Annotated in this window: 795 protein-coding genes, 27 tRNA genes, 3 rRNA genes, 2 other RNA genes, 3 pseudogenes, 3 riboswitches and 2 other annotated features (1 of these 835 only partly in view); of the genes and pseudogenes, 287 read left to right on the top strand and 543 right to left on the bottom strand. The window is 46.2% G+C overall.

Annotation, left to right across the window (positions count from 1 at the left end):
* From J4N39_RS06220 to J4N39_RS06195, 6 genes are all read right to left on the bottom strand, one after another.
* A protein-coding gene (locus J4N39_RS06220) for a response regulator (protein WP_252023133.1) crosses the window boundary here: on the bottom strand, window positions 1-307 show its 5' end (the start). 332 nt of this gene lie to the left of the window's left edge; 307 of the gene's 639 nt are visible here — the first part of the coding sequence; it begins with the start codon at window positions 305-307; its stop codon lies off the left edge, out of view.
* Window positions 304-1,659, bottom strand: a complete 1,356-nt coding sequence (locus tag J4N39_RS06215) for a cache domain-containing protein (protein WP_252023131.1) — start codon at window positions 1,657-1,659, stop codon at window positions 304-306. Before J4N39_RS06215 ends, J4N39_RS06220 begins: the two co-directional genes overlap by 4 nt.
* A 100-nt stretch (window positions 1,660-1,759) precedes the next feature.
* Window positions 1,760-3,043, bottom strand: a complete 1,284-nt coding sequence (locus tag J4N39_RS06210; RefSeq protein ID WP_252023129.1) for a TRAP transporter large permease — start codon at window positions 3,041-3,043, stop codon at window positions 1,760-1,762.
* 11 nt (window positions 3,044-3,054) lie between these two features.
* Entirely contained in the window at window positions 3,055-3,585 is a 531-nt protein-coding gene (locus tag J4N39_RS06205) for a TRAP transporter small permease subunit (RefSeq protein ID WP_252023127.1), read from the bottom strand.
* A 238-nt stretch (window positions 3,586-3,823) separates the two neighbouring features.
* Entirely contained in the window at window positions 3,824-4,918 is a 1,095-nt protein-coding gene (locus J4N39_RS06200; RefSeq protein WP_252023125.1) for a TRAP transporter substrate-binding protein, read from the bottom strand.
* 382 nt (window positions 4,919-5,300) lie between these two features.
* On the bottom strand, window positions 5,301-5,681 hold the full coding sequence (locus J4N39_RS06195; protein WP_252023123.1) for a MarR family transcriptional regulator: 381 nt from the start codon (window positions 5,679-5,681) through the stop codon (window positions 5,301-5,303).
* A 167-nt stretch (window positions 5,682-5,848) separates the two neighbouring features.
* On the opposite strand from J4N39_RS06195, the gene J4N39_RS06190 reads away from it, so the two are divergent.
* Window positions 5,849-6,520 carry a DUF2982 domain-containing protein gene (locus J4N39_RS06190; protein WP_252023121.1) on the top strand — a complete coding sequence of 224 codons (672 nt, stop codon included), beginning with the start codon at window positions 5,849-5,851 and terminating at the stop codon, window positions 6,518-6,520.
* Window positions 6,521-6,526: 6 nt separating this feature from the next.
* Here J4N39_RS06190 and J4N39_RS06185 read toward each other — a convergent pair whose 3' ends face one another.
* The 15 genes from J4N39_RS06185 to nrfB all read right to left on the bottom strand — a co-directional run bounded on the left by J4N39_RS06185 (window position 6,527) and on the right by nrfB (window position 21,285).
* The gene (locus tag J4N39_RS06185; protein ID WP_252023119.1) at window positions 6,527-7,180 is read right to left on the bottom strand and encodes an MBL fold metallo-hydrolase; all 654 of its coding nucleotides are present in this window, start codon (window positions 7,178-7,180) and stop codon (window positions 6,527-6,529) included.
* 82 nt (window positions 7,181-7,262) lie between these two features.
* The gene (mepK, locus tag J4N39_RS06180; RefSeq protein WP_252023117.1) at window positions 7,263-7,817 is read right to left on the bottom strand and encodes a peptidoglycan L,D-endopeptidase MepK; all 555 of its coding nucleotides are present in this window, start codon (window positions 7,815-7,817) and stop codon (window positions 7,263-7,265) included.
* A 120-nt stretch (window positions 7,818-7,937) separates the two neighbouring features.
* A complete protein-coding gene (locus J4N39_RS06175; RefSeq protein WP_252023115.1) occupies window positions 7,938-9,545 on the bottom strand; it encodes a L,D-transpeptidase family protein in 1,608 nt (535 codons plus the stop codon).
* Window positions 9,546-9,627: 82 nt separating this feature from the next.
* Window positions 9,628-10,752 (bottom strand): DUF1513 domain-containing protein, encoded by a 1,125-nt coding sequence (locus tag J4N39_RS06170; protein WP_252023113.1) that lies wholly within the window; start codon window positions 10,750-10,752, stop codon window positions 9,628-9,630.
* Window positions 10,742-11,740, bottom strand: a complete 999-nt coding sequence (locus J4N39_RS06165; RefSeq protein ID WP_252023111.1) for an imelysin family protein — start codon at window positions 11,738-11,740, stop codon at window positions 10,742-10,744. The genes J4N39_RS06170 and J4N39_RS06165 overlap by 11 nt, the downstream gene beginning before the upstream one ends.
* A 9-nt stretch (window positions 11,741-11,749) precedes the next feature.
* Window positions 11,750-13,129, bottom strand: coding sequence for a di-heme oxidoreductase family protein (locus tag J4N39_RS06160; protein ID WP_252023109.1), 1,380 nt, complete (start codon window positions 13,127-13,129; stop codon window positions 11,750-11,752).
* 97 nt (window positions 13,130-13,226) lie between these two features.
* Window positions 13,227-14,480 carry an imelysin family protein gene (locus tag J4N39_RS06155; protein WP_252023641.1) on the bottom strand — a complete coding sequence of 418 codons (1,254 nt, stop codon included), beginning with the start codon at window positions 14,478-14,480 and terminating at the stop codon, window positions 13,227-13,229.
* 269 nt (window positions 14,481-14,749) lie between these two features.
* Complete coding sequence (locus J4N39_RS06150) at window positions 14,750-15,343, bottom strand: GTP cyclohydrolase II (protein ID WP_252023107.1); 594 nt, start codon at window positions 15,341-15,343, stop codon at window positions 14,750-14,752.
* Window positions 15,344-15,781: 438 nt separating this feature from the next.
* Window positions 15,782-15,952 (bottom strand): hypothetical protein, encoded by a 171-nt coding sequence (locus J4N39_RS06145; RefSeq protein ID WP_252023785.1) that lies wholly within the window; start codon window positions 15,950-15,952, stop codon window positions 15,782-15,784.
* 203 nt (window positions 15,953-16,155) lie between these two features.
* On the bottom strand, window positions 16,156-16,581 hold the full coding sequence (locus J4N39_RS06140; RefSeq protein WP_252023105.1) for a cytochrome c-type biogenesis protein CcmH: 426 nt from the start codon (window positions 16,579-16,581) through the stop codon (window positions 16,156-16,158).
* A 1-nt stretch (window position 16,582) separates the two neighbouring features.
* The gene (locus J4N39_RS06135; protein ID WP_252023103.1) at window positions 16,583-17,116 is read right to left on the bottom strand and encodes a DsbE family thiol:disulfide interchange protein; all 534 of its coding nucleotides are present in this window, start codon (window positions 17,114-17,116) and stop codon (window positions 16,583-16,585) included.
* Window positions 17,109-18,986, bottom strand: coding sequence for a heme lyase CcmF/NrfE family subunit (locus J4N39_RS06130; protein WP_252023101.1), 1,878 nt, complete (start codon window positions 18,984-18,986; stop codon window positions 17,109-17,111). Before J4N39_RS06130 ends, J4N39_RS06135 begins: the two co-directional genes overlap by 8 nt.
* A gap of 46 nt (window positions 18,987-19,032) precedes the next feature.
* On the bottom strand, window positions 19,033-19,986 hold the full coding sequence (gene nrfD, locus J4N39_RS06125; RefSeq protein ID WP_252023099.1) for a cytochrome c nitrite reductase subunit NrfD: 954 nt from the start codon (window positions 19,984-19,986) through the stop codon (window positions 19,033-19,035).
* Window positions 19,983-20,684: a cytochrome c nitrite reductase Fe-S protein gene (nrfC, locus tag J4N39_RS06120; protein WP_252023097.1), complete on the bottom strand. Its 702-nt coding sequence runs from the start codon at window positions 20,682-20,684 to the stop codon at window positions 19,983-19,985. The genes nrfD and nrfC overlap by 4 nt, the downstream gene beginning before the upstream one ends.
* Window position 20,685: 1 nt before the next feature.
* Entirely contained in the window at window positions 20,686-21,285 is a 600-nt protein-coding gene (nrfB, locus tag J4N39_RS06115; RefSeq protein WP_252023096.1) for a cytochrome c nitrite reductase pentaheme subunit, read from the bottom strand.
* A 425-nt stretch (window positions 21,286-21,710) separates the two neighbouring features.
* Between nrfB and nrfA the strand changes: the two genes are divergently transcribed.
* Both nrfA and J4N39_RS06105 read left to right on the top strand, forming a co-directional pair.
* Window positions 21,711-23,135, top strand: a complete 1,425-nt coding sequence (gene nrfA, locus J4N39_RS06110) for an ammonia-forming nitrite reductase cytochrome c552 subunit (protein WP_503063858.1) — start codon at window positions 21,711-21,713, stop codon at window positions 23,133-23,135.
* 218 nt (window positions 23,136-23,353) lie between these two features.
* Window positions 23,354-23,650, top strand: coding sequence for a hypothetical protein (locus J4N39_RS06105; RefSeq protein WP_252023095.1), 297 nt, complete (start codon window positions 23,354-23,356; stop codon window positions 23,648-23,650).
* 30 nt (window positions 23,651-23,680) lie between these two features.
* Here the strand turns inward: J4N39_RS06105 and J4N39_RS06100 are convergent, their stop codons facing one another.
* The 3 genes from J4N39_RS06100 to gyrA form a co-directional block, all read right to left on the bottom strand.
* Window positions 23,681-23,926: a hypothetical protein gene (locus tag J4N39_RS06100; RefSeq protein ID WP_252023094.1), complete on the bottom strand. Its 246-nt coding sequence runs from the start codon at window positions 23,924-23,926 to the stop codon at window positions 23,681-23,683.
* Between the two features lie 87 nt (window positions 23,927-24,013).
* On the bottom strand, window positions 24,014-24,682 hold the full coding sequence (locus J4N39_RS06095; RefSeq protein ID WP_252023093.1) for a TPR domain-containing protein: 669 nt from the start codon (window positions 24,680-24,682) through the stop codon (window positions 24,014-24,016).
* Between the two features lie 119 nt (window positions 24,683-24,801).
* Entirely contained in the window at window positions 24,802-27,423 is a 2,622-nt protein-coding gene (gene gyrA, locus J4N39_RS06090; protein WP_252023092.1) for a DNA topoisomerase (ATP-hydrolyzing) subunit A, read from the bottom strand.
* Between the two features lie 271 nt (window positions 27,424-27,694).
* Between gyrA and ubiG the strand changes: the two genes are divergently transcribed.
* The 5 genes from ubiG (at window position 27,695) to J4N39_RS06065 (ending at window position 35,183) form a co-directional block, all read left to right on the top strand.
* Entirely contained in the window at window positions 27,695-28,408 is a 714-nt protein-coding gene (ubiG, locus tag J4N39_RS06085) for a bifunctional 2-polyprenyl-6-hydroxyphenol methylase/3-demethylubiquinol 3-O-methyltransferase UbiG (protein ID WP_252023091.1), read from the top strand.
* 456 nt (window positions 28,409-28,864) lie between these two features.
* Window positions 28,865-31,147: a class 1a ribonucleoside-diphosphate reductase subunit alpha gene (nrdA, locus tag J4N39_RS06080; RefSeq protein WP_252023090.1), complete on the top strand. Its 2,283-nt coding sequence runs from the start codon at window positions 28,865-28,867 to the stop codon at window positions 31,145-31,147.
* A gap of 74 nt (window positions 31,148-31,221) precedes the next feature.
* The gene (gene nrdB, locus J4N39_RS06075; RefSeq protein WP_252023089.1) at window positions 31,222-32,355 is read left to right on the top strand and encodes a class Ia ribonucleoside-diphosphate reductase subunit beta; all 1,134 of its coding nucleotides are present in this window, start codon (window positions 31,222-31,224) and stop codon (window positions 32,353-32,355) included.
* The gene (yfaE, locus tag J4N39_RS06070) at window positions 32,355-32,633 is read left to right on the top strand and encodes a class I ribonucleotide reductase maintenance protein YfaE (RefSeq protein ID WP_252023088.1); all 279 of its coding nucleotides are present in this window, start codon (window positions 32,355-32,357) and stop codon (window positions 32,631-32,633) included. Before nrdB ends, yfaE begins: the two co-directional genes overlap by 1 nt.
* A 231-nt stretch (window positions 32,634-32,864) precedes the next feature.
* Window positions 32,865-35,183, top strand: a complete 2,319-nt coding sequence (locus J4N39_RS06065) for a glycoside hydrolase family 3 protein (RefSeq protein WP_252023087.1) — start codon at window positions 32,865-32,867, stop codon at window positions 35,181-35,183.
* 96 nt (window positions 35,184-35,279) lie between these two features.
* Here the strand turns inward: J4N39_RS06065 and J4N39_RS06060 are convergent, their stop codons facing one another.
* Window positions 35,280-35,561 (bottom strand): hypothetical protein, encoded by a 282-nt coding sequence (locus J4N39_RS06060; protein WP_252023085.1) that lies wholly within the window; start codon window positions 35,559-35,561, stop codon window positions 35,280-35,282.
* Window positions 35,562-35,842: 281 nt separating this feature from the next.
* On the bottom strand, window positions 35,843-37,078 hold the full coding sequence (locus J4N39_RS06055; protein WP_252023083.1) for a CinA family nicotinamide mononucleotide deamidase-related protein: 1,236 nt from the start codon (window positions 37,076-37,078) through the stop codon (window positions 35,843-35,845).
* Between the two features lie 168 nt (window positions 37,079-37,246).
* Between J4N39_RS06055 and J4N39_RS06050 the strand changes: the two genes are divergently transcribed.
* The 3 genes from J4N39_RS06050 (at window position 37,247) to J4N39_RS06040 (ending at window position 40,760) form a co-directional block, all read left to right on the top strand.
* Window positions 37,247-38,191, top strand: a complete 945-nt coding sequence (locus tag J4N39_RS06050; RefSeq protein ID WP_252023081.1) for a DUF3943 domain-containing protein — start codon at window positions 37,247-37,249, stop codon at window positions 38,189-38,191.
* Between the two features lie 209 nt (window positions 38,192-38,400).
* A complete protein-coding gene (locus J4N39_RS06045) occupies window positions 38,401-38,913 on the top strand; it encodes a glycine cleavage system transcriptional repressor (protein WP_252023079.1) in 513 nt (170 codons plus the stop codon).
* Window positions 38,914-39,149: 236 nt separating this feature from the next.
* On the top strand, window positions 39,150-40,760 hold the full coding sequence (locus tag J4N39_RS06040; protein WP_252023077.1) for a methyl-accepting chemotaxis protein: 1,611 nt from the start codon (window positions 39,150-39,152) through the stop codon (window positions 40,758-40,760).
* A 54-nt stretch (window positions 40,761-40,814) separates the two neighbouring features.
* On the opposite strand, the gene nspC is transcribed toward J4N39_RS06040, so the two are convergent.
* From nspC to J4N39_RS05980, 12 genes are all read right to left on the bottom strand, one after another.
* Entirely contained in the window at window positions 40,815-41,954 is a 1,140-nt protein-coding gene (gene nspC, locus J4N39_RS06035) for a carboxynorspermidine decarboxylase (RefSeq protein ID WP_252023075.1), read from the bottom strand.
* Window positions 41,955-42,141: 187 nt separating this feature from the next.
* A complete protein-coding gene (locus tag J4N39_RS06030) occupies window positions 42,142-43,386 on the bottom strand; it encodes a carboxynorspermidine synthase (protein WP_252023073.1) in 1,245 nt (414 codons plus the stop codon).
* Window positions 43,387-43,397: 11 nt separating this feature from the next.
* Window positions 43,398-46,274, bottom strand: a complete 2,877-nt coding sequence (locus tag J4N39_RS06025; RefSeq protein ID WP_252023071.1) for a pyridoxal phosphate-dependent class III aminotransferase — start codon at window positions 46,272-46,274, stop codon at window positions 43,398-43,400.
* Window positions 46,275-46,720: 446 nt separating this feature from the next.
* Window positions 46,721-47,254 (bottom strand): hypothetical protein, encoded by a 534-nt coding sequence (locus J4N39_RS06020; protein ID WP_252023069.1) that lies wholly within the window; start codon window positions 47,252-47,254, stop codon window positions 46,721-46,723.
* 17 nt (window positions 47,255-47,271) lie between these two features.
* On the bottom strand, window positions 47,272-48,447 hold the full coding sequence (locus J4N39_RS06015) for an HD domain-containing phosphohydrolase (RefSeq protein WP_252023067.1): 1,176 nt from the start codon (window positions 48,445-48,447) through the stop codon (window positions 47,272-47,274).
* A 104-nt stretch (window positions 48,448-48,551) separates the two neighbouring features.
* The gene (locus tag J4N39_RS06010; protein WP_252023066.1) at window positions 48,552-48,836 is read right to left on the bottom strand and encodes a hypothetical protein; all 285 of its coding nucleotides are present in this window, start codon (window positions 48,834-48,836) and stop codon (window positions 48,552-48,554) included.
* Window positions 48,837-48,967: 131 nt separating this feature from the next.
* The gene (locus J4N39_RS06005) at window positions 48,968-49,861 is read right to left on the bottom strand and encodes a DMT family transporter (RefSeq protein WP_252023065.1); all 894 of its coding nucleotides are present in this window, start codon (window positions 49,859-49,861) and stop codon (window positions 48,968-48,970) included.
* Between the two features lie 243 nt (window positions 49,862-50,104).
* Window positions 50,105-51,556: a DUF3360 family protein gene (locus J4N39_RS06000; RefSeq protein ID WP_252023064.1), complete on the bottom strand. Its 1,452-nt coding sequence runs from the start codon at window positions 51,554-51,556 to the stop codon at window positions 50,105-50,107.
* A 419-nt stretch (window positions 51,557-51,975) separates the two neighbouring features.
* Window positions 51,976-52,051: transfer RNA gene (locus tag J4N39_RS05995), tRNA-Gly, on the bottom strand.
* Window positions 52,052-52,167: 116 nt separating this feature from the next.
* Window positions 52,168-52,254 (bottom strand) — tRNA-Leu (locus J4N39_RS05990).
* 75 nt (window positions 52,255-52,329) lie between these two features.
* Window positions 52,330-52,405 (bottom strand) — tRNA-Gly (locus tag J4N39_RS05985).
* A 3-nt stretch (window positions 52,406-52,408) separates the two neighbouring features.
* Window positions 52,409-52,482, bottom strand: a tRNA-Cys gene (locus J4N39_RS05980).
* A gap of 282 nt (window positions 52,483-52,764) precedes the next feature.
* Here J4N39_RS05980 and J4N39_RS05975 point away from each other — a divergent pair.
* The gene (locus J4N39_RS05975) at window positions 52,765-54,843 is read left to right on the top strand and encodes a diguanylate cyclase domain-containing protein (protein ID WP_252023063.1); all 2,079 of its coding nucleotides are present in this window, start codon (window positions 52,765-52,767) and stop codon (window positions 54,841-54,843) included.
* A 29-nt stretch (window positions 54,844-54,872) separates the two neighbouring features.
* Here the strand turns inward: J4N39_RS05975 and pgsA are convergent, their stop codons facing one another.
* The 3 genes from pgsA to uvrY are packed head-to-tail and all read right to left on the bottom strand — an operon-like array spanning window position 54,873 to window position 57,950.
* Window positions 54,873-55,430, bottom strand: a complete 558-nt coding sequence (gene pgsA, locus J4N39_RS05970) for a CDP-diacylglycerol--glycerol-3-phosphate 3-phosphatidyltransferase (RefSeq protein ID WP_252023062.1) — start codon at window positions 55,428-55,430, stop codon at window positions 54,873-54,875.
* A 47-nt stretch (window positions 55,431-55,477) separates the two neighbouring features.
* Window positions 55,478-57,301: an excinuclease ABC subunit UvrC gene (gene uvrC, locus J4N39_RS05965; RefSeq protein ID WP_252023061.1), complete on the bottom strand. Its 1,824-nt coding sequence runs from the start codon at window positions 57,299-57,301 to the stop codon at window positions 55,478-55,480.
* Between the two features lie 4 nt (window positions 57,302-57,305).
* A complete protein-coding gene (uvrY, locus tag J4N39_RS05960; protein ID WP_252023060.1) occupies window positions 57,306-57,950 on the bottom strand; it encodes a UvrY/SirA/GacA family response regulator transcription factor in 645 nt (214 codons plus the stop codon).
* Between the two features lie 399 nt (window positions 57,951-58,349).
* Between uvrY and J4N39_RS05955 the strand changes: the two genes are divergently transcribed.
* Entirely contained in the window at window positions 58,350-60,713 is a 2,364-nt protein-coding gene (locus tag J4N39_RS05955) for a DNA polymerase II (RefSeq protein WP_252023059.1), read from the top strand.
* Here the strand turns inward: J4N39_RS05955 and J4N39_RS05950 are convergent.
* The 25 genes from J4N39_RS05950 to J4N39_RS05830 all read right to left on the bottom strand — a co-directional run bounded on the left by J4N39_RS05950 (window position 60,710) and on the right by J4N39_RS05830 (window position 91,557).
* Window positions 60,710-62,773, bottom strand: a complete 2,064-nt coding sequence (locus tag J4N39_RS05950; protein ID WP_252023058.1) for a PTS sugar transporter subunit IIC/EAL domain-containing protein — start codon at window positions 62,771-62,773, stop codon at window positions 60,710-60,712. The genes J4N39_RS05955 and J4N39_RS05950 overlap by 4 nt on opposite strands.
* A 135-nt stretch (window positions 62,774-62,908) precedes the next feature.
* The gene (locus J4N39_RS05945; protein ID WP_252023056.1) at window positions 62,909-63,673 is read right to left on the bottom strand and encodes a nucleotidyltransferase domain-containing protein; all 765 of its coding nucleotides are present in this window, start codon (window positions 63,671-63,673) and stop codon (window positions 62,909-62,911) included.
* Between the two features lie 75 nt (window positions 63,674-63,748).
* Entirely contained in the window at window positions 63,749-64,438 is a 690-nt protein-coding gene (locus tag J4N39_RS05940) for a protein kinase domain-containing protein (protein ID WP_252023054.1), read from the bottom strand.
* Window positions 64,438-67,821, bottom strand: coding sequence for a type VI secretion protein IcmF/TssM N-terminal domain-containing protein (locus tag J4N39_RS05935; RefSeq protein ID WP_252023052.1), 3,384 nt, complete (start codon window positions 67,819-67,821; stop codon window positions 64,438-64,440). The genes J4N39_RS05940 and J4N39_RS05935 overlap by 1 nt, the downstream gene beginning before the upstream one ends.
* Entirely contained in the window at window positions 67,821-68,990 is a 1,170-nt protein-coding gene (gene icmH / locus J4N39_RS05930; RefSeq protein WP_252023050.1) for a type IVB secretion system protein IcmH/DotU, read from the bottom strand. Before icmH ends, J4N39_RS05935 begins: the two co-directional genes overlap by 1 nt.
* 4 nt (window positions 68,991-68,994) lie before the next feature.
* Window positions 68,995-70,320 (bottom strand): type VI secretion system baseplate subunit TssK, encoded by a 1,326-nt coding sequence (tssK, locus tag J4N39_RS05925; RefSeq protein ID WP_252023048.1) that lies wholly within the window; start codon window positions 70,318-70,320, stop codon window positions 68,995-68,997.
* Between the two features lie 10 nt (window positions 70,321-70,330).
* On the bottom strand, window positions 70,331-70,831 hold the full coding sequence (tssJ, locus tag J4N39_RS05920) for a type VI secretion system lipoprotein TssJ (protein ID WP_252023046.1): 501 nt from the start codon (window positions 70,829-70,831) through the stop codon (window positions 70,331-70,333).
* Window positions 70,828-71,772 (bottom strand): FHA domain-containing protein, encoded by a 945-nt coding sequence (locus J4N39_RS05915; RefSeq protein ID WP_252023044.1) that lies wholly within the window; start codon window positions 71,770-71,772, stop codon window positions 70,828-70,830. The genes tssJ and J4N39_RS05915 overlap by 4 nt, the downstream gene beginning before the upstream one ends.
* 18 nt (window positions 71,773-71,790) lie before the next feature.
* Window positions 71,791-72,498, bottom strand: coding sequence for a substrate-binding periplasmic protein (locus tag J4N39_RS05910; protein ID WP_252023042.1), 708 nt, complete (start codon window positions 72,496-72,498; stop codon window positions 71,791-71,793).
* Window positions 72,499-72,512: 14 nt separating this feature from the next.
* Window positions 72,513-75,125, bottom strand: a complete 2,613-nt coding sequence (gene tssH / locus J4N39_RS05905) for a type VI secretion system ATPase TssH (protein ID WP_252023039.1) — start codon at window positions 75,123-75,125, stop codon at window positions 72,513-72,515.
* Entirely contained in the window at window positions 75,103-76,089 is a 987-nt protein-coding gene (locus tag J4N39_RS05900; RefSeq protein WP_252023038.1) for a type VI secretion system baseplate subunit TssG, read from the bottom strand. The genes tssH and J4N39_RS05900 overlap by 23 nt, the downstream gene beginning before the upstream one ends.
* On the bottom strand, window positions 76,080-77,846 hold the full coding sequence (gene tssF / locus J4N39_RS05895) for a type VI secretion system baseplate subunit TssF (protein WP_252023037.1): 1,767 nt from the start codon (window positions 77,844-77,846) through the stop codon (window positions 76,080-76,082). Before tssF ends, J4N39_RS05900 begins: the two co-directional genes overlap by 10 nt.
* A complete protein-coding gene (gene tssE / locus J4N39_RS05890; protein WP_252023036.1) occupies window positions 77,839-78,258 on the bottom strand; it encodes a type VI secretion system baseplate subunit TssE in 420 nt (139 codons plus the stop codon). The genes tssF and tssE overlap by 8 nt, the downstream gene beginning before the upstream one ends.
* Entirely contained in the window at window positions 78,255-79,682 is a 1,428-nt protein-coding gene (locus J4N39_RS05885; RefSeq protein WP_252023035.1) for a type VI secretion system contractile sheath domain-containing protein, read from the bottom strand. The genes tssE and J4N39_RS05885 overlap by 4 nt, the downstream gene beginning before the upstream one ends.
* A 39-nt stretch (window positions 79,683-79,721) precedes the next feature.
* Complete coding sequence (gene tssC, locus J4N39_RS05880) at window positions 79,722-81,200, bottom strand: type VI secretion system contractile sheath large subunit (RefSeq protein WP_252023034.1); 1,479 nt, start codon at window positions 81,198-81,200, stop codon at window positions 79,722-79,724.
* Window positions 81,197-81,703: a type VI secretion system contractile sheath small subunit gene (gene tssB / locus J4N39_RS05875; RefSeq protein ID WP_252023033.1), complete on the bottom strand. Its 507-nt coding sequence runs from the start codon at window positions 81,701-81,703 to the stop codon at window positions 81,197-81,199. The genes tssC and tssB overlap by 4 nt, the downstream gene beginning before the upstream one ends.
* Window positions 81,704-81,726: 23 nt before the next feature.
* Complete coding sequence (locus J4N39_RS05870) at window positions 81,727-82,251, bottom strand: type VI secretion system tube protein Hcp (protein ID WP_252023032.1); 525 nt, start codon at window positions 82,249-82,251, stop codon at window positions 81,727-81,729.
* Window positions 82,252-82,296: 45 nt separating this feature from the next.
* Entirely contained in the window at window positions 82,297-83,628 is a 1,332-nt protein-coding gene (locus tag J4N39_RS05865; RefSeq protein WP_252023031.1) for a type VI secretion system protein TssA, read from the bottom strand.
* 14 nt (window positions 83,629-83,642) lie between these two features.
* The gene (locus J4N39_RS05860) at window positions 83,643-84,683 is read right to left on the bottom strand and encodes a hypothetical protein (RefSeq protein WP_252023029.1); all 1,041 of its coding nucleotides are present in this window, start codon (window positions 84,681-84,683) and stop codon (window positions 83,643-83,645) included.
* Window positions 84,684-84,709: 26 nt separating this feature from the next.
* On the bottom strand, window positions 84,710-85,009 hold the full coding sequence (locus tag J4N39_RS05855; RefSeq protein ID WP_252023027.1) for a PAAR domain-containing protein: 300 nt from the start codon (window positions 85,007-85,009) through the stop codon (window positions 84,710-84,712).
* Entirely contained in the window at window positions 85,009-85,587 is a 579-nt protein-coding gene (locus J4N39_RS05850) for a DUF6931 family protein (protein WP_252023025.1), read from the bottom strand. Before J4N39_RS05850 ends, J4N39_RS05855 begins: the two co-directional genes overlap by 1 nt.
* Window positions 85,587-87,650 (bottom strand): type VI secretion system Vgr family protein, encoded by a 2,064-nt coding sequence (locus tag J4N39_RS05845; RefSeq protein WP_252023023.1) that lies wholly within the window; start codon window positions 87,648-87,650, stop codon window positions 85,587-85,589. The genes J4N39_RS05850 and J4N39_RS05845 overlap by 1 nt, the downstream gene beginning before the upstream one ends.
* Window positions 87,651-87,656: 6 nt before the next feature.
* Complete coding sequence (locus J4N39_RS05840; protein WP_252023020.1) at window positions 87,657-88,673, bottom strand: ABC transporter substrate-binding protein; 1,017 nt, start codon at window positions 88,671-88,673, stop codon at window positions 87,657-87,659.
* The gene (locus J4N39_RS05835) at window positions 88,670-90,772 is read right to left on the bottom strand and encodes an MFS transporter (RefSeq protein WP_252023018.1); all 2,103 of its coding nucleotides are present in this window, start codon (window positions 90,770-90,772) and stop codon (window positions 88,670-88,672) included. Before J4N39_RS05835 ends, J4N39_RS05840 begins: the two co-directional genes overlap by 4 nt.
* Window positions 90,760-91,557, bottom strand: coding sequence for a hypothetical protein (locus J4N39_RS05830; protein ID WP_252023016.1), 798 nt, complete (start codon window positions 91,555-91,557; stop codon window positions 90,760-90,762). The genes J4N39_RS05835 and J4N39_RS05830 overlap by 13 nt, the downstream gene beginning before the upstream one ends.
* Before the next feature lie 514 nt (window positions 91,558-92,071).
* On the opposite strand from J4N39_RS05830, the gene efpL reads away from it, so the two are divergent.
* From efpL to J4N39_RS05795, 7 genes are all read left to right on the top strand, one after another.
* Window positions 92,072-92,638, top strand: a complete 567-nt coding sequence (efpL, locus tag J4N39_RS05825; RefSeq protein ID WP_252023014.1) for an elongation factor P-like protein EfpL — start codon at window positions 92,072-92,074, stop codon at window positions 92,636-92,638.
* A 2-nt stretch (window positions 92,639-92,640) separates the two neighbouring features.
* A complete protein-coding gene (locus tag J4N39_RS05820; protein WP_252023012.1) occupies window positions 92,641-92,961 on the top strand; it encodes an HI1450 family dsDNA-mimic protein in 321 nt (106 codons plus the stop codon).
* Between the two features lie 69 nt (window positions 92,962-93,030).
* Window positions 93,031-93,486, top strand: a complete 456-nt coding sequence (locus tag J4N39_RS05815) for a hypothetical protein (RefSeq protein ID WP_252023010.1) — start codon at window positions 93,031-93,033, stop codon at window positions 93,484-93,486.
* A gap of 214 nt (window positions 93,487-93,700) precedes the next feature.
* Window positions 93,701-94,096: a hypothetical protein gene (locus tag J4N39_RS05810; protein ID WP_252023008.1), complete on the top strand. Its 396-nt coding sequence runs from the start codon at window positions 93,701-93,703 to the stop codon at window positions 94,094-94,096.
* A gap of 67 nt (window positions 94,097-94,163) precedes the next feature.
* A complete protein-coding gene (locus J4N39_RS05805) occupies window positions 94,164-94,589 on the top strand; it encodes a tetratricopeptide repeat protein (RefSeq protein WP_252023005.1) in 426 nt (141 codons plus the stop codon).
* A 297-nt stretch (window positions 94,590-94,886) separates the two neighbouring features.
* Complete coding sequence (locus tag J4N39_RS05800; RefSeq protein ID WP_252023003.1) at window positions 94,887-95,180, top strand: type II toxin-antitoxin system Phd/YefM family antitoxin; 294 nt, start codon at window positions 94,887-94,889, stop codon at window positions 95,178-95,180.
* Complete coding sequence (locus J4N39_RS05795; protein WP_252023001.1) at window positions 95,177-95,590, top strand: type II toxin-antitoxin system YafO family toxin; 414 nt, start codon at window positions 95,177-95,179, stop codon at window positions 95,588-95,590. Before J4N39_RS05800 ends, J4N39_RS05795 begins: the two co-directional genes overlap by 4 nt.
* A gap of 372 nt (window positions 95,591-95,962) precedes the next feature.
* Here the strand turns inward: J4N39_RS05795 and J4N39_RS05790 are convergent, their stop codons facing one another.
* From J4N39_RS05790 to rnm, 5 genes are all read right to left on the bottom strand, one after another.
* Window positions 95,963-97,771 carry an ATP-binding protein gene (locus tag J4N39_RS05790; RefSeq protein WP_252022999.1) on the bottom strand — a complete coding sequence of 603 codons (1,809 nt, stop codon included), beginning with the start codon at window positions 97,769-97,771 and terminating at the stop codon, window positions 95,963-95,965.
* Complete coding sequence (locus J4N39_RS05785) at window positions 97,768-98,907, bottom strand: SIR2 family protein (RefSeq protein WP_252022996.1); 1,140 nt, start codon at window positions 98,905-98,907, stop codon at window positions 97,768-97,770. The genes J4N39_RS05790 and J4N39_RS05785 overlap by 4 nt, the downstream gene beginning before the upstream one ends.
* Window positions 98,908-99,146: 239 nt before the next feature.
* Window positions 99,147-100,070: a 23S rRNA pseudouridine(2605) synthase RluB gene (gene rluB, locus J4N39_RS05780; protein ID WP_252022995.1), complete on the bottom strand. Its 924-nt coding sequence runs from the start codon at window positions 100,068-100,070 to the stop codon at window positions 99,147-99,149.
* A 109-nt stretch (window positions 100,071-100,179) separates the two neighbouring features.
* On the bottom strand, window positions 100,180-100,800 hold the full coding sequence (locus J4N39_RS05775) for an L-threonylcarbamoyladenylate synthase (protein WP_252022994.1): 621 nt from the start codon (window positions 100,798-100,800) through the stop codon (window positions 100,180-100,182).
* A gap of 44 nt (window positions 100,801-100,844) precedes the next feature.
* Window positions 100,845-101,711 (bottom strand): RNase RNM, encoded by an 867-nt coding sequence (gene rnm / locus J4N39_RS05770; protein WP_252022993.1) that lies wholly within the window; start codon window positions 101,709-101,711, stop codon window positions 100,845-100,847.
* 332 nt (window positions 101,712-102,043) lie between these two features.
* Between rnm and J4N39_RS05765 the strand changes: the two genes are divergently transcribed.
* The 10 genes from J4N39_RS05765 (at window position 102,044) to J4N39_RS05720 (ending at window position 110,817) form a co-directional block, all read left to right on the top strand.
* Window positions 102,044-103,633: an anthranilate synthase component 1 gene (locus tag J4N39_RS05765; protein ID WP_503063854.1), complete on the top strand. Its 1,590-nt coding sequence runs from the start codon at window positions 102,044-102,046 to the stop codon at window positions 103,631-103,633.
* Window positions 103,634-103,638: 5 nt separating this feature from the next.
* Window positions 103,639-104,238, top strand: a complete 600-nt coding sequence (locus J4N39_RS05760) for an aminodeoxychorismate/anthranilate synthase component II (protein ID WP_252022991.1) — start codon at window positions 103,639-103,641, stop codon at window positions 104,236-104,238.
* 20 nt (window positions 104,239-104,258) lie between these two features.
* The gene (gene trpD, locus J4N39_RS05755; protein WP_252022990.1) at window positions 104,259-105,257 is read left to right on the top strand and encodes an anthranilate phosphoribosyltransferase; all 999 of its coding nucleotides are present in this window, start codon (window positions 104,259-104,261) and stop codon (window positions 105,255-105,257) included.
* 4 nt (window positions 105,258-105,261) lie between these two features.
* Complete coding sequence (gene trpCF, locus J4N39_RS05750; RefSeq protein WP_252022989.1) at window positions 105,262-106,662, top strand: bifunctional indole-3-glycerol-phosphate synthase TrpC/phosphoribosylanthranilate isomerase TrpF; 1,401 nt, start codon at window positions 105,262-105,264, stop codon at window positions 106,660-106,662.
* Between the two features lie 13 nt (window positions 106,663-106,675).
* Window positions 106,676-107,866: a tryptophan synthase subunit beta gene (trpB, locus tag J4N39_RS05745; protein ID WP_252022988.1), complete on the top strand. Its 1,191-nt coding sequence runs from the start codon at window positions 106,676-106,678 to the stop codon at window positions 107,864-107,866.
* The gene (trpA, locus tag J4N39_RS05740) at window positions 107,866-108,672 is read left to right on the top strand and encodes a tryptophan synthase subunit alpha (protein WP_252022987.1); all 807 of its coding nucleotides are present in this window, start codon (window positions 107,866-107,868) and stop codon (window positions 108,670-108,672) included. The genes trpB and trpA overlap by 1 nt, the downstream gene beginning before the upstream one ends.
* 322 nt (window positions 108,673-108,994) lie before the next feature.
* Window positions 108,995-109,543, top strand: a complete 549-nt coding sequence (locus tag J4N39_RS05735; protein WP_252022985.1) for a septation protein A — start codon at window positions 108,995-108,997, stop codon at window positions 109,541-109,543.
* 66 nt (window positions 109,544-109,609) lie between these two features.
* Window positions 109,610-110,005 (top strand): acyl-CoA thioester hydrolase YciA, encoded by a 396-nt coding sequence (yciA, locus tag J4N39_RS05730; protein WP_252022983.1) that lies wholly within the window; start codon window positions 109,610-109,612, stop codon window positions 110,003-110,005.
* 86 nt (window positions 110,006-110,091) lie between these two features.
* A complete protein-coding gene (locus J4N39_RS05725; protein WP_252022981.1) occupies window positions 110,092-110,388 on the top strand; it encodes a YciI family protein in 297 nt (98 codons plus the stop codon).
* Window positions 110,389-110,391: 3 nt separating this feature from the next.
* Complete coding sequence (locus tag J4N39_RS05720) at window positions 110,392-110,817, top strand: GspS/AspS pilotin family protein (RefSeq protein ID WP_252022905.1); 426 nt, start codon at window positions 110,392-110,394, stop codon at window positions 110,815-110,817.
* Between the two features lie 29 nt (window positions 110,818-110,846).
* On the opposite strand, the gene J4N39_RS05715 is transcribed toward J4N39_RS05720, so the two are convergent.
* From J4N39_RS05715 to J4N39_RS05695, 5 genes are all read right to left on the bottom strand, one after another.
* Window positions 110,847-111,149, bottom strand: a complete 303-nt coding sequence (locus J4N39_RS05715; RefSeq protein WP_252022904.1) for a type II toxin-antitoxin system RelE/ParE family toxin — start codon at window positions 111,147-111,149, stop codon at window positions 110,847-110,849.
* Entirely contained in the window at window positions 111,137-111,394 is a 258-nt protein-coding gene (locus J4N39_RS05710) for a type II toxin-antitoxin system Phd/YefM family antitoxin (RefSeq protein WP_252022903.1), read from the bottom strand. Before J4N39_RS05710 ends, J4N39_RS05715 begins: the two co-directional genes overlap by 13 nt.
* Before the next feature lie 62 nt (window positions 111,395-111,456).
* Window positions 111,457-112,398 carry a class I SAM-dependent methyltransferase gene (locus J4N39_RS05705; protein WP_252022902.1) on the bottom strand — a complete coding sequence of 314 codons (942 nt, stop codon included), beginning with the start codon at window positions 112,396-112,398 and terminating at the stop codon, window positions 111,457-111,459.
* A gap of 11 nt (window positions 112,399-112,409) precedes the next feature.
* Entirely contained in the window at window positions 112,410-113,108 is a 699-nt protein-coding gene (locus J4N39_RS05700) for a TIGR01621 family pseudouridine synthase (protein ID WP_252022901.1), read from the bottom strand.
* Window positions 113,109-113,173: 65 nt separating this feature from the next.
* A complete protein-coding gene (locus tag J4N39_RS05695; protein ID WP_252022900.1) occupies window positions 113,174-114,508 on the bottom strand; it encodes a sodium-dependent transporter in 1,335 nt (444 codons plus the stop codon).
* A gap of 328 nt (window positions 114,509-114,836) precedes the next feature.
* Between J4N39_RS05695 and cls the strand changes: the two genes are divergently transcribed.
* A complete protein-coding gene (cls, locus tag J4N39_RS05690) occupies window positions 114,837-116,294 on the top strand; it encodes a cardiolipin synthase (protein ID WP_252022899.1) in 1,458 nt (485 codons plus the stop codon).
* A gap of 96 nt (window positions 116,295-116,390) precedes the next feature.
* Complete coding sequence (locus J4N39_RS05685; protein ID WP_252022898.1) at window positions 116,391-117,578, top strand: cystathionine beta-lyase; 1,188 nt, start codon at window positions 116,391-116,393, stop codon at window positions 117,576-117,578.
* 74 nt (window positions 117,579-117,652) lie between these two features.
* Here J4N39_RS05685 and J4N39_RS05680 read toward each other — a convergent pair whose 3' ends face one another.
* The 6 genes from J4N39_RS05680 to pspA form a co-directional block, all read right to left on the bottom strand.
* Complete coding sequence (locus tag J4N39_RS05680) at window positions 117,653-120,742, bottom strand: efflux RND transporter permease subunit (protein WP_252022896.1); 3,090 nt, start codon at window positions 120,740-120,742, stop codon at window positions 117,653-117,655.
* Window positions 120,735-121,808, bottom strand: a complete 1,074-nt coding sequence (locus J4N39_RS05675; RefSeq protein WP_252022894.1) for an efflux RND transporter periplasmic adaptor subunit — start codon at window positions 121,806-121,808, stop codon at window positions 120,735-120,737. The genes J4N39_RS05680 and J4N39_RS05675 overlap by 8 nt, the downstream gene beginning before the upstream one ends.
* 1 nt (window position 121,809) lies before the next feature.
* A complete protein-coding gene (locus tag J4N39_RS05670; RefSeq protein WP_252022892.1) occupies window positions 121,810-122,844 on the bottom strand; it encodes an efflux RND transporter periplasmic adaptor subunit in 1,035 nt (344 codons plus the stop codon).
* Between the two features lie 163 nt (window positions 122,845-123,007).
* A complete protein-coding gene (gene pspC / locus J4N39_RS05665) occupies window positions 123,008-123,403 on the bottom strand; it encodes an envelope stress response membrane protein PspC (RefSeq protein WP_252022890.1) in 396 nt (131 codons plus the stop codon).
* Window positions 123,400-123,630, bottom strand: coding sequence for an envelope stress response membrane protein PspB (gene pspB / locus J4N39_RS05660; RefSeq protein WP_252022888.1), 231 nt, complete (start codon window positions 123,628-123,630; stop codon window positions 123,400-123,402). Before pspB ends, pspC begins: the two co-directional genes overlap by 4 nt.
* Window positions 123,631-123,652: 22 nt before the next feature.
* Complete coding sequence (gene pspA, locus J4N39_RS05655) at window positions 123,653-124,315, bottom strand: phage shock protein PspA (protein ID WP_252022886.1); 663 nt, start codon at window positions 124,313-124,315, stop codon at window positions 123,653-123,655.
* A 188-nt stretch (window positions 124,316-124,503) separates the two neighbouring features.
* On the opposite strand from pspA, the gene pspF reads away from it, so the two are divergent.
* The 7 genes from pspF to J4N39_RS05620 all read left to right on the top strand — a co-directional run bounded on the left by pspF (window position 124,504) and on the right by J4N39_RS05620 (window position 131,627).
* A complete protein-coding gene (gene pspF, locus J4N39_RS05650; RefSeq protein ID WP_252022883.1) occupies window positions 124,504-125,502 on the top strand; it encodes a phage shock protein operon transcriptional activator in 999 nt (332 codons plus the stop codon).
* A 104-nt stretch (window positions 125,503-125,606) separates the two neighbouring features.
* Window positions 125,607-127,226, top strand: a complete 1,620-nt coding sequence (gene sapA, locus J4N39_RS05645; RefSeq protein ID WP_252023637.1) for an ABC transporter substrate-binding protein SapA — start codon at window positions 125,607-125,609, stop codon at window positions 127,224-127,226.
* Window positions 127,226-128,188 carry an ABC transporter permease gene (locus J4N39_RS05640; protein ID WP_252022882.1) on the top strand — a complete coding sequence of 321 codons (963 nt, stop codon included), beginning with the start codon at window positions 127,226-127,228 and terminating at the stop codon, window positions 128,186-128,188. The genes sapA and J4N39_RS05640 overlap by 1 nt, the downstream gene beginning before the upstream one ends.
* Complete coding sequence (gene sapC / locus J4N39_RS05635; RefSeq protein ID WP_252022880.1) at window positions 128,175-129,062, top strand: putrescine export ABC transporter permease SapC; 888 nt, start codon at window positions 128,175-128,177, stop codon at window positions 129,060-129,062. Before J4N39_RS05640 ends, sapC begins: the two co-directional genes overlap by 14 nt.
* Entirely contained in the window at window positions 129,062-130,057 is a 996-nt protein-coding gene (locus tag J4N39_RS05630) for a peptide ABC transporter ATP-binding protein (protein ID WP_252022878.1), read from the top strand. The genes sapC and J4N39_RS05630 overlap by 1 nt, the downstream gene beginning before the upstream one ends.
* Window positions 130,054-130,842, top strand: a complete 789-nt coding sequence (locus J4N39_RS05625) for a peptide ABC transporter ATP-binding protein (protein WP_252022877.1) — start codon at window positions 130,054-130,056, stop codon at window positions 130,840-130,842. The genes J4N39_RS05630 and J4N39_RS05625 overlap by 4 nt, the downstream gene beginning before the upstream one ends.
* 8 nt (window positions 130,843-130,850) lie before the next feature.
* Window positions 130,851-131,627 carry a DUF2927 domain-containing protein gene (locus J4N39_RS05620; protein ID WP_252022875.1) on the top strand — a complete coding sequence of 259 codons (777 nt, stop codon included), beginning with the start codon at window positions 130,851-130,853 and terminating at the stop codon, window positions 131,625-131,627.
* Between the two features lie 60 nt (window positions 131,628-131,687).
* On the opposite strand, the gene J4N39_RS05615 is transcribed toward J4N39_RS05620, so the two are convergent.
* The gene (locus tag J4N39_RS05615) at window positions 131,688-133,067 is read right to left on the bottom strand and encodes an endonuclease/exonuclease/phosphatase family protein (RefSeq protein ID WP_252022874.1); all 1,380 of its coding nucleotides are present in this window, start codon (window positions 133,065-133,067) and stop codon (window positions 131,688-131,690) included.
* Window positions 133,068-133,237: 170 nt separating this feature from the next.
* A complete protein-coding gene (locus J4N39_RS05610) occupies window positions 133,238-133,858 on the bottom strand; it encodes a DUF1353 domain-containing protein (protein WP_252022873.1) in 621 nt (206 codons plus the stop codon).
* A gap of 199 nt (window positions 133,859-134,057) precedes the next feature.
* On the opposite strand from J4N39_RS05610, the gene J4N39_RS05605 reads away from it, so the two are divergent.
* Window positions 134,058-134,732, top strand: coding sequence for a YoaK family protein (locus J4N39_RS05605; protein ID WP_252022872.1), 675 nt, complete (start codon window positions 134,058-134,060; stop codon window positions 134,730-134,732).
* Window positions 134,733-134,923: 191 nt separating this feature from the next.
* Here J4N39_RS05605 and J4N39_RS05600 read toward each other — a convergent pair whose 3' ends face one another.
* The 4 genes from J4N39_RS05600 to J4N39_RS05585 form a co-directional block, all read right to left on the bottom strand.
* Complete coding sequence (locus J4N39_RS05600; protein ID WP_252022871.1) at window positions 134,924-135,262, bottom strand: AzlD domain-containing protein; 339 nt, start codon at window positions 135,260-135,262, stop codon at window positions 134,924-134,926.
* Window positions 135,255-135,986, bottom strand: coding sequence for an AzlC family ABC transporter permease (locus tag J4N39_RS05595; RefSeq protein WP_252022870.1), 732 nt, complete (start codon window positions 135,984-135,986; stop codon window positions 135,255-135,257). Before J4N39_RS05595 ends, J4N39_RS05600 begins: the two co-directional genes overlap by 8 nt.
* Entirely contained in the window at window positions 135,976-136,512 is a 537-nt protein-coding gene (locus J4N39_RS05590; RefSeq protein WP_252022869.1) for a helix-turn-helix domain-containing protein, read from the bottom strand. The genes J4N39_RS05595 and J4N39_RS05590 overlap by 11 nt, the downstream gene beginning before the upstream one ends.
* Window positions 136,513-136,802: 290 nt before the next feature.
* Window positions 136,803-137,168, bottom strand: coding sequence for a VOC family protein (locus J4N39_RS05585; RefSeq protein WP_252022868.1), 366 nt, complete (start codon window positions 137,166-137,168; stop codon window positions 136,803-136,805).
* Window positions 137,169-137,425: 257 nt separating this feature from the next.
* Between J4N39_RS05585 and J4N39_RS05580 the strand changes: the two genes are divergently transcribed.
* Window positions 137,426-138,385, top strand: a complete 960-nt coding sequence (locus J4N39_RS05580) for a transposase (RefSeq protein WP_252022867.1) — start codon at window positions 137,426-137,428, stop codon at window positions 138,383-138,385.
* Between the two features lie 314 nt (window positions 138,386-138,699).
* On the opposite strand, the gene J4N39_RS05575 is transcribed toward J4N39_RS05580, so the two are convergent.
* The 5 genes from J4N39_RS05575 to torE form a co-directional block, all read right to left on the bottom strand.
* Window positions 138,700-139,605 (bottom strand): manganese-dependent inorganic pyrophosphatase, encoded by a 906-nt coding sequence (locus tag J4N39_RS05575; protein WP_252022866.1) that lies wholly within the window; start codon window positions 139,603-139,605, stop codon window positions 138,700-138,702.
* A 151-nt stretch (window positions 139,606-139,756) separates the two neighbouring features.
* The gene (locus tag J4N39_RS05570; RefSeq protein ID WP_252022864.1) at window positions 139,757-140,962 is read right to left on the bottom strand and encodes a methyl-accepting chemotaxis protein; all 1,206 of its coding nucleotides are present in this window, start codon (window positions 140,960-140,962) and stop codon (window positions 139,757-139,759) included.
* Window positions 140,963-141,221: 259 nt separating this feature from the next.
* Window positions 141,222-143,690: a trimethylamine-N-oxide reductase TorA gene (torA, locus tag J4N39_RS05565; RefSeq protein ID WP_252022863.1), complete on the bottom strand. Its 2,469-nt coding sequence runs from the start codon at window positions 143,688-143,690 to the stop codon at window positions 141,222-141,224.
* A 25-nt stretch (window positions 143,691-143,715) separates the two neighbouring features.
* Window positions 143,716-144,900 carry a pentaheme c-type cytochrome TorC gene (torC, locus tag J4N39_RS05560; protein ID WP_252022861.1) on the bottom strand — a complete coding sequence of 395 codons (1,185 nt, stop codon included), beginning with the start codon at window positions 144,898-144,900 and terminating at the stop codon, window positions 143,716-143,718.
* Window positions 144,901-144,946: 46 nt separating this feature from the next.
* The gene (gene torE / locus J4N39_RS05555; protein WP_252022860.1) at window positions 144,947-145,123 is read right to left on the bottom strand and encodes a trimethylamine N-oxide reductase system protein TorE; all 177 of its coding nucleotides are present in this window, start codon (window positions 145,121-145,123) and stop codon (window positions 144,947-144,949) included.
* A 576-nt stretch (window positions 145,124-145,699) separates the two neighbouring features.
* Here torE and J4N39_RS05550 point away from each other — a divergent pair.
* The 4 genes from J4N39_RS05550 (at window position 145,700) to J4N39_RS05535 (ending at window position 148,384) form a co-directional block, all read left to right on the top strand.
* Window positions 145,700-146,263, top strand: coding sequence for a nuclear transport factor 2 family protein (locus tag J4N39_RS05550; protein WP_252022858.1), 564 nt, complete (start codon window positions 145,700-145,702; stop codon window positions 146,261-146,263).
* A 371-nt stretch (window positions 146,264-146,634) separates the two neighbouring features.
* The gene (locus J4N39_RS05545; RefSeq protein ID WP_252022857.1) at window positions 146,635-146,877 is read left to right on the top strand and encodes a hypothetical protein; all 243 of its coding nucleotides are present in this window, start codon (window positions 146,635-146,637) and stop codon (window positions 146,875-146,877) included.
* Window positions 146,878-147,037: 160 nt separating this feature from the next.
* Window positions 147,038-147,829, top strand: a complete 792-nt coding sequence (locus J4N39_RS05540; protein ID WP_252022855.1) for an ABC transporter permease — start codon at window positions 147,038-147,040, stop codon at window positions 147,827-147,829.
* Between the two features lie 393 nt (window positions 147,830-148,222).
* Window positions 148,223-148,384 carry a hypothetical protein gene (locus J4N39_RS05535; protein WP_252022853.1) on the top strand — a complete coding sequence of 54 codons (162 nt, stop codon included), beginning with the start codon at window positions 148,223-148,225 and terminating at the stop codon, window positions 148,382-148,384.
* A 51-nt stretch (window positions 148,385-148,435) separates the two neighbouring features.
* Here the strand turns inward: J4N39_RS05535 and focA are convergent, their stop codons facing one another.
* Window positions 148,436-149,287 carry a formate transporter FocA gene (focA, locus tag J4N39_RS05530; protein ID WP_252022851.1) on the bottom strand — a complete coding sequence of 284 codons (852 nt, stop codon included), beginning with the start codon at window positions 149,285-149,287 and terminating at the stop codon, window positions 148,436-148,438.
* Between the two features lie 278 nt (window positions 149,288-149,565).
* Here focA and J4N39_RS05525 point away from each other — a divergent pair, with 278 nt between their 5' ends.
* The 3 genes from J4N39_RS05525 (at window position 149,566) to J4N39_RS05515 (ending at window position 151,566) form a co-directional block, all read left to right on the top strand.
* A complete protein-coding gene (locus J4N39_RS05525; RefSeq protein WP_252022849.1) occupies window positions 149,566-149,799 on the top strand; it encodes a TIGR02647 family protein in 234 nt (77 codons plus the stop codon).
* A 3-nt stretch (window positions 149,800-149,802) separates the two neighbouring features.
* Window positions 149,803-150,642 carry an NAD(P)H-binding protein gene (locus tag J4N39_RS05520; RefSeq protein ID WP_252022847.1) on the top strand — a complete coding sequence of 280 codons (840 nt, stop codon included), beginning with the start codon at window positions 149,803-149,805 and terminating at the stop codon, window positions 150,640-150,642.
* Window positions 150,643-150,720: 78 nt separating this feature from the next.
* Window positions 150,721-151,566, top strand: coding sequence for a mechanosensitive ion channel family protein (locus J4N39_RS05515; protein WP_252022845.1), 846 nt, complete (start codon window positions 150,721-150,723; stop codon window positions 151,564-151,566).
* A 47-nt stretch (window positions 151,567-151,613) separates the two neighbouring features.
* Here J4N39_RS05515 and J4N39_RS05510 read toward each other — a convergent pair whose 3' ends face one another.
* From J4N39_RS05510 to cmoM, 5 genes are all read right to left on the bottom strand, one after another.
* Entirely contained in the window at window positions 151,614-152,147 is a 534-nt protein-coding gene (locus J4N39_RS05510) for an outer membrane beta-barrel protein (RefSeq protein WP_252022843.1), read from the bottom strand.
* Window positions 152,148-152,380: 233 nt separating this feature from the next.
* Complete coding sequence (gene mukB, locus J4N39_RS05505) at window positions 152,381-156,835, bottom strand: chromosome partition protein MukB (protein WP_252022841.1); 4,455 nt, start codon at window positions 156,833-156,835, stop codon at window positions 152,381-152,383.
* Window positions 156,832-157,539, bottom strand: coding sequence for a chromosome partition protein MukE (gene mukE / locus J4N39_RS05500; RefSeq protein ID WP_252022839.1), 708 nt, complete (start codon window positions 157,537-157,539; stop codon window positions 156,832-156,834). Before mukE ends, mukB begins: the two co-directional genes overlap by 4 nt.
* Window positions 157,520-158,857, bottom strand: a complete 1,338-nt coding sequence (gene mukF, locus J4N39_RS05495; protein ID WP_252022837.1) for a chromosome partition protein MukF — start codon at window positions 158,855-158,857, stop codon at window positions 157,520-157,522. Before mukF ends, mukE begins: the two co-directional genes overlap by 20 nt.
* An 11-nt stretch (window positions 158,858-158,868) precedes the next feature.
* Window positions 158,869-159,672 (bottom strand): tRNA uridine 5-oxyacetic acid(34) methyltransferase CmoM, encoded by an 804-nt coding sequence (gene cmoM / locus J4N39_RS05490; protein WP_252022834.1) that lies wholly within the window; start codon window positions 159,670-159,672, stop codon window positions 158,869-158,871.
* 97 nt (window positions 159,673-159,769) lie between these two features.
* On the opposite strand from cmoM, the gene elyC reads away from it, so the two are divergent.
* Entirely contained in the window at window positions 159,770-160,585 is an 816-nt protein-coding gene (gene elyC / locus J4N39_RS05485) for an envelope biogenesis factor ElyC (RefSeq protein ID WP_252022832.1), read from the top strand.
* 95 nt (window positions 160,586-160,680) lie between these two features.
* Here the strand turns inward: elyC and torR are convergent, their stop codons facing one another.
* Window positions 160,681-161,394: a two-component system response regulator TorR gene (gene torR / locus J4N39_RS05480; protein ID WP_252022830.1), complete on the bottom strand. Its 714-nt coding sequence runs from the start codon at window positions 161,392-161,394 to the stop codon at window positions 160,681-160,683.
* A 233-nt stretch (window positions 161,395-161,627) separates the two neighbouring features.
* Here torR and torD point away from each other — a divergent pair, with 233 nt between their 5' ends.
* From torD to J4N39_RS05455, 5 genes are all read left to right on the top strand, one after another.
* Window positions 161,628-162,275: a molecular chaperone TorD gene (torD, locus tag J4N39_RS05475; RefSeq protein WP_252022828.1), complete on the top strand. Its 648-nt coding sequence runs from the start codon at window positions 161,628-161,630 to the stop codon at window positions 162,273-162,275.
* A gap of 288 nt (window positions 162,276-162,563) precedes the next feature.
* On the top strand, window positions 162,564-163,571 hold the full coding sequence (gene purR / locus J4N39_RS05470) for an HTH-type transcriptional repressor PurR (protein ID WP_252022826.1): 1,008 nt from the start codon (window positions 162,564-162,566) through the stop codon (window positions 163,569-163,571).
* Between the two features lie 163 nt (window positions 163,572-163,734).
* Window positions 163,735-163,827: riboswitch (cyclic di-GMP riboswitch) on the top strand.
* A gap of 117 nt (window positions 163,828-163,944) precedes the next feature.
* Window positions 163,945-164,535, top strand: a complete 591-nt coding sequence (locus J4N39_RS05465; RefSeq protein WP_252022824.1) for a TfoX/Sxy family DNA transformation protein — start codon at window positions 163,945-163,947, stop codon at window positions 164,533-164,535.
* A 158-nt stretch (window positions 164,536-164,693) separates the two neighbouring features.
* The gene (locus J4N39_RS05460; RefSeq protein ID WP_252023635.1) at window positions 164,694-165,383 is read left to right on the top strand and encodes a TVP38/TMEM64 family protein; all 690 of its coding nucleotides are present in this window, start codon (window positions 164,694-164,696) and stop codon (window positions 165,381-165,383) included.
* A gap of 3 nt (window positions 165,384-165,386) precedes the next feature.
* Window positions 165,387-165,698, top strand: a complete 312-nt coding sequence (locus tag J4N39_RS05455; protein WP_252022822.1) for a putative signal transducing protein — start codon at window positions 165,387-165,389, stop codon at window positions 165,696-165,698.
* A 30-nt stretch (window positions 165,699-165,728) separates the two neighbouring features.
* On the opposite strand, the gene J4N39_RS05450 is transcribed toward J4N39_RS05455, so the two are convergent.
* From J4N39_RS05450 to topA, 5 genes are all read right to left on the bottom strand, one after another.
* Window positions 165,729-166,523 carry an alpha/beta fold hydrolase gene (locus J4N39_RS05450; protein WP_252023633.1) on the bottom strand — a complete coding sequence of 265 codons (795 nt, stop codon included), beginning with the start codon at window positions 166,521-166,523 and terminating at the stop codon, window positions 165,729-165,731.
* A 156-nt stretch (window positions 166,524-166,679) separates the two neighbouring features.
* Window positions 166,680-168,140, bottom strand: coding sequence for a glycogen synthase GlgA (gene glgA / locus J4N39_RS05445; protein WP_252022820.1), 1,461 nt, complete (start codon window positions 168,138-168,140; stop codon window positions 166,680-166,682).
* Complete coding sequence (gene glgC, locus J4N39_RS05440) at window positions 168,130-169,347, bottom strand: glucose-1-phosphate adenylyltransferase (protein WP_252022818.1); 1,218 nt, start codon at window positions 169,345-169,347, stop codon at window positions 168,130-168,132. Before glgC ends, glgA begins: the two co-directional genes overlap by 11 nt.
* Before the next feature lie 396 nt (window positions 169,348-169,743).
* Window positions 169,744-172,494, bottom strand: coding sequence for an EAL domain-containing protein (locus J4N39_RS05435; RefSeq protein ID WP_252022815.1), 2,751 nt, complete (start codon window positions 172,492-172,494; stop codon window positions 169,744-169,746).
* Window positions 172,495-172,642: 148 nt separating this feature from the next.
* A complete protein-coding gene (topA, locus tag J4N39_RS05430) occupies window positions 172,643-175,282 on the bottom strand; it encodes a type I DNA topoisomerase (protein ID WP_252022813.1) in 2,640 nt (879 codons plus the stop codon).
* A gap of 424 nt (window positions 175,283-175,706) precedes the next feature.
* On the opposite strand from topA, the gene J4N39_RS05425 reads away from it, so the two are divergent.
* Window positions 175,707-175,958 carry a YciN family protein gene (locus J4N39_RS05425; protein ID WP_252022812.1) on the top strand — a complete coding sequence of 84 codons (252 nt, stop codon included), beginning with the start codon at window positions 175,707-175,709 and terminating at the stop codon, window positions 175,956-175,958.
* A gap of 82 nt (window positions 175,959-176,040) precedes the next feature.
* On the opposite strand, the gene aroA is transcribed toward J4N39_RS05425, so the two are convergent.
* Window positions 176,041-177,342: a 3-phosphoshikimate 1-carboxyvinyltransferase gene (gene aroA, locus J4N39_RS05420; protein ID WP_252022810.1), complete on the bottom strand. Its 1,302-nt coding sequence runs from the start codon at window positions 177,340-177,342 to the stop codon at window positions 176,041-176,043.
* A gap of 194 nt (window positions 177,343-177,536) precedes the next feature.
* On the bottom strand, window positions 177,537-177,992 hold the full coding sequence (locus tag J4N39_RS05415; protein WP_252022808.1) for an outer membrane lipoprotein: 456 nt from the start codon (window positions 177,990-177,992) through the stop codon (window positions 177,537-177,539).
* A 33-nt stretch (window positions 177,993-178,025) separates the two neighbouring features.
* On the opposite strand from J4N39_RS05415, the gene aat reads away from it, so the two are divergent.
* From aat to infA, 3 genes are all read left to right on the top strand, one after another.
* Window positions 178,026-178,748, top strand: a complete 723-nt coding sequence (aat, locus tag J4N39_RS05410) for a leucyl/phenylalanyl-tRNA--protein transferase (RefSeq protein WP_252022806.1) — start codon at window positions 178,026-178,028, stop codon at window positions 178,746-178,748.
* Window positions 178,748-179,449, top strand: a complete 702-nt coding sequence (locus J4N39_RS05405) for an arginyltransferase (protein WP_252022804.1) — start codon at window positions 178,748-178,750, stop codon at window positions 179,447-179,449. The genes aat and J4N39_RS05405 overlap by 1 nt, the downstream gene beginning before the upstream one ends.
* Before the next feature lie 81 nt (window positions 179,450-179,530).
* Window positions 179,531-179,749, top strand: coding sequence for a translation initiation factor IF-1 (gene infA / locus J4N39_RS05400; protein WP_001040192.1), 219 nt, complete (start codon window positions 179,531-179,533; stop codon window positions 179,747-179,749).
* Between the two features lie 131 nt (window positions 179,750-179,880).
* Here the strand turns inward: infA and clpA are convergent, their stop codons facing one another.
* Window positions 179,881-182,160 (bottom strand): ATP-dependent Clp protease ATP-binding subunit ClpA, encoded by a 2,280-nt coding sequence (gene clpA, locus J4N39_RS05395; protein WP_252022803.1) that lies wholly within the window; start codon window positions 182,158-182,160, stop codon window positions 179,881-179,883.
* A gap of 41 nt (window positions 182,161-182,201) precedes the next feature.
* Window positions 182,202-182,522: an ATP-dependent Clp protease adapter ClpS gene (clpS, locus tag J4N39_RS05390; RefSeq protein ID WP_252022801.1), complete on the bottom strand. Its 321-nt coding sequence runs from the start codon at window positions 182,520-182,522 to the stop codon at window positions 182,202-182,204.
* A gap of 428 nt (window positions 182,523-182,950) precedes the next feature.
* Here clpS and cspD point away from each other — a divergent pair, with 428 nt between their 5' ends.
* Window positions 182,951-183,172, top strand: a complete 222-nt coding sequence (cspD, locus tag J4N39_RS05385; protein WP_252022799.1) for a cold shock domain-containing protein CspD — start codon at window positions 182,951-182,953, stop codon at window positions 183,170-183,172.
* 187 nt (window positions 183,173-183,359) lie between these two features.
* On the opposite strand, the gene J4N39_RS05380 is transcribed toward cspD, so the two are convergent.
* Window positions 183,360-185,588 carry an NADP-dependent isocitrate dehydrogenase gene (locus tag J4N39_RS05380; protein WP_252022797.1) on the bottom strand — a complete coding sequence of 743 codons (2,229 nt, stop codon included), beginning with the start codon at window positions 185,586-185,588 and terminating at the stop codon, window positions 183,360-183,362.
* A gap of 361 nt (window positions 185,589-185,949) precedes the next feature.
* Here J4N39_RS05380 and J4N39_RS05375 point away from each other — a divergent pair, with 361 nt between their 5' ends.
* The 4 genes from J4N39_RS05375 (at window position 185,950) to purB (ending at window position 190,195) form a co-directional block, all read left to right on the top strand.
* Complete coding sequence (locus J4N39_RS05375) at window positions 185,950-186,642, top strand: pseudouridine synthase (protein ID WP_252022795.1); 693 nt, start codon at window positions 185,950-185,952, stop codon at window positions 186,640-186,642.
* 387 nt (window positions 186,643-187,029) lie between these two features.
* Complete coding sequence (gene mnmA / locus J4N39_RS05370; RefSeq protein WP_252022794.1) at window positions 187,030-188,142, top strand: tRNA 2-thiouridine(34) synthase MnmA; 1,113 nt, start codon at window positions 187,030-187,032, stop codon at window positions 188,140-188,142.
* Window positions 188,143-188,170: 28 nt separating this feature from the next.
* Entirely contained in the window at window positions 188,171-188,788 is a 618-nt protein-coding gene (gene hflD, locus J4N39_RS05365) for a high frequency lysogenization protein HflD (protein ID WP_252022792.1), read from the top strand.
* A 30-nt stretch (window positions 188,789-188,818) separates the two neighbouring features.
* Window positions 188,819-190,195 (top strand): adenylosuccinate lyase, encoded by a 1,377-nt coding sequence (gene purB, locus J4N39_RS05360; RefSeq protein ID WP_252022790.1) that lies wholly within the window; start codon window positions 188,819-188,821, stop codon window positions 190,193-190,195.
* A gap of 168 nt (window positions 190,196-190,363) precedes the next feature.
* On the opposite strand, the gene J4N39_RS05355 is transcribed toward purB, so the two are convergent.
* The 5 genes from J4N39_RS05355 to J4N39_RS05335 form a co-directional block, all read right to left on the bottom strand.
* On the bottom strand, window positions 190,364-192,238 hold the full coding sequence (locus J4N39_RS05355) for an endonuclease/exonuclease/phosphatase family protein (RefSeq protein ID WP_252022789.1): 1,875 nt from the start codon (window positions 192,236-192,238) through the stop codon (window positions 190,364-190,366).
* 192 nt (window positions 192,239-192,430) lie between these two features.
* On the bottom strand, window positions 192,431-194,554 hold the full coding sequence (locus J4N39_RS05350) for a methyl-accepting chemotaxis protein (RefSeq protein ID WP_252022787.1): 2,124 nt from the start codon (window positions 194,552-194,554) through the stop codon (window positions 192,431-192,433).
* Between the two features lie 226 nt (window positions 194,555-194,780).
* Window positions 194,781-195,692: a LysR substrate-binding domain-containing protein gene (locus J4N39_RS05345; RefSeq protein WP_252022785.1), complete on the bottom strand. Its 912-nt coding sequence runs from the start codon at window positions 195,690-195,692 to the stop codon at window positions 194,781-194,783.
* Window positions 195,693-195,843: 151 nt separating this feature from the next.
* Window positions 195,844-196,188 (bottom strand): DMT family transporter, encoded by a 345-nt coding sequence (locus J4N39_RS05340; protein WP_252022783.1) that lies wholly within the window; start codon window positions 196,186-196,188, stop codon window positions 195,844-195,846.
* Window positions 196,189-196,283: 95 nt separating this feature from the next.
* Window positions 196,284-196,700, bottom strand: coding sequence for a GNAT family N-acetyltransferase (locus J4N39_RS05335; RefSeq protein ID WP_252022781.1), 417 nt, complete (start codon window positions 196,698-196,700; stop codon window positions 196,284-196,286).
* Window positions 196,701-196,807: 107 nt separating this feature from the next.
* On the opposite strand from J4N39_RS05335, the gene xthA reads away from it, so the two are divergent.
* Window positions 196,808-197,614: an exodeoxyribonuclease III gene (gene xthA, locus J4N39_RS05330; RefSeq protein WP_252022779.1), complete on the top strand. Its 807-nt coding sequence runs from the start codon at window positions 196,808-196,810 to the stop codon at window positions 197,612-197,614.
* A gap of 97 nt (window positions 197,615-197,711) precedes the next feature.
* Here the strand turns inward: xthA and J4N39_RS05325 are convergent, their stop codons facing one another.
* The 5 genes from J4N39_RS05325 to J4N39_RS05305 form a co-directional block, all read right to left on the bottom strand.
* Window positions 197,712-198,389: an ABC transporter permease gene (locus J4N39_RS05325; RefSeq protein WP_252022777.1), complete on the bottom strand. Its 678-nt coding sequence runs from the start codon at window positions 198,387-198,389 to the stop codon at window positions 197,712-197,714.
* Between the two features lie 5 nt (window positions 198,390-198,394).
* Window positions 198,395-199,135 carry an ABC transporter permease gene (locus tag J4N39_RS05320; protein ID WP_252022776.1) on the bottom strand — a complete coding sequence of 247 codons (741 nt, stop codon included), beginning with the start codon at window positions 199,133-199,135 and terminating at the stop codon, window positions 198,395-198,397.
* A gap of 93 nt (window positions 199,136-199,228) precedes the next feature.
* On the bottom strand, window positions 199,229-199,996 hold the full coding sequence (gene aotJ, locus J4N39_RS05315; RefSeq protein WP_353505605.1) for an L-arginine-binding protein AotJ: 768 nt from the start codon (window positions 199,994-199,996) through the stop codon (window positions 199,229-199,231).
* Between the two features lie 76 nt (window positions 199,997-200,072).
* Window positions 200,073-200,843, bottom strand: coding sequence for an ABC transporter ATP-binding protein (locus tag J4N39_RS05310; protein WP_252022771.1), 771 nt, complete (start codon window positions 200,841-200,843; stop codon window positions 200,073-200,075).
* A 235-nt stretch (window positions 200,844-201,078) separates the two neighbouring features.
* Complete coding sequence (locus tag J4N39_RS05305) at window positions 201,079-202,572, bottom strand: hypothetical protein (RefSeq protein ID WP_252022769.1); 1,494 nt, start codon at window positions 202,570-202,572, stop codon at window positions 201,079-201,081.
* A 411-nt stretch (window positions 202,573-202,983) separates the two neighbouring features.
* Here J4N39_RS05305 and J4N39_RS05300 point away from each other — a divergent pair, with 411 nt between their 5' ends.
* Both J4N39_RS05300 and pflB read left to right on the top strand, forming a co-directional pair.
* Complete coding sequence (locus J4N39_RS05300) at window positions 202,984-204,525, top strand: DUF3360 family protein (protein WP_252022767.1); 1,542 nt, start codon at window positions 202,984-202,986, stop codon at window positions 204,523-204,525.
* A gap of 276 nt (window positions 204,526-204,801) precedes the next feature.
* Window positions 204,802-207,078: a formate C-acetyltransferase gene (gene pflB / locus J4N39_RS05295; protein WP_252022765.1), complete on the top strand. Its 2,277-nt coding sequence runs from the start codon at window positions 204,802-204,804 to the stop codon at window positions 207,076-207,078.
* A 64-nt stretch (window positions 207,079-207,142) separates the two neighbouring features.
* Here pflB and J4N39_RS05290 read toward each other — a convergent pair whose 3' ends face one another.
* Entirely contained in the window at window positions 207,143-209,023 is a 1,881-nt protein-coding gene (locus J4N39_RS05290) for a methyl-accepting chemotaxis protein (protein ID WP_252022763.1), read from the bottom strand.
* Between the two features lie 490 nt (window positions 209,024-209,513).
* On the opposite strand from J4N39_RS05290, the gene pflA reads away from it, so the two are divergent.
* The 9 genes from pflA (at window position 209,514) to J4N39_RS05245 (ending at window position 219,644) form a co-directional block, all read left to right on the top strand.
* Window positions 209,514-210,254 (top strand): pyruvate formate lyase 1-activating protein, encoded by a 741-nt coding sequence (pflA, locus tag J4N39_RS05285; protein ID WP_252022761.1) that lies wholly within the window; start codon window positions 209,514-209,516, stop codon window positions 210,252-210,254.
* A gap of 89 nt (window positions 210,255-210,343) precedes the next feature.
* Entirely contained in the window at window positions 210,344-211,003 is a 660-nt protein-coding gene (locus J4N39_RS05280; RefSeq protein WP_252022759.1) for an energy-coupling factor ABC transporter permease, read from the top strand.
* Window positions 211,004-211,136: 133 nt separating this feature from the next.
* A complete protein-coding gene (locus J4N39_RS05275) occupies window positions 211,137-211,637 on the top strand; it encodes a YfbU family protein (RefSeq protein ID WP_252022757.1) in 501 nt (166 codons plus the stop codon).
* Between the two features lie 161 nt (window positions 211,638-211,798).
* The gene (locus J4N39_RS05270; protein ID WP_252022754.1) at window positions 211,799-212,536 is read left to right on the top strand and encodes a hypothetical protein; all 738 of its coding nucleotides are present in this window, start codon (window positions 211,799-211,801) and stop codon (window positions 212,534-212,536) included.
* Between the two features lie 367 nt (window positions 212,537-212,903).
* The gene (locus tag J4N39_RS05265) at window positions 212,904-214,838 is read left to right on the top strand and encodes a PrkA family serine protein kinase (protein ID WP_252022742.1); all 1,935 of its coding nucleotides are present in this window, start codon (window positions 212,904-212,906) and stop codon (window positions 214,836-214,838) included.
* A gap of 78 nt (window positions 214,839-214,916) precedes the next feature.
* On the top strand, window positions 214,917-216,188 hold the full coding sequence (locus J4N39_RS05260; RefSeq protein ID WP_252022740.1) for a YeaH/YhbH family protein: 1,272 nt from the start codon (window positions 214,917-214,919) through the stop codon (window positions 216,186-216,188).
* 11 nt (window positions 216,189-216,199) lie between these two features.
* Window positions 216,200-217,735, top strand: coding sequence for a SpoVR family protein (locus J4N39_RS05255; protein ID WP_252022738.1), 1,536 nt, complete (start codon window positions 216,200-216,202; stop codon window positions 217,733-217,735).
* 155 nt (window positions 217,736-217,890) lie between these two features.
* A complete protein-coding gene (locus tag J4N39_RS05250) occupies window positions 217,891-218,880 on the top strand; it encodes a glycosyltransferase family 2 protein (protein ID WP_252022735.1) in 990 nt (329 codons plus the stop codon).
* On the top strand, window positions 218,880-219,644 hold the full coding sequence (locus J4N39_RS05245) for a ChbG/HpnK family deacetylase (RefSeq protein WP_252022733.1): 765 nt from the start codon (window positions 218,880-218,882) through the stop codon (window positions 219,642-219,644). The genes J4N39_RS05250 and J4N39_RS05245 overlap by 1 nt, the downstream gene beginning before the upstream one ends.
* 97 nt (window positions 219,645-219,741) lie before the next feature.
* Here the strand turns inward: J4N39_RS05245 and J4N39_RS05240 are convergent, their stop codons facing one another.
* Window positions 219,742-220,782, bottom strand: coding sequence for a phosphotransferase enzyme family protein (locus J4N39_RS05240; protein WP_252022730.1), 1,041 nt, complete (start codon window positions 220,780-220,782; stop codon window positions 219,742-219,744).
* 223 nt (window positions 220,783-221,005) lie between these two features.
* Between J4N39_RS05240 and J4N39_RS05235 the strand changes: the two genes are divergently transcribed.
* The 8 genes from J4N39_RS05235 to J4N39_RS05200 all read left to right on the top strand — a co-directional run bounded on the left by J4N39_RS05235 (window position 221,006) and on the right by J4N39_RS05200 (window position 226,618).
* Window positions 221,006-222,292, top strand: a complete 1,287-nt coding sequence (locus J4N39_RS05235) for a class-III pyridoxal-phosphate-dependent aminotransferase (RefSeq protein ID WP_252022728.1) — start codon at window positions 221,006-221,008, stop codon at window positions 222,290-222,292.
* The gene (locus J4N39_RS05230) at window positions 222,292-223,854 is read left to right on the top strand and encodes an aldehyde dehydrogenase family protein (protein WP_252022726.1); all 1,563 of its coding nucleotides are present in this window, start codon (window positions 222,292-222,294) and stop codon (window positions 223,852-223,854) included. Before J4N39_RS05235 ends, J4N39_RS05230 begins: the two co-directional genes overlap by 1 nt.
* Window positions 223,851-224,423, top strand: coding sequence for a hypothetical protein (locus tag J4N39_RS05225; RefSeq protein ID WP_252022723.1), 573 nt, complete (start codon window positions 223,851-223,853; stop codon window positions 224,421-224,423). Before J4N39_RS05230 ends, J4N39_RS05225 begins: the two co-directional genes overlap by 4 nt.
* Before the next feature lie 8 nt (window positions 224,424-224,431).
* Entirely contained in the window at window positions 224,432-224,689 is a 258-nt protein-coding gene (locus J4N39_RS05220) for a hypothetical protein (RefSeq protein ID WP_252022721.1), read from the top strand.
* The gene (locus J4N39_RS05215) at window positions 224,686-224,931 is read left to right on the top strand and encodes a EutN/CcmL family microcompartment protein (protein ID WP_252022718.1); all 246 of its coding nucleotides are present in this window, start codon (window positions 224,686-224,688) and stop codon (window positions 224,929-224,931) included. Before J4N39_RS05220 ends, J4N39_RS05215 begins: the two co-directional genes overlap by 4 nt.
* A 12-nt stretch (window positions 224,932-224,943) precedes the next feature.
* The gene (locus tag J4N39_RS05210; protein ID WP_252022716.1) at window positions 224,944-225,219 is read left to right on the top strand and encodes a BMC domain-containing protein; all 276 of its coding nucleotides are present in this window, start codon (window positions 224,944-224,946) and stop codon (window positions 225,217-225,219) included.
* 56 nt (window positions 225,220-225,275) lie between these two features.
* Window positions 225,276-225,863, top strand: coding sequence for a hypothetical protein (locus tag J4N39_RS05205; RefSeq protein WP_252022714.1), 588 nt, complete (start codon window positions 225,276-225,278; stop codon window positions 225,861-225,863).
* A gap of 155 nt (window positions 225,864-226,018) precedes the next feature.
* Window positions 226,019-226,618, top strand: coding sequence for a TetR/AcrR family transcriptional regulator (locus J4N39_RS05200; RefSeq protein WP_252022711.1), 600 nt, complete (start codon window positions 226,019-226,021; stop codon window positions 226,616-226,618).
* Between the two features lie 139 nt (window positions 226,619-226,757).
* Here the strand turns inward: J4N39_RS05200 and J4N39_RS05195 are convergent, their stop codons facing one another.
* From J4N39_RS05195 to J4N39_RS05170, 6 genes are all read right to left on the bottom strand, one after another.
* Entirely contained in the window at window positions 226,758-230,255 is a 3,498-nt protein-coding gene (locus J4N39_RS05195) for a DUF5050 domain-containing protein (RefSeq protein WP_252022708.1), read from the bottom strand.
* Window positions 230,256-230,551: 296 nt separating this feature from the next.
* Window positions 230,552-231,304: a 3-deoxy-manno-octulosonate cytidylyltransferase gene (gene kdsB, locus J4N39_RS05190; RefSeq protein WP_252022693.1), complete on the bottom strand. Its 753-nt coding sequence runs from the start codon at window positions 231,302-231,304 to the stop codon at window positions 230,552-230,554.
* 2 nt (window positions 231,305-231,306) lie between these two features.
* Window positions 231,307-231,486, bottom strand: coding sequence for a Trm112 family protein (locus J4N39_RS05185; RefSeq protein ID WP_252022691.1), 180 nt, complete (start codon window positions 231,484-231,486; stop codon window positions 231,307-231,309).
* A complete protein-coding gene (gene lpxK, locus J4N39_RS05180; protein ID WP_252022689.1) occupies window positions 231,467-232,471 on the bottom strand; it encodes a tetraacyldisaccharide 4'-kinase in 1,005 nt (334 codons plus the stop codon). The genes J4N39_RS05185 and lpxK overlap by 20 nt, the downstream gene beginning before the upstream one ends.
* 5 nt (window positions 232,472-232,476) lie before the next feature.
* On the bottom strand, window positions 232,477-234,225 hold the full coding sequence (gene msbA, locus J4N39_RS05175) for a lipid A ABC transporter ATP-binding protein/permease MsbA (RefSeq protein WP_252022687.1): 1,749 nt from the start codon (window positions 234,223-234,225) through the stop codon (window positions 232,477-232,479).
* A gap of 43 nt (window positions 234,226-234,268) precedes the next feature.
* Window positions 234,269-236,464, bottom strand: coding sequence for a DNA internalization-related competence protein ComEC/Rec2 (locus J4N39_RS05170; protein WP_286036834.1), 2,196 nt, complete (start codon window positions 236,462-236,464; stop codon window positions 234,269-234,271).
* An 80-nt stretch (window positions 236,465-236,544) separates the two neighbouring features.
* Here J4N39_RS05170 and J4N39_RS05165 point away from each other — a divergent pair, with 80 nt between their 5' ends.
* Window positions 236,545-237,069, top strand: coding sequence for a DUF2062 domain-containing protein (locus tag J4N39_RS05165; protein ID WP_252022683.1), 525 nt, complete (start codon window positions 236,545-236,547; stop codon window positions 237,067-237,069).
* A 140-nt stretch (window positions 237,070-237,209) separates the two neighbouring features.
* Here the strand turns inward: J4N39_RS05165 and lolE are convergent, their stop codons facing one another.
* Genes lolE through lolC form a run of 3 tightly spaced genes read right to left on the bottom strand, consistent with a single transcriptional unit; the run spans window position 237,210 to window position 240,347 of the window.
* Window positions 237,210-238,451 carry a lipoprotein-releasing ABC transporter permease subunit LolE gene (gene lolE, locus J4N39_RS05160; protein WP_252022680.1) on the bottom strand — a complete coding sequence of 414 codons (1,242 nt, stop codon included), beginning with the start codon at window positions 238,449-238,451 and terminating at the stop codon, window positions 237,210-237,212.
* On the bottom strand, window positions 238,448-239,149 hold the full coding sequence (gene lolD / locus J4N39_RS05155) for a lipoprotein-releasing ABC transporter ATP-binding protein LolD (RefSeq protein WP_252022677.1): 702 nt from the start codon (window positions 239,147-239,149) through the stop codon (window positions 238,448-238,450). Before lolD ends, lolE begins: the two co-directional genes overlap by 4 nt.
* Window positions 239,142-240,347, bottom strand: coding sequence for a lipoprotein-releasing ABC transporter permease subunit LolC (gene lolC, locus J4N39_RS05150; RefSeq protein WP_252022675.1), 1,206 nt, complete (start codon window positions 240,345-240,347; stop codon window positions 239,142-239,144). The genes lolD and lolC overlap by 8 nt, the downstream gene beginning before the upstream one ends.
* A gap of 199 nt (window positions 240,348-240,546) precedes the next feature.
* Between lolC and J4N39_RS05145 the strand changes: the two genes are divergently transcribed.
* From J4N39_RS05145 to J4N39_RS05130, 4 genes are all read left to right on the top strand, one after another.
* On the top strand, window positions 240,547-241,116 hold the full coding sequence (locus J4N39_RS05145; protein ID WP_252022673.1) for a PilZ domain-containing protein: 570 nt from the start codon (window positions 240,547-240,549) through the stop codon (window positions 241,114-241,116).
* 9 nt (window positions 241,117-241,125) lie between these two features.
* Complete coding sequence (mfd, locus tag J4N39_RS05140) at window positions 241,126-244,584, top strand: transcription-repair coupling factor (RefSeq protein WP_252022671.1); 3,459 nt, start codon at window positions 241,126-241,128, stop codon at window positions 244,582-244,584.
* A 48-nt stretch (window positions 244,585-244,632) separates the two neighbouring features.
* The gene (locus J4N39_RS05135) at window positions 244,633-245,403 is read left to right on the top strand and encodes a peptidoglycan binding protein CsiV (RefSeq protein WP_252022669.1); all 771 of its coding nucleotides are present in this window, start codon (window positions 244,633-244,635) and stop codon (window positions 245,401-245,403) included.
* A gap of 61 nt (window positions 245,404-245,464) precedes the next feature.
* On the top strand, window positions 245,465-246,019 hold the full coding sequence (locus J4N39_RS05130) for a GNAT family N-acetyltransferase (protein ID WP_252022666.1): 555 nt from the start codon (window positions 245,465-245,467) through the stop codon (window positions 246,017-246,019).
* 50 nt (window positions 246,020-246,069) lie between these two features.
* On the opposite strand, the gene J4N39_RS05125 is transcribed toward J4N39_RS05130, so the two are convergent.
* The 7 genes from J4N39_RS05125 to hinT form a co-directional block, all read right to left on the bottom strand.
* The gene (locus J4N39_RS05125; protein ID WP_252022664.1) at window positions 246,070-247,359 is read right to left on the bottom strand and encodes an NAD(P)/FAD-dependent oxidoreductase; all 1,290 of its coding nucleotides are present in this window, start codon (window positions 247,357-247,359) and stop codon (window positions 246,070-246,072) included.
* A gap of 375 nt (window positions 247,360-247,734) precedes the next feature.
* On the bottom strand, window positions 247,735-248,274 hold the full coding sequence (gene ycfP, locus J4N39_RS05120) for an alpha/beta hydrolase YcfP (protein WP_252022661.1): 540 nt from the start codon (window positions 248,272-248,274) through the stop codon (window positions 247,735-247,737).
* Between the two features lie 172 nt (window positions 248,275-248,446).
* Window positions 248,447-249,310 carry a phosphotransferase gene (locus J4N39_RS05115; protein WP_252022659.1) on the bottom strand — a complete coding sequence of 288 codons (864 nt, stop codon included), beginning with the start codon at window positions 249,308-249,310 and terminating at the stop codon, window positions 248,447-248,449.
* A gap of 32 nt (window positions 249,311-249,342) precedes the next feature.
* Window positions 249,343-249,933 carry a penicillin-binding protein activator LpoB gene (gene lpoB, locus J4N39_RS05110; RefSeq protein WP_252022657.1) on the bottom strand — a complete coding sequence of 197 codons (591 nt, stop codon included), beginning with the start codon at window positions 249,931-249,933 and terminating at the stop codon, window positions 249,343-249,345.
* A 13-nt stretch (window positions 249,934-249,946) separates the two neighbouring features.
* The gene (locus J4N39_RS05105) at window positions 249,947-250,330 is read right to left on the bottom strand and encodes a YcfL family putative periplasmic lipoprotein (RefSeq protein WP_252022655.1); all 384 of its coding nucleotides are present in this window, start codon (window positions 250,328-250,330) and stop codon (window positions 249,947-249,949) included.
* Complete coding sequence (locus J4N39_RS05100; RefSeq protein ID WP_503063898.1) at window positions 250,330-251,667, bottom strand: COG3014 family protein; 1,338 nt, start codon at window positions 251,665-251,667, stop codon at window positions 250,330-250,332. Before J4N39_RS05100 ends, J4N39_RS05105 begins: the two co-directional genes overlap by 1 nt.
* A 102-nt stretch (window positions 251,668-251,769) precedes the next feature.
* On the bottom strand, window positions 251,770-252,120 hold the full coding sequence (gene hinT, locus J4N39_RS05095) for a purine nucleoside phosphoramidase (protein WP_252022650.1): 351 nt from the start codon (window positions 252,118-252,120) through the stop codon (window positions 251,770-251,772).
* A 302-nt stretch (window positions 252,121-252,422) separates the two neighbouring features.
* Between hinT and J4N39_RS05090 the strand changes: the two genes are divergently transcribed.
* Entirely contained in the window at window positions 252,423-254,414 is a 1,992-nt protein-coding gene (locus J4N39_RS05090) for a methyl-accepting chemotaxis protein (protein ID WP_252022647.1), read from the top strand.
* Between the two features lie 172 nt (window positions 254,415-254,586).
* On the top strand, window positions 254,587-255,750 hold the full coding sequence (locus J4N39_RS05085; RefSeq protein ID WP_252022644.1) for a DUF1887 family protein: 1,164 nt from the start codon (window positions 254,587-254,589) through the stop codon (window positions 255,748-255,750).
* Between the two features lie 174 nt (window positions 255,751-255,924).
* Here the strand turns inward: J4N39_RS05085 and J4N39_RS05080 are convergent, their stop codons facing one another.
* From J4N39_RS05080 to J4N39_RS05050, 7 genes are all read right to left on the bottom strand, one after another.
* The gene (locus tag J4N39_RS05080; protein WP_252022642.1) at window positions 255,925-256,989 is read right to left on the bottom strand and encodes a porin; all 1,065 of its coding nucleotides are present in this window, start codon (window positions 256,987-256,989) and stop codon (window positions 255,925-255,927) included.
* A gap of 460 nt (window positions 256,990-257,449) precedes the next feature.
* A complete protein-coding gene (gene udp / locus J4N39_RS05075; RefSeq protein ID WP_252022640.1) occupies window positions 257,450-258,208 on the bottom strand; it encodes a uridine phosphorylase in 759 nt (252 codons plus the stop codon).
* A 285-nt stretch (window positions 258,209-258,493) separates the two neighbouring features.
* Window positions 258,494-260,770 (bottom strand): zinc/cadmium/mercury/lead-transporting ATPase, encoded by a 2,277-nt coding sequence (locus tag J4N39_RS05070; RefSeq protein ID WP_252022638.1) that lies wholly within the window; start codon window positions 260,768-260,770, stop codon window positions 258,494-258,496.
* A gap of 78 nt (window positions 260,771-260,848) precedes the next feature.
* Entirely contained in the window at window positions 260,849-261,322 is a 474-nt protein-coding gene (locus J4N39_RS05065) for a response regulator (protein ID WP_252022635.1), read from the bottom strand.
* 10 nt (window positions 261,323-261,332) lie between these two features.
* Entirely contained in the window at window positions 261,333-262,751 is a 1,419-nt protein-coding gene (locus J4N39_RS05060; protein WP_252022632.1) for an SLC13 family permease, read from the bottom strand.
* Window positions 262,752-262,864: 113 nt separating this feature from the next.
* The gene (locus J4N39_RS05055) at window positions 262,865-264,352 is read right to left on the bottom strand and encodes an MATE family efflux transporter (RefSeq protein ID WP_252022629.1); all 1,488 of its coding nucleotides are present in this window, start codon (window positions 264,350-264,352) and stop codon (window positions 262,865-262,867) included.
* A 74-nt stretch (window positions 264,353-264,426) separates the two neighbouring features.
* A complete protein-coding gene (locus J4N39_RS05050) occupies window positions 264,427-264,846 on the bottom strand; it encodes a CBS domain-containing protein (protein WP_252022594.1) in 420 nt (139 codons plus the stop codon).
* 359 nt (window positions 264,847-265,205) lie between these two features.
* On the opposite strand from J4N39_RS05050, the gene J4N39_RS05045 reads away from it, so the two are divergent.
* The gene (locus tag J4N39_RS05045) at window positions 265,206-267,203 is read left to right on the top strand and encodes a putative bifunctional diguanylate cyclase/phosphodiesterase (protein WP_252022591.1); all 1,998 of its coding nucleotides are present in this window, start codon (window positions 265,206-265,208) and stop codon (window positions 267,201-267,203) included.
* An 82-nt stretch (window positions 267,204-267,285) separates the two neighbouring features.
* Window positions 267,286-268,266 (top strand): chemotaxis protein CheV, encoded by a 981-nt coding sequence (locus J4N39_RS05040; protein WP_252022589.1) that lies wholly within the window; start codon window positions 267,286-267,288, stop codon window positions 268,264-268,266.
* 47 nt (window positions 268,267-268,313) lie between these two features.
* Here the strand turns inward: J4N39_RS05040 and J4N39_RS05035 are convergent, their stop codons facing one another.
* The gene (locus J4N39_RS05035; RefSeq protein WP_252022586.1) at window positions 268,314-269,945 is read right to left on the bottom strand and encodes a methyl-accepting chemotaxis protein; all 1,632 of its coding nucleotides are present in this window, start codon (window positions 269,943-269,945) and stop codon (window positions 268,314-268,316) included.
* A 235-nt stretch (window positions 269,946-270,180) separates the two neighbouring features.
* Here J4N39_RS05035 and imuA point away from each other — a divergent pair, with 235 nt between their 5' ends.
* From imuA to J4N39_RS05020, 3 genes are read left to right on the top strand one after another with little or no spacing between them, the layout of a single operon-like run.
* Window positions 270,181-270,858, top strand: coding sequence for a translesion DNA synthesis-associated protein ImuA (imuA, locus tag J4N39_RS05030; RefSeq protein ID WP_252022583.1), 678 nt, complete (start codon window positions 270,181-270,183; stop codon window positions 270,856-270,858).
* 1 nt (window position 270,859) lies between these two features.
* The gene (locus J4N39_RS05025) at window positions 270,860-272,266 is read left to right on the top strand and encodes a Y-family DNA polymerase (RefSeq protein ID WP_252022581.1); all 1,407 of its coding nucleotides are present in this window, start codon (window positions 270,860-270,862) and stop codon (window positions 272,264-272,266) included.
* 8 nt (window positions 272,267-272,274) lie between these two features.
* Window positions 272,275-275,346 carry an error-prone DNA polymerase gene (locus tag J4N39_RS05020; RefSeq protein WP_252022580.1) on the top strand — a complete coding sequence of 1,024 codons (3,072 nt, stop codon included), beginning with the start codon at window positions 272,275-272,277 and terminating at the stop codon, window positions 275,344-275,346.
* A 20-nt stretch (window positions 275,347-275,366) separates the two neighbouring features.
* On the opposite strand, the gene J4N39_RS05015 is transcribed toward J4N39_RS05020, so the two are convergent.
* Window positions 275,367-276,326, bottom strand: a complete 960-nt coding sequence (locus tag J4N39_RS05015) for a TAXI family TRAP transporter solute-binding subunit (RefSeq protein ID WP_252022579.1) — start codon at window positions 276,324-276,326, stop codon at window positions 275,367-275,369.
* Window positions 276,327-276,551: 225 nt separating this feature from the next.
* Between J4N39_RS05015 and J4N39_RS05010 the strand changes: the two genes are divergently transcribed.
* From J4N39_RS05010 to J4N39_RS04985, 6 genes are all read left to right on the top strand, one after another.
* Complete coding sequence (locus J4N39_RS05010) at window positions 276,552-277,274, top strand: amino acid ABC transporter ATP-binding protein (RefSeq protein ID WP_252022578.1); 723 nt, start codon at window positions 276,552-276,554, stop codon at window positions 277,272-277,274.
* Window positions 277,274-278,071: an amino acid ABC transporter permease gene (locus tag J4N39_RS05005; RefSeq protein ID WP_252022576.1), complete on the top strand. Its 798-nt coding sequence runs from the start codon at window positions 277,274-277,276 to the stop codon at window positions 278,069-278,071. Before J4N39_RS05010 ends, J4N39_RS05005 begins: the two co-directional genes overlap by 1 nt.
* A gap of 16 nt (window positions 278,072-278,087) precedes the next feature.
* The gene (locus J4N39_RS05000) at window positions 278,088-278,897 is read left to right on the top strand and encodes a transporter substrate-binding domain-containing protein (RefSeq protein WP_252022574.1); all 810 of its coding nucleotides are present in this window, start codon (window positions 278,088-278,090) and stop codon (window positions 278,895-278,897) included.
* Between the two features lie 40 nt (window positions 278,898-278,937).
* The gene (locus tag J4N39_RS04995; protein ID WP_252022572.1) at window positions 278,938-279,846 is read left to right on the top strand and encodes an amino acid ABC transporter permease; all 909 of its coding nucleotides are present in this window, start codon (window positions 278,938-278,940) and stop codon (window positions 279,844-279,846) included.
* Window positions 279,847-279,909: 63 nt separating this feature from the next.
* Complete coding sequence (locus J4N39_RS04990) at window positions 279,910-280,869, top strand: sensor domain-containing diguanylate cyclase (protein ID WP_252022570.1); 960 nt, start codon at window positions 279,910-279,912, stop codon at window positions 280,867-280,869.
* 236 nt (window positions 280,870-281,105) lie between these two features.
* Window positions 281,106-282,041 carry an ABC transporter substrate-binding protein gene (locus J4N39_RS04985; protein ID WP_252022567.1) on the top strand — a complete coding sequence of 312 codons (936 nt, stop codon included), beginning with the start codon at window positions 281,106-281,108 and terminating at the stop codon, window positions 282,039-282,041.
* A gap of 6 nt (window positions 282,042-282,047) precedes the next feature.
* Here J4N39_RS04985 and J4N39_RS04980 read toward each other — a convergent pair whose 3' ends face one another.
* Together J4N39_RS04980 and J4N39_RS04975 are read right to left on the bottom strand one after the other, a co-directional pair.
* On the bottom strand, window positions 282,048-284,018 hold the full coding sequence (locus tag J4N39_RS04980; protein ID WP_252022563.1) for an ATP-binding protein: 1,971 nt from the start codon (window positions 284,016-284,018) through the stop codon (window positions 282,048-282,050).
* Complete coding sequence (locus J4N39_RS04975) at window positions 284,005-284,955, bottom strand: cytochrome-c peroxidase (RefSeq protein WP_252022560.1); 951 nt, start codon at window positions 284,953-284,955, stop codon at window positions 284,005-284,007. The genes J4N39_RS04980 and J4N39_RS04975 overlap by 14 nt, the downstream gene beginning before the upstream one ends.
* A 302-nt stretch (window positions 284,956-285,257) precedes the next feature.
* Between J4N39_RS04975 and J4N39_RS04970 the strand changes: the two genes are divergently transcribed.
* The 3 genes from J4N39_RS04970 to J4N39_RS04960 all read left to right on the top strand — a co-directional run bounded on the left by J4N39_RS04970 (window position 285,258) and on the right by J4N39_RS04960 (window position 288,540).
* A complete protein-coding gene (locus tag J4N39_RS04970; RefSeq protein WP_252022557.1) occupies window positions 285,258-286,247 on the top strand; it encodes an ABC transporter substrate-binding protein in 990 nt (329 codons plus the stop codon).
* Between the two features lie 138 nt (window positions 286,248-286,385).
* Window positions 286,386-287,285 carry an ABC transporter permease gene (locus J4N39_RS04965; RefSeq protein WP_252022555.1) on the top strand — a complete coding sequence of 300 codons (900 nt, stop codon included), beginning with the start codon at window positions 286,386-286,388 and terminating at the stop codon, window positions 287,283-287,285.
* Entirely contained in the window at window positions 287,278-288,540 is a 1,263-nt protein-coding gene (locus J4N39_RS04960; protein WP_252022552.1) for a quaternary amine ABC transporter ATP-binding protein, read from the top strand. Before J4N39_RS04965 ends, J4N39_RS04960 begins: the two co-directional genes overlap by 8 nt.
* Before the next feature lie 73 nt (window positions 288,541-288,613).
* Here J4N39_RS04960 and J4N39_RS04955 read toward each other — a convergent pair whose 3' ends face one another.
* The 4 genes from J4N39_RS04955 to J4N39_RS04940 all read right to left on the bottom strand — a co-directional run bounded on the left by J4N39_RS04955 (window position 288,614) and on the right by J4N39_RS04940 (window position 294,574).
* Window positions 288,614-290,731 carry a methyl-accepting chemotaxis protein gene (locus J4N39_RS04955; protein ID WP_252022550.1) on the bottom strand — a complete coding sequence of 706 codons (2,118 nt, stop codon included), beginning with the start codon at window positions 290,729-290,731 and terminating at the stop codon, window positions 288,614-288,616.
* Window positions 290,732-290,959: 228 nt separating this feature from the next.
* A complete protein-coding gene (locus J4N39_RS04950; RefSeq protein ID WP_252022548.1) occupies window positions 290,960-291,919 on the bottom strand; it encodes a LysR family transcriptional regulator in 960 nt (319 codons plus the stop codon).
* A gap of 120 nt (window positions 291,920-292,039) precedes the next feature.
* Window positions 292,040-292,699 carry a hypothetical protein gene (locus tag J4N39_RS04945; RefSeq protein WP_252022546.1) on the bottom strand — a complete coding sequence of 220 codons (660 nt, stop codon included), beginning with the start codon at window positions 292,697-292,699 and terminating at the stop codon, window positions 292,040-292,042.
* A 168-nt stretch (window positions 292,700-292,867) separates the two neighbouring features.
* Entirely contained in the window at window positions 292,868-294,574 is a 1,707-nt protein-coding gene (locus J4N39_RS04940; RefSeq protein ID WP_252022544.1) for a diguanylate cyclase, read from the bottom strand.
* Window positions 294,575-295,124: 550 nt separating this feature from the next.
* Between J4N39_RS04940 and J4N39_RS04935 the strand changes: the two genes are divergently transcribed.
* Both J4N39_RS04935 and J4N39_RS04930 read left to right on the top strand, forming a co-directional pair.
* On the top strand, window positions 295,125-297,026 hold the full coding sequence (locus tag J4N39_RS04935; protein WP_252022526.1) for an alkaline phosphatase D family protein: 1,902 nt from the start codon (window positions 295,125-295,127) through the stop codon (window positions 297,024-297,026).
* Window positions 297,027-297,152: 126 nt separating this feature from the next.
* On the top strand, window positions 297,153-297,809 hold the full coding sequence (locus J4N39_RS04930; protein WP_252022523.1) for a DsbA family oxidoreductase: 657 nt from the start codon (window positions 297,153-297,155) through the stop codon (window positions 297,807-297,809).
* A 106-nt stretch (window positions 297,810-297,915) separates the two neighbouring features.
* On the opposite strand, the gene J4N39_RS04925 is transcribed toward J4N39_RS04930, so the two are convergent.
* Window positions 297,916-299,286: an L-serine ammonia-lyase gene (locus J4N39_RS04925; protein ID WP_252022520.1), complete on the bottom strand. Its 1,371-nt coding sequence runs from the start codon at window positions 299,284-299,286 to the stop codon at window positions 297,916-297,918.
* Between the two features lie 12 nt (window positions 299,287-299,298).
* On the bottom strand, window positions 299,299-300,840 hold the full coding sequence (locus J4N39_RS04920) for a sodium:solute symporter family transporter (protein WP_252022517.1): 1,542 nt from the start codon (window positions 300,838-300,840) through the stop codon (window positions 299,299-299,301).
* 337 nt (window positions 300,841-301,177) lie between these two features.
* Between J4N39_RS04920 and J4N39_RS04915 the strand changes: the two genes are divergently transcribed.
* The 5 genes from J4N39_RS04915 (at window position 301,178) to J4N39_RS04895 (ending at window position 306,116) form a co-directional block, all read left to right on the top strand.
* Window positions 301,178-302,479: an MFS transporter gene (locus tag J4N39_RS04915; protein ID WP_252022514.1), complete on the top strand. Its 1,302-nt coding sequence runs from the start codon at window positions 301,178-301,180 to the stop codon at window positions 302,477-302,479.
* Between the two features lie 101 nt (window positions 302,480-302,580).
* Window positions 302,581-303,597, top strand: a complete 1,017-nt coding sequence (locus tag J4N39_RS04910; protein ID WP_252022511.1) for a nuclear transport factor 2 family protein — start codon at window positions 302,581-302,583, stop codon at window positions 303,595-303,597.
* Window positions 303,598-303,615: 18 nt separating this feature from the next.
* On the top strand, window positions 303,616-303,753 hold the full coding sequence (locus J4N39_RS04905) for a hypothetical protein (protein WP_252022509.1): 138 nt from the start codon (window positions 303,616-303,618) through the stop codon (window positions 303,751-303,753).
* A 16-nt stretch (window positions 303,754-303,769) separates the two neighbouring features.
* On the top strand, window positions 303,770-304,855 hold the full coding sequence (locus tag J4N39_RS04900; RefSeq protein ID WP_252022507.1) for a porin: 1,086 nt from the start codon (window positions 303,770-303,772) through the stop codon (window positions 304,853-304,855).
* A 253-nt stretch (window positions 304,856-305,108) separates the two neighbouring features.
* Window positions 305,109-306,116 carry a LacI family DNA-binding transcriptional regulator gene (locus tag J4N39_RS04895; protein WP_252022505.1) on the top strand — a complete coding sequence of 336 codons (1,008 nt, stop codon included), beginning with the start codon at window positions 305,109-305,111 and terminating at the stop codon, window positions 306,114-306,116.
* Window positions 306,117-306,239: 123 nt separating this feature from the next.
* On the opposite strand, the gene ggt is transcribed toward J4N39_RS04895, so the two are convergent.
* The 10 genes from ggt to J4N39_RS04845 form a co-directional block, all read right to left on the bottom strand.
* A complete protein-coding gene (gene ggt, locus J4N39_RS04890; protein ID WP_252022502.1) occupies window positions 306,240-307,973 on the bottom strand; it encodes a gamma-glutamyltransferase in 1,734 nt (577 codons plus the stop codon).
* 107 nt (window positions 307,974-308,080) lie between these two features.
* Window positions 308,081-309,055, bottom strand: a complete 975-nt coding sequence (locus tag J4N39_RS04885; RefSeq protein ID WP_252022500.1) for an aldo/keto reductase — start codon at window positions 309,053-309,055, stop codon at window positions 308,081-308,083.
* 25 nt (window positions 309,056-309,080) lie between these two features.
* Window positions 309,081-310,259 carry a maltose/maltodextrin ABC transporter substrate-binding protein MalE gene (gene malE, locus J4N39_RS04880; RefSeq protein ID WP_252022498.1) on the bottom strand — a complete coding sequence of 393 codons (1,179 nt, stop codon included), beginning with the start codon at window positions 310,257-310,259 and terminating at the stop codon, window positions 309,081-309,083.
* A gap of 29 nt (window positions 310,260-310,288) precedes the next feature.
* Window positions 310,289-311,530: an alpha-amylase family glycosyl hydrolase gene (locus tag J4N39_RS04875; RefSeq protein ID WP_252022496.1), complete on the bottom strand. Its 1,242-nt coding sequence runs from the start codon at window positions 311,528-311,530 to the stop codon at window positions 310,289-310,291.
* Between the two features lie 16 nt (window positions 311,531-311,546).
* Window positions 311,547-312,572, bottom strand: a complete 1,026-nt coding sequence (locus tag J4N39_RS04870; RefSeq protein ID WP_252022494.1) for a substrate-binding domain-containing protein — start codon at window positions 312,570-312,572, stop codon at window positions 311,547-311,549.
* A gap of 215 nt (window positions 312,573-312,787) precedes the next feature.
* Window positions 312,788-313,432, bottom strand: a complete 645-nt coding sequence (locus tag J4N39_RS04865; protein WP_252022492.1) for a M23 family metallopeptidase — start codon at window positions 313,430-313,432, stop codon at window positions 312,788-312,790.
* A gap of 102 nt (window positions 313,433-313,534) precedes the next feature.
* Complete coding sequence (locus tag J4N39_RS04860) at window positions 313,535-314,359, bottom strand: nucleotidyltransferase family protein (RefSeq protein ID WP_252022491.1); 825 nt, start codon at window positions 314,357-314,359, stop codon at window positions 313,535-313,537.
* Between the two features lie 175 nt (window positions 314,360-314,534).
* Window positions 314,535-314,930 carry a DUF3574 domain-containing protein gene (locus tag J4N39_RS04855; protein ID WP_252022490.1) on the bottom strand — a complete coding sequence of 132 codons (396 nt, stop codon included), beginning with the start codon at window positions 314,928-314,930 and terminating at the stop codon, window positions 314,535-314,537.
* A 64-nt stretch (window positions 314,931-314,994) separates the two neighbouring features.
* Window positions 314,995-317,193, bottom strand: a complete 2,199-nt coding sequence (locus J4N39_RS04850; RefSeq protein WP_252022488.1) for a nucleoside hydrolase — start codon at window positions 317,191-317,193, stop codon at window positions 314,995-314,997.
* Between the two features lie 33 nt (window positions 317,194-317,226).
* Complete coding sequence (locus J4N39_RS04845) at window positions 317,227-322,284, bottom strand: diguanylate cyclase (RefSeq protein ID WP_252022487.1); 5,058 nt, start codon at window positions 322,282-322,284, stop codon at window positions 317,227-317,229.
* Window positions 322,285-322,633: 349 nt separating this feature from the next.
* Between J4N39_RS04845 and J4N39_RS04840 the strand changes: the two genes are divergently transcribed.
* On the top strand, window positions 322,634-322,972 hold the full coding sequence (locus tag J4N39_RS04840) for a cytosolic protein (RefSeq protein WP_252022486.1): 339 nt from the start codon (window positions 322,634-322,636) through the stop codon (window positions 322,970-322,972).
* A gap of 118 nt (window positions 322,973-323,090) precedes the next feature.
* On the opposite strand, the gene J4N39_RS04835 is transcribed toward J4N39_RS04840, so the two are convergent.
* A complete protein-coding gene (locus J4N39_RS04835) occupies window positions 323,091-323,399 on the bottom strand; it encodes a hypothetical protein (protein WP_252022485.1) in 309 nt (102 codons plus the stop codon).
* Window positions 323,400-323,820: 421 nt separating this feature from the next.
* Entirely contained in the window at window positions 323,821-325,113 is a 1,293-nt protein-coding gene (locus J4N39_RS04830; RefSeq protein ID WP_252022483.1) for a glycoside hydrolase family 18 protein, read from the bottom strand.
* A gap of 600 nt (window positions 325,114-325,713) precedes the next feature.
* Here J4N39_RS04830 and J4N39_RS04825 point away from each other — a divergent pair.
* The gene (locus J4N39_RS04825) at window positions 325,714-326,958 is read left to right on the top strand and encodes a hypothetical protein (protein WP_252022481.1); all 1,245 of its coding nucleotides are present in this window, start codon (window positions 325,714-325,716) and stop codon (window positions 326,956-326,958) included.
* Window positions 326,959-327,071: 113 nt separating this feature from the next.
* On the opposite strand, the gene J4N39_RS04820 is transcribed toward J4N39_RS04825, so the two are convergent.
* From J4N39_RS04820 to J4N39_RS04805, 4 genes are all read right to left on the bottom strand, one after another.
* Complete coding sequence (locus tag J4N39_RS04820; RefSeq protein ID WP_252022479.1) at window positions 327,072-327,710, bottom strand: LysE family translocator; 639 nt, start codon at window positions 327,708-327,710, stop codon at window positions 327,072-327,074.
* A 46-nt stretch (window positions 327,711-327,756) separates the two neighbouring features.
* Window positions 327,757-328,593, bottom strand: coding sequence for an AraC family transcriptional regulator (locus tag J4N39_RS04815; RefSeq protein WP_252022463.1), 837 nt, complete (start codon window positions 328,591-328,593; stop codon window positions 327,757-327,759).
* A 256-nt stretch (window positions 328,594-328,849) separates the two neighbouring features.
* An RNA gene (ffs, locus tag J4N39_RS04810) (signal recognition particle sRNA small type) lies at window positions 328,850-328,946 on the bottom strand.
* A gap of 149 nt (window positions 328,947-329,095) precedes the next feature.
* Window positions 329,096-329,839 (bottom strand): VP0952 family biofilm-associated protein, encoded by a 744-nt coding sequence (locus J4N39_RS04805; protein ID WP_252022460.1) that lies wholly within the window; start codon window positions 329,837-329,839, stop codon window positions 329,096-329,098.
* A gap of 83 nt (window positions 329,840-329,922) precedes the next feature.
* On the opposite strand from J4N39_RS04805, the gene J4N39_RS04800 reads away from it, so the two are divergent.
* Window positions 329,923-330,225, top strand: a complete 303-nt coding sequence (locus J4N39_RS04800; RefSeq protein ID WP_252022456.1) for an MGMT family protein — start codon at window positions 329,923-329,925, stop codon at window positions 330,223-330,225.
* A gap of 24 nt (window positions 330,226-330,249) precedes the next feature.
* On the opposite strand, the gene J4N39_RS04795 is transcribed toward J4N39_RS04800, so the two are convergent.
* Window positions 330,250-330,693, bottom strand: coding sequence for a YbaY family lipoprotein (locus tag J4N39_RS04795; protein ID WP_252022453.1), 444 nt, complete (start codon window positions 330,691-330,693; stop codon window positions 330,250-330,252).
* A gap of 101 nt (window positions 330,694-330,794) precedes the next feature.
* Between J4N39_RS04795 and tesB the strand changes: the two genes are divergently transcribed.
* Window positions 330,795-331,664: an acyl-CoA thioesterase II gene (gene tesB / locus J4N39_RS04790; RefSeq protein ID WP_252022450.1), complete on the top strand. Its 870-nt coding sequence runs from the start codon at window positions 330,795-330,797 to the stop codon at window positions 331,662-331,664.
* Window positions 331,665-331,730: 66 nt separating this feature from the next.
* On the opposite strand, the gene J4N39_RS04785 is transcribed toward tesB, so the two are convergent.
* Entirely contained in the window at window positions 331,731-332,198 is a 468-nt protein-coding gene (locus tag J4N39_RS04785) for an Lrp/AsnC family transcriptional regulator (RefSeq protein ID WP_286036832.1), read from the bottom strand.
* 225 nt (window positions 332,199-332,423) lie between these two features.
* On the opposite strand from J4N39_RS04785, the gene J4N39_RS04780 reads away from it, so the two are divergent.
* Both J4N39_RS04780 and J4N39_RS04775 read left to right on the top strand, forming a co-directional pair.
* Entirely contained in the window at window positions 332,424-333,722 is a 1,299-nt protein-coding gene (locus J4N39_RS04780) for an L-cysteine desulfidase family protein (RefSeq protein ID WP_252022448.1), read from the top strand.
* A gap of 208 nt (window positions 333,723-333,930) precedes the next feature.
* On the top strand, window positions 333,931-337,623 hold the full coding sequence (locus tag J4N39_RS04775; RefSeq protein WP_252022445.1) for a hypothetical protein: 3,693 nt from the start codon (window positions 333,931-333,933) through the stop codon (window positions 337,621-337,623).
* A 54-nt stretch (window positions 337,624-337,677) separates the two neighbouring features.
* On the opposite strand, the gene J4N39_RS04770 is transcribed toward J4N39_RS04775, so the two are convergent.
* The 3 genes from J4N39_RS04770 to J4N39_RS04760 are packed head-to-tail and all read right to left on the bottom strand — an operon-like array spanning window position 337,678 to window position 342,189.
* A complete protein-coding gene (locus J4N39_RS04770) occupies window positions 337,678-337,998 on the bottom strand; it encodes a DUF1244 domain-containing protein (protein ID WP_252022442.1) in 321 nt (106 codons plus the stop codon).
* Window positions 337,991-341,143: a vibriobactin export RND transporter permease subunit VexH gene (gene vexH / locus J4N39_RS04765; RefSeq protein WP_252022439.1), complete on the bottom strand. Its 3,153-nt coding sequence runs from the start codon at window positions 341,141-341,143 to the stop codon at window positions 337,991-337,993. Before vexH ends, J4N39_RS04770 begins: the two co-directional genes overlap by 8 nt.
* 2 nt (window positions 341,144-341,145) lie before the next feature.
* On the bottom strand, window positions 341,146-342,189 hold the full coding sequence (locus tag J4N39_RS04760; RefSeq protein ID WP_252022436.1) for an efflux RND transporter periplasmic adaptor subunit: 1,044 nt from the start codon (window positions 342,187-342,189) through the stop codon (window positions 341,146-341,148).
* Between the two features lie 283 nt (window positions 342,190-342,472).
* Between J4N39_RS04760 and J4N39_RS04755 the strand changes: the two genes are divergently transcribed.
* The 9 genes from J4N39_RS04755 to J4N39_RS04715 all read left to right on the top strand — a co-directional run bounded on the left by J4N39_RS04755 (window position 342,473) and on the right by J4N39_RS04715 (window position 345,656).
* A tRNA-Tyr gene (locus tag J4N39_RS04755) sits at window positions 342,473-342,557 on the top strand.
* A gap of 82 nt (window positions 342,558-342,639) precedes the next feature.
* Window positions 342,640-342,724: transfer RNA gene (locus tag J4N39_RS04750), tRNA-Tyr, on the top strand.
* A 79-nt stretch (window positions 342,725-342,803) separates the two neighbouring features.
* Window positions 342,804-342,888 (top strand) — tRNA-Tyr (locus tag J4N39_RS04745).
* An 81-nt stretch (window positions 342,889-342,969) separates the two neighbouring features.
* Window positions 342,970-343,054 (top strand) — tRNA-Tyr (locus tag J4N39_RS04740).
* Window positions 343,055-343,135: 81 nt separating this feature from the next.
* Window positions 343,136-343,220: transfer RNA gene (locus J4N39_RS04735), tRNA-Tyr, on the top strand.
* Between the two features lie 81 nt (window positions 343,221-343,301).
* A tRNA-Tyr gene (locus tag J4N39_RS04730) sits at window positions 343,302-343,386 on the top strand.
* Between the two features lie 81 nt (window positions 343,387-343,467).
* Window positions 343,468-343,552 (top strand) — tRNA-Tyr (locus J4N39_RS04725).
* A gap of 178 nt (window positions 343,553-343,730) precedes the next feature.
* Window positions 343,731-344,360, top strand: coding sequence for a LysE family translocator (locus J4N39_RS04720; RefSeq protein WP_252022433.1), 630 nt, complete (start codon window positions 343,731-343,733; stop codon window positions 344,358-344,360).
* 162 nt (window positions 344,361-344,522) lie between these two features.
* A complete protein-coding gene (locus tag J4N39_RS04715; protein ID WP_252018132.1) occupies window positions 344,523-345,656 on the top strand; it encodes an ISAs1 family transposase in 1,134 nt (377 codons plus the stop codon).
* On the opposite strand, the gene J4N39_RS04710 is transcribed toward J4N39_RS04715, so the two are convergent.
* From J4N39_RS04710 to J4N39_RS04680, 7 genes are all read right to left on the bottom strand, one after another.
* Window positions 345,609-346,553: a glutathione S-transferase family protein gene (locus J4N39_RS04710; RefSeq protein ID WP_252022430.1), complete on the bottom strand. Its 945-nt coding sequence runs from the start codon at window positions 346,551-346,553 to the stop codon at window positions 345,609-345,611. The genes J4N39_RS04715 and J4N39_RS04710 overlap by 48 nt on opposite strands.
* A gap of 105 nt (window positions 346,554-346,658) precedes the next feature.
* A complete protein-coding gene (locus J4N39_RS04705; protein WP_252022427.1) occupies window positions 346,659-347,966 on the bottom strand; it encodes an MATE family efflux transporter in 1,308 nt (435 codons plus the stop codon).
* Window positions 347,967-348,166: 200 nt separating this feature from the next.
* Complete coding sequence (gene oppF, locus J4N39_RS04700; RefSeq protein ID WP_252022425.1) at window positions 348,167-349,156, bottom strand: murein tripeptide/oligopeptide ABC transporter ATP binding protein OppF; 990 nt, start codon at window positions 349,154-349,156, stop codon at window positions 348,167-348,169.
* Window positions 349,157-349,158: 2 nt separating this feature from the next.
* Window positions 349,159-350,124: an ABC transporter ATP-binding protein gene (locus J4N39_RS04695; protein WP_252023629.1), complete on the bottom strand. Its 966-nt coding sequence runs from the start codon at window positions 350,122-350,124 to the stop codon at window positions 349,159-349,161.
* A gap of 49 nt (window positions 350,125-350,173) precedes the next feature.
* Complete coding sequence (gene oppC, locus J4N39_RS04690; protein WP_252022423.1) at window positions 350,174-351,076, bottom strand: oligopeptide ABC transporter permease OppC; 903 nt, start codon at window positions 351,074-351,076, stop codon at window positions 350,174-350,176.
* A gap of 14 nt (window positions 351,077-351,090) precedes the next feature.
* Complete coding sequence (gene oppB / locus J4N39_RS04685) at window positions 351,091-352,011, bottom strand: oligopeptide ABC transporter permease OppB (protein WP_252022421.1); 921 nt, start codon at window positions 352,009-352,011, stop codon at window positions 351,091-351,093.
* Window positions 352,012-352,116: 105 nt separating this feature from the next.
* Window positions 352,117-353,748 carry an ABC transporter substrate-binding protein gene (locus J4N39_RS04680; protein WP_252022419.1) on the bottom strand — a complete coding sequence of 544 codons (1,632 nt, stop codon included), beginning with the start codon at window positions 353,746-353,748 and terminating at the stop codon, window positions 352,117-352,119.
* Window positions 353,749-354,450: 702 nt separating this feature from the next.
* Between J4N39_RS04680 and J4N39_RS04675 the strand changes: the two genes are divergently transcribed.
* Window positions 354,451-356,982, top strand: a complete 2,532-nt coding sequence (locus J4N39_RS04675) for a glycosyl hydrolase family 18 protein (protein ID WP_252022417.1) — start codon at window positions 354,451-354,453, stop codon at window positions 356,980-356,982.
* Window positions 356,983-357,082: 100 nt separating this feature from the next.
* On the opposite strand, the gene moaE is transcribed toward J4N39_RS04675, so the two are convergent.
* The 5 genes from moaE to moaA all read right to left on the bottom strand — a co-directional run bounded on the left by moaE (window position 357,083) and on the right by moaA (window position 359,824).
* Entirely contained in the window at window positions 357,083-357,541 is a 459-nt protein-coding gene (gene moaE / locus J4N39_RS04670; RefSeq protein WP_252022415.1) for a molybdopterin synthase catalytic subunit MoaE, read from the bottom strand.
* 2 nt (window positions 357,542-357,543) lie between these two features.
* Entirely contained in the window at window positions 357,544-357,789 is a 246-nt protein-coding gene (gene moaD / locus J4N39_RS04665; protein WP_252022414.1) for a molybdopterin synthase sulfur carrier subunit, read from the bottom strand.
* Window positions 357,786-358,265 (bottom strand): cyclic pyranopterin monophosphate synthase MoaC, encoded by a 480-nt coding sequence (gene moaC / locus J4N39_RS04660; protein WP_252022412.1) that lies wholly within the window; start codon window positions 358,263-358,265, stop codon window positions 357,786-357,788. Before moaC ends, moaD begins: the two co-directional genes overlap by 4 nt.
* Window positions 358,266-358,277: 12 nt before the next feature.
* Window positions 358,278-358,790 (bottom strand): molybdenum cofactor biosynthesis protein B, encoded by a 513-nt coding sequence (gene moaB / locus J4N39_RS04655; RefSeq protein ID WP_252022410.1) that lies wholly within the window; start codon window positions 358,788-358,790, stop codon window positions 358,278-358,280.
* A 44-nt stretch (window positions 358,791-358,834) separates the two neighbouring features.
* Window positions 358,835-359,824: a GTP 3',8-cyclase MoaA gene (gene moaA, locus J4N39_RS04650; RefSeq protein ID WP_252022408.1), complete on the bottom strand. Its 990-nt coding sequence runs from the start codon at window positions 359,822-359,824 to the stop codon at window positions 358,835-358,837.
* Window positions 359,813-359,945, bottom strand: a riboswitch (molybdenum cofactor riboswitch). It overlaps the preceding gene by 12 nt.
* Window positions 359,946-360,216: 271 nt before the next feature.
* Between moaA and J4N39_RS04645 the strand changes: the two genes are divergently transcribed.
* A complete protein-coding gene (locus J4N39_RS04645; RefSeq protein WP_252022406.1) occupies window positions 360,217-361,107 on the top strand; it encodes a YvcK family protein in 891 nt (296 codons plus the stop codon).
* Here J4N39_RS04645 and J4N39_RS04640 read toward each other — a convergent pair.
* From J4N39_RS04640 to uvrB, 3 genes are all read right to left on the bottom strand, one after another.
* Complete coding sequence (locus J4N39_RS04640; protein WP_252022405.1) at window positions 361,096-361,443, bottom strand: Hpt domain-containing protein; 348 nt, start codon at window positions 361,441-361,443, stop codon at window positions 361,096-361,098. The genes J4N39_RS04645 and J4N39_RS04640 overlap by 12 nt on opposite strands.
* Before the next feature lie 111 nt (window positions 361,444-361,554).
* Window positions 361,555-362,958: a quorum-sensing sigma-54 dependent transcriptional regulator LuxO gene (gene luxO / locus J4N39_RS04635; RefSeq protein ID WP_252022403.1), complete on the bottom strand. Its 1,404-nt coding sequence runs from the start codon at window positions 362,956-362,958 to the stop codon at window positions 361,555-361,557.
* A 274-nt stretch (window positions 362,959-363,232) separates the two neighbouring features.
* Entirely contained in the window at window positions 363,233-365,266 is a 2,034-nt protein-coding gene (gene uvrB, locus J4N39_RS04630; RefSeq protein ID WP_252022401.1) for an excinuclease ABC subunit UvrB, read from the bottom strand.
* 517 nt (window positions 365,267-365,783) lie between these two features.
* Between uvrB and J4N39_RS04625 the strand changes: the two genes are divergently transcribed.
* Both J4N39_RS04625 and J4N39_RS04620 read left to right on the top strand, forming a co-directional pair.
* Window positions 365,784-365,859: transfer RNA gene (locus tag J4N39_RS04625), tRNA-Asn, on the top strand.
* An 897-nt stretch (window positions 365,860-366,756) separates the two neighbouring features.
* The gene (locus tag J4N39_RS04620) at window positions 366,757-367,593 is read left to right on the top strand and encodes an AraC family transcriptional regulator (protein ID WP_252022400.1); all 837 of its coding nucleotides are present in this window, start codon (window positions 366,757-366,759) and stop codon (window positions 367,591-367,593) included.
* A 36-nt stretch (window positions 367,594-367,629) separates the two neighbouring features.
* Here J4N39_RS04620 and J4N39_RS04615 read toward each other — a convergent pair whose 3' ends face one another.
* The 4 genes from J4N39_RS04615 to J4N39_RS04600 all read right to left on the bottom strand — a co-directional run bounded on the left by J4N39_RS04615 (window position 367,630) and on the right by J4N39_RS04600 (window position 371,749).
* Window positions 367,630-368,211: a LysE family translocator gene (locus tag J4N39_RS04615; RefSeq protein ID WP_252022398.1), complete on the bottom strand. Its 582-nt coding sequence runs from the start codon at window positions 368,209-368,211 to the stop codon at window positions 367,630-367,632.
* Between the two features lies 1 nt (window position 368,212).
* Entirely contained in the window at window positions 368,213-368,719 is a 507-nt protein-coding gene (locus tag J4N39_RS04610) for an aminotransferase class III-fold pyridoxal phosphate-dependent enzyme (RefSeq protein ID WP_252022397.1), read from the bottom strand.
* A gap of 454 nt (window positions 368,720-369,173) precedes the next feature.
* Complete coding sequence (locus J4N39_RS04605; RefSeq protein ID WP_252022395.1) at window positions 369,174-369,350, bottom strand: hypothetical protein; 177 nt, start codon at window positions 369,348-369,350, stop codon at window positions 369,174-369,176.
* A 278-nt stretch (window positions 369,351-369,628) separates the two neighbouring features.
* Window positions 369,629-371,749, bottom strand: a complete 2,121-nt coding sequence (locus J4N39_RS04600) for an alpha-galactosidase (RefSeq protein WP_252022393.1) — start codon at window positions 371,747-371,749, stop codon at window positions 369,629-369,631.
* Between the two features lie 267 nt (window positions 371,750-372,016).
* Here J4N39_RS04600 and J4N39_RS04595 point away from each other — a divergent pair, with 267 nt between their 5' ends.
* From J4N39_RS04595 to J4N39_RS04550, 10 genes are all read left to right on the top strand, one after another.
* On the top strand, window positions 372,017-375,097 hold the full coding sequence (locus J4N39_RS04595; RefSeq protein WP_252023627.1) for a beta-galactosidase: 3,081 nt from the start codon (window positions 372,017-372,019) through the stop codon (window positions 375,095-375,097).
* Between the two features lie 208 nt (window positions 375,098-375,305).
* The gene (rsxA, locus tag J4N39_RS04590) at window positions 375,306-375,884 is read left to right on the top strand and encodes an electron transport complex subunit RsxA (protein WP_252022391.1); all 579 of its coding nucleotides are present in this window, start codon (window positions 375,306-375,308) and stop codon (window positions 375,882-375,884) included.
* Window positions 375,885-375,887: 3 nt separating this feature from the next.
* On the top strand, window positions 375,888-376,469 hold the full coding sequence (rsxB, locus tag J4N39_RS04585; RefSeq protein ID WP_252022389.1) for an electron transport complex subunit RsxB: 582 nt from the start codon (window positions 375,888-375,890) through the stop codon (window positions 376,467-376,469).
* A 9-nt stretch (window positions 376,470-376,478) separates the two neighbouring features.
* On the top strand, window positions 376,479-379,211 hold the full coding sequence (gene rsxC / locus J4N39_RS04580; RefSeq protein WP_252022387.1) for an electron transport complex subunit RsxC: 2,733 nt from the start codon (window positions 376,479-376,481) through the stop codon (window positions 379,209-379,211).
* Window positions 379,211-380,257, top strand: coding sequence for an electron transport complex subunit RsxD (gene rsxD, locus J4N39_RS04575; RefSeq protein ID WP_252022385.1), 1,047 nt, complete (start codon window positions 379,211-379,213; stop codon window positions 380,255-380,257). The genes rsxC and rsxD overlap by 1 nt, the downstream gene beginning before the upstream one ends.
* Window positions 380,258-380,269: 12 nt before the next feature.
* Window positions 380,270-380,977, top strand: coding sequence for an electron transport complex subunit RsxG (rsxG, locus tag J4N39_RS04570; protein ID WP_252022383.1), 708 nt, complete (start codon window positions 380,270-380,272; stop codon window positions 380,975-380,977).
* A 2-nt stretch (window positions 380,978-380,979) separates the two neighbouring features.
* Window positions 380,980-381,669, top strand: a complete 690-nt coding sequence (locus J4N39_RS04565; RefSeq protein ID WP_252022382.1) for an electron transport complex subunit E — start codon at window positions 380,980-380,982, stop codon at window positions 381,667-381,669.
* A 28-nt stretch (window positions 381,670-381,697) separates the two neighbouring features.
* Complete coding sequence (nth, locus tag J4N39_RS04560) at window positions 381,698-382,339, top strand: endonuclease III (protein ID WP_252022380.1); 642 nt, start codon at window positions 381,698-381,700, stop codon at window positions 382,337-382,339.
* A 256-nt stretch (window positions 382,340-382,595) separates the two neighbouring features.
* Window positions 382,596-383,012 carry a lactoylglutathione lyase gene (gene gloA, locus J4N39_RS04555; RefSeq protein WP_252022378.1) on the top strand — a complete coding sequence of 139 codons (417 nt, stop codon included), beginning with the start codon at window positions 382,596-382,598 and terminating at the stop codon, window positions 383,010-383,012.
* Window positions 383,013-383,156: 144 nt separating this feature from the next.
* Window positions 383,157-383,594: a DUF2753 family protein gene (locus J4N39_RS04550; RefSeq protein WP_252022376.1), complete on the top strand. Its 438-nt coding sequence runs from the start codon at window positions 383,157-383,159 to the stop codon at window positions 383,592-383,594.
* A 30-nt stretch (window positions 383,595-383,624) separates the two neighbouring features.
* Here J4N39_RS04550 and motY read toward each other — a convergent pair whose 3' ends face one another.
* Window positions 383,625-384,464 carry a flagellar protein MotY gene (gene motY / locus J4N39_RS04545; protein ID WP_252023625.1) on the bottom strand — a complete coding sequence of 280 codons (840 nt, stop codon included), beginning with the start codon at window positions 384,462-384,464 and terminating at the stop codon, window positions 383,625-383,627.
* Window positions 384,465-384,711: 247 nt separating this feature from the next.
* Between motY and rnt the strand changes: the two genes are divergently transcribed.
* The 8 genes from rnt to J4N39_RS04505 all read left to right on the top strand — a co-directional run bounded on the left by rnt (window position 384,712) and on the right by J4N39_RS04505 (window position 392,672).
* The gene (gene rnt / locus J4N39_RS04540; RefSeq protein ID WP_252022373.1) at window positions 384,712-385,368 is read left to right on the top strand and encodes a ribonuclease T; all 657 of its coding nucleotides are present in this window, start codon (window positions 384,712-384,714) and stop codon (window positions 385,366-385,368) included.
* Between the two features lie 29 nt (window positions 385,369-385,397).
* Window positions 385,398-386,717: a Na+/H+ antiporter family protein gene (locus tag J4N39_RS04535; RefSeq protein ID WP_252022371.1), complete on the top strand. Its 1,320-nt coding sequence runs from the start codon at window positions 385,398-385,400 to the stop codon at window positions 386,715-386,717.
* A 241-nt stretch (window positions 386,718-386,958) separates the two neighbouring features.
* Complete coding sequence (locus J4N39_RS04530) at window positions 386,959-388,251, top strand: extracellular solute-binding protein (protein ID WP_252022369.1); 1,293 nt, start codon at window positions 386,959-386,961, stop codon at window positions 388,249-388,251.
* Between the two features lie 62 nt (window positions 388,252-388,313).
* A complete protein-coding gene (locus J4N39_RS04525; protein ID WP_252022367.1) occupies window positions 388,314-389,195 on the top strand; it encodes an ABC transporter permease subunit in 882 nt (293 codons plus the stop codon).
* An 11-nt stretch (window positions 389,196-389,206) separates the two neighbouring features.
* Window positions 389,207-390,049 carry a sn-glycerol-3-phosphate ABC transporter permease UgpE gene (gene ugpE / locus J4N39_RS04520; RefSeq protein WP_252022365.1) on the top strand — a complete coding sequence of 281 codons (843 nt, stop codon included), beginning with the start codon at window positions 389,207-389,209 and terminating at the stop codon, window positions 390,047-390,049.
* Between the two features lie 40 nt (window positions 390,050-390,089).
* Window positions 390,090-391,172, top strand: coding sequence for a sn-glycerol-3-phosphate ABC transporter ATP-binding protein UgpC (gene ugpC / locus J4N39_RS04515; protein ID WP_252023623.1), 1,083 nt, complete (start codon window positions 390,090-390,092; stop codon window positions 391,170-391,172).
* Window positions 391,173-391,185: 13 nt separating this feature from the next.
* Window positions 391,186-391,971 carry a DeoR/GlpR family DNA-binding transcription regulator gene (locus tag J4N39_RS04510; protein ID WP_252022363.1) on the top strand — a complete coding sequence of 262 codons (786 nt, stop codon included), beginning with the start codon at window positions 391,186-391,188 and terminating at the stop codon, window positions 391,969-391,971.
* Complete coding sequence (locus tag J4N39_RS04505; RefSeq protein WP_252022360.1) at window positions 391,962-392,672, top strand: glycerophosphodiester phosphodiesterase family protein; 711 nt, start codon at window positions 391,962-391,964, stop codon at window positions 392,670-392,672. The genes J4N39_RS04510 and J4N39_RS04505 overlap by 10 nt, the downstream gene beginning before the upstream one ends.
* 63 nt (window positions 392,673-392,735) lie before the next feature.
* On the opposite strand, the gene J4N39_RS04500 is transcribed toward J4N39_RS04505, so the two are convergent.
* Window positions 392,736-393,062 carry a Grx4 family monothiol glutaredoxin gene (locus J4N39_RS04500; protein WP_252022358.1) on the bottom strand — a complete coding sequence of 109 codons (327 nt, stop codon included), beginning with the start codon at window positions 393,060-393,062 and terminating at the stop codon, window positions 392,736-392,738.
* A 394-nt stretch (window positions 393,063-393,456) separates the two neighbouring features.
* On the opposite strand from J4N39_RS04500, the gene sodB reads away from it, so the two are divergent.
* From sodB to J4N39_RS04485, 3 genes are all read left to right on the top strand, one after another.
* Window positions 393,457-394,041, top strand: coding sequence for a superoxide dismutase [Fe] (gene sodB, locus J4N39_RS04495; protein WP_252022357.1), 585 nt, complete (start codon window positions 393,457-393,459; stop codon window positions 394,039-394,041).
* Between the two features lie 139 nt (window positions 394,042-394,180).
* On the top strand, window positions 394,181-394,684 hold the full coding sequence (locus J4N39_RS04490; RefSeq protein WP_252022355.1) for a VC2046/SO_2500 family protein: 504 nt from the start codon (window positions 394,181-394,183) through the stop codon (window positions 394,682-394,684).
* A 366-nt stretch (window positions 394,685-395,050) separates the two neighbouring features.
* A complete protein-coding gene (locus tag J4N39_RS04485) occupies window positions 395,051-395,731 on the top strand; it encodes an SDR family oxidoreductase (RefSeq protein ID WP_252022353.1) in 681 nt (226 codons plus the stop codon).
* Window positions 395,732-395,788: 57 nt separating this feature from the next.
* Here the strand turns inward: J4N39_RS04485 and J4N39_RS04480 are convergent, their stop codons facing one another.
* From J4N39_RS04480 to adhE, 5 genes are all read right to left on the bottom strand, one after another.
* Window positions 395,789-396,499 carry a DsbA family protein gene (locus J4N39_RS04480; RefSeq protein ID WP_252022351.1) on the bottom strand — a complete coding sequence of 237 codons (711 nt, stop codon included), beginning with the start codon at window positions 396,497-396,499 and terminating at the stop codon, window positions 395,789-395,791.
* Between the two features lie 19 nt (window positions 396,500-396,518).
* Window positions 396,519-397,031, bottom strand: a complete 513-nt coding sequence (locus tag J4N39_RS04475; RefSeq protein ID WP_252022349.1) for a protein disulfide oxidoreductase — start codon at window positions 397,029-397,031, stop codon at window positions 396,519-396,521.
* 7 nt (window positions 397,032-397,038) lie between these two features.
* On the bottom strand, window positions 397,039-399,135 hold the full coding sequence (locus tag J4N39_RS04470; protein ID WP_252022347.1) for a protein-disulfide reductase DsbD family protein: 2,097 nt from the start codon (window positions 399,133-399,135) through the stop codon (window positions 397,039-397,041).
* 61 nt (window positions 399,136-399,196) lie between these two features.
* Window positions 399,197-399,550, bottom strand: coding sequence for a hypothetical protein (locus J4N39_RS04465; protein WP_252022346.1), 354 nt, complete (start codon window positions 399,548-399,550; stop codon window positions 399,197-399,199).
* 261 nt (window positions 399,551-399,811) lie between these two features.
* Complete coding sequence (gene adhE / locus J4N39_RS04460; protein WP_252022344.1) at window positions 399,812-402,511, bottom strand: bifunctional acetaldehyde-CoA/alcohol dehydrogenase; 2,700 nt, start codon at window positions 402,509-402,511, stop codon at window positions 399,812-399,814.
* A gap of 661 nt (window positions 402,512-403,172) precedes the next feature.
* On the opposite strand from adhE, the gene J4N39_RS04455 reads away from it, so the two are divergent.
* On the top strand, window positions 403,173-403,811 hold the full coding sequence (locus J4N39_RS04455) for a YchE family NAAT transporter (protein WP_252022342.1): 639 nt from the start codon (window positions 403,173-403,175) through the stop codon (window positions 403,809-403,811).
* A gap of 73 nt (window positions 403,812-403,884) precedes the next feature.
* A complete protein-coding gene (locus J4N39_RS04450) occupies window positions 403,885-404,730 on the top strand; it encodes an ion transporter (RefSeq protein ID WP_252022340.1) in 846 nt (281 codons plus the stop codon).
* Between the two features lie 217 nt (window positions 404,731-404,947).
* Here the strand turns inward: J4N39_RS04450 and asd are convergent, their stop codons facing one another.
* The 4 genes from asd to yejK form a co-directional block, all read right to left on the bottom strand.
* Window positions 404,948-406,060: an aspartate-semialdehyde dehydrogenase gene (gene asd, locus J4N39_RS04445; RefSeq protein WP_252023621.1), complete on the bottom strand. Its 1,113-nt coding sequence runs from the start codon at window positions 406,058-406,060 to the stop codon at window positions 404,948-404,950.
* 144 nt (window positions 406,061-406,204) lie between these two features.
* Entirely contained in the window at window positions 406,205-407,353 is a 1,149-nt protein-coding gene (locus J4N39_RS04440) for a chemotaxis protein (protein WP_252022338.1), read from the bottom strand.
* Window positions 407,354-407,445: 92 nt separating this feature from the next.
* Complete coding sequence (locus tag J4N39_RS04435; RefSeq protein WP_252022336.1) at window positions 407,446-408,780, bottom strand: Hpt domain-containing protein; 1,335 nt, start codon at window positions 408,778-408,780, stop codon at window positions 407,446-407,448.
* A gap of 48 nt (window positions 408,781-408,828) precedes the next feature.
* The gene (gene yejK / locus J4N39_RS04430) at window positions 408,829-409,836 is read right to left on the bottom strand and encodes a nucleoid-associated protein YejK (protein ID WP_252022334.1); all 1,008 of its coding nucleotides are present in this window, start codon (window positions 409,834-409,836) and stop codon (window positions 408,829-408,831) included.
* Between the two features lie 85 nt (window positions 409,837-409,921).
* Here yejK and J4N39_RS04425 point away from each other — a divergent pair, with 85 nt between their 5' ends.
* The 8 genes from J4N39_RS04425 to J4N39_RS04390 all read left to right on the top strand — a co-directional run bounded on the left by J4N39_RS04425 (window position 409,922) and on the right by J4N39_RS04390 (window position 418,437).
* Window positions 409,922-410,149 carry a YejL family protein gene (locus J4N39_RS04425; RefSeq protein WP_252022323.1) on the top strand — a complete coding sequence of 76 codons (228 nt, stop codon included), beginning with the start codon at window positions 409,922-409,924 and terminating at the stop codon, window positions 410,147-410,149.
* A 22-nt stretch (window positions 410,150-410,171) separates the two neighbouring features.
* Window positions 410,172-411,977: a DUF3413 domain-containing protein gene (locus tag J4N39_RS04420; protein ID WP_252022321.1), complete on the top strand. Its 1,806-nt coding sequence runs from the start codon at window positions 410,172-410,174 to the stop codon at window positions 411,975-411,977.
* Window positions 411,978-412,150: 173 nt separating this feature from the next.
* A tRNA-Ser gene (locus tag J4N39_RS04415) sits at window positions 412,151-412,241 on the top strand.
* Between the two features lie 185 nt (window positions 412,242-412,426).
* Window positions 412,427-413,386 carry a transposase gene (locus J4N39_RS04410; RefSeq protein ID WP_252022319.1) on the top strand — a complete coding sequence of 320 codons (960 nt, stop codon included), beginning with the start codon at window positions 412,427-412,429 and terminating at the stop codon, window positions 413,384-413,386.
* Window positions 413,387-413,692: 306 nt separating this feature from the next.
* Window positions 413,693-413,783, top strand: a tRNA-Ser gene (locus J4N39_RS04405).
* A 371-nt stretch (window positions 413,784-414,154) separates the two neighbouring features.
* Window positions 414,155-415,768 (top strand): parallel beta-helix domain-containing protein, encoded by a 1,614-nt coding sequence (locus tag J4N39_RS04400; RefSeq protein WP_252022318.1) that lies wholly within the window; start codon window positions 414,155-414,157, stop codon window positions 415,766-415,768.
* 20 nt (window positions 415,769-415,788) lie between these two features.
* Complete coding sequence (locus J4N39_RS04395) at window positions 415,789-417,090, top strand: SO2930 family diheme c-type cytochrome (RefSeq protein ID WP_252022317.1); 1,302 nt, start codon at window positions 415,789-415,791, stop codon at window positions 417,088-417,090.
* A gap of 54 nt (window positions 417,091-417,144) precedes the next feature.
* Window positions 417,145-418,437 carry an outer membrane protein transport protein gene (locus J4N39_RS04390; RefSeq protein WP_252022316.1) on the top strand — a complete coding sequence of 431 codons (1,293 nt, stop codon included), beginning with the start codon at window positions 417,145-417,147 and terminating at the stop codon, window positions 418,435-418,437.
* 91 nt (window positions 418,438-418,528) lie between these two features.
* Here the strand turns inward: J4N39_RS04390 and J4N39_RS04385 are convergent, their stop codons facing one another.
* Window positions 418,529-420,577, bottom strand: coding sequence for a methyl-accepting chemotaxis protein (locus J4N39_RS04385; protein WP_252022315.1), 2,049 nt, complete (start codon window positions 420,575-420,577; stop codon window positions 418,529-418,531).
* Window positions 420,578-420,817: 240 nt separating this feature from the next.
* The gene (locus tag J4N39_RS04380; protein WP_252023619.1) at window positions 420,818-421,723 is read right to left on the bottom strand and encodes a histone deacetylase family protein; all 906 of its coding nucleotides are present in this window, start codon (window positions 421,721-421,723) and stop codon (window positions 420,818-420,820) included.
* A gap of 197 nt (window positions 421,724-421,920) precedes the next feature.
* On the opposite strand from J4N39_RS04380, the gene J4N39_RS04375 reads away from it, so the two are divergent.
* Together J4N39_RS04375 and J4N39_RS04370 are read left to right on the top strand one after the other, a co-directional pair.
* Window positions 421,921-424,986, top strand: a complete 3,066-nt coding sequence (locus tag J4N39_RS04375) for an EAL domain-containing protein (protein ID WP_252022314.1) — start codon at window positions 421,921-421,923, stop codon at window positions 424,984-424,986.
* A gap of 4 nt (window positions 424,987-424,990) precedes the next feature.
* Window positions 424,991-425,674 (top strand): SDR family oxidoreductase, encoded by a 684-nt coding sequence (locus tag J4N39_RS04370; protein ID WP_252022313.1) that lies wholly within the window; start codon window positions 424,991-424,993, stop codon window positions 425,672-425,674.
* 70 nt (window positions 425,675-425,744) lie between these two features.
* Here the strand turns inward: J4N39_RS04370 and J4N39_RS04365 are convergent, their stop codons facing one another.
* The gene (locus tag J4N39_RS04365; RefSeq protein ID WP_252022312.1) at window positions 425,745-427,376 is read right to left on the bottom strand and encodes a methyl-accepting chemotaxis protein; all 1,632 of its coding nucleotides are present in this window, start codon (window positions 427,374-427,376) and stop codon (window positions 425,745-425,747) included.
* Between the two features lie 299 nt (window positions 427,377-427,675).
* Between J4N39_RS04365 and J4N39_RS04360 the strand changes: the two genes are divergently transcribed.
* Window positions 427,676-429,118 carry a hypothetical protein gene (locus J4N39_RS04360; protein ID WP_252022311.1) on the top strand — a complete coding sequence of 481 codons (1,443 nt, stop codon included), beginning with the start codon at window positions 427,676-427,678 and terminating at the stop codon, window positions 429,116-429,118.
* A 47-nt stretch (window positions 429,119-429,165) separates the two neighbouring features.
* On the opposite strand, the gene J4N39_RS04355 is transcribed toward J4N39_RS04360, so the two are convergent.
* The 3 genes from J4N39_RS04355 to J4N39_RS04345 form a co-directional block, all read right to left on the bottom strand.
* Window positions 429,166-431,121, bottom strand: a complete 1,956-nt coding sequence (locus J4N39_RS04355; RefSeq protein ID WP_252022309.1) for a DNA topoisomerase III — start codon at window positions 431,119-431,121, stop codon at window positions 429,166-429,168.
* 102 nt (window positions 431,122-431,223) lie between these two features.
* The gene (locus J4N39_RS04350; RefSeq protein ID WP_252022307.1) at window positions 431,224-431,772 is read right to left on the bottom strand and encodes an NAD(P)H nitroreductase; all 549 of its coding nucleotides are present in this window, start codon (window positions 431,770-431,772) and stop codon (window positions 431,224-431,226) included.
* Window positions 431,773-431,849: 77 nt separating this feature from the next.
* On the bottom strand, window positions 431,850-433,856 hold the full coding sequence (locus J4N39_RS04345) for an NADPH-dependent 2,4-dienoyl-CoA reductase (protein ID WP_252022305.1): 2,007 nt from the start codon (window positions 433,854-433,856) through the stop codon (window positions 431,850-431,852).
* 172 nt (window positions 433,857-434,028) lie between these two features.
* Here J4N39_RS04345 and sppA point away from each other — a divergent pair, with 172 nt between their 5' ends.
* Window positions 434,029-435,882 carry a signal peptide peptidase SppA gene (sppA, locus tag J4N39_RS04340; protein ID WP_252022303.1) on the top strand — a complete coding sequence of 618 codons (1,854 nt, stop codon included), beginning with the start codon at window positions 434,029-434,031 and terminating at the stop codon, window positions 435,880-435,882.
* 116 nt (window positions 435,883-435,998) lie between these two features.
* Window positions 435,999-437,012, top strand: a complete 1,014-nt coding sequence (ansA, locus tag J4N39_RS04335; RefSeq protein ID WP_252022301.1) for an asparaginase — start codon at window positions 435,999-436,001, stop codon at window positions 437,010-437,012.
* A 91-nt stretch (window positions 437,013-437,103) separates the two neighbouring features.
* Here the strand turns inward: ansA and J4N39_RS04330 are convergent, their stop codons facing one another.
* Complete coding sequence (locus tag J4N39_RS04330) at window positions 437,104-437,382, bottom strand: YeaC family protein (protein WP_252022299.1); 279 nt, start codon at window positions 437,380-437,382, stop codon at window positions 437,104-437,106.
* 113 nt (window positions 437,383-437,495) lie between these two features.
* Here J4N39_RS04330 and J4N39_RS04325 point away from each other — a divergent pair, with 113 nt between their 5' ends.
* The gene (locus tag J4N39_RS04325) at window positions 437,496-438,320 is read left to right on the top strand and encodes a DUF2989 domain-containing protein (protein ID WP_252022297.1); all 825 of its coding nucleotides are present in this window, start codon (window positions 437,496-437,498) and stop codon (window positions 438,318-438,320) included.
* Window positions 438,321-438,373: 53 nt separating this feature from the next.
* Here the strand turns inward: J4N39_RS04325 and msrB are convergent, their stop codons facing one another.
* On the bottom strand, window positions 438,374-438,766 hold the full coding sequence (gene msrB, locus J4N39_RS04320; RefSeq protein WP_252022295.1) for a peptide-methionine (R)-S-oxide reductase MsrB: 393 nt from the start codon (window positions 438,764-438,766) through the stop codon (window positions 438,374-438,376).
* Between the two features lie 338 nt (window positions 438,767-439,104).
* Between msrB and gap the strand changes: the two genes are divergently transcribed.
* The 11 genes from gap (at window position 439,105) to J4N39_RS04265 (ending at window position 451,343) form a co-directional block, all read left to right on the top strand.
* Window positions 439,105-440,100, top strand: a complete 996-nt coding sequence (gap, locus tag J4N39_RS04315; RefSeq protein ID WP_252022293.1) for a type I glyceraldehyde-3-phosphate dehydrogenase — start codon at window positions 439,105-439,107, stop codon at window positions 440,098-440,100.
* A 109-nt stretch (window positions 440,101-440,209) separates the two neighbouring features.
* Entirely contained in the window at window positions 440,210-441,088 is an 879-nt protein-coding gene (locus J4N39_RS04310) for a D-hexose-6-phosphate mutarotase (protein WP_252022291.1), read from the top strand.
* Window positions 441,089-441,287: 199 nt separating this feature from the next.
* The gene (gene rlmA, locus J4N39_RS04305; RefSeq protein ID WP_252022289.1) at window positions 441,288-442,106 is read left to right on the top strand and encodes a 23S rRNA (guanine(745)-N(1))-methyltransferase; all 819 of its coding nucleotides are present in this window, start codon (window positions 441,288-441,290) and stop codon (window positions 442,104-442,106) included.
* 60 nt (window positions 442,107-442,166) lie between these two features.
* Window positions 442,167-443,069 carry an AraC family transcriptional regulator gene (locus J4N39_RS04300; RefSeq protein WP_252022287.1) on the top strand — a complete coding sequence of 301 codons (903 nt, stop codon included), beginning with the start codon at window positions 442,167-442,169 and terminating at the stop codon, window positions 443,067-443,069.
* Between the two features lie 191 nt (window positions 443,070-443,260).
* Window positions 443,261-445,369 (top strand): TonB-dependent siderophore receptor, encoded by a 2,109-nt coding sequence (locus J4N39_RS04295; protein ID WP_252022285.1) that lies wholly within the window; start codon window positions 443,261-443,263, stop codon window positions 445,367-445,369.
* Window positions 445,370-445,437: 68 nt separating this feature from the next.
* On the top strand, window positions 445,438-446,148 hold the full coding sequence (locus J4N39_RS04290; protein WP_252022283.1) for a siderophore ferric iron reductase: 711 nt from the start codon (window positions 445,438-445,440) through the stop codon (window positions 446,146-446,148).
* An 8-nt stretch (window positions 446,149-446,156) separates the two neighbouring features.
* A complete protein-coding gene (locus J4N39_RS04285; RefSeq protein WP_252022280.1) occupies window positions 446,157-446,924 on the top strand; it encodes an ABC transporter ATP-binding protein in 768 nt (255 codons plus the stop codon).
* A complete protein-coding gene (locus tag J4N39_RS04280; RefSeq protein ID WP_252022278.1) occupies window positions 446,918-447,838 on the top strand; it encodes an iron-siderophore ABC transporter substrate-binding protein in 921 nt (306 codons plus the stop codon). The genes J4N39_RS04285 and J4N39_RS04280 overlap by 7 nt, the downstream gene beginning before the upstream one ends.
* Window positions 447,839-447,842: 4 nt before the next feature.
* Window positions 447,843-449,825 carry a Fe(3+)-hydroxamate ABC transporter permease FhuB gene (gene fhuB, locus J4N39_RS04275; protein WP_252022276.1) on the top strand — a complete coding sequence of 661 codons (1,983 nt, stop codon included), beginning with the start codon at window positions 447,843-447,845 and terminating at the stop codon, window positions 449,823-449,825.
* An 83-nt stretch (window positions 449,826-449,908) separates the two neighbouring features.
* Window positions 449,909-450,850: a ChaN family lipoprotein gene (locus tag J4N39_RS04270; RefSeq protein WP_252022274.1), complete on the top strand. Its 942-nt coding sequence runs from the start codon at window positions 449,909-449,911 to the stop codon at window positions 450,848-450,850.
* 115 nt (window positions 450,851-450,965) lie between these two features.
* Complete coding sequence (locus J4N39_RS04265; protein ID WP_252022272.1) at window positions 450,966-451,343, top strand: hypothetical protein; 378 nt, start codon at window positions 450,966-450,968, stop codon at window positions 451,341-451,343.
* A 97-nt stretch (window positions 451,344-451,440) separates the two neighbouring features.
* Here the strand turns inward: J4N39_RS04265 and J4N39_RS04260 are convergent, their stop codons facing one another.
* From J4N39_RS04260 to J4N39_RS04250, 3 genes are all read right to left on the bottom strand, one after another.
* Complete coding sequence (locus J4N39_RS04260) at window positions 451,441-451,812, bottom strand: hypothetical protein (protein ID WP_252022270.1); 372 nt, start codon at window positions 451,810-451,812, stop codon at window positions 451,441-451,443.
* A complete protein-coding gene (locus J4N39_RS04255; protein WP_252022268.1) occupies window positions 451,812-452,471 on the bottom strand; it encodes a hypothetical protein in 660 nt (219 codons plus the stop codon). The genes J4N39_RS04260 and J4N39_RS04255 overlap by 1 nt, the downstream gene beginning before the upstream one ends.
* A gap of 572 nt (window positions 452,472-453,043) precedes the next feature.
* Window positions 453,044-453,490, bottom strand: a complete 447-nt coding sequence (locus J4N39_RS04250; protein WP_252022266.1) for a YcgN family cysteine cluster protein — start codon at window positions 453,488-453,490, stop codon at window positions 453,044-453,046.
* Window positions 453,491-453,623: 133 nt separating this feature from the next.
* Here J4N39_RS04250 and J4N39_RS04245 point away from each other — a divergent pair, with 133 nt between their 5' ends.
* Window positions 453,624-453,872: a YkgJ family cysteine cluster protein gene (locus tag J4N39_RS04245; protein WP_252022264.1), complete on the top strand. Its 249-nt coding sequence runs from the start codon at window positions 453,624-453,626 to the stop codon at window positions 453,870-453,872.
* Window positions 453,873-453,916: 44 nt separating this feature from the next.
* Here J4N39_RS04245 and recR read toward each other — a convergent pair whose 3' ends face one another.
* The 6 genes from recR to J4N39_RS04215 form a co-directional block, all read right to left on the bottom strand.
* Window positions 453,917-454,516: a recombination mediator RecR gene (recR, locus tag J4N39_RS04240; protein ID WP_252022262.1), complete on the bottom strand. Its 600-nt coding sequence runs from the start codon at window positions 454,514-454,516 to the stop codon at window positions 453,917-453,919.
* A 10-nt stretch (window positions 454,517-454,526) separates the two neighbouring features.
* The gene (locus J4N39_RS04235; RefSeq protein WP_252022261.1) at window positions 454,527-454,856 is read right to left on the bottom strand and encodes a YbaB/EbfC family nucleoid-associated protein; all 330 of its coding nucleotides are present in this window, start codon (window positions 454,854-454,856) and stop codon (window positions 454,527-454,529) included.
* Window positions 454,857-454,932: 76 nt separating this feature from the next.
* On the bottom strand, window positions 454,933-457,092 hold the full coding sequence (gene dnaX / locus J4N39_RS04230; RefSeq protein ID WP_252022259.1) for a DNA polymerase III subunit gamma/tau: 2,160 nt from the start codon (window positions 457,090-457,092) through the stop codon (window positions 454,933-454,935).
* A gap of 39 nt (window positions 457,093-457,131) precedes the next feature.
* Window positions 457,132-457,677 carry an adenine phosphoribosyltransferase gene (apt, locus tag J4N39_RS04225; RefSeq protein ID WP_252022257.1) on the bottom strand — a complete coding sequence of 182 codons (546 nt, stop codon included), beginning with the start codon at window positions 457,675-457,677 and terminating at the stop codon, window positions 457,132-457,134.
* Window positions 457,678-457,917: 240 nt separating this feature from the next.
* Window positions 457,918-458,310, bottom strand: a complete 393-nt coding sequence (locus tag J4N39_RS04220; protein WP_286036833.1) for a YbaN family protein — start codon at window positions 458,308-458,310, stop codon at window positions 457,918-457,920.
* 397 nt (window positions 458,311-458,707) lie between these two features.
* A complete protein-coding gene (locus J4N39_RS04215) occupies window positions 458,708-459,805 on the bottom strand; it encodes a response regulator (protein WP_252022255.1) in 1,098 nt (365 codons plus the stop codon).
* 240 nt (window positions 459,806-460,045) lie between these two features.
* Here J4N39_RS04215 and J4N39_RS04210 point away from each other — a divergent pair, with 240 nt between their 5' ends.
* Complete coding sequence (locus tag J4N39_RS04210; protein WP_252022253.1) at window positions 460,046-460,921, top strand: LysR family transcriptional regulator; 876 nt, start codon at window positions 460,046-460,048, stop codon at window positions 460,919-460,921.
* A gap of 216 nt (window positions 460,922-461,137) precedes the next feature.
* Here the strand turns inward: J4N39_RS04210 and purF are convergent, their stop codons facing one another.
* The 10 genes from purF to fabB form a co-directional block, all read right to left on the bottom strand.
* Window positions 461,138-462,652 (bottom strand): amidophosphoribosyltransferase, encoded by a 1,515-nt coding sequence (gene purF / locus J4N39_RS04205; RefSeq protein WP_252022251.1) that lies wholly within the window; start codon window positions 462,650-462,652, stop codon window positions 461,138-461,140.
* Window positions 462,653-462,687: 35 nt separating this feature from the next.
* Window positions 462,688-463,179, bottom strand: coding sequence for a CvpA family protein (locus J4N39_RS04200; RefSeq protein ID WP_252022249.1), 492 nt, complete (start codon window positions 463,177-463,179; stop codon window positions 462,688-462,690).
* A gap of 61 nt (window positions 463,180-463,240) precedes the next feature.
* The gene (locus J4N39_RS04195; RefSeq protein WP_252022247.1) at window positions 463,241-463,795 is read right to left on the bottom strand and encodes an SPOR domain-containing protein; all 555 of its coding nucleotides are present in this window, start codon (window positions 463,793-463,795) and stop codon (window positions 463,241-463,243) included.
* Window positions 463,785-465,059, bottom strand: a complete 1,275-nt coding sequence (gene folC, locus J4N39_RS04190) for a bifunctional tetrahydrofolate synthase/dihydrofolate synthase (RefSeq protein ID WP_252022245.1) — start codon at window positions 465,057-465,059, stop codon at window positions 463,785-463,787. Before folC ends, J4N39_RS04195 begins: the two co-directional genes overlap by 11 nt.
* A 38-nt stretch (window positions 465,060-465,097) precedes the next feature.
* On the bottom strand, window positions 465,098-466,024 hold the full coding sequence (accD, locus tag J4N39_RS04185) for an acetyl-CoA carboxylase, carboxyltransferase subunit beta (protein WP_252022244.1): 927 nt from the start codon (window positions 466,022-466,024) through the stop codon (window positions 465,098-465,100).
* A 139-nt stretch (window positions 466,025-466,163) separates the two neighbouring features.
* The gene (gene truA, locus J4N39_RS04180; RefSeq protein ID WP_252022243.1) at window positions 466,164-466,973 is read right to left on the bottom strand and encodes a tRNA pseudouridine(38-40) synthase TruA; all 810 of its coding nucleotides are present in this window, start codon (window positions 466,971-466,973) and stop codon (window positions 466,164-466,166) included.
* Window positions 466,974-467,289: 316 nt separating this feature from the next.
* Window positions 467,290-472,593, bottom strand: a complete 5,304-nt coding sequence (locus tag J4N39_RS04175; protein ID WP_252022242.1) for a FimV/HubP family polar landmark protein — start codon at window positions 472,591-472,593, stop codon at window positions 467,290-467,292.
* Between the two features lie 226 nt (window positions 472,594-472,819).
* Window positions 472,820-473,833 (bottom strand): aspartate-semialdehyde dehydrogenase, encoded by a 1,014-nt coding sequence (locus tag J4N39_RS04170; protein ID WP_252022241.1) that lies wholly within the window; start codon window positions 473,831-473,833, stop codon window positions 472,820-472,822.
* Complete coding sequence (locus J4N39_RS04165; protein WP_252023615.1) at window positions 473,817-474,977, bottom strand: 4-phosphoerythronate dehydrogenase; 1,161 nt, start codon at window positions 474,975-474,977, stop codon at window positions 473,817-473,819. The genes J4N39_RS04170 and J4N39_RS04165 overlap by 17 nt, the downstream gene beginning before the upstream one ends.
* Window positions 474,978-475,169: 192 nt before the next feature.
* Window positions 475,170-476,381 (bottom strand): beta-ketoacyl-ACP synthase I, encoded by a 1,212-nt coding sequence (gene fabB / locus J4N39_RS04160; RefSeq protein ID WP_252022240.1) that lies wholly within the window; start codon window positions 476,379-476,381, stop codon window positions 475,170-475,172.
* A gap of 130 nt (window positions 476,382-476,511) precedes the next feature.
* On the opposite strand from fabB, the gene mnmC reads away from it, so the two are divergent.
* Entirely contained in the window at window positions 476,512-478,533 is a 2,022-nt protein-coding gene (gene mnmC / locus J4N39_RS04155) for a bifunctional tRNA (5-methylaminomethyl-2-thiouridine)(34)-methyltransferase MnmC2/FAD-dependent 5-carboxymethylaminomethyl-2-thiouridine(34) oxidoreductase MnmC1 (RefSeq protein ID WP_252022239.1), read from the top strand.
* Window positions 478,534-478,593: 60 nt separating this feature from the next.
* On the opposite strand, the gene J4N39_RS04150 is transcribed toward mnmC, so the two are convergent.
* The 4 genes from J4N39_RS04150 to J4N39_RS04135 all read right to left on the bottom strand — a co-directional run bounded on the left by J4N39_RS04150 (window position 478,594) and on the right by J4N39_RS04135 (window position 480,062).
* Window positions 478,594-478,887, bottom strand: a complete 294-nt coding sequence (locus J4N39_RS04150) for a HigA family addiction module antitoxin (RefSeq protein ID WP_252022238.1) — start codon at window positions 478,885-478,887, stop codon at window positions 478,594-478,596.
* Window positions 478,887-479,165, bottom strand: coding sequence for a type II toxin-antitoxin system RelE/ParE family toxin (locus J4N39_RS04145; RefSeq protein ID WP_252022237.1), 279 nt, complete (start codon window positions 479,163-479,165; stop codon window positions 478,887-478,889). Before J4N39_RS04145 ends, J4N39_RS04150 begins: the two co-directional genes overlap by 1 nt.
* A gap of 66 nt (window positions 479,166-479,231) precedes the next feature.
* Window positions 479,232-479,489, bottom strand: a complete 258-nt coding sequence (locus J4N39_RS04140; protein ID WP_252022236.1) for a YfcL family protein — start codon at window positions 479,487-479,489, stop codon at window positions 479,232-479,234.
* A 42-nt stretch (window positions 479,490-479,531) separates the two neighbouring features.
* Window positions 479,532-480,062 carry an elongation factor P hydroxylase gene (locus J4N39_RS04135; protein WP_252022235.1) on the bottom strand — a complete coding sequence of 177 codons (531 nt, stop codon included), beginning with the start codon at window positions 480,060-480,062 and terminating at the stop codon, window positions 479,532-479,534.
* Between the two features lie 154 nt (window positions 480,063-480,216).
* On the opposite strand from J4N39_RS04135, the gene J4N39_RS04130 reads away from it, so the two are divergent.
* Window positions 480,217-480,393, top strand: a complete 177-nt coding sequence (locus tag J4N39_RS04130) for a hypothetical protein (RefSeq protein WP_252022234.1) — start codon at window positions 480,217-480,219, stop codon at window positions 480,391-480,393.
* A gap of 84 nt (window positions 480,394-480,477) precedes the next feature.
* Here the strand turns inward: J4N39_RS04130 and aroC are convergent, their stop codons facing one another.
* Window positions 480,478-481,563, bottom strand: coding sequence for a chorismate synthase (aroC, locus tag J4N39_RS04125; protein WP_252022233.1), 1,086 nt, complete (start codon window positions 481,561-481,563; stop codon window positions 480,478-480,480).
* 202 nt (window positions 481,564-481,765) lie between these two features.
* Window positions 481,766-482,698, bottom strand: a complete 933-nt coding sequence (prmB, locus tag J4N39_RS04120) for a 50S ribosomal protein L3 N(5)-glutamine methyltransferase (protein WP_252022232.1) — start codon at window positions 482,696-482,698, stop codon at window positions 481,766-481,768.
* A gap of 54 nt (window positions 482,699-482,752) precedes the next feature.
* On the opposite strand from prmB, the gene smrB reads away from it, so the two are divergent.
* Window positions 482,753-483,280, top strand: a complete 528-nt coding sequence (gene smrB / locus J4N39_RS04115; protein WP_252022231.1) for an endonuclease SmrB — start codon at window positions 482,753-482,755, stop codon at window positions 483,278-483,280.
* A 6-nt stretch (window positions 483,281-483,286) separates the two neighbouring features.
* Here the strand turns inward: smrB and sixA are convergent, their stop codons facing one another.
* Window positions 483,287-483,757 carry a phosphohistidine phosphatase SixA gene (gene sixA, locus J4N39_RS04110; RefSeq protein ID WP_252022230.1) on the bottom strand — a complete coding sequence of 157 codons (471 nt, stop codon included), beginning with the start codon at window positions 483,755-483,757 and terminating at the stop codon, window positions 483,287-483,289.
* A 179-nt stretch (window positions 483,758-483,936) separates the two neighbouring features.
* Between sixA and J4N39_RS04105 the strand changes: the two genes are divergently transcribed.
* Entirely contained in the window at window positions 483,937-486,714 is a 2,778-nt protein-coding gene (locus tag J4N39_RS04105; RefSeq protein ID WP_252022229.1) for an insulinase family protein, read from the top strand.
* Between the two features lie 82 nt (window positions 486,715-486,796).
* Here J4N39_RS04105 and fadJ read toward each other — a convergent pair whose 3' ends face one another.
* Both fadJ and fadI read right to left on the bottom strand, forming a co-directional pair.
* Window positions 486,797-488,908, bottom strand: coding sequence for a fatty acid oxidation complex subunit alpha FadJ (fadJ, locus tag J4N39_RS04100; RefSeq protein ID WP_252022227.1), 2,112 nt, complete (start codon window positions 488,906-488,908; stop codon window positions 486,797-486,799).
* Complete coding sequence (gene fadI, locus J4N39_RS04095) at window positions 488,908-490,215, bottom strand: acetyl-CoA C-acyltransferase FadI (RefSeq protein ID WP_252022225.1); 1,308 nt, start codon at window positions 490,213-490,215, stop codon at window positions 488,908-488,910. Before fadI ends, fadJ begins: the two co-directional genes overlap by 1 nt.
* Window positions 490,216-490,782: 567 nt before the next feature.
* On the opposite strand from fadI, the gene J4N39_RS04090 reads away from it, so the two are divergent.
* From J4N39_RS04090 to J4N39_RS04075, 4 genes are all read left to right on the top strand, one after another.
* Complete coding sequence (locus J4N39_RS04090; protein WP_252022223.1) at window positions 490,783-491,358, top strand: sigma-70 family RNA polymerase sigma factor; 576 nt, start codon at window positions 490,783-490,785, stop codon at window positions 491,356-491,358.
* Entirely contained in the window at window positions 491,351-492,085 is a 735-nt protein-coding gene (locus J4N39_RS04085) for a DUF3379 family protein (RefSeq protein ID WP_252022220.1), read from the top strand. The genes J4N39_RS04090 and J4N39_RS04085 overlap by 8 nt, the downstream gene beginning before the upstream one ends.
* A gap of 277 nt (window positions 492,086-492,362) precedes the next feature.
* The gene (locus J4N39_RS04080) at window positions 492,363-493,586 is read left to right on the top strand and encodes an OmpP1/FadL family transporter (protein ID WP_252022218.1); all 1,224 of its coding nucleotides are present in this window, start codon (window positions 492,363-492,365) and stop codon (window positions 493,584-493,586) included.
* 115 nt (window positions 493,587-493,701) lie between these two features.
* Window positions 493,702-494,873, top strand: a protein-coding gene (locus J4N39_RS04075; protein WP_252017926.1) for an IS3 family transposase whose coding sequence is annotated in 2 segments (ribosomal slippage) — window positions 493,702-493,984 and window positions 493,984-494,873 — 1,173 coding nt in all. Because the reading frame shifts where the segments join, the coding sequence is not laid out codon by codon here.
* Window positions 494,874-494,959: 86 nt separating this feature from the next.
* Here J4N39_RS04075 and J4N39_RS04070 read toward each other — a convergent pair.
* The 54 genes from J4N39_RS04070 to J4N39_RS03805 form a co-directional block, all read right to left on the bottom strand.
* A complete protein-coding gene (locus J4N39_RS04070; RefSeq protein WP_252022216.1) occupies window positions 494,960-495,709 on the bottom strand; it encodes an MlaA family lipoprotein in 750 nt (249 codons plus the stop codon).
* A 76-nt stretch (window positions 495,710-495,785) separates the two neighbouring features.
* Window positions 495,786-497,003, bottom strand: coding sequence for a c-type cytochrome biogenesis protein CcmI (ccmI, locus tag J4N39_RS04065; RefSeq protein WP_252022214.1), 1,218 nt, complete (start codon window positions 497,001-497,003; stop codon window positions 495,786-495,788).
* Entirely contained in the window at window positions 497,003-497,491 is a 489-nt protein-coding gene (locus J4N39_RS04060; protein WP_252022212.1) for a cytochrome c-type biogenesis protein, read from the bottom strand. The genes ccmI and J4N39_RS04060 overlap by 1 nt, the downstream gene beginning before the upstream one ends.
* The gene (locus tag J4N39_RS04055) at window positions 497,488-498,039 is read right to left on the bottom strand and encodes a DsbE family thiol:disulfide interchange protein (protein ID WP_252022210.1); all 552 of its coding nucleotides are present in this window, start codon (window positions 498,037-498,039) and stop codon (window positions 497,488-497,490) included. The genes J4N39_RS04060 and J4N39_RS04055 overlap by 4 nt, the downstream gene beginning before the upstream one ends.
* On the bottom strand, window positions 498,029-500,008 hold the full coding sequence (locus J4N39_RS04050) for a heme lyase CcmF/NrfE family subunit (protein ID WP_252022208.1): 1,980 nt from the start codon (window positions 500,006-500,008) through the stop codon (window positions 498,029-498,031). The genes J4N39_RS04055 and J4N39_RS04050 overlap by 11 nt, the downstream gene beginning before the upstream one ends.
* Complete coding sequence (gene ccmE / locus J4N39_RS04045) at window positions 500,005-500,490, bottom strand: cytochrome c maturation protein CcmE (RefSeq protein WP_252022206.1); 486 nt, start codon at window positions 500,488-500,490, stop codon at window positions 500,005-500,007. Before ccmE ends, J4N39_RS04050 begins: the two co-directional genes overlap by 4 nt.
* Window positions 500,487-500,693 carry a heme exporter protein CcmD gene (gene ccmD, locus J4N39_RS04040; RefSeq protein WP_252022204.1) on the bottom strand — a complete coding sequence of 69 codons (207 nt, stop codon included), beginning with the start codon at window positions 500,691-500,693 and terminating at the stop codon, window positions 500,487-500,489. Before ccmD ends, ccmE begins: the two co-directional genes overlap by 4 nt.
* Before the next feature lie 3 nt (window positions 500,694-500,696).
* Window positions 500,697-501,443, bottom strand: a complete 747-nt coding sequence (locus J4N39_RS04035) for a heme ABC transporter permease (RefSeq protein WP_252022202.1) — start codon at window positions 501,441-501,443, stop codon at window positions 500,697-500,699.
* 77 nt (window positions 501,444-501,520) lie between these two features.
* Window positions 501,521-502,189 carry a heme exporter protein CcmB gene (ccmB, locus tag J4N39_RS04030; RefSeq protein ID WP_252022200.1) on the bottom strand — a complete coding sequence of 223 codons (669 nt, stop codon included), beginning with the start codon at window positions 502,187-502,189 and terminating at the stop codon, window positions 501,521-501,523.
* On the bottom strand, window positions 502,190-502,807 hold the full coding sequence (ccmA, locus tag J4N39_RS04025) for a cytochrome c biogenesis heme-transporting ATPase CcmA (RefSeq protein ID WP_252022198.1): 618 nt from the start codon (window positions 502,805-502,807) through the stop codon (window positions 502,190-502,192).
* A gap of 216 nt (window positions 502,808-503,023) precedes the next feature.
* Entirely contained in the window at window positions 503,024-503,536 is a 513-nt protein-coding gene (locus J4N39_RS04020; RefSeq protein WP_286036831.1) for a DUF2802 domain-containing protein, read from the bottom strand.
* A complete protein-coding gene (locus J4N39_RS04015; protein WP_252022194.1) occupies window positions 503,536-504,030 on the bottom strand; it encodes a chemotaxis protein CheW in 495 nt (164 codons plus the stop codon). Before J4N39_RS04015 ends, J4N39_RS04020 begins: the two co-directional genes overlap by 1 nt.
* 63 nt (window positions 504,031-504,093) lie before the next feature.
* A complete protein-coding gene (locus tag J4N39_RS04010) occupies window positions 504,094-505,245 on the bottom strand; it encodes a chemotaxis protein CheW (RefSeq protein ID WP_252022191.1) in 1,152 nt (383 codons plus the stop codon).
* Window positions 505,238-506,014: a ParA family protein gene (locus J4N39_RS04005; RefSeq protein ID WP_252022188.1), complete on the bottom strand. Its 777-nt coding sequence runs from the start codon at window positions 506,012-506,014 to the stop codon at window positions 505,238-505,240. The genes J4N39_RS04010 and J4N39_RS04005 overlap by 8 nt, the downstream gene beginning before the upstream one ends.
* Before the next feature lie 9 nt (window positions 506,015-506,023).
* Window positions 506,024-507,160 carry a protein-glutamate methylesterase/protein-glutamine glutaminase gene (locus tag J4N39_RS04000; protein WP_252022186.1) on the bottom strand — a complete coding sequence of 379 codons (1,137 nt, stop codon included), beginning with the start codon at window positions 507,158-507,160 and terminating at the stop codon, window positions 506,024-506,026.
* 12 nt (window positions 507,161-507,172) lie between these two features.
* Window positions 507,173-509,383, bottom strand: coding sequence for a chemotaxis protein CheA (locus J4N39_RS03995; protein WP_252022184.1), 2,211 nt, complete (start codon window positions 509,381-509,383; stop codon window positions 507,173-507,175).
* Between the two features lie 9 nt (window positions 509,384-509,392).
* Entirely contained in the window at window positions 509,393-510,112 is a 720-nt protein-coding gene (locus J4N39_RS03990; protein ID WP_252022182.1) for a protein phosphatase CheZ, read from the bottom strand.
* 55 nt (window positions 510,113-510,167) lie between these two features.
* Window positions 510,168-510,536, bottom strand: a complete 369-nt coding sequence (gene cheY / locus J4N39_RS03985; RefSeq protein WP_232767174.1) for a chemotaxis response regulator CheY — start codon at window positions 510,534-510,536, stop codon at window positions 510,168-510,170.
* A gap of 44 nt (window positions 510,537-510,580) precedes the next feature.
* On the bottom strand, window positions 510,581-511,315 hold the full coding sequence (locus J4N39_RS03980) for an RNA polymerase sigma factor FliA (protein WP_252022180.1): 735 nt from the start codon (window positions 511,313-511,315) through the stop codon (window positions 510,581-510,583).
* Window positions 511,308-512,195 carry a MinD/ParA family protein gene (locus J4N39_RS03975; RefSeq protein ID WP_252022178.1) on the bottom strand — a complete coding sequence of 296 codons (888 nt, stop codon included), beginning with the start codon at window positions 512,193-512,195 and terminating at the stop codon, window positions 511,308-511,310. Before J4N39_RS03975 ends, J4N39_RS03980 begins: the two co-directional genes overlap by 8 nt.
* 13 nt (window positions 512,196-512,208) lie before the next feature.
* Window positions 512,209-513,684 (bottom strand): flagellar biosynthesis GTPase FlhF, encoded by a 1,476-nt coding sequence (flhF, locus tag J4N39_RS03970; protein WP_252022175.1) that lies wholly within the window; start codon window positions 513,682-513,684, stop codon window positions 512,209-512,211.
* Window positions 513,685-513,711: 27 nt separating this feature from the next.
* Complete coding sequence (flhA, locus tag J4N39_RS03965; RefSeq protein WP_252022173.1) at window positions 513,712-515,808, bottom strand: flagellar biosynthesis protein FlhA; 2,097 nt, start codon at window positions 515,806-515,808, stop codon at window positions 513,712-513,714.
* Between the two features lie 107 nt (window positions 515,809-515,915).
* Window positions 515,916-517,046, bottom strand: a complete 1,131-nt coding sequence (flhB, locus tag J4N39_RS03960) for a flagellar biosynthesis protein FlhB (RefSeq protein ID WP_252022171.1) — start codon at window positions 517,044-517,046, stop codon at window positions 515,916-515,918.
* 10 nt (window positions 517,047-517,056) lie between these two features.
* Window positions 517,057-517,839, bottom strand: a complete 783-nt coding sequence (gene fliR / locus J4N39_RS03955) for a flagellar biosynthetic protein FliR (protein WP_252022169.1) — start codon at window positions 517,837-517,839, stop codon at window positions 517,057-517,059.
* A 2-nt stretch (window positions 517,840-517,841) separates the two neighbouring features.
* A complete protein-coding gene (gene fliQ, locus J4N39_RS03950; protein ID WP_252022167.1) occupies window positions 517,842-518,111 on the bottom strand; it encodes a flagellar biosynthesis protein FliQ in 270 nt (89 codons plus the stop codon).
* Between the two features lie 8 nt (window positions 518,112-518,119).
* On the bottom strand, window positions 518,120-518,986 hold the full coding sequence (gene fliP, locus J4N39_RS03945) for a flagellar type III secretion system pore protein FliP (protein ID WP_252022165.1): 867 nt from the start codon (window positions 518,984-518,986) through the stop codon (window positions 518,120-518,122).
* Window positions 518,973-519,362: a flagellar biosynthetic protein FliO gene (gene fliO, locus J4N39_RS03940; protein WP_252022163.1), complete on the bottom strand. Its 390-nt coding sequence runs from the start codon at window positions 519,360-519,362 to the stop codon at window positions 518,973-518,975. The genes fliP and fliO overlap by 14 nt, the downstream gene beginning before the upstream one ends.
* Window positions 519,363-519,386: 24 nt before the next feature.
* On the bottom strand, window positions 519,387-519,791 hold the full coding sequence (fliN, locus tag J4N39_RS03935; RefSeq protein ID WP_252022161.1) for a flagellar motor switch protein FliN: 405 nt from the start codon (window positions 519,789-519,791) through the stop codon (window positions 519,387-519,389).
* Between the two features lie 18 nt (window positions 519,792-519,809).
* Window positions 519,810-520,862, bottom strand: a complete 1,053-nt coding sequence (fliM, locus tag J4N39_RS03930) for a flagellar motor switch protein FliM (RefSeq protein WP_252022159.1) — start codon at window positions 520,860-520,862, stop codon at window positions 519,810-519,812.
* Window positions 520,863-520,869: 7 nt separating this feature from the next.
* Window positions 520,870-521,367, bottom strand: a complete 498-nt coding sequence (gene fliL, locus J4N39_RS03925; RefSeq protein WP_252022157.1) for a flagellar basal body-associated protein FliL — start codon at window positions 521,365-521,367, stop codon at window positions 520,870-520,872.
* Window positions 521,368-521,410: 43 nt separating this feature from the next.
* Entirely contained in the window at window positions 521,411-523,651 is a 2,241-nt protein-coding gene (locus tag J4N39_RS03920) for a flagellar hook-length control protein FliK (protein ID WP_252022155.1), read from the bottom strand.
* A gap of 133 nt (window positions 523,652-523,784) precedes the next feature.
* On the bottom strand, window positions 523,785-524,225 hold the full coding sequence (fliJ, locus tag J4N39_RS03915) for a flagellar export protein FliJ (RefSeq protein ID WP_252022153.1): 441 nt from the start codon (window positions 524,223-524,225) through the stop codon (window positions 523,785-523,787).
* Between the two features lie 9 nt (window positions 524,226-524,234).
* Complete coding sequence (gene fliI / locus J4N39_RS03910) at window positions 524,235-525,554, bottom strand: flagellar protein export ATPase FliI (protein WP_252022151.1); 1,320 nt, start codon at window positions 525,552-525,554, stop codon at window positions 524,235-524,237.
* A complete protein-coding gene (gene fliH, locus J4N39_RS03905; RefSeq protein ID WP_252022149.1) occupies window positions 525,554-526,354 on the bottom strand; it encodes a flagellar assembly protein FliH in 801 nt (266 codons plus the stop codon). The genes fliI and fliH overlap by 1 nt, the downstream gene beginning before the upstream one ends.
* 84 nt (window positions 526,355-526,438) lie before the next feature.
* A complete protein-coding gene (fliG, locus tag J4N39_RS03900) occupies window positions 526,439-527,491 on the bottom strand; it encodes a flagellar motor switch protein FliG (protein ID WP_252022146.1) in 1,053 nt (350 codons plus the stop codon).
* Complete coding sequence (fliF, locus tag J4N39_RS03895; RefSeq protein ID WP_252022144.1) at window positions 527,484-529,223, bottom strand: flagellar basal-body MS-ring/collar protein FliF; 1,740 nt, start codon at window positions 529,221-529,223, stop codon at window positions 527,484-527,486. Before fliF ends, fliG begins: the two co-directional genes overlap by 8 nt.
* Before the next feature lie 15 nt (window positions 529,224-529,238).
* Window positions 529,239-529,550: a flagellar hook-basal body complex protein FliE gene (gene fliE / locus J4N39_RS03890; RefSeq protein ID WP_252022142.1), complete on the bottom strand. Its 312-nt coding sequence runs from the start codon at window positions 529,548-529,550 to the stop codon at window positions 529,239-529,241.
* A gap of 96 nt (window positions 529,551-529,646) precedes the next feature.
* On the bottom strand, window positions 529,647-531,071 hold the full coding sequence (locus J4N39_RS03885; protein WP_252022140.1) for a sigma-54-dependent transcriptional regulator: 1,425 nt from the start codon (window positions 531,069-531,071) through the stop codon (window positions 529,647-529,649).
* Window positions 531,071-532,102: a sensor histidine kinase gene (locus J4N39_RS03880; RefSeq protein ID WP_252022138.1), complete on the bottom strand. Its 1,032-nt coding sequence runs from the start codon at window positions 532,100-532,102 to the stop codon at window positions 531,071-531,073. Before J4N39_RS03880 ends, J4N39_RS03885 begins: the two co-directional genes overlap by 1 nt.
* Before the next feature lie 141 nt (window positions 532,103-532,243).
* Entirely contained in the window at window positions 532,244-533,716 is a 1,473-nt protein-coding gene (locus J4N39_RS03875) for a sigma-54 dependent transcriptional regulator (protein ID WP_252022136.1), read from the bottom strand.
* Window positions 533,717-533,965: 249 nt separating this feature from the next.
* A complete protein-coding gene (gene fliS, locus J4N39_RS03870; RefSeq protein WP_252022134.1) occupies window positions 533,966-534,376 on the bottom strand; it encodes a flagellar export chaperone FliS in 411 nt (136 codons plus the stop codon).
* A 17-nt stretch (window positions 534,377-534,393) separates the two neighbouring features.
* The gene (fliT, locus tag J4N39_RS03865) at window positions 534,394-534,699 is read right to left on the bottom strand and encodes a flagellar protein FliT (RefSeq protein WP_252022132.1); all 306 of its coding nucleotides are present in this window, start codon (window positions 534,697-534,699) and stop codon (window positions 534,394-534,396) included.
* Window positions 534,700-534,722: 23 nt separating this feature from the next.
* On the bottom strand, window positions 534,723-536,606 hold the full coding sequence (fliD, locus tag J4N39_RS03860; protein WP_252022130.1) for a flagellar filament capping protein FliD: 1,884 nt from the start codon (window positions 536,604-536,606) through the stop codon (window positions 534,723-534,725).
* An 18-nt stretch (window positions 536,607-536,624) separates the two neighbouring features.
* Window positions 536,625-537,026, bottom strand: coding sequence for a flagellar protein FlaG (locus tag J4N39_RS03855; protein WP_252022127.1), 402 nt, complete (start codon window positions 537,024-537,026; stop codon window positions 536,625-536,627).
* Between the two features lie 76 nt (window positions 537,027-537,102).
* A complete protein-coding gene (locus J4N39_RS03850; RefSeq protein ID WP_252022125.1) occupies window positions 537,103-538,236 on the bottom strand; it encodes a flagellin in 1,134 nt (377 codons plus the stop codon).
* 228 nt (window positions 538,237-538,464) lie between these two features.
* A complete protein-coding gene (locus J4N39_RS03845; protein ID WP_252022123.1) occupies window positions 538,465-539,595 on the bottom strand; it encodes a flagellin in 1,131 nt (376 codons plus the stop codon).
* 195 nt (window positions 539,596-539,790) lie between these two features.
* Window positions 539,791-540,924, bottom strand: a complete 1,134-nt coding sequence (locus J4N39_RS03840) for a flagellin (protein WP_252022121.1) — start codon at window positions 540,922-540,924, stop codon at window positions 539,791-539,793.
* Between the two features lie 763 nt (window positions 540,925-541,687).
* Window positions 541,688-542,821, bottom strand: a complete 1,134-nt coding sequence (locus J4N39_RS03835; protein WP_252022118.1) for a flagellin — start codon at window positions 542,819-542,821, stop codon at window positions 541,688-541,690.
* Window positions 542,822-543,128: 307 nt separating this feature from the next.
* Window positions 543,129-544,262 (bottom strand): flagellin, encoded by a 1,134-nt coding sequence (locus tag J4N39_RS03830; RefSeq protein ID WP_252022115.1) that lies wholly within the window; start codon window positions 544,260-544,262, stop codon window positions 543,129-543,131.
* 240 nt (window positions 544,263-544,502) lie between these two features.
* Window positions 544,503-545,636 (bottom strand): flagellin, encoded by a 1,134-nt coding sequence (locus J4N39_RS03825; protein ID WP_252022113.1) that lies wholly within the window; start codon window positions 545,634-545,636, stop codon window positions 544,503-544,505.
* A gap of 238 nt (window positions 545,637-545,874) precedes the next feature.
* The gene (locus tag J4N39_RS03820) at window positions 545,875-547,008 is read right to left on the bottom strand and encodes a flagellin (RefSeq protein ID WP_252022111.1); all 1,134 of its coding nucleotides are present in this window, start codon (window positions 547,006-547,008) and stop codon (window positions 545,875-545,877) included.
* Between the two features lie 418 nt (window positions 547,009-547,426).
* Window positions 547,427-548,560, bottom strand: coding sequence for a flagellin (locus tag J4N39_RS03815; protein WP_252022109.1), 1,134 nt, complete (start codon window positions 548,558-548,560; stop codon window positions 547,427-547,429).
* A gap of 191 nt (window positions 548,561-548,751) precedes the next feature.
* Complete coding sequence (locus J4N39_RS03810; protein ID WP_252022107.1) at window positions 548,752-549,654, bottom strand: Dyp-type peroxidase; 903 nt, start codon at window positions 549,652-549,654, stop codon at window positions 548,752-548,754.
* Window positions 549,655-549,690: 36 nt separating this feature from the next.
* A complete protein-coding gene (locus J4N39_RS03805) occupies window positions 549,691-550,149 on the bottom strand; it encodes a DUF2919 domain-containing protein (RefSeq protein WP_252022105.1) in 459 nt (152 codons plus the stop codon).
* A 62-nt stretch (window positions 550,150-550,211) separates the two neighbouring features.
* Between J4N39_RS03805 and J4N39_RS03800 the strand changes: the two genes are divergently transcribed.
* On the top strand, window positions 550,212-550,547 hold the full coding sequence (locus tag J4N39_RS03800) for a DUF2956 domain-containing protein (protein ID WP_252022103.1): 336 nt from the start codon (window positions 550,212-550,214) through the stop codon (window positions 550,545-550,547).
* Between the two features lie 22 nt (window positions 550,548-550,569).
* Window positions 550,570-550,902, top strand: coding sequence for a DUF4156 domain-containing protein (locus tag J4N39_RS03795; protein ID WP_252022101.1), 333 nt, complete (start codon window positions 550,570-550,572; stop codon window positions 550,900-550,902).
* Window positions 550,903-550,975: 73 nt separating this feature from the next.
* On the opposite strand, the gene J4N39_RS03790 is transcribed toward J4N39_RS03795, so the two are convergent.
* A complete protein-coding gene (locus J4N39_RS03790; RefSeq protein ID WP_252022099.1) occupies window positions 550,976-551,257 on the bottom strand; it encodes a winged helix-turn-helix domain-containing protein in 282 nt (93 codons plus the stop codon).
* A gap of 285 nt (window positions 551,258-551,542) precedes the next feature.
* Between J4N39_RS03790 and J4N39_RS03785 the strand changes: the two genes are divergently transcribed.
* The 4 genes from J4N39_RS03785 to J4N39_RS03770 are packed head-to-tail and all read left to right on the top strand — an operon-like array spanning window position 551,543 to window position 553,930.
* The gene (locus J4N39_RS03785) at window positions 551,543-551,890 is read left to right on the top strand and encodes an ArsC family reductase (RefSeq protein ID WP_252022097.1); all 348 of its coding nucleotides are present in this window, start codon (window positions 551,543-551,545) and stop codon (window positions 551,888-551,890) included.
* A 15-nt stretch (window positions 551,891-551,905) separates the two neighbouring features.
* Window positions 551,906-553,051, top strand: coding sequence for a succinyl-diaminopimelate desuccinylase (gene dapE / locus J4N39_RS03780; RefSeq protein ID WP_252022095.1), 1,146 nt, complete (start codon window positions 551,906-551,908; stop codon window positions 553,049-553,051).
* Window positions 553,041-553,721, top strand: coding sequence for a M15 family metallopeptidase (locus J4N39_RS03775; protein ID WP_252022093.1), 681 nt, complete (start codon window positions 553,041-553,043; stop codon window positions 553,719-553,721). Before dapE ends, J4N39_RS03775 begins: the two co-directional genes overlap by 11 nt.
* Window positions 553,718-553,930 (top strand): DUF2897 family protein, encoded by a 213-nt coding sequence (locus J4N39_RS03770; RefSeq protein WP_252022091.1) that lies wholly within the window; start codon window positions 553,718-553,720, stop codon window positions 553,928-553,930. Before J4N39_RS03775 ends, J4N39_RS03770 begins: the two co-directional genes overlap by 4 nt.
* Before the next feature lie 90 nt (window positions 553,931-554,020).
* Here the strand turns inward: J4N39_RS03770 and bamC are convergent, their stop codons facing one another.
* Both bamC and dapA read right to left on the bottom strand, forming a co-directional pair.
* Complete coding sequence (bamC, locus tag J4N39_RS03765) at window positions 554,021-555,046, bottom strand: outer membrane protein assembly factor BamC (protein WP_252022089.1); 1,026 nt, start codon at window positions 555,044-555,046, stop codon at window positions 554,021-554,023.
* A 79-nt stretch (window positions 555,047-555,125) separates the two neighbouring features.
* The gene (gene dapA, locus J4N39_RS03760) at window positions 555,126-556,004 is read right to left on the bottom strand and encodes a 4-hydroxy-tetrahydrodipicolinate synthase (RefSeq protein ID WP_252022087.1); all 879 of its coding nucleotides are present in this window, start codon (window positions 556,002-556,004) and stop codon (window positions 555,126-555,128) included.
* A 243-nt stretch (window positions 556,005-556,247) separates the two neighbouring features.
* Between dapA and J4N39_RS03755 the strand changes: the two genes are divergently transcribed.
* Window positions 556,248-556,793: a glycine cleavage system transcriptional repressor gene (locus J4N39_RS03755; protein ID WP_252022085.1), complete on the top strand. Its 546-nt coding sequence runs from the start codon at window positions 556,248-556,250 to the stop codon at window positions 556,791-556,793.
* Window positions 556,794-556,811: 18 nt separating this feature from the next.
* A complete protein-coding gene (gene bcp / locus J4N39_RS03750) occupies window positions 556,812-557,279 on the top strand; it encodes a thioredoxin-dependent thiol peroxidase (protein WP_252022083.1) in 468 nt (155 codons plus the stop codon).
* A gap of 78 nt (window positions 557,280-557,357) precedes the next feature.
* Here the strand turns inward: bcp and J4N39_RS03745 are convergent, their stop codons facing one another.
* Entirely contained in the window at window positions 557,358-558,422 is a 1,065-nt protein-coding gene (locus J4N39_RS03745; protein WP_252022081.1) for an AI-2E family transporter, read from the bottom strand.
* Window positions 558,415-558,648 carry a sulfurtransferase TusA family protein gene (locus J4N39_RS03740; RefSeq protein WP_252022079.1) on the bottom strand — a complete coding sequence of 78 codons (234 nt, stop codon included), beginning with the start codon at window positions 558,646-558,648 and terminating at the stop codon, window positions 558,415-558,417. Before J4N39_RS03740 ends, J4N39_RS03745 begins: the two co-directional genes overlap by 8 nt.
* 255 nt (window positions 558,649-558,903) lie before the next feature.
* Here J4N39_RS03740 and bepA point away from each other — a divergent pair, with 255 nt between their 5' ends.
* From bepA to J4N39_RS03720, 4 genes are read left to right on the top strand one after another with little or no spacing between them, the layout of a single operon-like run.
* On the top strand, window positions 558,904-560,361 hold the full coding sequence (gene bepA, locus J4N39_RS03735; protein WP_252022077.1) for a beta-barrel assembly-enhancing protease: 1,458 nt from the start codon (window positions 558,904-558,906) through the stop codon (window positions 560,359-560,361).
* Window positions 560,362-560,370: 9 nt separating this feature from the next.
* Window positions 560,371-560,715 (top strand): arsenate reductase (glutaredoxin), encoded by a 345-nt coding sequence (gene arsC / locus J4N39_RS03730; RefSeq protein WP_252022075.1) that lies wholly within the window; start codon window positions 560,371-560,373, stop codon window positions 560,713-560,715.
* Entirely contained in the window at window positions 560,712-561,278 is a 567-nt protein-coding gene (gene wrbA, locus J4N39_RS03725; protein ID WP_252022072.1) for an NAD(P)H:quinone oxidoreductase, read from the top strand. Before arsC ends, wrbA begins: the two co-directional genes overlap by 4 nt.
* A gap of 1 nt (window position 561,279) precedes the next feature.
* Entirely contained in the window at window positions 561,280-561,696 is a 417-nt protein-coding gene (locus J4N39_RS03720) for a DUF2069 domain-containing protein (protein ID WP_252022070.1), read from the top strand.
* A gap of 39 nt (window positions 561,697-561,735) precedes the next feature.
* Here the strand turns inward: J4N39_RS03720 and J4N39_RS03715 are convergent, their stop codons facing one another.
* Window positions 561,736-562,923 (bottom strand): DUF2066 domain-containing protein, encoded by a 1,188-nt coding sequence (locus J4N39_RS03715; protein WP_252022068.1) that lies wholly within the window; start codon window positions 562,921-562,923, stop codon window positions 561,736-561,738.
* Window positions 562,924-563,153: 230 nt separating this feature from the next.
* Between J4N39_RS03715 and J4N39_RS03710 the strand changes: the two genes are divergently transcribed.
* On the top strand, window positions 563,154-564,419 hold the full coding sequence (locus J4N39_RS03710; protein ID WP_252022066.1) for a uracil-xanthine permease family protein: 1,266 nt from the start codon (window positions 563,154-563,156) through the stop codon (window positions 564,417-564,419).
* Between the two features lie 63 nt (window positions 564,420-564,482).
* Here the strand turns inward: J4N39_RS03710 and upp are convergent, their stop codons facing one another.
* Window positions 564,483-565,109: a uracil phosphoribosyltransferase gene (upp, locus tag J4N39_RS03705; RefSeq protein ID WP_252022064.1), complete on the bottom strand. Its 627-nt coding sequence runs from the start codon at window positions 565,107-565,109 to the stop codon at window positions 564,483-564,485.
* Window positions 565,110-565,276: 167 nt separating this feature from the next.
* Here upp and purM point away from each other — a divergent pair, with 167 nt between their 5' ends.
* Together purM and purN are read left to right on the top strand one after the other, a co-directional pair.
* On the top strand, window positions 565,277-566,317 hold the full coding sequence (gene purM, locus J4N39_RS03700; RefSeq protein ID WP_252022061.1) for a phosphoribosylformylglycinamidine cyclo-ligase: 1,041 nt from the start codon (window positions 565,277-565,279) through the stop codon (window positions 566,315-566,317).
* 4 nt (window positions 566,318-566,321) lie between these two features.
* A complete protein-coding gene (gene purN / locus J4N39_RS03695) occupies window positions 566,322-566,963 on the top strand; it encodes a phosphoribosylglycinamide formyltransferase (protein ID WP_252022059.1) in 642 nt (213 codons plus the stop codon).
* 52 nt (window positions 566,964-567,015) lie between these two features.
* On the opposite strand, the gene J4N39_RS03690 is transcribed toward purN, so the two are convergent.
* Entirely contained in the window at window positions 567,016-567,858 is an 843-nt protein-coding gene (locus J4N39_RS03690; RefSeq protein ID WP_252022057.1) for a class II glutamine amidotransferase, read from the bottom strand.
* Window positions 567,859-567,891: 33 nt separating this feature from the next.
* The gene (gene lpcA / locus J4N39_RS03685; RefSeq protein ID WP_252022055.1) at window positions 567,892-568,467 is read right to left on the bottom strand and encodes a D-sedoheptulose 7-phosphate isomerase; all 576 of its coding nucleotides are present in this window, start codon (window positions 568,465-568,467) and stop codon (window positions 567,892-567,894) included.
* Window positions 568,468-568,764: 297 nt separating this feature from the next.
* Between lpcA and fadE the strand changes: the two genes are divergently transcribed.
* On the top strand, window positions 568,765-571,212 hold the full coding sequence (gene fadE, locus J4N39_RS03680; RefSeq protein ID WP_252022053.1) for an acyl-CoA dehydrogenase FadE: 2,448 nt from the start codon (window positions 568,765-568,767) through the stop codon (window positions 571,210-571,212).
* Between the two features lie 197 nt (window positions 571,213-571,409).
* A complete protein-coding gene (locus J4N39_RS03675) occupies window positions 571,410-572,177 on the top strand; it encodes a class I SAM-dependent methyltransferase (protein ID WP_252022051.1) in 768 nt (255 codons plus the stop codon).
* 59 nt (window positions 572,178-572,236) lie between these two features.
* On the opposite strand, the gene J4N39_RS03670 is transcribed toward J4N39_RS03675, so the two are convergent.
* Window positions 572,237-573,490 (bottom strand): TIGR03503 family protein, encoded by a 1,254-nt coding sequence (locus J4N39_RS03670; protein WP_252022049.1) that lies wholly within the window; start codon window positions 573,488-573,490, stop codon window positions 572,237-572,239.
* A 9-nt stretch (window positions 573,491-573,499) separates the two neighbouring features.
* Window positions 573,500-574,234: a DNA polymerase III subunit epsilon gene (gene dnaQ / locus J4N39_RS03665; RefSeq protein WP_252022047.1), complete on the bottom strand. Its 735-nt coding sequence runs from the start codon at window positions 574,232-574,234 to the stop codon at window positions 573,500-573,502.
* A gap of 56 nt (window positions 574,235-574,290) precedes the next feature.
* Between dnaQ and rnhA the strand changes: the two genes are divergently transcribed.
* Window positions 574,291-574,755: a ribonuclease HI gene (rnhA, locus tag J4N39_RS03660; RefSeq protein ID WP_252022045.1), complete on the top strand. Its 465-nt coding sequence runs from the start codon at window positions 574,291-574,293 to the stop codon at window positions 574,753-574,755.
* On the opposite strand, the gene J4N39_RS03655 is transcribed toward rnhA, so the two are convergent.
* Together J4N39_RS03655 and J4N39_RS03650 are read right to left on the bottom strand one after the other, a co-directional pair.
* On the bottom strand, window positions 574,752-575,426 hold the full coding sequence (locus J4N39_RS03655; protein WP_252022043.1) for an Abi family protein: 675 nt from the start codon (window positions 575,424-575,426) through the stop codon (window positions 574,752-574,754). The two genes, rnhA and J4N39_RS03655, sit on opposite strands and share 4 nt — an antisense overlap.
* 201 nt (window positions 575,427-575,627) lie before the next feature.
* Window positions 575,628-576,371, bottom strand: coding sequence for a class I SAM-dependent methyltransferase (locus J4N39_RS03650; RefSeq protein WP_252022041.1), 744 nt, complete (start codon window positions 576,369-576,371; stop codon window positions 575,628-575,630).
* Window positions 576,372-576,424: 53 nt separating this feature from the next.
* Between J4N39_RS03650 and gloB the strand changes: the two genes are divergently transcribed.
* Both gloB and J4N39_RS03640 read left to right on the top strand, forming a co-directional pair.
* Window positions 576,425-577,183 carry a hydroxyacylglutathione hydrolase gene (gene gloB, locus J4N39_RS03645; RefSeq protein WP_252022039.1) on the top strand — a complete coding sequence of 253 codons (759 nt, stop codon included), beginning with the start codon at window positions 576,425-576,427 and terminating at the stop codon, window positions 577,181-577,183.
* A gap of 70 nt (window positions 577,184-577,253) precedes the next feature.
* Window positions 577,254-578,825 (top strand): LysM peptidoglycan-binding domain-containing protein, encoded by a 1,572-nt coding sequence (locus J4N39_RS03640; protein ID WP_252023613.1) that lies wholly within the window; start codon window positions 577,254-577,256, stop codon window positions 578,823-578,825.
* Here J4N39_RS03640 and J4N39_RS03635 read toward each other — a convergent pair.
* The 22 genes from J4N39_RS03635 to rpsB form a co-directional block, all read right to left on the bottom strand.
* Window positions 578,815-579,666, bottom strand: coding sequence for an endonuclease/exonuclease/phosphatase family protein (locus tag J4N39_RS03635; protein WP_252022036.1), 852 nt, complete (start codon window positions 579,664-579,666; stop codon window positions 578,815-578,817). The genes J4N39_RS03640 and J4N39_RS03635 overlap by 11 nt on opposite strands.
* A 78-nt stretch (window positions 579,667-579,744) precedes the next feature.
* Window positions 579,745-580,083: a nitrogen regulatory protein P-II gene (glnB, locus tag J4N39_RS03630; protein WP_252023611.1), complete on the bottom strand. Its 339-nt coding sequence runs from the start codon at window positions 580,081-580,083 to the stop codon at window positions 579,745-579,747.
* A gap of 61 nt (window positions 580,084-580,144) precedes the next feature.
* Window positions 580,145-580,522: a hypothetical protein gene (locus tag J4N39_RS03625; RefSeq protein ID WP_252022034.1), complete on the bottom strand. Its 378-nt coding sequence runs from the start codon at window positions 580,520-580,522 to the stop codon at window positions 580,145-580,147.
* Between the two features lie 210 nt (window positions 580,523-580,732).
* Window positions 580,733-581,044 (bottom strand): c-type cytochrome, encoded by a 312-nt coding sequence (locus J4N39_RS03620; protein ID WP_252022033.1) that lies wholly within the window; start codon window positions 581,042-581,044, stop codon window positions 580,733-580,735.
* 51 nt (window positions 581,045-581,095) lie between these two features.
* Window positions 581,096-582,418, bottom strand: coding sequence for a tRNA lysidine(34) synthetase TilS (gene tilS, locus J4N39_RS03615; RefSeq protein WP_252023609.1), 1,323 nt, complete (start codon window positions 582,416-582,418; stop codon window positions 581,096-581,098).
* A 79-nt stretch (window positions 582,419-582,497) separates the two neighbouring features.
* Window positions 582,498-583,457: an acetyl-CoA carboxylase carboxyl transferase subunit alpha gene (gene accA, locus J4N39_RS03610; protein ID WP_252023607.1), complete on the bottom strand. Its 960-nt coding sequence runs from the start codon at window positions 583,455-583,457 to the stop codon at window positions 582,498-582,500.
* A gap of 36 nt (window positions 583,458-583,493) precedes the next feature.
* Window positions 583,494-586,973 carry a DNA polymerase III subunit alpha gene (gene dnaE / locus J4N39_RS03605; RefSeq protein ID WP_252022031.1) on the bottom strand — a complete coding sequence of 1,160 codons (3,480 nt, stop codon included), beginning with the start codon at window positions 586,971-586,973 and terminating at the stop codon, window positions 583,494-583,496.
* A 126-nt stretch (window positions 586,974-587,099) separates the two neighbouring features.
* Window positions 587,100-587,720 (bottom strand): ribonuclease HII, encoded by a 621-nt coding sequence (gene rnhB, locus J4N39_RS03600; protein ID WP_252022029.1) that lies wholly within the window; start codon window positions 587,718-587,720, stop codon window positions 587,100-587,102.
* The gene (gene lpxB, locus J4N39_RS03595) at window positions 587,720-588,856 is read right to left on the bottom strand and encodes a lipid-A-disaccharide synthase (protein ID WP_252022026.1); all 1,137 of its coding nucleotides are present in this window, start codon (window positions 588,854-588,856) and stop codon (window positions 587,720-587,722) included. The genes rnhB and lpxB overlap by 1 nt, the downstream gene beginning before the upstream one ends.
* 75 nt (window positions 588,857-588,931) lie before the next feature.
* A complete protein-coding gene (lpxA, locus tag J4N39_RS03590; RefSeq protein ID WP_252022014.1) occupies window positions 588,932-589,720 on the bottom strand; it encodes an acyl-ACP--UDP-N-acetylglucosamine O-acyltransferase in 789 nt (262 codons plus the stop codon).
* Window position 589,721: 1 nt separating this feature from the next.
* The gene (fabZ, locus tag J4N39_RS03585; protein WP_252023605.1) at window positions 589,722-590,153 is read right to left on the bottom strand and encodes a 3-hydroxyacyl-ACP dehydratase FabZ; all 432 of its coding nucleotides are present in this window, start codon (window positions 590,151-590,153) and stop codon (window positions 589,722-589,724) included.
* A 133-nt stretch (window positions 590,154-590,286) separates the two neighbouring features.
* The gene (gene lpxD, locus J4N39_RS03580; protein WP_252022012.1) at window positions 590,287-591,312 is read right to left on the bottom strand and encodes a UDP-3-O-(3-hydroxymyristoyl)glucosamine N-acyltransferase; all 1,026 of its coding nucleotides are present in this window, start codon (window positions 591,310-591,312) and stop codon (window positions 590,287-590,289) included.
* A gap of 3 nt (window positions 591,313-591,315) precedes the next feature.
* Complete coding sequence (locus J4N39_RS03575; RefSeq protein WP_252022010.1) at window positions 591,316-591,825, bottom strand: OmpH/Skp family outer membrane protein; 510 nt, start codon at window positions 591,823-591,825, stop codon at window positions 591,316-591,318.
* Between the two features lie 31 nt (window positions 591,826-591,856).
* A complete protein-coding gene (gene bamA, locus J4N39_RS03570; protein WP_252022008.1) occupies window positions 591,857-594,274 on the bottom strand; it encodes an outer membrane protein assembly factor BamA in 2,418 nt (805 codons plus the stop codon).
* Between the two features lie 62 nt (window positions 594,275-594,336).
* Window positions 594,337-595,695: a sigma E protease regulator RseP gene (gene rseP, locus J4N39_RS03565; protein WP_252022006.1), complete on the bottom strand. Its 1,359-nt coding sequence runs from the start codon at window positions 595,693-595,695 to the stop codon at window positions 594,337-594,339.
* Window positions 595,692-596,900: a 1-deoxy-D-xylulose-5-phosphate reductoisomerase gene (gene ispC, locus J4N39_RS03560; RefSeq protein ID WP_252022004.1), complete on the bottom strand. Its 1,209-nt coding sequence runs from the start codon at window positions 596,898-596,900 to the stop codon at window positions 595,692-595,694. The genes rseP and ispC overlap by 4 nt, the downstream gene beginning before the upstream one ends.
* Before the next feature lie 66 nt (window positions 596,901-596,966).
* Entirely contained in the window at window positions 596,967-597,809 is an 843-nt protein-coding gene (locus J4N39_RS03555; RefSeq protein ID WP_252022002.1) for a phosphatidate cytidylyltransferase, read from the bottom strand.
* Between the two features lie 22 nt (window positions 597,810-597,831).
* Window positions 597,832-598,581: a polyprenyl diphosphate synthase gene (gene uppS, locus J4N39_RS03550; protein ID WP_252022000.1), complete on the bottom strand. Its 750-nt coding sequence runs from the start codon at window positions 598,579-598,581 to the stop codon at window positions 597,832-597,834.
* 100 nt (window positions 598,582-598,681) lie between these two features.
* The gene (gene frr, locus J4N39_RS03545; protein ID WP_252021997.1) at window positions 598,682-599,239 is read right to left on the bottom strand and encodes a ribosome recycling factor; all 558 of its coding nucleotides are present in this window, start codon (window positions 599,237-599,239) and stop codon (window positions 598,682-598,684) included.
* Between the two features lie 60 nt (window positions 599,240-599,299).
* Window positions 599,300-600,025, bottom strand: coding sequence for a UMP kinase (pyrH, locus tag J4N39_RS03540; protein ID WP_252021995.1), 726 nt, complete (start codon window positions 600,023-600,025; stop codon window positions 599,300-599,302).
* A gap of 156 nt (window positions 600,026-600,181) precedes the next feature.
* Window positions 600,182-601,024: a translation elongation factor Ts gene (gene tsf / locus J4N39_RS03535; RefSeq protein WP_252021993.1), complete on the bottom strand. Its 843-nt coding sequence runs from the start codon at window positions 601,022-601,024 to the stop codon at window positions 600,182-600,184.
* 130 nt (window positions 601,025-601,154) lie between these two features.
* Window positions 601,155-601,886 (bottom strand): 30S ribosomal protein S2, encoded by a 732-nt coding sequence (gene rpsB, locus J4N39_RS03530; RefSeq protein WP_252021991.1) that lies wholly within the window; start codon window positions 601,884-601,886, stop codon window positions 601,155-601,157.
* Window positions 601,887-602,379: 493 nt separating this feature from the next.
* Between rpsB and map the strand changes: the two genes are divergently transcribed.
* Window positions 602,380-603,255: a type I methionyl aminopeptidase gene (map, locus tag J4N39_RS03525; RefSeq protein WP_252021989.1), complete on the top strand. Its 876-nt coding sequence runs from the start codon at window positions 602,380-602,382 to the stop codon at window positions 603,253-603,255.
* 80 nt (window positions 603,256-603,335) lie between these two features.
* Here map and J4N39_RS03520 read toward each other — a convergent pair whose 3' ends face one another.
* A complete protein-coding gene (locus tag J4N39_RS03520) occupies window positions 603,336-603,878 on the bottom strand; it encodes a nuclear transport factor 2 family protein (protein ID WP_252021987.1) in 543 nt (180 codons plus the stop codon).
* A 172-nt stretch (window positions 603,879-604,050) separates the two neighbouring features.
* Here J4N39_RS03520 and J4N39_RS03515 point away from each other — a divergent pair, with 172 nt between their 5' ends.
* Window positions 604,051-604,431 carry a winged helix-turn-helix transcriptional regulator gene (locus J4N39_RS03515; RefSeq protein WP_252021985.1) on the top strand — a complete coding sequence of 127 codons (381 nt, stop codon included), beginning with the start codon at window positions 604,051-604,053 and terminating at the stop codon, window positions 604,429-604,431.
* Window positions 604,432-604,604: 173 nt separating this feature from the next.
* Here the strand turns inward: J4N39_RS03515 and J4N39_RS03510 are convergent, their stop codons facing one another.
* From J4N39_RS03510 to J4N39_RS03490, 5 genes are all read right to left on the bottom strand, one after another.
* Window positions 604,605-605,525 (bottom strand): hypothetical protein, encoded by a 921-nt coding sequence (locus tag J4N39_RS03510; protein ID WP_252021983.1) that lies wholly within the window; start codon window positions 605,523-605,525, stop codon window positions 604,605-604,607.
* A gap of 155 nt (window positions 605,526-605,680) precedes the next feature.
* Window positions 605,681-606,574: a protease modulator HflK gene (gene hflK / locus J4N39_RS03505; RefSeq protein WP_252021981.1), complete on the bottom strand. Its 894-nt coding sequence runs from the start codon at window positions 606,572-606,574 to the stop codon at window positions 605,681-605,683.
* On the bottom strand, window positions 606,574-607,491 hold the full coding sequence (gene hflC, locus J4N39_RS03500; protein WP_252021979.1) for a protease modulator HflC: 918 nt from the start codon (window positions 607,489-607,491) through the stop codon (window positions 606,574-606,576). Before hflC ends, hflK begins: the two co-directional genes overlap by 1 nt.
* 2 nt (window positions 607,492-607,493) lie before the next feature.
* The gene (locus J4N39_RS03495; protein WP_252021977.1) at window positions 607,494-609,383 is read right to left on the bottom strand and encodes a cation efflux transmembrane domain-containing protein; all 1,890 of its coding nucleotides are present in this window, start codon (window positions 609,381-609,383) and stop codon (window positions 607,494-607,496) included.
* Between the two features lie 313 nt (window positions 609,384-609,696).
* Window positions 609,697-611,427, bottom strand: a complete 1,731-nt coding sequence (locus tag J4N39_RS03490; RefSeq protein ID WP_252021975.1) for an amidohydrolase — start codon at window positions 611,425-611,427, stop codon at window positions 609,697-609,699.
* A gap of 174 nt (window positions 611,428-611,601) precedes the next feature.
* Here J4N39_RS03490 and J4N39_RS03485 point away from each other — a divergent pair, with 174 nt between their 5' ends.
* The 3 genes from J4N39_RS03485 to J4N39_RS03475 all read left to right on the top strand — a co-directional run bounded on the left by J4N39_RS03485 (window position 611,602) and on the right by J4N39_RS03475 (window position 615,714).
* The gene (locus tag J4N39_RS03485; protein ID WP_252021973.1) at window positions 611,602-612,492 is read left to right on the top strand and encodes a LysR family transcriptional regulator; all 891 of its coding nucleotides are present in this window, start codon (window positions 611,602-611,604) and stop codon (window positions 612,490-612,492) included.
* An 84-nt stretch (window positions 612,493-612,576) separates the two neighbouring features.
* Complete coding sequence (glnD, locus tag J4N39_RS03480; protein WP_252021971.1) at window positions 612,577-615,201, top strand: bifunctional uridylyltransferase/uridylyl-removing protein GlnD; 2,625 nt, start codon at window positions 612,577-612,579, stop codon at window positions 615,199-615,201.
* A gap of 129 nt (window positions 615,202-615,330) precedes the next feature.
* Window positions 615,331-615,714, top strand: coding sequence for a DUF3461 family protein (locus J4N39_RS03475; protein ID WP_252021969.1), 384 nt, complete (start codon window positions 615,331-615,333; stop codon window positions 615,712-615,714).
* Window positions 615,715-615,778: 64 nt separating this feature from the next.
* On the opposite strand, the gene truC is transcribed toward J4N39_RS03475, so the two are convergent.
* On the bottom strand, window positions 615,779-616,501 hold the full coding sequence (gene truC / locus J4N39_RS03470; RefSeq protein ID WP_252021967.1) for a tRNA pseudouridine(65) synthase TruC: 723 nt from the start codon (window positions 616,499-616,501) through the stop codon (window positions 615,779-615,781).
* A complete protein-coding gene (locus tag J4N39_RS03465; RefSeq protein WP_252021965.1) occupies window positions 616,495-616,818 on the bottom strand; it encodes a YqcC family protein in 324 nt (107 codons plus the stop codon). Before J4N39_RS03465 ends, truC begins: the two co-directional genes overlap by 7 nt.
* 87 nt (window positions 616,819-616,905) lie before the next feature.
* Here J4N39_RS03465 and J4N39_RS03460 point away from each other — a divergent pair, with 87 nt between their 5' ends.
* The 3 genes from J4N39_RS03460 (at window position 616,906) to J4N39_RS03450 (ending at window position 619,390) form a co-directional block, all read left to right on the top strand.
* Complete coding sequence (locus J4N39_RS03460; protein ID WP_252021963.1) at window positions 616,906-617,949, top strand: DUF3549 family protein; 1,044 nt, start codon at window positions 616,906-616,908, stop codon at window positions 617,947-617,949.
* Window positions 617,946-618,245 carry a DUF3301 domain-containing protein gene (locus tag J4N39_RS03455; RefSeq protein ID WP_252021961.1) on the top strand — a complete coding sequence of 100 codons (300 nt, stop codon included), beginning with the start codon at window positions 617,946-617,948 and terminating at the stop codon, window positions 618,243-618,245. The genes J4N39_RS03460 and J4N39_RS03455 overlap by 4 nt, the downstream gene beginning before the upstream one ends.
* 860 nt (window positions 618,246-619,105) lie before the next feature.
* Window positions 619,106-619,390 (top strand): hypothetical protein, encoded by a 285-nt coding sequence (locus J4N39_RS03450; protein ID WP_252021959.1) that lies wholly within the window; start codon window positions 619,106-619,108, stop codon window positions 619,388-619,390.
* Here the strand turns inward: J4N39_RS03450 and J4N39_RS03445 are convergent.
* From J4N39_RS03445 to syd, 3 genes are all read right to left on the bottom strand, one after another.
* Complete coding sequence (locus J4N39_RS03445) at window positions 619,387-619,800, bottom strand: globin domain-containing protein (protein ID WP_252021957.1); 414 nt, start codon at window positions 619,798-619,800, stop codon at window positions 619,387-619,389. The two genes, J4N39_RS03450 and J4N39_RS03445, sit on opposite strands and share 4 nt — an antisense overlap.
* Window positions 619,801-619,920: 120 nt before the next feature.
* Window positions 619,921-620,694, bottom strand: a complete 774-nt coding sequence (locus J4N39_RS03440; protein WP_252021955.1) for a Zn-ribbon-containing protein — start codon at window positions 620,692-620,694, stop codon at window positions 619,921-619,923.
* A 1-nt stretch (window position 620,695) separates the two neighbouring features.
* Complete coding sequence (syd, locus tag J4N39_RS03435) at window positions 620,696-621,244, bottom strand: SecY-interacting protein (RefSeq protein ID WP_252021953.1); 549 nt, start codon at window positions 621,242-621,244, stop codon at window positions 620,696-620,698.
* 91 nt (window positions 621,245-621,335) lie between these two features.
* Between syd and queF the strand changes: the two genes are divergently transcribed.
* The 5 genes from queF (at window position 621,336) to xni (ending at window position 628,474) form a co-directional block, all read left to right on the top strand.
* Window positions 621,336-622,181 carry an NADPH-dependent 7-cyano-7-deazaguanine reductase QueF gene (gene queF / locus J4N39_RS03430; protein ID WP_252021951.1) on the top strand — a complete coding sequence of 282 codons (846 nt, stop codon included), beginning with the start codon at window positions 621,336-621,338 and terminating at the stop codon, window positions 622,179-622,181.
* 27 nt (window positions 622,182-622,208) lie between these two features.
* Window positions 622,209-624,479 carry a tetratricopeptide repeat protein gene (locus tag J4N39_RS03425; protein WP_252021949.1) on the top strand — a complete coding sequence of 757 codons (2,271 nt, stop codon included), beginning with the start codon at window positions 622,209-622,211 and terminating at the stop codon, window positions 624,477-624,479.
* A 99-nt stretch (window positions 624,480-624,578) separates the two neighbouring features.
* A complete protein-coding gene (locus J4N39_RS03420; RefSeq protein ID WP_503063849.1) occupies window positions 624,579-626,153 on the top strand; it encodes a GGDEF domain-containing protein in 1,575 nt (524 codons plus the stop codon).
* A gap of 119 nt (window positions 626,154-626,272) precedes the next feature.
* Window positions 626,273-627,634 carry a nucleotide 5'-monophosphate nucleosidase PpnN gene (gene ppnN, locus J4N39_RS03415; RefSeq protein ID WP_252021947.1) on the top strand — a complete coding sequence of 454 codons (1,362 nt, stop codon included), beginning with the start codon at window positions 626,273-626,275 and terminating at the stop codon, window positions 627,632-627,634.
* 57 nt (window positions 627,635-627,691) lie between these two features.
* Window positions 627,692-628,474: a flap endonuclease Xni gene (gene xni, locus J4N39_RS03410; protein ID WP_252021944.1), complete on the top strand. Its 783-nt coding sequence runs from the start codon at window positions 627,692-627,694 to the stop codon at window positions 628,472-628,474.
* Window positions 628,475-628,583: 109 nt separating this feature from the next.
* Here xni and rlmM read toward each other — a convergent pair whose 3' ends face one another.
* The 7 genes from rlmM to pomA all read right to left on the bottom strand — a co-directional run bounded on the left by rlmM (window position 628,584) and on the right by pomA (window position 636,146).
* Window positions 628,584-629,675 carry a 23S rRNA (cytidine(2498)-2'-O)-methyltransferase RlmM gene (rlmM, locus tag J4N39_RS03405; protein ID WP_252021942.1) on the bottom strand — a complete coding sequence of 364 codons (1,092 nt, stop codon included), beginning with the start codon at window positions 629,673-629,675 and terminating at the stop codon, window positions 628,584-628,586.
* Window positions 629,672-630,067, bottom strand: coding sequence for a DUF423 domain-containing protein (locus tag J4N39_RS03400; RefSeq protein WP_252021940.1), 396 nt, complete (start codon window positions 630,065-630,067; stop codon window positions 629,672-629,674). Before J4N39_RS03400 ends, rlmM begins: the two co-directional genes overlap by 4 nt.
* Window positions 630,057-630,683, bottom strand: coding sequence for an alpha/beta family hydrolase (locus J4N39_RS03395; RefSeq protein ID WP_252021938.1), 627 nt, complete (start codon window positions 630,681-630,683; stop codon window positions 630,057-630,059). Before J4N39_RS03395 ends, J4N39_RS03400 begins: the two co-directional genes overlap by 11 nt.
* Window positions 630,683-631,585 carry a transcriptional regulator GcvA gene (locus tag J4N39_RS03390; protein ID WP_252021936.1) on the bottom strand — a complete coding sequence of 301 codons (903 nt, stop codon included), beginning with the start codon at window positions 631,583-631,585 and terminating at the stop codon, window positions 630,683-630,685. The genes J4N39_RS03395 and J4N39_RS03390 overlap by 1 nt, the downstream gene beginning before the upstream one ends.
* A gap of 1,262 nt (window positions 631,586-632,847) precedes the next feature.
* Window positions 632,848-634,296: a tRNA uracil 4-sulfurtransferase ThiI gene (gene thiI, locus J4N39_RS03385; RefSeq protein ID WP_252021934.1), complete on the bottom strand. Its 1,449-nt coding sequence runs from the start codon at window positions 634,294-634,296 to the stop codon at window positions 632,848-632,850.
* Window positions 634,297-634,418: 122 nt separating this feature from the next.
* Complete coding sequence (locus J4N39_RS03380; protein ID WP_252021932.1) at window positions 634,419-635,375, bottom strand: flagellar motor protein MotB; 957 nt, start codon at window positions 635,373-635,375, stop codon at window positions 634,419-634,421.
* Window positions 635,376-635,381: 6 nt separating this feature from the next.
* Window positions 635,382-636,146, bottom strand: a complete 765-nt coding sequence (pomA, locus tag J4N39_RS03375; protein ID WP_252021929.1) for a flagellar motor protein PomA — start codon at window positions 636,144-636,146, stop codon at window positions 635,382-635,384.
* 313 nt (window positions 636,147-636,459) lie between these two features.
* Here pomA and xseB point away from each other — a divergent pair, with 313 nt between their 5' ends.
* The 3 genes from xseB to dxs are packed head-to-tail and all read left to right on the top strand — an operon-like array spanning window position 636,460 to window position 639,472.
* Window positions 636,460-636,705: an exodeoxyribonuclease VII small subunit gene (gene xseB / locus J4N39_RS03370; RefSeq protein WP_252021919.1), complete on the top strand. Its 246-nt coding sequence runs from the start codon at window positions 636,460-636,462 to the stop codon at window positions 636,703-636,705.
* Window positions 636,706-636,708: 3 nt separating this feature from the next.
* Window positions 636,709-637,593 carry a (2E,6E)-farnesyl diphosphate synthase gene (ispA, locus tag J4N39_RS03365; protein WP_252021917.1) on the top strand — a complete coding sequence of 295 codons (885 nt, stop codon included), beginning with the start codon at window positions 636,709-636,711 and terminating at the stop codon, window positions 637,591-637,593.
* 19 nt (window positions 637,594-637,612) lie between these two features.
* Window positions 637,613-639,472, top strand: a complete 1,860-nt coding sequence (gene dxs, locus J4N39_RS03360; protein WP_252021915.1) for a 1-deoxy-D-xylulose-5-phosphate synthase — start codon at window positions 637,613-637,615, stop codon at window positions 639,470-639,472.
* A gap of 66 nt (window positions 639,473-639,538) precedes the next feature.
* Here dxs and J4N39_RS03355 read toward each other — a convergent pair whose 3' ends face one another.
* Window positions 639,539-640,426 carry an AraC family transcriptional regulator gene (locus tag J4N39_RS03355; protein WP_252021913.1) on the bottom strand — a complete coding sequence of 296 codons (888 nt, stop codon included), beginning with the start codon at window positions 640,424-640,426 and terminating at the stop codon, window positions 639,539-639,541.
* A gap of 113 nt (window positions 640,427-640,539) precedes the next feature.
* Here J4N39_RS03355 and J4N39_RS03350 point away from each other — a divergent pair, with 113 nt between their 5' ends.
* A complete protein-coding gene (locus tag J4N39_RS03350) occupies window positions 640,540-640,746 on the top strand; it encodes a hypothetical protein (protein ID WP_252021911.1) in 207 nt (68 codons plus the stop codon).
* 52 nt (window positions 640,747-640,798) lie between these two features.
* Here J4N39_RS03350 and pgpA read toward each other — a convergent pair whose 3' ends face one another.
* The 4 genes from pgpA to ribH all read right to left on the bottom strand — a co-directional run bounded on the left by pgpA (window position 640,799) and on the right by ribH (window position 643,306).
* On the bottom strand, window positions 640,799-641,308 hold the full coding sequence (gene pgpA, locus J4N39_RS03345; protein ID WP_252021909.1) for a phosphatidylglycerophosphatase A: 510 nt from the start codon (window positions 641,306-641,308) through the stop codon (window positions 640,799-640,801).
* A 6-nt stretch (window positions 641,309-641,314) separates the two neighbouring features.
* The gene (gene thiL, locus J4N39_RS03340; RefSeq protein WP_252021907.1) at window positions 641,315-642,286 is read right to left on the bottom strand and encodes a thiamine-phosphate kinase; all 972 of its coding nucleotides are present in this window, start codon (window positions 642,284-642,286) and stop codon (window positions 641,315-641,317) included.
* Between the two features lie 82 nt (window positions 642,287-642,368).
* Entirely contained in the window at window positions 642,369-642,836 is a 468-nt protein-coding gene (gene nusB / locus J4N39_RS03335) for a transcription antitermination factor NusB (RefSeq protein ID WP_252021905.1), read from the bottom strand.
* A complete protein-coding gene (ribH, locus tag J4N39_RS03330; protein WP_005440184.1) occupies window positions 642,836-643,306 on the bottom strand; it encodes a 6,7-dimethyl-8-ribityllumazine synthase in 471 nt (156 codons plus the stop codon). The genes nusB and ribH overlap by 1 nt, the downstream gene beginning before the upstream one ends.
* 200 nt (window positions 643,307-643,506) lie before the next feature.
* A riboswitch (FMN riboswitch) is annotated at window positions 643,507-643,663 on the top strand.
* A 148-nt stretch (window positions 643,664-643,811) separates the two neighbouring features.
* Between ribH and J4N39_RS03325 the strand changes: the two genes are divergently transcribed.
* A complete protein-coding gene (locus tag J4N39_RS03325) occupies window positions 643,812-644,732 on the top strand; it encodes a DMT family transporter (protein WP_252021903.1) in 921 nt (306 codons plus the stop codon).
* A 60-nt stretch (window positions 644,733-644,792) separates the two neighbouring features.
* Here the strand turns inward: J4N39_RS03325 and ribBA are convergent, their stop codons facing one another.
* The 10 genes from ribBA to J4N39_RS03275 form a co-directional block, all read right to left on the bottom strand.
* Window positions 644,793-645,902: a bifunctional 3,4-dihydroxy-2-butanone-4-phosphate synthase/GTP cyclohydrolase II gene (ribBA, locus tag J4N39_RS03320; protein ID WP_252021901.1), complete on the bottom strand. Its 1,110-nt coding sequence runs from the start codon at window positions 645,900-645,902 to the stop codon at window positions 644,793-644,795.
* Window positions 645,903-645,946: 44 nt separating this feature from the next.
* Window positions 645,947-646,600, bottom strand: a complete 654-nt coding sequence (locus J4N39_RS03315) for a riboflavin synthase (RefSeq protein WP_252021899.1) — start codon at window positions 646,598-646,600, stop codon at window positions 645,947-645,949.
* Window positions 646,601-646,603: 3 nt separating this feature from the next.
* A complete protein-coding gene (ribD, locus tag J4N39_RS03310) occupies window positions 646,604-647,701 on the bottom strand; it encodes a bifunctional diaminohydroxyphosphoribosylaminopyrimidine deaminase/5-amino-6-(5-phosphoribosylamino)uracil reductase RibD (protein ID WP_252021897.1) in 1,098 nt (365 codons plus the stop codon).
* Window positions 647,698-648,147, bottom strand: a complete 450-nt coding sequence (gene nrdR / locus J4N39_RS03305; RefSeq protein ID WP_252021895.1) for a transcriptional regulator NrdR — start codon at window positions 648,145-648,147, stop codon at window positions 647,698-647,700. The genes ribD and nrdR overlap by 4 nt, the downstream gene beginning before the upstream one ends.
* Before the next feature lie 105 nt (window positions 648,148-648,252).
* Window positions 648,253-649,497, bottom strand: coding sequence for a glutamate-5-semialdehyde dehydrogenase (locus tag J4N39_RS03300; protein WP_252023601.1), 1,245 nt, complete (start codon window positions 649,495-649,497; stop codon window positions 648,253-648,255).
* A 22-nt stretch (window positions 649,498-649,519) separates the two neighbouring features.
* A complete protein-coding gene (gene proB / locus J4N39_RS03295) occupies window positions 649,520-650,647 on the bottom strand; it encodes a glutamate 5-kinase (protein WP_252021893.1) in 1,128 nt (375 codons plus the stop codon).
* Between the two features lie 111 nt (window positions 650,648-650,758).
* Entirely contained in the window at window positions 650,759-651,148 is a 390-nt protein-coding gene (crl, locus tag J4N39_RS03290) for a sigma factor-binding protein Crl (RefSeq protein WP_252021891.1), read from the bottom strand.
* Between the two features lie 70 nt (window positions 651,149-651,218).
* Window positions 651,219-652,466 (bottom strand): esterase FrsA, encoded by a 1,248-nt coding sequence (frsA, locus tag J4N39_RS03285; protein ID WP_252021889.1) that lies wholly within the window; start codon window positions 652,464-652,466, stop codon window positions 651,219-651,221.
* Between the two features lie 96 nt (window positions 652,467-652,562).
* Window positions 652,563-653,021 carry a xanthine phosphoribosyltransferase gene (gpt, locus tag J4N39_RS03280; protein WP_252021887.1) on the bottom strand — a complete coding sequence of 153 codons (459 nt, stop codon included), beginning with the start codon at window positions 653,019-653,021 and terminating at the stop codon, window positions 652,563-652,565.
* Window positions 653,022-653,075: 54 nt separating this feature from the next.
* On the bottom strand, window positions 653,076-654,371 hold the full coding sequence (locus J4N39_RS03275; RefSeq protein WP_252021885.1) for an NCS2 family permease: 1,296 nt from the start codon (window positions 654,369-654,371) through the stop codon (window positions 653,076-653,078).
* Between the two features lie 947 nt (window positions 654,372-655,318).
* On the opposite strand from J4N39_RS03275, the gene J4N39_RS03270 reads away from it, so the two are divergent.
* Window positions 655,319-656,788 (top strand): aminoacyl-histidine dipeptidase, encoded by a 1,470-nt coding sequence (locus tag J4N39_RS03270; RefSeq protein ID WP_252021883.1) that lies wholly within the window; start codon window positions 655,319-655,321, stop codon window positions 656,786-656,788.
* A gap of 73 nt (window positions 656,789-656,861) precedes the next feature.
* Here J4N39_RS03270 and J4N39_RS03265 read toward each other — a convergent pair.
* Window positions 656,862-658,033, bottom strand: a protein-coding gene (locus J4N39_RS03265) for an IS3 family transposase (protein WP_252017926.1) whose coding sequence is annotated in 2 segments (ribosomal slippage) — window positions 656,862-657,751 and window positions 657,751-658,033 — 1,173 coding nt in all. Because the reading frame shifts where the segments join, the coding sequence is not laid out codon by codon here.
* A 357-nt stretch (window positions 658,034-658,390) separates the two neighbouring features.
* On the opposite strand from J4N39_RS03265, the gene J4N39_RS03260 reads away from it, so the two are divergent.
* Together J4N39_RS03260 and J4N39_RS03255 are read left to right on the top strand one after the other, a co-directional pair.
* Window positions 658,391-658,936 (top strand): hypothetical protein, encoded by a 546-nt coding sequence (locus tag J4N39_RS03260; protein ID WP_252021881.1) that lies wholly within the window; start codon window positions 658,391-658,393, stop codon window positions 658,934-658,936.
* The gene (locus J4N39_RS03255; RefSeq protein WP_252021879.1) at window positions 658,914-659,204 is read left to right on the top strand and encodes a hypothetical protein; all 291 of its coding nucleotides are present in this window, start codon (window positions 658,914-658,916) and stop codon (window positions 659,202-659,204) included. The genes J4N39_RS03260 and J4N39_RS03255 overlap by 23 nt, the downstream gene beginning before the upstream one ends.
* Before the next feature lie 16 nt (window positions 659,205-659,220).
* On the opposite strand, the gene J4N39_RS03250 is transcribed toward J4N39_RS03255, so the two are convergent.
* The 3 genes from J4N39_RS03250 to purL all read right to left on the bottom strand — a co-directional run bounded on the left by J4N39_RS03250 (window position 659,221) and on the right by purL (window position 664,522).
* A complete protein-coding gene (locus J4N39_RS03250) occupies window positions 659,221-659,991 on the bottom strand; it encodes a substrate-binding periplasmic protein (protein WP_252021877.1) in 771 nt (256 codons plus the stop codon).
* A 153-nt stretch (window positions 659,992-660,144) separates the two neighbouring features.
* Window positions 660,145-660,459, bottom strand: a complete 315-nt coding sequence (locus tag J4N39_RS03245; protein ID WP_252023598.1) for a DUF3622 domain-containing protein — start codon at window positions 660,457-660,459, stop codon at window positions 660,145-660,147.
* 169 nt (window positions 660,460-660,628) lie between these two features.
* A complete protein-coding gene (gene purL, locus J4N39_RS03240; RefSeq protein ID WP_252021876.1) occupies window positions 660,629-664,522 on the bottom strand; it encodes a phosphoribosylformylglycinamidine synthase in 3,894 nt (1,297 codons plus the stop codon).
* Window positions 664,523-664,853: 331 nt separating this feature from the next.
* On the opposite strand from purL, the gene mltF reads away from it, so the two are divergent.
* Both mltF and J4N39_RS22965 read left to right on the top strand, forming a co-directional pair.
* Entirely contained in the window at window positions 664,854-666,314 is a 1,461-nt protein-coding gene (gene mltF, locus J4N39_RS03235) for a membrane-bound lytic murein transglycosylase MltF (protein WP_503063894.1), read from the top strand.
* 248 nt (window positions 666,315-666,562) lie between these two features.
* Window positions 666,563-666,697 (top strand): hypothetical protein, encoded by a 135-nt coding sequence (locus tag J4N39_RS22965; RefSeq protein WP_286036829.1) that lies wholly within the window; start codon window positions 666,563-666,565, stop codon window positions 666,695-666,697.
* Window positions 666,698-666,722: 25 nt separating this feature from the next.
* Here J4N39_RS22965 and tadA read toward each other — a convergent pair whose 3' ends face one another.
* The 7 genes from tadA to J4N39_RS03200 all read right to left on the bottom strand — a co-directional run bounded on the left by tadA (window position 666,723) and on the right by J4N39_RS03200 (window position 674,000).
* Complete coding sequence (tadA, locus tag J4N39_RS03230) at window positions 666,723-667,271, bottom strand: tRNA adenosine(34) deaminase TadA (protein WP_252021875.1); 549 nt, start codon at window positions 667,269-667,271, stop codon at window positions 666,723-666,725.
* Between the two features lie 290 nt (window positions 667,272-667,561).
* Window positions 667,562-669,118, bottom strand: a complete 1,557-nt coding sequence (locus J4N39_RS03225; RefSeq protein WP_252021874.1) for an AbgT family transporter — start codon at window positions 669,116-669,118, stop codon at window positions 667,562-667,564.
* 324 nt (window positions 669,119-669,442) lie between these two features.
* Entirely contained in the window at window positions 669,443-671,002 is a 1,560-nt protein-coding gene (locus J4N39_RS03220) for an AbgT family transporter (RefSeq protein ID WP_252021873.1), read from the bottom strand.
* Between the two features lie 309 nt (window positions 671,003-671,311).
* Window positions 671,312-671,731, bottom strand: a complete 420-nt coding sequence (locus J4N39_RS03215; protein WP_252021872.1) for a type IV pilus modification PilV family protein — start codon at window positions 671,729-671,731, stop codon at window positions 671,312-671,314.
* Window positions 671,721-672,953, bottom strand: a complete 1,233-nt coding sequence (locus J4N39_RS03210) for a hypothetical protein (protein WP_252021871.1) — start codon at window positions 672,951-672,953, stop codon at window positions 671,721-671,723. Before J4N39_RS03210 ends, J4N39_RS03215 begins: the two co-directional genes overlap by 11 nt.
* Before the next feature lie 2 nt (window positions 672,954-672,955).
* Entirely contained in the window at window positions 672,956-673,525 is a 570-nt protein-coding gene (locus tag J4N39_RS03205; RefSeq protein ID WP_252021870.1) for a PilW family protein, read from the bottom strand.
* Window positions 673,500-674,000 (bottom strand): pilus assembly FimT family protein, encoded by a 501-nt coding sequence (locus J4N39_RS03200; RefSeq protein ID WP_252021868.1) that lies wholly within the window; start codon window positions 673,998-674,000, stop codon window positions 673,500-673,502. The genes J4N39_RS03205 and J4N39_RS03200 overlap by 26 nt, the downstream gene beginning before the upstream one ends.
* Window positions 674,001-674,086: 86 nt before the next feature.
* Between J4N39_RS03200 and J4N39_RS03195 the strand changes: the two genes are divergently transcribed.
* Window positions 674,087-674,488, top strand: coding sequence for a type IV pilin protein (locus tag J4N39_RS03195; protein ID WP_252021866.1), 402 nt, complete (start codon window positions 674,087-674,089; stop codon window positions 674,486-674,488).
* 1 nt (window position 674,489) lies between these two features.
* Here the strand turns inward: J4N39_RS03195 and J4N39_RS03190 are convergent, their stop codons facing one another.
* The gene (locus tag J4N39_RS03190; RefSeq protein WP_252021864.1) at window positions 674,490-676,472 is read right to left on the bottom strand and encodes a methyl-accepting chemotaxis protein; all 1,983 of its coding nucleotides are present in this window, start codon (window positions 676,470-676,472) and stop codon (window positions 674,490-674,492) included.
* A 358-nt stretch (window positions 676,473-676,830) separates the two neighbouring features.
* On the opposite strand from J4N39_RS03190, the gene J4N39_RS03185 reads away from it, so the two are divergent.
* Window positions 676,831-677,844 carry a LacI family DNA-binding transcriptional regulator gene (locus tag J4N39_RS03185; protein WP_252021862.1) on the top strand — a complete coding sequence of 338 codons (1,014 nt, stop codon included), beginning with the start codon at window positions 676,831-676,833 and terminating at the stop codon, window positions 677,842-677,844.
* A 56-nt stretch (window positions 677,845-677,900) separates the two neighbouring features.
* On the opposite strand, the gene J4N39_RS03180 is transcribed toward J4N39_RS03185, so the two are convergent.
* Complete coding sequence (locus tag J4N39_RS03180) at window positions 677,901-680,975, bottom strand: GH116 family glycosyl hydrolase (RefSeq protein ID WP_252021859.1); 3,075 nt, start codon at window positions 680,973-680,975, stop codon at window positions 677,901-677,903.
* A gap of 65 nt (window positions 680,976-681,040) precedes the next feature.
* Between J4N39_RS03180 and J4N39_RS03175 the strand changes: the two genes are divergently transcribed.
* Window positions 681,041-681,985: an aldose 1-epimerase gene (locus tag J4N39_RS03175; RefSeq protein WP_252021858.1), complete on the top strand. Its 945-nt coding sequence runs from the start codon at window positions 681,041-681,043 to the stop codon at window positions 681,983-681,985.
* Between the two features lie 39 nt (window positions 681,986-682,024).
* Here J4N39_RS03175 and J4N39_RS03170 read toward each other — a convergent pair whose 3' ends face one another.
* From J4N39_RS03170 to grpE, 10 genes are all read right to left on the bottom strand, one after another.
* Window positions 682,025-684,436: a glycoside hydrolase family 94 protein gene (locus J4N39_RS03170; RefSeq protein WP_252021856.1), complete on the bottom strand. Its 2,412-nt coding sequence runs from the start codon at window positions 684,434-684,436 to the stop codon at window positions 682,025-682,027.
* A gap of 33 nt (window positions 684,437-684,469) precedes the next feature.
* A complete protein-coding gene (locus J4N39_RS03165) occupies window positions 684,470-685,561 on the bottom strand; it encodes an ABC transporter ATP-binding protein (RefSeq protein ID WP_252021854.1) in 1,092 nt (363 codons plus the stop codon).
* A 72-nt stretch (window positions 685,562-685,633) separates the two neighbouring features.
* Complete coding sequence (locus J4N39_RS03160) at window positions 685,634-686,500, bottom strand: carbohydrate ABC transporter permease (RefSeq protein ID WP_252021852.1); 867 nt, start codon at window positions 686,498-686,500, stop codon at window positions 685,634-685,636.
* A 2-nt stretch (window positions 686,501-686,502) separates the two neighbouring features.
* The gene (locus tag J4N39_RS03155) at window positions 686,503-687,486 is read right to left on the bottom strand and encodes a carbohydrate ABC transporter permease (protein WP_252021850.1); all 984 of its coding nucleotides are present in this window, start codon (window positions 687,484-687,486) and stop codon (window positions 686,503-686,505) included.
* Window positions 687,487-687,539: 53 nt separating this feature from the next.
* Complete coding sequence (locus J4N39_RS03150) at window positions 687,540-688,784, bottom strand: ABC transporter substrate-binding protein (protein ID WP_252021847.1); 1,245 nt, start codon at window positions 688,782-688,784, stop codon at window positions 687,540-687,542.
* 17 nt (window positions 688,785-688,801) lie between these two features.
* Window positions 688,802-689,809 (bottom strand): LacI family DNA-binding transcriptional regulator, encoded by a 1,008-nt coding sequence (locus J4N39_RS03145; RefSeq protein ID WP_252021836.1) that lies wholly within the window; start codon window positions 689,807-689,809, stop codon window positions 688,802-688,804.
* A gap of 357 nt (window positions 689,810-690,166) precedes the next feature.
* Window positions 690,167-691,330 carry a carbohydrate porin gene (locus J4N39_RS03140; protein WP_252021834.1) on the bottom strand — a complete coding sequence of 388 codons (1,164 nt, stop codon included), beginning with the start codon at window positions 691,328-691,330 and terminating at the stop codon, window positions 690,167-690,169.
* A gap of 381 nt (window positions 691,331-691,711) precedes the next feature.
* Window positions 691,712-692,857 (bottom strand): molecular chaperone DnaJ, encoded by a 1,146-nt coding sequence (gene dnaJ / locus J4N39_RS03135; RefSeq protein WP_252021832.1) that lies wholly within the window; start codon window positions 692,855-692,857, stop codon window positions 691,712-691,714.
* A gap of 447 nt (window positions 692,858-693,304) precedes the next feature.
* Entirely contained in the window at window positions 693,305-695,227 is a 1,923-nt protein-coding gene (dnaK, locus tag J4N39_RS03130) for a molecular chaperone DnaK (RefSeq protein ID WP_252021830.1), read from the bottom strand.
* Between the two features lie 268 nt (window positions 695,228-695,495).
* A complete protein-coding gene (gene grpE, locus J4N39_RS03125; RefSeq protein WP_252021828.1) occupies window positions 695,496-696,101 on the bottom strand; it encodes a nucleotide exchange factor GrpE in 606 nt (201 codons plus the stop codon).
* Between the two features lie 182 nt (window positions 696,102-696,283).
* On the opposite strand from grpE, the gene nadK reads away from it, so the two are divergent.
* The 3 genes from nadK to bamE all read left to right on the top strand — a co-directional run bounded on the left by nadK (window position 696,284) and on the right by bamE (window position 699,591).
* Window positions 696,284-697,168, top strand: coding sequence for an NAD(+) kinase (gene nadK, locus J4N39_RS03120; protein ID WP_252021826.1), 885 nt, complete (start codon window positions 696,284-696,286; stop codon window positions 697,166-697,168).
* 101 nt (window positions 697,169-697,269) lie between these two features.
* Window positions 697,270-698,934 (top strand): DNA repair protein RecN, encoded by a 1,665-nt coding sequence (recN, locus tag J4N39_RS03115; RefSeq protein ID WP_252021824.1) that lies wholly within the window; start codon window positions 697,270-697,272, stop codon window positions 698,932-698,934.
* Window positions 698,935-699,231: 297 nt separating this feature from the next.
* The gene (bamE, locus tag J4N39_RS03110) at window positions 699,232-699,591 is read left to right on the top strand and encodes an outer membrane protein assembly factor BamE (RefSeq protein ID WP_252021822.1); all 360 of its coding nucleotides are present in this window, start codon (window positions 699,232-699,234) and stop codon (window positions 699,589-699,591) included.
* 63 nt (window positions 699,592-699,654) lie between these two features.
* Here the strand turns inward: bamE and J4N39_RS03105 are convergent, their stop codons facing one another.
* Window positions 699,655-700,002, bottom strand: coding sequence for an RnfH family protein (locus J4N39_RS03105; protein WP_252021819.1), 348 nt, complete (start codon window positions 700,000-700,002; stop codon window positions 699,655-699,657).
* A complete protein-coding gene (locus J4N39_RS03100; RefSeq protein ID WP_252021817.1) occupies window positions 699,999-700,430 on the bottom strand; it encodes an SRPBCC family protein in 432 nt (143 codons plus the stop codon). Before J4N39_RS03100 ends, J4N39_RS03105 begins: the two co-directional genes overlap by 4 nt.
* 104 nt (window positions 700,431-700,534) lie before the next feature.
* Here J4N39_RS03100 and smpB point away from each other — a divergent pair, with 104 nt between their 5' ends.
* From smpB to J4N39_RS03080, 4 genes are all read left to right on the top strand, one after another.
* Complete coding sequence (gene smpB / locus J4N39_RS03095; RefSeq protein ID WP_252021815.1) at window positions 700,535-701,020, top strand: SsrA-binding protein SmpB; 486 nt, start codon at window positions 700,535-700,537, stop codon at window positions 701,018-701,020.
* 68 nt (window positions 701,021-701,088) lie between these two features.
* Window positions 701,089-701,455, top strand: a transfer-messenger RNA (tmRNA) gene (ssrA, locus tag J4N39_RS03090).
* A 156-nt stretch (window positions 701,456-701,611) separates the two neighbouring features.
* Window positions 701,612-701,857, top strand: a complete 246-nt coding sequence (hipB, locus tag J4N39_RS03085) for a type II toxin-antitoxin system antitoxin HipB (RefSeq protein ID WP_252021812.1) — start codon at window positions 701,612-701,614, stop codon at window positions 701,855-701,857.
* Between the two features lie 2 nt (window positions 701,858-701,859).
* Window positions 701,860-702,012 (top strand): HipA N-terminal domain-containing protein, encoded by a 153-nt coding sequence (locus J4N39_RS03080; RefSeq protein ID WP_252021810.1) that lies wholly within the window; start codon window positions 701,860-701,862, stop codon window positions 702,010-702,012.
* 53 nt (window positions 702,013-702,065) lie between these two features.
* On the opposite strand, the gene J4N39_RS03075 is transcribed toward J4N39_RS03080, so the two are convergent.
* From J4N39_RS03075 to J4N39_RS03030, 10 genes and pseudogenes are all read right to left on the bottom strand, one after another.
* Complete coding sequence (locus tag J4N39_RS03075) at window positions 702,066-702,938, bottom strand: hypothetical protein (protein WP_252021808.1); 873 nt, start codon at window positions 702,936-702,938, stop codon at window positions 702,066-702,068.
* Between the two features lie 135 nt (window positions 702,939-703,073).
* On the bottom strand, window positions 703,074-704,144 hold the full coding sequence (darG, locus tag J4N39_RS03070; protein ID WP_252021806.1) for a type II toxin-antitoxin system antitoxin DNA ADP-ribosyl glycohydrolase DarG: 1,071 nt from the start codon (window positions 704,142-704,144) through the stop codon (window positions 703,074-703,076).
* Between the two features lie 8 nt (window positions 704,145-704,152).
* On the bottom strand, window positions 704,153-704,764 hold the full coding sequence (darT, locus tag J4N39_RS03065; protein WP_252021804.1) for a type II toxin-antitoxin system toxin DNA ADP-ribosyl transferase DarT: 612 nt from the start codon (window positions 704,762-704,764) through the stop codon (window positions 704,153-704,155).
* 183 nt (window positions 704,765-704,947) lie between these two features.
* A pseudogene (locus tag J4N39_RS03060) lies at window positions 704,948-705,556 on the bottom strand (glycerol kinase); the annotation flags it as partial.
* Between the two features lie 215 nt (window positions 705,557-705,771).
* Window positions 705,772-706,194, bottom strand: a complete 423-nt coding sequence (locus J4N39_RS03055; RefSeq protein ID WP_252021802.1) for a hypothetical protein — start codon at window positions 706,192-706,194, stop codon at window positions 705,772-705,774.
* A gap of 160 nt (window positions 706,195-706,354) precedes the next feature.
* A pseudogene (locus J4N39_RS03050) lies at window positions 706,355-707,314 on the bottom strand (transposase).
* Between the two features lie 350 nt (window positions 707,315-707,664).
* Window positions 707,665-708,909 carry a DEAD/DEAH box helicase gene (locus J4N39_RS03045; RefSeq protein WP_252021800.1) on the bottom strand — a complete coding sequence of 415 codons (1,245 nt, stop codon included), beginning with the start codon at window positions 708,907-708,909 and terminating at the stop codon, window positions 707,665-707,667.
* A gap of 108 nt (window positions 708,910-709,017) precedes the next feature.
* Window positions 709,018-709,884 carry a glycerol kinase gene (locus J4N39_RS03040; RefSeq protein ID WP_252021797.1) on the bottom strand — a complete coding sequence of 289 codons (867 nt, stop codon included), beginning with the start codon at window positions 709,882-709,884 and terminating at the stop codon, window positions 709,018-709,020.
* Window positions 709,885-710,113: 229 nt separating this feature from the next.
* On the bottom strand, window positions 710,114-711,043 hold the full coding sequence (locus J4N39_RS03035) for an SRPBCC family protein (RefSeq protein WP_252021795.1): 930 nt from the start codon (window positions 711,041-711,043) through the stop codon (window positions 710,114-710,116).
* A 16-nt stretch (window positions 711,044-711,059) separates the two neighbouring features.
* On the bottom strand, window positions 711,060-712,040 hold the full coding sequence (locus J4N39_RS03030) for an ion channel (RefSeq protein ID WP_252021793.1): 981 nt from the start codon (window positions 712,038-712,040) through the stop codon (window positions 711,060-711,062).
* 330 nt (window positions 712,041-712,370) lie between these two features.
* Between J4N39_RS03030 and J4N39_RS03025 the strand changes: the two genes are divergently transcribed.
* The gene (locus J4N39_RS03025) at window positions 712,371-713,915 is read left to right on the top strand and encodes an alanine/glycine:cation symporter family protein (RefSeq protein WP_252021791.1); all 1,545 of its coding nucleotides are present in this window, start codon (window positions 712,371-712,373) and stop codon (window positions 713,913-713,915) included.
* Between the two features lie 77 nt (window positions 713,916-713,992).
* On the opposite strand, the gene J4N39_RS03020 is transcribed toward J4N39_RS03025, so the two are convergent.
* Complete coding sequence (locus J4N39_RS03020) at window positions 713,993-714,583, bottom strand: acetate uptake transporter (RefSeq protein WP_252021789.1); 591 nt, start codon at window positions 714,581-714,583, stop codon at window positions 713,993-713,995.
* 337 nt (window positions 714,584-714,920) lie between these two features.
* Here J4N39_RS03020 and J4N39_RS03015 point away from each other — a divergent pair, with 337 nt between their 5' ends.
* Both J4N39_RS03015 and J4N39_RS03010 read left to right on the top strand, forming a co-directional pair.
* Window positions 714,921-715,766, top strand: coding sequence for an ADP-ribosyltransferase (locus tag J4N39_RS03015; RefSeq protein WP_252021787.1), 846 nt, complete (start codon window positions 714,921-714,923; stop codon window positions 715,764-715,766).
* Window positions 715,756-715,941 carry a hypothetical protein gene (locus J4N39_RS03010; protein ID WP_252021786.1) on the top strand — a complete coding sequence of 62 codons (186 nt, stop codon included), beginning with the start codon at window positions 715,756-715,758 and terminating at the stop codon, window positions 715,939-715,941. The genes J4N39_RS03015 and J4N39_RS03010 overlap by 11 nt, the downstream gene beginning before the upstream one ends.
* A 61-nt stretch (window positions 715,942-716,002) precedes the next feature.
* On the opposite strand, the gene J4N39_RS03005 is transcribed toward J4N39_RS03010, so the two are convergent.
* The 3 genes from J4N39_RS03005 to guaB form a co-directional block, all read right to left on the bottom strand.
* Window positions 716,003-717,700, bottom strand: coding sequence for a chitinase (locus tag J4N39_RS03005; protein ID WP_252021784.1), 1,698 nt, complete (start codon window positions 717,698-717,700; stop codon window positions 716,003-716,005).
* A gap of 347 nt (window positions 717,701-718,047) precedes the next feature.
* Window positions 718,048-719,601: a glutamine-hydrolyzing GMP synthase gene (guaA, locus tag J4N39_RS03000; RefSeq protein WP_252021782.1), complete on the bottom strand. Its 1,554-nt coding sequence runs from the start codon at window positions 719,599-719,601 to the stop codon at window positions 718,048-718,050.
* A gap of 70 nt (window positions 719,602-719,671) precedes the next feature.
* The gene (gene guaB / locus J4N39_RS02995) at window positions 719,672-721,138 is read right to left on the bottom strand and encodes an IMP dehydrogenase (RefSeq protein ID WP_252021780.1); all 1,467 of its coding nucleotides are present in this window, start codon (window positions 721,136-721,138) and stop codon (window positions 719,672-719,674) included.
* Between the two features lie 220 nt (window positions 721,139-721,358).
* Between guaB and xseA the strand changes: the two genes are divergently transcribed.
* A complete protein-coding gene (gene xseA, locus J4N39_RS02990; protein ID WP_252021777.1) occupies window positions 721,359-722,702 on the top strand; it encodes an exodeoxyribonuclease VII large subunit in 1,344 nt (447 codons plus the stop codon).
* A 65-nt stretch (window positions 722,703-722,767) separates the two neighbouring features.
* On the opposite strand, the gene J4N39_RS02985 is transcribed toward xseA, so the two are convergent.
* From J4N39_RS02985 to trmJ, 21 genes are all read right to left on the bottom strand, one after another.
* Window positions 722,768-722,995, bottom strand: coding sequence for a zinc ribbon domain-containing protein (locus tag J4N39_RS02985; RefSeq protein WP_252021775.1), 228 nt, complete (start codon window positions 722,993-722,995; stop codon window positions 722,768-722,770).
* Window positions 722,996-723,315: 320 nt separating this feature from the next.
* The gene (locus J4N39_RS02980; protein ID WP_252021773.1) at window positions 723,316-724,164 is read right to left on the bottom strand and encodes an alanyl-tRNA editing protein; all 849 of its coding nucleotides are present in this window, start codon (window positions 724,162-724,164) and stop codon (window positions 723,316-723,318) included.
* A 45-nt stretch (window positions 724,165-724,209) separates the two neighbouring features.
* Window positions 724,210-725,694, bottom strand: a complete 1,485-nt coding sequence (gene der / locus J4N39_RS02975) for a ribosome biogenesis GTPase Der (protein WP_252021771.1) — start codon at window positions 725,692-725,694, stop codon at window positions 724,210-724,212.
* A 168-nt stretch (window positions 725,695-725,862) separates the two neighbouring features.
* Complete coding sequence (bamB, locus tag J4N39_RS02970) at window positions 725,863-727,020, bottom strand: outer membrane protein assembly factor BamB (protein ID WP_252021769.1); 1,158 nt, start codon at window positions 727,018-727,020, stop codon at window positions 725,863-725,865.
* Window positions 727,021-727,032: 12 nt separating this feature from the next.
* Window positions 727,033-727,650, bottom strand: a complete 618-nt coding sequence (locus J4N39_RS02965; RefSeq protein WP_252021767.1) for a YfgM family protein — start codon at window positions 727,648-727,650, stop codon at window positions 727,033-727,035.
* A gap of 12 nt (window positions 727,651-727,662) precedes the next feature.
* Window positions 727,663-728,931 carry a histidine--tRNA ligase gene (gene hisS, locus J4N39_RS02960; RefSeq protein WP_252021765.1) on the bottom strand — a complete coding sequence of 423 codons (1,269 nt, stop codon included), beginning with the start codon at window positions 728,929-728,931 and terminating at the stop codon, window positions 727,663-727,665.
* 17 nt (window positions 728,932-728,948) lie between these two features.
* Entirely contained in the window at window positions 728,949-730,073 is a 1,125-nt protein-coding gene (gene ispG, locus J4N39_RS02955; protein ID WP_252021764.1) for a flavodoxin-dependent (E)-4-hydroxy-3-methylbut-2-enyl-diphosphate synthase, read from the bottom strand.
* An 8-nt stretch (window positions 730,074-730,081) separates the two neighbouring features.
* Window positions 730,082-731,023 (bottom strand): cytoskeleton protein RodZ, encoded by a 942-nt coding sequence (gene rodZ, locus J4N39_RS02950; protein WP_252021763.1) that lies wholly within the window; start codon window positions 731,021-731,023, stop codon window positions 730,082-730,084.
* Window positions 730,989-731,759: a type IV pilus biogenesis/stability protein PilW gene (gene pilW, locus J4N39_RS02945; RefSeq protein WP_252021762.1), complete on the bottom strand. Its 771-nt coding sequence runs from the start codon at window positions 731,757-731,759 to the stop codon at window positions 730,989-730,991. The genes rodZ and pilW overlap by 35 nt, the downstream gene beginning before the upstream one ends.
* Before the next feature lie 47 nt (window positions 731,760-731,806).
* A complete protein-coding gene (gene rlmN / locus J4N39_RS02940; protein ID WP_252021752.1) occupies window positions 731,807-732,925 on the bottom strand; it encodes a dual-specificity RNA methyltransferase RlmN in 1,119 nt (372 codons plus the stop codon).
* 190 nt (window positions 732,926-733,115) lie between these two features.
* A complete protein-coding gene (ndk, locus tag J4N39_RS02935; protein WP_252021750.1) occupies window positions 733,116-733,544 on the bottom strand; it encodes a nucleoside-diphosphate kinase in 429 nt (142 codons plus the stop codon).
* A gap of 63 nt (window positions 733,545-733,607) precedes the next feature.
* Complete coding sequence (pepB, locus tag J4N39_RS02930) at window positions 733,608-734,897, bottom strand: aminopeptidase PepB (protein WP_252021747.1); 1,290 nt, start codon at window positions 734,895-734,897, stop codon at window positions 733,608-733,610.
* 156 nt (window positions 734,898-735,053) lie between these two features.
* Window positions 735,054-735,254 (bottom strand): Fe-S cluster assembly protein IscX, encoded by a 201-nt coding sequence (iscX, locus tag J4N39_RS02925; protein WP_252021745.1) that lies wholly within the window; start codon window positions 735,252-735,254, stop codon window positions 735,054-735,056.
* Between the two features lie 56 nt (window positions 735,255-735,310).
* The gene (fdx, locus tag J4N39_RS02920) at window positions 735,311-735,649 is read right to left on the bottom strand and encodes an ISC system 2Fe-2S type ferredoxin (protein WP_252021743.1); all 339 of its coding nucleotides are present in this window, start codon (window positions 735,647-735,649) and stop codon (window positions 735,311-735,313) included.
* Window positions 735,650-735,670: 21 nt separating this feature from the next.
* The gene (hscA, locus tag J4N39_RS02915; protein WP_252021741.1) at window positions 735,671-737,524 is read right to left on the bottom strand and encodes a Fe-S protein assembly chaperone HscA; all 1,854 of its coding nucleotides are present in this window, start codon (window positions 737,522-737,524) and stop codon (window positions 735,671-735,673) included.
* Between the two features lie 13 nt (window positions 737,525-737,537).
* Window positions 737,538-738,053, bottom strand: a complete 516-nt coding sequence (gene hscB, locus J4N39_RS02910; protein WP_252021739.1) for a co-chaperone HscB — start codon at window positions 738,051-738,053, stop codon at window positions 737,538-737,540.
* An 80-nt stretch (window positions 738,054-738,133) separates the two neighbouring features.
* Window positions 738,134-738,457, bottom strand: a complete 324-nt coding sequence (gene iscA / locus J4N39_RS02905) for an iron-sulfur cluster assembly protein IscA (protein ID WP_252021738.1) — start codon at window positions 738,455-738,457, stop codon at window positions 738,134-738,136.
* A 62-nt stretch (window positions 738,458-738,519) separates the two neighbouring features.
* Window positions 738,520-738,903: a Fe-S cluster assembly scaffold IscU gene (iscU, locus tag J4N39_RS02900; RefSeq protein ID WP_252021737.1), complete on the bottom strand. Its 384-nt coding sequence runs from the start codon at window positions 738,901-738,903 to the stop codon at window positions 738,520-738,522.
* A gap of 25 nt (window positions 738,904-738,928) precedes the next feature.
* Window positions 738,929-740,143 carry an IscS subfamily cysteine desulfurase gene (locus tag J4N39_RS02895; RefSeq protein WP_252021736.1) on the bottom strand — a complete coding sequence of 405 codons (1,215 nt, stop codon included), beginning with the start codon at window positions 740,141-740,143 and terminating at the stop codon, window positions 738,929-738,931.
* Window positions 740,144-740,173: 30 nt separating this feature from the next.
* Complete coding sequence (gene iscR / locus J4N39_RS02890) at window positions 740,174-740,677, bottom strand: Fe-S cluster assembly transcriptional regulator IscR (RefSeq protein WP_252021735.1); 504 nt, start codon at window positions 740,675-740,677, stop codon at window positions 740,174-740,176.
* A gap of 113 nt (window positions 740,678-740,790) precedes the next feature.
* Complete coding sequence (trmJ, locus tag J4N39_RS02885) at window positions 740,791-741,522, bottom strand: tRNA (cytosine(32)/uridine(32)-2'-O)-methyltransferase TrmJ (RefSeq protein WP_252021734.1); 732 nt, start codon at window positions 741,520-741,522, stop codon at window positions 740,791-740,793.
* Window positions 741,523-741,748: 226 nt separating this feature from the next.
* On the opposite strand from trmJ, the gene suhB reads away from it, so the two are divergent.
* Window positions 741,749-742,552 carry an inositol-1-monophosphatase gene (suhB, locus tag J4N39_RS02880; protein WP_252021733.1) on the top strand — a complete coding sequence of 268 codons (804 nt, stop codon included), beginning with the start codon at window positions 741,749-741,751 and terminating at the stop codon, window positions 742,550-742,552.
* A gap of 108 nt (window positions 742,553-742,660) precedes the next feature.
* Here the strand turns inward: suhB and J4N39_RS02875 are convergent, their stop codons facing one another.
* Window positions 742,661-743,215, bottom strand: a complete 555-nt coding sequence (locus J4N39_RS02875) for a hypothetical protein (RefSeq protein ID WP_252021732.1) — start codon at window positions 743,213-743,215, stop codon at window positions 742,661-742,663.
* Window positions 743,205-744,044 (bottom strand): hypothetical protein, encoded by an 840-nt coding sequence (locus J4N39_RS02870; protein ID WP_252021731.1) that lies wholly within the window; start codon window positions 744,042-744,044, stop codon window positions 743,205-743,207. Before J4N39_RS02870 ends, J4N39_RS02875 begins: the two co-directional genes overlap by 11 nt.
* Before the next feature lie 176 nt (window positions 744,045-744,220).
* Here J4N39_RS02870 and J4N39_RS02865 point away from each other — a divergent pair.
* A pseudogene (locus tag J4N39_RS02865) lies at window positions 744,221-744,526 on the top strand (inositol monophosphatase family protein); the annotation flags it as partial.
* Between the two features lie 284 nt (window positions 744,527-744,810).
* On the opposite strand, the gene secF reads toward J4N39_RS02865, so the two are convergent.
* The 5 genes from secF to queA form a co-directional block, all read right to left on the bottom strand.
* Window positions 744,811-745,758, bottom strand: coding sequence for a protein translocase subunit SecF (gene secF, locus J4N39_RS02860; RefSeq protein ID WP_252021730.1), 948 nt, complete (start codon window positions 745,756-745,758; stop codon window positions 744,811-744,813).
* Between the two features lie 9 nt (window positions 745,759-745,767).
* Entirely contained in the window at window positions 745,768-747,624 is a 1,857-nt protein-coding gene (gene secD / locus J4N39_RS02855; protein ID WP_286036827.1) for a protein translocase subunit SecD, read from the bottom strand.
* A gap of 19 nt (window positions 747,625-747,643) precedes the next feature.
* On the bottom strand, window positions 747,644-747,976 hold the full coding sequence (yajC, locus tag J4N39_RS02850; protein WP_252021726.1) for a preprotein translocase subunit YajC: 333 nt from the start codon (window positions 747,974-747,976) through the stop codon (window positions 747,644-747,646).
* Between the two features lie 93 nt (window positions 747,977-748,069).
* Window positions 748,070-749,200 carry a tRNA guanosine(34) transglycosylase Tgt gene (tgt, locus tag J4N39_RS02845; protein WP_252021724.1) on the bottom strand — a complete coding sequence of 377 codons (1,131 nt, stop codon included), beginning with the start codon at window positions 749,198-749,200 and terminating at the stop codon, window positions 748,070-748,072.
* 180 nt (window positions 749,201-749,380) lie between these two features.
* A complete protein-coding gene (queA, locus tag J4N39_RS02840) occupies window positions 749,381-750,433 on the bottom strand; it encodes a tRNA preQ1(34) S-adenosylmethionine ribosyltransferase-isomerase QueA (RefSeq protein ID WP_252021722.1) in 1,053 nt (350 codons plus the stop codon).
* Window positions 750,434-750,712: 279 nt separating this feature from the next.
* Between queA and J4N39_RS02835 the strand changes: the two genes are divergently transcribed.
* Complete coding sequence (locus J4N39_RS02835) at window positions 750,713-751,159, top strand: CBS domain-containing protein (protein ID WP_252021720.1); 447 nt, start codon at window positions 750,713-750,715, stop codon at window positions 751,157-751,159.
* Window positions 751,160-751,175: 16 nt separating this feature from the next.
* Here the strand turns inward: J4N39_RS02835 and J4N39_RS02830 are convergent, their stop codons facing one another.
* A complete protein-coding gene (locus J4N39_RS02830; RefSeq protein WP_252021718.1) occupies window positions 751,176-752,081 on the bottom strand; it encodes a hydrogen peroxide-inducible genes activator in 906 nt (301 codons plus the stop codon).
* Window positions 752,082-752,268: 187 nt separating this feature from the next.
* Between J4N39_RS02830 and J4N39_RS02825 the strand changes: the two genes are divergently transcribed.
* From J4N39_RS02825 to ppk2, 3 genes are all read left to right on the top strand, one after another.
* Window positions 752,269-752,877, top strand: a complete 609-nt coding sequence (locus tag J4N39_RS02825; RefSeq protein WP_252021716.1) for a peroxiredoxin C — start codon at window positions 752,269-752,271, stop codon at window positions 752,875-752,877.
* Window positions 752,878-753,082: 205 nt separating this feature from the next.
* Window positions 753,083-753,823 carry a copper homeostasis protein CutC gene (locus tag J4N39_RS02820; protein WP_252021714.1) on the top strand — a complete coding sequence of 247 codons (741 nt, stop codon included), beginning with the start codon at window positions 753,083-753,085 and terminating at the stop codon, window positions 753,821-753,823.
* 44 nt (window positions 753,824-753,867) lie between these two features.
* Complete coding sequence (gene ppk2 / locus J4N39_RS02815; RefSeq protein ID WP_252021712.1) at window positions 753,868-754,680, top strand: polyphosphate kinase 2; 813 nt, start codon at window positions 753,868-753,870, stop codon at window positions 754,678-754,680.
* Here the strand turns inward: ppk2 and phoU are convergent.
* The 4 genes from phoU to J4N39_RS02795 are packed head-to-tail and all read right to left on the bottom strand — an operon-like array spanning window position 754,677 to window position 760,094.
* A complete protein-coding gene (gene phoU, locus J4N39_RS02810; protein ID WP_252021710.1) occupies window positions 754,677-755,381 on the bottom strand; it encodes a phosphate signaling complex protein PhoU in 705 nt (234 codons plus the stop codon). The genes ppk2 and phoU overlap by 4 nt on opposite strands.
* 44 nt (window positions 755,382-755,425) lie before the next feature.
* Entirely contained in the window at window positions 755,426-756,244 is an 819-nt protein-coding gene (gene pstB, locus J4N39_RS02805) for a phosphate ABC transporter ATP-binding protein PstB (RefSeq protein WP_252021708.1), read from the bottom strand.
* A 1-nt stretch (window position 756,245) separates the two neighbouring features.
* Window positions 756,246-757,883 (bottom strand): phosphate ABC transporter permease PstA, encoded by a 1,638-nt coding sequence (pstA, locus tag J4N39_RS02800; protein ID WP_252023594.1) that lies wholly within the window; start codon window positions 757,881-757,883, stop codon window positions 756,246-756,248.
* Between the two features lie 36 nt (window positions 757,884-757,919).
* The gene (locus J4N39_RS02795) at window positions 757,920-760,094 is read right to left on the bottom strand and encodes an ABC transporter permease subunit (RefSeq protein ID WP_252021706.1); all 2,175 of its coding nucleotides are present in this window, start codon (window positions 760,092-760,094) and stop codon (window positions 757,920-757,922) included.
* A 202-nt stretch (window positions 760,095-760,296) separates the two neighbouring features.
* Between J4N39_RS02795 and ppk1 the strand changes: the two genes are divergently transcribed.
* Together ppk1 and ppx are read left to right on the top strand one after the other, a co-directional pair.
* Window positions 760,297-762,384 (top strand): polyphosphate kinase 1, encoded by a 2,088-nt coding sequence (gene ppk1 / locus J4N39_RS02790; RefSeq protein ID WP_252021704.1) that lies wholly within the window; start codon window positions 760,297-760,299, stop codon window positions 762,382-762,384.
* Entirely contained in the window at window positions 762,384-763,883 is a 1,500-nt protein-coding gene (gene ppx / locus J4N39_RS02785; protein ID WP_252021702.1) for an exopolyphosphatase, read from the top strand. The genes ppk1 and ppx overlap by 1 nt, the downstream gene beginning before the upstream one ends.
* 23 nt (window positions 763,884-763,906) lie before the next feature.
* On the opposite strand, the gene J4N39_RS02780 is transcribed toward ppx, so the two are convergent.
* The 3 genes from J4N39_RS02780 to phoB are packed head-to-tail and all read right to left on the bottom strand — an operon-like array spanning window position 763,907 to window position 766,869.
* Entirely contained in the window at window positions 763,907-764,860 is a 954-nt protein-coding gene (locus J4N39_RS02780) for a PstS family phosphate ABC transporter substrate-binding protein (protein ID WP_286036826.1), read from the bottom strand.
* Window positions 764,860-766,158, bottom strand: a complete 1,299-nt coding sequence (gene phoR, locus J4N39_RS02775; protein WP_252021700.1) for a phosphate regulon sensor histidine kinase PhoR — start codon at window positions 766,156-766,158, stop codon at window positions 764,860-764,862. The genes J4N39_RS02780 and phoR overlap by 1 nt, the downstream gene beginning before the upstream one ends.
* A gap of 21 nt (window positions 766,159-766,179) precedes the next feature.
* Window positions 766,180-766,869: a phosphate regulon transcriptional regulator PhoB gene (gene phoB, locus J4N39_RS02770; protein ID WP_252021698.1), complete on the bottom strand. Its 690-nt coding sequence runs from the start codon at window positions 766,867-766,869 to the stop codon at window positions 766,180-766,182.
* Between the two features lie 204 nt (window positions 766,870-767,073).
* Between phoB and rdgC the strand changes: the two genes are divergently transcribed.
* From rdgC to J4N39_RS02755, 3 genes are all read left to right on the top strand, one after another.
* Complete coding sequence (gene rdgC, locus J4N39_RS02765) at window positions 767,074-767,988, top strand: recombination-associated protein RdgC (RefSeq protein ID WP_252021696.1); 915 nt, start codon at window positions 767,074-767,076, stop codon at window positions 767,986-767,988.
* A 186-nt stretch (window positions 767,989-768,174) separates the two neighbouring features.
* Complete coding sequence (gene trhP, locus J4N39_RS02760) at window positions 768,175-769,575, top strand: prephenate-dependent tRNA uridine(34) hydroxylase TrhP (RefSeq protein ID WP_252021695.1); 1,401 nt, start codon at window positions 768,175-768,177, stop codon at window positions 769,573-769,575.
* Window positions 769,576-769,577: 2 nt separating this feature from the next.
* Entirely contained in the window at window positions 769,578-769,832 is a 255-nt protein-coding gene (locus J4N39_RS02755; RefSeq protein ID WP_252021693.1) for a YfhL family 4Fe-4S dicluster ferredoxin, read from the top strand.
* 37 nt (window positions 769,833-769,869) lie between these two features.
* Here the strand turns inward: J4N39_RS02755 and J4N39_RS02750 are convergent, their stop codons facing one another.
* From J4N39_RS02750 to rluD, 13 genes are all read right to left on the bottom strand, one after another.
* Window positions 769,870-770,178 (bottom strand): hypothetical protein, encoded by a 309-nt coding sequence (locus tag J4N39_RS02750; RefSeq protein WP_252021691.1) that lies wholly within the window; start codon window positions 770,176-770,178, stop codon window positions 769,870-769,872.
* A gap of 170 nt (window positions 770,179-770,348) precedes the next feature.
* On the bottom strand, window positions 770,349-771,197 hold the full coding sequence (gene mepA, locus J4N39_RS02745) for a penicillin-insensitive murein endopeptidase (RefSeq protein WP_503063818.1): 849 nt from the start codon (window positions 771,195-771,197) through the stop codon (window positions 770,349-770,351).
* Window positions 771,198-771,209: 12 nt separating this feature from the next.
* Complete coding sequence (locus tag J4N39_RS02740; protein ID WP_252021689.1) at window positions 771,210-771,542, bottom strand: DUF1904 domain-containing protein; 333 nt, start codon at window positions 771,540-771,542, stop codon at window positions 771,210-771,212.
* A 230-nt stretch (window positions 771,543-771,772) separates the two neighbouring features.
* Window positions 771,773-771,849: transfer RNA gene (locus tag J4N39_RS02735), tRNA-Trp, on the bottom strand.
* Window positions 771,850-771,885: 36 nt separating this feature from the next.
* Window positions 771,886-771,962: transfer RNA gene (locus tag J4N39_RS02730), tRNA-Asp, on the bottom strand.
* A 163-nt stretch (window positions 771,963-772,125) separates the two neighbouring features.
* Window positions 772,126-772,242: ribosomal RNA gene (gene rrf / locus J4N39_RS02725) — 5S ribosomal RNA — on the bottom strand.
* A gap of 177 nt (window positions 772,243-772,419) precedes the next feature.
* Window positions 772,420-775,309 (bottom strand): 23S ribosomal RNA (locus tag J4N39_RS02720).
* 312 nt (window positions 775,310-775,621) lie between these two features.
* A tRNA-Ala gene (locus J4N39_RS02715) sits at window positions 775,622-775,697 on the bottom strand.
* Between the two features lie 92 nt (window positions 775,698-775,789).
* Window positions 775,790-775,866, bottom strand: a tRNA-Ile gene (locus tag J4N39_RS02710).
* Between the two features lie 90 nt (window positions 775,867-775,956).
* Window positions 775,957-777,508 (bottom strand): 16S ribosomal RNA (locus J4N39_RS02705).
* The 16S, 23S and 5S rRNA genes sit together here with 4 tRNA genes alongside, the layout of an rRNA operon.
* 409 nt (window positions 777,509-777,917) lie before the next feature.
* Window positions 777,918-780,491 carry an ATP-dependent chaperone ClpB gene (gene clpB / locus J4N39_RS02700; RefSeq protein ID WP_252021687.1) on the bottom strand — a complete coding sequence of 858 codons (2,574 nt, stop codon included), beginning with the start codon at window positions 780,489-780,491 and terminating at the stop codon, window positions 777,918-777,920.
* 84 nt (window positions 780,492-780,575) lie between these two features.
* Window positions 780,576-781,292 (bottom strand): peptidoglycan editing factor PgeF, encoded by a 717-nt coding sequence (pgeF, locus tag J4N39_RS02695; RefSeq protein ID WP_252021686.1) that lies wholly within the window; start codon window positions 781,290-781,292, stop codon window positions 780,576-780,578.
* A 3-nt stretch (window positions 781,293-781,295) separates the two neighbouring features.
* Window positions 781,296-782,273, bottom strand: coding sequence for a 23S rRNA pseudouridine(1911/1915/1917) synthase RluD (gene rluD, locus J4N39_RS02690; protein ID WP_252021684.1), 978 nt, complete (start codon window positions 782,271-782,273; stop codon window positions 781,296-781,298).
* Window positions 782,274-782,515: 242 nt separating this feature from the next.
* Here rluD and bamD point away from each other — a divergent pair, with 242 nt between their 5' ends.
* From bamD to yjjX, 4 genes are all read left to right on the top strand, one after another.
* Window positions 782,516-783,241: an outer membrane protein assembly factor BamD gene (bamD, locus tag J4N39_RS02685; protein ID WP_252021682.1), complete on the top strand. Its 726-nt coding sequence runs from the start codon at window positions 782,516-782,518 to the stop codon at window positions 783,239-783,241.
* Window positions 783,242-783,626: 385 nt separating this feature from the next.
* The gene (hpf, locus tag J4N39_RS02680; protein ID WP_252021680.1) at window positions 783,627-783,974 is read left to right on the top strand and encodes a ribosome hibernation-promoting factor, HPF/YfiA family; all 348 of its coding nucleotides are present in this window, start codon (window positions 783,627-783,629) and stop codon (window positions 783,972-783,974) included.
* Window positions 783,975-784,099: 125 nt separating this feature from the next.
* Window positions 784,100-784,219 (top strand) — a sequence feature (Phe leader region).
* A 12-nt stretch (window positions 784,220-784,231) separates the two neighbouring features.
* On the top strand, window positions 784,232-785,404 hold the full coding sequence (gene pheA, locus J4N39_RS02675) for a prephenate dehydratase (RefSeq protein WP_252021678.1): 1,173 nt from the start codon (window positions 784,232-784,234) through the stop codon (window positions 785,402-785,404).
* 3 nt (window positions 785,405-785,407) lie between these two features.
* A complete protein-coding gene (gene yjjX / locus J4N39_RS02670; protein ID WP_252021676.1) occupies window positions 785,408-785,923 on the top strand; it encodes an inosine/xanthosine triphosphatase in 516 nt (171 codons plus the stop codon).
* 78 nt (window positions 785,924-786,001) lie between these two features.
* On the opposite strand, the gene trpR is transcribed toward yjjX, so the two are convergent.
* Window positions 786,002-786,310, bottom strand: a complete 309-nt coding sequence (gene trpR, locus J4N39_RS02665) for a trp operon repressor (RefSeq protein WP_252021674.1) — start codon at window positions 786,308-786,310, stop codon at window positions 786,002-786,004.
* Between the two features lie 102 nt (window positions 786,311-786,412).
* A complete protein-coding gene (gene sltY / locus J4N39_RS02660) occupies window positions 786,413-788,332 on the bottom strand; it encodes a murein transglycosylase (protein ID WP_252021672.1) in 1,920 nt (639 codons plus the stop codon).
* A gap of 295 nt (window positions 788,333-788,627) precedes the next feature.
* Here sltY and ettA point away from each other — a divergent pair, with 295 nt between their 5' ends.
* Window positions 788,628-790,295: an energy-dependent translational throttle protein EttA gene (gene ettA, locus J4N39_RS02655; protein WP_252021671.1), complete on the top strand. Its 1,668-nt coding sequence runs from the start codon at window positions 788,628-788,630 to the stop codon at window positions 790,293-790,295.
* 54 nt (window positions 790,296-790,349) lie between these two features.
* Here ettA and J4N39_RS02650 read toward each other — a convergent pair whose 3' ends face one another.
* Both J4N39_RS02650 and nhaR read right to left on the bottom strand, forming a co-directional pair.
* Window positions 790,350-790,643 carry an ArsR/SmtB family transcription factor gene (locus J4N39_RS02650; RefSeq protein WP_252021669.1) on the bottom strand — a complete coding sequence of 98 codons (294 nt, stop codon included), beginning with the start codon at window positions 790,641-790,643 and terminating at the stop codon, window positions 790,350-790,352.
* Window positions 790,644-790,759: 116 nt separating this feature from the next.
* On the bottom strand, window positions 790,760-791,650 hold the full coding sequence (nhaR, locus tag J4N39_RS02645) for a transcriptional activator NhaR (protein ID WP_252021667.1): 891 nt from the start codon (window positions 791,648-791,650) through the stop codon (window positions 790,760-790,762).
* 403 nt (window positions 791,651-792,053) lie between these two features.
* Between nhaR and J4N39_RS02640 the strand changes: the two genes are divergently transcribed.
* Window positions 792,054-793,208, top strand: coding sequence for a Na/Pi symporter (locus tag J4N39_RS02640; protein ID WP_252021665.1), 1,155 nt, complete (start codon window positions 792,054-792,056; stop codon window positions 793,206-793,208).
* Window positions 793,209-793,407: 199 nt separating this feature from the next.
* Here the strand turns inward: J4N39_RS02640 and lysS are convergent, their stop codons facing one another.
* The 5 genes from lysS to xerD all read right to left on the bottom strand — a co-directional run bounded on the left by lysS (window position 793,408) and on the right by xerD (window position 799,826).
* A complete protein-coding gene (gene lysS, locus J4N39_RS02635; RefSeq protein WP_252021663.1) occupies window positions 793,408-794,925 on the bottom strand; it encodes a lysine--tRNA ligase in 1,518 nt (505 codons plus the stop codon).
* A 41-nt stretch (window positions 794,926-794,966) separates the two neighbouring features.
* A protein-coding gene (prfB, locus tag J4N39_RS02630; RefSeq protein WP_252021662.1) for a peptide chain release factor 2 occupies window positions 794,967-796,065 on the bottom strand; the annotation gives its coding sequence in 2 pieces (ribosomal slippage) (window positions 794,967-795,989 and window positions 795,991-796,065; 1,098 coding nt in all).
* A gap of 291 nt (window positions 796,066-796,356) precedes the next feature.
* Window positions 796,357-798,096: a single-stranded-DNA-specific exonuclease RecJ gene (gene recJ / locus J4N39_RS02625; RefSeq protein WP_252021660.1), complete on the bottom strand. Its 1,740-nt coding sequence runs from the start codon at window positions 798,094-798,096 to the stop codon at window positions 796,357-796,359.
* 54 nt (window positions 798,097-798,150) lie between these two features.
* Window positions 798,151-798,891 (bottom strand): thioredoxin fold domain-containing protein, encoded by a 741-nt coding sequence (locus J4N39_RS02620; RefSeq protein ID WP_252021658.1) that lies wholly within the window; start codon window positions 798,889-798,891, stop codon window positions 798,151-798,153.
* A 35-nt stretch (window positions 798,892-798,926) separates the two neighbouring features.
* On the bottom strand, window positions 798,927-799,826 hold the full coding sequence (gene xerD, locus J4N39_RS02615; protein WP_252021657.1) for a site-specific tyrosine recombinase XerD: 900 nt from the start codon (window positions 799,824-799,826) through the stop codon (window positions 798,927-798,929).
* 163 nt (window positions 799,827-799,989) lie between these two features.
* On the opposite strand from xerD, the gene fldB reads away from it, so the two are divergent.
* On the top strand, window positions 799,990-800,508 hold the full coding sequence (gene fldB / locus J4N39_RS02610) for a flavodoxin FldB (protein ID WP_252021655.1): 519 nt from the start codon (window positions 799,990-799,992) through the stop codon (window positions 800,506-800,508).
* 39 nt (window positions 800,509-800,547) lie between these two features.
* On the opposite strand, the gene brnQ is transcribed toward fldB, so the two are convergent.
* A complete protein-coding gene (brnQ, locus tag J4N39_RS02605; protein ID WP_252021653.1) occupies window positions 800,548-801,858 on the bottom strand; it encodes a branched-chain amino acid transport system II carrier protein in 1,311 nt (436 codons plus the stop codon).
* 275 nt (window positions 801,859-802,133) lie between these two features.
* Here brnQ and J4N39_RS02600 point away from each other — a divergent pair, with 275 nt between their 5' ends.
* Window positions 802,134-802,853 (top strand): tRNA1(Val) (adenine(37)-N6)-methyltransferase, encoded by a 720-nt coding sequence (locus J4N39_RS02600; RefSeq protein WP_252021651.1) that lies wholly within the window; start codon window positions 802,134-802,136, stop codon window positions 802,851-802,853.
* A gap of 70 nt (window positions 802,854-802,923) precedes the next feature.
* A complete protein-coding gene (gene srmB, locus J4N39_RS02595) occupies window positions 802,924-804,156 on the top strand; it encodes an ATP-dependent RNA helicase SrmB (RefSeq protein WP_252021649.1) in 1,233 nt (410 codons plus the stop codon).
* 49 nt (window positions 804,157-804,205) lie between these two features.
* Here the strand turns inward: srmB and yaaA are convergent, their stop codons facing one another.
* Both yaaA and J4N39_RS02585 read right to left on the bottom strand, forming a co-directional pair.
* Complete coding sequence (gene yaaA, locus J4N39_RS02590) at window positions 804,206-804,979, bottom strand: peroxide stress protein YaaA (RefSeq protein WP_252021647.1); 774 nt, start codon at window positions 804,977-804,979, stop codon at window positions 804,206-804,208.
* Between the two features lie 100 nt (window positions 804,980-805,079).
* On the bottom strand, window positions 805,080-806,510 hold the full coding sequence (locus J4N39_RS02585) for an alanine/glycine:cation symporter family protein (RefSeq protein ID WP_252021646.1): 1,431 nt from the start codon (window positions 806,508-806,510) through the stop codon (window positions 805,080-805,082).
* A gap of 691 nt (window positions 806,511-807,201) precedes the next feature.
* On the opposite strand from J4N39_RS02585, the gene J4N39_RS02580 reads away from it, so the two are divergent.
* Window positions 807,202-807,393 carry a DUF3545 family protein gene (locus J4N39_RS02580; RefSeq protein WP_252021644.1) on the top strand — a complete coding sequence of 64 codons (192 nt, stop codon included), beginning with the start codon at window positions 807,202-807,204 and terminating at the stop codon, window positions 807,391-807,393.
* Between the two features lie 48 nt (window positions 807,394-807,441).
* Here J4N39_RS02580 and J4N39_RS02575 read toward each other — a convergent pair whose 3' ends face one another.
* The 3 genes from J4N39_RS02575 to nfo form a co-directional block, all read right to left on the bottom strand.
* A complete protein-coding gene (locus J4N39_RS02575; RefSeq protein ID WP_252021642.1) occupies window positions 807,442-807,993 on the bottom strand; it encodes a hemerythrin domain-containing protein in 552 nt (183 codons plus the stop codon).
* 146 nt (window positions 807,994-808,139) lie between these two features.
* Window positions 808,140-808,814: a uracil-DNA glycosylase gene (gene ung / locus J4N39_RS02570; protein WP_252021640.1), complete on the bottom strand. Its 675-nt coding sequence runs from the start codon at window positions 808,812-808,814 to the stop codon at window positions 808,140-808,142.
* Window positions 808,815-809,145: 331 nt separating this feature from the next.
* Entirely contained in the window at window positions 809,146-810,012 is an 867-nt protein-coding gene (gene nfo, locus J4N39_RS02565) for a deoxyribonuclease IV (RefSeq protein ID WP_252021638.1), read from the bottom strand.
* 347 nt (window positions 810,013-810,359) lie between these two features.
* Between nfo and grcA the strand changes: the two genes are divergently transcribed.
* Window positions 810,360-810,737, top strand: a complete 378-nt coding sequence (gene grcA / locus J4N39_RS02560) for an autonomous glycyl radical cofactor GrcA (protein ID WP_252021636.1) — start codon at window positions 810,360-810,362, stop codon at window positions 810,735-810,737.
* A 213-nt stretch (window positions 810,738-810,950) separates the two neighbouring features.
* On the opposite strand, the gene thrC is transcribed toward grcA, so the two are convergent.
* From thrC to thrA, 3 genes are read right to left on the bottom strand one after another with little or no spacing between them, the layout of a single operon-like run.
* Window positions 810,951-812,231 carry a threonine synthase gene (gene thrC, locus J4N39_RS02555; RefSeq protein ID WP_252021634.1) on the bottom strand — a complete coding sequence of 427 codons (1,281 nt, stop codon included), beginning with the start codon at window positions 812,229-812,231 and terminating at the stop codon, window positions 810,951-810,953.
* Entirely contained in the window at window positions 812,228-813,184 is a 957-nt protein-coding gene (gene thrB, locus J4N39_RS02550; RefSeq protein ID WP_252021632.1) for a homoserine kinase, read from the bottom strand. The genes thrC and thrB overlap by 4 nt, the downstream gene beginning before the upstream one ends.
* 2 nt (window positions 813,185-813,186) lie before the next feature.
* Entirely contained in the window at window positions 813,187-815,646 is a 2,460-nt protein-coding gene (gene thrA / locus J4N39_RS02545) for a bifunctional aspartate kinase/homoserine dehydrogenase I (RefSeq protein ID WP_252021631.1), read from the bottom strand.
* A 27-nt stretch (window positions 815,647-815,673) separates the two neighbouring features.
* Window positions 815,674-815,790: a sequence feature (Thr leader region), on the bottom strand.
* Window positions 815,791-816,175: 385 nt separating this feature from the next.
* Here thrA and J4N39_RS02540 point away from each other — a divergent pair.
* Entirely contained in the window at window positions 816,176-816,655 is a 480-nt protein-coding gene (locus J4N39_RS02540) for a ribonuclease regulator (RefSeq protein WP_252021629.1), read from the top strand.
* Here the strand turns inward: J4N39_RS02540 and J4N39_RS02535 are convergent.
* Both J4N39_RS02535 and J4N39_RS02530 read right to left on the bottom strand, forming a co-directional pair.
* Window positions 816,638-817,126, bottom strand: a complete 489-nt coding sequence (locus tag J4N39_RS02535) for a putative 4-hydroxy-4-methyl-2-oxoglutarate aldolase (RefSeq protein ID WP_252021627.1) — start codon at window positions 817,124-817,126, stop codon at window positions 816,638-816,640. The genes J4N39_RS02540 and J4N39_RS02535 overlap by 18 nt on opposite strands.
* Window positions 817,127-817,189: 63 nt before the next feature.
* Window positions 817,190-817,594 (bottom strand): DUF3293 domain-containing protein, encoded by a 405-nt coding sequence (locus J4N39_RS02530; protein ID WP_252021625.1) that lies wholly within the window; start codon window positions 817,592-817,594, stop codon window positions 817,190-817,192.
* A gap of 330 nt (window positions 817,595-817,924) precedes the next feature.
* Here J4N39_RS02530 and arcA point away from each other — a divergent pair, with 330 nt between their 5' ends.
* Entirely contained in the window at window positions 817,925-818,641 is a 717-nt protein-coding gene (arcA, locus tag J4N39_RS02525) for a two-component system response regulator ArcA (protein ID WP_252021624.1), read from the top strand.
* A 340-nt stretch (window positions 818,642-818,981) separates the two neighbouring features.
* Here the strand turns inward: arcA and J4N39_RS02520 are convergent, their stop codons facing one another.
* The 4 genes from J4N39_RS02520 to J4N39_RS02505 form a co-directional block, all read right to left on the bottom strand.
* The gene (locus tag J4N39_RS02520) at window positions 818,982-819,434 is read right to left on the bottom strand and encodes a hypothetical protein (RefSeq protein WP_252021622.1); all 453 of its coding nucleotides are present in this window, start codon (window positions 819,432-819,434) and stop codon (window positions 818,982-818,984) included.
* 1 nt (window position 819,435) lies between these two features.
* The gene (gene arcB / locus J4N39_RS02515) at window positions 819,436-821,790 is read right to left on the bottom strand and encodes an aerobic respiration two-component sensor histidine kinase ArcB (RefSeq protein WP_252021620.1); all 2,355 of its coding nucleotides are present in this window, start codon (window positions 821,788-821,790) and stop codon (window positions 819,436-819,438) included.
* 278 nt (window positions 821,791-822,068) lie between these two features.
* Complete coding sequence (gene mnmL / locus J4N39_RS02510; protein ID WP_252021618.1) at window positions 822,069-823,016, bottom strand: tRNA modification radical SAM protein MnmL/YtqA; 948 nt, start codon at window positions 823,014-823,016, stop codon at window positions 822,069-822,071.
* 191 nt (window positions 823,017-823,207) lie between these two features.
* Window positions 823,208-823,405 carry a hypothetical protein gene (locus tag J4N39_RS02505; protein WP_252021616.1) on the bottom strand — a complete coding sequence of 66 codons (198 nt, stop codon included), beginning with the start codon at window positions 823,403-823,405 and terminating at the stop codon, window positions 823,208-823,210.
* 136 nt (window positions 823,406-823,541) lie between these two features.
* Here J4N39_RS02505 and gltB (J4N39_RS02500) point away from each other — a divergent pair, with 136 nt between their 5' ends.
* The 10 genes from gltB (J4N39_RS02500) (at window position 823,542) to J4N39_RS02455 (ending at window position 840,429) form a co-directional block, all read left to right on the top strand.
* Window positions 823,542-828,092 (top strand): glutamate synthase large subunit, encoded by a 4,551-nt coding sequence (gltB, locus tag J4N39_RS02500; protein WP_252021614.1) that lies wholly within the window; start codon window positions 823,542-823,544, stop codon window positions 828,090-828,092.
* Window positions 828,092-829,561, top strand: coding sequence for a glutamate synthase subunit beta (locus J4N39_RS02495; protein ID WP_252021612.1), 1,470 nt, complete (start codon window positions 828,092-828,094; stop codon window positions 829,559-829,561). The genes gltB (J4N39_RS02500) and J4N39_RS02495 overlap by 1 nt, the downstream gene beginning before the upstream one ends.
* A 479-nt stretch (window positions 829,562-830,040) precedes the next feature.
* Window positions 830,041-834,504 (top strand): glutamate synthase large subunit, encoded by a 4,464-nt coding sequence (gltB, locus tag J4N39_RS02490; protein WP_252021610.1) that lies wholly within the window; start codon window positions 830,041-830,043, stop codon window positions 834,502-834,504.
* A gap of 12 nt (window positions 834,505-834,516) precedes the next feature.
* Window positions 834,517-835,929: a glutamate synthase small subunit GltD family protein gene (locus J4N39_RS02485; protein WP_252021608.1), complete on the top strand. Its 1,413-nt coding sequence runs from the start codon at window positions 834,517-834,519 to the stop codon at window positions 835,927-835,929.
* A 114-nt stretch (window positions 835,930-836,043) separates the two neighbouring features.
* Window positions 836,044-836,472 (top strand): DUF1499 domain-containing protein, encoded by a 429-nt coding sequence (locus J4N39_RS02480; protein ID WP_252021606.1) that lies wholly within the window; start codon window positions 836,044-836,046, stop codon window positions 836,470-836,472.
* 61 nt (window positions 836,473-836,533) lie between these two features.
* On the top strand, window positions 836,534-837,229 hold the full coding sequence (gene mtnN, locus J4N39_RS02475) for a 5'-methylthioadenosine/S-adenosylhomocysteine nucleosidase (RefSeq protein WP_252021604.1): 696 nt from the start codon (window positions 836,534-836,536) through the stop codon (window positions 837,227-837,229).
* Window positions 837,230-837,241: 12 nt separating this feature from the next.
* Complete coding sequence (locus J4N39_RS02470) at window positions 837,242-838,195, top strand: cobalamin biosynthesis family protein (protein WP_252021602.1); 954 nt, start codon at window positions 837,242-837,244, stop codon at window positions 838,193-838,195.
* A 2-nt stretch (window positions 838,196-838,197) separates the two neighbouring features.
* Entirely contained in the window at window positions 838,198-839,022 is an 825-nt protein-coding gene (gene btuF / locus J4N39_RS02465; protein ID WP_252021600.1) for a vitamin B12 ABC transporter substrate-binding protein BtuF, read from the top strand.
* A gap of 100 nt (window positions 839,023-839,122) precedes the next feature.
* Complete coding sequence (locus tag J4N39_RS02460) at window positions 839,123-839,740, top strand: TRIC cation channel family protein (protein WP_252021598.1); 618 nt, start codon at window positions 839,123-839,125, stop codon at window positions 839,738-839,740.
* 125 nt (window positions 839,741-839,865) lie between these two features.
* On the top strand, window positions 839,866-840,429 hold the full coding sequence (locus tag J4N39_RS02455; RefSeq protein WP_252023588.1) for a flavodoxin family protein: 564 nt from the start codon (window positions 839,866-839,868) through the stop codon (window positions 840,427-840,429).
* Here J4N39_RS02455 and J4N39_RS02450 read toward each other — a convergent pair whose 3' ends face one another.
* A complete protein-coding gene (locus tag J4N39_RS02450) occupies window positions 840,430-841,191 on the bottom strand; it encodes a TSUP family transporter (RefSeq protein WP_252021597.1) in 762 nt (253 codons plus the stop codon). It lies immediately after the preceding gene.
* 125 nt (window positions 841,192-841,316) lie between these two features.
* Complete coding sequence (locus tag J4N39_RS02445) at window positions 841,317-843,404, bottom strand: TonB-dependent siderophore receptor (RefSeq protein ID WP_252021595.1); 2,088 nt, start codon at window positions 843,402-843,404, stop codon at window positions 841,317-841,319.
* A gap of 196 nt (window positions 843,405-843,600) precedes the next feature.
* Here J4N39_RS02445 and J4N39_RS02440 point away from each other — a divergent pair, with 196 nt between their 5' ends.
* Complete coding sequence (locus J4N39_RS02440; RefSeq protein WP_252021593.1) at window positions 843,601-843,948, top strand: hypothetical protein; 348 nt, start codon at window positions 843,601-843,603, stop codon at window positions 843,946-843,948.
* A 278-nt stretch (window positions 843,949-844,226) separates the two neighbouring features.
* Here J4N39_RS02440 and carB read toward each other — a convergent pair whose 3' ends face one another.
* From carB to ffh, 8 genes are all read right to left on the bottom strand, one after another.
* Window positions 844,227-847,457, bottom strand: coding sequence for a carbamoyl-phosphate synthase large subunit (carB, locus tag J4N39_RS02435; protein ID WP_252021591.1), 3,231 nt, complete (start codon window positions 847,455-847,457; stop codon window positions 844,227-844,229).
* Between the two features lie 16 nt (window positions 847,458-847,473).
* Window positions 847,474-848,613, bottom strand: coding sequence for a glutamine-hydrolyzing carbamoyl-phosphate synthase small subunit (gene carA / locus J4N39_RS02430; protein WP_252021589.1), 1,140 nt, complete (start codon window positions 848,611-848,613; stop codon window positions 847,474-847,476).
* 500 nt (window positions 848,614-849,113) lie between these two features.
* Entirely contained in the window at window positions 849,114-849,923 is an 810-nt protein-coding gene (gene dapB, locus J4N39_RS02425; RefSeq protein WP_252021587.1) for a 4-hydroxy-tetrahydrodipicolinate reductase, read from the bottom strand.
* Window positions 849,924-850,131: 208 nt separating this feature from the next.
* On the bottom strand, window positions 850,132-850,485 hold the full coding sequence (rplS, locus tag J4N39_RS02420) for a 50S ribosomal protein L19 (protein WP_252021585.1): 354 nt from the start codon (window positions 850,483-850,485) through the stop codon (window positions 850,132-850,134).
* Window positions 850,486-850,526: 41 nt separating this feature from the next.
* Window positions 850,527-851,270 (bottom strand): tRNA (guanosine(37)-N1)-methyltransferase TrmD, encoded by a 744-nt coding sequence (trmD, locus tag J4N39_RS02415; protein WP_252021584.1) that lies wholly within the window; start codon window positions 851,268-851,270, stop codon window positions 850,527-850,529.
* Between the two features lie 25 nt (window positions 851,271-851,295).
* Window positions 851,296-851,850, bottom strand: coding sequence for a ribosome maturation factor RimM (gene rimM, locus J4N39_RS02410; RefSeq protein ID WP_252021582.1), 555 nt, complete (start codon window positions 851,848-851,850; stop codon window positions 851,296-851,298).
* Between the two features lie 9 nt (window positions 851,851-851,859).
* The gene (gene rpsP / locus J4N39_RS02405; protein ID WP_252021580.1) at window positions 851,860-852,108 is read right to left on the bottom strand and encodes a 30S ribosomal protein S16; all 249 of its coding nucleotides are present in this window, start codon (window positions 852,106-852,108) and stop codon (window positions 851,860-851,862) included.
* Window positions 852,109-852,518: 410 nt separating this feature from the next.
* On the bottom strand, window positions 852,519-853,910 hold the full coding sequence (gene ffh, locus J4N39_RS02400) for a signal recognition particle protein (RefSeq protein ID WP_252021578.1): 1,392 nt from the start codon (window positions 853,908-853,910) through the stop codon (window positions 852,519-852,521).
* A 159-nt stretch (window positions 853,911-854,069) separates the two neighbouring features.
* Between ffh and J4N39_RS02395 the strand changes: the two genes are divergently transcribed.
* On the top strand, window positions 854,070-854,864 hold the full coding sequence (locus tag J4N39_RS02395; protein WP_252021576.1) for a cytochrome C assembly family protein: 795 nt from the start codon (window positions 854,070-854,072) through the stop codon (window positions 854,862-854,864).
* Between the two features lie 87 nt (window positions 854,865-854,951).
* Window positions 854,952-856,214 carry an HlyC/CorC family transporter gene (locus J4N39_RS02390; RefSeq protein WP_252021574.1) on the top strand — a complete coding sequence of 421 codons (1,263 nt, stop codon included), beginning with the start codon at window positions 854,952-854,954 and terminating at the stop codon, window positions 856,212-856,214.
* A 198-nt stretch (window positions 856,215-856,412) separates the two neighbouring features.
* On the opposite strand, the gene luxS is transcribed toward J4N39_RS02390, so the two are convergent.
* The 28 genes from luxS to J4N39_RS02250 form a co-directional block, all read right to left on the bottom strand.
* On the bottom strand, window positions 856,413-856,928 hold the full coding sequence (luxS, locus tag J4N39_RS02385) for an S-ribosylhomocysteine lyase (protein WP_252021572.1): 516 nt from the start codon (window positions 856,926-856,928) through the stop codon (window positions 856,413-856,415).
* A 36-nt stretch (window positions 856,929-856,964) separates the two neighbouring features.
* Entirely contained in the window at window positions 856,965-857,585 is a 621-nt protein-coding gene (locus J4N39_RS02380) for a transglycosylase SLT domain-containing protein (RefSeq protein WP_252021571.1), read from the bottom strand.
* 4 nt (window positions 857,586-857,589) lie between these two features.
* Window positions 857,590-859,155, bottom strand: coding sequence for a glutamate--cysteine ligase (gshA, locus tag J4N39_RS02375; RefSeq protein ID WP_252021569.1), 1,566 nt, complete (start codon window positions 859,153-859,155; stop codon window positions 857,590-857,592).
* Between the two features lie 97 nt (window positions 859,156-859,252).
* Window positions 859,253-862,099, bottom strand: a complete 2,847-nt coding sequence (locus tag J4N39_RS02370) for a M16 family metallopeptidase (protein ID WP_252021567.1) — start codon at window positions 862,097-862,099, stop codon at window positions 859,253-859,255.
* Window positions 862,100-862,141: 42 nt separating this feature from the next.
* A complete protein-coding gene (locus tag J4N39_RS02365) occupies window positions 862,142-862,582 on the bottom strand; it encodes a YqaA family protein (RefSeq protein WP_252021559.1) in 441 nt (146 codons plus the stop codon).
* Window positions 862,579-863,529, bottom strand: coding sequence for an NADP-dependent oxidoreductase (locus J4N39_RS02360; RefSeq protein ID WP_252021557.1), 951 nt, complete (start codon window positions 863,527-863,529; stop codon window positions 862,579-862,581). Before J4N39_RS02360 ends, J4N39_RS02365 begins: the two co-directional genes overlap by 4 nt.
* A gap of 121 nt (window positions 863,530-863,650) precedes the next feature.
* Window positions 863,651-864,781 carry a sodium ion-translocating decarboxylase subunit beta gene (locus tag J4N39_RS02355; RefSeq protein ID WP_252021555.1) on the bottom strand — a complete coding sequence of 377 codons (1,131 nt, stop codon included), beginning with the start codon at window positions 864,779-864,781 and terminating at the stop codon, window positions 863,651-863,653.
* A 9-nt stretch (window positions 864,782-864,790) separates the two neighbouring features.
* Entirely contained in the window at window positions 864,791-866,569 is a 1,779-nt protein-coding gene (gene oadA / locus J4N39_RS02350; RefSeq protein ID WP_252021553.1) for a sodium-extruding oxaloacetate decarboxylase subunit alpha, read from the bottom strand.
* Between the two features lie 22 nt (window positions 866,570-866,591).
* Window positions 866,592-866,849 carry an oxaloacetate decarboxylase subunit gamma gene (locus J4N39_RS02345; protein WP_252021551.1) on the bottom strand — a complete coding sequence of 86 codons (258 nt, stop codon included), beginning with the start codon at window positions 866,847-866,849 and terminating at the stop codon, window positions 866,592-866,594.
* Between the two features lie 342 nt (window positions 866,850-867,191).
* Window positions 867,192-867,268 (bottom strand) — tRNA-Arg (locus J4N39_RS02340).
* 60 nt (window positions 867,269-867,328) lie between these two features.
* Window positions 867,329-867,405: transfer RNA gene (locus J4N39_RS02335), tRNA-Arg, on the bottom strand.
* Window positions 867,406-867,481: 76 nt separating this feature from the next.
* A tRNA-Arg gene (locus J4N39_RS02330) sits at window positions 867,482-867,558 on the bottom strand.
* Window positions 867,559-867,602: 44 nt separating this feature from the next.
* A tRNA-Arg gene (locus J4N39_RS02325) sits at window positions 867,603-867,679 on the bottom strand.
* Between the two features lie 43 nt (window positions 867,680-867,722).
* A tRNA-Arg gene (locus J4N39_RS02320) sits at window positions 867,723-867,799 on the bottom strand.
* 53 nt (window positions 867,800-867,852) lie between these two features.
* A tRNA-Arg gene (locus J4N39_RS02315) sits at window positions 867,853-867,929 on the bottom strand.
* A gap of 66 nt (window positions 867,930-867,995) precedes the next feature.
* Window positions 867,996-868,088, bottom strand: a tRNA-Ser gene (locus tag J4N39_RS02310).
* Window positions 868,089-868,116: 28 nt separating this feature from the next.
* A tRNA-Arg gene (locus J4N39_RS02305) sits at window positions 868,117-868,193 on the bottom strand.
* 12 nt (window positions 868,194-868,205) lie between these two features.
* Window positions 868,206-868,298 (bottom strand) — tRNA-Ser (locus J4N39_RS02300).
* A 191-nt stretch (window positions 868,299-868,489) separates the two neighbouring features.
* Window positions 868,490-868,687, bottom strand: a complete 198-nt coding sequence (csrA, locus tag J4N39_RS02295; RefSeq protein WP_252021549.1) for a carbon storage regulator CsrA — start codon at window positions 868,685-868,687, stop codon at window positions 868,490-868,492.
* An 80-nt stretch (window positions 868,688-868,767) separates the two neighbouring features.
* Window positions 868,768-869,952 carry an aspartate kinase gene (locus tag J4N39_RS02290; protein WP_252023585.1) on the bottom strand — a complete coding sequence of 395 codons (1,185 nt, stop codon included), beginning with the start codon at window positions 869,950-869,952 and terminating at the stop codon, window positions 868,768-868,770.
* Between the two features lie 122 nt (window positions 869,953-870,074).
* A complete protein-coding gene (gene alaS, locus J4N39_RS02285; protein ID WP_252021547.1) occupies window positions 870,075-872,657 on the bottom strand; it encodes an alanine--tRNA ligase in 2,583 nt (860 codons plus the stop codon).
* Window positions 872,658-872,904: 247 nt separating this feature from the next.
* Window positions 872,905-873,369: a recombination regulator RecX gene (gene recX / locus J4N39_RS02280; protein ID WP_252021545.1), complete on the bottom strand. Its 465-nt coding sequence runs from the start codon at window positions 873,367-873,369 to the stop codon at window positions 872,905-872,907.
* 223 nt (window positions 873,370-873,592) lie between these two features.
* A complete protein-coding gene (gene recA / locus J4N39_RS02275; RefSeq protein WP_252021544.1) occupies window positions 873,593-874,633 on the bottom strand; it encodes a recombinase RecA in 1,041 nt (346 codons plus the stop codon).
* A gap of 154 nt (window positions 874,634-874,787) precedes the next feature.
* On the bottom strand, window positions 874,788-875,285 hold the full coding sequence (locus tag J4N39_RS02270; protein WP_252021542.1) for a nicotinamide-nucleotide amidohydrolase family protein: 498 nt from the start codon (window positions 875,283-875,285) through the stop codon (window positions 874,788-874,790).
* A gap of 97 nt (window positions 875,286-875,382) precedes the next feature.
* Window positions 875,383-876,450, bottom strand: coding sequence for a toxic anion resistance protein (locus J4N39_RS02265; protein ID WP_252021540.1), 1,068 nt, complete (start codon window positions 876,448-876,450; stop codon window positions 875,383-875,385).
* Window positions 876,451-876,459: 9 nt separating this feature from the next.
* Entirely contained in the window at window positions 876,460-881,325 is a 4,866-nt protein-coding gene (locus tag J4N39_RS02260) for a DNA repair ATPase (protein ID WP_252021538.1), read from the bottom strand.
* A gap of 60 nt (window positions 881,326-881,385) precedes the next feature.
* Window positions 881,386-883,473, bottom strand: a complete 2,088-nt coding sequence (locus J4N39_RS02255) for a flotillin family protein (protein ID WP_252021536.1) — start codon at window positions 883,471-883,473, stop codon at window positions 881,386-881,388.
* A gap of 18 nt (window positions 883,474-883,491) precedes the next feature.
* On the bottom strand, window positions 883,492-884,115 hold the full coding sequence (locus J4N39_RS02250; RefSeq protein ID WP_252021534.1) for a DUF1449 domain-containing protein: 624 nt from the start codon (window positions 884,113-884,115) through the stop codon (window positions 883,492-883,494).
* A gap of 283 nt (window positions 884,116-884,398) precedes the next feature.
* On the opposite strand from J4N39_RS02250, the gene mutS reads away from it, so the two are divergent.
* Window positions 884,399-886,957 carry a DNA mismatch repair protein MutS gene (gene mutS, locus J4N39_RS02245; RefSeq protein ID WP_252021532.1) on the top strand — a complete coding sequence of 853 codons (2,559 nt, stop codon included), beginning with the start codon at window positions 884,399-884,401 and terminating at the stop codon, window positions 886,955-886,957.
* Window positions 886,958-887,009: 52 nt separating this feature from the next.
* Here mutS and rpoS read toward each other — a convergent pair whose 3' ends face one another.
* The 14 genes from rpoS to rlmD all read right to left on the bottom strand — a co-directional run bounded on the left by rpoS (window position 887,010) and on the right by rlmD (window position 902,321).
* The gene (gene rpoS, locus J4N39_RS02240) at window positions 887,010-887,999 is read right to left on the bottom strand and encodes an RNA polymerase sigma factor RpoS (protein WP_252021531.1); all 990 of its coding nucleotides are present in this window, start codon (window positions 887,997-887,999) and stop codon (window positions 887,010-887,012) included.
* 58 nt (window positions 888,000-888,057) lie between these two features.
* Window positions 888,058-889,020: a peptidoglycan DD-metalloendopeptidase family protein gene (locus tag J4N39_RS02235; RefSeq protein WP_252021529.1), complete on the bottom strand. Its 963-nt coding sequence runs from the start codon at window positions 889,018-889,020 to the stop codon at window positions 888,058-888,060.
* A gap of 11 nt (window positions 889,021-889,031) precedes the next feature.
* On the bottom strand, window positions 889,032-889,658 hold the full coding sequence (locus tag J4N39_RS02230) for a protein-L-isoaspartate(D-aspartate) O-methyltransferase (protein WP_252021528.1): 627 nt from the start codon (window positions 889,656-889,658) through the stop codon (window positions 889,032-889,034).
* Window positions 889,659-889,660: 2 nt separating this feature from the next.
* Window positions 889,661-890,419: a 5'/3'-nucleotidase SurE gene (gene surE / locus J4N39_RS02225; protein ID WP_252021527.1), complete on the bottom strand. Its 759-nt coding sequence runs from the start codon at window positions 890,417-890,419 to the stop codon at window positions 889,661-889,663.
* A 3-nt stretch (window positions 890,420-890,422) separates the two neighbouring features.
* Entirely contained in the window at window positions 890,423-891,472 is a 1,050-nt protein-coding gene (gene truD / locus J4N39_RS02220) for a tRNA pseudouridine(13) synthase TruD (protein WP_252021526.1), read from the bottom strand.
* Window positions 891,469-891,954, bottom strand: a complete 486-nt coding sequence (gene ispF, locus J4N39_RS02215) for a 2-C-methyl-D-erythritol 2,4-cyclodiphosphate synthase (RefSeq protein WP_252021525.1) — start codon at window positions 891,952-891,954, stop codon at window positions 891,469-891,471. The genes truD and ispF overlap by 4 nt, the downstream gene beginning before the upstream one ends.
* Window positions 891,955-891,957: 3 nt before the next feature.
* Window positions 891,958-892,674: a 2-C-methyl-D-erythritol 4-phosphate cytidylyltransferase gene (gene ispD / locus J4N39_RS02210; protein ID WP_252021524.1), complete on the bottom strand. Its 717-nt coding sequence runs from the start codon at window positions 892,672-892,674 to the stop codon at window positions 891,958-891,960.
* A 9-nt stretch (window positions 892,675-892,683) separates the two neighbouring features.
* Window positions 892,684-892,971, bottom strand: coding sequence for a cell division protein FtsB (gene ftsB, locus J4N39_RS02205; protein ID WP_252021523.1), 288 nt, complete (start codon window positions 892,969-892,971; stop codon window positions 892,684-892,686).
* A gap of 206 nt (window positions 892,972-893,177) precedes the next feature.
* A protein-coding gene (locus tag J4N39_RS02200; RefSeq protein WP_252017926.1) for an IS3 family transposase occupies window positions 893,178-894,349 on the bottom strand; the annotation gives its coding sequence in 2 pieces (ribosomal slippage) (window positions 893,178-894,067 and window positions 894,067-894,349; 1,173 coding nt in all).
* A gap of 293 nt (window positions 894,350-894,642) precedes the next feature.
* A complete protein-coding gene (gene eno / locus J4N39_RS02195; protein WP_252021522.1) occupies window positions 894,643-895,944 on the bottom strand; it encodes a phosphopyruvate hydratase in 1,302 nt (433 codons plus the stop codon).
* A 72-nt stretch (window positions 895,945-896,016) separates the two neighbouring features.
* A complete protein-coding gene (gene pyrG, locus J4N39_RS02190) occupies window positions 896,017-897,657 on the bottom strand; it encodes a CTP synthase (protein WP_252021521.1) in 1,641 nt (546 codons plus the stop codon).
* Window positions 897,658-897,802: 145 nt separating this feature from the next.
* Window positions 897,803-898,606: a nucleoside triphosphate pyrophosphohydrolase gene (gene mazG / locus J4N39_RS02185; protein ID WP_252021514.1), complete on the bottom strand. Its 804-nt coding sequence runs from the start codon at window positions 898,604-898,606 to the stop codon at window positions 897,803-897,805.
* A gap of 73 nt (window positions 898,607-898,679) precedes the next feature.
* Window positions 898,680-900,902, bottom strand: a complete 2,223-nt coding sequence (relA, locus tag J4N39_RS02180; RefSeq protein WP_252021512.1) for a GTP diphosphokinase — start codon at window positions 900,900-900,902, stop codon at window positions 898,680-898,682.
* A gap of 102 nt (window positions 900,903-901,004) precedes the next feature.
* Window positions 901,005-902,321 carry a 23S rRNA (uracil(1939)-C(5))-methyltransferase RlmD gene (gene rlmD / locus J4N39_RS02175; RefSeq protein ID WP_252021510.1) on the bottom strand — a complete coding sequence of 439 codons (1,317 nt, stop codon included), beginning with the start codon at window positions 902,319-902,321 and terminating at the stop codon, window positions 901,005-901,007.
* A gap of 221 nt (window positions 902,322-902,542) precedes the next feature.
* Here rlmD and barA point away from each other — a divergent pair, with 221 nt between their 5' ends.
* Window positions 902,543-905,332 (top strand): two-component sensor histidine kinase BarA, encoded by a 2,790-nt coding sequence (gene barA, locus J4N39_RS02170; RefSeq protein ID WP_252021508.1) that lies wholly within the window; start codon window positions 902,543-902,545, stop codon window positions 905,330-905,332.
* Window positions 905,333-905,341: 9 nt separating this feature from the next.
* On the opposite strand, the gene J4N39_RS02165 is transcribed toward barA, so the two are convergent.
* The 14 genes from J4N39_RS02165 to rpoE all read right to left on the bottom strand — a co-directional run bounded on the left by J4N39_RS02165 (window position 905,342) and on the right by rpoE (window position 918,120).
* Complete coding sequence (locus tag J4N39_RS02165; RefSeq protein ID WP_252021507.1) at window positions 905,342-906,937, bottom strand: sensor domain-containing diguanylate cyclase; 1,596 nt, start codon at window positions 906,935-906,937, stop codon at window positions 905,342-905,344.
* Window positions 906,938-907,348 (bottom strand): hypothetical protein, encoded by a 411-nt coding sequence (locus tag J4N39_RS02160; protein WP_252021504.1) that lies wholly within the window; start codon window positions 907,346-907,348, stop codon window positions 906,938-906,940.
* A gap of 9 nt (window positions 907,349-907,357) precedes the next feature.
* Window positions 907,358-908,647, bottom strand: a complete 1,290-nt coding sequence (locus J4N39_RS02155; protein WP_252021502.1) for a hypothetical protein — start codon at window positions 908,645-908,647, stop codon at window positions 907,358-907,360.
* 129 nt (window positions 908,648-908,776) lie between these two features.
* Window positions 908,777-909,160, bottom strand: coding sequence for a holo-ACP synthase (acpS, locus tag J4N39_RS02150; protein WP_252021500.1), 384 nt, complete (start codon window positions 909,158-909,160; stop codon window positions 908,777-908,779).
* A 192-nt stretch (window positions 909,161-909,352) separates the two neighbouring features.
* Window positions 909,353-910,084: a pyridoxine 5'-phosphate synthase gene (gene pdxJ, locus J4N39_RS02145; RefSeq protein ID WP_252021498.1), complete on the bottom strand. Its 732-nt coding sequence runs from the start codon at window positions 910,082-910,084 to the stop codon at window positions 909,353-909,355.
* Window positions 910,081-910,806 carry a DNA repair protein RecO gene (gene recO, locus J4N39_RS02140; RefSeq protein WP_252021497.1) on the bottom strand — a complete coding sequence of 242 codons (726 nt, stop codon included), beginning with the start codon at window positions 910,804-910,806 and terminating at the stop codon, window positions 910,081-910,083. The genes pdxJ and recO overlap by 4 nt, the downstream gene beginning before the upstream one ends.
* A 79-nt stretch (window positions 910,807-910,885) precedes the next feature.
* The gene (gene era / locus J4N39_RS02135; RefSeq protein WP_252021495.1) at window positions 910,886-911,884 is read right to left on the bottom strand and encodes a GTPase Era; all 999 of its coding nucleotides are present in this window, start codon (window positions 911,882-911,884) and stop codon (window positions 910,886-910,888) included.
* A complete protein-coding gene (rnc, locus tag J4N39_RS02130) occupies window positions 911,877-912,554 on the bottom strand; it encodes a ribonuclease III (RefSeq protein ID WP_252021493.1) in 678 nt (225 codons plus the stop codon). The genes era and rnc overlap by 8 nt, the downstream gene beginning before the upstream one ends.
* Before the next feature lie 9 nt (window positions 912,555-912,563).
* Window positions 912,564-913,463 (bottom strand): signal peptidase I, encoded by a 900-nt coding sequence (gene lepB / locus J4N39_RS02125; protein ID WP_252021491.1) that lies wholly within the window; start codon window positions 913,461-913,463, stop codon window positions 912,564-912,566.
* Window positions 913,464-913,561: 98 nt separating this feature from the next.
* Window positions 913,562-915,355, bottom strand: a complete 1,794-nt coding sequence (gene lepA / locus J4N39_RS02120) for a translation elongation factor 4 (protein WP_252021489.1) — start codon at window positions 915,353-915,355, stop codon at window positions 913,562-913,564.
* A gap of 91 nt (window positions 915,356-915,446) precedes the next feature.
* Window positions 915,447-915,950: a SoxR reducing system RseC family protein gene (locus tag J4N39_RS02115; RefSeq protein WP_252021487.1), complete on the bottom strand. Its 504-nt coding sequence runs from the start codon at window positions 915,948-915,950 to the stop codon at window positions 915,447-915,449.
* Window positions 915,947-916,903, bottom strand: coding sequence for a sigma-E factor regulatory protein RseB (gene rseB, locus J4N39_RS02110; protein WP_252021485.1), 957 nt, complete (start codon window positions 916,901-916,903; stop codon window positions 915,947-915,949). The genes J4N39_RS02115 and rseB overlap by 4 nt, the downstream gene beginning before the upstream one ends.
* A complete protein-coding gene (locus J4N39_RS02105; RefSeq protein WP_252021483.1) occupies window positions 916,900-917,529 on the bottom strand; it encodes an RseA family anti-sigma factor in 630 nt (209 codons plus the stop codon). The genes rseB and J4N39_RS02105 overlap by 4 nt, the downstream gene beginning before the upstream one ends.
* 12 nt (window positions 917,530-917,541) lie before the next feature.
* A complete protein-coding gene (gene rpoE / locus J4N39_RS02100; RefSeq protein WP_252021481.1) occupies window positions 917,542-918,120 on the bottom strand; it encodes an RNA polymerase sigma factor RpoE in 579 nt (192 codons plus the stop codon).
* A gap of 378 nt (window positions 918,121-918,498) precedes the next feature.
* On the opposite strand from rpoE, the gene nadB reads away from it, so the two are divergent.
* Complete coding sequence (gene nadB / locus J4N39_RS02095) at window positions 918,499-920,106, top strand: L-aspartate oxidase (protein ID WP_252021479.1); 1,608 nt, start codon at window positions 918,499-918,501, stop codon at window positions 920,104-920,106.
* A gap of 391 nt (window positions 920,107-920,497) precedes the next feature.
* Here nadB and J4N39_RS02090 read toward each other — a convergent pair whose 3' ends face one another.
* On the bottom strand, window positions 920,498-920,758 hold the full coding sequence (locus tag J4N39_RS02090) for an FAD assembly factor SdhE (RefSeq protein WP_252021477.1): 261 nt from the start codon (window positions 920,756-920,758) through the stop codon (window positions 920,498-920,500).
* A 167-nt stretch (window positions 920,759-920,925) separates the two neighbouring features.
* Here J4N39_RS02090 and ygfZ point away from each other — a divergent pair, with 167 nt between their 5' ends.
* Together ygfZ and J4N39_RS02080 are read left to right on the top strand one after the other, a co-directional pair.
* Window positions 920,926-921,882, top strand: a complete 957-nt coding sequence (gene ygfZ, locus J4N39_RS02085; RefSeq protein ID WP_252021476.1) for a tRNA-modifying protein YgfZ — start codon at window positions 920,926-920,928, stop codon at window positions 921,880-921,882.
* Complete coding sequence (locus J4N39_RS02080; protein WP_252021474.1) at window positions 921,875-922,348, top strand: aminoacyl-tRNA deacylase; 474 nt, start codon at window positions 921,875-921,877, stop codon at window positions 922,346-922,348. Before ygfZ ends, J4N39_RS02080 begins: the two co-directional genes overlap by 8 nt.
* Window positions 922,349-922,746: the final 398 nt, after the last annotated feature.

The following is a 922,746-nucleotide window of genomic DNA, read 5'->3' as shown; positions in this document are numbered from 1 at the left end:
CCACCGCCCCAACTTGCATCACCTTCATGATGTATTCACGGTTATCGTGCATGGTCAGCATAAGCACTTTAGTTTCGGGTGCGCTCTCTCGGATCAATCTGGTAGCATCGATGCCGTTCATCACTGGCATGCTGATATCCATCAGCACCACGTCAGGCTTTTGCAGTTTGACGATTTCACATGCTTCAACCCCGTTACTGGCAGTGCCAATAACATCAATGTCGGGCTCTAATGCCAAACGGGCAATAAATCCATCTAAGACCACTTGGTGATCATCTGCAATCACTACTTTGATGGTGTCACTCATCGTACATTCCCTCGTAAGTTGAGCAGCACGGCGATCTCAGTGCCAATACTTGGCTCACTGTGAATTTCAAATTCGCCGCCAATAAACTCCACTCGCTCTCTCATATTTCTCAGGCCAATGCCTTTCTTATTCTTAGCTGAATATAGTTGAAAACCTTGCCCATCGTCGCGAATTATCATCTGTAGGTGATCACCCATCTGCTGCAAGCGCAACTCAACCTTGGTTGCTTGAGCATGTTTTTCAATGTTGGTCAGCGACTCTTGGGCAACACGGTATAAAGTCGTCGCCACTTCGGTATGCAGTTTTCCTGCTTGGGTATCTAACGCTGTTTCAATTGCTATTTGAGTGTGGGATGCAAAGTCATTGAGCAAAATCGTTAGCGCCGATTCCAAACCGATATCATCCAGCACACTTGGGCGAAGGTTGTGTGAAATTCTTCGTACTTCATTGATAGCCGTTTGGATCGAATGGCGAGATTTCGCTAAGTGCTCTTGGTTTGGTGCTTCAACCCCAGCCATTCCCAACTCAAGATGACACTTACCTGAAACCAACAACTGATTTATCCCATCGTGCAGTTCACGAGCAAGATGCTTTTTCTCATCTTCTTGAAACATCACGGTTCGATGTGCAAGTTCTTTAAGGTTTTTGTCCGCCACCCGATGCTCATGCAAATTAACTGCGAGTGTCAGAACAATAATGACCGATACCGTGACACCCAAAATCACCACAATAGAAAACACTGTTGTGTTCACGTTGTGATTGATCTCCGCCTGCATCTTGGCGATTTCTTGACTGATGTCTTCTATGTAGACGCCTGTTCCAATCATCCATTGCCACTTGTCGAGCCATGCTGCGTAACTGAGCTTAGGGACGGTCTCTCCTGTGGAAGGTTTTTGCCATAGATATTGATGAAAACCACCCCCTTGCTGAGCGGCTTTTAGTAGCTCTTCGATAAGCCTATCACCGTTTCGGTCTTCAATATGCAGTAAGTTCTGCCCTACCAAATCGGGCAGTATTGGATGAACTAAGTTAGTCCCTTTATGATCGTAGGCAAAAAAGTACCCATCGCCATCAGTACCATAACGCAAAAGGTTTAAGATACTTTTCACCCTTTGCTTTGCCTCAGCCTCGGACAAAGTCGGGTCATTGTAGATATGTCCAATTGAGTCAAAAGCGATGTCAACGGTGTCACGTAGCGACTGCTCACGTGAGGACATTAAACTGGTGCGCAAGGTTTCCAACTCACGCTCACCGAGGGATTTTGCTTGATGCATAGATATCCATCCAATACTGGCGGTAACCAATACTAGAGGTAATAGAGTCAGCAAGATTAACTTGGCTTTTAACGGCATAATTTCCCTACAAAAACGGCCTAGCACTGCTCCTAGACCGTTTAACTTTATCAACTTTCATAACATGCTAGAAACCTAGCTGTCACATTATCGAAATCGATCACATTCCATACAATGAAGGGAACGCCAATAGTGAGCCAAGTACCGCTATCTGAATAAAGATAAATGGCATTACACCGCGGTAGATGTCTTGAGTCGTCACCCCTTTTGGCGCCACACCCTTTAGATAGAACAGGCTGAAACCAAATGGTGGGGTTAAGAACGAGGTTTGTAGGTTCATCGCAACCAAGATAGCAAACCAAGTCATGTTGATACCTAATATCTCTGCCACTGGTGCCAAAATTGGCACGATGATGAAACAGATCTCTACGAAATCAATGAAGAAACCAAGGATTAAAATCACTAGCATGGTGATCAGCAGGAAGCCCCATTTCTCACCTGGGATTTGTAACATCCACTCTTCAACTAAGTAATCACCACCGGTGTAGGTAAAGGCCATCGAGAATGCCGTTGCACCCAGCAAGATAGCAAACACCATTGCCGTTACTTTTACTGTTTCTTCTGCCGCTGCATAGATCATCTTCCAGCTAAACTGGCGGTATAAAAGTGCAAGTACAATAGCCCCTGCGCCGCCCAGAGCCGCAGACTCTGTTGGGGTTGCAACCCCTGCGAAAATAGAACCTAACACTACGATGATAAGTGCAAGTGGCGGGATCACAGCTTTCAATGCGTCTTTGATTTCTTGAGAACGGCTAATAGAGTCATCACGCTCCATCGCTTGCGCCGCTTCTGGGTGGCGGTAAGCGTAGTAAAGGATGTACAGGATGTACGCCGCTACCAGTGCTAAACCTGGGCCAATCGCCGCTTGGAATAAGTCACCCACTGGCACGCCCAATACATCCCCAAGCAGGATAAGTACAATCGACGGTGGAATGATCTGACCCAAAGTACCCGAGGCACAGATGGTGCCACAGGCGAGGCCTTTGTCGTAATTGTACTTGAGCATTACCGGCAGTGAGATAAGGCCCATTGCTACCACAGATGCGCCAACCACCCCTGTTGAAGCAGCAAGTAACGCTCCTACCAGCACAGTGGAGATTGCGATACCACCGCGAACCCCGCCAAATAGACGTCCCATGGATTCAAGCAGCTGCTCCGCAAGACGAGTTTTTTGCAAAACCAACCCCATGAAAACAAACAGTGGTACTGCCATCAACACGGTGTTTTCCATAATGGATTGGATTCGGTATGGCATGAAGGCGAAGATCTCAATCCCTTCTGCCCAAACACCAAATAGAAGTGCAACACCACCAAACGTAAATGCTACTGGAAAGCCGATTAACAGCGCCACCAGAGCAACAAAAAACATTACTATCCCTATCATGGTGTTGCTCCTTACTGCTCAGACTTATAGAGAAGACGTGGGTTAAATATCTTGTTCAACGAATGCAGCATCAGTCCCACGCCACTTAACGCCATCAAGGTAAACGATACTGGGATCATCGCTTTAATGATCCAGCGATAAGGTAGACCACCTGGATCGCCCGAGGTCTCGCCTAATAAGTAGCTTTCTTTGGCAAAGTCGATACCAAACCAAGCCACCAGTAAACAGAATGGGATGAGCCACAAAACCGTACCCAAAATGTCGATAATGGCTTGTGCACGGAGTGATAAACGCTCATAAAAAATATCCACTCGAACGTGTCCGCCTGCTTTAATGGCGTATGGCACACCAAGTAAAAACACTGCGGAAAACAGGTGCCATTCCATCTCTTGGAATGCGATAGATACATCATTGAAGGCATAACGCATGATGACGTCATACACTACGTTTGCGAGAAGCAGTAGGAACAAGATGCTGGAAATCCATCCCAGTACATCGCCTATGCGATTAAATATACGTTCTAAATAGATTAGATTTCTCATCCCATACTCCGTTGGAAATCTATTGTTTTAATAAGTTTTTCTTGGGCTTTGTAGCTTTGAATACTCAACGCAAGTGAGGTATATCTCTCCCCCTTCTCCAAGGGGGAACTGGAGGGACATGCCCAGTGGGGGTTCTGCTTTTAACTTACCGAGTGTACTGTTGGCGAGCCAATTCAGAACCCCTCCCAGCCTCCCCTTGGAAAGGGGAGGAGCAGTTCACCGCTTGTTAGTATTCAAGTTAATCAGTTGAGCTGTTTAAGTAGGCGCGGTGAGAAATATCAGTCCACGAGCGAACTTGTTTCAAGTAGTCCGCTTGAGATTTTTGGATCTCAGCAGCAAGTTCATCCGCCGCAGCGCGCTCTTTAAGCAATTTGTCGTTTGATGCCTTCAGTGCAGTGATTACTTCTGCAGGGAAATCTTTTACTTGGATGTTCGGGTAGTCAGTTTTAATAGATACCCAGTTCTTACCACTTTCGTGCGTCGCTTGAGCGTACATGTCGTATGCCGCTGTACGCATTGCTACACGCAAGATCTCTTGTAGGTCTTCAGGTAGACGGTCCCAAGTACGCTTGTTCACTAGGAACTGAAGCTCGGTTGCTGGCTCATGCCAACCTGTGTAGTAGTAAGGTGCAATTTTGTGGAAACCCATGCGAAGGTCAAGAGAAGGGCCAACCCACTCAAGTGCATCGATAGTACGACGCTCTAGAGAAGTGTATAGCTCTCCTGGTGCGATGTTGGTTGGCTTAGCGCCAAGGTCAGCTAGGATTTCACCCGCAAAACCCGGAATGCGCATTTTCAGACCTTTGAGATCTTCAACACTGTTGATTTCTTTTTGGAACCAACCGCCCATCTGAATATCCGTGTTACCACCTGGGAACGAAAGTAGATTGTGAGGCGTGTAAACTTGCTCCATCAACTCCATACCACCACCGTGGTAGAACCAAGCATATTGCTCGGCAGGCGTCATACCGAAAGGCATAGAAGTGAAGTACAAAGTGTTTGGTACTTTACCTTTCCAGTAGTAAGACGCAGAGTGGCCCATGTCATATTGACCAGACTTCACCATATCAAACACGCCTAGCGGGGCTTTATGTTTGTTGGCTGAGTCGATGCGAATTTGTAATCGGCCGTTTGACATTTTTTCTGCCATTGCAGCCATGTTTTTGGTCGCATCGCCAAACACTGGGAAGTTTGGTCCCCAAGTTTCTGCCAGTTTTAGGCGGTAAACTTTTTCAGCCGATGCCATCGGTGAAGTGGCGATAGTGATAGTCGCTGCCAATGCAACTAATGTAGATTTCATCACTCGTTTTACTGATTGATTGATCACATTCATTACTCTGTCCTTGATCGCTTAATCTGGGTGTTCAAAGTGAATACCCTTGTTCGAGAGTAAAGATGAACCATGTTTAGCAAAGTGAAAATCAGCGTGAACACGCAATCACGTTACATCTGGATCTAACCACTACCTAGTTAGAATTACGTAGTTATACGTAGGAGATATCGATATAGGAGGGAAAAGTGGTTGATATAGGTGATCTTCTTCAAAGCATATGGCGTACCTAATATCAGTTACTACTTACGTAGTCACCCGTTGAAAATATTAACAAGAGTTGATGAGTTTGTGACCAAGTCGACAAGCAGACATAAAAAAACCTCGCTTAAGCGAGGTCTCTTTATGCGAATAAACGCAAATAGTGAAGTCACTGAATCAGCGATTACACCATTTTGTAGATAACTTTGTTACCTGATAGCTGCTCTTTTACTACTAGGTTTTCTTCTAGAAGTTTTTTCAGAGCGCCTGTCGCCCAAGAAGCCGCTTTTGCGTCTTCTTGACCAGCAGCAAGGCCGATACCTTTAGGGTTAATGCCTTCTGCGTTTTGAGCAACGATATCGAGTACTTGTTGCTGCTTAGGTGTCAGAGCTACGTCTGCTTTCTTCACTGCTACAACTTTCTCAGCTGCTGGTTGTGCTGCTGGTTTAACCGCAGCCGCTTTCTCAGCTACTGGTTTCGTTGTGGTTTTAGCAGTGGTCGCTGCTACTGCTTTAATACGCTTTTGCAGCTTCATCTGCACCTTACGCTTATGTGCAAGTCTCATCGAGTATCTCTCCGTTTCACTGCATTCGGCGCAGTGGTGAAAATTTGGAAGCGCGATTTATACCAAAAATGAACGGCAATTTGTAGTCTCGGAGCCAAATTCCGGCGAAAAATGGGGAAATGCCCCTTAGTAGGTTACAATTTAATCAGCTAAGAAGGAGTTTAGCTATGCGAACGCTTCAACTCAGTAACATTCCATTTCGTTTCGGCTCACCGACGGGCAAAGTGCTGCTGTCGCTTGTTGGACTCATCAGTGCTTTTTTGCTGATCTTGTCACCGGGAATCCCCCAAGCCTTGATGTCACTGGTTGGTGTGTTGTTTATCGGCGGTTTTACCTACGTCATGATTGAAAAAGCTCGCGTTGGCTACACCCTCACCGATACTCACTTTCAGCAGCACCTGTTCAAAGGCGGTTGGGTGATACGTTGGCAAGACGTAGAGCAGATTGGCGTGTGCACTTATCAACAAGAGGGCTGGCATCAGCCTTTGCCGTGGATTGGCATCAAACTCAACAATTACTGCCACTATTTAGAAAGTATTTGCCCTCGCATCGCGACACAAATCTTGCTTGAACAGCGTTCCCTACTCTATTTAGGCATGAAACAAGCGGGCAATGAGGTAGCTTTTGAAGACATAGTGCTCGACTCTCAAGACTACATCTGCAATGACGGTCAAGTGTATACTGGCCTACAAGCCATGCTAGCAAACAGAATGCGTCACCAAAGAGCATTCTTCGGTTATGACATTTTTATCGCTCAGAGCGATTTAGAGAGAGATATTGACGAGTTTGTCGGATTGATACGGCGCTACAAGGCAGCAGCGCCATCTACAGAAGCATAGCCTAGTTTAGTAAAGCGGCATTTCATCAGCAACGAAAGGGTTGGTTGCTCGCTCATGACCAAACGTAGATTCAGGACCGTGGCCAGGAATGAACGTAACCTCTTTACCCAGTGGCCAAAGCTTGGTTTTGATCGAGTCGATCAGAGTATTGAAATCGCCTTTCGGGAAGTCAGTACGGCCAATAGCACCTGCGAACAGAACATCACCCACAAACGCGCGCTGTGCACTTTCGCTGAAAAACACGACGTGGCCCGGCGTATGACCCGGTGTATGCAATACAGATAAGGTTTGATTACCAACCGTGACAACGTCACCCTCATCCAACCATTGATCAGGTTCAAACGCTTCGGTACGTGGGAAACCAAACATCTGGCTTTGACCTTCCAGACCTTGCAACCAAAAGTTATCTTCTTTGTGCGGGCCGATGATTGGACAACCGACTTCACGCATCAAGTCTTCAGTCCCACCCACGTGATCAAGGTGACCGTGAGTCAACAGAATTTTCTCTACTTCAACGCCAAGCTCTTTGATCACAGCGACAAGTTGTTTGACGTCGCCACCCGGGTCAATGACAGCACCTTTCATGGTTTCATCACACCAAAGAATTGAGCAGTTTTGAGAAAAAGAAGTGACCGGAACGATCTGGTATTTAAGCGCCATCGAAAGACTCATTGTTGTCAGTTAAGGTGGCAAGACTATGACATTTGCCACCTAGTTTGACAAGGGTTCGACAGGGAGAAAGTTAGCCGTTCCAAGAACGAACAGAACCGGTATCGATATGCAGGAAGTCACTTTTCGGATAGTAGCCTACACCACCAGCTTTAAGCGCTCGAGCTGCATCACGCACTTTTGAAAGCTGAACACCTTCGATGCGGAAATCAATTGCCTGTCCTAGCATATGAAAGCTTTTCTTCGCTACACCTGAAGACTTTCCACGAAGCATCTCATTGGTTACCGGAGAGCGGTAGCCACCGATGATCTGCACTTCATTGGTTGTGCCAAGCATGGATTGAATGGTAGAGATTTGGTCAATCAGTAATTTGTCCATTGAATGCACTTCATTGCGGCGGAAATCGCGCATGATGTGGTCAATACGAGACAACTCGCCACTGATGTAGTTTGTACCATCAAAATATTCGGTTTCTAGACGCTCACCAGTATGAAGGTGGTTGAAAGCAAGAATGCGAGGTTTTTGAGCCAAACTCGCTAAAGCCTGAGTAGGGAAAAGAGTTGCCGCTGTGGCACCAATGCCAGCCATTTGAATAAAGCGTCTACGTGTTAATTCTTGATAAGCCATGATTTCGTTTACTTCTGTCGATCCTGATATTACAAACAATGCAAAATCGAGACCCTACAGACTAAAAATCCATCGGTCAAACGGCGAAAAGTGGCATTTATTTATAGAACTAGAGGTTAGTTATTGAGCAGTAAGCAATTTATTCAAATCGACAATCTTAGTCATTTTTGCGTCAAAATTTGAGCTCTTACTCAGAAAGTCATATTTGTACACGTCATCACGATATTGTACTTGCCCCTGCTCAATCCACGCAGTTTGGTAGATGATATGCACAGGGATGCGCTGCCTCAAAGAGACTGATTTTGTCTCACTCGGCTCAAGTGAAGAAGGGTCTACAGGCTTAACCGCCAGCTCAGCCATCAAGAAATCCGCTAGCTGAGCTGAACGTTCAACCCGAATGCAGCCGGAGCTAAAAGCACGGCGGTGCTCGTTAAACAAGTTCTTTGCTGGCGTATCATGCAAGAAGATAGCATTCTTGTTTGGCGTATTGAATTTGTAGCGTCCAAGGGCGTTATACGGCCCCGATGTTTGTCTTAATCGGTAGGGGAATGAGTTTGGTGATAAGTTATCCCAATCAACATTTTGAGGGTCCAAAACTTCACGATTTTGCCAACTTCTGACTATCTCGTAGTTGTGCTCGCTTAGATATTCAACGCTATCAAACGCTTTTGGCAAGATATCCTTGACCATGATTTTGCGCGGCACATTCCATCCGGGGTTTAAAATTACCGCATTCATGCGAGTATCGATAAGTGGAGTCTTACGCGATGGCCTGCCCACAATCACATTGGACTCAAATACTTGCTCTCCGCCTCGCCAAAATGCCATCTCATATTGTGGGATGTTGACCAATATAATGTGGTCACGCTGAGTTGGCCAAATTCGTAGCCGCTGCGCATTCAATGCGACCAGACGAATTCTGTTCTCAACACTCTTATTGATCCAATTTTGAGTTTTTGGACCAATCACTCCATCTGGTTTCAAACCATGTAGCTTTTGAAATGCAATAACGGCGTGTTCAAGCTCTTTATCAAACCAACCGTTGTCGCCATCGATGGCGGCAACATCAATGCCCACTGACTGTAAGCGGGCCACTAACTCTGGCTTAAAACTCATTTTGTCGCCACGACGCAGCAGTCGCTTGTTCTGGCGATACTTAGCGAGATAGCTTTCAGTCAGTGGCTGCATCGCTTGCGCTGCAATCAAGTAATTGTCGTAATCTTTATTGGCACTGTCTAACTGGTTGATATATATCAGCAGGTTATCCGATTGGATCACTGGCTTGAGCTCTTCAAGCGCCAAAACACTAGGATCAGGGATGTGTTCAACTCGCCCGCCAAAGAACCAACCTTTACCTAACTCTGGAGAGTTTTCAGCATAACTGATGTAGCTCAGCAAGGTATCCGTTGCCAGCACGTCATATTCTTGCCAACGGTTTTGCTGGCGGGCCTGTTTTAGCTCTAGTAAGCGCTGATAGAAGTGATCGCTGACATCCGCCAGAGCGATAAACTCAAGACGCGTTTCAAACGCTTGCAATGTTTTGTATTGATACCAAATAGGTTGAAACTGGTTTGCAGCGTATACATCAGCCACTTGTTGGTGATGAAGCAATGCCGAGCCTTGAGGCACATGGCTAGCCACCCAAAACAGCGCCTGTTGGTGGTTGTAGGCAAAACCTGTCAGTGGCAAGCAAAGCAGGACAAAAAACAGGACTGTTTTTGATCTCATTGATTCTCTCCTCGCCACAAAAAACAAAAAGGTCCGCACTTATTCAGCAGACCTTTAGAGTATGGCAAAGATTTCACCAACTTTATGACGATTCGGTGACTTTTATTGCATTCCAGTGGTTATCCCAATGAATCGGTGAAGAAAATACCTTGTGGGACAACTTTTGAGACACTTCATGAGACGCTTCTTGAGATTTAGACGTTTGTGTTTGCACAATTCTTCCAGCGCCGGAGCTGAGCCAAAATCCATCATCAAATCTCACGACACCTGATGCATCAGGCAAAGATGACAACTCGACCAGATCTAGAGTTTCAAGATCCCAAATACCATAGCACCCTCCTCTAGGGGAAGTGGCAACTAACCACTTATCATCCGACGCAATGCTGGCAATGTAGTGATTAAATCGAGCCCATTGCTCTGGCTCTGCATTCAACTGTTGTAGCGCACCACCTCTTTGGTGAATGGCAATGAGTGATGGGTAATCGTCTGGGTCTCCCCGATACTGCTGACCGCAAAACACTCGACCGCTGTTGTCAAAGGAAAGATGACGAATGCTCAGCTTGTTATCTTCCAATCCTACTTGCTCAACCAACTGCCCTTTTGGGTTCAAATAGCTAAGGCTTGGTTCCATCTCATCAAGATTTAGCGGAGTGCGACCTCGGGTATGTACCCCACCGACACCAATTGCAAAATGGTCATTTGGCAAGCGAATGATTTCATGGGGACCAATACCAAAGCCTGTCCATTCATCAACCTTCTGGTAGTTTCGCTCCACATCGTAGACGCCGATGATGCCTCGACTGGTCTTCTTGTCTCCTTGGGTGGCGTATAGCGTTTTGCCATCGTGACTGAATACACCGTGACCATAAAAGTGACGATTGCTTTCTGCTACCACCAAAGGTTGTGACACACCCGTTTGGTAATCAAACGGCATAAAAAAGTCCCCTGGGCGGCGAGCAAACGCAATGGCCTGGGAGCCTTGTGGCGCTATTGCGACCCCGTGACCACGTGCTGGTAAGGGCACCAAGTGTATCGGTTGACCGTATCGATCGGCTACTACCACTTTAAACCGATCGCGGCTCGTCCAAGCGCAACCAATTAATGCAGGTTGAGAAGACGCCTTGTCGCTCGCAAGTGCTGAGTACGGAAACACGGTGCCCAAAAGCGCCGACTGGAGCAGTCGGCGGCGTGCAATATCAGTCACCATCGGTTGAGTTAAACCCTACTACGACCCCCAAAGCAATCGCAACATCATCTTTGATTAAAATGTCCACCAGCTCTAGTTGGTTACTTAACATCAATACTTTTTGGTAGCCTTGCTTGGTTTTCAACAGGTCAAACATCTTGTCTTGGCGAGGCCAATGCTCGACTAGTTGGTCAATGTTGTAGCTTAAGCTTTGAGCGAGTTCCTGATGACCTTTCGCTCGCAGTGTGGCTTCCAACCCACCGTTGTAATAGAGGTTAGCAATGGCATCAATATTGGAACCTAAGTTGGCAAGTGAGCTTGTAGAACGCCATGACTCAGCAAAGTAAGGACGTGGTTTCCCCACTTTGGCCAGCGGGCGACTCATCTTCTTGACGCTATATTCAATCTGGTGCGACAGCATACTGACGTATTCGCTAGTCCAGTGTTTATCATCGAGCTTGAGCCAAGGGTTGGATTGCCATGCTTCATCTATCACGCCCACGTTGTAAGAGAGCGCTTGAGAAATAGGTCCTGATAAGCGACAAAACGCTGCTTTATCTGTTGTCAGTGGTGAACGAGAATCATATAGCAACCACTCTATCGAACCCAAGCCCTGTACGGTAACACTGGCTTGCAAAATATCGTCTCTAGTCACTTGCCCATCTTGACGAACAAGCCCCAGCATTTTACGACCAGTGGTGTCTTTTTTGTCTGGCCAGAACTGAACGTTCCACGCTTTATCGAGCGCTGCTTGTGGTCCACGTTGTTGACCTTGTAGCTGCATCCAAGCCGCCATGGTTTGTTGCCAAGCTGTTTTAACCGCACTCACATCGTGACTGTTTGCATCACAGAAGGCATGTAGTGATGACTCAAGAGCCGCAGCTCGTTCAACCAAAACCTTGGAAGAAGCCTGTTGGATGGTAAACACTGCATCGCTAGGGTGAGTTGCTGCAAACAGCGTTGAAGACGAGGCCAGCAACGTTGTGGCTATCAAGAAATTCGTTTTCATACCCTCTCCTTACAACGACTCTAGAAATGCGACCAAGGCATCGCGATCTTGTTTTGCAAGGTTGAGCACTCGCTCTTGGGCAGGTTTTGCTTCACCACCATGCCACAAGATCGCTTCCATCAAGTTTCTGGCTCGACCATCGTGAAGGAAGTAAGTGTGACCGTTCACCTCTTGGGTATAACCAATACCCCATAACGCTGGGGTACGCCATTCTCGTCCATTGGCTAGGTATTCAGGACGATTATCTGCAAGGCCCTCTCCCATATCATGAAGCAGTAAATCGGTGTATGGATGAATGGTTTGCTCAGATAACGCTGGTAAGTTATCAAGTTTGGCGGTTTTAATATTGACTGCGTGACAGCTCTGACAGCCAACCTCTGCAAACAAGGCTTGACCTTTGATCACTTGAGGATCTTTGGTATTGCGACGTTTTGGTACCGCAAGATGCTGAGTATAAAACTCTACAAAATTAAGGATCTTGTCACTCACTTCTGGTGAGCCGCCATTAGGAAGTTCTGCGCAAACAGACTGTTTGTCGGTGCAGTTTTCATTCGGGAAAAGGCTGCTGGTTAGACCTAAATCACCATTAAAAGCGCCAGCGTTTTGTTGCATTAAGTTTGGCTGGCCTGCTTTCCAACCAAAGCGACCGTTCGCTAAGGCTTGCTTGCGCACATCCCAAACTCGGTTAATTTTGCCCGATATTCCATCGCCGTTGGTATCCTCAGGATCAGCCATTTGCTCCAAAGTGCTATCAGGAATGGCTTCTAACAGTCCTAGGCCAATCATCACAGGAGCGACACGAGCCGACATCAAGGTATCAGGATGCATTTCTCCGTAGGCTAAATCTTTGATAGTCACAGTAGGTTTACGAAGCACAACGGTTTCACCATCGGCAAATGTCACTGGAACATCACTGTATTCGATATAGATCTTACCCTCAGGCGTAGCGGTGGTAATGGCGAAGTCTTGCAGTTGACCACCGTAGGTTGGCTCAGGGATAACGCCGCCATTAATCACGGCGAGCTGCTGCTCTTTGGTTACGGCTGGAATACTCAGCCTTACCAGCATGGAGACTGCCTGCGCTTCACCTGGCTCTGGTGGATGCCCACGACCATCCTTGATGTGGCAGTTCTGACAGCCATTAGTATTAAAAAGTGGCCCTAAGCCATCTCGGGCATCGGTCGATGCTGGTGCTTGTACCCAAGGGTTACGAAAGAAACTGTTGCCCACACTAAAATCTAGACGAGAAGACATAGGCAAATTATTTGCAGGCATAGAATATGCGTTGGCACCCTCTTTTTTCACCGTGGTGTCACCACCTGATTTGGTCTCATAAGCGCTCGCAAGAGGTGCGATAAGCAGGCTGGCTAGAATTATTTTTTTATACATCTTGAAGTCTTCCAGTGACGACGAAAGGACTCACGTTAAGTGCAGATAAACTTCACTTAAGGAGTCCTTGTCATTTTTTTAATATAGAGCGGTTAGATTAAAAATCGTGGTCAGCAGTATCTGGGTTTAGGCTGTTGATACCGACAATTTTTGCAGCGCGCTCAATAGCTGCTGTTTGTGAAACAAGCGCAATAATTGTTTCATTAACTAGCGCATTACCTTGCGCGTTGTTAGAGGCAATCAACTGATCAAAATGCACATTGTTTTTCTCAGCAGATGTCACCAATTGCCCAACTTGAGCACGTGCTAGGTCAAACTGCTTTTGGATCTCTTTTGCCGCTTGCTTGTCACGACTCTCTACTAGGTCATGAATGCTAGGGCCAGAAAGCAGTGAACCATCCGCTCGCATGTACAGGCCAGTGTAGACGTTGTAGATGCCTTGCTCGTTGTAGTAGTGAGAGTTGTGGGTGTTGTCAGAGAAACAATCGTGCTCATCTTCTGTCGAGTTTGCTTCAAGTGCAACTTTCATACGCTCACCCGCAAGCTCACCAAGTGATAGCGATCCCATGCCGAACATCATCTTGCGTAGCGCATCATCTGATGATTGGGCCAGTAGTTCAGAGCGATAGTTACCCGCCTTATCTGCTTCCCATTGACCTGTCATCCAAGCCAAATCTTGGATAAGCAGCTGTGAAGCCGCTTTGATGTACTCGCGACGGCGGTCACAGTTGCCGTTAGTACACTGGTCACCATAGGCAAAATCTGTGTATGGACGCTCACCTGCACCTGTCGATGTGCCATTTAGGTCTTGTCCCCAAAGTAGAAACTCAATTGCGTGGTAACCCGTTGCAACGTTAGCTTCAGAGCCGCCAATTTCGTTTAGATCTGCAAGTAGCTGTGGAGTGATTGTCGATGCATCAATGACATCTGCGCCAACACGTACTTGGGTGTTGGAGACAATATTCGCTTGTGCACCTTCGTTGCCAAGCTCGTATTGATAGTCCGCATTAACGTAGTCGATTAGACCTTCATCAAGAGGCCATGCATTAAGTTGACCTTCCCAATCATCAACAACTGCGTTACCAAAACGGAACACTTCAGACTGCTGATAAGGGACACGCGCCGCAAGCCAAGCTTCTTTGGCTGAGTTTAGTGTGGCATCTGACGGGTTAGCAATCAGTGCATCTAGCGCTTTATCTAAGGCTTTAGCCGTAGTGTGAGAATCTGCGAAAACAGCATGAGCTACGTCAGCGTAGTGGCTAACAACTTGCTGTTTAGTCGCTGCATGAGCTGAAACTGACATCATCAGTGCTGAAGCGACAGCACCCAAAGTCAAAGAACGGGTTGAAATCATGAGAATCTTCCTTGTTGAGCAATGCGTCAATATCCGCCAAGAGAGGAATTGACATTTATTCTTATTTATAAATGCAAATCTCTATCATTTACATTTGTAACGAATAATACTCAGGCTAGTTATTTTTGCAACCGATGAATTACGAAAAGTGTAAATAAGTAACAATTTTTGTCAGGACTTTTAGATCCTAAACGAGGATAACTAACCGTCAGTGCAAAAAAGCCCGCAAATATTGCGGGCTCCAAGAACGATTTCTAGATTGAGACTCAAACGTCTAGATTGTGTTTACCGTGGGATGCTTTCGCTTTCAGATAGCTCTCGTTACCATCCTTTACGTGAGCTAAGGTGTTAACAACCTCATCAATCTCAATACCGTGCTCTTTCAGCTCACGGATCTTCTTCGGGTTATTGGTCACAAGGCGAATTTTATTCACATCCAGCGCTTTAAGCATTTGAGCCGCTTCGGTGAAGTCTCGTAAGTCATCACCAAAACCTAGATGATTGTTGGCTTCATAAGTGTTCATGCCTTCACTTTGCAGACGGTATGCGTCGATCTTATTGTACAAACCGATGCCACGACCTTCTTGGCGCAAATATAAAATGATGCCTCCAGCTTGACCCATTTTTTCAATGGTTTCGTCAAGTTGCTCACCACAGTCGCAACGTGATGAATGGAACACGTCACCAGTCAGACACTCAGAATGCATACGAACTAATGGTGTTTGCTGGGTATCTGCTTGCTTAAAGATAAGAGCGACATGTTCTTTATCTGTCTTAAGACCGTAAAACGACAAGATTTCTGCCTCAATGTGACTTTTAGAACCGACTTTTAGATTAACTCTGGCACGAACTTCTGCCATAACACTTCCCACTTATGATTGCTTTTTTCTCGAACTGGCCTGTCACACCACTTTCTGTTGTAATACCAATACGACTAATTATATGATCTTGCATAGCGACGGACAGATTTTATCTAGCAAGGAAGAAATCTTATGCCTAGCTGGGACTAGGGATACGATTTCTGACGCGGCTAGAGGAAATATGGACTAGCTAGGCTGATCAGATAATTAGTTGGATTGGTATAAGTATATTGGGTCCATTTTCACTCAATTCAAGCACAAACTGATGAAAACGACACGCCCTGCTCTCGCTTGGCGTTGCTATCAACCAATGCAGAGATACTATCAAGAGTGTTATATTATAACAACAATGAATCAAGCATGGGTATAGGCTACGGTAAAACTAAAAAACCCAGACGCTTGGTCTGGGCTCATTGATTAAAACTGTTATTTATCAGGCTAGCTTGAATGTTGCTTTTGCCACATAGCTAACTGTACCCAGATCCGCTCGATCTCGGTGAGTTCTTCTTTGGTCAACAAGGCAAGCGTGTCTTTACTAACACTGCTTTTTGCACCCAAAGCAATTCTACTCTGAAAGTCCTTCTTGAGTTGTGCTACTACCATGTCCACCGCAAATCACCATTTAATTATATTCGGCAATACTCCGTTGCCGTAAATTCTTGAATTTCTGCATACCTTTCATACAGATCTTAACATTAGTGATCGCTCACGCTCAATTTAATGAGCTAATTCGGAAGACATGTCACACTTTGGTGGTTGCATTTTGAGCTTATCCTAAAAGATCTTTGGGATCTGCCGAATCATGTATCTTATTACCTTGAAGATATGAGTTTTTTTCGCAGATACCACACAAAGCCCAAAACGAACAATAGTGGCAATAACCACAACACAAGCGATGATGAACTCACATTCGGGTGATACAAAACAAACTCACCAAATCGATCGACCAAGGACGACTTTACTTCTTGATCTGTTTTCCCTTGCTCTACCATCTTATAGACTTCTAAGCGTAAATCTAAAGCTATCGGTGAGTTAGATTCTAATAAATTTTGGTTTTGACACTGAGGACAGCGCAACTCCTTAGATAAAGCTATAGCACGTAAACGACGGTCATCATTAGCAAATTGGAATTCTGCGACTTGCTTTTCAACATCGGTATTGTTACCAACGAAACTGCTGTCTTGGGCAAAAGAAACACAACTATACAGCAGACAAAAAAGTGCAATTACTCCCTTCATATCAATTCTTTTTTCCTGTCATCACGGAGACAAATTTGTGCTGCCAAGCATCGGGCGTTAGCTTACCCAAGTGACGAACCTGAATTTTGCCTTGCCTATCGACCAATATCGATTCTGGTGTGCCGATCACCCCCAACTTAAGAGCCAACTCTGCGTTAGGATCAAACGCAATTTTTTGATAAGGGTTACCTTGAGTGTGAAGGTATTGAGCTGCAGAGGAAACTTTATCACGGTAATTAATACCAAGAATAGGAATGCCAGAGTCAGCCAGTGTATGCAAATAGTCATGCTCGGAAAGACATACACCACACCAGGAGGCCCAAACGTTAACCAACGTCCACTCTTGAGTTGCAAACACTTGGTTGGAAACAAGCTGCTCTGGTTGGGTCAGGTTGGGCAATGAAAACTGCGGAAAGCTTCTCTCTAATAGCGCTTGGTTGCTTTTATCAATGGAGTCATTGAGGGCGACAACAAATACGCCTCCAATTGCGACTAGTGCGCCAAAGAGCACCACCAATTTAACGCCTTTACGCATACCGTTTTTTCCTTGAAACACTCACTCTGGCACCAAGTATATAGACTATTGGTGCACAGGCCATTAGTAATGCACCCAGCCACACCCAGCGGATCATGGCACGGTACTGAATCCGAACGGCGTATTCGCCGGGCTTAAACTTCTCACCCATGGTGATGTAGTAGTCCCCTAGTAGCGTCGCACTGACAGATGCTTCACTCATCACCACTTCTCTAGGGAAGTAATGGCGTTTTTCCGGCATCAGCTGATGCATTGTTTGCCCATCACGTCTTAGCTCTACCGCAAGGCGCTCAGCGGTATAGTTAGAACCGATGAGATAGTCATTGGTGACCAGATTCACCTCGAAGTCGTTAAATTGGGCGGGAGTATCAATTGTGAGTACAAAACTGCGCTCATCCGATAGCGCCGAATTGCCAAACGCTCCCAAACACGCCAATGCAAAGCCGATATGTGCAAGTAAACTCGATGGTGATTTGCGACGAAAGTTAACGATCAGATGCAAGATGGTGGCGACTGCCAAACCAAATACGCTTGCGACAAACAGACTGACTTGAGTGAACAACAGTGCAGCAATCATGCAAGCTGTTGCGACGACTCCGCTTGTCGCCAGCGTTGTCTTGTTGATCGCCTTGTCGGCAAAATTAAGATGTGGAAGCAAAAACAGGCAAGCAATCACCAGTGACGATATAGGTGCAACTAGCTGATTGAAGTATGGTGCCCCTACAGATATCGAACCCAGCCCAGCTAATTGATAAACCATTGGGTAAAAAGTGCCAATCAGCACAATGCAAGTCACCAAAGTGGCAAGCCCCGCAGCTATCAACAGCACCAACGTAGGACTCCAAACCGATGGAATTGATTTATCGACAATCTCATCACTTCGCCACACTAATACCCCTAAGGCAGAAAACAATAGCACCCCTAAAATAGCCAGCAAGATCACCCCTTTTGTCGGGTCGAGCGCAAAAGCGTGCACTGAGGTCAATAAACCTGAACGAATCAAGAAGGTGCCCAATACGCTCAAGCAAAAACTAACAATCGCTAGAACAAAACTCCAGAGCTTAAGCTGTGAATAGTAACGACTAGCCAGCAAGGTATGAATAAGTGCCGTAGAGGTCAACCATGGTAACAAAGAAGCATTTTCGACCGGGTCCCAAAACCACCAGCCGCCCCAACCTAACTCGTTGTATGCCCACCAAGAACCAATCACTATGCCTAGTGTTAACCAGCTCCATGCCCACAAATTCCAGCGCTGGCATAGTGTGAACCATTGCGCTGGGATTTCTTTCATGAGTAGAGCTGCAAATGCGAGCGCAAAAATAGCGGCAAAACCGACATAGCCGAGATATAGGAAAGGTGGATGGATGACTAAGCCAAAGTCTTGCAACATTGGGTTAAGGTCACGCCCATCGATAGGCACTATCTCTGTTGTGATAAATGGGTTGGATAAGAACAGAATAAAGCCACAAAACAGCACCGAAAGTAGCTGCATGAGCATGAGAAATCGTTCTGCATAGCCGTTATCAATCCGTTTCGCTTGCGGAAAAATCATTAGTGACCAAGTAGCGATGATCACCAACCAAAACAGTAGTGATCCTTCGTGGCCCCCCCACACTGCAGCAATTCGATAAAATAGCGGCAATCGGGTGTTAGAGTGGTCAATGACGTATTGAATTGAAAAATCGTTGAGATAAAACGCAAAAGCCAGTATCAGCATGGCGCTGATACTGGCAATAAAGGTGAGCTTAGCAAATATCATCGAGCGGCCATCAAATCGCTGCGACTTTAGTTGATACAGCGTTGTGAGGACTCCCAAACTGGAGCTAACCAAAACAACAACTAAGGCAAATACCCCAATACTCGCTAACATAACATCCTTTTTTAAACGCCCCTTGAGTTAACAAGGGGCCATTTGATTACACAATGGTTAGCTGACCGGCGTAGAGTACGAAGGTTCGCAGCATCAATACGCCAACTAGACTCATCGTAGTGACCAACAAAATAAACACTGGGCTGTGTCTTACACCTTCTGGTGTAACGGCATTGAGTGTTAGCGGTGCCAACATGCCAAGCAAGATCACTCCATACCAGAACCAACCTGACCAAAATGCTCCTGTTAAAGCATTCCAAGCGGACAATTCTGCTTGCCCACCACTCAAGATAAGTCCTGAGAAGAAAGCTACCAGTACAAAGAGTTCAAACATCACTACTGGTCGTTCAAATCTATGTACCCAGCTTACACTAGGACTGCTTGCCGATTCCTTAAACACTATCACACCAAACAACATACACGCCGCTGCGCCCGATGATAAACTCGAGAACAAGAACAGCACAGGTAGTACTGGGTTATTTAGCATTGGGAATGTTTGCAGCGCTGAAAGCAGGAAGCCAGTATATGCAGCCAATACCACAGCCATAAAGGCGAGTGACAGCTCAATGGCATTTTCAAACCGAGCAAAGCCTTTCAATAGCCCGTCAATAAATGGCAGCTTCTCACCAAGATAACGGTTCACCAAAGGTCGGTAGATGATGCCAATCCAGATAAACAACACAATCATGTATAGCTGGAATAGAATCACACCCATCGACATGATTGATGTTGGGTTGTAGAAGATCATTATCTTCCAAAATGACAGAGGTTTAGTCAGGTGGAAAACCAGGATCAATAAACCTGCGATGATGCCAAACGGTGCGAGCCAAGCCGTAGCTTTAATGATCCCATTATCAGCAGCATCACCATCGATGATATTGCGCTTAAGATAAATAGATATCATCACAGCACCCGCCGACATACCAGCTAGGAACAAGTAGATGGCGATGATCCAATCCCACACTACCGTGCCATGTGCAAATGCTTCTTGCCAACTCATGACTTCACCTCCCCTTTCTCATGGGCGACTTTGTACAACTGAGGCTTAGTACCTAAATGCACTTTGTCTCGGTAAACGGTTTTCGACTCAATAACCTTATTTACATCACTGTTAGGATCGTTTAAATCACCAAAAGTGAGCGCTTTGGTTGGACAAGATTCAACACAAGCCGGTAATTTACCTTCCGCCAGATTAGTATCGCGGCAGAAATTACATTTATCTGCTGATTTGGTCTCTGGGTGGAAGAATCGAACTTGATATGGGCAAGCCAGTAAGCAGTAACCACAGCCGACACATTTATCTTGATGAACATCGACAATGCCAGTGGAAGGATCTTTATACGCTGCTCCTGTTGGGCAGACATAAACGCAAGGGGCGTTTTCACAATGCTGACAAGAAATGCGGTCAAACTGGTAATCAGCGTTCGGGTATTCTCCTTGCACTTCGCTACGAGTGATCTCTAATCGAGATACCCCTTCCGGCACATTGTTTACTTCACGGCAAGCATCGGTACAAGCGGTGCAACCAATACAAGCGGTTTCATCGTAAACCATGCCCAGCTTTTTAAATTCATAGATGTCTTCATAAACATCGTCGTAGGCTTGGGAACGGCCACTGACAACAGCAGTGCCTGCAAGGCCTGTCGTCATAATCACAGCACCCGCACCGGTAAGAAAGTTTCTTCTGGAACAGCTCATATTATTTGCCCTCCTGAAGCGCTTTCAACTTCGTTATATCCGAGTGACAATCAACACACATCTTGATTTTGCCTTTACGGTCTTTGTTCAACACACCTTCTTTCTCCCCATGTACAACGTGACAGTTAGAACAGGTTAGATTGGTGGCGTGAACGTCATGCGTCCAACTGTCTTCACGTAGATACTCGGGTTGATGACAATCGGTACATTGGGTGTTAGCAGATAGGATTTGGCTATGGCTCAGCAGCTGTTTGTTACTACCAGCCTGAGATTGTGCGGCAGAATGTTTGGTGATATCTGGCGCACCTTCACGGTGGTTTGGCCCGATATTATTGTGACACTCAGTACAATTTACCTCACGCCCGAGAATGGCTTGAGCATCCTCCCCGTGAGAACCAAATAATGTTTGTTTCGCATCCTTATGACACTGTGTGCATTTGTAATCTGGATCGCGAATCAACTCCACCTTATGGCGTGTTGAATCCGCCTGCGCTCCTGAGTCAGTGGCATCAGCTGCAACATTATTAATTGATAGCCCAAAGGCACAAATGACAAGCAAAGACTTGAGCATTGTGGCTATGGTCAACTTAATATTGCCCATGTTTATCCATTCCTTACGCCAAATTATATTTGGCAAAACCAGTGATATAAGAGCTATTTAAAATAACCCTAAATGATATCAATTATTATTTCGGATAAGCCACAACGCTATTCAACAGAATTATATTCCTCTTGTTTTATGAATTCACACTATCATTGTTCAAATAGTGAACTATATCACTAGTTTTATTAAGGTTAACCAAACTAAGTATTTGAAATAAATAAACTTAAAATCTACCACTTTAGGGGTATAGATAAGCAGGTGTGGGCTAGATCACCTAGTTAAATTGATCTAAAACAACGATTAATATTAAGGCACTTTAAAGATTCAAATTTCTAACTATTATTGATTTAGTTCTCCAATTGTTATTTTGGTTTCCTGCTTCACAACGCTGGTTAAATAAAAAATAGAATGGAGAATACACCGTGAACAAGCACTGGATACGCAATTCAGTCGCAGTCATGATCCTAAGCACTGGCTACTTGTTTGGTGGCGCTTGCTTGGCTGCATCTGAAAACAAAGGCTTAGTTGATCCACGTAATGATGCGTTTGAACAAAACCATCCGGATCAATACCAATCTTGGAAAGCCACTGAGCAAAGTGAAGAAATAGAAGACGCACTGGCTCATGACCCGAATATGGTGATCATGTGGGCAGGCTATGGCTTCGCTAAAGACTACAACAAGGCTCGTGGACACTTCTACGCACTTGATGACGTGCGCAACACTCTTCGTACTGGCGGACCTACCGACGAAAACTCTGGCCCTATGCCTATGGCGTGTTGGAGCTGTAAAAGCCCTGACGTCGCTCGTGTTATCGACGAGCGAGGTGAAGACGGCTACTTCAGTGGGAAATGGGCTCGTCTAGGCCATGAAATCGTTAACCCAATCGGCTGTTCGGATTGTCATGACACTCGTAGCGAAGAGTTCAAAAATGGAGAGCCTGCACTAGCGCTCACTCGTCCTTACGTAGAGCGTGCATTCCAAGCCATCGGCAAGGATTTCGATAAGCAGTCTCGTCTCGACCAACAAGCATCTGTGTGTGCTCAATGTCATGTTGAATACTACTTCACCGGACCAACTAAGGCGGTTAAGTTCCCTTGGGATATGGGCACCACTGTGGATGAAATGGAGCAATACTACGATGCGCTCAATTTCAAAGACTGGACCCATAAAGTATCCAAAGCGCCAATGCTAAAAGCCCAACACCCAGGTTACGAAACTTGGCGTGATGGTATCCACGGCAAAAATGGCGTTGTGTGTGTAGACTGTCACATGCCTAAAGTGACCAAAGAAGACGGTACGGTGTATACCGACCACAAAGTGGGTAACCCATTTGATCGCTTCGAAGATACTTGTGCAAACTGTCACACCCAGTCTAAGGAAATGCTGCAAGGCGTAGTTTCAACTCGTAAAGCGCAAGTGGCTAACATGAAGCTAACTGCTGAGAAACAAATCGTGGCAGCGCACTTCGAAGCAGGTGCGGCGTGGGATGCTGGTGCGACAGAAGCTGAAATGGCAGACATCCTTCAAGATATCCGTCATGCACAGTGGCGCTGGGATTACGCGATCGCCTCTCATGGTGTTCACATGCATGCGCCTGAAGTTGCACTTGAAGTGCTAGGCACTGCTGTCGACAGAGCAGCAGATGCTCGTACTAAGTTAGTACGACTACTTGCAACTAAAGGCATCACAGACCCAATCGAAATTCCTGATATTTCGACCAAAGAAGCGGCGCAAAAAGCCCTAGGCATGCCTATGGATAAGCTCAATGCCGAGAAGCAGCACTTCTTAGAGACGGTTGTACCTGAGTGGGATAAGAAAGCCGAACTTAGAGAGAGCAAATACTAATATTGCCAACCTTATACCAACACCTTAATTTGTTGGTATGGGTATCAAAACTTAGCCGCCCCATCGGGCGGCTTTTTTTGGTCATCTTTTGGTGTATCAGGCATCATATTGACTTTATCTTAACCAAGTTTAACGTAATACCTATTATCATCTCGTCGCACTCGTAATGGAACTACTACAACTCGGAATGGATTGTTACCTTTTGTAGAGAATCACTGATGCGCAAATACACCTTACTTCTGGCACTGATGCCAAGTTTAAGCTCAGCCAATATTACTAATAGCGAGATCTATGCTTACGCTCATGAAGGGCTTGCCGAACTGTGTGTCGCTTCTCGCTATATCGTTGGAGACGAGCTCAGTGAAATGCGATCAATTTATATCGCAAAGAAGAATCACCGCACCTCACTCTACCCTTCCGATCCAAAATTTGCTTTCTTTGCTTCGAAAAGACTGTGGAATATCGGCGTCGGAGACCATCCGTCGTACAGCGAATGCATTGAGATACTGAAATAAAAATCCCGACCTCTTGGTCGGGACTTTTATTTAGTTTTTACGTGGGCCGTTTCGAACTAGGTCTTGGCCTGTTTGGAAGATCTCGTCTGTCACCCAACGAGCGAGAAGCAACTCGTGTTTATCATCCAATACCGCCACAAAATGACGACCATCTTTATTGCTGGTCGCCATTGCAACGCCTGCAATATTGTTAAGACCTAAAGCACCGCTTTCAACAGCAATTAGGAATGCTTCAAGTTCGGTCAAGTTATCGATGATTTTATCGTCACTGAACATTTTCAATTCTCTTCTGGTTCGTATATCGGCGTCACTCTATATCGAATACCCTATAGCTACCAGTAGAATTTGATCTTTTTGCCCCTGTTAAGAGCCACTTCCTTTAACTAAGGCTCTAGCTTGATTAATCGAATGAATGATAGCTGCTCGATCGAGATTCTTTTGCTTCGAATCTAACAGTCGCTCCCACAGTTGAATTGCCTCTTGATAGCGAAAACTGATGAAGTGATCGTTAGCCATTAGCGTCAGCGCCGTTCGATCGGTTGAATTGATTGACAATGCTGTGTCCAACAACCTCTGGATTGCAGGCTTGATGTTCTGATTGGATAAGTAATAGTCTGCGGTTGCTTTGGCTGAATAGTGCGCCGCATTAGGTTGTTCGCTCAAACGAATAGCATAATCAAAGCAAGTCGACGCCGCAGAGAAGTCACTTTGTTCTAAGTAACCTTGCCCTAGCTCGAACCAAGCAACTGCATCGTTTGGGTTATCTCGTAGAGTTTGCTGCACTTCTTCCATTGCCTGATCAAGCGTTTTAGCCGCTTGGGCTTGCTCATGCTCTGTAGGGGGTGTAGGTGCAAGTGGCAGCCATACCAATAAGGCCAATAGGCTCACCGACCCTGCAATAGTGACTGAGAGACGAAAGTCCGGGCGCTCTAGCCTACGTGCGGTGAACACCACTGCAATAAGCAAGGTGATGACGAAAGTACAGGCCACAAGTATTGCGGCAATTGGAAACTGAGAGGAAAGCGGTTCCATAATTTTAATGCCAAACTGTTCAACTGACGGCATTCTACCGAAATATCACCAACAGTTTTGCTATTCAGAGCAAAAAAAACCGGACCATTTGGTCCGGTTTGTTACAACTCGTAAGAAGATTACTCTTCGTCACCTTCAGAAGAAGATTCTGTTGGTGCTTGCGCTGTGGTCTCTTCGCTCGCTTCAGCTTCTTCGCCTTCTGGCAATTCCGCTTCTTCGATCTCTTCGATGCGCTGAAGGGCTACTACGTTTTCATCTTCACCAGTACGGATCAGCGTAACACCTTGGGTATTACGGCCCACTTGGCTCACCTCACCGACACGAGTACGAACTAACGTACCTGCATCCGTGATCATCATGAATTCATCGCCTTCTTCAACCTGTACAGCACCGACTACGCTACCGTTACGCTCAGATACCTTGATCGATACAACACCTTGGGTTGCACGGCCCTTAGTCGGGTATTCTGCTTGCTCAGTACGTTTACCGTAACCATTTTGCGTCACAGTTAGAATGTCGCCTTCGCCACGAGGAACGATCAGTGACACCACTTTATCGCCTTCAGGCAGCTTCATACCACGTACACCAGACGCTGTACGGCCCATTGCACGTACGTGCTGTTCGTTGAAACGAACCACTTTGCCTGATTGAGAGAACAGCATGATGTCTGAGTCACCGTCGGTGATATCAACACCAATCAATGAGTCATCGTCACGTAGGTTTACTGCAATCAGACCATTAGCACGTACGTTCGCAAACTGATCTAGTGAAGTCTTCTTAACGGTACCGTCACCAGTCGCCATGAAGATGTACTTGTCTGCAGAGAACTCAGATACCGGTAGGATAGCTGTGATACGTTCATCATCTTCTAGTGGAAGGATGTTAACGATTGGCTTACCACGTGCTGTGCGGCTCGCTTGTGGTAGTTGGTAAACTTTCAGACGGTAAGTCTTACCACGAGTTGAGAAACATAGAATGTTATCGTGGGTGTTCGCAACGAGCAGACGTTCGATGTAATCTTCATCTTTCATCTTAGTTGCGCTCTTACCTTTACCACCACGACGCTGTGCTTCGTAGTCGCTTAGTAGCTGATACTTAACGTAACCTTCATGAGATAGCGTTACTACAACATCTTCTTGAGCAATCAGCTCTTCCATGTCGATGTCATGGCTCGCAGCAGTGATTTCGGTACGGCGCTCATCAGCAAAACCTTCGCGAACGGCTTCTAGCTCTTCACGGATAACTTCCATCAAGCGCTCTGTGCTCGCAAGGATGTGCATTAGCTCAGCGATTTCATCAAGTAGACCTTTGTACTCGTCTAGGATCTTCTCGTGCTCAAGGCCGGTCAGTTTCTGTAGACGTAGATCTAGAATCGCTTGCGCTTGTTGTTCAGTCAGGAAGTACTGACCATCACGGATACCAAATTGCGGCTCTAGCCACTCTGGACGAGCTGCATCAGTACCAGCACGTTCTAGCATTGCTGCAACGTTACCTAGATCCCAACCACGAGAGGTTAGGCCGGCTTTCGCTTCAGCAGGGGTTGGCGCACGACGGATTAATTCAATGATCTCATCGATGTTGGCCAGTGCTAGCGCTAGACCTTCAAGGATATGAGCACGGTCACGAGCTTTGCGTAGTTCAAAGATAGTACGGCGAGTAACCACTTCACGACGGTGGTCAACGAAGCATTTCAACATCTCTTTCAGGTTGAATAGCTTAGGCTGGCCGTTGTCTAGAGCTACCATGTTGATGCCGAATGTGCTTTGTAGCTGAGTGTTTGCGTAAAGGTTGTTAAGCACCACTTCGCCCACTGCATCACGCTTACATTCGATAACAATGCGCATACCGTCTTTATCAGACTCATCACGCAGTGCACTGATGCCTTCAACACGCTTCTCTTTTACCAAGTCGGCGATCTTTTCAATCAGACGCGCTTTGTTCACTTGGTATGGGATCTCAGTAACAATGATGGTCTCTTTGCCATTCTTGTCAGCTTCTACTTCCGCTTTAGCACGCATGTAGATTTTGCCACGACCCGTTTTGTACGCATCGATGATGCCTTTACGGCCGCTGATCAATGCTGCGGTTGGGAAGTCTGGACCCGGAATATAATCGATTAGCTCATCAATAGTGATCTCTTCATTATTGATGTAAGCCAGACAGCCATCAATCACTTCACCAAGGTTGTGCGGTGGGATGTTGGTTGCCATACCTACTGCGATACCAGAAGCACCGTTCACCAATAGGTTAGGAATCTTAGTTGGAAGAACCGCTGGGATCTGCTCTGTACCATCATAGTTTGGTACGTAGTCCACGGTTTCTTTGTCTAGGTCAGCCAGAAGTTCATGGGCAATTTTCGCCATGCGAACTTCGGTGTAACGCATTGCTGCCGCTGAGTCGCCATCGATCGAGCCAAAGTTACCTTGACCATCGACTAGCATGTAACGTAGCGAGAATGGCTGCGCCATACGTACGATCGTATCGTACACCGCACTATCACCGTGTGGGTGATATTTACCGATTACGTCGCCAACAACACGGGCAGATTTTTTATATGGTTTATTCCAATCGTTGCCTAGTACATTCATCGCGAACAAAACGCGGCGGTGTACTGGTTTCAGGCCATCACGCACATCAGGAAGAGCACGACCCACGATTACAGACATCGCGTAGTCTAGGTACGAACCTCGTAGCTCATCTTCGATATTGACGGGCGTGATCTCTTTAGCTAGATCGCTCATAGAGCCATTATCCCTCTAGTGTCTCGTATTTTTTTGATACGTATAAGGTCGGAAAATATAACACACAAATCCCCTTCTCGGCATCTGTTTCCCTACGCTTTTATCAGGTTGTGAGCTCTGTTGCGATTCAATCGCCGACTATTTACACAATAAATAGCTATATGTCTGAATTTTAACCACTTCATTCATCGCCGCATTCAAGATATTAAATTGACCTTCTATAGGGAGTGAGTATAGTGAATTACCAACACAAATAAGCACAATGGATACTATGTCACAGCAAGTAAACGTCGACCCTGCCGAGATTAAGAAGTTCGAAGAAATGGCCTCACGTTGGTGGGACCTCGAAGGCGAGTTTAAACCTTTACACCAAATCAACCCGTTACGTTTAGGCTACGTGATGGACAAAAGTGGCGGTTTGTTTGGTAAAAAGGCGTTGGACGTTGGCTGTGGTGGTGGCATTCTCGCCGAAAGTATGGCCAACCAAGGTGCGCAAGTCACTGGCCTTGATATGGGCGCTGAGCCGTTAGAAGTCGCTAGGCTGCATGCTTTGGAAACTGGCACCAAGAATGTTGAATATGTGCAATGCACTGTGGAAGAGCATGCCGAACTACATCGTGGCCAGTATGATGTGGTGACTTGTATGGAGATGCTAGAGCACGTCCCTGATCCGTTGTCGGTGATTCAATCATGTTGCCAACTCGTAAAGCCAGGTGGTCACGTATTCTTCTCAACGCTTAACCGCAATATGAAATCCTACCTGTTTGCTATTGTAGGTGCCGAGCACATCATGAAGATCGTGCCTAAAGGTACTCATGATCATGGCAAGTTCATTCGCCCAGCTGAGCTAATGAAAATGATTGATCAAACAGATCTTATCGAACAGTCTATCACTGGATTGCACTACAACTTGTTGAATGATAGCTATCGTCTAGGCAGCAACGTAGATGTGAACTACATCGTCGCTACGCAAAAAAGTTTGTAGAAATTTTTCCACATGATTCAAATGTGACCCAGTGTACAAAAAGGAGGCGATTGCCTCCTTTTTTATCATTTTATTTAACTTTTGCGCACGCTTTATACAGCAAGGGCTACAGCCAAATTTACCCTAAAGATCAAGCAAAATATTTTTTTGACTGGTTAGAATTAAATCAACCTTGGAATTGACATTTTACGGCAATAAAGTTGACCTTAACTCATAGGTTAGTGACTACTTACGTTAAAGATTTAAGTCATAGGTTATCCACAAGCTATTCGTTTTATCAAACTTGAAAATCTCCCCTACACGCACTATCTTGTAACTCGCTTGCTGATGCACCACCATATATAGTGGTTATGACCTATACTTAGTGTGGATGCTGATCACAAAGCCGGCAGCAAGCCTTACAAAAATTACATATAAATACGGCTTTAACCAGTTTTCTTAGGGAAATTCGTCAGAATGAATCAACAACTGCGCGTGACCAAACGTGATGGTCGCCAAGAAATCATTGATCTGGATAAGATCCACCGCGTTATCACTTGGGCTGCGGAAGGCCTAGATAACGTTTCTGTTTCGCAAGTGGAACTAAAGTCTCATATCCAGTTTTATGATGGCATCACTACATCAGATATCCACGAAACCATTATCAAAGCAGCTGCCGATCTGATCTCAGAAGAGACGCCAGATTACCAGTACCTAGCAGCTCGCCTAGCGGTTTTCCATCTACGTAAAAAAGCGTATGGCCAATTTGAGCCACCGACGCTTTACGATCACGTTGCAAAACTTGTCGATACTGGCAAATACGATAAGCACCTATTAGAAGACTACACTCGTGAAGAGTTTGAAGTCCTTAATGGGTTTATCGATCACAGCCGTGATATGAACTTCTCTTACGCTGCAGTTAAGCAGCTAGAAGGCAAATACTTCGTCCAGAACCGTGTAAGTGGCGAAATTTATGAGAGTGCGCAGTTCCTTTACATCCTAGTTTCAGCGTGCCTATTTGCTAACTACCCGAAAGAGACTCGTCTGGATTACGTAAAGCGTTTTTATGACGCAACGTCTCAATTCAAGATTTCTCTACCAACACCAATCATGTCGGGCGTACGTACTCCGACTCGTCAGTTCAGCTCATGTGTACTGATCGAATGTGGTGATAGCCTTGATTCAATCAATGCAACGGCAAGCTCTATCGTACGTTACGTATCGCAACGCGCTGGTATCGGCATCAACGCAGGTCGTATCCGTGCACTAGGCTCTGAAATCCGTGGTGGTGAAGCTTTCCATACTGGTTGTATTCCGTTCTACAAATACTTCCAAACAGCAGTGAAATGCTGTTCTCAAGGTGGTGTTCGTGGCGGTGCGGCGACGGTATTCTACCCAATGTGGCATGGTGAAGTTCAATCACTAATGGTGCTGAAAAACAACCGTGGTGTTGAAGAGAACCGTGTTCGTCACATGGATTACGGCGTTCAACTCAATAAGCTGATGTACTCTCGCCTGATTGAAGGTGGCAACATCACACTATTCTCGCCTTCTGATGTTCCAGGTCTATACGATGCATTCTTCGAAGACCAAGAGAAATTTGAAGAGCTGTACGTGAAGTACGAACAAGACGAGTCTATTAAGAAAGAAACGGTGAAAGCGGTAGAGCTGTTCTCACTGCTTCTTCAAGAACGTGCGTCAACTGGTCGTATCTACATTCAACACGTTGACCACTGTAATACTCATAGCCCGTTTGACCCAAGTGTTGCGCCAGTACGTCAGTCAAACCTTTGCCTTGAGATCGCACTTCCAACTAAGCCTTTGGCTAACGTTGAAGATGACTCAGGTGAAATCGCACTATGTACACTGTCTGCGTTTAACCTAGGTGCTATTGAAGACCTTTCTGAGCTTAAAGAACTGTCTCAGCTAGTCGTACGTGCGCTAGATGCACTGCTAGATTACCAAGACTACCCGCTTCCAGCGGCTTACAAGTCAACGATGAACCGCCGTACTCTAGGTGTTGGTGTGATTAACTACGCTTACTACTTAGCGAAAAACGGTGTGAAATACTCTGACGGCAGCGCAAATAACCTAACTCACCGTACTTTCGAAGCGATTCAATACTACCTATTGAACGCCTCTCTAGAGCTTGCGAAAGAGCAAGGTGCGTGTCCGTCGTTCAACGAAACTAAGTACTCTCAAGGCATTTTGCCAATTGATACTTACAAGAAGTCTCTCGATGATTTCTGTGACGAACCACTGCATTACGACTGGGAAGCGCTGCGTGAAGAGATCAAGACCCACGGTCTTCGTAACTCAACACTGACGGCCTTAATGCCATCAGAGACCTCTTCTCAGATCTCAAATGCCACCAACGGCATCGAGCCACCTCGTGGCTTCGTATCGGTGAAAGCATCGAAAGACGGCATCCTGAAGCAAGTTGTGCCTGAGTACACTCGCCTAAAAGATAATTACGAGCTGCTTTGGACAATTCCTTCTAACCAAGGTTACCTACAATTGGTTGGCTTAATGCAGAAATTTGTTGACCAAGCGATCTCGGCGAATACCAACTACGACCCAAGCGTTTACCCAAGCGGTAAAGTGCCTATGAAACAGCTTATCCAAGATCTGCTGCTAACATACAAATACGGTGTTAAGACGCTTTACTACCATAATACTCGTGATGGTGCGAAAGATGAGCAATCTGGCGCAGCAGCGGCGCAAGAAGATGACTGCGCAGGCGGCGGTTGTAAGATTTAATCACTCGGTTGGAATTTATATCAACCTGAGCTAACAAAGTGCTCAGGTTGACTCTTAATTAGGAATTGGTATCCATGGCTTACAGTACTTTTACTCGTACCAAAAACGATCAACTAAAAGAACCTATGTTCCTCGGTCAACCGGTGAACGTAGCGCGTTACGATCAGCAAAAATTTGAAGTTTTTGAAAAACTTATTGAGAAGCAGCTTTCTTTCTTCTGGCGTCCAGAAGAAGTCGATGTATCAAGCGATCGCATCGACTACAACAAGCTTCCAGAGCATGAAAAGCACATCTTCATCTCGAACCTAAAGTATCAAACACTGCTAGATTCTATCCAAGGCCGTAGCCCTAACGTTGCGCTTCTGCCGTTAGTATCACTGCCAGAAGTTGAAACTTGGATTGAAACTTGGTCTTTCTCTGAGACGATTCACTCTCGTTCATACACCCATATCATCCGTAACATTGTGAATGATCCAGGTGTGGTGTTTGACGATATCGTCGAAAATGAGCACATCCTAAAGCGTGCTGAAGACATTGCTCATTACTACGATGACCTGATTCAGTTGACCAACGATTACCACCGCTACGGTGTTGGTGAACACCAAATCAATGGCGAAACAGTGAACATCAGCCTTCATGAACTGAAGAAGAAGCTTTACCTGTGTCTGATGTCGGTAAATGCTCTAGAAGCAATTCGTTTCTACGTAAGTTTCGCATGTTCATTTGCGTTTGCTGAGCGTGAGCTAATGGAAGGTAATGCGAAAATCATCAAGCTTATCGCTCGTGATGAAGCACTTCACCTCACTGGCACACAGCACATGATTAACATTTTGCGCAATGGTCAAGACGATTTCAGCTTCATGCAAATCGCAGAAGAGTGTAAACAAGAGTGCTTTGACCTATTTAAAGACGCCGCCGAACAAGAAAAAGAGTGGGCAGAATACCTATTCAAAGACGGTTCAATGATCGGCCTTAACAAGGACATCTTGTGTCAGTACGTTGAGTACATTACCAACATCCGTATGCAAGCGGTTGGCCTTGGTGTGGCTTATCCTGAAGCGACCAGCAACCCAATCCCTTGGATTAACGCTTGGTTATCATCAGATAACGTTCAAGTTGCACCTCAAGAAGCAGAGATCAGTTCTTACCTAGTCGGTCAGATTGATAACGAAGTCTCTGAAGATGACTTTGAGGACTTTGAGCTGTAATGCATTCGGTCAAAATCAATAAGATCTCAGCAATCAAATCTCAAGCATCACAGACGTTGCTCGAAGCAATGGAAAGTGCTGGGATGGAAGTTGAATACAACTGCCGCGACGGGCATTGTGGCGCATGCCGCTGCAACCTTGATGCAGGAGACGTTGAGTATGTTGGTTTTGCGATGGCATTTGTCCAGCCCAATGAAATTTTGCCCTGTATTTGTAAGGCAAAATCGGACGTTACACTGTCTAACGTCAACTACCAGTTAAAGAGAGAGCGAGCGTAACACTCCTTTTCTCAATAACCTTAAAAAGCTGAGCACCTTGGTGTTCAGCTTTTTTTGTTACGTGATCTTCCGCAAAATTTATCCTCTAAAAAGTGTGATCAGGGTGACCAGTTCTTAAATACTGGTTGACCTAGATCGACTACATAGACATTTTTGGTTAACCAATATCGTCATTTCTATATGCTCGTCATGTCCAATATGAAGTGAACGCAATATAAGGTTAACCCCCCTATGAAAAAAATATTTGCCCTTACCCCTATTGCTCTAGCTGTTATTCTTAGCGGCTGTGACGATGACTCCACTGTGAACGTAAGCGACCAAGCTAACGTCGCTTCTCGTACCGTAAACATGCTGACTGTTGATGGTTACCAATTTAAAGATCTCAACAAGAATGGCGAGCTCGATATCTATGAAGATTGGCGCAACAGCGTCAGCAAGCGTATCGATGATCTCGTTTCACAAATGACGCTGGAAGAAAAAGTCGGCATGATGCTGATCGACACTCTTAATGCGTTAGGCGAAGGCAGTGTCAGTGATTTCCACGCTGGATACGTGCAAGACCAGAAGATGAATCGTTTCATTTTCCGCAACCCAGTACTGACGCAAGACGAAGTCGACGCTATGTCTCCTGAGGAACGAAATCCAACTCAAAATCCGACTGGGTTTGGTTCAAGTGCCCCGATTAGTCCTAAAGAAGCTGCTATCTACATGAACACCATGCAAGAGATGGCAGAAAAGACTCGTTTAGGTATTCCTGTGCTGTTTAAGTCCAATGCTCGTAACCACAATGACCCTAATGCTAAACCAGGCATTAACGTCTCTGCGGGGGCTTTCTCTGAGTGGCCAAAAGAAGCCGGACTTGCCGCTACACAAGACATGGACCTGATTGCGGAGTTTTCTGGAGTAATGCAGGCAGAGTGGAATGCCATTGGCCTTCGTGGCATGTACGGGTACATGGCCGATTTGGCCACAGAACCAAGATGGTATCGAGTGCACGAAACCTTCACAGAAAACTCGGAACTTGCCTCAAATATCATCACGACTTTAGTCGAAAATCTTCAAGGTAAGGAAGTGAATGACAAGAGTATCGTACTGACCATGAAACACTTCCCTGGTGGCGGTCCTCAGTTCTTAGGTTTAGACCCACACTACATCGCAGGCCAGCACCAAACTTACCCAGGTGGTGAGACTACATTCAACAAACACTTGGCACCATTTGAGGCAGCAGTTAATGCGGGTGTTGCTTCCTTAATGCCATACTACGGAGTGGTAGGAGGCTCAGATTGGACAGCTCGCGACGGTGATAGTGAAAACAATACTCCTCTTGGTGTTGGAACCGATAAAACCACCAGCGCAGAAGTTCAGCTTGAAGAAGTGCTAAACCAAAACAATGGTGTGCTAGATACTAAACGTGTGGCGTTTAACAAATACAACAACGATACCGATGCAGGCGACCCTGTAGGTAACGTCGGTATCGCCTTCTCGAAAGGCATTTTGCAAGACTTGCTGCGTGACCAATTGGGTTTCCAAGGGGTGATCAACTCAGATACAGGCATCATTGGCGAATCTAACCAAGGTCTGGATATCGATAGCAAAAACATGCAAAACAACCGAGCTTGGGGCCTACAAGACAAAACTAAACAGCAACAGTTGATTACTGCGATTGATGCTGGCACAGACGTGCTGTCTGGGTTCCATGAAAACGCTGAGATCCGCAGCCTAGTCGAAAATGGCTTAGTGGAAGAGTCTCGCATTGATGAGTCGGTCAAACGCCTACTTAAAGTTCAGTTTGAGCTTGGTTTGTTCGAAGACCCATATGTCGATGAAGACAAAGCGAATGCTATCGTTGGCAGCGCAGACAAACAAGAAAAGGCTAAACTCGCTCAGCGTAAAGCCGTGGTTCTGTTGAAAAACGAAACCCCAGCTTCAGCTTCTGCGCCAGTGTTACCACTTGCAACAACAACCAATGGTTCGAGCACCAAATTGTTTACGCTCGGTGTTGACGTCAGTGCGGCAGAACAAGCTGGCTTTTCGGTCACAAAAGGTGACAACACCGATGGTGCCAAAGTTGCCGATGCTTCTAGCAGTGACTACGCCCTGATCCGTGTTCGTGTTACTAATAAAAATACAGGCTGGTTGGTGTTTGGTGGTTCGAGCTTTGATGAAGTGAGTGCTTTGGACTTTACCACCATGGCCCAATCAAACACTTGGGAAATCAGTCCATCACTTGACGATATTAAAGCGGTCATGAGCGAAGTTGGCGCTGAGAACACGGTACTTTCTGTCTACTTCCGCCAGCCATTTGTCATGGATGATGCTAGTGGTCTTAAAGATTCTGGAGCTATCCTAGCGACTTTCGGCTCGAAAGATGAAGCATTAATGGACGTTATCACAGGTAAGTTTAACCCAAGTGGCAAGTTACCATTTGCACTGGCAAAAACAGCACAACAAATCATCGACCAAGATTCTGATGCTGAAGGCTACCCTGATGCCAATGGCAACGACGCATCGCTATACCCATTCGGTTACGGTCTAAGTTACTCAAACTAAGCTTAACTAAAACCTATAACCACTAACCAGCAACGCCAGCAATTATGCTGGCGTTGTCTTTCGTTGCAAAGCGGTGTGCTTTATGGATTGTTCCCGTCAACTGGCAAGATCTTGCGGTGAACATCGACTGCCTAAAAATGCAGTGTTATCGAGAAGAAATTCAGCGTCATTTCGAGAAATAGGTTTATCACCCATCATATGACCGTCATCGTCAAACAGAGACATGCGATAGCCTCCGTGAGGCGTTTCTAGGCCCGATGTTGGTATCTTCACCCACATGGAAACCAAGTCGCTGCTCTTGCCGCTATGTGACTCTCCTAACAAAACTTTTTCGCCTGATACCCCGTACCAAACTTTAATCATCGTCCTTGTTATCATATCGACCTCCCACTGTTTTCACGTCGCCGTGAATCTCTAATATTAGCCAAATGATCGTCTTTGCCAAGGCTCTTTTTTGAGAAGAGTCACATTTTTTTCTTGGTGCATAATCACGCTGACAGCTTTTAGATCATGACGATCCTTCGCTCAATCCCTTAAGCACTATAGGGTACGAGCTTTTAGCCTACGACGATCGAAAAGCTCACTGGTAAATGGCAAAAAATACTAAAAAAAATCCAGCGAAAACGTCGCTGGATTCATTTTTGCATGTACTTTTTTGCTTAGATTTGGCTTGCAGGGACAAACAACTCTTTTTGTCGAGTAAAGGAGCCATACTGCCCAAACATCGGCTTAGACTCCAAATGACGTCGCAACATATCGAGCATTAAGGTCGCCATCAGAGAGCGCATCGGTTTACGAGCATACTCTCGGTTAAACGTCATCACTTGTCCCCATTCACCTTGTGGAGTCGCCAGCGCAACGGCGAATGTACCCTCTTCTATCAAACCACACGCCAACCCGAAATCTGACTTACCGTTATCACGACACGCTCCCGCCAATGCCAATGCTGCGGCTAGCGGTTCTTTGTCTGCTATTTGGGTGGTCATTGCAGGGCTCATGATCCAGCCTAGGCGAATTCGCTCTGCAAGCTCATCGTTGTCGTGAAGCCAATTAGCAAGAAATCCTCCCGAAGCTTGCTCAGCGACAGAAAGCGTCGTGTTTGACTCGTTCATTAAGTTGGCCACATTATCTAGCATTGGCTCATCCACGCTAACCACCGCATCTTCTAGATGGCTGTAGATTATCTTTAGCCACTGCATGCGAGTGACCATATCATCCGCTGGGCCAAAGAGTTTTACCTCAATAAACGGCAAGTAAGATCGATAACCTAGCTGATACTCACTAGGCAGCTTCAATAAATCGAGCTTGTCAGAAATGCCAGATTCAGACATACCGAAGGTATAGATTCTGCTGCATTCATGAACATCAATATCGGTATATTGTTCTGCGAGCCTTGGCAGGATTTCTCCTTGTACCATGTGTTTAAATTCACTCGGTACGCCTGGAGTAAAAAACATTTTAGCTTTACCAATGACCATCTCAAAACCGCAAGCGGTGCCAATTGGGTTGTCTAGAATACTGGCTTCTTTTGGCAGCATGGCTTGCTTGAGATTGCTTTCTGGCATCTTAAGTCCTCTCGCCTCAAACTTGCCTTCCATCGCAATCAGCCACTCTTTAAACAGCACAAGGGAAGAATTTGCCGCAGTTGCCGCACAGGCGGCAGAGAGATCATCTGTGGTTGGGCCCAATCCACCGTTAACTATTACCACATCAAATCTATTACCCAATGATTGCAGTTCTTCAACCAAAGACTGGTGTTGATCACCCACGGTAGCTCGGTAGCTCAGTTCATATCCATGCTCGTAAAACAGCGCCGATAACCATGATGCATTGGTGTCATCTATGTCTCCGTGTAGAACTTCTTCACCTGTACTAAGCATCGCTATTTTTATCATAAGGACCAACCCTGGAATTCATGTGAGGAATATTTGTGAACTCAGCACAAAATTCGACGTAAAATCTTGTATTTTATTAGTATTAACATGCAAACTTTAGAGGAGATTGTCGAGTAAAAGTGCTAAAACTTAACTCATTCCTGCACAATAAATCATTTGCATCTATATATGGAAGCAAGAATAATACCTGCCTTTAACCGTATGTGTGCATTGTTAATGGAGCGTTCAGTGCGTCTAAACTCTTTGACTGCAATTTTGCTAGCATGTTCATTCAGTGCTCAAGCAGCCAATTTTGAATTCGAATATCAAAAGCCTTCTTTCCATATCGGCGATGAGCAGCAAAACTTCAATATTATTGAAGGTTTAGCTCATGTTTCGAGTGTCGTCTATCTCAGTAATGAGTCTGTTGAATATAAAGAAGAGCCGCTACCACTCTATTTGCAAGTTCAGCCAGAGAAAGATTGGCAATACTTAAAAGAGCAGACATACACCATTTTGGGACTAAGTGTGGCAACCGTAGGTCTAATGACCCTGCTACCTGAAAGTATCACCAAATGGGACCCTGAGGATCGTGATTTATCCAACTTGGGCAAAAAATGGCGTGAAAACGTCTCTCAAGGGCCTGTGTGGGACAGAGATGAGCACATCCTCAATTACATCATGCACCCATACTTTGGCGGCGTATATTACACTGCAGGCCGTCACGCAGGCTTCAATGAATTTGAATCTTTTATGTATTCATTCACCATGTCGACGGTATTCTGGGAGTTTGGGGTAGAAGCCTTTGCTGAAATTCCGTCTTGGCAAGACATCTTCATCACACCATTCTTTGGTGCGGTAGTCGGTGAAGTGATGTTTGAAACAGAACAAAACATTGTTGCCAATGGTGGCGAAGTGATGGGTTCTGAATCGCTAGGCAACGTTTCGCTATTTTTCTTAAACCCTGTCGGCCATATCCATTATTGGGTGACTGACGCTTGGGGCGGTGATGCAAGCGTGACTTTCCGTTCGCAACCTTGGCAATCAGCCCATATGACTGAAGCCGATCTCGCCGTGAATGGCTACCAATATGATAGTGCCTTCTATGGCCTTGATTTGAAAATCACTTTCTAAAAATCAAACATCCTGGGCGGTGTTTCACTGCCCTACTTCTCATTCCCTATACGCCAATGCACTTTTGATTGAAAAAGTGAGGCACACACCAACAATTTAATAAATCTCCATCTAAACTGTAGTTAGCATTTAGGTTTCAACCATTAAATCAGAGACTTATGGTTAATTTACGTGCTACAAAATCAGCACTCATTTTGGAGGGACACCGTATGAACACCACATTTATTGTTAACTTTGTTGGTCAAGCTTCCCCTTCGACAATCAAACAGCTTGCCGCAGTCACTCACGAGAATGGCGGTAAGTGGTTGATCAGTAAAGTCAACTTCATCGAGCAGCAAGTGGCTGCTGTGATAAAAATCGAGCTCCCTAGTGAGAATGAAGACACAGTAAAGGAAGCCTTCTCCTCCATACCCGATCTTACGGTGCAATTTGCTGCAGCCGACGATAGCACTCACGATAGAGAAAGCATTGTTAACATACGTGTCGATGCCAATGATCGCGCAGGTATCGTTAATGAAATCACTCATGTGCTTGATGGCCAAGGGGTGAATATCTTAGACATGGATTGTCAGCGAGTGTTTATTGCTGGCGGGGGTGGTGTAAGTTCAAGCCTATTTAGCTCAACCATCGCAATGCGCCTACCTGCCCACCTAGAGCTCGATGACGTAGCGGATGAGATTGAGTCACTCAGTGAAGATACCAAAGTGGTTATCGAAAGTTAATCTCTTCTCCGCCTCAGAGATATCTGGGGCGGAATCTTCTCTTTTTTTCCAGTCTTAAAAGCAAGTCACTTTTCATACATTGGTTCAAACAATATGACCTTTAACACATATCGAACGATTGCTTCAGCAACCCCTTAATTACTCTTCCATGCTTGAATCAGTGCATCTTGAATGCACACATAATATTTATAAAACACCTCTGGCCGTATTTAATGGAATAAAAAGGTGGAAACGTCATGTTCAAGCTAGAAAACATCAATGTCAGTCGTAAGCTGGCACTCATGGTTGTGGTTGCGATATTGGGGATCTTGGCAATGCTTATGCTCGCCTCACAAACCCTCAAACAAAATCTCATCGATGAAAAAGAACACCTGCTCAACGCTGTTGTTACCGCAACACTTCACCAAATCAAACTGTTAGACGCAACACTGCCACAGGAAGAGGCGAAAGCGAAAGCCACTGAACTGGTGCAAGCGATGCGCTATGACGGCAATAACTATGTATTTGCCATCAATGAATCAAGAGTGGTGAAAATCCACCCAGATAATAAGTTGATAGGACAGCAACTAGGCACCTCACGGCAAAACAAAGCTGACCAAGCCTGGTTTAACATGGTAGATACTGGAAAAAATGGCCAGCAAGGCACGGTAACCTATGAATGGAAAAACAGCACCGGAGCTCCAGCGGACAAAATGTCATTTGTCTATGGCTATGCGCCGTGGGGCTGGATATTCGGTTCAGGGATGTTGATGGATGACATCGAGCAAGCAACCAATCAGTTACTCAAAGAGATGGCCTTAGCAACTACACTGGTGGTTGCACTACTGGCAGGACTTGGGTATATCATCAGCCGCTCGATCATTAACCCTATCGAACTGATCAAGTCGGCAATGCAAAATGTCGCCCAAGGGGATCTATCGCAAACCATTCCTGTGCATGGCAAGGATGAAATAGGTGTGCTAGCCAATCACATCAATATGAGTATCTCCTCTGTCCGAGACGCTTTAACGGAATCAGTACACTCTGCGGCAGTACTTTCCGATGCAGCCAGTCGAATCTCTTCTTCCGCAGAGGAGACAAGTCAAGCTGTGGTGAGCCAGCAAGACCAGCTCAATCAGCTTTCGACTGCTATGAATGAGATGAGCGCCACCATCGCAGATGTGGCAAACCACGCAGAACAGTCCGCCCGAGATACTACCCAAGCAACTGATGAAGCTAGTGTTGGTGACAAAGATGTGGATGACAGCATTTCCAACATCAAAGCACTCACCAATGAACTCGATCAGGCCTCGGATTATGTTCACAAGCTTAAAGATGGTGTATTGCAAATTAGTGAGGTGACCAACGTTATCTCAAGCATCTCGGAGCAAACTAACCTGCTTGCCTTGAATGCTGCTATTGAGGCTGCTCGAGCGGGTGAGCAAGGCCGAGGCTTTGCTGTCGTCGCCGACGAAGTAAGAAACCTTGCCAGTAGAACTCACCATTCTACTGATGAGATCCACTCCACTATTCAGAACCTTCAAAATTTGGCGATCCAAACATCAAACGTGATGGAAAGTAGCCAAAAACTGGCTAACACCAGTGTGGATAGTGCCATTCACTGTGGTGACGATCTCTCTACCATCGTCAGTCACATTGAGTTGGCTCGCGATAAATCGATTCAAATTGCGACGGCAGCTGAAGAGCAAAGTATGGTTGCGGAAGAGATGAATCGGAATGTCAGTATGATTAACGACTCTGCGGTAGAGATGTCAGAAGCAGCCAACTTCCTCGCCACTGAGAGTGTGACACTTGCGGACATGTCTCGAGCGCTTGATGACAAGTTAGCTTCATTCAAGCTTGCATAACCACACTAGCACATAGAAAAAAGGCCTTGGCGTTCACAGCGCCAAGGCCTTTTATTATTTAACCGACCACTGTGAAAGTGAACGTTTAAAGTCGTCGTAGTCAAACTCGTTGAGCTTTTGAATCTCACCGTTTGAGCGTTCGCAATATACCGATGGCATACGTAGACCGTTAAACCAATTGAGCTTCACCATGGTGTAACCCGCACTATCCATTACATGCAGACGCTGACCAATCTCAAGCGGCTTATCAAAGCTTGCTTCACAGAACTGATCGCCCGCTAGACATGAACAAGAGCCGATCACGTAGTCGTATTCACCGTTTTCAGAAGCTTCTAGAATCGATGCTGGTTCATCATAGATAAGCGTGTCTAGGCGGTGCGCTTCTGTTGCAGAGTCAACGATAGCGGTAGTTTTGACGTTCTCAACGACATCAACCACGGTCACCACAAGATCGGTAGTCTTAGTAATGATCGCCTCACCCGGCTCAAGGTATAGCTGCACACCGTGTTTGTCCGAGAATGCTTTTAACGCATTACCCAGTTTCTCGATGTTGTAACCCGGCCATGTGAAGAATATGCCGCCACCCAAGCTAACCCAATCTAGCTTATTTAGATATTCGCCGAACTGCTCTGAAATCGAACCCAGTAGATTGATAAATGCATCAACATCTTTGTTCTCACAGTTCATGTGGAACATAACACCATCAAGGCTATCAAATACTTCTGGCTTGATGTGATCTGCTTGCACACCAAGGCGAGAAAACTTGCGCGCCGGGTTTGCAAGGTCTTGACCTGCGTAGCTTACACCCGGGTTTAAACGCAGGCCAAGAGATGCCTTACCTTCAACGATATGACGGTATGCAGCCAGTTGGCTCTGTGAGTTGAAAATCATCTTGTCACAGATATCCGCTACTTCTCGTACGTCATCTTCACTGTAACCTACGCTGTATGCATGCGTTTCACCACCGAAGGTTTCGTAACCCAGCTTGACTTCAAATGGGCCACTACTGGTGGTGCCGTCAAGGTATGGTTTGATGATGTCAAACACGCCCCAAGTTGAGAAGCACTTCAGAGCAAGCACTAACTTAGCGCCAGAGATCTCCTTGAGCTGCTTCGCTTTCTCAAGGTTTTGGACCAACTTGTCTTCGTTGATCATGAAAAATGGGGTTTTTAGTTCTTCTTTATTAAATGTCATTTGTGCACACTCAGCAATCTCTAAAGAAAACAATCAAGTAGAGTTGGTATTGGTTATTTTATATTTTGTCTTGTCTGAACGAAGTGAGTTACAAAATAGAAAATAATCAATGCCAACGTGTATGTAGCTATCTCGATTAAAAAGGGAGCAAACCATGCTCCCTTTTATCACATCAAAAGCAATAAACTTACTTAAGCTTATGAATCGTCGGTTGACCCGGCTCAAGCTCTTGAACGTGCCAATCTAGACCGATCTCAGGCATGGTTGCTAGGAACGGATCTGGGTCTAGCTGTTCCATGTTGAACACGCCTTTGTCAGCCCACTCGCCACGGAAGAACTGAAGTGCCGCAGTGATTGCTGGTACACCAGTGGTGTAAGAGATCGCTTGGTGCTCAACATCTTTGTATGCTACTTCGTGGTCAGCGTTGTTGTAGATAAATACGCTACGCTCTTTACCATCTTTCTTACCTTGTACCCAAGTACCGATACAAGTTAGACCTGTGTAACCCGGCGCTAGAGACGTTGGGTCAGGCAGAAGTGCTTTTAGTACGTGTAGTGGTTGAACTACTGTACCGTCGTGCAGCGTTAGTGGATCAGGGCTTAGTAGACCGATATCACGCATACAGTTGAAGTAGTTTAGGTATTTGTCACCAAAGCCCATCCAGAACTCAATGCGTTTCGCTGGGATGAACTCTTTCATCGAGCGAACTTCATCGTGTGCCATTGAGTAAACTTTATGGCTGCCACAGTTCGGGAAATCAAACTCAAGCATACGAGAGTGACAAGGCACTTGTTTCCACTCTTCGTTTTCCCAGTAGAAAGAGTCGCCTTGGATCTCAAGCATGTTGGTTTCTGGGTCGAAGTTGGTCGCAAACTTCTTACCGTGATCACCTGCGTTCACATCCATTACGTCGATAGTATCGATTTCATCGAATAGGTGCTTAACAGCGTAAGCCGCAAACACACTCACTACGCCAGGATCGAAACCTGCGCCTAGAATACCTGTGATGCCCGCTTCCTTGAACTTCTCACGGTAGCCCCACTGCCAATCGTATGCTTGTGGTACCTGTTGGCCCTCAGAGCATAGGTCAACCGCCACAGAAGTATCTAGGTAAGATACTTTTGCTTGGTAACACGCTTCCATGATGGTCATGTTTACCCACGGAGGACCAGCGTTGATCACTAGATCTGGCTGTACTTCTTTAATAAGAGCAACGAGTGCATCAACGTCGTCAGCATCCACTGCGCGTGCTTCAAGTTTCTTCGAAGCATCTTTCAAGTTGTCTTTCTTCTTGATGGATTCGATGATTTTTTCACACTTGCCAACAGTACGTGATGCGATAGTGATGTCACCTAATACGTCGTTGTTTTGTGCCGCTTTATGCGCCACAACCCAGCCAACACCACCAGCACCAATTTGTAAGATTGCCATTCGGGTTACCCTTATTTTGCTAGCTCTAGAGCTAGTTGGTTAATGTCAGTTAATAGTTTTTCGAAATCCTTCATCGCAAGACAAGGATTCAAAATAGTAAATTTCAGGGCGGATTTTCCGTCCACTGTGGTTTCGCCTAGAACAGCGACACCTCTTACCAAGGCCTCCAAACGGACGTCTTGGTTTAATTTGTCGAGATCCCCTTGACCAACACAACGGAACAACACAGTGGACAAGCTTGGTTTAGCAAGCAGTTCGAACCCTTCATGTGTTGCCACAAGATGTGCGACTTGTTGGGTCTGCTCAATCAAGTGATCATACATACCACCTAGCGCCTTCGGCCCGACACTTTGCATCGTCATGAACACTTTTAATGCGTCAAAACGCTTGGTGGTCGCCATCGACTTATCGACTAAGTTTGGCAGAGTATCGTGCTCACGGTTGAGGTAATCGGCATGATGCAGCAAGTGTTTGAAGTTTGCTTTATCTTTCAGTAACACTGCACCGCAACTGATCGTTTGATAGAAGAGCTTATGGAAGTCCACACTCACCGAATCAGCACGCTCAATGCCTGCTAGTCGCTCTTTGTGGCTGCTCAGAATCAATGCACCACCATAAGCGCCGTCGACGTGCATCCACAAATCGTGCTGCTGAGCTGCATCAGCGATTGCGTTAAGATCATCAATCGCACCATGATCGGTAGTACCCGCCGTGCCCACGATCGCAAATGGGATAAGGCCTTGTGCTTTGGCATCAAGAATTACTTGCTCAAGTTTGCTGGTGTCCATAGTGCCGTTAGGCAGGGTATCAACACACAACACCGCACGCTCACCTAACCCCATCCAAGAAGCAGATTTCTGAACAGTAAAGTGCGATTTGTTTGAACAGATGATGCGTAGCTTATCTGCGTAATCTGGTAAGCCCAGTTTTTGGATCGAATGACCAGAGCGCTTATCTGCAATCCAGTCGCGAGCCAAAAGTAAGCCCATTTGGTTACTTTGAGTACCGCCACTGGTAAAGATACCGTCCGCATCTGCGCCTAGCTCGTACTTATCACATAGCCAATCCACCACACGCTGCTCAACGTAAGTTGCGGAAGATGCTTGGTCCCAAGAATCCATCGACTGGTTAAGTGCGGCGATCATCGCTTCTGCTGCAATAGCAGGCATCAGCGGTGGTGTATGTAAGTGAGCAATACAGTTAGGGTGTTGAGTAAAGATAGAGTTCTTCACGACTAGATCGGAAGTTTCGTCAATGATCTGTTTCAGACTGGCATTACCAGTATCAAGATTCACCGCTTGGATTTGCGCTTCAAGCAAGTTAGGCTCAAGCCCTGTGTACGGCTTATCCACTTGCTCAAAGATTTGTTTCATCACGTGCGTCGTGTGGTGCATGACTTCTGCAAAGCCATCAGCGCCTTGCTCACCAGTATGCACAAAGTGCTGCTGCCAAGGGCTTTCGGTTTGAGTGTTAATACCGCCACCGGCTGCGATGATCGCATCTTCCATCACTTTTAGCGCAAAATCTAGCTGCTTGTAGCTGATGATCACTGGTGGGAGGAAGCGGATTACCGAACCATCTCGACCACCCTTTTCAACCATCAAGCCACGCTCTAGCGCTGCACGTTGAATCGCAAGTGTTAGTGCGCCATCAGACTGGCGTTCACCAAATTTGTTCTTGTCACCGTTTGGCGCAACAATTTCGACACCAAGCATCAAACCTTTACCACGTACCTCACCAATACAGTTCACTTTTGAAGCGATACGCTCAAGGCCTTGGCGAAGATATTGGCCTGCATCACGAGCATGCTCTACCAAGTTATCACGCTCAATGATCTCTAACGCCTTAGCACCAGACACCATAGCCAATTGGTTACCACGGAATGTGCCAGTATGCTCACCCGCATTCCATGTATCGAATTGCTTCTTGATCACGAGAAGTGACATTGGCAGACCGCCACCAATGGCTTTCGACAAGCAAAGGATGTCAGGAACGATACCTGCTTCTTCAAAAGCAAAATTGTGGCCTGTTTTGCCCACACCACACTGAATTTCGTCAAGAATCAATAAGATCTGATGTTCATCACAGATACGACGTAGTTCTTTTAGCCAAAATGCAGGCGCAGGGATCACACCACCTTCACCTTGAACTGGCTCTACAACGATTGCGGCTGGCTTCATAATGCCCGCTTCATCATCATTTAGCATACGTTCAATATAGCGAATACCCGCTCTCGCCCCTTGATCACCACCGATGCCAAACGGGCAACGCATGCTGTACGGGAAAGGCATAAAATGCACATCTGACATCAAGCCAGTACGGCGAGCTTTTGTGCCAAGGTTACCCATCATGCCCATAGTGCCATTGGTCATGCCATGATATGCGCCTCTAAAAGCGATCATGGTGTTTCGGCCTGTGGTTTGCTTCGCCAGCTTGATAGCCGCTTCTACCGCATCGGCTCCAGATGGACCACAAAATTGCAGCACAGAGTTATCACCAAGTTCAGCTGGCAAAAAACGTTTAACTCGCTTAATAAAGTTATCTTTCGCTTGAGTGGTGATGTCTAGCGTCTGGTAAGGCAAACCACTGTCTAGCTGATCTTTTAACGCCTGATTGATTTCTGGGTGGTTATAGCCAAGCACCAAGGTGCCTGCTCCGGCAAGGCAGTCAAGAAACAGTTGGCCGCGCGTATCTTCCACCAAAGCACCATGCGCTCGGTTAATTGCGATAGGCAAACGGCGAGGATAAGAACGAACTGCAGATTCGTGATCTTGCTGCTCTATCAGTACTTGGTCTGGTGTTAGATCGTAGCAAGCCTCAAGGTGAGGGATTTCTGAAACGAACGGGCCGAAAGCCTGGTTCGCTTCCACTTCAAATATTGAACTCATGAGTTTTAAACCTCAAAACTGGGTCAGGAAATGACCGCACGCACTTTTCTTAAAGCGTTAAACATAAAAAATGCGCATAGCAAAAGTTCACCTGAAACGTACAAGTTACAGGCTCGGGTTAGCTGAATATGCTAGAGAATATTTGAATAGCTACAGATCAAGGCTCAGTGATGATACTGCAGTTAGGGAGAACAGAGCTGATTTGAAATAGTAAAGTGAAAGTGATCATGTTGGGCTTCCTATCGAAGCAACGCTTAGCGTTACTGGTATCCCGTCTACTAAGCCACCAACCGGCTTAGTACCTACCCTACACAGTGTCACAATCAGCTTGAATGGTCACTGTGCGTTTCCCTCAAAAACGAGTTGAGATTGCCGCGGAGAATATCACTTAACTAACAGTAAACGCAATAAGTTTTTAGTGATAAATCAGCGGCTATTGTTTGACATCAACCTAGGGGGACTTCTTCACCGATGGATTGTAACCATTGATGTAAATCGATGCCCATTGAATCATCGTCATCGTAATCAATTAAACGAAAAGCGTGATAGAGAATTCGTGTTTCCAGGTGGTGCTCAGATATTTCAAATTTGTCGTCAGTCAGCCCTGTGCCATATCCGCCAAGCTTGCCCCAAACAAAGTTGAGATGAGAAGTCATGCCTTCTATATCACGCTCAGTCGTTGCACGAACATCGGCAACAGGGGTTTGATTATAGAATGACTCCAACATAACTGAGGTCTGGGCGAGTTTCTTGACGTACTCAGTTTGTAAATCCCACACCTGTTGGCTTTGCCAATTCTCGCTTTCAAACACCTTAGCCAATGCTTGTTCGTGCGCTTTACGGTACTCGGGATAAGCTTTCAACTCTTCCACTATTTGCTTCTCGGTAAACGGAGAAACTTCAGCACTGACCACAAAAGAGTAAAATAGTGAGAAAAGAAGAAACAACGACATACCTATGCGACGCACAATTCTGACCATCAATCGATCTCCTGTCTTTACGAACCGAAAAGGTTCCTAGCTACCTGATTAAATACATCGACCCACTTGGGGTCAAACTGCTTACCTTTGTAATTGTTAATTTCAATCACGGTTCGCACCAGTGGACGTTTAAGCAAAGTAACATGAGCACGTTCGTGAGTTCTAGCGTCGAAAGTATCTACTATTGATAATATCTTAGCCCCCTCACAAATCTGGTCTCGCTCCAAGTGACTTGGGTAACCAGAACCATCGACTTGCTCATGATGCTGTAAGATCATCACCGCAGCGTCATGCCAACGAATTGACTCGTTCAACAACAAGTATCCCGATTGAGGATGGTGGTGCACCGCTTCACGTTCTTCAGCGGTAATGGTGCCTTTTTTATTGAGCAGTGATAAGGGTAAAAATGACATGCCGATATCATGAAGCATCACCGCCACTGCTAGTTGCTCTTTATCCACGGGGTAGCCTGCCGCTCGGTTCATTTCCATTCCAAGGAAAAGCTGCCTTGCGGTGCGGCCTCGCCAATAATGGCTGCGATTTTCGAGAGGGGTGATTAAACTCATATAGAAATGAATATCTTCATCCATATTCACTTTGTGGTCAGTCAAAATCTCACTTATCTGAGCAAACTGCATCGTGTTTGGCTCGTGATAGGCAATAAGATCTTCAGGTAACTGTTTAGACGGCGCTTCGTTTCTTGGGGCGGTAAGTTGAACGTCTGGGTCATAAAGTACCAGCACTTTTTCAACGTACTTTGCCCTATCCTTCGGTGCAACATCACCAATCATCGCAATAGTGGCACAAATTTCATCAACCGAATCCACCGAGATAGGTGGAGGTAAATTCTCTATTTTTGCCTGCACCATCTGCTCAGTTTTATCAAATGTCAGCAGAATCACATCACACAATAAGCTGTCATACTCCAAATGCCCATTGCGGATATAGTCAAGTAAATCTTCAAGGCTTTGGATAATGGGCGTAACAGAAGTCATACCAACGTAGACCAAGTTCCCTTTGACCGTATGCACTGAGCGAAACAAAGCATTAAGCAAGTCGATATTACTTGGGTCATGTTCCAGTTCAATTAACGAGATTTCACACTGCTCGTGAGCCTCACGGAAATCATCAAAAAAGTCGTTTATGGCTTCGGCTGGGATAGAATTTTGGGTCTGAAAGTTTGTATCAGCCATGTCGGTTCACCAATAACAGAAATGTTATTAGCAGTATAGGACATCTGCTCAATCCCGTTGGGCATGCGTGGCGAGGTATTTGTGTAGGCGTGATAAGAGTCCGATCAACGTGTCATAAACATGATCCATAACCACAATGCACCCAAAACGAAAGTCCAGATTATGGTTCTTGGCCAATCAGATCGGCGTCGTTTTGGTTTGGCATTTTTATCAGCTTCGTGGTTGTGAGTTTTAGGTAAAGTGGCTTTATTCATCGCCTCTTTTTGAGCACGTCGCTCAGCCGCTTGGTTGGCAATCTCGGTAAACCTATGTCGCTGATCGCTACTAAACTCTTGTCCCGGATCATATTTTTTTGACCCTGCGTCGCTATGTTTTGGAGTTACTGCCATGTTGCCTCCTACAAATCCTTCTATCTATACCCGACTTAATTGCTCAAGTATATCTCTATAGTATACGCAATTTCTAGTGTAGGGTTTAGATCCAAAAAAAGGCTTACTGGGTTCAGTAAGCCTTTAAATATTTAGCTCGTCGCTTTGGCTCGCTTCGACCCCATGACGTTAATCAGGGCACCAGTAATGATTAAGCAGCCCCCTATCCAAGTCCATAGTGATGGCACTTCGCTGAAAATCAACCAACCAAACAAGATTGAAAACACCACTTGCACATAAGAGTATGCTGTCGCTTTGCTCGCAGAGTCAGTTTTCATCGCTTTTGTCAGGCCGACTTGGCCACCTTGGGTAAAGATGCCGACAAAAATGAGCAGTATCAAGGCTTCCAAGTTTGGCATAACGAAATCATCACCAAGCATCACCAAACTAAGCGGCAACGCAACCAGCGGAAAGTACATAATAATGACGGAACTGTCTTCAGTATTGCTTAGCTTTCTTACGATAACGTAAGCAACACCACTGCCAAAGGCACCTGCCAATGCAGCTGCAATACTGAGCGATGGAAGCTGCTGCGCAGCATCTAACCCCAAGTTTGGACTGACGATCGCAACTAGGCCCAACAAGCTAAAAATGATACAGGCAATGGTTGAAGATTGGATCTTCTCTTTAAGGAAGAACAGAGCTAAGAACGCAGTAAAGACCGGATGCAAATACTGCAAGATGGTCGCTTCCGCCAAAGGTAATGTGGTCACCGAGTAGTAGACACATACCAACGCCAGAGATCCTGCAACACCCCGAGCAAACAGCAGCTTCTTGTTGTTACCCCATGGAGAGATACCTTTACGTTTCACATCGACATAGCTAATCAGCAACGACACCAGTGCACGAGCGGCAACAATTTCAAAGACTGGAATACCGTGGGTACTAACGAGCTTTACACACGCCGTCATTAAGGCAAAAGAGAGTGCTGAAAGCAGCATAAAACGTACGCCCGAAGGCACGCTATTGAAAACTTGGAAAGGCATATAACTATCTTATGGTGGCCAACAAGGACTCCCAATGGGAGCGGTTAATGCGCCTCGTACCAGATGGATGCATCATCAAACTGGTATCACCTTAGCGCAATGGCATAAATCCTTAATGCGGCGGGATGATAGCACGCTGAAAGGCGAGACTGTAGCCCTGATACTCGCAAGTATTTTGCGCTTAGATACCTACAAAAAAAGCAGAGCCAATTGGCTCTGCTCATAGACCACTAAATAGCGAGATTAAAGCAGTGCTGGAATACCCGGCAGTTGACCTACTAATGCCAGTGCGCCAACACAGATAAGTACTGCTGCACCTGGGATCAATAGTTTGTCAGTCTTCGACAGTGACAATGCTCGCTCTTTGTTACCGATAAGACCCGTATTATCCAATAGCATAGTGATTGCCCAGCCAAACACAGGATTCACAAGTGCACAAGCAAACATACAAATACCCGCAGACTGTGAGTTACGTGAACACTTCACCATTTGCATGCCCGCTTCTAGTAGTGGCAGGAAAACACCAACCAATAGTGCAACTCGAAGCACTGGCTCCCACATTGCAAGATCCATTGGGTAACCAAGCACGGCAGCGACAACACACAGAAGGCCAGTGAGCAACGCACCACCAGGGATCGGACGCTTAGCGATCGCAGCAGGGATCATATAAGTCCCCCAAGAAGATGCTAGGTTACCACCACCTAAAAATGAACCAATCATCTGACGCAGCGAGCAAACTGACATGGTGTCATCCACATTCATCAGTGCACCTTTGGCTTTTTTCGGGTAGTTAAGTTCTTGGAACACTCGGTGACCAAGGAAATCTGGTGACCACATCGCAACGGCAAGAATCGCAAATGGGATCACAGCGATGTAGTGTTCAAGCTGAGGCCAACCCAGTTGCCAACCGGTATTCTCACCCCACCAGTAGAATGGGCTCATATTCGGCAGACCCGGCTCTGTGGAGAATTCAAATGGAACACCCATTACGTATGCTACGATACCAGCAATTAAAGAACATAATGGAATAGCAAGCCAGCGTTTTTCAACCTTCGCCAAATATGCATAAATCACAATGGTCGTTAATATAACAACAAAAGAAACAGCGTCGAGACCTGTACTTACCGACCAAGATTCAAATTTATTTAGCTGACCAATAAGCCCTACTGCACCCAAATAAATTAACAAGCCGCCACGAACACCTTCACCCGTCAAATTAACTAAGCGAGAACCGCCTTTCGTAGCACTCAGAATAAGTCCAAATACCCCCACCATAATACCCAAGGCAAGTGGGTGTCCTCCTGCAGCAGCGATTAAAGGGATCAATGGGATCATGGGTCCATGAGTACCCGCAAGGTTCGATAACGGGTTCAATATGGCGGAAAAGAAGACAACAAAAAGTACACCAGCGATAAGAAGTTCAAAGCGCACATTTTCTGCAACGAACTCTTGTGATAATCCAAACTGCGCAGCAAATGCTGCAACCATCGCCGTTACCATAACGACTTTACCAATGGTTGCCGCCAAAGCTGGAACCCAGTCTTCAATCTCAATGCCAAAGTCGCGAAATGGCAAATGGACTCGCCATCGCTTGAGATCCATGATCTCCAGCTCATGTTCAAGATAAGCGGTTCGAGACTCGAACTCGCTGGCCTTTTTTCTACGTTGTTTGTACTGTCCCTGTTCTGAACTCATAGTTTCCTCAGATTATTTCTACACGTCGATTTATTAGTGATATTTTTATTTATTAATAAATATATATCACGAATGCATGTTTAGACTTTCTTAAATAACCAGGTTCTATGAGTTAGATCTCACTCAGGTAGTTATATGCCCACGCAGGTCACATTTATATTTTTTAAACAGTATATTTTTGTCAATAAACAAAATCAGGGTAATTAAAATCAAGCCAATAAATTCATTAAAAATAAAACAAATAAGATCATATTATTTATCTTTATTTACATTTGTAACAATTAATATTTAATTAGCTATGTGCTCGTCAATAGGAGCAAGTTCAATATGCAACAAAGGGGGCAACGGATAGGTTGGAAAGTGAAGTCAGGAAGACAAAATGAAAAAGCCCCACTCATTTCTGAGTAGGGCTTTATGTTTGGAGCGACACACGAGGTTCGAACTCGTGACCTCAACCTTGGCAAGGTTGCGCTCTACCAGCTGAGCTAGTGTCGCATAGTCGTATGACTAAATAGATGGTGCCCCGGGCCGGAGTTGATGGTCCGACATTTCGGCCGGTACAACGTGAATGGCTAGGGATTTTAAATCCATCAAATTTTCTATTTTGTAGATGGTGCCCCGGGCCGGACTTGAACCGGCACAACGCGAACGTCGAGGGATTTTAAATCCCTTGTGTCTACCAATTCCACCACCAGGGCACGCAATTCTTTATTGCGATGGGTTAGACACCATCTTTAAGTACCGAACCTTTACAGGTTCCACACTCCAAATTTTGGAGCGACACACGAGGTTCGAACTCGTGACCTCAACCTTGGCAAGGTTGCGCTCTACCAACTGAGCTAGTGTCGCAAATGGAGGCGCGTCCCGGAGTCGAACCGAGGTCCACGGATTTGCAATCCGCTGCATAGCCACTCTGCCAACACGCCTTCGTAAACGTCAGAACCGTTTAGTGCAGTTCCTCTTGAGTACGGAAAAGGATTCTACGGATTCGAGCGAGCACGTCAACACTAATTTTTTGATTTTGATGTCGTTTGACCAAATTACGCTCAAAATCGTTAGAAACCATCACTTTTTCCCTTTCGGACGGGTTGCAGTGGTGGGTTTTTGTTCAAAAACATGACACCTAAATCAAAGCTCGGTGTACAAACCTCATACAAACCTCATACCTTTTGATATAATTGCCACGAAATAAAGAGAAGGAATCTCACATGAACCACGCCAAGTGGCTCTCAATGCTAACGGATGCAGTAAGGCACCTCCCGACTAAAGCTTGTTCGGATGAAGTTTTACAAAGCTTAGAGGAGTTGCAGGTCCTTGCGACAAAACATAACCAAGGTATCCCCCTTGAATACCAAGCGGTCTTTGAAGCCTATGCTCAATACCGTGAAGGTGACCTCGTGCCTGCAATGAAACAGTTTTTCGACTGCGTTGCACTATGCCACTCCAATAACCAAGAGTACTTGGTGCACTTTTCCTATTTCTGCATTGGCACTATTTTTGGCATGCTTGGGGATCAGTTTCACGCCAGTGAGTTTCTCACTAAAGCTGAAAATATTCATACCTTCCAGGATGATATCTTGTATGCACTGACCAAGAACAATATTGGTGACCTGCTGCTTCAGTACGAAAAATATGAAGAAGCGTTGGTCTACTTTGACGAATCACTTCAGATATTGTCCGATAGCCATCACCTTGAATTTTCAATACTTCCTCTGATTAACTCTGCAAATGTGCATGTTGAGTTGAATCAGATGCAAAAAGCTCAAAAACTGCTGGAATCAATCAAGCCTAAAGTGGGTGATGACGAACGTTACCTAAGTTTCTACTATCAGGTGTTAGCCCACTTTCACCAAAAAAATGGTGACCTAGAACAGTGCGAGCAAAGCTACTTAAAAGCTATCAAGCTGATGTCAATGTGCCATCATACCTATTATGAATCGGAGATGATTCTAGAGTACTGCCAACTGTTACTTGCGCAAAAACGTACCGAGAGCTTTGATGCTTACCTAGAAAAAGGTCTGCAACTGGCAAACCTAGCGGGCGCTGACAAGCTTATCGATGGGTTTAACGACCAACTGGTCAAGCGCATGGAGCTTGAAGATAGTTTTGATATTCGAGAGAAAACCTACAAGCTACTTATCCATTCTTATCAGAAGTCTCGTGACGCAACCAAGTTAAGAGAGACCTCTTATCTTAAGCAGATCTATCAACTCAATATGGATAGGCTCAAGCTAGAGCTTGCCCAAGATATTAATAGCAATCTTTCTCTGATTAACAACATTGGGCAATACATCAGTACCTGTAACTCTTTTGAAGACATCATCGTGCGCTTAGGACACGATCTTTCTAAGCTGTTTATCATCGATTCGTTAGCGATTGCCTTCTACGACCCAGCTGGGTCTAAAATTCGAATTCAACACTACTACGAGGCGGGACAAGTACAATCCCCTGTCACTCTCGACATTGGTGATGGTTCTACTTTCTTTGAGTACTGTGCGACTCACGATAGGCCACTCTACTTTAACAACATGACCACGGCTAAGAAGCGCCAGTTACTCAATAACAACGCAACACACGATGGTCAGAATTCGGTAATGTTTTCGCCAATTACGATTAATGGCAAAGTTGAAGCCATCTTCACCATGCAGGCAAAACAGTGCTTCGCCTATCAGACTTTCCACTACGAACTCTTCTTACAACTGAGCTCGTACCTCTCTATTGCCATCGAGAACCAGCTTAACCGACAAAAGCTCACCCGCTTGTCTCAAACCGATCACCTAACCCAAGTATGGAACCGACAGTCTCTGGATGTGCATTTTGCCGATATGCTAACTAGGCACCCGGAACGTTTGTCAGTCCTGATGATAGATATTGACTGTTACAAGCAGTTCAATGATCACTATGGACACATTAAGGGCGATGAAACCCTCATTGCGGTTACCAAGCTCATCTGCAAACACTTCCCTTGGGAAGAAGCAAATACCTATCGCTATGGTGGAGATGAGTTTGTTGTCGTGGTACATGACCTATCACCTAAAATGATTAATCATGCAGTGGCGGCATTACAAGATGAGCTTTACGAGAGAAACCTACCGAACAAACACTCCTACTGTGCCGATCGGCTCTCACTCTCTATCGGTGCAGCGCATATTGAGAACTCACAGCAGCACCTCTCTTTGAGTGATTGCCTGCACAAGGCAGATATGGCTTTGTATCAAGCGAAACGAGATGGACGAAACAAGTTCGTCGCCAGATTATTTGGCACAAAAAAAAACCTAATCTCATAGATTAGGTCTTTTTCAAAACAATAATAATCTTACTGATGTTCTTCGCTTAACAGATCATCTTTGGCCGCTTGTAGGTATTGCATCATCGACCAGTAAGTTAGGAATGTGGCGATGTAGAGCGCTGCATAGCCCATCCAAACCATCCACTCATCGTACTGCCAAATCAGTACCCATAAGGCGAACATCTGGGAGACGGTTTTTACTTTGCCCACCCAAGATACAGCCACGCTCGAACGCTTACCAATTTCAGCCATCCATTCGCGCAGCGCAGAGATGATGATCTCGCGAGCAATCATGGTGATAGCGGGAATAGTTATCCAGATTGAATGGTAGTCTTCAGTAATCAAGATGAGAGCGGTTGCCACCATCACTTTATCTGCGACTGGGTCTAAGAATGCCCCAAAGCGAGAAGTTTGGCCTAACTTGCGTGCTAACAGTCCATCTAGCCAATCCGTAAAGCCAGCCACCCAGAAAACGGAAGCTGCCGCAAATGGTGCCCATGAGTAGGGAAGATAAAACACCACAACGAATACCGGAATGAGAATAAGTCGCAATAGCGTAAGAATATTTGGGATGGTAAAACGCATATTTATTAGGCTCTTAGAAGTTGCACGCTAATGTTGCGTCAATTCCGTTATTGTTTCAATGCTTGATAGATATTTTCTGCCAAAGAATGGCTGATACCTGGCACTTTGGCTATTTCTTCGACGCTGGCACGCTTTAACTCTTGCAAACCACCCATGTACTTTAGTAAGGCTTGACGACGTTTAGGTCCTACCCCTTCTATCCCTTCTAAGGCACTAGTGCGACGAGTCTTACCTCTTTTGGCGCGATGGCCTGAGATTGCATGGTTATGACTTTCATCTCGAATGTGCTGGATCAAGTGCAATGAAGGTGCATCGGATGGGAGATTAAACTCCTCTCCGTCAGTGGTGATCAAGGTTTCAAGCCCAGGCTTACGTGTCACCCCTTTGGCAATACCAATCAAAATGGGACGTTTAGACCATTCGTGCCAATGCTGAGCGATCATCTCGTGGGCTTTATTGAGCTGCCCCTTACCACCATCAATGAAAATGACATCGGGGACCTTTTCAATATCGAGCTGCTTTGAGTAGCGGCGTTCAAGCACCTGCGCCATCGCAGCATAGTCATCCCCTCCAGTAATGCCGGTGATGTTATAACGTCGATACTCTTGCTTGAGCGGCCCTTCTTGATTAAACACTACACAAGATGCAATCGTGCTCTCACCCATGGTATGACTGATATCAAAGCACTCCATGCGTTTGATTTTTTCCAAACCGAGTACTTGCTCAAGCGCTTTAAAGCGTTGAGAGATGGTCATCTTATGGTTGATTTTGGTCGTGATGGCCGTTAATGCATTGGTATTGGCTAGCTTCAAATAACGGGCACGCTGCCCTTTAGGGTCTAGATGTATAGACACTTTACGGCCAGCTTTTTCAGTCATCGCTTGCTGGAAAGGAATGTTGTCTGGCAGCAAATCACTATTGATCAGCACTTTGCTCGGCAGAGTACGGACTTCACTGTGGCTTAAGTAGTATTGGCTGAGGAAGCTTTCAAACACTTCTTCACGGTCAGTATTGGCCGGAATTTTAGGGAAGTGGCTACGACTGCCCAAGATCTTGCCATGACGAATCATCAAGATATGGATACAGGCAACGCCGTTCTCCTGCGCAAAACCGAGCACATCAATATCGTCCATACTGTCTTCAGAAACAAATTGCTGCTCTTGAACTCGACGAATGGCTTGGATCTGATCTCTTAGCTTTGCTGCATCTTCAAAACGTAAAGAGTGGCTAGCCGCTTCCATCTTTTCGACCAAAGTGGTCACTACTTGCTTATCTTTCCCTTGCAGGAACAGACGCACATAATCCACCAGCTCTGCATATTCTTGGTCGTCAATAATCGTGCTAACACAAGGACCAGCGCATCGGCCAATTTGATACATTAAACACGGTCGGGTGCGATTAGCATACACAGTATCTTCACACTGCCTTACAGGGAAAATCTTCTGCAATAAGTGCAGAGTTTCTCTGACGGCTCCTGAATCAGGATAAGGGCCAAAATACTCCCCTTTGCGCTTCTTAGCGCCACGATGCATCGACAAACGTGGGTGCTTGTGACCGCTAATAAATATGAAAGGGTATGATTTATCATCTCTAAGCAAAACATTGTACTTGGGCAAGTACTGCTTGATGTAGTTGTGCTCAAGGATCAATGCTTCTGTTTCGGTATGCGTTACCGTCACATCAATCTTGTCGATATGACTGACCAAGGCACGGGTCTTCTCATTATCGAGCTTGGCTCGAAAATAACTTGAGAGACGCTTTTTGAGATCTTTGGCTTTACCGACGTATATTACCGTCGACTCGGCGTTATACATTCGATAAACGCCGGGTTGACTGGTAACTGTCTTAAGAAAGGATTGAGAATCAAACACGCGGCTATAAAGTTTCGGTGTCGATCATCCCATGACGAATCGCAAGGTGTGTCAGTTCTACATCACCGCTAATGTCCAATTTTGAGAACAGACGGTAGCGGTAACTGTTAACCGTTTTCGGGCTCAAATTGAGTTGCTCCGAAATGTCAGTCACCTTCTGACCTTTAACAATCATCATCATAATCTGCAATTCACGCTCAGAAAGTTCCTTAAACGGGTTCTCTGAAGCCGATGAAAACTGGCTAAGCGCCATTTGCTGAGCAATTTCAGGAGAAATATAACGCTGACCCGAGTTAACCACTCGAATCGCATTGACCATCTCATCTGGTCCTGCTCCTTTGGTTAAATACCCTGCCGCACCCGCTTGCATCACTTTAGTCGGGAACGGGTTTTCTGTATGAACAGTAAGTACGATGATTTTTACGTCAGGATTGAAACGTAAAATCTTTTTGGTGGCTTCCAAACCGCCGATACCCGGCATGTTCATATCCATCAAAATCACGTCAACATGGTTATTACGACACCATTTGACCGCTTCTTCACCGCTGTCAGCTTCCCCTGCCACATTCATACCACGGACGTCTTCAATAATACGTCGTATCCCTGTGCGAACCAGCTCGTGATCATCTACAAGGAAAACATTTATCAAACTTGTATCTCCACAATCGAATTTGGCTCATCACCTACACTAGCGCCTTACCTGCTAGTGTACCGAAAATCAGTACTCAAACTTACACCCATTATGTGGCACAACGCAAACTTTAGTTACCACTAAAATCAAAATTGAGAACTAGATAAGTATATGATTTATTTTTAACCATTTAGCTCACAACTGTATACCACAACCATTGTGCCTCACTAGGTGCCTGATTGTAGTCGCCATTTTATAACTGGTCGTCTAATTGATTGTAACTGTTAGTGACCGGATTGATAAATAGCAAAAACGTATAAGCGCTATAAAATTCTATTGTGAGGGTTTTTCCAAAGCCGAAACAGACGATTTTTTCTGTTATACTCGCCACTTATTGAAGTTGTTGATTGGTTTGTTGTGTCTGTACAGTCCGGATTTGTTTTAACTCGCCATGCCCGAGACGTACGTGGCAAAGCCCAGATCGAGCTATGGGTCACTTCAGATAATGGTCCTCAGCAACTGCTATTGTCAGACCAAAAGCCTGTTTTTTTCATTCATCAACAAGATATGAGCCAAGCGCAGCAGTTGGCTCGTAGCCAAAACCTTTCCATAGAGCTCAAATCACTTCCACTGACTACTTTTGATCATCAAGCTATCTGTGCGGTTTACACCACCACTATTCGTCAATCCCAACAAATGGCGGCTCTATTAAGCGACAATGAGATTTTGCACTTTGAAGCGGATATTCGCCTTGCCGATCGGTTTTTGATGGAACGATTTATCCAAGGTGGTATCACTTTCGATGGAGAGGTGCGGACACACCCAAAGCATCGAAGTGTTCACAATGCGAAAGCTAAATCAGACGAATACACACCAAAATTAACCATGGTGTCACTTGATTTTGAATGCAGTGAGAAAGGTATCTTATATTCTGTGGGGCTACACAGTGCACTCGATAGCCGAGTGATCATGATTGGTGTGCCTGAACCCACTCAAACACCTGTGCAGTGGGTCGAAAATGAAGTGGCGCTACTGAAAGCTCTTTTTGACTGGTTTGAGCAATACGATCCAGACGTCATCATCGGATGGAGCGTGATAGATTTTGATTTTCGCCTGCTGGCAAGACGCTGTGAATGGCATAAACTGCCACTAGCGATTGGCCGAGGCGGACAAAATGCCCACTTTCGCCAGTCCAGTAATACCAATCAGGGCTTTATCACCATTCCAGGTCGAGTGGTACTTGACGGAATAGATACACTTAAAACAGCCACCTACCACTTCCGCAGCTGGTCACTTGAGTCAGTCTCGCAAGAGTTGCTTGGTGAAGGTAAAGAGATCCATAACGTTCATGACCGCATGGACGAAATCAACCGTATGTTCCGTGAAGACAAACCTTCACTCGCCAAGTACAACCTACAAGACTGTGTGCTGGTGACCAAGATCTTCGACAAAACCCACCTGCTTGAATTTGCCATTGAGCGAAGCAAACTGACCGGGGTCGAGCTTGATCGCATTGGCGGTTCGGTTGCCGCCTTTACCAACCTCTATCTGCCTAGGCTTCACCGAGCTAACTATGTAGCGCCTAATCTGCACCCTGAAAACTGGCTCGCCAGTCCCGGTGGCTATGTGATGGACTCCATTCCTGGCCTCTATGACTCGGTATTGGTATTAGACTTCAAAAGCCTGTATCCATCAATAATCCGCAGCTTTCTTATCGACCCGTTAGGCTTGATTGAAGGATTAAAACTACCGATTGGCAATACAGCAGACACTGCGGTAGAGGGCTTTCGTGGCGGACAGTTCCATCGTGAGCATCACTTCCTGCCTAAGATGATCGAAGGGCTGTGGAGCGCTCGTGACAGAGCAAAACGCAACAATGAACAGGCTTTCTCTCAGGCAATTAAGATTATCATGAACTCATTTTATGGGGTGCTGGGCTCTTCTGGCTGCCGATTTTTTGATACTCGCTTAGCATCTTCCATTACCATGCGTGGCCACGAGATCATGAAACAGACCAAGCGCTTAATCGAAGCCCAAGGTTATCAGGTCATTTACGGCGATACCGACTCAACCTTTGTTTCTTTAACCAAAGCGCACAGCCAAAAGGATGCCGATGCCATCGGCAAAAAGCTGGTTGAGCATATCAATCATTGGTGGAACGAGCACATACAACAAGAATTCGGCCTCAGCTCCTGTTTGGAGTTGGAGTACGAAACCCATTATCGTAAGTTCCTGATGCCAACCATTCGTGGTTCTGAGGCAGGTTCGAAAAAGCGTTATGCTGGGCTGATTGGTGAAGGAAAGCAAGAAAAGCTCATATTCAAAGGATTAGAGAGTGCTCGCACCGACTGGACGCCGCTTGCACAAACTTTTCAGCAGCAGTTGTACCAAATGGTCTTCCACAACCAAGACCCTAGCGATTACATTCGCAGTTATGTTGAACAAACCAACAATGGCGAATTCGATGATCAACTGGTGTATCAAAAGCGCTTGCGCCGGAAACTGGCAGACTATCAGAAAAACATCCCACCGCAGGTGAGAGCCGCTCGTATGGCCGATGACATCAATCAGAAGCTTGGTCGCCCATTGCAATATCAAAGCCGTGGTCGTATCGAGTATCTAATTACTGTTAATGGCCCTGAACCCAAAGAGTATCGCTCCAGCCAGATTGACTATCAGCACTACATCGATAAGCAAATCAAACCCGTTGCTGATGCTATCTTGCCTTTCATAAATATGGACTTCGAACAATTAATAGCACCACAACTTGGACTATTTTAATCCATCTTTGAACGGCAATACTCGATGTACTTACCAAGTGGTAATGAACGGCTGTAATACCAACCTTGGACAAGCACATTATCCCCAGATGGCATGTGTGCCATCTGCTCAGGGGTTTCGACCCCCTCGACCACTAAATCTAGCTCCAACGTATTGGCGATATTAAGCACACTATCAAACACCTTTCGGCCCCGTTCAGTATTCAGTGCCAGTACAAAACTTCGATCAATTTTTATCGCATCTAAATCAAACTGATTTAAATAGCTCAATGAAGAGTAACCCGTACCAAAGTCATCAATAGAAATTTGTACCCCGCGTTTGTGGCATTCGTTAATCACCGAATGAAGCACGCTTTGATCAGTGAGGAGAGTTTCTTCCGTAATTTCGAGATGGATATCCTTGGCGACTGGATCAATGAGGTCCAGAAGGGTTTGAAAGTACTTGGCATCGGTTAAGGTTTCGGGCGAGACGTTGATTGAAACAGCGCCTTCCACCCCTTGCTGCTTCATTACACCAATCTCTCTCACCACTTTTTTAACCACCCACAGGTCAAGATCCTTCATCATTCCAGCTTTTTCAATCCAGGGCAGAAACTTAAAAGGTGGCTCAATATTGCCATGCTCATCTTTAGCTCGGATTAAAGCTTCACATGCTTTGACTCGGTCAGTTCGAGGATCGACTTGAGGCTGGTACTCCAAAAAAAACTCTTTACTGCTAATAGACTCAAGCTGGGTTTCAATTGTCGAGAACTCCGTCAATCGCTTTTGGGCTTCAACAACTGGGTCTACCGCTAAGATTTGTGCTTCTTCTTTACGCCGGGTGTAGGTAGTATCCAGCGCCGCTAAGTAGATTGATTTTTGCGAAAACTGCCTTTCCGTCAACAGCACAAATGGCGCATAGATTACTGCCCCCACCAGCAAATTGAACATCTGAAGCAGCACTGCATTCATATCACCATTGGTAGCAACCCAGGCATTAATAAACATCGGGCTGTTGAATGGGACCGAAACATGGGGAGAAGTTACCCAGCCCATATCAATCGCATACATCCCCATATAACTGTTTAACATCGGAACGATAACAAACGGCAAAAACAGTCTAGGGTTAAAGATAATCGGCAACCCAAACAGCAATAGCTCGTTAACGTTCACCAAACCAATCGGGATGCTCGCCAAAGCGATGATACGTAAGTTCTTTTGCTTACTCAGTGCCAATATGGCAATCACTAAAGAAAATGTCGCACCACTCCCCCCTAAAAAGACAAAACTGCCCATAAAAGAGAGGTTCATATGATAGGTACCTTCACCACCCGCTGCGAACACCGAATAGTTAAGGTTTATCGCTTGTTGCAAGGCATCAATATAAGGCAGTAGAGCGTAATAACCATGAATACCCAGAAACCAAAACGTCGAGTTTAGAAAGCTAAATTTCGCCCCAAATTCATAGGGTTCGCTCGCATAATCATAGAAGATAAATTGAGTGAAGCTTGCCCAGGCAATCAACTTGAAAATCAGTCCATTGATGATGACGGCAATCACCCCGGTGAGCATGCCGGGCAACACTAGGTTCAGGGACTCTTTTACCAATTGGCCAGCGGTATCGATGCTGACCAAGCGACCAAAGCGTCGATTATAGAAATAAGCGATGAGCGGCACAGTATAAAGTGGCGTCACAATCGCCATCAAAATGCTGTAAGTCAGCATCAAATCACGGTCGACCACTTGTTCTCTGAGTATCAGCAGGAAAATAATCGACAACATGGCTACTGGCGGGCGTGGCAAGCGCCATTGCATGGCTAAGATATAGCAAACCGATGCCGACAACAGAAAAGGGAATGCTTGAGTGATGACACCATGAATTTGATAGAGATCTTCTATCCACGTCAGCCGCCTGCCATAGGCAAACTCACCGATTGCGGCAACAAATAACAGTAGTGATGATAGCATCAGGCATGGGACCAGCCACAACAACCCTTCTCGCAAGGCTCGTAAGCTGGGCGAGATAAATTTTTCGACGCTGTTGGTCAAAGGTTTCCCGACCCTTAATACATCAATAGGCATGATTTTCTTTAATAGTTATCAACACTTATAACAGTAGCATACCCTGCACAATTCCGAGGTATTAGAAGCAGATTTAATGACCTAGCTCTGAGAACACGACCTTGGTGCATTCATATTTCGAGGCCAACACTAACGCTAACCGATTCTAAATTCGGTTCTTTGGTAGGATTTGACCAGCCAACGACCATAGTCATCGAGGATCGATATTGAAGCACGTTTAGGTACAGGTTTGCCCGAATACAAAATCACCAATCGTTCGACCTCAGTGCGCTTTTTGGGGTGGTATTTAAGAAACTGTTTTCCGCACTCAATGGGATCTTCGATCCACTGTTTATCTTTATGCATGATCAAAGAGTAACTCGCACGGAGCAGTTTCTTGGCTATGATTTGTTGTGCGGCGACTTGAGTCTGCAAGGATTCAGCCTTGACGATTTTCTGGCGATAGAGGCTTAGCCACTCTTCGACATCCATATTCCAATGCTTGGCGATCTCCCAGCTTGGCTCAAAATCGCCAAAACTGTCAGACAAGTCGGTCCCCTCAATGCACACGCAGCAGTGGCGAAGCATGAAGCCCCAAGTGAATATGCTTTCTAATGTCAGCACATCGCCTATCGTCGCCGTCTGGACTGAAATTCCAGTGATGGCAGGATACTTACGAGTAAATTGCCATTTGATGGTATTGATAAGACTCTTATCCTTCTCACTCAGCTCTCGGCTACAGATAATCACTATATCGAGATTTGAGCGCCCCGGAATGGCCTTCTTTCGTGCCACGCTACCAAACAAATAGAGGCTATGTAGATTCGAGCCTAATCCGCCTCGAAGATAATGCTTCAGGCTCTGGATTAATTCAGCATACTCTGCTTGGAACGGTTGTTGAGGATCTATCGTAGGTAACATCGCACAGCTTAATTATGTAAACGCTGCGGCGTAGTTTCTCGCAGCTTTAGGAGGGAATCAAGCGACAGCGAAAGCTTAATAAACAGAGGTTTGAAATTCATCCAACTTGGTTTGTATTTGTTCGATTTGCCTCACAAGCTCAGGCGAGCTGTGTTCAAACTCAGCAGCGAGCGTCGATATCCAACCCGTAGTCAAAGCGACGCCTAGTTTTTTCGCCATACACACTAAAAACGCATACTCATCAATGACACCATCCGCCAGATGAAGTGGCTGGGGAAGTTGGTAAGACGGCGAGTAGTGGCGAACTCCTCGTAAGCTCATGGGCTCTCCCAATCGCCTCGCACTGGCGAAATCGATAAGTTTCAGCACTTGGTTGGAATCAACAATGATATTGGAGCACTTAACATCTCCGTGCAGATAACCAGCTTGATGCAACTGACGAATCGTGTCCAGCAGTGCTATCCACGAGTGAGCAGGCAATTCTATATCTGTATACTTGGATAACGGCTCACCTTCGCACCAGTCACACAGTAACAGCGCCTGTTGGCCGACTTTATCGAAATGAAGCAAGGTAGGTGCGACACTTACATGGCGCACTCGTTGAAGCACTAAAGCCTCGTGAGAGAGTATCTGACTCTCCACCACCCCTTGCGCCAACTTTACCTTTAACGGGCCTTGAGGCGTGGTCAATTTACACACCTGCGGGCTCAGCCAACAGCGTTCTCCCGCAGGCAAGGTCGTATCAAACAGTTCACTGACCGACATCAAAGTTGCACTGGCAGTTTTAACTGCTCAAACAGACCCGGCGTGAAGGCTTGTGACACGCTTTTCGACTTCACTCTAAGTAGGATTTCTTGCTCGGCATTGAGATAGCGCCAAGAGATCTCTTCGCTACCAACTAAAGTGGCGCTTTGCATCTTATCTGCGATTCTAAACCAGCTCCATACCCCTTCAACCTTGTCGCGGGTATCACCGCCGCTGGTATCTTTGGTCACAATCAAGATATCTTGCGGTTGATTGGCAGGGATCGGCCAGCTTTGCTTACGCCATAGTGTTGGGCCGTTTTGGTATTCAAACAGACGAGTGCCCGCTTCAAACGCAAACCGAGTTAAGTCTGGCGACATTTTTTGCGCCTTAACCAAAAACTCAAAACCGAGCTTTCCATCGGTAAATACGCTGTCCTGAAGCTGCGCTGTTTTATCGATAAACTGTTGATACAAAGGCGACAAGCGAGTGAAGTCATCATGTATAAACCCACGCAGCAAGGTTTCACTAGGCGCAACCGATTCAAAGTAGGGCGCATATTTGGCCGCAAACTGATCAACCTTACCTCCTTTAACAAAAAAGGCTTCGACATCGGTGATGGTCGCATCAAACTGCGCCGATTTATCAAACGGATATCTACCCGCAATACGCTCGCGATAGAAAGAGACCACTTGCGACCAATCTTGGTTGATCTCAGCTAACATCGCATGGGATGCAAGCTTATTGAGTAGCTGAGCATGTCCCTGCATCATTGCAGGTAAGATAGGATCGCTGTAATCATTAGCCAAGCGCTCTAGCTGAGCAATCGGGTTACTCGAGTCCGAGTTTTTCGACTGCTCCAAGAAATACGCCCCACGACTCGACGCCTGCTTAGATTTTTCCACCCATTCTTTAGTGGTGCGGATCTGCGTCATCGCCACGTCAAATCGACTTTGACCCACGTCAGTTTGCGCAAGCAAGTTATGTAACGACGTAAAAGGTGCCGCAATCGAGGAAACAACCGTTTCTTTGGTATTACTTGCGGCAGCATCTTGCTGGCTCGACGCTGCTGCCGAGGCTGCTTGGTCTGCAGCGGCTGGTGCTGTCACTAAATAGGTATTTTGGTCAATCAGGGTGTAAAAACGCAGCAAAGGCGAGAACACCGGGTCCACCACTTGTTCCAATTGCAATTGACTGGTGCCCCAGTCGGTAACACCAACCCAATCAATACTGGTGCTCAGCGCTTGCCAGTATTGAATGTACTCTTGCACATAGCGCTGACGCAGCTGTCGGTTAATGCGGTTCATCTCCGCCTCACCGTTGATTCGCCCCATGACACCTTCATAAGATTGGGTTGCTTCTGTTGCTAGCTGTAGCCCTGTCTCATTGTACAGCTCCTCAAACCCCTGTTTGGTAAATACATAAGGGATCAAGTAGCCGCTAAAACCATCTTTAAAGGTAAACAATGCCTGATAGTTAGACGGCAATTTCTCACGAAAATCAACGCGTCGAGCAAACTGTGGGTGCTGCAAGATATGTTGATACAGTAATTCACTCATATCCTCAGAAGAGAGAGATGAACGCACTAAGGCAAGCAGCTCAGGGTCTGACTCCGGTGGCACAGCCCCTGTGCTCAGCACATCTCTTGCTAGCAACTCGAAGTTTTTCAGGGTGTCTATGTCCCCTTCCCCTTCTTCTTTGAGAGAGTCAAGGTAGTAGTCCACCAAAGGCTTCACATGAGCTCGATTAGGGTTATACAGTAGCTGATGGTAGTTAAGCAGCTCTAACATTTTGACTTTATCGTCTAAAGAGTTGTACACGAACATATCTTTAGAGATGTAGTCACGCATCAAGTCGAGTAATACCGTGCTTAACTCAGTGTGGTACGCTTGGTGTACATACTGCTCAATGCTTGAATTGGGTAACCACTCAATGATGTACCAGGGCTTTTGATCTTGTGCATAGAGCATGTGGATGCGACGCAACTCAGCCAGACTAAACACCGGAGAAGAGAGGTCGTCTGGAATGATGGGATCATTCTTGAGGTGTTCTTTATACAGTTCTAACTGCGCAATCGCTTTGTTATCCAACGCTTGTTGATGTTCAAAATTGAGTTTGAACAAGTAGATCAAACTGCCAAACAGCGCCAACAAGCCAAACGAGATCGCTAAGCGACTGTATCGGTATTGCCACTCTTTGGTCTTATGCACCCCAACCAATGCACTCTCTTTAACAATGCAATTACGAATAAGGTTCTTACCAAACAAACTCGGGCTATTCGCCACGACCGTTTGAGCAGACAAGCGGCTCAAACCGAGGTCAGAGGCATTAATCATTGTCATGACATCGGTAGAGGTTACCTGTCCACCCGCATTGACGAAGAAATAACCGCGCAAATTGAGCGCAACTTCGTCAAACTGATGCTCACTAAAGGTCAGCGATAAAAAATCTTCTAACTCGTAACGTAACGCTTGCAACTGGTACAAGCCCGCTACTGATGAAGAGCGATACTCTTCGTTGAGTTGCTGCTGCAAAGTTTCACTGGTGGATGACGACAAGTTGGCAACCAATTGGTCGAAAGATTGATTAAACCAATCACGATCATAACCCGTAGTCACACCTTGAGGTTTAAGCGAGCCAAACGGCTGATCTCTTTTAGCTTCCTCTAGGGTTGAAAACAGCTCACAGAAATCTTTGATACCCGCCATCTCAGCAAATACGCAATAGCTCGGGATCGTCAGTCCAGTTTTGGCGTTTAAGTCACTGAGAGTATTACGATACTTTAAACTTAGCTCGTTAACAGATAGCTCAGTGCTGTTGACCAGCTTCCCTAGGCTAACCGCACAAATCACCCCATTAAGCGCTTGACGTGGGCGCTTTTGGTTAAGCAAGCGATAGAGAATTTCCAGCCCTTGCTGACGATCAGCTTCAGGCTTAGTTAAATCAAGTGTGACTAGCACGCAGGACTCTGATACCCAAAAACGAAACACGTATTCATCGTCAGGCTCCGACTCAGTCGTTTCGACCAATTCAAACCCCATTTGCGCCAGCCAAGATGACTGTTGGGCGCTACGCTCTTCCAATTGGATGTACCACGGCACCAAATAAGGATTACTCGCAAGCTTGGTATGTTTGTGCCATATCAGATTAAAACGGCTAGAAATACCTCGTTCACGCCATTGGTAAACTTTCACCTGCTCTGGATCTGGCTTCTCTCGACGTAAGAACTTATACAGTGCCAAACTGAATAAGCCACTCACGAGTATAAGCACAGCAGCTTGAAGCGTTGGTTGCCACCAAGGGGTCAACCATAGCCAGTTCATCGCCCAACAGATCGCACCAAAAGACGCCAGCAAAACAACAAACAGCAGCAGTGACCAAAAAATCGCAGGACGTTTTTCCATTAGTACACCTCACTGAGCATAAACGCATCCGTGATGCCACTAGCCTTGGCTGTACCTAAGATCTGATTGGCACCTTCTTTGGTGTCATTAATACTTATCACCCGAAACTTACCTTTCCATGGTTGTACTGTTGAATTAGGGATCTTGACTTGGTGCCACGCGATGAAGCGCTCTGCATCACTTCGGGAACTGAATATCGCAAGTTGCACTATCCACTTAAGGCCTATATCTTCCACACCTGTGATACCATCCAAGCCCGGCGGTACTTTGAGCTCATCGGTAGTACTGCGGTAGATGTATTCTCGCTCTTCATTACGAGGGAAATAAAAGGGCTTACTAAAGTCTTCTAGCGTCGTAAAAGGGAGCGCTCGCTGTGGGGCAACCGCATCGTACCAATATTGAAGACCACTCCAGGTCACAACAACACTTAAGAAAAACAACGCAAAATAGCGCCAAAAGCGCACAGGTTTTTTAGGTTTGATCGCATTGGAGGCAGAATCGATATCCGCATCAACACTGGCAATACGCACGTTTGGTTCTTCACTCTGACGGGCAAATACCGACTCTTCCAAGCGTTGATAAAGCACATTCACTTGCTCTTTACCGGTCTCGCGGTAACGCCCACGAAAGCCCATTTTGAGCAAGATATAGATAAGTTCTAACAAATCAGCGAGCAGCACCGGCTGTAACAGCGCTCTTTCCGCCAGCACATAAAACTGCTCACCACCATTTTTGATCCCAAATAGCTCAGCGACCAAGGTTTGGTGCTCCCACCCTGCATCTTCGCCCCAACTAGAGTGCATGATTTGCTCATCTAGCATCACGGCCAGCAGGAAACAGCTTTTGTCTGAAACAGAGGGTGGGTAGTCTAGCTTAGCGATCTGATACTTTAGCTCTGTAATGGCGCTTTTAAGTCCAGTTCTATACGCCAACATATCTTCTGGTTGCTGCATGCGTTTCACCGAAACACATAAAGAGAGCAACTGAGAGGATGCGTCCAATAATGGGTTTTGAAACAACTGCCCATGCTTAAGCGCTTGAGAAAAACGCGCTTGATTTTTTAACGCATTAGAGTAGCCAAGCGGGGTGAAGCTATTCTCTAGATGATCCGATCCCGGCGAATTGGGTTCAACGACACTGATGGTTTCTTCATCAAACACTTGCTCCATAGCATCACCCTAGCGCATACAGTTTAATGGAAACATCGGGAATTCGATTATCGACATGAAGCGCAAGTGGCTCACGTTGGTGCTTCATGCTCAGCCAATACTCATGAGAAGTCTCAATTTCAAAGTATGCAACATCAGCCTGAGCTTTTAACTCGTTCGGAGCCACAGGAAGCGGAGAGATTTTGATCCCTGACTGACTATTGCGAACCAAATCGGCAATCAAACTTAGACCAGATAACGTACAGGCGCTTGGGAACACTTGTGACAATGCCGCAGAACCCACGGACGACATCACCGAAATCACAAAGCGACGGCTTTCCAGTTGACCCAAGTTCGGCAGAGCCACACGAAGCAAGCGACGTTTTTCAAACAGATTGGCATCCCAACTGAACTCCATCACATTGTCACTTTGCACCACCGATAGCTTGTCGCGTAGCTGTGAGAACAAGTCCCCAAACAGCTGCTGCATTGCCACTTTCTCCATTGGTGCTGGCGGCTGGGCAACACCTAAATTGAATGTTTCAAGCTCAGATGAGAAAGTAACCAACCCCATGTAGAGATCGGCGACGAGTGTATGTGGGTTTTCGTGACTCAAGTGTAACCAAGGGATCCAGCGGTTGAGGGTTTGCAACCACATGAACTCTCGCATCAAACTGATATCACTTTTGGTTTGTTGCCCAGCACCAATTCGCTGCGACACATTCACCGCTCGCGACTGAGCCAACAAGTTAAGCTCTTTTAGTCGCTCTTTTAGCAGTGATGAAGCACCGAGTTGAATAGCGTCTGGAATGAAACTTTTATCAAGCACCACCTCTCCGCCTTCACGCCTCTCAAGAACTTTGGCAACAGCAATGGTGGCAAGGCCAGTCAGCTCTTCATCTTCTAGAACCAAGCGTAAGTTAGGCTCAGCTAATGTGGCTTCAACTGCACTTTGGTCGTTGTCGCTCGCATCAAACAGATTCGATTGCGAGATAGAGTAACGCTTACGAGCAGGCTTTTCTCCGTACTCATTCTCCCCTTCAACCGATAGCGGCAACGCTAAATAAATCACTTTATTGACCGTGCCTTGGGGAATATCGAGTAGCAACTCGCTACGACTATGGAATGGCGTGCCATCGGCAAAAATACCGCTACAGTGCACAATACCGATTTTACCTAGCTTTAAATAGTTCGATTCAATCTCAAGCTCTGAAACCCCACTGAGCTCTCGAGAGCCAGTCATGCCAACATATTGATGTACGTATTGCTGGCTATAGCGTTCCTGCTGTTGAAAGTGCTGCGGAGCAATGAACATGCCCTCTTTCCATACAACTTTGCTTTGGCGTTTCAATTGATACTCCTTAAAAAACTTTCCACCACGCACTATCTACTGGCTGGCTTATTTCCACTTTGCCGCTGGTAATTCGAATGTAGATAGGGTTTTCCTGAGGTTCGGCACTTAATGCAAGGTGAGCAGTTGTGGTTGCTCCATCGTAATCGGCAAACTCTGCCAATAGCCCCAGGTACTTCGTTTGTTGCTGCACTTCGAGTTTTAGACTTCTTTTTTCCCCGGGCAACACGGGATCAAGGGTTCTGGAATCAATGAGTGATCCGGCTAAAACCGTTTGGTCTGAGCTATAAAGACTAAGAAAGTCCGCTTTTAGAAAACTGCCGACATCTGACAATTGGTAAACTCGAACCACTACAGGCCTGGCTTTATCATCGTCAAAGACATTGATTTCATTGCCCGCTTCGATATATACCTGCAACTCAACAGGCGGCGTAAACGCATCACCACTTGAACTGCACGCCGTGATTAAAAGCATCAACACTAAACTCAATACAACTCGGATTTTATTCACCGCTTCTCTCTTAGCTGCTCAAACAGCAGCGCTGAAAACTGGTGATAAAACTCGCGTCGTTCTTGCTTACGATTGAACTGCTTTTTATATAACGACCAATATTTTTTCTCTTTATTGCCCCATCCAGTGATGTAGTCATCAAACTCATCTTCAAGATTATCTGGATTGAGCGTATCGAGAAATTTCTCAAGCGTTGCTTCAATGCATTCCGTTAGTCTTTCTTTATCAATACTGGCGGTTAAATGATGTTGCTGCTGCTCGATAATGGCGTTTAACTGGCGAATACTCGTCGCCAGTTCTTCGCTTTGACCGCCGTGGCTTACCGTCAGCCCTTTGTTAGCTTCCACGCCAACACTGTCTAGCACCACTTCTTCTGGCTCTAAGTTCTCGACCATGTCCCAATCGTTGTCATCGTCAAAAGGGTCATAACCATAGAGGTCTTCTCCAGTCACATTGTCGGAGTTGAACTTAGGCTCTTTGGTCTGAGTTGGCTCTGGTGCTTTTTCTAACTCAAAGTCACTGGCACTTTCCATCACACTGTCCATTTTAAATGGCGAAGATTCATCTTGCTGAGCGGCAGTTTCTGGCTCAGCTATCGGAGCTTCTTTAGGGGCAAACATGGCGCTCATATCACTGACCAATAAGGTGTATGCCCCCATACGAATTCTGTCTCCGTCAGCGATCTGTCTTGATTCTCCTCGCCCGACGAGTTGATCGTTTACAAACACCCCATTGGTGCTGCGGTCCACAACTTGAAAGCCACTCACTGGATGTGGCAATACTTCAGCATGAACTCTTGATAAAGAACGAGCAAAGTCTGGCAGTTGAATAGCACACTCGAAAGAACGACCGATGGTCCCTCCTTGAGCGGGTAGTGAAACCTGCCGACTGTTCACCTGTTCGTTATCAGGTAATTCAATTAATTGAAAACTAATACTCATGTCTAAATCCCTACTTCCTTATAGACATTTTTGTAGCGCACTATTAAATCTATCCAAAAACCCCGGTGATTTTGCTAAGAAAGTACGAGAGAAATGCACCATCAAGTCCTGTTTCTTGGTTCTCACTTTCTTAAAGTAATCGAGCGGTATGCCTGTATTTTTCATCGATTCTTCAAACACCAGCTCATATTCGTACGCTACATCTAGGTCGCCTTGCCACAACATTTGCAGCAATGCGTCCGCATCGCGAGGTTTCTTAATAACGTTATAGCCGTTACGCTTCAAATGTAACCACTTGTTAGTGTTAAACTTTGCACCAAATCTCAAACTGTATTTAGCCGTCTCGTCATTCACGTCTTCTGTCACGTTTGGCGAGACAAACCATGCGAGGTATTCCGATATCACAGGTGTCGATGCCTGTGCGTAGCTCGCTCGCTGAGAATTTCCTGAACCTGCGAAAAATCCGTGCATCTGGTCGGTTTCAACCATCAGTTGTGCTTTGTCCCAGCGCATCACACGGATCTCGTAAGGTTGCCCCATACGCTGCATGGCGCATTTGACCCTATCAACAGCGATGCCACCGATTTTTCCGTTGCCATCGACTGTTTGATAAGGCGTCCAGATTTGAGTCGCTAATAACACCCTATCTGCGGCCACCACTCCCGATGAAGCAATGGCTGCACAGACTGTTACTACAACTTTACGTAACCAAGGTTTAGCGCTCAAAATAACCTCCATGTCTACTCGATATCCAATACCAGTTCGCCAGAAACCGTATCGGTCGAAACCGATACTTTTTGCACTGGCAATCCTTGGCTTAAGCGATGAATACACTCTTCGGCCAATTTAGGCATCAGTGAGCGATTCATGATTTGTTCAATCGCACGTCCGCCCGTCGTTGGGTCGGTGTTTCTTGAAATCACAAAGTCGATAAAGTCATCGCTGTAGTGGAACGTCGCTTGGTATTTCTCCGCCAGTTTACGCTCAATGCGCTTCAAGCTGATTGCCGCAATCTTGCCCAACTCTTCATGGTTAAGTGGGTAGTACGGCACGATAGTCGAACGACCAAGGAACGCCGGCTTAAAGTGGCGTTGCAACGCAGGACGAATTTGCTCAACCAAGTCCTGGTTCTCTGGACGCTGGTCACTGCTATCACAAATGTCACAGATTTCTTGGTCAGCAGCATTCGACGTCATGATGATAATAGTGTTTTTAAAATCGACTGTGCGACCTTCACTGTCCTTGATGTGTCCTTTGTCAAAGATTTGGTAGAAGAGATCGTGAACGCCAGGGTGCGCCTTCTCCATTTCGTCCAATAACAGTACTGAGTACGGGTTGCGACGAATCGCTTCCGTTAACACGCCACCCTCACCAAATCCAACATAGCCCGCAGGAGAGCCAAGCAGCATAGAGATTTTGTGCTCTTCTTTAAACTCAGTCATATTGATGATGGTTAGGTTATCTCCGCCACCAAAGACTTGGTCCGCAAGCGCCATTGCAGTCTCGGTTTTACCAACACCACTTGGGCCACACATTAAGAACACACCTACTGGTTTGCGACTGTCGGTCAAACCTGCGCGAGAAATACGAATGGTTCGAGCCAGCTCACTGATAGCCACATCTTGACCTATCACTCGATTGTGGAGGCTATCTTCCATGGTCAATAGCTCTTCCATTTCGCCTTTGACCATGTTGCCCACAGGAATGCCCGTCCAGCTTGCAATCACCTGTGCAATCACTTGGTCATCCACCATAGCAAATACCATAGGGCTATCACCCTGACATTGCTTGAGTTCGTTAAGCGCTGACTGCAACTCTTGCTGATGCTTGGCAAGATCGTCTGACTCACCACTTTCAATCAGTTCAGTTAACTGCGTGACTTGATCAACCAAATCTTTCTCTTGTTGCCAGCGCTGATTTAAAGATTCTAACTGCGCTTTCTTATCCGCTAGGGTCTGCTTGATATCTTGGCGATCCGATGCGAACTCAACCAAAACGGTATCTTCAGCTTCAAGTGCGGCTAATTCATTGGTGAGGTATTTTACGTCCTGCTCTAACTGCTCAATCGGCTCTGGTGTTGCCCCTTGAGTCAATGCAATGCGAGCACAAGCCGTATCTAGAAGACTGATGGCTTTGTCGGGTAGCTGACGAGACGGCAAGTAACGAACTGACATGGATACCGCCGCTTCTAATGCATCTTCGCGAATGAACACACCATGGTGTTTTCTTAAAGCAACGCCCACACCACGTAGCATTTGCAGCGCATCCTCAGCGCTTGGCTCTTCCACTTTCACCACTTGGAAACGGCGAGTCAGTGCTGGGTCTTTCTCAAAGTATTTTTTGTACTCGGCCCAGGTTGTTGCAGCAATAGAGCGAAACTCGCCGCGCGCCAATGCAGGTTTAAGTAAGTTAGCCGCATCATTTTGTCCAGCAGCGCCACCAGCACCAATCAGTGTGTGCGCTTCATCGATGAACACTATGATTGGGGTTTCTGAATTCTTAACTTCGTTAATCACGTCTTTCAAGCGGTTTTCAAACTCGCCTTTAACGCTTGCACCTGCTTGCAGTAATCCCAAATCAAGCGTATAGATATCAACGCCCTGAATCACTGAAGGCACTTCACCAGCAGCGATACGCAGCGCCAACCCTTCGACGACTGCGGTTTTACCCACGCCTGGCTCACCGACAAGAATCGGGTTGTTTTGACGCTTACGACACAACACATCGATCGCCATTCGAACTTCACTGTTTCGTCCTGAAATTGGGTCGATCTGGCCATTGCGAGCTTGCTCGGTAAGATTCACGGCGTATTTAGCCAATGCACCATTCGGAGCTCCTGCTGGAGCACTACCACCAGCGCCAGTGGCTGGAGCTTCCACGCCAACGCGTACTACACTGGTTTGTTCTAGCTGAGAGCGAAGCGCCTCAGAAGAGATGGTTTGCAGGCTTTCAAGTGTGAGTTTCTTAAAGCCTAGGCCGTCGGTTTGTATCAATGCCAACACCAAGTGCAGACTGTTCACTTCAGCATGGCCAAAGTTAACCGATGCTTCTAGCCAAGCTTCTTGCAGCAAATCACTCACCGCACTACTGATGGTCGGTTGCGATTTCGATCCTTTCGATAAGCGGCTGATTCGAGTCGTGAGTTCCCCCATCACCTTATCACCATCAACATTTTGGCTTCTAAATAGAGCCGTCAGGTGCTCGTCTTTCGCCATTAACAGTTGTACCAACCAATGCTCGACCTCGATAGCAGCGACGGTTTGACTCATTGCAGCACCAGCAGCTTCTTCAAGTGCCGCTTTAAGCTCAGGAGCGAGCTTTCCTACCAAGTTACCCAGCTTTACGTTTGCCATACTGTTTCTCCGAATGTAGTAATATCTTCCTGAATTGCGCCGCGTTGCGCTCCGGTGCAAGGCAGTTCGCCTCTCCTAGACGAAATGTCGACTGATGACTCGAAAGTATCGGTTTATCCAAAAACTCTCGCTTCACCCGCAAATAAACTTTGATTTCTAAATTGTCTCGCAGGTAGTTATGAACCAACGAACGCATCGCTTGAGCTAAGGTCAGGTCATCCACTAACGCCAAGTACTCCTTTCGTGAGCGAGGCGTTATTTGAATATCGAGCGTCTTTAAGACTTGCTCACCTCTTTTCCCCGCCATCACCCCATCACCTAAGCGATGATTTTTTCCTAACTGGTGTCCAATTCGAGTTTGGTATTTAGTCGGAATTCGATAAATAGCGCTGTGATTCACTTGTGGAGTGACATCTAAGCCAAAGTATTGAGTTAATAGATTTTTTAGCCCATTGAGATTGCGCTGTTTTGATGCCAGCGCCATGCCAAAACGTAGTTGGCTCAAACTTTCGATAGGCTCATTGGCTCTAGGCAGGGCTCCCATCAAAGCGATGGCTTGCCACTGAGAAAATTTGGCTCGTGTTTGTTGTCCGAGCTTCTCCCGCTCTTGTCGCAGTAGCACATTGGCGCTGCTCTCTACCGCAGCTTTAAGTTCTAAGTAGCGGTGGTTGAAGACATCAATAAAGTCGGCAAGTGCGAACTCCTCTTGGTGTAACGCTTGAAGCAGCTCTGCGTAGAGGTAATCGGGGATCATACCTTTGGCACCAGACAAGGCCTCTAAACCAACGCGAAGTTTGATCTCTTCACCTTGCGCTTCCAAGGTCTGAACTTCATCGGGCGCACCATATGGCACTAACTCGGCACTGAGCTGTGGAGCGCCGTGCCCTAGTGCACGGAGCAATCGAATGACCTGAATAAACTCAAAACGGCTTGATTGAGTGGTTAGCGCCGAGGTTAGAGACATAGCTGACTCCCATGGCACTTATCAAACTCAATGCCAGCGACATCGCTACCAAAACGTTCCACTGACAACTGAATAAATCTATCGAAGCTGCAGTACTGCTGAAAGTAGACATTCAACACTTGGCAAAATGCAGAAAACTCCCCTTCAAGCAAGGTGTCGTCGATCACGACCGTCACTTGAGTGCCTGAAGTAAACATGCTCTGCTTATTAATGGTGATAGGGGCGACAAGGTGACTATATTGCACATCTTTAATCGCTTCAGCAGCGTGACATACCACGCTGTTAGTGCATAGGCGCATCGCCTCTTGCAAGGTTTGCGTCGGGTTGGATGACTCCACTAAACCGGAGAAATTTGCATTTAGCATGGCGAGGAAACGCCAGCCCAGTTGATTATCCAGCGATGGATACTGAGGTGCAGATGGCGTTTTCGTCACGGTAAGTCGTCCCGGTATATCCACCGCAGCGAGACATTCAACTTCAGTGTGCGTTGATATCAAACACGGCTTTCTGCCATTGCACACTTTGAGATCCATCGACAACACAACTGACTCTTTTTGCGCCGAAAGCTCTGAGTAGCTAACACTAATTTCTGTTTGTCGTTGACCCTTTTGATCCCAGAAATACTTTGGTTGCCACTGAGGCAAACTGGTATCCATCCAGTAGCCACCTTCATAGACTGGTGCAAGGGTAATATCTCCGGTAGGCAAGACTTCTGACACCGAGTTTATGGCCACGACTTCCGAATCAGCTCCGGCGCTGACATCTGCGATCACAGGCACGGACAAACGGGTAAAATCATAGCGCATCGGTTCACCTCGTACAGAGAAGAGGTTGAGCATTGGCGCTGTATTTAGGGCAAACACTTGGGCACTGAAGAGTCGCAAAAACTCCACTGGCAATTGATGAACAAAAAACCTCAACGTGACTTTCGAGCTCTCAAGCTGCCCTAGTTCACGACCAAGCGCTTCAATACGCATGTAGGCCGCTTTATCAGGAAACGCAAAGTAGTCACGCAGTAAATCAAAGCCTAAGGTCTGGCTTCCCTCGGTCTCTAGCCATTGGAAACTTGGATCCGCAATTCGCGAGCCCAAACGCGAGGCTGTAATTTCAAACAGCTGGATTTCATTTTGTACTGTAATGACTTCAGTATTAAGCAGAAGCAGATCAATCAAACCACGAGCACTGTTCTCAAATCCACGTACGTAAAAATCAAAGTGCTGGAGCGTCATGTGTGAAAACAGCACTTCTGGATCAAAGCTTTCTAGTTCAACGCTGATCACCGCATCAGAGCGCTTGAGCGACGTTGGCGTAGTGAAATTAAACGGAGCTGACGTCGCATTAATATTGGTGATTTTATACGGTGCGAGTTCCAAATCATCCATGAGGGTAAAACGGCATTCACCACCATTTTCAACACTCAGTGCTGTGCCTCTATCGATGCGAATAGCATCATCCCCTGCCTCGTCCAATTCGACGCTGACAGGTGCGTAACTTGGAATCGTCTCCAAGTAGCTTGGGTAGAGAATATTGAACAGGTTCTGCAAGATTTCAGGAAACTGGTCATCCAGACGCTGTTCGCATTTTGCAGTGAGCAAAGCAATCGCATCTATCAGCCGCGATATGTTGGGATCTTCTTGGCCAGTTTGGTTGATGCGAAGTTCATTGGCATGCTCTGGGTGCTGAGTACCAAAACCGTCTAGCGCTCGACGCACATACGCCAGCTCTCGCTCGAAATAACTTAATAATTGATCAGACAACTTCCTGTCCCTCCAACTTCGCCGTTTGGCGAGTAATACTGATATTGGAATCAAACAGAAATACGTGGTCGCCCTTTTCTGTACTCATTTTGGCCATCAAAGAAAAACAGAGCAGATTCTTGTTGGGATCGCTCTCTTCAACAAACACACTAACTTCAGACAATCTCGGCTCATACCGCTTGACCCAAGACTCCATCGAGCGGGCAAACTGGTCATGGTCAACCTGACTGCTAACGCTGTGAGCACAATCCAAACCAAACCCTAAAATCGATGCCTCCACATTAGGAAACTGGTGCGAGACTTTGCGCATCGGCGCTTCAGAGTTTAAAAGAGCGGTCAGTTGGTATCGAACCGACTCTAAAAGCGAATCATTGCTGTCGCTTTTATCAAGAAACGTGCTCCAAAAGCTCATCGCAGCCCTCCTTGATACCCTGTACCACCTGTTTCGGGTCCAAGATCGGTCGAAAGCAAAACTTCGCCGCAGACATTATCAAATTGATACTGTGGTTTAACGTGCACATCACAGGTAAATCGCCCTTTTTGCCCTGCGATTTCTTTGACGATCACACGCCCTTTACTTAACGGGTACTTGGCTAGGGTTGCTTCGTCAGCGTTGACCAAATTACTGGTGTATTTGTCTAACCAGTTATTGAGGAATAACTCACACTCATCTGCCGTTTGAAAATTACCGATCATGCCTCGGATCTGTACTTTTAGATAATGTGCTACACGGCAGATCATCAGCGTGGTTTGAATCTGGCCGTTCACGGCCTCTAGATCATCGGACTCACAATTCCATATCGATGGATTACCTCGGAAGAAATATTTCTCCGTAGTTGAACTGTGACATAGTGGAATAAATCCATGATCAGAATAGAAAATCCCCATTGGGGTAAAGATATTGATATCGGCACGAGGCTCGCGGTGAACCAAGGTTTGTGCACTCGATTCTGGAACATTAACCAGTGCGCCTGCGTACTTATCTTGCCAGCGAGATTTCATAAAGCCAAACCAGTTGATTCGGTTAAATTCTCGCATCGCTGTTGAAGCAAATAGATAGCCAGCATTGCCCCAAACACCAGATGGAGAGCGGTGTCGCTCTGAAAATACGATCTGGTTGCTATCACTATGGTTGTATGCGTGACGAAAGCGCACTTTGGGCATCACCACGCCAATAAATCGGGAGGAACTCTTTTCTCTTAGCCGTTGCCAAGATTGGTACTCTGCACCGGCCAATATTTTCTCGATTCGCTGTGTATCTGAAAGCCAGTCAGCGCCAGACTCACCAAAAAAGTCTTCAGCCATCGATAAAATAAATGGACACAAACAGAGGTCACCGAGCTCTGAAAGTAACTCTAGGGTATAGATATCGTCATAATCGCCATCAAGGTTCATCGAGATATCATGATCTACCACCACCATACCAAACGGCTTGCCCCCAGAAGTATTAAGTTCTTTGTTGCCGATGAGGTTAAACAGTGTGGTTCTTCGCAATGAGACCGATGAGTTAAGCTCATGAGACAACTCATCCCACGAAAAATCTAATAGTCTTACATTGGTTTTGTGGTAATTAATCGGTAAAGAAACCAGGGACTCGACCCCACTCCAGCTTGCTTCAAGCGCACTGAACTCAGGATGATGCAAGATCTCAGACACTTGCGTTGAAATGGCTGCGTCTATATCTGCAATCAGCAAGCTTATTGAAGACAATAAACTTTGCTGATTGCGCAACATTTCAGGATCTAATTGATAGATCAACTCAAGCGCCTGCTCGACGAATTGCTCATCCGTCGAGTCAAGCTGATTAAGTTGGTGCTGAAAGTCGCTACTTAACATCCTGTCGTCTTATCCCTGTTACCTTTCCTAAGTCCAGTATTAACCTGGGATCTTAGTAACCATACGAACAGAGGTAGTTAACTCCTCCATTTGTAGCCATGGTCTTAGGTGTGCAACGGCAGAGTATGCGCCCGGTTTACCTGGCTGCTCTACGACCTGGATCTGAGATTCACACAGCGGTGTTTTAGAACGCTCTGCGTTACCCATAGCACCAGAGTTGGTGTATTGGTCAATCCAAGTTTGTAGTTGCTTCTGCACATCTGTCGCTTCTAGGTTAGAACCCAGCATGTCACGACCCATCACTTTTAGGTAATGCGCAATTCGGCTACTTGCCATGATGTACGGCAGGCGAGCAGAAATGGCGGCGTTACCAGTGGCATCAGGATCGGCGTACACTTTTGGTTTCTGAGTGGTTTGGCTACCGATGAACACACCGTAGTTGGTGCTCTTGTAGTGAACCAAAGGCAAGAAACCAAGATCTGATAGCTCTTTCTCACGCTCATCAGTCAGGTTAACTTCGATAGGACATTGCTGTAGAAGATCGCCCGCCTCTGACTTGTAAGTCAGGTTAGGTAGGTTTTCAACTTTACCACCATTCTCTAGGCCACGAATCGCCGTACACCAGCCAAACTGAGTATGTGCCTGAGTCATTTTCAAACCCATCTCATAAGCGGCGTTAGACCAAACCAACTGAGAGTTATCTTCTGGTTTAGGATTGCCGTCAGCGTCAGTGTTCAGCTCTTCAAAAGCAAACGCATCCGTTCCTAGCCCTTTCTCACCGTATGGTAGACGAGCCAGTGTCTGAGGAAGTGTTAACACAACATAACGTGCATCATCACTTTCACGGAAAGCATTCCAAGAAGCGTATGCAGGAGAGTCAAAGCCTGCTGCGACTGGTTTACCTTCATCAAACGTTTCGAAAGAATCGAACTCAAACATTTCAGGATTAGCGGCGGCCACAAACGGTGCGTGGCTAGCTGCTGCGGTCTCACCCATGTAACGTAGAAGTGCAACATCTTCGTCTTTATGGCTAAAGGTGTAATCACCAATCAAAGCACCGTATGGTTCACCACCTGCGGTACCAAATTCTTTCTGGTACAAAGTGTCGAACAATGGGCTACGATCGACCGCTGGAGCATCTTCAAATTGCTCTAGCAATTCATCTTTGCTGTAGTCCGCTAGGCGAATTTTCAGCGATTGGCCCGTTTCACTTTCCGTCACTAACTTGCTCAAACCACGCCAAGAGCCTTCCAAACGTTGGAAGTCATCTTGCTGCATGATTTCTGACAATTGACGAGACATTTGAACATCGATTTCTGCGATCGCATTTTCGATGGTCTTGGTTAGGTTTTTATCCCAAGTTACCGTACCGCTTAGTGCTTGCTCAGCCAACACAGAGAACAGCTCTTTAGTTTCGCTCTCTGGTGTTTGGTTAGTTGCAGCGATTGCACGGTCGAGAAAACTGCCTGCTTCAGCAGCCGCAGCTGCGCCAGTTTCTTTCTCTAGTTCAGCACTCATTCGTCACCTCCCTTGCTTTCGATGCCTAGCTCACTTGAAAGCGCTGCAATCTGATCAGCACTTTGCAATACTTCTTTAAGCAGCTTTTCTAGGTCACGTGAACGGTCTGCCTTAGATAGCAATGTTTTTAACTGCTGACGGGTTTCCGCCAACTTCTTCAACGGATCAACTTGCTCGATCAGTGCATCCGGTTTGAAGTCTTTCATTGAGTTGAACTTAAGGTTCGCTTCAAACTGACTGTCGTCGTCTGCTAGCGTGTTATCAACCTTTAGTTTCAACTCTGGACCAACACGGCTTAACACTGTGTCAAAGTTGTCTTTGTCAATTTGATAGAAAGTACGATCTTCGATCTCTTCCTTGTCTTCTTTGTGAGCCGAGAAATCACCGATCACGCCGACAACGAATGGCAGTTCTTTGTTTTCTACCGCTCCGTTCAATTCAACGTCATAGGTAATGCTTACCCGGTTCTTACTCACTCGTTTATGCTGCGAATTCAAAGCCACGTCGCATCTCCTTTATGTGTGAATTAGCCTGCTTTTGATTCAAGCTGGCCTGTCGTACAGTCAAACTTAACGGTATGTCCTTTCTCGATCTTACCGCCGTCGCCTTCGTTGTAATAAACCTTAGTCAGTGTGGTGTAAGTCAGTTTGAAGTCTTCTGTTGGTAACTGACCGTTAGAACCTTCAATGCTGTAACCAGAAATACGAGCTTTCTCAAGCGTCAGCACTAGGTATGGATCTGCACCAGCACCATCACGAGAAGGTTTCGTCAATAGGATTTCAACTTTTTGACCTTCTGCACCTGGTGCAAAAAGGAAAGTTGTTAAGTGTGGTGAAGCACCGTCTGATGTACGAGAAATGCTCACTGCATCCAACGAAACCATACCTTTGTCAGCATTGTTTGCGTTACCCACATCCACTGACACACCACGGTTTGCACCCCAACTCATTGTGTCGATTGCGAAGAAGCCTTTCTTACCACCGATATCACCAACGGTCGCTGCACCCTTAATGTTGTCAAGACCTTCGATTCGCATGAAGATAGAAGCCATGTTTTATTCCCCTTTCCTTTAAGTTTCATTTCCAATATGAAGTTACTACCACTCCATCGCCGCCAAGCCACCATCGGACTCATCTTTCTTAGGCGGTGATGAATGGGTATTCTCTTCCTCCGGCATTGACACCGTAGGTGCAGAATTCGTTTCAACTTTTGGTGTTGCAATAGGCTGCGGTGCGACACTGGCCGACACCGTCGACTCATAGGCAGCACTCTCCAGCCCAGAAAGCTGTTCTATTCGAGTTTGAACAGCGCTATTTTCCCCAACCAGCTCTTGCAACAGCTCTGGTAAAGGCATTTGCCCCCAACGAATCGCTCGTTTCAACAGCAGGTATATCGGGCTGTGAGGCTCGTTGGTTTCAAAATAATCAGCGATTCTTTGCAAGTCTGAGAGTGCTTGTTTGCGGTTATTCACCGCAGACACTGGCACCATAACTTGAGCTTGAGTCGCTTGAACAGGTGCAGGTGCAGACACAGCGGCAGCAGCCTCTGTGGTCGGCTCTGCTGCAATATCGTTGCTCAGCTCAGCCGCTGGTTCCGGGGTTTCAACCACTTCTGGCTCTGGGTCGAGCGGCCAGTGACTGTATTTTTCCCCCACGAGGTATTGAATCGCATTGAGCAGACGCTCTGCAGATTCACGCAAAAAACGGAAGCTTATTCCCTGCGCTCCAATATCGGCGCACTTGGTGCTCACCAGCTGATCAATGCGTTTCAGGCCATCGATCATTTCCCCAAGTTGCTTTATGCGAGCAGTCAGTTCACTTTGTTCTTGGGAGAAGAGTGACTCCGCTTGCTCTTTTAGACCGCTCAAGGTGCCTGCTTTTTCAGCGGCATAGAACTGGCCATAATCAACATCGCCAACCAAAGGCAACATCTGCATTGGCATGTAGAGCAAACCACTTTCTGCAGTGTCACCCACCAGCTGCAACAGAGGTTTTAGCTTGTGTTCTACCACCTCTTGTTGCTGTTTCTCTTCCGTGTCCCCACGGCGTTTTTTCTCAGGCAATATTGGCTGAAGATCATCCCAATATTTTTCAAACAGCTGCTCTAGTGTGGTGATAGACGAGCTCAAATTCTGGTACGGTTCACGGCCAAAAACTTGCGCTGTTGTGAACCATGCAAATATCTCGAGATCTTTCGATTTGTTGGTCAAACAGTCTCGACACTGGGTTTCTAACTCGTGCCAGTTGTTACTGTTGAGATTCACCAACTGAGCGTCTTCAAGAGCGTCCGGTGTTTCCACTAATTGGCGAAAAGAAGACTGAGCCATATTGAAGGCGTTACGATAGCCTCGAAACAGTGCTCGGTTATCCTTTAGATACTCGCCCCCAGCAGCGTCGTCTGAAATGGGGTTTAACAGCTCTTCAAACATTCGAATTCCCCCAATTAGTGCTCGGCAAACCAGTTAGAAGCTGTGCCTGTAATACCTGGGCTGTTAGCAAATCGGGTAAATGCGCTCCATACGAAACCTGAAAGGCGGCAAATCGCCCACGCCTGAGCTGCATCTGAATCTTGGTTACCTTGAGCTTGGAAATCGTAAGGACCACAATTGATGATTAGCGGTCTTGACCCATTTAGATAGACGTTATGTTTGACCGTCACTTCCCCTGTTTCTGGATCTGTGACTTCATGATCTCTGGCGTAACGTAACTTGGTTTGTAACATGCGAGACAAAATGTTCGTCGCCAGTAGAACTTCTTGGTCACCATTCGCCATACTGCGACATTGAGTCAGTGCGGTACGAAGCTTCATACCCACTTTGCCTTTTATTTTTCCTGGCACTTCTATTTGACAACGAGGATCATCCCAAACAAAGCGAGTTTCACCTTCAATGGTGGCCAAACGAGATAGGTTGTAAAACGCATGTCCATACTGCTTTCCGCGTGACATCTGCGAGACGTTAAGTTGCAGCTCAACAATATGAGGAATAGTGACACCATGGTGCGGGATCTTGACCTGTAGGAAGAATTTAACGTCCTTATACTCGTCCTCAACGCCTTTAGACCATAAGTCTTTTACTGCAGGAGACTGTTTATCCTTAATCGCTTGGAATTCTTCGGTTTGATAGATGTAATCACGTACTGCGCACATCTGAGCGATGGTCGAAAAAATGATGGTTGCACGAGCGATATCTTTCACCGCAAGTGGGCTCTTCATTCCCGGCTCATCTTTCGAAGGATCATTCCAATCTTTGATACCGCATTTCTCAGCAACACGGCTACGCAGCTTGTTCGCCGCACGTTGGTATGTGATCTTTTCGCCACCCGGATTGTTCACCGTACGCGTCAACCTAAGCATAAAGTTATCGAGTTTCTTCTTGCCTTCTTTCGCTTGTTCAATCAGATCTTCGATTTGTCCACGTGGGTTGTTCATTGGCACGATAGACGTCTGAGACACTACGGTTCCCAGCGAGTAAGTAACTTTCATAACTGTCCCTGTTTCCTTATTCCTAACTAACCGCCGATTTGTACGGTTGGTGCTCCGACAACAATCGAACCACCGTGACTGGTTGTATCCCCCATACGAGCTGCTGGGGTCTTAGAGATCAAAACGGTCGCACTGCCTTTGACAATGCTATCGGGTGGACCAACACACACTAGTGAGTCGCCCATTTTTGCCGCAGGCATTTTGCAAATCAGCACCGTTGGCGCACCGGGACCAACAATCGGCCCTCCCACGTGGGGAATCGGTGGTGTACCTGGTGTCTGCATTGGGCAGGTATGCATATCTGTCAATCGAGCTGCACAAGGCATTACAGCACTCCTTCTTTAATCACACCGCTGCCACCGTCCGCAATGTCTTTGGCAATCGCAAAGATTGAGCGGTAATAGCTATCAAACTTGTCCCACTCGGGAATCGCCGCTGCGGTGTTCACCGCACCGGCTAATGCTTTGCAATACAGTGACTCATCCGGCATTACCACTGGGTTATCAATTGGGGCAATACTGCCAACCCCGCTCCAAAATACCGCTTGTCCGAGCCATCTCACTGCTCGATCATTTTCTAACTTGTCTAGCTGCGCTTCGATTTGACGTCTCAGTCCTTCATTGGGATCTCTCACCCAGTGCTCACAGGCACCGAGCAATGCATTCTCTTTATCTGTCCAGACACTTTTTCGAACATCGAGTGCCAGCTTGCCCCACCAAAGCCCTTCGCGCATAGGCAAAGCATGGGCGTAAAACTGTGCAAGTAATATGTAGGACTTTTCGTTAAACCACTGTTCAACAAGTGCCTGCGGGCTAATCTCAATATCGATCTTCTCAAGCTCTTTAGGCTCAAGGTCCATTCGCTTTAAGACCATGTGGGCATGAGTAAAAGGGATCTTCTTCATCAGTTCACCATCACAATTGCGCCTTTAACGGTCGCTTGCCCACTGGCGCTTAGCTCTGCCGTTGCGCTGCCTTTAACACTCGCAGAAACATCTGCTTTCACGTTGGCATTTAAGCCCTGCAACGTCGCTGTAGTGCCTGCTTTGGCTGTTAGACCTGTTCCTGCACTTAAAGACACAGAGGTTCCCCCTTTGGCAGATAATGAACCATCAGATTTAATCGATACCGAACTGCCTGATTGAGATAAGCTGCCACCATCTAACTTGATGGATGAACTACCAGAAACTGCCACACTGTCACTATCGATTTCGATCTTGCTACTAGAAATAACCAGCTTACTGCTGCCCACTTTGAGCGTAAGAGTGTCGGAAGCTTCCAAGGTAATGGTTTTGCCTTTGCCGCTGATCGCATCGTCCATCTCAAAACTAAATGACTGCTCAGAGGCCATTGAAAAACCCTTTTTCGCCGTCATGGTGAAAGATTCATCAATGGCGTAAGTCAGTGTTTTGGTGACCGCTAAACTCATCAAGCCTTTGACCGTCTCTGTTCGGTCGTTGGCCACCTCACTCACCCAATCTTTTGCAGCGGCAAAATAGAGCTGTTCGTTATCTTTCTTGTCGTCAAAACGAATTTCATTGGCCGCACCACTGAGCTTAGTTTTGATCCCACTTTGGGTACTATTCGCCGTCGGGTAAGTTGGCTTATTGGTACTGTTATAGACTGAGGAAACGATCACGGGTTGGTCAGGGTCACCGTTGATAAAGCTCACCAGAACCTCTTGGCCAGCCCTTGGCAAAAACTGGTGTCCGTAGCCATTTCCAGCAAGTGCTTGAGCAACTCGTACCCAACAGCTGGTTTTATCCCCTGTTTCTGGATCCCAATGGAATTTAATTCGAACTCGGCCACTGGCATCACTTGCAGGCTCGCCTTTTGTCGCACCTGCAACCACAGCAGATTGCAGCCCATGAACCACAGGCTTGTCTTGATGCGGTGGGTATAAAACTTGATCTTCAGGAACGCATTGAAAAGAAACGTCGGATTTCAGCCCCTGCGCTTGGGCATCTTTAAATTGGTACTCAACGGCGCTCACCACGTAAGAGCCTTTTTCATCGCTTACTGGGTGATCTGCCAGCTTCAACATAAAGCCCGTCGCCAATTGAGTCGACTCACTCACGGCTTGTACCAAATGATATTGTGAGTCTTGCTGCGCTCGCCAAATTTCAGCTTGATTAGAAGCAAGATCGCTAAAGCTGCCATCTTTGCTCGCCACAGGATAAAAGCTTTGCGTAAGTTTGGTGTTGCCCGACAACGAGTACTTACTCTTCTTAGCTTTACTGGTCACAAGCTTTGACTGGTTGTAGTCGTATGCAGTGAGCTCTGCCGATGCGGAATGAAATTGATGGGCACGCTGCCACTTGGTGATCACTTCATAATCACCAGACGCTGATGCGATGTAATCTAAGGTGACTAGGTTATCTTGCCCGAACGATTTGGACGCATCTTGCAGATAAAGGGTGTCTGACTTGTCATCTTTGCCGAAGTAGAAGTGCACCCCTTCTTCAGCCAACAGTCGAGTGACAAAATCTAGGTCTGACTCATTAAACTGCACACAATATTCACGCTTGGTTGAAGGCATACTTTTGACGCTGTACTTGCCCTTAAAACCTAAATCATCAAACACTGAAGTGACAATGGTTTGCACGTTCTGCTCTTGAAAAACTCGGTTAGACTGAGAGAACTCAAGCAGAGAGAACCAAGGTTTCACTGAGATACGAATACCAAAGTAACTTGAATCAATACGTGGTGAATGGGATTGAGCTTTAACCACTACCCCTTTGAATTGACGTAGTGAATCTCGGTTTCCTCCGAGTAAGTCATACACGGTGCAGGTAACTTCACCACCGATCCAATCTTGTGGTGTTGAGCGAGAAACCACGATTTCAGCTTGCCACTCATACTCACCGTTTAACTGCTCAGTAACAGTCAGTTCGGTGGCAATAAACTCATTATTGCTGTCATCGGTGACAACTAAGTAAGCGCCTTTAGGGTCAATCAACTCATACATTGCGATTTACTCCTTGCCCTGCTCAACATCTTCGATATTGACCAAGTTGGCGTATCGAAGCAGTTGAATCGGTGGGTAAAGCGCAAGTTTTCTTGCCACATCCATGTTGATCGATATTGCGTAGCTACTTAGCTCAGCAATTGGCAGGTTACCCGGTTTTTCTTTTTGCAAAATGATCTTAACCGCTTGGTTTGCAGCAAGCTGACCCACCAAATAATATTTGTTCGATACCGAGATCAACGCAGAAGACTTAGTCACCATAGATTCATAAGCACTGGCAACAGGCAAACCGTGGCGAATCGCAGTCTGAGTAAACTCATCACTGTTACTTCGATTGTAAGAGCTTGAGCCAACATAAACTACGTCAACGCCCTGCTCAGCAAAAGAAGCCATCAATGCATCGATCTGATTAGGTAACGGTTTTCCAGCTTCATCCACCTGATATGGCTGCTCGACGACTTCAAACTGCATCTCTTGCGCAAGCGCCCTTAGTTTTTCGGTATTGAGCACTGAGTTAAGCTCGCTTGGTGAGTAAATCACGCCAATTTTGTCGACGGGAAAGTACTCTCTCATCGCACGGATCTGCACATCTTCTGAGATACGGTTTCGGATACCCGCTACGGTCGGACGACCGGTTTTATCGCTAGACTCAACGATATCCGCCCCAAGAGGATCGGCAACAATCATGAACAAGACAGGGATATCGCCCAGCTTGGTTTTCTGACCATACTCACTTCGAGTCCCAATGATCGCCTTGCTAACCGATGTACCCCAAGTCACTACCAGATCCGGTTTGGTCTCAATCGCCTCTTGCAAGAAACCATCAAGTTTAGACTTGTCACGACCGGCATCACGCACAATAACGTCAATCGGGTATTGGTTGTTGGTCAAAAAGTCTTTAAAGCCTTGGCACGCTTCTTCACAGCCACGCCATACTACCATGTACACAGAAGGGCTTGTTTTTGCGTAACTTGACGCCGTGACCAGCATCAATGCCAGCACGACTAAGATTTTGTTCATCATGAGCTGCTGGCCTCCTGATTGGTGTTTGGAGACGACGGCATGCGCAAGAAGAAGAACATCGCAAGGCCAGATAGGAACACCCCTGCCCCAACAATGGCCATGGTTTCCCCGTAGCTATAAAACGCTATCAAAGAAGCCACCAACACAGGCCCAATTACACTGCCGACACGCTCTGCGGTTCGCAGCAAACCGAGCACTTCGGTGCGACCAACTTCTGGAGTCGCTTCCGAGGCTTCAAGCGCACAAGCGATCAGTGGCGCTTTAAGAATGGAATGCGCAACGCCCATCAAAGTCACCGCCAACAAGACCTTAAACAGAGATGCTTCACCGTAGAGAGAGATCAAAATCGCGCCGGATAATAAGGTTCCTAGCACCACAGGTTCTCGCACCTTTTGGGTCTTATCGACAATACTCGATGCAATTGGACTTAGCGGGATAATCACCAAAGAGTAGATCATCATGACACGGCCAATTTCAGACTGAGTCGCATCGAGCGAAACAAGGTAAATCGGCACCATGAAGTAAAGGAAACCCGTCAGGATAATTTTGGCTGGAATCGCACAACAAACGATGACTGCGACAAATTTGATGTTTTTCGCCAGCAGCCAAACGCTGCCACCACCAGCTGCCTTACGACGAGCATCATCCACTTGACCAGACAACATTCGCCACGCCAGCAGACCTGCAAAGCATGCTAAGATGGCAGACAGTACAAACACTGGTTGATAACCAATACGGTCAGCAATAATGCCGCCCAGTGCCGTACCACACATGGTGGCCGTCATTAGTACACCAACAAATATCGACATACCTTTGGCACGGTTTTCCGCCGTAACTACCGCAGCGATATAGCTTTGGCAGCTAATCGTGATCATGGCGTAACCGAACGCTGTAACACCACGAGCTATGACGATGTCCATACTGCTTGTTGCCATGGCACAGCCAATGTAGCCAGCAATTGCTGGAATAAGGCCCGCCATAAAGAGGTTTTTCTGCCCCCAGCGGTCAACCCATTTGGCAGCAAAAGGAGTACAAGCTGCGATCACAAACATGAATACCGAGATCGGCAAACCAAGCATGACCTCTTTCGAGATCCAAGACCCTTCTTGGTAAAACTCACCTACAAACAGTGGCATGAAGGATTTTTGCAGTTCTTCAGCAAATGAAAATACAAACAAAGGAATACGAGCATCGACAATCTCGCCATTACGCATACCCAAGCGCTGCTCTAGTCGGAACTTATCCGCAATCGCTTTTAGCTTGTCGCCAAAATCCGCCGTCACTGAACTGTTTTTGATGTTTTCGTACTTAACTTGAAGCTCTTTCGAGTTCTGGTTAAGTTTCTCTGCGAAACTACCAATTGCACCCTGTGCAGCAATCCTTTCATCAACGGTAAAGTCACCGTTAGCCTGACGTTTCAAGATCCGCTCAGACTCTTCTAGCGGTCCTGAGATATAGAACATCACCACCACCATGACTACTTCGAAACAGACCAAGAGCACCGCAATTAGAATGATGCCAATATCGAAGAAAATATCCGTCAGTTGCGATTGCACATAGGTCGAACTCAAGCCAACAAATACCGCACCTTGCGCTACACGATCCAATGGCAGTTGGAAAATATTACTGTTGGATTGAACATTGCCAGAAAGGTTAAGAATAAATGGCAACTCACTAAATACTGTTTGTACTCGTTGCCAAAAGCCCGCTTGTAGGTACTGATTCGAAACGTTCTGGAATTCCTCTTTCCCGACTTGGGTCAAATCAGGCACAGTATCGCCGACTTGATATACCGTCTCATCACCAGTGGTAATCGCCACAAACGTCAGTTCTGGGTACTTTTTAAGCTCGTCTTGAAGGTAGCTATCCATACCACCGATCTGATCAAGCGGGATCCCCGCTTTCAGCGCCAGATCAACGTCATCATGGATCGTTAAGGCAATCGCATTAGCCTTTTTAAGTAGTTGAGGTTTGATTGAAAAGTTGAACTCAACCAAGGTATACATAGCGCTCAAGATGGACGCCAATAAAGCGGCGACAACAGTCACGCCAATCAAGCGACTATTAATAAGGCTCGCTAGGCTAGTTACTTTTCGCATCGAGAAGCCTCCGTTTTGGACTGCATCCCTTGCAGTGCATCAAGCTCACCGGAAACTTTGTCCTTCATTTGCTCACTTTGCTTGATTTGGTCAGCCAGTCGATGAGATATCTCACCACTGTCATTTGCGCTTTGCGTCAAATCCTGACGCTTGGAGTAGCCTTGAATAAGCTTGATGACATTCGCGATATCACCGAATCCAAATCTCACCACCAAAAACACCACCAAACAGGAAGTGAGAAAAATCACCACCGATGCTTCGAGCAAATGCAACTGAACCAAAGAGTAGATGCCAAACAGTGCGGACTTGTCATACTCAACCACGATACTGCCAGCCAAAACATCAAAGCCGTTGTAGTGCTGTAGCCCGCTATATAAAGCGTCATCATCACTGAACAGCCAGTTTGCTTCGTTAGAATTTAGCGCTCGACGGATAACGTCTTGAGGAATCTCTGACGCAGTAGCATTGTTAGCAACAGCTTGCAGTACGGTATTGCCAGTTGCATCGATGTAGGAAACAGACATCACGTCTGGCTCTCTAGCAAGCGCAGTATCAAATTCGTTACGCAGGTTAGTTGCAGATGCGACGGGTATCCCTAGTCGCTCAGAACGCTGAATAGAGTTGTGAATTGAGGAAGTTATCACTTCCAATTTTGAAGATACTACCTGAGACATCAAGCTATCGAACTTCATGTAATTCATCAGATAGAGCAAGCTAAGTACAGCCAGCAAGATTACCCAAACGGTAATCACCAATCGAAGATATACTTCGAAAAACGCCTTCATGGCAGACCACTCCTAAAACCTAACTGTCGTTGCTTATCGTCTCGGCCCTGACACTCATACAACTAGGGCTGAAACACTATTTGATATTTGGCTGAGTCACCAATGAACAGAGCAAGCTCAATTGAGCTCGTTTAACAAAGACACTACACAGTCAGTTGGTCATAAAAATTATTATTCCTGCGTTAACAGGGTGTTATTCCCAAGCAACATACACTTAACCGTAGCACAGCTTCCATATGTGCCAAGTTACAATCTCATAAATGACACATACATTTGGGCAAAAGAGTGAGCTCCATCCCATGTTTAGTTAATAGACACGAAGTTTATAAGGTCTTGCTAAGCCATTGATAGATCACAAATTGGACCAGTTGAGCCCAATCCAAAACTTGCGCAACACCAGAAATTTTTATGCTGAAATAGGCTCTTGAAGTGATTCCCTCGAAACAAGCTTGTATAATCGGGAAAATTTAAAATTGATAGTGCGGCGGCGCCGCTTTTTAAACAGGAACATCTCATGCCAAGAGCTAGTGAACTAAAAAAAGGCTTTGCGATTTCAGCAAACGGTAAAACTCTTCTGATCAAAGACATCGAAATCACCACACCAGGTGGCCGTGGTGGTGCAAAGATCTACAAACTACGTTGTGTTGACCTAGCAACAGGCTCTCGTGCAGATGAGCGTTACAAGTCGGATGAAATTGTTGAAACAGTAGACACAGCGAAGCGTGCGGTTTCTTTCTCTTACATCGACGGTGACGAGTACATCTTCATGGATAACGAAGACTACACTCAGTTCAACTTCAAGCAAGAAGACATCGCAGACGAGCTACTGTTCATCACTGAAGAGACTCAAGGTCTTATGGTGATGCTGATTAACGACCAGCCAGCTGGCCTAGAGCTTCCTTCAACGGTTGAGCTTGTTATCGAAGATACTGACCCATCAATCAAAGGTGCATCAGCATCTGCTCGTACAAAGCCAGCTCGCTTTGCAACTGGCCTTACTGTTCAAGTACCAGAGTACATTGCGACGGGCGACCGCATCGTAATCAATACTACTGAACGCAAATATATGAACCGAGCGTAATTATGTCTGAACTAATCTCATACGACGACGTTATCGAAGCGGCATACGACATCTTCCTAGAGATGGCACCAGATAACCTAGAAGCGGCTGACGTGATCCTTTTCACCGCTCAATTCGACGACCGTGGCGCTGCTGAAGTCGTAGAAACAGGCGACGACTGGGTTGGCCATGTAGGCTTTGAAGTAGACAAAGAAGAGTTCGCAGAAGTGCGCATTGGTCTAGTTAATGAAGAAGATGATGCACTGGATGACGTATTTGCTCGTATGCTGATCAGTCGAAAACCTGATCAGAAGTTCTGTCATATTCTTTGGAAGCGTGATTAATACAACGCTATCAATTTATGCAAAGCCACATAGCTCGCTATGTGGCTTTTTTAGTTTAAGAAATAACAAATGACCAAATTATTAGACTCAAGAACCCAAGGACTTGCCGCCGAACATATCCTTGTATCTCTCTTATGCCAAAACAAAGGAATTCATGCCGTTTCATTTGATACTGTAGGATTCGATGTAATCGCATGGGACACACACGACATTTTATTCTCATCACAAGATCCGTGTTATATACAAGTGAAGTTAAGGATGAGCTCAACGGAAAACTTTACGACTCAAGGACATGACCGTTCGACCATTGCTAAGTTATATACAGTGGCAGACGCTTTGGGGGTTAGCACCTCACAGTGCTATTTTTGCGTTTGCTTTGCAAAAATGTCAGACGTCAGGACAACCGAATACTTTATTATTCCTTTATCCAAGCTAGAGCTATTTGATAAGGGTGGTGCTCAATATCGCTTCAGCTACTCTAAGTGTTTAGAACTCGCTGAATCTGAATCTATTGTACATTTGTGACACATTGTAAACAGTCATCTAACCACTATGAACACAACAGAATTAGCCTTTTCCAAACAAGTGAGGAAAAATTGTCGCCCAATATTAATAATTATTAAATTTTCATACTTCCACTGCGATACTTTTCGCAACCCAGCACTAGAAAATAGCCCCTGAAACAATATTTCTATACGTTTGCCTTTAAGGAAAACTAGCTTACCCACTTAAAGGATAAATGATGAAAAACTTAATCTATTTGGCGTTGATTGCTTTTACTATGCTGATCAATCTACAGATAGCTGCTGCGTGTGATATTTCTAGAGTCTCCTCCGTTAACTTCGTCTACGTTGAGAAGTTTCATGCCGGGAGTGATGCTGGTGCGATAGTCAAAAAGTACACAGATCATATCAAGAGTATCGTTCAACAACCTTCTTTCCACAACGTGTCAGAGATCTCGGAAGCTCTGTCTTTACAACCGTATAGAGAAGGCGAGGCAGATGATATTGTTATTACATTAAGTTTCTCTCTAGACCCATCTTATGAAGCGATAACACAACTTACTAATAGTAAAGATTATATTGCCATTGATATACATGAAAGGTTGCAACTAGCGAATGAGCAACATAGCTAGATATCTACTAGTGATCACCTTGTCTTCCTCACCAAATTTTCTTTGGGCTAATGAAGGTAATTCCCAGTTGAATTCACAACAACGTTTTGTTGAAGGTAACGAACTCTACGAGAAAGGGAAAATTAATGAAGCTATCATAAAGCTCACGATGTCTGCCGATATGGGTGATCTTTATGCCAAAGAGCTATTAGGGTTCTTGTATCTAAAAGAAGAACAGATAAAGGATCGTGTTCAAGGCTATAAGTTGATGTCTGAAGCCGCACTTGGGGGGTTAGCAAGTGCTCAGTTCTATTTAGGGTCTTGTCTATATAACTCAGGCTGCGGCATACCAGAGAACAAATCTTTGTCCTTGTATTGGCTAATCAAGGCCAGAGACAGTGGTGAAACGAGTGCCGGTATCCTCATCGATATATTGCAAAATGACGAAGGGGTCCCAACTATCAATGAGAAAGAGTATTCATCAATCCAAAGGATCTTTTTGAACTCCCTTTGATTCCCGTACCCAAGCGCTTCTAGTGATAGCTGCTTCGATTAGTCTTTCGTATTATTTATTCGATTAACATAATTCGCTCCACTTTTGCACTCCTCTCCACAATTGCTTGGGTCGTCAGTTCTTTGACTAAAAATCAGGATAAAGCGCTAAAACCCTATAAATTATGGACACTCAGTACGAAGATCACTCTTGAACCTGTCAGCCTGATCTGCGATGTAATGTTACTTCGAAAGTTGTGCAAAGCCACTCCACTCTATTACAATATTAAGTACATCATTGAGTACCTAGGTGAGTATTATGAAAACAAGTACAATCTATGCAGAAAAGGCTGTGTCATCAAGTGAAGCCAGAAAGCACTTCAAGGATTGCTTATCAGGCGAGCCAGTTGTAGTTCTATCTAACAATGAACCCGCAGGCTACATGATGAGTGCAGACTTTTTCGAAGGTCTGATGAAAGCGTTAGAAGATAAGAACCCAAACTCAGTAGCTTCATTTAGGCCAATGACGGCACGCTTGGATGCTATTGCACAGCTGAATGCCAAAGCATTGGCTGATCTTGATGAAAACGACATAGGTAATTTTCAAGAGTGAAAGATAAGCCGTTAAAAGTTAGGATCTTTAAACATAAAATCTTGATTGAGGCTTTAAGTGAAAATGAACTTGAGGCTTTGATTAGCGACTTCAAGACATACAAAGAAACTGGTCAAAAGCCTGACACCTTTGGTCGGGACGAAGCTTACGATCACCCAAATACCCTACCGATACTAAAATCAGAAGAAGTAAGGCACATTCACTTAGCAGCACATGATGCCCCATTCTTGAGTGCCGTTCAGTTTTATCAAACCAGTGATAAGCACTTAGTTTACTGCCAAGGGTGGGAAGATCCCAAATGCTATCTACTAATTGCTATTCTAGCCCCTGATGCCCATGAGCAGGCTCGAAACAGGAATATCATGCATAATTTGGGGGTGATTGCTGAGAGGTTTAGGCAGCAGTTTTGAGACCGTTGGTCTGTGCTTGTGCCCACGTTTCAATCACAAGTCAAAAAGCTGTGCTAGAAAAGTCCTCCCCTTTTTCGATGGCGCTAATTGATCGAAGAAGTCTATATAAGGGGGAAATAGAGCTGTCTCTTATACACAATTCCAAAAGAGTGCGAAAAAATAGCTCTCCCCCTTGTTCGATGGAGCTAATTGGTCGAAGAAGTTTATAAAAGGGGGAGTTGGAGGGGGTTGGTGGCTCCCAAGCTGAGTCCGACGCATTAACTATAGCCTCATCACAACAACCCCTCCCCGCCTTACCCCTTGGCGGATAATTCATCGAAAATATAAACACTCCCGATCAAGGGGAGGAGTATTCTTTGCCCATCCAACAATTTATAGCCAAGTAGGCTCTTCCTCAGCCTTCACAGACCAAAGGCTTTCCAAGAGAACGTCATTACTATCTGGTTTGCTGTTATCGCTTAACTCATCTACTTGGATAAGCATAGGCAAGTCAAACGAAGTACCAGTAATAATGCAAGAGCCTCTTGATAGGTTCGGAATCAATGAGCGAGAAACAGAGTCTAATGTACTGATAGTATTATCTAACAGAAACAAATCACGGTCGTTGACTAAACGATGGATAAAGAAATTGTGCAACTGAGACATAATTGTTGCAGATATATCCGCAGGTCGTTGGCTTGATAACGTTAGGAAAATACCGAACTTACGACCTTCCTTAATCAATTCTTCAAACAACTCTAAACGGTAGTCTTTCCAGTTAGCCTGTTCACGTACTGATTGCTGAGAAAGGATGTTATGTGCCTCATCAATAATAAGGTGCAGTGTCTTTTCTGGGGGGCTTTTCTTAACCAATTTTTTGTGAGAATTGTAATAGTGCTTCGTTACAAGAAGGGGAATGATTTTCTTCACGTCTTGGTTGCAATTACGCAGTGATATGACCGTTAGCGCTTTATCTTCATCGCCACTCTCGTCAGCACTAGATTTGATCTCAATTACTTTGGACAGTCCGTTGAGAGATGATTCCGCACGTTTTAGAAGTGGTTGAATGTGTTCAAATTGAACGGAGCCATACATAACATCCCAAATGAGTTTTAACTCGCAGCGTAGTGTGAATTCTACGAACGGAGACAATTCATCAAGGGTGATGTTGGATACGTGCGGTTCAAGTATCTCGGTGTATCGATCTTGGGTATCGAAGAAAGCATTATGTATCGGTTCGTATTTGAACTTATTTTGTCTCGAATGCCAGATAATGTTTTCTAGCCTTGTTAACACATCTTGACCATTAATAGCCCCGACCACTCGCTTTAATAAGTCGAGAGTCTCTGGCTTCTGTGATGTCGATACAAAGCAGAACCTAATCGTTTCTTTGATATAGCGTAATAAACTATTTGGAGAATCTTTATACTTTTCACGTCCTCTCAATACACTGCTTATAAAAGGTTTTTGTGTGTTCGGAGTGGCTTGAAAAAGAATAGAAAGAGTCTCTGCGTTCCAAAACTCATGATCTGCTAGTGGGAACTGGTGTTTTGCTTTATCTGTGTTGAGATCAATAACGTTTTTTTCAGAAGAAGAAACGATTTGATCTTTGATGTACTCACCATTGAAATCAAGCAGTACGAACTTGCTGACAGGTTTGATCTGCTCATGCTTTTCATCGAACAAAGTGGTGAAGAGTTTCGTTAGAGTATTTGATTTACCGCTACCAGTGTTCCCAAAAATACCAATGTGAGTATTGAACAACTTCTGCCAAGGTAGAGATATCTCAATCCCTTCTTTTAACAATGATCCAATGCAGAAATTTGATTCAACACTAGATGAATATACTGTCTTTAAGGCTTGTTCAGGTAACAGGAAGGCTGGATCACGGATCAATGGTAAGAACTTGATGCCTTCAAAGAAGTTACCATTTTCAATGTAGCCAATAGGGCGAACATGCACTTTTCGTACGTACTCGATTTTATCCGTATTCTCTTGGAAACGTCTTTCATCTAAGTACTCACCCTCAACAATGCATACAATGTCACGGAAGCCACGCTGAATTGAAACGTACTCTCTGATAGAGATACCTTTGTATCGCTGACCTTCATAGAAAATAGTGTCTTTGTTCGATGTCTCATCAACGGTTAACGTAATTTGAATGCCATTTACCGCTGTGACCTCACCAATGAAGATGCTCATGCGTCATCCTCACTAAGTGTTAGGACGTGAGAATTGAAGTAAGAGAAATCTAATGCATCACCTTCTTCATGGACAACGTACTTAATGTTATTGAAATCAGAGAAATGCTTTTGCAATTCAGGGATCATGGTTTCTCTGTAGCAACAGATGTATACCTGTAGAGTAGGATTCGTCAGAGAGCGTTTAATCAAGTTCCTGATATGCTCATCAGCAAATGAGAACCCGAAGGCTATCAATACGCTATTTGGCTTTTCTAATTCATAGCTAAGGTGGCGCAGCATTTGGTAATAGTGTTCTTCAAATACCGTTTCGTGGAACTTCCATTTTGTAGGGTTCACGATAGGTAACTGGTTATATTCCTTGTAGAAGTCATCTTGTATGTTCTCGAATGCTGCTTTGTTTTCATCATCGATAGTCATTGAACACAACTGATCCACGGTGTGAGAGCCGCTTTCTAACATCTCTTTGAAGTCACCGTAGTACATGCTGTCTATTGATGACCCAGAAACGATTTGATCGGCAGAAGAATAATCAACGAGGATAGAATCGTTGTGCTTGCGCCAGAAAGCGGAGCCGTGAAGGTGGATAAGATTGACTTGTCGTTGGACTTCTTTGTTTCTGTCGAAGATACCTGATTCAGTGGTCATACAATCGAAGTTACGAGCCTCAACGATTTTTTTATGGAAACCACGAGAGCCATCGTTGATGTTAAATCGAATTGATTTTTCTTCATAGAGTTGATCTGCTGCATAGGCTAGGCAGGAATCGTAGTTCGTGGTGAAGAAGTTAATCTTTCTGTCGTAACCTCGTTTTCGTCGAAGAATTTCGAGGTTCAATTTCATGAACTTCTTATAATTATCGATGACTGCTCGTTCGTCGTCTTCTAAGGTAGTGAAATCAACAGAACTAACAGGCTTAATGCATTCCTCGTAGTAATACATGAATAACAAGGCTTTGAGGTGTTTAGCGTCAATCGAATCGAACTCGGTAGCCAAAGTTTCAATCGTCTCCCATTTCCCCTCAGTTTGCATGTCTAGTGCAAGAGTAGGGAATAGACCTGCCGATGCTCCTGCACCGATCAAATAGTTTATGTTCTTGTCGTGTAGGTCGTTCAGATCGATTTTGGAAGTCGTCATAGGGTCGAATGCTCAGAATAATTATTAAATTTGTTGATAAGTAACTGTTTTACAACTGAGATTATCGGGAAATGAAATGACGGTCAATTACCGATAAGTGGTGCGGGTTTAGTAGGGGAATAATTAATCATCTACTTAAGAGATATCCATAGACGATCTGACGTCGACCTTGAAATGCTGTGACACCCACTAAAAAGCCCTCCATCCGGAGGGCTTCAAATTCTCATAAGCTTCTGCACTTAACCTTGACGATTACGGCTAGGCTTAGTCGCCTTCTGCGCTTTACGGTTGCGGTTACCGCGGCCGCCGCTTGGTGATGTTACGCGCTCTTCGTGGCGCTTAACTGCGCGACGGATCTTCTGGCTGCGTGAACGGTCACGTTTGCGAGAGGTGTTGTTGCCATCAACGAAGCTTTCTTTCTCTGGGCGAAGTTCTACCATTTCACGTAGGTAGTTTACTTCTTTCAGGTCTAGCTCCATCCATCCGCCACGAGGCAGTTTTTTGTCTAGGTAGATATCACCGTAGCGAACACGTTTTAGACGGCTTACCGTGGTGTCTTGTGATTCCCACAGACGACGAACTTCGCGGTTACGACCTTCGTTGATTGCTACGTAGAAAGTGTGGTTCATACCTTCACCACCAGCGTAAACCACGTCTTCGAAACGTGCTTTACCATCTTCAAGGTCTACGCCGCGCACTAGGTTTTTCACCTTTTGCTCAGTCACTTCACCAAATACACGAACTAGGTATTCACGCTCTACTTGGCGAGATGGGTGCATCAGGCGGTTAGCCAGTTCACCATCGGTAGTGAACAGTAGCAGACCAGAGGTGTTTGCATCCAGACGACCTACTGATACCCAGCGTGCGCCACGGATCTTTGGTAGACGATCAAATACTGTGCGACGACCTTCTGGATCGTGACGAGTACAAAGCTCACCTTCTGGCTTGTAGTATGCAAGTACACGACAAACCACTTCTTCAGAAGCTTTTACAGAAACGGCGTGACCGTCAATACGTACTGCTACAGTGTCGTCTTCTAGACGTTCACCTAGCTTAGCCACTCGACCATCAACACTTACTCGACCGGCACGGATCATTGCTTCCATCTCGCGTCGAGAGCCATGACCGGCACGTGCTAAAACTTTCTGTAACTTTTCGCTCATTGTTTTACCTATAATGTCGTCTTCACAGACGTCGAAATCTAAATAGTGATCTGCCTAAATTCGGCGGGCGCATATTATGGCAAAAAAACCGCTTCAGGTCAGCACAAATTTACTCAAATGGCGTTGGGTCGCCAGCACCTAATCGTGCTACCACTGGCTCATCTTCACTAAAGTCAATCACAGTGGTTGGTTGCTCACCTAAGTAGCCGCCATTTAGGATTGCGTCCACGGCGTGCTCTAGCTGATCGCGAATCTCTTCTGGGTCAGACTCGGTGTTGTCATTGCCCGGCAAAATCAAGGATGTGGACATCATTGGCTCACCCAAGGCTTCCAGCAGGTCCAACGCAATCTTGTTGTCTGGAACACGAATACCAATGGTTTTCTTCTTGGCATTCATTAGACGGCGTGGCACTTCCTTGGTTCCCTTAAAGATAAAGGTGTAAGGGCCCGGAGTGTTGTTTTTTAACAAGCGGAAGGCACCGTTATCAACGCGAGCATAAAGTGATAGCTCAGATAGGTCTCGACACAACAAAGTGAAGTTGTGTTTGTCGTCTAGACGACGAATGCGGCAGATGCGCTCAAGCGCTTGTTTGTTCTCTAACTGACACCCCAATGCATAACCTGAATCGGTCGGATACACCACTACACCACCGTTACGAATGATCGCTACGGCTTGATTAATCAAACGTGCTTGTGGATTTTCTGGGTGAACATAAAAAAATTGACTCATTTCATTCCTCACTATGAGCTGTAGGCTCAATATTGATGGGCAGCTTAGCGACCACTCTCGACGGGTGATTTGGCTGGAGCTAGCGCCCAATCTTTCCATACAGGTTCAACGCCAGCAGGTAACCAAAGGTTGCGCCCTAACTCCATCCAAGGAGACGGGTAATGAAAGTCTGAACCTTGCGACGCTAATAGATTGTATTGTATAGCATAATCAGCCAGATTGCGCCTTTCTTGTTGGGCTTGTTGAGGTTGAGCAACTTCCATTGCGTCACCGCCCACCTCGGCAAAGGCTTGCAGCAAGCGTTTGATCCACTTTGCGGTTAGGTCATATCGACCCGGATGCGCTAGTACCGCTTGACCACCCGCTGCGTGAATCACGTCTACCGCTTCGTGAATAGAACACCAATTTGGCGGCACATAACCTGGATTGTTGCGGGTCAGGAATTTCTTAAACACCTGCTGCATGTTTTTGGCATAACCGTTATCTACTATCCATTTGGCAAAGTGCGCTCGGGTGATAGGCGCATCACCTGCGATCTGTTGAACTTCTTCCAACACACCTTCACGGGTCGATTTGGCTAATCGAGTCGCCATCAGTTCAGAACGAGCAACTCGACGAGCTTGCTGTTCTTCAATCAAACGATTGAGTTCGGCACTGTTCACATCCACATTTAAGCCAACGATGTGAATATCTTTATTTTGCCAAACCGTAGAAATCTCAATGCCTGAGATGATCTGCAAATCAAGCTGCTTTTCCGCAACGTATGCGCGTGCCTGCGCAAGTCCTGCAGTGGTGTCATGATCGGTAATGGCTAGCACATCAAGATCAAACTCAAGTGCCCTATCGACCAGTTGCTCGGGAGTAAAACGGCCATCCGACGCTGTCGTATGGCTATGTAGATCAATTCGCATAAATTATCGCTTGACTTATTTACCCTGCACTAGCAAGCTAGTACAGAAATACAAACACAGGTAAGTCACCCATGTTACAGCATTTATCCACTTCGCATAACGAGATTCTAGCAATGGCTAACATTGAGGCTCGTTGGTGTGCGTGGCAAAGCGACTGGCGGGCTTAGCGAATAGTTTAATTTATAGAACACTACTTCAACAGCCCGCTTTTTAAGCGGGCTGTTTTAATTTGTCGACTCACTCACACTCAACCGAACAAAAAAGAATCAAATAAAACACTATGCCGATTGGGCTTGTTCGTGGTTTGTGCGAGTATGTAACGCAGGAAATTAATGATGCAAATTCAGGGAGGTCTTGTGAACAAGGCCATTAGTATAGAGCAGCAAGGTACGCTGACTCTGCACCACCAAGTGGTGCCATATTCAGAAGACCCAACACGGGTATTTCAGGCAGTTTGTGGTAATAAGGCCAATAGCCTGTTACTAGAATCTGCTGAGATTGACTCCAAAGAAAACATTAAGAGTTTTTTGCTTATCGATGCTGCGGTTCGCATTGAGTGTAATGGGCATAAGGTTCACTTTGAGCCACTTACAGGCAATGGACGTAACCTTGTTAAACGCATCGCTAGTCATATTCAATCTGAGATCCCAAACACCTTGGATGACTCAGGGCTAACCATCGAGTTTTCAATGCCATGCGATACGCTAGACGAAGATAGCCGCATGCGTGAGGCTTCTAGCTTTGATGCGCTGCGTTTAGTGCAGCACAGTTTTGATATCAGTGGTCACGACAAGTTTGCGCTTTTCATCGGCGGTCTGTTTGCTTATGACCTAGTGGCAAACTTTGAACCACTAGGCGATGCAAAGACCACCAACAGTTGTCCTGACTACGTTTTCTACGTGGCTGAAAATCTGATGGTGATTGATCACCAAAACCAGAGCGCTGATATTCAAGCAACGCAATTTGATGGTGACGATGCGGTTGCTGAAACTCTCAAACAGCGTTTGGTTGACATTGCCAAGCTTTGTGACTCTCCAGCGCCACTGGAAAATGCACCCGTTATTGAATCTATAAGCGAACAAACTAACATCAGCGATGATGAGTTCTGCCAAATCGTACGTGACTTAAAAGAGTACGTGGTAAAAGGCGATATTTTCCAAGTAGTGCCGTCTCGCCGTTTCACGCTTCCTTGCCCTGCTCCGCTTTCAGCTTACAAAGCGTTAAAGCAAAGCAACCCAAGCCCATACATGTTCTACATGCACGATGAGCGTTTCACGCTATTTGGCGCATCGCCAGAGAGTGCGTTGAAGTACGAAGTAGAAACTAATCAAGTAGAAATCTACCCAATTGCAGGCACTCGTCGTCGTGGTAAACGCCCGAACGGTGAGATTGATTTTGACCTAGATAGCCGTATCGAACTTGAGCTGCGTACCGACAAGAAAGAAAACGCAGAACACATGATGCTCGTTGACCTTGCGCGTAATGACGTGGCTCGTATTGCTGAGCCGGGCAGCCGTCACGTAGCGGATTTGCTCAAAGTCGACCGCTACAGCCATGTGATGCATTTAGTTTCTCGTGTGGTTGGTCAGCTTCGTAATGACCTAGACGCACTGCATGCTTACCAAGCGTGTATGAATATGGGTACATTGACTGGTGCGCCAAAAATTCGTGCCATGCAACTGATCCGTGATGTTGAGCAAGCTCGCCGTGGCAGCTATGGCGGTGCGGTGGGTTACCTAACTGGTGAGGGTGACCTTGATACTTGTATTGTGATTCGTTCTGCTTATGTAGAAGACGGTGTTGCGCAAGTTCAGGCAGGTGCTGGCGTAGTATTCGATTCAGACCCGCAAGCGGAAGCTGACGAAACACGTGGTAAAGCGCAAGCGGTTATCAACGCAATCAAACACGCACACTCGGAGTGATCACTATGGCACATTTAGTCTTTGTCGATAACTTCGACTCATTTACATACAACCTTGTCGATCAGTTTCGCTCACTAGGTTACCCTGTCACCATATACCGAAATAACATTGCCGCTGAGGTTATCGAACAAGCGGTCAATGAACTGGATAACCCAGTTGTGATTCTTTCTCCAGGACCGGGCGCACCATCAGAAGCGGGCTCAATGCCAGAGCTTATTCAGCGCTTAAAAGGCAAAGTTCCTATGATAGGTATTTGCCTTGGTCATCAAGCCATTGTTGAGGCTTACGGCGGTGTTGTCGGTGGCGCAGGTGAAATCATCCACGGTAAGGTGTCTTTGATGGAGCATCAAGGTCACCCAACATACGCTGACTTGCCTTCTCCGTTAGCAATCGCTCGTTATCACTCACTGGTTGCTTTGGAAGTGCCGAGTTCACTTGAAGTCACCGCAGAAGTGGATGGATTGACGATGTCCGTAGTCAATGAACAAGACCGAGTATGTGGCTACCAGTTCCACCCAGAATCTATCATGACCACTCACGGTGCGACCTTATTGGCAAACACCATTGAATGGGCACTATCCCCTGTTTCGGCGACAGCACAATAAGGTTTAAAAGGAATTTAACGATGCAAGACATTATCAATAAACTGTATGACCAAGAATCTCTGAGCCGTGAAGAGAGCCACACCCTGTTTGACGCCATCATCAAGGGTGAGATGGAGCCTGTTCTACTAGCGGCTGTGCTGACAGCGCTGAAAATCAAAGGCGAAACCCCGTCAGAAATCGCAGGTGCGGCTAGCGCATTACTAGATAACGCAAACCCGTTCCCTCGCCCAGACTACGACTTTGCAGACATCGTAGGCACAGGGGGTGATGGCTCAAACACTATCAATATCTCAACCACGGCTGCGTTTGTTGCTGCGGCCTGTGGCGTAAAAGTGGCAAAACACGGTAACCGTGGGGTATCTAGCAAATCTGGCTCTTCTGATCTTCTCGACTCATTTGGTATCAACCTTGCGATGAGCGCAGAAGACACCGCTAAGGCCGTAGACGATTTAGGCGTAGCCTTCTTGTTTGCGCCGCAATATCACAGCGGTGTGCGTCATGCAATGCCGGTGCGTCAGACCATGAAGACTCGCACCATCTTTAACATCCTTGGCCCACTGATTAACCCAGCACGTCCAAACATCGAGCTAATGGGTGTTTACGCACCTGAACTGGTTCGCCCAATTGCTCAAACCATGCTTGAAATGGGTTACAAACGTGCAGCAGTAGTACACGGTAGCGGCCTTGATGAAGTGGCTATTCATGGTGAAACTTTGGTGGCTGAAATCAAAGATGGTCAAATCACCGAGTACACGCTCAGCCCAGCAGATTTTGGCGTCAACACCCACCCGCTAGAAGCAATCAAAGGCGGAGAGCCTGCTGAAAACCGTGCCATCATCACTGATATTTTGACTGGCAAAGGTACAGAAGCTCAAGTTTCTGCGGTAGCAGTCAACGTAGGCTTGCTACTTAAACTGTTTGGCAATGAAGACTTAAAAGCAAACACTCAAAAAGCGATTGATGCCATGAACTCAGGCAAAGCGTACGAGCTGGTTAAACAACTGGCAGAGCGAGGATAATGAAATGAGCCAACCTGTTTCTCAAAACCAGCGCGATATGGCACAAGTGTTAGCCAAGATAGTTGAAGACAAACGTATCTGGGTGGAAGAGCGTAAGCTATCTCAACCATTAGAGACCTTCAAATCAGATCTGAAACCATCGGATCGCAGCTTTTACGATGCGCTATCACAGTCGGGGACTCGCTTTATCCTAGAGTGTAAGAAAGCGTCACCATCAAAGGGGCTTATTCGTGACGATTTTGATTTAGATTACATTGCGTCCGTCTACAAAGATTACGCAACCGCAATTTCAGTGCTGACGGATGAGAAGTATTTCCAAGGCAACTTTGATTTTCTTCCTCAAGTCAAAGCGCAGACAACTCAGCCAATTTTGTGCAAAGACTTTATGGTCGATACCTACCAAGTTTACTTGGCCCGTCACTACCAAGCCGATGCTATTTTGCTGATGCTCTCGGTGCTTGATGACCAAGAGTATGCAGAACTTGCCGAAGCTGCACATAGTTTGGGTCTTGGCATTCTTACTGAAGTGAGTAATGAAGAAGAGCTTGAACGAGCGATCGCATTAAAAGCCAAGGTAGTGGGTATTAATAACCGTAACCTGCGCGATCTTTCTATCGATTTAAACCGTACCAAAGCGCTGGCTCCTAAGCTGCCACAAGGCACTGTGGTTATCTCAGAGTCTGGTATCTACAACCACGCTCAAGTGCGTGATCTTGCAAACCATGCGAATGGTTTCTTGATTGGTAGCTCACTAATGGGCGAGCAAAACCTAGAGCAAGCTGTGCGCAAAGTGCTGCTTGGTGACAACAAGGTTTGCGGCCTCACCCACTCTGATGATGCTGCTAAAGCATACCAAGCGGGGGCTGTGAACGGTGGTCTAATTTTTGTTGAAGCGTCAAAGCGTTATGTTAACCCTGAGACTGCTCGCATGGTGATGAGTGGCGCACCACTAAACTATGTTGGTGTGTTCCAAAATCATGCGCTCGAAGAGGTTATTCAAATCGCCAACGAACTGGGTTTGAAAGCCGTTCAACTTCACGGTGAAGAAGACCAAACCTACGTCACGGCGCTAAGATCTCAGCTTGCAGATAATTGCAAGATTTGGAAAGCCTATGCTGTGGCTGACCAAACACCAGCACTGCTTGAAGGCGTAGACCGCCATCTACTGGATACCAAAGTTGGCAGCCAATCAGGCGGCACTGGTCAAGCGTTTGACTGGTCGCTTATTCCTGAGCAAGGCAAAGAAACATTAATGCTGGCAGGCGGCATTAACCCAGGCAACGCAGCCACTGCGGCGCAAATCGGTTGTCTCGGACTGGATTTAAACTCAGGTGTGGAAAGCGCACCGGGTAAAAAAGATATCAACAAATTGAACGACGCATTCGCTGCGATTCGTCATTTTTAATAAAGGATCTCCCATGGCTAAATTAGATGCCTACTTCGGCGAATACGGAGGCCAGTTCGTGCCTCAAATCTTGGTGCCAGCATTGGACCAACTTGAACAAGCTTTTATCGACGCCCAAGCAGATCCTAGCTTTCGTGCGGAATTTATGTCACTGCTGCAAGAGTACGCTGGCCGCCCAACGGCGCTAACACTGACTCGCAACTTGACCAAAGGCACCAAAACTAAGCTGTACCTAAAACGTGAAGATTTGCTTCACGGTGGTGCACACAAAACTAACCAAGTATTAGGTCAGGCGCTGCTTGCTAAACGCATGGGTAAAGATGAAATCATCGCAGAAACAGGTGCAGGTCAACACGGTGTTGCAACGGCGTTGGCATGTGCTCTACTTGGCCTTAAATGCCGTGTTTACATGGGTGCTAAAGACGTTGAGCGTCAAAGCCCGAACGTATTCCGTATGCGCTTAATGGGTGCTGAAGTGATCCCTGTGCATTCAGGTAGCTCAACGCTAAAAGATGCTTGTAACGAAGCACTGCGTGACTGGTCTGCAAGCTATGAAACGGCGCACTACCTACTGGGTACGGCGGCTGGCCCTCACCCATTCCCAACCATCGTGCGTGATTTCCAACGTATGATTGGAGAAGAAACCAAGAACCAGATCCTTGCTCGTGAAGGCCGCCTTCCAGATGCTGTTATTGCTTGTGTTGGTGGCGGTTCAAACGCTATTGGCATGTTTGCTGACTTCATCGACGATGAAGAAGTTGGTCTGATTGGTGTTGAGCCAGCAGGTCTTGGCATCGATACCGACCAACACGGTGCGCCACTTAAGCATGGCACAACGGGTATCTTCTTTGGTATGAAAGCACCACTGATGCAAGATGCGCACGGACAAGTTGAAGAGTCTTACTCTGTATCGGCGGGACTTGATTTCCCATCGGTTGGTCCTCAGCATGCTCACCTGAACGCTATTGGCCGCGCTCAATACGAATCAGTGACTGATGATGAAGCCCTAGAAGCGTTCCAAATGCTGGCGCGCAATGAAGGTATCATTCCTGCGCTTGAGTCTTCTCACGCATTGGCGCACGCCGTTAAGATGGCAAAAGATAATCCAGAAAAAGAGCAACTTCTGGTGGTTAACCTATCTGGTCGTGGTGATAAAGATATCTTCACGGTTCACGATATCCTAGAGCAAAAAGGAGCGCTGTAATGGATCGTTATCAAGCACTGTTCTCTCGTCTAGAAGAGAAAAACCAAGGCGCATTTGTTCCATTCGTAACCATTGGTGATCCAAACCCAGAGCAGTCTCTAAAGATCATGCAAACCCTAGCGGCTTCTGGTGCAGATGCCCTAGAACTAGGTTTTCCATTCTCTGATCCGCAAGCCGATGGTCCTACTATCCAAGGGGCGAACATTCGTGCATTGGATGCGAAAACCAACCCGGACACGTGTTTTGAACTGATCGCAAAAATCCGTGAACAGTACCCAGAAATGCCTATTGGTCTTCTAATGTATGCGAACTTGGTTTACAGCCGTGGGATTGAAAACTTCTACCAGCGCTGCCAAGAAGTCGGCATCGATTCGGTATTGATTGCTGACGTACCAACTGGCGAAAGTGCTGAGTTTGTTGCAGCTGCAGAGAAGTTTGGTATTCACCCAATCTTTATCGCTCCGCCAACGGCGTCTGATGAAACCATCAAGCAAGTTGCGCAGCTGGGCGGCGGTTACACCTACCTACTATCACGTGCAGGTGTAACAGGTACTGAAACCAAGGCAAATATGCCAATGGGTACACAGCTTGAAAAACTGACGCAATACAATGCGCCACCATCACTGCTAGGCTTTGGTATCTCTGAGCCTGCGCAGGTGAAGCAAGCGATTGAATCTGGTGCGGCTGGTGCTATTTCTGGTTCTGCTGTGGTTAAAATTATTGAGAAGAATCTTGATAAGCCAGAGGCGATGCTTGAAGAACTGGGTGAGTTTGTTAAGAACATGAAAGCTGCTACGCAGAAGTAAGGCTCTTATGCCCCTCCCCTTTTCTAGCGGCCGGCGTCCCGGGGGAGGTTGGGAGGGGTTAAAATGCGAGCTAGCCTGTTGTGTAAAGGTTAAATTGACGGTTTAGATTTCTCACCAATCAAATCATGTACTCACTGATAGTTCGATTTAACCCCCTCCCGCTCCCCCTTGAAAAGGGGGGAGAGCAGCACAACACTCGACTCAACACCACCGACCTCAAACAATCCTCACCAAATATTCACTCATAATCCCCATTCAAGCTTGTCCCACCATCATTTTTCAGTAGACTGTAGCCAATCAAATTTTAGAAGTTTTGCCTCAAATGAAATTGCTGATCGATTTTATTCCTCTGATTATCTTTTTCGTGCTGTATAAAACACACGATATCTATGTCGCCACTGGAGCGCTTATCGTTGCAACGGCAGTGCAAATCGCCCTGACCTTCTTGTTATACAAGAAAGTAGAAAAGATGCAGGTTGTGACCTTTTTGATGGTGACCGTATTCGGTGGCATGACCATCTTCCTGCACGATGAGAACTTCATTAAATGGAAAGTCACCATCGTCTACGCCATTTTTGCTATTGGTCTGTTTGTCACGGACTTAATGGGTAAACCACTCATTAAAGGGATGCTTGCCAAAGAGATCACCTTGCCAGAGTCCGTCTGGAAAAAGATCAATTGGGCATGGATCGGCTTCTTTAGTTTCTGTGCTGTGCTAAACGTCTACGTAGCATTTAGCCTACCATTGGATGTGTGGGTGAACTTCAAAGTATTTGGTCTGCTAGCAGCGACCTTTGGCTTTACACTTCTCACTGGTATCTACATTTACAAGCAGATGCCAAAAGAAGAATCTAACCAAAGCCAAGAATAACAACTGTATGATTTTACCCTCCAGCGCCCCATTGGTGCTGGAGGGTTTTCTTTTTAGGTAAGTAGTATGTCAATTCCAAACACTCCTCGCGGCCAAATGTTGCTGCGCACTCTTGCAATGCCTGCAGATACCAACGCTAATGGTGATATCTTTGGTGGCTGGATCATGTCTCAGCTCGATTTGGCGGGCGGTATTCTGGCAAAAGAAATTTCTCATGGCCGTATCGTCACCGTTTCAGTATCGAGCATTACCTTTAAACAGCCTGTTCGTGTGGGTGATGTGGTGTGCTGTTATGGCGAATGTACCAAAATTGGTCGCACTTCCATGGAAATAAATCTCGAAGTATGGGTCAAACCTGTCAGTGAAGATGGCATTGGTGAGCGTTACCAAGTGTGTGAAGCTCAATTCAACTACGTAGCGATCGATAGCCAAGGCCGCCCTCGCCCTGTAAAAGGCGAGTAATTTCACACTTCATCGTCACGGTGCTGCAGCGCCGATGACGAAGCATTACTATTTCGCTTGTTCTCGAAAATAAAAAGGATTTAAGTATGTGGTACGTGATTTTTTCTCAGGACGTTGAAAACTCTCTCGAAAAACGTCTTTCAGTACGTGAGAAGCACCTTGCTCGTCTGCAAACACTGCAAGATGAAGGTCGCCTTCTAACCGCAGGTCCAATGCCTGCATTAGATACCGAAAACCCAGGTGAAGCAGGCTTCACAGGCTCTACCGTGATTGCAGAATTTAACTCTCTAGAAGATGCAAAAGCATGGGCTGACGCCGACCCATACATTGAGGCGGGTGTTTACCAAAACGTCATCGTAAAACCATTTAAGAAGGTGTTTTAACCGATGAGCTCTTTACTAGCGAATTCTAAGTTCGCCAAAAGTTCGGTGAAAACTATCCTTTCGCTGTCGCTACTCGCCATTATTGCGGGCTGTGCTACGAAAGATGATAAACAAGAAAAGATTGAAATGATGGCAGAGCACCGCGCAAGTGTGCTGGCTGCTGGCCTGCCGATGGAGTACGGCCCACTCAAAGTGATGAAGGCGTCTGCAAACAGGGGCGTTATCGAACTTATGATGCTGTACAACCAAGACGGTGGCGGTGCACCAGCGCAAGTGTTGATGGATAATGCGGTAAATTACTACTGCAGCCACAAAGAAACACGAGCCGCACTAGATGAAGGGGTTCGCTACCGCTTGTTGTTAAGAAACAGCCGTGGTCAGCTACTAATTGACCAAGGTGTTGATAGCACTAAGTGTACAGTTAACTGATAGTAATAAAGCCACTGTATCCAGTGGCTTTATTTTTTACTGAGCATAAACCGCTTTAAGTCTTGCTCTTGCCTCATGACAAACAAGATATAGATACTATTTCCGTCGTATTTATAAAACACCCGACACGGGGAAACGATAACTTCACGATAAGGAAGGGTTGGTAACTCTGGTGGTGTTCGGCCAGATTCTGGAAATGCTTCTAACCGCTCAATGGCATTAAAAATGGACTGAACAAGCTGCTTAGCCGCAAGCGTATTTTCAATGGCAACATACTCTGCGATGTCATTGAGGTCAGATAATGCGGGCTGGGTCCAAACTATTTGAGCCATTTCGACATTTGGTCCTTAGCTTCATCGTGGCTAACCAATTGCTCAGATGCGATGGCTCGCTCGCCCCTCGAAATACCTTCGAGAATTGCCAAGCGTTTTTGCATCGATTCATAGTCATCGACATCCACCAAGTATGCCGAGGGTTTACCATGCTCAGTAATCAGCACAGGCTCTTTCGAGTCATGCAGGTCCGCTAAGATTTTTGTTGCTTCACGTTTTAATGAAGTCACTAACTCGACTTTCATGGGCTGGCTCCTCACTAATCGTTAAAGTGATACTATTGTATCACTTTAACTTTAGCAACAATCTACTGCTGTCGCTTAAACACCATCACCTTAAGCGCTGCTTGCATATCTTCATCTTTAAACTCAGGCGGGTTTTCCAAACGGTGTTGGAACTCTAGCTCTGGAGCTTCTTGCTGCATTGACTCGATCAAGAACTCTGGCAATACCGCAGGGGAGTTTGCACACGCTAACACTTCACCATCTTCTGTCAGTAGATCGGGCAATTTGCGTAAGATGCGCTTGTAGTCTTTGGTTAGGGCAAAGCTGCCTTTTTGGAACGATGGTGGGTCGATAATCACCATATCGTAAGGGCCACCTTTCTTGATTTTGCCCCAAGAACGGAAGATATCGTGACCAAGGAAGAACACTTGGTTGAGGTTGTGTTCATTTAGCTTATGGTTATCACGACCACGGCTCAGTGAGCCACGAGACATATCTACGTTCACCACTTTGTCTGCACCACCAGCAATGGCAGCAACCGAAAAACCACAAGTATAAGCAAATAGGTTGAGGACATTTTTGTGCTTAGCACGCTCAGCGACCCAATCACGACCTAAGCGCATATCAAGGAACAGACCAAAGTTCTGATTTTTGCCCAGTGTCAGCTGATACTTTAGCCCCGACTCTACAACAACAGGGTGATAGTTTGGCTCACCTAGTAGTACCTCAAATGGCGCACCCTCTTGGTAGCGATGCTGAAGTAAGATGGCGAAACCGCCCTTTTCTTCCCATTTAGGGCTCTTGGCAAGCTCAAGTAGGCCTGTTTTTAGTGTACTAAGAAATACGTCATCAACAGGCTTGAAAATATTCACCACCAACTGGCCTTGCAGCCAATCGACGGTCATCTGCTCTAGCCCCGGCCAACAACGGCCACGACCATGAAAAAGTCGGCGCACTTCATTCGGTGCTTGTTCAAATTGCTGTGCTAAATGCGGCCAAAAGTCCGCTAGTGCTTCACTGTTCATTGAGTTATTCATTATTTCATTACCGGCCAATTAAGTTGCCAAGGCATTTGCCATTGGGTAAGTGCGTCCAACATGGCTTGTGTGCGCCATTTCTCGCCATTGTTTTCTTGCTGCGCTGGGTTACAAACGAACTGGAAAGCTTCGCCTTGATAAGTGAAGCCTAGAGCGTATGCGTGCAGGTAACCACGGTCTGCTTGAGAAGAAGGATTGTAAATATCATCGCCAACAATGCCTGAACCGACCGATTTAAGCGCCACGCGGATCTGATGAGTTTTACCTGTTTTTGGTTTACATAAGAAAATACGCTCGCCGCTCTCCCCTGCTAACGAGAAAAACTGGGTAATTGCTGGATTTTCTTTACTGTTGAGAAGTTTCCATGCGCTACGGCGTGAGCGTGCCATATCACCCATCACCAGCCCCTGCTTTTTCTTAGGTTTTTTAGCGCCAATGGCTAGATAGAACTTTTCCACCTCTCGTGAGGCAAACAGACCAGATAGCTCACTTGCTGCTTTGGCGTTTCTTCCTAGCAGTAGCAATCCTGAGGTCATCTTATCGAGACGATGGATCAGATAAAGCTGAGTATCTCCGCAAACCTTTGCCACTTCTTGAAGCAGCGCAGTATCAGTATCACCATCATCTTTATGCACACTGACATTATGATGCTTGTGGATGACGAGAAAATCAGGATGGGTAAATAGTATATCGAACATAGTTGCTATCTTGCGCTCATAAAAAAGCCCGCAATCGATGCGGGCTAATAAGTATAACGGCTCAATTAAGCAAAGAATACCACTAGGATCAGCACTGGGCAGACGATACGTACGTAAAGTGGCCAGATTTTCCAAAATAAACTCTGCTCGATTTCTGGATGCCCCTGCTTAAGCTCTTCCAATAGTTTGTTTCGGTTCCAAACCCAACCCACCAGCAAAGCAAAAATCAGACCTAAGATTGGTTGAGCGTAAACCGTGGTAATGGTAACAACGAAGCCAAACAAGGTGCCAAAGTTCATCACAATGACTGCAGAGATAATGGTAATGATGCCGCCGATCCAAGCAACAGCAACTTTACGCTTGTGGCCAAGTTGCTCAATCGCACAAGAGACAGGTACTTCTAGCATTGAGATAGACGAGGTTAATGCCGCAATCACCATCAAGGCGAAAAAGAGTAGGCTTACAAACTCACCAATCACACCCATGGTTTCAAACATAGCTGGTAGCACAGTAAACACTAAGGTATCTGAACTTAAAAGGTTACCCGCTTCATCAAAGATTTGTACGCCGTTTTGCTTAGCGACAAACATCGCTGGAAGGATAAGCAAGCCCGCACCAACGGCAATGCCAGTATCAACCAAAGAGACCTGAACGGCAGTTTTTGGCAGATTAGTATCTTTTTTAAGGTATGAACCGTAAACCATCATGGTACCGACGCCCAATGAAAGCGAGAAGAACGCCTGCCCCATTGCATTCACTACCAGATCCATACTGAAATGAGAAAAATCTGGAACTAGGTACATGGTCAGGCCATCCATTGCGCCATCCTGAGTCAGGATGTAGATGATCATGACTGCAAATAGACCCAACAGCACAGGCATTAGACGGGTAGACCAGCGCTCAATACCTTCAGCCACGCCGCTTTGTACGACATACATAGTCAAGCCCATGAACAGCACCATCAAAATAAGGTTTCGGGACAGGCTAAAGCTAGTGATCCAGTCAACGGTTGACTCCATGCCGACCATGCTCATTGCACTGCCTGCGAAATTACCGATCAACCACCCTGCAATAATTGCGTAAAAACTGAGGATCAGGGAGGCTGCTGCCATACCGGTTAGGCCAACAAGTGCCGCACCTAATCTGCCTTTCGGCCAAATTGATTGAAGCGATTTAATTGGGTTCGACTGACCGTAACGACCAATCGTAAGCTCGGCAATCAGCATTGGACATGCCAAGATGAACACCATTGCCAAATAAGTCATCAAGAAAACAGCGCCACCATTACTGGCCGCTTGAGTTGGGAACCCCCAAATATTACCTAAACCAACCGCAGAGCCTGCCGCAGCCATGATAAAACCCAGCTTGGAAGAGAACTGGGCACGAGAGTTAGTCGCCATACTTACCTAATCCCGCAAGAGTGTAAACTTATATGTACACCCATGCTTTTTCGTAGTTAATCTTAAAGTATGGCAAGTAAAACAGTTTGCGATTAAAATTAAAAGCGCCTGCGCTATATTTATCTATTTTTTGCACTTTTATAGCAATCAAGTGCTTTAAATTTAAGCAGCGCAAGTCCTTTCCTTTACAAAACCAACAAAACTCAAACATTTGCAACAACCACTAGGATGCAAATGGTTACGCTTTTTCCACGCCGAACTATCTAGTTTCCCTCTCGCATTTAGTGCTAGTATTGATTCGATAAATTTGTCGGATATCTTGCTGAAAATGGAAAAGTTTTACCAAATCTTCGCACTGGTCAGTTTAGTTTTATACTGGGTTTTAGTTGCTGGTGTGACGATTCGAGTCGTCTTAAAGCGTCGTGCCGTCAGTGTTTCCCTCGCATGGCTGATGATCATCTACATCGTACCTGTACTCGGTGTTGTGTGTTATTTCCTTTTTGGTGAATTAAACCTTGGACGCAAACGCGCCGAACGTGCGCAAAACATGTTCAGTCCATACGGGTTTTGGTTTAATCAACTCCATGACTGCCAAGCGCATCAACCTGATCTGATTCAAGGTGAACTGTCCCAAATTCACGATCTCTGCTCCAATCGCACCGGTATTCCTGCGCTATGTGGTAATACCCTATCTCTTCAAACCACGCCCGAAGGGATTTTACGTTCGGTTATTGAAGATATAGAAAATGCCGAGCAAAGCATTCGTATGGTGTTTTACATCTGGCACCCAGGTGGACTCGCAGACTCCGTCGCCTCGGCATTAATCAAAGCGGCAAAGCGTGGGGTTACGGTACAAGTTCTGCTGGATTCCGCAGGCAGCCACCGTTTTTTCCGCAGCCACTGGGTAGATCTGATGAAGCGTTCTGGTGTGGATGTGGTGCAAGCATTAGGCGTATCTCCAATGCGTGTTTTCCTGCGCCGCCTAGATCTTCGCCAACACCGAAAAATCATCACCATCGACGACCAAATTGCTTACACAGGTTCTATGAACATGGTCGACCCTGCGCACTTTAAACAAGATGCAGGCGTGGGTCAGTGGATTGATGTCATGGTTCGTGTCACTGGACCGACGGTGAACGTACTAGCGGCCATCCATGCTTGGGATTGGGAAGTAGAGACCGGTGAGCGAATTTTGCCGAGCTTCCCACTGTGCGCCATCGAGCCAGAAGCCACAGATCCACACCCTGTGCAAGTAGTGCCATCGGGTCCGGGTATGCCCGAGAACTTGATTCAACAAGTATTAAATCTTGCCATCAGTCAGGCAAAACACTCTGTACGTATTACCACCCCGTATTTTGTCCCGAGTGAAAACCTGCTGGAAACATTAAAAATGACCGCTCAACGTGGGGTAAAAGTTGAGCTGATCATCCCACATCGTAATGATTCGATCATGGTGAAGTGGGCATCCAAAGCCTTCTATTCGGAGCTTCTCAACTGCGGCATTGAAATCTATGAATTCAGCGGCGGTCTATTGCACACCAAGTCAGTAGTGATTGATGAACACTACGCCCTAATAGGCACCGTTAACCTAGATATGCGTAGCCTGTGGCTAAACTTTGAAGTGACACTGGCTGTCGATGATAAAGCCTTCACCCAAGAGCTATATTGGGTGCAGCAGAGCTATATCGATCAAGCACATAAGATTCAATCTGCTGAATGGTCTGAGCGAGGTTTTATTCACCGCTTCTTTGAGCGAGCCTACTTCCTATTCAGCCCACTTCTGTAATTTAAACTATTTGCGCAATTGAAATGAAAAGCATTGCCCCAGCAGCCGTCATTCGGTAGTTTTGGGGCATTGCCGTTTTTTGAACAAGGAAAAGTCATGTCTGAGAAAAAGACAACCAAACTGGTTACTGCGGGTCGCAGTAAGAAATGGACTCACGGTGTTGTTAACCCACCAGTGCAGCGTGCTTCAACCATCGTATTTGATACGGTTGCCGAAAAGCACAAAGCGACCTCAGAGCGCATGGGACATACGCTTTTCTACGGCCGTCGTGGTACTCAGACCCACTTTGCCTTCCAAGAAGCGATGGTTGAAATCGAAGGTGGCGCTGGATGCGCGCTTTACCCATGTGGCACCGCAGCTATCTCTAACGCTTTGATCTCTTTTGTTTCTGCTGGCGATCACGTATTGATGGTGGATACTTGCTACGAACCAACCCGAGACTTCTGTGACACGATTTTGAAAAAGCTGGGTGTAGAAACCACCTACTACCCACCACTTATTGGCGAAGGCATTAAAGACCTCATCCAACCAAACACCAAAGTGTTGTTTACAGAATCTCCGGGCTCGATCACCATGGAAGTACAAGATGTACCGACCATGGCAGAGATCGCTCACCAGCACGACATCATCGTCATGCTCGACAACACTTGGGGTGCAGGGGTAAATTTCTCTCCGTTTGATCATGGTGTTGATATTTCCATCCAAGCGGCAACCAAATATATCGTCGGTCACTCAGATGTGATGCTAGGTACGGCGGTTGCCAATGAGCGCTGCTGGGATCAACTGCGTGAACAAAGCTACCTTATGGGTCAGTGTGTCTCGCCAGATGATGCCTACCTAGGATTGCGTGGCCTGCGCACACTCGATGTTCGTTTGAAGCAACATGAGAAAAACAGCATCGAGATCGCCAAATGGCTTGCAGAGCGACCAGAAGTAGACCATGTTCGCCACCCAGCGCTAGAGAGCTGCCCTGGGCATGAGTTTTACCAACGTGATTTCTCAGGCTGTAATGGCCTGTTCTCGTTCGTGTTAAAGACCAGCAACTCTAAAGCGACAACCGCACTTTTAGATGACATGAAGCACTTCAGCATGGGCTATTCATGGGGTGGCTTTGAGAGTTTGATCCTAGCCAACGAGCCAAAGAGCTTTAACAGCTTGCGCACAGTAGCAAATCCAAACTTTGAAGGTACACTGATCCGCTTGCACATTGGCTTAGAAGATACCCAAGATTTGATTGAAGATCTGGAAGCTGCTTTTGAACGATACGTTCAGGCACTTGGCTAATCGCTCAACACACTAAATAACAAAGGGCTGGCAATTTTCATTTGCCAGCCCTTTTTGGTTAGTTTCAACTATGCCTAGTCAATCACTTCAACTCCGTGGAACAAGCGATACAACACTGGCACAACAATCAATGTCAGTATTGTTGCAAAGCCCAAACCAAACATGATGGTCACAGCCATAGGTTTGAAGAAGATATCAGGAAGCAAAGGTACCAAGCCAAGAATGGTAGTAATTGCCGCCATGCACACTGGGCGCACACGGCTTAAGGATGCTTCAACAACCGCATGGTATGGCGCCTTGCCAGATTTCATCTCTATCTCGATTTGATCGAGCAATACGATGCCGTTTTTGAGCAGCATGCCTGAAAGGCTGAGGAAGCCCAATAGCGCCATGAAGCCAAATGGAGTATCAAACATCAATAGACCAGCGGTCACCCCAATAACAGCCAGTGGCACGGTAGCCCATACTATCAGTGGCTCTTTTACCGAGTTGAACAAGAACACGGTAATCAAGAACATGAACAGGTAGCCAAGCGGCATGGTCTTGAACAGCGACTCTTGTGCGTCGTTAGAAGACTCGTACTCACCACCCCACTCCAATGCGTAACCCGGCGGCATATCGATCGCATCGATAGATTCCATTAAACGTTGTTGCAACGTCGCTGCGGTTTCGTCACCAAATGGGTTAGGGTCTGCCATTACGGTTAAGATACGCTTACGATCTTTTCGCTCAATCACAGGATCTTCCCAGCGTAAGTCATAACCTAAGATCACCTGTTGTAGCGGAATATATTCGCTTAACGCTGGGCTCCAAATCTTCATGCCTTCAATGCTCTGGATATTGACTCGCTCCTCATCTGGCAGACGAGCAACAATTGGCATTAAGGTGGTGCCATCGCGATACACACCTATGGTTCGTCCGCTAAACGACATGTTGAGCATCTGGTCGAGATCTGACTTAGTGATACCGTAACGGCGAGCCTGACTTTCATTAAAGTCTGGTTCGATGATTTTGGTTCGCTCACGCCAATCATGACGAATATTGAACGCACCAGGGTCAGCACGCATGATATCGACGACTTGGCTCGCCAATGTACGCAGTACCGTTGGGTCTGAGCCTACTAGTCGAGCTTCGATTTTCGCTCCGCCACCGGGACCAAGCTCGACACGTTTCAGCTTGTAATCAATTTGCGGATAATTGGCGTCCAGATGGTCACCAAATTTCTCCATCAAGGCATCAAGCTGCTCGAAGCTCTTCACCCGTGTAACGATTTCACCATAGGCTGGGTAAGACTTACCCGGTGCGTAAGTCAGCATAAAGCGTTGCAGACCCTTACCAGCAGTAGTGGTGATGTGATCAACCGCTGGGTCCTGTTCAAGCCAATTGGTCAGCTCTTCGAGCTTTTCGTTCGTGGCTCGAATATCTGTACCTTCTGGCATCCATACATCAACCATAAACATCGGTGTGGTTGAAGATGGGAAGAATGACTGCTTAAGTTGGGTAAAACCATATAAAGAGGCAGCAAGAGCAACGACAAGAAATATCACCGTCAGCCACGCACGCTTCATACAAAACTCTAGGAAGTTTTTATACAGCACAAAGATCATGCCGTTGTATGGATCCGCAGGCTCTGCATCAGGGTCATGCTCACCCTCTTTAAAGAACAGGTCGGCAAAGAATGGCGTTAATGAGATAGCCGTAAACCAGCTCAACATCAAGGAGATAAGCAATACTGAGAACAAGGTGCCACAATACTCACCCGTGGCATCTTCAGACAAACCAATCGGCGCAAATGCTGTCACCGCAATCACTGTTGCCCCCAGCAAAGGCCACTTGGTTTGCGTCACGATATCGGTAGCAGCTTGGAGCCGAGTCCGCCCTTTTTGGGTCCCGACCAGTATACCTTCCACCACCACAATGGCGTTATCCACCAGCATCCCCAGCGCAATGACCAAAGCGCCGAGCGAGATACGCTGTAGCTCGATTTCCATATATTGCATGAAGATAAAGGTACCAAGCACCGTCAACAGCAGGATCAAGCCTATCAACAGACCCGAACGCAGCCCCATAAAGAACAGCAGTACCACGATAACAATTGCCACCGCCTGCCCTAAACTGACCACAAAGCCTTTCACCGATTTATCGACTTCTTTAGGCTGGCTGTAGATTTCTGCAATGTCGATGCCGATAGGTTGCTGCTCTTTAAGTTCAGCAAGACGTCTTTCGACGTTACCACCAATTTGCACCACGTTAACGCCTTGGGCAAAAGAGACCCCAATATTCAGCGCTAGATGTCCATTGTAATTGATGATATTGCTTGGGACTTCGATGTAGCCACGTTTCACTTCAGCCACGTCTCTCAAGTAGATAAGCCCCTGAGCGCCACCTTCAGTTAAGATAAGGTCCCCAAGCTCTTCAACATCAGCAAACTCCCCTGTTGGTTGGATACGAATGTACTCGGTACCAACTCGAATCGCCCCCGCATCATTAACGGTGTTTTGGGTTTGCAGCAAGTTGTAGATGGTTTGTGGCGAAATACCTAAGGTGTTCATTCGCTTCATCGATACTTCAATGAAAACCTGCTCTTGGCGCTGACCCGATACACTGACCTTGCCTACACCATCAATCAGCTCTAGCTCTCGGCGCAGATAATCAACGTAATCAAGCAGCTCTTTGTAGGAGTACCCATCACCAGTGACTGCAAGCAAAATACCAAACACATCACCAAAGTCATCAATGACTTGAGGTGGGTTAACCCCCGGTGGCAACGAGTCTTTTATGTCGTTAACCTTGCGGCGCAGCTCATCCCATATTTGCGGAAGATCATCTGGGCCATAGTTGTTCTTCATCGTCACCGATATCTGAGATAGCCCTCGGGTAGAGGTTGATTTCACTTCATCCACATAAGTGAGCTGGCCGATGGCTTTTTCTAGAGGATAGGTCACCTCTTCTTCCACTTGCAGCGGTGTTGCTCCCGGATAACTTGTCACTACCATGGCATCTTTGATGGTAAATGCAGGGTCTTCCAAGCGGCCAAGACCGAAGAAAGCCGATGTTCCACCAATCAAAAATATCAGTGCCAGCATCCAACTGATGACACGGTTTTGAATAAAATACGCCGCAATCCCTTTATTTGGGCTGTGCTCGTTCGCTACTTCATTCATTTCCTGCCTCCTGCGGGATCACTTTGACTTGCATTCCATCTCTTAAACGAGCAACACCTGCGATAACGATGTCTTGTCCAGCCTCTATGCCAGACACTACTTCCACTTGTTCACCCACCAGTTTGCCAACTTCGACGGTTTTCTTACTCACTTGGGAGTCATCTACCACCCAAACAAAGCGGTTGGTGCGGTCGATATCGTCGCCATCTTGGTTAAACAAGGCTTCAATAGGTATGGTTAATTTAGGCAGTAACTTGAGTTTGGCGTTATTTCTTGCTGCGATCTCCAGCGCCGTACCATCGAGTATTGGGTCATCCGCTGGCATAGGCATGGTTAAAGTGAGGTTGTAGGTCGCAGTCTCTGGGTCAGGTTCTGTAGTGTACTCTTTGATTTTGGCTGGATACTCGGCCCCCGGTTTGACTCTCACCAGCAGCTCTATCGATTCGAAATCGATATTCTGTGGCTGTTCAGTAAAAACTCGGTCTGGCACTTGTACCACCACTTCAACCGTGTCTATTTTATGAATGTTGATCACCGCCTGACCGGTTTTGACGTTTTCAAATTTATCCACGGCGACACGCGAGATAATGCCGTCAATCGGGGCGGTTAAGGATGTGTAGGACAGGCGTAATTTAGCCAGGTCTAGCTCGGCTTTTGCTATCGCTCGTTGGGCAGCTAACTCATCAAATTGTGACTGAGCCAATAAGCCTTTTTTGACCAAAGGTGCAGAGCGGGTGTACTGACTGTTGGCCACACTGTATTTAGCCGAAGCGTTATCCACATCGAGTTGATAATCTGTGGTATCGAGTTTGGCCAGCACATCGCCTTTTTTAACCAAGGTGCCTTCTTTAACTGACAGCTCTAATACTTCCCCTGAGACTCGAAAACTCAGCGCCGATTTATGCGCCGCTTGGGCAACGGCGGGAAAGTAAAGCTGGCCTGCGCTTTGATTGCTGCCAACTTCAATGGTTTTTACCTCGGGTTGATAGTCTCTTGGCACCACTTCAACTTTGCCGCAGCCAGCGAGTCCCACCAGCAGGGCCATTGCGATAAGTTTCATCTTCATCTTATAGCCCTCGCTCTTTAATCCATTCACGGACTTTGGCACCCTCTTCGAGTACAGCAACGCCCGAAGCAACAATGCGATCGCCATCTTCTAGGCCGGAAATTAGTACGCGGTTGTCATCAACTTCTATTGGTGTTCGGCGAACAAGCCCTTGCTCATCTACCTTCCATACCCAACTGTTCTCTCCTTCTGTTTCAATGGCGGCTTTTGGCAATCGGCTAGCAACGGATTTAGGGACTTCTAGCTCCACCTTGCCGGACATGCCCGGCAATACTCCAACATCATCCGGTCTTTCCATCGCCATGGTAACTTTGTAAGCATTGGTTTTAGGGTCTGCTTCAGTATCAATTTCTTGGAAAGTTAATGGGAAAGGTCTGTCTGGCACGGTATCAAACACCATTTGCGCTTTGGCTACGTCATCATCTCTGAAGCGACGTAACAGGTACTCAGGCAATTGGAACACCACTTTCAGCACCTGATTGGTTTGAATATTCATTACCGCTTGCTGTGCACCAACGAACTCATAGTTCTCCACGGAGACTAATGAAATAGTGCCACTGTATGGCGCTTTAAGTACGGTGTAGTCGAGATTCGCTTGCGCCTGTTCAAGGCCAGCCTTAGCTGAATTTAAGTTCGCCACCGCTTTATCATAATCTTGCTCTGAAACGACTTTATCGGCTCTTAACTTTTTAAAACGTTTGAACTGCACATTGGCCAATTGATAATTAGCCTGGGCTTGTTTAAGCAGTTGCTGGTATTCATCTGGGTTAAGTGAGGCCAGCACAGTGCCTTTTTCGACCATCTGACCCGCATGAATATCCACAGACATTAGTTGGCCAGGAACACGAAATGCAAGTGCCGCTCTATCGCCTGCTTCAGACACCGCTGGAAACTGACGAACTGTGCTGCTTTGACTCAGTGAAACGGTGACGATTTTGGCGGGACGAGAATCCGGTTCGGGAACGGGCGGTAACTCTTCCGAGCAACCTGCGATCAGCACTAACGCACTGGTGAGGAGCAAATATTGGCAACGCATAGAGTTTCATCCATAAACAATTGGTTATAAAAAACCATAGGATACAAACGCAACGACTGCCATCTAAGGCATTAAATTTCCAGTACAATTCAAAACAATGAAACAAAAACACCAACGACAAGGCGTTGGTGTTTTTAATCGATTTAATTTGTGGCGTGGTCCACTACAATTTGCTGAACTCTCGCTCGACGTTAAAAGTATCTGAAGTAACGTGAGCTTCCATCGTTTTGACTTTCTTCTCCACGTCCGCCAGCTCTCCTTCCAAGCTTGCAATCAACTGACTTGGTGATTCCCCAGTTTGCCACGGCTTGCTCTTAACTTTATGGGGCTTTGGTGACGCTGAGTCTTGAAAGTCTCCCGCCTGATAAGGCTTTTTCTCCACCATCAGTGACATGGCAATGTAGATGATCACTACAAAAAAACCTGCCCCTAATAGCGCTGCAGTCACTGCCAGTACCCGAACAAACCATGTCTCGATGCCGAAGTAATCTGCAACCCCTGCACATACACCGGCGATCTTACGATTCTGGGTATCACGGTACAAAGTACGTTGGGTCATAGTTTTTGTCTCCAGCTAGGCGATTCTGAGTCCAGAATCTTCTCAAGCGTTTGCACGCGCTGCTGCAACCCTTCCGCTTGTCGAGTCAACATCTGCAGTTTCGCAAAATCTTCTTCTGACAGACCTTGCGCAGTGTTGCGCTTTCCACGGTAGTGAAGCCATAACCACAGAGGCGCAACGAATATAAGAAAAACTACGAGTGGTGCAGTTAAAAACGCTGCTGACATATCAATACTCCTTGGTGGTTACTTATTTGTCTTGTTTGTTCATTTGCTCTTTCATGCGAGCCAGTTCTTGCTCGATTTCATCTTCCGCTTGAAGCTCGGCAAACTCTTGGTCTAGGTTACGTGCTGATGTGTAGCTGTCAGCTTCCGCTTCTAGCTCGTCAATCTTACGCTCGTATTGCTCAAACTTAGACAGTGCTTCTGCACTTTTGCTCTCATTGAGATGACGGCGCACATCACGGCGATTCCCCGCAGCAGTGCGGCGGATCACTAACGCTTGTTGCTTAGCACGAGTTTCATTAATTTTGGTTTCTAGCTTGCTGATCTCACCAGTTAGCTTTTCAATGGTCTCTTCAACCAAGGTTTGCTCTGTGTGTAAGCTTGCTACGATATCTTGCAGCTTTTGCTTTTCAATTAATGCAGCACGTGCCAAATCTTCGCGATTTTTGCTCAGTGCTAAGGTCGCTTTTTGCTGCCAATCGCTCAGTTGAGACTCAACCGCTTCCACTTTACGCGCCAACTCTTTTTTATCCGCAATAGCGCGAGCGGAGTTAGTGCGAACCTCTACTAAGGTGTCTTCCATTTCTTGGATGATTAAGCGGATCATTTTTTCAGGATCTTCCGCTTTGTCTAGCAATGCGCTGATGTTTGAATTCACGATATCGGCGAAACGAGAGAAAATACCCATGTGATGTCTCCTTAGACGAGTAACGAATCTTATTGATGATTACTGGTTAACTTGGTTTTATCTATTACAACTTGCGTGCCAACTTTTATACCATTAAAAATCAATAATTTAATTAAACCCTTGTGCAAGGACAATTTGTGCTATGATGAATTTCACCAACACTTGGTTAATTTCGCCACGGAGTAAGGATGAAACAGCAAAACCTAATTGGAGAGTCTCCTAGTTTTCTTTCTGTGCTCGACAAGGTCTCTCGCTTAGCACCGATTGAACGACCTGTGCTCATCATTGGTGAGCGTGGTACGGGTAAAGAGCTCATTGCTCAGCGTCTGCATTACTTGTCACGTCGATGGGATCAACCATTGGTATCAATGAACTGCTCCACACTCGCTGAAGGTGTCATTGACTCAGAGTTATTTGGACACGAACAAGGCTCCTTTACCGGTGCTAAAGGCAAGCACCTTGGCCGTTTCGAGCGAGCAGAAGGTGGAACGCTATTTATGGATGAACTTGCGACGGCACCACTCACGGTGCAGGAAAAGCTATTGCGAGTGATCGAATACGGTGAATATGAACGTGTTGGGGGCAACAAAACTCTTTCAGCCAATGTGCGCCTAGTCTGCGCAACCAATGCGGACTTACCTGAAATGGCGCAGCAGGGCGAGTTTAGAGCCGACTTGCTAGACCGTTTGGCATTTGATGTTATTCACCTCCCTCCGCTCAGAGCTCGTCAAGAAGATATCTTGTTACTCGCCGAACACTATGCAATCAAGATGTGTCGAGAGCTAGAGTTGCCCCTGTTTAGTGGCTTCTCTATGCGAGCTCAGCAATCACTGCTCGACTACCATTGGCCGGGTAATGTTCGTGAGCTTAAAAATGCCGTCGAGCGAGCTGTATATCAGAACGTTGAATATCAAGCGCCTATTGATGAGATTGTGTTCGACCCGTTCAGTTCAAGCTGGGCGGCAGCCACCACGGAAGATGAGTCTCAACCTGACATATCTCGAGTCATCGAGTTTCCTATCGACTATAAACAGTGGCAGGAAGCTGCAGATGTCGAGCTTCTCAATCAAGTATTGGAAGCGTCTAAACACAACCAAAAGCAAGCAGCGAAACTGTTAGGGCTTAGCTATCATCAATTGAGAGGGATGCTGCGAAAGTACAACCTGGTTGGGCAGAGTCCGGACTAATCGTTTGGTCTGGTTGGAAAAAAGTGCTAAATTAGCCGGATTAAGAGGGCATGAAAAACACTATGTCTATTGCTACCTCGTTTCTCACTAACACACTCTTTCCTATGAAAGCACTATTAAAGATGGGCCTCATGGCAGTGGCTGGCCTTTTGCTTGCCGCCTGTGGCGAAGAAATTGATCACACAAAAGTGCGCAAAAGCGGCTTTGTCTTTTGTGGTCAAATCAACCTAAATACTTTCAATCCGCAGCAAGCTGATACTGGTATCACGTCCGATGCATTAAGCCGCCAGCTGTTTAACTCCCTATTTACCCTAGATCCTGAAACGCACCGCCCAATTGCCAGTTTGGTGGATACGTGGGGCATGGATAAAAGCGGTACGGTTTACACTTTCAACCTTAAGCGTGGCATTACTTTTCATTCAACCCCTTGGTTTACGCCTTCAAGAGACTTGCAAGCCAAAGATGTTGTATTCAGCTTTGCCCGCATATTAAACACAGCCCACCCATATCACGACGCTGGCAGCGGGCGCTATCCGTTCTTTGATGCCATCGATTTTGCCGGACTAGTTAAGGATGTGCGTGCCACCGACAAGTATCAAGTGACCTTTACACTTAACCGTCCTGACAACAGTTTTCTTGCTAATATTTCAACGCCTTATGCTGTTATTCACTCCGCAGAGTACGCCCGTAAACTTGAGTTGATGGATAATAAGCTGGCGCTAGAGAACCACCCAGTGGGCACTGGGCCATTTATGTTTGATGAGTACCAAGTCGGTGACTTGGTGCGTTTGAAGCGCCACAGTGAGTATTGGCAAGGCGAGCCGAAAATGTCGCAAGTCGTGTTTGATATCTCGACCCGAGGTACGGGAACGCTCGCCAAATTATTGCGAAACGAGTGTGATGTGCTTTCATCACCGGTTTCAAGCCAGTTGCCAATCATTTCACAAGCGCCAGACTTGGTGCTGAATGCTAAACCTGCGATGAACGTGGCGTTTATCGCCCTAAACACTTCAACTCCAGCCCTAAGTGATGCCAATGTACGCAAGGCACTTAACCTTGCCATCAACCGTCAGGTAATCTTAGATTCCGTCTATTATGGCACTGGGGCTATCGCCTATACTCTGCTACCGCCAAGCTCATGGGCGTATCAAAAAGATAGCGTTCAGATCCGCTATGATAAAAAGTATGCCATCGCTTTACTGCGTGAGGCGGGTGTTGAAGAAGGCACTGAGCTCTCTATGTGGGTCCCTCTAGAGCCTAAACCGTATAACCCGAGTCCAATGAAAACTGCCGAGCTGATTCAAAGTAACTTTGCGGATATTGGTATCAAACTGAATCTATTTACTGATGACCGCTTCTCTCGCTCAGAGCTTAACCAGAATCAAAACGTGGATATGGTACTAACGGGTTGGCTCGCAGATACTGGTGACCCCGATAACTTCCTACGCCCAACTTTAAGTTGTGGTGCTGAGCGAGCGGGTTTAAACGTTTCTATGTGGTGTAACGATGACTTTGATTTCTTGCTTGATTTGTCGCGAGAAACCAATCAGCCGAGGTATCGTCTCAACTTATATAAGCAAGCACAGAACATGCTGAACCAAGAGTTTCCAGTGATCCCAATTGCGCACGGTACTCAGTATCAAGCCAATCACGCATCATTAACTGGATTTGAAATGAGCCCGTTTAACACTCGTTCATTTCATAACGTACAAAGGAGTGAGTAATGCTGGTTTACATTATTCGCCGACTTAACCTATTTGTGATCACCTTGCTGTTTCTCTCCATGGTTGGGTACAGCATCATGCGCCTTGACGCTCAAGTTGCAGCCAATGAGTTGAACTTTGTTTCTGGCTGGCTGCACTACCTTGCGGATATCAGCCTGTTCGATTTTGGCAACAATCAATACGGTGAGCCAATTTGGGATGACATCATGGTGGTCTTTCCAGCTACGCTTGAGCTGTGTTTTTTCGCTTTCTCAATTGCTTTGCTAATCGGTATTCCACTAGGAACAATTGCTGGAACCCGCCAAGGCAAATGGATAGATACTGTTATCTCTTTTGTTTCTATGTCTGGCTACTCTGCACCGCTCTATTGGGTTGCACTGCTGCTCATCATGTTCTTCTCGCTCAACCTTGGTTGGTTCCCAGTAGCGGGTCGTTATGATTTGCTGTACCAAATTGACCACGTGACTGGCGTCGCCATCATTGATGCTTTTTTGTCTGATAGCCCGCTAAGAGCGCAAGCGCTGCAAAGTGTATTAGAACACCTGTTCTTACCTTGTATGGTATTGGCGCTAGCGCCAACCACACAGATCATCGCTTTGATGCGAGCATCCGTAGCAGAAGTGATGCAAGAGAACTACATCCGCGCTGCCAAAATCAATGGCTTATCAAAATACGAAATCATCATCGAACACGTGTTGCGTAACGCCCTACCGCCAATCATTCCGAAGTTTGGCGTACAGCTTTCTAGCATGATCACTTTTGCGGTGATCACTGAGTCGATCTTCAACTGGCCGGGCATTGGCCGCTGGTTACTCGACGCACTTGCCAGTCAGAACTTTATCGCAATTCAAGCGGGTGTCATGGTGGTGGCAACTTTTGTATTGATTGCCAATATCTTATCCGATCTTATCGGTGCTATCGCAAACCCATTAGTAAGGAAGGAGTGGTATGCTGTCCGATAATGTTTATCAAGAAGAACTGATCCCTACTCAGTTCGAGCGTTTTTGGCGCAGTTACCGCTCAAATACCTTGGCGATGTTTGGCTTATGGTGTTTTGGTATCTTGTTGCTACTAACACTGTTGTCGCCATTCATATTGCCTTATGACCCGCAGCAGCAAAGTAGCTATTTACTACTGCCACCTTCTTGGGCACCAGAAGGCACGGTTGATTACTTCCTAGGTACCGATGACCTTGGGCGTGATATATTGTCACGCCTTTTGGCTGGTTCTCAATTGACTCTTGGCGCTGCTATCATCATCACCCTCATTGCTGGTGTTATTGGTAGTGTCATTGGTGTGCTCGCGGGCATGACCAAAGGTTTGGTGTCGAGTACGTTGAACCACCTGTTTGATACTGTCATGTCGATTCCATCACTGCTGCTAGCGATCATCTTTGTCGCATTTCTTGGCTTTGGTGAGTTCAATGTTTTGCTTGCGATTTGCTTGGCTTTAATCCCTCGTTTTGTTCGCTCAATTTATGTCGCTGTGCACAGCGAGGTGGAGAAGGATTATGTCATTGCAGCCCGCCTTGACGGTGCGAACAACTTTTACCTGCTTTGGAACTCGATCCTCCCGAATATTTTGCCTGTATTGGCCGCCGAAGCGACCATGGCGTTGACCATTGCCGTCTTAGATATCACCGCACTGGGTTTCCTTGGTCTGGGCGCTCAAGCGCCGAGCACTGAGTGGGGTGCAATCTTGGGTGATTCAGTTGAGCTTATCTACGTGGCACCTTGGACTGTGACTCTGCCGGGGTTGATCATCATGTTCTCTATTGTTGTGATTAACCTCGTGGGCGAAGGTATGCGCCGCGCACTCAATGCGGGGATCGAATAATGCCAATGTTAGATATTCGTCATCTGACGATAGAAATTGATACACCACAGGGCATGGTTAAGGCTGTAGACCGAATGAGCATTACCCTAAACGAAGGGGAAATTCGTGGTCTAGTAGGCGAATCTGGCTCTGGTAAAAGCTTGGTGGCAAAGGCAATATTGGGCATTACTAAGGATAATATGCGCGTCACGGCTGACCGTCTGCGTTTTGGTAATATTGACCTTCTTCAGCTTACACCTAAAGAGCGACGTCGAGTGATTGCTCGTGACATCGCCATGATTTTCCAAGAGCCTTCAACCTGTCTTGACCCTTCTGAACGTGTAGGTCAGCAGCTTGCTGAGTCTGTGCCTCTGGACTGTTTCGAAGGACGATTTTGGCAGCGTCGCCGCTGGCGTACCGAGCAAGCTATTGCCTTGCTGCATAAGGTTGGAATTAAAGATCACCGCCGCGTGATCCGAGCATACCCTTATGAACTGACTGATGGTGAATGTCAGAAAGTCATGATCGCCATGGCGATTGCGACCCGACCAAAAATGCTCATCGCTGATGAGCCAACTAACGACCTTGATCCAATCACTCAGTCACAAATTTTGCGTCTGCTCAGTCGTATGAATCAGATCAACAACACAACTATCTTGCTTATCGGTCATGACCTGACCACCATTACTCAATGGGCAGACAAGATCACTGTGATGTACTGTGGGCAATCGGTTGAATCGGCGGCAACCAAACAGATCCTTAAACTGCCGAAGCACCCTTATACGGTGGCGTTGCTACAAGCTATGCCTGATTTTAGCCAGTGGATCCCGCACAAATCAAAACTGGAGTCTTTGCCCGGTGCGATCCCTCCATTGGATCACTTGCCGATTGGCTGCCGATTAGGGCCGCGCTGTCCATACGCCCAGCGCCAATGTGTAGAGGCTCCGAGAACCAAGAAAGTGAAAAATCATAAATATAGCTGTCACTTCCCGCTCAATATGGAGAAGAAGTCATGAGTGCCTTGCTAGAAGTTAACGACATCAGCAAATACTTTGAAACACGCACTGGATTATTCACCAAGAGCGTAAAAGAAGCGGTAAAGCCGATGAGTTTTAGCCTCGAAGCGGGTCAGACAATTGGTTTTATCGGTCAAAACGGCTCAGGTAAGTCCACGCTAGCGAAAATGCTGGCGGGCGTGGTTGAACCAAGTGGTGGTGAAATCAAGGTTAATGGCGAAGTGTTGGAGCATAAAGATTACGAAACTCGCTGTAAGCTCATTCGTATGATCTTCCAAGACCCTAACACCTCACTCAACCCTCGCATCCAAATTGGTCGTATCTTAGAAGGGCCGCTCAAGCGAAATACCAGCATGCCGCCAGAGGCTCGCCGCAAACGGGTCAAAGACACTCTGATGCGGGTGGGTCTTTTGCCAGAACACGCTTATTTCTACCCTCAGATGCTGGCAACGGGCCAAAAACAGCGTATCTGCTTGGCGAGAGCGCTTATTCTTCAGCCATCCATTATCGTCGCTGATGAAGCACTTAATGGGCTTGATATGGCGATGCGCTCACAGATCATTAATCTGTTCTTAGAGTTACAAGAAGAGATGGGGTTATCCTTTGTCTATGTATCTCAACACCTTGGCATCGTTAAACACATCACCGACAAACTGATTGTGATGCACGAAGGGGAAGTCGTAGAGTGCGGTGATACCCAAGAAATCATCTCATGCCCTAAACACCCAATCACCCAGCGCTTAGTAGAGAGTCACTTCAATACCATACCCTCTTGCGCTCGATAAGGAGTCACATGCTCAAAGGATTGAGTCTCGCAGCCCTTTTTTTTACTTCGCTGACGGCCAGCGCCAATACGGCTCGCTGGCAAGATCCGCAATACATCGAAAGCTCTTTTTTCACCATTGCGCTGCACAATGAATACGATGCACATGGCAAGAAGATCCGTAAATGGGATCAGCCAATTAAGGTGTTTCTCGACCATAGAGTCCCCGATCAAGATTTGCACACCGAACTTGCTCGTATGCATATCGAGCATCTGGCCAATCTATCTAACCACGATATTTCCCTTGTTGATACTTTAGACGAGTCCAATGTGCATTGGGTATATACTCGGCAATCTGAGTGGGAAGGTGTGGTCGAAGAGGTCATGGGTAAGCCTTCGGTCGAACATACCCGTTCTGCACTGTGCATGGCCAATTTTGCCGTTAATTCTCGTGGAGAGCTAGTCAGAGCTAACATTGTCATTCCGGTCGACCAAGCCCGTGACCACGGTAAACTGCTCGCCTGTGTGGTAGAAGAGATGACGCAGATTCTTGGTTTGCCTAACGATTCAGACAGCGTCTACCCATCGGTATTTAATGATCGTTCACCAGAAGACTTACTTTCCCCACTGGATGGACTATTAATCAAACTACTTTATCACCCAAGCATCAAAGCAGGCATGACAGAAGCGCAAGCTAGACCGCTGATAAAGGAGCTACTGATGCAATTTACCTTTGATGGCACGATTGACAATATTCATCGTGAAGTGATTGAGGGTGAGCTTTATGAGGCGATGGGGTTTCGTTAGCAGATATGAATCTATAAACAAAGCCAGTTCAGTGAACTGGCTTTGTTGTTTATATGGCGACTAATCAATTGTCAGCAAAACTGAGCCCGTTTGTAGTGGGGAAGTATCACCATGTGTTTGACGAGTTCTGTCCTTACGATAGACTCGAATTTCATACTCACCCGGCGTTAAGTCATCCTTACTCGTTAAGTGATAAGTAAGACTACCATCCAAGCGCTGTGCGGCGATTGCCGTGCTGAAAATACCGTCATCAGCCCAAACAGGTTCTTTGCCCTTTTTAAACAAACCGACAAATGGTTTTGCAATGGTAAAGCCTTCAATCGCTGTTGGTTCATCATCCAGGGTCACGGAGACCGTATTGCCATTGACAGTGTAATCAATCTGCGTGTTATCACTTATCGACATTTGGCCAGAGACCACCTTGGATGGTGAAATTTCAAACTCAGTCACAAAGCCGTAATGATCTGAAGGGTATGGATTATTCTTGTAATCACTCGGCTGATCGTCATTGATTCCGTCTTGGCCAAACATATCAGATTGGGTCGCTTTGATATTACTGCCTTTATAATAGATATAATCTATACGCGCTGCAGGATAGCTTTTGCCCGGACCCGCCTTGCCAATCGCAACACCCCAACTACCGCCAGGGTGTTCAATCTCGTTCGGGTGAACTTCTCGGTAAGAGTCTTTAAAGCCCAACTCATCAACCATGTACTTAGAGTCACCGAAATCACGACCACAAGGAATAACATTCGCTTGCGCAGCTCGCTCTGTCCAATCTAAGTGACTGGCTGCGTTGAAGTCTCCTGCTACAATAATTGGAGTTTCATTGGTGGTTTCCCAACTGTTTTCTCGCTTCATCAGGTCAACTAGCACATCGACCTCTTTTTTACGATAGCTGGCACTTTGATCCAGCTGTTCTTGGCTCCAGCTACACGAGCTTTTACTTGCATTGTAAGAGGTTGAACTCATGTGTGCCGACCAAACAATGATTTCTTGGCTGTCTGAGAGCAATATGCGAGCGCCTTCCGACGAACGATAAATTGCCTCGTGTCCCACCGTTGTAAAACCTTCTACAATGGGATAGCGGCTTAAAATGGCGGTACTATGTTGCATTGCATTTTGGCTAGTACCTGCTGCCGGGTTATACACAAACCAAGTTTCACCTGTTTTTGCCTCTAGGTAAGAGGCAAACGTCTGAGCAATCTCACTTCCCTCTTGAAGTGCGATAATGTCGGCTTGTTGCTTAGCCAAGTATTCTACTGATTTGTTCACGCCATCATTGACGTTAGCACCCCCTTGCCATGCATTGTAGCTGGCAACACGCACAGATAACTTCTCAGGTTTTGGCACAGGATCTTCATTTTTTTTGGAATGACACCCCATCAATACTGCACTAGATAGCAAACTAAGAACGACTGCAGACTTTGAATATTTCATACTTGCTTTGACTTAAGTTGGTTAAATTCAAGCAAGATACTAACCGCCAATTATTATATATTATTTAATAACTTAGTTAGATTTTCTTAGTACCTTAGATAGTGTCAGTTAGGCCTATTACATCATAAAAAATCATAATATAACCCCAACAGATGCATTACTTCCAACCATTATCTTTCAGCAACTTTAATAAACCAAAACACCGGTTTATTTGGTTTATTATTCGCCTTACGGTGTTCGCTCCATATACCATCTCCCCAACGTGCAATGGCCGCTTTAGCAAAAGCATTAACTAAACTAACTTGGTTGACTTCGTTAGCGACCTGTTTGAATAGATCATCCCAATAAGCTCGCCCTTTGCCTTTTGCATAAACACTGGTTTGGTTATTTTCTTCGAGCTTCCAGATCTGATCATAGCGATATCCGTAGTCATGAATTAAACCAGGGATCAAAAGCAAACCGGTTGGACTAAGGATCGCCCAAAATATCCGTGGTATCGATGCACCATCAAACACAAAACCTTTTTCGATCACCAACGTCACATCATCGTTCAACTTGTAGGTCCAGTTTTCGGCAAGCTGCCACTTTCTCGTTTGAGTGACAAAAACCACCAACTTATGTAACCAAGTAGGCTGATTTTTGGTTTGAATTCTCACTGGTATCAACTTAGGCATTTCAATGTCTTTGTCATCTTCAACCAAGGTGAGCAAATAAGAAGAGGCGATTATCAAGCCGTAGAACATGAGCAATATGGCAGTTAGCCACCCTAACCCTAGAATGAAGCAATCCATAAATTGGTCTCCTTGCCAAGAGTCAATATCTTAGCAGCTTCCTAGGTAACTCTGTGCGAATGCCTTCTCACAAATACAGGCTCTCGGCATGAGTTAAGTTGCTTTATATCAACGCATAGCATTCTATAAGGAGTAGACTGCCCTCCTCTTTAGAATTTGCTTCCATTGAACTTGGTTTCAATTGTGTATCGGAGTCAATATGATTAGGAGCCTGCCTAAGTGGGTAGAGTTTGGTTCTTTTCTTCTTGCATTGATTGCAGGAACCATCAACGCCATCGGTCTTTTAGGCTTTCAACATCAATCAGTATCACATCTTTCCGGCTCTGCTACTTTGCTTGGTGCGCAGGTGGCATCAATGAACTTTGCGAGCGTTGCCATGTTATTGGCGGTGTTGATTAGCTTTGTAATTGGCTCTGCGATATCAGGAGCGTTTCTCTGTGGCGAGTCTTTTAAAGTTGGGCGATATTACGACACGCTGTTAGCCGCTGAAGGGCTATTACTTTTGGCTGCGTGTATTCTGCTCTCTATAGGAATGAACTTCGGTCTTTTTCTCGCATCAATGGCTTGTGGCTTACAAAATGCCCTTGCAACCCGATACAGCGACGCTGTGGTCCGCACCACCCACGTGACAGGATTGTTTACCGATCTAGGCTTAATGATTGGCTCTCACCTGCGAGGGGAAGCGTTTGATAGCCGTAAAGCGAAGCTGTTCTTATTCATTATCACAGGATTTATCTCTGGCGGATGTTTAGGCGCCCTGTTATTTAACCAACTCCAATTTTTGTCCCTACTAGTCCCCGTAATACTATGCTTCTCACTTGCTGTCGTTTATCGAGTTTATTTTAAGCAGAAGGGAAACAGGCTCTATTTGTAAACGAAAAACAGAGTTCAGCTTCTCTAATTAGGACAGGCACCTAATCGGACGACAATTGCATCTCTTCATTTGGGACACACACCAAATGTGGGATGTTCGGGGCCATCAAATTGGGACAGGCACCTTATTCAGAAAAAATGGGACAGACGAATGGTGTGTGTCCCATTTATCTCTCTTCATTTTTGCTCAGTTTATGCGCCTAGATAAATGGTGAGGCCAAAGACCAGAACTCCCGCAAACACAGGCAAACCCAACGTCTTCGTTTTTGACCATACTAGTAATGTTGCTACAACACCTAAACCAGTGGCAAACCAAGATAGGGCTGATGGGCTTACTGGGATCAGCGAAGTGCCAAACATCGCTGCGATCATGGTTGGTCCTAATACATTGAGCCATTCTGGGACTTCATTACTCGTCCCTTCAGCATTTTCCTTTCTAATTCGGCGTACCACCCACCATGTAGGTAGGGCTCGTAGCAAGAACGTACCGATGGAAATTAATAGGATAATTGCCCAAATTGAATCACTCATGGGATAGGCTCCTTTTGTCCTGACGATGTTTGGTCGCATAGTAAAGAAGTGCACCACAACACGCAGCAAGTGGAATGGCAGCATTGTTGAAGCCAAATAACTTGATGGTCAGCGCTACTATCGATGTGCCAGCTAAGGTAATCAACCAAAGTCTGCTGTTAAATCTGGGCGCAAGTAAAACCAGAAATAGAGCAGGTAAAGCAAAGGGTAATACGGTCTCAAGCAATGGAAAACGTCCTATCAGTTCTTCACCTGCTATAGCGCCCATGGCTGTACCAGAGATCCAACTCATCCAAGCCATAAGGCCAGCTCCAATGTACCAACCCATGCGCTCATTCGGCGCTAACTGAGGAAAACGAGTCAATGCGAGCGCAAAAATCTGGTCAGTTAAGCCATGCATTAGCACTATCCACCATGGGCTATTAGACATATATTTCGCTATATTGGGCCCATACACTACGTGGCGAGCATTGATAAGCAAGGTCATAACCAACACCAGCCACCAAGGTGCTCCGGAAGCAATCATAGCGATAAACAAAAACTGAGATGCTCCTGCGTATATGAGTATAGAAATAGCGACGGTTTCCCAGATCCCAAACCCAGATTGAGTGGCTATCAAACCAAACGAGATCGCTACAGGAACATAGCCACCCATCAGAGGTAAGGCATCTTTCACCCCCTCTAACCATGGAGAACGTTGTAAAGTGGTGGTTTTACAATCCATCTTGCACCTCTCTTTTGGCATAAGTGATGGTCACCAGCAAAGTAGTCCAAAGATCACCTGTTTTATACATGTGCGGTTTGTCAGCTGGAAATTTGACACTTTCACCAGCAGATAGGCAGTGACTACTCCCCTCAACACCAGTTTCTACATGGCCGGTTATCACTGTTATTGTTTCAGTCGTACCATTGGAGTGAGCGTCTGAGCGATGCTCGATATTAGGCGCACAAGACATCCAATACGCATCAACCTGAGGGTTGTCCATTCCCTGCTCAATCAGTTTTACCTGCACGCCATCATCGTCGATAGGGGCTGCCATTGAGACCACCAGACTTCCGAATGGTACATCAAGCTGCTTAGCAAGACGCCAGATGGTATCAATGGTTGGATTACCACTACCCTGCTCTATGCGGGATAAATTTGATTTAGCGATCCCTGCCTCTAGCGCAAGCTGAGACAGCGACAGTCCCTTCGCTATACGCAGATTTTGCAAGTTTCGACCTAGGGTATTAAGAATTGGTTTTTCCATCTGACAGCAACGTTCAAGTTGTTCCTTATATAGAACGTTCTATATAAGGAACAACTGAGTGTCAAATAGTTTTTGTTAGTATTTTGGATAGTTCGTCTTGAGAAAATGACGATAAGTACTTTTATTTCATAAACTTAAAGCCAAAAATGAATTACGAACTTTTTGTTCGTTGGACAGGTGGCCGAGTAGAGATTCAGAACCATTATCGACATTTGGCAAAATAAATACGGCGAGAACAAAGTTAAGCTTAGGTGTATGAGCTATACATTAATGGCCGCTGATTTTAACGGCTACTTATTTTCAGCAATGCGCCACAATACCCCACTAGGATCTGTCATACAAAATTCAAGCATTCCCCATGGTTGTTCAACCAATTCAGTAATCTTTACTCCAAACTCTATGTCTAAATCCAGTTTTAAAATATGCTCATACCAACTTTGTGCATCTTCGACTAATAGGTGCATCATAAAGTTTCTACTGTGAATAGGTTCATAGAAATCTTGGAGCAAGAATGAACAAGTACCTGATTTGAAGTAAGCAATGCCCTCAAACTCAGAGGCCATTTCAAAGCCTACTGTCTGATAGAATTGCTTGGAGCGTTCAAAGTTCTTCGCAGGGACAAAAGACTTTATTTCAACTGTATTCAGGTTTTCCATTTCCCTCTCCATTGTTTTACTAACTATTTAGCCTTCCATTATGTATGTTGATTACTAACATAACATAGATATCTGCGCTACGAACTCGAGAATAATGTTCGTGGTTTTATATAACGAAATTCTATCTGCCTCCACTTAATTGGGACAGACACCAAAAGTATGATTTTAGACTGATTTTCCCTTGAAACAGGTTGTGCTCTCAATTCTATACGTCTACTCCTGCTAAGTTACCTTCAAATTCACCTGAACGCTCGAATATGACCACTGCAAGAAGACAACTCGTCTCCGTTGACGCCACACCTTACTATCATTGCGTTTCACGCTGTGTGAGGCGCAGTTTCTTATGCGGAATAGACGCTGTTACTAACATCAGCTACGAACATCGAAGGGCGTGGATCGAAACTAAAATTCAAGACCTTACGCATACCTATTGTATCGATGTATGTGCGTATGCAGTGATGAGCAATCACTTTCATCTAGTACTTCATATCAACCGTGCAAAAGCCTATGATTTGACTGCAGAAGAAGTGATTGATAGATGGGCTTTATCTCACAAACTCCCTGCTCTCATTAAGAAATGGCAACTAAAACAACTTTCTTGTGAAGCTGAAGAGTTGAAATGTTTGGATATCATAGAGGTATGGCGTGAGCGTTTATGGTCTTTAAGTTGGTTCATGAAAGAGCTTAATTACGACATTGCTTGTAAGGCTAATCTGGAAGATGAATGCTCAGGACATTTCTGGGAAAGCCGATTTAAAAGCCAGGCATTGTTAGATGAAAAAGCTCTTGCAGCAGCAATGGCCTATGTAGATCTAAACCCAGTAAGGTCAGGTATAGCCAGTACACCTGAAAGCTCAGAGTTTACCTCGATAAAGGCTCGGATCACTGCCTTACGTCAAAACCTCGAAACAGCCCCATGTCTCCACCCATTTGTGGGTTCTAAAGATAATAAATCCCTCGATGGCCTGCCTTTTCGACTCATTGACTACATTGAACTTGTCGATTGGACTGCTAGGCAATTTAGACCTGATAAGTGGTCTCTGGAAAACACCCTCCCGCCAATATTAGTTCGGCTCGACCTCCCTCATGCGAGTTGGCTTAGAGCCTGTACACAGCTAGAGCGAAAGCATGCCACTGCTATTGGCGATGCATCTCGATTGGAACATGCGAAAACGGCATTAAGAAAGTCTAAGATCAACCTATACCAAATAGAATAACGAAACCTGAAGCCTTAAAGTCTATCCCCACCAGCTTGCATTGGTATTTAGTGTGAGCGTTGTATCAAGACGCATTGAAGATTCCGCCAAATAGCAGTAATACACACTAATAAACACCATCTCATAAACGACAGTTACTATTGTCGATAAAAATATGCATCAATCAAAACAGTAGTGTATGTCCTCAAATAAGGAAGTGATTGAAATTGTGTGGATGGGTGCCTGTCCTTTTTAGAAGTGTTTTTAGAAGTGCTAATTACAAAAAAAGCCTGTGACCATAGGGCACAGGCTTTTCCAAATAAACTTGGTTGCTATTAAGCAAGCTCAGTTTGAAGCCAAGGCCAGCCTTGCTTCTTACGGCTTAGAGTATTTTCCATCATAAGCACACCATCTTTTTCGTGCTTAACCAGCTTCTCTGCCCACTCACCTTTGTAAAGTAGACGAGTTTGCGCTGTAGTGATGTCTGTTAGCATTACTGCTGCAAACGCTAGGCCTTGCTCTTCACAACGCTTATCTAGGTCTGCTTCTAGTGCTTCGATCATGCCATCTACTTGCTCAAGTGTCGCAAGTTCAACTTGACCAACAACAACGTCACGCTCGTTGAATGGGTAAGCTTTAAGATCTTTTTCTACAAGCTCAGCCGCTGATAGACCTTCAATGTTGGTCTTAGCGATCAATAGTGCTTTGATGAAAGCGTCTAGATCTTCAACACCAGCGATAGCAGCTAGCTGCTCTACTGCGTCTTTATCTTTTTGAGTACAAGTTGGCGATGCGAAGCCTACAGTGTCAGATAGGATTGCTGACATCATTAGGATAGCAAGAGGCTTAGTGATCTCAGCTTCTTCCATCTTGAATAAGTTGAACAGGATGGTACAAGTACAGCCAACTGGCCAGATCCAAGCTTCAAGCGGATTCACTGTCATCACATCACCTAGACGGTGGTGGTCAACAATACCTAGGATCTCGGCATCATTGATGTCGTCTGGCGCTTGTGCAAGATCAGTGTAGTCTACAAGCCATACCTTCTCGCCTGCTACGCTAGTGCGTAGTTCAGGTTGGTCCATGCCTGCAGTTTCAAGAATGTGCTGTGTTTCGCGGTTGATTTCGCCTTGACGAATCGCTTTCGCTTCAAGACCACGAGCTTTAAGTAGCTCAGTTGCTACCAATGCGCCACAAATACTATCGCTATCTGGGTTCTTATGACCGACAACTAGAATCATTTTGCTTCCTATACCAATTCAATTTCGGACCGCTCACAGGTCCTATTTCTAAAGACACGCTACTTTACCTGATTTTGACATTTTCTCCAATTGTAAAAAAGCCCGCAGGTCAGTGCGGGCTTTGGCTGTAGCTTCTGTTTAAATACAATTTTTATACAGTAAACGCTGAAGTTTGCTTGCGAAGGTGAGAAGTGAGGCTGCTAATCTTCTGGTTATCTTGAGCGGCATTGGTCGAGCTTTCAATATTTTGCTGAGTGAGCATGTTGATCTCTTCCATTCGAGCAGAGATATCATTAGTCACTGACAGTTGCTCCTGCGCCGCAGTAGAAACTAGTTCGTTGACGTCTGAAATTTCAGACACTTTTTCAGAAATATTATTAAATGAGCGGTATAAGTCACTACCAATCACTTGTGACTCTTTAACTAAGTCGAAGTTGGTACTCATTAACTCATGCGCTTTTTGCGACAGACTTTGCAGTTCGTTGATGCTCGACTGTATGTCCCCGGTAGCATGCTGAGTTTTGCCTGCAAGTGAACGAACCTCATCAGCAACAACCGCAAAACCGCGCCCCGACTCTCCTGCTCGTGCAGCTTCAATAGCGGCGTTGAGTGCAAGTAAATTAGTTTGTTCAGAAACACTAGTGATGACTTCAATCACCGAGCTGATTTTTTCTGAGTGCTCTTTTAATTGATTAACGATATCAACTGAGTCTGTGATTGACTGATTAATACGGTTAGAAATGTCATCAGAGCGCTTAAGAGTTGCCGTACTTTCTTCTACCTCAGACTGAGCTGCTTTTGTTGCAGATTCTGCCTGCATCGCATTGCTGGAGACATCGGCCGCCGTCGCAGATAACTCAGTTGCCGCCGTAGCCACTTGCTCTGTCTGTTGCGACTCTCTTGTTACATTTTCCAAATTACGTTCAAGTACCTTGGATATCTTGTTCTGACTTTCAGACAGCTGAACAATGCTCTCTTGAGTTAATTTGCCCATCAACTCATGAATAGGCTCACGAAAAGCTTTGAGTTTTAGGGCTAATTGAGCAAATTCATCGCGACGCGTTGGATGGCGTTTTAGCCAAGAACAGACTGGACCTTCACGTAAATCAAATGCACATAATTGATCCATATGTACACTAAAGACCTTAAGCGGACGCAACACCATCTGTCCCAATAAATAGATAGCAACTAGAACAAGAATATTCAGGACGATGAAAATTTCAGCCAATACCTCTTTATGCTCAATGACCTCTGGCACAAATATAATGGCTAAATCACATAATAGTGAAACTGAGGCTACACCCCCAATAATATATAAAATCTGTTTAACCGTGAATTTATCTATAATACTTTTCATAAGTTTCTCAATAACATACAAGCTATACGTATTGTATTGAAACTTACCAAGTAGACCGTGGGTAAATTATGGAGTTCGTGAGACTTATCTACAATTGTTCATCACCAAATTTTTTCAAAATGTTTCTATTATTCCATGAGACTCATATTAACGTCCGACTTCGCTCATTTTGTAACATATAATGTTCTAAGTTTTCATTTGATTTATAATAAAAAAGGGACTAGTCAATAGTCCCTTTTATTCTTCAATATTGAGTCAATTAGCTGACCTCTATCGGCCCACCAAAGGCTGTCACTGGCGGTACTTTGCCAGTGAACTTCTCAAAGTCCACCAAACAAGTGTTTGCCGATGTCGCCTGCGCAAGTTCCGAAGACGGAATATCCTGAGTTAGCGTGTTTGGATCGCCGTAAGTATCCAACGCCCCGATTTTCTCATTCATCGGGCCATACCATGCCCCTTCTTCGATACGTACGACACCTGGTGAGTAGCTTTCAGAAACCACGGCACCAGCAAGCAGCTGGCCACGATCGTTAAACACTCGAACCAAATCACCATCTTTGATGCCTTTTGCTTTGGCATCTTGTGGGTTGATGTAGATCGGCTCACGACCTTGTACAGCATAGGTTGCACGGAACTCTTCAGACTCACACATCTGGGAGTGCAGACGCTTGTCAGGGTGACAAGATTGCAACCAGTATGGGTGTTTTTCAGAACCCGGACCGCCGTGAGAGCGCTCAGATTTCTCAAACCACATTGGGTGTTCCTGACAGTGTTCATAACCGTAGCGGCCGATCTTGCGAGAGGTAATCTCAATAAAGCCTGACGGAGTACCCAGTGCATTTAGCTCAGGGTCTTTACGGAAGGCTTCGTGACGAACCCATGGCTTACCCTCACCAAAATCTAGGAAGCCTTGCTCCCAGAATTCATCAAACTCTGGCATGTCGAACTTGCCTTTGTTTGACGCTTTACAGTCGTTGTACAAAGAACGAACCCATTGCATCTCATCCATACCACGGGTGTAGTCAGCAGAACGTCCCCAACGACGTGTAAGCTCCGTCATGATTTCAAAGTCAGTCTTAGACTGGAACATTGGGTCCACCAGCTTATGCATAGCAACCAAACCACGACCAGAGTATGCACCATAGCCGTCGATATCATTACGCTCAAACTGAGTACACGCAGGCAGAACAATGTCTGAGTGGCGACAAGTCGCTGTCCAGGCAAAGTCGATCGCAACAACCGTCTGCAAATTCTTAAATGCTTTACGCATCTTGTTACGGTCTTGATGGTGGTGCCAAGGGTTGTTACCACTGAACACCATCATCTTCACGGCTGGCAACGTGATCTTAGCGCCATTGGCGTTGATCTTCTTGCCTGGTTCAAGCAAACAATCAACCCAGCGCGCCACAGGAATGGTGCGGCTGTAACCATTGAAGTCTTGGTTAGTATGTTTTGGTGACTGTCCTGTATCCACGTTAAGTGGGAACGAACCTGGGGCGCCAAAACCTGTTGATGGTACACCGATACCTGAGTAGTGGTGACCGTAAGAAACACCACCACCTGGTAGACCGATTTGCCCCACCATTGCGGCGATAACAGCGCCCATCCAGTAAGGCTGCTCACCGTGCTCTTGACGTTGAATACACCAGCCAAACAATAGCTGTGTGCGACCATTGACCAGCATGCGAGCAAACTCACGGATCTTGTCAGCGCTCACACCACAGATCTCTGCTGCCCACTCAGGCGTACGTTCAATCTTGTCTTTAGTCTCACCTTGCACGTAGGCAATAAACTCGTCAAAACCTAAACAGTAAGTCTTGATAAACTCTTTGTCATACAGGTCTTCGTTATAAAGCGTATGCGCAACCGCCAACATGAACGCCACGTCGGTTTGTGGGTTGATGTATAGATGATCATTTTTCAAATAGCGCTGAGTCTTGTTCTTAACTGGGTCTACAGACAGAACATTGATCTCTTTGTTGGCAACTTTCTCTTTCAGCTTCTCAAGATAAGCAAAAGATTCATGGGTTTCACATGTCCAGCCTACTTGCAGGTTTTTAACGGGATCGTTGGCCCAAAGTACGATGTTGTCACTGTTATCTAGAATGTGCTGCCAAGAAGTACCTTGCGCATACACCTCTGTCGAGCCTAGAACATACGGCAAGATAGTTTGACCCGCACCTGTTGAGTAGTCACCAACTTTCTTCACCGAGTAACCGTGAAGACCAATAGCACGTTGCATATGGTTGTTACAACTGTGGAACTGACCTGTTTGACGCCAGCCTGTTTGACCTGCGTGCAGTGCCCATGGACCATAATCTTTCTGGACACGCTCTAGTTCACGGTAGAACAGATCCAGTGCTTCATCCCATGTCACACGGATAAAACGGTTGTTACCACGAGTCTCAGAAGCGTACTTGTGCTTCTTCAACCAATCTAAGCGCACCATTGGGTAACGCACACGAGATGGGCTGTAAATGATACCCTTGATGCCATTAAGCATATCGGTTGGGTGTTTATCTACCTCAAGCGGCTTAACTTCCTGAACTTTACCCGCATAAACACGGGCGCGGAATGCACCCCAGTGTGAGCCAGAGATCTTCCAAGTGCCTAGACCAATATCGTCTGAGGCTTGAGCCGCTGCTGATGCAAGCAGGCTCGGACCGATAACCGATGCAGCACTCGTCGTTGCTACACCTTTTAGAAAACTTCTTCGTGTAATAGCCATTATTGTTTACTCCATGCAACGACGATTAGTGATGACCTTCAGCGAAATCAGATGAGTGCTTCTGTAGATACTTAAGCACTAGCGCTTCACTGTCGGTGTCAAAGTTTACGAATGCCAGCATACCGTTGAACATGCCAGGCCAAGTGTTTGCGTCGAAGTGCGCTTCATCTGGCTGGGTGTGACAGGTAGAACAGTTGACTTTGTATGCTTCGCTCGCTTTCTCCCAAATAGGGCTAACGTCTTCAAGCATGGACTCTTGCTTCATCCAAACTTTTACGGCAACTTTTTCCCAAGGAAGACCCGTCAGGTCATCAACTTTCTTCTCACCTTTAGTGACCACGTCATCGCTCAGTGCCGCTTCTTTTAGCAATGAACCCATTGCGATGTTCATACCGAAATCTTCTTGGATTACTCGACCAAAACCTTTCGCCTTACGCCAGCCATCGATTTCGATTTGCATCATGTCGCCCTTGACATCAAGGACAGTCACTTCAGACGCAGGGTTTAGAAGGCCTGCTTCTGTTTCTGCTTTTTCTGAGAAGTACACAGGTAGATGACGAACACTCACTAGTTTTGAACCTGCGTTATACGAAGTATTGGTTGCTAGCGCTTCTAGGTCGCCCACGATACCGCCAATGCTGTCCATTCCTGCAGGAAGGTTGTGTGCGATACCTTTGTGACAATCTAAGCAGCTCTGATCTTTCTCTGCCGCTTGTTTCATCTGAATACGAGCCGTTGGTGACATCAGTTCGAAGTCCATCGATTCGTAGTTATGACAGTTTTTACACTCAAGAGAGCCATTGGCCGAGAATCGATCCCACTCATGCTTTGCTAGCTCAAGACGACGAGCTTCAAACGCACCCGGTTCGTCATAGTTACCAAAGATCTGAGCAAATACCTCTTTAGATGCCTGCATCTTACGAGCGATTTTGTCTGTCCAGTTATGAGGTACGTGACAATCAGGACAAGTTGCACGTACACCAGAATGGTTTTTCCAGTGCACGGTGTGCTGCAATTCTTGATACACGTTGTCTCGCATGGTGTGACAGCTAACACAGAACTCTTCGGTGTTAGTCGCCTCTAAAGCGGTGTTAAAGCCACCCCAAAAAATTACGCCTGCCACAAAACCGCCAAGAGTTAGTACACCCAAGCTGATGTGTACTGCAGGGCGAGTCATGGTGCGCCATAGTTTTAGTAAATAAGATTTCATAGTGGTGTTCTCTTACAAAAAGTTTGCTTAAAAGTTTTGGTGTGGATTAACCGTGTGCACCAGGGGGCCCCATGAAGAACACTTGAAGCATCCACACGATAAATCCATACCCACCGACCAATGCGACGCTCAGCACCGGGAAGAGAACAACAGCGATAATCAAAAATGACTTCCACTCTAACGAGCGAGTCTCCTGCGTTTCGACTTTGTTAACATTACTCATACATTTGCCTACCAATGAAGTGATAATTTTTCTCGCATCTCGTCTTTCAACCAAATGCACTCACATTCTGTATTGATAAATTTTAGAACAACACGATTGATAGCAGCAATGAATAACAGGGCTCTATCCCTTGTTATACAACACTTTTTTGAGCTAAAACGGAGTTGTATTTAATTAACATTTTTTATGAAAACTTATGTACAGATATGACAATTTAATTTCTTTACATACATGTTAACCATGTAGCTTTCTCGTTAATCATAGACCATCTCATACCTAAAACGAGGTAGAAATTTGAGGCAATTATAGTGAAATTTTTGACTCACCAGTCACATCACAATGAGCAGAATGTTAAGCAAGTGTAAACACTAGACATGCTAAAATCGCTTTGAGATCGGGCATTTGTTACCCACTAGATGACCACATCCATCAAGTGACACCAGACGCCAAAACCCATCATTTATTAGGCTAAACCTAATAATAAATTAGATATTACCCTTCTTATTTTTCCTAATTTACACCGCTATTGTTATTTTCATCGACTTCGAGCCACAACCAACTGAAGGGACCAAACCAATGAACAAACGAACCCTATTGACTGTTTTATTCACCTCTTCACTGTTATCTAGCTTAATCAGCCCAGCTCACTCAGAGGAGACAGCCATGGGCATGCTCGGCGACGCCACCCAAATTAATAACGAAGCCTTGTGGCCAAAACCACAAAATCCAGTGGCTCAAGGTTCTGAAAATAGCGAAGCGCTCAAAGTGGTACAGGGCTTCTTTACCGCCTACGGGCAGGGAGATATGGATGCGCTCAAGCAGTTTGTCGCTGAAGATGTGGAATGGCATATCCCGGGTCGCCATGCGCTGGCTGGCACCAAACGAGGGATCGAAGAATTTACCGACTTTTTTGCAAAGCTTGGTCAAGCTGGATTCAAAGCAGAAGTGATGATCCTTGCAGCGAATGATACTTATGTCATCGATGCCCATCGCGGATACAGTACTAGCGCAGACCAAAATATCGATATCAATTGGATCCTTCTTTACCAAATAAAAGATGGAAAGATCCAAAGAGTGCAAAACTTTTCGGGAGATTTGTACAGCTCAGATGCCTTCTTCGATGAATTTTTTGCAAACTAACCTATGAGTGTATCGGCCTCATTCTCTTTTCAAAACGAGAATGAGGTCAGGTTCCAACAGCGCCCCGCCTGCTCCTCGCTAGAAAACAGCACGAATCCAGTCTGCTACGGGGATCACAACCCTGTCATTAATTCTCTATTTGCGATTGATAAACGATAGATTCCAAGTCAAACTATATGCACACACCACCCTCAATGTTACCGGAATTGCGATGATTGCTATTCATCCTTAGTCAAATCTCTCAAGGAATAATTCGAAGACGAACGCTAACGATACCTTCGAGTAAAGTACTGGACGCAGCTTTTAACTCGAGCCTGTGCCCTTTCTGGTTAGCAACGAAAAAATTAAGATAACGCTAATAAAGGATTACCATGGCACCAAAGAACCCTACCACTCACTCTCTTGCCCACGAACTAACTAGCCTATTCATGAGTGAGTCAACACGAGATGACATCGATGTTGGTGTTTACGCCATTTTGAAATCGGCTCTTGCCAATCTTGAGCCAGAGAAAATCAGTCAGCTACTTCAGATGAACCTTAGTGAGCGTAAGCAACTGCTTGACGATTGCGTGACGATTGATCTAAAACTTGACGGTTTTTTACAGCAAGCTTGATTTGTGTTTTCGCAATGAACAGATAATATAAACCTCTACGCCAGTAGTTTTTTACAATAGCTTAGGTATTTGTTTATGCTACTTAAGCTATTGTTATCCCATGCATTGTCCTTGGCGTGACAACCCCTGCCACCACTTTGCACACGTAGAGGACATTTCGATGCAACAAGCCATAGACATTAGTTGGCCCCTACTACTGCTCTTTAGCTTTACCTTGCTCATCCCGATTGGTATCGGTACCCACTACCGCCTTGGCATCAACAAAGATATTCTCATTGGTGCGCTGCGCATGACGCTGCAATTGCTGTGTGTTGGTGTGTACTTGGAATACCTGTTCACCACCGACAACATGTGGCTAAATTTACTTTGGGTCGCCTTGATGATCGCAATTGGCGCTAGTGCCATTCTCGATAAAGCGAAAGTACCCAAAACGCTGTTGTTCATACCTGTCAGCATTGGGCTACTGTTAGGGTTGGCTCCGATGATTTTGCTACTGTGCTGGGTTGTGGTCAAACCAACACCTATGTTTGGCGCTCAATACGTTATCCCTCTGTGTGGCATGCTGCTCGGGAACAGTTTAAGCGGCAATATTGTCGCCCTACAAAACTTATTTAGTGCCTTTGAACAGCGAAAGCCTGAGTATGAAGCGGCGATCAGCCTAGGAGCTAGTATTGACTTTGCCACCTTGCCTTTTGTTCGTGATGCGATGCAAAAAGCGCTCGCTCCCATTTTGGCGTCGATGGCAACCACCGGGCTGGTAACATTGCCAGGCATGATGACTGGACAAATATTAGGTGGTACTAGCCCACTCATTGCCATTAAATATCAATTAGTCATCATGATCGCAATTTTGGTAATGATGTCGCTCTCGATAATGACCGCCTTACGCCTTAGTATCAGAAAAGCAATCACACCAGAGGGGCGAGTGAAAGTTTCGCTAAAACCCCAGTAAAGTTCATTTTTTGACCGCTGCCATTTTTTTCATCCGCAAAAGTGCAAACGACGGTATTATTTGATTCACCTCACAATTCATCACCGCATTAAAACCAAAATACTTATTAAATATCAATAAGATAAATAAATATCACATTCGAGGGGCTTTCTATAAATCAGCAAGAAAATCCAATATTTTCGCTTGTAAAGTTTATAAATCTGCCGCTAGACACTATCACTTATGGGCTTTTTAGAGCTGTTAACCTACTTATCCACAGAAATTGTGGATAACCGTACCTAAGTGAATAGATTGTTCATTTGACTCAGTTTTACCAAAAATCTGTCATCAAAAGGTCATCTCTCTCACCTAAATTTTGCAAGGTCAGTGGATAGTTAAACAAGGAAAGTTGACATGGAAAACCCGAGCATTGATGTTATGGCTTCGGCTTTAGTATTGAACACGGAAGAGACAAGAGATTGGCTAAAGGCTTGTCCGGAGAACCTAGGCGGTGACCTTAGTGATTTTCAAACCGCATACAGCATAGACACTGCCGCATTTTGGACCCAACATTGACCCAAGTAAAAAGGGGCGCTAGATATCTCTAGCGCCCCTTTTTATTGCAATTTATTTGTTATCGTCGCGCAAATAAATCAACCAGTACCACATACCAACAAACACACCGCCACCAATAATGTTGCCTAGCGTCACAGGAAACAAGTTGTGTGTAAGAAACTCGTACATATTGAGATCGGTATAATCGGCTGGATTTGCACCCGTCATTGCCCAAAACTCAGGTGATGCAAAATTCTTGATACCGATAGCCATTGGCACTTGAAACATATTAGCAATACAGTGCTCAAAACCTGCTGAAACGAACATCGCCACTGGCAAAATTAGAACAACAATTTTGTCCATCAAGGTACGCCCGCTGAACGTCATCCAAACAGCAATACAAACCAGCACATTACACATAATGCCGAGTGCAACGGCTTGGCCAAAATCGTGATGTACTTTGTGGCGGGCAATCTCAATCGTATTAATACCGACTTCACCGCCAGCAAACGTGTACTGCTTAGCCACCAGCATCAATGCTACTAGCCCTAACGCACCAACTAAGTTACCTGCGTAAACGACTACCCAGTTTTTAAACAGCGCTCGCCAAGTAATTTTTCCGCTCGCACGAGCAACCAAGGTAAGTACTGAACTGGTAAACAGTTCACCACCAGTGATAATAACCAGTACCAAGCCAAGGCTAAACGCTAGACCACCAATAAAGCGAGTAAGCCCCCAAGGCAAATCGCCTGCACCAGTAGTAATAGTGGTGTAAAACAAAAAAGCGATACCGATATGGATGCCTGCTGAGATCGCTAGCAGGAAAGACTTCATTGGGTCTTTCGTCGCTTTATATACGCCGAGTTGTGCAGCGCGTTCTGCCATTTGTGGTGGCAGTAAACAGTCAAATTGGGTGGTGTTCATGGCTATTGACACAGTTAAAAATAAAACAGGATGCGGATGATCGTCCTATTCCATACAGATTTCAAGGAAATATTCGGTCATTACTTAAAATAATCTCGGAAATACCGAAAACAATAAATCTTACCAATAGTGACCCTCCAATAATTCAGTAGAAGGATTACTGAAACGCTGTTTTTTCATCCAAAATAATCACAGCTAACACTTCATAAACACTACACTTGTAAGGTTTGAGAGTCGTGACGTAATGTGGTTGAAGATTAAGACACAAGGAAAAAATTATGAAGTTTGACCAAAACCTGATGGCAGAACTAAACCTACTACTGCAATTTGATATCAGCAGTGCGGCAACAGGCATCAAAGTTCATCACGAAGCAGAGCAATCCACTCAAGATGCCGTCAAGCGCCTCTATGAAAAAGGCTTATGTACTCAACCTGACGGTGGCTACCTGACAGATGAGGGCATTGAGATGGCTGAGCATGCAGACAAACTACTACGAGTTCTGAGCGCCTAATCGATGCGTATCGCCATCATAGGGGCGGGTTGGCTAGGTCTACCGCTTGCACAAGATCTAGCCAATGGGGGTCATACCGTATTCGCCAGTAAGCAGACAGAAGAAGGTGCCATCAGTATCACTACGCCTCATCTGTTTGGCTTTGCCTGCCCTTTGCCTGAAACATACGATGCTTCGTTTGCAAGCCAGCTCGCCATGCAACTTAAAGAGTGGAATATCGAAGCCGTTGTCGGTGCGTTTCCACCTGGTTTTCGCCGTAACCAAGGCAGCAACTATCAGTTCCAGTGGCAAACATTAGTTAAGGCCTGTGTGGAGGCCAAGATATCTAAATTGGTAATGGTCAGTGCAACCAGCGTCTATCCATCTGGTGAAGGTGTAATGCGAGAAGAGCAGGCTTCACTAACGCTAGCGCAAACAGAAACAGAGTTCTCAGACAAAGCCAAAATACTGCTGCAAGCTGAACAGCACGTGATAGATTCAGGTATCAAATTCGCCATCATTAGAGCCAGTGGTTTGTATGGTAGTGATCGACACCCATCGCGTTTTGTTGCCAAGCTCTCCTCCATAAGTGAAAAAGCACCTGCCAACATGCTGCACAAGCTCGATGCAATTGGAGTGTGTCATTGGGCACTTGAAAATATCGACAACCGTGTCGTGAATGCCACCTCCCCATCTACCACCAACAAAGCAGAATTCTATCGTCAGGCACTGATAAGCCGAAATATCGACCAAGCACTTCCCGAGGTCAATCAAACCCCCGATAAAACCATCAGTAGCGACCTCCTACTCTCATTGGGATATGAGTTCAAAATTGAACATACTGTTGATGGTTTTTATTTATAATTGGCTGAATTCTCGCTAGATAACTGGTTAATTTATAAGTTACTATCTTTTGAGTTATGTTTTTGACAGGCAAAGGTAATGGACGAGTTCAAAGCATCCGTAGATATTCTATTATCAAATCAGCTATTTCTCAGTGTACTGCTGGTACTGATCATTGCCCTCACCCGCCAAGTTGCTATCTCCTTGATCCGAGGCGATGTTAACTTTTTAAGCCAAGATCAGCGCAGTTGGATATCTCGTACAAAAAATGGCACCTTTGCTTTGGCCGTCATTTTACTTTTCACCATCTGGAACGACGAGATCCGCGAGTTCGCACTGTCACTGACGGCCATCGCCGTGGCAGTAGTAGTGGCATCAAAAGAGATTATTTTGTGTATCACCGGCTCGATTCAGCGCGCCAGCACACGCTCATTTCGCATAGGTGACTGGATTGAAGTGGGCAACGTCTGTGGCGAGGTCATCGATCACAATCTAATGGCTACTGTGGTACAAGAAATCGACCTACATCATGGTCGCTACCACTACACTGGCAAAACTGCGACCCTGCCTAACAGCATGTTTTTTACCACTCCAGTGAAAAACCTTAACTTCATGAAGCGTTACGTCTACCACAGCTTTGACATAACAGTGCCAAGCTTTCAAAACCTCTACCCGTTGCTCCCTTCTATGCTGGCTAAAATTGATGATCACTGCGAAGACTTCATTGATATAGCTAAGCGTTACAACGTAGTGATCGAGCGTCATGCGGGTGTGGACTTACCCGGCGCAGAACCGCATATTGATATCGCAACTACGGACACCGGAGAGCAAGTGGTGCACTTTATGATTTTTTGCCCAACTGAGCGAGCGGCAGAATTAGAACAGCTTATCCGAGAAGACTTCATGATGATGTATCAAAGCCGTTTAATTAAGAATGACAGTTAAAAAGAAGCACCTCAAAAGAGGTGCTTACTAAAATGCATCGATAAGGATTAACCAAAGTGAAGAGAAAGGTTTAGGTTAATTGAATCAGCGTTAACTTTATCAAAAGTGTAGTTGTCGTAAGAAACGCCCAAAGCAAAAGTCTGCCCCATGAATACGTCCATACCTACACCATACATAAAGTCGGTACCACTGCTCTTGCGAGTCGAGTTCTGATCTTTATCTGCACCACTTTTGTATTCCGCATTCCAACTGTTCAAACCTACTTTACCCCAGAACTGGAATGGGCCTGCCATATAGTAAGGTTTTGCCGCCAAGATAAATGAGCCCGTTGCGCCTAGGTAATCGTCTGGTTGCTTGTTATCTTCATCTTCCATTTTACCTGCTGCTGTTCCGCGAAAAGCAACTTCAAAACCCACGTTTGGGACAAGTGCGTTGGTGCCAAACGTTGCGTGAGCGCCAACATTCGTGTTGTCACTGCTTAGGCCTCCCGCACCTAGACCACCAGAAACATAAACTACTGAATTGGCGTTAGCGAAGCTAGCTGCAACTAGTAGAGGTAAAGCGAACAAGAACTTTTTCATTTTATATCCAATCATTATTTAGTTAGCTGACTCAATCCCTCGTTAAATAAAGCGACAATAATTCACTAAGAGCCTAGCGACATAGTCTCTAACCCTGCTCTGCGCAAATAGTATTACATTAAACAAATAACTGTCAGCTACTTTTTTGTAAATTTTATGCAAATAAATAATAAAAAAGCACCAAGCCATTTGTTTACTTGATGCTTTTTTTTAGATCGGATTAATAGAAGAATTTACATTACTTCTTCAATCAACTTCTCTGATGAAGGCTTGTCTACGTTACCAAAGCCTTTCAAACCAACCACATGCACATGCTCGTGGTCTTTAAAGACTTTACGTACCAATTTATAAGTCGTGCCTTTCTCTGGGCTGATGTTCTCTGGTGCGGCGATAAGAAGTTGCATATCAAGACGATCACAAAGCTCGAATAGTGTCGAGATAGACTTAGCATCCAGACGCGCAGCCTCATCCAAGAACAGTAAGCGACATGGCAAGATATCCTTGCTGCGCAGACGACGAGACTCTTCTTCCCAGCTTTGAACCACCATCAATAAGATTGACTGACCGGTACCGATCGCCTCACCCGTTGATAGCGCACCCGACTCTGCTTGTAGCCAACCATCGGAACCACGGTTCACCTCTACGCTTAGTTCTAGGTAGTTACGGTAATCCAGTAGCTCTTCACCCAGTACCTGCGGAGAACGTTGACCCATATCGATATGTGGGTTTACACGTTGGAACAGCTTCGCCATCGCTTCTGAGAAAGTAAAGCGAGAGGTCTCAAACAGATCTTTGTGCTGCGCTTGTTGCTCAGCAAGGCCTGCTAGCAGAATTTGGTGACTCTCACGCACATTCACGTTTAGGCGTACACCTTTTACCTGACCAAAGCCGATGTTGGATAGGCCTTGGTTTAGCATACGGATACGGTTCTGCTCACGCTGGATGGTTTTCTTGATGATAGCTGCCACTGAGTCAGAGCTGATTGCTAGACGGTGTTCACGTTGCGTTAGCTCTTCGGTTAGGCGAGCTAGCTCTACTTCCATCTCTTCAATCGCTTCAACTGGGTCATCGGTGCGAATGATATCGTGGCGGATACGCTCACGCAGGTGCTGGTATACCGCAATGTAGAACAGAACCTTACGCTCTGGGTATGCGGTATCTTCCGATGCACGTAGCGCATCACGCAGATCTTCGTTGTCAGCCACTGCTAGACGAAGTGCACCTAGTGATTTATCCGACATCGAGCGAAGGTCGTTGGCATCCAAGTACGCTAGTTCGCGACGCATTAAGCGACGCTCAACATCGTTTTCACGTGCTAGGCGTAATACGCTGCACCAACCCGCTTTCGCAGCCACCACGTATTTACGTAACTCGGCATACTCTTTCTGTACCTTCTTCAGACGTTTGACTAGTGACTTAAGCTCTAGCTCCGTTGAGGTAATGGTACGTTCAAGCTCACTCTTACGAGCACGAGAAGTGTGTAGACGCTCGGTTAGCTCATCACGGCGACGAGTCGCGCGCTCTAGCGCAGATTCATCAGCCTGCACGCCAAACTCTTGCAGCTCTTGACGGAATTCCGCCACAGTCTCAGATTTCGCTTGATGCGAACTCTTAAGTGATGCCATTACTTGATTGTATTGGCTTAGCTGCGCTTGTGCTTGTTTTAGCGCTTCACGTGATTTACCACGTTGTGCTTCAGCCTGAACCAGTTTCGCTTTTAGCTGCTCGCTTAGCTCACTGCTCTTGTTTAGCAGTTCTACTGAATCTTCGTAGGCAAAGTGGTGACGACGCTCAATTAGATCAGCGAGAGCAAACAGAGTTGCTTTAATGCCTTGTAGATCTTTGTTGGTTTGCTCGTATGCCGCTTTTAGCTCATCAAACTGCTCAGGGTCAGCTTGCAGTGCGTTTTCTGCTTGCGCCAGCTGCTCTGCCTTACGGCCGTGCTGAGAGTAGAAGCTCTTCACTTCTGCGAGTTCCGCAAGCTTTGCTTCTAGCTCATCAAAGCGTTCTTGCAGGGTTTCATCTTCAAGCGCACCAATTTGTGGAGCAATCTTAGCTAGGCTAGTTAGTGCCTGCTTACTTGCTTGAAGCTGCGATGTTTGCTGTTGTGCTTTCGACTCTAGATCGCTTAGCTGACGTGCAATCTGGCTACGCTTATCACGTGCTTTTTGCAGCGCTTGCTCAGGATCGGCTTCAAATGCTACCTGAATGTGCTCAGCCATAAAGGTGTTGAACGCTTGGTATAGACGCTGCAGTTTCTGCGCATCAAAAGAAGCTTTTGCGTGCTGCTCTACCGTTTCGTCACGTTGACCACGCAGTAGCTCTAGACGCTGCTCACGTGCCGCACGACCAAACAGTGGGATCTCAGGGAAGCGTGAGTAACGCATCTGGCGTTCATTTAGCTGCACACATACTGCGCCTTCAAGCTCTTCGGCGTTGAATGAGCTGTCATCAAATGCGTCGATATCACCCTCGATGATGTAGAGATCTTCTGGGCAGTCGTCTAGCTCAACCAACTTCTCTTGGATATCTGTCAGATCAGAAACCACGATAGCGTGACGCGCAGGGCCGTACATCGCACTGAAGTATGGTGCATCGTCGATAGTGATATCATCGTAGATCTCAGAAAGTAGTACCCCACCTAGCGTATCCGCTAGACCTTTAAGGCGTGGATCGTTTGAACCACCAGGAGAGGCTAGGCGCTCAATCTCAGACTCAAGTTCGGCACGCTTCTCAGCCAGCTTATCTTTAGCGATAGATTGAGTACGTTCATCTTCCATCACCTGCTGCATACGGTTCATCACCGCTTGGCTGCTCTCAAGCTCTGATTCACTCTGCTCACGCAGTTTTTCTAGAGCATCGTTGGCTGCAATCCACTTAGGGGCAATCGCTTGGAATTTATTGATCTCAGCGTTTTGATCTTGCTCCGCTCGGCGCAGCTCACTGCGAGATTCACGTAGTGTCTCTTGCTCTACTTCCAGCATCTCAACACGTTCGCTATGACGCTCACGTTCAGTCTCAAGCGTTAGCTCATCAATAAGAGAAACTTGGTGCTGTTTTGCGTAGTCCGCTACCCAAGTGTTTACTTGTTTTTGCTGAGCGACACGACGCTCTAGGTCGTTTAGCTGCGAGCGCCACTGGGTTTCGTGTTCTAGCTGCTGCTTGGCATTGTGCGCTTTAGTGATGATCGCTTTTGCGTGTGTTGCAGCGTCTTTACGCTCAACATCACCCACAATCGCTTTCACTAGCGAGAACGCTTGCTCAAACTGCGCTGCAACGGCTGATGAGATATCTAGCTGGTGCTTAGACGCAAGAAGCTGCGCGGTCTTGTCGCTCTCTTGCTGTTTAAGCTCTTCAACCACTTGCTGCGCAGAGTCTTTATCTAGTGAGTCAATACCCGTCGCTACACGTGCTTTTTCCAGCGCTTGCAGTGCTTGCTGGTATTGAAGGGCACGAGTCTGCTGTACATCAAGTGCTTGTTGGTAGTCTGCGAGCTGAGTTTTCAGGCTATCCACTTCTTCTTCAGCGATGCCCGATTGCTCTTCTGCCATCACCACACGCTCTTGAGCCTCTTCCACGACCATGATCTGCTCTTCAAGGCGCTCAGTTAGCTCCTCAAGGTCTTCTTGGTAACGTTCGATCTTCTCTTGCTGACGCAGTGCGTTTTGTACCAGCTGCAGGTGGTCTTGCGCCGCTTGGTGGTCTTGCTCTAGGCCTGATTCACTCTCAACCAGTAGCTCAAGCTCTTCTTGAACACGGTTAAGTAGGTTGTTTTGGCTAACCAGTGTTTCACGCGAACCAAATAGCTCGCCACGCAGTTTCATGGTGGCTTCTAGCTTGGTGCGACGCTCATTGGCGTGGCGCATGTAGTCCGCTGCAACGTAGTTAGTAGACTCGGTGATCAAATGTTTAAACAGGTCACGGTCGGCTTGAGTGGTCTTGATCGCTTCCAGCGTCATGCGGTTTTCACGCAGCGCTGATTCCATATCTTGGAATGCTTTCTTCACCCCGCCGTTTTGTGGCAGAAGGTAGTCACGCAGTGAGCGAGTGATGGCACTTGAGATACCACCGTACAGTGATGCTTCAATCAAACGGTAGAACTTAGAACGGTCGCCGCTGTTGCGCAGTTTCTTCGGTAGTACGCCAAGATCGAACATCTGCGAGTGGTAATCCACGACAGAGTTGAATGCTTTGAACTGAACACCTTCTAGCGAAGCCACGGTTTCCTTCACTTCGTTGATCTGACGAACACGTGCGTGAGTTTCAGAAACTGTTTCCACCAACACATCGGTGGGTTTCATATTACTTGGCAGACCTTGGATAACAAATGGCTTGATATCCACTTTCTTATCACGGCCAGCCACTTGCTGTAGGCGTACGGCAAATAGCACACGTTGGTTACGTGAGTTCACTACATCAAGTGCTGCGTAACATGAACCTGGCTGTAGCTTACCGTACAGGCCTTTATCACGAGAGGCTTGCGAGCTACCCGCTTCAGTGGTGTTTCGGAAGTGAAGTAGGCTCTGATCCGGGATAAGTGCGGTGATAAATGCCGCCATAGTGGTCGACTTACCTGCACCGTTACCGCCAGAAAGCGTGGTCACCAAGTTATCAATGTCAAAGGTACGCGCAAAGAAGCCGTTCCAGTTGACCATGGTCAGTGATTGATACTTACCTCTTTCAATCATTGCTCAGCACCCTCTAGTTGTTCTTCATCTTCAGCATCAAGCAGACTCGCTTGGCTTGGCTCTTGTTGGTGCACTACTGCTTCACCGTCACGGATCAGACGTAGCTGCGCATCACGCACATCGTCGCCAACACGAACATCCGCACCAAAGCGGAATACCGCTTCACTGATACGGAATTTGCCGTTATCACCCACAGGGATAATCATGCCTAGGCGACGCAGACGACGCAGCGAGGTACGTACTTTTTCAAACAGCTTTTCTTTATCAAGGTCAGAGCCGTTAGCACGGTTAGTTGCCAGCTTGATAAGCTTCTTTTCGTCAGCAAGCGACATTAGCTCTTCATACAGCTCTTGGTTGGTAAAGATACCTTCGTGCGCGAGACGCTCTGGGCTTAGGTAAAGGAAACACAGTACTTTACCCACCAGCATATCTAGCTCTGCCAATACGCTACGACCAATCAATGAGGTTGAACGAGGACGCAGGTAGAAAAAGCCTTCCGGCGCTTTTACCAGTTCGGTGTTGTAGCGTTGGTAAAACAGCGCTAGCTCGGTCTCAAAGTCGCTTAGCAATGCGTGATTGTCTAAGTCTTCGCTTGAGATATGGCGACCTGCACGCAGTGCACTATCTAGTGCTGGGAACAGCGGATTTGAGATCGCTTTGGCCAGTTTCTCTGGCATATATTCTTCAGTATTTGTCGATGACATTTGCTTGTACCTTTGCACCAAATTCATTAATCGCTTGCCAATCTGGCTGAATCGCACGGTAGTCGGCTTCTGAGTAGCCGAGACGAACCGCTTGGTCGACAATGATTCTGGCGAGATCGAAATGATGAGTATGTGGATGCTCTGCAAGATAATCCTTCAACACTGAACCAAGGTTAATTGGCGTGCCCTGCTCTTTGTGGGCTTTCAGCATCTCGGCTATTCGCTCCGATAGCTCATCATTTACTTGTTCAAATTCTTCGTATTCCACTTCCATTGGTACTTCACCGGTCACTTCATCGTCACGCAGTACCAAGGCTTCATCACGCAGGTCACGCAAGCGCTCTGCGTCGGCGTAAGTCATTAGCCACGGTGCATCAAAGTACTCTTGAATCGAGGTGCGCAGGCGCTGGCTAAAGGCGCGGTTCTTATCCATATCAATCGCAGTACGGATAAATTTGTGAACATGGCGGTCATAACCGATCCACAGGTCAATCGCTTGCTGACCCCAGCTGACGATACGGTCAAGCTTCATTTGTAGACCGAATAGAGTCTCTTCAACAAACTCAAGCTCAGGCTGACCGTAAACAATCTCTTGGATATCGAGCAGTTGAGTCTGCATCTCATCACCCGCTGCTTGCAATGTATCTTGCAGCTCTTTTAGGGTGTCTGAGGTTTCTGTTAGCAGAGATTCACAGCTGTTGATCGCTTCACGCCAATCTTGGTTTAGCAGCTCAGCAATCTGATCTTTGACTGTCTGCTGCTGCTCATCCATCACACGTTGGTTAAGGTCTATCTGATCGAAGATCTCACCCACCGAGTATTTTAGAACGCCGTAAACGTTTTTCTTCCAATGCGCAGCAGTGCCACCCTCTTGGGCCGCTTTGATCGCTTTCTCCATCTCATCAGCTACTATGGTTAGCTGGATAGATAGGCGCAGTTTGGAGAACTCACGATGACGTACATAGTAATCGGTAATACCAATCGCTAGAGGACTTAGGCGGTAGATACTCGAACCGTCAGTCATCTCGCTGGTAAAACGGCTTAGAAGGCGTTGTTTGACCATCTCATTGATGGCGTTGTTAGCACGGAAAGCAGAAGCTTCACCGGTCTGCTCAAAAAAGCGGGTGACTATTGTGAATGCGTCGTGCAATTCACCTTCGCCTAGCTCTTCATCAAAACGCTCATTACTCAATACAGCAAGGGCGATCAAAAAAGCCAGACGTTCAGTCGATAAGCTCAATGAGAAATCGTGTTGCTTGACCCAACTGACTAACTCGTCAATCGGTTGCTGGGCAACATCTTGTGAAAAATCACTCATTGTTTGTCCTGTTATTGTTCTTTCTTCCTAGCCGTTACGTGGATGTAACGCCCTAGAGAGAGGTATGGTTCCTGACGACATAGCTTTTGCTCAAGCTCGAGCACGTCTTCAGGAGTGTAATCACCCATATATTGGCGATCACTGATGTAATCATGGAAACAGCGGATACCCGATTTGATTTCAATCTCAAAGCCAGCTTGCTCAATCCACTGATAAACTTCTTCTGGCAGCAACCCTTTTTGTGGCTGGAGCTTGAAGCGTTTTCTGTGCGGCATCCCTTTTAAAACGTGGGGTATATTGCCACACACTACGTTCTTGTAAACTAGTCCGTGCTGGTTATAAAACATGATGGACGCTCGCCCACCTGGCTTAACCTGTTCAAGCACCTTCTCAAGCACTTGTTTTGGCTTCGCTAACCACTCCATCACCGCATGAAACAGCACCAGATCGACTGGTTGGTCGATATGCTGTGCTACTTCCTGAGCCGGGCAGTGAACGAAGCGATACTGCTCGCTCAGTTGGTTCGATTCAACATCAGCCTGCGCTAGCTTGAGCATTTCGGCAGAAAGATCACATAAGGTGATCTGGTGCCCACGCTCGGCAATTTTTTGCGACATTTGCCCCAAACCACCACCAGCATCTAGCACTGACAGAGTGTGTTTTCTATCATCAAGAAGGTGCAAGGTTTCAATTAAATCTTCCCAAACAATGGTTTGGCGTATGTCACCTTTACCTGTTTGGTAGATATTTTTTGCGAATTTGTGGGCGATATCGTCGAAATTGCGGTCTTCTGTCACGGTAGCTTGGGTTATCATGTCTGGATGTGCCGCCTATTCTGGCACAGGATTTCAACTTATAAAGGTCTGAGTGCCTTTTTCATAACCAAGTGATGAATTTTCGGACTATTTAAGTATGTTTGAGCTGAAAAAGCTGATTGCGTCGATTCTTATGCCCCTTCCTGGCTTTCTCCTTCTGGGATTTTTAGGGCTGGCATTGGTTGCATTCACCTCTCGACGAGGGATCGGTTGTTCTTTTCTTTTGGTGTCCTTAGTCGGCATCTTTGTAGCGGCTTTCCAACCCGTTGCCAGTAAATTGCTTATGCCTTTGGAAAGGCAATACCAAGGGTTTCTTCCTGCCAGCGATAACGTTGACTATGTCATGGTGCTTGGTAGTGGCCATATCGTCGATGACGCCATCCCGCCAACCTCAGAATTAAGCCGTACTGGGTTAATGCGTTTAAGTGAAGGAATCCGTATCCTGAGACTTTACCCAGAAGCGAAACTGATTTTATCTGGCTATGGCGGTGGCACCGAAGTAAGTAACGCCCGCATGATGGCAAAAGTGGCGCTCGCTCTAGGCGTAGCTAAATCTGACATCATTTTGCTAGAAACGGCCAAAGACACTTGGGAAGAAGCCAGGCAAGCGGCAGTATTTGTTGCAGACAAGGAGCTGGTTTTAGTGACCTCTGCCAGTCACATGCAGCGCGCTCTAGAGGAATTTAAAGATGCAGGTCTTAGCCCAATGCCAGCACCAACCAACTTCCTCGCCAATGATGCTGTTCAACAGCCTTGGAATAAGTATCGACCACAAGCACAATACTTGGAATGGACAGAAAAATATTGGCATGAACAGCTAGGCATGTGGTGGCAAACCCTGCGTGACTACATCTCTGACACCCACACCTCCGCCAACAACGACGAACCTGCCGCCGTCACTCAAGTAGAATAACCCCTAAAAACAAGTAAGAGGAGCCCGAGCTCCTCTTACGCTATTCGCAGTATACCAAACACCCTTTCCCGATTACCCTTTACCGCTCGCCGAACTCACTCCCCAGCAAACATATAACCTTCCCCATGTATAGTCACAAAGATCTGTGGGTTTTTAGGATCATGTTCCATCTTGGCACGCATGCGACGAATCAAGACATCGATGGTTCGGTCGTTTGGTGCATCCACTCGGTGGCTGATCATGTTGAGAATTCGCTCGCGGCTTAGCACTTTATTAGGCTGCGATGAAAGCGCTACTAATAACTCATACTCTGCCTTAGTCAATTTGACAGGTTCGCCATCTCGGCTTAGAGCTCGGCGCTGAATATCAAAACTCCACTCGCCAAAGCGGATCAATTGGCCCGCTTCTTCTTTGATGTGTTCTTTACTGCTTGCTTCAGCGACCAGAGAGATGCGCCACAATAGGTTCTTAACTCTCACCAATAACTCTCGCAGCTCAAAAGGTTTGGTCACGTAATCATCTGCACCCATCTCCAAGCCGACAATTTTATCGATACTGTCAGTGCGGCCAGTCACCAAGATGATGCCAATGTCCGATTGGCTTCTTAGCTCTCGGGTTAGCATCAAACCATCTTCATTCGGAAGGTTAATGTCGAGCATGACCAAGTCGATGCTGTTGGTTGCAAGCACCTCACGCATCTGTTCCCCGCTTTCTGCTTCGCTGACTTGATAGCCTTCTTTTTGAAAATATCCCGCCAACTTGCTGCGGGTAACAATGTCGTCTTCTACAACTAAAATATGATGGCTCATCGGTACCACTTATATATTTCTAATCTCATTATTATTCTATTCACAATCGGTTACATTTCTAGCCAAGCGACGAAAAATCCTCTGAATTCGACACTTTTATTGATATGAAACAACTGAAAACGGCTGGGTTAACAGTCCTTCATAAGCTGTTATTTTTTGTCTTAATTTGTGCGGATGCTGTTCATTTTGATGCGCTATAATCGTTGCATCAATGCCTTAGGAGCTAAGCTATCATGCAAGAAACCAAACAATTTAATGAAAAGCGTGCCGAAATTTATTGGTGGCTATCAAGCCTATTTGCTGCTGAACTGACAGACAAAGAACTTGATGCCTACCACAGCGCGGACATTCGCGCCTTTATTCAAGGTCTGGCAAGCAACGACAAGCTTAGCACGTCTGCAAGCGCACTGATTGACTGCCTGAATAAATTGCAAGACAGAGAAGATGCACAACTTGAGTTGGCCGCTGACTTTTGTGACCTGTTTCTTACCTCAGATAAAGGCGGTGCACTGCCTTACGCCTCAATCTATGTCGGGAAATCTGGTCTGCTCAATGACGTTCCTGCACAAGAAATGGCGGCATTGATGAATGAAAAAGGCATTGGTATGCAGGAGGGCTTCAACGAGCCTGCAGACCACTTAGCCGTCGAACTCGACTTTTTGGGCAATCTCATCATTCAATCTAACCAAATCGAAGACGAAGACGCATTCGAACAAGCGCTCGCCGAGCAAAAAGAGTTTATTAATAACAAGTTACTTAACTGGCTGCCTAAGTTTGTAAAAGCATGCAAAGACAACGACGAGTATGGATTTTACGCCGCAGTTTCTACGCTATTAATTGACTTTTTGGCGTTAGATAGCCAATACCTATCGGGTGAGTAGCGTCTTGTTCGGTGTATCAAATCTAGAAAAAATTATAATATTGTGTGAGCTGTAAATAAGTAATCAGCATATTAGTGATTGTCAGCCCCCAAATATGGGGCTAAAATTGTGAACGCAAACGATAAAAAAATGATTTCTAGATGAAAACAACGTAAACCGCTGTTCATAGGCGGTTTTTGTGTTTTTGGTACATGTGATTCTAGCGATGAGCCATAGCTAACCATTCGGTGCGTTTTTGGCGTAAACCCATGACAAACCATCGCTCATTCGCTAACTCAGGATAACCTTATGGCCACTATTAAAGATGTTGCGCGTCTTGCTGGAGTTTCTACCACGACGGTTTCGCACGTAATTAATAAAACTCGCTTTGTTGCTGAAGCTACTCAAGAGAAAGTAAACAAAGCGGTTAAAGAACTTAACTATGCCCCAAGTGCGGTTGCTCGTAGTTTGAAATGTAACTCGACTCGTACCATTGGCATGCTGGTAACCCAATCCACTAACCCATTTTTCAGTGAAGTTGTCGACGGTGTAGAAAGCTATTGTTACCGTCAAGGCTACACTTTGATCCTATGTAATACTGGTGGTATCTACGAAAAGCAGCGTGACTATATTCGCATGCTAGCGGAGAAACGCGTCGATGGCATCTTGGTGATGTGTTCAGATTTGACAGAAGAGTTGCATCAAATGCTCGATTCGCACGCCGACATCCCTAAAGTGGTGATGGACTGGGGCCCAGAAAGCTCTGGTGCAGATAAGATCATTGATAACTCTGAAGAAGGGGGTTATCTAGCGACGCAATACCTGATCGAAAATGGCCACACCAACATCATGTGCCTATCAGGCCACTTAGAAAAAGCGGCTTGTAAAGAGCGCATCGCAGGCTTTCGTCGTGCGATGGACAAAGCGGGCCTGCCAAGCGATGACAGCAAGATCATTGAAGGTAACTTCGAGTGTGACACCGCGGTGCTGGCTGCCGATAAGATTATTGCTATGGGTGAAGAGCGCCCAACAGCGGTATTCTGTTTTAACGACACAATGGCATTGGGCTTGATGAGCCGCCTCCAAGAGAAAGGCATTAAAGTGCCTGAAGACGTGTCTGTGATCGGTTACGACAACATCGACCTTTCTGGTTACTTCTCGCCACCTTTGACTACGGTTCACCAACCAAAACGTCGTGTTGGTAAGACGGCATTTGAACTGCTACTTCAGCGAATCAAAGACAAAGAGCACGAGCGTCGAGTTTTCGAAATGCAACCAGAACTCGTAGAACGAAAATCAGTTCAGAAATTGAACTAAGATCTCGAAAACCTAAGTGAAACAAAGCACGCATCAAGCGTGCTTTTATTTGAATCAAGATCACATTAAGGAGAGCTAATTGTGATGTTTATTCCGCCTTTTCACTATGATTTGACTAAGTCAGGTGCAATTTAACTGACTTCGTTACATTGGATATATCGTGTCACGCACAGGGCAAACCATTTGAAAAAATGGGACGCAAAGCTTCCGGCCTAACTCAAACGGATTTGTTTGAAATGGTAGCGGGGTTGCCGATGGCAAATATGCAAACCTTCCTACAAGTGTTTGAATGAACACTCTTAGATGTGCATCGATTTGCTAATTTCTCGGACCTGAAATTTAGTGGCTTAACTTCTAAACCGAGACTCACAGCATGGATAAACCAGTTTTAAAAGACTCGCTGAGATTATTCGAAGCGTTAGGGACAATAAAGTCTCGCTCAATGTTTGGCGGATTTGGCGTGTTTGCCGATGAAGTCATGTTCGCACTTGTGGTAGGTGAAACCCTCTACATTCGAGCAGACAGCGTCAAAGCACAATACTATCGTGAACAAGGCCTTGAGCCCTACGTATACAAAAAGCGCGGCTTTCCTGTCGTGACCAAATATTTTGCCGTGCCTCAAGAGCAGTGGCAGAATCCGAGCGATATATTCGCAGAAGCAACACACGCACTCTCCATTGCTCGTCAAGAAAAGCAGCAACAAGCTCAAGCTAAACCGACACGCCTTAAAGATTTACCCAATTTACGGTTGGCTTCTGAACGCATGCTGAAAAAAGCGGGCATCAACAGTGTTGAAGAGTTGCATCGCCAAGGCGCAGCGAAAGCTTACTTAGCCATTCGCGCCAGTCAATCGACCGCACCAGGACACGAATTACTGTGGGCACTCGAAGGGGCGATTAAAGGAAGCCATTGGTCGGTAGTTCCTCAAGCACGCCGTGATGAGCTACTACAACAAATCAACTAACTGTTTCCTTCAAGGGCTAACGGTCAACTGTTAGCCCTTTTGCTATCTGTCTGAATTTATTATAGCTACTCGTTCTATTTAGCTTGAAAGAAAAAATCCTATTTCCCTGTCATACTGTTTAATAGAATTTGAAAGGGAAGCTCATCATGAAACTCGCCATCAACAAAAAACTGATCTTAGGTGTGGTGTTACTTGGCACCATAATTTTCCTTGGTATCAAGTTTGGCCCATTACTGACACTAGACAACGCCAAAGCACAACAAGCGCAATTAAGTGCCTTTATCCAAGAAAACTTCTTGATCGCTGCTGGCAGCTATTTCTTTGCTTATGTGGCTATCACTGCCCTTTCAATTCCCGGCGCAGCTGTGGTGACTTTGCTCGCAGGAGCGCTGTTTGGTTTTGGAACTGGCTTACTGCTGGTTTCCTTTGCCAGCACACTAGGGGCAACATTGGCCTTTTTAAGTAGTCGTTACTTGCTAAAAGATTGGGTTCAGGAGAAGTTTGGCAGCAAACTTGATGCGATTAATAAAGGGGTTGAGCGAGATGGCGCTTTTTATCTCTTCTCGTTACGTCTGATCCCTGTATTTCCATTCTTCCTGATTAACTTGGTGATGGGACTGACACCTATTTCCGTGGCAAAATTCTACATCGTTTCTCAAATTGGTATGTTAGCAGGCACTGCTGTGTACGTGAATGCGGGTACTCAGCTAGCTCAGATTGAAACCTTGTCAGGGATTGTCTCACCTGCTGTGCTCGTATCTTTTGCTCTGTTAGGCGTGTTCCCGATGGCTGCGAAGTGGATTCTAGGTAAGTTCAGAGCTGTACCGAGTGGCACTTCTGCGGGGTAACTGATGAAAATCTACATTGCGGCAACCCCACCAGAGGCACACATTGTTTGCGAATTGCTAAAATCTAGGGATATTCGAGCCGAAGTGCGAGGTGAAGGACTGTTTGGCTTGCAGGGGGAGCTGCCTTTTGGGGAAGACAGCGAGCCTTACGTGTGGCTGTTTGACACAGAGCGAGAGTTAGCAGCGCAAAGCATCATTAATGAGTTTCAAGCTAAACAAACAACGGCAGCACCAGATTGGCGCTGCCGTCAGTGTAACGAGTGGATTGAGGCTCAGTTTTCTATCTGCTGGAATTGCGGTCAGGCGCTAGAGTAAAGCGATGCAGATTGCAGCTGTCAGACTATATCAAGCGAATCGCTGGATGAAAGCAATCGAGGCCTGATTAAACTCTTCAGGCTTCTCCACATTACACACATGCCCGCAGTCTGGAATTTCTACCAGCATACTTTCATTGTGCACTCTCACCATCTCTTTCACTGGCTGGATAAACATGTAATCTCTATCACCCATAAGGTAGAGCGTCGGGATAGAAATGTCTTTATCCTTGAAATACTTCATCAGAGGATTAACGTCAGCGGCAAGCGTGTACCAGCGTTTGAACTCCTTCTGACACAGCTTCTTCGCTTCTCGAATAAACAAGTGTCGTGATTCTTTCTGGCTTCGTTGTGGCATCACAATAAATGCGAACAGACGATAAAGCCACATGTATGGGATCATGTGCTTACTAAGATCGCCCACCTTGACCAAGAATTGAGAACGAGCGTTAAAACGGGTCACAGCGCCACCAAGCACCATTGATTTCACGCGCTCCGAAGCTTGCTCTGCCAAGCTACGGACGATAATAGTACCCAACGACATACCAACAAAATGTGCCGATTGAATTTTGAGGTGATCGAGCACTTTAAGCACATCTTGAGATACATCTTTAAAAGTGTACTCGCTGGAAATGATGTCTTTGATTAGCTGATTTGAACGACCATGACCACGAAGGTCTACTAAGAGCAAATTAAAGTGTTGGCGGTAAGCTTTGATCTGCTTAAACCAAATCGAAGAGCTTCCTCCTGCCCCATGCACAAATACCACCCATTCATCGCTGGTGGCATGTCGATATGTTTTGTGAAATAGCAAGTTTTCAGCCATGGTCATTAAATATTGATAAATCGGTTGGTATGAAAAATCAGAGCAAGAAGCCTAGCACAATTTGTATGACTAACCCAGCCCTCGCCTATTTATAAAGCCTAGCAAAATGTTACAAAAAAGCCTCCAGTTAAGGAGGCTTTACATGAGTTTTTTTGCTTAATGGCGATGACTCACCATTGCAGAGTGATACATTGCCAAGTATTCCTTGGCTGAATCCTCCCAACTAAAGTCTCTTTCCATGGCGTTACGTTGAATCGATTGAATTTGCTCCGGGTGTTGCAAATAAACAATCAATGAACGCTGCATGACAGCCAGCAAGGCGTAAGGCTCTGGATCATCAAAACAAAAACCTGTTGCATTTGCTCGATCTTGGTCAAAGTCAGTGACCGTATCTTTTAATCCACCAACAGCGCGCACGATAGGCAATGTGCCATAGGCCATGCTGTAGATTTGATTCAAACCACAAGCTTCGAATTCCGATGGCATCAAGAAGAAGTCACTTCCTGCTTCCACGAGGTGTGCAAGTCGATTGTTGTACGCTTCCACAAACGCAAATTTGTCAGGAAATTCTGAGGCTATTTGATGAAGGTTCTTTGCGACTTCCGGTTCGCCAGTGCCCACAATAACCAACTGCACGTCATTGAGCAGGAATTGGCGCAAAATTGGCAATAAGTAGTGGAAACCTTTTTGGTGTGTCAATCGGCACACCATACCGTACATTGGCAAAGACTGTTTCGGCAATCCCACTTCCCCTTGCAGGGCAGATTTGTTAGCCGCTTTACCTTCAAGCATGTTTTCAATACCAAAGTGGGTATCGATGTGTTTGTCCGTTTGAGGGTTCCACTCGCTGTAATCACAGCCGTTCAAGATGCCATAAAGATCCGCACTTCGATGGACAAAATCATCCACCATGCCGTGTGAGCCCAAAGCAGTCATCAGTTCTGATGCGTAATTAGGGCTTACTGCGTTAACTTTATCTGCGTGGTTCACCCCTGCTCGAAGCATACTGATGCAGTTTTCACCGTATCTAAGGTGCTCCATTCCAGACAAGTTAAGTTCAGGAATGATCTCCAAGTCGTGATAAGAGTAGATCCCCTTGAAAATAGCATTGTGAACCGTCAAAACACTCTTAATTGGCTGGTATCTTGAGTCGTGCTCGTAACGTGTTTTCAACAAAAATGGCACCAATCCAGTGTGCCAGTCATTCGCATGAACAATGTCTGGACGTACGCCCAGTTTAGGGATCATGTCCAATGCTGCTGAAGCAAAGAAACCAAAGCGCTCACCATTATCTGGGTATGCTTCATTGGCTTCTGCATATAGTTCTGGGCGGTCAAAATACTTATCACACTCGACAGCGAATACAGTGACACCATCTAAGGCTAACTTTCTTACGCTGTATTGAATGTGTGGCCAGTAATCTAGCTCTGTATGAAGTACGATTTCAGCTTCCGATTTGCCTGGAAGTTTTTGATAGGCTGGAATAACAATGGCCACATCGTGGCCAAGGTTTTGAAGCGCTTTCGGCAGTGCCTTGGCAACATCTGCCAAGCCACCACTTTTTACTAGCCCTTCAGCTTCGGAAACTGTAAACCAAATATTTAGTTTAGAATCCAATTTTCGATCCTTTCTTAATAACTACGATACCGTCAGGTGATACGTGGAAACGCTTACGATCTAGCTCTAGATCTTCACCGATAACAGTCCCTGGAGCGATTTCTACATCTTTATCAATAATTGCTCGGCGAATCGTACATCCTGCACCAACTTTGGTATCACCTAAAAGGATCGATTCGCTAATATGTGAACCTGCCGCAACGTTGCTTCGATAGCCCAAAACAGATTTATAGATTTCTGAGCCCTGAACGTAACTACCACCTGCAATCAAGCTGTCAGTCACTTTTACTTTTCGCTCTTGAGCATCGACGAATGTTGCCGGTGGAAGTGGTGGGTAGTAGGTGTGTAGCGGCCAGCTACGGTTGTAAAGTGAGAACTTAGGATCTTGCTCAAGAAGATCCATGTGCGCCGCCCAGTAAGAATCGATAGTACCTACATCGCGCCAGTACGTCGTATCTTTTTCGCCGCTGATCTTGTTGGTTGAGAAGTCATAAACGTAAACCTCACCCTCTGGGAACATCTTAGGAATGATGTCTTTACCAAAGTCATGGCTGGAGTTCTCGTTCTCCGCATCAACACGTAGTTCAGCGCACAAGGCTTCTGAATCAAAAATGTAGTTACCCATAGAAACCAGTGCTTCATTTGGGGAACCTGGGATAGATTTAGGATTCTCAGGTTTTTCTTGGAATCCGATCATCTTACCGCTCGCATCGACTTCAATAACACCAAATTCTGATGCTTCTTCAAGTGGCATACGAATCGCAGATACGGTCAACTTCGCTTCCATTCGTTTATGGAAATCAAGCATTTGACGGATATCCATCTTATAGATGTGGTCCGAACCAAAGATAGCCACTTGGTCTGGGTTAGCCAGTTCAATAAAGCGAATATTTTGATAGATAGCATCTGCGGTGCCTTCATACCAGCGCTTACCATCACGCATTTGCGCAGGTACTGGATCGATGAAGCGGTCGGTAATACCTGATAGGTTCCAACCCTTTTTCATATGAAGGTATAGTGACTGCGACTTAAACTGCGTCAGGACATAGATACGCATTAGGTCAGCATTTACAAAGTTGTTTAAAGCGAAATCGATCAGACGGTAACTGCCGCCGAAAGGTACCGAGGGTTTACTACGTGATTCTGTCAGTGGACGTAAACGGGAGCCTTCGCCACCTGCGAGAATCATACCTAAAACACCAGCCATTTTTATATCTCCATATTTATATTTTATTCACATCAGTGTGAACAACAGGTGTAGAAGCTTGTAGAGAGGAGAATGAGTCCGATCCATGAACTTCTAGCGAGGGGATTGTTGCCCACACCGTGAGCCCAATTTGAAAGAAATGAGGCCTTATCCCCTATTTTTGTAGGGAGATAAATACAAATTTCGGCAAACTAAGCGTAATTTCCTTTAGAGAGGTCGTTTTTTGCGCATCCAGCAGACCTCTATACTTGATGTAATGCGCTTTAATGCACCATTTTTAGCGAAAATTATATGCAATTACAATCACTAAATTAGCGTTTTATTCTGGTCAAACCAAACTAAACTTTTTTTGTGTCGATTGTGTTTCTATTTGGTTAATATGGTGCAACATTGCACTCATTTAGTGCATCTTTCACTGCTTAGTAAACGATCAAATTGTCTTTTTTCTACGGGCTTGCCGAAGTAGTAGCCTTGGAGATACTCACAATTTCGACTTAGCAAATACTGATGTTGAGCTTGAGTCTCAATACCCTCAGCAACCACTTTGAGCTTAAGTCCATGAGCTATTAGGAAAATGGCATCTAACAATACTTGTTTGTCGTCCGAGCCTATTTGGCTGATGAAACTCCTATCCACTTTCAATTTATCGAGTGGGAGTTGATTGAGATAACTGAGGCTCGAATAACCTGTCCCAAAATCATCTAAAGCAATTTTGATGCCTAGCTTTCTCAATTGGTCAATTTTATCTAGTGCCTCCTTCTGTCCTGCGAGTAATGCGGTCTCGGTGACCTCAATAGTTAGCCAATTTGGATCGCAGTGATGTCGTTCCAAAGCGCCGGATATATATGTCACAAGTGATGGGTCATTGAGTTGAAGTGTCGAAACGTTGACTGAAATATCTTTTATCTCTGACCCCATCGCTCGCCACACAACAATCTGCTTCACCGCTTGTTCAATCACCCACTCGCCGATCGGCACGATGAGCCCAGTATCCTCTGCGACTGGTATGAACTCATTCGGTGGTACCACCCCTCTGTCAGGATGCCGCCAACGTAATAAAGCTTCTGCAGACTCTATCACCTCTGTATCGCTGTTTAAGATCGGCTGAAAGACCAGGAAGAACTCGTCTTTCTCTAATGCGGTATTTAGCTCAGCTTGCAGTTCAAACTGAGCGCTACCTAATTTAGTCATCTCGGGTTCATAGAAACGAGTGATTTGACGATCAGCTTTAGCAAAGTAGACCGCTATATCCGCACAGCGGATAATGTCACTAGCGGCATCAAATTGCTCTTTAGAAGTCGCTACACCTACAATCACTTGTGTTACATGAGTCCTGTGCCCTATGACCACAGGTTTGGCAAACCAAGCTCGATACTGGGCAATACGCGCAGTGATCATCTCTACATTAACCAGTGGTACCATCAACAGGTATTCATTGCCTCCCCAGCGGAATAAGGATTCGTCTGGGTCAAGGCGCTTAGACAATCGCTCCGCCAATTCGACCAAAAGCATATCCCCCATCTCATGGCCAAAATGATCGTTGATTCGTTTTAGATCCTGAATATCAAACAAAATAACACTACAGGCTTCTTCACGCTCAATACGTTGAGATATCTCGAGCAGTGCTGAGTAGCGGTTAGGTAAACCAGTTAATGTATCAAACTTAGCGTGATACTCGAGTTCACGTTGATACTCGACTTGTTTAGTGACGTTTTCGAACATACCAAGTACGCCAGTGAACGCTTGTTGCTGGTCATAAATACCCACCAATCGCCAGCTTAGATCTTTCTCAACGATATTTTCGATACACAACTTGGTTTCACAAGTCACTGCGCTGCGTTTTCCCGATTGTAATTCGAGCAGGTCTTGCTCAAAACTTAAAAATTGGGGCTTTATTAGCAATGGAAGCTGACTAATATTAGTGCCAGACACTTCACTCTCTGGAGTATAGAAAACTCGCTCGCACTCTGGAGACCAACGTGTGATTAAAAGGTCTTTATCCCATTCGATAACGCCAAATGGCAGGTGGTCGAGTAAGTTACTCAAGCGCTGGCATGTTTGCGTCAGTTCTATTTCGCTCACTTCGAGCTGATTTTTAAGCTCTTCTTGGTATTCCAGTGTGTGTTTGAATCGCACATAGAAGTCATTTAACTGCCCCAATTGCCCACCGACATTTTTGTCAGCGCGATCAACGAAGCTCTTAGAGGTTTTCAGCAACGAAAAAATCGGCTTTATAATATTGTTAGCAAAGCCCCACCATAGCAGCAGAATAAAAAGCACATAGCCAAGACCAAGCAAAGCGATGTTGCGAGTTAGTGAGGTATATACTGGCTGATAGGCGAGATCTGCGGGCATCGAGATAACGAACCTCACTCCCGCATAAGAGTTATCAACAAATAGTGGCCGACTGACAGCTAGACGATCGATGCCATCATTATCGGTAAACTCAAACGTCCCTGAATTCGAAAGGTCCAATTCACTGCCGCTGAGAACCTCCATTTCATTACTGATCAGTGAACCATAATGGGAGGCAATCACTTGGTTGTTGGCATCTATGATTAGACCGACGGTCTGAGGAGGAAGATCAGCTTTAGCGAGTCTCTCGCTCCACCAATTGAGTGATACGACTGCAACAACGGCTCCTACAATCCCACCCTCTCGGCGGTAGACAGGGTAGGCAAAATTGATCGACGTGACACCAGCAGCACGGTCAGTTTGAAATTGACCAATAGAGAACATTCTTCTGTCCATAGCCGCACGAATGTAGGGCCTGTCCGCCACATTGACCTTACGATTAAGGGGTGTTGCGTTACAGTTAAGATCACCATTGATGTCCGGCACACCAATATTGACCACATAAGGGTTTAGCTCGACCCCCTCTCGCACCGCCTCAATACACTGCGCCGAATGAGTATCTTGCAGTTCTTGACGGCGACTCAAAGCAATCAAAAAATGCTTGGTATTAGTGATGATTTCCAGTTGTTCATCAAGCAGTGATTTAGCGACGAGATCGGCATGTTCAAACACCTTGCCTCGTTCATAGGTGAACTGAAACCATGTATTAGCTAGGATGATGCCTATAGCGGGTAGTAATGCGGTGAACGTGATTGCTATAAGACGTGCTTTTAGTGAGCCCTTTAATTTCACTCAACTTCCTCGCGACTGACGTTAATTCTGTTTTATTTTTTTCTTTAGTATGAATTAACCATAGCGCATTCAAGGAGAGTTGGCGTTGCGACATTACACAGATTTGATGTAAAAAAAAGCAGCCAATTCAGGCTGCTTTGTCGATTTGTTAGGCTTTGCTTTCCGCTTTAGGCTTCTTGCGTTTGTCGGTAATTTCCCATTTACCGTCAATGTATAGCGCAGTCCAGCCTGATGGCTTACCGTTTTCTTCTGAGCGAACATAGTTCTCTTTGGTCTTACGACTAAATCGAACCACGGTCGGACGACCGTCTGGATCCTCAGTAGGTGCGGTTGTCAGGTACTTGAACTTATCAGAAATACGTTCTTTGTACTGCACAAGCTCAGCGACAAGCGGCGCACGTGTTTCACGCGATTTCGGGAAGTTACTTGCTGCCATAAACAGACCTGACGCACCATCGCGAAGTACAAAGTACGCATCTGAGTTTTCACACGGAAGCTCAGGGAAGTGCACTGGGTCTTCTTTTGGTGGAGCGACTTCACCGTTTTTCAGGATTTTACGCGTGTTTTTACAATCGGCGCTGGTACAGTCCATGTATTTACCGAAGCGACCGTTTTTCAGCTCCATGTCAGAGCCACACTTGTCACATTCAACGACAGGGCCATCGTAACCTTTAACTTTGAACTCACCTTTTTCAACGATGTAACCATCACAGTTCGGGTTGTTACCACAAACGTGTAGCTTACGCTTTTCGTCAATTAGGTACGCATCCATCGCCGTTTCACACTTAGGACAACGCTTTTTCGCACGTAGTGCTGCAGTTTCAACGTCTTCTTCAAGTACGTTGATGATGCCCTCTTCGTCACCTAGGTTGATGGTTGTCTTACAACGCTCTTTAGGTGGCAGTGCGTAACCAGAACAGCCCAGGAATACGCCTGTTGATGCAGTACGGATGCCCATATTACGACCACAGGTCGGACACTCGATGTCTGTTTCAACAATGTTGTTTGGACGCATGCCGCCTTCTGCTTCATCCAGTTCAGCCTTTTCTAGATCTGAAGTGAAGTCTGCAAAGAAGTTATCCAGTACGCCTTTCCATACCGCTTCACCTTCAGCGATCTGGTCGAGTTTCTCTTCCATACGCGCGGTGAAGTCGTAGTTCATCAGGTCATTGAAGCTATCATCAAGACGGTCTGAAACGATCTCACCCATCTTTTCAGCATAGAAACGACGCTGCTCAACTTTTACATAGCCACGATCTTGGATGGTTGAGATGATTGATGCGTAAGTCGATGGACGACCAATGCCTTTCTTCTCAAGCTCTTTAACTAGCGCCGCTTCAGTGAAGCGTGCTGGTGGCTTGGTGAAGTGCTGCTTTGGATCGAGCGCTTCAAGCGTTAACTTGTCGCCGATTTGTACCGCAGGCAGGATCTGATCTTCATTTTTACCCAGTGGACGCTGTACTCGAGTCCAACCATCAAACTTAAGGATTCGACCTTTCGCCTTTAAGGTAAACTCCGCAGCTTTCACACTTAGTGTCGTTGAATCGTACTTCGCAGGTGTCATCTGACAGGCAACAAACTGGTTCCAGATTAGCTGGTAAAGTTTGTGAGCGTCCGCTTCCATACCTTGTAGGTCATCAACTTTTACTTCAACGCTTGATGGACGGATCGCTTCGTGCGCTTCTTGCGCACCCTCTTTGCTACCGTATTTTAGCGGTTTCGCTGGTAGATAATCATCACCAAACTCAGAACCGATAAAGCCACGTACCGCGTCTACAGCCTCTGAACTCAAGTTAGTCGAGTCAGTACGCATATAAGTGATGTAACCCCCCTCATAGAGGCGCTGAGCCAGCATCATGGTCTTCTTAACACCATAGCCTAGACGAGTACTCGCCGCTTGCTGCAGTGTTGAGGTGATGTATGGTGCTGATGGCTTACTGCTGGTTGGGCGATCTTCACGCTTACAAACTTCGTAGTCAGCGCTTTTAAGTACCGTAACCGCTTCGTCGGCCTGCTGCTGGTTCACTGGCTTAAACGCCGAGCCGTTCTTCTGCGCCACTAATAGTCGGAAGTCTGCTTGAGATGCCGTTTTGGTGTCAGCATGGATATCCCAGAACTCTTCAGGGATAAATGCGTTGATCTCACGCTCACGTTCAACCAGTAGCTTCACGGCTACCGACTGTACACGACCTGCTGATAGACCACGCGCTACTTTTTTCCAAAGTAGAGGTGACACCATAAAGCCCACAACACGGTCCATAAAGCGACGTGCTTGCTGAGCATTAACACCATCCATGTTCAGCTCGCCCGGAGTTTCGAACGCTTGTTGGATAGCATTTTTGGTAATTTCGTTGAATACAACGCGCTTGTAACGTTCTTCATCGCCACCGATGATCTCACGAAGGTGCCACGCAATAGCTTCTCCCTCGCGGTCCAAATCGGTTGCGAGATAAACGTGGTCAGCGTCTTTCGCAAGTTTCTGTAGCTCCGCAACGACTTTTTCTTTACCCGGCAGGATCTGGTAGTTAGGTTCCCAGCCATTGTATGGGTCAATGCCCATCTTTTTGATCAGTGCTTTGCGATCTTTTTCTTTCTTGATACGAGCTTTCTCTTCAGGGCTCATACCCTTGGTTGAAATGGCCGCAGCTTTCGTGCCGCTGCTCTGGCCAGCCGTAGGCAGATCACGTACGTGACCCACACTCGACTTTACAATGAAGTCTTTGCCAAGGTACTTGTTAATAGTTTTCGCTTTGGCAGGTGACTCCACTATTACTAGAGATTTACCCATATTGACTCAATCGTCCCCATTAGACTGCGCAATTTAGCGCATACCATACTGATACGTTTCTTCTTTTTTTACTATTGTGCGAGTTTTCGAGAAGGTCAACCTGTTTTTGACAAATCGCTCTCAACTGCTCGTCTCATCAGCAATGAAAACACTATCGGCAGAAATTAAACGCCGCCATACTAATGATTCATCAATAGATAAACTAGAGAAATAGACGGTTATTCGTGATTGCTCACAAAAACTCTTATTATTGTTACCCTCAAAATCAGGCGCTTGTCTAGCCCTGTTAGCGACACTCTTTTATTCGTCCAAGGTGTTAGAGACTTGAATTTTTCTTGTTGGCGAGTTAAAAATGCGCCTAAATCTGCAAGCCAATGCTTGCATGACAAAATTAACTACCTTTTGAGTAAAGCAGAGAAAGATTATGAGTGAAGCTAAGAAAGCAATTAGCGAATTTGACCTACTTCTAATTGCCAACAATGTAATGCAAGAGCACGATGACTACATCGACGGAATGCGTGCTGACTCTGTAGAAGAAAAAGAAGGCGTACTGATTTTTAAAGGCAATTTCTTTTTAGATGACAAAGGCCTGCCAACAGAGAAAACTACCGCAGTTTTCAACATGTTTAAGTATCTTGCGATTCAGCTTTCTAAAGAGTTTACGTTGAAGGGTTAAAGGGATTAAGGGCTAAAGGTTCGAAAACAAAAAATTAACCATTTTTTGATTTTCCCTTTAGCCCTTAGGCGCAGCCGTTCCTTTAACCCTTAGGCGCAGCCGTCCCGCCCTTCAACCCTTCCAGCTTATCAAAATAATCCGGGAACGTCTTAGACGTACACTTAGGATCATTGATAGTCACAGGCGTATCGCTTAACGCCACCAGTGAGAAGCACATCGCCATACGGTGGTCATCGTAGGTATCGATTGCAGCATGAGTTAGCTGCTTAGGTGGGTTAATGATGATGTAATCTTCACCCTCTTCCACTTCTGCACCCACTTTACGCAATTCTGTCGCCATCGCTGATAGACGATCAGTCTCTTTTACGCGCCAGTTGTACACGTTACGGATTGCGGTCGTGCCTTCGGCAAACAGAGCTGTCGTGGCGATAGTCATTGCTGCATCAGGGATGTGGTTGTAGTCCATATCCACTGCCTTCAGTTCGCCTTTACGAGAGATCACGTAGTCATCTCCCCACTCAATTTCAGCACCCATTTTCTCAAGAGCATCGGCAAATTGAATGTCACCTTGGATACTGTTTTTACCAATACCAGTAACCTTGATCTCGCCACCTTTAATTGCAGCAGCAGCCAAGAAATAAGACGCCGATGAAGCATCGCCTTCCACTAAGAAATCACCTGGTGCTTGGTAAATTTGACCCGCTTTAACCACAAAACGTTTGTAATCTTGGTTTTCGACCTCAACACCAAATTGCTTCATGATATGCAAAGTAATATCGATGTATGGCTTAGATACCAATTCGCCTTCAATCTCAATTTCGATATCCCCTTGAGCCATTGGCGCTGACATCAAGAATGCCGTAAGGAACTGGCTTGAGATCGAGCCATCAATCGACACTTTTCCGCCTTTGAGACCTGTGCCTTTGATCTTAAGCGGTGGGAAACCATCGTTTTCAAGGTATTCAACATCTGCTCCAGCATCGACGAGTGCGTCAACAAGGTGGCCGATTGGACGCTCTTTCATGCGAGGCTCACCAGTGAGTACGTACTCACCACCGCCTAAGCAAAGTGCGGCAGCTAGTGGACGCATTGCGGTACCTGCGTTGCCAAGGAACAACTCTAAAGCTTGCGGTGCATCGAATGCTCCAGCTAAACCTTCGACTTCACAGACTGTTTTGTCTTCGGAAAGCTGGTAGCTCACGCCAAGCTTTTCCAAAGCATTCAACATATGACGAATATCGTCACTGTCTAACAGGTTAGTTAAACGAGTCTTACCGTTTGCTAGCGCAGCGAGCAGCAAAGCTCGGTTAGAAACACTTTTAGAGCCGGGCAAGTTAACTTCACCGGATACGACTTGGATAGGTTGTAATGTCAGGCTTTCCATTGATTTGTATCATCCTTTGTACACCTGTAATTAATAATTTACAGGCACGCTAAAATTTTTCGTTTTTGCAGACTAGCCAAAAACATGAGACTTGGCTAGGGGGTAAAGCCAATTGACCCTAACTTTTCTTAAGGCAAATACTTCACCCTCCATTTTCGATGAGGTTATCGGATAAATATTGGTCACTCGAGCGCCTAGTAGCTACGATCGACACGAACATAGCCATCAAAATATAAAATTCTTACCTTGTCGCCACTTTCAAACAGCATGTTGCGGTCAACGTCTTGAATAACATTAATCAGTTCATCTTTCTTAGTTTCGATCAGCAACTCGACCAGCTTGTGTTCCACTTTATAGACGCTCGGGCCTTGATTACTGGCAATATGCGCCCCCGCCAGCGCACCGACTACCGTCGCGACTTCTTTACCATGTCCTCCACCAAATTGGTTGCCAATCAGACCACCTATGGTCGCCCCGGCGAGCGTGTTCCAACCACTTTTTTGCGATTCGACAATCTCTTGCTGGGTGATATACCGCACGGTTTGTATCTGACCAAAAACCACCTCTTTTACCGGCTGTGCTTGATTTCTCTGATAGGCTGCGGAACAAAAAACTGGTATAACCAGTAACATAAGTAGCCACTTTCGCATTTCACTTCTCCAAAAAACTGTCAAACTTAAAGCATGAAAATTTACTTGCCCGAACTGGCACCTAATAGTGTGCTATTCCCACCAACCCATGAAGCACTCGCCGAACCCGACGGGTTATTAGCAATGGGTGGAGATCTCTCACCAAATCGTTTACTTGCAGCCTACAACAAGGGCATATTTCCTTGGTACAGCGCCGACGAACCGATTTTGTGGTGGTCACCGAAAATTCGTGCTGTGTTTGATCCTAAGACCTTCAAACCATCAAAAAGTCTTAAAAAGTTTTTGAAAAAGTCGAATTACGATATTTCAATCAATCGAGCAACTGACCAAGTGATTGAACGATGCGCTAATACCCGCACCGCCCAAGAAACCTGGTTACTGCCTGAAATGCGCAAAGCTTATCAGCAGTTGGCCAACCTTGGGCGAGTTCACTCCGTTGAGGTATGGCAAGATGAGCAACTGGTGGGTGGTTTATATGGCGTATCCGTTGGAAAAATATTTTGTGGCGAATCTATGTTTAGCCTGGCAACGAATGCCTCGAAGGCGGCGCTGTGGTACTTCTGCCATCATTTTGCTAAGTCTGGCGGAGAGCTCATCGATTGCCAGCTAATGAACCCGCATCTTGCATCTCTAGGCGCTCAAGAACTGCCTCGCGAAGAATTTACTCAGTATCTAATCGATCTAGGTGAACTAAGCTTAGAAAAGCGCTGCTATGCACCGCAGCAACTGCCTAATCCAATCCACTCGGAGAGTTGATGAAGAATAAAGATCAAACCCTAATTCGCATAGGGCTGACAGAAAATCATCCCTGTAGCTATTTGGACGATCAACAAGAACGAGTGGCTGTGGTCATGGATCAAGCCCTCCACACTAATGGCGGATATGAGTTACTGATGGCGAATGGTTTTCGTCGCAGTGGTAACACCATATACAAGCCGCAATGCGATGAATGCAGCGCCTGTGAATCACTTCGAGTCAATATTCCTGATTACCAACCAAGTAAAAGTCATAAGAGATTGATAAAGCAAGCCAGTCGTGTTGAATGGCAGATGAAACCGACCTTGGACGATGACTGGTTTGAGCTTTATGAGCGATACATCAATGCCAGGCACCAACAAGGCAGTATGTATCCCCCAAAAAAGAAAGAATTTGAAGAGTTCTCGACAAATCAATGGCTCACGACTCAATACCTCCATGTGTACTTAGATGACAAACTGGTGTCGGTGGCTGTTACTGACGTAATGGACAACTGCGCTTCAGCGTTTTACACCTTTTACGACCCAGATTGTGAGATATCCTTAGGCACACTCTCGGTTCTGCTCCAGATCGCCTACTGCAAACAAGCGTCAAAACAGTGGCTCTATCTTGGCTACCAAATCGATCAATGCCAAGCTATGAGCTATAAAGTACGCTTTAAGCCTCATCAAAGGCTAGTAAATCAGATGTGGCGAGGGTAGAATACGCCGCAACTTTACTTTTTTCTTTTTTAACGGCAGAATTCGTTCGTTAAAAAATTGCCAATTTTCAAAGAGGGTTAAATGGCCAAAGAAGACGTAATTGAGATGCAAGGCACTGTCCTTGACACTCTTCCAAACACTATGTTCCGTGTAGAGCTAGAAAACGGTCACGTAGTAACTGCACACATCTCTGGTAAAATGCGTAAGAACTACATCCGTATTCTTACTGGTGACAAAGTAACTGTAGAGATGACTCCATACGATCTATCTAAAGGCCGTATCGTCTTCCGTGCGCGTTAATCTGCAGCATTAAAACAAAAAGCGGAGCCTAAGTGCTCCGCTTTTTGTTGCTTGCCACCTAGAGCTCTCTTCTAGCGGGCAAAAAAATGCCCACCTTGAGGTGGGCATTGTCATTCTGTTCAGTTTAAACCTTAGTGGATTGCTGCTTCTTTCGCTTTATCCACGTAATGGAAATCTAGTTCTCCATCTTTCAAGGTTACCCTCACGGTACCGCCATTGACTAGTGAGCCAAACAACAGCTCATTGGCAAGTGGCTTCTTCAAGCTGTCTTGGATAACACGACCCATTGGACGAGCACCCATTGCCTTGTCATAGCCTTTCTCAGCCAACCAATGACGAGCATCTTGCGATACTTCCATTGAGACTCCACGAGAGTCCAGCATGGCTTGCAGCTCAACAATGAACTTATCAACCACCAAGCTGATAACTTCTTCATCCAAGCTGTTAAACCAGATGATGTTATCCAAACGGTTACGGAACTCAGGAGTGAATACCTTCTTGATCTCACCCATAGCATCAAAGCTATGATCTTGCTGAATAAGACCGATAGATTTCTTCTCTGTCTCTGCCACACCTGCGTTAGTTGTCATCACCAAGATAACATTGCGGAAATCGGCTTTACGGCCGTTGTTGTCCGTTAACGTGCCGTTATCCATCACTTGTAGCAACAAGTTAAAGATATCTGGGTGAGCCTTCTCGATTTCGTCAAGCAGAACCACCGCATGCGGGTGTTTGATCACGGCATCTGTCAATAGACCACCTTGATCGTAGCCAACGTAACCTGGAGGTGCACCAATCAAGCGGCTAACAGAGTGGCGTTCACCGTATTCCGACATATCGAATCTAAGCAGCTCAACACCTAGCAGTTTGGATAGCTGAACTGTCACTTCAGTTTTACCTACCCCTGTTGGGCCTGCAAACAAGAATGAGCCAACAGGTTTGTTATCGGCTCCCAAGCCAGCACGGCTGAGTTTGATAGCTTCAGACAACACTTCGATGGCTGGGTCTTGTCCAAACACTAGCATCTTCATCTTGCCTTCTAGTTTGGCAAGAATATCTTTATCCGTTGAAGAGACGGACTTTTCAGGGATACGTGCCATCTTAGCGACCATGGTCTCGATGTCAGAAACGCCGACAGTTTTCTTACGGCGACTGGCAGGAACTAAGCGACAACGTGCCCCAGCTTCATCGATAACATCAATCGCTTTATCAGGCAGATGACGCTCATTAATGTACTTGGCAGACAACTCTACTGCTGCACGCAAAGCTTGCTTGGTGTAGCGAACTTCGTGGTGAGCTTCGTATTTTGGTTTCAGACCCATCAAAATCTTGGTGGTGTCATCGAGCGATGGTTCAACCACATCGATTTTCTGGAAGCGACGTGAAAGCGCTCGTTCTTTGTCAAAGATGTTGCTGTACTCTTGATAGGTAGTTGAGCCGATACAGCGAAGTTTGCCACTACTTAGTAGAGGCTTAATCAAGTTTGCAGCATCCACCTGGCCACCGGACGCAGCCCCTGCACCAATGATGGTGTGGATCTCGTCAATGAACAATACCGCATCGTCTTCTTTTTCAAGCTGACGCAAGATGGCTTTGAAACGTTTCTCAAAATCACCACGGTACTTGGTGCCCGCCAATAGTGAACCTATGTCTAACGAATAGATCACGCTATCTTGGATCACTTCTGGCACTTGACCTTCAACGATGCGCCACGCTAAGCCTTCGGCAATTGCGGTCTTACCTACCCCAGCTTCGCCCACCAATAATGGGTTATTTTTACGACGACGGCAAAGCACTTGGATGGTACGTTCAAGCTCTTTATCGCGGCCAATCAGTGGGTCGATGTTACCTTTCTTAGCTAACTGGTTAAGGTTGGTGGCAAAGTTCTCTAAACGGTCTTCAGAGCTTGCCTCTTCGCTCGCTTGCTCCTCACCAAACATGCCAGATTGGTTATCGTCTTCTTCACCCGATTGCGGTGACTTGGTAATCCCGTGCGAAATATAGTTAACAATATCAAGACGGCTGATGTCGTTTTTCTTGAGCAAGTAAGCCGCATGGGACTCTTGCTCACTAAAGATGGCCACCAGCACATTCGCACCGCTCACTTCGCTGCGCCCAGAGGACTGAACATGGAAAACTGCGCGTTGAAGGACGCGTTGGAAGCTTAGCGTCGGTTGCGTTTCTCGGGTTTCGTCATTTTCAGGAATGAGAGGTGTTGTTTGATCGATGAATGCGTCAAGTTCTTTACGCAATACGTCGAGGTCTGCTTGGCACGCTTTTAACGCTTCCTGAGCAGCCTCATTGTCTAACAGAGCTAATAACAGGTGTTCAACCGTCATAAACTCATGACGCTTATCCCTAGCTCGGGCAAACGCACTGTTGAGACTGGATTCTAATTCTTTATTCAGCATAAGTACCTCCCCAAAGAACAACTAAGTTGTTCAAGCAAACATTACGCTTGCTCCATTGTACATAACAGTGGATGCTCATTTTCCTTTGCATACATGGTGACTTGCGCCACCTTGGTTTCCGCAACTTCCGCCGTAAATGTTCCGCAGATTGCTTTGCCATCGTAATGCACTTTGAGCATCACTTGCGTTGCTTTTTCCAAGTCCATGGAAAAAAAACGTTCAAGAATTTCAATAACAAAGTCCATCGGGGTGTAATCATCGTTATTTAAAATTACGTTGTACATCGCCGGTGGACGGACTTTAGTTTCTTCTTTCTCCAGTAGATCTGAGTCTGGAGTGACCCATTGATATTGTTTACTCATGGTATCTATGAAATTCCGGTGTTTAAGACTCTTGTGAGGTCTTTGAAACACTCTACATTTAAGACTAATGCAGCAATTGTATCCCTGCAAATAAAACATTGCTATCGGTGACCTTCAAAGAAATGCAAGTGGTTAAAAAATAACGCAGTTGGATCTTTGACCTGGGTGTGATGTAACACGTTGAAAGTGTGGCCTTAGTTATAGAAATGTTAATCTCAAAACTGAAAAGTTTGTGGAAATGTTGATATTTATCACCCAAAACTATTGACTAGTGAAACTCATTGACTAAATTGTGTTCTGATGCTTTGAAATTTCCTTTCTGTGAATTGATATGCATCACATAAATAAAGCATGCCCACAGCACGATGCTCGGCATGTTAGATGTATCACCATCAGTCAGTGAACAAATGCAATGAGGGATGTAACGCATGGCTACAGGTACAGTAAAATGGTTCAATAACGCCAAAGGGTTTGGGTTTATTTGTCCGACAGGTGAAGATGGCGACATCTTTGCGCACTACTCCACCATCCAAATGGATGGCTACCGCACACTCAAAGCAGGCCAAGTAGTGAATTACGAAGTAGAGCAAGGGCCGAAAGGTTACCACGCAAGCTCGGTAGTCCCGGTAGAGGGCGAAGCAGTAAAATAATTTCCAGCTCTCAATTGAGCTAACACTGATCTGTAGGCGATGCGACGCAAATTAGCGGACACCATCTCTTTTTGATTAGTAAACGAAACCCGCACTTGCGGGTTTCTTTGTTTCTACGTCTTAGCTTATTAAATAAAAACGCCTCTCCGAGCTGGAGAGGCGTCTATGCATCAATTAATACTTACATTTACAAAGCATCAACAATAGCGTTTAGCGCTTCACTTGGACGCATTAGCGGAGCAACCTTGTCATCGCTCAGTGCGTAGTAACCGCCTAGGTCACCTTGGACGCCTTGCGCATCATTAAGTTGCTTAACGATAACTTCTTCGTTTTCTGCCATGGCTTTAGCTACCGGAGCAAATTGTGCAGACAGCTCTGCATCAACGCTTTGCTCTGCAAGTGCTTGTGCCCAGTAAGTCGCTAGGTAGAAATGGCTACCGCGGTTATCTAGCTCATTCACTTTACGCGACGGTGACTTATTATTATCTAGGAACTGACCTGTCGCTTTATCAAGTGCGTCAGCCAGTACTTGCGCTTTGGCGTTGCCCGTCACTGTGCTGAGGTGCTCTAGAGACGCTGCTAGTGCTAGGAATTCACCTAGTGAGTCCCAACGTAAGTGGTTTTCTTTTTGTACCTGTTGAACGTGCTTAGGCGCAGAACCACCAGCACCTGTTTCAAACAGACCACCACCATTCATCAACGGAACAATAGACAGCATCTTCGCAGATGTACCTAGCTCAAGGATTGGGAACAAATCCGTTAGGTAATCACGTAGTACGTTACCCGTCACCGAAATCGTATCTAGACCTTCTTTGATGCGCACTAGAGAGAACTTAGTCGCTTCTAGTGGTGCAAGGATCTTGATTTCTAAACCTGATGTATCGTGATCCGGCAAGTATGCGTTTACTTTCTTGATCAGTTCTGCATCGTGTGCACGATTTTCATCTAGCCAGAAAACTGCTGGAGCACCTGTTGCTCGTGCACGAGTCACCGCCAGTTTCACCCAATCTTGGATAGGTGCATCTTTCACCTGACACATGCGGAAGATATCTTCCTGACCAACTTCTTGTTCAATTAGAACTGCACCAGAAGCATCTACAACACGTACAGTACCCGCTTCAGGTAGGATGAACGTCTTGTCATGTGAGCCGTATTCTTCGGCTTTTTGCGCCATAAGGCCAACGTTTGGCACACTACCCATAGTGGTTGGGTCAAATGCACCATTTTCTTTACAGAAGTCGATGACCGCTTGATAAACACTTGCGTAGCAACGATCTGGGATCATCGCTTTAGTATCTTTTAGCTTGCCATCTGGGCCCCACATTTGACCAGAAGAGCGCAGCATTGCAGGCATAGATGCATCAACAATTACATCGCTTGGCACGTGAAGGTTAGTAATGCCGCGATCAGAGTCAACCATTGCAAGCGCAGGACGAGTCTCGTATACCGCTTCTAAAGCAGCTTTGATTTCATCTTGCTGCTCTTGTGGCAATGAAGTGATTTTAGCGTAAACATCACCCACACCATTATTAGCGTCCACACCCAGCTCTTCAAACAGCGCAGCGTATTTCTCAAACACCTCTTTGTAGTAAACTTTAACCGCATGGCCAAAGATCACTGGGTCTGAGACTTTCATCATGGTCGCTTTCATGTGCAGAGATAGCAATACGTCTTGCTGTTTCGCTTCTTCGATTTGCGCTTCGAAAAACTCAACCAACGCTTGCTTGTTCATCACTGACGCATCAATGATCTCTTTTGCTTGTAGCGCTAGACCTGATTTCAGAACGTTCTTCTCGCCAGCGGCGTTTGTAAACTCGATAGAAACCGTGGTTTCGCTGTCGATAGTCACTGATTTCTCGCTTCCGAAGAAATCTTTACCCGTCATGCTTGCAACGTGTGATTTAGAATCTGCACGCCAAGCACCCATTGAATGTGGATTTTTCTTTGCGTAATTCTTTACAGACAGAGGAGCGCGGCGATCAGAGTTACCTTCACGTAGCACTGGGTTTACCGCACTGCCTTTGATTTTGTCGTAAGTTGCTTTGATCGCAGCTTGCTTTTCATCAGCAGGCTCTTCTGGGTAATCAGGAAGTGCATAGCCTTTTTCTTGAAGTTCTTTAATCGCGGCTTGCAACTGAGGGATAGATGCAGAAATGTTCGGCAGCTTAATAATGTTTGCTTCTGGTGTTTTAGCCAGTTCACCAAGCTCTGTCAGAGCATCGCCAATGCGTTGCTCTTCGGTCAGAAACTCTGGGAAGTTAGCGATAATACGTCCAGCCAGTGAGATGTCTCGTGTATCTACGGCAATACCAGATGAAGCAGTGAAAGAGCGGATGATTGGCAACAAAGAGTAAGTTGCTAGCGCTGGCGCTTCATCAGTAATGGTATAAATGATAGTAGGCTTGCTAGTTGGCATGAAATTTCCCTATTTATTCAACAGTCCCTATTGGATGAAAAACAGGTCTGTTTTATGTCTATCGGTAACCAGTCTCTTTCCACAGCATCCGGCTGTGGCACACATCTCATCCTTAAATCTGGTCACGAGTTTTTTGCGAACAAACACCTGTTTATCATATTATTTAAAAGGTGTCGCCTTTAGGACTTAATCGAACGTAGCCAATACGATGACTAAGACCTCTTATATATCAAACACCTAAAACTAAAATTACAAGGTTATTGGTGCTTATAGTTAATCTAGGCGGCAAAATCATAGCTTAAATGCATGATAAATTAAACTTACAACCACATTACATTTACATTTTTGCAAGGTAGTTAACATGTCTTTCCGCTCTCGTAGCCTTAGTCCTCGTCCCGACAAATCGGCGAAAAAAAGCAGTTTTAAACAAGGCTCAGGTAAACCAAGCGGGAAACCACGACGTCAAAGTCGTCGTAAACCAGCCAATGAAAACAAACCGACAGTAAAACCAGAAGATAGAAAAATCATTCTATTTAACAAGCCATTCGATACACTCAGCCAGTTTACTGATGGCGAAGGTCGTAAGACGCTTGCAGACTATATCCCAATAAAAGACGTTTACGCTGCGGGTCGTCTAGACCGCGATAGTGAGGGCTTAATGGTGCTCACCAACGACGGTATTCTTCAAGCCAAACTCACCCAGCCAAAATCAAAATCTGCAAAAACTTATTGGGTTCAAGTCGAAGGTGCGCCAAGCGAGACGGATTTACAAAAACTGCGCGACGGTGTTGAACTTAAAGATGGACCAACGCTACCCGCAGAAGTCGAGATCATTTCAGAGCCTGACGTCTGGGAACGTACGCCTCCAGTACGCTTTCGTGCAGCGATCCCAACCACTTGGCTGGCTATCACTATTATTGAGGGACGTAATCGACAAGTGCGCCGTATGACTGCCAACATTGGCTTCCCTACTCTACGACTTATTCGCCATTCAATGGGACAATGGCAGCTAGGCGATCTAAAGTCGGGTGAATGGAAAGAAGTGACTCTTTAAATAGGGCGTGTTGACCTTTCGAGGCCGAATTTTGTTCAATCTAGATGGGTTCTGAGCAAGGGATGAGGAACGTGGCATAGTTATTCTATGTGAGAGACGAATGACGCAGCGCAGGAGCCATCTAGATGAACCCTTCGGGCAGTGTTTGTCAGCCCTTTCTCCTGCGTTATCACATATTTGTATAGAATGACTATACGGCATATGTGCTGCCTTGGACAAAGAGCTGACAAACGCTGCAAAAATGACCTCGAAAGGTCAACACGCCCTAATGTTGGTCGTAAAAACAGCAAAAACGAAAGATTAAACTGTGATTGAGCTCTCGGATCTGTCGTCTTGGATTTCTTTCTGCTAGAATCTGCGTCCGAGTAAATTTAGTGGTAGAGAACCATGTCAGATAACAGCAAAAAGAAAGTGATTGTCGGTATGTCCGGCGGTGTTGACTCATCCGTTTCTGCGTATCTTCTTAAGCAGCAGGGCTATCAAGTTGAAGGCCTGTTCATGAAAAACTGGGAAGAAGACGATAACGAAGAGTACTGCACGGCAGCGGAAGATCTCGCTGACGCACAAGCTGTATGTGACAAGCTAGGTATCCACCTACACACTATCAACTTTGCTGCTGAATACTGGGACAACGTATTTGAGTACTTCCTAGCGGAATACAAAGCAGGTCGTACCCCAAACCCAGATATCCTGTGTAACAAAGAGATCAAATTCAAAGCATTTCTTGAGTTTGCCGATGAAGTGCTTGATGCAGATTACATTGCGATGGGCCATTACGTGCGTCGCAGCTTCCCGACAGCAGAAGGTGAAAAGCCACAAATGCTGCGTGGTGTCGATGGCAACAAAGACCAAAGCTACTTCTTGTACACGCTAAGCTCAGAGCAAGTAGGCCGCAGCCTATTCCCTGTGGGTGAGCTAGAGAAACCAGAAGTTCGCCGCATTGCAGAAGAGCAAGATCTCATCACCGCGAAGAAGAAAGACTCCACGGGTATCTGCTTTATCGGTGAACGTAAGTTTACTGACTTCCTATCTCGCTACCTTCCTGCGCAACCAGGTAAGATCGAAACCCCAGAAGGTGAAGTGATCGGCGAGCATATGGGTCTGATGTATCACACCCTTGGTCAGCGTAAAGGTCTACACATCGGCGGCCGTAAAGGCGGTGGTGGTAATGAAGACCCTTGGTACGTGGCAGAGAAAGACCTGAAACGTAACGTGCTAATCGCAGTCCAAGGTGCAGACCACCCGCTGCTGAAGTCAAACGGCTTGTTCGCTTCTCAACTGCATTGGGTTGATCGCGAGCCAATTCGTGAACCACGTAGCTGCACAGTGAAAACTCGTTACCGCCAAGAAGATATTCCGTGTACTATCATCCCGGTTGATGACGAGAACATTAAAGTTATCTTCGACGAACCTCAAGTTGCAGTAACACCAGGTCAATCAGCAGTCTTCTATGACGGTGAAGTGTGTCTTGGTGGCGGCATCATTGAGAAGCGCATTTAACACATTATTTTATTAAGGAGTTTCCTAAGTGGCTAATTCACTCTACGACCGTACTATCGCTTTCGCTGGCATGTGCCAGGCTGTTGCTCTTGTGCAAAAGATTGCGAAAGATGGTGATTGTGATTCAGACGCCTTTGAAACTTCGATTAACGCTATTCTAAATACCAATCCTCGCAATACCTTGGATGTATTTGGCAGTGAAGCTCAGCTAAAAACAGGACTTGAGTGTGCTATCAATGGTATCGATAGTACACCAGCAGGTAGCGAAGTCACTCGCTACCTTATCAGCCTAATGGCATTAGAGCGCAAGCTTTCTGCTCGCCGTGATGCCATGTCCCAGCTGGGCGATCGAATTCAAATGGTACAACGCCAGACTGACCATTTCGATCTTTTTGATGAGCAAATGATCAGCAACATCGCCAGCATTTACCTTGACGTGATAAGCCCAGTTGGCCCACGTATTCAAGTGACTGGTACCCCATCTGTATTACAGCAAACCTCCAATCAACACAAAGTTCGTGCGCTATTGCTTTCAGGCATCCGCTGCGCCGTGCTATGGCGTCAGACTGGTGGTAAGCGTCGTCATCTGATTTTTGGCCGCAAGAAAATGCTTGAGCAGGCCCAAATTCTTTTGGCTCGAATCTAAACCCCTACTTAACTTAATCAGGAGAATAACATGGAACTGTCAGCATTGACTGCTGTTTCACCGGTAGATGGCCGCTACGGTAGTAAAACGATTGCGTTACGCAGCATCTTTAGTGAGTATGGCCTCCTAAAGTACCGCACTATCGTTGAAGTACGTTGGCTACAGAAGCTTGCAGCAACAGATGCAATCACAGAAGTGCCTGCATTCAGCGCTGAAGCAAACCAATTCCTTGATAACATCGCTGCTAACTTTAGCGAAGAAGATGCTGCTCGCATCAAAGAGATCGAGCGCACTACCAACCACGACGTTAAAGCGGTTGAGTACTTCCTAAAAGAGAAAGTGGCAGACATGCCAGAACTGCACGCTGTGAATGAGTTCATTCACTTTGCATGTACTTCTGAAGACATCAACAACACTTCACACGCTCTTATGCTTAAAGAAGCGCGTGAAACGGTTATCCTGCCTGAAATCCGTAACATCATCGATGCGATCAGCGCTCTAGCTGAAGAGTACCGTGATATCCCACTTCTATCTCGTACGCACGGTCAGCCAGCTTCTCCATCAACGATGGGTAAAGAAATGGCAAACGTTGCTTACCGTATGGAGCGTCAATACAAGCAAATCGCTGATGTTGAAATCCTAGGTAAGATCAACGGTGCTGTAGGTAACTACAACGCTCACCTATCTGCGTACCCAGAAGTAAACTGGCACCAGTTCTCTGAAGAGTTCATCACTGAATCTCTAGGCGTAACTTGGAACCCGTTCACGACTCAAATCGAACCACACGATTACATCGCTGAACTATTTGACGCTATCGCACGTTTCAACACCATCCTAATCGACTTCGATCGTGACGTTTGGGGTTACATCGCACTAGGTCACTTCAAGCAGAAGACTATCGCTGGTGAGATCGGCTCTTCAACAATGCCGCACAAAGTTAACCCAATCGACTTCGAAAACTCTGAAGGTAACCTGGGTCTTGCGAACGCTGTATTTGGTCACCTAGCACAGAAACTGCCTATCTCTCGCTGGCAGCGCGACCTAACTGACTCAACGGTTCTACGTAACCTAGGTGTTGGTTGTGGCTACGCTATCATCGCTTACACTTCTACTCTGAAAGGTATCAGCAAGCTAGAAGTTAACCGTGAAGCGCTACTGGCTGAACTAGACCAAAACTGGGAAGTATTGGCTGAGCCTGTACAAACAGTAATGCGTCGCTACGGAATCGAGAAGCCATACGAGAAGCTAAAAGAGCTAACTCGTGGTAAGCGTGTTGACGGCGAAGCTATGCGTAACTTCATCGACGGCCTTGAGCTTCCGGAAGCTGAGAAAGCTCGTCTAAAAGAGATGACGCCAGCAAACTACATCGGTCAAGCAATCGAGCTGACTGATACGCTGAAAGGCTAATCTAGTCTACTGCAAGCAGTCTCTATCTAAGCCACCCAAACATGGGTGGCTTTTTTCTGACTGGAAATTGGCGGACGCTTAGCTGCAAAACCATTAATAGTAAAAAAGCCCACAGCATAAATTGCAATGAGCTTTAACTGAGTGTGTAGCTGCAGGTTGAAACGAATTCTAATAAGTTACGGAAATCGTCTGTTTTGCTAGGGTACTATCAGCGCCGTTACTAGTACCAAACAGGTAAATATCGTATTCGCTGTCTCGCAACTCTGGTGCACGAGCGCTTAACAGGGCTTGGATAGAAGGCAAAGTGACCTCTCCCACTTTTTCACCTTGGCTTGGTTTCACTTGCCACTGGGCAACACTGTTCGTCTCATCCAAATCAGTTCGGGCATAAACCCAGCCACGACTAGAAGCTTGCGGACTATCCCCTTTGCGGTACACCGCAATCCATTGGTCGGCATTGTTTGTCGCATGTGCCCATTTCATTGGGAGTGGTGCTTCAAAAGCAATAGCTTGTCCGCCATTCACCTCAAAGCTCGGCTCGGGTGGCAATTCAACACTGATCACCTTTTCGATATCATCCATAGAGATGGATTTAGCTGCATATACCTTGGGAGAACCTGCAACGTTCGAGAATATTCTCAACTGTAACTTATGCTGGCTCTTCTTGAGCTGCTGAAGATATTCATTGGATACATTGATCGCTAGAGGGTGATCATCCGAAGGCTTTTCAATGATCTGCTTGATCCCACCTGAACGACTTGACGCAGAACCTGCATGACAGGTGACATGAACAAAATAATCACGACCACTTTCTATATATGAAGACCAGTTTTGAATATTAAACCCTACGATGAGGTCCGAGCCGTCGGTCGCCAGTTGTAGATTGTCGAAACGAGGGTTGAGGTCAAGGCTTTTAGCCGTACTCACCTGACCCGGAGTTTTAATCGTAAAGCTCGCAGAATACCAAAGGTGATCTGATGGGAACTCCTTAACATCAGAGCCATAAGTGGGTTCACCGTTGACGACTTTCAAACCTTCATGTGGCTCGTAAGTTTTGTAAACACTTGGGTCTTCTCCATCTACAGGGTGAAAATGGTCAGAATAGCGAGGCCCTACAAACGCAACGCTATCGAGTGTCATTTTAGCCGCATTCTGGTTGTAGTAGATAAAGTCGATACGGTCGCGGTCATCAATCTTTCGAGTACAGCCTTTTATCACCGCTGCCGACTTAGTCCAGCTTTCGTCGTTGCGCACAGGCCAAGTGATCCCGGGAAACTCATTCGCATTTGGATAGAGTTTACGGAAGGTATCAACGAATCCTGCTTGGCGAACAATTCGGTGAGAGCTGAAATCATAGCTAGAACCATTGCGATCGAATCGTTGATTATTTTGCTTCCAATCTTCACCGGTCGGTTCATTAAAATCACCACCAATGATCACTGGAGTCCCTTTTTTCAGGTAAGGTTCAACCGTCTGGTTTTGATGCTCAGCCTGCTCAGGTCGGTAAGACTGAGCGTTGTAGTTATCGAGTTGGTCGCCAAATTTATTGGCAGCACAGTTAGCATGAGGCGCACTGGTATTGCCATCGAGGCCACGTGGCTCGACCGCAGTGTACTGTTTCCAGTCTAGGTGATTATCCCAAACAACCACTTCTCTACCATTAACGTCCAATACTGCCCCGACCTGGCCACCGCGGTCTCGGTTACGATCTTCCTCACGGCCATAGAGCACCTTAACGATAGGAAACTTTGACAAGATACCTACTGACGCATCTTCTTCATGACCTTGTACAAAGTACATACCGAGATCTTCAGCAAGACGAGCATTCACACCATCAGATTCCTGAGTCAAAATAACGTCGGCATTGGCATGTTGCATTTCCGCTAAGCCTTGATCATAGCCCTTATCAAGGTCATGCCATAAGTTTGCACTTAACACTTTAACTCGCGTGTTAAAGGTTTTGTCGGTGGTCGAGTTAGAAGACTCCTTATCACATCCGATTAAGGCAACAGCGCACAATGTAGCGACGAGCGTTTTTTTCACAATACTACCTATAGTTTCATGTTCAACAAGATTGTTAAACGTCATACTAAGGTAAGGTTGTGACAGTATGGCTTACCAATGCACAATATAAACTATAGGGTGTAATAAGTTTTCATAGGGAAAGCGACCTTGCGCCGCCTTCCCTAGGGCGTGTTGACCTTTCGAGGTCAACACGCCCTAGTATGAGGTGAATCAGACTTTGAACTGCCCCACAAGGTCTTGTTGACGGGTGGAGATAGCGGACATTTCTTGGCTCACTCGCTCTGAAGATTCGGCTTGATTCAGAATCTGCTCACTGAGATCTCGAATATTGGCAACATTTTGATTCAGCTCAGTAGAAACCGATTGCTGCTCCTCTGCCGCTTTCATAATTTGGCTGTTCATATCATTAATTGCGCTGATTGCCGTAAATATAGACTCTATCTGTTCAACCGCCGCCTCTACTTGATGAGACGTTTTCTCTGCCATCTGACTCCCTTCAGAGATCGCATCGACGACGTCTTTAGTGCCTTGCTGAACTTGAGAAATTACTTGATGAATTTCTTTAACTGATTCTTGAGTTCGACTCGCTAGATTTCGAACCTCATCGGCAACCACGGCAAAGCCTCGACCTTGCTCCCCTGCCCTTGCTGCCTCAATGGCTGCATTGAGGGCGAGTAGGTTAGTCTGCTCAGAAATACCTTCGATCACAGTAAGTGTCTCGGTGATGTTTTGGTTGTTGTTTGCCAACTCCTGAACCACAGGAACAGCGCGAGACATGCGCTCGACCAGATCATTCATTTCTTGCGCAGAGCTAGAAATAACCTCCTGACCTTGCTTGGCAGCCTGATTTGCTTCCGTTGCTGAATCTACCGCAATAGCCGCATTTTGCACCACCAACGCCGCTGTTTGGGTTAGCTCCTCACTGGCGGTAGCGACCAAGTCCACTTCCTTAAACTGAGCATCACTTGAACGGTGTGTCTCTGAGGCCGCTTGCCCAGCTTGAGCACTAGTGCCACCAATATCGTGAGACGTCGCAACCACTTCTTTGATCGTGACTTGAAGCTTTTCTAAAAACCGATTGAACCCGGTTGCGAGCTGACCAATTTCGTCTTTAGAATTGACCTGTAAACGTTGGGTCAGATCCCCTTCTCCCGAGGCAATATCATCTAAGCGTGCGACCACCTCTCTGATCGGTTGAACCAATTTAAAAGAGCTGCCTGCAATGACAACCAAACCAAGCACTATCATTACGACGCCTACGGTTAGCTCCGTCAAAATTGCGCCTTGGTTACGCTCTGAAATGACGTTATCTAGGGTCATTGCATTGGCGACAGCACTGCTTCTTGGTACTTCAATTAATACGCCCCAGTATTGGTCTGCTACAGCAACTGGCGAATAGACCGCTAACCACTCTCCATCGGCACTCCAATCGGTTTTCACGCTGTGGTTAGCAAGGTAGTCTGATATTTGATTGTTGCTTACCGTATCCGATTGGAAAGGTTGGCCTATTGCGGCTTCCGGGTCATCACTAGCAATACGTTGGCTGTCATGTGATAGCAAAGCCACCTTGCCTGTGCCACTAAATATCTGGGCATCAGACTTTAGTACAGCTTGCTGCAATGCATTAAGCGACAACTCTAGCCCTAAAACACCCACGACCTCATCATCAACTAGCAATGGCACCGATATCCCTGCAAGCAGGGTTTCAACGCCTTGCACTATGGTTGTTTGAGGACTAGCTACACAAGGTGCCAAACTTTGTCTAACACAGGTAAAACGAGATGCATTGCCTGCTTTATTTAATTCACCTTTCGACAAAGTCACTTTTTCTATATCGTCATTTTGCCCAACGAAGCTGTAAGTAGCGAACTGACCGACGTCGTTAGAGCCGACGTAATCCGCTCCATGGTAGTTGCTATCTTCTCCGTCGAGTGCATCAGGGTCGAAAACGAGGTAAACCCCCAATACAGAAGGAAAACGTTCAACGGAGCGATAAACCATTTCCGTTAATGCGGTACGCAAATCTTCCGATGGAGTAAAGTTATCTTCTGCATTGGCTTTTAAAAACAGTGCATTCTCAGCGAGCATTTCTGCTCGATAGGTCGCTTCATCAAGGTAAGTTTTAAGCTCAGCGGCATTATTTTGAGCGGTACCGATAAGAATTTGCTGTGACTGCTCGATCACCGATGCAGTACTGTGTTTGAGAGTTTCTTCTTGGCTTGAAAGTGCATTAAATACAGAAAAGCCCACAAGAAAACAGGAGGTTACCACTAAGCTCAAGCCAGCAAGTAACGTTATCTTCCAGTGGACGGACATTCCAGAATTGGATCGCATAGGGTACATCTCCTTGTATTGCGATTAGCAGCGCATCCTAAGCTGCTGAAACAAGGCTAAACCTAGTTGGTGAAGCGACTATGTATAACAAATTGTTTAACCTTAACAATTTAGCAATATCTATGCTGATTATCTAGTCGAGCCAGTAATAAAACCTCGTTATGTCCATGAGTTATAGGTTTATCAATGGAAAGCTTGCGCTGGCTATGGCTACGTAAAGCACTTGCTACTCAACTTGCGCAGTCACAACACGTCCCATTCCAAACTCTTGTTGAATGCGATCTTTGAGCCACTGACAAAAGAAATTCACTTTAGCGTGTCTATTGTGGTGCGTAATCATGTAGTAACCCGACTGAGCGACTAAGGTCTCCCCCTTTACCTTAATAACCGAACCTTCAGCTACCGCTCGACTTGCCACCAGCGAGCGAACCAACGCCAACCCCATCCCACTTTTTACCGCTTGAACCACCAAGTAAGCATCTGGCAGTGTGAGGGATTTTTTAGGTAAATGAGACGCTAGCCCATTTTTCTCTAACCATTGGCCCCAACACTCATCGGAACCAGGCATCGCAACCGAACTGAGTTCGCCAAATCGGCCTTGGCTAATTGCCTCTTTGTGCTGCTGATAGTATTCAGGGCTCGACACTAACACCCACTCCTCCTGAAACAGCTTTTCGGCTACGGTTTGGGGAGAGCTAACAAAACTATCGGTAATTTCAATATCGGTATGACAACAAGGAGCAGCCGATGGTAACTCAGTGGTTTGTATATCAAGATGAATGAAGGGAAAGCGATGACTGAAGTCTTGCAGTTTCGACAACAACCAAGAATGACAAATGCAGCGACTCACGCAAATTCGCAACACGCTCTCTTCTTGCTTGCCGAATAAGCTTTGGGTGTGGTGCTTAAGTTGTTGAAGTGTGTTCGACACCACGGGAAGATATTGCAATGCACGATCAGTGAGTAGGACACCTCGTTTGCTTCGCTCAAACAATTGAACCCCCAAAAAGGATTCCAATGCTTTAAGTTGCTGACTGACTGCGGCTTGGGTAACACACAACTCCCTAGCAGCAGCCCCAATAGAGCCAGAATTCGCCACGGTTTCGAACGCAATGAGTGCTTTAAGCGGTGGTAACATACATATCCCCCTAGAATTGGAGGATGAATTTACTTAGTTTCGATGTCAAAAATGCTTCACTAAAATGACAAATCGATGACGCCCCCCTATTTAAAGCGTTGAAAAATAATACTTATTCATACAATTAATCAAGCAAATGATTTCGGGGGAATTAGTGCGATACCGACGTTGAAAAGACATTGATAATAACAGTGCCAGCCAAAATCAATACTATTCCCAGTAACGCATAGACATCCAATTTTTGCCCATACATTAACCAACCAAATGCAGCGACCAATACAATGCCTGCACCACACCAAATAGCGTAAGCAACACCAAGAGACATACTTTGTACCGTTACAGACAGCATATAAAAGGCAATAGCATAACCGACTAGCACGCCAAGCGTGGGTAACGGTTGGGTAAACTGTTGAGTCTTGGGTAATAGTGAAGTGGCAAAGACCTCACAAACAATCGCAATGGCCAGTGCCAGAAATGGGGGGATCGCAGTCAACATGGTACCTGAACTTAGTAGATGGTGGAGGCAATGTGACAAATTGTCATGACATAAATATGACGACTATAAACTCTTCGAAATCGAATGGCTATCAATCAAAACGAGGTTTGCATGCGAACGTAAGCCACCTCAGACTTATAAAAAGTGTCACTGACGACCCGCAAACCAAATTTTTGATAAAACCTGACCGCCGTTTGGCGAGCATCACACCAAAATCCCTCAAAACCTTTCTGCTTCGCCTCCATGAGCAAATACTGGAACATTTCTCCACCAATCCCTTGCCCTTGAAACGTTTCTAGCGTGGCAAATTTACGCAACCTAACCTGATGTTCATCTGCAAACAACGACGCAACACAAACCAATTCATCATCAATAAACACTCCATAGTGATAAGCATGCTGATCTTCATCTAAGATGCAAAAAGAGGCAGGTTTGTGCGGCCAAAGTACTTGACGACGCACTGCCACCGTCTGCTCAGCACCAATTGCCCTAATGATTCGATTGTCTCTCAAGCAACTCTCCTTAATTTCCTATCGCCGACTCGCAAACTCGCTGATTTTATGACTATAATCATGCACTCATTGCGGATCATCGCAACATGAAAGTAAAGGATAAAACAATGAAAGTCATCAGCTTCAACATTAATGGCCTACGCGCCCGCCTTCATCAACTTCAAGCGGTGATCGACAAACACGACCCAGACGTAATTGGACTGCAAGAGATCAAAGTTCACAATGATGCATTTCCGGTCGAAGACGTTGAAGCGATGGGTTACAAAGTCTACTTCCACGGTCAAAAAGCGCACTATGGTGTGGCTATGCTGTGTAAGCAAGAACCTGTAAAAGTTCAGTACGGTTTCCCAACGGATACTGAAGAGCATCAAAAGCGAATGATCATGGCGACTTTCGAAGGGGAAGATGGTACTCAAACCACGGTACTAAATGGTTACTTCCCACAAGGTGACAACATCAGCCACGAAACCAAGTTCCCGTACAAAGAGCAGTTCTACAAGGACTTGATGACCTATCTTAATCAGCACCACAGCAATGAAGAACAGCTTGTCGTGATGGGCGATATTAACATCAGCCCAATTGATGCCGATATCGGCATCGGCGAGCCTAACCGTAAACGCTGGTTAAAAACGGGGAAATGTTCTTTCCAACCGATTGAACGTGAGTGGCTGCAAACTTTATTGGATTGGGGCTTTGAAGATACTTTCCGCAATCTTCACCCTGAGGTTGATGACAAGTTCTCGTGGTTTGATTACCGTTCAAAAGGTTTTGATGACAACCGAGGCCTACGCATTGACGTTATCCTTGCCACGCCTTCTCTGGCTGCAAAGTGTGTTGAGTCGAGCATTGACTACGAGCTCCGAGGCATTGAAAAGCCATCCGACCACGCTCCTATCTGGTCAACATTTAAATAAAGCAAATCCCCGAGTGTTGGCTCGGGGATTTTTACATTCTCATTCAAAACTTAGCTGAGATACGCAGTTTGCTCATCACGAATCTCACTACGAACGACTACGATAGGGGTCTACTATAAGCAAGGAAGCGTTTCTCAGCCCACTTAAAACACCATAAGATGATGAAAGTTAGAGACATATAGAAAAGTCCTGCGGTGAGAAAAGACTCGAACGGTGCGTAGTAACGCGAATTTACCAAACGTGCTGCCCCCGTTAGATCCAAAATGGTCACGATGCCAGCCACCGCCGAACCATGGAGCATGAAAATCACTTCGTTACTATACGCTGGCAGCGCACGGCGCAATGCTGATGGCAATATGATACGACGATAGGTCATAATGTTGCTCATACCATACGCTTTGGCCGCTTCGACCTCACCTTTCGGCAAACCATTAATTGCACCACGGATAATTTCTGAAGTGTACGCAGAAGTGTTTAAAACAAAGGCAACTAACGCACAGAACCAAGCGTTCTCCCACAAGGTGCCAACCACAGGAAAGAACTGGTCCATTCCGTAATAGATGAGATACAGCTGAACCAATAGTGGCGTGCCACGGAAGAAGTAGATAAATGCCCAACACGGTCCTTTGAGCAGCCAGTTTTCACTATTGCGAGCAATAGCCACGGGAATGGCTATCAAAAGACCGATGATCAATGACAAAGTCACCAGCCATGCTGTAGTCCATAAGCCTTCGAAATAAATTGGCAAGCTTTCGATAATAAGAGAAAAATCCATTTCATTTACCTCGTATGAATCGAATATTTGCGCTCAACGACTTTTAACAAGCCAGTTGATACTGCGGTTAAAATCAAGAAGATCACCGCAACCGTCATGTAGAAAGTAAATGGCATTTTGGTAGAACCAGCGGCTAGGGAGCTCACACGCACCATATCTTCTAGTCCGATAATCGACACCAACGCCGTTGTCTTGAGTAGTACTAACCAGTTATTACCAAAGCCAGGAATTGCATGGCGAATCATCTGAGGAAGCAAGATACGTCTAAAAGCCATGACACTGCTCATTCCATACGCCTTTGCCGCTTCCATCTCACCACGGTCAACGGCAAGAATCGCCCCGCGGAAAGTTTCTGCCATATATGCGCCAAAAATGAAACCAATCGTAAGCACACCGGCTATAAACGGACTAACGTCGATGTAATCTGGTAGGTAAGAAGTCCACTCATGATCCGGGTTGCTGGAAGTCATCCACTCATTTATCCACTCATTGGCGGAGTACAGACTGTTGTTAAGTAAGATTTGCCCGCCGAAGAAAATCAGCATCATTAGAACGAGGTCAGGAATGCCTCGAATAATGGTGGTGTAAAGGGTGGCAATGGCTCTCGCCCAACGATATGGCGCCAACTTAGCCAGTGCGCCCAACATTCCAAGTACCACTGCAAACAACAGCGATAAAACGGCGACTTCCACAGTCAGCCATGCGCCCTTTAAGATAGCGCCTTCATATCCTTGAAGATCAATCATAGTTATATCCAGCAATACCGCGATCGGATAGAAATAAGAGAGGTCCATGACCCCATAGCCGAAGATTCAGCTATGGGGTTAGGTTAGATGAGGTTAGTCACCGTATACGTCGTAGTTGAAGTATTTAGCGGCGATTTTCTGGTACTCGCCCTTCTCACGTAGTGATGTGATAGCTGCATCTAGCTTAGCTGTAAGGTCTTTGTCTTGCTTACGAACAGCGATGCCCATACCTTCACCGAACCACTTAGGATTAGTCAGTGATGGACCGACAAACTCATAACCTTCGCCACCTGGCTTGTTGATTACGCCTTCCTCAAGTGCTGATGCATCACCTAGCACGGCTTGAACACGGCCATTACCTAGGTCTAGGTAAGCTTCGTCAAAAGAGCCGTAACGTACAATTTCTACGTTTTTGTAGTTGTCAGTGATGTATTTATCGTGAGTTGTTGCGCGTTGAACACCAATTTTAACGCCGTCTAGATTGTCAAAATCAAGACCTGCGCCTTTCTTAGCGATGAATTTGTTAGGGATCTGAGCGTATTTGCCAGTGAAATCTACTTTCTGCTTACGCTCTTCAGTGATAGACATTGCAGCGATGATTGCATCATATTTACGTGCTAGTAATGAAGGAATAATACCGTCCCAATCTTGAGGAACGATCTTACATTTTACTTCCATTTCAGCACACAATGCGTTTGCCATGTCTACGTCAAAGCCTTTCAAAGTACCATCTGACTCTGTCCAGCTAAACGGAGGGTAAGCCCCTTCGATACCAAAGCGCACTACTTTCCAATCCTTTGCTTGAACTGCGCCTGTCATAGCTGTTGCAGCAACGGCAGCTGCCAATAACCACTTTTTCATTTCCATACTCCTGTGATTTAAGTTTTTTATTTTTACTGTTGTGTTGCTGGTTGGCATAGACCAACCATTCAACCTACTAGTAGATTGAAGATATAAACTGTTGAAGTCGCTCTGACTCAGGGTTAGTAAAGAGTTTAGACGGATCCCCCTGCTCTTCCACTAAACCTTGATGTAAGAACATCACGTGATTTGAAACATCACGAGCAAATGCCATCTCATGGGTCACCACCAGCATGGTTCGCCCTTCATCAGCAAGATCACGCATGACGCCGAGTACTTCGCCGACAAGCTCAGGATCGAGTGCAGAAGTTGGCTCATCAAACAACATAACTTCTGGGTCGACTGCAAGAGCACGAGCAATAGCGGCGCGCTGCTGTTGACCACCAGACAAGTGACCAGGGTAATAATCACGACGCTCGTATAAACCCACTTTCTTGAGCAGCATCTCTGCGTTTTCGATCGCTTGTGCTTTTGGTACCCCAAGAACGTGAACTGGAGCTTCGATCACATTTTCCAACACTGTCATGTGCGACCAAAGATTGAACCCCTGAAAAACCATTGCCAAACGAGAACGGATTCGTTGGACTTGTTTTTCATTGGCGGGAAGAGACTCGCCGCGACGATTATTTTTCATCTCGATCAACTCACCGTTAACCCAGATCTCGCCTGCTGTTGGCGTCTCTAAAAGATTGATACAACGTAGGAAGGTGCTCTTTCCGGAACCGGAAGAGCCAATAATTGAAATTACATCCCCTTTGTGAGCTTCAAGGGAAATCCCCTTTAACACTTCGTTCTGACCGAACGTCTTGTGCAGCTCTTTAATATCCAGCGCAGCTACATCCTTCATGCGCATTTACTCCCTGTGTCACTGTGACTAATGGCACTCCGGCCTTTTTTATAATTTTGTTACACGCTAGCATCAAGCAGAATAATGCGCAACATATTATTAACTTATAAACTGTTATTATTTAGCCAATATAACTGAATAGATATTCACAACGCAAGAATATTCTGTCAGAGATCTTTTTTAGTGGATAAAAATAAAGCCTTCCGAGGAAGGCTTTGTAAAAGCAGATATGCAATTAATTCACACCTGCACTCAGAACTTCGACATCCTGCCCCATCAAGCTTATGTATCGCTGTTTTTGAGGTGTCTTCTGGGTTACAGGGCCATTGGCATCATAGAAGTTTGGTACTGTACTACCGATGAGCTGCTGAACATCGATGCTTTGCTCCATAAAGTACGCCAGACTGTCGGTTTGGCTAGCGCTACTAGAGACTTTCGCCAAGCTAACTTCTATGCGGTTGGTATTTGAGTTCGGGTCTAGTGATTCACTTGCGTCGCTGCTCTTCATCAAAGCAACTTCTGAGCCCGGCTCCGAGTATATAGTTTGATAAAACACTCGTGAGTTATTACTGGTATTTGAACGAATATGGGTTCGTTGCGCAGAGAAATCTGAAGCGGTGAAACCACTACTATCCACACAATAGTCAGCGCCAGTAGCACAGGTATTACTATCAATGGTTGCATTCAGTGCCGTTACAGAAGGTGCTGAAAATGTCTTAGCATTACCATCCGCAACACGCATCGCATGATAGTTCCAGCTGTTACTTGTACCGTTTAGCAAGAAAGTCCAACTGCTGAACGGGTCCTGATCAGTAACGAAAGAGTAATCACTGCTGGTTTGGAAGATTGGCTGCCACTCATACACTTCGCTTTTGTATGCAACATCCACTCGATTAGCTAGCGCACTATTTAGCGTTAGGCCACTAAAAGTTATACCTTGCGGAACCACACCTCGGTTGGTTGGAATGACCGAATTTGTACTGGTGTTATTGGTGTTATAGACAAAACTTGAATCGGCAACCCCATAATGAGTCAGTGTTTTCGCCTCATTCGAGGTGTAATCATCAAACAAAGTGACTAACACCGAATCTTGTGCTGGAAGTTCACTTCGAACAGGAACTTTTAAACCAACTGTGCCGCCAGACACGGACGAGTCTATGTAACTAGTCTGATATCTCGCTGTAGAGCTAGATACTTGAATGACATTGATCACCGCATCACTATCTACTGCGGTCTCAGTATGGGCAACGTTCGTAGTATAGCAAGACGTTGACGCAGCCGCTTTTCTACGCACGTTCACCGTCAAATTCGTCATTAATGACTTTTGTACTGCAAACATGTAAATGTCTTGCTGGTTTCCGATCGTACCGTCGAGCTCTTCTACCGAAACAAAGCCATTATCTGGGATATCCGATTGCGTAATTGATACAACACCAGTTGAGCTTGGTGTGAGTTTAGTTTTAACCGAACCATCTGCGTTATGGATGAGAACATTTGTGTTTGTGTTGCCTCGGTAAGCCACAATCTCTTTAGTATTATCACTAGTATCGCTGGCATACACCGCACACGAGGTTGAGTTTTTAGTCACAGAAGCTAGGTGAACCAATTGCCAAGTATATACCGTAGGTGTTGGCGCAGGAGGGTTGTCATTACTCTTACTCGAACTACCACACCCACTCAGTGCCAAAGAAACAGCCGCCATGATCGGCAGCAGCTTGAACGTTGTCATCTTGTATCCCCTAAAAGTGACGCTTAGCGTCAAAATATTTGCGGTTAATTTTATAAGGATATTCAAGCAAATGTCATGCCATTGAGCAGCTTTTGTGGTGTATAAGGCCTTCTTTTACTTTGGGTTACACTTCTTGTTATATAACTTGTAAATAAACCCGACATTAGTGACCCAAATCACATAAATACCTCGAATATCATGTAGCTTTCTTACAAGTAGATACCTAAAGTGATCAAGATCAATCACTGTTATAATGACGATTGATACTCTCATCAGCAATGCAAGATAAGAGCAATAATTTCAAACGAAATCACACCAAAACTTGCAACATGCAACCTTGTGCAATGCTAACTTAAACAAGCAAGGTAATGCTGTTTACTGATTTACTAACTTTCTATATATGAGGAATCTATGTCAGACGTAGTCAAAGACAACGCGGATGAGATTCAGGAAAAAAGCTATTCTGAATTACACCGTCCTGCATCAGAGTTCAAAAGTCGTTCTGATTACCTAGATCACGAACTACAAATCATGAAGCCTCGCCGCTTCAAGTTAAACCTTCCGGGTCGTGATTTCCGTTTTGAGATCGAAGATCTCGTTCCAGCGCTAGCGGGTACTATCGGTATTATCGCGATGTACTCTGCAGTAATGATGTCGTGGGCGGATGGTCTAACTCAAGCTTGGGACCACATTAACCTAGGCAAAGAGTTCGCAATCGAAGTTGCTCGTGTAGAGATGCTTTTCCCTGCCCTGTTCTTCTGTGTATTCGCTTCTGGATTCTTAAACCCTCGTGCAAACCTTGCTGGTAACCACGGGCCAATGATCCCTCTTATCGGCGCTATCGCACTTGCTGGCGCACACCCTTTAGCCCTTGCAATCTTGCTTGGCGTATTTGGTCTGTTACTGAGTTACTTTAAAGGTGGTTCCAAACTAGTTAACCTCACCTCCGAGGGTACGGCTGGTGGCTTACTTATCTTCCTTGGCTTCACGGGGACTATGAGCCAGATCGGTTCGATTCAATCTTGGGCAAGTGGTCTGCAATCAGCTGAGGTTGCTGCAGGCAGCATGGGCTGGGTTGGTCTGATCGTGTTAGGCGTGACCATCGCAATCTACGCATTTTTGGCGAAAATTGGCATGCGATGGCTAGCTATCCCTGTATGTGCGTTCGTTGGTTTACTGATTGCACTTGCACTAGGTGCGGGTTTTGACCTTAAGTTCGAAACTGAAATGGGCCTTCCAAACCTAAACCCTGTTTACTGGTGGGGCAGCACGGAAACAGGCTGGCAGCTTGGTTTGCCAAACATTGAGCACTTCATCGCTTCATTGCCATTTGCAATCCTAGCGGTAGCAATGTGGTCTCCAGATTTCCTTGGCCACCGCATTTTCCAAGAATTGAACTATCCTAAGAAGACTGAAAAAGTTCTGATGGACGTTGATGACACTATGACTATGTGTTCAATCCGTCAAATGGTAGGTACAGCACTTGGTGGTGGTAACATCACTTCATCTTGGGGTACTTACATGATCCCGGCGGCGATCGCTAAGCGTCCAATCCCGGGTGGTGCTATCATTCTAGGTCTACTAGTAATGGCAATTGCTATCCTTGGTTTCCCAATGGACGTAGCAGTATGGCCTCCAGTAATGCGTGTTGCGCTACTCGTTGGTGTATTCTTGCCACTACTTGAAGCTGGTATGCAGATGGTTAAAGACACCAAAGACTCGCAAGCGGCAGGTATCTGTATCTTTGCATCAGTAGTTGCCAACCCTGTACTGGCTTGGGCACTAACAATGTTCTTGGATAATAATGGTCTGATTGGTGATAAAGAGCGTGCATCTCGTCTATCATTTGTCGACAAGATCATCATCCCTGTAGGCGTATTTGTTATCTGTTTAGTTGCAATGCTTGCAGTTGGTATGCTTGAGAGCCAATACGGAATCCCAGCATTCCTTTAATTATGACCAAGATTTGATAAAATTGTTTGGGTGATGTTAACGCATCACCCAAATTTTATCTAGATAGTTTAATGTTTATTGATTTAGTTTAAGGTTTACAAAAATTTTTTATAGTAACCTTGAAATTCTTCGGGAAAATGACAATATGTGTGACCATGCACTACAAGACGTAGTCACACATATTTTCATTTAAAAAAGAGTGTACTGTGCAGTAAGACACTCGCGCTTACTGAATCACGCAGTACGTGTAATTGCTACTAAAAAGGTAGGTATGTCATGGCTGAGCAATTTGCTAAAGCATGGGAAGGTTTTGCTGAAGGTGATTGGCAAAACGAAGTAAACGTACGTGACTTCATTCAGAAGAACTACACTCCGTACGAAGGTGACGAAGCGTTCCTAGTTACAGAAGGTACTGAAGCGACTAACAAGCTTTGGGCTAAAGTAATGGAAGGCATCAAGCAGGAAAACGCAACTCACGCTCCTGTTGATTTCGATACATCTGTGATCTCTACCATCACATCTCACGATGCAGGCTACATCGAGAAAGACCTAGAAACTATCGTGGGTCTTCAGACTGAAGCTCCTCTTAAGCGTGCAATCATGCCAAACGGCGGCGTGCGCATGATCGAAGGTTCTTGTAAGGCTTACGGTCGTACACTAGATCCTCAAGTATCAAAAATCTACTCTGAGTACCGTAAAACACACAACCAAGGTGTTTTCGACGTTTACTCTCCAGACATCCTACGTTGTCGTAAGTCAGGCGTTCTAACTGGTCTTCCAGATGCTTACGGTCGTGGCCGTATCATCGGTGACTACCGTCGTGTAGCTCTTTACGGTATTGATTTCCTAATCAAAGAGAAAGTTGCTCAGTTCCACTCTCTACAAGAGAAGCTTGAGAACGGCGAAGACCTACAGATGACTATGCAGCTTCGTGAAGAGATTCAAGAGCAGCACCGTGCACTAGGTCAAATGAAAGAGATGGCAGCTTCTTACGGCTTCGATATCTCTAACCCAGCAACTGACGCTAAAGAAGCTATCCAGTGGCTATACTTCGGTTACCTAGCGGCTGTTAAATCTCAGAACGGCGCAGCTATGTCTCTTGGCCGTACTTCTACTTTCCTTGACGTTTACGTTGAGCGTGATATCGCTGCTGGCAAGATCACTGAAGTTGAAGCACAGGAAATGATCGACCACTTCGTAATGAAGCTGCGTATGGTTCGTTTCCTACGTACTCCTGAGTACGATGAGCTATTCTCTGGCGACCCAATCTGGGCAACAGAATCAATGGGTGGTATGGGTGTTGACGGTCGTACACTAGTTACACGTACTAACTTCCGTTTCCTAAACACGCTATACACTATGGGCCCAAGCCCAGAGCCGAACATCACTGTTCTATGGTCTGAGCAACTACCTGACGGCTTCAAGCGTTTCTGTGCGAAAGTATCTATCGATACTTCTTCTATCCAGTACGAAAACGATGACCTAATGCGTCCAGATTTCGACAACGATGACTACGCTATCGCTTGTTGTGTATCTCCAATGGTTATCGGTAAGCACATGCAGTTCTTCGGTGCTCGTGCAAACCTTGCTAAGACTCTTCTTTACGTTATCAACGGCGGTGTTGATGAGAAATTGAAGATGCAGGTTGGTCCTAAGACTGAAGCGATGACTGATGAGTACCTAGACTTTGATAAAGTTTGGGCTGGTCTAGACAACCTAATGGATTGGCTAGCGAAGCAATACGTGACTGCACTAAACGCAATCCACTACTCTCACGACAAGTACAGCTACGAAGCAGCGCTTATGGCTCTACACGACCGTGACGTTCGTCGTACAATGGCTTGTGGTATCGCTGGTCTATCTGTTGCTGCTGACTCACTATCTGCAATCAAGTACGCTAAAGTTAAGCCAGTACGTGATGAAGATGGCGTAGCAATCGACTTCGAAATCGAAGGCGACTACCCTAAATTTGGTAACAACGATTCACGTGTTGATGACTTGGCTTGTGAAATGGTTTCTAAGTTCATGGACAAGATCCGTAAACTTAAGACATACCGTGACGCTATCCCAACTCAGTCTATCCTAACTATCACTTCTAACGTGGTATACGGTAAGAAGACTGGTACTACGCCAGACGGTCGTCAAGCAGGTGCTCCATTCGCACCAGGTGCAAACCCAATGCACGGCCGTGACGAGAAAGGCGCTGTAGCATCTCTAACTTCAGTAGGTAAACTACCGTTTGCTGATGCGAAAGATGGTATCTCTTACACCTTCTCTATCGTGCCTAACGCACTAGGTAAAGAAGAAGATAGCCAACGTTCTAACCTTGCTGGCCTAATGGATGGTTACTTCCACCACGAAGCTGGCGTTGAAGGTGGTCAACACCTAAACGTGAACGTTCTTAACCGCGAAACTCTAGAAGACGCAGTTAAGCACCCTGAGAACTACCCTCAGCTTACAATCCGTGTATCTGGTTACGCTGTACGTTTCAACTCTCTAACTGTTGAACAGCAAAAAGACGTAATCGCACGTACTTTCACTGAGTCTCTATAATTTAGAGTCTTACTGAAAAATAAAAGGGTTGGCATTGCCAACCCTTTTTTAATACCTCAAAAACCTATAGCTTAAATTGCTCACAATCTTGGTTTAATGAACTCGACAAGTTATCCACATTAATACTTGTCACCCGCAATTGCTGACTACTCATTTCTACCGATTCCATCGACGTCGATATCTGAGCCATGTTATCTGCCATAGACTGACTGGTTGTTGCTAGCTCACGAATAGATGCAAAAATAACTTCTGTTTGCTGATTCACTTCAGAGACTTTTTCCGTAATACCTTCCAAAGCAGTCATTGCCTCTTGCCCATTATCACGCCCCTTTTGAATAGAGGTTTCCGATGCGGCTATCGAGTCGATCACAGCAGAGCTCTCCTGTTTCATGGTCTCGATGGTGCCAGAGATTTCAGCAACGGCATCAACCGTACGTACCGCTAAGCTTCTCACTTCATCAGCAACTACCGCAAAGCCCCTACCCTGTTCACCGGCTCGGGCGGCTTCTATGGCGGCGTTCAATGCAAGTAAGTTGGTTTGCTCTGCGATGCCATTGATGATCTCCATCACCGAATCGACCTTGGCAGAAGCACCTTCTAAACCTTTGATATGCCCTTCAGCGTTTTTCAACACCGAGGCAACTTCATCAAGTGACTGAATAGCTTGGGTGATAACAGTGCCGCCTTCAGAAGCCGATTGATGCGAACTCTCAGCCACTTGTACCACCAACTCGAGACTGTTGGAAACCTCTTGTGTGGTTACACTCACCTCTTCGGTCGCAGAAGCTAGTAACTGGGTTTGTTGAGAGATATCGCTTTGACTAGCGACCAGGCCATCGACGTTACTATTAAGCTCTTGAGCATCACGAGACAAATCTTGGCTGCCCTGCTGAACATCTCGAACTAGGGTGCCAAGCTTTTCACACGTTTGGTTAATCACAAGCCCCAAGCGATTAAATTCATCTTTCTCATTGCCGCTATCTGTCATGCGTTGAGAAAAATCACCAGATGCCAAAGATTCCATCATAGTCGTAATCGATAGAACTGAGTTGCTGATAGAGCGATTAATCATCAAGAAAATAATAATCGTGAAAGCAGCTAGCACTAAACACGCAATCAACACTGAGGTTTTGACTCCACTCGATGCTTGCTGTGCTGATTGCTGATACTGGTCACTGATATTAGCTAACGTCGACGTTAACTCGCCAATAACCACTTTCACCTTATCTTGATCGGCAAATAACGTCTGCTCAATCGTAATCAATTGGTTAGAGAGCTCAGCAACTCGCTCGAAGTCCTGCTTAAACGCCACAAGCTCTTTTTCATATAAATCAAGCATGGCGTAGGTGTTAGACATGCTTTCAAACATGGCATGAGAACGATTAAACTGCTTCATATTCTCTTCATTAGGTTGAAGAATATAGCCCTGCTGCATCTTAACCATGTTTTGAAAATCTGAGTTTAAGCTAACCATGCCGGTTTCTGCGATTTTTTGTTCAATCACAGCTGCAAGTTGTGCCATCTCGCCCAACTTTCCATCGTCAACATTGAAGCCCATTTCTGAACGGATCTCTAACCATGGTTTGAGTGCATTCTGGTAATCTTTCAACGCTGCCAGCAACTCTCCCCCTTGACTAGATAACCCTGCATCGGACAAAAATGGTTGGTACTCTTCAACCTTATCTGCCACCTTTTGAATCTCAGTGCTTACTGCACTCACTTGGCCTCCACTCATATCATCAAGCTGTGCCACCAGCTGTAGCAACTGGACTTGAACTTGGGATATGGCGGTCACCCCATCTGAAATCTTGCCACTTTGCTGATATTGGCTAGTCACTTTGCCAATACTGACAGTGGTATACGTCGCAAGACTGACAAACCCCAATACTAGTAACCCAAGAAAGAGGAACGACTTCTGTTTTTGGGACAAAGAAAAACTACTCATAAGTTAAACCCACATAGCGAATTTTAGAAAAATGGTACTAAGCTCAAATTGTTATTTTTGGAACGACCTTTCATGAGCACCGAAAATCAGGCAGAACGGTTTTATTTTTTAGCTCAAAGAGCAAAAAACAACACAGTTGTGCAACACATTATTAATATAAATATAATCTATATGGTTTTTCCACTTATTCAGCAGATTAAGTAGTGCTTTGCTACAAAACGCTAACTTGAGCACTTTCTTGGGACATAAATCTATAAATTCTTTATAAACAGAACGTTAGATAAATGAATTCTGATACCTCGTGACGAGTACCCAAGACTCAAATGCTTGATAAATCTCATTCTTCATTTCAATGGTTGATGTCCGCAAATTGACGAGAAAATTGGCTTTAAATTTTTTGGCTCAACTGATGATATTTAGCCCAAATCGGCTAGGTGAAGGGCGGGAAATGTAATAAAATGACAGCAAAAATAAGATAAGAGAAAAGTTCATGTCTACAACTGGTCGTATTCACTCTTTTGAGTCATGTGGTACTGTCGACGGACCTGGCATCCGCTTTATTGTATTTCTACAAGGCTGTTTAATGCGTTGTAAATACTGTCACAACCGAGATACTTGGGATCCAAAGGATGGACGCGAAGTTACTGTCGAAGAGATCATCAATGATGCTAAGTGCTACAAGCACTTTATGAATGCGTCTGGTGGTGGCGTGACATGTTCAGGCGGTGAAGCCATGCTTCAACCTGAGTTTGTACGAGACTTTTTCAAAGCAGCCAAAGCAGAAGGCATGCACACTTGCCTAGACACCAACGGTCACATTCGTAAACACACCGATGTGGTTGATGAAGTTCTAGAGCAGTCCGATTTGGTGATGCTAGATCTTAAGCACATGGATGATGAAATCCATCAAGACTTGGTCGGCGTATCCAATAACCGCACACTCGACTTTGCTCGTTACCTGCACAAATTAGGCAAAACTACCTGGATTCGTTACGTGGTTGTCCCAGGTTACACCGACTGTGAAGATGCCGCTCATAAACTCGGAGAGTTCATTAAAGATATGGACAACATTGAGAAAGTTGAGATGCTGCCATATCACAAGCTCGGTGCCCACAAATGGGAGGCTCTCGGCCATGAATACCCGCTTGATGGTGTTGAGCCTCCTTCAAAAGAGACCATGGATAAGCTTCAAGCAATCTTGTCTCAATATCACGATAACGTGAAATACTAGCTTCTCTACAAAGACCAGCCAAAGTGCTGGTCTTTTGCTCTATAGTTTGCGCATAATCTATTCAAACTCATTCAACAATAAGCGACTTTGTGAACGATTGGCAGTGGATCGCAGGCATTATCGTCTTGCTAACGGTATTCAAGTGTAAGCAAGATATTAAGCAACACTTTATTCCAAAGCTTAAAAATGACTCAAGTTTCCAGAAAGTGACGGGTATTGTCATCGCTGGGATTTTTCTGCTTTGGCAAGCCAACGCTGGTATCTATCAAGGATTAGAAGTGCATTTCTTAGGTTTAACCGTATTGAGCCTGATGTATGGCTGGCGAATCGCATTTATCCTGGTATTGACCATCCAAAGTGTTAGCTACGCCTACCATGGTTTCTCCGACCCATTTTTCCTAAGTGATGTCGTACTCAGTGGCCTGATTCCAATTCTCATCACCTACACTGTATTCCTACTCACCTACCGCTACTTACCCAAAAATGTGTTTGTGTTCATCTTTGTCGCAGGCTTTTTCAATGCAGGGCTCACAGGAAGCTTACATATTCTGTTTCGTGGAGGGTTCTACCTAATCAGTGACCAATTTGGTTGGGAAATAATTGCCGATAATTACTTCACTTTAATCCCATTGCTTATCTTCCCAGAGGGGTTATTAAATGGCATGAGCCTTGCGCTACTGTGCGTCTATCGACCAGAATGGTTAAGGGTGTTTAGAGATCGAGACTACCTCTACACCTCAAAAGACTAATTCATGGCAAGTAGCACAATATTTATGTAGTTTTTCGATCAAACTGCATTAAAACTGTGTTGAGATCATGTTTCACCAAGGAAAACTCCTGTTAATCTTGTTGCCAGACAACAAAAATATAGTGAGGCCAATTATGGAAATGACTAACGCTCAACGTTTGATCCTATCGAACCAGTACACTCTTATGTCACAACTGGATCCAAACAACTCTGCAAAATACAAACGACTACAGACGATTGTTGAGCGTGGCTACGAGCTGCAAATGACGGAGCTAAACAAAGATTTTGGCTGCCTAGTAGAAGACCAGTGCCGTGAGATCATCAACATCATGGAGATGTACCACGCTATGCAAGAGTCATACAAAATGCTCGATACCGAAGCACAAAAAGATGTCGACGCTCGCCGCTTAACTTTCTTAGGTTTTGATATTGCAAGTGAATCACAACAAGTGAACTACGTGCGCTTCCTAGTCGACTCTGAAGGTCTTTACCCTCAATTTGACAAGGGAGACCACCACTTTAATGCTCAAATGCCAATGCATGACAAATACCGTCGTATGCTTCGCACTTGGCAAAACTGTCCTCGTCAGTACCACTTGTCATCTGCAGAATTCCAACAAATTTTTAATGCCTAACTCTCACTAGACTAGGTAATAAATCATCAATGGAGTCCACGTGGCTCCATTTTTTATTCTGCCAAAAAATCATCTACCGCTAGAATTAACAGCTTCCTGACAATATTGTTTAACATCGCACATAGTATGGATTCAACTTTCTCAATCGGCTGTTAAATATAATGAAAATTAAGCATATTCTAGGTCTTTCTATTGCATCGATTTTAAGTGTGGGCTGCGCCTCTACGGAGGGTGGTCCTTCTTTTGCTGACTCCATGATGAGTCACATGGTAGGCGACATGAAAATCTCTTACCTTGAAGAACCAAGCATGAACCGTATGATGTCGTTGAGCCAAACTAATGACTCGACTAATCAGCAAAGTCAGTACCATAAAAAAGTTTACCTCTACAGCTACAGCCCTTGGAACGGCCACCGCTTGGGAAGCGAATTCCCAGCGTTTCGTGGGGAAAATATTTATGGCAAAGATGCCTATGAGCAAAACCACCTGCTAAAGCAAGAAGTCGTTAAGAATGCAACGTCAGTGATCCTGCAAGAAAATGGTCTTTATCGCCAAGGTTTTGCTTCGTCTGCTGAATACAAACTAGCAGTCGATGTTACCGATTACTTTTCTGAAACTATCGTAGAGTCAGCTCTAGAAGAGAATCTAGAAAATGGCCTTAATACGGGCATCATTGTGCACTTCACTCTGACCAACAAGGCTGATGAAGTCGTTATTGATAAAACAGTAAAACACATGATCAACACGCCTATCGAGCGCACTGACACGTTTAGTATGAGCATGGACATTAACTTCGATAAGCGTTACCCGTACACGCAACCAGAAATCAAGTACACAAATTACGAAACCAAAGCGCTGCAAGAAGCTATCCAGCAGTTCATTGATGAAAACCTGATTTAATTCCAGTTTTATCACTATAACTCTATGAAAGTGTGCGACCTTTTGCGGTCGCACACTTTTTTGTGCTTTATAAGCGACGATTTCTTCAAACTATTCGCTACTAACGACGTATATTTTCAGTGTAAGCCTCCAAACGACAGCGTCAATTTTGCCTTTCATCTCTGGTCATCTTGTTACCAATTGTTAAATAAACATCGAAAAATTAAGCAAAATTCCAAATCACTGTCTAATCTTAAGAGGTGAATGACGTGACATTTCGCTGTTTGTTAATGCCAATGCCTTGCTCAGGCTCATAAGTGGTAGCGCTAACCACAATGGCTAGATGAGTAACTTTGGTATCTGTACAGGTTTAGAGGGGTATTTCGCTATGAGCATTTTTGACCACTACCAGGCACGCTACGAAGCAGCCAAGGAAGAAGAGCTATCAATTCAGGACTTTTTGTCACTGTGTAGAGAAGATAAAAGCGCCTATGCCAATGCGGCAGAACGTTTGTTACTTGCGATTGGAGAGCCGGAAATCATCGATACGGCCCTTGACCCGCAACTGTCTCGCATCTTCTCTAACCGAGTCATTTCTCGTTATGAGACATTTAAAGATTTCTACGGTATGGAAGACGCCATTGAGCAAATTGTTTCCTACCTCAAACACGCCGCTCAAGGGCTAGAAGAACGTAAGCAGATCCTTTATCTACTGGGTCCAGTAGGTGGGGGTAAATCATCTCTGGCTGAAAAGCTCAAAGCACTGATGGAAAAAATGCCTATCTATGTGCTTTCGGCAAATGGTGAACGCAGCCCAGTCAATGACCACCCGTTCTGTTTGTTTGACGTCAACGAAGACGGCGACCTGCTCAAATCCGAATACGGCATCGAGAAGCGTTATGTACGCTCCATTATGTCTCCTTGGGCAGCAAAACGCCTGCATGAATTCGGTGGAGACATATCTAAATTCAAAGTCGTCAAAGTACGTCCATCCATTCTTGACCAGAGAGCGATTGCGAAAACTGAGCCGGGAGATGAAAACAACCAAGACATTTCATCTTTGGTAGGTAAAGTCGACATCCGTCAGCTAGAACACTTCTCACAAGATGATCCTGATGCATACAGCTATTCAGGTGCCCTATGTCGAGCTAACCAAGGTCTAATGGAATTTGTAGAGATGTTCAAAGCACCAATTAAAGTGCTTCACCCTCTATTGACTGCAACCCAAGAAGGCAACTACAACGGTACAGAAGGGCTGTCGGCGCTGCCATTTGACGGCATGATTTTGGCGCACTCCAATGAATCCGAGTGGCAAACTTTCCGCAATAACAAAAACAACGAAGCATTCCTTGACCGTGTGTACATAGTGAAGGTGCCTTACTGTTTGCGAGTATCAGAAGAGACTCGTATCTACAAGAAACTGCTTGATCACAGTGAGCTCTCTCTTGCCCCTTGTGCACCAAGCACATTGGACATTCTTTCACAGTTCAGCATCCTTTCTCGCCTTAAAGATCCAGAGAACTCTTCGATCTACTCTAAGATGCGTGTTTACGACGGTGAAACACTTAAAGATACGGACCCTAAAGCCAAAAGCTATCAAGAATACCGTGACTATGCAGGTGTTGATGAAGGCATGTCCGGTCTTTCAACCCGTTTCGCATTCAAGATCCTGTCGCGAGTATTTAACTTTGACCAGTCCGAAGTGGCTGCAAACCCTGTTCACCTGTTCTACGTGATTGAACAGCAGATCGAGCGTGAGCAATTCCCGCAGGATGTTGGTGAACGTTACCTTGAATTCTTAAAAGGATACCTAGTACCAAAATACGTTGAGTTTATTGGCAAAGAAATACAAACCGCTTACTTAGAGTCTTACTCCGAATACGGTCAGAATATCTTTGACCGTTATGTCACCTACGCCGACTTCTGGATTCAAGACCAAGAGTACCGCGACCCAGAAACTGGTCAACTGTTCGACCGCGCAGCACTAAACAACGAACTGGAGAAGATCGAAAAGACTGCTGGCATCAGTAACCCTAAAGACTTCCGTAACGAGATCGTCAACTTCGTGCTTCGTGCTCGAGCTGGGAATAACGGTCAGAACCCAATTTGGACCAGCTATGAAAAACTTCGCACCGTGATTGAGAAGAAAATGTTCTCGAACACTGAAGAGCTGCTTCCAGTGATTTCATTTAATGCAAAAACGTCAACAGACGACCAGAAAAAACACGACGACTTTGTCGCTCGTATGATGGAGAAAGGCTACACCAAGAAACAAGTCAGATTGCTCTCTGAGTGGTATTTGCGCGTTCGCAAATCCTCTTAACAGGAAGCGGTAAGGACAAGTGTCTTGGTTAGTCACCAAGGCGACCAAGACACTTTGATGTTTCAAAGGGAGTAACTTATGGCGCAATTTATCGACAGAAGGCTCAACGGCAAGAATCGCAGCACGGTGAACCGTCAGCGTTTTCTTCGTCGTCACAAAGAGCAAATTAAAGAATCCGTCGCTGATGCAGTAAATCGCCGCTCCATCACCAACACCGAAACCGGGGAAGACATTGCTATCCCTAACAAAGATATCAATGAGCCCGTGTTTCACCATGGACAAGGTGGTGTGCGAGATAGAGTGCATCCGGGGAATGACCAATTTTCTCCTGGTGACAAGATTGAACGCCCGAAAGGTGGTGGTCAAGGTGGCGGTGCTGGGGAAGGCGAAGCAAGTCCTGATGGTGAAGGACAAGACGAATTTGTATTCCAAATTTCAAAAGATGAGTATCTGGATATTCTTTTTGAAGATCTAGAGCTTCCCAACCTACGCAAAAACCAAGTAGCCAAAATCACTGAGTGGAAAACACATCGAGCAGGCTATCAAACTGCGGGTATCCCATCCAACATTGCGGTAGTACGTTCACTTCAGCAATCACTCGCTCGTCGAACAGCGATGACTGCTGGCAAAAAACGTATGCTGCAAGAGATGGAAGAGGAACTGGCTCGAATCGAAAAAAACGAGCCTGCTCAACCGTTGCAAGAGAACAAGCTAAAACTAGAAATTGAAGAGCTTCGTAACAAAATCAAAAGTGTCCCATTCATCGATACCTTTGATTTGCGCTTTAAAAACTACGAAAAGCGCCCGGTACCTTCTAGTCAAGCGGTGATGTTTTGTCTGATGGATGTGTCAGGTTCCATGGACCAAGCTACAAAAGACATCGCTAAGCGATTCTATGTACTGCTGTACCTATTTTTAAATCGCACCTATGAAAATGTCGAGGTGGTTTTTATACGCCACCATACACAAGCAAAAGAAGTAGATGAACACGAGTTTTTCTACTCCCAAGAGACGGGTGGCACCATAGTGTCGAGTGCTCTCAAGCTAATGGATGAAATTGTCAAAGATAGATATCCAACCAATGAGTGGAACATCTATGCAGCGCAAGCTTCAGACGGTGACAACTGGGCAGATGACTCACCACGCTGTAAGGAACTGTTGGTCAATAACTTGCTACCCAATTGCCAATACTATTCCTACATCGAAATCACCCGTCGCTCGCACCAAACGCTCTGGCATGAGTATGAAAAGCTCACTGAAGCATTCGACAACTTTGCAATGAAAAACATTCGTTCAGTGGAGGATATTTTCCCAGTCTTTAGAGAGCTATTTGCCAAAGAGCAAGCATAGGGAGATGCGCTATGACAACAAAAACAAAAAAGAAGCAGCACACTGCGCTGCCTGACGGACCGGATTGGACCTTTGAACTGCTTGACCGATACCACAAAGAGATCAAGCGAGTCGCTGAGCACTACCGCTTAGATACTTATCCAAATCAGATCGAAGTGATCACTGCCGAGCAGATGATGGACGCTTACTCTAGTGTCGGCATGCCAATCAACTATCACCATTGGTCTTTTGGTAAAAAGTTCATCCAAACCGAACAGAACTACAAACATGGCCACATGGGTTTGGCATACGAAATCGTAATTAACTCCAATCCATGTATCGCTTACTTAATGGAAGAAAACACCGTTACCATGCAAGCACTGGTAATGGCGCACGCAAGTTACGGCCACAACTCTTTCTTCAAAGGAAACTACCTATTCCAGACATGGACTGACGCCAGTTCCATTGTCGATTACTTGCTGTTTGCTCGAAACTATATCTCCGAGTGTGAAGAAAAGCACGGGGTGGAAGAAGTCGAAAAGCTGTTGGATTCCTGCCACGCATTAATGAATTTTGGTGTGGACCGCTACAAACGTCCTGAAAAAATATCGATAGTTGAAGAGAAAGCTCGGCAACGTTCTCGAGAAGAGTACCTGCAATCTCAGGTCAATGAATTGTGGCGCACGGTACCGAAATCGGCGGAGAAAGAAGTTCAAGAGCGACCTAGGTTCCCTTCTGAACCACAAGAGAACATTCTTTACTTCATAGAAAAACATGCACCACTGCTTGAGCCATGGCAGCGTGAAATAGTGCGTATCGTGCGAAAGGTAAGTCAGTATTTTTACCCACAAAAACAGACTCAAGTTATGAATGAAGGATGGGCGACTTTCTGGCACTACACCATCCTCAACCATCTCTATGACGAAGGTCTAGTGACGGAGCGTTTTATGCTGGAGTTCCTGCACAGCCACACTAACGTCGTCATGCAACCGGCATACAATAGCCCTTACTTCTCGGGCATCAATCCTTATGCATTAGGGTTTGCGATGTTCCAAGATATTCGACGCATTTGTGAGGAACCTACAGAAGAAGATAAGGAGTGGTTCCCAGATCTTGCGGGTAGTAACTGGCTTGAGGCGGTGCATTTTGCCATGCATAACTTTAAAGATGAAAGCTTCATCGCCCAGTATCTAAGCCCGAAATTGATGAGAGATTTCAAACTGTTTGCGATTACTGATGACGATCGGAAGAACTACGTTGAAGTGTCTGCCATACATAATGAAACAGGTTATCGAGCGGTTCGAGAAACCTTAGCTTCTCAATACAACTTGAGTAGCTTGGAGCCAAACATTCAGGTATGGAATGTGGATGTTCGTGGTGACCGTTCGTTGACACTGCAATACGTGCCGCACAATCGAATTCCATTGGATAAAAGCCACAAAGAGGTGTTAAAGCACATGTACCGCTTGTGGGGTTTCGACGTTAGGCTTCAACAGCAATGCGAAACAGGTGGCACAGAAATCTTAAGTATGTGTCCAGAAAGAGAAAACTACTCATCACAGATATAAGTTACCTTTGATAATCCCCTCGCCCACTTCGGTGGGCTTTTCAAATTGACATTACATCGAGTAATCGATTTAATCCCTCCCATAATCATATTATCAATCACACTTACACTGCCAACTCCGCCTTGATTGGTATAAAATTGTAAGTGAACTTTAAAATGAGCCCTGTAAATACCATGCGCGACAATCCTAATATTATTACTTGTTTGCTGCCAGCCTATAACGAAAGTGATAACCTGCCTCACGTCGTTAAGGATGCCTATAACTACCTAAGAGACTTTTGCAATGAAGTTGAGATCTTGGTGGTTGATGATGGCAGTTCAGACAATACGGTCGAGACTGCTAAAGCGCTTTCTGAGCAATACCCAATCTCTTTGGTGAAACTGTCGCGCAACTTCGGCAAAGAGATTGCCATCAGTGCGGGGCTAGATAATGCACGTGGTGATGTGGTTATCTTAATGGACTCAGATGGACAACACCCACTACCTGTCGTAGGCGAGTTTATCGAACATTGGCGCAATGGCTACGACATGGTGTACGGCGTGCGTAATAACCGTGAAGATGAATCCCTCGCCAAAAAGCTATTCACCAAAATTTATTACGGGATCTTAAAACGTATTTCTGACGTTGATATCCACCCGGATGCAGGCGATTTCCGTCTAATGGGGCGCAATGTCGTCGATGCGTTAAAGTCATTACCCGAGCGCACGCGCATGATGAAAGGTTTGTATGCGTGGGTAGGCTTTAAGACCAAACCCGTCACCTTCCAAGTGGAAGAACGCCTAAGTGGCCAGAGCACGTTTAATTTCCGTGCACTCACCTCGCTTGCAATGACAGGATTAACGTCTTTTAGCAGCATCCCACTTAAGATCTGGATGTTGGTAGGCCTAATTATTTCCGGGTTATCATTTGCCTATGGCATGTTCATCTTATTCAAAACTTTAATCTTTGGTACCGATGTTCCTGGTTGGCCTACACTAACCTTAGCCATCTTCTTCTTGGGCGGTATTCAACTGCTATCCATTGGCATCATGGGTGACTATCTGGCGCGTGTTTTCAACGAAGTTAAAAAGCGCCCGCTATACATCGTCGAAGAGTATAAGCAAAGTAAAGATAAGCGCGATATACCTCAAGATAAGGACGACTAATGAAATCTATCGTCGTTTGTGCTGACGATTATGGTATGTCAGATAAGGTCGATGGGGCGATTCTCGACCTTATTGCTCACCAGAGAATTTCTGCCACTAGCTGCATGACATTGATGCCGAACTGGACATCGAGTGCCAAGGCGTTAACTCCTCTCAAAGACAAGGCTGCGACCGGGCTGCACTTTGATTTAGGTGCTCATGACTCTCTTAAAAACCTGATGCTGAAATCCTGTTTAGGCCGTCATGATCTCAAAGCACTGAGACAAACACTGGATCTGCAACTCGATCGTTTTGAAGATGAGCTAAATTGTCCACCAGACTATCTTGATGGGCACCAACACGTGCATGCGTTTCCTCAAGTTCGCCAAGTCATCGTCGAGCGCATCAGTGAGCGATATTCAGAAAAAAAGCCTTGGGTAAGAAACCCTATCGTACCTTTCACAGGACATGACTCCCTGATAAAGGCGTTAGTCATACGAGCTCTCAACATTGGCTTTGCGAGTTCTTTGGCTGCTGCCAAGCTGCCATCACATTCTAGTTTCGCTGGGTTGTACTCAATAGATGAGTCGGCCGATTTTCCTACGTTAATGGAAGGGTGGATAGAAAATCTAGGAGAGAAAGGCGTCATCATGTGCCATCCCGCTGCAATCGGGTCTACTGATGAACATGGTAGTGCTCGAGTGAAAGAGTACCAATATCTGAGCAGTGAACGCTACGCCATGTTTTTGCGAGACAAAGCAATAAAACTCTCTAAACTCGACTAGTGCATTCATCGTCTAAGAATATCAGACACAAGAAAATGCCCCTGCTGACCAAACAAGGGAGAGCATATGGTAAGCAAGGGCATTAAGATGGGATGACTTAGGCGTTTGCTATATCTTGCTCAGCTTCTGTCTGCAACAGCTCGGTCGCTAAACCTTCTAGCGCTTCAATTAGAATTGGAGTAAGCGCTTGAGCAATCTCGGTTTCTGGTCGAGTATGTGCCCATCCTAGATATACTAAACCACGAATGAATAGGAACCATGGCAGTAATGCAAGCTGTTCCTCTTCTAGGGCGTGAACCTCGGTATAACCCGCTAACAGCTCTTCGGTCATGGTATCGAAACACTCCTCTCCCATGAACCAAAACAAAGTCGTAGCAATATCAAACATGTGGTAGCCAAAGCCTGCGTCATCGAAGTCGATTAAGTGAATCTCACCTTTGCCATCCACCAAAAGGTTTTCTGGAAGGAAATCACAGTGAATAAGACCGTAATGGGTCTTATCTTTTGGCAACTCTTCAAGCAGTGCAATTGCATGTTCACGAGCATCTAGGATCAGATTGCGTTGCGAGTCGGTCAGCAGTGGATGATCCCAACCACGTCCCCAAATTGGCTCCTCACCTAACAGGCCAACACTATCCCAGTGGTCACGAACAAAGCCATTAGGCAGCGTCCAAGCTTCACTTTCACAATGGAGTCTCGCCATCAAGCGGCCTGCATCTCGGTAAATATGTAAGTTTTCTTCATCAATGCCATCTTCAATACTTCCTAGCGGAGTACAGTCAATCCACTCAAGCATGTCTACCTGACGAGGCTCCGGTACACCATCTGCGCTGATGGTTTCAACATAAAGGCCATTTTGACTAGGCTGGACTTTTGGTGTCGCTACGCCTGCAACACGCAGTGCATCCATCCACATCAGTTCTGAACGCAAAGCATCATCGCTATGGTAGCCCGCTCGGTGAACACGGATGGCAAAAGACTGGCCATGGGGTGTTGTCAATTTGTAAACACTATTTTCACGATATTTAACTGGTTTGATCACTGATTCAGGATCAAATCCCCAAACCTTGACTGCATTTTTCGCAACCCCTTGTAGTAACTCTACCTGTCTTTCCGGCGTTTGAGCATAAAAATCCATCTTGTTGTCTCCGTTCACATTATTGGAATAATCACGCAAGTAATTGTTACCAAGTTGTTGCGCTTGGTATTAAAAGTAGACTATATTCGAGTTTCAAACCAGAACTAAATCGGGATTTGGTTAACACTTTTTAAACAAAATGACGTGCAAACATGCAACATTAATCACCAGAAGTTGGTTAAGTCGCTGAAAAATAGCGACTTACTAGTACTAGGGATAGCATATGGACAAGCAACAGGTATTAACAGCATCGCAACAATACTGGAACCCTGCAAAAACAAAAGACTGGCAGCGTTGGGGGATTGATCTGGTCATCGATCGCCGTGAAGGCTATTACATTTATGATATGGATGGTCGTCGATTTATCGACATGCACTTAAATGGGGGCACCTATAATTTAGGCCATCGTCATCCAGAATTGATTACAGCTCTCAACGAAGCAACGGAAAGGTTTGATGCTGGTAACCACCACTTCCCATCCATTCAGCGAGCAAAATTGGCTGAACAAGTGGTTACTGCTTCACCAGGCATGGACTATTGCGTATTTGCAACGAGTGGTAGTGAAGCCATTGATATCGCAATTAAAACCGTTCGCTATGCTACAAAAAGACGCAAGATATTGTCGGTCAATCAGGCCTACCACGGTCACACAGGGTACTCGCTACAAGTAGGTGATGAGGTCAACGCTGAGTTTTTCTTGTGTCAACCGAACCAAGAAGAGTTTGCTCGCGTCCCATTTAACGATCTGGCAGCAATGGAGAAAGCTCTCAGCCAACGTGACATCGCTGCCGTGATATTGGAAACCATTCCTGCCACAAACGGTTTCATCATGCCAAATGATGGATATTTGAAAGAAGTTAAAGCGCTGTGTGAAAAGTACGGGACGCTTTATATCGCCGATGAAGTACAGACTGGTTTAATGCGATCTGGTCAACTTTGGGCGATCAACGCCTACGGTGTTACTCCCGATATCATTGTTTCAGGTAAAGGATTTGGCGGTGGTATCTATCCGATCGCTGCTGCGCTATTGTCGGAAAAATGTGCCAAGTGGCTACATGACAATGGCTTTGGCCACGTTTCTACGTATGGTGGCTCAGAGCTAGGGTGTGCGGTTGCGAGCAAGGTACTTGAAATCACTACCGCTCCAGAAACCCAACAATCAGTCGCTTATAGCTCGATGTACATTCGCAGCAAACTCGATCAATTGCGCAGCCGTTACCCAATATTCAAAGGCATTCGCCAATGTGGGTTAATTTTCGGTCTGGAATTCAATCATCCTGAAGGGGCTATGCATGTCATGCGAGCGCTCTATGAGCGTGGAGTCTGGGCGATCTTCTCTTCATTTGACCCTTCTGTTTTGCAACTAAAACCGGGATTGCTGATAGATAAAGATACTTGCGACGAAATGCTTTACAGCTTGGAGCTCGCACTGGATCACGTCGATGGGGAGCTCAAAAACCACTCTCCTAAAGAATCTCAATTTAACCTAATCAAAGAAGGGGCAAAATAATGGAACAGCGCCCAAACGACAATTTACAAGCGATTATAAGTCTAGCGAACTGGTCAGCTGCAGAGTTTAGCCAATACTCCTCTTCTCAAGTACGCCACATCGCAGAGACTGTCTCCAAAGCTGCGGCAGAGAAATCGGCTTTCTATGCGGAGTGGGCAGTACGAGAAACTGGGTTTGGTAACGTGCCAGACAAAACGCTCAAGAACCAAGTAAATGTTACCGCTCAACTTGAGCAGTTTGATTTCGACAAATACTGTGGTGTTACTGTTGACCACGAAAAGCAGATCCTCAATGTCGCCAAACCTGCAGGTGTTGTGGTTGCACTGATCCCATCTACTAACCCGGTAGCTACGGTTTACTATAAGGTGCTGTCTGCACTGCTGACTCGTAATGCTGTGATCCTTTGTCCGCACCCAGGGGCAAAAGAGTGCTGCGTGCATGCCGCTGATTTTCTTGCCGAGGTTGCCGAAAAAGCCGGAGCACCAAAAGGAGCAATTCAAACTCTGCGTACTCCAAGTGTGGCGAAAGTTGGCCAACTGATGGAGTCTGAAGACATTGACCTCATTTTGGCGACAGGCGGACCTGGCATGGTACGCGCTGCCTACAGCTCAGGTAACCCCGCTCTGGGCGTTGGTCCAGGAAATGTTGCAGCTTACGTTGACCAAAGTGCTAACCTAGACTTAGCGGCGCAAAGCCTAATCACCAGTAAATCCTTTGATAACAGTCTACTTTGTACTTGCGAATCGGTTGTCATTGCTCACGAAAGCATTGGTGATGCATTAGCAATGAAAATGCACCAAATTGGGGGCTATCACGTTGCAGGTGCTGAACTTGATAAGTTACGCAACTACTTATACCCGCAAGGCAAGCTCAATCCAAAAGCAATAGGCAAAGACGCTCAGTTTATCGCACGAGAAGCAGGATTTAGTGTCCCGCCAAGTGTAAAAGTTCTTGGCGTTGAGATCTTCCGTATTGCCGCCGACGAACCATTTAGCAAAGAAAAAATGTTCCCTGTACTGGCAATGATCAAGGTGTCTAACTTTGACCAAGCGCTACTTACTGCCAACGCCATGCTGAGATTGCAAGGTCGCGGGCACTCTGCCGTGATTCATGCCAATGACGAACAGATGATAAGCCGTTGGGGTATTGAACTACCCGTTTGTCGCATCACGGTCAATGGGCCTGGGGTCTTTGGCGCTAGTGGCTTTGCAACCAATTTGACGCCAAGTCCTGTCATTGGTACTGGCTTTTTCGGCCGAAGCTCAATCTCGGATAACGTCGGTGGAAAAGACCTGGTTCAATGGACAAAAGTGGCATGGAACCGTGAGCTAACCGCAGACACACGCAATCTAGAACAACAAGCTAAAGCCATCGTATCGCAAACACTCAACCATGAACTGATGGCAACCGGTGCGACCGGATTAGGTCCTTCGGGTCAAGCCGTGCATCAGAAGGTTCCTACCCAGTTTGCCTCCCCTCAACGCTCGGACAATGATCTGCAATCTCTGATCAAGCAGTTGGTCCAAGAGGAACTTAAGAGCATTTTGGAGGCGAAACGATGAGTGAATTAGTCTCACTATCGCTCATTGAGCGCTTAACACCAGGGACAGCAATGCTACTTGCACAAAGTGGTGGGTTAAAGCCTTCAGCTGCAGACAATAGTTTGCTGAGTTTGGAAGTGCGCCCTGCCCCTATGGCTGACGTATTACTCGACAAAATATCTAAACACTGTGATGTCAATCTCGTCCATAAGCAAATGGATGGTCGCACTGGCTGGCTGATCTTATCAGCCAAGAATAGTAGCCAACTTTCTGCGGCAGCAGATTTGGTCCAGTCTGAGCTTGGGGCTCCAACCCAAGAAATCCAAGTTTCTGACTCACCGCTGGTTTCAGCACTTAGTCAAGAGCACGCCACGCAACTTAACCGTCAATGGAAACGTGTCATGGTCACTCGAGGTGATGCCCTGTTGACTATTGATTGTCGTCCTGCAGTGTATGCCTTGAAAATTGCTGTGGAAGCAGAAAACCAACTGATGTGCCAAGCCGCTCAAGTGAAGTTTTTAGGCTCCTCAGGGCGAGTGGTACTGACTGGTCAAGCAAGTTCATTGCAGTCATGGTCAAGCCCGTTATAGGAGAGCCTATGGATAACATCAATATCAACATCGATGAACTTAGAGCCCTGATCCGTCAAGCAATTCAAGAAGCGCTTGAAGGCTACAAAGGAAGCTTTGGCGGTGTGCAAACACATCAAGGTCGTCCACTGACGGAAAAACGCCTTCAAGAATATGTGACGAACAATGTCTCCGTCATTCAACTTGCTAAAGGCACCGTCGTGACACCAATGGCACGAGCGAAAGCTCGCAAATTGGGGATTCGTTTAACGCAGGAGGAAGCATGATAGCAGGAACTGTTACTGGGAAAGTTTGGGTGAGCCGAAAGTTAAGCCAGTTGCCTGCGGGCGCTTTGGTCACCATTACGCCTAATCATGACAAAAAACAAAAAATTATTGCACTTGACCCACTTGGTTGTGGTGAGGGAGAGCAAGTGCTAATCGTTACCGGCAGTGCTGCCGCTGACTACTTTTCACAACCGGACACGCTTGTCGATGCACTTGTTGTGGCATCAATTGATCAAAATTAAAGGAGAAACACCATGTCTGAAGCAATCGGTATGATCGAAACTAAAGGGTACGTAACAGCACTAGCAGCAGCAGATGCTATGGTTAAAGCCGCTAATGTCACGCTAGTTAGCCGTGAACAAGTTGGAGATGGCCTTGTGGCTGTGGTTGTAAAAGGTGATGTCGGTGCGATTAATGCAGCCATCGAAGCCGCTGCAGAAGTTGCGGGCTCAATCGGCACAGTCGTGGCAACACATGTGATCCCGCGCCCACATAATGATGTAACAGCATTTTTCAACAACGGAAAATAGTGGTATAAAACTGGTGTGGGACAGGTAGTCCCACATCAAAATAAAAAGGAGTTTATATGTCAGAGGCTAAAGCTGAAGCTTACCCAACCGTATCACTATGTCACATCGAAAGTTTGTCTGATCACAGCTCGAATTTTCTCTCTTCACGCAGTCGTGAAAGAAACTTTTTGCCAAAGCAAGGCGCTAAATGGTGGCAGATAAAATTCCCGTCACCGATTGTCCTTGAGCAATTTATCTCCGACCTTTACCTGAACGGTTTCTATGACGAAATAGAAATCCAAGGTTTAACGGTTGAAATTCAAACCAGTACTGAGTACACCGTGAGCTTAATCAAGTCACTTGCAGGTAATGAGCAGGACTTATCGATTGAAAATCTAAACTCAGATGTTATTACTATCCAAAATGACGCCCACGCCCTACTGTGTAACAGCAAAAATAGTGGCGCTTTGGTTTATAACGGCGAAGAGATCAGCCATTTTGAATTTAATGCAAAACCAAGTGCTTGGCTTGTACTCGAAGAACTAAGTCAAAGCATTAGCATTCATGACATCGTGCATTTTGACCCTGCCGGGCACCTTGTGATCCGTGGTGGAGAAGACCGACGCATCGAGGTTCTTGAATCACTGCACGACTTTTGCAAATAAGCTAGAGTTCACACCTCTTTACTGCCATTATAGGAGAGCAGTCGACACCGCTAAGGGGAAGATTGCTCCAATTAGTAACACGGTGCCATAGAAGAGCGCCGGCTGAGTGGCAAATTATCAAACTCAGCGTAAATAAGCAGATAGAAAGGAAGCTCATGCAACATAGAGGCGTTAAACGCAGGGAACTACTTCACCAAGCGGTAAAAACACTCCTTAGCCAACAAGACATCAGCGAAGTGACCTTTGCTGATATTGCCGCTGAAGCCGAAATTCCAAAAAGCTCGGCCTACCACTTTTACTCTAACCTTGATGACCTTTATGCCGAGGTGGCCAGTAACTATGGCGCGCAATTGCTGCAAATTCTCAGCGAGCGACCATCAGAAGATGACGTTGTCATTTGGCCCGACATTGTTGATATATTGGTTGACCGTGCTATAGCGTTTTATGACCAAGAAAAAGCCGCAAGACAGTTGTTCATCTCTGGCAAAACGTCAGCCATCATTAAACAAAAAGACCGCAGTAACGATCAGCTCATCGCTATCGCTACGTTCGAGATCTTAGACAGTTTCTTTGAACTACCAAGCATCGACCAGCAATCGGATATTTTCTACATCTGGGTAGAAATCGTCGATACCGTGTTTACTATTTCGCAGATGAAATACGGCATGATCACCACCAGCATGGCTAACGAAGCCAAGCGAGCAGCTAAAGCCTATCTTGGATGCTACTTCCCTGAAGATATTCGTCGTAAGTAGATGCTTACGATGAACCGATAGTGTATGCCTACGCTACATTTTCGTCGCAACAGAGATAACGCAACTTAGCAGTCTTTCTTGCTTTTCATACAAAACAGCCCAGCAAAATTGCTGGGCTGTTTAATTTAACTAAGTAACCTTATTCGGATATCGTCGTTCTCATATCGAGTTGGTAACGTTTATCAGAAGAACTGTTTTCTATGTAAAGCTCACCATCGATTAAGGTCATGTAGTTATTACTATAAGTGCTACCCAGCACATCATTATTTGATAGCGTATTATCTATCGTAACGGTGCCATCTTTATAGCTCACAAGTCCCCTATCAGTTAACAAGTACTTTTCATCGACAGCCTTGTTATCCAACACTTTCAGGAAGGTGTTATTTTTAACGTCTTTACTATAGAACCTGTAGTATGCATTCGGGGCCAAAACATCTTTTACCGTAGAGTTTCCGCTAGCATCAACTGTCATCAGGCGGAACTGGTCTTTGGCATTCACTTCTACTGCATCCCAAATTGCGGTAATCTCACCTTCTGCCGAATCAAACACAATACTGTCTGATCCATCCCAACGCTCAGCATTGGAAGCTAGCACAGGCCAGAAGTATGGAGTGCTCTGAACGTTTGTCCACAGTACACCACCTTCTGAAGTACTGCATGAAGCGGAAACGTCGCTTAACCCGTTAACCATACCGTTTCGAACAATGAAATTAATACTACCACTAGTACAATTAGTAGAGCTAACTTCCGTTGGCATTTCTGGGGTAAGGACATAATCTACTCGCTTAGTTTCTCTATTTAAAAATAGATAACTATATTTTTGGCCTGTGCTATAGGAGCTCCTACCACGTATTATGTAATGGGAGTTTTGAGCGTTATTTGAGAGTCCTGTATATTCCGTTAGGTCTAACGCACCATCAGTAGCCTCATAATTATACAATAACTTCCAGTTAATATTCCCTTGAATTTCTTCTAGCTTCTCAATAGCCAAAGTATGACCGTACCCACTTGAATAATAACTAAGGTCCAATTTCTCAATTGAGCTTGATTCGCTATTGTAATACAGGTACTCGCCATTACTTGTGGCAATTCTTTCTCCATCAACAATGAGCTCTACGTCCAAAGTAGACAAATCTAACTGATAAGTTCGGTAATAGTTTACCGTATTACTCGTAGCAAAATAGAACTTAGTCGAACCGGATAGGGTCAGGTTATTTATTGCAATATAATTTTCACTAGTTAGCAGAAGCTTTGGCTCTCCAAACTCTGAGCCATTAAGCTGTATTGCATATATTTCCCAGTTCTTACTTTCATTGGTTCGCTGATAGATATAAGTTTGTTTTCCTTGGTAAGTACCAATGTCTTTCAAAGTTGCATCTGATAGCAACTCAGGAGCATTGGCCCCCAGCGGAGCTTCTTTCCATTGCGTGATAGCACTATTTCTATTGATGGTGATGCGAGGTGCTAGCCATGTATAACCATAATAGCTTTCCGCATTAGCTTGGAAATAAGAAGTGCCAATCACTTCCACCATATCAGATATCAATTTATATTTTGATGCTGAAGACCAGCCTGTATAGATATTATAATCATCTAACGTATTATCCCCTTGCCAAGTCGCTACGTACTCATCACCAATTTTTTTGAACACACTGTTGTAGAAACTAGTTTTAGCGTTAGAAAATATGCTAATCCCAGTATTTTTCTCAGTCCCATCGGAATACTGCACATGAATAGTTTGTGGTATAGAATCTCCCACCGTAAGCTCCAATGTACCCGCAACAAACGTTGGGGTCGTACTTACCGCAACGGGTGGTGTCAGCACTATCGTTCTTGAGATCTTTTTACCTTTGTAAGTGAAAGTAATCTCAGCAGTACCTTGGTCCAATGCGGTTATCTTGCCATTTTCAATCTTGATAAGCTCGGAGTCTGAGCTCCATGTACCAATATCTGATACTAAATGACGTTTACCGTCTGCATCTACGTAATAGATTTCAACAAACTTACTCAGACCATGAGCTATTTCGGTCGAATCCGTGTCAAATGTCAGTACGTCCCGAGGCTCAGTGACTGTGATCTCTTGGGTAATCTCGAAATCTTCAAAAGATGCCGTAAGTGTTGCCTTACCGAGATTGACACCACGTACCATCGCACCTTCAACTACAGAAAATACGTCTGGGTTGCTCGATGTAAACTCGACTTGTTCAGTTACATCCACGATACCTTGAACTGCATAGTCGGCTTGAACTAAGAGATCGATATCTTGACCAACTCCAACAGATGAAGGTGTTTGATGCCACGAAATACCACGTAAAACTTCAACGACTGGTGGCTGAGTTTCCACTTTAACCGTGAACGTAGTTTCACTTACTTTATTCACGTCATCTTTCGCTTTAACGGTAAAACGATAGTTTGCTTCCAAAGCAGGTGTGAACTTAAGTGTTAAATCATTGCCATTGACATCGAGCTGTGCGCCCTCAATATCTGAAACTGCACTGTACGTCACACCTGAACCATTATCACTAAACAGTCCATCTAAGTTCAGTGCGATACTGACCTCTTTCTCTACGTACCAAGTGCCAGATGTAATTTCACTTTGTAGCTTATTGCGAACGGCATAATCAAGAACAGGAGCAGGGTCTTCGACCTCATTGATAACAACGCCATACGGGTAAGAGCGCTCTCCATGTGGGTCAGTAGCATAAAGCTGAAGCGCTAGTGTCGTCGTGCCTTGCAATGTACCGCTGACCACACCATTGCTATGAGTTAACCCATACTCTGTTAACGCAGTTCCATCTAATGTTGAAACACTAAAGGCCAGACTATCACCATCAGAATCAGTGAACAGTTGAGTAAAATCAATTTTCAGTGGCTGACCTTCAATCACTTCGACTTCACTAGGCGTGGTCCCTTTATTGGTTGCAGCAGGTCGGTGGTTGGTCTTAACGACAACTTCACCATTATCACCTTTTTCTATTATCGGTTTTACGTCAGCGACTTCACCTTTTTCGATCGCTAACGCTAATTGGTCTGCAACTTTACCTGCAACGTCAATATATTCATGGGCTTCAAATTTTTGGTTTGCTTGTAGATCTACTAAAGATTCTGCGATGGCGTTAATTGCAATTTTTACATTAGCGTCTTGGGCATTTTCAAGGTAGTTGCCAAATATTATATTGCTGTCAGAGGTGATTTTTGACAGCAAAGCGATAACTTTAGCCTGAGCAGCTTCTCGCTCCTCTTTATTAATACGCATGTCAGTAGCAACAAGATCTGTATAAGGTGTAATGTAGCTAGAACTTGCTGGAGATATTAAAGTATAAGATTTATTTACTAATCCACGAACACTATCAACTGTCACCCCTGCAATAGCATGAGCACACAACTGTTGAGCAGCCTGACCCACAGTGACTTTAGCCTGCCCTTGTGTATTTGTTGTTGCTATATATTCTTGAGTATCTAAGCACTCGCCATTAACCGCAACAGATATCTTGGCTTGAGATAGGTACCCATCAATTACAGTGATTGTTTTAGTGGTCGAAGGCGTAACACCTCCACTATCATCACCACCACCGCCGCCGCAGCCGCTTAATAATGCTGTAGAGATACAACTAGCCAGTATTAACGTTTTTTTCACTTCACCCTCCAGTGGCAACATTATTATTACAAAAAGGCATCACTACAATGCCATATACATAACTTAAAAATGGTAACAACATCGCCTGAGATATGGGACTAATTGATGTTCATCAGAAAGGTCATTTGCTATATATATATTATGTTTCGCAATGAAATGAAAAATGAGTAATAATTATCAGAAATGAGAATAAATAAAATTCCAACTAATAGTCACACAGAAATAAATACAAATTAAAAAAAGACCGCATTAATAAATGCGGTCTTTTTTAATAAACTAGGAAGGTAGCAACTATGTTAACTATTATTAAGAATGGCTCTAACCACTTCCAAATCTTCAGGTGTATCGACCCCCGCTGGCGGTGCAATTTCGGCAACAGCGACGTGGATCTTTTCCCCGTACCAAAGTACTCGTAGCTGTTCCAAGCACTCGATTTTCTCTAGTGCACTCGGCTGCCAGTTAACGTACGTGTTGATAAACCCTGCACGATAAGCATAAATACCGATATGGCGTTGCAGTGGAGAAGCTATCTTTTTAACTTGGGTAGCAAAGTTATCTCTATCCCAAGGGATGGTAGCTCGACTGAAGTAAAGCGCATAACCATTTTCATCCGTCACAACTTTCACAGCGTTAGGGTTGAAGACCTCAGACTCATCTTCAATTTCAACCGAGAGTGTCGCCATAGGCGCAGTCGACTTAGCTAGGTTATTAGCCACCTGAGAAATCACTTGGGGTGGTATCAGTGGCTCATCACCTTGAACATTCACCACGATATGATCTTCCGGGATAGCCATTTTCTCAACTACTTCTGCCAAACGTTCCGTGCCCGACTCGTGATCGGCTGAAGTCATACAAACCGATGCACCAAACCCTTTAGCAACCGCTTCTACTCGCTCATCATCGGTAGCAATAATCACCTGCTGAGCACCAGCTTGTAGCGCCTGTTGATAAACCCATTCAATCATTGGTTTACCCGCAATATCTGCAAGAGGCTTACCTGGCAAACGAGTCGATTGGTAACGAGCAGGAATAATGACCGTAAACGCCATAATTACTTACCTTCTTCTAAACCAATCGTGCGAGCTTCCGGCTCTAGCAAGACTGGGATGCCTTCCTTAATTGGATAGGCAAGACGGTCGACCTTGCAGATCAACTCTTGATTGTCTTTATCGTATTTCAGTTTACCTTTGCAGACTGGGCACGCCACAATCTCAAGTAGACGATGATCCATACTCTTCCTTAACTTTAATTATTTTTTGAATGATTTGCTGAGCTTGATCTTCAAGCTGTGCCGACACTGGCAGATACCACCAGCTTGGCTGTGCCTCAAATTGACACTTTACGGCATCTTTTTCTGTCATGATCACCTGCTCTTGTTGTTTTACCAAGGCTTCAATCTGATCACGACCAAAATATTTATGGTCTTCTACTGGCTGGGTCACACTAAGCTCAGCCCCAAGGCTAGTTAGGGTATTAAAAAAGCGCTGCGGATAACCAATGGCCGCAAAGGCGACCAAGCTACCGAGTTGGTCGACAGGCTTTTTCTCCCCTGAAACCAAATTAACTGCGAGTGTTGGCTCGAGCTGCATCGCAATTTCGTTCAGTTTTGCTTTGCCGCCGTTAACGATTTGAAAATCCACTTCATTCAATCGTTCAACGCTTTCTCGCAGCGGACCAAGCGGGATCAACTCTTGATTTCCAAAGCGACGCTCACCATCGATAACGACGATTTCGATATCACGTTGCAACGCATAGTGCTGCAAGCCATCATCCGTGATCACCACATCGACATTGTGTTGGAGCAGCGTTTTGACTGCGTTGCTGCGCACAGGGTCCACAACCACTGGTGCTTGGGTACGTTGGTGAATAAGTAATGGCTCATCACCACATTCTTCTGCTTTAGATTGATTCCCCACTACATAAGGGTAGTGAGGCGCTTTCGCACCATAGCCACGAGATACCACTCCCGCTTTTATGCCATGTTTAGCCAGTGTTTCCACCAACCAAATGACCACAGGCGTTTTACCGTTACCACCCGCAGTGATATTCCCCACTACAATCACGGGCAGCGGCGCACGATAGCTCGCCTTCTCACCCGACTGAAACTGATACCGGCGCTTTCGGCTAATTAACCCAAATAACAGACTCAACGGTTTTAACACTGGCCACAGCAGTTTGCCAAGCCAGTGCTGATTAAACCAAATGGCTTCAACCATCAAGATTACTCACTAAACTGAATACGATGAAGCTGAGAGTACGCACCTTGCTGTGCAAGCAGCTCACTATGAGTACCACGCTCTACCACTTCACCGTTGTCAATCACGAGGATTTGATCCGAGTTTTCTATGGTTGAAAGACGGTGAGCAATGACGAGCACAGTCTTATTCTTTTGCAGTTCATCAAGCGCCGCTTGAATTGCACGCTCTGACTCTGTATCGAGCGCAGAGGTTGCTTCATCGAGAATAAGCACTGGCGCATCACGTAGCAGTGCACGTGCGATCGCTAGTCGTTGACGCTGACCACCAGAAAGATTGACCCCGTTTTCACCAATGATCGTTTCGTAGCCATTATCCAGCTCTATGATGAAATCGTCGGCAAATGCAAGTTTTGCCGCTTGCTCGATCTGTTCTTGGCTATATTTGCCGTCAGAGGCGTAAGCGATGTTGTTCGCTACAGTATCATTAAATAGATGCACATTTTGCGAAACCAAACCAAAGTGGGTGCGCAGATTGGAGAGTTCGTAGTCTCGAATATCGTAGCCATCAAGCGTGATCTGCCCATCATCGAGATCATAGAATCGTGTGAATAGGTTAGCGATAGTACTCTTACCTGAACCTGAACGGCCTACCAGTGCCACGGTTTTACCTGCCGGAAGCTCAAAGCTCACTTTACGCAATGCCGCAGATTCGCGAGTTGGGTAAGTAAAGGTAATATTGTTTACTTTGATATCCCCTTCGACTTTTTGCTTGGCAAATTTACCATTGTCTTGCTCGGTCGGCATATCCATCAAACCGAACAGGGTTTGACACGCCGCCATGCCACGTTGGAAGTCAGAGGTAACGGCTGTTAGGCCTCGAAGTGGGCGCAGCATGCTCAGCATGGCTGAGAATACCACGGTAAACGTACCCGCAGTCAGCTCTTCACGAATCGAGTCAACGCTAGCGAGGTACAATACTGTCACAAGTGCAAGTGAGCCAATCATCTGAATCACAGGGCTTGCTAACTGCTGAGCAACGACCATTTTCATGCTCTGTTGGCGCATGGTGTTACTCACATTATCAAAACGCTCTTTCTCAACGTTTTGACCCCCATAGCTCAGTACCACTTTATGGCCATTAAGCATTTGCTCTGAAGAAGTAGTCAGGTTACCCATTTCCGTTTGCATCGCTTTAGAGATCTTGCGGAAACGACGGGAAACATAGCTGATTGCAATCGCAACGATAGGACCAACGACTAATAGCACCAAAGAAAGCTGCCAACTACTCCAAACCATCAAACCAATAAGACCGATGATACTCGCTGTTTCGCGCACAATATTAACTAAAGCTTTGCTGGTAGCACCCGCAACTTGCTCAGTATCATAGGTGATGCGAGACAACAAACTGCCCGTCGATTCTCGGTCAAAGAACTCCACTGGCATTTTCATAAAGTGGTTAAAAATGTTTCTACGCAGTGACATCACGACGTGATTCGATACCCAACTCATCAGGTAGGCAGATACAAAGCCACTGGTACCTCGAATTAACATCAGCGCCAAAATGATAAATGGCATTTGACGCAAAAAGTCTGAATCCGCCTGACCAAAACCTTCATCGAGAAGAGGCTTTAGCAGTGAAAGCATATAAGTGTCACTTAATGCGTTAATAATTAGAGCGACAACGGCGACGGCTAGACCGGCTTTATAAAGTGAAATGTATGGCCACAAGCGCTTGAAGGTGGCAAATGTCGATTGATCGGTAGAATGTGACATGGCTTGTTATCGTTGGAAAAATTCGCCCCATTTTATACCTAAATCAAGGCAGGAAGCGAGTATGAGAAGGAAATTTGGTACTTTCGAGGCGAAGTGCATCACGGTACCAACGCTTACGTAAATCCCCTCTGGCAGTAAAAAGCTCTAATTGGTTGTTTTTCATCCGCAATTGAATTTGTCCACACTGCCCGGTATCTAACCAGAACGCTCCGACATCTCTGTAGCGATCCACTACGACTTGGCTTGGCATACCCCAATGATTTCTATACCCCACAGAGGCAATTGCGAGGCTCGGATTAACAGCTTCTACCCAAGGCCGGGTCGAAGAGGTTTGACTGCCATGGTGTGGCACGATCACCACGTCCGCAGGCGTCACCAACCCTTGATTGAGCAACAGTAGTTCGCTGATTGCATCGATATCCCCTGCTAAAAGAATCTTGACCCCTTCAAAATTTACTTGCAAAACGCATGAGTGGGGGTTGTAGGCTCGCTTGACCTGTTTAGGCGGCCAAATAGCCTCAAAATCGAGCCCATTCCAATGCCATCGTTCACCTTGTTGACAGGGTAGATAGCCGTATTGACTCGCCCGAATCCATAGCGGTTCAAGTTGATCTTTTGCATCTTGCAGTCCACCTGCATGGTCGCTATCAAAGTGACTAACGATCAGCCCATCGATACGATAAACCCCGTCATGAGCCAGATTAGGTACCACCGTCGAGTTAATGTAGCTCCCTAGCGGCCATGCAGAGCCGGTATCGTAGAGCACTGCTCGCCCATCTTTTATCAAGGAGATCGAAAGCCCATGACCCACATCATAAATATTAAGCTGAGGTTCATGCTTCAAAGGCGATGGTAATTGGGAAACTAAAGTCAGTATGAACACAACCATAGCAATCATGGGTACACGCCAAAATAGACAAAATGCGGTGACAAACACCCCCATCGCTAGCATTGCCCACCCCCGTGATAATGGCAACCAACCCATGCCCTGCTCTGGAAGAAGAAACAATACCGGATATAAAGCCCAATCTGAAAACTGCCATAAAACAGGAGCAACCATAGGGGCGATAAAGCTCGTGATAAGTGCGAGCACCACCAAAGGCATCACGATGAGGGAGACCCAAGGTACAGCGAATAAATTGGCTAATATTCCAAGGTAACTCACCCCGCCATAAACTAGGGTACTTATGGGCAGCAGAGCGACAAAAAGTGATAGTTGCACATATATAAGCGCCTTGATTGCCCCCAACCTTGGCTTAAATTTGAATTCAGCGGCAATAAAAATTGCTGCAACGGCGCAAAATGATAGCCAAAAACTGGTACTTAGCGCCGAAAATGGGGCCAGAGTCAATATGATGCACAGGGTAACTAATAACACCTTCATAGGTGAAAACTTGAGACCTGCAAAACGCAAGATGACAAATACCATACACATCACTAACGCCCGAACGCTCGGCAAAGAAAAACCTGCAAGCCAGCTGTAAGCAAAGGCAAAAACCAGACCGATTACAAAGCCACTCCACGGGGAGACGATGGGCAGAACGCTCGCAATATAGCGCCCGACTATCCAACCAATGCCAAAGGCAAGACCAATATGTAACCCAGAAATAGCTAACAAATGGATAAGCCCACTGTTGCGTAACCCCTGCCAATCCTCGTTACTGATTTGACTGCGATCTGCAAACGTTAGCGCCAAAAGGTAGGGACTGAATCTATACTTCTCTACAAGCTGTGATATCTGCGTGTGAGCCATAGAGCGAAATGAAGGGGTTGCATCAATTTGTTGGGCAGATTTAGCATTGGCCGTAGCATGCCAACCGTTTATTAGGTAATGCGCCTCTTTATCAAAGCCTGTTTGATTTAGCCGAGCTCTTACTACCTGCACATGCACGTCAACTTGCCAAATTTCTCCTAATTTAGGTAATGGTTCACTTTTCAACCAGTTAAGCCTGAGCTTTGGTTTGAGCCACCAAGGGATCGGTCGGCTGTTGATTGAATTTACAGAGAAAGTCACTTGCTGTGAAAAATTTAGTGACTTAAAAAAGCTGTCAATTTGCCCTGATATGGTAATATCCTGACCGTCGTCAAATAAGCGTGCTACGGTTTGCTGATATAAAGCCCCATGTACACTTACGATCAGCAAGGCGAGACTCGCCGCTCGAGCAAGCCTAAGTCGTACGATAACAAACGTAACCCCAAAAACTAACATTAGTGGGGCTATCCAAAGTATAGTAGGCATCATCGGCCAAAAACTGGCCGATATTGTTATCAACGAGTAGCTGACTAAATCCCAGTTTGTAACACGAGTTTTCATTCGTTATGCCAAGAAAGTTTATACAAAAATACATGCCAAACCCTGAGCTAATTAGAAAGCAGAAGGCGTTGAAGATTTTTGGGAATGTTTTGTATAACCCCAACCTGTGGTGTTTAAATCGCCGCTCTGCTGCGGGTGCTTTTGCGGTGGGACTATTTATGGCATTCGTACCACTTCCAAGCCAAATGATCATGGCAGCAGGCACGGCTATCATGTGCGGTGTTAACCTGCCACTTTCAGTCGCACTTGTTTGGATCAGTAACCCTGTCACTATGCCAGTGATGTTCTACTTTGCTTATAAAGTCGGGGCACTAGTACTTGCCACACCGACTCAGCAATTCCATTTTGAGCTTTCTTGGGATTTTATCATTGCGCAAATGTCGACCATCGGTCCTCCTTTTTTACTTGGTTGTGCTATTTGCGGCATTACCTCAGCCATGCTTGGCTACTTTGGTATTCGTGGACTTTGGCGATACTCCGTCGTTCGCAGTTGGCAAAAACGAAGTTTTCGTATCGGACGTAGAAAGTAACAGGGAAACGGCGTAGAGAGTCCACTTAAGTATCTATTTTTGAGAGAAACTTCTTGCTTACAGTGGCTTGTTGCAACAAGAACCATCACGATTTTGAAATCACAGTAAAAAAGGGCCGAATGGCCCTTTTTTCATATTGACTATTTAGAGCTCAATACTTGAGCGGGATGGGTTTGACTGGCCCTTTTGGCAGGATATAAGGTCGCTAATAGGCTTAACGTCACTGCAGTACCTGAAACCAACCAAATGTCATTAGGGTTAATGACACTTGGTAGAAAGTCGATAAAGTAGATATCCCCTGACAAAAATTGATGGCCAATCGCCTTCTCCAGCCCAGTCATCAAGTATGTAAGGTTTGCAGCCACCAAATACCCTACAAGGCTACCTAATAGCGCTCCTGTTACACCAGAAAACACGCCTTGCCAAATAAAGATGCGAGCAATTAAGCCATCACTTGCTCCCATGGTTTTCAAAATGGCGATCTCTGCAGCACGATCTTTCACTGCCATCATCAAGGTAGAAACAATATTGAAAGTTGCAACGCCGATAACCAGTACCATGACGAGATACATAATGGTGCGAACGAGCTGAATGTCGCGATATAAAAAGCCATATTGCTGTTTCCAGCTTTTCAGTATAAAGCCACGGAAGTTAGATCCCACTTCACGTACAATATTCGACGCATTTAGCACATCGTTAGTCTTGAGTGAAATACCAGTGACGCCGTTATCAAGGCCAGCATAAGCTTGTGCATCTTGCAGTGGAATGATTGCAACCCCATGGTCAATTTGTCCACCCAGAGTTAAAAGCCCAGACACTTGTAGCCGCACTCGTTTTGGTGCTTTGACCGAACGGCCATCACCTTGCTGCGGCAACATTAAGGTGACCCAATCTCCAACTTTGGCATCAACACTTTGTGCAATGCCTTGCCCCAAAATCACCTGCTTGTTGCCTGCTGCGAAGTTTTTCCAGCTGTCTTGAGTAATAAACTGATACAGGTCAGACACCTGAGGCTCTGCTGCTTTATCTACACCACGCACTTGTAGCGCTTTAAGTTTAGCACCTTTCTCAATAAGCCCTGTCATTTGAACATAGGGGGCGGCCGCAACAACTCTTGGATGCTGCTGGGCAATGTTAACCACCTGCTGCCACTCCAAGATAGGCTGGTTTGCTCCTTCTATCTCTCCATGAGCGACCACAGATAACACCCGCTGTTGTAGCTCACGTTCAAAGCCATTCATTGCAGACAAGCCAATGATGATCACCGCAACTCCCACACCAATGCCTACGGTTGATGAGAGCGAGATAAACGACACCATTTTATTTCGGCTTTTTGCTCGACTAAATCGGCTACCGATAAATAGCGACAACCATTTGATCATGAATGCTCCTCACTCACCATGTTCGGGTCGGTCAGCACACCATCTTGCATACTCAATTGACGGTCCATTTTCGCCGCTAGCTCGTTATCATGGGTCACCACCAGAAATGCAGTACCAGACTCTCGATTGAGCTCTCGCATCAACTGATAAATCGATAGTGCGGTTGCGTGATCCAAGTTCCCCGTGGGTTCATCGGCCAACACTAAAGCAGGCTCGTTAACCAAAGCTCGCGCTATTGCGACCCTTTGTCTCTCGCCACCAGAAAGCTCCGCTGGACGATGTTCAATGCGGTGAGACAATCCCACTTTGTCCAGTAGCGCTTTGGCTTTATCTTTTGCCTGGGCAGGTGCAACTCCGCCGATCAGTAGCGGCATCGCCACATTTTCCAATGCGGTAAAGTCCGCTAATAGATGGTGGAACTGGTAAACAAAACCGATATGCTGATTTCTCAACTTAGCCTGCTTATTACTACTTAGCTGCATTATCGACTGCTGTTTAAAAGTAACATCTCCCGACGTTGCGTCGTCAAGTGCTCCAAGGATATGCAGCAATGTACTCTTTCCCGAGCCTGATGACCCTATGATGGCCGTCAGCTCCCCTTCTCGCATCGAAAAGCTTACACCTTTTAACACGTCGGTACTGGCCGCTCCTTCCTGATAGGTCTTATACACCGATTGACAAGAAAGTAAGTTATTCATATCGCAAAGCCTCTGCGGGTTTTACCGATGACGCTCGGTAGGAAGGAAGAAGGGTGGCAATCACACTCAATGCAATAGCCAAAACAATAACCGTGATGATCTGCATAACATCAATAACGATAGGTAACTCTGACCCTGCGCTAAACAAACTCACACCCATCAGGCTGAGCAAGGCGTTCAAGTTAGAAGCCAACAGCATGCCACCCAAGCCACCAACGATTGAGCCTATTACTCCGCTACTTGCACCTTGAACCACAAATACTGACATCACTTGAGCATTGCTCATGCCCTGAGTTTTTAAAATGGCGACTTCAGATTGTTTCTCCATCACCACCATGATCAGTGCCGAGATGATATTAAACGCAGCCACTGCGACGATAAGCCCTAGCATCAAGCCCATCATGTTTTTTTCCATCTTCACTGCTTGAAAGAGCTCGCCTCGTTGCTCGCGCCAATCACTCCATTGCCAACCTTGTTCTAATGGATAATCTGCCAGTTCTGACACCACAAACGGATCATCAATAAACAACCGCCACCCGGAAGCTTTATCCCGAGGTAGGCGGATCAACTTACCAACATCAGTGATGTTGCCGACGATTAGCTGCGCATCAATATCAGAGCCTGTATTAAAGATACCCATCACGGTGAAATTTCGCTGCCGTGGTACACGACCCAGTGGTGTGAACTGGCTAGACCCTGTCACCATCATTCGTACCTTGTCACCGACACGAACATTGAGCTGTCTTGCGAGCGCATAACCCACTGCTATCCCATATGAGCCTTCTTCTAGGCTATTTAATGAACCCGCAATCAAATGTTGGGCAATAGGATCTCCAACGCTTGGGTCAACACCAATAAAAAGCCCAGCAGTAAGGTCATAGGCACTTTGGATGACAGCTTCACTGCGGGTAATCGGGGCCGTCGCAATCACATGCGGAATGCTTGCGATAAATTCAGGTTGCTCATTACGGGTCACTTCACCATCGCCTTGGTAAACAACCGCTTGTGGAAGCACGCCCAAAATACGTGTTTTTAGCTGTCCTTCAAAGCCATTCATGACTGACAACACAGTAACTAAAGCAAGAACACCAATGGTGATCCCTGCGGTAGACATGTAGGAAACAAATCGACTAAATCGGTCTCCAGAGCGCCCTCTGAGGTAGCGCAGACCGATAAAAATCGATACAGGATGAAACATAGGGTAATACCTTAAATTCAATACTTTGGGTAATGTACCTAAAGCCACCGCTAGCGCCTAGCCCCAATTCTAAACAAATCTCCCATTTCGCTCATGATGCGAGCGTCGATGACAAAAACCTGACAGATTGATGGCAAGATTTCTTGATTCATACGCTGACACTGCGATAATCAATAAGTTAGCCAATAGGAAAGATGTCATGGATCAGCAAGAGTATTTCACCGTACAACATAGCCTCGCCGTCAATGTAGAGCCACTTAGCCGTGACTTTATTTTGCCTGATGAAGAAGGTTTTAAAGCCGAGATACCCACGCCTTTCCTAGTCGCTTCAGAGTTTTCAAACCTAGACTCCATCACTGACAAAGCGATTGGAGAGCTACGTAACAGTGACCTTTCGAACGTTGTGCAACTGTTGGAGTCTCAAAACAGCAAACTCAATCTGCTGTTAACTTTTATGCTGTCGCAGCAAAATGACCCTCAATACGAACATCAAACGGAGAGTTTTGGCGCTAGCCACTTCACTTATGTGACTCAAAACGCTCCAGAGCAAGAGCAACTGCTCAGAATCAAGCTATTCATCGAACACCCTGCATCAGCGGTCTACTGTTATGGCAAGGTCGTCAAAGTTGACAGTGACGAGAAACACACTGTTACCGTCGCCTTTGAAGTCATGCGTGAAGAAGACCAAGATATCTTGATCAAAGCAGCGCTATTCCAACAGCAAAAACTTCTCCGTCAACGCTCTCTGGCAAGAGACGAAAAAAACTAAAACACCACTATGCCTAAGACATCTCTATTCTCTCTCGCACTGGCTCAAGGGGCGGGAGATAAAAAACACCTAGGAAACCTAACAGGCGCTTCAATGGCCATTGCCATTGCGCAGTTGAACCAGCAACATAATGGCCACGTACTCTTGGTCACGCCTGACCCGCAAACCGCACTCAAGCTTGCACATGAGTTGGAGCAATTTGCAGCCGTCGACGTTAAGCAGTTCCCCGACTGGGAAACCCTGCCTTATGACAGTTTCTCGCCGCATCAGGACATTATCTCAGACCGGATATCCCATCTATATCAACTGCCAAGTCAGGATAAAGGCATCACGGTATTGCCGATAAGCACCCTGCTGCAACGCCAAGCACCGCGTGAGTATCTATTGCAACATACGCTTATGGTCAAAAACGGTGACCGATACTCACTTGAATCGCTGAGAATGCAGCTGGAGAAATCAGGCTATCGTAACGTCGACCAAGTATTTGGCCCAGGTGAATATGCTAGCCGTGGCTCTATCATTGACCTCTACCCGACAGGCAGTAGCGACCCATATCGTATTGATTTCTTTGATGATGAAATAGACTCTATTCGAACCTTTGATCCAGAAAATCAACGCTCAATTGATGACATGGCAGAAATACGCCTGCTACCTGCTCATGAGTTTCCAACCACGGATAGCGCCATCGAATCTTTCCGCCAACGCTGGCGTCAACGCTTCGAAGCTCGCAGAGAGCCTGAATCGGTATACGCTCAAGTCAGCAAAGGCACTTGGCCTGCGGGTATCGAATACTGGCAACCACTATTTTTCGAGCAAACCGAAACGTTATTCGATTACCTGCCTGACAATACCTTAGTGCTTACTGTGGGCGACATCGAGTCAAGCATAGAACAGTTCCTTACGGACGTTGCCCATCGTTATGACCAACGTAAAGTTGATCCGATGCGACCTTTGCTGCCGCCCGAAGAGCTGTGGCTCAAGCAAGACGAACTGTTCGCTCAGTTAAAGAAACTGGCTCAAGTTGCACTGTCAGAAGAGAGCAACAGTGGCCGTGGCGGAAGAGACAATATTACCGCCAAACCTTTGCCTGACATCGCAAGCAACCAACAAAGCAAAGAACCATTTGCCGCTTTGCGCCAGTTCGTAGAAAGCTATGCTGGCAAGGTTATTTTCTCTGTAGAATCAGAAGGTCGTCGTGAAGCCCTATTGGAACTGTTGCAGCCAGTAAAAATCAAACCGGTTGAAAGACAAAGCTTGCAGCATGCGTTAGAAGAAGGCGATAAGTTCCATCTAGTCTTAGGCTCAGCCGAGCACGGATTTATTCACCAAACGCCTGACTTCGCCCTAATTTGTGAAAGTGATTTACTGGGTGACCGCGTTATCCAGCGCCGTAAAAAAGACCGCCGTGCAGTTAACAGTGATACGGTAATACGCCACCTTGCAGAGCTAAAACCGGGCCAACCCGTTGTTCACCTTGACCACGGTATCGGCCGTTATATAGGCTTGCAAACCCTTGAAGCCGGCGGTTTGGTTACTGAGTACGTGACCCTTGAGTATCAAGACGAAGCCAAACTGTATGTGCCTGTCTCTGCGCTCAACCTAATCAGTCGCTATTCTGGTGGTGCAGAAGAGAGCGCACCACTACATAAGCTAGGTGGTGAAGCTTGGGGTAAAGCGCGCCGAAAAGCGGCAGAAAAAGTACGTGATGTGGCGGCTGAGCTTCTTGATGTTTATGCTCAGCGTGAAATAAAGAAAGGCTATAAGTTTGCCCTCGACCGTGGTCAATACGCTAGCTTTAAGTCCAGCTTCCCGTTCGAAGAAACCGACGATCAAGCCATGGCAATCAACGCCGTCATGTCAGACATGTGTCAGGCTAAAGCGATGGACCGACTTGTCTGTGGTGATGTGGGCTTTGGTAAGACCGAAGTGGCGATGCGTGCGGCGTTTCTAGCAACCGACAACGAAAAACAGGTCGCTGTCTTAGTACCAACCACCTTGCTGGCTCAGCAACACTTTGAGAATTTCAGAGACCGTTTTGCCAATTTACCGATCCGAGTTGAAGTGCTGTCTCGATTTAAAAGTGCCAAGGAACAAAAGCAGATCCTGCAAGACGTGAGTGACGGCAAAGTGGATATTATTATCGGTACCCACAAACTGCTGCAAAATGACATTCGATTTAGTGATCTTGGCCTGTTGATTGTCGACGAAGAACACCGTTTTGGTGTGCGTCAGAAAGAAAAAGTGAAATCCATGCGTGCCGACGTGGATATACTTACGCTGACCGCAACCCCTATTCCACGAACTCTCAACATGGCTATGAGTGGCATGCGCGATCTGTCTATCATAGCCACACCACCTGCAAGGCGACTAGCGATTAAAACGTTCGTGCGTCAACATGAAGAGTCTGTGATACGTGAAGCTGTGCTACGTGAGGTGATGCGTGGTGGTCAGGTTTACTTCCTACACAATAATGTAGAAACCATAGAAAAGGCCGCCGCCGATCTGGAAAAGCTCATTCCAGAAGCGCGTGTGACAGTGGCACACGGTCAGATGCGCGAGCAAGAGCTTGAGCGCATCATGAACGATTTCTATCACCAGAGATTCAACCTGTTGGTATGTACCACCATTATCGAAACGGGTATCGATGTTCCCACCGCTAATACCATTATTATGGATCGTGCGGATAAGTTGGGATTGGCGCAGCTTCATCAATTGCGTGGTCGTGTGGGTCGTTCTCACCACCAAGCGTATGCTTATTTGCTCACGCCTCACCCTAAAGCCTTATCTAAAGATGCGGTCAAGCGACTCGACGCCATTGCCTCTCTTGAAGATCTTGGCGCAGGCTTTACGCTGGCGACCCACGATTTAGAGATCCGTGGTGCCGGTGAACTGCTTGGTGATGGTCAAAGTGGTCAAATTCAATCGGTTGGCTTTACCTTGTATATGGAGATGTTAGAGCAAGCAGTAGAAGCGCTCAAAGAAGGCAAAGAGCCGTCATTGGATGAACTGTTAAGAGACCAAACCGAGGTCGAGCTTCGCCTACCTGCACTGCTGCCAGATGACTACATTCCAGATATCAATACCCGTCTCTCAATGTACAAACGTATCGCTAGCGTAAGTAATGATACCCAACTGGCGGAAATGAAAGTGGAACTGATTGACCGCTTTGGCACCTTGCCTGAAGCGACTCAAAACTTATTGGCAGTATCTGATGTCAAGCTCAAAGCGAATCAGCTACACATCAAGAAAATCGAAGCCCACCAGAAAGGTGGCTACTTTGAGTTTTATCCAACCGCTGACATTAACCCAGCGTTTCTTGTTAAATTGCTACAGTCTGCACCTCAAAAGTATGCGATGGAAGGTCCAACTAAACTCAAGTTTACGGTACCATTAGCGGATCGACGTGCTCGCATTCGCTTCATTGAGCAAATGATGACAGACTTTAGTCAAAATCGACTACCCGCTTAACGGGAACTAGATAACTAAGTGGCGGCCGTGCCGCCACCGGGAGTAAGAATGAAAAAGTTGATCCCTATTTTACTGTTTTTGGTTTCTTTCCAATCTTTTGCACAAAGACAGTTTGATATAGAGGTTATTATTTTTAAACGCTCAGTGAACCCTGAGCAAACCAATGAATCTTGGCCAAACACTCTGCCAGAGATCGATATGAGCAAAGCCATTGCCCTACGCAATGGTGTAGCAATGGAAAGGAAAGGGGCCAAGATGCTGCCTACCTCTTCTTACGAGCTCAACAGCGAGTATCAGGCACTTAAACGTCATGCGGCTTTCAAACCTATGATGCACGTCGCTTGGCGACAAGGCGATCAAGGCCGCTTCGCAGCGCCTGTATTCCACATTCAAGCTGGCAAAGATTACTCTGAGCGTTTTGATGCAGCAGGCAACATGCGTGGCGCAGAGCAAAGCGTGGAAGGCTTAAGCGATGAAATCCAAGAGCAAACCATTCACTCACCGATTTATGAGCTCGATGGCAAGCTTCAGGTCTATGTGCAGCACTATCTGTTTGCTGAGCTTAGCCTAGATCTTAAAGCGCCAAGTGTTCGCGAAGTGAGTTTTGCTGAGCCATCATTAGAAATCTCGGAAGAGCAAACTGATGCAGATGTACAAGTAGGTAATCTCACAGAAGTTACGCCAACACTGGAAGTGGAAGAGTTTCTCAAGAGCTACCGCATGGAACAAAAACGCCGCATGCGCAGTACCGAAACCCACTACTTAGATCACCCTCTGATGGGAATGATCATTCAAGTACGTCGTGTCCCTCAAGCGTAATTCGACAAAGGCTCCTAACGGAGCCTTTTCTTCTTTGTTTATATGAGATGCTCTATACAAGATGCATAGCCCACATACCACTCAACTCCATACTCACCGCCTCACACTTAGGCTAATAGAAACCTGTGATTGTGAGGCTTTATCCAAACTCATTGTAAGGTCCAAATCGCTGCATCAATGGTTAGATTGGGCTGACCCTAGTTTTACTGCCGAAGACGCTGAAGACTTTATCCTCTCTAATCGCATCAACTGGTTAAAGGGTCAGGCGTTTGGCTTTGGGGTATTTCTGCAAGACAGTGATGAGCTGATAGGTATGGTGGCAATCACCGAATATTCTCGCACTTTTAACTTGGGAACACTCGGATATTGGGTGGGTGATGAATATCAAGGTCGTGGGTTGGTAAAAGAGGCTCTTCACGCATTAATTGAGCATAGTTTTTCGAGCTTAAAGATCACTCGACTCGAGATCATCTGCGATCCTAGCAATCACATCAGCCAAAAAGTTGCCTCTGGTGTTGGCGCTTGCTTTGAGACCAAAGCGAGAAATCGATTTATCTATGCAGGAGAAGCCAGAGATGGGCTGGTTTACTCCTTGGTCCCCAGTAGAGAAGAATAAAAAATGGGCTATTAACAAGCCCATTTTCAAATTCTATTTCTACATGCCTATTAATGAAGCTTAAGGTTTGGTCTCAATACTCGGTTGATACGGCCTACTAGCATCATCAAGCCAGTTTTCAGCATGCCATGCAGCGCCATTTGGTGCATGCGGTACAAAGAGATGTAAACCACACGTGCAATGCGACCTTCAACCATCATCGAACCCTTGGTCAGGTTGCCCATCAAGCTACCGACGGTTGAGAAGCGGCTAAGCGATACCAATGAACCGTGGTCGTTGTATACGTAAGGTTTTAGCTCACGGCCGTTAAGTTTCGCCATGATGTTTTTGAACGCTTGCGTCGACATCTGATGCGCAGCCTGAGCTCGTGGTGGCACGAAGCTGCCATCCGCTTGCGTACATTGCGCCAAATCACCAATAACAAAGATATCGTCATCACGAGTCGTTTGAAGGGTATCTTTAACCACCAACTGGTTAATGCGGTTAGTCTCAAGACCTGCAATGTCCTTAATGAAATCTGGAGCCTTGATACCCGCAGCCCAGACCATGATTTGTGCTGGGATCTTCTCGCCATCTTTGGTGGTCAAACCATCAGATTCCGCTTTGGTCACCATGGTTGCGGTGCGTACATTCACACCCAGTTTAGTGAGCTCACTGTGCGCCGCCGATGAGATGCGTACTGGTAACGCAGGAAGAATTCGTTCACCCGCCTCGACCAAGTTTACATTCAGCTTAGATGAGTCTAGGTCACCAAAACCATAGGTTTGCAGCTCTTTGATAGCGTTATGCAACTCAGCGGAAAGTTCAACACCCGTTGCACCTGCACCAACAATAGCGATATCAACAGTACCTTGACCATTCTTAGCATGCAGCTTTAAGAACTGGTTGTTCATTTCGGTACGGAAACGGTGCGCCTGCTCCGGGCTATCTAGGAAGATACAGTTATCACGAACACCTGGGGTGTTAAAGTCATTGGAAGTTGAGCCAATTGCCATCACCAGAATATCGTATTCCAGCTCACGTTGAGGCATCAACAGTTCATCGTGCTCATCACGAAGCTCACCCAGCTGAATCGTTTTGCGTTCACGGTCGATATCCACCAAGCTGCCCATCTGGAAATCAAAGCCATGATTTTTTGCGTGTGCACGATAGCTCAGTGCGTCGACACCTTCATCTAATGAGCCTGTTGCTACTTCGTGTAGCAAAGGTTTCCACAAATGGCTTGCCTTGCGGTCGACCAAAGTGATGTTAGCTTTGTTTTTTCGGCCCAGTGTACGACCTAATTTAGTTGCTAGCTCTAGACCACCAGCACCACCACCTACGACAATAATACGCGTCACAGAGACACTCCTTCTCAAAGTTACAAATTTTTTATGCTCGGCTTAGTCATCCAAGCAATTATGATTCTGCTGACTCTCTTCAGGCATTTTTGTTTTTAGTTCGTTATTGCCCGAGTAGTTTTTTGTGCCAAGAAAGTAAGGAGCTTGCTCTACTTTCAACTTTCTTTGACATTTATCAAAAAAACTTAGTATAGAGGCATTATAAAGACCCTTTTTTTTATGGCAACGATTGTTTTCGGGTTTTTTAGCGGTTCGAAACTGAGTGTTTAGGGAGTGTTCGGAAAGGTTACTGAGCTGTTACAAGACAGTTTGAAATCACAAAATCATCGTTCAAATAACAATCAAGCGCCTTGCGGCGCTTGATTAAAACAGGGTTTATGCCTCTTTGAAGGCTTTGATCGCTTGAAGGTGCTGAGAAATCTTCTTGAATTTATGAGGCTCTTTCTCATCCCAAATTATGTCGTAGAAAGGTTCGAGCTCTTTAGCATTTTCAAGATTGTTATGCACCGCATTGTGTTTAGACATAATGACTAGGCAATTGTTCTTGTTCTTCTCACGGAATTTATCAACACACTTAGTCGCAATATCAAGATATTCTTCTGGTCGGTCGATTCGGCCTTCCATGTTGTTTTCAGGGTGTAGGTTCGGGTTAAAAATAACTTGCTTAATGCCGCACAAGAAACCAATACGCTCTGACCAAAATCCGCCAAGGCCAACACCACAGATGATCGGGTGCTCATCATCTGACTGCTCAATAACTTTATGCACCTCTTTCAACAGGTGTTGCATGTCATGCTTAGGATGCAAAGTACTGTAGTTAATAAAGCGTACATCATCATCGATGAATTGTAGCTGCAGTATCTTTTCATGGTTACCAGGGCTTGTTGAGTCAAAGCCGTGCAAGTAAATAATCATGGGAGTCTCCCGTTTCCTTGGGGTTCGTTATGATTTCAATCTACCACGCTTGTATGATAATAAAAGGCTCGAACCAACATTCCCTAGGCTCAAAAAGTGATCCAAATTGCACTTTTTAGCAATATTCAATAAGGCGGTTAATCTGCATACAGCTTTATATGCTAGGGCGTGTTCACCTGTCGAGGGCTTTTCCTAAGGCTCGGCAAATTCGTTGGGCTTCCTCAAGGTAGCTTGACTCCTCCCATAGCTGGTAGCCTAAGTAATACCACAGCATCGCCATCATCTGGACTCTAGGCAGCCACTGCTCGGTGATCTCTTGCCAACGTTCAACGGCTTCAATACCTCGAATATCGCAATAGAGCTTCACCTGCTGTTTGACATCTAGGTTCGCCATATCACAACTGATCGCTATATCGGCTCTAGGGTCAGCAATTGCGGCGTATTCCCAGTCAATAAGCGCATAACCCACTCGGTTTTTAATTAAGTTATGACAGCCAATATCAAAATGGCACAGGGTTTTCACCGGTTCGGCATCAGCAGGCGGCAGTCGGAGCCGCTGGTACAGTTTAAGCACTAAATCATCTAACCCACTCTTATCTAACTTCAGCCAATAAAAATCGACGCGCTCGGTAAAGTTAAACTTCTGGATCGGCTTATTGTCGATTTTGACTCGATGCACGCTAGCGAGCAGTGTCATGAGAGACAAAGGGTGAATTGATTCAGGCGTACTGCCTTCAATCCATTCAACCAAAAGCCCAGATTTGAAATGCGCAACCGCATTAGGAATGTGTTCGTAGCGCGATAGCGCTTGCAGAAGGGTATACTCATGGGCACGGTCAACACCAAATGCCACTGAGGTAGAAGTCACAGGTCGCCACACATAGTGACGACCTTTGTTGTCGGTCAGCTTCCAACAACGATTACTCAATCCACCAGCAAGAAGCCGGACGGCAACAGGAGGATGAAGAAAATAACTATCGAGCTCAACCAGAGTCTCATCCAAAGTTTTGGCTTCATTCCAACCCATTTTCGCCATTCACTGCTCCTTGGCGGTTATTGCTTCAGATCTTACAGACCTAAGAAGCTCTTAGATTTTTGCTTGCGAATTTCGGTCTCATCAGCCCATTCGATAAGGCCAGTTTCAAGATCCATTAGACGCATGGTCATTTTGTAGTAAACGTCTTGATCGCTACCGTCGCTCTTAACGATGCTCGCTAGGTTGCCGTATAGCATGTATTGCGCACCAACCATCTTACCAAATTGAATTGCGCTGCTTTGGTTCACTAGCTCATCATTGTTTTGGAAGTTCAATTGATCACGTACCGCTTCTACACGGTCCATATCAACAAAACGGAACTTGCCAGAGTTCAGCATCTTAGTACTTACAGTATCTGTAATTGACTCAGTATCGATGTGCTCACTGGTCTTGTTTTTGATGCTTTCGACAAATACGATTGGACGACTGTCACGCGTTATAGCCGCTACCGAACCTGACACCATCATGCTATCTACCATTTGACCAGCAATGGTTTGTAGATCAGTTGAACCAAAATCGATAGTTGTTGTTTCTACCGCTTGCGCATCACCGTAAGATACTTGGTTAGAACAACCGCCTAGAACCACCGCAAGACCCATCAGGGCAATAACACTTTTTTTCATAACGTTTCCTTAATTAATCTGCTTCACGAATTTGTACACGGTACTGTGTACCATTAGGATTCACAGATACTTCAGAGATAGAAGTCGTTTCGTAACCACGAATGATTTTACGTTTCCATGGTGCAGGTTTAGATACCTCTAAACCATTGTCGTTGTACCAGTAAAAACGGTATTCAATCGTTTGGTCATTAGAAATCTTACTTGTTAGCAATAGGCCACCACGTACATGGTCATTGACCTCTTCAGAATCGATTTGTTCAATATCGATTTTGCTGCTCAAGCCATTGTCGTTGAATAGAACACGTTGAGATGCGCCATCAACACTTAATGTTGAAGGTGCTGATGCACAACCTGCCAAAATTACTGCAGCCATCACTGCAAGCCAAATTTTCTTCATTAGATAGCCCCTAATTGCTTGTGCCAGATTGAATAGCCCTGGCCTTGTCGAGAAATCCAAACCAGCGTGGTTTGACCCGCTGGTACATCAAATTCGTATGCCTGATGATTAACGCTCACACTGTGTGTACCTGCATCAACGTAATCACTGCTGCTATAAACTTTTTGCGGTAAAGATTGCCAGCTGCGGGTGTCCGCCTGTTCAGTAAGGATATTCCATACGTTCACCAATACATTACCTAAATCGCTTTCACCAGACTTCGCAGCTTCGCGGCGAATTTGCTCTTTCGCAACCACTCGGATCGCTTGACGCAAAATCATGCCCGGAAGCTTCTCTACCAGATCATTTTCCGCCATCAGGTTCACGTCAACCAACTGGTCAGAAGGCAGTGTCTTGCCATCTACTAACAACTCATTTAAATCATAGCTTTGATTTGACGGGTAGAAAGGTAAAGACAAGTTGTAGTAATACGTTTGCTTGGCATCGCGGTCATAAAGTGGGAAAGAGTATTGCCAACTATCTTGCGCAGCAACCACGCTGCGTTCATCGATAATGATCAATTGCCCTTTTTGCTTGTTCTGAGCCTGGTACTTACCGTAACGCTTCTCCAATTTGACCAAGTCTTGACGATTAGCCATTTTCTTAGCTACTCGCATGGTACCTTGAATGATCTGAGCATTTTCAGGCATTACAGCAAGCGCACGGCGGTAATCAACATAGGCACTATTGAGATCTTTAGAGGTTTCGTACAGCAAGGCGGAAAGGTATAGCAGGTAACCGTTTTGTACCGCTGAAAGTTTTTTGCCCGCTGCTGGGTAATTAGCCATGATCGCACCGAGATCAGGGTCAACCCCTTCTTTCGCCGCAGAGGCTTCCGCGGCTTCCAGTTCTGACTGACGACGTTTACGTGCAGCTTCTTGAACTTGGTTCGCCCGTCGCATCTCGACCAGTGCCCCTTCGAGATCATTTTTACGTAGGTAATTAAGCCCTAGGTACAGATGCATAAAGCCCAGTTCATAATCGGCAGGTTCAAAACTGGTCAAGTTGTCGTTTGCGGCTAAAGCGCCCACTGACGTTGCCGTCTCACTGATGGAGATCGTTGCTTGGTCCGCTTGAACACGCACCGCTTGATCGCTCAATTTAAAAGAGGCCATGCTCTGAGCATAATCTTCGTTCAAAAAGGCGATACGACCACGCTCTAGGTTATCCAAGATATTGCCGGCTATTTCAGCATCAGCAGCGTAATCTTGGGCGGTCTGGTAGTCACCTTCCAATACAGCGGCATAGGTATAGCTATTTTGAGTGCTGTAATCACTAAACAGATTGCCTGCACTCATGCCCGCACAAGCGGTTAGCGTGGCAGACAGCGCAGCGACAGCACATTTACGTAAACAGAGTTTCAAACTTTCCTCGGACAGAGTGTCAGAACAAAAAATAGACTAGCTAACTAGCATTGGGCCCAGTGGCTGACCACCAACCAAATGCATGTGAATATGATAAACCTCTTGGCCACCGTGAGCGTTACAGTTAACGATCAAACGATAACCGTCTTCAGCGATGCCTTCTTCTTTAGCAAGCTTACGCGCCACAGTGAACATGCGCCCCATCATAGCTTCATCGTCAGCTTCAATGTCGTTCACTGTTGGGATCAACTTATTAGGAATAATCAGGATATGTTTAGGAGCTCGTGGATTGATGTCACGAAATGCCGTGACTAGCTCATCTTGAAACACGATATCTGCTGGAATTTCTTTATTGATAATCTTAGTAAAAATAGTTTCTTCAGCCATGTCATTTCCCCTTGTTTAAACAATATCTTAGGTTATGGTTCATCACCTTACCATTGAACTGTTAAATCCTTATGTAATTTGACGCTTAGTATGCGTGAAGCCCATGCAAAGCTCAATATAAAACAGCGTTCAAATGGAAAAGTTCCACAATTTGATAAAAATGTTAACTGTCGAGCTAGGTAACATTTCTGCTATAGGCATCAAAGTAATCCTTGTCTGTAAGGCTTATTATGAATTACTTGTTTTTGAAAGACCCTTTTGTCTTTCGCCTTTTTTATTTACGAAGTAACGGAGAGATACAAATGCAAGGATCAGTGATCCGACGGATGTATGCCGGATTCACACTCATCGTAGTGTTGTTTGTCGCGACAATCGTCATCATGCTAGGAGGCATGGATAAAATCCATTCGAACTTTGAAACAGTTTCTGAACGCTCATTACCTTTGGTTTCTTTATCAAACCAAACCAGTGTGCGTCTACTTTCTGCTGACAAGTCTTTCAAAGACTTCCTCACCACACAAAACCAAGAGCGCATGGCTAGCTCCCGTGAGAGCTTTATTGCAGCGCAAGATGCTTTTAAACAAACCCTTGCCTCTTTAGAGCAAGTGGCGGCGAATACTCCATCTATCGCTCCGCGTGTTCAAGAGCTTAAAGCACTTGAAGAGCAATACTTCACCGAAGCGGTTGAAGCGATGAACAACTACCAAGCGATGTTTGTTGCTCAAGAGCAAGTTCAGCAGTCAACACGCCGCTTCCAAAAACTGCAAACCGAACTGAACGTTGGCATGAAAGAGTATGTTGATGATCAGAATAAGATCTCGGTTAAGTTGATGGCAAAAAGCTACTTTATAAAGCTCAAAGATGCTGAAGTCGTGACTTCTGACGCCCTTGCTAGCAGCGATGCAACCTTTGTAAAGGAAGCGGTACTAAAAAACAAAAAAGCGGTTACCCACTTAAACTACGCTTACCGCGGCTTAGCGGCTCAGTTGCCAAGTTTAAAAAATGCTTTTGATGAACCAGTTGAGCAGTTCAGTCAAGATATCGGTAAGCCAGGTGGCGTACTGGATCAACACTACGCATACTTGAATGCTAAAGATGCGCTGTACAACAACATCGCAACGCTAGCGACGCAAATCGATCAGGCTATGGCACTGCTGGATACTTTCAACCAAACGGCAGAGTCACAACTACAAGGGTCACTAACCGAAGCAAGTGCGGTTTACGATGAAGGTCAACTTCAAGCGATCGCTATCGGTATAGTGGTATCTTTGATTGCTATTGGTATCGGTTGGCACATTGCTCATAGTGTTCGTGAGCCGATGACTCGCATCATGAGTGCTCTAGAGAGTCTTACCAAGAATGACATGACAGCACGCATCGAAATTCGCCGAAACAACGAATTTAGCCAAGTCGGTCGACATATCAATACACTGGCCGATAGTCTGCACGAAATCTTGCAAGAGCTTAATGAAGCGGCAGAAGATCTAACCTCAGTATCAACATCAAACCGTCAAACGTCGGTAGAAGCCCAAGAGCAACTCAATAGCCAACGTAATCAAACGGCGAATGTCGCTACGGCTATGACCGAAATGGAGCAATCAGTGAGTGAAGTGGCGCAAAGCGCTCAAAGTTCAACCGATATGGTCCGCCAAGTCGAGGCAGCCTCAGAGTCTGGTCGCCAAGTGATGAGCGCTAACATCACCACGATTAACCAGCTTGAAACTCGCCTGACTGAATCAGTCACGGCAGTCGGTGATCTTCAACGCATGAGTGCTGAAATCGGCTCTATTCTTGATGTAATCCGTAACATTGCTGAACAAACCAACCTACTAGCACTTAACGCTGCTATTGAAGCGGCCCGTGCGGGTGAGCAAGGCCGAGGCTTTGCGGTGGTTGCAGATGAAGTTCGCGTGTTGGCAATGAAGACTACTCAATCAACTTCTGAAATTGAAAGTATGATCAGTAATCTTCAATCCAGCTCTAAGGTTGCAGGCAATGTGATTGAAAGCTGTATGAACGATATGGAAGAGTCTGTCTCTCAAGCTTCTAAAGCCAACAGTGCAATGGAAGAGATCCAAGCCCTTATTCTAGAGATCAGCCAAATGAGTACCCACATTACTCAGGCAGCTGATGAGCAGCGTGTGACCACTTCTGACATCGCACGCACCTTGGAAGAGATTAATCACATCGCCAACCGCAGTTACAGCGCGATGGAACAGATTGCGTCTGTAAGTGAAGACCTCACTCAACTTTCAAGCACTCAAAGCGACATCGTTCACCGTTTTAAACTATAAGTCGGTATCACTTCGTTACACTCAGGGGCAATCTAAGCAATAGGTTGCCCTTGTTTTTTATATGGGTTGTCCTTATATCTATAGGTACTTGCTGACTTTTTCTGTTTACTTACCCACTCAAAAGTAAACAACTTCCCTTTTTCCAGCAGGTCATCATTTTTGAGGAAAAGATATGGCCGTACACGTAGGTATTATCGATCAAGACCCAGTTCGACTGATCACCCCCCTGTTTGACCAGCGCACAGTGAGTAGTCACATCGTATTCATCGGTGACGAAAGCCAACAAGATATGTATCAGCGCTTGTCATCCGTTTTGGGCAAACGTGACATAACATCCGAGTTCTATGAAATCCCCTCTGTGGTAAATACTTCCGCTATTAAGGCATCAGTTCAACAACTGGCGGAAGATTTAAAACAGCGTGGCCAAGAAGTGAAGCTAAATGCGAGCTGTGGCCTAAGACACCGACTACTGTCTGTTTATGAAGTATTTCGTACTTACCATTGGCCGATCTTTGTGGTCGAGCCATTTAGTGACAAGCTATGCTGGCTATACCCAAGCGGTGGTCCTGAGACCCACGTACAAGACAATATCCAAATCGAAGAGTATCTGACCATCTTTGGCGCACGTGCTGAATTTACTGATATCGAAATCCCTGAAAATCTCGACCGTAAACTGCACGAACTAGGCCAGCGCTGGGCAAGCAATGCGTTAGAGCTTGGGCCAGGCCTCGCAACTCTGAACTACCTAGCAACAACATGCCGAAAAGAGCAAAAGCTAGATGTGGCACTGACAGAGAAGCAGCAAGGCTATAAAGAGCTGGATATGCTCATTCAAGATTTGGTCAAGACTGAACTTGCGAGTTACAACAGCGGCATTTTAACCTTTGCTAGCGAAGACGCTCGACGTTTTTCTAATGGAGAGTGGTTAGAAACTCTAGTACATAGTACGGTCAAACAGATCCAAGACGAGATGCCAACCATTCAAGACCGCTCTCTTAACGTTCAAGTATATCGTCAACTTGGCGAGCGCGAAGTGCGTAATGAACTTGATGTAGCGACAGTTGTGAACAACAAGCTACACATCATCGAGTGTAAAACCAAAGGCATGAGAGATGATGGTGACGATACCCTTTACAAGCTCGAATCGTTACGTGACTTACTCGGCGGTATTCAGGCCCGTGCGATGTTAGTAAGCTTCCGCCCACTACGTCACAACGACATTACCCGTGCGGAAGACTTAGGATTGGCATTAATTGGCCCCGACGAGCTAAAAAACCTCAAACACTACCTAAAAGCCTGGTTCCAAGAAGCCGGCGGCTACGACGAACTAGCCTAACCCTCTGTTCTCAATAAACAAAGACTCTGTAAACCCAGAGTCTTTTTTCTTTCTCTATGCCCTTGCACCCTTTTTCCCTTAATCCCTTAAACCGATTTCCGTTTACCGTTTACCGAAACTAAAAAAGCCCAGCCTATCTAGGCTGGGCAAAAAGAAAAGTTGTGGTTGGTGCGATTAGAAGTATACGCGCGCACCTACAACAAAGTTGCTTGCTTTATCTACCACTGTTGGAGTAACAGTTACGTCAGCATTGCTGTTCTTGAAACCAGTTGTTTGACCGTCTGCGAATTGGTATTCAACAAATACGCGAGACCAAGAGTTGAACTTGTAAACCGTACCTAGGTAGAAGTTTTTACCGTTACCATCTTCATCACCAGACTCTTGCTTAACGTACTCGTAACCAGAGTAGATTGTCGCTTTGTCGTTAAGTGAATACATACCTGCTAGAGAGAATGCATTCTCATCAATTTGACCTTCTTTATCTAGACGCTCAAGTTTTGCATTGTAGTAAGTAAAGCCAACGGTTGCATCACCGATAGAGTATTCAGCTGTACCTTCAAAGTATGTGTTGCGAAGATCTGCTGTAGCTTTTTTAGTCTCAGTGATATCTGCACTTGCACCTGGATCAATCGCAGCTTCATATTCACCAATTTCATGGCCATTAGAAGTGTTACGACCACCACCAAAGTGAACGCTTAGGTCACCAAAAGAAGTACCAGCGTAAACTTCTGCTAGCTCTTGGTTAGCACCGTCGTTGTCCATACCGTAGTTAGCTGCTAGCCAGAATGCATCGCTATCGTAGTTGTACTTGATAAGAGCATCGTGACGTGCGCCAGAAAGAGTTGCGTGACGTAGACCAGAACCACCGAACCAGTATGAGTAATCAGCGCCCCAAGTTTCATCAGAAACTACCCATTGGCGACCGACTGTTACTTTACCGAAATCACCACTTACACCCATGTAGTGTAGGCGGTTATCTAGGTCTTTAGCGGCTTTCACACCGTATTCAACCTTACCGAATACGTTGATGCCTTCAACAAGAACGTACTCGCCTTTTACACCCATACGAGAAGAACCGTTTGCATACTTTAGTTCTTCACCGTCGTTTTTGTGTAGTTGTGCACGAAGCTGACCATAAAACTCGGCAGATCCTTCTTCCGACTTATAGATTTCAGCTGCGACTGCTGCGTTTGCAGCCATTAGAGATGGGATTACTACTGCTAATAGTGACTTTTTCATTTAACTATCCTGTTTACTTTTTTGTTGTTGTCCTCACCCTTCCTAGGTGAGCTCAGGAGTAAACTAGCAAAGTAATGAAACCGTAACAAGCAGCAGGATATCGCAACAAAATACCTAAAAACATCTAATTTATTTATTTTTAGATTAAAAAACCAGCAGATTGATCTAGAGTATATACTTCAAATACAATCGCGTAATTATGCAGTCTCAAATACGAAACTCGGTGATATAAAACTCACCAACCTCTTTATTAACAAGAACCCCACCAATTGCATAAATAGATAAAAACACCACCATCTAGCATTTTTACTCACACAAAATACTCCAGTAGCACGGAAAAACATCATATAAAACCCATCGGAAACTCATTATAAATGATAAATTCAATAATGAGACACAAATCACAGCACAAAAAAAACGGGCTCTAAAAGCCCGTTGTTTGTTAGGAAATTGTATCGGTCTATAGCATTTTTCTAGCAGCTTCCACTACCACTTTTATTGACCTAGCTTCCGTTTCTTTCAGTGTAGTGTGATCTGGGATCTCTTTTTGTGTACGGTTGATGATAACGCCTGCAACGCAGCCCGCTTTTAGACCCGAACTTGCACACATTGTAAGCAAAGTCGCTGACTCCATTTCAAAGTTCAGCACACCCATGTCCTGCCACTCCTGCATAGAACCTTGGAAACGACGAACCACACGACCTGAGAAAGTGTCGTAGCGCTCTTGGCCTGGGTAGAAAGTATCGCTTGATGCAGTAACACCAGTATGAACCGCCGCCCCACTCTCTTCCGCCGCAGCTTTCATCGCAGTAGCAATTTCAAAGTCTGCAACCGCAGGGAATTCCATAGGAGCAAAGTGTAAACTTGCACCATCCAAACGTACCGAGCCTGTCGTTACGATCATATCGCCAACATTAACATGCGGTTGAATCGCACCTGTTGTACCTACACGTAAGAAAGTCGTTACCCCTAATTGAGCCAGTTCTTCAACTGCAATAGACGTCGAAGGACCACCGATACCTGTAGAACATACTACCACTGGCTTGCCAGCAAGCTCAGCTCGGTAAAGCGTGTATTCGCGGTGGCTTGCTAAGAAAGTCGGGTTATCCATCTCTTCAGCAATTTTTTGTACGCGAGCTGGATCGCCAGGGATAATGGCTAGGGTTGCTCCAGCAAGATCTTCTTTATTAACGCCAAGGTGGAAAACAGTGTCAGACATATATGCTCCTTAATTACGCTATCTTTTTAATATGCGCATGGTATTAGTAGGGAATGGAGCTACTCTACATCAGCAGCCTTTATGGAATCGTGACGCAACTCACGACCACAGCCGCTGTTACATCTGTTATTACACGTTTAAACGATTTGCATCACACTTTTAACGCAAACTTGTCTAAGTTATCAGCACTTAGTGTAGTCAACACTGGTCTAAAATGACTAGGGCGTGCTGACTTTATGCCATCAACACGCCCTAGGGTACAAAGTCACAGAGTCACTTTTCCTCTCAGTTTCTCGGCTCAGCAAGCAAACGAAGTGCATTGAGTGTCACGAGCGCCGTTGCGCCACTGTCAGCTAAGACCGCAACCCATAGCCCTGTGTAACCCAATAGACTGGTCACCAAAAATACGCCTTTTAGTCCGAGCGCCAAAGCGATGTTTTGCTTAATGATGGCAAGCGTTGAGCGAGAAAGCTGTATCATAAATGGCAACTCTAACAATCGATTATGCGTTAGCGCAGCATCAGCAGTTTCCAGCGCAACGTCTGTCCCTGTGCCCATTGCGATGCCGATGGTGGCAGATTTCATCGCTGGAGCGTCGTTAATACCATCCCCGACCATAGCAACTCTATGAGTTTCGCTTAACGCTTCGACATAAGTCACTTTATCTTGTGGCATCAATCCCGCTTTAAAGCCAATACCTATCGACTCGGCCATTGCCTGAGCAGCAATTGGGTTATCTCCGGTTAGCATCAGAGTTTTAATATTCATCTGGTGCAATCTATCAACCGCACGTTTTGCATCGTCACGCAGCGTATCTTGCCAAGCAATAGCGGCAACGACTTGCTGATTGATAGTCACTACCACCACGGTTTTACCCTGATGCTCTAACCGAGCGACTGCTTCCGCCACTTGGGTCGCAAGCGGCGTGCTCACTTTTGTTGGAGATAAAATGGTCACTGCGTCACCAGAAACCAAACCACTGATTCCCGCACCAACCAAGGCCGTTTTCTCTTGTGCTGGCTCTAATACGACCTGCTTTGAGTTCGCATACTCTACCAAAGCTAAGGCCAGTGGGTGCTTTGACCCAACCTCTATCGACGCTGCATACTTAACAATGCGCTCGGCACTGTATTGGGCAAATGGCAATACATCGGTGACTTGTGGCTGGCCTTTGGTTAAGGTCCCTGTTTTATCAAAAGCGACGGTTTCAATAGAGCCGAGTAATTCCAATGCTGCTCCACCTTTAATCAAAGCCCCGTGGCGAGAAGCTGTCGCAAGGCCAGAAGTAATCGCAGCTGGTGTTGAGATAACCAAAGCGCACGGACAGGCTATCAACAACATTGCAAGGCTGCGGTAAATCCATGTTTCCCATGGCTGGGCAAATAAAGTGGGCGGGATAACCATGACTAGCAAGGCTACCAACATCATTAAAGGAGTGTACCAACGACTGAATCTATCAAGGAATCTCTCTAATGGTGCTTTGCGGGCGTCGGCTTCTTCGATGAGATGAAGAATTCGATCAACAGCGTTTTCCCCTTGCTTTGATGTGATCGTCACTTGAACGGAGCGATCTACCACGACAGAACCCGCTAAAATTGCATCTCCTTGTGATTTTTCGACCGGTACTGATTCCCCTGTTAATGCGCTTTCATCGACACTGGTTTCCCCCATCGATACAGTCCCGTCAGCGGGTAACCTGTCGCCAGCGGCAACTTCAATCACATCTCCCGGCTTTAGACTTTGTACAGACACTTGGGTCATTTTTCCATCTATCACCAAAGTGGCATTTTCCGGCACCAAAGCCATCAGAGCCTTGACCCCACTTCTTGCTCTGCCAGCAGCATAAGCTTCTAGGTTCTCTCCCAGCAAAAACAGTATCAGCACCATCGCCGCTTCCACAGTTTCACCAAGATAAAGTGCTCCGAGTGCAGCCACCGTCATCAAGGTTTCAATAGAGAAAGGTGTACCGGTTTGCGCTGACTGCCACGCCTTTTTAGCAATAGGAAGTACGCCAACAAGGCAAACTGAAGCAAAAAGGTAAGTAGCAAAGTCTGGGTACCAGTGTGAGATTAAGGTACTGATTAACATCGCCAGACTCAGGCCAATCAGAAGTGCGTTTTTCTCAAGCCAACTCCAACGTGAATGCGTTTCTGGCTTAGCAGAGTGTGATGAATTTAGAGAAAATCCGAGCTCTTGTATGGCTGAGACCACTATATTTTCACTCAGTGTTGAATCACCCCGCACAATCAGTTTTTCGGTAGCAAAACGTACATTGGCCGTGCTCACACCAGGAATTGCCAATACTGCTTTTTCTACTTTTGATGCGCATGCTGGGCAATCCATACCTGCCACTATCCAGCTAAAGCTTTGACTGGAGCCACCAGCATCGGGTTCATCGTCTTCCAAAGGTGTTTGAGACTCTGAGCAACTGTTGCTTGAACAGCACGCCGATGTTGAGCTCACAGCCGATTTGATCGCAAGGGGTGTTGCTGGTGAACAAGAAGAAATTTTAGGAGAAAAGGTAGGCTTGCTTGAACAGCAAGCCTCATGTTTTTGGCACATAGCGTTATCCTTGAAACAATAGATTCGCTATGAATATACACCTTGGAGTTAACTCCAAGGTCAAGACATAAATAGTTGTTAACGTATTCTATTTAATACCACTTGTTGATCGAGCTCTTGCTGCCACTGCGAATAATCTAGTCCTTGATCAAAGATAAACTCAGTGATCAGGTTACGAGCTCTTGCCACTAGCTCCTCTCCTTGCCACGGCTTTTCAAAATAGCTTTCTATTCTAGCTTTATTGATGGCAACAATGGTGTCTTGGTGGGTGGCTTGGCCCGTCAGCAAGACTTTCTTTAAGTGGGTAAAACGGCTGTCCATAGAGAGCTCAGTTAACAGCTCAACTCCAGTTTTTCCCGGCATAATATGGTCAGAGATGATCAATGCGATATGCTCACCATCGGCATCAAGCTCATCAATTACGTCCAGTGCTTCATCTGCCGATTCGCAATCTTCGATATTGATCCAACTCTTTAAGGGAGCCAGATCTTGCAATACCGCACCAAGCACTTCTCGCTCATCATCGACGCAAATTACATTTAGCTTTTCCATCTGTTACTCCTTATCCGATATGGCCTACGACATGCAGTACCCAAACCAAAACAAAACTCAGTAATACCCCTACCACACCAAGTATCACACCCGTTTTAGCCATCTGGCGACTCTGTACGTTACCTGTAGCGTGTGCCAATGCATTTGGTGGGGTACTGATAGGTAAAGACATGCCCAGTGAGGCGGCAAATGTTACGACCAAAATCAATGTCACCTCCCCTCCTAATGGAGCAAGTGAAGTCATTGACGCACCTAGTGCTGCCATAATTGGCATCAACAAGTTGGCAGTCGCCGTGTGTGACATAAAGTTTGCCATCAACAAACATAAGAAAGCGGCGCCAAATAGCACGATATAAGGCGAATAAGCATCAAATGGAATACTGTGAACTACCAGTTTTGCAAGACCGGTTCTGTCGAGAGCCAGCCCAAGTGCGATACCACCTGACACCAACCACAAAACATCCCACGAGATCTTCTTAAGGTCTTCTTTATTGATGATGCCTGTTAAAGAGAAAATAGCGACTGGGATCAAAGCTACCGTATACGAGTTCATGCCGTGCGCAGAACCCATCAGCCACAGCAAGATGGTGCCACCAAAGACAATATACACCGTGATCGCTTTCGGTGTTTTCAGAAACTTACCTTTGATATTAAGTTCTATTTCTTTCTGCTCAGCAGGGTACAGTGCAACAATCAAAAACCACGCTAAGGCCATCATCACCACGACAAAAGGCACACCAAACGCCATCCACTCACCAAAGGCAATGTAGTTGTCACCAACAAGATATTTCAGAGCTATCGCATTAGGGGGTGTACCGATAGGGGTACCAATACCACCGATATTGGCCGCTACGGGAATACATAGAGCAAACGCAACACGGCCTGGGTCTTTAGGGCCAAATAGTGCGATAACCGGGGTTAAGATTGAAAGCATCATTGCGGTGGTTGCGGTATTGGACATAAACATAGAGAAGATGCCAGTGATCAACATCAAACCCAACATAACGTATTTCGGGTCGCTGCCAAAAGGTCTCAACAACACCCTAGCCAAGTTCACATCAAGTCGGTATTTGGTTGCCGCCATAGCCAGAAAGAAGCCACCTAGAAACAGCATGATAATTGGGCTGGCGAAGGTTGCCATGATATCGCTGTATTTTAGAAGCTCGCCGAAGTGCGCTTCCCCTGCCCCTTGCTTGAAAAATATCAAACCTTTATCTGAGAGCAGTAGCAATTCGAGCACAATGATCACCACGGATGTGGCGTAGATAGGTATAGGCTCAAACACCCAACATAGTGCGGCAAGCAAGAAGATAGCTATCACTCGCTGCTGAATTATCGTCATGTTTTCAAAAGGAAAAGCATCCAACGGTAACAGCAAAATGATCAACGGGATCAAGAGTGGAATAATATACTTATAATAGTGGCGCATAGTCCTTTAAACATCCTTATCACGGCCAATGTGAAATCCACGCCAATTATCAACTAGTTAGCGTGGGGATGTTTTAGCGCCAGATCAATAAATATGCAATCGTTACCCTTCAGTTAAGATTTGGAGGCCGCATTGGTTGCCGTCTGACAAACTGGCTTTTGACTGGTGACCTCTTCCATCATCACTGGATCGCAGTTACAAAACGGGGTCATATTCACCGTAGTCGTTGAAGGATCAATCTCTTCGGGTTCTGGCTCAAAATCGCTCATCATAGCGTTGATATGTATGCGCAGTACCGCCAGTCCAAGCAAGCCAAACACGATACTGCCGACCGCTTGACCATATAAAACACCAAGTGCACCAAACCACTGAGCACCAACCCATACAAATGGCAAGGTCCCCAAGGTAGCTTTACCCAAATTCAGTGCTGTTGAATAGATAGGTTTACCGAGGTTATTAAAAGAGGTATTGGCAACAAACAGTGCGCCATTGAAGACAAAACTGATAGCAACATAAGTACAAAATGCCGCAACCATCACCTTGGCATCACCGGTTAGGTCAAATAAGTTAATGACTTGGTCTTGAACCAGATACAAGATCACTGCGACCGCCACACAGTACACGGTAACAAACAGCAGTGAGTTAAGTAGGGTTTCTTTTACTCGGTCAATGCGCTCTGCCCCATAGTTTTGGCCGATGATTGGCCCGACAGCGCCAGATAAAGCAAAGATCACCGCAAAAGCCACCGGAGAGATTCGACCAATCACGGCGAAACCTGCGACAAAGTTTTCACCAAACTGAGCAATACTCGAGGTCACAATAGCGTTACCAATAGGTGTGGCGGTATTGGTGATAATTGCGGGGATCGCAATGGTCAGAATCGCACGACTATCAGTGGATAGGCTCGAAAAATCTGGCCACTGCAACAAATTATGTATCCGCAGTAGCGGCAAAATAGACATCGCAAATACCGTTACCCTAGCCGCCACTGACGCCCATGCCGCCCCTTCCACATTCCAACCGAAGCCGAAGATAAATAACGGGTCAAGCACCGCATTAACGCCACCACCCGCAAGCGTCGCCCACATACTCCGCTTGGCATCACCTGCCGCCCTAAGCCCTGCGCCACTGGCCATACCTAACGCTAACAGTGGTCCACTTGGCAGAAGGATATGTAAGTAAGCCGTTGCTCGCTCTAAAGCAACGCCTTGTGCACCTATTGCAGCCAATAAAGTTTCAACATTTAGCCACATCACGCAAGTCACTACGAGACTAATGAAAAACGCCAACATCAAAGTACTGGTCGCTTTTCGCTTAGCTTTGTCTAAATCTTTCGCCCCGAGCGCTTTGGAAACCAACGCCCCCATAGCGATGGAAGTACCGATAGACACTGAGGTCGAGAAAAACAGTAAAGTGCCACCAAAGCCTACCGCCGCCGCTAATTCCACTTGGCCGAGCATACTAATAAACAGCATGTCTAATAAATCGACGGCAAACAACGCTATCAAGCCTACAGAGCCTGCTCCTGACATCGTCAGGATATGCTTCATCGTTGAGCCTTGAACAAACTTAGCTTCTTGCGCTGATGCAGCTTGGGACATGAACACCTCAATGTGTTGAACGACTAAAGGCGCTCAAAAGCGCCTTAAGGATATATTAAGTAAAATAGTTTGGATTACACTGGGTGCTGGAAGCAGTCTTTTAGATTGGCACCCACCGCACGTAGCACTTCGGTTCGAGTGATCATACCTAAATACTTGTTTCTGTCATCAACCACAGGGTACATCTTAGGTTTACCGACTTGCATCATATCAGCTAGAGCGATGATAGACATATCCGGTTTCACCGACAGCACTTCGGTATTCATGCAATCCGAAACCAAGTGAGTGTCTTGACAGTAATAACTCACTTTCACCAGTTTATCGAGCAAATCCTGTTCCGAAAGAAACCCTATAACTTCTTTACGCTCATTAATCACAGGTCCACCCATATGCTCGGATTTCATCACTTTCTCAAGTGCTGCGGTAAGTGACATCTCTTTAGTAAAAGTCACTGACTTGTGCACCATATAATCTTTGACTTGAATAGATTCCATAATATTGCTCCTTAGCCCATCTCCTGCACTGTTACCTACTAGGACGTGTTAACCAAGCAAGTTTTTTTTAATGCGTCTTCGTTGCTGGAGAATTGTTCCCCTTCACCTAAGTGTTGTCTAATTTCTTGTTTTTACTAAATCGATTTGAACAATTTTATTGATAGGTGCTTTCTATCACACAAATTTCCTTATCGATTTGGCTCAAAAGTGCAATTGAAACGGAAAAAACTGAGGCTCATGTAGGCTTTTCACGCTTTCACATAGAGATTAGTTAATTATTAATACTATACTTAGCAAAGCTTCATACACTCAAATCAATAGGATATAACACTTGTCACTCGTAATTAGGGCGCAGAGCTATGCCAGGTAGACCATTTGTATCGATAGTGAGCAAGGTCGCAAAGCAAGTCAGAGCTCCTATTTTGTTTCTTACTTTGGCGTCCGTCGTTCTATTGTCTATTGGCAGTTATTGGCTATCAGTAAACGAACTTAAGGACAATGCGACCGCACGTATTCGTTCGATCGAACTTTCCACTGCCTCTGCGATTTATAACTTTGATTTTGAGCAAATTGAAGCCATTACCTCCACCTTTGATGGTGACTCTTTATTTAGCCATTTCGCCATCTGGTCTGAAGGCGAAATGTTGGCACAAACCCACATACTCAACCAACCGAAGAAGCAACTCATCTGGAGTAATTGGGAGCATGAGTACCCGCTTTATTACAACACCGCTGAAGGTGAACGCTTACATGTGGGCACTATTGAAGCCTATGTAGACCCAACCTATTTATACCGTTTCTTTCTTCTCTACATCAGTGCTTTCTCGATAGCGATATTTGCTGTCACAGTCACTCTACTGTTTATTGTGCGTCGAGCATTCCACAACACCATCGCACACCGCTTAAGAAACCTGTCGGGTCAATTTGCATTTGTTCGTGACGACGATGATCACTTACCCCAGGTTGTGGATGAGCAAGTCAAAGAGCGTGATGAAATTTCCGAGCTAGTCGATGTCTACAACCTCTCTTCTAACAGGGCATCTAAGTACATTGAAGCAATTAACCAAAACAATGAACTATTGGGGACATTGGCGCAAAAAGACCCTCTCACGGGTAATCTAAACCGCCAAGCTTTCATCGAAACAATGGAAAGTGTGCTCACCCAGCAAGGTACTCACGGTACCGTTATCCGGGTTAACGTACAGAACTTCTCCAGCATAAACTTGAAATTTGGCCAAACTCATGGCGATAACATTCTTAAAAAGCTCAGTCAGAAGCTGATAGATAATCACCCTAAAGAAGCGGTCGTATGTCGTTTAGGTGGTGACGAGTTTTTCGTATTTTTACCTTCTAGTGCGCCTCTCCAAGGGAAAGACCTATTTGAAAACATTCGACTGGCAGTGAGTGACCTAGGACTTGACGTCAATATTGGCGTAGCTCGCCACCCACTTGATGCATCAGAACCAGAACTTCTTATCCACTGCGCAGAAATTGCTTTGCTGGAAGCTAAAGAGAAGAAGCTCGATTACTCTCACTACCACCTTAACTTTGAAGAACACCTCAAGCATAAAATCTACCTCGATAGTGTGATTGATGAACTGCTGGTCAGTCGTAATTTCCACATTTATTACCAGCCTCAGATCATGCTCGATAGTGGAAAATATTTTGGCGTAGAATCTCTCTTTAGGATGAAAGATGGTGACCAATCCTCACCATGGGAAGTGATCACTCGAGCAGAAGAAACAGGCTCCATACAGCCACTTACTTATGCCATCATTGAAAAGATATTCCAACAGTGGCAGCCGCACGGCGACAAGCTTGAACAAGATTTCACGATTGCAGTCAATATATCGCCTCAGTCTTTGGCGTCTCCAGACTTTGTATCTCGCATCCGTCATTTAGCCAATCTATACCATTTCCCATTGAACAGGCTGGTGCTTGAATTAACTGAAATCACCAAAGTAAACCAAGGCGAACAAGTCACCGCTACGCTAGATGAGCTGCGAGCTCTTGATATTCGCCTGTCGCTTGATGACTTTGGTACAGGGTTCTCCTCACTTGAATATCTATTAAGCTATGGTTTTGATGAGCTCAAGATTGATCGCAAATTTGTCATGAATATCGACTCTCGAGATCAATCTGTTCAAATCATCAAGGTCATCAAATTCCTGTGTAACACCATAGGCATGCAAGCGATCGCCGAAGGCATCGAAACCGAACAAGAAGAACAAACGTTGAAAAGCTTGGGTATCCAGATTGGGCAAGGTTTCCGCTATAGCCATGCGATCCCATTAGAGCGACTATTTGAGCTGATGGAAAAATCCCAGACTCAATCCCAGTCTTCTCGAGCCGAATGAGATACCCAAGAGTAAATACTCGCACTCTCGGCTTTTTTTCAGCTAATCTTTAACCAATAACTCAGAATAAAGACAGTAGTACATGAATGACTCTAACAGCACCATCTTGACCGAAAGTGGCACTAACGAACTTGAGATCATCGAGTTTCATCTCAAAAAGCAAATGCCCGATGGCAGCACCAAGAACTGCTACTACGGAATCAATGTGGCTAAGGTGCGTGAAGTCATTCAGGTGCCAGAAACTACTGATTATCCTAATGCTCAACCTCATATGGTTGGCGTATTCTCTTCACGCGAAAAACTTACACCTTTGGTTGACTTAGCTGGATGGTTGGGGGTTCCTACCAGCCCTGAGTTAAAGAATAAGTTCGTAATCGTCACCGACTTCAACCGCATGACTAACGGCTTTTTGATTGACAGCATCAGTCGTATTCATCGCATTAGTTGGGAAGATGTGGAATCTCCAAGCCAGTTTTTGGAAGCGGGTGAAAATGATTGTGTGGTTGCTGTGGTGCGTAAAGATGGCAACCTAATCATGATATTGGATTTTGAAAAAATCATTGCCGATATCAACCCTGAGCTCAGCATGGAAAAATACAACATTGAGCTAGATAAGAGCGTTGATCTTAACCAACGTATGGTCGCCAAGCGTCAAGCCAGAACGGTACTGATCGCCGATGACTCAGCCTTCATTCGCAGCTTAATCGAAAACACACTACGCTCGGCAGGCTACAACATCATTGCCTGTAAAGACGGTGGAGAAGCGCTCGAAAAGCTCACCGAGTTTGAGCGAGTCGCAACGGCAGAAGGGGTTTCAGTCAGCGAGTTTGTTGATGGCGTGGTAAGCGATGTGGAAATGCCTCGTATGGATGGCATGCACTTGCTAAAGCGCTTACGTGACAATGAACATTTTGCCGATATGCCAATTGTCATGTTCTCCTCGCTAATGAGTGATGACAACCGGGCCAAAGCCCTTGCATTGGGGGCTAACGACACCATTACTAAACCAGAGATTGGCCGTATGGTGAGCATGATGGATGGCTATATCTTTGGATCTAAATAATTTCAATCCATCAAACGAAACACCCGCTAAATAGCGGGTGTTTTTGATCAGACCTTAAATTGCTTAACCAACTCATTAAGCTGCTCAGCTTCAGTGACCATTTGAATGGAAGCTTGGTCGGCTTCCTCAATTACTGTGACCATTTGCTGGCCATTCTGAGCAATTTGCTGGATATTGCTGTTAATCTCTTCCGTGACACAACTCTGCTCATGAGCTGCGGTTGCGATGTGGCTATTCATCTCATTAATCACTGCAATGGAAGATAAAATCGAGCCGATTGAATTGTTCGCTGTGCTAGCCAAGTTGATCGTATCTTGGCTACTTGAATGACTTGAACGCATCGCTTCCACAGCCTGATTTGCGCCCGATTGTAGCTTCTCAATCATTGCCTGAATTTCCCCAGTACTCTGCTGGGTTTTACCCGCTAAAGCACGAACTTCGTCGGCAACCACTGCAAAACCTCGACCTTGCTCACCTGCACGCGCGGCTTCAATCGCAGCGTTGAGTGCCAGCAAGTTGGTTTGCTCTGCAATACCACGGATCACGTCTAAGATAGAGGCTATATTGGTCACATCGTTATCAAGCTCGTGGATAACTTCGCCAGTGCTGTTGATCTGACTTGCCAACTGCTCAATCGCCATCACTGTATCTTGTAGTGCTCTACTCGCTTGCTCACCTTGCATGTGCGCTTCTTCACTTGCATGGGCAGCTTCTTTTGCGTTATTGCTAACACCGTCACTGCTCGCTTGCATTTCGTTAATCGCCGTAGCAACCATTTCACTTTCTTGCTGCTGAGACATTACGCTGTCTACTACACCGTGGGTCAATTGATTAAAGGTATCCATAGTGGCTTGCTGCTTATGAACCGCACTGATCATTTGGCTCACAGTGGTTTGAACGATCTCAATAAAACGGTTCACTTCGATAGCAAGTTTCCCTACCTCATCTTTTGACAGAACATCAATACGTTGGGTTAGATCACCTTCACCATTGGCAATACTGTTCATCATCTTCTGCATTTGATTGACAGGTGCAACTAGCCAACCAGATAAAAGCCAAGTCAGCCAAGCCCCTAACACCACAGCAGCGATACTGCCCACTTCTAATACGGTTTCTGCTACCTTAGCGGTATCTTCAATATAAGTTCGCATCATCGCTTGATGCTGTTCCAGTATCGTACGCAGCTGCTTTAATTGATGGCGGATTTGGGCAAATTCTGCCATTAATGTTTTTTGTTGCTCAGGGTAAGTCGAGGCAATCTCCAGTGGTCGCTCATGGAAAGCTCGATATTTCTCAACCCAAGCTTGGGTGCTGGTTAACAACTGAGTAAGTTCGGTTTGAACACCCAGTTTTATCGCTACGGTCTGAATGTCACGTAACTTTGGAAGCGCCTTATTTGCATCATCTTCAAACTCCTGTCGGTAATGAGCAATGTTGGCGCTGGTCGGTTCAGATAACGCTAATCCTTGCGTTGATGCAATCACCTGATATAAATCTCGATATGCACTATCGATAGAATCAAGGGCGGGCTGCAATTCCTGGTTCAAAATCAATGTAGTGTCGGTTTGCTTTTCAAACTGTATTACATGATAAATCGCTACGGTTGAAAATAGTGCCACCATCACAAGGACAGGCAGAGCTAATTTCTTGCGTAACGAAAGGTTGTTGAGCCAATTCATAGTATTTTCTCACTTTTTTTGAGTATTTACTCAATTAATCAAAGGATTAGCGGTCAAAATTCTAGCAAATGAATCAACATCAAACTATCTATAAGACGGTAAAAAATAAGTAAAATCTGTTAAAGGGTCGGTTATTTTAGAAGCGTTTCTCTGTTTGCTGGGCTCAGCTCAAAGATAAACTTCTTGCAGTTCATTTAAATCAAATTATACTGTATATACATACAGGTAAATTAATATGCATGAACTGATCGAAAATTTGCAGCGTAAACAGTGGCTTTGGCAAGGTAATCAACAACAAAGCCAGCCCGATGTATTGCCAAGTGGTTACCCTGAACTGGATGAAAAACTCAATGGTGGCTTACCGAAAGTCGGTCTGATTGAGATCCAAGCGCAACCAGGCATTGGTGAATTACGCCTACTCAAACCTTACTTGCAACAGGCGTCCAGCGCACGTTTGAATGTGTTTATTGCGCCTCCAGGGCAGCTATGCGCAGAGTTCTTTTCTGCACAAGGGTTTAATATTGAAAACATTTTAATCATTCGACCAAAACAGGAAAAAGAAGCCTTGTGGGCGGCGGAGCAGTGTGCCAAAAGTGGCGCTTGTGCTCACGTTATTTTGTGGCAGCAAAAACTCAACATTCAACAAGCCAAACGCCTGCAATTAGCCTGTGATCAGGGCCAATGCAGTCAGATCATTTTTAAGCGCCCCATGGCCAACAGCTTTCCATTACCGGTATCGTTGAGCATGCGCCTAGAAGCCCACCCACAAGGGCTCATCTGCCAGATCACTAAACGCAAAGGCGGCTGGCCACAAGGGAAGTTTGTCATCGACTTTACCGAGCAATGGTCTGCCCTTGCTCAGGCAAGTCAGCCCAATACTGTGGTGCCTTTCCCACTGCGTAAACGAGGTTGATATGGCCCTATGGTTATACCTCTACTTCCCCTACTTACAGCTTGATACGCTTTGCCCTACTTCAGAGCAAGATCAGCAAGCGGTATTGATAGTGGATGGACAAAATAATCACATTGTCCAAGCCAGCACCTCGGCTCTCAGCAAAGGAATTAACATCGGTATGGGCATTGCTACCGCCGCATCATTATGTCCAGATTTAAAGCTCTACCCGTACATGGCTCAAACTGAATCAACACGCTTGAAAGAGATTGCCCAGCAACTTTATCTGGTGACCTCCGATATCGTGTTAAAAGAGCCTAATGGCCTATTGCTAAAAGTGAGTGATATGCTGACCTTATACACTGATCTGCCAAACTACTGGCAGGTGATACAGTCTCAGCTCACTCTCTTTCAGTGTCGCTTTCATTACGCTACCGCCTACTCTTCCACGGCGGCAGAACTGCTGGCGTGCAATGGCTATGATCAACTCATCACCGATGAGAATCAGCTTAAAAACCAATTGCGTCGCTACGCCATAAACCATACGCACTTAGAAGCCAAAGCGGTCGAAAAACTCAACCGTGTCGGGGTCCGTCGTCTCGGGGATCTTTTGGATCTTCCATGGGCTGAATTAGCCAAACGATTTGATCACCAACTGGTCACCTACTTAGGCCGATTGTTGGGTCAATTTCATGAGGGTGTAAATTTCTACCATCCCCCACAGGTGTTTCATCGCCAGCTCGATTTACTCTACGAGCTGGAAAATCTACAACACCTAAATAAGCCGCTGTTCAAGCTGCTCAAACAGCTTGAACACTATCTCAAGCGCCGAGATATGTTAGCACTAGGTCTAACCCTGAGTTTTGGGTTGCGTGATGGTGAAGAGCTCACCGTCACGATTCAAGCAGCGCAAGGAGAATATCTTGCCAAGCGGTGGTGGCAGTTAGCCGAATTAAAGTTTGAGTCCGTCAAGCTGTCTAGCCCTGTGCTTGTGGTCAAACTTGAAGCTGGTCAGCTCATCGCACAAAGTGGCCAAGGCCAAGATATGTTTGTGGGGCAACAAGGAGAGATCAATGCACATGAGCTGCTGTCCATATTGCAAGCCAAGTTAGGCGATAGTGCCGTACAAGGGATCTGCTTGGCTGACGACCCTCGCCCAGAAAAAGGCAATCGAGTGTGTTCACCACTTTCAAAACCGCAGGAAAACGTGACCGCTCTACCGATGCGTCCGAGTGTACTACTCAGCCACCCTGCACCACTGAAAGAAAAAGTGACACTACTCCACGGCCCAGAGCGTATTGCGACTGGGTGGTGGGATGATGAGCAAGTCGTCCGAGATTACTTCATAGCCCGAACCGATACTGGCCGCTGGTTATGGGTCTATCGAACCCCTGCTCAGCAGTGGTTCTTGCATGGTCTGTTTAGCTAGGTGTCGCCATGCAATACGCTGAACTTTTCTGCCAAAGTAATTTCTCTTTTCTGCATGGTGCATCACATGCAGAAGAGCTAGCCATCCAAGCGGACTTTTTGCAGTACGCTGGGCTTGCCATCACGGATGAGTGTTCCGTGGCAGGCGTGGTCCGAGCCCATACCGCTATCAAAGACCACAACTTAGCCATCAAATTAGTGATTGGTAGTTTGTTTCACTTCGAAGATGAACTCTCGCTCATTTTGCTTTGTCCGCATCGTCAAGCCTACGCAGAGCTTTGCCGAGTCATCACCAATGCACGCCGTCGTAGTGAGAAAGGTGAGTACCAACTCACCGAGTGGGATCTCATGTCCGTCAAACACTGCCTTGTGCTCTGGCTGCCCAAACATAACGATAAAGATCGTCATTGGGCAAAGTGGCTCAACCACTACTTTCGAGATCGTCTATGGCTTGGTATTCAGCGCCACCTCACGGCCAATGAACATCACTACCTCAAGCACTGTCGAGAACTGGCTCAGCAATACCACATCCCGATAACGGCCTGTGGTGGAGTATTGATGCACAACGCTAATCGCCTACCGCTGCAACACGTTTTAGCCGCATTAAAGCACGGCACTAATGTCACCAAAGCGGGCAAACGACTCCAAGCCAATACTGAGCGCACGCTTCGTTCTAAAGAAAAGCTCAGTAAACTGTTTGAGCCCCAGTGGCTTGCAGAAAGCATGCGCATTTTAGAACGCTGCCAATTCAGCCTTGAGGAGCTCAAATACGAGTACCCAAGTGAACTCGTACCCGATGGCTATAGCGCCATGAGTTACTTGCGCCATCTCGTGAGTCATGGCGCTAAGCTGCGCTTTCCCGAAGGTGTACCGCAAAGCATTCAAAGCACTATAGATAAAGAGCTACAACTGATTGAAGAGCTTAACTACCCTTTTTACTTTCTCACCATCCATGATTTGGTTATGTTCGCCAAACGGAAAAAAATTCTCTATCAAGGGCGAGGCTCAGCGGCAAACTCGGTGGTCTGCTACTGCTTGGAAATCACTTCCGTGGACCCACGACAGATCTCAGTCCTATTTGAACGCTTCATCAGTAAAGAGCGTAACGAACCACCTGATATTGATGTGGATTTTGAACACGAACGCCGTGAAGAGGTGATCCAATACCTGTATCAAAAATATGGTCGTGAACGAGCTGCACTCGCCGCAACTGTGATCTCTTATCGCTTTAAAAGTGCCGTACGAGACGTAGGCAAAGCACTTGGCATTGCTGAAGCGCAACTGGATTACTTCATTAAAAACACCAATCGTCGAGATCGTAGCCAAAATTGGCAAGCCCAGATCGTGCAGCTTGGACTGGACCCTGACTCCTCAACGGGCCAGCACTTTATCCACTTGGTTAATGAGATCATGGGTTTTCCTCGCCACCTATCTCAACACGTTGGTGGCTTTGTCATCGCATCCGGCCCGCTGTATGAGCTAGTGCCAGTCGAAAATGCCGCCATGCAAGATCGCACCGTCATTCAGTGGGATAAAGACGATCTGGAAAGTCTCGGCTTGATGAAAGTTGATGTATTAGCGCTTGGCATGCTCAGTGCGATACGCAAATGCTTTGATCTTATTAAAACCCATCACGGGCATGAACTCTCGATTGCCGAACTCACTCGCCGTCAAGACGACCCTGCGGTTTACCAACGACTGCAACACGCCGATACCGTTGGCGTATTCCAAATTGAGTCTCGTGCACAAATGAGCATGCTGCCAAGGTTAAAACCGGCCTGCTACTACGATCTAGTGATCCAAATTGCCATCGTCCGCCCCGGGCCGATCCAAGGGGATATGGTGCACCCTTTCCTCAAACGTCGTGATGGCAAAGAACAAATCAGCTACCCATCGCCAGAAGTTCGAGAAGTACTAGAACGCACGCTTGGAGTGCCTATTTTCCAAGAACAAGTCATCAAACTTGCTATGGTGGCCGCAGGTTTCTCTGGCGGCGAAGCGGATCAGCTACGCCGAGCGATGGCATCGTGGAAGAAAACAGGGCAACTGATGCAATTTAAAACCAAGCTTATCGATGGTATGCAAGCTCGAGGTTATCCGATTGAGTTTGCCCAGCGGTTATTTGATCAGATCTGTGGCTTTGGTGAATATGGTTTTCCTGAAAGCCACTCCGCCTCATTTGCTGTATTGGCTTATGCCTCTGCATGGTTAAAGCACTATTATCCGCATGCGTTTTATGTGGCCTTGCTTAACAGTCAGCCGATGGGATTTTACAGCCCATCGCAGCTTATCCAAGATGCCAGACGTCACGGTGTCACCGTATTACCCGTTTGTGCTAACTACTCTAGCTATGAGCATCTACTCGTCAACCAAGGAGAACGTTTGGTGATTCGTCTTGGTCTTAGGCTTATCAAAGGCTTGAGTGCCGCTGGCGCAGCCGCACTCTTGAGCCATCGGCCAAAAGCAGGTTACCAACATGCACATCAGCTGAGACACATCGGTATCAGCGATAAAGATTTAGCTCACCTTGCCTCTGCCGATGCCCTGAAAAGCTTTGCCGGAGACCGTTTCAATGCCCGCTGGCAGTTAATGGATAATTTAGAAGATCTGCCCTTGTTTAAGGGCTTATCTCAGCCTGATGAAAGCTTTGTCCACCAACCAGATGAGCTAGAAACCCTCACGGAAGATTACGCCGCCACTGGGCTTTCACTCAATAAACACCCTATCACCTTGCTTGAAGAAGCTGGAAAACTGGGACGTTTTACCCGCCATCGGGATTTAGTCAACACTGATCATCAATCACTGGTACATGTGGTGGGTGTTGTCACTGGTAAACAATCACCCGGCACGGCAGCGGGGGTAACATTTTTCACTTTAGAAGATGACACCGGAAACATTAACGTCGTCGTTTGGGCGGGAACCGCCAGAGCGCAGAAGCAAGCTTACCTCACAGCAAAGATTTTGAAAGTTAGCGGTATTTTAGAGCGAGAAGGAGAAGTTACCCACGTGATCGCAGGTAAGCTTACCGATATGACCGAGCACTTAGCTCAGTTTAAAAGCAAGTCTAGGGATTTCCATTAATGTACAAAAGCCAACCTTGCCTAGTTGATGAGCTTCACCTGCTCAAAATACTGCTGAGCCCCTTGATGAAATGGCACAAAAATCCCTTGGCGAGTCATAGACATTTCACTCAGTGGTGCAAGTACAGGTAAGAGTCGTCTAAAAGTATCGAGATCAGAAAACACCGCTTTCACTAGCCCATAAACCAGCTTAGGGTCAACGGTATCTAAGGTCACTAACGTCGCTCGCACCGCAAACGTTGCTACATCGTTCGGCGTGCCACGATAGATCCCACCAGGGATCTCCGCTTTAGAGTAAAACGTATGATCGTCAATCAGGCTATCAATCACTCTTCCACTGACTTCAACGATGGTGGTTTCACAATCTAACGTCATATCTTGTATGGCACGACTCGGGTGCCCTACGGTATACACCACCGCATCCACTTGATTACTGCACAACGCCTGCGTTTGTTCAATTGCGCTAAATTCAGTGACTTTTTCAAAATCACTACTTTGCCAGCCCATGGCTTTCATTAGCACTTCCATCGTCGCTCGCTGGCCTGAGCCCGGGTTACCAATATTAACTCGCTTACCCACCAACTGATCAAAGTGAGTAATTTGACTATCTTTTCTCGCTACCACCGTAAAAGGTTCAGCGTGAAGAGAAAACACCGCTCGAAGGCCTGAAAGTGGCGAGTTATCACCGAATTGATACGCTGGAGAATAAGCAAAAAACTGCCAATCGGCTTGAACGATAGCAAAATCGAGTTTGCCCTCCCTTAATGCGTTGAGGTTAGATACCGAACCGTCCGAAAGTTGCACTTGGCACTGGCTATCACGCCAGCTTTTCTGTTTCACCACAGTACGGCACAACGCTTGGCCGACTGGATAATACACGCCATTTTCGGCCCCCGTACCAATGGAAGCATGATTAGCGGCATAAATCGGCATCGCTAACAGTGCTAGCAGAGCCCATCCAAAACCCATCGCTCGACTCATAGTCTCTATATCCCTAGCTTTACCTAAGATAAAACATAGTTCATTTTTTACCCAAAAGTTCAGATTTCCCCTCAACCGACCACTAATAACAAAATGCTCATCTTAACGAATCAGGTTCCCAGTAGGATTTATTTAACTCCTTGAGTCACTTAGGATGCATTTCCAGCCACATATTGTTAAGGTAGTCTGATAAAACAAATAAACGTCAGCACTAGAATACTTATTGTGAATGTCATTGAGTTCCGCCAAGTCGACAAATGGTATGGACAATTCCAAGCACTCCATCAAATCGACCTTTCAGTAAAGTCAGGGGAAATTGTCGTTGTCTGTGGGCCGTCAGGCTCGGGTAAGTCGACATTAATTCGTTGTGTCAATGGATTAGAAACTTTTAGCTCCGGGCAACTGGATGTATTAGGTCACCCAGCGGGAAGCCGAGCACAGACCCCAGGAGCTGTCGGCATGGTATTCCAGCACTTCCACCTATTTCCTCACCTAACTGTGTTAGAGAACCTCACACTTGCTCCAATGCGTACGCTAAAGCTGTCAAAGCAAGAAGCAACTAAGCAAGCGCTAGAGTTCCTAGAACGAGTCAAAATTGCTGAGCAAGCAAATAAGTACCCGTCAGCCTTGTCTGGCGGCCAGCAGCAACGAGTGGCTATCGCTCGCTCTCTATGTATGCAGCCACAAATCTTGCTGTTTGATGAGCCAACATCTGCACTTGACCCTGAAATGATCAGTGAAGTGCTTGACGTCATGATCGAACTTGCCAAAGAAGGCATGACCATGATGTGTGTTACTCACGAAATGGGGTTTGCCAAGCAAGTGGCTGATAAAGTGATCTTTATGGATGAAGGTAAGATCGTTGAGTCAGGTACACCTGCGACCTTATTCAGTGACCCGCAGCACCCTCGCACCAGAAATTTCCTTGAACAAATATTGAGCCACTGATGCTGTTGCGTGTATTCAAACCTGCCCTATCTGCGATTGCCCAAATTATTGTACTGCTATTAGGTATTGCTTGGCTCCTTGATGCTGGGGCTGAGGCAATGCAATACCGCTGGCAGTGGGAGCGAGTCTGGGACTACATTGCTTTTTACGAAGATGGGCAGTGGTGGCCTGCCGAGTTGATCGAAGGGCTTGTCGTAACGCTTAAACTCTCGGGTTTGAGTCTAATCCTGACACTTATTTTCGGCCTAGGCACTGCGCTGCTTAAGCTTTCAAACTCTATCGTTGGACGAGCGATTGCAGCAACTTATGTTGAAGTCATACGAAACACACCACTACTGGTACAAATCTACCTGCTTTACTTTATCTTCGGCCCCATCATTGGACTGGATAGATTTTCTACCGCAGTATTGGCATTAGCACTGTTTCAAGGCGCATACACCGCCGAAGTGTTTCGTGCTGGGTTAAAAAGTATTCCAGTAGGCCAGTTTGAAGCGGCTCGCTCACTCGGCTTGTCACCTTTTGACACATACAAAGACGTCATATTGCCGCAGATGTTGCAGCGTACACTGCCGCCATTAACTAACGAAGTGGTGTCTTTAATTAAAAACTCTTCTATTGTCAGTGTTATGGCGATATTTGATTTAACCACAGAAGGTCGCAATATCGTCTCAGAGACAGCGATGCCTTTTGAAATCTGGTTCACAGTAGCAGGTATCTATCTATTGCTGACTCTCTCCCTGTCGGCACTCGCTGCATGGATGGAACATAAACTTGGTGCCCAATGGCGCACTCAATAACAAGGAGCACAACAGCATGAAGCTATTCAAACGAGCCATCACCGCTCTACTGGGTTTGGCTATTGCCTTACCAACTATGGCAAGTGATACTCCCAATCTCGATAAAATCAACGACCGCAGTACCTTGCGTGTAGGCATGTCGACTTTCGTCCCGTGGGCGATGCGTAACAAGCAAGGCGATCTTATCGGGTTTGAAATTGATGTCGCCAAACGTCTTGCTCAAGACTCTGGCTGGAAAGTTGAGTTTGTCCCTACCGCTTGGGATGGCATTATTCCCGCCCTTTTAGCCAAAAAATTTGATGTCATCATCGGTGGTATGTCCATCACAGAAGAGCGTGCTAAGAGCGTGCTCTTCACCACACCATATTCGCATTCTGGCGTTCAGGTAGCTGCGAGCAAGTCTCTCGCTGGAGATTTTAGCCAACTCAGTGATTTTAACTCTCGCCGAGTAAAAATTGCCGCCCGCCGTGGTGCGTTTACCGTGCAGGTCGCCCGTGAAACCTTCCCGAAAGCGAAAGTGCTGCAATTTGATGATGATGCGCAAGCCTTCCAAGAAGTGTTAAATGGCAATGCTCATGCGGTGATTGCTTCTAGCCCTAAACCTGAACACGAAGCCATCAAACACTCAGATGCGCTGTTTATCCCGTTCAATGAACGTCTATCTAAAGGTAATGAAGCCTTTGCAGTACGCTTAGATGAAGCAGACAAAAAAGCGTTCTTCGACCAGTGGATCCAAGCTCGCACCGAAGATGGTTGGCTCTCTGAGCGTTACGAATACTGGTTCGCAACGTTAGATTGGCAAGACCAAGTGGCAACAGGACAATAACTGTGTGCGCCGCAGCCTAGCTGCGGCCGTATTTTAAGGAATGAGAACCCGAGTGAAACCAAGCATCACCAAAGCCCCAGCATCAGTTATACCTCGCTTAAACCGTTTAGATTACTTATTGCTCACCATACTCATTGGTGCGTTTGTCTGGATCTATTCAAGGCTAGGCGTTGGCGTACAGTACCACTGGGATTGGTCAAGTGCGTTTTCACTGATATTCACGCCAAGAAGTGATGGCGGGATGCCCTATTTTTTTGAAGGCATCGTTTCAACACTGCGCCTCAGTGTCTGGGGACTGGTACTCGCAACCATCGTCGGTACCCTATTAGGTGTGGCAAGGTTTTCCAATGTATCAGTGGTTAAGATCCCTGCAAACGCCTTTGTGCAATTGGTGAGAAACATTCCACCCTTGGTGTTTGTTTTTATCTTTTACTTTTTTATCTCCAATCAGCTCATTCCTTTGCTTGGGTTAGAAACCCTGCTGCGAGAGCACAATGGAGAGGTCTCTTCCCTACAGCACTTCCTGTTTGGTCCTGCTCGCTTATGGGAAAACTTACTCTCTGGCGTTTTATGTATAGGCTTACTTTCATCAGCTTATGTGGCCGAAGTGGTACGCGCCGGCCTTGCTAGCATTCCTCAAGGCCAGTGGGAAGCATCACAAGCTCTAGGGCTTTCGCCGTTCTATAAATACCGGGACGTGATTGCACCACAAGTTCTGACCGCAGTTACACCAGCACTGGCGGGACAAGCGATTTCACTGGTAAAAGACTCTTCTATCGTTGCGCTTATCTCTATCCAAGAGCTGACATTTGTCGGTACAGAGATAGCGAACTCGTCTGGATTGATCTTTGAAATCTGGTTATTAGTTGGCTTTAGCTACTTTATACTCTGCTTTGGACTATCAAGATTGTTTGCTCGCTTAGAAAATCGCGCCAACAGACACACTTAGCACCCCTAGCTGACTTACATTCGTCTATATTTTTAGTAGGACTTTGAAAATGTAAGGCGCTGTATGTCTCACTCTTTGCTAGAAAAAGCATTAGTGACTAACCCTGAGTTAATCCACAAAATCTTTGAATCTATGCCTGAGCCGACGTTTTTGCTCAATCGGGAGGGATATTATGTGGAAGCTTGGGGCGGAACCGATCTAAAGCGTCACCATGACCCTTCGTGCATTATCGGCCTGCATCAATATGACGTACTGCCAGCGGACAAAGCTAAGTGGTTTATCGAAGTCATCAATCAAGTGTTAGATGAAAACCGTTACACCGAGTTAGAGTACGACCTTGACCCTAAGGCACTTCCCGCTTTTCAAAACGAAGATGGTCCGAAAGAGGTCCAATATTTCAGTTCGTTGCTCATTCCACTTCAAGAGCAGCAATTGGTGTTATGGGCGGTTAGAAATATTTCAGAGTACAAACGGGCACTAATGAGGCTTGAAGAGCACCAAGCTGAGTTAGAACACCTGACGTATACCGACCACCTCACTCAGCTTCATAATCGCTATGCGTTAGAGAGTCTGCTTCCGCCCGCTATCCATGCGACCCATCACAGCCAACAAGATGGGGCATTTTTTATGATAGATATCGACCACTTCAAGCTACTCAATGACTGTTATGGGCACCTTCAAGGTGACCAAGCGTTAAGAGCCGTCTCAGAACAAATTCGTTTATGGTGCAAGAATAGTGGCATCGCTTTTCGCTATGGTGGGGATGAGTTTTTAGTCTTCATGCGCAATGTGGACGAAACTCGCATTGTTGAGCAAGCCAATGAGCTTGCCAAAGCGATTCGGGCGCTGCAAATTCCCAACGCAGAGTCTAAAGTCTGCTCGACATTAACCGTGACTATTGGCATAAAAGTGTGTCATCACACCAGTGAAGTTGTCTCGATCGAGCGCTACATTAACCTCGCTGATTCTGCATTATTTGATGCAAAAAAACTTCAGCGAGGCAGCATCCACTTATTTTCATAAGCTATTTGAAACCCATGGATCATTTATGTAGAATGCGCATAAATTTTACATAATACCATTGTTGAGATTAATGGTATTAACTGCTGTAAATTGCGATGGAACTGTTGATCCTCAGATTGATCTCTCACCTAATGTGTCTTTCAGACCAAGATAGGCTTAGTTCTCTACGATAATTGGCACATAAGTGATCGCCGCTTATGTTGATAGAGTGAACACAGCAAAGCATTACCGACCGAATGAAACCAATCAAAGCCCTATTATTGACCTTTATCAGTGCTTTTTGCCTAATGAGCCTGTCTATCAATGCGAATACTTGCCTTAGCCGAGTTAGCAAGTCCAATGCTGACAATAAAGCATACTTGCCTAAAGTCATCACTGTTCATCAAGTGGCGCTAGAGAATATGTTGCGCCTAGGTCTTGAAGATCAAATCATGGCATACGCCCTGCGTGAAAATGACCTGCCAGCGGAGTTCATGCGTCAAGCACAAAACATAACTTACCTTTCGCAGCAGATGCCAAGTCGCGAGCAAATTTTTAACGCCAAGCCTGACTTCATTTACGCTGGTCACCCAAGTGCATTCACTCCCACTGAGCTCGGAAATGCAGCATGGTGGCACTGTAAAGGCGTTGCAACCTTGGTGAATCCGACAGCGACAGTTAAGCCACCAATGACACTTACAGCTAAAGATATTTGGAAAGATATTAAAGCTGTGGCAGACCGTTTTGCGGTCACCGATCGTGCCGAAAAATTGGAATTACAAGGCATGAAGCGACTAGACGCATTGCCAAAACTCCGCACCCAACCAAGAGTACTGGTTCTTGATGCAAAAAGTGTCGATTTAAAAGTAGCGAGCTGCTGCGGTGGTGCGGATCTCATGGTCCGTCTAGCAGGAGGAGACAATGCCGCTGATGGCTTTGATAACCGTTGGAGCGTGATTTCTAATCTCAGTGTTGCTCAGCTTAATCCTGATGTAATCGTACTAGCGACATATCAGCACGGACCTACCGACGCAGTACTCAAGGAGCTAATGACAGATCCCAAGTTATCAGAAACAGACGCAATAAAAAGGCAGCATATAGTTACCCTACCCTACACTCAAACGCTGCCAAGCCCTAGCATGCTAAATAGCATCGAAAAGCTGAATCAACAGCTGGTAAATTGGGGGTATTAGGGCGTACTAACTATCGCTACCAGTTTTAGCCATCTCGACTGATGCTGATTGATTGGATGCACGTAGATCGTCACTAAACAATGAAATCGCCTCTTGGAATTTTTCCTGCTTAAGCGGTTTGGTCAAAATATAGTTTGCCCCTGCTCGCATAAAGTCATCATGAGGCTGCTGAAATGCATCTGCGGTACAGGCAAATATCAAGGTATTTATTTTGAGAGTTTGCCTGATAACGCGAGTCGTTTCGATGCCGTTCATTCCCGGCATATGATTGTCCATTAAGATCAAATCAAAAGTATTGTTCTTAAGCTTTTCTAAAGCGTCCATACCCGATTCACTAACACTGGCAACATGGCCTAAGTTCTCACAGAACTTCACCGCAACGTAGGCATTTACTCGGTTATCTTCAACGATAAGGACACTAAGCGATCCAACCCCGACCTCATCGCAACGGCTGGCATTGGCTTCTTTAGCTTCTTGTTCTGAAAGTACTTTAACGTCTACAACACAGGTAAATTCGCTCCCCACACCTTCAACACTTTTTAAGCTGACATCGCCATTCATTGCCTGACTAAGCTTCCTCACTATTGCCAGCCCCAGCCCAGTGCCACCAAAATTTCTCGTCGTAGAAAGATCTGCTTGCTCGAAAGGATGAAAAATCGCTCGCTTACGGTCTTCAGGCACCCCAACACCACTGTCCTTAACTTGGATAATAAGGCGGGGGGTAATTTGAGCAGTATCCAGCTCAACACTGAGCTCTACAAATCCCTGGTGGGTAAACTTGATTGCATTGCCAACCAAGTTAAAAATAATTTGGCGAATTCTCGAAACATCCGCACTCATATATAAATTGGGGTCAATTCGATTATCAAACGTCAGCGCCAACTCTTTTTCCATGGCGATAGTCATGTAGGTGGACATGATAGGGTCGGTCAGGTCAGTAATCGTAAATAGTTTATCTTCTAGGCTTAATTTTCCTTGTTCCACCTTAGAAAAATCGAGGATGTCATTCAGTATCTCAATCAGGTGGTTACCGGACTCTAGGATGATGCCCACTTTATGTTTGTGAGATTCTTCTTTTACCTCGGCCTCTAATAACTGAGCCACACCCAACACACCATTCATTGGTGTTCTCAATTCGTGGCTCATGGTCGCCAAAAACATCGATTTCGCTTGATTCGCCTGCTCAGTTTTCGCCACCAATTCCGACAGGGCCTGATTCGTCACCCGTGTGTCTTTCAACTTGATATACATAACAATAAGCAACAACGCACAAAGCTCTACTAACACGGCAATGGTGACCATATCACTGAAAAAGTTAATTTCTTCTAGGGTATGATTCCACTGATGTTCATTGTCTTCGACAAAATGTGTTTTATCACCCAGCATCTGCTGAGTGAGCACTTTTAAATCGTAATTGAGGTTGTTGTACTCTAGTAAGAATCCACTCAAAACCTTGTTGTCCGATTGAAGTCGACTAGAGAGTTTTTGAGTCATGATATCTACTAGAGAATTAATATCCGTACGGTGTTGGTTATTCTCTTGACCAATTTCAAGCAAAGTGATTCGGCTAATTGCCGTCTGCGAGTAATCCATCGCCGTGTGGTAACGGATCATATCTTCCAAAATGACCAGTACATTACTGACATCTTGATCAAATACCTGGGTAAAAGCTTCCACCTCCATAGTTGGCAAACCTAACCAGGTATGCTGTGGTCGCCAACCAATGAGCTCATGTAAACGTTCGACTTGCTTTTCTAACTCAACCAACTCTGTACTCAAAACATAGGCTGGTGTGTCTAGCCCTCGGTGAAACGCCAACACTTTATCTCTTAGGTTCAACACATCGTGCCCCAAAGCACTGTATTGAGCGGCAACACCACGCACATGATCGTATTGATGATGCAAGTAAGCTAAGTACCCTAATTGGATACAAATCAAAACCACTGCCACTAGCACTTTCCAATTACGGCGAATCATTAGTTATCGCCTCCAAAACTGGTGGGGGTGGTGCGGTTAAGCTATCAAGAAACGCAATCAAGTCTTTGCGCATCTCTGGCTGAATCTCGATACCTAACTGCAACTGCGCCATGATAGTTATAGCTTCATCTAGAGTGGCAACGCCACCATCATGAAAATATGGGGCAGTTAATGCTACGTTTCTTAGACTAGGCACTCGAAATACCAATCGGTCGGACTCTCGCTGGGTCACATTATGGCGCCCAGTATCCACATTGTTAGCTTCATAATCTCCGTAATAACCAATGCGCTGCATTAGCTGCCCACCAATGTTTTCACCTTGGTGGCAATAGACACAACCCAAACTTTGAAAAGCCTGCCATCCTCTTTTGGCCGAGTCACTGATCGCCGTATCATCTCCATTCAAATACAGGTCAAAAGGTGCATTGGGAGTTGCAAGCGTGCCAACAAAGTAATTTAGGGTCTGCTTGACGTCTTCATTTTGGATATCGCTGATACCTAACTCATTGAACAATTGGGGGTACACAGGGTGAGATGTGACGTACTTCACAATTTCATCCCAGCTCGAATTCATTTCATCGGGATGATGGATTGGGCCTTCGATTTGCTCAGATAGCGTCTTAGCGCGCCCGTCCCAGAAAAATCGATAATTTGATTTCACATTGAACACTGTCGGGCTATTTCGTGTCCCTGCCCTGCCTTCAACACCGAAAGATACTGGACGAGGATCTGCACCACTGGTGCTCAACAAATGACAAGAATTACAACTAATAGTGCCATCGGAAGACAATTTTGGGTCATTAAAAAGCATCCAGCCAAGTCGCGCACGATCCAACTCTACCTCATCAACTGGGTTGATAGGCAACACGATGGCGTACTTGGCGACCGCAGGGAATACCAGCAAAGCGGCGAGTAACCCTACTAAGCAATGCTTCATTCTTCCTCACTAAAAACTTAGTTTATATGAAAGGTTTAGCAGTGGTTTATTTAACTCTCAAGCTCAAAACAACAATAAAATCTTTCTACATTTATTTCGACATCTAAGTAGTTTTCAACAACCACCACTCAACTTATTTAGTGTACTAACCAATTTAAACGCCATAGCCCTGCTAAAAATTGAGCAAACAACTCGCTTTTGAATTGCATTGACGAAAAATCAAACGTTTATTTGGTTTGAATAATGCTTTTTTTCTTCGTACTCTAAATATTGAGAATCAAAAGCAGACAAAGGAAGTCTCCATGAAACATAAAATTTCTCTTTTATTTGCAGCGACACTGATGAGCGCCTCTGCAAATGCAAGTGAATGTGGTGAAGTCACCATCGCAGAAATGAACTGGAACTCTGCAAGCTTAATCGCCAACGTAGACAAGTTCATTCTTGAACACGGTTTTGGTTGTGACGCTGAGCTCGTACCAGGCGACACCATGCCAACGGGCACCTCTATGATCGAAAAAGGTCAACCAGATCTTGCGCCTGAGCTATGGAGTAACAGTTTAAAAGAGGCATTGGATGTCGGTGTCAAAGAAGGCCGCCTACGTTATGCCGGCAAAGTATTGAGCGACGGGGGTGAAGAAGGCTTTTGGGTTCCTAAATACCTTGTCGAAAAACACCCTGAGCTTGCCACGATTGAAGGTGTGATCAAACACGCAGACATGTTCGAACACCCAGAAGACCCTGACGTGTCCGCTTTCTATAGTTGCCCTGCCGGTTGGAACTGCCAGATCTCGGCAGGCAACCTTTTTGAAGCGATGGGACTTGAAGACAAAGGTTTTGTCATCGTTGACCCAGGCTCGGGTGCTGGTCTATCGGGTTCAATTGCCAAAGCATATGAACGTGAACAAGCTTGGTTCGGTTACTACTGGGCACCAACAGCGGTACTCGGTAAATATGAAATGGTCAAAGTCGACTTCGGTAGTGGTGTCAACGAACAGGAGTTCTTGAACTGTACCACTCAAGAAGAATGTGATGAGCCAAAAGTGACCATGTACCCGCCTTCACCAGTACATACTGTCACCACTGAAGAATTTGCTTCTCGTTCACCTGAAGCCTACGCCTATGTGAGTACTCGTAGCTTTACTAACTCTGACCTAAACAAACTGCTCGCTTGGATGGAAGACAATCAAGCGGACGGTGAAGAGACAATGCATCATTTCCTAGAAACTTATGGTCAAGTTTGGGAAAGCTGGGTAACACCAGAAGTGGCCAAAAAAGTAAAAGCGGAACTCTAAGCCACAAAGCACATGATATTTATCGGCTCTGAACTTCAGAGCCGATTTAGCTCATACCGATCTAGATAAGTGATACGGACTTGATGAATACCCAAACACTTATCTGGGCTTTAAAATCTAAGCTGTAAAGGATTTACAATGGCTGACTCAAGCTGGTTAACTGAGTTCCCTGAAATGGGACGCTCAGACCTACGTACAATTAAAAAAACGCTGGATGGCGCATATCGCGAATTCTCTCGAGAATATGGCGATACCATCGAATCACTGTTTGACCCCCTACTCACATTTCTCGTCTGGTTCGAAAAACTTCTAATATCTACCCCTTGGATCATTACGCTTGCTGCTTGTTCCGGCTTGGTTTACCTTGCGAGCCGTTCATGGAAGCTCACCGTAGGCTGCGTTGTATCACTACTACTGATTGGTTATTTTGGCATGTGGGAAGATACCATGCGCACCTTGAGTATCATCACCGTCTGTACCTTACTCGCCATTGTCATGGGCATTCCAATTGGCATTGCGATGGCACGCTCTAACCGAGTTCAGTCTATCGTGACCCCGATGCTTGACGTGATGCAGACTATGCCAGCATTTGTTTACTTGATACCTGTCGTCATGCTGCTAGGCATCGGTAAAATTCCGGGCCTAATTGCGGTTATCATCTATGCCATTCCTCCTGTTATTCGCCTCACCAACCTCGGTATTCGCTTAGTAGATAAAGAGGTGCTAGAAGCGGCAACAGCCTTTGGTGCGACTAAGAAGCAACGACTTTTAGGGGTTCAGCTTCCCCTTGCGATGCCAACCATAATGGCGGGGATCAACCAAACCATCATGATGGCGCTGTCTATGGTCGTAATCGCCTCAATGATTGGGGTAAAAGGTCTGGGCCAACCTGTACTTAAGTCGATCACTAACCAATACTTTACCTTAGGGCTCTTGAATGGCTTTGCCATTGTCGCTCTGGCAATTTTGTTTGACCGTGCCTCTCAGGCCTATGCAAAACGTACTCAAGCTCACCTAGGAGACCTAAAACATGACTGATTTACCACTGGTTGAGATTAGTGGCTTGTCCAAAGTTTTTGGCCCTAAGCCTGACTCCGTGTTACCAAAGGTCCATGCAGGAGAAGGCAAAGATGCCATCCTTGCAGAAACTGGCCACACCGTTGGCCTTCGTGACATCAACCTAAAAATCCACAAGGGCGAAATATTCGTCATCATGGGGCTTTCTGGCTCAGGTAAATCGACCCTGATCAGGCACTTCAACCGCCTTATCGACCCGACTGAGGGCAAGATCATGGTTGAAGGCATTGATGTTATGAGCCTCAATACTTCCGAGCTTGAAAATTTCAGACGCCATAAAATGTCGATGGTGTTTCAACGCTTTGGTCTGCTACCGCATCGTAACGTCATTGATAACGTAGCTTACGGATTAGAGATCCAAGGCATTGAAAAACCAGCAAGGCATCAAAAAGCTACGGAATGGCTTGAAACCGTTGGCTTACAAGGCTACGAAAAACAATACCCAGCGCAGCTTTCCGGTGGTCAACAACAACGTGTTGGACTGGCACGTGCGCTGGCAACTGACGCCGAGATATTGCTGATGGACGAGGCATTCTCTGCACTCGATCCTTTGATCCGCAGTGAAATGCAAGATCAGTTGATTGAGTTGCAACAAAAGCTGCACAAAACCATTATTTTTATCACTCACGACCTCGATGAAGCACTGAGATTAGGCGATCGTATCGCCATCCTGAAAGATGGAGAGCTAGTACAAGAAGGCACTCCTGATGAGATCCTTCTCTCTCCTGCAGATGATTACGTAGAAGCCTTTGTCAAAGACGTGAATCGAGCTCGAGCGCTGACTGTTGAAACGGTAATGCAACCACCAGAGCTACGTATTACGGCAAGTACCATTGAAGAGGCACTTGCTCAAATGAAGAAATCCAAACATGACTATGGTTACCATGTCACTGAAGAAGGTTATCAAGGGGTATTGACTCAAGAAGGTCTCATGGACGCTGCGGCCGATGAAGCGGTGAGCGAAGACATCTGTGAAGAGCTCTATGAAGAAGTGCCTGCTGTCTCCCCAGAAAGTGCCATTGAAGAAGTTCTGACTGACACTATGTCATGTGATTACTCTCTGCCAGTGGTGGATGATGACGGCAACCTTAAAGGTGAACTAGAGAGAAGCGTGGTAGCAGAAATCTTTAGTGAGCCGAGTAACCAAGAAGAAAACGCTCTTGAGCAAAGTGGTACTGACGAAAAAAAGTCTGACAACCTAGCCAAAGCTGGCTAGCCACACAAAATCTTTTAGCCATTAAAAAGCCCCTATCGCATTAGCCATAGGGGCTTTTATTAGAGGCGTGATCCTAGACTTTAAACTGCCCAACCAATCGCTGCTGTTCATCCGCAAGTTGATTGATTGTCTCACCTGCATTTTGCGACGCTTCCGCTTGGTCGAGAATGGTAGCACTAAGACCACGAATATTACTGATGCTCTGGCTTACTTCATTCGAAGCTGATTGCTGCTCTTGCGCTGCTTCGACAATATGGCCGTTCATTTGCGTAATACCTTCAATAGCATCGAAAACATCTTTTAAGCCATTAAACGCATGTTCGACATCTAGTTGAGCGTCATCCACCATATTACCGCTCGACTCCATCACTTCCACCACGCTGTTGGTGCAGCTGCGAACTTTGTCGATCACGGTTTTAATCTCGTTCACTGAACTTTGCGTGCGTTGGGCAAGCTGCCTGACTTCATCAGCAACCACAGCAAACCCACGGCCTTGTTCACCCGCTCTCGCCGCTTCTATCGCAGCGTTCAACGCCAATAAGTTAGTTTGCTCTGAGATCTCTTCAATGATGGTCAGCATAGACACAATGGCCTGATTGTTATCCGCCAATTCCGCAACCACAGGTTTTGCTGATTGCATTTTTTCTACCAGTCCTTTCATTTTATCAAGGGACTGATTCATCACTTTCTGACCTTGACGGGCAGCTTCATCAGCTTGCTGGGCATTGGTCAGTGCGGAATTTACACTATCAAGCACTAAAGCCGAGGTCTGGGCCATCTCTTCGGTTGCCGTAGCCACCATATCCACTTCTTGGAACTGAGATTCACTACTACTGCGAGTCACACTTGCGGTTTCTCTTGCCTCTTGAGTCGATGCAACCACGCTATGGGAGTTCGCAACAATATCTTGTATCGTACCTTGCAGCTTGGCCAAGAACTGATTGAAGCTATCAGCAAGCTGGCCTATTTCATCTCGACTGGTCACTTTAAGACGCTGTGTTAAGTCACCTTCACCAGACGCAATATCATTAAGCCGCGCAACAACATCGCGAATAGGTTTGACTAGACGTATCGCAGCAAAAGCAATTAGCATCAGTCCAAATAAAGAAGTGGCAATACCCAGAATAATCTCGGAACGTACCCCTTGTTGAATTTGGGTATCGATCATCATATCTAGCTTGGCAGCATCTGCGACCACGCTCGATTTAGGCAACTCAAGAATCACCCCCCAACGCTTATCTGCGATGGCAATCGGTGCAGACGCAATTAGCCAATTACCATCACTACTCCATTCGGAACTTGGTTGAGAGGTTCCCAAAATCGAACGGATCTGACCCGAGTCTAAGACACTACTTTGATATTGCTGGCCAATTTTGAGTTCCTGAGAGTCACTCGCTAGCAACTGCCCTTGTTGCGATACGATGGCTATACGTCCCATACCATCAAAAAGGTTCTGATCAGACTTAGCCGCAACCGCCTTGAGCACATCAAGTTTAAAGTCGATACCAACCAAACCAATCACTTCTCCATCCCACTTCAATGGAACTGAGACAGAGGTGATCAAATCATTCACGTCACCATAATCGCTAAACTTAGGCTCAGCGATACACTCAATACCAGAAGTAATCGGACACTGATATTTTGCCGCACTGGTTGGGTCATTGATTAACCCTTCGTAAAGAATGTTTTGAAATACTTCCGCCCCATCAGCAGACTTAGCCCAGTTGGTAGCAAACCGACCAATATCGTTAGACGCTGCATAGTCAGCTCCTGTGAATTCAGCGTCCTTTTCATCTAGAGCATTTGGTTTGAACAGCAAGTAGCCCGCTTGAATCGTATCAAACGTCTCCACAGAGCGACGCACGAGGTCATCGAGCGAGATACGCAGCACTTCGCTATCTGTATCATTGAACTCAGCGCTATCTTTGAGCAACAATGCCGTACTCGCCATCATCTCGGTACGAACCTGAGCATCAGAAAGGTAATTTTGGATCTCGGTGGCAATAAGCTCCGCTTCACTCACTAGCATGTGCTGAGACTTTTCAGTCACAGACTGGGTACTTTGGTCTCGGATAACTCGTTGGTTTTGCTTAGCGTTATATACTGAAAAGCTCACTAAGAGCACAGCAGATAGCACTAAGCAAATAGCGGCCAGCAAGGTAATCTTCCACTGAACTGAGAACGTTTTCATTCACACCGTCTCCATCTTGTTCTTTTTTTGGCAATTGTTGTAAAAACAGACAATGCACCTATAAGTGTAGCCCTATTTAAGCAATCTTCATCCATAATGAAAATGTAAACGTATCCACCAATGCGAACAGGTCACATAACTTAATGATCAATTGTGTAAAACTAAGAATTGAGTCACAGCGCTAGTACGGAAGTTCTGCGCCAAAATGAAAACAGTTTCACATGCGGTTTATGACTTTCGTGAGAGGTACATCGTATGGTAATTGGGAATATGGCTTTCCCAGTAAGGTGGCGAGCCAATATGGTCTTGGAAGGTCTGTATGAATTCTCTCACCAACAAAGTTGGTTTGCGGTGCGGATAAATGGCGTAGATCCCGGTATCTAGCGTCGATAAGTGATAATCGGTCAGTAACGGCTCTAGCCCTAGCTTTTCAATTGATTGGTCAAGATTGAAGAGGTCCAACTGGCAATAACCAAGACCTGAGCATACCGCATTGATCATTGAACGTACGTCGCTGACTTTATAGTTTCCCCGCATTTTTAGTGTCGTCAGTGTGTCACTTTCTGGAGTCAAACCAATCTTCATTTGGTCAAGCGTCGTATCCCCATTGAAATAAACCACCGCAGGGAGTTTTATTAACGCCTCAGGTGTTTGTGGTTCGCCGTGTTTGGCAATGAAATCTTTAGACGCCACCAGCGCAAAATTGGTATTTGCGAGTTTCTTGGCCACGAGATTCGAATCTCTTAACTTGCCAATTCGAAATGCTAAGTCAAAGTGGTCTGAAATCAGATCACTTCGCCTATCATCTAACGATAGGGAGATCTTAACTTCTGGGTATCGCTGCATGAATTTCGCAATGACTGGTTGCACATATTGCTGGCCAAACAGTGTGGCAGACGTAATGCGCAAATGCCCTTTGGGCTCTGAGTGATAAGAGTCGGCGATATTGTGAATTTGGGTCAATGTGCTCTGTAACTGCTGCACTTGTGGAACAATTTCTTCACCGGCTGGCGTCAATGAAATAGACCGAGTCGAACGATTAAGCAATTGCACACCAAGGTGGGCTTCAAGCTTTTTGATCTGTTTTGAAAGGGAAGAGTTATCCATGTCATGGAGTGCGGCAGCTTTACTGAATGAACCTTGCTGAACCACATCCAAGAATAGCGATAATTGATTAGTTAATGACATCGGCACTCCTTTCACCTACTTCATTATCCTAACAATAAAAAAGCCATCCGTGGCAAAAACTCAACTCTCCGAGAAAACTCGATACCTAAGCGCTGAGTTAATCAATTAAAGACTTTGTACTTAGAAGTTAAAAACAACCCCTACTTTTCCGTAAGAATCTCGTTGGTTCTTATTGCTAAATGTGCCTTCGTTGCCAACTTCAATGTAAGGCTTGAAGCCATTTAAGTTATTGAACGTCGCACGAAGTTCGTAGTTTTGGATATTATCACGAGCGTTAAGCGCCTTAGTGGTTTTGTCTAACTCTGCTTGGTGCACAACTTTTGCATTCAAGTAAACATTGTCCGTGGCTTGAATACCTGCTGCTAAATCAAAACGAGCGATGTTTGATTGCCCAAGGCCAATGCGTTGGGTTTCCGCATCATTACGAGCACGTGCACTCACATCAAATGCACCGACTGATGTACCAACAGAAACGCCCAACTTGCGAACATCAGATTCATTCGCATTGGTTTTATCCACAAACTCACCTTCACCTTTTAGCCAAAAGTTGTCAAAACCGTGGGTGTAGTTGATGTTGTATTCGTTGTTAGCACCCGAACGTTTTGCTGAGAAACCAATGTCTTGGTAACCAACAAACACTTTTAGACCAGCTTTATTGTTCGACAAAGCACCTTGTGAGTTCACTTTCTGATCAATTTCTAAACCGCCAGATAAATCATCTGCGATGCTTGCACCAGAAAATAGAGCAGCAAGTGATGCTGCCACGATAGCTTTTTTCATTTTTTGTATCCTCAAACTAAGTAATACCTTCCTTAGGCGTGTTACCTCTCCTTAGCGAGGCAGACTTTAATTTCGTTTGAGGACTGCAACCAATTAGGAACTATTAGTGCAGCTAATAGGTACAAAAAAGCCCAGTCAAAACTGGGCCTTGTATATACTCTATAGCGATTAAGAAACTGTTTCAGCCTCTGAAGTCTCATGGTTGGCTTTAGTGATTGAGGAAACTTTATTCTCCGTTGAGTGGGCATGTATCGCCCGACTTCTTCCCTGATCTTTCGCCATGTACAGTGCTTTGTCCGCTTCTTTGATCAGATTATCCGTGGTGAGATTCATACTTGGGTAAGTTGCAATACCTATTGAAACACCGAGCTGCCCCAATGATAAACCTCGCATGTCCAAATGCAGCTCACGCACTTGCTCAACAATCAAATTAGCGATTTGTTGAGACTCTTCTACACCACATTCAGGGCAAATGATCGCAAGCTCCTCACCACCTAATCGACAGCAATAATCGAGCTCTCGGCTATGTGCGGTAAGCAGGTTCGATACTTCTTTGAGGACATAATCTCCCGCATCGTGACCAAAGTTATCGTTAAAACGTTTGAAATGGTCGAGATCGAGCATCAACAACGAGAGTTCACTTTGATCTTGCTGAGCTTTAAGCCACTGTTGCTCAAACTCCTGCTCGAAGTAACGACGATTAAACAGACCTGTTAATGGATCACTCAAGGCTTGATTGCGCAGTTTCTCTTGTAGATTCAAGTTGGCCAATGCCAAACCTAAATGCTCAGCAATGGTGAATGCGAGCTGCTTGGTCTCATCCGATACTGGCAGTTTTTCTTGGTCAAAATGAAGGTGAAACATACCAATCGTATTACCGTGAGCTGTAAGGGGTACACATAATGTCACGCCATCTTGTTCACACCCCTCCATATGCCGACAAGGTAGATGGTGATAGTCATCTTTAGATAGATGGTGTTTACCTTTGCGCAGTGCCCAACAATCATCAGGACTATAAATTCGCTGCCCAGGCCAAGCGCCGCCCCAGTCCAGTTGCACTTCGAGAATATTTCTTGATTCACGCAATATCGCTACGCTGCCGTTTATGTCCCCTAAAATTCGAGGAATAATATCTTCAACTACCGATTGTGCTTCTTTAATGCTGTTACAAGCGGCCAACATATTGGCAAGTCGATGCAAAAGCTCTATCTCTTGCGTGCGCTGCACTATTCGGCTTTCTTGTTGATCACGCTCCTGATCCACCATACGCAAAATCTTGCGGTTACTATACCAAGAGAAAAACACCAGCGTGATCAATGAAACGCTCATCAATGCATTAAAAATCCACTGTAAATCGCTAATCATTGAGTTAAGCGTCGTCATTGGCATCGCCAATCGCAACACATAGTGATACTCAGAACTCTCGGCTTGAGGCACGGTTTTGGCGACGTATAGCAGTTCTTGATTGGTGGATGAACTGGTGTGTTGATCAACACCATCTTGCCCAGCAAGCGCAGCAATGACTTCAGGGCGGTCGCTATGATCATCCGTTGCTCGGATCTCTGCCAAGTTTAGGTTGGTATCTCCTAAGACCTTGCCATCACTGCGGATCAAGGTAAATCGACGACCAAACTTAGATTGCGGACGAGTATCCAAATAACGATCAATCCCCTCCACATTCATGACGTCAAACTGAATGTATTTATCCTCGATGTCGAAGATAACATCCTCCACCAGACCAAACATATATTGGCTGATCAAGTTACCCAACCAGCGGTCTAGGGTTTGATTGTATAAGTAGCCACCAAACACCATCGACAAGGCCAAGGCGAAAATGGGCAAGTACTGCATCTTGCTAAAAGAGCTAACTTTCATCGTATGTCCATATACGTTGGTTAACGAAAATCTATTGGGGTGTTTATTCATACTGCCTCTAAACTCACCAGCGACGGTTTTAACCTTAGCTGAAACAAGTGGCGAGATTATCTAGCATTTACTCTATGAATCAATCGCTTCCTGTTTAGATATGCATCAACAGTATTAAAAACTTATTGTGTATCACACTAATACCAATACGACTAATTATGTGTTCTTGCATGGCGACGGACAGGTTTTCTCTAGCAAGGAAGAAATCTTATGCCTAGCTGGGACTAGGGATACGATTTCTGACGCGGCTAGAGGAAATATGGACTAGCTAGGCTGAACAGATAATTAGTTGGATTGGTATAAAGTATAGTTCAGCAAAGATAAAGTGAATAAAGCCTTTGATTAACCATGCATTTTTAATGGTTAACCTTGTCAGGGAAAAACAGAATGTGGAGGAGCTCTCTAAGAAGGCGGATTTCGCTAGATAGTCCGTTTAAACTTCATATAAACTGACGCTATAGGTTGTTGTGGAGGTAAACCTTTGACTCAAAGTGAAAACATGTCGTCATTACCCTTGGTCATTGCAGGCCCCCTATTGAGAAAAGTCACGAGCTCAGAAATCAATGTGTGGTTGGTAACCACCGAGTGCCTGAGTGGTCAAGCAAGTGTCTACTGCCCCACAAGTCAAGGTTTAATCTACGATGCGCCAATCGCTACCGAACAACAGATCCAAGTCGGTACCCACTGCTGGGTTTCTCTGCTCCGTTTGTCTGGCGACTTCCCAACGGATACTTCACTCTATTACCAATTAAACATACAACAAGGCTTGCTCACAGCTCTGCTGCCTCACTTAACTTATGATGGCAAAGAAGCAGAGCATGGTGTGGAGTTTATTATCAGCACCAAAGCGGACTACATCCTGCATGGCTCATGCCGAAACCCACACCATTTTAGCGATGACACGCTAGTGACCACTGATAGCAAGGTCGCCTCACTAGATGCTCACCAGCGCCCCGATATGCTATTGATGAGTGGTGATCAAATCTACGCCGACCACGTGGCTGGGCCAACACTCGACGCAATTGAGCAGCTAGTTAGCCTGTTAGGTCTGCCGCAAGAGACCTTTTCTCAAGCGCCCATTCAAGATACCAATGCGCTCTACCAGCACCCAGACTGCTATTACGGCAGAGATAAAATCCTGCCCCACTATATAGATGATGGTTCGCTCACCTATAAGTTTTTCCCACACTTAAGAACACCAATTTTTAGTTCTCGTGAAGCGGAGAACCATCTCATCAGCTTTGCAGAATACTTTGCCATGTATCTGTTGGTTTGGTCACCCACTCCATGGGGCCTCATCGAAAGTGACCGCTTAGCCAATCGTGAATTTAAGACGGCTGATGTACCACTGAGTCCAGAGTGGCAGCAGCATTGGCGAGAAGAGAAAGTCCATATTGACAAGTTTGTCGACGGCCTTGCTAATGTCCAACGTCTGCTTGCTCATATCCCTTGCTATATGATTTTTGATGATCACGACATCACGGATGATTGGAACCTGACCATCGGCTGGGAAAAAGCTGCCTTTAGCAACGATTTTTCAAAACGTATCATAGGCAATGGCTTAATGGCGTATTGGTTATGCCAAGGCTGGGGCAATGCCCCAGAAAAGTTTGAGCCTAGTTTCATGCAGCTTGCACACAACTATTTCGCATCGCCAAACACTCAAACTCAAGACGATTTCATTGCCCATCTATATCGGTTTGAGCAGTGGCACTACACCACAGAGACCTCACCTAAGGTTGTAGTGCTCGACACTCGAACCCGTCGCTGGCGCTCAGAGTCGAAAATGTACAAACCTTCTGGTCTACTTGATTGGGAAGGATTAATTGAATTTCAGCAAGAGCTGCTTCATCAGGACAAAGTCGTGGTGGTCTCAGCAGCACCTATCTTTGGGGTGAAGTTCATCGAAGCGCTGCAAAAAATGATGACAATACTGCGCCAACCTTTATTGATCGATGCTGAAAACTGGATGGCGCACCCGGGAAGCGCAAACACCTTAATTAGCATTTTCACTCATACCAAGACGCCAACTAACTTCGTCATTTTATCGGGCGATGTCCACTACTCATTTGCCTATGATGTGAAACTTCGTTATCGAAAAAACAGCCCTAACATTTATCAGATCACCTGCAGCGGGATTAAAAATCAATTCCCCGCTAAGTTACTCACATTCTGCGACACAGTAGACACCTTGCTCTATAGCCCACGCTCTCCACTCAACTGGTTCACTAAACGTAAGCGATTGAAAATTAGCAAAAGACATCCAAGCAACCAGTCGTTTTACCGATTGGTCAATCAAAGTGCAATTGGTGAATTGAGGATGGATGCACAAGGTAAACCAGAGCAAATCAGTATTTTGACCAGCAAAGGTGAGCAGGTCGACTTCCCCGAACAGAGATAATCACCCATTGGAAACATTAACCGCTTGAGGTCAAAACAGGCAGGTTACCAAAAGCATACTGGTTGATTAATGAAACCTGGCCCCAATAATAAACCGTATCAATAAAAATTAACGGTGTAGGCAACTATGAGTAAAACCATCAAACTTGATATCGTGTCCGATGTGGTATGCCCTTGGTGTGTGATTGGATATAAACGCCTGGAGCAAGCAATTACAGAGCTAGGTGTTCAATACCAAGTGGAAATTGAGTGGCACCCTTTTGAGCTTAACCCAAACATGCCGCAGGAAGGTGAGAACCTTCGGGCGCACCTTGCCAACAAGTATGGCACCACTAAAGAAGACAGTATCCGAGCTAGAGACAATTTAACTCAACTGGGCAGCGAGCTAGGGTTTCGTTTTGACTACTTTGACGAGATGAAAATGGTCAACACCAAAAAAGCCCACTTACTGCTCGAGTATGCCAAGTCGTTTAACAAACAGACTGAGCTAAAAATGGCGTTATTCGAGGCATTCTTTAGCCAACGTAAAGATGTTTCAGACCCACAAGAACTCCAAAAGCTGATCATTGATACTGGGCTTGATGCGGATAAAGCGATGGCATTTTTGGACGATTCCATTGCATTACGCCTACTAGAACAGGAACAGCAGCACTGGCGTAACCTGGGGATCAGCTCTGTGCCAACCGTGGTGTTTGATATGAAAGGCGCAATGACGGGGGCGCAACCTGTTGAGGCTTACAAGCAGGTGATAACCGATCTTTTGGCGGAGGCGACTCAAGAGTAACACTCAACCTGTTTGCAAAAAATGAGCTGTGAATGCCTTTAAACCATAGCAGACTGTGAACTAACGCTGCCCACGCATTTGGTGTGGACAGCGAACTCAATGCTCTTTATTCACAAGGTGGAGCAAGATGAATCAAGGCCAAACCTCCCAACGAGGTTTCACGATATTTCTTGTTCATGTCTTTGCCTGTCTGATACATGGTTTCTATGACTTTATCAAGAGAGATCAAACATTTACTATTTCTCTTTAACGCCATACGGGATGCGTTGATCGCTTTCATCGCCCCCATTGCGTTTCGCTCAATGCATGGAACTTGCACTAGACCACCAATCGGATCGCAAGTCATGCCAAGCGAATGCTCCATGGCAATTTCTGCTGCCATGCAAATCTGCTCATTGCTACCACCACGAAGTGCCGTTAAGCCTGCTGCTGCCATCGAAGAAGATACGCCTACCTCCCCTTGACACCCAACTTCCGCACCAGAGATTGACGCATTGGTTTTATATAAAATCCCAATCGCCCCAGAGACGGCGAGAAAGTCTTTAAGCTGTTTGGTATCGAGCGCCTTAATAAAACGGTGGTAGTACATCAACACGGCAGGAATAACGCCCGCCGCCCCATTGGTTGGTGAGGTAACAACCTGTCCACCAGCAGCATTTTCTTCACTGACAGCAAAAGCAAATAGGTTAATCCTATCCATGATCTCCATAGGATCATTTTCAATTGCGGCATTCGCTTCGAGTTTTTTCAGCAAACTTGGTGCACGGCGAACCACGTTCAAACCGCCGTCCAAAATACCTTCGGTTTCAAATCCTCGCTCCATGCATTGGCTCATTACCTGCCAGATCTGATCAGCACGCTGATCAATGGTCTCCATATCATTAAACGCCTGCTCATTTCTCAAAACGAGGCTGCCCAGACTCATTCCATTGGTATCCGCTTGCGCTAACATTTCTTCGGCACTGGAGAATGGAAATGCAACATCGATAGAATGTGTCGAGCTGCCAGTTTGTAACTCTTGCGCAGTAGCAATGAAGCCTCCACCAATCGAGTAGTAAGTTTCAAAACCCACTTGGTTTCCATGACAGTCAAAAGCGCTAATCGTCATACCGTTTTCGTGCAGAGGCAGGTTTTCCTCATGAAAAAGCATGTCAGTTTTATAGTCGAACTTTATCGAATGACGGCCATCGACAAGCATCGTGCCTTGGTCAATTGCGCATCTCATCGCTTTGTTAGCCGCAGAGATTTGGATAGTGTCTGGCTTATTACCCAATAGACCCAAAATCGCTGCTCGGTCAGTATGGTGGCCAATACCTGTCAAGGATAGCGAACCATATAAGTCCACCTGAATACGACTCACATGGTCTAGATCAGATGCGATCAACTGCACGAAATGGTGGCCTGCAATCATTGGGCCATTAGTGTGAGAGCTGGAAGGACCAACCCCAATTTTATAAATATCAAAGATAGAAAGCATATAGTTACCCGGTTAAGTTAGCGCAGCATAAAGCCAATCAGGAAGCACGATACAGGCAGTGATGGTCGCGATAGCAAACACTAGCAACCCGTAATGGCTTATCGTTGGCTTAGCAAAAAGATGTTTTTGATAATGAATAAAGGACTGCTGCTCTTGGGTCAAAGACCCCCATCGACGGCTGACCAAAACGCCAACCACAAGAAAGACCATCGTGCCTACTGGAGCAAACCATGGCCACGCAATATCTTGATGCATAACGGCAAATACCACGAGTACGCTGGCAACGCTGCCAGCAATAACACCTTTTTCATTTGCTTTTGACCAAAACAACCCCAGCAGAAACGAGCCCAAACGGATCCCAACAAAAATTGAGGTCAGACTGGCGATCGTTTTCAATACCGACTCATTCGACACCGCCAGTAAAGCAGGCACAACCACCATAGCGGCCGCCATTAAACTCATTTTGCGTGCAACCTTTTCATAGTGTTGATTACTGGCGTCTTTGTTCAAAAAGCGCCGATAGATATCAGATGTTGCTACCGTGGCAATTGAGTTGTAGGTGGAGTCAAGTGTCGACATAGCCGCCGCAGCCAACGCCGAAATAATCAATCCAACCACAAAGGCGTTAGTATGGTTGAAGACAAAATCTAAAATGACTTCATTGCTGTTTTCAAACGACTGGCCTTGATAAAAGACGTTCAACAACACGCCTAGCAAAGCGAAGAATAAGTAGATGAAAAACGCACCATACCCACAAAGCAGCATCGATTTTTGGGCGCTTTTCTCACATTTCGTGGCAAGAGTTCGTTGAATGATCAGTTGGTTTGTTCCATAAACACTTAGATGCAAGAAACTCACGGCAACCACACCTGCCCAAAGTGTCGTATCGACACCAAGATCGAACTCGAGATTAATAATATTCAAGTCGCTCACCGAAACTTGCTGACCTGTGTTTATCTCTGTCATCAATATGACCAAAATGGCAACACTGCCGACCACCAGCACCACCGACTGCAACATATCCGTCCAAATGACCGTTGATATCCCGCCAGCATAGGTATAGACAGCGGTGAATATGCTGATGGCAATAAACGCCGTCGAAATATTGATTGGCAGTACCTGCACCAAAATCAGCGCAACGGCATAAAGGATCACCCCAGCTGAGATGCACTGGACTAAGATAAACACTATCGAATTAATGGTTCTCGCATAGACACCAAACCGACGCTCAAGATACTCATATATCGAGGTCAGCCCTAACCGATAGAATAAGGGGACAAAAAAGATGACGGAGAAAAAAATCACCAACGGATAGTTCAAATGGACGCTCATAGCCTCCATACCAGAGCTATATACCCAACCCGGCATTCCAACAAATGTCATCGCACTGATGTAGGTCGCTAATATCGAAACTCCGGCAGTGAACCAACCAAATTGCTTTCCCCCTGTTGAGAAATCGCCACTTACCTTCCAGCGGCCATTAACTAAATAGCTGATTATTAACGTAATAAATACATATATTACAATAACCACCAAACTTGAATACGTAACCATTTATAAGTTTACTCATAACTAATGTGCCAATATCCATACTTAGCAATAACTGTAACAAGGTATTTCTGGCGATAAAAACACCAAAAAAGTACCAACAAGCGCTAATATAATCTAAAATTTCGGGCTGAATTTCAATTCAGCCCATTTTATGTGATCTTCATCACCAAAACTTATAAATGGGTACGTATTCAGCTGAAAATTGATTTTGATCACGGTTAACTCCTACCAAAAAAAACTATGATCCATTCCGAAATCAACATGAAGAGCACAGCTAGTGAACACTCTTCCTGAAAGACAACATTAAATAAATTCCATAATAAATAGAGGTTTATCGGTCATGACTACCAAAAGACACATGAGCGAAGTTCCTATGATTCAAAGGGTAGCTGCGTATCTAGCGATACTAGTTGGTTACTTTTTCTATTGTTACAACTTTGTAATTATTGACTACGTACGCCCTTACATTGTCGAGGCGTATGATGGGATTAGCCTGTCTGATACTGCCCAGTTCTATACTTGGCAATCCGTTGGTGCGCTTATTGGTGCATTAAGTTGTGCTTGGTTTGCCACAAAATTTGGTAAGAAATCGACACTCATTACTATTACAGCCCTCAATGGTGGTGCCACCATCATTAACATGATGTTCACCGACTACACCACTTGGGCGGCAATGCGTTTCATCATTGGCTTATCACTGGGTGGCTACTTCACCGTTGCGGTGAGCTTAATGATTGGTCTATTTACACCAACCGTACGTGGTAAGTTAACTGCATTTGCCTCTTCAATGTTCTCAGTTGCACTGATGGCAATGGGTGCGTATGCAGCGTTTATCTCTAGTATCGATGCACCTTGGGAAAGCTTAATGCTTGTTGGTGGTATCCCACCGCTTGTCGCTGCTGCAGCAATGATCTTTGTTCTACCTAGCGATAAAAAAGTGATCGCTTACGGTGAAGAAGAGCAGGCGCAAGCCGCCGACTCCACAGAGACTACCAAAGTAAAACAGGGTTCTTGGGGCGAAATGCTGAGTAAGCCTTACCGCAAGATCACCATTACATGTCTGCTTTTGGCAGGTCTTAACTTCTACGGTTTCCAATTCTTCAGCGGTTTCGTTACCACTTACCTGCGTGACGTCCGTATGTTTGACGGTGCAACCATCGGTCTTATCTTCTCAATTTCAGCGTTCGGCTCACTATTTGGTGCTTGGTTCTGGGGTTGGTCTGCAGACAAATTCGGTCGCAAGGTTAATGCCTTTGGCTTCATCCTTGCGGGCATCATGGTTTCAATCTTCTTTGTCGCTCCAGGTGACATGGTGATTGGTGGCCTAAACATGCTGGCTATCTTAGGTCTGATTTATAACTTTGGTTTGTCCTCTTCCGCAGTATGGGGTGGTTACTTCTCCGAACTGTTCCCTGCACACCTTCGAAGCTACGGCGCAGCACTGTTCCACGGTGGTCGTATCATCGGCATGTGGGCACCTATGGTTCTTATCTTCATCCAAGAGCGTACTGACCTGCAAACCGCAATGTGGGGCTCACCAATCGTCTGGATCGTTGCAGGCCTTCTATGGCTATCACTGCCAGAGACACTAAAAGGCGGCGTATTCAACAAAAACAAGAATACCGAAGCGGCAAAAGCTTAACTGAAATTTCAAAACGTCCGGCTGGCAAGCTAGCCGGATAAAAAACGTCATTCCGAGTCCTGTTCCGAAAGCTGGCTCGACAGCAAAATAGAGAGTTTATTATGTCTAAATATCAAGAAGCGAAACGCATTGTCCGTGATTACTTCGATGCAATGGAAAACGCAACTCACGAAAACGTTGCACAAGTACTAAAAGAACATACCTCTGAAGATTACCTATGGCGCGGTGTTTACCCATTCCGTGAGCAGCAGGGCGCACAAGCAGCCGCTGACGTTTTCTGGTCTCCTTTGATGAAATCAATGACGCGTATGCAACGTCGTCAAGACATCTTTATCGGTGGTGAAAACGAAGTAACTTCAGGTGAAATCTGGGTAATGAGCATGGGTCACTTCATGGGCCTATTCGATGCTGAGTACCTTGGCATGCGCCCTACCGGCAAGATCATGAACATCCGTTACGCAGAGTTTAACTGTGTTGAAAACGGTAAGATCACTAAGACTGGCCTATTCCTTGACCTACTTGGTGTGATGGATCAAGCGGGTTGTTACCCACTACCACCATCAACGGGCAAGCATTTTGTCTACCCTGGCCCACGTAACCACGATGGCCTACTGTTCGAAGATGCAGCACCAGAAGAAGGTGTAGCAACACTTGCTCTTGTTAACAAGATGGTAGATGACCTGTCTGCACTAAACGATAGCGGTGCAATGGGCTGTCCACCAGAGGTTCTAGCTAAGAGCTGGTCTGAAGACATGATCTGGTACGGTCCATGTGGTATCGGTGCTTCTTACACTATTCCACGTTACCAACAACAGCACCAACTTCCATTCCGTAACAACCTAAAAGATAAGAAGTTTAACGGTCACGTATGTCGTTTCGCAGAAGGTAACTTCTCTTGTTTCTTCGGTTGGCCAAACCTATCAAACACGCCAATTGGTGGTTTCCTAGGTATGACTGGTGGTGAAGTACGTGCAGACATGCAAGTAGTTGATGTTTACTACCGCGACGGTGACAAACTGTCAGAGAACTGGGTACTAATCGACCTTCCATACTGGCTAAAACAGCAAGGTCTAGATGTGTTTGAGCGTACTTCTAGCATCCTTAACCCTTCGCTATAAGTCAATAAATGGCGGGCCATGAGCCCGCCAATTTTTAGCCAATTGATCATGATTTTCAGTGCATTAACTAACTTTTTCGCCTCATGGATGGGCATCACTGAAGATAGAAAACTTATTCCTAAAGTGCCTGAAGGCACGGCTGCTTTCTTCACTTAGAATAAAGAGACATACCATGAAAAAGTCGACACTTTCGGCAACAATTCTCGCCTTATTGACCACGAGCTCTGCTTTTGCAGCGCACACCTTTACTAATGATGCTGGCGACAGCCTAACACTGGATGGCCGTTTCGATCTTCGTTACCAAGATAAGGGTGAAGAGCATAATGGAGAGTGGAACAGCGGCAGTTCACGCTTTGGCCTTAAAGGCCAAATGAACCTCGACAATGACTGGAAAGGTTTTGGCCACGCTGAATGGGGTTACAACTCAGGCGCAAACGGTGATAACATCTACGATCGCTTACTCTATGCAGGTGTGGAACACGATAAATACGGTAAGATCGCTGTTGGTACTAAACAATGGTCTACTTTCTACGACGTGGCTTGGTACACGGATATGGGCCGAGTTTTTGGTACCCGTGGTTCTGGCGTATACAACCTATCTGATTGGGGCATCGCTTCGGGAACCGGCCGAGCAGAAAACTCAATCACTTACCGTAACTCACTAAATGAAAAAGTGAACTATGGTTTCACCTATCAAACCACTCGTGAAGAAGTTGCACTGGCAGGTAATGCGACAGCAACCCTAAAGAACGGAATGAGCGCCTCGATCACCTATAAGCCAGTCGCAGGTGTTTCATTAGGTGCGGCGTACCAACAAAACGATATCACTGACCTAGACGGTAACGTCACTGGTGTCGAAAATGGCGACAGCATGCGCATCATGTTACTTGGTGCCAACTACAGTGATGGCAGCTTCTATGCTGGTGCAACTTTCCACGTCGGTGAAAATTGGGAAGCGGTCAAACAGGGTGGCACTGATGTGCTATTTGATACCATCGGTGGCGAGTTCTACACCTACTACCACCTAGAAAATGGTCTTCGCCCTACACTGAACTACAACTACTTAAGTGATCGCAACAACGAAACCAATGGTTACGAACGCAACCTACTTATCCCTGGTCTGGAATACCACTTCCTAAAAGATAAGTTCCTTGTCTGGACGGAATACCAAGTCGACTTAGGTAAAGATAAGTACGAAAATAACAAGTACGAAAACCATGATGACCAGTTTGCTGCTGGTCTGCGCTACTACTTCTAATCGATTCACTCAATTATTAGGGGAACGTAGCTGAGCGTTGTTTTAGTTAGCGATGTCATAAAGCCTTACTTTGCAGTAAGGCTTTTTCAGTATTCTCGAAGCTTACCGTTTAGTTATCACCTTGGGTCAACCCAAAAGTGAACCTTAATCTGTTCAGAAACCTGTAGTTACCTTCTAAATTGAGACTTATCATAATGAATACGTACCTATTTGTGGTAATCTATAACTTCTTCAACGTCATATAACCGTACCCATGTCTGATACCAAACAAACTGTCACTTCAAAAGATGTCGCCAAACTAGCGGGAGTTTCCCAGTCTACTGTTTCGCGTGTATTTGTTCCGGGAAGCAGTGTCTCTGAGGCCACCAAGAACAAGGTTTTTGAAGCTGCAAAAGCACTGAGCTACCGCCCAAATGCATTTGCTCGTAGCTTGACCACTAAAGAATCTAAACTGATTGGTTTAATTTTCCCTGATGCTGACTACCCTATCCATATGAAAACTCTTCAGCTCATATCGATCGAATTGCAGCAACAAGGATATTCAGCCGTGTTGATCCCTTGGCAGATCGATGAAGAAGACAACCACTCCATACCCAATATTTTCCAGTACCGTGTCGATGGTGTCATTGCAGCATCAGCCACCATGAATAAAACCTTGTATGAAGAGTGTGAGAAATTCGATATTCCTATCGTTCAATATGCTCGTGTGGTGGAAGGGACCAAGAGCAGCTACGTCATTAGCGACAACTATGAAGCGGGCCAGCAAGCTGCGCAGTTACTGCACAGCAAAGGGGTTAAAGAAGCTATATACCTAACTGGTGAAGTGCCAACGTTTACTAATGATGAACGACAAAATGGCTTTAGATCAGAGTTTTATGATTTAACTGGCAATAAACCAAGTGTGGTAGAAGCAACATACGACTATGCGGGTTCACTCGATAAGATCCGCACGATGTTGGCCAGTGAGCAACGCCCAGAGGCGGTATTTTGTGCCACTGATAACCTAGCCATGGCAGTCATGGACATTGCTCGACAAGAATTTGGCTTGCAAATACCGCAAGATTTGCAAGTTATTGGGTTCGACAATATCCCGCAAACGGAATGGTTAAGCTACCAGCTAACGACTTTTCGTCAGGATTTTCGTCGCCTAGCCCGTGAGTCAGTCAAAATAGTTGTAGACCAGATCAATAACAAAAACACTAGCTTGGTTCGAATGATGGTGCCCGTCAAACTCATTGAGCGAAACACCACCGCTGATTAACATTTATCAAGCCTGTGATAACGTCGCAGGCTTTCACCCCACCCACGATAGAAGCGGATCGAGTGCGCAAAGTATAACTAGTATTCCAAGCCGCTTATCTTAAGCGGCTTGGTTGATAGCGATTTACTCGCCCAACGCTGATGACCCTCTGCGACGGTCAGATGCTCCATACAATTTACCTGCTTTAATCTCAACAGCATTGAGACCGCTAACCACAGGAATAACGTGTACTGGATACCCTTGCTGCATAAATTCAGGTACTAACGTCTCAGCAAAGGTTTTTTTCTCCACCAGCAAACCTTTAGGGTTATATGGCTTGGTTCGATCAATCTTAGTTCCGTACTGAATGTTCGGTAAGTCAATCGCTTGCTGAGCACTTAACCCCCAATCAAGTACTCCCACGATTACTTTCAGCACGTAACCCGGGATCTGAGAACTGCCCGGAGAGCCGACCACCAAACGAAGCTTATCTTTATCATCTGTAACCATCACAGGGGTGATCGCAGAACGTGGCCTTTTACCCGGCTGAATACTGTTGTTTACCACTTTGCTATTGATTTCTGGGGTAGTCGAAAAGTTCGCCATTTGAGCGTTAAGCAACACACCATCGACCATGATACCGGCCCCCATGCCTGTCCCTACAGTACTCGTCATTGCGATAGCATTTCCCTGCCCATCCACAATTGAAATATGGCCTGTGTCTTGGCTTTCAAAACCTTGGTGCTCGGCTGGCATTGGGGCCTCTAACACCCCAGCTTTTGGATCTTGTTTCGCAGCACCCTGTACAGGAATTAACGACCTGCGGCGGTCAAGGTAGGCTTGCGATAACAATTGCTGAGTATCCGACTGAACAAAATCTGGATCTCCTGCATAAGCGATCCTATCCGCTCGAGTTAACCGCATCGCTTCAACCATCAAACGCCACGGCTCTGCTGACGAGATCGACATAGAAGAGATTGGATACGCTTCAAGCAGCTTCAATGTTTGCGCTACCATTAAGCCACCAGAGGTCGGGTAACCAAAAGAAACGATATTGTGACCCCGATAATCACTTTTAATCACGTTGCGCTGCTTCACTTGATAGCTTTCAAAATCTTGAAGGGACAATTTTGGTTGATCATCCTCTAGGCGCTGATTAATGGTATTCACAATACGCTTGCCAAGCTCACCACCGTATAAGTAGCTGTCTCCTTGGGAGGCGATCATTTTTAATGTGTTCGCCATTTGGGGATTGGTCATCAAGGTTCCCGTAGGTTTGATTTCCTCACCTTGCCAATACATAGCCCTCACTTCAGGGTCCTTGATCAATCTCGACTGCTCACGCACCACGATATCGTAGGTGTAGCTGTTCATGGCATAACCCTGAGATGCTAACTCGATCGCAGGTTGAAGTAACTCACTCCATGGAAGTGCTCCATATGTCTGATGTGAACTGTAGAGTAAGCGCAGCGTTCCTGGTATAGCCACTGAGCGAGGCCCTAATATCTCATTTCGGCTGATCGCCTGACCGTTTTCAACAAACATATCTGGCGTTGCGCTAGAAGGAGCCTCTTCTCGGCCGTCTAGCGCAGTAAAATCTCCGGTCTTGTTGTTGTACATCAGGGCAAATGTACCACCGCCAATACCCGTCATATCAGGCTCGACTACCGACATCACCATTTGCATCGCCACCATGGCATCAACCGCATTTCCTCCCTTTTTGAGCGTCTCATAACCTACGTTGGCAACATATGGGTTGGTCGCACTGACCATAAAAGAACTGCCTTCGCTCTGTTGAGAAATGGGCAAAGCGTTTGATTGGGCGGCAAGGGCCGCCGAAGCACTAAAGGCACTTAGACATATTAAGACGAATCGCAAGTGATCCTCCAAAGACAAACAGAATGAGAAAAGGGAGCGCTAACCTATCCTAGTTCAGAGCTCCCTATAATTTCATTGACCGTGGTTCACTTTATAAGTTCACTTAGTTACTCCAATTGCCATCTCGCCACAATATCCTCGGCTTGTGCTAGTAACGCATCACTTGCGGATGATTGATAAAATTGAGCATTGGCTTTCACTTGCTCGACCGTATGCGCACCCGCAATAACAGGACCGACTTCGGGTTGAGCAACTAACCAGTGGATAGCTAAATGAGCAAGGGGAATATTGGCCTCCGCTGCCAAAGCTTTGAGTTCTTCAACACAGTTAAAGTAAGGTTCAAAAGCCTCACCATTGAGCTTAGGATTATTGCAACGGTCATCGTTATTGTCCCAGTTACCACTGCGTTTAAGTGCCCCTGTCAACAAACCTTGCATCAATGGTGAGTATGGCAAATACTTCATCTCATTCTGCTGACAAAAAGGTAGAACCTCTTCTCTCGCTTGATACTGCAGCGGGATATTGTGGTAGTGAGTTGGGTTTTGCTCCAACAGGTTATACAGCCCTTGGAAGGTCGCCACTTCAACGCCTTTCATCATCTCCTGAGTCATTTCAAGTGAATAGTTAGAGACGCCCACATGGCGGATTTTCCCTTGCTGCCTTAACTCCGCCAAGGCTTGCGCTGTTTCTTCAATCTGTGTGTTTGGATCTGGCCAATGCACTTGGTACACATCTAGATAGTCCGTTTGCAAACGTTGCAACGACGCTTCCACCTCAGCGAAAATACTCGTTCGGCTTAAGTCATTGGTAACATTATTATTCGCATCCCATGGCAAACCACATTTGGTTGCTATCACGACCTTGGAACGATCGATGCCTTGGAGTGCCTGGCCAAGTACTGTCTCCGCATGCCCTAGACCGTATACTGGAGCTACGTCAAAGAAGTTAAAACCATGGTCAACGGCCGCTCGCACAGCGTCAATAGACTCTCGGTCCGATACGTTGTTCCAAGTTCCCCCCATTGCCCAGCAACCAAAGCCAAGTGCCGAAGCTTGAATGTCCTTTATTTGTTTCGTTTTCATTCTGTTATTCCATTTTTAACCCGTGCTACTTATCGAGCACCTTTTGTTCTAGTTCATTAAGTGCATCAGCAATGCTTTGGCGTCCGTCGATAACGTTTGTTAACGCTGCTGAAGAGCCGTGCCAATAGCCAAGCATTTGAGGAATGTTCGGCATAATGTCACCATTACTCGCATTCTTAATTGCAGCCTGCACACGAGGTTGGTCAGCAAGCTCTTGAGAAAATGCCTTACGGGACGGCACTCCAATAGGAACTTGGCTGTTCATAAAGCGTAATGATTCCATTGATAACATATAGTTTTCGATAAACTCTTGGGCTAACTCATGATTTGGCGACGCCGTGTTGATCCCAGCCATTAGAATGCCTACAAATGGACGCGATGCTTTACCTTCAAACATAGGTAGCTGGGCAATCCCATAGTTTAGGCCCATTTTGTCCATGTTTGCCCAAGACCAAGGGCCGTTAATGGTCATTGCAACTTTACCCTTGTTGAACGCCGATTCAGCATGAGCATAGTCCATATCCGACGACATCACTCCTTCATCAATCATGCGTTTAAGAAACGCCATGGTATTTTTGGCAGCCGGCGTATTTACACCTGTTTGGGTTGGGATGTAACCATTGGCATCTTGAGCGAAGATATATGCACCATCACTAGAGTATAAAGGATGTGTGAAATATGGGTTTTTGATGTCCCAAGCAATCGCTTTGATCCCTTTTTCATTAAGCTGTTTATCTAAACTAAACAACTCTTCCCAGTGCTTGATTGGCTCCTTAATAATATCTTTGTTGTAAATCAGAGAAACGGTTTCAGCGGCAATTGGGTAGCCATATAGCTTACCGTTATAACTGGTCGCATCCCACGCATAGTCCTCAAATTGCGCTTTGTAACTAGGTTCTGGATTGACTTCTTTAACCAATCCAGAGGCCGCATAACCACCAAAACGGTCATGGGCAAAAACCATTACGTCCGGTCCCTTACCTACACTGGCAAACTGGACAAAACGCTCCTCCAAACTTTCAGGAAACTCTACCTTTACTTTGATGCCAGTATCGGCTTCAAATTGTTCCACCGCATAAGTCATGCCCTTTTGTCCCTTATCCAGTGGCATCCACACCGTAATTTGTCCTTCATCAAATGCGGCGACATTGACTGAATTCAAGGCGTACGCAACCCCTAAGCTCAATAGACTTAGTTTCTTCATATTTTCAGACCTTTTGTGTTAGTTAGTAATTAACCAATCATGTATTGGTATGGCTCGAGCGTTAGCGTTCCTTGAGCCGTGTGGTGGTAGGTTTGAGGTTTTGGAGATAGGTTAATCAACACCTCGACACGGTTTTTGTTCTTTTGTCGCACGAAGTGGATAACCTCTGAGTTATCACTAGGAATGAACTCTGGCAGTGCACCATAATTGCCATTCCAAAGCGCCTCATTTTCTCGTTTCAGGTGCAGCAACTTGGTGTAGAAGTCAGAGAGTTCATACTGTTTCCAGTCAATCGGGTCTTTTTCGAAAAACTCAACTCGTTTGTCGAGATAAGACTCTTGCCCACTATAGATAAGTGGCATGCCGTACAGCGTCATCGCAAGGACAGAAAAAGCCTTAAACGATTCGCCAAAATACTCGCTATCACTTGCTTCCCAGCTGTTTTTGTCATGATTGGTGGTAAACACCATTCGATACGCATCTTGCGAGTAAACACTGATTAAACTGGCAAGATAGTCAGGAATATCGCATGCCTTGGCACGGCCTTGGGCAATCTCTCCCATAAGGTCGTAGAAGCCCCAATCGTAAGTCATATCGAAAGCCTTGTTATGCAGCTCTGGTGTGGACCATTCGGCTAGCATAAATAGATGTTTATTTTGGTTGAGTTTTTCAGTCGCAAACTCCCAAAATGGTGTGGGTACCAGCCCAGCAACATCACAACGAAAACCGTCGATATCAAAAGTATCTACCCAGTAAGCCATTGCTTCTAACATGCCATCCCATAAGGCTTTATTGTTGTAATCTAATCCAATAACATCGGTCCAGTATTCGGTCTTTTTGCTGTCTACGTAGGTGTAAGGAAAAAGCTGACCCTGCTCATCGCGCTGATACCAGTCCGGGTGTTGCTTAACCCAGACATTATCCCACGCAGTATGGTTTGCTACCCAATCGATGATTAAATACATGCCCATTTGATGAACCGTCTCTACCAGTTGCTTAAAGTCCTCTTTAGTGCCTAAAGACGGATCTAGTGCCGTATAATCTTTTGCTGCATATTGACTGCCCAAACTTCCCTTACGATTGAGCTCGCCCACAGGATGGATCGGCATCAACCACAGAATGTCGACACCCATTTTTTTTAACCGTGGTAGATGTTCAATAAATGCCGAAATTGAGCCCTTGGCGGTGTATTGGCGAAGATTGACCTCGTAGATATTTTTATCTTTTGTCCATTCAGGATGGTTAAAGCCACCTTGACTTACATGTTCCATAGAAGAGTTTCCTAGCTTAACTGGTTAAAGGTTTACCCGTTGATTGTCGAACGATGAGATCAACTGGCGAAATCGTCTGTAGCTCGCTTGGCTTGGTTCCCGAGATCAATTTCACGATAGAGTTAGCGATAGGTTCGCTCGAATTGATCAGCGGTGAATGGGTCACGGTCAAAGGTGGATTGAACTCTCGACTCTCAAAGTGTTGGATGCCGTCATCATGGCTTATCACCGAGATATCCTGACCAATGGTTAGCCCTTTTTCAGCGGCCGCCATATACAGTCCATAAGCCACCTTAGTGCTGGAACATATGCAGGCCGTTGGTCGATCATCTGCGCCAAAGATAGCTGTTGCCAATTCTTGTCCAGCAATCACCTCTGGCGCACAGTGAAAGATTTCGCAGTCAGTGGCGCTCAAGCCGAGCGCTTCAATTGCTGTCGAGAACGCTTGGCTTCGAGTCCTTGCATAGGCCAACTTTTCATCCGAGTTGATAAAGGCAATCTTGCTATGGCCTAGTTGATGAAGAAAATTAACTGCCTGTGTTGCGACAGATGCATTATCAATATCAAAGTAGGCATACTCAGCAGCGCTGGTATCGTGTCCATGCACCACAAAAGGTATTCCCTTATCTAATAGAAATTGAATACGTTCATCGTTGACCTCAGGGGCTTTGAGGATCAATCCGTCTACCGCACTTTTAGACACGAAGTTCTTTAGTGCTTGTAAGTTGTTGCCTTGAAGAGATGAGTTGATTAATAGATCGTAGCCACTGCTACCAAGGCAATTGGTGATATTTGCCAACTCTGTTAAAAACGTCGGTGCGCATACCAGTTCATCGGGTGATTGCAGCATAATACCGACCATTTTGGACTTACCCGTCGCCAGCTTTTGAGCCACGCTATTAGGTCTATACCCTAGTTTGTCCGCCGCTTGCAGCACTCGCTGACGGGTTTTTTCATTAACTTCGGGATAACCATTGAGCGCACGGCTGACCGTGGCCATAGATAATCCAAGATGTTTTGATACTTCAGATAATGTCGTCATAGTGTTTTCGCAAAAATTTAAAGCGCTTTAAATTTATAGTTAGCTTACTTAATGTACAAACTGTGTGTGTATGAAATGTGAGCTGAAAAACGAAATGCGCGGAATAATTTAAAGCGCTTTAAATTTTGATGAAAAGTCACAATTAGAGGTGTAAGCCTTACAACAAAACGACACAATGAAGGATCAACTCATGTGGATGAATAGACTTGTAGAAGTCACCTTTGAGTCAATAAGATGAACTTCTCAGGGTCAATAAAGCGCTTAAATACTGGATGGGTTGGTGTGTAACCAGCCATCCACCTTTCTTCACCCGTTTGTGGATATTCCTCTCTGGTACCTAGTCGAATTGAGAAATGTAAATGTGAATGACTTCCTATACCAAAGGCCTCAGAAGGATCTGCGATATAACCCAATATATCCCCTTGCTTCACTTTTCCTGACGGTGCGATCGGCTTTTTCATCGATAAATGACCATACAAAGAATAGAGCCCATCCCGCTCATGATCGATAATCACTAACCCAGGATAACCTCGCATAAAGCCTGAAAAACTAACAACTCCATCAGAAATAGCGTACACAGGCTCACCGACATCGGCGTAATAATCGATAGCAGCGTGATAGAGATTTGGAAACCGAGGGGCAGTATTAAAAGATGCAAAGCCCTGTTGTAACCTGCGACTGTCTAACGGAAAACGATAAGGTTTAGTGTGAGTGGCAATATGCTCAAGTTCAGGGTGTATTCGTTGTAGCTCCATTTGAGCATCACGCTGCTTGTTATCAGTCCACTTTTTGGTACCCAATAACAATACAGGTAGAAAAAGTAGCGTAATGACCACAAGATTGGCTGGTGTAATTTTCATTAAGTTTTAGCCCTTACTCTTAATACCTTAGCTCGGTTTGATTTCATTGACGCTACTTTTGTCTTCAGTTCATGCTTTTAACAATCTTGAAAAACTAAATACTCAGGCCTGAAATACCCTGTCTCGATCACCCTTATACACTTGTGTTATCAACTGCTCTAAAGCAAGAGTGGTGTGATGCAGCAACATTGGCAACTCTTCACTTTGAATACCCGCCAGATAAAGTAGTTGTTCAATGTTGTGTTCAAAGTCTTGCGGCAGATGTGGGCACCACCTTTTAGCCACGTCGAGTAATCGTTTCTCACCAGGGTGAGGCAGTTGGTTGAGCGCAAACAAAATATCAAAGTAACTCGCCAAGTACTCGGTGAGTCGATGGTGCACACTGATAATGTCGTTGCGTTGCAGCGCCTTCTTTATCTGAGTGGCATAGGCAGGAAAAGCATCCCTTAGCAGAGGAAAATTCTTAGTAATGATGGCATGGGCAAGCTCAACTGGGTAATCAACACGGTACTTCGCTTGCAACCGAGTGAGCTTTTTGTCTCGATCATAGAGGATTTGACAGTTGGTAAGATTGGACCAAAAACAGGTGCTGTATCCCGTGCTGGCTTGATACTTAAATACCTGCTTATCCAATACCTCATCGAGCCAATCGATACTTCGGTATAAGATCTCTATTTCCGTGCCCGAGTTTAGTCGACCATCATCCTCGGTTTCCCAATACTGGTTGTCCAGCTCCATTTCAACGCAATGTTCTGCGGTGATCTGTTCCCGTAGTGCGACAGGAATTGGCTCTGAGGTGTAAATATAGACATCATAATCGGACAGCTCGTCATTCATCTGAGTGCTATGAGAGCCACCTAAAGCGATGGCTTCTACCTGCTCAAGCTGAGAAAAGTGGGTCACAAGTGCGGCTAAATCTGATTCCATGGTTCTCCCTCTTGGCGACTAGTATTCACCCTCTACCATATGCAATCAGGCAAACGCAAAATGAGGTAACTCACACAGATTTTATAATTTATCTAAGCGATTGAAACTAAATGCAGTTCCGTTCGAAGATTTATGAGCCTTAGATTGGTCGTGGCAACCATGTGGATGGGTCTAACTATTGAACCCCACTCCCTGAGATGAACTCCCACTGCTCTACCCCAGTTTTTACTAGCATCACTGAGTCTTGATCAAAGCGCTTAGCATAGACCTGTGCAATAGCCTCAGCCTTATGAAGATCTTGAGCATTGAGTATGATAGTCACTATCTTTGAATCTTCAGGCTCGGCTTTCCAATACCCTACCGAGTCGACTATATTGAACCCATCAAACTGTGGTTCGATGGTATCAACAACAAAGTTCTGCCACTGCTGTGACGTGACTACACCTCCGGCTGGGATCGATAAGCCGAAGTAAAGTTGTACTTGATACACATCGTTGGCGTTCGCTTTTATCGGTGCGATCGCCAATAGCATCGCAACAACCACTGGCATTGCGAATTTATTTATTAACATCAGTTTTTCCTCAAAAGCGACGGCGTAGGCAATGCATTGCTTAGCATCGCTCACGCCGCATAATTTAAATACCTCTTAAATAGCCTCTTTTACGGCCACACTCCATTTCCCACTGCACGCCATATGGATCTCGCCAATAGAAAAATGACATTGGGAAAGGCGAAAGCAACATAGGTGGCCCTGCGACCTCATCGTGCTCATGCCCATCAGGGTAACGTACGATCTCAACCCCCGGTTGGTCTTTCAGGTAATTGAATGCTTCCATGATGTCATTCACTTCCAATGCGGTATGACGGATGCCACCCATATCATTGGTATTTTTGATTGTCACCCGCTGCTCACCCATTGGCTCGTAGTAGCGCATCAGCTCCAGATATAAACCTGCAGTCGGATGATGTAAGAAACGAATATCGACATCAACTTTGCCGTCTTCAAAGCCTGCGTCTTTGGCAAATGAGGCAAGCGTTAGGTGTGGATAATCCATGATTTCACCAGACTCATCATAGGCTTGCTCAAAGCCTAGTGTGCGCTGATAAAATGCCGTCGCTTTGTCGACATCATCCACCACAATATTCAGGTGTGAAACCGCCGCAATATACTTGGAAGGATCATTTGGTGTTGTAATTCTAGAAACAAGCGAAGAGCAGAAATCGGGAGTAACACCAGTACACATAAGCACTGTGTTTGCGCTTTGGCACTCGTGCGACGCAACCAAGTAGGGTTTGTAACTGTTGCCAGTACTAAATCGCCCAGCCTTAGTATCATCAGGGGCAATAGGAAACTCGACTGCGACTTTCTCCCACTGGTAATTGTTAGGGTTCTCGACAAAACCTGCCGCCAGCGCATCAAATGGATTAAAGCCTTGTGCGCCAAACTTGTTTTCCCACATCTCCAACCATGGTTGAGTGTGTTTTTTCAGATACTTACCTGCACCACTCGACTCGCCAAGTGTTTGTAGATCGCTTTGAGTCATCCAAACTTGATTTGCCAGCTCAAAGGGAGTTAACACCACAGGCACACAGCTTTCGATCAGTACTTTCATTGCGTCTGGGTCCAAATCAAAGTTGAGGTCGCGAAATGGAACCTCTTGCTTAGGGCCAACGACAAAACTCTGCTTAACGCTGCTGCGACCAGCAACGAAAATCACTTGATCAATCTGTTTAGCAAGCTCTGGGTAAAGCAAAATAAGCGTAGCTATATTGGTTGCGGGGCCAATCGATACAATCGTCATAGACTGCTTGCGAAGTGCTTCTGCCAACGCAAGCACTGCCTTATTCTCTTTGACTTCATTGACGTCCAGCTTAGCCGCCGCACCTTTTTTCACAGGCAAGGCAACAGGACCAAATCGCTTAGCCATTGTTTTTGCCAACTTATAAGCGGTATCTACATCGGTATTGCCAAACACTGCACTCACGCCAACCACTTTGACGTTGGTTGAATTAAACAAACTGAGCAGAGCATACGCATCATCCACATCGCAAGGCACTCCTGACTCAGACTGGGTACCAATAGAGATATCAGTGTCCACCCACACCTTGGTTTTCTCTAGCGCATCAAGAATGGTTTTCACCACCAAATCCACGGAGGCTGGATTTTGACCTGTGATTAACCCTTTTTCACTCACAACAAAATGCGCATTAGGTTTTTCGCACTGATAACAAGCACCTTTGTCCACCAGAGCGTCTTCAAGATGATACGGCAAAGCTTCGATATATTGGTGAGGCGTCAGTTTCTCTTCTGCATCGGAAAAAGCGGTCAGTTTTAGCCCAGCAACTAAAGGAGTTCCATCAGGCTTTTGCGCTGAAAGTAACCCTGTAGGCCCATGGCACACCGAGCCAATCAGCTTTTTATCGGCATAAAACTCGCTCACGATACGTGCTAGCCCGTGGCTTTGTCGAAAATCCCACAATGTTCCGTGTCCACCACATAGAAACAGAGTGGTGTAAGCACTGGTATCAACCTCAACCACAGAAACCGTATTGTCCAATTGCCCCATAGCAAAAGCAGATTCTTGGAATCGTTTTACGGCGGGGGTGACAGTTTCCCCCGTGGCGCTCAGCGGGTCTGCTTTTGCCAAGCCACCTCGAATTGATGCGATTGTGACTTCATAGCCTGCATCATAAAAGCCCCAAAATGGGGTGGCTAACTCATCAAACCAAAATCCAGTATGTTTATCGGTGCCATCTAACTCAGTATGGCTAGTCACAACAAGCAGTGCTTTCTTAACATTTCGGCTGTTGTTTCGAGGTTGTGTGGTCCACATAAGCGTGTCTAAACTCCTTTTGCACTTATTCGATTATTTCAGCTTAATCATCACTTGATTTCGGCCGCTGTTCTTAGCGCTGTACAACGCCTGATCGACACGGTTTAGCACCGAGTCAATGGTGTCTTTGTTTAGTACCGGCGTAACGCCAATACTAACGGTGACCTGTTCAACGGGGGAGTTGTCTTGTTTCGCGATTTGTTGGCCAAGTTTCTTAGCACTGGTCGTCGCACCGTCAATATCACTCATACACAGCACAATGAACTCCTCTCCGCCCCAGCGCCCTGCCATGTCTACACTGCGAATCGATGCCTTTATAGAAGCCGATACGTTAACTAACACCCTGTCGCCAGTATTGTGGCCATAGTTGTCATTCACAGATTTAAAGTGGTCCACATCCAGCATTAATAGCGAGACTGGGTGACGACTTTGAGGATCACTTTCCAGCAAGTTATGCAGCTGTTCTTCAACGAAACGGCGATTATATAACCCGGTTAATTGGTCAGTGGTCGACAATGTGTACAAGGTTTGGTTGGTATCTGTGAGCTGCTGATTGGCTTCATAGAGCTTTTTGGTTCGCTCTTTAACTAGCTCTTCGAGGTTGTTATTCATCTCTTCAAGATCGCGATACATTCGTGCATTTTCGAGTGAGATTGCGGCTTGAGATGCGATAATTTTCAGAGTTTGCACTCGGTCAGCCTGAAATGCCTCAGCTAGATGAGTATTCTCAAGATAAAGCACACCTGACATAGTGCCTTGACGAATAATAGGTACACACAGCACCGAAATATCCCCCTGCTGACGAAGATAATTACAGCGCTCGAACTGCTCATCGTGCTCTGTTGGGGTATAGACGACCGGTTGGCCTGAATTGATCACGTAGCGCACAATCGTGCGAGATAAGCAGGCAGATTCGGCATACGGCTTATCCAGCCCTTCGGTATCATTGGTGTCATTTTCTGCCGTAACCTTCTGGGTTACGAAGAAATCTCCACCATTTTCCAGTAATAGCAAACCGCGGGTTGCACCCGCATTTTCAACCGCTAAATTCAAAAGCTCTTCGGCCAATTTATCCATTTGCATGTGCTGGGAAACGGCCTGTGACGCTTTAACCACTGAGCTCATATCGAGAATAGATGAAAAATCATCCGTATTGACCGTAGAATCTATCGTCGAGCTAATGTTTACACCAGAACTGACATGACTCGCCTCAAGTTCTGGATACTGCTCTACAAGTGCTGCCACCTTTCCGCTGGCTCCCCACTGCTCATATCCTTCCAGTGAACGTTGCAGATAGTGCTGCGCCTGATAAGGCTTGCCTGCTTGCGACCAAAACAGTCCAGCCAACTCATCAGCCAGCGCTGCATCCATTAAGAAGCGTGATTCCAATGCGGCTTCTCTTGAAAGTTCATACAGATCAAAAGCGCCAAGTACATCGCCTTCTAAACGCTTAACTTCGGCTTGAAGCAATAACGATTTGTGTGCAAAGTTGCCCGGACAAAGCTCGGACCAAACCTTAAATTTATCGACTAAACTCTCTACCCAAGCCAACTGTTTGTCTCGTTCTTTGCCACTGAGTTCGGTGCAGCCCGCCGTTAGGTGCAAGCCAGTATAAAAACAACTATCAACTTGGATGATCTGCGCCTGTACCGTGTTTTCAATGATTGGCAACCAAGCTTTGAGCGTAGTGGCAGGTAAAATGTCGCGAGCCAACAAAGAAGCGCGCAATACGGAATAGGCCGTATGGCCGAAGAAGAATGGAGCTTCTTGATAATCTGTCAGTAACTGCTCGGTACAGAACAACTCACCGTCAATCGAAGAGAAGCTTGGCGTCTCGCCTTTGAGGTGCCTTAGAGGCTGCAAAACTATCAGTTGAAGAAGTTGGGCAATATCCCCGAGACGATTACCGGTCAAATAGTCTAAGCTGCTATCTGCCTGCGCTTGTACTTGTTCAAGACTTGCTCCCGACGCAAGCAAGACGTGCGGCATTTGCAAAAACACCCAGCCAGCATACGGCGAGCCCGATTCCATCGATAACTTGGACGCTTCGTGCCAATAATCGTAACTGCTTTTTAAAGGCTCCAACCAGTGATTAATACCAAGAGAAAACACATGATAGGTGTAGTTTTTAAACACTGGGTTTTGATATTTATCCGCCAGTTTGATCGCTAACTGACCAATCTCGTGCCCCTGTCGGTAGTTACCGCTAGAGCAAAGTATGGTGGCATAGTTGATGTATCCGGCTGAGCTTGCGGCGCAGTTGCCCCGCTCCATAGATAGTCGAGCGCTGGTTGCGGCAACCACTGCCAATAGCGGCCCCTTACCTAATAGGTAACCATCGGTGAATGCATCAAATAAAAGCTCGTGAGTTAGGCTAAAACACTCATCCTCAATATTGGCTTGGTGGAGCAAGCGTTGGTGGTCCGTTTGCTCAAGCAATTTCTCAATTTTATTCTGCTCTTCGCCAAACAGAGCCATAAGTGATTCATCGTCTTCTGGCAGCTCTATTCCCAGTAACTGCAAGGCTTCGTATTCATACTCCAGTGAGCGTTGATACGCGCCTTGGTGGTGGTATTGCTTCGCCTGAATATTGTATAGATTGAGCTTCTCTTGATCAGAAATATCTCGGCTTCGAAGATCACTGTAAAGCGCCTCTGCTGCGTCAAACTCAGAGACTAAATAGCAAGCCTGCGCTAACTCCAAATCAATCGTCACCGACAGATCACTGTTTGTAGCGTCGCCAAGCTGTTGCAAAATGGTTTTGGCATGACTTAAACACGAATGAGCAACACTAAAAGCTGCAGAGCGCTTAGCTCTCTTTCCTGCCATTAAGTTAAGTTTGACCAAGAGCGATTTTTCTTCACTAGTGGCATATCGGTAGCCCTGATTTTGGTGTTCTACCGCATCAAACAGCACCCGCTCTGAAGGCTCATCAGTCTGTTTAGAAAGCAGCTTTTGCCCGATAGCCCAATGCAACTTTTCCTGCTCTTCTGAGGAGAGCAAGCTATACGCCGCTTGCTGAATTCTATCGTGAACAAAAATAAATTGAGTATCTGGTAACTTGTCATAACCGTCGGTGGTGTATAGCTCAAAGTCATCATCTAAAGGCTGGATATACCCTTTTGATACCGCTGGAATAAGAGACTTGGCAAGCTCAGAGCGCCCGTGGTTCGATAAAGCCGTTAACAAGTCCAGGCTAAAGGTATTACCAATGCAGCCCGCTAACTTCAATAGCTCCAATGTCTGGGTGTCAAGACCACTCATATTGCTTTGCAACATAGCTACGGAGTTTTCGGCCCTTGGCATCAGATTAAGCGCTTTTTGATCCCAAACCCAACGCTTACTCTCGTAATCGAAACTGAGCAGTTGTTGTGTATAAAGCGTGGTTAGCATTGTTTTATAGATCAGAGGGTTGCCACCTGTTTTGTCACATAATGTGGCGTTTAGCTGTTCATACTCGGACGGTGACAGTACGACACTGTCTTTGAGCAAATCTATTAAAGTATCTTTTGGTAGCTCGCTCAGTTCCACTACCACAGTATTGGTGCAATTGCCTTGAAGCGTCGGCATAGCAATCATTAACGGATGGTGCTCTAAAACTTCATTGTCGCGATAAGCACCAATGATCATTAGCGTAGACTGACTTAGTTGGGCGGTCACAGCCTCCAACAAGGTCAAACTTGCAGGATCTATCCACTGAAGATCATCAATAAACAACACGATTGGCTTTCCAGTGGTGCCCAGTGCATGAATCAAGTTAAAGAAAGTGGTGTTAAAACGTGTTGATGCGGCTTCTGCCGATAGCGGCATGACTTGTGGCTGTGGACCAATCAGCAATTCCAACTCAGGGATTACATCGATCAGCACTTGGCCATTTCCACCCACCGCCTGTTGCAGCGCTTGCTGCCAGAAAGTCACACTGTCATGACTTTCTGAAATGATCTGACGAAACAGTCCTGATACCGCCTGCAAAATTGCCGAATAAGGCTGATGGCGCAGCAGTTGATCGTATTTACCACTGGTGATGTAGCCACCTTGGGCTGTTAGTGGTCGATACAGCTCTCTCACTAGCGATGTTTTGCCTATCCCTGAGTGGCCAGCAACAAAGACCAGATGACCATTACCCTGACTTGTTTGGGCAAAGGCATCGAGCAAACGCTCAGTTTCCTGCTCTCTACCATAGATGGTTTCAGGTATCCTTAAACTGCTATTTAGTTCTGCTGAGGCGAGTTCAAACGGCTCAATGGCTCCAAACTTAGTCCAAGCAGCCAAACATTGTGACAGATCAGCTTCAACGCCCTCGGCACTTTGGTAGCGGTTATCTGGTTTTTTACTCAGGAGTTTAAGAACAATACGGGCTAGTGCTTTAGGCACCATTGGAGAGATTTCATCAGGAGCGGTAGGTTCGAGGGCAATGTGGCTATAGATAAGTTCGTTGGTATCTTTGGTTTCAAAGGGGAGTTGCCCCGTAAACAGCTCGTATAGTAGGACCCCAAAAGAGTAGAAATCAGTTCGATAATCAAGCCCTCGATTCATTCGCCCAGTTTGCTCTGGTGACATATAGGGTATCGAGCCTTCGATGAAGTTTGGCTTGATGACCCCTCTTGCTCGGTCAGGAAACTCCAACGAAGAACCAAAATCAAGCAACGAGACTTGCTGCGTTTCGGGATTGAATATGATGTTGCCCGGAGAGATGTCTCGATGACAATAACTTTGGCGATGAACCGCACTTAAAAGCTGCGCAATGGCAATACCAATGGTCAGTGAGGATTGTAGGGATAAATGATGCGTATCTAGGTATTCTCGCAATGAGATGCCTTCGACCCACTCACGTACTAAGACTGCGGAGTTTTTGAGTTCAATAAACTCGATCTGAGTTGGAACGCCTCTACCATCACCTTCGATAGCGCTCATGATCTGATATTCGCGCTTTAACGCCGAAAGCTGCCTAGGATCAGGAAACTCACCTGTTGGACATTTGAGCGCCACACATAAGTTATCTTTATCTCTTTTTGCCCTAAAAACTTTACTATGAGCCCCCGTGTAGATCTCTACCAGCTCAGAGTACCCCTCAATATTCATCTCAACCATCCTGACATCCTCAACGCACTGAATTGGCGCTGTTTTAATCGTTCGACTAACCCTGTCGATAAACTCATCAGTTTACCTAGTAATGATTTAAATGATGTGATGGAACTCAATTATGCATATGCTGAATTCAATGCAATCCGGTCAAAAAGCTAGCTTTTGACCAAAACTTGAACTTTATACGCAACTTATGAGCACAGGTAAGTAGGGATGACGGAATCCATTTATCCCGCCTGTTAACAAAAGCATGTCACGTCACCTCAGAGAATTACCACTTCCAATAACGAATTCTCTACTACGATCTTCCCCTGATAGTGATAAAATCTCCCCACTAGAATTACCGAGAAACACTATGTTCATCCACCATGTAAACGGCATCGATTGGCTAGTGATTACAGCCTTTGAAGAACTGAAACCAATATTTATTGAAGATGCTGGATCGATCCCTTCATGCTTCTCTATCTCCAGTGAATTGAGCTTGATTGATCAGGCCAAACGTTCCTATGGATATTTGCCTTCTCTCGACGGCGTGATCACAGATACTGGCACATTTATATGTGAAACTAATGAAGAAGATCTAAACCCTCAACTTGCGTGCTTGGTCGAGGGACGTGGCCGAGTGTTTATTTATCATGGCGGGTTTGTGGCTTTTGTTGATGAAGAGCGCACCTTTATTACTAGAGTGCGCTGAAAGCAAGCTCAACATTAGCTTGAGCCACTTGTCCGGAGTCTGGACATCAGCACACTTTAAATCGACTTAACGAAGATAGCCCAATTGCAGCGAGTATTGAACCTGAGAGTTTTTCCACTTAAACAATTGAAATTTTCACTTGAGTATCGTCCTCCACAAACTCAGCGATGACGCCGTCATACATTGCTAATTGTTCATCATGAGCCGAGTCTTTAATAACCTTTATAATAGTTTGGGTAAATCCTTTCATGAACTGAAATTCTTCAGGATCATCAAACGTGTCCCCAGTTAGGCGACCAAGAATGAAGCGATAAATATAATCAGGAGCGTACTTACCAAAAAGTGAGATAACTAGTATTGGGATTTTTGTCTCCGATGTACATATACCACTAATCACTTTAGTTTGATTGATGTGAAGATAACGCATTTATAACTCCTTTTAAAAATAGTGAGCCTGTCAGGCTTGGGCCTCACTCACCTACAGTTGTAATTTGGTTGACATCTCACCACTATAAGCAACATTATGCATTACAAGCTTGTAGACGATTCAATTTTGTTCGTCGCACATCACGTTTACGCCAAGAGAACACAAGCAAGACATTGAGCCGATGTGATGACACTCGTATAAGTAGCGCAGAATATAGAAAGAAAAGCTCGATGAAAGGAGTTAATGCCAAAAGCACTTCGAGTAATAGGCCAATAGCAAAGAGTTGTTATTAAAAATTGCGGGAATTGCCAGTCACCATACAAACGTACATAAATCCAAGCATGAGGATTGAGCATCCTTTAGCACACAGTTCGTATGGTGACGGCTACCTGTTCAGCGAGTTATCGCTTACCAATGACCATTAGTTCATTGCCTCATACATAGTTTTCGTCAAATCCCCGTCTGGATCACCAGATAGCTCCCACGAGAAAATACCTCCTAAATTTACATTTTTCGCCCACTCGGCTTTAGCGCGGATTGAACGAGCATCATCAAATGAAATAAACACTTTCTTGTCTGGGTTCCACAAATACGGGGCTTGAGCTTGTTCATCGTACTTGTACTGATAGCCTTGCTTCGTACCGTAGTTTTGCATTAGATCCCAAAACATAAAGTAGCCGTTCTCGCCAGTACCAAACTGCGCTCCTTGGTTGGAGAGAAGATCAGAACTCGGCAGACCACCATCGTAATTCTGGGTTTCTTGCCAGCCACGACCATAATAGGTTGCACCAATGACCAACTTCTCAGCAGGAATACCATGCTCGATCATCTGATTGATAAACACATCTGCCCCCATTCCCCACCAACTGCGCTCTGTTGCGTGTAAGTTGGTTAGGTGTCCAGTCTGCTGGCCCCAACCACCTAGGAAGTCATAAGTCATCGCAAACATATTAGTCAGGTAAGGTGCGGCAGATTTCCAGTCAATCTGCGCCGCTTTTGGCCCTACCCCAACCGCAGTAGAGAGCTCGTACTCACGCTTGGTGGTTTTCTCCAGTTTATCCAGCTCAGTACGCAAAGATTTTACCAGTAGGGTAAAGGCTTCACGTTCACTCTGCTTCTGTGCATCATCTAGCTTGGTCTCTGGGTTCCAAGGTGAGGTTGTGAGGCCACCACCTCCCGGATATTCCCAGTCCAAATCGATACCATCAAAAAAATCATATTGGGCGATCAGCTCAACCGCTGATTTGGAAAACTGTTCGATAGCTTTGGGATCTTTCGCCATTGCGTGGAATGGTTCTGACATGGTCCAGCCACCAAAAGAAGGAAGGATCTTCAGCTTTGGGTGCTCACTTTTAAGGTCTGCCAACTGAGCAAAATGCCCTTTATATGGCACGGAAACCTGTACCTGACCAAAGTCTTTTTCCAGTGCGGCTTCGCTATCGACCACGATAGCAGTAAAAGGTGCTTTACCCTCACACTGCTTTGCTATCAAATCTTGGACGGTTTCACTGGCACCAGTATGCGGCCCACACATAGATAAAAAAGCGTATATCACATGAGTCAGGTTTTCTGCCGGAATATCCTGCACAGTATATGGGTTGTCCTTGTTAGCGTATTGCCAATCTGCAAAATAACCCGCAACGACTTTATCTCCCGCCATTGCTGGCATGCTCAGCGCTGAGGCTACCAGCCCAGCTGCTATCACCTTCTTCATTTCATATCTCCCTTTGTTAAGTGTTTATAAAATAACCTTCATAAAATTTGTTCAATGACTGAAATATTTAAAAGGTGATACAGGAGAATAATTCATATATTTTTCATCACTTTATTACGATTCTTGCATGTGGAATTTGTAGTGCCTCGCAAAGATATAGATACAACTTAGTCGTTAAATTAGTCGCTAGGAAGAGTCAGGGAGTAATGGTGGTATTACTTGAGGGCTGATTAGGTATATCAGACCTAATCAGCCCTCATAAACTAAAAAATCTAACAGGAAACCTGTGAGCTACTTAATCTTAATAACCAAAAGCGTCTGACCTGATTAACCTCCCTCGCAACCCTTTTCAGGGCTTTCTTCAATTTACCCCATGGGATGGGTGCACATTTATAGAACGAGTATCTGTATATCGCAAATGCGATCGACCACAAAATCATCATAATCAACTAGATGCATTCAATTGGTAAAATAATAACCGAATTACGTTAACTGAACGAGTTTTAATCTTTCGGTCACCTTCGTAATCATGTTGGTTGGAGTTATACATAAGTAAAGGAAAAACTAATAAAATCAAAAGGTAAATTGTTAGGGGGCTTGGTGGGTCTGTGTCTGGCGGCACTACCTGTTACCAGTCTTGCAGCCTCTAGCGTGACAGACTTCTATCATTTGCTGGGAAAGCCTGTGAACGCAGTGACTAGTGAAATACTTGACCAGTCATGTTTGACAACCAAGGTATGGGGTGCGGCAGAGGTTCCTACTGCTCCAAAAAGGGCAATTCGAAAAACCATTCACAGCACTAACGACTTGCTGTCAGCCATAGACATAGGACGCTCGATTAATTTTGTTGAAGACAGATATCATCACATTAACTTCAGACAACAGATAGTTGATGACTATATTGCAGCTAGCCACCCGGCAGCTACGGTGATGTCATTAGTAGTTCCTGGCAGAGCCTTTATGATGGATCAGTCAGGACCTGAAGTCCCTAGCGAGCTCGATGCCCCCTCAGAAAAACTATTGGTTGACCGAGAGCTTCAACAGTTCCGAAGCTTATGCGGTGATGAGCGACTGAGAAAGTATGTTCTTGGCCGTCGTCTAGTTGCGATTGCAACGGCAGAGTCAGATCATAAAACAAGAGAAGAACGAGAGTCGACAGCACTGAAATTTTCAACAGCTCTTACTGAAGGTGGACAGGTTCTGCAAGCCTTTCTGGCAGACCATTCTCAATACGAATTTAGCCTAAACGTCTACCTCTACGCCAACCAAGACTATGACTCTCCTTGGACCATGGAGAACTTTAGCGAGCGCCTATATGACTTCGATGTGAATGGCGAAGAAAAAAATACAGTACTATTTATCGATTCGGATGGTTATAGTGGATCGCTAGAGTTGATGATCAATTGGGCTTATTATGATCTCTTTCCTGATGTCAGGCCTGCCAAAGCGCGGGTATCAGAGTGGCAAGAGTTTATGGATAGATACCATGGATCTCGCTGTTCTTCGGATGCATCAGCTGAACGCCAAGCGCTTTGCCAGCTCACCAGAAACAAGTTTGACGCTATGCTATCCAACTGTGCTGATATGAGTACCTGGGATAGTTGTATTGCACCAAATGATAAAGCCTGTACTTTGGATGATGGTAGTTATTGCGACGCCTTGTCTCTTGTAGAGAAGATTGAAATAGAACAAGGCTGCAAAGCGGAATGTAAAGAAGATACTCAGGATGATCCGACTCCGACGCCAGTTACTCCAACGGATGACTCTGCTAGTGCAGGGAGCACAGGGCTACTTGGGCTACTGTTACTGGTATTTGGGGGAATCAGGTTACGCAGACAAAACTAACTCTTCATCATGCGTAAAGGGCTCTAGTGAAACTAGAGCCCTTTTTTCACCCTCAGAGGTAATCATGAAAACCTATATAGAGAGGTTGATACCTATCAGGAAATACCTAGGGCTCAGATCTCCAAGTAACCAATAAACAGTGATAACCCAACGAAAACAATAGCCAGCCCCGCTAACCTTTCAACCACATGAATATAGTTTGACAAGAGAGTTTGCACTTGTGTTTGTCCAATAACGGTAGCAACAAATAAGTCCCACAATAGAACTGCGCAAAACATCCACAGCCCGCATGACACTTGCTGCGTCAATGTGACTTCATTGCCTAACATCACTGTCATTAAACTCATATAGAAAAGCGCATTCTTAGGATTCAAGATCGCAGAGTTAAAGCCAAGTACTAACTGTTTCAGCGCCGTTGGTACTGGTATTTGCTCGAAACCTACATCGGTCCCTTGTTTCTTGCTTCTTAGTAGCATGGACCCTAACCACAATAGCCATACCCCGCCAACTACTTCAACAACTAGATAGATGACCTGATTATTACGAATAGCCATCAAACCAAAGATTGAAATTCCTATATAAAGCGCATTTCCCAAAGCCACGCCTAAACAGATGAAGCGGCTTCCTTTTAGTCTATAACGTATTGAGTGAGCAACAATTAAGAAAAAATCTTGGCCGGGAGTTATTAAAGCAAGAAAATGAGCTATAGCTAAAGCCGGAAATGCAACTGGGAAAAAAGTAGAGTACGACATATTAGGTTATCCATTTGAAATACCCTATTACTATGCTGTAACCAGTTTATTCATTATTGTCGAAAATTGACTTCATTCGCTGATATTGTCTAGGCGTGGAAGCCGTATAGCTCACAAAAGTTCGATGCAACTGACTTTGGTCATAAAAGCCTAACTCATTAGCAACATCAGTAATGTCCATACCTTCTTTCAAAAGTGCCTTTGCCATCTCGACTCTATAGTTGTTAAGAAATGACTTTGGTGTAATACCGAATTGCTTTTTGAATTTTCTAATTAGTGTTTCTTGAGTATATCCAAGGTACTTGGCAATGCATTCAAGCTGCGGAACATTTTCCACATCATTTAGGAGTAGTTCTCTGGTTTGGTATGCTAGGCCTTCATCACTGTCATCCATGCAGGGCGAACAACATCGACTTAGAATATCGAGAATTAAACTTTCTACTTTTATTGCGATATGTGGTAAGTCGCACTCAATTAACATGGATATTAAGTTGCCAGTATCTACTCTACTAACTTTATTGGTAAACAAAGTATGATCCACTCTGAAGGCTTTTACCTGGTAACCAAACAGCTTCGATAATGCCTCACAGCACCATTGATGATCGATATAGAGCATGCGATAGCTTCTAGGCATGCCGCCAACAGGATTACAAGCATGAACCATATTCGGCTCAATAAGAATCACGTCACCTTCTTTTAAGAGCACATCTTCCTTACATAAAGACAAACATGTTTGACCTGAGAGCATAATTCCAACAGATAGCTCAGAATGGTAGTGGGCTTTATAACCCTGTGCACTATCTCGAGTAGTCCGGATGGTCAAATAAGGTATAGATTTACTACTCCAATATTCTTGACTGATATTTCTTACGTTGTTCTCCATACAATCACATTGCCTTTAGGCTAAACATAAGCCTAATGAGGTTTCCAGATTACGTAAAATAAGTCAAATTCTAGACTTGGGTTATAACTGAAAAATGAATGAAACTCGGACCAAGGACTAATTAGTCATCCTGTGTAGTGGCATAGTTAGGCACTACTGTGTGACCGATTAAATTGATTTAGACTGACTTAAAAAGAAAAAAGACAAAACGCCAGATAGCAAAAAGCCGCTCATTGAGCGGCTTTTTTAAAGGGTGGGAACCCAGCCACATCCCGGCACACAAGTCACTCGCTGCGGCTGCTCCCTTCCGGGCCTGACCGAGTTCACGAGCTATTGTTGCGAGAGGACCAGGCCCCCATAGATTCGTTTTCTTATGGCTTGTTGCCAAAGAGTGATGAGGATTATGTGCTATCGGCTTGGCTATTGCAAGGCAAACTAAGTGCTTTTTAATTCAAGTGCCTAACTATTGCGCAGCGTGATGCCGATAGCGCCAATTTGAAGATTAATGCGTTTGCTCTTCGTCACATGCTCTTAGGATGTAGTCGGTTGCCCATGCAGTGCCAAGGAGGAAAATCCACACTACAAATACTGGGTTTGGTACCTCAATATTACCTGCAGCGACCACAGCGGCGAATGCGACGGTTGGCAATGTCCAAGTGAGTAGTGTGCTCCACTTCATCTGCTTACTTAGCTTTGGTAAGGTCTCGGCGGATGCGATGATGCCTACCAAACACAGAGCGATCACTGCCGCATGTGTCCAGCCTCCGATCCAAAGGGCCAAAACAAACGCTAGGCTCCACCAGCTATGCTGTGAAGATGAGCGCCAATGGCTCATGGCGTACCAGATGCCCATCATGGAAAGGGTTTGAATCAGTGTGACTTCCCAGCTTCCCGGGATTTTGGCTTCTGCCTGAGTCACCATAATGCCTAACTGCATCACGAATATAATGGCTGCGCTCGAAATCAACACATAAACACTAGAGCGTCGTGAGAAGGTGACCATCAATAGTGGCAGTAAGATCAAGATACTCAAAGACATCGCAATAGGCTGATGGGGTAAGGTAAACCCATAGATAGCCACAGAGGCGAGCAATAACAACCCGGATGCGCCCCCTTGCGGTAATATCCACAATGCAGGCACCATCAGCGCGATCACTGGGATGTCTCCCCCACTGATGCTTAAAGAGTGTGCACACACCACTGCAAGAATTGTAGTCACGGCAAATTGGATTACAGACAATACCATCGCGCCTCCTCGTGTTAATCCATTATGAGGTCGCCTCTAGTGCGATATACTATTAAGAAATCAATCACTAGGACAATTTCAGTATGGACGAGTTTTTGCGCCAAATCTTTGCAGTGATTCACCAAATTCCACAAGGAAAAGTTTCAACCTATGGCGAGATCGCAAAAATGGCAGGTTATCCCGGTTATGCACGTCACGTTGGGAAAGCGTTAGGTCGATTGCCTGCTGGCAGTCAATTACCTTGGTTTAGAGTCGTCAATGCTAAAGGGGAGATCTCACTCAAAGACGAAGATCTGATAAGGCAAAGACAATACTTAATAGAAGATGGTGTGGAGGTCTCAATGGCAGGGAAAATTAAGCTTAGACAATATCGTTGGCAGCCCTAAGACTGCCAACTCAATTCAAAACGTTTATTGCGGATTCCCGATAGCGATCAGCTTCAAGTCCACTTCATCGGTTTCATTTCCATCAGTGATCACTGAATAGACGGTATCAGTGATAAATTTCAGTTGTCCATCGACTGTGATTCGAGCACTCACAGAATAACGATGATTTTCGATGATCTTACTTGGGTCATAGTCTAACTGGTAGGCAAACGGTGATTGGAATCCAAATGAGTCAAATTCAGTTCGGGCAATTTCCACCGATGGTGCGTCCGCCAGCGAGATATCTTGCAGCGTTACGGTAACTTTGGCGTTCTCTGGCAGTGCTATACGCTCACGATAAGAAACTGTGCCCACAATCGTTGCCACCGCCAACTCTTCTTGATTGTGATCACTTGAGTCTGAATACTGGCACCCCGCCAATAAAGAAACCATAATCAGCAAAAATGCAGTCAGTGATTTGTTCAACATATCTTACTCCCAAATCGATAATTCCTCGCTTGAGTATATCCTCGGCTTGAGTTTTGTCCGTATCCAAGGTATTTATTTGACATAACTTTTACGGAGGTACGATGAGTAAACCATTAAATGAACTGCTGGATCTTTTGCAGTTAGAACAATTAGAACAAGGTCTGTTTCGCGGTCAAAGTGAAAACCTAGGTCTGCCTCAAGTTTACGGTGGTCAAGTGATTGGCCAAGCACTCTCCGCTGCCCGCTATACAGTAGATAGTGATCGTACCGTGCATTCATTCCACAGCTATTTTCTATACCCGGGCGATCCTGAGAAGCCAATCATTTATGACGTAGAGAACCTACGTGATGGACGAAGCTTCTCAACCCGCCGAGTCAAAGCTATTCAAAATGGCCGTCCGATTTTCTATCTCACGGCGTCTTATCACAGTGATCAGCCGGGCTTTGAGCACCAGAATGCGATGCCACAAGTGGCGGCGCCTGAAGAGTTACTATCAGAGTCTGAACTTGCAGAGCACATCGCTGAATACTTGCCAGAAACGCTGCAAAAAATCTTCTGCGCAGAGAAGCCTATTGAGGTGCGCCCTGCCGTGGTTGTCAACCCGCTACAACCACACCGCACAGATCCGAAACAGTATCTATGGATCAAAGCCAATGGTGACGTGCCTGATAATCAGCTTATCCACCAGTATTTGCTGGCATATGCATCCGACTGGGGCTTTTTAACTACAGCCCTTCATCCACACAAAGTGACCTTGATGACACCTAAGTTCCAAGTGGCGACTATCGACCACTCTATGTGGTTCCATCGCCCAATCAAAACCGATGAATGGTTGCTATACGCAATCGAAAGCCCGACAGCAAGCAACTCTCGCGGACTGGTTCGAGGTGAGATTTTTAACCAAAAAGGTGAGTTGGTGGCAAGCGCCGTTCAAGAAGGGGTAATGCGCTTTACCAATAAGACACTGTAACCTTCGACGATAACTCAGCAATCAATTAAGGCGACTCTCTGTCGCCTTTTTTATCCATCGCCCCGGTTAAACCGGAAGTACCGTCGATGATTTGAGCGGTTCCATGGCAAATGTCGACGTCACGTTAGTCAAACCTTCGACACTATTGACCAAGGTTTTGTAAAAGGTGTCAAACGCACGCATATCTTCCACTTGGACCCGCATCATATAGTCATACTCCCCGGCCATTCGATAGAAATCCATCACTTCTGGCATATCAACGACGGCATCAACAAAAGCTTGATACCAATCATGGGAGTGATCACTGGTCTTCACCTGAACAAATGCAGTAAAACTAAGGCCTAGCTTTTCAGGGTTTAATATCGCAACTTTACTTGCAATCACCCCTTCTTCTTCCAGTCGTTTGATCCGCTTCCAGCAAGGTGTGGTGGTGAGGTTGACCGACTCTGCTAGGTCATTAAGCGAGGTTGTCGCATCTTTTTGCAAGATTGATAGCAACATTCTATCAACACTATCTAGTTTTACTTTATCCACAATCACCTCAAAAGATTTGACGAAAAACCAAAAGAAAGAAATTATTCCTTCTCACGCCGAACCTTGGAGACTCACCAACCCTACAAAGGAATACATGTAGAAAATTTTTCTATCCTGTAGCGATATAGAAGCAAAATTAGCAACAAATTTCCACAAGCAATACTTTAAATTACTACATAACGATTAAGAATAATGACGCTAATGGTCAAATAGAAGGAATCCTCAATGAGAAAGCACTTGTGGCAATCGTTTATCGATGTAATGAACAAAGATGTAGTCCCTGCCCTTGGATGTACCGAGCCAGTATCGGTTGCGTTGGCCAGTGCCATTGCGGTGGAGAAACTCGGAATCAAAGATGACGCTTCTCAAGTCACCATCTGTGCTAGTGTCTCTCCTAACCTGATGAAGAACGGCATGGGTGTCGGGATCCCCGGTACAGGTATGGTCGGCTTACCTGTTGCTGCGGCGATTGGTGCGATTGCCGGTGTGCCTTCAGCCAAGCTTGAAGTGCTTAAAGAGATCAATGATCACGATGTGAAAATAGCTAAGCAAATGCTAGATAACGACCAAGTGACTGTTGGTGTTGCAGATGTCGCACACATACTTTATGCGAAAGTGACCGTGTTATACCAAGACCAGAGCGTGGCCGTCACTATAGCTGACAGTCATACCGACGTTGTTTCCATTGAAGAAAACGGAATGACCACCTTCTCTTCTCAAACGCAAAAAGGGCAAGACTTGCCTCCCAGTACCAACCCGTTTGAAGGAGTCTACTTACAAGACATTTTCGATTTCGCTGCAAACGCACCTATTAAAGATCTTCAATTCATTCAACAAGCTAAAGAGCTAAATCAAGCACTATCCCAAGAGGGTCTAAGCAAAGATTACGGGCTGCAGATCGGGGCAACGTTTGCTCGCAATGAACAGCGCGGCCTGCTCTCAGGAGGGCTACTGACTGAGATCCTAAAGCGCACCTCAGCCGCCTCTGATGCGCGCATGGATGGAGCGATGAAACCTGCTATGAGCAACTCGGGTTCAGGTAACCAAGGCATCGCTGCCACCATGCCAGTTGTCGTTACTGCCGACTTCCTCAACAGTAGTGAAGCGAAAACTATCCGAGCGCTAGCGCTTTCGCACTTGGTAGCAATCTACATTAAAAGCCATCAAAACAAACTCTCGGCACTATGCGGAGCCACGACGGCAGCCATGGGCTCAGCTGCGGGTATTACTTACTTGCTCGATGGTGGTTTAGAACAGGTCAGTGACGCTATTTGCAGCATGATTGGTGATGTTGCTGGCGTTATCTGTGATGGTGCAAAAACCGCATGTGCTATGAAGGTCTCCTCTTCTGCTGGTGCCGCACTCAAAGCATCCCTAATGGCGATTGATGGTATTCGAGTGACAGGCAATGAAGGCATCGTAGCCAATGATGTTGACCAGTCGATTGCCAATCTATCCTCATTAGCCAACGGTTCGATGACCCAAACTGATGTGCAGATCTTGGATATCATGGTAAATAAATAGCCTCAAACCAAACATCATATTCTTTATTAAGCGGCTCATCTTTTGAGCCGCTTTTTTCATCAAAAAATTTATCAGATCAAAATCACATTAATAAATTAGACAGTTACATTTGTAACCATAAGTAACAAATTTCATCTAAGCTTTTTATGAATTAGCGCATCTCGTTAGGGCTTGAACGTGGTGCCGAAATCACTAGTAAGGAAGCAAGATGAAACAGAAACAGTTGGTGATAGCGCTAGGGTTGACCTCATCCTTGGGGCTTGTCGGTTGTGGCGGCGGTAGTAGTAGCGACGGTGGAAGCAGTGGCTCGACAACGTCAACTTACAGCGTAAAAGCAATCGATGGATACTTAAATGGGGCTTTGGTGTGGCTTGATGTCGACGGAGATTTTCTACCGGGACCAACCGAGCCGCAAACAAAATCTGGTGCCGGAGGTAATGCAACTCTGGATGTAACAGGCATTGATAATCCTGAGCAATATTCGGTCATCGTGCGCGCGATTAAAGGCGAGACCATCGATGAAGATACCAATAAACCAGTAGCGGCTGACTACGTTATGTCTGCCCCTGCTGGGCAGCAAACCGTCACACCACTATCGACGCTGGTACACGTAGAAATGAAACGTGCCACCACTGGCACAGATGAGGAAAAACTGGCCGCAGCGCAAACCAAAATCGCCGGACAACTTGGGATTGAGGAAGACGATGTTCTTGGCGATTACATTGCTGATGATAAAGACGAGGCAGCTGCAGGCGCCAAAGCGCTCGTCACATCAGGCACTATGCCTTCAACACCCGAAGAGCTTGATCAACAAGCGGATGGTACAGGCAGCGATGACCTACTCTCAGATGCGGAAACCATTAACCAGTTAGTTAAAACCACCATTGAAACCAAAAAATCGGAAGCTGAAGAAGGGCAAGACCCAGACCTATCCACCATCATTGTAAGTAAAGATGGTACGGTCGATGAAGATACCGATAATGATGGCGTGCCAGATAAAGATGAAGATGAAGGCTTTGTTGGGAACTCAGATGAGTGGTTCGACTTTGATAAAGACGGCGTCGGCGACAATGAAGATACCGACGATGATGGCGATGGTACGCCAGATGATGAAGATGACATGCCATACGATGCCAATGAAACCACAGACACCGATAGCGACGGTATCGGTAACAATGCCGATAAAGATGATGACAACGATGGTTACCCAGATGACCAAGATGACTTCGATCTCGACGGCAAAGAGTGGTTAGATACTGATGAAGATGGTACGGGTAACAACGCCGATACCGATGACGATAACGACGGCACCCCAGATGACCAAGATGATCTGCCACTAGACTCAACCGAGCAAGTTGATACTGACGGCGATAAAATTGGTAACAATGCGGACCCAGACGATGACAATGATGGCGTCGCAGATGACCAAGATGACTTCCCACTCGATGACAGTGAAACCACGGACACCGATAAAGACGGGACTGGAGACAACGCCGATACCGACGATGACAACGACGGAACGCCAGACGACGACGATCTAGACCCAACCGACCCTGATGTTTCTGCGCCACAAACGGCTGACGTTATCAGCTTCATGCGTAGCAGTACCAACCTGTTTGTCGGATGGAGTGATGAAGATAATGGACGCACCACCGCACAGCTAGAGCAATTTACCCTCAATGGTGATGTGGCTACCGTGACGGCTCGTTATAGTGTTGGCAAAGACGGCACGCTAACTGAGGAAACCTCGGCGACTGCCAATGAAAAGAGCACCACTAATTACGACCAAGTTGTGTTGTCATCAACCGGCTGGCAAGGCATCGAAGATAACTATGTGTTGGAAATCGATGGCAGCCAGATCAAGCTCTACCCAGCGCAATTGGAAAGCTACATTTTCCAAATTCAAGGCACAGTGAAAACGCTTGATGGTCTCAATATCAGTGACAATGGAGGTGATCTCGAAGATATTCTGTCATCGACTGGGGTTTACCCTGCTAACTCTTCAGCAGCGCTCGTTTCTATGCTAACACTAGATGAAAAATACGAGCTTGATGATGAGAAGGTATGGTTCTGGCGTGGCACGGGGGATACCTCGCAAGATGGTCAAAATGCCACCAGCTTGGATGATATCAAAGCGACGACCTCTTCAGGCTCAACTCCTCAAACCGATACCATCAAGGGTGTGGCTCTGGGATATGAAGTGGGTGTTCAGCTCGTCAGTGATGGTACAGCCAATTTCTACACCATGAACTGGGATTACTCTTCGTTCAACAGTGCAGGAACCGCACCGACATCGACCTTAGCCGGTACAGGAACATGGACACAATCAACCATCAGTACTGAAAACATTATCCAGTTTACGGTACCAGAAAGTGTTCAAGATAGTTGGGGGGACAAATACAACCTTGGTGATACTGCGCTGCTTTCGGTTTACGATGGTTACGTAAGAGCGGGACGTTACATGGCGAAAAACACCAGCATGGAGGATGATACTGCTTTCCTAATGAACGCAACCGCCAAAGATGCGCTGTTAGGTGTGGTCGATATCCCTCTCTTTGTCTGCTACGACAAAGAACGAGAAGATATGAGCCTCACTGTGGATGACTTTGATTCAGCAGTTAACGAATGTGGCATGGCGCAAGCATTAACTTCTGACATGGTGTCAGGCAAAAACTTCCAGCGAGTGAAAGGCAACGGCGATACTCGTGACTACACCTTTAACGCCGATGGCACGGTCGACGTCTACAAAAACGGCGCGAGTGAAAAAGCATATACTAATAACTGGACCATCTCAGGAGACTACCTCAAAGTCTATGCGTCAGATTCAAGCTTCTCACTGGATTGGTATTGGGCGATCACCGATGTCAAAGACGATACTTGGTCACTGCTAACATTCGAGAAATACATCGTGCCTGATGGTACCGTGGACGACAGCAGTTATGTTGCACTTTGGGCAACTAAAGTCACCCAGCAAGATCTAGGCACTGATCCTGTCGGTACTTGTGAAATCACCGAAGTAGAAAGCGGAGCAAGCTATCAAGACTTCCTGACCCAGCTAAGTGCTTGTAGCTCGCTACCGGATATGGATGTGGATGAACAGGTTAACGTTTACCGTATCAATGGGGATGCCGAAACTCGTGCCTATATTCTGCAGCAAGGCACCTCATCTGGCACCTTCTTATACTTCCGTAATGGTCAACCTCGCGAACGTACTTGGAGCATGAACAGTGATGGCGTGATGGAATGGAAAGACGGTGATACGGTTGAAACCTATGTCCGCTTAATTAAAGAGTTGGATAATGGTGGCAAACTGGCTTTCTATGAAACCGACGGCGGTGAAATTTGGTACACCACAGTAAATGACTTCACACCTTTCAGTGATGTTCAAAGCTGTGGTACCAATGACTCTGATTGGGACGATGAAAATGAGCGCCCTGTGACATTTACCACCTACAGTGCATTTGAGTCTGCTTTGACTTCTTGTGTTGATACTACAGAGCGTTACGCCAAGTTCAGTGCCGATGACTTCTTAGACCGAGAAGTTGTACTGGAAATTCCAGATGAACGACTAACCTTCAATACAGACAAGAGTGGTACGCTTGTTAGTCTCAGTGAGTCAACAGGTGCTGTAGAGGGGACTTATAACTTTACTTGGAGCATCGAAGACGCTGACAAAGGTGTGGTTAAGCTGGTCATCAGCTATACCGATGACAACAATGTCGCTCAAACAGCCACAGAGTATCTGGCAATTACCGATACCGATGGTGTCGACTTTGCCATTAAAGGCTTCTGGATGAACAGTGCTTGGGAAAGTGAGTCTGACTTCACCACAGGTGGCGGTGAGATATTCTCTAACACCTATCGACACACCAATGCCAAGTCCTTGATTGATGGGTTATAGGTCGAAAGCCTAACAAAAAAGCCAGCAAAAAATTGCTGGCTTTTCTTTTGAACGCTATTCTGGCTTTTGCTTGGCCTCAAATGCCGCCAGTTGCTCTGGCGTTGCCTTTGGTTGGTGGTTTTGCTTCCACTCGTCATAAGTCATGCCATAGACACGCTCGCGTGCATCATCGATATCTAAGCCTAGCTCTAGGTTTTCCGCTTCTGCTTTATACCACTTACTGAAACAGTTTCGACAAAAGCCCGCTAAGATCATCAGATCGATATTTTGCACATCTTTATTGTCATCCAAATGGGCAAGTAAGCGACGAAACACTGCGGCGTCTAGCTTATCTTGTTGCTCTTGAGGCAAGTCTTTGTATTTAAAATCAGCCATTTTCTTTACTCTCTGTCGTTTCTAGCCCGATATCACCATGGGTTGAGCGTCCGCGGTTATCGTGTGCCAGTTCTTTGTTTAGCAGAGATTCTACATAGCCCGGTGAGTGCGTCGCAACTGAGATCAGACGATACATTGCTGGGATCACGAATAAAGTCACCAAAGTCGCAAAGCCCATACCGAAAAATATCACTGTACCCACCGCAATACGGCTCTCATAACCTGCACCTGTTGAGATTATCAGCGGCACAGAGCCTGCAAGAGTGGTGAACGCGGTCATCAAAATCGGACGCAAACGACGAGCGGATGCATCAATGACAGCCTGCTCGAAGGCGACACCCCGGTCACGAAGCTGGTTAGCAAACTCAACGATAAGGATGCCATTTTTAGTCACCATACCAATCAGCATGATCATACCAATCTGGCTATAGATGTTGAGCCCCTGCTCCATCACCACCATACCGATAAAGCCGCCCAATACCCCCATCGGAACTGTAAACATCACCACCAGCGGGTTGATAAAGCTTTCAAACTGAGCAGAGAGCACTAAGTAGGCCACCAATAGTGCAAGGGCAAACACCACCAATACACTTGACTGGTTTTCCTTGAACTCTTTCGACTCGCCTGAATAGCTTACCGAAATATCACTTGGCAGTTTTTCGATCGCTTGCTGGTCAAGGAAATCTAACGCCTGCCCCAGTGTCACCCCTTCATTCAAGTTAGCCGTTACTGTAATGGCTTTTTTCTTGTTGTAGTGGGATAAACGAATCGACGAGGCAATCTCTTCAATTTTTGTCACCGCATCGAGCGTGACAAGTTCACCTCGGTTGGTGCGCATGTAGATCTGACTCAGGTCGGCTGCGTTATTAAATGAGTTTTCATCGCCACGAAGGTAAACATCATACTCTTCCCCGCGATCGACAAAGGTGGTTTCGGTTTTGCCCCCAAGCATCACTTCTAGTGTGGTTGAGATGTCCGAAACGGCGATCCCAAGCTCAGCAGCACGGGCTTTATCTACTGAAACCACCAATTCAGGGGTCTTCTCCGAGTAGTTGATTTCAGCGCCATTCATCAAAGCACTGTTGTTGGCTTCATCTTGCAGCAACTCAGCCCACTGTTTGAGCTCTTGATAGTCTGAGCCACCGAGAACAAATTGCACTGGTTCGCTAGAGCGCCCTCTAAAGCCTGGCATCATTGGGAACACACGTGCATCTGGGATGCCGGTAAGCTGTTTACGTACCATACCCAGAGCTTCTTGCGCTGTCACCGAACGGTCTTCCCAGTCCTCAAGAATCATGATCACAAAGCCAGTCTGGTCACCTGCGTTGCCGCCAAATGCTGGCGATTGAACGCTGAATGACTTAAGCACGCCTTGACCCAGCATTGGCATTAAACGCTCTTCAACCAGATCGATGTTGGCATTCATGCGATTGTAACTGGTGGCATCTGCACCACGAACAAAGGCAAATAACACCCCACGGTCTTCTGATGGCGTCAATTGAGCCGGCACCTTATCCATCAAGTAATAACTGCCACCAATACAGGCAATGATGATCACAGGTGCAAGAAGACGAAGTGCCATCGCTTTGGTCAGTAGGTAACGATAGCCCTGTTCAAGCTTGCCAAACATGCGCTCTATGAACAGGTTAAAACCACCTTGGCGAACGTTAGCTTTGAGGATTTTGCTGCCCAGAACAGGGGTCAAGGTCAATGCGATGAAAGAGGAGAAAATCACCGCCATGGCAAGCAATACTGAGAACTCGGTGAAGAGCAAGCCTACCATGCCGTCCATAAAGGAGATCGGGAGGAATACCATTACCAGTACAAGAGTTGTTGCAACGACAGCAAAGCCTACTTCACGAGCACCTTTGTAAGCGGCCACCAAAGGTGACTCGCCGCGTTCGATATGGTGGAAGATGTTCTCGACCACAACAATCGCATCATCCACCACCAAACCAATCGACAAGATCAGTGCCATTAAGGTGATCAGGTTGATTGAGAAACCAAAGTAATAGGCCGCAATAAAGGAAGAGATCAACGATACAGGCACAGTGATCGCTGGGATCAAGGTCGCCCTCGCCTGACCAATGAAGATATATAGCGTCAGGATGACCAAACCGCCAGTGATAAACAGGGTGTTGTAGACCTCTGAAATCGAACGGTCAATGAATACCGTGGAGTCATAGTCGACCGCTAGACGAGTCCCTTGCGGCAAGAACTGCTGGATCTGCTCAACTTCTTTGTGCACCGCTTTTGCCACTTGCAACGGGTTGGCATCCGATTGCGGCACAATACCTAAACTGACGTTAATAACACCGTCGCTTTTAAAAGTCGAATTCTCGTTTTGTGCACCAATGTAGACATCGGCGACGTCTTTAAGATAGATAGGTGAACCATCCGATGCGTAACGCACCACAAGGTAGTCAAAGTCTTCCGCTGTTTGATATAGACGAGCAGTACGTACCGACATCACTATGGTGTCGTTACGAACCTCACCGCCTGGATTTTCTACGTTTTCATTGCGCAGAGCCGTGGTAATGTCGGTGGTGGTAACGCCACGACCAGCCATCAGCTCTGGGTCGAGTTTGACGTACATAACTTTATACAGACCACCGGAGATCTGCACTGAGCTTACCCCAGAAAGCAGTGAAAAACGGTCTTCCAGCACTCGCTCGGTGTAGTCCGTTAGCTGAGTTCTATCCATCTCGGAAGAACTCAGGTTAATGTAAATCGAAGCTTCACCACTACCATTGTCTTTATAGACGAGCGGATCATCTGCTTCATCAGGCAGTCGTCGCTGAGCACGAGCGACAGCATCACGCACGTCACTGGCACCCACATTTAGATCGTAACCTAGCTCAAAAGTCACTTTAATACGCGATGAGCTGGTACGGGTCGTTGAGGTGATTTCATCAATGCCACTGATACCCGAAAGCTGATCTTCAATCACTGATGTGATTTGCGACTCAATGATCGAGGCAGAAGCGCCATCATAACGGGTAGATATCGATACCACAGGGCTTTCGATGTCGGGCATTTCACGCACCGACAGTTTAGTGAAAGAAACTAAACCAAAAACACACAGTAGCAAGCTAAATACGATCGCTACAATTGGTCGTTTGACCGAGACATCCGACAGCAGCATGATCAGTTACCTTCCTGTGGCAGAGGTTTGACTTGCACGCCATCACGCATATTGACCACACCTTGCACAACGATCTTATCGCCAATATTCAGACCCGAGTTCACCACCACTTGGTTCTCTACGCGAGCCCCTAGTTCGATTTCGGTACGTTTCACTTTGTTCTCTGCGCCAATAACATAAACAAAGCGCTTAGTGCCTGAGTATTCAAGCGCCTGAACTGGAATGATAGGGGCACTTATCGGAGCAAAACCAAGCTCTGCGGCCATCAACATGCCCGGCTTAAGCTTGCGAGCGGTGTTTCTAAAGTGTACACGAACACGAACGTTAAGTGTTTCAGGATTAATGCGAGAATCAATACCGACAATTTCACCGCTGAATACTTCATTTTTCCATGCTTTACTCTTAGCCGTCACGCTCATGCCTGTGGCGAGTTGCGACAAATAACGCTCTGGCACTTGTAAATCAAGTTCCATCAAAGACAAATCATCAAGTGTCAGTAATTCAGAACCAGTGTTTAACCATTTACCTCGACTAAAATCGACAAAACCTATCGTGCCGTTAAATGGCGCTTTAATATGACGGTTATTAAGGTCCGCTTGAGCAGAATCTAATCGCGCTTTAGCGATATTTACCGTCGCAATTTGCCCTTCAATTTCGGTTTGAGTGATCGCTCCACGCTTGAGCAGCTTTTGAAACTCCCCCAAAATACGTTGCTGATCTTGGTAATAGGCTTTGGCTTCAACTAACGCAGCTTGAGACTTGGCATCATCAATTTGAACTAACAACTGCCCTTTCTTTACATCCTGATTCGAACGTACGGCAATTTTCTCGACTTTACCCGCCACTTCCGCCGACAATACCACCGACTGGCTTGCATCCAGCTTACCAACCAATGATAAGTTTTGTGAGATTTGATGCTCTGCGACAGACTCAGCCACCACGGCAACAGCTCGTGCATTACCACCCGGCTTACCTTTAGCTATAGAAGGAGAAGAAAAGCTGACCACAGCGGCGCATAAGAAGATTGTTAAAGCATGTTTATTCATAAGTGCAGCTCAAATAATGAGTGAAGTCTCTGTAATCCTTTATTCTATCAACACAAATCCACAGTTGCGTAAAGGAATGTAAAGGTTGATAAATATTCCGTAAGAGAGCATGAATTAGCTACTTTTTACCCACAAAAGCGCTCTTTTAACCGCTCAAGGCGAAAAAGCAAGCATTCAAACCAATTTTCACAAAAATACCTTTACAGCTTTTGAGTGTTTGATATTATGCGCTCCGCACTTGGCAACCGTGTTGGGAAAACGCTGCTAAGTATAAAAATACCCTGGAGGGGTTCCCGAGTGGCCAAAGGGAGCAGACTGTAAATCTGCCGGCTCCGCCTTCGATGGTTCGAATCCGTCCCCCTCCACCATATTCTTTCTTTACAAGCATCGCTTGTGAGAAACGCTTGATTGCCGTGTTGGGAAAACCGCAATTAAGGATAAAAACACCCTGGAGGGGTTCCCGAGTGGCCAAAGGGAGCAGACTGTAAATCTGCCGGCTCCGCCTTCGATGGTTCGAATCCGTCCCCCTCCACCATATTCTTTTACAAGCATCGCTTGTGAGAAACGCTTGATTGCCGTGTTGGGAAAACCGCAATTAAGGATAAAAACACCCTGGAGGGGTTCCCGAGTGGCCAAAGGGAGCAGACTGTAAATCTGCCGGCTCCGCCTTCGATGGTTCGAATCCGTCCCCCTCCACCATATTCTTCTTTACAAGCATAGCTTGTGAGAAACACTTGATTGCCGTGTTGGGAAAACTGCAATTAAGGATAAAAACACCCTGGAGGGGTTCCCGAGTGGCCAAAGGGAGCAGACTGTAAATCTGCCGGCTCCGCCTTCGATGGTTCGAATCCGTCCCCCTCCACCATATTCTTCTTTGCAAGCACAGCTTGTGAGAAACGCTTGATTGCCGTGTTGGGAAAACCGCAATTAAGGATAAAAATACCCTGGAGGGGTTCCCGAGTGGCCAAAGGGAGCAGACTGTAAATCTGCCGGCTCCGCCTTCGATGGTTCGAATCCGTCCCCCTCCACCATATTCTTTTTTACAAGCACAGCTTGTGAGAAACGCTTGATTGCCGTGTTGGGAAAACCGCAATTAAGGATAAAAACACCCTGGAGGGGTTCCCGAGTGGCCAAAGGGAGCAGACTGTAAATCTGCCGGCTCCGCCTTCGATGGTTCGAATCCGTCCCCCTCCACCATATTCTTCTTTACAAGCATAGCTTGTGAGAAACGCTTGATTGCCGTGTTGGGAAAACCGCAGTTAAGGATAAAAACACCCTGGAGGGGTTCCCGAGTGGCCAAAGGGAGCAGACTGTAAATCTGCCGGCTCCGCCTTCGATGGTTCGAATCCGTCCCCCTCCACCATATTTAACAAGCCAGCTCATTGAGCTGGCTTTGTTGTATATGCGGTTTGGAAAATCGGTAAACGGTAAACGGTAAACGGTAAACGGTAAACGGCATGTTACTCCACTCTATAAATCTTCAGGTGACGATTGGGGGATAGTCGTAGTACATTGGCTACTTGCGAAGAGGGAATATCGTCATGTCACTAGAATCTGCTATCACCTTTTTTATTGCGATCTTTGTTTTTAGTATTACCCCAGGCCCTGGGGTGTTTGCCATATTGGCTCGTGCGCTCGTGCATGGCGCTAAACGTTGTGTAATGCTGGCACTGGGTATGGCTGTAAGTGATGTGGTCTATTTGATCCTAGCTTGTTTTGGCTTGGCGACCATTGCGCAAAACTGGGGAGAAGTATTTACCATCATTCGTTATGTTGGGGCTTTGTACCTGTTGTACCTTGGCTACAAGATGTTCACCACGCTCCCAACCCTAGGTGATAACCTCAATCACACTGAAGTGAAACAGAGCAAAACCGATGCACTAGCCAGCTTTACTCAGGGCTTCTTAATATCAGCATCTAACCCTAAAGTGATCCTGTTTTACATCTCTTTCCTGCCGACTTTTATCGATCTGACTCGTCTGAATGCCCAAGACATCGTAACCGTTTCTGTATTGAGCTTAATTGCCCTCATGATGGGATTGATGCTAATAGCTCTGGCGGCAGGCAAAGCTGCCACCATGCTAAAAACCGAAAAAGCCCAAGCTCGTCTAAACAAAGGTGCGGGCGGTATCATGATTGCCGCAGGCACCTACCTAGCAGTTCACAAGTGATTGCGTTTTGGATCTGAGTCTAAATCCAACTCAGGCCCCGCAGGTACGACTTGGGTTGGGTTAATACCCAGGGCGAGATCATGAACGTTTTTTGAGCTAAATAGGATCGATTTGACGATCTGATCTAGCTGTGATCATATACTCCCTTTTGAGGGTATTTTCATGAGCATCGACGCTTTCTCTGAGCATTTTGGCCACCTAACAGATCCACGTCAATCAGCTAAAATTAGCTACCCATTATTCGATGTTTTGTTTTTGGTAGTGTGTGCCGTTATTGCAGGTTGTGAAGGATGGGAAGATATTGAAGACTTTGGTGAAGTTCACCTTGATTGGCTTCAAGAAAAAGGCTTCTTCCCAGATGGTCTGCCTACACATGACACTATTGCACGTATCGTTTCACGCCTTGAACCAACTGAGTTTCAAACAAGTTTTGCTAGCTGGATGCAGGCTATATCTCAACGCTCAAAAGGTGAGTTGATAGCTATCGATGGTAAAGTTTTGAGAGGCTCATACGATCGTGAAAGCCGCCAGTCTACAATCCATATGGTTAGCGCTTTTGCAACCGCTAATGGTGTCGTCGTAGGACAACGAAAAACCGATGCTAAATCAAATGAAATCACAGCGATACCAGAGTTACTTCAGCTACTAGATATTAAAGGTTGCCTCGTTTCGATTGATGCCATCGGTTGTCAAACAAACATTGCTGCCACCATTACCGATGAAGGTGGAGATTATCTCCTTGCAGTGAAAGGAAATCAGGAGTCACTGTTTAAAGCAGTGCAACATGCGCTTAAAGAGAAAAGAATTGCAAAAAGCGAACCTCAAAATGTCACGATTGAAAAAGGGCATGGTCGAGTAGAAGCCCGTGAATACCATGTCTTACCCGCAGGCGAGCTAGCCAAACAGTTTCCCGAATGGAAAGGACTAAAATCCATTGGTTTTGCACTAAGTTGCCGTGTTGATAATAAAGGAAAAAGTTCTTTCGAATATCGTTACTATATCAGTTCAGCAGAACTCACAAATACAGAGTTTGCAGCAGCGGTTCGTGGCCACTGGGGTATAGAAAACAGTTTGCATTGGGTGCTTGATGCCACGATGAATGAAGACAGTTGCCAAATTTACCGAAACAATGCCGCTGAAGTCATGGCTTGCATACGCCATATCGCACTAAATATGTTACGTTCTGAAAATACCAAGAAAGCAAGTGTGCGTCGTAAACAAAAGATAGCGGCGATGAGCAATGATTATTTAGACAAAGTATTGCTCGCTGGTCTTGATGCATCGAACAATAATTAGGCACTCATGCTCTCGCCCTGGGTTAATACCTGTATGACTGAAATAGTAGTGGCGCTTAATGTGATAGAAATCGACCGTCTCTTTTACCCCTGGCACCTGATACAACTCTTTTAGGTATCCTTGAATGTTTGCGTAGTCGGCAATGCGCTGCTTATTGCATTTGAAATGCCCAACGTAAACCGCATCGAATCGAACCAAAGTGGTGAACAGTCGCCAATCCGCTTCTGTGATGCTATCTCCAGCCAAAAAGCGATGCTTGGCGAGATGCTCATCGACTCTATCCAACGCATCAAACAACTGACCATATGCTTCTTCATAAGCTGACTGGGTGGTCGCAAAGCCACAACGGTAGACACCATTATTAATATTGGGATAAACGAAGTCATTCCACTGCTCTATCTCATCGTGCAGCACTTGTGGGTAGTAGTCGTCATGACTTCCGGTTAAGGAGTTAAACGCACTGTTGAACATGCGAATAATTTCCGAAGACTCGTTACTAACAATTGTTTGGGTCTTCTTGTCCCAAAGCACCGGCACTGTCACTCTGCCGGTATAATCTGACTTTGCCTTGGTATAGATCTGATGCATAAACTCGAACCCATACAAAGGCTCGGGTGACTCAAATTGCCAACCATTTTCAAGCATATCTGGGCTGACAACGGTCACACCTATATGCTCTGTCAAACCTTTTAACTGGCGAAAAATAAGCGTTCGGTGCGCCCAAGGACAGGCAAGAGACACATAGAGGTGGTAGCGGCCAGATTCTGGTGCAAATGGCGCATCAGGTTGATCTTCGACCCAGTGGCGAAAGCCTGCATCTTCACGTACAAACTTACCACCACTTGTTTTAGTGTCATACCAGACATCATGCCAAACACCTTCAACCAATTTACCCATTATCCATCTCCTGTTGACCATGTGCCTACAGTGTAGATAACAAATCTCTCCAGCTCAGTGGGAGCATACTGGTGAAGACGTTCGAATTATTTGAATGATCCTCAATTAGGCTAACGTTTTTGCTTTCACCTGAGATAGATATGGGTAGAGGAATGCGATACGGCCAACATAAAACAAGGTAAAGGCAAACCATAAGCCTTGATTACCAAAACTATCCAGTGTCAGCCAACACGCAATCAAAAATATCGCAACCGTCATTGCAGTCGAGTTTCTTACTGGGCGCGTCGTGCCTGTCCCTGTAAAAATGCCGTAAACTGTCAAACCAAAGCCTGCTACTAGAGGGAAGATCACCAGCCATAAAGAGACTTGCTGGTACTCGTTGAGTACTTGCGGGATCTGAGTAAAGATCAGCGCCAACTGGTCATGAGTCAGCCCAATCACCAGAGTAAGTAATACGACAGCCCCAGCGGTCCATTGCATATTCATGGTGAGCACTTGCTCAAGCAGACTTGGGTTTTTCTCTCCAACAGAGCGCCCAGCAAATACGCTCGATGCATTAGCGATACCATCAAACAGATAACTGGCTAAAAATGTAATCTGCATCATAATCGCATTTGCAGCGAGCACATCCGCCCCCATGCTAGAGCCAAAGCGGGCCATGCAGTTAAACATCAACAATAAACACACAGTACGCAGCATCAAGTCTGAATTTGACGATGCAATGGTAGCGAGTTGCTGCTTGCTCATTTTGGCAAGCTTCAAATAAGGCATAAATGAGAAACCTGCGGTTTGCTTGACCAAATAAAGACCGATAGCAAAGGTACTCACTTGGGCAATCAAACTTGCCAGCGCCACACCTTCAACACCCATGTCAAAGCCAACCACAAACACAATATCCAGCACGATATTAAGCACATTACCAAAGATTTGGGTAAACAAAGTCGCTTTGACTTTAGCTTGGCCCATCAGCCACCCAATTAAGGTGTAGTTGAGCAATACAAACGGCGCACCCCAAATCAATATCGAGAAGTAGCTTTGAGCTTGAACCGCCACATCGGCATCTGGCTCAATCATCCACAGTGCCGCTTGCCAAATACCCGCTTGAGCAAAAATAAAGACAAACCCTACCCCGCTGGCTAGTACAAATGGACGCACTAAGCTCGCCGCAAGGTCACGCTCACACCCTTTACCAAGAGCCATCGCACTTTGTCCGGTCGTACTGACTCGAAAGAAGCCAAATAACCAATAGAGGGTGTTTAAAATCACTGTACCTATCGCAACACCACCGATTAAGGCGGCTTGCTGCATCTGCCCAATTACTGCGGTATCTACTGCACCAAGAAGCGGTTGGGTGATGGTCGATACGATAAAAGGAATGGCAATTTTGTAATAATCAGAGTGGGAAAGTTTCAAGGGTCACTGCTTTTCTTGATTGATAATGTAATAACATATCAAATGATATTGATTCTTAATGCGATGCAGGATACCAGAACTGGTTCGACATACAAGTTGTTTGCACGAAAAGGGAGTTGAGATTGATGCGAATCAAAAATCTTGGGCACAAAAAAAGCGCGGCCCATACGGCACCGCGCTTAAGCCCGTCACAGGCTGAATTAATCGACGTGCAGACACGATACTGCGTGTCGGTCGTCACCCTTAATCTTAGGTTTTTGCTGTGCACATAGCTCTGTTGCTTGTGGGCAACGAGTACGGAATACACAACCTGATGGTGGGTTCATTGGCGATGGTAGATCACCTTCTAACATCTCGATCTTCTTGTTACGTTCAAGCTTAGGATCAGGAATAGGTACTGCAGACATCAATGCGCGCGTGTACGGGTGTTTAGGGTTAGCAAATAGCTCGTCGCCTTCCGCAAGCTCTACTGCATTACCTAGGTACATTACCAATACACGGTCTGAGATATGTTTAACTACTGACAAGTCGTGAGCGATGAAGACCAAAGCAAGACCTAGCTCTTTTTGAAGCTCTTTCAGTAGGTTAACAACCTGAGCCTGGATTGACACATCAAGCGCTGATACTGGCTCATCACAGATGATCATCTTAGGACGCAAGATAAGTGCACGCGCAATACCGATACGTTGACACTGACCGCCTGAGAACTCGTGTGGGTAACGGTTGATAACGTTCGGCAGTAGACCTACCTTCATCATCATCTCTTTAACGCGATCTTTCACTTCCGTCTTAGATAGCTCTGGGTAGAAGGTCTCTAGCGGCTCAGCGATAATGTCACCGATAGTCATACGCGGGTTGAGTGATGCCAACGGGTCTTGGAAGATCATCTGGATCTCTTTACGAGTCTCACGACGCTGTACTTCTTCCATCTTAGTTAGGTCTTGACCCAACCAAACCACATCACCATCAGTCGCTTCTACCAGACCAATCACTGCGCGAGCAAAGGTCGATTTACCACAACCAGACTCACCTACAACGCCCAGCGTTTCACCTTCATAAAGACGAACGTCAACACCATCAACCGCTTTCAACGGAACAGGTTTAGTCCAAGGCCATGCAGACTTTGGCGCAATGTTGAAGTGAACTTTAAGATCTTTTACATCAAGAAGTAGTTTCTTTTCAGTGCTCATAATTACCAAGCCTCCCAGTCAGAAAAACATGCACGTTTACGGTTGTTACCAAAGTCCAGTAGTTGTGGCGCTTCTCTGCGACACTGGTCTGTCACACGGTGACAACGCTCTTGGTACGGACAACCTACAGGCAGGCGCAACAAGTTTGGCGGGTTACCCGGAATGGTTGGCAGGATTTCACCTTCTGTATCCAGACGAGGGATAGCTTTCAGTAGACCTTCCGCATACGGGTGGCTTGGGTTGTAGAAAATCTCATCCACAGTACCGTACTCCATGGTACGGCCAGCGTACATTACAAGCACCTTGTCACAAGAGCCTGCAACCACACCTAGGTCGTGGGTGATCATAATGATAGAAGTGTTGAACTCGCTTTTCAGCTCGTTCAGTAGGTCCATGATCTGCGCCTGTACCGTTACGTCAAGAGCGGTGGTTGGCTCATCGGCGATCAGTAGTTTAGGGCGACATAGCAGCGCCATAGCGATCATTACACGCTGACGCATACCGCCAGAGAATTCGTGAGGGTACATGGTAATACGCTTACGAGCCTCAGGGATCTTAACCGCTTCAAGCATGCGTACCGACTCTTCGAAAGCTTCCGCTTTACCCATGCCTTTATGCAGCATCAGTACTTCCATCAGCTGATCGCTTACTTTCATGTAAGGGTTCAGGGAAGTCATTGGGTCTTGGAAGATCATTGCGATCTGTTCAGCACGAACCTTGTTCAGTTCTTTTTCTGGCAGGTTAAGGATCTCTTTGCCTTCGAACTTAGCACTACCTGTGATAGTGCCGTTCTTTGCCAGTAGGCCCATCAGGGCAAATACCGTTTGTGATTTACCTGAACCAGACTCACCTACGATGCCTAGGGTTTCGCCTGGCTTAAGTGAGAAGTTCAAGTCATTTACTGCGGTTACTGTACCGTCTTGCGTGGCAAACTCGACACGCAGATCTTTTACGTCTAATAAACTCATCATTGCATTCCTGTGTATTCTTTTGCTTCTTTCGATCCAGATTTATTTGTTATCTATCTTTTGGATCAAGTGCGTCACGAAGGCCATCGCCCACGTAGTTAAAGCAGAATAGTGTTACCACCATGAACAACGCTGGGAATGCCAGCTGCCAGATAGCCACTTCCATAGTCTGCGAACCTTCCTGTAGTAGTGCGCCCCAGCTAGTCATTGGCTCTTGAACACCAAGACCTAGGAACGATAGGAATGATTCAGTCAGGATCATTGAAGGAATCAACAGAGTTGAGTAAACCGCTACGATACCTAGTACGTTTGGAACAATGTGACGAGTGATGATCTTCCACTTGCTCACACCACAAACGTGTGCCGCTTCGATAAACTCTTTACTGCGCAAGCTTAGTGTCTGGCCACGTACGATACGTGCCATATCTAGCCAAGCAACTGCACCGATAGCAACAAAGATAAGTACAATGTTACGACCGAAGAAAGTTACCAGTACGATTACTAGGAACATGAAAGGAACAGCGTATAGGATCTCTAGGATACGCATCATGACACGGTCAGTACGGCCGCCAACGAAACCCGATGTCGCACCGTAAAGTGTACCGATAAGTACCGCAACAAGTGCACCAAGTACACCTACCATCAGCGAGATTCGACCACCGATCAAAGTACGAACATACAGGTCACGACCCAGACTATCAGTACCGAACCAGTGATCCGCATTTGGACCTACATGCATCGCATACCAGTCAGTATCATCGAATGTGTAAGGTGCAAGCATTGGCAGGAAAATAACCGCCAGCGTTAGCACAAATAGGATAGCCAGACTCACCATCGCCGCTTTGTTACGCATAAAACGGATACGGGCGTCTTGCCATAGACTACGGCCTTCGATCTCTAAGTTTTTAGAGAAATTTTCTACCGCTTCAAGATTCTCTTTTTTAGTTAACATAGTTACCGATTCCCTTAGTAACGAATTTTCGGGTCAATGACTGCTAGTACGATATCAACGATGGCGTTGAACAGAATGAATAGGAAACCAATCAGAATGGTTACACCCATTACTAGCGAGTAATCACGGTTAAATGCAGCGTTAACAAATAGCTTACCGATACCTGGTAGGCCAAAAATTGTTTCTACAACAACAGAACCAGTAATGATACCTACGAATGCAGGGCCCATGTATGAAACCACTGGTAGCATTGCTGGACGTAGCGCGTGCTTAACGATGATGTAAGGGTAGCTCAGACCCTTCGCACGTGCTGTACGGATAAAGTTACTGTTGAGAGTTTCGATCATCGAGCCACGAGTGATACGGGCAAAAGTCGCAACATACAGTAGAGACATCGCAATCACAGGCAGAACTAGGTATTGAATACCACCGTCGTGCCAGCCACCGGCTGGGAACCATTCTAGGTGAAGTGCGAATAGGTAAATAAGTGCTGGAGCCAGTACAAACGAAGGCAGTACCACGCCCAACATGGCTGTCGACATTATGGTGTAGTCGAGCCAAGTATTTTGTCTAAGTGCGGCTATTGTTCCGACAGTCACACCCATGATTACTGTAAAGATAAACGCAATGAAACCAACTTTTGCAGACACTGGAAGCGCTGCGCCAATCAATTCGTTTACCGAGTAATCAAGGTATTTAAATGACGGACCAAAGTCGCCTTGAATAACGTTACCAAGGTAGGTGTAGTATTGTTCGAAAACAGGCTTATCTAGGCCGTATTTCGCTTCAATGTTCGCCATTACCTCTGGTGGCAGGGGACGCTCGCTCGAGAAAGGGTTACCCGGTGCGAAACGCATCAAAAAGAAGGACACTGTGATCAAAACCAACATGGTTGGGATTGCTTCGAATATCCGTTTCATAATGAATTTAAACATAAACTCACTCTTCCAGTCTGTGACAATTAAGTATAACAAAGACCCTGCACGTGATTTCTCACGTGCAGTGTCTGGTTTTCATATTATTTTTTTATGCGTCAGTTTTTACTGAGCTTTGATGTAAAGATCTTTAGAGTAGATCTTCTCTTCTGCGTTGTTAGACGCGAAACCACCAACTTTAGGTGATAGTAGACGAGAACGTACGTATTGGTAGATTGGAGCGATTGGCATATCTTCAGCCATCATCGCTTCAGCTTCTAGGTAGATCTTAGTACGCTCTTCTTCTGAAGTAGAGTTAAGCGCTTTTTCGATCAGAGCATCGTACTCTTTGCTGCCCCAGTGCTGACCACCAGTCGTGTTTGCACTAACCATTAGCGTTAGGAAAGAAGACGCTTCGTTGTAGTCACCACACCAACCAGCACGTGCAACTTCGAAGTCACCTTGGTCTTTAGTTGATAGGTAAGTCTTCCACTCTTGGTTCTCAAGAGTAACGTTTAGACCTAGAGACTTCTTCCACATAGAACCTAGAGCAACCGCAATTTTCTTGTGGTTTTCGTTAGTGTTGTATAGAAGAGTGAAGCTTAGTGGGTTGTCTTTACCGTAGCCTGCTTCCGCAAGTAGACGTGCTGCTTCTTCGTTACGCTCTTTCTGAGACATTGCACCGTAAGCTGGTTGCTCAGGGTTGAAGTTTGCTGTGATCTCAGGAGTTAGGAAGTACGCTGGCTTTTGGCCTTGACCAAGAATTGCGTTTGATACGATGTTACGGTCGATAGCGTAAGAGATCGCTTTACGTACACGTACATCATCAAATGGCTTCTTAGCTGTGTTGAAAGAGTAGTAGTAAGTACATAGGCTACCTTCCACAGAAACTGATTCTGGGTGCTCTTTCTTCAGACGTTTGAAGTGCTCAGTTGGAAGCGTTGAAGTGAAGTGAATCTCGCCAGATAGGAAGCGGTTCATTTCAGCTACAGCGTTCTCGATAGGTAGGAAAGTTACCTTGTTTAGAACTGTTTTGCCGTTGTCCCAGTATTGCTCGTTACGAGTAAGCTCTAGACGCTCGTTCACAACCCAGTTGTTTACAACGAATGCACCGTTACCAACAAAGTTTTCTGGCTTAGTCCACTGGTCGCCGTGCTTCTCAACAGTCGCTTTGTGTACTGGCTTCATTGTTGTGTGGCCAGTCATCATTACGAAGTAAGGAACAGCAGTTTCTAGTTCCACCACTAGAGTGTGGTCATCTAGTGCTTTAACACCTAGCTCAGACTTATCTTTTTTGCCTGCTACGATGTCTTTAGCGTTAACCATCTTGGTGTATTCCATGTACCAAGCGTATGGAGAAGCAGTTGCTGGATCAACAGCACGCTTAAAGCTGTATACGAAATCTTCCGCAGTTACAGGTTCGCCATTAGACCATTTCGCATCTTTGCGTAGGTGGAAGGTGAAAGTTTTGTTGTCTGTCGTTTCCCAAGAAGTCGCAACACCAGGGATAGTGTTACCGTCAGCATCTTGGTTCACTAGGCCTTCAAGAAGGTCACGAATTACGTGAGACTCTGGAACACCTTGAGATTTGTGTGGGTCGATAGTTGCAACTTCAGTACCGTTACCACGTACTAGCTCTTGCTTATCCGCAAGTTTAGTGCCAGCAGGAACGTCCGCAGCCAGTGTTGAAAAAGAAGTAGCAGAAACTGCTAGACCCGCACCAAGAAGTAGTGCTTGGGTAATTTTGTTCTTATACATGTAACAAACTCCAAGTTTTTTATGTAATTACATCCATGACGTCTTCACAAGTGCCTGAACGGTAGGCAATTTTAGAAAATTTTAGCGTATAAAACGTACGATATTTTCTAAACCTCAATGAAGATTAGGCGACACACTACCAACCTTCGAAGCAATTTGCCATAAAAATGTAGCAAAAAGTCGGATCATTTTACGCTTTTGCAAAATTAACAGCATAAAACACCAGAAATTTACCTAAAGGTTGAAAGATATGCGCTAGATCGGACCAGACAGCAAACCAATTGTCTTATTTGTTCTAATTACAGACAGAAAGGTGAATAAATATGCTGCCATAATGAAAAAAATTAACATTTCATATACTTCCGCTCTAACTGCGCCCAACAATATATCAATTGAGCGATCGATAAACGTGAGATACATCACCAAACCCCCACGTAGCACATGACTACCCGCTTTCCAGTTCAAAATTCTGACATTTAGTTTTTTATCGAGTCACTTAAACCTTTTTTGTAACGGGTACGCAGCACTAATTCCTTATCTATTAAGTGCTTTCAAAAGCTATGAACAAAATTTGAGCAATTAAATAAGCTCTCTAACACTGTTTGATGGGAACCGGGTTTGACAATTTTTGAGTTAAAGCCGAGTCCCCACGGATTGTTATCACTCAACCGATAACTCACTCAAAGGAATAAGAGAGATAAGATGAAACCTATATCGATGTGTCTACTGGCAGCAAGTGTGGCAATTGCCCTCCCCGCTGCCGCCTTACCAAGCGCCCCAAGCGTAGATGTTTACGGCTCAAACAATTTGCAGTTTTCAAAAATTGAGCTCGCTATGGAAACAACGTCTAGCTACGCCAATATGGTCAAATACCATGACCAAGCGTCAATAAACGTGAAATTTAACCAATGGAGCGGTGATTCTGGCGATACCTATAAAATCTACTTCGATGGTGTTGAGGTTGCCACAGGACCGATCACTGGCAGCCAAACTACGGCAAGCTTCAAGTATGGCCAAGGTGGCCGCTACCAAATGACGATTGAAGCCTGTGACGCTACAGGATGTAGCGTTAGTCAGCCCGCAGAAATCGTTATCGCAGATACAGACGGTAGCCATTTGGCCCCACTGACCATGAACATTGACCCTAACAACAAGAGCTACAACACGGACCCTAATACGGTTGTCGGCACTTACTTTGTTGAATGGGGCATATATGGACGTGACTATACGGTAGATAACATTCCTGCCGACAACCTAACTCATATCATCTATGGCTTTATCCCGGTGTGTGGCCCTAATGAGTCTCTAAAATCGGTCGGTGGAAATAGCTTTAACGCACTGCAAACTGCGTGTGCTGGTATGCAAGACTTCGAAGTTGTCATCCATGACCCTTGGGCCGCTTTCCAAAAAAGCTTCAAACAAGCGGGCCATGAATACAGCACCCCGATTAAGGGCAACTACGCCATGATGATGGCACTAAAGCAGCGCTACCCTGATCTAAAGATTGTACCTTCGATTGGTGGCTGGACACTTTCCGACCCATTCTACAGCTTTACCGACAAAGCCAATCGCGACGTTTTTGTGGCTTCAGTTAAAAAGTTCCTAAATACGTGGAAGTTCTATGATGGTGTAGATATCGACTGGGAATTCCCAGGCGGAGGCGGTGAAAATGCCAACCTGGGTGACCCAGTAAACGATGGCCCAGCCTACATCGCATTGATGCAAGAGCTGCGTGCCATGCTTGATGAACTAGAAGTCGCTAATGGCCGTACCTACGAGCTAACCTCAGCTATCGGTGTGGGTTGGGATAAACTAGAAGATGTTGACTATGCCAAAGCTGCCGCACACATGGACTATATATTCGCCATGACCTATGACTTCTATGGCGGTTGGAACAACGTACCAGGCCACCAAACCGCTTTGTACTGTGGTAACTTCATGCGCCCAGGTCAATGCGACGGCACGGGTGTCGATGAAAATGGCGAAGCATATAAAGGCCCAGCGTACACCTCGGATAATGCGATTCAAATCTTGCTAGCGCAAGGGGTTCCTGCCAACAAGCTAGTGCTCGGGGCTGCTATGTATGGTCGCGGATGGGATGGCGTTATGCCTTCAAGCCTGTCAGATCCAACAGACCCAATGACAGGAACAGGTTCAGGCAAACTCACTGGCAGTAAAGAGCAAGGGGTTTGGGAAGCTGGCGTTATCGACTACAAAGGCATTAAAGCACACATGCTAGGTGATAACTTCACAGGCATTAATGGCTTTGAGTATGGTTATGACGAACAGGCGGAAGCGCCTTATGTCTGGAACCGTACTGACGGTAAGCTAATCACCTTTGATGACCCACGCTCTGTAAAAGCCAAAGGGGCATACGTGCGCAATCTAGGATTAGCAGGCATGTTCTCTTGGGAAATTGATGCCGACAACGGCGACATCCTAAACGCTATGCATGAGGGTATGGCGAACGGTTCTGTACCAGTGAACCGAGCTCCTATCGCTCGTGCCGGTGCTGATCAACAAGTCGAACCGGGCGTATTAGTGACACTCGATGGCTCTCAATCATCCGATGCGGATGGTACTATTTCAGCCACAGATTGGACGCAGGTCTCAGGTCCAGCAGTTTCACTTACCAGCAGTGGTGCTCAAGTGAGCTTTACTGCTCCGCAGGTGGATGCGTTAACTTCACTAAGCTTCAAGCTCACTGTGACCGATAACCTTGGTGCCACCAGCAGTGACACAGTGATTGTCAACGTGAAACCTGCTGGCCAAACACCTGTAAACCAAGCACCTGTTGCAAAAGTGGTTGCGCCAGCAACAGCCGATGCGTTAACCACAGTGGTTATCGATGCCAGCAGTTCGACCGATGCAGATAGCGACCCATTGAGCTTTACTTGGCAAGTGCCTGCGGGCATCAATGCCACAGTGAACGGTGACAAAGTCTCTTTTGTTGCCCAAGAGTACACTCAAGATACTCCTCTATCATTTACCGTAACGGTGAGTGATGGTCAGGAAAGTACTTCTGCGACGGCAACCGTTGTAATCAACAAGAAAGCCTCTGGCGGCTCGACCTGTACCAATGAATGGGACAGCAACACGATTTACCTTAATGGTGATGTGGTCACTTGGGCAGGTAGCGAATACTCTGCGAAATGGTGGACCAAAGGTGAAGATCCATCTAAATCCGGTCAATGGGGTGTGTGGAGCTTAATCGGTCCTGCGACATGTAACTGATAACTTATCAATGCTAAAAAATAGAGGGATGGCTAATGCCATCCCTTTTATCTATTCCTTGATTAACAATACGTCCAATCGAACACATCTTTAAATCAGCTTAGTTATTCTCTTCCCAACGCTGCGCTGCTTGGGCATCAGAATCTCTTGATTCAACCCAACGAACAGACTCTGTCGTGCGCTCTTTTTTCCAAAATGGCGCTTTGGTCTTAAGGTAATCCATCATAAATTCACAGGCTTCAAAAGCTGCAAGGCGATGGGCACTAGAGACACCAACGAATACAATCTGATCGCCAATATCTAAATCGCCAACTCTATGGATCACTCGCACCTTGTCGATCGGCCAGCGCTGCTTGGCTTTCTCAACGATCTCAAGCAGTGATTTCTCCGTCATACCTGGGTAATGTTCCAGCGACAACCCAATCACGTTGTCCCCAAGGTTCATATCTCGAACCTTACCAACGAAGGTAACAACCGCCCCAGCAGATGAGCCTTGAGACAGGAACTCGTATTCTTCGGCAACAGAGAAATCTTCAAATTGAACGCTAACAGGTTCCATGGTTATCCCCCTGTAACTGGAGGGAAAAAGGCGACTTCATCACCTGCTTTGATCTCAGACTCAAGCGGGACCAAAGTTTGGTTAATTGCGACTAACGTTTTACCGGCTTCTAATGCTAGCGCCCACTTGTCACCTTTTTCGGCTAGATGAGCTCGCAAGTTTTCAGCACTGGTGAAACTGGCTTCAACTTCCAGTGAGTCCATACCGACCAGTTCACGGGTTTGAGCAAAGAAAAGGACTTTTATCATGACTCCACCTTAAAGTGACCTGATTTGCCACCGGTTTTCTCTAGCAAGCGAACTTGACCAATCACCATATCTTTTTGCACGGCTTTACACATGTCGTAAATAGTCAGTGCTGCCACAGACGCTGCGGTGAGTGCTTCCATCTCAACGCCCGTTTTTCCCGCCAGTTTACACAAAGATTCGATACGAACACGATTCAGCTCAGGCTGAGCTTCCAGCTGCACTTCAACTTTAGATAAAAGCAGTGGATGGCATAAGGGAATAAGGTCCCAAGTGCGCTTAGCGGCTTGAATACCTGCGATACGCGCCGTGGCAAACACATCCCCTTTGTGGTGGCTACCAGAAACTATCAGTTGCAAGGTTTCTGGGGCCATTTCTACAAACGCTTCTGCACGTGCTTCACGCACGGTTTCCGCTTTGGCAGAAACGTCCACCATGTTGGCTTCACCAGAAGCATTGATATGGGTAAATTCACTCATCGCATCGACACCTTAAACGCTTAGGTGCGGCATAAAGTTACATGGACGATGGCTGGCATCCATCTGCTGCTTGATGATTTTGGTCCACGCAGTACGACAAGCGCCTGTTGAACCCGGCATGGCAAAAATCACCGTATGGTTAGCGAAACCTGCAATCGCACGAGATTGAATGGTTGACGTACCGATCTCTTCATACGAAACCTGACGGAACAGCTCACCAAAGCCTTCAACCTGCTTATCAAAAAGAGGGACGAGAGCCTCTGGCGTACTGTCGCGTGAGGTAAAGCCTGTGCCACCCGTTAGCATAATAGCTTGAATCGACTCATCAGCGATCCATTGTGAGACAATCGCTCGGATCTTGTACTTGTCATCAATCACGATCGCTTTAGCGGCAAGATTATGACCTGCTTCCTGAAGCTGCTCGGCAAGGTAGCCGCCGGATGTGTCATTTTCTTCGGTTCGAGTATCTGAAACGGTTAGCACTGCAATATTTGCTGGGACGAATTTAGATTCGGCGTGACCCATGATTTCACCTTTAGACTGAATTTATTGATTTAGATGTTAGTGGCTTAACCACCGATTGAGGCCAGATGCGGCGTCATACCAGAATTTCCATCGTGCAGATAATGGCTGACTTCCTTGGTCTGCAAATGTTGGTTAATTCTGGCAACTAATGCTTGTTGCTGATCATCTTGTTGAAGCAAATCACGTAACTCAACCCCATGCTCGCCAAACAAACATAGATGCAGCTTGCCCATGGCAGAGACTCGTAGTCGGTTACAAGTTTCACAGAAGTGTTTTGCATACGGCATGATCAAGCCAATCTCACCCTGATAATCGGGATGATAATAAACAACCGCAGGCCCATCATTAATGGCTTTCTCTTTAAGAAGCCAACCATTGGCTATCAGGATGTTTTGGATCCCGACACCCGATTGGTGATGTTTTCGAAACAGGCTGTCCATTTCCCCGGTTTCCATCAGCTCAATAAATCTAAGCTGAATTGGGCGATGCTTGATCCAATTTAAAAAGGCAGGCAACTGGGTGCTATTGAGATCCTTGAGCAATACAGCGTTAACTTTGACTTGCTCAAACCCAGCCTCAAACGCTTTATCGATACCTTCCATTACCTCAGAGAACTTATTTTCGCCGGTAATTTGATGGAACATATGTGGGTCCAAACTATCCACACTAACATTGATACCGTTTAGGCCTGCCCGTCGCCACTCAGCAACGTTTTTTGCCATACGATAACCATTAGTGGTGGTCACCACCTTATCGATGCCATCAGTATTGGCAATGGTTTCAATGATCTGGGTAAAGTCTTTGCGTAGACTTGGCTCACCACCAGTAATACGAACCTTACTGGTGCCACAAAGTGCAAACGTATCAACGACACGTTTGATCTCTTCTAAGCTTAAAAAAGACGAGTTTTTGCGCCCGTTAGGACGATACCCATCAGGCAAGCAATATGTGCATTTAAAGTTACAGACATCTGTAACGGACAAGCGCAAGTAATGAAACTTGCGTTGGAATCTATCTTCGAATTGAATCGCCACGGAACACCTTTCCAAACACGGGAGGCTTACCCATTTCCAAGTAAACCCTTGTGACAACCTGTCACTGGCTTCCATCACTTATCCTAAGACTTAGTGAACGAAGCTCGGAGTTATGGCAGTCCCCACTAGTATCACCAGCGAGGATGCGTTCTTATAAAAATACTCAATTCTCCCTACTCTTGCTACTGATAAAGCAAAAAATGATGCTTTGATCGTCTCGGGCGACTATTTTCTAATCATTTATGGGCGAACCAAGGGGAATTTTGACTCCCCATTACCACAGTAACTTGCATGCTCGCTACCAATATCAACTTCTGTGACAATTTCCCTCGCCACACATGAAGGTTTGGGATAATTTGAGCGGCGAGATAACCATAATAATGACGAAAACAATGACAACGCTATATAACAACAAAAAAGTGGTCGCCATCGGTGGTGGTCATGGGCTAGGTCGTATGCTGGCCGCACTAAAAGATTTTGGTTCCAATGCAACAGGCATCGTTGCTACCACAGATAATGGCGGCTCTACTGGGCGGATCCGCAGTTGCCAAGGAGGAATTGCTTGGGGCGATACTCGCAACTGCATCAACCAGTTAATCACCGAACCATCCATTGGATCGATGATGTTTGAGTATCGTTTTAAAGGCGATGGTGAGCTCAACAACCACAACCTTGGCAACCTCATGCTAACGGCGCTTGATAACTTATCCGTCAGGCCACTGGATGCGATCAACTTGATCCGAGATATGCTTAAAGTCGAAGTGAACATCGTACCGATGTCGGAATACCCAGCAGATCTGACCGCTTTGTCGGAAGAAGGTGAATGGGTACGTGGCGAAACCAATGTGGATGAAATGGAGCAAGACCTGCAAAGACTGTACGTTGAGCCTGAAGTTCCTGCGACTAAAGAGGCCATTGAAGCGATTGCACAGGCCGATGCAATCATTTTAGGACCCGGCAGCTTTCTGACCAGTATTATGCCGCCGATACTCCTCCCTGCAATGGGCAAAGCAATTGCAGCCAACACCAAGGCTAAAGTGGTGTTCATAAACAACCTGTCACCAGAGTATGGCCCTGCTGGTCGTATGTCATTAGATGAGAAGCTGCGCTGGTGCCAACGTGCTTGCCAAGGCAGAAAAATTGATGTGCTGTTAAGCGAAGATGCAGTCGAACCAATGGAGGCGGTAGAGGAAATAGTTCAAACCAGTCTTGCCTCTGTCAATCACGATTGGCGTCACGACAGAGACAAGTTACAGCTAGCGATAGAAAATTTATTGCGATAGTTTCAAATACTCTTCGCGGGTGGTGTTGAGGTACTCAATCATTGTTTGTCGATTCTCATTAGTACTGATCACCTCCCCTGTTTTGTACCTTGCATCCAAGTTAGTCGCAAAGTCACAAAGCTGCTCAGCGCCGAAACTGGCTGCACTACTTTTTAGCGAATGACTGATAGATTTCAACTGATCTTCCGCTTGTAACTGCTCACTTGGGGCGTTGGCTAAAGCTTCTGCGTAATCCATTAGCTCACCGATAAAGATGTTAAACAACATGGGTAGATTTTCTTCACCAATGTCGTTTGCCAGCTCACTGATCCTGTCGGTGTTGACAACTCTTGTCATCGTTGGTCCTCTAGTTATTCTTCTTGTGACAGTTTTGTTAGTTACTAGTTATTTACTTGCTTAACTTAACGGCTCGTAAGCCAATTGTCTAGATTCCGTCAATCGTACCGATTACTTGATGGTTTCAACTTCTTTCCAGCTTTGAAGCTTACGATATAAGGTCGAAGGGCTGACCTCTAAATATCCAGCAGCACGGGGAATATTTCCTTCACACAAGTCGATGGCCTGCTCTATCGCTTGCTTTTCGGTGATCCAAAGTGGACGGATGTCTTCTACTCCAAGTGTAGTAGAAATTTCACCGCTTGAAGCCATTGTTGCGGCCGAGGCACTCGGTAAATTAAGCGGTGGCGGCAACATTTCCATGCTGATCTCGCTGCCTTGATTTAGGACTACCACATTTCGTAGCACGTTCTGTAGCTGACGAACGTTACCCGGCCACTCGTAATTCACAAATCGAGCAATAACGTCTGGTGCGAAGCGAGCAAAACCTTTTCCTTCTTCATTCGACATAAAACCGAGCAAAGAATAAGCAATCTCTACCACATCTTCACCACGTTCTCTTAACGGTGGAAGATGCAATGGAATTACGTACAGTCTGTAGTACAAATCTTCTCTAAAACGGCCTTCTTGCACTTCTTTCCACGGATCACGGTTGGTTGCGCAGACAAATCTCACGTCTACACTCTTCATTTTTGAAGAGCCTACTTTTTGAAACGTACCGGTTTGAATAAATCGAAGAAGTTTCGTTTGCAGGTCAAGATCCATTTCGCAAAGCTCATCTAGGAACAAGGTTCCTCCATTAGCAAGCTCTGCTGCGCCCTGTCTATCGGTAGATGCCCCGGTAAACGCACCTTTCACGTGGCCGAACAGTTCACTTTCAATCAGATCTTTGGGGATAGCTGCACAGTTAATTGCGATAAACGGCTTGTCACCACGCTTACTCGCTGCGTGAATTGCTTCAGCACAAACTTCTTTACCCGTACCACTTTCACCGGTAATAAATACCGACGCCTTACTTGGTGCTGCCGAGTCAATAGTGCGATAAACGGCTTGCATGGTTTGGCTACTACCGATAAAGCCTTGATAGTTGTTACTGCCTGGTTCGTCAGCGAGTAGTTTCAGTTTGCCTGCTTTGCGGATACCGTTGTTAACAGTGACACGAAGGCGGTCAGCCTCACACGGCTTGATCAAGAAATCCTGTGCACCTTTACGCATTGCTTCAACGGCGGTATCAATCGAACCGTGTGCCGTCATAAAGATCACTGGTACATCAGGATATTTGCGTTTCACCGATTCAAGTACGTCCATACCTGTCATATCAGGCAGTCGCAAATCGAGCAGGATAAGGTCAGGAATGCGTTTGTCTAGGCTGGCAATAGCGTCTTCACCAGTACCTACGATCTTGATATCGATACCGAGTGGCATCAGGTAAGATCGGTACAGTGCTGCGACAGAAGCGGTATCTTCAACCATCAGAAGATACTTAGTCCTTGGAGATAAGTTATTGTTTTGCATTTCCTAGCCGTTGCATATTAATAATTGTTTTGCATTATGATTTGCATTTTGCAATTCAATGATAGTCTTTTTAGCTAAAAAAGCAAAGCCAGTCGCATATTTTCGGCAATTTTATATTGGCATGCTAAATGCATTACTTATATCGACCCACATGGGTCACCTAGCCAACTGACGTTGTTAGTGAACAAAGTATTCACAAAATGAAGCCAACGAGACTCGATTTCTTGTTGGCTATTTTTTTGCCTGTTTATACCAGATGGGAGCGCACTGCCCCCTAACTGTTAACAATGAATTGCGATTTTAGCTTTTCTATCTCATCACGTTTTGCTGCGGCAAGCTCAAACTCTAGGTCTTGAGCGTGCTTGTACATCTCATTCTCAAGCTTAGTAATTAGCTTCTCTAGCTCCTGTGGTGTTAGCACTTGATAAGTATTGGACTCTTCCGCCACTTTTGCCAACGGTACTTGCTTGTTGGTGCCACGTTTTGCCTTGGCCTTGGTAATATCTCCCAATTCCATGATGTCTTTTACACTGGTTTGCAGTGCTTGAGGCTCCATACCTTGCTCTAGGTTATACGCTTGCTGCTTGTCGCGACGTCGATTGGTTTCATCCATCGCTTTCTTCATCGATTTAGTGATCGAATCAGCATACAAGATAGCTTTACCGTTCAGGTTACGAGCCGCACGACCAATGGTCTGGATCAACGAGCGTTCAGAGCGCAAGAAACCTTCTTTATCCGCATCTAAGATTGCCACCAGCGACACTTCTGGCATGTCCAAACCTTCTCGCAACAAGTTGATACCGACCAGTACATCAAACTCACCCAAACGCAGGTCGCGGATGATTTCAACACGCTCAACGGTGTCGATGTCTGAATGCAAGTAACGAACTTTCACACCATGTTCATGCAAATATTCGGTCAAGTCCTCAGCCATACGCTTAGTCAACGTCGTCACCAACACTCGCTCATTAATTTCTGAACGTTTGCGCACTTCAGATAACAAATCATCAACTTGTGTTGCGACCGGACGAACCTCAAGTTCAGGGTCAAGCAAGCCGGTAGGACGTACTACCTGATCAGCAATTTCCCCGTCAGATTTTTCCAGCTCATAGTTGCCCGGTGTAGCTGATACAAAAATCGTCTGCGGTGCAATTGACTCGAACTCTTCAAATTTCATTGGGCGGTTGTCGAGCGCAGAAGGTAAGCGGAAACCGTATTCCACGAGGGTTTCCTTACGAGAGCGGTCACCTTTATACATAGCGCCAATCTGTGGCACCGTCACGTGTGATTCATCGATCACCAATAAGCCATCCGGCGGCAGGTAATCAAATAGTGTCGGAGGCGGTTCACCTTCCAAACGGCCACTCAAGAATCTTGAGTAGTTTTCGATACCTGAGCAGAAACCCAGCTCGTTCATCATCTCGATATCAAATTGAGTACGTTGGGAAATGCGCTGCTCTTCTAGCAGTTTGTTGTTCTCTAGCAAGTACTTTTTGCGTTGCTCTAACTCAACTTTAATTTGCTCAATGGCTTCGAGCATCCGGTCACGAGGGGTAACGTAGTGCGTTTTAGGGTAAACGGTGTAGCGCGCCAAGTCTTTCTGTTTCACTACCCCAGTAAGTGGGTCAAACAGACTGATGCATTCTATCTCGTCGTCGAACATCTCGATACGCACAGCATCTTGTTCTGACTCGGCAGGGAAGATATCAATCACTTCACCACGCACTCGGAACTGACCACGCTCGAAGGCCACGTCATTACGGCTGTACTGTAGCTCGGCCAGTCGACGCAAAATATCTCGTTGGTCCATCATATCGCCACGACGGACATGCAACATCATCTTCAAATAGGACTCAGGATCACCTAGACCATAAATTGCCGAAACCGAGGCGACGATGATGGCATCTTTGCGCTCAAGCAACGCTTTGGTGGCGGATAAGCGCATTTGCTCAATATGTGCATTCACAGAGGAATCTTTTTCGATAAAAGTATCAGTGGTTGGCACATAAGCTTCTGGTTGGTAGTAATCATAGTAAGAAACAAAATACTCAACCGCATTGTTGGGGAAAAATGCTTTCATCTCACCATAAAGCTGCGCCGCCAGTGTCTTATTAGGCGCAAGCAAAATCGTCGGCCTTTCGGCAGAAGCGATCACATTCGCAAGGGTAAAGGTTTTACCCGACCCAGTAACACCCAACAAGGTTTGGTGTGCCAATCCAGAATCAAGTCCATCGATCAGCTGTGCTATTGCGGTGGGTTGATCCCCAGAAGGTTGATATTTGGAAACCAAATCGAAAGTTTTGGCCATGTCAGTATCCTACTTTGACTCAATCTTATTATTGTCACGTGAGCGGTATGTATGGTCAACCAAGCAATCAAAAAATATCTGTCTAATTTTTAGCTTGTTTGATTTATTGAGTGGATCTGTACCGCTGTTTCTGGTATTGTTCTTTGCCCTGCTAGAGATCCCCCTCTAAAAACGCAACAAAATAATCCACTAGTTTTCCCCAGAACAGTTCTTTAATTGACTTTTTAGTTACTTTATTCACATTTTCACTTTCAACACTACGCCCTGAAAAAACCTGTGGGAACAAGACCTTTGCCAGCATTTTATAAATTAAAATTTATTTGAGTTCTGCTGCAATTTGAGTTGTTAAGCATTCTTCAACATAGTTATCCACAATTTTGGTGGATAAGTTTTGCTAGCCCAGACAGAGCAAGGCTTAGCGGCAAGTAAAGAATTCATTCAAAATAATTTTTAGTAAAAAGTCATCGATTTTGGGTTGACATAGCAAGGGGCTTTTCTTAACATTCGCAGCACTTATTCCCCCTTAGTTCAGTTGGTAGAACGGCGGACTGTTAATCCGTATGTCGCAGGTTCGAGTCCCGCAGGGGGAGCCAGATTTAAAAAACCGCAACTCACTCAGTTGCGGTTTTTGCGTTTTAAGACTCTGTGAACGATAGATATGTCACAGCCGGATGGCCGGCCCGTACGAGTCCCGCAGGGGGAGCCAAATTATAAATGATCCCCTAGGGCGTAATGCCAGTCAGTTTAGCTGACTGGCATTTTTGTATTTCGTTGATTTCACTCACCTTCGATATGAGCTATCTTCACGTCTAGAGGGAAGCTGAAAGTACCTCATTTTTTCCAACGGACTTCATAGTATTTGGTTATGTTGCTAGGGCTGGTCAGTGGAAGTCTTACGAAGAACTGTGTAATTACCAATGAACAACTGGTAAAGCTTAGGTGATTTAGCCAAACACTATCTAGCTTCTTCACTGCCAAAGTCATTCCCACTCGTATCAGGTTACAATAGAGTAATGTTCCCCATAGCTCTTGCTCTATCATGTTAGGCTTCTTACTTCTGAGCGTATACTAGCAGCTCAAGAGCGGCGGCTTCATCTCTCAATACCCTAGTCCTATTTCCTAGCTGTAATGATATAACTCAGCGAGTTCTTCTCCAGGAAAACGCATCTCATCAGCCATTGAGGTGAATATTCGATATTTCCAAATAAACAACAGGTACGCTAATTCAAATTTAAAATACTGTGATAGGCGTAGAGTCCGGCTCCATAACCTTGGACATCATCATACCGTGTTGAAACAATACTTTCTAACTGGCATTCTTAGTGAAACTTGTTACTATTCATAACCTTAGAGCATTGCACTACTTTCATAATTGCCAAAAAACTAATAAAACCTTCATTTTTTACTCTGTAGCTATTAGCTACAAAAGATTGTTGCTTTTTATCGTAAGTAACTTTCAAATTACAATTTACTAAAGGTATTCAATTTGTATGGACATGAATGAATATTCAACGTTGTGGCGCAACGAAGACTTTTCTTGGATAGAGCTCTTGAGCGCTAGATATTTGCGTTTTGAATTCAAAAAACATTGGCACGAGGAATTAGCTATAGGGGTAATCACTGATGGTGTTGAAGGTATTCACTTTAACGGTGAAAAGCACCTATTACCGAAACAATCCATTATCGCTATTAACCCAGCGGAGATACATACCGGATTTCCAGCATCAGAGTGTGGTTGGCAGTATAGAATGTTCTATTTGGAGACAAAAGCTCTACAAACTTATATGCGGCAATTCGATTTAGCTGTTGAGCCTTGTATTAGTCAACCAATTATTAGTAACTCACGGTTGTATTCCAATTTATTACAACTGCACCTAGCCTTCGAACAACATAGCTTAGATATCACTAAAGAAAGTCTGTTGATCCACTCTTTGATCGGCTTATTTTCTCAGTATGGAGTTACTCAAGCACCATCTAGATTAGTAACAAAGGAACGGAAGCAAGCAAGAAAATTACTTGATTACATGCTAAATAACTGGAGCCAAAACATCACTCTTCAAGACTTAGCACACCTGTGTAGCCTCGATAAGTATCAGGTCATAAGGGTATTTAAACAGAACTTCAACATAACGCCTCATCAGTTTTTATTACAAAAAAAAACCATCATGGCGAAATGCTACCTGTCACAAGGTAAGGATATCGCCACGGTGGCTTTCAACTGTGGGTTTTATGACCAAAGCCACTTAACACGAAATTTTAAGCTAGCCTTTGGTGTTACTCCCAGACAGTACCAGAGTCAAACACTGAGTATTCAAGTGCAACTTTAAGCGTAACTAAAGATAACATGCACTTTCGGTGAAAAATCAGACTAAATCAGTCAACAGTATTTTAAGACCAATGCCAATAATCAATACAGCACCCAATTTTGACACTGCTTGCGAAGACAATTGATTTAAACTAGAGCTGACTACTTTCCCAGACAACACCCATAAACTATTGAGAGTAAGGCCACAAACTAGTGTTAGTAGGCATATAGTTGTCGCCTGTAACGAGATTGAAAAGGTGGTCACTACACTAACAGCAATCATCCAAATTTTGGGGTTGACTATTTGCAAAATTGCCATCAATAGCGGCGATACCATTTTAACTTCGCTACCCTCAGCACAAGTCTTAGGCCATGAAGCAATACCAATGTAAATCAGAGCTATAGCTCCTATACTGGAAAGCAAATTAGCATGTACCATAATCTGCTCTTGCATACTGCTTGCACCAAGAGTTGATAACGCTATAACACTTACCACGCCAAAATTAATAGCCAGCAATAATGGTAATGTCTGCATATAACCACGCTGGAGCCCCGATACTGCCAATAAGGTATTATTTGGACCAGGTGTGCCAATAATCGACACCAACAATAATAAAAGAGAAATTATTTCAGCTCTCATATCACTCTATTTCCACCAGCTCATGCGTTGCTGAGGTACCTAGAGTATTACTAGCAACCTGATTTATAATCGCCATCGCACGCAATGAAGCTAAACTCAGCGAACCAGCATCTCCCATACCATGAACATTTTCGCTCAGCCCATTCATAAAAATCTTGCAGGCTGCTTCAACTGCATTTGTCCCAGTTGGTCCAGTAAAATGCAACTTGTACTCTAATTTGCGCGGTCGCAGAATAATATTGTTAAAATCTGTTAAAAACTGAGACTTGGCAGAAGAATGAAAATCCATTGTCATCGCAACACCATCTGCTTGAATATATTCTGAGAGCGCAGATTGTAGCGGAGGGGGGTTGTGGCCAAAATTCAAACTGCCACATCCCATCAAGAAATCAATATAGCAGGTGCCATCAACAGTAGTAACTTTAGATGCCTTAGCTGTATCCAACTCCAATGGAAAATGCCGACAATAGCTTCTAACTCCGGACTCAAGCTTTTGATATATAGTCATAATTTACCCGAAAGTACTTGTAAGGAGTGACAGAATACATTCAGCCAAAATTTAATATAGGATGAAATTGAGAGCGACTGTTAACAAATCTAAACTCTCCAGTTAAAGGGTCTCACCCTACCTTTAACCGACATGGCTGAATCGATGAACCACTTGTGATTAAAAGAACTGTCCGCTCGGATAAGGTAGCTTGAAATGGAATTAAAATGTGTGATTCAGGAGTGTGACATCTTTAAGGAAGCCACCGTATTTTTCGTCAGTGGATCACAAGTTCTCATTCATTGAATCTAGATTTGATAAACCACCTACATGTCCAATACAGTCAATTCTTAGTATCCATCGCAGTAGCTTTTATTCATGGCTAAACAGCCGAAATTAGTCTGAAAGAACCGCTGCAGTAACTAAGCACTCTTGGTTTAAAAGTGCTTGTAGCACCTACAAGGCTTTAAGTTATCTATGGAGCTAAGGTGCGACATACAACAAATACAGAGTCACTCGCCTGATGCGGAATGTGGGAAGACTGATAAATCAAATTGAATATAAAAAGCACATCACCGGATACCGAGCGTGCGTCATACGAGAAACGGTCAGACTCACTCGGTAGCAGAAAAATCTGGCCTATTTGAGACATAGCTCAAATCATCTTCTTGTAGACTCCCCCCAAATAAAAACAAAGGTCATGAACGCTCCCGCTTCCTCTAAACCAAGGCAGTATCGAGAAACTTACAAGACTGTGACCAATTTTAGTTGACCACTACAATCGACCGACTAGTTCAGGGTCCTATAAAAGTAAAGCGATTAACTTTAACTACATTTAGTTAAGCTTAGCGGGGGCACATAGGACTCAAGGTAAATATCTTTCTGTATGGATTAGCCCCTATAGGGAAAGCCATATCTAATCTCCAAACTTTACTTAACTTTATCGAGCCTCAGCAACACTGCACTCTCAGAGTCCAGAATTGGCATAGTCAAGCCAACCTTCTCACACCACTCTCCAGACAACACGCAGTTATCCTCACTCACCCATTGTGGCTGAGTGGCAACAATCGAGTCTAAATCTTGGGGCTTATCCAACACGCTTACTCGGTACTCTGAATTAGGGTCTAGGCCTGCGATTCTTAGGTGACCACTGGTGGCATAGATTGGCATAGCAAGCTGGGCAATCATGACGACTGCCTGTGACTTATCCTTGGCGACCACTGCAAGAGCCTGCTGTGCGTCATCATCGGTTGGCAAGCGCCAGCTGGTGCCACTATGCAGCAAAGGGCGCAAGGATTTATGTAGCTCTACGTAACGCTCAAAGCCCTGCTTCTCTTGGTCGGATTCCTTAACCGGGTCTAACTCCAAGCCCATATGACCGAATAGTGCCGTAATGCCCCGAAAGTTAATCGTGTGCTTGCGTCGGGTCGAGTGGCAGTGGCTGGCACCAATATGGCTACCCATCACCTCAGACGGGAAGAAATAACTCATCCCCTTCTGAATCGTTTGACGCTCCAAAGCATCATTGTTATCAGATGCCCAAAAACGGTGAGTTCGCTTTAAGACTTCAAAGTCGATCCGACCACCACCTGCGGCGCACGACTCAATCTCAACATTTGGGTGCTTGCTTCTCACCTTATCCACCAACGCATAATAGCGCTTAACCTGCCCATAGCCTGCGGCTTGTCCATTATGTGCTGGCTGCACAATCTCTCGGTTCATATCCCATTTGATATAGGCAATATTGTACTGACTAAGAAAGTGATCAAGGCGCTCCAACAGATAGTCAAAGGCGTCCTGATTTTGTAGGTCAATGGCATACTGATTGCGTCCCTTAGGTTGATCATAACCCTCAACACCTAATACCCACTCAGGATGCTGACGAAACAGGTCAGAGTCAGGGTTGATCATCTCTGGCTCAAACCAGAGACCAAACTCCATGCCGAGCTGATTTACGTGCTCAATAATGGGCTCTAGGCCATTCGGATATTTATCTTGATCTAGGAACCAATCCCCTAGCGCTGCGTTGTCACCATTGCGTTTTTTAAACCAGCCATCATCAATAATAAATCGCTCCACGCCCATATCTGCAGCTTGGCTTGCCATCGACAGAATGTAATCTGGGTCATGGTCAAAATAGATCCCCTCCCAGGTATTGAGATGAATAGGGCGAGGTTTGGAAGAGATCTCAGGCGCCAGGATTGACTGACGTACATGAGAATGGAATTGCTGGCTCATGCCATTCAGGCCAGTATCGCTATAGCTTGCGTAGAGCCAAGGGGTCGTAATGCTCTGCTCTTGCTGTAGAACAATCTCTCCCGGTAGGTAAAGTGCCTCAGCCTGTAGCTGGCGGCGGCCATCGGTTTTAACATCCACACGCATTCGATGGTTGCCACTCCAAGCAAAGTGGAACCCCCAAACCTCTCCATGAAGCTCATCAAAGTGATTGGTGCCTGCCACAAGCGCTGGATAATGTTCATGAGAGGTACGTCCACGGCGGTTTTCCTGCTGATAGCCACCATGACTTATTGGCTGGCGCTGGGTCTGAAACTCGTGCACCCAACGGCCATAGTAGGTCATCAGCTCCTTGGTTCTTGCAGGTAGCGGCAGCGTATTGGCAAAGCGATGCACATGATATTGCTCTGGCTTGGTATTGGTCAGGGTCTGACGCATCATCAATACATCATTGCTGTCTAACCTAAGCTCAGCGTATAAACGAAGGCCTGCTTGCTCATCAACGCTGTCGATAAGAATGCTGTTATCACCCTGCAGCATATTCTCGATGCTAAATACTGGCGCCCAGTCCTGTCCTTGCCTATCCCCTTCCAACGCTGGGCTACTGAATAGGCCTCGTCCTAACTCGGGGTGAAGGGTAAGAGCCACATCCTTATCAAGGCGACCATAAGGCACAGGGCGATACAGGGATTGGCGGTAGCTCTCTAGGTCACCGCTCACTGGCTGGCCCCAATGGAGGATCTCGGCATACTCGCCAAGCTCAAGGATCAACTGGCTATTTGTCCCAATCAGGGTAAAGAGATTTGTTTGTGGCATTGTCTGATTGTCCATAATCACTTTGGTTTCCGCCATCATACTGATACACGTTCAATTTACTGTGAGCTCACCATCAACTAATTGGAAACGTTTACACAAAGGGCGTAAAATGTTAGGTGAGGATCTTTAATGACCGATCAAGATCACATCCTAATCGATGAAAACTGGGTGATTAGGTAAAATGCCACCTTCATCATGTAAACGTTTCCAATCATTCTCTACACTTGCTGCCATCATAGGAAAATAGACCATATAAGTAGGAACATGATGGCGGCATTTGCAGATATTATCCAAAGACGTGACTGGGAAAACCCGCAGGTGGTAAACCAGCATACCCTCAAGGCTCATAGCCCCTTGTTTGGCTATCGCAGCAAGGCGGATGCTCTTGCTCAAGCCAATAGCAATCGCCGCTCCTTGAATGGTCTATGGCAGTTCAAGCTGTTTGCCAAGCCTGAACTGGTTGATGAGCAGTTTATAGCAACTGATTTTGCTGGTAATGACTGGGACAAAATTACTGTACCGTCCAACTGGCAGATGCAGGGCTACGATAAGCCGATTTATGCCAACGTAAAATATCCGTTTGAGGTTAAGCCGCCATTTGTGCCTGAAGATAATCCAACCGGCTGCTACCGTACTGAGTTTGAACTGACTGAAAGCGACCTCGCCGAGACGCTGCGCATCATCTTTGATGGCGTCAACTCAGCATTTCACTTGTGGTGCAACGGCCAATGGGTCGGGTACAGCCAAGACAGCCGCCTGCCTTCTGAGTTTGACCTTTCAGCTTTTGTAAAAGCCGGCACCAACCAGATCGCCGTCATGGTGATCCGATGGAGTGATGGCAGCTACTTAGAAGATCAAGACATGTGGTGGCTAAGCGGTATTTTCCGTGACGTCACATTACTTTCAAAACCAGCCGAGTGCATCGAAGATGTGTTTATCACTCCAACCCTTGATGCTTGTTACCGAGATGGTTCACTGTCGATCACTACCCAGCTCAAAGGTCGCAGTAATTTACAGGTACAGACACAGCTTTTTGATGGTGATGAGCTGATTGCTAGCGTGACGGACAAACCACATAACAAACGTATTGATGAACGAGGAAGCTACGCAGATGTTGTTTTCTCAACGTTAGCGGTACGTGAGCCAAAACAGTGGAGCGCTGAACTACCTAACCTATATCGTGTGGTGGTGTCGCTGCTGTGTCCTGATGGCCAGCACCTAGAAAGTGAAAGCTACAATGTTGGATTTAGAGCTGTTGAGATCAAAGATGGTCAGCTTACTCTCAATGGAGAGCCGCTACTGATCCGTGGTGTTAACCGACACGAGCACCACCCTGAGCTGGGTCACGTCATGACTGAAGAAGACATGATCCAAGACATCAAACTGCTCAAACAAAATAACTTCAATGCGGTGAGAACGGCACACTACCCTAACCACCCACGTTGGTATGAGTTGTGTGACGAATACGGTTTGTATGTATGCGATGAGGCCAATATCGAAACCCACGGTATGGAACCGATGAATCGCCTCTCTAATGACCCTCAATGGTCAAACGCCTATATGAGTCGTTTCACGCAGATGGTGATGCGAGATAAGAACCACGCTTCAATCATTATCTGGTCTCTAGGTAATGAATCAGGCCACGGTGCAACCCATGACGCTATGTACGCTTGGGCCAAACAGTATGACCCGTCTCGACCAGTTCAATATGAGGGCGGCGGTGCAAATACCAGTGCAACTGACATTATCTGCCCTATGTATGCCCGCGTTGATGCCACCGTCGAAGATGAAGCCGTGCCTAAATGGCCAATCAAAAAATGGGTGTCTCTTCCTAATGAACAACGACCTCTTATCCTGTGTGAATATGCACACGCTATGGGTAACAGTCTCGGCAGTTTTGCCGACTATTGGGATGCGTTTCGTGACTACCCACGCCTCCAAGGTGGGTTTATTTGGGACTGGGTGGACCAAGGCTTGACCAAAACTGCGCCAAATGGCGACAAATACTGGGCTTATGGTGGTGATTTTAACGACGAAATCAATGACCGACAGTTCTGTATTAATGGCCTAATTTTCCCCGATCGCACTCTTCACCCGACGATTGAAGAAGCTAAATACTGTCAGAGAATGATAACCCTAGCACTAGTTGAGCAAAGCTCATCAGCATTGGTGTTAAACGCCACCAGCGAATACCTGTTCAAAAGCACAGATAATGAGCGACTAACTTGGACCTTGCTGGAAGATGGCCAAGCGATAGCATCAGGTGAATGTGAATTGTCTCTTGCACCAAAGCAGACTCAGCGCATTGACATCGAACTCGACTATGCAACAAAAGCAGGGGCCAAATATCACCTAAATACTGACATCATCCTCAAAGAGTCCACTGCATGGGCGCAGGCGCACCATATTCTAAGTAGCGAACAGTTTGCCCTGACAAATGAGAATAGCCTTGAATTGCCAACCGCTAAGCCATCGGATTCGCTCACTATCCAATCGACAGACAGTGACGTTGTGGTGAACTGTGGCATCCAATCTCAGCAATGGCATTGGGACCTTGCCTCAGGTTTGCTCCAAGCTTGGTCGGTAGAAGGTGAAGAGCAACTCGCATCCCCGCTCAGTGATAATTTCTTCCGTGCACCGTTAGATAATGATATCGGTGTCAGCGAAATTGATAACGTCGACCCAAATGCGTGGATCTGTCGCTGGCAAGAAGCTGGCATTGGTGAGTGGCAACGAGAGTGCATCGGATTTGAAGCCGATCAATCATCATCTGCGGTTCGCATTACATCGACCTTTGCCTATCGGTACCAAGATCAATTGCAGGCAATAACCACTTGGTACTATCAAATTAACGACCAAGGGGAGTGTTCACTCGAGGTTGACGTAAAACTTGCGGAGCATCTACCTCCAATGCCTCGCATCGGCATCACGTTAGGTCTGCCTCTTAGCGAACAGTCGATAGAATGGCGTGGTTTAGGACCATTTGAGAACTACCCTGATCGCTTAGCAGCAGCAAGATATGGTCATTATGCACTTGACCTGGAAGCACTGCATACTAACTACATCTTCCCAACAGATAACGGATTGCGTTGTGGCACCGACCGACTCAAAGTGAATCGTATCCAAGTCGATGGTGAGTTTATGTTCAATGCGAGCCGTTACAGCCAAGCCATGCTTGCCACAGCTAAGCACACCTATGACTTGGTGGGCGCAGATACCATCGAACTTAACATCGACCACGCTCATATGGGTGTCGGTGGTGATGACTCATGGAGCCCGAGTGTTCACCAAGAGTTTCGTCTTCAGAAGAAACACTATCGCTACGCATTAACGCTCACCCCAGCGTAGCGTTTATTCACCAAGGGAAATTGGAAAGGAACATTCCCCCTCCTTTCCTTTTCCCTTTTCCCTTTTCCCTTTTCCCCAATAAAATCTAATTTCTCAAAAAAGTTGACCACTTTAGCATCAAATGACTAAATCCCTATTGGTGGTTGGTTGTTAAAACGCTCTCAAACAAGGATAATGTTAAGATCTGATTTAATTATATAGAGATGCTATGACAGAGTATCTGCTACTGCTTGTTGGTACCGTACTGGTCAACAACTTTGTTCTTGTAAAATTTCTAGGCCTTTGCCCCTTCATGGGAGTGTCAAAAAAGCTTGATACTGCTATCGGCATGGCACTAGCGACCACCTTCGTCCTGACGCTAGCGTCGGTTACCGCCTACCTCGTAGAAAGCTACATTCTGAAGCCGCTAGGGATCGAATTCCTACGTACCATGAGCTTCATCCTAGTGATCGCCGTAGTGGTTCAATTTACCGAAATGGTTGTACACAAAACCAGTCCAACGTTATACCGACTATTGGGGATCTTCCTGCCACTGATCACCACTAACTGTGCGGTACTAGGCGTGGCACTACTTAACGTCAACGAGAACCACAACTTTATCGAATCTATCGTGTATGGATTTGGTGCCGCCGTTGGCTTCTCACTTGTTTTGATTTTGTTTGCTTCGATGCGCGAGCGCATTGCAGCGGCGAATGTTCCCGTTCCATTTAAAGGTGCTTCGATTGCAATGATTACTGCTGGCTTGATGTCTTTGGCCTTTATGGGCTTTACTGGTTTGGTGAAGTAACCCATGGAAACAATGTTTTACGCCATTTTAGCCCTCGCCGCTCTCGCCGCATTTTTTGGTGCTATTTTGGGCTTCGCATCAATTCGATTCAAAGTCGAAGGCGACCCGATCGTCGAGCAAATTGATGAAATCTTGCCACAAACTCAGTGTGGCCAATGTGGCTACCCAGGCTGTCGCCCTTACGCAGAAGCTATCGCCAACGGTGATGAAATCAACAAATGCCCTCCGGGAGGCCAAGCTACCATTGAAAAGCTGGCAGACCTGATGGGTGTTGAAGCGACCGAAATGGCACATGATCCTGAAAAAAGCGTCAAGAAAGTTGCTTTTATTCATGAAGACATGTGCATCGGTTGTACCAAATGCATCGCAGCATGCCCAGTTGACGCTATTGTTGGCGGCAACAAAGCACTTCATACCGTGATTAAATCAGAGTGTACGGGCTGTGATCTGTGTGTGGCTCCTTGTCCTACCGATTGTATTGAAATGATCCCAGTAGAAACGACTACCGAAACATGGAAGTGGCAGTTAAACACTATCCCAGTGGTCAACGTGACCGATTCTCAACCACAAAAAGCAGAACAATAAGGATTGAGTATGTTGTCATTAGTAGAGAAAATTCGTTCTGGTTATCTGTGGGACTTCCACGGAGGTGTTCACCCGCCAGAAAATAAGCAACAATCAGTTAAAACTTCCCTCAGTCACGCACCACTGGCAAATGAGTTTGTGCTGCCACTAAAGCAGCACATTGGTAAGTCAGGCGATATCTGCGTTGAAGTGGGTCAAAAAGTTTTGCGTGGACAACGCTTAACCGATTGCCCTTTGAGCTTCATGTTACCTGTTCATGCACCGACCTCTGGCACAGTCACCGCTATCGAACCTCGCACCTCAACCCACCCATCGGGTCTAGCTGAGCTCAGCATTGTCATCACAGCCGATGGCAAGGATAAGTGGTTCGATAGACAGCCAATGCCAGATTATCAGCAAGAAACCGCTGAGATCCTGATTGAAACGATTCGTCAGGCTGGTGTTTCTGGTATGGGTGGTGCTGGATTTCCGACGGCGAAGAAAATTCAATCGGGCATGGCCAAGACCAAAATCCTGATCATCAATGCTGCCGAATGTGAACCTTACATCACCGCCGATGACATTCTAATGCGTGAGCACGCTGATGAAATAATTCAAGGCATAGATATCATTGAGCATATCCTTAAGCCTGAGCTAACCATCATCGCTGTTGAAGATAACAAGCCAGAAGCCGTAAAAGCCCTTGAAGTCGCTGCGACACAAAAAGATCTGGTGATCCGAGTGATCCCAACCAAGTACCCTTCTGGCGGTGAAAAGCAACTGATTAAGATTTTGACTAATCAGGAAGTGCCTAAGAATGGTATTCCTGCTGATATCGGCGTGCTGGTACAAAACGTAGGTTCGGTGCAAGCAGTTAAAAAAGCGATCATCGATGGTGAGCCACTCACCGAGCGTGTAGTCACCTTAACAGGTAACTGCTTCAAGCAGCCGCAAAATGTTTGGACCCGCATCGGTACTCCGATCCAGTTCCTTCTTGATCAGTTTGACTATCAGCCAAGCAAGAAGTCACCAAGACTGATTTTGGGCGGACCTATGATGGGTTTCACGTTACCTCATACCTCTGTCCCTATTACCAAGACCACTAACTGTATCTTGGCTCCAACGCATAAAGAGATCCCAGCCAATCGCTACGAAATGGAGTGTATTCGCTGTTCATCATGTGCAGAAGTGTGCCCTGCTAATCTTCTTCCACAACAATTGCAGTGGTATGCCAAAGACGCTGATTACCAGAAGTGTGAAGAGCTCAATCTAAAGGATTGCATTGAGTGTGGGGCATGTGCGTACGTGTGCCCGAGTGAGATCCCGCTAGTCGAATACTATCGTCAAGCAAAAGCTGAAATTCGCACTCAACAGCAAGAAGCACAAGCCGCAGAACGAGCTAAAGCTCGATTTGAAGAACGTAACGCACGACTTGAGCGTGAAAAAGCTGAGCGAGAGAATCGCTTCAAAAAGGCCGCCGAGCAACGACGCAAAGAGATGAAAGCTACGGGTGGTGATGATGCTGTAGCTGCCGCTATTGAACGTGTTAAAGCTCAGAAAGCACAACCAGACAATGCGCCAAAACCAGCTGTCGCAGCGGCTATCGCAAGAGCCAAAGCAAAGCAAGCTGAAGCAGCTAAGAGTAACGCTCAAGAACCTGACAACAGTGAAATGATTGAGCTGCGCAAAAAACGCAAAGAGGAAGCTCGTCTGCGTAAAGCCAAACAAGCACAAGAGCAAGCGCAAGAAACGTCTGAATCTGAGAACGCTACCGAGAAAAAAGATGCTGTTGCAGCCGCTATTGCTCGTGCAAAGGCTAAAAAAGCGGCGCAAGTTCAAACCGATAACGACTCGCCAGCAGACAGCACTGACAAAAAAGATGCCGTGGCTGCCGCTATCGCTAGAGCAAAGGCCCGTAAAGCAGCGCAACAGACAACGGATACTCAAGACGATACAACAAACAGCACCTCTGATGATAGCAGTACCAAAAAAGACGCCGTCGCTGCCGCTATTGCCCGTGCTAAAGCTCGAAAAGCGGCGCAAGAAAATACTCAGCCTCAAGACGAAGCTGAGCAAGCGTCTGAGGCTGCCGAAGATCCAAAGAAAGCCGCTGTCGCTGCCGCTATTGCTCGTGCTAAAGCCCGTAAAGCGACGCAAGATAGTTCTGAGCCTCTAGTCGAAACTGAGCAAGAGTCTGAGGCTGCCGAAGATCCGAAGAAAGCCGCCGTCGCTGCCGCGATTGCTCGTGCCAAGGCTCGCAAAGCGGCCCAAGAAAACTCTGAGCCTCTAGTCGAAACTGAGCAAGAGTCTGAAGCTGCCGAAGATCCGAAGAAAGCCGCCGTCGCTGCGGCGATTGCTCGTGCTAAAGCTCGCAAAGCGGCGCAAGAAAATACCGATCCTCAAATCGAAGCTGAGCAAGAGGCTGATGCTACCGAAGATCCGAAGAAAGCCGCCGTCGCTGCGGCGATTGCTCGTGCTAAAGCTCGCAAAGCGGCGCAAGAAAATACCGAGCCTCAAATCGAAGCTGAGCAAGAGGCTGAGCCTGCCGAAGATCCGAAGAAAGCCGCTGTCGCTGCGGCGATTGCTCGTGCTAAAGCCCGTAAAGCGGCGCAAGAAAATGCCGAGCCACAAGCTGATACTGAGCAAGAGTCAGAGCCAGAAACTCAAGAAGACCCGAAAAAGGCCGCCGTCGCAGCAGCCATCGCTCGTGCCAAAGCACGTAAGGCAGCCATGCAACAAAAACAAACTAAGGAGAATGAGTAGTGTCTTTCTTTATCGCTAGCTCTCCACACGCTCATAATCGTAAAAGCACACCAGACTTGATGCGCACCGTTGCGTTGTGTGCGATACCGGGGCTCATTGCTCAGCTATACTTTTTTGGCTGGGGCACCTTGATCCAATTGATATTTGCCCTGCTACTCGCCGTGCTGATGGAAGGCGCAGTCATGCTGCTACGTAAGCGCAACCCGATCGGGGCTTTACGTGACAACAGCGCCTTTGTCACCGCTTGGTTATTGGCGGTTGCGATACCGCCACTGGCTCCTTGGTGGATCTTAGTGATAGGTATGTTCTTTGCGATTGTTGTAGCAAAACACCTCTATGGTGGGCTTGGGCAGAATATCTTTAACCCTGCAATGGTCGCTTACGTGGTATTGCTGATCTCGTTTCCGCTGCAAATGACCAGTTGGATCGCACCAAGCGACTTGGCTCCTAATCAAGCCAGTTTAGTCGATGCCTTCTGCTTGATCTTTACTGAGTACACTGGTGATGGTTACTCATTGCAACAGTTCCGTACCAGCATTGATGGCATCACGATGGCCACGCCTCTAGATGCATTACGAAGCGCAGAATACATAGGCTCGACAATTCAAGAAACTATGGCGAAACCACAATTCTCCGCACTGGCGGGCATTGGTTGGGAGTGGGTAAACCTTGCCTACCTCATTGGTGGTTTGGCGCTAATTAAACTGCGTATTATTCAGTGGTACATCCCAGTCGCTTTTCTAGCTAGTTTAGTGCTTTTCTCGACCTTGGCGTTCTTGTTTGCGCCGGGTACAACACCAAGCCCTATTGTGCATCTGCTCTCTGGTGCAACCATGCTTGGAGCTTTCTTTATCGCAACAGACCCAGTATCAGCATCAACGACGGTCAAAGGTCGTTTGATTTTTGGCGCTATGCTCGGTTTTCTGGTGTTTGTGATCCGTACATGGGGCGGCTTCCCTGATGGTGTCGCTTTCTCGGTATTAATTGCCAACATGTGCGTACCGTTAATCGATCACTACACCAAACCAAAAACTTATGGACACTAACGGGAACAGACCATGATCAAAGCAATTCAAAAAAATGGTGCTGTACTGGCGTTATTTGCCCTACTCTCCACCGGATTGGTTGTTGCAACGTACGCTTTAACCAAAGATCAGATCACCTATCAAAAGCAGCAAAACTTACGCAAGTTGCTCAATGAAGTGATCCCAGAAGAAACCCATGACAACGACCTATTTAAATTCTGTACCCTGATAAACAACCCAAAATATCTCGGCACAGATGAATCCATGCCAGTCTACATCGCTCGTAAAAAAGGGTATCAAACCGGCCTTGCGATCGAAGCCATTGCACCTGATGGCTACAACGGCGAGATCCGCATTCTAGTTGGCTTTACCAATTACGGAGCCATCACAGGCGTACGAGTATTGGAGCACAATGAAACACCGGGACTAGGCGATAAGATCGATAGAAATGTCACCAACTGGGTCGATAGTTTTGCAGGCAAGCGCCTTAACCTAAACAACAGTGGTGGAGATCATGATGGTACGACAAGCGCCACTTATAAAGGGCCAGCAAATGTTGAGCTGAAGTCTCTAACTATGAAAGAGTTTCAAGTGAAAAAAGATGGCGGCCAATTTGACGGTTTCACTGGGGCGACTATCACGCCACGTGCTGTCGTAAAAGCGGTGAAAAACGTTTCGATCTACTACCATCAAATCGCACGTACCATCAGTAGCCGACCGCTCAACTGTGGGGAGGAATAATCATGTCTAGCCACAAAGAACTGTTTAAGAACGGAGTTTGGGACAATAACCCAGCACTAGTACAACTGTTGGGTCTGTGCCCATTGCTTGCGGTGTCATCTACCGTCACTAACGCACTGGGTCTAGGTATTGCGACATTACTAGTACTGGTTGGCTCGAACGTGACCGTTTCTTTAGTGCGAGATTACGTGCCAAAAGAAGTACGTATCCCAGTATTTGTTATGATCATCGCATCACTGGTTACTTGCGTACAACTACTAATGAATGCCTACGCTTACGGACTTTACCTCTCGCTAGGTATATTTATCCCGCTGATCGTAACTAACTGCATCATTATCGGCCGAGCCGAAGCATTCGCATCTAAAAACGCAGTAGGACCAGCAGCAATTGATGGATTCTGGATGGGAATGGGCATGACACTTGCCCTAGTTGCACTAGGCGCACTGCGTGAAATCGTCGGTAACGGCACCTTATTTGATGGTGCAGACCTCTTGCTAGGCGAATGGGCATCAATACTACGTATCCAAGTATTTGAAATAGATAGCAAGTTCCTGCTGGCACTACTGCCTCCGGGGGCATTTATCGGTGTGGGTTTCCTCATCGCAGGCAAAAACATTATCGATAGCCGTATGGCAAACAAAAAGCCCAAAGAGGCAAAAACCGAGATCGAACGAGCTCGAGTCACCAATTAATAAAAATACACTGTAAGCAGCCTTCACTATGAACAATACAAAGCGTAAAGAGATATTAGAACGCTTGAGAGCCGATAACCCCAATCCGCAAACGGAGCTTAACTGGTCTTCTCCATTTGAGCTGCTGATTGCGGTCCTGTTGTCTGCCCAAGCAACTGATGTCAGTGTCAACAAAGCCACAGATAAGCTTTACCCAGTGGCAAACACGCCACAGGGGTTATTGGACCTTGGGGTTGATGGCGTCAAAGAGTACATCAAAACCATCGGCCTCTTTAATTCCAAAGCGGAAAATGTCATCAAGACCTGTAAGATCTTGATTGAACAGCATGGTGGTGAAGTGCCTGAAAACCGAGAAGCACTAGAAGCCTTACCCGGTGTAGGTCGAAAGACAGCCAATGTGGTGTTAAACACGGCTTTTGGTTGGCCAACGATTGCCGTAGATACCCATATTTTTCGAGTATCCAATCGCACTAAATTCGCTATGGGCAAAAACGTCGATGACGTCGAAGCCAAGCTACTCAAGGTTGTGCCTAAAGAGTTCAAACTCGATGTTCACCACTGGTTAATCCTTCACGGACGCTACACTTGTGTCGCACGCAAACCACGTTGCGGCAGCTGCATTATTGAAGACTTATGTGAGTTTAAGGACAAGGTCTATCCGAACGAATAACGGCAAAGTCATCTCAAGCCCTAAAGAAACCTTTAGGGCTTTGTCTTATATGGAGCACTGTGTTCGACGCCCATTGCGCTGATGGCTATGACGCAACATAGCTCTATCTTTCTGCTCCTAGTTCTGCTTGCCGAACCTACGACTCCTTCAAACCATCCATTATCAAAAGAATAAAAAAACGTAATAAAATTAACGCTAACAGTCGCAACCGAATTAGATATAATTTAACCATATCTACTTGTTAAGGATAATCAAAATGCAAAATGCTCGAGTTCTTCACACCATGCTACGCGTGGGTGATTTAGATAAATCCATCAAATTCTACACCGAAGTGCTTGGCATGGACTTATTGCGCCAACACGACAACGAACAGTACGAATATACACTGGCGTTTGTCGGCTATGGAGATGAGTCGCAAGGGGCCGTGATTGAGTTGACTTACAACTGGGGCACTAAGGAGTATGATCTTGGTAATGCATTTGGTCATATTGCGCTAGGTTTTGACGACATCTACGCTACATGTGATGCCATCAAAGCCGCTGGCGGTAACGTAACCCGTGAACCTGGTCCAGTGAAAGGTGGGTCGACGCACATTGCATTTGTAAAAGATCCAGACGGTTACATGATTGAACTAATTCAAAGCAAGTCAGCAAGTGAAGGCTTAAACGGATAAGCCATGCAATATTGAAAGTGTCTTAAAAGCGAGCTGAAGCTCGCTTTTTTTGTGCTTTAGTAAAACACTTGCTTTACATGATAATGGTTATCAATTAGATTTAAGCAACTTTGGTTCGTTAAGACATGGTAGTTGGAGAAAATCATGAGTATTCAAGAATGGGAGAAACACACACTTCTTGCCGATAATGCCCTCAATCAACAAGATTACTTACGCTGCATTTTGCATTATCAGCAAGCATTAGCCATTTCAGACCAGCTTGAGATAAGTGACACTTTACACCTTGATGATCTACTAACGATCAAAGTGACCTCTTGCCACAACTTAGCTAATTTTTGGCGAATGAACAGCGATGAAGAGTATGAATTGAAATACCTTCAACTGGCGTCAGAAAGGCTTCTAACATTAGTGCCGCAGTGCCCAAACCGAGGTTGTGATTCTTTTGTCGAATCACTCGGCTGCTGCCAAAAAGCGCTGGTCGATTTTATGAAGCGCCACCCTAACCCAGAAGTCGCAAAACACGTTCAGCATATCGATACGGCATCCAACTGTAACGTCATCGCCCACTTCAAGCTCAATTAGGGAAGCTTAGCTTCCCCAAAAGCCTATTGATTAGACTTGGTTGCGGCCTAGCGAAATCACCACACGACGGTTCTTATCTTTACCAATCGGTGAGGTGTTATCTGCGATTGGTCGACGTTCGCCGTAACCTTGGATCTCAATGCGATCGGCAGGTAGTCCAAGAGATTCAAAATAATCACGCAATACTAAAGCACGGCGCTCAGACAAATTCTGATTGCTCTGCTTTCCACCTGTTGAGTCAGAGTAAGCCGCCACCAATACCAGATCGATGTCCTTATTATGTTTTACATATTCCGCAATTTTTGCCAAACGCTGTTGTGACGCTTTATTTAACTGATCACTGTTGCGATCATAATGCAAAATCGTGAACGAAATATCTTCAAAGCTGTATGGTAAAAGCTGGCTGATGCACAAACTGAACGCATTATATGGTTGTTGGAATAAAACCGACGACAACGCCACTTCTACTCGCTCATCTCGGCTTTGCCAATCTGCGTAGCTAAAAGTTGGATAACGTCCTTTTTCTAGCTCTGATAGGATACCCCAAGCCAGCTGCCCACCGATGTAACCATCAAATTGTTTAAAGAACTTTAAAGTAGAAATACGCTCTGCGTTTTCCCCCGGACGCCACGCAGGAGGCATCGAAATCAAAGAGACATTGCGAGTTTCCCCCATAGGTCGACGCATCTTAAGCTCAAAATCTAAGTTGATTTTCTTGCTGGCACGAGAAGTAAACTCCGCAACACCATAATTTGGAATCGGGTGAACTAACCGACACTCCAACGGGCTATTGACCGCCATGGTCCAGTTAGACTGCTCTGGTTTTGCCACATAGCGAGGCTGAGCGACTGCACTGGCAGCGCCTAACATCAAAGCGATAGTCGGAAGTATGTATCGGGGCGTCATAAAACTCTCTTTGCCTACATGCCGCGGTAACCTCTTGCCACTTCAAGGCAAGAAAACGGGAAATCAGTTACTTAGTGCGACAATTAATCGTCTCTGTTGGATTAAAAGCAATTTTAATACCAAGTGTACAAGAAATAAGGCAACAGAAGTTATTTTGCTCACCGACATAATCTGCAATAATGCCGAGCTTGTCACACGGATTAGCACAACTATGACTGTAGAAAACGACGCATTGACCCTGAAAAAACGCTTTAGAGGCTATTTCCCTGTTGTTATCGACGTGGAAACCGCAGGATTCAATGCAAAAACCGATGCACTTTTGGAAATTTGTGCCGTCACACTGCGTATGGATGAAAACGGCGACTTGCACCCTGCAAGCACCATTCATTTCCATATAGAACCGTTTGAAGGTGCCAACCTTGAAAAAGAAGCATTGGAATTCAATGGTATCCGTGACCCGTTTAGCCCATTGCGCGGTGCAGTACCGGAAGCTGAGGCGTTGAAAGAGATCTATAAACTGGTCCGTAAAGAGCAAAAAGCCGCCGATTGTAGCCGTGCAATCATGGTAGCGCACAATGCCACTTTTGATCATAACTTCGTTATGGCCGCTAGTGAGCGCTGTAAGCTGAAACGTGTACCTTTCCACCCTTTTGCAACTTTTGACACTGCGGCGCTTAGCGGTCTGGCTTATGGTCAAACCGTACTGGCGAAAGCATGTCGAACCGCTGGGATGGATTTTGACAACAAAGAAGCGCACTCAGCGCTTTACGACACCGAAAAAACAGCGGAGCTGTTTTGCGGTATCGTCAATAAGTGGAAAGCCCTTGGTGGTTGGCCGCTGATTGAATCACAACAAAACGAAAAATAAATCATTTGTAAACACAACTCGGATGTAACATGAACCCAGTAGTAATTTCTGTATGCGTAATGCTTTTGCTTGCATTATTACGCGTCAACGTTGTCGTCGCTCTGACGTTCAGCGCCTTAGTCGGTGGCCTCGTGGCGGGCATGAGCCTTACCGACACCGTCACCGCATTTGAAAGTGGCCTAGGTGGTGGTGCGACGATTGCACTTAGCTATGCCATGCTTGGCACTTTTGCCGTTGCGATTTCTCGCTCTGGTCTCACCGATCTTCTTGCCAACAAAGTAATTGCCCATATCAACGGTCGCAACAGCGATGCAGGCTCGACAGCACTAAAATACGTAGTGCTTAGTGCATTGATTTTGGTGACCATTTCTTCGCAGAATGTCATTCCTGTGCATATCGCCTTTATCCCAATTTTGATCCCACCTCTATTGGGCGTATTTGCCAAATTGAAACTAGATCGCCGTCTTATCGCCTGCGTGCTGACCTTTGGTCTGGTCACACCTTACATGGTTTTACCGGTCGGGTTTGGTGGCATATTCCTCAACAACATTTTGCTTGAAAACCTCCATGCTAACGGCCTGGAAGTCAACGCCAGCCAAGTACCGATGGCGATGCTATTACCAGCAGCAGGCATGATTTTCGGCCTAATGATGGCGATGTTTATTAGCTATCGTAAACCTCGTGAGTATCAGCAAACGGAGCTGACTCAAACTCAAGAGCAAAAAGCGATTAATCCACGCCATATTTGGGTAGCGCTGGCAGCTATCATTGCTGCGCTAAGCGTACAGCTGACCACAGGCTCGATGATTATTGGTGGCCTTACTGGCTTCATGGTATTTACTTTTGGTGGTGTGATTGCATGGAAAGAGACCCAAGATGTATTCACCAAAGGTGTTCACATGATGGCGATGATCGGTTTTATCATGATCTCTGCAGCAGGTTTCGCCGCCGTAATGAAGCAAACTGGTGGTGTTGAATCGCTGGTCGAAGCACTCTCCACCAGCATTGGCGACAACAAACCGCTAGCGGCTCTACTTATGTTAGTGGTTGGCCTATTGGTTACTATGGGCATTGGTTCTTCTTTCTCTACCATCCCAATTATCGCCACTATTTATGTACCACTAGCTCTAGCTTTTGGTTTCTCACCTATGGCGACCATCGCACTTGTCGGTACGGCAGCAGCGTTAGGTGATGCTGGCTCGCCAGCGTCTGACTCCACGTTGGGCCCAACTTCTGGCCTTAACGCAGACGGTCAACACGAACACATTTGGGAAACCGTGGTTCCAACCTTCGTTCACTACAACTTACCGCTCATTGCCTTTGGTTGGCTAGCGGCTATGGTTCTCTAAACGGATATTGCCTGGTAAACAGGCAATCTCTGTAAACGAAAAAAACGAAACCAAAACGAGCTTTATACTAAAGCGCTCTGGCAATTGCCCGAGCGCTTTTTTGTTTCTAGCTTCATCGAAATGCCATAAAAGATTAAGAAATGTGCAATTTATAAAGCCATAAAGTGAAATATTGCCAAGCCAAGATAGCAGTCAAACGAAACACCAACACTATCGTTCGAAACCAAAAAGGAACTGGAACATGAACAAGCTATGGTTGGCGGGGGCTCTCTTCGCATCAGTATCGGGCAGCACATTGGCTGCAACTGAAATCACTTGGTGGCACGCAATGGGTGGCCAGCTTGGGGAAACCGTAAACAAGATTGCTTCTGACTTTAACGCTTCTCAAGACGACTACAAGATCACTCCTGTTTACAAAGGCTCGTACACAGAAACTCTAACCGCAGGCATCGCAGCTTTCCGTGCTGGTGAGGCCCCAAACATTCTGCAAGTGTTCGATGCAGGCGCAGCAACCATCATGAATGCTAAAGGCGTTGCCAAGCCAGTCAACGACATCATGATCGAGTCAGGTTTTCCATTCAAAAGCGAAGACTACCTAGCGGGCGTACGTAACTTTTACGCAGATGCTTCAGGCAAGATGGTCGGCATGCCATTTAACAGCTCGACACCTGTGCTTTACTACAACAAAGACATTCTAGCGAAAGCTGGTGTTAAAGCGCCTAACACCTATGAGCAAATGGAAGAAGTTGCCAAGAAGCTTAAAGCAAGCGGCCACGTTGCTTTCTCTCAGTCTCATACCCCTTGGATCATGTTTGAGAACTTTAAATCTCGTCATAACCTCCAGCTATCAGACAACCAAAATGGTTACTCGAAGCTCTCTTCTAAGTTGATGTTCAACACCAAAGACATGCAGATGCACTTTGAGAAAATGAAAGAGTGGGCAGACAAAGGCTACTACAAATATTACGGCAGCGACTGGGATGCAAACCAAACACCGTTTGAGCGCCAAGAAGTGGCGATGTGGATGGGTTCATCAGGCTCATTTGGCGGCCTACGTGACCGCGTTAAATTTAACTTCGGCACCACTTACCTTCCATACTGGCAGTCTGTGACTAACCAAGCGACCCACACCTTCATTGGTGGTGCAGCACTATTTGCTCTGGCTGGCCATGAAAAAGCCCAAGACAAAGGTGTCGCAGAGTTTTTTGCTTACCTAACCAAACCAGAAACTCAAATGTACTGGCACAAAACCACAGGTTACGTTCCTGTCACTAATGCGGCTTACGAACTCACCAAACAGTCGGGTTACTACCAAGAACAACCGGATGCCGAAGTCGGTGTTAAACAGCTGAGCCTAACAGATGGTGAGTGGACAAAAGGGTATCGCCTTGGCTACTACCCTCAAATCCGTGAAGTGATGCACCGTGAGTTTGACAACATCTTCGCTGGCCGCTCAAGTGTTGAGAAGAGCCTAGAAAAAGTCGAAGACGAAAGTGGCAAACTGCTACAGCGCTTCAACCGCACTGTTCAGTAATCATCTTTCATGGCCCTAGTCTCTAGGCTAGGGCCTTTGTAGCATCTAATTCGAGATTAACTGTGGAACGTCGTCAACAATTTCACCATACACCACTCCCTTACCTGCTGTTAGTACCTCAGATTGCCATCATCGCCATCTTCTTTTTCTATCCAGCAGCCAAGGCGGTGTACCTTTCTTTCATGCTTGAAGACCCTTGGGGGCTCTCTTCTACATTCGTTTGGTTCGAAAACTACCAAATGCTGTTTGAGTCCGCAGAGTATTTGTCTTCAGTTGGATTTACTTTGCTGTTTGCTTTTGTCGTCTCGCTACTGTCACTTTCTCTAGCGCTATTGCTCGCCGTGAAAGCTGACAAAATCATTAAAGGCCAAAGTACCTACAAGCTCACATTAACTTGGGTTTACGCCGTAGCCCCTGCAGTCGCAGGCATTATCGGTGGATTTATGTTTAACCCCCATATCGGCATATTGGCAGACTTTCTTGCTTCGATCGGGTGGAATTTCAGTTTCCAGACCGACCCATTTGACGCCACTGTGGCACTGATTGCAGTCTCGGTATGGAAGCAAGTGTCGGTCAACTTTATCTATTTCTTAGCTGGCTTGCAGTCTATCTCCATCGCCGTAAGAGAAGCAGCCACACTAGATTGTGTTAGTGATAATAAACGTTTTTGGACCATTACATTCCCACTGCTAGCACCGACCGGGTTCTTCTTGCTAGTGATCAACCTGACCTACGCCTTTTTCGAGACCTTTGGTGTGATAGACACCATGACCAATGGTGGCCCCGGCGGTTCAACCACTTCTTTGGTTTACAAAGTTTACCGCGATGGTTTTGTCGGAGCCGATCTTGGCGGCAGCTCGGCTCAATCTGTAGTGCTGTTGTTACTGGTACTGATCCTAAGCTTTATCCAGTTCCGCGTTGTTGAAAAACGTGTTCACTATTAAGGAGCGATAACATGAAATCCAATCAGATTTTTGACCACCTGATCTTGCTCCTTGGTGCTCTATTTATGCTCGTACCGATCTGGCTGATCTTTGCCAGTTCTACCCACGACCCAAGCGTTGTGATCAGCGAAGGCTTGCAATGGCTACCGGGCGACAACACGGTCGGCATCTACCAAGAAGCTTGGAACAAAAGCCAAGGGTTTGTTGGTGATGTCACCGCAAAAACGATGATCATTAACTCGATGATCATGGGCCTTGGTTTTGCGATCGGTAAGATCATTATCTCAATGATGGCGGCTTACGCTTTGGTTTATTTTAGATTGCCATACGCAAGCCTTTGGTTTTGGCTGATCTTCGTCACCTTGCTTTTGCCACTAGAAGTTCGAATTATTCCATCTTACGAAGTGGTATCTAGCCTTGGCATGCTCAATAGCTATAGCGGGCTGATACTGCCGCTGATTGCGTCAGCAACGGCAACGTTTTTCTTCCGTCAGTTTTTCAAAACAGTGCCAGATGAATTACTTGAAGCGGCCCAACTCGACAATGCCGGCCCGATCCGATTCTTGTTTGATATTTTGCTGCCACTGTCCAAAACCATGATTGCGGCCATCTTCATCATCATGTTTGTCGTCGGTTGGAACCAGTATCTATGGCCAATCATGATGACTACGGATGAGAGCTATAACACCATTGTCATGGGCATCAAACAGATTCTAAATAACATTACCGAAACCAGTCGACCTCGTTATGACTACGCATTTGCGATGGTGATTTTAGCCATGCTACCGCCGATTCTGGTGGTGGTGTTTTTCCAACGCTGGTTCGTCAAAGGATTGATTCAAAGTGAAAAGTAATAACGTATCCCCTATTCACCCAACGCAAACGGACGCTGCTATGCTAGAGATCAAACAGCTGGTTAAGACTTACGAAAATGGCCATCAAGCCGTTAAAGGCTTAGATCTATCGATTCAACCGGGCGAGTTCATTGTTCTGGTTGGCCCCTCTGGCTGCGGAAAATCGTCCGTACTTCGCTCTATCGCAGGGTTAGAAGAGATCACTAGCGGAGAGATCCATCTAGGGCACCGCCGTGTTGATAACATCAAACCTGCGCTACGCGACATCGCCATGGTGTTCCAAAACTACGCCTTATACCCTCACATGTCGGTATACGATAACTTGGCGTATGGTTTAAAAAATCGAGGAGTCGATAAACAAACCATTGCAGAAAAGATCAGCAAAGTAGCGAAAACACTCAAAATTGATGAGTACCTTGACCGCAAGCCTTCTAAGCTTTCAGGTGGGCAGCGTCAACGAGTGGCCATGGGCCGCGCTATCGTGCGCGATCCTGCATTATTTTTGTTCGATGAACCTTTGTCAAATCTCGATGCAGCGCTTCGAGCGCACATGCGACTAGAAATTAAAAAGCTGCAACGAGAGCTCAACGTCACTAGCGTCTACGTGACCCACGATCAAGTAGAAGCAATGACACTCGCTGACCGAATCGTGGTACTCAACCAAGGGGAAATAGAGCAAATTGGCACACCTAAAGAGGTTTACCACCAGCCTGCCAGCACCTTTGTGGCCAGCTTTATCGGTAGCCCAGCCATGAACTTTGTGCCTGCGCACATCGATCAAGGTAAAGTCACCATTGGCGAACAAACCTTTTACCTGCCAAGCTATGCTCATGTTGATAGCCAAGCGATAACCCTAGGCATTCGTCCTGAGCACGCTGAATTAAACGCTCAGCAAGAGGAAGTTCAGCTATTGCTTGACGTTACGGCGATAGAGCCTCTCGGGCCAAATCAGCTAGTGCACGGCCACTGGAATGCCTCAAGCTTTATTGCTGTAACGCCAGAGGTCTCTATTGAGCCGAACACTGAACTTGCGCTTGGCGTCGCTTTAGATAACTTGCACCTATTTGATGAGCAAGGTAAACGCCTATTGCCGCAGATGGAAGCGTGCAGTGCGATTGCTTAATCAGGGAGGTTTTGTGCGACTTTCTACCCGACAAAAAGAGATCCTTGCGTATCTGGAACAAGCGCATGGAGTGTTATCTAGCACCCTACTTGCCGAACAGTTTGCCGTATCGGTGCAAACCATTCGTAAAGATATGAATGAGTTAAGTGATCTTGGTATGGTCAAGCGTGTACACGGTGGGGTAACGCTTCCTAGCACTAACGACAACCTTTCGTTTACCAACCGCGAAATGTTAAACCTCAGTGCCAAGCAGCACATTGCGCAAGTGGTGGTCAGCCATATCCCTGAGGGCAGCAGTATCTTCCTTGGCATTGGCACCACACCTAAACATGTCGCCCAAGCGCTGCTCGATCATCCGGGACTCACGGTCGTGACCAACAATATTAATGCAGCGCTGACGCTCAGCCGTAACCCCAATATTGTGGTTTATATGGCAGGTGGAATGGTCAGACCTTCAGACGAAGATACCGTGGGTGAATCTACCACTACGTTTTATCGTCAGTTCAACATTCAAATCGGTATTTTTGGTGTCGGCGGTCTCAATACACAAGGTCAGATGCTCGATTTTACCCCGGAAGAGGCGCATCTCAATCGAGCCATTATTGAACAAAGCCAGCAGATTTGGATCGTTGCCGACCACAGCAAACTCGGCCGATATGCTCCCGTCGTGAGTGGTAACTTATCTGAAGCCGATACACTGTTTGTTGACCAGTTAACGCCTCCCTTGGCAAAATTGGCCCAAAATGCGCAAGTGAAGATCATTGCTGCGCTTGAGAATGAGGATATTTCATGCCCCTAACCATCGTAGGACACCGTGGTGTCGCAGGCCACTACCCAGAAAACACTCGTGCGAGCATCTTAGCGGCAATCGAGTTGGGGTTAGAGTGGGTTGAAGTAGACGTACAACCCTCTCTTGATGGCGAGCTCGTCATTTGTCACGACCATACTGTCGATAGATGCAGTGATGGCACAGGCCGAATCGATGAGATGTCTTTATGCGCTCTTAAAGCGCTTGATATGGGCTCTTGGTTTGAACCCCGCTTTGCCAGTGAAAAAATGATGACGCTTGATGAGCTGCTTGCTGTCGCAAGCGAGCATCAACTCAAATTAAACCTAGAAATCAAAGTAGATCGTCACAAGGTCGAGCCCATTATTGCCAAGCTCAAACAGGCTCTTGAGGCAAACAATGTGCCCGCCGAGCAAGTGATCATTTCAAGCTTTAACCATGAGGTGATCCGCCAAGTCAATTTGCATTGCAGCAATTACCCTATTGCGGTTCTTAGTGAAAAACTCTCTGCGGTGGATTGGGCGCTACTCGATGAGGTCAAAGCAAAAGCGTGTAATTTAAACATCAAGCATGTGACGGGTGAGGATATTGATGACTTGCAATCCAAAGGCTACATGGTGTGGTGTTACACTGTAAACGCACCTCAAGCGATTGAAGAGTTCCCACAACTTGATGGGATCTTTAGTGACTTTCCTGCACGCTTTATTCGGTAAGATGACAAATAAAAAGAGCCTGATGTTTCCATCAGGCTCTCAACAATTCGATTCGAGTGTAAATTACTCTTCAGCTTCACCAGCAGCTTCTTTGATAAGAGGCTGAAGTTCACCTTTTTGGAACATCTCAACGATGATGTCACAACCACCGATCAGCTCACCATTTACCCAAAGTTGTGGGAAGGTTGGCCACTGTGCGTAGTTTGGCAACTCTGCACGGATATCAGGGTTTTGCAGGATATCTACGTAAGCGAACTTCTCGCCACACGCCATTACCGCTTGTGCCGCTTGAGATGAAAAACCACAGCTAGGCAGTTTTGGTGAACCTTTCATGTATAGCAGGATTGCATTTTCTTCAATCTGCTTTTTGATTTTGTCGATAGTTTCCATTGCTTCCTCTTAAGGGATACTTGACTTATTTGCCTCATTCTACTGTTTTAAATCAGAATAAAAACCATAATAAGCTAATGGTTATTGGATTTTAGTTCGATTGTGATTTGAATCTCGAACCCCACCAAGATTTAGCCTTAGAATAAATGACTGTTTTTAAATGATATTTTAATTTTAACAAACTTTTTTTGAGTCTTTTCTTTTAATAAAGTAAAAAGTTGATAAAATACTCCTCAAGTTCATTAGCTATCTGACAGCACAAGTGTTTTAGATATCTAATGGACTTGAAGTAAAGTCAAAAGGCAGCCTTGAGCTGACCATAAATAACAAAAATTCATTGGAAGCAATAACGAAAGGGCTTACACACTCTTTCGCATCAACGGAGAATCGAGCAATGGCATTCGAACTACCAGCACTACCATACGCAAAAGATGCACTAGAACCACATATCTCAGCGGAAACTCTAGATTTCCACCACGGTAAGCACCACAACACTTACGTTGTTAAGCTAAACGGTCTTATCCCTGGTACTGAGTTTGAAGGTAAGTCTCTAGAAGAGATCGTTAAGACTTCAACAGGCGGCGTATTCAACAACGCAGCTCAAATCTGGAACCACACTTTCTACTGGCACTGTCTTGCACCAAAAGCTGGTGGCGAACCAACAGGTGCTGTTGCAGACGCAATCAATGCTGCATTCGGTTCTTTCGAAGAGTTCAAGGCTAAGTTCACTGACTCAGCAATCAACAACTTCGGTTCTTCTTGGACTTGGCTTGTAAAGAAAGCTGACGGCTCTCTAGAGATCGTTAACACTTCAAACGCAGCAACTCCGCTGACTGAAGAAGGCGTTACTCCACTACTAACAGTAGACCTATGGGAACACGCATACTACATCGACTTCCGTAACGTTCGTCCAGACTACATGAATGCTTTCTGGGCACTAGTTAACTGGGACTTCGTTGCAGAAAACCTAGCTAAGTAATTCAATACTTACCAATGCTATTTCACAGGCTCGCTTAGGCGAGCCTGTTCTTTTTTAAGTACATTATTTTCAAATTAATCCCTAAAGCTATCCCTTACCTTGCCGTTAACTAAATAACCTCTTAAAAAACGGCAAAAACATGCAAGTTCATACACTCGACAAAGCTGGATTAGTCAACGAATTGACCCTAGGTAGCGGCATTAATAATGCAGTGAACCAAGGTCGTCGTGCTGATTTTGCCTTGTTGGTTTCGCTGTTTTCTAACGATGTACGTGACAACACCCCTGTTGAACAGGTCGATGAAATTGAAGTGAGCGATCAAATCTTGCGAGAGCAATTTGAGCTCGCTAAACCACAACAGCTTCGCTCAGACCAAGACAGCTACGCTCGTTCTGCAACGCAAGCACAACTGTTTCACCAAGGCTCAATCACCGGAGCTCACCTTGCTCATCAACTTCAGCCTGATGCACTGTGCTACATGCCAGAAGATACCTGCGACCTGCCAGAAGAGGTTTATCACAACCTATCTAACCACGAGCGCACCTCTCTAACCCAAACGGCACCAAAAGCGGTTATTCCACAAGATATCTACAAGCAGATGGCCGCTGCACGTCTAAATCACCAGATTCAAATGCAAGCCTAGCAAATCATCGTTAACACCCTGAAAAATATAACCTTATTATATTATGCGCATCATTGCTCATCATCTCAATGCTGAGAAATAATCTTGCAACATGCCATTCCATTTGTGAACAAGCGCCTATTTTTTGAACTTGATTACCTATAAATCAGCAAAAGGGCACCGAATTCACATTCATTTTATGAATCTTGTCCATACTTGTTATTCACAACTTTTGAGGACTTACTCACCGAGTTATCCAAGATAGTTGCATATGGCTTTTTATGGACGAATTTCCATCCTAGATAATGCAGTGCATTAGTTAAAAAACAAATAAAAACAGATGGATGCCATTGGCTGTACGATTAAAAGAACAAAATGGGGTATCCAATGGATATAAAAAACTCAGTCGTACTTATTACATCTGCAGGGACGGCTTTAGGAAGCACACTAGCAACGCATTTCCTCACGCTTGGGGCAAAAGTCATCGTTGCTGACACAGATTCACACGCACTGCTAGAAACCATCAAGCGTTGTCGAGCCGTCGTAGACAAGGTGAACTACTTTCACCTGTCAAATACCTCCGTGCAAAGTGTCAATGCACTGTTTGACTATATCGATGACAACTTCGACCAAGGGTTAGATGTGCTGGTTAACTATTGGCCATCAGCACCTTTACCAAGCTTGCTGAGTGAAAAGCCAAGTCGTAACTCTTTCACCACAGAGCTAGCCAGCTTTGCATCGCCGCTATATAGCTTTGGTCAAGTTGGGGCTTCTCGAATGCGAAGTCAGGGCAAGCATGGTGTGATCGTCAACCTTTCTGCAGCACTCAATGATTCAGAATCCGAAGGTCTTGAAAATGTGAGTGCCCTACTCACAGGAATGACACAGAGCTGGGCGAAGGAGCTCAACCCTTTCAAAATCCGTGTGGGCGGCGTGGTGCCAAATATAAGTCAACTATCCTCGCACTGTAGGAAACGTGCCCACCTGCAAGATGAGCTGATCCGCAACACTGAATATATCGTGGCTAACGACTACTTTAATGGGCGGGTCATGGCGGCTGAAGCATAATTAGTAAACCAATAGAGCGATTAAGGAGGCATCACGCCTCCTTTTTTATTCGGTTTACTACTGTTTGCCCTCTAGCAGATCTACAATCATTGGTTCGAGTTTTGTCATTGGCAAGTAACCGGACACTACCTTACCTTCAATTAGCATTGCGGGCGTACCACGTATGCCAAGCTGACGAAATAGTGCGAAATTCTGCTCTATCATCTCATCCGTGTGCGGATTGGTATCTACATGCTGCCTCAAGTCTAGCGTCTTTGCGATGTGAGCAATGGACTGGCTATTATGCACACCTGGCTTTTCAACCAACATTTTGTGCAAGCTTGCGTATTTTTCTCTGTCGTTTAACCAAGTGTTGAGCGCAAAGTTGGCTGAGTTCGCACTGTGATGCCCCTCTCTAATAGGAACATATACGTTCACCACCTTAACCTCATCTGGGTGGCGCTCAGTCAATTCATGCAATACTGGGTCAAGCTTCTTGCACCATGGGCAGCTGTAGTCTGTGAAATTAATGATGGTTAGTTTTGGGCTTTCTGCACCAAAAGAGGAGTGCTGATCATTGTTATACATATAATCGTAGTGCTCTTTGACCGCAGCTTCGACTGAGCCCTGCTGAGCAACATAGGCTCTCAAACTGGTATGAACGGAATCAACGATTTCCGGGTTATTGGTGAGTATCTCACTGACTTCATCAATTTTTTGTTGAGTATTTGCTTGTGCAAGCGGTGCCATAGAGACCGCTGCTAGTAAAAAGAATAAAACTGTTTTCATTGTATTTTTCATCATCTAATTATTTTGCTAACCATGCTCTTGCGAACAGGCCGATTGGGGTCGTAATGCCAGTAGTAACAGAGGTAATTTCTCCGCTACGGATCACAGCGATGGTTGGAGTTGCGGAGATCCCCCATTGGCTTGATATCTCGCCCGCAGGGTCATTGATGTTATTAAATTCATACCCTTTGGTTTGCATATAATGCGAGACCCGTTGTGCACTACCAGAGCTTAGACTTACGCCAACCACTTCAAAGTCTGATTGCTCACTAAGCCAGTCGATAGATGGGCTGACAAAGTTGCACACGCCACACCAAGTCGCCCAAAAATACACCACGACAGGCCTTTCTTGGCTAATGGCTAGAATATCGACAACCTTTTGCTCGTCAGCGAGTTGCATCAGTGAAGGTAGGTTATGCTCAGGCATACTTTGCTTTCTCCACCAGTCGAGACCGGCGGAAACTAATGTCACCATAAGCAGCCATAGCGCAATGTCTTTTGCCCAAGTTGAGCGTGTTTTTTTAGTCGCCATCCTGAACTCACCCGCTCGCTTTATTAAGCGCATCCATGACCGCTTCTTGAGTAAGAATCACAGGCAATGGAATACCTTGCGGTGCATTGGGGCCGTATACCATATTAAATGGCACACCATAGCGCCCATTGGCTTGCAAATAATCTGTGACTTTTTCACTCGGGACAGTCCAATCCCCTTCCATCGCAACCACATTGGCAGAGGTTAACTTGCCATAGACTGGCTGCTGCAAAATCACGCCGATTTCATTGGCTTTACAGGTAATGCACCAATCTGCGGTGACGTTAACAAACACTGTTTTTCCAGCGTCTACCTGTTGTTGAATAGTTTGCACTGACAATGGTTGCCAGTTTGGGTCTTGCGGCAAAGGTGTGCTCCAATGGTCCGCAGTCATTCCGCCAATCATGAAACCTAATCCAGCGAAAACTACACTAATACCCCCTAACCAAGCGGCAGCGCGTTCACCATAGATTTTCATCACTCGATAAAAAACAAACACAAACCCAGCGATGCCAATCACAACGACCCAGAACACGGGTAAATGACTGGATAACAAAGTCAGCAGCCAAACACTGGTGATCAACATCATGCTGCCAAACAGCACTTTGACATAGTTCATCCAAGGTCCCGGCTTAGGCATCAAGCGGGCGATGTTTGGGAAAGCCGCCACTAGAAGCCACGGGAAAGCCATGCCTAATGCTAGAAAAGTAAAGATCACAAACATCGTTGAGATACTTGTCGCTAACGCAAATGCAACTGCGGTACCTAAGAAAGGCGCTGAACATGGGGTTGCGAGCAGGGTTGCAAACATCCCTTGAATGAAGTTACCTCGATAGGAGTTATCTCCTTTGCTGGCTACCCATGTACTGGCTTGTGAGGGGAGTCTGATTTCAAACAGCCCCAGCATATTGGCACCAAATATTGCAGTCACCAACACCATCAAGCCGATGAACCAACCGCTCTGAAACTGCACACCCCAGCCTATTGCGCTGCCTGACACTTTAAGTACTGCCAATGCACCGGCGATCAGCCAAAAAGAGGCCAAAACACCCATTGCCGAAGCGAAAAACTGCAAACGAATCTGGCGCTTTTCAAGCCCTTGAGAACTTATGACACTGCTTAGCTTCATTCCCAACACTGGCAGTACACACGGCATGATATTGAGGACCAAACCGCCCAAGAAGGCGAATAAGATCATCTGGAGTAAGGATGATTGACTGGTACTCTGAACAATCGCTTGCGGGTTTGCGACCACTGTGTACTCTGACAATAATTGATCATCATGGACAGTGACCGTTATATTTTGCCCAGCAAGCTCAGGGGTGCCCATCCAACTTGAGGCTTCAAACCTTGCGACTAGTGAAGTGCCATCAACCTGATACTCCAATGGTGTAAAGGTGGTTTCTTGCAGATCTGAAGAAGAGCCATCAATCAGTATCTCTGGCTTCTTCCAGCCTAGATCGTGCTCTAGAGTCACTTGCAATAGACTGGTTTGATCATCCCATCCAGCTTCCACTTTCTCTATCAATGGTGAGGGTTGAGGTACCCGACTCATTGCTTGGTAGTAAGCGTGCGCTGCATCAGCGTTCACTTTGAGCTTGGCTGGGGCAAAATCTAACTCAAAAAAATAGTCCGTCAGCACGCATATTGTGGTGCATGAGGATAGAGTGAGCTTGGCGTTTAACTTGGTCGGTTGATTGAAATCTTCCACCACTACGCTTATCGGAAACACCACGCTATCTTGATAGCCGAGTGTTTCTATTCCCAGAATAGAGTAGCGCTCAGGATAGGGCCAATACCAGTTTACCGCCTCAATATTGTTTGAACCTTCCCAGCTCATACTCGGCGCAATGCCGCCCTCGCCTGGGCTGCGCCAATATGTTTTCCAATCATCGCTAAGGCGTACTTCGAGAAAGCCCTCAGCTCTGCGCTGCTCTTGATCGACTAACCCAGTCAACACAAAGCGAGTCTCGATGGGAGGATGTTTAGGATCGCTTAACCACCCACTAGAAAAGGGCTGCGCATAGGCATTAAACGTTAAGCTAACCAGTAGAGCGAACCAGCCTAACAGGCCAGCACGCTTGATAAGATGTTTAATTTGCATATAAATACCTAGAATAAAGTTATAGAAATACCCTGGCTAATCGCCAGTAAAGTTCTTCGCTTTATTCTCGGAATACACAAATCCTAAGATGTAACCGATGGGGAGATGAAATCGGTTCAGTAAAAGAGTGGTATCTCGATAACGGAACAATTTGCCACAAGCCAACCACGACGGCGATAACCAACAGCGCAAATAGCTGTGCGTCTACTTGGTGTTGGTGCGCACTCAAAAGCTGCTCAGATAAATCACACTCTTGTGGTGCTTCAGTGGATGCGAGTTGCTCGCTTTGAACCGTCTCATTGACAGGACAAAGCCCAACGACACCATAACTTTTCGATGCACATACCAAAATCACCCAGCAGGTTAGAAGCAATATCAGCTTAAATCGCTGTTGTCTGCAATGGGTTGGAAACATGGCTATTAGCGGTTCATCGAATGGTTAAATTAGAGCCTGCTAACCTAACACGTTTTGCTTTCCTCAAGAGATATATAAATAGTTTCAAATTGTTTCCCTATGATATGTATTTGCACCTACTCATCACCGGAACTTGGCAAGCTGTTTCTGTGTCAGTGTTATACCAACCCAGCAAAAGAAAAACCCCTCACCGTTTCCGGCAAGGGGTTTTGTTATTTCGAGCTATGGTTTCGTGCTAGCGAAAACCTATCTCACTGAAGATTAAGCGTTAGCTTTCTCTTTCTTAGCTTTTGGCGCTTCTTTCGCTTCTTGGTCAGCTTTCTTCTTGATTACTGTAGTACCTTCGAAAGTTTCACCTTCTACGAATGCTTTACCGTGGTAAGAAGCTAGTAGAACTTCTTTAAGCTCAGTGATTAGAGGGTAACGTGGGTTCGCACCAGTACATTGGTCATCGAACGCTTCTACCGCTAGCTCATCTAGCTTAGCTACGAAGTCAGCTTCAGAAACACCTGCTTCTTTGATTGACTTAGGAATGTCTAGGTTAGTCTTCAGCTCATCCAACCATGCTAGTAGACGTTCAATCTTCTGAGCAGTGCGGTCACCTTCTTGGCTTAGGCCTAGGTGGTCAGCAACTTCAGCGTAACGACGACGTGCTTGTGGACGGTCGTACTGAGAGAACGCAGTTTGCTTAGTTGGGTTGTCGTTAGCGTTGTAACGAACAACGTTAGAGATTAGTAGTGCGTTCGCCAGACCGTGTGGTAGGTGGAACTCAGCACCAATCTTGTGAGCCATTGAGTGACAAACACCTAGGAATGCGTTCGCAAATGCCACACCAGCGATAGTTGCTGCGTTGTGTACTTTCTCACGAGCGATTGGGTCTGCTGCACCGTTAGCGTAGCTTGATGGTAGGTACTCTTTAAGCATCTTAAGTGCTTGTAGAGCTTGACCATCTGAGTATTCGTTAGCAAGAACTGATACGTAAGCTTCTAGTGCGTGAGTTACTGCATCGTAACCACCGAACGCTGTTAGAGACTTAGGCATGTTCATTACTAGGTTCGCATCAACGATAGCCATGTTTGGCGTGATTTCGTAGTCAGCTAGTGGGTACTTAGCACCAGTCTTGTCGTCTGTAACAACAGCGAATGGAGTAACCTCTGAACCAGTACCTGAAGTTGTAGTGATACATACAAGCTCAGCTTTTTGACCCATTTTAGGGAACTTGTAGATACGCTTACGAATGTCCATGAAACGCATTGCTAGTTCAGCGAAGTGCGTTTCTGGGTGCTCGTACATTACCCACATGATTTTCGCTGCATCCATTGGAGAACCGCCACCTAGAGCTAGGATAACGTCTGGCTGGAAGCTCTTCATTGCTTCAGCACCTTTCTCAACAACAGATAGTGTTGGATCCGCTTCTACGTCGAAGAATACTTGAACTTCGATGCCTTGAGCTTTAAGTAGTTTCACTACTTCGTCAGCGTAACCGTTGTTGAATAGGAAACGGTCAGTTACAAGGAACGCACGCTTCTTACCTTCTAGGTCGCCTAGAGCGATTGGAAGGCTACCACGGCGGAAGTAGATAGACTTAGGTAGTTTATGCCACAACATGTTTTCAGCTCGCTTAGCAACAGTTTTCTTGTTGATTAGGTGTTTAGGACCTACGTTCTCAGAGATTGAGTTACCACCCCAAGAACCACAACCCAATGTTAGAGACGGTGCAACGTTGAAGTTGTACAGGTCACCGATACCACCGTGAGTGGTTGGGATGTTGATTAGGATACGAGCTGTTTTCAGTTTGTCACCGAAGTAACGGATACGGTCTGCGTTAGTGTCTTGGTTAGTGTAAAGACCAGACGTGTGACCGATACCGCCGATTTCAACCATAGTTACCGCTTGAGCAACTGCGTCTTCGAAGTTGTCAGCACGGAATAGACCTAGCGTTGGAGATAGTTTCTCGTGAGCGAATGCGTCGTCGTAAGATACTTTACCTAGACCTTCACCAACTAGAACTTTAGTGTCCGCAGGAACTTTAACACCTGCAAGCTCAGCGATTGCTGCTGCTGGCTGACCTACGATTTTAGCGTTAAGTGCGCCGTCGATTAGAAGCACTTTACGTACTTTATCTGCGTCAGCTTTGCTTAGTACAACTGCTTTGTGAGATGCGAAACGCTCTTTCACTTCGTCGTAAACTTCGTCTACTACGATTGCAGCCTGCTCAGAAGCACATACTACACCGTTATCGAACGTCTTAGACATTAGGATAGAAGCTACAGCACGCTTAACATCAGCAGTTTCGTCGATAACTACAGGAACGTTACCTGCACCTACACCGATCGCTGGCTTACCAGAAGAGTAAGCTGCTTTAACCATGCCTGGACCACCAGTTGCAAGGATAAGAGCGATGTCATCATGCTTCATTAGGCCGTTAGATAGCTCTACAGATGGCTGGTCAATCCAACCGATGATGTCTTTTGGAGCACCTGCTGCTACTGCTGCATCTAGAACTAGTTTCGCTGCATCGTTAGTAGAGTTCTTCGCACGTGGGTGTGGCGAGAAGATGATGCCGTTACGAGTTTTCAGAGAGATTAGAGATTTGAAAATCGCAGTAGAAGTTGGGTTAGTTGTTGGTACGATACCACAGATGATACCTACTGGTTCTGCGATAGTCATAGTACCTAGGTTGTCATCCTCTTCAAGGATGCCACATGTTTTTTCATCTTTGTATTTGTTGTAGATGAACTCTGACGCGAAGTGGTTTTTGATAACCTTGTCTTCTACGATACCCATGCCAGATTCTTCTACCGCTTGTTGCGCTAGAGGAATACGAGCGTGGTTAGCCGCTAGAGAAGCAGCTCGGAAAATAGCGTCAACTTTTTCCTGTGAGAAAGTAGCAAATTCCGCTTGTGCTGCTTTCACACGTGCAACCATTGCATCCAATTCAGCCATATTTGTTACAGGCATAATGAATCTCCTAAAGATTTAACTAAAATTTAAAAACTATTTAGTAAGTCCGCCCAAAGGTTTCAGTTAACCTTTGATTTGTATGATTAATTGCAAATGACATACTTAGTAAATTGCTTTCAGAACTGAGTATAATCTTTCAAGTTTGTAAAAAAATTGACTCAGATCAGTTCTGCAAAATTAATTAGAGCAATGAATTAATTAAGAATATCAATAAGCAGTTAAGTATATGTAATAAAAGAAAAATAACCCTTTGGTGGTAGCTGCTCAAAAAACCAACCATTAGTTGTAGCTAATATATGTCAATTCCAGTGCGTGTAAAAAAGTTTCAATTTTTGGCTAAATTACAAACTCTTAGCTAAGATTTACGTGCTACAACCTATGGTTTCAACAATGATATAGAAGCGCCATCAATGCAAGTTAATTTATAAAGATAATTTTTTTATTAATAATTCTTCACAAAAAACACTGCCTTTCACACGATACTGGTAGAAGTCCAACTTACCTCCTCCCACAAAACACATTCATGGGGATTATGGTTAAGTCAAGCCACACACTTGGCGCTTACATTTATACGAAAATTCTCTCGTAATTATGTGGCGATTACCTTACATTGTGCGGGATTTTCTACTCTCTTTTTTTACCTTGGACGAATCAAACTATGCAAAGCCTTGAAATAGCGATCTATTTGCAGTTCTTTCTTGGTCTGGTAGCCGCAGTAAACCCTGTGGGTATCATGCCGATCTTTGTTTCTCTGACCAGTCATATGTCACCAGAGGAAAAGATCAAAACCGCAACAACAGCCAACATTAGTGTCGCCGTGATTTTGATTGTGTCATTGTTAGCCGGACAAGCGCTGCTGGATATGTTTAGTATCTCGTTGGACTCGTTCCGAGTTGCCGGTGGTCTACTGCTGATGAGTATCGCTTTTACTATGATGAGTGGTAAATTGGGTGAGGATAAACAGAACAAGCAAGAAAAGTCTGAGTTTGTTAGTCGTGAGCAAATTGGTATTGTTCCGCTGGCTATGCCTTTGATGGCTGGCCCGGGTGCTATTAGTTCAACCATTGTATTTGGTTCTCGCTACCCAACATGGTTTGATACCTTCGCCATCATTCTGACCGTCATTGCTTTTGCATTTTCAAGTTGGCTACTATTTCGCTCAGCACCTTACATTGTTCGCTTGCTAGGGCAAACCGGAATCAACGTCATCACTCGTATTATGGGTCTAATATTGGCAGCACTTGGTATTGAGTTCATTGCCAACGGTGTGCGTAACCTCTTCCCAGGTCTAGCTTAAGTTCGCAACAACTAGCCTAAGTAATTAATTGCGTTAGAATGTTGCTCTAGTCAAATTAGATAGAGCAACATTCATGACGAAACCCCATTCTCTTAAACATCACCTCTATGTCATTATTTTTGGTACCCATACCAAAGGTGGGCGTCGTTTCGATATCGCTTTAATTGTCGCTATTTTGAGTTCATTGCTGGTTTTGGTGCTGGACTCCATCCCAGAACTCAATACTCTCTATGGCCAAGAGTTTCGTTATGCGGAATATGGGTTTACTCTGCTATTCACCCTAGAATACCTATTACGCCTCTACTGTTCGCCAAAACCTATGGCATATGCCAGAAGCTTTTATGGCATTGTAGATATCTTGGCGATATTACCCACCTACCTAGCATTTTTGTTCCCTGGTGCGTCTTTCATGGCGGTGATCCGTCTTCTTCGTGTCATGCGCATCTTCCGCATCTTGAAGTTGGTACGTTATCTACAAGACTCCAATCTTCTGCTGCGTTCACTGCTCATGTCTCGCCGCAAGATTTTTATCTTTTTTAGCACCGTTGGAATATTGGTGACCATTTTTGGCTCATTGATGTTTGTCGTTGAAGGGCCTGATAATGGATTTGATAGCATTCCGAAAAGTATTTACTGGGCGATCGTGACCATTACTACGGTAGGTTATGGAGACATCGTCCCGCAGACGGGATTTGGCAAAGCAATTGCTGCGTTAACAATGCTACTGGGTTATTCCATCTTAGCTGTGCCTACGGGCATTATCACTGCTGAACTCAACCACGAAATGAATGCACATCGTAATCTAGTCAAATGTCCAAACTGCTCTCGCAGCGGTCATGAAACTGATGCACTGTTTTGTAAGCATTGTGGTGGGGAATTGGCAACGCCGGAGGATCGAGTGGTGCCGGTGGGGGAGTAATCTCGGGAAACGGGAAACGGGAAACGGGAAACGGGAAACGGGAAACGGTAAACGGTAAACGGTAAACGGTAAACGGTAAACGGTAAACGGTTAGGCTGCCTTTTCGTTAGGGATGAGTCAACACCGTTTACTATATGTAACGCATCCTTGCCTCCAAATACAACAAACCCAGAACTGGGTATCCAGTTCCGGGTTTTATTTTAGGGCCTTAAGCTCATTATTTTTCAGCTAAGATAATACGCAGTGTACGGCGAAGCGGCTCTGCAGCACCCCAAAGCAATTGGTCACCAACGGTGAATGCGTTGAGGAAGTCATTACCCATCGACATCTTACGCAGACGGCCAACAGGGATGGATAGCGTGCCAGTCACTTTGGCAGGCGTTAGCTCTTGAGCGGTGATGTCGCGATCATTCGGGATCACTTTTACCCAATCATTATGGGTTGCAATCATCTCTTCAATTTCATCCATTGGGATGTCTTGCTTAAGTTTGATGGTCAACGCCTGAGCGTGGCAACGCATCGCACCAATGCGAACACAAGTACCATCAATTGGGATTGGAGAGCCGTCAAGACCTAAGATCTTGTTCGCTTCCACGCCTGCTTTCCATTCTTCTTTACTCTGGCCGTTATCGCGTTTCACATCGATCCATGGGATCAAAGAGCCTGCTAGAGGTACACCAAACTGGTCAGTTGGGAAAGAGTCTGAACGTAGGGTATCGGCAACTTTCTTGTCGATATCTAGGATAGAGCTTGATGGGTCAGCCAGTTCAGAGCTAACACAATCATTCACAACGCCCATCTGAGAAATCAGCTCGCGCATGTTTTTAGCGCCCGCACCAGAAGCTGCCTGGTAAGTCATTGCGCTCATCCACTCTACGTGGCCTTTCTCGTACAGACCACCCAGTGCCATTAGCATCAAGCTAACGGTACAGTTACCGCCGACAAACGTGTTGGTTCCTGAATGAATGCCCTGCTGAATTTGTGCAAGGTTGACAGGATCAAGCGTAATGATGGAATCAGAAGCCATACGCAGTGTTGATGCTGCGTCAATCCAGTAGCCTTTCCAACCTGCCTGACGCAAAGCCGGGTAAACTTTTTCTGTGTAGCTGCCACCTTGACAAGTAATAACAGCATCCAGTTGTTTCAAACTTTCAATGTCGAAAGCATCTTGCAACATACCTGCACTCTTGCCAAAATTCGGTGCTTCAATACCTACTTGAGAAGTGCTGTAAAATACTGGTTCAATCAGATCAAAATCTTTCTCTTCGACCATTCGTTGCATCAGCACTGAGCCGACCATACCACGCCAGCCGACCAGACCTACTTTCATCATCGTTACGCTCCTTGTTTAAAATATGAATATGTTCCATCTATAAAAGTTTATGCTAACGAAAACAACCTTTTTTGCCAGAAAAGTGTAAATAGTCGTTGATAGGCCAAAAAACCACACTTTTCTCCTCTCTCGGTCGCGAAATTAGGAGTTGTTACTTACCTTTTTCCCGACGAAGTAACCCAAGCCAAATGGTGCGAAGAAAATCACCAACACAAACAAGATAAAGTAAATCAGCACGCCTTTTATCAACTTGGTTAACTCTTGCAAAGCCAAGGCCACCACTTCTTTTGACAGTTTTTCAAGATCTTCCGTCATCAAGGTACGCTGCTCCGCCACCACTAGAGCGATCTCAGTACGTTCCCTTTCAACCATTTGGTCAAAAGCTTCTCGTTCTTGACTTAGCTTTGCCATTTGCTCGGAAGTCATCGAATTTAGGTCTTTTAGTAGCGGCTGTAACTCTTTACCCATTTGCTGGGCTAGGTGCTGCATGTACTCAGGGTTATTCTCAACAAAGTCCTGAAACTTATAAGACGTCTGGGTAATTGAGTCTAAGGTTTGATTGAGCTTCTCTCCGCTGACGGTACTGTGCATCGCAATAAGCTCTGCCTTCCACGCCATAATTTTGGGTGTTTGTTCTGATACCAGGCTTAAGCGATCTGATACATCACCAAGCGCTTCAGGCATGGTTCCCAATGTGCTCACCGCTTCACTTTCGTCAATATTTTGGTATTTCAACCAATCATTAAACGCAGGCGAGCGGCGAAACCAGATTTCATCAAACGGGTGGCTGCGAGCAAATTCGTGTACAAAAGTCCGACTCGACAGATAAGCTTGCTCCCCTAGAATGCGTTTAGCCAACTTCTCCACTTGCTCGGTTAATGCTTTGCTGGTTTGCTTGGCATCATCACTTGCGAACAGATCTTGCCCTGCCCCAGTGTTAAAAAAGTGCTCCATCTGCAAGGTAAACACCCAAGTATCTATTAGGCCAGCCGTCGGTGACACTTGATATGCCGAGTTCTGCATCCCCTCAAGAGCATAAATTTGCCAAAGCAGAAGATCTGTTTGAGGCTGTTTGTCGTTAGATTCATACAGGCGAGATATACGCTCGGCACTATCTTCTACTTGGCTAAAGAATGATTTCGCGTATTCACGGGTCAAGATACGCATATTGAGTTCTTGTTGGGTCAACGGAGTGGTTTGCGAGTCAAATTTCACTTCCAGTAGAGAACAGGCAGACAGGGACACAACAGCCAATAGGATTGAGAAAGGCTTAAACATTTTCAGCCACATAAAGCGCCATTCCTAAACGAAAAAGGGGAGTAATATTTTATATTTTACTCCCCTTACACTTGATGATCATCCAAATCAGGTCATTTAACCACTCAGGTGGTTGATAAGTGTGCTTCTACGGAGTCAATCACTGCAAGCAATATGCTTTCAAAGCTCGCCACCTCATCGGCTGATACACTTTCTCCGTGCTTGAGTTTCTTCTCTATCGTTAGAGAAATCTCCTTAAGCTCTGATGCGCCTAGGCTACCGGCAATCCCTTTTAAGCTATGTACTGTTCGCGTCGCTTTTTCTAGGTCATCTTCTAGCTGCTGCTTAAAACGATTGACGTCATCTTTGTGATCTTGAAGGAAGATGGACAGCACCATGTCAACCGAGTCTTTATCTTGCTCAAACGTATCCAACATATACTCGAGATCAAAGTCTGAACTAGAGCTAGTTTTTTTGACAGCTGGCTTAGTCTCACTAGATTGAATATCGGTTTCAGCGATTTCCTTTGATTCAATTGGAATCACTGCCTGTTGCATGTTCGGTTCGTCGCTAGGAGAAGCTGACTTGCTCTCCTCTCTCTGATCATTTGGTGATTCCACGAAGTTTGGCAAGGTCTCTTCAGATTCTTCTAGCGTGTTATTTAGCTCTTTGGCTTGCAGGGTCTCTTGCTCATCACCTACGGTACGAAACACCAATAAGGTCAGCCCAAGCATTGCGACCACACCGAACACAGCAGCAATGAAAACCAAGCGCCACTGAATATCATGGCTTTGCTGAACTACGATGCTGATTTCCTTAACCAAAGAGTGGCTGAGCAGCCCACTGGTCAGAAACCCAATTTGTGCATGTTCGGCCAGCACAATCGAAACTTGTGACAGCATGTCTTGAAGCTCACTGCGATATTCAGGTTCCAATTGGTAAGATTTATCTAGTAGCTGCTCCAAAATACGATAATTGATGGGTTGATCGATATCTTCGGCAAACAGCGCACCAAATAAGTACGCGCTCAGCTCGTTGTAATAAACTCGAACCTCATCGGGCATCGCTGGATCATTTTGAATCTCAGCGAGTTCCAGTGCTAATGAACCAAGATTGGAGCGAAGTTGAATATACGCTTGCGCCCGCTCAAGGTAACGATCGGCGACATAAAAGAAGTGGGTCAGATCTGTGGTAAGAAAGCCGCCTTCATAATCCGCCTCCAATTGCAGCCTCAAAGAGCGGATTAACTGCATGCTTAATGAAAGCTGGTCAAGTTGCTGGGCACGGATAGTTTCGGGGGAAGAGAGTGCGTGTCGAAACTCTTCCAATTGATTAGAAAGAAGGTTGAACTGGGTATGCTGACGCTCGGAATAGAGATAGCGATTGATAGACAAAGCGGCAACAACCACCCAAATTGCCCACAAAAGTATTGCCCATCTCCTCGCGTGTGTTTTCTTCATACTCTATCCTTGAGTTTAAAAGGGGGCATTTGCCCCCTTCAATTGTTTTTATTGGCCCTTGCTACGATTTAGCTGTTCACGCAGGTTTGGCGGAGTGCCTTTAATGGTCAACGTATCCGTTTCTGGATCATAGAAGATACGTTCACCTAGCAAAAGTGCATCAAAGTTAACAGATACCCCACCACCCGCACCAACATACTTGGTCAACTTGCGTACTGCCGTGCGATCGCCAGGGAAACTTTCTTCTAATTCATAGCCTTGTTCTTGAGTGTAGTCAAAAAAGCTGGTGCCATCGCTACTCGATGGTAGCTCATGCGATAGTTCTCTCACTTCCACTTCATCGCCTGATTTGATCTGCTCATTACAATAATCAGCAACCTGCTTGCGATACTCCAAAGCATCTTCTTTTTCTAACTTTGAGTCGGTACAAAAATCTTCGACCGCTTGCATCAAAATCTGGTTTTGTTGCTTGCTATCGAGACCAACCTCAGCCTGTAAGAAATCTAAGAAGAAGTCAGACACTTTTCGGCCAACACGGCCTTTGATGAATGTTAAGTAACGATTAGAGTCTGGATCGCTTTGATAGAACGATAGGTCAATTCTTGCCGCAATATCCATTTTCGAGATATCAAGATAGTCAGTCGCACTAATATCGAGACCTTCAGTCACTTTTAGACTTTGATTAGATGGCAAGACACCAATAAACAGGTACTCTGTCGCAAGCGATTGATATTCTGCTAAAACAAGAATGCCTTCATCGGCAAATGGGTACTTTGCAAGCTCAGTTTTAAGGCGGCGAGCACTGTCTTGAGAAAACTCGTAGAAGTTCTTCTCACCTTGGCGAAATTCTTGCAACCAACCTTTAAATTCGCTGTCGGAGCTAAAAGAACCAAAGCCTTTTCCAGCTTTACTGTTAAACACTCGATGCAGTTCAGCGACCAGATTTTCAGTAGAACCATTGTGTTCAAGGGCTGATTCGCGGAAATGGACTTCTAGTTCTTCTTGGTCGTTTTTAACCAGCTGGTGAAGAATAACGTTGGAAAGATTCAAGCTCATAGTGAATTTAATTTACGTTGAGGTTTCAGTTGAAGGTGGGAGTAGGTTATCATAAGCCGCTTTCACTATCATTAGCAGAGTTATTATGCCTATTACATCAAAATACAGTGACCAACAAGTTGAAACTATCCTTGCAGAAGTTGCAGCCGTACTCGACAAACACGGTGCTGGCAGCGAGCTGTCACTAATGATTGCTGGAAATATCGCTACCAATGTCTTAAATACCAACGTTGCTCCTTCACAACGTAAAGCAATTGCTGAAAAATTTGCACAAGCGCTGATTTCTTCAGTAGACAGCGACAACAGCCACTAAGAATTAAAAGAACATCAAATAAATGGTAGATAGCGAAAACACATACGGCGAGCGTGTATCACGGCTAGTGAGTTGGGGGCATTGGTTTGCCTTCTTCAATATTATTGCAGCGATGCTTATCGGTACTCGATACATCACTCAATCCCCTTGGCCGGAAACACTGCTAGGTCAAAGCTATTTGGCAATCTCTTGGGTCGGCCATTTTAGCTTTTTGATTTTTGCTATCTACATCTTAGTGCTGTTCCCAATCACCTTTATTCTGCCTTCACGCAAGCTATTTAGACTGTTTTCTGTCTGTGTGGCGACCGTGGGGCTAACTGCCCTATTGCTGGATACTCAGGTCTATCAAGAAATGCACCTGCATATCAATCCGGTAATTTGGGAGCTTATCACCAGCAAACAAGGCAATATTGAGACGCAATGGCAGCAATTGTTTGTTGTAGTGCCGATCATTTTCTTACTTGAACTTGGCATCTCTGAGTGGGTTTGGCGCAAGAAACGCCGCCTAGCGCACAAACACATCGGCCGACCACTGGCTGGGTTACTGTTTAGCTGCTTTGTGGCTAGTCATCTTATATATGTGTGGGCGGATGCGTATTTCTACGGTCCGATCACCAGTCAAAGAGCTAACTTCCCGCTTTCATACCCAATGACGGCGAAAAGCTTTATGGCGCGCCACGGTTTCCTTGAACGGGATGCTTACCTTGAGCGCTTGGAAAACTATTCAGGCCAAACCAAGTTGGTCAACTACCCGATCGAGCCACTGCAATATAACAGTCGTGGTGACCGCTACAACGTGTTACTAGTCATGCTAGATAACCTTCGTGCCAGTTCGGTGAATCAAGAAGATACTCCGAACCTTTACCAATACGCTCAAAACAACCAGTACTTTACCAATCATTACAGTGCTAGTAACGATATGTATGGTGTATTTGGTCTATTTTACGGTTTGCCTAGCAACTATGCGGACAGCGTTAAGGCTCAAGGAGAAACGCCTTTGGTATTGACTGAACTGCAAGGCAAAGGCTACCAGTTTGGGTTATTTAGTGGCGATAATTTCGAAGATGACCTCTACCATGAAACTATCTTCCGCACTCTAAAACCTCAACCGCTGATCGAGGGCCAAACGCCAAGTGACCGCAATGCAATCGATAGCTGGAAAGCATGGGTCGATCAAAACCCGGACGAACCTTGGTTCAGCTTTATTGAGCTTAACACCGTAGCAGAATACGAGTCTTTGCAAGTTTCCGACGATGTAAAAGATCTCAACCCCGCTGACCGCATTATGGCTTCTTACAAGAAGTCTACCTTGCAGGTCGATGAGTTAGTTGCTGAAGTCATTTCGCATTTAACTGAGCATCAGCTCAACGAAAATACCGTGGTCATCTTCACGTCTAACCACGGTACCGAATTTAACGATACCAAGACTAACTCTTGGGGTTCGAGTACCAACTACAGTCGATTCCAATTGCAAGTTCCTATGATCGTGCATTGGCCAAATACAGAGGCCAATACCTATACACATAAAACCAGTCATTTAGACTTTTCAGCAACCTTGCTAGAAGAACTGGTCGGTGTATCTTCAAACCCAAATGAGTACAGTAGCGGTAAGAACTTGTTCGACAAAGAAAACCGTCAATGGATCATTGCTGGTGATCGTCGTGAAATTGCCTTGATTACTGACAGAGGCACCACCGTCATCGATAAGTTTGGTAACTATAAGGTTTATGACGCCAACTACCGACGTCTTAGCGATGCCAAGCCTAAGCTATCCATCTTGATGCAAGGCCTATCTGAACAAAGACGCTTCTTTAACGAAGATGATTAACTATTTAAAAGATGTTAATACTAAGCCGCTGTTATAACAGCGGCTTTTTCGTTTTAATGCACATAAAATCACCGCTTACACCCATTTTGGCCTTAGATGCCCATAACTTCCTCAATTATGCAAAAAAAGGGTTTACAACATCCCAAGAGACTATTATTATGCGCATCAACAACGGAGAGATGGCTGAGTGGTTGAAAGCACCGGTCTTGAAAACCGGCATACGTTAATAGCGTATCTAGGGTTCAAATCCCTATCTCTCCGCCACATTCAAAAAGCCCGCTGAGAAATCAGCGGGCTTTTTGCATTTAAGAACAATACCTTCCTTTTTGACGGGACACACACCAAAAAGTATGAATATAGACTGATTTCGCTCAAACGGTCATTGCGCTCTCATTCTTTGCCTTCCTACATTGTTAAAGTACATATAAAATACAAACCTTAAGCGACTTATGACGACTGCAAGAAAACAGCTCGTAGCCGTAGATGCTACGCCTTATTATCATTGTGTCTCTCGCTGCGTGAGACAAAGCTTCCTATGCGGTGTAGATAGTCTGACCAATACTAGCTATGAGCACAGGCGAGCTTGGGTTGAAGCTAAGATCCTCTCTCTTACTCAAATGTACTGCATCAATGTCTGTGCTTATGCTGTGATGAGTAACCACTTTCACCTTGTCCTTCATATCGATCGCAGTAAGGCACTAGCCTTGACTCAAGCCGAAGTCGTTGAACGGTGGGGGATAGAGCACAAACTACCTGCTTTGGTTCAGAGGTGGCAACAAAAGCAACTAACCTGCGAAGCTGAAGAACAAAAATGTTCAGAAATCATAAAGGTATGGCGAGAGCGTTTATGGTCGTTGAGCTGGTTTATGAAGGAGCTAAACTACGACATCGCCTGTAAAGCTAACCGCGAGGACAATTGCACTGGCCATTTCTGGGAAAGCCGCTTTAAAAGCCAAGCGCTTCTCGATGAAAAAGCGCTTGCCGCAGCGATGGCTTACGTAGATTTAAACCCTGTTAGGGCTGGTGTAGCAAAAAACCCTGAATACTCGGAGTTTACATCGATAAAAGCCCGCATAGACGCTTTAAATCAGAACCAAACTACCGCACCTTGCCTACATCCATTCGTAGGCACTTCCAACAATGAAAAGCTTGATGGTATCCCATTTCGCCTGATTGACTACATTGAGCTCGTTGACTGGACTGCTCGACAGTTTAGGCGGGACAAAAAGACTATGGATTGCGCCCTTCCACCGATATTGGATAGGCTCGATATAAATTCAACAGTCTGGAAGCAAGTATGTAGCCAACTTGAAAGACCGAAAACGACTGCAGTCGGCAGTAGACTCCACCTCGAATGTGCTAAAGCCGCACTGAATAAATCTAGAATTCACCTCTATTCACTGGAATGAACATCGTTAGTACGCCAAATGTTGTCACACCAGTTGTTTCTGGTTGCTTGTGTTGATTGCTATACCTACTAAACGTCATCGGAGTGTCTAAACGGTTATCAGTAAAGCTCACCTATAACTTCCATCGTATCAGTAACATTAAAACCACCTTATCTAGCTCAATGTCTATTTAATATTTGTTTGAGTGATTGGGTGCCTGTCCTTTAGTAAAACACCCCTTCTCGTTCATATATCGCTCAATCAAATCAGTTTTCGCATTTTTCACTTTACAACCTACACACCCTTACCTATCATGCATCCCGCAACGGAGAGATGGCTGAGTGGTTGAAAGCACCGGTCTTGAAAACCGGCATACGTTAATAGCGTATCTAGGGTTCAAATCCCTATCTCTCCGCCACATTCAAAAAAAAACGCCGCTGATCTTCAGTGGCGTTTTTTTATGCCTTCAAAATCATCACTACGCCTCTTAGTATCACACCTTTATTTTATAAAACCGAAACGAATTTCTACTTTTCTCATAAGTGATTTTGTCTCTTCAACCAGCCGCTCATCTAGCACGTAATTAAGGTGATGATAATAAAAGTAATAACTGGATTAAGGTCACAAGTGTACGCTTAAAGTGTGTTGTGATGCACATTTCTTCATATTGCCATTAGTACTTTCTTATAACTTTAAGTTAACAATTAATTAACAAGGTCAGTAAAGATCTGACCAGTTGAAAGTGAAACCGAAGACACTCCCAAAAATAATACCAATAAGGATATTGGCATGAAGCACATCAAAGTATGTGGTTTTGTTGCTGTGATCGGGGCAATGACACTCATTGGCTGTAACAATGAGTTGGAGTTAGCACAACCAAGCAGTAGCTATGAAACCAGCAAATACAAAGTACCAACCACTTGTCCAGATGGAATGAGCTGGCAAAGCGAAGCGCAATCCTATGTCATCGCAAACCAATTGGCCTTCATGGGCGATGGCGAAACTCTGCAACTACCAGAAGGCTGCTACAAGTTTGATTATGAGCTCACGCTCTCTAATCGAAAAAACATCACCATCAAAGGCGCAGGCATGGACAAGACCTTCCTCGACTTTAGCGAGTCATCGGGTGGTGAAGGTATTGCGATTTTAGACTCAGAAAACGTAACTCTAGAGGATTTCCAAGTCTCAGAAGCGGCAAAAAATGCCATCAAAGTGACCAATACCGATGGACTGATTATTCGCCGAGTGGCAGCCATCTGGATGCAAGTCCCTCGCTTGCCAGATGAGAAAGGCTCTCTACGTGGAACTTATGCGCTCTACCCTGTCTCTTCAAAAAATATCTTGATTGAAGACACCTGGAGCTACGGCAGTGCAGATGCTGGTATCTACGTAGGACAGTCTGAAAACATCGTCGTTCGTAACAATGTGGCAGAGAAAAATATTGCAGGCATTGAGATTGAAAACAGTAAAAATGCCGACGTATATGACAACCTCGCACTTGGAAATACGGGTGGCATGCTGGTATTTGACTTACCAGGAGCTGCGACCGGCTCTACGATAAATACTGGTCAAGCGACCGTCGCAAACCCGACAACGGGCAATCTATCAAGCAATGTTCGTGTGTTTAACAACGTGTTTCGTGACAACAACTTAGATAACTATGTACGTGAAGCGTGCCGCCCAGATTGTGGCTTTGCTGGCGGTGTGCATATTGTTCCGCCGGGTACTGGTGTGATTGTGTTGTCCGCCCGAGATACTGAAATCTATAACAACGTCATCTCAGGTCATGATTCCATGGCGGTCACTGTTACTTCTTACCTCATCGCCGAAGATGACACTAACAAATATATCCCGGGCCAAGGCCAAGAAGGCGATGCAATACAGTGGGGCTGGAACCCCGTTCCGACCAACGTTTATATCCACAACAACCAAATCTCTAATACCGGTAACTACCCAAGAGGCGATCTTATCGATGATATCGTCAAAGGCTACACCCTAACCCACCAAGCGTTTCCAAACATTCTTTACGATGGTGTCGGTGAGGCTAACATTCGCTTAGGGCAGATTGGTGATCAAATTGGTCAAGATCTCGGGTTCAAACCAATCGCTGATGCGCTAACCAGTGGCTACAGCGCACTAATCGGCATGGGGTTAGTACCTGCGGATTTCTGGCTCTATCTAAAAGAGTGGGAAGCACAAGATAACTTCTGTGCTCATGACAATGGTGCAAATACCTCATTTGGTAGCCTGTTTGATGCGACCAACCCAACCGCCATTGACCCAAGCAACCCTTCGTTTGTTTTTGAAGCATCGCAAGCCAACTTGTTTAACTGTCAGGGTGTTTCACAACCTGGAGCAACCGCAACTATTGGTGGCGTGATCTACGGCTACAACAATAACTAATGCATAGAGAGGATTTCATAATGAAGCATTTACCCCATTATTTAGCAATCTCTATGTCAGTGATTGCACTTGCAGGTTGTAACGGTGGCAGCGAGTCGTCTAGCAGTGACTCCAGTTCAGCGAACGTCACACCAACTGAGCTAGAACGCCCAATTTTGCCGACTTTAGACCCTACTAACCCAAACCCGAATAACAGTAACTGTAATCTGGTCATGAGCAGTGGCGAGGTTAACTGGGCGGCGATCAATAACGACGTCGAGTTTAAAGATAACTGTGAAAAGCTATCGGATTACAACTTCTTTGCCGATGCAACTAACCCAACCACGGGGCTCAATACTGCTAACGCTAATGGCACCTTGTACACCATGCAAACTCAGCTATTTACTGACTATGCCAGTAAGTATCGCTTCGTGGTCATGCCTCAGGGAAGCTCGGCAGATTATATGCAAAATGAAACTTTCATTTTTCCTGTTGGCACAGTCCTGATCAAATCTTTTGCTCTGCCTAAAGACACTGCCACTCGTGGTATTACTAATGAGGAGTTGATTGAAACTCGCCTGCTTATCAAACGCACTTCAGGTTGGATAGCACTACCTTACGTGTGGAATGAAGACTACAGCGATGCACAGCTTACCGCAGCGCCAATTAACCTCGACCGCACCATCACCCACGATGGAGCGACGATGAGTTTCGCCTACGGTGTGCCTGGGCGTGACCAATGCACCACATGTCACAACATCAACAAAGACATCACTGATCCAACAGGTAAAGTTCAAGCGGCGGGATTTGCGCCAATTGGCCCCAAAGCACGCAGTCTAAATTCCGGTCATACCTATGGCTCGACGACACAAAACCAACTGGAATACTGGAGTGATAATGGTCTGCTAATCAACTTACCAACCAATATGGCGCTGGTGCAGGACGTGCCTGTGTTTGACGGTACAGAAGGTGTCGTCACGACCAACTTAACTGCGACTGAAATTGAAGATTACGCCAAAGCCTATCTCGACATTAACTGTGCCCACTGCCACCGAGATGAGGGTAAGGCGAGCAGTACAGGCCTCTACCTACCGGATTGGTTAGCATATACAGGTAATGAAGAGACTCACGGCCGCTGTCGCACCTCTCTGACATCGACGAAAGCCAGTACCACCATCGACCTTTGGCCAGGAGATGCAGACAAGTCGTTAATCCACTATCGCATGAGTATTACCGATGGCGAGAAGATGCCAGAGCTGGGACGAGACTTAGTGCATAGTGAGGGTCTCGCGCTAGTGAAGACGTGGATCAATCAATTGCCATACCAAGACTGCAGTAAATAACGACGAATGCGGGAGCTTGCTCCTGCATTTTGACCCGCTTTAAAGGATTAAATTATGAATAACAAGACGATATTTCGTTTGTCTGCTCTAGCTGCTGCAGTACTCTCAAGCTCGGTATACTCCGCTGGCTTCCAACTGTCAGAACATTCTGCCGCTGGAGTTGGAAGAGCCAATGCAGGTGAAGCAGCGATAGCCGATAGTGCTGCCATTATTGCGCACAACGCTGCTGGCATGTCTCACCTAGAAAACACCTCAATGACACTTTCTGCCAGCTATATCGCACCAGAGGTTTGGGTGAATGGCAATAGCGGTGTTGGTACGCTCGATAACCAATTGGCCCACGATGATGTGGTACCAAACGTGTTTGTCCCATCCATCTACTTAGTTCACCCGTTGAATGAAACAATTCACGTCGGGTTAGGTATTTTTTCAGATTTCGGATTGAAGACCCAATTTCCAGATGACTACCTTGCCGGCCCTATTGGCGGCCAAACCGAGCTGACTACCTACAATATAAATCCTAATATCAGTTATCAAGTCACCCCGGAGGTAAGTATTGGAGGCGGCATTAGCGCCGTCTATGGGACTGCAAAGTTTAAGCGCACATACGGCGTACTGGGGATATCTACGGGCACCCAAACCAACACGCTAGCGATGCTTGAAGGTACTGGTTGGGGATTGGGTTGGAACCTTGGCGCTCTGTGGAAAATCAATGCTAAACACCGCTTGGGGATTAGCTATCGCTCTAATGTTGATGTCGACTTTAAAGGAGATTACCATTCTGATCTTCCGACCAATTCAACCGTCGCCGCAGGCACCAATGGTGCCAAAATTGACGGTGAACTTACCCTTAACCTGCCAAGTATCCTAGAGTTGTCCGGTTATCACCGCTTGCATGAAAAACTGGCGTTACACTATAGCTATGTAAATACTGGCTGGAGTGTTTTTGAAGAGATCTTAGCAACCTCTGATGCTATCAACCCATCTACTGGCCAAGCCTATGGCACTGTGCTGCAAAAAGATGAAAAATTCAGTAACGCCTACAAGGTCTCTTTGGGGGCAACCATCTATGCGACGCCTGACCTGGAGCTACGTACAGGTATTGCCTATGATCAAACACCTTCACGCACACATCAGTCGATCAGCATTCCTGACAATGACCGCATGAACTATAGTGTGGGGGCAAGTTACCGCTTTAATTCAAATCATCAGATCGATTTTGGTTTGACCTATATTGTCGGTGAAGAAGGAGCCTTTACCGAAGAAGTGGGTAGCGGCACCAGCTTTGACTTTAAGTCAAAAGGCAATGCGCTAGTGACCTCTCTTCAATACAACTATACGTTTTAAGCCATTTTTTGCAGCGACATAAAACAGCCACACAAATAGTAAAAGCCCCAATAACATGAGTTATTGGGGCTTTGTTTTTAGCCGCACAGATTTATTGAATCTTGAAGTACGCCATCTCTTGTTGCAACTGTGAAGAGAGCTGTTTGAGGTCTTGGGTAGACTTAGCGATTGCTTCTGCGCCTTCCCCAGTTTGCATCGATTGTGCACGGATCTCTTCTGAGCGATTACCCACCTCTTTTGAAGCAATACTTTGCTGCTCAGCGGCGCTGGCAATTTGGTTTGTTAGATCAGTAATGTCCGCCACCATTTTTTCGATATCTGTTAGAGCATCATTAACCTCGTGGGTCAGATCTACAATCTGGCTAGCTTGGCTTTGGCCTTGTGTCATCGACTCTACCGAGCTTTGTGCCTGCTCTTGCACTTTAGAGATCATGCCTTCAATTTCGATGGTGGAGTCCTGAGTGCTCTTCGCTAGTGCTCGTACCTCATCTGCAACCACAGCAAAACCTCGTCCTTGCTCACCTGCCCTCGCCGCTTCAATTGCGGCATTCAATGCCAGCAAGTTAGTTTGGTCGGCGATGCCTTTAATCACGTTCAGGATATTAGAAATATCATCGGCACTAGAAGCGAGATCTTGGATTTGGCTAGAGGTGTTATTCAAACTATCAGCCAAACTAGTCACCCCATTAGCCGCACTGTCGGCTTTGTTTGACCCCAGCTTCACTAATTGGTCCGCTTGATTCGCCGAACTCGCAGCGTTGGCGGCACTATCAGCCACGGAAGAGGCCGTAATTTGCATTTCATCAATGGCAGCTGTCACCTGGTCCACTGAGTGAATTTGGCTTTGTACATTGCGGTTGGTTTGATCGGCAATCACAGCTAACGATTCCGCTGCTTGTGTTTGGGACTGGGTGGCCTGCATCACTTGTGAAATGGTCGAACGAAGTTGCGATGTCATCGTCGCAATCGATGCAAAAATACTGTTGTGGTATTTCTTCACTTCTACGTGACTAGAGAGGTCCCCTTGCGCTACTTGCTTGGTATGAGTAGCAATTTCCAAAGGCTCACCACCAACCTGCTGTAATACCTCTCTGATAATCCAGTAAGTCATATAACCCACCAGCAATAAAGAGATCACAGCAACCGTAGCACCAATAGAAGAGGCCGATTCCGCCGAGCTCGCCGCTTCAGCTTGCTGTTGTGCGACGTTCTGGCTTTCAATTGCGATCAACTGTTCGATAACTTGAACGATTGCCAACATATTGCGCTCACCACTGCCTTGCTCGATGAAATCCGTTAAGTCATCCAAGGTGGTCGTGACTTTATTCATTGCATGACGAGCATCTATCTCCGGCTGAGCCGCATCTTTACGCCATTTAGCCGCGATAGCGAGCGCATTATCCAATTTCTTCAATAACGCAGCACCATCGTAATAAACCCCTTCTAGGTGCTCTTTTAATGCCGCCGCTTTTTCCTCTAAATCTTTCTGGCCTTGTTGATAAGGAGCGAGCGCTTTTTCATCACCAGATAACAAGAAACCACGTTGACCTGTTTCTTGGTTAATGACGGCCATTAACACACCATTTTGCAGTTCATAACCATCTCGGTCATAAAGCTCATCAAACTCAGCTGACATCTCAGCCATGATGGCACGAAACTCAGAAATCGTCTTAGGCCCTAGGTCTCGACTAGACAATTCAAAGTAACGCTCGGTCGCAGCTTCACCCCTTGCGACTTCATGACGCATTTCAATTTGCGGTTTGGCGGTTTCTTTCACCCAAACTCGCTCTAACTGTTCTATTTTTTCAACTCGAGCAAGCTGCTCGGCATTGCCGGCATACGCACTTTTCAAATCAGTAATTTGCTGATCAAAAGCCTGCTGCCCTTGCTGATAGCGCTGCAAAAAGCTCTCTTTACCTGAAATCAAGAATCCTCGCATCCCAGATTCCATTTCGAGCATAGCGGTTTGTATCGTACTGACTTCAGTCACCATTTCCATATCACTGGTGAGCGTGCTGTTAACTTTGAGCAGGCTTTTTATCGATGAGTTAGCCAAAAACGAAAGCAGTAAAATGGCCAAAATAGGTATAGAGAAGCCGACTAAGAGTTTGGTACTTAAGCGCAGGTGTTTAAACATCATATATAGCCACCGATTATCAATCCTTTGAAATAAGCTATTTGTAGGGGGTGCAATGAAAAGTGAGAGCTATCAACAAATGGTAGGGCAGTCAGGTAAATCCGCCACATTAAAGGCTTTTATTGCATTTCCATACCAAATATTACCACTGTCTCATTATTGAACGCTACGAATAATAAACCAGTTGATTAATTTCCACACAAACCGTGAACTCATCCAGAAATAACCACTGAAACTTGTCCATTAGGTAGGTGAAAACACCGCTAATGCGGCCTTGATGAGCTGCATGTGTAACTCAACCAATTGCTCTTCATTGCGTCGATAGCCGCCACCGATCACCGCAGCGATTGGAATTTCTTTTTGTTTGGCATGGGAAAACAGCCAGTGGTCACGGCTATATAAACCTGAAGTAGAGAGATTTAGGTAGCCAAGCTCATCGTCACAATGCACATCCACTCCTGCATCGTATAGGATCACGTCGGGTTGATGGAGTGATACTGCGAGTGCAACAACCGATTGAAAGTTATCAAGGTACTGCACATCGTCACACCCGTTAGGCAAAGCTATATCGATATCTGAGTCGGGTTTGCGAGCGGGAAAGTTCTTTTCACTGTGTAAAGATAGCGTGATGATGTCATCTCGCTCTTGGCACAATGTCGCACTTCCATCACCTTGATGTACGTCCGCATCCACAATCAGTACTTTATCAACATTCGGGTGCTTTAATGCTTCATCTGCTGCGATGACAAGGTCATTTATCAAACAAAAACCCATGCCTAGATCACGATGTGCGTGATGATAACCACCACTAAGGTGAAGCCCCACCCCTTGTTCAATCGCACACTGGACGGCCAACACCGTGCCCGCCGCAGAGGTCAAGGTCCTCTCGATTAACGCCTCGCTCCAAGGGAAGCCAATCCTACGCATTTTGGCACCGGGTAGTTGGCCAGAAAAAAGTGCATCGATATAACTAGGATCATGCACCGTTTTTACTTGATCAATATTCAAAGGCTTAGGGGTTTTCCAGTCCATATTCGGCCAACGCTTGATCGCCGCTTGGTACAACAGTCGGTACTTATTGATGGGATAGCGATGATTTTCGGGAAGCTCTAAACAAGAGTAAATAGGGTGGTAGACAACAGGCAGCATTTTTAAACAAATCAAACAAACGAGTAACAATCCTACCATATTGGCCTTCAAAGCCGTCGCGCAATTTTATATACAACTTGATGGTTACTGCACCGATTGAGGTTTAGTTAACAATTTAGCTCACTGTTACTCTTATCAGCTATCCATTCGGTATATCTTACGTGGGTGACAGGACGTCGGCTTTAAGGATTTTTGCAATGGCAGCACACCCCCCTCATCACCCCACTTTTCCTACCATTGGGGCGATACTCCCTATGGTCAGTGGTTTCTACATGGGGGAGATAACCGCAACTTTGCGCGAGCTTGCGATTCAACATCAATTCAATCTCGTGATTGTGCGAGCAGGTCACAATGGGGATCTTGAGCTCGGAGCCAGTTTCTCTCAAATCGATGCCCTGCTGGTTGTACACCACTGCGCTTCAGCAAAATTGGTGGCAGAATCGATTAACCGGGGTATTCCTGTCATGTCCATTGGTGCCAGTTACGCCCCACTTAAAGTAGAGCAAATATACAGCGACCAAAGCCATGGTATTGCCCTGCTCTACCAATGGTTGCAAAGCAAGGGCCATACAGAGATTGGCTTTTGTGGTGATCTCTCGATCAACGACATTCGGATCCGATTTAAGTCCTTCCAAATGCAGCTTAAAAATGCGGGTCGAGAGTTCGACTCGGCGCAGTTATTTAATGTCTCCGACGCCTCCTTGTCAGGTGGCCGAGAAGCGGCTAAGCAGTATTCGAATAAGAACAGTCGCTGCACTGCGATCATCTGCGCCACCGATCACAACGCCATCGGTATGATCGAAAAGCTCAACCAGAACGGCATCAATGTGCCTGAAGATTTGGCTATTGTCGGGGTAGACAATATTTTTCTTGGTGCTAACCACGCACCAACACTCACCAGTATTGACCAACAGCTCGAGGCACTCACAACACAAGCGATCTCTCGATTATTGGAGCGTCTTGGCGGCGATCAATTTGATCCACAGCCAAAACATATTCCCCAGCAATTAGTGGTGAGAAGCTCATGCGGCGCTGACATCTCTGAGCAGCAGTTACTGGAGCAAACAGGTAGTGTGAGGCAGCAGTTGGTGCACAAGAGTGAGCGCTCCCCAGCAGAAATGTTTGAAGCGTTATACTCGCAGGCTAAGTCTGGTTTTGACTCTTTATTGAATTTACCAGGCTTGTACAACGCATCGATGGCCTGGGCGTGCATTACCAATGTCAAAGGACAACGCTGCAACATTAGCCATATTGCAGAGAAAGGGGCAAGCTACCCTGAAAAGCTCACCAAACCGGTGCGCTGCGACATTGGCCGATTTCCTCCTCACCAAATCGCTCAGCTTTCGATGCCGCGACATAGCCTAACCACCTTGATCCCAATTTGTAACGGGGAAACCGATCAGTGGCAGGTGATTGGCCATATCGACAATTTAGCGTGCAGCGCGACCACCAGCGAATATGCGATGCATAACTATTACTTAGATATGCTATCGCTGTTTATGGAGCGCGATGCGCTGCTGGAAACCTCTCAAAAACGCCAGCAAGATTCCCAATCCCTACTCAATCAGCTACAAGTGGTGTCAAAAACCTCCAATGACGGGATTTGGGATTGGGACCTCACTACCAATATCCTAAATTGGAATAGCCGCTTACTAGACATGCTCAAACTGACCGAAGTGGAAGGCAAAAACTCTATCGCATGCGATCAATTATTCGATAGAGTGCATCCCGACGATTTGGAGCAGTTAGAACAAGGTATCTCTGACCATATTTTGGAGAATACGCCATTTAAAGGCAGCTTTAGAGCTCGCCGCCAAGATGGCAAATACTTGTGGCTACAGATAAATGGCTCGGCCATTCGAGACGACTCGGGACGTCCGGTGCGTTTGATTGGTTCTATGACCGATGTCACCGCCCAAAAAGAATCTGCCGACAAAATCCATCACATGGCGTATTACGATGCTTTAACCGGTGTACCGAACCGCCGCATGGTAATGGAAAAACTGCAGACCACGATTGCTGACCATCCAGAGCAAAAGCTGGCAATCATGTTGATGGACCTTAACCGTTTTAAGCTGATTAACGACACCTATGGCCATCATGTCGGTGACGCACTGCTATGCCATGTAGCGAATCGATTAAAAAAGGTCATGCGCCAACAAGATATCTGTGCTCGCCTTGGTGGGGATGAGTTCTTATTTATGTGCCCTATCGACCATCCAGCGCAAGCTCGAGAGATCGCCTCTCAAATACTCAAAGTGGTAGAAGCCCCGCTGCACTTGCCGAATGTAGAAGTACATGGACAAGGATGTTTGGGTATTGCACTTTACCCTCAAGACGCAACGCACAGCGAAGAGTTGGTCAAAAATGCCGACATAGCGATGTATCGCGCCAAACAATATCGTTCTCGCCAGTTAACTTTCTACAAAAATGATATGGAGAGAGAGAGCCACCAAACCATCTCCATCGAGCAGGCCCTAATCAAAGCACTAGATAAAGGCGAGCTTGAGGTGTGGTATCAACCTCAATATTGCACTCAAAACATGCAGCCGATTGGCGCAGAAGCTCTGGTACGTTGGCACTCGAAAGCCAAAGGCATTTTGTCTCCCGCCGAGTTCATTCCAGTAGCTGAAGAAACTGGACTGATTGGGCGGCTTGGCAATTTTGTCTTAAACAAGGTATGTGTTGACTTAAGCCACCCAGCAATGAAAAGCCTTTGCCAGGTATCGATTAACGTCAGCCCAAGACAATTATGCCAACCTCGATATGCTCAAGAAGCCCTGCAAACGATACTCATGTACGACCTGCCACCAGAGCGTTTTTGTTTTGAAGTGACAGAGAGCTGCATCATCGAAGATGAAAAGTACGCATTAGAAAACCTGCAATATCTTGCGAATGCAGGCGTAAAAATAGCTCTGGATGACTTTGGTACTGGATACTCTTCCCTTTCTTTACTCAAGCAATTACCACTCAATGAAGTTAAGATTGATCGCTCCTTCATCTCCGAGCTCAACCACGATGATGCCAGCCGAACCATGGTTCACTCAATCATCACGATGTGCCACGCATTCGGCCATAAAGTGACGGCAGAAGGTGTCGAAACTTGCCAACAGGCAAAAATACTGGCGGAGATGTCGTGTGATTATTCGCAAGGCTACCTGTTTGCCAAACCGATGCCATTGTCAGACTTACCAACCCACTTCCTCCAGCAGGCGGATTTGGCTAAAGTAGCGTCTACTGCTTCACTTGCGACAACGGAATAACCTTATGCATGTTTTCATTACGGGCGCCAACCGCGGCATCGGATATGCTCTTACCCAACATTATTTAGAGGCGGGCCACAAGGTCAGTGCAACCTACCGAGACTCATCAAGCTCAAAGGCGCTTATTGAGTTAGCCGACAAATATTCGAATCTTCAACTTATCTCATTTGAAATCACAGACTATTCCCGTCTGGACTCTTTATCCAAAGAGCTGGGGAATTTAGACCTTTTGATCAATAACGCAGGCTACTATGGGCCAAAAGGCTATGGACTGGGAAACACCGATGTGGAAGAGTGGCGCAAAGTCTTTGAAGTCAACACCATTGCCCCGCTCAAATTGATAGAGGCACTTACCGACAACATGGCCAATAGCCCGATTAAGACCATCGCCTGTTTATCATCAAAAGTAGGTAGCATGACTGAAAATACCTCCGGCGGAGGTTATATCTATCGCTCTTCAAAAGCTGCACTTAATTCCGTGGTAAAAAGCTTACACAACGATTTAAGTTTGCAAGGATATAAAGTGCTTGCCCTCCATCCTGGCTGGGTACAAACACAAATGGGCGGGCCGAATGCACTAATCGATACCAACACTTCAGCAAAAGGCTTAATGCATGTGATCGAGACGAGCAATATGCAACACAGCGGTCAGTTTTTTGATTATCAGTTTAATGCGATCGAGTGGTAACTATATCGACTTGCTGTGAACCTCCTTGTTTTTGGCAAAACCATTATCAAGGAGGTCGTTAAACTCAATGTTATCTTACTGAAAACTGACCGATGTCTAAGCTCAGTTTGCTCGACAATTGATTAACACTTTCAGACACTTCTTGAATCTCGCTCGACAATTGTTTACTGCGTTGGTTCTGATCATTTAGTTGAACCAAGTTTGAATTAATGTCTTCAGATGTAGTGCTCTGTTCCTCCGTTGCAGCGGCAATTTGAGTAGCCATATCATTGACTTCTATCGTCGCAGACTGGATTTGGTCAAACAGTGCCTTGGTATTTTCCGCGACTTCTACAGAGCCTTCCACTTTGCTCGCACCATCTTCAATCGAGTCTACCGCTTGTTTCACCCCTTGCTGGAGGGCATCGATCATTTTTTGGATCTCTTCCGTCGATTGCTGAGTTTTACTTGCAAGTGAACGAACCTCATCTGCCACGACCGCAAAACCACGTCCTTGCTCGCCAGCCCTAGCGGCTTCTATCGCCGCATTAAGTGCCAAGAGGTTAGTTTGCTCAGCAATATTACGAATCACATCGAGCACAGAGACAATATTCTGAGATTCAGCTTCTAGCTGTTGAATAACCGTACTTGCATTACTGATGGACTCTGACAACTGGTGCACACCTGTTACCGATTGCTCAATGAGTTTGCCGCCATCTTTAGTCACCGTTACTGTAGAATTCGACAAGTGAGCGGCATTTTCCGCATATTGTGCGACCTCTTTTACCGACACACTGAACTCGTTAACTGCTGTGGCAATCATGTCGATGCCATGGCTAGTTTCATTAGTTAACGCTTGCCCTCGGCCGTAGGTTTCATTGAGCTCATCAGCCGATTGGCTCAAGGTATGAGTGTTGTCACTGATCCCCGTAATGATGCCTTGCAGCTTGATGACAAATTGGTCGAATGCATTGGCTAGGTGGCCCAGTTCATCCTTTCGTTTGGAATCAATACGCAGGGTGAGATCACCATCACCTTCACTTATTTCATGCACTCGGTCAGTCAATTGCTGCATGCCGCTGACTAACACTTTCGGCACAAAATAAGTCAATAGTGAAGATACTACCGCCACAACTACAACAAAAACCAATAATAGCCACTGCTCCTTGGCAGTCTGCGCTTCCAACTCAACAATGGTTTGATTCGATAACGTGTCCAGTGCTTCACCAGCAACATCGTAAAGGTCTCGTAGCTGACCAAACTGTTGCTCATTAGGTCCATTTAGTAATGCTTTTGCTTGCTCTAGTTTCCCTTGCTGAGCGAGGGTAAAAAACTGTTGAGAAGAGCTATGCCAATTGTCAAAAGTTGACTGGAAACTCCTTAGCTTGGAAAGGATTTCTGGAGACGACTGCATGTAAGAAAGGTAGTGATTCATCCTATCAAGTGCTTGTTGTGCATTTTCTTCATAGGAGGCTTTATCCTCTTCACTCCTTCCATCACTGAGGTAACTCATTTGAGCTACCCTCGCTTGGTACAGGTCTCTGTCAGCATTTAAAATGTCAGAAAGCGCCGGCATATAAGTCTGACCAAAGAGGTTCAAACCAGAGGTCAATGAGCTGGTCATGAAGCTAAACGCGGCAAATACCACCAATAAAGAGGCTAACAATAACCCAAGTGTAGAAGAGAGTTTTAAACGAATACTTTGCGACAGAAAACTAAACATTGCATGCTCCATTGAGGTGTCCCTACATTCAATTTAGTACACAATGAAACAGTTACCTGCTTTTCGATGAAGCTCTTTTGAAACTTGGTTCCATACAATTTGGACCATAACAATTATCAATTAACCCGCCATCTACCCCATTAACTGTTCCCCAAAGAACAGAATTTAATTACTCGCTTTTATATTATTCATCCTGTCAATTTAATTCAGTCACTATCCTACTGTTTCAACGACTTTACACAGGGATTCGTCTAAAGCTTGTGGTCGACATGCGGATACACATCACTTTATGAGAGGGGATGATGCGCAACTACCTTTTAGTTTCAATCGCAATTTCTGTGCTGCTTAATGGCTGCAGCAGTGATAGCAACTCCAGTCCAGATCCAATTGAACAACCTTCCCCAAGCCAATGGGAGCTTGTTGAAGAAAGCGAAAGCAATGGTCAAGTTATCAAAAGATATCAACCTAGCTCAGAGCGTGAAGTCGTAGAACATGATTTCGATAGCATCAAACCACTGGAGCTTAAGTCTGCAAACTTCTTAAACACATTGGAAGCACAAAACTATTATGCATCCCAGATGGTGGCGGGTGAGTATGACGCTAACGGGAATCATGAAGTCAATGTTGAGTATTTTCCGTTAGAGAGTAAGTTCTCTTTTGAAGCGGAAGTGTTGGATTTCTCCATTCCGAGAACTCATCACCTTACCATTCAATACTCATCTTCTGGTGTCAACGTAGATTCGATTCAATATCAATTAGTTGAATCAGGAAGTACCGCCAACATAGTTAACTGTATGCCTAAAGCAGGTGAGCTAGTTTGCAGCAGTAGTCTCGAGAATATAGAAGACTTTAACTACGATGCTGACACCATGATCAAAATGTATCGCAACGATATCCAATCAATGATGACCACTGATTGGGCGACGACTTTTTTCAATGACACTGCGCAGGCCATCACCCCGATAGACGTCATTATCGAACCGATTGAAGTGATCATTGACCCGATTGACGGCATCATCATTGTAGAACCAATTGATGTGATAGTTGAGCCAGTTCCAGAAGATGAATGCGCACCAACCTGGGTTGCTGAACCAAAAAGTCGCATGATCGTAAATCCATGTGAATGGGACGAAAGTAATAACAGAAACACCATATTGGCTTGGGACAACCTAGCCCTCACTGGACCAACTGAGTTTGGAATTACCGCAACACATATGTATTACATCAGAAAGTCAGTAGCTTATGACGTTAATGAACACAAAGTTACTACAATTGCATACGGTAATCACAACCAATACAAGCAGCCACTAGCAACTACATGGCTAGACTCATCTATTACTCCAAAAATTGATTATTTCTCAAACGCTGATGTCGTTGAGTTTGAATCGAATAAAAGCTATCACGATGTTCATCCAAGAAATGTACAACCAGAAGCGGCATATCCGCAAAGAGTAAAGATTAATATCAATGTGTTGCAGTATAAAAAAGAAAGCTCTAACTATGATCCAGAAACCGATAAAGATCAGCTAGAGATCCGCTTTATTGCATCTAACGAGAAAGGCAACCAATACGCTAACTGCGTCTACCGTTATATTGATGGAAGTCACCTAGAGCCTAATGGTGAGTGCAATGGTACGCCAATTCAACAAGTCTTAGATTTCTCAGGGATAAAGTTTTCTCAGTACTATGACTACACCGCTGAAGTTGAGGATGTCTTCTTAACCTACTTGGGACTGCGTTAAACTTTGAAGACTGGGGTAGCTTACCTTCTCAAAAGAGCTACCCCAGCTTAGCTTTTCTTAGAGTAAGACCGCTTGCCTTTGCTAGTCCGACGCTTTGACTTCTTATACGCAGGACGCTCCGCTGGCGGCAAGTGTTGCAGTGAGCTTGGTACAGGGGAGCTTTTGACTCGCCCAATGATGGCATTGAGGTTAGACTCCAAGGCGGTCATGAAAGGTTGGTAGGCTTGGCCTCGCTCTGCCATTGCTTGCAGCTGGTGTTCCCAATGTGCGGTCATATCTGGATAACTGGACTCATCAGGCAATGCATGAATAAGCCCTCTTCCTGCGATGGTAGATAGGATGGATTTTCCTTGGCGATTAAGTAGCTTGCGTTTAAACAAAGTATCCAATATACCAGCGCGCGTCGCCTCGGTACCCAAGCCATCGGTTTCTTTTAAGATTTTCTTCAGCTCTTTGTCTGCAACGTAGCGTGCTATGCCTGTCATGGCTTGCAACAATGTCGCCTCGGTAAAGTGCTTGGGCGGCTCAGTTTTTCGATCTTTAATTTCACCTTCTCGACAGATAAGTGCAGTCCCTTTGTCTAAAGGAGGCACGGCATCAATGCCTTCGTCGTCTTGTTGGGTACTCTTACCCATAAGGGCTTTCCAGCCCGGCTCAACCAACTGTTTGCCACGGGCAATAAAGCAACCTCCGGCAATATCGAACACCAGTTTTGACTCTGCATACACCGCAGCTGGATAGAATTGAATCACATATTGCCTTGCGATCAACTGATATACCTTCATCTCAAATCCAGACAAAGCATTGACTGATGCCTTCTTAGGCGTTGGGATGATGGCATGGTGGGCATCGACCTTGCTGTCATTCCAAGCTTTGGATTTGCGGCTTAGGTCAGCACCTTGCACAGCAGTGGTTAATTCAGGTGCGTTATTACCGATGGCCTCACACACCGAGCCAGCTTGCACAAAATGCTCGTTTGGCAGATAACGGCAATCGGAACGAGGATAGGTAATCAGCTTATGTTTTTCGTATAAACTTTGACAGCAATCCAGCACTTGCTGCGCACTCATGCCATATCGCTTCGCAGCATCAATTTGCAATGCAGACAATGAATAAGGAAGCGGTGCATTCTGTTTGGTCTGCTTTTGCTCTGACTCAACGACGTTCGCAGGCTGCCCTTGAATGCGACTGGCGACATTTTCCACCAGCTTTCGGTTCAGCACTCGCCCTTCTTTATCCTGCCAAGGCTTGCAAGCTTCACTGGGTTTCCAGCGAGCGCGAATATCAAAAGCATCGCCCTGCGGCGACTGATAAGGAATTAAGGCATGCAAAGTGAAATAATCTTTAGGCACAAAGTTTTCGATTTCTTCATCTCGTCGCACCACAAGCCCAAGTACAGGGGTTTGCACTCGACCTACCGACAATACGCCTTGATAGCCCGCTTTTTTACCGAGCAAAGTATATGCTCGCGACATGTTCATACCATAGAGCCAATCAGCACGAGAGCGAGCTAACGCCGACACCGATAAAGGAATGAATTCTCGATTGGAACGCATCGAAGAGAGTGCTCGCTTAACGGCAGGCAAGTTGAGATCACTGATTAAAAGGCGTGACATCGACTCTTTTTTACCTTTCGCAACTTTGCAGTAGTCAATAACTTCATCGACCAGCAGTTGACCTTCTCGATCTGGATCTCCTGCATGGACGATGGTGTTTGCCTGCTTGAGCAGCTTTTTCACCACAGTGAGCTGTTTGCTTGAAGTCGGGCGTGGGCGCAGTTGCCATGCGTGAGGAACTATGGGTAAATCTTCCATGTTCCAACGCTTGTAACGCTCGTCGTAGGCGTCTGGTTCAACTTGCTCTAACAAGTGACCGATGCACCAAGTAACAATGTCGCCATTACCGCAACGGATAAATCCCTGCTCATTCTTGTGAGGCTTGGGTAAAGCCGCAGCAATTGCTCTTCCTAGGCTGGGTTTTTCTGCGATAAACAGGCGAGACATCGAGTTGTTCCTAATAAAAAATCACCGCCACCATTATCAATGGTGGCGGTGAAATTGCAACTGAAACACTGTATTAATAAACAGTTGAGTTTGTACCTCTAATTACAAAAATTCGACGAATTTGGCCAGATCACGAGTTGGCGCTTTCATCGGTGTACAATCTGGTGTCCCCAAATACAAGAAACCGACAATCTGATCCTCGCCTTGTAAGTTAAAGGCTTGATGAACATGGGAGTGGAACATTAATGGTCCTGAGCGCCAAATGCCTTGAAAGCCTTGAGCAACTGCGGCCATTTGCATCGCTTGCACGGCGCAGCCTGCCGATAAATGTTGCTCAATCGCAGGGACCTTAGGATGCTCAGAGACTTTAGCAATCACAGTGATCACCATAGGCGCTCGATGAGGGGCATTGGTGGCTTTTTTCACCGCAATATCGTCGCTGCCACTTTCAACCGCTGCTTGCGCCAAAATTGCACCTAACTTATTCAAACCTTCACCTTGAGCAATCACAAAACGCCATGGAGTCAAGCCTCCATGATCAGGAGCGCGTAAACCAGCTTGAATAATGTTTTCGAGGGCTGCACCTTCAGGCGCAGGAGAGGTAAGTCGAGCAATTGAGCGACGATTCAACAATAAATCTAGAGCATCCATTATGAAGTTCCTTGTTGTTTTTCATAACGATAGCATAGTTATTGAACTTTATCGCCGCTCAGTTTTTAAGGGTTTAATTATAGCTTAATCGCCGTTTTCACCCCGTCTCGAATGGCGCGCACTGCATCCAGTTCACCTGCGTGATCAGCACCACCAATAACGTGCAGTTTATCACCCAGCTCTTGCCACATTTCTTGGAAAGGTCGCACAGACTCTTGGCCTGCACAAATAATCACTTTATCTGCTTCTAACAACTGAGATTGACCGTCCCTAGTAATGTGTAAACCTTGGTCATCAATCTTATCGTAGCTAACACCACCAACCAGATTTACCCCACGTTTCTCTAATGTACGCTTGTGAATCCAGCCTGTGGTTTTGCCCGGCCCTTTACCCACACCACGTGATTTTCGGCGTTGAAGCACCCAGACTTCTTTGTCTGTCACTTCATTAGGGAATGGGTACAAGCCGCCAGGGGTTGCGATATCTTTATCAATGCCCCAGTCATGTAGCCAATCATCAAGATCGTGACCTTGAGGTTCGGTCAGCATGGAGGCGACATCTACACCGATACCACCCGCACCAACGATGGCAACCTTGTTACCAACGTAAGTTTTCTCTTTGATTAGCGTTTGGTAATCAATCACTTTCTCTTCGTTATCAATACCATCAATTTTGACTTTGCGTGGTTCAACACCCGACGCCATCACCACTTCATCATACTGATCTAAGATGTCGTAGGTCGCTTCGGTTTCGAGTTTTAGGTTTACACCTGTTTCATCGATGCGGTTGGCAAAGTAGCGAATCGTCTCACGGAACTCTTCTTTACCGGGTATCTGCATCGCTAAACGGAATTGACCACCGATTCGATCGTTTTTCTCAAACAAATCGACATCATGTCCACGCTGCGCAGCCGTCGTTGCACAAGACAAGCCAGCAGGGCCTGCGCCAATCACCGCAACACGTTTTTTCGTCGTTGCAGGCTGTACGACAATCTCAGTTTCGTAACACGCTCTTGGGTTCACTAAACAGGTCGCACGTTTTGCTTTAAAGATGTTGTCCAAACACGCTTGGTTACAACCAATACAGGTGTTAATCATCTGCGCTTGGTCTTTTTCAGCTTTGGCGACAAAGTCAGGGTCGGCTAGGAATGGTCTTGCCATTGACACCATATCGGCGTGCCCCGCTTCAAGAATTTTCTCAGCTTCATCTGGAGTGTTGATACGGTTACAGGTGATCACGGGAATGTTTAGGTGAGGTTTCACCTTATCAGTCACCCAAGTGAAAGCACCACGGGGTACTTGAGTAGCAATCGTTGGGATACGCGCCTCATGCCAACCGATACCAGTATTGATGATAGTCACACCAGCGCGTTCGAGTGCTTGAGCAAGTTCAACGACTTCATCAAAAGTACTGCCCTGCTCCACAAGATCGAGCATAGATAGACGGAAGATTATAATGAACTCTTCCCCCACGGCTTCGCGCATTTTACGAACAATCTCTAGCGGGAAGCGAGTACGGTTCTCATAGCTGCCACCCCATGCATCGTAACGCATGTTAGTGCGAGCACAGATAAACTGGTTAATCAGATAACCTTCAGAGCCCATGATCTCCACACCATCATAGCCCGCTGATTGGGCCAATTTAGCCGTATTGGTATAAGCGTCAATGGTCTTGATGATTTGACGCTCACTCATCTCACTTGGAGCAAAGCGAGAAATCGGCGCTTTGATGGCTGAAGCACTCTGACAAAATGGATGCATCGCATATCGACCTGCATGCAAGATTTGCAGTGCAATCTTGCCGCCATGTTTATGCACCGCATCCGTCACGACTTTATGTTCGCGGGCATGTTTTGGCTTACTAAACTCGGCGCTCAACGGGTGCAATCGACCACGGAAGTTTGGCGAAAAGCCACCGGTAACAATCAGACCTACACCGCCTTTAGCACGCTCTTCATAAAAAGCGGCCAAACGATCAAGTCCTTTTTTATCTTCTTCTAAACCCGTGTGCATAGATCCCATAAGCACACGGTTTTTTAGTTGGGTAAATCCTAGATCCAGAGGTTTAAGTAGGTTCGGGTACATAGGCTGACATCACTTTTGTTATTTTTCGGTAGTGGTCAGACTACTCTACCTAAACAACACATTAATTCAAACACCTGTTTACATTTTCGCAACTCAGATCAATTTATATATGAAATGCGACTGGATTCACGTAGGATTAATGCATTCATTTTTCGATACGTCACGGTAGACCATGAAATCTATTTTTAAGTTTATCGGCATGATTTTTAAGGGCTTCTGGAAAGCTCTTAATTTCATCCGGGTCGCTATCATCAATCTTTTCTTTATTGCAGTGCTTGTCGCTATTTATTTCGGTGTGACTACGCACAGCGAAAAAGTCACTCAACCTGTGGTCAAAGAGTCTGGCGCTTTGGTGCTAAACCTCTCTGGGCCTATCGTTGAGCAAAGCAGCTACGTCAATCCAATGGATTCTTTTACTGGTTCTTTGTTCGGTAGCGAGTTACCAAGAGAGAATGTGCTGTTTGATATAGTCGAATCTATTCGACATGCGGCGGACGATGAACACGTTACTGGACTGGTACTTGCACTTCGCCAAATGCCTGAAACTAACCTGACAAAACTTCGCTATATGGCAAAAGCCATAAACGAGTTTAAAGCCAGTGGTAAACCTGTATTTGCTATCGGTGATTTCTATAATCAGAGCCAATACTACCTAGCCAGTTATGCCGATAAAATTTACATGGCACCTGACGGTGGTGTACTGATCAAAGGCTATGGTGCATACAACCTATATTACAAAGAGCTTCTAGAAAAGCTCGACGTTAATACTCACGTCTTCCGCGTAGGTACTTATAAATCCGCTGTCGAACCATTTACTCGTAACAGCATGTCTGAGGCTTCGCGCGAGTCGGCAACCAACTGGCTAACCCAGCTGTGGGATGGTTACGTTCATGACGTGGCGCTAAACCGTGAAATGGAAGCTGCGGCATTTAATCCGAGTGAAACAGAGTTACTCAGTCAACTCAAAGCTGTCGATGGTGATATGGCGCAGCTTGCACTTAACCTTGGGCTAATTGATGAACTAGGCACTCGTCAGCAAGTACGCAAAGCACTGGTGGAAGAGTTTGGTAGTAACGGTAACGATAGCTTCAAGCACATCACTTACTACGATTACGTACCGACCGTCACACAAACCGAGTTTGCTGAAGATGACATCGCTGTTGTCGTCGCCAGTGGCGCCATCATGGATGGCTTCCAACCTCGTGGCACCGTCGGTGGTGATACTGTCGCATCATACCTAAGAGATGCCAGAACAGACGACAAAGTCAAAGCCGTGGTGCTACGCGTTGATAGTCCTGGTGGCAGTGCATTTGCGTCCGAAGTGATCCGCAACGAATTGGTTGCTTTAAAAGAAGCTGGAAAACCAGTCGTGGTTTCCATGTCGAGCCTAGCAGCATCAGGCGGTTACTGGATTTCAATGAGCGCAGACAAGATCATCGCTCAGCCAACCACCCTAACCGGTTCGATTGGTATCTTTAGTGTTATAACTACCTTTGAAAAAGGGCTTAACAAACACGGCATCTATAACGATGGTGTAGGCACGTCTCCTTTCTCTGGTGTTGGCATTACTAGCGGTATCAGTGATGGGGCAAAACAAGCTTTCCAAATGGGCATTGAGCATGGTTACCACCGTTTTACTGGTTTAGTCAGCAATAACCGTGATATCGCCAAAAGTGAGATGGAAAACATCGCTGAAGGCCGTATATGGACGGGTAAAGACGCCATGGCGCTTGGCCTTGTAGACCAGATGGGTGACTTCGATGATGCGATTCAAGTCGCTGCAGAACTTGCTCAGTTAGAAGACTACAATGTCTACTGGATGGAAGAGCCACTGAGCCAAGCGCAACAGTTCATCCAAGAGTTGATGAAAAACGTGCGAGTGCACCTTGGTTTGGATATCAGTGCCCTTGTGCCTGAAGCGCTTCAACCTGTGACAAAACAGCTCCAACAAGACGCGACTATTCTGAGCAGTTTCAACGATCCAAAAGGCCAATATGCCTTCTGCTTGAACTGTAATGTTGAGTAACCTCTAACATGCTTAGAGCCCTTGGTCTGACAAGGTTCTAATCACAATAAAATAGGCGCATTTGCGCCTATTTTTGTTTTATAATCCCGCCACTGTTCCCGTTCGAGTTAAGTGTTATGCCTAAGAAACATATCTATATCGCCTACACTGGCGGCACCATTGGTATGCAAAAGTCCGATCACGGTTATATTCCCGTGGCAGGTTTCATGGAAAAGCAGCTAGAAAGCATGCCGGAATTCCATCGCCCAGAAATGCCCGATTATACCATCCACGAATATGCACCACTGATCGACTCGTCAGACATGACACCCGCAGATTGGCAGCAGATCGCCGATGATATTCGAGCTAACTACGACAAATACGACGGTTTTGTGATCCTGCATGGCACAGATACCATGGCGTACACAGCTTCAGCGCTTTCCTTCATGCTAGAGAATCTTGCTAAGCCTGTGATCGTTACAGGCTCACAGATCCCGCTAGCAGAGCTGCGTTCGGACGGTCAAGCGAATCTACTCAATGCACTGCACATCGCCGCCAACTACCCGATCAATGAAGTAACACTGTTTTTTAATAACCAATTAATGCGCGGTAACCGCAGCACTAAGTCTCATGCTGACGGTTTCAATGCCTTTACTTCGCCTAATTTGCCACCGCTGCTAGAAGCTGGGATTAACATTCAGGTGAGCGCAGGTGTCGAAGTGGACAAAAAACCACAAGGCGAATTCAAGGTACATAACATCACGCCTCAACCGATTGGTGTCATTACTATGTACCCAGGAATTTCGCATGAAGTGATCCGAAACACCCTTAGACAGCCAGTAAATGCGATGATCTTGCTGACTTTTGGTGTGGGTAATGCACCTCAAAACCCTGAATTACTGGCGCATTTGAAAGAAGCCTCAGAACGTGGTGTGATCGTCGTAAACCTAACCCAATGTCTCGCAGGAAAGGTGAACATGGGGGGCTATGCGACAGGCTGTGCTATCGCCGATGCGGGCGTGATCAGCGGATATGACATGACCCACGAAGCGGCACTGGCAAAACTGCACTATTTGCTAAGTCAAAACCTTGGCTACGAAGAGATCAAGGTCGAGATGCAAAAAGTGTTGCGTGGTGAGATGAGTTTGTAAATAAGCGGACGCGTTGCTATCGGACGCTGGCGCTAAGGGTTTAAGGGGGAAAGGGTTAGAAGCCTTAGATCCTTAAACCCTTAAATCGACTTTATTCTATTTTCACTCGTGCGATGTCGTCTGCGCCTTTGGTGAACTCTTTCTTTAGTTCAGCTTTCGACTTGAAGCAGATATCTCCACCTGCTGCGACGGTCATGTGTTGGGCTTCGGTGTTGTTCTTAGATTGATACAACATTACCGCCTGCATACAGTTGTCGCGTTGCTCTTGGCTTAACGGCGTACCATCAGGCCACTTACCCGTCTCTACGGCGTAGCTAAGACGCTGATAAATTTCAGGGGTCATACTTGCAATTAGTTGCTCTACATTCACTTTCTGTCCTATTAATAAGTAAATGAGTTTAGATTGTGAGAATAAACCGCTACTATTTTCGGTCAAGCTCACACATTACATTTAGCGCATTAGATCACAAGTGAATAACATCCATGACCCGCAATCAATTACTTATCATCATCGCTACCCTCATCCCTCTTAGTGGTTGTTTAGAATCTCGCAAGAATACTGACGAGCTATGTGAGTCCAATCCACCGCTTCGCTGTGAGAAGTTAAACATGCGAGACGGTCAGTGCCGTATCCCTCGAACTGACCTTATCTGGCACCGATTTGATGCCTTACGAAATAACACAGTAGAAAAACAGCTCAAAGAGTACGAGCTGTTACATGAGTACCAACAGTGCTTAGAGTTGGCTGCACAAATCCAGCCTATCAACCAGAGCAATGTCAAAGAGAGACGCTTTAACGCCTTGGTGCACACGTATGATGAGCAAAAACGGATTAAACAAGAGCTTGGTCAATCGACCAACCCTAGAGCTTACTACTTCCTGTGGACACAAGGTGATGAGAATGCCAAACGTGCGTTCTTACAACTAGAAGGAACACCAGCATTAGAATCCGCAGATATGCAGCTCGCATTGGCCAGTTATTATGTGGGTAGAGACGAGCTAAAAACGGTTAAGTTGCTGGAAAATGCATTAAAACTAACACCCACGGGTGAGCTCAATACAGACATTATTAAATCTTTAGCCAGCACCAACCAAACCGCAAGGCGCTATGAGCATGCCTACATTTGGGCCATGGTAGGCAAAGAGTTTGATTTGCCAATCACATCCGAAAGAAACTTGCAAAGACTGTACGCCTTTAGTGAAGAGAAACGAAGCAACCTTGACGCTATAGCGATGAAGATTGCATCTGCGGTGAAAGAAGGCGGTTATAAGCCAGAGTTGTTGCCAGACAGCGCTGACTTACAATAATGAAACCAAATTGTAATATTTTTTCAAAAGTGAGGGAATCATCCCTCACTTAGTTATTTATTTCCAAACACCAAGGAGACCGAGTTTACGCAATAACGCTCTCCCGTAGTGACAGGACCATCAGTAAATACATGGCCTAAATGGCTATCGCAGCTTGAACAGCGTATCTCGGTACGCTTCATTCCATGGCTATTATCTTCTAAATAAGTAATAGCAGTATCATTGATTGGGGCGTCAAAACTTGGCCAACCACACCCAGAATCATACTTATTTTCCGATTTAAACAGCTCTGCATTGCAACAAACACAATTGTAGATACCCGTTTCTTTATTATGCAGCAGTTTTCCTGAGAAAGGGGCCTCTGTTCCACGTAATCGACACACCTCAAACTCTTTATCTGTCAGTTGCTTACGCCATTCTTGTTCTGTTTTTGTAACCTTTGGCACTATTGGCTAACTCCTTAGCTGAAGGATAAATTTATAGGATAATAATAGTTTTTATATAGCAAATCCTTGCGTATAAGTGCGTTTGTAGCACATACTCATTAACCAGTATATGACAGACACGTCATTTTTATACTAACACTATTGACTCATTCATCATTCGCATGATTGCAGCTCAAAAAGTGTAAAAAACGAACATTTGCAACGGTACGTTAAAAAATCACACGCTTTTTTTTGACTTTGGACAACTAAAGCGACATTATCGGTTGCAGAAATTTACTGGCTTTCGTAATTTTACTACCAGTTATCTTTAATCAGAAAATTAAGTTGTGGAGCAACTAATGACTATCAAAGTAGGTATCAACGGTTTTGGTCGTATCGGCCGTTTCGTTTTCCGCGCAGCACAAGAACGTGCTGATATTGAAGTAGTAGGTATCAACGACCTTATCGACGTAGAGTACATGGCTTACATGCTTAAGTACGATTCAACTCACGGTCGTTTCAACGGTACTGTTGAAGTTGAAGGTGGTAACCTAATCGTTAACGGTAAGACTGTACGTGTTACTGCTGAGCGCAACCCAGAAGACCTTAAGTGGGACGAAATCGGTGTTGACGTAGTAGCTGAAGCAACTGGTCTTTTCCTAACTGACGAGACTGCTCGTAAGCACATCACTGCTGGCGCGAAGAAAGTTGTACTAACTGGTCCTTCTAAAGACGCAACTCCAATGTTCGTAATGGGTGTTAACCAAGACACTTACGCTGGTCAAGACATCGTTTCTAACGCTTCTTGTACTACTAACTGTCTAGCGCCTATCGCTAAAGTTCTTAACGACGAGTTCGGTATCGAGTCTGGTCTTATGACTACAGTTCACGCAACTACTGCTACTCAGAAGACTGTTGACGGTCCTTCTGCTAAAGACTGGCGTGGTGGTCGTGGTGCTTCTCAGAACATCATCCCATCTTCAACTGGTGCTGCTAAAGCTGTAGGCGTTGTTCTTCCAGAACTAAACGGCAAGCTAACTGGTATGGCTTTCCGTGTACCAACTGCTAACGTTTCTGTAGTTGACCTAACTGTTAACCTTAAGAACGGTGCTTCTTACGAAGCTATCTGTGCAGCTATGAAGTCTGCTTCAGAAGGCGCTCTAAAAGGTGTTCTAGGTTACACTGAAGACCAAGTTGTTTCTCAAGACTTCATCGGTGAAGTTCAAACTTCAGTATTCGATGCTAAAGCTGGTATCGCTCTAACTGACAACTTCGTTAAAGTTGTATCTTGGTACGACAACGAAATCGGTTACTCAAACAAAGTTCTAGACCTAATCGCTCACATCTCTAAGTAATGTAAGCTTTTAGCGAAGAATTTCGTTTAAAGATTTAGATAAAAGGCGACTCTCGAGTCGCCTTTTTTGTATTCTTAATTCTGCAAAAATAAAATATCTAGGAGTTGGTATGGATCTCACAACACTTCCTACCCTTACCGTACTTTCGGATTGCGTCACTATCGTAGAAAAAGACCAAGTAAAAATGGTTCGAGTGATGCACGATAAAGCGACAGCAGCGGTTGCCCTGCATGGTGGCCACGTCGTTTCTTACACGCCAGCAGGTCAAGATGATCTGATCTGGATGAGTACGCAAGCAAAATTTGATGGTGAAACTGCCCTACGTGGTGGTATCCCAGTGTGCTGGCCTTGGTTTGGTCGTATCGCAGCTCCTGCTCACGGCTTTGCTCGTACCACTGAGTGGGAACTGGTCGAACACCGTGAGAATGACAATGGTGTGATCCTAGAACTGGCACTGTTTCCTAGTGAAGAAACTCATGATATCTGGCCACATATGTTTGATGCTCGCCTATTCGTGGAAATCGGTGATGAGTTGAAAGTCTCACTCAATGTAATCAACATTGATGATACACCTTGGACTTTCAGTGGCGCACTACACACCTACCTGAACATTGCCGATATCACAGCAACAAAGACAACTGGTATGGGCCTTGAATACATCGACAGTCTGCAAGCGGCTAAAATCTGTCAAGGTGGTGAAGAGCTTGTACTAACCGATACTATCGACCGTGTTTACACCCAGCCAGAAGCACTCATTCAGGTGAACGATAGCAAGCGCACTATTAGCGTTGAAAACCAAGGTCACAACTCAGCAGTGCTATGGAATCCGTGGGCGGAAGGAGCTGCTGGTATGGGCGACATGCAAGACGACGGTTACAAAACCATGCTATGTGTTGAGTCGACGGTTCATGCACCAACGATTGAAGCAGGCATTACGTTACAGCCAGGTGAACGCCACCAACTGAGCACAGTGATCTCTGCTAAGTAAGTGGCTATTGTCCTCCCCCTTTCAAAGGGGGAGTTAGAGGGGGTTCCGAACAGGCTAACGGCAATACATATAAATCAAGCACTTATCAGAACTCCTCCCAGCCTCCCCTTGGAAAGTGGAGGAGCTAAAAGCTACCTCTTTTCTTCCTAAGCTATAATCGGTAGACTTGCCCGCCTAACGATACTCATCAGGTTCTGCTATGACTCTTCAATGTCCCCTTTGTCACCAAACGCTTGTTCAATATGACCGCACCTTTCGCTGTGAGTCAAACCATCAGTTTGATGTGGCTAAAGAAGGGTACGTCAATTTGATCCCAGCGCACCACAAACGCTCTAAAAACCCAGGAGACAACACTGAGATGATGCAAGCAAGGCGTCGTTTCCTGGCTGGGGGGCATTATGATCAAATGCGTCAAGCCGTGACAGAGCTCTGTCTAGCTCACCAATCTACCCCAGAGCACCAGCTACTGGATATTGGCTGTGGCGAAGGGTACTACACCCAACACTTTGCAACCGCACTTAACAACGCTGCGCCAGAGCCCACTACTTATGGGCTAGATATCTCTAAAGTTGCCGTTCGTTATGCCGCTAAGCGTTATGCCAACGTTCAGTTCACTGTCGCTTCAAGCCATCGATTGCCGTTTTCTGATTTAAGCTTAGATACGATTGTTAAGATCTATGCACCTTGTAAAGCCCAAGAGTTGCATCGCTGCCTAGCCGATAACGGGGTGTTAATCACTGTGACACCAGCAGCTCGACACCTGTATCAGCTGCGTGAGAGTATTTATGAAGACGTGCGTTTACACAGTGAAGAGCCTGAAGAAATTGATGGTTTTACTCCTGTTTCACAGCAAAAAATCCACTATACAATGGCACTTTCCGGCCAAGATGCACTCGACCTACTACAAATGACACCATTTGCCTGGAAAGCAACCCAAAAGTTTAAACACCAGCTATCAGAAGCCAAGCAATATGAATGTGAAGCTGATTTCATGATTCGTATCTATCACAAAATCTAAATCAAACTATCCAATGGTGGCTGGTTAGATTTTGCGCCAAATGTGGTATTGTCATGGTCAATGAACACGTTAAATGATCCAAGCATCTTACGAATAGAAAAAGTCTTAGACTACATTCATTCAAATGTAGACAAGACCTTATCGCTTGATGAACTTGCCAAACAAAGCTGCTGGTCTCGCTGGCAGCTTCAACGTGTATTTCAGGCCAAAACGGGGCTAAATGTCGCTCAATATGTACGTGAGCTTAAACTAAGTGCTGCTGCACAACGTATTTTGAGTAGCAATGATCGTATGCTCGATATCGCATTGGAGTGCGGATTTAACTCGGAAATTAGCTTCAGTCGGGCATTTAAACAGTACTTTGCTGTCAGCCCTAGACAATACAAAAAAAACAACTTACTTGCAGGCATTCGGGCTCCTTTAACTCGCCCCAATCTAAGTAATCAGGTAGATAGCACCAAGCTAGAGTTTTGCCAAATACGAATAGAGCACCGACCAACGTTCAGCCTTACCGGTTTAAGTGAGCCGATACGCGGACCATTTTCTCCTCAGCCAGACTTCCAACAAAAAGTGCCGATGATCTGGCATGACTTACTCAAAGTCGCTCCTGAAATTCAGTCTTGCCCGACCCAACTGGGTATTATCGACACTCGGCACTGTATTTTAGGTGATGAAGGTTTAATTTACTGGGCTGGCACAGCTTCTCATCACTTTGAATCTAGCAGTGATAAAGTGACCAGTATTGACATCCCTGACCAAACCTACGCAGTGCTGCCAGTAACTGGCCACATTTCAAATTTGTCCAATATGGTATGTTGGCTGATGCTATTCTGGCTACCCGATTCAGGCTATCAAGGTGTTGATGGGTTTGAGTTGGAAGTGTATGACCACAGGTTTAACCCAATCAGTAATGACTCCTATATGGAGTACTGGCTACCGATAGAAAAAGTCCCTACAAAATAAATCTCTCAAACCTGACTCTTGCACCAAATTGTTAATTTTCTCACTGGAGAAAACTATAACATCGCCGCTATTGATAATTATTATCATTTGTGTTCATATTCTGCTCACCTATTTTGGTTTATTGATAATGTTGATAAACCGACCAATGAGCAGCGAGTGAGCATCCAGATAAGGATATAGCAGAGGTTTTGATGAAACAGTTCCACTCCGTACCAGTATTTCGTACTTCTATGCTGGCTTTAGCAATTGCTACCACACTTAGCACTCCAGTTTACGCACAGCAAGAAACCGATGAGACGATGGAAGTCTTAGGTAAAACGTACCGCAATACTGCGACAAAAACCGTTTTAGAACCGGAAGAGACTCCCCAAACACTCAACGTCATTGAAGGCGAACAACTAGAGCAACGCGGTGCAAAATCTGTGATGCAAGCGTTGCGCTATGCCCCAGGTGTATCAACGGAAAACAAAGGTGGTGCCGTGGTCTTAACTGACTGGGTAACCATTCGTGGCTTTAGTTCATCAAACAACTACTATGATGGTTTGATGCTACCAAGTTTGCCGGGCTGGAACGCAAAACCACAAATCGATCCTATCGCGATGGAGCGTATGGAGGTGTTTAAAGGCCCAACATCGGTGCTGTACGGAACTATGCCTCCAGGTGGAATGGTTAACATCATTGCCAAAGCGCCGAAGTTTGAGGACAAAACCACAGTAAGCTTAGCGACTGGCCTAGATAACCTTATGGAAGCATCGATTGATACGACGGGTGCATTGAGTGATAACGTCGCCTACCGTCTCATTGCGCTGGGCCGTAAAAAAGACACTCAGATTGATGGAGTAAAAGAAGAACGCTACCTGATCGCACCATCGATTGACTGGTATGTTTCTGACAAAACCTTCGTCAACTTCAACCTTTACTACCAAAATGATCCAGCTCTTGGACAGAACGTGACGGTACCACTTGATGCGATTGAATCAGGTAAAATTTCCCCATCAACATTTGCTGGTGACGTTAACTTCAATACCATCAAACGTGATTTCTTAATTGCTGGTTACAAAGTAAACCACGATTTCAATAGCGATTGGTCTTTCTTACAAAACTTCCGCTACATGCAAACGGACTTTTATCAAGAGAGCACAAACAGTGGCGAATTCGATGCGGCAACTGGCAATCTAGACCGCACTGCATACAGCACAGATGAGAACTCGAAAGGGATCAGTGTTGATAACCAATTATCTGGTTACGTAAACACCGGCGATCTTGATCACTACTTGCTGTTTGGCGTAGATTACCGCGACCTTGAAGGGACATCGACTTACGATGCATTTGCAGGCGTCGGTAGCATCAACCTATACAACCCAAATAACAACAAGCTTAACCCAGATGATTTTGTTAAGTACTACACAAGCACCAGTGATATTAAAACCTCTCAGCTAGGAGCGTACTTCCAAGACCAAATGCTGCTAGATAACTGGGTGTTTATCGCAGGCGGCCGCTTTGATACCGTTAAATCGACAGTCGACAACAAAGACCGTACTGACAATAACTTCTCATACCGTGTTGGTGCAATGTATCAATTTGACAATGGCATCTCTCCATTTGCCAACTTTGCCACCAGCTTTGAACCTAATGCGAAAACCGACATCAATGGCGATAACCTGAAACCAGAAACGGGTGAACAGATTGAGGCTGGTATCAAATACGTCTCGTACGATGGCGCGACTTCAGGCTCTGCGTCACTATTCCAAGTGAAGAAGAAAAATGTTGGCGTGAGACCAGACGGCTCACAACCTTACTACACAGCCATTGGTGAAATTCGCTCACAAGGTCTTGAACTTGAAGGCCGCACCGTGATCAACGATAACTTGGACATCATCGCTAACTATACCTATACAGATATGGAAGTGACGGAAGACCAAGACAAAACTAATATCGGCCAGGTCCCAGTTTTTGTTCCAGACCACAGCGCTAGTGTGTGGGCAAACTATCTTATCAATGATGGTAGTCTGCAAGGTCTGCGAATTGGTGGCGGTGTTCGCTATGTAGGTGAAACGGTGCTAAACAATGATGGCTACCCAGACCCAGATCGCAATATCGGAAAAGTCCCAGCTTATACCTTGGTAGATATGTCTCTTGGTTACGACCTAGGCCAAATCACGCCATCGCTTAAAGGTGCACAAGCAAACCTTGTTGCGAACAACCTATTTAACAAAGAGTACTACACCTGCTGGAACGAAAATCACTGCTGGTATGGACAAGAGCAAACTGTTGAGCTGAATGTAAAATTCGACCTGTAATTTTTCTAACTGTTTAACAAGGCAGCAGCGCATCTCTGATGCGCTGCTGAGCTATTTCAAGGAACCTTATGACAGAGCAACACCCTAACTTCCATCAAAGCTTGATCCATGGCTGCCAAGAAGTTTCACCTTTTTTAGTAGGTAGTATTCAAGCGCCGACCAACGATATGCTCTCTTTTGGAAAAGCCAATCATGACTTTTTCCAAACGCTTTACTTATCGATTAAGCAAGAAAAACCCGAAGCTGGACACAGTTACTGGTTGACGAGAACATGGGATTCTGTCGTATGGCAGCCGATATATGTGGCATTTGTTAGTGTATATGGCTTTAGAACCATTCCTGATCTTCTTCAGTTTGGTCAATCACAGCGCAATGCACTCGTCAGTGGCTTTTGCTTTGCCGATGAAACACACCATCATGGGGAAATACCTGACCTTATCACACAGATAGGGCAACAATTAACTGCACTTTTAGAGTCTTACCGAACCACGATGGATGAGCTCTTTCGCTGTCGCCCTGGGTTCACTCGCCAACTACTAATAGACCTAATTATAAGAACGGCAACTCGGCTGGCACAATTTGCACCCGAGTTTACGCTTCAAGATGTGCAGCAACAAGCCTTTATGTGGCTCGCTGCACTTGGTCTCCCTACAGAGCGAGTATCTCTCATTACCCAAACGGATAGCGGTTTTTTCTACATTAGAAAGTCGTGCTGCTTAGTGTACAAAACCGAAGCTGGCAAACTATGTGATGACTGCCCTCGGGCTCACCAAGATTGAATTAGAACATGTATCAATTAACCGATATCAAAGTTATCAGAGAAAACCGAACAATTCTCGATATTGACCACTTAACCATTGACCCACATGGGTTTACGGTAATTCTTGGGCACAACGGCTCAGGCAAATCGACATTAGTCAATTTACTCGCCAACGAGTTTTCACCCGAGCAAGGAACGATTACCCTAAACCAACGACCATTGACCCAGTTTTCGAGTAAAGCTTTGGCCAAAGAAGTCGCTTTCCTGCCCCAGCACTTACCACAGGTCGACGGTCTTAATGTCGAAGAAGTTGTGCGCTTGGGCCGCTATCCATGGAGAGGTGTATTTGGCCAGTACCGACCGGAAGATCATCAAATCGTCGCCCAAGCAATTCAAGATACGGGTATCGAAGCATTTAAGTTGCATGAGACCCAAAGCCTTTCAGGAGGTGAACGCCAGCGAGCCTGGATTGCGATGCTACTTGCTCAACAATCCCAATTTCTGATTTTGGATGAACCTACATCAGCACTTGATGTTCAGCACCAATATCAAGTTTTGCAACTTCTTAGTGAGCTGAACCAACAAACAGGAAAAGGTATTTTAGTCATCCTTCACGATCTCAATCTAGCAATGCGGTTCGCCACCCATGTTATCGCCCTTAAGCAAGGTAAAGTCGCGTTTGAAGGAAGCCATTCACTGTTATTTGACAGTCAACGACTGACAGATCTGTATTCAACCCCTATCCAATTGATCGACCACCCAACTCTTGACCATAAGGTAGCAATTGTATGTTAAACCGCTTTTTTAGTTTACTCGCATTCTTTGCAATACACATTGCCAGCGCTTCTGCACACGCTTCAATTCAAGTTTCTGATAGCCTTGGAGTCCACAAATTTGACACCCCAGCACAACGTGTTGCCACCCTTAACTGGGACGTTGCAGAACAAGTCATCGAACTTGGAATCACACCTATCGCTATGCCTGATATTAAAGGCTACAACGAATGGGTTGCGACACCTAAAGTACCTGATGGTGTGGCAGATATTGGCACTCGAATGGAACCCAACCTGACAGAGCTAGCTAAGCTCAACCCAGACCTAATCATCATCGCAGGGCCACAGCAACCTCTAAAGGATCAGTTGGAGAAAATTGCGCCCGTTCTGGTTTACCAAACTTTTCAAAATAAACCAGGTAATGTTGAGCGCTCTGTCCAACACTTTAAAGATATAGCTGTTGCTCTTGGTAAGGAGTCAGTTGCCCAACAAAAAATTGAGGCAATGTATGCGGAAATTGAACAAATAAAGCAAAGACTGGATAAGCTTTTCCCTAACGGAAAACCGAATGTTAGTGCGTTTCGTTTTGCCAGTACGACAACGATTTACCTGTACGGTAAGAATTCAAGTACCATGCATGCCCTAGATTTATTAGGGTTCAAAGCAGCGATCCCAATGCCTGATACCCAATGGGGAGTAACACAAAAACGCGTGAAAGATCTCTATGCTACAGGCGACGGTATCGCCCTCTACTTCCAGCCTTTTGAGCAGGAAAGCGCCCTTGCTCAATCAGTCATGTGGAAAGCGATGCCATTTGTCAAAAGTGGCAACGTGGCCTCGGTGGCACCATCTTGGAACTATGGCGGCGCTATGTCGCTACTCTATATCACTCGCGCTTTAGCTGACAGCTTAGAGCAGGTAGCTAAACAAGGCTGAATTCGTGGCACTCTTAAAAAATTTCACTCTAGCACTCTTGGTGGTGATGCTATTAATCTTGTCATCATCACTAGGCTCTGAGCTAACCTTAAGCCAGCAACTTTCTACTACTGCCGCCTTTTTGTCAGCCGGAGATTTTATCCCAGAAGAGTTTGAGCAAATCTTATTTATCGAGGCTCAGCTACCACGTCTAGTGATGACAATCATTGTCGGCGCATTACTAGGATTAGTGGGGAGTACACTTCAACAGCTCACTCAAAACAATTTGGTGTCTCCACTGACATTGGGAACAACCGCAGGAGGTTGGTTAGCTCTGGTTGTTGCAGGCGTCTGGCTACCTAGCCTGCTCAGTCAATATGGTACCTTAGTCACCTTTGTAGGCGCTATCACTAGTCTGTCCATTGTTATTCTAATCGTTGGATTAAAAAACCTCAGTGGTATGCCGATTATTTTGGCGGGTATGGCGGTCAATATTCTTTTTGGCGCCATCGCAACAGGAGTTGTATTACTCAACGACCAATACACAAGAAATCTCTTTATATGGGGAGCTGGTGACCTTGCGCAAAATGGATGGGAAGCAGTCCGCTGGATCATTCCCCACCTAGTATTAGTCATTCCTTTACTGCTTTTTGCTCCGAGAGTGCTAACGCTTTTACGGCTTGGTCAAACCGCATCCAAGGCACGAGGTTTGAGTATTGTTCCTGCCTATATCACCCTCCTCGGCGCAAGTTTGTGGCTCACCTCTGCTGCGATTGCACACGTGGGTGTGATCAGTTTTATCGGCTTAATCGCACCAAATATTGTGAGAGCTCTTGGGCATAAAACACCAAAAGCTGAACTATTGTATAGCAGCCTGTTGGGGGCTGGATTGTTACTATTAACCGACTGTTTTGCTCAATATCTAAGTTCAGTCTCCATCAATATTGTACCTACAGGCACTGCAGCCGCACTGATTGGTGCTCCGATACTCATCGCTCTGGTAAGAAAACAGCTCAAGGCCCACGACCAACTGAGCTTAAAACTACCAGAGAGCAGATTCCAATTTAACGACAAAACGATCGGTGCCCTACTGGCTTTAATCCTTGCATCAATCATAGTGACGGTGTTCATTGCAGGTGATAGTTGGCAACTTGAAATACCCAATGCTTTTACTTGGGAACATCGCTGGCCAAGAATGGTGGCGGCCCTAAGCGCAGGGTTAGCGCTAGCTGTCGCTGGCACCGTGCTTCAGCGAGTTATCTACAACCCTCTCGCCAGCCCGGACATATTGGGTATTTCTTCCGGTGCTAGCCTATTTCTAGTAATGGGTTTTCTCGTTTTAGGCACAAACTCGACTTCATACTCCGTGCCTTTAGCGCTAGCTGGTAGCTTTATTGTACTGATAGCCCTTCTGTGGTTAGTGCGTAGTAATGGCTATCGACCATCGATAGTCATACTTACTGGTATTTCACTTTCAGCTCTCGTCGACTCTTTAATCCAACTGGTATTAGCACAAGGTAATGAAACCGCTTATGTACTACTCATTTGGTTATCGGGCTCCACCTATCAAGTCACCGCCAAGAGTGCGATTATTTTGGCATTATCGTCCATTAGCATCAGCGCATTACTATTAAGTCTTCAACGCTGGCTAACCCTAATTTCTAGCGGACGTAGTTTCGCAGCTTCACGAGGCCTCAATGTTTCCACCAGCTTTGTATTACTCGTATCGCTGGTTGCAATACTTACAGCGTTAGTCACTGCATTGCTTGGTCCAATTGGTTTTGTTGGTCTTTTGGCACCACACATCGCAGTCATGCTTGGTGCCAGACAAGCGAGGCAGCAACTCATCGTAGCGGGCTTGGTTGGCGCAGCATTACTCAATACCGCAGATTGGCTAGGTCAAGTCATATTGTATCCAAGTCAAATTGCCGCTGGCACATTAGTGTCCATCTTAGGAGGCAGTTATTTCCTATTCTTACTTGTACAAGGGAGACGTAAGTCGCGCTAATTCTTAATGCAAATCAATTTCATTTGCATTGATATAACTAACGGACTCCTTTACACTTGCGTGGCATTTCAAAGGAGTCCGTTATGCGTGCCTTATCTACTCTAATTTCTATCGCTTTACTCTCTGGTTGTAGCCAACAAATCACCGCTCAAACGGAGCAGCTACCGCTAAAACACTTTAGCGATTACCAACTTTATACACATCAGTCACAACCAATCACTAGCCAATCCCTGGCACATCAATTGTTGGATTATGATGTCGTGCTCATCGGTGAGTGGCACGGTCACTCAGCGGTGCACCGCTTCCAAGTTGATTTACTGGCAGATCTTTATCAGCTCTATCCTAATACAGCTTTGTCTATGGAGCAGTTTACCCGCGACAAGCAATTGCTGGTGAATGAATACCTTGACGGAAAAATTGGAGAGCAGACACTGATCAAAAAAGCCAAAGCTTGGCCTAACTATGGCTCAGATTACCGACCACTTGTCGAGTTTGCTAAGATCCATAAGTTAGACGTGATCGCCGCTAATGCACCTAAACCTATTGTGCAATGTGTTGGCCGCCAAGGTATTGGCTACTTAGATAAACTCACTCCTAAAGAGCGTAACTGGGTGGCCGAAAACGTTGATACTGGAGACAGTGCGTACAAAGAAAAATTCATGGCATCGATGCATCATGGCTCGCCAGCGCAAACCCAAAATCAGTACGCAGCGCAAATCAGTTGGGACGAGACCATGGCCGAAAGCATCACCGACTACCTAGCCAAACATCCTGGCCATAAAGTTGTTCATACCGCAGGCAAGTTTCATACAGAGCAAGGGTTAGGCACAGCGGCCTCGATTTTGAAACGCAACCCAAAGCTTAAAATAGCGATTGTTACCCCGGTGACTGAGCTCTCTAACAACTATCAAGATTATCAACTTCTTGTAACCCCTATGCCAACTCGGTATGTCTCCAAACAAGCCCGTATGGATGCCTATAAGGAAATGGGAAATAGAAACAAAGACCTAGTGTGTATTGATTAAGTTTGGCGCAACTTTTGCTTACTTACATTGAGTTAATTTATCGGCAAACCTCAAAAATTCATCAAAGTTATTTAAGATTTGGCCGATAACTAAGTATTAGGAGAAGGAGAGCAAGATGACGGTTTCAGGAACGAATGTCGCTAATACGACGCTCCAACCTCAACAAACTCAACTCGTCAAACCTACTGCTGAGTCAGGTGATAAGAGTAGTACGCCCAAAGTTGCCCAAAACACAGTAACACTGTCTGCGGAAGGCAAGGCGCTGCTTGCCGCTTTGCAAGCAATTGAAGATCAAAATCAGAAAGCTATCGCCGAACAAAAAGCGGCAGACAAAACCATCACTGATGACGTAGAAGCCTTTGCCCATGGCGCTCTAGGCATGGACCACCCAGATGATTTCAAAGAGCAAGTTAAAGAGGACAGCTCTTACACTGCGGGGCAATATTTGTCCGCTGCGGCAACCATTGGTGGTTTAGTGTTGCTGCTTGCCTAGCCTCTAATGCAAAAATGCCAGAGCTCAGCTCTGGCATTTTCGTTTAATTACTTCTTGTTTTTATGGCTCGTGGAAGAGGCTAGTAGCACTAATTGGCTCAAGGCTCTAACGGTATGAGCGTTCTACCATCAGTAAGATGAATCTCTGCTCCATCCCAGCCATAAATATCTTCCACAGTAATTGCCACTTTTTTACTTTCAGATACTCTCAATACTCCACTGAATTCAACTTCACCACTATGATCATGATAGATTGATGCTCTTAAGATATTAATATCGCCAGCAAAGCTCTCTAGAACAAAAAAGTATCCTCCAGCAGCGCCACCAACCCAAATAGCTTCTGTCGGAACTCCTAGCGGCTTGCTTGGAGCGGAAGGTTCGACATATTCAACAGTGATATGACTAATGAGCAACCAAGCGAAGATACTAACTAGTGTAAAAGCTAGTGTGGGAAATATTGCCTTTTTCATTACCTTCCCACCACGTTTTGAAATTTGCCAATTATGTATTTATTCGTCTTAGGATCATACTCCAGTGGAGGGTAGTCTTTCTGGATTTCTTCAATGTAAGAAACAGGACGAGGATCAATCAGCCACGGAGTATCTAAACCTGCTGCTTCTAAAGCTCCTTGCATAAAGTGAACACAACTATATGAGAACACGTCATAGGGCTTTCGATGTGGTATTTTATTCTGCGAAACTCGATATATGGCAAACTCTAGGATTTGCTCAAATCTATTAGGCACCTCGATGTAAGCACCACTAATTCTTCCACTAAGACCAGCTTTTCTTGAGATCACCCCTAAAACTGTGGAGAGTGATTGCGGCTCTATTTGATCGCCAGCGGTCATTTTAACGTTTGGAAGGTTATATATTTTCTTAACCCAGCCTCTATTTTGAGGGTCATATCTACCGTATTCATAGTATTTGGTTACACCAGTTTTTCCCTGAATAAAGAGAATTCCTGCGTGCCCTAGGTTATCGAGTTTATTTTCGGTATGGGCGACGGTGATATTGTTAGGCAGAATATCGACAAATGGTATGAGGTCTGGCACTTTGAATCGTACTGATGGGGTTTCAATTGTGACCTTATAGTCTGGAAACACTATCGGGATTATTAAATCTGACAACTTTACTCTCCTTGTAGTGCTAGATGATGAAATAAATTAAGAATGTCACACTAAATATGTTGCCTTGTCGAAACACTAAGAAAGCAAGTTTTTGCCGCTAACAGAACAAAAACTTGGAGAGCCGAGTCTCCAAACCTTGCTTGCAACAAAACAGCTACTCTATAGACTTTAGGGTTTACCTAACTTATGTCTCAGCCTTTCCAATTTCAATGCGTAGATATATAAACGCAGTTGAGAAAAAATGATGGCAACATAGAATAAGTTGTCTTTGTGATGATCAGGTGCTGTATCCCAAAGCCAGATGCAAAAAAGAGACGTCATTAGGTAAGGAAAAATTCCATACATCACTTGTACAATCCTTCGTATCTAACTAGCTTGGCAAACCATACCATACACTATTAATTGAGTAGACTTGGCTTACACTCCGCTCGCTCATATTGCGATCTGTTCCAGTAAACCTACTGAACGCCCTCATACCTTTTGACAAGTTATGCGTAATGACTAATAAATCTGTCAGGTCATCAATAAAAACGCCCCACTATTAATAGCGGGGCGTTTTTCTAATATCCAAGTTACTTCTTATACTCGTCTGGCAAATTCAAAATATGGTCCTGCCAATCCACCACGTCAATCTCATAAACCACTTTATTACGCACGCTCTCACCCGCTGCATGCATGGCGGATTTCGAACCTGTGATTAACGGATGCCACTCTGGTAGGGGCTGGTTTTCAGCAAGTAAACGGTAGGCACAGGTCTCGGGTAACCAATGGAACTCATCGATTTTGTCGCGAGTTAGCTTTAAGCACTCTTCGCCGGAAGTGAAGCGATTTGGGTAATCTTTGCATGAACAGGTTTTGCTGTTTAACCAGCTACAGGCCACATTGGTGTAATAGACTTCATCTGTATCTTCATCCATCAGTTTGTGCAGGCAACATTTACCGCAACCATCACACAGAGATTCCCACTCCTGCTCGGTCATTTGTCCCAAGGTTTTTTCCTGCCAAAATGGTGCTGTCATCGCCTACTACTCTATTTACTGGATGGGGAGCGATTTATACTCCCACTGCGAGCAAAGTTCAAGCAACAACCCAGATTTTTTGTGCTATCATCGCCGCCCTGTCTTCACAAGTCCTAACAAGTATAGGTTTAGTATGGAATGTCGTCTCGGTTGTGGTGCTTGCTGTATTGCCCCAAGTATCTCTTCTTCTATCCCTGGAATGGAAAAAGGTAAACCTGCCGGAGTGCGTTGTATTCAGCTAAATGACGAGAATTTGTGTAAGCTGTTCGGAAAGCCTGAAAGGCCAAAGGTATGCGGTAACTTTAAGCCTTGCCCAACAATATGCGGCTCAACGACGGAGCATGCCATCAAGGTAATCACCGAGCTTGAACAAATGACCTGATATAAAAAAACCGCATCATGCGGTTTTTTGTTTTGTTCGATAGATTATAACTTCTGACGCCCCATCAAGGAATGCGACAGAGTAGTACCATCGACAAGGTCGAGCTCCCCGCCCATAGGCACGCCATGAGCAATTCGGCTAGCTGACACTTTATGCTCTTGGCATAGCTCTGCGATGTAATGTGCGGTCGCCTCCCCTTCTACTGTTGGGTTGGTCGCTAAGATCACTTCAGATATCCCGCCTTTCGCTAAGCGAAAATCGAGCACATCCAAACCAATGTCTGAAGGCCCAATCCCATCAAGCGGTGAAAGGTGGCCCATTAGCACAAAATAACGACCAGAAAATTGCCCTGTGGACTCAATTGCTGCGATGTCTGACGGACTTTCAACCACACATAGTTGACCATTTTCAGCACGCTTATGATTACTACAGATGTGGCAAGTTTCTTCTTCAGTAAAGGTACGACACTCAGAGCAGTGACCAATTTCTGTCATTGCTTGAGACAAGGCATCAGCTAATTGAAGGCCGCCTTTTCTGTCTCGCTGTAACAAATGAAAGGCCATACGCTGAGCCGACTTGGGGCCAACCCCAGGTAAGCAACGTAAGGCCTCCATCAATTGTTCCAGCATTTGGCTGGTACGCATAATCTACTGATTAGAATGGCATTTTAAAGCCTGGTGGCATCTGCATACCGCCAGTCACAGAAGCCATCTTCTCTTTTTGAGTCTCTTCAACACGACGTGCTGCATCGTTGAATGCCGCAGCAATCAAGTCTTCTAGCATCTCTTTGTCGTCTTCCATTAGGCTCTCATCGATATCAACACGACGAACGCTGTGGCTACCAGTGATGGTCACTTTAACTAGACCAGCGCCAGATTCACCAGTCACTTCCATGTTTGCGATTTCTTCTTGAAGCTTCTGCATGCGATCTTGCATTTGCTGGGCTTGCTTCATGATGTTGCCCATACCGCCTTTACCAAACATTCTAATTCTCTCTGGTTTTGTTTCGTTAAGATTATCAATGGGGGCAAAAACTAAGGCTTTCAACCACCCAACGGATTTAAATTGGTCTCACGCTATCACTATCAATTTCTGCCGTGAATCGGTTGAGAATAAACTCAACGTTGGGATCACTGGCTAAACTTTGGTGCGCTTGTTGCAAACGCTGCTGATAGAGTGCCTCTCTTAATTCTAGTGGTGTCTGACCTGCTTCACCAATATTGACCGCCAGTTCACACGCTTCACCCAACACTTGCCCTAGAGCCTGCGCAAGCTCGCTTTGTGCTTTCTCAGTGTTTAGGTGCGCTTGGGTGTTTCTCAAGGTTAAGGAAACTTGGTTGCCTTCTTTTTGGTAAGAAGAGTTTAACGCTAGCTGTTGCACAAGCTTTGGCGTTTCCAGCTTATCGATGAGCGCCGCCCATGCATCTTTCTCACTTGCCTCTTTCGCCAGTTTCTCAGCCATTTCTGGTGTCTTTACATGCTCAAGAGCACGCTTAACTTCACTCGGCGTCAGAACCTTCTCTTTTGGTTTGATATTTTCCGGCTGAGTTGGTTTCCACTGATAAGGTTCGTTCGGGTTAGCGGCAGGGTCTGATGGGTTAACAGCAGACGGCGACACCGGTTTCGCAGGCGTGATCTGAGCAAGACGCTCCATCGCAGTGCTTGGCGATTTCTTTACTGGTGCCGCATTAGACTTTTTTGTACCACCCTCATTACGCTGTCCACGCTTGCTTCGTAATTGGTGACGAAGACCTGCCACTGGGGATGCAGGTGTCGCTGGCGCACTAGCTTGCGCAGGTTGTGGTGGTGCTTGAGGTGCAGGTGCGGACATTGGTTGGCCGTAATCGGCTGGATGCCCCTGCGCTGAATGGTTGTCCTGCTGATAACTGTCCTGAGAATAGCCTTCTGATGGATAGCTATCTTGAGGGTAACCGCCATAAGGTGCTTCCGCCGGAGGAGGCGCAACATTTGACGCTGGCGATTGTGTTGCTTGCATCTGCACCGGTGCAGATTGCAGCGGAGCTGAGTTTTGCTGCACAGTAGGCTGGGCTGGTGCCGTATTGACGACTGGAATAGTGTTCACAGGCGCAGGTGCTGCCGCCGCTGCGACGCTTGCGACTGGTGACGCCTCCACCGCAACAGGGCGAAATGCCATCATACGCAATACCAACATCTCGACACCCATACGTGGCATCGGAGCAAGTGAAACATCTTGACGACCTTTAATCGCTATTTGGTAGTACAGCTGTACATCCTGAGCGCTCAGTTGGCTGCCCAAAATCTCCACCAAACTACTGTCAGGCGCGCCCTTATCGAGTGTTTCTGGCAGCGCTTGATACATGGCTATGCGGTGCAGCTGAGTCGATAACTCGCTCAGTAACCCATCCCAATCGACGCCGTTTTTACCCAGCTCTTCAATTTTCGCCATCGCTTGTGCGACATCTTTTGAGCTAATGGCTTGCAATAGATGCAGTGCTTGATCGGTATCGAGTGTACCCAACATACTTGAGACGATATCAGCCTCAATCTTGCCATTGCCAAGAGCAATTGCTTGATCAGTTAAGCTCAACGCATCACGCATACTACCGTCAGCGGCATGAGCCATCATATGCAGGGCTCGTGTCTCGGCATCGACGGACTCTTGACTGAGAATATGCTCAAGCTGACCTTGAATCTGGTCAACGCCGATAGGCTTAAGATGGAATTGCAAGCATCGTGATAATATCGTCACAGGCAGCTTTTGGGGGTCCGTCGTCGCAAGTAGAAACTTCACGTACTCTGGCGGCTCTTCTAGCGTTTTCAATAAAGCATTGAAGCTGTGACGAGACAACATGTGAACTTCATCGATTAGGTAAACCTTAAATCGACCACGCGCTGGTTTGTACTGCACGTTGTCTAGAAGTTCACGGGTGTCTTCGACCTTGGTTCGTGATGCGGCATCGATTTCAAGCAGATCAACAAATCGACCTTCATCAATCTCTCGACAGGTATCACATTGACCACACGGGCGAGCAGTGATGCCTGTTTCACAGTTCAAGCCTTTGGCAAGCAAACGACCAATAGAGGTTTTACCCACACCACGGGTACCACTGAAAAGGTACGCATGGTGCAGACGGTTTTGTTCCAACGCATTTTCTAATGCGGTCAGAACATGGGCTTGCCCCACCACCTGTTCAAACTGGTGAGGTCGCCATTTTCGCGCTAACGCAAGATAACTCATTGAGGATCCTGTCTAAGGTGTCGATTGAGCAAGAAGGGATTAATGACCTTCAAACTCACAAATGCTGTAAACATTCAGACCTTGTTCTTTCAAACGAGTTTCACCACCAATTTCTGGTAGGTTGATAACAAATGCTGCGTGTTCAACGACACCACCTAATTGGCGGATAAGTTTAGTGGTCGCTTCAATTGTACCGCCTGTCGCAAGTAGATCGTCTACAACTAATACTTTATCACCTTCAACAATCGCATCAGTATGGATCTCTAAAGTATCGGTACCGTATTCCAACTCGTATGACTGAGCAACAGTCTGGCGAGGCAATTTGCCTGGCTTACGCACTGGAATAAAACCAACACCTAGCTCTAATGCTAGTGGCGCACCAAATAGGAAACCACGTGCTTCAGTACCAACAATCTTAGTGAAGCCTTGGCCTTGGTATTTCTCAACCAACAGACGGATAGTTGCACGGTAAGCTTGCGCATCTTCCATTAGGCTTGTGACATCACGAAATAGGATGCCCGGCTTTGGGTAATCAGGAATGCTTTTGATGCTTGCTTTGATTTGAGCAACGGTTTGTTCAGTCATAACTTATCTTCTTTAAATGCTCGTCGAATCAATATTCGAACAAGGAAATCTGTGGCCGCAATCGTTTTCTGCTGCCAATAAAAACGAAACCCACTTACTCGACCCTTTGTACAACAACGAAAATTGTGTGCAAATTGAGCCTCGAAGCGGGCGCTATACCAATTGTAGTAAATGACCGCAGATGCTGTCAGAGAGCAATATCACGGACGCTTAGTGTAACTGGCATTAAGGAGGTTAATCTTAGTGATTTTCGTTAGGCGGGGCAACATCATCATGCGTGGGCAAACGGGAAAACCAAGTGATCAACACCACAAGCACGGCAAGTAGCATAATTTTCACCCACCAAATCGGAGCAACGGTAATTGAGAATGTAAAACTGATGGCTATGAAGATATATGCACGCTTTTTGACCTTGGCAGAAACAGCTCGATTTTGCTGCCAATTGTGCAAAATAGGCCCAAAGGTCTTATGGGAATGGAGCCAGTGATGAAATCTTGGACTGCCTCGCATAAAGCAGGCGCTAGCCAGAAGAATGAACGGAGTAGTAGGCAGGACAGGTAGAGGTATCCCTATGATTCCTAAAATCAGCGCAATAGCGCCCAATGTATTCCAGAAAAAACGTTTAATAGCGATGAGATACCTCGAAAACCTCGGTTTAGAAATAGCCTGTGGCTACACGAAACCATGTTAGAGTGGCTGGTAGCGTTGGTATCAACAAGGCTAACACAAAACCCAGAAAATATAGCAGGTTATAGGGTTCTTTGAACTCATGACTTTCCATAGTAAAACTTCCTCACATTATTTTTATGTCGACACCTGGCTTTATTTTGTTGAGCTTATATCTAGTGTCGTGATACTCCCCAAATTCACTTGAGCATTTTAGGGAAAAGCAAACGGCTAGGCGTGAACCTGCAAATTTACTCAGCGCCGAGGGTATATCAAAACCTCTCGGACAAAAACCAAGCAAAAATAGGGGTATTCTCAGGGTGTGATGTGTACAGCTCGGAAGAGCCCGAGCTGTAAGAACAAGTTACTGGAACTGGTTTTGAGTGATGTCGAGGCTGAAGCTCAAACTTCCAACTTTATTAAAGTTAAGTTGCCCACCGCCAGTCATACCTAAAGTGATCACCTCTGTTCGAGCCAGTTCTCCTAAAGCAATGGTTGATACCAACTTAGTGGTTGTCATGCCGTTGCTCCAAGTCGCCTCTAAGCCTGCTGGTGCAAAGCAGACCGATTCATCTGTCATGTCGGCAATGCCAAACAGTGCATTAATAGAGCCAGCATAATCTGAACACTGGATACCTTGAGTGATGGTTTTCACCATACCAGCAAGGTCAACGTGCTCGTGACCGTGAGAGCGCAAATAATCGTTAAATAGCGCTCGAATAAGCAAGGTTGTTGCTACAGATGTCTCCTCGCCCGAGGAGGCATCGACAATATAGAACGCAAATTGCCCATCCATCACCCATGCATAGTCAAAAACCAAAGGTTGGCCTTCAGAGGATTGCAATAAACGATAACCACATTTCCAACCACCCTGCTCGGTATCACGTTCGGGTAACAAGGCTTCTAGTAACTGCCTAGCCATGTTTGGGTTTTGTTGCAGGTAGCCAAGATGCCAATGTAGTTCTTGCTCTTCTGGGAGTGCGACATTTTCATCCACCCCAAACCACTGGGAAGCAAAGTCACGTTGGTCAGCGTTTTCTTGGTCCGCATCACTTAAGGTATTTTCGATCGCAGACTTCAGGTGGTTGAGGTCACCTATCGGTTTGGTCAAAAAATCTTTTATGCCAAAACGCAGTGCTTTAGCAACGTCCGACATGTTTTCGGTGGCAGAAACAACAATCATCGGTAAAGAAGGGTATTCCCAGCACACTTCCTCTACAAACTCGATTCCATCAAGGATTGGCATCGAAAGATCACTAATGACAAGGTCTGGCACTTGATCTCGAAGTTGTTGTAAACCTTCAAGTCCGTTAGATGCTTCCAGCACTTTATATCCGCAACTGGTTAAAAAACCTCGCATCATATTACGAAACACTGCATCATCATCCACCAACATGACTTGCAGTTGATTATGCTGCTCATGTATCTGTGGCTGGTAGTCTCTACTGCTAGACTCAATCATAACCTTAACCTCAACTGACCTTTCTCGCTGTCGCTCTTATTGTGTACTCAGTTAAAAGTAGTCTTTAAACGCGTGTTTCTCAACCAACTACGCCATTCAAAATGCGTTCTGCCCCTCAAAATTAACACTACATCTTGGGCTTTTTGACGAAAAATTACACAAAAACGTTGACTTAAAGCAATCAAACTTTGTTTTCATAGGGTACACTTCTTGGTTCGGCAATTTGCTTGAGTCTATATAATGAAACTAGATGACTTAAACCTGTTCCGCTTGGTGATCGAAAATGGTAGCTATACGGCAACGTCACGTAAAACCATGGTCCCTGTAGCGACTATTACTCGACGCATTCAGGCGCTTGAAGACTCCCTCAACCTACGTCTTCTCAATCGTCATGCGCGAAAACTTGCACTTACAGAAGCTGGAGAACGCTTCTACGCAGAGTGTTCCCCGCTACTTAAACAGTTAGCGAATACTGCTGAAACTATTACTGATGACTGCCGTGGCGCATCGGGCAAACTACGTATCTCAGCACCTTCAAACATCACTAAACGAATGATCATGCCTACACTCAATGCGTTTATGGCAACCTACCCTGACATTCGCATTGAACTAGCGATGACCAATCGCTCGGATCAACTTGATCCAACCGAATGGGATGTGATCTTTAGAATTGGGCCACAACGAGACTCAAGTCTGATCGCTCGTAAAATTAACTCGGTTAAAGATATCTTAGTTGCAAGCCCGGATTACTTAAAAAACTCCGCACCACTGCTTCACGCTGAAGATTTGAAAGAGCATGCACTGCTTAAAGGCCGCCCTCTACTACGCTGGCAATTAACTAACAGCGAAGGTGAGTTGGTTTCTATCAATGAACGCGGCCGCTTAGAAGCAAGTGAAATGAACGTGGTAAGACGAGCTTGTGTGGCCGGTCTGGGCGTAACCTTGATGCCCGATGTGATGATCAACAATTACATTAAAGATGGCGAACTAGTACAAGTATTAGAAAGCTGGAGCGCCAACCCACGTGAGGTGTACATGCTTTACAATCACAAAGACCACCAGCCAGAGAAAGTACGACTGTTTATCGATTTCTTTAGTGAACATGCGGTGAAATAGGGCGAATAACGGGAATCGGGAAACGGGAAACGGGAAACGGGAAACGGGAAACGGGAAACGGGAAACGGGAAATTTTGCCATGCAGTCACGACTGCCGTTCAAATATTTTCTCGTTGACCCCGCCCTTTACCGAAAACCCATTACCGATTACCGAAATCAAAAAAACCGAGCAATTAAAATTGCTCGGTTTTTTTACATCTATCCTAAGACAAGAAATTATGCACCTTCGTTATATAACTCAAGGTTTGCAAGGTCTTGCTGGATCTCGCGCTGTGTTTTGGCATCATCGCTACGTAGCGACTCTAGGAACTCAAGGTATTCTTGGTTCACATCACCCGTAACGTATTCACCAGTAAACACTGATGTTTCAAATTGCTTGATATCTGGGTTACCAGTACCCACTGCAGACACTAGGTCTTCAATGGTTTGGAAGATAAGTGCATCAGCGCCAATCATCTTACAGATTTCATCGTTGTCACGGCCGTGAGCAATAAGCTCGTTTGCACTTGGCATGTCGATGCCGTAAACGTTCGGGAAACGGATTTCAGGTGCAGCTGATACCATGTAAACGTTCTTCGCACCAGAATCACGAGCCATTTCAATGATCTGCTCAGACGTGGTACCACGTACGATAGAGTCATCCACCAATAGTACGTTTTTGCCTTTGAACTCAGAACGGATAGCATTTAGCTTGCGACGTACTGATTTCTTGCGCTGCTGCTGACCCGGCATGATAAAGGTACGACCTACGTAACGGTTCTTAACGAAACCTTGACGGTATGGCTTACCAATGATGTGAGCGATTTCCAGTGCGATGTCACATGAAGTCTCTGGAATTGGGATAACCACGTCGATGTCTAGGTCGTCGAAATCACGCTTGATGCGCTCACCCAGTTTTTTACCCATCTCAACACGAGCACTGTAAACAGAAATCTTGTCGATGAATGAGTCTGGACGTGCGAAGTAAACGTATTCAAAAATACATGGGTTTACTTGTGGGTTGTGTGCACACTGCTGAGTGTAAAGCTCACCATCAAATGTTGCGTAGATCGCTTCACCTGGAGCAACGTCGCGTAGGAAATCAAAACCTACCGCATCTAGTGCTACTGATTCAGAAGCCACCATGTATTCGATACGACCATTTTCTGTTTCACGCTTACCAAGACAAAGCGGGCGAATACCATTCGGGTCGCGGAAAGCAATCATACCGTGGTCAATGATCATCGCAGCAACAGCGTATGCACCACGAATTTGCTTGTGCACGTTAGCAACAGCAGTAAATACCGCATCTTTATCAACCACTTTGTGCTGGTCAATTTCGTGAGCAAGGATATTTAGCAAAACTTCAGAATCAGAAGTCGTGTTTACGTGACGACGCTGAGTTTCAAACAGCTTTTCACGCAGTTCATGTGCGTTAGTTAGGTTACCATTGTGCGCAAGCGTGATGCCGTATGGCGAGTTTACGTAAAATGGTTGAGCTTCAGAAGCGCTCGAGCTACCTGCAGTTGGGTAACGAACGTGACCAACACCCACAGTACCTTGAAGGCGCTGCATGTGTTTTGCTTCAAACACGTCTTTTACTAGACCGTTCGCTTTACGCAGACGGAAACGATTGCTATCGATGGTAATAATACCGGCGGCATCCTGGCCACGATGCTGTAATACAGTCAAAGCGTCATAGATTGACTGGTTTACAGGAGTTGTACCCACGATTCCAACAATACCACACATGTGTTTATCCTCGGTTTGCGACTAAATTGCCGACGCTAAATAGCGTCGGACAAAAAACTGGATGTTTGTTTCAAGTGTTCGAAAAACGGCGCAATGATCCGTTTGAATTCAGGGATCAACTGCGAGCTTTTCCACCACTCGGAATTTGGAAATGCAGTAAATGCATCGATAAAGAACAGCACCGCCGAAACGATCAGAATGCCGCGTAAGCCGCCAAACACTACCCCAAGTATCCTATCGGTTCCCGATAAGCCCGTTTTTTGTACGAGCTGGCCAATCACATAGTTGACCACGGAGCCGACAATCAAGGTAGCAATAAACAGTGCGGCGATAGCTGCACCGTTGCGAACCATGTCATCTTGGATATTGGTAAAGTACACCGCAAGTTTTGCGTAGTACTGGCCGGCAATAAAAAATGCGCCAAACCAAATAACCAAAGACAAAGCTTCTTTAACGAAGCCACGAATCAAGCTGATCAAAGCCGACAGGCCGATCACCCCTAAAATGACAAAATCTATCCAAATCATGAAATGCACATTCTAAGTTGGCGCGCATTTTAACAGAAAAATGCACGACGCAAACGTTTTCTTATGGGTTTAGTGGTTTAAATTTCTGCAATTGGCCGCGAGAGCCTGTAATTTTTTCAAGTTCAATCACTTGTCGCTCCAGTTTCTCTTTCGAGCTATCAGGACCAATGATTACCCGAGAAAATGTATTCTCTTGTTTAATATGCGCTTGATATCCACGCTTTTGCAGATCAGCGACCAAGTTCTTCGCATTCTCTACATTTTTCAACGCCATCAACTGAATAATCCAAGCACTATCTTGGTATTCATTTGGCTCTGGAACTTCACGCGGTTTAACCACCACTTCATCTCGAGCCTCTTCTACCGATACGCTATCACTCCCGCTAGGCTCAATCACTACTTCCACCGGTTCTGGTGGCAGCACAGCGACATCTTCGATCGGGTCCAATACTTCAAAGCTCTCTATCTCCCCTTCAAATTCAGGTTTAAGAGGAATGCTCGCCAACTCTTCTTTATAGTGGTTTTTCTTACCATCCAAAATGTCTGGCAAAACAATCACGCCCGCCGCGACTAAGATGATGGTTCCCACCAATCGGCTTTGAAACTTACTTGCCATGTTTCTCCTTGCCACTGTCCCAGTGCGATAGCACCGCACCTACGGTATGAAAAGACCCGACAACCACAACAACATCTTGTGTCTGAGCTGCTGTCATCGCAGCGTCAAAAGCTTGTGCTGGCGTGTCAAACGTCGTGTCTACGTTAGATAAATGCTCAACTAAAGTTTGCGCTGTTGCCGCTCGTGGGCCAGTTAAGCTTGATGGATACCAATTTGGGCGAAGTTCAGACAGAACATCTAGCGTAGCTGCGATATCCTTATCATGAAGCATGGCTACTACCACGTGCAGTGTTTGATCTGGGTATTGCTCCGTCAGGCGTTTGACCAAATACTCAGCCGAGTGCGGGTTGTGCGCCACGTCTAGCAATACTGTCGGCTGGTCACACAATTTTTGCATACGCCCTTCGAGACGAGCATTTTCCAAGCCTTTAATGATATTGATATCTGTAATATCAAGCTCAGCGCAAGCTAATGCCATTAGTGCTGTTGCCGCGTTAGGTAGCGGCAGTTGTGGTACAGGCAGTGCTTCTAAACTAAAAGCACCTGATCGCCAATTCCAAAGCTCTCCGGTTTGCTCGTATTCGAACTGAATGCCCACTTGATGCAAGGTTGCGCCAATATCATCAGCGTGCGCTGCAACCGTGTGAGGCGCTTTAGGCTGACCACATACAGCGGGCTTACCTCCACGGAAGATGCCCGCTTTTTCAAAGCCGATAACATTAATATCATCGCCGAGCCAATCTACGTGATCGACCGCCAGGCTGGTGATGACCGACACATCATGATCAACAACATTGGTTGCATCCAATCGACCACCCAAGCCAACTTCTAGCAATACCACTTCCACTTGTTCGGTTTGGAATAGACGTAGTGCGGCCAGAGTTCCATATTCGAAAAAGCTCAAACTGGTTTCACCACGTTGCTGTTCGATGAAGCTAAAAGCCTGGCTGTGTTTGGCTTCGGCAAGCTCATCACCATTGATTCGCACGCGTTCTGTATAACGGACGAGATGCGGGGAACTGTACACTCCAACTTTGTAGCCAGCGTCCAGTAAGATAGCTTCCATCAATGCACAGGTAGAACCCTTGCCATTGGTCCCAGCGACAGTGATAACGGTAGGGGCAGGTTTGGTGAGATCAGCGTCAGTGGCAACCTTAGAGACTCGATCAAGTCCTAGGTCGATGGCGCTAGTATGGATGTTTTCTAAATAATCAAGCCACACCGATAGAGGCGATGTGGCTTGAGGATTGGTTTGTTGATTCATTAAAAGAAACCAGTAACTACTGCTAATTAATGAATACTTTACTCTTTTTCGTCAGCAACTGGTACTTCGTATTCTGCTTCTTTTGGAGAATCGTCCACAGAAACGACCATTGGTGACTCGTGGTTGGTCATTTTAGCAATCAAACCACCGATACGTTGGCGCATTTCACGGCGATCAACGATCATATCAATCGCACCGTGCTCTAGTAGGAACTCACTGCGTTGGAAGCCTTCAGGAAGGTCTTCACGAACCGTTTGTTCGATAACACGACGACCAGCGAAACCAATTAGAGCTTTAGGCTCACCGATATTGATATCACCTAGCATCGCCAAACTTGCAGACACACCACCCATGGTTGGGTCAGTCATCACAGAGATGAACGGCAAGCCTTTTGCTGACAAACGCTCTAGCGCTGCGCTGGTTTTTGCCATTTGCATTAGAGACATCAACGCCTCTTGCATACGAGCACCACCACTAGCAGAGAAACAAACGAGACCACAGTTGTTTTCCATTGCTGCTTCTACTGCTTTTACAAAGCGAGCACCAACAACTGAGCCCATAGAGCCCCCCATGAAAGCAAACTCAAAAGAACATGCTACGATCGGCATGCCTAATAGTTCACCTTGCATAACAACAATCGCATCTTTTTCGCCACTATTTTTCTGTGCCGCTGAAATACGATCTTTGTAACGCTTTGAATCTTTGAATTTTAGCTTGTCTTGTGGCTCAAGATCCGTGGCCAGCTCGACACGGTTACCTTCATCAAGGAAAGTCTCAAGACGACGACGCGCACTCATGCGCATGTGATGATCACATTTAGGACAAACTTGTAGGTTACGCTCTAGCTCAGCGTGGTAAAGCACTTGCTCACATGAAGTACATTTGGTCCAAACCCCTTCAGGGATAGACGCTTTACGTGAACTTGCGATACTGCTTTTATTGAAAATTTTTTCAAGCCAACTCATGGAAGACCTTTTCTCTCTTATCTCTCGCCTCATTGCAAGAGGATCAAATTCTTATATTGCGACAGGATTAAACCACAATAATTCCCTACTGTGGATAAAAAACTGGTTGTACCTATTTAAACCTTGAAGCATATACAAATTATTGGCTTGGGTCTGATACAAGTTCTTGAGGCAAAAACAGCGGCCCGAGTGGCTCACGAGGCAATTCAAATTCGGCTGGATAATCCACATCAACAAGGTATAAACCTTCTGCTTTTGCAGTTGCTGATGCCAATTTTCGGTCTTTCGCTTCTAGCAGCCATTTGATCCATTCTGGCGACTGTTCGCCGCGGCCCACAGTGATCAGGCTACCCGTAATATTACGCACCATGTGGTGCACAAACGCATTGGCTTTGATATCTATCACCACGTAGTGACCATGGCGAGTTACGTTGATGTGCATCATGTTACGCCACGGACTGCGAGACTGGCAATGGGCAGCGCGGAATGAGGTAAAGTCATTTTCACCAAGCAGATATTGCGCTGCTTCGTGCATCTTGGTTACGTCTAGATCACCATGATAATGACTGACACCTGAGGACAAGATTCCTGGGCGGTAAGCATGGTTGTAGATGACGTAGCGATAACGGCGTGCGGTTGCGGTAAAGCGCGCATGAAACTCTTCTGGCACTTCTTTCGCCCAACGCACAGCAATGTCTTTGGGCATGTTGGTGTTCGCACCCATAGTCCACGCCACCATTTTACGAGTTGCGGTAGTATCGAAGTGCACCACTTGCCCCGTGCCGTGAACCCCTGCGTCTGTGCGACCAGCACATTGGACTTCAACAGGATGATTGGCAATTTTAGATAGGGCTTTTTCTAAGTGCTCTTGAACACTTTTCACTTCACGCTGACGCTGCCAACCGTAGTATTTCGCACCATCATATTCGATACCTAACGCTATGCGCATTTGACTGTTACTCTTAGACAAAATTGGACGGGGGAGTATAAACGTAAATTATAGCAATCGCTAGGTATGGGGGAAACGGGAAACGGGAAACGGGAAACGGGAAACGGGAAACGGGAAACGGGAAACGGGAAACGGGAAACGGGAAACGGGAAACGAATTTTCCAAGTACCAAAGTCTAAGTCAAGTAATCACTTACCCCAACCTCCACCAAAAAACAAAACCCTTTCCTGCAAACCGTTAGCAACGCGTCCGTTTACCGAAATAAAAAAAACGAGACACATCAGCGTCTCGTTTTTGTGTGCTTTAGCAACCTGGTCTAATTCCCATTCAACTTATCAATTAGTGCTTTGGCTTCTTTGCGAACTTGGTCGTCGCCGTAGACAATTGCCTCTTCAGCTAGCTTGATTGCGCCTTCAGGGTCATTCATTTCAATGTAGATCTTAGCTAAGTCGAGTTTACCTGCCGCTTCGCCATTTTCATCCACATCGAATGGTTCTACATCACCAATGACATCTGGGAACTCTTCAAGGCCGACTTGCAAATCTAAGTCTTGCGCATCAAGGTCAGGCTTTTCAATATCTTGCGACTCTTCCTGTTCGACCTGAGCCATAAGTTCATCAACACTCATAAAGCCTTGTGTTCCTGACTCTGTGCCCATCTCAGGTTGCTGTGACCAGTCTTCTTCAGCCACTTGTGGCTCTTCTAGGTCAGAAGTTTGCCATGCTGCTTGCTCGTCTTCTGGCACTTCCTCAGAGATAGAGGCTTGCTGCTCTGGAGTCAGATTAAAGCCGTTCCAGTCTTCACCCCCCACATCAAGCATGGCCTCAAAGTCCATACCCGCACTATCGATGGTGTCTTGGTCTAGCGGCTGATCAAAGCTCGGAGCGGTTGGCTGACTATCATCAAGCAGCTGCGCTACGGTTTCATTTTCATCAAATGCCTTGATCTCAGAATCTACTGGAGGTTCAGCGGCCACCTGCGGCTCTTTTGCCGGCTCAGCAGGTGGTTGTTCAAAAGCTGCGGCCAATGCATCAGCTTCATCAAAGTCACCTAGGTCTTCATCATCCAGCTCTGGAATTTCAAACTCTGGTGCTGCTTCTGGCTCTGCTGGCGCTTCAGTGATTGGTTCTTCTGCTACCGCAGCTAAAGCGTCATCTTCGCTAAACTCGCCAAGTACATCTTCATCCAACTCTGGAATTTCAAAATCTGGCTCCGTTAGTGCTTCAGTGATTGGCTCCTCTGCTACTGCAGCTAGAGCTTCATCTTCACCAAACTCACCCAGTGCATCTTCATCCAGTTCTGGAATTTCAAAATCTGGCGTAGTTTCTGGCTCTACTGGCGCTTCAGTGATTGGCTCTTCTGCTACCGCAGCTAAAGCGTCATCTTCGCTAAACTCGCCAAGTGCATCTTCATCCAACTCTGGAATTTCAAAATCTGGCGCTGCCTCCGGCTCTGCTAGTGCTTCAGTGATTGGCTCCTCTGCTACTGCAGCTAAAGCGTCATCTTCGCTAAACTCGCCAAGTGCATCTTCATCCAACTCTGGAATTTCAAAATCTGGCGCTGCTTCTGGCTCTGCTAGTGCTTCAGTGATTGGCTCCTCTGCTACTGCAGCTAGAGCATCATCTTCACCAAAATCACCCAGTGCATCTTCATCCAGTTCTGGAATTTCAAACTCTGGCGTAGCTTCTGGCACTACTGGCGCTTCAGTGATTGGCTCTTCTGCTACCGCAGCTAAAGCGTCCTTTTCACCAAATTCACCCAGTGCATCTTCATCCAGTTCTGGAATTTCAAACTCTGGCGTAGCTTCTGGCACTACTGGCGCTTCAGTGATTGGCTCCTCTGCTACTGCAGCTAGAGCTTCATCTTCACCAAATTCACCCAGTGCATCTTCATCCAGTTCTGGAATTTCAAACTCCGGCGTAGCTTCTGGTACTACTGGCGCTTCAGTGATTGGCTCTTCTGCTACCGCAGCTAAAACGTCATCTTCGCTAAACTCGCCAAGTGCATCTTCATCCAACTCTGGAATTTCAAACTCTGGCGCGGTTTCTGGCTCTGCTAGTGCTTCAGTGATTGGCTCCTCTGCTACTGCAGCTAGAGCATCATCTTCACCAAATTCACCCAGTGCATCTTCATCCAGTTCTGGAATTTCAAACTCTGGCGTAGCTTCTGGCTCTATTGGCGCTTCAGTGATTGGCTCTTCTGCCACCGCGGCTAGAGCGTCATCTTCGCTAAACTCGCCAAGTGCATCTTCATCCAACTCTGGAATTTCAAACTCTGGTGCGGCTTCTGGCTCTGCTAGTGCTTCAGTGATTGGCTCCTCTGCTACTGCAGCTAGAGCATCATCTTCACCAAATTCACCCAATGCATCTTCATCCAGTTCTGGAATTTCAAACTCTGGCGCAGCTTCTGGTTCTACAGGTGCTTCAGTGATTGGCTCTTCTGAGATTGCCGCTAAAGCATCATCTTCACCAAAATCACCTAAATCAACGTCGTCTAGTTCAGGGGTATCGAATGCTGACGAAAGCTCGGACGCTTCTGTTTCAGTATCGACATCCTGAACTTCGGATGTCTGAAGATCATCCAGTGCTAGATCTGGCTCCGGTTCGATATCTGACGGTGTGTCATCAAGTACGGACAAATCAACATCATCGAAGTCCCAATCTTGCTCCTGTGGCGTTCCAAACTCGTTTGAGGAACCCGCTGGCTCTGGCTCTGGCTCTGGCTCTGGCTCTGGCTCTGCAGTATCGGAGGCTTGCTCAAGAGCTTCATCCAAGCCTTCGGTACCTGGAATCTTTAACTCTTCTTCTTGGTCTGCTTCTTCAGTAAAGGCATCGGCTTGCCAATCTTCCTCAGTCTCTTGGTCATCGGTTAGCTCCGTTGGTGATTCTCCCATGAGAATATCCAATGGCTCATCTTCTTGACCACGTAATGAAAATGCGGTTGTTGGGTCTTCTATCGGTGCTGCGACAAACTCTTCAGACTCTGAAGTATCCTGTGCAGAAACTGACTCTTCTGCTTCTAAAGCTTCGTCTGCTGCTGGCAGATCTGACTCTTCAGAGAGAACTTCGCTTTCCAAGCTTGGCTCTGGAGTAGGCTCTTCAACCAAGGCATCACTGGCATCATCAGACAGCGAAGATTCTTCGCTGACGAGCGTCTCTGGCACTTCAATATCATCGTCTTCCTGAGTCGCTTCTTGAGCGTCAATACCAAACTCTGCCAACAGATCATCGGCATCATTGCTTGTTTTAGGAGCCGCCTCTTCATTCGGCACTGATTGTTCAGATTGCTCTGCAATTAACTGGTCAGCGAAGTCCTCTGGCTCTGGCTCTGGCTCTGGCTCTGGCTCTGGCTCTGGCTCTGGCTCTGGCTCTGGCTCTGGCTCTGGCTCTGGCTCTGGCTCTGGCTCTGCAGCCATTTGCTCGTTCAAAATCTCATCAAAGTCAAACGCTTCTTCAGACGCTTGAGCTTGCTGCAACTCCTCTTCGTCAAGCTCGATAAGATTATCGAGAAGATCTTCACTATCACCTTCGACTGCAGCCTTCTCTTCAACTTCTAATACGTCATCAAGTAAGTCGGTGCTGTTCTCATCGAGCTCAAATGCTTCATCTACAGAAGATTCACCTAAAACTTCATCTAGCAACTCGGTGCTTGATTCATCAAGTTCGATGTCAGCGACTTCGTCGTCCGCCTCAATCAAGCTATCAAGTAGATCTGTGCTGTCTGGGTCGACGCTAGTTTTTACTTCGTCATCCTCACTATCGAGGTTGAAGTCAAACTCTTCTTCTAAGGCTTCTTCCGTTGGTGAGTTTTCTGCCAACAACTCGTCGAGCAGTTCGGTGTCTCCAAGAACATCCTCACCTTCGTTTTCGATCACTTCATCTAGAAGCTCGGTTGCATCTGGCTCTGGTTGGTCAGCTTCTTCTAGCAGTTCATCCAACAGTTCAGCTTCTGCTGAGTTATCTTCGCCTGCTTCAGAGGCAAGTTGTTCCGCTGTTGCTTGAGCAAAAAGCGCATCGATATCTTCGTCGTCGGTCACTTCATCGGAAGCGGCCGGGTCTTCATCTGCAAGCAAAGTACCAAAGTCGAGATCATCATCTGTTTCAGTGGTATCTACACCAGCGAAGAGGTCGTCAAGCATGGACTGATCAAGCGACTCTGACTCTAGGTCCTCAGTCGGTTCATCGGATGCTAAAAGTGCGTCAATGTCATCATTGGACACTTCTTCCGAGAGATCGAAATCAGCCTCTGTGGACTCTTCAGGGTCATCAGGCTCAATCGAGTCTAGCGCCGCTGACATTTCATCTAGACCAAGGGCTTTTTCATCGCCATCCACGCTGATGCCATTGCTACTCTCTTCAAGATCAGCAATTTCAGCTTCTAACTCACCGTCATCCCCAATGCCTGCAAATGGGTCATCGTCACCATCATCGTCAAGATTGAAGTCCAAATCCCCATCGTCTAGGTTGCCAAACACATCATCTTCAGCGGTGTCTTTTTCTTGATCACCACCATCAAGGAGATCATCAGCAAACATCTCATCATCAAGATTAAGATCGCTTTCATCGATATCACCGATCAACTCATCTTCTAAGTTAATATCATCAATATCATCATCTTGAGGTGGGATGACTGGCGGAGGTGTCGCTTCTTGTTGTGGCTCTTGTTCCTGTTTGTCATCGTTGCGCTTACGACCAAGCAGCATAACGATAATCACGCCAAGTAGTAGACCAGGGATCAAAGCCAAGGCACCCAGTAGCAATGGGTTTGACATGATTTGCTCCATCAAGGTTGGAGCATTCTTTGCCTCTTCCATTTGCTTCATTCGCTCTTCAGCGAGAAGCTTTTCTACTTCGCTTCGAATACGGTCTTCGTCATCCAATTCGGTTTTCAGATTTTCAACTTCACCTTGGACTTGAGAGAGCATCAAACGTAACTGGTGGTTTTTCTCTTCCAGCGAGCTAAGTTCGGTCTCTGAAACTTCCAACTGCTGTTTAAGATCATCCACTTGAGCATCATCTTTTTTAACCATTGCTGGTGCTGGCTGAGCAGGTTTTGGCTCAGCGGCTGGCGTTGCTTCTGGTTGTGTCGTCGCAGGTTGGGTGGATTCTGTCTTAGGTTGCGGCTGCTGGATAACACGCACCGCAGGTCTCGGGCTTGCCGGAGCTGTCGCTGCAGTTTGCGGTTGAGGTGCTGGAGGGTTAAGTCTTGCTTGATGCGCATTCATCACACGCACGGCATCGGCGGTAGATTCCGATTGCACTTGTTCTAACGAAGGAACACGCAGGGTACTGCCGCTTTCAAGCAAATGGATGTTTTGATTCTCAAATGCTTGCGGGTTTAGACGATAAATCGCCAGCAAGGTTTGCTGCACGCTCAGATTATTGGCAGGACGCAAAGCGGTTGCGATTGACCATAGGGTCTCTTGAGCACCTGTTGGGCCGTAAAATAAAGACGGCTCGTCTGTACTTATCGCTTGCTCAAATTGTTCAGAAAATTGAGGTGAAGTCGTAACTTCCCCGTTAGAACCAATAATTCTGATGGACTCTGCCTTTACGACAGAGATGCATGTAATCGCCACCAGAAGCAAGGGCGTTAACAGATGCTTGAGAAAATGGTGCATAAAAGGCTCAGCTGTTCTTGCTTTCTATAGTAAAAATATAACTGTGATCTACGTAATATATCGGATAAAGAGCCCAAAACTGTAGGCTATGAAACAAAAAATGTGTGACTGAAGCAAAAAAAGCCTTTTGAGCCACACAAACAGGCGAGAATCGCTGCTTAAACGAGCAATTGGTCAATTAAAAAAGGCTCCTAAAAAGGAGCCTTTTGTCATTTCGAATGATTGCTTAGAAGTAATCGCGGATCAGCACTTCTGCAATTTGTACTGCGTTGGTTGCCGCACCTTTACGAACATTGTCTGCGACAACCCACAGGTTAACACCGCTGTGGTGGCTGATGTCGTTGCGGATACGGCCAACAAGAACATGGTCTTTTCCGCCCGCATCACGCACCTGAGTTGGGAAATCTTGGCCGTGGAACACTTCGATGCCATCCGTTTGCTCAAGCAATTGTGTCACTTGATCAGCATCGATTGGTGAGCGAGTTTCGAGATGAACGGCTTCGGCATGGCCATAGAACACAGGTACACGAACACAAGTTGGGTTAACCATAATTGAAGGGTCATTGAAGATCTTTTGGGTCTCCCAAACCATCTTCATCTCTTCTTTGGTGTAGCCATTGTCCATGAACTGATCGATTTGCGGTAAACAGTTAAACGCAATCTGCTGACTAAATGCTTTTTCTTCTGCTGGACGACCATTCAGCAAAGACGCCGTTTGGCCTGCTAGCTCATCGATACCCGCTTTGCCCGCACCAGAAACTGATTGGTAAGTTGAAACGTTAATACGCTCAATGCCCACTTCATCATGAATTGGCTTAAGTGCCACCAGCATCTGAATCGTTGAACAGTTCGGGTTAGCAATGATGTTGCGGTTACGAAATTCTGCAATCGCTTCAGGGTTCACTTCAGGCACTACTAGAGGAACGTCGTAGTCGTAACGGAAGTGTGAGGTGTTATCGATAACCACCACACCTTCATCTGCTGCAATCGGTGCCCACTTTTCTGACAGATCACCGCCAGCCGAGAATAGAGCGATATGAACTTGTGACCAGTCAAAGTTTTCTACATTTTGAACCTTGATGGTTTTACCATTGAAGCGATAGGTTTTGCCTTCACTGCGCTCACTTGCTAGCAAATGCAGCTCACCCACAGGGAACTTGCGCTCTTCAAGCACTTCCAGCATGGTTTCACCCACAGCACCTGTCGCACCGAAAATCGCAATATTAAATTCTTGGCTCATTTTTCACCTCAATTTTGAATCCTAAATTCGCTAGGGGTTCTAATCGACAGTCACTGCCTCCCACTAGCGTGATTGCGCTGTACTCTCTCCTATCCCAGTAGTTTTTGCGCATTTGGTCAAATGCAGTCGGGATAGAAACACCATCTTTGTTGAGCTCTCGTCGGAGCTGCGCATCATCTTGGCGCACATCATAAATCAACTGAGTCAGATTGTGCAGTGTTGTGTGATCCCAATCTCTTTCTAACTGAACTCGTGGGATCGGTGCAACGGGTAATAACTCATCTGCACTGGCTGTTTTATCCAACTGTAGATATTGACAAAATGCATTAAAAATCATCGTTGTACCACGAGCTTTACCTTCTAACCCATAGCCTGCAACATGCGGAGTCGCAAAAGCTAAGAGCGGCAAAAGCTCTAAATCAACTTTGGGTTCGAACTCGAACACGTCCAGTGCGGCGATAAAACCGTCTTGCTTTTGTAGACGTTGTTTTAACGCTTGATTATCGACCACTGGGCCGCGAGCGGCATTAATAAGAATTTGGTCGCTTCGCATCGAGTTCAAGCGAGCTTCATCAATCAAGTGATAGGTTGAATGCTCTCCAGTGCGAGTGATCGGTGTGTGCAGTGTAATCACATCCGCTTGCTCTAATAAGCTGTCGAGGTCACTAAAAGTGCGTTTGTCACCGGCGATCTGTTTAGGAGGGTCATTAAGGAGCACGTCAATACCCAATGCTTCTAGGCACTTAGCTAAATAGCTTCCTACTTGCCCAGCACCGACTATACCAACCTTCTTATCAAATATTTCAAAACCGTGTTGCTGAGCAAGCACCATCAACACGCTGATCACGTACTCCGCTACGCCGACCTTGTTACAGCCCGCCGCATTGGTAAAGTATATCCCTTTCTGCTGTAGAAGCTGTTCATCCACGTGATCAAAACCAGCCGTTGCCGTACCAATAAATTTGAGTTTATTGGCCTTAGCCAGTAGCGCTTGGTTCACCTTAGTCACAGAGCGGATCATCAATGCATCAACATCGACAAGATCTTCGGCGCTCAAATTACGACCGGGTTTCATTTCTACTTCACCGAGCTGGCTAAATAGCGCTTCGGCGTAAGGCATGTTTTCGTCTATGACTATTTTCATCACGATGGTTAGGTAACTGAGAATAGAGGGATTGTGCAACAATTCGTTGCGAAAAGACATAAAAAAACCGACCTCAAATGAGGTCGGTAAGTTCCAGAACAAAAGGACTGTGCCCCGCTCTCCATGGGGCGCTGTCTGCGTCTGTGCGATCGCTGTATTGACTCAGCGATCAGCCCTGGAAACCTTTCGCTATTACGCTTCGTACTTTTTGATGACAAGCGTTGCGTTCGTGCCGCCGAAACCAAAGCTGTTAGACATAACCGTCTTGATTTCTTGCTCACGATATTCAGTCACGATGTCTAGGCCTTCGCCTTTCTCGTCTAGGTTTTCAACGTTAACGCTTGGCGCAATGAAGCCGTGCTCTAGCATTAGTGTTGAATAGATAGCTTCGTGAACACCCGCCGCACCTAGTGCGTGGCCGCTCATTGCTTTAGTTGCAGAGATCGCAGGGCTGTTGCCACCGAACACTTCTTGGATTGCACCAAGCTCTTTGACATCACCAACAGGTGTTGAAGTGCCGTGGGTGTTGATGTAGTCGATACCGTCAACGTCTTGCATCGCCATCTTCATACAACGAACAGCGCCTTCACCTGATGGAGCTACCATATCGAAGCCATCTGAAGTTGCACCGTAGCCTACGATCTCGCCGTAGATCTTAGCGCCGCGAGCAAGTGCGTGCTCAAGCTCTTCGATAACCATCATGCCGCCACCACCAGAGATAACGAAACCATCGCGGTCAGCATCGTAAGTACGAGACGCTTGATCTGGAGTCTCGTTGTACTTGGTAGATAGTGCGCCCATCGCATCAAACATCATGGTTAGAGTCCAATCTAGCTCTTCACCACCACCTGCGAATACAACGTCTTGCTTACCAAGTTGGATAAGCTCCATTGCGTGGCCAATACAGTGTGCAGAGGTTGCACATGCAGAACTCATTGAGTAGTTCACACCACGGATTTTAAACGGTGTTGCAAGACATGCAGAAACCGTTGAAGACATAGTACGAGGTACCATGTATGGACCAATACGCTTAACGCCTTTCTCACGTAGCGTGTCTACCGCTACTGCTTGGTTTAGTGATGAAGCACCACCAGAACCTGCAACAATACCAGTACGGTCGTTAGATACTTGCTCTTCAGTTAGGCCAGCATCTTCAATTGCTTGCTCCATAGACAAATATGCGTATGCAGCCGCGTCACCCATGAAACGCATTTTTTTGCGGTCAATATGCTCAGCAGGATTGATTTTTAGGTCGCCCCATACTTGAGAGCGAAGACCTTGTTCCTTGAATTGCTCAGACGCTGTGATGCCTGATTTACCTGCTTTAAGTGATTCTAAAACTTCTTGGACGTTGTTACCGATACTGGAAACAATACCCATACCGGTGATTACGACTCGTTTCATTTGTGACGTTCCTATAATTCAAAAATCGGTAGAATAATACCCAAGAACCCTGCCAGAAGTGGTCAGCTTTCCCAGAAATTCGTACAATCCCAGTAACTTTAAGTGAATCCTCATTAATTACAAGGTAACTATGACCACAATTAAAAATGCCAAGCTCGAATGGAACGATGTCGGCACCCCGGTTTCAGACCAATTTGACGACGTTTATTTCTCCAATGTCGATGGTTTGGCGGAAACACGATACGTTTTCTTAGAGAAAAACCAGCTGCCTCATCGCTGGCATGACTTCGGGCAACAACGTTTTGTGGTCGGCGAAACCGGATTTGGAACTGGGTTGAATTTCCTCGCACTTTGGCACCTGTTTGATAACTTCCGTCAAGAGAACCCAGATTCCACCGTCAAAGAGCTTCACTTTGTGAGCTTTGAAAAGTTTCCTGTCACTAAAGAAGATCTAGAGAAAGCCCATCAGTCATGGCCTGAACTGGCGCAATATGCAGAGCAGTTGCGTCAGCACTACCCAATCGCCGTGCCGGAATGTCACCGTATTGTGCTAGCCGATGGTGCTGTCACACTTGATTTATGGTTTGGCGACATTAAAGACTGCATGCCAAAAGTACCGACCCCAGAAAGCGGCATTATTGATGCGTGGTTCCTCGATGGCTTTGCACCAAGCAAAAACCCTGAGATGTGGAACCAAGAGCTATTCAACGGCATGGTGAAGCTGGCGAAACAAGATTGTACTTGCGCCACCTTTACCGCAGCAGGCTTTGTTCGCCGCGGTCTGATTGAAGCGGGCTTTGAGATGAAAAAGACCAAAGGCTTCGGGACCAAGCGAGATATGATCGTAGGTCATGTGGCCGATAAGCAGCCTTATACCAATATTAAGCCGTGGTATTTCAACCAAGGCAGTGAAGATATCCAAGATGTGGCGATTATTGGTGGTGGTATTGCTAGTGCTACTCTTGCGACCACACTAGCCCGCCGTGGCATCAAGACTACGCTTTATTGCCAAGATGATGAGCCTGCTCAAGGTGCTTCAGGCAATCGCCAAGGCGCTGTTTATCCGTTGCTGAATGGCAACCATGAGGGTGTATCTCGACTGTTTGCTCCTGCTTTTTTGTTCTCTCGCCAATTTGTTGACCAAGCGGCAGCGCAAGGTATTGAGTTTGACCATGACTGGTGTGGTGTCACTCAACTGGCGTGGGATGAGGCTTCTCATACTAAGCTAGGAAAGATAGCTAAAGGCGGTTTTGACCACCAGCTAATGCACTGGTTAGATGCAGAGCAGACTAATGACAACATTGGTCAAGCCGTTGATATGCCGAGTGTTCATTACCCACTAGGTGGATGGTTGTGCCCGCAACAGCTCACTACTGGTTTGTTCGAAAAGCTAGAAACTAAAGGAACATTGACTGCCAGTTACAACACCAAGATAGACCAACTCACTTGGGATGAAGAGAGCCAACAGTGGCATTTGAGCCACGGCGACCTAAAAGCCCAACACCAGGTCGTTGTCATCGCCAATGGCCATGAGTTCAACCAATTGGCACCGACTCAAAAGCTGCCACTATCAGCGGTAAAAGGTCAAGTAAGCCATATCCCAACCACAACTGAGCTTAGCAAAATCAAACCTGTACTTTGTTACGATGGCTATATGACGCCAGTGAACCCGAACAACCAGCATCACTGTATCGGGGCGAGTTACGACCGCAGTAATATTGATACTAAGTTTGATGAAGCCGCACAAAGAGATAATGGTGAAAAACTGTCACGCTGCGTACCCAACCAAACTTGGGTGAAAGACGTAGATACCAGCGACAATCACGCAAGGCAAGGAGTGCGCTGCGTAACGCGCGACCATATCCCATTTGTTGGTAATGTGGCGGACTTCGACAGTCTCATCGATGTGTATCAAGACCTGCAACATCAAAGTGAAACCAATGCTGAGAACACCCCGCTTCATCCAAATCTATACTGCTTATTGGGACTAGGTTCTAGAGGGTTGAGCTCTGCCCCACTGATGGCTGAAACCTTAGCTTCAGTGATTTGTAATCAGCCGATCCCGCTGCCAGTTGATGTGTTAGAGATGATTCATCCGGGGAAAATGTGGGTGAGAAAGCTTAGGAAAGGTAAAGCGATTACTGAAGCTTAACAAGCGATATAATGACAAAACGCCCAATCGGGCGTTTTGTGTTTCTAAACCATACTTATATTAAGCTGTTGCGAAATCAATCACAGTTACTCGGCTGAGATTGACATTTTTCTTCGCTCGCCACAGGTCATAATTATCCTGCATCGTTAGCCAACTCTCTGGCGTACGCCCCAGAGCTTTTGACAAACGCAGCGCCATTTCAGGCGAAATGGAACTGGACCCTTTGAGTACTCGATTAAGCGTGGATGGAGATACATCCAATTGCTTGGCAATATAACGACAACTATATCCAAATGGCTCCATGTAGACTTCATGAATAAACTCACCAGGGTGTGGAGGGTTGTGCATGCTCATCAGTGATAGTCCTCATAGTTAAGAATATAAGCATTGCCATCAACAAACTCGAAGGTAATGCGCCAATTCCCGTTAACAGTAATCGACCAAATACCCTCTCGATTGCCTTTAAGACGGTGCAACTTGAATACAGGAAGATCTATATCTTCAATTACGCTAGCGGTATCAATAGCAGCCAACTGAATCCTAAGCTTTTTCTCATGCTTAGCCTGTATCCCAACTTTGCTGCCTGACTCATAAAATCTTTTGAGCCCTTTGTGCTTGAATGACTTAATCATACACCAAAACGTAGCGTGTTGCGCACAAAGGGACAAGTTGGTAAAAGTACCAATCTAAGTCGAAATTTAGTTGCTTAGCTCTAACCAAAGGTCATTAACGATCGCTCGATCCGCGGGAGAGAGTTCCGCTCTTGCCGCATCTAGACTCTGTTCAATCTTAGCTTTGAATTCACCAAGATCGTTCACACCTTCCTCTTCACACGCCGCAGCAGAAAGTGAGATATGGCCGCGCAAATAGCCGCCAGCGAACAGCTCATCATCTGAGGCGTTCTCGATGCGCTCATCAATTTTGTTTAGGAGCTTCTCTTCAAATTCGATAATCATGGTGTTCTCTTATAAGGCTGAATATTGTTGTTATGGTGAAGATTACTTCACGATGAAATGTTGCTTGGTGATTTCTGGTATTTGGTAGAAGGCACGCAAGGCATCTGAAAGCATATTAACTCTCGGTGGGATACCACTGTCTAGAATCGACAAAACTTCTGCATGCACCTTGGTCATGAATGCCAATCGGTCCGGTTCAAAGTCTCCATTTAGGTTGTCACAGCTAACATTAAATGGGAAGCCTGCACTAACGGCCAGTATCCACTCGTAGGCTTGCGGGCGGATTTCAACCTTTTCGAATTCCGCTTGCACTTGAGCAGTCCGGCCATCAGGTTCATACCAGTAACCAAAATCTTCTAACAGGCGACGTTTTGGGCCTGCAACACACCAATGAGCAATTTCATGCAATGCGGAAGCGTAAAAACCTCGTGCAAAAATAATGCGGTGATACTCACATGCATCTGTGGCAGGTAAGTATATCGGCTCATCCTCACCTAACACCAAACGGGTGTTGTAGGTCGGATAGAAAGTAGAATCAAAGATTTGAATCAAATCTTGATAGCGGTGGCTCATGGGTTAGCTCTCAAGTACTGCTTTGATGCCCTATTGTGCTTAGCAAGCGCCGAATGTAAAGGGGATTGTCTCTGAGTTGCTCAAGTTTGAACAACCTAGGGTGTTGAACAATACTTGGGATTGGTATCTAGCACCAAGCAATGGAGGCATGACTATGGCGGATAAATCCCAACATTCAAATGATCATGAGACGCACAACCCGATTATTGGCAGCCCTTCGAATGAAGATATTGTGAGAGCCATGGGGAATGCAGAGTTTAGGAAAGAGTTAGATGCGCAGTATGGGGTGGATAAGGTTGATGAGATGATTCGGAATGCGTTGAAGTTGTGAGGTTGGATTACAGCGAGTACGAAACGATCCCTCCCCCTTGAAAAGGGGGAGGACTTGATCGGCGCACTTTTTTAGGTACAGCGATTAAATCACAGGCGTCTCAGTTGTTACACCATGATTCTGGCCACGGTGGCGTAGCAGGTGGTCTAGCAACACAATCGCCAGCATCGCTTCAGCAATTGGCACAGCTCGGATACCTACACAAGGGTCGTGACGGCCTTTGGTGATAAGTTGAGTTGGTTCACCTTGTTTAGTGATGGTGTCACCCGGAACCGTGATGCTTGAGGTTGGTTTAAGCGCAATATGAGCGACAATATCTTGGCCAGTAGAGATACCACCTAAGATGCCACCAGCGTGATTACTAGTGAAACCCTCTGGAGTCAGTGGGTCACGGTGCTCACTGCCCTTTTGGCTGACTACATCAAAACCATCGCCAATCTCAACACCTTTCACAGCATTGATACTCATCAATGCATGAGCAATATCGGCATCAAGGCGATCAAATACAGGCTCACCAAGACCTACAGGAACTTTGTTTGCAACCACAGTTAGCTTGGCACCCACTGAGTCACCTTCTTTCTTGAGGTCACGGATCAGCTGGTCAAAGGCTTCAACTTTATCAGCGTCTGGGCAGAAAAATGCGTTGTTTTCAATCTCATCCCAATCCACTTTGTCGATACTCACGTCACCCATCTGAGATAGATAAGCACGCACTTCCACACCAAATTCATCTTTTAGGTATTTCTTAGCGATCGCACCTGCTGCAACACGCATTGCAGTTTCGCGAGCAGAAGAGCGACCACCGCCACGGTAATCACGGACACCGTATTTTTGGTGGTAGGTGTAGTCGGCATGACCTGGACGGAATTTGTCTTTGATCTCTGAATAATCTTTAGAACGCTGGTCGGTATTTTCAATCAACAGACCAATTGAAGTACCTGTAGTTTGGCCTTCAAATACACCCGAAAGAATTTTAACTTCATCCGGTTCGCGGCGCTGAGTGGTGTAACGGGATGTCCCCGGACGGCGACGGTCTAAGTCACCTTGAAGGTCAGCTTCACTAAGTTTGAGGCCTGGAGGGCAACCATCAACAATACAACCTAGTGCTAGGCCGTGGCTCTCGCCAAAAGTGGTTACTCGAAAATGTTGTCCAATGCTGTTTCCTGCCATTACTTCCTCTGTGGCGTCAGATGCTTCCTCATCTGACTTTAATCGCTTGTTGTTCGTGCTTTCATAGTGTCGTTAACAAGATTGGATGTAAAGACCAACAGACATAAAAAAAGCCGACCAATATCTGATCGACTCTTTATCCGGCTTAACAAAGGTGAAATGGGTCAACCCTTTCCCGTTTACCCTTTCCCTTTTCCCGCTCTTAATCTTTGTATAATTTAAACTCTTCTGCACACGCTTTAAGTTGCGCACAAGTCAGCATAAACACACCGTGACCACCATTCTCGAAGTTAATCCAAGTGAATGGGATCCCTGGGTATTGCTCCATCATGTGCACCATAGAGTTACCTACTTCGCACACCAAGATGCCGTCATCAGTTAGGTAGTCTGGGGCGTTTGCTAGGATGCGACGCACCAATTTCAGCCCATCAGAGCCTGCGGCAAGGCCAAGTTCTGGCTCATGAGTAAACTCATCAGGCAGGCTGTTCATGTCTTCCTCATCCACGTATGGCGGGTTAGTCACGATCAGGTTGTACTTATCTTTTGGCAAGTCTCTGAACAAGTCAGAGCGGATTGGGAACACTTGCTGCTCCATACCGTGGTCTTGCACGTTTTGCTCCGCCACTTCTAGCGCATCGCTTGAGATGTCAATGGCATCCACTTCCGCTTCTGGGAACGCATGCGCACAAGCGATAGCAATACAGCCACTGCCCGTGCACAGGTCCATGATGCGGGTTGGCTCTTCGATCAGCCAAGGTTGGAATTGAGCTTCGATCAGCTCACCGATTGGTGAACGCGGCACAAGCACACGCTCGTCGACGAAGAACTCAAGACCACAGAACCAAGCTTTGTTGGTTAGGTATGCCGTTGGGGTACGCTCGTTGATTCGACGAACAACACGCTCAACGATACGCAAACGCTCACTGCTGGTTAAGCGAGAGTTCAGCACATGAGGTGGCACATCGATAGGTAGGTACAAAGTCGGAAGGATCAGCTGAACCGCTTCATCCCAAGCATTGTCTGTACCGTGACCATAAAATAGACCTGCTGCATTAAAGCGGCTGACTGTCCAACGGATCATGTCTTGAAGGGTATGTAACTCAGATACCGCTTCTTCTACGAAAATCTTATCCAATTTTGCCTCCGAATAGCGTTACAATACGACTATTCCAATTTGGTTTTAGACCCCATGAGCAGAAAAGACACCGAAAACGATGATTTCGCCCTATTTAGGGACGCCGTACAAGGCGTAAAAAAGTTGCAACAGGATACCATAGTCCAGCAGCCAAACAGAAACATCAAACAAAAAGAAATCGTCCGTACTCATCGAGAGGCGGTCGATAACGAATTTTATTTCTCAGACGAATTTGAACCCCACTTAGATGAAGAAGGGCCGACGCGATACGCTCGCTCTGATGTGTCAAAATATGAAGTGAAGCGCTTACGTCGTGGTGTTTACGTGCCAGACGTTTACCTTGATATGCACGGCATGACGCAACAAGAAGCAAAACGAGAATTAGGTGCAATGATCGCACATTGCATCAAAGAGAGTGTGCCTTGTGCCTGTGTCATGCATGGCATTGGCAAGCACATCCTGAAGCAAAAAGTGCCTTTGTGGCTTGCTCAACATCCAGATGTGATGGCGTATCACCAAGCGCCACTCGAATTCGGTGGCGATGGTGCATTATTGGTACTGCTCAGTATCCCAGAAAAGTAATCGTGGCTAGGGGTGAATATGCCAAAGCAGTTCACCCTTGCCTGATACAGGCTCACTCTCAACACACACAAGCCCCGAGGTTGGAAACATTGGTGGCGGAAGATCAGGCACGAACTCTGAGGTGAGATAACCCACCAACGGTAAATGTGAAACCATTAACACGCTCTCAATCTTTCGTGTTTCCATCAACGCTAACACATAGTGGTATACCGTCTCTGAATCACCGTACGGAGTGATGTCATCACAAGTTTCTACCTTTTGTGCATCCACGCTAAAACAAGCTTGAATGGTTTCCCAAGTTTGTTGGGCTCGTAAATATGGGCTGACCAACACTAGGTCAAAGTCTGCTTGGCCTTGTTCACGACAGGCTTTCGCTACTAAAAGAGATTGCTCTCGGCCTCGCTTGGTCAAGGCTCGCTCTGCATCGGTCGCCGCAAAAGTCTCGGCTTCACCGTGTCGCATAATAAATATTTTCATTGTTATACCCGTTCTTTTAAACGACCTCTTCGACGGGAGGCTATCTTTAATTATACCAATAACTCCAAAGTGAGAGTCGGGACTTTGGTAACAAAGGTTTAAAATTTTTGCTTAGGTGGCTTTGCAGCACAACAGAACCTAGTCATAATTAAATCAATAGCTTTTTAGGAGATCATCTCGTGCACCTAAGCCCTAATGACAATAATAAATATCGCTACTTGCTGCTCGACAATGGGTTGAAGGTGTTACTCGTTGAAGATCCCAATGCACAGAAGTCCGCTGCGGCATTGGCAGTGAACGTGGGGCATTTTGATGACCCACAGGATCGAGAAGGCTTAGCGCACTTCCTCGAGCACATGCTATTTCTTGGCACTGAAAAGTACCCAAGCACCGGGGAATTTCAGTCCTTCATTAGCCAACATGGCGGTAATAACAATGCATGGACTGGTACCGAACACACCTGCTTCTTCTTCGATATTGCACCAACAGCCTTCGAACGTGGTTTAAAACGCTTCAGCCAATTCTTCATTGCTCCACTGTTCAATCAAGATGCGTTAGAGAAAGAGCGTCAGGCGGTTGAGTCAGAATATAAACTCAAACTTAAAGACGATATGCGACGCCTTTATCAGGTGCACAAAGAGGTGATTAACCCTGTTCACCCATTTGCAAAATTCTCGGTCGGTAACCTAGAAACGCTAGGAGATCGTGACGGTCAATCCATCCGAGATGAAATCATTGAGTTTTATCAGCAGCACTATTCTGCAGACCTAATGACCCTGTCTGTGGCAGGTAATCACTCCCTTGATGAGCTTGAAAAGTGGGTTATGGACTATTTTTCTGCCATAACCACCAATCATTTGGCAGGCAAATCCATTGATGTCCCACTTACGCTGCCCGAACATAATGGCAAATTTATCCAACTTGAGCCCGTTAAGGAAAGCCGCAAACTGATCATGGCGTTTACCTTGCCTTCGATGGATAAGCACTACGCCTCCAAACCCCTATCGTACTTTGCTCATCTTTTGGGCTACGAAGGGGAAAACTCTCTAATGCTGCATCTGAAAAATAAAGGCTGGATCAACAGCCTCGGGGCTGGTGGTGGCATGAGTGGTAACAACTACCGAGAATTTACTGTCAGTTGTACCCTGACCCCTGAAGGGCTTGATCATGTCGATGAGATAGTCACCACGACATTTGAGTACCTCGCACTGATCAAAGCGCAGGGATACCAAGAGTGGCGTTACAACGAAAAGCGTGCCGTCATGGAGTCCGCCTTTCGCTTTCAGGAATCGGTACGTCCGCTGGATCTCGTCAGTCACTTGGTGATGAACCTGTTCCATTACCCTGCGGAAGACGTCGTTTACGGCGATTATCGCATGAGCGAGTTCAACCCCGCATTGCTAGAGGAGGTTCACGCTTACCTGACACCTGAAAACATGCGCCTGACGCTTATTGCCCCAGGTCTTGAAACCAACCGAGAGGCTAAGTGGTATTTCACCCCCTACTCTGTAACAGATTTTAGCCCCCAGCAGTTAGAGCAATGGCAACAAGCTGAACCAAGTGCAGATCTGGTGTTGCCGCCTAAAAATGAATACATCTGCTACGATCTAGACCCATTGTCGTTGGAAGAGACCCCAGATCAGCCAACCTTGATCGAAGAACAGGCAGGCTTTCGCTTATGGCACCAGCAAGAAAAAGAATTTCGAGTGCCTAAAGGGGTCATCTACATTGCCATTGATAGCCCTCATGCGATAGCGACCCCGACCAATATCGTTAAAACTCGCTTATGTGTTGAGCTATTCTTAGATGCGCTAGCCAAAGAGACTTATCAGGCTGAAATTGCGGGTATGGGTTACAACATGTATGCCCATCAAGGTGGCGTTACCCTGACGCTAAATGGCTTTACGCAAAAGCAGCCTCAACTGCTGGAAGTGATTCTCGATAGATTTTCCCGCCGTGAGTTTAATCCTCATCGCTTTGAAATTATCAAACAGCAAATGATGCGTAACTGGCAAAACGCCTCTAAAGACCGACCTGTATCGCAATTGTTCAATAGCCTAACCGGGTTATTGCAACCCAATAACCCTCCGTTTCATGTCCTGCTTGAGGCGCTAAAGTCTATTGAGGTTGATCAGCTACCTGAATTTGTCGACAAAATTTTAGCCGAGCTACATGTTGAGATGTTCGTTTACGGTGATTGGCACAAAGAACAGGCCTTAGCCTGTGGTGAAACCATCAAAGATGCGTTAAGAATAAAAAACCAGAAGTACGAGGAGTCTTTGCGTCCACTGGTAATGATCGGCGAGCATGGCTCATTCCAACATGAAGTGATATGCGATCAAGCGGATTCGGCGATAGTGATCTATTACCAGTCCGAGCAGACCACTCCCCGTAATATTGCGCTGTACTCTCTGGCTAATCACCTGATGTCTGCGACCTTCTTCCACGAAATTCGCACCAAACAGCAGCTCGGTTATATGGTAGGCACAGGCAATTTGCCACTTAACCGCCACCCAGGCATCGTGCTGTATGTTCAGTCACCCAACGCCTCACCTGGTGAACTAGTGACTGCCATTGATGAGTTCCTAAATGCATTCTATATGGTGCTGCTGGAGCTTAATGAGTATCAGTGGCAAAGCAGTAAGAAAGGCCTGTGGAATCAAATCTCGACACCAGACACTAATTTACGCTCCAGAGCCCAACGACTGTGGGTAGCAATTGGTAATAAGGACAACCAGTTCAATCAACGTGACTTGGTGCTTGAAGAGCTAAAATCCCTATCTCGTAGTGAAATGATCCGATTTGTAGTTAACGTGCTAAAACCGCGCACCGCAAATCGACTGATCATGCATAGCCGAGGCACCGCCCATCACGATGCACCTATGCTTGCTGTCGGCCAAGAAATAGGCTCGGTTGACGAGTTTCAACTGCGACCAAAAGATATTGGTTTAGGTTAAGGGATAGCCCTTTATAGGGCGAATATAGTCAAGACAAAAACGGGAGAGCTGGTGCTCTCCCGTTTTTTATTGTTGTCGTAACTTAGTAAAACGACACGCCATCACCAGCACGATTAACCAAGCCTTCACAAGGCGCAAAACGATCGCCGTATTTCTCGGCATATTCGTTCATCATTTCGACCAGTTGCTTGATACCAATCTGGTCCATGTAACGGAATGGACCACCAAGGAATGGAGGGAAACCAATACCAAAGATTGCGCCGATATCGCCGTCACGTGGGCTGCGGATTATGCCCTCATCCAAACAACGAACCGCTTCGTTTAACATTGGCAATACACAACGCAATGCGATGTCTTTTTCCGGCAACTTAGACTCTGGTGTCAATTTAAGCAGCTTGTACACACTCTTATCGACTTCCTTCTTTTTGCCTTTGTATTGATAGAAACCTTTACCACTCTTACGACCTTTACGGCCGTCGTTGAGCAAGGTATCAAACACCTGCGGAGCCACAAATCTAGGGCCAAGCTCTTCGACCAAGATAGGCATGATCTTGGCACCAATATCAATACCCACTTCATCTAACAGCGTAATTGGGCCGACAGGGAATCCAAAGTTGAGCAAAGCATCATCCATGGTTTCAATCGGCTCGCCACCAAGCAGCAGATGCGCTGATTCAATCATGTATGGTGCTAAGATGCGGTTGACAAAGAATCCCGCTTTATCTGCCACCACAATCGGTGTCTTACCTTGCTTACGTGCAAGCTCTACAACAGTTGATACTGTTTCATCAGACGTCTCCTCATGTGGGATCACTTCCACCAGTGGCATTTTGTCCACCGGGCTAAAATAGTGAAGACCGACGATATTCTCAGGTCGCTCCGCTTTGGCTGCGATTTGAGAAATTGGCAATGATGAGGTGTTGGTGGCAAAAATCGTCTTGTCGTGACCATGATGTTCGATATCTTTTACCATCGCTTGCTTAAGACTCAAATCCTCAAATACGGCCTCTACGACAACATCAGTATTCTGGAACGAGGTGTAATCGGTGCCACCAGAGATCTGTGCCATCTTCGCTTGAAGGCCAGCTTTGGAAATGATGCGACGCTTTTTCTGCTTACTAAGGATCTTGTAGCTGTAATTTAGAGCGCCCAAAATCCCGTCATTCGAAACATCTTTAAATCGTACTGGCAGCTTGCCTTTTACTGCTGATACGTAACCGATGCCTGCCCCCATCAATCCACCACCAAGCACACCGACAGATTTCACTTTACGCGGCTGTGATTCGGTGCCCTTCTCTTTTTTCATCTCAGTGGTTGCGAAGAAAATTGAGCGTAGAGCTTTGGACTCACTTGTCATACATAGCTCACCAAAACGACGAGCTTCTTCAGCTAACCCTTTTTGCATGCCGTTGGCTAAACCAAAACCAATCACATCCAAGATCGCTGTCGCTGCTGGGTAGTTACCACGAGTTTTAGCAAGCGTCTTTTTAGAAGCTTGGTCTAAGACTAAATTACGGCCTACGCTCATATTCGACATCAGGCGATCTTTAGTGCCCAGTTTACGTGACGCTTTTTTGCCTTTTTCGACATACTTCTTGGCCACATCCAATAAGATAGAGTGTGGAACCGTCGCATCAACAATACCGAGTTTTTTCGCTTTCTTAGCTCGTAGTTGTTTACCTGTTAGGATCATATCCAAACTTGGAACTAAGCCAATCAAACGAGGAAGACGCTGAGTCCCGCCTGAACCCGGCAGTAAACCGAGTTGGACTTCAGGCAAACCGATACGGGTTTTATCATCATCGGTACAGACTCGGAAATCACACGCTAGCGCAAGCTCTAGTCCGCCGCCAAGACAAGGACCATGAATTGCCGCCACTACGGGAAACGGAAGCGCCTCAAGCTCACCAAACATCTGTTGACCTTGCTTAGCCAGACCTTCGGCTTCTGCCGCCGTGGTACAAGCATCAAGCATACGAACATCAGCGCCAGCAACAAAGTTATCGGGCTTAAGGGAATGCAGAATTAGACCTTTAAGTTCACCCTTTTTGGCATCTAACTCTTGTAAGATCACCTGCATCTCTTCACTAAATTGTGCCTGCAGGGTATTCATCTTCTCGCCCGGTACGTCAATCGCTAACCAAGCAATATTTTGTTCATCGACTGTTAGTTGAAATGCACTTTGACCGCTCATTACTCTGCCTCCAATACCATAGCTGCACCTAGACCACCTGCTGCACACGCAGTATTTAACGCCAATCCACCGCCACGACGTTTCAACTCACGTAGCGTCTGAGTGATCATGCGGGCACCAGTCGCAGCGAATGGGTGACCATAAGCGATCGAACCGCCTAACACGTTAAACTTATCCATATCGATTTCGCCGATAGCTTTGTCACGACCTAACACTTCGCGAGCAAATTTATCCGAACCAAACATCTTCACGTTAGCTAGGGCTTGAGCTGCAAAAGCTTCGTGCATATCGATAAGTGTCAAATCTGATAAGGAGACACCGGCTCTATCAAGCGCCATTGGTGTGGCGTGTGATGGTCCCATCAGCATATCTGTTTCAACACCGATGGCTGAGAATGCGTATGAACGAATATAACCTAGGACATCCAAGCCAAGCTCTTTCGCCTTACCTTCTCGCATCATCAACAGCGCCGCTGCGCCGTCCGTTAATGGTGTGGCATTAGCGGCAGTTACCGAGCCATATTGACGGTCAAATGCAGGGCGCAGTTTTGCATAGCTCTCAAGAGTAGAATCGGTACGGATATTGTTATCTTTATCGATCCACTTTTTGTAGGGTTCTGGGAACGCCGTCATGACCTCATCACGAATTTTTCCATCTGCCCATGCTTGAGCCGCAAGGGTGTGGGAACGGTGCGCAAGTGCATCTTGATCAGCGCGTGAGATGCCGTGGGTCTTTGCCATCTGCTCCGCAGTTTGCCCCATCGAAAGCCCAGTCGAATACTCGGCAACTGCTGGCGGCACTGGCATCAAGTCTTTTAACGAAAGTTTGCTAAGAATAGAAAGCTTTTGGCCCGCTTTTTTAGCTTTACTCAGCGCAAGCAAAGAAGCGGCTAGCTTTTTAGAAACGCCAATTGGCAAAACGGACGATGAGTCGGCACCACCTGCAATACCAACATCTATGGTGCCAGACATGATACTTTCAGCAACGTTTGCTGCGGCTTGGAAGCTAGTCGCACAAGCTCGGGTCACGCTGTACGCATCTGTTGCGATGTTCATACCAGTCCCTAACACTATTTCACGAGCAATGTTTGGCGCTTCCGGCATTTGTACCACCTGACCAAACACTACTTGGTCAATCAAGGCAGGGTCAATCTCGGTACGAGTCATCAACTCGCTCACTACCATCTTGCCAAGATCTACTGCTGGCACTTGACCAAATTCCGTACTCTGTCTTGCGAAAGGGGTTCGCAAGCCCGAAACCACGGCAATACGCTCGCCGTTTCGTGTCGTCAAATCCTGTATGCCCATTTTTTCTCCTTGAAGAGGTCAGACCTGTTATGTAACGAAAATGTTACCAGCTTTAAACGAGCGTTTAAATCCCTTTTTGTCTAAGAGCGTGAGCTAGCGCAGTAATTATAGAATCACCCACGGTAAACAAGCACGAAACATTCAGCAAAACAGATGGTTAATAAGGTAAGGATTTGTTGCTATTATGGAAGGAGGCAAAAAAAAACCACACATAACTGTGTGGTTGGAATCTATATATAGCGTATAGCAAAATTCAAATTAATCAGTTTCCTGATTAGGAGAAAGTAAAGTCAGCCTTCAAAAGGAAGTGTCATCTTGCTCAACATGTTGGAAATTCCAACGAGATGACAGGAGTAACTATAACCTGTTCGCTGTATAGAAATTTGAACTAGATCAATTTTGGTCCAGTTATCCAATTTTTAAGCCAATTAGTTTATAAAAATTTTCGCTCGGAATAGAAACGATAGTTAGCAATTAAACATTTTTACCATGCCTTGTTACACAAGCACTTAAAGATGCAAAACAATACTAAGTTTAACTACGTCCCTTTCCCATTAGACCCGACAAATGGAGCTGCCAGTGTCAATTGTCAGAATGTTTGGAAAGAAAAAAGACGCTACCACGGTCAACTCTGACATGGATAAGCAAAAAAAATACGAAGCCCTAGTTCGGGCTTACCACAGGGACCTTTATCGATATGCTTATTGGTTGTGTAAAGACGGCCATATAGCAGAAGACCTTGTGCAAGAAACTTGTTTACGTGCTTGGAAAGCTATCGATAGTCTCCAAGATGAAAAAGCAGCCAAATCTTGGCTCATTACCATTTTGCGTCGAGAAAATGCAAGGCGCTTTGAACGTAAACAACTTGATTTGGTGGATATCGATGATCATGGCAATGATGCTAGGGTCAACGACGACGGTCACCACCAACAAGAATGGTTGCACAATCAAATCATGAAGCTAGATGTGGAATACCGTGAACCGCTATTCCTCCAGGTGATTGGTGGGTTTAGTGGTGATGAAATCGGTAAAATATTGGAACTCAATACGAATACGGTAATGACGCGCCTATTTAGGGCTCGTAATCAACTTAAAGATATGCTGGAAGAATCTGAAGCCAATAAGGGGGTACATAATGGATGATTTAGAATTCCGCCGTCGCATTATGTCTGATCCTAAGCAGAAAGATCAGGACGTTCTGCTTGCAGCGGCTGAGAGTGACGCAAACAGCAAGTTTCTTGAAGACGTGCTTAAGTTAGATGCGCAAATTGAGGCTGCGATGAAAGTCGATGTGCCAGAAGATTTGGCGGATAAGATCCTGTTTAACCAGAGTGCGCAAGAGCAGAAAAATGTTGTGCCATTTGCACAAAAAGCGACTAAGCGCATGATGGCGTTAGCAGCTTCAATAGCATTTGCCGCTGGTATAATGGTCGGTCAAATAAACTGGGCACCAGTGCTAGTATCACCGGCCCATGCATCGATAGCGCAGACGGCGTTGAATCACGTAAGCAATGAAAAAGCATTTATTGCTCCACTTGATGAAGCGGTTGAGATGACGCAGATAAACAAGAAAATGATGCCATTTTCATATCAGTTTACTGACGTTTTCCCATACCATGTCTACTATCTAAACCACTGTGGCTTTGGCAGTAGTAATGCCATGCACATGGTCTTTGAGGGTGAAAAAGGACGCGTAACACTTTTCCTAACCACCGAAGGAAATGATGGCACCCAATACTTTGATAAAGATGGTATGTCAGGAAGCATCACTGAGATGGGTAGTACCAACATGATTATTGTGGGTAATGAGGGTGAAGATGTAGCGAAAATCGCCGAAAAGCTCAAACCCATCATCAAACCCATGAGCTAATCAAAAAAGCTCCGCAAGTTGCGGAGCTTTTTTATATTCACAGAACTTTATAGTGCATTTACTCTAAAATAATAGCTTTTCGTGATAATTACTGTTAAATAGCGCCCACTTCATGAATTTTATGACCAATTTTCTTAATGGTCGGATTTCTCTTCGCTACACTAGGCCTTAGTATCGCGGCTCTGAGCAAAAGCTCACTACTGAAGTTGCCGATACAGATAGAAAAGAAAGTAAGTCTCTCTGGCCTTCAATAAGATAAAATAACAAGGTAGTAACAATGAAAAACACGCGTCTGTTTAAAAAAACCGTAATCGCTTCCGCTCTGGCACTAGCTTCCACCCAAACTTTCGCCGCAGGCTTCCAGTTGAATGCTCAATCAGCAACTGGCCTAGGCCGCGCTTTTGCAGGTGATGCTGTAATTGCTGATAACGCATCAGTAATGGCACGTAACTCAGCAGCAATGGCACTATTTGACTCTCACCAGTTCTCTGGTGGTGTGAATGTGATCAATACTGATATCAGCGTAAAGGATATTAGCTACAAAATGTCACCACTTGTTGGTGGTGCTACTGTCCCGGTTGATGATGCAAAGAACTCAAGCAGTACTCCAGTACCAAATATTTACTACATACATCGTCTAAACGATAAAATCGCACTAGGTGCCGGCATTTATTCTAACTTCGGTACCAAGAACAACTTTGAAGACGATTTTGGTGCTGGTGTATTTGGCGGCACAACAGAGATTTCAACTGTTAACTATGCCCTGTCAGCCTCTTACCGAATCAATGAGCAACTTAGTGTTGGTGCTGGACTAGATATCGTGACAGGCTCCGGCAAGATGTCTAGAACTCACAACGTTTCATTAATCGGAAACGTACTAGAAATTGATGCCAACGGCACTGGATACGGATTCAACGTTGGTACTGTTTATGAAGTAGATGAAAACAACCGCTTTGGTTTGTCTTACCACTACAGCCCTGAAGTTAAAGCAAAAGGTACCGTTAAGATTGGCGGTGTTGATTATGACTCAGTAGGTCTTCCATTACCTGACATGTTGGAATTCTCTGGCTACCACAAGCTTGAAGGGACCAAATTTGCCGTTCACTACAGTGCGCAATGGATCGGTTGGAGTGTATTTGACAAACTGGAAACTAACACAGGTCGTGAAATCAAAGACTATGAGTGGAAAGATGGTTACCACATCTCGTTGGGTGGTACTTACTACATGAATGAAGCTATCGCATTTCGCGCAGGCTACATGTATGACACCGCAGCTCAAGACAAGATTACATCGATCTCTGTACCAGATTCAGACCGCCAGTGGTTCTCTGCTGGTATGAGCTACTCGGTTGAGAAACATACATTTGATGTAGGTGTTACTTACCTTCTTGGTAAGGATGTAAGCGTTACTGACACCAACAGCACATTAGTTGAAACAGTAACTGCAACGACTCACGCAAACGCAATCCTTGCTGGCGTGCAGTACAGCTACAGCTTCTAATCCAAGCCCAAATAACAAAGGGTTGGCAATCGCCAACCCTTTTTAGTTTGTAGGGTTTTAAAACCCTTTGATACGACCCCAATAAAGTAGACACCTAATTAAAGGATTAGGTGTCATGCAAGTCACATCTCGTAGAAAATACTCAGAAGAATTCAAACGTAATGCTGTTAAGCGATCATTAGAGTCTCCAGATACGGTAAAGTCTGTTGCTATAGCTTTGGGAATTAGCCCTAAAATCTTGAGCAAATGGAGAGCAACGATGACTACTCGAAAAAAGCCAGCTAAACCAATCCCAAACAAAGGGCCAAAAAAATCTCTAGCTCAGCTCGAAAAAGAAAACCGTGAGTTAAAGAAACGCCTTGAAATGGCTGAGATGGAGAACGAATTCTTAAAGGAAGCGAAAGCTTACTTCGACAGCCTAAAAGAGTAAGGTTTGAACATATTTTTAAGCGGACGAAGAACACCTTACCTGTGCGTTTGCTCTGTCGATGGCTCAATGTTTCTCCAGCGGGTTATTACAAATGGCGTAATCGCCAGCAGACAACACGTGAGCAAACCAATGACACTTTGCTGGAGTTCCTTAAGAAGGAAAGTGATGATCAACACTGCATTCCTGGGTACCGCAAACTCTGGGAAGCAGCGATTGCGAGCGGGTTCATCTGTAATAAGAAAAGAGTTCAACGCTTATTACAAAGCCTGGGGTATCGTTCAATAGCCAGTAAAAGGCGTCATGGCCGAGCACCACGACAAGAGCCGATGATGGCAGCATACAACCTGCTCAATCGCCAGTTTGATGTAAAGGAACCAAACCGTGTCTGGGTATCGGATATCACTCAAGTTAGATGCAAAGAAGGGTGGAACTACCTCTGCATCATTCTTGACTTGTACTCTCGTAAAGTCGTTGGGTGGTCTACAAGCCGTATTAACAATGCGGATTTGGTCATAAAAACCCTGAATAAAGCTTGGAAATCTCGACGTCCAAATGGTGAAAAACTGATGTTCCACTCGGATCAAGGCGTACAGTATAGAGCCTTCGAAACCATACGCTGGCACCGCAAACGCAAAGTCACGATAAGTATGTCTGGTAAAGGTAATTGCTGGGATAATGCTTGCTCAGAGAGCTTCTTTGCCCAATACAAAAAAGAATGGATAAGCAATCTAGGCGAACTGTCTCGACAGGAGATGACCGTTCAAAGTCGACAATATATCGATAGTTATTATAATCCAGTAAGAAGACATGGGGCCCTTGGTGGAGTGAGCCCCAATGACTTCGAGCTAATGAATTAAAACCCCGTGTCTACTTTTAGGGGGTCATATCACTTAAACCCTTAAACCCTTAAACCCTTAAACCCTTAAACCCTTAAACCAAGTTCCTAAAGCTCATCCAAAAAGTCATCCAACTCATCCTCTTCCGCTTCATCAACTTCGATGTTCTCGGTTAAACCCGCTTTAAAGGCTCTTCGCTGCAGATAAACTTCACGAGATAGTGAATATGGATCGGGAGAGGCTTCTAGCGTCGCTTCCTGAGGAATTAAACGATAGCGCGTCTCCAGGCCTTCTAACGCCCACTTACTAGCACCAGCCCAAAAATTTAAGTACGACAAAGGCACATAGCTGCTGTCAACAAAACTCGTCGCTTTACGCGCCGTAATAGGACCATAACCCGGTACCATCACATATGGGCCATCTCCTACCCCATGATAGCCAAGCATGTCACCGAACTGACGTTCTTCATGCTTCTTAATTCCAGCGGCTCCCGCGACATCAATTAGACCAAGCAAACCTATGGTTGAGTTGATCCAAAAGCGATTAAAGTGAGTGGCCGCTCGCTCCCCCTTCCCCATCAGAATGTTGTTGACCACGCTCGCAGGCTCATCAAGGTTAGCCAAAAAGTTAGCAACCCCAGTGCGCACGGGCACAGGCACATACTCAACATACGCTATCGACGCAGGTCGCAACAAATAAGGGTCAATGTAGTCATAGTTGAGGTCAAACATCGTTCGGTTGAAGCTTTCGAACGGATCATTGGGGTGCGGTTCAACCTCGTCAGGCACAGAGCTACAACCTGCGATTGCGACCGCAAGGGAGGCTGTCATCACTGCTTTATACGTCTTGTGTGCCATGAATCCTTTCCAACAAAAAAACCAGCCGTAGCTGGTTTTTATATAATTATATTAAATAATGCGAGCTACATTGGTATTAATAACGCTTATCAATGGTAAGTGCAACAGGCTCACCTAATTTAGCCACATCACTTTCGCCGTACCAATCGCCGTCACGGGTGGCGACGTTGCCGTCTCTATCAATGCGGGCGCGAACCATCAGCTCACTCAAGGAGGTCAAGTTGACCCCTTGCATCATGCTGTTGCCATCATCCAATACCACAGTACGAGGGAAGATACCTAGTGGGTAGCGGGCAGCGGCTACTGGCATTGGACTACCATCCGCTCGGTGAACGGAAACAATCAATACAGCGTTTGGATCAACGTCTATTTGATCACCTAAATTAATGGTTACCGACACAGAACGAGTTGCATCTGCCTCTTTAGGTGATAGTTTTTGACGTGCATTCTCAATACTGCGCTCAAGCATCACGTAACGGCTATCTTCTGGTGTGATGAGTTTTTGCATCGCACTCCAGTAGCGAATGGCTGCGGCATACTCTTGTCTTTCAAACGCATCAAAAGCTAACAGTGAAAATACTCTTAGATCCATATGATTGGTTTTCAACAATCCCATAAGGATTCGACGAGCATTCTCTTGATCGATCTCATCAGAAGAAAGCATCAAGGCTTGTGCATAGCCAAGTTGAATATCCGCATCTTGAGGCTCGATCTTGTAGGCCTTTTTCATCGCACCCACCGCCGTTGTTGCATCGCGATTCGCTAATGCGATTCGGCCCAGCAACAACCATCCTGTCGAGTCATCTGGCTCATGATGTAGACGAGTACGCAACGCCAAAGTCAGATCTTGCATTTCATCTTCAGTCAGTGCTTCTTGAGTCGGACTCATCAGCTTTTTTGTCAATGCCGGTAAGTTAGCACTAACTTCATGCCAGTCCTGCACCTTATCAAGACTGCCGAACTTTGCGTAAAGACCATAAGAGACCATCACTAAAGTGATCAAAGAAAAGCCAATCAACCACTTAGGTACATCGCTTAATCCTCGGTGCTCTTGCTGCGCCGGGATGTCATCTAACAAGGTTTGCTTCAGATCGGCGATAAGTTCCTGCTGATCATCCACCAGGCCTTCACTGGTTTCTTCCTCTAGCTCCTCAAGGCGATCTTTATAGAAGGCTTTGTTTAGCTCATCACGACGTGCCTCGTCGTCGAACTCTTTTTTCTGGATCAGAGGCCAGAAAAGAAATACGGCTGAAAGCAATATTAATGCAAGTGTTGCTAGCCAAAACATGGTCATTATTTCTTATCTCCCTTAGCACCCTTGCTTTGCTCTTCGTCAAGCAGGGCTTTTAAGCGGGCTTCTTTATCTTCATCCCACTGCTGCTGAGCGGCGGTTGGCTTCTTGCGACTTCTCAATACGATAAAACCAAATCCAAGCAATACCACAGCTATCGGGCCAAGCCATAAAATTGAGGTAGCTGCGGTGATTGGAGGATTGTAAGTCACGAAGTTGCCATAACGAGCAATCATATAGTCAACAATCTGATCTTCAGATTTACCCTGCTTAAGCATTTCGTAAACTTTTTGGCGTAAATCTTGTGCCAATGGCGCATTAGAATCGCCAATCGAGTTGTTTTGACACTTAGGACAGCGCAATGTGGAGCTAAGCTCTTTAAACAGTTGCTCCTGTTCAACAGAGTCAAACTCGTGCACATCAATTGCCGAGCTGGCAGCAAAAGAGACCATGAGTGCCACTGAAAACAGCACGCTTTTCCAATGAATCATTTCGCTTCCTCCACATACTGCTGGTACATAGGGGCAAGTGTCGACTGCCAGTTATTCGGGTTTACATCCCCAACATGGCGGTATCGAATCACACCGTTAGCATCAATGATAAAGGTTTCTGGTGCACCATATACACCAAGGTCCAGACCCAGCATACCGTTGCCATCAAATAGGCTGATAAGGTAAGGGTTACCTAATTCATTGAGCCATTGCACCGCTTTACTTCGCTCATCTTTATAATTCAAACCGATAATTTTCACCCCTTGAGCGGCGAGCTCATTGAGGTATTGGTGCTCGGCATAACAGGTAGGACACCACGTCGCCCATACATTTAGCAGCAGTGGTTCACCTTTAAAAATTGACTGGTCGTAAAGACGCCCAGGCTCAGCCAAATCTTCGAGTTTGAATTGAGGTACTGTCTTACCAATCAGAACCGACTCTAGTTTTGTCGGGTCATCACCTTCTGCATTTCGATTCAGCTGAGTGGCAAAGATAGCCACCAAGCCGATAAACAGAACCAGTGGGATAAAGAGTAGCTTACGATTCATTGCTAGCTCCTTGAGATTTCTTTGATTTGTTTCTGAAACGGTAACGCTTATCGCTAATCGCTATCGCACCACCCAGTGACATGATCAGGGCACCTAACCAAATCCAACGTACAAATGGTTTGTAGTAAATACGTACCGCCCATGCGCCATTATCATCGTCGCCAAGTCGCTCACCCATCGCAATATAAAGGTCTCTCGTCACACCACGATCGATTGCAGCTTCAGTCATCATTGAGCGTGCAGTACGGTAGAAACGCTTTTCTGCATGAAGTGTATTGATGTATTTGCCATCTTTGGTGATCTCAAAGTCAGCGATATAACCATCATAGTTAGGGCCATCTTTATCACGTAGGCCTTTGAAGTAGAAGTCATAAGACTCCATCTTAAAGTGCTCCCCCGGAGCCAAACGCACATCTCGTTCGATGGAGTAATTCTGCACCATGGCGATACCAATGACCGAAATCGCTAGACCAAGGTGACCGAAGATCATTGCCCAATGGCTTCTAGGTAGTTTGGTCACACCAACTTTAAAGCTATGACGGTGCGTTGCACGCTGGTATAGCTCGAAACCATGCATAAAGATGATCCAAAGCGCCATGACCCAACCGAGGAAAGCTAAGCCCATGAAACTATCTGCCAGCAACCACACAAGGGCAGCACCAACAACCAATGCCAGAATGCCTGAAACCAACATAGGCTTCTTGATATGGGTAAGATTATCTCGTTTCCAACGGATCAGAGGACCGATACCCAATAGGAATGCAAATGGCACCATCAACCAGGTAAACAACATATTGAAGAAAGGCGCTCCGATAGAAACCGAGCCCAAACCGATCTGCTTGTGAACCAGTGGTAGTAGCGTACCAATCAGTACCACGACTAACGCCGCCACTAAGAGTACGTTATTGGCAAGCAGCACGTTTTCGCGAGAAATCAATTCAAAGTTACCACGTACTCGCACTGAGCCACCTTTCAAGGCAAACAGTAGTAGCGAGCCGCCAATGACAAACACCAAGAATGCCAGAATGAACATGCCGCGAGTTGGGTCTGAAGCAAAAGCATGTACAGAAACTAGAATGCCCGAACGTACCAAGAAAGTACCCAGCAAACTCAGTGAAAACGCAGAGATAGCTAGTAGAACCGTCCATGCCTTAAATGTGCCGCGCTTTTCTGTGACCGCCAATGAGTGCATCAGTGCAGTACCTGCAAGCCAAGGCATGAAAGAAGCATTTTCTACTGGATCCCAGAACCACCAGCCACCCCAGCCAAGTTCGTAATAAGCCCACCATGAACCTAGTGCGATACCTAAGGTCAGAAACAACCAAGCAGCGGTTGTCCAAGGACGTGACCAACGAGCCCACGCCGTATCCAAACGACCTGTCATCAGTGAAGCAATCGCAAACGAGAACGCAACAGAAAAGCCTACGTACCCCATGTACAGCATAGGTGGGTGAATAATAAGCCCAGGATCTTGTAGCAATGGATTTAGATCTCTTCCGTCAATTGGGAAGTAAGGTAAGGTACGAAGAAACGGGTTCGAGGTTAGAATGATAAACAGTAGGAAACCTACTGTGATCAATCCCATTACACCTAAAACGCGAGCGACAGATTCTTGTGGCATGCCGCGACTAAAGGTGGCAACTGCCACTGTCCAACCTGCTTGGATAAGTGCCCACAATAACAAAGAGCCTTCGTGAGCCCCCCACACTGCGGTTAATCGGTAGTACCAAGGAAGCTGGCTATTTGAGTTGGTCGCCACATAAGTGATGGTAAAATCATTGACGTAAAAGGCGTATAGCAAAATAGCGAACGAAACGCCCATTAGGACAAACATGCCCCAAGACAAAGGACGAGCAAAGCTCATCATCGCAATATTGTTTTTTGACGCACCGTACAAAGGCACCACACTCAAAAGCAATGCAAATGCTAGTGAGATGATGAGAGCAAAGTGACCTATTTCAGCGATCATTGCGCACTACCCTCTTTTTGCCCTTCAGTATATTGAAGTGGCTCATGAACTTTCTCCATCGCTTCCGCAATCTCTGGTGGCATGTACTCTTCATCGTGTTTGGCCAACACTTCAAATGCTTCGATCGTGGTAGCATCTTTTAGCACCCCTTGAGCGACAATGCCCTGCCCTTCACGGAACAAGTCCGGCAAAATGCCTTCGTATTCGATCGTCACCTTAGGACCCACGTCTGCCAAATCGAAGCTTACTTTTAGCGATTGAGGGTCACGGCTCACAGAACCGTCAACGACCATACCGCCGATACGTAATCTCTGGCCAACCTCAGGTTTAGTACCATCAGGCTTGCCATAAACTAATTCGGTTGGCGTGTAAAAAAGATCCATATTTTGATTCAATGCATACAAAATCAGGCCTACCGTGGTAGCTAGACCAAAAAATAGTGCAAGGATAAGCCCTAGTCTTTTTTTACGTCTTGGGTTCATAGGGTGTTCTCCATATTTTTCGCAGCATCAATACGAGCCTGACGGTCGATTTTTGCTTTTACTTCATTAAGCAGTGCCTTTTTGCGTTGAGTGCTCAGCCACAATAAAAGCAACATTGAGCCAAAGGTTATGCCGAAAGCACTCCACACATAACCAGAGTAACCGCCCATAGCTAGGAACTGTTCTAAGGATTCAAATTGCATCGATTATTTCTCCTTACCTTGAGTAGCCAGGGCTTGCACCCAGGGGCGGTGGCTCTCTTTAGCAATAATTTCGTTTTTAAAACGGATTAACATTACGGTCGCAAAAAAGAACGCGAAACCAAAAATATTGAGCAATAACGGCCACAGCATACCTGCGGCGATAGAAGGCTTTTCAAATTTAGTGATAGTGGCACCTTGATGCAGGGTGTTCCACCATTCCACAGAGAAGTGAATGATCGGTAGGTTGATGACACCAACAATGGCTAAGATGCCAGCCGCTTTCGCCGCCGTTTTTTGATCATCAAAAGCATGGTAAAGCGCAATCACACCGAGGTATAAGAATAGCAAGATAAGCTCTGAGGTTAGGCGTGCATCCCATACCCACCACGTACCCCACATAGGTTTACCCCAAATAGCGCCCGTCACCAACGCAATAAAGGTATACACGGCACCAATGGGCGCCATCGCTGAAGCTGCCATGTCTGACAAACGTAACTGCCAAACCAGACCAATAAAGGCAGCAATCGCCATAGACATATACACCCCCATTGACCAAATAGCTGAAGGCACATGAATATAAATTATTCGAAAACTGTCACCTTGTTGGTAATCTGAAGGGGCGAAAGCTAGCCCCCAAATGGTTCCGGTGACTAAACAGCCTAACGCTAGCACAGCAAACCAAGGTAATAGCTTGCAGCTTAGTTGATAGGCTTTCTCGGGCTTTGCATATGGATGGAGCCATTTCCACATCGTCAATTCTCACTCTTGCTCAAAACGCTTTCCTTCCAGGAAAGTCAAATTCGGTATATTCGGTTCTATTTTTATAATTAATTTACGCTGACTCGTAATGCTGCACTAATCGCAAACGGCGTCAGTGTTGCAGCGCCAGCAAGCATCGCACCTAATATTGCTAATTGTCCGTTATACGCCATCCCAATACTTGCCGCATCAATCGCTGAAGTAGCAAAGATCAAAACTGGGATATAAAGCGGTAAAATTAACAAACTCAGTAAAACACCACCTTTCTGCAGGCCAACCGTAAGTGCCACACCAATAGCACCGATAAAACTTAAGGTTGGTGTCCCTAACAACAGGGTGGTAACCACAGCCAACCAAGTGTCAAAATTCAGTGACAGCAGCACTGCGAGCAGCGGACTGATCAGGATCAGTGGCAAGCCTGTCAAAAGCCAGTGGGCGATCACTTTAGCTATCACGGACACTTGCAATGGAAGAGGCATCAGCATCATTTGCTCAAGCGAGCCGTCTTGGAAGTCATCACGGAACAGACGCTCAAGAGATAGCAATGCTGAAAGCAAAGCCGCCACCCAAACGATACCGGCGGAAATACGAGCCAAAAGGTTGGGATCTGGACCAATACTCAGAGGAAATAAAGTGACAACAATGATGAAGAACCACAATGGATTCAAAATATCGGCTTGGCGTCGAAATGCGATGAGTAGCTCTCGGCGAACTATGGTGATCATTCCTGAAATCATCTAGTCCCCCAAACGAATTTTGCGCAATAATGGATTATCAGCGAACATATCTTGGTGTGTCGTCAGCATCACCATGCCACCATTCTGAGCGTGATTTAAGAACAGCTGTTCGAGCACTTTGACCCCTTGCTTATCAATAGCCGTAAGCGGCTCATCCAATATCCACAACGGGTGATTGCTCAGCCAAAGTCTGGCCAGCGCAACGCGTCTTTGCTGCCCTGCAGACAATTGAGCAACAGGTACTTCTTCACGCCCAGCAAGGCCCACTTGGGTTAATGCATCCAAGATGGCCTGTGGATCATTCTTTTGTTGGTGGATTTGCTGGTAGAACATCAGGTTTTCGAAGCCGCTTAGCTCTCGTTTCACACCTGTCTGATGACCCAAGAAAAGTAAATCTTGATGGTAGTTGTCTCGGCTAGAAAAAATGCTTTCACCTTTCCATTCAATCTCACCACCTTCGTGATCACCTAACCCTGCGATAATACGCAGTAAGGTTGTCTTACCCGTACCATTTCGACCTTCTATTTGGATCAGCTCACCGGGTTGAACCCTGAACGAAAGCTCTTCGAATAGCACCCGCTCATCACGAATAGCAGTTAAGTTAGATATATCCAGCATCTTATTATCGTCACCCTCAACAAGAGGCTTATCTTAACATATTGAATCGCACGCAAAATAGAACTGAAGCTTAAGGAAAAGCGAATTCAACTCCAATTCTGTTAACCTCTTATCACATTTCGAAAAAACCGTGCTATAGCCATTTAGAAGCGGTAACAACGAGACACATTCAGACATAAAAAAAGAGACCTGATTTAGGTCTCTTATCTTTCATCGTTAACGCATTGGTCGCCGTTTGCCTTTCAAAGGCTGTGACTTAGAGACACTTGACTGCCTTTCAGGATGACTGTGCAAAGAAGGCACTTTTTCTTTACCTGCAATTTTGCTCTGCAGCGACATCATCAACTCGGCTTCCGCTTTTGGAAGTTCACACTCTTCAATCAGTTCATTGATGCCTGCACCAAGCTGAACCATTTTACTGGCACGACTATAGAGGCGACCATCAGAATCGACATGTTCAAGCTCAGTAACTCGATCGTTTAAGTGCCCAATCACGTCTTGCTGCTCTGAAACTTTTTGACCGAGGCCAACCATCACAGAACGCACTTCCAATAACTGCTTGTTGGTTTTTGCTAACTCTTTTTCTAAAGCACGAGTTTGCTGACGAAAAGCATCCAAGCGCTTGTTAGAGTGGCTACGCACTTTCACGAGCACCATCAGCACTAGCGCAAAAACAAGAACACCTGCCCCAATGATAAAAGGCAGGTATGGGTACAACTGCTCAAACATTATAGGTGAGCCATTTCTTCCCATTCTTCATCAGATAGAAGCTTGTTAAGGTCAACCAAGATAAGTAGCTTACCATCACGGTTGCTAACACCTTGAATGAACTTAGCACTTTCGTCAGTACCAACACTTGGTGTTGTGTCGATTTCAGAAGAACGTAAGTAAACCACTTCTGCAACGCTATCCACTAGGATACCGATCACTTGGTGCTCTGATTCGATAACGATAATACGGGTATTATCGGTGATCTCACCTTCCATTAGACCAAAACGAGAACGGGTATCGATAACGGTTACGACGTTACCACGAAGGTTAATAATACCTAGAACATAGTCTGGAGCCCCTGGTACAGGTGCAATCTCAGTATAACGAAGCACTTCACGAACTTGCATCACGTTGATGCCGTAAGTTTCATCCTCTAACTGGAATGTCACCCACTGAAGTACTTCATCATTCACTTGTTCTTTTCTAACTTCTAGTTCGTTCGTTTGAGACATGTTTTATCCTCATATTTGTCGTAGACGACAACTTATCAATCTAGTTTGAGACTTAGTCTCTTGTTAAGAATCCAGCGCTTTAACGTCTAAACCTGCGTTAAGCATGTTAACCATTGCATCGACATGAATAAGAGCACACATTTTCTCTTTCACCATCCCGGCAAGCCATGGTCGCTTACCTGCACTCTCACGCCAGCGCACTTTTTCTGGGTTGAGCCACTCCGTTCCCATCAACTGGTTAGAAGCAAGCCCCCACATACTGTCACCTAGCATGACAATATATTGGTAATTTTTGCGATGCTCGTTATCTTTGAGCTTCTCAGCCATGACCCAACGAGCCGTATCGACAACATCCAATTGGTCAGATTTATTGGTTTGAAGACCTAGGTACCAGTCAGGTCTGCCAATCAAATGGTTAATTTCATCAGCTTTACGGTGAATACCGCCTAACTCATCCAACGGCACAGCAAAAGTGACACTGTTTACATCAAAGTAAAGCACCTGAAACGCTTCATTTCTAGCGACATTGTGCCATTCCTGCGTATTATTTTCGCCCGCTTGCGTCTCAAGCTCAGTTTCCACCTGCTGTTCAACCACAGATTCGCTATCTATCGATACATCTTGAACAGGCTCAGGGATAATTTCCTCAACCGGAACATCCACTTCTGGCTCAGGTTGAGCCAATGCGCTCACGTCCCACTCTTGCAGTTCTTCTTCGACGACTACGACTGGCTCTTCAATCGCTTCTTCAACTTTAGGCTCTACCAGCTCGACTTTAGGCTCAACTTCCACCGCCGTTGCGATATCCAAAGTATTTTGCTCGATCAATTCATCAATTTCTGGAGCATCAGCAAAACTGCTGGTTTCTAGCTGGCTAAGAAGACGCTGAACATCTTCTAGATCCGGTACTTCAAACTCACTGTAGGCCGTATCAGGAACCGAAGGTTCTGGCATCGATGGCTGCGGTGCGAGCGCTGGCTCTAAATCATTTTGCTCTAGAGGACCAGCATGAGAAACATCCGGGATCAGATCTTCTGCCGAGATTGCGACCTCAGTAGGCTCAACAACACTTTCAACCTCTGGGAAGGAATCAACGGATTCAAGCGCTGCTTCAGGCTCCGCTTCTGCAGAATCTAGCAGTGATTCTTCCCCTAACAGCGCAGTAAAATACTCGTCTAATGCTTGTTCACTTGAAAGTACGGCGTCTTTAATCATCAAATGCTAACCTCTCGAGGTAAAGCAAGAGCTGCTTATAGGCAAACACACCGCGGCTACCTGATGCAAAATGAGATGCTGGTAGGTGCTTTAAGCTAGCATCACGGAACTTAGTATCAATTGGCACTGCCGATGGCCACACCTGATTTGGATAGCCTTTCTTAAGCTGAGTCAGCGTCTGTAGTGATGCATTAGTACGCTTGTCATACATGGTCGGCACTATGGTGGTTTTAAAGGCTGATGGACGAGACTTTTGCATAATCGCTAACGTGCGGATCATGCGCTCCAGACCTTTCATCGCCAAGAACTCGGTTTGCACTGGGATCAAAATACGATCACTGGCAGCCAATGCGTTCACCATCATCACACCTAGGATAGGTGGACAGTCGATCAAAACATAATCGTAAGTATCAGATACCGACTGCAAAGCCTTATTTAGAATAAGTCCCATACCACTGCGATTACCCATGACACGGTCAAGGGTCGCTAGTGACATGTGTGCGGAAATGATATCAATACCTTCGATATCAGTACCCAGAATCAAGGATTCCACGCCAGCTCTATCAATCTGCGGTAACTGAAATAAGTCAAAAAGACTGGACGGCACTTCGTCTGAGTCATAACCAAGATAAGTCGTTAACGAGGCGTGTGGATCTGTATCCACCAACAACACCTTATGACCTTTTTGGCTCAACAATCCTGCCAAGGTCACCGTTGTTGTGGTTTTGCCCACCCCACCTTTTTGGTTAGCGACACTCCAAACTATCACAACCGCTCCTTAGCCTAGACCAACTTCAACCAGCATCCGCTCAGCGATGCGTTCAAGTGGTAAATCTTCACTAGAGATACCCGCTTTGGCTACTGCTTGAGGCATGCCGTAAACAACGCAGCTCTCTTCATCTTGTGCCCAAATAGTTGCCCCAGCTGTTTTCAGCATGCGGCACCCTTCTCGACCATCTGCTCCCATACCGGTTAAGATCATCGATAAAACTTTGTCTTGATATATCTTCGCTGCAGAGCCAAACGTCACATCCACACAAGGTTTGTAGTTCATGCGGTCGCCACCATCAATAATGCGTAATTTCGTCGCACCCGGGCGACCATCAAGCATCATTTGTTTGCCTCCAGGAGCAAGGTAAGCATGACCTGGGCGCAACACATCACCATCTTCTGCTTCTTTCACTTGAATTTTACACAGTGAGTTCAAGCGTGACGCAAATGCCGCGGTGAACGTTGCAGGCATATGCTGAACCAACACAATTGGGTGAGGGTAGTTTGCTGGCAACTTAGTCAGAATTTTTTGCAGTGCCACTGGACCACCTGTTGAGGTACCAATTGCCGTCAACTGGTACTTCTTACCGCTGGCCTTAAACTTTCCTGCTGGACGAGTCGCTGGCGTCGCCGTAGGACGTGTAGGGGCGGCTGCTGTTGTGCGCTGTAATCGGTTTGCTGGTGCTGCCGACGCTGGTTTACTTGCGGGCGCAGGCGAAGAGACCGCAGGTCGGCGCATGAACGCTCGCTTACGGGCAATTTCTGTGACTCGTTTTTGCAGTAGTGAAACCGCCTCGTCACGATTACGTGCAATATCTTCAAACTTCTTCGGTAAGAAATCTAAAGCACCAGCATCTAACGCATCTAATGTCGCTTTAGCGCCATCATGCGTTAGAGAAGAAAACATCAAAATCGGTGTTGGCTGTGCTTTCATTATTTCACGCACAGCCGTGATGCCATCCATTACTGGCATCTCGATGTCCATTGTGATGACATCAGGCTTAATTTTGATGGCTTTTTCGACGGCCTCTTTACCATTGACCGCCATATCCACTACTTCTAGGCGCGGGTCCGAGTTGATGATCTCGCTTACGCGACGACGGAAAAAACTCGAATCATCAACAACTAGTACTCTAACCGCCATATATTTCCTTTATTAGATGTGCGAACGAATCGCATATTTCTTTAGTAGGTTTGGAACATCAAGGATAAGTGCGATATGACCATCACTAGTAATGGTTGCACCCGCCATACCCGGCGTACCTTGTAGCAGTTCATCAAGAGGCTTAATTACTACCTCTTCTTGACCAATCAAAGTGTCTACCACAAAACCCACTCGTTGACTGCCAAGTTGAACGATCACGACATGACCCAGTTTCTTCTCACCTGCATCGTAAGCTTTGTTCGGCACAAGCCACTTTTGCAAGTAGAACAATGGGATAGATTTCTCGCGAACGATGATGGTTAGCTGTCCATCAACGGTATTTGTTTTGCTTAGGTCAAGGTGGAAAATCTCATTCACACTCGCCAGCGGCAGTGCAAACGGTTGTCCTGAAACGCCAACCATCAATGTAGGTAGAATCGCCAGTGTTAGTGGTACCTTGATGGTGATCTTAGTGCCTTTGCCTAACTCTGAGTCGATATCGATTGAGCCATTTAGGGTATTAATCGCCGTCTTCACCACGTCCATACCTACACCACGGCCTGAGATATCTGAAATCTCTTTCTTAGTAGAGAAGCCCGGTGCAAAGATTAGGTTGTAACACTCTTTAGGTGTTAGGCGAGCTGCGGCATCTGAGTCCATCAAACCACGCTCAACGGCAATACCACGCAGCTTGTCTGCGTCCATACCGCCACCATCATCAACGATACTCAATTGGATGTGGTCACCTTCTTGAGACGCCGACAATATCACTTTACCTGTGCGGGCTTTGCCTGCTGCGGTTCGAATGTCTGGCATTTCAATGCCGTGGTCGACTGAGTTTCGAACCAAGTGAATCAATGGATCGGCTAGTGCTTCTACCAGGTTCTTATCGAGATCCGTTTCTTCACCACGCATTTCCAACACGATGTCTTTTTTCAGGCTACGTGCCAAATCACGAACAACACGAGGGAAGCGACCAAACACTTTCTTGATTGGCTGCATGCGCGTTTTCATCACAGCGCCCTGCAAGTCAGCGGTCACAACGTCTAGGTTAGCGACGGCTTTAGACATCTCTTCGTCGTTGCTATTTAAGCCAAGGCTCACTAAACGGTTACGCACCAGTACCAACTCACCCACCATGTTCATGATGTCGTCAAGAGTTGATGTATCGACTCGAACCGTTGCCTCCGCTTGAGGTTTTTTCTCTTTTGCTGCCGGTGGTTGTGCACCACCCGCAGCTGGTGCTGGCGGTTTAGCTGCCGGCTTAGGCGCAGGCTTTGGCTCTGCCGCTTTCGGTGCTGGCGCTGGTTTTGGTGTCGGCGCTGGTTCAGCTTTAGGCTCAGGTTTTGATTCCGCAGGTCGCGTCGCCATTTCTAGCTCTTCGACGCTTGGACCCTTGCCTGAACCATGTAACTCATCTAACAGCTTTTCAAACTCATCGTCTGTCATTAAATCGCTGTCAGCTCCTGCTGCTGGCTGTGGAGCTTTTGGCGCAGGTGGGGGTGTTGGTGCTGCTGCTTGAGCACCTGGCGCTTTGCCTGAGCCGTGCAATTCATCAAGCAGCTTTTCAAATTCATCATCGGTGATGTCATCACCTGCAGCCGCCACTGGTGCCGCTGGCGCTGAAGGCGCAGATGGTGCTTGAGGCGCGGCCGCTTTTGGTGCATTTCCTGCACCGTGCAGCTCATCTAGCAGCTTTTCAAATTCGTCTTGGGTGATTTCATCGATAGATGAGTTTTCAACGACTGGTGCAGCTTCAACCACAGGTTCTGGCTCGACCACTGGCTCAGGCTCAGCCACAGGCTCTGGGGCCGCCGCAACTTCGTCAGCAGAAGCGGGCTTACTCAAACGGTGAAGCTCTTCTATCAGAGCTGGGTCAGCGGCTTGAAGCGCTTCTCGCTCTTGTACTGCGGCAAACTGGTGGTTAATGGTATCCAACGCTTGAAGGATTGTATCCATCAGATCAGCGGAAACCTCACGCTGGCCATTACGTAGAATATCGAAAACATTTTCAGCACCGTGACAGGTGTCTACTAGCTCTGTCAATGACAAAAAGCCAGCGCCACCCTTCACTGTGTGGAAGCCACGGAAAATAGCATTCAGCAGGTCACGATCATCTGGGTTGTTCTCCAGCTCGATAAGCTGCTCAGAAAGCAACTCGAGGATCTCACCTGCTTCAATTAAAAAGTCCTGAAGAATATCTTCGTCTAATTCATAACTCATATCGTACCCCTAGAAGCCCAGACTCGACAGTAGGTCATCAACATCATCTTGAGAAGCTACTGTATCTTCCCTTTCATGCGGGTTAATAATCGGGCCTTCTGGCTCCGTATTCTTAGCTCCCGACGCTTCCTTTTGCTCTTCTTGTTTTTCAGCACCAATAGCAGACAAAATGTCGACGAGTCTGCCTTCAACCTCATGAACCAATTGGATCACTCGGCGGATAATCTGACCAGTCAGGTCCTGAAAATCCTGCGCCATAAGAATCTCTGTCAATTGACTACGCAATTCAGAACTATCACCTTCAACTTGAGTCATCAGACCGTCAATGTTGTGGCAAAGCTCTTTAAACTCCGCAAGCTCAATACGCCCCTTCATCAAGCGGTTCCACTGAGGACGCACTTGCATCAGATGTTCATGAAGGTTATCAGCCATAGGCAATGAACGCTCAACGGCATCCATCGTCTTGTTCGCTGCGAGTTCGGTTTTTTCAATCACGTATTCAAGACGATCACGCGCATCCGGAATCTCATCAGTAGCGATCTGACCAAGACGCTGGTCGTTTCGGAACTGTTCTAGAGAGTCATGCAATTCGCGGGTCAATTGACCAATTTCCTGAATAACCGGATTCTCTACAGTCCTAGCCGCCATCTGAACAAGTTGGTCAGCTTCTTCCTGACGCCCTTGCTCTAATAGCTCAACAAGTTCTTTCGCTTGCTCTAATGAAATCATTATCTAAATGCCCTATACACCGATGTTAATTGACAGAGATTTAAGATCTTTTCGCCTATAAACGCTCAAAAATCTTATCTAGCTTCTCTTTCAACGTTGCAGCGGTAAAAGGCTTAACAATGTAGCCGTTTACACCCGCTTGAGCCGCTTCAATAATTTGCTCACGTTTCGCTTCTGCAGTGATCATCAATACAGGAAGGTGCTTTAGCTCTTCATCAGCGCGAATATTTTTTAGAAGGTCAATACCCTGCATTCCAGGCATGTTCCAATCCGTAACTACAAAATCGAACTCACCTTTTTTCAGCATTGGTAGTGCAGTTAAACCATCATCCGCTTCTTGGGTGTTGTTAAAGCCTAGGTCACGAAGTAGGTTTTTAACGATACGACGCATTGTTGAAAAGTCATCAACAATGAGGATCTTCATATTTTTATTCAAAATCGCCTCCACTGAGGTCAAAGTCAGTGTTATTACTCATTATCTGTCCACGCTCTAAGCTTAGCACGCAGACGCTGCATTGCTTGGCTATGTATTTGACTTACGCGAGATTCGCTGACGTCAAGCACAGCCCCTATTTCTTTTAAATTCAGTTCTTCGTCGTAGTAAAGAGAGAGAACTAGGGCTTCCCTTTCCGGTAACGTTTTGATCGACTCCACCAAGGCTTGGCGGAACGAACCGTCGGCTACTCCCTTAAATGGCGAGTGATCATCCGATGCTTCTAATGGTGAAATAGCATCTTCAGAAACTCCCAAATCTTGAATACCAATCAGTCGAGAGCAGTTTATGTCATTAAGCGCACTATGGTACTGCTCGATACTCATATCGAGATGTGCCGCAACTTCTGCGTCCGTAGGATCACGGTTCAGTTTAGCTTCTAGCTCATTTATTGCACTACTGATGGTACGGTTGACTTTATGAACGGAGCGAGGCACCCAGTCCCCGCGACGCATTTCATCGAGCATAGCTCCACGAATGCGGATGCCAGCATAAGTTTCAAAGCTCGCACCCTTAGAACCATCGTAATTCTGTTGGGCCTCAATCAGCCCTATCATACCCGCTTGGATAAGGTCTTCGACCAATACGCTAGGTGGTAGACGGCCAATCAAGTGATGAGCAATACGTTTCACCAAGTCCGAATATCTTTCGATAAAGGCTCTTTGGTTCCCCGGATTGCCAAATTGATCGTATGTCAGCGCCTTATTCACCAAAAGGCTCTCCTGCTACTTCTACGTTATTTAGTAAGCGTTCAACAAAAAACTCTAAATGTCCACTTGGTGTTTTAGGAATTGGCCAAGTAATTGCTTTATTTGCTAGCGAGCTCAATGCTAATGCAGCTGGCGAGCGAGGAAAAGCATCCACAACAATTTTTTGTTTTTTAACCGCTTGCCTAACTTTATCATCAAGAGGAATACATGCGACGAGCTCGAGGCTCACATTTAAAAATCGCTCTGTGACTAAGGTCAACTTTGCGAACAATTCTCGCCCTTCACGGTAGCTACGCACCATATTGGCAACAATTTTAAAGCGTTGTACCTGATGCTCACGACTCAATAGTTTAATTAAAGCATATGCATCGGTAATTGACGTAGGTTCATCACAAACAACGACTAAAACATCTTGAGCTGCTCGCGCAAAGCTGACTACCATATCAGAAATTCCCGCAGCTGTATCGATTAACAGCACGTCCATTTCTTCTTCGACACTACCAAATGCTCGAATTAGACCCGCATGTTGTGCAGGAGTCAGCTCGGTCATTGATTTAGTACCCGATGTCGCGGGGATAATTTTAATGCCGTGAGGCCCTTCTACCATCGCTTCTTCAAGGCTGCACTCCCCAGCAAGAACATGCCAGAGGTTACGTTTTGGTCGAATACCCAACATGACGTCAACGTTAGCTAGGCCAAGGTCAGCATCGAGAACTACGACCTTTTTCCCTTGGCGCGCCATGCTAATTGCAAGGCCAAGCGTGACGTTAGTCTTACCCACACCACCTTTACCACCAGAGACCGCAATTACCTTGGTCAGCGTTGGCTGAGTTAAGCGACGGAGGCCGCTTGCTTGATCATATAACATATCTTTATTCATCTTCGTCCGCCGCCTAGAGTTCCTGGTTGTCGCTGTTCCAGTAGTGAGGTTCATTCTCTACTGACTTTTCAAGCAACTCATTTGCTTTTGCGAGCATGTATTTTGGCTGTGCGATAACTATATCTTCTGGAACACGTTGTCCATTGGCGATATAGGCAACCGGCAGTGCATTTTCCACCACAACACTGATCACTTCACCTAAGCTCAGTGATTCATCTAGCTTGGTTAAAATACAGCCGCTCAATGGTATTCGTTTAAAATGATCAATCGTCTCTTGTAGCACCTTACGCTGAGCCGTCGTTGGCATCACCAAGTAGCTGCTGATCACTTCACCACTTTCTTGCATCAAGGTATCAAGTTGTTCGGATAATCGAACATCTCTTTGACCCATGCCTGCAGTATCAATCAATATAAGTCTTCGATTTCTAAGCTGATATATCACGTCGGCCAGTTGCTCAGAATCTTTAGCAATTCTTACTGGGCAACCCATAATTCTGCCGTATATCGCTAATTGTTCATGCGCACCGATACGATAAGAGTCGGTTGTCACTAGTGCGACATTGTCTGCGCCAAACTCCATCGCAGCACGTGCTGCAAGCTTTGCAACCGTGGTCGTTTTGCCCACGCCTGTCGGCCCAAGCAGCGCAACCACACCGCCTTTGCGTAGTACATCATCTTTAGGGGTAACAATTTGATCGGAAAGCAAGCCTAATAGGGCTTTCCAAGCATGAACTGGTGGAGTGTCTTCAGGGATATAACACGCCATTTGATCGGCGAGGGTCTGTGATACCCCCATGCGTTCAAGGCGCTTAATTAACATAGCGCGTAACGGCTCTCGTCTTTCAACTTCTTGCCACATAAGGCCAGACACTTGATGCTCAAGCAAGCGACGAATAGAAGTCATCTCTTCGCGTACCTGCTCTAGCTCTTCATTGCTTTGTCCACCCGCTGGCTCGTTACGATCAAATCGAGATGGGTCTAAGCGGGGCTTTTGCCTTGCAGGTTGAGCATCCTGAGATAAAAGTCTAGCCAAGCCTGACTCTTCAGCGAGAGAACCACCAGAGCGATTCGATGGTTGACGGGTCGCATAACCCGTTTCGTTGCGATCACCTGCTTGGCGTTTTAGCAATGATTCTAGCGAGTCTGCTTCGCTAGAGTCATTGTTATCAGCACCGTTGCTGTATTGCTTGAGCATACTGGCAAAGCGCTTGGTCATTGAGCCACCAGAGCCGCCAATGCTGACCTTATCGTCTTGCAGCTCACGTCGACCTGTTTGATCAGGTGCAGGCTTTCTAGGCGCTGAAGAATATCGGTTCGCCGGGGCTGGACTTTTACCTGCTGCTGCAGATTCACCGTCAACCGCTGCGACAATTTCAACCCCGCCTGCCACTCGCTTGTTTGACATGATCACTGCGTCTGACCCAAGCTCTTCTTTCACTTGCATCAACGCCGTTCTCATATCCTTCGCAAAAAAACGTTTTATTTTCAAATTCGTAGTCCAATGTTAACGGATAGGTTAGTTACCAACGGCTTGAACTATCCGTATTTGCTTCTCATCCGGGATCTCTTGGTATGAGAGCACTCTTAAGCTAGGGATGGTGTTTTTAACGAACTTAGCTAGCGTGGTTCGAAGTACACCAGATGTCAGCAGTACTGCAGGTTCACCTTTAAGTTCTTGATCATGGGTGGCCTGACTCAGTGAGGACTGCAATCGTTCCGCAAGTCCTGGTTCAATGCCCGCTGACTCCCCGCCTGACGCCTGCATAGTCTGATGCAAGATTTGTTCCAGCTCAGGAATCAAGGTTATCACTGGTAGCTCTGGCTCTATACCATTGATTTCTTGGACAATTAGACGTTTCAGAGCGATTCGAACCGCCGCCGTTAAGATGTCAGGTTCTTGACTCTTAGAAGAGTACTCCGACAGAGTTTGAACGATAGTTCGAATGTCCCTGATTGGAATCGCTTCATTGAGCAAGTTTTGGAGCACTTTTACCACAACGCCAAGTTGCAGCTGATCCGGCACAAAGCCCTCTACAAGTTTAGGCGATTTACTGCCAAGCATTTCCAATAGGTTTTGAACTTCTTCATGACCAATCAACTGTGACGCATTGTTGGTCAATAATTGGCTCAAATGTGTTGCTAGCACCGTCGAAGAATCGACTACTGTGTAGCCTAGCGCTTGAGCAGTTTCCATTTGGTCGTCTTTGATCCATGTAGCCTCCAGGCCAAAGGCTGGATCAATGGTCGGTTCACCTTCAACGGTTCCGTAGACTTGACCTGGGTTGATAGCAAGTTCCTTGTCTGCGCGAATTTCCGCTTCGCCCACCGCAACCCCCATTAAGGTAATACGGTAACTGTTCGGTGGCAGCTCTAGGTTGTCACGAATATGCACGGCAGGGATCAAGAAGCCAAAATCTTGAGACAGTTTCTTTCGAACCCCTTTCACTCGCTCTAACAGCTCACCACCTTGATCTCTATCGACCAGCGGGATCAAGCGATAACCTACTTCAAGGCCGATCACATCAACAGGTTGAACATCATCCCATGATAGCTCTTTTTGTGCGACGGGCTCGACATCAGACTTATTAGCAGGTAACTGGTTGGGGTCGTCTTTCTTTTGCTCTTTCTTGTGCAGATAATACGCACCACCACCAGCAAGCGCCGCCAACAATAGGAAAGCAAAGTGCGGCATACCAGGAACAATACCCATCACAAACAGTATTGCAGCGGTGATAATCAAAGCTTTCGGGTTGTCAAACATCTGGAAAACCAGCTGTTGCCCCATATCTTCATCGGTATTTTGACGCGTTACCATCATGGCTGCGCCAATGGATAACAACAGCGACGGAATTTGGGCAACCAGACCGTCACCAATGGTGAGCAAGGTATAAATCTGGATCGCTTCGCTAAAGCCAACATTATGTTGGATCATACCAATGGATAAACCGCCAACAATGTTGATAAATAGGATCAAGATACCGGCAATGGCATCACCTTTAACAAACTTAGACGCACCATCCATCGAGCCGTAGAAGTCAGCCTCTTTGGTCACTTCAAATCGACGAATTCTAGCTTGCTCTTGATCGATAAGACCTGCGTTCAAATCCGCATCGATTGCCATCTGCTTACCTGGTAAGGCATCAAGGGTAAAGCGGGCACTTACTTCTGAAATACGGCCTGCACCTTTGGTAACTACCATAAAGTTAATGATCATCAAGATAAGAAACACCACCAAACCAACGGCGTAGTTACCACCAATCACAACATTACCGAAAGCATCAATAACGTTACCCGCAGCGCCTGGACCTTCATGACCGTACAGTAGAACCACTCGAGTCGAGGCAACGTTGAGCGCTAGTCGCAACAAAGTAGCGATCAGCAGAACCGTAGGAAACGCTGCAAAGTCGAGTGGGCGTCGGGTATAAACGGTTACCAACAGCACCACCATCGCAAGAGCAATGTTGAAGGTAAACATAATATCGAGTAGAAATGGTGGCATCGGTAGCACCACCATCGCCAAAGTCGCTAAGACCATGACTGGTGCACCGATCGCTGGCATCGAGCGGCCTGACATCTGAGGCAGCTTATCCGCAAAGGGCAGATTCAATTTCATAGATTTAAGTATCAGAATTCATTGCTAAAAATCGCATTGGGCTTAATTATGCAATTATTGCGCCTGATGCGGTAGTCAAAATGCTGTCAGTGGCTTTAGAGGCCACTCTAATAGTACATATCCGGTGGGATTTGCATATTTTCTTGCTTAAGTATAGGTCGCTCTCCGCCACGACGACGGAACTGTTTGAGTTGGAAAACATAAGCGAGCACCTGTGCTACTGCAGTAAACAAACCATCAGGGATTTGCTGCTCAAGTTCGGTGGTATGATACAGCGCACGGGCAAGAGGTGGCGCTGGCACAATTTGTATGTCGTGCTCTCGGGCGATTTCTCGGATTTTCATTGCTATATGGTCCACCCCCTTAGCAACGACGATAGGCGCTTTGTCTTTCTTTTGGTCATAACGCAGGGCAACGGAGAAATGCTCTGGGTTGGTGACGATAACATCTGCTTGTGGAACATCTGCCATCATCCGTCTTTGAGCTGCTTCACGCTGAAGCATTCGAATACGGCCTTTAACTTCTGGCTTACCTTCCATTTCTTTAAATTCATCTTTGATTTCTTGCTTGGTCATTTTCAGCTGATTTGCGTGTTGCCAGATCTGAAAGGGAATATCGATAGCAACAACCACAAGCAAAGAACAACTGATCAGTAAAACAAAATTAAGCAAGATATCGAGAGCGTGAAAGATATTGGCAGGATAGAGATCTAGGCTCAACTGAAACAGATCCGTGCGCGCCGCTTGAATCAAGTAAAACGCAACCCCTGTAACCAAAACCACTTTCAGTATCGACTTGAGCAGCTCAACCCAGCTTTGCATCCCCACCATACGTTTGAGGCCACTGAGCGGATTCATCTTAGACAGTTTTGGGGTCGCAGCTTCCACTGAAAAGCTGATCCCCCCCACCCCAGCAGCTCCAATTAAGGCAGCGACAAACAGGGTAATGAGTATCAAGAGCACGGGTAGGACTAAGTGCACGATAGCGCCAGAGACAATATCGAGTAATTTATACACATCGAGTACTTCTTCCCGACTTAACGTAAAAAAGCGCCCCATGACTTTGAACAGGCCACTGGCGAGTGCGTCACCAAATATCATCAGTGAAACCGCCCCAACAACAAGCACAGAAACGGAAGCAAGCTCTTTTGACCGAGCTACCTGCCCTTTTTCTCTCGCCTGTTGTAACCGCCTGGGCGTGGCGTCTTCAGTGCGTTCTTGACCATCGGATTCTGCCAAAGCCGCCTCCTCAACAATTTAGCTGGATAAGTCGACACACTTGGTCACGGCTTACCTGCCAATACAAATCATAATGAGTATAGATGCCTGCGATGATATACCAACACAACAGCAAACCCACCAGCAGCGCAAAAGCAAAACCCAGTGAGAAAATGTTTAGCTGTGGTGCTGCACGAGTCATCACACCAAAAGAAAGATTAATCGTTAGCAGCGCAATAATGCCCGACAGTGACATCGCTAACGCCGTTTTGAACATGATGCCAAACCAAGACGCAAGCTCCTGAAAACCAACGGCGGTGATGGTGCCATTGCCAATGGGTAGCGAATGAAAACTCAGTACAACGAGCTGAATCATTTGCAAATGCCCGTCGGTGGCAAGAAAAAACATCGTCGCCAAGAACATAAACAGCTGACCTAATACCGGGGTATTTTGTCCGTTTGCTGGGTCAACCATAGATGCAAAACCTAGACTCGATTGCATACCCAAGATTTGACCCAATACAACAAAGGTTTGCAGCATAAACTGCGTCACCGTACCCATCGCAATGCCGATGACTAGCTGTTCAAACGTAGTAACAAAGCCATGAAATGAAAGCAATGCGATCTCTTGTGGAACGGCTGGGATCGCAGGAGAAACAGCAAAAGTAATCGCCAAACCAAGATAGAGTCTCACCCGCGTCGAGACAAACCGCGCTCCGGTCACCGTCATCACCATCAGCATGGCGGAGATGCGGCAGTAAGGCCAAAAAAAGTTGGCGATCCAGTCGAGGATTAAAGTCTCAGAAAACTGCATAGCTAGTACAAGACTTGCGGCATGCGCTCAATCATGCCAAAGAAAAAGTCCATCAGCATAGTGGTCATCCAGTGGCCAAACATCATGAGTGCCAACAAAGTGATGACAAGACGAGGCAAAAAGCTCAGCGTTTGTTCGTTGATCGAAGTCGCAGCTTGAAAAATCGCGACTATTAGGCCGACCAAAAGACTGGGAATAATGATTGCGCACACCATGATTAGAACCACCCAAAGGGCTTCTCTAAACAGGTCAACAAACATCTCAGGAGTCATCTTCCCTCCTAAACGGCAAAACTGCCCGCAAGCGTGGAGAGAATCAAGTTCCATCCATCTACTAGCACGAACAACATCAACTTAAACGGCAATGATACAATCATCGGGGAAAGCATCATCATACCCATCGCCATCAACACCGAGGAAACCACCAAGTCGATGATCAAAAATGGCAGGAACAGCATAAAGCCTATTTGGAAAGCTGTTTTCAACTCAGAAGTGATGAACGCCGGGATCAACACGCTCATTGGCACATCTTCAGGGTTATTAACTGAAATACCGGATATGCCGACAAAGGTTTCTAAATCATTTACTCGAGTTTGCGCCAGCATAAAGCTTTTAATCGGAGCTTGAGCCAGAGTGAAAGCATCTCTTGCGGATACTTGCTCATTGATATAAGGCTGAATCGCAGTATTGTTGACCTCTTCAATCACCGGCGACATGATAAAAAATGTCAGGAAGATTGAGATACCAATAATCACCTGATTAGATGGCGTTTGTTGCAGACCCATGGCCTGACGCAATATCCCCATCACCACCACTATTCGGGTAAATGACGTCATCAAGATAACCATGGCTGGTAAGAAACCAAGCAAGGTCATCAATGCCAGAATTTGCAGATTTATAGAGTAGTCTTCACTGCCATCTGGATTGGTCGTCACCGTCATGGCAGGTATTCCACCGCCCGGTGAGCCACTAATAAGTAGGTTACTCCCCCCGGTATCCGAACGCATCTCAGACACAGTCACACTAGAGTCACCTGCCACATTTGCCGGGATCGTGTCCGCCAACTCTTCTTGAGCCCAAACTGAAACCGGTGATAGTAGAAGCACAAACGCTGCCAGCAAGGCAGCGATAGCATTATTTATTCTCATTTTTCTTTAGCAACTGACTCAATTGGTTAGCGAATGGGGCTTGACCGGAGGATTCCGTGTCTAACGGTTTGTCTAGCTTGGCGAGCATCGAGATGTTTTGACTAGTCACTCCAACTAAAAACTGCTCCTCACCCGCCTCAACGATCATTAAACGCTCTTTGGTGCCTACAGGAAGTTGGCGAATGATTTGCAATCCCTCTCTTCCATGCATACTTGGTAGGCGCATACGCTTTAATAGCCATGCTAGAAAGACAATAAAAGCGATAACGAACACTAGCGAGCCGAATGTGGTCGCTAGATCAATCTGGGAGGTGGCAGGCGCTGCCGCAAGTGTTGGGGTGGCGATAAACCCACCACCCAAAGTCCATTTCTTCACAAAATACTCTTATTTGGCCAGAAATTAACGCAGCTTCTTGATGCGTTCGGTTTGGCTAATTACGTCGGTCAATCGAATACCAAACTTATCGTTGACCACAACGACTTCACCATGGGCGATTAGGGTGCCATTAACCAACACATCCAAAGACTCACCAGCAACTCGCTCAAGTTCTACAACAGAGCCTTGGTTCAATTGCAGTAAGTTACGAATACTGATTTGTGAGCGACCAACCTCCATCGAGATAGTCACAGGAATATCCATGATGGTGTCGAGTTTACGACGCTCATCTTCCGTGATAGGTGCCGCTTCGTCACTTAACTCTTCAAGGGGTGCAGCTTCTGCGTGATCAGCACCCGCTGCTAATGGGTCTTCGCCTAGGGCTGCGGCCCATTCATCCGCCAGTTTTTGATCTTCAGATGGATCCATTTTCTCACCTATTTATCGTTATTCTTCGATTTCTTCAGACTCGTTATCGAGCTCAGAAATCATGTCATTGCCAAGAAATGCCAGATCGGATTTCACTACATCTGGACGTTTGATTTTTTCAGATACCTGAACGGCGAGTTTGTCTGCGGAGCGTCCCATCTTAACCCGGTAGGTTGGCAGTTCTTCAACGAACATGGTCGCATTTTCGGGCATCTCAATAGGGATAATGTCGCCTGGTCTCAGTTCCATTAAATCACGCAAAGAAATGTCTTTTTCGAGCAAGTTAACGCGAAAGTTCACGGGAACATCCATAATCTCTTCACGTAGTGCTGTGCTCCAACGAACATCTGTTTCCATTTTATCGGACTGAACACCCGCATCGAGCAGTTCACGGATCGGTTCTACCATCGAGTAAGGCATCACCACGTGGAAATCACCACCACCACCGTCCACTTCGATGTGGAAGCTGCTGACTACGATAACTTCGGTTGGGCTGACGATGTTGGCCATGCTTGGGTTAACTTCTGAGTCTAAGTACTCAAATTCAACACCCATGACAGGAGACCAAGCTTCTTTGTAATCCTCAAACACGATTTTTAGCAACAGCTGGATGATACGTCGCTCTGTTGGCGTAAACTCTCGACCTTCGATTTTGGCGTGGAAACGTCCATCACCACCAAAAAAGTTCTCCACCAAGATGAAAACTAACCTAGCCTCCATGGTCACGAGCGCAGTACCTTTTAACGGTCTGAATCGCACCATGTTAAGACTGGTAGGAACGTAAAGCGTGTTTTGGTATTCGCCAAACTTCATCATTTGCACGCCGTTGATCGAAACCTCGGCGGTCTTGCGGAGCATGTTGAACAAGCTAATACGCATATGACGAGCAAAGCGCTCGTTAATAAGCTCCAAGGTCGGCATTCGACCCCGGACAATACGGTCTTGAGAAGAAAAATCAAAGCTGACGGCACTATCATCAGCGACGTCCAGTTCCTCTACTTCTTCCTCTTCAACATCATCGACACCATGCAAAAGCGCATCGATTTCATCTTGGCTTAATAGATCGGTCACGGTATCCCTATTGCATTACAAAGTCTGTAAACAGCACTTTTTCAATCACAGGTTGACCCACGAGTTCTGTCAACGCCGCTTTAATATCTTCCGTTGCTTGGTCGCGTAAGTTGGTTCTTCCCATCGCACTGCGCAACTGCTCTGTGGTCGCAACGCCAAAAGTTGCCAGCAGAGTACTTTCAATCAATGGTGAGTGGTGCTTGGCAAGCTGTTCGTTTTCTGAACCGCGAACCATCAACTGAACTTTAATTTGAACCAAATGGCCCTTTTTGCCACCCGTTACGTTAAACAGGAAGGGTTGAGCAATATTTACGTAAGAAGCCGGTTCATTAACCACCACAGCTTCGACAGGCGCACTTTCATCAGCCGCCTCTTCATCGCTACCGCCTAAGAAGAAAAAGGCGGCGCCGCCACCTGCAGCCAACAACACAACCACCGCAATGATGATAATGAGTAATTTACTTTTGCCTTTAGGAGCTTCTTCTTGGGTTTGCTCGTCAGCCATAACCTAGCCTTACCTATCTTTTTAATTCTTCAATGATTTAATCTTAAGCATAAAAACTGATTCCATCACGGTTAGATGTCACATCCAGATTAACTTCCGTCATTTCACCCGCTTCTAGCTCACCATCGGCAGCACCGTTTCCGTTTGAGGCACCGTTACCGCCAGCTTGTCCTGCAAGGTACTGACCTTGCTGCTGTTGCCCTGCATTTTGCTGCTGAACTGAGGTATCTGCAAGCTGTAAACCTTGTTGCGCCAACATTTCTCGTAATCTGGGCATAGCTTGTTCAACTATGTCACGAGTTTGTTGATTTGCAACGGTAAATTGTACTGAAGCTACGTCATTATTCATGGTCATACGGATTTGCATTCGACCAAGTTCTGGTGGGTCGAGACGGATATCTAAGTTCTTAAGGTTTTTAGACATCATGATCTGCACACGCTCAGCCAGTTGTTCGCCCGCCATATCACGATTCAGTGGTAAAGGCGCCTGTGGCGCTGGTGCTTGCTGAGCCTCTGCACGGAGCTGCGAGTTCACACCCTGCGCTCCAGCTGCAGCGGCAATTTGCTGTGCAATATCAGGTTTTTCGCTGCCCGGCTCGGCTTTTCCAGTCTTGTTGAGCTGGCTGGCTCCCACTCCGGCAAGCATCCCGCTCGATGCAGCCAATGCCGCTTTTGATCCTTGCCCAACTGCAGTATCAGCAGCGACTGCCGAGGTAGCAACCGTTGGATTTAATCCTGCTGCCAGTGAAGCTGGAGAGGTAAGATCTGCAGGCATTACATTAGAAGCCTGTGCAGCTTTATCGGCATTTGCTGCTAGCTGTTGGTTAGCCTGATGAACTAAACCAGCACTCGCCATGGCAGCAGCTGCGCCTTTAGTCGCTGAGCTCTCTTGGTTTTTAACCATTACTGTCTCAGAGTTCATTGATATCTGAGATGGTGATGCCCATTGGGGCTCGCCGTAGATAGGTTCAGCCACTTCAGCGCCTTCAATAAAGGCATCAGAGTCTTTCGCAACTACCTGAGATGCCGCAACAGAGCCACCAGCAATAGTAGCAGCTTGCGCCAACTGCTCTTTTTCAGTGAGTACAACGGCTTTAGGGTCCTGAACAATGGATTGAGATTTGTCCCATTGGATCTCTTGAGCTAGCGTCTCTAAGTTTTGTGCCTCTGGGTTTTGCGCCGTAAGCTGTCCAGCCTCAGCGGTCTCTGGTGGCTCACCCTCGACTTGCAAATATTTATTGGCAACTGTCTCAGGGTCCACTTCTGCCTGCTTAGCTTGTTCAGTTCCCATTGCTAACGCACTCATGCCGGTAACCCCTGCCAATGCCGCCTTATCTGATACCAAAGTTTCTTCCACTTCAGCACTCAGTTTAGGTGCCACGCTCGGGTCTACACCTTGAACTTCAATTGGCGTTTTCGACATGGTTTCAGGGGTGGCTAGCTCACTGTTGTTGGCAGAGACTTGACTCGCCATCACAGCGGCACCTGCTACTGCGGCAGGTTCTTTCCAACTGATTTGCCCTTGAGCTTGCTCAGCGTCAACGGCATTTTCCACGCCTTGAGCCACTTTGGTCATTTGGCTAGGAATATCTGCGCTGCCTTGTTCCACTGGCGACTTGGTTGCGGCGCTTGGCACTTTAGCTAACTCGTCAGGGCTTACGATATTCTCGACACCATCAACCTTGGCACTCAGTGCCGATTTTGGCGTTTGTTTCGCAGCTTCCGCAGCAACAGCAGTGCCTGCAACAGCTGCAGCGGCTTTGCTTTCAGCAGGCAATGCTTTGCCTTCTGGTTGCAAAGTTTTATTGGCCTCATCGAGCCTCCCTAGCAACTGATTGTTTTCATCAACGACCTGCTTGGCTTTGTCTTCACTTGACACTTTCGTTGAAGTAGTCGGTTTGCCTTCACTAGAAACAGTTTCTTCACTTGCTTCCGCTTTGGCAGAGGTAGTTTTACCCTTTACCTCAACAGCCTCGGTATCTGACTCTAATAGTGCTTGGGTGGATTCTTCACTCTTACCGACAGATTTGGCCTTCGAAGACGTCGCAACATCGGCTGCCCCTTCAGCCTCGACCGATGAAGATTTCGCATCAGAGGCCTTGGCTTCAACTTTGACAGCTTTGGTGCTTTTGCTGGCTTCTTCGGTGTCTTTGCCAGTGAATATCGATTTTAGTGTATCGATAAAGCCTTCTGACTCAGAGCTTTCCTTAGCAGCTGCGCCACTCTTACCTAAAAGAGAGGTGGTTTTTCCTGCATCTGAAACGGATAAACTTTGTTGACCCATAGGACATACTCTCACAGTTGCCGCATTGGTTGCGGAGGCATGGTAGCTACCACGCCAAGAAATTCTCAAGCGGCACATTATTACCGCCACTACTTCAAGCTAATAAGGGTAAATGCAAAAATCAGACCAAAGGTTATCGTTGTTGGCGACGAGCGAACTGAAGCGTAGCAAACTCATCATTTTGCTTTTGCTCTAACGCCTCTTGGCGCTGACGTTTTTCTTTATCGCGCTTTTCCATCAGCCACTCATATGAGCGTCTTTGCTTGCGGTGATTCATCCAATTTTCTTGGCAATTGTCGACTTGAGATTTGAAGTGCTCTTCGGCGAGTTTTTGCTTAGCTAAAGTCTCATCTAGCTGGGTAAGAAAGCGATTAAGATGGCCATATTGCGCCGCCGTCAGCCCACCTTTGCCCCTATCAACTAGCTGATTACAGTAATCGAGGCGATACTGTTCGATTTGCTTAAGCTGTTCGTAATAGTTATCCAGCTCACTGCGTGCTTTATTGAGCGCCAGTACCGCTTGAGATTCATGTTCTTTGGCTTGTTCAAGCAGGAATTCAAGTGCATTTTCCATTTAACACTCCTAGCCCTGCATGATGCTTTTTAGCATGTTGACACACATGTCATAGTTCACGGATTCACCCATTTGCTGTTGCGAGTATCCATCCAGTTTCGGTTTTAGGGTGAATGCGGTATCTATGGCTTGATCGGTACCCGGTTTATAGGCACCAATCGACACCAGATCTTGGTTTTTACGGCAAATGGACAGAACTTGACGTACAGCCTTAGCCATTAACATATGCTGATCGGTCACGATTTGCGGCATTACACGGCTTACCGATTTTTCAACGTCAATGGCAGGGTAATGACCTGCATCTGCCAATTCACGCGATAATACAATATGACCGTCCAATATCGCTCGCGAAGCATCGGCGATAGGGTCTTGAAGATCATCCCCTTCGGTTAACACCGTAAAAAATGCAGTAATCGACCCCTGATCTGGGCCACCGTTACCCGCACGCTCAACCAGCGCAGGCAACTTAGCAAACACCGAAGGCGGATAACCTTTTGTTGCTGGCGGCTCACCGACAGACAAAGCTATTTCACGCTGCGCTTGAGCAAAACGAGTCAATGAGTCCATCAAAAGCAAAACATCCAAACCTTGGTCTCGAAAGTACTCTGCGATAGTCAGTGCGGTTTGACACCCTTTAAGACGCATCAGAGGTGACGCATCGGCAGGTGCTGCCACTACGACGGAACGCTTGCGTCCCTCGGTGCCCAAAATCTCTTCTATAAACTCTTTTACTTCTCGTCCACGCTCACCGATAAGCCCAACCACAACCACTTGCGCAGTAGTGCCTCGGGTCATCATGCCAAGCGTGACCGACTTACCGACACCTGAGCCTGCAAACAGCCCAATACGCTGTCCCTTGCCTACCGTCAATAGACCGTTAACCGCCTTTAAACCCACATCGAGTGGTTCGGATATAGGTTTTCGCATCAAAGGGTTAATCGGGTCGGCGTTAAATTTTGCTCTTTGTTCGGTATAGATCTCACCGAGACCATCTAATGGATTACCTACGCCATCAATCACTCGGCCAAGTAGTTCCATGCCCACGGGCAGCCCTGATTCGGCGGTAATTGGGGTGACTTTCGCACCTGGTAGCACTCCGGTGATTTGCTCACTAGGCATCAAGAAGAGATTGTCTCCAGAGAAACCAACCACTTCAGCTTCCATTTCTCCGGTCAAGGTCTCTACTTTACACAGGCTACCAATGGGGGCCTTGCAGCCTGTGGCTTCCAAGGTGAGACCAACAACACGTACCAACTTACCCGAGGCGATAGCTCGGGTCGTCAGACCGTGGATTTTATAGTTTGATAAGCGATTTTCTAATGCTAGCATCACTCGTTCCTTTGATAACGATTGACCCCACAAAAGGTATCGAGCACGGAGCGAATGCGCTCTTCCATCTTGTAGCTCACCGCAGACTCTCCCGCTTCAAGGTGAACATCTCCGCGATTAAGTGCAGGTTCTGCCATCAAGGCCCACTGACGAGTCTCTAATTCATCATTACCATAGGCACTCCGAACGATCTGTTCGTCTTCAGGGTGCAGTTTGATCGTAATTGAGTGACCAGCAATAGGTAAGGCTTCCACACACTCACGCACGGTGTCTAAGATCACCTGTGGGTTAGTCTGCACTTCAATATGGACAACCTCTTTGGTTAGGCTTAACACCATATCCACTAACTGACGTTCAACTTGGGCGTTCATTAACTCAAGTGGCTGGGCAAATTGGTTAGCAAGGTTCATAAAATGCTCAACTTGCTGCTGAATATACTCTTGCCCTGCTGCGACCCCGTCCGCTTGCCCCTGTTCTAGACCTTCGGCGTGTCCAGCCGCCATGCCTTCTTCTTTCCCTTTTTCGTAGCCTTGTTTGAACCCAGCTTCTTGCCCTTGAACCATGCCTTCCTGATACGCAGACTGCTTAATGGCTTCCAACTGCTCTTCGGTTAACGGTTCTGGCTCTTCGGGTTCTGGCTCTTTAACGATAGGTGCCCATGTCGGATCGTAATTCATCGCTGTATCACGAGCTTCAGACTTGGTTTCAGCAGTATAGTCGGGAAGGCCCCAGGTATGGGCTTCAGGAATGGCTTGATCTTCGTCTGGGCGGAGGAACCCACGTTTTTTTTCTAATGACATTTCTGTACCTGCTATGTGGGTGAGGGCTTTATTTCTTCCCTTTGCTAAGCGGCCAGCGCTCAGCAAAGGGAGGGTCTAAAATGGTTACAAGAACTCGTCAGCACCGCCAGAGAGCATGATCTCTCCGCTATCGGCCAACTTACGAGCCACGGCCAAGATCTCTTTCTGAGCCGCTTCCACATCAGCAACACGAACGGGTGGCATCGCTTCAATATCATCACGCATCATGTCGGCAGCACGTTTAGACATGTTCTTGAAGATCTTCTCTTGCAGTGTTTCATCAGCGCCTTTAAGCGCTTTTTGAAGTACGTCTTGTGGCACATCACGCAAGAGTTTCTGGATACCTTGGTCATCCACTTCGGCCAAGTTTTCAAACACGAACATAAGGTCTTGAATTTGCGAAGCCATGTCTTCATCTTGCTCACGGATTTGATCCATCAAGATGCCTTCAACGCTGTTATCCATGAAGTTCATGATTTCAGCCGCCGCCTTAGTACCACCGATCTTAGCGGCCTGCGCACCTGCTTGACCAGCAAACTGTTTCTCCATGATTTCATTCAGTTCGGCTAGCGCTGATGGTTGAACCTCTTCTAAGTTGGCGATACGCATCATTAGATCAAGACGCACACGCTCAGGGAACTGGGACAAGATCTCTGCTGACTGATCGGCTTCCAAATAGGACAATACAATGGTTTGGATCTGAGGGTGTTCGTTGACGATAATACTCGCCACTTGACGTGGGTCCATCCACTTAAGGGAATCGAGACCTTTTGAACCTGTGCCAAGAAGAATTTGGTCAACCAAGTTATTCGCTTTATCTTCACCCAGTGCAGCCACCAAGGCATTACGCATAAAGTCTTCGCTGCCCATACCAATGTTGGTATATTTTTGAATGTCTTCCAAAAATGCTCGGTGAACAACGCTAACTTTGTCGGCGCTCAACTCTGCCGCACGCGCCATAGCACTACCTACACGTTGAACTTGTTTTGGTTCAAGGTGACGGATAATACCCGCAGCGTCTTGCTCGCTTAAACTAAGCAGCAAAATTGCTGCACGCTCTTCACCGGGGATCTCAGAAATATCGACCGCAGGTACGTTATTTTCTTCGTTATCGGTGGTGGTTAGTTCATTAGCCATCTGCTACCCAATTCTTCACTACTTGTGCTGCAAGCTCTGGCTCGTTAGCAACCAGTGCACGAACCGCTTTCAACACATCTTCATCTTTGTGTAGGTTAGGCAAATCAATGCCTGAACCAAATTCAAATGTCTCACCAATGTCGATATCACTACCGATCAGGCTGGTGTCTCCATCGGCAGCCATTGGCAAACCATCGGAGCCAAACTCATCATCCTCTTCATCACTATGTGGGTTGATAAGTTTCTTCATAGCTGGACGAACTAGTACCATGATGATCGCAATGATCACCAAGGCACTCGCTAGCCAACGGATCCAGTCGTTAAAGTTAGGGTGTTCCCAAATCGGCACATCAACCGCAGTCTCAAGCTCAGGTTCGGCAAACTGCATGCTGATGACGTTTAGCAAGTCACCACGGCCTTCGCTAAAACCAACAGCGCCAACAAGTACCGCACGGATAGACTCTAACTGAACTTGGCTCAGAGGCTGATAGGTCACTTCACCACTGTCTGGATTAACAATCGCTTTGTCTTTAATCGCAACGGATACGGTTTGGCGATTGACCACACCCGTCTGACGACGCTCATGACTGATGGTGGTATCTAGCTCGAAGTTTCGAGTGGCTTCTTTGTGCACAGAACCCTGCCCCATGACCGAGCCATCTTTCATCTGTGCGACATCCTCAGGAATTGAAGCATCCGCTGGCGGTTGGTTACTTAAGGCTCCCGGAACACCGGCCACTACGTTGCCGTTATTATAATCTTCAAGAGTGTACTCGCTGCGCGTTGCTGCGGTTTGTGGGTCAAACCTTTTACGAGTCTGCTCAATGGCACTGAAATCCAGCTCGATATCAACCTGAGCTGTATAGTTACCGATACCCAAAATTGGGATCAGTACCGAATCTATTTTTTCGCGCAGCGCTTGTTCTTGCCTGCGTTCCAGCTCGTGCTCTTTGCGGCGCGCCGTTGCCATTGGGTCTTGAGAGCCTGAGCTTAATAGACGGCCAAATTGGTCTGTCACAGTGACTCGAGTCGGTTTCATACCCGGTACTGCACTGGCCACCATATCAACGATCGAATCGACTTCTTCTTGATTGAGGTTCTTGCCCGTTGCCAACGTTAGAAATACCGTTGCAGAAGCTTCTTGGTTGTGGCGTACAAATACGCTTTGCTTTGGCAGCGCCAATAGAACCTGCGCTTTACGCACCAATCTGATCTGCTCGATGGCTTTACTCAATTGACGCTCACGACTCAGTTTTAGTCGCTCTTGCTCGAGACGTTGCGACACACCAAAGCCCATATCATTGAGCAAAATATCGTCGCCCGCAGGATCTGCTTGATTTAAGCCTGCGCGGGTCATGTTGAGTTTGATATTACTAAAATCGCTGGCTGGCACACGAATGGTGTTACCTTCCAGCTTATAGTCAATTTTTTGTTGATCGAGATAATCAAGGACGGGGATCAATTCTGCGGTTTCATAGGTCCCCAAAGGACGCAACTCTGGCTCTTTGACCCAGAAAAACACCATGACGATTAGCGCAACACAGATAGATATCGCCACCACCAGCACCACTTGACGAAGTAGGTCAAGATCACCCATCGCCATATCAAACTTGGAAGAACTTTTTTCATCCAAATCTAAGTTTTGATTCCCTGCATCTAGGTCGGTACTTAGGCCTGTTTCAGCCCCACCATCTGCTACTGCTAAATCTGTTGTTCTGTTTTCGTCAGCCACGTTTTTCTACCTGTACTACACTGGCATGTTCATCAGTTCTTTATAAGCTTCCACCAGCTTATTTCGAACTTGAATCGTTGCATCAAAGGCCACGCTCGATTTATTTCGAGCGATCATCACGTCTGACAGAGATACGTTAGGGTCACCTTGGTCAAAGCGAGTGGCGAGCTCACCAGATTGCTTCTGTAAACCGTTGACATTATTAATCGCTTGATTCAGCATCGCGCCAAAATCAGCATTCACTTGCCCGCCTGTCATAGGCTGAGTGCTGTTAGTTGCTTCAAGCATCATTGCTTGCATTTCTTGCTGTAATCCGCCGACTTTCATTCAAACCTCAGAAGTCAATTTTTTGACCTGTAAACATAACCTATTTATTGACACTGCAATTAGTATGCCATGGATCCTAGTCAGTAATAATATCAATTAGTTAGGTATTTCAATACCCGCATCTCGCATTTTGGCAAGTTTGTAGCGTAATGTTCTTGGGCTGATCCCTAATTTTTCGGCCATCTCTTTACGACGACCGTTGCACTCCGCCATGGTCTCCAGAATGATGGCGTATTCCTGCTCTCTCAGTTCAGAGCCTAAACCATCACCGCCGAGACTCTTAACTTCAACGTCCTTGTATTCGCTCGGCGCAGATACTTCTGCCACCGGTTTCACCGAGGGGGCAACCACATCTGCTTGCACGGCATTTTGCAAGCTATTGACGTCTTGCCAATCGACACCTTCGAGCAAAATATGCTCAGTGTCGATATCTTTTTGCTCACTCAAAATCAGTGCTCGTTGGATCACGTTGTCCAACTCTCGAACGTTCCCCGGCCAAGGGTATTGATTAAGTTTAGCAACAGCTGACACAGAGAGCGAAGGTACTGGTAAACCAAGCTTTTTACAGTGCCTTTCGACTAAATGCTTGGATAAGGGCTCGATATCACCTTGGCGTTCGCACAGTGGCGGCCAGGCAATTGGGAACACGTTAAGTCGGTAATAGAGATCTTCACGAAAACTACCTTCAGCTACATACTGTTTGAGGTCTCGGTTACTGGTGGCCAGAACACGTACATCGAGCTTAATGCTCTTACGACTGCCCAAACGCTCAACTTCTCGCTCTTGCAAGACACGCAGCAATTTCGCTTGCAGGTTCAAATCCATTTCACTGATCTCGTCGAGCAAAATGGTACCACCTTGAGCCTGCTCAAACTTACCAGGGCAAGCCTGAACTGCACCAGTAAACGCCCCTTTTTCATAACCAAACAGGGTCGCTTCAAGCATATTATCTGGAATCGCTGCGCAGTTTATAGCAACAAAAGGACCTTTGTTGCGTAAAGAAGCGTTGTGAATGTATCGAGACATCACTTCCTTACCACTACCACTTGGGCCTAACACCATCACGTTGGCATCTGTTTTTGCCACTTTGTCTGCAAGGGCAAGCAACTGCAAACTCTTAGGGTCTGCAACGATAGCATCGCCACTGCTGTCGGACTTCACTGGCGCATAGCGGCTGACCATGTTAAGCAACACTTCAGGTGCAAAAGGCTTAGCCATATAATCTATGGCACCTTCTTTCATCGCAGACACCGCATCTTCAATGTTGGCATAAGCCGTCATCAACAGCACAGGCAGTTTAGGCCAATGGGTTTTAATGTTGCGCAGTAGGGCAAGACCGCCCATCCCAGCCATTTGAACATCTGAGATCACGATATCCACTTCTTGCGCTTTAAGCAGCACTAAAGCGGCTTCTGCACTGTCTGCTTCAACCCATTCATAGCCCGCCAGTGCGAGAGTATCGACTAAAGCTTCACGTAGTCCTTCGTCATCTTCTACGATTAATACTTTGCTTTGGGCCATTATTCATCTCCGGAATCTTGGGTTGCAAGGGGTAAGCATACGGTGAAGCAAGCGCCATCACCGGGCTCTGAAATTAGTTCAAGTCGCCCTTTGTGTGCACGAGCGACCATTTGTACTACCGCCAGTCCAAGGCCTGTACCTTGAGAGCGTGTGGTAAAGAAAGGTTCGAGAATTTTTTGTTGCAGCTCGGCAGGCACTCCCGGACCACTATCTTGTACCGAAATTTTGAGCTCGTTACCAACCGCACGAGCAAATACATCGATTTGGCTCTCTTTCCCCGCTATTTGAATGGCGTTGATCACCAAATTGCTCAGCGCAGACGCAACCGCATTAGAGTTGCCCATGAGCCCAGCGTCACCATCTTCCACTTCGAGACAGTAATCAATTTGGTTATTCTTTAAAGAGGCCTCCACCATAGGGTGGAACTCATCGAGCAGTTGTTGGCAGGTAAACGGCTTAATAACTTTGTTGTCTCCCCCTTTGGCAAACAACAACATATCATTTACCTGCTTCTCCAAGTCATGCAGCCTATCCATAAGCTTAGTCTGAAAACGCTCTCTTGTCGGCTGAGCCAAGTTAGGCGCAGATAAGTTTGAAGCGTAAAGCATAGCGCTCGACAGAGGTGTACGCACTTGGTGAGCAAGTGAAGCGACCATGCGCCCAAGAGAAGAGAGACGTTGCAAATCCCCAACTCGGGCTTGGAGCAATCGAGTTTCGGTTAAGTCGGTGACTAGAATTAACTGCCCTGTTGACGATGCAGAGATAGCCAAGCGAACCTTGCGGCCATTGCGCAATGAGATCTCATGTCCATCATCTTCTTGAGGGGCGAATGCGGCTTGAATCACTTCAAACCAGCGCTGGCCGAGTAGCGGCACTTCCAATAAGCGCTGCGCCTCTGGATTGACTTCGCAAATAACCCCTTGAGTATCCAGCAAAATCACCCCAGCAGGCATCACATCAAGTACCTGCTTATAGCGGGTGACTTGCTCTTCTAAGGTGCCCAGTGTGGGTAGGTTTTCATTGGATGGCATGACAGGTTTCCGACAAATAAAACAACAATAGCCTGTAATGCAGTATGCATGCCAGGCTATTTATAATTAATTATCAAGGATTTAAGCGACATTTGAGTGTCAATCCGTTGACGAACTCGACTGATAAATGCGGTCGAGAGCTTAGCGATTCAGATTGTATTTGCGCATTTTTTCAACCAAAGTTGTGCGACGCATGCCCAGCATGTCGGCCGCACGAGCCACTACCCCACCTTGGGCATCTAGGGCTTGGTTGATCATATTGATTTCTACTTCTGCAAGTAGCTCTTTGAGGTTGACCCCTTCTGGCGGTAACTCTTGCGGTGAATCGACACCATCAGGCACGTCGTCAGCGGCATCAAAACTAAAATCTTCAGAGAAAATATCGGCAAGGGCGTCTTGCTCTTGCTCCTCAATGGACTTGATTGAGATTTGGTTCTCTGGCTGAAATTCAGGAATATCGCTGTAACGATACTTAGTCGGTAAATGATTCACATCGACCAAGCTGTTAGGGAATAAGATGATCATTCGCTCGACCAAGTTCGCCAACTCGCGAACGTTGCCAGGCCAATCGTGCTCCATTAAGGAGTTAATGGCTCTTGGCGTAAAGCAAATGTTTTGTGCCCCTTCAGCTTCCATACGAGTCATCAGCTCTTTGAGCAGCAATGGAATATCTTCTTTACGCTCTTTAAGCGCAGGCATGTCGATTGGGAACACATTTAAACGATAGAACAAGTCTTCACGGAAACCGCCATCATCAATCATGGTCTCTAGGTTACGGTGAGTAGCCGCAACCACTCGCACATTGGCTTTTACTGTGGCATTACCGCCTACGCGTTCAAAACAGCGCTCTTGTAGTACACGCAGCAGTTTTACCTGCATTGGCATCGGCATATCGCCTATTTCGTCCAAGAACAGTGTACCGCCATCCGCCAGTTCAAATCGCCCTTTACGTGCGGTAATTGCCCCGGTAAATGCACCTTTCTCATGACCAAACAGTTCGCTTTCAAGCAAGTCAGGTGGAATAGCGCCACAATTAATTGGTACAAAAGGCCCGTCACGACGTTCAGAATGGTAATGAATATTACGCGCTACCACTTCTTTACCCGTACCAGACTCACCAAGGATAAGCACGTTAGCTTCCGTCCCCGCCACTTGCTCGATTAAGTGGCGAACCTCTTGGATACCACCACTTTGGCCCACTAGGCTGCGGAACAGGGTATTTTTACGACTGGCAGGGCTTAAACTACTGCCCTTGCGTCCCAGAAACTCTTGGCAATGGCGCAGGGCATCACTTAGCTGAGGGTAGTTGAGAGGCTGTTGTAGCTCTCCGACGAAATGAGGAAAGTCTTCGACCTTGATACTCGGTGTATCAAGCGTCAGCAATGGAATATGGACCGCTTTACGCAGTTTTTGACTAATAACCTTGGCAGCATCCGCACTATCAATAGAACCAAGAATGCACCCAGCCCAAGGTTTGGCCAAGTCAACGCTATCAATATGCTCTGAGCTTACTGCGGTAATATTTTCCCCAATAAACTCTAGAATTATCCCTAAATCGTGTTTCACTTGCTGGTCATCTTCAATAACCAACAACTTTGCCAAGCCCTGCTGCATAGAATAAAAAGGTTGCCTTTATAATTTAGTCATTATTGTACAAAATTCTTGTACTTACCAATCTTGCTGACTTTTAGCGGTTATTTACTAAAACGCTCAGTAAGAGGCGAACAAAACAGCACAAAAAAATAGAGCCAACATAGGCTTGCGCTACATTGGCTCTATTCTAAGAGAAAAAAAAGATAAGGCAACTAACCCCGCAGTCTATGTGAGATTAATTCGAAAAGTGACGCCTGATCGGTGAATTAATCAGCGACCTATTTCTGCAGCGGTCAAATTGTGAAACTCCGATGGGATTTGATCCCATGCAGATTTGATTTCTCGGATGATTTCAATCACATCATCAATTGGCTGAGGGTCATTCTTACTGTTTGCCACTGTCACCTGATTGATCATGAATTCGTAAAGCTGGTCAAGGTTCTTAGCGATATCACCGCCATCGTCCATCGACAGGCATGAGCGCAAACTGATAATAATATCAAGGCCCTTACCTAAACGTTCCCCTTTCATCGCAATGTTGCCCTGCATCATTGCCGCTTTACCCTGGATCAGGCGTTCAATCGCACCAGCCATCAACATTTGGATGATCTTGTGCGGAGAGGCTGCAGACAACTGACTGTCTACTGAAACCTTTTTGTAAGCCTGTAACGAACCTCGCATGGTAATCCTCTCTAAATCTATAAAAACTTTTTGTACACTTGTACTGACTTATTGCCGTGACGATATTTTTTTAAATGCTCGGCAATCTCACTGGTGCGTTTTTGCATCAAGGTGACCACTTTTGTGGTACGAGAGATTGCTTCTTGCCACTGCTGTTTATCAATCAGCTCAGGAGTTTCGGCAATTTGCTTGAACGTCTCAGCAAGCAACTGTTCCCTTTTATCGACCAGAACAACAATTTCTTCAGCATTTATTTCATCTTTTTCTAGATAAATCAGTAATTGACGATCTATATCACACAGTTGCGTCAAATTATTGTTCATAAATCAACCTATTTCAGCACACCTTAACCGAATGCATTCATCATGCCAGAAAGTTGAGCTTGCATCTTGCCTGTCGCATCTTGCATCGCCGCAAACTTATCGTGAGTGCGCTGTTGTAGGCTTTCCATACGTCTATCTAATTGAGTTTGCTGATCGTTAAGTCGATAATTTTGCTCAAACAAGCTTTGCTCTCGGGTTCTTATTGACCCAGTCACACCCGTCATTGAGTGAATGGCGTCTTCCACTTTCTTAGCAAAGCCGTTATTGCCACCAAAAAAGTTACCCAATTTGGTGAAATTATTCTGCAACTGCTTATCGAGCATGTTGTAGTTGATTTCTAGGGTACCTTGCCTTGTCGTGGTGATACCAAAGTCGGTCAAGGTTTTAAGATCTTCTGGAGCACCTTCAATACTGGAGGTAAACACCGTTTTAAGGCGAGATTCCGCACCACGCACAATGCTATCACCTGCGAGTGGCCCTGCGGTGCCTGCTGCAGGGTCTGCCCCAGACAGCTCACGAGTCACTTGGTAAAACTGATTGTAAGTGGCAACGAAATTTTCAATATCGTTGCGAACTCGATCTCGGTCATAGTCGATGCCGATTTCGGTTTGCTTATTTGGCTCAGTGACCCCTTTAAGGTTCAGATCGACCCCTTGGATGGCATCTTCGATGATGTTGTTATCACTACTCAACTGAGCGATACCATCGAGGATGACTTGTGCATCTTGACCCTGTTGCAACTCGTTCATACCACTGTAACCATCAAACGAACGCTGGGCCGAGTTGACTCGATTTAGTGCATCCTCTAAATCTTTTTCTCGTTGGGCTTTAGCGTTAGCGATCAAAATCGCATCGCGCTCACGTTCGGTGATGTAGGAATCATCGAGCGTACCACCCGCCGTTGGGGTATAGCCTGGGATCTCAGACTTTTTCAGCTCTTGATCGTCAGTCAGCGCATCCCTAGAACCTGGTGCTTCATAAGAATTAAGTAAGGTACCACTGGCCGCTTCAGAAAATCCTGGAATATCGTCTTCGGGTAAAGGCAGGCGTTCGCCATCTTCTCCGGTTAAGCCAATATCATCTTCTTCGCCGGGCAAGTTCACCACGTATACAGGGGTGACGCCATCAGGCGCTTTAGGAAAACGTTCTAAAGCTTGTTCAATTTCTTCAGGAGAGTATTTTTTTTCAAGATCGGCAACATTTTGCCCATCTTCGGTAAGAATAGGTGCGCTTTGCAATTTGGTGAGTTCTGATTGCGCCTTTTCAAGGTCGCGAACGCGCTCTTCGAGCGTTTTATACTCCAACTCAAGGAGTTTGTTATTTGGATCTGCACTGGTGGCAGATACATAGACTTGATTTTCGGCACCTGTTTTCTCAGACGCCAAAATAAGGCGCTGGCCATCAACATCGTTGATGACAGCAGCGCGTACACCGGGATTATCAGCAGCACTGTTGATGCTGTTTACAACATCAGCCAGTCTTGCATCTTGTTTAACTTCGACTGTGAAGTTCTTATTCCCTAAACGGATCTGCAGCTCACCAGAACCAAATTTGGTTTTCTCACCAATAACGTTAGAACCCAACTTGTGGTTCTGTGCAAGCTGCAACACATCGACAGAATACCTACCTGCGATAGCGTCCGTAGTGGCCGTGGCCGAAACGACTTCTTCATCAGAAGACTCAACTGAACGAACAGCAAAAGCCTTGTCCTGACGAAACTGAGTCATCAGTGCCTTCATGGAATCCAATGATTCTCTGAGTCGCCCATAAGCGCTGATACTGGTCTCAACTTTAGCGCGCTCGCCATCAATACGTTGCTGTTTAGGAACACGCTCCGCATCGACAATCTTGCTCACCATTGAGTTGATGTCCATGCCACCAGACATGCCCATCGGGTTTAAACTCATTCAATCACCTTCATGCCATTACACCATCTCCGAGACAAATCCCGAAGAGCTGTTTAGGCGCCGTAAAACTTCAAGCATTTCTTCGCTTGGTATCTGTTTGATAATGTCGCCAGTATTTGCATCAAATATGGTTACCACGTCCCGCCCAGATTCTTCATCGAAGCGAAAAGATAAACCTGTGTTGATAGATGCGATATAATCATTCACCTCATCTATCCGCTTTTCTAACTCCTCTGCATTCAGTTTAGACCGTTGGTCGGCAAAAACCTGAGCAGATTCGTTTCGCACGATTTCTCGTGGGTCAATCTCTTCAACTGCTTTTGATTGCGCTTTAACACTGGATGCATCTTCAGCTTTAGAAGCAATATTCATGCCACTACCGTAAGGTTGGGATAGCGATGTGTAGGATGATATGTCCATACGATCACACCTCCACCTTGGCTAGTGTGTTTCCGGTTGCCCTTCAACGTGCTTCTTTAGGCGAAGTATACCAGATTTAACCCAACAAACTCAGTGCCGCGGATGGGGTCTGTTTCGCTTGAGCTAGGATAGACGTACTCGCCTGGCCTAAAATCTGAGACTTCGTCAATTGAGTGGTCTCTTTAGCAAAATCAGTGTCGCGTATACGACTCATCGATGCGTTCACGTTTTCGTTGATGCTATCAAGGTTATTAATAGCGTGGTCAAAACGACTCTGGAATGCGCCCAGCTCCGCGCGCTTACTGTCAACGTTTTTCAGTGCGCCATCAATCACTGCTGCCGCTTGCTGAGAACCTGCAATGGTCGTTACATCAATGTCATTAACAGTGACGTTAGTCTCATTGTCTAAATCAAGTTCCGTCGCAAGGCCACCGCTGAATGAAACGCTACCTTGTACTTTTTGGCTATGAGCAAAAATGCCCATTTTGCCTTCTTCGCCGACGTAAGCTTTTAGGTAATCTTGTTGACCATTGATGTAAGTTGCAATCTCTTCAATATCATCACCTTCTACAGCGTCAATATTGATCGTTTGCGCCACACCTTCTGAGTCAGTGAAATCTAACTGCAGATCGGTCGAACCGCTCGCAACTTCCCAGCCAGCACCTTTACCGTTGTTAGCTGTGTAGTTTAAACCGCCCATAGCAGCATGGTCGGAGCGAACATTACCCATTTGTAACACTACAGCCTCACCTGAATCAGCACCGATTTGGAACGATTGTTCGCCATAAGTACCGTTCAGTAGCTTGTTACCACCAAAAGAAGTGGTTTCTGCTATACGATTCAACTCATCGTTTAGCGCTGAAACTTCCTCTTGGATCGCAACTCGCTCAGAGCGACTGTTGGAGCCATTAGCGGATTGAAGCGAAAGGTCTCTCATGCGTTGAAGGATGTTTGTCGATTCCTTCATCGCCCCTTCGGCTGTTTGAGCAATAGAAATACCATCGTTTGCGTTTCGCACTGCAACGTCTAAGCCGCTGCTTTGAGAACTCAAGCGATTCGAAATCTGAAGCCCTGCAGCATCATCTCTCGCGCTGTTAATTCGGTAACCCGAAGACAAACGCTCCATCGATCTGTTCATGTCTGCAGAAGCGTTATTCAAGTTACGCTGTGCAGTCATGGCAGACACGTTAGTGTTTACGTTAATTGCCATAGTTGATCTCCTTCGACATTAAGGATGATGGTTTCGCGTCTCTCACCTCGCTACACCATCTTCATTTCTCGCACACTCTTTAACGGCAGGATGCGAAACTTCTTTAGGGAAAATTTAAAGTTTTTTCGAGATTTTTTTTAGGTTGAAGAAGACGTCTATGTCTTTAATAGATATGAATAAACGGGTGACCCAAGATTGGGTCACTTCGTTCTTACACCGCAGCGATTTTTAGTGGAGTAATCGAGTTGCTGCGGATGGTAGTTGGTTTGCCTGAGCCATAATTGCCGATGATGATTGGCTTAATATTTGGTTTTTGGTTAGCTCAGTGGCAGTACGGGCAAAGTCAGTGTCACGCAATTGTCCGTGAGAATCGCTGACGTTTATGCCCATACTTCCTAAATTTGAAACCGCACGTTCAAAGCGGTTGTGTAAAGCCCCCAGCTGCCCTCGTTCGCTGTCAACATAGGCGAGCGCATTATCTAATACCGCTATGGCCTGTTGAGCACCGCCAACAGAGGTTACGTCGATATCATCGACAGTCATCGCTTGGTCTTTTTGCAGCCCCAATTCAGCGGCGAGTCCGCCGCTAAATGAGAGGTCTGATGTTACATCTTTACTCGAAGCAAACATCTGAAGCTTTCCATCTTCCGTTACAGAAGCTCTCAGCACATCGGTTTGTCCGTTGATGTAAGTCGCTAGCTCTTCAATATTATCCCCAGACTTCGCTTTTACCTGCAGCGTCTCCGGGTTGCCAACAACATCATTAAACTGGATATTGAGCAGATTGCCACTGTCTGGCACGACCCAATCCTTGTCTTTACTATTGTCTGCTAAATATGTCATTCCTCCCATTGAACTTCCGTCACTTCGCATATCAGTCAAAGAAACCATAATGGCATCTGTGTTTGGACCAATATGAAACGATCGGGTCCCATATGTGCCATTAATCAGCTTTTCACCGCCGAAACTGCTCGTTTCTGCGATACGGTTGAGCTCGTCGTTAAGGTCACTGACTTCTTCTTGCAGTGCCTCACGATCGGAGAGAGAGTTGCTCCCGTTAGCCGATTGTATAGCTAAGTCGCGCATTCGCAGCATGACGTTCGTACTCTCATCCATTGCACCTTCTGCTGTGGAGACAATGGACATACCGTCATTTGCGTTACGAATCGCTACATCTATTCCGCGAGTTTGTACCTGGAGTCGATTGGCAATTTGCAGCCCAGCTGCATCATCCGCTGCGGTATTTATCTTGCTACCTGAAGACAGTCGTTCCATCGCAGTTGCGCTACCACTAGTCACCTCTTTAAGTTGGTGCCGGGTCGCCATTGCTTGAACGTTGGTGTTAACCGTTACTGCCACATTAAGCTCCTAAATACTGCTTTAGATAATTGTGAGAGTTCCACATCATCACCCAGCAATCTGGGTGGGCGATGGGAGGACGACTTTCCTTGTTCGACATCGCCGTGAGGCTAGTCGTCATTTCCCAGTGGATTTAGGTGACCAGGCCAATTCCTTCTGACCACCTTGATCCGCCCTAAGATCTTCAATCCAGCATTAGCCCAAAAGCATTAGTGCCGAGTTTGGAGATTGCTTTGCTTGCGCAAGGATCGACGTCGATGCCTGCTGCAGAATCTGAGACTTAGTCATTGCCGTAGTTTCACGAGCAAAGTCGGTGTCTTTGATTCGGCTCTTAGACGCATTCACGTTTTCGTTAATGTTATCTAAGTTGTTGATAGCGTGGTCGAAACGATTCTGGAACGCACCAAGTTCTGCACGATGGCTATCCACGTATTGAAGTGCTGCGTCAACGACTGCCACCGCTTCTTGTGAACCAGCTACAGATGTTACGTCGATATCGTTTACCGTTTTCGCTTGCGGGCCACCCATTGCTAGGTCACCGCCAAGTGAACCACCGAAAGTAATGTCTGACGTTACTTTGTCGGTTGCAGAGAAGACTTGAAGCGCACCATCGTCGCTTACAGAAGCCTTAACAGCATCCGTTTGACCATTGATGTAAGTCGCTAGCTCTTCAATATCATCACCAACTTTGGCATTGATGGTTAGGTTTTGGGTAACACCATCAGCGTCATCAAAACTCATCGTGATGTCTTGGGTACCAGCTTGTACTGTCCAGTTTGCATCTTTCGCATTCGCAGCTTGGTACGATTTTCCGCCCATCTGAGCTTCATCGCTACGCATGCTCTTAATGCCTAGCATTACCGCTTCACCGCTGTCAGCACCGATCTGGAATGAAGCATCACCGAAAGTACCGTTAAGTAGCTTGTTACCACCAAATGAAGTGGTTTCAGCGATACGGTTAAGCTCGTCATTCAACGCCGTTACTTCTTCCTGAATCGCAACACGCTCAGACTTGGAGTTTGAGCCATTCGCAGATTGCAATGACAAGTCACGCATACGTTGAAGGATGTTGGTGGTTTCGTTCATCGCACCTTCAGCAGTCTGAGCCATAGAAATACCGTCGTTGGCATTTCGTACAGCCACATCCAAGCCTCGGCTTTGAACGTTCAAGCGGTTCGAGATTTGCAGACCTGCCGCATCATCTTTTGCGCTATTGATTTTGTAACCTGACGACAAACGCTCCATCGAGGTTTGTGTCGAACTTGCTGCATTATTTAGATGGCGTTGAGCCGTCATTGCAGAGACGTTCGTGTTTACAGTAATACTCATGGTGATTTCTCCCATTGATTTTCCGTTAAGGGCGGCTTCCGACGTCTCGGAAAACCAACTAGTTCTCTCAAAGTCACTTTTTATATCGGCTTAACTTCTAATTACTTTAGGTTTTTATTAGGTAAAGTTTAACTTATTTGTTAATTCATCTAAAAACACCATAAAAACCATATAAATAGTAAAAAAGTAAAAATAAACCCTAAAGTTCATCAAGTTAACTTTTTATATAATTCATATTCCATAGAATTACAGATACACTTAACCCCTACCCTAATGGCAGTTGTTGTGTTTCTCCCACAAGATCTGTGGGGTACTAGAAGAGCACACTCAGCTGACGCTAAAGTGTATCTAGGTCTGGCAATCCCCCAACTAAGCAATAGATCGATCTTATGTACGTTAGATGGATCTTCCCTACGGTTGGTATTCCTTAGGATGGCTTAGGCACATCACTGGCTATACCGGTAGGTTGTCAATCTAGGTACACCTATCCCCTATCTAGGCTGCTCGCAACCTGTGCGCAGTCAGCACGCTAGACGCTGGCGATTGGCTTTAATCAATTCATTTACTCAGATACTTGAGATCACTCCATATCTGCTTTCTCACCGACTTTGAGTTCGGCGCAATAAAGAATTACGTTATGGCTCCTAAATACACTCCTTAGTTCTGTTGATGTGTTGGTTGGAAACACTTGGATAAATGCGTCCAAACAACACCCCCCTTCTATAGGGGCGTAAAGGGGAGGACAACTCCTCCCCTATTTCAATTATCCCAACAAGCTCATTGCCGCATTCGGTGCTTGCTTCGCCTGTGCAAGAATCGAGGTGGATGCCTGCTGCAAGATTTGCGCTTTGGTCATCGCCGTGGTTTCGCTGGCAAAATCAGTGTCTTTAATGCGGCTCTTCGACGCATTCACATTTTCATTTATGTTATCTAAGTTACTGATTGCGTGACCAAATCTATTTTGGAACGCCCCAAGCTCAGCGCGATGACTATCGACATATTTCAATGCGGCATCAATGATGGCGACAGACTCTTGAGAGCCCGCAACTGAAGTCACGTCAATAGTGTCAACTGTCACGTCTGCACGCTTAGCAATGCCTAAATCAGAACTCAGCGAGCCACCGAAAGTGACGTCTCCCTGGATCTTGTTGTTGCCAGAAAAGATTTGCAGCTTGCCTTCATCACTTACTGAAGCTTTCACCATGTCGGTTTGGCCATTAATGTAAGTGGCTAGCTCCTCGATATCGTCACCCGCTTTGGCGTTGATGGTGATGTTTTGTGCCGTACCATCAACATCGGTGAAATCCATGGTGATTTGGTTGGTTGCACCATCAACCACCCAATCTTTGTCTTTTGCGTTAGCCGCTTGATAGCTTGCACCACCCATCATGGCGTTATCGCTGCGCATATCTTTTAGGGTCAGCATCACGGCTTCACCGTTATCCGCACCAATTTGGAATGCCGCTGTGCCATAGGTTCCGTTAAGTAACTTGTTGCCACCAAACGATGTTGTCTCTGCGATACGATTCAGTTCATCGTTTAACGCTGTTACCTCTTCTTGAATTGCAATGCGCTCTGACTTGGAGTTAGAACCGTTCGCCGACTGCAGCGACAGGTCACGCATACGTTGCAAGATGTTGGTGGTCTCATTCATCGCACCTTCAGCGGTTTGGGCAATGGAGATACCATCATTGGCGTTTCGTACCGCAACGTCTAAACCACGACTTTGCACATTCAGGCGATTAGATATTTGTAGACCTGCTGCATCGTCTTTAGCGCTGTTGATCTTAAAACCTGACGATAGGCGCTCCATCGACGTATTAAGCTCGCTTGCTGCATTATTTAGGTGGCGTTGTGCGGTCATTGCTGAAACGTTAGTGTTAACTGTCATACCCATGATGATTTCTCCAATTTGGTTTTCGGTTAGTGCGGTTTCCGTCCCTCACTATGCAGTTCAACGGAAAACCAATTTAGTTGTTAATGTTCCTTTGTTAATTAACTTAACGGCTCAACACTATTATTCTTTAACCGAAAAACCTCTTTTTTTGGCAAAAAAGCACCCTAGATCGATTAATCAAAACCAACCCGCAAAAATAGCAATTTAATCTCAATTTATTCTAAAGTTTTCTTAAGTTAGCCGACAGAAATGCAAGCCAACGTTATGACAACTCTAGTGGCGATTGCTACGCCAAACGGTTAGACAATTAACCCAATAGACTCATCGCTGCGTTTGGTGCCTGTTTCGCTTGAGCAAGAATCGACGTCGATGCCTGTTGAAGGATCTGATTCTTAGTCATGGTGGTCGTTTCTTTCGCAAAGTCCGTGTCTTTGATGCGGCTCTTCGACGCATTCACGTTCTCGTTGATGTTATCTAGGTTGCTGATCGCATGGCCTAGACGGTTTTGAATCGCACCTAGCTCAGCGCGGTGGCTGTCTACGTACTTCAACGCCGAGTCAATGATTGCTACCGATTCTTGAGCGCCGCCCACTGATGTCACGTCGATAGTGTGTACCGTTACGTCACCTGACTTGGCCATACCTAGGTCTGTCGCCAGGCCACCAGATAGTGCTAGGTCACCTGTCACTTTGTTGTTACCAGCAAACAGCTGTAGTTGACCATCTTCGTTCACTGACGCCTTCACCATGTCTGTTTGACCATTGATGTACGTCGCTAGCTCTTCGATATCATCGCCTTCTTTTGCGGTGATATTGATGGTTTGCGCTTGACCGTTGGTGTCAGTTAGGTCGATTTGTAGATCGTTACCCGTCGCACCCACTGTCCAATCTTTATCTTTTGCGTTCGCCGCTTGGTAGCTTGAACCACCCATCATTGAGTTATCGCTGCGCATGTCTTTTAGCGTCATCATCACGGCTTCACCGTTGTCGGCACCGATTTGGAACGATGATGTACCGTAGGTGCCGTTCAGCAGCTTGTTACCACCGAAAGATGTGGTTTCTGCGATACGGTTTAGTTCGTCGTTAAGCGCTGTCACTTCTTCTTGAATCGCAACTCGCTCTGATTTCGAGTTAGAGCCGTTCGCTGATTGCAGTGATAGGTCACGCATACGTTGCAGGATGTTAGTGGTTTCGTTCATCGCACCTTCTGCGGTTTGTGCGATTGAGATACCATCGTTGGCATTTCGTACAGCCACTTCTAGACCACGGCTTTGAACGTTCAAGCGGTTAGAGATCTGTAGACCTGCCGCATCGTCCTTTGCACTGTTGATTTTGAATCCAGAAGACAAACGCTCCATCGATGTTGTCATGTTATTCGCTGCGTTGTTTAGGTGACGCTGTGCTGTCATCGCAGATACGTTTGTGTTTACTGTCATGCCCATAATGGTTTACTCCAATTGATTTTCCGTAGTGCGGCTTCCGAGTCGCACCAGCTGCTACGGAAAACCAAAGTTGTCTCTGTTAGTACTTTATTTAACGGCACCATTTTTGACTTCTTTAGAACTTTTTCGCATTAAATTCACTTTTTACACTCAAAGGCGAATAAATGAACATTTCTAGAGGGTAAAGATCAAAAAAAGACGCCATAAAGACGTCTTTTTATAATTTAGTTTAAAGCTCAATTAGCCTAATAAATTCAGTGCTGAATTAGGTGCTTGCTTAGCTTGAGCAAGGATAGATGTTGAAGCTTGTTGTAATATTTGTGCCTTGGTCATGGAGGTCGTTTCACTGGCAAAATCAGTGTCTTTAATGCGACTCTTGGACGCATTCACATTCTCGTTGATGTTATCCAAGTTGCTGATCGCATGGCCAAATCGATTCTGAAATGCCCCTAACTCGGCTCGATGGCTATCCACATACTTGAGTGCCGAATCAATAATTGCCACCGATTCTTGTGCACCAGCCACTGAGGTTACATCAATGGTATTTACCGTCACATCCCCTGATTTGGCAATACCAAGATCCGATGCCAAGCTGCCACTAAAGGCAACATCACCCTGAATTTTATTATTACCAGCAAAGACTTGTAGCTTACCATCTTCACTCACGGAGGCTTTTACCATATCCGTTTGACCGTTGATATAAGTCGCTACCTCTTCAATATCATCGCCAGTTTTTGCCGTGATATCGACAGTTTGCGTCTGTCCAGCAACGTCGGTAAAGGTGAGCACTATTTGATTAGCCGCAGGATCGACACCCCAATCTTTATCTTTGGCATTGGCGGCTTTATAGCTGATACCGCCCATCATGGAGTTGTCGCTACGCATATCTTTTAATGACAGCATCACGGCTTCACCATTATCTGCACCGATTTGAAATGCAGAAGTACCAAAAGTGCCGTTAAGCAATTTGTTACCACCAAAAGACGTGGTTTCTGCGATGCGGTTAAGCTCATCGTTAAGCGCTGTCACTTCTTCTTGGATAGCGATACGCTCCGATTTCGAGTTGGAACCATTAGCAGATTGCAGTGAGAGATCACGCATACGTTGCAAGATACTGGTAGTTTCATTCATTGCCCCTTCTGCGGTTTGAGCAATAGAAATACCATCATTTGCGTTACGTACAGCAACGGTTAAACCACGGCTTTGCACGTTTAAGCGGTTAGAAATTTGCAAACCAGCAGCGTCATCTTTTGCGCTGTTAATCTGGAAACCTGATGACAGACGTTCCATAGAAACATTGAGTTCACCTGCAGCATTGTTTAAGTGACGCTGCGCTGTCATCGCTGATACGTTTGTATTTACTGTCATACCCATGATCGTTACTCCAAATTGATATCCACTGTGCAGTTTCCGCCGTCACGGATAACCATTTTGTTGTGTATCTCTCTCTAGTACTTTCTTTAACGGCATGCCGTGCAAAACCTTTAGTGTTTCGGGTGAAAAAGGATCAAAAAAAGGCCAAGGATCTCTCCTTGGCCTTGAGGGCTCTATAACTACTGTTTATTTTCAGTAATTTACATCTCTCACCCTGGATATCTTTTTTAGCTCGATATTAGCCTAGTAGGCTCATCGCAGCGTTTGGTGCCTGCTTCGCTTGAGCAAGAATCGACGTCGATGCCTGTTGAAGGATCTGATTCTTAGTCATGGTGGTCGTTTCTTTCGCAAAGTCCGTGTCTTTGATGCGGCTCTTCGACGCATTCACGTTCTCATTGATGTTATCTAGGTTGCTGATCGCATGACCTAGACGGTTTTGAATCGCACCGAGCTCTGCACGGTGGCTGTCTACGTACTTCAACGCCGAGTCAATGATTGCTACCGATTCTTGAGCGCCGCCCACAGAAGTCACATCGATGGTGTGTACTGTCACGTCGCCTGACTTGGCAAGGCCTAGGTCTGTCGCCAGACCACCAGATAGTGCTAGGTCACCTGTCACTTTGTTGTTACCAGCAAACAGCTGTAGTTGACCATCTTCGTTCACTGACGCTTTCACCATGTCTGTTTGACCATTGATGTAAGTTGCCAGCTCTTCAATGTCATCGCCTTCTTTTGCGGTGATATTAATGGTTTGTGCTTGACCGTTGGTGTCAGTTAGGTCGATTTGTAGATCGTTACCCGTCGCACCCACTGTCCAATCTTTATCTTTTGCGTTCGCCGCTTGGTAGCTTGAACCACCCATCATTGAGTTATCGCTGCGCATGTCTTTTAGCGTCATCATCACGGCTTCACCGTTATCGGCACCGATTTGGAACGATGATGTACCGTAGGTGCCGTTCAGCAGCTTGTTACCACCGAAAGATGTGGTTTCTGCGATACGGTTTAGTTCGTCGTTAAGCGCTGTCACTTCTTCTTGAATCGCAACTCGCTCTGATTTTGAGTTAGAGCCGTTCGCTGATTGCAGTGATAGGTCACGCATACGTTGCAGGATGTTGGTGGTTTCGTTCATCGCACCTTCTGCGGTTTGTGCGATTGAGATACCATCGTTGGCATTTCGTACAGCCACTTCTAGACCACGGCTTTGAACGTTCAAACGGTTAGAGATCTGTAGACCTGCCGCATCGTCCTTTGCACTGTTGATTTTGAATCCAGAAGACAAACGTTCCATCGATGTTGTCATGTTGTTCGCTGCGTTGTTTAAGTGACGCTGTGCTGTCATCGCAGATACGTTTGTGTTTACTGTCATGCCCATAATGGTTTACTCCAATTGATTTTCCGTAGTGCGGCTTCCGCCGTCGCGGAAAACCAAGTTGATTCATTTAAGATGTTTTATTTAACGGAAGGCATCGAAAATCCTTTAGAAAAAAAAGCCAAAAAACTTTATTTTTTTGCCAAACGGTCACTTTTCACTCAAACAGCATATATTTGTGAATTTTCTACTAAAGCAATTCAAGCCTAGGCCGATACAGCAAGATTTTTTGTCTTAATCGCCTACAAAATAAGGCTTTTAGCGAACGACACAGATCAGCCTATTGAGTGTTTTTTAGACACTTTTGCAATTAGGTAAGAGCCAAAAGGAGGTTTAAGAGAAGAAAAGTGGGGTTTATAGGTACAACAAAGACACTTTCCCACCAAATGCAACAAATGGCATTAAATGAAAGAGAAGTGCTTTAACCAAGAAGAGTCAGCGCCAAATTAGGCGCTTGCTTGGCTTGAGCCAAAATGGAAGTACTGACTTGCTGCAATATCTGTTGTTTCAACATTTGAACCGACTCTTTGGCGTAATCGGTGTCTTTGATGCGACTATTGGAAGCAGCAAGATTTTCATTAATATTGCTTAAGTTATTAATCGCATGGTCAAAACGATTCTGATAGGCCCCTAGTTCCGCTCTATGGCTGTCCACATACTTAAGCGCCTGATCAATAATTGCCACCGAACGCTGAGCCCCACCCACATCGGTGATCTGTGCGCTGTGTACCGTTTCCATCACCGGACCGGACATACTGAGCGTACTGGCCAATGCGCCACCAAAACTTAAGTTTGTCGCGGCTTCGTCACCAGAGGCAAAAATTTGCAGTTGGCCATGTTCATTTACCGAGGCGGACACGTTGTCCGTTTGGCCATTGATGTAAGTGGCTACCTCTTCGATGTCATCGCCAACCTTAGCCTGGATATCGATAACAACATTCTGGCCCCGTTTGTCGGTGTAACTTATTGTAAACTGCTCATTACCCGGGGAAACCGTCCAACTGTCATCAGCCATCGCATTCGCCACATAGCTAAAGCCCCCCATCGACAAAGTATCCGAACGCATGTTTCGCAGCCCAACACTCACTGCCTCCCCTGAGCCTGCGCCAATCTGGAACGCCGCATCACCATAGGTACCGTTTAATAGCTTACGGCCTCCAAACGAAGTGGTTTCCGCAATCCGATTCAGCTCGTCATTGAGTGCAGTAAACTCCTCTTGCAGCGCTTGGCGTTCTGCTGAGCTATTTGAACCATTCGCTGATTGAAGCGAGAGATCCCGCATTCGCTGCAAGATATTGGTGGTTTCTTTCATCGCCCCTTCGGCAGTTTGCATGATCGAAATACCATCATTGGCATTACGAACCGCCACGTCCAATCCTCGCATTTGAGTTTCTAAACGATTAGAGATCTGCAACCCCGCCGCATCATCCTTAGCACTATTGATCCGACTCCCTGAAGCTAAACGCTCCAAGGATTGGTTCAATGCGCTAGTTGCTTGCCCGAGATTTCTTTGGGCAATCAATGCGGAAACATTGGTGTTAACAGTTACGGCCATTAGACTCACAAAAATAGGGATTACAGCTTAGATAACGACCAAATGAGAGAAAACTTGAGAAGGATTTTTGGCTTTTTAAGTGTAGATCTATTTGCTGCTTAGCTAGCAAAGCGGGCTTGGGATCAGGAAGGGGCTATATATTAAAGACAGTTCTCCCCTAAACCAGTAAGAAGAGAACTGTCAGCAGTAGCTTAAGCGATTTCCATCGCTGCCAGCATTTCATTCGCTGGTGCAAAGAAGTACGCACCTGTCACCGCTTTAGTAAAACGCAACATCATATCTGTTTTGCCATCGGTCACACCGTACATGCTATCTAGCATCGCTTGGAAGTTATGTACGGTATTGCAGTAGGCAATAAACAGCAGGCCGTGCTCACCAGAGACAGAGCCATAAGGCAAACTGTGGCGAACAATCTTCAGGCCCACACCTTCTTCTTTAATGTCCACTCGACCAACGTGGGACGTAGGTGGCACATCATCCAGTTCAATAGAGTCAGGCTTGGTTCGACCGATAATTTTTTCCTGTTTCTCCACCGACAAACGATTCCACGCCGGAAGTTGGTGAATAAAACGCTGCACCATGACGTATGCACCGCCAGCAAAATCCCCTTCAGGGATCAAAGCAACTTCCGCACGTTTTTCACCCGCAGGGTTTTCAGTACCATCGATGAAATCAGTCATGTCACGGCTATCCAAATAACGGTAACCATAAGTTTCATCAACGACATCTACATCCTGCTCAATATCTGCCAGTAGCTTACGTAGCACATAAAAATGCAAGTCATGACGGTGAGAGTGGCAATGCAGCAGTACATCCACATCGGTGCTCGGTGCATGAGCATCCCCTTCACCCAGCTCAGGGAAAGGTACCAATTCTGATGGCATGCTTTGATTAGTTTGAGCCCAAAAGCTGTGACTAAAAGCAACACTCACTTTTAGATCCGCCTGTGGCTGATGATGATTTAACACTTCCACCATTTCTGGCAACGCCTGTAAGCGCTCTAGCACTCGGCTATGGTTAGTCTGAACTTTTAACTGCACATACAGTGCAAATGGGCCGGCATCGGCGACAATCGCTGGCTGAGAACTCGACATAACAAACTCACTTCAATCTATAGTTATTAATAATACTTATTCTAGAGACATCGAGGATAAACATGTTTTCACCCGTTTGCTATTGATCAGGAACAGCAAAAACCAAACTAGTATCACACCGCTCACTGCGACCGACCAACTAAAGACATGATTTGTCCTGACAATTTGTAAAATGATCAATCCAAGGTGGAGAATGGTTATTGTGATGGTTAAGCCCCTTGATGCGCTCATCATTCTATTGATCCATCGACGCTCTGGGTGTCGCAATCCAATCAGCCACATCATTACTATAGATGGCAAACCCAACCATAGCCCGATATACAAAGACTCGCGAATGGGATAAATCATCTCAAGCAACTGACTGCCTGACTCTCGGCTTACCCCTGCAATCACAAACACAATCCACGCCTTGGCTAAAAAAAGCCAACCAAGCCACAACCAAATAGGCGGCTTCAAAAAACCATGTTTATCATACTGCTCAATGGGATAACGCACGCTTACCTCAATAATTAATTAGTGTTAATCTAATTCAAGGAATATAACAACATACCTAGCGCATGAAACAGAAAAAAATCACTCCATCTCCGCAAACTCAAGAAGATGCGATGAAAATAGCCAAAGCGACTCAAAAACCCGGACAAACCAAAGAGCAGACCAAATTAATTGCCCAAGGGATCGAAAAAGGCATTGCTCAGTACAAAAAGCAGCAAAAAGAGCGCCAGCGTCAAGCTGATAAGGCGAAGAAAAAGGTCCAACGCCAGAAACAGTCTGTCACAAGCGAGGACACTCCAATACAGACTGAAGTGGAAGTTGTTGTGGAGCAGCCTAAACTAGCGTGGGGATTGTTAGTGGTAAGCTGGATAGGCTTTGTCACTTATCTATTACTCAAATAACTTTAGGATGCAAAGAGGCGCAATGAAAAGGATAGTCTTGGCTTTAGCGCTAGGGGCGCTGGCAGGTTGCAGCACGCCAACCAACCAAGTCACAATGCAGTCGAGAACGGTACAGGTGCTCACATCACCTATTGCGCTGCCAGAGCAATGTACCTTCATCGATGAAGTGATTGGCAATGAAGGCCATTGGTATAGTTATCTTTTTTATACCAACGACTCATTAATCCAAGGGGCAGTGAACCAAGTGAAAAATCGTGCACAGCAAGCTGGTGCCGATACGGTAGTTTTGCATCCGCCTCATGAGTTTGCCACGTCAGTGACATTGCTTGGTAGTGCTTATCGCTGTGAAAAATAGTGATTCAATATAGACAAGTGATTCAATATAGACAGACATAAAAAAACGCCAGACATCACGTCTGGCGTTTTTTCTAGAATCCGAGAGCAGAGGCAATATCCGTTTCTCGATCCATCACCCATTGACTGTCAAATGGCCCCCAATCTGACAGTTGGTAGTAGCCGTCATTGTGGCGACGACCGTCTTGAATGAACATCAACTCAATGCCTAAGCCCGGTAGGGCTTTAATCACATCTTGAATCGTTCGGCGCGGCCACCCAGTTTTTTCAATTAACTTAGGGACATTCGGCCTTTCAAGATTCTCCACCAGCAAGGCCAAATATAGACGCCTCGCAAACACAGGATTCAACTCCATTGATACCTCCTAAAGCTGTGCTACATCCATTATTTCCGTTTCGAGCTTTAGTGTGTTGCGTTTGATCAATTTTGGTCAATTTGTGAGGCGTTTTTGCTAAGAAGTGGCATATATCCATCATTCTGCGCCGATTAAGCCGCCTAGTTTGTAAGATTCTTTCATTTTGTAGTGCATTGCTTGCGTCTATGATCCCACGCCTCAAACTGATAGGATGACATCACTATTACAATGATTTACCACACTGCCCAGCGGTCGTGGCAACTACCCAGCTTCAAAGGAACCATTATGACCATCACTATGTATGGGATCCCAAACTGCGACACGATTAAGAAAGCCAAAAAATGGCTAGAAGCCGAAAATGTTGAGTTCGCCTTTCACGATTACCGTAAACAAGGTGTCGATGAGGCGATGGTGAGAAACTTCTGTGAGCAACTCGGTTGGGACAAGGTACTCAACAAACGTGGCACCACTTATCGTGCGCTCAGCCAAGAGCAAAAAGATACTCTCAATGCAGACACCGCTATTGCTTTACTAGTTGAGCACCCTGCGATGATCAAACGTCCAATTCTGAGCGTAAATTCAGATCTGCACTTAGGCTTTAAAGCCGACCAGTACCAAGCGATTTTTAAGTAATAAGGATATTCAAGGATGACAGATAGCCCGGTGTTGGCCCTTGCCAAAGACCTCATCAGCCGCCAATCGGTAACCCCAGAAGACGCAGGTTGCCAACCTATGATGATTGAGCGACTCAAGGCCCTAGGATTCGAAATTGAAGTCATGGTGTTTGAAGACACCACCAACCTTTGGGCTCGTCGTGGTACCAAAGCACCACTGTTTGCATTTGCAGGACATACGGATGTAGTGCCAGCTGGTGACCCAAATCAGTGGCATACCCCACCATTTGAGCCAACCATCATCGATGGTCATCTTCATGGTCGCGGTGCTGCAGATATGAAAGGCTCACTGGCATGTATGCTGGTGGCGGTAGAGCGATTCATCAAAGAAAACCCTGATCATGATGGTTCAATTGCGTTTTTGATCACTTCCGATGAAGAGGGACCATTCATCAACGGTACCACTCGTGTGGTGGATACCCTGATGGAGCGCAACGAGATAATTGATATGTGTATCGTAGGTGAACCATCAAGTACGCACCACGTAGGTGATGTGGTTAAGAATGGTCGCCGCGGCTCGCTAACTGGTGACTTGAAAGTTCGTGGGGTGCAGGGGCACGTTGCTTATCCGCATCTTGCACTAAACCCAGTACACGTTTCTCTTTCAGCATTAGCTGAACTGGCTGCGATCAAGTGGGATGAAGGCAATGAATACTTCCCACCTACCAGCTTCCAGATCCCGAACCTTCATGCAGGTACGGGAGCATCCAACGTGATCCCAGGCGAGTTCACCGTACAGTTCAACTTACGCTTCAGTACTGAGCTTACGCACCAAGATATCCAACGCCGTGTCCACTCAACATTAGACTCTTACGGTTTTGAATATGACCTAAACTGGACACTCAACGGCAAACCATTCTTGACCGATACAGGTGAGTTACTGGATGCGGTCGTCGCTGCGGTAGAAGACGTGAACCATAAAAAACCTGAGCTATTGACCACGGGTGGTACTTCAGATGGCCGCTTCATTGCACAAATGGGTACTCAGGTGATTGAACTTGGTCCTGTTAATGCGACCATTCACAAGGTCAACGAGTGCGTTAACATCGCCGATCTTGAAAAGCTTACCGATATGTACGAAAAAGTACTCGAGAAACTACTGAGTAAGAATGACGCCTGATCAGCTAACAGGGGTGGTGACAAGCCACCTCAAAACACTCTGTTTGGGTGAGCAACAACTGCTCGCCCACCCTCAAGTTCACTTTGCCCTTACCCAATTGCACCAACAAGCCCAAAGCGCAGGTTTTGAGCTTGCCATCGCTAGCGGCTTTCGTGACTTCTTCCGTCAAAAGCTTATCTGGGATAATAAATTTTCGGGTAAACGACCATTGCTGGATAGTCAAAGTCGACCTGTCGATGCAAATACCTTGTCTGCGCAAGAGAAAGTCACAACGATTATGCGTTGGTCAGCCCTGCCAGGAGCAAGTCGGCACCATTGGGGCACGGACTTTGATATCTATGCTAAAAACTGTCTTCCCGAAGGGCAAAACTTGGTGCTAGAGCCGTGGGAATATTTAGACGGTCATCAACACTCATTTTATCAATGGTTAAAAGAAGCAATTAGACCGCTTGGCTTTTTCTTCCCCTATGACCAAGACCGGGGAGGTGTCGCAGCGGAACCTTGGCATATCAGCTATGCCCCAGTAGCGCAAATTGCGATGAAACAACTCACACCAGAACAACTCACTCAAGTTTGGGCGCAAAACCCGATCGAAGGCATAGACACAGTGCAAGAGATCCTGCCTAATATCTATACTAGATATATCACCAATATCGGGAGTCTATCATGATTGAGTGGCTAACTAACCCTTGGGTAATCATCATTGTCGTCGTTGCGGTGGTGGCTGGTAATATTGCAGCGCTAAAACAAACTGCCAATATGAAGTTTGATAAAAGTCAGGGGGCGAAAGATCTTGATCGTCTCAACGAACTGGATAAGAAGCTAAATCCAGAGCTGCATGAGAATAATGATTCAAAGCCGAAAACTGAGAAAAAATAGAAGCTTTAAATCGAGTGAATTCTAATCCGAATACAAAAAAAGCTTGGGGAAATTTCCCCAAGCTTTTTTACTAGCCGGACAAAGTTAGACTTACTTGCCTTTGGTTTCTGCCAGTTTAGCTAGTACCGGTACTAATGAGTTCAGTACCTCTTCTGTCACTGGCTTATCTGATGAATCAGTGATATTAATCGAAGTACGGTTATTTAAGTCACCAATCAGGAAGGTGTAGTTCGTCCCTTTCAGATCAAATGGCTTCACACCAACCGTTTGCCAGAACTCATCATTTGGCTCAGCGTACTTCGCTTTCACCACGCCTTGAGACTGGTTGCGCTCTTCCAACTCAAAGCCCATTTGTGGCAATAGTTCTGGAAGCTGCTGCCAAACAACGTCATACGGTGCACGAGCAATAATGACTGGTAGGCCGCTGCGGTCCTTACCCATGGTAATTGGGATATGCTTAACCAACTCCTGCGCTTTCAGGCGAGCTTCTTCACGCAAGTTTTCATCGTATGTGGACATCACTAAGTTAGTCATCAACACGTTGTAGCGAGATTTGTTGGTCTCTGAAACAGGCTTAACCACGCCATTTTCACGCCAGTCAATCAAGGTCATCTTGAAACCGTAGCGGCGGTTGGCTTCATATCGCTCAATAGCGTAACGACTACCAATCTCAGCGTTTTCATCATTCGAAGTCCAAGTCACCCAATCGGTTTCTACTCGGTTTGCACTGTTCTCACGCAGCGTGATTTCACGTGCTGCCAGCATATCGAGTGTGGTTTGCCACACCTTGTCCGCTTCTTCTTGCTTTACAAGCCAGAGGGTGACTTCGCCATCGTTAAATTCTGAACGAGCCCCAGGGATCAAATCTAAAATCTGCTGAGGTGGACGAATATCGACATTCGGACCAATCTCACCAGTGAATTCCCCAGCTGGGATCTGATAATCTGGGTACACCTGCGGTGTCGCATCAGAAGGTAACGCCAGTTCTTTCAAAGGTGGGGTGTCGAGGTAATCGAAATCATCGCGTGCCTGACGTCGGTCAGACGGGTCACTTGAACATGCGCTGAGAACGAAAACAGCCAGTGCGCTTGTCACTAGCTGAGTAGAAAACTTCATTGGTACTCCTAGTTCACTTGTTGTTTGGTACGAATACTTACTGTCCAAACTCATTGGGAGGGGCTTATCCCCTCCTCCATCATGCGATGCCAGCGTCAGCCATAGCTTGGCGAACCACTGGTTGCGATGCTTCTGTCAGCTCAAGAAGTGGCAGTCTCAAACCACCGTAGTTGATCAAACCAAGCTCTAACGCCACCCATTTCACTGGTGTCGGGCTTGACTCGATAAATAGGTTCTTGTGCAGTGCCATCAAACGTTGATCGATCACTTGTGCTTGTTCGAACTCGCCAGCCAGTGCCAATTTGAACATGTTTGCCATATCTTTAGCTGCAACGTTTGCAGTAACAGAAATAACGCCGTGACCACCTTGCTTCACAAATTCCAAGCCAGACGCATCATCGCCACTTAGTAAGATAAAATCTTCGCCACAAAGTTCACGATGAAGTGCAATTCTTGATAGATCACCGGTCGCATCTTTTAGCGCAACAATATTTTCGATCTTGGCAAGACGAGCAACGGTTTCTGGCAGTAGGTCTACTGCGGTACGACCTGGTACATTATATAGAATGATTGGCACATCGCTCACTTCAGCGATGGCTTTGTAATGCTGGTATAAACCTTCTTGCGACGGTTTGTTGTAGTAAGGAGTAACACTTAGAACACCAGTAATACCTGAACCTTGTAGCAAACGGCTAAAGGTCACTGATTCATGGGTCGCATTCGCGCCGGTACCTGCGATGATTTGTACGCGATCTGCAGCGTACTCTACGCACTTCTGCACGACTTTTACGTGTTCTTCGATGGTCAGCGTTGCAGACTCACCGGTGGTACCGACAGCAACAATTCCATCTGTTCCTGCATCAATATGGTACTCGACTAGCTTTTTCAGGCTATCGTAATCCACTTCACCTTCTTGATTAAAAGGGGTTACCAGCGCAACCAAGCTTCCTGAAAACATGTCTATCTCCTTTTTATTTAATCTTTGCATGGTACTGTAACAACCTTTGGAAACACAAGGCTTGTAAGCGCGGTAGATGACAAACTCTTGTTAATAATTTGAAGCTTGAGCATAGAAAAGTGAAATGAGCGCAAATTTGACCACACAACCTACCTAAGTGATGTAATTTTCTGCGCCGAACCACTCCACGATTTGTCAGCTGTGCTACCATGCCAATACACCATGAAAAATAGAACTGTGACTATGTTACAACACTTAGTACTCACCGCAGTGGGTAGCGATCGCCCAGGAATAAGCAACCTAATTACTCATTTGGTTACCGATGCAGGATGCAACATCGTCGATAGTCGTATCGCTGTGTTTGGTTCTGAATTTACTCTCATCATGTTGCTCTCGGGAAACAGCAATGCACTCACCCGAGTGGAAACCACATTGCCCCTGTTTGGCCAGCAACATGATCTGCTGACCATGATGAAACGTACCGCCACCCACGAAGTGGCTGACCACTGCTATCGTGTGGAAGCCTTCGTTGAGTCGGATGATAAACTTGGACTAACCGAAACGTTCACCCAGTTTTTTGCTGAGCGCAACATCGGCCTATCAACCCTAAGCGCTCAAACCATAAACAAAAACAAAATTGCGACCAGCAGCGACAAGTTTCAAATCGCTATCGTGGCGTTAGTCGAAAGTGACTGCAATTTAATGCAGCTAGAAGAAGAATTTTTGAGCCTATGTACGGAATCCAACGTACTAGGTAACATCAACTTTATTAAAAACAACCAAATATAAATAAAAAAGGAAAGCTCAATGAATACTTTGACAGCAGGCTCGCCAGCTCCGGCGTTTTCTTTGCTTGATCAAGACGGCAACACCGTCACTCTTGCCGACTTTGCGGGCAAGAAAGTACTGTTCTACTTCTACCCAAAAGCGATGACGCCGGGTTGTACGGTTCAAGCCCAAGGGCTTCGTGATATCAAAGCCGAGCTAGACGCACACAACGTTGTGGTGTTGGGCGTGAGCATTGATCCAGTAAAACGTCTGGGCAAGTTTATCGAGCGAGATGAGCTCAACTTTACCTTGTTGTCGGATGAAGACCATGCGGTAGCTGAAGAGTTCGGTGTCTGGGGCGAGAAAAAATTCATGGGTAAGGTATATGATGGTCTTCACCGTATCAGCTTCCTAATTGATGAAAACGGCACCATCGAGCACGTGTTCAACAAGTTCAAAACGAAGACTCACCACGAGGTGGTACTGGACTACTTGAACGAGAAATAGTCTTGATGTGTTGACCTAAAATTCAACTTGAAAGATTTAACGAAAAAGAGACCGCCCAGCGGTCTCTTTTTTGAACAGTTACTCTTCTATGACACCATCGGTATCTGGCAAAGCGTTAATCACCGCCTTGACCAGTGTTGCGAGCGGTATGGCAAAAAATACCCCCCAGAATCCCCACAAACCACCAAAGACAAGTACAGACACAATGATTGCAACTGGATGAAGGTTCACAGCTTCTGAGAATAGTACTGGCACGAGTACGTTACCATCGAGCATCTGAATGATGCCGTAAGCAAACAGCAGCCAGTAAAAATCAGGTGTTAATCCCCATTGAAACAGACCGACAATCGCAACTGGCACGGTTACTGCCGCAGCACCGATGTAAGGAATGAGTACCGATAGACCCACAGCCACTGCGAGCAGCACTGAATAGCGCAAGTCCAAAATGGCAAAGGTGACATAACTCACACCACCAACAATGAGTATTTCCATCACCTTACCGCGGATGTAATTGGAAATTTGCTGGTTCATCTCTCGCCAAACCTTGGTTGCGAGGCGACGGTTACGCGGCAAGAAGCTGGTCATCATCTCCATCATCTCTTCTTTATCTTTAAGTAAAAAGAACACTAATAGAGGCACCAAAATCAGGTAAACAGCCACGGTCGCAAGCGAAATCAATGAGGTAAGTGAACCTTTGACCACATTCTCGCCCAAGGTCAGCACCTTGTTTTTGGCATTCGAGGCTATCGTCTCCACGATATGCATGTTGGCAAGTTCAGGGTACTGCTCAGGAATAGTAGAGATAAATTTCTGTAAGCCGTTATACATGTTTGGAATATCGTTAATCAGGTTGCCTACCTGATTCCAAATAGTCGGGATAAGTCCAAACACAGAGATCAGCGCCAAACCTAAAAAGATCAACACCACAACAGGTACGGCCAACGAGCGAGGAAGCCCCAAACGAGTCATCTGAGTGACTGGCCATTCCAATAGATAAGCCAGCACAATCGCCACCAGCAACGGGGCAATCAAGTTACCGAAGAAGTAGATGGTTGCAAAACCAAATAGCAAAATGGCAACAAGGCTAACAGCATGTGGGTCTGAAAAGCGGCGTTGATACCAGCTTTTTACCATATCAAACATGGGTTGAGAGTCTCTCTACAGTAATTACGGTGTGAGTCTTTTGTTGGTCAACGCCGTAAGAGTATGGATGAAGGTCAAGAAAACGTATCATATCATGCACCGAAGCTGCATCGGAAACATAGATTGTTAAACGCTGTGTATCGGCAAGTTTCACCACGGCTCGTTTCATCAGTAACAAGCTCATCGGGCACTGGTGCTGGCGCAAATCTAAAGTAGTTGAGGTCATGGCTGATGAAAAGCGTCCTCATTTAAAACGGTAAAAAAGCAAATATTTCGCAGGGCAAGCTCACACCCTTGCCGATCAATTTACCACCAAATTACGGCAAACAGGTAAAATATTAGGGCATTTTTTTTGAATATCGGTAAGCTAATACCTTGCTGTTAAGCGCACATAACTAAAAGGATTTCTACACAAGATAGAACCAAATATGCGCCTGACAGTCCAAAGTATCAGTTCACTATATTGAGTCCTTTATTACGCATGTTAAAACAGTCTCGCTCAGCACTTTGTCTTTTACTCTCGAGCTTAATGGCGATGCCTAGCTTTGGGCAAAACCGCAGCTATGAACTTCCGGATATTGGAACCGCTGCGGCCGCTACGCTGACCATAGATCAAGAACAGATCTATGGTGATGCCTACATGCGCATGATCAGAGCCAGTCAGCCTATCGTGCATGACCCCGTTCTTAACGAATACATCAGTAGCTTGGGCCACCAGTTGGTCGCTCATGCCAACGATGTTAAGACACCGTTTCGATTCTTCATGGTCGAAAATCGCGCCATCAACGCTTACGCATTTTTTGGCGGCTACATTGCACTTCATTCTGGTCTATTCTTGTATACCCGCAGTGAAAGTGAGCTTGCCTCAGTCGTTGCCCACGAAATCGCCCACGTGACCCAGCGCCACCTAGCCCGAGCCATGGAAGACCAAGCTAACCGCTCTCCTGCAACCATGGCGGCGCTGGTTGGATCGCTGTTACTAGCGGTAGCAAATCCGCAAGCAGGTATCGCAGCCATTACTGCCACTCAAGCAGGTGCAATGCAGAGCCAAATCAACTATACCCGTGCTAATGAAAAAGAAGCCGATCGCTTTGGTATCGTCACTATGGCAAAAGCAGGTTTTGATCCTAAAGCGATGCCTAGCTTCTTTGGCCGTCTTGCGGATGAGTTCCGCTATGCGAGCAAACCACCGCCAATGCTACTGACTCACCCATTACCTGAAGACCGTATTACAGATTCGCGCGCCCGTGCACAAAGCTATCCTCCACTGCGTATCGGCCCGTCAATCGATTTCCACTTAGCGAAAGCACGTGTCATTGCAAGGCATGCTGATTTGCAAAGTGAGGCAGCGCTTGATTGGATGGAACGACGCCTGAAGAAAGCCTCTGCCGAACTCGCCCCAACCTACAAATACGGCAAAGCACTGGTTTACTTAGACACCAAGAAGTTAGATCAAGCGCAAGCGTTACTCGATGAATTGATTGCATTGGAGCCACGTAACAATTTTTATTTGGATGCCCTATCGGACCTTTATCTTTATCAAGAAAAGCCAGAAAAAGGCATCGAAATGCTGAAAAAAGCGCTGGATAAAAAGCCGGGTAACTCGGTATTAACCATCAACTACGCTAACTTGCTTAACGAAAGTAAACAGTACGAGCAAGCCGCTAAAGTATTGCAGCGCTACACTCACGAGCATCCAGAGGATCTTAACGGTTGGTCGCTACTGGCCGATGCTTACAAATACCTTGACCGTCGAGATGAACATCTCGCCGCCAGAGGTGAAATTTTTGCACTGAGGGCTAATTGGCAAGGAGCGATTAAAAACTATAGTGATGCCAGCCATTTAGTCGATTTAGGAAGTTTAAAACAAGCCAGATACGACGCACGGATCGATCAGCTCAGCATCGAACGCGATCGTTTTATGGCACTACAAAACTAGGAGAAAACCATGTCAGTCGTTATTTACCACAACCCTCGCTGTTCTAAGAGCCGCCAGACGCTTGCGTTGTTGGAAGAAAAAGGCATCAGCCCAGAAGTGGTAAAATACCTCGAAGCACCGCTTAGCGTTGAGCTGCTTAAAACCTTGTTTGCTCAGCTAGAGCTTAACGAAGTACGCCAAATGATGCGCGTTAAGGAAGCAGAATATAAAGAGCAAAATCTCGCCGATGCGAGCGATGAAGCTCTGTTTGAAGCTATGGTTAATACCCCGAAATTAATTGAGCGCCCGATTGTTGTGAATAACGGCAAAGCACGTCTTGGCCGCCCACCAGAGCAAGTTCTAGAGATCGTATGAGCTGCGAGCTGTTAGTTCTCTACTACAGCCGCCATGGCAGTACTCAGTCTCTCGCTCGCCAAATTGCACGAGGGATTGAGTCTATTGACGGTTGCCAAGCAACGCTAAGAACCGTCGCTGAACTTGACCCAGAAACGCCAGCGAAAGAGGCCGTAGTATCACTAGATGATCTTACCCGCTGTGATGGTCTGGCATTAGGTAGTCCAGTCTGGTTTGGCAATATGGCAGCACCTCTTAAACACTTTTGGGACCAAACGACACCCACTTGGGTGGCTGGCGGTTTGATCGATAAACCTGCCGTGGTTTTTACCTCCTCTTCCTCTATGCATGGCGGTCAAGAGTCTACATTGCACACCATGATGCTGCCCCTGTTTCATCATGGAATGATGGTGTTAGGTATCCCTTACTCAGAGCCTGAGCTCCATCACACACAAGCTGGCGGCACGCCTTATGGTGCCAGCCATTTGGCACCCGATCGCTTAACGCATCAGAGCGACAGTGGACAACTGGCCTACAAGCTCGGACAACGCTTAGCCAAAACAGCAAAAAAACTAAAGGATTAGTATGACCAAAACCTCATCGCAATACCGTTACTTAGCGCTGGTCGCCAATTTGGCTTTATTGTCTTGGGTGGTGTTATGGCAAGCGGTATTGTCACCCCACCCTCACCTAAACAGTTGGACACTGGCAATTGCATGGGCGATCCCTATGTTGCTGCCTCTGCCTGGTATACTCGCTGGTAAACCATACACCCATGCGTGGGCAAATTTTGTCTTGATGATTTACTTTTTGCACTCTCTGACGCTGATTTATGTCGATGGTGGCGAGCGTTGGCTAGCAGCCATCGAATTACTGCTTGTCTCCGTGGCTTTTGTTGGTAATACGCTATATGCCAGAGAAAGAGGGAAAGAGTTAGGCCTAAAACTCACCAAACTCTCAGAAGTAGAGAAACAAGAAAAAGCCAAATTTGGTCAGCAATAAAGATAAAAAAACAGCCTCCGCATGGAGGCTGTTTTTTTATTATCCTATCCACTCGTAAGTGAGGAGTGGCTCTTGCGGTTGCTCTGGCTCTGGGGCAGGCAGGCTATCCTCAACTAAAGGTTGTGCATCCGAAACGCTAGCATCCGCTTCAGTAAGTGGCTGCACTCCGTCATTGCTTTCCTCAATCACTGCGGGTTCTTCCACTGAGACAGGCTGAGGTTCAATGAACTCTACTCGATTCACTTGAGAGAAGTTCGCCAGTTCACGCTCAAAATCGGCTAGGCTTGCCAGCAAATGTACACGGTAACGAACACTATTGCCCTGAATTTTCATCACATCGACAGAGGCGACTGAATTCAGCCCTTTTAGCATCGACTCAAGGGTAAAGAAGTCATTAGCATTGTTCACTTCGACAAACTGAGTTAATACCGTTTGCGTAGATGTATCCGAAACTTTTACTGCGCTTTTGCCTGCGTAGTAATCCGATACTTGGTCGACCATGTCACCCAGAGCGCCATTTAGTGAACCCACTGCACGACCTGTGAGAGGAGATTGCTGCGAAGAGGCAATTAAAGATGGCAATTGATCATAAAGCGACCAACGCACCACACTGTTGTTATCTCGGTGCTGAATACGAAGCACTAGAACGGCATCCACTGGGTAGCGAACACTGGCCTGCGCCATTGGGTCGACAAACCCACCCCAGAGATCAGGGGCAGTAATGGCTGTCACATCATCAAAGTCCCCAACCGGGATAGTTAACGGCAAGCCACGAGTATCTGCCGCTTGCTTCAACGGAGCAATCGACATAGAGCCACTTTGTTCCCAACCAATCTGACGCTGGAAACCATCTTCTTCGACCAGCCAAACCAGTAGATTGCTGCGCGTAGGCGACCAATAAGCCAGTCCCGCTTGCGTTAGTAATGATTGCACTTGCTGAGAGTTGTAACCCAGCTTTAGGCTGGGCTGCCCATTGAGTTCGCTGCTGCTAATTTGAGTCAAGTATTGACCGCTGTTACGCAGGGCCTTTTTTACCACTGCATTTTCTCCGGCACTCTTATCGCCCGATGCTTTGATCAATACTTGAGCTAAACCTTGGCTCTGCGCCAGAGCTTCTGCATTGCTTTCTTCACTTAAAGGGATCTCTGCCGTAAACAGATCGACTTTTGTCATGGCGAAGCTTGGCATTGCTAATGCACACATCAACCAGCCCAACACTCGTTTCATAAAACGCTAACCTCTTAATATTGAACTGTTGATGATAAGCAAGAGTTTACTGTGGGGCAAGTTTCGCACCCCATTTGGCTCGGGGTTTGCAAACAAATGACACCACCATCAAAAATAATTCATTTATCTTATTGCTGTTAAAATCATTTGCTTGATCTATATCGAGTACGCAATCGATTGCTAAATGATAAACTCCAGCCGATTTTATTGACTAGACACGGATTAAGTTTATGAAAAACATACTTCAAGGCACTCAAATGCTGTTTGTTGCATTTGGTGCACTGGTATTGGTCCCACTATTAACGGGCTTGGACCCAAGCGTTGCATTGTTTGGTGCTGGGGTCGGCACCTTGATCTTTCAGGTGATCACTCGTCGTAGCGTGCCAATTTTCCTTGCCTCCTCTTTTGCTTTCATCGCACCTATCATGTACGGCGTTCAAACTTGGGGCATCGCCTCGACCATGGGTGGTTTGATGGCCGCAGGTTTTGTCTACGTACTGCTTGGTGCGGTGATCAAAGCTAAAGGTGTCGCCATCATCCATAAATTGCTACCACCTGTTGTGGTTGGCCCTGTCATCATGGTGATTGGCTTAGGACTTGCGCCCGTAGCGGTGAACATGGCGCTAGGTAAAACTGGTGACGGCGCTGTTCAATTGGTGGATGGCACTGCTGCGTTAGTGATAGCTTGTGCATCGCTAGCCACGACTATCGGTTTGAGTGTATTTGCCAAAGGCTTTTTGAAACTGCTGCCTATCTTTGGCGGTATTTGTGTAGGTTATGCTCTGAGTTTGGCTTACGGTGTGGTCGACTTCACTCCAGTAGCACAAGCGGCATGGCTGTCACTACCAAACTTTACTTTCCCAGAATTTAACATCAACGCGATCTTATTTATGATCCCGGTAGCCATTGCCCCTGCGGTTGAGCACGTTGGCGATATGCTGGCAATTTCAAACGTCACCAACAAAGATTACCTAAAGAAACCGGGGCTTCATCGTACTATTACTGGTGACGGTGTCGCTACAATGGCCGCTTCAATGGTGGGTGCGCCGCCAAACACAACTTACTCAGAAGTGACAGGCGCTGTGATGCTAACCAAAGCCTTCAATCCAGTGATCATGACATGGGCGGCAGTGACTGCAATCGTGCTCGCTTTGGTTGGTAAACTAGGTGCGCTGCTTCAGACCATTCCTGTTCCTGTCATGGGCGGCATCATGATCTTACTGTTTGGCTCTATTGCAACCGTAGGTCTGAATACCTTAATCAAAAACCATGTTGATCTGCACAAATCTCGTAACTTGGTGATCGTTGCTGTCACTCTCGTGTTTGGTATTGGCGGCATGGCGTTTGGCATTGGTGACTTTAGCCTTCAAGGGGTGAGCTTGTGCGGTATTGTGGCAATTGCACTTAATCTCATCTTGCCAGATGACCTTGGTGAAAACCATGTCGTAGATAATGCACAAATGGAAGAGAGTGAGCCAAAACAAGAAAATGCTTAACTTTTCGAAACAATAAAAAAAGAGGGAAGCCATGGCTTCCCTCTTTTTCAATCTGGCGACGGTTTACTTAGTACCGAAGATCTTATCACCCGCGTCACCAAGACCAGGAACGATGTAACCTTTATCGTTTAGTTTCTCATCGATTGCAGCCGTGTACATTTCAATGTCTGGATGTGCTTTTTCAAGCGCCTCAATGCCTTCTGGTGCAGCCACTAACACCAACACTTTAATGTGCTTACAGCCTTTTTCTTTCAGTAGGTCGATGGTTGCAATCATAGAACCACCAGTTGCTAACATTGGGTCAACCACCAGCGCAATACGCTCATCGATGTTAGATGCAAGCTTGTTGAAGTATGGCACAGGTTCCAGTGTTTCTTCGTCACGGTAGATGCCCACCACACTGATACGAGCACTTGGCATGTGCTCCATCACACCATCCATCATGCCCAGACCTGCACGTAGGATTGGCACCACAGTAACTTTTTTACCTTTGATTTGGTCAATTTCAACTGGGCCATTCCAACCTTCGATGGTGACACGCTCAGTTTCGAAATCTGCCGTTGCCTCGTACGTTAACAGGCTTCCCACCTCTGTTGCCAGCTCGCGAAAGCGCTTGGTGCTGATGTCACCTTCTCTCATTAAACCCAGTTTGTGTTTAACTAGCGGGTGTTTCACTTCAACAACTTTCATTTCCTACTCCGAGATTTTTATATAAACCGTCTGATTATACATGCTATTCAATTAATTTTCTGGATGTATGGCATAGAAAAATAATCACGCAAACGTTTTCCTTTTCTGGGCAACCCCTGTTAGAATACCCGCGTTTTTCACATCCAACCTATGACGAGGACATCCCCGTGAGTGGTAACAACTCTTCTCTTAGTTATAAAGACGCTGGTGTAGATATCGATGCTGGCAACGCACTTGTAGACCGTATTAAAGGTGCTGTAAAGCGCACTCGTCGCCCAGAAGTAATGGGTGGTATCGGTGGTTTTGGTGCGCTATGTGAGCTACCAACTAACTACAAGCAACCTGTTCTAGTTTCAGGTACAGACGGTGTAGGTACTAAGCTACGCCTTGCTCTGGATATGAAAAAACATGACACCATCGGCATCGACCTTGTTGCTATGTGTGTGAACGATCTAATCGTTCAAGGTGCAGAACCTCTTTTCTTCCTAGATTACTACGCAACAGGCAAACTAGATGTTGATACTGCGGCTGACGTAGTTTCTGGTATTGCTGAAGGCTGTGTTCAATCTGGCTGTTCTCTAATCGGTGGTGAAACTGCTGAAATGCCTGGCATGTACGAAGGCGAAGACTACGATGTAGCTGGCTTCTGTGTAGGTGTTGTTGAGAAAGAAGAAATCATCGACGGTACTAAAGTTGCTGCTGGTGATGCACTAATTGCTGTTGGCTCAAGTGGCCCACACTCAAACGGTTACTCGCTAATCCGTAAAATCCTAGAAGTTTCTAACGCTGACCTAAGTGAAGAGCTAAACGGCCGCACTATCGGTGAGCAACTACTAGAACCAACTCGCATCTACATTAAGTCTGCACTTAAGATGATTGCTGAGCACGATATCCACGCTATCTCGCACATCACTGGCGGTGGTTTCTGGGAAAACATCCCTCGCGTACTACCTGAAGGCACTAAAGCAGTTATCGACGGTAACAGCTGGGAATGGCCTGCGATCTTCTCTTGGCTACAAGAGAAAGGTAACGTTGAGACTCACGAAATGTACCGTACCTTCAACTGTGGTGTTGGCCTAGTTGTTGCTCTTCCTAAAGAGCAAGCAGACGCTGCAGTAGCGCTTCTAAACGCTGAAGGCGAAAACGCTTGGGTTATCGGTGAAATCGCTGCTGCGAATGGCGAAGAAGAACAAGTAGAGATCCGCTAATTCCATGAAAAATATCGTTGTCTTAATTTCTGGTAACGGTTCAAACTTGCAGGCAGTCATTGACGCCTGCGAGTCTGGGCAGATATCAGGCCAAGTCAGCGCCGTTTTTTCAAACCAAGCGGACGCTTATGGATTAGAGCGAGCAAAACAAAGTGGCATTGATGCCCATTTTGCCAACCCAAAGGACTTTGCCAATCGTGATCAATTTGACGCAGACCTTATGCGTCAAATCGATGCCTACCAGCCAGACCTCATTGTTCTAGCCGGTTACATGCGAATCTTGTCAGCGGACTTTGTTCGACACTACCTAGGTAAGATGGTGAATATTCACCCTTCCCTGCTGCCCAAGTACCCAGGTCTTCATACCCACCAACGTGCAATTGAAGAAAAAGACCAAGAGCATGGCGCAAGCGTGCATTTTGTCACTGAAGAACTTGATGGTGGCCCGGTAATATTGCAAGCCAAAGTCCCAGTATTTGAAGATGATACTCCTGAGCTACTGGCTGAGCGAGTTCAAACTCAAGAACACAACATCTACCCTATGGTAGTGAAATGGTTTGTTGAAGAGCGTCTAGTGATGGACAAAGATGAACAAGCTGTGTTGGATGGAAATATCCTACCCAAGCAAGGTTATGCACAAGACTGATTAATAAAAAGGAGGCTTAAGCCTCCTTTTTTGATCTTCTATATTGCTCTCACTAAAGAGGCTGCGTTGGTGCTTGCGACTTTACTTTCTTAGGCGGGTAAGCAACGTGCGCCAGTTCTTCGTGGTTGCACTCGATAAGCTCACCAAAATGGAACAGGCAATACTCTCCCGGCTTCATCCGCTTCCACTCTTCATTGTCAGTCAATGGCTGAGTGGCGATCACTGTCACCACATCGTTCGGCGTGGTTTCTTGTTGAAAATCGATCGTCACATCTTCATCTATCAAGCTCGCTTCACCAAATGGCGCACAACGAGTGATCCAATAAAGGTGGTTGGTGCAGTAACTCATTACGTAATCACCATCGCTGAGCAGCATGTTAAACACACCAAGCTTCATTAGTTCATCACTTAACGTGCGAATATAGCGAAACACCAGCAGCATATCGGTGGGTGGAGTAGGAAATTTCTGCTCTAGTTTGCACAGCAGCCAACAAAAGGCCAGTTCACTGTCAGTCTGTCCCACAGGACGGAAGATGCCTGTCGCCATGCCTTCATAGCCTGTCAGCTGACCATTGTGGGCAAAGGTCCAATAACGCCCCCATAACTCACGGGTAAATGGGTGAGTATTTTCAAGGTTGACTTTGCCACGGTTTGCCTGACGAATATGGCTAATCACTGCGCAGCTTTTGATTGGGTAGTTTTGCACTAGCTCAGCAATTTTTGAATCGCAGCTTGGGTTGGGATCTTTGAAATTTCGAAAGCCTTTGCCTTCGTAAAAGGTGATCCCCCAGCCATCACGATGAGGCCCAGTGTTACCACCGCGCTGCATCAGACCCGTAAAACTAAAACAAATGTCGGTTGGCACGTTGGCGCTCATTCCGAGCAATTCACACATCTTCCCTGATTCTCCCTTCTTAAAGACCTGACGTTATTCCATCTCTTTTTCGATCAATTGAATCACGATGTGAATGATCTTGATGTGAACTTCTTGAATACGGTCTGCATAACCAAAGTGAGGGACACGAATTTCGATATCCGCCAAGCCTGCCATTTTACCACCATCTTTACCCGTTAGGGCGATGGTCTTGATGCCTTTTGCTTTTGCCGCTTCAATCGCTTTTAAGATATTGCCAGAGTTACCTGACGTCGATAGACCAAACAGAACATCGCCTTCCGAGCCTACCGCTTCAAGGTAACGAGAGAACACATGATCATAACCAAAGTCATTTGATACACAAGAGAGGTGGCTAGGATCAGAAATTGCGATGCCTGGGTAGCCAGGGCGATTTTCACGATAGCGACCTGTTAGCTCTTCAGCAAAGTGCATCGCATCACAGTGTGAACCGCCATTACCACAAGAAAGAACTTTACCGCCTTGCTTAAACGAATCAGCAATCATTTTTGCTGCCGCTTCAATTTGAGCAATGTTGTTGTCATCGGCTAGAAACGCTTGCAGAACTTGAGCTGCTTCGTTGAGCTCGCTGCGAATGAGATCTTGGTACATAGGTTTCTCTCTTATCTTATAAGTTTTATCAATAGCTAGGCTAGGTGATACCTAGATTGAGTTGTACTACAAAGCCTAACCCCTGTCACCTTGCACAGCATGATCTGCGCCACTTAATGCAGCTAAATGCCCATCTTTTTATCATCTGCTGTTTTTTTGCCCAGAGCGCTAGCGAGATCACCTTTTCAACTTAGATAAATTTTACATTTACTCAACATTTGAATTACACTCACCTTAACTGGTACGACCAGACAAAAACAACAGGTACCAGCTTCGTTGAACAAAAGGATAATTAACATGGAAATTTTGCTCTCTACCCTAGGTATCGCTGCGGCCATCGGCCTTGCGCTTTACCATAGATATGCGTTAGCGACGTCACTGGCTTTAATCGGTGGCGTAATGTTTATCGCAACCATCTTTGGCTCTGTCGGGCCAATCGCTTGGACGGTGTTTATCGTCATCGGCGCAATTCTAGCCCTGCCTGGGGTTCGTCAGAGTCTCATTAGTTCCAAAGCACTGGTAGCGTTTCGAAAAGTACTTCCAGCTATGTCTCAAACGGAAAAAGAGGCACTCGATGCAGGAACTATTTGGTGGGAAGCTGAACTTTTCCGCGGTAAACCTGACTGGCGTAAACTCACCTCAATTGCAAAACCAGAACTGAGTGCGGAAGAGCAAGCCTTCCTTGATGGCCCGGTAAATGAAGTCTGCGCAATGGCAAACGACTACCAGATCACTCACGAACTGGCAGACTTACCCCCGGAGATTTGGCAGTACCTTAAAGACAACAAATTCTTCGCTATGATCATCAAAAAGAAATATGGCGGCCTTGAGTTCTCAGCCTATGCACAATCTCTGGTACTACAGAAACTGACCGGTGCATCGAGTGTATTAGCCTCAACCGTAGGTGTTCCAAACTCTTTAGGTCCAGGTGAACTGCTACAGCATTACGGTACTGAAGAGCAGCGAGATTACTACTTACCTCGCTTAGCCAATGGACAAGAGATCCCGTGTTTTGCTCTGACAAGCCCAGAAGCGGGCTCTGACGCAGGTTCAATTCCAGATTACGGCATCGTCTGTGAAGGCGAATGGAAAGGTGAGAAAGTCCTAGGTATGCGCATTACTTGGAACAAGCGCTATATCACCCTTGCACCAGTTGCAACGGTACTCGGCCTTGCATTTAAACTACGCGACCCAGATGGCCTATTAGGTGATGACAAAGAACTTGGCATCACCTGTGCGTTGATCCCAACAGACATTGAAGGGGTCGAAATCGGTAACCGTCATTTCCCACTAAACGTACCGTTCCAAAATGGTCCAACCCGTGGACAAGATATTTTTGTACCGCTAGATTTCATCATTGGTGGCCAAAAAATGGCTGGTCAAGGCTGGCGTATGTTGGTTGAGTGTTTGAGTGTGGGTCGAGGTATTACGCTACCTTCTAGCTCAACAGGTGGCCTAAAAACGGCGGCATTGGCGACAGGGGCTTACGCTCGAATCCGCCGTCAGTTCAAACAACCAATTGGCCATATGGAAGGAATCGAAGAGCCATTAGCACGCATTGCAGGTAACGCCTATGTTCTGGATGCGGCAAGTACCCTAACTGTGGCAGGAATCGATCTTGGTGAAAAACCATCAGTTATCTCGGCAATCGTAAAATACCACTGTACCCACCGAGCTCAACGCGGGGTGATCGATGCAATGGATATTGTTGGTGGTAAAGGTGTCTGCCTTGGTCCGTCAAACTTCCTTGCGCGCGGCTATCAAGGTGCGCCAGTAGCAATCACAGTAGAAGGCGCAAATATCCTGACTCGTTCGATGATTATCTATGGTCAAGGAGCGATTCGCTGTCACCCATACGTGCTAGCGGAAATGGATGCAGCCCACTCCCAGTCACCTGACGCTATCGACAAATTCGACCGTGCCCTGTTTGGTCACGTTGGCTTTACTATGAGTAACCTAGTGCGCAGTGTTTGGCTTGGCCTAACGGATGGCTATGGTTCAGAAAGCCCAACCAGTGACGTTACTCGTCGCTACTACCAAAAACTTAACCGCTACAGTGCTAACATGGCATTCCTATCGGATATATCCATGGCGGTATTAGGAGGCTCACTAAAACGTAAAGAGCGTCTATCCGCTCGTTTAGGCGATATTTTAAGCCAGCTTTACCTAGGCAGTGCCACACTAAAGCGCTTTGCTGACGAAGGCGCAAAAGCAGAAGATGTTGCCGTTCTTGAATGGGCAATGCAAGACTGCTTGTATCAAACTGAAGTCGCTATCGATCAGTTCCTAGCAAACTTCCCTGTGAAATGGTTAGGCAAAACCCTTAAAGTGATGCTAATGCCGTACGGACGTGTGCGTAAGATGCCAAGTGACAAGCTAGACAACCAAGTTGCTCAACTGTTGCAAACGCCAAACGAAACTCGCTCACGCATTGGTCGCAACCAATACTTGGAGCCGACAGCGCATAACCCCGCGGGCCGAATCGAACACGCTCTGCATGTAATTTTGCAAGCCGAGCCTGTGTTTGACAAAGTGTGTAAAGGGCTAGAAATACGTCGTCCGTTTACCCAGCTTAATCTCGTAGCAGAGCAAGGACTGGCAGAAGGCTTAATCAACGCCGAAGAAGCCCAATTGCTGACGCTTGCTGAAGAGCTGCGCTTAGAAACCATCAATGTCGATGATTTCGAACCAGACCACCTAGCGGCAAATCCACAGATCACACCTAACATGGAAGACGTGGCATAAGTCATCAGCTTCTATTTTCAAAGCCTCTCATAGCAACTATGAGAGGCTTTTTCTGTCTTAACTTAAGCAAAAACGCCCTACCAGAGTGTGAAGCACTTCGCAGCTTCTCCCCTGTATCTTGATGATTTCTTGAGTATCTTATGCATATTAAGGTGTGCTGACTGGGCCACTCATAAAACAAAAATAAGGAGAATGCGATGGAAAGCCATACCCTATTTAGTGACCGCTCTGATCTCTACGAAGTGGCTCGTCCACTCTACCCAGAAGCACTTTTCGAGTATCTGGCCACCCTTACACCCGCTCATCAGCAGGCATGGGATTGCGCATGCGGTAATGGGCAAGCTGCTGACAGTTTGGTGCGCTTCTTCGATCACGTACAAGCGACGGACGTTAGCCCAGAGCAGATAGCCAATGCGAAACCTAACCCACGGGTTCACTACAGTGTTACTGCGTCCGAAAACACCAATTTTGGTCAGCACAGTTTCGACCTGGTCTGTGTCGCTCAAGCACTGCACTGGTTTGACTTTGAGCAGTACTGGCCAGAGGTAAAACGTGTGCTCAAACCACAGGGTATATTCGCTGCATGGGGCTACACTTGGCCTAAAGTATCAGATCAAATAGACCCAGTATTTAAGCAACACTTACTCGATATTGTCGAGCCCTACTGGGCAAAGCAAAACCGTCTGCTTTGGGATCACTACCGAGACATTGATATCCCTTTCACTCGCCTAGAAGTACCAGAAATTAACATGCAAATGAGCTGGACATTGGATGAGTTCATGAGCTTTTTGTGTACTTTCTCAGCCACTCGGCGCTGCATTGCAGACATTGGGGATGCCTTTGTCGACCAAGCATATGCAGAGCTTGAAAAGGTTTGGGGGGATAGGTTAACGAAACGCCAAGTGGATCTAGAGTTTATACTGCTTGCTGGGCGAAATGATGCCAATGAAGAAGTCCCTACCTAGACAAATGATCAAAAACGCCGAGGGTGTACAGCGACCTTCGGCGTTCCTGTTTAATTCGGTCAATCTTTAGGTGGCATCGATAACTGCATCTCTGGAATGTCCGCTCGCTGAAGTTTTATCTTACGCCAGATAAACCAACCTAGCACACCAAGAATCAAAATCACCACGTTACCTACCGCTATGATAATTATGCCCTTGGTTTTCGCCGCTTCTCGCTCTTCGGCACGCTTAAGCTCGTCTTCGAGGCGTTTTTGCTCCTCTTGTGCTTTTTTGAACTCCATCATCGACTTCTCAACATCGACTTTTTCGACCACACCAAAGGTTTGCTCTGGCAGTTTAAACATCAACTCACGGCCTGTTGCTGCTTCCGTGGCATAAACGTGCCCTTCCCACGCATGTCGACCTGTTTGCTCGCTATTCGGCAAACTGGCTTTAAGCATGTCAGCATCTTTCGCAGCCATATCCTGTGTGACCACCTCCAAACCCGCTGGCGTGGTTTGGGTTACCGTCAGAGCCAAACTGCCCGTCGCAATTGAGCCTTTCTCTGGAGTGATATCCAAGGTGTGATCAACGGTTTCGACTCGTGCTTGGTTAAAGGTGAGTGCAAAAGGTCGAGGATAGACCAATACCGTCTGTTCAATAGCGCGCAAAAACACCCCATTTCCCGACGAAATTCTCGCGCGATATTTACCTGGCTCTATATCTATAGGTAGCTGCGCAGTGAACACGCCATCACCCGGCTTTTCGTCAAGCAGGGTACCATCGTCAAGAAAACGGCCAATGACTGTCGGTATCGGTCGAGCATCTGGCGACAGAGCTTCTTCATTTTCAATGTACTTAGTAAAAGTCACCGTGAGTTCGACTCGGTCGAGAAAATCGCGAATATTGAGCGGGTCACCGTTCTGCTCAAGGCGAGCGGTGAACTTGAGCGTTTCACCTAAATAAAGACGTTGTGGAAACAAGTCAACTTCAAGCTGAAGGTTGGAAATGATTCGAATGTTATTGGCCGGGTGCACTTTACCAATCGCCTGCCACGGCCCTGGCATCGGATTATCGATGGAAATAATGTCCATGCCAGATTCATTGTACCAGCGCACATGTTCAGGGTGGTTCCAAGCGTAATACTTGACCCCGTCAGGACGAACCAATATGACCGATTGAGAGCGCTCTTTACGATATATCAGAAAAGATACTTGAGAAATGGTGGAATCAACTCGAAATCGATTGTCGAGTAAGGTAATTGCAGACTCTGTTTCAGCACGCCCCACAAAACTCAGCATGAGACAGAAAAAGCCTAACAAAATCCGCAACATATTATTCTCCTATTGGCGCCAGAGGCACGCCCCTTTCTCTTCAATCTTATCTAACCTAGCACTGTGTGCATTTAATTCATCGGCCGTTGCGCGCAAAACTTTAAGATTACGACCTGAAGCTCGGCGAATAGCTTCTCCCCCACCGTCTTGGTCGGAGTTTTCAGAAGAGAAGCGAAGTGATGTTTGGCCACCCGTCATCAACAGATAAACGTCGGCTAGGATCTCGGCATCGAGCAATGCCCCGTGAAGCGTACGGTGTGAGTTATCTATACCGTAACGATCACAAAGTATATCGAGGTTATTTCGTTTGCCCGGGAAGATCTTCTTCGCCATGGCAAGGGTATCGGTAACTTTGCAATATTGCTCTGTTTTACCGATCGATGGATCGAGCATACCAAACTCGTAATCCATAAAGCCCACATCGAAGGGGGCGTTGTGAGCGACCAGCTCAGCGCCTTTAATGAAGTCTAGAAACTCAGCGTGCACATCACGGTATTCCGGTTTATCTAGCAAGAACTCATCACAAATACCGTGGACCAATACTGCATCTGGCTGAATTTCACGATCTGGCTTGAGGTAGACATGGAAGTGACGCCCCGTCAGCTTGCGATCAATGATTTCAACCGCACCAATTTCGATAATACGGTGATCTTGATAGTGCGGACCACCCTCTCGGTTCATACCCGTGGTTTCGGTATCGAGGACAACAATGCGGTGATGTTCGGAATTCATGCTGGTATTCATCTTATTAGCTGTGTCAGACTATATTGTCAGAGGCAATGCGATAATAGTATCAAATCATGGTCAAACAAGTAGAAATTTTCACGGACGGTTCCTGTTTAGGAAATCCAGGTCCGGGCGGTTACGGCATCGTACTGAGATACAAGCAAACCGAAAAACACCTAGCCAAAGGTTACACTCTCACCACCAACAACCGTATGGAAATGTTGGCAGCAGTCGTGGCGCTTAAAACTCTTAAAGAGCCATGCCAGGTCATTCTAACCACAGATAGCCAATATGTACGCCAAGGCATTACCCAGTGGATCCATAACTGGAAAAAACGCGGCTGGAAAACCGCTGACAAGAAACCGGTGAAAAATGCCGACCTATGGCAAGCACTGGATGCAGAAACCGCTCGCCATGACGTGGATTGGCGCTGGGTGAAAGGCCACGCAGGTCATCGTGAAAACGAAATCTGCGATGAACTGGCCAGAACTGCCGCCGAAGCACCGACGGAAGAAGATACTGGGTATCAACCAAGTTAACCCCTTATAATATCTTCAAAACCTCTCAATAGTGGCGTGAGTCTTTCTACAGAATCTAACCATTCTCTAGTGTCGAGACAGCGCCACTCAATTGCCTCAGCAATAATAGGGTAAACCTCAATTACTGTAGGATGAGCAAAAATCGGTTCGTGGTGGGCAACTCGATTTCTTAGCTTTCGAATTCTAAAGCATCCAGATTTTAGTCTTTTGATCACTAGCTCTGCCGCTTCATCACCCGAGTTAGGGAAAACTTGCTTCAAAAATGGCTTCCAAATCCGGATATTGTTTGCAGGCCTCAGTATGTTTTCAAACCAAACAGGCCTAAGTTCGGGGATAACCTTCCCTACATTTGTATAGTTAACCACTTCATCAAGAGTGATTAGTTCTTGCTTTTGCCATTTCGGTAAAGAGTTTTGAAACGCAACATTTATTGGCCAATCGACACCATACCTAAGCTCCAATGCAGCACTTATCGCATTCCTTAGTGTCACCTCGTAGATGTGAATAACCACTAACAAACTGGCAGAAAGCTCCGCATTCCATTCATACAGCTGGATGGCTTTTTGTAAGTTATTCTGACCTGTTCTTTTCTTTACTTCTTGTCGGTAAGTAGATAACCGAGCTGTCGATAGCGTTCTCTCTATCGCACGATAAGATATGGCTTTCGTCACTTGACCTTTTCTCGTAGACAACCTAACATTCTTGGTGAGAGCTTTGGAATATCACTACTTAGGTAGACCACCAAAGACATACGAATAAAGAAAAACCCATACATGAGAATGTGTGGGTTTTTCTTTATTCGTATGTGAGTTTACTACCGTTTCTCACCTATAAAGGCTGAAAAGAGTACTAAAGAACTTGTAAGCGCCCAGTTACCGCTTACCGCTCGCCGATTCCCGAACCCTATAATTCACCCCTAGCGGTGAGAGACTGCGTTTCAATCGCCAGTGCGGCTTGATTGGCTTGAGTGGGTAGGTTCGCTTACGTGCAACGATAAAGTACAAGCTACCAAATGGTGATGCCCAGCTACCTGCGGCATTTTCCATCCAAGTCCACATCGGGCGATAGCGAGAAAATGGGAACAGTGCGTAACAATCGCTATGAACCACTTGATAATTGAGTAGCCCTAACCAATCTCGAATTCGATTTGGCGTAAACATACGCCCACTCCATGGTAGATTATTTTTTCGCCATGGCAGCAAACTTGAACAACCAACCCAACTGATTGGATTGTATCCAGTCAAAATGAGGTAACCATCATCAATCATCACTCGGTCAACTTCTCGCAATAGACGGTGCGGGTCGTTACAATAGTCGAGTTGGTGGGCCATCAATACCGCATCAAAACTCTTTTCCATGAAAGGCAAATCAAACGCATCGGCGGTGACATTGCGTAGTGGGTTAACACTGTCCACCATCACCTGATGAGAGATATTACAATTGCACGTGGTAAGCTCACAGCTCAAACCGCCCAGTTTCAACATGTGATAACCGAAGACTTTTGTACACCATTCATCCAATCGCAACTGAATCGACTCAGATACCCATTGACCATTTCGCAATTGTTGCCAAGAATGGGGTTGTTCAAGTTTTCGAGAGGAACGAGCTGGCTTCATTCGTTAGCGCCTCACCGATCGGTTATTGAAGATAGGTTATTGGAGAACCAAACATGTTAATCATCAAAAGCATACCTGCATTTAACGACAATTACATCTGGCTGATTCAAAATAGCGATCGCCGTTGTGCCGTTGTCGACCCTGGTGATGCCGCTCCAGTGTTGGAATATCTCAAAACCAATGACCTGCAACTTGAGGCCATCTTGCTGACCCACCACCACAACGATCATATTGGTGGCGTGGCAGACTTAGTCATTGCCTATCCGGACACCAAAGTCGTTGGGCCAGCGAACGAACCTATCGCTGCAGTCAACACCAACGTTGACGATGGCGACCAACTGGATCTGTTTGGTGAGACCTTCCTAGTCCTAGGCTTACCGGGACACACTAAAGGTCACATCGGCTATTACGGAGACGGCAAACTATTTTGTGGAGATGTACTTTTCTCCGCCGGGTGCGGACGAGTATTTGAAGGTACCTTTGAGCAGATGTTTGACTCACTAGGCAAGATCAATGCTTTGGCAGAAGAAACCGAAGTGTACTGCGCTCATGAGTATACCGCTGCCAACATCTCTTTTGCTCTTGCCGTTGAGCCCGACAATCAATTACTACTCAACTACCGTGATGAAGTGATCAGATTACGCGGCCAAGAAAAATCGACCTTACCGACTACCTTACGCCAAGAACGGTGGGTCAATCCATTTTTGCGCTGTCAGGAGCAAAGTGTGATCAAAGCTGTAGCGAATCGCACACAAGATACGACACCAATTGCAGTGTTTTCTGCTCTTCGTGCGTGGAAGAACGAATTTTAACATTTGAATGCTTGTCACTGAGGGGAACAGGCAAGTATTATCAGCGGCTGTTTAACCAAAAGGCCGTATGATGAGAGCAAAATACGCTTGGGTGCTGGCGCTGTTTTTAACCGGCTGTCAGATGACCCAAACCGAACATGGTTCCCCTCAACCAGAACCAACCCCAGATCCGAAACAACCTGCAACTGAGCAGGTGGCTAGCAACAAAACTGCTCCTTCTAAGAAAGCCGCTAAGCCTGTGGTAGAAGTGACTCCCCAGTCACAGCAAGACGTTTGGCAACGCATCGCCATGCAACTTGAAATGCCTATTCCAGACCATAAAAAGGTCGACTACTACCGCACTTGGTACATCAAGCACCCTAACCACTTAAAAACGGTGGCAAAACGTGCCGAACCTTTTCTTTACTTGATCACCACCAAAATCGAAGAACGTGGCCTGCCTCTAGAGCTTGCTCTATTGCCGATCGTCGAAAGTTCGTTTGACCCATTTGCCTACTCACACGGCAGCGCCGCAGGTCTATGGCAGTTTGTGCCAGCTACGGGTAAGGCCTACGGTCTTGAGCAAAACTTCTGGTACGATGGCCGCCGTGATGTGGAAGCTGCGACAGATGCCGCACTTGATTTCCTAGAGTCGCTCAACAAACGCTTTGAAGGTAACTGGAACCACGCCATTGCCGCCTACAACAGTGGTGGTGGTCGAGTCTCAAGTGCCATTCGTGCTAACCGTAAAGCAGGCAAACCGATTGACTTTTTCTCACTATCTTTGCCAAAAGAGACCAGCGGTTATGTGCCTAAATTACTGGCATTGGCTGACTTAGTCGCCAACCAAGAAAAATACCAAATTGAGATCCCAGCGATCGCAAACAAGCCTGTACTGGAGCAAGTTAATCCTAACGAACAGTTAGATTTGGCGATTGCTGCTAAATACGCAGGCATGAGCGTCAAAGAGCTGCAAGGCCTTAACCCAGCCTACAACCAGTGGGCTACCTCGCCTGAAGGGCCTCACCACCTGTTACTGCCGATGGACAAAGTGGCTCAATTTAACAAAGCGGTTGAAGATAATCGTGGTAAAGGAATGAAGCTGGTTCGCTACAAAGTGAAGTCCGGCGATACCTTAAGTGTCTTGGCGCAGCGTAACAATACAACCACTAAAGTGATCCAAGCAGCAAACGGCCTAAAAGGGCACAACATTCGTGTTGGACAACAGCTACTGATCCCTACCTCGGTGCAAGATGAGAAGCTGTACTCCTTAAGCGCAGATAATCGCTTAGCCAAAACTCAGCAAACTTCCCGTGGCAAGTTCAAGCTGACTCATACCGTTGCCTCTGGTGATAGCTTGTGGTCAATTGCTCGTGCCAATAAAGTCTCTCATCAATCTTTGGCGAAATGGAACGGCATGGGACCAAAAGATACCTTGCGTATCGGTCAAAAGCTGGTGATTTGGAAAGATGGTAGCGACGGCGCAATTATCCGTACTGTGGTGTATCAAGTACGTTCAGGCGACACCATCAGTGGCATCGCCTCGAAATTTAAAGTTCGCTCTAATGACATCGTGAAGTGGAATGCGCTGCAGAAGAAGAAATATCTGCAACCGGGGCAAAAGCTCAAGCTCTACGTAGACGTCACTAAAGTTAGCGTATAGTGAACTCCACCAGCAGTGGATTATGATCGGAGGCATCTGTTTCAGGTGCCTTTGCTGTTTTTACTGTTAAGCCACGATAAAAGACGTAATCTAGCGCATACCCTGAGACAAACCGAGTTCGGTTATCTGGTGACAACTCTACTTCTTTCATCGTCAAGCTCGCCATCAGTTGATACATGGTGCGCGTGCGCTCTTCACTCCATGCATTGAAATCACCTGCGATGATGATTGGCCCTTTATGCTGACCAATGGCGTTACGAAGGGCGGTGATCTGCTGCGAGAACTCAACAGTGCCTACGGTAAAGTTCACCGCATGAATGTTCACCACCGCAAGACTTTGTCCATTGCTCAGCGAATACACAGCGTATAAGCCCGATTTAGGGAGTTGCAACCAGGGTTCTTTTTGGGTAAATGCACAGGCCTGAATTGGGAGCTGACGAGATAGATTCAACACTCCTGCGCTGGTATCAAGGGCTTTAAATGCACTCACGTGGCTACTTGCCCACTGATACTGCTTTAGCCATTGGTTAAAGTCTTCTGTAATGCTCGCCTCCTGCAGCAGCACCAAACTCTTGTCTTGGCTCAGCTCACCCAAAACTTCAGCCCAGTTACTTCGGTTTTGCTTATATATGTTCCACACGAGCAGGTTGATTTGGCCGTCTTGATCGATCGCTCGCTCAGCATCAGTAGCGTTCTGAAAACAGACCTTCTCTTCCACTTGATGCTGCTCTTTATCAAGCAATACCAACTCAGGTTTATCTGGTACGCTAAATACCGTGAAATAGCCAACTAAGGCTGCGCACAATAGCGCTGCACTCGATACTGCAATCGACTTTTTCATCTTTTCTCCCAAAAAACACAAAAGGAGCCAACTAAGCTCCTTTTATCTATCAGAGTTAACGCTGTCTGGCTAAGCCAATTAGATTGCGTCTTCGTCTTCTTCACCAGTACGGATGCGCACTACGCGCTCGACGTCGGTAACAAAGATTTTGCCGTCACCAATTTTGCCCGTTTGAGATGTCTCGATGATGGTATCAACACATTTCTCTGCAACATCTTCAGTAACAACGATTTCTAGCTTCACTTTAGGCAGGAAATCTACCATGTATTCCGCACCACGATATAACTCAGTATGACCCTTCTGACGGCCAAAGCCCTTAACTTCAGAAACCGTCATACCTGTGATGCCCACATCTGCAAGTGCTTCACGCACGTCATCAAGCTTAAACGGCTTAATAATGGCTTCAATTTTTTTCATTGTCATCCCTATTCCCTGTTATCTATGCCAGCATTATTACTGATTCCAACGCGTTAGCCAATCAGGCGGCGTCCATTTTTTGCATTAAACACCAAGCAGATAACATAAATACGCTGCTGTTGATGCTTAGAAGTGAGATATTTTTGATAAGCTCCGTGCCTACTGCTGAAAAGTTAAGAACATCTGAAAACAGAGTCAAGGCTGGAATAAAAAATAGCACTGGCAAGTAGCCCCATGCCTCACGTTTCCATAATCCGACCAATGCTGCTAAACCACTACAGAAAATACCTGCCATCACGATAGCGGGAATGAGCCTTAAGCTGGTTAAAGACAAGGTGTAGAGAAAGTTAGGCATAAAGGCGAGCAAATACCCAGCGACGACAAACGCCATTGGTCGCTCAAGGGGAAATCGCCTTAATAACGATAGATATGCATTCATAGCCACTCTCCATGTTGGGTCTGAATGAAAGGTAAGCAGGGCGAAATCCTATCGCTCTACAGGGTTAGTATTACTCCTTTGTGAACAGAGTTCAAAATAAAAATACGCCAGATGGCAAAGAATCCATCGGGCGTATCATGTTCGGGAAACCAAGTTCCGAGAAAAGGAACTAGCCTCTCACTTTCAATCTACTATTTCGAAGCGTTCGGGTTACTTAAGGCTAGCAAAGTAAGCCGCAAGGTTTTCGATGTCTTGATCGCTCAATGCTGCGGCTTGCGCTTGCATCACGACAGCTAAGCCTCCATTGCGCTGCTTGTTCTTGTACGCTTTCATTGACTCGACAAGGTATTTTTCATTTTGACCAGCAAGGTTCGGGTACCCGTCTATCATGGCGATACCCGCAGGGCCATGACACGCCGCACACACACCTGCTTTTGCCTTGCCAGCGGCAACATCACCCGCCATGGCTGTACCACTAAAACACGCTAACACCGTCATTGCACTCACTAATAGCTTCTTCATACTGTCACTTCTTCCTTAAATTATTATTGTTCAGAATAATTTTGGCATAAGTTAATAATTTTTAACCCAAATAAGCTCACATTCTCGGCCGCTAAATTTTTTTGAGACAAATAGACCTGCGATTGCAGCCACTTGGTCGCCATACATCACAATTGGCAAACGTCTTCTCTGCCAACTTGGTACGCCATACTCTTGAAACAGCTTCTTGAGTTTACGACTATGCGCACGCTCTAAAGGTGTGGCGCTCAAACCTTGCGGCTCAAAATGCACGGTTATGGGTTGCCCATCGGTCGGTAACATTAGCCCCAGTGAACTCACCTCACTGCAACGCTCCAATGACAAGCGTCCTAAACCGTCAGGTAATAACAATGGGGTGTCTAAGCTTAGCTGCGCTTGCCATTGACTGACATCCTGCCACGCACCGATATAGTATATACGCTGCTCAAAGCGCCTTAGTTCACCTTGATTGAGATTAAGACACGGATTAGCATCTTGCTGAGCCATGGCGACCTGAGGCCAGACCAAAGCTAACTGGCGAGAAGATGGCATGCGTACCCCAAGCTTATCTAGCCATAAACGGATCAGTTGAAGACGCATGTTTTCAGACAGTGGTATCAAGGCATCAATAATCAAACTTGAGTCTTGGGCGACGCACTGCTCTAACTTGTCAGCTAACAGTTCTGACAAAAGCTGCTCTTGCTGAGCGCATAGTAGGGCACTCCGAGCGATTGTATTTTCAATCGAAGGCCAGCGTGCTTTTAGTGTCGGCACAATTTGCTGACGTAAGAAATTCCTATCGTAACGAGTGTCTTTATTGCTCTCATCTTCTACCCACTCAAGAGCGTGTTGCTTGGCATAAGACTCGATGTTTTCTCGGCTGACTGATAGCAGTGGGCGGAAAAGATAGCCTTGTTCAAGCGGCATCATTTCAGCCATGGCTGATAATCCTTTAGGGCCGCTACCTCGCTTGAGCGCAAGCAACACGGTTTCTAGTTGATCACCACTGTGCTGTCCCGTCATTAGCAAATCACCCTCAGCAAGGTGCTGTTTCAAAACGCTGTACCGAGCCTCTCTTGCCGCTTGCTCAACGCTATCCCCTTGAAGATCCAAGCTAACACGATGACAAGCAAAATCGATGTTGGCTTCTGAGCACCATTCACGACACTTTTCTAGCCAAATATCTGCGTTAACACTCAAACCATGGTGCACATGGACAGCGCTCACCTTCTGCTGCGGATGCGCTTCACGAAACCTAGCCAGCAAATCAAGCAAGACTCGGGAGTCAACACCGCCACTGAGCGCTAATACAATACGACTCTCTGGTTGGCGATGGGTTAATACCTGCTGGCAAAAATGGTCAAATAGCACAAACACCTCAAATAAATACAAAAAAAGCGAGCATTACGCTCGCTTATTCTAACTAACTTTCGCTGTAAACACCTACTTTAGCTTATCAGCAGTAACCATAGCTCATTAGGCGTTGGTAACGGCGCTCTAGCAGCGTCTCGTTATCAAGAGGCGCAAGCTCATCAAGCTGTGCCAATAGCGTTGCTTTCATGTTTGCTGCCATCTGAATTGGGTCACGATGTGCACCGCCCAGTGGCTCTTCAATGATTTGGTCAATCAGCTCTAGTTCTTTAAGACGTGGGGCAATCAGACCCATCGCTTCTGCCGCCTGTGGCGCTTTATCTGAATCACGCCATAGGATAGAAGCACAACCTTCCGGTGAGATCACCGAGTAAGTCGAGTACTGAAGCATGTTCACGTAGTCACCCACACCAATCGCCAGAGCACCACCAGAACCGCCTTCACCGACAACGTTACAGATAACTGGCACTTTAAGACCTGCCATTACTTTTAGGTTTTGTGCAATGGCTTCAGACTGGCCACGCTCTTCTGCGCCAACACCTGGGTATGCACCTGCGGTATCGATGAAAGTTATGATTGGCATGTTAAAACGCTCTGCCATTTCCATTAGGCGCAGGGCTTTACGGTAGCCTTCTGGCTTTGGCATACCAAAGTTACGAATCACTTTCTCTTTGGTCTCACGACCTTTTTGATGACCAATAACCATCACTGGACGACCATCAAGACGTGCCATACCACCAACGATCGCTTTATCATCTGCGTAGTGGCGATCACCTGCTAGCTCATCAAACTCTGTAAAGACATGTTCGATGTAATCTAGCGTATAAGGACGTTGAGGATGACGCGCTAACTGCGCCACTTGCCAAGCACCTAGGTCACTAAAGATTTTCTTTTTAAGTTCTAGGCTTTTGTTTTCTAGCTGCTCGATTTCTTTATCAAGATCCACCGCAGTTTCACCGCCGTGACGAGAAACGTCACGTAGTGCTTCAATTTTTGCTTCCAGCTCTGCGATTGGCTTTTCAAATTCAAGAAAGTTCATGTGAATCCTTTTCTTCGCTGTTGCGCCAACAAGGCAACAGTATTAGTTAAATTCGAGTTCAACTTGGCCTTTACCAAGCAACTGCTTTAATTCGTCTAGCAATTTATCCGCTGGGGTAACACGCCATTCGGTCCCCAGTGCGATCTTCGCTCGCGCATCATTGCGCTGATAATAAACGTTCACCGGCACAGTACCTGCCCGATGAGGTTCTAAAATTCGGCTAAATTGGTCAAAGAAGTCTTGACCGATCTGCTCTTGGCGGATGGTGACCGATAAGCTGCGTGCATATTTCTCACGTGCACTGCCAAGGTCCATAACTTCGCGAGCCGACATTTTAAGGCCACCGTTGAAGTCATCAAAGCTGACCTGTCCAGAAACTGTAACAATTTTATCGGTTTCGAGCAGTTCCGCATACTTTTCTAACGCATCTGAGAACAGCATCACCTCCATACGCCCCGAACGGTCATCCAGTGTCATGAGACCGATACGAGTGCCGCGTTTAGTGGTCATCACTCTTGCGGCGATAACAAGGCCAGCCACAGTGACCGATTGATCGCGCCTTGTCGGCTGAGCGTCCTTAAGTCGACAATTGGTATACTTACCAAGTTCCTTAAGATATTCATTAATTGGGTGCCCGGTCAAATAAAGGCCTAGGGTTTCACGCTCCCCTTCCAGCCAAACTTTCTCAGGCCACGCAGGTACTTGGATATACTTTTGTTCAACTTCTTCAGGTGCTTCGGTCAACACCCCAAACATATCCGCCTGACCAAAGGCTTCAGCTTGGTGGTACTGACTTGCCGCTTTTACAGCATCATCGAGTGATGCCATCATTGCCGCTCGGTGCGGGCCAAGGCGATCCAATGCCCCCGCTAGGATAAGCTTTTCGATAACACGCTTATTGACCTTCTTCAGGTCGATTCGTGCACAGAAGTCGAATAGATCTTTAAAGTAGCCATCTTTATTGCGTGCTTCGATGATCGCTTCGATTGGGCCTTCACCTACCCCTTTGATCGCACCGATACCGTAGACAATCGCACCATCTTCATCAACGTTGAATCGGTACAGCCCTGAGTTGATATCCGGCGGAAGCACTGTAAGTTTCATGCGGATACACTCATCCACCAGACCAACCACCTTCTCGGTGTTGTCCATATCGGCGGTCATTACCGCTGCCATGAACTCAGCTGGGTAGTGCATCTTCAGCCATAGCGTCTGGTAAGAAACCAGTGCATAAGCGGCTGAGTGAGATTTGTTAAAGCCGTAACCTGCGAACTTCTCTACTAGGTCGAAGATCTTCATAGCCAGCTCGCCATCGACGCCGTTATTTACGGCCCCTTCTTCGAACGTCGCACGCTGTTTGGCCATCTCTTCTGGCTTCTTCTTACCCATCGCACGACGTAACATATCCGCTCCACCTAGGGTGTAGCCTGACAGTACCTGTGCGATCTGCATTACCTGCTCCTGATAGAGGATAATGCCGTAAGTAGGTTCAAGGATCTCTTTGAGTGATTCGTGCTGCCACTGTTCATCTGGATAAGATACCGCTTCACGGCCGTGCTTACGGTCGATAAAGTTATCTACCATACCCGATTGCAGCGGGCCCGGACGGAACAGGGCTACCAGTGCGATAATATCTTCAAAACAGTCAGGTTGCAGACGTTTGATAAGCTCCTTCATACCACGTGATTCGAGCTGGAATACCGCAGTGGTTTCTGAGTTCTGTAGTAATCGGAACGAGGCATCATCATCGAGTGGAATTGACTCGATACGCACTGGCGCTTTGCCCTCTTTCTCAAGGCGAGGGTTAATCAGACCTAGTGCCCAGTCGATGATGGTCAGGGTACGTAGACCCAAGAAGTCGAACTTAACTAGACCTGCGGTTTCAACATCGTTCTTATCAAACTGAGTTACCGGGAAGTTACCCTCGGCATCGGCGTAGATCGGCGCAAAGTCGGTAATGGTGGTTGGTGAGATAACAACACCACCGGCGTGTTTACCGGCGTTACGGGTACAGCCTTCCAAGATACGACACATGTCGATCAACTCTTTGACTTCCTCGTTGGAGTCGTAGAGCTCTGGCAGCTGAGGCTCAGCTTTAAACGCTTTGTCCAGCGTCATGCCCGGATCTGGCGGTACTAGCTTAGAAATACGATCAACAAAGCCATAAGGGTGACCTAGCACACGGCCTACATCACGGATAACCGCTTTCGCCGCCATGGTACCAAAGGTGATGATCTGCGATACCGCATCACGACCGTACATCTCAGCGACGTGATCGATTACCTGATCACGTTTATCCATACAGAAATCGACATCGAAATCGGGCATGGAGACACGTTCTGGGTTAAGGAAACGTTCGAAGAGCAGATCGTATTCTAGTGGATCAAGATCGGTGATCTTGAGTGCATACGCCACTAGCGAACCTGCACCCGAACCACGTCCCGGACCTACAGGAATATCGTTATCTTTTGACCATTGGATGAACTCCATTACGATCAAGAAGTAACCTGGGAATCCCATGTTATTGATTACTTCCAGCTCAACCTTGAGGCGTTCATCATACTCTGGACGACGCTCTAGGCGCTCTTTTTCGTCAGGGAATAGGAACTCTAGACGCTCCTCCAGACCTTCTTCCGATTTCTTAACCAAGAAGTCAGTCTCTTCCATACCTTCGGTTGGGAAGGCAGGCAGGAAGTATTCGTTAAGACGCACCGTCACGTTACAACGCTTGGCGATCTCGACACTGTTCTCTAGCGCTTCTGGGATGTCGGCAAATAGCTCACACATCTCTTCTTCAGTGCGCAGATACTGCTGATTACTATAGTTTTTTGGTCGACGAGGGTCTTCTAAGGTGTAACCGTCATGGATTGCTACACGGATTTCGTGAGCGTCGAACTGATCTTCATCAAGCAGCACCACCTCATTAGTGGCAACTACTGGCAGCTCGCATTGCTCAGCAAAATCAAGCGCAAAGTGCAAGTAGCTCTCTTCGTCAGCACGGCCTGTGCGGGTTAGCTCTAGATAAAAGCGATCTGGGAAGTGCTGCTGATAGAAATCCGCACACTCTAGTGCTAGCCCTTGGTTGCCTTTCAGTAGTGCCTGACCAATCTCACCACGGCGACCACCAGAAAGGATAATCAGACCTTCGTTGTGCTTGGCTAGCCACTCCTTATCCACCACAGGTTGATGCTGCACGTGACCACGCAGGTAAGCTTCAGAGATCAATAACGTCAGGTTGTTATAACCTTTGTTGTCTGCCGCTAGCACTGTCACCTTGGTCAGCTCGTCACTAAACTGCTCTGACTGCAAGGCAAAATCTGCACCGATGATCGGCTTCACACCGCATCCGGTGGCAGTGTTATAGAACTTCACCAAACCACATAGGTTGGTAAAGTCGGTCAGCGCCATCGCTGGCATGCCCAGCTCAGCAGCTTTTTTAACTAACGGTGGGACTTTTGACAGTCCATCTACCATAGAGAAATCACTATGTACTCGTAGATGGATAAATCTAGGGTCAGACATTATTGGGTCCTGAAATCCTGATTAAAACTTACGGCTTACGGCTTACGGCTTACGGCTTACGGCTTACGGCTTACGGCTTACGGCTTACGGCTTACGGCTTACGGCTATGATACGAGCTTTACTGTGCTACTCAATACCCAAAGCACGTTTCACGGGCTTAAAGCTCTTTCTGTGCTCAGCGATGACGCCATGTTGCTCAATAGCTTCAAAATGTGCCTTGGTTGGGTAACCTTTGTGTTTTGCAAATCCAAACTCTGGGTGCTGTTTATCCAGCTCCTCCATCTCATGGTCACGCACGACTTTTGCCAAGATAGATGCAGCGCTGATCTCAGCCACACGTAAATCACCTTTAACTACCGCTTCCCCTGCCATTGGCAGCTCTGGAACACGGTTACCATCGATTAGCACATAATCTGGAGTGACGCCAAGGCCAGCAACGGCACGTTGCATCGCCACCATAGTCGCCTGAAGGATGTTGAGCTCATCAATCTCTGCTGGTGAGCAGCGACCGATAGCCCAAGCAAGAGCTTTCTCTTTAATCTCAGGGAATAGTGCCAAACGCTTTTTCTCAGATAGCTTCTTCGAATCCGATAACCCTTCTATCGGGTTATTAGGGTCAAGGATAACCGCGGCGGTCACCACATCCCCAACCAATGGGCCACGACCTACTTCATCGACACCCGCAAAGCAGCTAAATCCTGCCGGATATTCAAAGGGTGGAAGTTCTTTTGCAGGTGCTTTTGCCATTACTCTTTTCCAATTAGTTTCAATACAGCATTTGCCGCCTGTTGGTCGGCGTCTTTCTTGATCCAGCGATGCATCTCGCTAAACCTTTCGATAAGCTCACTATTATCATCAAATAGCGCTTTTTCGACAGCAGGTAGTAGGTTTTCAGGTTCACATTGGTCAAGGATGAACTCTTTGACTAGCTCTTCACCCGCTAAAATATTTGGCAAACCCACATACTTGGTAATCGCTAGCTTTTGCACCAGCCAACCAGTGAAGGCATTTACTTTATAACCAATCACCATAGGGCGCTTGATCAACATGCACTCCAATGACACGGTACCAGAAGCAAGTAATACCGCATCAGATGCTGTGATCACTTGGCGTGCGGTGTCTTCTACGATAGTAAACTCAAGTTCAGGTGCCATTTGTTGCCAAATTTGCTCAAACTGTTCACGTCGCTTACTATTCACTGCAGCAACAACGAAGCCTACATCGGGGTGTTTGGCTTTAAGCTGGCGGCAAGTCTCGATAAAAGGTTGCGAGATAAGCCCTACTTCACCACCACGACTGCCCGGCAACACCGCCAGCCAGTGCTTATTTGGTTCAAGCGCTAACATCTGACGAGCGACCATCTTATCTGAGATCATAGGAATAGCGTCAGCAAGAGTATGTCCAACAAACTCACAGGCCACTTGATACTTATCGTAGAAGGCTTTTTCAAATGGCAAAAATGCCAGCACTAGGTCTGTCGCCGCATCAATTTTGAAGATGCGTTTTGGCCGCCAAGCCCATACTGATGGGCTGACATAGTGCACGGTCTTGATGCCTGCATCCTTGAGCGTTTTCTCAAGTCTTAGGTTAAAGTCAGGTGCATCTATCCCGATAAACACATCCGGTGGATCAGCTTTAAAATGCTTAACCAGTTCTGCCTTTACTTTGAGTAACCTTGGCAACCTACCGAGCACTTCAACCAAGCCCATCACTGCCAACTCTTCCATATCAAACAGCGATTTGCAGCCGAGTGCTTTCATTTTCGGGCCGCCGATACCTACAAACTCTGCGTCAGGGTAGCGCTGTTGAATAGCCTTCATGAAGCCTTCACCCAGTGTATCCCCAGAGAGTTCACCTACCACAATGCCGATTTTTAGTGCCACAGATCATGCTCCATAAACAGAAAAAGATCGCCGATTCAAGGGCGATCTTTAGAGTTCGTCTACCAAATTACGGTATTAACGAATTACGCCTCGTTGAGTCTTACCCAAGAAGTCTAGGAACTGCTGCACAACGGCAAACTCGCTCGCTTCTTTAGCAATCTCTTGCTTAGCTTCTTCAAAGGTCAATCCTGAGCGGTAAAGTGTTTTGTAAGCACGGCGGATTGCTCGGATGTCATCCTTACTAAAGCCACGGCGCTTAAGACCTTCGATATTGATGCCAAACGGCTTACAGTGGTTACCCTGCGCCATAACAAATGGAGGCACGTCTTGAACCACAATGGAACCACCACCAACAAAACAGTGCGCACCTAAAGTACAGAACTGATGCACAGGAGATAGCGCCGTTAGGATAACGAAGTCTTCGACTTTTACGTGGCCTGCCAAGGTGGCATTGTTGCCAAGAATACAGTTGTCACCGATAACACAGTCGTGTGCAATATGTGCGTTGACACAAAACAGGTTATCACTACCGACGATGGTGGTGCCTTTATCTTGAACCGTACCACGGTGCATCTGTACGCTTTCACGAATAACGTTACGATCGCCAACAACAAGCGAGGTGTCTTCACCTGCATACTTCTTGTCTTGGCACGCTTCACCCAGCACAGCAAATGAGTAAACTTGGTTGTCGTTACCAAACTTGCTTGGACCTTTGATCACAACGTGTGACATGATTTCGTTGTTTTCACCGATCTCTACATCACCAGAGATATAGGTGAACGGGCCAACCGTAGTACCCGCCCCAATACGGACGTTACCTTCAATAACCGCCGTTGGATGGATTTGAGCAGATTCGTGGATCATATTAAAACTCTCGACGTGCACACTTAAGTTCAGCAGAACAAACCACGTCACCGTCTACTTTAGCAACACCATTAAACAGTGCGATGCCACGGCGGTCTTTGATGAACTCAACTTCAACAACCAGTTGGTCACCAGGAGAGACAGGCTTGCGGAACTTAGCTTTATCAATACTTGCAAAGTAGTACAGCTCATTTTCCGCCGGAGCGCCAAAAGTTTTAAACGCCAATAGGCCCGTTGCTTGCGCCATCGCTTCCAAAATCAATACGCCCGGGAATACTGGCATCTTAGGAAAGTGACCAGTAAATTGTGGTTCATTTACAGAAACATTCTTTAGGCCGACTAGGTATTTACCTTCTTCATAATCTTTTACGCGATCGATCATTAGGAACGGGTAGCGGTGTGGAAGAAGTTCTTGGATTTCAGTGATATCCATTGTTTTTGTTTCAGTAGTCAACGTCTTATTCCTATATTTCTGCAGCCCCTCGTGGCATCAGTTTGCACAAGGGTAATTAAAACAATTTCGGCCTGCATATAGCAGGCCATTTCATATCACTTGAGAGACTGGGTTACTCATCGTCCGAGAGTTTTTTCTCACAAGCTTTTAAGCGGCGTTCCATATCTGAGATACGCTGTACGCGTGGAACCATTTTACGCCACTCTTTGTTGGGCTGTGCAGGCACGCCGGAGGAGTATACCCCTTTTTCGGTAATATCTCGCATTACCATAGTCATGCCAGTAATCATTGCACCATCAGCCACATTGGTATGGCCATTGATCACCGCACCACCACCAATAACTACATATTTGCCGATGTTGGTACTGCCGGCGATGATAGTAGCACCTGCAATTGCGGTACCATATCCGATGTGCACGTTGTGAGCGATCTGCAATTGGTTATCGAGCACGACATTGTCTTCGATGACGGTATCATCGAGGGTGCCTCGGTCGATAGTGGTACATGCACCGATTTCCACACGATTGCCTACACGCACTGACCCAACTTGTGGGATCTTAATCCACTCACCTTGCTCATTCGCATTACCAAAACCGTCAGAGCCGATAACAGCATTCGCTTGAACTAAGCAACGTTCACCGATCTCAACGTCGTGATAGACACTTACGTTAGACCAAAGACGTGTCGCTTTACCAATCGATGCATTTTTACCAACAAAACAGCCTGCGCCAATGACAACATCATCTGCAAGAGTAACACCTGACTCAATCACGGCGTTAGCACCGACAGAGACGTTTTGCCCTAGCGTTGCGTCAGGTGCAATGACGGCACTCGGTGCGATATCTTTGGCCGGCGCTGGCGTGGTGTCCAACACCTGAGCTATTTTCGCATACGCAACGTAAGGGTCGGCAACAACAATGGCATTGTGCGGACACAGCGCTTGCTCAGACTCTTTTACCAGTACCGCACTTGCCTGACATTCGGGCAATTGCTTACGATACTTAGGATTTGATAGAAACGTTAATTGGCCAGCGGTTGCTTTGTCCATAGCAGCAAAGCAAGAGATGGTCACTTCACCATCTCCTACTAAGGTACCCTCGGCAATTTCTGCAACTTGTGCGAGTGTCAAGGTGGTCATAAATTACTTCAGCTCGTTGATCACTTTCTCAGAAAGGTTCAGCTCAGGCTTTGCGTATTGAAGTGCACTTGCATCAACGATCATGTCATAGCCTTCTTTTTCAGCAATCTTAGCGATCGCTTCTTGGATCACTTTAAATAGCTTTTGCTTCTCTTGACCTTCACGCTGAGCGGCTTTTTTCTCAAGAGCTTGCGCCTTTACCTTAAATTCCGCTTGCAGTTGAGCGATTTCGATCTGTAGGTTACGCATACCTTCGTCACCAAGCAGTTCACCGTCACGGCGAGCTTTCTCTGCATTGGTTTTGATTTTCGCTTCGATGCTTTGCAGCTCTGCTTCATCATCTTTGAATTCTGCTTGAAGCTTTTTAGCCACTTGCTCACGTTGAGGCAGCGCTTGGAAGATCTGCGCTGTGTTCACGTAACCGACTTTTGAAGCCGCTTCTGCTGCGTTTGCAAAAAATGAGCTGCTTAATACGATAAGGCTTAGGCCGGCTGCTTTAAATAGAGTTTTCAAAATTCTCTCCTAGCTAAATATGCTTCTAATTTTAGAAAGTTTGTCCAATAGTAAAGGTAAAGACTTCCGTCTTATCCCCTTCAAATTTCTTAATCGGTGTCGCCAATGAGAAGACCAGCGGCCCCATCGGTGACATCCATTGTAGTGCGGTACCTACCGATGCTCGGTAGTTAAATGGATCAGAGTAGTCATAGTAGTAACTTGCGCCTGAATCCACACCAGTATCTGGGTCTAGATAGTTAAACTCGGTATCCCAAACACTCGCCACATCCACAAACAAGCTGGTACGGATCTGGCTCTTCGCTTCATCGGATGCAAATGGCGTTGGGAAGATCATTTCCATACTCGCAAGCGCTACGGCGTTACCACCTACAGAGCTATCAGTCACACGGTAGTTCGGGTTATTACCCACACCTTCGTTGTACACCGCTTTCGGGCCAGCGCTATTTGAGCGGAAGCCACGTAGCGTGGTGAAACCGCCTGCGTAGTAGTTTTCATAGAATGGGAACAAGTTATCGTTGTCGCCATTCTTGCCGTAACCGTTACCGTAACCTAGACGGCCACGTAGTAATAACGTGAAGTCATGGTCTTGTGTGATCGGGAAGTACTGACGTGCATCATACTGCATTTTAAAGTACTGAACGTCCGAGCCCGGCACCGTCATCTTGTAGAACGCTGACTGGTGGTTACCCGCTGTTGGGAAGTAACCTTTGTTGAGGTTATTTCGAGTCCACGACAGAGTGAAGTCAAAGTCATCCACCTTCAAGGTGTTCTCAGAATCATCCCAGCCACTTTGGCTCGCCAAGAATTGCTCAATCTGAACGTATGGGTCAATGTTCGAGATCTTGTTATGGGTATAACCCACACCAAATTCTAAGAAGTTCAGTTCATCAAATGGGAAACCCCAAGTGAGACGAGTACCATAACTTTCATTGGTATAGTCAACGATACCCGCTTCTGACGCTTCAAATTGGTTGTAGAAAATCTTACCGCCCAAACTCACACCATCAAGGTTCCAGTACGGGTCGCGGTACTCTAGGCTTACGTTTTTACGGTATTTGTTGGTCGAGGCACTGATACCGACCTTATTACCTGAACCTAAGAAGTTATCCTGTTGCAGACCCACCTGGAAACTGATACCCGACTCAGTGCCGTAACCAACGCCAAAGTTAATGCTGCCTGAGTTGGCCTCTTTAACGTTGTAGACAAGATCGACCTGATCTTCAGAGCCTGGGACACGCACCGTTTGCACGTCTACAGTTTCGAAGAAACCTAGGCGGTTTAGACGGTTTTTACTGGTTTCAATCGACTTCGAGTTCAACCATGAGCCTTCCATCTGACGCATTTCACGACGAAGTACTTCATCTTTGGTTGAGTTGTTGCCGACAAAACGGATATCACGAACATAAATGCGCTTACCCGCCTCTACGTTCACCGTTAAAGAAACCTGTTGGTTCTCATCGTCAAACTCTGGAATAGTACGAACTTGAGGATAGGCATAACCCGCCTCACCAAGCACACGCTTGACGTTCTCTTCAAGTGATGTCACCGCAGATCCATCGTACGTATCGCCTTCTTCGAACCTAACCATCTGATTAAATTCGGCTTCTTTGCCGATAAGTTCACCACGGAACTTAACGTCTTTCACCGCGTATGGAAGACCTTCATCGATGGTTAGAGCGATATATACGCCCTTCTTATCTGGTGAGATACTTACCTGAGTATTGGTCACCTGAAACTTCAAGTAACCTTGGTCTAGGTAGAAAGTTCTTAATGCTTCGATATCACCTGCCAGTACCTGTTTTTGGTACTTTTCATTGGCTAGGAAGTTCCACCAAGGCACATCCACTTTAAGGTTAAAGCGAGAGCGTAACTCTTCATCGGTAAAGACAGTGTTGCCAATGAAGTTGATCTGTTGAATGATCGCCGAGACACCTTCAGTGAAGACAAATTTCAGGTCACTACGGTTACGTGGCAATGGCGTCACGACCGCTTTTACTTCTGCGTTGTATTTACCCACGCTGTAGTAAAAGTCTTCTAGCCCTTTTTCAATGTTACTTAGACTAGTGCGATCCAGCGCTTCACCTACTCGAATACCAGATGCATCCAAGTTTTGAGTGAGCTGCTCATCTTTGATCGCTTTGTTACCTGAAAAAGAGACGCTCGCAATAGTTGGGCGCTCTTTAACTTCGACCACCAACACATCACCATCTCGTAGCACTTGAATGTCTTCAAAGTTACCTGAGTCATATAGTGCTTTGATGATCTTAGAAACATCTTGCTGATCGACAGTATCACCAATTCGAATCGGCATTTTTAGCAAGGCGGCACCTAGGGCAACGCGTTGTAAACCGTCAATTTTGATGTCCTGTACGACAAATTTTTCTGCCCCACTTACCGCACTGCTAGTCACTAAGAGAGAGGTGAGGAGTAAATGTTTGATCGCCATATCTGTTCTGATTATTCCTTGCTACTTCTTCTATGCCAATTTGTTCTATCAATCAGTTGATATCACAGGCGAGTAAAATCGTTAAATAGTGCTACTACCATCATCGCCATGATGAGTGCGCCACCAATACGGTAGCCAATGTCTTGCACCGCTTCAGGCACAGGACGACGAGTGATCCCTTCGATGGCAAAAAACAGTAAATGTCCGCCATCCAATACAGGAAGAGGCAATAAATTGATAATGCCCAAATTCACACTAATTAGTGCCAAAAAGCTTAGGAAATACACCAACCCGTAATCGGCTGTGGTTCCTGCCCCTTTGGCAATAGAAATCGGTCCGCTTAAGTTTTCAATGCCAACATCACCTACCACCAGTTTTTTAATCATGGTGAAGGTCAATGATACTATTTGACCGGTCTTCTCAATTGCTTTACCAACCGATTCAAATACACCATATTGAAGCTCAAAGCGATAATTTTGCGGCCATTCTGAGACCTCGGGAGCGATTCCTGCAAAACCGATGGTTTTTCCATCAGCTAAGGTTTTGCTATCCGGATCCAGCGTAAGCTGAACCAATACACCCGCACGTTCAACGGTAACGTTAATACTTTCACCCGCTGACGCTTGAATCTCATCAACCACTTGCTGCCAGTTGTCGATTAGCTGACCGTTCAGCATTTGTAACCTGTCACCAGCCATTAGGCCCGCTCGCTCACCTGCACTGCCTTCACCGATATGGCTCAGAGTTGTGGTCACCTCTGGACGATATGGCGTAAAGCCAAGGGTACGCATTGGTGATTCAGTTTCAGGGTTAAAGCGCCATGAAGAGATGTCTAGACGAAATGTCTGTTCAACACCCGTCTCTTTTGCATCAACGACCTTGAATGTCATTTCTTCATCGCCAATATGGGCGATAAGCTGCATGTTGACGGAATCCCAATCTGCGGTTTTGATTCCAGAAACTTCTTTAAGTTCCATTCCCGGAGTAATTCCCGCTTCGGCAACGATAGAGTTTGGCGTTACGTCACCAATCACAGGTTTTACCGCAGGCACGCCAATCATAAACACGGCCCAGTAGGCAAAGAAGGCGAAAATGAAATTAAACATCGGGCCTGCGGCAACGATGGCACTGCGTTGCCAAAGTGGCTTGTGGTTAAACGCTTGACTCTCTTCACCTGGCGCTAGCTCGTCTACTCGACCGTCGAGCATCTTAACGTAGCCGCCAAGAGGGATCATAGATAAGCTATATTCAGTACCATCTTTACCGATTTTGTTCCAAATAGAGCGACCAAAACCGATAGAGAACTTATGAACTTTTACCCCACATCGGCGGGCAACCCAAAAGTGCCCAAACTCGTGTACTGCTACCAACACACTCAAGGCAACAACGAACGAGGCAAAGTTCCAAATTATTCCACTCATAGCAAACGCTCACTTACGGTTTCTATTGCATAGTTGCGTGCCATTCTATCGACCTCAAGCAGGCTTTCCAAGTTATCCAACACTAGGTTTTGTTGCTGCCCGCATAGCTTGGACAAAACATGCTCGTTTACTGCGGCAATTTCGGTAAATCGAATCTTATTATCTAAAAACGCAGCGACAGCAATCTCGTTGGCAGCGTTGAGTGTTGTGGTTGCGTGCTGTCCCTCATAGCAGGCATCAATCGCAAGTTTCAGGCATGGGTAGCGATTGTAATCAGGCTCTAGGAAGGTCAACTCGCCTACCTTAGTGAAATCTAGTGGCGCAACACCTGCATCAATGCGCTCTGGGTAAGACATGGTCAGGGCAATAGGTGTCGCCATATCAGGTTCGCCCATTTGTGCCAACACAGAGCCATCACGATACTGCACCATCGAATGGATCACTGATTGAGGATGGATAATCACTTTCAGCTGTTCACGACGGGTGTTAAATAGCCAGCGTGCTTCAATATACTCCAGCCCTTTGTTCATCATGGTGGCTGAATCTACAGAAATTTTCGGTCCCATCGACCAGTTTGGGTGGGCAATCGCTTGTGCTGGAGTCACCGCTGAAAGCTCACAGACGTCAGTGTAACGAAATGGACCGCCAGATCCCGTCAATAGAATCGAAGAAACCCCTGATGTTTCAAGGTCGCAATGACCAAGGTTAGTTTGAACCTCTTGGGGCAGACACTGAAAAATCGCATTGTGTTCGCTATCGACAGGCAGTAATTCAGCGCCGCTACGCTTTACTTCATCAACAAACAGTTGACCAGACATCACCAGTGCTTCTTTATTTGCCAGTAGTATGCGCTTACCAGCTTTGACCGCTTCCATGGTTGAGACAAGGCCTGCAGCACCAACAATGGCTGCCATTACCATATCTACTTCTGGCGCAGAGGCGATAAAGCATAGACCCGTTTCCCCAGCAAGCACCTTGGTTTTAGGAGATACTGATGGCAAAGCATTTTGTAGACGCATCGCTGCGTCTTGATCAGCCATGACCGCATAACTTGGTTGCCACTGCTGGCATAACGTCAGCATTTTGTCGACATTGGTGCTGGCTGCGAGGGCAAAAACTTCATACTGGTGACAGTTTTGTGCCATCACTTTTAAAGTACTCGCACCAATAGAACCTGTGGCGCCCAGAATGGAAATTTTTTTCATCTCAATCAACCGTTGAAGCAGGTGACAAAAAGACAAGCAAGCTTGTCTTTTTGTCTTTTGATAAGTTTAGAAAGTGAAGTAAAGCAGTGCAAAGACGGGAAAGGCTGCAGTTAGGCTGTCGACTCGGTCGAGCACCCCGCCATGGCCGGGAATAATATTGCTACTGTCTTTGATGCCAGCAACACGTTTGAACATACTCTCAACCAAGTCGCCCAGCACCGAGATAATTACGGTAGCTAAGGTGATGACACCAAATTGCCACCAAGAACTAAATTGAAGTTCAAACCAGTTTGCCGCCGCAATACCAACGACAAAGGCAGCGATGATACCGCCCACCAAACCTTCAATGGTCTTGTTTGGGCTTACGTGTGGTGCCATCTTGGTTTTACCAAAGCTTTTGCCCGCAAAGTAAGCACCGCTATCGGCAGACCACACCAAGAAACAAACGAACAGAACCAGTTTAGCGCCATAAAAACTGTCTACATCCACATCAACACTACGCAGTAGTACGATGCTGGTAAAAAATGGGATCAGCGTTAACCAGCCAAAGATATGCAGTAGCGGCTTTGACTCTTTCCAGCTTTGTGCTGACTTGGGAAAAGTCACCGCAAGACCACTGGCAATCAGCCACCAAGCACCAGCAACGGCTAATAATGGGTAGTGTGCGCCTTCAACGGCGAGCAGACCTTCAAGGTCAAAAGGAAGTAGGGCAAACACAGCCCCTAGTGCTGCAATGGATGGGATTAGAGCAACCGGGCGAGAGCTCGGCTTAACAAATTGTGTCCATTCCCAAAAACCGATCATTGTAATTGCAGCGACAGCCGCAATAAACATTGGGGTAGGAAGATAGAAAATGCCCAGTACCACCAATGGCGCCAAAATGAGCGCAGTAATAATTCTTTGTTTCAAGCCAACGAATCCTTATTGTATTTTATTTCATCAAATCTTTGATTTGTTCGCCGGTACATCCAAAACGACGTTCGCGATTAATAAACCAAGCTACCGCATCGGCTAAGCTTTGTTCATCAAACTCAGGCCAGTGCTGCTCAGTAAAGTACATTTCGGCATAGGCCATTTGCCACAGTACGAAGTTACTGATTCGACATTCACCACTGGTTCTGATCATTAGATCTACTTCTGGCAGGTCTGACATACTAAGATGTTCAGCGACCAGCTCTTCGCCGATCTCATCAGGCAGGATCTCTCCTTTTTGCGCTTGAGAGGCGATTTTTTGGATAGCTTGGGTGATGTCCCACTTGCCACCATAGTTTGCAGCAACATTAACTACCATGCCGCTGTTAGAAGCCGTAAGTTGCTCTGCTTCACGAATTTTGTCTTGTAAGCGCTGGTTAAAGCGACTGGTATCACCAATGATACGAAGTCGAAGACCATTTTTGTGCATGCGCTTTACTTCTTTTGAAAGAACCATCATAAACAGTTCCATCAATAAGCTAACTTCTTCTTCGGGACGACGCCAGTTTTCACTACTGAATGCAAATAGTGTGACGGCTTTAATGCCTAAACGAGATGCTGCTGAGATAGTTTTACGAACTGAAGCAACACCAGCTTTGTGGCCAAAGACACGTGGTTTACCCTGAGACTTAGCCCAGCGGCCATTGCCATCCATAATTACGGCGATATGTTTTGGTAAGGCGTCTGAGGAGACTTGAGTATCCAGCATAGTGAATCTTGAGTATTAAACAGGGTGCCGATAATAGCACATAAAAGAAAACGCTGTGCAATCAGATTGCACAGCGTTTCTAAGAAAAGCGACGAATCGATTATACTTCCATCAATTCTTTTTCTTTCGCTGCAAGAACTTCGTCCACGCTCTTAACTGCTGCATCAGTTAGCTTTTGGATTTCGTCTTGTGCTTTACGATCTTCGTCTTCTGAGATTTCTTTGTCTTTCAGAAGTGCTTTAAGGTCACCGTTAGCATCACGACGGATGTTACGAATAGCAACACGACCACCTTCTGCTTCACCACGAACAATCTTCACTAGGTCTTTACGACGCTCTTCCGTTAGCGGTGGAAGTGGAACACGGATAACCGTACCCGCAGACATTGGGTTTAGGCCAAGGTCAGATTGCATGATCGCTTTTTCAACTTTTGGCGTTAGCTCTTTGTCGAATACAGTGATTGCTAGTGTGCGCGCATCTTCAGCAACAACGTTACCAACTTGGTTTAGAGGCGTTGGTGCACCGTAGTACTCAACCATGATACCCGCTAGTAGGCTTGGGTGTGCACGACCTGTACGGATTTTTGTCAGGTTGTTTTTAAGAGCTTCAACGCTTTTTTCCATGCGTTCTTGTGCGTCTTGTTTGATTTCGTTAATCACAATATCACCTTAATTATTATCTATTCTGACGTTAGTTAGAAAGTTGGCTATAACGACTGATTACTCAGTGATTAGAGTACCTTCTGGCTCACCCATAACAACACGACGAAGCGCACCAGGCTTGTTCATGTTAAATACGCGGATAGGCATACCGTGGTCACGGGCTAGAGTGAACGCAGCTAGGTCCATAACTTTCAGTTCTTTATCCAGAACGTCTGTGTAAGTTAGCTTATCATACAGCTCAGCGTCTGGGTTTGCTACTGGGTCAGCACTAAATACGCCGTCTACTTTTGTCGCTTTTAGAACTAGATCAGCTTCGATCTCAATACCGCGCAGACATGCCGCTGAATCAGTAGTAAAGAATGGATTACCTGTACCTGCTGAGAAGATCACTACACGACCTTGGCGAAGCTCACGGATAGCATCTGCCCAGTTGTAGTCATCACAAACACCTTGCAGTGGGATTGCTGACATAACACGAGCATTCACGTATGCACGGTGCAGCGCATCACGCATTGCAAGACCATTCATTACGGTTGCAAGCATACCCATGTGATCACCAACAACGCGGTTCATACCCGCTTTAGCAAGACCTGCACCACGGAATAGGTTACCACCACCGATAACGACACCTACTTGAACACCAAGCTCTACTAGCTCTTTAACTTCTTGAGCCATACGCTCAAGAATCGTTGGGTCAATACCGAAGCCTTCTTCGCCTTGAAGAGCTTCACCACTGAGTTTTAATAGAATACGTTGATATGCTGGCTTAGGGTTCGTAGTCATGGACTTTACCTTTACAAGATAGTTTTTGATTAACAGTCATCAATTCACACCAAAATTCGTGCTGAAAGCGCATGTATGAATTGATCAATATTATTCACTAGTCATAAAAAGACCGCAGCAGATGCCACGGTCCTTTCTAAACAATTACACTCAGGATTAACCTTTCTGTGCAGCTGCTACTTCTTCAGCGAAGCTCATTTCTTCAGCTTTCTCGATACCTTCACCAACTTCTAGACGTACGAAGTTAGATACTGCAGCGCCTTTTTCTTTAAGGATTTCGCCAACAGTTTTCTTAGGTTCCATAACGAACGCTTGACCAGTTAGAGAGATTTCGCCAGTGAATTTCTTCATGCGGCCGATAACCATCTTCTCTGCGATTTCAGCTGGCTTGCCTTCGTTCATCGCGATTTCAACTTGAACAGCTTTCTCTTTTTCAACTACGTCTGCTGGTACGTCTTCTGGGTTAACGAACTCAGGACGAGATGCAGCAACGTGCATACAAACGTGCTTAAGAGTTTCTGCGTCGCCTTCACCAGCAACAACAACACCGATTTTCTCACCGTGACGGTAAGAAGCGATTGCAGTACCTTCAACGTATTGTACGCGACGGATGTTGATGTTTTCACCGATTTTAGCAACAAGAGCAACACGCTCTTCTTCGAACTTAGCAGCAAGTTCTTCAGCAGTTGCTTTAGAAGCTAGAGCGTCTTCAGCTACTTTTTCAGCGAAAGCAGTGAAGTTGCCGTCTTTAGCAACGAAGTCAGTCTGACAGTTAACTTCAAGAAGAACTGCAACACCTTCACCTTCTTTGATGATGATTGCGCCTTCAGCAGCTACGTTACCTGCTTTCTTAGCAGCTTTAGCAGCACCAGACTTACGCATGTTTTCGATAGCTACTTCGATGTCACCATTAGTTTCAACAAGTGCTTTCTTACATTCCATCATACCTGCGCCAGTACGTTCGCGCAGTTCTTTAACTAGAGCAGCAGTTACAGCCATTCTCTATTCCTCGGTTTGTTCTGAATTAGGTAAAAATCAGGGGCACAATGACGGCCCCTGATGGTAACTATAACTTAGATCATATTTCACTTATGTGCATATAATCTGAAGTTTGACTCAGAGTCGCTTATTAAGCTTCCTCAACAAAGCCGTCTTTTTCAGCAGCTGCAGCAGCTACGTCTTGGTTACGACCTTCTTTTACTGCGTCAGCAGCAGCGTTTAGGTAAAGCTGTACAGCACGGATTGCGTCATCGTTACCTGGGATAACGAAGTCAACGCCGTCTGGGTCAGAGTTAGTATCAACTACAGCGTAAACTGGGATACCTAGGTTGTTAGCTTCACGTACAGCGATGTGCTCGTGATCAGCGTCGATTACGAATAGAGCGTCTGGTAGGCCGCCCATATCTTTGATACCGCCAAGAGACTTCTCAAGTTTCTCCATTTCGCGAGTGCGCATTAGAGCTTCTTTCTTAGTCAGCTTGTCGAAAGTACCGTCTTGAGCTTGTGCTTCAAGATCTTTCAGACGCTTGATTGACTGACGTACAGTTTTGTAGTTAGTCAGCATACCGCCCAACCAGCGGTTGTTTACGTAGAACTGGTTGCTTGCAACAGCAGCTTCTTTAACAGCTTCAGATGCAGCGCGCTTAGTACCAACAAAAAGAACTTTACCTTTCTTCTCGCCAACTTTAGCTAGTTCAGCTAGAGCGTCGTTGAACATTGGTACAGTTTTTTCTAGGTTGATGATATGTACTTTGTTACGAGCACCAAAGATGAATGGCTTCATTTTTGGGTTCCAGTAACGAGTCTGGTGACCGAAGTGTACACCAGCTTTTAGCATATCGCGCATTGATACAGTTGCCATGATAGATTCCTCTATGGGGTTAGGCCTCCACATACCCCATGCGTCCGACTCTGCCTCTTCACTGAAGTAAGCGAGCACCCCGGATCATGTGTCGGTATGTGTGTGGATTTAAAATTAAGTAAGTGTAATGCAAACACCGCATCGCCAATTGGAGAGAACGGAACTTGATTACGGCGCGCTTTATACCATGAAATGGGTGGGTTTGGCTAGGGAAATTTACAGTGAACGGCTGACGGCTAACGGCTAACGGCTAACGGCTAACGGCTAACGGCTAACGGCTAACGGCTAACGGCTAACGGCTAACGGCTAAGCATCATGGCCTCGGAATAGCGATTGTCAAGATACGAGCATTCTTCCGTTAAGCAAAGCGGCCGTTAGTTCAACGTCCGTAAGCGCAAGCGAGCCGTTTACCGCCTATCCTCCCCTTCCCTTTGCGCTATTGCACCCTCACTGATAAAATACCCCGCTAACTATCAAGAGACTGAGAAAGTAAATGTCTATCAAAATCAAAAACGCTGCAGAAATTGAAAAGATGCGTGTTGCAGGCAAATTGGCTGCTGACGTGCTAGATATGATCGGCGCACACGTGAAAGCGGGTGTGACAACGGAAGAGCTAGACCGTATCTGTCACGAATACATCACCGAACACGGCGCTTACCCAGCACCTCTTGATTACCACGGTTTCCCGAAATCTATCTGTACTTCTATCAACCATATAGTTTGTCACGGTATACCAGATACAGAAGATAAGATGGGTACAGCAGGCCAGATCAAGCCAGCGGTACTTAAAGATGGCGACATGGTGAACATCGATATCACGGTAATCATTCCTGATGACAAGGATGCCGACCTAAGTGTTCGTCCAAAAGGCTATCACGGTGATACCTCTAAAATGTTCTACGTGGGTGAAGTTAGCCCAGCAGATAAACGCCTTGCTACCGTCACTCAAGAAGCACTATACGTAGGCATGCGTAAAGTGAAGCCTGGTGCAACCGTGGGTGACATCGGTACTGCCATCGATAAATTCATCAAGGACAACAACAAGAAAAATCCTCGCATGAAGTACTCAATCGTGAAGGACTTCTGTGGCCACGGTATCGGATATGAGTTCCATGAAGAACCACAAGTTGTTCATTACAAAAACATGGACAAGCGTAAGTTGGCTGAAGGCATGATCTTCACTATCGAACCGATGATCAATGCAGGTAAGTTTGGCTGTGCCATCGACACAGAAGATGACTGGACTGTTTACACTGGTGACGGTAAAAACTCGGCTCAGTGGGAGCACACCATTCTAGTAACGAAAGATGGTTGTGAAGTGCTGACTCATCGCTCTGAAGAAAGCATTCCGCGCTTAATGAAGAACTAATTTATTAAAGCGCTAAAAAACACCGAATAAAAAACGCCTGATAGCCTAGCTATCAGGCGTTTTTTGTGGATTCTGTGGCGTTAGAACACCCCATTTGCGTTTTGAATGTCACCACCACTGATCAAAGAGTACACACGCATCGAAAAATCCAGTGCTTGAATTGAGTCCCAGTGCTCAACGATGCGGCCATCTTCTACACGCCACTTATCAATAATGTTCATCCCTTTTTGGTCATTGCCTCGATCTTCTTTCTCGAGTGTTGCGTGCGAATGGAAAATCACGTAATCGCCATCCACATAGATATGCTTAACATCGTAAGTGTAATCTGGATACTCTTCGACAAACTCACGTAAGAATCCCACCAAACCTGTCACTTGATCTGGCAAGTTACGGTTGTGCTGTACATATGCACTATCGTTGTAATGTTCCAGTACATAATCGAAATTATGGTTATTCATGAGGTTTTGCACAAAATCGGTGATTATCACTGCGTTTTGACGCTCTTGCTCACTCCAGTTTGGTTTCTGTAAATTCTCCAAATCAATCACAAGCTTGTCTGATGCGGTCGCATAAGTGATTGTGCTCACGAGCAAAAAAATCATTGTGGTCATTTGTTTTAACATGGGTATCTCCTAGTTCACTTTATCTATTTAGGTATACATTGATAACCATGGTAATTAATAGTAACCTACATAACAAGAAGGCACTTTTGTCTGCGCTAGGCACATTTTGGTAACCTATGCATGGTAAAAAGATGAAGAAAGTCGTGCTAATAACATTGAGAAGGTGTGCTAAATGACTGCACAAGCGAATATGGAAAGAAGAGTATTTCACAATAACGAAGGCTGCGCCGTTCGCAACGTGGTCTCACAAATTGGTGACAAGTGGTCATTGCTGATCTTGTTTGCACTGGTTGATGGTGCCGACCGATTTAACTCACTTAAATCTCGTATCGAAGGAATTTCACAGCGGATGCTGACCCAAACCTTAAGAGATTTGGAGCGAGAAGGTTACGTTAATCGAACCGTTTACGCAGAAGTGCCGGTAAAAGTGGAGTATTGCCTAACAGAGATGGGACAAGATCTGGTTAAGCCCCTGTTTCAGTTAGTCCAATGGGCTGATAATCACAGACAAGATATTGAGCACGCTCGCCAAGCCTATGATGCGAGAAGCTAGTAGCTATCCCTGACTCGAACCCAAAAGCGCTAGACTGAATTTCTGTCTAGCGCTTTGAGATAGCATTAAGTTAATTGGTCTGTGCTTACTGTAAGAATAGGTCGTCTATTTTTTAATACAAAAGTTCGAAATAGCTTTGTTACTCAACACTTTAGTGTTTGAGGATCGGTAAACTATAATTGTGATACTCTGATATCAAGGACACAGTATTGACTATTGAGCTCTTCATACTCTCCTGAAGTATGCCTTACATAGTCTATATACCGCCCCAAATAATTGCTGATACTTTGGTGGGGGCAATCATCCTGCTCTGGAATGGCAATAGATATTGAATCTCCCATTGAGTTGTAAAAAGTAAACTTGTTCTTCTCCGCTACATACTTAACGACAATACCAAATAATGCCCATTCGTAACCGCGGCTACCCAAACCCATGGTATTGAAGTTGTCGGTCATGCCCCGAGATAAAAATCCTTTATAGACATCCTGAATAGCTACTCTCTCACCAGTGCTTGGAACTGCAATTGAAGCCGTAGGTTCAACCCCTGAACCATTACAATGTTCGCACATAAGATTCTTATCGATTTTGTTTGAGCCACCAGCAATTAAAGATACGACCCCGCTTCCACCACAACAATAACAAATGAAACGACGTTCAAAAGTACTAGATAGCTCTACACCAAATGCGCCTCTACTCATCAGGCGAAATCTTGCGTTATCTATTAGCTGCTTTAGATCTTCGTAACATCGAACTGCATTCTTGACTCGATTCTCATTACGTCTAACTTTATCACTAAGTTGGTGTATCTGTTCCTCATAATAAGACTTTAGCTCAGCTTCGCTATTCAATATAACTCTAGCGTTCTCTTTTTGGCTTTGCAGCTCTTCGCTTAGCTTTAATACTCTTTTCTCGTATACTTCGAACTGCTTATTGCATTTCGTCAGATCTTTACTCAAGCTGTCAGTCGAGTTAAGTAAAATATTGTACTTTTCGTTTATATCTTTAGCCTTTCTAGAAGCACCTTTTAGCTTAATCAAAGAAAAAATAGTAACTATCGAAAGAATGCTTATGACCAAAAATTCTATATCTTGCATAAAGAGAACCTAAATTTGTTGTAACATTTGCTTGAGTAAAGATACGACATGGTACCATATATTATTTATAAATCATGACTACCTACATGTTCAATCGACAATCAATGCACAGCAATTAAAACTAGTGAGATGCCCTATAGTATTTGTATTAACGACTAATCCTGATTCACAAATCGCACCTGAGCTTTCTCCAAAACCTCTTTAAGTGTCTCTAGATACAAGCGCTTCTTAGTCAGTTCCGGCTCACTCTCGAGACTCGCAATTAGAGTATTAAGGCGCTCTACCTCCCCCTCAGTATTGGTTACACGAGCCTTGGCCTCAGCCTCAACCCGTTTAGTACTTTTAACCACCTCACTGCGTGCCTGCGCCAACTTGATTTCACGCTCACCCAAGGCATCTTGGATTAGCTTTTCTTTCACTGCCGGAGCCATTTGAACGTCATCGTAGGCCTTTTTGATCACCTTGGGAGTTTCAAGGCGATTCAGCATCACATTGGTTACCAAGATCCCTGAATCAAATAAGTCCAGCTCTTGCTGCAAGGCTTGCTTCATCCAACGCTGAAAGTTCGTTCTTCCTGTGGTGAGTAAGCTGTCTAACTCTCGCTGGCTAACATAAGTCACCGCTTGCGCCTTAGCGATATTGCGTAAGATAGACTCCGCATCCATAGATTGCGTCAAGAATTTGCCAGGGCTCGGGATACTGTATTGCACCTGTAACGCCAGCTCTATCAAGTCCCCTTTCCCTGTGGTTAGCTCACGGCCAACAATGGAGCTATCCATTTCTTTAGAGAAGTCGATATTTACCGAGCGCAGCTCGACTGCTGAAAGTGTCTCCACACTCTCAAACGGCCAAGGTAGGCGATAGTGCATGCCCGGTAGCACATTATGATCGGTTACCTTGCCAAAACGACTCACGACTGCACGCTGATCGGAATCAACCGAGTAAAACCCGCTGACGGCATACAAAGCGATTACAGCGATTAACATCAGCCAGCGCAAACGGACAAATATCTGCAAGCTAACTCGCTGAACATCATTCCACCAGCTCATTACTCGCCCTCACCACGGTTTGATTCAAACTCTGGCTCGACCAGCATCTTAAACAGACTAGAGTCTGATGGCAGGATCAACTGAGTGTTGTTGCCAAATACGGCCTTATACGCTTCCATGGTTCGCACAAATTCAAAGAACTCTCGATTCGACTCAAACGCTTGGCTATATAGCTGCGCCGCCTTAGCTTCACTTTTGCCCTTGATGATCTGGCTATCGCGGTACGCTTGTGATTTAAGCTCAACGATTTCTTGCTCAGTTTGAGCACGGATCTTCTCGGCTTGCTCTCGTCCCTCAGCACGGTACTTCTTCGACAGGCGCTCCCACTCTGAACTCATGCGGTCATAGATAGATTTAAGGTTGCGTGGCGAGTAACCAAACTTGACCGCACGGACGGCAAGCACTTCAATCCCTAGCTCTTTCTGGCTGACTTGATTGACATTTTCTGATACTTGCTTAAACAGTTGGTCGAGATGGTTCTCTTCACTGTCGACGTTTAGGATTTGCCCGAGTTGGTAAGAAGCCAGCATAGAACCAATCTCTGAGTTAGTAATGGTGTTGAGACGCTGCTCAGCGATCTCGGTTGTACGCACACTGGTTAGGTAGGTGATAGGCTCAACAATACGCCACACCACATAGTTATCGACCACCACATTACGACGGTCGCGAGTGCTGTATTCCGCAGGCTCTAAGCTCAGCATCTGTACACGCTTTTCAAGACGAGTGACTGCCTGTACTGGATTTGGCAGTTTAACCACTGCGCCCGCCTCAGAAACCGTTTTTACCGGCTTACCAAACTGGGTGATCACCGCAAACTCAGACTCTTTGACTGACACAAAGCAGGTCACTGCAACATAAATAGAGAGCAGTGCAGCGACTACCCACCAAATTTTGAACTTCTGTGCTTGATTCTTCATGGTTATCGACCTGAACTAAATACTCGTAGTTTATTTAACAAATCACGCTGCTCAGCATCTAAGCTGCGCTCCCCTTCACTCAGCCCCTCGTAAGGGCTATAACCGGAAGCGGTGGTTGTTTCTGTGCGGTTTTGGCTTGTGGTCACAGGTATGCTCTGCTCAAAGCCTGAAAGTAACGCCTCACTTTCTGTGCTCGAAGAACCTGATTCCACGGTGGTAAGCGCAGGCATTGCTAGATTGTTGCCCCAGATGCGGAAATCTAAGCTGCTGAACGCCGGGTCTACCACAGTAAATGGCTTACCGCTTAAGGCGTTCTCGGCAATCTCAACCTGTTGATTGAAGCGGTACGCCTCAGGTGATCTTTTGTAGATCTTTCCTACCTGTTGAAAGCGGCCTGTTTCGCCCTCTACCGAGTAAATGCGCTTGCTCGCTTGAGCCTTGGCATCAGCCTTGACTTGGAAGTGCTCCGCTCGCGCCTTAGGGATTTCCGTCAAGCTCCAAGCATTGGCTTGATTAACCAGAGTGTGGCTCTCTTGAAACGCATCGAGCGCATCACGGTATTGAGCAACAAGGTAGGCAGGCGGCTCAATTTGCTGAACATTGACTGAGACAATATCTACTGGAAGATCAAACAGTTGAACTTCTTTCGCAATGCTGAGTTCAAGCGCTTCGGCATAGCGGTTAAATCCATACTCTTGCAGTTGGTTAAAACCCTGTTTGGTACTGCTACTGATCAATACTGCGTTAGCTAGATTGCTAAGAAGGTTTTCAATGCTGCTAAAGCGTGTCAGTTCAGCACTTGGCTCACTGATTCGGTACTGCACATCAGCAGTTAAGAACATCAGTTTTTCATCGCCCGTCAGCAAATAGTCGGCATCTTCGCGGCTAAGTTGGCTCTGCTTAACCGAGTGCCATAACTTTGAACCATAAGCTGGACGCAAAAACGAATTCTTGCCGCCAATGCGGAGCGAGTAAAGTCGTCCTGATGGCACCAGCTCCACCTTTTCTATTGGTGCAGGCAACGCTAACACTAAACCCGGCTCGATATCTTGCTCTATGATTTTGCCAAAGCGGCTCTGAACCCCAACAAAGCCTTGAGGTACCGTAGTAATGCCAGAGCTAAGGTAGACCAGAAATAGCACGGTAATTGTAGGCTTCCACACCTTACCGATAACGCCAAACATGCCATCAATAATCGCCTTGAGTGGGATGCGAGGAAGCGCAACGATGAGGCGACGGTAGCACCAATCCCATAATGAAACCTCACTACTGTCATGACCAGTTAGAGAGCGAATGCCGCTTATCAGAAGCTCAGCACCTGCCGCCATGATCATCACAGCAATCAAGAGTGCGACATATTCATCGATATTAATCCCCACCAGCGAACCCACCAGTGAGAGCATCACCGCTGCAGAAGTCATCAAGTCGACTTTTGTATGCTGACTATCGGCTTTGAGTGCTTCTGAGTCCGTTTCTATGCCCACCAGCATCTTGAGCTTAGCGATAAATAGCAGGACCAACATCACCACACCGATGCCTGCCACCCCCCACCAAACATTCTGGATATTGGTGAACTGCATACTCTGAGTCTGTTGGTAGATTTCAAATGGCACCGCAAGGATAAGAAGTGATACCAAAATGACGGCAATGGCTTCGAGTTTGATCGCACGCTGAATCCGCCTCTCGCAGCCAGATTTCTCCTGACGGAAACGGTAGATCATGCTGAGCAGCAGTGCAAAAGAGACCAGCATGTCAGTAAACGAATGCAGAGCGTCGGCGGTCAGTGCTACGCTGGCGGTTAGCCAAGCCAAAAAGATCCGAAACCCTGTCAGGATCAGATCAATCACTAAGGCAGTTGCGGATGTTCTTATTCTTCGGTCTGAAAACATCATATGTACCTGTGAAGGTGGAGTACCTCTTAGGCTTAAATGCTTTGCTTTTTAGCCCCTCCCCTTTCAAGCGGTCGGCGTTCCGGGGGAGGCTGGGAGGGGTTAAAAATTAACGGATGTATTTAAGAAAACCTCAATAAATAGCATCGTAGATATAACCCCCTCCATCTCCCCCATGAAAAGGGGAAAAGCTCATTTTTAAAGCCAGCACTTATGCCTAAAAGACAAAAAACAAAAATGGGCTGCCATCAGACTCGACAATGCCAAGTCCTGTGGCAGCCCATACTTTCCAAGCTAACGAATTAGCAAGCCGAGATTATTCAACTGGCTTTTGGCTGTTTTCCACAATCAGTTTACCCTCGAAGTACACCTGAGTTGCGTACTGTGCGTGAACCTGATTTTGCGGTACTTCAAACAAGTTAGCCGTCATGATCTGGAAGTTTGCTTTCTTACCTACTTCCAAAGAGCCCACTTTGTCTTCCAGCTTCATCGCATACGCCGGGTTGATGGTGTAGGCACGAATAGCTGTTTCCAGAGGGATCTGCATGTCAGAGTTTAGGGTCTCAGCAGTTTCCGGTTGGCCCGCAAAACGACGAGTCGTTAGGGTCTCGATGTGAACCAGTGGATCAATCTCACTTTGGCTCCAGTCAGCTGCGGCAATATAAGTGTTACCGTGCTCAGCTGCTTGCTTGATTGGGAAGAAATTCATGATGTCTTCAACTTCCATCTCTTGCTCAAGCACTTTGTAAAGTGGTAGTGGAGTCCAGAAGCCTGGCGAGAATTCTAGAGAAACATCTAGATTCTTAGCGCGGCCGAAATCTTGCTCTTGAACCATGAAACAGTGTGCGATGTGGTTACGCAGTGCTCGAACCTTTTCAATACCGTTAACCTTTGCAGACTCTTCCATCGCCTTAAGCACTAATGAGGTACCACGATCACCCACTGAGTGAGTAGTTACTGACATTCCCATGCCATTGTATTTGATCATGATATCTTTGAACTCTTCGTACGGTGTGTATAGCTTGCCGTAGTCATCTGAGTTTTTGTAAGGCTTATGCATTGCAGCCGCACGGCCAAAGAAAGAGGAGTCAATAAACGCTTTAACACCATCGATACGGAAGCGCTCAGTCTCATATTTCTCTTTCTCATTCAATGCTGGCGTAATATCAGTACCGAAGAAGAACTCTTTCAAATATGGGTGCATGTTCACGTCTGCAGTTAAGCGACCGTCAGCATCAAGGTCATGGTAAGCCTGCATTTGCTCACGATCACCTTCTACAACTTTCATGCCCGTGATACCAAAGCGGTTGTTGGTTTGCATTGATTCAAACGCCGCTTGGGTTACATCTTGCTGTAGGTGAGGCGGGTGATGAATGAGCACCGATTGAATCGCCGGACCTGCAATCAGGTGGCCATTCAGTTCGCCATTCTCATCTTTACCGTATTTGCCACCTTCTGGTGCTACTGTATCTTTCGTGATGCCCGCCGCTTCAAGCGCTTTAGTGTTCACCACAACAACGTGACCACCATCATCTTCAATCGCAACCGGGCGATCAGGCACGTACTTATCTAGGAAATGGCGATCCATTTCTACACCAGTATTGTGGAAAAAGGTCCAAGAGAACGCTTTGCCGTAAACCCACTCTTTGTTAGCACCTTTACCTTTTACATACTCTTGAAGCAGCTTACCAAATTCATCTGGTGTCACCATATCGAAAGCGCTATGGCTAAAGAACACGTTTTCCATCATGGCTACTCGAACCGGATGGGTGTGCGCATCCACAAAGCCCGGAAGTACAAACTGGCCTTTTAGGTCAACAACTTCAGTATCTGAATCTTTAAAGTTAGTGATTTCTTTGCTGCTACCAACTTTAACGATATCACCGTCTTTTACCGCAAAGGCTTCCGCCCACGCTTGGCTTTCGTTCACTGTGTACACTTGTCCATTGATGTACACCGTATCTGCGTTTTCACCTGCCACTGCTGTGCCTGCTGCCAGCACTAGCGACATCGCTAGTGAAGAAAGCAAGTATGATTTAGTTTTCACAATCTGCTCCAATGCATTTAGATATTATATTAAACCATTGCCATTATTCACGCTTTACCCCATTCACAAACTCGCTGGGCATGACTATAATTGTCACGCTCAGCATGAACATTCTTCATGCTTAACAGCCAATAATAATGAATATCAATCAACACTCTATTTAGGACGGCAATAATGAACCCTAGTATCGAACAAATTTCCGCCTTTATTGCGGTGTATGAGAATGGTAGCTTCGCTCTCGCAGCTAGAAAGGAAAAAAAGCACGCTTCCACCCTGAGTAAGCGCATCAGCAACCTTGAGCTCGATCTCGGTTTTGAATTGTTCGAGCGTCACGCTAGTTTTTTGACGCCAAACCAAAAAGCAGAAGAGCTTTATCAGCACGCAAAAGCCATCGAATTTGAAATTGAGCAGTTCAACTATCGAACCCTCAGCGTGCTGCAAGAACTGCCGACCAAAATCACCATTGCTATCGATAGTTCTATCTTGGGTTTACAGTTCACCACCGCAATTACTCAAGTGAGTCGACAATATCCTGCGTTAGATTTGGTATTTATTGAGGGTGACACCTCTGAGTGCATTGAGAAGGCAAGAAGTGGTGAAGTAGACATCGCCATCGTGCTATCGGTTGAGCTGTACGGCATGGACTTCGCTCAATTGAAGCTAAAATCATTTCCTTTCGCTACTGTCGCAAGCCCTGAGTATGCCGCCATGTTTGATATAACCACAGGGGCAGAAATCACCCAGCAGGTACGTCGCCAGATGCGTCAAATCACATTGCGCTCTATATCGAGTATGGGCCACAGTAAACTGCAAACCGCTAGCCACCATTGTTACCAAGTCAATAGCCTACCTTGTGCGCTAGACCTTATTCGCAACGGTCTCGGCTGGGGGAACTTGCCACGCAAGCATTGCGAACATCTATTCGAAAGTGGCGAGCTGATAGAATTTGGTGTTGAGAAAGAAGGTCAATATCGATGGTCGGCCGATGCCATCTGGCAAGCGTCAAATCCTCTGTCAGAACCACTAAAACTATTGATTGATCAGCTTTCTGAGCTCGCCACCTAATTCAATCACAAGCAAATTTCGCAAAACAGTCATCAGCCTGATACATTAGAGAGCATAACTATTAGGCTGCACGGAACGCAAACTATGCCAATTCAATCACCTTTAACTTTGGATGAGTCACAACTTTCATCCGAATCGCTACGCGAGCTGCTGGCAAAATTTACTGACTATCAAAAAGAAGAGTTTCTTCAGCACCATCCGGTGACCGACCTCGTGCTCGGACGCTCTGAGTACATGGATTTGCTACTGACGCGATTGTGGCAACACTACCAATTTACCCAGCCAACAGGCATCACACTGGTGGCGGTAGGGGGCTATGGTCGTGGGGAGCTTCACCCACTATCTGACATTGATATCCTGATCCTTTCAAAACAGCCTCTTTGCAAAGCAGATGAAGAGAAAGTGAGTGAGTTCATCACCCTGCTTTGGGATTTACGCCTTGAAGTTGGCCACAGTGTGCGCACTATTGATGAGTGCTTTGAGGTGGGTCAGCAAGATCTCACCGTGGCAACCAACCTGCAAGAAGCGCGTTTTATCTGTGGAGACAAAGCCCACTACGACACACTGCTTGAACGAATTCACTCCGAGACTTTCTGGCCAAGCATTGAATTCTTCAAAGCTAAAGTAGACGAACAGAAAACACGCCATGCCCGCTACCACGACACCACTTACAACCTAGAGCCGGATCTCAAGTCCAGCCCTGGTGGTCTGCGCGACATTCATACTTTAAGTTGGATTGCTCGCCGCCATTTCGGTGCAACGTCACTGTTTGAAATGAGCCGCCATGGATTTTTAACCGATGCGGAATATCGTGAACTGCAAGAGTGTCAGGACTTTTTGTGGCGAGTGCGCTTTGCTCTGCACATGGAGCTAAAGCGCTACGATAACCGCATTACTTTTGCTCATCAGCTGCAAGTCGCCAATCATTTAGGCTTTGTTGGCGAAGGCAACAAACCTATCGAAATGATGATGAAAGAATTCTACCGCACGCTGCGTCGAGTTGCGGAACTCAATAAAATGCTGATCAAACTCTTTGATCATGCCATCGTGCCTCACGAAGAAGTGGTGGTAACTCAAATCATTGACGACGATTTTCAGCGCTGTGGACCTTTCATCGAAGCAAGGAAACCTGCTCTTTTTCAAGCGCGTCCAGAAACCATTTTGGATATGTTCCTGCATATCGCCAATGACTCCACCATAGAAAGTGTCGCCCCGGCAACGCTACGTCAGTTACGTACCGCTCGCCGCCGCTTAAACAAGTTTTTGCACACCATCCCAGAAGCCCGTGACAAGTTTATGGAGCTGGTACGTCATCCCAATGCACTGTTGAGAGCGTTCCCTCTGATGCACAAATTGGGAGTAATGGCTGCCTATCTGCCGCAGTGGAGCCAGATCGTAGGCCAGATGCAATTTGACCTATTCCATGTTTACACGGTTGATGAGCATAGCATGCGCCTGCTTAAACACATTCACGGCTTCAGCTACGCAAAAAATCGGGATAAGCACCCTATCTGCTGCGAAGTGTACCCAAGAATTCAGAAAAAAGAGCTACTTATTCTAGCGGCTATTTTCCATGATATCGGTAAAGGACGTGGGGGTGATCACTCGGAGATTGGCGAAGTTGAAGCGTACGATTTCTGTATCGAGCACGGCCTGTCGAAACCTGAAGCTAAGCTGGTTTCTTGGCTGGTGCGCCATCACCTGTTGATGTCAGTCACCGCTCAGCGTCGAGATATTTATGATCCCGATGTGGTGACAGAGTTTGCCAAGAAAGTGCGTGATGAAGAGTATTTAGAATATCTGGTGTGCCTCACGGTCGCAGATATCTGTGCGACCAACCCAGAGCTGTGGAACAGTTGGAAACGTACTCTACTTGCTGAACTTTTCCACTCGACCCAAAGAGCGCTGCGCCGAGGTCTAGAAAACCCTGTCGATGTACGTGATCGCATTCGCCACAATCAACAAATGGCCATGGCGCAACTGCGTAAGCAAGGCTTTGTTGACCGAGATATCGAGCGACTATGGCAGCGTTTCAAAGCCGACTATTTCCTTCGTCATACCCACCAGCAAATCGCTTGGCATTGTGAACACATTCTGAATCAAGAATCACCAGAGCAACCTTTGGTCTTGGTAAGCAAACGTGCCACCCGTGGGGGTACTGAAGTGTTCATTTACTCCAAAGAGTTTCCGAGCCTATTTGCAACTGTGGTGGCTGAACTCGATAGACGCAACTTCAACGTGCATGATGCCCAAATCATGACCAGCAAAGATGGTTTTGTGCTCGATACCTTTATGGTGCTTGATCAAAATGGCGACCCGATTGAAGAGATGCGCCATCGCAACGTGATAAAACACCTGCTCAGCGTGCTCGAAGGCGGCAAATCCACCACTATCAAGGTGCGCCGAACACCGAACAAACTGCGCCACTTTAACGTGCGTACTCGGGTTGACTTTATTCCAACCCGAACCAAAAAACGCACCTTAATGGAGTTCGTTGCGCTTGATACACCTGGACTGCTGGCCAAGGTGGGAGCGACTTTCGCTAAGTTAAAAATCAACTTACATGCTGCAAAGATCACCACTATCGGTGAGCGAGCGGAAGATTTGTTTATTCTGACCTCACCTGATGGAGGACCTTTATCCGCTCAGGAGCAAGAAATCCTTAGAGATCAGTTAGTAGAACGAGTCTCCGAGCTACTGCCAGAATAAAACTCCAAATCGTGGGCAAGAGCGCGATCTTGCCCACAACTCTCTATTTCTTGATCTGAAACTAGTGGGTTTGACTGCTACATTGTTATGGCTAGTCCCAATAAATCAGTCAATGTAGTGAGGACCTATATGTATCCAAACCTAACTGGATTAGGCATCCAAGATCCAACCCAAATCGAACGCTACTCTCTTCGTCAGGAAGCTCACAAAGACGTCTTAAAAATCTATTTTCATAAACAAAAAGGCGAGTTCTTTGCAAAAAGCGTTAAGTTCAAGTATCCAAGACAACACAAAAACGTGTTGGTCGACAGTGGTAGTCATCAGTACAAAGAAGTAACTGAAATTAACCGCAATTTGACCTTGGTAATTGACGAGCTCAACACCATCACCCGCCCAGAAAAATTGGCTGAGGTTGATGTTAAACAGAAGATATTGAATGACCTTCGCCATCTAGAGAAAGTCGTCTCTAGTAAGATTCATGAGATAGAGGCGGATTTGGAGAAGTTGAAGTAGTAAATAAGCCCTCCCCCAGAGCGATGGCCGCTTGAAAAGGGGGAGGTTCGTCCAACACCCGTTGTTACTCAGGAACATCCCACCCAAAACGCTCCAGCAACTGCAGCCAAGTTTCATCTAACTTAGCTTTGATCACTACTGGCTCTTTGGTATAAGGGTGAATAAAGGCTAACTCCGACGCATGAAGCATCAAACGATGAGCGTCAAACTCTTCTCGATATAGGCGGTTGTGCTTACCATCACCATGCGTTGTATCACCAACGATTGGGTGGCGAAGGTGAGCCATGTGGCGACGCAATTGGTGTTTACGTCCTGTTTTAGGCTTCATCTCCATTAGACAATAACGTGTGGTAGGAAACTTACCTGTAGAGTATGGCACTTCCACTTTGGCTAGCGGTTGATACGCCGTCACGGCTTCCTGAGCTTCTTTCTCTTGGCTGGCATGCTTATCGGCAATTTTATCCAGCTCAACTTTCAGCGCATAGTCGAGTACACCACCCTCTTCTATCCAACCACGTACAATGGCGTGATAGGTTTTTTCCATCTCGTGGTTTGCAAACATCGGCATCACTTCAGAAGCGACTTCACTCGATAATGCAAACACCAATACACCTGAGGTTGGGCGGTCTAATCGATGCAAAGGAAAGACGTGCTGGCCAAGTTGATCTCGCAGGGTTTGCATCACAAACTGAGTTTCGTGTTTGTCCAGCCATGAGCGGTGCACCAACATGCCCGCAGGCTTATTCACCGCAACCAAATACTCGTCTTGATAAACAATTTCTAACATGATGATTTTGCCTGTCGATCAATATTGACGATAACATCTAGTACCTTGCGATATTCTGGCTGCTCTTTCCATACCTCTTCAAAGTATGGTGCGATTTCAAAGCCGGTTGGCAAAGGTTGACCCGCTTCAATCAAAGCTCGGAATCTGGCGACAAACACCCACTGCAACCACTGTGCAGGCTCAAGCGTATCGAGGCCAAAAGGCTGGGTACTTGCCAACTGCTCAGGAGATGGTGGCGTGCTTTGCCAAAGATGGCAGGCTTGCATCTGCTCACAAAGTTGGTCAAGCAAGGCATTAATTTGAGTACTTTGGTTCATAATCCGCTCGGATATCCGTTAAGTGGACTTGAAAAATCGCCATAGAATACCATTTATTAAAAAAAGACAAATAGGAATCACATTTCCATGGAAACCTTTCACACCCTTAGTCAGCTGCTTAGTCAAAGTGGTAACCAATACCTTATTTATGATCTAAGCCGAAAAGTGTCGCTGGTCGACAATAAGCTGTTTGAAAGCGTTGAACAGGCTCAACAACCCTACCCATTCCCTATCCAGAGGCATGCTCATATTGCTATTGCCTACTGGAATGAACAGCCGCAACCTTGGATTTGGTTTTTGAAGTTTCCTCTTGATGAACGCGGGCTTTTTAAGCAAGCCGATATCGGCAACTTCATCAAGTATGTTTTAGAAGCGATGGGCACCCGCATCAGCGGAGAGCTCAGTGAAGAGCAGCAAGAGAAGCTCTCCAACAACCCATACACCTTTAAGCCCGCCGAAGATAAATTGGCGGTTTATCACAGTGTATTGCGGGCGAAAATGAAACTGCCTGCCAGCCAATACTATGAGCATGCTCAGCACTACTTTGGCGGCGGACTTGGTTGGGATAAGTGGCAAACCGTCGGTCTGCAAGGCATCACGGATATTGCCGCTCGCCTAAGCGACAACCAAAACGGGGTGGCAGTGCGTAAATCTCTTAACCATTTGCCCGCTCAACCGCTCTATGCTCTGTTAGGTGCTCTTGAACATATTGAATTGCCTGCAAAACTTGCTCAGCGCCTTAATGAACTTGCCACCAACGAGTGCAGCGCCGACAACCCAGATCTTTACCTACTGGCAGCACTGGCTCGAGCCCTTTCTGGGTCAAACCCAGAGCAGCTAGCCAGCTTAACCCAAACCATATTGCAATCTGCCCGTTTGAGTCACCAAGAAGTACTGATTGCCCTTGCTGGCCGTTGTTGGAGCGCTCTCAAGCAGCCAAAGAGTGCCGAGCTATTCTTGTTGCGTCTTGCTCAGACCAACAATCAAGATCTGTTCAATCAGCTATTTGCCGACTTGGTGATGATCCCAGAGCTTCGTATGGTGTTCCTGCCTCTGCTTCATGGTGCACCAAGCCCAGAGCTTGCTCAAGCACTGCTGAACTTACAGCAAAATGCTAAGGGCCAAGCATGATAGGCGATTTATTTGCAATTCTCGGATTGGTTCTGTTTTGCGCTCTGTTCTGGCAGCAGCGCAGGCAGTCAGAATTGGCCAAAGCCGCCATTGCCCATCGATGCAAAAAACTGGAGCTACAACTGCTCTCAGTGGCATTCAAAGGCCATAAAATGCGCCACAAAGACGGCCGTTTGGGCTGGCATACACTGTATCAGTTTGAGTTCTCATCGCTGGGGGATGATTGCTATCAAGGGGAGCTGGTGATGGTGGGATTTGCGCCGACTTGGTTTAATTTGCCGGCTTATAGAGTTTAAGAGCGGGAAACGGGAAACGGGAAACGGGAAACGGCTACTTTGGTCCGTAGAGAATCTTTATATCAAGGCTAACACCGATTCCCGTAAGCGAATGCGCCCGCTTACCGCTTACCGACCAAAAAAGAAAAGCCCCGGCACTTGCGTACCGGGGCATTAGTCTTACTCGCAGCAATCCAGCTACTATAGGTGCTCCATGCATCTAATCCATGATAGTGTGCTGATTCCGTCAGCTTAGTCCTTTCGTCGCCTTCCTAGCGGTGTCCGTATGATCTTATCCTGATCTGCTAACAATCCTCGTTAGCGCACTTCACTTGTTCCCTGAGCGGTGTCCCTTACATCATCCTGATGTTCGTTCCTTGCCTCAATCCTAGAGGTGTCCATTGTCTTTCCATAGTAGTTACCATCCTAGTAACTATTGCGTCCATTCAATGTCCGTTTCGCTCCATGCTGGTCACACATCCTGTATAACCAAATCTTCATCCTGAAGATAACCAAATCCTTGGCTGTTTCCTGTTCCGTGTCAGCATCCTTCCGACAGGGTTAAGATTACCCTCTGACAGAATTCGGACAATAGACTATATCGAGATTTTTTCCTTATCAATTGAGAAAAAAGATAACAAACTCTATTTTTTCAATAACTTAAAAAACATCAGCTACATTTACCCATATCAACAAAGCGTAATCTCCTACATTCCTTGTAAGAGATCTCTTACAAAACCAATAGCAAATCGTCCATAACAGCCGTTTTAGACTCAAATAATAAGTGTGATGAAGCTCAAACCGAGCTAATGAATGATTTTAAAAACACACCGACGAGTCGATTGTGGTACTTTTAGGAAGTTCAAAAAGGAGAGATTTTTATGTTAACCAAAGATGTTACCGAGGAGATCACTAATGCTATCGAATCGATTTCCGCTCAGGGTAAAGAGCCTTCTATTGCTTTGATCCGTGCTCGGCTGACTTCAAATGTACCAATGCCGGCTATTATCTCGGTATTAAAAAGTTGGAAAAGTAGCGCCAGAGTGCCAAAAGTGGAAATCGCCACCCAAGCGGCAGCGCAATCGCCTGAGCAGCGTATCGCTGAATTAGAATCTCAAGTTAAAGCGCTAACACAGCGCATTGAAGCACTCGAAAAGAACGCCTAGTGATGCAGATGCGGCGTCATAGTATCGGCAAGAAACTGAAACAATGTGCGCCACGCTTTGGCATCTTGCTCGGTTAGTCGTTCCCCGAGATACTCACTTAACGCCGCTTGAACCGCGGTGTTAAGGTGTTTGAAGTGGCTTTTCTTTACTTGGTAATCATTGTGGCGTTCAGCCAATTGATGCAGCATTGGCACCAGCATCGCCATATCTTGGTGATCACGCACTGCCAACTCAAGCATCGCCATCAATTTACGGCCCTGGATCTTGATATCGTTGCGAAATAAACTTCGCAAACTTGGGTCGAGAGCAAACAGCTTTTGATAGAAAATTTGGCTAAACGCCGCTGAATCCTGCTCTATCAAGGCATAGTTCGCCTGAATCCGCTGCAACTCTTGCTCAGTCAATACCATACGACACAAATCCTTTTGCACTACATGATCAAATTACGCCTAAATACCATCAAGGCTAAAACAGATTATTAAAACCATCCGTGGTTGTAAACCGCTGCGGGGCTCACTTGAGAGACTCAATCAATCTTTGAAATCCCAAGATAAGTTACTGACCAGCATGCATTCATCACACTTAAAATCAAATACGCCATGGATTGGAGACTCTAGCGCCCACTCACCACCACATACAGGGCACACTCGAGCTTGCTCTTCCTCTTTACTGACCCCACCCACACGGTAGATATAAAGATAGGTAGGAATACCGCTGACGACTTTCATGCGGCGACATAAATCCCAGCCACGCTTAAATAGCAAACTTTTACTTGAAGAGATCTCATGCAGCGACGGATGCTCAACCACCGAACCGTTCATTTGCAGTTGATCACAGGCACTCCAATCTTCTTGCCACTTGATAATCTGCTTCTGATCACCATTGGCAACGGCAGGCAAACGATAGAGTGGAACTGGTTGGAAATGGTCACCACAGCGAATCGGTGAACAGGTGTGCAGATAACTGGTGTATAGCACCTGCCAGCTTGGCGTATGAGGCTCATCACTTGGGTCAGAGTTCATGTCCTGCCCCACTACTCGCACTTTAGGTTGCAATAAACCTGCGTCAGCAAGCTGATTGATGGCATGTTTGACTTGAGGGCTAAAAAACTGCGGGTGCAAACTATCCGCTTCAGGGCACACGACACGAGCGGTAAAACTGCCATCTTCCATTGCAACCGGCAGCTCACGCCCGATCACTTGGCCGTTGTAGCGTAAGCAATCAAGCAGGTAGTTAATGCTTTTTTCTACCTCCCCCATAGAGGTATCACGATAAAGCTCAAAACTGATTTCAGTAATGTACATCTTAAGCCACCACTGGCGTCAGTTTGGTAATGAAGTCAGCAACATTTGGCGCTAGTACATCTCGCTTATCCGTGCCTAGACGTTCGAAAATCACTTCACCGCTAATGTTGCAAATAGACACTACGTCCAATTCAGCGTCCGTCACACCAATAAACATGGTCGGCTTAAGCTTTAAACGGCGCTGAGTCACCAAGTGACCTAACATGTTTTCTTGAAGTCGAGTGAAATCTTCTTCACTCCATACTTGCAGTAAGGTCAGTGGCTTACCATCCCACTCAGCTTCCATGTCTGCGCTAAGTTGGCTGCCATAAAACGCCTTAATGTCTTCATGCAGCGTCAGCTCAATAGCTTGCTCTACATTGGAAAAATCTAACGGAGTGGTATTTTTTTGGGCTTGCCATTCTACGCTGTCATCGAGTGTTCGCTCGATGCAAGGTGATGGAATGCCCATCAACTCTTCATTACGTGGCAAGGTGCCATTTTGCGCCTGGTATTGCTCGATAAAACGTGTAGAAAAGTCAAACAGCGCTTTGGCCACCGGGTGTGACATGGAAATATCCTCAAATCTGTACCACTTTGACTTTACTGTTAAGTGGTAATCGGTAAACTTTGCGCCATTCTAATCGATCTTTGAGCTAAGTATGAGTAAATATTCTGATGCAAAAGAGCTCGCTGGATTAACGCTCGGACAAAAAACTGAGTACAGCAGCCAATACGACCCAAGCCTACTTCAACCTGTGCCTCGTAGTCTCAATCGAGACGATCTGGACTTAGGGGATGAACTGCCTTTCTATGGCACCGACATCTGGACCTTGTATGAGCTATCTTGGCTAAACGATAAAGGTTTGCCACAAGTGGCGATTGGTGAAGTGAGACTGCCTGCCACCAGCCCAAATTTGGTGGAATCAAAGTCGTTCAAGCTGTACCTAAACAGTTTTAACCAAACCAAGTTTGCCCAATGGCAAGATGTCGAGGCGGCGTTAACCAAAGATCTCTCTGCGTGTGCTGGTGAGCAAGTGGAAGTGCGCATTGATAAACTAAGTAAGTTCTCCGCCGAGCCAGTGGATTGCTTTGAAGGCACCTGCATCGATGAGCAAGATATCGAAATCGAAAGTTACGAATTCGATGACAAACTACTCAAAACTGAGTCAGGTCAAAACATAGTCACTGAAACCCTATATAGTGACCTGCTTAAATCAAACTGCCTAATTACTAACCAACCGGATTGGGGCAGTGTCAGAATCGAATATACTGGCAACAAAATCGACCAAGAAGCATTGCTGCGCTATTTAGTGTCGTTCCGTGAGCACAATGAGTTTCATGAACAGTGCGTCGAACGCATCTACACTGACATCATGAAATACTGTCAACCACAGTCACTGAATGTGTATGCTCGTTACACACGCCGTGGTGGACTGGATATCAATCCATTTCGCAGTAGCAGCGCACAAATGCCAACGCACAACCGTCGTTTAGCACGTCAGTAATAAGAAAAACCGGAGAACCCTTAACGCATGAAATGGCTTGCTCGTATTCAGCTGTTGTTACTTATGGTATTGCTCGCACCGAGCACCCAAGCCAAGCTTTATACCTCTCCGGTACTGAGCGAAGCTGCCAAGCTGGTTGAAATCAACCCTAAGCAAGCGCAGCTAATTGCTGAGAAATACTTGTCGCAGCGCAAACTGACAGAAAACAGTGCAAAAGGCCCGTCGGCAATCCCACGTGAAGAGACCGACACCACCTTGCGCTCGCCAAACAGCAGTATCGATGCCTACCATATTTTGGCCGAGTCTCATTATCTTCAAGGTAAACCTAAACTGGCGTTGAGGCATATAGACACAGCTATTGAGCTTGCCGACCGCCATAACTTGCCGTTTGTCCGCTTAGAAACCTATATCCTCAAAGCGGAGCTTTTATGGCGTCAAACCCACGATCCGGAAAAAGCCGATAAGCTACTCGACCAAGTAGAAGACGAGCTGGAATATTTGCCTGCTGCCACCCAACTCGGTAACTCTTTGTACTACGAGCTTGCGATGCTGAGAGGGGAAATCGATTCAACCCAAGGTGCCCGTGATGACGCCGAGCGCCAATTTATGGTAGCCGCAGATTACCTTGTCAGTATGAACTCGGTCGAGACCGATATTCAGTATCACCTCAGTGTTGGTCAACACTACCTGCGCTATCGCAGTTACGACAATGCGCTGACCGAGTTACTTACCAGTTACTGGAAAGCAGTTGAACAAGAAACCGGCTTATACCTCGCTCAGGCTAACTACCAACTCGCTCAGCTATTTATGCAAAGACAGGTGTTGGATAAAGCGCTTGAACACTTAATTGGTGCAGCCGACTTTTACGGAAAGTTTGACCAATCACGCATCCTTGCCGATGTGTTAAAACAGATGGCGGATATCTATTTCCAACAAGGCAAATACAACCTTGCCTTGGTCCACTACTTTAATGTACTTGACCACGAATATTTCTCGCGAGACATGCATGATGTGATTGACCTGAGACTGTCTATTGCTGACACCTACATGCAACTGTTTAACTTTCCACTGGCTGAGCGCTACTTAGATAAAGCGAAAAATCTGGTTGCCTACACTGAGCTTAAGCCGCTCAAAGCAAGAGCCATGCTATTGACCGCCGAGCTAGCCATTCAGCAAAACCATCTTGAGAATGCGGTAAAAAATGCCAACCAAGCGCTCGAAGTAGGTATGGAGCTTGAGAGCAACGCTATCATGCGCAAAGCCTATTTGGTGCTTTCTAACGCCTTTCAAAAACAGAGCCGATTCTCAGAAGCACTAGCGGCAATGAGGCAGCACTCGATATTGGCAGCGACGCAAGAAAAGCGAATCAACCAGATCAACGAAGATGTATTGCGCCAACAAAAAGAGATCATAGAACAGTCGCTACACTACAAAGGCCTTGAGGAAGAATTAACATCATCAGAGCAACGAGCGCGCAAGTTTCAAAAGACATCACTTGCCCTATTTGCCGTCTCATTGTTGTTTGTCCTCATTACCTTACGTCGCGGCTATGTGGTTGATAAATACAAAAAACAAGTCAAAAGCTTGACGCAAGATCTCTACACCCATACCCGCTCAGGCCTGCAAAACCTGAGAATGCTCAACATCAAACTACCTGGGTCGTTGAAACGAAGCAGTGACACCTTTGAACAGTGGCAAACTGGTGAGCTAATTAATGAACCCTTTAGCGATCGCCTACGCTTTGCCATGTTTGAGCTGCCGCTGCTGCGCTATACCTATCTAGAACAAGGCTACAAGGCCGGTTTGAGCTTAGAGAAAGAGTTTGGCGATTACATTAAGTCGCGCATCCAAGAGCCTGCAAGGCTTTATCATTTCTCAGATGCTATGTTTCTTTACGTCGAGCCTAACACCGACACTGAAGCAAAGCCGCAAGCGATGTTTGATAAAATTTGCAGCTGGATCTCAGATTTTGAGCCAGAAAGAAAAATTTCGAGCAAAGTCCGTGTGGGTATGGCAGATTATCCTTTCCTGCCGAGAGCTTACACTGCGATAAATGATCAAGAGCTCATCGACATTTTATTAATGTCGACACATTTAGCGCGTAGCCTTGAGTTAGGACAAAACTCAGAAGAGAGCCAATGGGTATATTTACGTGCTATTGAGAGTGCTCCTGCAGCGAGTTTTGCTACGGACGACATACGTTTGGCATGTAAACAAGCGATGAATCAAGGACTGATCAAAGCCTATTCTGCGCCACAAAATGAGGAAGACCTCAAAAAATTGACACTTAGTGACTAATTAATAATCGATTAGTCATTTAAAAAGTGACGTTGTTGCGTTTTTTGTTATTATCGGATGAATGGATTTCGCCATCGGATCATCTTGGCAACGCGATATATGAGTGAACTGACCTCCCTTGAACAGGAGCTGCAAAAAGAGATACAAAGTCTGACCCACAAGTTGGATCAGTCTCGTCTATCTCAACGTGACAGCACGTTCAAGTTTAAGCGTGAACAAGGTGTCCTTAAGCGAATCATCACCAATTTGTCCGATGCTTGCCTTGGACAAAATGGAGAACTTGACCATCGCCTTAGCTCTCTCAAAACCGACATTGAACAGCAGCAAGACCTATCCCGCTTGATCCCAAAGCTGGTGGTGTTGGAACGTATGCTGAAACAGAACACAGTGAGAATGGAAAGGCAATCAGACCACTTATGTGAGAAAGTTCGTCAAAGCGGAGAAACGCTACAGCGTATCCCCGGCCTACCTGCACAGCTCAAACGTGAGCTGCGTAACTTGCTGCAATTCCCTAATGAAAAGTTAAACAAAGAGATTGACCAAGCCGGTCGACTACTGAGCTTGTATGAGCGCGCCACTAAAATCATGGCGTCCAACTCTTCTCGCAACAACCTCGCATTCAACTCCCCTTTTGATCAAGAACAGCTTGATACGCTGACCGATCAGCTGCAAAACCTGATCACCGAGATCGATTTCGACGGCGATTCAGGTGAAACTTTAATGGATATTCGAGCCAAGCTGTTGGTTGGTGTTCAACCCAATGAGCTGTTTGAACTTATCCTCAAGATCCTTAAGTTGGTGATTGAAGGGACGCATTACGAACGTAAGAGTTCGGAAAAGCTACTCGACGAAGTTAACTCATCTCTCAGCTCAACGTTAAAGAGCGCGGACCAAAGCCTCAAACAAAGCCAGTCTTACACCGAGCATCGCCAGAGCATGCACCAAGAGCTTGGCGAGCTGGTCGATAAAAGCAAAGCGACACTACGTGCAGAGACCGAGCTTGAGGCACTGAAAGCAGCGATGTCACCACTGCTTGAGCAAATTGGGTCGCTAACCGAACGTCTAGAGCATGTAGAGAAGCGTGAGAAACAACTTATTGACCGCTGGCAACATGAGCGCAATCAGCTCGAAACTCTGCATGAGAAGACCCAGAATTATCGCCGCCGTCTGCTCGAGCAAGCGCAGCGTATGCAGCTTGATCCTTTAACCAAGGTATACAACCGCTCCGCCCTGTCGGAGAAGTTGGAGCTAGAATATCGCCGCTGGATCCGCTCTCAACACTCGCTACGAATTGCCACCTTCGATCTCGATAACTTTAAAGTGCTTAACGATAGCTTTGGTTACACCGCTGGCGATAAAGCGCTGAAGATAATTGCTCGCACAATCAAGAAGTCTTTATCAGAAAAAGATATCGTCGCACGCTTTAGTGGCGAAGAGTTTGTGGTCATTATGCCCGAAGCTTCAGATCAAAAAGCACGTGAAGTGCTAGAGAAGATTCAGGTGCAAATTGGCGATCTACCGTTTAGATTTCGTGAACAAAACATTCAAATCACTGTCTCGATCGCTTCTGCTGCATTTAAAGACTCTGACACGCCAGAAGAAGTGCTTGATCGTCTCAATACCGCTCTTCGCCAATCAAAACGCTCTGGTACCAACCGTATCAGCTGGCTATAAGCCATTAATATAAAAAGAGTAATACTCCTACCTAAGCCATGTTTTCTGCACCAATTAGTGGCACATCTTGTTATTCACGTATAAGGTAAAAAGACATAACAAGAACAATGGAGGTGCCTATGATCACCCATATCAGTCCTGCAGGCAGCATGGATCTGCTTTCCCAAATTGAAGTTGAACGCTTAAAGAAAACTGCATCGAGCGACCTATATCAACTGTATCGAAACTGTACTCTCGCCGTATTGAATTCCGGTAGCCATACCGATAACTCCGATGAACTGCTCAACAAATACCTCAACTTCGACGTGAGCGTCAAACGACGTGAACGTGGTATCAAACTCGAACTCAATAACCCGCCAGAACACGCTTTTGTCGATGGCACCATCATCAAAGGTATCCAAGAGCACCTATTTTCCGTATTGCGCGATATCGTCTATGTAAACTCTCATCTGGCTGACAACCAGCGCCTGAACCTGACTCGATCCGATCACATCACCAACTTAGTGTTTGGTATTTTGAGAAATGCCGGAGCGCTTTATCCCGGTTTTGACCCAAATCTAGTGGTGTGCTGGGGTGGACATTCAATTAACCCAATCGAATACCAATACACACGAGAAGTTGGCCATGAGCTCGGGTTACGCGAGCTTAACATCTGTACTGGTTGTGGCCCTGGGGCTATGGAAGGGCCAATGAAAGGCGCTGCAATTGGTCACGCTAAACAGCGCTACGAAGCCCCTCGCTACATTGGCCTGACCGAGCCTTCCATCATCGCAGCTGAGCCGCCAAACCCGATTGTGAATGAGCTCATCATCATGCCGGATATTGAAAAGCGCTTAGAGGCTTTTGTTCGTATGGCGCACGGAATTGTCATATTCCCAGGCGGCCCAGGTACCGCAGAAGAGCTGTTATACATTCTCGGCATCATGATGCATCCAGACAATATCGACCAGCCACTGCCTATCGTATTAACTGGACCAAAAGAGAGCGAAGTCTATTTCCGCTCAATCGATGCCTTTATTGGTGAAACCTTGGGCGAGCAAGCCCAAAAACACTATGAGATTGTCGTCGATGATCCCGCTAAAGCTGCGCGAATTATTAAATCATCAATGGAGTCAGTGCGTGAGCATCGTAAAGATACCGGCGATGCATTTAGCTACAACTGGTCACTGAAGATTGAGCCTGAGTTCCAAATGCCTTTTGACCCAACCCATGAAAACATGGCTAATTTGGACCTTCACTTAAGCCAAAAGCCAGAAGTGCTGGCTGCTAATCTGCGCCGTGCGTTTTCCGGCATTGTGGCGGGTAATGTCAAAGCAGAAGGCATACGAGAAATCAAACGTCGTGGCCCATTTATTCTCGATGGTGATAGCGAACTGATGGATAAGATGGACCGCCTATTGAAAGACTTTGTTGCTCAGCAAAGAATGAAACTTCCGGGCTCTGAATACATACCTTGCTATAAAATTGCGGGCAAGGATTAGCAGCTTGATCTTGAATCCTTTACACTAGGGGCCTTGAGCCCCTTTTTTACTGTTTTTATGTCTGCAATCCACCTAGTTATTATCGACGCACTCAACCTTATTCGTCGTGTGCACTCTGCCCAACCAGATGCAACCGACATCGCCCGTACTATCGAGACGACTAGCCGTACCTTGCGTCGAATCATCAACGAATCCCAGCCGACCCACATGATCGCAGTATTTGACCATCACGGTCAGGACAGAGGCTGGCGCGCAGAAGTACTGCCCGCTTACAAACAGAATCGTAAACCGATGCCAGAACCCTTGCTAAATGGCCTAGATACCATTCAACAAGCATGGTGGGAGCTTGGGATTGATTCTCTGCTTTCTGATGGTGATGAGGCGGATGATTTGGTGGCAACACTCGCCACTAAAGTCGCAGGACATGGGCAAAAAGTAACAATAATCTCGACCGATAAAGGTTACTGTCAATTGCTACAGCCAACACTGCAGATTCGAGACTATTTTCAGCACCGCTGGTTAGATGCACCATTCATCGAAAAAGAGTTTGGGGTAACACCAGAGCAACTTGCAGACTACTGGGGACTAACAGGGATCAGTTCAAGCCAAGTACCGGGAGTTCCTGGGGTAGGACCAAAAGCAGCTAAAGAGATCTTAACTCAATTTCCAGATATTGAAGCGGCCTTTGCCAGTGAAGAGTTGCCGAGCAAATATCGCAAGAAATTGGATGAGCATATTGAGTCTGCGCGTTTGTGCAAACAAGTCGCAGGACTCAAAACCGACATGGAGCTTGGGTTTAACCTGCAAGACCTGCGCTTTGAAGGCCCGCAAACCAATTGAGCAAAAACAAAGGGGAAGCACCAGCTTCCCCTTATAAACTTCCAATCGAGTAAAAAGACCAACACCCTTTTGCGCTAAGCATAGCGGCCCTTTCCCCGTTACCGAACCATTAATGCGGCGAGATGTTCGACAAACACTGAACATGCACCGTGATCTCTTCACGGTCATGATAAAGGTGTTTCGCCTGCATGCGGAATTTAACCTTGTTCTCAATTAGGAACTGCTTCAAGTTCTCGATATCTTGCAGTACTTCATCGTAGCGGCCTTTCATCGGCAACTTGAGGTTAAAAATAGCTTCTTTAGCCCAACCTTTGATGATCCACTCACCCATGAGGTGAGCCACACGTGCTGGCTTCTCAATCATGTCGCAAACCAACCAAGTGACATTCTTACGTGGTGGCTCAAACTTAAAGCCATCTTCTTGGTGATGTTTCACCTGGCCAGTTTCCATCAAGCTATCAGCCATCATGCCATTATCAATGGAGTGAACGAACATCGAGCGCTTAACCAATTGGTAGGTCCAGCCTCCAGGACAGGCACCAAGATCTACACCCCACATCCCTGAAGCCAGTCGATCATCCCACTCGTCACGAGGGATGAATACATGAAATGCCTCTTCCAGCTTCAAGGTTGAGCGGCTTGGCGCATCCGCTGGGAACTTCAAACGAGGAATGCCCATAAAGAACGCAGAGTTATTACCTGCGACAGAGAAACCTGCAAAACAGTGGCCCGGCGCAACAAAGCAAAGGTGCATCACCGGCTTTTTAGGGTTGTCTTTCTTATACAACAAACCTTTGCCACGCATCGCTTGGCGAAGCGGCACGGTAAACTTGCGGCAGAACTTCAAAAGCTCTTTCGCTTCGTTAGTATCAGGGGTCTCGATACGTAAGTCGCCACAGATTGGCAACTCTTCGTGCTCTGCCAGTTCTGACAAAATCGGCGAGATACGGTCATCGCTTGGCAGCTCGCTAAACTCAGCAGCGACAGCAAACATCTGACGAGCAAAGATCAGCGATTGGAAGTCCAGTTCTTTTACCAGCTTGGCAGCGTCACCATCTTGATAACACTCAAAAAGTACGTAACCCGAGTTTTTTGCTACACGAGGAAAGCCGTACACTTCCAACTGAGTTGCGCGGTCTTGAATTTCACCTGCGCACTCTTTTTCAAACCCTTGTCGACAGTAAAGCATTAACTGTTTCACTGAGTCACCTCTTCAAATTTCCACGCCGATACCGCTAGCATCAACCAACCGACAATAAACAGCAGACCACCCATTGGTGTTATCGGTCCAAACCATTTAATCCCAGTGATTGCCAAAGCATAAAGGCTGCCACTAAAACAAAAGATGCCGATGATAAAGCAATTTATCGCCCATCGCAGTGTTTTTTGCGTTTTGACCGATGCACGCAACATCAGTAACCAGCAAAATAGTGCGGCAAGCACATGAATAAACTGATAAAACACCCCTGTATTAAAGACTTCAAGGTGATATGGGCTAAGCATGGCTTTTAGCCCGTGAGCGGCAAACGCTCCGAGCATCACGGCGACAGCGCCAAGCACTGATAGCAAAGTTAATAGATGATTAGAGCGCACGTTTCGCCTCCCGAAGAATAAACTCGGCCACCTTATCTATAGCCAATTGTAAGTTACCCTCTTCGGTATAACCCGAGCGCTTACGAGGTTTAAAACTGTGCTCACCATCTGGAATCCAACACAGCTCTATTTGGTCTGATAACTTGTAGCCAGCAATATCCTCTTGAGTACCAAATGGATCTCGATCCCCTTGAGCAATTAGGCATGGCTTAGTTAAGCTGGCCATGTGCTCGCCTTTGAAGTTTTCAGGCTTACCTGGTGGGTGGAATGGAAATCCCATACAAACAACAGCAGCAACGTTTTCATTATCACTACACAAGCTTGCCATACGCCCTCCCATCGACTTACCACCAATGAAGACCTTACCTTGCTTGCTGTACTCTGCAATCTTTTGCTCGAATGCTTCTATAAGCTTGGGAGCTCGATCGGGTGGGCGCTTTTTGCCATCTTCTCCTCGCTTGATCATGTAAGGAAAGTTAAAGCGCACCACTTTTATCCCATGAGAGGCGATCCCCTCAGCTAGGGTCTGCATAAATGCATGATCAATTCCAGCGCCTGCACCATGAGCAAAAAGAAAGGTGACGTCGCCATCACCATTAATGATTACATTATCCATTAGCGTAGCTCCTGCTGCTCACGACTGGCGGTTTTTAACATCCAATCTCGGAAAGTCGAAATTCGTCCAGTATCGGCCTGCTGCTCATGACAAACCACGTAAAAAGCATTCTTACTCACCAGTACCTCATCAAATGGGCATACCAGTCGACCCGCCTCAATATCTGGTTTAGCTAATACGTTATTACCCAGCGCGACCCCTTGGCCGTGAGCAGCGGCTTGCAGCACCATCGCTGTGTGGCTGAAAATCGGGCCGTGGTTGACATTCACCCCATCAATATCATGCTGCTTCACGAACTGCTTCCAATCTTTACGAGAAGTATCATGAAGTAAAGTGTGGTTATTAAGGTCCTTTAGCTCAGCTAATGGTTTATCTGTCAATAACAGTTGAGGAGAACAGACAGGAACTAGGTATTCTTGGTAAAGTTTATCAGCTCGCAAGCCCGGCCACTTGCCTCGGCCGTAATAGATCGCCACGTCAACATCGTCGGTTAAGGAGCCTTCATCCATATCCACTGCTTTGATACGAACGTCGATATCCGGCTCTTGTTGGTTGAAGTCTGCCAGACGAGGCACCAGCCATTGAATCGCAAAACTTGGTGGCAAACTGATGGTCAATGCACCTTTCTCGCTGCGCTCCAATACTTTGTCTGTCGCCTCTGACAAAGATGTAAAAACATCTTTTATATCAAGAAAGTAACTCTGCCCTTCTTCGGTCAAAAGCAATGAACGATTGCGGCGTCTAAACAGCTTTAATCCAAGGAAATCTTCTAGCGTTTTGATCTGGTGGCTCACCGCCGCTTGAGTCACAAATAACTCTTCTGCGGCACGAGTAAAACTTAGGTGTCGAGCAGCCGCTTCAAACACTCGCAGTGAGTTTAGCGGGGGTAATCTTCGAGACATAGAGGCCCTTTCTCATATACATTAGTTTTTTTTATCCGAAACATTATAATTTGTCGATTGCCGACTGACCATAGAAATTCTATATTTCATCCCGCAGCGCTAAGCCTGAACGGCTTAATTACCCTCCGGTGATTAATTGGCTTAGAGGTTGCAATGTTGTGTTTGCATTAACTCGAAATTCGAGTGGGTAGATTTTTCTACCACCATGTCAGAGGAATCTAATGCTCTGGCATCTACTTCCTGTATTATTTTTGACCTGTCTGTCAAATTTTTAACACCGCCATGATGGCGGTGTTTTTTTATGTATCTATCCCCACCCCTACATAGACATAGCTCGCAATATTCACGCTTTTCTACCCAATACTTGTATTGATGTTTTTCACATAGATTTCAATATGCCATGTTTCCCATTCGCTGAGTTATGTAGCGAATCAGAATCCAATTACATTACAAACAATAAGCTAATTGCAATGCATTATTGTTCGGCGTACCCAAGGGGACTGGCGTATCAGATTACATAAACATCCCACCACAAAAACATTTGGTAGAGAGAACTTCTTTATTCATGGAGGAGATATGGATGGTTCAGCAGGTTGCATTGATATCGGAGGAGGTGTTTGGGGGAATCAGCTGACAGACCGACTTTTGGAACTAATCACGTCTTCAAAGGTGAATATCCCTGTAGAGGTCATTGAATAATGAAATGGAACCTACTCATCACTACCTACTTCTTGCCAACACTTGCTATGGCAGAGATAGCAGACAAAATACCGAGCTATGAGTCAATGTGGCTATTAGGCGTAACATTGGCTGTCTTACTCTCGGGGCTAACTTATTATAAATCCATATTCCTAGTAGGCGGGCTCCTTGCGTCCCTTTTTTTGGTGAGCGGCTTCGTTGATATGGCATTAGATCCAAGTTTCAAAGATTCAATTGAGAGTGAAATGGGTAGGATGTACTTAATATCTGGGTATATCTCCTCATTACTTTGCTTTGTCTGCTCACTTACAATGTTTTTTATAAGACGCAATACAAAAAGTGCTTGAAAATTCGGTAAACGGATGCCCTCGGGAAACGGCTAACGGGAAACGGGAAACGAAAGAGCATAGAACAAAACGCTCCCCCTTCTCTTGTCTTTTACCCTTCCTCCCTTAGCGAAGCGTCCGTTAGCGTCAGCGTCCGCTTACCCTGATAAAACAAACGCTTGTCAGTCTCCCAACAAGCGTTTCTTAATTCTATCTCGCTAACTTAAAGCCTTAAGTCTACGGACGGTAAACCTTAACGTTGTTAAAGCCCTGCTCTTGCAGGTAAAGTGCCTGCAATCGGCTCATAACGCCACGGTCACAGTACAGTAGGTAAGTCTTCGACTGATCTAAGTCACCAAACTTAGTTGCAAGCTTGAAGAATGGGATATGCACGATCTCAACACCGTCGATCTCAAGCGGGCTCTCGTCTTCTTCTTCAGCGCTACGGATATCTAGAACGACTGCGTGTTGCTCAACCGCTTCAACCATCTCCACTTCTGGCGCTTGCTCTTGGCTCTCTTTTGCGATGTCACGAATGTCCATCACACGTGCATCACGAACCACTTGCTCTAAGATCTCGAAGTTGAAGTTTGCTTCTTCTTTCTCAAGCTTCTCTTTCACCGCTTTTACTGTCGGCTTGCGAGAAATCACGCCACAGTATTCTGGCATGGTCTTGGCGAAATCTTCAGTACCAATGTCACGAGCAAGGTCGATGATGTCTTCTTTGTCCCAGTTAATTAGCGGACGAAGGATCAACGTATCTGTTACACCGTCAATATGACGAAGGTTAGTTAGGGTTTGGCTAGAAACCTGACCCAGTGCTTCACCTGTCACCAGTGCTTCAATGCCAAATTTCTCAGCAATCATGCCACCAGCACGCATAAACATACGCTTCAAGATAACGCCCATTTGGCCGTCTTCAACGTTCTCTAGGATTTCAGCAACCACTGGCTCAAAGTCTACGGAAATAAACTTAACTTTTGCCGACGAGCCGTATTTGTCCCATAAGTAGTGCGCAACTTGCTTAACACCAATTTCATGCGCAGGGCCACCTAAGTTGAAGAAGCAGTAATGCGTTTTCGAGCCACGCTTAATATGCAAGTAACTTGAAACACCTGAATCGAAACCACCAGAGATTAAGCTGAGCACATCTTCCTGCGTACCAAGAGGGAAACCACCAAGTCCTTTATGGCGTGCAAGGATCTGATTTAGCTTGTCACCAGCAACTTCTACTTTAACTGTCACTTCAGGTTTGTTTAGCTTAACGCTTGCGCTCTCAACCGCTTGGTTCAGGCCGCCACCTACGTAACGCTCAAGTTCGATAGACGTGAAGTCATGTTTACCGCGACGCTTAGCACGTACGACGAATGTTTTGCCTTCGATCTTCTTACCGCTAAGTTCTAGCACTTGCTCATAGATGTCGTGCAAGTCTTTAAACTCAGACTGCTGAACTTCTAGGATATGGTGAATACCCGGTGTTTGGGTCAGAATTGCCAATACCTGTGGGTAAAACTCATCACTTTCAGATGTCACTTCGATATGGTCACGACGGTTAAATACCGCCACATTCTCAGTGTGCTTTTGGATAATGATGCGAATGTTACACTCCAGAATACGCGTAAAACGCTTACGCACTGATTCACTTTTTACAAAGATTTCTGGATGCGGTTTGACAATAAATTTCATAGTAAACTTCACTAAATTGGTGGTGGCACTGCCATAAGGCGGCGAATTATACACGACCATGAGGCAAGAAAAAAGGCGAGACAATGCTCACCTTTTAATCAATGCTTTATCTTGATAATAAATTACTGCTGAGCAGAAACCTCGTCACTAAGGTGCGGTTTGCCTTGCATGATATTGATCTCAACCCGACGATTCTCTCGACGACCCTCTTCAGTATCATTAGGTACACGTGGTTCGGTGTCTGCCATGCCTCTCACAAGTAGGCGGTTATGGTCGAATCCACGCACTTTTTCCATCTCAATCGCCACTGAGACAGCGCGTTGCGCACTTAAATCCCAGTTGGTTCGGTAGAGTTCGGAGTCGAGCACTCGGTTATCTGTGTGGCCTGATACTCGAATAATGCCCGGTACGTCTTTAACCAATTCAGCGATCTGACGGATCAACGGTCGGAATTTCGGTTGTAAATAAGCAGAGCCTTCAGGGAAAGCGCCTTTTTCACGAATGCGGATAATGATCTGCTGGCCTAAACTCTCAACTTCCAACGCGCCTTCATCCATCTCACGCTCAAGCGCTTTTTTAATACTCTCAACAATGGTTTCAATCTCTTCCGATTGAGATTCTGATTGCGAGTCTTGAGTTTCAGATTGCGTTGATTCGGTGTTTTGGTTCTGCTGCGTTGACGTTTCTGGAGACTTGCCCCCAGTTAGCTTACCCGCTTCACGCTTGGTTCCCCCTGCCCGATCAGAATCGCCTTCATGAAACTCCAACGTCTGTTGGGTGATGTCTATGGTCTGCTGCATGATGACATCAATAGGTGTAGGTTCCGGTCGACCAGGACGAAATTCCTGCGCAATCACACTGGTGCCCTTTGGAATATCTTTCACTTCCAGTTGATTCTGGACACCAAACGCAAATTTCATCGAGCCTGCAATCTGTTTGAACTTAAGCACGTCCATCTCTGAGAAAGAGAGCAGCAGTACGAAGAAACACATCAGCAGCGACATCAAATCCGCAAACGTACCCATCCACGCCGGGAGACCGGGTGGTGGACATTTGCAATCATCTGCTTCATCACTCATAAGGGTTTACTCCGCATCCACATCAAGTGCACGCTTACCTTCATTTAGGTAGTTCTTCAGGTAGCTGTCGATTACACGCGGGTTTTGGCCATCTTGAATTGCCAATACACCATCCATGATCAGGCGGCGGTTAAGCTGCTCTTGGTCACGTCTTAAGTCTAGCTTATCGGCGATAGGGAAAAAGAGCATGTTCGACATGATCGCACCATAGAGTGTCGTCAAGAGTGCAACCGCCATCGCAGGACCGATAGATTTCGGGTCATCCATGTTAGAAAGCATCGCTACCAAACCGATCAGCGTACCGATCATGCCCATCGCAGGTGCTACATCACCAAATGCCTTATAGAACGCCGAGCCAAATTCATGTCGCTCGGTGGTTAGGGCGATATCTTTTTGCATCGTGGCCTTAACCACGTCAGCATCATGGCCATCCACCAATAAATCGATACCTTTTTGCATAAATGAGTTGGTAATTTCCATCTCTTCAAGTGCCAGAAAGCCGCCTTTACGCGCCGCATCCGCCATCTCAACAATTTTAGCAATCAGATCTTCTGGCTCATCGGCTTTAAACATGAATGCTTTGACTGCGATCTTGAGGGCTGCAAAAAACTGTCCCATGGTAAATTTCATCAATACAACGAAAGTTGAACCACCGACTACGATCAAGATGGACTGAACATCGATAAAGATACCGATACCCCCACCAAGAATCATCGCCATAACGACGAAAGCAAACGCACCTATTAGGCCTATTAACGTTGCTAAATCCACAAAGCACTCCTCATGCTTATCATTACTAAATTACTGCTCAAGGACTTTATCGGCACAAAACCACTAATATTTAGAGCTTTTATTGCTATCAGAATAGCAACCTATCGATTAATTAAACATTCCCACGGTTAAATTTGAGCTAAGTAGCACTTAATTAATGTGATTTTGCTCCCACGATAATCCTTCGTCGTCAAATTCAACACACTCGTTAAAAACTGATATACTTCGTTTTTATTAAATTTGCGCCCGAAGCGTTTGACCCTGCCTACTGGCTAGGGTAAGTTTCCCGCACCCTCGTAATAGCAGATTGAATATGGCCAGCAAAAAACCGGAAAATATGAGTTTTGAAGCCGCTCTGGAAGAGCTTGATACCATCGTTGAACAACTGGAAAACGGTGATCTGGCGTTAGACGAAGCCCTGAAAAAATTTGAACGTGGCATTGGACTTGCCCGCGCTGGCCAAGAGAAGTTGACTCAAGCGGAACAACGAGTCGCTATCTTGCTGCAACAAGACGATCAAGCACCACTGAGTGATTTTGAGCCGGAGTCAGAAAGTTAAGTCATGACCATCCAGTTAACTCAGTACCAAGAGCGCAACATATCGCAGCTCAACTCTTGGTTAGATAAAATTCCTCACCAAGAGCAAAGCTTGGTGAAAGCGATGCATTATGGCCTACTATTAGGCGGTAAGCGCGCACGTCCTTACTTAGTCTACATCACTGGGCAAATGCTCGGCTGCGAGCTAGAGCACCTAGATACTCCCGCCGCTGCAATTGAATGTATTCATGCCTATTCTTTGATCCATGATGACTTACCGGCGATGGACGATGATGAACTTCGTCGTGGCCAGCCAACTTGTCATATTGAGTTCGATGAGGCAACCGCCATTTTGACGGGCGATGCGTTGCAAACCTTAGCATTCACCATTTTGGCCGATGGTAAGCTATCGTCGGGCGGCGAAAGCCAACGTATTAAGATGGTCTCAACCTTAGCCAAAGCCTCTGGTGCCGAGGGCATGTGCATTGGACAAGCTTTAGATTTAGAGGCAGAGAACCGTCAGGTTTCGCTTCAGGAATTGAAAACCATCCATCGCAATAAAACTGGCGCACTAATGAAATGTGCTATTCAACTTGGCGCACTAGCGGCAGGTGATAAAGGGGTAGAGGTTCTGCCGCAACTAGAAAAGTATGCTGACCTGATTGGCCTTGCCTTCCAAGTGCAAGATGACATCTTAGACATCACCAGTGACACAGAAACCCTTGGCAAACCACAAGGTTCTGACCAAGAATTAAACAAAAGCACCTACCCTTCTTTGTTAGGGTTAGAGGGTGCGCAGCGCAAAGCGCAAGAACTGTTAACTGAGGCGCTTTTAGCGCTGGATGCTATCCCTTACAATACCCAATTACTTGAAGAGTTCGCCCGCTATGTGGTCGAGCGCAAAAACTAAACTATAAGCGCTGAATTTTATGACTCTTGATATCTCGAAATATCCGACGCTAGCACTGGCAAATACGCCAGATGAGCTGCGCCTGCTTCCAAAAGAGAGCTTAGCCTCCCTGTGTGATGAGCTGCGTACTTATCTTCTCAATTCCGTGAGTCAGTCTAGTGGACACTTAGCTTCAGGCTTGGGCACGGTAGAACTGACCGTGGCACTACACTATGTGTATAACACCCCATTTGACCAACTGATCTGGGATGTGGGCCATCAGGCTTACCCACATAAAATCCTAACTGGTCGCCGTGAGCAGATGCCAACCATACGTCAAAAAGACGGTCTTCACCCTTTCCCATGGCGTGAAGAGAGTGAATACGACACCTTATCTGTCGGCCACTCATCTACATCGATCAGTGCGGCACTTGGCATGGCTATCTCTGCAGAGAAAGAAGGCCGTGATCGTAAAGTTGTCAGCGTGATTGGTGATGGCGCTATTACCGCAGGCATGGCTTTTGAAGCCATGAACCACGCAGGTGGTGTGCATTCTGACATGCTAGTCATTCTAAATGACAATGAGATGTCGATTTCAGAAAATGTCGGTGCACTGAACAACCACCTTGCTCAAATCCTATCAGGCAACCTTTACACTTCCATCCGTGAAGGTGGCAAAAAGGTACTTTCAGGTCTTCCACCAATCAAAGAGTTGGTCAAACGAACTGAAGAGCATTTGAAGGGCATGGTGATCCCAGGGACTCTATTTGAAGAGCTTGGTTTCAACTACATTGGCCCTGTGGATGGTCACGATGTTAACGAGCTAGTCAAAACGCTTAAGAACATGCGTAACCTCAAAGGCCCGCAGTTCCTGCACATCATGACCAAAAAAGGCAAAGGCTATGAACCTGCGGAAAAAGATCCGATTGGTTACCATGGCGTGCCTAAGTTTGATCCAAGCCATACCCAACTGCCTAAGAGCAAAGGTAAGCCGACTTTTTCTAACATTTTTGGCGACTTCCTTTGTGATATGGCAGCGCAAGACCCGAAACTGATGGCAATCACACCTGCCATGCGTGAAGGCTCTGGCATGGTTAGATTCTCTAAAGAATACCCACAGCAATACTTTGATGTTGCTATTGCAGAGCAGCATGCCGTCACGCTAGCAACAGGTATGGCTATCGCAGGCAACCAGCCGATTGTTGCGGTTTACTCGACCTTCTTACAGCGTGGATACGATCAACTGATCCATGACGTTGCTATCATGGACTTGCCAGTGATGTTTGCAATCGACCGTGCAGGCCTTGTTGGCGCTGACGGTCAAACACACCAAGGTGCGTTCGATCTTAGCTTTATGCGCTGTATTCCTAACATGGTGATCATGGCGCCAAGTGATGAAAACGAGTGTCGTCAGATGCTATACACTGGTCATAAACACCAAGGCCCGAGTGCAGTACGTTACCCTCGCGGTTCTGGTACAGGCATCGAGGTAGACAAAGCTTTTAGCGAGCTTGAGATCGGTAAAGGCCGCATCGTTCGCCAAGGTGAAAAAGTGGCTATCTTGAGCTTTGGTACTTTCCTATCTAATGCCCTAACCGCAGCAGAAAGCCTCAATGCGACCGTCGCTGACATGCGATTTGTTAAACCGCTGGATGAAGCACTTATCACGGAATTGGTAAACACTCATGATGTGATCATTACCATCGAAGAGAATGCGATTGCCGGTGGTGCAGGTAGTGGTGTGGTGGAGTTTATGATGAAGAACAAACTCATCAAGCCAGTACTTAACCTAGGTCTACCGGACAAGTTTGTCGCACAAGGCACTCAAGATGAGATGCATGCAGAGCTTGGCTTGGATGCTGAAGGCATTGAGAAAGCGATTCGTAACTACATTGTGTAGTACAACCTCCTCGCACTTCTAAGGGTTGCTTCGGCAACCCTTTTTTATTATTAAGCAAAGCTATTGCTAAACCCCCTGTCTGAAATGCTTTGGCGCTAGAGAAAAGGTCTTCGAGAACTGATTGGAAAATTCATACGGAGAGGCGTAGCCAAGATGAGCGGCAATTTGAGAAATAGGCAAGGTAGATGAACGCAATAGGCGGCACGCTTCATCCATTCGCTTACGAATCAAATAATCTCGCGGTGATACCCCTAGCTGGGCTTTAAAATCCTTACGAAACTTCTCGTAGCCCCAGCCTTTTTCTTGGCAGTAGTGCTTAATATCAAATCGAGTAGTAAAGCGTGTTTCAAAGTCACTCAAGCTCAGTTGGATCATATCATTCGAGTGGCATTCGCTCTCTTGCCACGTAAGCAGTGAGCGCAGAATGGATAAATAGAGGATATACGCATCCAGCACTTGGTCTTCGGTAGCCCCCTGCAACTGTGCCATCAGGCCATCGATTTGGCTGTTGATGGTCGTATCTGGATGACTGCTATAAACCGATACCTCCTTTCGCACCAGTGACATTGCACTTAGATGCTCATAGAGCTCTTCATTGCAATCGAGGTAATACTCCTTCCATCCACTATCTGGATCGATTTTTGTGGAATGTATAACTCGTGGTTTGCGCTGGAAAACCGATCCAGCCCCCAAAGCAAACGTCCGCCCTCTTTCATCGATATAGGTACCTTTTCCCGCCACAACATACACCAGTGAGTAGTAAGGGAACTTCACCTCAATATGATCACCGTTTGCACCTTTACGATTCACAATAAAACCACTGCCAATCCAGTTTTTAGACTGGCCTATGGTGCGAGAGTAGTTGAGTGAAAGCTCGGTTGGGTAATCATCCAGCTGACGAACATCATCGCAATTATTTGAGCGCTTGGCTTTGAATTTGTGTTGGTTCTTCATAAGTGATCTTTTATAAATACCAGTAAGCATATTAAAGATACCAAACCTGACATGTCACTAGTGTGACCTAAACCCTAAAATAACCACCATAGTCGATTACAAAGGGGATAGCGATGAACACTGTAGTGAACAACACCGATAACAAAGTAAGTGCATTAAACACCAGTTCGCATATGTTTCATGTAATTGATAAGGAGATCAATTCTAAAACGAAGCAGATAAAAAGCGTCGGTATGGATATATATCGCCAGCTAGAAATGCGTGGAATGGATATGTTGCTACTGGTGGTGCCTATGGCTCTACTGGGTACATTAATCTAGCTCCAGACAAAAAAAGAGGATGCATTTCGCATCCTCTTTTCGATCATTTCGGTTAGCCTTGCAACCAGCCAGCATAGTGGCCCACGAGCCATAGGCTCACACCCGCCATCACGCCTGCAACGATGTCATCAAGCATGATCCCAAGCCCGCCATGAACGCGTTTGTCTAACCAACCGATTGGCCAAGGTTTTACCATATCGAAGAATCGGAATAAGACAAAACCTGTTAGAAGCCACTTCCAGTCATCCGCAGGTAGCTTGAACAGTGGTACGACTGCCATAGTTATCCAAAAACCAGCAAACTCATCCCACACGATAGATCCGTGATCGTGAACCCCCATGTCGTCCGAGGTCACTTGGCAAATCTTCACACCAATCACACATGAGACTAGAGTCACTGCAATGTAAAGCCACAGCGGAGCTTGAACCAAAATCAAATACAAAGGTATGGCGGCAAGTGTGCCCATCGTACCCGGAATAATTGGCGATAAACCACTACCAAATCCAGTGGCAAGCAGGTGCCACGGATTTTTCAAACTAATCAAACTCAGAGGATTACTCATCTACAATCAAACCTTAAAGTGGTCATAACCTGACAACTGCCAATCGACCGATTTTTCATTACGTTGGAGGGAAAGTTCACTGGTACCTCGGATCTGCCCAATACAAGTTGCTTTAGTCCCCGTTGGTGCGAGTAGCGTATCCATTTGACCTTTGTGCTCTTCAGGAATGGTAAAGCATAACTCGTACTCTTCACCGCTGGTCAGTGCCATCTGGAGCGCTTTATCTTTGTCACCATGACAGAATTCTAATAACTCATTGGAGATAGGAAGTGAGTCGACATCAATCATCGCCCCAACCTCACTCGCTTTGAGTATGTGGCCAAGATCGGAAACCAAACCATCACTGATATCAAGGCAGCTGCTGGCAACTTTGCGCAGCGCAGCACCAGCCAAAAGCCTAGGGGTCGCATGATAGTGGCGATACTCTAACGTTTCAGCGTGGGGAGCGCTGCGTTTGCTCTCATCTAAGATCACTTCAAGACCCGCCGCTGCATCACCCAGATTTCCGGTCACATAGATCCAGTCACCCATTTGTGCTCCATCGCGGCGCAGCGCTTCTCCTTGCGGTACGAACCCTTGCACGGTCAAGCTCATGCTCAGAGGCCCTTTGGTGGTATCTCCACCAATCAGCTGGATATTGAAATAGTTGGCAAGGTCAAAAAATGCTTCGGTAAACGGGGCCAACCATAGTTCATCCGGTTCCGGCAGGGTAAGGGCAAGAGAGACCCAAGCCGGTGATGCGCCCATTGCAGCCAAATCACTCAGGTTAGAAGCTAATGCTTTGTGCGCAACCCAACCAGGATTAGCACCTGGGATAAAGTGCGTCCCTTCCACCAAGGTATCGGTACTGATTGCTATCTGGACATTTTCGGGAGCGGTCACTAGAGCACTGTCGTCCCCTAATGAGAGTTGAACGTCTTTACGCTGCGTCTGGCGATTGACGAAGTAGCGTGTTATTAAATTAAATTCACCAGCCATGGTATTTTCTTAATTTTTATTTTGGTGAGTCAATTATACAAAAAGGCCAGCTCAATGGCTGGCCTTTATTTAAAAGTATGACTTACTTTTTACGTACGTGCGGTGCGGCTTTATCTAGCACACCGTTAACAAATTTGTGGCTCTCTTCAGCTGCGAAACACTTCGCAAGCTCAATAGCTTCGTTGATAACCACTTTGTATGGTACGTCTTCGCGACGTGTCATTTCGTACATCGCTAAGCGTAGAAGTGCCAGTTCCATCTTATCCAAATCTTGCATTGGACGAGATAGGTATGGACGCAGTTTGCTGTCCAACTCGGTGTGACTTAGCACGACACCCGTTAGAAGATCACGGAAGTATGCTACGTCAGTTTCTGGTGCTTTCAGAGCTGGCTCAGTTACATGATGTTCTTCTTCATCATACTTATCGCCACTTAGGAATTGCTCTTCAATAACAGCAACATTTTCATTACTAATCTGCCAAGAGTAGATAGCTTGCAAGGCAAATTGACGTGCATTACGACGTGCGGCTGGTTTCACACTGGCCCCCATTAGGAATCAATTTCAGATAGAACGTTAATCATTTCTAGCGCGCTTAGTGCAGCCTCTGCACCTTTATTACCAGCCTTGGTTCCTGCGCGTTCGATAGCTTGGTCAATCGTATCAACAGTTAGCACACCAAATGCTACTGGAAGAGAGTATTCCAGAGAAACTTGTGCTAGACCCTTGTTACATTCACTACATACATAGTCAAAATGAGGTGTACCACCACGGATAACTGTACCTAGAGATACAATCGCATCATATTTACCAGTCTTAGCAACGCGCTGCGCTACTAGTGGTAATTCAACAGCACCTGGACAACGAACAACAGTAATGTTGTCTTCGCTAACCTGGCCGTGACGCTTCAAAGTATCGATTGCACCCGACAGCAGGCTTTCGTTAATAAAACTATTAAAACGAGAAATAACGATAGCAATTTTTGCATTTGGAGCCGGGAAACCACCCTCGATCACTTTCATAAGCCTTCCTTTAACTATTTGCATCAAGTGAGAACTGGCGGATTCTAGCACAAGTTTGTGACATATATCTATTAAAAATATCCCACTTCCTTCGCTACAAAGCCTGTTCAAACTTGAATCAATACTCTAATTATTTTAGTGTGAACAAGTTACCGACAATTTCTCACTTCTCATTCCAAAGAAATGAGTCAATTGTTGGAACAAAACTTCAGGGCGAGGTGGAATTCCTCACCGGTGGTAGTCATGTCTTTGAACATGAGAGCCCACGAGCGCCAAGGTAGTACTGTTACTTTGGGTCTAGCAGATCAGGTCAAATACCTGAGCCGACGGTCATAGTCCGGATGAAAGAAGTTACAAGAGAGCTTTTTAAAGCGCTCTTTTTCAGGCAGTGCGAAAAACAACACTATTGGGCTTGCTCAGTAGTGGGGTTGTGCGTGCGTATGCCTGAGGTTTCTCTTCCTTCAATGCCCTGTCACTACTTTTTAAATTTTTAAGAGGATTTCCCGTGACAGGAACTTACTACATTCTAGCCGCAATGACTTTGTGGGCTATAGATACACTTTTTCGTTATCCACTGCTCTCTCAAGGGGTAAGTGCAACCACGATTGTCGCTACCGAACAGCTAATACTGGCCACCTTGCTGATAAGCTTTTGGCGCTTCAAAGGCATCAAATCTCCAATTAATCGCAACACTTGGTTGAGCTTTTTGGTGATTGGCGGTTTTGGCTCGGCGATTGGCACGCTCAGCTTTACTCAAGCCTTTTCAATGATGAATCCGACTTTGGTGATTTTGCTGCAAAAGCTACAACCTTTGGTGGCCATTACGCTAGCAGCCGTGGTGCTAAAAGAAAAAATTGGCCCCAAGTTTTATGGCTACGCCAGCCTATGCCTCATTGGTAGCATCTTACTGATCGGTGAAGAAGTGATGGCCCTATTTGAACAGTCTCAATGGCATTACAACCCAGCGATCGAAGCCAAGATCCTTGGTTACGCACTTGCGCTCACTGCTGTCGTAGCTTGGGGCTCTAGTACCGTATTTGGTAAGAAGTTGAGCAATCAAGGGCTATCACAACCACAAATCATGGGCGGCCGATTCATCTTCGGTTTTATTGTCATTGCGCCTTGGCTGGCGATGAACCCAAGCCAATACACCCCACTCGACGCCTCAAACGCCAGCAGCATTGCGGCCATGGTGGTGCTATCTGGTCTACTCGGTATGTACCTTTACTATAAAGGGCTGCAAAAAGTACCTTCACACTACTCGGCGCTGGCAGAGATGTGTTTTCCGGTCATGGCAGCGATGGTCAACTGGTTAGTATTAGACTTTGTTCTAACACCACTGCAAATGCTTGGCGGCGCAACACTGCTGATTGCTAACTTCGCACTCAACCGAGCAGAGCGAGCGCCCAAACCGGTAACAGCTTAAATCGATATCTATAAAAAGGGCTTGCCACTGGCAAGCCCTTTTCACATCTAGTCTTTGTGATTATTCACAAACGTATTCAGTCACATTTAGGCCAAAACCGCCCAGTGCGTGATAACGTTTTTCGCTAGACGATAGCAAGCGCATATCGTGGATACCCAAATCTTGTAGGATCTGCGAGCCCACACCAACGCGGCGTGACGTACCTTGTTTCTTCGCCATGGTTGGCGCTTCGCCTTTATCTTGTGCTTCAAACATCTTCACTTTGTGTACGATGTAATCCGTTGATTCTTCGTTACCCAAAATAACTAGAACGCCGCCCTCTTGGCTGATTTTTTCCATCGCTTTTGGCAATGTCCAGCTGCGCTCAGCGCTACGGTCAGAATGCAGGATATCGGTAAAAGTATCTTGCAGATGAACACGAACTAACGGTGCTTCATCACCTTTCACTGGCTTTTGCAGTGCGTAATGGATTTGATTGTCGATGGTGTCACGGTAGGTGATTAGGTCAAACTCACCGAACTCGGTTGGTAGTTTACTTTTCGCTACACGCTCGATAGTCGTTTCAGTGTTGTTACGGTACTCAATAAGATCAGCAATCGTACCCAACTTGATATCGTGCTTTTCAGCAAAGATTTCTAGATCAGGACGACGAGCCATAGTGCCATCTTCATTTAGGATCTCAACAATCACCGATGCTGGCTCACAACCCGCTAAACGAGCCAAATCACAACCTGCTTCCGTATGACCTGCGCGAGTTAACACACCGCCTTCTTGCGCAGCAAGAGGGAAGATATGACCCGGTTGTACCAAGTCCGCTGCTTTAGCATCTTTTGCTACTGCCGCTTGCACTGTGATAGCACGGTCTGCCGCAGAAATACCAGTCGTCACGCCCTCAGCAGCTTCAATCGATACCGTAAAGTTTGTGGTGTATTGTGCGTTGTTGTCTTGAACCATTGGTGGAAGGCCAAGCTTTTCACAGCGCTCTTTGGTCATGGTTAGACAAATCAAACCACGGCCATACATCGCCATAAAGTTGATTGCTTCTGGCGTTACGTGCTCCGCCGCCATGATCAAATCACCTTCATTTTCACGGTCTTCGTCGTCCATTAGGACAACCATTTTACCTAGGCGAATGTCTTCAATAATTTCTTGTGGAGTGCTGATTGGCATGGTTTTTCCTTTCGGTGCTTGTTAGGGCTTTAATGACTTTGTGCTTATGCAAAGCCGTTTTGTTGTAAGAATTCCATTGTAATGGATGACTCAGGCGCTGATTGCTGTTGGCCTTGTAATAGACGTTCCATATAGCGAGCTAATACGTCGACTTCCAAGTTTACCTTACGGCCCACGTTAAAGTTGTCGATGGTGGTTTCACTGCTAGTGTGAGGCACAATCGTCAGTTTGAATGCATTCTTGCGCAGATCATTGACGGTTAAGCTAATACCATCAACTGTGATAGAGCCTTTTTCTGCGACATATTTTGTGAGGTTTTCTGGCATCTCCACCCAAAACTCGATAGAGCGGCCAACTTGATTACGTTCAACGATTTCACCTACGCAATCCACGTGACCCGACACGATATGTCCACCAAAACGAGTGGTTGGAAGCATAGCTTTCTCTAAATTGACCGCATCACCCACTTGGTAAGTGGCAAAGCCAGTTTTCTTTAACGTTTCTAGAGATAGGTCTGCACTGTAGCTGGTGCTATCAAAACTGGTAACCGTCAAACACACACCATTGGTCGCAATGCTATCGCCAAGCTGTACGTCACTCATATCCAGCTTGCCCGCATCAACGGTTACTGTGATGTCTTCGCCTTTAGGCGTGATCGCTTTTAAGCGGCCAACGGCCTCTACAATTCCGGTAAACATAATCTATTTCTGCTTTAGTGTTGCGATGATGCGAATGTCACTTCCCACCATTCGTGTATCTTTGATCTCAAGCTCTATCGCTTGTGACATTTGCTCAAGCCCAAGTGCTGCTAATACGCCTCGGCCATCGCCCCCCATCAGTTTAGGGGCCAAATAGAGAATAAGCTCATCGACCAGGCCAGCTTGAATGAAACTTGTCGCCAGTGTCGCACCAGCTTCTACCCACAAGTGATTTATATTGTGCTGCTTAGACAAAGATTCAAGTAGCGATGTTAGGTCAAAGCCATTCTCATCGGCAGCAATTTGGATATTGCCTTGTTCTCCAACGGTTAACACCTCGCCTGATTGCTGGAACAAAGCCAGTTCAGGGGTAAGTTGGTTGCGGCGGTCTAATATGATGCGAGCGGGTTGTCTTAGTTCTTGCTCTGGGTACTGTTCTTGAACGCTGGCAGGTAAGTCATGCCAGCGCACATTTAAACTGGCATTATCGGCAATCACGGTTTGGCTGGTTGATAAAATCGCACCCGATTGGGCTCGATAACGTTGCACGTCTTGGCGAGCAGCTGCGGAAGTTATCCATTTGCTTTCGCCATTAGACAAAGCGGTTTGACCGTCTAGGCTGGCCGCCAGTTTTAGCTGAACAAAAGGACGTTTGCGAGTCATCTGGCTGATAAACGCCGGGTTGACGGCGTTAGCATCGGCCTCAAGTAGTCCGACTTCCACCTCAATGCCAGCTTGCCTCAAGATGTTGATACCGCGGCCAGCAACCTTAGGGTTAGGGTCTTGCATTGCGCAGATAACTTTTGCCACTTTAGCTTTCACCAGCGCCTCGGCACATGGCGGTGTCAAACCATAATGAGAGCAAGGTTCAAGGGTCACATAAGCAGTGGCACCTTGGGCATTATCACCAGCTTGCCTTAAAGCAAACACTTCGGCGTGTGGCTCGCCTGCTCGATAATGAAACCCTTCCCCAACAATGGTTTCACCTTGGGTGATCACACAGCCAACTTGTGGATTCGGCGCTGTGGTGTAAGGGGCCTTGTGAGCGAGCTTTAGCGCTCGCTGCATCATTTGGTGATCAAAAGGAGTAAAGCTCATCAATCTTCCAACTTAGCGATTTCTTCACCAAACTCTCGAATATCTTCAAAGCTTCGGTACACAGAGGCAAAACGGATGTAGGCAACTTTATCCAGTTCTTTGAGCTGATCCATCACCAGATTACCCACCATTTCACTCGGAACTTCTCGCTCACCCGTGGCACGTAACTGAGATTTGATGGTGCTGATTGCAAGCTCAATAGCGTCTTCACTTACTGGGCGCTTCTCCAGCGCTCGGTGGAAACCGCCCACCATTTTGTCTTCATTGAAAGGCTCACGATTTCCATTCGATTTAATCACTTTTGGCATCACTAATTCTGCGGTTTCAAAAGTGGTAAAACGCTCATTACACGCCAAACATTGGCGGCGACGGCGTACTTGATGACCGTCTGCAACTAAACGTGAGTCAATGACTTTAGTGTCATTTTCTGAACAAAATGGACAATGCATATCGCCTCCCTTATCAATTGGTATCAGTGTAACGGAAAGCACTAAATGAAGGAAAATAAAAAAGGGCTCAAGCGAGCCCTTTCACGACTTTAATCGAGATTTTTGTTAACTACGCGCCAAGTAGTTAGCTTTACCGACCCATTTGTAGCTGGTCAGCTCTTCTAAACCCATTGGGCCACGGGCGTGTAGCTTTTGTGTAGAGACCGCAACTTCTGCGCCCAAACCAAATTGAGCACCATCAGTAAAGCGTGTTGAAGCATTCACGTAAACCGCAGCACTGCCTACTGAATTAATGAAAAGCTCAGCGTTAACTAAGCTATCAGTCATGATCGCATCTGAGTGACTCGCATTATGTACTCGCATATGATCAATCGCTTCAGTGACATCTGTAACGACCTTAACACCTAAAATGTAAGCCAGCCATTCTGTATCAAAATCACCTTCTTGTGCATCTCGTGCTTTATCACCAAGAATTTGCTTCGCTTTTGGCTCTGCGACCAGCTCAACTTTATCTGCAAAGCGATCGGCTATTTTGGCTAGGAAGCTCGATGCAATTTTTTCATGAACCAGCAGAGTATCAAGTGCATTGCACGCCGAAGGACGCTGCACTTTCGAGTTCTCAACCAAATCAACACTCTTATCTAAATCAGCGCTTTCATCGACAAAGATATGTGAGATACCAAAACCGCCAATGATGACAGGAATGTTACTGTTCTCTTTACACATTTTATGCAGACCTGCACCACCACGAGGGATGATCATATCCACATATTCGTCGAGTTTAAGCAGTTGAGACACCAACTCACGGTCAGGTTTTTCAATGTATTGAACTGAAGCTTGTGGCAAGCCAGACTTTTCCAGTGCGGTTTGAATTACTTTGACCAATTCCATGTTGGAATGGAAAGTTTCACGACCACCACGCAAAATACTCGCATTACCTGTTTTCAAACATAGTGCTGCGATATCAATGGTAACGTTTGGGCGAGCTTCGTAGATCACGCCAACCACACCCAGTGGAACACGACGGCGAGAGAGCGCCATGCCATTTTCCAGCACCTTACTATCCAGCTCGCTGCCGACAGGATCATCTAGGCTGATAACATTTCGAACATCGCCAGCTATTGAGGCTAAACGCTGCTCATTAAGCATCAATCGGTCCAGTAGTGCTTCGCCCATACCTGACTCACGTGCGGCTTGAAGGTCTTTCTGGTTTGCCTCTAGAATCACCTCTAAATTGGCTTCTAACTCATCGGCAATTGTCGCCAGTGCTGCATTTTTTTGTGCTGTTGAAGCCGTAGCTAAACTAAATGCCGCCTCTTTGGCAGCAACACCCATTTGGGTCAAATCCATTGTCTTATCCATGTCCTAATTCCTAATCTTGAATAACGACTAAATCGTCGCGGTGGATCACTTCAGCGCCATATTCATAGCCGAGGATCGAACCAATATCTTTACTGTGTTTACCGACGATTTTTGTTAAGTCGTCACTTGAATAGCTGCTGATGCCTTTGGCGATGAGCTGACCTTGCTTGTTACACACTTTGGCCACTTCACCGCGGGCGAAACTGCCAGCCACTTTAACCACGCCTTTCGCCAGCAAACTACTGCCTTTACCAATAACTGCATTGGCAGCGCCGTCATCAACCACAATATCGCCGCTGGCGGAAGGGCCTGCGAGAATCCAACGTTTGCGGTTCTCTAACGACTCTTCTAAAGCTAAGAAGCGCGTGCCATGAGGGTCATCACTCAAGCTATCAAAAATCACGTTATCACCACTGCCTGCGGCGATAATCACTTCGATTCCGGCGCGACGGGCAATATCTGCCGCTTGCAACTTAGTTGCCATGCCGCCAGTACCCAAGGTCGTGCCACTCCCCCCTGCAATTTTACGCAAGGTGTCGTCGATGGTTTTTACTTCTTTGATCAACTCCGCATTAGGATTTTTGCGTGGGTCGGCGGTAAAAAGACCCGGCTGATCGGTCAGCAGCAGCAATTTATCGGCGCTGCACAAAATTCCCACTAGCGCAGATAAGTTATCGTTATCCCCGACCTTAATCTCGCTGGTCGCCACGGCGTCATTTTCATTGACCACAGGCACGATGCCATTATCGACTAAAGCATTGATGGTGTCGCGAGCGTTAAGAAAGCGTTCACGATCTTCTAGATCAGCACGAGTCAGCAACATCTGACCAATTTTGATCCCGTAGATATCAAACAGAGATTCCCAGATTTGAATCAATTTGCTCTGACCGACGGCCGCTAGAAGCTGCTTGCTCGCCATAGATTTGGGAAGTGTGGGGTAGCCAAGATGCTCACGACCAGCTGCAATTGCGCCAGAAGAAACCAATACCACCGAGTGGCCTTGTTTTTTGAGCGCCGCACATTGGCGGACGAGTTCAACCATATGAGCACGGTCAATCTCCGACGTACCGCCTGTCAGTACGCTAGTGCCGAGTTTCACGACTATGGTTTGAGGCTTTGTCACTTTCCCTTGATTCATTATCTCAGTCATTCAAAAACTAATAAGAAAGGATGTTTTAGCAATGAAGACGCCATTTAACAAGCAAAAAAGGCGCTATAGAGCGCCTTTTACGGTGAAAACAGTGATTATTTAACAAGCCTCGGTGGACTCATCATGCAACTGATAGAAGAGCCCAAATTTGTCACTCAAAGCTTTGGTGAGCTTGTCTTCAAATGCGTTTCGAGTTTTATTCACCTCTTCTTTGGCTTCAGCTGGGATCTCCTGCTCTACCCAATCACCTTCTTGGTTATATAGACCAAATCGGAAACGGGCAGTAAAACCGTTATCTTCTGGCTCAAACTCCATCCACCAGCCCCAGAATTCTCGAACTTCCGGTGACTGTTTTTCATCGACACACACTGATAAGCAGTCGAACAAATACGATGTTTCACTCGATAAAGGCTCTCTTAAATACGGCCCCACCGCTTTAAAAGTTGCGAGTAAACGGTGATGAGTTGGGCTCGGTGTAGTTTCTGACATATCGAATCTCCCTTTCGGCTGCACAGTTCACAACTGCATAACATTATCCTTACCCAAGCTCGGTTAGATGTCACCTAAATAGTTCATCTTTCAGCCATTTAATCGCCAAATCGAGGGATTGCTCATATCCTTGAGTAATATTTTTGGCTTTTATTTTCTTTGCCATACCACCTTCACTAAACATAGCCACCAGCTGATTGTCGCTATGAGGACACACAGGGTCGTTTTCCAATCCAATCGCCAAAATAGGCACTTTCGTTCGTCGACTGGTTAAAAAACCTTGAGTTTTCAGTGACCAAGCCCGCATTTGTCCCGCCAAACTATGGATATCTACGGCAGTTTTTCCCAGTCGAGATGCCAGCACATCGAGATACATCTTAGGCATATTCTTCAGCTTTTCTGCCGAAGACAGAATATCGTGAGTTGGCGCACCTAGTGCGACACACGCTTTTATCTTGTATTGCTGAAGAAAAGAGAGCCTTACCATGGCGTTACCGCCAAAACGAAAACCAAGCAGCGCAACATTAAAATGATCCACCCAAGGTATGTTTGGCAGCTCTTCTAGAACCGCTTGATGCAGGCATGAAGAGTCTTCGGTCAAGTTCCAATGGGAGTTGTGACCGATGGATGGCATATCCACGGTTAACATCGCAATGCCTTCTTTCGCCAGGTAGTCACGAAACAGCCGCCACAAATCGGTCTGTAAACTATCTAAACCAGCACTCACAATGACCACAGGTTGCGGTTTGTCCGTGCTGGTTAGGTGCAAATGAGCCACGATTTTTTTGTTTTGGTAAGGGATCGAGAGTTGCTTAACAATGTATGAGGTACGTTTAGCTCCCTCTTGATAGGCAGCATTAGCTAGAGTTTGCGCTTGTATGGCTAAGTTGTCATTTTTGAGGTGTGGGTAACCGGCAATGCTATAACAGAGCGATGCATTGAAAAACTGCTCTGCTGCCTCATCGCCCTCTTTATCAACCGCTTGTTTTTGGTGCGCCATCCCAAGCTTGGTCCACTCAAATGCCCAGTTTCCAGAATGGTAGCCCATCACGGTATCAAGCCACTGATCTTCAGTGCGTGAGTGATTTGAGCTGGCGATGCGAGAGAGTACCGACTCTTGTTCAATCGGATCGAGCCCTTGCCATACCCATTGCAGGCGGCGTAAGTTGCGATACCAAGCAAAACCTTGCTCTTCTCGCTTTTTATCCAAAAACTCAACGCTGGTTGGCATATATTGAGTTAATTGCGAAGTTTCTTTCGCCTGTTTGTGTTTCTCAAACAGCACTTCCGAAAGATTTACATTGTCTGATCCCGCCATTTTCCACTCTTGGCATTCCTTGTATCTGACAATGATATAAAAAAAATGACCCTATCGCAGGGTCATTTTCAATTTGCTCAATGAGATTGGGCTAAATTACTTCTTGTTGATTGGATCAACGAAAGCAATTTCCATATCCCAAGGCTGCTCGATCCAAGTTTCTTGTGGAATATCCACAATGTAATCGTCAACCAAATCAACACCCGCAGGCTTAGCACATACAGTGATAAGTTTTGCTGCTGGGTACATTTCACGCAGTTTACGTGCAGTGTCACCGCTGTCGACTAGGTCATCTACGATTAGGAAACCTTCACCATCTCCCTCTGGTGCTTTTAGCACGGTCATATCACGCTGGTGATCATGGTCGTAGCTAGAAATACATACCGTTTCAACATAACGGATACCAAGTTCACGCGCTAAGATAGCCGCAGGAACAAGACCGCCACGGCTCACACCGATAATGCCTTTCCACTGTTCAGCGGGCATCTGGCGCTCAGCCAGTTGACGACAATACATCTGCATATTGTCCCAAGTGATGATGAATTTTTTAGTCATAATTATTGAAACCTGTTTCGGTTTATTCAAATCAACGGTGAAACGATTGCGTATTTACGCCGCTGACAATACAAATTTAAGCACAAAGATTGCAGCCATGATCCACACACTTAGCGATACATCTCGACCTTTACCACTGAACAGTTTGATTGCCGCGTAAGCGATGAAACCAAGGCAAATACCGTCAGCGATTGAGAAAGTAAGTGGCATAAGTAGTGTTGTCACTACTACTGGCGCAGCTTCAGTGAGATCACGCCAATCGATGCTCACTAGACCAGATAGCATAAGAATGGCTACGTAGAATAGAGCACCTGAAGTGGCGTAAGCTGGGATCATACCCGCCAATGGCGAGAAGAATAATGCAAGTAGGAACAAAATGCCAACCACTACCGCAGTTAGACCAGTGCGACCACCAGCAGCAACACCTGACACACTTTCAATGTACGAAGTCGTACTAGAAGTACCAAGTAGAGCACCTACTGAGGTAGCCGTTGAGTCAGCTAGAAGCGCACGGTTTAGACGAGGGATCTTGCCATCTTTGCCAATGAAATCCGCTTTTTGAGCCACACCGACTAGCGTGCCTGCGGTATCAAAAAGGTCAACGAATAGGAAGGCGAAGATCACTGAAATCATACCGATTTCAAACACTGCCGAGAAGTCGAGTTGCATGAAGGTTGGTGCGATGCTTGGTGGAGCAGAAATAATGCCACCGTACTGAACATCACCAAAAATCATACCTAGTGCAGTAACCGCAAGAATTGCGATCATCACCGCACCTTTCAGACCACGGTGCACAAGTGCGATAGTCAGGAAGAAACCTACCGCTGCAAGCACTGCTGGAGTCGAAGTGATAGAGCCCATAGAAACAAGTGTTGCTGGGTTATCTACCACGATGCCCGCATTTTTCAGGCCGATGAACGCCAAGAAAAGACCAATACCCGCCGAAATACCTGTACGTAGAGAAAGTGGAATAGAGTTAATGATCCACTCACGGATCTTAAACACACTCAAAAGGATAAACAGGATACCGGATACGAACACGGCTGCTAAAGCAACTTGCCACGTATGGCCCATGCCTAAAACCACTGAATAGGTAAAAAAGGCATTGAGACCCATACCTGGTGCTTGCGCTACTGGGTAGTTTGCTACAAAGCCCATGATAAAACAGCCCACTGCAGCCGCAAGACAAGTCGCAACGAAAACTGCACCACGATCCATGCCTGTGTCAGACAAGATGGCAGGGTTGACGAAAATGATATATGCCATTGTCAGGAACGTAGTGATCCCGGCAATAACCTCGGTACGAACACTACTATTGTGTTCGTTAAGTTTGAACAGCCTTTCCAGCATGGTTATATCCCTAAAATTTATATTACAAAACGATTGCGTAAACGATTGGCGCGAATTATAGAGTTATCAAATAGCGATTTCTAGGCTAGAGCGGCTCTTTTAAGGCATTTTCTACAACTTTATTGACATGATCGACCATTATAGATTGAGCGATCCACTCATTCACCAGTCAAATCAATAACTAAGGACAGAGAACAACTAGAGGGATTTTTTGAGGGAGTGTTAGTGAAGAATACTCCAGCATAGGCATTTATGCGCAGAAAACTCGACTTAGTTGTCAATAATTACCCGAGTTGGTCGCTGTTGAAGGAAAGTGGCAGGAATAAAAAAACGCCACTCAAAACGAGTGGCGTCAGAATCACGGCAACCAAATGGTTGAAAAAAAATTCTAAAGATTAGGGGGTGAACTTTCGTTCAAATCACATGCTCGGTTACGGGTTAGTAACCAAAACCTGCAAAATTTAAGAAGTTTTCGCCATTAGTCGTACATAGTTGTGCTGTTGGCCAAAAGCTTACTGAAGACATACCATTCATAGTTATCACCTTTAAATCGATTAATGTTTAACAGATTCTCGGTTCCTTGGAGGCGATATTTCGGACTCATCCTTTGAGCATTTTTAACTTCACTTGGGAAGTGGTTATAAATATACCACCAAGAAAATTAATTACAACCTTTTTGGCGATCTTTATCACACTAACCTACCAAAACTGACTTAGATCAAATCCATTTTGTAATTAAATTACAGAAAACGTTTGCATCGTATACTTTACCGCCAAAGATGGGTGTTCAAAGTTTGTTACGCCTTTATTAAAAACTCGTCCTAGAACTACTTCTGTCTAAATTGATCCAGTGGTATGCTGTTTTCCACTAAAAACCTGCGCTCCCACTAGTCGATTATGCTCAACTAATCCGGGCTCGCACGAGTTACAACATAAAGGAGTCTTCCGTGTCTGAATTCCATTCTGAGATCAGTCAACTATCACCTGCCCCACTATGGCAGTTCTTCGACAAAATCTGTTCTATTCCTCACCCATCAAAGCATGAAGAAGCACTAGCGACTTACATCGTTGACTGGGCAAAAGAGCAAGGGTTAGATGTTCGTCGTGATCCAACAGGTAATGTATTTATCAAGAAACCTGCAACAGCGGGAATGGAAAACAAAAAAGGCGTGGTTCTTCAGGCGCATATCGACATGGTGCCACAGAAGAATGAGGACACCGACCATGACTTCACTAAAGATCCGATTCAACCATACATTGATGGTGAGTGGGTCACTGCAAAAGGCACCACTCTAGGCGCAGATAACGGCATGGGCATGGCATCTTGCCTTGCAGTGCTTGCATCCAATGAAATCAAACACGGTCCACTAGAAGTGCTGCTGACCATCGATGAAGAAGCAGGCATGACTGGTGCATTTGGCCTAGAAGCGGGTTGGCTTGAAGGTGACATCCTACTAAACACAGACTCTGAGCAAGAGGGTGAAGTTTACATGGGTTGTGCTGGCGGTATCGATGGTTCATTCAGCTTTGATATCGCCCGTGAAGCGGCACCTGCAGGCTTCGTCGCTCGTCAATTGACCTTGAAAGGCTTAAAAGGCGGTCACTCAGGTTGTGATATTCATACTGGCCGTGGCAATGCCAACAAGCTGATGGGTCGCTTCCTAGCGGATAACGCTGTCAAGCTTGACCTTCGCCTGATTGAGTTCCGCGGTGGTAGCCTACGCAATGCCATTCCTCGTGAAGCATTCATTACCGTAGCCGTTGCTGAAAATAAGCAAGCAGAGCTAGAAACTGCATTCGCAACCTACACTGAGCTACTAAGCACTGAGCTTGGCAAGATTGAAACTGACATCGTAAGCTTCAACCAAGATGCGCAGCTTACTGAAGTATTTGCCGCTAACGATCAATCTCGCTTTGTTGCAGCACTGAACGCTTGCCCGAATGGCGTAATGCGTATGAGCGATGAAATTGAAGGCGTGGTGGAAACCTCATTGAACGTAGGCGTTATCACCACAGACGCAAACAAGGTCACTGTACTTTGTCTAATCCGTTCACTGATCGATTCTGGCCGTGAACAAACCGAAGGCATGCTTCGCTCTGTTGCTGAACTTGCTGGCGCAGAAATCCAATTCTCTGGCGCATACCCAGGTTGGAAACCAGACGCAGACTCAGAGATCATGGCGATCTTCCGTGATATGTACGAAGGCATCTATGGCCACAAACCAAACATCATGGTAATCCACGCAGGTCTTGAATGTGGTCTATTTAAGAAGCCATACCCAAACATGGACATGGTGTCGTTTGGCCCAACCATCAAATTCCCACACTCACCAGACGAGAAAGTGAAGATTGATACAGTAGCGCTATTCTGGGAGCAGATGGTGGCGCTGCTTGAGGCGATTCCTGAGAAGGTTTAAGGGTTTAAGGGTTTAAGGGTTTAAGGGTTTAAGGGTTTAAGTGATATGACCCCCTAAAAGTAGACACGGGGTTTTAATTCATTAGCTCGAAGTCATTGGGGCTCACTCCACCAAGGGCCCCATGTCTTCTTACTGGATTATAATAACTATCGATATATTGTCGACTTTGAACGGTCATCTCCTGTCGAGACAGTTCGCCTAGATTGCTTATCCATTCTTTTTTGTATTGGGCAAAGAAGCTCTCTGAGCAAGCATTATCCCAGCAATTACCTTTACCAGACATACTTATCGTGACTTTGCGTTTGCGGTGCCAGCGTATGGTTTCGAAGGCTCTATACTGTACGCCTTGATCCGAGTGGAACATCAGTTTTTCACCATTTGGACGTCGAGATTTCCAAGCTTTATTCAGGGTTTTTATGACCAAATCCGCATTGTTAATACGGCTTGTAGACCACCCAACGACTTTACGAGAGTACAAGTCAAGAATGATGCAGAGGTAGTTCCACCCTTCTTTGCATCTAACTTGAGTGATATCCGATACCCAGACACGGTTTGGTTCCTTTACATCAAACTGGCGATTGAGCAGGTTGTATGCTGCCATCATCGGCTCTTGTCGTGGTGCTCGGCCATGACGCCTTTTACTGGCTATTGAACGATACCCCAGGCTTTGTAATAAGCGTTGAACTCTTTTCTTATTACAGATGAACCCGCTCGCAATCGCTGCTTCCCAGAGTTTGCGGTACCCAGGAATGCAGTGTTGATCATCACTTTCCTTCTTAAGGAACTCCAGCAAAGTGTCATTGGTTTGCTCACGTGTTGTCTGCTGGCGATTACGCCATTTGTAATAACCCGCTGGAGAAACATTGAGCCATCGACAGAGCAAACGCACAGGTAAGGTGTTCTTCGTCCGCTTAAAAATATGTTCAAACCTTACTCTTTTAGGCTGTCGAAGTAAGCTTTCGCTTCCTTTAAGAATTCGTTCTCCATCTCAGCCATTTCAAGGCGTTTCTTTAACTCACGGTTTTCTTTTTCGAGCTGAGCTAGAGATTTTTTTGGCCCTTTGTTTGGGATTGGTTTAGCTGGCTTTTTTCGAGTAGTCATCGTTGCTCTCCATTTGCTCAAGATTTTAGGGCTAATTCCCAAAGCTATAGCAACAGACTTTACCGTATCTGGAGACTCTAATGATCGCTTAACAGCATTACGTTTGAATTCTTCTGAGTATTTTCTACGAGATGTGACTTGCATGACACCTAATCCTTTAATTAGGTGTCTACTTTATTGGGGTCGTATCAAAGGGGGGAGCATGGCTGAAGGTTTTATGTAAACAATCTCTTTCTTTGCTTTTTCCCTTAGCGAAGCGTCCGTTAGTGAAACGTCCCCTTCACCCTTTCCCCCAAAAAAACAAAAACCGCAGGTTTCAAAGCCTGCGGTTTTCTTTCATCAAATAAAGAGCTAATTCTTACTCTTCATCTTCCATCTCAGATTCACGTGCTGCACGCAGTGCTTTCACCACCAAAAATCAACCTTTTCAATTAGTTAATTACAATTTTATAACCATAGAACCCCTGTTATCATTTTTCAAAACCGAACAGAGTTTCAGCTATGAACGATATATTAATAAAACTGAATAATGAAGATTGGATGCCATACACTTTGCCAACTAACGTTACTGACAAAGCTCGTGTGCTTGGTGAAATCTTATCGATTCCCAGAGACTATATTACACACGCCAATGAAAGTGACTTGCAATTAATGTTAGCTACTCTTCTTTACCCTCACCTAGATAGATTTGGAAGAAAAGAAGTACTTGCAATGTACTTAAACCACCAAAATCAAAGGCTGGCTATGTACCTAAGAGGCGAAGCCGTTCTCGTAACCAAGGTAAACAAAAGTTGGGGTATGTGGTCTCTAAGTACACAGGAACTAAATGAGAAAATCAAAGGTCACAAAATCTTTGAGAAAGTTCTAGCATTGTTAGGCGCTAGCTCCTTCGCTGAGATTATTAATAAACAAAAAGGTTTCAAGACTCCTAAGGTTCAGCAAGTACTACTAGCCATAGTCTTTACAGGAAATGCAGTGATGCTTTCAGACTCAAAAACTGAACTAAAACGCAGAACAAAAACAAATGTCAAAGACTACTCATTTTAATTTTGTGGCACTTTCTACCAGCCTAGCGCTCTCTCTGCTGTTGGGTTGGATATGGGCTCTGGTCATTGGAGGTTCAATCATGATAGTGAACAACTATCTCCAAGGACGTTCTCCACGTAGCTTAGTGCTAGATGTCTGTTTGGTGTCCATTACAGCAGTCACTCTTTTATGTTTGGGAAAAGACGCAATATTAGTTGCGATTTTTCTACCTGCATGGATTCTAGCAAGGCAAAGAGCATTCGAGTCAGAGCATGAAATGCTTAAGTAAAACAGCTCCCAAAAATCTACTTCTTCGACTCTCTAAACCTTTCCATGTGCGAATCAAGAAACCATGAGTAACTCTTATGTTTCTTTTCTGCCTGTTGTTGGTATATCTCCCTCAGCTCTTTACCGCTTTGACTAAACTTTGAAAACCCAGTGAAAAGTTGCTTTGGTTTCTCTGGTAGTGAAAGAAACTTTAGTTCTTGCTCTACACCTAATTTAATCGCCTCGAACTGCATAGTTGTTTCATTGAGATCGAAGGCTGCATCCAATCGGCCTTTCAACACTTTATGTAAATTTTGCCGCACCCAATTTTTGCCAGACAGGTACTCTATTTGTATCTCATTGTGATAAGCGTTCAGAAGAGGTGGGAGATTGGCTCCCTCAAGAAAGCCCATTTTTAGTGGCAAAACATCTTTGATATCGGTGATTTTATCTAACGGGTGTTGCTTGACTAACCCAATCGTGGGCTGCACTGAGATGAAACTAAACTCGGGAAAATAGATATAGTCTTGGCGGTCTTGCCCTTTGCTTACTATTAACGCAGCATCAACTGCTCCAGACTTTAAATAATTGATCAGACGTGGAAATGGTAGTGGGCCCAACCACTCGATCTTATGGGGAGTCTCAGAAAATAAATATTCAAAATACTCTACAGCCGCCCCGTTTGCTTGAGAGCGAACTGAGTAGCTGTGAGGTGGCAAAGAGAAGTAACCCACAGTGAATACCTTTGCATTAATGCTAGGGCTCAGTAACGTAGACAAAAAACACAACACGTAAAGAAATTTGCTCATGACACAATCCAACTCGATAAAATCTTAGGATCAAAGCCAATAATGCCTAACCTTCAGCTCACGTATTTGGTTTTCTTATAATGTGGTAAGTATAGACAAAAAAAACCGCAGACTTTCGTCTACGGCTTAATTGATTAATTTTGATGGGTGGGATTACTCTTCATCTTCCATCTCAGCATCACGTGCTGCACGTAGTGCTTTTGCTGCTGCCGCTTTTGCTTCAGCTTCTAGTGCTGCGGCTTCACGCTCGCTACGCTTCTCAGCTTTACGTTCGTTACGCTTTGCTTGGTTCTCAACGAACTCAGCTAGAGCTGCTTTTGCCCATTCCATAGCTTTTTCTTCAGTCTCAAAGCCAGTTTCACGCTTTGATACCATAGTGCGACGAGAAGTCACTTGGCGAGTGATCTCAGCGCACCAACCGTTTTTCTTTTCACTTACTTTGATGTCGAATTTTTTGCTGGCCATGATTTGGTTTCCACTTGTATCCGTCGACGGCAAAAGGGCCATCAACTCAAAATTTTTTCTGGGCGCGCATTAGAGCACACTTTGAACAATTTACCAATTGGTAATGCTACCAATTAGCATAAAAAAACCGCTGGCATTTACCAGCGGTCTTACATTTAACAACTAAGGTTGATTAACCTAGGTTCTTACGTGCGTTTTGGAACATACGCATCCAAGCACCGTTCTCACCCCAGCTATCTGGGTGCCAAGAGTTTGCAACCGTACGGAATACACGCTCTGGGTGAGGCATCATGATAGTTACACGGCCATCAGTCGTCGTTAGACCTGTGATTGCGTTTGGCGAACCATTCGGGTTGTTCGGGTACTGCTGAGTTGGGTTACCGTGGTTGTCTACGTAACGTAGTGCAACTGTACCTGAGTTCTCGATAGCGTTTAGGTGTTCACCGTCACGAACCTCTACGCGGCCTTCACCGTGAGATACAGCGATTGGCATACGTGAACCTTCCATGCCGTTGAAGAATACAGAGTCAGACTTCTGTACTTCCACTAAGCTGAAGCGAGCTTCAAAACGCTCAGATTCGTTACGTACGAAACGTGGCCATAGGTCAGCACCCGGGATAAGGTCACGTAGGTTCGATAGCATCTGACAACCGTTACAAACACCTAGAGAGAAAGTGTCTTCACGCTTGAAGAAGTTTTCGAACTGGTCACGAGCTTGTGCGTTAAATAGCACTGACTTCGCCCAACCTTCACCAGCACCTAGTACGTCACCGTAAGAGAAGCCACCACATGCTACAAGGCCGTTGTACTCTTCTAGTACCGCTTGACCCGTTAGGATGTCGCTCATGTGAACGTCTACTGCATCAAAGCCTGCACGGTCAAATGCTGCTGCCATTTCTACGTGTGAGTTAACACCCTGCTCACGTAGGATAGCCATCTTAGGCTTAGCACCTGTTGCGATGAATGGCGCTGCCACATCTTCGTTTACGTCGAAGCTTAGCTTAACGTTTAGACCTGGGTCTGAGTTATCTTTCTTCGCTTCGTGCTCTTGGTTTGCACACGCTGGGTTGTCACGTAGTGACTGCATCTTGTGCGTCGTTTCAGCCCAGATAGTACGTAGTTCCGTACGGTTACGCTCAACAACAACTGTCTCACCAGAAGTGATCACTAGCTCGTCAGATGCTTCTACAGAGCCGATTACGTGTGAACATGCTTCTAGGCCGTTCGCTGCAAGTACTGCTTTAACTGCTTCTAGGTCTTCGTTCTTAACCTGAACCACTGCACCTAGCTCTTCGTTAAATAGCGCTGCAAGTGCGTCTTCGCCTAGTGCTGCGATATCAGCTTTCACACCACAGTGACCAGCAAATGCCATCTCTGCAAGTGTTACGAATAGACCGCCATCACCCTTATCGTGGTAAGCCACTAGCTTGTCATCACGAACAAGAGTCTGCATTGCATCGAAGAAGCCTTTTAGCTGCTCTGCGTTGTCAACGTCAGCTGGCTTGTCACCAAGTTGCTTGTAAACCTGTGCTAGTGCCGTTGCACCTAGACGGTTCTTACCGTTACCTAGGTCAACAAGAACCAGTGAGCTCTCGCCAAGGTAAGTACGAAGCTGAGGAGTTACCGTCTTACGTACATCTTCAACACGACCAAACGCTGTGATAACAAGAGATAGTGGAGAAGTTACTTCTTTATCTTCGCCGTTCTCGTTCCACTTAGTCTTCATCGACATTGAGTCTTTACCCACTGGGATAGTCAGACCAAGCGCTGGACATAGCTCTTCACCTACCGCTTTAACCGCTTCGTAAAGACCTGCGTCTTCACCTGGGTGGCCAGCTGGTGACATCCAGTTCGCAGAAAGCTTGATGCGCTTAATGTCGCCGATGTCAGAACCTGCGATGTTAGTTAGTGACTCACCAACAGCTAGACGCGCTGAAGCACCGAAGTCTAGAAGAGCAACTGGAGTACGCTCACCCATAGACATTGCTTCACCGTGGTAAGAGTCGTAACTTGCTGCCGTTACTGCACAGTTCGCGACAGGCACCTGCCAAGGACCAACCATCTGGTCACGAGCAACAAGACCTGTTACTGAGCGGTCACCGATAGTGATAAGGAACGTCTTCTCAGCAACGGTTGGCAAGCGAAGAACACGGTCAACCGCTTCGTTCATCTCGATGCCGTCACGGCTTAATGCTGGGCTATCAACTTTCAGTGTTTTCGCATCACGGTGCATCTTCGGCGTTTTACCAAGCAGGATATCCATAGGCATATCGATTGGCGTGTTGTCGAAGTGTGAATCTTCTAGCGTTAGGTGACGCTCTTCAGTAGCAACACCTACTACTGCGTATGGTGCGCGCTCACGCTTACAAATCGCATCGAAGGTGTCCATGTTCTCTGGAGCAACTGCCATTACGTAGCGCTCTTGAGATTCGTTACACCAGATCTCAAGTGGGCTCATGCTGATTTCGTCGTTTGGTACGTCACGTAGTTGGAACAGACCACCACGCTCGCCATCATCACAAAGCTCTGGAAGTGCGTTAGAGATACCGCCTGCGCCCACATCGTGGATGAATGCGATTGGGTTCTCTTCGCCAAGCTGCCAACAACGGTCGATAACTTCCTGACAACGACGCTCCATCTCTGGGTTTTCACGTTGTACAGAAGCAAAATCTAGGTCTTCCGCCGATTGACCAGAAGCCATAGAAGAAGCTGCACCACCGCCAAGGCCGATGTTCATCGCAGGACCACCAAGTACGATAAGCTTCGCACCTACTGGGATCTCTTTCTTCTGAACGTGCTCGTCTCGGATGTTACCCATACCACCAGCAATCATGATTGGCTTGTGGTAACCACGGATCTCTTCACCTGCGTGAGAAGTTACTTTTTCTTCGTAAGTACGGAAGTAACCTAGTAGGTTTGGACGACCAAATTCGTTGTTGAACGCCGCGCCACCTAGAGGACCTTCAGTCATGATGTCTAGTGCGTTTACGATACGACCTGGCTTACCGAAGTCAGTTTCCCAAGGCTGCTCAAAACCAGGAATACGTAGGTTAGAAGTGGTGAAACCAACCAGACCCGCTTTTGGCTTACCACCGATACCGGTTGCGCCTTCATCACGGATTTCGCCGCCTGAACCCGTTGAAGCACCCGGCCATGGTGAGATAGCTGTTGGGTGGTTGTGCGTTTCAACCTTCATTAGGATGTGCGCATCTTCGTGGTTGTAACCGTACTCACGAGTTTCTGGGTTCGGGAAGAAGCGACCTACTTTAGAGCCTTCCATTACCGCTGCGTTATCTTTGTATGCAGATAGCACGTGGTCAGGCGTTTGCTCCATCGTGTTTTTGATCATCTTAAACAGAGACTTCTCTTGGTCTACGCCATCGATAGTCCAGTCTGCGTTGAAGATCTTGTGACGACAGTGCTCAGAGTTCGCCTGTGCAAACATCATAAGCTCGATGTCGTTCGGGTTACGGCCAAGCTTGGTGAAGTTTTCAACTAGGTAGTCGATCTCATCTTCTGCTAACGCAAGACCTAGAGAAACGTTCGCTTCTTCTAGTGCTTTACGGCCGCCCGCTAGGATGTCTACTTGAGCCACTGGTGCAGGCTCAGCAGTAGTAAATAGCGCCTGAGCTGCTTCTAGCTCAGTGAACACTACTTCCATCATGCGGTCGTGGATTAGAGCTTTAACCGCTTCAACTTGATCAGCAGTTAGCTCAGAAGATGTTTCAACGTAGTACGCTGTACCACGCTCAAGACGTTTAACTTTCTCAAGACCACAGTTGTTCGCAATGTCAGTTGACTTAGAAGACCATGGAGAGATTGTACCCGGACGAGGAGTCGTCAGAAGAAGAAGACCTTGAGGCTCATGCTCTTCGATCGTTGGGCCGTACGTTAGCAACTTTTCTAGCTTGTCTAACTCTGGCGCATCTAGATCAGCGCTTAGGTCAGCAAAGTGCATAAACTCAGCGTAAATACCTGTTACAGGCAGGTCTTGCTCACGGCAAAGTTCAAGTAGCTTGTTAACGCGAAACTCAGAAAGAGCTGGGGAACCACGCAAAATTCTCATGTGCTTAGGTCTCTTATGCAGTTGTTTAAGGTGATATTGGTTTAAATTCAATTACTTAACTTGAATTTATCAAACTTAAGCCAATTTCCCCTCCTCAATGCGGGCGTATTATAGAGGAAAACATTTTGTGACGTAACCACCAAAGCAACCGATTGCGTTGTTTTTTTTCGTTTTCGGTTTTTTTGAGCCATTTTCACTGTTTTTTATCAGTTTACTTTGCCGCTCTACTAGGCTTTGGTATAAAGGCTCAAACGTTTTAAGAGAGTGTTGGATTTTGAAATATACCGTTGCGAGAAGCACTTGGGGTAAAGCCTTAGTGATCGTTGCCAGTATGATCGGGATGGCAGGCTGCCAGATTGAATCAGACCCTAAAAATGAGCTGGATAAAGTAATAGAGCGAGGCACTCTACGCGTCGGTACACTCAACAACCAACTTTCCTACTATATTGGTCCTGATGGTCCCACTGGCCTTGATTTCGAACTCGCCAAAAAATTTGCCAATGAGTTAGACGTTAAACTCGAAATGAAACCAGCCTATCGTATTGCCGAGCTATTCCCCGCCCTTGAGCGAGGAGAAATCGACATGATCGCCGCAGGTTTGAGCCAGACGCCTGATCGCTTAAAAAGCTTCCGTGCAGGGCCGAGTTATTACTATGTCAGCCAACAGGTGGTGTACAAGAAAGGCAGCTGGCGACCGCGTAATATCGAGCAGCTAATCGAAAAGCAGATGCCAATTGAAGTGGTAGACGGTTCGCATTTCGAGCGCACCATGAACCTGATGGCAAAGCAACACCCGGAGCTTCTGTTTACCGTCGATGACAACGCTGACGTCAATGAACTGCTTCAGCAAGTAAACCAAGGACAAATCCCATTCACTTTGGCCGATTCGGTTGAGCTCTCCCTTGCCCAACGGATTTATCCATCACTTGCAGTGGCATTTGAAGTGACGGAAGACCAGCCAACCTCTTGGTTCATGCGTCGCTCAGACGATGAAAGCCTCTATGCCTTGCTGATTGAGTATTTTGGCGGGCTAAAGCAATCTGGTGAACTGGCCAAATTGGAAGAAAAGTACTTTGGCCACATCGAGAGTTTTGACTTTGTCGATACCCGTGCCTTTATCCGCGCTCTTGAGTCGAAGCTGCCGAAGTGGGAAGCACTATTCAAGCAACATGCTGAAGAGTTTGACTGGCGCTTGATCGCTGCACTCGCTTACCAAGAGTCGCACTGGAATCCAGTAGCAAAATCTCCCACTGGGGTGCGTGGCATGATGATGCTAACCTTGCCGACTGCCAAGAGCGTTGGAGTGACCGACCGACTCAACCCAGAGCAATCAGTGCGTGGTGGCGTTGAATACTTGCGTCGCATCGTAAAGCGTATTCCTGACTCAATCGCTGATCACGAAAAAATCTGGTTTGCCCTAGCCTCTTACAACGTTGGTTATGGTCACATGATGGATGCAAGGCGCTTAACCAAACGCCAAGGTGGTGACCCTGATTCTTGGGCCGATGTAAAAGATCGCTTACCACTGTTGAAAAAGAAAAAGTACTACAGCACCACTCGCTACGGCTATGCTCGTGGCGATGAAGCAAGAAACTACGTGGAAAACATTCGTCGTTATTATCAATCCATCATCGGTCATATCGATAAGAAACGTATTATCGATCAACAGCTTGATACTGATGACCTATTGGTGATTGATGTGCCAATTTCAAGCGCAGTTTCAAACGCCGAATCAACCATTAGTGCCGCTGAAAACACCACTATTTCAAGCGCCAAAGCGGTATCTGAGTAACAGTTTTACGTCGTGCCACCAAGATTTTGGTGGCGCATCTCACATTCCTCCTTGAGTGCGCCAGCTCACCCCTTGAAAAGCAAGCCTACTGCCCATACATTTAGTTTTGTGATCAGGCGAAACAAACTCTCCTTTGTAGTCATATAATCGTCATGAACACTCGATATAAAGATCTTACTCAAAGTGAGAAAAATAGGTCAGGGAAAACACCTGACATTTGTAGTTAGATTGGTAATAAGGGGAATACAATGTTCTCTAAGAATAAAAGCTTAAAACGACTAGTGAAAAAGTCAGTATCAGCGAACCGTCGTAAGCGCATGCTATCCAATAACAAAAAGAAAGTTATCTGGCGTAGTCGTGGCTTTATGGCGTGTTTAGACTGATAAACACCCTCGAAGGCAAACATCATCACTCATGGTGTTTGCCATTAGAATCCTTCTCTTGCTCTAACCTTTCCTGCTCCAACTTCTCTTGTTTACGCTTCTCTTTGATCTCTTTACGACGACGTTTAAAGAACGCCTGTAATTGCTCACGACATTCATCTTCAAGTAAACCTGACTCAATATCTGCATAGTGATATGACGCTTGAGATTCAAACAGGTTAAGCACGGTTCCAGCTGCGCCCGCTTTTAGGTCTGGTGCGCCAAAAACGATCCGCTTTACTCGGCTATGTAGCAGTGCTCCTGCACACATAGGGCAAGGCTCAAGGGTCACATAAAGCGTAGTATCCAGCAGTCGGTAGTTATCCAATACTTCTCCCGCTTTACGGATGGTCTGAATCTCAGCGTGGGCGGTAGGGTCATTGGTACAGATTGAACGGTTCCACCCTTCAGAGATGATCTCACCATCTTTGACCAGTACAGCACCAACTGGGACTTCGCCCTCGCCTTCAGCGATAGCAGCCAGCTCCATCGCTCTGCGCATAAAGAATTCGTCTTGTGGGGTAAATTGGGTCATGGGGTGGCCTGTTGATCTGAGTGATGCCTTGCCAAGTGCGCTAATCAAGTCCTCCCCCTTTTCAAGGGGGAGTTAGAGGGGGTTAAAAGTTCTTCACGCTCTTACAAGCTATGTCTGAGTTAGAAACTACGCATTTTAACCCCTCCTAGCCTCCCCTTGAAAAGGGGAGGGACTTGTTCAGCGTACGCTTAATGGAAGGCAATATAAACCGCTGCATTATATGTGAATAGACAAAAAAAATCCCCAGCCATTCGGCTAGGGATCTTCAACTCTTTTACTTAACCTAGAACTTAGAAACCAAGCGGTAGGTTAAAGGTAAAGAAGGCAACCAATACCGCACTCCATAGCGTTAGGAAGGCTACTGAGTATGGAACCATCATTGCGATTACGTCACCGAAGGTTAGCTCTGGCTTGTACTTACGCATGAACGCTAGGATAACGCCCGCATAGCTCATCATTGGAGTAATGATGTTGGTAGATGAGTCAGCAACACGGTACGCCGCAGAAACGAGATCTGGCGTCATGTTCGGGTTTACTTGGTACAGCATTGGTACAAAGATTGGACCAAGCAGCATCCACTTAGAGGTTAGGCCGCCTACGAATAGGTTAATCACCGCTACCGTGATGATGAAACCGATCAGCATTAGCGCTGGGTACTGCTGTAGACCTAAAGACTGTAGGAAAGTCGCACCTAGGTAAGTTACGTAAGTACCCAGACCTGAGTAACTCAAAAGCGCTAGGAAATTGTAACAGAAAAACGTCAGTACCAGAATGTAGCCCATGGTGTTCATCTGCTTAACCATTGCAGAAACGACGTCTTGTAGGTTCTTAAATTTGCCCGTTGCAACACCATACGCTAGACCTGTGATAGCAAACACCATAGAGATCAATAGGATGATGTTGTTTAGGTAAGGCGTTACTTCTTTACCCGCTTCGTTAGTGTATGGCGCTAGAGGACCAACCGCTAGACCATAGATAATCGCAAGAGAGACCACCAGACCAACACCTGCCCATACAAGGCCACGGTTTTCTTCTGGCTTAAGCTCAAACTCATCGAAGTTGATATCTTCTGGAAGTTGGTAAGACATCTTCTCAAGACGAGGCGATACAAAACGTACTGTCACCCAAGCACCTACGATGGCTAACATAAAGGTTGATACTAGAACGAAGTAGTAGTGCATAGTCGCTGGGTTAAGCGCTTCACCCATACGGTTTGCAAAAGGAACGTTTTGAGTTTCAGCAAAGATCTTTGCGTTTACACCTAGTACAACATCAACAGGCGTTGCAGGGATAAGGTTGGCACTAAAGCCTGCGGATACACCAGCAAACGCCGCTGCCATACCAATTAACGGGTTCTTACCAAGACCTGCATATAGAAGGCCTGCCAGTGGAATCAGCACTAGGTAGCCTGCATCTGCAGCTAGAGAACTCATGATGCCTAGAAAAACGATAACGAGAGGAAGTAGGCGATCACTGATTTTTAGGCCGACCTTTTTGATAACGGCAGTCAAAAGGCCAGAGTTTTCTGCAATGCCAACACCTAGCATTACGATCAAAATAACACCAAGTACACCGTGGCCGAACGCAAGCCAGTTTTGTAGCAGGGCATTATCAAACATCCAACGGAAGTTCTCAGTCGCCAGCATGTTATTGATTGAGTGGGTAACCATTTCTCCGCCCTTACCAAGGACTTCAAACGTCACACCATCCATCGCTGCTGTTAGTGCCAAGCAAAAGGCAAACAGGAACATGAAAATGATTACAGGGTCGGGGATTTTCTTACCAGCTTTTTCAATGAAACCGATAACTCCAGAAGGCTTAGCTTCCTGAGCTACTACATCAGTCATAGTCTACATCCTATATGTTGTGTCACATCTTGTAATAAGTTGATATTGAACTTATCAAACGGCGCTATCTATGTAAATCCCAAAACCGTCAATAGCAACAACATAAGATTTCAACAAACCAAAAAATAGAAGTAATTACATCCAATATAGAATCACAATAAAAAACTAAACCACAAAAAAACTCAAAAACATGAAGCATTAAAGTTTTATATGATAATTTTAATCCATCAATTATTTATATAACAACGACCAAACCATAGATATTGATTTGACAAAAAACAAAACCCCGCACGAGGCGGGGTTTGGAAATTGAATTGACTAAGATTACATGCTGTATGTGTAAGGAGCAGCAATACCTAGTGGGATGCCAACCGCCCAGTAAGCCAGTAGGAAAATAGTCCAACCAACCAACATCGCTAGCGAGAATGGCATCATTAGAGATGCAAGCGTACCGATACCTGTCGATTTCACGTAACGCTGACAGTAAACAACCACTAGAGGGAAGAACACCATCAATGGAGAAATGATGTTAGATACTGAGTCACCTACGCGGTAAGCCGCCTGAGAAAGCTCTGGAGAGATACCAACCGCCATTAGCATTGGTACTAGGATTGGACCAATCAGAGCCCATTTCGCCGATGCAGAGCCAACCAGCAGGTTAACGAATGCGGTTAGTAAGATCATACCAACAATCGTTGCTTGACCCGGTAGGTCCATCGCTTTCAGACCTTCAGCACCGTATAGCGCCAGCATAGTACCGATGTTTGATTGACCAAACGCAGATAGGAACTGAGCACAGAAGAATGACATCACAATGTATGCCCCCATGGTCGCCATGGTGTCAGACATTGCTTTAATAACGTCATTGCTTGATTTGAATGTACCTGCAACACGGCCGTAAACGATACCTGGAATGATAAACAGGATAAAGATCAGCGGTACGATAGACTTCATCAGAGGTGCAGAGAACGCAGTGATTTCACCTTCAGGAGAACGAAGCGCTGAGTTTTCAGGCATGATTGCTGCGATAAGTAGCGCAATACCCGCCAGCATTGCAAAACCCGCGTAACGGAACGCTTTAGATTCAGTTGCAGTGAAAGAGCCTAGGTCCGGTGCTTCTTCAGCATCTTCATCGACTGGCATTTTCGCAAGACGTGGTTCGATAACTTTCTCTGTTACCCACCAACCGATAGCAACAATGATCACTGAAGAAAGACCAGTGAAGAAGATGTTTGCTAGTGGGTTGATCACGTACTCAGGGTCAAGAACTTGCGCAGCAGTCTGGGTGAAGCCTGCTAGTAGCGGGTCGATACCTGATGGGATGAAGTTTGCAGAGAAACCACCTGATACACCAGCAAATGCCGCAGCAATACCCGCAAGAGGGTGACGACCAGCCGCATGGAAGATGATACCACCCAGTGGAATAACCAGAACGTAACCTGCGTCAGCTGCGGTGTGAGACACGATAGCAACAAGGATAAGCATCGGGGTAAGAAGACGTGCTGGAGTAAAGTTAAGCATCTTCTTAAGGCCAGTGGTGATAAAGCCTGATGAATCAGCCACACCAACACCTAGCATTGCAACAAGAACGATACCTAGTGGCGCAAAACCTGTGAACGTAGTCACCATGTTTGCCAAGAAGCTTGCTAGCGCTTCGCCTGTCAGTAGGTTTTGAACAACCAGAGCTTCGCCAGTACGTGGGTTAATCAGATCAAAAGAAACGTTAGAAAGTAGCGCTGATGATACCCATACGATAACTAGTGCCCAAAAGAACAAAATTGCAGGATCTGGGATCTTGTTACCCGCACGTTCGATAAAGTTTAGAAATCGGTCCATTCCTGAAGGTTTTTCAGTCGGAGCCTGCCTCACAGCTTGGTTACTCATAGTAACTCCATTGGTTGTAATGTTGGTTTGCAGAGCAGTCTGTATTCTTGTTATTGCTCTTTATCTCAATAGCATCACCTAATTTACCAACTATCTATAAGCATAATCAACCATTGATTTATATTATTAAAGTTATAAATACCAAGAACAGACACAACCGAACAACGCGCGCATTACAAGTTTTTAACTAACACAGAAAAATTACGCTACTAACCAAACGATAAGTTATTGAAATGACTATTTTGCAAGCTAAGGTTGTAGTAATGGGTTGCTGGAAGTTTAGACCAAATAAGCGGCGAATTTTTACAATTATTCAAACTCACTGTATTTGGAAAGCATGGTATTGAGGGTGACCGCTTGGGATTTCTGATATCCATCGGTCCAACTGCATGATATTTCGATATGTTTGAGGCTAGTTGCAACACTTCCACTTCCATTACTAACCAGCCAAGTCAGGCTATAACCACCAGAGACATTTTCACTGCCTGAGGTGAGTGTGGAAAAGTCATACCCGCCGATAAATGAAGCACTGCCAGAATGACGTAAACGAAAGCTTTCCAGTTTAGCTTCGGCGAGAAAAAGTGCCTTTTGACTGCGCTCGACATAATCAATTTGATGCACTAGATAGGCTTGAAAACTCACCAATGAAAGTGCTGCGATACTGATCAACGCTACCGAGATCAACACCTCAAGCACACCAACGCCATACTGCTTAGTTTTAGAAATCACGCCACGACCCCGCTTTCCATACAGGTTTACTGAAGGGGTTAAACACCGAGTTAATCACGTCTTGGTTGTAGCTAAGATTCAAAGAGGTATAGAACAGCGCCTGAAGTGACGCCATGTCGATAAACATGCCGCCAGTAAAAAAGAAGCTGCCGTGTTGATAAAAGCCTGCCTGTTGACGTACGGCAATAGGGAAATCACTGGTGGCATGCGAGAGGAAATGGCCAGCCTTCATGTTTTCCCAATCACTCAACTTAGGCTCATAATTATGATGAAAGACCATCAAAGCCCCTTTAAATTTATTCGAGCTAGCATTTTCGGCAGGAGCCCCCATGAGTGAGACAGGCCCATCATGGAGAAGCAATAACACCCCATTTGTCGTGTCGTGGCTCGCATCAACCAATGCGTTGTATTGCTCTGACGTGATTTCGCAGCCACCTTCAACCCAAATACGCGTACTTCCTGCTTTGATGCTATCTGCAATTGTGCTGCCACAGTCCGCTAAAATTTTAGGGGTTCCCGACCCTGTCAAAACGGTAAATTCACCGCCATCTCTGATTGAGTTATGTTGGCTCGCCTTAACCCCAAAAAAGGACTCAAATGGCTCCATGTTTTTCGCCTGACGAATGTCTTTTTGATAATTGCTCGAATTGATTGTTCGATGATCGGAGGCGCAATCTTTACCTTGGCTGTTAAATTGGCTGGAGGGTGCCAACCCATGGATAACCCCCTGATTATTAAAGGTGGAGTTGAGCACCAAATCACCACTGTAAGTAATAGAGGTACATTGCCAACCATCACTGGCAAGGTTTCCTGGGTCAGGGGTTGAGACAGTAAACGCCGAATGAAAATACAAACTCGAATTGGCTTGCAGTACCCCACTACCCGACCCACCTATCACTAAGTTTCTAGAAACGTGTTGGTAACCTGAACTTGCGGTAACTTGGTACTCATTGCCTCCAACCGAACTCACTACAATACTCGGTGATTGCTGTGCGCCGCAGTCATGAATAGAAGCAGGCATGGCCTCTAGGTCTCGTGCTTGCGCATAAAAGCATTCCAGCCCTCCTTCAGCAAGCCAAGCTTGCTGCCGTGCGACTTCTTGGTTTTTATAGCGCTTGAGCTGAAACAATGTGTGCTGGTGACTGGCAATGGTGATGAGCAACATGCAGCCCAGTAAGAGCACTGTCACGGTTAAGGTTGCGTAGCCTGAGAACTTCTTCATGCTTAATTCCTTTGAACCAGCTCAAAGGCTTGCTCAACACCGTACTCTCCCTGAGGATTGGCAGCAGACATTGTTATGGAGAGTTTTTTATGGGAGGCATCAAAGCCAAAAATATGGCTTGTGACACTGAACTGACTGAGTAGTAATACATTGGGGTCGGTCATCGAAAAATAGTGTGTGCAGTCACTAAGAAACACTTCACTACTGCTTTTCTTGCGGCATAACTTAAACACCCCGTCCACAAGCTTAAACTTCGTGGCTATGTACTCACCATCAAAATAATAGCGATACCCCATCTCACTAGCCGTGCTCCATATCGTCTTATTTGAGCCCGATAGAGTTAACAAGCCAGAGTCGCTATAGCCCGCTCGCAATAGATCATTTTTCAAGTAACCGCTGACTTCGTTAAGCCCCTGCATCACGGCAAGCTTTTCGGTGCGTTTGACCTGTTCCTTAAGCACTGAAATATACAAACTCCCCACCGCTAAGATCACTAAACTGGTGAGAAACAGCGCCACCATAAGCTCGACCAAACTATACCCGCGATTAAGAGCTGCACTTCGGATAACCATACTTTGCTGCTCCTATCGCACAAATGGTGTTACGGCCCGTGAGATAGTAAGTGCCCACTTTAAGCTCTTGAGCACTTTCTACACCGAGTGAAAACGAACCACTGGTTATTCGACCATTAAGCCGCTCGACAACAAACTTGTCGTTGGTGAAATTGCTGGCAACATCCAACTGGCCATAATTGCTGCTATCGAGCACCAATAACACTTCGCTACTTGGGTCATCATTGACGTGGAGATTGATTTCCCAATGCGCTCCACCATCAAGCAAACGCCAGCGACCAGTGAGATCCTGATTGCGCATGATGGCTTGGTATTTGGCTACTGAGAAAAACTGAAGGATGGCTTTAGCTAAGTCTTCTCGCTGCTGCTCCTGACGATGTGCGTCGAAACTTGGAATCGCAATCAGTGCGACGCTGGTTAAAATCGCCATCGTAATCGTGGTTTCTAACAAACTAAATCCGCGAACCGCTTCCAAGAATCCCTCTATTCAATCAGTAGCATTTGTCAGCGATGCTAGCATGACAGCACTTTTCTGCACGATGCAGACCGAGGGAAAGGGAAATGAATCGAATAAATGGTTGCAAATTTAGTCGCTTACAACAGTCAGGAATGACATTGCTCGAATTAATGGTACTAGTGGCGATTGCTGCTAGCCTCACTTGGGTAGGTGTATCTAGCTACCAAAGTTGGGTGCAAAGCCAACACCGCCAGCAAGCGGTATCTGACCTCAATACCATGCAGATCCAGATCAGCAAACAGTTCAATGGCTCACACCAATGGCAAAATATTGTCTCCAATGGAAAGTGCCTAGTCTGCTTTACATCCGAATCAGCCTATCATTATTCGATTACATCAGCTGCTGGCTTTACCATTACCGCAAAACCACAAGGCACACAGAGCCAAGACAGTTGCGGTAATATTCATCTCAAAGCCAACGGCAAGATGCACTATTCAGGCTGTTAGATCACAACCTAAACTCCGCCGAAAGGGCCGTCTGATGCTGCGCAAGTTGCGCAAGACCGCTACCTTTCTTTTCAACCTGCTGGGCAATATCAGCGACCGACTGGGACAGTTGATGGATGGTTCCTATATTGGTGGTAATTTCTCTCGCCGCTAACTGGTGTTGGCTAGTGGCATGACTGACTTGATGGCTTTGCAAGTCGAGTTGGTTTAGGTGCTCGGCAATAACACTCAGCTCTTGATTGATCTGGTTAGTATAGCTAACACACTCCCCCATATAATGAGTACAGCTGCTGACCTTTTCTGAGGCAGCAGTGGTACTGCTTTGCAGTTGAGCAATTTTCGTATGGATCTCTTGAGTCGATTGGGTCGTTTGCGCTGCGAGCAATCTCACTTCATCCGCTACCACGGCAAAGCCACGCCCTTGCTCACCAGCCCTCGCCGCCTCGATGGCTGCATTTAATGCCAACAAATTCGTTTGCTCGGAAATCCCTGATATCACATCCAAAATAGACCCGATGTTACTGCTTTCAGACTTCACCGCTTCCATCTGATGTGTGGCTTCGGCCAGACGCTGGGAAAGCTGTTCGATAAGCTCAACATTTTCGGTCATTTTTCCCTGACCTGCTTGAGCCACACCTACCGCCTGATTCACCAACTGAGTCGAAGACTCAGTTGCACCTGCAATTTCATTGACCGACATTTCTATCTCTTCCATTGCCGCTGAAACCTGAACTGTTTGCTCGGTTAAGCTATCGACCGTGGCATTGAGCTCGTGGCTAACTTGCTTATTCTCAACCGAAGCCTGATTCAAGTTGTCGGCAGAACCACTGATCTTAGTCAGCATCTCTGACAGATGAGCAATCACAATATTGACGCTGTCTGCCAACTTGCCAAACTCGTTTCGGGCTTGGTAGCTGACACTTTGTGAAAGATCTTTTTGCGCTAAGCTCTGTAAGGTTTGATTCATCAAACGGCTCGGATTACGAATCGCCCTAGCAAGCCCAAAGCAAATAAGCACAAAGCTGATCACAGCTACCGCCAACACAGCAAACAGGAGCGATTGTGACTGCTTAGCCACATCTTCAGAATCAGCCACCAACTGCTTAGCATCTTGATTCGCCAGCTGAGACAGTTCCGATATTGATTCTAAAGCGGTGTCAAAATATTGGTTAAGCGAGTGACGTTGCTGGTCTAGGGCTGCATCCATCTTGGCCAACACTAGGTAGTTTTGAAACGCCGATTGACCAGACCATCCATACTGCTCAAGTCGTGACAAACTCGCCTCAATTGACTCAAATGCATCTGGGGCTTGTTGTTCAACGCTGCGCAATGCCGATTCTAAACGCTTAACTCGAAGAGCAATCCGGCGCTCAGCACTATTAAGCTCAGAGGTTTCTACCAATTCAAAGGCTTCATTGAGCTCTTGTTTAAGCATGGTCACTTCATTGACCAAGGTGCTTACACTGCCCGATGAGTCTTGCAATGCTATGGTTGAAAGCTGACTCACGACTTGATCAACCGTCATACGCAGCCGCGAACTTTGGCTAAGATACGCATCGTATTGATCCAGTCTTGAGACATAGGCCTGCTCCATGGTTTTCATGACTTTCAGCAACTTACTTGTCATGTCATCAATAGCGCCTAAGCGCTGCAACTTCGCCGGGTCTTGGGCAGTAAGCGTTTTTAATTCTGCTAATGTCGCTTGATACATCGCACTGCTGCTCTCGAGCCCCTGGGCTAGCGGCTCTATCTCATCGACAAACTCAACATTCAAAATCGGATCAAACGCTCGGTCCAAATTAAGTAATTGAATCGCAAGCGTAGACGAGTGAATAATCACTGGTGTTGAATCGGCTTGAACCTTAGATAAGCTGTTCATTAATGAATTATTGGTATTTAAACTCACAAGAGCTGACAAGCACAAAATCAATAAGGAAACAAAGAAGGATAAGTAGATCCTAGTAACGATTGATATATTTTTCATTATTCCCTCCAATATATTTTCGGCCTATTAACGCACAGCAGAAAATTTAAAAAAGAGACCTTATCGTCATATATATAGCGCTAAAAATATCATGAAACTACTCAAGAAAAACTTTCGCATAGGAATTAGTTAAATAGCCTATTTTTCAAGGCATTTATAAAGATTGAAAAATCCATTTACCTTTTGTTTCATACTCAGATGCCAATACCTTGAACAAGATCACAACCGTAGCCAAGTTGACATAACACGCTCATTTTATCGACAGGTTTTATGGCAAAATAGTGACTTGACTGTCTTCTCACCTTTTTTGATTTCTCGCTGCAAAAACAAAAAAGGTACGATATGGAAATTAATAATAATGAGTAAAAAAAGAGGGGCGCCTACGGTTTATGACGTTGCAAAGATAGCTGGGGTTTCACCAGCCACGGTTTCACGTTATTTAAACCGCACCACCTTTGTCTCCGATGAGAAAAGCCAGAACATAGAAGCTGCCATTCGAGAGGTGGGGTACAAACCTAATTTTGCCCCCCAAACCACCAGCGATCGCCGAACCATGTCGATCGGTGTGTTGGTACAACATCCAGATAGCCCATACACCAGTGAAATCCTAAACGACATGGAAAAACTGCTGACATCTAAAGGCTACTCGCTGGTTATCTCTACCGGGCAATGGGACAAACGCTTGGAAACCTACGCACTGGAGTATCTCGCCAACAGTAAGGTGGATGGCGTGATTGTAGTGACCGGCAACCTCACCGATCAGCAGTTGCTGGACTTCTCAGAGAAGATCCCCGTGATCGCCGTAGGCTATAACGTCAATGGGCCGAAAATCCGCTCAATGGCGGTAGATAATGAACTTGCAGGCTACATGGCCACATTGCACTTGATGCAGCAAGGCCACGTATCTATTGCACATATCAAAGGCTTGGCTAGCCAACCTGACTCACATGCTCGCCACAAAGGTTATTTAAAAGCACTAAGAGAAGCAGGGATCCGACCAAGCACTAAGCTCGTTCTAAATGGTGATTTCAGCTCAAAAGTGGGCTACGAGAAAACCATTGAGCTACTGGATTCTAAAACCTACTTCACCGCCATTTTTGCAGCCAATGACTTAACGGCCTATGGGGCAATCAAAGCGCTGCACGACCGCGGTCTTCGCGTACCAGAAGATGTCTCAGTGATCGGTTTTGATGATCTACCTACTTCAGAATACTTTACCCCAGCACTCACAACATTAAGGCAGCCGATTGAAGAAATTGGCACCTCCGCTGCGCAATCAATCCTAGGGCTTCTCAACGGAGAAAATGTCGACAAGCGTTTACCGCCAACCGACCTGATTGTTCGCCAATCGACTAAATCGATTTATCGATAACACAAAAAATGGCGACTCAATGAGTCGCCATTTTTAATCATGCCTTCTTACCCCAACTAAGCCAGCGCTTGAGGCAGATAAGCAAAGATCATCCCCGGACGGAAGTAACGCCCTGCGGTGTATTTAAGCCCAGTATTTTGCAAATATTGGTGTAACTCACCATGCTTGTGTTCTGAAATATCGGCAGGCAGCAGAGCGCTAAACTGACTTAACTCGCTGGTCAATCTAGGGTTTACCCGGCCGTCTGCAAGCAAGACATTTGCCTGCATCAAGGCTTCAACCACTTGCTCACCATCGCACTCACACAGTTCACCGATAGCTTTAGCATCAACAGATACCGAACAGTTAAAGCCTTCTGGCGCTGCGAATGGGATCTTGGCAAGCTGATACAAGGCATGGTAAACCGTCGCCAATAAATGACTGGCCTGCTCTTGCTTACCCGCTAAACGAAGTGCGGTTGCAACACTAAACTGAACCCCAATCCAAACATCTTGTGCTTGAAATGCTTCATGTGGTGCACCATCTGCCAAGGTCATGTTAGCCACCCCAAGTAACGGGCTGTTGACGGCAAAATTTTGCTCACACACATAATCCAAACTGCGCTGGATTTTATCGTCGCTAAACAGTCCCTCTTGCCCAATTAACTTAAGGTAAGTATCGGCCAACAAAGCATCACCGAAGCTGTTATCTGAATCCAGCGTGAGTATATGCTGGTACTGGTCATTAAACGCCTCTGGTGCCATCGATAGCAGTTGCTGTTTCTTAGCTTGACGCTGAGCTAGACGGCCAGTTTGAGCATTTGGATCATAGGTGTCCAAATAGTGATTGAGCTGTTTTAATACTTCGAGCAGCTCTTGCTCAACATCGATATCCAGAGCCGCTAGCGGCGCTAATCCCTCACCGGTTAAGTGTTTTAACTGAATAGGTGTCGCAAAGAAATGGAAATACCCCTGCTCTTCATCCCACAAGCTGGCTTCAATTTGCGCCACCACGTTGGCAGATTGCTGCGCATAAGGGGTGACCAATTCCGATTTTCCGAGTAGCTCCGCAAGCAAAGATGCCGTACGCAGACCAGCAGCCCACAAACTCGCACAGTAAATGGAAATACCATGTGACGACAAATTATCAAAGGTGTCGTCTGTGCCTCTTGTCAGTGGCAGCGGATCTCCAGGAGCAATCAAATCAAACAGGTAATTAAGGCTGTGCTCAACCGCCGTCCAGCACTGTTCAACGACTGACTTATCCCCAGTCAATTGATAGTGGCGATAAACCATCAAGATGTACTTAGGCGCAAGATCCTTCCACTCTTTAACATTATGCCAACTGTAAGCGTCGGGCTGAATATCAAACGGGCTACCCAAATCGTGGATCACTGCCCCTTTAATCGCCCTAATGCCTTGATATTTAGCATCTTCAAGCTCGGCATAAGGCTTATCTTCGTATTCCCAGAAACGGCGCTGGGTAGCATCTTCCGCCAATATTGCTTGGGCGAAGTGCTGCATCACTTTGCCATCAAGTTCAGGCAACAAGTAAAGTAATGCGTATGAACCGTAGAAGTAGACATCGAGCGAGTTAAAAAATGGGTAATCCACACACTCTTTGACCAAGAATTTGTCTTCCACATCCCACACGGTCGCTTCCGCTAAGAAAGACAAAGTATTCATCGCCATGGTGGCAAATTCAGTCGCACCTTTATCATCCTTCATGTCAGATTTCGCCTGTTCTAAAAAGCTCTGCTGCTGGGCGGTAATGGCGGTTTCTATCTGAGTCAGATTCGGCAAAACATCACGTAAAATGGCTGCCGCCGGTTGCGCTTGAGGATAAAACTGAGTGTAGGCCTTTGATGATTGCCACTCTTTCAGTGCAATCTTGCTATGGTCCATAATCTGAATAAATCGCACCGATTTGCTCTCACCCGCCGCTAACTCAATTTGCACCGCAACCATCGAAGACAGCGCTTCCCTTTGGGTGTAAATGCCATGGTCAAACTCAGCGTTGATGCGGCCAGTGGCCAGCGCAGCTTCTATCGCTGGTGCTTCAAAGCAACTATAGAGTGTGGGCTTAACGCTGGCATAGATACCTTGGCTGTCCGAGTCAAAACTCACCCCATAAAGTACCTCACCCTCGATATCGGATGCGTAAGGCGAGTCGGATGTTTGTGATACCCCAACAAACGACGCTTCACCACCAAGTTCAAACAGTGAATGCTGTTGAGCGATAGGGTTTTGAGTCAAGTAACAGGCAGAGTCCTGCACACTTGGGCGCATTTTAGTATAAGTCGCACCAATTAAGTTTTTCAGCGGCTGAACTAAAGTCACGACCTTAGCTGTATCACTGGTATTGGTTAGCTCGAAGTTATTCCAATGCAGAGGCAGTGAACAGAGCGCTTTGTCCCCCTTAACAATCGGCGACACCACTTTACGTTCAAGACGAACACCTTGTTGGTTGCCATACTGATAACTCGCCGTTGGATAGAGGGCTTGATAGGTCACAGCACTCGGATCAACGTGGTCAAATCCATTCGCCATAGGTTTTGCCGTTAAAGATTGGCTGACCGCAGTAGCGTTACGCACATGACCATTGAAAAAATCGACAACAACGTGTAATTGGGTGTCGACACTGTTAGGTGCATTACGCAGTAATTGCTGCGTTTTTTGTGACAGCTCGATGCGCCAACGATCAAAGTTTTCAAGGTTTTGTTGGTAGAAATCACCTTGTTCTACAGCCTGTTTAATTTGACTTAAAACATTAGTTTCATCGCTATCAGAAAAGTCGAGTAACTTGCCAGAAAACAGGGCTGGATAGAATCGATAAAACGCTTGTAGCTTAGTCAGATCATCAATCACTAGGTTGTCTAATGAAAGCGAGCTTGCTACGGAGCAATAGAAATCGTTTAAGTGAAACTCATCGTGATTATTATCGATATAAATACCCGGTATGTAATTAATACTCGGGGTATTTCCCATTGGGGTCAAAGTAAAGGAGTTACCAATACCTCCAACGGCCATACCTGTATTATCAGGTGTGGTTGAAATTGGCGTGTACCAAGGCTGAATAAATTCAACGGCATTGCCTTTTTGGCAAATCGTTTTCACATCACCTTTAAAACTTGAATAAGGAACACTGCTCATAATATAGATCCATATTGATTTATATCCTCGCTAAATTGATAATGACAAAAAATGGAGGAATATAAATGTTTAAAATCATCCAAGATAAATTTGGAGAACTTAATAGCATTTCAATTATAGAAGAAACGAAAGGAATGCAGTTACAAGTCATCGCCGACTTTGGTGCGGTGATCAACCAATTTATCGTTAACCACAGCCCGTTTTCCTTTATCGCTGGCTACTGCGACGAAAAAGCACTCGCAACTAAGTATCCGTTCTTCTCTCGTTCTGCAAAGTTGTTTCCTTTTCCTAACCGCTTAAATCTTGGCCAATATCAATTTGAAGGTCAGCAATATTCACTGCCTGCTAATTTTCCTTGGTCCGATCATGCGGTGCACGGTCTAGTTTACAACCAAGCGTTCACTCTGATCGATCAGGCCATTACTGAGGATTTCGCCTCAATCACCCTTGCCTTTGAAAGCGATAAACTCGCTCAAGGCTACCCGTTTGGTGTTTCGCTGCGTATCCGCTATCAACTATTTAGTGATGGGCGGCTTCAATGCGATACCGAAATTACTAATATCGGTAATGAGCGATTTCCTTTTGGTGATGCATGGCATCCCTACTTCCAACTCGGTCAACCGCGTCAGCAGTGTCAACTGAGCATGCCTGCTTGTCAGCAACTTATCGATGACGACGGATTGCCAACTGGTGATTACCAACCGTTTGATCGCTACCAAACGTTGACACAATTAAGCGATACTACGCTAAATCATGCGTTTAGATTTGCTCCTGACCAGGAGGTCACACTAGAGTTCTCCACTTTAGATGGCACCAGCCACCTAAGCTATCAACAAGGAAGTTGCTATCGATTCTTGCAGCTTTACACACCAGATTCTGAAGAGAGTCTTGCCATCGAACCGATGACTTGCCCGGCTGATGCCTTCAATAACGGCATCGGGTTGCTCACCTTAGCACCCAGGGAGACATTCTCAGCAACGTGGCAGTGCCAAGCCCAATATCGAGGCTAAAACATTGGGCGCTTAGTCAACACTAAGCGCCCTGTTTGATTAGCCCATCACAACTTCAATTTGATGCTCGCCACTGGTAAATACTGGCGCAATATTGCCTTCAACCAGTTCACCATTCACTCGCATCTCTTTCACCCCTTTGCTCACGCTGTCTGGGTTTTTAACCGCAATCTGATAGGTTGCACCGCGGAACTGACGAGTCACTTCAAACCCAACCCAATCATTAGGGATACATGGGTCTACGGTTAAACCATCCACTTCTGGGCGAACACCCAAAATCCATTGCGTGCCGGCAACATACGTCCACGAAGAAGTGCCCGATAACCATGCATTACGCCCCAAACCAAACTGAGGGTGCTCATCGCCCAAAATATTTTGTGGGTAGCAGTATGGCTCAGATTCGAACACATCCAGAGAGTCATTTTTCGCCGCTGGGTTAATTTGGCTGTAATACTCAAAAGCGCGATTACCATTGCCTACTTTGGCTTCTGCAATCATTACCCAAGGGTTTGAATGAAGGAAAATACCGCCATTTTCTTTAGCACCCGGTGGGTAAGTTGATACTCCACCCAACTGAGGATCAAATCCGTTATAACCTGGTGTTGAAAGCTTGATACCATTAGCAGTATTAAGCTTGGTATTCACCGACTCAAGCGCTTGTTTAGCTCGCTCTGGTGTAGCGAAACCAGAAATAACAGGCCAGCTCTGACCGTTGGTGTAGATCTTACCTTGCTCATTTTGCTCAGAGCCAATCGGCGCACCATTTTCATCAAAGTAACGTACGTACCATTCACCATCCCAACCGTGCTCATTCACCACGCCTTGCATGTGCTCGTATTGCGCTTGGAAGAAGCTCGCGCTTTCGTCTTCACCACGTACCTTGCACAGCTCAAGCATGTCTTGCAGTGCTTTACCGTACATGTTTGCCACCATCAAGGATTCTGCGCCTGTTGGCAGGTTCACTGTGTCATTCCAATCGGCAAAACCAAGCAATGGCAAACCGTGTTGACCGACGTTAGTACGAGTAAACTCAATCGAGCGGCATAAGTGTTCCCACACTGTTGCAGCCTCTAGCGCCTCACCTTGCGCATCTTTCTCGTAAAATGCGATCTCTTTATCAAGGAAGCTCGCATTGCCTGTTTCCTTAACGTATTGCGTTACGGCGTAGATAATCCACAAGTGGTCATCACCATAGTAATTTGGACGATCTTCTTCTTCACGAGAATCGCCTTCATTGGCTTCCATGGTTGATGGGAAGAACTGGTGCATGGCAGAACCATCGGCTTTTTGCACCGAAAGTAGACGCTCGATAAACTCACGCGCTTCTTCTGGCATGTGCGTCATGACACCGAGAATATCTTGAGAAGAGTCACGGAAACCGATACCACGAGCACCGTACCCCAATTGGTAAAGTGACAAGTAACGAGACCAGTTTTTGGTGGTATGACACTGACGCGGGTTATGCACGTTAAGCATCGAGTTCATTGAGTCATCCGGTGTGTTCACCGTCAGAGTCTTCAAGTAGTCGTTCCAGCCTTCACCTAAAGCGGCAAATGCTTGATCTACGTGTTGGTGGTTACGGTACTTCTCGATTAGCGGTTGTGCTGCGGCAACGCTTTCTGCTTGGGTCAACTGACAAACAGTACGCTCGGTTTGCTCACTTTCAATCCAGCCTAAACGCAAGTTCATAGCGCCAATGTTATCGCCACGCAGACACTCAGTGTTATTTAGCTCATCTTGCGCTAACGCTTGTGGCGCAGCCCAACTACCAAAACCGTGGTTGCCCAAGAAGGTTTGTCGGTCGCCTTCATACGAGGTCGGCGCTCGATCGGCAGTCATTAGGTTCACTGCAAAATCACGCTTCATGAAAGCATACTGCTCAAGGACTACGTGCTCTGATGGCTCCTTATGAGCTTTAAGCGTCATAGTTTGCGGCACCCAGTCCGCATTCAATAGCTGCTTAAGTGCGTCAAAGTGAGTGAACTCATATACAGGCACAACATCAACATGCAGTTTGTTGTCCGAAATGTTGGTCACTTTGATGTCTTGCAGCAGTACTGGTTCATCTTTTGGTACAAAGAAGGTCACTTCACAGCGCACACCGTAGCCTTCTGCAACAAAGCGGCTGTACGACAAGCCAGTATGATTACGAAAGCTCTCTAGTGGCTTAAGTGTTGGCGTATAGAAAGGCGAGAAAATCTCGGTATTCCCCGCTTCGTCACGCACTTTCAAATACAAAGTTGAGCCTTTAAAGTCTGAATTTGGCAGTTGGGCAATGTATTTGGTGATGCGATTTAACGCAGGATCACCTTTACACAAAAGCACGCCACCATTGCTGTCCACCAGCCCACCAAAATCTAACGTGCCCACGTAGTTACACCACTTAATAGGGGTGATCGGCGTGGTCGCTACGTACTCTTTATGCTCGTCGTTAAAATATCCGTACTTCATTTCACTATCCGTTCAATCTTTAAAATCATCAGGTTAAGCTGCTAGCGAGTTTTCGCTCAGTGAGTCAAACAGGTGCACTGCGTCTAAATCTAGGTATAGGGTCAACTCATCGCCTTCCACTTCGGTCGCTTGGGTTTCAACCATCAGAGGCTGACCTGCGATTTCTGTTTTAAGTAGAATGCTGGCACCAAGCAGCTCTTTGTCTTGAATTTTGACTTTGATCGGCAACACTCGGTCGTGATCCACTTGTTCTGCACGTAGGTGAATGTCGGTTGGGCGTACACCAAAGTGTAGCGAGACATTTTTTGACGCATTAGGTACAAAGCGCTCTGGCAGCGGGATAGAAGTCTCTCCCAATTTAACGCTGTATTGACCCGCTTCTTCTTCCATTTGCGCATCAAGCATATTCATCGATGGGTTACCGATAAACTGAGCAACAAACTTGTTGGCTGGACGCTGGAACACTTCGGTCGGCGTACCGACTTGCGCTACATAACCATCTTTTAAGATCACGATGCGATCGGCCAGCGTCATGGCTTCAATCTGATCGTGCGTTACGTAGATAGTGGTGGTTTTCAGCTGACGATGAAGGTGTTTGATCTCTTCACGCATCACGCCACGTAACTTAGCATCTAGGTTAGAAAGTGGTTCATCGAACAAGAACACTTTTGGCGTACGAACCATTGCACGTCCCATTGCCACGCGCTGGCGTTGGCCACCAGAAAGCTCTTTAGGTTTACGATCCAGCAAAGGTTCAAGCTCTAGCATTTTGGCCGCTTTACGCACCAACTGATCAATTTCAGGCTTTGGCATGCCTTTGAGTTTGAGCGCAAAGGCGATGTTTTCATACACCGTCATGTGTGGGTATAGAGCGTAACTCTGGAACACCATCGCCAAGTCGCGATCTTTAGCATCCACATCATTCATGCGCTTTTCGCCCACAAATACGTCACCCGATGAGATGGTTTCTAAACCTGCCAGCATGCGCAGTGTGGTCGATTTTCCGCAACCCGATGGACCTAGAAAAACCACGAATTCACCATCATCCACTGTGAAGTCAAACTGCTTCACAACATCTACGTCACCAAAAGATTTTTTGATATTACGAAATTCTACTTTTGCCATTTTTTATTCCCCTGTGCAGCGATGCCGCACGGTTTAATTCCTTGATTGGCGTGGGCAAAGCTGCCCACGCAATTAACCTTTTACTGCACCCGATGTTAGGCCGCTGATCATCTGTTTTGATGCAAACAGGTAAGCGGTCACGAGTGGAAGAATCGAAATCGTGGTCCCCAGCATCACAGCGCCCCACGGCGTATTTGGAATACCTTGCACACTTCGTAGTGCCTGGGTGATTACGTAATTTTCTGGTGTGGTCAGTACCACCAATGGGTTCATAAAGCTGTTCCAGAAGAAGACGAATTGCACGATAGCCAGAGTCGCCAACGCCGGTTTCATTAGCGGCAGAACGACACTCCAGTAGGTACGGAACTCACCTGCACCGTCCAGTTTTGCCGCTTCCAACAACTCTTTTGGCACTGACGCCACCACGTGTTGGCGCATCAAGAAGATGCCAAACGGCGTGGTTGTAAACGGTAGCCATACTGCCAAGTGGTTATCCATTAAGCCTAAGAACTTAACGATCATGAAGTATGGGATCAGGCTCAATACCGGCGGGATCATCATCGAGCCCACAAGCATGGCAAACAGCACGTTTTTGCCACGGAATTTGTAAACCGCAAACGCATATCCACCCATGCTACAAAACAGCAATGACACGGTCGTACCTAAGAATGCGATATAGATGGAGTTAAACATCGCCTGCCAAAATGGCATGATTTCCAACAGCTTCGCATAGTTAATGGCTAGACTGTCGCCAATAGCAAAGCTGATACCTGTACCAAAAATTTCGGTGCGATCTTTGGTCGACAATAGTGCCGACCAGAAGAATGGAAATATCGTGATCAGTGCTGAAACCACCAGCACGACACCCAAAGCAACCGCCAGCACTTTTGTCAGCAAGCGCATAGCATTATCTGAAGGTCTAAGTTGTGAAATGGTCATAATTACTGCTCCCCTAGACCTTTCTTACCGAAGAATAAGAACTGAATCGCTGAACACGTGGCAATCAATGCAAACAATAGCCAAGAGATTGCTGACGCCGTGCCCATTTCTAACCACTCCCAACCCACTTTGTAGAGGTACATAGAGATAGTCAGACCCGATTGGCCGCTACCACCCGTACCACGGGTCAATACAAACGGTTCTTCGAACAACTGCAAGTTACCGATGATGGTCATGGTGACTGCAAAGAAAATGAATGGACGGATCATCGGCAGTGATACGTGCCAGAAGCGGTGCCATGCGTTTGCACCATCCATGCGTGCCGCTTCCAAGATATCTTTAGGAATGGTCATCAAACCTGTGGTGTACAACACGATATTGAAACCTGTGTACTTCCAGAACACCATGATGGCGATAGAAGGCTTGATGAAGTCAGCGTCATCCAACCAGCGGATCGGCTGGTACTGATTAACCCACTCAAACATCCAACCAATCAGTGGCGCATCTGAAAGCGCTATCAAAGTTTGGTTAATAATGCCCGAGTTAGGCGAATACATATTGAAGAAGATAAGCGACGCTGCCACCGTTGATGTAATAAACGGTAGAAAGTAGGCCGACGTTAGCCAATGGCGCAGGCGATCCCCAAGGGATACCAAGATATAAGCCACTGGAATCGCAACTAAATGCTGCGCCACACCCGAGGTGATCGCTAGCCAAAATGTGTTTTTCAACGAGCGCCACAACCAAGGGTCAGTTAGCGCAATGTTGTAGTTTTCCAGCCCAACGAAGCTCATCGCTCCTAGACCTTCAACTGGGTTCCACTCATGAAACGACAAAAATACCGAAAACAGTAACGGGAAAATCCCAAATACCGAAAAAATCACCAAAAACGGTAGCAAAAATCCATACGGTGTAAGCGCTTTCATAATCGGCAAAGAAAAAAGGCCTTTGCGTTGTTCCGGCGCTTGTGCTGCTACGTTATCCATAATAAACACCCCTATAATTGGGAGGTGCGGCAAGCTCGCACCTCCCACAACACTTACATGTTACGTGTACGACGCTTGATTAGACGCTCTGCATCTTTCAGTGCAGATTTGATGTCTTTGTCTTGGTCTAGCACTTCCATCAGTGCATTTTCTAGAATGATTGAGCGAGCGACGTGGTCGCCTTTACCCGGTTGAACTGGCTTGATGTTTTTCGCCACTTCAGCAAATAGCAGACGAGCTTTTTGACCGCCAAGGAATTCAATCTCTTGGTCAAACAGTGCGTCATCATAAGTTGTTGAGTTCGCTGGGAACGCTGCAATCGTTTCAAAGTGTTTTAGCTGTACCGCACGGTCTGTTGTGAAGTATTCAATCAGCTGCCACGCTTCATCTTGTTTCTTAGACTGAGTTGGGATAGACAGGAAAGAGCCACCCCAGCTGCCGTAGATACCATCAGGCAAGTTCGATACCGCCCACTTACCTTTCGTATCTGGAGCAATCCAGTTATTTAGGTGACCCAGTAGCCAAGCACCAGATAACTGAGTTGCTAGCGTGCCGGTACGGAAACCTTCATACCACTCATTCGTCCAAGCTGTGATACGGCCATCTAGGCCCTTATCACGAATTTTCTTTGCCACTTCAAATGCATGAACAAAACGCTCTGAAGTCACCACTGGGTTGCCGTCTTTATCAAAGTAAAGACCTTCACCTTCAGGCACAGTGGTGTAAATGATGGCTTGCGCCACGTCCGCTGCTGACGCAATCAACTGAACATTTTGCGCTTTCAGCTTTTCGCCCGCTGCAATGTAAGAATCCCAGTCTTTGATCGCTTCGTTAACGTCAATACCAGCTTTTTCAAAGATATCGGTGCGGTAGTACATCACACCTGGGCCTAGGTCGACCGGGATGCCGTAAACGTCGCCATCACCGCCTTTACCTTGCGCCCATGCGTATTGAGCAAAGTCGTCTGCGTATTTATCAGCGCCGTATTTTTCAGACAGGTTAACTAGACCACCTGAAGCAACGAATGGACCAATTTTTTCAACGTCAACAACGATAACGTCACCCGCACCTGAGCCTGTGGCCAGGTTAGTTGTCAGTTTGGTGTGGTGGTCACCGTGGTTATTCATGAGGTAGTCAACCTTGATGCCTGTTTTCTTTTCAAAATCAGGCAAGATGACTTTTAAGCTGCTGTCAAAATCAGGAAAACCATCGAAGCGAATATCTGCATCTGCAGCCACTGCAGCACCTGAGAGGCCAAGCGCTACTGCGGTAGATAGGGTGATCTTTTTAAGGTTCATGGTAGATGTCCTTGTCGTTATAGTGAGTTCATTACGTTTTTGACGGAATTACGAATGACTAGTGACGGCGTCAATTTAAAATTGACGTCCGTTTTTTTCTTATTCAGCTTGTGAACCAGAAGCTCAACCGCTTCCATGCTCATTTGCTCAATAGGGAAATCTATGGTGGTTAGCGCAGGGGTGATGTAACGTGCGAAAATCACGTTATCAAAACCCACCAAAGAACAGTGCTCTGGTACACCCACACCCTGCTGGCTCAAAGCTTCAAATACGCCAAATGCCATGTGATCGTTACAAGCGAAAATGGCTGAAAACTGCACGTTGCGTTTCATCAATTTCTGCACCGCTGTTGCGCCAGTTTCTTCGGTGAAACCCGCTTCAATCACCAGTGAATCACGGTAAGGAATGCCCGCTTCTTCTAAAGCGTGACGATAGCCCTGCAGACGCCCACGAGCGTCCGCTTTGGAAAGAGGGCCTGTAATGCATGCAATTGATGTATGGCCGTTATCGAGCAAAAACTTGGTAGCACGACGGCCACCGGCTTCGTTATCGATATCGATGCAGCAATCTTCAATTTCAGGAATGGTTCGGTTGAGCAGTACTAGTGGAATACCCTGCTCACTGAGTTGGATGAGATAATCGTCGCTGACTTCTTGAGTATGCAGCACCAAAGCATCCACACGGCGACCGAGTAGAAATTCAATCGCATCACGCTGTTCGCCACCAAACTCGGAACCCGTGGTGACAATAATATGATAACCAACCTTACGTAGTTGCTCTTCGATGCACTGCAGAATACCTGAATAGAACGAGCTACCAACCTCAGGGACGACGATGCCAATGCTGCCCGTCTTGCTCGATGCCAGTGCTTTGGCAATCGTGTTAGGGCGATAGCCAAGCTGCGCAATGGCATTTTCCACTTTCAATTTCTTTTGATGGCTCACACGTGTGGTGCCATTGATAACGCGAGAAACGGTTGCTGGAGAAACGCCCGCAAATTCAGATACATCTCGAATAGTAATCACTATTTGCTCTCCTTTTTCCGTTGAATTTAAAAATAAGAAATCGTTTTCAAGATTAGATTTTAAGGAAGCAAGGCGGAAAAAAGGTGACAATAGTCACACTCGGTTGAGGGTAAAAATGGGCAAAATTGAAAAGTATGAAAGCTACTTTGTTTTCATAAAATCCATGAAACTGTTTCATGAAATGAAATTTGGACAAAAAAAGGGCCGCATAAGCGGCCCAAAATAAAACAGAAATCAATACTGGTTTAGCAAGACTCCCCCAAGTCATAAGAAGCCAAACCATAGTGGACTATTACTCTTTAAGAGGGCAAACTCACACTGCAACAAGCTTGCCCAATCTGGTGCGAGACCAGTGGATTACCACCAAGCCTCCCACATTGCACCAACGGTCATAGCGTCAACTTTTGCATCTGTCACGCCATCTTGTTTAGCTTCACCCACCGTTGCGTAGAAACGTAACATTGGACGACTCCAAGTTTCAGCACCTACAGCGATGTTTTGTGAAAACGTCACCTTCCAAGCGCTGTTCTTCTGATCTTTATTTGCGTAATCAACGACATCGTAGCCCGCCTCAATCCAAGTAGAGTGGATGTCATTCCAAGAATATGCTGGACGTACGATGACGTTGTAGTTTGCACGATCATCAGAAGAGTCTTTGTTTTCAAGCTTTTGGTAAGCCGTTAGGTATTCAATCGACATGTTGTCACTCAGTGACGTGCTGCCATCAAAGCTTGCAAGCAGTGCCGTTTGACCATCGTTTAGGTCATATACCGCATCTTTCGCATTGTTGCTGTAGCGAACAATGAAGCGCTGACCTTTGTAGCCGATTTCAGCCGCGGCTTGTGCAGCTTTCACATCTTTCAGTGCATCTTGCTCTTCTGAGGCAAAACCGTAGTTAGCGTAGATGCTAAGTGATGCCTCCCCTAGGTTGATGCCATGCATTTTAGAGGTAATGGCGTATTTGCCGTTGTCATTGGTAAGACGTGCAGACTCAAGTTGTCCCACAAACGCGAGGTCAAACTTAGCGCCACCGAGATCAAGGTTACGGAAACCACCGCCTTGACCATCGTGCATCATCCAAAAGTAATCGTTTAGCCCTGTTTGAGGACGAGTATGGAAATCACGGCCAGCCCATACATAAAGATCTGGTTGAGATTCAAAGATGTTCGATGCACCTGCATAAGCTTTCGCAATACCTACACCGCCGCCATCATTATTCCACGCACCGCTTTCCCAGTGGTTAAGCATGAAAGTTACGTCAAACTTTGTGCCGTTGGTGCCTGCAAATGGTTTCGAGAATTGGAATTCACCACCGTTAACTTCATTACCTAGACGACCCGTTGAGTTACCGTTAAGTGAGCCTTCAGGCTTGATGTACTTGCTATCACCACCTTGGTATGCCGCGCCGTAACGTGCATAACCTGAGAAGGTGAAGCCCATGTCGTCATCGGCGACTACCGTTGGTGCTGAAAGTGCGGCCATCACTGCTAAAGAAAGAGGCAAGAGAGTTGATTTATTCATTGTCGCTACCTTTGATTAGTATTTGTTTTTTATTCGAATTCCGTTCGAGATAAATACTAAGCAATGAAACAACTGAAAATATTGAAGCGACTCCCAAGCACCTTGGGTAAGATTTGTCATGAAACTACATTTCTTCGCTCTTGAAGAAATAGAACCATAGTTCAGTAACTTATAGCCCCATGAAACATCCATTTACCATGAGTTTCATGACAAGGCGGTTAAAAATACAAGGCAACCGTACGGTTTAACCCTGATTTTATAACCAAGCTGTGAAAGCGTTTCAAGATTTTGAAACAAACGCCGTCCGTTTCAGGTATTTTGTTGCTCGCAACAAAAAAGCCAGACGAAAGTCTGGCTTTTAAAATCGATTCGCTTGTTCGATTAGCTGGTTAGGTCATCGAAGAACTTCTTAACGCCGTTAAAGAAACCTTCTGATTTTGGCTTGTGCTTATTAGCAGCCTCACCACCACAAGTGTCTTCAAACTCGCGCAGTAGCTCTTTTTGACGTGAACTTAGCTTCACTGGTGTTTCTACCACAAGCTTCACGATAAGGTCACCCACAGCGCCGCCACGAACACCTTTCACGCCCTTACCACGCATACGGAACATGCGGCCCGTTTGCGTCTCTTCTGGTACCTTAAGGTTTACACGGCCATCAAGGGTAGGAACTTCAACTTCACCACCAAGCGCTGCCATTGCAAAGCTTACTGGCACTTCACAGTAAAGGTTGTTGCCTTCACGCTCAAAGATGTGGTGCTCGCGTACGTGCACCTGTACGTATAGGTCACCTGCTGGTGCGCCCATTTCGCCCGCTTCGCCTTCACCCGATAGACGGATACGGTCGCCCGTATCAACACCTGCTGGGATCTTAACGCTTAGAGTCTTAGTCTTCTGCTTACGACCTTGACCATGACAAGCATTACAAGGGTCTTTGATGATCTTGCCTTTACCATTACAGGTAGGACAGGTCTGCTGAACGGCAAAGAAGCCTTGGCGCATCTGAACTTGACCGTGACCATGACAGGTACCACATGTCTCAGCTTTCGAGCCTTTCTTCGCACCTGAGCCATGACAAGAGTCACACTCAACTAGAGTTGGTACTTCGATCTCTTTATTTACACCGCGAACGGCTTCTTCTAGAGACAGTTCCATGTTGTAACGCAGGTCTGCGCCACGCTGTGCACGCGACTGACCACCGCCGCCACGACGACCGCCACCGAAGATATCACCAAACACATCACCGAAGATGTCACCAAAATCAGCACCGCCGCCACCAAAGCCGCCGCCACCCATACCACCTTGCTCAAATGCTGCATGACCGTATTGGTCGTACGCCGCTTTCTTCTGAGCATCGGTCAGGATCTCGTACGCTTCTTTTACTTCTTTAAACTTTTCAGCCGCAGCTTCATCACCCTGGTTACGGTCCGGGTGGTATTTCATCGCTAAGCGCTTGTACGCTTTCTTAATATCGCGCTCAGAGGCATCACGGCCAACGCCTAATACTTCGTAAAAATCACGTTTTGACATGCTATTCGTCACCAAATTTGTTACTGCAAACGAGGGTTACTCGCTTGGTGGTTGTATGGATCTAGATAAGAGTACTGTTGGCACTAGACTCAACACTAGTGCGATACAGTCCTCCCCTTTTTCAAGCGGCCGGCGAACCGGGGGGAGTTAGAGGGGGTTAGACTATGTTGAGGCAGTCGAATAATCTTAACCCCGTCTAACCCCTCCTAGCCTCCCACCAGCGTGGCCCGCTTGAAAAGGGGAGGGACAAAAGCACACTTATCTAGATCAGTTCATTACAAACTAACGGGCGCAAAGGTTACCCTAAACGCCCGCTTAAATCACTTTTCAGTGATAACAAGGAGTCATTTTCTAAGCTAGAACGTTCAAGCTCAAGGAGAAGGCGCGCAGTTTACGCGAGTAAATGAGCACCTTCGACGCCGAGATTGGGCGTTCTAGCGACGAAAATTACTTCTTGTCGTCTTTTACTTCTTCAAACTCAGCGTCAACAACGTCGTCGTCTTGCTTAGGCTGTTCACCAGCTTCTGCACCACCTTGAGCTGCTGCTTCAGCTTGAGCTTTCTGCTGAGCGATTTCCATTAGCTTTTGAGAAGCTTCCATTAGCGCTTGAACTTTTGCTTCAATTGCTTCTTTGTCTTCGCCTTTCTTAGCTTCTTCTAGAGCAGCTACTGCAGCTTCGATCTTCTCTTTCTCATCAGCTGGAAGTGCGTCACCCGCTTCTTCAACTTGCTTTTGAGTTGCGTGGATCATTTGGTCAGCTTGGTTGCGAGCTGATACTAGTTCTTCGAACTTCTTATCCGCTTCTTTGTTCGCTTCCGCTTCTGCAACCATCTTCTCGATATCTGCATCGCTTAGACCGCCTGACGCTTGGATAGTGATCTTCTGCTCTTTACCCGTCTGCTTGTCTTTTGCAGATACGTGTAGGATACCATCCGCATCAAGGTCGAAAGTAACTTCGATTTGTGGCATACCACGTGGCGCTGCTTGGATGCCTTCTAGGTTGAATTGACCTAGAGATTTGTTGTGCATCGCTTGCTTACGCTCACCTTGAAGAACGTGGATAGTTACCGCATTCTGGTTGTCTTCCGCAGTAGAGAACACTTGGTTCGCTTTAGTCGGGATAGTTGTGTTCTTCTCAACTAGAGTAGTCATTACGCCACCCATAGTTTCGATACCTAGAGATAGTGGAGTAACGTCTAGTAGTAGAACGTCTTTCACATCACCTGCTAGTACACCACCTTGAACCGCTGCACCCATTGCAACTGCTTCATCTGGGTTCACGTCACGACGAGCTTCTTTACCGAAGAACTCAGCAACTTTTTGTTGAACCATAGGCATACGAGTCTGACCACCTACTAGGATTACGTCAGTGATTTCGCTTACCGATAGGTCTGAATCTGCTAGAGCAACTTTTAGAGGCTCAAGAGAGCGTTGTACTAGGTCTTCAACTAGAGATTCTAGTTTCGCACGAGTCACTTTAACGTTCATGTGCTTAGGACCAGTCGCATCAGCCGTTACGTAAGGTAGGTTTACGTCAGTTTGCTGAGCTGAAGAAAGTTCAATTTTCGCTTTCTCTGCTGCTTCTTTAACACGCTGCATTGCTAGTGGGTCGTTCTTAAGATCGATGCCTTGCTCTTTCTTGAACTCTTCTACTAGGTAGTTGATTAGACGTGTATCGAAGTCTTCACCACCAAGGTGAGTGTCACCGTTAGTTGCAAGTACTTCGAAAGTTTGCTCGCCTTCAACGTTGTCGATTTCGATGATTGAGATATCGAACGTACCACCACCAAGGTCGTAAACCGCGATAGTACGGTCGCCTTCTTGCTTGTCTAGGCCGTAAGCTAGAGCAGCAGCAGTTGGTTCGTTGATGATACGCTTAACGTCTAGACCTGCGATACGGCCAGCATCTTTAGTTGCTTGACGCTGTGCATCGTTGAAGTAAGCAGGAACAGTTACTACTGCGCCAGTCACTTCTTCACCTAGGAAGTCTTCAGCAGTTTTCTTCATCTTCTTAAGAACTTCAGCAGAAACTTGAGGAGCGGCCATTTTCTCGCCTTTTGCTTCTACCCAAGCATCACCGTTGTCAGCCTTAACAATTTTGTAAGGCATGATTTCGATGTCACGCTGAACTTCTTCGTCTTCAAAACGACGACCGATTAGACGCTTGATAGCGAATAGAGTGTTTTCAGGGTTGGTAACTGCCTGACGCTTTGCAGGTTGACCAACTAGTGTTTCGCCGTCTGTGTATGCGATTACAGATGCAGTAGTACGTTCACCTTCCGCATTTTCGATTACGCGTGGCGCGTCGCCGTCAAGAACAGCAACACAAGAGTTAGTAGTACCTAAATCAATACCAATGATTTTACCCATCAGGCTATCTCCGAAATTCTATAGTTTACTTTTGTCTATCCCCGAAATGGGGTGTAGAAGATTGGGTTTCAACCCTCTACCAAAATTAGGTTTTAAGCAATTTGCTTATTGTATGCACCATAAATAAGGGCACTCGACCCCTTTTCAAGGGCAGTTACAAAAAAAAATACACTTTTTTTGTTGAATTAGGTTTTGCTCCCTCCGCTCCTATAAAAAAACACCTAGCGCATCAACGCTAGGTGTTTTCAGATTTGCGCAGGTGGCAGGGTTACTTAGCAACCATAACCATCGCTGGACGTACAACACGACCGTTAAGCTCGTAACCTTTCTGCATCACCATCATTACGGTGTTTGCTTCGTGGTCTGGGCTTTCTTGAATAGACATCGCTTGGTGGTATTCAGGGTTGAATGCTTCACCTTCAGGGTTGATCTCTTTCAGACCAAACTTAGCGACTGTGTCTACGAATGTTTTGTGTGTAAGCTCAACACCTTCAAGGATAGGTGCTACTACTTCATTCTCTTTATCCGCAGATTGCATCGCACGCTCTAGGTTATCGATCACTGGAAGCAGTTCGCCAGCAAAACGCTCTAGTGCGAATTTGCGAGCTTTTTCAACTTCTTGCTCAGTACGACGACGCATGTTGTCTACTTCCGCTTTTGCACGTAGAACCGTGTCATTTGCTTCTTTTACTTGAGCATCTTTAGCTACTAGCGCCGCTTCTAGTTCAGCGATCTTAGCTTCTGATTCATCTTGCGCATCGTTCCAATCGATATCAGCGTCAGTGCCTACTGCTTCAACTTCAGCTTCTTGCTCTTCAGTAGTTTGTTGGTCCTTTAGCTCTTCTTCGCTAACCTTTTTTTCTTCGTGGCTCATGATATCTCCAGAATTCAGAAGCGAGTATTTCCTTACCGTTTTGCGACAAAATACTCGCATAGTGCTTCAACTTGCCTTTATTATGGGGACGAACATTTGTGATTCAAGCATAAATGCCAATTCCCCCGATTATTTAGAGTTGGCGCTATAATTCAATAACCCACAACCCATGGATTTTGCTAATGCCAAAACCATTTCAGGTGATTGCTGTTATCGGCAAGCCGCGTGATACCAAAGCGGTTCAAACCCACAAAGAAATTTTCCAATGGCTGACCGATAAAGGTTACCAAGTCCTGATTGATGATCGTCTTAAAGACATCTTGACCGATTTTGACCCTAGCCATTTCACCAGCCTGTTAAGTATTGGTGAGAAGGCAGATTTAGCCATTGTCGTGGGTGGTGACGGCAATATGTTAGGTGCCGCTCGCGTACTGTCTCGTTTTGATATTTCAGTGATTGGTGTTAACCGAGGCAACTTGGGCTTTTTGACTGACCTCAACCCAGAAGAGTTTGAGCAAGCGCTAGAGAAGGTCTTGCAAGGCGAATACGTTGAAGAAAATCGCTTCTTGCTGGAAACCGAAGTGCACCGCCATGAGCAAATCAAGAGTCACAACGCTGCGCTCAATGAAGCCGTGCTGCACCCAGGTCAAGTGGCGCACATGATTGAGTTCGAAGTGTACATTGATGATAGCTTTGCTTTCTCACAACGCGCTGACGGCCTAATTGTTTCAACGCCGACCGGATCAACCGCCTATTCATTATCGGGTGGTGGCCCTATCTTGTCGCCGAGCCTTAATGCGATAAGCATTGTACCTATGTTCCCGCATACACTCTCTAGCCGACCATTGGTGGTCGACAGCAAACGTCGTATCAAACTGCTTATCTCACCAGATAATCGCGGCACACAAGAGATCAGCTGCGATGGTCAGGTGTCCCTGCCTGTCTCTCCGGGCGACGAAGTTCATATTTATCAAAGCCCTAATATGCTGCGTTTGGTGCATCCAAAGGATTACAGCTACTACCACGTGCTGCGAAACAAATTGGGTTGGTCGAGCAAACTATTCTGATTTAGCTCACAAAAAAACTGCCCTGTACAACTTTACTGTATAAAGAAACAGTATATACTGTTTTCTTATACAGTATTGTTTGGTTATACAGGTCTCTAAAAATGTTAGCTCATCTCAGTGTCAATAATTTTGCTATTGTGAAGTCGCTACACCTTGAACTTTGCAGCGGCATGACCACCATCACTGGTGAAACCGGTGCAGGTAAATCCATCGCTATCGACGCTTTAGGTTTGTGCCTTGGCGATCGCACCGAAGCCGGAATGGTCCGCCAAGGGGAAGACAAAACCGATGTCTCCGCCTCGTTTAATCTAGACAATAATGTTGCCGCAACTCGCTGGTTAGAAGATAACGACCTTCTTGATGGTGGCGAGTGCATTTTGCGCCGAGTGATCACTAAAGAAGGTCGCTCACGAGCATTTATTAACGGCAGCCCTGTACCCGCATCTCAGCTTAAATCGCTCGGACAACTGCTGATCAACATCCATGGACAGCACGCACATCATCAACTGATGAAAAGCGAATACCAGCTCGCCATGTTAGATCAATACGCTGGCCACAAAAGCCTGCTTGATAAAGCTCGTCAGCAATACCAACGCTGGCGTCAGGCGGATAACCACCTCAAGCAGCTGATCCAAAACAGCCAAGAGAACCAGGCGCAAAAGCAACTGCTCGAATATCAAATCAAAGAACTCAATGAGCTGGCTATCGGCGAAGATGAATTCAATGAGCTTGAGCAAGAACATAAGCGCCTAAACAACAGTGGTGAACTGGCCTCGACTTGCCAGCAAGTGATTGAGCTTCTTTACGAAGGTGAAGAAGTTAACGCCCTCAGTATTTTGCAATCTGCAAGCCAGTCACTGATCCAATTGACCGAACTTGATGACAGCCTAAAGGCCCTGCCAGACATGGTATCTGAGGCGATGATCCAACTTGAAGAAGCCAACAGTGAGCTGCGCCACTACCTCGATGGTATTGATGTTGACCCAGCTCGTATGGCGTTTGTCGAGGAGCGTTTTTCTAAAGTCATGTCGATGGCTCGTAAGCACCACGTCATGCCAGAAGAGCTATACGCTCACCACCAAGAACTACTTAAACAAGTCGACGCTCTCGATTGCTCCGATGAAAAACTCGAAGCACTGAATGAAGAAGTCGCTAAAAAGCATCAAGATTTCTTAAACTGCGCGGAAAAGCTGAATAAGTCCCGAGTTCGTTATGCAAAAGAGCTCAATAAGCTGATCACCCAAAGCATGCATGAACTGAGTATGGAGAAAGCCAAATTCTGCATCGATGTGGTGCGTGATGAAAACAATGCCTCGCCATTGGGTATCGACCGTGTCACTTTCTTGGTCTCCACCAACCCAGGCCAGCCGCTGCAACCTATCGCTAAAGTCGCCTCTGGTGGTGAGCTTTCACGCATTTCACTGGCAATCCAAGTGATCACGGCGCAAAAAGTCGATACCCCTAGCCTGATTTTCGATGAGGTTGACGTAGGTATCAGTGGCCCAACGGCAGCAGTGGTAGGCAAAATGCTGCGCACCTTGGGCGAATCCACCCAAGTTATGTGTGTGACCCACTTACCGCAAGTGGCAGGCTGTGGTCACCAGCAAATGTTTGTTGCCAAGCAAACCAAAGCAGGTAAAACCGAAACCCAAATGCGCCGTTTAGATGAAGAGCAGCGTGTTGCAGAGCTTGCTCGACTGCTCGGTGGTAGCCAGATCACCGATACCACTATGGCCAATGCCAAAGAGCTGCTGATCGCCGCTTAACTTTGGTTTGAAATCCCCAAATCTGTTAATACCCTCACAGCGTGAGCCTTTGCTCACGCTGTTTGTCTTTGTTGGTTTGAAACTAATCGGTATAACAGAGGTCTCATCTGTGGCATTGTGCTGACTTGCGATGAAAGCACCGCAATAGCGGTCGCAAAAGTGCAAATTTAGGCAAATAGCCCAGTAGAGATACCCGTGTGCAACTGATTGAGTTTTTACATTCGATTAAGAAGTGATTATCATCAGTCGCCATAGGTTATCCTAAACGATTCAGATTAAGAGAAAGACGTACTCACTATGCAATTGAAGAAGTGGATCATTGCAATCCCATTAGCCCTTACCATGCTGACTGGCTGTTCAGTGCTTGAAAAACTGGTTTATCGTATCGACATCAACCAAGGCAACTACATCGAGCAACAAGCGGTCGATCAACTCAAGTTCGGCATGAGTAAAGAACAAGTACGCTACGTACTGGGTTCACCAATGCTGGTTGAGAACGGCTATCCAAACACTTGGTACTACGTTTACCACCACACCAAAGGCCACCAAGACTCGATACAGAAAAACCTGTTCGTTAAGTTTAACGACAGCGAACGTCTAGTCTCTGTCGATGGTGACTACAGCGCAGGTGATGCGTTCTTTGAAGGTATCAACTAAATTGCCTAAAGCGATAAACGTAAAAAAGCTCCTAAAAGGAGCTTTTTTTGTGCCTAGCGACTGTTATTTACGCAGTGGGTTAACCTTACCACCAGTCACAGGATCAGCCGTGCCCGCCGCTTTCGCTTGCTCGGCACGCTTACGACGAATTTCACGAGGGTCCGCCAACAGTGGGCGATAAATCTCGATACGGTCTTTATCTCGAACCGTAGCATCAAGCTTCACGTTACGGCTATAAACACCAACTTTGTTCTTAGCTAAATCGATTTCACTGTAGCGCTCAAGCACACCAGACATTTCGATGATCTCTTTCACCGTCAGTTCCGCTTCCACCACTAAGGTATACACCTGTTGCTCGTTAGGCAGAGCGTACACCACTTCCACATGGATCATATTGGGTTCGCTGCTCATACGTACACCTGCTTAGCGCGTTGGGTAAAGGCATTGACCATATTGCTGGTTAGCTCGTTAAACACCTTGCCAAACGCCATTTCCACCAGCTTACTGGTAAATTCAAACTCTAGCTTAAGCTCCACCTTACAGGCGCTGTCATCTAGAGGAATAAACTCCCAACCACCTTGCAGCTGCTTAAATGGGCCATCCACTAGGTTCATTAAGATCTTACGCCCAACTTCTAACTGGTTTGACGTAGTGAAGGTTTTAGAGATACCGGCTTTTGAAACATCCACCGACGCAACCATGGCCGAGTCTGAAGATTCATGGATTTGCGAACCAGAACAGCCGGGTAAGAACTGCGGGTAACTGGCAACGTCATTGACTAAATTAAACATCTGCTCGGCGCTAAACGGAACCAACGCAGAGCGGGTCACTTGAGGCATAAAGCTTCCTCTATACAACTACTGGTCACAAACCATGAAAATCATGGCTGGATAAACACAAAAGGATTTCCCTATATCGGTGCAATCCGTATAATGCCGACATTATGGCAAAGAAAAAATCAAATTCCAAAGCTGGTAGCAATACCATTGCTCAAAATAAAAAAGCTCGCCACGAATATTTCATTGACGATGAGATCGAAGCTGGCCTAGAACTTCAGGGTTGGGAAGTCAAAGCCCTGCGTCAAGGCAAAGCCAACATCGCAGAAAGTTATGTCTATATCCGTGACGGAGAGGCATTCATCAGTGGTATGTCTATCATTCCACTTCAACAAGCGTGTTCTCACGTGGTTGCGAACCCAACTCGTGTTCGTAAACTACTTATGAGCCGCAAACAGATCGACAATCTATTCGGTCGCGTCAACCGTGAGGGCATGACCCTAGTTGCAACCACTATGTACTGGTCTCGCTCTTGGGCGAAGATCAAAGTAGGTGTCGCAAAAGGTAAGAAGCTGCACGACAAACGTACTGATATGAAAGAAAAAGATTGGGCACGAGATAAAGCTCGCGTTATGAAGAGCAATCTGCGCTAATCTTGACCAGTTAGATTGCCTAGTGCTAGACAGCGTAAGCTTTTCTGGTACTATGCATCGAACACTTTGGGGCTGATTTAGGATTCGACGGGAATACTGCAGTCTGAGGTGCATGCCGTGGGGCGGTTGGCCACGTAAAAAGCCGCAAAAAAATAGTCGCAAACGACGAAAACTACGCACTAGCAGCTTAATAACCTGCTCAGAGCTCTCTCGCCCTAGCTTCCGCACGTAAGACGGGGAATCACGAGAGATCAAACCCAAACGCGCTAGCTCGGATTCTCCCGCCTGAGAGATGAACAGCGAATTATAATTCAGGTTAGCCATTTACTAGCGTGTCGGTTCGCAGGTGCTTGGTGAATTTAAAGATCGACTAAGCATGTAGTACCAATGATGAATGATTTTCGGACGCGGGTTCAACTCCCGCCAGCTCCACCAAACGTTTGGAAAGGGCGATAATCGAAAGATTATCGCCCTTTTTGTATTCTAAACTTCTGCCCTAGTCACAAATATCCCCTTCTAGGGATATTCTTACCTTTATCCTCTACTAGGGATAGTCTAATATTTAGACTACTGAGTATGGAGGTTATAAATATGATATATAGCCCAAAACAATTGGCTGACTTCTTACTGCTAGTTCGCCAAAAAAACCGTTGGACTCAAGCAGAGCTAGCCAAAAAAGTGGGTATCAAGCAGGCAACGATCTCTAATTTTGAAAACAACCCTGATAAAACCACGCTATCAACCATGTTCAAGATCATCCAAGCACTTGAACTAAAGCTAGAAGTTAAAGAGCCATTTGAAGTCAAAGAGCCTAGTGTTGATGAGGAAGACTGGTAACAATGAAGCAGCTACTTGCATATATGAATGGTGAACTTGTAGGGGCTCTAGTCAAGCGAGCGAACGGTGCGCATTCATTTACTTATGACGCCAGCTGGCTGAGCAATGAAAAGGCTCGACCTCTATCGCTAAAACTGCAAGTGCCGATCATCTAGAGGCACGAACTTGTTCACAATCAGATTAAGCGCTGTCTTCACAGCGTTTAATTTTAATTCTTATTTGTAAAACTCCAACCATCAACATCAGGCATCGTCATACCTCCAGGCACTTGAATCGAAAAACCACCTAGTGAGTTGATATCTTCAAACAACTTAAATCCTATATAAGTAGCGCAAAGTTCATCTTTTGGAGTAAGGAAATGCAATCGAGTGTCTAACTCAGTTGAGAGACAAAATTGCAAATACCCCCCTATACTTCCTGCATCTTCTTCGCGTAAGATGTTTGCCAATGCTATGAAAGGAGATCTCCACCAATTTAAGCTCTTAACTTCAAACTTAGATTTATTATCTTCAACCAATTCACCTATTCGCTCTTTTTGGTCACCTAAGATTAAGTATGCTCCATTCGAAACGTCAACTTCTTCAAGTTTAATTTCCGCTGGTGAACTAGGGCAATTACTTAACTTTATAGCTGTATACTTTTTATATTTAGGGCAATAGCCAAATATTACAAACTCACACCTTGCACTCTGCGGGAAACACTGTCCCATACTATGGATATAACGCTCGGCAATTTTCTTAGAAAGAACTGCCACATCCATTAATGATGGTAGTTTGTCCTCAAATGGGTAATCTGGCATATCGTAATAGTTAATTTCACTAAGGTTACTAACAAACATGCTTAGCATTTCTTTAACATTAGTACCTATCAATGTACTACCAGCAAATCCGAAACCAAAAGTGAATAACCTCTTAGGGTTCAGCTTTAAATAATCCTGTTCCAGAAAAGTACTAGCCACCAATGAAAATAATTTTGGACAATTATCCGTCATTACGCTACTGCCGCTGGAGACTCTCGAATCACTTACAGCCCATAGGCCATCAGTCTCTTCTTGGTTTCTCCAACATATAATTGAAGTCATATACATCCTTTAGTAAATTAACGCCGTAATAAAATGTGCGCAACACTAACACTATCCCCACTAAAGGATAATGAGGCGTTTATCCCTTGGTAGGGATATGGTTCGAATTAGCCCAAATCCCAACTTGCTGACGAACTAAACCTCTGTAGGTGCTTTCATAGACAGCCACTCTTCCCGCTGTAGCCGATTCCAAGCAGCAAGAATATGTGCAGGTTTCATCCGAGCCTTTCTAGGGTTCCAAGCATGGACGGTATTTACGATATCGTCATCAGTAATATCTTTGTAAGACAATTCTTGTGTAGCTACCCAATGAACTGTTGAAAGAAGCTCCATACCATTTTGTGATTCAAAGCCTTCTATTAGCTTGGCTACCTTTTCAAAACGTTGTTTGGTTTCAGTATGTTGCTCTAAGAAGCTGAGCGCTTCTTGGGCAGCATCATCTTTAAGCACTATTGAGGTATCTGGCTTATTCTGACCATCTGCATAGCCAGTAATAAAGTGCCCTTCCATCCTATCTATCACATGCCGTAAAACATCGGCATATGGGCCATAGTGGTGTTTTTTAAAAGCGACTGTTTTTAATGGTTCACCTGCTGCAGTAAGGAAGTAAACCAACTTCTGGATCTCTAACAGTGACAAACGATAACCAAACCCCGTTGAGACGTACTTTTCGATCAAACCTAGCAGCGCCGCTCTCCCTTGGGTCATGGCTGGACGTTTAGTTTTGTTGGGCATATCTTCAGCTTTTGGTGCTGCCTGCGGTGGATAGATACGCCACTCCACTTCGGGCATATCGGCAAGGCTATCCAAAATTAGCTTTTCCACCTTGTGCCAAGGTAAACCACCTAAGCCACTCCCCAATGCAGGAATAGCTACTGAGTTTAGCTCTAAACGCTTCACATCCGCTTTTAAACTCTGTAAGCCTTGTTCGATATACTCTAGCTTTGACTGGCCTTTCCAATGAGCTTTAGTTGGGAAGTTAATCACGTAAAACGGTGCGCTGATGGAGTTCAGAGGCACGGATAAAACTTTCCCTGTTACTAGGGAGTTATCGTCACACGCCTTCTTATAAACCTTGAAGTTATCCGGGAAAGCCTTTTTAAATTGTAGGGCCAAGCCTTTGCCCATCACTCCGACTGTATTAACGGTATTGATTACAGCATCGGCTTGATCATGCAAGATATTACCTTGTTGATAAGTAATCATAATAACCTCTAATCGTAGTACCACTCTGGTCTGACTATCACTTCTGGGTGATGCTCTGCGCCTCCAAGCAATGCAAGCACCTCATTAGCAACCTCTTGAGTCTTTACACCAATTTGGTGGATAGTCGACCATCGCACAGACTCAAATGCCAGAAACTCGGCTTGCTTCTCTTCTTTAAAATCCTGCCAATAGCGTTCATTTATTATTCTTTTGATGTCCAGCTCTTTGATACGATCAAAGTCATCAATCTGCTCGGCATAATCTAAGTCTGCATGGATATCGGTAAAAAAGCAGTGTTGGTTGGTGAGTCGAATAGTCTCTATATCACTAATCAAGTGTAGCACTCGATCTTGCCCACCTTGATAGTCATCATGCCCCTTATGGATAACAAACAACATTACTGAGCGTGGGCAAAAGTTAAATGGCACATACTGACCAATTGTTCCACCTGCAGCTACAGAAACGGGACGAACTAAACGCCGTTGTTTGATATGGCTGTAGCCAATATTCTGATTCAACAAACCAAGCTCGATACGTTTGGAGTCAGACCACAAACAAGAATGATCTAGAATACTACTTAGATTGTCGATGTGCGTGATATGTGAGACTTTGACAGCCATTACTACTCCATTACCTGTTCTGAGTCATAAGCTCGTAGTTAACGCTGCGATTTATTGGAAGTTACTACTTCCTTACACCAGATTTAGTTAAGTACATGGATTATATACTCTTCACTATCGCCACTAAACAACTTAAACGTTGTATTTGATCCAAAAAACAACTTTAGAGTTGTACGCCATGGCTCAATAAGCCCAAATTCCAACCTCCCTCAACCTCTTCCCCAACACCTCATCCAGATTCTCAATATCTGCCGCAAACAGCTCAATCAACTCAAACTCATGCTTCCGATAGACCGCTCTGGTCGCTTCAATCAATTTCGCTTCCATCTCGCCGTCATCATTGCCCCAATATTGGATATAGACTCGGCCACTGGGTAGGTAGAAATCTCCTAGTACGTCTTCTTCGATGGGTAGCTGGCGATCGTAGGCGTGGACGATACCGTTCATGTAGAGCCAGTTGTCGATGATAAGTTCGGCTTTGGAGCGGACATAGTGGCCGTCTAGGGTGCGGTGCTTGGCTTCGAATTTTTGGCGGAAGTTGGAGATGGAGCGATCGGTGGCGTGGGCTTCGGCGTCTTGGCCTCGGAATTCGTTGACTGACTGTTTTAGGCGTTTGTTGTGCACTATGGTGTCGTGCCATACGGCGTAGCTGCGGCCGGAGGATTTATCGGTGCGCTCTACCCCACCGTGGATAAGACCTTGTGCGGTGACGTGCCAGCCGTTTTCTACTCGCTCTAACCAACCTAACTCACCTAGCAACTGGTTGATCTTCTTGGGGTTGAGTTTAAGGCGGTTGCAGCTCAACAAACAGAGCTAACAAACAGGACAGGCACCAAATTGAAAACATAAACCACACAATGTACTTTCAATGCTCGCTATAAAGTAATAACGGCAACCTTGACCTACTAGCTGCCAATTCTGCTTATCAATGGCCTTTAGCCGAACAAAAGACCAACAAAAGCAACCAGAAACAACTGGCATGACAAAATAAGGCTTACTAGCAACGTTTATTCAAGTGAATAAAGGTGAATTTTAGATTTGTTCAGAGCGGTTTTAACGTATTCGATATGTTGTTTACTACCAACAGCAGTCGTATGCGGTCTCTCAAGTTCAGTACATGCTTTCAACCAAGCTGTTGCGTTGATATCGAGCCTATCCAATATCGGTGGAAAGCAATCATCCATTGTATATTTTTCTTGCCTAAACTGTCGTGCTGCCCAGTCAACAAGTTCAATGTAGTCAATCAGTCGAAATGGGATACCATCAAGCTTTTCATTGTTGGAAGTGCCTACAAATGGATGCAGGCAAGGTGCGGTAATTTGGTTCTGATTTAGTGCGTCTATGCGGGCTTTTATCGATGTAAACTCCGAGCTTTCTGGGGTTTTCGCCACACCTGAACTAAATGGGACAGGCACCAAATAAAAAGGCATAAATAACACAATGTACTTTCAATGCTCGCTATAAAGTAATAACGACAACCCTGACCTACTAGCTGCCAAATCACCTTATCAATAGCCTTTATCCGAACAAAAGACCAACATAAGCGACCAGAAACAACTGGCAGGACAAAACAAAGCTTGCTAGCAACGTTTATTCAAGTGAATAGAGGTGAATTTTAGATTTGTTCAGAGCGGTTTTAACGTATTCGATATGTTGTTTACTCCAACAGCAGTCGTATGCGGTCTCTCAAGTTGAGTACATGCTTTCAACCAAGCTGTTGCGTTGATATCGAGCCTATCCAATATCGGTGGAAAGCAATCATCCATTGTATATTTTTCTTGCCTAAACTGTCGTGCTGCCCAGTCAACAAGTTCAATGTAGTCAGTCAGTCGAAATGGGATACCATCAAGCTTTTCATTGTTGGAAGTGCCTACAAATGGATGCAGGCAAGGTGCGGTAATTTGGTTCTGATTTAGTGCGTCTATGCGGGCTTTTATCGATGTAAACTCCGAGCTTTCTGGGGTTTTCGCCACACCAGCCCTAACAGGGTTTAAGTCTACGTATGCCATCGCTGCTGCAAGCGCTTTTTCATCGAGAAGCGCTTGGCTTTTAAAGCGGCTTTCCCAGAAATGGCCAGTGCAATTGTCCTCACGATTAGCTTTACAGGCGATATCGAAGTTAAGCTCCTTCATAAACCAGCTCAGTGACCATAACCGCTCTCACCATGCCTCTATGATTACTGAGCACTTTTGTTCCTCAGCTTCACTGGTTAGCTGCTTTTGTTTGCCATCTCTGAATCAAAGCCGGTAGCTTGTGCGCAGCGCCCCACCGTTCAACAACTTCGTTGTGATTCAATGCTAGCGCCTTGCTGCGATCAATGTGAAGTACAACGTGAAAATGGTTACTCATCACAGCATAAGCACAGACATCGATGCAGTACATTTGTGTAAGAGACAGGATCTTGGCTTCAACCCAAGCTCGGCGGTGTTCATAGCTAGTGTTCGTTAAACTATCCACACCACATAGAAAACTGCGCCTCACGCAGCGTGAGACATAATGATAATAAGGCGTAGCATCTACAGCTACGAGCTGTTTTCTTGCTGTGGTCATAAGTCGATTAAGGTTTGTTATTTATGTGTACCTTAACAACCTAAGGAAGCAAAGAATGAGAGCGCAATAATCGTCTGAGCGAAATCAGCCTATATTCATACTTTTAGGTGTGTGTCCCGTTTACTTTTGCTTTAAGCCTATGGAGCTGGAGAGAATGTGCTTTAGATGATTTTCAGTGGATAAACTGCGTTAGTTTCGAATTTTTCCTAATGCAGTTATCCCCTATCTCGTATGCAAACCACTTAGTATTCCAACCTAATCAGTACCTAAATTTGGTGTGAACTAAATACTTTTAGGTGTGTGTCCCGTCTACTTCTTATGGAGGTTGATTTGGGAGAGTATCCAGTCTGCTAACTTCGCTTATTACGCCCTTTAGACTGAAACTGCTTAATGCTCTTTTTGCCCTGGGTTCTGCGGTTGGCTTTTTTATCTCTTGGTGCTCGTTTGCTTTCGCCACTGGATGGTTTGTCGGTGACTGGGAAGCCTTCTAGCTCGTTAAGCACGAGTTCTCGTGACGTTAGGGTGCGAATTGCATTCAATGCTTCCATTTCGGCGTGGCACACTAGAGATATCGCCGTACCAGATTTTCCAGCTCGAGCGGTGCGGCCCACGCGGTGTACGTAGGTTTCTGCGTATGGTGGTAGATCAAAGTTAATCACTACGGGTAAGTTGGCGATATCAACACCGCGTGCAAGTAGGTCAGTCGCTATCAGTACCTTGATCGAGCCTTGTTTATAGTCGGCTAGGGTCTGCTCTCGATCTGCTTGCGATTTATTGCCGTGCAGAGCACTTGCCGCAATGCCAGCTTTGCTTAACTTCTTAGTTAGCTTGTCTGCGTTTTCTTTGGCACCAATAAAAATCAAAGCTTGCGGCCATTGGTTGCGTTTTATTAATTCAATCAGGGCGTTTGCCTTGCTGCCTTTGTTGACTAGGTAAAGCTCTTCTGCAATCTGCTGATTAACGCTGTTTTCTTTATCTGCGGCTAACTGCTTCGGATTGACCAACAGCTGATTGGCTTTCAGTTTTAACTCGTCAGAGAAAGTCGCTGAGAACATGGCCGTTTGACGTGTGTTTGGGGTATTGCCTGCTATGGATTGCACATCTTGCCAGAATCCCATATCAAGCAGTCGGTCGGCTTCGTCGAGAATGAGGTGCTTAACTTTCGCTAAATCTACCTCACCACTGTTTACAAGATCGAGCAATCTTCCTGTAGTAGCAACCAAGATGGCGGGGGTCTGTGTTAACTCAGCCAATTGCTCGGCTTTATCTACCCCACCGCAAACACTCATGGATTTAATGCCTAGCTTTTTCGCAATAACATCCAGTGATCGACTTACCTGAATAGCCAACTCTCGGGTCGGTACCAGTATCAAGGCTTGCACGAATGGACTTGGTGTTTGAGCCTCTTTAAGCATTTGCAGTAGCGGCAACCCATAGGCCAAGGTTTTACCACTGCCTGTATTTGCCATAGCGATAATGTCTCTTGCTTCTAGAAGCTCAGGGATCACCAAAGATTGGATTGAGGTTGGTGATTGGATCTCTTCAGGCAGCGCTGCGATGAGTTCGGATTGAAGCGAAAGCGAGGAAAAAGACATGGACATTACCTTACAAAGTGAATAAAGCCAGAGCGAAACAGGCTCTGGCTTTGAATGGGGTGCAGTATACAGTGCTAGGGTTTATTAGAGTAGTTGTCCGAGACTGGTTCAATAAGCCTTAATCCCAAACTCTCGCAACCTTTTGCCAAGCACTTCATCGAGCTGTTCAATATCATCGGCATACAACTCAATCAGTGCAAACTCGTTGCGCTGGTAGATGGCACGAGTTTGTTCGATGGTTTTGCTATCCATTTCACCTTGGTCGCTGCCCCAATATTGAATGTAGACTCGCCCACTGGGTAAGTAGAAATCACCCAACACATCTTCTTCAATAGGCAGTTGGCGATCATAAGCGTGAACAACGCCATTCATGTAAAGCCAATTATCGATGATCAACTCAGCTTTAGAGCGAACATAGTGACCATCCAAGGTGCGGTGTTTGGCTTCAAATTTTTGGCGAAAGCTGGTAATGGATTTATCAGTGGCGTGCGCTTCGGCGTCGTGGCCAGAGAACTCACTCACCGACTGTTTGAGTCGTTTGTTATGAACCGTAGTGTCGTGCCACACCACAAACGTTCGACCCGAAGATTTATCCGTGCGCTCGCTCCCACCTTGAATAAGCCCCTGTGAGGTGACTTTCCAACCTTGTTCAGTGTTTTCTATCCAACCAAGTTCGCCGAGCAATTGATTGATCTTTTTCGCATTGAGCTTTAAACGCTGACCGAGTTGGGTGGCGGTGAGCGTTTGTCCCGAAGTGGCATCGAGTGCCACCAGCAAATTCTCAGGCCAGACGATAAACTGGCCAAATTTAGGGTGGTTTGCATAACTGCCACCAAACTTTTTGCCCACTTCTGTCAGCACCCAATTGTCCCCATCTCGGTTGATGTAACCGGCGGTTTTTAAATCATTAAATAGCTGTTTGGGCTCGATGTTTCGAAGCTTAGCAAGCGCTGTGGTCGAGAGTGTTTCTGGCATTTGGCTCTATCGATGTGTGTAATTAAACAAAAGATGTGGTAACTCAAAGCCATTATAAATGGCGCTTGAGTCATTATAAATGGCGCTTGAGTCATTATCAGTTAAAAGCGTTTCGAGCATTTGGTCACCTGTAGACCAAATACTTAACTTGTTATTTTTCATACCCTTAAAATAGCACATTCACAATAAGGAGCTTTAGGATCATCGTAACCCTAAAGCTACTACTGCGTTACTTTTTAAAGACCATTACTTGAGTTCTTAAGTGATAACCTTCCGTTTCCCCAGGCTCATCAAGGTAGATCTCTATTCCGACAGGTTTACGCTTTACCTTAATCTTTTTGTGTCGAGTCGCCGCCATCGCCATCGACCATGCGTTACCTAAGAATTGATACTCACCTTGGTGTTCTATGGCATAGGTACGAGCTTGAGGCAATGTCCCGCTGATGAAAGGGGCGCCGACTTGGGTCGGTTTTTCGACCGGGCAGCAAATCCAATAATCGAAGTGCTGACTGCTCATGTCCATTTTTCGGTAATAGGTGAATAGTGGTGCGCTGCCGACAATCTTGTTATCACTCATGTAAGCGTGCAGCTCTTCTATTTGATTGGCCATCAATGGGCCAATCTCTTCTAAGGTGCCGCTGCCAGCGAGTGCAATGTAGTGTGTAGTAGGCCAAGTTTGTTCACCTAAATCAGTAAGAAGACTTGGTACCGAGCTGGTTTCAAGCTGGCTTTTTAGCATCCGTAAACCACGGTCATAGTCCATTGAAATCATCGACTTGAACATACCTTTCAAGAAGAACAAGAACCAAGGGACTTTGCTGTACATATGCCATGTCACCCGACACCCCTCGCCTTTTTCTGCTACTTCAAATTTAACCGTCGCTGTTGATTTGAAAGGCTTATAAAAGCTCAGTGCCATTTCAAGCTGATTGGATTGCACCGAGGTCATTTGCATTTTTCCAGCGCCGACTAAATCTCCACTCCATTCGTAACTGCTGCCTTGTTGGCCATTATCGCCTTGGTAGGTGAGATCGCAATCTGGCTCCATGATCAACCAAGGCGACCAAACCGGCCAGTGGTGAAAATCAGCAAGATAGGTAACAACTTCAGAAACGGATTTATTGATATCGGTGGAGCGACTGACGTGATAATCCAGCATAAGCGATTCCTTTAACTTAACGCGTCATTTTTTTCACAAATACCACCACGAACAAAGCCATGGTAAAGCTGCCTACGAAAGCCTCGAAGGCGGCGATAAACCTTGCGACACCTATGGGCGATATATCCCCATAACCCAAAGTAGTGAAAGTGACGACGCTGAAATAAAGCGCATTAAAAAATTCCAAGACATAGCTCATTGCGCCATGATCTTGATAGGTATAGGTATTGGACGCAGTGGTACCGAGTAGGAAGAACGCCAGCGAGCAGAGCCAGATGAAGAATATAGAGAAAAGCACTACCCGCATTGGTGATTCACCGTAACCACAAAACAAGTCCACGCTTCTTGAAATCATACGCTGTAAACTAAAGCGAGGCATTTGATATCGGCGAAAAATCATCTCTTTTTTGAAAAACTTGCCCGCTGTCTCAAATAAGCCATCCTTCTCACACTGTTTACGGATTGCCCGTACCACTTCTTCAGCTTCTTGAAACAGTTCAACCGCTTGCGCTCGGTTACCTTCTTTTTCCGCTTGATAAGCGCGTGACTCCTGAGCGAGTTCTTCCCCCCACTCGATGTTCTCTAATCGACTGCGACTAAGATCGGTGCCGAGCATGTTGCAGTGTTCTAATTTAGCACAATGGAGGTTTGCGCCGTGAAGATTGGCCTTCATTAAAGAGCTGCCTCTAAGATCAAGGCCAAAGCAGTGTGCTTGAGAAAGATCGGCACGATAAAAATCGGCATGACGACAAGAAAACCCATTCTTTTGGCCTCGATTCACCAAGTTGATATCACTCAGTTGAGTTCTCGCCAACTGAAAGCCATCAAGCGGCTTGCCAGCCTTGGCCCACTCCTCTACTTGGGTTTTTACGTCATCTTTGCTCTTATCGATTTTGGGGTCATGCCAATAACATAAACCAGACTCACCCGCTGGCTGGTCGCATTTCCATCCATCTTCGGTCTGATAACAACAGGTTTTACTGGCACTGTTTGGCATGGCTTTCCCCTCTAGATACAACCTAAGTTTAGGAGTTAGAAAGAAATTTTCCACACAGAGATATTTCAGTGATTAACACTAATAATGAGCCAATTTACAAAGTTTGTTACATCCAAAATCAACAGATCAAATCGTTTACTATTTATACAAACCCATACATATACCCTATTGATAGCAGGAACTGCGGCAATTTATCTCACGCCATTCTATATGCCCCATATTTTGTGCTCATTATCACGCTATGAGTCAAACCAACATAAATCAGTTAACAATTGCATTACAAACAGGATATATTGCGTTTGAATTTTGAACAACGCATAGGAATACCACATGCAATCATTGGTAGATTTTTTAAACGGAATTATCTGGAGCCCAGCATTGATTTATCTTTGCTTAGGGGCTGGATTGTTTTATTCGGTCTTAACTCGCTTTGTGCAGATAAGACACTTCTTTGAAATGTGGCGACTATTGTTGTCAGGCAAGAGCTCAACCAAAGGGATTTCATCATTCCAAGCACTTGCAGTTTCCCTATCTGGCCGTGTTGGTACAGGTAACATTGCAGGTGTGGCTGCGGCGATCGGTTTTGGTGGCCCTGGTGCGGTATTTTGGATGTGGGTTGTTGCTTTCTTTGGCGCTGCAACGGCTTATGCGGAATCGACTCTAGCTCAGATCTATAAAGAAGAAGACAACGGCGAGTTCCGTGGCGGCCCTGCTTACTACATCGAAAAAGCCATGGGTCAAAAATGGTATGCATGGATCTTTGCTGTTGCCACTATCTTTGCTTGTGGCGTACTGCTACCGGGGGTGCAATCCAACAGCATAGGTAATGCAGTAGAAGCAGCATTTGGCCCAGGTGAAATGATTGAAACGGCGATCGGTACCTTTAGCTTTGCAAAAATTTTCACCGGTACTCTGATTTCAGTCATCCTTGGCTTCATCATCTTTGGTGGTGTGAAACGTATTGCGAACTTCACTCAAATCGTAGTGCCTTTCATGGCGCTGGCTTACATCATTGTTGCATTCGTTATTATCTTGCTTCACATCGGTGAGATCCCAGCGATTGTTGGCATGATCGTCTCTGACGCCTTCACACCTATGGCAGGCTTTGGTGCTGCGATTGGTTGGGGTGTTAAACGTGGTGTTTACTCTAATGAAGCAGGTCAAGGTACTGGCCCACATGCTGCAGCAGCCGCGAGTGTTCAGCACCCAGCGCAGCAAGGCTTGGTACAGTCTTTCTCTATCTACATCGATACTCTATTAGTGTGTTCAGCAACGGCGTTTATGATCATCATCACTGGTGCATACAACGTACATGGTGCTGAAGGAGCATTCCTTGTTCAGAACTTGCCAGCAGATATCGGCGCAAACGGACCAGTGTTCACTCAGATGGCGATTGAATCTGCCCTACCAGGTGTCGGTAAACCGTTCATCGCATTTGCACTGTTCTTCTTCGCCTTCACCACTATTTTGGCTTACTACTACATTGCAGAAACCAACATTGCTTACATCCGTCGTACAGTCAAAGTAAGAGGATTGATGTTTGGTCTCAAGTTAGTGCTAATGGCCGCCGTTTTCTACGGCACCGTAAAAGCCGCCAACTTGGCTTGGGCGCTAGGTGATGTTGGTGTTGGCCTGATGGCTTGGCTAAACATCGCAGGTATCGTGATTATCTTCTTTATGTCGAAACCAGCGATTAAAGCGCTAAAAGATTATGAAGCTCAGCAGGCTCAAGGCGTGACAGAGTATACCTTCAACCCAGTGGCGCTTGGCATTAAAGGCGCTGATTACTGGGAAGAGAAATACAAACGTACTCAAGGTTTAGCAACACAACCACAGCAACAACCAGAGGAAGCCAAAGAGCTCCCATCCACCTAATCGTCTTTAAACCGTTCTTAAAGGCATAAAAATGGGAGCCAATTTGGCTCCCATTTCTTATTTGATCAACAAAAAGACTAAGCAGAAACCACTTGTGCTTCTAGTTGAGGCTTTTTCTCACCGATAGGCAATACAGTACGGCCGTATTCTGCGTTTAGTACCTGCGCCATCGCAAAGTAAATCGCACTCGCACCACAGAAAATACCTTCAAAGCCAGCAATGGTGCCAATAAGTTCACTACCAGTGAAATCACGAATAGCCAGTAGCGCAAACAGCAGAGTTAATGAACCAAACACCACTTGTTTTGCTTTCGGGTAACACAGTGAGCCAAAGAACATGAAACCTGTGAAGATGCCCCAAAGAGCCAAGTACCAACCCATGAAAGGTTTCGGGCTAGCTGGCAGCCCCATGTGCGGCATCACGATGCAACCCACCAGTGTTAACCAAAATAGACCGTAAGAGGTAAATGCTGTTGTACCAAAGGTATCACCACGTTTAAAACACATGATGCCTACTATCACTTGGCTCAAACCACCATAGAAAATCCCCATCGCAAGGATCATGGAATCAATCGGGAAAAAGCCCGCATTGTGGATGTTAAGTAGAATGGTGGTCATACCGAAACCCATTAAGCCTAGCGGCGCAGGATTGGCAAGTTTTGTCGACATCTGAGTACCTAATTAAAAATTATTGATAAAAATTGTGAGAAAATTTTAATCCTTAACTTTCAAGCTAGGCAGTGACGAATTTGCAAGATTAGGTTGCATTAATACGCAACAGGAGGAATAACAAGATCTACATCTCAAAGCCAAATATGCGTTAGGTTTATAACATCGTTAATTCAATGCTTTATCTTGTTTTGTAGTAACTTACTGAACCAATAAATAAAGGAACTACTTGCCTCAGGACAGAACTCAAGAGGGAACACATTTGATCATTGATTATAAAAACCAGTTACTGCACGAGCGTACAGCACTGACATCGATACGAGATAGCTACTTGCATATGCTTGAGCAGCTTAAGCAAACGACAAAAAACCAAGTCTATTTCGCCCCTATGAGCTCGGTTTTATCGTGTATTTCCGGGGCTCATAAACTCGACCACATCTGCTTATACGCACAAAATGATTCAAATTATGCTTCGGTGATGAGGGAGCTTGCGGGAATTTTTGACTTGCCCGCTAACGCAACTTCAAAGCGATCAATCAACAAATATCAATCCGCAGATCGTCGCGACAAGGTCGATAAAAAAAAGCCTCACGAGATAATCAATAGATACCTGAGGGAACAACACCTTACTAGTTCTCAAACCAAACATGGCAAGTTGTGGGTATCTGGGATCAGAAATGCTTTTCAAGTAGCTAGTGTTGCTTCGTCATTAAAGATTGGGCAACGCCTATATCGAGGTTTAACTCTATCAGAGTTCGAAGTAGAGGAGATCATAGGCAACCTAAAAACAAGTACCGTCATCAGCGGGCTTCATGTCGGTCCCTCAGTCCCCACCCAAGGTTTTCTCTCAACGTCTTTGAGCGAATCTGTAGCAACCGCATTTGCGACCTTGTCTTACTCTCTGCACTTAGGACACTCCCACAAAAAGCAAGTGACACCCCGCATTCCAGTCGTACTAGAGTTAACTAATCGCCAGAACAATTTACCTTTTATCATGCCTGATGCTTTGCGAGATCCTCATAACAATCAAGGCCAGATGGAAGTTCTACTCCCAGAAGGTATCCAAATCTATTTTACTCATTTTGATTTATCGGTACGGCCTGTTAAAATTTATGCAGATATTGTTAAACAAGACTTTATTGGCACCCCTGCAAATGATGAGGTGGTAGAAAATGCTAACTAAAAGACAGCTTTCAACGAGCGAACAACAAATATCCAATACCGCTACGCAGAGCAGTATGGAAGCTCAGGTAAAAGCCTTATTCGACGAACAGCGCAAGTTGGCAACGCACCTTACTGAAAAATCAGTACGTGTTGTAACTAAGCAACCTAGTCACGACGACCTCGATTGGTTGTAGCACAAAAAAAACTAAAACGGCCGCAGAGAAAGCGGCCGTTTTTACATAATAAGTAATTCTTTTACTGACAGGAAATCTCATCCCAGAACCAATTGGAACGAGTCGGCGTTTCCCAAACTCCTGGGCCGTTTTTCGCCACGAAACACTTGCCTAGGTGCGTGACTTTATCGCCATTGGCTACTTGAGTGCTACCTGCTTGCCATACAACCATATCGACGGGTGCTGGAGGTGTAGGCTCCGGTGTTGGTTCGGGTTCAGGCGTTGGATCTGGAACAGGAACTGGATCGGGTGTTGGAACTGGGGCCGGTGGCACTACCTGCCCAGATACCTGTTTCCAAGGGTCACCTAGGGTTGGTTCATTACCTTGTGACCACCATTTCGCTTCATAAACAGCGCCTTGATAAGAGACCTTATCCCCTGTGACATAGACTTTGTCAGCGCTCCACGCTGGTGCGCCATCAATTGGTGGGTCGATTGGATCGACTGGGTCTAATTTGTCGACGATACGAACTTGCGGCCACCCTGCGTGAGAGTCATAAAAGTTAGTCACACACTTCTCGTAATCTCCAGCCACCAGCGCAGAGTACGCCGTTTGGAACCCAACTAATTCACATTCGAATGAGTGACCTCCCGGACGGTCTGAGTAATATTTCCAGTTGCCATCCCAGTTGGTGTAGAGCACATCGGTTGCCCCATTTAGATTCAAGCTGCCATAAGGCGTTTGTTGCCAACAGGTGTTTGTCTCGTCCGCTTCAATCGGGATCTGGTAGTGAGCGGCAAGCCCTTCCCAATAACGAATACGATTAACAGGTTGGCCTTTGGTTCGATTTTGCTCTCCACACTCAATACCACCGTTGATCACGTTGATGGTGGTGCCAAAACCGTAGCCTATCCCAGCATCAAGCTCTCGCTGTGATGGCACCCAAGTTCTATCAATCACATGTAACATGGCAGGTTTTGGCGCTTGCGGAGTTAAGAAGAACCAAATTGCAGAGGCAAGGTTAAGCCAAGAGTCTGCCACTAGCCCCGGATTTTTTAGCAATACGGTCGCATCACCGTCAAACATGACTTCAGAAAATGCCCCGTAATTAAAATGATAAGAAAGCTGCTTGGCACCACGACCAAAGTAGCCCTGCCCCGGCTCACACGGCCAGCGCTTGTTTTGCCAATCATTTTGACCACAACCAGTGCGATAGCCCTCTTGCCCCTCTGACCAGCCCATCTCACGCACGTGAACCAGCGCTTGCTGCCACTCTTCGAGTCGCAATGGGTTATCGGACACATTATCTATCGAGATATGCCCACCAGTCTCTTGAGCAAAATGGGCAAAAGCCGTCACGATTGACTTTTTACAAATCGCATCCGCATCTCGTCCATCGGTGTAGTCACCACAAAACGCTGGAAACTTGCCTATCGCCCGTAGAAAACGTGTGTAGGTATATTCTGGCGCAGCCATTTGAGTAAGGAAGTCCCACTCACTTTGCGGAAAGACTCGCTCAACCCGCTTAACGTTATCTGGGTTGCTGGCAGCTGCAGGGAAAATCGCCTCGACGATTGCATTGCTGCGGGTTTCCAACGCTTTGGCCCAAGTGGCATACATTGGGTCAGAAGTTTTACTTTTCTCTACCGCTTGAATATCACTTTTCGCAATCACATAACCCGTTGGGTTTTGCGGATCGGGTTGAATATTCATGCTCGCTACGGCGTGTGTCGATAAAACACACCCTAGAGCAATGGACAGGTGCTTAAGTGCAAACATGTCAGTTCTCCATGACTAATAACTGGCTTTACCATAGTTCACACTACATACAAGCACCGTTCTAGAGTATTACTCTGCGAGGCAGAGTTGATTAAATCATTCTGGGTTTCAAACTTGGTCGTGAAAGTCGGAGTTAAGATCACAAGGAAACGGGAAACGGGAAACGCTTAGCAACATGAATTTTTGAATCTAGAAGTCAAGTTCAGACAGAGGAAATTGCTCTCCCTCTTTACCGTTAGCACTGCAAAGCAGAACGTCCGTTTCCCGTTAGCGCCAGCGTCCGCTTTCCAGAAATCAAAAAAACCAGCCCGAAGGCTGGTTTTTTAAAATAACAACGTGTGTTGGGTTTATTCCCACTCGATAGTCGCTGGTGGCTTACCAGAGATGTCGTAAACAACGCGAGAGATGCCGTCAATTTCGTTGATGATGCGGTTAGAAACCTTACCTAGGAAGTCGTATGGTAAGTGTGCCCAGTGAGCAGTCATGAAGTCGATAGTTTCTACAGCACGTAGAGAAACAACCCAATCGTACTTACGGCCATCACCCATTACACCTACAGAACGAACTGGTAGGAATACGGTGAATGCTTGAGATACTTTGTGGTATAGGTCAGCAGCGTGTAACTCTTCGATGAAGATAGCGTCTGCACGACGTAGTAGATCACAGTACTCTTTCTTGATCTCGCCAAGAACACGAACACCTAGACCAGGACCCGGGAATGGGTGGCGGTAAAGCATATCGTATGGCAGACCTAGCTCTAGACCGATCTTACGTACTTCATCTTTGAACAGCTCACGTAGAGGCTCAACAAGACCCATTTCCATGTCGTCCGGCAGACCGCCAACGTTGTGGTGAGACTTGATTACGTGTGCTTTACCCGTCTTAGATGCCGCAGATTCAATAACGTCTGGGTAGATAGTACCCTGAGCTAGCCACTTAGCGTTTTCTAGCTTCTTCGACTCTTCGTCAAATACGTCTACGAATACGTGACCGATGGTCTTACGCTTCTCTTCTGGATCAGACTTACCTTCAAGTGCTGCTAGGAAGCGCTCTTCTGCATCAACCTTGATGATGTTTAGGCCGAACTTGTCGCCAAACATATCCATCACTTGCTGGCCTTCGTTTAGACGAAGTAGACCGTTATCAACAAACACACAGGTTAGCTTGTCACCGATTGCACGGTGAACTAGCATCGCAACTACTGATGAATCAACACCACCAGATAGACCAAGAATGACTTCATCATCGCCCACTTGCTCTTTAATGCGAGCAACTGCGTCTTCGATGATTGACTCAGAAGTCCATAGACGCTCACAACCACATACGCCAAGAACAAAGTTCTCTAGCATGGTTAGACCGTTTTTAGTGTGCGTTACTTCTGGGTGGAACTGAACACCATAGTATTTCTTCTCTTCGTTTGCCATCGCAGCGTAAGGACAAGTCTCTGTCTCGCCTACTTTTACGAAGTCTGAAGGGATTTCTACAACTTTGTCACCGTGGCTCATCCAAACATCTTGAGAAGCTTCAAGATCTTTAAATAATGCAGACTCACCAGAAACTTGAACTGATGCGTAACCAAACTCACGCTCATCAGAAGTAGAAACTTTACCACCTAGCTGCTCGGCCATGGTTTGCATGCCGTAACAGATACCGAATACTGGCACGCCAGAATCGAATACGTATTGAGGAGCACGTGGAGAGTTTGCTTCAGTAACACTTTCTGGACCACCAGAAAGGATGATGCCATCTGGGTTGAATTCACGGATGTCCGCTTCTTCTACGTCCCAGCTCCATAGTTCACAGTAAACACCGATTTCACGGATGCGACGTGCAACTAGCTGAGTGTATTGTGAACCGAAATCTAGGATCAGGATGCGTTGATCGTGGATGTTCTTAGTCATTTATCTTTTTCTCGAAATTCGTTTAAGCAGAAAAGTCACCGCAACAGTGGCTGCGGTGACTGCTAATTAATTACTGACCAGTACGGTAGTTAGGTGCTTCTTTAGAGATCTGCACGTCATGTACGTGTGACTCTTTCATACCAGCACCAGAGATGCGAACGAATTCCGCTTTAGTACGCATGTCTTCGATAGTTGCGCTGCCCGTTAGACCCATGCTTGAGCGTAGGCCACCCATTTGCTGGTGAACGATCTCTTTTAGGCGACCTTTGTATGCGATACGACCTTCGATACCTTCTGGTACCAGCTTGTCTGCAGCGTTGTCAGACTGGAAGTAACGGTCAGAAGAACCTTGAGACATTGCGCCAAGTGAGCCCATACCACGGTAAGACTTGTAAGTACGGCCTTGGTAAAGCTCAACTTCACCTGGTGCTTCTTCAGTACCAGCCAGCATTGAGCCAACCATTACACAAGATGCACCTGCAGCAATCGCTTTACAGATATCGCCAGAATAGCGGATACCACCGTCAGCAATAACAGGGATGCCTGCTTTGTTTGCCGCATCTGCAGCGTCAGAAATAGCAGTGATCTGAGGAACACCAACACCCGTTACGATGCGAGTAGTACAGATTGAACCTGGGCCGATACCCACTTTAACTGCGCTTACACCAGCATCGATAAGTGCTTGTGCACCTGCAGCTGTCGCTACGTTACCGCCGATGATGTCTAGATCTGGGTGAGCTTCACGAGTTTCACGAATACGGTTTAGAACACCTTCAGAGTGACCGTGTGAAGAGTCGATAAGTAGAACGTCAACGCCTGCTTCAACTAGCGCCTTAACACGCTCTTCGTTACCTGCACCAGCACCAACAGCAGCACCTACACGTAGACGACCTTGGTCATCTTTACATGCGTTTGGTTTACGTTCTGCTTTCTGGAAGTCTTTCGCTGTGATCATGCCTTTTAGTTGGAACTCTTCGTTCACAACTAGCACTTTCTCAACGCGGTGCTCTTGCATCACTTTTTCAACTTCTTCGCGAGAAGTACCTTCTTTAACACTCGCTAGACGCTCTTTTGGTGTCATTACGTCAGCAACCTTCTTCTCAAGGTCAGTAACGAAACGAACATCACGACCAGTGATGATACCAACAAGCTCGTTGTTAGCAGTTACTACTGGGTAACCCGCAAAACCGTTTTCTTCGGTTAGACGTTTAACATCAGCAATGGTTGCTTCAGGAGTCACAGTCACAGGAGATGAAACCACACCGGCTTCAAAGATCTTAACAAGGCGAACTTCGTGCGCTTGCTGCTCAATCGACATGTTTTTGTGGATAAAGCCAATACCACCTTCTTGCGCTAGTGCAATCGCTAGGCGAGCTTCAGTCACTGTGTCCATAGACGCAGAGATCATCGGGATATTCAGAGTGATATTTTTAGTCAGCTGAGTTTGTAGCTTAGCTGTGTTTGGGAGAACAGTGGAGTGTGCTGGCACTAGTAGTACGTCATCAAATGTCAGCGCTTCTTTGGCAATTCTTAGCATTTGCAATATCTCACAAAAAGAGTGTTAGAAAAAAATAAACCCAAATGAATTCCGGATGGCGGTAATTCGATTTGGATTAGATATTGCGGAGGGATTATAGGGGCAAAGCAAACGATTTACCACACATTTTTTATCTTTTTTTCTAGTTTTTTCTTGCATTCACCCCCTTGATATGTATTATATTGCCGCTAATTTCCATACTCACGCCTTCGAGATTAGTGTGTCTTCTCTGACCAGTCCCCATAGCAACAGCAATATCTTTACTGTTTCTCGCCTCAATTCTGAAGTTCGCTTACTTTTAGAAAACCAAATGGGCATTGTATGGCTCGTCGGTGAGCTATCTAACTTTTCTGCGCCTGTTTCAGGGCACTGGTATTTCACGCTAAAAGATGCCCGAGCACAGGTAAAATGTGCCATGTTCCGTGGCAACAATCGCCGAGTGACCTTTAAGCCGCAAAACGGTAATCAGGTACTAGTGAAAGCACGTCTTTCTCTTTACGAACCTCGTGGTGATTACCAACTGATCGTTGAAAGCATGCAGCCTGAAGGTGATGGCCGACTGCAGCAGCAGTTCGAGCAGCTCAAGATGTCTCTAGCGGCAGAGGGGCTGTTTGCTCAAACCAGCAAGCAACCTTTACCAGAACACCCTAAATGCGTAGGCATTGTGACCTCTAAAACAGGGGCGGCACTGCACGATATTCTCAATGTCTTAAAACGCCGCGACCCAGGATTGCCAATCATCATCTATCCGACCATGGTGCAAGGTGAAGGCGCTGCTATCTCAATCGCTCAAGCCATTGGTTGTGCAAATAGCCGCCAAGAGTGTGATGTGCTGATCGTTGGTCGTGGTGGTGGCTCGCTTGAAGATTTATGGTGCTTTAATGAAGAGATAGTCGCTCGCACGATTGCTTCCTCTTCTATTCCAATCGTTTCCGCGGTTGGCCATGAAGTCGATGTCACAATTGCCGACTTTGTTGCGGATGTACGGGCACCCACTCCGTCGGCAGCGGCAGAGCTCGTTAGCCGAGATCATAGCCAGCAGATCCAGCAAATCAGTCAGAAAAAGCAGCGTCTGCAATATGCGATGGAACGTTACCTTTCAGGGTATCAACATCAGGTGCAGCTGCTTGAGCGTCGACTGTCACATCAGCACCCACAACACCAGTTGCAGCGACAGAGCCAGCAGCTTGATGAGCTGAATCAGCGCTTAGAAAGAGCAATGGAGCGCAAACTGCGCGAACATAAGCGTCACGTTGAGCAGTTATCCCATCGCCTAGCATTGAAGAACCCAGCGCAAAAGCTGGCTGAGCAGCAGCACCATCTCACACAAGCAAAACAGAAAATGCTGGATGCAATGGATCGTCAAATGCTGACGGCAAGACACCAGTTAGCACTCGCAGCTGAAAAGCTGGACACGGTTAGCCCGCTAGCCACGCTGAAACGTGGTTACAGTATTACTCAGGATGAGAAAGGTAAGGTGATCACTCGTAGTGATCAGGTCAAAGCTGGGCAAGAGATTGTCACCCAGCTGTCCGATGGAGAACTGCGTTCTACTGTCAGTTAGAACACTGAGCACATAAAGTGTGACTTTCTAGTCCTCCCCCTTGAAAAGGGGGAGAGAAAAAACAACTACCCTACCTTCTGAAACTCAAACCGAATTGTCGATTTCGACTTCAGCTCATTGCAGGTGTTACAAAAGTAATTAGCGGCGCCGCACGCTTGTAGCTTCTCTAATTCAGCATCACAGGCTGGGCAGAAGCCCACTTTTTTATAACCTTGCTCGCAATCGCTGCATACGTAGTGCGAACCACCCCACTCCAACGTTTTTTCACATACTGGACAGTTATTGTCATTCATTTTCATCGTTCCGTAGTTTTCATCAAGATTCATCGTTCCGATAAGATCTATCTTTCAAGGTGACATAGATCACATTACTTTTACCACAACAGCGGCAAGATATTGATTCAATTAGCAGCAAACTGCTTTCTCTTTAAACAAGATCTTTTCTCGATCTTCTGCAAAGAGAGATCTGATCAGCGATCAACCCCAAAAAGAATTTTTATATAACCACACCCCGAAAGCATAAGTTACATGTCCTGTTTTTGGATTTTAAACGATATAAAATCTCACCAATACTCCAATAATACAGAGCAAACAGGATTTATTATTCGATCACTCTATTTTACATAGGTGTGCATTTCAATTTGCTGTTCGTCTAATATAGATAGTGTCATTTCAATGTTTTTCAACTGGGACAGATGGCTAACATGCGTTCCACCACAAGGGGTGACAACCTTTCCAGCTTGATTTAATTCGCACGTCCAATAGCGTGAGTCTGTAAGCGTACTGCCATGACAATCGATAACAACCTCACTGGGTGTCGCAAGCCACTCGCTAATTACCGTATTAGCATCTTTGGTAATGCTTTCGAGGTTTTGCAGCATATCTGCACTGTTTAAACCTCGCTTGCGCAGAGTTTTTCCTAGACGATAGACATCATGGCACTTATCCGGTGTAACCACGCTGGTCACTTGCGCATAACTGTTAAAATCTGGTGAGCCTAGCGGGTCCTTGCGGTCTGCATCTTTACGCCAGTATCCTTGGGCAAGAACCTTGTTAAGCGCAAGATAGGCAATATGACCTGCACTATGTCCACGACTTAAAGAGGCTTGATAATCAGCATCTACGGCTAACGTCACTTGGTCGCCAACCGTTAAGTCTGCATTTTCTGCCAAACGATGTACCACCACGAAAGCATAGCCCGGAGCATCACGTTTCACTGGGATCGCTTTATCGACAAATAGCTTGTGAGTTTCAAGCTCAATCGCACCCGTTAAGCTATCAACTACGGTATGTGTTTGGCCGTTGAAAGTTAATGTCCCCACATCTGCTGGATGATCTGGCCAAATATGGCTAACGGGATGAAATGGGGTTTGGTCAGTCACTACGTCCAAGCCATCGATATGCAGCACCGTTGCGGTTGAAGTAGTGATGCCTTGGGGGAAAAGTACTTGGGTTGGTTGCATGGTTACCTCTAGAAAAAAAGCGCCCAATGGGCGCTTTAAAAACTCTTATTTTTTACGCCCTTTCACTGCGGACATTAGGCGTTTACGCTTGCGCTCTTGAGAAAGCGTCAGCTTCTGTGTTTTACCTTCGAACGGGTTATCACTGCTTTGGAACTGGATACGAATTGGGGTCCCCATGATCTCTAACGAGCGGCGATAGTAGTTCATCAAGAAGCGCTTGTACGAATCAGGCAACTCGTGAACCAAGTTACCATGCACCACGATGATCGGTGGGTTGTAACCCCCTGCGTGTGCGTATTTAAGTTTCACACGGCGACCGCGAACCATAGGTGGCTGGTGATCATCTTGCGCCATCTTCATGATACGAGTCAGAACCGAAGTACCAACGCGAGTTGTTGCTGACTTATAGGCTTCTTGTACAGATTCGAATAGGTGACCAACACCTGTACCGTGAAGCGCAGAGATAAAGTGGATGCGAGCAAAATCGACAAAACCTAGACGACGGTCCAGCTCTTTCTTCACTGATTCTTTCACATCAGTATCTAGACCATCCCACTTGTTGACTGCGATAACAATCGAGCGACCTGCATTTAGCGCAAAACCAAGCAAGCTTAGGTCTTGATCTGAGATATTTTCACGAGCGTCGATAACCAGAAGAACAACGTTTGCATCTTCTACCGCTTTTAGCGTTTTAACCACGGAGAACTTCTCAACCGTTTCATGCATGTTCTTACGACGACGCACACCTGCGGTATCAATCAATACGTACTCACGACCATCACGTTCCATCGGAATGTAAATAGAGTCACGAGTTGTACCAGGCATATCGTAAACGACCACACGCTCTTCACCTAAGATACGGTTAGTCAGTGTCGACTTACCCACGTTAGGACGACCAATGATCGCAAGCTTAATTGGTTGGTCTTGCAGACGCTGGAACTCTTGCTCAGCTTCTTCCTCGGTGTAGTCGAGTTTTTCTTCTTCCGGATCTTCAAACTCGGTTAAGTCTTCGATTTCACCTTGCTCTGCCAGCATCTTCTCAGCAAATGGGTTCAATGCACGGTCAATCAGAGCAGCAACACCACGGCCGTGTGCTGCCGCGATTTGGTACATTTGCTCAACGCCAAGTTTCCAAAACTCAACACACGCAGCATCTGCATCAATGCCATCAATCTTGTTTACTACCAGCATTGATGGTTTTTCAATCTTACGAAGGTGAGCGGCAATCGCTTCATCTGATGGTGTTAGACCCGCACGGCCATCTACCATAAATAGCACCACATCTGCTTCTTCAATCGCAGCGAGCGACTGTTCAGCCATCTTGGTTTCTACACCTTCTTCGGTACCATCGATACCACCGGTATCGATAACAATAAATTCGTGTTCACCCAGCACCGCTTGACCGTATTTACGGTCACGGGTCAGACCCGGGAAATCCGCTACCAGTGCGTCGCGAGTGCGAGTTAGGCGGTTAAATAACGTTGATTTACCAACGTTTGGACGCCCAACTAGAGCAACAACAGGAATCATATCTACCTCTACAAATTCGTATTCTATATGTAGTTATAGGTAACAATTCCGGGCTTTACCGTCACTTTACCTATAACTACACGTCACCAATAAAACGGCTCTTGACTGAAAACAGCCAAGAGCCGAATGTGAATTATATCACACTGTGAATAGCTGTGCTATTGACGACTATTTCACAGTTTGCTTAACCACTTTACCTGAGCGTGACACTAATACGTAGCCATCATCAAGCAAGGTCGGACCAACAGCAAAGCCGCTGCTATCCACCATTTGCTGAGCGACGAACTCACCTGTGTCATTATCAATCCAGTGAACGTAGCCTTGACTGTCTGCGACCACAACCATGCCACGAATAACCACAGGGTCTGTCAGCTGACGGTATTGCAGTTGATCGTTGCTCCAGATTTCAGTACCACTGCGAGCGTCAACAGCTGCAACATGGTCCTTGTCTGTTACTAGGTAAATCTGGTCACCATCGGTTGCAAGATCAGACGCCGACGAATAACTACGTTTCCACGTAGGCGCACCTGAACGTAAGTCAATTGCTACTAACTGACCGTTGATCCCTACAGTATAAAGCATGCCACCGATAATCAGTGGTTTTGCATCCACATCGACCAAGCGATCAATTTCTGTGGAACCTTGTGGGTTACCGATAGGTTGTTGCCAAATCAGTTGACCTCGCTCAGCAATTGCTGCCGCCAAACGACCATTTGCCGTTCCCCAGAACACGCCACCAGACACGGTCGCAGGTGCACTGTCACCACGCAGTGTTAGAGAAGGTACTTCGTTGGCAAGTGTCCAAACTTGCTCACCGGTTTCCGGATTAAGCGCAGCCAATACACCACGGCTAGTATGCACAATCACAAGGTTAGCATCGGTTGCAGGCGCCGCAAGCACCTCACCTTCGACGTCAACACGCCAAAGTAGCTCACCTGTTTTCTCTTCAAGAGCAATCAGCTGGCCATTTTCGCTACCGATAAACAGTTTACCGTATGAAGCGGTAATGCCACCTGAAAGACGAGCAGTACTGCCTTCACTTAAATCTTGGCTCCAAATGGCTTTGCCATTACTTGGGTCTAGAGCCTTAACCTCACCATCACGGCTAGCGACGAACACTTTGTCGTAGGCAAAAGCGGGTTTGAGCTTAGAGAAATAATGCCCAACGCCATCGCCAATGCTCGTACTCCATTCGCTGCCAGGTGTAAACTGACTGCTGACCTCTGGCAAAGGAGACATCACAATGGTGTCTTCTTCACCGGCACATCCAACAACGCCACCAAGGACAACTGCGCACATCAGTGCTCTGTTGAGCATTTTTTTCATCTATTCGTCACCTTACTTGGCAAGATCATCCAATTTCATTTGCAATGCTTGGTTACCTGCGACTGATGCCTGCTGTGCTTCAGTGTAGGCTGCGTAAGCACCTTCTTTGTCACCTTGACGAAGTAGGATATCGCCACGCTGCTCAGCCACACGACCTTTCCAAGACTCTGCTGTAATCTTGCCTAGCGATGTCAGTGCGCTATCGAACTCACCCTGCTCTGCTTGAATACGTGCGACACGGAAACGGATCAAAGACTCTGCCGCTGCATCTTTATTGTTTGCCAGCGCCCACTCTAGTTGAGTAAGGGCGTTGTCTAGTTCACCTGCTTCAACTTGTGCTTTAGCCAGTGAAAGCGCTGCGAGTACAGAGTATTGAGACTCTTTATTGGCATCAATAAATGCTTGAGCTGAATCTGATGCTTGTGCACCTTGCGCCGTGATTGACGCCATCGCTTCAGTGTACGCTTTCGATGCTGCATCTTGCGCAGCAATCGTTGAGTCTTGGTAGTAACGCCAACCAAAGATGCCGCCTAGACCAACAACTGCGCCAAGGATCACGGCTTTACCGTTTTCCTTCCACCAATCCTTAATCGCTTCTACTTGTTGTTCTTCGCTATCGTAGAGTTCCACGTCCTGTCCTCTTTAAATCAAATGCGTTAGTTTGGCTGCAACATCTGCTTGAGACACAGTGTCTTGCTCGCCGCCAATCAAATCTTTTACTACTACGGTGTTGTCTGCAACTTCATTCTCACCCAGAACAAGAGCAACCGCTGCACCCGCTTTATCAGCGCGTTTGAACTGTTTCTTAAAGTTACCACCACCAAAGTGGCTCATCACACGGATGCCTGGAAGCGCTTCACGTAGCTCTTCTGCGAGCTTCATGCTCGCCATTAGCGTACCTTCGCCTGCGCTCACCATGTAAACGTCAACAGCACGGCGGGTTTCTGCAAGCTCAAGCTCTTCTAGCATAAGTACTAGTCGCTCAAGACCCATCGCAAAACCAACGGCTGGCGTTGCTTTGCCGCCTAACTGCTCAACAAGACCATCGTAACGACCACCACCACATACTGTGCCTTGAGCACCAAGGCTTTCAGTGATCCACTCAAATACCGTGCGGTTGTAGTAATCAAGACCACGTACTAGACGCTGGTTAACTTGATATTCGATACCCGCAGCGTCAAGAAGTTCACAAAGTCCTGCAAAGTGAGCTTGTGACTCTTCGTCTAGGTAGTCGCCTAGCTGCGGTGCATCAACAAGGATGGCTTGAATATCTTGGTTTTTAGTATCTAGAACACGTAGCGGATTTGTGTGCATACGGCGCTTACAATCTTCGTCTAGGACGTCGATGTGTTGCTCGAGAAATGCCACAAGTGCGGTGCGGTAGTTAGCGCGTGCTTCTAAAGAGCCAATAGAGTTCAGCTCTAAGCGAACGTACTTGTCGATGCCCAGCTCACGCCATAGACGCGCTGTCATCATGATCAGTTCTGCGTCAACGTCAGGACCGTTAAGACCAAACACCTCAACACCACATTGGTGGAATTGACGGTAGCGACCTTTTTGCGGACGCTCGTGACGGAACATTGGGCCCATGTACCACAGGCGCTGTTCATCACGGTTAATTAGGCTGTTTTGAATACAAGAACGTACACAACCTGCTGTGCCTTCTGGGCGCAGTGTTAGGCTATCACCATTGCGGTCTTCAAAGGTGTACATCTCTTTTGAAACAACGTCTGTTTCTTCGCCAACGGCACGGCTAAATAGATGAGTTTCTTCAACGATTGGCATACGTACTTCGCTGTAGCCATATGCGCTCACTACGTGTTTCACCGTGTTCTCAACTTTTTGCCAAAGTGGAGATTGTGTTGGGAGGCAGTCGTTCATGCCTCGAATAGCTTGGATTGTCTTTGCCACAGTTTTTACCGTTGAATTTAGTTATTTTCGATCTGGTTGATGTCGATGCGGTTGTTTTCATCCAACATCGATGCCTTGGCGCGGATCTTAGCTTCGAGCTGATCCACCAGATTATCGTTATCAAAGCGCTCTTTCTGACGTTTGCCGTCTTCGTAGAAAGCACTCTTCTTGTTACCACCTGCGATGCCCATGTGTGAAACTTCTGCTTCACCAGGGCCGTTCACTACACAACCAATGATGGACACATCCATTGGTGTAATAATGTCTTCTAGACGCTCTTCTAATGAGTTCACCGTACCAATCACATCAAATTCTTGGCGCGAACAGCTAGGACAGGCAATAAAGTTAATACCGCGTGAGCGAATACGTAGAGATTTTAGGATATCAAAACCTACTTTGATCTCTTCAACTGGATCCGCTGCAAGTGAGATACGTAGCGTATCACCAATGCCTTCTGCGAGAAGCATGCCTAGGCCAACCGATGATTTTACTGAACCTGCACGAGCGCCACCCGCTTCAGTGATACCTAAGTGGAGTGGCTGGTCGATCTCTTTTGCCAGTAAACGGTAAGAGTCTACTGCTAAGAAGACGTCCGATGCTTTTACGCTTACTTTAAACTGGTCAAAGTTAAGACGATCTAGGATATCTACGTGACGCATTGCTGATTCCACCAGCGCAGCAGGGGTCGGCTCACCGTATTTCATCTGGATATCTTTTTCCAGAGAGCCACCGTTCACACCAATTCGGATTGGGATGTTTTTGTCCCGAGCACAATCAACAACAGCGCGAATGCGGTCTTCTTTACCGATGTTGCCTGGGTTAATGCGCAGACAGTCCACGCCGTATTCCGCTACTTTCAGTGCAATACGGTAATCAAAGTGAATATCCGCAACCAGAGGAACAGAGACTTGCTGTTTGATCTGCTTAAAGGCTTCAGCAGCGTCCATGGTTGGTACTGAGACGCGTACGATGTCAGCACCGACGTTCTCTAGCGCTCGAATTTGAGCAACGGTCGCCTCTACATCCGTAGTGCGGGTGTTGGTCATTGACTGCACCGCAATTGGGGCACCGTCACCAATAGGCACGTCGCCCACGTAGATACGTGTCGATGGGCGACGTTTAATAGGAGATTCGTGTTGCATAATTGCTTCTAGGGTAATTTGAATTTCGCGACTTTGCCTGCAGTATACCCAGAAAGGTCCACGGCTTCATCGGCTAATGTCATTGTCACACCTTCAGGTGCGCCAAGAACTAAACTATAAGGGAGCTCGCCTTGCAGGCTAAGAGATTGACCTGCTTTCTTCACACCAGTCGATAAGGTTTTTCCTGTCGCATCTTTCACCAAGATCCAACAGTCTGAACGAAATGACATCTCAAGTAGGTTCGCTGCTACATCAGGCACTGAAGCTTCAGCAGGCGTTTCTTGTACTGGTTCTGCTACTGGCGTTTCGACTGGAGCGGTGTCTTCGATCACAGGCGTATTCTCTTCAGCAACCACAGCTGAAGTTTCCTCTTCCAGAGGTAGCAAGGTTGGCTCGGCATCTGAAACTGCCACCTCGACTACTGGAGAGTCCAATGCGGCGCTATCCAAGGCAATTGGCTCATCGACAGAATCTGCCGCCGTTGCAGCTTGAAGCTCAGTCACTGACAGAGTGTCCTGTTCTTGGTTTTGCCACCACCATACCGACGAGATACCCACAAGGGTCAGCATAATGCCCCAAGTAAGCAGCATGATGCGGCTGTCGTGTTTTTCGCGCTTAGTTTTACGAGAAAAGCTCTGCATGCTTTGCACGTCATCACTCTCTTGCTGAGCACCGTCAAACAGGGCAAGCACTTCATCTTCTTCAATACCAACCAGCTTGGCATAAGATCGCAAATAGCCACGGGTAAAGGTGGCTACTTGATCTGACTTAACACTGTCGTTTTCAATGTTCTCAATCACTACGACTCGCAGTCGCAGTCGATCGGCGATATCTTTTTGGCTCCAGCCAAGAGATTCACGTTTTTGACGTAATAGTGCGCCCGGTAATACTGCTACGTTTTCAATCTCTTGCGGATTAATTTCTGATTGTTCCGTTTTTATTTCTGACATATTTTTGATACTGAATAGAGTCTGGATATTTCTGAGCAAGTGCTTGGCGATAACGCTCTGCCATGGCTAAATTGCCGTTTTTTTCTTCTAGTTCAATCAGCAGCCCTAGGCTTGCTGCTCTATATCCAAACTGATGGTGAAACTTTACCAGTCTTACCCTAGCCTCGCGATACTGCTCTAACTCTATTTCTAATTGAGCGAGCTGCAAAATCGAACTTACCCGTTTGGGATCATGATCGAGTGCGCGGCGAAAATAGTATTGTGCCTGATGCTTATCCCCTGATTTCAGTGCACAAAATGCAGCATTTTGATAACTGGCTGAAATTAGGTAGTAGTAAGGCACCTCAATAGCACGGTTAAAGAAGGCGTCAGCGGTTTCATATTCGCCGAGCTTACAAAGAAAAACACCGTAGTTATTGAGAACGTCTCCGTTGTCGGGTGACTCCCTAAGTGCTTGTTCGAATGATTGGCGGGCGTTATCCGGCTCTCCGACTTGATCGTAATAATGCGCTTGTGCGATCAATGCTCGGTAATAGTTGGGGCGATACTCCAACGCTTGTTGAATATTCTCTTTCGCCCTAACTCGGTCGCCTGACTCCAAATAACTCAAGCCTAAATTGACTCTCGCCTCTGCAGCCGCCTGCCTATCGAATGAAGCATCTAATTTATCTTGTGTAACTGTAACACAACCGGAAATTAAACTAACCAGAATTATGTATACAAACCTTGCGAACATCACACTCCCCTAGCGTCGCAGGGGAGCCGTTCGGAAGGAACATCACATCAGATGCTTTTCACCGGGATTGGTTCCCCATTTTGTTTATTCTGTGTACGTTTAGTGCGGTCAATCACATCACCCACTAACTGACCACACGCTGCATCGATATCATCGCCGCGTGTTTTACGTACTGTTACCGTGTAGTCGTACTTCATCAAGGTTTTCATGAAACGGTCGATGCGTGAATTACTCGGTTTTCCGTATGGTGAACCAGGATACGGGTTAAATGGAATCAAATTGATTTTACACGGGGTGTCTTTCATCAATTCTGCGAGCTGTCGTGCATGTTCCATGTCGTCATTGACATGATCAAGCAGAACATATTCGACGGTTACCTTGCCTCGGTTGGCATTGGATGAAGCAATATAACGACGAACCGATGCAAGAAAATCTTCGATATTCCAGCGGTCGTTAATCGGCATGATTTCACTACGCAGTTCATCGGTCGGTGCGTGAAGAGAAATCGCTAGTGCCACGTCGATGTTATCTGTCATCTGATCAAGGCCAGAAACGACACCAGAAGTTGATACAGTTACACGGCGCTTAGAAAGGCCAAAGCCAAGGTCATCAAGCATGATCTCTAAAGATGGGATCAAGTTCTTCATGTTTAAAAGCGGCTCACCCATACCCATCATTACTACGTTAGTAATTGGGCGACGACCCGTTTCTTTCTCAAGACCAATCTCACGTGCAGCGCGCCATACCTGACCAATGATTTCAGACACTTTTAGGTTACGGTTGAAACCCTGCTGTGCCGTTGAACAGAACTTACACTCTAGTGCACAACCCACTTGAGACGAGACACAAAGCGTCGCACGATCATCCTCTGGGATGTATACGGTTTCTACGTCTTGGTCACCGACGCGCATCGCCCACTTGATGGTGCCGTCACTTGAGTGCTGTGCATCAGACACGAAAGGTGCACGGATTTCAGCCACACGCTGCAGCTTCTCACGTAGCTTCTTGTTGATGTTGGTCATCAACTCAAAGTCATCCACGCCAAAATGGTAGATCCACTTCATAATTTGATCTGCGCGAAACGCTTTTTCGCCAAGCTCTTCAGCAAAATATTTGCGGAGCCCTTTACGATCAAAATCGAGTAGATTGACTTTTTGGGTTGTCATGGTGCCTCTCATGCCAGAACAATAATTAAGGGCGCGAATTGTACAGCCTTTGCCCAGTAACAACAAGAGGTAGAGAATGGGGTTATTCGGAAGGGGTTGAAATTATAATGGTTAAAATTTGAGCTAACAACTCTCCCCCTTGAAAAGGGGGAGGACAAAAGAATACCCCGTTGCAAGGGTACTCCCTAACCTAAGAGCGAGGGCAAATCTCAGATGCAGGGAAGAAAAACTCAATTTCACGGGCTGCCGACTCTGGGCTATCACTACCGTGGACAGAGTTATGACGCATACTCAGTGCGTAATCAGCGCGAATCGTGCCACATGCCGCTTCTTCTGGGTTGGTTTTACCCATCAATTCACGGTAACGACAGATAGCATCTTCACCTTCAAGGACTTGAACCATGATTGGGCCAGAAGTCATAAATGCTTTTAAGTCTTCGAAAAATGGTTTGCCTTCATGCTCAGCGTAGAAACCGCTGGCTTGGTCTTCATTCAGGTGAACCATTTTCGCTGCAATAACCTGTAGACCTGCTTTTTCTATACGGTGGTAAATCTCACCAATCAGGTTACGTTTAACTGCGTCGGGCTTAACAATAGAGAAGGTTCTTTCTAGAGCCATAAGTTATCCTTTACTTCTACTTATCAGAAAAAAATAACGGGAGTCTTTGCTCCCGTTCAGTCATTATTTTGCTTGGTCTACTAGTAGACGAGCTAGCGTGCGAACACCCATGCCCGTTGCGCCTGCTGACCATTTGTCAGACGCTGCTTTGCGGTAAGTACCAGCACAATCAAAGTGCAGCCAACCTTTCTTGTAGTCATCTACGAAGTAAGAAAGGAATGCCGCCGCCGTGCTCGCACCTGGTGAATATTGACCACTACTGATGTTGGATAGATCAGCGTAGTTCGATGGCAACATGCTACGGTGGAAGTCTGCTAGCGGTAGAGGCCACAGACCTTCATTTTCTTCCGTAGCACTGGTGAGTGCTTGGTGAGATAGCTCGCTATCAAAAGAGAGCAAAGCATGGTAATCGTTGCCTAGGGCATTTTTTGCAGCACCCGTAAGTGTTGCACAATCAATGATTAGCTCAGGGTTTTGCTCATTAGCAAACAATAGACCGTCCGCCAGAACTAAACGACCTTCAGCATCGGTGTTCATCACTTCCACTGTTTTGCCATTTTTGTACTTGATGATATCGCCAAGCTTAAATGCACGACCAGAAACCATGTTTTCAGCGCAACATAAGATAAGTTTCACACGCTTATTCAGACCGCGCATAATCGCCAAGCCAAGACCACCAGTGATGATGCCAGAGCCACCCATATCAGCTTTCATAGCGTCCATGAAGTTTGAAGGCTTCAAGCTGTAGCCACCTGAGTCAAACGTAATGCCTTTACCCACAAGACAAGCGAATACTGGTGCGTTTTCATCGCCTGTTGGGTTGAAGTCGAGTTGTAGCATAGCTGACGTACGTTCAGAGCCACGGCCTACTGCATAAATGCCTTCCCAGCCTTCCGTCAGTAGATCTTTATCTTTAACGATGCGGTAAGTTACCTGCTCTGGTGCAAGTGATTTGATGAACTCACCTGCCATAGTTGCCAGTTGACGAGGTGCGACTTCTTCGGCGTTTTTGTTGATAATGTCGCGAACCCAATCGCCCGCTTTAATACGAGCGTTCAGTTCTGTTTGAGCCGCTTCTTCAAGTTCAACCCAATCAACACGGTTGTTATTCTTTTGGTTACGGTAGCCTTGATAAAAAGCCCAAACCGCTTCTAGATCCCAGCCTTCGCCTTGCAGTGAAACTGCTTTGATCCCTTGACCATCCAGCTTACGAGCAGCACGTTGAATCGCATCAAGCTCAGGCTCGGTGACGTGGATAGTCGCACCAGCTTCACCAAATGAAAGTAGTGCTTTATCGCCCCACTGTTCTGGTGCCGCCTGGCGAGAGATCAATACCGGCATTTGTGTAGACATCTGTTCTCCTTAATGAATGGTCGTTTGCCACTCTTATCTTCGTTTTGTTCAATGATGTTATCATTATGCACACAAGAAAATATCAATTTGATAAAAAAAACGGACCCGAAGGTCCGTTTTTTGTGCTTGAGTCATCAAAAGTGTTTGGAATTGGTATTAGTCCGCTTCATCCATCCAACATAAAATAATCGCTTCTAGGATTTTTTCGTTGGAACGGTTGGGATCATCTTCAAACTCTTCCAGTTCACAGATCCAGCGATGCAAGTCTGTAAAACGCACTGTTTTTGGGTCAGTGTCTGGAAAAAGGTCACACAGCTCAATGGCGATGTCTCGCGAGTCTGTCCATTTTAGGCTCATAGTCACTCCCTGTAATTGTGCTGTTTATGGTGAGCATTGTGCTCACCAATGATGTATTAGTGGTCTTCTGATGCGTGATTAAGTGTGTATTTCGGGATCTCTACAACCAGATCCTCGTCAGCCACTTTCGCTTGGCAGCCTAGACGAGATTCCGGCTCTAGTCCCCATGCTTTATCTAGCATATCGTCTTCGAGCTCTTCACTCTCTTCTAGTGAATCAAAGCCTTCACGGATCACTACGTGACAAGTGGTGCATGCACAAGATTTTTCACATGCGTGCTCGATGCCGATGCCCGCTTTAAGCGCAACATCTAATACGGTTTCACCCGTTTTTGCTTCTAGTACTGCACCTTCTGGGCAAAGATCTTCATGAGGCAATACAACGATTTTTGGCATGATTACTTCTCTAATAATTGGTTATATTTTATCGACCGACTGACCCGAAAGGGCAGCTCGGATGGATTTATCCATTCGGCGAGAGGCAAACTCTTGACTCGCCGCATCCGTATCTTTGATGCCTTGTTCAATGGCGTCTGCGTCAGTACCATTGCGCAGCTCAATCAAGCTCTCGATAGCTTTGATCAACGCATCACGCTCTGACTCACTCAGCAGTTCATCACCATCCGCTTGCATCGCTGCAACTAAGCCTTCAATCACTCGGTCAGCTTCAACTTGTTGCTCTGCAAGTGCTCGGGCCAACATGTCTTCTTTAGCGTGAGTCATCGAGTCTTTTAGCATGTCAGCAACTTCGGTATCACTTAGACCGTAAGAAGGTTTAACTTGAATATCTGCTTGAACACCCGTGCTCTTTTCCATCGCAGTCACAGACAGAAGGCCATCTGCATCCACTTGATAGGTCACTCGAATATGCGCCGCACCTGCCGCCATCGGTGGAATACCTTTTAGGGTGAAGCGAGCTAATGAACGGCAATCATCCATCATTTCACGCTCACCTTGAGCGACGTGAACCAACATTCCAGTTTGACCATCTTTGAAAGTGGTAAACTCTTGAGCTCGTGCAACAGGAATGGTTGTGTTGCGAGGGATGATCTTCTCAACCAAACCACCCATGGTTTCAATACCTAGAGACAGCGGGATAACATCCAGCAGTAGCATCTCTGAATCAGGTTTATTACCGACTAAGATGTCAGCTTGAATCGCAGCGCCAATCGCAACCACTTCATCTGGGTTGATACTGGTCAGTGGCGTACGACCGAAGAACTCGCCGACCATTTCACGTACGATAGGTGTACGGGTTGAGCCACCTACCATCACCACTTCACATACCTCTTCGCTACCTACTTCAGCGTCACGTAGCGCTCGGCGACATGACATTAGTGTCTTCTTCACCAGTGGCTGAATAAGTGCGTTGAAGGTTTCACGGCTAATGGTACCCTGCCAATCCAGCACATCGACTTGAGCAGTATCTGCGTCTGATAGCGCAATTTTCATCTCGGTCGCTGCATCCAGCAATTTACGGTTTTGTTCGGCGCTCAGTTCGCCTTCAAGGCCAATCTGCTCTTTGATGTAGTTAGCGACCAGATGGTCAAAGTCATCACCGCCAAGGGCAGAGTCACCACCTGTGGCTAATACTTCGAACACACCACGAGACAGGCGCAAAATAGAAATATCGAAGGTACCGCCACCAAGGTCGTAAACGGCAATCACGCCCTCTTGGCCACTGTCTAGGCCATAGGCGATGGCAGCAGCTGTTGGCTCATTCAGCAGGCGAAGTACATGCAATCCAGCCAATTGAGCCGCATCTTTGGTACCCGCACGTTGTGCATCATCAAAATACGCAGGCACGGTAATAACGACGCCACTTAACTCACCACCAAGTGTGCTTTCCGCTCGGGCGGCCAAAGATTTTAAAATCTGCGACGATACTTGAATCGGATTGACACTGCCCTGCTTGGTTTGCAACAGCGGCAGGCCGTTGTCACTTGCCGTAAATTGGTAAGGCAACTCAGGGTAGCGAGTTTGAATATCTTCTAGAGAGCGGCCAATCAAACGCTTAGCTGAAATAATGGTCTGCTCAGGTTCCTGCTGCGCTTTTTGGCGAGCAGCATACCCCACTAATGGTTCTTCACCACCGTAGTTCACTACAGAAGGTAGGATATTTCGACCTTGCTCATCGCTGAGCGGTTTTGCTTCACCGCTGCGAACCGAGGCAACCAAGGAGTTGGTCGTGCCAAGATCGATACCAACCGCCAGTTTATGTTCGTGAGGTGCAGAGCTTTGACCAGGCTCTGCAATCTGAAGTAGTGCCATTAATTATCCTTGATTATCCAAGCAGTTTTTCTTCAAGTTGCTCGATTTCACTGTTGAGCTTCGCAATAAACTTTAGCTTACGGATCCCACTAGCGGCTTGCTCTAAGGCCTGCTGCGCTAGGGCTTCTTTAAGCTCATTTAAATGCTGTGTATATAGTTTACTGACATTCGCGGCAAAATCGAATAGCGCACTTTCAGGATCTGAGCTGTGTTCTATCTCTTCAAGCTCTTCTCTAAGCTCCATCTGCTCCATCAAGAACATAGGATCTTGCATGGTGTTTTGCTCATTACGAATATCCACACCCATTTCAGCCAATAGGTATTCTGCTCGTGAGATAGGAGATTTAAGCACTTGATAAGCATCATTGATTTGTGCAGCTTTTTGCACCGCTAGCAAGCGATCACGTTCGGATGCGGTCGCATATTTGTCTGGATGAAAACGACGTTGAAGTTCGCGAAATTGAGACGCTAAAAGATTGGTGTCGACTTCAAACTGTGTTGGCAGACCAAATAGTTCAAAATGGTTCATGAAAGTGAGTTCTCAACGAGGTTCGCCGAAAAGCGGCTGAGGAAATAAAAACACGCAGCAAGGCTGCGCATTATTGAGTACTAGACGTTGAAGCTCTCGCCACAACCACACTCGCCTTTAGAGTTCGGGTTGTTGAATTCGAAACCTTCGTTAAGGCCTTCTTTGACGAAATCCAGTTCGGTACCGTCTAAGTATACGAGGCTCTTGGCGTCAATAATTACTTTGACACTTTTGTGCTCGAACACTTGGTCTTCATCGTTAAGCTCATCTACGAACTCTAGTACATAAGCCATACCAGAACACCCAGTGGTCTTAACGCCTAATCGGAGGCCAATTCCTTTACCGCGATTATCTAGGAATGCTTGAACGCGCTCGGCTGCTGCGTCTGTCATTGTGATGGCCATGGTACAACCTTTGTTTTACTTTTCTTGGGAGATTAGGGAGCAATACGCTCCCTAAAATTATATTACTCTTGGTGCTTTTTCTTGTAGTCAGAAACTGCTGCTTTGATAGCATCTTCCGCAAGGATTGAGCAGTGAACTTTCACTGGTGGAAGCTCGAGCTCTTCTGCGATTTCAGCGTTTTTAATTGCTGCTGCTTCATCAATGCTCTTGCCTTTTACCCACTCTGTCACAAGTGAGCTTGAAGCGATAGCACTACCACAACCGTAAGTTTTAAATTTTGCATCTTCAATGATGCCCTCTTCCGACACTTTGATCTGTAGCTTCATTACGTCGCCACACGCCGGTGCACCTACCATGCCACTACCTACGTTTGGATCATTCTTGTCGAATGCACCAACGTTGCGTGGGTTCTCATAGTGGTCAATTACTTTTTCACTGTATGCCATGATTCAAATCCTCAATCTTTTAGGATTAGTGGTGAGCCCACTCAACCGTATTTAGGTCAATTCCTTCTTTGTACATATCCCACAGTGGAGACATGTCACGTAGTTTTTGTACTGCTGTTTTAATCTGCTCTGCAGCGTAGTCAATCTCTTCTTCTGTCGTAAAGCGACCGAAAGAGAAACGGATTGAACTGTGTGCAAGTTCATCATCAAGACCAAGTGCACGCAGTACGTACGATGGTTCTAGACTTGCAGATGTACAAGCAGAGCCTGAAGATACCGCTAGGTCCTTCAGCGCCATCAGTAGAGATTCACCCTCTACGAAAGCAAAACTTAGGTTTAGGTTAAACGGAGCACGCTGCTCAAGATCACCGTTGATGGTTAGCGCTTCCATACCTTCTAGACGCTCTAGTAGGCGGTTACGCAACTTAAGTGCGTGATCGTGATCTTTCTGCATCTCTTCTTTTGCGATACGGAAAGCTTCACCCATACCAACGATTTGGTGAGTTGCTAGGGTACCAGAGCGGAAACCACGCTCATGACCACCACCGTGCATCTGCGCTTCTAGGCGGATACGTGGCTTACGGCGAACGTACAATGCACCGATGCCTTTCGGGCCGTAAATCTTGTGCGCTGACATTGAGATCAAGTCAACTTTCATTTGTTGAACATCGATTGGCAGTTTACCTGCACTTTGCGCCGCATCTACATGAAATACGATTTTGCGTGAGCGACACATTTCACCGATTTCAGTGATGTCTTGAATAACGCCAATTTCGTTGTTCACATGCATGATAGAGACTAAAACCGTGTCTTCGCGCATTGCTGCTTCAAGCTTCGCAAGATCAATAATACCGTTTGCTTCTGGCTCAAGATATGTAACCTCAAAACCTTCACGCTCTAGTTGACGGCATGGGTCAAGAACCGCTTTGTGCTCGGTTTTACATGTGATGACGTGCTTGCCTTTCTTAGCGTAGAAGTGTGCTGCACCTTTGATCGCTAAGTTATCTGACTCTGTCGCACCCGAGGTGATTACGATTTCACGTGGGTCTGCGTTTAGTAGATCAGCTACTTGCTCACGAGCGGTATCCACAGCTTCTTCAGCTTGCCAACCGTAACGGTGTGAACGTGACGCTGGGTTACCAAAAGTACCATCCATTGTCATGTACTGAACCATCTTCTCAGCAACACGAGGATCAACTGGGCAAGTTGCTGAATAGTCAAAATAAATAGGCAGTTTCATTCTTTACTCCAAATGTACAAACCGCACCGCTTAAGAGCGAGCATTTACACCTATTGTGTTGGTGTTTGATTGTTTGCTAAACCCATGATTGATAGCCAAGCCGATGTCTTGACGATCAGAAATTTCTAGAACTTCGTTATCTTCCATCAACTCACCAAGAGTGATGTTATTTAAGAAGCCGCTAATTCTATCACTTAAATCGCGCCACAGTGTGTGAGTTAGGCAACGAGTTCCACCTTGGCAACCCTCTTTACCGTGACACTTAGTTGCGTCGACAGATTCGTCGACAGCTGCAATGACCATACCTACAGCAATTTCGTGGGCGTTAGTTCCTAGGCGGTAACCACCACCTGGGCCACGAACACTGGCCACCAGCCCTGCTTTACGCAGTTTTGAAAACAGTTGTTCTAAGTAGGAAAGCGAAATACCTTGGCGCTCAGAAATATCCGCCAATGGCACTGGGTTTTGTTGCGAATGCAGTGCTACATCAAGCATTGCAGTTACCGCATATCTTCCTTTAGATGTCAGTCTCATTATCACACCGTATCCACATTAAGTACGTGGATGCAGTTTTCCATACCTGACTATTTTGGTCAAGTATTTATTTGACTAATTTAGTCAGGTATTCATCCACACGGTGTGAGTGGTTATTTTTTGTTCGAGATTTGCTTCTCAACCGCAGTCAACACGCCACGTAAGATATTGAGTTCTTGCTTTTCTGGTCGAGCGCGGCTGAATAGTCGTTTAACCTTGTTCATCACTTGGCTATTACCGTCTTGCTCAATAAATTGGGTCTGCACCATGACTTTTTCAAGGTGCTGGTAAAAAAGCTCAAGCTCTTTATGACGAGGGTACTCTTCTTGCTCTGCAATAGGATGCTTCGATTGCTCGAGTGCAAGGTGCGCCATGCGGATCTCATAAGAGATAGTTTGCACTGCCATCGCCAAGTTCAATGAACTGTATTCAGGGTTGGCAGGAATGCACACATGATAATGACAGGTCTGTAGCTCTTCGTTGGTTAAGCCCGTTCGCTCTCGACCAAATACCAGTGCGACCGGATGCTGCTGCGCTTCTTGAGCAAACTTTTCACCACACTCACGTGGCTCCAACATTGGCCATTCAAGTGTGCGTGAGCGTGCACTAGAGCCAACCACCAAGCCACAATCGGCTACAGCGTCATTGAGTGTTGATACCACTTGTGCATTTTGCGCAATGTCACCCGCTCCTGCTGCCATCGCAAGGGCAGTTTCATCCACTTCACACTGTGGGTCCACCAACACCATTTGGGTTAGCCCCATGACTTTCATCGCACGGGCTGCGCTACCGATATTGCCTGGGTGAGACGTTCCCACCAATACCACTTTGACCTGATCTAACATGCTCTTTCACATCTGGCTTACTAAACCGCAAAATACTACCACAGCCGTTTGAGAAAAGATCGCATTCATCAATAAAAGTGACATTAAGAGTTCAAAAAATGAACACTTCCTTTTTGCAAAAACTTTGGTATACTGCCCGCCGCTTTCGACCAGTGTGATCACACTATCACTCTCGGTCATATACCGATGGTATTTATTCGTTCTTTAACATCCGTGGGAAAATCGTATGCATCCTATGCTAAACATTGCTATTCGCGCTGCGCGAAAAGCAGGCAACCATATTGCTAAATCTCTAGAAACTGCTGATAAAATTGAGTCTTCTCAAAAAGGCACCAATGACTTTGTTACTAACGTAGACAAAGAAGCGGAAGCGCTAATCATTGATACAATCAAAGCATCTTACCCAGAGCACAGCATCGTTGCCGAAGAGAACGGTCTTATCGAAGGTAAAGATAACGACGTACAATGGATCATCGACCCACTGGATGGCACCACTAACTTCATGCGTGGTTTCCCACACTTCTCTGTTTCAATCGCTGTTCGTATGAAAGGCAAGACAGAAGTTGCGTGTGTTTACGACCCAATGCTAAACGAGCTATTCACTGCACAACGCGGTGCGGGCGCTCAGCTAAACAATGCTCGTCTACGTGTTAACGAGATCAAAGATCTTCAAGGCACTATCCTAGCGACTGGTTTCCCATTCAAGCAAAAACAACACTCTGAGTCTTACATCAAGATTGTTGGTGCTATGTTCGGCGAGTGTGCTGATTTCCGTCGCACTGGTTCTGCAGCACTTGACCTGTGTTACGTAGCATCTGGCCGCGTTGACGGTTACTTCGAGCTAGGCCTAAAACCTTGGGACATGGCAGCAGGTGAGCTAATCGCTCGTGAAGCTGGCGCAATCCTAACTGACTTTGCTGGCGGTACAGGTTACATGCAATCTGGCAACATCGTCGCTTCAAGCCCACGCGGTGTTAAATCAATGCTTAAACACATCCGTGAAAACGGCAACGAAGCAATGATCAAATAATCGACCTTCCGTCACAGGTTGAATTATAAAAAAACCAGCCATTATTGGGCTGGTTTTTTATTAGTTTCCGAATTCAACGTTGCAGCACTAGCTGGACGTATTCTAGGTCTAATGATTCAAATCCCCTATCAACTCATTTTGGATATATTCATTCAATCCATCTAAGTCCTTTGAAGAGATGTACCTTACCTTAGCCTGTAGCTCACGCTCGCCACATAAGTGTTCATGACTCACCATTGGTACAATAGATAAATCCTTAGTATCGAAAGTAAAAGGGGGACACTTTAGATAGCCATTACTTTCAGCCATCAATACTTGCCTATACCTTTCCAGCGGCTGTCCAATAATGATGACAACCAGACCCAATAGGCATGCTGCCCCGAGTGTTTTCACGGCTAAATCACTTGAGGATGGAACAAGCAGTAAAGTTATAAAATATACTGAGGTAATTGGGCAAACAACAACACCTACAACAGAAATCAAGTACGAAGGATCTGTATATATTATATAAAACTCATCACCTATTTGCTTCTCCAAAAGACCATATAAAAAATGTTCTCTGGCAGCCCAATAAAACATAATTGTTAGCCCAAGCATTAGTGCGATTCCAATCACTAATTTGATCCTATTAGGACTAGAAATCAGCTCATCATCAGAGTCCATTAATAAGCACCTGTTGGTTTATACTTTTTATAGCTCCTGCAGCTTGTGATTTTCTCAGGTAAGTTTCTATGCTTTTCTCAGCTTCTTTCTCGACATAATTATTAATAGCTTTTGTTAGTCGATCTTTTAGCAAAAACTCATTCTCAATAATAGAGATAGTTTCAGATGCTAGAAAAGCGGCAACCACTCCTACCGCTAATGGAACAATCACTATTGTTGTTGTCACCATCCCTGCCACAATAACTCCAGCAACCCCAGAAAGAGCAGCTTGTACAATAGTAAAACTCACATCTGCCACCCAGCGACTAATTTGATAGTCCTTTTGCAATATTAACTTTAGTGTATAAATTGGAACCGAATAAAAGATCGTAAGTAACACCCCTGATTTGGCAGCTAGTTTCAATCCTTCAGCTCCAATTCCAATGGATAGAAGTTTAGTGTTTGATGATAAGTAACGAGTCCCTTTAATAACTTTTCTTAGTTTATGGTTCCCTTTGAACTTTATGTAACTTTTTCCATCAACTTTCGATATTTCGAACGTTGAGAAAATTGATCCACCACGATGTAAATCCCTCGCCAAAATAGCAATACTTCCAACATCATGTCCATAACTTGCTCTAGTCAAAATAGACTCAGACACCCCTAAGGTAACACCTATTGCATCGACCTCTTCTCGAGACATTCCTCTATTGAGATAGGTTGCATACCAAAGTTCGACAAAGCTTTTTATATCAAAAACATACACATCTACTTCCGAAGAAATTAATCGATTTAAACAGTCATCTCTGTCATTCTTTCGCCTTTTACTTAGACACTGAAAGTTATTCATTAGTCATATCTCTAGCCAATTAAATGACTAAAATATATCCAATTAATTTAATATGTAACAGGAAGTCTATATGACGAAAACCACAAGCTCACTTTTGAGACACCATCTCTTTAGAAGTTCTACCTTAATCGCATCAAATAGTTCCTAGTTTCAGTCGTTAGTTGGGCTCTTTAAAAAGTAAGTTTTTAATCGATGATGCTATGTTCAGCAAGTGTGCTGATTTCTGCCGCACTGGCTCTGCAGCGCTAGACCTATGTTATGTAGCATCTGGTCGCGTTGATGGTTACTTCGAGCTAGGCCTAAAACCTTGGGACATGGCAGCAGGTGAGCTAATCGCTCGTGAAGCTGGTGCTATCCTAACTGATTTTGCTGGCGGTACAGGTTACATGCAATCTGGCAACATCGTCGCTTCAAGCCCACGCGGTGTTAAATCAATGCTTAAACACATCCGTGAAAACGGCAACGAAGCAATGATCAAATAATCGACCTTCCGTCACAGGTTGAATTATAAAAAAACCAGCCCTACGGCTGGTTTTTTTTTCGGACGCTTCGCTAGCGGTAAAGGGTTTAAGGGTAAACGAGGTGATACTGCCTAACTCTTAATCAAAGCTATCAAGTGTATGCCACCACTCCTTTATTTTTCGCTCCTCCCTTCCCCCCTTAGCATCGCGTCCGTTAGCGAAGCGTCCGTTAACGCAGTGTCCGTTTCAAAAAAAACCGCCCAATCGGACGGTTTTCATTAATCATTCAAAGTTCGCTAAACGCCCTAAGGCCTTTCATCAAACTCTTCGCCTTCTTTTTCTACTTGCGGTGGCATTAGGTGCTCACGCTGGATGCCCAGTTTAAGCGCTAGTGCTGATGCAACGTAGATTGAAGAGTACGTACCAACCAAGATACCTAGTAGCAACGCAGTTGCGAAGCCGTGAATGGTTGCGCCGCCCTGAGTAAATAGAGCGATAACTACGAATAAGGTAGTACCAGAGGTGATCAAAGTACGGCTCAAAGTTTGAGTAATTGAGCTGTTCATGATCTCTGCTGATTCACCTTTACGCATCTTACGGAAGTTCTCACGGATACGGTCAAATACTACGATGGTATCGTTGAGTGAGTAACCAACAACGGTAAGCAATGCTGCGACGATGGTTAGGTCAACTTCAATCTGGAACAGAGAGAAAATACCTAAGGTGATGATAACGTCGTGTGCCAGTGCCATTACCGCACCTGCCGCCAGTCGCCACTCAAATCGCATCGATACGTAGATCAGGATACAGATAAGCGACACAAGAATCGCAAGGCCACCCGCTTCAGTAAGCTCGTCACCCACGTTAGGGCCAACGAACTCGATGCGACGCATCTCTAGGTTCTCGCCTGTACCTTCTTTAATTGCTTCTAGGATCTGGTTACCCAGCTTTTCACCTTGCACATCTTCACGTGGACGAAGACGAACCATCACATCACGTGACGAGCCAAAGTTCTGAACTGTCGCATCACCAAAGCCTTTCGCTTCTAATGCACTACGTACGTTCTCTAGGTTTGCTGGCTGTTCAAAGCCAACTTCAATCAAAGTACCGCCAGTAAAATCTAGACCCCAGTTCAGCCATTTGGTTGAAAGAGTACCGATAGCCGCTGCAATCATAACAAGCGACAGAACGAAGGCACCTTTTGACCAACGCATAAAGTCGATCGTTTTTGTTGTTTTCAGAATCTGAAACATGGGTCTTCCTTAGATCGACAGTTTATCAACACGCTTACCGCCATAAATCAGGTTCACGAGACAACGTGTACCAATGATGGCTGTAAACATAGAAGTAATGATGCCGATAGATAGCGTTACCGCAAAGCCTTTAATCGCACCCGTACCCACAGCAAACAGAATGATTGCGGTGATTAGCGTGGTGATGTTGGCATCGGCAATAGTGCTAAATGCGTTAGCGTAACCTTGGTGAATCGCTTGCTGAGGGTTGCGACCTTCTCGCAGCTCTTCACGAATACGCTCAAATATCAGCACGTTGGCGTCAACCGCCATACCTACGGTTAGAACAATACCTGCAATACCTGGCAAGGTCATGGTTGCACCTGGGATCATCGACATAACACCGATAATCAGCATGATGTTCACCACAAGAGCAAGGTTGGCAAAAATACCAAACTTACGGTAGTAAACCAGACAGAACAGCATTACTGCTACAAGGCCAGTCACACACGCTTGGATACCCATGTCGATGTTCTGCTGCCCCATTGATGGACCAATAGTACGCTCTTCGACAATCGAGATTGGAGCAATCAGAGCACCAGCACGTAGTAGCAGTGCTAGGTTGTGTGCTTCAGATGCAGAATCAATACCCGTGATACGGAAGCTTCGACCAAGTGCAGACTGGATAGTCGCTTGGTTAATCACTTCTTCGTGTTTGTCTAGGATGATCTTGCCTTCAGGGGTGCGGCGACCAGAGTCTTTGTACTCAGCAAATACCGTTGCCATAAGTTTGCCAACGTTGTTCTTAGAGTATGCAGACATCTTGCTGCCACCTTCGCTATCTAGCGAGATGTTTACCTGTGGACGGCCGTATTCGTCAGCGCTTGAGCTTGCATCTGTGATGCTTGAACCACCAAGGATGATGCGCTTCTTCAGTACGACTGGGCGACCATTACGGTCTAGCTTCACTTCGCTGCCCGCAGGGACTCGACCCGCTGCAGCTGCGGCTAGATCAGCCTTGTCATCCACTTCACGAAATTCAAGCGTTGCCGTTGCACCAAGGATCTCTTTTGCACGCGCAGTGTCTTGAACACCTGGCAGCTCTACCACGATGCGGCTTGCACCTTGGCGCTGAACTAGCGGCTCAGCCACACCTAGCTCGTTCACACGATTACGTAGGATGGTGATGTTCTGCTCAACAGCGTAATTACGGATCTCTTGAAGACGAGTTTCATTGAACGTCGCTTTAAGAGTGAAGTTGCCGTTGCTCTCACTGTCCACGAACACCATGTCTGGGTGTTTGCTTGATAGTGTTTTCTCCGCTTGTGCTAGCTGCTCTGCATCACGCAGAACCACTTCCACTCCGTCAGTGCCAGACTTGCGAATTGCACGGTAGCGGATACGTTCTTCACGAAGCTCAGTACGGAAGGCATCTTCTTGCTGCGCCACCAGTTTTTCCATCGCAGAGTCCATATCCACTTCCATCAAGAAGTGAACACCACCGCGAAGGTCAAGACCTAGTTTCATTGGGTTTGCACCAATGCTTTCAAGCCAGTTTGGGGTAGCCGCTGCAAGGTTAAGAGCGACGATAACGTCCTTGCCTAACGCTTCGTTAATGACATCACGAGCACTTAACTGAGAGTCAGTGTCGTTGAAACGAACCAGAATCGAGCCATCTTCGAAAGCGATAGATTTATGAGAGAGTTGCTCTTTATCAAGAGCTTGGGTGACAGTATCCAGCGTTGACATATCAACTGAGGCACCACGTGCCCCAGTTACTTGAATTGCCGGATCTTCACCGTATAGGTTTGGAAGGGCATATAGCGCACTGATTGCAATCAAAAAGACTACCATCAGGTACTTCCATAACGGATAACGGTTTAGCACAGCGAGGATCCTTAAGCTGTTATAGAGACTTTAGCGTACCCTTTGGAAGTACCGCTGTAACGAAGTCTTTCTTGATAGTTACTTCGTTGTTGTCGTTTAGTGCGATAGCAATGTAGTCGTTGTCATCAGCAACTTTAGTGATCTTACCCACTAGGCCGCCATTGGTTAGGACTTCATCACCTTTTGACATGCTTGCCATTAGGTTTTTGTGCTCTTTCGCACGCTTAGCTTGTGGACGGTAAATCATGAAGTAGAAAATCACACCAAACATGCCCAGCATGATCAGCATTTCAAAACCACCACCTGGTTGTGCACCTTCGCCAGCTGCGTGAGCTACAGAAATCAAACTCATTGGAAAACATCCTCTATGTTATTAATTGTAAGTTATCTAAGCATCTATGGGGCTGCGCCACTTAACTTTCAAGGGCTAAGTGGCGCAGTAAGACTATTTATTCAATGGTGGTACTTCTTGACCACGCAGTGCGTAGAACTCTTCTACGAACTCTTCAAAGCGATCTTCATCGATAGCTTTACGAATACCTTCCATCACACGTTGGTAGTAACGCAAGTTATGGATAGTGTTTAGACGCGCACCTAGAATCTCGTTACAACGTTCTAGATGGTGTAGATACGCCTTCGAGTAATTCTGACAAGTGTAACAGTCACAATGCGGATCTAGTGGAGTTGTATCGGTTTTATGTTTCGCATTACGGATCTTGATCACACCACCGGTCACAAACAGGTGACCGTTACGTGCGTTTCGAGTTGGCATCACACAGTCAAACATGTCGATACCACGGCGAACACCTTCCACTAGGTCTTCTGGCTTACCTACACCCATTAGGTAGCGAGGCTTATCTTCTGGTAACTGAGGACAAGTGTGCTCAAGGATGCGGTGCATATCTTCTTTTGGCTCACCGACCGCTAGGCCGCCGACTGCGTAGCCGTCAAAACCAATGTCAGTTAGACCTTTGATCGATACATCACGTAGGTCTTCGTAAACACCACCTTGGATGATACCAAATAGGTTGTTCGGGTTTTCTAGCTTATCGAAGTGATCGCGAGAACGCTGCGCCCAACGTAGTGACATCTCCATCGACTTCTTCGCTTCTGCGTGCGTCGCTGGGTATGGCGTACACTCATCGAAGATCATTACGATGTCAGAACCTAGGTCTTTCTGGATTTCCATCGACTTTTCGGCATCCATGAAGATCTTGTCACCGTTCACTGGGTTACGGAAAGTTACACCTTCTTCAGTGATTTTACGCATTTTGCCAAGGCTAAATACCTGGAAGCCGCCTGAATCGGTCAGGATAGGGCCTTGCCAGTTCATGAAATCATGCAGGTCACCGTGCATTTTCATCACTTCCTGACCTGGGCGTAGCCATAGGTGGAAGGTGTTACCAAGAAGAATTTCAGCGCCAGTGCCCTTCACTTCTTCTGGTGTCATGCCTTTTACTGTGCCGTAAGTACCAACTGGCATGAATGCTGGTGTTTGTACTGTGCCACGTTCAAAAGTCAGCTGACCACGACGCGCACCTGCGTTAGTTTTTTTCAGTTCGTATTTAAGCTTCACGAAGCCTCCAAATCGCCAGAGAAACAATCTGGCTAATAGTTTTTATACGCCAGCGAGCTTTAGCTCACCACGCCCCACCACATCGGCAAAATCCGATGCAGCTGTGAATCCGTTCTTCAATATTTCTATAGGCACTGTATCCGTGAGCACCTACTCTAAACTGGTCGCTAAATGCTAAAACTACTTGGTTTTCTTGCGAATAAACATCGCATCACCATAGCTAAAGAAACGGTAGCTGTTCTCTACTGCATGCTTATAAGCATTCATGGTGTTGTCATAGCCTGCAAATGCACTTACCAACATGATCAAGGTTGACTCTGGTAAGTGGAAGTTGGTGATCAAGCAATCTACCAACTGGTACTCGTATCCTGGATAGATGAAAATCTCGGTATCACCAAAGAAAGGCACTAATTCTGTGCCATTTTTCAGGGCGTCTTGAGCAGCACTTTCCAGCGAACGAACAGATGTTGTGCCTGTAGCAATGATTCGCCCACCACGCGCCTTAGTTGCCGCAATCGCCTCAACGACTTCTTGAGATACTTCCACATACTCTGCGTGCATGTGGTGATCATTAATGTTGTCTACTCGCACAGGTTGGAAGGTACCTGCACCCACGTGCAGTGTCACGTAAGCAAACTCCACGCCTTTAGCTTTGATTTGCTCAAGCAATGCATCGTCAAAATGCAAACCCGCAGTTGGCGCAGCAACTGCTCCTGGCTTTTGGTTATACACCGTTTGGTAGCGCTCTTTATCCGCATCCTCATCAGGGCGGTCAATATAAGGCGGCAACGGCATGTGACCAATCTGGTTTAAGATTTCTAGCACGCTCAACTCTGACTCGAAACGAATTTCGAACAGCGCATCGTGTCTTGCCACCATAGTCGCGGAAAAGTCATCGTTTTCACCCAACAAGAGTTCCGTGCCCGGCTTAGGTGATTTTGAACAACGGACGTGAGCTAGAATCGACTTATCATCAAGCATACGCTCCACCAGCACTTCCAGCTTACCGCCAGAGGCTTTGCGACCAAATACTCGTGCTGGGATCACGCGAGTGTTATTAAACACCAGTAGATCACCAGCTTGCAGTTGGTCGAGCACATCTTTAAATGTGCCGTCACGTAGCTCACCACTATTACCGTCTAATTGCAGTAGGCGACTGGCCGTACGCTCAGGTTGTGGGTAACGAGCGATCAGCTCGTCTGGTAGGTCAAAATGAAAGTCAGATACTTGCATGGTTACCGTCTATTGTTGGGTGAGTAAAAATTTAGCAGCTCGGTAGTATAGATGGCGTGAAGGCAATAGCAAGCCTTGGTTGGTGGTTTGTTACATTCCAGTTTTTGGCGCAAACGAGTAAATCGAATTGATGCGAGAAGTATCCATTTAGAATCGTTAAAAAATGAGGTACATCTCAGTTCATTAAGCCTCTGCCATCTATAGTAAAAGTAACCACAAAAAAGATAAGACTTCTGTCTTTTACTCCTCTGTTTTTGAGTCTGCATTCAGGAGGTCAATATGATCAAAATCGAAGACATGATGACTCGCAGCCCCTACACCCTTATGCGCTCCCATTGCGTGCAAGATGCCAAAGATTTAATGAAGCAACACGATATTCGCCACGTGCCTGTGGTTGATGATGCCAAAAAGCTGTTGGGTATTGTCACCCAGCGCGATGTATTGGCGATTCAGGAATCTGTATTAGCGAAAGCTCCCGGCGAGGACTCTCATACGTTAAACACCCCGTTAGATAAAGTGATGGCGCAAGGCGTGATGACGGCGTCGCCAAAAGCGGGGCTAAAAGAGAGTGCTATCTATATGCAAAAGCATAAGGTGGGCTGTTTGCCAGTCGTGGATCACGATCAGCTGGTTGGCATTATTACCGACACCGACTTTGTCTCCATCGCCATTAGCTTGCTTGAGCTTCAAGAAGAGGTGGAGCCAGACGCACTAGATTTTGACTAGCGCATTAGAGTTGCGGCTAAAGTAGGTCGGATACCACATCGGCAAGGGTATTAAAAGTCTCTTGCCTAGCTGAGCTCGGACGCCAAACCAGACCAATCTCTCGATACGCTTTTTGACCCGGCGGTTCTACGACAATCAAATTTTGATTGTCTAACAGGCCGTGTTCAATCGCCATTTGAGGAATAAATGTGGTACCCAAGCCATTGGCAACCATCTGCACCAAGGTATGCAAGCTCGTAGCGGTAAACGGATTAATCTTTTCACGCTTGGTGAGTTTACAAGCGGATACTGCGTGTTCCGTCAAGCAGTGCTCGTTTTCGAGCAAGAATACCGACTCATCTGGCAAATCATCGTAACGAATGGGCACTCGAATACCATTGGCCTGCCCTTCGCTCAATACCATTTTGAATGGGTCATGACCCACCACCTTACTGTCCATGTTGCCAATCTCAACTGGCAGCGCCAAGATCAGCACATCCAGTTGCCCATTGCGCAGTGCTTCTAGCAAATTAGAGGTGGTGTCTTCTCTGAGCAGTAGATTCAAAGTCGGGTAGCGGTGATTCACTTCCTGAACTAAGTCACACAATAAGAAAGGTGCAATGGTTGGAATACAGCCGACACGCAGCTCCCCTTGCATCGCATTGCCAGATGCTAGCGAGCCAAGTTCAAGCAGTTCGTGTCCTTTGGCCAATAACTCTCGGCCCTGCTCCACCACTTTCTCACCCACCATGGTGAACACCAGTGGACTTTTCTTATCTTTGCGCTCGTACAGCGGGCTGCCCACCATCTCTTCAAGGTTTTGAATACCTTTACTCAAAGTAGACTGACTAACAAAACAACGCTCAGCCGCTTCACTAAAGTGGCGAGTTTCGTGTAAGGTAACAAGGTAATGTAGCTGTTTAAGGCTCGGCCATTTATTCATGGTAACTATCTGACAATAATTTATAATCTTGCGACTAAGGCTATAAATGCTTCTATCGCTTTTTTCGATTATCTCAATCTATTTAATTCGCTGTCCCACATACTACGTCATGCACTATAGTTTGTCCCGTTGAAACATAAAACAGACCATGAACGGTCTGATTATCCTCAAATTTGGAGCAAACAAAATGGTACTAGTTGGTCGTCAAGCCCCTGACTTCACTGCTGCTGCAGTTCTAGGTAACGGTGAAATCGTTGAAAACTTCAACTTCGCTGAGTTTACTAAAGGTAAAAAAGCGGTTGTATTCTTCTACCCACTAGACTTCACTTTCGTATGTCCTTCTGAGCTAATCGCTTTTGACAAGCGTTTCGAAGACTTCCAAGCGAAAGGTGTTGAGGTTATCGGCGTATCTATCGATTCTCAGTTCTCTCACAACGCATGGCGTAACACTGCTGTTGAGAACGGCGGCATCGGTCAAGTGAAATACCCACTAATCGCTGATGTTAAACACGAAATCTGTAAAGCTTACGATGTAGAGCACCCAGAAGCTGGCGTTGCTTTCCGTGGTTCTTTCCTAATCGACGAAGAAGGTCTTGTACGTCACCAAGTTGTTAACGACCTACCACTAGGCCGTAACATCGACGAAATGCTACGTATGGTTGACGCACTAAACTTCCACACAGAGCACGGCGAAGTATGTCCTGCACAGTGGGAAGAAGGCAAATCAGGTATGGACGCATCACCACAAGGTGTAGCAGCGTACCTATCTGAGCACACTGCAGACCTAGACAAGTAATTGCCACTTAATCCATACCAACGCTCAACGGTATGTGTGGTCGGAAGATAAAATATAGCGAAAAATCGCACTCCGCCATTTATTAAGTCAAAATTCAATTTAGTTTAGTTAGTCAAATTCAAAGCCCGCAACCTTGGTTGCGGGCTTTTTGTTGTTGGTTACCAACTAGTGATACAGTAGTCTCCCAATTGACGGAGTGACTTAGATGGCTTACCAAATCGAAGTATGTATCGATAATCTTGAATCCCTGCCTATCGCCATTGCAGGTGGCGCAACACGAATAGAACTTTGCTCCTCACTTGAACTGGGCGGGCTAACGCCAAGTTTTGGCCTGATGCGCATGGCAGCCAAATTATCCACTATTCCTGTCTATGCAATGATCCGCCCTCGCCAAGGTGATTTTCTGTTTAGTCAGGCCGATCTTGAGCAAATGCTGTTTGATATCGACGCGGCAAAGCAAGCAGGTCTTGACGGTATTGTTATTGGTGCTATGACACCCGATGGCGATATCGATACTGACCTGTGTCAGCAGCTAATAGAACGAGCGGATGGGTTGGGCATCACTTTTCATCGGGCGATCGATCAATGTCGCCATCCACAGCAAGCACTAGAAGAGATCATCCAACTCGGTTGTGAGCGAGTACTCACATCTGGACTAGCCGCCAGTGCCGAACTCGGTATGGATCAAATCGCCCAATTTGTTACTCAAGCCAATGGCAGAATTTCTATCATGGCTGGCGCTGGGGTTAGTGCTCAAAATGCGCTTAACATCGCTCAAACCACCCAGGTTGATGAGATCCACCTATCGGCAAAATCAACCCGCCCAAGCCAGATGGCCTATATTGCTGAAGACGCTCACATGGGCAATCAAAGCTGTGATGACTTTGCAATCCCAGTCACAAGCCTAGAGCGACTGCGCCAAGTTACTGAGAGCCTTAACAAATAAGCCGACGTTTTTCTTTGCTATGCTTAAAATTCACGGAGGAAAGTATGGCAAAGAAACTCAATAAGCAGCTCTATGAAGCGGAGCTCAAAAAACTTCAAATCGAACTGGTCAAGCTTCAAGAGTGGGTCAAGCAAGAAGGCTTAAAAGTTGTGGTGATTTTTGAGGGCCGAGACGCAGCAGGCAAAGGAGGTGTCATCAAGCGCATCACTGAAAAGCTCAACCCTCGTGTTTGCCGCATCAGTGCACTGGCCGCCCCTACCGAGCGAGAAAAGTCCCAGTGGTATTTCCAACGCTATGTTGCACACCTGCCAGCCGCAGGAGAAATTGTGCTTTTCGATCGCAGTTGGTACAACCGTGCTGGCGTTGAGAAGGTGATGGGATTTTGTAGTGAGGAGGAGTATGAAGAATTCCTACGCTCTTGCCCTGAATTTGAACGCATGCTGATCCGCTCGGGTACCATTTTGCTCAAATACTGGTTCTCGGTGTCTGATGAAGAGCAAGAAAAGCGTTTCCTAGAGCGGGTTAATACGCCTATAAAGCGCTGGAAGTTCAGCCCAATGGATCTTGAGTCTCGTAATCGCTGGGCTGAGTATTCTAAAGCAAAAGATAAAATGTTTGCCTACACAGATACCAAGCTATCGCCTTGGTGGGTTGTGCCATCAGATGATAAACGCAGCGCAAGACTCAACTGCATCTCACACCTTTTAAGCCAAGTAGACTATCAAGAAGTGGAGCACCCTGAGATTAGTTTGCCGGAAATCAATAAAGAAGGGTATGTGAGAGCGCCGCTTGAAGAGCAATCTTTTGTGCCGAATCTGTTCGACCCGACACACAAAATCGATGACGAAGACGATTAAGATTTAATGATATCGTCAATATCTTGTTCGCTGCTTAGGTGGCGAACATCTCGTCCTTTAACAAAGTAAATGATGTACTCACAAATGTTTTGGCAACGGTCTCCCACTCGCTCTATCGCTCGTGCTGACCACATCACCTGCAACACGTTTGGAATGCAGCGCGGGTCTTCCATCATATAAGTCATCAGCTGCCTGATCACCGCTTCATACTCAGCGTCTAACTTATCGTCTTGCTTATACACTTCTGCCGCTGCATCGACATCCATGCGCGCAAAGGCATCAAGCACTTGATGCAACATGTGGATAGCTTGTCGACTCAAAGGCTCAAGTGATACTTGCCAAGCACGGTCTTTGACCGAATCTGACTCAATCGCAACTCGTGCAATGCGGGTAGCGACATCACCGATACGTTCTAAGTCAGTAATGGTTTTAATAATCGCCATGATCAAGCGTAAATCTTTGGCCGTCGGCTGACGTTTAGCAATAATACGTGTACAAGCTTCGTCGATAGCCACTTCCATCGAGTTAACCTTATGGTCGTCTGTTACCACTTTTTTAGCCAGATCCAGATCCTGTTTATTTAACGCTTGCATGGCAAAAGAGAGTTGCTGCTCAACCAAACCGCCCATGGTTAATACATGGGTACGGATAGATTCTAGCTCTACGTTAAACTGACCTGAGATGTGGCGACCAAACTGCATAGATATCCTTAACTGAATTAAAACTTAAAAGGTAAAGTGACTCATTAACCGTAACGACCTGTGATGTAGTCTTCGGTCTGTTTTTTCATTGGCGATGTAAAAATTGAGTCAGTATCGCCATATTCTATCAATCTTCCTAGATGAATAAATGCCGTATGATCACTAACTCGAGCGGCTTGTTGCATGTTATGAGTAACGATGACTACCGTATATTTGGTCTTGAGATCGTTAATCAGCTCTTCGATGGTCAAGGTCGAGATAGGGTCAAGCGCCGAGGTTGGCTCATCAAGCAGCAAAACTTCCGGCTCAATCGCAATCGCCCTAGCAATCACCAAACGCTGCTGCTGACCGCCCGACAAACCAAACGCATTTTCATGCAATCTATCTTTGACCTCATCCCACAAGGCAGCCGCACGTAATGCCCTTTCAACAGAGTCATCGAGTGTGCGACTGTTTTTCACCCCCTGCAAACGAAGGCCATACACAACATTTTCGTAGACAGATTTAGGAAACGGGTTGGGGCGCTGAAACACCATACCAACACGGCGGCGTAGTGTTGGCACGTCCACCTTTGGTGCGTAAATGTTTTGGCCATGGATCTTAATTTCACCGTCAATACTGCAGCCTTCAACCAAATCGTTCATACGATTAATACAGCGCAGTAAGGTGGATTTACCACACCCTGATGGACCGATAAATGCTGTTACCTGCCCCTTAGGAATCCGCATCGAGATATCAAACAACGCCTGACTAGACTGATAATTAAGATTCAACCCCTGAATATCAATCGCCGTATCCTCGTCACTGAGGTTGTTGACGTCTAACGGCTGCTCAAAGCCTAATGTTGGATTGAGTGGGAACATGTTACTCCTGTCCAAAGGTTCGATACTTTTCACGAAGACGATTTCGAATCGTAAAAGCGGTTAGGTTCAGGCCGACGATAACCGTCACCAATAAAAATGACGTTGCATATACCAAGGGTCTAGCGGCTTCGATGTTCGGTGATTGAAAGCCGACATCATAAATATGAAAACCCAAATGCATAAATTTACGATCTAAGTGGATAAATGGAAACTCTCCATCCACGGGCAATGCAGGGGCAAGCTTCACTACCCCCACCAGCATCAAGGGAGCAACCTCGCCAGCAGCACGCGCTACAGCGAGGATCAACCCTGTAATTATAGCTGGGCTCGCCATAGGTAAAACTATGCGCCACCAAGTTTCAAATTGCGTGGCACCCAGTGCCAGTGAACCGTGACGAAGCGAGGATGGGATGCGTTGCAAGCCCTCTTCTGTCGATACAATCACAACTGGCAATGTCAGCAGTGCTAAGGTCAAAGAAGACCAAAGTAACCCCGGTGTGCCAAAGGTTGGTGAAGGCAGAGAGTCAGAATAAAACAGCGCATCGATAGAGCCACCTAAGGTATAAACAAAAAAGCCCAAACCAAAAACACCGTAAACAATTGAAGGGACACCTGCAAGGTTGATCACCGCAATACGGATCATTCTGGTCACGGCTGTGTCCTTGGCGTACTCACTCAAGTAGATCGCTGCAATCACGCCCAGAGGTGTCACCACCACAGACATCAACAACACCAAAAATACCGTACCAAAAATGGCAGGGAATACCCCACCCTCTGAGTTACTTTCCCGAGGATCGTCACTGACAAACATCCAAACTTGACCAAACCAGTGCGCCACTTTTTGCGCAATGTTCATGTCATTTGGAAACCAAACATCAAATACTTCACTCAGTGGAATTGTGATCTCTTGGTCACGCATGTCCGTCACCAGCAAAGCGTTGGTTGCCAACAAATCGTCAATGATTTTCAGCTCTGCTTCGGCAGACTTCATATTGCTCGCCAAACGAGTTTTCTGCTCGATCAGTGGCTCGGATGCTTGGCCTTGATTTAGCTTTAGCCTTTTGATCTCCCGATTGATACGAGATTGCTCTCGGCTAATGCGCTGAATATGATCTTCAACCAAGGACTCTCGACGTTCTCGAAGCAGATCCACTTCTGTAAGCGCCGATTCAAGCTCGGTAACTAAGTTGCCTGTGATGCGTTTACCATCAACAAGCAGAGCGATTGGCTTGCCGAAAAAGTCGCCATTATGGGCTCGCTGAATCACTGCCCATCCTTGGGGTGTTTGTGGCTGGCTAAGCTCAATACCCAACACCGAGATAAAATCCATTCCCAGCTGATCTCTATTCGCCACTTTAATGTTCAGACGGTCTAGATTGGTATGCCCTTGCAGCTGCTCGGATAATTCTGGTCGAGCTTGAAGTAGGCGCTCCACAGGAATCGAGTCAACTTGGTAAAGTTGACCCACCAGCATTTTTTGCTCGCTATCGTGCCACTGATACAGAGGAGCGGGCCAAAAATAGGTTAAGCCCTTCCAACCAATCAACAACAATACACCAAGTACAGAGATCAAGCTGACACTCACCGCACCAGAGGTGAGCCATATCCAAGGCGAGCCTGATTCCAACCACTGTTTCAACTTCACAACAGCGCTCCGATAAGAATAAGAGTCAGATTACAACGCACTGTATTTCTCCCGAAGTCGCTGACGAACAGATTCCGCAATGGAGTTCACTAAGAAGGTAAAGATAAATAAAATCAGCGCTGCCAAAAACAGTAATCGGTAGTGCGTGCTCGCCACTTCCGACTCTGGCAACTCAATGGCAATGGTTGCCGACAATGAACGCATGCCTTCGAAAATATTCCAGTCCATCAAAGGTGTGTTACCTGTGGCCATCAGTACAATCATGGTTTCACCTACGGCGCGGCCAAGCCCCATCATGACCGCTGAGAATATGCCGGGGCTCGCAGTGAGAAGCACCACGTTAGTCAAGGTCTGCCAATGGGTTGCCCCCAGGGCAAGCGAGCCATCGGTAAGGTGTTTAGGGACTGAATAGATAGCATCTTCTGCGATGGTGAATATGGTTGGGATCACCGCAAACCCCATTGCGAGCCCAACCACCAGAGCATTGCGTTGGTCAAAATCAATACCAATATTCGCAAGATAAACTCGAATATCGCCGCCGAAGAACCAACCTTCAATATCTGCGCTTAAACTGATGGTTAGCCAGCTCACCACAAGGATGATCGGGATGAGAATAATACTATGCCAACCATTGGGCACATTTTTAACCAAGTGTGCCGGGATCAAAAACCAAACCGCTCCCACCAAAACCGTGCTGAGAGGCAGCAAAATAACCAAGGCGAGCACACTAGGTAAATTTGTTTCAACAATCGGCGCCAGCCACAAGCCTGCGAGGAATCCAATGATGACGGTTGGCAGCGCTTCCATGATCTCAATAGCCGGCTTTACCACTCTTCGCATCGGTGTCGACATGAAGTATGCGGTATATACCGCTGCTAGCACAGCGATTGGCATCGCAAATACCATCGCAAACAAAGCAGCTTTGATGGTGCCAAAAGTAATTGGCACTATGCTGAATTTTTCTTCAAAAGAGTCGCTGGCCGACGTCGATTGCCAAACGTATTGCGGCTCTGGATACCCCTCGTACCAAACTGAGCGCCACAACGAACGAAAAGAGATCTCAGGATGTGGATAGTCAACACTAAATCGATGCACGACACCGTCCATGTAGGTCAACAAAATGTCTTCGTTTGACGATACCGTGGCCACACTTGGCTTGGCGGAAAACAGCTTCGATTCAGTCATTTGATTATGACTGGTGGTATGCATATTCGTTAGCGATCCATCGGCACGAAATAGGTAAAAGTCCTTCTTAAAATGATCCGAAAGCATCAAAGCGCCTTGAGCATCCAGATCAAACTGACGAATTTGCGTCAGTTTACGCTCGCCGTCCTTCAATACATCGAACCACTGGCTGACTTGTCCGTCTTTGTGGGATATCAATAAAGATTGTGCTCCCGCCAGTAGCTCAATCCCTACCGCTGGGTTCTCAGCTAGATCGATAAATTCTCGAACCTGGTATTGACCACTCACCAGCTGTGCTACCCACAAGCCATCATTAACCAGCACAAACAGCTGCTCTGCATTTGGCGTGAGCCGTAATGCCTGTACCTGCTCTAGCTTATCTAACCAAGTGATGCGTGTTACTTCAGACTCTTGGTCTACCCATGTATGTAAGTAACCACTCTTGTCTACACCGGCGATTGCACTGGTGCGCTCATCAATGGCAAAGGTAAATTTATCTAACTCTATCTCACTTTCGGTAAGCGCAATCGGTATGCCTTGATTGAAGTGTTCCACACTTGGCGCAACTTCTCGGCCACTTGGCAAAAAGCGAACATCAAAGCCTGGTTTAACGATCGAGACCTTGCCCGATTGATCGGCAAATGCCACCCAACCTTTATTCAATGGCATTTGGGCAAAAGCAATGCTCGATTCGAATGTACGCACCACAGGCTTGCTTTGGCCGCTTGAAAGATTAACGAAGTCAATTGAGCCAGATTCGGAAATGGCTAGCACATTGCGCCCATAGTCATCGACACGCAACGCCGCTGGCGTATCAGCCAATTCAATATGGAACTCGCCAGTTTGTTTGACTGAGCCCGATGAAAAGACAGGAATAACTTCAACAAAAAGGTAGAGGAAGATCAGTCCTAACGCAGCTAACACACTGACACCACCCGCCGTCACCATCGCACGAGCGAGCCCGTCTTTAAATCGACGTGCTTTATCTTTTCGCTGTAGCAAAAATGCTTTATGTGACATGGGGATATTCTACCTTTTTTGACTCGGTGGCATATTATGTCAGTTAGGTGACAAAGATATTACAGTGAATCGATATATGTCTGAATTTTATTTGTAATCTATTTGATTATGAACCTAGTGAAATATAAGTGTCACATAAAGATCTTACCTTTTGTCAGTTGCCTTCCCTCGGTAACTGACTTTTTCATCAGTAGGTTATGTAATGAGTACAGATAAGTTATACGTAGATAAAGAGCTCAGCTGGCTTTCCTTCAATGAACGTGTTTTACAAGAGGCGCTTGATAAGCACGTCCCCCTCATCGAACGCATTCGATTTCTTGGTATATTTTCCAATAACTTAGATGAATTTTACAAGGTTCGATTTGCCGATGTGAAGCGTCGAATCTTGATTAACCAAGAACGAGGGAAAGACGACGGGGCCAAAGAGCTGTTGAGTAAGATGCAGTCAAAAGCACTTAAGCTCAACTATGCGTTTGAAGAGCTCTATAGCGAACTTCTGTTAGAAATGGCTCGCCGCAGGATATTCTTGGTCAATGAGCACCAACTGACAGAAAAGCAGCAGAAGTGGATTCGTAAGTACTTCATGCAACAGGTACTTCCTCACACCACACCTATCCTATTCAACGATGAAAAAGACGTCCTGCAATTTCTCAAGGACGAATACGCTTACCTAAGTGTAGAAATGAAGAAAGGTGAAGATGTCACCTACGCCTTGGTCGAGATCCCAACGGATCAACTGCCGCGCTTTGTCATGGTGCCAGAGCAAAAAGGCCAACGAAAAAAAACCATTATCTTAGTCGATAACATCATTCGCTACTGTCTTGACGATATCTTCCGCGGCTTCTTTGACTACGATGAGCTTAACTGTTACTCAATGAAAATGACTCGCGATGCAGAGTACGACTTGACCAACGAGGTCGAGCATAGTTTGCTTGAGCAAATGTCAGAAGGTTTAAGCCAGCGGCTCACCGCCATGCCAGTGCGTTTTGTGTATGAACACGATATGCCACAACCTATGCTGCAATTTTTGTGCAGCAAACTCAAAATATCAGATTACGATAGCTTGATGCCGGGCGGACGATACCATAACTTCAAAGACTTCATCGGCTTCCCAAATGTCGGACGCGAATACTTGGAAAACAAACCACTACCGCCAATTCGTTGTGCTGACTTTGAGTATTATGACAACGCCTTTGAAGCGATAAAAAACCGTGACATATTGCTCTACTACCCATACCACACCTTTGATCATATGGCGGAATTTGTTCGTCAGGCCTCCTTTGATCCTAAAGTGTTGACCATCAAGATCAACATCTACCGAGTGGCAAAAAACTCGCGTCTGATGAATTCTCTCATCGATGCGGTGAACAACGGCAAACGTGTGACTGTGGTGGTTGAGCTACAGGCTCGTTTTGATGAAGAGGCGAATATAGAGTGGTCGCGTATTCTTACTGACGCAGGCGTGCGGGTTATCTTTGGCGCTCCAGGTCTAAAGATTCACTCTAAGCTATTGATGGTTGCACGCCGAGGTGAAGACGGTGACGTAGAGCGCTATGTGCACATTGGTACGGGTAACTTCCACGAGAAAACCGCACGTATCTATACCGACTTTGCCCTATTTACCGCCAATCCAGAAATTGCGGCGGAAGTACGCAGCGTATTTGAATATATCGAAAACCCATATCGTCCGGTCAAGTTCAATCATCTGATCGTCTCACCGCGTAATTCGCGTCAGCGCCTTTATCGCCTGATTGACAATGAAATTGTAAACGCCAAAGCCGGTAAAAAAGCGGGGATCACCCTGAAAGTAAACAACTTAGTCGATAAGGGACTGATCAGTAAGCTATATGGTGCGAGTACCGCTGGCGTGAAGATCCGTATGATCATCCGAGGTATGTGCACTCTGGTCCCTGGTGTTGAAGGGGTCAGTGACAATATCAGCATCATCAGTATCGTTGACCGATTTTTGGAGCACCCACGCGTGCTGATCACTGAAAATGACGGTGACCCTCAAGTATACATCTCGTCAGCTGACTGGATGACCCGAAATATCGATAACCGAATTGAGGTAGGAGCCCCTATCCTCGACCCTCGGCTTAAACAGAGAATCATCGATTTGGTCGACGTCCATTTCATCGACACAGTCAAAGCTCGAGTCATTGACGCCGAGATGTCTAACAACTATGTGAAACGTGGTAATCGCAAAAAAATTCGCTCTCAAGTAGAGATTTACGACATTATCAAGCATATTGAAAAGCAGGAACGTAAAAAACTACAACAAGGCGAGTGATGGAATCTACTCATCGTGATATCGCAGCCATCGATCTAGGCTCGAACAGTTTTCACATGGTGGTGGCTAAAGTAGTAGGCCCCGACTTACAACTTGTCAGCCGACACAAACAGCGAGTCAGGCTAGCCTCCGGGCTAGATAAGCATGGAAATCTAGACCACGCTGCCATGCAGCGCGGCCTAGATTGTCTCGCCATGTTTGCTGAACGCCTGCAAGGTTTCGAGCCCGAAAGTGTTCGTATCGCAGCTACCCATACCTTAAGGCAAGCACAAAATGCCCACCTTTTCGTCCAACGTGCCCAAGAAGTTCTGCCTTATCCTATTGAGATAATCTCAGGGCTTGAGGAAGGGCGCCTTATTTATGTAGGCGTGGCTCATACGCAACCTGAGTCGGACAAAAAACTGGTGATCGATATTGGTGGTGGAAGTACTGAGATGATCATTGGCTGCGGCTTTGAGCCAAAGCTGGTCAATAGTAAGCAGATGGGCTGCGTCAGCTTCACCAATAAGTATTTCGTCAATGGCAAGCTTTCTGAACGCAATTTTGCCAAAGCAGAACTAGCCGCCGAGCAAAAACTGGAGTCACTGGAAAGAAGCTATCGTAAAGCGGGTTGGGATGCAGCTCTTGGCTCTTCAGGCACCATCAAAGCGATTAGAGAAGTACTGATAGGTCTTGGCTATGAAGATGGGCTGATCACTCTCAAACGATTAAGAGCGTTGATTGAAGAGCTGTGCCAATTTAAGTCCATTGATGATATTGAACTGGCAGGCTTAGCCGAAGAGAGAAAACCTGTTTTTGCCGCAGGTGTTGCAATCCTGACTGCTATTGTAGAAACCTTGAAAATTGAAAGCTTGCAGTTCTCTGCCGGCGCTTTACGAGAAGGGCTGCTGTATGAAATGGAAGAGCGTTTCGAGCGTTCTGACATTCGTATGCGTACGACAGAAAACTTAGCGCAAAAACATCATGTCGACCTAAACCACGCCAGCAATATTCGAGTTCAAGCTGAAAACTTCTACAAGCAACTCAAAGATCAAAACGAAATAAAGGCGAGTAAAGAGCTAAAATCCCTACTCGGCTGGACAGCATTGTTGCATGAAGTAGGTTTGAGCATCAGTTATCAGGGCTTTCACCGCCATTCAGAATATATTTTGCGTAACACCAACATGCCAGGGTTTAACCGCGAACAGCAAGAAGTGCTCGCCACTGTGGCCAGGTTTCAGCGTAAGGCGCTAAAACTTAAAGAGATGCCGGAGCTGACTCTGTTCAAGTCTCGTCATATTATTGCTCTGATCCGCATATTACGCTTATCAATATTGCTAAACGGTCAACGCAGTGACGAGAGCTTGCCAGAGATCACACTTAACTGTGTCGATAAAGATCACTGGCAATTGAGCTGTAAAGAAGACCCACAATGGCTTGAAACAAACAAGCTACTGCAAGCAGACTTGGTTACAGAGCAAGAGTATTGGGATACTGCTGACTGGACACTTAGCTTCTAAAGATGCCAATGAAGAATGTAGGTCTAAGGGGTAAGACCTACTTTTGCTAATTCTTGACTCGCAAGCTGACTTGAAATCGGCACATAGCCTTCTCTTGCAACCATCTCCTGTCCTTGCTTTGAAAATACAAAACGTAAAAACTCCGATTCAAGCCGACTTAGCGGTTTGATCGGGTGTTTATTGACGTAAATATATAGGTAGCGAGACAGCGGGTATTTGCCCGAAATGATATTGGCTTGTGTCGCTTCGACATAGTGCTCTCCGCGCTTAGCAATGGGCAGCAGTTTCGCATCTGATACCTGAAAACCCACACCAGAGTATCCAATTGAGTTCACTGACGAAGCTACCGACTGTACCACGGATGCAGACCCTGGCTGTTCATTCACATTGCGCTTGAAATCTCCATTACACAACGCATTTTGCTTAAAGAAACCATAAGTCCCAGACACCGAGTTACGGCCGAACATCACCATGCGGCGCTTACCCCATGTCTGCTTGATGCCCAGTTGCTGCCAGGTATCAACACCTGAATCGGCTCCGCAACGCAATGTTGCTGAGAATATGCTGTCAATCTGTTGGAAGTTTAACCCTTGGATTGGGTTGTCTTTATGCACAAAAATCCCAATCGCATCGATAGCTACTTTTAGCTCGGTCGGCTTATAACCATGACGGCGCTCAAAAGCTTCAATTTCGCGCATACGCATCGCACGGCTCATTGGCCCCAATTGCGCAGTACCCTCGGTCAGTGCGGGTGCAGCAGTTGAAGAGCCCGTGGCTTGTACCTGAATATTGACCGCCGGGTTAATATGCGAGAACGCTTCTGCCCACAAGGTGACCAAACTACCAAAAGTGTCAGAACCCATCGACGACAAGTTGCCAGAAACGCGCTGATTAGGTTGGTAGTCCGCCAAAGGCTCCTCGCCCATCGCAAAGCAACTCACAGATAACAGCAATGACAGAAACAGGCTCTTTCGCATCAACTTACGACCAATCGTTTAGGTAATGTGAACTTAAAGCAACTGCCTTGGCCTACCTCACTCTCGATCTCCAAATGAGAGTCGTGATGGCTTAGTGCGTGCTTAACAATTGCCAGTCCCAATCCACTGCCTCCCGTTTCACGAGAACGAGCTTTGTCGACACGATAGAATCGCTCAGTCAGACGATGGATATGTTGAGGCTCAATGCCATCACCGGTATCACTTACTGCTAACAGAGCACCATCTGCACTCTCTTTCCATATCACTTTCACGTCACTGCCATCAGGCGTGTATTTCACTGCGTTATATACCAAATTCGAGATTGCGCTGCGCAGTTGATCTTCATCACCAAACACCTTGAGTGAATGGTCCACATCAAATGTAAATTGATGATTTGACTCTCCGCTTAATGTCAGCGCCTCTTTTTCCAACACATCGAGCATAGCGGGCACATTCACGACTTCTTCCAGTTCATGCATCGGCGAAGCTTCGATCTTCGACAGCGTTAGCAGTTGGTTGACCAAACTATTCATACGATTGAGCTGCTCGGTCATCACGCCGTGTGCTTTACCCCACATTGGGCCTACCAGCATCTCAGGGTCTTGAGTCATCTCAAGGTAACCTTGTAGCACCGTCATTGGAGTGCGCAGTTCATGGGATACATTAGCGAAGAAGTTTCGACGCATGCCCTCAAGCTGTTTTAGCTGAGTAACGTCACGGACTACCATCAAGTGCTCGCCTTGAGTATAAGGAACAATACGTAGCTCAAGCATACGCTCCACATTAAGCGGAGAATGCATTTCAAGCGGCTCAGAAAAGTCTTGCTTGGCAAGATACTTGATGAAATCTGGAGTACGGATCAGGTTGGAGATAGGTTGCCCCGCATCATCGGGCCAACGAAATCCTAATAAATGTTGAGCGAGCTTATTACACCAAACGATATTGCCTTCCGCACGGAACACCACCACCGCATCAGGCAAAGATTCTGCACCGTTACGGAAACGACGAATGAGATTGGTCAGCTCTTTACGCTTCTTACGTTGGCGCTGCTGAATACGGTAAATACCGTTAAACAGGGATTCCCACTGGGCATTGCCCGAAGGCGGCGTCAGACGCTTGTCGTCCCACAACCATGTGGATAAACGCACCTGGTTATGTAATTGCCAAAAAAGCTGTAACACCGTGGCGATAAGTAACGTCCACGGCATGACATCAAAGATAAATCCACACACCACCCATGGCGTGTAAAAAAAAGCTAGCGACCACGCTAGCCTTTTCCAAGTTAATCGCTCAATCATTGAATTTGCGAGCAGCCTCCATTAAGCACGTGTCGAGAAGCGGTATCCAGCACCACGTACTGTCTGGATAAGCTTATCGTGGCCAGCGCCTTCAAGTGCTTTGCGCAAGCGACGAATATGAACATCGACCGTGCGGTCTTCAACATAAACGTTCGTGCCCCAAACGTTGTTCAGCAATTGTTCTCGGCTATAAACACGCTCTTGGTGTGTCATAAAGAAATGCAACATTTTGAACTCGGTTGGTCCCATGTCGACTGGTGCTTCATTTGCCATCACTCGATGCGAAACTGGGTCAAGCTTAAGCCCTTGTACATCAATTACATCTTCAAGTGCTGTTGGAGTCACGCGGCGAATAACTGCTTTCAAGCGAGCTATCAGCTCTTTAGGAGAAAAAGGCTTAGTGATGTAATCATCTGCTCCAGCTTCTAGGCCGCGTACCTTATCTTCTTCTTCGCCACGTGCAGTGAGCATCACAACAGGAATGTTACGAGTCAACTCTTCACGCTTGAGGTGCTTGATAAAGTTAATGCCTGAGCCGCCAGGTAGCATCCAATCTAACAGAATAAGATCTGGATAGGGTTCACAAAGTTTGCTGACCGCAGTGTCGTAATCTTCTGCTTCGACAGCTTGGTAACCTTTCTGCTCAAGAACAAAACACAGCATCTCACGGATTGGTGCTTCATCCTCAACAACCAGAATCCTTCTAGACATAATTGCAGTACCTTTAATGTTAATCTACGCAAAGCATTATCTTGAACAATTATGACACTTTTGTGACTTCTGAAAACAATTTTTAATATAAGTTTCTCCGCAACTTCATTGTCTTTTCATTGGTTTTTTCCACTTCGCTCTAGGCATCCGACCCAAAAATCCCCTATTATGCTGCCTTCATTTTTCAGATTTAAGAGTAGCGCCATGTGGTTTAAAAATTGCCTCGTTTACCGCTTTAACCGTGATATTGAATTCAAAGCAGACCAACTAGAAACGCAACTGCAAGAGTTCCGCTTTACCCCGTGTGGTAGTCAAGATAAGCAAAAATTTGGCTGGACCACTGCAATGGGCAAGCATGGCGATATGATGACCCACGTTTCAGAGGGCCGCATTCTTATCTGTGCTAAGAAAGAAGAGAAGATGTTGCCTGCATCAGTGATTAAAGAATCACTGAATGCCAAGGTCGAAGCGATGGAAGTCGAAGAAGGTCGTCCTTTGAAGAAAAAAGAGAAGGACAACATCAAAGAAGACATTATTGTCGATCTGCTACCGCGTGCGTTTAGTCGTAGCAATGTGACTAATGTGCTGATTCTGCCAGAGCAGGGCTTTATCCTTGTTGATGCAAGCAGCTACAAGAAAGCAGAAGATGTACTCGCACTTTTACGTAAAACCATGGGCAGTCTTCCTGTCATCCCTGCTATTCCTGAACAAGCCGTAGAGAACACACTTACTGAGTGGGTGAAAACGGGTGATACACCGGCAGGCTTTACTCTTCAAGATGAAGCCGAGCTAAAGTCAGTACTTGAAGAGGGCGGTATTATCCGCTGTAAGAAACAAGAGTTGAGCGCAGATGAGATCCAGTCTCATATCGAAGCAGACAAAGTGGTCACCAAACTAGCTATCGATTGGCAAGAACGAATCGAGTTTATTCTCGCCGAAGATGGCAGCATCAAACGCCTTAAATTCAGCGACGAACTAAAAGATCAAAACGAAGATATTCCTCGTGAAGATCCAGCTGCTCGTTTTGATGCCGATTTTTCACTCATGTGCGGTGAGCTAGGCGCTTTCCTACCCAACCTATACCAAGTATTAGGCGGCCTCCCTAACGCAGGCGAATAACCTTCTCAAGAGCGGCTACCCTAGCCGCTCTTTTTAATCCCCCCTTTCCCTTTTACCTTTTCCCCTTTCCCGATTCACTGAAAGTTCTACTTTGCTTTATTCTTACTCATATATGGCGTAAAATCCTCGCCCCGCATCCATTAGGTGGATCCGGACTGACTTGAGATCAGATTTAGAGAAGAAGCAATGACAACTAATACCCCATTTGTACCAGAGCTACTGTCACCGGCAGGCAGCCTGAAAAACATGCGTTATGCATTCGCCTACGGCGCAGATGCTGTTTACGCAGGCCAACCACGTTACAGCCTTCGTGTTCGTAACAATGAGTTCAACCACGAAAACCTAAAAATCGGTATCGATGAAGCTCACGCTCAAGGTAAGAAGCTTTACGTGGTATGTAACATTCAACCGCATAACTCAAAGCTTAAGACTTTCATTCGTGACCTTAAGCCTGTGGTAGAAATGGGTCCTGATGCCCTGATCATGTCTGATCCAGGTCTAATCATGATGGTTCGTGAAGCCTTCCCTGAAATGCCAATCCACCTATCTGTACAAGCTAACGCAGTTAACTGGGCAACGGTAAAATTCTGGGCCGCAAACGGTGTTGAGCGTGTCATCGTATCTCGCGAACTTTCTCTAGAAGAAATTGAAGAGATCCGCGAACACTGCCCAGAAACGGAACTAGAAGTCTTCGTTCACGGCGCACTTTGCATGGCTTATTCTGGTCGCTGCCTACTGTCTGGTTACATCAACAAACGTGACCCAAACCAAGGCACTTGTACTAACGCTTGCCGTTGGGAATACAAAGTAGAGCAAGGTAAAGAGAACGAGACTGGTGATATCGTTGAAGCATTCGACCCGAATGAAGCTCAAGCGGTAGAAGTGCAGGACGAGCGTCCAGAAACCACCATTGGTCGCGGTAAGCCAACCGACGAAGTAGTGCTGCTTTCTGAAAGCCACCGCCCAGATGAAAAAATGGCAGCATTTGAAGACGAGCATGGTACTTACATCATGAACTCGAAAGACCTTCGCGCTATCCAACACGTAGAGCGCCTAACTAAGATGGGTGTTCACTCACTGAAGATCGAAGGCCGTACTAAGTCATTCTACTACTGTGCTCGTACTGCTCAGGTTTACCGTAAAGCCATCGACGATGCTGTTGCTGGTAAACCATTCGATGAGAGCCTAATGACTACTCTTGAGAGCCTTGCTCACCGTGGTTACACCGAAGGCTTCCTGCGTCGTCATACTCATGATGCTTACCAGAACTACGATTACGGTTACTCGGTTTCTGACTCTCAGCAATTTGTTGGTGAGTTCACGGGTAAACGCCGTGGTGATCTTGCTGAAGTTGAAGTGAAAAACAAATTTGTTGTTGGTGATAGCCTTGAGCTAATGACACCACAGGGCAATGTTATCTTTAACCTTGAGAGTATGGAAAACCGTAAGTCTGAAGTTATCGATGATGCCAAAGGCAACGGTCACTTTGTATTTATCCCAGTACCACAGGACGTGGAACTTGATTACGCACTGCTGATGCGTAACCTAAGCACAGGTGAGGATACCCGTAACCCAACTGGCAAATAACCATGGCATTACTGATTAAAAGCAATTGCATTAACTGCGACATGTGTGAGCCTGAATGTCCAAACGAGGCCATCAGCATGGGTGAGGAAATCTATGAGATTGACCCAGCACTATGTACAGAGTGTAAAGGCCACTACGAGAAGCCAACGTGCCAATCAGTATGCCCGATTACAAAGTGCATTATCACGGACCCTGATCACGTGGAGACCGATGAACAGCTCCTAGAGAAGTTTGTGATAATCCAAGGCCTAGCCTAAATAAAAAAGCTCAACTTGTATTAAGTTGAGCTTTTTTTTAACCTGACTTTTCGATTGGGTAGATATTGCAGTACATCTCTTTCTCAAACTGATACTCCAATCGCTCTCGCCAGTTGGCGGCCTTTTTAACTGGCACCAGATAGTAGTTTTCACGAGTAGTATCGGTAACAAACGCCATCTCATGCTGCATTAGCTCGTAATGTACATCGTTGATAAAGTTTGGGTCGAGGCGAAGTCGCCCTGTCAGTTGGATTATATCTTGTCGAGTCATGGTAATTGCACCCGATTCACTGCTAAACCGTTGTAACAGCCACCCTGAAAACTCCTTGGCACATATCATTGTCATGGTCTTATCCTTGATTCGCATCCGATGGATATCAAGCTAGCCATCTTCATCAACTCTGATCACTGTTCACAGTAACCAGCCACTGACTTAACTGTAGCCGATCTATAGCATTTGACATGTATCACAAAAGAGACGGTTTCCGCACGCCATGCTTTACACATGGTAACTGGTTATTTTTGCGCAAGTAAATTAACGCATTGCTTAGGCAAAACCTTTTTGGTTTTCTTAACTTGAGCTTTTTTGTTGTTATCTACTTTGACTGGTGTCGCTGGCTTAGGAGTCGGTTTCCAACTCGCTAATTCACTGCCGCATCCATCACCCTTGGGTGGCGGGTTTTGATTACGGCAGTTTGGGCTATCTTTGGGGCACTTCAAACGAACGTGAAAATGGTAGTGATGACCCCACCAAGGACGCACTTTCCTTAGCCATCGACGCTGCTCTGATTGATCGACTTCACTGTCACATAGCTTTTGTTTAATCACTGGGTGAACAAAAATCCGTGCTACCGATTGCTGCATCGCAGCATAACGGATCAAACCAAAATGCCGCTCATCCCAGCGGGTGTCGACCATTTTATAGTTTTTAAGATCGACTACACTGTATGGATTTGGTGCATTGAGCTCTGTCATCGTTAAGGGGGCATCTGCCAGTTTTAGCCAAATATCGACGTCTAAACCTATTTGGTGGCTCGAATGACCTGAAGAAAAACGCCCACCTCTTGGTAGGGAGATGTCACCAATCAAAATGCGAGTATCGAGCTTAGTTGCTGCTAGCGTAGCCAAATGTTCAATAAAGGAAATTGTTGAAGGATGGCCATAATATCGCCCTGTATTGCTACGCAGAACTTGGTAGCCATGCCCTTGTAAAGGCAACGCTGCTGCGCCATCGAGACAGCCATTGGCATAACTGCCAAAAGCTTGAGTAGGATTTAAGGTGGGAGCAGAGAATTGCTCCCACGAGGTAGCAAAGGATGAGGCTGAAAGTACTAAACTGATCGTTAGAATCCATAACCTCATCATCGTTGCCTTTTATTAATAGTGTTCACCATTATCATAGTAAGCCGCTGGAGTAAGGGCTGTAAAGATAACTGCAACGTCGATATCTTTACCCTTCACACCACGTACTTGCTCAGTGATCACTTGAGCGACTTGACCTTGAACCTCTTGACCACGGTCAAACCAAAGAACTTCTACAAATGGGTATGCCGCACTTGCTTCGCCTTCGTGGAAAAAAGAGGTATGGACAGACTCGATAGTAAAGTCTTCACGTGGACAGTCCATTAAAGGCTGTAGATCATCGATAAGCGTTTTAGATAGCGGCTGAACAAGCTCTGCTTCAACAGCTCGGATACGTAGGTGTGGCATGAGGACCTCATTATTATCGGTAAATGGACACTGCGTTAACGGTAAGCGGCTAACGGGTATATCTTGTAAAGAATTGTAGTTCAACTCATCTACTTCTTTAAACGCTGCGTTTATGGTTCTTCCGATAGCGCCAGCGTCCGTTTACCGCCTACCGAATACACAAAAGCCCCAGCAACTTGCTGAGGCTACAAACGCAAAAAAGCCTCGTCTTTCGACGAGGCTTTCGTGTATGGCAGGGGTGGAGAGATTCGAACTCCCAACACGCGGATTTGGAATCCGCTGCTCTGCCAATTGGAGCTACACCCCTGTAGTTGTTTTAAAGACTTAACTTTGTCTAAATAAGTGGCGGAGTGGACGGGACTCGAACCCGCGACCCCCGGCGTGACAGGCCGGTATTCTAACCAACTGAACTACCACTCCGCACTAAACTGTTACATCCAAAGTCTTACTAATCTAAAATGCTTTGGACTTCAAATTGTTGTTGTAGCGCCGTCAGATTTTGATTTGAGAAGCGCAATGTACGTATGTACATGAGCATCGCAGAATCAAAAGATGCAAGCTACAGCAGCAATTTGTGTTCAAAGCCTGGCGATGTCCTACTCTCACATGGGGAAGCCCCACACTACCATCGGCGCTATTGCGTTTCACTTCTGAGTTCGGCATGGAAATCAGGTGGGTCCACAATGCTATGGTCGCCAAGCAAATTCTGTTTATCGGTAAACGGCCATCGGCATTCGGCCAACGGAGTCTAGCGATAATCATCTGGAAAGCTGTTCTTTGTTCTCACGCCGTCGGCCCTTAGCCGCTCGCCGTTTACCGTCTCTACACATTCAATTCGTTCTTAGCTTTGAGTCCATCAAAACCCCTTGGGTGTTGTATGGTTAAGCCTCACGGGCAATTAGTACAGGTTAGCTCAACGCCTCACAACGCTTACACACCCTGCCTATCAACGTTCTAGTCTCGAACAACCCTTTAGGACACTTAAAGTGCCAGGGAAGACTCATCTCAGGGCTCGCTTCCCGCTTAGATGCTTTCAGCGGTTATCGATTCCGAACTTAGCTACCGGGCAATGCCATTGGCATGACAACCCGAACACCAGAGGTTCGTCCACTCCGGTCCTCTCGTACTAGGAGCAGCCCCCTTCAATCTTCCAACGCCCACGGCAGATAGGGACCGAACTGTCTCACGACGTTCTAAACCCAGCTCGCGTACCACTTTAAATGGCGAACAGCCATACCCTTGGGACCGACTTCAGCCCCAGGATGTGATGAGCCGACATCGAGGTGCCAAACACCGCCGTCGATATGAACTCTTGGGCGGTATCAGCCTGTTATCCCCGGAGTACCTTTTATCCGTTGAGCGATGGCCCTTCCATACAGAACCACCGGATCACTATGACCTGCTTTCGCACCTGCTCGAATTGTCATTCTCGCAGTCAAGCGGGCTTATGCCATTGCACTAACCACACGATGTCCAACCGTGTTTAGCCCACCTTCGTGCTCCTCCGTTACTCTTTGGGAGGAGACCGCCCCAGTCAAACTACCCACCAGGCACTGTCCTCAACCCCGATTAGGGGTCTAAGTTAGAACATCAACACTACAAGGGTGGTATTTCAAGGACGGCTCCACTTGAACTGGCGCCCAAGTTTCAAAGCCTCCCACCTATCCTACACATGTAGGGTCAATGTTCAGTGCCAAGCTGTAGTAAAGGTTCACGGGGTCTTTCCGTCTAGCCGCGGGTACACTGCATCTTCACAGCGATTTCAATTTCACTGAGTCTCGGGTGGAGACAGCGTGGCCATCATTACGCCATTCGTGCAGGTCGGAACTTACCCGACAAGGAATTTCGCTACCTTAGGACCGTTATAGTTACGGCCGCCGTTTACCGGGGCTTCGATCAAGAGCTTCGACTTACGTCTAACCCCATCAATTAACCTTCCGGCACCGGGCAGGCGTCACACCGTATACGTCATCTTACGATTTTGCACAGTGCTGTGTTTTTAATAAACAGTTGCAGCCACCTGGTATCTGCGACTCTCGTTAGCTCCATCCGCAAGGGACTTCACCCACAAGAGCGTACCTTCTCCCGAAGTTACGGTACCATTTTGCCTAGTTCCTTCACCCGAGTTCTCTCAAGCGCCTTGGTATTCTCTACCCGACCACCTGTGTCGGTTTGGGGTACGATTCCTTACAATCTGAAGCTTAGAGGCTTTTCCTGGAAGCATGGCATCAATGACTTCACATCCGTAGATGCTCGACATCGTATCTCAGCGTTAAGAAGAACCGGATTTACCTAATTCTTCCGCCTACGTACTTGAACCTGGACAACCGTCGCCAGGCCCACCTAGCCTTCTCCGTCCCCCCATCGCAATTGTAAGAAGTACGGGAATATTAACCCGTTTCCCATCGACTACGCCTTTCGGCCTCGCCTTAGGGGTCGACTTACCCTGCCCCGATTAACGTTGGACAGGAACCCTTGGTCTTCCGGCGAGGAGGTTTTTCACCCCCTTTATCGTTACTCATGTCAGCATTCGCACTTCTGATACGTCCAGCAGCCCTTACAGACCACCTTCAACCGCTTACAGAACGCTCCCCTACCCCGCATACAAAGTATGCAGCCGCAGCTTCGGTTTACTACTTAGCCCCGTTACATCTTCCGCGCAGGCCGACTCGACCAGTGAGCTATTACGCTTTCTTTAAATGATGGCTGCTTCTAAGCCAACATCCTGGCTGTCTGAGCCTTCCCACATCGTTTCCCACTTAGTAGTAATTTGGGACCTTAGCTGGCGGTCTGGGTTGTTTCCCTCTCCACGACGGACGTTAGCACCCGCCGTGTGTCTCCCGGATAGTACTTACTGGTATTCGGAGTTTGCAAAGGGTTGGTAAGTCGGGATGACCCCCTAGCCTTAACAGTGCTCTACCCCCAGTAGTATTCGTCCGAGGCGCTACCTAAATAGCTTTCGGGGAGAACCAGCTATCTCCAGGTTTGATTGGCCTTTCACCCCTAGCCACAAGTCATCCGCTAATTTTTCAACATTAGTCGGTTCGGTCCTCCAGTTGATGTTACTCAACCTTCAACCTGCCCATGGCTAGATCACCTGGTTTCGGGTCTATATCCAGAGACTACATCGCCCAGTTAAGACTCGGTTTCCCTACGGCTCCCCTAGATGGTTAACCTTGCCACTGAATATAAGTCGCTGACCCATTATACAAAAGGTACGCAGTCACCCCACAAGGAGGCTCCTACTGCTTGTACGTACACGGTTTCAGGTTCTATTTCACTCCCCTCACAGGGGTTCTTTTCGCCTTTCCCTCACGGTACTGGTTCACTATCGGTCAGTCAGTAGTATTTAGCCTTGGAGGATGGTCCCCCCATATTCAGACAGGATATCACGTGTCCCGCCCTACTCGATTTCACTGATGATGCGTCGACAACTACGGGACTATCACCCTGTATCGTTGAACTTTCCAGAACATTCGTCTAACGCATTAAAAGCTTAAGGGCTAATCCAATTTCGCTCGCCGCTACTTTCGGAATCTCGGTTGATTTCTCTTCCTTCGGGTACTTAGATGTTTCAGTTCCCCGAGTTCGCCTCACTAACCTATGTATTCAGTTAATGATGACCGCTTATGCGGCCGGGTTTCCCCATTCAGAAATCCCAGACTCAAATGGTTTTTACTACCTAATCTGGGCTTATCGCAAGTTAATACGTCTTTCATCGCCTCTGACTGCCAAGGCATCCACCGTGTACGCTTAGTCACTTAACCATACAACCCCAAGAGGTTTCGTATGTTCAAACAACCAAGGTTCGTTATCTCATTATTGAATGAGCGAGATAACATTCGATTTTGCCGGACTCAAATTTCCAAGAACACTTAAATGTGTGTTGGTACCTACATCTCTAAGAGATATAGGATTTGAGAACTTTTAATTTGAATAACAACGCATATCTAAAAGATATGGGGATTGTTGTTATTCGTCAGCTTTCCAAATTGTTAAAGAGCAATGTGCATCTCTGCTAATAGATAGCGAAGATAATCACCATTTTTAAAGATTCTTGAGTTAAAAACCCTTAAAGATGGTGGAGCTATGCGGGATCGAACCGCAGACCTCCTGCGTGCAAGGCAGGCGCTCTCCCAGCTGAGCTATAGCCCCATCGTTGGGTAATCTTTTCGTATGCAAGGAAACAAGTGAGGCCGTGTACACTAGTACACAACGAGCTTGTTGACGCCGCAGACGGAAAGATTTGGTGGGTCTGAGTGGACTTGAACCACCGACCTCCCGCTTATCAGGCGAGCGCTCTAACCAGCTGAGCTACAGACCCCCGTTACTAAGTGCAAAGCACTGAGTAAGTCTCTTTACTTTCTAAACCTAATCAATCTGTGTGGACACTAATCAAAGCTAATCTTTCGTATAAGGAGGTGATCCAGCCCCAGGTTCCCCTAGGGCTACCTTGTTACGACTTCACCCCAGTCATGAACCACAAAGTGGCAAGCGTCCTCCCGAAGGTTAAACTACCTGCTTCTTTTGCAGCCCACTCCCATGGTGTGACGGGCGGTGTGTACAAGGCCCGGGAACGTATTCACCGTGGCATTCTGATCCACGATTACTAGCGATTCCGACTTCATGGAGTCGAGTTGCAGACTCCAATCCGGACTACGACGCACTTTTTGGGATCCGCTCACCATCGCTGGCTGGCAACCCTCTGTATGCGCCATTGTAGCACGTGTGTAGCCCTACTCGTAAGGGCCATGATGACTTGACGTCGTCCCCACCTTCCTCCGGTTTATCACCGGCAGTCTCCCTGGAGTTCCCGACATTACTCGCTGGCAAACAAGGATAAGGGTTGCGCTCGTTGCGGGACTTAACCCAACATTTCACAACACGAGCTGACGACAGCCATGCAGCACCTGTCTCAGAGTTCCCGAAGGCACTCCTGCGTCTCCGCTGGATTCTCTGGATGTCAAGAGTAGGTAAGGTTCTTCGCGTTGCATCGAATTAAACCACATGCTCCACCGCTTGTGCGGGCCCCCGTCAATTCATTTGAGTTTTAATCTTGCGACCGTACTCCCCAGGCGGTCTACTTAACGCGTTAGCTCCGAAAGCCACGGCTCAAGGCCACAACCTCCAAGTAGACATCGTTTACGGCGTGGACTACCAGGGTATCTAATCCTGTTTGCTCCCCACGCTTTCGCATCTGAGTGTCAGTATCTGTCCAGGGGGCCGCCTTCGCCACCGGTATTCCTTCAGATCTCTACGCATTTCACCGCTACACCTGAAATTCTACCCCCCTCTACAGTACTCTAGCCTGCCAGTTTCAAATGCAGTTCCGAGGTTGAGCCTCGGGCTTTCACATCTGACTTAACAAACCACCTGCATGCGCTTTACGCCCAGTAATTCCGATTAACGCTCGCACCCTCCGTATTACCGCGGCTGCTGGCACGGAGTTAGCCGGTGCTTCTTCTGCAGCTAACGTCAAACACTAACGCTATTAACGTTAATGCCTTCCTCACTGCTGAAAGTACTTTACAACCCGAGGCCTTCTTCATACACGCGGCATGGCTGCATCAGGCTTGCGCCCATTGTGCAATATTCCCCACTGCTGCCTCCCGTAGGAGTCTGGACCGTGTCTCAGTTCCAGTGTGGCTGATCATCCTCTCAGACCAGCTAGGGATCGTCGCCTTGGTGAGCCATTACCTCACCAACTAGCTAATCCCACCTGGGCTAATCTTGACGCGAGAGGCCCGAAGGTCCCCCTCTTTGGCCCGAAGGCGTTATGCGGTATTAGCTATCGTTTCCAATAGTTATCCCCCACATCAAGGCATATTCCCAGGCATTACTCACCCGTCCGCCGCTCGACGCCGTTAACGTTCCCCGAAGGTTCAGATAACTCGTTTCCGCTCGACTTGCATGTGTTAGGCCTGCCGCCAGCGTTCAATCTGAGCCATGATCAAACTCTTCAATTTAAGATTTTGTCGACTCAATGAATACTGAACATTACATAGTAATGTTTGAATTGACTGTGCCGAATCTTTCGATTCGAATTGGTCACTCTGTTCATTGAAATCATTGTTGATACCGAAGTATCTATTTTGATTATCATCAACGAGTGCCCACACAGATTGATAGGTTTAAATTGTTAAAGAGCTTTGCTTTAAGAGCTTTCTCAAAGCGGACGGTCATTTTAGCGAGTTAACTTATCGTGTCAACAAGTTTTTCTAACCGCTGTTGTCCGTGACAACGAGGACGCATTATAGGGAGATTCGGATCGAGCGCAATAGCAAAATTGAAAAAAAATGCCCTTTCACAGCCAAGTGGTCAGCAAAAGAGCAATTTGTACAAAATAGGGGCGCAAATGCCCCTATTTATGGTGTTTTACTGGTGTGCAAAGATTTTATCATTACTCACAACGAGCTGAACTTTCTTTTCTGGCACGATTTTTCCCGCCAAAATATCTTTCGCTAACGGGTTTTCAACACTTTGTTGAATTGCTCGTTTTAATGGTCTTGCTCCATATACCGGGTCAAAACCGACTTTTGCTATTAAATCGAGCGCTTTATCGGAGACTTCTAACTCATAACCTTTATCTGCCATGCGAGAACCAAGGCGTTCGAGCTGAATCGAAGCAATTGACTTAATGTGTTCTCGACCCAAAGGATGAAACACCACACTCTCATCGACTCGGTTTAAAAACTCAGGACGGAAATGTTGGTTTACGACTTCCATCACCTTGTCTTTGATTCCGTCATAATCTAATGCATCAAAGTTTTCCTGAATTCGGCTAGAACCCAAATTCGACGTCATAATCACAACACTGTTACGAAAATCAACTGTTCGACCCTGACCGTCAGTCAAGCGACCATCATCCAGCACTTGAAGTAGAATATTGAATACATCGGGATGCGCTTTCTCTACCTCATCAAGTAATATGACAGAATATGGCTTACGACGGACGGCTTCGGTCAAGTAGCCGCCCTCTTCGTAACCCACATAACCTGGAGGCGCTCCAACCAAGCGAGCCACTGAGTGTTTCTCCATAAACTCTGACATGTCGATACGCACCATGGCATCTTCACTGTCGAACATAAACTTAGCTAGTGTTTTGCAAAGTTCCGTTTTACCCACCCCCGTAGGGCCTAAGAATAAGAAAGAGCCAATCGGTTTATTGGGATCAGATAATCCAGCTCGACTGCGGCGAATTGCGTTGGCAACCACTTCTACAGCTTCCGTCTGACCAATCACTCGTTTATGCAGCACATCTTCCATACGTAGAAGCTTCTCTTTTTCCGCTTCCAGCATTTTAGACACAGGAATCCCCGTTTGCTTTGATAACACTTCCGCAATTTCGTTATCAGTCACTTTGTTGCGCAGCAGTGTCATCTCTTGCATTTCGGCTTGTGTCGCTAGGTCTAACTGCTTCTCTAGTTCTGGTATACGACCGTACTGCAACTCAGACATCCGATTAAGATCACCCGCTCTTCGAGCGATATCCATATCCATGCGCGCCTGTTCTAGCTCTGATTTAATATGCTGCGTGCCCGAAAGCGCCGCTTTTTCCGCCTTCCAGATTTCTTCTAACTCGGCGTAGTCACGCTCTTTTTCCGACAGCTCTAGGTTTAAAGCACTCAAACGTTTATAGCTGGCATCATCTTGCTCATTGACTAAGGCTTGTTGCTCTATCTTCAATTGGATGATTTTGCGATCGAGCTTATCGAGAGATTCTGGCTTGGAGTCAATCTGCATACGAATGCTCGATGCGGCTTCATCTATAAGGTCGATGGCTTTATCCGGCAACTGGCGGTCAGAAACATAACGATGGGATAAACTGGCAGCAGCAACAATCGCTGGATCAGTAATTTCTACGTGATGGTGTAGCTCGTAGCGCTCTTTCAATCCACGCAAAATTGCAACGGTATCTTCCACACTAGGCTCGTCTACCAGTACTTTCTGGAAGCGGCGCTCCAACGCTGGGTCCTTTTCTATATATTGACGATACTCATCCAGAGTCGTAGCCCCCACGCAATGGAGTTCACCTCTAGCTAGCGCAGGCTTGAGCATGTTGCCAGCATCCATTGAGCCTTCACCTTTGCCGGCCCCTACCATGGTATGTATTTCATCAATAAAGAGGATGACGTTCCCCTCTTCTTTCGAAAGTTCGTTCAATACCGATTTAAGACGTTCTTCAAACTCGCCTCTATATTTAGCACCCGCCACTAATGCGCCCATATCTAGTGATAAGACTCGGCGACCACGTAAGCCTTCCGGCACTTCATTATTGATGATGCGCTGTGCAAGTCCTTCAACAATAGCGGTCTTACCCACCCCAGGCTCACCGATGATCACTGGGTTGTTTTTGGTGCGGCGCTGCAATACTTGGATGGTTCGTCGAATTTCATCGTCTCGACCGATAACCGGATCGAGCTTGCCTTGCTCTGCGCGTTCGGTAAGGTCGATAGTGAACTTTTCAAGCGCTTGGCGCTTATCTTCTGCATTTGGGTCATCGACTTTCTGACCACCACGGATCTTTTCGATGGCCTCACTGACCTTTTTCTCGGTCAGACCAAACTCCTTGAGTAACTGGCCTAATGGACCACGGTCTTCAATAGCGGCTAATAAAAAGATTTCAGAGGAGATATAGGCATCTTGGCGTTTTTGAGCCACCTTGTCACACATGTTGAACAAGGTCCCCATGCCCGAGGAAAGCTGAACATCACCACCAATGCCACTGACTTTAGGCAATCGGTCCATCATCTCGCTCAACTTAGAGCGCAGTTGGATAACATCCACCCCTAGTGTAGTAAGAAGCGGACGAATTGTGCTGCCGTCTTGATTAAGCAAAGACACCATTAGGTGCACAGGTTCGATGTACTGATGATCACGCCCAAGCGCGAGTGACTGAGCGTCAGAGATGGCAACTTGAAATTTACTGGTAAAACGATCCAGGCGCATATCTACCTCCGGAGCCAAACTGATGAATTCGTTATGCTCCAAAGATGGTTATGAGTCAGAGGATTTTCAAGGTGTTGAAGTGAATTAGTCGATCCAGATAAAACTTGCTAAACGTCCGGTCACCCCATCACGACGATAAGAGTAAAACTGGGTAGGATTTTGATAAGTACATAGCCCGCTATCGTAAATGTGCTCCACACCTTGAGCAGCTAAACGCAGCTTGGCCAGCTTTGGCATATCTGCGAGCCATTTACCATCTTTCTTGGCTGTAAAGGCAGTCATTGCTTTAGTGTCGTGGGAGACAAAAGCTTCGACAACGTCATCTCCCACTTCAAACGCACTTTGACCAATGCCTGGACCAAGCCAAGCCATGACTGGCTTATCAAATTGTGCCAACGCATTTTCTACAATGCCATTGGCTAACCCTCGCCAACCAGCATGAACTGCGGCGACTTGGCTACCTTCAATGTCGGTAACAAGCACGGGCAAGCAGTCCGCCGTCATTGCGCAGCACACCACACCTTGAGTACGTGTGATTGAACCGTCGGCATCTATCACGGATTTAGATGGCTGTTCCACACGTACAATGTCGGTGGAGTGAGTTTGATTAAGCCAAACGGGCGCCGATGGCATTCCAGTTTGGCGAGCAAAAATCCGTCGGTTACGCTCAACCAAACAGATATCATCCCCAACATGCGCTCCGACATTTAATCCGTGGTATTTACCTGTCGATACCCCACCAACACGGGTCGACGATACCGCTTTGATATTTTTCGGAGCAGGCCAATTAGGGATGATCATTGCTTAATACTCTTCTTCTAGCCCGTTATCGCGAACATCTTGACGAAGAGCTTCCGCCATCTCAATCATATCGTCAGGCACAGGTGCGTGGAATTCTACCTCTTCCCTTGTAACTGGGTGCTCAAACTTAAGCATCACAGCGTGAAGTGCTTGACGGTCGAATGCACGAATATGATCAGTCAACTCTTGAGTTGCACCACGAGGAATACGCGCACGACCACCGTATGCAATATCGCCTAATAGTGGATGCTGCAAGTAAGCCATGTGAACACGGATCTGGTGAGTACGTCCCGTTTCTAAACGCAGACGAATACGTGTGTGTTCACGGAAATGCTCAGCTACTCGATAATGCGTTACAGCTGGTTTACCCAGTTCATTCACTGCCATTAGCGTACGTTTCGTCGAGTGACGGCCAATTGGCTTATCCACCATGCCACCTGCGGTCATGCGACCAATAGCAATTGCTTCATACTCACGAGTAATTCTACGCTTTTGAAGTGCACGAACTAAACGTGTTTGAGCCGGAACCGTCTTAGCAACGACCATAAGACCGGTCGTGTCTTTATCGAGACGATGTACGATACCTGCTCGCGGCACCTCGGCAATTTGTGGGTAATGGTGAAGCAGTGCGTTGAGCACTGTACCATCTGGTGTTCCTGCACCTGGGTGAACCACGAAATCACGTGGTTTGTTGATGACAATAATATCATCGTCTTCAAATACGATATCAAGTGGGATGTCTTGCGCTTCCCAACGCTCTTCGTCTTCAAGCTCAGCAAGCAGAACGATTTCTTCGCCGCCCATCACTTTATGTCGTGCTTTGCTTATTACGGTACCATCAACCTTGATTTTACCATCCAGCAACCACTCCTTGAGTCTGGAACGTGAATAATCACCAAACAGCTCTGCCACCGCCTGGTCTAGACGTTGGCCAAGTTGGCTTGGTTTTACAATACTGGTTAATTCAATTTGCTGCGCCATATCGAACTTTTTCTTCTACTGCGGGACTAACAGTGCATGTTGTGCCTTACGGCAAACACCTGAAGTGAACTTAGATGTCTCAATACTTTTTTGCTCTGAACAGCGCTCAGTTCAAATTATAAAGACAAACAGCCTCTAGCCACTGGTATGGATAAAATGGTTTAATTAGCCATTGTATCCGTTATAGGTGAAGATGTAACGGATGGTGAAGAAATTATTATTGCAAGGAACCCACCGCTGATATGAAAAAGCAGACTTTATCAGGCTTGCTGATGCTCGGACTTTTGTTCGGTTGCTCAAGCAGCAAGGAAATTGTGCCTGATGTGCCTCCCGCAGAGTTGTACGGAGAAGCAAAAGCCGCCCTTCAAACTGGTAACTGGCGTACTGCCATCGAACGACTAGAAGCGTTGGATTCCCGTTATCCTTTCGGTGCTTACACCGAGCAGGTTCAGTTAGACCTGATTTATGTCTACTACAAGAACAACGATCTTCCGCTTGGCCTTGCAACGATTGAGCGCTTTTTACGCCTAAACCCGACTCATGAGAAAACCGATTGGGTTTTGTACATGCGTGGTCTAACCCATATGGCGCAAGACCGTAACTTTATGCATGACATCTTTAATGTTGAGCGTAGCGATCGAGATCCAGAGCCTGTTAAAGCAGCATTCAACGACTTCAAACGCCTACTACAACGTTATCCGAACAGCGAGTTTGCAGCAGATGCGCAAAAACGCATGCTTGCGCTTAAAAACCGCTTAGCGGAATACGATTTAGCCACGGCTGATTTCTATATTCGTCGTGAAGCATGGATTGCAGCCATCAACCGCTGCCAAGAGCTACAAAAAACCTACCCAGATACGGTTGCAGCGCGCCAATCACTTAAGCTTCAGCTAAAAGCATACCAGGAGCTGGGTTTAGAAGATGCCGCAGCTCGCACGCAAAAAATGATCGAGTTAAACCCGATTTAACCTTTTGCTCAATACAAAATAAAAACGCTCACCTCTTGGAGGTGAGCGTTTTTTTATGATCAGTAAAGTGAGCAAACGACTGCCACAAAATCAATACGATCAACTTCACATTAATTTAGCGAACAGCTTTTAACCACTCTCTTTTTTAGGCTGTAAAAAGTCACCAAAAACAGAGGGTTTTTAGCTTGCTACTCTTCCCAATCTAATGACTTTTGCTTCGACCACAAGCTATTTCGTCAGAAACTTAAACAAGATTTGCGAAAGATCACATTTAATTTCAACCTCGAAAAACCCCTTCCAAATAGTGATTTAGATCACATTTTTTTATCATTCAAACAGTAATCTGGAGTTAACCCATGAGGGATGACACAGAGGAAAAACGCTTATGAAAGTAAACATCACTGGTAAAAACATCGAAATCACCTCTGCAATCCGATCGCACATCGAGAGCAAATTTAAGAAACTGGAAAAATGGCAAGTAGACATCATTGGCTGCCAATCCAGCATCAGCGAAGAACCGAACAAGAAGATGAAGTTTGAGGCAATTATTTCCGTGCCAAAAGGTCAACTTGTTGCGTCCGCTACCCATGAAGATTTATATGCCGCAGTTAATGAAACCGAGCAGAAACTGGAGAGACAACTAAACAAACTGCGCCATAAACCAGAAGCACGTCGTGCAACGCACGCAGAAGTTCCAGAGCAACCAGAAGTAGAAGCAGAACTTGAGGAATAATGATTAGGACCTAGTCCGCTTAGGTAAACAATTCTCTTTGGCACCCAATAGGGTGCCATTTTTTTACTTGACGACATATTGCCTGCCGCTTATTGTGAGTAGAGACCTGACATAGGAAAACAGATGACACACACTAACCTGTTCTTTTTTGATTTCTTTTTTAGCTGCTGATCGGTAGAGGCTTGCTCGTTAAAGAAATAAATCAAAAACGAACAGAAAGCCTCCCAAGCGGAGGCTTTTTTTATAGGGATAATTCAATGACAGACAGACTTAATGATATCCGCTTGCGCTTAAATGAGCTGGACGATCAGCTGCTTAGCCTACTTTCAGAACGACGTGAGCTGAGTATCGAAGTTGCAAAAAGCAAAGTGGAAACTTCCAAACCAGTGCGAGACGCCAAGCGAGAGCAAGAGCTACTGGTCAAACTAATAAATAATGGCAAAGATAAGTACGAGCTCGACGCCCAGTACATTACCAAGATTTTCCATACCATCATTGAAGACTCTGTTCTGTTGCAGCAAGCCTACCTGCAAAACCTGCTCAACCCTGCATTGAGCCGTAAACCGCTGGCTCGTGTCGCTTTCTTGGGGTCGAGTGGTTCCTACTCACATCTTGCCAGTCGTCAGTACTTTAGCCGTCGCAATACTGAACTTATCGAGCTGAGTTGTGATCACTTCAAAGAGGTAGCTCAAACCGTTGAGTCAGGTCACGCCGACTACGGTGTACTGCCAATTGAAAACACCAGCTCGGGTTCGATCAACGAAGTCTATGACCTATTGCAGCATACCACTTTATACATCGTTGGTGAGATCACCCAGCCGATTGAACACTGCCTACTAGCAAACAGCGAAGTGCGCCTTGAACAAATTAAAACCCTTTACTCACATCCGCAGCCACACCAACAATGTAGCGAGTTCTTGAGCCGTCTCGATGGCGTCACCCTTGAGTCATGTGCAAGTACCGCAGATGCGATGAAAAAGGTCAAAGATCTCGACAGTCCTGAAGTGGCTGCAATTGGCAACGCATCTAGTGGCAAGCTTTATGGCTTACAGCCTATCCAAGGAAACATTGCCAACCAAACAGAAAACCACACTCGATTTATCGTCGTGGCTCGCAAGCCTGTCGATGTCTCGATGCAGATCCCGGCGAAAACTACGCTGATCATGTCGACTTCGCAAGAAGCGGGCTCTTTGGTTGAGTCACTGCTGGTATTGCAGCGTTACGGTATCAATATGACCAAACTAGAGTCACGCCCAATCATGGGTAACCCTTGGGAGGAGATGTTTTACGTCGACCTTGAAGCGCACCTTGAGTCTGAGGGAATGCAACACGCTATCAATGAGTTGACCAAACTAACTCGCCACCTAAAAGTGCTCGGCTGCTACCCAAGTGAAAACATCCAAGCCACTCAAGTTAAGATGTCAGAGTAAGCCATGAAACGTGTGATTGTTGCTTCTTTAAATCCTGCCAAAATCAACGCTGTGACCACAGCGTTTGAGCAGGCAATGCCTGAGCAAACCTTTATTTTTGAAGGCGTGTCGGTGGCCAGCGAGGTCGCTGATCAACCGATGACTAATGAAGAGACTAAGCTCGGTGCGATAAATCGTATTCGCAACGCAAAACTTGCATGTTCTGACGCTGATTTTTATGTCGGCCTTGAAGCTGGACTTGATGGTGACGCAACTTTCGCTTGGATGATCATTGAAGATGCCCACAAGCGAGGTGAGTCACGCAGTGCCAGCTTGATGCTGCCACCAAAGGTGTTAGAGCAATTAAGACTCGGCAAAGAACTTGGTGATGTAATGGATGAGACCTTTGCCACCGAAAACATCAAGCAAAAAGGTGGGGCCATTGGGTTACTCACTCAAAACCAGCTAACCCGCAGTTCGGTTTATCATCAGGCATTGATTTTGGCGCTGATCCCCTTCACTAACCCAGATCTGTTTTAATCAGATTGAGTTTGTGCGAGCCAGAATCTAAAAGACCGACCCCATTTCAATAGGAGTCGGTCTCTTATAAAACTGGCGCTACTTTTCTTCGAGCTGTGATTCCAACAGAGATTGAAGCTGCTGTCTCTCCTGCACTGACTTTCCTTTCAACTCATTTGAACCGCGAGTAATGGTTGCAATACCTACTCCTAACATCTGACTGATCTGACGCTGAGACATGTCTCCAGCTAAGAGTTCATGCAGGATATTCACTCGTGCCACCAGCGCATCTCGCTCATCAGGCGTCATTAGCATGGTTAATAGCATCTCGTGCTGCTCGCTGTCGCTGGCGTGTTTAACCAGATTAAGAAGATCTTGCCACTCAGAATAGTCAGGCGATTTTGACATGGATTGCCGTCCAATAAAGATATGAATTCCAGCTAAGTTTACCCGCCAACGAAGCGATTACCAAGATCTGGTCAACGCTAGTCGGCGGGATGGTAGCGTTAATCAATAAGTTGCGCTGCGCTCTTTTGCCGATAAGAACTCACCTTGGGTATCAGTCAAGTAACGATAATATGACTCAAACATCAACACATTTTGCACATAACCACGGGTTTCATTGAAAGGGATCGACTCAATGAACGCATATACATCGAGTTTGTTGTCGCTGATCTTGCGCCAAGACTTCACTCGATGAGGGCCTGCGTTATAGGCGGCAAACGCATAAATACGGTTGCCATCATACTGCTTGAGCAGGCTGCCTAAATAACGACTACCAATTTCAATATTCTTCTGCACTGAGTAAAGCTCTTTAGGGCCTCGGTAACTAATATCATAACGTCTGGCGGTTTCCTTAGCCGTATCAGGCATGATCTGCATGATGCCCCGAGCTCCGACCGATGAGCGAGCTTCTGCATCCAGCGCACTTTCTTGACGAGCAAGCGACAACAATGTCAACGGCTCAACTTGATGCTTCTCGCCGTAGAAGTTAAACCACCAGCGGTGCGCCAATGGGAAACGAAGATAGATATCGTCCCACAATTTGGCATTGATCGACGCTTTAACGGTCAGGTGGTGCCAGCGCTGCTGCGCTGCGTATTTGGCTAAGGCATTTTTTTGCGCCTGATCTGAACGCATCAAAAGCCAATTCCATTCATTTTTTGCTGCGGCAATCTTGTCCACAGCAATCAGCTCTTCAACGCGATCTAAGGTAGACTGATGTGCTTTAAGGACGGACAGGTCAGCACTGGTCCTCAAAATATCAAACTCAATGGGCTTACCTAAGGTTTGCGCCGCTGCGACACTATAATAGTGGCGCTTACCCACAATAGCCTCTAAACGCTGCGTTGCGGCACTTTCACGACCACTCTCCAACTCAACCCGCGCCAACCAATATTGCCAACGGTATTTACTGCGCTCTTTGGTCGATAAACGAGCAATCCAAGTTTCAACGCTGTTCCAATCCGCTTCTCGTAGGGACATACGAATACGTCGCTCGACCAAGCGATCATTTGATGTGTACGCCAGAGCCTTGTCCCGCCATTTTTGCAGCTCTGGCTCCTCTGACCCCATGATACGGCTGGCAATATTGTCATACAGGCCTTGTTTTTGCTTGGCCGTGAGTTTTTGTCCTGACACGACCAAGTCAAACTGCTCAATCGCAGCTTTGGGGTTACTGCGAGCTAAACGCTTGAGCGCCAGCATAGACAACTTTTGATTGTACGGCGTCACGTACTGCTTTTTAGCAAACTTGCCCACTTCTTGAGGCCGGTTGTAGAGCTCAACCGCAAATTCTCCTGGGGCATCATCGTTGAGTTGACGTTCTAGGTACTTAACTAAACCACCGCTACGAGCTTCAAAAGCCAGCAAAATACGCTCAAGAATTTTATCATCACTGAGTTTCCCTGCCGCTTTCCATTGAGCAAATAGCTCATCACAAGCTTTGCTGACACTATTTCCACTCAGCCACAGCTTATCTGCCCCTGCAAAGGCTTGAGACTGCTGGCCGTGCTTTAGTTTCGCAGTATAGAAATAGCATTGATAGGTCTCGCCTCTTGGCAACTGAGTTTGGTACTGATGAATGGTATCCCACTGTTTGTCCGCGGCGAGCTGGTCGAGATAGTTAGCACGGATGCGTTTAGAAAATGGGAACTCATAATATTGTTTTTGGAACTTTTCGACTTCAGCAGGTGTTTTTTGGTCTAACTCAAGCAAAAAGGCTCGATAGTCCACATAAGGTGTGAGCGGGTAATCTGCTATCTTAGACCGAAGCGATTGATATTGAGAGAGCTGTTTTTTATCGAGTAAATCCTGGGCTTGATCATACCAATCCCTTTGCTGCTGGAGCATGTCTTCACTTCCGATTGCACTAGAAGTTGCAGCAAAAGAGCTTAGTAATAAGCCCAATCCATAGAATGCCTGACGCATAGTTTTTTCCTTTTGTCGCATCGCCTTTATTGTTAATCATCGAAGTGGCAATGTTTTTATTTGATATCGAATAGATTTTCCCTGTTCGACCATTCAAAACTAAGTTTAGCGGTAACTCAAGACTAAAGTGGTTTAATTACAGCTGTTACTTGCTGACCCCAATTTTGCCAGCTTGGTTCCCTTAACATTGAGACAAAATGTAACCTTGATAAAAAACCTCACCTTCCCCTGACATTCCTGACCTGCTGGGTTAAAATATGCCATTATTTTTTCGTATACATAGGAAAGATCGGCAATGGCTGAATACGTCTATACCATGTCGCGTGTGAGCAAGATTGTTCCACCAAAGCGTCAGATCCTTAAGGACATTTCTCTAAGCTTCTTCCCAGGCGCTAAAATCGGTGTTTTGGGTCTAAACGGTGCAGGTAAATCTACTCTGCTACGCATCATGGCTGGTATCGATACTGATATCGATGGTGAAGCGCGTCCGCAACCTGGTCTAAACGTTGGTTACCTACCTCAGGAACCTGTGCTTGACGAATCTAAAACTGTGCGTGAAATCGTTGAAGAAGCGGTTGCAGACGTTGCTGGTGCGATGTCTCGTCTAGACGCAGTATACGCAGCTTATGCAGAACCTGATGCAGACTTCGATGCCCTAGCAAAAGAGCAAGGTGAGCTTGAAGCACTTATCCAAGCAAAAGATGGTCACAACCTAGAGAACTCTCTAGAGCGTGCCGCTGAAGCACTACGTCTTCCTGAGTGGGATGCGAAGATCGAACATCTTTCTGGTGGTGAGCGTCGTCGTGTAGCTATCTGTCGCCTACTGCTTGAGAAGCCAGATATGCTGCTTCTTGACGAACCAACCAACCACCTGGATGCAGAATCTGTTGCGTGGCTTGAGCGCTTCCTAGTGGATTACACCGGTACTGTTGTGGCAATCACGCACGACCGTTACTTCCTAGATAACGCAGCTGGCTGGATTCTAGAGCTTGACCGTGGTGAAGGTATCCCATGGGAAGGTAACTACACCTCATGGCTTGAGCAGAAAGATGCGCGTCTGAAACAAGAAGCGTCTCAAGAGAAAGCTCGTCAAAAAACCATCGAGAAAGAACTTGAGTGGGTTCGTCAAAACCCTAAAGGTCGCCAAGCGAAATCTAAAGCACGTATGGCGCGCTTTGAAGAGCTACAAAGCGGCGATCACCAGAAGCGTAACGAAACCAACGAACTGTTCATCCCACCAGGTGAGCGTCTAGGTGACAAGGTTATCGAAGTAAGCAACCTGACCAAATCATTTGGTGATCGCGTTCTTATCGACGACCTATCATTTAGCATGCCGAAGGGTGCTATCGTGGGTATCGTAGGTGCTAACGGTGCGGGTAAATCAACCCTATTTAAGATGCTAAGTGGCACTGAGCAAGCGGATTCAGGCACCATCGATGTGGGTGAAACCGTGAAACTGGCCTCTGTTGATCAGTTCCGTGACTCTATGGATGACAGCAAAACGGTATTCCAAGAGATCTCTGAAGGCGCTGATATCATCAAGATCAACAACTTTGAGATCCCAGCACGCGCGTACTGCTCTCGCTTTAACTTCAAAGGCAACGATCAGCAGAAGCTTATCGGTGACCTTTCTGGTGGTGAGCGTAACCGTGTCCATCTAGCGAAACTGCTTAAGACTGGCGGCAACGTACTGCTACTCGATGAACCAACCAACGACCTTGACGTTGAAACCCTACGTGCACTTGAAGAAGCACTGCTAGAGTTCCCAGGTTGTGCCATGGTTATCTCGCACGACCGTTGGTTCCTAGACCGTATCGCAACGCATATCCTTGACTACCGCGATGAAGGCCAAGTGAACTTCTACGAAGGTAACTACACTGAGTACACTGAGTGGCTGAAACAGACGCTGGGTGCTCAAGCGGCGGAACCTCACCGCATCAAGTACAAGCGTATCGCTAAGTAATAGCAAAAAGGCCACCTAGCGGTGGCCTTTTTATCATGACTGATTTGAACTCTTCTATTTACAGTAGAGTTCATGAAGCAGCTTTATCATCTGCTGTACTTCATGACTTTTTAGCGAGTAGTAAACGGTTTGCGCTTCTTTGCGAGTCGAAACTAGCTCATCTTTACGTAACCACGCTAAATGCTGAGACAGCGCTGACTGGCTCAACTCTAAGCGAGCGCATAGCTCGCCCACGGACAACTCATTGTCGTGCAGCATGCACAAAATCTGTAGGCGTCTCTCGTTCGCCATTGCCTTAAGTAGGATAACCGCTTGAGCAGAGTTCTGCTCCATGTCCTGTAAATTCATCTACTAGCCTCCGCAGGCCCAAACTTCTTTTACTTCAATCTTATTGTTGTATGTCACTGATTGAAGATCTTAACAAAAATGTTATTACATATCCTCGAGCAATAACACGTTACTGATCACTGAAATAGGTTCGTAAAATTGGCATCACACACATTTTTAACCGTTGGGTGCTGGATCATTCGCTCAGCAAAGATCACGTAATACTCTTCTTTCAGGTCTTCCACTTGGTGGATCAAATGCAAAGGTGTGTCTCGCTCAACTTCTGACATGTAAAGACTCGGGGCAAGGAAGATAGCATCTGGATGGTAACGAGCAAAGGCTTTCATTAACGCCACATCATCAAACTCACCCAATACATTGGGTGAAAGTCCCTGACGATCAAACCATTGCAGTACATTGCGCCCCATTGAGGTTCGACTCCCAGGAATAAGCAGCTTGCGCTCTTCTAATATAAGCGGCAAGTTGTCGTGTTCTATTGGGGCGGAACTAAAGAAGCTCATACTGCACTCACCTAGCTTCTTACTATAAAGGCCCGGGCTTTGACTCGAGTCCACCGGACAATCTGACAAGATCATATCTAACTTGTGTTGCGACAGTTGCTCAAGCAAGAGTTCGTGAGTCGATTCAAAACAGCGCAAATGGATACTGTTGTCCGCAGGCACCGTGGTCATCAATATCTTACTGACCAGTCGTTTAGACAGTGCGTCCGCAACACCTACATCAAACAGAATGTTCGAGCGTTGACTGTAGTTAACGATATCAAGCATTTCATAGCTCAAACCAAACATACGATCGGCGTACTTAAATACCAATTGCCCAAGTTCGGTCGGTTCAACACTACGCCCGTTGCGCTTAGTGAGCTTGCCGTCCATTCGCTCTTCGAGTGCTTTGATCTGTCCAGTCACTGTTTGTGGTGTTAGGAACAGTGCATCGGCCGCTTTTGTCACAGAGCCTTGTTTGCAAACCATCCAAAAGTAATAAAGATGGTTATAGTTTAAATGAGACATATTGAAATGCTGCTAGATGAGAAAACAACATTTTAATCAAAAACTCGCTCAGACTCCACAACTTCGATTTTTCCGAACTATAGAACACTAATACCGAATTATGACGAAATTAATTGTGATGTTTATGACATAAAAGTCACATAGAAGCACAAAAACTGTACCGATATTTTGCCACTTCAAAGTAAACCTCCGCCTTCCCCACATCATCCACAAAGAACAATACCCATAAAAAACAATAAATTATAAAAACACAATTGTCAGGAAAACGTTTGCGTCGAAAAACTGTTATTTATGTCGGGTTTAAATAATTCTGTCATATAACTGCAATATTCGATCTCTAGTATCAGCCTCAGATTCACAAACAGACCAAAACTAACTTAACGGTCAACTGGAGAGAACTATTATGGACCAAGCTAAAGGCAATACTGCATCACCGGTTGCAGGCTCAAACGCTTCACGCTGGTTACGCTGGGCAAACCTGGCATTCATGCTTTACCTTCTACTACTTGCTGTATCTATGGTAGGCAGTGGCTTTAAAATGGCTTCTGGTGAGCATGCTAAAACACTCTTTGAATTTGCTTCACACCCTGTAGCAGGTCTTATGATCGGTTTGGTGGCAACTGCCCTAATCCAATCTTCTAGTACAGTGACTTCTATTATTGTTGGCTTGGTTGCAGGTGGTTTGCCTGTTGAAACCGCCATTCCAATGATTATGGGTGCAAACATTGGTACAACAGTGACCAATACCCTAGTAAGTCTTGGCCACGTTCGTTGTAATACTGAGTTCAAGCGTGCGTTCGCAAGTGCAACTATCCATGATTTCTTTAACCTTCTTGCCGTTGCGATCTTCCTACCTCTTGAAATGATGTTTGGTCTGTTAGACAAGATTTCGACTTGGTTGGTATCACCTATGATGGGTGCTAGCGATATGAGCATGAAGAGCTTCAACTTCATCAAACCACTCACCAAACCTGTAGTAAGTGCCATCCAAGAGCCTCTAGCTGGCTTTGGTAGCGTGGCAGGCGGTGTTATGTTGATTGGTCTAGGTATCCTGACTATCTTTATCGCAATCACTGCGATGGGCAAACTGATGAAGAGCCTAATGGTTGGCCGTGCTCGTGAAATTCTTAAGAGTGCAATTGGCCGCGGTCCTCTACACGGTATCGCTTCAGGTTCAGTTGTAACGGTTCTTGTACAGTCTTCATCGACGACGACTAGCTTGATGGTGCCTCTAGTGGGCTCTGGTGTACTAAAAGTTCGTGACGTTTACCCATTTACTCTGGGCGCTAACATCGGTACTTGTATTACAGCACTTCTGGCTGCAACCGCAGTAACTGGTGAGTTCGCAGTATTCGCACTTCAAATTGCTCTAGTACACCTAGCGTTCAACATCTTGGCAACGGTATTCATCTTCGGTATTCCGTTCCTACGTGAACTGCCAGTGAAAGGTTCTGAGTTCATCTCTGACATGGCTGTGAAGAACAAGTCGGTTGTGATTGGCTACCTAGTGTCAGTATTCGTTGTCATGCCAGGTGCGATTCTGTTCGCTACTGCATAAACAAGAATTCCTTCAAAAGTCCCCGCTCAAATGAGCGGGGATTTTTTTATCAGTACAAAATTAGGCGGAGTTATACCCATCGGGCTAATACCAATACGACTAATTATCTGATCTTGCAAAGCGAAGCACGGATTTCTTCAAGCATAAAAAAAGCCAGTCGTAATACGACTGGCTTTTTAGCTATCAATCAAACGTAAGATTACGCTTGTGGACGCATCGCTGGGAATAGGATCACGTCACGGATAGTGTGAGTATTGGTAAATAGCATCGCTAGACGGTCGATACCGATACCTTGACCTGCTGTTGGCGGTAAGCCGTGCTCAAGCGCTGTGATGTAGTCTGCATCGTAGTACATCGCTTCATCATCACCGGCATCTTTCGCATCAACCTGCGCTTTAAAGCGAGCATCTTGGTCTTCTGCATCGTTAAGCTCAGAGAAACCGTTCGCTACTTCACGGCCACCGATGAAGAACTCAAAGCGGTCAGTGAAGAATGGGTTGTCATCGCTACGACGAGCCAGTGGAGAGATGTCCGCTGGGTAGCCAGTGATGAAGGTTGGTTGAATTAGCTGAGGCTCAGCCGTTTCACCAAAGATCTCTTCAAGTAGCTGACCACAAGTCCAGAATGTCTCTACTTCAACGTGTACAGATTTCGCGATGGCTACCATCTTGTCACGGTCTTGTAGGTCGGCTTCAGTTAGCGCTTGGATCTCAGCGTGGTCTGGGTTGTAGTGTTTGATTGCTTCAAACATGCTCATGCGAGCGTACGTGCCACCAAATTCAACCGTCTCATCACCGTAAGGCATAGACGTAGAACCAAGAACGTCCATTGCTGCCGTGCTTAGCATCTCTTCAGTAAGATCCATTAGGTCTTTGTAGTCAGAGTACGCTTGGTAGAATTCCATCATGGTGAATTCTGGGTTGTGACGTGGAGAAAGACCTTCGTTACGGAAGTTACGGTTGATCTCAAATACACGGTCAAAACCACCGACAACTAGACGCTTCAGATATAGCTCTGGCGCAACACGTAGGTACATGTCGATGTCTAGTGCGTTGTGGTGAGTGATGAATGGACGAGCCGTCGCACCACCAGGGATCACGTGCATCATCGGCGTTTCAACTTCTAAGTAGCCTTTTGAGCTCATGAAGTTACGGATAGATGATACTAGCTTAGAACGTACAATGAATGCGTTACGAGAATCTTCATTTACGATTAGGTCAACGTAACGCTGACGGTAACGCATCTCTTGGTCTGTTAGACCGTGGAACTTCTCTGGAAGCGGACGAAGTGCTTTAGTTAGCAGCTCGTAAGATTCCATGTTTACGTATAGGTCGCCTTTACCAGACTTGTGCAGCGCACCTTTAACACCGATGATGTCACCGATATCTAGACCTTGGTACTTCTCTTTAAGCTCTTTCTGAACATCTTTTGCAGCGTATGCTTGGATGCGGCCAGAAGTCTCTTGGATCGCAAGGAATGGACCACGCTTAGCCATGACACGACCAGCAATTGCTACGACGTGGTTTAGCTCTTCAAGCTCTTCTTTAGTCTTATCACCGAACTCCGCTTGCAAGTCACCTGCTAGGTGCTCACGACGGAAATCATTTGGGTGGCCGTTTGCTTTGCACGACTGGCGGATGTGGTCCAGTTTCGCGCGACGCTCAGCAATCAGCTTGTTCTCTTCTTGTTGGTTCTCATTTTGAACAGCATCAGTCATTTTCGATGTATCCTGTTTCTTTTTTGTGTCGGTGATAAAGCTTAAAGGCCTGATTTCAGGCTAGCTTCGATAAATTTGTCTAGGTCGCCATCAAGTACCGCTTGGGTGTTGCGGTTTTCAACGCTGGTACGTAAGTCTTTGATACGTGAATCATCAAGTACGTAAGAGCGGATCTGGCTACCCCAGCCGATGTCAGACTTAGCGTCTTCGTTGGCTTGTTTCTCAGCATTCTGCTTTTGCAACTCAAGTTCGAAAAGCTTAGCACGTAGCTGCTTCATCGCTTGGTCTTTGTTCTTATGCTGAGAACGGTCGTTCTGACACTGTACCACTGTGTTGGTTGGTACGTGGGTAATACGTACCGCAGATTCGGTGGTGTTTACGTGCTGACCACCTGCGCCCGATGCACGGTATACATCGATACGTAGATCTGCAGGGTTAATGTCGATCTGAATGTTGTCATCAATCTCTGGGTAGATAAACGCAGAAGCAAATGACGTGTGACGACGGCCGCTTGAGTCGAACGGTGATTTACGAACTAGGCGGTGTACACCGGTCTCAGTACGTAACCAACCGTAAGCGTACTCACCCGAGATACGTACTGTTGCGCCTTTAAGGCCTGCAACTTCACCCTCAGACACCTCGATAACTTCCGTTTTGAAGCCTTTCGATTCTGCCCAGCGTAGATACATACGTAGCATCATTGAAGTCCAGTCCTGCGCCTCGGTGCCACCTGAGCCTGACTGCAAGTCAATGTAGCAGTCTGATGCATCGTGGTCGCCCGAGAACATACGGCGGAATTCTAGCTTCTCAAGCTTCGCTTCTAGATCTGCAAGCTCTGGCTCGATTTCGTCAAATGTCTCTTGATCTTCTTCTTCAACCGCAAGCTCTAGAAGACCTTCAACGTCCTCTACACCTTGGTCAAGTTGATCAATAGTTTCAACAACCGCTTCTAGTGAAGAACGCTCTTTACCTAGCGCTTGGGCACGCTCTGGTTCGTTCCACACATCCGGTTGTTCTAGTTCTGCGTTAACCTCTTCTAGACGCTCTTTCTTAGCGTCATAGTCAAAGGTACCCCCTCAGGACATTTGTGCGCTCAGACACGTCCTGCAGGCGGTTTTTAATCGGATTGATTTCAAACATGATTGCTCATTTTCAGTGAGTAGAATTTAACCGAGGAATTCTACTGAAAAATGTGACGGAGATACAGGAAAAATTGGGGGTAAGTATGACTAAAAGCGAGCGTTTTAAAATCCTCCCCTTTTTCAAGCGGCCGGCGTTCCGGGGGAGTTAGAGGGGGGGGTAAAAGCCAAGGTAAGGATAAAGTGCAGAATTCAACGTTAGTCTGCAGAATTAACCCCCTCCAGATCAACACCTACGCCGCTGCTTGAAAAGGAGAGGGGCAATAGTTACTCACTCAAACTAAAAGCAAGCCTAAGAAGCATCCAAGTTCTCAACCATCAACTGCAATGACTGATTACCACGAAACTCATTAATATCCAATCGATACGCCATTTTCACCGTTTTAACAGAAGCATCTGGCCAACGGCGCAGGTCAACGTTAAAAGCGATTGCATCGAGCATAATATGGGTTGGATGCCCTTTAAATAACGGTTCGACCATCAATTTAAGGTGTTTTTCTCCCACCAGCTTTTGGTGCAGGATCTTAAATTCACCATCAAATATCGGCTCAGGAAACGCTTGTCCCCATGGACCTGCGTTGCGTAGCATTTCCGCAGTGGATAAATGGAAATGCTCAGGAGAAAGTTCACCGTCGGAAAGAATAATGCCCTGAAGAGCGCTCTCATCGATCTCTTGGCGAACCACTTGATCAAACAACTTGCTAAAGCGTTCGAAATCTTTTTCACGAATGGTGAGGCCAGCTGCCATGGCGTGGCCACCAAACTTCACAATCAACCCCGGATTTTGGGTATCAATACGATCCAGCGCATCACGCATATGTAGCGCTGGAATAGAGCGACATGAACCTTTGATAAAGCCTTCACCGCCATCAGCAAAGGCAATCACTGGACGGTGATACTGCTCCTTAATACGAGAAGCCAAGATACCAATTACCCCTTGGTGCCAATCACGTTGGAACAGGGCTAGACCATAAGGCATCTCAGTGCTGGTGCCAAACTCAAGGCGTTCGCAAAAAGCCATCGCCTCTTGCTTCATGCCCTCTTCAATCTCTTTACGAGTCTGATTTAACCCATCCAGTTCGCTCGCCATGCGGCGGGCAGCGTGGATATTATTACTCATCAAAAGCTCAACACCGAAAGACATGTCATCCAAACGGCCAGCTGCATTAATTCGTGGACCAAGGGCAAAACCAAAGTCGGCAGCCACCAAGCGATGCGGGCTACGTTTGGCAATCTCAATCAGCGCTTGAATGCCCGGACGAGCCTTACCCGCACGGATACGCTGCAAACCTTGATGGACCAAGATGCGGTTGTTGTCATCCAGTGGCACAACATCAGCGACAGTGCCCAGAGCAACCAAATCTATAAGCTCCATCAGCTTAGGCTCTTGCATACCGCTATCGGCAAACCAGTTGGCCTTACGCATCGCCACACACAGAGCCATCATCAAATAGAAGGCTACACCGACGCCCGCAAGAGCCTTAGAGGGAAACTTACAGTCTTCAAGATTCGGATTGACCATTGCATCGGCGATTGGCAACTCTTCGCCCGGCAAGTGGTGGTCGGTCACCACCACTTGTAACCCTTTTTCCTTGGCATAACGAACCCCATCAATGGATGAGACGCCGTTATCTACCGTCATGATCAGTTCTGCGCCTATTTCAATCGCCTGATCCACAACCTCTGGGCTCAGCCCATAGCCGTCTTCAAAGCGATTTGGTACCAAGTAATCGACGTTATTGCTGCCAAGCATACGCATGGCTAACACTGACAGCGCACTACTGGTTGCACCATCAGCATCAAAATCGCCCACCACGATGATGCGCTTTTGCTGCTTGATGGCGTCAAATAGCAACTCCACGGCCTTATCTAACCCACCAAGCAATGTATAGGAATGTAATGACTTGGCACCGCGCTCTAGTTGCGCCATCGACTCAATGCCACGACTGGCGTAGATCTGACGTAACAATGGCGAAAGGGTTTCAGGTAAGGATGTAGACTGGACTTCTGGGCGACGCTTAACTTGGATCATAGTGGTCATTTACATTGGCAGGTGAAAGCGCCCTGCCTAAGCAGGGCAACAAAATTAAGACTTAGATGCGCTGATAGCGTCTAGGTGAGCAATTAGTTCGTTGGGCTCAACAAAGCCTCCAATTAAGGAGCCGTTTGGCGCAATGATTGCTGGAGTGCCTGTAACTCCTAGATTTTTGCCTAACAAAAATTGCTTAGCGATAGTGTCTGAACACTCGCTAACCGGGGATGTGCCTTCAGGCAGAGTGCGGTTGAGCTTCACTGTATCCATTGCCGCTTTCGGGTCTGCGCTACACCAGATACTCGACATCGCTAACCCTGTTTTACTCTGAACACCTGCACGAGGATACGCTAAGTAACGAACCGTAATACCTAGATCATTGTAAGCTTTCATGCGCTTATGCAGCTTTAGACAGTAACCACAATCGGTGTCAGTAAACACAGTGATGGCGTATTTTTCGTTTTCAGCTTTGTACTCAATCCAGCTCGATTCAAACTTGGCGATCTTATCGACCGACTTTTTCGCCATCACATCACGATATTCACCATCTTTGTTTAGCGAGAACATTTTACCATGAATGAAATGGTCACCCGATGGCGTCACAAAGAATAGACCTTGATTGGTCGTCACTTCTACAAGACCTTCCACTTCGCTATCACTAACTTCTGTCACCGAAATACCAATTTTTGCAAAGCGAGCTTCAATCTCGGCAACGTTGGCGGTTTGGGCTGCCAATGTGGTGGCAGACAGCAATAATGAAGAACCTAGAATAGCCAGTTGGCGAAATAAACGCATGATTTCAAACCTTTGATAATTAATTAAATGTACAACTAAGCACGTGGGTGATGCTGTCCATGGATCTGCTTAAGACGCTCAGTTGCCACGTGAGTATAAATTTGGGTGGTCGATAAGTCACTATGCCCTAACAGCATTTGCACCACACGCAGGTCCGCCCCGTAATTGAGTAGGTGGGTGGCAAACGCATGGCGTAACACGTGAGGAGATAAAGCGTCACTATCGATATCTGCCAAGGTGGCGTAAAACTTAATCCGATGCCAAAACGTTTGTCTTGTCATCTGCCGAGCTCGTTTACTCGGAAATACCACGTCACTAGTGACTTCTCCTAACAAACTTGGACGCCCTTTGGTCAAAAAGGTTTCAAGCCAATCAACCGCATTTTCTCCCATCGGCACTAATCGCTCTTTACCACCTTTACCTATTACCCGTACCACACCTTGACGAAGGCTGACGTTTTCCATCGTTAAGCTCACAAGCTCGGTGACACGAAGACCTGTGGCATAAAGCAGCTCTAACATCGCCTTATCTCGTAGCTCGAGCGGATCTTCTGGGTCAGGTGCTGAGAGTAAAGCATCCACTTGCTGCTCCGAAATATCTTTCGGCAATCGCTTGGGTAACTTGGGACTCACCAGCAAAGCACTGGGATCATCACCGCGCACTTTTTCTCGGTGCAAATACTGAAACAGTCGTCGAATGGCCGATAGCATTCTTGCCCGAGAGGTCTGCTTATAATCTTGGTCAACCAGCCAAGTCTGATAGTCTTGCAGGCCAGAAGTCGAAATAAAGCTCAACTTGTAGTTATTGATATCCATCCAAGTCAAAAGCTTATTCAAATCATTGCGATAAGAAGCCAGAGTATTCTCTGAAAGACCTCGCTCCATCCACATGGCATCTAAAAACCGTTCCATCAATGCCAAATCGCTCGTCTGCATACGTTCTCTTATTTTGCTTATACGTGTAGCGCTAGGGTATGTGAGCAAAGACCGGATTTCCAACTAATTTGTTTCATCAACAATACAAGTCTGCAATTTTGGCCAAATCTAGGTAGAATCTGGGCACCACCTCCCATCAACTCCCAGTAAAGAAAGTTGTAGTATGAAAATAGGATTATTTTACGGCTCTAGTACCTGTTACACCGAAATGGCAGCAGAAAAGATTCGAGCGTTTATTGGTGAAGATCTGGTCGACATTTTTAATGTAAAAGACACAGCACTAGTGGCAATGAACGAGTATGATTTATTAATACTCGGTATCTCTACATGGGATTTCGGCGAGATTCAGGAAGACTGGAGCGCAGCATGGCAACAACTGGGGGACGTCGATATAAGCGGCAAACACGTCGCATTGTTCGGCTTAGGCGATCAAGAAGGCTATGGCGAGTGGTTTCTGGATGCAATGGGTCTTCTACATGACGAGCTAAAAGCCACCAAGGTCAACTTTATCGGCTACTGGCCAAACCAAGGCTATGAGTTTGAAGCTTCAAAGGCGCTCACACCAGACGGCGAGCATTTTGTTGGCCTAGCACTGGATGAAGACTCCCAATATGACCTCAGTGATGAGCGCATCACAGCATGGTGTGAACAGGTGTTAAATGAGTATCACGACGCACTGTAATCGATTCAAAAAAGGTTGGCTTTCGCCAACCTTTTTACTTTATGCCGCTTCTTGCTCAAGCACCTTCACAGGCGAGGCAATAAAGAACATACAGCATAAGGTGGCCAACGTTGGCAGCAACCAAGCCATACCGACACTGTAAAGCGGCAAGAAGCTCAATGTGCTAACATCAATCCCTGCGACTTTAGCGGCATCAAGCAGCGCAAACACGAGCGCAACTAAAACGACACTTTTGTACGCCATTGCTGGGTGTGGCAGTCTAGAGCGGACAAATGCTAACGCCACCAGCGCAATCGCAACTGGGTATAGTGCAAACAGCACAGGCACAGACAGTGCAATTAACTGAGCCAGACCAACGTTCGCCACAATCGCACACACTACGCCAATCGCAATAACCCAATGTTTGTAAGCCCAACCTGTCAAACGGCTAAAGTAATCAGAGCAGGCTGAAATTAGACCAATGGCCGTGGTTAAACAAGCCAGCAATACAATAGCAGACAGCACCAGTTGACCAGAGCCGCCAAACAGTGCTTGCACGTATTGACTCAACACCACTCCACCATTACTCACATTGGCAGCAACAACGCTGCTGGTTGCGCCAAGATAGAATAGCGAGACATACACAAACGTCAGTCCTGCCGCTGCAATGGTCGCTGCGATAATCAGGTAACGAGTGGTTGGCGCAGTTTGGGTAATGCCTTTGCTGCGCAGAGCATCAACGATCAAGATACCAAACATCAAAGCGCCAAAGGTATCCATGGTGTTGTAGCCTTCAAGGAAACCCGTGGTCAACGGCTGATCCACATAGGCTCCTTGAGCCGCTAAAATATCCCCTTGAGGGTTTACAAACACGGCGATAGCTAAGATCATCAAGCCAAGGAACAGTGCTGGTGTTAACAATTTACCGATCGAATCGATAAGCTTGCCTTGTGACCAAGCAAAAAACATCGCTACCAAGAAAAATGCCACCGAGAACAGGGCTAATTGTGTTTGGCCAGCATCAACAAGAAAAGGGTTTACCGCCATTTCATATGCCACCAAGCCTGTGCGAGGTGCGGCAAAAGCTGGGCCAATGATGATGAAAATCAGCACAGCGATAGCGGTTGCCGCGCGCTTTGGCAGATATTGGCTCAATTGCTCCCAACTGCCACCTACTTTGGCTAAAGCGATGATGGTCAGTAAGGGTAAGCCGACAGCGGTGACTAAGAAGCCAAACATGGCCGGGAGATAATGATCACCCGCTAGCTGTCCAGCCAATGGGGGAAAAATGATGTTTCCTGCCCCTAAAAAGAATGCAAAAAGCATAAATCCAACGGCAAAAATATCAGCCGTTTTAAGTGTTTGTGTCATGTTGTGCCTTATAATTATCTCGTAATCACGAATGAATCGATACATTCATCCGAAAAATAGCCACGCATGATGAACAAACTACTAATGATTCACAAGGCGACGAGCAAAAACACGACAATAATTTATAATTGCACCACCAAAGCAGTGAGATTCACTGGTTTTTTATAAATAACCAGTTTCAATAACCAGATCATGAATCCAAACATTTGGAACAAACCAGATACAGGTACCAACAAACCCAGCACAAACCAAACATTGTGTTAACAGAGAAAGTTATGCAGCCAACCTCAAAAGCCACTAAAGGTTTTCAGTTTAAACAATTTGCTATTGGTGCTGGGTGCTCGGGCATGCCTGTCAGTACCGATGGCGTAATGCTTGGTGCTTGGGCGAAAGCCACAAACGCTAACACTTTATTAGATATCGGCACAGGCACTGGGTTGCTGGCTTTAATGATTGCGCAGCGAAATACGCATGCACAGATCACAGCCCTAGACATTGAGCCCAACGCCATCTCAGACGCCAGTGATAACTTTAAGCGTAGCCCTTGGAGTGAGCGTTTAAACGCTGTGCATAGTGACGTGCTTGCGTGGCAGAGCGACACGCTATTTGACCACATTATCTGTAACCCGCCCTATTTTACGTCGGGAGAGACGGCAACCAATCAAAGCCGAGCGATGGCCCGTCACACATTCACTTTGGATCATCAAGCGCTACTCAGTCGCTGTTCCGCCCTGTTAAAACCACAGGGGCGAGCGAGCTTTGTGCTGCCCAAAGTCGAAGGTGATCAATTTATTAAGCTTGCTAACCGCCAGCATTTGTTTGTCACTCGCTACTGCCAGGTCCGAACCACAGAACGAAAAGAGTGCACTAGGCTATTGTTTGAATTGGCGAAACAAGAGCATATATGTCAGAAAAGCGAACTTGTAATTCATCAGGATGGTCGCTATAGCGATTCCTTTATTGAGTTAACTCGTGACTTTTATTTAAAGATGTAGTGATCCCAGCGGTGATCCCTCTTATAATGCGCCGCTAACTTACTTTCCCTCTCACTGGTGGAGACTCTCTGTGATCAGAAACTTTGCACAGCTGGACCTAGACGATAACCTACTGTCGGCCATCGAAGAAATGGGCTATGAACGTCCAACTCAAGTACAGGCAATGGCAATTCCTGCCGCACTAGACGGTCGTGATATCTTGGCGTCTGCGCCAACGGGCACCGGCAAAACTGCGGCATTTGTGATCCCTGCGCTGCAATACTTGCAGGACTTCCCTCGCCGTAAACCAGGACCTGCACGGATTCTGATCCTGACCCCAACTCGTGAGCTTGCAATGCAAGTGGCTGATCAAGCCCAAAAGCTTGCCAAAAACACGAATCTGAACATCTTTACCATCACTGGTGGTGTTGAGTATCAAGAGCACGCAAACATCCTTTCAACCACACAAGATATCGTGGTTGCAACACCGGGTCGTTTGATGGAATACATCAACGCAGAGCGCTTTGATTGTCGTGCAATCGAATGGCTGATCCTAGATGAAGCTGACCGTATGCTTGATCTCGGCTTTGCACCCACTGTTGACCGTCTGTCGAACGAGTGTCGCTGGCGTAAACAGTCAATGCTCTTCTCAGCCACACTTGAAGGTCGCGGTGTAGAAGGCTTTACTGCGGATCTATTAAAAGACCCAGCAGAAGTAAACGCCGAGCCTTCTCGTCGTGAACGCAAGAAAATCACTCAATGGTATCACCGCTGTGACAACGCAGAGCACAAGCTAGAGATCCTTAAGCATCTACTTAGCACCGAAGAGACCGAACGCTCTATCATCTTCGTCAAGACGCGTGAGCGCCTTGCAGAGCTTCGTGGCTACCTTGAAAGTCAACAACTGCCGTGTGCATGGATTCAAGGGGAAATGCCTCAAGATCGCCGTAACAATGCGATCCGTCGTTTCCGTGAAGGTGAAGTGGGTGTGCTGCTAGCAACTGACGTTGCTGCACGTGGTATCGATGTGCCTGATATTAGCCACGTGATCAACTTTGATATGCCTCGTACTGCGGACGTATACCTTCACCGTATCGGTCGTACAGCTCGTGCTGGTAAAAAAGGTAATGCGGTTTCATTAGTCGAAATGCACGACCAACCGATGATCGATCGCGTCATGCGTTACACCAAAGACGAGATCAAAGAGCGCTTCATTGATGGCCTGCGTCCTAAGCACAAGAAACCTGTGTTTAAGAAAAAGAACAAGAAAAAAGAAGCCGCTAAAAAGGCAAAAACCAAGCCTAAGAAAGCCAAGAAAAAATAGAAAAATGGCCTAGCTCGAAGAGCTAGGCCATTTTTATTTCAATTCAATTTTATTGCTCTTCACGCTTGAAGACATACTCTGTTGCGGTCGATTCCGTTGGTTCAAAGTAGTATCCTGCCACATCAAATTTGGTCAGGTCTTCCAACTTCTCAATGCGGTTTTGAATGATGTAACGAGCCATCATGCCTCGTGCCTTTTTCGCATAGAAGCTGATCACCTTGTACTGACCATTTTTGCAATCCTTGAATACTGGCGTAATGATAGTGCCATCGACACTCTTTGCTTTCACTGACTTAAAGTACTCGTTTGAAGCTAAATTGATCAGTACATTATCACCCTGTGCATTCAGCGCTTGATTAACCTTATCCGTCACAATATTGCCCCAGAACTGATACAAATTGGTACCACGCTCATTGGCAAGTCTTGTGCCCATTTCAAGGCGGTAAGGTTGCATCAAGTCTAGGGGTTTAAGTAAGCCATACAACCCAGATAGCATGCGTAAATGCTCTTGAGCGTAATCAAAGTCTTGCTCAGAAAATGTCTCAGCTTCCAGTCCGGTGTATACATCGCCTTTAAAAGCCAAGATCGCTTGGCGGGCATTTTGCTGAGTAAATTGCTCTGACCACTCTTCAAAGCGCACTGCATTGAGGGTGGCAATTTTATCACTGACTTTCATTAAACTTGAGATATCTGCTGGCGTTAGCTTACGACATACCTCAATCAATTCCGCACTGTGCTCCACCAGCTCAGGTTGAGTGAATTTTTCCGTTGCGAGTGGGGACTCGTAATCTAAGGTTTTTGCTGGGGAAACCAGAATTAGCATCGTTTGACTCTCTCAGTATTTGTTTTTATGTCGATAGGATATAAAAAAAGCCGCGCTGAGTCAGCACGGCTTTTCAAATCGTTGTAATAGGCTTAAACGATTACTTTTTGTCTTGGTTGTACCAAATGCCTTCTTCAAGCTGAGATTTCAGCTCTGGGTAGTCATTAGCATCAAACGTTGGCACCTTACCTTCATCAAGCTGACGGTTGTAATCCTTCGCCAGCTTCACCACGATACCCGACAATAGGATAATGGCTACAAGGTTAACAATCGCCATCAAACCCATTGAGACGTCAGCAAGGCCCCATACCGTCGGCATCGCTGCCACTGAACCAAACAGTACCATGCCAAGCACAATAATACGGAACAGGTTCACACCCGCTTTCTTGTTGTGACCAATGAAAATCAAGTTGGTCTCAGCGTACGAGTAGTTAGCAATGATCGAAGTAAAGGCGAAGAAGAAAATCGCAACAGCAACAAAGATGCCACCCCAATCACCTACCTGGCTGCTCAGAGCGCGCTGAGTCAGTTCGATACCCGTGATCTCGCCGTGAGGTACGTATTCACCTGACATTAGGATAATTGCAACGGTTGCAGAACAGATCACGATAGTATCCATAAACACACCCAGCATCTGTACATAACCTTGTGATGCAGGGTGCGGAGGATAAGGCGTTGCTGATGCCGCAGCGTTTGGCGCAGAACCCATACCCGCTTCATTCGAGAACAGACCACGCTTGATACCGTTGATCATCGCTTGTGCAATCGCATAACCAAGGCCACCAGCAGCCGCTTCTTGCAGGCCAAATGCGCTCTTAAAGATAAGAGAGATAACTTCTGGCACCTTATCTAGGTTCATTAGCATCACAAAGATAGCCAATGCTAGGTACGCCAGAGCCATTACTGGCACAATCAGCTCAGCAGTACGCGCAATCTTACGTAGGCCACCAAAGATAATAAAGGCAGATAGAACCACAAGAGCGCTGCCCATGTACATCGGCTCAACACCAAATGCGGTTTGCATTGCGCCTGCGATAGAGTTGGCTTGAACAGCATTGAATACCAAACCAAATGCGATGATAAGGAATATAGAGAATAGGATGCCCATCCAGCGCATACCCAGACCTTTTTCCATGTAGTAAGCTGGGCCACCACGGTAGTTACCATCGCTGTCTTTAGTCTTATATAGCTGTGCTAGGGTGCTTTCAGCAAACGATGTTGCCATACCCAACATAGCGATCAGCCACATCCAGAAGATAGCACCTGGGCCACCTGCGGTGAGCGCTACAGCTACACCAGCCATATTACCCGTGCCAACACGTGCCGCAAGCGAGGTACATAAAGCTTGGAAAGAAGAAATACCTGCTTTGTCGGCTTTACGGCTATTTTTCAATACCGTAAACATGTGGCCGAAATGGCGGAACTGGATGAACCCCAGACGAACGGTAAAGTAGATACCTACACCTACCAATAAATAAACTAGAATCGACCCCCAAAGTAGGTCGTTCATTAAATTGATTAGATCTGTCACTTGAACCTCACACAGAGTTTATGACACGGCAGCACTCAACTGGGTGCACCTAAAATTCTCGATAGCTGACCATTTGATGGCACTAACGGAGCTTTGTCGTCGTTTGCAAATCAATCGCCGAAAGGCGTTATCGTTATTTTGACGGCGGGGATAATGCAGAGGACAGCGTCAAAAATCAATATGCCACAAATTGAGTACACCTAGTGATATCGACTGCAATTGCAGCAAGTGTTAACAGTTATAACAATGACAAATAAATAAATTCAAAATAAACAGTCGAAACTTATTAACACAAAAGCACAAGATTGAAGCAAGAGTCATCAATTCGACCTTATTTCCCCCCATCCTTTGCCCGCTCTGGCGTGCTGAGAATCTGCTGTTGCACACTATTTCAACTGAACACTGTTCACTAAAAAGAAGCGTTTGCAGCACAGCAGCAACACCTCAACATCACGGAAACGTTTGCGATTTAACAAAATCCTTGGATAACTATAGCGGCAAAAAAAAATTTGTTTGCTTATTTTTTATACAGCACAACCACCCAAAAATTGTGAATTAGGCATTGAATCTCCATAAAAGCTTCATCTAAGCGAAACAAATGAGAAATATGTCATAGATATGCTCAGCGCAACTATGTTACTAAAAAGGCTCACACGGAGTCCGATAACATCAATAACAAGCGAGGTCGCATATGGAAGGCTTTCAACTCGATGATATCTATTCAATGGATGCTCAACCGGTACGTGCAACATCAACACGGAGTAAACCTGTTAAGCGTAAATGGCGTGAAATAGAAGCCATTAAAGACAGACAGCGTCTGCAAAGAGAACTGATGGAAATGGATATCGGTCAGGATCTGAGTTTAGACGATATAGACTTATAATCATTACAGGCGCCATTCGTGGCGCCTGTTTTCATTTGTTTTCCGGGTTTATACCTGTTCGGTATCCACCTGACGAACACGCTCGGCCAACTGTTTGTAGCGATCGGCAATTGTGTCGCCAAACAGGGGATCGTCTTCTTCTGCATGCCATTTGCTTTCAACGTATTGCCAGTCTTCGGTGGTAAACACGTCGGCAATTTTTGGCAGGATTTGCTGCTCCTCTAGTTCTAGGTGCTGTTTTTGCTTGGCAATGAATTCTTCGAGCTTTTGAATAAAAATATCCTGCGGCACCACAGCATCTTGCAAGATCATCTCTATGGTATCGAGAAACTCATGAGTTAGATTGGCCAGATCACCATGATCCGCTTCTAGGTTAGCAACTTCTGCGGCATCGGGGTATTTCTCTAAGTAGTAAAGATAGAGGATATCTTCTTTAGGGTGGTGGGTGCGTTCAGAGTGATTGCATAAGTAATCTACAACCTCTTTAACCAATGAGTAATTGATCGGCTCTTCATTTTTGAGCGCATTGAGCTTTTTGCGTAGTATCGCCAACAGTCGCATCATGTAGCCATGCTCGCGGCGTATCCTTTCTAACATCATAGCTTCCTTCCTTATTATATTTAGCCTGACGCAGGTTTACGCCACTATCACCACACAAGAAAGTGCAGCGCAGTTTGCAAACCTGTATCAGACAACATAGCTCAGAAGCGATTTTGGCACATTGACCTTGATTAATTATTCACCAACTAGCGTTTTGGCTGCCAATCAATTGGAGTCTTATTCATTTGGCTAAGCAGTTGGTTGGTTTGAGAAAAGTGCTTACAACCAAAGAAGCCACGTCGAGCAGATAGCGGAGATGGATGCGGAGCCTCCAAGACATGGTGCTTGTCACGGTCGATGATTCGACCTTTTTTCTGAGCATGAGCTCCCCAAAGCAAGAACACTATCTTTTCGTTATGCTGATTTAGCACTTCGATGATTTTATCGGTGAATGTCTCCCAGCCAATTTTAGCGTGGGAGTGTGCACAGCCTTGTTCAACCGTTAGTACTGTGTTTAAAAGCAACACTCCCTGATCGGCCCAACTTTGCAAATATCCATGGTCGGGGATCTCAAAGCCGGGAATGTCCGTTGCAAGCTCTTTATACATATTGACCAAAGATGGAGGTGTTTTTACTCCGGGTAACACAGAAAAACACAAACCGTGGGCTTGGTTAGGACCGTGGTAAGGGTCTTGGCCCAAGATCACCACTTTGACTTGACTTAACTCGGTGCTATCAAATGCATTGAACACATCAGATTGTGGGGGAAAAATCACCTTTCCACTATCACGCTGGTTTTGGACAAACTCAAGGGTTTGCTGGAAGTAAGGGTGCTGCTGCTCTTGGGAGATAACGTCTTGCCAAGACAAGGAAATGGACATGGATGCTCCGATAACTAGATAACCAAGGATGTCGAAGCCATATTGTAGCGAACTTTATATTGAAACAAAGCACCAGAGCACACTCAATGTTGCCTGGGAAGTTCCCAGACAAACCATTGAGAGCAGATTAGGTTACTGCTGCTTTTGCGGGGTACGCCAATGACCACGTCCCTGAATGTGACGGTTAGGAATTGGCATGAAACGAGGTTGAACATAAACTTTGCTGACCATAATAGCCTCCTAATGGTTTTCAATTCTGCTGCTAAGCTGCCAATGCAACATTGCACAATGTAACCAATGAAAGTTTGATGCCAACTTTGTGAACTTACGCTTAAATCCCTACTTTTTCTTGGGTTTCATTTGACCATTTTTTCAACATGGTTATTTCTTGTGGCCAAAGATCGGGTTCAATTGTCTCTAAGATCAATGGGATACGGTCGAAACGACGATCTTTAGCAATGAACTCAAAACAGGATAAACCGATATGACCTTTGCCGAGTGCATGATGACGATCCACCCTAGAAGACAATTCTGTTTTTGAATCATTAAGATGCATTGCCCTTAAATAGTGCATGCCAACGATGCGATCGAACTCATCAAAGGTTTCTCGGCAAGCATCTTCACTACTAAGATCGTAACCTGCGGCAAAAGTATGACAGGTATCAATGCATACCCCGACGCGAGATTTGTCCTCAACTAGCTCAATGATCTCGGCTAAGTGCTCAAAGCGCCAACCTAAATTTGTCCCCTGACCCGCAGTATTCTCAATCACGGCGATCACATCTGGCACTGCTCGGTGAGCGATATTAATTGATTCAGCTATAGTGGCTAGGCACACTTCTTCACTGATCTTCTTCAAGTGACTTCCTGGATGGAAGTTGAGCAGAGTCAGTCCCAACTGCTGACAGCGCTCCATCTCATCAATAAACGCCGCTCGAGATTTCTCCAGCTTTTCAGCTTCTGGAGCTCCAAGATTTATCAGATAGGAGTCGTGAGGCAAAATCTGCTCTGGGGAAAAGCCCAACATTTTGCAGTTGGCTTTGAAAGCAGAAATCGTCTTCGCTTCGAGCGGCTTTGCCTGCCACTGACGCTGATTCTTAGTAAAAAGAGCAAACGCAGTTGCCCCAATTTCACGAGCGCGCAGTGGCGCTTGGTCGACGCCACCAGCCGCTGATACATGGGCACCAATAAACTTCATATTTATCCTGTAACTTGTTTCTGTAACCACTTACAAGGGGCTACCAATAAGCAATAACTTACGTTATCAAAAGCGTTAGTAAAGTTAATATTTGTAGTAAAATTACAACATTTATCACTTTAAAATATTTTTTATAGTATCAAATATTTTGTACTTACATTGTTTTTAAAGGGTTTATTGATTTAACACAAACTATTCACCGTAAAAAAGTTGCGGTTTTTAGTTGTAATTTGACTCAAATCAAGATTATTATATTGGACATACGCTAAATCATTAGCAGCTCAACAAGAATTAAAAAATTTACATTAATTAGTTATATAACCACGCAAGTGGACTAGGAGAAAGTCATGATCCAAGGTATCCAAATCACTAAAGCAGCTAACGACGATCTACTAAACTCTATCTGGATTCTAGATACAGAGAAAAACGAAGCTCGCTGTGTTGCTGCTGCTAACGGTTACGAAGCTGACCAAGTTGTTTCAGCTGCAGACCTAGGTGAATACGAAAGCCGTGAAGTAGCTATCGAAACAGCTGCTAAAATCGAAGGCGGTCAACACCTAAACGTTAACGTTCTTAAGCGTGAAACTCTAGAAGATGCAGTTAAGCACCCAGAAGAGTACCCACAGCTTACTATCCGTGTTTCAGGCTACGCTGTACGTTTCAACTCTCTAACTCCAGAGCAGCAGCGCGACGTTATCGCACGTACTTTTACTGACTCTCTATAATTTTTAGAGAACAGGAATTTTAAAAACGGCGCTCGATTGAGCGCCGTTTTTTTATTTCGGTTAAGGGAAAGTCGGGAAACGGACGCCATTGGCTAACGGAAGATGGCAATAACTAACACTGGAAACACCGCTTGCCGTTTACCGTATCCCGCTTACCGAATAATCATAAAAAAGGCCGCCACTATCGACGACCTTCCCATCCAACTCTAACTCTTACTGCACTGAGCGCAATACTGCTTTGAGTTGCTCAAAGTCTGCGTTGAGATCTTGTGATAGAAGCTCCATTGCAGCGTGTTTTGCCAATGGACCTGGTAGCTCGATGTCGCTGCCTAGAATCTCATCCACCACTTCTTTGAACTTCGCTGGGTGCGCTGTACATAGGAATAGGCCGGTTTCACCGTCTTGAAGCTGCTGGTCAAGAACTCGGTATGCAATCGCACCGTGCGGCTCACACAAGTAATCTAACTCATTTAGTTCACGTACCGCTTGAGCACTTTGCTCATCCGTCACCGCACCTTTACCTAGTGTATCAAGCCCCCAACCTTTGCGTTGGCACAACTCTTCAATGCGTGGCCAGTTATTTGGCTGGCTCACATCCATTGCATTCGACGTTGTTGCTATGGTCGGTTTTGGTGACCACTCACCCGTTTCTAGGTAACGTGGTACTGTATCGTTAACGTTGGTTGCTGCAATAAAGCGTTTGATTGGTAAGCCTAGCGCTTTTGCCAGCAGACCTGCCGTCAAATTACCGAAGTTACCACTTGGTACTGATACCACTAGGTTCTCACGCTCTTGCTTAGAGAGCTGAGATGCAGCCTCAAAGTAGTAACAGATCTGAGCCATCAAACGACTGATATTGATTGAGTTGGCTGAGTTAAGGCCAATTTCTTGACGAAGCTCTGCATCATCAAATGCTTGTTTCACCAATGCCTGACAGTCATCAAAGTCGCCATCAATGGCTACTGTGTGAATGTTTTTGCCTAGGGTACAGAAAAGTTTCTCTTGCAGCGGGCTGATCTTACCTTTCGGGTACAAGATCACCACATTGATGTTTTCCATGCCGTAGAACGCGTGAGCAACAGCTGCGCCCGTATCACCTGAAGTCGCAGTCAAGATAGTGATTTTCCCACCATCAGATACTGCGGCAAGTGATTGCGCCATAAAGCGTCCACCAAAGTCTTTAAACGCAAGCGTTGGGCCGTGGAACAGCTCAAGTGCGTAAACGCCCTCTTTTACTTTGTTGATTGGCGCAGGGAATTGAAATGCATTGCCAACCAGCTCTGCCACTTTCTCTTCAGACAGCTCTTCACCAATCAGCGCTGAAAGGATCTTTGCTGAACGAGGGACTAGAGGCTCATCTAGCAGCGCATCGACGTCCTCAAGCTGAGGCAGTTCTGACGGAAAAAATAGACCTTGATTACGGCCTAGTCCTTGGCGCACGGCTTGGCCAAAAGAGACTTGTTGATCTTGTTCTTTGATGTTGTAAAGCTTCATAGCTCACTTCCTGTTACTTTTGAGCCTTGCTTGTCTAGACGACAAACATGGACGAATCCTTCTTCATTTTGCACATAATTTTGCTCAAGCCAGCGAGCCACTCGCTCAGCGACATCCTTTTGATTGCAGACGCTAAACAGTGTTGGACCACTACCTGAGATACCCGTCGCCAGTGCACCCGCAGAAGCGGCATAGGCTCTAGCATCAGCAAAACCAGGCAGCAGTTTCTCACGATATGGTTCGGCAATCACGTCTTTGATCATTTTTGCCGCAAGTTCCGGCTGACCAGAGTGACTTGCATGAATAAAGCCTGCCAAATGGCGGCCATGAGCAATGATATCTTGTCGACGGTATTGAGATGGTAGGATCTCTCGCGCTTCAGCGGTAGAGACTTTGATTCCTGGGTAAGCCATTACCCAATACCAATCGTCAAAACTTGGTACTGACTGGCTGATGTGGCCCAGCTCTTCGAGCATAAGCTGCACACCACCTAGGTAACAAGGTGCAACGTTGTCATAGTGGATGCCGCCAGAGATTTGACCTTCCATCTCCCCCATTAACGCCAAGAGTTCCATTTCATTGAGTGGATTGTCGTGAAACTGATTAAGCGCATCCAATGCCGCAACGATAGAACACGCACTTGAACCCAATCCAGAGCCAATTGGCATGTTCTTCTCAAGCGTCATGGCAAGGGGCTTAAGCTCAACCCCTTTCTTATCTAGCTCTCGAGCAAAAACTTTCCAGCAATCGTAAACAATGTTCTCTTTCGGGTTTTGCGGCAGTTTAGCCACAAAGTCACCTGATGTTGAAAGAGAAAATGCTTGGTCGCTCGCTTCTACTTTCACTCGGTCACCCAACAGCGTGCCATCAATTGGGGACACTGCCGCCCCCAAGACATCAAAACCAACACTCACGTTTCCGATAGACGCCGGAGCGTAAACAACAACACTCATGCTTAAACTCCTAATTTCCAACCAAGGGTACGCATCACATCAGCAAATACACCTGCAGCCGTTACTTCTGTACCTGCGCCATAGCCACGCAATACAAGTGGGATTGGTTGGTAGTATCGGCTGTAGAATGCCAAGGCATTTTCACCATCTTTGATTTTGTACATTGGGTCATTTTCATCAACCGCAGCGATAGCGACTTTACACTTGCCATCGTTGATCTCACCAACATAACGCAACACTTTGCCTTCCGCTTTCGCCTCTGCTGCAAGTTTAGAGAAATACTCATCGGCTTCAGGCAGACGTTGCATAAACTCTTCCACGGTTCCTGAGTCATCAAAACCTGGTGGCAGTGCTGGCTCAACAACGACATCATCCAGTTCCAAATCAAAACCAGCTTCTCGAGCAAGGATCAATAGCTTACGAGCGACATCCATGCCAGAAAGATCGTCACGAGGATCTGGCTCGGTAAAGCCATTATCATTGGCCACATTGGTCGCTTGGCTTAGTGTCATACCTTCGTCCAATTTGCCGAAGATGTAAGAGAGTGAGCCTGACAAAATACCGTTAAATTTCTCAAGTTCGTCACCCGCAGAAATTAGGTTTTGCAGGTTTTCGATCACAGGAAGACCTGCGCCAACTGTTGTTTCATACATCAATTTACGACGAGAAGAGCGTGCGACATTACGCAGTTGGTGGTAGTAAGTCATGCTTGCAGTGTTAGCTTTCTTGTTCGGTGTTACGACGTGGAAGCCAGCCCCTAGGAAATCAGCGTATTGCGCAGCAATTGCATCGCTTGACGTACAATCAACCAGTACCGGGTTAATGATGTGGTTACGCTGCACCAATGCAATCAGCTGCGGCAAGCTGAAGCTATCTGTAGCGTTTGCCATGCGATCGCGCCAATGTTCAAGTGGCAGACCTTGGCTATCGAGTAGCATGCCTTTACTGTTAGCCAAACCACACACTCGTAGCATGATGCCTTTGTCTGCCAGTTTTTGTTGCTGACGGTAGATTTGGTCGACAAGTTCACCACCAACACCGCCAACGCCCACCACAAATACATCTAGGAAGTGCTTAGAATTAAATAGGTTTTCGTGACATGCTTTGATGGCTTCAGAAATTTTATCTTCTGGGATCACCGCTGAAATAGCGCGCTCAGAAGAACCCTGTGCAATCGCCACGATGTTAACATTCACTTCAGCCAGCGATGAGAAGAACTGAGATGCTACGCCGCGAGAAGTACGCATACCATCACCGACCAAGGTGACGATCGCTACATCATCCATGAACTCCACTTCTTCTAGTAAGCCATCTTTAAGCTCTAGCTCGAACGCTTCATCTAATGCACTTTGCGCCTTTGCTTTGTCTGCTGCTTCGATACAGAAGCTAATGCTGTACTCCGAAGAAGACTGAGTGATAAGAACGATAGAAACACCTGCAGCTGACATCGAACCAAACACACGGCTTGCCATGCCAACCATGCCTTTCATGCCAGGGCCTGAAACGTTCACCATAGTTAGGTTACTTAGCGTCGTGATACCTTTGATAGCAAGATTATCTTCACCAGTATCTTGACCGATCAGAGTGCCTTGACCTTGTGGGTTGAAGCTATTTTTGATCAAGCAAGGGATATGAAATTGAGCAATTGGGGCGATAGTTTTTGGATGCAGTACAGAGGCACCAAAGTAAGAAAGCTCCATTGCTTCTTGGTAGCTGAGTGATTTCAGCAAGCGAGCATCGTCTACCAGTCGAGGGTCACAGTTATATACCCCGTCAACATCTGTCCAGATCTCACAACACTCTGCACGTAGACACGCTGCTAATACTGCGGCTGAGTAATCTGAACCATTGCGACCTAAAGTGACCAATTCGCCTTGCTCATTACCTGCTGTAAAGCCCGGCATGATATGCACAGTCTGTTTGGCTAAAGGTTCAGCTTGGAAGTTTGCGGTAGAGCGGTCAACATCGACCATGGCTTCAAGGTGGTTGCCTTCAGCGACTAAATACTTCACTGGATCAATAAGATCTGCCGCCTGCCCTTTCGCTTCAAGTACCGCTTTCATCAGTTGAATCGACACTCGCTCGCCTTTACTGATGATGCGTGCATTAACGTGGTCAGGCACCATTCCCAGAAGAGAGATCCCGTGAACAAACTGGCGCAATTGAGAAATAGAACTGGTTAACTGATTATTGAAACCAGCACCATCAAGGTTAGGTACTTGCTTAAGTACTTCATCATACAAACCTTGTAGTGATTCTTGCAGTTCATTAATTTGTAGTTCGGCTTCTCCATTGCGCAAGGCACCTTCTATAACCGACACCAACTTATTGGTTGTCTTGCCCGGTGCTGATAGCACCACGGCGATCTCATCTTGCTTTGCATTGTTGGCAATGATGTCCGCCGCTCTTAAAAAACGATCTGCATCTGCTAACGATGAGCCTCCAAACTTTAATACTCGCATCCCTTCCTCCGGTATTTAAAAACTGCATAAAAAAAGGCCTGTATCTCTGGGGATACAGGCCTTTTTTTGAAATTTCTTTCGCTTACCAGCCCGCCCCAACAATTGTGTCGGTAATAATAATGGTGGTGGTTGTGGTAAGACGATTTTGCATCATATATTAATTGTGTTGCATCTTGTGTGTTTGCCTACCTCTACGTTTACCGACTTTACGTAACTGAGTCAACCTAAAAGTGACAAAAATTGCATTTACAAGCCATATTTAACCACAGATTTTACAACTAGGATCTGTGACCTCATTATCATATTGTGCGCCAAAGATCGAATCGTCCCAGACAGCAACTAGCGACAACTCTATCAATAAGATATTAAAAATCGGACAGATTTTGTGGTTAATCTAAGCAACAAGATGAAAAAAAGATCTACAATTAGTGAGAAAGATCCCAGATAAATTCGGGTAAAGATAAAAAGATCGAACCTTGAGGGAACTTCCGCTATATTCTGTAATAGATTCACGACTCAAGGAGGCAGCATGAAAAAAGTACTACTCGCAAGCCTTCTTGTGCTGCCCGCAATATCCGTTGCTGGCCCATTAGATCTCCTACCAAAGAGTGAGCCAACCGAGAGCGCCCACAAATTTTTCATGTCCACCTACAACAGTACCCAGAGCCAAGGGGAAAGCTTTGATGTGTGGAATATCGAAAGTGGTTACGCATATAACGTGTTTGGCGATGTCGATTTGTACATTGCGACCAGTATGAGTAACAGTCAAAGCAACCAAAACAATGGCTTTCTAAGTGGCGTAAGTTACCAGTTTAATGATCGTATTACTGTCAACAGTGGTTTGAGAGCACAGGTCAATAAAGATATTGATGCCAATGAGCAAGATAAGAAACTATCAGCAGAAGTATCGAGTCGAGTGAAGTTGTCAGATAATATTGATTTGCGTGCCACCCTTGATGTTGAAGAGTGGCAGCAAGGTATTGAAGTCGGATTAGGCTTTAGCTTCTAAAAGCTGTTTTGACAGCAGCACCCCATTCCAATCCCCATAGATGTAATCGCCTGGTTGAATCATCTGACCTTGAATGGTCAGACCGATGTTCACTTCACCAAGATCTCTTTTCTCGGTTTTAAATGGGCAAGCACTGATGGCTTTGATGCCAATATCCATTTGCGACATCGCAGCAACATCTCGTACAGCTCCCCAGACGATAACCCCTTCCCATTGGTTTTCAATCGCAAGAATCGCCAATTGATCTCCCAATAGCGCTCGTTGAGTCGAGCCATTTCCATCCACTACAAGTACTTTTCCTTTACCATTTTGGCCAAGCATTTCACGAACTTTAGAATTGTCATGAAAACAGCGCACAGTCACTATCTCTCCCCAAAATGCGGTTCTCTCACCGAAGTTTTGCAATGGTAGGTCTAGTAACGTGACTTGCTCAGGGTACTGATCACATAGATCTGGCAGTAAGTCTTGCATGTTTCCTCCTTGGATTTTTCTTTTGATTGCTCGACAATCATTACGAGCAATAAGCTAAGTGAATTAGTTGTCTATTTTTCCTTTTCTAACTTTTTGATCAAACGGCCCTAAATTGAGACGTTCGTCACAGCATGAGATCAACCATAGTTGGCCATTTTCTACGTAATAGAGGGCATTTTGATCAAACTCTTGTGCCAGTTTTAACCCATTTTGTAGTGATATTTCTACACAAAAACTCGGTTCTACCCAGAGCTTTTCGGCATCACCAACCTCTAGTTGTATAAAATTTTCGTTGTTAATTTGCTCTCTTAGCTGATTATTTCGCTGATAATTGATTTCTTCTGAAGCCTTGATGCTTCTAGGGTTACAGGCTGTTATCACCACAAATCGCTCAAATGTTATCGGTTTGTCAGTGAAGAAAACGATTGCCTGATATGCACGCCAAAGCGACGCTGAAATTTCCATCATAAATATTCACTAAATCGATAATTTACTATCTATTCTAGTTAGTTTTCATCTATTGATGTAAATCAACAAAGTGGACAGAAGTGCATTTCAGCCATTGTTAGCAAGCTGTTAACAATATAGAATTGCTAACAATTGATGGCAGAAAAGAACATCTCAAAGCACAGAGGTCAGAGCCAGTTATCATATAGGCTCCCACGGACGGCGTACCATTTATAGGGAGTGTTTTTTTGATACGCATCGACTATTATCATTAACACTTTTCCTATGTGTTATTTTTTTTGCCTAAAATCTATTTAGTTAAACAGTTTAGTTACAATTTAGGTACCGCCAATGCAAACCCCACAAATCCTTATCGTTGAAGATGAGCAAGTAACACGCAATACGCTAAAAAGCATTTTCGAAGCTGAAGGATACGCTGTTTTCGAAGCAAGCGACGGTGAAGAAATGCACCAGCTGCTTGAGCAAAACCAAGTAAACTTGGTGATCATGGATATCAACCTACCAGGCAAAAATGGCCTGCTGCTGGCTCGTGAACTGCGTGAACAAGCGAATGTTGCGCTAATGTTCCTAACCGGCCGCGACAACGAAGTTGATAAGATCCTAGGTCTAGAAATCGGCGCTGATGACTACATCACCAAGCCATTCAACCCACGTGAGCTAACTATCCGTGCTCGCAACCTGCTAAACCGCTCAATGAGCACAGGTGCGGTTCAAGAAGAGAAGCGCAGTGTTGAAAGCTACAAATTCAACGGTTGGGAGCTAGACATCAACAGCCGCTCTCTAGTGAGCCCTGGTGGTGAGAGCTACAAGCTACCACGTTCTGAATTCCGTGCCCTGCTTCACTTCTGTGAAAACCCAGGCAAGATCCAAACTCGTGCCGATCTGCTGAAGAAGATGACTGGTCGTGAGCTTAAGCCACATGACCGTACTGTTGACGTAACGATTCGTCGTATCCGTAAGCACTTTGAATCTATCGCTGATACACCAGAAATCATCGCAACGATTCACGGTGAAGGCTACCGCTTCTGTGGTGACCTAGAAGAGTAATCTTCTCATCGCGTTATCTGAACAACTAAAAAGCCCAGCAAAAAAATGCTGGGCTTTTTATCATCTGGTGTAAAGCTAGGGCGTGTTGACCTTTCGAGGTCATTTTTGCAGCGTTTGTCAGCTCTTTATCCAAGGCAGCACATATGCCGTATAGTCATTCTATACAAATATGTGATAACGCAGGAGAAAGGGCTGACAAACACTGCCCGGAGGGTTCATCTAGATGGCTCCTGCGCTGCGTCATTCGTCTCTCACATAGAATGACTATGCTACGTTCCTTATTCCTTGCTCAGAACCCATCTAGATTGAACAAAATTTGGCATCGAAAGGTCAACACGCCCTAGTAAGCGACGTCTACCTTCACATTGCGTTCGATTAACCATTGAGTTTGACCGTCATGATTAAGCTCTAGCGCAACATCAACGCTCTTGTCACTGTCAATGTTCATTCCGGTATTTAATGCAACTTCCCATTGCTGCTCAGAGTGCGTGCGCAGTTCAAAATCACTAGTTGAGATGATTTGCGTAGTGTCTCCTTGACGAAGCACTACTTGACTCACCGCCAGATCTGCTGGCAACTCTTGTTGTGTCACGATATAAAGTGCAGCGTTAAGGGTAAATTCTCGGTCTTGTGCCGCCGATGGCATCATATTGATCCATAAGCTGCTGTTTAGCTCTAGTGTTGCTTGAGCAAAAGACACCTGTTGATCAGCCCCCCAAGGTGCTTGGGTATCTACCTGTGAAGTCGCACAACCCGCCAACAATGCAGCGCCTAGTAAGATTGCCGCTTTCATACTAATCCCCTTTATAATCATTCAACCATTGTTTTAGTATACGGATATCGTGTTGATACCCATTTTTGATCTCTTCCACCCAATCGTTGATGTTTTCCCACCAAGCTGGGTGTTCTGGTGACTGCGCCTTTTGAGCAACACCTTGTATGTGCTTCAAACCAATCGAACCTGCCGCCCCTTTGATCTTGTGCGCTTCAGAGACAATACCGTCTTGATCTTTAGCCACCATATTAGAGTCAAGCACCTTGATGTACTCGGGCATCGCTTGCTCAAACATCTCGATACTCTGCATGACAGGATCTGGTCCAACGATATCCACATACGACTCTAACATTTCTAAATCTAGGATGCGCGCAGTAACCTCGCGGTTCGACTCTTTAACCGCCTTGACTGGCTTATCGGTTTGAGGCTCGTTTTTAATTGGACTGTTTGTCAATGCTAGGGCGGTTTTCACCCCTTTAACCGATAAAGGTTTGCTAATGGCGTCATCCATTCCTCCTTCACGGTACTCTTGCTTATCTTTCAAGGTATTCGCTGTCAGTGCCACCAATGGTGGTAAGTCCTGGTAGTTGTCTCTGAAATGCTTAGCAACGTCAAAGCCTGTCATATCCGGCAGCTGAATATCAAGTAAGACAAGGTCATATTGTTCTGGTGAGAACTTTTCTATCGCCTCGTTACCACTCATAGCCACATCCACCTGATGACCTAGGCTCTCTAACAAAGAACGGGCAACGGTGACATTGAGTTCAATGTCTTCCACCATAAAAATGCGCATCGATGGCATATCGATACTGACTTGCTTTGGTTGCTCAGTTTCAATCTCGGCCAGTGGCACACTGATGGTCACTGTAAAGGTACTACCAAAGCCCTCTTCACTGGACACTTCAATATCACCACCCATCATGTTGATGAGCTGCCTTGAAACCGCAAGCCCAATACCAGTACCGACGGCGTGCAAATTGTCTTTACCTGATTTCACTTGATAATACATGGCAAAAATCTTATCGAGTTCTTTTTCCGGAATCCCGATACCGGTATCTTCAACTTCGATACAGATATTGGCCAACGCACCTTCTACGTCGGCGCTAATGCTCATCACTACCCCGCCTTCTTTAGTGAACTTCATGGCGTTACTGATAAGATTCCATAGCACTTGGCGAAGGCGAGTGGCATCGACTTCAATACCTGCAGGCAAATCGCTCAGGCGCTCTAAATCAAAGCGCAGCCCTTTTTGCACCGCCATCAAACTGGCAATGCTATCAATTTCGGCAACAAATTCTTTAAAATCTAGTGGCTTAGGCAGGAGTTCGAGTTTGCGGCGGTCGAACTTATCCATGTCGATAATATCGTTGAAGATATTGCCAAGACTGACTGCACTGACATTGATGGTTTGCAAGTATTGACGCTGCTCTTCATCGAGCCGTGTATCCAGTAGCATCCGACTTAGGCCAACAATGCCGTTAAGTGGTGTTCTTAGTTCATGGCTGATGGTGGAGATAAAGGTGGTCTTATCCTGGCTGGCCTTTTCCAACGCATCTTGATACTTCTTGCGCTCTGTAATGTCACGACCAAAGCCCACTAAGCCAAGGTGTTTACCGTCTTTACTGTAGAATGGCACTTTGCGCAGCTCAAAATAGGCTTTCTTGCCATCTGGATACTCTAACCACTGCTCGTAGGTCAATGAGTGGTTACCTTCAATAACCTGTCGGTCGGTATCGACGATCTGTTCGGCGACTTCTTTGCTGTATACATCCCAAGGAGTCAAACCCACCAGCTCTTTCTCATGTTTACCGGTTAAGTTTTCCATCGCTCGGTTACAGCCGGAGAACTCCCCTTTTTCATTGCGGTAATAAATCAGATCTGGAGAGGCGTCGATAAAAGAGCGCAGCAGCACAGTACGGTCAGCCAACTCAACTTGAGTACGTTCACGCTGATAAACCTCATTCTCGAGATCTTTAAGCACCTCTTCTCTCGCCTCTTCTGCCCGCTGACGTTCATCAATTTCGAGATTTAGCTGCGCAATGTTGTTCTGAAGTTGGAAGTTAAGCTCTTGGTCACGTGAGCGCATGTCTTTGAGCTTAGCAACAAGCTTAGACAAGCGTTGACGAGACTCTTCGAGTTGATCAACCACCACAGACAAGAAATAAACGGCCCAAGGGGTGATCAATAGACCAAAAAAGACCGAGCGAATGATATCAATATCATCCACTCGCCCCTGCAATGCCAAGGTGATTCCGACTTGGACAAAAACAGCCAGCGCCACCAGCGCTAAAGCTAACAGAATTGAGAAACGTACAATGCCCAATTTGACCAACAGGTCGACATAATACTGCGCCAGTTTTTTCATCGGCTGCATAGAAGGCTCCAACTAAGGTGATTAACCGCATTGTAACGACTGAGAGCGAGAGGTGCGTGTCGTCGCTTCACAAGTCACTAAATGATTGGGAATAAAAGTAATTGCTTGAGGGGAGATAGATACAGGGGAAATGGGGGGAAGGCAAATGAAATAGCTCGGGAAGCGGGAAGCGGGAAGCGGGAAGCGGGAAGCGGGAAGCGGGAAGCGGCATTAGAACAACCAAGTCGTATCTCAAGTGTAAATGTCACGCTTTTCCTATGCCGTTTCCCGATTACCGATTACCGATTATTCAACACCGGTAACGTATACTCGAACTCATCTCCCAGCGCCACGCCCTGCGCACCGCTGGCATCCAGTGCACGGCCGATATCGGTCATCGCTGCCCAGCGATTTTCGCACCAGAGAGGAGAGAGCAAAGTCGGTCGGCGAGCAGAGGCTGTTACTCGGTGGTAAACCACATCACTTGGGGTGTGCTGAATGATCTTGGTTGCGGCTTCTACGTAAGCTTGCAGTTCTGGTGCTTCCATACGTCCTGCCTGCCAAGCTTTAGCCATGGTACTGCCTTGCACGATGTGCAGCGGATGCAGCTTGATACCATCGGTGCCAACGTCCACGACCTTATTAATGGTATCCATGTAGTCGTCTTGCCCTTCGCCCGGTAATCCCAAGATCAAATGAGTACAAACTTTCAAACCCAGTGCTCGTGCTCGACGGGTAATTTCGGCGTAGCATTCAAAATCATGACCACGGTTGATTCGCTTAAGGGTTTGGTTATTTGCCGTCTGCAAACCAAGCTCTAACCAGATCTCGTAGCCCTGATTTTTATAATCCGTAAGCAGTTCCAACACCTCATCAGGCACACAGTCAGGGCGTGTGCCAACACACAAACCAACAATATCCGCCTGTTTTGTTGCCTCTTCATACATTTTCTTAAGCACTTGCACCTCAGCATAAGTGCTAGTGTAGGCTTGAAAATAAGCGAAATATTTCTTCGCTCGAGCGATTTCTCCCGCTCGGTCAGTTAACTGCTCAGTAATAGATTTCACTTGCGCTTGTTCATCGGCAAAAGAAGCCACGTTGCAAAATGTACAACCACCACGGCCAATCGTGCCATCTCGGTTAGGGCAACTAAAACCACCATGAAGTGTCAATTTATGCACTTTTTCTCCATAGCGACGTTGTAGATCCTGCCCAAGGGTGTTGACCAGTTGATGTAGTTGTTTCATTGCAAATAACCTAGTTGAGAGCCACTCTCATTTATGAAATAAAATTACAGCTTTCTAAAAGAAAACTCCAAATTCTATCGAACGGCCACCGGTTAAATACTGGGCGAAGTCAATAAACATGCAAAATTTGGCGGTGAAAATGCCTTAGTTAGCAGTTTGTTGCGCTAAGTATGCGAAAGGGTAATCAGTTTTTAATCAATTAGAGTCACTTTTCGTTGGAATTTAGCTAGCCAAAACTGTAGGATGGTTTCACTTGCCCCTAAAATATCGAGCGATTTATCGACGGTATAGGCGGCAAAAATCGGGCAATTTTCCACACCTACCAACATAAAAAGCCACCCATAAAGGCTTAAATGTGGAATTACGCCAAGGAAATGTTTTCTTCGCATACTTTTTCCTGCGAAGGGCAGAAAGGACTCCCGCCAGCAAAAACAACACTAATGCTGGATGTGATTTCAAATAATTTAGGACAGGGCTGGCAGTCACACACAGATTGTCGCCTGAAATAACTGGAAGGATGTATCTATGGTAGATAAAGATCAGGCATCACGAGGTCTGTATACTCCTGAACTGGAGCATGACGCTTGTGGTATCGGTTTTGTCGCTCATCTGAAAAACCGCAAATCTCACGACGTAGTGACGCAAGCACTGGACATGCTAGCGCGTATGGAACACCGTGGCGGTCAAGGCTGTGATCCATGTAGTGGTGACGGCGCAGGTATTTTGCTGCAGAAACCGCACGAGTTCTTACTCGAAGAGACGGTAAAACTAGGCATTAAATTGCCTTCATTTGAGAAATATGGTGTTGGTGTTGTTCTTTTCCCTAAAGATGAGTACAAACGTCAGCAATGCCGTGACATTCTAGAGCGCAATGCTAAGCGCCTTGAGTTGGACGTACTGGGTTATCGTGTCCTACCTGTTGACAACTCAATGATCGGTGAAGACCCACTTAGCACTGAGCCTCAATTCGAGCACGTATTTATCTCAGCAGGCCCAGGAGTATCTCCTGAGGAGCTAGAGCGTAAGCTATACGTACTACGTAACTACACGGTTCGTGTATGTCTAGAAAGCATTTCTAACATTGGTGATGATTTCTACATCAACTCAATGTCATACAAGACCCTGGTTTACAAAGGTCAGCTGACAACCGAGCAAGTACCTCAGTACTTCCTCGACCTGCAAAACCCAACCATGGTGACAGCGCTTGCACTTGTGCACTCACGCTTCTCTACCAATACATTCCCGAAATGGCGTCTGGCGCAGCCTTTCCGTTACATTGCGCACAACGGCGAGATCAACACCGTTCGCGGTAACTTGAACTGGATGAAAGCGCGTGAAGCGATCATCGAGTCAGAGCTATTTACCCAAACTGAAATCGACATGCTGCTTCCTATCTGTCAGGAAGGTAGCTCGGATTCATCTAACTTCGATATGGCGCTTGAGCTACTAGTATTATCTGGTCGCACGCTGCCACATGCATTGATGATGATGATCCCTGAAGCATGGCAAGAAAACAAAAACATGGACCCAACACGTCGTGCGTTCTATCAGTACCACGCTAACGTAATGGAACCATGGGATGGCCCTGCATCTGTATGTTTCACCGACGGTGTACAAGTGGGGGCAACGCTAGACCGTAACGGTCTACGTCCATCTCGCTACACAGTGACGAAAGATGATTTCCTAGTCATGGCGTCAGAGTCTGGTGTTGTTGAAATTGAGCCTGAGAATGTTGAATTCCGTGGCCGTCTACAACCAGGTCGTATCTTTGTTGCTGACCTTGAGCAAGGCCGCATCATCTCTGATGAAGAAGTGAAAAACAGCATTGCATCAGCGCAACCTTACGAGCAGTGGGTGAAAGACAACCTACTTAGCTTGAAAAAACTGCCAGATGCGAGCAACGAATTTAGCCAACCGTCTCCAGAGAAACTACTGCACAAACAACAAGCGTTCGGTGTCAGCTCTGAAGAAGTGAACGAAATCATCGTTCCTATGGCGAAAGATGGTAAAGAACCTCTTTCAGCGATGGGTGCTGACTGGCCACTAGCGATCCTATCGCACCAGTCACAACACCTTTCGAACTACTTTAAGCAGCTATTTGCTCAGGTAACTAACCCGCCGATCGACCCGATCCGTGAGCGTATGGTTATGTCTCTGAACACTTACCTAGGCAAGGATCAGAACCTACTGGCTGAATCGCCAGAGCACTGTCAAAAAGTAGAGCTTGAATCACCGGTTCTTTCTAACTCTGAGCTGGAAAAACTGCGTGCGATTGATAATGAGCACCTTCAAGCGAAGACGCTAGACATCGTATTCCAAGCTAATGAAGATGAAGGCAAACTAGAGCGTGCACTGAAACGTATCTGTCAGTACGCTGAAGATGCCGTGGTTGATGGTTACTCAATCATTCTTCTGACGGACCGTGCTGTAAACTCTAACCACGCTGCTATCCCAGCTATGCTGGCCGTTGGCGCCGTTCACCACCACTTAATCCGCAAAGGTCTACGTGCTAAGTGTGACATCGTGGTAGAAACAGGCGACGCACGTGAAACGCATCACTTCGCAACCCTAGTGGGTTACGGTGCAAACGCAGTTAACCCATACCTAGTGATTGAAACTATGGTGGATTTGCAGCGCACTAAGAAGCTAGATCCTGAAGCGAGCATTTCAGAGCTATTTGATAACTACCGTAAGGCAATCAATGGCGGCCTACTGAAGATCTTCTCTAAGATGGGTATCTCTACACTGCAGTCATACCACGGTGCTCAAATCTTTGAAGCTCTAGGTATCAGCAAGTCAGTGGTTGATAAGTACTTTACTGGCACAGTTTCTCGTATCGAAGGTCTAACCATCGACGATATCGCAAAAGAAGTGCTTGTGCGTCATCGCATTGGTTTCCCTACTCGTGAAATCCCAGTTCAGATCCTAGATGTGGGTGGTGTTTACCAGTGGAAACAGCGTGGTGAAAAACACCTATTCAACCCAGAAACTATCTCGCTACTGCAGCAGTCTACTCGCAATAAAGACTACGCTCAGTTCAAGCAATACGCATCTGCGGTTGATCAACAAGGCGATAACGCAGCGACACTACGTAGCCAGCTAGATTTCGTTAAGAACCCAGCAGGTTCGGTTCCACTTGAAGAAGTTGAGCCAATTGAAAGCATCCTGAAACGCTTTGCAACCGGTGCAATGTCCTTCGGCTCTATCTCTTACGAAGCGCACTCTACCCTTGCGGTAGCAATGAACCGTATCGGAGCGAAATCGAACTCAGGTGAAGGTGGTGAAGACCCAGCACGTTTCGAACGTAAAGAGAACGGTGACTGGGAACGCTCAGCTATCAAACAGGTAGCATCTGGTCGTTTCGGCGTAACTTCGTACTACCTAACCAACTCTGATGAAATTCAGATCAAGATGGCACAAGGTGCGAAACCAGGTGAAGGTGGTCAGCTACCAGGTGATAAAGTTGATGACTGGATCGGTGCAACGCGTCACTCGACTCCAGGCGTTGGTCTAATCTCGCCACCACCACACCATGACATCTACTCAATCGAAGATTTGGCGCAGCTGATCTACGACTTGAAGAACGCTAACCGTGACGGCCGTGTAAACGTCAAGCTAGTGTCTGAAGCAGGTGTAGGTACTATCGCCTCAGGTGTTGCAAAAGCGAAAGCAGACGTTGTGCTTATTGCAGGCTTTGACGGTGGTACAGGTGCATCGCCTATGTCTTCTATCCGCCACACTGGTCTTCCTTGGGAGCTAGGTTTGGCTGAAACTCACCAGACGCTACTGAAAAACGGTCTACGTAACCGTATCGTGGTTCAGTCTGATGGTCAGATGAAGACCCCTCGTGACCTTGCTGTGGCAACACTGCTAGGTGCAGAAGAATGGGGCGTAGCAACTGCAGCACTTGTGGTTGAAGGCTGTATCATGATGCGTAAGTGTCACAAGAACACCTGTCCTGTGGGTATCGCAACTCAGAACAAGACCCTACGTGAGCGCTTCGATGGCCGCGTAGAAGACGTAGTGACTTTCTTCCAGTACATGGCAGAAGGCCTGCGTGAAATCATGGCTGAACTAGGTTTCCGCACCATCGATGAGATGGTTGGTCAATCTAAGAAGCTAAAAGTTCGTGAAGATATTGGTCACTGGAAGTACAAAAACCTAGATCTATCACCAGTTCTGCATATCGAGAAAGCACGTGCAGAAGATGGTGAGTACAACCAAACTGAGCAAAACCACAACCTAGAAGAAGTTCTGGACCGTAAGCTGATTCAAGCGGCGATCCCAGCACTAGAGAAAGGTGAAGCGGTTAACGCCGAGTTCCCAATCATCAACACCGACCGCTCGGCAGGTACTATGCTGTCGAACGAAATCTCGAAAGTTTACAAAGACCAAGGTCTACCTCAACCGATGAACGTTAAGTTTAACGGTAGTGCGGGTCAATCCTTCGGTGCTTTCCTTGCTAAGGGCGTGAAGTTCGAAGTAGAAGGCGATGCGAACGACTACTGGGGCAAAGGTCTGTCTGGCGGTACGCTAGTACTTTACCCAGATGCGAAATCGACCATTGTTGCTGAAGACAACATCGTTGTGGGTAACGTATGTTTCTACGGTGCAACGTCAGGTGAATCTTACATTCGCGGTATGGCGGGTGAACGTTTCTGTGTACGTAACTCTGGTGCGAAAGTCGTTGTTGAAGGCGTGGGTGACCACGGCTGTGAATACATGACTGGTGGTATTGCCGTTATCCTAGGTTCTACAGGACGTAACTTTGCTGCGGGTATGAGTGGTGGTACTGCTTACGTTTGGGATAAAGATGGTGACTTTGAAACCAAGCTAAACCCTGAACTGGTTGACCTAGACCCAATTGAAGATGAAGACAAAGCACTGCTACAAGAGATGCTAACCAAGCATATCGAGTTTACTGGTAGTACGGTAGCGAAGGAGTTTGTTGCAAACTTTGATGCGAACCTAGCGCAATTGGTGAAAGTCATGCCACGAGACTACAAAGCTGTACTTCAAAAGCGTAAAGCTGAAGCACAACAGGCGAAAATCAAGGAAGAGATGGAGGCCGTATAATGGGTAAGCCTACTGGATTTTTAGAGCACGGTCGTGAATTGCCACGCAAATTAGACCCTAGTGTTCGTATTCAAAACAACAAAGAGTTTGTTCTTAACGAAGAGTTCGGAAGCAAAATCAATACTCAGGCTTCTCGTTGTATGGATTGTGGTGTGCCGTTTTGTCATAACGGCTGCCCAATTGGCAACATCATCCCTGAGTTTAACGATGCGGTTTACCGTGACAGCTGGGAAGAGGCTTGGAACATTCTAAGCACAACCAACAATTTCCCAGAGTTTACTGGCCGTGTTTGTCCAGCACCTTGTGAAAGTGCATGTGTATTGGGGATTAACCAAGACCCAATCACCATCTGTAACATTGAGAAAACCATCGTAGAAACAGCGTACCGTGAAGGGTACGCTAAACCGAAAACACCTCGTTCTCGCACAGGTAAAACTGTCGCCATCATTGGTTCAGGCCCTGCAGGTCTAGCGGCAGCAGAGCAGCTAAACAGTGCGGGTCATACTGTGACAGTATATGAGCGTGACGAAAAAGTCGGTGGCCTACTACGTTTTGGTATCCCTGACTTCAAGCTCAGCATGGAAGTGATTGATCGCAAGATCGACCTTATGGAACGTGCGGGTGTTAAGTTTGTCGTTAATGCGCACATTGGTGTTGATGTTAATGCAGCACAGTTGCGCCAAGAGCATGACGTTGTGCTTCTCACTGGTGGTTCTACTGTGCCTCGCGATCTGCCTGTTCCAGGCCGTGAGTTCAAGGGTGTTCATTTTGCAATGGATTTCCTAGGCCAAAACAACCGCCGTGCCAATAACATGGATCTTAAAGCTGAAGAGATTCATGCCAAAGATAAGCATGTTGTAGTTATCGGTGGTGGTGATACAGGTTCGGATTGTGTTGGTACTTCTAACCGTCATGGCGCAGCAAGCATCACTCAAGTAGAGATCATGCCAATCCCACCAGAAAAGCGCCCAGCGAACATGCCTTGGCCGCAATACCCAATGATCATGAAGACAACCACTTCTCACGAAGAAGGTTGTGAACGTCATTGGAACATCCTGACGAAAGAATTCATCGGTAACGATGCAGGCCAAGTAACTGGCTTACGTATTGCTGACATCGTATGGCAAGACGCTAAACCAGGTGAACGTCCGGGCTTTGAAGAAGTTGCAGGCAGTGAACGTGTTATCCCATGTGATATGGCGTTCCTAGCGATGGGCTTCCTTCACCCAGAACCAACTGGTGTACTTGCACAGCTAGACATCAAACTTGATGAGCGTGGTAACGTAGCGACTGAAGGTTTCCAGACCAACCAGAAAGGTGTATTTGCTGCTGGCGATATGCGTACTGGTCAGTCTCTAGTAGTTCGCTGTATCAACGAAGGCCGTGAGTGTGCACGTGCGGTTGACGACTTCTTAATGGGTAATACCAACCTAGAAGCCAAAGCTGACTCATTAATGCTGTCAGCTTGATGAATACTCGCCTTGAGAGAGGCGAGATATAACTTTCCTTCCTAATTGGCCTGCAAGCTGTCCTTTGCAGGCCTTTTTTGGTTAATGAGAACGGGAAAGGGGGAAACGGACACCTGCGGCTAACGGTAAACGGTAAGAGACAGAGCCAACCGGATCTTCCAGTTTACCGATTACCGTTTACCGACCCTCAACACATTCCCCCCCCCTTCTCTAACCACTTCCCACATTCTCTGCTGAAAACTTGACCATCCTTGCGATTGCATATAGCTTGTAAAGTTGGTGTAAATAAAATGCTTACAATTTATTGCACTATTTATAAGCACAATAAAAACGTACAACATATTGAATTAAATTAAATTTTCGGCGCAATGCCAGTGCCATCATTGGAAAGCTCAACGCCTGTGATGGGTTGGTGTTACCACCTCGCCGTGGATTAGTCAGTCATTCGCAGCATCGCTGCAAGCAAAGGGAGAATTGCTATGGCGCTTTATGATCCACTCCTCGAAAAGGATAACTGTGGTTTTGGTTTAATCGCTCATATGGAAGGGCAACCAAGTCACAAGTTGGTTCGTACTGCAATTTCCGCACTCGATCGCATGACCCACCGTGGAGGCATCGCTGCCGACGGTAAAACAGGCGATGGTTGTGGTCTACTACTTCAAAAGCCGGACAGCTATTTCCGTCTCATCGCCCAAGAACAAGGTTGGAACCTAGCCAAACAATACGCAGTGGGTATGATTTTCTTAAGCCCAGATAACGCTAAAGCCGCAGCAGCCAAACAGATCATCAATCAAGAATTGGCGCAAGAAACGCTGACGGTTGTCGGTTGGCGAGAAGTACCAACTAACTCAGAAGTGCTCGGCCCGATCGCCGCAGACTCCTTACCAACAATTGAACAAGTATTCATCTCAGCACCAGCGGGCTGGCGTGAGCAAGATATTGAACGCCGCTTGTACATCGCCCGGCGTCGAATTGAAAAGCAGCTCACCGAAGACAAAGAGTTCTATGTCTGTAGCTTGTCCACTCAGGTGATCGTTTACAAAGGCTTATGTATGCCTGCTGATCTGCCTCGATTCTATCTGGATCTTGCCGATCTTCGAATGGAGTCAGCGATCTGTCTATTCCACCAGCGATTCTCCACCAATACTCAGCCACGTTGGCCTCTGGCTCAACCATTTAGATACTTGGCACACAACGGGGAAATTAACACCATTGAAGGTAACCGCCAGTGGGCACAAGCGCGAAGCTATAAGTTCGCATCTCCCCTGCTGCCAGACCTTCAAACTGCCGCACCTTTTGTTAATGAGAGTGGTTCGGACTCCTCTAGCCTAGATAACATGCTGGATCTATTTTTATCCGGCGGTATGGATATCTTCCGAGCAATGAGAATGTTGGTGCCACCTGCGTGGCAAAACCACCCCGACATGGACAGTGATCTGCGTGCTTTCTACGACTTTAACTCTAAACACATGGAGCCGTGGGATGGTCCTGCGGGCATTGTACTTTCTGATGGCCGCTACGCTGCTTGTAACCTCGATAGAAATGGCCTGCGCCCAGCGCGCTATGTGATCACCAAAGATAAACTGATCACCTTGGCATCAGAGGTGGGGATTTGGGATTACGCCCCTGATGAAGTTGCGGACAAAGGGCGAGTTGGCCCCGGTGAGCTTTTGGTTGTCGACACTCAAGAAGGCAAATTGTGGCTATCGGATGAGATTGATAACGATCTCAAGCAGCGCCACCCCTACCAAGAGTGGATGCAAAATAATGTCCAACGCCTGACGCCATTTTCAGAGCTGGATGACGAGCACGTCGGCAGCCGTAGCTTTGATGATCTTAAGCTCAAGGTCTACCAGAAACAATTTGCAATGAGCAATGAAGAAGTCGACCAAGTGATGCGAGTTATGGCCGATATGGGCCAAGAAGCCGTCGGCTCTATGGGCGATGATACCCCGATGGCGGTGCTCTCTTCTCGTGAGCGTTTAGTCAGCGACTATTTCCGCCAAAAATTTGCTCAAGTCACCAACCCACCAATAGACCCATTGCGTGAAAAACACGTCATGTCTCTGGCGACCAGTATTGGTCAAGAGATGAATGTATTTTGTGAAACTGATGGTCATGCTCACCGCGTCACATTTGACTCCCCGGTGCTGCTTTATTCGGACATGAACCAGCTATTAGATCTGGACGATGATCACTATCAAGCGACCCAACTAGACGTCAATTATGATCCAATGTTGAATTCGCTAGAACAAGCGATTGAACGATTATGTGATGAAGCTGAAGATGCTGTCGAACAAGGTACAGTGCTGCTGATATTGTCCGACCGAGAGATTGAAAAAGGCAAGTTGCCGATCCCTGCCGCCATGGCAGTGGGCGCTGTGCAAAATCGTTTGGTGGTGAAAAACCTGCGCTGTGATGCCAACATCATTGTCGAAACGGCATGTGCCCGAGATCCACACCAGTTTGCGGTGTTGCTTGGTTTCGGTGCTACCGCCGTTTACCCATACCTGAGCTATGAAGTGCTCGGTAAAATGATCGACGATGGCACGCTCGATAAGAGCTATCGAGAGGTGATGATCAACTACCGCAATGGTATCGATAAAGGTCTGTACAAGATCATGTCTAAGATGGGAATTTCTACCATCGCCTCTTATCGCTGCTCACAACTGTTTGAAGCGGTTGGCCTTCATAGCGATGTTGTCGACCTTTGCTTTAAAGGGGTTGCGACCCGTATTCAAGGCGCTGCATTTAGCGACTTTGAACAGGATCTACATAACTTATCACGCAAGGCTTGGGCAAAGCGCAAGCCAATCGATCACGGTGGCTTACTCAAATACGTACATCAAGGCGAGTTTCATGCCTATAACCCTGACGTGGTTAGTAAACTACAAACCGCAGTGAAATCGGGAGATTCTCAGGACTATCAAAGCTATGCCAAACAGGTCAATCAGCGCCCTGCTGCCATGCTACGTGACTTGATGGGGCTAAAAACTGCGAAAAAACCACTGCCACTCGAAAAGATTGAGCCCACCAGCGATCTATTCAAACGCTTTGATTCGGCAGCCATGTCAATTGGTGCGTTAAGCCCAGAAGCGCACGAAGCTTTAGCGACGGCGATGAACCGTTTAGGGGGATACTCGAACTCCGGCGAGGGAGGGGAAGACCCACGCCGCTTTGGCACTGAGCGTAACTCCCGCATTAAGCAAGTGGCCTCTGGACGATTTGGCGTTACGCCTCACTACTTAACGAATGCAGACGTGCTGCAAATCAAAGTCGCTCAAGGTGCAAAACCAGGTGAAGGCGGACAGCTGCCAGGACACAAAGTCACTGCAGAGATCGCTAAATTGCGTCATTCAGTGCAAGGGGTCACTTTGATTTCCCCACCACCTCACCATGACATCTACTCGATTGAAGACCTTGCGCAGCTGATCTTCGATTTAAAACAGGTTAACCCACAAGCCTTAGTATCAGTCAAACTGGTTTCAGAACCAGGCGTTGGCACCATCGCAACAGGGGTGGCTAAAGCATACGCCGACCTCATCACCATCTCGGGTTACGATGGCGGGACAGCGGCCAGTCCGCTAACTTCGGTGAAATACGCAGGTAGCCCATGGGAGCTTGGGCTTGCCGAAACCCAGCAAGCCTTGGTCGCCAACGGACTGCGCCATAAAATTCGCCTCCAAGTGGATGGCGGGTTAAAAACCGGATTAGATGTCGTGAAAGGCGCTATTTTGGGTGCAGAAAGCTTTGGATTTGGTACGGCGCCAATGGTAGCAATGGGATGTAAATTCTTAAGAATTTGTCACCTCAATAACTGCGCAACTGGTGTTGCAACCCAAGATGAAACGCTGCGACGCGACTACTTTAAAGGCCTACCCGAAATGGTCGTCAACTACTTTACCGGATTGGCTGAAGAAGTTCGTGAACTGCTTGCTCAGTTAGGTGTGGAAAAACTCACAGACTTGATTGGTCGCACCGACTTACTCGAAGCGCTTCCAGGTTTAACCGCTAAACAGACCAAGCTCGACTTGTCGGCCATTTTGCAGCAGCCCGTGTCACCATTAGGCCATCCGCTGTACTGGACCTCACCGAATGCCCCATTTGACAAGGCAGAGCTCAACCAAACCATTTTGGATGATGCCATTGAAGCAATAGAAAAACAGCACACACTGAGCCTTTATTATGATGTAAGGAACACAGACCGCTCAATCGGTGCAAGACTCTCCGGTGAGGTTGCCAAGCGCTTCGGCAATGGCGGTGTCGCAGGGTCTCCTATCAAGCTGCATCTCAATGGTACTGCGGGTCAATCCTTCGGTGTTTGGAATGCGGGTGGTATCGAGCTGCACCTCACAGGCGATGCCAACGACTACGTGGGTAAAGGCATGGCAGGCGGGCTTATCAACATCCACCCCCACGTGGGCACGGCGTTTAAATGCAACCAAGCGACTATTATTGGTAACACTTGTTTGTATGGTGCTACGGGCGGAAAACTGTTTGCCGCTGGTACTGCGGGCGAGCGTTTCGCCGTGCGTAACTCTGGTGCTATTTCAGTCATTGAAGGTGCTGGTGATAACGCCTGTGAGTACATGACGGGTGGGGTCGTTGCCATACTCGGTGCAACTGGTGTGAACTTTGGTGCGGGCATGACGGGCGGCTTTGCTTACGTGCTCGATGAGAAACAAGACTTTGCCGGGCGTGTTAACCAAGAGTCTGTAGAGACAGTGTCCTTGGCAAGCCTGCCAATCCATCAAGAGCATCTAAGAGGCATGATTGCTGAGCACCTAGAGCATACTCAATCGAGCCATGCAGAACAGATTTTGGCAGACTTCGACCAATGGATTCCGAAGTTCTTCTTAATCAAGCCAAAAGCGGCAGACTTAAATACTCTGCTTGGTCATCAAAGTCGCAGCGCTGCAGAGCTGCGCGTTCAGGCACAGTAGAAGGAGCGCATTATGAGCCAGAACGTTTATCAATTTATTGACGTGCAGCGTGTCGACCCGGCCAAAAAGCCACTCAAGATACGCAAAATAGAGTTTGTGGAAATCTACGAACCCTTTACCAAACAACAAGCACAAGCTCAATCCGACCGATGCTTAGACTGTGGCAATCCTTATTGTGAATGGAAGTGTCCAGTCCACAACTACATACCTCAATGGCTAAAGCTGGCCAATGAAGGGCGAATCATAGAAGCAGTAGAGCTTTCTCACCAGACTAATTCTCTGCCAGAAGTGTGTGGGCGAGTCTGTCCGCAAGACCGACTGTGTGAAGGTTCCTGTACCCTAAATGATGACTTTGGCGCCGTCACCATAGGTAACGTTGAAAAATACATTACCGACAAAGCCTTTGAGATGGGCTGGAAGCCAGACATGTCTCAGGTCGAATGGACAGATAAAAAGGTCGCTATTATCGGTGCAGGTCCGGCTGGCCTCGCTGCCGCTGATATCTTAGTTCGCAATGGTGTCAAACCTGTCGTCTTTGACCGTTATCCTGAGATTGGTGGCCTACTCACCTTTGGTATCCCCTCCTTCAAATTAGAGAAAGGAGTGATGGAGAATCGCCGTCGAATCTTTAGCGAGATGGGCATCGAATTTCGTCTTAATGTTGAGGTGGGTAAAGACATCTCAATGCAAGAATTGGTCGATGACTATGATGCTATCTTCCTCGGTGTCGGTACCTACAAAAACATGCGAGCTGGGCTTGAAAATGAAGAGGCTCAAGGCGTTTACGATGCCCTGCCATTTTTGATCTCCAATACCTACAAAGTGATGGGACTCGCTCATGATGAACCTTTCCTTGATATGAAAGGCAAGAAGGTGGTGGTTCTAGGTGGTGGCGATACGGCAATGGACTGTGTTCGCACTTCAGTACGCCAACAAGCAAGCAATGTTATTTGTGCCTACCGCAGAGATGAGGCCAACATGCCAGGTTCTCGCCGTGAAGTAAAAAACGCCAAGGAAGAAGGCGTGAAGTTTATGTTTAACCTTCAGCCATTAGGTATCGAAGTCGGGGCTAGTGGTGCGGTCACGGGTGTCAGAGTGGTTAAAACTGAGCTCGGGGAGCCAGATGATGCGGGGCGCCGTCGCCCACAGCCTATTGAAGGCAGTGAGCACACCTTAGCGGCAGATGCGGTGATCATGGCATTCGGTTTCCAGCCCCATGCCATGGAATGGCTTGAACCCTATAACGTTGATCTAGACCAATGGGGTCGTATCAAGGCGCCTGCACAAAGCGAATACGCCTTCCAGACCAGTAACGAGAAAATCTTTGCTGGAGGCGATGCGGTTCGAGGATCTGACTTGGTAGTGACAGCAATCGATGAAGGTCGCAAGGCAGCTGAAGGAATATTGGATTACTTAGATATTTGATTTTGCAACTTAAAAGCGAGTATCAAAGAGCTCTCCCCCAAAGCTAACCACTTAGAAAGGGGGGAGCCTTTTTCACTTCCTTTTATACGCCACCAACAATTATAGGAAATTACTATGCGTTACTCATTTCTACTGCTTCCGGGCACAATCCTGCTGCTTGCGGGTTGCACTGGGTCCCCACCAACTACTGAGCGCAGTACGGAAATGTGCGATGACCGACCACGTTGCGTTTCAACCCTCGACAGCCGCGAAGATTTTAACCTTGCGCCATTTAACCTTGCCGACGGCGTCACGCTAGACCAAATTGAAGCCGTCGCCCTGACGCTGCCAAATGCAAAAACAGCAGCAAAATCGGACAACTACCTTCGAATTGAATACACCACCAAGATCATGCGCTTTGTTGATGATATGGAGCTTGGTATTCAAGATGGCCAACTCGTTTTACGCTCAGAGTCTCGCTTAGGTCACTACGACTTTGATGTGAACCGAGAGCGCGCAGAAGCATTGCGTGAGAAATTACTGGAAGCTGGGCTTGTGCTATGACGGGCAAATAAGCCGTGATAGAATTTGCCCCAACAATTAAATGACTTAACAGAGAAACGTTATGAAACTTGGCATTATTGGTGCAATGGAACAAGAAGTTGCGATCCTAAAAGCAGCGCTGGAAAACTGTACTGAAGAGCGCCGTGGTAGCAGCACCTTCTACACTGGCCAGCTTAATGGCCTTGAAGTGGTATTGCTTCAATCGGGCATTGGTAAAGTAGCCGCTGCGGTAGGCACAGGCCTAATGCTTGAGTTATATAAACCTGACATGGTGGTTAACACCGGCTCTGCAGGTGGTTTTGACAGCTCACTAAACCTAGGTGATGTCGTTATCTCTACCGAAGTTCGCTACCACGATGCAGACGTACGTGCATTTGGTTACGAAATTGGTCAGATGGCAGGCCAACCAGCAGCTTTTGCATCTGATGAAAAACTGATGCAAATAGCGCAAACTGCACTTGAGCAGATGGAAGATATGCACGCTGTTCGTGGCTTGATTTGTACTGGCGACGAGTTTGTTTGTAGCCAAGAAAGCAAAGAGTTTATCCGTACTCATTTCCCGTCAGTTATTGCAGTGGAAATGGAAGCAGCAGCGATTGCGCAAACTTGTCATCAGTTTAACGTGCCATTTGTGGTTGTTCGTGCAATCTCTGATGTTGCAGACAAAGAGTCACCTATGAGCTTTGATGAGTTCTTGCCACTTGCTGCAAAGAGTTCATCTGAAATGATCATTAAGATGGCGGCACAACTGAACTAACTTTGGATGGTAATGCCTGAACCATTAACTCATTTTTATGCCAATGGCGCCCTACTGGTTATGTGGGGCGCATTGGTATTTCACTATATCTTACCGATACCTTATCAAGCGCACCCTGTTCGCTTATGGCGAAGTTTCGCCTTGATATTGTCCGACAAAGTTAATAGCAACCATAGTTACCAACAGAGTATCGTCTCTGGGGGTATGGCATGGCTGCTAATGATTTTTCCTACTTGGTTACTGCTATGGGCGCTAAAACCTCTGGTTTGGCAACCTCAGTTATTTGATTTAGCCCTACTGCTGATTGCACTCGGTTGGCGAAACAATGAAATACTGGGCAAAAAGCTGATTCGCTACTTGAGTCAGGAGAACAAAGCCAAAGCAAGACAAGCATTGGAACCCTTCTTAAACCGAGAAACAGCACCACTGTCTCAACTTGGGCTAGGCAAAGCCGGGGCTGAGACTTTGTTGATAGGCTTTTCGCGCAACGTCATTGGTGTTTTGTTTTGGTATGGACTTTTAGGCGCTCAAGGTGCGCTGTTATATCGCCTCAATGCTGAGCTTGCTCGTGTTTGGTCCCCAAGTCGTAAAGACTACCAACCATTTGGCCTGCCCGTCGTTCGAGTTCAAGCAATGCTCGACTATCTTCCTCTGCGACTGTTCGCTCTATTCATCGCTATTGGTGGCAACACTGCTCGTACGTTAAGCATGATGCGTGAACAGGGGAAAAGCTGGCCAACGCCGGGACCGGGCTGGCTGATTGCCGCTGTCGGTAATAAATTCGCACTGTCATTGGGCGGTCCTGCTATTTACAACACCATCAAAAGTGTCCGGCCAAAAATTGGCGGCCGAATTGCACCTGCCGCCTTCCATTTAGCTCAAATTCAACACTTAATGGCTTGGCGTGCCTGTGTCTGGCTGTTGTTACAAAGCCTTATTATGGCCGCTGTATATCAAGGATTTTAATCATGTTTCGAGCCATTATTTTGGGGCTAATACTGATGTCAGCTTCTACCCATGCTGACGTTGCCAAACGAGTCATCAGCTTGAGTCCACACGCAACTGAGCTTGCGTTCACCGCAGGGCTCGGCAAGTATTTGGTAGGTGTAAGTGAGCGTAGTGACTACCCTGAGCAAGCCAATCACATCGAACGAGTCGCCAACTATCAAGGCATTAAACTTGAGCGAATTATTGCCCTTAAACCTGATTTAATCGTCGTGTGGAAAAATGGCAACCCAAGCAAAGAAATCGCAAAGCTTGAACAGTTAGGCTTCAATATTGAGTACACTGAAACAGGCTCACTGGAACAGATCGCATCCAATATAGAAAGGCTTAGCCAATACAGCGAAAACCCGAAACAAGGTATGCAAGCTGCCCAAGACTTTCGAGATAGCTTGGCCGCGTTAAAGCAGAAATACCAAGTCGATAAACCGGTACGATTTTTCTACCAGCTCAACTCCAGTCCAATCATGACCGTGGCAAAAGGCGCTTGGCCAAGTGATGTGTTTAAGGTTTGTGGTGGCGAGAACGTATTTGAAAATGCTGCCGCATCTTACCCACAAGTTGGAAAGGAACAAGTAATACTCGCAGCCCCAGAAGTGATATTTTTTTCTCGCCATGGCATGGCGCACCTCAACACTTGGTCTGACTGGCCGCAGATCCCTGCGGTTGCGGATGCACAACTTTGGTCACTTAACGCCAGCTGGATCAACAGACCAACGTTACGTACGTTGAAAGCCATTGAAGAAGTATGTGACTACTTCGAACAAGCCCGATTAAGTAAATCCCAATAGTTTGACGTTAATTTGATATAAAACACCTTGAGCGGCGATGAATTTCGAGTATGATGCGCTCGCACTGTACAACTCATCACCAAATTGAGGACCTATCCGAATGGATGACACTCTTTTATATCTTCTAGACTTGTTTGGCACAGCGATTTTTGCCATCTCTGGCGTATTATTGGCTGGCCGTTTAAAAATGGACCCATTTGGTGTGTTCATCCTAGCCGCAGTAACGGCGGTTGGCGGTGGTACCTTCCGAGATATGGCGCTTGGTGCAACCCCAGTTTTCTGGATGACTGACACCCTGTACCTATGGACGATTATCGGCGCATCCGTGCTGACCATGCTATTTGTACGCAGACCAAAGCGTATTCCTTGGTATGTTCTACCTGTTTGTGATGCGATCGGTTTGGCGGTATTTGTTGGCATCGGTGTGGATAAAGCGCTCTCTTACCAAGACTCAGCACTCGTTGCTATCCTGATGGGGATCAGCTCGGGTTGTGGCGGCGGCATTATCCGTGATGTACTGGCACGTGAAATTCCTATGGTACTGCGTAGCGAAGTTTACGCCACGGCGTGTCTTGCAGGTGGCTTAGTTCATACTGGCGCACTATTCTTTGAGTTTGATAGCTCAACCGCCCTACTTGCCGGTATTTTTACTACCCTAAGCATTCGACTGGCAGCGATTCGTTGGCACTTGTCTTTGCCAACCTTTGCTCTAAAGTAAACGACAACTCGATAAATAAAGCGCTCCCAGAGCGCTTTATTTTTGCCCATAACGACATAGTAAAGAGTTTTCTTTACTATGTCGTTTTTGTTTATTACATTAGCTGCATAACATCAAATAAGGATATCGTTATGGCTAAGGTTGCTGTTATCTATTTTAGTAAGGCTGGAAGCTGTCACCAGCTGGCTCTGCAAGTCGCTGAAGGCATCTCACAATGTGAAGAGGCAAGCCCTGTGCTTATTCGCATCGACCCAAAAGACATTGTCGAAGGCCGCTACGAGAACGAGCAAGTTTTTGAACAATTAAAACAGGTAGATGGCATCATCTTTGGCTCACCGACTTACATGGGTAGCGCTGCCGCACAATTTAAAGCCTTTATGGATGAAAGCAGCAACAGTTACGTCAATCGAGAGTGGGACGGGAAAATCGCCGCCGGCTTTACTTGCGGTGGTAGCATCAATGGTGAACAAGAACAGACCTTGCTCGGCTTTTTTGTCTTGGCTTGTCAGCACGGTATGGTATGGGCAGGCCTTAATACCTCTAAGCACTTCGACTCCCTAGGCTTAAACCGCCTTGGCAGTAATATTGGCCTTACCGCTCACTTTATACAAACCGGAGAAGCTGATCCAAATGATCTTGCAACCGCTCGCTATTTGGGGCATCGAGTTGCACAGCTTTGCCAAAAGTAATCAGGCAAAATGTTGCTGCCAAAGCAGCTTGGTCGCCATCGCCATCGACATAACAATGACTAAAGGGCGAATCCATTTTTGACCTTTAGAGATCACCACTTTAGCGCCAAATCGAGCGCCAATAAAACCGCCCACAGCCATCACTAACCCAACCTCCCACACGGGTAATCCTGCGAGAGCAAAAAACAGTAGTGCGGCAATATTTGAAGTGAAGTTAAGAACCTTGGTTTTTGCGGTGGCATCTACTAGCGACAACCCACCGAGCACTACAAAACACACCGTGAAAATTGACCCGGTTCCTGGGCCAAAAAAGCCATCATAGAAACCCACTCCACCGCCGACACTCAGTGCAAACATCGCCTCGGAAAGCTTGGCTTTTCCTGATTGTGCTTGGGTCTTTGGTGCCAGCAAAAAATAGAGTGAAATAGCAATCAGTAATAGCGGAATTAAACTTGTGAGCACACTCGCATCAATGTATTGAACGGCCTCCGCACCAACCACAGCGCCAATAAAAGTACATACGATCGAGGTTCGCATCTGCTTAAGGTCGACCAAACCATTTCGGACGAAATAGTAACTTGCCGAAAAACTACCAAACGAGCTTTGCAGTTTGTTGGTGGCAAGGGCTTGGGTTGGCGTCATCCCAGACGCAAGCAAGGCTGGTAGAGTGAGTAAGCCACCACCACCCGCCATCGCATCGATAAAACCGGCAGCACCCGCAACCAAAAATAAAATAGCCAATAACTCAAACGTCAGTTCCATCGATATTCAACCTGTTGTTATTCAGCTTGGCAGCCTAACAGTTTAAATAGCGATAAAACAGAGAAAAGTTATTGGCTATAGAGAGTTAACAAGGACTCAACGGCTCGCTAAGTCCTTACTCGTCATTACCAGTTGAGCTGGAATGTTGCTTTAACAGTACGCCCATCACCGTAAATAGCGTTGTGCCCACAGCCACCACGTAGATACTCTTGGTTGAACAGGTTACTCACGTTAACACGCACGGCACCATCAAGTTTATTGCTCATAGGGATGCGGTGGGTATAACCGAGATCGACGAGTGTATATGCAGGTTTGTTGAACTTCTCATACGGGTCTCCGAACTTCTGACCTTCGTAGCGAGCTCCAATATGAACATTATTCATGTCATTAATTTGGTAGTTGGCCCAAACACCCGCAGCAACCTTAGGTGCATCTTTTGCGCGTTTACCAGCAAGCTTAGCATTTGGAGTTTCAATGTAGCGAGCATCCAAAAGCATCAGATTAGACTGCAAAGAAAGTTTATCTGTTAATTGGCCATCGACTGACAGCTCCAAACCACGGTGGCGAACCGAGCCATCTTGCTTGATAACCTTCTTGCTGCCCGTACCATCGTGCTCTACAACCTTGTTATTTTTTTCAATATTGAACAAAGCCGCAGTAACTAACATTTGACCATCAAAGTATTCTTTCTTGGCACCAAGTTCAAATAACTCCCCTCGCTCGGCATCAAGCTCTTGCCCAGCATTCTCATACTTAGGAGCAACTGGGTCCTTTGGTTCAAAGCTTTGAGAATAAGTTAGGTACACTGAAGAATCGTATGACGGCGAATAAATAACCGCTGCTTTAGGCAGTACGTTGTTGCTGTTTGAGTTAGAGGTTTTTTCTTGATCGAAACGAACCCCTGCGAGAACACTCCACTGATCGTTAACCTCGACATAATCTTGCACGTAAAGACCTAGCGTTTCACGCTCGAACTCATTTGCTTTGCCGTTACGGTAGTCGAGATCGCTCGGCTTATTGATAACCTTATTATCATCGATACTAAGGTCTCCAATCTTACCAAGGCGATGTTGCTGCTTGACCGTGCTGTAATCGACATAGCTTGCACCCACTAATACCTGATGCTGCATACCCGCAAGAGATAGATCGCCTTTAAAGTCTAAAAAGGCAGTGTCAGCTTTAAAGGTCTCGTAGGTATCTTGAGCCATCACACGCCAGGTACGTGTGGTTGGATTATAAATAGGGTTCGAAGAACTTTCGTTAAAGATCTTACCCCAGTTGCTTTCGATAGTACGACGTGTAGTGTTTTGTCGATTTAGCCCAGTACTCACCGCCCATTGATGGGTGAGTGCGTAATCCACGGTCAGGCCAATATTCTCAACATCACTTTCACGCTTAGCCCAAGGCATATCCCAAACGAAATCTTTAGTGCCTACCAATTTGCCGTCAATGAACGCCGAGCCCATATCAACGTGCCCATTGTCTTGCGTGCGGTCATAGATGAAACTTACTAGACCTCTATCGCCAAGGTCAGCCTCGACAATAACACCACCGACTAGGCGCTCACTTTCTAATGGGGAGCCATCTTTGTGACGACGGTAGCTTTCTTGTGTCGACTTAGAAGCAATCAAACGCGCACGAACCGTTTCATCATCATTTAGAGCACCACCGATGTCCATCATGCTCTTAAGGTGATTGTGCGCTCCAAATTCTTGATGAAGGTTGACGTGAAAGTCAGACTTCGCACGTTTAGTGACGAAGTTGATCATGCCACCCGGTGTCGACTTGCCATACAGTAGCGATGACGGACCTTTAAGTACCTCAACACGCTCGTACAGCTCTATAGGCAACATGTAGTTAGCTAGGTGGAACTGACCATTACGCAAATAGCTCTGATCGGGTTCTAACTCAAAGCCACGCATGATGAAACGCTCACGATTACGGCGAGTATTACCAGCCGATATACTTGCATCGTTCTTAAGTACATCACCCAGAGTTTGAGCGCCTTGCTCTTCCATCAGCGACTCATCAAATACAGAGATCGATCCTGGAGTCTCTAGTTGAGTAGCCTCTACCTTCATTGAAGAAACGTTTTCTGCTTGGTAACCGCTTTGCTTACCAACCACTTGCATTTTTTCTTCTTGCTGGCCATCTGCAAATGCGCCTGTAGAAAGTGCCGCAGCAACAAGAACCACTGAAGTTTTTAGTTTCATGGGTGATTTTCCACCATCTATTAAATGAGAATAATTTTTAATAACAAATTTCTGGCGCATTTATAGCACAAGGTTTAAAATCAAACTACAATTGAAATTGATAATTATGCTCATTTACAAACTTGACAGAAGTTTGTTTTATCCTCCGAGAGATAGTTATTTACCACTGCTATATATCGACAAAAAGAAGAGTCCTATGAACAAACTAACGCTGATTGCCGCTTCCCTGCTTATCTGTGCAACGACGGCGCAAGCTGCTAACACCTCTCCATTTCACTGTGCTGGTACCAACAAACGCAACGTATTGTGTGAAGCGTATTTTGATGACAGTGTTTCAACAAAAGGAGCGATGGTAAGCGTCATTTCACCTAGTGGTGAGGTATACGTACAAGGTGAAGTAAACAAATACTTTGAGTTTGAATTTGATCGCCCTAAAGGTGATTACCAAGTGATCCTTAGCGGTGTAGAAGGCAAGCCAGAGTACCGAGTAGAGGGTGCTGACATTTACATTCCTTGTAACTGTAAGTCTAAAAATAAGGGTTGATTGAGCGGGAAACGGGAAACGGGAAACGGGAAACGGGAAACGGGAAGCGGGAAGCGGGAAGCGGGAAGCGGGAAGCGGGAAGCGGGAAGCGGGAAGCGGGAAGATTTCACCTATCGTAATATCATGTCAACTCATTCCCATGCACCTTAGCAGCCTTAGCATAGAGGCACCTTTTCACCGATTACCGATTACCGATTACCGATTACCAAACATAAAAAAGCCCGCTCGAATGAGCGGGCAATGAGGTTGTCAAATAAGCCTCTAGGGCTTACTGATTATTATGCTTGGTCAGCTTTCACTTTAGCGTGTAGTTCTTGTACTGACGTTACTGTCGCTTTTGCGTCAGCTGTGTGAGCCATTGCTGTTGCGAATGCTGCGTTTAGCGTAGTGGTGTAGTTCACCTTCTCTGCTAGAGCACCACGACGAAGTACTTTAGAGTCTTCAATCGCTTGACGGCCAGCTGCAGTGTTCACGATGTAGGTGTACTCATTGTTCTTGATACGGTCAAGAATGTGAGGACGGCCTTCGTGTACCTTGTTTACTAGACGTGGGTTGATACCCGCTTCGCCTAGGATAACTGCTGTACCGTGCGTTGCGTCTAGCTGGTAGCCAAGCTTAGTAAGCTTAGATGCTAGGTCTACAACACGCTGCTTGTCACCTTCACGAACAGATAGTAGCGCACGGCCACCTTCTGGGTAGACGTTGCCACAACCAAGTTCTGCTTTAGCGTATGCTTCAGCAAAGGTCGCACCAACACCCATCACTTCACCTGTAGAGCGCATTTCTGGGCCCAATAGTGGGTCAACGCCAGGGAACTTGTTGAATGGTAGAACTACTTCTTTCACTGAGTAGTAAGGTGGGATGATCTCTTTAGTGAAGCCTTGTGACTCTAGAGATTGGCCCGCCATTACACGTGCAGCGATTTTCGCAAGTGGTGCACCTGTTGCTTTCGATACGAAAGGAACCGTACGTGCAGCACGTGGGTTTACTTCGATTAGGTAAACCTTGTTGTTCTTCACAGCAAACTGGGTGTTCATTAGACCACGTACACCTAGCTCAAACGCTAGCTTCTCAACTTGCTCACGCATTACATCTTGGATTTCCTGGCTTAGAGTGTAAGCCGGAAGTGAACATGCAGAGTCACCTGAGTGAACGCCCGCTTGCTCGATGTGCTCCATGATACCGCCGATTACAACACGCTCGCCATCACAGATAGCATCAACGTCAACTTCTACTGCGTCATCTAGGAAGCTATCAAGAAGTACTGGAGACTCGTTTGATACGCTTACTGCTTCGTTGAAGTAGCGACGTAGGTCTTGCTCGTCGTATACGATTTCCATCGCACGACCACCTAGTACGTACGAAGGACGTACAACTAGTGGGAAGCCGATCTCACGTGATTTCTCAACTGCTTGCTCAAGCGTCGTTACCGTTGCGTTGTCTGGCTGTAGCAGACCTAGGCGGTCAACAGCGACTTGGAAGCGCTCACGGTCTTCTGCACGGTCGATTGCATCTGGGCTAGTACCGATGATTGGCACGCCAGCTGCTTCAAGAGCACGAGCAAGTTTCAGTGGAGTCTGACCACCGTACTGAACGATAACGCCTTTTGGCTTCTCAACACGTGCGATTGCTAGTACGTCTTCCAGAGTTACTGGTTCGAAGTACAGACGATCTGATGTGTCGTAGTCGGTAGAAACAGTCTCAGGGTTACAGTTAACCATGATAGTTTCGTAGCCATCTTCACGTAGTGCTAGAGATGCGTGTACACAACAGTAGTCAAATTCGATGCCCTGGCCGATACGGTTTGGACCGCCGCCAAGAACCATGATCTTGTCTTTGTCCGTTGGGTTCGCTTCACACTCTTCATCGTAAGATGAGTACATGTATGCTGTGTCAGAAGAGAATTCTGCCGCACAAGTATCCACACGCTTGTAAACTGGGTGGATGTCGTGAGTGTCACGTAGGCGACGGATTTCGCTTTCTGCTACACCAAGAATGCTTGATAGGCGAGCATCAGAGAAGCCCTTACGCTTCATCTTGCGCAGAACGTCTTTAGTTAGACCTGCAAAACCACCCGCTTTCACTTCTTGCTCTAGTTTCACAATCTCTTCGATTTGAACTAGGAACCAGCGGTCGATTTGCGTCAGGTTAAATACGCCATCTACTGATAGACCCGCACGGAATGCATCTGCGATGTACCAGATACGCTCTGCACCAGTCTCTTTTAGCTCGTGACGGATCTTAGATAGTGCGTCTGGAGAATCTAGGTCAACCATCTCGTCAAAGCCGTTTGCGCCAACTTCTAGGCCACGTAGCGCTTTTTGTAGAGATTCTTGTTGGTTACGACCGATTGCCATTACCTCACCAACTGACTTCATCTGAGTCGTTAGACGGTCGTTAGCACCTGCAAACTTCTCAAAGTTGAAGCGAGGGATCTTAGTAACAACGTAGTCGATAGTTGGTTCGAAAGATGCTGGAGTCTTACCGCCAGTGATGTCGTTCTGCAGCTCATCTAGAGTGAAACCTACAGCCAGTTTTGCTGCGATTTTAGCGATCGGGAAACCAGTCGCTTTAGATGCTAGCGCCGAAGAGCGAGATACACGTGGGTTCATCTCGATGATAACCATACGGCCATCTTTCGGGTTGATACCAAACTGTACGTTCGAGCCACCAGTCTCTACGCCGATTTCACGTAGTACTGCTAGCGATGCGTTACGCATTAGCTGGTATTCTTTGTCTGTTAGGGTCTGCGCTGGTGCAACTGTGATTGAGTCACCAGTGTGGATGCCCATTGGGTCGAAGTTTTCGATAGAACATACGATGATACAGTTGTCCGCTTTGTCGCGAACTACTTCCATCTCGTACTCTTTCCAACCGATCAGAGATTCATCGATTAGAAGTTCGTTAGTTGGAGACAGATCCAGACCACGACGACAGATCTCTTCGAACTCTTCTTTGTTGTATGCGATACCACCGCCCGTACCACCCATGGTGAACGAAGGACGGATGATACATGGGAAGCCAACCATATCTAGTACAGCGTATGCTTCTTCCATTGTTTTCGCAGTGTCAGCACGTGGACATTCAAGGCCGATAGACTTCATCGCTTTATCGAAGCGTGAACGGTCTTCTGCTTTGTCGATAGCGTCTGCTGTAGCACCGATCATTTCAACGCCGAACTCTGCTAGTACGCCGTGCTTCTCAAGATCGAGTGCACAGTTAAGTGCTGTCTGACCACCCATGGTCGGTAGTACCGCACATGGACGCTCTTTTTCGATGATGTTACGAACCACTTCCCACTGGATAGGTTCGATGTAAGTTGCATCCGCCATGTCTGGGTCAGTCATGATAGTTGCAGGGTTCGAGTTCACTAGGATGACTCGGTAACCTTCTTCACGTAGCGCTTTACAAGCTTGTGCACCAGAGTAGTCAAACTCACATGCCTGACCGATAACAATCGGGCCTGCACCAAGAATCAGAATACTTTTTAAGTCAGTACGTTTTGGCATTCTTATCTACTCCGAATTACGCTTTGTGTTCTTTAATAAGTTCGATGAAGTGATCGAACAGAGGTGCTGCATCGTGTGGACCAGGGCTTGCTTCAGGGTGACCCTGGAAGCTAAATGCTGGCTTATCTGTACGGTGGATACCTTGTAGCGTACCGTCGAACAGAGACTTGTGCGTTGCACGTAGGTTTTCTGGAAGTGTTGCTTCGTCAGCCGCAAAACCGTGGTTCTGAGAAGTGATCATCACTACGTTACGATCCAGGTCTTTCACCGGGTGGTTTGCACCATGGTGACCGAACTTCATCTTCACAGTTTGTGCGCCAGACGCTAGCGCTAGGATTTGGTGACCAAGACAGATACCAAAGATTGGCAGACCTTTCTCAAGGAAAGTCTTAGTTGCTTCGATAGCGTACGTACATGGTTCTGGATCGCCAGGGCCGTTAGATAGGAAGACACCATCTGGGTTCATTGCTAGTACTTCTTCAGCAGAAGTTTCAGCAGGAACAACCGTTAGGCGGCAGCCGCGGTCAACAAGCATGCGCAGGATGTTGCGTTTTGCTCCGAAGTCGTAGGCAACAACGTGGAATGGCAATTCGCTGTCTGCTTTCGCTTCAGGAAGTCCACCCGTAAGCGTCCACGAACCTTGTTTCCATTGATACGCTTCTTTTGTTGTAACCTCTTTCGCAAGATCCATTCCTTTTAGGCCAGGGAATTCTTTTGCTTTCGCAAGTGCTAGTGCTTCGTCTAGGTTATCACCTGCAACGATACAACCGTTCTGAGCACCTTTCTCACCAAGCAGACGAGTCAGCTTGCGGGTGTCGATATCAGCGATACCAACGATGTTTTGAGATTTAAGGTAATCAGAAAGTGATTGCTCGCTTCGGAAGTTAGAAGCAATAAGAGGAAGATCGCGGATTACTAGGCCTTGTGCGTGGATTGCCGATGATTCTTCATCTTCGGTATTTGCACCGGTGTTGCCAATATGAGGATAAGTAAGAGTAACAATTTGCTGGGAATAAGAAGGATCAGTAAGAATTTCTTGATAACCCGTCATCGAGGTATTGAAAACTACTTCGCCAACAGCTGAACCATCTGCGCCAATGGATACGCCGTGGAACACTGTCCCATCTTCTAGGACTAACAGTGCTGATTTACTCAAGACAACCTCCAGAATAAAGATGCATTAAAATTGAATTATATTGCAATTCTTCCATCCTTTCAGCATAAATATGTTGCTTTCGAGGACTTCAGACAAATTGGCGGTATGATAGTGATCGCTGTGACCAGTGTCAACATTCTCAATAAAATAAATTTAGTATTTGTTCCCCATTACACAGCTTTTGAGTTAAAAGCTGCAAAAACAGAACTTAACCTATGCTTAAGCGCAATTATTCATGGGTTTTATCCCTCAAACCTCGAATCAGCGATATCCATCAACCATTTTCAATCGCAACATTTACGCAAACGTTCAGCAACTCGACAAAAGCGTTACTTTTGAGGTTATTCCTCACATTTCCAACCAAAACCAATAAAAAACACAACAAAATAGTCGTTTTCACTTGATTTTTAGGCGTCTAAAAATTCATCAAACAATTGCAGATACAAAAATGCGCCGAACCAGTCGACGCATAATTATCTAAATCAATTTTTAAGTGACGATTACAAGACGTCTAAGCCAAGTACTTCCGTCATGGTATAAAAACCTGCTGGCTTATCAACAAGCCAAACACCCGCTTTTACCGCACCGTTAGCAAACGTCATGCGATCGGTCGCTTTATGAGTGATTTCTACACGTTCACCGATGTCTGCGAACATGGCTGTATGCTCACCGACGATGTCACCGGCACGGATGGTAGCAAAACCGATCTCATCTTTAGTTCGCTCACCGGTAATACCTTCTCGAGCATAAACGGCAACATCGTTGAGTTCATTACCCATGGCTTTAGCAATTGCCTCACCCATTCCAATGGCAGTGCCCGATGGTGCATCGACTTTGTGGCGATGGTGCGCTTCAACGATTTCGATATCGGTGTAATCGCCCATCACTTTTGCTGCTTTTTCTAGCAGTTTGAACACTAGGTTCACACCCACACTATAGTTAGGTGCCATCACGATTGGCATCTCTTGTGCCGCTTGATCAATGTACGCTTTTTCTTCTTCAGAAAAACCCGTGGTCCCAATCACGATTTTCTTACCATGCTTCTTACATAGTTCGATATTCGCTAGGGTACTTACTGGGGCGGTAAAGTCGATCAGTACATCAAACTCTTCAACGACTTTGGCAAAATCATCCACTAAAGCGACAGAAAGTTTGCCTTCACCTGCTAGCTCACCTGCGTCTACGCCGATAAGAGAAGATTCTGGTCTTTCTGATGCTGCACCGAGTTGTGCTTGAGGGTTGCTCTGAGTTGCCTTAACGAGATTACGGCCCATGCGGCCTGCTGCTCCTGCAATCGCAATTTTTACCATTGCGTTCGTTCTCCGTGATGAAAGGTGTGATCAATGTAACGTAATTACCACAAAGATTCCATATATTTAGTGCAAGATCGCATTTTTTTTGATCCCCAAAGTATTAATACTTATATCCAATTCTGGATGGCATGACCTTAATCCTGCGGACAAAAAAAGGGCTCCCAGATGGGAGCCCTTTTTTCGTATGAGAACGCTAGTTATAGCATTACTTCTTAGCAAGCTTCTCTTTGATACGAGCTGCTTTACCAGAACGCTCACGTAGGTAGTACAACTTGGCACGACGTACTGCACCACGGCGTTTAACTTCGATGCTATCAACCATTGGAGAGTGAGTTTGGAACGTACGCTCAACACCTTCACCGTTAGAGATCTTACGAACGGTAAATGCAGAGTGAAGACCACGGTTACGAATAGCGATTACAACGCCTTCGAATGCCTGTAGACGCTCACGGTCACCTTCTTTTACCTTAACTTGAACAACAACTGTGTCACCAGGTGCGAAGTTAGGTAGGTCTTGTTTCATTTGCTCGTTTTCAAGAGCTTTGATGATGTTACTCATTTTCTAAATTCCTAGAATAAACTGATACTAAATTAAATAGGTTACTTTGCTCGATGTTCTCTAATGAACTCGGCCAGTAATTGTTCCTGTTCGTCAGTCAGAGCTAGGTTTTCCAGGAGCTCTGGTCTTCTAAGCCAAGTTCGGCCCAGCGACTGCTTAAGTCGCCAGCGACGAATTTCCTTATGGTTACCTGATTTAAGCACTGCCGGAACAGTCTCACCATCAAGTACCTCAGGGCGCGTATAGTGCGGGCAATCCAAAAGGCCATTAGCAAAAGAATCTTCTTCTGCTGACGCAAAATCTCCCAGAACACCCGGAACAAACCGAGAGACTGAATCGATTAGCGTCATGGCTGGAATTTCACCGCCTGTCATCACGAAATCACCAATAGACCATTCTTCGTCTACTTGTGACTGGATGATACGCTCATCTACCCCTTCGTAGCGGCCACAAATAAGAAGCAGGTTCTCATTGGTAGCGAGCTCTTCAACCCCTTTCTGGTCAAGTTTACGACCTTGAGGCGATAGATAGATTACTTTCGTCTTTCCCGGTGCTGCTTGCTTGGCTGCATCAATGGCATCGCGCAAAGGCTGTACCATCATCAACATGCCAGGACCACCACCGTAGGGTCTGTCATCGACAGTGCGATGTTTATCATGAGTGAAATCGCGAGGATTCCATGTCTCTATTGATAAAAGACCACTTTTTACCGCTTGACCTGTTACTCCATAATCAGTAACGCTGCGGAACATTTCAGGAAATAGGCTAATTACGCCAACCCACATGTTGCTGCTCGCTCTGTGTTATGGATTAGAATCCAGGATCCCAGTCAACTTCGATCCGTTGAGCATTGCGATCAACATTTTTGATCACTTGCTCTTCAAGGTACGGGATTAACCGTTCCTTTTGCCCAAAAGCATCTTTAAGATTTGCTTTCACAACCAAAACATCGTTCGAGCCAGTCTCTAATAGGTCAACGACCTCACCAAGGTTATAGCCCTTAGTGGTAACAACTTGCATACCGAACAACTCGCGCCAGTAGAACTCGTCTTCTGACAATTCAGGTAGTGATGCAGGGTCAATAGCGATTTCGACGTTAGTAAGAAGCGCTGCGTCTTCACGCTGCTCCATACCTTCAAGCTTAACCACCATACCTTTGTTATGGCGCTTCCAGCTTTCTACTTTACACTCAACCCACTCGCCCTTTTGTTTCATAAACCAAGGGCTGTAGCTAAAAATGCTTTCAGCGTTGTCTGTGTAGGAAAAAACTTTAAGCCAGCCACGAATGCCATAGGTAGCACCAAACTTGCCCATAACAATTCTTTCGTTTTGCGTGCTCATCGTTTCTTTATCCTTCATCGACATAAACTAGAATTAAGCCGCTTTTTGAGCGTCTTTAACTAGCTTAGCTACGCGGTCAGATACAGATGCGCCTAGACCAACCCAGTGGTTAACGCGATCTAGGTCTAGACGTAGACCTTCTTCTTGACCTTGAGCAGTAGGGTTAAAGAAACCTACTTTCTCGATGAAACGGCCAGTTGCCGCTTTACGGCTGTCCGCTACTACGATTTGATAGAATGGACGCTTCTTAGCGCCGTGACGTGCCAAACGAATGGTTACCATGTCGTCCTCTTTGCTTTCTCAAAAATAAAATTAACCCCAGAAGCCATTTATCAAAAACAACTTGGGGTCTCGTGCCAAAATAAAGCCCCGGAATTTTACTCTTATTCAGGGGCTTTGCAAGGGTTTTAGCTACTTTTTCACCAACGTAATCGCAAGCGGTTGGTTATAGACAAAATGTGAGCCAGTTAACGTGCTGATAATTAAGTTGGATGAAACGTGGTTAAGGGTCGAAGGGGAAAAGGGGCGCTTCGCTTAAGGGAACTGCGAAAAGCGCCCCCCCTTAAACCCTTAAACCCTTAAACCCTTAAACCCTTAAACCCTTAAACCAATAATATTCATCCGAATAAAAAAGCCGACAGCATCCACCGTCGGCTCAATATTTACATCACTTAACAGTATGGTAAACGCTATTAGCGACCAAACGGGTTGAAACCACCGCCCATGCCGCCGCCACCCATACCGCCCATCATGCCTTGCATGTTGCGCATCATGCCTTTCATGCCGCCCTTCTGCATCTTCTTCATCATCTTCTGCATCTGGGTGAACTGTTTTAGCAGGCGGTTAACGTCTTGAACCTGAGTACCAGAACCCGCAGCGATGCGCTTTTTACGCGAGCCTTTGATGATTTCAGGGCGCTGGCGCTCTTTCATCGTCATAGAGTTGATGATGGCTTCCATCTGCTTAAACATTTTGTCATCGACTTTGTCTTTTACATCCGCAGGGAGTTGAGACATGCCAGGAAGCTTATCCATCATGCCCATCATGCCGCCCATGTTTTGCATCTGGCCAAGTTGCTCACGGAAGTCCTCAAGGTCAAAACCTTTCTTCTCTTTGAACTTTTTAGCTAGCTTCTCAGCTTTCTCTTGGTCAACGTTTTTCTGCAGGTCTTCAATCAGTGATAGGACGTCACCCATACCTAGGATACGAGAAGCCACACGCTCTGGGTGGAACGGTTCTAGAGCGTCAGTCTTTTCACCTACACCAAGGAACTTGATTGGTTTGCCAGTGATATGACGAACAGAGAGCGCCGCACCACCACGGGCATCACCATCCACCTTGGTCAGTACCACACCCGTTAGCGGTAGGGTGTCACCAAAGGCTTTGGCAGTGTTCGCCGCATCTTGACCTGTCATTGCATCAACAACGAATAGGGTCTCAACTGGATTGATAGCTGCGTGAAGATCTTTGATCTCCGCCATCATCTCTTCATCAACCGCTAGACGACCTGCGGTATCGACAACCAGTACGTCGTAGAATTTCTTCTTCGCATGGTCAATCGCTGCATTGGCGATATCGATAGGCTTTTGGTCAGCTGTCGATGGGAAGAAATCAACGCCTACATCACCCGCTAGGGTTTCAAGCTGCTTGATCGCCGCCGGACGGTAAACGTCGGCAGAAACCACCAGCACTTTCTTTTTATCTTTTTCTTTAAGCAGTTTAGATAGCTTACCTACCGAGGTGGTTTTACCCGCACCTTGTAGGCCCGCCATTAAGATCACTGCTGGCGGCTGAGCCGCTAGGTCTAACGCTTCGTTAGACTCGCCCATCACAGACTCAAGCTCTGCTTGAACGATCTTGATGAACTCTTGACCTGGAGTCAGAGATTTAGAAACTTCCACACCAACGGCACGTTCTTTCACGCCCTTGATGAATTCACGCACCACTGGCAAGGCTACGTCAGCTTCCAGCAGCGCCATGCGCACTTCGCGCAAGGTATCTTTAATATTGTCTTCGGTCAGTCGACCTTTACCGCTGATATTCTTCAGCGTTTTGGACAGTCGTTCCGTTAAATTGTCAAACATAGTCTTCTTTGCTCAGTCGGTACGCTATTGCGAAACTTAATTGCATGGGAGTATACCTGATCCCTGTCTAGATAAGTAGCATCCCCCTAATGTCGATACTAGGCACGTTACTATCTCTTGGGTATAATCCCTTATTCTACCAATAATTTTGTGAACTTTATGGAAAGCTTGATCGCAGTTGCTGCCGTTATTCTTTATGCTCTAGCCATTAGTATGATCGTGCCTGGACTTGCCCATTCGACGGGAATAAAAACCCGTACCGTGTTCACAAGTGCTGCGATTGCGTTGGTATTCCACGCTTGGCTACTGTCTGACCTCATTTTTCGTGGCAGTGGACAAAATCTAAGTATTCTAAATGTTGCTTCATTGATCAGTTTCATCATATCTATGGTGCTTAGTGGCTCAATGTTCAAGACCCGATTGTGGTTTTTGCTGCCTGTTGTTTATGGTTTCTCGATCTTAAACATCATCGCTGCAACCTTCTTACCCAGTGCATACATTACCCATTTAGAAAATGCCCCAACGTTATTGCTGCATATTTCTCTCGCACTTTTTGCCTATGCAACCCTAACTATCGCAGCCCTTTATGCGATCCAACTCGCTTGGTTAGACAATAAGCTAAAAAACAAAAAATCACTTGCCATCAACCCTAATCTCCCACCGTTACTTAAAGTGGAGCGCCAACTATTTAAGATTATCTTAGTCGGTAACGGATTGCTTACTGCAACCTTGCTCACTGGGTATTTCTTTGTCGGTGACATGTTTGCCCAAGGTAAGGCACATAAAGCGGTGTTTTCGTTTATCGCTTGGGTAATTTATAGCGTTCTGCTGTGGGGCCATTATCAAAAAGGGTGGCGAGGCACGCGTGTTACATGGATTACGGTTATTGGTGCCACACTTCTCACACTTGCTTACTTTGGCAGTCGCTTTGTTCGCGAGTTTATCCTTGCCTAAGGTAAGGTCGCTTGCTTTTTCAATACAACACCGCTAAAAACAATTAAGTATCTGAACGATAATTAAAGGATAAAAGGACTCAATCAGTTGGACGCCATCTCAACCGAAGTATTGTTTGCAATCTTGGCAGTACTCATCGTTATTTCGGGCTATTTCTCAGGATCGGAAACCGGAATGATGTCGCTTAACCGCTATCGGTTAAGGCATATGTCGAAAGAAGGGCACAGAGGTGCTAGGCGTGTCGAGAAACTGCTCTCTCGTCCAGACCGCCTTATCGGCCTTATTCTTATCGGCAACAACCTCGTTAATATTCTTGCTTCTGCTATTGCGACCATCATTGGTATGCGCCTATACGGTGACTTAGGTGTTGCCATCGCAACGGGTGCGCTCACACTTGTAGTACTCGTTTTTGCCGAGGTCACACCAAAGACCCTAGCTTCCATCTACCCAGAGCGAGTCTCTTACGCCAGCTCCATCGTGCTGACCATTTTGATGAAATTGCTTTCACCTCTGGTTGTGATCGTTAACTTTATTACTAATGGTTTTATTCGCTTGTTGGGGATAAAAGTTGCTCATGATAGCGATGACCACCTAAGTTCAGATGAACTGCGTACGGTAGTCAACGAAGCCGGTGGCCTGATCCCTCGCCGCCACCAAGACATGCTGCTGTCTATTTTGGACTTAGAGAACGTCACCGTGAACGATATCATGGTGCCACGTAACGAGATTACTGGTGTCGACATCAATGACGACTGGAAGTCTATCGTTCGCCAACTGACCCACTCCCCTCATGGCCGAATTGTGCTGTATCGCGATCAAATTGATGAAGTGGTTGGCATTGTTCGCCTTCGTGAAGCTTATCGCTTGATGCTAGAAAAGAACGAGTTCACTAAGGAGAGCCTACTGCGTGCGGCGGATGAAGTTTACTTTATTCCAGAAGCAACCCCGCTCAATGTTCAGCTACTCAAGTTTCAACGCAATAAAGAGCGTGTAGGACTTATCGTTGATGAGTATGGAGACATCATTGGCCTGATTACGCTGGAAGATATCCTTGAAGAGATCGTCGGGGAGTTCACCACCTCGATTGCTCCAAGCCTCTCAGATGAGATCACACCACAAACCGATGGTAGCTTCTTGATTGAGGGCAGTGCCAATATCCGAGATATCAATAAAGGCCTAAAGTGGCAACTACCCACTGATGGACCACGAACCTTAAACGGCCTTATCTTAGAGCATCTAGAAGATCTGCCAGAGAGCCATATCAGTGTGAAAATTGCTGAGCACAATATGGAGATAGTCGATTTTACTGAGAATCGAATAAAGATGGTGAAGGTTTATCCCATCGCATAATGCACTATAGATAAAAACGGGCAGCTAGATAGTCTAGCTGCCCGTTTTTTATGGGCTTTTAGCCCCTCCCCTTTTCAAGCGGCCGGCGCTCCGGGGGAGATTGGGAGGGGTTAAATTACGGAGTTGGGACTTGCGACAAGCCCTACCATGGCCTAACCCCCTCCAGCTCCCCCTTGAAAAGGGGGAGGGCAAAAAGCGCTAAACTTTAAGCTCTTTCAACATCGACTCAGGCAATGCTAGCTCATCGTTCTTATTCACTTGGATGCCAGCATCGATGATGCCTTTAGCGATTTCTTGTGCTTCTTCCAGCGAGTGCATCGCTGCGGTACCACACTGGTACTCATTTAGTTCAGGGATCTTATTTTGGTCTTCGACCTTAAGTACATCTTCCATCGCTGCTAACCAAGCTTGCGCAACCTGAGACTCTTGTGGTGTGCCAATCAGGCTCATGTAGAAACCGGTACGACAACCCATAGGAGAAATATCGATGATCTCAACGTCACTACCATTTAGATGGGCGCGCATGAAGCCTGCATATAGGTGTTCTAAGGTGTGAATGCCTTTCTCAGACAAAATTTGTTCATTGGGAACGCAAAAACGCAGGTCGAAGACAGTAATGGTGTCGCCTTTTGGGGTTTGCATTGTTTTTGCCACACGCACAGCAGGTGCGTGCATACGAGTGTGATCGACGGTGAAACTGTCTAAAAGTGGCATTGCTGTTACTCCTTAACTATAGGGTGCTTCGATACCCTAAAAAAACCAGCTTTGGTTGTCTTCTAATTCTTTACGGCACTGTTTGAGTTGCCAGCCATAATCTTTTGCTTGTTGCTCGACTTTGCGTGCAACCTTTTTTACTGACGGCTTGCTATTGTAACTCTTACGTTTAAAGCCGCCTCGACCTTCATGGTAGGCGAGATATTGATTATATGCATCCCATTTTGATACGCCAAGTTGACGCTGAGTTTCATGGGTGTACCACCCAACAAACATCATGGCATCGTCAAAGTTAGTCCGAGAGCCACCGTGATTGGTCGCTTTTTGAAAGTCTGACCATGCAGGGTCTTGAGCCTGAGCATAACCATAAGCACTGCTGACTCGTCCCCAAGGGATAAAGCCAAGTACATAGTCTTTGGGCGGTCTGGCGTCATGGACAAAGCTGCTCTCTTGCTTGATAAACGCCATCGCTACCTGAATAGGCGTGCCCCAACGCTCTTCCATATCAACCGCATCATCAAACCAGCTCGGTTTTTCACGAAAGATTTCACACAAATTGGATTGTTGCTTAGGAGGTGCTGTGGCGCAGCCTGCTAGCGTCAATAAAGCCAGCAGTGCTGAGAGTGTTTGTAATTTGCGTTTCCCTACGCCAATCATCGCACTACGCCTCTTTCATATAGGCAAAGTAATCGGCGAGAAACTGAGCAAACGGCGCTTCCTCGGCACTGTCTAACTGAGCTTGCTTGGCCAAAGAGCTTTGCGTTTCTTCTACGAAACTCTGCTCACTGTAGGTTTGGTATTCATGCGCTAGGTGATGCTGTTTATATGCTTGCCCCAATACATTACCTGAGCCGATTAACCCTTCGTGTTGCTTTAAGTGCTCAAGCAATTGCCCTGAAATCGTAAGTTCTGGGTTGTCTATCCACTGTTGTAATTGCTCACAAACCGTTTGGTACTCGTTGCCGCCGTGGGCAGCATCCATGACCTCAGCGACTTGACGTAAATCGTCAAACACTTTGTGTGCCCATGCTTGCAAGCTTAACTTCTCGCCACTGCAACCGATTTGCAGCTCTAAACCACGCTCTCGACCTGAGAGAATCACCTTCTCCCAGTTCTCACGCCAACACTCTAACTCGCAGTTATCCATCGGATCTGAGTCACTCAATACTGCCCAAGTTAGGAAAAGGTCTAAGAAACGGATCTGCTGTTTTGTGATACCAATAGGGCTGAACGGGTTCACATCCAGTGAACGAACTTCGATGTATTGAACACCACCACGGGAGAGCGCTTGAGAAGGTTTTTCATCGTTTTCCGTCACACGCTTAGGACGAATTGGTGCGTAAAGTTCGTTTTCAATCTGAAGCACATTAGAGTTAAGCTGCTTATAGTCACCATCCACTTTTACTCCAATTTGAGCAAACTCAGCCGATGGCGTTTTAATCGCTGCATTTAACCCATTAAGGTACTGCTCCAAGCTGTTGAAACCAATCTTGAGCTCACTCTGAGCGCTGTTGGTATAACCCAAATCACTCAAGCGAAGTGAGGTTGCCTTAGGTAAGAATAGGGTTTGACCAATATTTTCAAATGGCAGCTTAGTCTCTCGACCTTGGATAAACGAAGGACAAAGCGCAGGTGATGCGCCAAAGAAAAATGGGATCAACCAACCAAATCGGTAGTAGTTTCGAATCAACCCAAAATAAGCGTCCGAAATTTGTGCTTGTCGCTCTTGCTCACCGTCTAATACCGCATCCCAAAAGCTGTCTGGAAAAGAGAAATTAAAATGTACACCAGAGATCACCTGCATCAGGCTGCCGTAGCGATTTTTTAGCCCCTCTCGATACAAGGTTTTCATACGGCCAGCATTCGATGAGCCGTATTGAGCCAGCACAATATCGTCTTCATTTTTAATAAAACACGGCATCGATAGCGGCCAAAGCGCCTCTTCACCGAGATTCTTCTGAGTGAAGTGGTGGGTATCACTTAACTGATCAACCAAAGTATCAATGGATTGCGATACTGGGGTAATAAATTCAAGTAGCGACTCAGCATAATCGGTAGTAATGCGTTCATGAGTCATGGCTGAGCCAAGCGTTTGAGGGTGAGGCTGCTTCGACAACTCACCATCAGTGGTGTATCGAAGTGACTCACGTTCGACACCGCGATTTAGCTGAGTAAAAACAGAAGGCTGGGCGGCAACTTGAGCCAGTCGCTGGGAAAATTTGTTCAAAACGGACATCACTTCTCAGGTTAAGATTTGGTAAGCATAATCATTGTGCGATATGAAAGAAAGCAGCGCCATTGGCGCTGCTACATTTATGGTTCCTTTATGGCTCAATTTCAAGCTCTTTGATTGGAATATTCAATGTTTCCAACTCTGGCTTAAGCTTTTTAGCATCCCCGACAACAATTATCTGATAATCACTCGGGTCAAACCACTTCGCTGCCACTTGATTGAGCGTCGATTGATCAATGTTTTGCAAAATCTCATCTCGCTGCTGCAAGTAGTCCTCATCCAACGCATAGGTGAGGATACCGTTCATCAACTGAGTTTTCTTGCTCGGTGTTTCGTACTTAAGTGCATCACTCTGTCCAATCGCCGATTGCATGAACTGAATTTCTTTTTCGGTGACCCCACTTTGAGCAAATTCGTTCATCTCGTTAATGAACTCACGAAGTGCCGGTACGGTGGCATCGGCACGAACTTGCGCATCAAACACCACTGCGCCGCTCTCACGAGAACCGTAGGCATAGCCATTCGCACCATAAGTATAGGCCTTGTCTTCACGTAAGTTTTGGTTAATACGACTATTGAAGTTACCCGCCAAGTTATAGTTGGCCAGTTGCATCAAGTAGAGCTCACCTGTCGGATCAAAAGGCAACCCAACACGCGCTAAACGAACAATGCTTTGCGGCGCATTGGCTTTATCCACCAGATAGATGGCTCGCTGCTGATCAGCCTCAACCACTTGTGGCGTAAACAGAGGCGCAGGTGCACCTTGCCAATCATCAAACAAGCTCAAAGCCGATTTCAGTTGACGGCGACTGATGTCTCCAACGGCTACCACTTGTGTCCCTTGTGGCGTATAGTGCTGTTGATAGAAGGCTTTAACATCTTCCAAAGTCAGCGCTTCAATAGAAGATTTAGTGCCATCACTTGCTCGACCAAACAAGGTTTTCCCATACAGGGCTTCACGGGTAGCTTGCGAGGCTAACCACGATGGTTTTTGATGTTCATAGATAACACTTTGCAAAGCTTGCTGCTTAACCCGCTCAAAAGCGGCGGGTTCGAAGGCTGGCTCGAGCAATACTTCTTTCAATATCGCTAATGTGGCATCCACATTCTCTTCCAAGCTACTGACCGAGATGGTGGTGGTATAGCCTCCGGCATTGATACTGATGTCACTACCCAAGGTATCCAACGCCAACTCTAATTCCTGGATCGTGCGCTTAGATGTGCCCTCTTGCAACATCGAAGCCGTGAGTCCAGCAAGCCCCTCTTTACCTTCCTCAACGTAACGACGCCCCGCTGGCAAAGACATTCGCAGTTGCACCGTAGGAGTTTCATCACTGACGGTGCCAATCACTTCAATGCCGTTATCCAAGTACAATCGATACAGCTCTGGCATATTACTGCTCACAGCGCCTGAAGAGGGTGGCATCACACTGCGGTCAAAGCTTTCAACTGGCCTGCGAACGTCGAGTGAATCTTGATCCACTTTCTCCGCTACTGGGTAATTTCTTGGTGGAGGCATAAAGTTTGGTTGCCTAGCCGCACGCTCTGGGTGGCCTTTTGGTACCACACTCAACGTTACTTTCGGCGTATCAACCATATATTTCTGATACACCTCGCCAATACTTTTTGCAGTCACCGATTTAAGTGCATCCAACTCCTGTTCCATGCGGTTAGGCTGGTCAAAATAGACTTGGTTTTCCGCTAGAGTCGACACTTTACCTTTAACACTTTGTAAGCCAAACACGCCGTTTGCATATGCTCGTCCCACCAAAGCATTAAGTTTTTGATCTTCAATCGGCTGCTCAGAGAAACGTTTCACTGACGCTTCAAGCTCATCGTCTAATGCTGCCAACGAACTATTGGCATTACCCATCAGATACACATTCATTGTACAGGCGAGCTCAGCACAGTCGTGGAAGGCCCCCGCACTGACGGCCTTATTGGTTTCTACAAACTCTTTGTACAACGGGCTACTGGTGCTGCTTCCGAGCAGAGCTGCAAGCATATCCAGTGACGCCTGATCGTCAGCTCCCATGTATGACGTAGGCCAACTCATCACTAACATAGGTTGGCGAACACGGTCTTCTAGCGTAATGAACCTGTCTTGTGCTAGCAACGCTGGCTGTTTTGGTGCTTTCTCCACTTCAGGACCACGAGGGATCTCACCAAAGTATTTCGCAACCCACTCCAAGGTTTGCTCAATATCAATGTCTCCACCAATGGTCAGTGTGGCATTGTTCGGCCCATACCAACGCAAGAAAAAGGCTTTAAGGTCGCCGACATCAACTTTATCTAAATCTTCGACATAGCCGATGGTTTGCCACGAGTAGGGATGACCTTCTGGATACATGGCTTCGCCAATGCGCTCCCACATCAAACCGTACGGACGGTTATCATAGTTTTGAGCCCGTTCGTTTTTCACCGTGTCACGCTGCACTTCAAACTTGCGTTGCGAGACCGCATTGAGTAAATACCCCATACGATCAGACTCTAGCCACAACATCTTTTCCAGCTGATTGGAAGGTACAGTTTGGAAATAGTTAGTCCGGTCTCGGTTAGTGGTGCCGTTGAGTGTACCGCCCGCTTCAGTAATGATACGAAAGTGCTCTTGGTCACCGACATGCTCAGAACCTTGAAACATCATGTGCTCAAAAAAGTGGGCAAATCCAGATTTACCGATCTCCTCACGCGCAGAGCCAACATGGTAAGTCATATCAACATGCACCAATGGATCAGAATTATCCGGTGCTAAGATCAGTGTCAGCCCATTGTCGAGTTGGTACTTTTGGTAAGCAATAGCGACTTCATCGGATTTTGGGTTAGATTGCTCAATGAACGTAATCCCTTCAGGGATAGAGCTAAAGACAGAAATAGAAGAAACGCTACTGCACCCAACAACAGCAACTGATAGCAAGCCTGCTATCAAAAATTTTTTCATACATTGGACCTTATTATTATCAGAGAGTCTGGCTCTAATGAATCACAGCACACCATAAAAGATTGCCGTAAGAGCGGCGTATCGCAGTGCTTTACCTATCGCTATTAAGACCAGACAAGGGAGAAATTTCATTCGCAACCAACCAGCCGCAAGACATAGTGGGTCACCAATGACTGGAAGCCAACTCAACAGTAGCGTCCAATACCCGTAGCGACTTATCCAGCGCATAGCTTTATGACCATGTTTTTCTTGTTGAGTTCGATTCGGTAGAACCAAGCCAATCCAGTAGTTGGTCATGCCGCCTAGCGTATTCCCTATCGTAGCGACCAAAATAATCTCGGCCACTGAATAGTGACCGAGAGAAAGTGTTGCGAGCAGCCCTGCTTCCGAACCTCCGGGTAGCAGCGTTGCACTTAAGAAACCCGTGGCAAATAACACCCACAACGCGGAGTCACTAAACCACAAGGCGATAGAATCTATCATTGCATATCCAGTAGAACCTTACCTCGAGTGTGACCAGTTTCTACTTGTTGATGCGCTTTGGCAACGTCAGTAAATGCAACAATTTGTTGAATTTCGGTTTTAAGTATTCCCACACCGACCATGTACAGCATGGTATCTAACTGTTCTGGATCTGGCTCAACCAACATACCCGTAGCTTCAAAGCCCAAAAGCTTAGCTTTCTCACAAATCAAGTCGGCGCTAATCGTTGGAACGGTGACCACTCGAGCATTGTCTTTAAGGCATTTAAGCGCATCGAGCGCCGCATCACCACCTACGAGATCAATCAGAACATCGACTTCTTCTAACCGCTCAGAGACCGGGGCGAACTTATAATTGATCGCATGTGCTCCCAGTGTCGCCATGTAATCAAGATTACTCTCGCTACAGGTGGTGTAGACTTCTGCTTGCGCTGCAACTGCGATCTGAACGGCCAAATGCCCAACACCACCAGCACCGGCCAGAATCAAGACTCTGTCGTTTGCTGTAACGTGTGCTTTATTGAGTGCCTGAGCGGCGGTTTGCCCTGCTAAAGGCAGCACTGCCGCCGCTTCTAGGGTTACGCTGTCTGGAACCAAGCTCAGTTGCTCGGCTGGAATGGATAAGTACTGACTGTATCCGCCACCTTGAAGGGGAAAGCCTATAAACCCAGCCACATTAGCCCCAACGTCAACACCTTCAACACCCTCTCCCAAGGCTTCCACTACTCCTGCGATATCATAGCCCGGTGTCCACGGCAGTTTGTCTTTGTTTTGCTGCGCCGCCCAACCTAAACCAGCACGAGTTTTCACATCGATTGGATTTACCCCAGCAAAATGCACTTTGACTAACACCTCACCAGCGCCCACGGAAGGTTTATCGGCGTGTTCAATCGCCAAACCACTGGTATCTCCAAACTCAGTAATGACTACTCGTTGATTGTCTGACATACGTTCGATCCTTGCGTACCTAAAAGAAAGGGATGCTCGCAGCATCCCTTTGACTATAAACCAAATTGTTTAAAATGGTGAACCGTGTGATCGCATTTTAAGCGATTCGACCTAGGTTAACTTACCCAACCAGAGCCAAAAGCACACCTGCGGCAACCGCAGAACCGAGTACGCCAGCTACGTTTGGTCCCATCGCATGCATCAGTAGGAAGTTCTGAGGGTTAGCTTGTAGCCCTACTTTGTTCACTACACGTGCCGCCATAGGTACCGCAGAAACCCCCGCAGCACCAATCAATGGGTTGATGTCTTCTTTCGAGAACTTATTGAGAAGCTTCGCCATCAAGACACCTGCCGCAGTACCGATACTAAATGCCACAGCACCTAGGGCTAGAATACCCAGCGTTTCTACATTCAAGAACTGCTCTGCTTGAAGCTTAGAACCAACACCAAGGCCTAAGAAGATGGTCACGATATTGATCAGTTCGTTTTGCGCAGTTTGAGATAGACGCTCAACCACACCCGCTTCTCGCATCAAGTTACCTAGACAGAACATACCAACCAAAGGTGTCGCCGCTGGCAAGAACAAAATTGTCATTGCTAGCACCGCCATAGGGAATAAGATTTTCTCCCCCTTGTTGACGTGGCGAAGCTGAGCCATCTTGATCTTACGCTCTTCTTCATTGGTCAATGCGTTCATGATAGGTGGCTGAATGATTGGCACCAACGCCATGTAGCTGTATGCAGCCACTGCGATTGCACCTAGCAGTTCAGGTGATAACTGGCTAGCAAGGAAGATAGCCGTCGGCCCATCCGCACCACCAATGATCGCAATCGATGCTGCATCTTGCATACTAAATTCCATGCCAGGAACGTAGTTAAGCAAAATCGCACCAAATAGCGTTGCAAAAATACCGAACTGAGCCGCAGCACCTAACCAAAGTGTTTTCGGGTTAGCGATCAACGCACCAAAGTCCGTCATTGCGCCCACACCCATAAAGATCAGTAGCGGGAATATCCCAGACTCGATGCCGATGTAGTAAACGTAGTAAAGCAACCCACCTGGCTCGGTAAAACCAGCATTAGGGATGTTCGCCAAGATCGCACCAAAGCCGATTGGCAATAGCAGTAAGGGCTCAAAACCCTTACGAATTGCCAAGAACAGCAATAAGGCACCCACTGACATCATGACCAGCTGCTCAAACTTAAAGTTGGCAATCCCTGTTTCTGACCACAGGATCAATAAACCTTCCATGGAACTCCCTTATGCGATACTAACTAGAGGCTCGCCAACTTTTACGCTGTCGCCTTCTTTCACATGGATACCTTGCACCACACCGCCTTTAGGCGCTGTCACTGGCGTTTCCATCTTCATTGCCTCAAGAATAAGCAGCACATCGCCTTCTTGAACTTCGTGGCCTGCGGCAACGTTCACCTTAAAGATATTACCTGCAAGCTGAGCATTGATATCTTCCGCATCAGAAGCAACAGGCGCAGCCACTGGAGCTGCTGCAGGAGCGGCCGCAGGTGTCACCGAGGTTAGTTGTCCCTGTGGACCAACTTCTACATCGTAGACCTGACCATCAACCTTCACGCTGTACGCTTCAATAGCACCCGCTGCCGGTGCTGGCGCTGCAACAGGAGCTGGCTCTTCTTTACCTGGTGCCGGTTCGAAAGCATCTGGGTTGTTGCGGTTTTTAAGGAACTTAAGACCCACTTGTGGGAACAGAGCATAAGTCAGTACGTCGTCAATGCGCTCTTCTGCAAGCTTAATGCCTTCAGATTGCGCTTTACCGTAAAGGTCTTGCGATAAAGTTTCTAACTCATCTTCGATTAAGTCGGCTGGACGACAAGTAATTGGCTCACCGCCTTCAAGAACCTTAGCTTGCAGCTCTGCGTTAACATCTGCAGGCGTTGAACCGTATTCCCCTTTCAATACCCCTGCCGTTTCTTTGGTGATGTTTTTGTATCGTTCACCCGTAAGTACGTTAATAACCGCTTGAGTCCCTACGATCTGAGAGGTTGGTGTAACCAGCGGGATAAAACCTAGGTCTTTGCGTACACGTGGGATCTCTTCAAGCACCTCATCAATACGATCAGCGGCGCCTTGCTCTTTCAACTGTCCTTCCATGTTAGTCAACATGCCACCCGGAACTTGAGCGATAAGAATACGAGAATCTACACCTTTAAGTGCACCTTCCCATTTGGCATATTTTTTACGAACTTCACGGAAGTAAGCGGCGATCGGCTCAATTTGATCAAGCTTAAGATTGGTGTCGCGCTCGGTACCTTGCAGCATAGCAACAACGGTTTCCGTTGGTGTATGACCGTAAGTGCAGCTCATTGAAGAAATAGCGGTATCTAGAATATCAATCCCCGCCTCAACAGCTTTGACTGCTGTTGCTGTCGATAGTCCTGTGGTTGCGTGACAGTGAAGTGCCAGTGGGATATCACAAGAAGACTTAATGCTAGTAATAAGCTCTTCTGCCTCGTAAGGCTTTAGTAGGCCTGACATGTCTTTAATACACAAAGAGTGACAACCAAGGTCTTCTAGACGCTTTGCAAGGTCTACCCATGTTTGCGCATTGTGAACAGGACTCGTGGTGTAAGAAAGTGTTCCCTGAGCATGTGCACCAACGTCCTTGGCCGCTTTTACTGCAGTTTGGAAGTTACGTACGTCGTTCATCGCATCAAAGATACGGAACACATCCATACCATTTGCGTGTGCACGCTCGACAAACTTCTCTACCACGTCGTCAGCATAGTGACGGTAGCCGAGTAGGTTTTGGCCACGCAGTAGCATCTGCATTGGCGTGTTTGGCATGGCTTTTTTCAGCTCACGCAAACGCTCCCACGGATCTTCTCCCAAAAAGCGAATACATGAATCAAAGGTTGCACCACCCCAAGTTTCTAAAGACCAGTAGCCGACTTTATCCAATTCAGCCGCAATCGGCAGCATATCTTCGATACGCATACGCGTTGCAAACAGCGATTGATGCGCATCACGTAGGACGACATCAGTTATAGCGAGAGGCTTAGTCATGTTCAAAACTCCTTTTAAGAACTTATTTTGCTGCTGCAGCACGATGTTGATGGACAGCAGCAGAAATTGCCGCCACAACTTGTGGAGCTACAGTAGTGTTGTTTTTAGTATTCTGGGCAGGGCGTGCCAATGGTTTGTTTTCAACCGGTGCGTCAGCTGGCACCAGAGACGACATTAGTCGTACTAGAAAAACGAGAATGGTTAGAAATACAAAGACCACCACCATGCCCGTAAGCATCATGGCTGCCGCATCTCCTAACTGGCTTCCAATATTAGTCATTTTTGCTTCCTTTCAGTGTCATCCTGACAAGATACCAATACCACCCGCTATCTGATTCTTTCTAGCTAGTGACACTGGTATCAAATGTGCATTTTTATTCACGCACAAGGACTAGGATTATCTCGATTGGTGAAAGTTTGTCAATTTTGTTTAATAAAGCTACGGTCGCAGCGCACAAAACTCGCACAAAAACGTGTAATTCACACCCTAATCGAAATGAAACAAGAATACTGAGAGGTAGTTAGAAAAGATTTTAACCAATAAAAACAATAAGATGTAATTAAATAGTTTCTATTATGTTACAGAAATGAAAAAGCCCTGCGAAAGCAGGGCTTTAAATAGTGGCGCGTCCTGGAGGATTCGAACCTCCGACCGCCTGGTTCGTAGCCAGGTACTCTATCCAGCTGAGCTAAGGACGCACAAATGTCATTGAATCGATGGTACTTATTTATCAATTCTGACTCAAATGAGTCAAATAATGGCGCGCTCGGAAGGATTCGAACCTTCGACCGCCTGGTTCGTAGCCAGGTACTCTATCCAGCTGAGCTACGAGCGCACAACAAATTGTTTGAACTGACAAGCTACTAATAAATAGCTTAACAATTCGGACTCTTCAAGGAGAGTCTAGATAATGGCGCGCTCGGAAGGATTCGAACCTTCGACCGCCTGGTTCGTAGCCAGGTACTCTATCCAGCTGAGCTACGAGCGCGCAGTAATCTAGTTGTGGTTAAGGCGAGGCCTTAAAGCCAAAAGTGGCGCGTCCTGGAGGATTCGAACCTCCGACCGCCTGGTTCGTAGCCAGGTACTCTATCCAGCTGAGCTAAGGACGCATCAAATTGGTTTGTTAGTAGCTATGAGCTAATAACGAAAGAATGGCGCGCTCGGAAGGATTCGAACCTTCGACCGCCTGGTTCGTAGCCAGGTACTCTATCCAGCTGAGCTACGAGCGCACAAAATCTTTTTATAACAACCGCTTAAATATACAAGCCATTGTTTTATATAGTGGCGCGTCCTGGAGGATTCGAACCTCCGACCGCCTGGTTCGTAGCCAGGTACTCTATCCAGCTGAGCTAAGGACGCACTAAAGTGTGAAGAATATCACATAAATTTTATTTTGAAACAAAAAAATTGACCCAAGGTCAATAATGGCGGTGAGGGAGGGATTCGAACCCTCGATACGGCTACAAACCGTATACTCCCTTAGCAGGGGAGCGCCTTCAGCCTCTCGGCCACCTCACCGTTATTGTTTCGCTCTCTAGAAAGAGAATGGCGCGCTCGGAAGGATTCGAACCTTCGACCGCCTGGTTCGTAGCCAGGTACTCTATCCAGCTGAGCTACGAGCGCGCAATGCAAGAATGGCGGTGAGGGAGGGATTCGAACCCTCGATACGGCTACAAACCGTATACTCCCTTAGCAGGGGAGCGCCTTCAGCCTCTCGGCCACCTCACCGTCTTGCGGAGGCACATATTACGATTTACCAAAAATATGTCAAACATTTTCTTGGCAAAAATGGCAAAAAACTTGTTGAGCGTTGGGTATTTAACCAAAGCGACGTTATTTTAAACTTTAATGTGCTTTTTTGGGAAAATTTGACCGAGTTAAAATAAAAAAAGACCAGCATTATGCTGGTCTCAAATCTATTAGAAATTGCCGCCGGTAGGTGCTGTGTTGCCCTTCTCAGCTTGAATTCGCATGTAGATTTCTTCACGGTGTACTGAAACTTCTTTCGGAGCGTTAACACCAATACGGACTTGGTTACCTTTAACACCTAAAACAGTTACAGTGACTTCATCACCGATCATTAGCGTTTCACCTACACGGCGAGTCAAAATTAGCATTCTTGTGCTCCTTGAGTCATCTCTATGATTTTTCTATATCTGATGTACTGTACAATCAGCTTCGATTCCATTTATAAAAGTTATGAAACCATAAGCGATGGTTGAACATCAAGCTCTACGTTTGCCACTACAAAGGAATTGTGAACAAGATTCGCTGCAAAATCGAGTTGATCGGGCAATACGAACATTGCGACCGATCTTGGGCTGTTTTCAGCACCGAGCAACTGAACCTCATTCGCCGCAAGTAACTCTTGCATCGACGAAATATGGTCGTTTACGCAGCCACCTACACAGTTTAGTGCACTAATTGCCTGTGTTGCCCTAATTTTGTCAGAAAGAATCAAATTTAACTTGGCAAGTGCATTAGCACTTATCACTGCTGCCATCGATTCATTCGTCTCTATCACACCCCAGACATCAATGCCGAGTAGCTGACATTGACCGGATAAGTTGTGATACTCACTTTTTGCTACTTCAACTTTGACCAAGTCTCGTTGCAAAGCAAGTCCACTAATTTGTTGCTTTGCCTCATCACCAGCCACCAAGGTACCTTCCCCTTCGGTGAAAGATGACAAGACTCTAAGCGCCACACCTGTTCGCCAAGCGTGTTGTACCGATGGAAGATGAAGCACTTTCGCGCCTTTACAGGCCATCTCTTCCATACTTGGGAAGTCGATATGCTTCATGTGCTTTGCGGTTGATACCACTCTTGGATCACAAGAGTAGACTCCGTCCACATCAGTAAAAATCTGACACTCTGCGGCTTTTAATGCCCCAGCCAGTGCAACGGCGGTAGTGTCTGAACCACCACGTCCTAGTGTTGTAATGTTACCCTTGTCAGTAATGCCTTGGAACCCAGCGACGATCACAACATGATCTTCAGCTAAATATGCATCAATGGTCTTGGTATCTATATCATTGATTGTAGCATCATTATATTGAGTGTTAGTCGAAATTCCCGCCTGCCACCCAGTCAATGATACTGCGTCGATACCCCGTTTATTTAATGCCATCGCTAACAGAGACATTGATACTTGCTCTCCCGCCGCCAGCAGAACGTCAAGCTCTCTCGCCGCAGGCACAACATCAATCTGCTGCGCTAGATCCATAAGACGGTTGGTCTCACCAGACATTGCAGAGACAACGACTACCAATTGGTGCCCTTGCTGCTTTGCCTTAATAACTCGCTCAGCGACCGCTTCAATTCGCTCTACCGAGCCGACTGACGTACCACCATACTTTTGTACGATCAGTGAGTTATGCACTTTCTGTGTCACGATTTTTTCTCTTCACCTTCCTGGGGCTTAAATCCCCGTTGTTAAATCAGTGGTCGAGCATCCCCCAAACCAATATCTGCGCACTGGGCGCAGATATTGTTGTGTTAGGGTTAAAGACGCTCAGCAACCCACCCTTCGACAGACTCAAGCGCTGCTGGCAATGCACTTGCATCACTACCGCCTGCTTGGGCCATATCAGGGCGACCGCCGCCTTTACCACCCACTTGCTGGGCTACCATATTCACCAACTCGCCTGCTTTCACTTTGCCAGTTAGATCTTTAGTTACGCCTGCAATCAGACCCACTTTATCGCCAGACACATTACCTAGCATGATAATGCCGCTGCCTAATTGGTTCTTAAGTTCATCAACCATGCCACGTAGTGCTTTGTTATCTGCACCATCAAGCTGGCTAACTAGTACTTTCACACCTGAAATCTCTTTCACTTGGCTTGCTAGGTTTGCACCCGCTTGAGAAGCTAGCTTGTCTTTCAGCTGTTGTAATTCTTTTTCTAGCGCTTTGGCTTTAGTCGCCGCTTCCGCCAGTTTCTCTTCATAACCTTGCTGCGTAGCTTCTATTGCATCTAGAGCCAACTCACCGGTTACCGCTTCAATACGGCGGATACCCGCTGCAATACCGCCTTCAGAGGTGATCTTGAATAGGCCGATATCGCCTGTGTTGTCTGCGTGGATACCGCCACAAAGTTCGGTTGAGAACTCGCCCATAGAAAGCACGCGAACTTCATCATCGTACTTCTCACCGAACAGTGCCATTGCACCTTTCGCCTTCGCCGCTTCAATATCCATCACTTCAGTTTCAATTGCGTGGTTACGACGTACTTGTGCGTTGACCAGGCGCTCAACTTCTTTGATCTCAGCAGCAGTCATTGCTTCTAAGTGAGAGAAGTCGAAACGTAGGTTTTCAGCTTTTACTAGCGAGCCTTTCTGAGCCACATGCTCACCCAGTACTGAGCGAAGTGCTGCGTGCAATAGGTGAGTCGCTGAGTGGTTTAGCGAGATTGAAGCACGACGCTCTGCATCTACGATAGCTTCAACGCTATCTGCTTTTGCTAATACACCTTCCGCTAGCACACCGTGGTGAGCAATTGCATTACCGAGCTTCTGAGTATCTTCTACTTTGAAAAGGCCCGACTCAGTTTTCAGTACACCCGCATCACCACACTGACCACCAGACTCAGCGTAGAAAGGCGTTTCATCTAGAACGATGATCGCTTTGTCACCCGCTGATAGCGCATCGGCTTCTTCACCTTCAACAAAGATAGCTTCAACTTGACCTTTACCTTCTGTCCCTGTGTAGCCACAGAATTCAGTGTTGGTATCGACTTTGATTGCATCGTTGTAATCTGTTCCGAACTGACCCGCTTCACGTGCGCGTTGACGCTGAGCTTCCATCGCTTTCTCGAAGCCTTCTTCGTCGATAGAGAACTCACGCTCACGAGCAACATCGTTGGTCAGGTCCGCAGGGAAGCCGTAGGTGTCGTACAATTTAAATACGGTTTCACCATCTAGTACTTTGCCGTCAAGCGCATCTAGCGCTTCGGTTAGGATTGTCATACCACGCTCAAGAGTGCGACCGAAGTTCTCTTCTTCGATACGTAGTACTTTCTCAACTACCGCTTGCTGCTTTTTCAGCTCTTCGCCAGCCGTACCCATGACTTCAATTAGGGTACCAACCAGTTTATGGAAGAATGCACCTTGAGCACCTAGCTTGTTGCCGTGGCGAACTGCGCGACGGATGATACGACGAAGCACGTAACCACGACCTTCGTTTGAAGGCATAACGCCGTCAACGATCAGGAATGCACATGAACGGATGTGGTCTGCAACAACGCGCAGTGACTGGTTTGATAGATCTTCGTGACCTGTGATCTCAGCAACTGCTTTGATTAGGGTTTGGAATACGTCGATTTCGTAGTTTGAGTGTACGCCCTGCATGATTGCAGAGATACGCTCGATACCCATACCAGTATCTACAGATGGCTTAGGTAGCGGCTCCATGGTGCCGTCAGCGTGACGGTTGAACTGCATAAATACGTTGTTCCAGATCTCGATGAAACGGTCGCCATCTTCTTCAGGCGTGCCCGGACGGCCACCCCAGATGTGCTCACCATGATCATAGAAGATCTCAGTACATGGACCACATGGGCCAGTATCACCCATCTGCCAGAAGTTATCTGACTCGTATGGCTTACCACCTTCTTTATCGCCGATACGAACAATACGGTCAGCAGGTACACCTACTGTCTTGTTCCAGATGTCGAATGCTTCGTCATCAGTCTCGTATACCGTAACGAGTAGACGATCTTTTGGCAGCTTAAGGGTTTCGGTTAGGAATTCCCAAGCGAAAGCGATAGCGTCTTCTTTGAAGTAGTCACCAAAGCTGAAGTTACCCAGCATTTCAAAAAAGGTGTGGTGACGAGCAGTAAAACCAACGTTCTCAAGATCGTTATGTTTACCACCAGCACGTACACAACGCTGAGCGGTTGTCGCTCGAGTGTAGGCACGCTTTTCTAGGCCTAAGAAACAATCCTTGAACTGGTTCATACCTGCGTTAGTAAACAGCAGGGTTGGGTCATTGGCCGGAACCAAAGATGAACTATCAACGATTTGGTGTCCTTTGCTTTCAAAAAATTTGAGGAACGCGTTGCGCACCTCATCAGTGCTCATGTACATGCAGCTCTTCCTAAGAAATAGTCGAGTTAGAATTTTGCCGTATTGTAGATCATGCGCACCGAATCACCTAATTTTCTTAGCAAATTATCAAGTCATACCTTTTGTCATACCAAGCCTATGATAATTGGTCACTTTTATAATCAAAATTGCCAATAAAGCAGATTTGGTATGTCTACAGACTAAAAAAGCCCTAACAACCATAAGATTGATAGAGCTTTTTTGACAAAAAAACAAACAAATACTTGGATTACAAATCTTCATCCCTCGCCAGTGCATAGGCGATTTGCTCAAAGTCGAATCCCCGATACTGCAAAAAACGAAGTTGCTTAGCGTACACTTTGTGATCGCTAGAACGGCCATCAGGAAATTTCTTTAACGCCACTTTACGAGCCAGTTCAAACCAATCAATTTCTTCTTCATATAAGGCTTGCTGGATATCACTGTCTGAAACACGTTTTTGATTCAGTTCTTGGCGGATACGGCGCTCCCCATGCCCCTTACTGACATGCTGCCTCACTTGGCTGCGGGCAAATCGAAGATCATCAAGATAGCCACACTCAGAGCAAAACGATAATGCTTGCTCGGCTTCTTCCTGCTCATAACCTTTTTGGGTCAACTTTTGGATAAGCTCGTACTCACCGTGATCGCGACGGCTGAGTAAGGCGATAGCGGCTTCTTTGACGGAGAGGGTGGGTTTTGGGCGTTGATACATAAGGGGGCTTAGTTAAAGCAAGTAATGGACAGCCTTACCCTTTTCAAGCGGCCGGCGATCCGGGGGGAGTTGGAGGGGGTTAAATGCCGAGTTAGACAACAAATACAAGCATCTCCTGATACTCTGCACTTTAACCCCTCCCAGCCTCCCACCAGCGTGGCCCGCTTGAAAAAGGGAGGAGCTAAAAAAAGCTCTCCTCATTGAGGAGAGCTTAAGAGATAAATTAAAACTCTTCTTCCTGAGCCGCTTCACCATTTTCCGGTTGCTCAGGTTGCGCTGTCGTTAGCAGCATCTCACGTAGCTTCTTATCAAGTTCTTGTGCAACTTCAGTATTCTCACGCATGTACTTACCTGCGTTCGCTTTACCTTGGCCAATCTTGTCGCCATTGTAGCTGTACCAAGCGCCTGCTTTTTCAACCAGCTTGTGCTTAACACCTAGGTCGATTAGCTCACCTTCGCGGTTGAAACCTTGACCGTACATGATCTGAGTTTCTGCTTGCTTAAATGGTGCTGCAATCTTGTTCTTCACAACCTTGATGCGAGTTTCGTTACCTACGATCTCATCACCTTCTTTGATAGAGCCAGTGCGGCGAATATCTAGACGAACTGATGCATAGAATTTAAGTGCGTTACCACCTGTGGTTGTTTCTGGGTTACCAAACATCACACCGATCTTCATACGGATCTGGTTGATGAAGATAGCCATACAGTTTGACTGCTTAAGGTTACCGGTTAGCTTACGCATTGCCTGAGAAAGCATACGTGCTTGAAGACCCATGTGGCTATCGCCCATTTCGCCTTCGATTTCAGCTTTTGGCGTAAGTGCTGCCACTGAGTCAACGACCATTACGTCAATTGCGCCAGAGCGTGCTAGTGCGTCACAGATCTCAAGAGCTTGCTCACCGGTATCCGGCTGAGAAACCAGTAGTGCATCGATATCAACGCCAAGCTTTTGAGCGTAGATTGGGTCAAGAGCGTGCTCTGCATCGATAAACGCACAGGTCTTGCCTTCACGTTGCGCCGCAGCAATAAGCTCTAGAGTTAGTGTGGTTTTACCTGAAGATTCAGGGCCATAAACTTCTACAATACGACCCATTGGCAGGCCGCCAGCACCTAGTGCGATATCCAGAGAAAGTGAACCAGTTGAGATGGTTTCTACATCCATTGCACGGTTGTCACCAAGGCGCATAATCGAGCCTTTACCAAATTGTTTCTCAATCTGACCAAGCGCTGCGGCGAGCGCTTTTTGTTTGTTCTCGTCCATTACTTTCTCCGGTTTACTCATCGATTATGATGAGTATAAAATCGTGACAGTGGAGCAGGACTCCCTGCTCAATCAATGAAAATCATTATACTGTTGATTCATACAGTGTCCATACCTGTATGAAAAAAAATAGCGTAAATGTTATAGCGCCCCACTAAAGAAGTGACTCAGGGCTTAAGTGCTCAAGCAAAACCTTTAGCGCATATTCGGTGACCTGCTGACGAACAGTCGCTCTGTCTCCATCAAAATATGCCGTTTCAATACGCAGCCACCCTTGGTTGTCAGCAAAACCAAAACAGACCGTACCAACAGGCTTAGTTGGTGTGCCGCCACCAGGCCCAGCAATACCACTAACCGCAACTCCAATATTTGCATTGGAATGCTTCAATGCTCCAATGACCATCTGTCCGACAACCACTTCACTCACGGCTCCCTCTTGCTCTAGCTTGAGCTCATCTACTTGCAGCATCTCAACTTTAGCTTGATTGCTGTAAGTGATAAAAGCACGGTCAAACCAACTAGAACTTCCCGCAATATCGGTGACGGCAGCACTAATCATGCCTCCGGTACAGGATTCAGCAGTAGTGAGCACCTTGCCTTTTTGCAACATAGATTGGCCGAGTTTTTCACTTAATATGGTGATGGCTTGCATCGCTCCGCTCCTGAAATGACGATTGACCTCCCTTTTAGCATATACAGATCAGCACTCTGTTTGCCACTGAAAACGTGCCAGCCAGAGTGCTGAATACTCATTGATCATCAATCGAGCGTTGCAGTGCTACCTTTAACTCCTGCTCAGCCTTCTCGATAACTCGTTGAGCTTGTTCACGTTGGGCCCTGCCCTCTTTCACTCGACTTAGGGTGTTATTGAGAGTTTCGATGGTGAGTCGATTCACCGCTTCTAAGCATTCAATATCTAAGATGCCACGCTGATAGTTTTCAGCAATTTGCTCTTCTAGCTGCTTCAAGTTTTCAGCATTTTTTAGATATTGTTTGTTGGTGTAATCCTTAACAGCACGAGTCACATTAAGTGCTTTCTCTTTTTTATGGTTAGAGATTGCGATTAAGAACTGACGTTTCCAGAGTGGTAAGGTGTTGTGCACGATATCTTGGATATCTTCCATCAACATCTTATTCCCCTCTTGCGATAAGCGGATCTGAGGTGCAGTTTGGATTGCGGCCAAACGAGTCAGCTCTAAGTTATGCACGCGCTTTTCAAGTCTTGCGATCACTTGAGTGGCATCACGATGTTTTTGCGCATCCAATGGATCGCCACTTGACTGTGCTTGGGCAAGTAGCTCTGGCAAGGTTTGCTCATTCAGCAGCGATAACTTGTAACGGCCTGCCTCAATATATTGCTCCAACCCTTTCAATAGTTCCAAGTTATGTTCATAAAGCCCATCGAGCTGTTGAATATCATGAGCAAGCTTGTGTTCCTGACCTTCCAGATTAAGCGCCAACTCTTCTAGCCGCTGCTTAACGCTATCAAAACTTTGGGTAAACTTCTTAACCGAATCAAATAGCTCACCAAACAATGGCATCTTAGCTAGAAAACTCTGTTGGCCCAGTTGGTCAAGCTGAGTGCTATCCATCTCAGAGATCATCTGCTGCAAGGTTTGCCCCGCTTCCCCCGCCTCTCTCACTTTGACCTGTTCAAGGATGTTGTCTGAGAACTGGGTGATCTTCTCCAGAGCCTCTTTACCAAAGGTAATCGTTGCCACACTATCAAATGGGTCAAATCTCTCTGCAATAGCAACGACATGCTCTGATGGCTGCTCGGTCGTAGCCTCAGTTACTAATACTTCACTCTTTTCCATGTTTGATTCCTATTGTCCATTATCACTGGCTGAAAAGTTAGCAATATGCTGGTTCAGCATGGCTAGCTGCTGCACCACCTGCCCCACCCGATCTTCTGAATCACCGAGCATTTGATTTCTTTGATAGCCTTGCTTGATCTCTTCCCATCGCTGAGTTTCTTGTGCCGTTAAAGAGCCTCGCAACTCCCCTAGCTTAAGTAGGTTTTCTTCCGCACCAGCGGCTAAGGTCTGCGCCTCACCTTGGTAGTGGTCAGCGATCAAAGTATCCAACTCTTGGTCTGTCATCACCGCCGAGATCTTTTCCGCCAGTTTGTTCATATTGCGGTAGGACCCTTGTAGCTTAAATGGCGGTTCAACTCGATACTCTTCTGCTTGAGCCGCTGAGTAGATGTACTGCTGATTCACCTTAAGCACCACCTGCTGCACCTGGGCCAGTTTGGTCAACGTTTTAACGATCTCATCGGCTTGAGTGTTGGAGTAGGCATGGGCCATTTCACTTAAAGCGATATTTTCCCCCTGTGCCATCCGAACAAATCGGTACAGGTCGTTAAGATCACGAGTAGCCAAAGGGGCTAACACCGAGTTGGAGGTCAATGAGTTCTCAATAAAACTCAACTCAAACGCTTGTTGTTGATCGGAAAGCATATCGCCAAGATTGTAGATATCTGCACGGTTGGCCAACATATCTGGAATGCGGAACGCCTCACCCGTTTCTGTATAAGGGTTTCCTGCCATCACCACCGCAAACTTCTTACCACGCATGTCGTAGGTTTTGTTGCTGCCTTGCCAACACCCTTCAATACGACGAGAGCCATCACAGAGCGAGATAAACTTCTGCAAGAACTCTGGATTGGTATGCTGAATATCATCAAGATAAAGCAACACATTGTTGCCCATCTCTAGAGCAAGGTTGATCTTCTCAACCTCTCGAGCGGCATTGCTATCTGGTGCATCAGTAGGGTCAAGGGATGTCACCTGATGACCAAGTGACGGACCATTAACCTTCATAAACACCAAGCCCAGCTTGTCTGCCACATACTCAATTAAGGTGGTCTTACCGTATCCTGGAGGAGAGATAAGCAGCAGCATCCCCATAAGGTCAGTACGTTTACTCTCACCCAAGGTCCCCATCTGTTTGGCAAGGTTATCTCCAATTAACGGCAAGTAGCTATCGCTGATCAGCTTATTGCGCACAAAGGAAGTCAACGGCCTTGGGGTAAACTCTTCAAGCCTAAAGTCGGCTTTGGCTTCATTGAGGTGCTGGCTACGCTGTTGCAGATAGCGATCATACTGAGGGCGCACAATTTGATGATGGTGATGGCTGCGAGAAAGAAAATCATCCAACACTAGCGTTAGCTGGTCTTGCTCTAACCTTGCATGCTCCCCTAATAATCCCTCAATAGACATAGTGAGTGAGCTATCGCTCGCTTCAAGCTTGATATCTTCTCGACCATCACATAGCGCAATCATCGCAGCTTCATCAACAAAGGCTTCACCTTGTTGATGTTTATGCGTATAGGCACGCAACCACTGCTGGTGATCTTGAAAACCTAAGACCAGATCCTCCGTTGATGGTTTCCAGCCTAAAGTGCGTCTAAATTGCAGGTAATCTTGGCTAAGAGCTAATGCGTCTTGACTGACAACCATAGCGCCTTGCTGTTCACCCAATTGATAGACTAGGTATTCAGCCGCTTGCTGCGAGGCTTGTGTACCCAATTGCTGCTGCAGCTTCTCTACCAGATGGGTAAATGCATCCGCACTGGACAGGTGCTGTTTCATTAACAACGCATTTCGAGCCATAGTTTGGTAGTCAGCACGTAGTTGGCTTGGCTGTTGAAGCCACCACAACAACGCTTGAGCACGCACCGCTTGGCTATAGCGCAGCAGACCGACACTCTGAAAGATAGGTAATACCTTGGTCAAGATCAGTGTGGCATCTGTGTCATGGATACCTTTTATATATCCCTCTTGATAGCGTGGTGCTGCATAGCGCTGAACAACACTGTTAAGCTCTCCCTGCTTGCTTGCCTCACATAGCTGTTCGATGCTCAGCTCGCTTTGGGGGGATTCTGCGTCAGAAAGTATCAAGTAGGCGAGATACTCAGCACGATACAAATCAGCGCTTTCTGATACGACTTCCAATCTCGCCTCTCCATTGAGCTCAGTCAGTATTGAACTATCAATCGGTTGATAGAAGTCAGTACCACTTATATGGGTGCAGGTTTGATGCTGATGCTCCACAATACTGATATCTAGCGGCTGCTGATTGACACTAAAGCGATGCTTTCCTAAGCGCAGAACTTTACCGCCTTGCTCAAAGATATCTTGATTGTCTCTCAGAGATCTAAATGACTGATCCTTAAGACTCTGCAGGCGGCTATTGATATCATCAGCTTTTACACTATCGCCTTGCTCGCGGATTGAATCGGAGAGTTGATTAAGCTTTTGCACCATCGCATCGGTCGCAAAGTAAGTATTCAGTGCTTGCGTATCCTCAAAGCGAGTCACTCGCTTCTCAACACTGTTTAACGTCACCTCTGCGGCGTTGAATAGGTTCTTCACTCGACGCTGGATTGTCGCCACGAGCTGCTGTTTATGGTTCTCTAGTAGTGAGTGGATTTCATCGCGGCGGTTATAGATCTCAGCAAGGAACTGATCGAACTGTGCAAAACGAGATTCCAGCTTATCCAGCAACCCAAGCAGTCGCGCCAGCTGGTTGTCACACTGCTCCGGTGTTTCGGCTTGCTCCATTGCACTGCCCACCGATTGATTGAGCAGCTTGATCTGAGCTCCAAACTCCGCTTTGGCCTCATCGCTTTGCAGCTGTCCGGCTTTATTGCGCAGCTTGGCAGATACCGTATTGAGTCGAGATGAGACCTCGGCCGTTAGCTCAAGGATACGAGTCGCCTGGGTTGGGTCTTCAGTTTCAATCTCAGAAACTTCTTCACTCACCAGTTGCAACTCATCTCGCAGTTTATCAATCTCTGACTGCAGCTTAGCCAGCTCGGATGCTTTATGGGTGTGCTCTGACTTAGACTCAACCGCCTGTAACTGCTCTCGAAAAGGCTGATACGCTTTCTCCTGCTGCAACAGGGATAGCAATCTCGTATTTAGGATATCTCTTTCTTGTTGCAGACTTGTTTGCAGCTGAACCAGCTTATCTTGATCGATATAGTGCTGCTGTTTGAGAGATAACAGTGCCCCTACTTGTTGTTTAACCTCTGCTAACAGAGTTAGCAGCGCAGGCGCTTGGTCACTTGGGGCAAGCTTTATCTTACCCACCAACTCTGCCACTTTGTGTTGCTGTTCAATCAGTGACTTTTCAGCATGAGCTTGCAGCTGCTGAACCTTTACAAACTCACCAATAATGTTGGCGGCAGTTTCCATCAACTGCGCAATGGCTTCCCCTATCCCTTGGGTAAAATCACTCTCCAACCAGTCGTAATGATCTAACGTTGATTGGCACTGTTTTAGCAACACTTCAAAAGCCGTCTGAGTCACTTCTTCATTGCGAGCAAGATGACAAACAGACAGCACCGCCGAGATAGCGCGAACCAACTCAGCGTTACCAAGGTTAAATAGAGGGTTTCCACTCTGCTCTGAGTGACTATTTTTTTGGTTATAGATCTCTTGTGTGGCAAACGGAGTATCCCACACCCTTAACGGGTGCAAGGTTGAGGCTTCTGCATTGTCGGCCAACTGGAATACCAGCATCTTGCCGTCAGGGTAGAGGCTGTAGCCATGACTCTCTATCGGCGCAGAAAACTGCTTCTCAATCATGTTGTAGGTATAGGCAACGTAACTACCATGATGAGCGTTAAAGAACAGATAAAGCATGTCCTCGCCATTCGGAGAGGCTATCTTGTGGAAAAAACGTAATGCTTGCCACGGCAGATCAAACTGTTTCGATTCTCCATTGGCTAGCACATAACCGTGTGACAACAATATGCCATGCTCCTCTGGCAGCGCCTTGCCACACACCTCTAAAGCATCACAGCGGGTCACCGATTGGTTAATCGGATTATAGATAAAGTAACGGTAGGACTTTTCGCGATGTGGCTTGATGCGCAGCGCAATCAGCTCACCTAAAATAGCGTAATCCACCGAGGCATCAGCAACACTTTGATGAGGGTCATCTACCTCTTCGGTATAGATCCCTTGTCCATCACTGGTATTGTTTTCCAGCTTAATGGTGAGATCGCCGCCAACACACTCCACAAAGATCTTATCTTGAATTGAGATATGCGGGTGATCCCCCAGCACGTGATCATCTCGAGTGGTGGCCGTCCAATCAAAATCATGTTGAGCCACTTTGGTCAGAGCGCCATCCCCTTGAGAGTCCAGATAACTGACTTTGTCAGGCTCAATCTGGAAACGAAACACCTTGCGATCATCGGGACGAGCACCGATCTGAAATACCAGGTAAAGCAACCCTTCTTGCCGTGAGATCTGTGCTAAGCGAGCATCTTTATAATAGGTAAATAGCTCGGTCAGCTCTTTGGTAAAACTTGGATCAGCTAAAAAGCTCTCTTCTAGACGACAAGGTTCTAGGCGAAATGTGTCCTGTTGGTGATGTAACTGATAAAGCCCAAAGACATCGCTAAGTGCTGGCACACTTTTCATGCCTAACTGCACTTGGTAGCCAAACAGCAGTTGCTGATTGACCTGAGCCATATCAATAGGAACACAGCGAGCTTCGGTCTGCACATTGAGCTTGCCGACAAGCTCCATCGCTTGACCACCAAACACTTGTTGACGCTGTTGGTTGAAAGCCTGTGTGAGCTGTTTCAGCGATTCGCCTTGCTGAAACAGACGAGCTTTTAGTACCTCGTAGGCACTGCTCTCACTCACGGTTGTTGGGTTGATTTCAGACATGATAGATACCTAGAAGCCCCATACCTTGCGGTATAGGGCGTTATGAGTGGAGAGGTTGAGTTAAGCTTTGGTTTCAGATACAGAGCTAAGTGAAGACTGGATCTTCTTCAATAACTCTGCGGCACCACCTTGTGAGTTAAGCAGACTCGCTAGGGCAACATTGCTTAGATCACTACTCTTCAATTCAGTATTTTCTAGGATATCTTTGATATCTTTTGGCAGGCTACGCTCACCATCGATATATTCAGACACCAATGGGTTCAGTACCTTAGACTCTGAAAACTTAGTATCAACCGCAGCCGCATCTAGGATAGTACGACGCAACTGCTCCATGCCCTCGCCGCCAAACAGCTTGATGTCTGCAGAAGATAGCGCCTCCGCCAATGCTTTAGCATTCTCACCCACCACAGCTTTCTGAGCTTCAATTCGAGCAATCTCAAGGTCTTTCTCTTGTTGCAGCTGCATCACCCACTTATCGTGCTCACGGGTTTGATCATCGTATTGCTGTGCAGCACTAAAGCGAGCACTTTGCGCTTCGGCTTCCGCCAAACCTTTAGCACGCAATGCCTGCGCTTCTGCTTCACCAGCGGCTTGCAGAGTAAAGGCTTCTGCTTCACCAGTTTCACGGATGGCTGTTGCGCGCTCACGCTCAACTTCAACCTCAGCAAGACCTGTAGCACTGATCTGCTCTTTTTCCGCCTGTGCCATACGCTCTTTACCTGCAGCTTGACGCTCTTGGCTAAAGTAACTCGCTTCGGCTTTCTTCTCTTGCACCACCTGCTCAGCTTCAGCTTCACGAGTCTTCACTGCCAACTCGTTTTCTGCTTGGCGGGTCTTGATCTTCAACTCGGCATCATTTTCGATCAATAGACGCTCCGACTTCTCACGCGCCGCTTCCTTCTCAGCTTTCGCCGCAACAAGCAACTCAAGCTGCGCAGCTTCAGCAATGGCTTCTGCCTCAACCAAGGTCACACGCTTCTGACGGTTCACTTTTTCAGCAACACGTAAGTTCTCAGTCTCTTCCTCTTCCTTGGCGATCTTACGTTCAATCTCAACGCGCTGAGAACGCATCTCTGCCACCGACTTCATCGACTCTTCAATTGAGGTGTCTTTTTGCATCTCTTTATCCGCCACTTCCGCTGCGGTTCTTACCTTCTCGGTCTCGATGGCTCGATTAAGCTCCTCTTCTTGAATCGCCACCTGACGCTGGTTAGCGATCCGCGTCATCTCAACTTCCATCTGCACACTTTCACGCTTTTTGGATAGTTCTTCTTCGGTTTCAAGCTTGGCCATTTCAGCAACACGCTGAAACTCTTGCTGCTTCTCAGCCGTTAGAGCATCTTCTTGTGCTTGAATGATCTCAATTTCACGCCGAGTGCGCGCTTCGCTCTCTTTCTCTTGCTTATCCAACTGCAGGCGATTCGCTTCCGCTTCAACATTTTTCTTCTTGATGGTGGTGCGCTCATCCTGACGAATAGCATTGGTTTCGGTATTCTTTACGGCGGTAATAGAAGAGATCTTACGGATGCCTTCAACATCAAGAATGTTATCAGGGTTGTGAGCATCTAAAGCCGTCTGATCCACTTTATCGATAACAACGTCATAGATCTTAAAGCCATCCATCTCGGAACCAATCACTTGTACAACGGCGTCACGAAATGTGCGGCGGTTGGTCAAAAGTTCTTCAAATTCAAACTGCTTTACCGCAGTTTTTAGAGCTTCGGAAAACTTAGGTTGAAAGTGATCTTTAAGCTTTTCGCCATCTGATGCTCCCGCTGTGGTAAACAATTTGGCGACTCGTATGATGTCTTCTTCTTCATGGTTCACACCGATGTAGAAGTCCACCTTAAGGTCGGCACGGATATTGTCGCTACAGTGCAAGCCTTCGTATTCCTCACCCTCTTGATCTTTACGACCACTTCGAGTGACCGAGATCTTCTTACGAGTGATGTCCATATACTCATAACGGTTGATCACAGGCCAAACAAATGCACCAGTTAACGAGGCTCGAGTACGATCCATACCGTTGATGATCAGGGCCTCACCCTCACCACGAACTTTTTTATAACGAGAGGTTAAAAAGATCATAAACAACAGTGCGACACCTACGCCTGTTGCTAAAAAAATTACACTTGGAGAAATCTCCATTGCCAACTCCTAATCGTTTTATTTAGATTTACTTTTTTTAATGATGTAGCGCTTAGATTCCTGATCTTTATCAAGAATAATCACACTATCGCCGTGATCCATGGTCTCTGACGCATAAGCCATTGCGTCGAGCAAGATCTCTCGACCATCATGTAACACCATCACTTCACCCGAAGTGGCGGTGATCTGATTGCTATGTACTCGACCTCGCATACCAATAAATTCGATGCGTGCCGAACTACGATTTTTTTCAAACAGCGGGATCAGTGGGCATAAAAGCCATGACGCCCCCCAAAGTGAGATATAAGCCACCAATGGGATAGACAAAATTGTGACAGGCAACTGTAGTGAGTCAGCGAGCAGGTGAGTAAACACTTGCTGTGAATAAAACATAGCGACTGTGGCGAGAAAGAAACTGGTGGTCAGTGCCAGCATCAATGGCACTTTTGTTAGCACTGGTGGCAAAATAAGCCCAGCGCCGGGAACGTCATCAAAATCAAAAAGATCTAAGTCTGGCAGTAATCCATCAACAAAATTGAACACCAGATCAAGCATCAGAATAAGCAGACACAAGGCAAAGGGAAAAAAGAATACCGCAACGGGAAAACCAGTCATTAATGACAAAAAAGTACCGAGCTCCATGATTTCAGTGCTCACTCCCTAGCAAATCAATTGAGTAATATTTAGCCACATTACTGAGTATTATTTGTCCGTCCAATTTCTATAATATGATTTGTGACGCATATCCCTTAATGCACCAACAAAATAAATAGATAATTCAATCAATAACTTAGGTTAAATCCTAATGACTAAACACTCACTATCTGTTGTTACCATGGATGGATAAAAACTTGCTTGTCCCTTTTCGACCAATTCGGAATCACGTATCCTTAGCTCCTAATTCGATCAGACAGAAAGCGACTGCGTGAAAACAGAAACCAAACACACTCCCATGATGCAGCAATACCTCAGGCTCAAAGCTGAGAATCCCGATATTTTGTTGTTCTATCGTATGGGTGACTTCTATGAGCTCTTCTACGATGACGCAAAACGTGCTTCACAACTGCTTGAAATTTCACTCACTAAACGTGGTTCTTCGGCAGGTGAACCCATCCCTATGGCGGGGGTTCCATTTCATGCCGTTGAAGGCTATCTAGCCAAGCTGGTTCAGCTCGGTGAGTCAGTCGCTATCTGTGAGCAAGTTGGCGATCCTGCTACCAGTAAAGGTCCTGTAGAGCGTAAAGTGGTTCGCATTGTCACGCCGGGTACAGTCACCGATGAGGCTCTGTTGTCTGAGCGTGTCGATAACCTGATCGCCGCTATCTACCATCACAACGGCAAGTTTGGCTATGCCACATTGGATGTCACTTCGGGTCGTTTCCAACTTATCGAGCCGCAAACCGAAGAAGCGATGCAAGCTGAGCTCCAGCGCACTGCACCTCGTGAGTTACTGTTTCCTGAAGATTTTGAACCTGTACATATCATGGCTGATCGCAACGGTAACCGCCGCCGTCCGATTTGGGAGTTTGAAATTGATACAGCTCGTCAGCAACTTAACCAACAGTTTGGCACCAAAGACCTTGTAGGTTTTGGTGTGGAAAAAGCAGAGCTTGGCCTCTGTGCTGCGGGCTGCCTGATCCAATACGTAAAAGATACTCAACGTACTGCGCTGCCGCATATCCGCTCGCTAACGCTGGATCAACAAGATCACTCAGTGATCCTTGATGCTGCGACCCGACGCAATCTAGAGCTAACGCAAAACCTGTCAGGTGGCTTTGATAATACCTTGGCAGAAGTATTGGATCACACCGCAACGGCCATGGGTAGCCGTATGCTTAAGCGTTGGATTCATCAACCAATGCGCTGCATTAATACCCTGAACCAACGCCTTGATTCGATAGAAGAGCTTAAAGAGCTGGCACTATTTGAAGGATTATTGCCAATTCTAAAACAGATTGGTGATATTGAGCGTATTCTTGCACGCCTTGCGATCCGTTCGGCTCGTCCTCGTGATATGGCTCGCCTACGTCATGCCATGCAACAATTGCCTGAACTTCACCAAGAGCTAGAACCTGTTTCACAACAGTATCTTGGCAAGTTACGAGAGTTTGTTGCACCACTTGATGAGGTGTGTGACTTGCTGGAGCGAGCGATCAAGGAAAATCCACCTGTCGTTATTCGTGACGGTGGTGTGATTGCCGAAGGCTACAACGCCGAGCTAGATGAATGGCGTGCACTTGCTGATGGTGCAACCGAGTACCTAAAACGCCTAGAAACGGATGAACGTGAACGCCACGGTATCGATAGCCTAAAAGTGGGTTACAACAATGTACATGGCTTCTACATTCAAGTGAGCCGTGGTCAGAGTAACCTTGTGCCACCCCATTACGTTCGCCGCCAAACACTGAAAAATGCTGAGCGCTACATTATTCCTGAGCTGAAAGAGCATGAAGATAAGGTTCTTAACTCAAAATCAAAGGCGCTCGCGGTTGAGAAAAAACTGTGGGAAGAGCTATTTGATTTGCTACTACCACACCTAGAAAAACTGCAAAACTTAGCCTCGGCAATTTCACAGTTAGATGTTCTGCAAAACCTTGCAGAGCGTGCCGATAGCTTAGATTACTGTCGCCCACAACTCACCGAAGATGCAGGTATCACGATTCAAGCTGGTCGTCATCCAGTCGTCGAACAAGTAATGGATGAACCATTTATTGCTAACCCAATTTCATTGAATCCTCAGCGCCAAATGTTGATCATTACGGGGCCGAACATGGGTGGTAAGTCGACCTACATGCGCCAAACCGCATTGATTGCCCTGATGGCTCACATTGGCTGTTTTGTTCCTGCTGAGTCAGCCATCATTGGCTCAATCGATCGCATCTTCACCCGAATCGGTGCGTCAGATGATCTCGCATCGGGGCGCTCAACCTTTATGGTCGAGATGACAGAAACTGCAAACATCTTGCACAACGCCACCCGTAACAGCCTAGTATTGATGGATGAAATTGGCCGCGGCACCAGCACTTATGACGGACTATCGCTGGCATGGGCAAGTGCAGAGTGGCTAGCCAACCAAATTGGCGCTATGACGCTATTTGCCACCCACTACTTTGAATTGACCGAGCTACCTAATCAGGTTGCCCACCTTGCAAACGTACACTTGGATGCAGTTGAACACGGCGATTCCATTGCTTTCATGCATGCGGTACAAGAAGGTGCGGCGAGTAAATCTTACGGTCTTGCGGTTGCAGGTTTGGCTGGTGTGCCAAAAACCGTGATAAAAAATGCTCGCCAAAAACTGAGTCAGCTAGAACAACTGGGGCAAGCTGAACCAAGTACAACCAACAAAGTCGATATTGCTAATCAGCTGAGTTTGATCCCTGAACCGAGTGAAGTCGAACTGGCGCTTGCAGACATTGATCCCGATGATCTTTCTCCTCGCCAAGCGCTTGAAGCGCTTTATCGACTGAAGAAAATGGTATAAAAAAATGGGCAGCTCGTTGAGCTGCCCATTTTTTTATTAAGACTTGTTAGTTTTATTCGTCTTCAACATTGAAAAGCGATTCCATGTTCAGGCCTTGTTTAACTAAGATTTCTCTTAGTCGGCGTAAACCTTCGACTTGGATCTGACGCACACGTTCACGAGTTAGGTTGATTTCACGCCCAACTTCTTCAAGTGTTGACGGCTCATAACCCAGCAGACCAAAACGGCGTGCTAAAACTTCTTTCTGCTTAGGATTAAGATCGTCTAACCAATTGATTAAAGAGTGTTTAATGTCATCATCTTGGGTGCAAACTTCAGGATCTGAATTGTTCACATCAGGAATGATATCAAGCAAGGCTTTGTCGCTTTCTCCACCAATGGGTGTATCCACCGAGCTAATTCGCTCGTTCAAACGCAGCATTTTGCTAACATCTTCGACTGGTTTATCAAGCTGGTGAGCAATTTCTTCCGCCGTTGGCTCGTGATCAAGCTTTTGCGACAATTCGCGAGCAGTACGCAGATAAATATTCAGTTCTTTAACGACATGAATTGGAAGGCGAATCGTACGAGTTTGATTCATCAAAGCACGTTCAATCGTCTGGCGAATCCACCAAGTGGCGTAGGTTGAGAACCGGAAACCGCGTTCAGGATCAAACTTCTCTACCGCACGAATCAATCCTAGATTACCCTCTTCGATCAGATCCAATAGAGCAAGACCTCGGTTGCTGTAGCGGCGTGAAATTTTCACCACCAAACGTAAGTTACTTTCGATCATACGTTTGCGGGCTGCTTCATCTCCCCGTAGCGCTCGACGAGCATAAAGCACTTCTTCTTCCGCAGTAAGTAGCGGAGAAAAACCGATTTCACCTAGATATAGTTGAGTCGCATCAAGACTTTTTGAGGTTACTTCGAACTCTTCTTTTGTTTCTGATGCTTTGGCTGACGTTTGATTGCTTCGTTGATCAAAGTCTGAGTTTTCTTGCTGCGCAAGATTTAAATCAAACTCTTCTTCGACTTTAGTGACTGCATTGCTGATACTCATAGTGCCTCCCCTTGGCGAGCTAGCAAGACATTTCTACTTCCAATGTCGTTTGCGGTGGTTAAGGCAAGTAGCGATTCGGATTCACTGACTTTCCTTGATAGCGAATTTCAAAGTGGAGCTGGACTTTGTTAGCACCCGAACTTCCCATCGTGGCAATTTTTTGTCCCGCTTTAACGCTTTGTCCTTCCTTTACAAGCAATCGTTCATTATGAGCGTAGGCACTTAGGTAATTGTCATTGTGTTTAATAATGATCAGATTTCCATATCCGCGCAGCGCATTTCCAGAATAAACGACCGTTCCCTTAGCAGTGGAGACAATGGATTGACCACGCTGTCCAGCGATATCGATACCCTTGTTGCCTTGGTCCCCTGCGGAGAAACTTTTTATCACACGGCCTTTAGTTGGCCATATCCATTTGTTTATCTTGTCGTTTTTGACAGGTTTTGGTTGAGGTTTATTGTTAACAACCTGTTTACTTTTAGATTCAACATACTCCTTTGATTTTGATTGATCAAGGGGCTTTTTCGAAACTTTTTGGGGATTTTTTGGCTGAGCTTTAGCAACCGCTGATGTACTCTGGGCTGCTGGCGTTTTAGAATTTTTACTCGAATCTGTCTCAACTTTTGGACTAGCCGCAGATGAGCTTGCCGCCGCTACCGCAGTTGTGCTAGCAGCGACTTTTGCTGTATTGGTGGCTACCTCACTCTCTTTGTCCTTAAATGAAGGCGCAACATAAGCAGGTTTCCATAGTCGGATTTTTTGTCCTGGATAAATCGTATAAGGGGCTTTGAGACGATTATAGGAGATGAGCTGTTTGACATCTTTACCCGTCAGGTAGGAGATGAAATAGAGAGTGTCGCCTTTTTGAACTTCGTAATAGCTGCCCTGGTAGCTACCTTTGCCTGCATTGTCATAGCTTTTGCTTAAGCTCGTGACAGGCGCAGGGGTATTGGCGGCACACCCAACCAACAGGCCAGATAACCCTAGAGCAACAAAAAACGTGTACGACTTTCTTGGCACCGTCTATCCCTTTAAGCCAACTCACCAGCAACCAGTGGTACAAATTTAACCATTTCTACCACACTCGTCTGATATTGTTCACCTTTTCGCTGAACTTTGAGCAAACTTTGCTCGTGGTCTCCGACCGGGATCACCAATATTCCACCATCGTTGAGTTGCTCCAGCAATGCTTGAGGCACTGACACGGCGGCGGCGGTAACAATAATGGCATCATAAGGTCCTTTTGATGCCCAGCCTTGCCACCCATCACCATGCTTGGTCGAAACATTGTAGATATCCAGCTGTTTGAGACGACGCTTCGCTTCCCATTGCAAACTCTTGATTCGTTCCACTGAGTACACATGTTCCACCAATTGCGCTAGCACGGCCGTTTGGTAGCCTGATCCCGTTCCTATCTCTAATACACGCTTTTGGGGAGAAAGTTCCAATAACTGCGTCATTCTAGCGACAATATATGGCTGTGAGATCGTCTGCCCAGCACCTATCGGCAAGGCATTGTTGTCATAGGCTTGATGGCGCATTGCTTCCGAAACAAAGCTTTCACGAGGTAAAGCAGCAATAGCATCTAGCACTTTGCTATCTTGAATGCCATTAGCTTGCAGAAAGCTAATCAAACGATGCGCTTGAGGGTGACTCATGGTTAATTGCCTTCCAACCACTGTTTCATTCTAGGTAATGACTCGTGAGCGGTCAGATCCACTTGCAGCGGAGTGACTGACACATAGCTGTGCTCAACGGCAAAGAAGTCGGTTCCCTCTCCAGCATCTTGCTCCGCACCCGGAGGGCCGAGCCAGTAGATAATATGACCACGTGGGTCCGCTTGTTTGATCATATCTTCTGCATGGTGACGAGCACCAAGGCGTGTCACTTGTGTACCTACGAGCGCATCATACTCAACATCAGGCACATTGACGTTGAGCAGGCGGTTGGTCGGGATAGGTTCAACCAAATGACGCTCAACTAGCTGGCGAGCAATCTTTGCCGCCGTCGCAAAGTGATTTTTTCCAACCAATGAGATAGCAATTGAGGGAACACCAAGAAAGTGCCCTTCCATCGCCGCTGCGACAGTACCGGAATACAGCACGTCGTCGCCCAAATTAGCGCCGTGATTGATGCCAGATAACACTAAATCAGGCATGTCATCTTTGAGCAATTCGTTAAGTGCAAAGTGCACACAATCTGTCGGAGTCCCTTGTACCGAGTAACGCAGGTCACCCACTTGTGTCACTCGAAGTGGCTGTTCCAAGGTCAAAGAATTTGATGCACCTGAGCGGTTGCGGTCAGGAGCGACCACTATTACTTGAGCAATTTTACTAAGCTCTTCGGCAAGCTGTGCAATGCCTAGGGCATTAACACCATCGTCATTACTGATGAGGATTTTAAGTGGCTTATTGGTCATGACTTAATTATCGTAGCTTCTTTCTACAGTGATCTCTTGAGCTAGTTCTCGCACCAAAGAAGTGGCGAAATTGCCTGCTGGCAATGAAAACTTAAGCGTAATGTTATCACCTTGATGTTGCCAAGTAAGATCGCTCGGTTTGAGCGCTAGCGCACGGCGCTCGTGACGCATACGGTTGCCACGGATCAGCGCCATTAAGTCCGCTTCGGCTTCCAAGTGTGGATTTTCCAATGCCAAAGCCACTTCTTTGGTCGGCAGAGCATTATCACCAGCAAGTGGGGCGGTGATTTGCGCCTGACCATTGTCGACTTGCGCTTGTAGCTCGGCAAGATTGTCAGCGCTGGCTTCTTCAAGCATTTTTCCTGTCTGCACCAAATCTCCTAACAATACGGTTTGGAAACAGCCTTGTTCAATGCGCTCTGATAACACTCGGTTAAAGATCCAAGAACGAGCAGTCGATAACATCAAGCTACGCTTATTTTGGTTACGAGTACGCACATTTTCACGTCCCCAACGGCGAGCCTCTTCTAGGTTGTTGCCATCACGACCAAAGCGTTGCGCACCAAAATAGTTAGGAACACCAAACTTCGCCATCTGCTCAAGCTTAGCCAAAACAGCTTCCGGCTCGGTAACTTCCGCTAGCGTTACTTCAAACTCATTGCCCGTAAGATCGCCTGGACGCAATTTCTTGTTATGACGGTCGACGGCTAGAATCTCAATACTAGGATACTGAGCCAGAAAAGCGCTTAAGTCAGGCTGCTCTTTACCGGGTAAGTGCACACTCAACCACTGCTCAGTCACTGCGTGACGATCTTTTAGGCCCGCCCAACTCACGTCTTTGGATTTTACTCCACAAGCTTTGGCTAACTCATTAGCGACAAAACTGGTGTTCTCACCAGTTTTTCGAATTCGCAGCATTAAATGCTCGCCCTCGCCACTGAAGGTATAACCAAGCTGCTCTCGCACCACAAAATGTTGCGGCTGAAGCTTTAGCTTAGCGGTAGAAGTTGGTTTGCCATTTAAATAGGCAAAAGGAGCTAACACGTCTGTCATTTGGATTCACTTTTCATAATTAGGGCAACGGCTTCACAGGCAATGCCTTCCTTGCGTCCAGTAAAACCTAATCGTTCGGTGGTGGTTGCTTTTACATTGACGTTACCAAGATCCGTTTCTAGATCCTCTGCAATCGCTGTGCACATGGCTTGAATATGTGGGGCCATTTTCGGTGCTTGAGCCATAATGGTCACATCTACATTGCCAATCACGTATCCCGCCTCTTTCACTCGGCGGTACACATCTCTAAGTAAAGCTCGGCTGTCAGCCCCTTTCCACTTGTCATCGGTGTCGGGGAAATGACGACCAATATCTCCCGCAGCGATGGCACCAAGAAGTGCATCACTCAAAGCATGCAGTGCAACATCACCATCTGAATGCGCAATCAATCCTTGCTCATAAGGGATAGCAACGCCACCAATAATGACTGGGCCTTCGCCACCAAATTTGTGCACATCAAAGCCATGTCCAATTCGAATCATCTCTTATCCTTGTTGCTTGCTACGGGTTAAATAAAATTCTGCCAGTGCCAGATCTTCTGGTTGGGTTACCTTGAGGTTATCAGAGCGGCCAGCCACGATCTGTGGTTGCTCGCCTTTCCACTCAAGTGCTGACGCTTCATCAGTAATTGCCACGCCTTGCTCCAAAGCTTGCTCTAACGCCTCTTTTAGTGGCTGTAACTTAAACATCTGCGGAGTTAGTGCATGCCAAAGGTTATTACGATCCACCGTTTGGCTGATCTGCACCTTTTCGTTAGTGCGTTTCATGGTATCTCGCACAGGAGCGGCTAAGATGCCACCAACCGGGTGCGACGTCGCCCCTTCAATCAGGGCATCGATATCGGCCAGTTGCACACAAGGTCTTGCGGCATCATGCACTAAAATCCAATCACTATTATCAGAGTTCTCAGCTAGATAGCTTAAGCCTGAGAGCACTGAATCTGCACGCTCTTTACCACCACTAACTCGCACCACCTGTGAGTGCTGCGCCAATGGTGATTCGGTAAAGTAAGGATCAGTATCGCTCACTGCTACCACCACCTGCTCGATCCTAGGGTGTGACAACAAACGCTCAACTGTGTGTTCTAAAATGGTTTTATCTAAGAGTGTTAGATATTGCTTAGGCACGCTAGCCTGCATTCGACTGCCTACGCCAGCAGCTGGCACAACAACAGTGAATGATTTCGAGGCAATCTGGGACATGTTCAGTTACTAGTTATTTGCAGAGGAGTCACCAACGATACGATAGAAAGTCTCATCGGACTTCACCATCCCCAGCTGATGCCGAGCACGCTCTTCAATCGCATCTAGACCTTGGCGCAGGTCATCAATCTCGGCATACATCTCATCATTGCGCTGGGCAAGATTGGCGTTCTTTTCATTCTGGATCTGGATGTCAGCCTGAGTGCTCGCCAGATCCAGCTCGCCATTTTTGCCAAACCAGACCAGATACTGCAACCCAAGCACCAATGCCAACAGAGCAATGGAGAAAATACGCATGGAGATACCGAGTGGGAAATAATGGGGTATTTATATCATAGACAGGGGGTTAAAGGGAAAAGGGAAAAGGGAAATAAGGAACGGCGAACGGTGAACGGTAAACGGTAAACGGTAAACGGTAAACGGTAAACGGTAAACGGTAAACGGTAAACGGTAAACGGTAAACGGTAAACGTGATATGACCCCCTAAAAGTAGACACGGGGTTTTAATTCATTAGCTCGAAGTCATTGGGGCTCACTCCACCAAGGGCCCCATGTCTTCTTACTGGATTATAATAACTATCGATATATTGTCGACTTTGAACGGTCATCTCCTGTCGAGACAGTTCGCCTAGATTGCTTATCCATTCTTTTTTGTATTGGGCAAAGAAGCTCTCTGAGCAAGCATTATCCCAGCAATTACCTTTACCAGACATACTTATCGTGACTTTGCGTTTGCGGTGCCAGCGTATGGTTTCGAAGGCTCTATACTGTACGCCTTGATCCGAGTGGAACATCAGTTTTTCACCATTTGGACGTCGAGATTTCCAAGCTTTATTCAGGGTTTTTATGACCAAATCCGCATTGTTAATACGGCTTGTAGACCACCCAACGACTTTACGAGAGTACAAGTCAAGAATGATGCAGAGGTAGTTCCACCCTTCTTTGCATCTAACTTGAGTGATATCCGATACCCAGACACGGTTTGGTTCCTTTACATCAAACTGGCGATTGAGCAGGTTGTATGCTGCCATCATCGGCTCTTGTCGTGGTGCTCGGCCATGACGCCTTTTACTGGCTATTGAACGATACCCCAGGCTTTGTAATAAGCGTTGAACTCTTTTCTTATTACAGATGAACCCGCTCGCAATCGCTGCTTCCCAGAGTTTGCGGTACCCAGGAATGCAGTGTTGATCATCACTTTCCTTCTTAAGGAACTCCAGCAAAGTGTCATTGGTTTGCTCACGTGTTGTCTGCTGGCGATTACGCCATTTGTAATAACCCGCTGGAGAAACATTGAGCCATCGACAGAGCAAACGCACAGGTAAGGTGTTCTTCGTCCGCTTAAAAATATGTTCAAACCTTACTCTTTTAGGCTGTCGAAGTAAGCTTTCGCTTCCTTTAAGAATTCGTTCTCCATCTCAGCCATTTCAAGGCGTTTCTTTAACTCACGGTTTTCTTTTTCGAGCTGAGCTAGAGATTTTTTTGGCCCTTTGTTTGGGATTGGTTTAGCTGGCTTTTTTCGAGTAGTCATCGTTGCTCTCCATTTGCTCAAGATTTTAGGGCTAATTCCCAAAGCTATAGCAACAGACTTTACCGTATCTGGAGACTCTAATGATCGCTTAACAGCATTACGTTTGAATTCTTCTGAGTATTTTCTACGAGATGTGACTTGCATGACACCTAATCCTTTAATTAGGTGTCTACTTTATTGGGGTCGTATCAACGGTAAACGGTAAACGGGAAACGGGAAACGGGAAACGGTAAACGGTAAACGGGAAACGGTAAACGGTAAACGGTAAAGATTAAGTTCTTCAATATTAGCGTCAAGCCTCACAGAAAACTGCTCTTCCCTTTTACCGTTAGCGATAGCGTCCGTTAACCGTTTACCGATAAAACACAAAACGCCCCCGGAAACCGAGGGCGTTTATCAAAGCTAAGTCTTAGCTATAAATCCAAATCAGGATTTAATTACGCTTGACCTTTAACTTCTTTAAGACCGTTGTAAGGAGCGCGCTCACCTAGAGCTTCCTCGATACGGATAAGTTGGTTGTACTTAGCAACACGGTCAGAACGGCTCATAGAACCAGTCTTGATTTGACCAGCAGCTGTACCTACCGCTAGGTCAGCGATAGTTGCATCTTCAGTTTCGCCAGAACGGTGAGAGATTACTGCAGTGTAACCTGCATCTTTAGCCATCTTGATTGCAGCTAGAGTCTCAGTTAGAGAACCGATTTGGTTGAACTTGATAAGGATAGAGTTAGCTACGCCTTTCTCGATACCTTCAGCAAGGATCTTAGTGTTTGTAACGAATAGATCGTCACCTACTAGTTGAAGCTTGTCACCTAGTAGTTCAGTTTGGTGCTTGAAGCCATCCCAGTCAGACTCGTCTAGACCGTCTTCGATAGAAACGATTGGGAACTTGCTAGCTAGCTCAGCTAGGTAGTGGTTGAACTCTTCAGAAGAGAAAGTCTTACCTTCACCCTTCATGTTGTAGATGCCAGCTTCTTTGTCGAAGAACTCAGATGCTGCACAGTCCATAGCTAGAGTTACGTCTTTACCTAGTTCGTAGCCTGCAGCAGCAACAGCTTCTGCGATAACTTCTAGAGCTTCAGCGTTAGACTTAAGGTTAGGAGCGAAACCACCTTCATCACCAACTGCAGTGCTGTAGCCTTTAGACTTAAGAACTTTAGCTAGGTTGTGGAATACTTCAGCACCGATACGTAGACCTTCTTTAAGAGTCTTCGCGCCAACTGGTTGGATCATGAACTCTTGGATGTCAACGTTGTTATCAGCGTGCTCACCACCGTTGATGATGTTCATCATTGGTAGAGGCATAGAGAACTGACCCGCAGTGCCGTTTAGCTCAGCGATGTGCTCAAACAGAGGCATACCTTTTGCCGCTGCAGCCGCTTTTGCGTTAGCAAGAGAAACAGCTAGGATTGCGTTTGCACCGAACTTAGATTTGTTCTCAGTGCCGTCTAGGTCGATCATTACTTGGTCGATGTCAGCTTGAGCTTTTGCATCTTTACCAACTAGTGCTTCAGCGATTGCGCCGTTTACAGCTTCAACTGCTTTAAGAACACCTTTACCTAGGAAACGTGCTTTGTCGCCATCGCGTAGCTCTAGAGCTTCGCGAGAACCTGTAGATGCACCAGATGGAGCTGCTGCCATACCTACGAAACCACCTTCTAGGTGTACTTCAGCTTCTACAGTTGGGTTACCACGTGAGTCGATGATTTCACGACCAAGCACTTTAACGATCTTAGACATTATGATTCCTCTCGTTCAATTTTAATGTCGAAATATAAAGGGCAGTAACACCTTGTCACTGCCCGTATCCTTTTACTTTTCGAAATCGCCGCGCATGTTTGCACCCGCCGCCGCAACAAAACCAGAGAATAGTGGGTGACCATCTCGTGGCGTTGAAGTGAACTCAGGGTGGAACTGTGCTGCTACAAACCAAGGATGATCCGGGTTCTCGATCATCTCTACTAACTTCTTGTCTGCAGACAGACCCGATACTTTCAGGCCGGCTTTCTCAAGTTCCGGACGAAGTACGTTGTTAACTTCGTAACGGTGACGGTGACGCTCATGAATTGTAGCGCTACCGTAAAGTTCGCGAGCTTTGGTACCTTTCTCAAGGTGACATAGCTGTGAACCAAGACGCATAGTACCGCCTAGGTCAGAGGTTTCAGTACGTTCTTCAACTTTACCTTCACCATCTACCCACTCTGTGATTAAGCCTACCACAGGGTACTTAGTGTCTTTGTTAAATTCTGTTGAATGCGCTCCTTCCATGCCAGCAACGTTGCGTGCATATTCAATTAGAGCGACTTGCATGCCTAGACAAATACCTAGGTAAGGTACTTTGTTTTCACGGGCATATTTTGCAGCAAGGATCTTACCTTCAACACCACGGTCGCCGAAGCCACCTGGTACAAGGATCGCATCCAAATCTGCCAACGCTTCATCACCTTTGGTTTCTACATCTTGTGAATCAACGTATTTGATCTTAACGCTTAGACGGTTCTTCAGACCTGCGTGCTTAAGTGCTTCGTTCACAGACTTGTATGCGTCTGGAAGTTCGATGTACTTACCTACCATGCCGATAGTTACTTCGGCCGTTGGGTTCGCTTCTTCGTAGATCACTTGCTCCCACTCAGATAGGTCAGCTTCAGGCGCTGTGATACCAAAGCGAGAACATACAAGGTCGTCTAGGCCTTGAGCTTTAATTAGTTGAGGGATCTTGTAGATTGAATCTACATCCTTCATTGAAATTACTGCTTTCTCTTGCACGTTACAGAACAGAGCGATCTTCTTACGCTCGTTTGCAGGGATCATGCGATCTGAACGACAAACTAGAATGTCAGGCTGAATACCGATAGACAGTAGCTCTTTTACAGAGTGCTGAGTCGGTTTAGTTTTCACTTCACCTGCTGCCGCTAGGTAAGGAACCAGCGTTAGGTGCATGAACATTGCACGCTCACGGCCAAGTTCTACTGCTAGCTGACGAATTGCTTCCATAAATGGTAGTGACTCAATATCACCTACCGTACCGCCAACTTCTACGATTGCTACGTCGTGGCCTTCAGAGCCTGCGATGACGCGATCTTTGATAGCATTAGTGATGTGTGGGATTACCTGAATGGTTGCACCTAGGTAGTCACCACGACGCTCTTTACGTAGAACGTCTGCGTAAACACGACCTGCAGTGAAGTTGTTACGCTTAGTCATCTTGGTGCGAATGAATCGCTCGTAGTGACCAAGGTCAAGGTCAGTTTCAGCGCCATCTTCCGTAACGAACACTTCACCGTGTTGAGTAGGGCTCATTGTGCCCGGGTCAACGTTGATGTAAGGGTCAAGCTTCATCATGGTCACTTTAAGACCACGAGCTTCTAAAATAGCTGCAAGCGATGCCGCTGCAATACCTTTACCTAGAGAGGATACAACCCCGCCAGTAACAAAAATGTAATTTGTCGTCATGTTTAACCTGAAGTTGGTTTAATGATGGGAAATGGAAGTCTTCTGGACGGGAAGCAAATATACCAAAAGACCCTTATCGCCACAACGTGAAACTTATCACATTCAAATTTTTTATTTTTTGCTTCAAATCAATTCTGCGCAAAAGCTATTTGTTGCGCATTTCGACCCGTTTTACTTGGTCCCAGTATCCATCTAACTGTTTTAGCGAACAATCTTCTAACCTTTTTCCTTCATTTGCCACCAATTTTTCGACTTCGAAGAATCGATTGGCGAATTTTTGGTTCGCTTTGCTCAAAGCGACCTCAGGATCTTTTTTCAAATGTCGCGCAAAATTTACCGTCGCAAACAACAAATCTCCCAATTCAGACTCGATTTTGTCTTCATCAGGGGTCACTTGAATGACCTCTTCCATCACTTCTTCGATCTCTTCTTGCACTTTTTCAACCACTGGCCCCAAAGAGTCCCAATCGAATCCGTGTTTGGCTACTTTCTTTTGTATCTTTGTAGCACGTAAAAGTGCGGGCATGGAAGCTGGTATTGAGTCTAGAACACTTTGCTCAGATTTACCTGCTTGAAATTTCTCTTTGGCTTTTTCTGCTTCCCAGTTAGCGTTAATGGCGGCTTCGTCTTCAAACTCAACCTCTGAAAAAACATGTGGGTGGCGGCGAGTCAGCTTTTCATTAACGGTTTCCACCACCTCAGAAAAATCAAACAACCCTTTCTCATCGGCCATTTGGCTGTAAAAAATCACCTGAAACAGTAAGTCACCCAACTCTTCTTTGAGGTTATCCCAATCTTGATTATGGATGGCATCGACCACTTCATAGGTTTCCTCAATGGTGTATGGCACAACACTCTCAAACGTCTGCTTCTTATCCCAAGGGCATCCAACCTCTGGATCACGTAGCTTTGCCATGATTGCGACTAACTGTTCAATTGGGTGACTCATAATATTTCCTCATAAAAAAACGAGCAGTGATGTTAAGCACTGCTCGCTAATAATTTTACTTGTGGCGCTAAGTTTAACCCAAGCGTTTCACGGTAAGCACATCTTTGATCTGCTCAATACGTGTCATGATACGCGATAGGCCATCCACATTGGTGACTTCTAAATGAAAGTCCATGATTGAGATCTGACGTTTATAGTCGTTACGGCTCTTCATGCTCGATACTTTTACCTTCTCGTTAGCAAACAAGGTGGTAATGTCTTTGAGCAAACCACTGCGCTCTAGGGCTTCAATTCGTACCGTAATGATATAAGAACCAACAAAGCCACTGCCCCACACCGTATCAATAATACGCTCTGGTGCGTGATGGCTGAGCTCTTCTAGTTGTTCACAATCAGCGCGGTGTACTGAAATGCCTCGCCCTTGGGTGATGTAACCTTTGATTTCATCTCCTGGGATCGGCTGACAGCATCTAGCAAGGTGGGTCATCAAATTATCGACCCCTTCAACCACTACGGCATCTTTCTTAGGTCGACTATGCGCTTGTGCTTTACTTTCCGACTCTTGCAGTCGTTCCAGTACTTGTTGGTCTTCTTCTTCCGCCGTTGGCTTGTTCACCAGTGCATTAATGTGGTTAACGATCTGGTTGATGCGCAAGTCGCCACTGCCTACGCCAACAAACAGTTCGTCGGCAGTATTTACGTTAAAACGCTTCAGCGCATACCGCTCGGCATCTTTAATCGTTGCACCAATCTTTTGCAGTTCGGCTTCTAGAATTTCACGCCCCGCTTCAAGGTTTTTCTCGCGGCTTTGCTTGCGGAACCAAGCATTAATTTTAGCGCGGGCTCGGCCTGAGTGTACAAAACCTGTGGTTGGGTTTAGCCAATCTCGGGATGGATTAGGCTCTTTGGCTGTGATGATTTCAACTTGATCACCCATGGCCAATTTATGAGTAAATGGCACTATGCGGCCACCCACTTTTGCACCAATACAACGGTGACCCACTTCAGAGTGAATGTGGTAAGCAAAATCAAGCGGTGTTGCACCCATTGGCAGGTCAACAACATCACCTCTTGGGGTAAACGCATAGACACGGTCATCAAATACTTGGCTTCGAAGCTCATCGAGCATTTCGCCAGAATCTGACATCTCTTCTTGCCAATCGAGCAGTTTACGCAGCCAAGTGATCTTCTCATCATAGCCACTGCGACCACCGCTGCTGCCCTCTTTGTATTTCCAGTGCGCAGCAACACCTAGCTCCGACTCTTCATGCATCTGCTTAGTACGGATCTGGATTTCAATAGTTTTGCCTTCAGGGCCTAAGATCACCGTATGGATAGATTGGTAGCCGTTAGGTTTAGGGTTTGCAACGTAGTCGTCAAACTCACTCGGTAGGTGTTTGTACTTGGTATGCACCGTACCTAGTGCGCCGTAACAGTCTTGAAGCTTGTCGGCGATGATACGCACCGCCCGCACATCAAACAGCTCATCAAACGCTAAGCCCTTTTTCTGCATCTTACGCCAGATACTGTAGATATGTTTTGGGCGACCACTCACCTCTGCGTTGATGCCAGAAACATTCATCTCGGAAGTGAGGTCATCAACAAAGTCTTTGATGTATTGCTCACGCACAATACGGCGCTCAGAGAGCTGTTTGGCAATCTGCTTGTAAGTCTCAGGATGCTGATAGCGAAAGGCGTAATCCTCGATCTCCCACTTTAACTGACCAATGCCAAGGCGGTTCGCTAGCGGGGCATAGATGTTGGCACACTCTTTGGCTGCAGCACGGCGTACCTCATCTGGGGCTTTTTTCACCTCAATAAGGTTACAGATACGCTCGGCAAGCTTGATAACTACGCAACGGAAATCATCCACCATAGAAAGCAACATACGGCGCACATTATCCACCTGCGAGGATGCAGCGGAGCCTTCCATCGTCACGTTAAGCTGACCGATAGCCGCCATCTCATCGACGCCTTCCACCAACTTAACGATCTCTTTACCGTAAGCTTCTTGCAAGTATTCAGAATCCATCACGCCTGAACTTGCTAACGGAAACAGCTGCGCAGCAACCAAAGTTGCTTTATCCATCGATAGCGTGATTAAGATTTCAATCATCTCCCGACCACGCCATAACAGAAGTTGCGCCTGCTCGTTCCCTTCGAGCAAGTCTTCGCACTGACGGTAAACTTTGATCAGCTTATTGCTGGTTTTACCGTCTTGCCCCAAGCTTTTCACCCAAGACTCTAGTTCGAACTCTTCTTCTGACGTTAAGTGTGCGCTTCTTACTGCGACCATTTTTTCCTTATCCTTTTATTAACCACCGCTATTGATAGCTGTGGTTTTATTATTCTACTGCTTCCTAAGCAGGTTTTCGCAAATTGTACCACTAACCAGCGGTTATTTAACGAATAATGCCATGCTTTCTAGATGACTGGTTTGTGGGAACATATCCAGCATCCCTAGACGCTCAAGCCTGTATCCCTGATTGAGCAAACTTTGACTATCTCTGGCTAAGGTTGCAGGGTTACAAGAGACATAGACTATCGCTTTAGGGTTAAATTCCCCTAGCTGTTCGATCACGCCTTGAGCACCTGCTCGGGCAGGATCGAGCAAAATTTTATCAAACTGAGACTTTGCCCAACTTGCCTCAATCAATGGCTCTTCAAGGTTGGCTTGATGGAACTGACAATTGCTTAATTGATTGAGCTTAGCGTTGGCAGTGGCTCGCTCTACCATAGCGTCTACTCCTTCAATACCCACCACGGATTGGGCTAGTTTTGCCAGAGGTAGGCTGAAATTACCTATGCCACAGAAGAGATCGAGCACTTTCTCTTGAGGCTGAACATCCAACCAAGCCAAGGCTTGAGACACCATCTGTTGATTGACAGTTTGGTTTACCTGAATGAAGTTATTGGGAGTAAACTGCTGTTTAGTACCGACCTCTTGGTAATAAGGCACCTCACCACACAAAAGCTCTAGCTTTCCAGCTTCTGGCACCAAGTAAACCGTTAGCTGGTTTTCTTGCCCATAGTCAATCAGTGCTTGGCGATCTTTGGCTTTTAAGTCACCTGCATGACGCAGTAAAACCACACGTCCTGAATCCGCTTTCACCAGCTCTAAATGGCCGAACTTTTCTGGATTGGCAAAACCCTTTAATAGCTCATGCAACGGCACAAGCAGTTCATTAAGCTCGCTGGCTAAGACTGAGCAGCTATCAATATTAATGATCTGCTTACTCGCTTTACGACGAAAACCAAACATCAATTGCTTGGTTTTCTTATCCCAAAGCAGTGCGATACGAGTTCTGCGGCGATAGCCCGTCGTTTTGCTGACAATCGGTTCGCTCAGAGTGAGTGTTTCACCCGCAAACTTTCTCATCAGATCAGAAAGAGATTTTTGCTTGTAGCTAAGCTGAGCAGACTCTTCAAGGTGCTGCATGTTACAACCGCCACAACTGTGGTAATGACGACAAACTGGCTTGATGCGTTCATCGCTTGGCTTAAGCACCTTGATAAGGTTTGCTTTGGCGAACTTGCTCTTTTGCTCCGTCAATTGCACCAGCACTTCTTCGCCGGGCAAAGCACCTTCGATGAACACGGGTTTATTGTTAAGGTGAGCGATACCTGCTCCGTGGTGATCGAGTTTATTCACCATGACCGCTTGGTGTTTGGTGTCAATTTGCTTCTTTTTGCTCGGCTTATAAATACGCGCCATATTAGATATTGCCTATTACTCAGTGCTAGTTTATCCGCCACTATCACTATTTAATCGTGTGGCGATTGTGGAACGACTCAGGTTTGATTAAGCTAGCCGCTTGATCTGCTCAGATTTTGTTGAGCTGCGCATACTAGACGGTTTCTCTTCCAGCAGCTATACCTTGCTTAAGGTTTGATGCCCAAGCGCGTATTTTCCCACATTCAAACAGTAATGAGAACATGACCCGATACGGCTTAAGAGCACGTGTAATTACATTAACCCTAGCACCGACCCTGATCATCGGTTTGCTTTTGAGTGCTTTTTTTACCTCCAACCGCTACAACGACCTTGAATCTCAGCTTATTTCGACCGGTTTGAGCGTGGCTGAACCCTTGGCTATCGCCAGTGAGTACGGTATGACGCAACAAAGCCGTGAAGCGGTTAGACGGCTGATCAGTTACGCTCATCGTAAGAACTCTGACATTATTCGCAGTATTGCGGTGTTCGATTCAAAACATGAATTGTTTGTTACCTCGAACTTTCACCCTCGATTTGCCGCTTTGACCTTTCCGCCTGAACAGCCAATCCCATTACTCAGTACCATTGAGTTGGTCGATACTAACTTGATCATCCGAACTCCGATTTTGGCGGAAGGTCAGTTTGCACCGGGCCAAGGAGGCAGCACTGAACTAAACCAAGCATTGGGTTACATCGCCATTGAGCTGGACCTTTCAGCGCTTCGCTTGCAGCAATACCAAGAAATTTTTGCCGCCCTACTAGTATTAGCCTTGGGCCTCGGCCTATCAGGGGTGTTTGCCTATCGCCTGATGCGTGATGTGACCTTACCGATCACTAACATGAAAAACATGGTTGACCGTATTCGCCGTGGGCACCTTGATGTGCGAATTGAAGGCAAGATGCATGGTGAGTTGGATTCACTCAAAAACGGTATCAACGCCATGGCGATGTCACTGTCTGAGTACCATGTTGAAATGCAGCACAGCATCGACCAAGCTACCTCGGATCTACGAGAAACCCTTGAGCAGCTTGAGATACAAAACGTTGAACTCGACATTGCTAAAAAGCGTGCTCAAGAAGCGGCGAGAGTGAAATCAGAGTTCTTGGCTAACATGTCCCACGAGTTGCGAACCCCGCTTAATGGTGTGATTGGCTTTACCCGTCAGATGCTAAAAACTCGCCTTAGCCCTAGTCAGGAAGATTATCTTGTCACTATCGAGCGCTCGGCCAACAACCTACTGAGCATCATCAACGATATTCTCGACTTCTCCAAACTCGAAGCAGGTAAACTCGCACTCGAAAACATCCCATTCGAGTTCCAAGAGTGTCTTGAAGAAGTGGCGGCGCTACAAGCAACCAGCGCCCACGAAAAAGGGCTGGAACTCACACTTAAAATTGATCCTAAGATCCCAGCAGGTTTGGTTGGTGATCCACTACGTATCCAGCAAATTTTGACCAACTTGGTCGGTAACTCGATCAAGTTTACCGAGCGCGGCAACATCGATATCAGCGTTGAGCTTCGTTCACAAAAAGAAGATGCCATCGAGATCCAGTTTATGGTGCGTGATACCGGGATCGGGATCTCGGAGCGCCAGCAAGCTCAGCTATTCCAAGCCTTTAGCCAAGCAGATGCCAGTATCTCTCGTCGTTATGGCGGCACAGGGCTAGGTTTGGTTATTACCCAGAAACTGGTAGGTCAGATGGGCGGTGAAATCAGCTTGACCAGTCGTCTGCACCAAGGTTCTACGTTCTGGTTTACCATCCGCGTTGCCAGCAGTGATATTCCGATGTCAGCGGATGTAGATACCAAATACTTTAAAGGCAAACGCTTATTGCTGGTTGAGCCAAACATGCAAGCCGCATCCGTGGTTCAGCAGCAACTCAGCCAAGAAGGCATTGTGGTAACCTATCGCTCTAGCTTGCCAGAAGCCATTGATAAACATGACTTTGTATTACTTAACTTGTCTCCAAATCAAAAACACCCGTTGGAGAAAGTGGAGCAATGGGTCAATCGAGCCATCGAGTTAGGCTCAAGAGTCGTTGTAGGCTTGCCAAGCAACGAGCTTGCGCTGGCCGAGCATATTGCCGCCCAAACCGATGCTATTAGTATCACCAAGCCGCTTTCACGCCGTAAGTTACTGATGAGCCTGATGACAGAAGACGCTGAGTGGCATGAACTGCCAGCAGATGAACCCGTTATTGAATCTGAGCGATTGCCGCTAAAAGTCATGGCGGTTGATGATAACAAAGCGAATTTAAAACTCATTTCTGCCCTGCTGAAAGAACGTGTTGAGCACGTGGTCACCTGCAACAATGGTGAAGAAGCGGTGCGGGAAGCTCAGCAGCAAGCATTTGATATTATCTTGATGGATATTCAAATGCCGAAAATGGACGGAGTCACGGCGTGTGAAGAAGTTAAGAAAACGACCCTTAACTCTCATACCCCTGTAATTGCGGTTACCGCTCACGCCATGGCAGGTGAACGAGACCGACTGCTTAACGCGGGTATGGATGACTACCTAACCAAACCGATAGAAGAGCACGTCTTGCAACAGGTTCTTGTCCATTGGAGCCCGCATACAAGCGAGCAGCAAGTGGATAAACTCGAGCTGGATAAAAACGCCTTTGCAGCGCCTGAAGAAAGTGCACCACAAAGCATTGATGTGATCATTGACTGGCCTCAAGCACTGAAACAGGCTGCCAATAAAGAAGACCTTGCCAAAGAGATGCTTCAGATGCTGGTGGATTACATCCATGAGGTGAGTGATTTTGTTGAGACCCTGCTCGATAGTGAGGAGCAAGACGGCGATCAACTCGTCCACCATATCCACAAACTGCATGGCAGTTGCTCCTACAGTGGTGTGCCAAGGCTTAAACAGCTGTGTGCATTGATTGAAAAATCGTTACGCTCAGGCGAATCCATCGAGGCTGTTGAACCTGAGTTATTTGAGCTACAAGATGAGATGGAGAAAGTCTTAGCGGCGGCAAAACCTTACATTGGTGATGAGTAAGCTTAATCGTTAACTTCCTAACTGGGCGTAATGGCACACACCATTGCGCCCATTTTCTTTTACGTAGTACATGGCTTCATCAGCATCGCCCACCAACTGTTCGAAAGTCGCACTCTCGACCAAGCTATGGCTGATACCAACACTACAGGTGACCCTAACACTCACTTCACTAGAGACAGAAATAGGTTCTGAACACACCTGAACGATTTTTTGCGCAATCCACTGCATTTGCTGTTTATCGTATTGCTCAACGACCATCATTACCAGTAGCTCATCACCACCTAAGCGTCCTACTTGATGCCCCATATCTAAAGGCAAATTAAGCAAGCGGCCAGCGATGGCTTGTAACACTTTGTCACCTGCTGCATGGCCATACTGATCGTTGACAGGCTTAAAACCATCTAAGTCAATCAGCATCACCACGACCGCCCCTTGCTGATATTGCTCAAGTACTTGAGTAATATAACGCTCACAACCAAGGCGATTAGATAGCCCTGTTAAGCGGTCTTCTATCGCCAGCGAAAGAGTATCTTGCTCACGCTGCACCCGAGCCGTGATATCGTACATAATGCCTTCGATAAACCATTCACCTGTTTTGTCGTCTCGATACGCCGACAACAAAATATGTACCCACTGCTCAGGGTGATACTTTTTGTTTATCCTCAAATCGCCAGCGGCGACATCTCCGCTCGACATGGCCTGCTCAGAAAGCGCCCATGCGGCATCAGGGTCATCAAACACCAATTTAAAGAAAGGCTGACTTTCCAGCAGAGCCAGCAGCTCATAGCTTTCTTGGATCAATCGACCAAATAAGGTTGGGTTCTTGTGGATCAAACAGCCATTTTCATCCAGCACCAAGATCCCCACCTGAGTGGTATCAAAAATGTGGCGATAATGCTGCTCCATTTTTTCTATGGTCGAGCGCAGCTCTCGTTCTGTCTCCAACGCTTTGGCTGAAGATTCAACAAAGTGATTGATACTCTGAGTGACCAAGTTAACTTCATCTTGCTGATTATCACCACGTATTGGCAACTTTTCCGCTTTACCTGGTTTTACTTTCGCTAGATTTTTTGCCAAAGATTGCAATGGGAAACCCACGATATGACGAGCTGCAAATACCAATGCAAAAACCAACACCATGATTTGTACCGATAACACGACTAGCTGGATCATGACCTGCTTTTGGGTGAGTTCATCGATATAACCCTGATTGATGTCAAGTTCGAGATAACCAATTACACTGGCATCAATAGGAGAATAAAGTGGATATTGAGTGGCAGGTTGGCTTGGCTGAGGCTGATTGGAAGCTTTGGATGCACTAAAGCTAACTACTTCATCAATACTTCTTAAACGCACACCTAAAAACTCGTCATGTAATAGCAGCGCATTCATCACCTCATTGGCAATTTCTGGATTATCGACAAATACTGCAATTGAAGCTGAGTTAGTGACAGTAAGCACTAACTTTTCTTCAGTTTCTTTTACAGTGTCAAAGGCCTTATCCATATAAAACACCGACAAAAAGCTCGCCGCTATCAGCAGGTACAACCCTGCAAATAGTGCGACAGTAAGTAGTAGGCGGTTAACTAAAGATCCTTTATTCATTTAATTCTTAATCGTTAAAATGACTTTCACATCCACATCTTGTGGCTCAATTAAACTGTAGCTGAGGGTCTTGGGGTTTTCTTCTAGTACCTTCCACAACTCGTCATCAGAGTCGATTACCTGAGGCAATAACACTCGCCCAGAAAACTGCAATTTTGCCCAGTACGCATTAACCTGGCTAATACTCATATTGGTCAATGATTCAAAAAATGCCGAGCGCTCCTCTTCCCCACGGTCAAGTATCGTCACGGGGCAGTCCAGTAATGCTTTTTTCTTACCAAGATAGAGGGCCGTAAGATCAGACTCAGAAATATGTTCAAGCTCACTACTGTTATGTACCACGACATAAATCTCCCCCATAGAGAAGGGAGAGAGCAGTAAGGTAAGCAGCAAGGTGAACACTTTTCTCATTGTGTCACCTTAAAATAGGAAGGAGAGTGCGACCGAGTAGGTCTGCACTTCCCTTGCTGATAAATCATCCCCCGTTTGGGTCGCCCATAGACCAAACCCACCATCTGAAATAGAGGTCCAATCCGCTTGCGCTTTAAGGCTGGTAGTTGGGGTAATATCCCAGCGCATACCAAGCGAGAGTGTTTGCTGTTCTATCATTTTGCTGTTGGCCGCCAACACTGTTGTATCTTGCAATCCTCCCAACTCAGCCGAAACTAACGACCAGTCTTGCTGCTCTTCAATTAAATCATTGGCACGTTTAAACTTAGAGCCGATCAAGTATGGCGTAAAATCACCAAAACGATGCCCAACCAACAAGTAACCTGCCCAGCCATTTGCTAGCGCAGCCCTGTCCGTTTTGACCCGTACCAACTCGGTGGAAGTCAACCAGTTACCATCATTAAACTCAACCCCAGCGTGGTAGTAGTGAACCGTGCTACCACTCACCTGCAAGTTGTCATAGAGATAAACTGCTTCTTCACTGATAGGCCCAAGGTTACTTTGCTGCACGGCTTCCAACGCTTGGTGAAGTTGCTCGACTTGATAGGGAAAATCACTCGATGCCGATAAGCGAGCATAAGATACCCTCGCTGTCCAAAATGGCTTGCTGGCCGATAAACTGACAGAAAAAGCAGGCGAACCTTTAAACCTTACCGGGCTCGACTCTTCCACCAGATCCGTCGCCACTTCTGTGTGACCAAACTGTCCAGTCAATGCCCAGTCCAATTCGCCATAATAGAATCGATAAGTGGCATCAATGCCGTCGAGACTTGGCAGGGGTGCCCAGCCATACACTTCCATCGGTGGACGAATCCAAGTATGGGCAAAATCGACCGAGCGAGTATCGGTATTTAGAAAGGTATCAAAGCCAATTCGACCCAGACGAAAATTCAATGTTTCATCGTAATCGTAAGCAAAAAAGGCGAGTTTGAGACCATCGAGCACCTCATCCCCAGCTCTATCTTCTAGCACGTATTGAGTAGTGAACATCCAGCTTGAATCTGACACATAACTGGCTTGAACTCCCAAGCGAGAGTCAGGGAGAAATGAGCCATTGGTCGTGTGGTCAGCTTTTTGAGTCATGTCGCCAAGAAAGCCTAGGCTATCGCTGTTTTCATAGACGTAGCCTAGGTTGCCAAAACCAGAAAAAGACCAATTTTGAGCGAAGCTATTGAAACTGACCGCCAGACCAATCCCCACCGTCAATATATGGCGGCGGAAAAAATTCGCTCTGGAGCTCGAAATATGGCAAAGGGTCATAGAAACCTTGGTTAGAAATGGGTCGCATCATTCTTGATAGTCCTAACAAGAGTGTAGACCATCAACCAAGGTTGTAAGGAAAAATGAGAGAAGAAATCAAACGATTTCGACGAGGAAAGTCACAAAGATTCAAAGACTTTCAAAAATCACACTCGCCATTGCATAATGACGTTCATCACTGATAGAAAGGTGAATGCTGTTGACTTGTTTAAGTTCTGCCAACTGTTTTGCTTTACCCGTTAACCTCAACAAAGGTTTTCCCAAATCGTCATTTGAGACGATAAAGTCATGAAAAGTAACGCCCTGTGCAATACCTGTCCCTAGCGCTTTTGAGGCGGCTTCTTTGGCTGCAAAACGCTTGGCCAAAAAACGGGCTTTCTGTTTGGTATTTTGGAAGGCATCGAGTTCAGACGGCGCCAAGATGCGCACAGCAAAGGCTTCTCCACTACGGTTAAGAGCTTTTTCTATGCGTTCAATTTCGCTGATGTCTGTGCCTAGTCCGATAATTGCCATGAGATGTGATGTTCGTAATGTGCAAAACTACTCTCCCCCCCTTTCTAAGCGGCCTGCGCTTCGGGGGGAGCTGAAGGGGATTCTGAGAACTCTTACCTCTAGCGATAAACTGTAAGTATATTCAGAACCCCTCCCAGCCTCCCCTTGGAAAGGGGAGGAGCTAAGAAAACTGCCCTCTCCCGTTAAAGAGAATTAACGGCGAGCCTCAACCATAATGGCTTTCATATCAGCAACGGCTTTGCCCAGACCATCAAACACCGCACGGCCAATGATTGAGTGGCCGATGTTTAGCTCGTAGATTTCTGGCAATGCAGCGATTGGGCCGACGTTGTGGTATGTCAGACCGTGGCCTGCATTAACTTTGATGCCAATACTGTCAGCGTAGCTTACGCCAGCGGCAATTTTCTTAAGCTCATCATTTTGCGCTTCTTCAGTTTCTGCATCGGCGTAATGGCCAGTGTGGATCTCGATAAATGGTGCACCACAATCTTTAGCGGCATCAATCTGAGCTCGGTCAGCATCGATAAATAACGATACCTTAATGCCAGCTTCAGATAATGTCTTAGTGGCAGCTTTTACTTTTTCAAGCTGCCCCACTACGTCCAGGCCACCTTCAGTGGTTAGTTCTTCACGCTTTTCAGGCACTAGGCACACGAACTCTGGTTTGGTTTGCAGCGCAATGTCTACCATTTCATCGGTCACTGCCATCTCAAGGTTCATACGAGTTTGGATAGTTTCACGCAGAACACGCACGTCGCGGTCTAGAATATGACGACGGTCTTCACGAAGGTGAATAGTGATACCGTCTGCACCAGCACGCTCAGCCATTTCCGCTGCGTGAACAGGGTCAGGATACTTAGTACCACGAGCGTTGCGCAGTGTTGCTACGTGGTCGATATTAACCCCTAAAAGAATAGAACTCATTTTCCAATACTCCGTGTGCGAGGAATAAATAATTCCCTGCTTTTTAATGGTTTTCCGCCCAGATATGGTTTCAGGGCGATTCTTGTAAATCGTTTGGCTGCTTGTAGCTGCTCTTTAGTCAAAAAACGTCGCTCGCTTATTGCGATCAGCTCGTCACCTTTAAAGGTGAGGTTATCGCGTCTGACGCTGGCAATAAACCCTTTCTGTTCTCGATAGCGATATGTCATATCAGGATCGATGGGTTCACCTGTACCCGCACAATGCATCATATCGATGCCATAGCCCATAGCAGTCAGCAGAGCGAGCTCAAATCGGCGCAGAGCTGGCTCTGGGTTATCCGCTTGTGCCAGCTCGGTCAGCGCATGTAAATAATCAATAAACAGCGCAGGATATGGCGTTTCACTTTCTAGCACTCTCCCCAGCAGTTCATTGACATACATGGCCGAGTAGAGGCAAACACCAGTTAATGGCAGGCCAAGGCTTATCGGCTCAGCTTGGCGCAAGGTGCGCATCGAGCCTTTACCGCCCCACTTCATCAGTAGTGGCGTGAATGGTTGCAGTGCCCCTTTAAGGTTAGAGCGCTTACTGCGAGCGCCTTTGGCCATAATCGACATACGGCCATACTCTTCGCTGAAAACATCTAGGATCAGGCTGGTCTCGCTATACGGACGGCGATGGAGAACAAAACAGCGCTGTAGACCTTCGGAAGAGCTTGGGTTCATGGGATGACTTTAAAAATTTAAGAAGACTCAATATAGCAAAAAAGGAGCCGCAGCTCCTTTTATCATTCACATTAAAGAACTACTTGTTCTCTAGGTCGTCGATGTAGCCCAAGCTACGCAGTGCACGTTCATCGTCTGCCCAACCTGATTTCACTTTCACCCAAGTCTCAAGGAAGACCTTACGCTCAAACAGCTCTTCCATATCTAAGCGAGCTTCACGGCCAATAGTCTTGATCTTCTCACCACCTTTACCGATCACCATCTTTTTCTGACCTAGACGTTCAACTAGGATCAGGGCGTTGATGTGGAAGCCATCAGTATCTGGGTTGTAGTCGAAACGCTCGATCTCAACCGTTACTGAGTAAGGCAGCTCTTCACCGGTGAAACGCATCAGTTTTTCGCGGATGATCTCAGACGCCATAAAGCGCTGTGAACGATCTGTCACGTACTCTTCTGGGAAGTGGTGAACCGCTTGTGGCAGGTGCTCACGAACATGCTTACGCAGTACGTCGATGTTCTTGTCGTGTTTTGCCGAGATAGGCACCACGTCGACAAATTCCATCTTCTTCGATAGCTCCATCATGTGCAGCATCACGTCGTTACGATCTTTCACGTTATCGACTTTGTTGACACACAGAACCACTGGGAAGTTGGCTTTTGCTAGCTTGTTAAACACCATCTCATCATCGTCAGTCCAGTGCGTACCATCGACGAGGAATAGCACAAGGTTCACATCACTGAGTGATGAGTTTGCTGCACGGTTCATCAGACGGTTGATCGCACGCTTCTCTTCGATATGAAGTCCTGGGGTATCAACAAAGATCGCTTGGTAAGCACCTTCAGTCTCTACACCCATGATGCGGTGACGCGTGGTTTGCGGCTTACGTGAGGTGATCGAGATCTTCTGACCAAGCAGTTGGTTGAGAAGCGTTGATTTGCCTACGTTTGGGCGACCTACAATCGCCACAAAACCACAGTGTTGATCTTCTTCAGGGATCTCGGCAACTTCTGGCATCTCAGGCTGTTGCTGCTGGTTTGCAAAGTATGCGTCGAGATCGAATTCTTTATCATCAGCCATTGGTCAATAATCCTAATGCTGTTTCAGCTGCCGCTTGCTCCGCTTTACGACGGCTGCTGCCTTTACCTACAACAGGCTCTTCAATGCCTGTCACTTCACAGGTGACGGTGAACTCTTGGTTATGAGCTTCACCTTTTATTTTAGTCACACTATAGACTGGCAGCGGCTTTCTTCGTCCTTGCAGAAATTCTTGCAAGCGAGTCTTAGGATCTTTTTGTGATACGCCCGGCTGGATCGACTCAAGACGAGATGCATACCAAGCTAGGATGATCTTGCGTACTTGTTCGATATCGCTGTCTAGGTAGATAGCACCGATGATTGCTTCCACAGCATCCGCTAGGATTGAATCACGGCGGAAACCACCTGATTTCAGCTCACCTGGACCCAATTTTAAGTAGTCACCTAGCACGAACTCACGTCCAAGCTCAGCCAGTGTGTTGCCTCGAACAAGCGTGGCACGCATACGGCTCATATCACCCTCGTTTACCTTAGGGAAACGGTGGTACAGGTCATCAGCGATAACAAAACTTAAAATTGAATCGCCCAGAAATTCTAGACGTTCGTTATGTTTACTGTTGGCGCTGCGATGGGTCAGCGCCAAGTGGATTAGCTCAGCATCATTAAACTGATAACCGAGCTTTCTCTCTAGAGTTGCAATTTGAGAAGTCATACTCTCTCTTTAGTTAATGCCACCGATGCGATTAAAACGCACACCGGTTGGGATCCAAGACGGCAATACGCTGTCTGAACCTCGTTCAAATTCAAAGCTGATCCAAATACCGACCGCTTTGCCTACTAAGTTTGCTTCTGGAACAAAGCCCCAGTAGCGGCTGTCTGCACTGTTGTCACGGTTATCCCCCATAACAAAGTACTGACCTTGCGGCACAACCCACTCAGCAACGCCTGGACGAGGCTGATAGCGATCAACCTGATCTCGCGCTAGGGGATGCACCAAAATTTCATGTTTTTGCTCAGCAAGCTGCTCTTCCATCTGCACCAGCGGGATACCATTTTGGATAAACTCGCTTTCTTGCACATTGCTTAGTGCAATCGGCTTACACACCTTCTCACCTTGCGGCTGAACACATAGCTGCTTTTGCGGCGAGTAACGAACCACATCACCCGGCATACCAATCACACGTTTAATGTAATCAATGCTCGGCTGTGGTGGGTACTTAAATACCACGATATCGCCACGTTCAGGTTTACCCGTTTCAACCAACTGAGTACGCCATACTGGATCTTTCAAGCCATAGGCATATTTCTCTACTAGGATAAAGTCGCCCACAAGTAGGGTCGGCATCATCGAACCTGATGGAATTTGGAACGGTTCATAAATAAATGAACGCAGTACCAACACTAAACCGATGACCGGAAAGATTGATACGCTGTTTTCAATCCACCATGGCTGAGCCACCACTTTGGCTTGCAGAGAAGCTTCGAGACCTTCTTCGGTCTGCGCTTCAATATCTGCCAACTTCTGCTGACGCTGCTTGGCCCAGACCAGTTTTTCCAGTACCCAAACGATACCCGTCACTAAAGTCACGATGACCAAAATGAGAGAAAATGTGTTAGCCATTTAGTTCCCTTAAAAATTCTCAAAAACAAAGAAAGGGCAGTTACCCACCCTTTCCTTTTTTATATTAGATTCCATCCATTTCCAAATGTAGAAATGAATTAGTCTTTACCGACGTGAAGGATCGCTAGGAACGCTTCTTGAGGCAGCTCTACGTTACCGATCTGCTTCATACGTTTCTTACCTTCTTTCTGCTTCTTCAGAAGCTTCTTCTTACGACTCACGTCACCACCGTAACATTTTGCGATTACGTTTTTACGTAGCTGCTTAACGGTAGAACGAGCGATAATGTGGTTACCAATCGCCGCCTGAATCGCAATATCAAACATCTGACGAGGGATGAACTCTTTCATCTTCTCTACCAGCTGACGACCACGAGTCTGAGACTGGTCACGGTGAGTGATCATTGCAAGTGCATCAACGGTATCGCCGTTTAGAAGTACGTCTACACGTACCATGTTTGAAGGCTCGAAGCGCTGGAAGTTGTAATCCAGAGATGCGTAACCACGTGAGGTTGATTTCAGGCGGTCGAAGAAGTCGAGTACCACTTCCGCCATAGGGATGTCGTAAGTGACTGCTACTTGGTTACCGTGGTAAACCATGTCTACCTGAGTACCACGCTTCTCAACACAAAGGGTGATCACGTTACCTAGGTACTCTGATGGTACTAGGATGTTACAACGAGCGATTGGCTCACGGATCTCTTCGATGTCATTTACGTGCGGCAGTTTCGCTGGGCTATCTACGTATAGTAGTTCGCCGTCAGTTTTCGCAACTTCGTAAACTACGGTAGGCGCTGTGGTGATAAGGTCTAGGTCGTATTCACGCTCTAGACGCTCTTGGATGATCTCCATGTGCAGCATACCAAGGAAACCACAACGGAAACCAAAGCCTAGTGCCGCCGAGTTCTCTGGCTCGTAGAATAGCGATGCATCGTTCAGGCTTAGCTTACCCAGTGCGTCACGGAAGTTTTCGTAGTCGTCACTTGATACAGGGAATAGGCCTGCATATACCTGTGGCTTAACTTTCTTAAAGCCCGGCAGTGGTTCTTCCGCACCGTTCTTAGCGTGAGTCAAGGTATCACCTACTGGTGCACCTAGGATATCTTTGATACCACACACTACCCAGCCCACTTCGCCAGTTTTGAGTACATCGGTATCAACCTGCTTAGGTGTGAAGATACCTAGACGGTCAACACCCCAAACTTGGCCTGTGCTCATTACCTTGATCTTGTCGTTCTTCTTCAGTACGCCGTTTTTGATACGTACTAGAGAAACTACGCCAAGGTAGTTATCGAACCATGAGTCGATGATAGACGCTTGTAGCGGACCTTCTGGGTCACCTTCTGGCGCTGGGATAGCTGAAACGATGTTCTCTAAAACATCTTCGATACCAACACCTGTTTTTGCGCTGCAGCGAGTCGCTTCCATCGCATCGATGCCAACGATCTCTTCAATCTCTTCTGATACACGCTCAGGATCAGCGGCTGGAAGGTCAATCTTGTTAAGAATTGGCACAACCTCTAGATCCATTTCGATAGCGGTGTAACAGTTTGCTAGGGTTTGAGCTTCAACCCCCTGACCTGCATCGACCACCAGTAGCGCACCTTCACAAGCGGCTAGAGAACGTGATACTTCGTAGGCGAAGTCAACGTGTCCTGGTGTATCGATGAAGTTAAGCTGGTAGGTTTCACCATCTTTAGCTTTGTAGTTTAGGGTCACACTTTGCGACTTGATGGTGATACCACGCTCACGCTCTAGATCCATTGAATCCAGAACTTGTGAATCCATCTCACGAGCACTAAGACCACCACAGTCTTGGATTAAGCGGTCAGATAGGGTCGACTTACCGTGGTCGATATGGGCGATAATCGAGAAATTACGAATGTGCTTCATAGCTTGGTGTGACTTAACTCTTACAAAAATTGGATGGGAGAAATGCCAAATTTGCCGACATTTCGTTCAAGTTGGCCGATTCTACCGAATTTCACGCATCAGAGCTATCCTCAAATGAGGCATTTACTGTTAATGGCTCGCCGAGAATGCGGATCAAACTAACTTTAGCAGGTGATTCTCGTTCTTGCTTAGCACTCAAGTATTGAGCCAGCTTAAAGCCAGCGTAGGCAAATGCGGCAGAAATGAGAATAACCAAGCCCTCACCGAAACCGAGCATAGGTGCAAGTACAAGGTGTGCCAGTGCTGCACCAAGAAAGAGTGTAAATAAGGGTAACAGGTAGACAATTGCTGCTGAGCTAATGATGCGATTTTCCGGTAGGCCGATTTCTATCACCTGTCCTACGCTAAGTGATTTGTCGCTCTCAAGCCACCACGTATGTTGCTTGTTACCTACTGCTTTGGATACGATGCCGGTGCCACAACTGTTTTGAGATGAGCAATGCGAGCAGCTGGTTTGCTGCTCGCAACTGACACGGATAAGAAACCCTTGTTTGGCTGTCTGCACTTCCTGCACAGTTGCCAGTGCCGTCATCATGAGGAAGGGCTCTGCATTTTAACCGACTGAGCGATGCGTTTCGCTGTCGCTGGCGGAATATCTCCGACCACGGAAACCTCTTTATCACCCATGATAAAAGAGTGCAAAGTGCGACGCCCCTGACGAACTAATTGGCCTTTCAGTGACAACTCATCTTTATCTGCCACATACACAGAGTAGCTAAATAGGCCATCACTAAACATCTGGCTTTCAACCACTTTCTCAGTCATCGCCATACGATAGCGATTCACGTGATGAGGTTTGAAGCCTTCTGGCGCCCAGCCCACACTCCAATCCGTGTTCTTTTTCTCACTTTCTGGTAGCGACAGTACCTCGGGCAAAGTAATGTTTTCTAACCCAGAGAGCAGGTCAAAGATCTTTTCATTCACTGCATAAGAAATGGTTCGGTACTGTTCCAGCACTTCACCATCACGGTCGACAAGGTCAGCACGCAGTGGCAAGTGACTGCGCTCATCTACCCAAACAACGTAAGAATAGCGTTGACCATCTTTCGGTACGATGCGGATCACCTGACACGCCGCTCCTGCCTCACGAGCGCGACCTAGCCTCACAAAGTCGTAATACTCCTTGAGTTGGTCGATATCACTGCGCAGCATTGGGATGATAGGTGCAACCATCTCTCCTGATTCGATAGTAAATGGTTCAACACCAGGTTCGATGTAGCTGACTTCTTCCCCACGACGGATGACTTCGCGTGTTGGACCACTCAAGTAAACCAAGTGAGAAAAGTTGTGCTCGTCCTTAGAAGCGTGGCGATACACTAGCGGTTCAATGCTATTTTTTTTGATTAAAATATACGAGAGTTCGTAGTTGAGCTGCTCACTAGCGTCGTTCATTTGATGCAACAAAGCCTCGGCAGAAGTCGATTCTGCCGAGGCCGGTAAAGCAATCAAACTGAACAGCGCTAATGCACTGATCAGAGTTTTCTTCATTCGATTACCGATTCTTCAGGCTGGACTTGTGGCTCTTGCTGAACGTTATTGCCATTCAAACGCAGTTGCAAGTTATAGTCTTGCAAAATTGCATTGACGCGACGACGCTGTTCCATCATCTGCGCTTCAGTCGCATTAACGTTGTCTGCGTTTAAGCTAACGGGTTGCGCACTGCCAGTTACAGGGATGGTTTCCAAAATAGGAAGGTCCGACTGTATTTGACCTGCTTCATTGCCAGCGCCATATTGCTGAACACCAACAATCACAGCCAATGACACACACGCCGCCATTGCCACCTGACCGATTTGAGACAACCATGCTGGCACAGCAGTGCGAGCTGCCGCTGGCATAGGCTGATCTTCAACAGCTTTCGGTGCCACGGTATCAATTGAAGTCACCGTGCTATGCGCAGGTTCATCTTCAAGTGCCGCCATGACGTTACTTGCAATGTCCCACTTAGGTTCAGCCGGAGCTTCCCCACGCATGACATCGCCAATTAAATGATAATTCTGCCAAGACTTCTGACTTTCTGCGTCATGTTCCAGTTCACTAATCAGTGCCTGATCAACGCTTTCTCCATCCATGAGTGCTGAAAGTTGCTCTTTGTCAGCCATTATTTTCACCATTGTCATCTTTGGTTAGCGCTCAAGTAGTGGTTTGATTTTTTTCTCAACCGCTTCTCGAGCACGGAAAATTCGAGAACGTACCGTACCAACTGGGCAATCCATTACCTCCGCGATCTCTTCATAGCTTAGACCATCAAGTTCTCGTAGAGTCATTGCCGTTTTTAAATCCTCTGGCAGTGCTTCTATCGCTTCAAACACAACGTGTTTCAATTCCTTGGACAACGTTAAGTTCTCAGGGTTCGAAATTTCTTTTAACGCACTACCCGATTCGTAATTTTCTGCTTCTTCAGCATCAAGATCCGTGGCTGGTGGGCGACGGCCTTGCGCTACGATATGGTTTTTTGCCGTATTAACTGCGATTCGATACAGCCAAGTATAAAATGCACTTTCTCCACGAAAGTTCGGGATCGCTCGGTAAGCTTTAATAAAGGCTTCTTGTGCGACGTCCGGTACATCAGCTTGGTTGCTCACATATCGAGAAATAAGATTGCAAACTTTGTTTTGGTACTTAACCACCAAAAGGTTGAATGCTTGCTTGTCTCCTCGCTGTACACGCTCAATCAATACTTGATCGGTTAACTGCTCGCCCATTCGAGCGTTTACTCCTATTGTTATTGCCTTCGCCTATCACAGGGATGAAACTAAATTTGCCAAATGTAGTATTGACACCACCGCTTACATGAGCACTATTGTGACCCATAGGCCGAAAAAAAGTTCAGTAGATTGAAATATTTTTCGCAAAGATCTCTAGCAATGTGATGTAACCTACAGAGATAGCAGTTTAAAAGGCGCTAAAAGAAGGTCAGTACTGAGGTGAAAATTCTCAGTTTTCCACGATGACACGCGCCGAATTTTTGTTAGCAAGAAGCTAACCGTACTGAGCAATGCTCAAATCGACGCCCACATATAATAGATACATGGGGGCAGTATATAGCAGGCTCAAGACTAAATTAGGATGTTTAAACAAATATGAACACGAACCGTGAACATCAATGTGATGTGTTAGTGGTAGGTAGTGGTGCAGCAGGTTTATCACTTGCACTACGTGTCGCACCCTACGGAAAAGTGATTGTCCTGAGTAAAGGTCCGCGCAGTGAAGGCGCAACTTACTACGCTCAAGGCGGTATTGCCGCAGTTTTCGATGAACAAGACAGTATCGAGTCCCATGTACAAGACACCTTAGTGGCAGGTGCTGGTCTTTGTGAAGAAGATACGGTTGAGTTTATTGCGAAAAATGGCAAACGCTGCGTTCAGTGGTTGATTGACGGCGGAGTAGATTTCGATCGTGAGGACGATGATGACGATGAAAGTCCACGCTACCACCTAACTCGTGAGGGTGGACACAGCCATCGCCGCATTCTGCACGCTGCAGATGCCACTGGTATGGCGATGCAGACATCATTGCAAGACAACGTCAATGCGCACCCAAATATAGAGATATTCGAGCGCCATAATGCGCTGGACCTGATCACAGAAGATAAAGTCGGTGGTGACGCTAATAAAGTGGTCGGTGCCTATATCTGGAACCGCAACAAAGAACACGTAGAAACGGTTCGAGCTAAGTTTGTGGTGCTTGCAACGGGTGGCGCATCAAAAGTTTATCAATATACCTCGAATCCTGATGTTTCCTCAGGCGACGGTATTGCGATGGCATGGCGCGCTGGTTGCCGCGTTGCCAATATGGAATTTAACCAGTTTCATCCAACCTGTTTGTTCCACCCAGAAGCTCGAAACTTCCTTCTTACCGAAGCCTTACGCGGTGAAGGTGCGTACCTAAGACGCCCAGATGGCAGTCGCTTTATGCCCGAATTACACGAGCTTGCTGAACTTGCACCTCGCGACATCGTTGCCCGCGCAATCGATTATGAGATGAAGCGCTTGGGTGCCGACTGCATGTACCTAGACATCAGCCACAAGCCTGCTGATTTCATCGTTAAGCATTTCCCGACCATTCACATGCGATTGCAAGACCTTGGCATCGATATGACCAAAGAGCCAATCCCTATTGTGCCAGCAGCGCATTACACCTGTGGTGGGGTGATGGTCGATAAACAAGGCAGCACTGACCTTGATAATCTGTATGCGATTGGTGAAGTGAGCTACACCGGATTGCATGGCGCTAATCGGATGGCCTCGAACTCATTGTTGGAATGTGTGGTGTACGCAAGAGCGGCAGCGAAAGACATCATCAAACATATTGAAAATGCAGAGTTGCCACCAGCGCTACCAGCATGGGATGAAAGCCAAGTGTGTAACTCCGACGAAGAGGTGGTGATTCAGCACAACTGGCACGAATTGCGCCTATTTATGTGGGATTACATGGGCATTGTGCGCACAGACAAACGTCTAGAGCGTGCGCTACGCCGCATCGAAATGTTGCAGCAAGAAACGCACGAGTACTACAGCAACTTCCGAGTTTCCAACAACTTACTAGAGCTGCGCAACCTATTACAAGTTGCTGAGCTCATGGTGCGTTGTGCTATGCAGCGCAAAGAGAGCCGCGGCCTTCACTACACCTTAGATTATCCTGAGCTGGCAAAGGAAAGTGGCCCGACTATCCTGACACCTAAACAATAATCTCGTTAAAAAAGAGCGCTCTGGCGCTCTTTTTTATTCCCATCGAATCAGATAAAGCAGCCGCCGATACTGAGATGACGAGCAGCTGTCTCGCCAAATAACCACAACATCACCACAGTCACTTTTAAGCGCCACCAACCAAGGTGAGAAAACCAGCATAGCCAATTTAAGTCGAAAGCGCTTTTTGTCCACTTGGTACAATCCGCCGGAATAATATTCAAACCAACGAGGGCTACTGGCATACCTAGTTGGTGGGTAACCATGATAAAAGTGGCATAACAGTAACAAAGTTATTACTAATGGTAGCCAAGAAACACTAAGCGCCCATACCATCAACACTTGAATACCAGCGTTGACGATACAGGCGCTTTTAGAAGACTGAAGTTGGAGCTTAACGCACCTTGCTGAGGTTATGGGCGACAACTTTATCGACCATTTTAGCGTGACTTAGATTTTCGCTACGCCCATGCCCCATCACCCATGAAAATAGATCCGGGTCATCACATTCTAACAACGAAACGAAATCTTGCTGTTCCTGTTCACTTAATGAACCGAAGCACTCTTCAAAAAATGGCATGATCACCACATCTAACTCCAGCATACCGCGACGGCAAGCCCACTTAATGCGCGCTTTTTCTTCTACTGAATACATTCAAGTACCTCTAATTCCCTATTAAGACTGGTAGGCAGTGTAGCAATCTGCTTTGCTTGCTGCTATTAATCACATCACAGATGTTTCGCCTTGTCAGCAAAGAGCTGACAAAGCCTTCACCAAGGTTTAACATACTTTGCGTTCGAATTGAATGAGGTTATTTGATAATGCAACCCACTGTTTCACTCCCATTGGCGGCCAATGCCCCACTTCCTACTCTCTCGGTCAGCGTACTCGATAACTGGTCACTCATCACAGTGAATGGTGATGACCGAAAGTCTTACCTTCAGGGTCAAGTAACTTGTGATGTGGTTGCTCTCAATAACGACCAAACAACATTTGGGGCGCACTGTGATGCCAAAGGCAAAGTATGGAACGTGTTTCAGCTGTTTCATCATCAGCAGGGTTATGCACTTGTGCAGCGCCAGAGCGCAACAGAGGTTGCTCTGCGTGAACTGAAAAAGTATGCCGTTTTTTCTAAAGTCGAGATCGAGACCAGTGAGCAAACCTTACTTGGCGTATTTGGCGAACAAGGTGCACAGTGGCTTAACCAATGGTTTGATACTTCTGTTGATGTATCGCACAGCGAAGCTGGCACGGCAGTCAAGATTGCCGATCAGCGTTGGTTAGTGGCTGCCGCTTCTGAAACAAGTGCAAATGCTCTGATGCAAGATGCGCCTGAGCTTAGTGATGACAAGCTATGGGACCTACTTGATATTCAAACGGGTCGTCCTCGCTGTGAAGAAAGCCTGCAAACACAGCACATCCCGCAAGCGTTTAACTTACAAGCGATCGGTGGCATAAGTTTTAGCAAAGGCTGCTACACTGGCCAAGAAATGGTGGCACGAGCAAAATACCGAGGCATGAATAAGCGAGCTATGTTCCGAGTATCAGGTAGCTTTAATGATCAAATGCCTGAGCAAGCAACCTTAGAACGAGCAGTCGGCGACAATTGGCGTTCAGCGGGTGATTTGATGGCACAGTTTGCATTTTCCGATCAAAAAGCCTGTGGCTTGATTATTTTGCCCAACGATATTGAGCCTGAAACGCAATTGAGACTAGCGGAGCAACCTGATCAAATTTGGGCAATTGAGCCGCTGCCCTACTCACTAGAAGATGAATAATTCAACCTATCCGCTGGTTGAGTTCCTGCAACAACATGGGGTCGCACATCGAGTGCTACCCCATCGCACTCCGACCAAGAGCATTGAAGAGACAGCCGAGCAAAGAGGCATACGAACTTGTCAAATGGTCAAATCGATTGGCCTTCGCGACATGGACAATAATTATGCACTTGCTTGCGTTCCTGGGAATCGTCAAGCCGACCCTAAAAAAGTCAGAGCGCTCCTTAACAGTCGCCGCATGACCTGCTTAACAGCTCAGGAGTTGGTTGAGATAACTGGCTATCAGCTCGGCTGTGTCACGCCGCTGGCGCTTAAAACCCCAATGCCTATCTTTTTTGACCCGAGTTTGCTTGCGGAAACTGAAGTCACTATCAGTAGCGGCAGCAACATGGCGGGTATCGCACTAAACTGCCAAGATCTTATCAACTTATGCCAACCTACTATTGCTGACATCTGTCGAGATTGAGCGAATAATCATTCACACACCGCCCAACAAGCAGATCTAGATCACATCTATCGTTCTACGAGTTACACACAAATTGTACAAAAAACGATCTAACTCACAAACCTCAACAGATTGAATTACATTTTTATTTATTCATTATGAATAGTTAGTCATTTAGCAAAAATTAATGTACTGTGGTTATGTATTCCGCTATCGACCACACGTTCCATAATGGTTACTGCTGGCGGAATATGATGAATCCACTTTTTGTGTGTAATACATCTGTGACTATTGGCCCGCCGTTGAGCGGGCATTTTTTTTTGCATTTTTGTTACGATGAAACTTTTTCCCTTCTAGATTGGTCTACTCTTATATTGAGAGCTAATTAAGCAATATTTCACTATGATTATTTACTGAAC

The organism is Vibrio sp. SCSIO 43136 (assembly GCF_023716565.1).
Classification (GTDB): Bacteria; Pseudomonadota; Gammaproteobacteria; order Enterobacterales; family Vibrionaceae; genus Vibrio.
This window is presented reverse-complemented; position numbering and strand designations above follow the sequence as displayed.

Bases quoted from the DNA above. Each gene is read 5' to 3' on its own strand.
- J4N39_RS03745 (WP_252022081.1), bottom strand. From the start codon at position 558,422: ATGTTTGATATGGTAAAAAGCTGGTATCAACGCCGCTTTTCAGACCCA.
- dnaE (WP_252022031.1), bottom strand. From the start codon at position 586,973: ATGTCTGACCCTAGATTTATCCATCTACGAGTACATAGTGATTTCTCT.
- tssC (WP_252023034.1), bottom strand. From the start codon at position 81,200: ATGAGTGCTGAACTAGAGAAAGAAACTGGCGCAGCTGCGGCTGCTGAA.
- J4N39_RS02260 (WP_252021538.1), bottom strand. From the start codon at position 881,325: ATGTCTGAAATCAACCCAACAACCGTGAGTGAGAGCAGTGCCTACGAG.
- phoU (WP_252021710.1), bottom strand. From the start codon at position 755,381: ATGCAGTTTGGTCGCCACATCTCAGGTCAGTTTAACGTAGAGCTAGAA.
- J4N39_RS04795 (WP_252022453.1), bottom strand. From the start codon at position 330,693: ATGTTGAACAAATCACTGACTGCATTTTTGCTGATTATGGTTTCTTTA.
- smpB (WP_252021815.1), top strand. From the start codon at position 700,535: ATGGCAAAGAAAAAATCAAATTCCAAAGCTGGTAGCAATACCATTGCT.
- J4N39_RS03445 (WP_252021957.1), bottom strand. From the start codon at position 619,800: ATGGTATTGACTGAGCAAGAGTTGCAGCGGATTCAGGCGAACTATGCC.
- aroA (WP_252022810.1), bottom strand. From the start codon at position 177,342: ATGGAAAGCCTGACATTACAACCTATCCAAGTCGTATCCGGTGAAGTT.
- J4N39_RS05000 (WP_252022574.1), top strand. From the start codon at position 278,088: ATGAAGCTATTCAAACGAGCCATCACCGCTCTACTGGGTTTGGCTATT.
- gltB (WP_252021614.1), top strand. From the start codon at position 823,542: ATGGTAGATAAAGATCAGGCATCACGAGGTCTGTATACTCCTGAACTG.
- J4N39_RS04645 (WP_252022406.1), top strand. From the start codon at position 360,217: ATGACAACGCTATATAACAACAAAAAAGTGGTCGCCATCGGTGGTGGT.
- J4N39_RS02230 (WP_252021528.1), bottom strand. From the start codon at position 889,658: ATGAGTCACCCTCAAGCGCATCGTTTGATTAGCTTTCTGCAAGCTAAT.
- J4N39_RS04600 (WP_252022393.1), bottom strand. From the start codon at position 371,749: ATGCCACAAACAAATCTCTTTACCCTGATTGGGACAAATAGCCAGTTG.
- fliE (WP_252022142.1), bottom strand. From the start codon at position 529,550: ATGAAAGTCGGCGGATTACAGCAAGAAATGCAAGCAATGATGCTTGAA.
- J4N39_RS03790 (WP_252022099.1), bottom strand. From the start codon at position 551,257: ATGGAGTTGAATCCTGTGTTTGCGAGGCGTCTATATTTGGCCTTGCTG.
- torR (WP_252022830.1), bottom strand. From the start codon at position 161,394: ATGAGCCATCATATTTTAGTTGTAGAAGACGACATTGTTACCCGCAGC.
- J4N39_RS04130 (WP_252022234.1), top strand. From the start codon at position 480,217: ATGGCGGATAAATCCCAACATTCAAATGATCATGAGACGCACAACCCG.
- J4N39_RS02620 (WP_252021658.1), bottom strand. From the start codon at position 798,891: ATGCGTTTATTTCGCCAACTGGCTATTCTAGGTTCTTCATTATTGCTG.
- J4N39_RS05015 (WP_252022579.1), bottom strand. From the start codon at position 276,326: ATGAGTCGAGCGATGGGTTTTGGATGGGCTCTGCTAGCACTGTTAGCG.
- vexH (WP_252022439.1), bottom strand. From the start codon at position 341,143: ATGCTGCTGTCGGATGTCTCGGTCAAACGACCAATTGTAGCGATCGTA.
- thrA (WP_252021631.1), bottom strand. From the start codon at position 815,646: ATGCGAGTATTAAAGTTTGGAGGCTCATCGTTAGCAGATGCAGATCGT.
- J4N39_RS05590 (WP_252022869.1), bottom strand. From the start codon at position 136,512: ATGGAAAAACCAATTCTTAATACCCTAGGTCGAAACTTGCAAAATCTG.
- pgpA (WP_252021909.1), bottom strand. From the start codon at position 641,308: ATGAGTAATCCTCTGAGTTTGATTAGTTTGAAAAATCCGTGGCACCTG.
- nrfC (WP_252023097.1), bottom strand. From the start codon at position 20,684: ATGAGCTGTTCCAGAAGAAACTTTCTTACCGGTGCGGGTGCTGTGATT.
- J4N39_RS03190 (WP_252021864.1), bottom strand. From the start codon at position 676,472: ATGAAAAATATATCAATCGTTACTAGGATCTACTTATCCTTCTTTGTT.
- cheY (WP_232767174.1), bottom strand. From the start codon at position 510,536: ATGAAGATCCTCATTGTTGATGACTTTTCAACAATGCGTCGTATCGTT.
- ispG (WP_252021764.1), bottom strand. From the start codon at position 730,073: ATGCAACACGAATCTCCTATTAAACGTCGCCCATCGACACGTATCTAC.
- J4N39_RS04310 (WP_252022291.1), top strand. From the start codon at position 440,210: ATGGATCTCACAACACTTCCTACCCTTACCGTACTTTCGGATTGCGTC.
- clpB (WP_252021687.1), bottom strand. From the start codon at position 780,491: ATGCGCCTGGATCGTTTTACCAGTAAATTTCAAGTTGCCATCTCTGAC.
- barA (WP_252021508.1), top strand. From the start codon at position 902,543: ATGACCCGATACGGCTTAAGAGCACGTGTAATTACATTAACCCTAGCA.
- fliR (WP_252022169.1), bottom strand. From the start codon at position 517,839: ATGCAGTTTTCTGAGACTTTAATCCTCGACTGGATCGCCAACTTTTTT.
- J4N39_RS03205 (WP_252021870.1), bottom strand. From the start codon at position 673,525: ATGGTTATCCGAAGTGCAGCTCTTAATCGCGGGTATAGTTTGGTCGAG.
- efpL (WP_252023014.1), top strand. From the start codon at position 92,072: ATGCCAAGAGCTAGTGAACTAAAAAAAGGCTTTGCGATTTCAGCAAAC.
- hflK (WP_252021981.1), bottom strand. From the start codon at position 606,574: ATGAGCTGGTGGAATGATGTTCAGCGAGTTAGCTTGCAGATATTTGTC.
- J4N39_RS02875 (WP_252021732.1), bottom strand. From the start codon at position 743,215: ATGGACTCTGATGATGAGCTGATTTCTAGTCCTAATAGGATCAAATTA.
- J4N39_RS05950 (WP_252023058.1), bottom strand. From the start codon at position 62,773: ATGCCTATTGATGTATTAAGGGTCGGGAAACCTTTGACCAACAGCGTC.
- grpE (WP_252021828.1), bottom strand. From the start codon at position 696,101: ATGAGCCACGAAGAAAAAAAGGTTAGCGAAGAAGAGCTAAAGGACCAA.
- J4N39_RS05685 (WP_252022898.1), top strand. From the start codon at position 116,391: ATGTCTGAGAAAAAGACAACCAAACTGGTTACTGCGGGTCGCAGTAAG.
- J4N39_RS03995 (WP_252022184.1), bottom strand. From the start codon at position 509,383: ATGAGTTATGAATTAGACGAAGATATTCTTCAGGACTTTTTAATTGAA.
- trmD (WP_252021584.1), bottom strand. From the start codon at position 851,270: ATGTGGGTTGGCGTAATTAGCCTATTTCCTGAAATGTTCCGCAGCGTT.
- J4N39_RS03460 (WP_252021963.1), top strand. From the start codon at position 616,906: ATGGAAACCTTTCACACCCTTAGTCAGCTGCTTAGTCAAAGTGGTAAC.
- J4N39_RS05860 (WP_252023029.1), bottom strand. From the start codon at position 84,683: ATGAAAGTTACTTACTCGCTGGGAACCGTAGTGTCTCAGACGTCTATC.
- rlmA (WP_252022289.1), top strand. From the start codon at position 441,288: ATGACTCTTCAATGTCCCCTTTGTCACCAAACGCTTGTTCAATATGAC.
- J4N39_RS05680 (WP_252022896.1), bottom strand. From the start codon at position 120,742: ATGAATGAAGTAGCGAACGAGCACAGCCCAAATAAAGGGATTGCGGCG.
- imuA (WP_252022583.1), top strand. From the start codon at position 270,181: ATGCATGAACTGATCGAAAATTTGCAGCGTAAACAGTGGCTTTGGCAA.
- msbA (WP_252022687.1), bottom strand. From the start codon at position 234,225: ATGTCACATTCTACCGATCAATCGACATTTGCCACCTTCAAGCGCTTG.
- J4N39_RS03275 (WP_252021885.1), bottom strand. From the start codon at position 654,371: ATGCTGGAAAGGCTGTTCAAACTTAACGAACACAATAGTAGTGTTCGT.
- torA (WP_252022863.1), bottom strand. From the start codon at position 143,690: ATGGCTATTACACGAAGAAGTTTTCTAAAAGGTGTAGCAACGACGAGT.
- J4N39_RS04055 (WP_252022210.1), bottom strand. From the start codon at position 498,039: ATGAATCGTAAGCTACTCTTTATCCCACTGGTTCTGTTTATCGGCTTG.
- J4N39_RS03510 (WP_252021983.1), bottom strand. From the start codon at position 605,525: ATGCAAGATATAGAATTTTTGGTCATAAGCATTCTTTCGATAGTTACT.
- J4N39_RS05870 (WP_252023032.1), bottom strand. From the start codon at position 82,251: ATGGCTTCTATCTTCATGCGAATCGAAGGTCTTGACAACATTAAGGGT.
- darG (WP_252021806.1), bottom strand. From the start codon at position 704,144: ATGATTACTTATCAACAAGGTAATATCTTGCATGATCAAGCCGATGCT.
- J4N39_RS06060 (WP_252023085.1), bottom strand. From the start codon at position 35,561: ATGATAACAAGGACGATGATTAAAGTTTGGTACGGGGTATCAGGCGAA.
- J4N39_RS05540 (WP_252022855.1), top strand. From the start codon at position 147,038: ATGCAACAAGCCATAGACATTAGTTGGCCCCTACTACTGCTCTTTAGC.
- thiL (WP_252021907.1), bottom strand. From the start codon at position 642,286: ATGGCTGGTGAATTTAATTTAATAACACGCTACTTCGTCAATCGCCAG.
- J4N39_RS03810 (WP_252022107.1), bottom strand. From the start codon at position 549,654: ATGTCGAGTTCTCAGCCAGCGATTGTCGCCGATGCCGGCCCATTTGCA.
- J4N39_RS04440 (WP_252022338.1), bottom strand. From the start codon at position 407,353: ATGTGGCTGAAAATGTTTAAGCCTTTCTCAATCCTATTGGCTGTTGTG.
- J4N39_RS04090 (WP_252022223.1), top strand. From the start codon at position 490,783: ATGGAGCTGCCAGTGTCAATTGTCAGAATGTTTGGAAAGAAAAAAGAC.
- ndk (WP_252021750.1), bottom strand. From the start codon at position 733,544: ATGGCTCTAGAAAGAACCTTCTCTATTGTTAAGCCCGACGCAGTTAAA.
- J4N39_RS03015 (WP_252021787.1), top strand. From the start codon at position 714,921: ATGCTTGAGCAGCTTAAGCAAACGACAAAAAACCAAGTCTATTTCGCC.
- J4N39_RS05210 (WP_252022716.1), top strand. From the start codon at position 224,944: ATGTCTGAAGCAATCGGTATGATCGAAACTAAAGGGTACGTAACAGCA.
- rnhA (WP_252022045.1), top strand. From the start codon at position 574,291: ATGGTCAAACAAGTAGAAATTTTCACGGACGGTTCCTGTTTAGGAAAT.
- J4N39_RS03485 (WP_252021973.1), top strand. From the start codon at position 611,602: ATGAACCCTAGTATCGAACAAATTTCCGCCTTTATTGCGGTGTATGAG.
- J4N39_RS04070 (WP_252022216.1), bottom strand. From the start codon at position 495,709: ATGGCACACAAGACGTATAAAGCAGTGATGACAGCCTCCCTTGCGGTC.
- J4N39_RS04210 (WP_252022253.1), top strand. From the start codon at position 460,046: ATGAAACTAGATGACTTAAACCTGTTCCGCTTGGTGATCGAAAATGGT.
- mukE (WP_252022839.1), bottom strand. From the start codon at position 157,539: ATGTCATCGACAAATACTGAAGAATATATGCCAGAGAAACTGGCCAAA.
- J4N39_RS05710 (WP_252022903.1), bottom strand. From the start codon at position 111,394: ATGAAAGTCGAGTTAGTGACTTCATTAAAACGTGAAGCAACAAAAATC.
- oppB (WP_252022421.1), bottom strand. From the start codon at position 352,011: ATGTTTAAATTCATTATGAAACGGATATTCGAAGCAATCCCAACCATG.
- J4N39_RS04550 (WP_252022376.1), top strand. From the start codon at position 383,157: ATGAGTATTCAAGAATGGGAGAAACACACACTTCTTGCCGATAATGCC.
- yjjX (WP_252021676.1), top strand. From the start codon at position 785,408: ATGAAACGTGTGATTGTTGCTTCTTTAAATCCTGCCAAAATCAACGCT.
- J4N39_RS05570 (WP_252022864.1), bottom strand. From the start codon at position 140,962: ATGAAAAGTATTATAGATAAATTCACGGTTAAACAGATTTTATATATT.
- smrB (WP_252022231.1), top strand. From the start codon at position 482,753: ATGAGCAGAAAAGACACCGAAAACGATGATTTCGCCCTATTTAGGGAC.
- J4N39_RS05300 (WP_252022767.1), top strand. From the start codon at position 202,984: ATGTCAGACGTAGTCAAAGACAACGCGGATGAGATTCAGGAAAAAAGC.
- arcB (WP_252021620.1), bottom strand. From the start codon at position 821,790: ATGCAGCCGATGAAAAAACTGGCGCAGTATTATGTCGACCTGTTGGTC.
- pspB (WP_252022888.1), bottom strand. From the start codon at position 123,630: ATGTCAGCAGCGTTTTTAACTGCACCACTCGTAGTTTTTCTTATATTC.
- rnhB (WP_252022029.1), bottom strand. From the start codon at position 587,720: ATGGCAAAAGCACCTGCAAAAGAACTTCCACCCTTTGAATATCCGGCA.
- rpoS (WP_252021531.1), bottom strand. From the start codon at position 887,999: ATGAGTATCAGCAATGCAGTCACTAAAGTCGAAGAAGAGTTTGATTTA.
- J4N39_RS03800 (WP_252022103.1), top strand. From the start codon at position 550,212: ATGAAACAGAAAAAAATCACTCCATCTCCGCAAACTCAAGAAGATGCG.
- ispC (WP_252022004.1), bottom strand. From the start codon at position 596,900: ATGAAAAAAATTTCCATTCTGGGCGCCACAGGTTCTATTGGTGCGAGT.
- rsxC (WP_252022387.1), top strand. From the start codon at position 376,479: ATGTTGTCATTAGTAGAGAAAATTCGTTCTGGTTATCTGTGGGACTTC.
- tesB (WP_252022450.1), top strand. From the start codon at position 330,795: ATGAGTAAACCATTAAATGAACTGCTGGATCTTTTGCAGTTAGAACAA.
- torC (WP_252022861.1), bottom strand. From the start codon at position 144,900: ATGAAATCTTATTTACTAAAACTATGGCGCACCATGACTCGCCCTGCA.
- J4N39_RS04620 (WP_252022400.1), top strand. From the start codon at position 366,757: ATGGACATGAATGAATATTCAACGTTGTGGCGCAACGAAGACTTTTCT.
- J4N39_RS05845 (WP_252023023.1), bottom strand. From the start codon at position 87,650: ATGTATGAGTTGATTGACCCTAAAGGCGCTTACTTAGTTGTCACCGAT.
- J4N39_RS02575 (WP_252021642.1), bottom strand. From the start codon at position 807,993: ATGATGTTAGAAAGGATACGCCGCGAGCATGGCTACATGATGCGACTG.
- secF (WP_252021730.1), bottom strand. From the start codon at position 745,758: ATGTTTCAGATTCTGAAAACAACAAAAACGATCGACTTTATGCGTTGG.
- pflB (WP_252022765.1), top strand. From the start codon at position 204,802: ATGGCTGAGCAATTTGCTAAAGCATGGGAAGGTTTTGCTGAAGGTGAT.
- purB (WP_252022790.1), top strand. From the start codon at position 188,819: ATGGAACTGTCAGCATTGACTGCTGTTTCACCGGTAGATGGCCGCTAC.
- J4N39_RS04175 (WP_252022242.1), bottom strand. From the start codon at position 472,593: ATGCACCATTTTCTCAAGCATCTGTTAACGCCCTTGCTTCTGGTGGCG.
- iscR (WP_252021735.1), bottom strand. From the start codon at position 740,677: ATGAGACTGACATCTAAAGGAAGATATGCGGTAACTGCAATGCTTGAT.
- J4N39_RS06065 (WP_252023087.1), top strand. From the start codon at position 32,865: ATGAAAAAAATATTTGCCCTTACCCCTATTGCTCTAGCTGTTATTCTT.
- pspC (WP_252022890.1), bottom strand. From the start codon at position 123,403: ATGACCCAACGTACTTTGTACCGTGATACCCAGAATCGTAAGATCGCC.
- J4N39_RS03625 (WP_252022034.1), bottom strand. From the start codon at position 580,522: ATGAATGCATATCTATCGTTATTAAGGCGATTTCCCCTTGAGCGACCA.
- J4N39_RS06020 (WP_252023069.1), bottom strand. From the start codon at position 47,254: ATGGTCAGAATTGTGCGTCGCATAGGTATGTCGTTGTTTCTTCTTTTC.
- J4N39_RS03875 (WP_252022136.1), bottom strand. From the start codon at position 533,716: ATGCAGCAGGGCTTGGCAAAGTTGTTGGTTATTGAAGATGACCAGCAA.
- gloA (WP_252022378.1), top strand. From the start codon at position 382,596: ATGCAAAATGCTCGAGTTCTTCACACCATGCTACGCGTGGGTGATTTA.
- J4N39_RS02265 (WP_252021540.1), bottom strand. From the start codon at position 876,450: ATGGAAAAGAGTGAAGTATTAGTAACTGAGGCTACGACCGAGCAGCCA.
- J4N39_RS04595 (WP_252023627.1), top strand. From the start codon at position 372,017: ATGGCGGCATTTGCAGATATTATCCAAAGACGTGACTGGGAAAACCCG.
- J4N39_RS04060 (WP_252022212.1), bottom strand. From the start codon at position 497,491: ATGATTCATTGGAAAAGCGTGCTGTTTTCAGTGGCACTCATGGTCTCT.
- rlmN (WP_252021752.1), bottom strand. From the start codon at position 732,925: ATGACAACCCAAAAAGTCAATCTACTCGATTTTGATCGTAAAGGGCTC.
- J4N39_RS02650 (WP_252021669.1), bottom strand. From the start codon at position 790,643: ATGAATTTACAGGACATGGAGCAGAACTCTGCTCAAGCGGTTATCCTA.
- yejK (WP_252022334.1), bottom strand. From the start codon at position 409,836: ATGAGCTTGAATCTTTCCAACGTTATTCTTCACCAGCTGGTTAAAAAC.
- J4N39_RS03155 (WP_252021850.1), bottom strand. From the start codon at position 687,486: ATGGATAACGTAGCAGCACAAGCGCCGGAACAACGCAAAGGCCTTTTT.
- J4N39_RS05425 (WP_252022812.1), top strand. From the start codon at position 175,707: ATGAGTGAAGCTAAGAAAGCAATTAGCGAATTTGACCTACTTCTAATT.
- lpxD (WP_252022012.1), bottom strand. From the start codon at position 591,312: ATGACCACCTTGACACTCGCACAAGTTGCAGAAATTGCCGAGGGTACC.
- yaaA (WP_252021647.1), bottom strand. From the start codon at position 804,979: ATGCTAATTCTGGTTTCCCCAGCAAAAACCTTAGATTACGAGTCCCCA.
- J4N39_RS04505 (WP_252022360.1), top strand. From the start codon at position 391,962: ATGCCCCTAACCATCGTAGGACACCGTGGTGTCGCAGGCCACTACCCA.
- J4N39_RS02090 (WP_252021477.1), bottom strand. From the start codon at position 920,758: ATGTATTCAGTAGAAGAAAAAGCGCGCATTAAGTGGGCTTGCCGTCGC.
- gpt (WP_252021887.1), bottom strand. From the start codon at position 653,021: ATGACTAAAAAATTCATCATCACTTGGGACAATATGCAGATGTATTGT.
- J4N39_RS04265 (WP_252022272.1), top strand. From the start codon at position 450,966: ATGACGGTTTCAGGAACGAATGTCGCTAATACGACGCTCCAACCTCAA.
- J4N39_RS03920 (WP_252022155.1), bottom strand. From the start codon at position 523,651: ATGGGTCAACAAAGTTTATCCGTTTCAGATGCAGGAAAAACCACCTCT.
- J4N39_RS04820 (WP_252022479.1), bottom strand. From the start codon at position 327,710: ATGTCGTACTCTACTTTTTTCCCAGTTGCATTTCCGGCTTTAGCTATA.
- J4N39_RS04360 (WP_252022311.1), top strand. From the start codon at position 427,676: ATGATGCGCAACTACCTTTTAGTTTCAATCGCAATTTCTGTGCTGCTT.
- luxO (WP_252022403.1), bottom strand. From the start codon at position 362,958: ATGCAAAACAATAACTTATCTCCAAGGACTAAGTATCTTCTGATGGTT.
- J4N39_RS05630 (WP_252022878.1), top strand. From the start codon at position 129,062: ATGCCAATGTTAGATATTCGTCATCTGACGATAGAAATTGATACACCA.
- J4N39_RS04955 (WP_252022550.1), bottom strand. From the start codon at position 290,731: ATGAAAACGTTCTCAGTTCAGTGGAAGATTACCTTGCTGGCCGCTATT.
- J4N39_RS04930 (WP_252022523.1), top strand. From the start codon at position 297,153: ATGAGTAAAACCATCAAACTTGATATCGTGTCCGATGTGGTATGCCCT.
- J4N39_RS03885 (WP_252022140.1), bottom strand. From the start codon at position 531,071: ATGGCCCAAAGCAAAGTATTAATCGTAGAAGATGACGAAGGACTACGT.
- brnQ (WP_252021653.1), bottom strand. From the start codon at position 801,858: ATGACACAAACACTTAAAACGGCTGATATTTTTGCCGTTGGATTTATG.
- J4N39_RS04215 (WP_252022255.1), bottom strand. From the start codon at position 459,805: ATGATTGAGTCTAGCAGTAGAGACTACCAGCCACAGATACATGAGCAG.
- J4N39_RS02450 (WP_252021597.1), bottom strand. From the start codon at position 841,191: ATGGAACTGACGTTTGAGTTATTGGCTATTTTATTTTTGGTTGCGGGT.
- nth (WP_252022380.1), top strand. From the start codon at position 381,698: ATGAACAATACAAAGCGTAAAGAGATATTAGAACGCTTGAGAGCCGAT.
- J4N39_RS05620 (WP_252022875.1), top strand. From the start codon at position 130,851: ATGCTCAAAGGATTGAGTCTCGCAGCCCTTTTTTTTACTTCGCTGACG.
- J4N39_RS02360 (WP_252021557.1), bottom strand. From the start codon at position 863,529: ATGTCAGACAATCAACGAGTAGTCATTACTGAGTTTGGAGATACCAGT.
- J4N39_RS06135 (WP_252023103.1), bottom strand. From the start codon at position 17,116: ATGCGTAAAGGCGTTAAATTGGTGGTGCTCTTTGGCGCACTAGTCGCA.
- J4N39_RS03260 (WP_252021881.1), top strand. From the start codon at position 658,391: ATGAACGATATATTAATAAAACTGAATAATGAAGATTGGATGCCATAC.
- J4N39_RS03395 (WP_252021938.1), bottom strand. From the start codon at position 630,683: ATGGATAATGTAATCATTAATGGTGATGGCGACGTCACCTTTCTTTTT.
- J4N39_RS03520 (WP_252021987.1), bottom strand. From the start codon at position 603,878: ATGTTAAAACAAATGACCACAATGATTTTTTTGCTCGTGAGCACAATC.
- J4N39_RS05060 (WP_252022632.1), bottom strand. From the start codon at position 262,751: ATGCGCCACTATTATAAGTATATTATTCCACTCTTGATCCCGTTGATC.
- J4N39_RS05940 (WP_252023054.1), bottom strand. From the start codon at position 64,438: ATGTCGGTCAGTGAACTGTTTGATACGACCTTGCCTGCGGGAGAACGC.
- J4N39_RS03075 (WP_252021808.1), bottom strand. From the start codon at position 702,938: ATGACTTCAATTATATGTTGGAGAAACCAAGAAGAGACTGATGGCCTA.
- J4N39_RS06185 (WP_252023119.1), bottom strand. From the start codon at position 7,180: ATGGCGCTTAAATACCAGATCGTTCCGGTCACTTCTTTTTCTCAAAAC.
- der (WP_252021771.1), bottom strand. From the start codon at position 725,694: ATGATTCCTGTTGTTGCTCTAGTTGGGCGTCCAAACGTTGGTAAATCA.
- gloB (WP_252022039.1), top strand. From the start codon at position 576,425: ATGTTAATCATCAAAAGCATACCTGCATTTAACGACAATTACATCTGG.
- J4N39_RS03180 (WP_252021859.1), bottom strand. From the start codon at position 680,975: ATGAGCAGTGTTCCTTATTCAAGTTTTAAAGGTGATGTGAAAACGATT.
- J4N39_RS05170 (WP_286036834.1), bottom strand. From the start codon at position 236,464: ATGCCTACTATACTTTGGATAGCCCCACTAATGTTAGTTTTTGGGGTT.
- J4N39_RS04380 (WP_252023619.1), bottom strand. From the start codon at position 421,723: ATGCTGCCTGTTGTCTACCACCCTATTTACTCTTGTTTAGAGCTTCCC.
- J4N39_RS05270 (WP_252022754.1), top strand. From the start codon at position 211,799: ATGAAAATTAAGCATATTCTAGGTCTTTCTATTGCATCGATTTTAAGT.
- J4N39_RS04035 (WP_252022202.1), bottom strand. From the start codon at position 501,443: ATGTGGAAATGGCTCCATCCATATGCAAAGCCCGAGAAAGCCTATCAA.
- J4N39_RS02165 (WP_252021507.1), bottom strand. From the start codon at position 906,937: ATGAATAAAGGATCTTTAGTTAACCGCCTACTACTTACTGTCGCACTA.
- J4N39_RS02115 (WP_252021487.1), bottom strand. From the start codon at position 915,950: ATGATGACGGCACTGGCAACTGTGCAGGAAGTGCAGACAGCCAAACAA.
- hflC (WP_252021979.1), bottom strand. From the start codon at position 607,491: ATGAAGAATCAAGCACAGAAGTTCAAAATTTGGTGGGTAGTCGCTGCA.
- J4N39_RS04975 (WP_252022560.1), bottom strand. From the start codon at position 284,955: ATGAAGCATTGCTTAGTAGGGTTACTCGCCGCTTTGCTGGTATTCCCT.
- J4N39_RS02160 (WP_252021504.1), bottom strand. From the start codon at position 907,348: ATGAGAAAAGTGTTCACCTTGCTGCTTACCTTACTGCTCTCTCCCTTC.
- J4N39_RS03350 (WP_252021911.1), top strand. From the start codon at position 640,540: ATGAACACTGTAGTGAACAACACCGATAACAAAGTAAGTGCATTAAAC.
- rimM (WP_252021582.1), bottom strand. From the start codon at position 851,850: ATGTCGATGAAGGATAAAGAAACGATGAGCACGCAAAACGAAAGAATT.
- luxS (WP_252021572.1), bottom strand. From the start codon at position 856,928: ATGCCACTTTTAGACAGTTTCACCGTCGATCACACTCGTATGCACGCA.
- icmH (WP_252023050.1), bottom strand. From the start codon at position 68,990: ATGGAGCAAGTGTTTGATGAAGAAACCATCAGTGTCGTTGAACCCAAT.
- mtnN (WP_252021604.1), top strand. From the start codon at position 836,534: ATGAAACTTGGCATTATTGGTGCAATGGAACAAGAAGTTGCGATCCTA.
- rluD (WP_252021684.1), bottom strand. From the start codon at position 782,273: ATGGCGCAGCAAATTGAATTAACCAGTATTGTAAAACCAAGCCAACTT.
- J4N39_RS06205 (WP_252023127.1), bottom strand. From the start codon at position 3,585: ATGAGAAATCTAATCTATTTAGAACGTATATTTAATCGCATAGGCGAT.
- ygfZ (WP_252021476.1), top strand. From the start codon at position 920,926: ATGCAACCCACTGTTTCACTCCCATTGGCGGCCAATGCCCCACTTCCT.
- J4N39_RS03315 (WP_252021899.1), bottom strand. From the start codon at position 646,600: ATGTTTACCGGAATTGTAGAGGCCGTTGGCCGCTTAAAAGCGATCACG.
- J4N39_RS05760 (WP_252022991.1), top strand. From the start codon at position 103,639: ATGGCACATTTAGTCTTTGTCGATAACTTCGACTCATTTACATACAAC.
- flhA (WP_252022173.1), bottom strand. From the start codon at position 515,808: ATGAAATTGAATCTGCCCTTTGCGGATAAGCTGCCTCAGATGTCAGGC.
- J4N39_RS03440 (WP_252021955.1), bottom strand. From the start codon at position 620,694: ATGTACATTACTGAAATCAGTTTTGAGCTTTATCGTGATACCTCTATG.
- J4N39_RS02440 (WP_252021593.1), top strand. From the start codon at position 843,601: ATGAACAAACTAACGCTGATTGCCGCTTCCCTGCTTATCTGTGCAACG.
- J4N39_RS02980 (WP_252021773.1), bottom strand. From the start codon at position 724,164: ATGCAACCAACCCAAGTACTTTTCCCCCAAGGCATCACTACTTCAACC.
- J4N39_RS04280 (WP_252022278.1), top strand. From the start codon at position 446,918: ATGTTAAACCGCTTTTTTAGTTTACTCGCATTCTTTGCAATACACATT.
- J4N39_RS03515 (WP_252021985.1), top strand. From the start codon at position 604,051: ATGACTGCACAAGCGAATATGGAAAGAAGAGTATTTCACAATAACGAA.
- J4N39_RS06170 (WP_252023113.1), bottom strand. From the start codon at position 10,752: ATGGTGACTGATATTGCACGCCGCCGACTGCTCCAGTCGGCGCTTTTG.
- J4N39_RS04490 (WP_252022355.1), top strand. From the start codon at position 394,181: ATGCAAGTTCATACACTCGACAAAGCTGGATTAGTCAACGAATTGACC.
- J4N39_RS02530 (WP_252021625.1), bottom strand. From the start codon at position 817,594: ATGATGGAAATTTCAGCGTCGCTTTGGCGTGCATATCAGGCAATCGTT.
- J4N39_RS05735 (WP_252022985.1), top strand. From the start codon at position 108,995: ATGAAATTGCTGATCGATTTTATTCCTCTGATTATCTTTTTCGTGCTG.
- J4N39_RS02640 (WP_252021665.1), top strand. From the start codon at position 792,054: ATGGACCAAGCTAAAGGCAATACTGCATCACCGGTTGCAGGCTCAAAC.
- J4N39_RS05465 (WP_252022824.1), top strand. From the start codon at position 163,945: ATGGATAAACCAGTTTTAAAAGACTCGCTGAGATTATTCGAAGCGTTA.
- gltB (WP_252021610.1), top strand. From the start codon at position 830,041: ATGGCGCTTTATGATCCACTCCTCGAAAAGGATAACTGTGGTTTTGGT.
- ugpC (WP_252023623.1), top strand. From the start codon at position 390,090: ATGCTAGAGATCAAACAGCTGGTTAAGACTTACGAAAATGGCCATCAA.
- ppx (WP_252021702.1), top strand. From the start codon at position 762,384: ATGGAATCTACTCATCGTGATATCGCAGCCATCGATCTAGGCTCGAAC.
- J4N39_RS04800 (WP_252022456.1), top strand. From the start codon at position 329,923: ATGGACGAGTTTTTGCGCCAAATCTTTGCAGTGATTCACCAAATTCCA.
- J4N39_RS03450 (WP_252021959.1), top strand. From the start codon at position 619,106: ATGTTAACCAAAGATGTTACCGAGGAGATCACTAATGCTATCGAATCG.
- J4N39_RS06215 (WP_252023131.1), bottom strand. From the start codon at position 1,659: ATGCCGTTAAAAGCCAAGTTAATCTTGCTGACTCTATTACCTCTAGTA.
- J4N39_RS04395 (WP_252022317.1), top strand. From the start codon at position 415,789: ATGAAGCATTTACCCCATTATTTAGCAATCTCTATGTCAGTGATTGCA.
- J4N39_RS03835 (WP_252022118.1), bottom strand. From the start codon at position 542,821: ATGGGTATGACAGTTAACACTAACGTTTCAGCAATGACCGCACAACGC.
- rpsB (WP_252021991.1), bottom strand. From the start codon at position 601,886: ATGGCAACTGTATCAATGCGCGATATGCTAAAAGCTGGTGTACACTTC.
- J4N39_RS04965 (WP_252022555.1), top strand. From the start codon at position 286,386: ATGGCTGACTCAAGCTGGTTAACTGAGTTCCCTGAAATGGGACGCTCA.
- J4N39_RS04895 (WP_252022505.1), top strand. From the start codon at position 305,109: ATGTCTGATACCAAACAAACTGTCACTTCAAAAGATGTCGCCAAACTA.
- sodB (WP_252022357.1), top strand. From the start codon at position 393,457: ATGGCATTCGAACTACCAGCACTACCATACGCAAAAGATGCACTAGAA.
- alaS (WP_252021547.1), bottom strand. From the start codon at position 872,657: ATGTACATGAGCACTGATGAGGTGCGCAACGCGTTCCTCAAATTTTTT.
- topA (WP_252022813.1), bottom strand. From the start codon at position 175,282: ATGGGTAAATCTCTAGTAATAGTGGAGTCACCTGCCAAAGCGAAAACT.
- J4N39_RS05705 (WP_252022902.1), bottom strand. From the start codon at position 112,398: ATGAACAGTGAAGCACTAGCGGACTTTTGGCCGCATTTAGCACAGCAA.
- rseP (WP_252022006.1), bottom strand. From the start codon at position 595,695: ATGAGTGGAATAATTTGGAACTTTGCCTCGTTCGTTGTTGCCTTGAGT.
- J4N39_RS05090 (WP_252022647.1), top strand. From the start codon at position 252,423: ATGCAAGGATCAGTGATCCGACGGATGTATGCCGGATTCACACTCATC.
- ffh (WP_252021578.1), bottom strand. From the start codon at position 853,910: ATGTTTGACAATTTAACGGAACGACTGTCCAAAACGCTGAAGAATATC.
- glnB (WP_252023611.1), bottom strand. From the start codon at position 580,083: ATGAAAAAAATTGAAGCCATTATTAAGCCGTTTAAGCTTGATGACGTG.
- J4N39_RS03650 (WP_252022041.1), bottom strand. From the start codon at position 576,371: ATGAAGCCAGCTCGTTCCTCTCGAAAACTTGAACAACCCCATTCTTGG.
- mukB (WP_252022841.1), bottom strand. From the start codon at position 156,835: ATGATTGAAAGAGGTAAGTATCAATCACTGACCATGGTCAACTGGAAC.
- iscX (WP_252021745.1), bottom strand. From the start codon at position 735,254: ATGAGCCTAAAATGGACAGACTCGCGAGACATCGCCATTGAGCTGTGT.
- J4N39_RS05230 (WP_252022726.1), top strand. From the start codon at position 222,292: ATGGAACAGCGCCCAAACGACAATTTACAAGCGATTATAAGTCTAGCG.
- J4N39_RS05080 (WP_252022642.1), bottom strand. From the start codon at position 256,989: ATGAAAAAGTCACTATTAGCAGTAGTAATCCCATCTCTAATGGCTGCA.
- J4N39_RS03690 (WP_252022057.1), bottom strand. From the start codon at position 567,858: ATGTGTGAATTGCTCGGAATGAGCGCCAACGTGCCAACCGACATTTGT.
- J4N39_RS05815 (WP_252023010.1), top strand. From the start codon at position 93,031: ATGACCAAATTATTAGACTCAAGAACCCAAGGACTTGCCGCCGAACAT.
- bepA (WP_252022077.1), top strand. From the start codon at position 558,904: ATGTTAAAACAGTCTCGCTCAGCACTTTGTCTTTTACTCTCGAGCTTA.
- mazG (WP_252021514.1), bottom strand. From the start codon at position 898,606: ATGAGTCACCCAATTGAACAGTTAGTCGCAATCATGGCAAAGCTACGT.
- pflA (WP_252022761.1), top strand. From the start codon at position 209,514: ATGTCTACAACTGGTCGTATTCACTCTTTTGAGTCATGTGGTACTGTC.
- J4N39_RS05510 (WP_252022843.1), bottom strand. From the start codon at position 152,147: ATGAAAAAGTTCTTGTTCGCTTTACCTCTACTAGTTGCAGCTAGCTTC.
- J4N39_RS03990 (WP_252022182.1), bottom strand. From the start codon at position 510,112: ATGATTTCATTAGAGCAAGCGAAAGAACTTGTTGAGCTATTAGAGCAA.
- J4N39_RS06030 (WP_252023073.1), bottom strand. From the start codon at position 43,386: ATGGCAATCTTACAAATTGGTGCTGGTGGTGTTGGCTGGGTTGTGGCG.
- J4N39_RS02820 (WP_252021714.1), top strand. From the start codon at position 753,083: ATGGCTTACCAAATCGAAGTATGTATCGATAATCTTGAATCCCTGCCT.
- tsf (WP_252021993.1), bottom strand. From the start codon at position 601,024: ATGGCTGTAACTGCTGCTCTAGTTAAAGAACTGCGCGAACGTACTGGC.
- J4N39_RS04935 (WP_252022526.1), top strand. From the start codon at position 295,125: ATGTCGTCATTACCCTTGGTCATTGCAGGCCCCCTATTGAGAAAAGTC.
- J4N39_RS05100 (WP_503063898.1), bottom strand. From the start codon at position 251,667: ATGAGTGCAGGCAATCTGTTTAGTGATTACAGCACTCAAAATAGCTAT.
- J4N39_RS05045 (WP_252022591.1), top strand. From the start codon at position 265,206: ATGCCAGGTAGACCATTTGTATCGATAGTGAGCAAGGTCGCAAAGCAA.
- J4N39_RS06210 (WP_252023129.1), bottom strand. From the start codon at position 3,043: ATGATAGGGATAGTAATGTTTTTTGTTGCTCTGGTGGCGCTGTTAATC.
- J4N39_RS06140 (WP_252023105.1), bottom strand. From the start codon at position 16,581: ATGAAGGGAGTAATTGCACTTTTTTGTCTGCTGTATAGTTGTGTTTCT.
- J4N39_RS03770 (WP_252022091.1), top strand. From the start codon at position 553,718: ATGATTGAGTGGCTAACTAACCCTTGGGTAATCATCATTGTCGTCGTT.
- fliS (WP_252022134.1), bottom strand. From the start codon at position 534,376: ATGCGAGGTTCGTTACAGGCTTACAAAAAGGTTTCAGTAGACAGTCAG.
- J4N39_RS04465 (WP_252022346.1), bottom strand. From the start codon at position 399,550: ATGTTTCCAACCCATTGCAGACAACAGCGATTTAAGCTGATATTGCTT.
- J4N39_RS04350 (WP_252022307.1), bottom strand. From the start codon at position 431,772: ATGGATGCTCTAGATTTATTGTTGAATCGTCGCTCAATTGCTCGACTT.
- uppS (WP_252022000.1), bottom strand. From the start codon at position 598,581: ATGCTGGATACTCAAGTCTCCTCAGACGCCTTACCAAAACATATCGCC.
- rpoE (WP_252021481.1), bottom strand. From the start codon at position 918,120: ATGGGCGAGCAGTTAACCGATCAAGTATTGATTGAGCGTGTACAGCGA.
- J4N39_RS05625 (WP_252022877.1), top strand. From the start codon at position 130,054: ATGAGTGCCTTGCTAGAAGTTAACGACATCAGCAAATACTTTGAAACA.
- relA (WP_252021512.1), bottom strand. From the start codon at position 900,902: ATGGTCGCAGTAAGAAGCGCACACTTAACGTCAGAAGAAGAGTTCGAA.
- proB (WP_252021893.1), bottom strand. From the start codon at position 650,647: ATGAATCAAGGGAAAGTGACAAAGCCTCAAACCATAGTCGTGAAACTC.
- J4N39_RS06095 (WP_252023093.1), bottom strand. From the start codon at position 24,682: ATGGAACCGCTTTCCTCTCAGTTTCCAATTGCCGCAATACTTGTGGCC.
- J4N39_RS04015 (WP_252022194.1), bottom strand. From the start codon at position 504,030: ATGTCTCAAACGAACGAACTAGAAGTTAGAAAAGAACAAGTGAATGAT.
- J4N39_RS05085 (WP_252022644.1), top strand. From the start codon at position 254,587: ATGGCCGTACACGTAGGTATTATCGATCAAGACCCAGTTCGACTGATC.
- J4N39_RS05235 (WP_252022728.1), top strand. From the start codon at position 221,006: ATGGACAAGCAACAGGTATTAACAGCATCGCAACAATACTGGAACCCT.
- J4N39_RS02495 (WP_252021612.1), top strand. From the start codon at position 828,092: ATGGGTAAGCCTACTGGATTTTTAGAGCACGGTCGTGAATTGCCACGC.
- J4N39_RS05225 (WP_252022723.1), top strand. From the start codon at position 223,851: ATGAGTGAATTAGTCTCACTATCGCTCATTGAGCGCTTAACACCAGGG.
- J4N39_RS05715 (WP_252022904.1), bottom strand. From the start codon at position 111,149: ATGGCTCAAATAGTTTGGACCCAGCCCGCATTATCTGACCTCAATGAC.
- J4N39_RS03025 (WP_252021791.1), top strand. From the start codon at position 712,371: ATGCAATCATTGGTAGATTTTTTAAACGGAATTATCTGGAGCCCAGCA.
- nfo (WP_252021638.1), bottom strand. From the start codon at position 810,012: ATGAAGTTTATTGGTGCCCATGTATCAGCGGCTGGTGGCGTCGACCAA.
- dapB (WP_252021587.1), bottom strand. From the start codon at position 849,923: ATGGTAAAAATTGCGATTGCAGGAGCAGCAGGCCGCATGGGCCGTAAT.
- lolD (WP_252022677.1), bottom strand. From the start codon at position 239,149: ATGAATAACTTACTTTCTTGTCAATCGGTGTATAAGACCTATCAGGAA.
- J4N39_RS03850 (WP_252022125.1), bottom strand. From the start codon at position 538,236: ATGGCAATTAACGTAAACACTAACGTGTCTGCCATGACTGCACAGCGT.
- J4N39_RS02835 (WP_252021720.1), top strand. From the start codon at position 750,713: ATGATCAAAATCGAAGACATGATGACTCGCAGCCCCTACACCCTTATG.
- focA (WP_252022851.1), bottom strand. From the start codon at position 149,287: ATGAACACCACCCAATTTGACTGTTTACTGCCACCACAAATGGCAGAA.
- J4N39_RS04535 (WP_252022371.1), top strand. From the start codon at position 385,398: ATGAACCCAGTAGTAATTTCTGTATGCGTAATGCTTTTGCTTGCATTA.
- J4N39_RS02780 (WP_286036826.1), bottom strand. From the start codon at position 764,860: ATGCGAAAGAGCCTGTTTCTGTCATTGCTGTTATCTGTGAGTTGCTTT.
- ung (WP_252021640.1), bottom strand. From the start codon at position 808,814: ATGTCCATTTCCTTGTCTTGGCAAGACGTTATCTCCCAAGAGCAGCAG.
- rsxA (WP_252022391.1), top strand. From the start codon at position 375,306: ATGACAGAGTATCTGCTACTGCTTGTTGGTACCGTACTGGTCAACAAC.
- queA (WP_252021722.1), bottom strand. From the start codon at position 750,433: ATGCAAGTATCTGACTTTCATTTTGACCTACCAGACGAGCTGATCGCT.
- J4N39_RS04170 (WP_252022241.1), bottom strand. From the start codon at position 473,833: ATGAGCCAAGAATTTAATATTGCGATTTTCGGTGCGACAGGTGCTGTG.
- mnmC (WP_252022239.1), top strand. From the start codon at position 476,512: ATGACCACAATTAAAAATGCCAAGCTCGAATGGAACGATGTCGGCACC.
- J4N39_RS04770 (WP_252022442.1), bottom strand. From the start codon at position 337,998: ATGGCTGATTTTAAATACAAAGACTTGCCTCAAGAGCAACAAGATAAG.
- surE (WP_252021527.1), bottom strand. From the start codon at position 890,419: ATGACCAATAAGCCACTTAAAATCCTCATCAGTAATGACGATGGTGTT.
- truD (WP_252021526.1), bottom strand. From the start codon at position 891,472: ATGACAGACGTGTTAGCTCCTTTTGCCTATTTAAATGGCAAACCAACT.
- xerD (WP_252021657.1), bottom strand. From the start codon at position 799,826: ATGCAGACGAGCGATTTGGCATTGATGGAACGGTTTTTAGATGCCATG.
- J4N39_RS04400 (WP_252022318.1), top strand. From the start codon at position 414,155: ATGAAGCACATCAAAGTATGTGGTTTTGTTGCTGTGATCGGGGCAATG.
- mnmA (WP_252022794.1), top strand. From the start codon at position 187,030: ATGTCAGATAACAGCAAAAAGAAAGTGATTGTCGGTATGTCCGGCGGT.
- J4N39_RS05005 (WP_252022576.1), top strand. From the start codon at position 277,274: ATGCTGTTGCGTGTATTCAAACCTGCCCTATCTGCGATTGCCCAAATT.
- mepK (WP_252023117.1), bottom strand. From the start codon at position 7,817: ATGGCTTATCAAGAATTAACACGTAGACGCTTTATTCAAATGGCTGGC.
- J4N39_RS04390 (WP_252022316.1), top strand. From the start codon at position 417,145: ATGAATAACAAGACGATATTTCGTTTGTCTGCTCTAGCTGCTGCAGTA.
- J4N39_RS02985 (WP_252021775.1), bottom strand. From the start codon at position 722,995: ATGAATGACAATAACTGTCCAGTATGTGAAAAAACGTTGGAGTGGGGT.
- recJ (WP_252021660.1), bottom strand. From the start codon at position 798,096: ATGATCCAAGTTAAGCGTCGCCCAGAAGTCCAGTCTACATCCTTACCT.
- J4N39_RS03785 (WP_252022097.1), top strand. From the start codon at position 551,543: ATGACCATCACTATGTATGGGATCCCAAACTGCGACACGATTAAGAAA.
- hpf (WP_252021680.1), top strand. From the start codon at position 783,627: ATGAAAGTAAACATCACTGGTAAAAACATCGAAATCACCTCTGCAATC.
- J4N39_RS05785 (WP_252022996.1), bottom strand. From the start codon at position 98,907: ATGACGACTTCCAAAATCGATCTGAACGACCTACACGACAAGAACATA.
- J4N39_RS03255 (WP_252021879.1), top strand. From the start codon at position 658,914: ATGTCAAAGACTACTCATTTTAATTTTGTGGCACTTTCTACCAGCCTA.
- J4N39_RS05670 (WP_252022892.1), bottom strand. From the start codon at position 122,844: ATGCGTTGCCAATATTTGCTCCTCACCAGTGCGTTAGTGCTGATCGCA.
- pheA (WP_252021678.1), top strand. From the start codon at position 784,232: ATGACAGACAGACTTAATGATATCCGCTTGCGCTTAAATGAGCTGGAC.
- recA (WP_252021544.1), bottom strand. From the start codon at position 874,633: ATGGACGAGAACAAACAAAAAGCGCTCGCCGCAGCGCTTGGTCAGATT.
- J4N39_RS05615 (WP_252022874.1), bottom strand. From the start codon at position 133,067: ATGAAATATTCAAAGTCTGCAGTCGTTCTTAGTTTGCTATCTAGTGCA.
- J4N39_RS05945 (WP_252023056.1), bottom strand. From the start codon at position 63,673: ATGTTACCTACGATAGATCCTCAACAACCGTTCCAAGCAGAGTATGCT.
- fliI (WP_252022151.1), bottom strand. From the start codon at position 525,554: ATGCTAGCATTAGAAAATCGCTTATCAAACTATAAAATCCACGGTCTG.
- accD (WP_252022244.1), bottom strand. From the start codon at position 466,024: ATGAGTTGGCTTGAAAAAATTTTCAATAAAAGCAGTATCGCAAGTTCA.
- fliG (WP_252022146.1), bottom strand. From the start codon at position 527,491: ATGGCTAATGAACTAACCACCACCGATAACGAAGAAAATAACGTACCT.
- yfaE (WP_252023088.1), top strand. From the start codon at position 32,355: ATGCATTCGGTCAAAATCAATAAGATCTCAGCAATCAAATCTCAAGCA.
- J4N39_RS03165 (WP_252021854.1), bottom strand. From the start codon at position 685,561: ATGGCAAAAGTAGAATTTCGTAATATCAAAAAATCTTTTGGTGACGTA.
- fliN (WP_252022161.1), bottom strand. From the start codon at position 519,791: ATGGATCCATCTGAAGATCAAAAACTGGCGGATGAATGGGCCGCAGCC.
- frsA (WP_252021889.1), bottom strand. From the start codon at position 652,466: ATGGCGGGATCAGACAATGTAAATCTTTCGGAAGTGCTGTTTGAGAAA.
- J4N39_RS04900 (WP_252022507.1), top strand. From the start codon at position 303,770: ATGAAAAAGTCGACACTTTCGGCAACAATTCTCGCCTTATTGACCACG.
- J4N39_RS03775 (WP_252022093.1), top strand. From the start codon at position 553,041: ATGACGCCTGATCAGCTAACAGGGGTGGTGACAAGCCACCTCAAAACA.
- uvrB (WP_252022401.1), bottom strand. From the start codon at position 365,266: ATGGCCAAAACTTTCGATTTGGTTTCCAAATATCAACCTTCTGGGGAT.
- tssE (WP_252023036.1), bottom strand. From the start codon at position 78,258: ATGAGCTTTTGGAGCACGTTTCTTGATAAAAGCGACAGCAATGATTCG.
- J4N39_RS02080 (WP_252021474.1), top strand. From the start codon at position 921,875: ATGAATAATTCAACCTATCCGCTGGTTGAGTTCCTGCAACAACATGGG.
- J4N39_RS05350 (WP_252022787.1), bottom strand. From the start codon at position 194,554: ATGCGATCCAATTCTGGAATGTCCGTCCACTGGAAGATAACGTTACTT.
- J4N39_RS05850 (WP_252023025.1), bottom strand. From the start codon at position 85,587: ATGAAGAAGATCCCTTTTACTCATGCCCACATGGTCTTAAAGCGAATG.
- recX (WP_252021545.1), bottom strand. From the start codon at position 873,369: ATGTATCAACGCCCAAAACCCACCCTCTCCGTCAAAGAAGCCGCTATC.
- lpxK (WP_252022689.1), bottom strand. From the start codon at position 232,471: ATGGTTGAAGCCATTTGGTTTAATCAGCACTGGCTTGGCAAACTGCTG.
- pgeF (WP_252021686.1), bottom strand. From the start codon at position 781,292: ATGATCATCCCTAATTGGCCTGCTCCGAAAAATATCAAAGCGGTATCG.
- dnaK (WP_252021830.1), bottom strand. From the start codon at position 695,227: ATGGGTAAAATCATTGGTATTGATTTAGGTACTACTAACTCTTGTGTT.
- J4N39_RS02505 (WP_252021616.1), bottom strand. From the start codon at position 823,405: ATGCGAAGAAAACATTTCCTTGGCGTAATTCCACATTTAAGCCTTTAT.
- J4N39_RS02485 (WP_252021608.1), top strand. From the start codon at position 834,517: ATGAGCCAGAACGTTTATCAATTTATTGACGTGCAGCGTGTCGACCCG.
- J4N39_RS05345 (WP_252022785.1), bottom strand. From the start codon at position 195,692: ATGTTACCACCGCTTAAAGCACTCATTGCGTTCGAAACCGTGGCGAAT.
- gyrA (WP_252023092.1), bottom strand. From the start codon at position 27,423: ATGAGCGATCTAGCTAAAGAGATCACGCCCGTCAATATCGAAGATGAG.
- J4N39_RS05070 (WP_252022638.1), bottom strand. From the start codon at position 260,770: ATGTGCCAAAAACATGAGGCTTGCTGTTCAAGCAAGCCTACCTTTTCT.
- J4N39_RS04835 (WP_252022485.1), bottom strand. From the start codon at position 323,399: ATGCGTTATCTTCACATCAATCAAACTAAAGTGATTAGTGGTATATGT.
- sapC (WP_252022880.1), top strand. From the start codon at position 128,175: ATGCTGTCCGATAATGTTTATCAAGAAGAACTGATCCCTACTCAGTTC.
- J4N39_RS05205 (WP_252022714.1), top strand. From the start codon at position 225,276: ATGTCAGAGGCTAAAGCTGAAGCTTACCCAACCGTATCACTATGTCAC.
- J4N39_RS05105 (WP_252022655.1), bottom strand. From the start codon at position 250,330: ATGAAGAAAATTTGGCTTGCAGTGATGGCTGCAGTAATTTTGGCAGGT.
- J4N39_RS02740 (WP_252021689.1), bottom strand. From the start codon at position 771,542: ATGCCACACCTACGTATCCGAGCTGTTGAAGCAGAGCTTGTTCAGCCG.
- J4N39_RS03040 (WP_252021797.1), bottom strand. From the start codon at position 709,884: ATGCCAGAAACACTCTCGACCACAGCGCTTGCTAAGCTTCGAAACATC.
- J4N39_RS04370 (WP_252022313.1), top strand. From the start codon at position 424,991: ATGCATGTTTTCATTACGGGCGCCAACCGCGGCATCGGATATGCTCTT.
- kdsB (WP_252022693.1), bottom strand. From the start codon at position 231,304: ATGGCGTTTACGGTCATTATTCCTGCTCGTTACCAATCGACTCGTTTG.
- J4N39_RS04910 (WP_252022511.1), top strand. From the start codon at position 302,581: ATGTCTAAATATCAAGAAGCGAAACGCATTGTCCGTGATTACTTCGAT.
- ccmD (WP_252022204.1), bottom strand. From the start codon at position 500,693: ATGCAATTTGAATCCTTAGAACAGTTCCTAGCTATGGGCGGTTACTCT.
- oppC (WP_252022423.1), bottom strand. From the start codon at position 351,076: ATGTTAACTAAAAAAGAGAATCTTGAAGCGGTAGAAAATTTCTCTAAA.
- J4N39_RS04605 (WP_252022395.1), bottom strand. From the start codon at position 369,350: ATGTCTCAAATAGGCCAGATTTTTCTGCTACCGAGTGAGTCTGACCGT.
- ispD (WP_252021524.1), bottom strand. From the start codon at position 892,674: ATGTCCCAGATTGCCTCGAAATCATTCACTGTTGTTGTGCCAGCTGCT.
- J4N39_RS05550 (WP_252022858.1), top strand. From the start codon at position 145,700: ATGAACAAACGAACCCTATTGACTGTTTTATTCACCTCTTCACTGTTA.
- J4N39_RS05185 (WP_252022691.1), bottom strand. From the start codon at position 231,486: ATGGATCATCGTCTACTTGAGATTGTGGCGTGCCCAGTCTGCAAAGGT.
- oppF (WP_252022425.1), bottom strand. From the start codon at position 349,156: ATGAGCACTGAAAAGAAACTACTTCTTGATGTAAAAGATCTTAAAGTT.
- J4N39_RS06055 (WP_252023083.1), bottom strand. From the start codon at position 37,078: ATGATAAAAATAGCGATGCTTAGTACAGGTGAAGAAGTTCTACACGGA.
- J4N39_RS02270 (WP_252021542.1), bottom strand. From the start codon at position 875,285: ATGCAAGCCATCACCATATTAAGTGAAAAACTCGGCCAATCTATGTTG.
- grcA (WP_252021636.1), top strand. From the start codon at position 810,360: ATGATCCAAGGTATCCAAATCACTAAAGCAGCTAACGACGATCTACTA.
- apt (WP_252022257.1), bottom strand. From the start codon at position 457,677: ATGACTGAACAAACCGTTGCTCAAATCAAAGCAAGCATCAAAAGCATT.
- J4N39_RS04760 (WP_252022436.1), bottom strand. From the start codon at position 342,189: ATGAATAAACATGCTTTAACAATCTTCTTATGCGCCGCTGTGGTCAGC.
- J4N39_RS06105 (WP_252023095.1), top strand. From the start codon at position 23,354: ATGCGCAAATACACCTTACTTCTGGCACTGATGCCAAGTTTAAGCTCA.
- J4N39_RS02395 (WP_252021576.1), top strand. From the start codon at position 854,070: ATGGAAAGCTTGATCGCAGTTGCTGCCGTTATTCTTTATGCTCTAGCC.
- J4N39_RS03380 (WP_252021932.1), bottom strand. From the start codon at position 635,375: ATGAGTGATGAAGCAGATGATTGCAAATGTCCACCACCCGGTCTCCCG.
- J4N39_RS05605 (WP_252022872.1), top strand. From the start codon at position 134,058: ATGATTAGGAGCCTGCCTAAGTGGGTAGAGTTTGGTTCTTTTCTTCTT.
- J4N39_RS03755 (WP_252022085.1), top strand. From the start codon at position 556,248: ATGTTACAACACTTAGTACTCACCGCAGTGGGTAGCGATCGCCCAGGA.
- ccmB (WP_252022200.1), bottom strand. From the start codon at position 502,189: ATGATTTCAGGAATGATCACCATAGTTCGCCGAGAGCTACTCATCGCA.
- J4N39_RS05900 (WP_252023038.1), bottom strand. From the start codon at position 76,089: ATGTCTCTAACCTCGGCGCTAACCACTCAATCAAGCCGTTTTGAGTTT.
- truA (WP_252022243.1), bottom strand. From the start codon at position 466,973: ATGCGCATAGCGTTAGGTATCGAATATGATGGTGCGAAATACTACGGT.
- rsxG (WP_252022383.1), top strand. From the start codon at position 380,270: ATGATCAAAGCAATTCAAAAAAATGGTGCTGTACTGGCGTTATTTGCC.
- J4N39_RS05830 (WP_252023016.1), bottom strand. From the start codon at position 91,557: ATGAAGGCGTTTTTCGAAGTATATCTTCGATTGGTGATTACCGTTTGG.
- J4N39_RS03825 (WP_252022113.1), bottom strand. From the start codon at position 545,636: ATGGGTATGACAGTAAATACAAACGTATCAGCGATGACAGCGCAGCGT.
- J4N39_RS03720 (WP_252022070.1), top strand. From the start codon at position 561,280: ATGACCAAAACCTCATCGCAATACCGTTACTTAGCGCTGGTCGCCAAT.
- suhB (WP_252021733.1), top strand. From the start codon at position 741,749: ATGCATCCTATGCTAAACATTGCTATTCGCGCTGCGCGAAAAGCAGGC.
- J4N39_RS03840 (WP_252022121.1), bottom strand. From the start codon at position 540,924: ATGAGTATTACTGTAAACACGAACGTCTCTGCAATGACGGCTCAACGC.
- bamE (WP_252021822.1), top strand. From the start codon at position 699,232: ATGCAATTGAAGAAGTGGATCATTGCAATCCCATTAGCCCTTACCATG.
- J4N39_RS03355 (WP_252021913.1), bottom strand. From the start codon at position 640,426: ATGAAGAACCAACACAAATTCAAAGCCAAGCGCTCAAATAATTGCGAT.
- J4N39_RS05840 (WP_252023020.1), bottom strand. From the start codon at position 88,673: ATGATGAACAAAATCTTAGTCGTGCTGGCATTGATGCTGGTCACGGCG.
- xni (WP_252021944.1), top strand. From the start codon at position 627,692: ATGTCTGCAATCCACCTAGTTATTATCGACGCACTCAACCTTATTCGT.
- tadA (WP_252021875.1), bottom strand. From the start codon at position 667,271: ATGACCCAATTTACCCCACAAGACGAATTCTTTATGCGCAGAGCGATG.
- J4N39_RS02895 (WP_252021736.1), bottom strand. From the start codon at position 740,143: ATGAAACTGCCTATTTATTTTGACTATTCAGCAACTTGCCCAGTTGAT.
- J4N39_RS02540 (WP_252021629.1), top strand. From the start codon at position 816,176: ATGAAAAAAGTACTACTCGCAAGCCTTCTTGTGCTGCCCGCAATATCC.
- J4N39_RS03740 (WP_252022079.1), bottom strand. From the start codon at position 558,648: ATGACCTCAACTACTTTAGATTTGCGCCAGCACCAGTGCCCGATGAGC.
- wrbA (WP_252022072.1), top strand. From the start codon at position 560,712: ATGAGCTGCGAGCTGTTAGTTCTCTACTACAGCCGCCATGGCAGTACT.
- J4N39_RS06040 (WP_252023077.1), top strand. From the start codon at position 39,150: ATGTTCAAGCTAGAAAACATCAATGTCAGTCGTAAGCTGGCACTCATG.
- J4N39_RS04950 (WP_252022548.1), bottom strand. From the start codon at position 291,919: ATGTCATTAACTAATCAATTATCGCTATTCTTGGATGTGGTTCAGCAA.
- hscA (WP_252021741.1), bottom strand. From the start codon at position 737,524: ATGGCACTACTTCAGATTGCAGAGCCTGGTCAAAGCTCTGCACCTCAC.
- J4N39_RS04145 (WP_252022237.1), bottom strand. From the start codon at position 479,165: ATGATTAAGTCATTCAAGCACAAAGGGCTCAAAAGATTTTATGAGTCA.
- J4N39_RS06165 (WP_252023111.1), bottom strand. From the start codon at position 11,740: ATGAAAACGAATTTCTTGATAGCCACAACGTTGCTGGCCTCGTCTTCA.
- lpxA (WP_252022014.1), bottom strand. From the start codon at position 589,720: ATGATCCACGAATCTGCTCAAATCCATCCAACGGCGGTTATTGAAGGT.
- J4N39_RS04290 (WP_252022283.1), top strand. From the start codon at position 445,438: ATGACAGAGCAACACCCTAACTTCCATCAAAGCTTGATCCATGGCTGC.
- J4N39_RS06010 (WP_252023066.1), bottom strand. From the start codon at position 48,836: ATGGCAGTAACTCCAAAACATAGCGACGCAGGGTCAAAAAAATATGAT.
- J4N39_RS03170 (WP_252021856.1), bottom strand. From the start codon at position 684,436: ATGAAGTACGGATATTTTAACGACGAGCATAAAGAGTACGTAGCGACC.
- darT (WP_252021804.1), bottom strand. From the start codon at position 704,764: ATGGCTGTCAAAGTCTCACATATCACGCACATCGACAATCTAAGTAGT.
- J4N39_RS04140 (WP_252022236.1), bottom strand. From the start codon at position 479,489: ATGATTATCGAATTTGAAGAGAAGCTCCTAAACAAAATTGATGAGCGC.
- J4N39_RS03495 (WP_252021977.1), bottom strand. From the start codon at position 609,383: ATGATGTTTTCAGACCGAAGAATAAGAACATCCGCAACTGCCTTAGTG.
- malE (WP_252022498.1), bottom strand. From the start codon at position 310,259: ATGAAGAAACTAAGTCTATTGAGCTTAGGGGTTGCGTACGCCTTGAAT.
- J4N39_RS03465 (WP_252021965.1), bottom strand. From the start codon at position 616,818: ATGAACCAAAGTACTCAAATTAATGCCTTGCTTGACCAACTTTGTGAG.
- J4N39_RS05405 (WP_252022804.1), top strand. From the start codon at position 178,748: ATGAAGAATAAAGATCAAACCCTAATTCGCATAGGGCTGACAGAAAAT.
- J4N39_RS04195 (WP_252022247.1), bottom strand. From the start codon at position 463,795: ATGGCAAGTAAGTTTCAAAGCCGATTGGTGGGAACCATCATCTTAGTC.
- elyC (WP_252022832.1), top strand. From the start codon at position 159,770: ATGTTTGAGCTGAAAAAGCTGATTGCGTCGATTCTTATGCCCCTTCCT.
- clpA (WP_252022803.1), bottom strand. From the start codon at position 182,160: ATGCTGAATAAAGAATTAGAATCCAGTCTCAACAGTGCGTTTGCCCGA.
- iscA (WP_252021738.1), bottom strand. From the start codon at position 738,457: ATGGCCATCACAATGACAGACGCAGCAGCCGAGCGCGTTCAAGCATTC.
- J4N39_RS05775 (WP_252022994.1), bottom strand. From the start codon at position 100,800: ATGAGTCAATTTTTTTATGTTCACCCAGAAAATCCACAAGCACGTTTG.
- mnmL (WP_252021618.1), bottom strand. From the start codon at position 823,016: ATGAAACAACTACATCAACTGGTCAACACCCTTGGGCAGGATCTACAA.
- asd (WP_252023621.1), bottom strand. From the start codon at position 406,060: ATGAAAGTAGGTCTGGTCGGCTGGCGTGGTATGGTCGGCTCAGTGCTG.
- J4N39_RS03855 (WP_252022127.1), bottom strand. From the start codon at position 537,026: ATGGACATATCATCCTACACATCGCTATCCCAACCTTACGGTAGTGGC.
- guaA (WP_252021782.1), bottom strand. From the start codon at position 719,601: ATGACTAAGAACATCCACGATCAACGCATCCTGATCCTAGATTTCGGT.
- J4N39_RS04365 (WP_252022312.1), bottom strand. From the start codon at position 427,376: ATGTTTAGTTTTCTGTCGCAAAGTATTCGTTTAAAACTCTCTTCTACA.
- J4N39_RS05885 (WP_252023035.1), bottom strand. From the start codon at position 79,682: ATGTTAAGTAGCGACTTTCAGCACCAACTTAATCAGCTTGACTCGACG.
- J4N39_RS05145 (WP_252022673.1), top strand. From the start codon at position 240,547: ATGGATCAGCAAGAGTATTTCACCGTACAACATAGCCTCGCCGTCAAT.
- J4N39_RS02755 (WP_252021693.1), top strand. From the start codon at position 769,578: ATGGCATTACTGATTAAAAGCAATTGCATTAACTGCGACATGTGTGAG.
- nadK (WP_252021826.1), top strand. From the start codon at position 696,284: ATGCCAAAACCATTTCAGGTGATTGCTGTTATCGGCAAGCCGCGTGAT.
- J4N39_RS03390 (WP_252021936.1), bottom strand. From the start codon at position 631,585: ATGTCTCGAAGATTACCCCCGCTAAACTCACTGCGAGTGTTTGAAGCG.
- ccmI (WP_252022214.1), bottom strand. From the start codon at position 497,003: ATGACCATGTTTTGGCTAGCAACACTTGCATTAATATTGCTTTCAGCC.
- J4N39_RS04200 (WP_252022249.1), bottom strand. From the start codon at position 463,179: ATGATTTGGATAGATTTTGTCATTTTAGGGGTGATCGGCCTGTCGGCT.
- J4N39_RS05025 (WP_252022581.1), top strand. From the start codon at position 270,860: ATGGCCCTATGGTTATACCTCTACTTCCCCTACTTACAGCTTGATACG.
- hscB (WP_252021739.1), bottom strand. From the start codon at position 738,053: ATGAACCATTTTGAACTATTTGGTCTGCCAACACAGTTTGAAGTCGAC.
- J4N39_RS03195 (WP_252021866.1), top strand. From the start codon at position 674,087: ATGAATCGAATAAATGGTTGCAAATTTAGTCGCTTACAACAGTCAGGA.
- J4N39_RS02750 (WP_252021691.1), bottom strand. From the start codon at position 770,178: ATGACAATGATATGTGCCAAGGAGTTTTCAGGGTGGCTGTTACAACGG.
- recO (WP_252021497.1), bottom strand. From the start codon at position 910,806: ATGAACCCAAGCTCTTCCGAAGGTCTACAGCGCTGTTTTGTTCTCCAT.
- lysS (WP_252021663.1), bottom strand. From the start codon at position 794,925: ATGACTGATGCTGTTCAAAATGAGAACCAACAAGAAGAGAACAAGCTG.
- J4N39_RS05035 (WP_252022586.1), bottom strand. From the start codon at position 269,945: ATGAATTGGCTCAACAACCTTTCGTTACGCAAGAAATTAGCTCTGCCT.
- J4N39_RS03710 (WP_252022066.1), top strand. From the start codon at position 563,154: ATGAAAAACATACTTCAAGGCACTCAAATGCTGTTTGTTGCATTTGGT.
- recN (WP_252021824.1), top strand. From the start codon at position 697,270: ATGTTAGCTCATCTCAGTGTCAATAATTTTGCTATTGTGAAGTCGCTA.
- J4N39_RS04780 (WP_252022448.1), top strand. From the start codon at position 332,424: ATGAGAAAGCACTTGTGGCAATCGTTTATCGATGTAATGAACAAAGAT.
- ispF (WP_252021525.1), bottom strand. From the start codon at position 891,954: ATGATTCGAATTGGACATGGCTTTGATGTGCACAAATTTGGTGGCGAA.
- J4N39_RS04135 (WP_252022235.1), bottom strand. From the start codon at position 480,062: ATGAGCCACCGCTATCAAGATTTGATTCAAATCTTTGATTCTACTTTC.
- ansA (WP_252022301.1), top strand. From the start codon at position 435,999: ATGCCTAAGAAACATATCTATATCGCCTACACTGGCGGCACCATTGGT.
- J4N39_RS03425 (WP_252021949.1), top strand. From the start codon at position 622,209: ATGAAATGGCTTGCTCGTATTCAGCTGTTGTTACTTATGGTATTGCTC.
- trpR (WP_252021674.1), bottom strand. From the start codon at position 786,310: ATGTCAAAATCGCCTGACTATTCTGAGTGGCAAGATCTTCTTAATCTG.
- ftsB (WP_252021523.1), bottom strand. From the start codon at position 892,971: ATGCGTATTTTCTCCATTGCTCTGTTGGCATTGGTGCTTGGGTTGCAG.
- nrdA (WP_252023090.1), top strand. From the start codon at position 28,865: ATGAATCAACAACTGCGCGTGACCAAACGTGATGGTCGCCAAGAAATC.
- hipB (WP_252021812.1), top strand. From the start codon at position 701,612: ATGATATATAGCCCAAAACAATTGGCTGACTTCTTACTGCTAGTTCGC.
- J4N39_RS03420 (WP_503063849.1), top strand. From the start codon at position 624,579: ATGAGTGAACTGACCTCCCTTGAACAGGAGCTGCAAAAAGAGATACAA.
- mepA (WP_503063818.1), bottom strand. From the start codon at position 771,197: ATGATGAGGTTATGGATTCTAACGATCAGTTTAGTACTTTCAGCCTCA.
- fliT (WP_252022132.1), bottom strand. From the start codon at position 534,699: ATGAACAATAATTTGACGCAACTGTGTGATATAGATCGTCAATTACTG.
- J4N39_RS04285 (WP_252022280.1), top strand. From the start codon at position 446,157: ATGTATCAATTAACCGATATCAAAGTTATCAGAGAAAACCGAACAATT.
- J4N39_RS03100 (WP_252021817.1), bottom strand. From the start codon at position 700,430: ATGCCTCAAGTGACCCGCTCTGCGTTGGTTCCGTTTAGCGCCGAGCAG.
- mltF (WP_503063894.1), top strand. From the start codon at position 664,854: ATGATCGGGATGGCAGGCTGCCAGATTGAATCAGACCCTAAAAATGAG.
- J4N39_RS05725 (WP_252022981.1), top strand. From the start codon at position 110,092: ATGTGGTACGTGATTTTTTCTCAGGACGTTGAAAACTCTCTCGAAAAA.
- ppk2 (WP_252021712.1), top strand. From the start codon at position 753,868: ATGGCAAAGAAACTCAATAAGCAGCTCTATGAAGCGGAGCTCAAAAAA.
- trhP (WP_252021695.1), top strand. From the start codon at position 768,175: ATGACAACTAATACCCCATTTGTACCAGAGCTACTGTCACCGGCAGGC.
- J4N39_RS05765 (WP_503063854.1), top strand. From the start codon at position 102,044: ATGATGCAAATTCAGGGAGGTCTTGTGAACAAGGCCATTAGTATAGAG.
- J4N39_RS04905 (WP_252022509.1), top strand. From the start codon at position 303,616: ATGAGCCCGCCAATTTTTAGCCAATTGATCATGATTTTCAGTGCATTA.
- J4N39_RS04915 (WP_252022514.1), top strand. From the start codon at position 301,178: ATGACTACCAAAAGACACATGAGCGAAGTTCCTATGATTCAAAGGGTA.
- J4N39_RS02105 (WP_252021483.1), bottom strand. From the start codon at position 917,529: ATGGTGAAAATAATGGCTGACAAAGAGCAACTTTCAGCACTCATGGAT.
- rplS (WP_252021585.1), bottom strand. From the start codon at position 850,485: ATGAGTAACATCATCAAAGCTCTTGAAAACGAGCAAATGAAACAAGAC.
- J4N39_RS02600 (WP_252021651.1), top strand. From the start codon at position 802,134: ATGCAGCCAACCTCAAAAGCCACTAAAGGTTTTCAGTTTAAACAATTT.
- J4N39_RS02520 (WP_252021622.1), bottom strand. From the start codon at position 819,434: ATGAAAGCGGCAATCTTACTAGGCGCTGCATTGTTGGCGGGTTGTGCG.
- torE (WP_252022860.1), bottom strand. From the start codon at position 145,123: ATGAGTAATGTTAACAAAGTCGAAACGCAGGAGACTCGCTCGTTAGAG.
- purR (WP_252022826.1), top strand. From the start codon at position 162,564: ATGGCCACTATTAAAGATGTTGCGCGTCTTGCTGGAGTTTCTACCACG.
- fliP (WP_252022165.1), bottom strand. From the start codon at position 518,986: ATGAGAATAAATAATGCTATCGCTGCCTTGCTGGCAGCGTTTGTGCTT.
- J4N39_RS06005 (WP_252023065.1), bottom strand. From the start codon at position 49,861: ATGCCTTTCCAAGTTTTCAATAGCGTGCCTTCGGGCGTACGTTTTATG.
- pyrH (WP_252021995.1), bottom strand. From the start codon at position 600,025: ATGACTACGAACCCTAAGCCAGCATATCAACGTATTCTATTAAAACTC.
- J4N39_RS02825 (WP_252021716.1), top strand. From the start codon at position 752,269: ATGGTACTAGTTGGTCGTCAAGCCCCTGACTTCACTGCTGCTGCAGTT.
- J4N39_RS05600 (WP_252022871.1), bottom strand. From the start codon at position 135,262: ATGAGTGATTCAATTTGGGCAATTATCCTATTAATTTCCATCGGTACG.
- J4N39_RS05525 (WP_252022849.1), top strand. From the start codon at position 149,566: ATGAAGTTTGACCAAAACCTGATGGCAGAACTAAACCTACTACTGCAA.
- phoB (WP_252021698.1), bottom strand. From the start codon at position 766,869: ATGTCTAGAAGGATTCTGGTTGTTGAGGATGAAGCACCAATCCGTGAG.
- ribBA (WP_252021901.1), bottom strand. From the start codon at position 645,902: ATGCCAATCAGCACTCCACAAGAAATTATTGAAGACATTCGCCTAGGT.
- J4N39_RS04945 (WP_252022546.1), bottom strand. From the start codon at position 292,699: ATGAAAAAAGCTATCGTGGCAGCATCACTTGCTGCTCTATTTTCTGGT.
- J4N39_RS06015 (WP_252023067.1), bottom strand. From the start codon at position 48,447: ATGGCTGATACAAACTTTCAGACCCAAAATTCTATCCCAGCCGAAGCC.
- dapE (WP_252022095.1), top strand. From the start codon at position 551,906: ATGACAGATAGCCCGGTGTTGGCCCTTGCCAAAGACCTCATCAGCCGC.
- fabZ (WP_252023605.1), bottom strand. From the start codon at position 590,153: ATGGATATCACTGAAATCCAAGAACTTCTTCCACACCGCTACCCGTTC.
- J4N39_RS04300 (WP_252022287.1), top strand. From the start codon at position 442,167: ATGAACACGTTAAATGATCCAAGCATCTTACGAATAGAAAAAGTCTTA.
- J4N39_RS04925 (WP_252022520.1), bottom strand. From the start codon at position 299,286: ATGCTTTCTATCTTTGATATTTATAAAATTGGGGTTGGTCCTTCCAGC.
- J4N39_RS05835 (WP_252023018.1), bottom strand. From the start codon at position 90,772: ATGCGAAAAGTAACTAGCCTAGCGAGCCTTATTAATAGTCGCTTGATT.
- purN (WP_252022059.1), top strand. From the start codon at position 566,322: ATGAAAAATATCGTTGTCTTAATTTCTGGTAACGGTTCAAACTTGCAG.
- J4N39_RS05935 (WP_252023052.1), bottom strand. From the start codon at position 67,821: ATGGAAAAACGTCCTGCGATTTTTTGGTCACTGCTGCTGTTTGTTGTT.
- J4N39_RS02870 (WP_252021731.1), bottom strand. From the start codon at position 744,044: ATGAATAACTTTCAGTGTCTAAGTAAAAGGCGAAAGAATGACAGAGAT.
- J4N39_RS02445 (WP_252021595.1), bottom strand. From the start codon at position 843,404: ATGAAACTAAAAACTTCAGTGGTTCTTGTTGCTGCGGCACTTTCTACA.
- rpsP (WP_252021580.1), bottom strand. From the start codon at position 852,108: ATGGTAACCATTCGTTTGGCACGTCACGGCGCTAAGAAGCGTCCATTC.
- J4N39_RS04985 (WP_252022567.1), top strand. From the start codon at position 281,106: ATGAAACCAATCAAAGCCCTATTATTGACCTTTATCAGTGCTTTTTGC.
- J4N39_RS03020 (WP_252021789.1), bottom strand. From the start codon at position 714,583: ATGTCGACAAAACTTGCCAATCCTGCGCCGCTAGGCTTAATGGGTTTC.
- mfd (WP_252022671.1), top strand. From the start codon at position 241,126: ATGCCTAAGACATCTCTATTCTCTCTCGCACTGGCTCAAGGGGCGGGA.
- dxs (WP_252021915.1), top strand. From the start codon at position 637,613: ATGACTCTTGATATCTCGAAATATCCGACGCTAGCACTGGCAAATACG.
- J4N39_RS04610 (WP_252022397.1), bottom strand. From the start codon at position 368,719: ATGACTATATATCAAAAGCTTGAGTCCGGAGTTAGAAGCTATTGTCGG.
- J4N39_RS02355 (WP_252021555.1), bottom strand. From the start codon at position 864,781: ATGGAAGGTTTATTGATCCTGTGGTCAGAAACAGGGATTGCCAACTTT.
- J4N39_RS04295 (WP_252022285.1), top strand. From the start codon at position 443,261: ATGAAACAGTTCCACTCCGTACCAGTATTTCGTACTTCTATGCTGGCT.
- J4N39_RS04475 (WP_252022349.1), bottom strand. From the start codon at position 397,031: ATGGCGACTAAAAAAACACGCTCAACTTGGGCAAAAGACATTGCGCTA.
- J4N39_RS05050 (WP_252022594.1), bottom strand. From the start codon at position 264,846: ATGGAATCTATTCAAGTCAAAGATTATATGGTGCACAAGTCAGTGACT.
- J4N39_RS04470 (WP_252022347.1), bottom strand. From the start codon at position 399,135: ATGCAAATTAAACATCTTATCAAGCGTGCTGGCCTGTTAGGCTGGTTC.
- J4N39_RS04565 (WP_252022382.1), top strand. From the start codon at position 380,980: ATGTCTAGCCACAAAGAACTGTTTAAGAACGGAGTTTGGGACAATAAC.
- J4N39_RS05810 (WP_252023008.1), top strand. From the start codon at position 93,701: ATGATGAAAAACTTAATCTATTTGGCGTTGATTGCTTTTACTATGCTG.
- J4N39_RS05520 (WP_252022847.1), top strand. From the start codon at position 149,803: ATGCGTATCGCCATCATAGGGGCGGGTTGGCTAGGTCTACCGCTTGCA.
- J4N39_RS05055 (WP_252022629.1), bottom strand. From the start codon at position 264,352: ATGTCCCAAGCTGCATCAGCGCAAGAAGCTAAGTTTGTTCAAGGCTCA.
- sltY (WP_252021672.1), bottom strand. From the start codon at position 788,332: ATGCGTCAGGCATTCTATGGATTGGGCTTATTACTAAGCTCTTTTGCT.
- rodZ (WP_252021763.1), bottom strand. From the start codon at position 731,023: ATGTCAGAAATAAAAACGGAACAATCAGAAATTAATCCGCAAGAGATT.
- J4N39_RS04870 (WP_252022494.1), bottom strand. From the start codon at position 312,572: ATGACGACATTATCTGAAGTATCAAAACATCTTGGATTATCTATGGCC.
- acpS (WP_252021500.1), bottom strand. From the start codon at position 909,160: ATGGCAATTATCGGACTAGGCACAGACATCAGCGAAATTGAACGCATA.
- folC (WP_252022245.1), bottom strand. From the start codon at position 465,059: ATGAATCAACAAACCAATCCTCAAGCCACATCGCCTCTATCGGTGTGG.
- gap (WP_252022293.1), top strand. From the start codon at position 439,105: ATGACTATCAAAGTAGGTATCAACGGTTTTGGTCGTATCGGCCGTTTC.
- trpCF (WP_252022989.1), top strand. From the start codon at position 105,262: ATGAGCCAACCTGTTTCTCAAAACCAGCGCGATATGGCACAAGTGTTA.
- J4N39_RS02535 (WP_252021627.1), bottom strand. From the start codon at position 817,126: ATGCAAGACTTACTGCCAGATCTATGTGATCAGTACCCTGAGCAAGTC.
- ugpE (WP_252022365.1), top strand. From the start codon at position 389,207: ATGAAATCCAATCAGATTTTTGACCACCTGATCTTGCTCCTTGGTGCT.
- lolC (WP_252022675.1), bottom strand. From the start codon at position 240,347: ATGTTTCATCCTGTATCGATTTTTATCGGTCTGCGCTACCTCAGAGGG.
- nrfD (WP_252023099.1), bottom strand. From the start codon at position 19,986: ATGAGTTGGCAAGAAGCATTTGCACATGGCACGGTAGTGTGGGATTGG.
- J4N39_RS03160 (WP_252021852.1), bottom strand. From the start codon at position 686,500: ATGACCATTTCACAACTTAGACCTTCAGATAATGCTATGCGCTTGCTG.
- J4N39_RS05250 (WP_252022735.1), top strand. From the start codon at position 217,891: ATGAGCCCTGTAAATACCATGCGCGACAATCCTAATATTATTACTTGT.
- J4N39_RS04245 (WP_252022264.1), top strand. From the start codon at position 453,624: ATGGAATGTCGTCTCGGTTGTGGTGCTTGCTGTATTGCCCCAAGTATC.
- pspA (WP_252022886.1), bottom strand. From the start codon at position 124,315: ATGGGTATTTTCTCTCGTTTCGCCGATATCGTGAATTCAAACATCAGC.
- nrdR (WP_252021895.1), bottom strand. From the start codon at position 648,147: ATGCATTGTCCATTTTGTTCAGAAAATGACACTAAAGTCATTGACTCA.
- sapA (WP_252023637.1), top strand. From the start codon at position 125,607: ATGAAAGCACTATTAAAGATGGGCCTCATGGCAGTGGCTGGCCTTTTG.
- J4N39_RS05245 (WP_252022733.1), top strand. From the start codon at position 218,880: ATGAAATCTATCGTCGTTTGTGCTGACGATTATGGTATGTCAGATAAG.
- J4N39_RS04980 (WP_252022563.1), bottom strand. From the start codon at position 284,018: ATGATTCGCCGTAATTGGAAAGTGCTAGTGGCAGTGGTTTTGATTTGT.
- clpS (WP_252022801.1), bottom strand. From the start codon at position 182,522: ATGAGTAAACAATATCAATGGGTCACTCCAGACTCAGATCTACTGGAG.
- J4N39_RS05575 (WP_252022866.1), bottom strand. From the start codon at position 139,605: ATGATTCTAGTTGTCGGTCATAAGAACCCAGATAGCGATAGTATTTGT.
- J4N39_RS04455 (WP_252022342.1), top strand. From the start codon at position 403,173: ATGCAAAGCCTTGAAATAGCGATCTATTTGCAGTTCTTTCTTGGTCTG.
- J4N39_RS02380 (WP_252021571.1), bottom strand. From the start codon at position 857,585: ATGATTGGCGTAGGGAAACGCAAATTACAAACACTCTCAGCACTGCTG.
- carB (WP_252021591.1), bottom strand. From the start codon at position 847,457: ATGCCAAAACGTACTGACTTAAAAAGTATTCTGATTCTTGGTGCAGGC.
- J4N39_RS02345 (WP_252021551.1), bottom strand. From the start codon at position 866,849: ATGACTAATATTGGAAGCCAGTTAGGAGATGCGGCAGCCATGATGCTT.
- nhaR (WP_252021667.1), bottom strand. From the start codon at position 791,650: ATGTCTCATTTAAACTATAACCATCTTTATTACTTTTGGATGGTTTGC.
- thrC (WP_252021634.1), bottom strand. From the start codon at position 812,231: ATGAAGCTTTACAACATCAAAGAACAAGATCAACAAGTCTCTTTTGGC.
- ppk1 (WP_252021704.1), top strand. From the start codon at position 760,297: ATGAGTACAGATAAGTTATACGTAGATAAAGAGCTCAGCTGGCTTTCC.
- J4N39_RS04260 (WP_252022270.1), bottom strand. From the start codon at position 451,812: ATGAAAAAGGCAATATTTCCCACACTAGCTTTTACACTAGTTAGTATC.
- tssH (WP_252023039.1), bottom strand. From the start codon at position 75,125: ATGGCAAACGTAAAGCTGGGTAACTTGGTAGGAAAGCTCGCTCCTGAG.
- J4N39_RS03300 (WP_252023601.1), bottom strand. From the start codon at position 649,497: ATGGATTTGACCCAAATGGGTGTTGCTGCCAAAGAGGCGGCATTTAGT.
- J4N39_RS04235 (WP_252022261.1), bottom strand. From the start codon at position 454,856: ATGTTTGGTAAAGGCGGTATGGGCAACATCATGAAGCAAGCCCAGCAA.
- J4N39_RS03455 (WP_252021961.1), top strand. From the start codon at position 617,946: ATGATAGGCGATTTATTTGCAATTCTCGGATTGGTTCTGTTTTGCGCT.
- J4N39_RS04805 (WP_252022460.1), bottom strand. From the start codon at position 329,839: ATGGTATTGTCTGTAATCCAATTTGCCGTGACTACAATTCTTGCAGTG.
- lolE (WP_252022680.1), bottom strand. From the start codon at position 238,451: ATGATCAAATGGTTGTCGCTATTTATCGGTAGCCGATTTAGTCGAGCA.
- J4N39_RS05820 (WP_252023012.1), top strand. From the start codon at position 92,641: ATGTCTGAACTAATCTCATACGACGACGTTATCGAAGCGGCATACGAC.
- dnaQ (WP_252022047.1), bottom strand. From the start codon at position 574,234: ATGAATACCAGCATGAATTCCGAACATCACCGCATTGTTGTCCTCGAT.
- cls (WP_252022899.1), top strand. From the start codon at position 114,837: ATGGAAAAGTTTTACCAAATCTTCGCACTGGTCAGTTTAGTTTTATAC.
- aat (WP_252022806.1), top strand. From the start codon at position 178,026: ATGAAAATTTACTTGCCCGAACTGGCACCTAATAGTGTGCTATTCCCA.
- thrB (WP_252021632.1), bottom strand. From the start codon at position 813,184: ATGAGTGTTGTTGTTTACGCTCCGGCGTCTATCGGAAACGTGAGTGTT.
- purL (WP_252021876.1), bottom strand. From the start codon at position 664,522: ATGAGAATTTTGCGTGGTTCCCCAGCTCTTTCTGAGTTTCGCGTTAAC.
- J4N39_RS04435 (WP_252022336.1), bottom strand. From the start codon at position 408,780: ATGAAGAAAACACACGCGAGGAGATGGGCAATACTTTTGTGGGCAATT.
- J4N39_RS04410 (WP_252022319.1), top strand. From the start codon at position 412,427: ATGACGACTGCAAGAAAACAGCTCGTAGCCGTAGATGCTACGCCTTAT.
- aotJ (WP_353505605.1), bottom strand. From the start codon at position 199,996: ATGAAAAAGTGGTTATTGGCAGCTGCCGTTGCTGCAACAGCTATGACA.
- J4N39_RS03225 (WP_252021874.1), bottom strand. From the start codon at position 669,118: ATGACTGATGTAGTAGCTCAGGAAGCTAAGCCTTCTGGAGTTATCGGT.
- rdgC (WP_252021696.1), top strand. From the start codon at position 767,074: ATGTGGTTTAAAAATTGCCTCGTTTACCGCTTTAACCGTGATATTGAA.
- ubiG (WP_252023091.1), top strand. From the start codon at position 27,695: ATGTCACAGCAAGTAAACGTCGACCCTGCCGAGATTAAGAAGTTCGAA.
- trpA (WP_252022987.1), top strand. From the start codon at position 107,866: ATGGATCGTTATCAAGCACTGTTCTCTCGTCTAGAAGAGAAAAACCAA.
- J4N39_RS06100 (WP_252023094.1), bottom strand. From the start codon at position 23,926: ATGTTCAGTGACGATAAAATCATCGATAACTTGACCGAACTTGAAGCA.
- lpcA (WP_252022055.1), bottom strand. From the start codon at position 568,467: ATGTACCAAGATCTCATTCGCAGCGAGCTCAACGAAGCAGCTCAAGTT.
- bamB (WP_252021769.1), bottom strand. From the start codon at position 727,020: ATGAAAAAAATGCTCAACAGAGCACTGATGTGCGCAGTTGTCCTTGGT.
- J4N39_RS03140 (WP_252021834.1), bottom strand. From the start codon at position 691,330: ATGAATAAATCAACTCTCTTGCCTCTTTCTTTAGCAGTGATGGCCGCA.
- J4N39_RS03820 (WP_252022111.1), bottom strand. From the start codon at position 547,008: ATGGGCATGACAGTAAACACAAACGTATCTGCGATGACAGCACAGCGT.
- J4N39_RS03670 (WP_252022049.1), bottom strand. From the start codon at position 573,490: ATGTTGCGGATTTTGTTAGGCTTTTTCTGTCTCATGCTGAGTTTTGTG.
- J4N39_RS05215 (WP_252022718.1), top strand. From the start codon at position 224,686: ATGATAGCAGGAACTGTTACTGGGAAAGTTTGGGTGAGCCGAAAGTTA.
- ccmE (WP_252022206.1), bottom strand. From the start codon at position 500,490: ATGAACCCAAGACGTAAAAAAAGACTAGGGCTTATCCTTGCACTATTT.
- pilW (WP_252021762.1), bottom strand. From the start codon at position 731,759: ATGTTCGCAAGGTTTGTATACATAATTCTGGTTAGTTTAATTTCCGGT.
- moaE (WP_252022415.1), bottom strand. From the start codon at position 357,541: ATGGAACCTGTTAGCGTTCAATTTGAAGATTTCTCTGTTGCCGAAGAA.
- J4N39_RS03880 (WP_252022138.1), bottom strand. From the start codon at position 532,102: ATGCCATCCAATGAAAACCTACCCACACTGGGCACCTTAGAAGAGCAA.
- J4N39_RS05340 (WP_252022783.1), bottom strand. From the start codon at position 196,188: ATGTTGACTGCGATCCCCCCATTTCTGGCACTGGCCATTGCGATTGTT.
- J4N39_RS04775 (WP_252022445.1), top strand. From the start codon at position 333,931: ATGAAACAGAAACAGTTGGTGATAGCGCTAGGGTTGACCTCATCCTTG.
- J4N39_RS04995 (WP_252022572.1), top strand. From the start codon at position 278,938: ATGAGAACCCGAGTGAAACCAAGCATCACCAAAGCCCCAGCATCAGTT.
- ispA (WP_252021917.1), top strand. From the start codon at position 636,709: ATGACCATCCAGTTAACTCAGTACCAAGAGCGCAACATATCGCAGCTC.
- cmoM (WP_252022834.1), bottom strand. From the start codon at position 159,672: ATGATAACCCAAGCTACCGTGACAGAAGACCGCAATTTCGACGATATC.
- J4N39_RS04425 (WP_252022323.1), top strand. From the start codon at position 409,922: ATGCCTATTACATCAAAATACAGTGACCAACAAGTTGAAACTATCCTT.
- J4N39_RS05515 (WP_252022845.1), top strand. From the start codon at position 150,721: ATGGACGAGTTCAAAGCATCCGTAGATATTCTATTATCAAATCAGCTA.
- J4N39_RS03675 (WP_252022051.1), top strand. From the start codon at position 571,410: ATGGAAAGCCATACCCTATTTAGTGACCGCTCTGATCTCTACGAAGTG.
- J4N39_RS05580 (WP_252022867.1), top strand. From the start codon at position 137,426: ATGACCACTGCAAGAAGACAACTCGTCTCCGTTGACGCCACACCTTAC.
- trpB (WP_252022988.1), top strand. From the start codon at position 106,676: ATGGCTAAATTAGATGCCTACTTCGGCGAATACGGAGGCCAGTTCGTG.
- J4N39_RS04385 (WP_252022315.1), bottom strand. From the start codon at position 420,577: ATGATGTTTAAACACCTGCGCTTAAGTACCAAACTCTTAGTCGGCTTC.
- J4N39_RS05290 (WP_252022763.1), bottom strand. From the start codon at position 209,023: ATGAGTAGTTTTTCTTTGTCCCAAAAACAGAAGTCGTTCCTCTTTCTT.
- J4N39_RS04885 (WP_252022500.1), bottom strand. From the start codon at position 309,055: ATGAAAACGAAACAAATAAAGGACATTCAAGCTTCGGCACTTGGCTTT.
- ppnN (WP_252021947.1), top strand. From the start codon at position 626,273: ATGATCACCCATATCAGTCCTGCAGGCAGCATGGATCTGCTTTCCCAA.
- dnaJ (WP_252021832.1), bottom strand. From the start codon at position 692,857: ATGTCAAAACGTGATTTTTACGAAGTATTAGGCGTTGGCCGTGATGCC.
- J4N39_RS05695 (WP_252022900.1), bottom strand. From the start codon at position 114,508: ATGGCGACTAACTCTCGTGCCCAGTTCTCTTCCAAGCTGGGTTTTATC.
- arsC (WP_252022075.1), top strand. From the start codon at position 560,371: ATGTCAGTCGTTATTTACCACAACCCTCGCTGTTCTAAGAGCCGCCAG.
- J4N39_RS05720 (WP_252022905.1), top strand. From the start codon at position 110,392: ATGAGCTCTTTACTAGCGAATTCTAAGTTCGCCAAAAGTTCGGTGAAA.
- J4N39_RS02250 (WP_252021534.1), bottom strand. From the start codon at position 884,115: ATGGAGCTCGGTACTTTTTTGTCATTAATGACTGGTTTTCCCGTTGCG.
- J4N39_RS03715 (WP_252022068.1), bottom strand. From the start codon at position 562,923: ATGAAACGAGTGTTGGGCTGGTTGATGTGTGCATTAGCAATGCCAAGC.
- pepB (WP_252021747.1), bottom strand. From the start codon at position 734,897: ATGTCTACACAAATGCCGGTATTGATCTCTCGCCAGGCGGCACCAGAA.
- J4N39_RS05855 (WP_252023027.1), bottom strand. From the start codon at position 85,009: ATGCCTTGTGCAGCTCGATTGACAGATATGCATACCTGCCCAATGCAG.
- J4N39_RS04830 (WP_252022483.1), bottom strand. From the start codon at position 325,113: ATGAAGAAGGTGATAGCAGCTGGGCTGGTAGCCTCAGCGCTGAGCATG.
- J4N39_RS04680 (WP_252022419.1), bottom strand. From the start codon at position 353,748: ATGTATAAGAACAAAATTACCCAAGCACTACTTCTTGGTGCGGGTCTA.
- J4N39_RS02470 (WP_252021602.1), top strand. From the start codon at position 837,242: ATGCCTGAACCATTAACTCATTTTTATGCCAATGGCGCCCTACTGGTT.
- J4N39_RS05585 (WP_252022868.1), bottom strand. From the start codon at position 137,168: ATGGAAAACCTGAATACAGTTGAAATAAAGTCTTTTGTCCCTGCGAAG.
- sppA (WP_252022303.1), top strand. From the start codon at position 434,029: ATGAAATCTATTTTTAAGTTTATCGGCATGATTTTTAAGGGCTTCTGG.
- sixA (WP_252022230.1), bottom strand. From the start codon at position 483,757: ATGAAAATATTTATTATGCGACACGGTGAAGCCGAGACTTTTGCGGCG.
- trpD (WP_252022990.1), top strand. From the start codon at position 104,259: ATGCAAGACATTATCAATAAACTGTATGACCAAGAATCTCTGAGCCGT.
- J4N39_RS02795 (WP_252021706.1), bottom strand. From the start codon at position 760,094: ATGTCACATAAAGCATTTTTGCTACAGCGAAAAGATAAAGCACGTCGA.
- J4N39_RS04530 (WP_252022369.1), top strand. From the start codon at position 386,959: ATGAACAAGCTATGGTTGGCGGGGGCTCTCTTCGCATCAGTATCGGGC.
- J4N39_RS04375 (WP_252022314.1), top strand. From the start codon at position 421,921: ATGGCAGCACACCCCCCTCATCACCCCACTTTTCCTACCATTGGGGCG.
- J4N39_RS03045 (WP_252021800.1), bottom strand. From the start codon at position 708,909: ATGTCTTTTTCCTCGCTTTCGCTTCAATCCGAACTCATCGCAGCGCTG.
- nadB (WP_252021479.1), top strand. From the start codon at position 918,499: ATGAACACGAACCGTGAACATCAATGTGATGTGTTAGTGGTAGGTAGT.
- J4N39_RS05325 (WP_252022777.1), bottom strand. From the start codon at position 198,389: ATGGATTTTTCTCTTATTATCGAAAGCTTGCCAATTTATTTCGAAGGC.
- fadI (WP_252022225.1), bottom strand. From the start codon at position 490,215: ATGGGCATACAGGATTTGACGACACGAAACGGCGAGCGTATTGCCGTG.
- dnaX (WP_252022259.1), bottom strand. From the start codon at position 457,092: ATGAGTTATCTTGCGTTAGCGCGAAAATGGCGACCTCACCAGTTTGAA.
- oadA (WP_252021553.1), bottom strand. From the start codon at position 866,569: ATGACTAAGCCTCTCGCTATAACTGATGTCGTCCTACGTGATGCGCAT.
- fliQ (WP_252022167.1), bottom strand. From the start codon at position 518,111: ATGACTCCTGAGATGTTTGTTGACCTGTTTAGAGAAGCCCTTTGGGTG.
- J4N39_RS03620 (WP_252022033.1), bottom strand. From the start codon at position 581,044: ATGAAGAAGCTATTAGTGAGTGCAATGACGGTGTTAGCGTGTTTTAGT.
- bamD (WP_252021682.1), top strand. From the start codon at position 782,516: ATGAAAAAGCAGACTTTATCAGGCTTGCTGATGCTCGGACTTTTGTTC.
- moaD (WP_252022414.1), bottom strand. From the start codon at position 357,789: ATGATAAAAGTCCTTTTCTTTGCTCAAACCCGTGAACTGGTCGGTATG.
- moaC (WP_252022412.1), bottom strand. From the start codon at position 358,265: ATGAGTGAATTTACCCATATCAATGCTTCTGGTGAAGCCAACATGGTG.
- J4N39_RS05375 (WP_252022795.1), top strand. From the start codon at position 185,950: ATGTCTTTCCGCTCTCGTAGCCTTAGTCCTCGTCCCGACAAATCGGCG.
- J4N39_RS04500 (WP_252022358.1), bottom strand. From the start codon at position 393,062: ATGGAAACTATCGACAAAATCAAAAAGCAGATTGAAGAAAATGCAATC.
- J4N39_RS02370 (WP_252021567.1), bottom strand. From the start codon at position 862,099: ATGAAAAAATTTTTGATAGCAGGCTTGCTATCAGTTGCTGTTGTTGGG.
- J4N39_RS03250 (WP_252021877.1), bottom strand. From the start codon at position 659,991: ATGAGCAAATTTCTTTACGTGTTGTGTTTTTTGTCTACGTTACTGAGC.
- J4N39_RS04085 (WP_252022220.1), top strand. From the start codon at position 491,351: ATGGATGATTTAGAATTCCGCCGTCGCATTATGTCTGATCCTAAGCAG.
- J4N39_RS02830 (WP_252021718.1), bottom strand. From the start codon at position 752,081: ATGAATAAATGGCCGAGCCTTAAACAGCTACATTACCTTGTTACCTTA.
- aroC (WP_252022233.1), bottom strand. From the start codon at position 481,563: ATGGCAGGAAACAGCATTGGACAACATTTTCGAGTAACCACTTTTGGC.
- J4N39_RS04640 (WP_252022405.1), bottom strand. From the start codon at position 361,443: ATGACAAGAGTTGTCAACACCGACAGGATCAGTGAGCTGGCAAACGAC.
- J4N39_RS03830 (WP_252022115.1), bottom strand. From the start codon at position 544,262: ATGGGCATGACAGTAAACACAAACGTATCTGCGATGACAGCACAGCGT.
- J4N39_RS05610 (WP_252022873.1), bottom strand. From the start codon at position 133,858: ATGGATTGCTTCATTCTAGGGTTAGGGTGGCTAACTGCCATATTGCTC.
- fliH (WP_252022149.1), bottom strand. From the start codon at position 526,354: ATGTCATTAGAAAAAAAACGTGGGTTCCTCCGCCCAGACGAAGATCAA.
- J4N39_RS02580 (WP_252021644.1), top strand. From the start codon at position 807,202: ATGGAAGGCTTTCAACTCGATGATATCTATTCAATGGATGCTCAACCG.
- J4N39_RS05915 (WP_252023044.1), bottom strand. From the start codon at position 71,772: ATGAGTATTAGTTTTCAATTAATTGAATTACCTGATAACGAACAGGTG.
- J4N39_RS05040 (WP_252022589.1), top strand. From the start codon at position 267,286: ATGAATGACTCTAACAGCACCATCTTGACCGAAAGTGGCACTAACGAA.
- iscU (WP_252021737.1), bottom strand. From the start codon at position 738,903: ATGGCATACAGTGAAAAAGTAATTGACCACTATGAGAACCCACGCAAC.
- era (WP_252021495.1), bottom strand. From the start codon at position 911,884: ATGGCTGATGATAAAGAATTCGATCTCGACGCATACTTTGCAAACCAG.
- J4N39_RS03210 (WP_252021871.1), bottom strand. From the start codon at position 672,953: ATGAAGAAGTTCTCAGGCTACGCAACCTTAACCGTGACAGTGCTCTTA.
- yciA (WP_252022983.1), top strand. From the start codon at position 109,610: ATGTCAATTCCAAACACTCCTCGCGGCCAAATGTTGCTGCGCACTCTT.
- lepB (WP_252021491.1), bottom strand. From the start codon at position 913,463: ATGGCTAACACATTTTCTCTCATTTTGGTCATCGTGACTTTAGTGACG.
- rlmD (WP_252021510.1), bottom strand. From the start codon at position 902,321: ATGGCGCGTATTTATAAGCCGAGCAAAAAGAAGCAAATTGACACCAAA.
- bcp (WP_252022083.1), top strand. From the start codon at position 556,812: ATGAATACTTTGACAGCAGGCTCGCCAGCTCCGGCGTTTTCTTTGCTT.
- J4N39_RS03175 (WP_252021858.1), top strand. From the start codon at position 681,041: ATGTTTAAAATCATCCAAGATAAATTTGGAGAACTTAATAGCATTTCA.
- J4N39_RS04875 (WP_252022496.1), bottom strand. From the start codon at position 311,530: ATGGAACATGTAAGTCAAGGTGGCTTTAACCATCCTGAATGGACAAAA.
- xthA (WP_252022779.1), top strand. From the start codon at position 196,808: ATGAAAGTCATCAGCTTCAACATTAATGGCCTACGCGCCCGCCTTCAT.
- fliD (WP_252022130.1), bottom strand. From the start codon at position 536,606: ATGAGTTTAAACCCGATGGGCATGTCTGGTGGCATGGACATCAACTCA.
- J4N39_RS04675 (WP_252022417.1), top strand. From the start codon at position 354,451: ATGAAACCTATATCGATGTGTCTACTGGCAGCAAGTGTGGCAATTGCC.
- map (WP_252021989.1), top strand. From the start codon at position 602,380: ATGTCTATCAAAATCAAAAACGCTGCAGAAATTGAAAAGATGCGTGTT.
- trmJ (WP_252021734.1), bottom strand. From the start codon at position 741,522: ATGTTAGATCAGGTCAAAGTGGTATTGGTGGGAACGTCTCACCCAGGC.
- J4N39_RS05975 (WP_252023063.1), top strand. From the start codon at position 52,765: ATGAACCACGCCAAGTGGCTCTCAATGCTAACGGATGCAGTAAGGCAC.
- J4N39_RS03640 (WP_252023613.1), top strand. From the start codon at position 577,254: ATGAGAGCAAAATACGCTTGGGTGCTGGCGCTGTTTTTAACCGGCTGT.
- J4N39_RS04715 (WP_252018132.1), top strand. From the start codon at position 344,523: ATGAGCATCGACGCTTTCTCTGAGCATTTTGGCCACCTAACAGATCCA.
- J4N39_RS05380 (WP_252022797.1), bottom strand. From the start codon at position 185,588: ATGCCAACTAGCAAGCCTACTATCATTTATACCATTACTGATGAAGCG.
- J4N39_RS06195 (WP_252023123.1), bottom strand. From the start codon at position 5,681: ATGAGACTTGCACATAAGCGTAAGGTGCAGATGAAGCTGCAAAAGCGT.
- J4N39_RS04355 (WP_252022309.1), bottom strand. From the start codon at position 431,121: ATGTCTCGCCTGTTTATCGCAGAAAAACCCAGCCTAGGAAGAGCAATT.
- J4N39_RS03080 (WP_252021810.1), top strand. From the start codon at position 701,860: ATGAAGCAGCTACTTGCATATATGAATGGTGAACTTGTAGGGGCTCTA.
- ettA (WP_252021671.1), top strand. From the start codon at position 788,628: ATGGCTGAATACGTCTATACCATGTCGCGTGTGAGCAAGATTGTTCCA.
- J4N39_RS04420 (WP_252022321.1), top strand. From the start codon at position 410,172: ATGGTAGATAGCGAAAACACATACGGCGAGCGTGTATCACGGCTAGTG.
- infA (WP_001040192.1), top strand. From the start codon at position 179,531: ATGGCCAAAGAAGACGTAATTGAGATGCAAGGCACTGTCCTTGACACT.
- fadJ (WP_252022227.1), bottom strand. From the start codon at position 488,908: ATGAGCGGTCAAAGTGCATTTCAACTAACAGTCGATGAACAAAATATT.
- J4N39_RS04840 (WP_252022486.1), top strand. From the start codon at position 322,634: ATGTTCATCCACCATGTAAACGGCATCGATTGGCTAGTGATTACAGCC.
- J4N39_RS05535 (WP_252022853.1), top strand. From the start codon at position 148,223: ATGGAAAACCCGAGCATTGATGTTATGGCTTCGGCTTTAGTATTGAAC.
- J4N39_RS05800 (WP_252023003.1), top strand. From the start codon at position 94,887: ATGAAAACAAGTACAATCTATGCAGAAAAGGCTGTGTCATCAAGTGAA.
- csrA (WP_252021549.1), bottom strand. From the start codon at position 868,687: ATGCTAATTTTGACTCGCCGTGTAGGTGAAACGCTAATGATCGGTGAT.
- J4N39_RS03635 (WP_252022036.1), bottom strand. From the start codon at position 579,666: ATGAAAAAGTCGATTGCAGTATCGAGTGCAGCGCTATTGTGCGCAGCC.
- J4N39_RS04695 (WP_252023629.1), bottom strand. From the start codon at position 350,124: ATGAGTTTATTAGACGTAAAAGATCTGCGTGTCGAGTTTGCCACGCAA.
- ccmA (WP_252022198.1), bottom strand. From the start codon at position 502,807: ATGCTGGATATATCTAACTTAACTGCTATTCGTGATGAGCGGGTGCTA.
- J4N39_RS05865 (WP_252023031.1), bottom strand. From the start codon at position 83,628: ATGTTTGAAGAGCTGTTAAACCCCATTTCAGACGACGCTGCTGGGGGC.
- J4N39_RS03795 (WP_252022101.1), top strand. From the start codon at position 550,570: ATGAAAAGGATAGTCTTGGCTTTAGCGCTAGGGGCGCTGGCAGGTTGC.
- nspC (WP_252023075.1), bottom strand. From the start codon at position 41,954: ATGACATTTAATAAAGAAGAACTAAAAACCCCATTTTTCATGATCAAC.
- J4N39_RS03105 (WP_252021819.1), bottom strand. From the start codon at position 700,002: ATGAGCAGCGAACCCAATATGATCCATGTGGAAGTGGTGTACGCTCTG.
- J4N39_RS06190 (WP_252023121.1), top strand. From the start codon at position 5,849: ATGCGAACGCTTCAACTCAGTAACATTCCATTTCGTTTCGGCTCACCG.
- yajC (WP_252021726.1), bottom strand. From the start codon at position 747,976: ATGAGTTTGATTTCTGTAGCTCACGCAGCTGGCGAAGGTGCACAACCA.
- J4N39_RS04970 (WP_252022557.1), top strand. From the start codon at position 285,258: ATGAAACATAAAATTTCTCTTTTATTTGCAGCGACACTGATGAGCGCC.
- J4N39_RS04010 (WP_252022191.1), bottom strand. From the start codon at position 505,245: ATGATTAAAGACGCCGTACTTTCAAGTGAACAAGCATTAGACGAGTAT.
- J4N39_RS06150 (WP_252023107.1), bottom strand. From the start codon at position 15,343: ATGGCAGAAGTTCGTGCCAGAGTTAATCTAAAAGTCGGTTCTAAAAGT.
- rnt (WP_252022373.1), top strand. From the start codon at position 384,712: ATGACTGTAGAAAACGACGCATTGACCCTGAAAAAACGCTTTAGAGGC.
- thiI (WP_252021934.1), bottom strand. From the start codon at position 634,296: ATGAAATTTATTGTCAAACCGCATCCAGAAATCTTTGTAAAAAGTGAA.
- J4N39_RS06000 (WP_252023064.1), bottom strand. From the start codon at position 51,556: ATGAGTTCAGAACAGGGACAGTACAAACAACGTAGAAAAAAGGCCAGC.
- J4N39_RS05130 (WP_252022666.1), top strand. From the start codon at position 245,465: ATGCATAGCCCACATACCACTCAACTCCATACTCACCGCCTCACACTT.
- J4N39_RS02480 (WP_252021606.1), top strand. From the start codon at position 836,044: ATGCGTTACTCATTTCTACTGCTTCCGGGCACAATCCTGCTGCTTGCG.
- J4N39_RS04850 (WP_252022488.1), bottom strand. From the start codon at position 317,193: ATGTGGACCACACAACCTCGAAACAACAGCCGAAATGTTAAGAAAGCA.
- J4N39_RS03815 (WP_252022109.1), bottom strand. From the start codon at position 548,560: ATGGCCGTAACTGTTAACACCAATGTTTCCGCATTGATTGCCCAAAGA.
- J4N39_RS05675 (WP_252022894.1), bottom strand. From the start codon at position 121,808: ATGAAGATGAAACTTATCGCAATGGCCCTGCTGGTGGGACTCGCTGGC.
- J4N39_RS04050 (WP_252022208.1), bottom strand. From the start codon at position 500,008: ATGATCGCTGAAATAGGTCACTTTGCTCTCATCATCTCACTAGCATTT.
- J4N39_RS06050 (WP_252023081.1), top strand. From the start codon at position 37,247: ATGGAAGCAAGAATAATACCTGCCTTTAACCGTATGTGTGCATTGTTA.
- J4N39_RS04865 (WP_252022492.1), bottom strand. From the start codon at position 313,432: ATGAAAATTACACCAGCCAATCTTGTGGTCATTACGCTACTTTTTCTA.
- J4N39_RS02255 (WP_252021536.1), bottom strand. From the start codon at position 883,473: ATGGAGATTTCTCCAAGTGTAATTTTTTTAGCAACAGGCGTAGGTGTC.
- eno (WP_252021522.1), bottom strand. From the start codon at position 895,944: ATGTCTAAGATCGTTAAAGTGCTTGGTCGTGAAATCATCGACTCACGT.
- nrdB (WP_252023089.1), top strand. From the start codon at position 31,222: ATGGCTTACAGTACTTTTACTCGTACCAAAAACGATCAACTAAAAGAA.
- J4N39_RS04000 (WP_252022186.1), bottom strand. From the start codon at position 507,160: ATGGCGGTTAGAGTACTAGTTGTTGATGATTCGAGTTTTTTCCGTCGT.
- pgsA (WP_252023062.1), bottom strand. From the start codon at position 55,430: ATGCGTTTTACCATCCCAAATATTCTTACGCTATTGCGACTTATTCTC.
- phoR (WP_252021700.1), bottom strand. From the start codon at position 766,158: ATGATTGAGCGATTAACTTGGAAAAGGCTAGCGTGGTCGCTAGCTTTT.
- pyrG (WP_252021521.1), bottom strand. From the start codon at position 897,657: ATGACGACAAATTACATTTTTGTTACTGGCGGGGTTGTATCCTCTCTA.
- J4N39_RS06045 (WP_252023079.1), top strand. From the start codon at position 38,401: ATGAACACCACATTTATTGTTAACTTTGTTGGTCAAGCTTCCCCTTCG.
- J4N39_RS04485 (WP_252022353.1), top strand. From the start codon at position 395,051: ATGGATATAAAAAACTCAGTCGTACTTATTACATCTGCAGGGACGGCT.
- J4N39_RS05135 (WP_252022669.1), top strand. From the start codon at position 244,633: ATGAAAAAGTTGATCCCTATTTTACTGTTTTTGGTTTCTTTCCAATCT.
- J4N39_RS04710 (WP_252022430.1), bottom strand. From the start codon at position 346,553: ATGGGTAAATTGGTTGAAGGTGTTTGGCATGATGTCTGGTATGACACT.
- rnm (WP_252022993.1), bottom strand. From the start codon at position 101,711: ATGCGAATTGATCTACATAGCCATACGACAGCGTCGGATGGCCGTTTT.
- J4N39_RS04860 (WP_252022491.1), bottom strand. From the start codon at position 314,359: ATGGAATCAGATTTAGCCGCACTTGTGACCCACTTTTCTCAGCTTGAG.
- J4N39_RS05320 (WP_252022776.1), bottom strand. From the start codon at position 199,135: ATGATTGATCTTCAAGGATATGAAGGCGCTATCTTAAAGGGCGCATGG.
- J4N39_RS05450 (WP_252023633.1), bottom strand. From the start codon at position 166,523: ATGGCTGAAAACTTGCTATTTCACAAAACATATCGACATGCCACCAGC.
- J4N39_RS05640 (WP_252022882.1), top strand. From the start codon at position 127,226: ATGCTGGTTTACATTATTCGCCGACTTAACCTATTTGTGATCACCTTG.
- J4N39_RS03975 (WP_252022178.1), bottom strand. From the start codon at position 512,195: ATGAATAAAGATATGTTATATGATCAAGCAAGCGGCCTCCGTCGCTTA.
- fliJ (WP_252022153.1), bottom strand. From the start codon at position 524,225: ATGGAAAATGCACTTGAATTCCTGCTTGAACAAGCCAAAGAACATGAA.
- torD (WP_252022828.1), top strand. From the start codon at position 161,628: ATGCAAGAAACCAAACAATTTAATGAAAAGCGTGCCGAAATTTATTGG.
- J4N39_RS05595 (WP_252022870.1), bottom strand. From the start codon at position 135,986: ATGGATTGTAAAACCACCACTTTACAACGTTCTCCATGGTTAGAGGGG.
- rseB (WP_252021485.1), bottom strand. From the start codon at position 916,903: ATGAAGAAAACTCTGATCAGTGCATTAGCGCTGTTCAGTTTGATTGCT.
- J4N39_RS05310 (WP_252022771.1), bottom strand. From the start codon at position 200,843: ATGAAGGATGTAGCTGCGCTGGATATTAAAGAGCTGCACAAGACGTTC.
- J4N39_RS05700 (WP_252022901.1), bottom strand. From the start codon at position 113,108: ATGTTCGATATACTATTTACCCATCCTGATTTTCTCGTCATCCACAAG.
- J4N39_RS05275 (WP_252022757.1), top strand. From the start codon at position 211,137: ATGGAAATGACTAACGCTCAACGTTTGATCCTATCGAACCAGTACACT.
- J4N39_RS03150 (WP_252021847.1), bottom strand. From the start codon at position 688,784: ATGAACCTTAAAAAGATCACCCTATCTACCGCAGTAGCGCTTGGCCTC.
- J4N39_RS06175 (WP_252023115.1), bottom strand. From the start codon at position 9,545: ATGAGATCAAAAACAGTCCTGTTTTTTGTCCTGCTTTGCTTGCCACTG.
- fldB (WP_252021655.1), top strand. From the start codon at position 799,990: ATGAAAATAGGATTATTTTACGGCTCTAGTACCTGTTACACCGAAATG.
- J4N39_RS05455 (WP_252022822.1), top strand. From the start codon at position 165,387: ATGAAAATCTACATTGCGGCAACCCCACCAGAGGCACACATTGTTTGC.
- J4N39_RS04940 (WP_252022544.1), bottom strand. From the start codon at position 294,574: ATGAAAGTTAGCTCTTTTAGCAAGATGCAGTACTTGCCCATTTTCGCC.
- J4N39_RS03220 (WP_252021873.1), bottom strand. From the start codon at position 671,002: ATGAGTAACCAAGCTGTGAGGCAGGCTCCGACTGAAAAACCTTCAGGA.
- queF (WP_252021951.1), top strand. From the start codon at position 621,336: ATGAGTAAATATTCTGATGCAAAAGAGCTCGCTGGATTAACGCTCGGA.
- bamA (WP_252022008.1), bottom strand. From the start codon at position 594,274: ATGGCGATCAAACATTTACTCCTCACCTCTCTCTTAGTGACTAGCAGT.
- J4N39_RS06200 (WP_252023125.1), bottom strand. From the start codon at position 4,918: ATGAATGTGATCAATCAATCAGTAAAACGAGTGATGAAATCTACATTA.
- upp (WP_252022064.1), bottom strand. From the start codon at position 565,109: ATGAAAGTTGTTGAAGTGAAACACCCGCTAGTTAAACACAAACTGGGT.
- fdx (WP_252021743.1), bottom strand. From the start codon at position 735,649: ATGCCAAAAATCGTTGTATTGCCTCATGAAGATCTTTGCCCAGAAGGT.
- J4N39_RS03475 (WP_252021969.1), top strand. From the start codon at position 615,331: ATGTATCCAAACCTAACTGGATTAGGCATCCAAGATCCAACCCAAATC.
- J4N39_RS05255 (WP_252022738.1), top strand. From the start codon at position 216,200: ATGACAACAAAAACAAAAAAGAAGCAGCACACTGCGCTGCCTGACGGA.
- J4N39_RS04020 (WP_286036831.1), bottom strand. From the start codon at position 503,536: ATGTTTGAGCAGTTGTACCCATACCTGCCTTTTATCATTGGGGCAGGT.
- J4N39_RS05020 (WP_252022580.1), top strand. From the start codon at position 272,275: ATGCAATACGCTGAACTTTTCTGCCAAAGTAATTTCTCTTTTCTGCAT.
- lepA (WP_252021489.1), bottom strand. From the start codon at position 915,355: ATGAAGCACATTCGTAATTTCTCGATTATCGCCCATATCGACCACGGT.
- J4N39_RS06160 (WP_252023109.1), bottom strand. From the start codon at position 13,129: ATGTATAAAAAAATAATTCTAGCCAGCCTGCTTATCGCACCTCTTGCG.
- J4N39_RS04270 (WP_252022274.1), top strand. From the start codon at position 449,909: ATGCGTGCCTTATCTACTCTAATTTCTATCGCTTTACTCTCTGGTTGT.
- J4N39_RS05200 (WP_252022711.1), top strand. From the start codon at position 226,019: ATGCAACATAGAGGCGTTAAACGCAGGGAACTACTTCACCAAGCGGTA.
- xseB (WP_252021919.1), top strand. From the start codon at position 636,460: ATGGCCAGCAAAAAACCGGAAAATATGAGTTTTGAAGCCGCTCTGGAA.
- glgC (WP_252022818.1), bottom strand. From the start codon at position 169,347: ATGGCTGGTGTTTTAGGTATGATTCTCGCAGGTGGCGAAGGCTCCCGT.
- fliL (WP_252022157.1), bottom strand. From the start codon at position 521,367: ATGGCTGACGAGCAAACCCAAGAAGAAGCTCCTAAAGGCAAAAGTAAA.
- J4N39_RS04165 (WP_252023615.1), bottom strand. From the start codon at position 474,977: ATGAAAATAGTCATAGACGAAAACATGCCTTACGCCGAAGCGCTATTT.
- lpoB (WP_252022657.1), bottom strand. From the start codon at position 249,933: ATGAAAAAAAGTGTTATTGCCCTGATGGGTCTTGCGGTGGTTCTAGGC.
- J4N39_RS03005 (WP_252021784.1), bottom strand. From the start codon at position 717,700: ATGTTTGCACTTAAGCACCTGTCCATTGCTCTAGGGTGTGTTTTATCG.
- J4N39_RS02460 (WP_252021598.1), top strand. From the start codon at position 839,123: ATGGATGACACTCTTTTATATCTTCTAGACTTGTTTGGCACAGCGATT.
- recR (WP_252022262.1), bottom strand. From the start codon at position 454,516: ATGCGTACCAGCCAAATGCTGGAACAATTGATGGAGGCCTTACGTTGC.
- rluB (WP_252022995.1), bottom strand. From the start codon at position 100,070: ATGAGCGAAAAGTTACAGAAAGTTTTAGCACGTGCCGGTCATGGCTCT.
- guaB (WP_252021780.1), bottom strand. From the start codon at position 721,138: ATGCTAAGAATTGCCAAAGAAGCGCTGACATTTGATGACGTACTACTA.
- J4N39_RS04080 (WP_252022218.1), top strand. From the start codon at position 492,363: ATGAAAAACACGCGTCTGTTTAAAAAAACCGTAATCGCTTCCGCTCTG.
- nusB (WP_252021905.1), bottom strand. From the start codon at position 642,836: ATGGGGGCCAGTGTGAAACCAGCCGCACGTCGTAATGCACGTCAATTT.
- fabB (WP_252022240.1), bottom strand. From the start codon at position 476,381: ATGAAACGAGTCGTAATCACCGGTATGGGTATTGTTTCCAGTATCGGT.
- J4N39_RS05165 (WP_252022683.1), top strand. From the start codon at position 236,545: ATGCCAAGAAAGTTTATACAAAAATACATGCCAAACCCTGAGCTAATT.
- J4N39_RS04720 (WP_252022433.1), top strand. From the start codon at position 343,731: ATGTCACTAGAATCTGCTATCACCTTTTTTATTGCGATCTTTGTTTTT.
- J4N39_RS04990 (WP_252022570.1), top strand. From the start codon at position 279,910: ATGTCTCACTCTTTGCTAGAAAAAGCATTAGTGACTAACCCTGAGTTA.
- hinT (WP_252022650.1), bottom strand. From the start codon at position 252,120: ATGGCTGAAGAAACTATTTTTACTAAGATTATCAATAAAGAAATTCCA.
- glnD (WP_252021971.1), top strand. From the start codon at position 612,577: ATGCCAATTCAATCACCTTTAACTTTGGATGAGTCACAACTTTCATCC.
- J4N39_RS04480 (WP_252022351.1), bottom strand. From the start codon at position 396,499: ATGAAAACAGTTTTATTCTTTTTACTAGCAGCGGTCTCTATGGCACCG.
- J4N39_RS04960 (WP_252022552.1), top strand. From the start codon at position 287,278: ATGACTGATTTACCACTGGTTGAGATTAGTGGCTTGTCCAAAGTTTTT.
- J4N39_RS05415 (WP_252022808.1), bottom strand. From the start codon at position 177,992: ATGCGAAAGTGGCTACTTATGTTACTGGTTATACCAGTTTTTTGTTCC.
- J4N39_RS05240 (WP_252022730.1), bottom strand. From the start codon at position 220,782: ATGGATTTTTATGCTCAAACGCCGGAAAGACAGGTAGAGTTACTACAA.
- mukF (WP_252022837.1), bottom strand. From the start codon at position 158,857: ATGAGTGATTTTTCACAAGATGTTGCCCAGCAACCGATTGACGAGTTA.
- J4N39_RS05220 (WP_252022721.1), top strand. From the start codon at position 224,432: ATGGATAACATCAATATCAACATCGATGAACTTAGAGCCCTGATCCGT.
- J4N39_RS04855 (WP_252022490.1), bottom strand. From the start codon at position 314,930: ATGTTAATAAATAAATTCGCAATGCCAGTGGTTGTTGCGATGCTATTG.
- crl (WP_252021891.1), bottom strand. From the start codon at position 651,148: ATGTCAGAAACTACACCGAGCCCAACTCATCACCGTTTACTCGCAACT.
- J4N39_RS03010 (WP_252021786.1), top strand. From the start codon at position 715,756: ATGCTAACTAAAAGACAGCTTTCAACGAGCGAACAACAAATATCCAAT.
- J4N39_RS22965 (WP_286036829.1), top strand. From the start codon at position 666,563: ATGTTCTCTAAGAATAAAAGCTTAAAACGACTAGTGAAAAAGTCAGTA.
- purF (WP_252022251.1), bottom strand. From the start codon at position 462,652: ATGTGTGGTATTGTTGGAATCGTGGGTACAACTCCTGTAAACCAGTCA.
- ycfP (WP_252022661.1), bottom strand. From the start codon at position 248,274: ATGATTATTTACTTGCACGGCTTTGACTCAACAAGCCCTGGTAACCAT.
- J4N39_RS02365 (WP_252021559.1), bottom strand. From the start codon at position 862,582: ATGATAGATTCTATCGCCTTGTGGTTTAGTGACTCCGCGTTGTGGGTG.
- pdxJ (WP_252021498.1), bottom strand. From the start codon at position 910,084: ATGAGTTCTATTCTTTTAGGGGTTAATATCGACCACGTAGCAACACTG.
- udp (WP_252022640.1), bottom strand. From the start codon at position 258,208: ATGTCTGACACTGTTTTCCACCTTGGCGTTAATAAAGAAGATCTTGCT.
- J4N39_RS03185 (WP_252021862.1), top strand. From the start codon at position 676,831: ATGAGTAAAAAAAGAGGGGCGCCTACGGTTTATGACGTTGCAAAGATA.
- J4N39_RS06130 (WP_252023101.1), bottom strand. From the start codon at position 18,986: ATGTTAGCGAGTATTGGGGTATTTGCCTTAGTTGTTGTTTTGGTTAGC.
- J4N39_RS04325 (WP_252022297.1), top strand. From the start codon at position 437,496: ATGACCCGCAATCAATTACTTATCATCATCGCTACCCTCATCCCTCTT.
- dapA (WP_252022087.1), bottom strand. From the start codon at position 556,004: ATGTTTTCAGGAAGCTTGGTTGCGCTGGTAACCCCTTTTAATCAAGAA.
- ribH (WP_005440184.1), bottom strand. From the start codon at position 643,306: ATGAAAGTGATCGAGGGTGGTTTCCCGGCTCCAAATGCAAAAATTGCT.
- fadE (WP_252022053.1), top strand. From the start codon at position 568,765: ATGGAAATTTTGCTCTCTACCCTAGGTATCGCTGCGGCCATCGGCCTT.
- J4N39_RS04345 (WP_252022305.1), bottom strand. From the start codon at position 433,856: ATGTACCCGAACCTACTTAAACCTCTGGATCTAGGATTTACCCAACTA.
- J4N39_RS05115 (WP_252022659.1), bottom strand. From the start codon at position 249,310: ATGGCGAAAATGGGTTGGAATGAAGCCAAAACTTTGGATGAGACTCTG.
- J4N39_RS03035 (WP_252021795.1), bottom strand. From the start codon at position 711,043: ATGCTGGATTATCACGTCAGTCGCTCCACCGATATCAATAAATCCGTT.
- nrfB (WP_252023096.1), bottom strand. From the start codon at position 21,285: ATGGGCAATATTAAGTTGACCATAGCCACAATGCTCAAGTCTTTGCTT.
- pspF (WP_252022883.1), top strand. From the start codon at position 124,504: ATGAAACAGCAAAACCTAATTGGAGAGTCTCCTAGTTTTCTTTCTGTG.
- J4N39_RS05260 (WP_252022740.1), top strand. From the start codon at position 214,917: ATGGCGCAATTTATCGACAGAAGGCTCAACGGCAAGAATCGCAGCACG.
- J4N39_RS03030 (WP_252021793.1), bottom strand. From the start codon at position 712,040: ATGCCAAACAGTGCCAGTAAAACCTGTTGTTATCAGACCGAAGATGGA.
- J4N39_RS04150 (WP_252022238.1), bottom strand. From the start codon at position 478,887: ATGAGCATGCACAACCCTCCACACCCTGGTGAGTTTATTCATGAAGTC.
- bamC (WP_252022089.1), bottom strand. From the start codon at position 555,046: ATGAAGTTTTCTACTCAGCTAGTGACAAGCGCACTGGCTGTTTTCGTT.
- J4N39_RS04920 (WP_252022517.1), bottom strand. From the start codon at position 300,840: ATGGTTACGTATTCAAGTTTGGTGGTTATTGTAATATATGTATTTATT.
- adhE (WP_252022344.1), bottom strand. From the start codon at position 402,511: ATGCCTGTAACAAATATGGCTGAATTGGATGCAATGGTTGCACGTGTG.
- J4N39_RS04250 (WP_252022266.1), bottom strand. From the start codon at position 453,490: ATGACAGCACCATTTTGGCAGGAAAAAACCTTGGGACAAATGACCGAG.
- J4N39_RS05065 (WP_252022635.1), bottom strand. From the start codon at position 261,322: ATGGAAAAGCTAAATGTAATTTGCGTCGATGATGAGCGAGAAGTGCTT.
- J4N39_RS04815 (WP_252022463.1), bottom strand. From the start codon at position 328,593: ATGGAGAACAACGTAAGAAATATCAGTCAAGAATATTGGAGTAGTAAA.
- J4N39_RS05790 (WP_252022999.1), bottom strand. From the start codon at position 97,771: ATGAGCATCTTCATTGGTGAGGTCACAGCGGTAAATGGCATTCAAATT.
- J4N39_RS05545 (WP_252022857.1), top strand. From the start codon at position 146,635: ATGGCACCAAAGAACCCTACCACTCACTCTCTTGCCCACGAACTAACT.
- cspD (WP_252022799.1), top strand. From the start codon at position 182,951: ATGGCTACAGGTACAGTAAAATGGTTCAATAACGCCAAAGGGTTTGGG.
- btuF (WP_252021600.1), top strand. From the start codon at position 838,198: ATGTTTCGAGCCATTATTTTGGGGCTAATACTGATGTCAGCTTCTACC.
- pstB (WP_252021708.1), bottom strand. From the start codon at position 756,244: ATGTTCCCACTCAATCCAACATTAGGCTTTGAGCAGCCGTTAGACGTC.
- moaB (WP_252022410.1), bottom strand. From the start codon at position 358,790: ATGGGTCACGCCGAATCTAAATTCGTCCCAGCAAATATTGCAGTGCTA.
- syd (WP_252021953.1), bottom strand. From the start codon at position 621,244: ATGTCACACCCGGTGGCCAAAGCGCTGTTTGACTTTTCTACACGTTTT.
- J4N39_RS03055 (WP_252021802.1), bottom strand. From the start codon at position 706,194: ATGCCTTTTTATTTGGTGCCTGTCCCATTTAGTTCAGGTGTGGCGAAA.
- J4N39_RS04615 (WP_252022398.1), bottom strand. From the start codon at position 368,211: ATGAGAGCTGAAATAATTTCTCTTTTATTATTGTTGGTGTCGATTATT.
- arcA (WP_252021624.1), top strand. From the start codon at position 817,925: ATGCAAACCCCACAAATCCTTATCGTTGAAGATGAGCAAGTAACACGC.
- J4N39_RS06025 (WP_252023071.1), bottom strand. From the start codon at position 46,274: ATGAGTTCAATATTTGAAGTGGAAGCGAACCAGGCTTTCGGCCCGTTC.
- rsxB (WP_252022389.1), top strand. From the start codon at position 375,888: ATGGAAACAATGTTTTACGCCATTTTAGCCCTCGCCGCTCTCGCCGCA.
- J4N39_RS05305 (WP_252022769.1), bottom strand. From the start codon at position 202,572: ATGACAACGTTCAAGCTGCTGCCGATCATGGCGGCTGTTTCTTTGGCA.
- J4N39_RS05265 (WP_252022742.1), top strand. From the start codon at position 212,904: ATGAGCATTTTTGACCACTACCAGGCACGCTACGAAGCAGCCAAGGAA.
- J4N39_RS04845 (WP_252022487.1), bottom strand. From the start codon at position 322,284: ATGGTTGAGATGAATATTGAGGGGTACTCTGAGCTGGTAGAGATCTAC.
- J4N39_RS04450 (WP_252022340.1), top strand. From the start codon at position 403,885: ATGACGAAACCCCATTCTCTTAAACATCACCTCTATGTCATTATTTTT.
- J4N39_RS02155 (WP_252021502.1), bottom strand. From the start codon at position 908,647: ATGACCCTTTGCCATATTTCGAGCTCCAGAGCGAATTTTTTCCGCCGC.
- rnc (WP_252021493.1), bottom strand. From the start codon at position 912,554: ATGACTTCTCAAATTGCAACTCTAGAGAGAAAGCTCGGTTATCAGTTT.
- truC (WP_252021967.1), bottom strand. From the start codon at position 616,501: ATGTTAGAAATTGTTTATCAAGACGAGTATTTGGTTGCGGTGAATAAG.
- motY (WP_252023625.1), bottom strand. From the start codon at position 384,464: ATGTTAGGCGCTGCCAGTGCAGTCGCTCAGCCTCGCTATGTGGCAAAA.